Source organism: Streptomyces sp. NPDC057280 (assembly GCF_042668605.1).
GTDB lineage: Bacteria > Actinomycetota > Actinomycetes > Streptomycetales > Streptomycetaceae > Streptomyces.
This window is the reverse complement of the sequence record NZ_JBHUYR010000003.1, coordinates 333,603-1,133,466: the sequence shown is the minus strand read 5'-3', so window position 1 is coordinate 1,133,466 and position 799,864 is coordinate 333,603. Positions and strand designations below refer to the sequence as shown.

The following is a 799,864-nucleotide window of genomic DNA, read 5'->3' as shown; positions in this document are numbered from 1 at the left end:
GAGGCGTTCACCCGCCCGGCGATGATGCACACCCTGGGCCAGATCGGTTTCCAGCAGTCGTACACGTACTTCACCTGGCGCACCACCAAGCAGGAACTCACTGAGTACCTGACCGAGCTGTCGGGGGAGGCGGCCGCCTACATGCGGCCCAACTTCTTCGCCAACACCCCCGACATCCTGCACGCCTACCTCCAGCACGGCGGCCGCCCCGCCTTCGAGGTCCGCGCCGTCCTCGCGGCCACCCTCTCCCCCACCTGGGGCATCTACAGCGGCTACGAACTCTGCGAGAACACCCCCCTGCGCGAGGGCAGCGAGGAGTACCTGAACTCGGAGAAGTACCAACTGCGCCCCCGCGACTGGGAGACGGCCGACACCATCGCGCCCCTGATCACCCGCCTCAACACCATCCGCCGGGAGAACCCGGCACTGCGCCGGCTGCGCGATCTCCACTTCCACCACGCGGACAAGGACGAGGTGATCGTGTACTCGAAGCAGAGCGGTTCGAACACGGTTCTGGTGGTCGCCAACCTCGACCCTCGCCACACCCAGGAGGCCACGGTCTCGTTGGACATGCCGCAACTCGGCCTGGAATGGCACGAGTCGGTGCCGGTGCGCGACGAGCTCACCGGCGAGACCTACCACTGGGGCAGGGCGAATTACGTGCGTCTCGAACCGGGCACTCGTCCCGCGCACATCCTCACCGTCCTGCGACCGTCCACCCCGCAGATCGGAGGGTCACCCACAACATGATCGTCAACGAGCCCGTCCAGGACACCTTCGAGGACACCCCGGTCAAGGACCGGGACCCCGACTGGTTCAAGCGCGCCGTCTTCTACGAGGTGCTCGTCCGCTCCTTCCAGGACAGCAACGGCGACGGCGTCGGCGACCTCAAGGGCCTCACCGCCAAGCTCGACTACCTGCAATGGCTGGGCATCGACTGCCTGTGGCTGCCGCCCTTCTTCAAGTCACCGCTGCGGGACGGCGGTTACGACGTCTCCGACTACACGGCCGTCCTCCCGGAGTTCGGTGACCTCGCCGACTTCGTGGAGTTCGTCGACGCCGCCCACCAGCGCGGCATGCGCGTCATCATCGACTTCGTCATGAACCACACCAGCGACCAGCACCCGTGGTTCCAGGAGTCGAGGCGGGACCCGGACGGACCCTACGGTGACTACTACGTCTGGGCCGACGACGACAAGCAGTTCCAGGACGCGCGGATCATCTTCGTCGACACCGAGGCCTCCAACTGGACCTTCGACCCGGTCCGCAAGCAGTACTTCTGGCACCGCTTCTTCTCCCACCAGCCGGACCTCAACTACGAGAACCCGGCGGTCCAGGAGGAGATGATCTCCGCACTGCGGTTCTGGCTGGACCTGGGCATCGACGGCTTCCGGCTCGACGCGGTGCCGTACCTGTACCAGCAGGAAGGCACCAACTGCGAAAACCTTCCGGCTACCCATGAGTTCCTCAAGCGGGTCCGCAAGGAGATCGACGCCTCCTACCCGGACACGGTGATCCTGGCGGAGGCGAACCAGTGGCCGGAGGACGTCGTCGACTACTTCGGCGACTACGAGTCCGGCGGCGACGAGTGCCACATGGCCTTCCACTTCCCGGTCATGCCGCGCATCTTCATGGCGGTGCGCAGGGAGTCCCGCTACCCGGTCTCGGAAATCCTCGCCAAGACCCCCGCGATCCCGCAGAACTGCCAGTGGGGCATCTTCCTCAGGAACCACGACGAGCTGACCCTCGAAATGGTCACCGACGAGGAACGCGACTACATGTGGGCCGAGTACGCCAAGGACCCGCGGATGCGCGCCAACATCGGCATCCGGCGGCGCCTGGCACCTCTGCTCGACAACGACCGCAACCAGATCGAGCTGTTCACGGCTCTGCTGCTCTCCCTGCCCGGCTCGCCGATCCTCTACTACGGCGACGAGATCGGCATGGGCGACAACATCTGGCTCGGCGACCGCGACGCGGTGCGCACCCCGATGCAGTGGACACCGGATCGCAACGCAGGTTTTTCGTCCTGTGACCCCGGCCGGCTCTATCTGCCGACCATCATGGACCCGGTCTACGGCTACCAGGTCACCAACGTCGAGGCGTCGATGTCGTCGCCGTCGTCGCTGCTGCACTGGACCCGCCGCATGATCGAGATCCGGAAGCAGAACCCGGCGTTCGGACTCGGCTCGTACACCGAACTCCAGTCGTCCAACCCGTCGGTGCTCGCGTTCCTGAGGGAGTACGAGGACGATCTCGTCCTGTGCGTGCACAACTTCTCCCGCTTCGCGCAGCCCACGGAGCTGGACCTGAGCACGTTCAACGGCCGCCATCCGGTCGAGCTGTTCGGCGGGGTGCGTTTTCCGGCCATCGGCGAGCTGCCGTACTTGCTGACGCTGGCGGGGCACGGCTTCTACTGGTTCCGGCTCCGCAAGGAAGCCGCCTGAGAGTCCCGGCGGGGCGGTTGATTCCCTGTTTCTCCCGCCCCGCCCTGGGCACGCATCAGTAACACCCCGCCCACCCGGGGAAAGGACGCGACGCCATGCCGGAAGCCGTCACCCGTACTGCCACGACAAGCCCGGGCCTGCTTGCGTCACTTGATCCACTCCTGCGGGAATGGCTGCCACGGCAGCGCTGGTTCGCCGGCAAGGGCCGCCCGGTCACCGGATTCACGCTGGTCGCGGCCACCGAGCTGCTGCCGGCCGACCGCAGGCTGGGCCTCTACCACCTGCTCGTCCAGGCCCATCAGCCGGCCGCCCCCTGGGACTGCTACCAGCTCCTCATAGGCGTGCGCGAGGCGCTGCCACCCCATCTGGCGCCCGCGCTGATCGGACATGTGGAGGAGGGCCCGCTCGCCGGACGGACGGTGTACGAGGCCCTGCACGACCCGAAGGCCGCCGAGGTCCTCCTGGAGGCACTGCGCTCGCAGGCCCGCATCGGCGGACTCCGCTTCGAACGGGACCCCGGGCAGGACATCCGGCCCGGTCTGGTGCCGCGCGTGATGACCGCCGAGCAGTCCAACACCTCCGTCGTCTACGGAGATACGTTCATCCTGAAACTGCTCCGCCGGATCGTGCCCGGCATCAACCCCGACCTGGAGCTGCCCCTGGCGCTGGCCCGCGAGGGCTGCCCCCGGGTGCCCGCGCCGACGGCGTGGCTGAACGCCGAACTGGACGGGGAGACGTACGTCCTCGGGGTGCTGCAACCCTTCGTGCAGGGCGCGGCGGACGGCTGGGAGCTGGCGCTGCGCGAGCTGGCCAAGGGTGAGGACTTCAGCGCGGAGGCGCGGGCGCTCGGGCGGGCCACCGCCGAGGTGCACACCGCGCTGGCCCACGCACTGCCCTCGGTGACACTCGGCGCCGCACAGCTGCGGCTGCTGGTCGACGGCATGGTCGAGCGTCTCGACGCGGCCGTCCAGGCGGTGCCCGCGCTCACGCCGCACGCGCCCGGGCTGCGCTCCGCCTTCACCGCGCTGGCCGACCTGGCCGCGGAGGGCCGTACCTGGACCGCGCAGCGCATCCACGGCGATCTGCATCTGGGCCAGTGCCTGCGCTCACCCGCCGGGCAGTGGTCGCTGATCGACTTCGAGGGCGAGCCGTCGAAGCCGCTGGCCGAGCGGCGGATGCCGCAGCCGCCGGCCCGGGACGTCGCCGGGATGCTCCGCTCGTTCGACTACGCCGCGTTCTCGGCCGACCCTCCGGCGCCGGGCTGGGCGCACGCCTGCCGGGCCGCGTACTGCTCCGGATACGCCGAGGTCAGCGGCTCGGACCCGCGCACCGACCCGGTGCTGCTGCGCGCGTACGAGACGGACAAGGCGATCTACGAGGTCGTCTACGAGGCCAGGCACCGTCCGGACTGGCTGCCGGTGCCGATGGCGGCGATCGAGCGGTACGCCACATCCGACCTGTTCTGACTTCACGTTCGCCGAGGAGGCTCCCCCGTGACTCCGCCCACGCCCAGCGGATCGGACCCGAAGAAGAAAGCGACAGCGAAGAAGGCAGCAGCGAAGAAAGCGACACCCGAGAAGGCGGCCGTGAAGAAGGCGACGGCGAAGAAGGCGGTCGTGAAGGAGGCAGCCGTCAAGAAGGCGGCGGTCAAGAAGGCGGCGGTCAAGAAGGCGGCGGTCAAGAAGGCAGCTGTGGAGGAAGCAGTCGTCAAGAAGGCGGCGGCGAAGAAGGCTGCGGTGACGAAGGCGACCGCGAAGGAAGCGACGGCCAAGAAGGCGGTCGCCAAGAAGGCAGCCGTGAAGAAGGCCGTCACAAAGGCCAAGAAGACCCTCACCCCGCAGCCTGCCCAGGAGCCCGCTCCCCTGCCCGGGACGCCCGTCTCCCCCGCCATCGACGCCCACGACCGCGACCGTCTCCTCTCCGGCACCCACCACGACCCCCACGCGGTCCTCGGCGCCCACCCCGTGCCCGGCGGCATCGCCTTCCGCGCCTTCCGGCCGTACGCGCTGTCCGTCACCGTCCTCACCGGCACCCTGCGTGCCGAGCTGCACGACGACGGGGACGGGTTCTTCAGCGGCCTGCTCCCGCTCCCGGAGGTCCCCTCCTACCGGCTCCTCGTGACGTACGAGGGCTCGGAGCAGGAGATCGAGGACGCGTACGGCTTCCTGCCCGCCCTCGGGGAGCTGGACCTGTATCTGATCGGCGAGGGGCGGCACGAGCAGCTGTGGACGGCGCTCGGCGCCCAGCCGATGACCCACCAGGGTGTGACCGGCACCCGCTTCACGGTGTGGGCGCCGAACGCCCGCGGGGTCAGTGTGGCCGGCACCTTCAACTTCTGGGACGGCACGGGCCATCCGATGCGCTCGCTCGGCGGCTCCGGTGTCTGGGAGCTGTTCGTGCCCGGCATCGGGGAGGGCGAGCTGTACAAGTTCGCGATCACCCGCCCGGACGGTTCGAAGACGCTGCGCGCCGACCCGCTGGCCCGCCGCACCGAGGTCCCGCCGGCCACCTCGTCGATCGTGCACGCCTCGCACCACGAGTGGCAGGACGAGGCGTGGCTGTCGCGGCGCGCGGACACGCCGGCCCACGAGGCGCCCTTCTCGGTGTACGAGGTCCATCTGCCCTCCTGGCGACCCGGCCTGACCTACCGTCAGCTGGCCGAGCAGCTCCCGGCGTACGTCAAGGACCTGGGCTTCACGCACGTGGAGCTGATGCCCGTCGCCGAGCACCCCTTCGGCGGCTCCTGGGGCTACCAGGTCACCGGCTTCTACGCCCCGACCGCCCGCCTCGGCACTCCGGACGACTTCAAGTACCTGGTCGACGCCCTGCACCAGGCCGGGATCGGCGTCCTGATGGACTGGGTGCCGGCCCATTTCCCGCGTGACGACTGGGCGTTGGCGGAGTTCGACGGACGGCCGCTGTACGAGCACGAGGACCCGCTGCGGGCCGCCCACCCCGACTGGGGCACGCTGGAGTTCGACTACGGCCGCCGTGAGGTGCGCAACTTCCTGGTCGCCAACGCCCTGTACTGGTGCGAGGAGTTCCACATCGACGGGCTGCGGGTGGACGCGGTGGCGTCCATGCTCTACCTCGACTACTCGCGCGAGCCGGGCCAGTGGACGCCCAACGTGTTCGGCGGCCGGGAGAACCTGGACGCGGTGGCGTTCCTCCAGGAGATGAACGCGACCGTGTACCGCCGGGTCCCGGGCGTCGTCACCATCGCCGAGGAGTCCACGGCCTGGGACGGGGTGACCCGGCCGACCGAGAGCGGCGGACTCGGGTTCGGGCTGAAGTGGAACATGGGCTGGATGCACGACTCGCTCGGCTATGTCCAGCACGAGCCGGTGCACCGCAAGTACCACCACCACGAGATGACCTTCTCGATGGTGTACGCGTACAGCGAGAACTACGTCCTGCCGATCTCGCACGACGAAGTGGTGCACGGCAAGCGGTCCCTGGTGTCGAAGATGCCCGGCGACTGGTGGCAGCAACGCGCCACCCACCGCGCGTACCTGGCCTTCATGTGGTCCCATCCGGGCAAGCAACTCCTCTTCATGGGGCAGGAGTTCGCGCAGGGTGCGGAGTGGTCGGAGGCGCACGGCCCCGACTGGTGGCTGCTGGACCCGGCGTACGGGGCGGAACCCGATCACCGGGGCGTCCGGGACCTGGTCCGTGACCTCAACGTCGTCTACCGCCACACCCCGGCGCTGTGGCAGCGCGACACCACCCCGGACGGTTTCCAGTGGGTGGTCGGCGACGCGGCGGACGACAACGTCTTCGCGTTCCTGCGTTACGACGCCGAGGGCACGCCCCTGCTGGCGGTCTCCCACTTCTCCCCCGTCGTCCGCCACGACTACCGCCTCGGCGTCCCGGACGACATCCCCGCCTGGCACGAGACCCTCAACACCGACCTGGGCAAGTACGGCGGCGGCGACGTCACCAACCCGGACGCGGTGAAGCCGGAGGCCACCCCGTGGCACGGCCGCCCGGCCAGCATCCAGCTGACGCTGCCGCCCCTGTCCACGGTCTGGCTACGGCCCGCGTAGCCGGGAGCGGCGTTGTTTATATGGTGATCGGGTCGATGTCTGTGCTCCACGGGGGAATCGAGAGCTCATGCGATCCGGAGGCAAGCGCGGGGCGGCCGCGGCCGCCCTGCTCTGCGCGCTCGCCGTACTGCTGCTCGGCGCGTGCGGGACCCAGGTGGCCGCCCGGGGCGGCACTACCGCACCGTCCTGGACGCTGGGGGCGCCCACGCGCTCCCAGATCACCGGCGCCGAACTCGGCGCCGATGGACGCACGGTGACCATCGCCGTGGACGTGCCCAGTGGCCCGAAGCCTTGCGTGCGCCGTCTCAAGGCGGAACTCACCGAGCTCGTCGCCGACGCCGTGCCGGTCCAGGTCACCTTCGAATCGCCGGAGGACCCGAGTTCCGGCTGCACGAAAACCGCCACCGCGAAGGCCCGGGTCAAGCTTCCCGAGCCCCTGGGGAACCGCGAGCTGGCGGTCGGCTACCCCGCCGCCGTGTTCACCGCCCAGGGCGCGAAGCCGCCCGCCCTGCGCCTCTGCGGCGACCTGGGCTGCACCCCGCCGGCCACCGGCTGCACCGCCGACTCCTACGAGCAGGCGGTCAAGGCGGTCGACGTGCCCACGCACACCTACCGCGACGCGGAGCACTGCGACGGCAAGTGGCTGGTCCTGGACCTCTCCTGGCGCACCGGTCCGGCCTGCGGCGACCAGGCAGACAGCGCGTGCACGTCCCGGCTCGGCGACCGCTGGTTCTACCGGGCCGAGAAGCCGGGCTGGAAGCCGTTCTTCCGCACGACGGAAGGGGGCTGCCGGGCCGTGCGGGACCGGGAACCGGCCTTCCCGACCGCCCTGTGCGCGTCCCTGGAGCCCCTCGATCCGTCCCTGCACCCGACCTACTCGCCCACTCCCACGGCGAGCCCGTCCTCCTGATCGGCCAGCGCCTTCGGCAGCCGCCCGGTGTGCAGCACCCCCAGCCGCTGTGTCGCCCGGGTCAGCGCCACGTACAGGTCACTGGTCCCGTACAGCCCCGGCTCGACCACCAGCACGGAGTCGAATTCGAGGCCCTTGGACTGCCGCGGATCGAGGAGTACGACGGTCCGCGTGAGGTCGGGTTCGGCGCCCGCCGTCACTCCGTCCAGCCGCGCCGCGAGCCTGCGGTGCAGATGGCGCGGGGCGATGACCGCGAGCCGGCCCTCGGCGGGGGTCAGCTCCCCGACCGCCTTGGCGACGGCGCCGGGCAGGTCGTCGGTGGCACGGACCCAGGGCCGTACCCCGGTCGAGCGGATCGAGCTCGGCGGTTCGAAGTCCGGGTTCTCGGCCCGTACGACGGCCGCCGCGAGGTCCATGATCTCGGCGGGGGTGCGGTAGTTGACGCCGAGCCGGGTGTGCTCGAAGCGGTCCTCGACGTACGGCTCCAGGATGTCCGACCAGGAGCCGACCCCGGCCGCCTCCGCCGTCTGGGCCGGGTCGCCGACCAGGGTCATCGAGCGGGTCGGGCTGCGCCGCATGAGCAGCCGCCAGGCCATCGGAGACAGCTCCTGCGCCTCGTCGACGATGATGTGCCCGAACGCCCAGGTCCGGTCGGCCGCCGCGCGCTCGGCGGCACTGCGGTGGTCGTCCTCCTCCTGCCGCTCGGCGAACCGCTCGGCGTCGATGATGTCGTGTGCCGACAGCACCTCGGAGTCCTCGTCGTCGATGTCCTCGAACTCATAGGTACGCGAGGCGTACGACACGTCGAGGACGCCCTGCGCGTACGCCACTTGCGTCTCCCGCTCGCGCTCGGCAAGGGCTCGCGCCACCCGCTCGTCCACGCCGAGGAGTTCGGCGGCCTCGTCGAGCAGCGGTACGTCCGCCACCGTCCAACCCCGGGTCACCGGGCGGCGGATGGCGGCCGCGTCCTCGTCGGGGAGGTAGCCGACGGGGTCGGCGAGGAAGTCCGCGACCAGCCGCTGCGGGGTCAGCCGGGGCCACAACTGGTCGATCGCGGCCCACACTTCGGGGTTCTCGGCAAGCTCGTCGCGGATCTGCGTGATGTCGGCGGCGTCGAGGAGGCTGCTGCCGTCGTAGGGGTCGGTGCCGACCCGCTCGGCGTACAGCTCGGTGAGGGTGTTGAGGATGTGGCCCTCGAAGTGCTCGCGGGCCACGTTGTGCGGCAGCCGCGCGGCCCGGGTCTTCTCCCGCGCCATCTTCACCAGACCGTCGTCGAGCATCAGGACCTCCCGGTCGTGCTCGATCGCGATGACCGGATCGGGCAGCGCCTGCCAGTCGCGTACGACGTCGGCGAGGACGTCCGCCATGTCGGCGCGGCCCTTCACCGCGGCCGCCGCGCGGCTGTCGGCGGCGGTCGCCTTCACGCCGGGGAACAGTTCGCCGACCGTCGCGAGCAGTACGCCCGTCTCGCCGAGGGCGGGCAGCACCTCGCCGATGTAGCCGAGGAAGGCGGGGTTGGGGCAGACGATGAGCACGGCCCGCTTGGCGAGCAACTCCCGGTGCTCGTACAGCAGATAGGCGGCGCGGTGCAGGGCGACGGCCGTCTTGCCGGTGCCGGGGCCGCCCTCGACCACCAGCACGCCGCGGTGCGGGGCGCGGATGATCTCGTCCTGTTCGGCCTGGATGGTCTGCACGATGTCGTGCATCCGCCCGGTGCGGGCGGCGTCCAGCGCGGCGAGGAGCACGGCGTCGCCGGTCGGGTCCTCGTGGCCGGTGCGCTCCTGGTCGCCGAGGTCGAGGATCTCGTCGTGCAGGGCGGTGACCGTACGGCCCTCGGTGGTGATGTGCCGGCGGCGGCGCAGACCCATGGGGGTGTGGCCGGTGGCCAGATAGAAGGGGCGGGCGACATCGGCGCGCCAGTCGATGAGGACCGGGGTGCGTTCGGCGTCGTCGGTGCGCAGTCCGATGCGGCCGATGTGATGGCTGGTCCCGGACGTCAGGTCGATGCGGCCGAAGCACAGCGAGCCGTCGACCGCGTTGAGCGCGGCGAGCAGCCCCGACCGCTCGGCGACCAGGATGTCCCGTTCCAGCCGGGCCTGCATGGGCGTGTTGCCCTGGGCGAGGGCGTCGGTGACTGAGGCCTCGGTGTCTCCGCGCAGCGCGTCCACGCGGGCGTACAGGGTGTCGATGAATTCCTGCTCACCGCGAATTTCATCGCTGTTTGACAATTCCACTCCCACGCAGATATACTGTGCCTACTGAACTTCTCCGCGACCCAATTCCCGTAAAGTCGCGAACCATTGAGTCTAAGCAAAAGAATCCCCCCGGCGCAATTGCCGAGGGGAATTTTTTTGGTTATGAGAAGTCAGACGACGTCGGCCAGTTCCTCCAGCAGTCGCCGCTTCGGCCTGGCCCCCACCATGGACTTCACCGGCTCACCGTCGCGGAAGACCATGAACGTCGGCATGGAGAGAACCTTGTAGGCGTTGGTGGTCAGCGGATTGTGGTCCACGTTCAGCTGCACCACCTTCAGGCGGCCGGCCTCCTCCGCGGCGAGCGCCTTCAGCACCGGCCCCATCTGCCGGCACGGCGGGCACCAGTCCGCCGTGAACTCCACCAGCACCGGCAGCTCGGCCCCGATCACCTCGGCCGCGAAATCCGCGTCCGTCACATCCGTCACGGCGTCGGTCACATCCATCACAGCTCCTGCCCTCCCAGTTCGCACAGGGGCGCCTCGCCCCCGGCCGTGGCCAGCCGCACGCCGATCTGTGCCCGTACCGCCTGGAGCTCGCCGATCAGCTCGTCCAGCTCCGCCAGCTTGCGCCGGTAGACGTCGAGCGAGGCCGGACAGGTGTCCCCCTCGGGATGCCCGGCCTGCAGACACTCCACGAAGGGCCGGGTCTCCTCCAGGTCGAACCCGAAGTCCTGCAGCATCCGGATCTGCCGCAGCAGCTTCAGATCGCTCTCGTCGTACGTCCGGTATCCGTTGCCGCCCCGCCGGGCGGGCAGCAGCCCGCGTGACTCGTAGTACCGCAGCGTCCGGGTCGTGGTCCCGGCCCGCGCGGCCAGCTCGCCGATTCGCATGTCCACGAACGTAATCCTTTACGCCGACGTCAAGGCAACAGCGGTTTCCGCTCCACCGGAGAGGTCAGCACGATCGAGGTCGTGGTGCGCCCGAGAGCGGAGACCTCTTCGAGCACCTCCTCCAGGTGGACGGTGTCCCGGACGGCGACCTTGAGGATCCAGCAGTCCTCGCCGACCGCGTGGTGCACCTCGATGATCTCCGGGCGCTCGATCAGCTCCAGGGTCCTCGGGTGCTTGAGGTTGTAGCCGCCGTGCGGGTTGACGCGGATGAACGCCTGGATGCCGTAGCCGAGCCGGGCCGGGACGACATGGGCGCCGTACCCGCCGATCACGCCCGCCGCCTCCAGCCGGCGCACCCGCTCGGTGACGGCCGCGGGGCTCAGCCGCACCCGGCGGCCCAGCTCGCTCAGCTTGATCCGTCCGTCGGTCTGGAGCAGCCGGAGGATCTCCCGGTCCAGCGCGTCGAAGGCCACCGAGGTTTCGCTGGTGGCGGGTCGCGGATGCCGTGGTTCTTTCGGTGCCGCGGCCTGAACTCCCATGGTTCCCCCTTCAGGACGTGGGTGTACGCCGGGAGAATTATGGTCATGGAAAAGGCACGGGAGATACTGGTCATCGGCGGCAGCCGCTATTTCGGCAAGCGCCTCGTCACCCGTCTGCTGGCCGCCGGGGACCGGGTGACGGTCCTCAATCGGGGATCGTCGGCTCCGCCGCCCGGGGCTTCGCACCTCGTCGCCGACCGCGACGACGAGAAGTCCCTGCTGGCGGCGCTGGGTTCGCGCACGTTCGACGTCGTCGTCGACCAGGTCTGCTACACCCCGCGGCAGGCGGACATCGCACGACGGGTGTTCACGGGCCGCACCGGCCGCTACGTGATGACGTCGACGGTCGAGGTGTACGAGTACGAGGACTCCCTCACGCCCGTACGGGAGGACGCCGTCGATCCGCTGACGGTGCCCGTCGATCTCGACCTGCCCTGGGACGACCCGGAGTTCCTGGAGTCCCACTACGGCGAAGGCAAGCGGCAGGCCGAGGCGGTCTTCGCGGCCGATCCGGACTTCCCCTACGTGGCCGTCCGCGTGGCCCATGTCCTGGGCGGGGACGACGACTTCACGGGACGCTTGGAGCACTACGCCTCCCGCATCCGCTCCCGCGAACCGATCTCGGTGCCCTTCTCCAACCAGCCCGCCACCTACATCCACGTCGAGGAGATCGCCGACTTCCTGGCCTGGACGGTGGGCGAGGACTTCACGGGCCCGGTCAACGCCGCCTCCCACGGCCTGCTGACCACCGTGGACCTGTGCGAGGCCATCATCACGCAGGTGCCCGAGGGCAAGGTCGTGCTCCAGCTCGTCGAGGTCGGCGAGGTCTCGCCGTTCGCCTTCTTCCGCTCCTACGGCATGGACAACTCCCGTGCCACACGGCTCGGTTTCACGTTCCGTGCCGCACCCGCGTGGCTCACGGCGGCCGTGGCGGAGACGCTCGGGAAGGGCGGCAACTGACATGCGCTATCGCACACTTGGCGACCTGAAGGTGAGCGCCGTAGGGCTCGGCGCGATGCCGCTGTCCATCGAGGGACGGCCGGACGAGGAGCGCGCCCTGGCGACCGTGCGGGCGGCGCTGGACGCGGGGGTGACCCTCTTCGACACGGCCGACTCCTACCATCTCCCCGGCGCAGAGCCCGGCCACAACGAACTCCTGCTGGCCCGCGCCCTGGCCGACACCGGCTCCGACGTCCTGATCGCCACGAAGGGCGGCCGGGGCCGACCGGCGGACGGCAGCTGGACGGTCAACGGCGACCCGCGGCACCTCAAGCGGGCCGCCGAGGACTCCCTGCGCCGGCTCGGCGTCGAGGCCATCGGCCTGTACCAGCTCCACAAGCCCGATCCCTCCGTCCCCTTCGAGGAGTCGGTCGGCGCACTGCGCGAGCTGCTCGACGAGGGCAAGATCCGGCTGGCGGGCGTCTCCAACACGGATGCGGAGCAGATCCGCGCGGCCCACCGCATCCTGGGCGACCGCCTGGTGTCGGTCCAGAACCGCTACTCACCGGAGGTCCGGGACAGCGAGCCCGAGCTGCGGCTGTGCGCGGAACTGGGGCTCGCCTTCCTGCCGTGGAGCCCGCTGGGCGGCATCTCGCGCAGCTCACTGGACGGCCCGTCGGGCCTCGCGGCTGCCGCGCGCTTCGCCACCTTCCACGAGATCGCGACCGAACGCGGGATCAGCCCCCAACAGGTGGGCCTGGCCTGGCTGTTGGCGAAGTCGCCGACCGTGATCCCGATCCCGGGGGCGAGCCGTCCGGAGACGATCCGGAACTCGGCGGGGGCGGCGGAGCTGGAGTTGAGCGGGGCGGAGTTGGCGCGGCTGGAGAACGCCTGACTAATCCGCCGTCCACTCCTCGTCCTCGATGTCCCTCGCGCCCGGCACTCCCAGCAGGCGTCGGGTCAACCGGTCGCGGTCGGAGAGCAGTTCGTCGAGGGCCTCGCGGACGTCTCGTGCCTCGGTGCGTGCCGACTCACGTTCGGCGGCGATGAGCACGGAGCGTCGTACCAGCTCCTTGGTGAAGGAGGCGGTCGTGCCCTCCGTACGGGTCACCACCTCGTCCGCGATGTCCTGGCCGAGGCCGAGTCCGCCGGCGTAGAGGTCGAGGAGACGGGCGCGGCCCTCGGCGTCCGGGAGGGGGATCTCGACGGCGAGGTCGACGCGTCCGGGACGCTGGGCCAGGGCGGGCTCCAGCAGGTCGGCGCGGTTGGTGGTGAGGAGGAAGGCGACGTCGGCGTCGTCGCCGAGACCGTCCATCTCGTTCAGCACCTGGAAGAGCAGGGGCTGTTCGCCGCCGCCGTAGTCGCGGGCCTCGGCGACGAGGTCGCAGTCCTCCAGGACGACGAGGGCGGGCTGGAGCATCCGGGCGAGGGCGCAGGCCGGGCCGATGGCGTTGATGCTCTCGCCGGACAGGATCACCACGGTGAACTGCGGGAGGTGGGAGAGGAGATAGCGCAGGGTGTGGGTCTTGCCGGTGCCGGGCGGGCCGTACAGCAGCAGGCCGCGGCGCAGGTGCTGACCGGCCTCGCGCAGCCGCTCACGGCGCCGGGCCACGCCCACGACCTGACGCTCGACGCGCTCCAGGAGGCCGGACGGCAGGACGATCTCGTCGCGAGTGAGGCCGGGGCGGCGGTGGAAGCGGAACGGGCCGAGGCCGTGTCCGAACTGCGAGCCCTCGAAGGACAGGACCTGGCCGCGGAAGACGTTGTGCTCGCGGACGAGCGCGTCGACCTCGGCGAGCAGCCGGTCCGCGAACTCCTTGTCGGCGGCGAGGACTTCGACCTCGACCTTGTTGCGTCCGTACTCGTCCTGCGGCCCGCGCAGCAGGACCACGAATCGCTCGTCGCCTTCCGCACCGAGGTAGAACCCGCAGGAGACGCAGGCCAGTTCGTCGTCCGGGGAGACCGGCAGCTGGGCGTAGTCGACGGCGCCGACCACGAAGCGGTCGTAGCGGTCGGCGGCGTCGATGATGTCTCCGAGGGTGAGCTCGCCGTGGTGCCGGCCGCCGCGCATGCCGATCAGCTCGTGGGTGCGGCCGTCGGCGGCGAACCAGCGCTTCAGGGCGAGATGGACGTTGGGCAGGTCGAAGGGGGCGTACGCCGTCTTCACCACGGGGCGGTCCGTGGGCGCCGAACCGAGGTGGTCGCGCAGGCGTTTGGCGAGGTCTCGGCTGCCGTCGGCGTCGGCGCGCTTGGGGCGGGCGACGGCGATGAGGAACTCGTGGAACAGCTCGTTGATGCGGTCGATCGAGAGGGCCGAGGGTTCGCGGCTCTCGCCGTACTTGGCCTCGTACTCGTCGGCGCCGAGGATCTCCACCGTGACCTTGCCCGGTTCCGCCATACCCTGCCCGCCTCCGTGTGCCGTGGCCGCGCCCTTCGAGGCCCTCCAGCCTGGGCCCCCGCGCGGGGGCGGGTCAAAGCATTTCGGGCAAGCGGCCGCCAAGAGCCTGGAAAAGGGGCCGGGGTGGGGCAGGGGGCGGGTGATCGGCGGGGCAGCTGATCGGCGGGTGAGCGGGGTAGAGAGCTGCCGCGCCACGGGAGCGCCGAGGCGCCGGGCGCCTGGGCGCTGCGCTGCCGCGGGGCCGGGCCGCGGGGCCGGACCGCGGGGCCACGGGGCCGGACCGCGGGGCCACGGGGCCGGACTGCGGGGCCACGGGGCCGAGCCGCGGGGCCACGGGGTCGCGGAGCCGAGCCGCGGGGCCACGGGGTCGCGGAGCCGAGCCGCGGGGTCGCGGGGCCGGACCGCGCGATCACCGCGCACCACCCCACCGGGCCGCCACCCCGCCTGGCCGCCGAGACACCGCGCCACCGCGCCACCGGGGCACCGGGGCACCACCCCACCAGGGCACCGGGGCACCGGGGCACCGCGCCACCGGGCCGCCTGGCCGCCTGGCCGCCTGGCCGCCGGGGGCGCCGGGGGCGCCGAGGCACCAGGGGCACCTCGCCACCCGGCACCGGCTCACCGCACCACCCGGCACCGGCTCACCCGCTCACCGCACCACCCGGAAGTCACGTCACCGAGGAGTCGTGACCCCCGTCCACGGTTCCCCGGCGCGTTCGGCCCACTCACGGGCCGCGTCCGGGCGGCCGGTGAGCAGCAGGAGGAGGGCGGTGATCGGCCCCCGGAGGTCGTCGCCGGTCCCGCGCGTCCACTCGATGTCGGTGGCGACGAGCCGCCCCTTCGGCAGGGGCCAGGGGCGGGGCGGGAGCCGCATGGTCCAGACGCGCTCGGCGGCGGCGCGGGCGGCGGTCGGCGACACCGCCCGCTCACGGCCCAGCGCGAGGGCGATGTCCTGGCCGTGGACGAGGAGGTCGAGCAGGGGTTCGTGCGGTGAGGTCATGGGGGCGAGGCGCCGGGAGCCGATGATCGACCGCAGATGACCGACGATCACGTCGGTGGGCGCCGCGGCCTCGCGCACGGCCGTGTCATGGATCATCCGGTTCCAGTTCCCGCGGGCGCGCAGCATCTCCCGTACCGCCTGCCCTCGGGTGATACGGGCGGCGAGGGTCAGATGGGCGGCCACGTCCCGCACCCGCCAGTCCCCGCACCGCGTGGGCGTCTCCCACTCCTCGGCGCTCAGGCTCTCCAGCAGGTCCGCGAGGCTCGCGCGCTCGCGGTCGACGACCTGCCACAACTCGTCGGTCGCCAGCATGACGCCCATGGGAATCACCCACTCAAGTGGTAAGCTTCTCTGACCAAATTAGTCAGAGTCTCTGACCACTGTCAAGCGATACCAGCCATACCGGCGATACCGAGGGAGCCTCGACGATGCCGACGGAGAGCGAGCTCAACACGGGCGTGCTCCTGTTCCTCCCGTACCGGGCCCTGGAGAATCGCGTCTTCGCCGCGCTCGCCGAGGCCGGTTTCGACGACTTCACGCCCGCCCAGGCCCGCGTCATGCAGCGCATCGGCCCGAACGGCACGCGGCTGACCGAGCTGGCCGAACAGGCCCAGATCACCAAGCAGACCGCGGGCTTCCTGGTGGACCAGCTGGAGAAGGCGGGCTATGTGACCCGGGTCCCGGACCCGACGGACAAGCGGGCCCGGCTGGTGTGCGGGGCGGAGAAGGCGTGGGCGGCCAAGGAGGTGGCCGACGCGGTGGTGGCCGCGGTGGAGAAGGAGTGGGAGGAGCACCTCGGCAAGCGCCGCATGAAGCAGCTGCGCGAGGCCCTGTCGCTGCTGCGGGAGATCACCGACCCGTGGGCCTGACTAGGCGGCCCCGGAAGGCACCTTCGCGGCTTCCTCGACCTCCAGCAGTGACGCGCTCCGGCGTTCCGCCTCGAAGGCGCGGTGGCCGCCGCGCAGTCCGAACAGCCGCTTGGTGAGCAGGATGTAGAGCACGGCGAGGATGTTGAGGACCAGGGTGGCGATCTTCAACCAGCTGATGTGCTCGGTGAGTTCGTAGATCTCCAGAGGGAGGAAGGCGGCCGTGGCGACGACCGTCAGATACTCCGCCCAGCGCTTGGCGTACCAGAGTCCGACCGCCTCGACGAGCTCGATGAGCGCGTAGGCCAGGAGCAGCACCGCCACCAGAAGCAGGGTGTCGTGCTTGTATCCGAAGGTCTTCTGGAGGGTGCCGACGACCGGTGAATGGTCGAGGTCGTAGTGGAAGTGCCGGAAGACCGGGCGGAAGACGTCGAGATACTCGTCGAAGAGCCGGCGCACCGCGTCCTGGGAGTTGCTGAACTTCCACACGGCCGCCGCGACCAGCACGATGAACACGCCCCGCACGGCTCGCTCGATCGCGAGGAAGCGCAGCACGAACAGATCCCGCAGCACCTTGCCGCGCGGCACGAGGGGCGCCTCGGCGGCCGGTCCCGCCCCGTGCGGCTCGCCGAGCACGAAGTCACCGCAGCGCAGACAGCGCCAGACCTCGCCGAGCCCGGTGTCGGCCCGCAGCCGGATCCGCAGCCGGGGGTCGTCCGGCGCGTACGTCACATGCCCGCGCCGTGCGCAGGTGCGCCGGTCCCAGTCGATCGCCATCCCCCGTGCCTTCCCCGAACGCCGAATGAGCCTGCCGCGCCTGTACGGGGGCAGGCGCGGCAGGCTAGTGGGGGCGGGTAAGAGTTCGGTGAGTGATGACTCTGCCGTGCTGACGACTCTTGTCGTGCTGACGACTCTTGTCGTGTCGGTGCCCGGGCGGCTGAGCGACGGGGGAGCTGTCCAGCCGCCCGGAGACTTCAGTGGGCCGAGGGGCCTCAGGCCTTGGCGAGTTCCTTCTCGCCGCCCTGCTCCGGCACGTCCGCGTGGACGTCGTCGCCGGCACCGTCGCCGTCCTCGTCGAGCAGCGTCTTCTCGTCGAAGGGCAGCTGACCGGCGAGCACCTGGTCGACCCGGGCGCGGTCGATCTCCTTGGTCCAGGTGCCGATCAGGACCGTGGCGACGGCGTTGCCCGCGAAGTTGGTGAGGGCGCGGGCCTCGCTCATGAAGCGGTCGATGCCGACGATGAGGCCGAGGCCGTCCACCAGGGCGGGCTTGTGCGACTGAAGGCCACCGGCCAGGGTCGCGAGACCGGCACCGGTGACACCGGCGGCGCCCTTGGAGGCGACGAACAGGAAGAGCAGCAGCGGGATCTGCTCACCGAGCGACATCGGCGTACCCATGGCGTCGGCGATGAACAGCGAGGCCATGGTCATGTAGATCATGGTGCCGTCGAGGTTGAAGGAGTAGCCGGTCGGGACGGTGATGCCGACGACGGGCTTGCTGACGCCCATGTGCTCCATCTTCGCGATGAGCCGCGGCAGCGCGGACTCGGAGGAGGAGGTGGAGAGGATCAGCAGGAACTCACGGCCCAGGTACTTGAAGAGCTTGAGGATGTTGAGGCCCGCGATCACCCGCAGCAGCGCGCCGAGCACGATGAAGACGAACAGGAAACAGGTGATGTAGAACCCCACCATGAGGAGGGCGAGATCCTTCAGCGCGTCCACGCCCGCCGAACCGACGACGGCGGCCATCGCGCCGAAGGCGCCGATCGGGGCGGCCCACATCACCATGGCGAGGATCCGGAAGACGAGCCGCTGGATGTGCTCGACACCGCGCAGGATCGGCTGCCCGGTGGAGCCCATGGCCTGCAGCGCGAAGCCCGCCAGCAGGGCGATGAGCAGGGTCTGGAGGACCTCGCCCTCGGTGAAGGCGGAGACGAAGGTGGTCGGGATGATGCCGAGCAGGAACTCGGTGGTGTCCTTGGCCTCCGCGTCGACCTGGGCGTGGCCGACGTCCTTGACGGCGTCGGTGACGGCGAGCCCGGTGCCGGGGTCGAGGATGTTGCCGACGATCAGACCGATACCCAGCGCGACCAGCGACATGACCATGAAGTAGCCGAGCGCGATACCGCCGACGGCTCCGACCTTGGCGGCCTTGCGCACCGATCCGATGCCCAGGACGATCGTGCAGAAGATGATCGGCGAGATCATCATCTTGATCAGGCTCACGAAGCCGGTGCCGATCGGCTTCAGCTCGACGGCGAAGTCCGGAGCGACCATGCCGACGAGGATGCCGAGGGCGACCGCGACGATCACCGCGATGTAGAGGTAGTGGGTGCGGTCCTTCTTGACCTTGGGTGCCGTATCGGGTGATCCGGATGCTGCGGGGGTGCTGGCGGCCACGGCTGCCCTCCTTGACGTCTTCGTCGGCATACCGGCGTGCGGCTCACGTCCGGGCTGATTGAGGAATGCCGTGACTATCTCCCGCCCTGTGAGGGCGGTCACCCTTCCGTTCATTTAGTTCACACTTAACGAGAGAGGCACACTGACGACATGCGCGTACCCGTCCCCCGTCCCCGCAGCCTGGCCGGCCAGCTGTTCGCCATGCAGGCGGTGCTGATAGCGGTGCTCGTGGCGGGATACGCGCTGTTCACGTACGTCAGCGACCGCAGCCAGGCGGAGGAGGCGGCGGGCCGCCAGGCGATGGCGGTGGCGGGCGCGGTCGCGGACTCCCCCTCCGTACGGCAGGCGATCCACACCTCCGACCCGTCGGCGCGACTCCAGCCGTACGCGCTCCGCGTGATGCGCGACGCCGACGTCGACTTCGTCACGATCATGAACACGCACGGCATCCGCTGGACGCACCCCACGGAGACGGAGATAGGCAAGAAGTTCCTGGGCCGGATCGGCCCGGCCCTGGCCGGCGACTCCTTCACCGAGACCTACACCGGCACCCTCGGCCGCTCGGTCCGCGCGGTCACGCCGATCATGGAGGAGGGGAAGGTCATCGGCCTGGTGAGCGCCGGCATCAAGGTGGAGGCGATCAGCAAACGGGTTCAGGGCCAGCTCACGGCCCTGCTCGGAGTCGCGGGAGGCGCGCTGGCGCTGGGCGCGATCGGCACGTACGCGATCAATGCCCGCCTCCGTCGCCACACCCACGGCATGAACGCGGCCGAGCTGAGCCGGATGCACGACTACCACCAGGCCGCGCTGCACGCGGTGCGCGAGGGGCTGCTGATGCTGGACGGCCAGTTCCGGGTGGCGTTGATCAATGACGGGGGGCGGGAGCTGTTGGGGGCGCCCGGGGACGTGGTGGGCCGGTCGGTGGCCGACCTGGGCCTTCCCGCACCGCTGACGGGGGCGTTGCTGGCGTCGGAGCCGAGGGTGGACGAGGTGCATCTGACGGCGGACCGGGTGCTGGTGGTGAACACGTCGCCGGTGTCGGGCGGTGAGCGGCGGGGCACGGTGGTGACCTTGCGGGATGTGACGGAACTGCAGTCGCTGATGGGCGAGTTGGACTCGGAGCGGGGCTTCACGCAGGCGCTGCGCTCGCAGGCGCACGAGGCCGCGAACCGCCTGCACACGGTCGTCTCCCTGATCGAGTTGGGGAGGGCTGAGGAGGCGGTGGACTTCGCGACGGCGGAGCTGGAGTTGGCGCAGGCGCTGACGGACCAGGTGGTGGCGGCGGTGAGTGAACCGGTGCTCGCTGCCTTGTTGCTGGGGAAGACGGCGCAGGCGAACGAGCGGGGCGTGGAGCTGGTGGTGTCGGAGGACAGCCGGTTGGACGACGGCTTGCTGCCGGCGTCGCTCCCGGCCCGGGACCTGGTGACGATCCTCGGGAACCTGATCGACAACGCGGTGGACGCGGCGCAGGGAAGTGTGGGGGCGCGGGTGACGGTGACCGCGTACACGGACGGTGGCGAGCTGGTGCTGCGGGTCGCGGACACGGGTGAGGGTGTCGACCCGGCGCATGCGGAGGCGGTGTTCGAGCGCGGGTTCTCGACGAAACCGGCGGGGCCGGGTGGACGCGGGCTGGGGCTGGCTCTGGTGCGGCAGGCGGTTGCGCGGCATGAGGGGACGTTGGCGGTGGCGGAGGCGGCCGGGGGTGGGGCCGAGTTCGAGGTGCGGGTGCCGTTGCGGGATGCCGGGGGGACGGCGACCGCGGGCATGGTCGAAGATGCGTCGACGACAGCTGCCGTACCGGCCGGGACCGGGCGGCGCGCTGCGCGAAGTACCGCATCCGGAGGCGACGCATGACGACCCAGCCACAGCCGATCCGTGTCCTGGTCGTGGAGGACGACCCGGTCGCCGCGGATGCGCATGTGATGTACGTGGGCCGCGTGCCGGGATTCGTCGCGGTCGGCAAGGCACACACGGGGGCGGAGGCGCGGCGGCTGCTGGACCGCACGCCGGTGGATCTGCTCTTGCTGGATCTGCATCTGCCGGATGTGCACGGCTTGCAGTTCGCGCGGTCGCTGCGGGCGGCGGGGCATCAGGCGGACGTGATCGCGGTGACGTCGGCGCGCGATCTGACGGTGGTGCGGGAAGGGGTGTCGCTGGGGGTCGTGCAGTACGTCCTGAAGCCGTTCACGTTCGCCACGCTGCGGGATCGGCTGGTGCGGTACGCCGAGTTCCATGCGGCGGTCGGGGAAGCGAGCGGGCAGGACGAGGTGGACCGGGCGTTGGCCTCGCTGCGGGCGCCGTCGCCGGCGGCGCTGCCGAAGGGGTTGAGTGCGCCGACGCTTGAGCGGGTGACGGTCGCTCTGCGGGATTCCGGGGAGGGGCTCACGGCTACGGGGTTGGCCGAGGTGGTGGGGATTTCGCGGATCACTGCTCGGCGGTACTTGGAGCATCTGGTTGAGGCGGGGCGGGCGGCCAGGGCTCCGCAGTACGGGACCGTGGGGCGGCCCGAGTTGCAGTATCGGTGGGTTCGGGGGGAGTTGGGGCGTTAGGGGCTGGGATGTCGACGGTGGCACCGATTCCCGCGAAGCCCTCCGCGCCCTCATCCGCGACATCAGGGCAGGCACAGCCGGCCACCTGCTCCAGCCATCCCCTGGCGACGACGGGATTGCGCCGCGGGTTCCCTTCCCTCACACGTCCGATTGCCCTGTTGCCCCTGCCGCACCCGCCTTCGAACCCCGCCCGCGCAGTCGAGATCCACGGCGCCCCCTCGCCCCCGATCCCCGCGAGGTGCCCGAAGCCCGGCACCGGCCAACGCCCGCGCATATGCCCCTCTACCTTGCCGTTCACGTCGTACCCAAAGCCGCCCCCCTTCCCGGCACCCACCCCACGACCGTCCCCCACCCCACCGACCGTCGATCCCCAGCCACCCGAACCCCTGGCCGAAACCGTACGTTCCTACAATCCGTGATCCTGGCCGAACAGACCGTAGTCACCGAAGCCCCGCACCCCTACGTTGCTCCCGTGCGCCGACCCCCAGCTCTCCCGAACCAGCCAGGCCCTCCCTTCAACGCCCCCGCCGCCCGTCGCCTCAGAGCCGCCCTCAACATGGGGCCCGAGCATGTCGCCTACGGCATGCGGGCCTCGTACGGGATGCCGTACGTCACCCCGGACCTCGTGGTCGCCTGGGAGCGCGGCATGGTCTCGCCGACCAGCCCGGAGCTGACCGCCCTCGCGGGCGTGCTGTGGTGTTCGCCGGGTGAGCTCATCGGGCGGCCGCGGACCCTGCGCGAGCACCGCATCACCCGCGGCCTCGCGCCCGACGACGTCGCCCGCGCCCTGGGCCTGGAGATCCTCGCCTATCTGCGGATGGAGGAGAACAACGACTGGCGCGGCACCGAACGCCAGGCCACCGCCCTCGCCGAGCTCCTCGAACTCGACCTGCCGGACTTCGTCACCGTCACCGGGCGCGAGCCGCGCCTCGCGGAACATCTGCGCAGTGCGGTCACCACGCGCTGGCAGGCCTACGTCCGTCCCGTCGGCAAGATCGTGCCCCTGGACCGGCGGCTCCTGGAGGACGCCCTCCAGGAGCTGCACCGCGAGTACCAGGGGCAGATGGTGGCCACCCTCAGCTGGGGCAGCAGCAACGGCGACAACGGCGCGGGCGCCGCGGGACAGGACTTCCTCGACCGGATCGTCGATCACTTCTGGACGAACATCCAGGAGATCACCGGCTGATCACCGGTACGAACGGGGCCTAGAAGACCGACTCCGCCTCGTCCATCCGGTCCTTCGGCACCGTCTTCAGCTCGGTGACCGCCTCCGCCAGCGGCACCATCACGATGTCCGTCCCGCGCAGAGCGGTCATACGACCGAACTCACCCCGGTGCGCCGCCTCCACCGCGTGCCAGCCGAAGCGGGTCGCGAGGACGCGGTCGTACGCCGTCGGTACGCCACCTCGCTGGACGTGGCCCAGGATGACCGGCTTGGCCTCCTTGCCGAGGCGCCGCTCCAGCTCGTACGCCAGTGCCGTGCCGATGCCCTGGAAGCGCTCGTGGCCGAACTGGTCGATCTCGCCCTTGCCGTAGTCCATCGAGCCCTCGGCCGGGTGCGCGCCCTCGGCCACGCAGATGACCGCGAACTTCTTGCCGCGGGAGAAGCGCTCCTCGACCATCTTCACCAGGTCGGCCGGGTCGAAGGGGCGCTCCGGCAGGCAGATGCCGTGCGCGCCCGCCGCCATCCCGGACTCCAGCGCGATCCAGCCCGCGTGCCGGCCCATCACCTCGACGACCATCACGCGCTGGTGGGACTCGGCCGTCGTCTTCAGGCGGTCCATCGCCTCCGTGGCGACGCCGACGGCCGTGTCGAAGCCGAAGGTGCGGTCCGTGGAGGAGATGTCGTTGTCGATCGTCTTCGGGACGCCGACCACCGGCAGACCGGCGTCGGACAGCATGCGGGCCGCCGTCAGCGTGCCCTCGCCGCCGATCGGGATCAGCGCGTCGATGCCGAAGTCCGCGACCATGTCCTCGGCCCGCTCGCAGGCCTCGCGCAGACGGTCTCGCTCCAAGCGGGAGGAGCCGAGGATGGTGCCGCCGCGGGCCAGGATGCCGCTCACGCTGTCGAGGTCGAGTGCGCGGTAGCGGCCGTCCAGCAGGCCGGAGTAGCCGTCCTCGAAGCCGATCACCTCGTCGCCGTAGTTGTCGACCGCTCGGTGCACGACCGACCGGATCACTGCGTTGAGGCCAGGGCAGTCGCCGCCTGCGGTGAGAACTCCGATGCGCATCGTGCTGTGTCTCCTGCTCGCTGTTGATACCGGTGAGCCTTGTCCGATTGTTCCACGTCCCACAGACCGCTGCCGCATCCCGTCCTGACGGGCGCCTTAGCCATCAGGAAAGGTATTGTCAAGAGGGTTCTGCTCACCCCGGTGGGCGATTTTTATGACATCGAGCCGAGCCCCAGCGATTGGAGAGCACGCGTGACCCGCAGCGTGTACGTGACCGGTATCGACCGCGGCGACGGCCGCCAGGTCGTCGAGCTGGGGGTCATGGAACTCCTGACCCGGCAGGTCGACCGGGTGGGTGTCTTCCGGCCCCTCGTGCATCACAGCCCCGATCGCCTGTTCGAGCTGCTGCGCGCCCGCTACCGCCTCTCCCAGGACCCGGCCACGGTCTACGGCATGGACTACCACGAGGCGTCCGCCCTCCAGGCCGAACAGGGCACGGACGAGCTGGTCTCCACGCTCGTCGACCGGTTCCACCGCGTCGCACGCGACTACGACGTCGTCCTCGTCCTCGGCACCGACTTCGCCGACACCCAGCTCCCGGACGAGCTCAACCTCAACGCCCGCCTCGCCAACGAGTTCGGGGCGTCCGTGATCCCCGTCGTGGGCGGCCGCAAGCAGCCGGCCGAGTCCGTGCTCGCCGAGACCCGCAACGCGTACCGCGCCTACGACGGCCTCGGCTGCGACGTCCTCGCGATGGTCACCAACCGGGTCGCCCGCGAGGACCGCGACCTCATAGCCGAGCGCCTCGACGCCTCCCGGCTGCCCGTCCCCTGTTACGTGCTGCCCGACGAGCCCGCCCTCGCCGCGCCGACCGTCTCCCAGGTCGCGCACGCCCTCGACGCCCGGGTGCTCCTCGGCGACGACGCCGGGCTCGCCCGGGACGCGCTGGACTTCGTGTTCGGCGGGGCGATGCTGCCCAACCTCCTCAAGGCCCTGACCCCGGGCTGCCTGGTCGTGACGCCGGGCGACCGGGCCGATCTGGTCGTCGGCTCGCTCGCCGCGCACAGTGCCGGCACCCCGCCGATCGCCGGTGTGCTGCTCACCCTCGACGAGGTGCCGAGCGACGGCGTCCTGACCCTGGCCGCCCGCCTCGCCCCCGGCACCCCGGTCCTCTCGGTGCCCGGCAACAGCTTCCCCACCGCCGAGCAACTCTTCGCGCTGGAGGGGAAGTTGAGCGCGGTCACGCCGCGCAAGGCGGAGACCGCGCTCGGTCTGTTCGAGCGCCATGTCGACACCGGCGACCTGCTCAAGCGGGTCTCCGCGCCGAGCAGCGACCGTGTCACGCCGATGATGTTCGAGCACAAGCTGCTGGAGCAGGCCCGCACCGACAAGCGCCGCGTGGTCCTGCCCGAGGGCACCGAGGCCCGCGTCCTGCACGCCGCCGAGGTGCTGCTGCGCCGCGGGGTCTGCGAGCTGACCCTGCTCGGCCCCGAGGACCAGATCCGCAAGAAGGCCGCCGACCTCGGCATCGACCTGGGCGACGCCCAGTTGATCGACCCGGCCACCTCCGAGCTGCGCGACTCCTTCGCCGAGAAGTACGCGGGCTTCCGCGCCCACAAGGGCGTCACGGTCGAGCTGGCCTACGACGTCGTCTCCGACGTGAACTACTTCGGGACCCTGATGGTCCAGGAGGGGCTCGCCGACGGCATGGTGTCCGGGTCCGTGCACTCCACCGCCGCTACCATCCGGCCCGCCTTCGAGATCATCAAGACCAAGCCGGACGCCGACATCGTCTCGTCCGTCTTCTTCATGTGCCTCGCCGACAAGGTCCTGGTCTACGGCGACTGCGCGGTCAACCCCGACCCGGACGCCGAGCAACTGGCCGACATCGCCATCCAGTCGGCCGCGACCGCCGAGCAGTTCGGCGTCGAGCCGCGGATCGCGATGCTGTCGTACTCCACGGGTACGTCCGGCTCGGGCGCCGACGTCGACAAGGTGCGCGAGGCGACCGAGCTGGTGCGGCTGCGGCGGCCCGACCTGAAGATCGAGGGGCCCATCCAGTACGACGCCGCCGTCGAGCCGTCCGTCGCCGCCACCAAGCTGCCGGAGTCCGAAGTCGCCGGCCAGGCCAGCGTGTTGATCTTCCCCGACCTCAACACCGGCAACAACACCTACAAGGCCGTGCAGCGTTCGGCCGGCGCGATCGCCGTCGGCCCGGTCCTCCAGGGGCTGCGCAAGCCGGTCAACGACCTGTCCCGGGGCGCGCTCGTCCAGGACATCGTCAACACCGTCGCCATCACGGCGATCCAGGCCCAGTCCCCGACCGAGAAGGCAACCGCCCAGTGAGCTCGTCCCGCGACACCCGCATCCTGGTCCTCAACTCCGGCTCCTCGTCGGTGAAGTACCAGCTGCTCGACATGAGCGACAGCAGCCGGCTGGCCGTGGGGCTCGTCGAGCGGATCGGCGAGGAGACCTCCCGGCTCAGGCACACGCACGTCGAGTCCGGCACCACCCGCGAGTGGTCCGGGCCGATCCACGACCACGAGGCCGCGCTGAAGGCCGTGGCGGAGGAACTGGCCAAGGACGGGCTGGGGCTGGACTCCCCCGAGCTGGCCGCCATCGGGCACCGGGTCGTGCACGGCGGACAGACCTTCACCGCCCCGACCGTCGTCGACGACGCCGTGCTCGCCGAGATCGAGCGGCTGATCCCGGTCGCCCCGCTGCACAACCCCGCCAACCTCACCGGCATCCGCACCGCCCAGACGCTGCGCCCCGACCTGCCGCAGGTCGCCGTCTTCGACACCGCCTTCCACACCACGATGCCGGAGTCGGCCGCCCGCTACGCCATCGACACCGCGACCGCCGACGCGCACCGCGTGCGCCGCTACGGCTTCCACGGCACCTCGCACGCGTACGTCTCCCGGGCGACGGCCACGCTGCTGGGCAAGGCGCCCGAGGACGTGAACGTCATCGTGCTGCACCTCGGGAACGGGGCCTCCGCCTCGGCGGTCCGAGGGGGCCGGTGCGTGGACACCTCCATGGGACTGACGCCTTTGGAGGGACTGGTGATGGGTACGCGTTCCGGTGACCTGGATCCTGCCGTCATCTTCCATTTGGCGCGGGTTGGCGGAATGTCCATCGACGAGATCGACACTCTTCTCAACAAGAAGAGCGGTCTGATCGGGCTGTGCGGCGACAACGACATGCGCGAGATCCGCCGCCGGGTGGACGAGGGTGACGAGGAGGCGCAACTCGCCTTCGACATCTACATTCACCGTTTGAAGAAGTACATCGGCGCCTATTACGCCGTGCTCGGCCGGGTCGACGCGGTCGCCTTCACAGCGGGAGTCGGCGAGAACGCGAGTCCGGTGCGGGAGGCCGCGGTGGCGGGCCTGGAGGAGCTGGGCCTTGCGGTGGACGGCGAACTGAACGCCGTACGCAGTGACCGGCCGCGGCTGATCTCACCGCAGCACGCGCGTGTGGCCGTCGCCGTGATACCGACCGACGAAGAACTGGAGATCGCCACTCAGACCTACGCACTGGTCGGAAGTAATACACGGGAGTAACACGCCTGAGCGCATTGCCGCCCATTTGTATCTTCCGCCAGACGGAATATTCCGCGGCGAAACAAACCGATAGGATCGCCCCATGCGCCGTTCGAAAATCGTCTGTACTCTCGGCCCCGCGGTCGACTCCCACGAAATGCTCGTGTCCCTGATCGAAGCCGGCATGAACGTGGCCCGCTTCAACTTCAGCCACGGCAGCCACGCCGAGCACCAGGGCCGGTACGACCGCGTCCGTGCCGCGGCCAAGGAGACCGGCAAGGCCATCGGTGTCCTCGCCGACCTCCAGGGCCCGAAGATCCGGCTGGAGACCTTCGCCGAGGGCCCGGTGGAGCTGGAGCGCGGTGACGAGTTCGTCATCACCACCGAGGACGTCCCGGGTGACAAGTCCATCTGCGGGACGACCTACAAGGGCCTGCCGGGCGACGTCTCGCGCGGCGACCAGATCCTCATCAACGACGGCAACGTCGAGCTGAAGGTCCTGGACGTCGTCGGCCCGCGGGTCAAGACGATCGTCATCGAGGGCGGTGTCGTCTCCGACCACAAGGGCATCAACCTGCCCGGCGCGGCCGTCAACGTGCCCGCGCTGTCCGAGAAGGACGTCGAGGACCTCCGTTTCGCGCTGCGCATGGGCTGCGACATGGTCGCCCTGTCCTTCGTCCGGGACGCCAACGACGTCCAGGACGTGCACAAGGTCATGGACGAGGAGGGCCGCCGGGTCCCCGTCATCGCCAAGGTGGAGAAGCCGCAGGCGGTGGCGAACATGGAGGCCGTCGTGATGGCGTTCGACGCCGTGATGGTGGCCCGTGGCGACCTCGCCGTCGAGTACCCGCTCGAGAAGGTCCCGATGGTGCAGAAGCGGCTCATCGAGCTGTGCCGCCGCAACGCCAAGCCGGTGATCGTGGCGACCCAGATGATGGAGTCGATGATCACCAACTCGCGCCCCACCCGCGCCGAGGCCTCCGACGTCGCCAACGCGATCCTGGACGGCGCGGACGCGGTCATGCTGTCGGCGGAGTCCTCCGTGGGCGCGTACCCGATCGAGACCGTCAAGACGATGTCGAAGATCGTCCAGGCGGCCGAGCAGGAGCTGCTCTCCAAGGGCCTGCAGCCGCTCGTGCCGGGCAAGAAGCCGCGTACGCAGGGTGGTTCGGTCGCCCGCGCCGCCTGCGAGATCGCCGACTTCCTCGGCGGCAAGGGCCTCATCGCCTTCACCAAGTCCGGTGACACCGCCCGCCGGCTGAGCCGCTACCGCGCGGAGCAGCCCATCATCGCCTTCACCACGGACGAGGGCACCCGCAACCAGCTGGCGCTCAGCTGGGGCGTGGAGTCGTACGTCGTGCCGTTCGTGAACAGCACCGACGAGATGGTCGACCTGGTCGACGGCGAGGTCTCCAAGCTGAACCGCTTCAGCGACGGCGAGATCGTCATCATCACCGCCGGCTCGCCCCCCGGCGTCCCCGGCACCACGAACATGGTCCGCGTCCACCACCTGGGCGGGGAGAAGTAAGGCCCCCTGTGCGGCCGTAGGGAATCCGCTACGGCCGCGGAGGCCACAGAGGCGGCTGTACGACGCTGAGGGCGCCCCCTGCGACAGGGGGCGCCCTCAGCGCTTGTGCGGCTCCCGAACGGGCTTGCAGGGGCGCTCAGTCGATGTACTGATGCAGCCCGGGTATGTGCAGGGTGCCGCCGAACTGGCCGGCCTGCACGACCTTCACCTTGGTGAAGTAGATCAGCGGGATGTTCAGCGGCGGCGGGTTGTCCGGGTCGAAGGTGACCGGGATCAGGCCCAGCAGGTTGCCGGAGATGGACTCCGTGTACATCACCGTCTTGCCGTCCCGGATGGTCGACGTGGTGCCCTTGCCGGCCTGCACGTGGTAGGTCTTGCCGGACTGGTCGTCCTTGACCGTCTGGTGCAGGTCGCCGATGTCGGTGCCGTCGGAGATGACGTACTTCAGCACCTTCTTCTTGGTGCCGTTGGCCGTCTTCACCTCGACGATGCCCTTGTAGTCGGCGCCCTTCAGCAGCAGCGAGCTGGCGTTCAGGTACCAGGGGTCGTCGGGCAGCGGCACCGTGTTGTCGACACCGCTCTCCGCGTCCGTGGCGACCGGGCAGTCGTCCGGGTCCGTGGTGGAGCTCGCGGACGGCGACGGGCTGGCGGCGGCCTCCTCGGCCGCCTCCTTCACCGCGTCGGTGGTGTCCTCGGCCGCCTTGGTCGCCTTGTCGGTCGTGTCCTTGACCGTGTCGGTGACCTTCTCGGTGGTGTCCTTGACCGCGTCGCCCGCGTCGCCCTCGGAGTCACCGGAGCCCTTGTCCTCGCTCGCCGAGGCCGACGCGGACGGCGTCGGACTGGCGCTCGCGGACGGCGTCGCGCTCTCGCCACCGGTGAAGATGCCGGTGATCACGTCGCCGATCTCGTCCAGCACATTGCCGTTGCTCTCGGAGGCCGAGGGCGTGGGCGCGGGCGTGGAACCCGACTGCGGCTCGCTGGAGGCAGACGCGGACGGGGTGGGCGTGGCCTCGTCGTCGGAACCTGAATCCGACGAAGAGCCGCCCGAGGAACCGGAGTCCGAGGAACCGGAGCCCGCGTCCTTCGTCTCGGAGGCCGAAGGGGTCGGCGTCGCCTCGTCCTTGGAGTCGCTCGGGCTCGCGGACGGCGAGGCCGACGCGGACGCGCCGTCCTCCAGGGCCGCGACACAGTCCTTGTACTCGTCCGCCGTCAGGCTCTTGGCGGCGGGCTGGTCCTCCGCGTTGGCGAGCGTCGGCGTGAACCCCATCCCCATGAGGACCGCCGTCGGCATCGCCGCGAGGGCTATCGCCTTGCCTGCCGGCATGTGGAACCGGGTGAACAGCGGCTTCTTGGGTGCCGCGTGGCGCGGCCCGGTTCTCACACGGGACTCGTCCACATCAGTCCCGTGGGTCACCTCGTCAGCCGGCACTGTGCCTCCCGTTCGCCCCGTTCGCCGGGCTCGTTCCTGACAGATCGTTCGGCTCACCAAAGTCGTGCGCGTCCTTGGAGAGCGTGGGGACCGCGCCCTGCGGCGCGTCGCTCTCCCCCGCACCGGCCTCCGGCAGCGGCTGCGCCTCGGGCGCCTCGCCCGGCACCCACGCCACGGCCATCGCTCCGCCGACGAGGGAGAAGAGGAAGCCGATGAGGAAGCCGCCGAGGTTCGAGACCGGGATGGACACCAGGGCCAGCAGGATCGCCGCGACGCCCGCGAAGGTGCGGACGTGCTTCTGGAACCAGAGGCTGATGCCGAGGACGACCAGCAGCACGCCGATGATCAGGGATCCCGCGCCGGCGGTGGTGGCCATCGCCAGCGTCAGGTGGCCGATCTGGAGGTTTGCGTACGGGAAGTAGGCGATGGGGAGTCCGCCGAGGATGACGAACAGGCCGGCCCAGAACGGCCGGGTGCCTCGCCAGGCGCGGAACTTCCGCTTGGCGACCCGGAGGTAGTGCTCATCGCGGCCGGGTACGGCAGGAGTCTCGGCGCTCATGGAAAACAGCTCCCTGTCACGGCGTTGCTGTGGTGGTGAGTGGTGCATCGGGCGGCCGCTCGTGGAGAAGGTGCGAACAGCCGCCTGAGAGTGGACGGGCGGGGGCGCCACCGGCTCCCCCGCCCGTCAGCGAGTGCTTAGTAGCACTCCTTGACACCCTTGGACAGCGACATCTTCAGGCCGCTGAGCTTGAAGGTTCCGGCGGTGGTCGCCCACGCCGTCTGCTTCACGTCGGTCAGGGTGACCGAGTCGGCCTGCTGCGCGAACCCGTACGGGTTGGCGGTGTCGCCCTTGGCGATACCCGGACCCTTGGCCGCGTCCTTGGCCGCCACACCGATGTCGATGCCGTGGAACGTGGCGTCGGCGCTGAGGTCCTCGACGTCGATGTACAGGTTCTCGGCCTCGACCGGGGTGTCGCCACCGCCGGCCTTCAGGATGAGGCTGACCGAACCGAGCAGCGGGATGTCAGGGGTGACAACCGACTGGCACAGGTTCTTGATGGTCGCGGACTTGAAGGCCGAGACCGCGACGGGGTGGGCCGTCTTCTTGCCGTCGAGCGTGTAACCCGAGTCAATGGCTCCGTACTGGACGAAGCCCTTGCCGTCGAGCTGGTCGGTCGTCACCTTGAACGACTGACCCGACACGCTGAACGACGCGGCGAGAGCGCCCTGCGCGAGGGCGACACCTATCGCTGCCGTGGCGGCCACGCTGGGCACCATCACGACGGCGAACCGCTTCCATCTGGTCCCGCCACGCACCTGGGACTCCATATTTCCTCCTTCTCGGACGTACATCTCCTGACCCTGACTGCCCCTGTCGAACAAGACGGCTCAGCCGGGCAGGGATGGGAGAAGTGCTACGTCCTCGGGAAGGAGAGCGCCCGTACTCGGAGGCGCGAACCGCGCACCGATCACCGGCGATCACCCCCGAGCGACAACCACTGGTCGCGCCTGACGCACATCACGCACAACCTGGACAGGCTTCGCCGGGTGGGCGAAGACCCCCCTGTCCAAGAGCCGGCGCCACTGCCGCCGGCTCTGCTCGGTGGGGACCCAGGAGTTCCCGCGTGCCCGACCGGCTGTCGGGGTACGGGGAATGGACCGAGCGTCGCCGATCGTGGTGCATTCTCGCCGCCCGCACAAGGGGCTTCGTTACTCGGTAGTAACGGCCGGATAACCGAACAACGACCCACCGGTCTCGGCCGACGACTCCGGGTAGCTCTGAGGGGCCGGACAAAGCAGTTGACGGATGGACATAATCGGGCGGAACACCGCCCAGAACTTACTTGCAGTAACAGCGGCCGCGATTACCAAGATTTGGTAAAGCGCGGCCGCAGTGACGCTCCATCGGCAAATCTTTCACTCGGGCACCACATGCCCGAACGTTTAGCGGCTGCTCAGAACGGGGGCCTCGCCCCGGTCAGAACAGCGCCCGCGCGAGCGCCCGGCGCGCCGCGATCACCCGCGGGTCATCGGGCCCGACGACCTCGAAAAGCTCCAACAACCGGACACGTACGGCGTTCCGGTCGTCACCGGCGGTGCGCTGCACCGTCTCGATGAGCCGCCCGAAGGCGTCCTCGACATGTCCGCCGACCAGATCCAGATCGGCAGCGGCGACCTGCGCCTGCACGTCGGCCGGCTTCGCGGCCGCGTCCTGGCGCACCTGCTGCGGGTCGAGCCCCTGCACCCGGTGCAGCAACTCGGCCTGCGCGAGGCCGAGTTTGGCCTCCGTGTTGCCCGGGTCGTCGCTCAGTACGTTCTTGTACGCCTGGACGGCACCGCCGAAGTCGCCCGCGTCCAGGGCCTGTACGGCGGCCTCCAGGAGGGCGTCGTAGGGCCCGGCGGGAACGGCCGGACCGGCGTCCTTGGCGGCACCGGGGGCGGCGTCGGGGTCGACGGTGAGGCCGGTCAGCCCGAAGCGCTGCTCGGCGACCTGCACCAGCTGGTCCAGGGTCTGCTGGATCTGCTCCTTGCCGGCGGCGCCCTGGAAGAGCGGCAGCGCCTGCCCGGCGACGACGGCGAACACAGCCGGGATGCCCTGCACCCCGAACTGCTGCATCAGCATCTGGTTGGCGTCGACGTCGATCTTGGCGAGGAGGAGGCGGCCGTTGTACTCGACGACGAGCTGCTCGAGGACCGGGCTCAGCTGCTTGCACGGCTCGCACCACTCGGCCCAGAAGTCGATGACGACGGGCACCTCGGTGGAGCGCTGCAGGACGTCCCGCTCGAACCCGGCCTCGTCGACGTCGATGACGAGATCGGCGGGCGACACGGCCCCCGGGCCCCCGCCCTGCCGCGCGGCCTCGGCCCGCGCCTGCTCCGCCTTCGCCTTGGCCTCCTGGGCCGCCTTCACCGCGGCGAGGTCGACGACTCCGCTCATGGACATGTTCCGTGGCTGCATGCGCCTATCCTCCCCCGTTCGCGCGCGTAGGTGAAAAGCATGGTGAAAGCTGGTCAGGCTCTGGACCGGTTCTGTGGTGGTCAGCACCGGTCCAGTGATGTTCGACGCCGGGTCCCCACCCCACGCCAGTGGTTTCGCTACGAGTCGTAGCGTAATGGCACTGCGTGCCTCCTGACGACCGCCTTCCGGTGATCTCCCTCACGGCTTCACAGGAAGAGCCGGTTATGGTCGGGGGATGCAGAGCTCCACTCCCTCCCCACGCGCCACAGGACGCCCCCGCTCCGCCGCCGCGGACGCCGCGATCCTGGCGGCGACGCGGGAGGCGCTGGTGGAGCTGGGCTGGTCCAAGCTCACGCTGGGAGACGTGGCGGCGCGGGCGGCGGTTGCGAAGACGACGATCTACCGCCGCTGGCCGGGCAAGAACGAGCTGGTGGTGGACGCGGTGGCCGAGCTCTTCGACGAACTGCGCCTCCCCGACCGCGGCACCCTGGCCGCCGACATCGAGGGCGTGGTCCTGCAGTTCGCGGCGATCCTGGCGCGCCCGGAGGCGAAGAGCGGTCTGATGGCGGTGGTGGCGGAGTCGACCCGCGACGACGCCCTGCGCGAACGCATCCGCGCCTCGATCGTCGACCGCCAGAAGCGCCTGGTCCTGGAGGGCCGCGCACGGGCCCAGACACGCGGCGAACTCCCCCCGGAGTCCGACCCCGCGGAGGCCTCCCGCACGGTCGACCTGATCTTCGACGTGGTGGCGGGCGCGGTGGTCCACCGCACGCTGGTGAGCGCGGAACCGGCGGACGAGGAGTGGGTACGGGGGTTCACACGGGTGTTGCTGCTGGGGTTGGCCGGGGCGTCACAGACGGTGTGACCCCCCGACGCCCTCTCTGTCAGAACCCGGCGGGCTCCGTGTACACCCCCCACTCCTCCCGCAGCACCCCGCAGATCTCACCCAGCGTCGCCTCGGCCCGCACCGCGTCGAGCATCGGCTCGATCATGTTGGCCCCGTCGCGCGCGGCGGCGAGCATGGCGTCCAGTGCCCCGCGCACCGCGGCGTCGTCCCGCGTCGCCTTCCGGCTGCCCAGCACCCGCACCTGCTCCCGCTCGACCTCGTGAGAGACCCGCAGGATCTCCAGGTCCCCGGTGACGGATCCGTGATGGACGTTGACGCCCACCACCCTCTTGTCCCCCTTCTCCAGGGCCTGCTGGTACCGGAACGCGGACTCGGCGATCTCCCCGGTGAACCAGCCGTCCTCGATCCCGCGCAGAATCCCGGACGTGATCGGCCCGATCGGGTGCCGTCCGTCCGGATGCGCCCGCAGCCCCCGCTCCTTGATCTGCTCGAAGATCCGCTCGGCGTCGGCCTCGATTCGGTCCGTCAGCTGCTCGACGTACCACGAACCACCCAGCGGATCCGCGACGTTGGCGACGCCGGTCTCCTCCATGAGGACCTGCTGGGTCCGCAGCGCGATCTCGGCGGCCTGCTCGCTCGGCAGTGCGAGGGTCTCGTCGAGGGCGTTGGTGTGCAGGGAGTTGGTACCACCGAGCACGGCGGCGAGCGCCTCGACGGCGGTCCGCACGACGTTGTTGTAAGGCTGCTGGGCGGTCAGCGACACACCCGCGGTCTGCGTATGGAACCGCAGCCACTGAGCCTTCTCGGAGCGGGCCCCGTACACGTCCCGCATCCACCGGGCCCAAATCCGCCTCGCCGCCCGGAACTTGGCGACCTCCTCGAAGAAGTCGACGTGGGCGTCGAAGAAGAAGGACAGCCCAGGAGCGAACACATCCACGTCGAGCCCGCGCGAGAGCCCCAACTCCACGTAGCCGAACCCGTCGGCGAGGGTGTAGGCGAGCTCCTGGGCGGCCGTGGACCCGGCCTCCCGGATGTGGTACCCGGACACGGACAGCGGCTTGTAGGCGGGAATGCCGGCCGCGCAGTACTCCATCAGGTCCCCGATGAGCCGCAGATGGGGCTCGGGCTGGAAGAGCCACTCCTTCTGGGCGATGTACTCCTTGAAGATGTCGGTCTGGAGCGTGCCGTTGAGCACCCCCGGATCGACGCCCTGCCGCTCGGCGGCGACGAGATACATACAGAACACCGGCACAGCAGGCCCACTGATGGTCATGGAGGTGGTGACGTCCCCGAGCGGGATGTCCTTGAACAGCACCTCCATGTCGGCGGCGGAGTCGATGGCGACCCCGCAGTGCCCGACTTCCCCGAGCGACCGCGGATCATCGGAGTCCCGCCCCATGAGGGTAGGCATGTCAAACGCGACGGACAGCCCCCCGCCCCCATTGGCGAGGATCATCTTGTACCGCTCGTTGGTCTGCTCGGCGTTCCCGAACCCGGCGAACTGCCGGATGGTCCACGTCCGCCCTCGGTACTCGGTCGCATAGAGCCCCCGGGTGAACGGAAACTCCCCCGGCCACCCGATCCGCTCGAACCCCTCGTAACGATCCCCCGCCCGAGGCCCGTACACCGGCTCCACGGCATCCCCCGAGAGCGTGGTGAAGTCGCCCTCCCGCTTCCGAGAACCGTCATACCGGGCCTGCCACCGACGGCGGCCCTCTTCGATGGCGTCAGCGTCCATGCTTCAAATTTACTAGGACGTCCTAGTAAGTGTCGATGGGAAACCGCCGCGAGCCCGGGTGGGTCACTCTCGCGGCGGTGTGGTCACGCCTTGGCGACGACCGCGCCGTCCTCGGAGACCTGGGCCGCCAGCTCGTGCGTGACCTTGCGCTCCACGAAGAAGGCCGCCGTGGGAATCGTTCCTGCAAGCAGGACCCAGAGCTGCTTCTTGACCGGCCACCTGGCCTTGGATCCCAGGTCGAAGGCGAAGACCAGGTAGATCACGTACAGCCAGCCGTGGGCGATGCCGACGACGCTGGTGAAGCTGTCCGCGCCGTCCATCTTGAACAGGTACTTGGCGATGACGCCCAGGGTCAGCAGGACGAGCAGCACGCCGGTGACGTAGGCCATGACGCGGTAGCGGGTCAGCACGCTCTTTTTCATGCGTTCGAGCGTAACCGCCGGTTCCGGGAGATCTTGGGCCGGGTCAGTCCTCGTCGAAGTCGTTCGCCGCCACCCGCAGGGGTCTCAGCATCGCGAAGATCTCGCCGCATTCCTCCGCGTCGTAGACGCCGAGGCCGAAGTCCATGGCCATGAGGTCGCGGGTCGCGGCCTCAACGACCTCGCGGCCCTTGTCCGTGATGACGGCGAGCGTGCCGCGGCCATCGTTGGGGTTGGGCTTCTTGTCGACCAGGCCGGACTTCACCAGGCGGTCCACCGTGTTCGTCACCGACGTCGGATGCACCATCAGGCGTTCGCCGATCTTGGACATGGTCAGCTCGCCGGCCTTGGAGAAGGTGAGCAGGACCAGCGCCTCGTAGCGCGCGAAGGTCAGTCCGTACGGCTTGACCACCGCGTCGACCTCGGCCAGCAGGATCTGGTGGGCCCGCATGATCGAGGTGATCGCGGCCATCGACGGCACGTTTCCCCAGCGCTGCTTCCAGAGCTCGTCGGCGCGGGCGATGGGATCGAAGGGAAGACTGAGGGGCTTCGGCACGGCACTGACCTTACCGGCCGGTCACATGGTGGTCAGCCCCGTCTTGGCATTCGGTCGGGCCGCCGCCTCCTCACCCGTCCGGCGTGCCTCGGCCGCCAGCACCGCGCAGCCCACCGCCCCCACCACCCCGGCCCCCGCCACCGTCCACGCCACCCCCGCGAACTCCGCCACCACCCCCGCCAGCGCCATCCCCACCCCCTGGATCGTCATCAACCCGGCCGTGAGCAGCGTCATCGCCCGCCCCCGCAGCACCTCCGGCACCGCCCGCACGAACCACTGGTCCAGACCCAGCGTGTACGCCGAGCCGGCGCCCGAGAGGAAGAGGAGGAGCAACGACACCGCCGGCCCCGGACGCAGGGCATAGCCCACGTACGGCAGCAGCGTCACGCACACCAGCGGCAGCGCGATCCGTTCCCGCGCCGCGGGCCGCAGCCGCGCGCCCGCCCACAGCTCACCCGCGATGGTCCCCAGCGGCAGCGCGCACATCAGCAGCCCCAGCCCGACCGAACCGACGCCCAGCTCGTCCGCGTACGGCGCCGCCAGCGCCTCTGGCACCACCGCGAACATCGGCGGCAGCCAGAACAGGAACAGCAGCACCCGCACCCTGCGGTCCGCCAGCACCTGCCTCGCGCCCGTCAGGGAATCCGTCAGGAGCGTGCTCCCACCCGACGCCGCCGCCCGCGCGGGTCGCCTCCGTGTGCCGAACCGCAGCAACCCGGCCGACGCGCAGAACGTGACCACCGTGATCAGCAGGGCGTGCCGCGGCGACACGACGGTCAGCAGCAGCCCGCCCACGCCGTACCCGGCGAGCAGCGCCCCCTGCGACACGATCCGCAGCAGCGAGCGGCCCAGCACGAACAGGTCCCCGTCCCCGAGGATGTCCGCCAGCGTCGCCATCCGCGTCCCCGCGAACACCGGCGACACCACGGCCAACGCGCACCGCAGCGCGAGCAGCACCGCGATGTGCGCCCCGGGCAGCGTCATCGGCAGCACGCACGCCGCGCACACCAGGTCGCTCAGCACCAGCACCCGCCGGGCCGGGAAACGGTCGGCGACCCCCGAGAGAAGGGTGCCGCCGACGACGTACGGCAGGAATCCGAGCGCGAACGTCAGCGCGCTCAGCAAGGGGGAGCCGGTCAGGTCGTAGACGAGGACGGACAGCGAGATCTCGGCGACCACCACGCCCAGCAGCGAGAGCAGGTGCGCGGCGAAGACCGCGCGGAACTCGCGTACGGCGAAGACGCGGGCGTAGCCGGTGGGCGGGGCGCTCAGGGTGTCCGTCATGGGCAGAGCGTGGCCCTCCGCCGCCACCGCGCCCTAGAGTTTCGGCACCAGCCGAATCTTCCGGCCCAGAGAGGCCCCATGCCGTCGCGACTGCACTTCGGGGAGGACGACTTCCTCCGCTGCCGCTTCGCCCTGTCGCCGTTGTGGGAGACGCAGGACGCGGTCCGCACCCTCAAGCGGCCCGACCGGCACGGCTATCACGCGCCCTGGCTGCGCCGCATCCGCGACGCCGCAGCCGCACTCGACCTCACCCCGCTCTGGCTGCTGATGCCGCGCCGCGGACACTCCCCCGACTGGCTCTGCCCGCCGCCGAGCGGGGCGGCCGCCACGTTCGAGGAGGAGATCGCCGCGGTCCGCGCCGCCGATCCCGAGGCGGCCCGCGCGGACACCGCCCAGTCGCTCGCCGACACCCCGGGCGCGCTGGAGTCGTCGTACGGCCGGGCCTGGCTGGCCGATCCCGAGCGGATGGTGCGGGAACTGGCGGACGCCATGGAGGAGGCCTGGCACCGGCTCGTCGAACCGGACTGGCCCCGGCTGCGCGCCCTGCTGGAGGCGGACATCGCCTTCCACTCCCGACGGCTGGCCGAGGTGGGGCTCGGCGGGCTGCTGCCGGAGATCAACCGGCGGTGCGGCTGGGACGCGGGCACGCTGACCATCGAGACCAACGGCCGGCACGAGCGGCACCTGGCCGGGCAGGGCCTGGTGCTGATGCCCAGCGTCTTCGTCTGGCCGGACGTGGTCAGCGGTTTCGACCCACCCTGGCAACCCATGCTGGTCTACCCGGCACGCGGCATCGGCGGCCTGTGGTCAGAGCCCGCCGACCGTACGCCGGAGGCGCTCGTACGACTCCTCGGCCGTGGCCGAGCAGCAGTCCTGACCGCCCTCGACGAACCCGCCACGACCACCGCTCTCGCACACCGGTTGGGTCTCGCGCCGTCGTCGGTGTCGGCACACCTGACGGTTCTGCGCGAGGCGGGCCTGCTCACTTCACGCCGCTACGGTCACCAGGTCCTCTACGAACGAACCCCACTGGGCATCGCCCTCACCACAACGCCCTGAAGGGGCGCGGGGAACTGCGCGACCGGCCACACCGAGCACGCACCCGACACACCACCCTCCACCCCGAGCTCTTAGTCGAGGCCAAACTTGCCCCTCGTGTAACGATGGGTGACATATCGTCACCAAACACCCATCCTCGCGCAAGGGAGCAGCATGCCCCGGCTGACCCACACCCTCGCCGCCCTCACCGCCCTCCTCCTCACCGCCGGCTGCTCATCCGCCCCCGACCTCGACCAAGCCTCCGTCGCCGGCGCGAGCCCCGACCGGAACTCGCCGTTCTGGGTGGACCCGGCCAGCCCCGCCGCCCAGCAGATCGAGCTGTGGCGACGGGAGGGGCGGGCCGCGGACGCCGCGCTGCTTGAGAGAATCGCCGATCAGCCCGCCGCGCTCTGGCCGGCCGGCGAGATCGACCCGACCCCTGCCGTGCGCACAGCGACCACCGCGGCGAAGGCCGCGGACCGCACCGCGCTCTTCGTGGCGTACAACATCCCGCACCGGGACTGCGGCCAGCACTCGGCGGGCGGGGCGGCCGACGCGGACACCTACCGGGACTGGATCGGGAAGTTCGCCGAGGCGCTCGGTAACGCCAAGGCGCTCGTCGTGCTGGAGCCGGACGCCGTCGCGCACAACGTGGACGGGTGCACGCCCGGTGAGTACCACGCGGAGCGCGAGCAGTTGCTGGGTGAGGCGATCGCCCGGCTCAAGCGGCAGCCGCACACCAAGGTGTACCTGGACGCGGGCAACCCGTCCTGGATCAAGGACCCGGGGAAACTGGTCGAGCCGCTGAAGCGGGCCGGGGTGGAGCGGGCGGACGGGTTCTCACTGAACGTCTCCAACTTCCAGACGGACGACGTCACCAAGAAGTACGGCGTCCGGCTGTCCGAGGAACTCGGCGGCAAGCACTTCGTCATCGACTCCAGCCGCAACGGCAACGGGCCGCTGCCGGGCGCGTGGTGCAACCCGCCCGGCAGGGCCCTCGGTACCCGGCCGACCACGAGGACCGACGAGCCCGCTCTCGACGCCTACCTGTGGGTCAAGCGGCCCGGCGAGTCGGACGGCACCTGCGAGGGCGGTCCGGACGCCGGGCAGTGGTGGCCGGAGTACGCCCTGGGCCTGGCGCGCAACGCCCAGGGCTCGTAGGTCACTTCACCTGGATCCACTTCGCCTCCGACGGCGTGCCGTCGGCGTCCGTCACGAACAGCATGTACCAGCCCGGCGGGACCAGGGTCGGGTCCTTGGGCACCTCGACCGTCACCGAGTGGGCGCCCTTGGTCAGGCCCAGTTCGATGGAACGCTGCTCGACGTCGGTGGTGTGGGTGACCGCGCTCGGCCGCATCAGCCGGGCCTTGGCGATCCGGTCGGGGTGGTCGGTGCGGTACGTCGCGCGGTGGTCGTCGGCGAGGACCTGCGAACCGTCCCTCAGCACCGGCCGGTTGGCGGCGTTGCGGTGCAGGGCGGGTGGGGTGAAGACCTCCATCCGCTGCTCGAAGTGGCCCAGCTTGGTGTTCTGCTGGTCGTCGAAGAGCGGGTCGGAGCCGAAGGTGGCGACCCGGCCGTCGGGCAACAGCAGCGCCTCGGAGTGGTAGTTGCGACCGACCGTGGGGGCGGCCGCCTCGCGGAAGACGTTGCCCTTGGGGTCGTAGAACTGTGCCTTGAGGATGTTGCTGGCGCTGCGGCCGCGGTAGTCCTCGGAGCCGTTCGAGGTGAAGACGGTGTCGTCCGGCATGATCACGCTGTTCAGGTACCGGGTGCCCTGGGGGAGGTCGGGGCCGTCCTTGAAGACGGGGTTGTCCGCCTTGAGGTCGACGACCGCGGTGCGCGGGGTCGACTTCCTGGACTCGCCGACGCCTCCGCCGCCGAGGATCATCACCTTCTGGTCCTGCGCGGGCGGCAGCAGCAGCGATGCGGACGTCTCCGTCTCCTCGGCGTCGCGCAGGCCCGGCACCTTCTCGAAGGTGTTGGTCTTCAGGTCCCACAGGCCCGGCTCGCGGCCCTTGTCGGCGGGTCCGTAACCGGCGTTGGAGGCCGGGTAGAAGAGCTTGCCGCCCTTGGTGAGGAAGAGCGCGGGGTAGGTCGGGAAGTACCGCTTGGGGCCGCGGGACCACTTCTTGGTCTTCGGGTCGTAGATCTCGTTGTCGCCCGGGTCGATCACTCCGACGTCGTCCAGGCCGGAGACCGCGAGGACGCGGCCGTCGTCGAGGCCGACGAGGGTCGGGTACCAGCGTGCCTTGTCCATCGGGTCGACGGGTATGTACCGCTCGGCGACCGGGTCGAACTCGTAGGCGGCACGGATGCCCTGGAAGTCCTGCTTGTCGAGGGTGATCTTCTCCGACAGGCCGTAGACGTTGTCGGCGTCCTTGCCTTTCAGGCCCACGACCTCGTACTGGGCCTGCTTGTCGGTGACCGACATCGGGCCCTTCTCTACGGCCTCGACGAAGACACGGGCCTCGGAGGCCGTCACCTTCGTCTGCCAGGGCTGCATGACACCGGCGGCGTTGTACGTGATCTTGAACTTCTTCTGTGCCTTCGGCACGGTGACGTCGAACTTGGTGACGTACTCGACCCCCGCGGGCGAGCGGAAGCGGGTGCCCTTCTTCAGAACCATCGCCTTGTCGGGGTTCTCGTTCTTCACCCGCATGCCGCCGCCGGCCCGGTCGATCTCGCCGTCGAGGAGTTCGTAGCGGGCGGTGCCGCCGGCCACCAGCAGGCGGCCGTCGGGGAGTTGGGCGTGGCCGGAGCAGAAGAAGTCGTCGGGCGTGGGGATCTTCTTGAAGGTGTCGGCCTTCGGGTCCCACAGGATCGTGTCGAAGGAGCCCTCGTCGAATTTCTTCTGCTCGTTCCCGGATCCCGCGACGATCAGCACCTTGCCGGTGTGCAGGAGCGCCGCGTGGATGGCGTTGGTGCGGTACTCCTGCGGGATGTCGACGGTGGCCCAACTCCCGTACTTCGCCTGGTACTCGGGCTGGGCGATCTTGTACGCGTCGTACTGCTTCTCGGCGAAGTCCAGTGCGGCGGGGGCGTTGAGGCCGACCAGGACGGCGATGCCGCCGATGCCGAGGACGGTCTTCTTGGTCTTCTGGGACGGCTGGTAGGCCATGGCCTAGTTGCCTCCTGTCGTGGTGCGGGAGGTGGTGGCGAGGGCGGGTTCGCTGCCGTCGACGACCCGGGCGGAGGCGCGCAGCGACTGCCGGGCCCTGCGCTCCTTGAGCGTGGTGGCCAGCCATATCGCCACCGGGGCAAGCGAGATGGCCATCGCGAGGACCGCCCAGGTGCGCATGGCCGCATGGGTGTGGTCGAGGACGACCGAGGCGGCCAGCGAGGTGGCGAGGAGGAGCGCCCAGAAGAGGTGGATGCGGAAGGTGAGGAGCCGGTCCGGGCTGGCGTCGCCGCCCTTGGGGGTGACGACGAAGCGGCTGGGCCGGCGGAGGAGGGCCGCGCCGAAGGACTTGAGGTAGATGGGTGCAGAGAGCGCCGACATCGCCATGCCCGCGAGGCCGCCGGAGCCCTCGGGTTCGTGCGGGGAGACGTTGTGGCGGCGGTTCCACAGGTACAGGCCGATCTGGAGGGCGGCCGCGTCGCTGTAGAGCATCAGCCAGACGGAGGCGGCGACCTGCGTGCCGGACGCGCCGAACCAGAGGAAGAGGAAGCAGCTCAGGATGCCCAGGAACCAGTTGACGGCCGTCATCGGGTAGTAGACGAGCATCAGCGTGTACGAGAACAGCCGCCCGGGAGGCATCGTGAACGGCGCCTTCCAGTACTGCTTGAGCAGCGTCTCGTACGTCCCCCTCGACCAGCGCATCTGCTGGGTGAAGAAGTCGGTCCAGGAGGCCGGACCCTCGCCGACCGCGACCACGTCGGGGGTGTAGACGGAACGCCAGTGGCGGCGGGTCCTGGGGTTGCGGTGCCGGTGCAGTTCGAAGCCGGTGGCCATGTCCTCGGTGATGGAGTCGTACAGGCCGCCGATCTGCTGGAGGGCGGCGATGCGTACGACGTTGTTGGTGCCGACGAACATGGGTGAGCGGTAGCGGTTGCCGGCCCGCTGGATCAGGGCGTGGAAGAGGAACTGCTGTGACTCGGCGGCCTTGGTGACGGGGTTGTGGTAGTTGCCGTACACCTGGGGGCCGACGACGAAGGCGACGTCCGGGTCGCGGAAGTAACCCATCATCCGCTCCAGGAAGTTGGGGAGCGGGACGTGGTCGGTGTCGACGGCGGCGAAGAACTCGTAGTCGCCGCCGTGCAGGGCGATCCACGCGTTGTAGTTGCCGTGCTTGGTGCGGGCCTTGTGGACGCCCTTGGTGCGGTTCCACTCCGGGACGCCGTGCCGGGTGAAGTGCCGGACGCCGAGCTCCGCGCACAGGGCCTTCGCCTTCTCGTCGTCCCCCTCGTCGAGGAGCCAGACGTCGAGCGGGCCGTCGTGGGTGACCTTCGTGGCGCCTTCGAGGGTGGCGCGGACCATGGCGAGGGGTTCCTTGCCCGGGACGTACGTCGTGAGGAAGGCGACGCGGGTGCCGGGTTCGGGGGTGACGGGGACGGGGTCGCGGGCGACGAGGGTCGCGTGGGCCACGGAGGCCACGTTGACGACCATGAACAGCTCGATCAGCCCGATGGCTATCAGCATCGTGATGTCGAGCCAGACCATCCACGCGTCGCCGCCCTCGCGCTCGACCCAGTGGGTGGGCCAGACGAGATAGACCAGGAGGACGCCGGTGAGCACCGGCGCGAGGGACATCAGCAGGATCGCTCGTATTCGGTGGGGCTCGCCGGAGAGGAGTGAGGTGTACTGCACCTGGTACGGCGTGCCGGACGGCTCCGTCAGCGGTCCGGCCACTCGGCTGTAGGTGTCGTAGTCGTAGCCCTCCGGCCGCACAGCGCCCTCCAGTGATCGAAACATCCGACATGCCCGATATGCACACGAAAGTGGAGTTTCCTGGGCGTGTCGAACCGGGAGGGGCCAGCCGGGCGATCCGGCGACCGGCTCGGGCACCTGGGGCCGGCCCCGCCGAGGAAGCCGTCGTCGGGGAAGTCGTGGAGGTGGATGCGGGCGGCTCAGGGGTGGCGGGGCGTGAGGTCAGCGGCGGTTCGTGCGCCGCAGATGGAGTCGCACCGCACGCTGGGCCACCGGGCCCAGCTCCTCCAACGCGGCGCCCAGGACGCCCAGTTGCTCCAGCGCGTCCAGCGCGGCCGTCGCGCCCGGCAGGTCCACGCCCTCGTACAGCTCGATGCCCACGAACGACGCGGCGACCGCGCGCGCCAGGCCCGCCGGGTCGGTGAACTCCTCGAAGGGGGTGCCCGCGAGGACCCTCCTCAGGACCTTCTCGATCTCGGTGATCCAGGACTCCAGACCGGCCGCCGTGGCCACCGCGAGGCTCTCGTGGGTCTGGGCACCGGCCAGCAGCTGGCCGAGGAGGGCGACATGGCCGCCGGAGCGCTCCTCCTCGTGGATCTGCCGCCCCACCACGAGGAGTTCGGAGAGCGAACGCACCTGGTCGAAGCGGGGGCGGTAGCGGGACACGGCCTGCTCGGCGCCGTACCGGCAGGCCGCCGCGAGGAGTTCGTCGACCGAGCCGAAGTGGTAGAAGACCAGCGCCTGGTTGACGCCGGCCGCCGAGGCGATCGTGCGCGCCGACGCCTTCGCGATGCCCTGGTCGACGAGGGTCCGCAGGGCGCCCTCGAGCAGCTTGGTCTTGGTCTCCTGCGACTTCGCGGTCTCGGGACTCACGCGCGCGACTCCTCGCGGACCGGGCGCAGTCCGGGGCGGACACCGCAGGACCGGATGTCGCTGTACGTCGCCCTGAAGGAACCCTCGTAGCCGAAGAGGGGCCCGAAGTACTTGTTGACGACCCTGACGCGGATGCGGAAGCGGCCCGAGTGGTCGTCGAAGGACTCCCGGACCTCGGCCGTGGCGCCGATCAGCTCGGGCACCCGGACGTCCACCGCACCCTCCCGGAACCGGTGTTCGCCGGAGCGGATGAGGAGCGAGCCGTCGGGCTCGGCGTGGAAGTACAGGTCGGTCGCCAGGTGCTGGTGGGTGCCGAGGTAGTCGAGGACGCGGTCGCCGCGGGGACCCAGGACCATCTGGGCGTCGAAGCGGCGGGAGCGGCCGGGCAGGTCGAAGGTGCGCACGAAGGTCACCGTCTCACGACCGTAGGTGTCGGTGTACGGCACGTTCTCGATGACGAAGGGGACGTTGCGGCCGGTGCGCGGGACGAGGATGTTGCGGGTGGTGCCGAGCGCGAGGAACGGCTTCACGAAGGCCCCGCCGTGCCAGATGCGGTCCATGACCCCCCGCCCGGTGCAGGCCTCACCGCTCGCCAGGCCGACGGAGAAGCGCCGCTGGAGCTGAGGGTGGAGACCGTCGAAGGCCGAGCCCATCGCGGCGCGGAAGATCGAGGCCGGCGAAGGCGCCCCAAAGGACGCGGGATGCATGGTCATCGCGGGTTCTCCAGGGTGCGCAGGAGCCGGGGTGCGTGGGTCTGGGTCGGCGGGCGGCGCAGGCAGCGGCGGGCGGCCGGGGTGCCGGGCAGAGGCGGGGCGAAGAGGGCCAGCGCGAGGGCGACCAGGGCGAGCGCGGGCATCCAGTAGAAGAAGAGCGGCGCGAGGGACCCGCTCAGCCGCAGCAGGCTGCCGTACCCGAAGCCCGTGCAGGCGAGCACGATCACCAGGGCCCGTGCCAGCAGCTCGGCCAGCCAGTTCAGGCACGCCCGCTCCGGAGTGATCCCGCGCTCCAGCCACAGCCGGAGCCGGTCGAAGGACCACGCCGTCGCCCAGCCCATGAGCGGCCGGAACAGCAGCCGGTCGGCACCCGCGCCGAATGCACCCCAACGGGGCCGGTAGTCGTAGCCGGTCAGGAAGCGGACCCCGTCGCCGTCCGGGACGTAGCGCCAGTAGCCGCTGCCCTCGGCGAGGAGGGAGAGGGGGTGCGGGGAGGAGAAGCGGAGGGCGGAGGTGCGGGTGCCGTCGGGGCGCTCCTTCTCGCCGGCCGAGACGCCGGTCCCGGCGATGGTGAGGAAGGGCAGCACGCGTGTGGCGTAGCGGAAGCGCTGCGGCTCGCCGTCCCCTCGCGGGAGGTAGTCGATCTCCGTGAAGCGGAGGTCCCAGCGCTGGTGCTCGGACGGCTCCTGCGTGCGGGACCACAGGTCGTCGAGGTCGGTGCGGATGTGCGCCTCGATGTAGAGGCTGTTGTGACCCATCTGATTCCCCCAGGTCAGCCTGTTGTTTGAGCGACCGCTCAAACCTTCGGGATCAGAAGGTACACCTCTTTGAGCGATCGCTCAAACACTGAGCACAAGAAAACCCCGGCCCGCGCGGGCCGGGGTTCACAGGGAAGCGGAAGCGCCGGGCTACTCGGCGAGGTGCCGCTCCACGGTCTCCACCTTGGAGGTCAGTCCGTCGGTCACCCCGGGCCGGATGTCCGCCTTGAGGACCACGGACACACGCGGGGCACGCGCCTCGACGGCGGCGACGGCACGCTTCACCACGTCCATCACCTCGTCCCACTCGCCCTCGATCGAGGTGAACATCGCGTCGGTCCGGTTGGGCAGGCCGGACTCGCGGACGACCCGCACGGCGTCGGCGACGTACTCCCCCACGTCCTCGCCGACCCCCAGCGGCGTCACGGAGAAGGCGACGATCACGAGGTCTTCACCGCCTGCTCCTGACGCGCGCGGGAGGCGATGACCGCGTCCTCGGCCTCACGGCGGAGCTTGCGCTCCGCGAAGAAGCCGCCGGTGGGCAGGACGGACAGGACGAAGTAGAGGGCGGCGGTGCCGAAGGACCACTTCGCGCGGTTCCAGGCGTCCGCCCAGAAGATCACGTACAGGATGAAGAGAACGCCGTGGATCATGCCCATGACCGGGACCGCGTTGAAGTCGGTGGTCCGCTTCAGCACCGAGCAGACGAGCAGAAGCAGGAAGGAGACCGCCTCCGGGGCGGAGACGAGGCGGAGGCGGCGGAGGGCGCTGGCGGTCTTGATGTCCACGGGTCACCTTCGGTGGGAGTTGCGTCGAGAGTGCGGGCCTGCCGGTTTGTGAACACATGCACAAACGTTCTTCCATTGTGGCAAACGGCGGAGCGGGGGCAGGCTTGGGGGTCCGTCGAGAGCCTGAGGAGTGGGTGTGCAGTTCGTCTTCTTCATGACCCTGCCGGGCCTGGTCGTGGCGCTCACCGTGCTGGCCTTCGTCGACCAGCTGCTGCTCCGGGCGGGGCGGGCCGGCGTCCTGCCCTGGCGGAACGCGGGGCGGCAGGGGCAGGTCTCCGCGACCGGCTTCGAGCAGCTGCACGCCGCCCTGTCCCCGGGCAAGCAGCACGAGCTGAAGGAGCGGCAGAGCTCGCTGGTGATGCGGGACGACGAGGAGGACGGGGCGCCGCCCAGGTCCACGGTCGACCTGGGCGCGGGCAAGGCGGTCATCCGGATTCCGGGAGCCGGCGGGTGAGAGCGGACGCGGGCTGGTGAGGCCGGGCTCGGCGAGCGGGTGAGCGCGGGAGCCGGGCGGTTGCCGACGGGTGCTCGCGGGCTGGGCCGACGTGGCCGGGGTCGTCATGGGCCGCCCCTAGGGGTGTGATCAGGGTCCGTCTCCACCCACGGGCTCTGTCGGCCGGAGCCGTCGCGGGCTACCTTCGCAGCGTGGCGATGTTCCGACTTCAGGGCAGCAAGGTGCTCGCCGTCGAGATGACCGGGGACGCCGTGAAGGCGAAGAACGGCTCGATGGTCGCGTACGACGGACAGATGGCGTTCAAGAAGCTCAGCGGCGGCGGTGAGGGCATCCGGGGGATGGTCACCCGGCGGATCACCGGTGAGCAGATGACGGTGATGGAGGTGAGGGGGCAGGGGACCTGCTGGTTCGCCGACCGCGCCTCCGAGATCAACCTCGTCGGCCTCCAGGGCGACAAGCTGTTCGTGGAGTCGAGCAACCTGCTCGCGACCGACGGCGGCCTGCGGACGGGCACGACCTTCACGGGCCTGCGGGGCGCCTCGCAGGGCAACGGGCTGTTCACGACGACCGTGGAGGGCCACGGCCAGGCGGCGATCACCTCGGACGGCCCGGCCGTGGTGCTGCGGGTCAGCCCGCAGTTCCCGCTGAGCGTGGACCCGGGCGCGTACATCGCGCACCAGGGAAATCTGCGGCAGTCCTTCCAGTCGGGTGTGACGTTCCGCACGCTGATGGGCGAGGGCGGCGGCGAGGCCTTCCAGATCCGCTTCGAGGGCGACGGCCTGGTGTACGTCCAGCCCAGCGAGCGGAACACGATCGCGGGGGACGTCTGAGATGACCTTCCGGGAGCTCAACTCGAAGATGGTCGAGGCGACCGTCGCGCCGGGGCAGCGGCTGTTCAGTCAGCGCGGGGCGATGCTCGCCTACCGGGGCGAGGTGTCCTTCACGCCCAACATGAGCGGCGGGCAGGGCGGGATCATGTCGATGATCGGACGCCGGGTGGCGAACGAGGCGACCCCGCTGATGACGGTCGAGGGCAGCGGCACCGTGCTGTTCGGGCACGGCGGCCATCACGTCCAGGTGATCAACCTCGCCGGCGACACCCTCTACGTGGAGGCGGACCGCCTCCTGGCCTTCGAGGGCACGCTGGAGCAGGGCACGATGTTCATGGGCTCGCAGGGCGGCGTCATGGGCATGGTCCGCGGCCAGGTGACCGGCCAGGGCCTGTTCACCACCACGCTCAAGGGCCACGGCGCGGTGGCGGTGATGGCGCACGGCGGGGTCATCGAGCTGCCCATCACCCCGCAGCGCCCGGTCCATGTCGACCCGCAGGCGTACGTCGCCCACCACGGCGAGGTGCGCAACAAGCTGTCGACCGCGCTCGGCTGGCGGGACATGGTGGGCCGCGGCTCAGGCGAGGCCTTCCAGCTGGAGCTCAGCGGCAGCGGCGCGGTGTACGTCCAGGCCTCGGAGGAGAAGCTGTGAGCCACCACCCGGGCGCGGGCCCGACCGTCCACGACCCGACGACACTCCCCTCCGACGACAACGTCAACAATTACACCTTCTGCGTGGAGCTCAAGGGGAGCCAGTGGTTCCTGCAGAAGGGGAAGATGATCGCCTACTACGGCTCGATCGACTTCAACGGCATCGGGCACGGCCGACTCGACCGACTTGTCCGTACGTCCTTCCATTCGCCTCTGCACGCGAGCGACTGGGTCGTGGCGGAGGGTTCCGGCAAGATGCTCCTCGCCGACCGGGCCTTCGACGTCAATTCGTACGACCTCGAAGACGGCAACCTGACCATTCGCTCGGGCAACCTGCTCGCTTTTCAGCCAACTCTTGCCCTCAAACAGTCGATCGTCCCGGGTTTTCTGACACTGATCGGAACCGGAAAGTTCGTCGCCGCATCTAACGGTCCGGTGGTGTTCATGGAACCGCCGATCCGGGTGGATCCTCAGGCACTGGTCGGCTGGGCCGACTGCCCGTCGCCGTGCCATCACTACGACCACGGCTACATGACCGGCCTGATGGGCGGCCTACGTGCGATGACGGGCCTCGGTGGGGCCTCCGGGGAGGAGCACCAGTTCGAGTTCGTGGGCGCCGGCACCGTCCTGCTCCAGTCGTCCGAGACGCTGATGGCGGAGCAGGCGACGGGAGCGGTCCCGCACCAGGCCGGAGTGCCCGGTTCCGGGGTACCGTCCACGGGCCCTTCACCGCAATCAGGGGTACCGCGCCTTCCCGGACAGCTGGGAGACCTCCAGCGTCGCTTCGGGCTGTGAGCGGTAGTCTGCGGAGTGTGACGTCGAACGTGTGCACGCCGTCACGAACAGACCCTCACTAGTTCGCCTTTCAACTTCTTAGGTAGACTTCATTCATGGAGACCGAGACGGCCACGCGCTGGCTGACCGATGCGGAGCAGTGCGCCTGGCGCACCCACCTGGAGGTCAACAGGCTGTTGACGTACCAACTGGAGAAGGACCTCCAGCCCTTCGGCCTGACAATGAACGACTACGAGATCCTGGTGAACCTCTCCGAGTCGGAGGATGTCCGGATGCGGATGAGTGACCTCGCGTCCGCCACCCTCCAGTCCAAGAGTCGCCTCTCGCACCAGATCACCCGGATGGAGAACGCGAACCTGGTGCGCCGCGAGAACTGCGAGTCGGACCGCCGCGGCCTGTACGCGGTGCTGACCGAGCACGGCATGGAGACCATGAAGAAGGTCGCGCCACACCACGTGGCGTCTGTGCGGCGGCACTTCATCGACCTGGTCTCCCCCGAGGCGCTGGCGGAGCTCGACAAGGCCCTGAAGCCCATCGCGGAGCACCTGCGGGGGCAGCGCGGGCGTCCGTGACCCACTGATCAGGCGAGCGGCAGGCGGAGTGCGAACAGGGCTCCGCCTGCCGGCGCGTCGCGGACCGTGAGGGTGCCGCCGTGGCGTGCGGCGACATCCCGGGCGATGGCGAGACCGAGCCCGGCGCCGCCGTCGTCCCGGCTGCGGGCCTCGTCCAGCCGCACGAACCGCTCGAAGATCCGTTCCCGGTCGGCCGCCGCCACCCCGTCCCCGTCGTCGGCGACCTCGGCGACGGCCCAGGCCCCGTCCCGGCGCACGGACACCGTGACCGCCGAGCGGGCGTGCCGCTGGGCGTTGTCGAGCAGATTGCCCAGCACCCGCTCCAGCTGCCCCCGGGACCCGATCACTTCCACAGCCTCCGCCGCGACGCTCACCCCGTCCCGGCCGCGCGCCTCCCGCCGCGCCACCTCCCCGAGGTCGACCCGCCTGGCGCCGGGCCCCTCCCCCGCGTCCAGCCGGGCGAGCAGCAACAGATCGGCGGCGAGCCGCTGGAGTCGTACGGTGTCCTCGACGGCGCCGTCGAGGTCCAGCAACTCCGGATGCGCGGCGGCCACTTCGAGCTGGGTGCGCAGCGAGGCGATCGGGCTGCGCAGCTCGTGGGAGGCGTCGGCGACGAAGCGGCGCTGCCGCTCCACGGAGGCCTCCAGCGCGGCCAGCGTCGCGTTGGTGGTGCGGGCGAGGCGTGCCACCTCGTCGTGCGTGTCCGGCTCCGGCACCCGCCGGGCGAGATCCTCGGACGCGGTGATCTCCGCCATCTCGCGCCGGATGTCCTCCACCGGGCGCAGGGCGCGCCGGGTGACCAGCCAGGTCACGGCCGCCACGACGCACAGCAGCAGCGGGAAGCCGGTCAGCATGCCGGTCGTCGTGGTGGTCACGGCGCTCTGCTCGGCGTCCAGGGACGCGCCGGCGTGGACGGCGAGCAGCCCGCGGTCCGCCGTCTCGACGCGGACGGTGGCGAAGCGGTACGCGTCGTCCTTGCCGTCGATGGTCGCGGAACCGTCGCCGAATTCGGTGTCCTCGTCGATCTCGCCCGGTTCGGGCGAGCTGTCATCGTCCGCGTCCTCCTCGCCGCCCTCTCCCGGCCCACCGCTCTGCGGCCGGGGCGTCACCGCAGCCGTGCCGGTCCCGCTGATCCGCTCCAGGTCGTCGCTCGCCGCGACGAGCGTGCCGTTCGCGTCGACGACCTGGACCGGGTGGTCGTCGTCCAGCTCCAGCCGGTCGAAGGCGGTTCCGACGGCGATCTGGGAGGCGACCTCGCGTGCCGCGCTCTCCGCCTTGGTGTCGGCCTGGTCCGTCAGATGGGACCGCAGCGACAGCAGGAGGGCCGCGCCGGCCGCCGCCAGGGCCACGGCGACGACGAGGACGGCCCCGAGCGTGGCCCGCGCCCGCACGGACCCGAAGAGACGTCTCATCGCTCCTCCGTCTCCAGCCGGTACCCGGCGCCGCGCACCGTCCTGATGAGCCCGGCGCGCAGCTTGCGCCGCAGGGTGCTGACGTAGACCTCGACGATGTTGGGGTCGCCGTCGTAGGCGAAGTCCCACACGTGCTCCAGGATCTGCGCCTTGGAGACCACCTCCCCCGCGCGCGTCACGAGCTGCTCCAGCACCGCGAACTCCTTGGTGGTGAGCGGCACTTCGTCGCCGCCGAGGAAGACCCGGCGGGCCGCGGTGTCGACCTTCAGATCACCGCGCACGACGACGGGCGAGGCCCCGGCGCCGTTGCGCCCGCGGCGGCGCAGCAGCGCCTTCACGCGGGCGACGAGGACGACGTACGAGAACGGCTTGGTGAGGTAGTCGTCGGCACCGGTGTCCAGGCCCTCCGCCTCGTCGTACTCGCCGTCCTTCGCGGTGAGCATCAGGATCGGCACGTCGTGGCCCGCGGCGCGCAGGGCGGCGCAGACCCGGTAGCCGTTGAGGCCGGGCAGCATGATGTCGAGGATCACGAGGTCGTACGACCCCTCGGTGGCCCGGTGCAGCCCCTCCCGCCCGTCGTGGACGACGTCCACGACGTATCCCTCGGCGGTGAGTCCCCTGGCGAGCGACAGGGCCAGCCGCTTCTCGTCCTCGACGATCAACAGACGCATGTGCACCAGGGTGGCAAAGCGAAGCTGAAGATCTCTTCAGGGGGCTTCAGGTTCTCCTCAGCGTCGGTCGGTGATGGTGGGTCACGTCGAGAGCGAAACGAAACGCGACAGACCTGGAGGAACTCGCATGAAGCGCAACATCGTGATCGCCGCCCTCACCGCGACCGCTCTGATCGGGGGCGGCACGGCCACGGCCCTCGCGGTGGCCTCGGACGACGACGCCGCGTCGACGCGGGCGGACGTGCGGGTGGCGGCGGACCGCGACGACCGGAGCGAGTCCGAGGTCACCGCGCGGAGCGGCGTGACGGCCGCCGACGCCGTCGCCGCGGCGCTGAAGCACACGCCGGGCACCGCCGCGTCCGTGGATCTGGACGACGACGGGGCCGGCGTGTGGGACGTCGACGTGCTGAAGAGCGACGGCACGGAGTACACCGTGACGGTCTCCCCGGACACCGGGAAGGTCGTCGGCGCGCACAAGGACGATGACGACGACAGCGACGCCGACGACGACCGTGCCGAGGTCGCCGCCCTCAAGGGCGCGAAGACCGACGCCCGCGAGGCTGCCCTGGCGGCCGCCGCGAAGGGCACGGTCACCGAGGTGAGCCTCGACGACGATGACGACAGCGGGGCGGTGGTGTGGAGCGTGGACACCACCAAGGGCGAGTGGAAGGTCGACCTGGGCACGGGCAGGCTGACGGCGGACCGGGACGAGGACTGACGGGCCGGTGGGTGCGGCTCTGCCCCTGGGGCCCCTGCTTCTCAAACGCCGGAGAGGCTGATCAACCAGCCCGTCCGGCGTTTGAGGACGAGGCCCCTTCAGGGCCGACGGCGGGGGTCTGGGGGCGGCAGCCCCCGGTGATGGGACGGGTAGGGGCGGCGGGGGCGAGCACCCTCAGCCCCGCCACCCCCGCCGCCCCCAGCGCCACACCCCCCGCCACCGCGAAGCACACCCCCAACGGCAGCCGCTCCGCCAGCAGCCCCGCCGCCACCGCCCCCGCCGAACTCCCGGCGTTCACCGCGGTGTTGACCCACGCCCCGGCCCGCGTCCGGAACCCCTCCGGAGCGGCCTCGTCGGCGATCAGGTACGCCGTTGTCAACGCCGGCGCGACGAAGCACCCGGCGCAGGCGGCGGCGACCGCCAGCGCACCGATCCCCGGAGCCAGCCCCGCCGCACACAGCGTCAGCCCCAACCCCGCGGCGAAGAGCGGAAGCCGGACCCGCGCGGACACCCGCCAGTCGACGGCACCGTTCGCCAGTCCCCCGACCGCGCTGCCCGCCGACAGCGCGGCCAGCACCCACGTCACCGTGCCGTCCCCCCGCCCCCGCTCCGCGGCGAACGCGACCACCAGCAGATCCACGGCACTCAACGCGAGCCCCATGCCGGCCGCGACCACCACCGGTTGCAGCAGACCCCGCCCCCGCAGCGAACCCCCGCCGCCCACACGGGACTTGGCCCGCGCCGCGGGCCGCATCGCCGCCACCGCCGGCGACCCGACGAACGCCGTCGTGCCCGCGGCCATCAGCAGCGCGCCCAGCACCACCCCCACCGCCGGTGACGCGACACCGATCACCGCCCCGACCAGCAACGGGCCGGTGACGTACAGGAGTTCCTCGACGACCCCGTCCAGGCTGTACGCGCGCTGCAACAGCCGCCGGTCGTCGACGAGTCGGCCCCACACCGCACGCATCGTCGGCCCGAGCGGGGGCGCGCACGCGCCCGTGGCGGCGGCCATCGCGCCGAGTACCACCGCCGAGGCACCCGGCTGCCGGCTGACCGCGGCGAGCGCGCAGAGGAGCCCGGAGTAGAGGAAGGACATGGGGATCAGGGCCCGCCGGGGGCCGTGCCGGTCGACCAGGGCCGCGCGGTACGGGGACAGGAAGACGGCCGAGGCGCCGAACAGCGCCATGACGACACCGGCCACGGCGTACGACCCGGTCGCCCGGGTCACGGCCAGCATCACGGCGATGGGGGCCACGCCGTACGACAGCCGGCCGACGAGGGCCGAGACGAAGGTGCGGCGGGCATGCGGAACGGACAGCACGGCGGCATACGAGGGCCGCCGCGTGGAGGACGCGGGCATGGGAGGAGTTCCTCTGCGAAAGGCATGAGCAAGGGACGCCGAAGGGCCGCGACGGCTGTGTCAGCGGGTCGCGGGCATAGGCGGGCTCTATGCCAAGAGAAGGAACATGTCGATCAACGTACCAACGTCGACCGTGGGTTGACCAGGGAGTTACCGGTGGCTCAGCCCTCCGTCAGGCCTGCCACCAGCTCGTCCGCCGCCCGGTACGGGTCCAGCTCGCCCGCCACGATCCGCTCCGCCAGGGCGCCGAGGCGGCGGTCGCCGTGCAGGTCGCCGATGCGTTCGCGCAGGGCCGTGACCGCGATGGTCTCCACCTCGCGGGCGGCACGGGCCTGGCGGCGCTCGGCGAGGACGCCGCGCTCCTCCATCCAGGCGCGGTGCTTCTCCAGGGCCTCCACGACCTCGTCGACACCCTCGGCGCGGGCCGCGACCGTCTTGACGATCGGGGGGCGCCAGTCGCCGGGACCGCGGGACTCGCCCAGGCCCAGCATGTGGTTGAGCTCACGGGCGGTGGCGTCGGCGCCGTCGCGGTCGGCCTTGTTGACGACGTACACGTCGCCGATCTCCAGGATTCCGGCCTTGGCCGCCTGGATGCCGTCGCCCATGCCGGGGGCCAGGAGGACGACGGAGGTGTCGGCCTGGGAGGCGATCTCCACCTCCGACTGGCCGACGCCGACCGTCTCGACCAGGATCACGTCGCAGCCCGCGGCGTCCAGGACGCGGATCGCCTGGGGCGCCGCCCAGGCCAGGCCGCCCAGGTGGCCGCGGGTGGCCATCGAGCGGATGTAGACGCCGGGATCGGAGGCGTGGTCCGACATGCGCACCCGGTCGCCGAGCAGGGCCCCGCCGGAGAACGGCGAGGACGGGTCGACGGCCAGGACGCCGACCCGCCTGCCCTGTTTGCGGTACGCGGCCACCAGGGCGGACGTCGACGTGGACTTGCCGACCCCCGGCGAGCCGGTCAGGCCGACGACGTACGCGTTGCCCGTCAGCGGGGCCAGCGCCGCCATGACCTCACGGAGCTGCGGGGACGCCCCCTCCACGAGGGAGATCAGCCGGGCCACGGCCCGCGGCCGGCCTTCCCTGGCCTGGGCCACCAGGGTGGAGACGTCCTGCATCACAGCTCCGATCAGCTCTAACCCTGCGTACGAGAACTCAGGCCTTGGGTACCCGCACGATCAGCGCGTCACCCTGACCGCCGCCGCCGCACAGCGCCGCCGCGCCGACCCCGCCGCCGCGCCGCTTCAGCTCCAGCGCCAGGTGCAGGACCAGGCGGGCGCCGGACATGCCGATGGGGTGGCCCAGGGCGATGGCACCGCCGTTGACGTTCACCGTTTCGGTGGACACGCCGAGATCCTTCATTGACTGGACCGCGACGGCGGCGAAGGCCTCGTTGATCTCGATCAGGTCGAGGTCGGAGACCTCCAGGCCCTCCTTCTTGAGGGCGTGCAGGATCGCGTTGGACGGCTGCGACTGGAGCGAGTTGTCCGGGCCCGCCACATTGCCGTGGGCGCCGATCTCGGCGATCCACTCCAGGCCCAGCTCCTGCGCCTTGGCCTTGCTCATCACGACCACGGCCGCCGCACCGTCCGAGATCTGCGAGGAGGTGCCGGCCGTGATGGTGCCGTCGCGGGTGAACGCCGGACGGAGCTTGCCGAGGGACTCCACGGTGGTGTCGCCGCGGATGCCCTCGTCCTTGCTGAAGACGACCGGCTCGCCCTTGCGCTGCGGGATCTCCACCGGGGTGATCTCGGCCTCGAAGATGCCGTTCTTCTGGGCGGCAGCGGCGCGCTGATGGGACAGGGCGGCGATCTCGTCCTGCTCGGGGCGCTGGATGCCGAGGCGGGTGTTGTGCTTCTCCGTGGACTCGCCCATGGCGATGCCCTCGAAGGAGTCGGTCAGGCCGTCGTACGCCATCGCGTCGAGCATCTCGATGGCGCCGTACTTGAAGCCCTCACGGGACTTGGGGAGCAGATGCGGGGCGTTGGTCATGGACTCCTGGCCGCCCGCGACGATCACGTCGAACTCGCCGGCGCGGATCAGCTGGTCGGCCAGCGCGATGGCGTCGAGGCCGGACAGACACACCTTGTTGATGGTGAGTGCCGGGACGTGCATCGGGATGCCGCCCTTGACGGCGGCCTGGCGGGCCGGGATCTGACCGGCGCCGGCCTGGAGGACCTGACCCATGATCACGTACTGGACCTGGTCGCCACCGATCCCCGCACGGTCGAGGGCGGCCTTGATCGCGAAGCCGCCGAGGTCGGCCCCGGAGAAGGACTTCAGCGAACCGAGCAACCGTCCCATGGGCGTACGAGCGCCCGCGACGATCACCGAAGTAGTTCCGGAAGACATGAGGTGCGATCCCCTTCCAGCTGGACAGCCGAGGAGTGAACGAGGGTTTACTTCGAATGTACTGAGTGGCACTCCGTGCCGTCACCGGCCCGTCAGTGTGATCGCTGGCACGTTGCGTAACCATCGCCCGAGCGCTGCACTAACACCATGCTGACGCGAATCGACCACATCGGGATCGCCTGCTTCGACCTCGACAAGACTGTCGAGTTCTACCGGGCCACCTACGGCTTCGAGGTCTTCCACTCCGAGGTCAACGAGGAGCAGGGCGTCCGCGAGGCCATGCTCAAGATCAACGACACTTCCGACGGCGGGGCCTCCTACCTGCAGCTTCTGGAGCCGACCCGCCCCGACTCGACCGTCGCCAAGTGGCTGGACAAGAACGGCGAGGGCGTCCACCACATCGCTTTCGGTACGGCGGACGTGGACGCGGACGCCGCGGACATCAAGGGCAAGGGCGTACGCGTGCTGTACGAGGAGCCGCGACGCGGCTCCATGGGGTCACGAATCACCTTCCTGCACCCCAAGGATTGCCATGGCGTACTGACAGAACTGGTCACTTCGGCGCCTGTTGAGTCACCTGAGCACTGACCCTCGTACATATGGGCCGGTAGGGTTGGGGGCGGTCGCCCCCGCAACCGGGGTGGCCGCATGCCGGGGTCCGGGTTTCGGGGGGCGAGCGTCGGGGCAGCAGCCCAGGCTCCGCCGTTGATCTGACACCATTCCCCGGGGGCCTCGTTCGGCGGACGGACGGAGCTCGTTTGGCCAGACTTGCGACCAGGGGACGGATGGGACCGCGCAGTGCGGGGCTACGAACGCCAGGAGCGAGAGCCGGCGGCTGACGTCGACCACCTCTCTCGGTTCGAGGCCGAGATGGATCGGCTGAAGACCGAGCGGGAAAAGGCGATCCAGCACGCCGAGGACCTCGGCTACCAGGTCGAGGTGCTGCGCGCCAAGCTGCACGAGGCGCGCCGCACCATCATGTCCCGGCCCGAGTTCTCGGGCGGCGACATCGGCTACCAGGCCGAACAGTTGCTGCGCAACGCCCAGATGCAGGCCGACCAGCTGCGTCAGGACGCCGAGCGCGAACTGAGCCAGGCGCGGGCGCAGACCCAGCGCATCCTCCAGGAGCACGCCGAGAACGCGGCGCGGCTCCAGGCGGAGCTGCACCAGGAGGCGGTCACCCGCCGCCAGCAGCTGGACCAGGAGCTCGCCGAGCGCCGCCAGACCGTCGAGTCGCACGTCAACGAGAACGTGGCGTGGGCCGAGCAGCTGCGCGCCCGCAGCGAGCAGCAGGCCCGCCGGCTCCTGGAGGAGTCCCGCGCGGAGGCCGAGCAGGCCATGGCGGCCGCCCGCGCGGAGGCCGAGCGGCTCACCACCGAGGCCCGCCAGCGGCTGACCAGCGAGGCCGAGGCGGCCCGCGCCGAGGCCGAGCAGCTGCTGCGCCGGGCCCGCGCGGACGCCGAGCGGCTGCTGAACGCGGCCTCCACCCAGGCCCAGGAGGCCACCGACCACGCCGAGCAGCTGCGCAGCTCCACCGCGACCGAGTCGGACGCCGCCCGCCGCCAGGCCACCGAGCTCAGCCGCGCCGCCGAGCAGCGGATGACGGAGGCCGAGGAGGCGCTGCGCAAGGCGCAGGCCGAGGCCGAGAAGCTCGTCACCGAGGCCAAGGCGGCCGCCGAGAAGACCCTGTCGAGCGCCGAGTCGGCCAACGAACAGCGCATCCGTACGGCGAAGGAGCAGGTCGCCCGGCTGGTCAGCGAGGCCACCCAGGAGGCCGAGACCACCAAGGCGGACGCCGAGCAGATCGTCGCGGACGCCCGCGCCGAGGCCGAGAAGATCGTCGCCGAGGCCGCCGAGAAGGCCCGCACGATCACCGCGGAGGAGACCGCCTCCCAGCTCGGCAAGGCCGCCAAGACCGCCGAGGACGTCCTGAACAAGGCGTCCGAGGACGCCCGTAACACCACCAAGGCCGCCGCCGAGGAGGCCGAGCGGATCCGCTCCGAGGCCGAGGCCGAGGCGGACCGGCTGCGCGCCGAGGCGCACGACCTGGCCGAGCAGCTCAAGGGCGCGGCCAAGGACGACACCAAGGAGTACCGCGCCAAGACGGTCGAGCTGCAGGAGGAGGCCCGCCGGCTGCGCGGCGAGGCCGAGCAGCTGCGCGCCGACGCGGTCGCCGAGGGCGAGAAGATCCGCGCGGAGGCCCGCAAGGAGGCCGTCCAGCAGATCGAGGAGGCGGCCAAGACCGCCGAGGAGCTGCTGGCCAAGGCCAAGGCGGACGCCGACGAGCTGCGCCAGACGGCGACGGCGGACAGCGAGAAGGTCCGCACCGAGGCCATCGAGCGGGCGACGACCCTGCGCCGGCAGGCCGAGGAGACCCTCCAGCGGACCCGCCAGGAGGCCGAGCGCCACCGCGAAGAGGTCATCGAGCAGTCCGAGGGCATCAAGAACGACGCCGAGCAGGCCGCGCGCGAGCTGCGCGAGGAGACCGAGCGCGCCATAGAGGCCCGTCGCGCGGAGGCCGCCGAGGAGCTGACCCGGCTTCACACCGAGGCCGAGGAGCGGCTGGCGGCCGCCGAGCAGGCGCTGACCGAGGCCCGCGAGGAGGCCGCGCGGATCCGCCGCGAGGCCGCCGAGGAGAGCGAGCGCCTGCGCAGCGAGGCCGCGGAGCGCATCCGCACGCTCCAGCAGCAGGCCGAGGCGGAGGCCGAACGGCTGCGCACCGAGGCCGCGGCCGACGCGTCCGCGTCCCGGGCCGAGGGCGAGGCCGTCGCCGTACGGCTGCGTTCGGAGGCCGCGGCCGAGGCCGAGCGGCTGAAGTCGGAGGCCCAGGACACCGCCGACCGGGTCCGCGCGGAGGCCCAGGCCGCCGCCGAGCGGCTGGCGACCGAGGCGTCCGAGACGCTGGCCGCCGCCCAGGAGGAGGCGGTACGGCGTCGTCGCGAGGCCGAGGAGACCCTCGGCGCGGCGCGCGCCGAGGCCGACCAGGAGCGGGAGCGGGCCCGCGAGCAGAGCGACGAGCTGCTGGCCGCGGCACGCAGCCGGGTCGAGGAGGCGCAGGCCGAGGCGGTACGGCTGGTCGAGGAGGCCGACCGGCGCGCCACCGAGATGGTGTCGGGCGCCGAGCAGCACGCCCAGCAGGTCCGCGACTCGGTCGCCGGGCTGCACGAGCAGGCCCAGGAGGAGATCACCGGGCTGCGCAGCGCCGCCGAGCACGCGGCGGACCGCACCCGCCGGGAGGCCGAGGAGGAGGCGGACCGGGTCCGCGCCGACGCCTACGCCGAGCGGGAGCGGGCCAGCGAGGACGCGAGCCGGGTCCGGCGCGAGGCCAACGAGGAGTCGGAGGCCGCGAAGGCGCTCGCCGAGCGCACCATGGCGGACGCGATGTCCGAGTCCGAGCGGCTGCGCTCCGACGCCGCCGAGTACGCCCAGCGGGTGCGCACGGAGGCTTCCGACGCGCTGGCCGAGGCCGACCAGGCCGCCGCCCGGACCCGGGCGGACGCCCGTGAGGACGCCAACCGCATCCGCTCGGACGCGGCCTCGCAGGCCGACGCCCTCATCACGGAAGCGCGCAACGAGGCCGAGCGGCTGACCACGGACACCATCCGGGACACCGACCAGCTGCGGCAGGACACCGTCGCCGATGCGGAGCGGCTGCGCCAGGAGACCGCGGCCGAGGCCGAGCGGGTCCGGGCCGAGGCCATCAGCAAGGCCGAGCGGCTCATCGCGGACGCCACCGACGACGCGGAGCGGCTGCGGGCCGAGGCCGCCGAGACGGTCGGCTCCGCCCAGCAGCACGCCGAGCGGATCCGCACCGAGTCCGAGCGCGTCAAGGCCGACGCCCTGGCCGAGGCGGAGCGCCTGCTCAACGCCGCGCGCGAGGAGGCCGAGCACACCCTCGACGAGGCACGCAAGGACGCCAACAAGCGGCGCCAGGACGTGGCCGAGCAGGTGGACACGCTCATCAACGAGACCGCCGCCGAGGCCGACAAGCTGCTCACCGAGGCCCAGCAGCAGGCCCACAAGACCACCGCGGAGGCGGAGGCGCAGGCCGACACGATGGTCGGCGCCGCCCGCAAGGAGGCCGACCGGCTGGTCTCCGAGGCGACGGTCGAGGGCAACTCCCTGGTGGAGAAGGCCCGTACGGACGCGGACGAGCTGCTCGTCGGCGCCCGCCGGGACGCCACCGCCATAAGGGAGCGGGCCGAGGAGCTGCGCGACCGCATCACGACCGAGATCGAGAACCTGCACGAGCGGGCCCGCCGCGAGGCCGCCGAGACGATGAAGTCGACCGGCGACCGCTGCGACGCGCTCATCAAGGCGTCCGAGGAGCAGCTGGCGAAGGCTCAGGCCAAGGCCAAGGAGCTGGTGTCGGAGGCCAATTCGGAGGCGGGCAAGGTCCGGATCGCCGCCGTGAAGAAGGCCGAGCTGCTCCTGAAGGAGGCCGAGCAGAAGAAGTCGGCCCTCGTGAAGGAGGCCGAGGAGCTCAAGGCGGAGGCGATCCGCGAGGCCAAGCGCACGGTCGAGGAAGGAAAGCGCGAGCTGGAGATCCTGGTGCGGCGCCGCGAGGACATCAATGCCGAGATCTCCCGTGTCCAGGACGTCCTGGAGGCGTTGGAGTCCTTCGAGGCTCCCGCGGGGGGCAAGGACGGCGGCGTCAAGGCGGGCGTCTCGGTCGGCGCCCCTCGTTCGGGTAAGCCTTCGGACAGTTAACCGACAGGTTCCGACCGGTCACGACCGGTCGAACTCCGGTGCCGTCTGGGGCGTTTGACCAAGTTTTTGGCAAGCCGTCCGAGGGTTAGCCACTCAAAAGGGGTGTCATTCTCCAGATCAAACACGTATCCGCTCGATGACACACCGCTTCGGCCCCTAGGATTCCCCCTATCACCTCACCGGTCTCATTTGACAGGAACCCCATGAGCGACACTTCCCCCTACGGCTTCGAGCTTGTGCGGCGTGGGTACGACCGCGCTCAGGTGGACGAACGTATCTCCAAGCTCGTCTCCGACCGTGACAGCGCTCTCACCCGCATCACCGCTCTGGAAAAGCGCATCGAGGAGCTCCACCTCGAGACGCAGAACGCCCAGGCTCAGGTAAGCGACGCGGAGCCGTCGTACGCCGGTCTCGGCGCGCGTGTCGAGAAGATCCTCCGCCTCGCCGAGGAAGAGGCCAAGGACCTGCGCGAGGAGGCCCGTCGCGCGGCCGAGCAGCACCGCGAGCTGGCCGAGTCCGCGGCCCAGCAGGTGCGCAACGACGCGGAGTCGTTCGCCGCGGAGCGCAAGGCCAAGGCCGAGGACGAAGGCGTCCGGATCGTCGAGAAGGCCAAGAGCGACGCTTCGCAGCTGCGCGCCGAGGCCCAGAAGGACGCGCAGTCCAAGCGCGAGGAGGCGGACGCCCTCTTCGAGGAGACCCGCGCCAAGGCCGCTCAGGCCGCCGCGGACTTCGAGACCAACCTGGCCAAGCGTCGCGAGCAGTCGGAGCGCGACCTCGCGTCCCGTCAGCAGAAGGCCGAGAAGCGCCTCGCGGAGATCGAGCACCGCGCGGAGCAGCTCCGCCTGGAGGCCGAGAAGCTGCGCACCGACGCCGAGCGCCGCGCCCGCCAGACGGTGGAGACGGCCCAGCGTCAGGCCGAGGACATCGTCGCGGACGCGAACGCCAAGGCCGACCGCATCCGTTCGGAATCCGAGCGCGAGCTGGCCGCCCTCACCAACCGCCGCGACTCGATCAACGCCCAGCTCACGAACGTCCGCGAGATGCTCGCGACGCTCACGGGCGCCGCGGTGGCCGCGGCCGGTTCCCCGGCCACGGACGACGAGCCGATCTCCCGCGGGGTTCCGGCGCAGCAGTCCCGGTAACACCGCCTGACGGCAGCCACAAAGGGCCCGCACCCTCTCCCCCGAACGGTGCGGGCCCTTTGTCGTGCCGGTGACCGGTCGTCGTGCCGGTGGCCGGTCGTCGTGCCGGTGGCCGGTCGTCGTGCCGGTGACCGGTCGTCGTACCGGCGATCGGCTCAAGTGGCAGCGTCCCGGGGGCCGTCTTAGCGTGGCCGCATGATCGAGCTCGAGGGCCTGACCAAGCGGTACGGCGAGAAGGTGGCGGTCAACAACCTGACCTTCACCGTCAGACCCGGCATCGTCACCGGCTTCCTCGGTCCCAACGGCGCCGGCAAGTCGACGACGATGCGGATGATGCTCGGCCTTGACCGGCCGACCGCCGGTGACGTCCGCATCGACGGCAAGCACTACGACCGTCTGAAGGACCCCCTCAAGTACATCGGCGCCCTGCTGGACGCCAAGGCCATGCACGGCGGGCGCAGCGCCTTCAACCACCTTCTCTGCCTCGCGCAGAGCAACGGCATCCCGCGCGCCCGGGTCGACGAGGTGCTCGACACCGTCGGACTGACGGCCGTCGCGAAGAAGAAGGCCAAGGGGTTCTCGCTCGGCATGGGACAGCGCCTCGGCATCGCGGGCGCGCTGCTCGGCGATCCGCGCATCCTGATGTTCGACGAGCCGGTGAACGGGCTCGACCCCGAGGGCATCCACTGGATCCGCAACCTGATGAAATCGCTGGCCGCACAGGGCCGGACGGTGTTCGTCTCCAGTCACCTGATGAGCGAGATGGCCCTGACCGCCGACCACCTCGTCGTCATCGGGCAGGGCCGGCTGCTCGCCGACACCTCCATGGCCGAGTTCATCGAGCAGAACTCGCGGTCGTACGTCCGGATCCGCTCGCCCCAGCGCGAACGGCTCCTCGACGTGCTGCACGGGGCCGGGATCACGGTCGTGGAGACCGGTGCCGGGGCGCTGGAGGTCGACGGCGGCAAGCCCGAGCACATCGGTGAGCTGGCGGCACAGCACCAGATCGTGCTGCACGAGCTCAGCCCCCAGCAGGCCTCCCTGGAGGAGGCGTTCATGCAGCTGACCGCCGAGTCGGTCGAGTACCACGCGCACGCCGACACCCCTGCGGAGCAACAGGCCTGGGGCGACGGCTGGAAGGGGAACTGACCATGGCGGCAGCGCAGGTCGTCCGGTCCGAGTGGACCAAGATCCGGTCGGTGGCGTCCACGGTGTGGACGCTCTCCCTCGCCGTGGTCGTCACCCTCGCCCTCGGCATGCTGATCTCGGCCCTGTCGAAGAACGAGTTCGACAAGATGAGCCGCAAGGACCGGCTCTCCTTCGACCCGACCTTCATCAGCTTCGCCGGGATGAGCCTCGGCCAGCTCGCGATGATCGTGTTCGGGGTGCTGGTGGTGTCCAACGAGTACAGCACCGGCATGATCCGCACCTCGCTGGCCGCCGTACCGCAGCGCGGCACCTTCCTGTTCAGCAAGATCGGGGTCGCGACCGGCCTCTCGCTCGTCGTCGGCCTCGCCACCAGCTTCGTCGCCTTCTTTCTCGGGCAGGCCATGCTCGGCGAGCACCGGGCGCACATCGGCGACGAGGGCGTGCTGCGCGCGGTGATCGGCGGCGGGCTCTACATGACGCTGATCGCGATGTTCTCCATGGGCGTCGCCGTGATGCTGCGCTCGCCGATGCTGTCGCTGGGCATCCTGATGCCGTTCTTCTTCCTGATCTCCAACATCCTCGGCAATGTCTCGGCCACCAAGAAGATCGGCCGGTACCTGCCCGACCAGGCCGGCAGCAAGATCATGCAGGTGGTCACGCCGATCGACGACGACACTCCCTACGGCCCCTGGGGCGGGCTCGCGATCATGGTGCTGTGGGTGGCGGCGGCGATCGCGGGCGGGTACGTGCTGCTGAAGAAGAGAGATGCCTGAGGCTTTGCGGCCTCTTGAATGGAACCGTCAGCGCCCGGATAAGCTCCTAACCCTTACGGGGGCGTGCGCCCTGCTGTCCTGAACCTTTCGATGGGTGCGGAGCATGATCGAGGCAGTCGGCCTGACCAAGCAATATGGCGACAAGACCGCTGTGTACAACCTTTCCTTCCAGGTGCGGCCCGGTGCCGTCACCGGCTTCCTGGGCCCCAACGGCTCGGGCAAGTCGACGACGATGCGGATGATCCTGGGCCTGGACAACCCCACCTCGGGGCAGGTGACGATCGGCGGCTACCCGTACCGCAAGCTGCCGAACGCCCCCCGCCAGGTCGGTGCGCTCCTCGACGCCAAGGCGGTCCACGGCGGCCGGCACGCCCGCAACCACCTCCTGTGCCTCGCCCAGCTCTCCGGCATCCCGGCCCGCCGGGTGGACGAGGTGCTCGGTGTCGTCGGCCTCCAGGACGTGGCGCGGAAACGTTCCAAGGGCTTCTCCCTCGGCATGGGCCAGCGGCTCGGCATCGCCGCCGCGCTCCTCGGCGACCCGCAGGTCCTGCTCTTCGACGAGCCGGTCAACGGCCTCGACCCCGAGGGCATCCTCTGGGTGCGCAACCTGATGAAGGCGCTGGCGGCGGAGGGCCGTACGGTCTTCGTCTCCTCGCACCTCATGAGCGAGATGGCGCTGACCGCCGACCACCTGATCGTCATCGGGCGCGGCCAGCTGCTGGCCGACATGAGCGTGAACGACTTCATCGCGGCGAACTCCGCCGGCTTCGCGCGGGTCCGCACGCCCGACACCGAGCCGCAGCTGCGCGAGAAGCTGACGTCCGCGCTGACCGAGGCCGGCGGCCATGTGCTGCCCGAGCAGGACGGCGCCCTGCGGATCACCGGGCTCCCGCTCCCCCGCATCAGCGACATCGCCCACGAGGCCGACGTACGGCTGTGGGAGCTGTCGCCGCACTCCGCCTCGCTGGAGGAGGCGTACATGCGGATGACGCAGGCGGCCGTCGACTACCGCTCGACGATCGACCAGAAGGCGGGCCTCATGCAGCCCCTGCCGCCCGGCGCCCAGCCCCCGATGCCGGTCCCCGGCCAGGGCCAGCCCGGCTGGTACGCCCCACCGCCGCCCCAGCAGCAGTTCGCTCCGCAGGGTCAGCCCGCCACAGGCCCGTACGGCACCTCCCAGCCGCCTGCGGGGCCGTACGGCACCCCGGCCGCCCCGGGCGCCCCCGGTACCGCCGCCCAGCCGCCCGCCGGCCCCTACGGCGCCCAGGCCCCGGCCGCTGCGACCGCCGCGAACCCGTACGCCCCCGCGGCCCCGCAGACGGCCCCGGCCGACGCTGCCGCCCCGCAAGCCCCCGGCCCCACCCAGCAGCCCGCGGCGGCCCCGGCTCCGGCAGGCGCCCCGACCGGCTCCGCGCCGCAGCCTTCCACGGGCGCCCCGGCCTCGGCCCCGGCCGCCCCCGCGCAGCCCGCCGCCCCGGCCCCCGCGCCCCCCGCCGGTGCCGCCCCGACCCCGTCCGCCGCCGACCTGACCAAGCCCGAGGACACCCGATGAGTACGCCCCAGCCTCCGATGCCGCAGGCCGCCGTGCCCCAGCCTCAGCCTCAGACGGCGCAGGCGCCCCACTGGCAGTCGGCGCCCGCCGGCTCGTACCCGACGTACACGTCTCCGATCCCGGTGGTGCGCACGCACCTCGGGCACGCGATCGCCTCGGAGTGGACGAAGATCCGCTCCGTGCGGTCGACGATGTGGACGCTCGGGGTGTTCGTCCTGCTCGTCGTCGGGATCGGTCTGCTGGCCGCCGCGGTGGTGGGGAGCAGCGCCGGCGAGACCGACCTGGCCGGGGAGAACCCGCTGTCGTTCGGCTTCTTCGGACTGCTGCTCGGCAGCATGTGCGTCATCACGCTCGGCGTGCTGACCACCGCCTCCGAGTACGGCACCGGCATGATCCGCACCACCATGACCGCGTGCCCCAACCGGGTGCGGGTGCTGGCGGCGAAGTCGATCGTGTTCTTCTCCGTCGCCTTCGTGGTGACCTTCGCCTCGGCGCTCCTGGTCGCCCTCGCGGACGTGGCCCTGCTGGACAGCAGCGGCGTGCGGGACCCCTCCGGCAGCGAATGGCTCAAGGGCACCCTCGGCATCTCGCTCTACATCGCGCTGCTCGGGCTGCTCTCGCTCGTCATCGGCTCGATCATCCGGCACTCGGCGGGCGCGATCACCATCATGATCGGCGTGGTGCTGGCCCCGCTGGTCATCGCGCTGTTCATGTTCTCGTCCTCGCTGGAGAAGCTGCGCGAGGCCCTGTTCGAGTACTCGATCCCGAACCAGCTGAGCGTCTTCTACTCCAACTCGCTCACTGAGTCCGGCCCGTCCGGCTGGGACCCGCTGTGGATCATGCTCGGCGTGACGGCGGCCGCGTTCGCCGGTGCCTGCGTGCTGCTGCAGAAGCGGGACGTCTGACCCGACGAGCAGCCTAGAACTTCGGCGCGTTCCTGGACCGCTGCACCCGCGTGGTGCGGCGGTCCTTCGCGTTCCAGCACGCCTTGTGCCAGTGCCGGCGCTCGTCGACCCCGGAGTGGTCCGGCCAGGCCACCACGTGCGGGACGCCGTCCGGGATCAGCTGGTCGCAGCCCGGGCAACGGTAGGACTTGCCCTGGGAACTCGCGCCCGCCACATGGCGGACGTTCCACTCCTCGCCCTGCCAGCTCTCAGTGGACTGCCAGCCGCCGTACCGGCCGGACCGGTCGTCCTCGGCACTCCGGCCGGAATCGGAACCCTTGGGTCGGTTGCGACGCGGGGACACGGAACACCTCTCGGGGCTATACAGGAAGCACGGCGTGTCCAGCCTACGCGGCGCGGACAGGGGTACGCGAAGAGCACCAACCCCCACAAGTCCCCCTCGCGGACGCGGCATTCGGCAGACAATCCGCAAATCTCTTCGCCAGGCCGTGTCCTCGGCACGTGTCAGACGGTTATGCCGGGTGGGGGAGCTCCGCGTCGGAGCCAAGGAAGCAGGAAAAGCACATGCGCGTTGGAAGTTTCGTGTTGGCGGCCCAGTTCCCGGGGCAGGGCCAGGGGGAGGCGCTGCACCGCGCGGTCCGCTCGGCCGAGGTCGCCGAGGAAGCGGGCCTGGACTCGGTCTGGCTGGCCGAGCACCACTTCGTGCCGTACGGCACCTGCCCGTCGGCGATCACCCTGGCCGCGTTACTCCTGGGCCGCACCCGCCGGCTCCGCGTCGGCACCGCCGTCAGCGTGCTGCCCACCGCCCACCCGGTGGCCCTGGGCGAGCAGGCCGCGCTGCTGCACCTCACCTCGGGCGGGCGCTTCTCGCTGGGTGTCGGGCGCGGCGGGCCGTGGGTCGACCTGGAGGTGTTCGGGTCGGGGCTCGCGGCCTACGAGAAGGGGTTCCCGGAATCACTCGATCTGCTGGTGCGCTGGCTGCGCGACGCGTCGGTGTCGGCCGACGGCGAGCGCTACCGCTTCCGCGAGGTCCCCGTCGTACCGCGGCCTTCGGAGGCACTGACAGAGGCGGACGGCCCCGAGGTGATCGTCGCCTGCACCTCCCCGGCGAGTGTGCGGCTGGCGGCCGAGCGCGGGTTGCCGATGCTGCTCGGGATGCATGTCGGGGACGAGGAGAAGGCGGAGATGGTCGGCCTGTGGCGCAGGCACGCGCGTGCGGCGGGCCGTTCGCCGGACGAGATCGCGCAGGCGGCCCATGTCTCGGCCGGTGTCTGCCAGATCGCGGACAAGCGCACGGACGCCGTGGAGGCGTTGGTGAAGGCGATGCCGGGCTGGCTGCGCCAGGGCCTGGAGGCCCATGTGACGGTCGACGGCCGCCATCGCTCGATGCGCGACCCGGTGGCGTACACCGAACTGCTCTGCGGGCTGCACCCGGTGGGCACCCCCCGGCTGTGCGCCGACCGGCTCGCCGCCACCAGCGAGCGGACCGGCATCTCCCGCTTCGCCCTGCTCGTCGAGGGCTCGGGAGACCTCGCGGCCACCGAGGAGAACGTACGGCGGCTGGGTGCCGAGGTGCTCCCCCACCTCGGCTGACCGTGGGCCCCGCGCAGAGCTTGCCGCCCCTGTACTGAATGCACCTCCCGCGTACGGAGCGGCAAGCGAACGGCTCGCTGCGTCAGCAGTCCCGGAACTCCGGGGACTGGTTCAGCAGTTGACTGCGGACCGAGGTGAAGCGGGCCAGCGTCTCGTCCACCGAGGCGTCCAGCGGGAACACCGCCACCCGGTGGCAGTTCTGGAACGCCAGCCGTACCCCGAAGTGCCGTTGCAGCGCGCCGCGTATCGCGTCACTCGCGAGCGCACGCAGCAGCTGACCGCGTGCCTGCTCGTCCGGCGGAGGCGTCTGGTTGTCGGCGAACGCACCGCCGTCGACCTTCAGCTGGGCCACCAGGGAGCTGATCATCTCCCATGCGTAAGGCAGGGAGGTCCGGACGCAGTCGACGAATTCCGCTTCGTCGACCTCGCCTCGCTCGGCCTTCTCGAGTAGGGCCGGTGAGACGTCGAGCGACATGGGTTCTCCTCTCGCACCCCCAAGCAACAGGGGTTGCCGGACAGATGAGGGAGTCCGCGACGCCGAACACGCTGAGTACATGCCTCGCGACCTCCCGTTTACTACCGTAGGCAACGGACCGTGACGGCACCAGGAGATTGCGTACATAGAGGGCCCCCAATGGGCACACAATCGGCCACAAACGAACACGGGTCGTTCCGGGTGCTACGGGCCGAATCGCTTCGACGGCGGGCCGTCGAGTAGCGTTGCCCACCATGCGTCTCGTCATTGCCCGGTGCTCCGTCGACTACGCGGGCCGGCTCACCGCCCACCTCCCGTCCGCGCCCCGCCTGATCCTCGTGAAGGCGGACGGCAGCGTCTCGATCCACGCGGACGACCGGGCCTACAAGCCCCTGAACTGGATGTCGCCGCCCTGCACGTTGAAGGAGGGTGCGGGCGACGAAGAGGGCGTCTGGACCGTCATCAACAAAGCCGGCGAGAAGCTGATCATCACGATGGAGGAGATCCTCCACGACTCCTCGCACGAACTGGGCGTCGACCCGGGCCTGATCAAGGACGGCGTGGAAGCACACCTTCAGGAGCTCCTCGCCGACCGCATCGAGACCCTCGGCGACGGCTACACGCTCATCCGCCGCGAGTACATGACCGCCATCGGCCCGGTCGACATCCTGTGCCGGGACGCCGACGGCCAGACCGTCGCGGTCGAGATCAAGCGGCGCGGCGAGATCGACGGCGTCGAGCAACTCACCCGCTACCTGGAGCTGTTGAACCGCGACCCGCATCTCGCCCCGGTCCGCGGCATCTTCGCCGCCCAGGAGATCAAGCCCCAGGCCCGCGTCCTCGCCACGGACCGCGGCATCGGCTGCACGGTCCTCGACTACGACGCCCTGCGCGGCATCGAGGACGACAAGCTGCGGCTGTTCTGACGGCGATCGCCTTCGAGGCTCTACGACGACGAGGGCCGGGTTCCTGACAGGAACCCGGCCCTCACTGCCGGCGCACGCGCGTCAGATGACCGCGCCCGACGCGGAACCCGACGAGGCCGGCGTGCCGGCGCCGCCGCTCTCCGAGGCGCTGGCGGGCGCGCTGGAGGCCGGGCCGCTGGCGGAGTCGGACGTGGTCGGCGTGTCCGACGGCTCCGGTGTCGGGCTCGTCGTCGGCGTCGGCGAACCCGAGGGCGTGCTCGGCGTCGGCGTCGGCGAGGTCGACGGCGGCTTGGTCGGGGACGCCGAGGTCGACGGCGGCTTGGGCGTCGACGACGACGGCTTCGAGGTGGGCGACTTCGTGCCGCTCGGGTCGTCGGAGGGCTGCGCGCTCTCCGTCGGCGTCGGGTCGTCCGACGTACCGAACGTGCCGTCCGGGCCCGGGTCGGTCGGGCGGCTGGTGGCCGTGCCGGTGTCGCCCTTGCCGTCGTCGTTCTTCGGCACGTCGGCGCCGAGGCTGCCGTCGTCGATGCCCTGGCTGGCCGACGGGTTGACGCCCACCTTGTCGGACGGGTTGTTCGCGTCGTTGTTCGACGTGGCCCCGAGCGTCACCACCGTGCCCAGCACCGCCGCGAGGAGCGCGCCCGCGCCGGCCGCGACGAGGTTGCGCCGGGCGAGCCCCTTGAGGCCGCCGCGGGCCTTGCGGTTGGGCACGACGGGGGCGGGGGCCACGGCCCGGTGGGTGACCAGGGTCGAGGGGTCGTTCGGCGGCTGGAGCGGCGGGAAGGCCGGGATGCCGCCGGGCGGCGACAGCGACTCCTCGTGGCGGGCGTCGGGCACCTCCTCGCCGGCGGTCGCGGTGATGGCCGGCGGCAGGCCGGACCGGTCGGAGACCAGCGCGAGCGCACGGCGGCCCGCGACGGTGCCGCGCTTGTCGGCGAGGGCGCCGCGCAGCGCGATGGCGGCCTCCAGCTCGGCGCGGGCCCGGTCCAGCTGGTCGGCGCAGAGCGCGAGGATGCCCAACTCATGGTGGAAGTAGGCCTGTTCACCCACCTCGCCGGAGACCCGGGCGGCCTCGGCGCCGAAGCGCAGGGTGCGCTCCCAGGCGCTCCAGTGCAGCCCGGCGGCGAACGCGGGCGCGGCGGTGCGGGCCAGCTGGACGGTGACGTTCTCCTCGCCCTCGTCGGCCGGCTCCGCGACCGGCACCAGCACGGTGAGGGCGGCCAGCACGGCGTCGGACTCGGCGCACACCCGCTCGGGCGTGACCGAGGGGTGCCCGGCCCACCAGGCGTAGTGCCGGGCCGCGGCCAGGGCCTGGCCTTCGATGTCGTCGCCGTATCCGGCGCTCTCCAGCTGGGTCTGCACACCGGCGGCGAGCCGGTAGCGGGCGCCGACCGGAGTGATGAGCGCGGAGCTCAGCAGCTCGCCCAGCGCGGCGTCGGCGTGGGTGTCGCCGACGAGGGCGGGCAGATGGGCCTGGTGCGGCACCTCGCCGCCGAGCGCCACGGCGAACCGCAGGGCGGCGCGCGCCGATTCGCTGAGCCGGCCAGCGAGCAGCGCGGCGGGTGCGGCGCCCTCGGCGAGGGAGGGCAGCGGCACGTCCTGGCCGTCGCCGGCCTCGTAGGGGGCGTCGACCTGGGCGCCCTGGAAGACGCCGAACTCGTCGAAGGCCTCGGCGCTGGCGCGCAGTTCGTCACGCTGCCGGAGCAGGGCGCCGGCCTGGACGAACCTGAGCGGCAGCCCCTCGGACTCGAACCAGAGGTCGCCGGCCCAGTTGGCCTCGTCCTCGGTGAGCACGCGGCCGACGGCACGCTCCAGGAGTTCCACTCCCCCGGCGCGGTCCAGGCCGCCGAGGAAGACCTCTTCGAGGGCCGAGTCGGCGGACGGCGCGGGCACGTCCGGGGTCGCGGCGACGAGGAAGGCGCACTCGGGGGTGGCCTCGAGCAGGTCGTCGAGCGCGGCGCCGCCGAACTCGACGTCGTCGAGGACGACGACCGCGCCGATCTCCCGGACGAGGGCGAGCAGGTCCTCGTGTCCGGGCCGGTGCAGGGGTGCGTCGTAGACGGCGTAGAAGAGGTCGTGGAGGAGGTCGTCGGCGCTGCGGTGGAAGCCGTTCAGGCGGACGACGCCGTCGGGGGCGAGGTCCGAGCAGTCCTCGGCGACGACGTCGAGCAGGCTGGTGCGGCCCGATCCGGCGGGGCCGGTGAGGCGGACGGAGCGGCCGCGGGCGAGCAGGCGCACGAGGCGTTCACGCTCGTCCTGGCGGTCCAGCAGCGGCAGCCGGGGCGGGGTGGGGCCGGACGGGGCCGGCGGGCGGGCCGCGCGGTCGGTCTCGGCGCGTTCGGTGGCGCTGAGCTTGCGCGGCCGGGCGGGCCGTTCGCCCGGCGGGCAGGGCTCTATCTCGCTGCCGTCGACGGGGTTGACCGTGAGCAGGTGGTCACCGGAGACCAGCTGCACCGTGCGGGCCAGGGCGGGCGTGCTCTGGCCGACGCCGGGTGTGAGCGGGTCCCGGGGCGGACGCTGGCGCGACGGGTTGCCGTCACCGTCGTGGCCGTACTCCTCGGGTCCCCGGGTGTTCGGGTCCATAGGTTCAAGCCCCCCAAAAGCGTCTCGTGTGTCGTGGGTCCTTCGGGACCCAGGCCCCCTCCGGCCTGCTGCACACCGCGCTGTCGCTTCTGGTCCGGGCCCGCTCGTTCAGGGACGTGCTTCCAGCGGGCGACCGAACCCTAAACCTTCGCACAGTATCTACGACAGCCCGGGGTACCGCGCCGTCCGAGACGTCACAGTCTCGTGAGGATTGTGCGCGACGCGCCTTTCACCATTGCAACACCGGACGCCCACACCGCATGCGCACAAGGGTTCACACGCGGGGCAGCGACTCCACCCCGATGCCGCCCTCGATCGCCAGGATCCGGTGCAGCCGGGTGGCCACCAGCAGGCGCTGCATCTGCGGCGGTACGTCGCGCAGCACCAGGCGGCGGCCGCAGCGGCCGGCCCTGCGATGGGCTCCCATGATCACTCCGAGGCCGGTGGCGTCCCAGGAGTCGAGCTCGGACAGGTCGAGCACGAGATCGCCGACTCCGTCGTCGACGGCCGAGTGCAGGACCGTACGGGCGTCCGCCGCGCTGCGGACGTCGAGGCGGCCCCCGACGACCAGCTCGACGTGGTCGCCCCTGATGAACATATGCGCTCCCCGTGGTGCGTCTCGTGCTCCGCGAATGTGATGTCCGGTGATGCAACCTCTGACTGCGCGAGGCGGTCAGAGGTTGCCGTCTGTAAGCGAACCGATACCGAATTCACCCGTCGGTGTGACACCAGAGGGGCGTATGTGAATTCGGGTGTTGATCAGTACGTGTAGAAGCCCTGCCCGCTCTTGCGTCCGATGTCACCGGCATCAACCATCCGGCGCATCAGCTCCGGCGGAGCGAACTTCTCGTCCTGGGACTCGGTGTAGATGTTGCTGGTGGCGTGCAGCAGGATGTCGACGCCCGTCAGGTCGGCCGTGGCGAGCGGGCCCATGGCGTGCCCGAAGCCCAGCTTGCAGGCGAGGTCGATGTCCTCGGCGGTGGCGACGCCCGACTCGTACAGCTTGGTGGCCTCGACGACGAGCGCCGAGATGAGCCGGGTGGTCACGAACCCCGCCACATCCCGGTTCACGACGATGCAGGTCTTGCCGGTGGACTCGGCGAACTCCCGCGCGGTGGCGAGGGTTTCGTCGCTCGTCTTGTAGCCGCGGACCAGCTCGACGAGCTGCATCATCGGCACCGGCGAGAAGAAGTGGACGCCGACGACCCGCTCGGGGTGCTCGGTGGCCGCGGCGATCTTGGTGATCGGGATGGCGGAGGTGTTGGAGGCGAGGACGGTGTCCTCACGCACGATCTTGTCCAGGGCGCGGAAGATCTCGTGCTTGACGTCGAGCTTCTCGAAGACGGCCTCGACGACGATGTCGGCGTCCGCGGCGGCGTCCAGGTCGGTGGTCGCGGTGATCCGGCCGAGGGCGGCGTCGGCGTCGTGCGCCTCCATCTTGCCCTTGCTCACGAACTTGTCGTACGAGGCCTTGATGCCGTCGGTGCCACGCTTCAGGGCCTCGTCGGTGACGTCCCGCAGGACGACGTCCCAGCCCGCTTGCGCGGAGACCTGGGCGATCCCGGAACCCATCAAGCCGGCGCCGATGACGGCAAGCTTCCGTGCCACTGTTGCGACTCCCCTTTTGAACGCCTTACCCACTGTTTAAGTTGCCTCTTCGGCGGACCCTAGCGCTCGTGAGGGGCTGTGTGACCGGTAAGTAATGCGCGTCACGTCTCATCTGACGGACATCACACCGGCAGACGTCACGAGGGGTCCCGTACGGCGTAGTTGAGCACCTTCTCGCTCAACAGCTCCTCGATGTCGTCCAGGTACACCAGCACCTCACGCGACACTTCGCCCGGATTGCGCCCTGCGACCATGTCTCGCCCGATACGGACGAACACCTCCGAGTGGACCCAGCAGATCTGACCGGCGATCAGCCCCGGCAGCGGGTCGGCGGCGTCCGCGCCCGTCTCCTCTCGCAAGGTGGCTTCGAGGTGGTCGTGGATCTCCTGCTGGAGGCTCCACAGCCGGGAACGCAGCGGCGGGGCCTCCTGGATGCAGCGCATGAAGCGGTCGTAGCCCGCCATGAGCCCGACCCGCGGCGAGACCGCCTCCACCTCCGCGCGCAGCTCGCGCAGCACGGCCCGGGCGGCGGACTCTCCCGCGCTCCGGGCACGCACCCAGCGCGAGAGCTGTTCGACGACGCCGGAGGACCGGTCGAAGAAGAGGTCCTCCTTCGCGGGGAAGTAGTTGTAGACGGTGTTGACGGAGACGTCGGCCGCCTCGGCCACTTCCGCGATGGTCACGGTCACGAAGCCGTGCTCCAGGAACAGTCCGGTGGCGATGTCCGAGATCCGCTGCCTCGTCTCGCGCTTCTTCCGCTCCCTGAGCCCCTCTGCCATGGTCCCCATCCTAGCTTCGCTGGACTCTATGAAACTTTGGGGCCATTGCAAAATTTAAGAGACCCTGTTTTTCTAGGGCCATGACCGTCATCAGTACGGCCGGACTGGCCCGTACCTTCCAGACCAAGCGCGGCCCCGTGGCGGCCGCGCGCGGCATCGACCTGACCGTCCGCGAGGGCGAGATCCTCGGCTTCCTCGGCCCGAACGGCGCCGGGAAGACCACCACCCTGCGCATGCTCACCACCCTGCTCGCCCCGACCGGCGGCACCGCCACCGTCGCCGGGCACGACCTCGCCACCGACCCGGCCGGCGTGCGCCGGGCCTGCGGATACGTCGCCCAGTCCGGCGGCGTCGACCCGCAGATCAGCGTCCGCGAGGAGCTGGTCACCCAGGGCCGCCTCTACCGGCTGACGAAGACCCGGGCCGCCGACCGCGCCGAGGAGCTGGCCCGCGACCTCGGCCTGACCGAGCTCCTCGACCGCAAGTGCGGGGAGCTGTCCGGCGGCCAGCGCCGCCGTCTGGACATCGCGATGGCCCTCACCCACCGCCCGAAGGTCCTCTTCCTCGACGAACCGACCACCGGCCTCGACCCCGGCAGCCGCGCCGACCTGTGGGACCTGATCCGGCGGCTGCGCGCCGAGCACGGCACGACCGTCTTCCTCACCACCCACTACCTCGACGAGGCCGACGCCCTCTCCGACCGCCTGGTGATCGTCGACCGGGGCGTGGTCGTGGCCGAGGGCACGCCGAGCGCGCTCAAGCTGGAGTACGGCGGCTCGATCGACGCCACCCTCCAGGACACCTTCCTCGCCATCACCGGCCGCAGCGCCACACCGGCCGACGCCGCCCCCGTAGCCGTATAGGACCCGCGACATGCTTCTCCACGACACCGCGCTCATCTACGGCCGCTACCTGCGCCAGTCGCTGCGGTCCCGCTTCGCGCTGCTCTTCGGCGTGCTCATGCCGCTGCTGTATCTGCTCTTCTTCGGCCCTCTCCTGACCGATCTGCCGCTCGGCGGGCAGGGCAGCTCCTGGCAGGTCCTGGTGCCGGGGCTGCTCCTGCAACTCGGGCTCTTCGGAGCCCTCTTCGCCGGGTTCATGATCATTCTGGAGAAGGGGTCGGGGATCGTGGACCGGATGCGGGTCACGCCCGTCAGCCGGCTCGGGATGCTGCTCGGCCGGGTGCTGCGGGACGCGACGGTCTTCGTCTTCCAGGCGGTGCTGCTGGTGCTGGCCGCGCTGGTGATGGGACTCCGGGCGCCGCTGGCCGGCATCCTGATCGGCTTCGCGTTCGTCGGGCTGCTCACCGTCTCGCTCGCCTCGCTGTCCTACGCGGTGGCGATGAAGGTCCGCACACCCCAGGAGTTCGGTCCGCTCATCAACGCCGTGTCGATGCCGTCGATGCTGCTGTCCGGACTGATGCTCCCGATGACGCTCGGCCCGGCCTGGCTGGACGTCCTCTCGCACTTCATGCCGTTCCGCTATCTGGTGGACGCGATGCGCGACGCGTACGTCGGCGAGTACACGACGGCCCACATGGCGTACGGCGTCCTGGTCGCCCTCGGTTTCTCGGCGCTCGCCGTGACAGTGGGCACACGCGTGTTCCGGACGGCCGGAGCGTAACTACGCTGGTCGCATGGTCAATCTGACGCGCATCTACACCAGGACCGGCGACCAGGGCACCACCGCCCTCGGCGACATGAGCAGGGTCGCCAAGACCGACCTGCGGATCTCGGCGTACGCCGACGCCAACGAGGCGAACGCGGTGATCGGGACGGCGATCGCGCTCGGCGGGCTCGCAGAGGAGGTTGTCAAGGTCCTCACGCGCGTCCAGAACGACCTGTTCGACGTCGGCGCCGACCTGTCCACGCCCGTCGTCGAGAACCCGGAGTTCCCGCCGCTGCGCGTCGAGCAGTTCTACATCGACAAGCTGGAGGCCGACTGCGACCGCTTCAACGAGCAGTTGGAGAAGCTCCGGTCGTTCATCCTCCCGGGCGGCACGCCGGGCGCGGCCCTGCTGCACCAGGCCTGCACGGTCGTACGACGGGCCGAGCGGTCCACCTGGGCGGCGCTGGAGGTGCACGGCGAGGTCATGAACCCGCTGACCGCGACCTACCTCAACCGCCTGTCCGACCTGCTGTTCATCCTGGCCCGTACGGCCAACAAGGAGGTCGGGGACGTGCTGTGGGTGCCCGGCGGCGAGCGTTAGCGCTCGCGTTTGGGGAACAGCGTGTAGCTGCCGGCGATGACGACGTTGATGCCGATCACCCAGAGCATGCGCTGCTGCCACGCCCGGAGCGAGTCGGTCTCGCCGGCGCCGCCGACGTACCAGATCGCGGCCTGGAGCAGCACCATGGCGACCACCGCGGCGACCACCCAGCGGCCCGCGACCTTCCATTCGTGGACGGCGCGGGCCGTGCCGTACTTCGGCGGCCGCACCGGCGGCGGGCCGCCCGCGAAGCGGTGGGCGACGTGGGCGTCGGCCCAGCGGATCGTGGCGTGGCCGAGCCCGACGGTGAAGCCGATGTAGACGGCGGCCAGGCCGTGTTTCCAGTCGGGTTCGGCGCCGCCCCGCAGGTCGATCGCGGTGACCGTGAACAGGACCAGCTCCAGCAGCGGCTCGCACAGCAGCAGGGCAAGCCCGGTGCGCGGCATCTTCAGCAGGTACCGGAAGGCCAGCCCGGTGGCCAGCAGCACCCAGAACGCCACCTCGCAGGCGATGATCAGTCCGACGATCATGGATCCGCTCCCTTCCCTCGTCTCCAGGTTCGGGCCCCGGTCCCCCGCTTTCGTCGTCGCCGGCGACGAACTCGCCGTACATCGAAAGATGCAGTCCAGGACCGTCCCCGGGGATCAGGCGGGCCGCGCGGCGGCCGTGTTTCATGGGGACATGGCCGTACGACTCCCCCGCCCGCACCGCTTCGACGTGTACATCGCGGGCGGCGGGCTGCTCGGGGGTCTGGTGCTGGTGCTCTTCGGGCTGGCCACCCGGCCGTCCAGTGACCCGATCACTCTCTTCGACGGTCCCTGGCCGGTGCTGGTGCCGCTCACCGTGCTGGCCGGCTGCGAGCTGCTGCGCCGGGCGGCGCCCCGGGTGGCGCTGCTGACCGGCACGGTCGCGATCTGCGCGGACGTGGTGACGCAGGGCAGCCTGGCGTCGGTGCTGATGTTCACCGACCTCGTCTACGCGGCCGTCCTGTACGGCCCGCTCGCCTCCGCCCGCCGCATCCAGTGGGTCACCGGCCTGCTCACGGTCGTCGCGACACTGGTGCCGTTCGCGGTGTGGCGGGTGCCGGAGGCACTCCTGATCGGGGTGGTCGTCGGGGTCGTGGCGTACGGGCCCGCCGCCACCGGCTGGATCGTCCGCAACCACCGTGACGCCGCCGAAGCCGCCCGGCTGCGTGCCGAACAGACCGCGCTGCTCGCGGAGATGGACCGCACCCAGGCCGTCACCGCCGAACGCGCCCGGATGGCACGGGAGTTGCACGACATGGTCGCCAACCACCTCTCCGCGATCGCGATCCACTCCACCGCGGCGCTGTCCCTGGACGATCCGAGGACCTCCGCGGAGGCCCTCGGCGTCATCCGCGAGAACAGCGTCAAGGGGCTGGCGGAGATGCGCCGGCTGATCGGCATCCTGCGCGACGGCGACGAGGAGCCGACCGCGGTCCCGACCCTCGACGGCCTCGGCGCCCTCGTCGAGCACGCCCGCACCAACGGCCTCGACGTCACGCTGGAGGCCGAGCAGGGGACGACCGTGCCCGCCCCCGTCGAACTGGCCGCCTACCGGATCGTCCAGGAGTCCCTGACCAACGCGCTCAAGCACGCCTGCCCCGGCCGCGTGACCGTCGCCCTCGCCCGCCGCGACGGCTCCCTCGACGTGCGCGTGACCAGCCCGTACGGCCACCGGGACGGGCCGCGCGCACCCGGTTCCGGAGCCGGTCTGGTCGGTATGCGGGAGCGGGTGGCCCTGCTGGGCGGCGCCTTCGAGGCCGGCCCTGAGGACACCCCGGCCGGACCCGAGGGCACCCTGTGGGCGGTCCGCGCCACCCTCCCCCTCGCCGATGGAGACCCCGCATGATCCGTGTGCTCGTCGCCGAGGACCAGTCCGCCGTACGCGCCGGGCTCGTCCTCATCCTGCGCAGCGCGCCCGACGTCGAGGTGGTCGGCGAGGCCGCCGACGGGGAGGAGGCGGTGGCGCTGGCCCGGGAGCTGCGGCCGGAGCTGGTCCTGATGGACGTGCAGATGCCGCGCCTGGACGGGGTGTCGGCGACCCGGCAGGTCACGGAGGAGGGGCTCGCGGACGTCCTCGTGCTGACCACCTTCGACCTGGACGAGTACGTGTTCGGGGCGCTGCGGGCGGGCGCGGCCGGGTTCCTGCTGAAGAACACGGAGGCGAGGGACCTCGTCGAGGCGGTCCGTACGGTGGCCCGCGGCGAGGGCATCGTGGCCCCGGCCGTCACACGGCGCCTGATCGCCGAGTTCGCGGCGAGGCCCGTACGGCAGTCGAGCGCGGACCCGGCCGTCCTGGACTGCCTCACCCGCCGTGAACGCGAAGTGCTGTCCTGCCTGGGCGAAGGGCTGTCCAACGCGGACATCGCGGGGCGCCTGGACATGGCGGAGGCGACGGTGAAGACGCACGTCAGCCGCCTCCTGGGCAAGCTGGAGCTGCGCAGCCGCGTTCAAGCAGCCGTACTCGCGCAGGAGTTGGGTGTCTGAGCGGTTGCATACGAGAGTGGTCCAGACCTATTGACCCGTGGTCCAGACCTTTCTATTCTCGCGGCACCGTGGGTACGAAGGCTCAGTCGTGCCCCCATCCCCGAGAAGGAGGCGCGGTATGCGCTTCAGACACAGAGCCGCAGCAGGCTTCGCGACGCTGTTGCTCCCCTTCGCCGGACTGGTCGGGCTGGCCAGTCCCGCCGAGGCGGCGACCTCCGCGACCGCGACCTTCGCCAAGACCCAGGACTGGGGCAGCGGCTTCGAAGGCAAGTGGACCGTCAAGAACACCGGCGACACCACCCTCAGCTCCTGGACCGTGGAGTGGGACTACCCCTCCGGCACCTCGGTCACCTCCGCCTGGGACGCCGACGTCACCTCGTCCGGCACCCACTGGACCGCCAAGAACAAGTCCTGGAACGGCACCCTCGCCCCCGGCGCCTCCGTCTCCTTCGGCTTCAACGGCGCCGGCTCCGGCTCCCCGTCCAACTGCAAGCTGAACGGCGGCAGTTGTGACGGCGGCACCACCAACCCCAGCGACAGCGCGCCCAGCGCCCCCGGCACCCCGACCGCGTCGGGCGTCACCGACACCTCGGTGAAGCTGACCTGGAGCGCGGCCACCGACGACAAGGGCGTCAAGAACTACGACGTCCTGCGCAACGGCACCAAGGTCGCGACGGTGACGACGACCTCGTACACCGACACCGGCCTCACCGCCGGCACCTCGTACTCCTACACCGTCCAGGCCCGTGACACCGCCGACCAGACCGGCCCGGTCAGCGGCGCGCTCTCCGTGAAGACCACCGGCGGCACCACCGACCCGGACCCCGGCACCGGCGGCAAGGTCAAGCTCGGCTACTTCACCGAGTGGGGCGTCTACGGCCGCAACTACCACGTCAAGAACCTGGTGACCTCGGGCTCCGCCTCGAAGATCACGCACATCAACTACGCGTTCGGCAACGTCAAGGACGGCAAGTGCGTCGTCGACGACACCTACGCCGCCTACGACAAGGCCTACACCGCCGACCAGTCCGTCAGCGGCGTCGCCGACACCTGGGACCAGCCGCTGCGCGGCAACTTCAACCAGCTGCGTGAGCTGAAGGCCAAGTACCCGAACATCAAGGTGCTGTACTCCTTCGGCGGCTGGACCTACTCCGGCGGCTTCGCCCAGGCCGCCGCCAACCCGGCCGCGTTCGCCGCGAGTTGCAAGTCCGTCATCGAGGACCCGCGCTGGGCGGACGTCTTCGACGGCATCGACATCGACTGGGAGTACCCGAACGCCTGCGGTCTGACCTGTGACACCTCCGGTGCCGCGGCCTTCAAGAACCTGGTGGCGGCGCTGCGTTCGGAGTTCGGCAGCGACTACCTCGTCACCGCCGCGATCACCGCGGACGCCTCCAGCGGCGGCAAGATCGACGCGGCCGACTACGGCGGCGCCTCCGCGTACCTCAACTGGTACAACGTGATGACGTACGACTACTTCGGCGCCTGGGACAAGACCGGCCCCACCGCCCCGCACTCCCCGCTCACCTCGTACTCCGGCATCCCGAAGGCCGGCTTCAACTCGGCCGACGCGATCGCCAAGCTGAAGGCGAAGGGCGTGCCGTCGAGCAAGCTGCTGCTCGGCATCGGCTTCTACGGCCGCGGCTGGACCGGCGTCACCCAGGCCGCCCCCGGCGGCACCGCCACCGGCCCGGCGACCGGCACCTACGAGGCGGGCATCGAGGACTACAAGGTCCTCAAGACGTCCTGCCCCGCCACCGGCACCGTCGGCGGCACGGCGTACGCCTACTGCGGCAGCAACTGGTGGTCGTACGACACCCCCGCCACCATCGGCACCAAGATGACCTGGGCCAAGAACCAGGGCCTCGGCGGCGCCTTCTTCTGGGAGTTCAGCGGAGACAGCTCCAACGGCGAGCTGGTGAGCGCCATCAACAGCGGTCTCAGCTAGCAGCGGTACTCACGCGACATTGACGCGCTGACCGGGCGGGGCTGCCTCAAGCCACGCGAGGAAACCGGTCAGCGCGTCTTCGCTCATGGCGAGCTCCAGACGCGTGCCCCGGTGGAGGCAGGTGAGGACGACGGCGTCCGACAGGAGCGCCAGCTCCTCCTCGCCCTCGGGCAGGCGGCGGCCGGCGACCTCGATCGTGGCGCGCTCCAGCACGCGGCGCGGGCGGTAGGCGTACGAGAAGACGCGGTACCACTCGATGCGGTCGCCGTTGTAGCGGGCGACGCCGTAGCTCCAGCCCTTGCCACTGGTGTCGGTTTTCTCCGGGACGTCCCAGCGCAGGGAACAGTCGAAGGTGCCGCCCGAGCGCTGGATGAGTCTGCGGCGCAGACCGAAGACGAACAGGCCAAGGACCACCAGGGCGACCACGACTCCGCACACAGTCAGAGCGAGGACCATCGACACCGACCTCCTCGTCTACTCGGTAACGGATTACTCAGTAACGGATTGGAAAAAACGTCCACATTCGCCTCAGCCGCGACCGGGGCCGGATTTCTCCGGTCCCAGCCGCGGCTGAGTGACGTCATACGGTCTCGCGCAGGCTAGCGCGTCGCCGCCGCGCGGATGCGTACGTCCGCGCGGCGCTCGGCGGCGGCGTCACCCTCCGCCTTCGCGCGCTCCAGCTCGCGCTCGGCGCGCTGGACATCGATCTCGTCCGACAGCTCGGCGATCTCGGCCAGCAGCGACAGCTTGTTGTCCGCGAACGAGATGAAACCGCCGTGCACCGCGGCGACGACCGTTCCACCATCACTCGTACGGATGGTCACCGGGCCCGACTCCAGCACACCGAGCAGCGGCTGGTGACCGGGCATGACGCCGATGTCGCCGGACGTGGTGCGCGCGACGACCAGGGTGGCCTCGCCGGACCAGACCTCTCGGTCGGCCGCGACCAGCGCGACGTGCAGCTCAGCAGCCAAGGTGGCTCCTCGGGTCACCACCCGGCGGGGTCACCGGGTGTTGGTTACAAGTCTAGTAGGCGTGAAAGAGGGGGCGGGACGTACCCCGCCCCCTCGTCAGAGCGCGAGGCTCAGGAGACGCCGAGCTCCTTGGCGTTGGCCTTGAGGTCCTCGATGCCACCGCACATGAAGAACGCCTGCTCCGGGAAGTGGTCGTACTCGCCGTCGATGATCGCGTTGAAGGCCGCGATCGACTCGTCCAGCGGGACGTCCGACCCGTCGACGCCGGTGAACTGCTTGGCGACGTGGGTGTTCTGGGACAGGAAGCGCTCCACGCGACGGGCACGGTGGACGACGAGCTTGTCCTCCTCGCCGAGCTCGTCGATACCGAGGATCGCGATGATGTCCTGGAGGTCCTTGTACTTCTGCAGGACCGTCTTGACGCGCATGGCGGCGTCGTAGTGGTCCTGCGCGATGTAGCGCGGGTCCAGGATGCGGGACGTGGAGTCCAGCGGGTCCACGGCCGGGTAGATGCCCTTCTCGGAGATCGGACGGGAGAGAACCGTCGTCGCGTCGAGGTGGGCGAACGTGGTGGCCGGGGCCGGGTCGGTCAGGTCGTCCGCGGGGACGTAGATCGCCTGCATCGAGGTGATCGAGTGACCACGGGTCGAGGTGATGCGCTCCTGGAGGAGACCCATCTCGTCGGCCAGGTTCGGCTGGTAGCCCACCGCGGAGGGCATACGGCCGAGCAGGGTCGACACCTCGGAACCGGCCTGGGTGAAGCGGAAGATGTTGTCGATGAAGAACAGCACGTCCTGCTTCTGCACATCGCGGAAGTACTCCGCCATGGTCAGACCGGCGAGGGCCACGCGCAGACGGGTGCCCGGGGGCTCGTCCATCTGACCGAAGACCAGGGCAGTCTTGTCGATGACGCCCGAGTCCGACATCTCCTCGATGAGGTCGTTGCCCTCACGGGTGCGCTCACCGACACCGGCGAACACGGAGACACCGTCGTGGTTGTTGGCGACGCGGTAGATCATCTCCTGGATGAGCACCGTCTTGCCGACGCCGGCACCACCGAACAGACCGATCTTTCCACCCTTGACGTACGGGGTGAGAAGGTCGATGACCTTGACGCCGGTCTCGAACATCTCGGTCTTCGACTCGAGCTCGTCGAAGTTCGGGGCCTTGCGGTGGATGCCCCAGCGCTCGCCCGTGTACTGCTCGTCGACGTTCAGCACCTCACCGAGGGTGTTGAACACCTTGCCCTTGGTGAAGTCGCCGACCGGGACCGTGATGGAGGCGCCGGTGTCGGTGACCGGGGCCTGGCGGACCAGACCGTCGGTGGGCTGCATGGAGATGGTGCGGACCAGGCCGTCACCCAGGTGCTGGGCGACCTCCAGGGTCAGCGTCTTCTTCTCGCCGTCCTTGGCCGGGTCGGCCACCTCGACGTGAAGGGCGTTGTAGATGTCGGGCATCGCGTCGACGGGGAACTCCACGTCGACGACCGGGCCGATGACCCGGGCGACGCGGCCCGTGGCCGTCGCGGTCTCAACAGTGGTGGTCATTAGCGGTCACTCCCCGCGGTCGCGTCGGCCAGGGCTGCGGAGCCACCGACGATCTCGCTGATTTCCTGGGTGATTTCGGCCTGGCGGGCCGCGTTGGCAAGTCGGGAGAGCGTGGTGATGAGCTCTCCTGCGTTGTCGGTGGCCGACTTCATCGCGCGGCGCGTGGCGGCGTGCTTGGAGGCAGCCGACTGGAGCAGCGCGTTGTAGATACGGCTCTCGACGTAGCGCGGCAGCAGGGCGTCGAGGACGTCCTCCGCCGACGGCTCGAAGTCGTACAGCGGAAGGATCTCGCCCTTGGGGGCTGCTTCCTTCGCGACCTCTTCGAGGCTGAGCGGCAGCAGACGGTCGTCGAGCGCCGTCTGCGTCATCATCGAGACGAACTCGGTGAAGACGATGTGGAGTTCGTCCACACCACCCTCGGCCGTGTCCTTCTCGATGGCCTCGATCAGCGGACCCGCGACCTTCTTGGCGTCCGCGTACGTGGGCTCGTCGGTGAAGCCCGACCACGACTCCACGACCTTGCGCTCGCGGAAGTTGTAGTGGGCCAGACCGCGGCGGCCGACGATGTACGTGTCGACCTCCTTGCCCTCGGCCTCGAGACGCGCGGTCAGCTGCTCCGCGGCCTTGATGGCGTTGGAGTTGAAGGCGCCGGCGAGACCACGGTCGCTCGTCAGGAGCAGCACCGCGGACCGCACGACCGTCTCGGCCTGCGTGGTCAGCGGGTGCTTCGTGTTCGAGCCGGTACCGACCGCCGTGACCGCACGCGTCAGTTCCTGCGCGTACGGCGTGGAGGCCGCCACCTTGCGCTGCGCCTTGACGACGCGCGAGGCGGCGATCATCTCCATCGCCTTGGTGATCTTCTTGGTCGCGGTGACGGATCGGATGCGACGCTTGTAGACCCGGAGCTGGGCTCCCATGAGTCAGGTCCCTTCCTTACGTCACTTGGCGGCGGCCGGAGCGTCCTCGCCGAGAAGCTTGCCGTCCGAGGTCTCGAACTGCTTCTTGAAGTCGGCGATCGCGTCGGCAACAGCGGTGAGGGTGTCGTCCGACAGCTTGCCGCCCTCGCGGATGGAGGCCATGAGGCCCTGCTCCTTGCGGTGCAGGTACTCCAGGAGCTCCTTCTCGAAGCGGCGGATGTCGGCGACCGGGACGTCGTCCATCTTGCCGGTGGTGCCGGCCCAGACGGAGACGACCTGGTCCTCGGTGGACATCGGCTGGTACTGAGCCTGCTTGAGCAGCTCGACCATGCGCTGACCGCGCTCCAGCTGCGCCTTCGACGCGGCGTCCAGGTCGGAACCGAAGGCGGCGAACGCCTCCAGCTCACGGAACTGGGCGAGGTCCACGCGCAGACGGCCGGAGACCTGCTTCATCGCCTTGTGCTGCGCGGAACCACCGACTCGGGAGACGGAGATACCGACGTTCAGCGCGGGGCGCTGACCGGCGTTGAAGAGGTCCGACTCCAGGAAGCACTGGCCGTCGGTGATGGAGATGACGTTGGTCGGGATGAACGCCGAGACGTCGTTGGCCTTGGTCTCGACGATCGGCAGACCGGTCATCGAGCCGGCACCCATGTCGTCGGAGAGCTTGGCGCAGCGCTCCAGCAGACGGGAGTGCAGGTAGAAGACGTCACCCGGGTAGGCCTCACGGCCCGGCGGGCGGCGCAGCAGCAGCGACACAGCGCGGTAGGCGTCGGCCTGCTTCGACAGGTCGTCGAAGATGATGAGGACGTGCTTGCCCTCGTACATCCACTGCTGACCGATGGCCGAACCGGTGTACGGCGCCAGGTACTTGAAGCCGGCCGGGTCGGACGCGGGGGCGGCGACGATGGTCGTGTACTCCAGCGCGCCGTTCTCCTCCAGCGCGCGGCGGACCGACGCGATGGTGGAGCCCTTCTGGCCGATGGCGACGTAGATGCAGCGGACCTGCTTGTTCACGTCGCCCGAGCGCCAGTTGTCGCGCTGGTTGATGATCGTGTCGACGGCCAGGGCGGTCTTGCCGGTCTGACGGTCACCGATGATCAGCTGACGCTGGCCACGGCCGATCGGGGTCATCGCGTCGACGGCCTTGTAGCCGGTCTCCATCGGCTCGTGCACCGACTTGCGCTGCATGACCGTGGGGGCCTGCAGCTCGAGGGCACGACGACCGGACGTCTCGATCTCGCCGAGGCCGTCGATCGGGTTGCCGAGCGGGTCGACGACGCGGCCGAGGTAGCCCTCGCCGACGGCCACGGAGAGGACCTCGCCGGTGCGCGTGACCGGCTGACCCTCCTCGATGCCGCTGAACTCACCGAGGACGATGGCGCCGATCTCGCGCTCTTCCAGGTTGAGCGCGAGGCCGAGGGTGCCGTCCTCGAACTTCAGCAGTTCGTTGGCCATGGCCGAGGGCAGACCCTCGACCTTCGCGATGCCGTCGCCGGCAAGGGTGACCGTACCGACCTCCTCGCGCGAGGCCGCGTCCGGCTTGTACGACTGGACGAAGTTCTCCAGCGCGTCCCGGATCTCCTCCGGCCGGATCGTGAGCTCCGCCATCTGGGTTCCCTGCTCTCCTTGTTGGGCCCGAAGTTTCACTTTGGGGGTCTGGGGGCGACCCCCAGGATTCTTCATGTACGGCCCAACCAGGGCCGTCGTAAGTACGTACTGCTATGAAGTTGCTGCTCAGCCCGCCAGGCGGCGGCCGGCGTCCTCGATGCGGTCCGCGATGGAGCCGTTGATGACCTCGTCGCCGACCTGCACCCGGATACCGCCGAGGACCTCGGGGTCCACGTCGATGTTCAGGTGGACCTGGTGGCCGTAGAGCTTCCCGAGCGCGGCGCCCAGGCGCTGCTTCTGGGTGTCGCTCAGCGGGACCGCCGAGGTGACGACGGCGACCAGCCGGTTGCGACGGTCCGCGGCGAGCTTGGACAGGGACTCCAGTCCCGCTTCCAGGCTACGTCCCCGCGGCGCGGTCACAAGACGCGTCACCAGACGCTCGGTGGTCGCGTGGGCACGGCCGCCGAGCAGGCTGCGCAGCAGCTCGCCCTTGGCCGAGCCGGTCGCGGCGCGGTCGGTGAGCGCGGCCCGCAGCTCGGTGTTCGAGGAGACGATCCGGCCGAACCGGAACAGCTCGTCCTCCACGTCGTCGAGCGCGCCGGCCCGCTGCGCGGCGGTGAGGTCGGCGAGGTTCGCCAGCTCCTCCAGGGCGTCCACCAGGTCGCGCGACTGCGACCAGCGGGAGCGCACCATGCCGGACACCAGGTCCGCGGCCTCGCCGCCGACCTGGCCGCCGAGAAGACGCTGGGCCAGTTCGGCCTTGGCCTCGCCGGCCTGCGCCGGGTCGGTCAGGACCCGACGCAGCGACACCTCGCGGTCGAGCAGCGCGGTGACGGCGGCCAGCTCGTCGGCGAGCGTGCCGGCGTTCACGGACGTGTTGTCCGTCAGCGCGTCGAGACGCTCACGTGCGGCTGCCAGGGCCTCGCGGCTCGCTCCGTTCATCGCGCGGCCTCGGCCTTCTCCTCGAGCTCGTCGAGGAAGCGGTCGATCACGCGGGACTGCCGGGCGTGGTCCTCGAGGGACTCACCGACGAGCTTGCCGGCCAGGTCGGTGGCGAGCTTGCCGACGTCCTGGCGCAGCGCCTGCGAGGCGGCCTTGCGGTCGGCCTCGATCTGCGCGTGACCGGCGGCGATGATCTCCTCACGCTGCCGCTGGCCTTCCGCGCGCATCTCGGCGATGAGCGTGGCGCCCTGCTCCTGCGCCTCCTGGCGCAGGCGCGCGGCCTCGTGGCGGGCCTCGGCGAGCTGTGCCTTGTACTGCTCAAGGACGCTCTGGGCCTCGGTCTGTGCGGCCTCGGCCTTCTCGATACCGCCCTCGATGGCCTCGCGCCGCTCTTCCAGAACCTTGTTGATGGTCGGGAGGAGCTTCTTGGCGAGGAAGCCGAAGACGATGACGAAGGCGATCAGGCCGATGACGAGCTCCGGCCACGGCGGAATGAGGGGGTTCTCCTTCTCCGCCTCGGCCGCCAGCTGAACCAGTGCGTGGTTCACATCAGTGCCTTTCGTCTAATTACGGCTGGTCGTTTGGTTCGTCTTAGTAGACGAACGGCATGACCAGACCGATGAGGGCGAGCGCCTCACAGAAGGCGAAGCCGAGGATCTGGTTGGCGCGGATCAGACCGGCGGCCTCGGGCTGGCGGGCGAGGGCCTGCGTGCCGTTACCGAAGATGATGCCGACGCCGACGCCCGGGCCGATCGCCGCGAGGCCGTAGCCGATGGAGCCGAGGTTGCCGTCGACCGCAGCGAGCATCTGGGACATGCCAGTTCTTCCTTCTCTTTACGTGACCGGTGGGGGTTGGCCACCGGATGTCTCTGGGGGTGTGACCGAGGGCTCGGCTCAGTGGTGCTCGGCGAGCGCGCCCTGGATGAAGGTGCAGGTCAGGAGGACGAAGACGTACGCCTGAACGGCCTGGATGAAGAGCTCGAAGGCGGTCATGATGATGACCATCACGAACGACACTGCGGAGTAGGCGATGCCGATGCCGTTGAGCATGTACCAGCTGGCGATCGTGAAGAGCAGCAGCAGGGTGTGGCCGGCGAACATGTTCGCGAAGAGTCGCACCGCGTGCGTGAAGGGGCGGACGATCAGGTTCGAGAAGAACTCGATGGTCATGGCCAGCGGGAGCACCGGGCCCAGCGACTTGTCGTAGCCGGTGAAGTTCTTGAAGGCGCCCACGAAGCCGTGCCGCTTGAAGGTGAGCGAGACCCAGGTGATGTAGACGATCGCGGCCAGTACGGCGGGGTACGCGATGATCGACGTCACCGGGAAGGAGGCGACCGGGATGATGGACCAGAGGTTCATGATCCAGATGAAGAAGAACAGCGAGACGGCGAGCGGGACGTACTTCTCGCCCTCCTTCTTGCCGATCGTCTCGTAGACGATGCCGCGGCGTACGAAGTCGTAGCCGGCCTCGGCGACCATCTGGAGCTTGCCCGGGACCAGCTTCGGCTTGGCGAAGGCGGACCAGAAGAAGCCGACGATGATGATGGAGCCCAGCAGGGCCAGCAGCATCGGCTTGTTGAAGTACGCGCCGTTGCCGTCAGCGTCGCCCCAGAGCGGCTCGAACATGAACGAGTGCAGGCCCGGAGCCGGGAAGCCACACCCGTCGAACAGGTGACAGCTCGTGTCGAAAGCGAGCGTCTGCGTCGGGTCAGCACTCACCGCGGGCTCCTTCATCGTGGCGCATAGGTACGGCAACCTCGTTGTGTCGGCGCGGCGCAGGGCCGCGGTTCGGCACGGGACTGGTGTTACGGATGTGGGGGCGGCTGGGGGGCATCTCGCCTCGCGAGTGAGATTGAGCAGGCGTCAGCTCAGATGCCCGCGCCCGCGATGCCGCAGTTGGCACCGGACGATAGCAGGACTTCTCGTGCGCCTTTATCCCGCCCCTACCCCTCACGACGAGTGCCCCGATTTTTCGGGCTTGTTACCCGAATCGGGTTCGACGTAAAGGATCTTGGACTTCATGTGCGCACGTGTCTGCGCGGCGATCCACGCGAGGGTGCCGGCGACGAGAGTCAGTGCGAAAGCCTTGGGGTGGAACAACGTCGTGTTCTTGAAAGCGGCGAGGAACACGAACAGCAGCAGGATCTGAGCCGCGTAGAGCATCAGGCCCATCGCCTGGAACAGGTGCGGAAGCGATTTGGCAGTGCGCTGCAGAACGTAGAGACCGATTCCCATGAAGAGAATCACGATCAGCGTCGCGACGACTGCCCCGATCGCCCCTTTGCCGCCGGCGACCACACCACTGACGACGGCGGCAATCGCGCCGACGGCAGCTGTGGGCACAGCAGCCTGGGCCAGGATCCGGACGTCGTTGGACGGCATGGCGGCAACTCCGCTTTCAACGGGGGGAAGGGGTGTCGTCATGGACGAGCGTAGTCCCGGGCCGAGAGGGGACCTCACACCAATGGACCGTCGCACTACGGTCCTTCGGCTCTATCCCGGGTTCTCGTGAACCGTATCACAAACTATTTGATGAGGTCTTTACCTGGTTGGTGTGCTTGCTGTCACACGTGAGAGTGATGGTGCACGTCTGTGCAAGAACGCAGCCGACATGTCTGGTATTGGGGCGCTTTGCACCCCCAACTCACTCCCACGACTTGGCAATGCTCTAGTCAGATTCTTACCTTGCCGCGTCAGCGCGACGACCCGGCTTTCCGCCGGTCCAGGAAACGCGAACGGGCGCCGATCGCGGTCGCCCCATTGACACCGGAGACCCCGACGGCGACCGGCGTGCGCTCCTCCTCGTCGACCGCGGGAGCCGTCGGCTCCACGGCGGGCGCGGATTCCGCAACCGCCTTGCGGCGACGGCGATAACGCGGCGGCACGAAGGCCTGCGCCCACATCGGGGCACGCGGCGTGAAGCGCGGCATCAGCAGCAACAGCAGCCCGATCGCCGAGAGGATCACCACACCGAGCACGATCCACATGGACGCGGAGTTCACGGAGTAGGCGAGCGCGCCGAAGGCGATCAGCGCCGACCAGAAGTACATGATCAGGACGGCCCTGCTGTGCGAGTGCCCGATCTCCAGCAGCCGGTGGTGCAGATGCCCGCGGTCGGCGGCGAACGGCGACTGACCGCGCCAGGTGCGGCGCACGATGGCGAGGACCAGGTCGGCGGCCGGGATCGCGATGATGGTCAGCGGCAGCAGCAGCGGGATGTAGACCGGGACCATGTGGTGCACGGTCTGGCGCTGGGACCCGCCGAACAGGCTGTCCGGGTCGACCTGCCCCGTGATGGAGATCGCGCCCGCGGCCAGGACCAGCCCGATCAGCATCGAGCCCGAGTCGCCCATGAAAATGCGCGCGGGGTGCATGTTGTGCGGCAGGAAGCCCAGGCACATGCCCATCAGGATGGCCGCGAACAGCGTCGCGGGGGCGGCGGCCTCGATGCCGTACGAGTACCAGATGCGGTAGGCGTACATGAAGAACGCGGCGGCGGCGATGCAGACCATGCCGGAGGCCAGGCCGTCCAGGCCGTCGACGAAGTTGACCGCGTTGATGGTGATGACGACCAGCGCCACGGTCAGCAGGGTGCCCTGCCACTGGGTCAGCGCGACGGTGCCGGCGCCGGGCACCGGCAGCCACAGGATCGTCAGACCCTGCATGACCATCACGCCGGCGGCGATCATCTGGCCGCCCAGCTTGATCAGGGCGTCGATCTCGAACTTGTCGTCCAGGACGCCGATCAGCCAGATCAGGGCGGCGCCGGAGAGCAGCGCGCGCGGCTCGTTGGACTGGGAGAAGACCCCGTTGAGGTTGGTGAGGTGGTCGGCGACCAGGAGCCCGGCGCACAGGCCGAAGAACATGGCGATACCGCCGAGCCGCGGAGTCGGTTCCCGGTGCACGTCACGGGCCCTGATCTCCGGCATCGCTCCGGCCACGATCGCGAACTTCCGTACCGGCCCTGTCAGCAGATACGTCACCGCGGCCGTGATGCAGAGCGTCAGCAGGTATTCACGCACGGGCTTCCCCACAGGTCTCGCTGGCCATCTCAGCCCCACACCCTAGCGATGGACGCATATGGTTGGGGACTTCCGGGTAGCGACGATGGTTGCACGTGCGGCTGTGCACCCGTGCCGAAACCAGGCGTACGACGGGTCCGACGACGGTGCGCCTACCCCGGATCAGGCGGGATACGGCGGAAATCTGCCCGCGAGCTCCCGCACTTCTTCACGAGCCTGCTGGCTGTCGGTCTCCCCGCGCAGCACCCCCGCGAGCAGGGCGGCGAGGCCGGCCATCTCCTGCTCGCCCATCCCCTGCGTGGTCACGGCGGCGGTCCCCAGCCGCAGTCCGCGGGCGTCCCCGTGCGGCAGCGCGCAGCAGTCGAGGACCATGCCGGCCGCCGCGAGCCGCCCGCGCGCGGTCCGTCCGTCGACGCCGAGCGGCGCGGGGTCGACGGTGAGCAGGTGGGTGTCCGTGCCACCGGTGGTGACGACGAGGTTCTCGGCGGCGAGACCGGCCGCGAGAACCCTCGCATTGGCGACCACCTGATGGGCGTACGCCGCGAACGCCGGTGTTGCCGCCTCCCCGAACGCGACGGCCTTGGCGGCGATGGTGTGCATCTGCGCGCCGCCCTGGGTGAACGGGAAGACGGCCCGGTCGACCCGCTCGGCGAGCTCCTCGCCGCACAGGATCATCCCGCCACGGGGCCCGCGCAGCACCTTGTGCGTCGTCGCGCACACGACATCGGCGTACGGCACCGGACTGGGCGCCGCTCCCCCGGCGACGAGCCCGATGGGATGGGCGGCGTCCGCGATCAGATAGGCGCCCACCTCGTCGGCGACCTCGCGGAAGAAGGCGTAGTCCATGTGGCGGGGGTAGGCGATGGAGCCGCACACGATCGCCTTGGGGCGGTGATTGCGGGCCAGCGTCCGCACCTGCTCGTAGTCGATGAGCCCGGTCTCGGCGTCGACGCCGTACCCGACGAAGTCGAACCAGCGCCCGGAGAAGTTCGCGGGCGACCCGTGGGTGAGGTGCCCGCCGTGCGGCAGCCCGAGGGCGAGGACGGTGTCGCCGGGCCGCAACAGGGCGGCATAGGCGGCCAGCACCGCCGACGACCCGGAATGGGACTGCACGTTGGCGTGCGCGGCCCCGAACAGCGCCTTCGCGCGATCGACAGCGATCCGCTCGGCGACATCGACGATCTCGCACCCGCCGTGATGACGAGCCCCCGGATACCCCTCGGCGTACTTGTTGGCGAGCGGCGACCCCAGGGCGGCCAGCACCGCGGGCGAGGAGAAGTTCTCGGCGGCGCTGAGCTGCAACGACGTCGACTGCCGCGCGAGCTCGCCGAGCAGGATCTCGGCCAGCTCAGGATCCTGCCGCCGCAGGACATCGGCGGTCTCGGGCGCATGGGTGACCGACATGGCTGACTCCGGGGCGTCGACAATGACGTACGACCAATGTAGGCCCGCCACCCCCGGGGTGCTCGGCTGTTACGCCCGCGCGGGCACCCCCGTCAACGCCGTCACCACCGGATCCAACGCCTGATGTATCTCGTCCCCGATCGACCGGAAGAACGTCAGGGGCGCCCCGTACGGGTCGTAGACCTCGTCCGCCTCCGCTGTCGGGGCCAGGAGCCACCCGCGTAGAGCCGCCGCCGCGCGGACCAGGGCGCGGGCGCGGTCGACCATGCCGTCCTCCAGGGGCGGCAGGGTGGTCGGGTCTATCGCGCGGACCAGGCGGGTGAACTCCTTCAGGGTGAAGGTGCGCAGGCCCGCCGAGTGGCCCATGGAGATGACCTGGGCGCGGTGGTCGCGGGTGGCGGTCAGGACCAGGTCGGCCATGATGACGTGCTCGTCGAGGAGCTCGCGGCCGGTGAAGCCGGAGGCGTCCGCGCCGAAGTCGGCCAGGACCGCCTCCGCGTTGGCCTCCATGGGCGCCCCTTCGTGGCCCCAGGTGCCCGCGCTCTCCACGACCAGGCCGCCCCACAGCGGGTCGCCGAGCCGGTTCGCCAGGGCATGGCGGGTCAGCCGCTCGGTGATCGGCGAGCGGCACACGTTGCCGGTGCTGACGTGGAGGATGCGGAAGGTGTCACGCGGGAGGCCGGTGAAGGTCCGCGTCTCTTCCATGTCCCATATGCCACGCCCCGCGTCAGGGGCCGTCAATTCGCCACCTCGAGGTCGGGTACGACCTTCCTGAGCTCCTCCGCCGAGATCGCGCCCGCACGGAGCAGGACGGGCACCTCGCGCGTCACGTCGACGATGGAGGACGGGACGTTGCCGGGCGTCGGACCGCCGTCGAGGTAGACGGAGACCGAGTCGCCGAGCATCCCCTGGGCGGCGTCACAGTCCTCCGGCGCCGGGTGCCCGGTGAGGTTCGCCGAGGAGACCGCCATCGGGCCCACCTCGGTCAGCAGCTCGATCGCCACCGGGTGCAGCGGCATACGGACCGCCACCGTGCCCCTGGTGTCGCCCAGGTCCCACTGCAACGACGGCTGGTGCTTGGCGACGAGCGTCAGCGCGCCCGGCCAGAACGCGTCGACCAGCTCCCACGCCATCTCGGAGAAGTCCGTGACCAGGCCGTGCAGCGTGTTCGGGGAGCCGATGAGGACGGGCGTCGGCATGTTGCGCCCCCGGCCCTTGGCCTCCAGCAGGTCGACGACGGCCTCGGAGGAGAACGCGTCGGCGCCGATGCCGTACACCGTGTCGGTCGGGAGGACCACCAGCTCGCCACGGCGGACGGCGGACGCGGCCTCGCGCAGACCCGTCGAGCGGTCGGTCGCGTCGTTGGTGTCGTATCGCCGTGCCATGTCTAGCGGGCCTCCTCGTACACGTGCTTCTCGTCGAAAGTCTTCACGGCACTCACGGCATTGCCTTGCGGGCCGTGGCGAACCGGGGGCGGTTGTTGAGGTCGGGGTGGTCGGCCGCGTCGGCCCAGCCCCGCTCCTCGGTGAAGATCCACGGCACCTGGCCGCCCTGGGTGTCGGCGTGCTCGATGACGACGACGCCGCCCGGGCGCAGCAGCCGGTGTGCGGTGCGCTCCAGACCGCGGATGAGGTCGAGGCCGTCCTCGCCCGAGAACAGGGCGAGTTCGGGATCGTAGTCCCGCGCCTCGGGAGCGACGTACTCCCATTCGGTGAGCGGGATGTAGGGCGGGTTGGAGATGACCAGGTCGACCTGGCCGTCGAGGTCCGGGAAGGCGTCCAGGGCGTTGCCCTGCCGCAGGTCGACCCTGGACCCCTGCACGTTCTTGCGCGTCCACTGCAGGGCGTCCTCGGACAGCTCCACGGCGTGCACGCGGGAGCGCGGGACCTCCTGGGCGAGGGCGAGCGCGATGGCGCCGGAGCCGGTGCACAGATCGACGATGCAGGGCTCGACGACGTCCATCGCGCGGACGGCGTCTATCGCCCACCCGACCACCGACTCGGTCTCGGGCCGGGGCACGAAGACGCCGGGGCCGACCTGGAGCTCCAGGTACCGGAAGTAGGCGAGCCCGGTGATGTGCTGCAGCGGCTCGCGCTGCTCACGGCGGGCGATGACCTCCCAGTACCGGGCGTCGAAGTCCGCGTCCTTCACGGAGTGCAGCGCGCCCCTCTTCACGCCGTGCACGAACGCGGCGAGCTCCTCCGCGTCGTTGCGCGGCGAGGGCACGCCGGCGTCGGCCAGCCGCTGGGTGGCTTGAGCTACCTCAGCGAGCAGCAGACTTCGGGGCTTCGGGGGTCGCCCCCCAAAAGATTGCTGCACGCAAGTCCTCCGTGTCGTACTCGGTCGTGCACAGGTCCCTCTTACGCGGCCGCCAGCTTCGCCGCCGAGTCCGCGTCGACGCAGGCCTGGATCACCGCGTCGAGGTCGCCGTCCAGGACCTGGTCCAGGTTGTACGCCTTGAAGCCGACGCGGTGGTCCGAGATGCGGTTCTCCGGGAAGTTGTACGTACGGATCTTCTCGGAGCGGTCGACGGTACGGACCTGGCTGCGGCGGGCGTCGGCGGCTTCCCGCTCCGCCTCCTCCTGCGCCGCGGCGAGCAGCCTGGAGCGCAGGATACGCAAGGCCTGCTCCTTGTTCTGAAGCTGGCTCTTCTCGTTCTGGCAGGAAGCGACGACTCCGGTGGGAATGTGCGTGATGCGCACGGCGGAGTCGGTCGTGTTGACGGACTGGCCGCCGGGCCCGGAGGAGCGGTAGACGTCGATGCGGAGGTCGTTGGGGTTGATCTCGACGTCGACCTCCTCGGCCTCGGGCGTGACCAGCACACCGGCGGCGGAGGTGTGGATGCGGCCCTGGGACTCGGTCGCCGGGACGCGCTGCACGCGGTGCACGCCGCCCTCGTACTTCAGCCGGGCCCAGACACCCTGACCGGGTTCGGTGGCCCCGTTCCCGCCCTTGGTCTTCACGGCGACCTGGACGTCCTTGTAGCCGCCCAGCTCGGACTCGGTGGCGTCGATGATCTCGGTCTTCCAGCCGACGCGCTCGGCGTAGCGGAGGTACATGCGCAGGAGGTCACCGGCGAACAGGGCCGACTCGTCGCCGCCGGCGCCGGCCTTGATCTCCAGGATGACGTCCTTGTCGTCGGACGGGTCCCGGGGCACGAGCAGCAGGCGCAGCTTCTCGGTGAGTTCCTCGCGCTGCTTGTCCAGCTCCTTGACCTCGGCCGCGAAGTCGGGGTCGTCGGCGGCGAGTTCCTTCGCCGTGTCGATGTCGTCGCCCGTCTGCTTCCAGGAGCGGTACGTGGCGACGATCGGGGTGAGCTCGGCGTAGCGCTTGTTCAGCTTGCGCGCGTTGGCCTGGTCGGCGAAGACCGACGGGTCGGCGAGCTTCTTCTCCAGGTCGGCGTGCTCCGTGACCAGTTCCTCGACGGCCTCGAACATCTTGGGGCTCCTGTACTGCGAATGACGGGGGAAGGCGGGCGACCAAAAACGCCGGTCCCGGCGCGCTCCGAGGAGCGCGACCGTGGACCGGCGCTGGTGGCTCGCTACTTCTTGGCAGCAGCCTTGCCGAAGCGGGCCTCGAAGCGGGCCACACGGCCACCGGTGTCGAGGATCTTCTGCTTGCCCGTGTAGAACGGGTGGCACTCGGAGCAGACCTCGGCACGGATGGTGCCGCTCTCGATCGTGCTACGGGTGGTGAACGACGCGCCACAGGTGCAGCTGACCTGCGTCTCGACGTACTCGGGGTGGATGTCGCGCTTCAAGGTGTCTCCTAGTTTCGGGAGGGCACCGGGTCGCCGCCGCGGGCTGCGGGAGCGTGAACCGGGGCCGACGTACCAGTCTGCCAGGACTGGCCGCATCCCCCAAAACGGGGGGTGGGCGTGATCTATTCCCAGCGGGCCGGGGCGCGCCTACGAGGCGGTGACGACGCCTTCCGCCTGACCGGTGGCCGTGCCCTTGGTGGCGCTCTTGGGGATCGCCCGGTCGTTCTTCAGCGCCTTCCAGACGACCTTGGCCTTGGCCTGGTCCACCAGCACCCGGTTGGCGTTCTGCGGGTCGTACTGGACCGGCATGGTGACCATGGTCATGTTCTTGGAGCTGATGCCCTTGAGGCCGTTGGCGAAGGACATGAGCTTGTTGACGTTCCCCAGGTCGGAGTCGGTCGTCACGGCCTTGGTGGCGGTGTTGGCGAGGTCGTAGAGCTTCTTCGGGTTGCCGAAGACGTCGACGTCCTTGATCTGGTTGATCAGCGCCTTGATGAACGCCTGCTGGAGCTGGATGCGGCCGAGGTCGGAGCCGTCGCCGACGCCGTGCCGGGTGCGGACCAGGCCGAGGGCCTGCTTGCCGGTGAGGGTGTGGGTGCCGGCCTTGAGGTTGAGGTGGCTGTCGCGGTCGGTGATGTTCTTGGTGGTCGTGACGTCGACGCCGCCGAGCTCGTCGATGAGCTTCTGGAAGCCGGAGAAGTCGACCTCCAGGTAGTGGTCCATGCGGATGCCGGTGAGCGACTCGACGGTCTTCACGGCGCAGGCGGCGCCGCCCGTGGAGTACGCGGAGTTGAACATCGCGTTCGACGCGGCGTCGTGGACGTTCCCGTCGGCGTCGGTGCACTCGGGCCGGTCGACGAGGGTGTCCCGGGGTATGGAGACCACGCTGGCCTTCTTGTGGCCCTCGTAGACGTGCACGATCATCGCGGTGTCCGAGCGGGCACTGCCGTCGTCGGCGCCGCCGCCGAGCTTCTTGTTCGAGCCGGAGCGGGTGTCGGAACCCAGGACGAGGATGTTCTCGGAGCCGTTGTCGACCTTGGTCGGCCGGTCGGTGCCGAGGGCCTGGTCGATGTCGACGCTCTTGATGTTGCCGTTGAGCTTGAAGTACAGGTAGCCGGCCCCGGTGCCGCCCAGCACGACGATCCCCGCGGCGGTCCAGGCCGCGATCTTCAGGCCCTTGTGCCCGCCCCGGGTCTTGCGGCGGCGGCCCTTGGCGCGGTGGCGCGGGCCCGTGGTGCCGGAGTCGCCCGGTATGCCGGGCTCCGGCGTGCTCTCGGCGGTCATGTACTCCTCGTCTCGTCGGTCGGTTACCCCCTGCTTTCAGGGTCAGACGTGGTCGCGCGCGACCCGGACCTCACCATGGTCGCTCCGCCTGGTCAGACGGGGAAACCGGAGAAAGGGTTGCACAACGCACTGTGCCCACCCGGTGGACGGGTGGGCACAGTGCGTAGTCGAGGAGCCGGGGCGTGCCCCGCTCACCTGCGATTTCAGCCGAAGATGTCGTACTGCTTGAAATCGGTACCGACCGAGATCCTTGTGGCGAAGATCTCGCTCGTGGCCTTGCCGGTGCCCTTGTACAGGTACAGGGTGCCGCCGGGCGTACGGGCCAGGAAGTCGGCCTTGCCGTCACCGGTGACGTCACCGACGGCGTCGAAGGCGTTGTACGTGGTGTTGCTCCAGGTGCGGACCTTCACGCGGGCGGCGAACGGGGCCGAGGCCTTGCCGGTGCCCTTGTAGAGGTAGAGGGCGCCGTTGCTCTTGTTGCGGGCGATCAGGTCGGCCTTGCCGTCACCGTTGAAGTCGCCCTTGCCGCGGACCATGTTGTACGAGTTCCAGCCGGTGCCGGTGCCGATCTGCTTGCGGGCGGCGAAGGTGCCGTCGCCGTTGCCCGGGTAGAGCCAGGCCTTGCCGGCGGAGTCCACGGAGACCAGGTCGGGCTTGTAGTCGCCGGTCAGGTCGCCGGGGGCGATGATCCGCGTGCGGGACTTCCAGTTGTCGAAGATCTTCTTCTCGGCCCAGGAGTCGGTGGACCACACGTAGCGCAGCCAGTAGACGTCGCCGGTGGAGCTCTGGCGGAACAGGAAGTCCTGGACGCTGTCCCGGTTCAGGTCGCTCTGCAGGACGAGGTTGACCCCGCCCCAGTCGCCGAGGTCCTGCCGGGCGCCGAACGAGGTGCCCTTGGAGTCCTTCTCGTAGGCGACGCCGGTGCTCTTGTTGCGGACGAACAGGTCGGCCTTGGCGTCCACGTAGCTCATGTTGGCGTCGTCGACCTGCGCGTACGCGGCCCCGAGGTAGGTGCTGACCTTCGAGAAGACGCTGTACGCGCCCTTCTCGACGCAGTCCGTGACGCCCCACGACACGACGCCGACGATGCGGTTGTCGACGATCAGCGGACCACCGGAGTCACCGTTGCAGGCGGACGTCGTGCCGGCGTCGCTGCCGGTGGCGGGGTTGCCCGCGCAGACCATGTGGCCCTTGATGAAGTCCGCGCCGTAGTAGCCGGCGCAGGTGGCGTCCGACTGGATCGGCAGCGTGGCCGTCTTCAGGGTCTCGGAGACGTCCTGCGTGGTGGAGCTGGTACGGCCCCAGCCGTAGAGCTTCGCGCTCGTCCCGGCCTTGTACGAGGTGGTGTCCGTGGACGTCGTCATACGGATCGGCGTCGCCTTGGTCGGCCGGTCCAGGGTGATGACGGCGATGTCGTTGTCGATGGTCCGCGCGCTGTACGACGGGTGGCTCCACTGGCGCACCGCGCCGGCGACCGCGCCGGTGGTGTTGCCGCTGTCGTCGGGCAGCTTCGTGGCGCCGGTGACGATCGCGCCGTACTTGGCCCAGTTGTAGCCCTTGACGCAGTGCGCGGCGGTGAGGATCTTCGTCGGCGAGACGACGGTGCCGCCGCAGAAGAAGTACACGTCGTTCGTCGAGTCCTGGTAGAAGAGCTGGGCCATCCAGGGCGCCGACGAGATCGTGGTGGTGCTGCCACCGATGATCTTCGGGTCGACCTTGCTGCCGGTGCTGGAGCTCAGCGACGACTTGGAGGTCTTCTGCCCCGCGATGTCCCCGCCGGCCAGACCCCCCGCGACCCGGGCCTTGAGCTCGGCCTGCGACACCGTGCTGATGGCGGGCGTCTTGGGCGTCGGGTCGAACGCGGCGGTGGCCGCCCCGGCCGACGTGCTCATCAACGCGGCGGCCACGGCGGCGGCGACACCGGCCGCACCGATGGGCAGGGCGATCCGCATCCGACGTCTGTGCCGTCCGCCCCCGGACATGGCTGTACCCACGCAAGTCCCCCCTCGGGATCAGAAGTTCAACGGTCGCAACAATGACCGAAGGCGCGATCGTACACCGGTCACACAAACCAGAAAGGGCCACCCCCGTCACAGGGGTGGCCCTTCGCTGAAGACGTGCGTCAGTCGCCGTTGCCGGGCGTCGGCGTGGTCTTCTGGATCTGCATCAGGAACTCGACGTTCGACTTCGTCTGCTTCATCTTGTCGAGGAGCAGCTCGATGGCCTGCTGCTGGTCGAGCGCGTGCAGCACACGGCGCAGCTTCCAGACGACCGCCAGCTCCTCGTTGCCGAGGAGGATCTCTTCCTTACGGGTACCGGACGCGTCGACGTCCACCGCCGGGAAGATGCGCTTGTCGGCGAGCTTCCGGTCGAGCTTGAGCTCCATGTTGCCGGTGCCCTTGAACTCCTCGAAGATCACCTCGTCCATGCGGGACCCGGTGTCCACCAGGGCGGTGGCGAGGATGGTCAGCGAACCGCCGTCCTCGATGTTGCGGGCCGCACCGAAGAAGCGCTTCGGCGGGTACAGGGCGGTCGAGTCGACACCACCGGACAGGATGCGGCCGGAGGCCGGGGCGGCGAGGTTGTACGCACGGCCCAGGCGCGTGATCGAGTCGAGCAGCACGACCACGTCGTGGCCCAGCTCCACCAGGCGCTTGGCGCGCTCGATGGCGAGCTCGGCGACCGTGGTGTGGTCCTCGGCCGGGCGGTCGAAGGTCGAGGAGATGACCTCGCCCTTGACCGACCGCTGCATGTCGGTGACCTCTTCCGGACGCTCGTCGACCAGGACGACCATCAGGTGGCACTCGGGGTTGTTGTGCGTGATCGCGTTGGCGATCGCCTGCATGATCATGGTCTTGCCGGTCTTCGGCGGGGCCACGATCAGACCACGCTGGCCCTTACCGATGGGCGACACGAGGTCGATGATGCGGGTCGTGAGCACACCCGGGTCCGTCTCCAGGCGGAGGCGGTCCTGCGGGTACAGCGGGGTGAGCTTGTTGAACTCCGGGCGGCCGCGGCCGTGTTCGGGCGCCATGCCGTTGACGGAGTCCAGGCGGACCAGCGCGTTGAACTTCTCGCGCCGCTCGCCTTCCTTGGGCTGGCGGACCGCGCCGGTGACGTGGTCACCCTTACGCAGGCCGTTCTTGCGGACCTGAGCGAGGGAGACGTACACGTCGTTGGGACCCGGCAGGTAGCCCGACGTACGGATGAAGGCGTAGTTGTCGAGGATGTCCAGGATGCCCGCTACGGGGATCAGGACGTCGTCGTCGGCGAGCTGCGGCTCGGCGGCGCCGATCTCGTCACGGCCACGACGGCCACGACGGTCCCGGTAGCGGCCGCGACGGCCACGGCGGCCGCCCTCGAAGTCGTCGTCGTCCTGCGGGCCGGCATTGCGGTCCTGACGGCCGCCGCCCTGCTGCTGACCCTGCTGCTGGCCGCGCTGCCCGCCGCCCTGCTGGTCGTCGCCCTTGCCGCGGCGGTCGCGGTCACGGCCGCCACGGTCGCGGTCCTGACGGTCGCCGCGGTCACGGCGGTCGCGACGGCCCTGACGGCCATCGGCGTCACCCGCGTCGCCCTTGGCCTCGCCCTGCGCCTGCGGGGCGGGCGTCTCGGCCTTCGGCTCGCTCTTCGCCTCGGCGGTCACCGTCTCCGGGCTGCCGGCGTCCGCGGTCGCGCGGCGACGGCGGCGCTCGACGGGAGCGTCGTCGGAGGCCGGCTGGCCGGGGATCTCGATCTGCTGCTGGGCCACGGCCTTCTCGGCGGGGGCCTCCGCCTTCGCGTCCGCCTTCTTCTCGGCGGCCTCGCCGGTGCGGGCCTTGGAGGTGGCGCGGCGCTTGGGCTTGGTCTCGGTGGCGTCGCCCGCGGCGGCCGCAGCCTTGGGGGCGGCGGCACCTCCCCCGGCCTGCGCCTCCTTGATGACCTCGATCAGCTGGCTCTTGCGCATGCGCGCGGTGCCCCTGATGCCGAGGCCGGATGCGACCTGCTGCAGCTCGGCCAGCACCATGCCCTCGAGGCCGGTACCGCGGCGCCGCCGGGAGCCGGCACCGGTGGCAGGCGCGGAGGCGTCCGTGGCGGGCGCGGCAGCGGTCTCCTCGACACGTGCGCCCATCAGATCGGTGGTGTCGCTCACGAAGGGTCCTTCCCTGGAGCGGACGTCGGCCTGTCTGGCTCGGCGACCGGTTGTGCTGTCCGACGTCGGTCCCATCCTTGTGGACCGTGCCGGGGCGGTGGTCCGCCTGGGCGGCGGAGGAATCTGGTGATGGCGTTTCCCAGAGCAGTGACACCGACTGGCTGTGTCACACGGCTCGGTCACACCGGTTCCGGAGCGTGCCCGGCAAGTCGCTCAGTGCTCGCGTACGAGGTACTGCCCGCGTACGTCGTACGAAACACAGTGCGGCTTGGGAGGCTCCCGGAAGAATGTCTGTCCCGGACGGGGACGTGAAGCACCTCGCCATGGTGGGGTCGGGTGCAGACTTGAGATTAACACTACCGGATCCAACAAACATTCCCCCTCTCGAAATCCGGCAACCGAACGCATTCAGATGTCACCGGCGGGTGCGAGCGGCAGCACGCTCGCACCCTGGGCATCCAGTTCGAGCCGGTTGGCGGCCCATCCCTCACCCGCGAGGTGGGCCACCTTGTCGGCGCTGGCCTCGTCGACCAGCGCGAGAACCGTGGGTCCGGCGCCGGAAATCACCGCCGGAACTCCGTCCGCCCTCAAGCGCTCCACGAGCGCGGCACTCTCCGGCATGGCCGGAGCCCGGTATTCCTGGTGGAGCCGGTCCTCGGTGGCGGGCAGCAGCAGCTCGGGGCTCCTGGTGAGGGCCTCGACGAGCAGGGCGGCGCGGCCCGCGTTGGCGGCGGCGTCGACGTGCGGCACGGTGCGCGGGAGGAGACCGCGGGCGGTCTCCGTCAGAACCGGCTTACCGGGCACGAAAACCACCGGAACGATGGAATCGGCGGGCTCCAGCCTGATGGCCCGGGCGGCGCCGGCCTCCATCCAGGCGATGGTGAAGCCGCCGAGCAGACACGGCGCGACGTTGTCGGGGTGGCCCTCGATCTCGGTCGCCAGCTCCAGGAGCGCGGCGTCGTCGAGCTTGGACTCGCCGCCTATGGTCACGGCACGCGCGGCGACGATGCCGGCGCAGATGGCGGCGGAGGAGGAGCCGAGGCCCCGGCCGTGCGGAATGCGGTTGGCGCACACGATCTCGAGGCCGCGCGGCTGTCCGCCGAGCAGGTCGAAGGCGGTGCGCAGGGACCGTACGAGCAGGTGCTTCTCGTCGCGCGGGAGGGTCTCGCTGCCCTCACCCGCGATGTCGATGTGCAGCCCTGAGTCGGCCACCCGGACGACGACGTCGTCGTAGAGCCCCAGCGACAGGCCGAGGGCGTCGAAGCCCGGGCCGAGGTTGGCGCTGGTGGCGGGGACGCGCACCCGGACGGCGGCGGCGCGGAACGCTGGACCGGCCATCGCTCGATGACTCTCCTTGAGCTGCGTGATTGTCGAAGACATTCGATACGTACGTGGAGACCCCGCGGGCCGCGGAGATGACGCGGCTCCCGGCCATGCGCTCGGGCATATGCGGCGGGCGGGTTCGGTACAGCCTATCGAAGGAAGGTTCTGTGGCGACATAGGGCGCACAGGAGGCGCACGATGCGTGTCGTAAGCCCCCTGTGCACCCCCTGTGGGGATGCCGCCGTGCGGCGGTTGTCCGCCCGGGTTCTACGCCGGTGTCTTACGCCAGTCCGAGGCGCTCGGCGGCCGTCGCCGCGTCGACCGGGACGGTGACGGGCTGCGGCGCGCCCGCGACGGCCCAGTCGGGGTCCTTCAGGCCGTTGCCGGTGACCGTGCAGACGATGGTCTGCCCCGGGTCGACCAGGCCCTGCTCGGCGGCCTTGAGCAGACCGGCCACGGACGCGGCCGAGGCGGGCTCGACGAAGACGCCCTCCTGCGCGGCCAACAGACGGTAGGCGCGCAGGATCTCACGGTCCGTCACCTCGTCGATGAGACCGCCGGACTCGTCACGCGCGGCGAGCGCGTACTGCCAGGACGCCGGGTTGCCGATGCGGATGGCGGTGGCGATCGTCGACGGGTCCTTGACGACCTCGCCGCGCACGATCGGGGCGCTGCCGGAGGCCTGGAAGCCCCACATGCGGGGGGTCTTGGCGGCGATGCCGTCGGCGGCGTACTCCTTGTACCCCTTCCAGTACGCGGTGATGTTGCCCGCGTTGCCGACCGGGAGGACGTGGAGGTCGGGGGCGTCGCCGAGCATGTCCACGATCTCGAAGGCGGCGGTCTTCTGGCCCTCGATACGCACCGGGTTGACCGAATTGACCAGCGCCACGGGGTAGTTGTCGCTGAGCGAGCGGGCGAGGGTGAGGCAGTCGTCGAAGTTGCCGTCGACCTGGAGGATCTTGGCGCCGTGCACGAGGGCCTGGCCCATCTTGCCGAGCGCGATCTTGCCCTGCGGCACGAGCACGGCGGAGACCATGCCCGCGCGCACCGCGTAGGCGGCGGCGGAGGCGGAGGTGTTGCCGGTGGAGGCGCAGATGACCGCCTTGGCGCCCTCCTCCTTGGCCCGCGTGATGGCCATGGTCATGCCGCGGTCCTTGAAGGAGCCCGTCGGGTTCGCGCCCTCGACCTTGAGGTGGACCTCGCAGCCCGTGCGCTCGGAGAGCACCTGCGCGGGCACGAGGGGCGTGCCGCCCTCGCGGAGCGTCACGACCGGGGTGCTGTCGGAGACGGGCAGCCGGTCCCGGTACTCCTCGATGATTCCGCGCCACTGGTGGGTCATTGCTGGTTACTCTCCTTCAACCCGCATGATGCTGGCGACACCGCGCACGGTGTCGAGCTTGCGCAGCGCCTCGACGGTCCCGGACAGGGAGGCGTCGGAGGCCCGGTGGGTGACGACGACGAGGGAGGCCTCGCCGTCCTTGCCCGTCTGGCGAACCGTATCGATGGACACGCCGTGCTCGGCGAACACGGTGGCCACCTGGGCGAGAACACCCGGTTTGTCCGCCACGTCGAGGCTGATGTGGTACCGCGTGACGACCTCGCCCATGCCCGAGACGGGAAGGGCCGCGTACGCGGACTCGCCGGGACCGGTCGCGCCGTTGAGCCGGTTGCGGCAGACGGCGACGAGGTCGCCGAGGACTGCGGAGGCGGTCGGGGCGCCGCCGGCGCCGGGACCGTAGAACATGAGCTGCCCGGCCGCGTCGGACTCCACGAACACGGCGTTGTAGGCGCCGCGCACGGAGGCGAGCGGGTGGGTGAGCGGAATCATGGCCGGATGCACGCGAGCCGTCACCGAGCCCCCGTCCTCGGCGCGCTCGCAGATGGCGAGCAGCTTGATGGTGCAGCCCATGTTCTTCGCGGAGGCGAAGTCGGCGGCGGTGACCTCGGTCATGCCCTCGCGGTAGACATCGTCGAGGCGCACGCGCGTGTGGAAGGCGATACCGGCGAGGATGGCGGCCTTGGCGGCGGCGTCGAAACCCTCGACGTCGGCGGTCGGGTCGGCTTCCGCGTACCCGAGGGCGGTGGCCTCGTCGAGGGCCTCCTGGTAGCCGGCCCCCGTGGAGTCCATCTTGTCGAGGATGAAGTTGGTCGTGCCGTTGACGATCCCCAGCACCCGGTTGACCTTGTCGCCGGCGAGGGACTCGCGCAGCGGGCGGATCAGCGGGATGGCGCCGGCGACGGCGGCCTCGTAGTAGAGGTCGGCGTCGTGGTCCTCGGCGGCCTTGTGGAGGGCGGCGCCGTCCTGGGCGAGGAGGGCCTTGTTGGCGGAGACGACCGAGGCGCCGTGCTCGAAGGCGGTGGTGATGAGGGTGCGGGCGGGCTCGATGCCGCCGATGACCTCGACGATGACGTCGATGTCCCCGCGTTTGACGAGAGCGGTGGCGTCGGTGGTGACGAGGGCCGGGTCGATGCCCTCGCGGACCTTGGACGGACGTCGTACCGCGACACCCGCCAGCTCGACGGGGGCGCCGATGCGCGCGGCGAGGTCGTCGGCGTGCGTCGTCATGATGCGCGCCACCTCTGAGCCGACCACTCCACAGCCCAGCAGCGCCACCTTCAGCGGACGCGTACGCATCATCCGACCTCGTTTCCTCATACCGTCTACGGTTGGACCAGTCTCACTCACCGGACGGGAGTTTCTACCCTTCGTCCGGATCGTGAGACATCTATTTCATTTGTACGGGGGTGGAAGACAGGAGATCTTCCACCCCGTGGTTTTTCGGGCTCACCCGACGTCGAGACGCAGAAGGTCCTCCTCCGTCTCACGCCGGACGATGACCCGCGACTCGCCGTCGCGCACGGCGACGACCGGCGGCCGCAGCACGTGGTTGTAGTTGCTCGCCATGGATCGGCAGTACGCACCCGTCGCCGGTACGGCGATCAGGTCGCCCGGCGCGAGGTCGGCGGGCAGGAACGCGTCCTTGACCACGATGTCCCCGCTCTCGCAGTGCTTGCCGACGACGCGGGCGAGCATGGGCTCGGCGTCGGAGGTCCGGGACACCAGGGCGACGCTGTACTCGGCGTCGTAGAGCGCGGTGCGGATGTTGTCCGACATCCCGCCGTCGACGGAGACGTACGTGCGCAGCCCGTCGAGGGGCTTGATGGTGCCGACCTCGTAGAGGGTGAACGCGGTGGGCCCGACGATGGCGCGCCCCGGCTCGACGGAGATCCGGGGTGTGCGCAGCTTGGCGGCGTCGCACTCGCGCGTCACGATCTCGGTGAGCGCCTTGGCGATCTCGTGCGGCTCGCGCGGGTCGTCTTCGCTGGTGTAGGCGATACCGAGCCCACCGCCGAGGTCGATCTCGGGCAGCTCGACGCCGTGCTCGTCCCGGATGTCCTTCAGCAGCCCGACCACCCGGTGCGCGGCGACCTCGAAGCCGGACATGTCGAAGATCTGCGAGCCGATGTGGCTGTGGATCCCGATGAGTTCGAGCGAGTCGAGCTGGAGCGCCCGCCGCACGGCTTCCGCGGCCTGCCCTCCGGCCAGCGGAATGCCGAACTTCTGGTCCTCGTGCGCGGTGGCGATGAACTCGTGGGTGTGTGCCTCGACACCGACGGTGATCCGGATCTGCACGCGCTGCCGCTTGCCGAGCTCGGCGGCGATGTGGGCGACGCGCACGATCTCCTGGAAGGAGTCGAGAACGATCCGCCCGACACCGGCGCCGATGGCCCGGCGGATCTCGTCCGTCGACTTGTTGTTGCCGTGGAAGGCGATGCGGTCGGCGGGCATCCCGGCGGAGAGGGCGGTGGCGAGCTCGCCACCGGAGCAGACGTCGAGGTTGAGCCCCTCTTCGTGCAGCCAGCGCACGACGGCACGCGACAGGAACGCCTTGCCGGCGTAGAAGACGTCGGCGTCGGCCCCGAAGGCGGTACGCCAGGCGCGGGCCCGCTCGCGGAAGTCGGACTCGTCGAGGATGTAGGCGGGGGTGCCGTGCTCCTCGGCGAGCCGGGTGGCGGTGATGCCGCCGACGGTGAGGACGCCGTCCTCGTTGCGCGTGACCGTCTGGGCCCAGACCTTGGGGTCGAGGGTGTTGAGGTCGGCGGGCGGCGCGGAGTAGTGGCCCTCGGGGAGGACATCGGCGTGACGGGGCCCGGCGGGGTGGGCGGAACGGCTCATGATCTGTGGCTGGCTCTCTAGATGTGGTCGGGTGCGTCGATGCCGAGCAGGGACAGGCCGCCGGCCAGCACCGTCCCGGCGGCTTCGGCGAGGGCGAGCCGGGCACGGTGGGCGGCCGAGGGTTTCTCGTCACCGCGCGGCAGCACGTCGGGCAGGAGGATGAGCACGGCATCGGCGACGGTGACGAGGTGCCGGGCGAGACGGTCGGGGGCGCGGTGGGCTGCCGCCTGGGCTAGGACGCGGGGGTGGTCGGCGAGTAGCGGGGGGAGGCTGTGCCGTGGGGTGTGGGGGGTGCTGGGGTTGCCGGGGGCGCCGGGGTTGCGGGGGTCGCCGGGGTTGCGGGGGTCGCCGAGGTCGCCGGGTGTGGTGAGTTGGGCGAGCGCGGCTGGTTCGGCTCGTTCGGCGAGGGTGGTTGGTCTGGCGAGCGCGGCTGTATCGCCCAGCGGGGCTGGTGTGGCGAGCGCGGCTGTATCGCCGAGTGCGGCCGGATCGGCGGTGAAGCCCAGGTCGGCGGCGTTGCGGCTGAGGGCCCGGGTGCGGGCGTGGGCGTAACGGACGCGGAAGAGGGGGTTGCCCTCGCGCTGGACGAGGTGCTCGTCCGTGACCCGGGGCCGGTCGTGGGCGGCGGGATGCAGCAGGGCCCAGCGGGCGGCGTCGCGGCCGAGGGGGGTGGGGTCGGCCGGGGCGGGGACTGGGCGGACGGGGATGTGGAGGGCGGTGGGGGCCTTGGAGGTGCCGAGGGCGTCGAGGGCCTCGGGGGTGCCGTAGGCCTCGATGGAGGCGGGAGTCTCAGGGGCTCCGTATGTATCGACAGAGGCTCCGTATGTATCGACGTGAGCGCCCAGCAGCTCGGTCCACTCCGGCTCGGGGCGGCCTTCGCAGCTGGTGCGGACGTGGGCGCCTTGGGAGCGGAGGAGCCGGGCGACGGCGTCCATGACGACGACGGCGCGGACCTCGTGGGGAGCGTGCAGCTGGAAAGTCTCCCCGCTGGGCCCGTCCGCGTACCCGTAGCGGTGCCCGCGCCGCAGGATCTCCTCGACGAGCGCGGTGGGGGCGCCATCACCCAGGCTGATGTTGAGGAAGCCGGGTCCGGTGACGACGACATCGGTGACACCGGGGGCGTCGAGGAGATGGGCCCGCAGGATCGCGGCGACCTTGTCCGCGGGCCGGCCGGCGGGGCGGGCGAGCTGGAGGGCGATGCTGGTGGCGTAGTCACCGCAGCCGCCGGGCCCGGGAGGCGCGACGACGACCCGTCCGGGAACCGTCACGCTCAGCTCTCCCCCGTCGACAGCGCGACGGACCGCGCGCAGCACGGTGCGGGAGAGCTCGACGGGGGTCACGGGACCAGCGTATGGGAGGAGGGGGGTGGGTAGGCGAGTCGGTTTAGGCGAAGGTCCGGGATGTGGACGTCCGTGGACAGCCGACGCAGGCACACGGCGGCCGGGCGGGCCTCAGCCGCCGGCCCGCCCGGCGCGCTCGGCCTCACCGGCGCCGAGGACGCCGTCGAAGACGGTACCGTCTTCCCCGTCCGGCGCGGTCCCGCGCGTGCGCTCGATCAACTGCCGGACGAGCCGTACGAGTTCGGCGGGCTCGAAGGGCTTGGCGAGGAAGGCGTCGACGCCGACGTCGAGGCCGCTCTCGACCTCGTACTGCGTGCAGGCGCTGACGATGGCGAGGGGAAGATCGCGGGTCCGGGGGTCGGAGCGCAGTCGGGCGGCGGTACGAAGCCCGTCAAGCCGGGGCATCACCACATCAAGGGTCACCACATCGGGCCGCACCTGATGAACGACATCCAGACACTCGGCACCGTCGGCCGCGGTCACGACCTCGAGACCCTCCAGCTCGAGATTGACCCTGATCAACTGCCGGATGACCTTGTTGTCGTCCACAACAAGCACCCGGCCCGAGGCGCCTGGCACAACTCGAGAGTAGGTCCGGACCGGCCATCGCGTCCGGGTTTTCCCGACTTCCACCCGTACCGGGGACCGCGGGCCGCCCCTGACCGCCGCAAATACCTGTTCATGAAGACCCCATCGAAGCTGGTAGGGTTCTACCCGTCGCCGCGCACAGTGCGGCGGACGCCCGCGTAGCTCAGGGGATAGAGCAACGGTCTCCGGAACCGTGTGCGCAGGTTCGAATCCTGCCGTGGGCACTTTGGAGAGCGGGACCCAGTTTCACTGGGTCCCGCTCTTTGTCGTTGGTTCGTGGGGGTCGCGATCGAGCTGCGATACGGCCATGCCTCTTCGCGGGTGCTCTTGGTGGATCAGCAGCCCAGTCCTTGTGTGCGGCCGTGAGCTTGCACACAGATCGTCCAGAGGGGTGCTTCCAACTCGCCTTGTGTGCCGGTGGGTTGACGGGGCGTCTGTTCCGGTCGCTGTTTGCGGAACGTAAGGATCCGGGCATGTTTTTGTTTCAACAATGGCCTTTCCGGCTTTCGTCCCGTTCACTCGGGACCGTCCCCCGCAAGGCAGTTCGGAGTATGGAAAGCATGTACGGATATGTCCAATTCTTCCGAGAAGTCTGAAGTCCCGATAAATCCGCACACAGTTAGCGTCGCCGAGGTGATCCCGGGTGACCTGGTCGCGCTGTCGCCCGAGGACGTGGAGCGGCAGCGCTGGTACGTCGTCACCCACACGCTGCCCGAGTCCCCGGAGACCATCCGGATGTCGTTGCGGCCGCCCCTCGGTGGGGTGGATCGCGAGGAGGTGCTGGGGCGGGAGCGGGCGGTCACCGTCGCCTGTCATCGGCTGGACGTGGCCGCCGTGCCCCGGCTGTCGTCGCCGGCGCTCGACGATGTCGAGTTCCGGGACGGGGACCGGGTGGCCTCGGTACGGGCCGTCGATCCGCGCGCCGTCGAGGTGACGTACGTACGGCGTTGGGGTGTCTGGCACCGGGATCTCGATGTGTGTGCGGAGGAGCCGGTCGCGGACGGGCAGGTGCGGCAGTGGGCTCGGGACGCCGATCGGGAGGGGTACGTCGTACGGCATCACCCTCGGGCCCTGCGCGAAGCCGCTGCCGGTGGGCCGCGGCGGGTCGTCGTCACCGGGCTCGGGGCCGTGACTCCCCTCGGGGTGGGCGTGGACGAACTGTGGCGGGGGCTGCTCGACGGGCGGCACGGGATACGGGAGTTGGACGGGGAGGAGTTCGGCGAGCTGCCCGTGCGGGTCGCCGGGACCGTGCCCGTCGATCCTGCCGATCTGCTGCCGCGGGCCGCCGCCCGGCGGATGAACCGGGCCGCCCAGTTCGCGGTGCTCGCCGCGCGGGAGGCATGGGCCGACGCCGGGTTCGTGGACGGGGGGACCCGGGAGAGCGGGCTCGACCCCGCGCGGGTCGGGGTCAGTCTCGGGGCCATCCTCGGGGACGCGTCCGTGCTCGTCGGTGGCGATCGGAAGCTGCGGGACAAGGGGCCTCGGAGTGTCTCGCCGCTCACCACACCGATGACCGTGCCCTCACAGGCCGCCTCGCAGGTCTCCCTCGATCTGCACATCACCGGGGAGGCCCGGACGGTGACCAGTGCGTGTGCCTCCGGCACCGAGGCCATCGGGCAGGCGATCGACCGCATACGGTACGGCCGTGTCGACGTCGCCCTCGCGGGCGGTGCGGAAGCCGTCGTGACGCCGGCGATCATGGCGTCGTTCGCCTCGATGCGGGCGTTGTCCCAGGCGGGGTTGGGGGAGGGGCGCTCGCCGTCGCGGCCGTTCGCCAAGGACCGGGGCGGGTTCGTGAACGGGGAAGGCGCGGGAGTCCTGGTTCTGGAGGCCGAGGAGCATGCCCTCGCCCGGGGCGCGCGGATCTACTGCGAGGCCGCGGGGTGGGGGCTGTCGGCCGACGCGCATCACATGGCCGCGCCCGATCCGTCCGGGAGCGGGGTCGCGCTCGCGTTGCGGCGGGCGGTGCGGGATGCCGGGGGGCACGTGGTGGACGTCGTACACGTGAACGCGCATGCGACCGCGACGGTGGAGGGGGATCTGGCCGAGGCGGGGGCGCTGCGGGCCGTCCTCGGGAACCGGAACCTGTCCGTGCCCGTCACCGCGCTCAAGGGGCACCTCGGGCATCTGCAGGGGGCCGCGGGCGGGGTCGAGGCGGTTGCCGCGGTGCTGACGTTGCATCACGGGGTGGTGCCGCCGACCGTGGGGTGTGCGGAGGTGGACGACGAGGTGGAGCTGGACGTGGTGACGGGCGCTCCGCGGGAGCTGCCGGTCGGCGGGGATCTGGCGCTCAGCAATTCGTTCGGGTTCGGGGGGCACAACGCGGTGCTGGCGTTGCGGCGAATGGGTTGAGGGGAGGGACGGGGAGGAGGACGAGCAGGAGGAGGCGGAGGGGCTGAGGGGCTGAGCTGTGTTCGGCACCGCCGGGCCGGCACGTCGTGGCTCAGCGCCGTCGCGGCGGGTGAAAGAGGCCGGCGAGGCCAAGAGCAACGCGGTCAGGCCGAGCGTTTGCGGGGTGTTGTCTTCTTTGCCGTCGTCTTCTTCGCCGAAGCCGAGGCCGACTTCGAGCTCGGCTTCGAAGTCGAGCTCGAGGTCGCCTTCTTCGCCGAACCCGATGCCGAGGCCGACGTCGTCTTCTTCGCCGTCGTCCTCTTCGCGGCCGTCTTCTTCGTCGCCGTCGACTTCTTCGCCGAGGCCGACGCCGAGGTCGCGGCCTTCTTCGACGTCGACTTTCTCCCCTGCGCCGGCTTCGGCGTCGTACGGGACGACGTCTTGCGCTGCGGGAGCTGTCTGACCTCCGCCGGTTCCTCGCCGCGGGACTCCTTCGCCTCGCGCACGCTCTTCTCCAGGGCCGCCATGAGGTCGAGCACCTTGCCGCCCCGCGCCGGTTCCGGGGCCTCCGGCGGGGTCTCGCCTGCGGCCTTCGCGGCGACGACCTCCTCCAGCGCCTCGCGGTACTCGTCGTGGAGGTCCTCGAGGTCGATCTCGCCCAGGGTGTCCATCAGGGCGTCGGCAAGGTCGAGTTCCTTGTCGTTGACCGTGACCTTGGTGTCCGGCGCCACCCCCTGCGGGGCCCGCACCTCGTCCGGCCACAGCAGCCCGTGCATGGCGATCGCGTCCTCCACCACCCGCAGCATCCCCAGCCGCTCCCTGCCCCGCAGCGCGAACTTGGCGATCGCCACCTTGTTGCTGCGCTTCAGCGCCTCCCTCAGGAGGGTGTACGGCTTGGCCGCCGGGGCGCCGCCCGCCGCCAGGTAGTACGCGGCATCCATCTGGAGCGGGTCGATCCGGTCGGCCGGCACGAAGGCCACGATCTCGATGGTCTTCGCCGTCGGGAGGGGGAGGTGGGACAGGTCCTCGTCCGTGATCGGGATGATCGTGCCGTCCGCGTCCTCGTACCCCTTGCCGATCTCGGCCCCGCTGACCTCCTTCTCCTCCAGCTCGCAGACCTTGCGGTAGCGGATGCGGCCGCCGTCCTCCAGATGGATCTGGCGGAAGGAGATCGAGTGACTCTCGGTGGCGTTGACCAGCTTGATCGGGATGCTGACCAGGCCGAACGAGATCGCGCCGTTCCATATGGATCGCACGGTCGGCATCCTTTCGTCAGCTAACAGGCGGTATGAGCCGATTTGCGTGAGATTCTCATCGTATGACGCCTATCACGGAGGTGGCGGGGCGCCGGCTCGCGCTCAGCAACCTGGAGAAGGTGCTGTATCCCGCGACCGGGTTCACCAAGGGCGAGGTCCTGCACTACTACGCGACCACCGCCGACGCGCTCCTCCCCCACCTGCGGGACCGGCCGCTGTCCTTCCTGCGCTACCCGGACGGGCCCGACGGGCAGGTGTTCTTCGCCAAGAACGTGCCGCCGGGTACACCCGACTGGGTCACCACCGCCGAGGTGCCGCGGTCGGAGGGGCCGGCGCGGATGGTCGTCGTACAGGATCTGGCGTCGCTGATGTGGGCGGCGAACCTCGTCACCGAGTTCCACACGCCCCAGTGGGTGGTCGGTGATCCGGCCGCGGCCGATCGGATCGTGTTCGATCTCGACCCCGGGCCGCCCGCCTCCGTCGTCGAGTGCTGCGAGGTCGCGCTGTGGCTGCGGGAGCGGCTCGCGGCGGACGGGATCACGGCGTACGCCAAGACGTCCGGGTCGAAGGGGCTGCATCTGCTGGCGGCGGTGCGGCCGACGCCGTCCGAACGGGTGACGGAGTACGCCAAGGAGCTGGCCGTCGCGGCCGAACGGGCCATGCCGAAGCTCGTCGTGCACCGGATGACACGGAGCCTGCGCCCCGGGAAGGTGTTCGTCGACTGGAGCCAGAACGCGGCCCGGAAGACCACCGCGACCCCCTACACCCTGCGCGCCCGCTCCGAGCCGACCGTCTCCGCGCCGGTCACCTGGACGGAGGTCGAGGAGTGCCGGTCGGCGTCTCAACTCGCCTTCCTCGCCACGGACATGGGGCCCAGAATCCAGGACTACGGCGATCTGCTGGCGCCGCTCTCCGACGCCCGGTCCGCCGGACGGCTGCCCTAGGGCCCGTCCTGGCTTCCCGCTCCGCGCCGACGGGCACAGATGGTGATCAATGGGGACATCTCTCATCGCATCACCAGCACCGAAGGAGCAGCCACCGGCCATGCGCGCCCGACCACCCTCCCCCACCCGCTCCCGCACCCGCACCCGCACCCGCACTCGCGCCCTCCGCCGAGCCCTGCTCGTCGGGCTCACGGCGCTCTCCCTCTCCGCCGCGCCCTGCGCCTCCGCCGCCCCGGCGCCCGACAAGCGCCCCGGCGCCGACGTCATCACCGACTGGAACAGCACCGCCGTCGCCGTGATCGCCGACGACGCCAGGCGGCCGACCGCCGAGCCGTTCCTCTGGTACGGCTTCGTCCACGCGGCCGTCTACAACGCGGTCGTCGGGATCGAGGGCCGTTACGCCGAGTACAAGTGGGACGTACGAGGCCCCCGGCACGCCTCCTCCGAGGCGGCCGCCGCCACGGCCGCGCGGCGGGTGCTGCTCACCTACTTCCCGGCGTCCAAGGTGCGCATCGAGAACGCGTACACCGCGTCCCTCGCCAAGATCCCGGACGGAACGGCCCAGAAGCAGGGCATCCGGTTCGGGGAGCTGGCCGCCGAGCGGCTCATCGAGCTGCGCGAGGAGGACGGGCGCGGAGAGAGGGTGACCTTCGCCCCGGAGCCCGCCCCGGGTGTCTGGCGTCCCGCCCCGCCGACGTACAGCCCCGCCGTGAACGCCTGGCTGGGCAAGGTGCGGCCGATGCTGTCCGACGACCCGGAGCAGTTCATGCCGGGTCCGCCGCCCGCTCTGACCTCGAAGCGCTACGCCCGCGACCTCGCCGAGACGAAGGCGATGGGCGGGAGGAGCGGCAGCGCGCGGAGCGCGCGGCAGACCGAGACCGCGCTCTTCTTCTCGCACCCGCTGCCCCAGCAGCTCCAGGCCGGGTACCGCGACCACGTCACCCGGCGCAAGCTCGACATCGTCGACGCCGCCCGGCTGTTCGCGGCGGCCAACACCGCCGCCGCCGACGCGACGATCACCACCTGGAACGCCAAGTTCACCTACGCCCTCTGGCGCCCGATCCACGCGATCCGGCTCGCCGGCACCGACGGCAACCCGGCGACCGAGGCCGACCCCGACTGGACACCGCTGCTGAACACCCCGCCGTACCCGGAGTACATCGGCGGGCACTGCGCCAACGACGGCGCCGTCATGGCCGTACTCGACCGGCTGACCGGCGGGGACATCGACCTGCGGCTGTCGTCGACGCCGACCGGGACGACGCGGACGTACAAGAGGTCGGCCGACTTCCACCGGGACACGATCAACGCCCGCATCTGGAGCGGCATCCACTTCCGCACCGCCGACGAGGTCGGCACCCGGATCGGCAGGGACATCGGCGACTGGGCGATGGACCACTACTTCCAGCCGCTGCGGTAGCCCGGTGGCTACACCCGCGTCCAGGTGTTCCGGTCCCGCGCCATCGCGTGCAGGGCCTCCACGTCCGCCGGTTTCAGCACCCCGCCGAGCCGGGCCAGGCTCTCCACCTCGGTGTCCGCGATGACGCGGACCTCGCGCGGCGGGGCGGTGATCCGTAGGTCCGCCGGGCCGACGACGGCGAGGACCGGGTGGACCTCGGCGGTCAGCGCGTAGGAGGCGCGGTCGGCGTCGGCGCGGACGCGGCGCAGCAGCGGGCGGGGGTCGTGGCGGCCCAGGGCGACCATGGGGTCGGCGACCGTCACCCGCTGCTTGCGGGCGTGCAGGGTGTGGATCGCGAAGAGGCCGCCCGGGCCGATCGCCAGGTGGTGGACGCGGTCGCCGCCGGGGAGCGGGACCGAGTGCAGGGCGTGCCAGCCGGCGCCGTCGAGTCGGTCGAGGGCCTCGCCCACGGCCTGCTCGGCCAGCAGGGCCTTGCGGCGCGGGTCGGGGCGGAGCCGGTGCGGCGGCCCTGGGTCACGGTCGAGGGCGATCTGGAGGGCCTCGCCGGGGCGGTTGGGCGCCAGGTCGTCGTCCGGGTGGAGGGTGAGCCGGGCCAGTTCCGCGGGGGTCGGGACGGGAGGCGGCCCCACCGCGACCGGGCCCGTCAGGAACGGGCCGAGCACCTCCAGGACGTCCTCCCTGCTCGCCTCGCTGAGCAGGTTCACCCGGGCTGCCTCCCTGTCGTACCAGGCGACGTTCCGCCCGTCCGTCAGGCACACGTAGAGCCGCTCCTGGCCGTGCCGCCAGGTCGGTATGACGCGCAGTCCGCTCATGCACCATCACCCCCCGACCATGGGAACAGGCGGGGTGCTCCAGGGGCAAGAAGGCGGTTACCTTTGGGGAAGGTCGGCAGGGTGGTGGGGTGTGGGGAGTTGGGGAGGCGTTGTTGCGTACCCGCAGGAAACAGCCCGACGTACCGGCCCCGGACCGCCCCTGGAACGAGATCGTGCCCGGCCTGTGGATGGGCGGGCACGAGTTCAGGGGCCCCTCGGGGCAACGGGAGTTCGCCGTCGTACGGGACGAGTTCGACCTCGTCCAGACCCTGTTGAGGCTGCCGGGGCACGGGCCCGACCCCGGCGTGGAACATCATGTGTGGCCGATACCCGACGGGCCCCTGGACGGGACCCAGCTCGCGGGCGTGATCCGGCTGGCACAGGCCGCGAGCGAGGCGATCGACGAGGGCCGCAAGGTCCTCGTCCGCTGTTATCACGGCTACAACCGCTCGGGGCTGGTCGTGGCGCACGCCCTGATCCGTGCCGGGCACTCCGCCGAGGAGGCGATCCGCACGATCCGGGAACGCCGATCGCCCTGGGCGCTGCACAACGACCTGTTCGTCGACTACCTGCGGGCCGGACTGCCCACGGCACGGCTGCTGGAGGAGCTGGCCGAATGACGCCCGTCCCGGACGGGTGCGCAAAAAGGACTTCCGTACGAATAAGGTGTACGGGCCGGTAGTCGTCCCGGAGACGGGTCGGCGTCCTCCCGGAGACGGGTCGGCAGTCGTCCCGGGGAGGGGTCGGCAGTCGTCCCGGGGAGGAGTCGGCGTCGTCCCGGAGACGGGCCGGCAGTCGTCCCTCGCCGCCCAGTTCCCCCCGTCCGCCCCTGGAGCACAGTGCCACGCCCCGTCCGTACCGCCCTCGCCACCGCCCTGCTGCTGGCCACCGCCGCGGGCTGCGGTGACGCGGGCGGTCTCCAGACAGCGGGGTCCACCCCGACCGCGACCAGCCCGGCGAAGCTGTGGCCGCAGCTGACTCCGGCGTCGAGCCCCGCCTGGAACTACGACGACGGCGAGGCCGAGGTCATGAAGGGCATCGCCGTGCCCGGCGGCGACGTGCGCAAGGTGGACCCGGTGGCCGTGGTGAAGGCGGAGATCCGCCAGCACCCGGACGACTACTCCGGCTCCAAGGCGACCTACCGCGAGACGACCCGGCGGATGGCCTCATGCGGCCGGACGCCGGCGGACGGCCGGTGCCCGGTCCTCAAGGCGTACTACCGCGATCTCACCGGCGACGGCCACGCGGATCTGACGCTGGGCTTCCGGCTGCTGCCGGGCAACCAGACCGCCGTCCGCGTCTACACCGTCCAGGGCGGCCGGCTGGTGCAGGTCATGAGCAACGACGACGCGGTGAGCCAGGTCGAGCTGGCCGGGCACTCGGTGATCATCCACGCGCCGTCCGACCTCGCGGACTACGAGTACCGGTTCCAGTGGACCTGGGACCCTGACCAGCGCGTCTTTCTGCTCACCCACGACGAGATGCTGCACCTCGGCAAGGGGCCGAAGGCCTCCCCGTCCCCCTCCCCGTCCCCCTCGGCGACCCCCTGATGAGGCTCGCGCTCCCCCGGTGGACCGGCACGCTCGCCCTCAAGGCCCTCGCCTTCATCACCGTCATGTGCTGTGCGCTGGCCGCGCTGCTCGGCATCCTCGTGCATGTCTCGGTGACCGATCAGACCGTCGGCCAGGCCCGTGACCTGGCGCTGTCCCGGCTGGCGGACGCGACCGAGGCGTACGAGGCCGGGGACAGCCTGCTGCCGGGTGCGGGCGTCGACCCGCCGGGGCTGCCCGCGTCGCTGCGGGCGCTGGCGGTGGCGGGCCACCGGGGCACGATGGTCGCCGATCACGAGGGGCGCCCCACGATGTGGGCGGCCGGTCCCGCCGACCACGACCGGGCCCTCGCCGTCGTCGTCGACTACTCCCAGCAGGCCCGCACGATCAACGCGCTCGACCGGGCCATCCTGTGGTCCTCGGCCCTCGCCATCGGGGCGACGCTCCTGGTGGGCGCGTTCGCGGTGACCCGGGTGACCCGGCGGCTGCACGCCACCGCGCGGGTGGCGCGCCGGATCAGCCGCGGTGACCTGGACGCGCGCGTCGACGATCCGCGCACGAAGGACCCGACGCGGCCGCAGGACGAGGTGGCCGCGGTGGCCGCCGCGCTGGACTCCATGGCGGCCTCCCTGCAGGGCAAGCTGCTGAGCGAGCAGCGGTTCACGGCCGACGTGGCGCACGAGTTGCGCACGCCGCTGACGGGGCTGCACGCGGCGGCGGAGCTGCTGCCGCCGGGGCGGCCGACGGAGCTGGTGCGGGACCGGGTGGCCGCGCTGCGGACGCTGACGGAGGATCTGCTGGAGATCTCGCGTCTGGACACCGGGCGGGAGCGGCTGGATCTGGACGCGGTGTCGCTCGGGGCGCTGGCGGAGCGGGTGGTGCGGGCGTCGGGGACCGACACGGAGGTCAGGGTCGTGCACAGCGTCGTCGTGGAGACCGACCGGCGGCGCCTTGAGCGGGTGGTGGGGAACCTGGTGGCCAACGCGCACCGGCATGGGCGGGCGCCGGTGTCGCTGACCGTGGACGGGCCGACGGTGACGGTGCGGGACCACGGGGACGGGTATCCGGAGTATCTGGTCGAGCACGGGCCCCAGCGGTTCCGGACGGAGGGGGGATCGAAGGGGCACGGGCTGGGGTTGACGATCGCGGTCGGGCAGGCGGAGGTGCTGGGGGCGGAGCTGTCGTTCCGGAACGCCGCCGACGGAGGAGCGGTCGCCGTACTCACTCTGCGCGGCACCCCGCGCCCCTGACGGCCCAGTCAGAAAGGCGGCGCCGAACCACCCCTCCTAATGTGGCGATTAGTCAAGTTCGCCCCCTTCGTGGAGGTTCGCTCATGTCCCTGCGCTCCCGTCTCTCCATATCCCTCGCCGCCGGCGCCCTGCTCGCCGCCGCTGCCGCCGTGCCCGCCGTCGCGAACGACGACTGGGACGGCGAACGCGGCGACTGGGGGCAAGGGCAGGGGCAGCAGCACCAGCAGCACAACCCGCGCCTGTACAAAGGCGTGGTCACGGCGAGCTCGCTGAATCTGCGCAGCGCGCCGAACCGCGGGTCGCAGATCATCCGGACCGCGCACCGGGGCGAGATCGTCTCGATCTTCTGCAAGACGCCCGGCCAGACCATCAACGGCAACCCGCTCTGGTACCTCCTCACGGACGGCACCTGGGCGTGGGGCGCGGCCCGGTACATCGACAACATCGGGGCGGCGCCACGCTGGTGCTAGGAAGACCAGGGAGATTGCGAAGACAAGTCTCCCTATTTGGGTAGGTTCCGGACATGACGAAGGCCGGAATCACCGTGGTGCGAGCGGATCCCCCCGCTCCCGCCGTCCGCCTCCCCCGGCGCCGGGGCATCGAACTCGCCCTCATCGTGGTCGCCGTACTGCTCTCCGTGTACGGCTACTGCGCGGTCGGCCTGGCCCGACACGGCACCGTCCCGCCCGGCGCCGCCGGTTACGGCGCCGGGCTCGGCGTGCTCGCGCTGGTCGCGCATCTCGCGGTGCGCTACCGGGCGCCGTACGCCGACCCGCTGCTGCTGCCGATCGGCGTGCTGCTCAACGGACTCGGTCTGGTCCTCATCTACCGGCTCGACCTGGAGACCCCGGGCGACCGGGCGGCGCCCACCCAACTCGTGTGGTCAACGGTCGGCGTGGCGCTGTTCATCGTCACCGCGCTGTTCCTGCGCGACTTCCGGGTGCTCCAGCGGTACTCCTACGTGTGCGTCGCCGCGGCCCTCGCGCTGCTCGTCCTGCCCATCGCCTTCCCGGCCGTGAACGGGGCCCGGATCTGGATCCGGATCGCCGGGTTCTCCATCCAGCCGGGCGAGTTCGCGAAGGTGCTCCTCGCGGTCTTCTTCGCCGCCTATCTCGCCGCCAACCGCAACGCGCTCGCCTTTGCCGGGCGCCGGATCTGGCGGCTCCAGCTGCCGACCGGGCGGGTGCTCGGGCCGATCGTGGCGATCTGGCTGCTGAGTGTGGTGGTGCTGGTCCTGGAGCGGGACCTCGGGACGTCGCTGCTGTTCTTCGGGCTGTTCGTGGTGCTGCTGTACATCGCCACCGGGCGGACCGGGTGGATCGCGGTGGGGCTGCTGCTGGCCTCGCTGGGCGCGGTCGCGGTCGGCTGGCTGGAGCCGCATGTGCACAGCAGGGTGCAGGACTGGCTGCATCCCTTCGCCACCATCGAGGCCGGCCAGGGCCCCAACCAGCTGTCGCAGTCGCTGTTCGCGTTCGCCGCGGGCGGCACCATGGGCACCGGGCTCGGGCTCGGGCACTCGATCCTCATCGGCTTCGCCGCCAAGTCGGACTTCATCCTGGCGACGGCCGGCGAGGAGCTGGGACTGGCCGGACTGTCGGCGATCTTCCTGCTGTACGGGCTGCTCGTGGAGCGCGGCTACCGGGCCGGGCTGTCGTTGCGTGACCCCTTCGGGCGGTTGCTGGCGGTCGGGCTCGCGTCGATCGTCGCCCTGCAGGTGTTCGTCATCGCGGGCGGTGTGACCGGGCTGATCCCGCTGACCGGTATGGCGATGCCGTTCCTGGCGCAGGGCGGCTCGTCGGTGGTGACCAACTGGGCGATCGTGGCCCTGCTGATCCGGGTGAGCGACTGCGCGCGCAGCCAGTACGACGGGGAGGTCGCCGCATGACGCGGAACATCCGGATGACGCGCCATATCCGGCACGCCGCCTGCTTCTGCGCCCTGCTGCTGGTGGCGCTCCTCGTCAACGCCGCCCGCATCCAGGTCTTCCAGGCCCCCGCCTACGACGACAACCCCGCCAACCGCCGTACCGCGATCTCCCGTTACGGCCAGCCGCGCGGTGACATCCTCGTCGGCGACGCCCCGGTCACCGGCTCGAAGGACACCGACGGGCGGCTGCGCTACGAACGGACCTATCCGAAGGGCCCGTTGTACGCGCCGGTGACCGGCTTCGCCTCGCAGATCTACGGCACGACCTTCCTGGAGCACGCCGAGGACGGCCTCCTCTCCGGCACCGACCCGATGCTGTCGGCGTTCCCCCTCTGGAACGACCTGACACGGCGCCAGAACCCGGGCGGCAACGTCGTCACCACCATCGACCCCGCCGCCCAGCAGGCCGCTTACGCGGGACTCGCCGGACGGAGGGGCGCGGTGGCGGCCGTGGAGCCGTCGACCGGACGCATCCTCGCGCTGGTGACCAGTCCGTCGTACGACCCGCAGGTGCTCTCGGGGAACGACGCGGCGGTGGAGCGGTCCTGGGCGCGGCTGAACGCGGACCCGGACAAGCCGATGCTCAACCGGGCGGTACGGCAGACCTATCCGCCGGGGTCGACGTTCAAGGTCGTCACGCTGGCCGCCGCGCTGGACGCGGGCGTGGTGACGGACGTCGACGAGGTGACCGACTCCCCCGACCCGTACACCCTGCCGGGCACCACGACCTCGCTGACCAACGAGGCCACGGGATGCGAGGACGCTCCGATCCGGGCCGCGTTCATGTGGTCCTGCAACACGGTGTTCGCGCGGCTCGGCGTGCGGGTCGGGGTGAGCGACATGGCGACCACGGCGGCGCGGTTCGGCTTCAACGACACCGGGCTCGGGATTCCGTACTCCGTCGCGGAGTCGACCTTCGACGTGTCCGTCGACAAGGCGCAGCTCGCGCTGTCGTCGATCGGGCAGTACAACACGCGGGCGACGCCGCTGCAGATGGCGATGGTGTCGGCGGCCGTCGCCAACGGCGGGCAGATCCGGTCGCCTTACCTGGTGGAGCGGACGACCCGGTCGGGCGGCACCACGGTGTCGACGGCCGGCTCGCGGCCGGTGCGGCAGGCGATGCATCCGGCGACCGCGGTCCGGCTGAAGGAGCTGATGGAGGAGGTGGTGACCGAGGGCACCGGCACGAACGCCGCGATCCCCGGCGCGATCGTCGGCGGCAAGACCGGCACCGCCCAGCACGGTGTCGACAACTCCGGTACGCCGTATGCCTGGTTCATCTCCTGGGCGCAGGGCGAGCGCGATCTGGAGCCGAAGGTCGCGGTGGCCGTGGTGGTGGAGGACGCGGAGGCGGACCGGGGGGAGATCAGCGGGGGCGGGGACGCGGCGCCGATCGCGCGGGCGGTGATGGAGGCGGTGCTCACCGACTGAGACGGGGGTAGGCGGCGGGCCGGGTCCCGACCTACCGTTCGGTACATGACTTCAGCCGCCGTGTACGAACTCGCCCAGGTCAACATCTCACGCCTCAAGTTCCCGCTGGACTCACCGGAGTTGAAGGACTTCGTCGACGCACTGGACCCGGTCAACGCCTCCGCGGAGGCCGCCGACGGTTATGTCTGGCGCCTCCAGTCGGAGGGCGGCGACGCGACCGACATCAAGGTCTTCGGCGACGACTGGCTGATCATCAACCTCACGATGTGGCGGGACACCGACGCGCTCACGGCCTTCATGTACCAGGGGCAGCACCGCGAGATGCTCTCCCGCCGGCGCGAGTGGTTCGAGAAGGTGGAGGAGGCGATGACGGCTCTGTGGTGGGTACCGGCCGGCCACCGCCCGACGGTCGCCGAGGCCGAGGCGCGGCTGCTGCACCTGCGCGCCAACGGGCCGACGCCGTACGCCTTCACACTCCGGACGTCCTTCCCGGCACAGGGGGCGGAGCCGGTGTCGTTCGCGGTGCCGGAGGACTTGGGCTGCGGGGTCTAGCCACGGCTCCAGGGTCAGTGCCACTCGGGCTCCTCGGTCCGGCGGGCGGCGGCTCCGTTCACCGGGCTCCCCGGTCGATGGCGTCCCGCACTTCCGCGACCCGGTCATGCTCCTCCGCCGCGAACCGCTCCGCATCCAGTCTCTCGGCGACCTCCTCGTCCTGGGCCATCAGCAGGTCGAGGTTGGAGTCGCCCATCTCGAAGACGCCCATGTCGACGTAGGCCTGCTGGAGGCGCTTGCCCCACAGGCCGATGTCCTTGACGCACGGGACGATGCGGGAGAACAGCAACTGGCGGAACAGGGCGAGGAATTCGGACTGCTCGCTGTACTCCTCGGCCTCGGCGGTGGGGATGCCGAAGTTCTCCAGGACCTCGACGCCCCGGAGCCGGTCGCGCATCAGGTGGCAGCCCTCGATGACGAATTCCTCGCGCTCTCGGAGTTCGGCGTCGCTGAGCTGCCGGTAGTAGTCCCGCAGTGCCATGCGGCCGAAGGCGACGTGCCTGGCCTCGTCCTGCATGACGTACGCGAGGATCTGCTTCGGCAGCGGCTTGTCCGTCGTGTCGCGGATCATGCCGAACGCGGCGAGTGCGAGGCCCTCGATGAGGACCTGCATGCCGAGGTACGGCATGTCCCAGCGGCTGTCGCGGAGGGTGTCGCCGAGCAGGGACTGGAGGTTGTCGTTGATCGGGTACAGCATCCCGATCTTCTCGTGCAGGAACCGCCCGTAGATCTCCGCGTGCCGGGCCTCGTCCATCACCTGGGTCGCCGAGTAGAACTTCGCGTCGAGGTCGGGGACGGACTCGACGATCCGCGCGGCGCAGACCATGGCGCCCTGCTCACCGTGCAGGAACTGGCTGAACTGCCAGGAGGCGTAGTGCTGCCGCAGCTCGCCCTTGTCCTTCTCCGTCAGCTTCGCCCAGTGCTTGGTGCCGTAGAGGGACATGGACTCGTCGGGGGTGCCGAGGGGGTCGTACGGGTCGACGTCGATCCCCCAGTCGATGCGTTTCTGCCCGTCCCACTGCTTGTCCTTGCCCTTCTGGTAGAGCGCGAGGAGACGGTCGCGACCATCGTCGTACTCCCAGCTGAAGCGCGCCGCGCCGGTCGCCGGCACCTGCCAGTGGGGGTCTTCCGGATCTGTGGCGTACAGGTCGAAAGTCGGCATGTCCCGCAGGCTGCCCCTTTGTAGACGCGGGGTCAACAAGTAGCGCGCGGGGGATTGACGGGCTTGCTGACAAGCAGTCTCATAACCTCATGACGACGTTGACGGACGCCGAAGCGCTCGCGGGCCTCCGCGACGCGCTCGGCCTGCTCAAGGACCGGGAGCAAGTGGCCGAGCGGCTGCTCGACTCCTCCGCCAAGCACTCCTTCGACCCCGACAAGGAACTCGACTGGGACGCGCCCTACGAGGAGGGCAAGTGGTTCTGGCCGCCCGAGCTGGTGTCGCTGTACGACACCCCGCTGTGGAAGCGGATGAGCGAGGAGCAGCGGATTCTGCTCTCGCAGCACGAGGCCGCGGCGCTGGCCTCGCTCGGGATCTGGTTCGAGCTCATCCTCATGCAGCTGCTCGTGCGGCACATCTACGACAAGGCGGCGACGAGTGCGCATGTGCGCTACGCGCTGACCGAGATCGAGGACGAGTGCCGGCACTCGAAGATGTTCGCGCGGCTGATCTCGCACGGCGACACTCCGTGGTACCCGGTGAGCCGGGCGCACCAGCAGCTGGGCCGCCTGTTCAAGACGATCTCGACGACCCCGGGGTCCTTCACGGCGACGCTGCTCGGTGAGGAGGTCCTCGACTGGATGCAGCGGCTGACGTTCCCGGACGAGCGCGTGCAGCCGCTGGTGCGGGGGGTCACCCGGATCCATGTCGTGGAGGAGGCGCGGCACGTGCGGTACGCCCGCGAGGAGCTGCGGCGGCAGATGGTGACCGCGCCCCGGTGGTCGCAGGAGTTCACCCGGGTGACGTCCGGGGAGTTCGCGCGGGTGTTCTCGGTGGCGTTCGTGAACCCCGAGGTCTACACGAACGTGGGGCTGGACCGGCGGGAGGCGCTGGCGCAGGTGAAGGCGAGCGGGCACCGGCGGGAGGTCATGCAGACGGGGGCGAAGCGGCTGACGGACTTCCTGGACGACATCGGGGTGCTGCGGGGGGTGGGGCGGCGGTTGTGGAAGTCGTCGGGACTGTTGGCGTAGGTGCAGTCTGCCGGCCCAGGGGGCGGGACTGTATCGACATGCGGCTCCGCCGCGTGGGCGCGACCAGCCACGACGCACCCGCACACGGCCGACTACCCTGCGAGGCATGACCCCGTCGGCCGCCACTCCCGCCTACCGTCGCCTCAGCGTCGAGGAGCGTCGAAGCCAGCTCCTCGACGCCGCCCTCGGACTCTTCGCACACCGCGCCCCCGAGGACGTCTCCCTCGACGACGTGGCGGAGGCGGCCGGGGTGTCGCGGCCCCTCGTGTACCGGTACTTCCCGGGCGGGAAGCAGCAGCTCTACGAGGCTGCCCTCAGGTCCGCCGCCGAAGAGCTCCAGCAGTGCTTCGACGAGCCTCGCGAAGGGCCGCTGCTCGACCGCCTCTCCCGGGCCCTCGACCGCTACCTCGCCTTCGTCGACCAGCACGACGCCGGGTTCAGCGCGCTGCTCCAGGGCGGAAGCGTCGTCGAGACCTCCCGTACGACGGCCATCGTGGACGGCGTACGGCGGGCCGCCGCCCAGCACATCCTCAGCCATCTCGGGGTCACCGAGCCCAGCGCGCGGCTGCGGATGACCGTACGGATGTGGATCACGGCGGTCGAGGCGGCCTCGTTGATCTGGCTGGACGACGACAAGGAACCGCCGGTCGACGAGTTGCGGGACTGGCTGGTGGAGCAGTTCGTCGCCGTACTGTCGGTGACGGCCAGGCGCGACCCCCAGACGGCCGCGCTGGTGCAGGCCCTCGCGGCGGATGGCTGACACTGGTGCCGTGAAGAGCGAAGACACCCCCTTCGAGGGCGGCCCCATGGACGGCCGTGTCCTGCCGGTCCTCCTCGGCCCGACCGGGCACCCGCCCAAGCAGTACCGCATCCCGGTCCCGGACCCGGACGGCGGTCCGCCCACCGTGCTGGTCTACCGCCGGGTGCCGCGCGGGCAGAGCAGGCTGGGGCTCCAGAAGGGGTGGAAGTACGCGTACGAGCCCGAGGGCAGGCCGTCGCGGCTGAAGTGGCCGTGGTCCAGGCCCGACGCCACGCCGGGCGGCAAGCCGGACGACACCGACGGGTGACCTCGTTGCGCCGAACCGCGCACACCCGGCGCGCGCGAACAAGGCAGCCGTCCCATGCTCGCGGTGCGGAGCAGAGGGGCTGCTGCGCGCCGGAGGTGATGACGTGTCAGGAAGGCTTCTGCGTCTGGTGTGTACGGCGGCGGTCGCGGCCGGCACCGTCCTCGCGCCCGTGCCCGCGGCGGCCGTACCGGAGCCGCCCGCGCCCGGCGGGCGGAGCGTCTCCGAACTGCTGACGGATCTTCAGCGGCTGTACCAGCAGGCCGAGGAGGCGACCGAGACGTACAACGCCACGGCGGAGAAACTGAAGGACCAGCGGGCTGAGGTGCGCCGGCTGGACGGGCAGCTGGCGCGAGCCCGGCTCTCGCTCCACGACAGCCGGGGCGCGGCGGGGCGCCTGGCCCGGCAGCAGTATCAGAACAGCACCGACATCTCGCCGTACGTGCGCCTGCTCCTGGCCCGTGATCCGCAGCACGCGCTCGATCAGGGGCATGTGATCGGGCAGTTGGCGCGGGAGCGCGCCGAGACCGTGGGACGGCTGACGGGGAGCGAGAAGAAGGCCGACGGGCTGGCCCGCAAGGCCCGCGCGGCGCTCGACCGGCAACTCACCCTGTCCGTCCAGCAGAAGAAGGACCGGGACGCCGTACGGAAGAAGCTCGACGACGTCGAGGAGCTGCTCGCCTCGCTGACCGAGGAACAGCGTGGTGCCGTCGCCGAGTTGGAGCGGACGGATGTCGAGGCGGCCCAGGAGGACCTCGTCACCTCGGGGGCCCTGGGCAGTGGTGAGGATGCGAACGAGCCGACGCGGGCGGCGGACCGGGCCGTGCGGTACGCCGTGCAGCAGCTCGGGAAGCCGTACGAGTGGGGGGCCGAGGGGCCCGAGGCGTACGACTGCTCAGGGCTCACGTCCGAGGCCTGGGGGTATGCGGGCAGGCCCATTCCCCGGACCAGCCAGGAGCAGTGGGCCAGGTTGCCGCGGATTCCGCTGCGCGAGCTGCGGCCCGGTGACCTGGTGGTCTACTTCCCCAAGGCGACCCATGTGGCGATCTATCTGGGGGGCGGGCAGGTCGTGCAGGCCCCGAGAACGGGTGAGAAGGTCAAGGTCTCGCCCCTGGCTTCCCACCCGATCCTGGGGGCCGTGCGCCCCGACAAGGGTCAGGACAGGGAGGCCAGGTAGGCCGCCGTCTTCTCCGGCTCGTAGAAGAAGTTCTCGAAGTCGGACGGGTCGTCGAAGGCGTTGGCGAAGCGGTCGGCGGCGGGCTGCAACTGGCCTGCCGCGCCGATGAGGTTGAGGATGTGCTCCGGCGGCGGGGCCAGCATCGCGTTCGTCCACTTGGTGACGTGCTGGGCGGTGTCCCAGTAGCGGTCGAACGTGCTCTGCATCCACTCCTCGTCGAACTCCTTCTCGCCGCGCTCCAGGATCGAGGCGAGGTAGGCGGCCGCGCACTTGGAGGCGGAGTTGGAGCCCTGACCGGTGATCGGGTCGTTGGCGACGACGACGTCCGCGACGCCGAGGACCAGACCGCCGCCGGGGAGGCGGCCGATCGGGTTGCGGACCGTGGGGGCGTAGCGGCCGGCCAACGTGCCGCCCGCGTCGGTGAGTTCTACCTTCGTGGCCCGCGCGTACTCCCAGGGCGTGTACCGCTCCATGAGTTCCAGGGTCAGGGAGAGGTGCTCCGCCGGGTCCTTGACGCCGTTGAAGACGTCGAGCGGACCGCCGGGTATGCCCTCCCAGAACAGGATGTCGGCCCGGCCGGAGGTGGTGAGCGTCGGCATGACGAACAGCTCGCCGACGCCGGGGACGAGGTTGCAGCGGACCGCGTCGTGGTCCGGGTGCTCGGGGCGCGGGCCGAGGCCGTGGACGTACGACACGGCCAGGGCCCGCTGCGGCTCGCTGTACGGCGAACGGGACGCGTCCCGGCCGAACATCGACACCAGCTCGCCCTTGCCCGCCGACACCAGCACCAGGTCGTACGTACGGGAGAAGTAGTCGAGGTCGGAGACCGCCGCGCCGTGGATGACGAGCTGGCCGCCACGCTGGGCGAAGGTCTCCATCCAGCCGGCCATCTTCACGCGCTGGTCGACCGACTGCGCGTACCCGTCGAGCTTGCCCACCCAGTCGATCGCACGGGCGGCCGGGCCCTCGGCCCACGAACCGGGGGCCGCGACCGAGACGCCGAGTCCTTCGATCTTCGGGGCCTGGGACTCCCAGAAGTTCAGCTGGAGATCGCGCTCGTGCTGCAGTGCGGTGTGGAACATGCACTGCGTCGACATGACCCGGCCGGAGCGGATCTCGTCCGCCGTCCGGTTCGACATCAGGGTGACCTCGTAGCCGTGGGACTGGAGGCCGAGGGCCAGCTGGAGACCGGACTGGCCGGCTCCTACGACGAGTATCTTCCGCATGCGGGTGGTGACTCCTTGGTGGGTTCTACTCGGGGGTTTCGTCCAGGGCGTGGCCGACCAGGGAGAGGAGGGTCTCGATCACCGAGATCCGGCGGCGCGCGTCCATGATCATTACAGGTATGTGCGCCGGGATCGTCAACGCCTCCCGCACGTCCTCCGGTTCGAACAGCTCGCTGCCGTCGAAGTGGTTGACGGCGACGACGTACGGCAGTCCGCAGCTCTCGAAGTAGTCCAGGGCCGGGAAACAGTCCTTCAGACGCCGGGTGTCCGCCATGACGACCGCGCCGATCGCACCGCGCACCAGGTCGTCCCACATGAACCAGAACCGCTGCTGGCCCGGCGTGCCGAACAGGTAGAGCACCAGGTCGTCGTCGAGGGTGAGGCGGCCGAAGTCCATGGCCACGGTGGTGGTGAGCTTGCCCGGCGTGGCGGTGAGGTCGTCGGTCTCCTCGCTCGCCTCGGTCATCAGCGCCTCGGTCTGGAGCGGGGTGATCTCCGAGACGGCGGTGACGAGGGTGGTCTTGCCGACGCCGAAGCCGCCGGCCACGACGATCTTCGTGGCGATGGGGGCGCGGGTGCGGTCCGTCTGCCAGGACTTCAGGTCCTCGTCGGTGTCCGCGAAGGCGGTGTCTCTGGTGCCCGCGACGGCGGTGTCCCTAAAGACGACGGAGTCCATTCAGCACCCTTTCGAGCAGAGCGCGGTCCGGACGGCCGGTGCCGTGACCGGTGCCGGTGCCGTACACACGGATCTTTCCCTGGTCCGCGAGGTCGCTGAGCAGCACCCGGACCACGCCGAGCGGCATCTTCAGCAGCGCGGCGATCTCGGCCACCGTGCGCATGCGGCGGCAGAGTTCGACGATGGCCCGCATCTCCGGCATGACCCGGGTGTTGAGGGAACCATTCGTCAGTTCCTTGCGCTCCTCGGGCGCTTCGAGCGCCGCCACGAACGTCTCCACGAGGAGGACGTGACCGAAGCGGGTACGGCCGCCGGTGAGCGAGTAGGGGCGGACGCGGGCGGGTTTGCGGTCACCGCCGCGGACGGGGAGGGTGGGGCGATCGGTCATCGGGTGCTCCCTGCCGACTCGTTCTCGCTCTCCAGGGATCTCCGGAGCTCGCTGCGGAGCTCGGGGGTCAGGACATGGCCGGCGCGGCCCACGAAGAGCGCCATGTGGTACGCCACCACGCTCATGTCGCAGTCCGCGGAGCCGTGCACACCGAGCAGCGAGCCGTCGCTGATCGACATCACGAACAGGCTGCCCTCGTCCATCGCGACCATCGTGTGCTTCACCGGGCCGGAGTCCATCAGCCGGGCCGCACCGATGGTGAGGCTGCCGATGCCGGAGACGATGGTCGCGAGGTCGGCCGACGATCCGCGCGGACCCTTCGCGGTGGCGGCCTGGGGCCGACGGGCCTGGTCGTTGCGGGCGGGGTCGGAGGAGAGCAGCAGCAGGCCGTCCGATGAGACCACCGCTACTGACTGGATGCCCGGCACCTCCTCGACCAGGTTCGTCAGCAGCCAGTGCAGGTTGCGGGCTTCACTGCTCAGTCCGAAGGTACTGGGCGCGGTCAACTGCTTGCCTCCTCGGGAGTGCCCCCCGTGGCTTCTTCGGCATGTGCGGGCGTCGTCGTCTGACCCGTCTGTTCGGCGATCTCCGCTTCCACGTCGCGGTAACCGGCCTCCGCCCCCCGGCGGAAGCCGCCGAGCCTCCGGCGGAGGGCTTCGGCGTCGACGGATGCGCTGCGCTGGCGGGGCGGTTCTGATGGTGCCGTGATCTTCGGGGTGCGCTTGGGGAGGCCTTTTGCGGTGAGCTGGTCCTCGTCGGGAGCGCGGGTGTGTTCCGTCTCGGCTTCGCCTTCGACGGGTTCGGTACCACCTGCGGGTGGCCCCTGTGGGGCGGATTCGCCGTCGACGGCAGCGGGTTGTTCGTCGGTCGTCGCAGGGTGCTCGTCGGTGGGCGCGGCGTGTGCGTCGGCGGGTGCCGGTACCGGGGCCAGGAGTTCCATCGTCGTTTCCGACGGGGTTTCCGACGGGGCTTCCTGCGGCGTTTCCTCCGCGGACGTCTCCGCGCTTCGTACCGCCCGCTCCGCCAGGTCCACCAGCACGTCGCCCTTCTCCGAACGGCCGTGCAGGACGTTGGAGTTGGCTTCCGCGTCGGCGCCCGGCAGGGCGAAGGAGTGGGGCGTGCCGGAGAACGGGGTGGCCGACGGGACCGCGGCCGAGGGGGCCGCCGCCAGCAGCGGCTTCGGCAGGACCACCACCGCCGCGATGCCCCCCTGCTTCTGCTCGCGGAGCCGGACCCGCACGCCGTGGCGGTGGGCGAGGCGGGCGACGACGTAGAGGCCGAGGCCGAGACCCTCCTCGCCCTCCTGGTCGTACGGGGAGTCCGGGTCGAAGTCGGCGAGGCGGGAGTTGAGGCGGGTCAGGCGGTCCTCGGTCATGCCGATGCCCTCGTCCTGGACGGAGAGCATGACCTCGCCGCTCTCCAGGAGCCAGCCGGAGACCTCGACGGGCAGGTCCGGCGGCGAGAAGGACGTGGCGTTCTCCATCAGCTCCGCGAGCAGGTGGGAGAGGTCGTCGGCGGCGAAGCCCGCGACGTGCGCGTGCGGGGGCAGGGCGGCGATACGGACCCGCTCGTAGCGTTCGATCTCGCTGACCGCGGCCCGTACGACGTCCACCAGCGGGACCGGGCCGGCGCTCTGCTGGACGTGTTCCGTGCCCGCGAGGACCAGGAGGTTCTCGCTGTGGCGGCGCATGACCGTGGCGAAGTGGTCCAGTTTGAAGAGGGTGGCCAGGCGGTCCGGGTCCTGCTCGCGCTCCTCCAGGCCCTCGATGACAGCCAGTTGGCGTTCGACCAGGCCCAGGGTGCGCAGTGCGAGGTTGACGAAGGTGCCGCCGATGCTGTCACGCAGGCGGCCCAACTGGGCGGCGGAGTCGGCGAGTTCACTGCGCAGTTCCTCGCGGGCGTCGGCCATCTTCTGGCGCTGGGCGACGAGGTGCTTGCGGTCGGCTTCGAGGGTGGTGATACGGCTCTGGACGCCGAGGACATGCGCGTGCAGGGTGTTGACCGAGCGGACGACCTGGGCGAACTCGTCGTTGCGACCGGTGAACTTGACCGGTTCCTCGGCCGCCGGGTCCGCCGCCGTGGCCAGCCGGGCGGAGCCGAGGCGCAGGACCGCGAGCGGGCGGGTGAGGGTGCGGGCCATGGCGGTGGCCACGCCGACGGCGAGCAGCATCAGGGCGCCGAGGACCGCTATGCGGATCTCCCAGGCGGTGACGTCGTCGTCGCGGAGCTGGGCGAGATCCTTGGTGCGCTGGTTGTAGAGCGCCGACTCCACGCCGCGCATGAGTTCGACGCGGGCCGAGAGGGCGGCGTCCAGCTTCTTGGCGCCGGTGTCGAGTTCGCGGTCGGAGAGCGTGGGCTGGTCGGTGAGGGAGGCCAGGTACTTCTCGGCGGAGTTGACCTCGGGCCCGGTGACGGTGGAGTCGTAGCGGGCGACGGTCTCCTTCGGCGCGGTCTCCTTGAAGTCGGCGAGGGCCGCGTCGGAGCGGACACGGGCCTGCTGGGCGGCCGCGGTGAGGGCGTCGCGCTGCTTGGCGTCGGCCTCGGAGGTGGTGGAGACGGTCGAGGTGATGCCGGTGATCGGGTCGGTGACCGTCTGGGTGCCGCTCGGCACGCTGAGGGCGGCGAGGAGCAGGCCGCGGGTGGCGGCGGCCTGCTGGACGGCGGAGTCCAGCTCGGCGAGGGCGTGGGCACCGGAGCCCGCGCGGGGCGGCAGCTGCTCGGCCAGCTGTTCGGCGAGGCGGTGCAGCTCGGTGATGGTGGCCGAGTAGGAGGCGTGCGCTTCGAGGGCGGTGCTCTTGCCGGTGAGCGCCGCCCGGCGCAGGGCGGCGATCCCGTCGAGGTCGGCGCGCAGGCCGGCCGGGGTGTCGGTGTCGGCGCGCAGCTCCTCGACCTGCCGGTCGACGCGGGTGCTGTCCTGCTCGGAGGGCGCCTTGGAGCGGGGGCGGCCGGCGGCGACGTACGAGGTGACCTCGTCCCGCTCGTCGGCGAGCGCGTGCGCGAGGGCGAGCGCGCTCTGGGTCTGCTCGGCGAGCGTCACCAGGTCCTGGGAGTCGCTGAGGTCCCGGGAGGCGTCGAGCACGGAGGGCGCGCCGGCCCCGGCGATCGCGGCGGCCACGACGGCGACGGCGACGATGAGCCGGTTGCGTACGTGGGTGGGGCGGCCCTTGCCCACGACGGCCCCGTCAGGGGCGGTGGCGGAGGTGGTGTCGGCGGGAGCCGTCTGCTTGCTCGTACGACGTGGCCGCGTCTTCTGCACCGGTGCTCGCATTCCTGACTCGTGTACCCATGGGACCGGGTGACGCTCTGTCAACTGACGAGTACTCCCGGTACAGTTCCCGACCCTCCCAGCGCCAGTCGGCGGTGGTCGCGCATCACCCGACCCGCCACTCGAAGGAGTGAACCCCGGACGGGAGTTGGGGAGCAAGTTCCCGTGGCACAGTCAGGGCCCTTGCGCGGTCGGCCGGTTGGACGTCCGGGGCGCGCGATGGCATCATCTGCCGCCGCGCCTGCCCGGACTGAATCATTCCCGCCCAAACCAGACGCCTGACCTGCGCACCTGCGCCGATTCGGCGACCGATGCCAGCCTTTCGTGAACCCTGTGAAGGGCTCGTGCAGACTGGCCGGATGCGTACTGAACTCGTATCGGAGCCCGGCGATCCGACCCGCCCCAACGAGGACTTCGCGAGCGTCGGCCTTGCGGCCTCCGGACGGGGCGGGGCACTGGTGGTCCTGGACGGCGTCACACCGCCGAAGGGCCCGACAGGCTGTCTGCATTCCGTCCCCTGGTTCGTCTCACGTCTGGGCGGCGCGCTGACCGAACTGACCGTTTCCCTCCCGGATGTTCCGCTGCCCGAGGCGCTGAGCCTCGCCGTTGCGCGTACCGCCGATTCCCATGCGCACACCTGTGACCTTTCTCACCCACGCACACCACAGGCAACCGTGGTGCTGGCGCGCTGGTCGGACCAGGCCCTGGAGTACCTGGTCCTGTCGGACTCGGCGCTGCTGGTGGAGTCGCCGGGCGGGGCGGTGACGGCCCTCCTGGACGACCGGCTGGCCCTGCTGCCCCGGGAGGCCCTCGCCACCGACGCGCACATCGACGCGCATCTGCGCAACAAGGAGGGCGGCTTCTTCACGGCGGCGGCCGACCCTTCCGTGGCGGAGCGGGCGGTGACGGGGGTCATCCGGCGCGCTGAGGTGAGAGCACTCGCCGCCCTGACGGACGGGGCGACCCGGTGGGTGGAGAAGTTCCGCGAGGGCGACTGGACGGACCTCTTCACCTTCGTACGCAAGGAGGGCGCCCAGGCGCTGGTGACGCGGGTGCGGGAGCTGGAGGGGGCGGACGCGGAGCGGACGTTCCTGGGGCGCAGCAAGCGGCATGACGACGCGTCGGTGGTGTTCGCGGAGCTCTGAGGGCCGCGCCTACTTCTCCATGCCCAGGTTCAGTTGGTGCAGCAGCCGGGCGAGTTCGGAGACCTCCTTCGGGTCCCAGTCCGCCAACCGCCCCGCGTACCGGGCCCGGCGTGCGTCCCGTACCCGGCCGACCCGTGAGCGGCCCTCCTCCGTCAACTCCACCAGCCACGCACGCCCGTCCGCGGGGTCCGGCGCGCGCGTGACCAGGCCCAGGTCCTCCAGAGCCCGCAGTTGCCGGGACATCGTGGCCTTGCCGACGCCGATGTACGCGGCGAGTTCCGTGGCCCGCTGGCGGCCGTACTCGTCGAGGCGCACCAGGAGCCCGTACGCGGACGACTCCAGATCCGGGTGGACCTCGCGGGCCATCTCGCCCTGGTTGGCCCGGGCCCGCCGCAGCAGCACGGTCAACTCGCGTTCCAGCGCCAGGAACCCGGGCTGGTTCACACCACTCCCGGACACGGCGGAGCCGGCCCCGCGTCCGCCGCCGTTCGCGTCTTCGTGCACGTCAGTCCCTGCCTCGGTTTTCCCGGTCGTGAAAGTTTCCGCCAAATGCCGTCATCGCCGCAGCTCGGCCAGTATTTCGCAGGCTTAGACCAACGGCAGCCTCCGGCCCCTCTTCCCTCGTGCTCGTCTACGTGCGTAGCTTCGTTACCAGGCACTTACTGGCATGACCACGCCAGAACACCCCCCACGGTTCCGGTACGTTCCCCCACCGCGCCTTCCGGAGGCACGCATGCCCGTGCACAGACCCAGCCCCAGGCCCAGACCCAGACCGGTACGTCTCCTCCTCACGGCCCTCGCCGCCCTCGCCGGGACCCTGCTGGCCGCCGCCCCCTCCCCCGCCGCCGACATCCCCGCCCGCGGCTCCGCGTACATGGGCATCGGCGTCCTCGCCCACGACGGCCGGAACGGCACGCCCCGCGACACCCGCGCCACCCAGACCGAGGGCGTGGACGTCTCCGGCCACCAGGGCAACGTCGCCTGGTCCACGCTGTGGAGCAGCGGGGTGAAATGGGCGTACGTGAAGGCGACCGAAGGCACGTACTACACGAACCCCTACTTCGCCCAGCAGTACAACGGCTCCTACAACGTCGGCATGATCCGCGGCTCCTACCACTTCGCCACCCCGGACACGACCGGCGGCGCCACGCAGGCGGACTACTTCGTCGACCACGGCGGCGGCTGGTCCAAGGACGGCAGGACGCTGCCCGGCGCCCTCGACATCGAGTGGAACCCGTACGGCGACTCCTGCTACGGCAAGACGCAGAGCGCGATGGTCACCTGGATCCGCGACTTCCTGAACCGCTACAAGGCCCGCACCGGCCGCGACGCCGTCATCTACACGGCCGCCAGCTGGTGGACCGAGTGCACGGGCAACTACGCCGGCTTCGCCGGCGCCAACCCGCTGTGGATCGCGCGCTACGCGTCGACCGTGGGGACGCTGCCGGCGGGGTGGGGGTACTACACCATGTGGCAGTACACCTCCTCCGGACCGACCGTGGGCGACCACGACAAGTTCAACGGGGCTCTGGACAGGGTGCAGGCCTTGGCCAACGGCTGACCCGCCCACGCACGGCGAAGGCCCGGGCCTCCCTCACGGGACCCGGGCCTTCACTTCATCCGGTCACGTCCGTCACGCCGCGACCGGAACCTCCGGCGTCGCCCCGTTCGTCGCCGGGGAGAGCGCCAGTTCCAGGACCTGGCGGACGTCGGTCACCGGGTGGACCTCCAGCTTGTCCAGCACCTCGGCGGGCACGTCGTCCAGGTCGGCCTCGTTGCGCTTGGGGATGATGACGGTCGTGACGCCCGCCCGGTGCGCGGCCAGCAGCTTCTGCTTCACGCCGCCGATGGGCAGGACCCGGCCGGTCAGGGAGACCTCGCCGGTCATCGCCACGTCCGTGCGGACCAGTCGGCCGCTGAGCAGTGAGGCCAGTGCCGTCGTCATCGTGATGCCCGCGCTCGGGCCGTCCTTCGGGACCGCGCCCGCCGGGAAGTGGATGTGCACGCCCCGGTCCTTGAGGTCACCGACCGGCAGCTCCAGTTCGGCGCCGTGCGAGCGCAGGAAGGACAGGGCGATCTGCGCGCTCTCCTTCATCACGTCGCCCAGCTGACCGGTGAGGGTCAGGCCCGCCGCGCCCGTCTCCGGGTCGGCCAGCGACGCCTCGACGTACAGCACGTCGCCGCCCGCTCCCGTCACCGCCAGTCCCGTCGCCACACCCGGCACCGCGGTGCGGCGCTCGGCCGGGTCCTGGGCGGACTCGGGGACGTGGTGCGGACGGCCGATCAGGTCCCGCAGATCCGCGTCCGTCACGGTGAACGGCAGCTTCCGCTCGCCCAGTTCGTGCTGGGCGGCGACCTTCCTCAGGAGCCGCGCGATGGACCGCTCCAGGGTGCGGACGCCCGCCTCGCGCGTGTATTCGCCGGCGAGCTTGCGCAGCGCGCTCTCCTCCAGCGTGACCTCGTCCTTGTCGAGGCCCGCCCGCTCCAGCTGGCGCGGGAGCAGGTGGTCACGGGCGATGACGACCTTCTCGTCCTCGGTGTAGCCGTCGAGGCGGACCAGCTCCATACGGTCGAGCAGGGCCTCCGGGATGGCCTCCAGGACGTTCGCCGTGGCGAGGAACACCACGTCGGACAGGTCGAGTTCGACCTCCAGGTAGTGGTCGCGGAAGGTGTGGTTCTGCGCCGGGTCCAGGACCTCCAGGAGGGCCGCCGCGGGGTCGCCGCGGAAGTCGGAGCCCACCTTGTCGATCTCGTCGAGCAGGACCACCGGGTTCATGGACCCGGCCTCCTTGACGGCCCGCACGATCCGGCCGGGCAGTGCGCCGACGTACGTACGCCGGTGGCCGCGGATCTCCGCCTCGTCGCGGACACCGCCGAGGGCGACGCGGACGAACTTGCGGCCCATGGCGTGCGCGACGGACTCACCGAGCGAGGTCTTGCCGACACCGGGCGGCCCGACGAGCGCCAGGACGGCACCGCCACGACGGCCGCCCACGACACCCAGGCCGCGCTCGCTGCGGCGCTTGCGCACGGCGAGGTACTCGGTGATGCGCTCCTTCACGTCCTCCAGGCCCGCGTGCTCGGCGTCCAGGATCGCCTTGGCGCCCTGGATGTCGTACGCGTCCTCCGTCCGTTCGTTCCACGGGAGTTCGAGGACGGTGTCGAGCCAGGTGCGGATCCACGACCCCTCGGGGGACTGGTCGGAGGACCGCTCGAGCTTGTCGACCTCCTTCAGGGCCGCTTCCCGCACCTTCTCCGGCAGGTCGGCGGCCTCCACGCGGGCGCGGTAGTCGTCGGACTCCTCGCCCTCCTTCTCGCCGTTGAGCTCGCGCAGTTCCTTGCGTACGGCTTCGAGCTGGCGGCGGAGCAGGAACTCGCGCTGCTGCTTGTCGACGCCCTCCTGGACGTCCTTGGCGATGGTCTCGGCGACGTCCTGTTCGGCGAGGTGGTCGCGCAGCTGCTGGGTGGCGAGCTTGAGGCGGGCGACCGGGTCGGCGGTCTCCAGCAGCTCGACCTTCTGTTCGGTGGTCAGGAACGGCGAGTAGCCGGAGTTGTCGGCGAGCGCGGAGACGTCGTCGATGGCCTGGACGCGGTCGACGACCTGCCAGGCGCCGCGCTTGCGCAGCCAGGCGGTGGCGAGCGCCTTGTACTCCTTGACCAGTTCGGCGACATGGCCGGGCAGCGGTTCGGGGACGGCCTGGTCGACCGTGGTCCCCTCGACCCACAGGGCGGCGCCCGGGCCGGTGGTCCCCGCACCGATCTGCACCCTGCCCCGGCCCCGGATGAGGGCACCCGGGTCGCCGTCGGCCAGCCGGCCGACCTGCTCGACGGTGCCGAGCACACCGGTGCTCGCGTAGGTTCCGTCGATCCGCGGCACCAGCAGGACCTTGGGCTTGCCGGGTTCCGAACGGGCGGCGGCCTGGGCGGCCTCCACCGCGGCCCGCACGTCGGCGTCGTTCAGGTCCAGCGGCACCACCATTCCGGGCAGCACGACCTCGTCGTCGAGCGGCAGCACAGGCAGAGTGAGCGGTGTGGACGTCGAAGCCATGATCTCCCCTTCGGCAGTCAAGTTGAGCTATGCCGACTCAATGCACGTGAGCCTTCGATTGTTCCCCCGGCTGCGTTCGCTGTGAGCGATCACCTCTGTCGACGTGGATGACGGGCCGCGTATGGTCAACAACGGTAATGACCACTTATGCATTCCACCCATTACAAGGAGATGCCGTGGACGAGACCGTGCGGGCTTGGGTGGACGGGTGGGTCGTCTCGCGCGGGGCCGCTCCGCCGACGCCGGAACCCTGGGGCTGCACGATCGACATGGGCATGGACGGGCACGTCACCCGGCATGTCTTCGGCGCGGTCGGCGACGGTGTGGACGAGGCGGCCGTACGGAAGGTCGCCGAGGCGGTGACCGGTGCCGGGGTGTGGCTCAAGGTGTTCCGGGACCCGGCCGTGGTCGGCGACTGGCTGGGCGGGGGCTGGTGGATCGATCCGGAGCCCGGTTACCTGATGACCCTCCCGCTGGTGCGCGACGCGGCGGTCCTGCGGGTTCCGGACGGCTACCGGCAGCGCACCTGGTCCCGCGGCGGGGTCGTCCGCACGATGATCGCCGCCCCCGACGGCTCCTGGGCGGCCCGCGGCCAGCTCGCCCCGACCGGCGCCACCGCGGTCGCCGACCAGATCGCCACGTCCCCCGCCCACCGGCGCCGCGGTCTGGGCACCCTCGTCATGCGCACGCTCCAACGGGCGGCACGGGAACAGGGGGCGGAACGGTGCGTGCTGGCGGGGACGCCGGAGGGGCGGGCGTTGTACGAGTCGCTGGGCTGGACGGTGTCTGCGCCGCTGACGAGTGCGAAGTACACCGGGGCCGAAACCGGGGACGAGGTGAACCGGGACTGAACCGGGCGGCTGGGTACAACGGCCGCTGAACCCCGGGGTACGCCGGCCGCTGAACCCGGGGTACACCGGCCGCTGAACCCAGGGGCAGGGAAAAGAAGTTGCCCTCTCCCCGAGACCCCGTACGTTCACCCCGTGACCGATACACAGACCTTCCTCGCCGCCTACGACGACCAGATGCGCGGTGCGCCGCCCACTCCGCCGGCCGGGGTGACGTACGAGAAGGACGGGCCGCTGCTGCGGATCGTCGGGCAGTTCCGCGGGTTTGTGAGCGGACCGAGCGAACTCGGCCTGGAGGGCGAGGAGCTGGACGGGTTGATCGCCCGGCAGCGGGACTTCTTCGCCGGGCGGGGTGAGGCGGTGGAGTGGAAGACCCGGGGCCACGACACCCCCGCCGACCTCACCGCACGACTCCGCGCGGCGGGATTCGTACCGGAGGACCGGGAGACGGTGCTGATCGGCCGGGCCGCGGACATGGCCGTACGGGAGCCGGTGCTGCCGGCCGGTGTGACCTTGCGGCGCGTCACCGCCGACGCGGACATGCGGCGGATCGCCGCCATGGAGTCGGCCGTGTGGGGCCAGGACCGGGGGTGGCTCGCGGACGACCTCATCGGCCGGGTGGCCGCCGCCCCCGACGAGATCGCGGTCTACGTCGCCGAGGCGGACGGTGAGGTCGTCTCCGCCGCCTGGCTGGCCTTCCGGTCGGGCACCGGGTTCGCGAGCCTGTGGGGCGGCTCCACGCTCGCCGCGTGGCGGGGCCTGGGCATCTACCGCGCGCTCGTCGCCACCCGCGCCGCCCTCGCCGCCGCCCGGGGTGTCACGTACCTGCACGTCGACGCCTCCGACGACAGCGCGCCCATCCTGCGCCGCCTGGGTTTCACGGCGGTGACGACGACCACGCCGTACGTGTGGACGCCGGAGTGACCGTGCCCGGACCTGAACCCCGGCCGACCGACAACGCGTTGGCGACGGCCCTGGCCAACGCCCGTTTGCGGGGCGGGAACTGACGGAAGAGAACTTCCTGCACGCCGTATTCTGAGCCGGCGTGAAGGGGGGATGGCTCATGGGGCCGTTGATCGCTGTGATGGGGAGCGCCGATCCGGGGCGGCGGCTGGACCCGCCGCTGACGGACGCGGACGCCGCGCTGAGGGCCTGCGAGGAGATCGGCGCGGAGCTCGCGGCCGAGGGGTGCCGGATCATCGTGTACTCCAGCGAGGCGCAGTTCGTCGAGAGCCGGGTCGTCGCCGGCTTCCTGACCCGGGAGGACCTGCCGGACGGCTCCGTCCAGGTCCGGCCGCCCTACGAGGACGGCGACATCGACTTCCCGCTGCGTGACAAGCGGCCCGAGGTCTTCGACCTGCGCTACGAGCCGGGCAACGACTGGGAGGTCAGCTTCTACCGGTCGCTGCGCGACGTCGACGGGGTCGTCCTGGTCGGCGGCGGCCGCTCGACGCTGGTCACGGGGATGATCTGCCTCGCGTTCGGGATACCGCTGTATCCGCTGGCCTCCTTCGGCGGATCCGCCCGCAAGGTCTGGGAGACCATGAACCGGTCCACCCATCACGCCACGGCGGACGAGGTGTCCGCCATGGGCGCGCAGTGGGGTCCGGGCAGCGCCCGGCGGCTGGTGCGGCTGCTGGGCACGCAGCGGGAGCGGCGCGAGGAGAAGCAGCGCGAGGAGGCCAGGTCCCGGCGGGGCGCCACCCTGCGGGCCGGGCTCGGCGCGGTCACCGGCATGCTGCTGCTCCTGCTCGGCTTCGCGACCATTCCGCTGACGTACGCCGTCGAGTCGAGCACCGCGGTCAACCTCACCGCGCTCATCGTGGGCGCGCTGGCCACCGGCACCTCGGGGGCGATCACCCGGACCGTCTTCGACCGCGAGACCCACTGGGCGCGGACGGCGGTCCTCGGCATGTCGGCGGGCGGGATCGCCTTCCTGCTCTTCGTCTCCGCCCAACTGGCCGCGTCCCCCGACATCCTGGCCGGCGAGGGCGTCCGCCGCCTGCTGTTCTTCGTGCTGGCCGTCGGCTATGTCTCGGGCTTCACGTTCGACGCGGTGTACAACCGCCTGAAGCAGACGGAACCGCCCGCGCCGCCGGTGCTCCCGGGGCTGCCGACGGGGGTGCCGGGCGGGGCGACGCCGCCGCAGGGGCCCGGAGGCGCCTGATGGAGTCGCCGGCCCGGCTCAACGTCTTCCTCAGCCACCGCTACCACTCCCCCGCCGAGAACCTGTACTTCTGGGAGCTGCTCAGCTCCGCCGAGGACGTCTCGTTCCGCGTCGACGAGGCGGTCTCCTTCACCAGCCCCGTCCGCCTGGAGCGCATGATCCGGGACGCGGACGGGTTCGTCGGCATCCATCCGCTGCCGGGCGACCCCCGCGAAGTGCATCTGCTGCCCCGGCTGCGGCACATGGCCCGCTACTTCCGGCTGGAACTGGGGATGGCGGTGCGGGCCCGCAAGCCGGCCGTGGTCTTCCACGACCAGCGGCTGCTGCCCGTGTTACGGGCTCCGGAGAGCGTGCGTCTCGTGCCGTACGACGCCCAGGAGACCGAGGCGGCGACCCACTCCGCGCTGCCCGGGAAGGTCGAGTCGGTCTACCGGGGCTTCCTCGCCGAGGCACATGTGTCGGCGTCGGCCCAGCGGCGGCGGTCCCACCACCAGCGCCGGGTCGGTCTGGTCGTGTCGCCCGAGAACAGGTCCGCCACGCCCGCCCTGACCGAGGCCCTGGAGGAGCACTCCTGGGAGCCCGTCGTCCTGCCCTGGCCGCCCCGTCTCGACCTCGACCTGATCACCCGGTTACGGGCCTGCGACTGGGTGATCGTCGACCTGGACACCGTACGGGGTCATCTCGTGGCCGCCTTCACCCACGGCCAGTTCGTCCCGACGATGCCGATCGTCTCGCCCCGGGCCCCCGGGACGCCGGAGGAGACGCTCTACGGCGGGAGCCCGACCGGCCACCGCAAGGCGATCGTGCGCTGGGACGATCCCGACAGCCTCGTCGCGGCCGTCGAACCCCACCTGCGCGTCATCGACGAACAGCCCCGGTTCATCGGCAGCACCGCGCAGGCCCTGGACTACTTCCGCTCCGCCGCCAAGCGCAACGAACGCGTCTTCCTCAGCTACGCCTCCGCCAACCACGACCACGCCGCCACGTTCTCGCAGCTGCTGAACGAGCGCTTCCAGAACGTCTTCGACTTCCGCCGGCACGGCGCCATCGGGGTCGGTGAGGACTGGCTCGACGACCTGATGGGGAACCTGGCCAAGTCCGCGGTCGGGGTGCTGCTGCTGTCGAAGGAGTACATGGAGAGCAAGTACTGCATGCTGGAGGCCCGGGAGTTGTACCGGCACTCCATCGAAGGGGACGTACGCCTCGTGCCCGTCTGCCTGGAGAAGCTGGACCTGTCCGACTTCCTCCAGCGCACCCAGTACCGCAACCTCGCCCGGCACACCCCGCAGGGCATCGTCACCGAGCTCCTGGACCAACTCCCGCCCAGCGCCTGACCATCGGCCAGCAGGCCACCCCGATCACCAGCGAGAACAGGTGCCCCCAGTCGCTCAGCGGATCGCTGAACGCCACCAGGTCCTGGACCAGCATCCACCCGAACCCCGCCAGCAGCGGCCACCGCAGCCACGGCCGGAGCAGCCCCGCCAGCGCCCCGAAGCTCGCGGCGACGCCGAAGCTGATGCCGTAGTCGAGGCGGTGCAGCGAGCTGTCCGGCAGGTGCCCGGCCAGCACCGCGAGCCCCACCGGCACCTCGGTCGCCAGTGTCGCCAGGACGTGCCCCAGCAGAAAGACGACCGCCGTCCGCGCACCGCCGATCCGCCGCTCCAGCGCGGTCAGGACGAGCAGGAAGCCGACGGCGTACGGCGAGAGCAGCCCGCCCGCGATCCACAGCGCGCTGGCCGGCAGCACGAGTGCCGGCGTCCGCACGAGGTGGTCCACATCGGTGCTGGAGGCCTGGAGCAGGCGGTGCACGAGGCCGGGGTCGGCGTACTCGGTGACGAGTGAGGTGACGGCGAGGACGGCGGCGTACCCGAAGGTGAAGGGGGTCCCGGTGGGGGTGGGGAGGATGCGCCAGGGGCGGGGGCGCACCGGAGCCGGTCGAGCGACGGGCGCCGCTGTCGATCCAGGTGCCGGTGCCGCTGCCGCCGCCCGCTGACTCGGGATGCCGTCGAGCAGCTCGGCGGCATCCGGAAGACCGGCCGTCTCAGTCCGTTCCACCGCGAGGCACTCCTTCCGTTTCACCCCACGATTCGCGCCCGACCCACCGGCTGTCTGTGACCGGCGCCACGCTGCCCCGGATTCACAGACAGTTCTCAACCACCGCCCCAGAGGCGGCGGATGCGCCCCCGCCACCTCAATTGCCTGTACAGAGACCGCCGAACTGCGAAAATGACCCGATGCCCATCTCGTACGACACCCCTGAAGTCCTGGACCGTCGCGAGGGCCCGCACGGCGAGGTCGTGCTGCGCCGGCACGGTCAGTTGCTGCAGATCATCGCCAACGGCTGTTTCCTGATGGACACCTCCGACGGCCGCTCGGAGCGGCTGCTGGTCGACGCCGCGCTCGCCGCGCTGGACGACCGGCCCGCGCCGAGCGTGCTGATCGGCGGGCTCGGTGTCGGCTTCTCGCTCGCGCACGCGGCCGAGAATCCGCGCTGGGGCCGGATCACGGTCGTGGAGCGGGAACCGGCCATCGTCGACTGGCACCGCGACGGCCCGCTGTCCGCACTCTCCGCGCGGGCCCTGGCGGATGCACGCGCAAAGATTCTGGAAACGGATCTAGTCACTTACGTCCATGAGACATCGGACACGTACGACGCGCTGTGCCTGGACATCGACAACGGACCCGGCTGGACCGTCACCGAGGGCAACGACGGGCTGTACGCACCGGCCGGACTGGCCAGCTGCGCAAGGGCGTTGACGCCGGGCGGCGTACTGGCGGTGTGGTCGGCGCAGCCCTCGCCGGAATTTGAAAGTTCCCTATGGAATGCCGGGTTCCAACAGGTGCGTACCGAAGAGATCCCGGTTGCCCGGGGCGTTCCGGACGTCGTGCATCTCGGCGTCCGACCTGGATAGCCCTGGCGCGGTGACTCCCCGTACCCTGCTCACCTGACGCAGATCATTCAAGCGTCAATCGCAAGCATGCGCAGGCAAGCCAGAGAGCGGAATCACCCCACTGATTCCGGAAAGCAACTTTTGGGGCGGGCGATGGAGCAGACACACACCTCCCACAACGGCACGGCTACGGCCACCCCGGGCGCACAGCGCCGGGTGCTGGTGGTCGAGGACGACCCGACGATCGTGGAGGCCATCGCGACCCGGCTGCGCGCCGAGGGATTCCTCGTGCAGACCGCGGGCGACGGTCCTGCGGCGGTCGACACGGCCGAGGCCTGGCAGCCCGATCTGCTGATCCTCGACATCATGCTGCCCGGCTTCGACGGCCTGGAGGTCTGCCGCCGGGTGCAGGCCGCCCGCCCGGTGCCGGTGCTGATGCTGACCGCGCGGGACGACGAGACCGACATGCTGGTCGGGCTCGGCGTCGGCGCCGACGACTACATGACCAAGCCGTTCTCCATGCGGGAGCTGGCGGCCCGGGTGCACGTCCTGCTGCGGCGCGTGGAGCGGGCGGCGCTGGCCGCCGCCACGCCCCGCTCGGGCATCCTGCGCCTGGGCGAGCTGGAGATCGACCACGCGCAGCGCCGGGTGCGGGTGCGCAGTGAGGACGTCCACCTCACGCCGACCGAGTTCGACCTGCTGGTGTGCCTGGCGAACACCCCGCGCGCGGTGCTCTCCCGGGAGCAGCTGCTGGCCGAGGTGTGGGACTGGGCGGACGCCTCCGGCACCCGCACGGTCGACAGCCACATCAAGGCGCTGCGGCGGAAGATCGGCGCCGAGCGGATCCGCACGGTGCACGGCGTGGGGTACGCCCTGGAGACGCCGACGCCATGAGCGAGGGTCCGGCCGGACGGAGAGGCCCCCGGGGGCCCGGGGATGCCAAGGGTGCTCCCGGTGAGTCCTGGGGCAGCGTGCGCCCGTTCTCGATCAAGACCAAGCTGGGGGCGCTGGTCGTCGCCTCGGTCCTGATCACCACGGGCCTGTCGATGATCGCGGTGCAGACGAAGACGGAGATCCGTTTCATCACGGTCTTCTCGATGATCGCCACCCTGCTGATCACCCAGTTCGTGGCGCACTCGCTCACGGCCCCGCTGGACGAGATGAACGCGGTCGCCCGGTCCATCTCGCACGGCGACTACACCCGCCGGGTCCGTGAGAACCGCCGGGACGAGCTGGGCGACCTCGCCGAGACCATCAACCGCATGGCCGACGACCTGGAGGCCCAGGAACAGCAGCGCAAGGAACTCGTGGCGAACGTCAGCCATGAGCTCCGCACGCCCATCGCGGGCCTCAGGGCGGTGCTGGAGAACATCGTGGACGGGGTCTCGCCCGCCGACCCCGAGACGATGCGCACGGCGCTCAAACAGACCGAACGCCTCGGCCGCCTCGTCGAGACGCTGCTGGACCTCTCCCGCCTCGACAACGGCGTCGTACCGCTGAAGAAGCGCCGTTTCGAGGTGTGGCCGTATCTGTCGGGCGTGCTGAAGGAGGCCAACATGGTGGCCTCGGCGCGCGCGGGCATCAGTACCGGGTCCGGCAGCCACACGCGCACGGACGTGCATCTGCACCTGGACGTGACCCCGCCGGAGCTCACCGCGCACGCGGACCCGGAGCGGATCCACCAGGTGGTGGCGAACCTCATCGACAACGCCGTCAAGCACAGCCCGCCGCACGGCCGGGTCACGGTGAAGGCGCGGCGGGGCTCGCTGCCCGAGTCCCTCGAGCTGGAGGTCCTCGACGAGGGCCCCGGCATTCCGCGCTCGGAGTGGCACCGCGTCTTCGAGCGGTTCAACCGCGGCAACATCACCCGGCCGCACGGTCCGGGCAGCGACGGCGGCACCGGCCTGGGACTGGCGATCGCCCGCTGGGCGGTGGATCTGCACGGCGGCCGGATCGGAGTGGCCGAATCCGAGCGGGGCTGCAGGATTCTTGTCACTCTCCCGGGACTCCGTTCTCTGCCAAGTTGACGTAAAGTTTGAAGCGGAGCTTCAAGATCCACGGGAGTCCGCGCTGACGGACACGTGTGATCGGCCACAGGCCCGCGCCTTCGGCGTCCAGGGGCCGTGCTCACCCCTTCCCAAGTGACGTCGTGAGAACCGGAACCACGCTTGTTTCCCGCCATTTCCAGCGGCGAAACACGGTTTTCGATGTGACTTACACGACGATGAACGGGCCCGGCCTGACCTTCTGGGTCTTGGAGGCGTAGCCTTTATTCCCGCTGTCCATCACCTTGTGAAGCGGAAGAGGGCGGTTGCCGCCGTGTCGCCACAGTCCCCCAGTAACTCGAGCATCTCGACCGACGCAGACCAAGCGGGCAAGAACCCCGCGGCCGCGTTCGGACCGAACGAGTGGCTCGTCGACGAGATCTATCAGCAGTACCTCCAGGACCCGAATTCGGTAGACCGAGCCTGGTGGGACTTCTTCGCCGACTACAAGCCGGGCGCGGCCGCCGCCCCGGCTGCGGCTGCTGCTCCGGCCCCCGCCGCCCCGGCTCCGGCGGCTCCTGCCGCCCCCGCGGCGCCCTCGGTGCCCGCGCCGGCTCCCGCGGCCGCGCAGCCCGCTGCCGCCGCCCCGGCGCCCGCCAAGGCCGCCCCGGCGCCGGCTCCGGCCGCCGCTGCCCCGGCGGCCGCTGCCCCGGCTCCGGCCGCCGCTCCGGCGAAGCCCGCCGCGGCCAAGCCGAAGGCCGAGCCCGCCGCCGCCTCCGCGGAGGGCCCCGAGCTGGTCACGCTGCGCGGCCCCGCCGCCGCGGTCGCGAAGAACATGAACGCCTCGATCGAGGTGCCCACGGCCACGTCCGTGCGCGCGGTCCCGGTGAAGCTGCTCTTCGACAACCGCATCGTGATCAACAACCACCTGAAGCGCGCCCGGGGCGGGAAGATCTCCTTCACCCACCTCATCGGGTACGCGATGGTGCAGGCCATCAAGGCCATGCCGTCGATGAACTACTCCTTCACGGAGAAGGACGGCAAGCCGACCCTGGTCAAGCCGGAGCACGTCAACTTCGGCCTCGCCATCGACCTGGTGAAGCCCAACGGCGACCGCCAGCTGGTCGTCGCGGGCATCAAGAAGGCCGAGACGCTGAACTTCTTCGAGTTCTGGCAGGCCTACGAGGACATCGTCCGCCGCGCCCGTGAGGGCAAGCTGACGATGGACGACTTCTCGGGTGTCACGGTCTCCCTGACCAACCCGGGCGGTCTCGGCACCGTCCACTCGGTCCCGCGCCTCATGCCCGGCCAGTCGGTCATCATGGGCGTCGGCTCCATGGACTACCCCGCGGAGTTCCAGGGCACCTCCCAGGACACCCTGAACAAGCTCGGCATCTCGAAGGTCATGACGCTCACGTCGACCTACGACCACCGGGTCATCCAGGGCGCCGCCTCCGGCGAGTTCCTGCGGATCGTCGCGAACCTGCTGCTCGGCGAGAACGGCTTCTACGACGACATCTTCGAGGCGCTGCGCATCCCCTACGAGCCGGTCCGCTGGCTCCGGGACATCGACGCCTCGCACGACGACGACGTCACCAAGGCCGCCCGCGTCTTCGAGCTGATCCACTCCTACCGGGTCCGCGGCCATGTCATGGCCGACACCGACCCGCTGGAGTACCGCCAGCGCAAGCACCCCGACCTGGACATCACCGAGCACGGCCTCACCCTGTGGGACCTGGAGCGCGAGTTCGCCGTCGGCGGCTTCGCCGGCAAGTCGATGATGAAGCTGCGCGACATCCTCGGCGTGCTGCGCGACTCGTACTGCCGCACCACCGGCATCGAGTTCATGCACATCCAGGACCCCAAGCAGCGCAAGTGGATCCAGGACCGCGTCGAGCGCCCGCACTCCAAGCCCGAGCGCGAGGAGCAGCTGCGCATCCTGCGCCGGCTGAACGCGGCGGAGGCCTTCGAGACCTTCCTGCAGACGAAGTACGTCGGCCAGAAGCGGTTCTCCCTGGAGGGCGGCGAGTCCGTCATCCCGCTCCTTGACGCGGTCATCGACAGCGCGGCCGAGTCCCGCCTGGACGAGGTCGTCATCGGCATGGCCCACCGCGGCCGGCTGAACGTGCTCGCCAACATCGTCGGCAAGTCGTACGCCCAGATCTTCCGCGAGTTCGAGGGCAACCTCGACCCGAAGTCGATGCACGGCTCCGGCGACGTGAAGTACCACCTGGGCGCCCAGGGCACCTTCACGGGCCTGGACGGCGAGCAGATCACGGTCTCGCTGGCCGCCAACCCGTCCCACCTGGAGACGGTCGACCCGGTCATCGAGGGCATCGCCCGCGCCAAGCAGGACATCATCAACAAGGGCGGTACGGACTTCACCGTCCTGCCGGTCGCCCTGCACGGTGACGCGGCCTTCGCGGGCCAGGGCGTGGTGGCCGAGACGCTGAACATGTCGCAGCTGCGGGGTTACCGCACCGGCGGCACCGTCCACATCGTCATCAACAACCAGGTCGGCTTCACGGCGGCTCCCGAGTCGTCGCGCTCCTCGATGTACGCCACGGACGTGGCCCGCATGATCGAGGCGCCGATCTTCCACGTGAACGGCGACGACCCCGAGGCGGTCGTCCGGGTTGCCCGTCTGGCCTTCGAGTTCCGCCAGGCGTTCAACAAGGACGTCGTGATCGACCTCATCTGCTACCGCCGCCGCGGTCACAACGAGTCGGACAACCCGGCGTTCACGCAGCCGCTGATGTACGACCTGATCGACAAGAAGCGCTCGGTGCGCAAGCTCTACACCGAGTCCCTCATCGGTCGCGGCGACATCACCCTGGAAGAGGCCGAGCAGGCGCTGCAGGACTACCAGGGCCAGCTGGAGAAGGTCTTCACCGAGGTCCGCGAGGCCGTCTCGCAGCCCGCCACCGGCCCGGTGTCGGACCCGCAGGCGGAGTTCCCGGTCGCCGTGAACACCGCGATCTCCACGGAGGTCGTGAAGCGGATCGCCGAGTCCCAGGTCAACATCCCCGACTCCTTCCACGTCCACCCGCGTCTGCTGCCGCAGCTGCAGCGCCGGGCGGCCATGGTCGAGGACGGGACGATCGACTGGGGCATGGGCGAGACCCTCGCCGTCGGCTCGCTGCTGCTGGAGGGCACCCCGGTCCGCCTTTCGGGCCAGGACTCCCAGCGCGGCACCTTCGGCCAGCGCCACGCGGTCCTCATCAACCGCGAGACGGGCGAGGAGTACACCCCGCTCCAGTACCTCGCCGAGGACCAGGCCCGCTACAACGTCTACAACTCCCTGCTCTCCGAGTACGCGGTCATGGGCTTCGAGTACGGCTACTCGCTGGCCCGCCCCGACGCGCTCGTGATGTGGGAGGCGCAGTTCGGCGACTTCGTCAACGGCGCGCAGACGGTGGTCGACGAGTACATCTCGGCCGCGGAGCAGAAGTGGGGCCAGACCTCCGGCGTCACCCTCCTCCTCCCGCACGGCTACGAGGGCCAGGGCCCGGACCACTCCTCGGCCCGTGTCGAGCGCTTCCTCCAGCTCTGCGCCCAGAACAACATGACGGTCGCGATGCCGACCCTGCCGTCGAACTACTTCCACCTCCTGCGGTGGCAGGTGCACAACCCGCACCACAAGCCGCTGGTGGTCTTCACCCCGAAGTCGATGCTGCGCCTGAAGGCCGCCGCGTCGAAGACGGAGGAGTTCACGTCGGGTCAGTTCCGCCCCGTCATCGGCGACGCGTCGGTGGACCCGGCCGCGGTCCGCAAGGTCGTCTTCGTGGCGGGCAAGCTGTACTACGACCTGGAGGCCGAGCGGGTCAAGCGCGGCATCACGGACACCGCGATCATCCGGATCGAGCGCCTGTACCCGCTGCCGGGTGCCGAGCTCCAGGCCGAGATCGCCAAGTACCCGAACGCCGAGAAGTACCTGTGGGCCCAGGAGGAGCCGGCGAACCAGGGTGCCTGGCCGTTCATCGCGCTCAACCTGATCGACCACCTCGACCTGGCGGTCGGCGCGGACGTCCCCCACGGGGAGCGCCTGCGCCGCATCTCCCGCCCGCACTCCTCGTCCCCGGCAGTCGGTTCCGCGAAGCGGCACCAGGCCGAGCAGGAGCAGCTGGTGCGTGAGGTGTTCGAGGCGTAACACCCGCTGTGCTCGACCGGGCCGCGCTCCTCTTCCCGAGGGGTGCGGCCCGGCCGTTTTCGCGCACTTATCCTTGACGGCATGTACTTCACGGACCGTGGCATCGAGGAACTGGAGAAGCGGCGCGGCGAGGAGGAGGTCAGCTTCGAGTGGCTCGCCGAGCAGCTGCGGACGTTCGTCGATCTCAATCCTGACTTCGAGGTGCCGGTGGAGCGGCTGGCGACCTGGCTGGCCCGGTTGGACGACGACGAGGACGACGAGTAAGTCGTAGGGCTGTCACGCAGGCCGTGGGCTTTCGCGTGGGCCGTAGGGCTTTCGCGAGGAGCGGGGTACCCCCTGGGGGGGGTGCCCCGCTTTTCGTTGGGTGCGGGGGCTCAGTCGCGGGGGTGCGTCAGGTCGTACGTCAGGCCCAGCACCCCGTGCGCGAGCAGCAGCGCCCCCGCCGTGGTCCAGCCGCCGCTGCGGCGTCGTAGGCCGAAGGCGGTGAGCGGGAGGCCGGTGGCGACCTGGGCGAGGGCCAGGGCGCGGGCCCTGGGGTCGCCGGACCAGGGGAGCCAGGGGGCCAGGCGGCGGCCCGCCACGACCTCGAGTTCGGCGCGGACCGCCTCCTGCCGGCCCTCCCACTCGACGGGACGGATGTCCGGCCGGGCCCGGGCGGCCTCGCGGAGGCGGTCCGCGGGTTCGCCGGGGGTGAGGCCGGCGGGGAGCGCGAGGCCCGCGCGGGTGAGGACCGCGAGCAGGCCGGTCAGGCGGGCGCGGGCGTCGGCGGCGGAGTCCGGTTCGGGCAGCTGGTCCAGGGACTGCACGTCCAGGACCGGGTCGAGGCCGAGCCGGGCGGCGAAGGTGCGCATCGCCTCGTCCTCGCCGGCCGGGGTGCCGTTCGCGAGCCAGACGTAGCCGACGGGGCGGCGGAAGCCGGAGGCGAGGGTGTAGCCGCTGCGTTCGGCGTCCCACCACAGGGCGAGGACGGGCCAGGGAGCGCCGACGGCGAGGGCGGTGGCCCAGCCCGTCAGGACACGGTCGACGGGCTCGCCGGCATCACGCCAGGGCGTGCCCTCGGGGACGAGGACGCTCCAGTCCCGGCCCGCGCGCGTGAGCAGCGTGCGCTCGCGGAGCAGCTGGGCCGCGGGGGCGACGGCCTCGGGCTCCGCGCGGCAGAGGAGCAGGGCGCCGGAGGCATGGGCGGGAGCGGAGGGTTCCGTCGGCATGGTCACACGCTAGGGCGATATGGGTGACTTGAGCATTTTTGGGGCGCCGAGGGTCGCCAGAACGGGTGTCTTGACTTTCCGTGACCGCGATATATCGTGAATGACGGAAGACGCGATATGGCGTGTGCGGTGTGATGCCGTGTGTGTCGCGTGTGCCGTGTCGTGGGTCGTGTGTCTTTGTCACGGGGAGGTCAGTGCCATGTCCGAGTGGTCCGTCTCGGAGCCCGGGAAGCTGTCGTTCGACGAGCCGGTGCGCGAGCTGCATGTGCGCATCGTCAACGGAACGGTGAACGTCGTGGGCACGGACGAAGGTTCCGCCCGCCTGGAGGTCTCCGAGCTGGAGGGCCCGCCCCTGGTCGTGAACCAGGAGGGCGGCACCCTCACCGTCGCCTACGACGACCTGCCCTGGAAGGGCTTCCTGAAGTGGCTCGACCGCAAGGGCTGGCGGCGCAGTGCCGTCGTCTCCCTGGCCGTGCCGGCCGACACGCGCGTGGAGGTGGGCGTGGTGGGCGCCGGGGCCGTCGTCTCGGGCATCCGCGGGGCCTCGTCGGTGAAGGGCGTCACCGGCGACACCACCCTGGTCGGGCTCTCCGGCCCGGTCCGCGCCGACACCGTCTCCGGGAACCTGGAGGCCCAGGCCGTCACCGGCGATCTCCGCTTCAACTCCGTCTCCGGCGACCTCACCGTCGTCGAGGGCTCGGGTTCCTCCGTCAAGGCCGACTCGGTCAGCGGCTCGATGATCGTGGACCTCGATCCGAACGGCCCCACCGACGTCCGGCTGACCAGCGTCTCCGGCGAGATCGCGATCCGGCTGCCCCAGCCGGCCGACGCCGAGGTGGAGGCCAACACGGCCAGCGGCACCATCTCCAACGCCTTCGACGGCCTCCGGGTGCACGGCCAGTGGGGTGCCCACAAGGTCACCGGCCGCCTCGGCGCCGGCACGGGCAAGCTGCGCGCTACCACCGTCTCCGGCTCGATCGCCCTGTTGCACCGGCCGCCCCGGGAGGACGAGGAGCAGGACGGCGATTGGGAGGACGGCGGCACCGCCGACGCGCAGGCGGAGCACCGGGTGGAGCGCGTGACGGAGGACCGGACGGACGATCACGCCGGTCCCGGTGGGGAGCACCTCGTGGTGGACGCCGACCCGGCGGACGCCCCCGACCCGGTGGACCGGCCGAAGAGCGACTCGGGGGACAATTCCGTTTCCGGCCCGGATGGCGCCGCGGACGCCCCGGACGCCCCTGAAGCCCCTGAAGCCCCCGATGCCACCCCGGCCGACGGCACGACCGACAAGAAGGTGCTCTGACATGCCTCCCGTCTTCGCCCACGGCCGCCTGCGCCTCTACCTGCTGAAGCTGCTCGACGAGGCCCCGCGGCACGGCTACGAGGTGATACGGCTGCTGGAGGAGCGCTTCCAGGGGCTCTACGCGCCCTCGGCCGGCACCGTCTACCCCCGGCTGGCCAAGCTGGAGGCCGAGGGCCTGGTCACCCACACCACCGAGGGCGGCCGCAAGGTGTACGCCATCACGGACGCGGGCCGCGCCGAGCTGGCCGACCGCAGCGGTGAGCTCGCCGACCTGGAGCTGGAGATCCGGGAGTCGGTCGCGGAGCTCGCCGCCGAGATCCGGGCCGATGTGCGGGGCGCGGCGGGTGATCTGCGGCGCGAGATGCGCGCTGCGGCCTCCGAGGCCCGCCGCGGTGGCGCCGACGGCCGAGGCCAGGACGGCACGCTCGGGGACTTCGCGGAGTACGCGGACAAGGAGTCGTGGCGCGCGGCCAAGGAGGAGATGCGCCGCGTCAAGCAGGAGTGGAAGGAGCAGGCCCGGCGCGCGAAGGACGAGAGCAGGCGGGCCCGTGAGGAGGCCCAGCGGGCCCGGCGGCAGGCCAAGGAGGCGCAGGAGCGGGCGCGGGAGCAGGCGCAGGAGGAGGTGCAGCGGATCGCCCGGCGGGTCCAGGAGCAGGTGCAGGACCACTTCGCGCGGGGCGACTGGCCGACGGGGGTGCGTGAGGGGCTGACCGAACTGGCCAAGGAGTTCGGCGAGTTCGGGAAGGACTTCGGCAAGGAGTTCGGGAAGGACTTCGGGTTCGGGCGGGGCGGTGACGCCGGGCAGGGACGGAAGTCGGCGAAGTCGGCGTCGGCGCCCGAGTACTCCCAGACCCCGGAGGACTTCCCCGCGGACTACGAACCGGCCTGGGCGCACGACACGGGCACCGGCGACCCGGCCCGCGACCTGGACCGCCTCCTCGACCGTTTCCGCGACGACATCCGCGACGCGGCCCGCGACCACGGCGTCACCCAGGACCAACTCCGGGACGCCCGCCGCCACTTGTCGACGGCGGCGGCTCACATCGGGGCGTTGCTGAGGACCCGGAGGGACTGAGCCCGGTCGGCATCGCCTCCCCGGGGCCCGCCGGTATCGCCTCCCCGGGGCCCGCCGACACCGCCTCCCCGGGGACCGCCGACACCGCCTCCCCGGGGACCGCCGACAGCGCCTCCCCGGGGACCGCCGGTATCGCCTCCCGGGGGGCCGGCGACGGCACCTCCAGGCGCGGGCGGTCCGAAGGCCCCGCGCTCCCTCAGCCCGCCTTCGCCTCTCCCCCTCCGTAGAGCACCCGGGTCAGCGCCCCGTACGTGATCCCGTGCGCCGCGAGGACCTCGGCGGGGACTCCGGGGCCGGTGGTCAGGGCGAGCAGGAGGTGTTCGTCGCCGACGTGGCGGTCCTTGTGGCCGACGGCGACGCGCAGCGCCCGTACGAGCACGTCCTTCGCGCTCCGGCTGAACGGGCGGCGTCCCGACCACCCGGACCACCGCCCCGCCCCCGTGCGGTCGCCGGACATCGCGCCGACGCCGTGCGCCTCCTCGACCCGGGCGACGATCTCCGACACGTCGATCCCGAGTCCGGCCAGCGCGTCGGTGTCGGCCTGGGACAGCCCGCCGCGCCGACGGGCCTCGCCCAGCGCCTCCCGTACCGACTCCAGCCACCCCGCACCCCCGACCGAGGCGAGCGCGAACGACGCCCGGCTGCCCTCCCGGTCGAGCAGCGCGAGGAGCAGGTGCTCGGCGTCGACGGTCTCCGACCCGTGCTGTTCCGCGTGCTCGATCGCCCCCGTCACCACGGCCCGGGCGTCCTTCGTGAACCGCTCGAACATCAATGCCTCCCGTACTTCTTGTGCACGGCCTGCCTGGTCACACCGAGCTCCGCGGCGATCTCCTGCCACGACCAGCCCTGGTTGCGCGCGCTGCGCACCTGCACCGACTCCAGCTGTTCAAGGAGCCGGCGCAGCGCGGCGACGGCCCGCAGGCCGACCCGGGGGTCGCGGTCGCCCGCCCGTTCGGCGAGATCCGTTGCTTCGGTCATGGTGTCAACTTACGTTGACATCCCTCATGACGTCAACCAAAGTTGACAACCTGGGCATGGAAAAGGGCGGGCCCGGCCTACGGACCCGCCCCTCGACCGCGGCTCAGGAGTTCGTCAGCACGATCTTTCCGAACTGCTCCCCCGACGCCAGCCGTTCGAAGCCCTCGCGGGCCCGGTCCAGCGGGAGCTCCTCGTCGATGACCGGGCGGACCCCGGTGGCGGCGCAGAAGGACAGCAGGTCCTCCAGCTCGTCCTTGGTACCCATCGTCGAGCCCACGACCTTGAGCTCCAGGAAGAAGATCCGGGTCAGCTCGGCATGCGAGGGCCGGTCGCCGCTCGTCGCACCGGAGATGACGAGCGTGCCGCCCGGCTTCAGCGACTTCACCGAGTGCGACCAGGTGGCCGCGCCGACCGTCTCGATGACGGCGTCCACGCGCTGCGGCAGCCGCGCGCCGGACTCCACCGCCTCCACGGCCCCCAGCTCGATCGCCCGCTTGCGCTTGGCCTCGTCCCGGCTGGTGGCGAAGACGCGCAGCCCCGCGGCCTTACCGAGTACGATCGCGGCCGTGGCGACCCCGCCGCCGGCGCCCTGGACGAGGACCGAATCGCCGGGCCGCACACCGGCGTTGGTGAAGAGCATGCGGTATGCCGTCAGCCACGCCGTGGGCAGACAGGCCGCCTCCGCGAAGGAGAGCTCCTTGGGCTTGGGCAGCACGTTCCAGGTCGGCACGGCGACCTGCTCGGCGAAGGTGCCCTGGTAGCGCTCGGTCAGGATGGAGCGGGGCTCCTTGGGGCCGACGCCGTGGCCGCTCTGGCCGATCACCGAGTGCAGGACGACCTCGTTGCCGTCCTCGTCGACACCGGCGGCGTCACAGCCGAGGATCATCGGCAGCAGGTCTTCGGTGATGCCGACGCCCTTGAGGGACCAGAGGTCGTGGTGGTTGAGGGAGGCGGCCTTGACCTTGATCACGCTCCAGCCGGAGCGGGCCTCGGGAGCCGGCCGCTCCCCCAACTCGAGTCCGGAGAGCGGCTGGTCACGGTCGATGCGGGCGGCGTAGGCAGCGAACATGACCTTGACGATAGGTTCCCGGACGGCTGGGGGGAACCGGAGGGCGCTGTGACACACACCCTCTTGCCACAGCCCCCGACCATCACCCGAACGGCCCCGGCCCCGGGTAAAAAAGCGGCCCCGCCCGGCACACAGCCGGACGGGACCACCCCACGCTCACTCACCTCAGCGGCGAGCCACACCCTCCGCGCGAGCCGCCGCGGCGACCGCCGCCGTGACCGCCGGAGCGACCCGCTCGTCGAACGGGGACGGGATGACGTAGTCGGCGGCGAGGTCGTCGCCGACCACCGACGCCAGCGCCTCCGCCGCCGCGATCTTCATGCCCTCGGTGATGCGGGAGGCCCGCACCTGGAGCGCACCGGCGAAGATGCCGGGGAACGCGAGGACGTTGTTGATCTGGTTCGGGAAGTCGGAGCGACCCGTGGCCACAACCGCCGCGTACTTGTGGGCGACGTCCGGGTGCACCTCGGGGTTCGGGTTGGCCATGGCGAAGACGAACGCGCCCTCTGCCATGGACGCCACCGCCTCCTCCGCGACCGTGCCGCCGGAGACGCCGATGAACACGTCGGCGCCGGCGAGGGCGTCCTCCAGGGAGCCGGTCAGGCCCGCCTTGTTGGTGAAGGAGGCCACCTCGCGCTTGACGTCCGTGAGGTCCGCGCGGTCCGTCGAGATGACGCCCTTGCGGTCGGCGAGGGCGACGTCCCCGATGCCCGCCTCGACGAGCATCTTGGCGATCGCGACACCGGCCGCGCCGGCGCCGGAGATGACCGCGCGGAGCTGGCCGATCTCCCGGCCGCTCAGCCGCGCCGCGTTCCGCAGGGCGGCCAGCGTCACGACGGCCGTGCCGTGCTGGTCGTCGTGGAAGATCGGGATGTCGAGGCGCTCCTGGAGGCGCTTCTCGATCTCGAAGCACCGCGGCGCCGAGATGTCCTCCAGGTTGACCCCGCCGAAAGAGGGAGCGAGGCGGACCACGGTCTCGACGATCTCGTCGACGTCCGTGCAGTCCAGCGCGATCGGCACCGCGTCCACGCCGCCGAACTGCTTGAAGAGGATGGCCTTGCCTTCCATGACCGGAAGGGAGGCCTCGGGCCCGATGTCACCGAGTCCGAGGACCGCCGTGCCGTCGGTCACGACGGCGACGACGGACGACTTCCACGTGTAGTCGTGGACGAGCTCGGGCTGCTCGGCGATGGCGCTGCACACCTTCGCCACGCCGGGTGTGTACGCGAGGGACAGGTCGTCCTTGTCGCGGATCGGCACGGTGGCCTGCACTGCCATCTTGCCGCCGCGGTGCAGCGCGAACGCGGGGTCGAAGGAATCGAGGGGCTCCGCCCCGCCGTCCTGGCCCGTATCGCTGTCGCTGCGAGGATTGACGATCTCCGCTGCCACTGGTTCTACCCCTTAGATATTCATGGTTTGAGGGTGGCCACTCCTGGTTGAGAAGTGGGCGGGCACCGCGTACGGCCCTGTGTCGGTGATGCGTACGGGCCGTGCACGACGGGCGCGCCGCACACGCGCCCTGAGCCCCGGATGAGGGGTGTAAAGAACCTTCTTACCGGACGGACGGCACCTGCGACGAGTCCAATACGTGCAAGGTCACATGACGGACCTCGCACATCACATATCGGTGACATGAATCATGAACAAATATGGGGACACGTCCTCGACACCCTCTTGACAGCAGGTCGAGCTGTCGCACACGCCAGGAGGTCGGCGCTCGCATCGTGAGATGCGCCGAAGATCCTCCGGCCGGAAGGAGAGATTCCTGCAAGAGGTGCGGACTTGATGTCCGCCCTGATGCGGTTCGGGGGTCACCCGTTATCCGATTTTGACATGGCTGGGCCCCTGAATGGCGCAGTCCGAATGGCAAGATGCCGTAATCACACGAGGTCGCGGCACTCGAAGGCGTGTGCTCTCGTCGACCTAGGAAACCAAGGCCCCTGCCGACCCCATCGGCAGAAGCCCGCCCCATCGGCAACTCCACCCATCCGCCGGAGGAACCCACCATGACCGCAAGCTCCACCCGTCGTACGACCGCCGCTCGCTCCCGGCTCGCAGCGGTCGGCTCGATCGCGGTCGCAGGCGCCCTGCTTCTCGCCGGCTGCGGTGACCAGACGAACGACAGCGGCGACGGCGGCACCAAGGAGAGCGCGTCCTCCAGCAAGGCTCCGCTCTTCGACAAGCTGCCCGCGGGCATCCAGAAGGCCGGCGTCATCAAGGCCGGCACCAACGCCGAGTACGCGCCCATGGAGTACCAGGAGGGCGGCAAGATCGTCGGTGTCGACATCGACATCGCCAACGCCCTGGGCGAGAAGCTCGGTGTGAAGTTCAACTTCACCTCCGGTTCCTTCGACGGCCTGATCACCGCGCTGAACTCGGGCCGCTACGACCTGGCCATGTCCTCCATGACGGACACCAAGCAGCGCCAGGAGGGCCTGGACGACAAGGGCAAGAAGCTCGGCCCCGGTGTCGACTTCGTGGACTACTTCAAGGCCGGCACGGCCGTCTACGTCGCCAAGGGCAACCCGAAGGGCATCAAGTCCATCGAGGACCTGTGCGGCCAGACCGCCGCCGTGCAGCGCGGTACGACGTACGAGGCCGCCCTTCAGGCTCAGTCCAAGACCTGTAAGAAGGACGGCAAGAAGGCGATCGACATCGAGTCGTTCGAGAACGACACCGAGGCCCAGACCCGTGTGAAGTCGGGCGGCGCCGTCGCCGGTGTCAACGACTACCCGGTCGCGGTCGACCTGGCCCGCAAGGCCGACGGCGGCAACGCCTTCGAGGTCGTCGGCGAGCAGGTCGACGCCGGTCCGTTCGGCATCGCCGTGAACAAGGACAACAAGGAGCTCACCTCCGCGCTGGAGGCGGCCGTCAACGCGATCATCGAGGACGGCACGTACAAGAAGATCCTCGACAAGTGGGGCGCCCAGTCCGGCGCCATCGACAAGGCCGTGATCAACGGCGGCAAGTGACGGACCTCAGCACCACTGAAGGGCAGTCACGGTGACTGACAAGTTCGAGAAGGAGCCGGCGGACGCGACGCCGCCGGTCTCCAAGGAGGCCTCCACCGCCTCCGCCACCTCCGTCGCCCCTGAGGCGATCAAGGCCGTCCCGGTCCGCCACTGGGGCCGTTACGTCAGCGCGGTCGTCGTGCTGGCGCTCGTCGGCCTGCTGGTCAACGCCTTCGCCACGGCCGACAAGATCCAGTGGTCCGCGGTCGGCGACTACGTCTTCGACGACACGGTCCTCAAGGGCGCCGGCCGCACCCTGCTGATCAGCGTCCTCGCGATGGTCATGGGCGTGGTCCTGGGCGTGATCCTGGCCGTCATGCGGCTCTCCAAGAACCCGGTGACGAGCTGGGTGGCCTGGGTCTACATCTGGTTCTTCCGCGGGACCCCGGTCTACGTCCAGCTCCTGCTCTGGTTCAACCTGGCGCTGATCTTCCCCATGCTGAATCTCGGTCCGATCTACAAGGACGAGATGGTCGACGTCATGACCCCGTTCATGGCCGCGCTCCTCGGCCTGGGTCTGAACGAGGCCGCGTACATGGCGGAGATCTGCCGCGCCGGTCTGCTGGCCGTCGACGAGGGCCAGACCGAGGCCTCGCACGCGCTCGGCATGAGCCACGCCAAGACGCTGCGCCGGATCGTGATCCCGCAGGCGATGCGGGTGATCGTGCCGCCGACCGGCAACGAGTTCATCAACATGCTCAAGACGTCGTCGCTGGTGTACGCGGTCACCTACAACGAACTCCTGCGCGCCACGTCGACGATCGGCTCCACGTCGTACGCCGTCATGGAGATGCTGTTCGTGGCGTGCATCTGGTACCTGGTCATGACCAGCGTGTTCAGCGTCTTCCAGTTCTATCTGGAGCGGCGTTTCGCCCGCGGCTCGTCCCGGAACCTGCCGCCCACGCCGTGGCAGAAGATCAGGGTCAACATGATGGCCTTCAGCCGCGAAAGGGGTACGCCTTGACCGCCATGGTGAAGTCCGAGGGCGTGCACAAGTCCTTCGGCCCGGTGGAAGTCCTCAAGGGGATCGACCTGGAGGTCAAGCAGGGTGAGGTGTTCTGCCTCATCGGCCCCTCCGGCTCCGGCAAGTCGACCTTCCTCCGGTGCATCAACCACCTGGAGAAGATCAACGCCGGCCGGCTGTACGTCGACGGCCAGCTGGTCGGCTACCGCCAGAAGGGCGACAAGCTGTACGAGCTCAAGGACAGCGAGGTCGCCCTCCAGCGCCGGGACATCGGCATGGTGTTCCAGCGGTTCAACCTGTTCCCGCACATGACGGCGCTGGAGAACGTCATGGAGGCGCCGGTCCAGGTCAAGGGCGCGAGCAAGTCCCAGGCCCGGGAGCGGGCGGGCGAGCTGCTGGAGCGCGTGGGTCTCGCCGACAAGGCGAAGAACTACCCCTCGCAGCTCTCCGGCGGCCAGCAGCAGCGCGTCGCCATCGCCCGCGCGCTGGCGATGGACCCGAAGCTGATGCTGTTCGACGAGCCGACCTCGGCCCTCGACCCGGAGCTGGTCGGTGACGTCCTCGACGTCATGCGCGACCTCGCCGAGTCGGGTATGACGATGGTCGTCGTCACCCACGAGATGGGCTTCGCCCGCGAGGTCGGCGACAGCCTGGTCTTCATGGACGGCGGTGTGGTCGTCGAGTCCGGCAACCCGCGCGACGTCCTGACCAACCCGCAGCACGAGCGGACGCAGGCGTTCCTGTCGAAGGTTCTGTAGCGGTCGTACGACGAGGAAGGGGCGGTACGGGATTCCCGTACCGCCCCTTTCGCCTACCGCTCACCCCGTCACTTGACCGCCAGCAGCAGCGTGTCCGACGGCGAGCACCACACCGGGCGGGCCTCCGCGAAGCCCTTCTCGCGCAGCACGCGCGCGTGCCAGGCGGCGGAGGGCATGTCGCCGTCGGCGTGCTCGCCGTAGATCTCGAAGCGGCGGGCGGTCGGGCCGGCGAGGACGGGGTCCTGCGCGGCGACCTGCCACCACTCGGCCCAGTCGAGGGCGCCGTCGGCCTTGGCCTGATCCATGCGGGCGTGGCGCTGGGCGCGCTCGGCCGCGTTGATCCGGGGCGTCGTCTCGTCGATCATGTGGTCCGCGTTCATGAAGACACCACCGTCGCGGACGAGTTCGGCGACCTGACCGTAGAGGGCCGCGAGGGGTTCGCTGTGCAGCCAGTGCAGGGCCGTGGCGGTCAGGACGGCGTCGTAGGAGTCGTACGGCAGTGTCGTGGGCCAGTCCGGGTCCTTGAGGTCGGCGGTCACGAAGGTGACCCGGTCGTCGCCCGCGAAGGTGCCCTCGGCGATGGCGAGGAGCGCCGGGTCGAGGTCGACGCCGGTGCTGCTTGCCTCCGGGAACCGGGCGAGCAGCCGGGCCGTGATACTTCCCGTGCCGCAGGCGAGGTCGAGCACGCGCGGCCGGGGTCCGAGGAGGGCCTCGACCATGTCGAGCATGATGCGGAAGCGTTCCTCACGGTCGGGCATGTACCACTCCTGCTGCCGGTCCCAGCTCTCCTGCCAGGCCTGCCAGTCGGTTTCGGTACGGGTCGTCATGAGAGCCCCCTCTTCCTGCATGCACGTAATACCCTGGAAGCACGATCAGCCATTACCAACCGACCGCATCACGACCATAGAACGCCTCCGTAAGGACTACAAGTGGAACTGGCCTATTACTCGGATTACGCCGTGCGTCTCGTCAACAGCGAGGACCCGGCCCGGGGCAAGGACTCGCTGACCTCGGTCGAGGCCGTCCGCGAGCTGTTCGGCGCCAGCCAGGAGGCGGCCCGGCGGGCCACCGAGTCCGACGTCACCCGCTTCCGCTCGGTCCGGGGCCGCCTGCGCGCGGTCTTCGAGGCCGCGGACGGCGGCGACGAGACCCTGGCGGTGAACCTCCTCAACGCGCTGCTGCTGGAGTTCCCGGTCAGCCCGCAGATCTCCGGGCACGACTACCGCGACGACGACGGCCGCCCCTTGTGGCACATGCACCTGGCCGACCACCCGTCCAACGTGACGGCCGGCTACGCGGCGATCGCCGCGATGGGCCTCGCCTTCCACCTGACGGAGTACGGCGTGGACCGCCTCGGCCTGTGCGAGGCCGCGCCCTGCCGCAACGCCTACCTGGACACGTCCACGAACCGTTCCCGGCGCTACTGCTCCGACCGCTGCGCCACCCGCGCCAACGTGGCCGCCTACCGCGCCCGCAAGCGCCTGGAGGCCGACCGGTCCGGGAAGACCGGCCTGGCCGCCGACAGCACCCAGCGGGCCAGCGCGAGCGGCGAGCGCTGACCGGCCTCGGGCGGGCGGAAGCGGAAGCGGACCTTGCCCAGGATCAGCTCGTCGGGCACGACGCCGAAGTCCTCGCTGTCGGTGGTGGAGCCCAGGGGATTGTCGGCCAGCACCCACCAGCCGCCCGGCCGCCGCTCCACCGCCCGCTTCACCACGAGCAGGTTCTGCTGCAGGGGATGGCGCAGGACGACGATGTCGCCGGGCCGGACCCGGGCCGTGTAGCGGACGAGGAGCTGGTCCCCGTGGTAGAGCGTGGGCACCATCGACGGTCCGGTCACCTCGACCCACCCCAAGGGCGGGACCGCGCTTCCGTGTTCGGTCTCCTGCGACAGCTCCGGCATCCCCGGCACCTCCCCGGTACGTTCATCCACCAGTCTCAGTTTGACCCCGGACTTTTGTCCTAAGCCCATGGGGGCACTCGCGAAAACCCGTCTCGCAGGGAGTAATGTCCCACCTGAGAAGACGATCACGAGGAAGGAATGCTCCATGCTTTCCCGCCTGTTTGCCCCCAAGGTCAAGGTCAGCGCCCACTGCGACCTGCCCTGCGGCGTGTACGACCCGGCCCAGGCCCGCATCGAGGCGGAGTCGGTGAAGGCCGTCCAGGAAAAGATGGCCGGCAACGACGACCCGCACTTCCAGGCTCGCGCCACCGTCATCAAGGAGCAGCGCGCCGAGCTCGCGAAGCACCACGTGTCGGTGCTCTGGAGCGACTACTTCAAGCCCCCGCACTTCGAGAAGTACCCGGAGCTGCACCAGCTGGTCAACGACGCCCTGAAGGCGCTCTCGGCCGCCAAGGCGTCCACCGACCCGGCGACGGGCCAGAAGGCGCTGGACTACATCGCCCAGATCGACAAGATCTTCTGGGAGACCAAGAAGGCCTGAGCCTTCGTCACGTCTTGCCGTACAGCGGCGCAGTGATACAGGTCACTGCGCCGCTGTTTGTGCGTATCGGGCGTGTTCTTCCGGATTGACGGCCTTTTGACCGTCTACCTCCGCATACCTTTCCCATGGCTTCACATCGGTGAATGCCTCTGGGAAGTCTGTTGCGGAAGGTGGGCGGGTCACGATGAGACGTCGTGGGTGGGGGGCGGCCGCGCTGACGGCGGTGGCGGTGACCGGGACCCTGGCCGTCCAGGGCACGACCGGGAGTCCGTCGGACAGCGCCGCGGACGACGGCAAGCCGCGGCCCGTCAAGAGCACCACGCGCGCGGCCGCGCTGACCGTCGCCGCCGACGGCACCTCCGCCCGGCTCGGCAAGCGGGACACCGCGCACTTCAGTCTGCTCGGCCTCACCTGGTCCGACCCGTCCGCGCACGTGAGCGCGGAGATCGTGGCCCGCGCGCGGGACGCGAGGACGGGCACCTGGTCGAACTGGCTGACGCTGGACGCCACCAACGAACCGGGCGACCAGGGCGCCACCCGCGGCGGCACCGAGCCCGCCTGGTTCGGCCCCTCGGACGGCGTCGAGGTACGGGTGTACGGCAAGGCGTCCGCCAAGCTGCCCAAGGGGCTGCGCCTCGACATGGTCGACCCCGGCACGAGCGCCGTCTCCGCCGTGGAGCCGGCCGCCTTCGCGACGGACGCCACCGAGTCGCCCGCCCCCACCCCGGCCGACGGCTCCACGCCGGTCACGGCCACACCGTCGGCGAGCGCCACCGCAACCGACTCCCCCGCGCCGGGCCCGGCCACCCCGACCCCGGCCGCCGGCCCGGCCTCCACGGCGCCCACCGCGTCGACGAGCGCCCCGGCGTCCAGCGTCCCGCGGCCCCCGATCACCTCGCGGGCCGGCTGGGGCGCCGACGAGTCGATCAGCCCGGAGGCGCCCGCCTATCTGCCGGGCGGGAAGGTCAAGGCGGTGACGGTGCACCACACCGTCAACTCCAACGCGTACACCTGCGACGAGGCCCCGGCACTCATCCGTGGCATCTACACGTACCACGTCAAGTCGCAGGGCTGGAAGGACATCGGCTACAACTTCCTCGTGGACAAGTGCGGCACCGTCTACGAGGGCCGCAAGGGCGGCGTCGACCGGCCGGTGCTCGGCGCGCACACCTACGGCTTCAACAGCCAGACCGCCGGCGTCGCCATGCTCGGCACCTACACGGAGGCGGCCCCCGGCACGGCCGCGACGACCGCGGTCGCCCGGCTCGCCGCCTGGAAGCTCGGCCAGTACGGGGTCGACCCGGACGGCACCACCACACTGACGGCGGGCGCGGACGGCACCAACTACGCCGGCAAGTCGTGGACGCTGGGGACGCAGTTGACGTACCCCACGATCATCGGCCACCGCGACGCCTACAACACCGAGTGCCCGGGCACCGCCTTCTACGCCGAGCTGCCGACGATCCGCTCCTGGGCGGCGGGCCCGGTCACCGGCCTCGCCCTGAAGTCGGTCACCGGCTCGGGCACGGTCGGCGCGACGGCGTACACCAAGGCCTCCGTCACCCTGAACTGGTCGATCACCAGCCCGGCCGTCTTCGTCTCGCGGTACGAGGTGCTGGTCGACGGCGAAGTGGCGGCCACCGCCGCGGGGACCGCTGGCTCCGCCAAGGTCGGCCTCGGCGTCGGCAGCCACCAGGTCGCCGTACGGGCCGTCCACCAGTCCGGGCGGACGACCACCTCCGCGGCGGCCACTGTGGTCGCGGAGACCACCGCACCCACCTTCGCCACGAAGCCGAAGCTCGCCCTGCGCACCGGCACGGTGAGCACCACGGCCGTCCCGCTCACGCTGAAGTGGAAGGCCACGGACGCGTCCGTGCTGAAGGAGGTCAGGCTGACCGCCCCGGTCACCGCGGTCTACGGTCCCAGGACGACCAGCAGCGTCCAGAGCGCCAGGCCCGGTACCGCCACCACCTGGTCGCTCAAGGCCTACGACGAGGCCGGCAACACCGCCACCGCCTCCGTCAGCGACACCCCGGTGATCCTCCAGGAGACCTCGGCCACCAGGTCGGGGACCTGGACGGCCAAGTCGTCGTACACCTACCTGGGCGGCAAGGCGTACACCGGCAAGACCAGGAACGCCTCGCTCAGCTGGACGTTCACCGGCCGTTCGGTGGCCTGGGTGGTCTCGCGGGCCGCGACCTCCGGGCAGGCGTACGTCTACGTGGACGGCACGAAGGTCGCGACCGTCGACCTGAAGTCGCCGACGGCCATGTACCGGAACGCGGTCTGGACGAAGACCTGGTCGAGCAGTGCCAAGCACACCGTCAAGGTCGTGGTCGCCGCCACCGGCGGCCGCCCTACGGTGACGACGGACGGCCTCGTGTACCTCAAGTGAGCACCGGTCTCACCAGGAACGCGGGCTTCCGTGCGATGCTGACGACGTGAATCGTGAGGATCTGGTGCGGCTGCGCAAGGCCCGGGACCGTATGGACCGCGAGTACACCGAGCCGCTCGACATGGCGGCCCTCGCGGGCACGGCCCTGATGTCCCCGGGCCACTTCCAGCGCAGCTTCAAGGAGGCGTACGGGGAGACGCCGTACGGCTATCTCATGACCCGGCGCGTGGAGCGCGCGAAGATGCTGCTGCGCCGGGGCGACCTGTCCGTCACCGAGGTCTGCATGGCGGTCGGCTGTACGTCGCTCGGCTCCTTCAGCGCCCGCTTCACCCAGCTGGTGGGCGAGTCCCCGAGCTCGTACCGGGCGCGTTCGCACGAGGAGAGCGCGGAGATCCCGCCGTGCGTGGTGCGGGCGTACACGCGGCCGAGGCGGGCGTGAGGCCGGTATCGACCGTAGGTTGACCCCATGGACCTGAAACTGCACACCTGTTTCATCGCCGTCGACGACCACGACAAGGCGATCGCCTTCTACTGCGACGTCCTGGGCCTGGAGGTCCGCAACGACGTCAAGTACGAGGGGATGCGCTGGACGACCGTCGGCTCGCCGCTCCAGCCGGACGTGTCGATCGTCCTGGAGCCGCCCGCCGCCAACCCCGACCTCTCCCCCGCCGACCGGGAGGCGATGGAGCAACTGCTGGCCAAGGGCGTGCTGCGCGGGGTCAACTTCAGCACCACCGACTGCGACGCCCTCTTCGCCCGCGTCCAGGCGTCCGGCGCCGAGGTGCTCCAGGAGCCCACGGACATGCCGTACGGGATGCGCGACTGCGCCTTCCGGGACCCCGCCGGGAACATGCTGCGGTTCATGCAGGCCCCCTGACCTACGATCGCCCGCATGAGCATCCGCTGGACGTACGCCTTCGTCGACCGCCCCGCCGAACGCGCCGACCGGGCCCATGAGTTCTGGACGGCGGTCACGGACACGCGACTGTCCCCGCCCCGGGGCGAGTTCGTGACCCTGCTGCCGTCCGGCGCCGACCCGTGCGTCAAGGTCCAGGGCGTCGAGGCGGGCCCCGGTGGCGTGCATCTCGACTTCTCGGTGGACGACGTACCGGAGTTCGTGGAGTCGGCACTGCGGCTGGGCGCGACGATCGCCGCCGAGCACGAGGGGTGGGCCGTACTCCGGTCCCCCGCCGGGCAGTTGTTCTGCGCGGTGCCCTGGCACGGCGAGTCCGTCCGCCCGCCCGTCGTCGACGGCAGCCGCCTCGACCAGGTCTGCCTGGATCTCGCGCCCTCGTCGTACGACGCCGAAGTCGCGTTCTGGAGCGCCCTGTTGGCCGACTGGGGGTCCCGGCCCGGCTCCCTCCCCGAGTTCCATGTGCTCGTGCCGCCGCCCGGTCTCCCGGTCCGCATTCTGCTCCAGCGGCTCGGCGAGGAGCGTGCCGCCTCCGCCCATCTGGACCTGGCGTGCGCCGACATCGAGGCGACCCGGGCACGGCACGAGGCACTCGGCGCCGAGACGGTCGCCCACGGCACGCACTGGACGGTCATGCGCGACCCGGCGGGCGGCACGTACTGCCTGACGGGCCGCGACCCGGAGACCGGCGGACTGCCTAGCGCGGGGTGACCTGCCACTCCTCCACAGCCACCACGGCGTCCACGGCGAGCGGCCCGTAGATGTGCGGGAACTCCTCGGCGCCAGGTGCCGGGGCCTCCCACTTCAGGGGGACGCCCAGGCGGTCGGGGTCGATGACGAGGACCACCAGATCGTCGAGGTCCGCGAAGAAGCGCGCGGCCGTGCCCGGCAGCTGGGCGCGGGTCGAGCAGTGGATGAAGCCCTCCTCCTGGAGGGTCCTGCCGCGGGTCGACATCTCGTACGTCCCCCGGGCGCGGGCTTCCGCCCAGAGGGGGCGTTCGGTGAGGTGCACGATGTGGTCGGTCATACGGGCCACGCTACGGCCTCAGCCGCGCCGCCCGCCTCCGCAGATACCGCTGCTCGGGCAGGCTGAGGGTCTGCGCGGCCGCCGCTTCGTAGGCGGCGCGGGCCTCGTCGAAGGACCCCGCCCGCTCCAGGAGATGTCCCCGCACCGCGTCCCGGCGGTGGCCCAAGTCGTCCTCCAGGGCGTCCAGTTCGGCGAGGCCCGCCGCCGGGCCGTGGACCATGGCGACGGCGACCGCGCGGTTGAGGCGTTCGACCGGGCCGGGGACCAGGCGGACCAGGAGGTCGTAGAGGCCGAGGATCTCCCGCCAGTCGGTGGCCTCCGCGGAGGGTGCCTCGTCGTGGACGGCGGCGATCGCCGCGCGCAGTTGGTAGGGGCCGGCGGGGCCGTGGGCGAGGGCCGCGGTGATCAGGGCGACGCCCTCTTCGATCGCGGCCTTGTCCCAGCGGTCGCGGTCCTGCTCGTCGAGGGGCACGAGGTCGCCGTCCGGTCCGGTACGGGCCTCGCGGCGGGCGTCGGTGAGCAGCATCAGGGCGAGCAGTCCGGTCACCTCGCCGGTGCCGGGGAGGACACGGTGGACCGCGCGGGTCAGGCGGACCGCCTCGCCCGCGAGGTCACGGCGTTGCAGGGCCGGTCCCGAGGTCGCCGTGTAGCCCTCGTTGAAGATCAGGTAGAGGGTGTGCAGGACGGCCGGGAGCCGCGCCTCCCAGTTGTCCGGCCGCCCGAAGGACACACCCCGCACCTTCTGCTTGGCGCGGCTAATCCGCTTGGCCATCGTCGCCTCGGGCACGAGGTACGCGCGGGCGATCTCGGCCGTGGTCAGGCCGCCGACCGCGCGCAGGGTCAGGGCGATCTGCGCGGGCTGCGGCAGGTCGGGGTGGCAGCAGAGGAAGAGCAGGGCGAGGGTGTCGTCCTCGCGCGGCGCCCGGTCCGCCCCGGAGGCGAGACGTTCGCCGAGCGCCGCCGCCTTCTCCTCCCGGGCCCGCCGGGCTTCCTCCGCCCTCAGCGCGTCCACGAGCCGCCGCGAGGCCACCCTGATCAGCCAGCCGCGCGGATTGTCCGGCACCCCGGCCGCGGGCCACTGGCCGGCCGCGGCCAGCAGTGCTTCCTGTACGGCGTCCTCGGCGGCGTCGAAATGGCCGTACCGCCTGACCAGCGCGCCGAGGACCTGCGGCGCGTGCAGGCGCAGCAGGTCCTCGGTCGTGGCGGTCGTCCCGGTCGTACGGCTCATGCTCAGATGTCGCCGGCGCCGTCCAGGATGGGACGGATCACCACCGGGTAGACGGGGGCGCCCGCGGGCTGCGGGCAGCGGGTGACGCGGTCGGCGATCTCGGTGACCCGCTCCAGGCTGGGGCAGTCCAGCACCCAGTAGCCGGCCATCAGCTCCTTGGTCTCGCTGTACGGCCCGTCGGTGATGACCGCCTTGCCGTCCGCGCCCAGCGTGACGTGACGGATCTTGGCGGGCTCGGCGAGGCCCTGGGCGTCGATGAGCTCGCCGGTCTCGGCGAGGTCGTCGTTGATCGCGCTCATGTGCGCGTACATCGCCTGGATCTCGTCCTCGCTCCAGGCCGGGGAGTTCCCGGTGGTCTTGCCGCGCATGGCCTCGTAGTCCTGCTGTGTGCCCTGCACCATCATCAGGTACTTCATCGGTCCGCTCCTTCGGTTCCGGCCGCCTCTGCCGGGCGGCTCTCACAGGGGACGTCGGAGCCGGGCCGGGGTTCTCGACACACGTTCACGACTGTTTCCCGGCGGTTTTCCCGGGAGGGCCCTTCTCGCGCTCGGCGCCGGGCTCGGCGTACGCCTCGCACTTCGGGTTGTGACAGGGGCCGGCCGTCCAGACCGGGACCCACGCGCCGAGCGTCTTGTGACGCTTGACGACTGTTTCGACGGGCTGTCCGCAGACGGGACAGGCGTGTTCTTCGCTGTCCATGCCTTCAGCGTAGGGCGGCCGGGGCGTCAGCGCTTCCTGCTGTACGTGCGCACGAGGACGCCGTTCTCGAAGGCGCGGACGTCGTCGAGGGCGAACTCGGCGACCGAGAAGCCGGCGGCGAACATCGGCATGCCGGTGCCGAGGGCGACCGGGTAGGTCTTGATGACGAGTTCGTCGATCTCGTCGCGCAGTTGGCCGGCGAGCTGGGCGCCGCCGCACAGGTAGATCCCCAAGTCGCCGTCCTCGGCCTTGAGTTCGCGGACCTTGCCGAGCAGATCGTCGGAGACGATCTCGACCTGCGGGTCGGGGGACTCGCTCAGAGTGCGGGAGGCGACGTACTGGCGCAGATGGTCGTACGGGCTGGTGAAGCCCTCCTTCAGACCGACGTCGTAGCTGCCGCGGCCCTGGATGACGGTGTCGAACCGGCGGGGCGGCAGGTCGTGGACGCCGAGGGCCCGGCGGCCGTGGGACGCCATGGTCTCCGGGTACTCGGCGGTGAGGAACCCGATGAACTCCTCGTCCACGAACGGGTACATGAACGACGCGTCACCGCTCTCGTCCCCGATGAAGCCGTCGATCGAGCAGGCGACGAAGTACGTGAGCTTTCGCAAGCGGGTCTCTTTTCGTAGGCTGCGTTCTGCTTCCTGAACCACGTCAGTTGTAGTACTTCACTTGTAGTGGTTGCAAGAGTGTTTTCGGGATGGGCCGGGAGCGGCCAGAAGTAGGAGAAGGGATTCCGCATGGCCGTCAATCCGCAGCGGCGGGCGGCGCTGGTCGACGCCGGGGTCGAGGTGCTCGCGCGGGAGGGGGCGCGCGGGCTGACGTTCCGCGCGGTGGACGCCGAGGCCGGGGTGCCGGTGGGGACCACGTCCAACTACTTCACCGGGCGCGACGACCTGCTGCGGCAGATCGACGCCCGGCTGCATGTGCGGCTGGCACCCGACCCCGAGGTGCTCGCCGGGCTGCTGACGAGACCGAAGGACCGGGCGCTGGTCACGGCGTTCATGCACGACCTGATCGCCCGCGCGACCGCCGACCGCACCGGCTATCTGGCCCTGCTGGAGATGCGCCTGGAGGCCACCCGCCGGCCCGAGCTCCGGGAGTCGTACACCACGTCGGTGCGCGGCGACCTGGAGCAGGGCATGGAGTTCCACCGGGACGCCGGGCTGCCCGGCGGGGACGAGACGGTCGTCGTGCTGTATCTCGCGATGCTCGGGCTGATCCTGGAGCACCTGACGCTGCCGGGGGTGCTGGACGGGGTGCTGCCGGGGGTGGGGGTGCCGGAGGGGCTGGTGGAGCGGATCGTGGCGACGGTGGTGCCGCAGTCGTAGGCCGGGTCAGTTACGGGGCTCGCGCCACATGGGCCACATCTGCGGGCCGTCAGGGAGGTCGAGCGGGCGGCCCAGGAGGGTGAAGCCGAGGCGTTCGTAGAGGCCGCGGCTGCGGGCGCTGCTGGCCTCCAGATAGGTGGGCAGACCCTCGCGGTCGCAGCGGTCGAGGACCGAGCCGATGAGGGCGGTGCCCAGGCCCTCGCCCTGGCGGTCGGGGCTGACGCCGATCATCCAGAGGTACTCGTGGGCGCGGCCGGCGGGGTGGATGTCCTCCGTGAGCCGGGCGACCAGCTCGATCCGCTCGTTGGCGGGGTCGATGCTCGCGCGCATCTGGGCGGGGCCGTCGCTCCCGTCCTCGCCCTCACCCTCGGCGTGCTCCTCGGCCGGCGTCGGCAGCCACAGTGCGCAGGCCGTGCCGTCCTCGGTGAGGTCGACGCGACCGTCGGCCAGCACGATGTCGGTGAAGGCGGCCATGAGCTTGTGGTGCGCGGCGCGGAAGTATTCGTCGCCCGGGAAGATCCAACGGCTGACCGGGTCGTCCTGGAAGGCGACGTCCAACAGCCGTACGACCAGATCACGGTCGCTCGCGCCCGCCGCCCGTATCGCCACACCCATGGTCCGCCCCTTGTCATCAACTGGCCGTGATCGTCCGGCTGTTGACTCTATAGGGGCTGGTGTGAGGGGGTGTCGCAGGGGCGGCGCATCGAAAGGGTGGCGCATCGAAGGGGCGGCGCATCGAAAGGGTGGCGCATCGAAGGGGTGGCGTGGAGAGGGCGGCGCGCAAAAGGGCGATGGGCAAGAGGGGCGGTAGGCAAAGGGGCGGTAGGCAAGAGCGGCGGTAGGCAAAGGGGTGGTGGAACAAAGGGGCGGGGCCCGCACGCCGTGGGGATGTGCGGGACCCGCCGACCGGAGCTCCTCGGGGCCGCGCGGGGTCAGGAGCCGCGCGGCCCCGAGGTTCCGGGGTCTGAGATCCGGGCTCGACTGCGCCCGCGTTCGGGTCGACCCTCTGTTCTCCCAGCGCTCAACCACCGCGGGGCGTCACGTACGCCGCGAAGGCCGGCAGTGCTCCCGCCGCCTCCCGCTCGGGCGCCGCACGGGCCAGGTGCCCCGGCGCGCGGGCCATCCGGTCGGCCGTCTGCACCTCTGCCCAGCCGCGTCCGCATATCCCCGTCACGTCGTCGAGGAGGGTGACCTCTCCGGGCTCTGCCTCTCCAGGGCCACGTCAGGCTGAAGCTGTGGACCGGCTCCACCGCGGCGGCCGCTCGAACCGTTCGCGCGGGCCTCGCGGCCGTCGATCGGGGCGGGCCGGTGGGCGATGGGCCGCCGTCTTCCGGGCGCCTCGGAGGGGTGCTGCCGTGTGGCCGTCGTGCACGCATCCATGGGTCACCTCAGACTCCGCGGACGGTGGCGCGGCCGCGGCCGCCGGGCGCGCCCCACCACGGTGCTCCCGCCCTCGCGGGCGGGTGCACGGCGCATCGGGGGGCGCGAAGGGTCACCGCCAGCGGCCGATCTCGACGTTCTCCAGGACGCCGAGCGCGTCCGGCACGAGGACCGCCGCGGAGTAGTAGGCGGTCACGAGGTACTTGATGATCGCCTGTTCGTTGATGCCCATGAATCGGACGGACAGGCTCGGCTCGATCTCGTCCGGGATGCCGGTCTGCTGGAGCCCGATGACGCCCTGCTCGGCCTCACCGGTACGCATGGCGATGATCGAGGTCGTCCGGGCCTCGGTGACCGGGATCTTGTTGCACGGGTAGATGGGCACCCCGCGCCAGGTCGGGATGCGGTTGCCGCCCACGTCGATGGTCTCGGGGACCAGTCCGCGCTTGTTGAGCTCGCGGCCGATCGCGGAGATCGCGCGCGGATGGGCGAGCAGCAGCTTGGTGCCGCGCCGGCGGCTGAGCAGTTCGTCCAGGTCGTCGGGGCTGGGCACGCCGTCGTGCGGCTGGAGCCGCTGGTCGTACTCGCAGTTGTGGAGCAGTCCGAACTCGCGGTTGTTGACGAGCTCGTGCTCCTGGCGCTCCTTCAGCGCCTCGACGGTCAGCCGGAGCTGGTGCTCGGTCTGGTTCATCGGCTGGTTGTAGAGGTCGGCGACGCGGGAGTGGATGCGCAGGACGGTCTGGGCGACGCTCAGTTCGTACTCGCGCGGCCGGGCCTCGTAGTCGACGAAGGTGTGCGGGATGTCCGGCTCGCCGCTGTGGCCCGCCGCGAGCGCGATCTCCTTCTCACCGTACTTGTTGGTGCTCTGCTCCGGGATCGAGCGCTGCGCCTGGAGGTGGTCGCGCAGGGTCTCGGTGCGCTCGGCCACCTGCTCGACGTCGTTGCGCGGCAGGACGAGGACCGTGCAGGCGGTGACCGCGCGGGCGGTGAACTCCCAGATGGCGTCGGGGTCGAGCAGCGCCTGGTCGCCGAAGTAGGCGCCGTCGGCGAGGACTCCGAGGACGGCGTCGTCGCCGTAGGGACCCGTGCCGATCTTCTCCACCTTGCCGTGCGCCAGCAGATAGACCTCGTCGGCCTGGCTGCCGAAGGAGGTGAGCACGTCACCGGGCGCGAACTCGCGCTGCTGGCAGCGGCGGGCGAGTTCGGTGAGCACCTCCTCGTCCTCGTAGGACCTCAGCGCCGGCAGTTCGCCCAGCTCCGCCGGGATGACCTCGACGCGGTCGCCCGTCTTGACGAAGGTGACCCGGCCGTCCCCCACGGCGTAGGTCAGTCGGCGGTTGACGCGGTACGTACCACCCTGGACGTTCACCCATGGCAGTGTGCGCAGCAGCCAGCGCGAGCTGATCTCCTGCATCTGGGGTGCGGACTTGGTCGTGGTGGCCAGGTTCCGCGCGGCTGCCGTGCCGAGACTCTGCTGCGGACGGCCCTGCTCCGAACGGACCTCTTCGCCTACCGACATATGTGAAACGCCCTCCCAAGACATGCCCGGGCGCCGGTCTGCGCCGGGGCATCTGTACGCGCAAGCCTTCCTCACGGAGCGTGCTCGTGCTATTACCCGAAAGAGCGGGAATGGATCTTTCGGTTGCTGGGCATGGATGGCGTCCTCGTACACGCGTGCCTTTCCGGCCGCCCGCCCCACCTTTGTCCGAAACGGCTCGCACGCCGTACGAACGAGTAGTCCGGGGGGTCGGCTTTCGGTACAAGCACGGTTACGAGGCGGCCGCGAGAGGCGGCCGTCGGCGCGCACACGAAGGAGGCGGCATGGCCCCACCCATGTCCGCGGCGGATTTCCTGGACGCCCTGAAGGACGAGGGCGTCACGGTCGTCGAGGTCGGCGACTGGAGACACCACAACCGCAATCACAAGGGCCCCTGGGGGCCGGTCCACGGCGTGATGATCCACCACACGGTCACCAAGGGCAGCGCGCGCACGGTCGAGCTCTGCCGAGACGGCTACGAGGACCTGCCGGGCCCGCTCTGCCACGGTGTCATCACCAAGGACGGCCGCGTCCACCTGGTCGGTTACGGCCGCGCCAACCACGCGGGCCTCGGCGACGACGACGTCCTGCGGGCGGTGATCGCCGAGAAGGCCCTCCCGCACGACAACGAGGCGAACACCGACGGCAACCGCCACTTCTACGGCTTCGAGTGCGAGAACCTCGGCGACGGTCACGACCCCTGGCCGGAGGCCCAGCTGGCGGCGATCGAGCGCGTGGCCGCCGCGATCTGCCGCCGTCACGGCTGGACGGAACGGTCGGTGATCGGCCACCTGGAGTGGCAGCCGGGCAAGGTGGACCCGCGCGGCTTCACCATGGCGTCGATGCGGGAGCGCGTCCGGGACCGCCTCAAGTGACAATGGGGGCGTGACCGGCCCCGACCTCGCCTCCCTGCGCCCCCGGCTCCCGTCGCCGCTGCAGGAGATCGAGGACGACCGCTGCGCCCGCCGGGGCGTCCGCCTGTTCCTCAAGCGCGATGACCTGATCCACGCCGACCTGGTCGGCAACAAGTGGCGCAAACTGGCCCCGAACCTCGCCGCCGCGGGCGGCCGCCCGATCCTCACCTTCGGCGGCGCCTACTCCAACCACCTCCGTGCCACGGCCGCCGCCGGGCGCCTGCTGGGGCTCCCGACGGTGGGGGTGGTGCGCGGCGAGGAACTCGCGGACCGCCCCCTGAACCCGTCCCTGACCCGCTGCGTGGCCGACGGCATGCGCCTGCGCTTCGTCGACCGAGCCACGTACCGCCGCAAAGCCGAGCCGCCGGTGCTCGGCGCGATCCTGCGGGCGGCGGGGGCGGAGGACGCGTACGTCGTACCGGAGGGCGGCAGCAACGCCCTTGCGGTACGGGGCTGCCGGGCGCTCGGCGAGGAGCTGCGGGGCCGGGCGGACGTGGTCGCGGTGGCGTGCGGCACCGGGGGCACCTTCGCGGGGCTGGCGGCGGGACTGGGGCCGGGGCAGCGGGCGTTGGGGATACCGGTGCTCAAAGGGGGCTTCCTGACGGCCGGGATACAAGCCCTCCAGGAGGCGGCCTTCGGCGCGCGGCAGGGCGACTGGACGCTCGACGACCGCTTCCACTTCGGGGGTTACGCCCGTACGGCACCCGAACTCGACACCTTCGCCGAGGACTTCGAGAAGCGGCACGGGGTGGCCGTGGAACGTCTCTATGTCGCCAAGTTGCTGTACGGACTTGTCACCCTGGTCGAGGAAGGGGCCTTCCCGGCCGGGACGCGGGTGGCCGCGGTGATCACCGGGGCTCCGTTCACGGCATGACAGGGGTGCTCACCGGAGCTCCGATCACGGGATGACCGCGGTCCTCACCGGAGCTCCGATCACGGGACGACCCCCGCGGAAGTCCTCACTCCGCCTCGCGGTAGGCCGCCGCTTCCTCCAGGTCCAGCCGTCGCAGCAGCGTCCGCAGCATCTCGTCGTCGATGTAGCGGCCGTCCCTGAGCTTGACGAAGACCGCGCGTTCGGCGCTGATCATCTCCCGGGACAGCCGGCGGTAGGTGTCGTCGACGGTTTCACCGGTCACCGGATTGACCGCGCCGAGACGTTCCCAGACGGCGTTGCGGCGGCGCTCCAGGACGGTGCGGAGGCGGTCGGCGAGCGGGGGCGGGAGGGTGTTGCGTTCGTCGGACAGGAGCTCGTCCAGACGGCGTTCGGCGGCCCGGGAGGCCTGCGCCTGGGCGTTGGCCTCGGCGAGGGTCTCGGCCTGGGCGTCCCGGCCGGGGAGCTTGAGGAAGCGGATGAGCGGGGGCAGGGTGACGCCCTGGACGACGAGCGTGCCGATGACGGTCGTGAAGGTGAGGAAGAGGATCAGGTTGCGGCCGGGGAAGGGCTCGCCGCCGTCCAGCTGCTCGGGGATGGAGAAGGCGATGGCCAGCGAGACCACCCCGCGCATGCCGGCCCAGGCGATCACGAACGGGCCCTTCCAGGTGGGGTTCTCCTCGCGTTCCCTGATCCGCGCGGACAGCACACGCGGGAGGAACGTCGCCGGATAGACCCAGATGAACCGGGAGGCGACGACCACGAGGAAGACGGCGAGCGCGTACCAGGCGGCGTCGACCCCCTCGTACTCCCCGAGGCCCTTGAGGACGACCGGCAACTGGAGTCCGATCAGCGCGAACACCGAGGATTCGAGGACGAAGGCGACCATTTTCCACACCGCGTCCTCCTGGAGGCGCGTCGCGAAGTCGACCTCCCACGCGCGGTGCCCGAGGAAGAGCGCCACCACGACGACCGCGAGGACACCGGAGGCGTGGAACTGCTCGGCGGCCGCGTACGCGACGAAGGGGATCAGGAGCGAGAGGGTGTTCTGGAGGAGGGGCTCCTTGAGGTGGGTGCGCAGCCAGTGGATCGGCACCATCAGGACCAGGCCGACCGCCACCCCGCCGAGCGCCGCGAGCAGGAACTCGCCGATGCCGCCCGCCCAGGACGCGCCCTCGCCCACCGCCGCCGCGAGGGCGACCCGGTAGGCGGTGATCGCGGTCGCGTCGTTCACCAGGGACTCGCCCTGGAGGATCGTGGTGATCCGGGAGGGCAGACCGACCCGGCGGGCCACCGCCGTCGCCGCGACCGCGTCCGGCGGCGCCACCACCGCGCCCAGCACGAGCGCCCCGGTCAGCGACAGGCCCGGCACGATCCGGTAGGCGGCCCAGCCGACCACGAGGGTCGCGAAGAGCACGTACCCGACGGACAGCAACGCCACCGGTCGCATCTGTGCCCTCAGGTCGAGGTACGAGCTGTCGGTGGCCGCCGTGTGCAGCAGCGGCGGCAGGATCAGGGGCAGCACGACGTCCGGGTCGAGCGTGTATTCAGGGACTCCCGGGACGTACGAGAACACCAGCCCGGCGGCGACCAGCAGCAGCGGCGCCGGCACCGGGGTGCGCCGGGCCGCCGCGGCAATCGCCGCACTGCCCGCCACCAGCAACAGCAGTGGCATCACGTCCATGGCCCTCGCCCGCCCTCGTCCATCGTCGTCCGCCCCGCCGTCGATTTTCCGCGCGGCCGTCCGCACACCCGTCGTAACCTGGCAATCATGAAACAGTGCACGCACGCCGACGCGCTGCCGCACCCGGAACCCGCGCCGCTCGACGACACCTGTCCCGAGTGTCTGCGCGACGGTACCCACCCGGTGCAACTGCGGCTCTGCCTCACCTGCGGTCATGTCGGCTGCTGCGACTCGTCGCCCGGCAGACACGCCACCACGCACTACAAGGAGTCCGGGCACCCGATCATGCGGACATTCGAGCCGGGCGAGGACTGGCGCTGGTGCTTCGAGGACCACGTCCTGGTGTAACCGCGTCCGGGCCCTCGACCAGGCCGGAGCAGACTCCGTTTCCGGACGGTTCGACGGTCTGACGTCTGGGTACGTCAACCCGGCGCGCGTTCTTCCCAATTGGAGCCGCAGACCTCTAGACACGGAGCGTGTCCACAGTTTTACTGTGAGTAACGGCAAGGGGTCGGGGTCCCGGGGACAGGAAAGTTGAGAGCGCGATAGCGTCACCGCTGAACCACACTTCGCGTTACCCCGGGGGGCGACCCTCGGCCCCGAAAAGCTTGTACCACCTTGGAGGTGAGGGTGTCCCAGATCGCAGGCGAGCCCGCGACCCAGGACTTCGTGGAAGTCCGGCTGCCGGCTGCGGGTGCCTACCTGTCGGTGCTGCGTACGGCGACTGCCGGACTCGCGGCCCGTTTGGACTTCACCCTCGACGAGATCGAGGACCTGCGCATCGCGGTGGACGAGGCCTGCGCGATCCTGCTCCAGCAGGCCGTGCCCGGCTCGGTGCTCAGTTGCGTCTTCCGCCTCGTCGACGACTCACTCGAGGTCACCGTCTCGGCGCCGACCACGGACGGTCATGCCCCTTCGCGGGACACCTTCGCCTGGACCGTCCTGTCCGCGCTCGCGGGCAAGGTCTCCTCCGCCGTGGACGAGGACAAAACCGTTTCGATCAGCCTCTACAAACAGCGCGGCGCGGGACCCGGGCCGGCGTGAGGACAGGGGACGGGCCGGTGCGTGACGAAGAGCGCGGCACACGGGAGCTGCCGGCCGAGGGCACAGGCGGGTCCCGACACACGGGGGAATCCATCGACGGCGCTGTCGATGCGGCCGGTGTCTCCGGCATCCCCGAACAGGCCCGGCCGCATCCGGAGGACGACTCCGCCGGGGCCGGCTTCCTGGAGGACGGGCAGCGGGACGAGGAAGGTGCCGTGCGGAGCACGTCTCTGGACGGACGGATCGGGGTCTCCCCTGTCCGAGCGGAGACGACGGCTCGGGGAAGGGCGACGGGCAGGACGATGAGCGAGCACGAGCGAGACGATCAGCAGGGCGAGCAGAGCGGGCAGAGCGGACACGCCGCGCAGCACGACCCTCAGGACCGCAGCGGAGCGCGCGCGATGTTCATCGAGCTGCGCAAGCTGAAGGACGGCAGCCCGGAGTACGCGGAGCTGCGCAACAAGCTGGTCCGCATGCACCTGCCGCTCGTCGAGCACCTCGCGCGCCGCTTCCGCAACCGCGGCGAGCCGCTCGACGACCTCACCCAGGTCGCCACCATCGGCCTGATCAAGTCGGTCGACCGCTTCGACCCGGAGCGCGGCGTCGAGTTCTCGACGTACGCGACCCCGACGGTCGTCGGCGAGATCAAGCGGCACTTCCGCGACAAGGGCTGGGCGGTCCGCGTCCCGCGCAGGCTGCAGGAGCTGCGCCTGGCCCTGACGACGGCCACCGCCGAGCTCTCCCAGCAGCACGGCCGCTCCCCGACCGTGCACGAGCTGGCCGAGAAGCTGGCCATCTCGGAGGAGGAGGTCCTGGAGGGCCTGGAGTCCGCCAACGCGTACTCCACGCTGTCCCTGGACGTCCCCGACACCGACGACGAGTCCCCGGCGGTCGCCGACACCCTCGGCGCCGAGGACGAGGCCCTTGAGGGCGTCGAGTACCGCGAGTCCCTCAAGCCGCTCCTGGAGGACCTGCCGCCGCGCGAGAAGCGGATCCTGCTGCTGCGCTTCTTCGGCAACATGACCCAGTCGCAGATCGCGCAGGAGGTCGGCATCTCCCAGATGCACGTCTCCCGCCTGCTGGCCCGCACCCTGGCCCAGCTGCGGGAGAAGCTCCTCGTGGAGGAGTGACGGTTCGCTCCGCGGGCGGTCCGGTTTCAGACCTACGCGGATGACGGCGTCGTACGGCCGCCCTAGCGCTCCCCGTCCTGTGCGCGGCCCGGCCCCTTGATCCCGAGGGCCTGGGTCGTCGCCGGGTTGACGAGGAGGACCAGCGCGGCCACCGCGACGACCGCGAGGGCGATGCCCGCCGGGATCGCCACACTGTCCGCCTGGAGCAGGTTGTAGGCCACGGGCAGTGCCAGGATCTGCGTGATCACGGCCGGCCCCCGGCTCCAGCTGCGCTGCGCGAGCAGCCCGCGCGCGGCGAGCAGCGGCAGCAGGGCGAGGACGACGAGCGTGATGCCGCCGGTGACGGCGGTCTGCCGGTCGTTCGGGTCGCCCGCGAGTCCCTCGACGAGCATCCACACTCCGCCGGCGACGAGGGCGAGCCCCTCCAGCGCGGCCAGGGCGGCGGCGTAGGTCAGGCGCCGCGGGCGCGGGCCGGCGGTTTCCTCGGGGGCTGGCGTCTGCTCACTGGTCACCCCTGAAGGGTATCCGTCGCCCCTTCGGCCACCCCGGTCAGGCGGGGGCAACGCACAGCCGCTCGCCGGGGTTGCCCGGCCCGTCCGTGGCAAGATTCACGCCCCGAAGTCTTACGTGATCCCTACCTCGGCCTGTGCCCGGTACCACCCAGTAGGTACGCTGCAACTCATGCGTGCACTTCTCGTGGTCAATCCGGCGGCAACCACCACAAGCGCACGTACGCGCGATGTCCTGATCCATGCGCTGGCGAGCGAGATGAAACTCGAGGCGGTCACGACCGAGTACCGCGGCCACGCCCGCGACCTCGGGCGGCAGGCGGCGGAGAGCGAGGACATCGACCTGGTCGTGGCCCTGGGCGGCGACGGCACGGTCAACGAGGTGGTGAACGGCCTGCTGCACGCCGGCCCGGACCCGGAGCACCTCCCCGGCCTCGCCGTGGTCCCCGGCGGTTCCACCAACGTCTTCGCCCGGGCCCTGGGCCTGCCCAACGACGCCGTGGAGGCGACCGGCGCCCTGCTGGACGCCCTGCGCGAGGGCAGCGAACGCACGGTCGGGCTCGGACTGACCTCCGGCACCCCCGGCACCGAGGACGAGGCCGTCCCGGGCCGCTGGTTCACCTTCAACGCGGGCCTGGGCTTCGACGCCGGCGTCGTCGGCCGGGTCGAGCAGCAGCGCGAGCGCGGCAGAAAGTCGACGCACGCGCTCTACGTCCGCCAGGCCCTGCGCCAGTTCTTCGGCGAGGCCCACCGCCGGCACGGGACGATCACCCTGGAGCGCCCGGACGCGGAGCCGGTGACCGATCTGGTCCTCTCCATAGTCTCGAACACGTCTCCGTGGACGTTCCTGGGCAATCACCCGATGTACGCATCGCCTAAGGCGTCGTTCGATAAGGGACTCGACGTACTCGGCCTCAGCCGTATGACGACGGCCTCGGTTGCCCGGTATGGCACCCAGTTGCTCACTTCGTCCCCTGAGCGTGGACCCCATGGCAAGCATGCGGTGTCCCTGCACGACCTGGACCAGTTCACCTTGCATTCGAAGGTGCCCCTGCCCCTTCAGATGGACGGCGACCACCTCGGGCTGCGCACGAGCGTGACGTTCACAGGCGTACGCCGTGCACTGCGTGTGATTGTGTGAGCAGAAAGGGCTGAAGTCCTTTCACTCGAACGTTTAGGCCAGCATCCACCCCATGGAAGTACGGCTGTGACCTAGTCGACACCGAGGAATCAAAAAAAACTTTCCGGAAGGGGTTGTATCCGCCGCTGAGGTTTGCGAGTCTCTACGTGGCGATCGGGACAGCCCGCAACACCGGCTCCACAGATCACCGGAACCCCTCTTCAACTCACAGGACCTCGTCCAGGGAAACCTGACGGTCGGCCCTTCACTTGTTGAGGGATTCGTGAAAGCGTTCACATTCACAAGCAACTTGCACGTAATACCAAGGAGAGGTAGCAGCCATGGACTGGCGTCACAACGCCGTTTGCCGCGAGGAAGACCCCGAGCTCTTCTTCCCCATCGGCAACACCGGTCCTGCGCTGCTGCAGATCGAGGAAGCCAAGGCCGTCTGCCGTCGCTGCCCCGTTATGGATCAGTGTCTGCAGTGGGCGCTCGAGTCCGGTCAGGACTCCGGTGTCTGGGGTGGTCTCAGCGAGGACGAGCGTCGTGCGATGAAGCGCCGCGCCGCCCGCAACCGGGCCCGTCAGGCTTCTGCCTGACACACCCACCCCGCCTGAGCTTGGCGGCGCGTACAGCGAGTACGCATCTCCCGCCCCCGAGCCGCAGCGCGCAGTACCCCCGGTGCGCAGCACAAGCTGGCAACGAGCATTCGAGCCCCGGACCACTTCTGGTCCGGGGCTTCTTGCTGTGCTCGATTTCTGAACAGGGGGCGCTTGAGACTTACTTGCTGGGTCTTACTTGGCGGGTCTTACTTGGCGGGTCTTACTTCTTGGGTCTAGTTGGCGGTGCGCTTTACTCGGCGCGCTCGGCGGTGCGCCTCACTTGTTGGCGCGCACCGGGACGTCGAGTATGACGCGGGTGCCGCCCTCCGGAGCCGGGACCATGTCGAACGTGCCGCCCAACTCCCCCTCCACCAGCGTCCGTACGATCTGCAGACCGAGGTTGCCCGCGGTGTGCGGGTCGAATCCCTCGGGCAGGCCGACCCCGTCGTCCTGGACCGTGACGAGCAGGCGGGCCTCCTTCGTCGTACCGCCGCGGACCGCCGAGACCTCGACCGTGCCGGTGTCCCCTTCGCGGAAGCCATGCTCCAGGGCGTTCTGCAGAATCTCGGTGAGCACCATCGACAGAGGCGTGGCGACCTCGGCGTCGAGGATGCCGAAGCGTCCGGTGCGCCGGCCGGTCACCTTGCCCGGTGAGATCTCGGCGACCATCGCGAGGACCCGGTCGGCGATCTCGTCGAACTCCACGCGCTCGTCCAGGTTCTGGGACAGCGTCTCGTGCACGATCGCGATCGACCCGACCCGGCGCACGGCCTCTTCGAGTGCCTCGCGGCCGCGGTCGGAGTCGATGCGGCGGGCCTGGAGGCGCAGGAGGGCGGCGACCGTCTGGAGGTTGTTCTTCACCCGGTGGTGGATCTCCCGGATGGTGGCGTCCTTGGTGATCAACTCGCGTTCACGGCGCCGCAGTTCGGTGACATCCCGGAGCAGGACCAGGGAACCGATGCGGGTTCCCTTGGGTTTGAGCGGAATGGCCCTGAACTGGATGACCCCGTCGCCGGACTCGATCTCGAACTCGCGCGGCGCCCATCCGCTGGCGACCTTGGCGAGCGCCTCGTCCACCGGGCCGCGGGTCGGGGCGAGTTCGGCGGTGGTCTTGCCGAGGTGGTGGCCGACGAGATCGGAGGCGAGACCGAGACGGTGGTACGCGGACAGCGCGTTCGGCGAGGCGTACTGGACGATGCCGTCCGCGTCGAGCCGGATCAGGCCGTCGCCCACGCGCGGGGCGGCGTCCATGTCCATCTGCTGGTTCGCGAACGGGAAGGCGCCGGCCGCGATCATCTGGGCGAGGTCCGAGGCGCTCTGCAGGTAGGTCAGTTCGAGGCGGCTCGGGGTGCGCACGGTGAGGAGGTTGGTGTTGCGCGCGATGACGCCGAGGACGCGGCCGTCCCGTCGTACGGGGATCGACTCGACCCGCACCGGGACCTCCTCCCGCCACTCCGGGTCGCCCTCGCGCACGATCCGGCCCTCGTCGAGGGCGGCGTCGAGGAGGGGGCGGCGGCCGCGCGGGACGAGGTGGCCGACCATGTCGTCCTGGTAGGAGGTGGGGCCGGTGTTGGGCCGCATCTGGGCCACCGAGACATAGCGGGCGCCGTCGCGCGTGGGGACCCACAGGACGAGGTCGGCGAAGGAGAGGTCGGAGAGCAGCTGCCACTCCGAGACCAGCAGATGGAGCCACTCGAGGTCGGAGTCGTCGAGGGCGGTGTGCTGGCGGACCAGTTCGTTCATGGAGGGCACGTGTGCGAGCGTACCTGGCGGTACGGACCAGGCCGGAAATCAACCGACCTGGCTGGGACACGGGCTCTGAAAACACCCGCGGGCCGCGGCGCCTGAGAGGGACCCTCAACCCTCTCGGCACCGCAGCCCGGAGCAATATCGGCCACGGGGTGTGCGGTCCCGGACGGCCGAAGGATGAGGATCCGGGGCAGTCAGGGCAGAGAGCACCGGTTCCTCGGTCCGCCTTCCTGTGCGGGGAGGGCGGAAGTACGCGTGTTCTGTTGTCAACTCTCCTTACGCATTGTGGACTAGACCACTCGGTGTGTCCATGCGTTGGAGGCTGTTTGTTGTTGTCAGTTCTCCGAGGGTCCCGCGAACTCCTCGACCCGTGCTGGAGAACTAGTGGGACGCCCTAGCATCCACCACGCAGCCTAACCCGTGTGGGTTCATGTGCGGGGCCAGATGGCCATGGCAATTTCCGCGAGCGCCTCGAGCTCCTCCCGGCTCGCCCCGTCCCGCGCCTGTTGCGACATGCCCTGGATCATCGCTCCCGCGTGCCGGGCGAGGGCCGCGGCGTCGGTGTCCGCCGGCAGCTCCCCCGCGGCGATGTCGGCCCTGATACGACTCTCGAAGGCGGCGATGTTGGCGTTGCGCCGGTCGCGCAGGGACGCCTCCACCTCGGCGCTGGTGCAGTTGGTGGCCGCGTGGATGACGAGGCAGCCGTGCGGGCGGCCCGGGGCGGTGTACTCGTGGGCCGCCTCCCGCAGCATCCGGGCGACGGCGGCCCGGGCGGTGGGTTCCTCGGCGAGGGCCCGCTCACCGAAGGAGCCGTAGCGCCTGCCGTACTCGACGACGACCTCCTCGAACAGGGCCCGCTTGTCGCCGAACGCGGCGTACAGACTCGGGGCTCCGATGCCCATGACCCGGGTGAGGTCGGAGACGGAAGTGGCCTCGTAGCCGTGCTCCCAGAAGGCGAGGATCGCCTTCTCCAGGGCGGTGGCGCGGTCGAAGGAGCGGGGGCGGCCACGCGGTTTCACCTGCTTGACCTGCGGGTTCTTCTCCTCGATGCGCTCCATGGAGTGAATTCTATAGGGGCTGCTAGAGAAATGTCGGCGGGCTGTTGTACGGTCTTTCTGTAGCGACCACTAGGAAAATGTGAAAGGGGGCGTCGACATGGGCGTGCTTGCGGGCAGGACGGCTCTCGTGACGGGGGCGAGCAGGGGCATCGGGCGGGGCATCGCCGAGCGTCTTGGCCGGGACGGGGCGCGGGTGGCCGTGCACTACGGCAGGAACGAGGCGGCGGCGAAGGAGACGGTCGCCGCGATCGAGGAGGCCGGCGGCTCGGCGTTCGCGATCGGGGTGGAGCTGGGGTCGCCCGGGGACGCCGAGGCGTTGTGGGAGGAGTTCGACCGGCATGCGGACGGGGTGGACATCCTGGTGAACAACGCGGGGATAGGGGTGTCCCGCCCGATCGAGGAGATAGACGAGGAGGAGTACGACCGTGTCTTCGCCGTGAACGTGAGGGCACCGTTCTTTCTGGTCCGGCACGGCCTGGCCCGCCTGCGGGACGGTGGCCGCGTCATCAACATCTCCTCGGGCCTGGCCCGGACCGCCCTGATGCCGAACAACATGGCGTACGCGATGACGAAGGGCGCACTGGACGTCTTCTCCCGCGACCTGTCCAAGGTGCTGGGCCCCCGGAACATCACGGTGAACTCGGTGGCCCCGGGCATCATCGCGACCGACAACACCTATGAGCTGCTGCACGCGAGCGAGAAGGCATGGGCGCAGGCTGCGGCGTACTCGGCGCTGGGAAGGGTGGGCGAGACCGCGGACGTGGCCGATGTGGTGTCGTTCCTGGCCTCGGACGCGGGCCGGTGGGTCACGGGGAGCTGGGTGGACGCGACGGGAGGTTCGCTGACGTAGGCCCCACTTGCCTCACGGCTCCCGACGCACGGCTCCCGCTCCCGGCCGTCGCTCAGCCCGCGCTCACCGCGTCTCCGTCACCTTCGCCAGCGCGCGGGGCGCGTCCGGGTCCTGGCCGCGGGCGATGGTGACCTCGTAGGCGAGCAGTTGCAGGGGGATGATCTCCAGGACGGGCTGGAGCTCCTCCGCGACGCCCTCGGTCGGCAGGACGAAGCCGGCCGAGGCCTGCTCGACCTGATGGCGGGGTCCGATGACGACCAGGTCGGCGCCGCGTCCGCGGAGCCGGTCGAGGACGGGCTGGAGTGCCTCGCCGCCCTTGCCGTCGGTGACGACCGCGATGACCGGGGAAACGTTGTCGACCATGGCGAGGGGGCCGTGCAGCAGGTCGGCGCCGGAGTAGGAGAGAGCGGGGATGTAGCTGGTCTCCATCAGCTTGAGGGCGGCCTCCTTGGCGGTGGGGTAGCCGTAGCCGCGCGAGGTGATGACCATGCGCTCGGCGAAGCGGTAGCGGGAGGCGAGGGCGCGGACCTCGTCCTGGCGGGCGAGGAGCTGCTCGGCGAGGTCGGGCAGCGCCTTGGCGGGGGCGCCGTCGCCGCCGCGCAGTCCCTCGACGAAGAGATAGAGCGCGAGGAGGGAGGCGGTGTAGGTCTTGGTGGCGGGGAGGGCCTTCTCCGGTCCGGCCATGATGTCGAGGTGGTACTCGGAGACGCCGGCCAGCGGTGAGTCGGGGTTGTTAGTGACGGCGAGGGTGATCGCGCCGGCCTCGCGGGCGGCCCGGGTCGAGGCCACGAGGTCCGGGGAGCCGCCGGACTGGCTGACGGTGATGACGAGGACGTCGGTCAGGTCGGGGCGGGCGCCGTACGCGGTGGTCGTGGACATGGAGGTGAGGCCGCAGGGCAGGCCGAGGCGGATTTCCAGGAGGTACTTGGCGTAGAGGGCGGCGTTGTCGGAGGTGCCGCGGGCGGTGAGCAGGACGAAGCGGGGGCGGCGGGCGGCGATCTCCTGGGCGGTCTGCCGGATGCCGGGGGCGCCCTGCTCCAGGATGCGGCGCAGTACGGCGGGTTGCTCGGTCATCTCGCGGGCCATGATCCGGCCGGGGAGGTCGTTCCGGGGAGCCTGGGGTGGAGTCGGGGCGGTCATCGCGGGGGCCTCCCGGGGCCTGAGGTACGGGGGTGCACGAGGAGTCTGCAGCACACGGGCACTGCGTCGGCAGTCCCATTTCACCCCCCGGGACGGAACGGTGCCCGTCCTCCGTGTGACGCACGGTCGGCGCTGGACTGGTGGGGAGGCGGCGTCCGCCCTCGTCACCGGCGGCTTCGCCCCCCTTCTCCCCTTGGGCCCGTTGACCCGATTCTGTTAGATTGGTCTAAACCACATGGCCCTTTTCGGGTCCAGTCGAGCCCTCTCACAGACCGTCTCTCAGATCGGCAGGCCCAGCGTGGAAGTTGTCATCGTTCCGGACGCCAAGGCGGGTGGCGAGCTCATCGCCGAGGCCATGGCGCAGCTCCTGCGGCGCAAGCCCGATGCCCTGCTCGGGGTGGCCACCGGCTCGACGCCGCTGCCCATCTACCAGGCGCTGACGGCCAAGGTGCGGTCCGGTGCCGTGGATGCCTCGCGGGCGCGGATCGCCCAGCTCGACGAGTACGTGGGACTGCCGGCGGAGCATCCGGAGTCGTACCGCTCGGTGCTGCGCCGTGAGGTGCTGGAGCCGCTCGGGATCGGGATGGACGCGTTCATGGGCCCGGATGGGACGGCCGAGGACATCCCGGGCGCCTGTGCGGCGTACGACGCGGCGCTGGCGGCGGCCGGCGGAGTGGATCTGCAGTTGCTCGGGATCGGGACCGACGGGCACATCGGGTTCAACGAGCCGTGCTCCTCGCTCGCCTCCCGGACCCGGATCAAGACGCTGACGGAGCAGACGCGGGTCGACAACGCGCGGTTCTTCGACGGGGACATCGAGCAGGTCCCGCACCACGTGATCACGCAGGGCATCGGGACGATCCTGGAGGCCCGGCACCTGGTGCTGCTGGCCACCGGTGAGGGCAAGGCGGACGCGGTGGCGGCGACGGTGGAGGGGCCGGTCGCGGCCGTGTGCCCGGCGTCGGCTCTCCAGCTCCACCCGCATGCCACCGTGGTGGTCGACGAGGGCGCCGCCTCCAAGCTGAAGCTGGCGGACTACTTCCGGCACACGTACGTCAACAAGCCCGACTGGCAGGGCATCTGACGGCCTCGCGGCAACGCTTCAGGCGCCGGTTCCCTGTCAGGAACCGGCGCCTGTGGTCGTCGTGGAGTCCCCTACTCCCCCGCGATGACCTCCGCCGCAGCCCGTCCGCAGACCCGGGCCGCGCCGTGGGTCGCGATGTGGAGGGTGCCTCGGGGCGTGGCCTGGGGGACGCCCATCTCGACCACGATCGTGTCCGGGCGGGTACGCAGGACCGAGTCGAGGGCCGAGCCCATCCAGGGGTGGCGGTGCTCGTCGCGGACCACGGCGACGATGCGGCGGCGGCCCGCCGCGGCCAGGGCGGCCATGCCGGCGCCGTCCCCGACGAAGCTGCCGGTGTCGGTGCCGGGGAGGAGCCGGGTGAGTTCCGCGGCCACGCCCCACGGGGTCTCGTCGCCGACCGCGATGTTCGCGACCGGGGTGAAGGCGGCGACGAACGGCGCCTCGGTGAGCGGGGTGAAGCCGTCGGCGCCGGTGAGCGTCAGGGCACGGCGGGCGGCGCGCAGCCCGACGTCCGGGTCGCCGGTGGCCGAGGCGTCCGCCGCTGACGCCGCCGCCGTCCAGCGGGCCAGCGCCCGGACGCGGTCGGCGGCGTCCGCGAGGCGTTCCTCGGGGAGGTCGCCGGAGCGGACCGCCCCGACCAGGGCGTCGCGCAGCCGGCGTACCGTCTCGTCGTCGGCCAGGCCGCCGCCCACGCAGATCGCGTCGGCGCCGGCCGCGATGGCGAGGACGCTGCCGCGTTCGATGCCGTAGGTGGCGGCGATGGCCCGCATCTCCATGCCGTCGGTGACGATGAGGCCGTCGTAGCCGAGTTCGCCGCGCAGGAGGTCGGTCAGGATCTTGCGGGAGAGGGTCGCCGGGTGGTCGGGGTCCAGGGCCGGGACCAGGATGTGGGCGCTCATGACCGCGCGGCTGCCGGCGGCGATCGCGGCCCGGAACGGGGCGAGTTCGCGCTCCGGCAGCACCGAGGCGTCCGCGTCGATGCGGGGCAGGGCGTGGTGGGAGTCGGTCGCGGTGTCGCCGTGGCCCGGGAAGTGCTTGGTGCAGGCGGCCACGCCGGCCGACTGGAGGCCGGTGACGTAGGCGGCGGTGTGGCGGGCGACCAGGTCGGCGGCGGCGCCGAAGGAGCGGACGCCGATCACCGGGTTCGACGGGTTGGAGTTGACGTCGGCCGACGGGGCCCAGTTGAGGTTGACCCCGCAGGCGGCGAGGCGGCGGCCGAGTTCGAAGGCGACCTCGCGGGTGAGGTCGACGTCGTCGACCGCGCCCAGGGCGTGGTTGCCGGGGAAGGACGAGCCCGTCCGCACCTCCAGGCGCGTGACGTCGCCGCCCTCCTCGTCGATCGCGACCAGGACGTCGTCGCGCTCGGCGCGCAACTGGGCGGTCAGGGCGCGGAGTTGGTCCGGCGAGGCGATGTTGCGGCCGAACAGGCCCACCGAGGCCAGGCCCTCGCCCAGGCGGCGCAGCAGCCAGTCGGGGGCGGTGGTGCCGGTGAAGCCGGGCTGGAGGACCGTGAGCGCGTCGCGCGTGAGGGTGTCGGTGCCCTTGGCGAAAGTCGTCATCGGGTGGCGTTATCCCTTCACCGCGCCGGCCGTCAGACCATTGACGGCCCTGCGCTGCAGGAAGACGAAGAGGATCAGGATCGGGACGGCGAAGAGGGAGGACGCCGCCATGGTCGCGCCCCAGTCGTTGCCGAAGGCGGTCTGGAAGCTGGACAGCCACAGCGGCAGGGTCTGGGCCTCCGCCTCCTTGTTCAGGACCAGGACCAGCGGGAACTCGTTCCAGGCTGTGATGAAGCCGAAGAGCGAGGTGGACATCAGACCGGGGGCGAGCAGCGGCAGGATCACCTTGCGGAAGGCCTGCGCGCGGGTGCAGCCGTCGACCATCGCCGCCTCCTCCAGGTCCTTGGGCACCGCGGCGACGAAGCCGCGCAGCGTCAGGATCGTGAAGGGCAGGATCATCATCATGTAGAAGACGGTCAGCGGGACCAGGCTGTTCAGCATGGAGGCGTCCCGCACGATCATGTACATCGCGATGATCATGACCTCCCAGGGCGCCATCTGGGCCAGCATGAACCCGATGATGAAGCCCCGGCGGCCCTTGAACCGCATCCGGGCGAGCGCGAAGGCGCCGGCCAGGGCGACGGCGAGGGACAGGACGACCGCGCAGACCGTGACGATCAGCGAGTTGGTGACGTAGGTCCAGAAGTGGTCGACGCCCGTGGCGGTCCTGAAGTGCTCGAGGGTGATGTGGGTCGGGAACCAGACCGGGTTCTCCGAGATGATGTCACCGGTCGGCTTGAAGGCCGTGGCGAACATCCAGTACACGGGGAAGACGAAGCCGACGAACAGGACGACGGCCGTGGCGTTGGGCCAGATGCGGCTGAACAGCGAGCGCTTCACAGCTCGTCCTCCTCTTGCTTGAGCACGATCCGCAGGTAGTACGCGGTGATGACCAGCAGGATCAGGATGGTCAGGACGGCGATCGCGGCGCCCATGCCGTAGTGCTGGTTGCCGACGCCCTCGATGTAGGCGTAGACGGGCAGGATCTCGGTGAGGCGGTCGGGTCCGCCGCCGTTGATGGTGAAGACCTGCACGAACGCCTTGAAGATCCAGATGACCTCCAGGAAGGTCGTGGCGTAGAGGAAGGGGCGCAGGAACGGCAGCGTCACGGTCGTGAAGCTCTTCCAGGCGCCCGCGCCGTCCAGGGCCGCGGCCTCGTACAGCTCGCCGGGGATCGTGGTCGTGGCGGCGTAGAGGTTGATGGCGACGAACGGGATCGACTGCCAGACGATCAGCACGGTCACGACGAAGAACGTCGACAGCTGGCTGCTGGTCCAGCTGTAGTCGGCCATGGAGTGCCAGCCGAGCTTGTCCAGGACCCAGTTGACGACGCCGAAGCGCTGGGCGAAGAGCCACTGGTAGACGGTGGTCGCGGCGACCACGGGCATCGCCCAGGCCAGCACGAGCCCGATCATCAGCGTGACCCGCATCCGCTGCCCGAGGCGGGCAAGGAGCAGGCCGACCAGGGCGCCGAGGAGCATGGTCAGGACGACGTTGACGGCCGTGAACAGGATCGAGCGGCCGGTGACGCGCCAGAAGTCCTCGCCGGTCAGGGCCTGCTTGTAGTTGTCGATGCCGTTCCACTCGGTGACATGCTGGATCAGCTGTCCCATGTTGAGGTTCTGGAACGACAGCAGGAGGTCCTTCAGCAGCGGCCAACCGAGCAGCAGCACGGTGGCCGCGCAGGCCGGCAGCAGCAGGAGGTACGGGGCGAGCGCGCCCGCGCGGGAGGCGGGCCGCTGCGCACCGGGCCCCCGCTCGTCCACTTTCGTCACGTCCACCGGACCGGAGGGCGGCCGTTCGGTCTGCACGGTCATGCTCGCGTCTCTCTACTCGACCTACCGGAGCGGGGCGAGGGCCGTTGACCGGCCCCCGCCCCGATGCCCTTACTGCTGCTGGGCGAGGCGCTTGTTGAACTCGCTCTCGACCTGCTTGGCGGCCTCGGCCGGCGACTTGCCGTTGAGGACGGCGGTCATGTACGTCTTGACCGGGTTGGGGGCGTTCTCGACCGCGGCCCACTCGGGGATCAGCGGCGTGGTGCCACCACCGGCGGCGGCCGGAGCGGCGGCCTCGGCGACGGCGTTGCCCGTCAGGTTGCTCTGCAGCGACTCCTTGTTCGGGATGACGCCGTTGAGCTTGGCCAGCTCGCCCTCGTACTTGTCGGACAGCGCGATCTTCAGGAACTCCTTGGCGAGCGCCTGCTTCTTGCTGCCCGCGGCGACCGCGAGGTTGGAACCGCCGAGGAAGACGCCCTCGGGCTTGTCGGCCGTGGCACCGGGGATGGTGAAGTAGCCGATGTCCGACTCGATCTTCTTGTTGGCGGCGATGGCCGTGCCGGCCTCCCAGCCCATGCCGATGAAGGCACCGACGTTGCCCTTGGCGAAGACCTCGGCCTGCTGCGGGGTGGCCTCGTCCTTGTCCTTGGGGGCCTTGGACAGCGCCTGGAACTTCTTGTAGGTCTCCATGGCGGCGGCGACCTTCGGGTCGGCCAGGTTGGAGACGTACTTGTCGCCGTCCTTCTTCACCAGCTCGGCGCCCTCACCGATGGTGAGACCGACGAAGTGGTACCAGTTCTGGCCGGGCAGGTAGATCGGCTCGGCCTTGGTCTTCTCGCCGATCTGCTTGAGGTCGGCGTAGAACTCGTCCCGGGTCTTCGGGGTGTCCTTGATGCCGGCGTCGGCCCAGACCTTCTTGTTGTAGATGACGACGCGGTTGGCGAAGTACCAGGGTGCCGCGTACTGCTTGCCGTCGTAGATCGAGGACTTGTTCAGCGACTCGGTCCAGTCGGCGCCGATCGACGACTTGAGGTCGGCGAGGTCGGCGAGGCCGCCGGTCTTGGCGTAGGCCGGGGTCTGGGTGTTGCCGATCTCGAAGACGTCCGGCGGGTTCTCCTCCGACAGGGCGGTGGTCAGCTTCTGCTGGATGCCGTTCCACTGCTGGATCTCGAACTTGACCTTGGCCTTGGTCTTCTTCTCGAAGGCGGCCTGCACGTCCTTCTGCCACTGGTCCGGCGAGGAGCCGTCCATGACCCAGACGGTGAGGGTCTGGCCGGCGTAACCGTCCGCCCCCGCCTTGTCACCACTGTCGCCGTCGTCGCCCCCACACGCCGCGACGGAGACCAACATGGCCGCGACACCGATCGCGGTAATCAGCTTGCGCTTCACGCCATCCTCCTCAGGATGCCCACACCCCCCGCCCACGAAGCTGGGGCCCTGGACCAATGGTGTAGACCAGTACCGGGAGCTTGGACCAGACCACGGGGCCTGTCAAGAGTGTCCGAACCGCCTCTGACCAGCCGTTATCCGACCTACATATGCAGGAACCTTTAAGTAAGAAGCCAGCGAAAACAGCGCTGCCGGAGTACTGTCTTCCACTAGACCACTTGAGGCTATGGACTAGACCAAAACAGTCGGCGACGGTATACAGAGGGGATCACGATGCGATCCGCATCCGGAGCCGGGAAGGCAGAGGCATGAGCACCGAGGTCAGCAGCGCGGAGAACGAGGGTGGGGCGACCGTCCGAACCGCGCGCGTGCCCAAGTACTACCGCCTGAAGAAGCACCTGCTCGACATGACCGAGACCCAGGCACCCGGCACGCCCGTACCGCCCGAGCGCACGCTCGCGGCCGAGTTCGACACCTCGCGCACCACCGTGCGCCAGGCCCTCCAGGAACTCGTCGTCGAGGGCCGCCTCGAACGCATCCAGGGCAAGGGCACGTTCGTCGCCAAGCCCAAGGTCTCGCAGGCGCTGCAACTCACCTCTTACACCGAGGACATGCGCGCCCAGGGCCTCGAACCCACCTCGCAGCTCCTCGACATCGGCTACATCACCGCCGACGACCGCCTCGCCGAGCTCCTCGACATCACGGCCGGCGGCCGGGTGCTGCGCATCGAGCGGCTGCGCATGGCGAACGGCGAGCCGATGGCCATCGAGACCACGCATCTGTCGGCCAAGCGCTTCCCCGCCCTGCGCCGCTCCCTGGTCAAGTACACGTCCCTCTACACGGCGTTGGCCGAGGTCTACGACGTCCATCTCGCCGAGGCCGAGGAGACCATCGAGACCTCCCTGGCCACCCCGCGCGAGGCCGGCCTGCTCGGCACCGACGTCGGCCTGCCGATGCTGATGCTGTCCCGCCACTCCTTCGACAAGGACGGGGAGCCGGTGGAGTGGGTGCGGTCGGTGTACCGGGGCGACCGGTACAAGTTCGTGGCGCGGCTCAAGCGCCCGGTCGACTAGGCCGTGTCTTTCGGATCAGCCCGACTCGGAGCGACGGTGCCTGATCGATGCCGGTGAGCGGGGCTTGGTGCGTGCAGCTGCAAGGCGGAGGAGGGCGGCGACGCGGAGCGTCGGCAACCGACGACAACGCGGCAGATGTGCGTGCCAAGCCCCGCGGTCCCGGGATGATCCGAAAGACACGGCCTAGTGCACGCGGTGTAGCGCAACTGCCGCTCCTGCTCTACGGTCCTCCCGTCTCCGTATGGACGGGAGGACCGCCCAGTGCGTACCGCGAACGTCCGAACCACCGTCATCTGGACCCTCGTCGGGCTGGTCGGAGCCACCGGCTGGGCCGTGCTCGCGCTCTCCCGCGGCGAGGACGTCTCCGCCGCCTGGATGGTCGCCGCCGCCCTCGGCTCGTACGCCATCGCCTATCGCTTCTACGCGAAGTTCATCGCGTACAAGGTCCTCAAGGTCGACCGGACCAGGGCCACCCCGGCCGAGCGCCTGAACAACGGCATCGACTTCCACCCCACCGACCGCCGGGTCCTCCTCGGCCACCACTTCGCCGCGATCGCCGGCGCCGGACCGCTCGTCGGCCCGGTCCTGGCCGCCCAGATGGGCTACTTGCCCGGCACGATCTGGATCATCGCGGGCGTCGTCTTCGCCGGGGCCGTGCAGGACATGGTCGTGCTGTTCTTCTCCACCCGCCGCGACGGACGCTCCCTCGGCCAGATGGCCCGCGAGGAGATCGGCCCGTTCGGCGGCGCGGCGGCCCTCGTCGCCGCCTTCGCCATCATGATCATCCTGCTCGGCGTGCTGGCGCTGGTCATCGTCAACGCCCTCGCCCAGTCCCCCTGGGGCACCTTCTCCATCGCGATGACGATCCCGATCGCCCTGCTCATGGGCTTCTATCTGCGGGTCCTGCGCCCCGGCCGGGTCAGCGAGGTCTCGCTCATCGGCGTGGCCCTGCTGCTCCTCGCGCTGGTCGCCGGGCGCTGGGTGGCGGAGTCGTCCTGGGCCGACACCTTCACGCTCGCGCCCTCGACGCTGGTCGTCTGGCTGGTGGCGTACGGCTTCATCGCCTCGATCCTGCCGGTGTGGATGCTCCTTGCACCCCGCGACTACCTCTCCACCTTCATGAAGATCGGCACCATCCTCCTGCTGGCGCTGGGCGTCGTGATCGCGCTGCCCACGCTGAAGATGGACGCGGTGACGGACTTCGCCTCGCGCGGCAACGGCCCTGTCTTCGCCGGGTCGTTGTTCCCCTTCGTCTTCATCACCATCGCCTGCGGGGCGCTGTCCGGCTTCCACTCGCTCATCTCGAGCGGCACCACGCCCAAGATGATCCAGAAGGAGACGCAGGTCCGCATGATCGGCTACGGCTCCATGCTGATGGAGTCGTCGGTGGCCGTGATGGCGCTGGTCGCGGCCAGCATCATCGACCCGGGGCTGTACTTCGCGATGAACGCGCCTTCCGGAGCCATCGGCACCACCGTGCAGGAGGCGTCCCGGGTGGTGACCGGCTGGGGCTACTCCATCTCCCCGGACGACCTGGCCCGCGCCGCCGAACGCGTCGAGGAGTCAAGCCTGTTGTCCCGCACCGGCGGCGCGCCCACGCTCGCCATCGGCGTCTCGGAGATCTTCTCGAAGGTCACCGGCGGGAGCCTGCGCGCCTTCTGGTACCACTTCGCGATCATGTTCGAGGCGCTGTTCATCCTGACCGCGCTCGATGCCGGTACGCGCGTGGGCCGGTTCATGCTCCAGGACATGCTGGGCAATGTCATCAAGCCCTTCAAGAACGTCAGCTGGAAGCCAGGACTCGTCATCACCAGCGCGCTCGTGTGCGGCCTTTGGGGCTACTTCCTCTGGGTGGGCGTCCACGAACCCCTCGGCGGGATCAACCAGCTCTTCCCGGTCTTCGGCATCTCCAACCAGCTGCTCGCCGCCGTCGCGCTGGCCGTCTGCACCACGCTGCTGGTGAAGTCCGGACGCCTCAAGTGGGCCTGGATCACCGGCGTCCCGCTCGCCTGGGATGCCACGGTCACGCTGACCGCGAGCTGGCAGAAGGTGTTCTCCGGCGACCCCAAGGTGGGCTTCTTCAAGCAGCGGTCGGTCTTCCAGGACGCCATCGACCGGGGTGAGGTCCTGCCGCCCGCCAAGAACATGGACGACATGCACACCGTGGTCACCAACTCCACGGTCGACGGCGTCCTCACCGCGGTCCTCGCCCTGCTGATCGTGGTGGTGATCGCCGACGCGCTGAGGGTCTGTATTCGGCATGTACGACGCCCGGCCCTCTCCACGCTGAGCGAGGCGCCGTACGTAGAGTCCCGGATCGTCGCCCCCGCCGGGCTGTTCCCGACCCGCGAGGAAAAAGAGGAGGAAACGCGCCATGAGGTCGGCACTGCGGCGGGGCCTTGAGAACGTGCGCTGGTACGTACGGGAGTTGACCGACGAGTCGGCCTACGACCGCTATGTCGCGCACGTCCGCCGGGACCACCCGCAGGCGGACGTACCGACCCGGCGGGAGTTCGAGCGGATGCGGACGGACCGGCAGGAGGCGGACCCGCGCCAGGGCTTCCGCTGCTGTTGAAGCCCGCTGCCGAAGCCGCTGTCGAAGCCGCTGTTGACACCGATGTCGGACCTTCACTGAATCGACATACCGATATGCGGACGAGGTCTTCCACTCCTGTCACACCGTGACCTAGATTGCCTGCGCGTTACACGGTGATCAGTGATGAGGGGATCGGAGCCGCCGCATGTCATCAGATTCGCCCGAGGCCAGACCACCGGTGGTGACGCCGGTCCGCGTGGTCATCGCCCTCTGCCTCTTCGCGCCCTTCGTGGCGATGCTGTGGGTGGGGTCGTACGCGAAGGTCGACCCGGCCTTCATCGGCATCCCGTTCTTCTACTGGTACCAGATGCTGTGGGTGCTGATCTCCACCGCGCTGACGATGACCGCGTACAAGCTGTGGCAGCGTGACCAGCGCGCCCGTCCTGGAGGTACCAAGTGAACGACGGCGTGAACGGCGTCGCGCTCGGCGTCTTCATCTTCTTCTTCCTGGCCGTCACGGTCATGGGCTTCCTCGCCGCGCGCTGGCGCAAGGCCGAGAACGAGCACAGCCTCGACGAATGGGGCCTGGGCGGACGGTCGTTCGGCACCTGGGTCACCTGGTTCCTGCTCGGCGGCGACCTCTACACGGCGTACACCTTCGTCGCCGTCCCCGCGGCCATCTACGCGGCGGGCGCGGCCGGCTTCTTCGCCGTGCCGTACACGATCCTCGTCTACCCGCTGATCTTCACCTTCCTGCCCCGCCTCTGGTCGGTCTCGCACAAGCACGGCTATGTGACGACCTCCGACTTCGTGCGCGGCCGCTTCGGCTCCAAGGGCCTGTCGCTCGCGGTCGCCGTCACCGGCATCCTCGCGACGATGCCGTACATCGCCCTCCAACTCGTCGGCATCCAGGCGGTCCTGGACGTCATGGGTGTCGGCGGCGGCGAGGACACCAACTGGTTCGTGAAGGACCTGCCGCTCCTCATCGCCTTCGGTGTGCTGGCCGCGTACACCTACTCGTCCGGCCTGCGCGCCCCCGCGCTGATCGCGTTCGTGAAGGACACGCTGATCTACATCGTCATCGCGGTGGCGATCATCTACATCCCGATCAAGCTGGGCGGCTTCGACGAGATCTTCGCCAAGGCGGGCGAGGCGTACAGCCAGACCAACCCGGCGACGGGCGCGCCGCGCGGTGCGCTGGTGCCGGGCGAGCCGGGCCAGTGGACGTACGCCACGCTGGCGTTGGGCTCCGCGCTCGCGCTCTTCATGTACCCGCACTCGATCACCGCGACGCTCTCCTCCAGGAGCCGTGAGGTGATCCGCCGCAACACCACGATCCTGCCGCTGTATTCGCTGATGCTGGGTCTGCTGGCGCTGCTGGGCTTCATGGCGATCGCGGCCGGAGTCAAGGTCACCAACGGCCAGTTGGCGATCCCGCAGCTGTTCGAGAACATGTTCCCGGCGTGGTTCGCGGGTGTGGCCTTCGCGGCGATCGGCATCGGCGCGCTGGTCCCCGCGGCGATCATGTCCATCGCGGCGGCGAACCTGTTCACCCGCAACATCTACAAGGACTTCATCAAGCCGGACGCGACCGCGGAGCAGGAGACCAAGGTCTCCAAGCTGGTGTCCCTGCTGGTGAAGGTCGGCGCGCTGGTCTTCGTCCTGACCATGGACAAGACGGTCGCCATCAACTTCCAGCTCCTGGGCGGCATCTGGATCCTCCAGACCTTCCCGGCCCTGGTCGGCGGCCTGTTCACCCGCTGGTTCCACCGCTGGGCGCTGCTCGCCGGCTGGGCGGTCGGCATGATCTACGGCACGGTCGCCGCGTACGGCGTGGCCTCGCCGACGCAGAAGCACTTCGGCGGCTCCGCGAAGGAGATCCCCGGCATCGGCGAGATCGGCTACATCGGCCTGACGGCGTTCGTGCTGAACGTGGTGGTCACGGTGGTCCTGACGTTCGTCCTGAGGGCTCTGAAGGCCCCGGAGGGCGTGGACGAAACCAGGCCGGAGGACTACACGGCGGACGCCGGAGACCCCGGTGTCCAGGTGGAACTTCCGCCCGCGACCGCAGGAGCCTCGCACTGACGCCCTAGGGGCGCGGGGAACTGCGCGAGCAACCACGACGAACTCCGCAGCGGGCCGCCGACATCAAGAGCAACGGCGGCCCGCTTTCGTGCACACTCACCTGCATGGACATACAGATCCGGGCAGCGAACCCCACCGAATACGACGAACTCGGCGAGATCACCGCCCAGGCCTACATCCAGGACGGCCTCCTCGCCTTCGGTGAGAGCGACTGGTACCTCGGTGAACTGAGAGACGTCGGCAAACGGGCGGCCGCAGCCGAGGTCCTCGTCGCCGTCCAGGACGGCGTCCTCCTCGGCACCGTCACCTACGTCCCCTCGACCGGCGGCGCCATGGCCGAACTCTCCCGTCCCGGCGAATCGGAGATCCGCATGCTGGCCGTGGCCCCGGAGGCCCGCGGCAGAGGCGCCGGACAAGCCCTCGTACAGGCCTGCGTCGACCGCGCCAGGGCCGCCGGGGACAGCGGCATGGTCCTGTCGACCCAGCCCGTCATGCGCGCGGCCCACCGCATCTACGAACGCCTCGGCTTCGTCCGCGCCCCCCACCGCGACTGGCAGCCGATCCCGGGCGAGGAGTTCACGCTTCTCACCTATGAGTTGACGCTCTGAAGTCGCCGCGACACAACATCTAGGGGTGCCACTCGAACCCGGCACAAGATGTATGCTCATGCTCGCTGTCGCCGCAGGGGAATCCGGTGCGAATCCGGAACTGTCCCGCAACGGTGTACTTGTGCATGCCTTGTGTGTGTACGGGAGTCAGTCCGAGGACCTGCCGACAGCGTGCCCAGGCCGCCGTGGCCCGGGTGCCATGACGTCCGGGCCTCGCGGAGTGGGCCGGTGGACGCGACGCCCCGTGCGCTCGTGCTGCCTGCTGCCCTCCACCAGGCCCCTGCCGAGCGAGGGAGAGCCCCCACGTGACCATCGCGCCAGCCGATCCGGCTTCAGCGGTCCAGGCGGAGAACGACGGTCCCGGTACCGCCCTGTTGCGGACCCTGACCGAGCTGACCGCCGACCTGCCCGACGCCGACCCCGGACGGGTCGCCGCCGCCGCGCTGCGCGGCCGGTCCGCGAAGGCCGACGAGGCGGAGCTGCGCGAGCTGGCGACGGAGGCCGCCGCCGGACTCATCTCCGAGGACCCCGCCTACTCCCGGCTGGCCGCCCGGCTGCTGACCATCAGCATCGCCGCCGAGGCCGCCTCCCAGGGCGTCACGTCCTTCACCGAGTCCGTCGAGGTCGGCCACCGCGAGGGCCTGGTAGCCGATCGCACGGCGGAGTTCGTACGGGTGCACGCCGCACGGCTCGACGCGCTGATCGACCCGGCCGCCGACGACCGCTTCGGCTACTTCGGTCTGCGTACGCTCCACAGCCGCTATCTCCTCCGGCACCCGATCACCCGCCAGGTCATCGAGACGCCCCAGCACTTCATGCTGCGCGTGGCGGCGGGCCTCGCCGAGGACGACACGACCCGTGCCCTGGACGAAGTCGCCGCGCTCTACGGGCTCATGAGCCGCCTCGACTACCTGCCGTCCTCCCCCACGCTGTTCAACTCCGGCACCCGGCACCCCCAGATGTCGTCCTGCTATCTCCTCGACTCCCCGCTGGACGAGCTGGACTCCATCTACGACCGCTACCACCAGGTCGCCCGCCTCTCCAAGCACGCCGGCGGCATCGGCCTGTCGTACTCCCGCATCCGCAGCCGCGGTTCGCTGATCCGCGGCACCAACGGGCACTCCAACGGCATCGTGCCGTTCCTGAAGACGCTGGACGCCTCGGTGGCCGCGGTGAACCAGGGCGGCCGGCGCAAGGGCGCCGCGGCCGTCTACCTGGAGACCTGGCACTCCGACATCGAGGAGTTCCTGGAGCTGCGCGACAACACCGGTGAGGACGCCCGGCGTACGCACAACCTGAACCTCGCGCACTGGATCCCGGACGAGTTCATGCGCCGCGTGAACGCCGACGCCGAGTGGTCGCTGTTCTCCCCGGCCGACGTGCCCGAGCTGGTGGACCTGTGGGGCGAGGAGTTCGACGCCGCGTACCGCAAGGCCGAGGCGGCCGGCCTCGCCAAGAAGACGATCCCGGCCCGTGACCTGTACGGCCGCATGATGCGTACCCTCGCGCAGACCGGCAACGGCTGGATGACCTTCAAGGACGCCGCCAACCGCACCGCCAACCAGACGGCGCTGCCCGGCCATGTCGTCCACTCCTCCAACCTCTGCACGGAGATCCTGGAGGTCACGGACGACGGCGAGACGGCGGTCTGCAACCTGGGTTCGGTGAACCTGGGCGCGTTCGTCGACGCGGCGACCGGCGACCTGGACTGGGACCGCCTCGACGCCACCGTCCGCACCGCCGTGACCTTCCTCGACCGCGTGGTGGACATCAACTTCTACCCGACCGAGCAGGCGGGCCGGTCCAACGCCAAATGGCGTCCCGTGGGCCTCGGCGCGATGGGGCTCCAGGACGTCTTCTTCAAGCTGCGGCTGCCCTTCGACTCGCCGGAGGCCAAGGCCCTCTCCACGCGGATCGCCGAGCGCATCATGCTCGCCGCGTACGAGGCCTCCACCGACCTCGCCGAGCGCAACGGTCCGCTCCCGGCGTGGGAGAAGACCCGTACCGCCCAGGGCGTCCTGCACCCCGACCACTACGACGTGGAGCTCACCTGGCCGGAGCGCTGGGCGGCGCTGCGCGCGCGGATGGCCACCACGGGCCTGCGCAACTCCCTGCTCCTCGCCATCGCGCCCACCGCCACCATCGCCTCGATCGCGGGCGTGTACGAGTGCATCGAGCCGCAGGTCTCCAACCTCTTCAAGCGCGAGACGCTGTCCGGCGAGTTCCTCCAGGTCAACTCCTACCTGGTGGCCGAGCTGAAGCAGCTCGGCGTGTGGGACGCGCAGACCCGGGAGGCGCTGCGCGAGTCCAACGGCTCGGTGCAGGGCTTCACCTGGGTGCCGCAGGACGTCCGCGACCTGTACCGCACGGCGTGGGAGATCCCGCAGCGCGGCCTGATCGACATGGCCGCCGCCCGTACCCCGTTCCTGGACCAGTCGCAGTCGCTGAACCTGTTCCTGGAGACGCCGACCATCGGCAAGCTCTCCTCGATGTACGCGTACGCCTGGAAGCAGGGCCTGAAGACGACGTACTACCTGCGCTCGCGCCCGGCGACGAGGATCGCCCGCGCGGCACAAGCCACCGTCCCCGTACAGCAGGCCGCCGACCCCGAGGCCGTCGCCTGCTCCCTTGAGAACCCCGAGTCCTGCGAGGCCTGCCAGTAATGACCAGCGAAGCCAAGAACCTTCTCGACCCGGGCTTCGAGCTGACCCTCCGCCCCATGCGCTACCCGGACTTCTACGAGCGCTACCGGGACGCGATCAAGAACACCTGGACCGTCGAGGAGGTCGACCTCCACTCGGACGTCGCCGACCTGGCGAAGCTGTCCCCGGAGGAGCAGCACCTGATCGGCCGGCTGGTCGCGTTCTTCGCGACGGGTGACTCGATCGTGGCGAACAACCTGGTGCTGACGCTCTACAAGCACATCAACTCCCCCGAGGCGCGCCTGTATCTCTCCAGGCAGCTCTTCGAGGAAGCGGTCCACGTCCAGTTCTACTTGACGCTGCTGGACACCTACCTCCCCGACCCGGAGGACCGGGCGGCGGCGTTCGCGGCGGTGGAGAACATCCCGTCCATCCGGGAGAAGGCCGAGTTCTGCTTCAAGTGGATCAACGAGGTCGAGAAGCTGGACCGCCTGGAGTCGCAGGCCGACCGGCGCCGCTTCCTGCTCAACCTGATCTGCTTCGCCGCGTGCATCGAGGGCCTGTTCTTCTACGGTGCCTTCGCGTACGTCTACTGGTTCCGCAGCCGGGGTCTGCTGCACGGTCTCGCCACCGGCACCAACTGGGTGTTCCGCGACGAGACCATGCACATGAGCTTCGCGTTCGACGTGGTCGACACCGTCCGCAAGGAGGAGCCGGAGCTCTTCGACGACCGGCTCCAGCAGCAGGTCACGGACATGATGCGGGAGGCGGTCGAGGCGGAGCTGCAGTTCGGCCGCGACCTGTGCGGTGACGGTCTGCCGGGCATGAACACCGACTCGATGCGCCAGTACCTGGAGTGCGTCGCCGACCAGCGCCTGACCCGCCTGGGCTTCGCCCCGGTGTACGGCTCGGAGAACCCGTTCTCCTTCATGGAGCTCCAGGGCGTCCAGGAGCTGACGAACTTCTTCGAGCGCCGCCCGTCCGCGTACCAGGTCGCCGTGGAGGGCACGGTCGACCTGGACGAGGACTTCTAGCCCCACGCCATGGATCCCTTCTCGCCTCCGGCACGTCAGAGAGGCGAGGAGGGATCCGTCATGCGTCGTAGTATCACTGGCTTCGCCTTCGCGGCCCTGCTGCTGGCCGGATGCGGCACCGGCTCCGGCGGCGACAGCGGGGCGACGGTGTCGCCGTCCGACTGCGCGGCCGTGCCGGAGCTCCACGCCTCGGACAGCGGCCGCACGGTGTGCCTCGCGGTGGGCGGAACCGTCCGGGTCGCGCTGGACGGGACGAAGAGCCGTCCCTGGCGGCCCGTGAAGGCCGACGGAAGCGGGCTGGAAGCCGTCAACAGCGGCTTCGTCCTGCTGCCCGGGGACGCGAACGCCTCGTTCCGCGCGGCCTCCGAGGGCCACGTCCGGCTCAGTTCGTCCCGCCCGCTGTGCGCCACCGAGTCCGGGCGGGTCGCCTGCCAGGGGATTCAGGAGTGGTGGGTCACCGTGGTGGTGAAGTAGCGGCGCCGCGGCTCGGCCGGGGCGTCGCCGCTCTTCGGGCGACGGCCCTGTTCGGCCTCCCTGAGCTCGCGGTCGACGCGCAGGTCGCGGACGATGCCGATCACCGCGGGGGCGACCAGCAGGACGAGGAGTCCGAGAACGAACAGCATTCCGATCAGTCCCTGTGTCTGTGCGGTAGTCATGACACCACTCTCGCGCTGGACACTCCTTACAAACAGTGGCAGTACTGCCGCACACCCTCGAATTACTGCCATGCCTGAGGCACACTGGAACCATGCTGAAGAACGTGGCCGCCGTCCTGCTCGACGGAGTGCACCCCTTCGAACTCGGGGTCGTCTGCGAGGTGTTCGGCATCGATCGCAGTGACGAGGGACTCCCGACCTACGACTTCGCCGTCGCCTCCGCCGAGGGGCCGACGCTGGGTACCCATGTCGGCGGACTCAGCGTCTCCACGCCCTACGGCCTGGAGCGGCTGGAGGAGGCCGACCTCATCGCCGTACCGGCGGGCGCGGACTATGTCGTGCGCGACTACCCGCCCGAGCTGCTCGACGCCCTCCGCCGGGCCGCCGACCGGGGCGCCCGCGTCCTCAGCGTCTGTTCCGGGGTCTTCGTGCTCGGGGCCGCCGGGCTGCTCGACGGGCGGCGGTGCAGCGTGCACTGGAAGCAGGCCCGCGAGCTCGCCCTGCGCTGCCCCCGGGCGGTCATCGAGCCCGACGTGCTCTACGTCGACGAGGACCCCGTGATCACCTCCGCCGGCACCGCCGCCGGCATCGACGCCTGTCTGCACATCGTGCGGAAGGAACAGGGCACCGAGGTCGCCAACAAGATCGCCCGCCGGATGGTCGTACCCCCGCACCGGGACGGCGGACAGGCGCAGTACATCGAACGGCCGGTGCCGAAGGACCCCTGCGACACCGTCGGCGAGGTCCTCGTCTGGATGGAGCGGCATCTCGACGAGGAGGTCACCGTCGAGCAGCTCGCCGAGCGCGCACACATGTCGCCGCGCACCTTCGCCCGACGCTTCCAGCAGGAGACCGGCACCACGCCCTACCGCTGGGTCCTGCGGCAGCGCGTGCTGCTCGCCCAGCGGTTGCTGGAAGGGACGGACGAAACGGTGGACGCGGTCGCGGGCCGAACGGGGTTCGGCACCGCGGCCGCACTGCGCCACCAGTTCGTACGGGCGCTCGGGACCACCCCGAACGCCTACCGGCGTACGTTCAGGGGCCCGGAAGCAGCCGCCTGATCACCTCAGGACCGGCCGCAGCAGCAGCTTGTTCGGGCGGAGCGTGATGCCCACCCGGGTCGCGTCGTCGGACCCGGCCACCTGCTCGAAGCGGTACTTCGCCGAGATCGCGGCCGTGATCAGCGACAGCTGCGCCATCGAGAAGTGGTCGCTCGGGCACTTGCGGTTGCCGACGCTGAAGGGGCTCATGGCGTATTTCGGCACCTCCTTGACCCGTTCCGGAAGCCAGCGGTCGGGGTCGAACTCCAGGCTGCCCTTGTACGACTTCGGGTCGCGCTGCACCGCGTACGGGCTGTAGACGATGTCCGCACCGGCCGGAATGCGATAGCCACCGAGTTCCGTGTCGGTGACCGCGCGGCGCGTCAATATCCACACCGCGGGACGCAAACGCATCGCCTCGACGACGACATTGTTGGTGTGCCGCAGCGAGCGGACGTCGTCGAATGCGACAGGACGGCCGCCGGTTACGGATTCGACCTCGTCGCGCACCCTGTCCGCGTGTTCCGGATGTTCCGCGAGGACTTGGAGCAGCCACATGATCGTGGACGCCACCGTTTCGCTTCCGGGGGTGACTATGGCGACGACCTGGTCGTGGATCTCCTGTTCCCCGATGGGGTCGCCATTGTCGTCCTTCGCCTCCAGCAATGCCGTCAGCAAATCGTCCGGCTTTTGACCAGATGCGCGGCGCTCGGCGATGATCTCGTCGACGAGGAGATGCAAATCGGCCAGGGCCGCGTTGAATTTCCGGTTGGGCGGCAGAGGCAGGTTGTAGAGCGGCCCGAGAGGGACGACCATCCTCCGGTACATCCCGCGGAAGACGGTGGCGAGGGCGACGCAGAGCCGCTCCGCGCGTTCGTCCATGAAGTCGCCGCGCAGCAGACAGCGGGCGGCGATGCGGACGGCGACCCGGAAGGACTCGGTGGTGCAGTCGATGGTCTCGCCGGGCTGCCAGCGCTCGGTGAGCGCGTGCGCCTCCTCCTCTATGATCGGCCCGTACCCGGGGATCGCGTCGAGCCGGAAGGCGGGCTGGATGGTGCGCCGCTGACGCCGGTGCCGCGGGCCGTTGGCGGTGGCCACGCCCTCCTTGCCGAGCAGGGCCTCCAGGGACTCCCACAGCGGTCCGGCGATGACGAAGTCGGGGTTGAGCGCGAGGGCTCCGGTGAGGTCCGGCGTGGTGGGCGCGTACACCTCCTTGGGGCCCAGCTTCAGGCGTACGACGTCGCCGTGGTCGCGCAGCTGGGACATGAACGCCAGCGGGTCGCGCAGCAGCTTCAGGCCGTGCCCCAGGAGTGGGACGCCACCCCCCGCGAGGGGTGCTTCACGCAGCGCGGACTCCGGGGTCGCCGGTGCTTCGGGGCGTACGGACTCGACGGTCATTTCTCACCTGCCGCTTCGTTGTTGACGTACGGGGGCGTGGACCGGTCGTCCCAGCTGTCGACCGTGTAGCGGCCGGACTCGTGGTGGAACCAGTAGACGGTGCTGAACCAATTGCGCATATTGCCGACGCAGGCCCGCACGGTGTGGCTCAACTCTTTTCCACGGATCGTTCCGTCGGCGAGCGAGTCCGCGAACCGTAAGGCGTCGTTCTCCGCGACGAGGAATTGGCCGATGCATTCCTCCACCCGCCGCCTGACTTCCCGGACCGCTTGTTCGAGACTCAGCCCCTCGTGTTTGATGAGGCTTATCCCGAGATTGTGGACCTCGTCGCCCGCTATTTCCTTGGGGAGCGAGCAGAGGTCGTTGTACCAGGCGGCGAATTCCTGGCTCAGCAGTGCGGCCCGCCGAAAGGCCGGGTGTTCCCGCACCCGGTCCGGGAGTTCCCGGCCGGCGCTCGGTTCCAGGAGATCCGTCCAGATCCAGTGCGCGAAGGTGAGGCGGCGCAGTGCGAGATATTCCTCGACGGTCGGCACCACGCCTTCGGTGCGGTTGCGGAATTCGCGGTCGTACGCCTCGATCACCTCGTGGAAGTGCCCGGCGAAGCGGGCGTTCCAGGTGCGGGGCAGGAACGAGTAGAGCCGCACCATGCTGTCGGCGAACCCGGCGACCAGCGGATCCTGGTGGTGCAGATGGTCCTCGGGGGAGTCGAGGGCCGCGTGCAGCCGGAGCCTGAGCTGCCGCCAGGCCTCGGTCCGGCCGTGGACGATGTCGCGGTCGTGCCGGTCGTCCCAGATGAAGAACCACGCGCTGTAGTCCGCTATCGCCTGGAGGACCTCGTCGGGGGCGCCCAGGTAGTAGCCCGCCATGAGGTCCGTGTAGCAAAGGCCGTCGGCATATTCCTCCACCTTGTCCGCCGGCATGAGCCGCTTTTCCAGCAGCCAGGTGCGTGTCTTCTCCTGGAGCTGGGGCCAATACGGGTGGAGTTGCCGGGGAAACGCCGCCTCGATCACCGGGAGAGAGAGCGACGGTGGAACCGCGACCGCTGTCGGTGTCGATGTGGTGCCGTGTGAGAAAGCATGCACGAACTAACCCCTCTCAGCCGCCAGTTGCGCACACCCCTCCCGCTGTACCGGGCGTGCGCCGTTGCGTATCCCCGCACTTCCCATTCAGCACCACAACTGACCGATCTGGGAACGGATTTGCACCATTCACTACCCCACAGTGCCGAGAATCTCCCCTTGTGTGACTGGTTCTGGATCAGTAAGGGAGCGCAAGCGATCGAACGTGCGACGGACAGACGAACGGCGCCTGGTCAAGGAAGGGGTTCCTGAACAGACGCCGTGCGTACGGGACTTGTGGTGTCCCGAGGGGTCTCAGTCGTTGGCGACCACGGGGTAGCGGGGCTCGTTCTCGGCCATCTGCCGCAGCGCGTCCTTGCGTTCGCGCTTGGAGAGCCGGTCGATGTAGAGGTATCCGTACAGGTGATCGGTCTCGTGCTGCAAACACCGAGCGAAGTACCCGGTACCGCGCACCTTGATCGGGTTGCCCTTCTCGTCCTGCCCGGTCACCTCGGCGTAGTCGGGGCGCGCGAGCGGTGCGTACGCGGTCGGCACCGACAGGCAGCCCTCGTTGCTGTCGTCCAGGCGGCGCTTCTCGGCGGGCAGGTCGACGAGCTTGGGGTTGCAGACGACACCGACGTGCCGGGTGCCCTCGTCGTCCATGCAGTCGTAGACGAAGACCTTCAGATCGACGCCGATCTGGTTGGCGGCCAGGCCCACGCCCTCGGCGGTGCGCTGCGAGGCGAACATGTCCGCGACCAGCTGGTCCAGCTCGGCGCCGAACTCGGTGACGTCCTTGCACTCCTTGTGCAGGACGGGGTTCCCGACGACGGTGATGGGCCGCGAGGTGCCGCGCTCACGCCAGCCGTTCTCGCGCTCCTCGGCGTCCTGGGTGTCGATGACGAAACCCTCGTCGTCCACGGGAAGCACGCCCGCGTGCTGCTGATCGGTGTCCTGCTGCGCCATGACCGACGTATGCCTTCCTAAACCAAAACAGAGGTGAAGTTGCTGATACAGGGTACGGCGAGGTTTCAGCAGACCTCTTCCAGATCACGCCAGTCCCGGGAATCAGGGCTGTCAGCGACCCACCCGTCCAGCAGCCCCCGAACCAGCGAAGCCGGCGCCGCGACGCCACACTCCCGCTCCGGCACCCACAGCTGCCCGTCCGTCCGGTGCCCCAGCGGCCCGGGATGCCCCGGCTCACTGTGGTCGTGCGGGTCGAGATGCTCACCGTCGCCCTCGTCGGACGGCATCCGGGACTCCGAGCACATCCGGCACAGCAGCCGCACCGACGACGACCAGTCCTCCGCCGCGAACCCGGCGTCGGCCGCCAGCTGCTCCAGCGCGTCCCGGTCCGCCTCGGTGGCCGCCTCCAGCAGCACCACCCACGTCGGCACCGGCGACGGCGCCCACAGCTCGATCTCGTCGAAGACGGGATAGGAGTGCCCGGCAGCGGTGGTCCGCTCCCCGTGCGGCACCCCGTCGTGGAGCACGACCTCGCCCCAGCGCCGTCCGGACGACGGCAGCGGGATCGACAGCACCTCGATGCGCGCGGGGTCGAGACGGCGGCCCCAGACCACTTCCGCCTCCCCCTCCGGCGACAGCCGTACGGCCGCACTGCCGAGGTCCATGCCGACCGGCTCGCCGGAGTCGGCCGCCCCGCCCGGCACCCGCAGCCCGTACGCCTGCCAGGCCCGCCGGGCCAGCGGCCAGTCCTGCAGCGCGGTCGCCGCGATGCCGACGTTCCACCAGTCGGGTGCGCCGGCCTCCCGGTCGAGGAGGGCGACGGCACGCAGCCCCGCCGCCCGCGCCTGCTCCCAGTCGTGCCGGAACTTGTGCAGCAGGGCGAGATTGAACCAGGACTCGGACAGCCACGGTTCCAGATCGGCGGCGCGCGTCAGCAGCGCGCCCGCGTCCTCGTACCGGCCGTCGCCGATCAGCGTGAACGCGCGGTCGGTGGCCTGCCGCCAGGAGGCGGAGGGCCGGTGCCGTCCTTTGCCGAAGATCCTCACGATTCCCGCCTGCCAGTTGCCCTCAGTGACCTCGCCACTGCCCCCGGAATCCCTCTCCTTCGCATCCAACCACGTGCGGCTGGAAGGGCGCTCATTACCCATGGGTTACCCAGCCCGGGGCAGGGTCAGACAGTCTCGCGCCAGTACCCTGGCCAGCGCCTCCACCACCTCCGGCGCATGCTCCCCCGCGGTCGCGAGGCGAAGTTCCTCCAGTGCGGTGAGAGGCCCGCCGGGCCCGGCGTCCCGCGCCTTCTCCTCGTACGCGTTCACCGTCCGTACGATCCGGGCGGCGACCGGCTGCTGCCGGTACGGGTCGGCCTGCCGCTCCACGACCACGGCGACCGCCCCGTCCACCCCGGTCTGGCGTACGACGGCGCCGCCCAGCAGCGCGATGCGCCGCTGCTCCTCGGCGGGCAGCGGGGCGGTGGCCCCGGCCGGTACCGGATCGACGAGGCTGAGCTGTCCGATGTCGTGCATCAGGGCGGCGTACTCCAGGACGGTGAGATCGCGCCCGGACAGCCCCAGGTCCCGGCCGACGGCCCGGCTGAGGGCGGCGACGCGGCGGGCGTGCCCGGCGGGGGTGTATCCGGCGATCTCGGTGGCGCGGGCGAGGGAGGCGATGGTCTGCCGGTAGGTGGCCCGGACGGCGGCGTAGCGGCGGAAGGACAGCTGGGTGAGCAGCAGCGGCACGCAGAACACCGGCAGCGCCCAGAGGCCGACGACGGCGACCGCGAGGGCCATGACGGCGCCGGTCGCGCAGACGGCGGAGCCGATGCCGAGCAGCGCCCGCAGCTCGTCGCGGAGCAGCGGGCCGAAGGGCCAGCGGGTGCGGGAGTGCCGCAGGGCCGCGGCGAGCACGGCGTCGCACAGCGCGGTGAGGGCGAGCAGCGCGAGCAGCAGCAGCGCGTACGCCGGTCCGCCCCAGGCGGTGAACACGCCCTGGTTGTAGAGGGGTTGGAAGCAGACGGCGGCGAAGCCGGTGCTGAGCACGCGCCGCGCGAGATGGTCCGGTGTCCGTCCGTCGCCCCGCCAGATGTGCGGCACGCTGCCCAGCAGCCCGGCCGCGACGACGACGGCGACGACCTGGGCGACCCCGTGCTGTGTGGCCCGCCCGGCGTCCGCTCCGAGCAGCGCGTACGACAGCGCCCCCGCGGCCCCGAGCGGCGCCGCCTCCCTGACCTGGGCGCCGGTCCACCGGGTCAGCTCACCGACGGCGATGAGCACTCCGAAGGCGACCGCGACGCCCCGATCCGTCAGGCCGGTCCAGAAGGTGGCGGCGAGGGAGGCGGCGGCGACGAGGGCGGCGCAGCCGTGGACGAGGGTCAGCAGGACGGGTGGGCGCCGCGCGGTCATGGCCGTACCCCGGACCGTGGTCGGCACAACCGGTGAGCGCCCCGGCGTCATGGCCGTACCCCGGGCCGGTTCCCCACCGGACGCCGCGGCCCCGGCACCCGCGTGGCCTCGTCCGCGGTCACCGCGGGATGCCAGCCGTGCCGCCCCAGCGCCCGGACGAGGGCGGTCACCATCCGCGGGTCGAACTGCGTCCCCGCACACCGCTCCAGCTCCTCCAGCGCGGTGCCCACGGGCCGGGCCCTGCTGTAGGACCGGGTGGACGTCATCGCGTCGAAGGCGTCGGCGACCGCCACCACCCGCGCCGACTCGGGGATCTGCGCCCCGACCAGCCCGTACGGGTACCCGCTGCCGTCGAGCCGTTCGTGATGGTGCAGTACGGCGGCCCGCGCCTCCCCCAGGAAGGAGATGCCCCGCACCATCTCGTGCCCGTACTCGGGGTGGAGCTCGATGACCCGGCGTTCCTCGGGCGTCAGCGGCCCGTCCTTGCGCAGCAGCCGGGTCGGGACGCCCAGCTTGCCCACGTCGTGCAGGATGCCGGCGAAGCGGAGGACCTCGATGCGGCCCTCGTCCATGCCGAGCTCGCGGGCGATCATCATCGAGGCCTGGCCGACGCGTTCGCTGTGCCCGCGCGTGTACTCGTCCTTGATGTCGACGGCCTGGACCAGCGCCCGGATGGTGGCCTGGTGGGCGGCCTGCTCCCGGTGGTACTGCGCGAACGCCCACCAGGACACGCACATCGGCAGCAGCACGAGCAGCGCGGCGACGGGCCCGTACGGGCTGCGCCACAGGACGGCCATCATGAGCCCGGCGAGCCCGTGCACGGCGATCGGCGCGAGGGATCGTACGAACAGGCCCCGCCAGGCGAGACGGGCCGGGACGCCTTCTGCGAGCGCCAGGATGCCGCCGTCCAGGACGGTCAGCAGCAGGCAGAAGACGACGACCGCCGCCCCCGCCGGGAGGAGCGCGTAGGGAAAGTCGGAGTCGACGACGGCGTCACGGCCGCCCAGCGCCCAGTGCACGCGGGACGCGGCCCAGGCGGCGACGGCGAGTTGGGAGGCCCGCCAGATCCGCCGCACAAGGCGGGGCCGGCGTGCGACCGGGGCCAGCAGCGCCCCCGGCACCGCGACGAGCGCGGCGGCGGGCGGCGGCAGCAGGAAGGCCCCGGCGAGCAGCACGGGATAGAACGAGCCGGAGAGCCGCTCGCCGCCGGCGTAGAGGACGGCGAGCAGGGCTATGACCCACCACGGGGCGCGTACCGACGGCAGCAGATGCAGGCAGTACAGGGCCGCGAGGGCCACGCCGCCGACGTACACACGTGCCCGTGTGGGTACCGCCTCCATACACCCCTCCCCGGGCACGCGCTTCCAGCAGGCGAGCCTAGGGCGGTGAGGGGGAGGTCCGCGGGCTTATGACCCGCGGATTAGCACGTTCGAGTGACGACCGTGCGTTCAGGATTCCTGCGGCGCGGACGGTGCGGCGGCGACGTCGTGGTCCGGCACGGCCTGTCCGGTACGGATCAGGTCGAGCCGCCCGAGCACCTTGGCGCGCAGGTCGGTGGGCACGTCGTCATGGCCGCAGCAGCGCTTGACGAGCTTCTTCACGGCCTCTTCGAGCCCGTACTTCTCCAGGCACGGCGAGCACTCCGTGAAGTGCTGCTTGAACTTGTCGCGGTCGACGTCCGGCATCTCGCTGTCGAGGAACTCGTAGAGATGGTCGAGTACCTCACTGCAGTCCGTCTCGTGCGGCTCTCCGCAGCTCATGAGCCCGAACCTTTCGCTTCGTCCGACTCTCCGGCGCCGGCCGGGACCAGTCCGCGCTCACGCGCGTAGTCCTCGAGCATGCCGCGCAGTTGCCGGCGGCCCCGGTGCAGCCGGGACATCACCGTACCGATGGGTGTCCCCATGATGTCCGCGATCTCCTTGTAGGCAAAGCCCTCAACGTCCGCCAGATAGACGGCGATGCGGAATTCCTCGGGGATCGCCTGGAGTGCTTCCTTCACGTCCGAGTCGGGCAGGTGGTCCAGCGCCTGCGACTCGGCGGAGCGCAGACCCGTCGACATGTGCGACTCGGCACGCGCCAGCTGCCAGTCCTCGATCTCCTCGGCCGCGGAGCGCTGGGGTTCACGCTGCTTCTTGCGGTACGAGTTGATGAACGTGTTGGTCAGGATCCGGTACAGCCAGGCCTTCAGGTTGGTGCCCTCGCGGAACTGGTGGAAGGACGCGTACGCCTTGGCGTAGGTCTCCTGCACCAGGTCCTCGGCGTCGGCCGGGTTGCGCGTCATACGCAGGGCGGCCGAGTACATCTGGTCGAGGAATTCGAGCGCGTCCCGCTCGAAGCGCGCGCTGCGCTCGGCGGTGGATTCCTTGCCGGTCTCCACGCTCGTGCCCTGGCCCTCGGGCTGCTCCGCCTGGCCGTGTTCGGTCCCTGCGTCGGTACCGGGAACCGGACCCACCTCCTCAAGTTTCTGGGCAGCACCGAAGCCGATGCCACCAGAATCGGAGGATAGACGACTACCCGTGCCCGCCGCGCCTCGAATAGGCGTGGTCTTGCCCGCGTGCAGCACCGTCCAGTCCAGGTCAGCGCGGCTGCTGCGGGTCGGGCAGAAGGTCGAACCCATGCGGCGGACTTCCTCTCCTCAGACGTGTGAGCACTTCTGTCCGGCTCAACAGAGGTCCGCCGCCCAACATTCCCGGCTCTTTACCCGAGTGACTGGGCCCACTTCAAGACCGCGTCCGTGATGACCGTCACGGCCTCGTCCTGACCGATCTCCGCCCGCTTCGGCACGGCGAACCCGTGATCGCCGTACGGCACCTCGACCAGCTCGTAACTGCCACCGGCCGGGAACTCGTCCGGCTTCCCGAAGGGGTCGTTCCCTCCTTGTACGACGAGTGTGGGCACCCCGGCCCCGAGCAGCTCCCCGGCACGCGACTTCTCCGGCTTGCCCGGCGGATGCAGCGGGAAGCTGAGGGCGAGCACCGCGGCTGCGCCCAGCTCCACGGCCGTACGACAGGCGACCCGGGCCCCGGCGCTGCGTCCGCCGGAGACGACCGGGAGCCCCGGCTTCGCGACCGCGGGCCAGATCCCGCGCCAGCCCATGTCGAGGGTCCTGGGCGCGGGGGCGAGCTTCTTGCCCGCCACCCGCCAGGGCTGCTCGACGAGAGCGACGGTCACGCCGTGGCCGGGAAGGGTGTGCGCGAGGGCCTGGAGGTCCCGCGCCTCGATGCCACCGCCCGCCCCGTGGCTGACGGCGAGCACGAGCCGCGCCTTCTTCGTGGCCCTGTGCCAGGTGATCCGGGCGTCCCCGGCGTCGGTGCTGACGATCTCAGTGGTGGTCACGTCAGAAGAGTGTGCCCTCCTCGGGCCCCTCCAGCTCCTTCAGCAGCTCCGGCCCGTTGTTGCGGACGTTGCTGACGGCGGTGGAGACGGGGTAGGCGCGCATCAGGCCGGGCGGGGGCGGCGCGAGCAGGGAGCGCAGGTCCTCGACATCGGTACGGGACGGGTCCAGCCAGGAGTCCCAGCGGTCCGGCGTCAGCATCAGCGGCATCCGCGGGTGGATGTCGGCGAGGGCGCGCGGCCCCTCGGCGGGCGCCACCGCGAGCGGGCTCGTCTCGGCCTCGGTCGTGATCACCGAGCAGGTCACCCACCAGGCCTGCGGATGGTCGTCGGGCAGGGTCTTGTCCCGCCAGAACTCGTACAGCCCGGCCATCGCGAACACCGACCCGTCGGCCGGCAGCACGAAGTACGGCTGCTTGCGCGGCCGCTTCTTCTTCCCCTCGACCTCCAACTCCCGCTCGGCGGCGGCGGTGACCCACTCGTAGTAGCCGTCGGCGGGGATGATGCAGCGGCGCGAGGAGAAGGCCCGCTTGTAGGACGGCTTCTCATGCACGGTCTCCGCCCGGGCGTTGATCATCCGGGCGGCGCCCTCGGGGGTCTTGGACCAGCTCGGCACCAGTCCCCACTTCAGCTTCCGCAACTGCCGAACCGGCTTCGGATCGTCGGCGTCCTTAAGAGGACGGTCGAGGACGGCGTAGACCTCCTTGGTCGGGGCCACGTTGTAGTCGGGGGCGAGAGTCTCCTCGGGTTCCCACTGCTCGATCTCAAAGATTCCTGCGAGATCCTCGGGCCTACGACTTGCTGCATACCGTCCGCACATACGTGCCACACTGCCAGACTCCGTACGAGGAGAGGGAGCCACCGCCGAACATGGACACCAGTACCGCGTCCTCTCTCTGGGACGAGCTCGTCGGCACCCAGCCCGATCCCGATCTGTGGGTGGTTCTGGCCACCCTGGTCGCGGCGCTCGCCATAGTCGTCCCGCACGCCCTGTGGCGTATCTCCCGCAACGCCATCACCATCGCCCACGAGGGCGGCCACGGCCTGGTAGCCCTGCTCACGGGCCGCACGCTGACCGGCATACGGCTGCACTCCGACACCAGCGGCCTGACCGTCAGCAAGGGCAAGCCGTACGGCATCGGCATGATCCTCACCGCCTCCGCCGGCTACACCGCTCCCCCGCTGCTGGGCCTCGGCGGCGCCGCCCTTCTCGCGGCGGGCCGCATCACCCTCCTCCTGTGGGTGGCGACCGCCCTCCTGGTGGCGATGCTGGTGATGATCCGCAACGCGTACGGCGCCCTGACGGTGATCCTCACGGGCGGCACGTTCGTGGTGGTGTCGTGGCTGGCGGGCCCTCAGGTGCAGGCGGCGTTCGCGTACGCGGTGGTGTGGTTCCTGCTGCTGGGCGGGGTCCGTCCCGCTTTCGAGTTGCAGGCGAAGCGAGCGAGGGGCGGCGCGGGCGACTCGGACGCGGACCAGCTGTCGCGGCTGACGCATGTACCCGGGGGGTTGTGGTTGTTCCTGTTCCACGCGGTGAGTCTGTGTTCGTTGATAGGCGGCGGCAGGTGGCTACTGGAGGTGTGATGCAGCCCCGAAGGGGCGCATCACAGGGGCGCGGGGAACTGCGCGACCAGCCCCCACGGCGCAGCACCCGAACCACAGCCCCCCACTAAAGTGGACCTCATGGCTTTGAACCCCTCAGAAACCGCCCTCTGGCCCGCCCCCTATGCGAGCGGAGCCGTCGACGCGACAGTCCATGTCCCGGGGTCGAAGTCCGTCACCAACCGCGCCCTGGTCCTCGCGGCCCTCGCCTCAGAACCCGGCTGGCTGCGCCGCCCCCTCCGCTCCCGCGACACCCTCCTCATGGCAGCCGCCCTCCGAGAAATGGGCGTGGGCATCGAGGAGGGCGTGGGCCCCGACGGTACCGGTGAGACCTGGCGCGTACTCCCCGCCGGCCTCCGAGGCCCCGCCACCGTGAACGTCGGCAACGCCGGTACCGTCATGCGCTTCCTGCCCCCCGTCGCCGCCCTCGCCGACGGCCCCGTCCGCTTCGACGGCGACCCCCGGTCGTACGAGCGCCCCCTGAACGGCGTCATCGACGCCCTCCGTGTCCTCGGCGCCCGGATCGACGACGACGGCCGTGGCGCGCTGCCGCTGACGGTCCACGGCTCAGGCGCGCTGGACGGCGGCCCGGTGGAGATCGACGCGTCGAGCTCGTCCCAGTTCGTGAGCGCGCTGCTGCTGTCCGGCCCGCGCTTCAACCAGGGCGTCGAGGTCCGCCACATCGGCGCCAGCCTCCCCTCCCTCCCCCACATCCGCATGACCGTCGACATGCTGCGCGCGGTCGGTGCCCAGGTGGACACCCCGGAGTCGGGCGGGGAGCCGAACGTCTGGCGGGTGACGCCGGGCGCGCTGCTCGGCCGCGATCTGACCATTGAGCCGGACCTCTCCAACGCCCAGCCGTTCCTGGCGGCGGCCCTGGTGACCGGTGGCAAGGTGGTGATCCCGGACTGGCCGGCCCGCACCACGCAGCCCGGTGACAAGCTGCGGGAGATCTTCACCGAGATGGGCGGTTCCTGCGAACTCACCGAGTACGGGCTGGTGTTCACCGGTTCGGGTGGGATTCACGGCATCGACGTCGACCTCAGCGAGGTCGGCGAGCTGACCCCGGGCATCGCGGCGGTCGCCGCCCTGGCCGACTCCCCCTCGACCCTGCGCGGCGTCGCGCATCTGCGCCTGCACGAGACGGACCGGCTGGCCGCGCTCACCAAGGAGATCAACGAACTCGGCGGTGACGTCACCGAGACCGCCGACGGCCTCCACATCCGCCCGCGCACCCTGCACGGCGGCACCTTCCACACCTACGAGGACCACCGCATGGCGACGGCCGGCGCGATCATCGGCCTCGCGGTCGAGGGCGTCCAGATCGAGAACGTGGCGACGACGGCCAAGACGCTGCCGGACTTCCCGGAGTTGTGGACCGGGATGCTCGGGGCATAGGGACCACCGCCATGCGCCGCTACGGCAAGCACACCGACGAGGACGACATCCGCTCCCGCCCCAACCGCAAGGGCAACCGGCCGCGTACGAACATCCGCCCCAAGCACGAGGAAGCGGTCGAGGGCATGGTCCTCACCGTCGACCGGGGCCGGCTGACCTGTCTGGTCGAGGACCGGATCGTGATGGCGATGAAGGCCCGCGAACTGGGCCGCAAGGCCGCGATCGTAGGTGACCGGGTCGCCATCGTCGGTGATCTCTCCGGTCAGAAGGACACCCTGGCCCGGATCGTGCGCATCGAGCCGCGCAGCTCGGTGCTGCGCCGCACGGCGGACGACGACGACCCGTACGAGCGGGTGGTCGTCGCCAACGCCGACCAGCTGGCCATCGTCACCGCCCTCGCCGACCCCGAGCCGCGCCCGCGGCTCATCGACCGCTGCCTGGTCGCGGCGTACGACGGCGGTCTGGAACCGCTCCTGGTCCTGACGAAGTCGGATCTCGCCCCGCCCGACAAGCTGCTGGAGCTGTACGGCGACCTCGACATCCCCTACGTCGTCACCAGCCGCGAGGAGCTGGAGAACGGCGACGCGGCGGCCCGGGTGCGCGAGCAGCTCGACGGCAAGATCACGGCGTTCGTCGGGCACTCCGGCGTCGGCAAGACGACCCTGGTGAACGCGCTGGTGCCGGCGGACCGTCGCCGTCTGACGGGCCACGTCAACGCGGTGACCGGCCGCGGCCGGCACACCACGACCTCGGCGCTGGCGCTGCCCCTGGACGGCGACGACGGCTGGGTCATCGACACCCCGGGCGTCCGGTCGTTCGGCCTGCACCATGTGGACCCGTCCCGGGTGATCCACGCGTTCCCCGACCTGGAACCGGGAACCGAGGGCTGCCCGCGCGCGTGCAGTCATGACGAGCCGGACTGCGCGCTCGACCAGTGGGTGGCGGACGGCCACGCGGACCCCGCCCGCCTCTACTCACTGCGCCGGCTGCTGGCCACGCGTGAGCGGAAGGAAGGCGACTGACCTCCGCGTTGTTTGTGAGTCCACGAGTCCGGTAAGTGCATAATCGCACCGAGCCGGACCGGCCGGACCTACGGGAGGACAGCACATGGCGTGGCTGCTGGTGGTGGTGGCCGGGTTGCTCGAGACCGGATTCGCCGTGTGTCTGAAGCTCTCCCACGGTTTCACCCGGCTCTGGCCCACGATCGCGTTCTGCATCTTCGCCCTCGGCAGCTTCGGTCTGCTGACGCTGTCCCTGAAGAAGCTCGACGTGGGCCCGGCGTACGCGGTGTGGACGGGCATCGGCGCGGCGGGCACCGCCATCTACGGCATGATCTTCCTCGGCGACCTGGTCTCGACGCTGAAGCTCGTCTCGATCAGCTTCGTCATCGTCGGCGTGATCGGCCTGCAGCTGTCGGGCTCGGCGCACTGATCACGGCTTCTCAGACCGGCTGCCGGTACAGCGCGGCGCGCACCAGGTCGGTGACGCCTCCCTCCCCCGGTGGCGCAGACACGCAGGAGATGGCGAGCCGTACGGCGAGTTCGCAGGAGCGGGCCAGCTCGGCGGTGTCCGGCTTGGCCTTTCCGGGTCCGCCCAGCACCGCGACGGCACGGTCGCGCACGAGCGCCACGAAGTCGCCGGGTGAGGGCAGCGGGCCGTCGGCGCGGCGCTGTGCCGGTACCGCGGAGGAGGACGGGACCGCGGTGAGCGTCGGCGCGGGCAGCCGCTCGCTCCAGCAGCCGGTGAGCATGGCCCGTACGAGCGCGTTCTCACGGGCTGTGGCGGCCGTCCACTCGGCGGTGGCGGTCAGCCGCTCGCGGGGGTCGGTGTGGGCGGCGAGGGCGCGTTCGACGCCGGCGAGGTAGCCGTCGGCCTCCCTTCTGACGAGCGCGCGGGCCAGGCCTTCCTTGCTGCCGAACTCGTTGTACAGCGTCTGCCGGGACACTCCGGCCGCCGCGGCGACGTCCACCATCCGCACGGCGGACCACGGCCGGCGCGCCAGCGCCGTGTAAGCGGCGTCCAGAAGGGATTCCCTCGCTGCAGGCATCATCGCCTCCTAGGGGCGAGCGGCTCTGCGCCCAGATTTGACGCGCGTGGGGGCACTGTCAAGGGTTCGCGGACGCGCCGGGGGGCGCGCACACCGTCACCTGCCCACCCGGCTGTCCACACTCCGGCCCCTGTAGCCCCGTACCACCCCCGGCAGATACCGTTCGTCACATGCCGGACTACCTCGACGACCTCCGCTTCGCCCACGTCCTCGCGGACGCGGCCGACGCCGCCACCATGGCCCGCTTCAAGGCCCTCGACCTCAAGGTCGAGACGAAGCCGGACATGACCCCGGTGAGCGAGGCGGACAAGGCGGCGGAGGACCTGATCCGCACCCAGTTGCAGCGCGCGCGTCCGCGCGACGCGATCCTGGGCGAGGAGTACGGGGTCCAGGGCACCGGCCCCCGCCGCTGGGTCGTCGACCCGATCGACGGCACCAAGAACTACGTCCGCGGCGTCCCCGTCTGGGCCACCCTGATCTCCCTGATGGAGGCGGGCGAAGGCGGCTTCCAGCCGGTGGTCGGCGTGGTCTCCGCCCCCGCGCTGGGCCGCCGCTGGTGGGCCGCGAAGGGCCACGGCGCCTTCACCGGCCGCAGCCTCTCCTCCGCCTCCCGGCTGCGTGTCTCCCAGGTCGGCAAGCTCTCCGACGCCTCCTTCGCGTACTCCTCGCTGACCGGCTGGGAGGAGCAGGGCCGGCTGGACGGCTTCCTGGACCTGACCCGCGAGGTGTGGCGCACGCGCGCGTACGGCGACTTCTGGCCCTACATGCTGGTCGCCGAGGGCGCCGTCGACATCTGCGCCGAGCCCGAGCTCTCCCTGTGGGACATGGCCGCCAACGCGATCATCGTCACCGAGGCCGGCGGGAGCTTCACCGGCCTGGACGGCCGCCCTGGCCCGCACAGCGGCAACGCGGCCGCGTCGAACGGGCTGCTCCACGACGAGCTGCTGGGTTATCTGAACGAGCGGTACTGATCGTTCCTCGCCGCCGCACCGAAAAGCGCAGATGAGCGCGTGCGCCCTCAATTGGCCGCACGCGCCCCCTTGTTGACCCGCGCTTTACCTGCGACTCTGAGGGGACCCTCATTTGTGAACTTGTGAACCATCGAACAAATCCGATGGTTCCTCAGGAGGTGACTCCGCACCCATGCTCGTCCGCGACGCCATGAGCACAGTCGTCCTCACCATCGGCCCCACCCACACCCTCCGCCAGGCAGCCGCCCTGATGTCCGCCCGCCGCGTCGGCGCGGCCGTGGTCCTCGACCCCGACGGCACCGGCATCGGCATCCTCACCGAACGCGACGTCCTCAACTCCGTGGGCCTGGGCCAGAACCCGGACACCGAGCCCACCCACGCGCACACCACCACCGACGTCGTCTTCGCGGCGCCGTCCTGGACCCTGGAGGAGGCGGCGCGGGCGATGGCCCACGGCGGCTTCCGCCACCTCATCGTCCTGGACCGGGGCGAGCCCGCCGGCATCGTCTCGGTGCGCGACATCATCCGCTGCTGGGCACCTGCGCGAGAGCAGATGACCCTGTCCCGCTGAGTCAGATTAGACGAAGTCTAAAATCACACCCATTCGCGACCTGGTCCCCTTCTGTTAGGCTTTCGCGTATGAGTGACCTACTGGAACGGCTGCGCGGACGTGGATGGCGGATGACCGCGCAGCGGCGCGTCGTGGCCGAGGTCCTCGACGGCGAACACGTCCACCTGACGGCCGACGAGGTCCACTCCCGGGCCGTCGCCAAGCTGCCCGAGATCTCCCGGGCCACCGTCTACAACACGCTGGGCGAGCTGGTCTCGCTCGGCGAGGTCCTCGAGGTCGCCACCGACAAGCGCGCCAAGCGCTATGACCCCAACGCGCACCGTCCGCACCACCACCTGGTCTGCGCCCGGTGCGGCGCGATCAAGGACGTCCACCCCAGCGGCAACCCGCTGGCCGACCTGCCCGACTCCGAGCGCTTCGGCTTCCAGGTCTCGGACGTCGAGGTGACGTACCGCGGCATCTGCCCCAACTGCGCGGCGGCGTAAGCAAGCCCGTCCGAAGCCCCGGCGCCCCTGTGGCACCGGGGCTTTGTGCTGCCTACAGGCTTCCCGAATCTGACGGTCCGTCATATCGTCGTGCGACGCCCCCCCACTTCGTACCGGACACTCCGCAAGGAGCAACCGTGGGAGAACCGCACCCAGACCCCACCGTCGCCGATCCGCATCCGAAACTCCACGCCACCGACCTCACCCGAACCTTCGGCCGCCCGCCGCGCACGGTCGACGCCCTCGGTCCCCTGGACCTCACCGTCGCCCCCGGCGAGTTCGTCTGCCTGGTCGGCCCCTCGGGCTGCGGCAAGTCGACCCTGCTGCGGATCGCCGCCGGCCTGCTGCGCCCCAGCACGGGCACCCTGGAGATCCGCGCCGCCACACCCCGCCCGGCCGCCATGATCTTCCAGGACTACGGCATCTACGACTGGAAGACGGTCCGCGCCAACGTCCGCTTCGGCCTCGACGTCCAACGGGTCCCCCGCCGGGAGGCGAACGTCCGCGCCGACTCCTGGCTGGCCCGCCTCGGCCTGGCCGACTTCGCCGACGCCTACCCGGCCGCCCTGTCGGGCGGCATGCGGCAACGCGTGGCGATCGCCAGGGCGCTGGCCGTGGAACCCGAACTGCTGCTGATGGACGAGCCGTTCGCGGCGCTGGACGCCCAACTCCGGGTGATCCTCCAGGACGAGCTGCTGGAGCTCACCCAAGCCCTGCGCACGACCACCCTGTTCATCACGCACAGCCTGGAGGAGGCGATCATCCTCGGCGACCGGGTCCTGGTCATGTCCGCCCGCCCGGGCCGCGTCATCGCCGAGCACCGCCCGCCGTTCCCCCGCCCGCGCACCGGCGACATCCGCGACACCCCCGCATTCACGTCCCTGAAGAGCGAGTTGTGGGACCTGCTGCGCAAGGAGGCGGTACCGGCATGACGACACTCGCCCCCGACCGGGAGTCGGTACTCGTCCGCGCCCCGGGCCCGCGGGAACTCCATCCCGTACGAACCCACCGCCGCCGCAGGGCCGTGGAGCTGTCCCTCGCCGCGGCCGTCCCCCTCGCCCTGGTCCTGCTGTGGCAACTGGCCGCGGACCGGGCCTGGATCGACGCCCGCGTCTACCCGGCTCCGTCCACGATCTTCGCGGACGGCTGGGACCGGGCGGCGGCGGGTGCTCTGTGGCCGGACGTGTGGGCCACGCTGAGACGCGTCCTCGCCGGCTACGCGCTGGGCACGGCGGCGGGCTATCTGCTGGGCCTCCTGATGGGCTCCCTCTCCCTGGTCCGGGCGGCCCTCGAACCTCTCCTGGACGCCCTGTACGTGGTCCCGAAACTCGCCCTTCTCCCGGTCTTCCTGAACATGTTCGGCCTCGGTGAGGGTCCGCAGGTCGCCCTGGTGGCGACGACCGTCTTCTTCTTCGTGTGGATCTCGACGATGTCCGCGGTCATGGCGATCCCCTCCGGCCACCTCGACGCCGGCCAGGTCTTCGGCGCCTCGCCCTGGCAGATGTTCCGCCATGTCCTGCTCCCGGCCTCGCTCCCGGCTGTCCTGGTGGGCGCGCGGATCGCGGCGGGCGTGGCGGTCCTGGTGATCGTCGCCTCGGAGCAGATCGCGGCGACGGACGGCCTGGGCCATCTGATCTTCGATTCGCGGGCCCTCTTCCAGAACGACGTGATGTTCGTGGGCATCGTGTGCGTCGCCGTGCTCGGTGTCGTCTTCTCCGAACTGGTGCGGGTGGTGGGCCGGTTGCTCACCCCCTGGGCGCCACGTGACCGAGGGCGGGGGCAGTCGTGAGAGCCACGGGGAAGCACACCTGCGCGCTGGCCGCCGCGACGGCCGTACTCCTGACCGCATCCGCCTGCGGCGGGTCGCCGTACGACTCGGACACGCGGCCGAAGACCAACGCGGGCCACCGCACGATCCGCCCGGTGGAGGGCTGCGGGGACACGGCGTGGACGGACCCCGCCGACCTCTCCCCGACCCGGGAACCCGCCCGCTGCCAGCAGGGCGCGCCGCCCGCGCGGCCTCTCGCCGAGCCCCGCAAGGTGACCATCGCGACGGGGACGCTGAGCGCTGAGTACGTGGCGCCGCTGCAAGTGGCCCTCGACAAGGGCGAGTTCACGAAGGAGGGCCTGGACGTCACCCTCAAGGTCCTGCCCACGCCGGACGCGCTGCCCCTCCTCGCCAAGGGCGACATCGACGCGGTCTGGGCGGCGCCGGAGGCGGCCGTCATGAACGGCATCCGGGGCGGCTTCGACATCAAGTGGGTCGCGGGGAACTTCTCACCCGACCCGGAGTCCAAGAGCGGCCTGTGGGTGCGGCTGAAGGACGGCGAGACCGCGGACAGCGTGTCGATGGCCGACCGCAGGCTCGGCACGATGATCGGCAAGGGTTCCGTCATCGCGTACCCCATGGAGAAGGCCCTGGAGCGGCACGGCGGCGCCCTCGACGAGATCACCTACCAGCAGCTCGGCTCCGCCGACGTCCTCACCGCCCTCCAGAACGGCGGCGTGGACTCCGCCTGGCTCCTCGACCCGGTGTGGCGCGAGGTCGACGACAAGCCGGGCTACGCCTTCCTGGGCGGCCAGCCGGCCGGTGAGCCGCTGGGCGGCCTGCTGTACGGCCGCAGTCTGCTCCAGGACGACGTGGACGCCGGGGTGGCGGTGCTGCGGGCGTACATCCGCACGGTGAACTCGTACTTCGCCACGGACTACAAGCACGACGAGGCGTTCGTCACGTACCTGGCGAAGCTCCTGAAGGCGGACCGGAAGATCCTCCGGTCCACTCCGCCGCTGCGCATGGACTGGGAGATCCGCAAGGGCACGACGGACCGTCTCCAGGCGGCGTACCGGGCCCAGGGGGTGACGGAGGGCGAAGCACTGCCCGAGTCGAGGGCGGTGGACCGCTCCCTGTACGAAGAAGCCGTGGGTCACACCCCATGAACACACCGAGGGCCGGAACCCTTTCGGATTCCGGCCCTCGGCCTTCAGTAGCGGGGACAGGATTTGAACCTGCGACCTCTGGGTTATGAGCCCAGCGAGCTACCGAGCTGCTCCACCCCGCGTCGGTGAACTGAACATTACGTCAAGGATGAGAGCAGAGGCAAATCGATACTCATGCGGCCCCAGCTGCGGCGCCCGCCCTCCGCCGTAGCTGCGGGCCGTCGTGCCGCTGGGGCGGCACGGGTGGGCGCAGCGGCACCCGCTCGCGCGGGCGAGCGAAACGGCCCCTGCAGCAACCCCCACCCAGCCGCACCCTCAAGCCGACAGTTCCTCCCGCAAGGCGTCCCGCAATCTGGCCGCCCGCTCCGCAACCTCCCCCGGCCCCAGCGACACGGCCCGATCAGCCCACCGCTGCCCCTCCGCCAGCTCGCCCCGACGCGCGTAGACCAGGGCCAACCGCAACGCCGCCCGCCCGTGCCCCGCGTCAGCGGCCCGCGTCCACCACACGGCGGCCTCGGGCTCGCTCCCCTCCCGAGCCAGCAGCAGCCCGAGATTGAACGCGCCGTTCCGAGACCCGGCCTCCGCCGCCTCCCGGTACCACCGAGCCGCCTCCACGACATCGCCCCGGGCCGCCGCGAGCATCCCCACCCGCACCTGAGCCCGCCGATGCCCCTGAGAGGCCGCCCGCTCGTACCACTCCTCGCACTCGCTCTTGGTCAGATGCACGGACTCGCCCAGCTCGTGCGCCGGCGCGGGGGGCCGCCGCGCGTCCAGCACGGTCGCCAGCCGGTACGCCGCCTCCGCGCTGCCCCCGCCCGCGGCGCAGCGCAGATGCCGCTCGGCCTCCGGCTCGTCCCCGTCCCGCAGCCGCGCGATCCCGACCTGGAGCGCGGCCTCGGTGTGCCCGGCGGCGGCGGCCCGCTCGTACCACCGCAGCGCCACCGCCTCCTCGCCCCGCCCGGCGAAGAGGATGCCGAGGTTGAACGCGGCGTCCACGCTCCCGGCCTCGGCCGCCTTGGAGAACCACGGCTCGGCGCCGGTCGCGTCCCCGACCTGGAGCAGCAGGATCGCCAGCGCGTTCGCCGCCTCGCGGTGCCCGGCGTACGCGGCCCGCCGGTACCACTGCTCGGCCTGCGCGGTCCGCCCCTGCTCGGCGCAGAGCAGCCCGAGGTTGTAGGCGCCGTTCACGTCCCCGGCGTCCATCGCGGCCCGGTACCAGCGCTCGGCGGTCTGGGTCTCGCCCCGCTCGGCGTGCAGCGCGCCCAGCGCGTTGGCGGCGTTGCCGTCGCCGTCCTGGGCGGCCCGCAGCCACCACACGGCGGCGCTCTCGGTGTCCCCGGCGTCGCGCAGCAGGAACCCGAGCGCGCAGGCGGCCCGGGCCTCGCCGTCCTTGGCGGAGGTCAGGTACCAGCGCCCGGCCTCCTTGAGCTCGCCGCGCTTCTCCAGGATCGCGCCGAGGTAGAGCGCGGCCCGCTGATGTCCGCGCGCGGCGGCCTGCCGGTACCACTGCTCGGCCTCCGCGGCCTGCGCGACACCGTTGTCGGCCCCGTCGTCCCCCTCGTCGGCGGCCTGTCGATCGAGCGCGCGCGCGAGCCGGTACGCCGCCTCGCGGTGCCCCCGCTCGGCCGCGGCCCGCATCCACTGGCCGGCCGCGGCGTCCCCGCGGTGCTCCAGCAGGTCGGCGAGCGCGTACGCGCCCAGCGCGTGGCCCTGTTCGGCGGACTGCCTGAGCCAGTACTCGGCGGCGGGTTCGTCGCCCCGCTCGCGGTGGTGGCGGCCGAGCGCGTGCGCGGCCGCGGCGGAGCCGGCGACGGCGGCGATCCGCCACCAGCCGGCTGCTTCGTCGGCGTAACCGCGCTGGTGGAGAAGGACACCCAGGTTGTTGGCGGCGGCGCGGTCACCGGCGGCGGTGGCGGCACGCAGTTGGGGTTCGGCTCCGTCGAGATCACCGCGGCGCAGCAGCATGGCCCCGAGGACGCTCATCGCCTCGACGTCGCCGGCTTCGGCGGCGAGTCGCTGACGTACTTCCTCAGCAGCCTCTTCGGCGCCCTCCACCGCCTCGTCACGGTCGGAGGGCTGCACAAATCGCCCTGTCTCGTACAGAGTTGCCTTGTCCCCCATAACATCCATCGTCGCACCACCTGCAACCTGGGTACACCTGGTATACCGCAGCCAGTGAGGTCACTTCAGCGTTTTGTCGACATGCCCACAGAGAGACAAGTCAAACACAGTTCCCCCAACTCCCCACGGCGGCACGTCCATCACTTCCTCCGGCACACGCGTTCGTAGACCGTTCGCACATCACGAAGGCCCGGATCCTTGATCAGGATCCGGGCCTTCGTTGCAGTAGCGGGGACAGGATTTGAACCTGCGACCTCTGGGTTATGAGCCCAGCGAGCTACCGAGCTGCTCCACCCCGCGCCGTTGTTTGCAACCGTATCACGGCGCGGGGACGGTCATTCGATCAGCTGCTGATCAGCCGCTGGGACTGCTGCTCGGACTCGGACTGGAGCTCGGCTTGGAACTCGGGCCGGAACTCGGACTCGCGCTGGGCTTCGGCGTGGTCTTGTCCGCCTTGGACTGCGCGTCCTCGGCCCGCTGGAGTGCGTCCTCCAGGTCCTTCTGCGCGACGCCGTACGCCTCCCAGTCGCCCTTCTTGAGGGCTTCCTGGCCGTCCTCGAAGGCCTTCTGGGCGTCGTCCAGGGCCTGTTGGACCGTCGGGTTGTCGGAGGTGGGCGGCTTCGTGGTGCCCCCGCCGTCGTCCTCGGGCGGTGGGGTGGTGTTGCCCTCCGCTCCGAAGACCTTGTTGAGCGCCTGGTCGAGGGTGTCCTCGAAGGCGGTGTTGCCTCCGTAGGTCACCAACACCTTGCGCAGCAGCGGGTACTTCAGTCCACCACCGCGTACGTAGACCGGCTCCACGTAGAGCAGTCCTCCGTCGAGCGGCACCGTCAGCAGGTTTCCGTACTCCACCTTGGAATCGCCTCTGTTGAGGAGGCTGATGGTCTCGGCGATGTTCTGCTCGGAGTTGAACTGGCTCTGGACCTGTTTGGGTCCCTGGACGGTGGTGTTCGTCGGCAGTTTCAGGATTCTGATCTTGCCGTAGTCGCTGGTGCCCGCCTCCGCGTCGACCGCCATGAACGCGCTGAGGTTGTCCCGGCCGTTGGGTGTGAACGTCGTCGTGAGCGAGAACGCCTGCGCCTTCTGGTCGGGCATCTTCATGCTCAGGTAGTACGGCGGCACCGCGTCGCCCGAGGTGTTGGTCGGGTCGTCCGGCACCTGCCAGACCTCGGAGCCGGACAGGAACGTCGTCGCGTCCTTCACGTGGTACCGGCTGAGCAGCTCGCGCTGGACCTTGAACAGGTCCTGCGGGTAGCGCAGATGGGCCATGAGCGACTGCGAGATCTCGCTCTTGTCCTTCACCGTGCCCGGGAACGCCTTCATCCAGGTCTTCAGGACCGGGTCCTCGGTGTCCCACTGGTAGAGCTTGACCTGGCCGGTGTACGCGTCGACGGTCGCCTTCACCGAGTTGCGGATGTAGTTGACCTGGTTCTGCTGGGCCACCACCGCGCGCGAGTTGTTCGTCGCGGTCAGCGAGTCGGCCGTGGTGTCACCGAGGGTCGTACGCGAGGAGTACGGGTAGCCGTTCGTCGTCGTGTACGCGTCGACGATCCACTGGATCCTGCCGTCGACGACCGCCGGGTAGGCGTCGCCGTCGATGGTCAGCCAGGGGGCGACCGCCTCGACGCGCTCCTTCGGCGTGCGGTTGTACAGGATCCGCGAGCCCTCGCCGATCGCGCCGGAGTAGAGGATCTGCGGCTCGCTGAACGCCACCGCGTACGCGGCCCGGTTGATCGGGTTGGAGAGGTTGACCCCGCTCTTGCCGGTGTAGCTGAAGGTCTTCTCGCCGTTGTCGTCGGAGTAGTCGATCTCCTTCTGGGGACCGCCGACGATCGAGTACTCCGTGGTCTTCTCGCCGTAGTACACGCGCTGCTCGTACGTGCCGAGGTCGCCCTGAGAGGGCAGGTTCGACTCGGTGAAGACCGGGCGGCCCTCGGAGTCGGCGTCGGTGCCCTTGGCGGCGACCACGCCGTAGCCGTGGGTGTAGCGGAAGTGGTCGTTGATCCAGTTGTTCTTCGGAATGCCGTTGAGGTTCAGCTCACGCAGACCGATGACCGTGTCCTGGTCCTTGCCGTCCTTGCTGTAACGGTCGACGTCCAGATTGGTCGGGAACGCGTAGTAGTTCCGGATCTGCTGGAGCTGCTGGAACGTCGGGGAGACGACGTTCGGGTCGATGACACGGATGCTGGCCGCGTCGGCGACGTCGTCGCGCAGCTTGGTCTTGTCCTGCGTCTTCGACGTGCCCTCGTACTCGTTGACCTGGGCGTCGTCGATGCCGTAGGCCTCACGGGTCGCCTTGAGGTTCTTCGTGACGTACGGCGCTTCCTTGGCCTGCTCGTTCGGCTGGACCTGGAACTTCTGGACGATGGCCGGGTACAGGCCGCCGATGAGGATCGCGGAGAGCACCATCAGGCCGAAGCCGATGACCGGCAGCTGCCAGGTGCGCCGCCACAGGGTGGCGAAGAACAGCAGGGCGCAGATGACGGCGATGCAGAACAGGATCGTCTTCGCCGGCAGATAGGCGTTGGCGTCGACGTACCGCAGGCCGGTCCAGTTGTCGGTCGCCTTGAAGTCGCTGGACTTCACCGCGAGGCCGTACCGGTCCAGCCAGTAGGCCACCGCCTTCAGGGCGACGAAGATGCCGAGCAGCACCGACAGGTGCCCGGTGGCGGCGGCCGTGGCGCGCGCGCCCGGGGAGGTGATCCGCAGCCCGCCGTACAGGTAGTGGGTCAGGGCGGCGGCGATCACGGACAGGATCGCGGCGGCGAAGCCGAAGCCCAGCAGGAACCGGTACCAGGGCAGGTCGAAGGTGTAGAAGGAGATGTCGAGCTTGAACTGCGGGTCCTTCTCGTGGAAGGACACGCCGTTGACCCACATCAGCCAGGTCCGCCACTGGCTGGACGCCGAGGCGCCGGCGATGAGGCCGACCAGGGCCGTGATCCCCAGCAGCAGCCACCTCTTGTACGGCGCGATGCCCATGCGGTAGCGGTCGAGGTTCTGCTGCTCCATCGACATGGCGCTCAGCGGCGGCCGCAGCCGGTGCGCCAGCCAGATGTTGAACCCGACCGCCAGGGCCATGAGCAGACCGAAGACGAAGAACAGCCCGATCTTGGTCCACAGGGTGGTCGTGAACACGGACGAGTAGTTCACCGACCGATACCAGAGCCAGTCGGTCCAGAACCCCGCGAACATGGTGAACGCCATGCCGAGGACGGCAAGGACGCCCAGCGTCATGAGCAGGGTCCGGACACGCCGGGACGGGCGGCCCACTCTCATCCGCGGCCCCGTGGGGCCTCCGCCGCGGTCCGGCATCTGGAAAGCCAAGGTGCGCACCTCGAAGTTCGCTGTTGGTCCGTCAGGCCCGCGAGTTCACGGGCCGTCCATGGGCCACGTGATCGTAGGCCCTCACCTATGCAACTTACTCACGCTTTACTCGGTTCCCGATTCCGGCCATGAACGAGGCAGGATTGTGACCATGTCCAACACCCCCATGGCAGCGAGCCCCCTGACCCGGGCCGTGCTCGAGATCGACGAGTACGTCTCCGGCCTCGGCTGGGACCAGCCCGCTCGCCTCTTCGCCCTCGTAGACACCGCGCGACTGCGAGCCCAGGAACCCGCCCTCGCGGCCCAGCTCGGCCTGGAGGACGAGCAGGAGTCCTCCGGTCTCACCCCGATCGAGCAGGAGGAGATCCCGGCGGGCAAGCCGCTCGACGAGTTCCTCGGCACCATCGCCTGGCCCGACGCGGTGGCCGGCTGCGCCCTGACGGTGGAGCGCCTGATGCTGCCGCCGTCCGCCGAGGCCCAGGTCCCGGAGGACCTCAGCGGCAAGAAGCTCACCCAGTGGGTCGCGAAGCACCCCGACCGCCAGGAGGTCCGGATGACGGTCGCGGTCCTGCGCGACGGCACCCGCGACTCGGCCCTGCGGCTGCGCGAGAAGGACTCCCCGACGGAGGTCCTCACCGGCGGCGCCCTGGTACCGGGCCTGGCGGAGGCCCTGTCGGCGACGTTCGAGGACTGAAGCCCTCCGGTACTCGGTATTCCGGTACTCCAGTAGTCCGGTACTCCAGTAGTCCGGTCCTCCGGTCCTCCGGTACGACGACGAGGGCGCCCCCAGCCGCGGGGGCGCCCTCGTTCACGTACGCGCGCGTGCCGGTGCCGTCAGCCCTTGGTGGTGCACTTGGGGAGGTCGGCGGTGTCTCCGGCGCGGATGTCCTTCAGGGCGCCGAGGGCGTCCTCGATGGTGTGCACCTTCACCAGGGTGAGCCCGCTGGGGGTGTCCTTGGCGGCGGAGGCGCAGTTCTCCGCGGGCGTCAGGAAGTACTGCGCGCCCTTGTCGCGGGCGCCGACCGTCTTCATCTCGATGCCGCCGATCGGGCCGACCTTGCCCTCGTCGTCGATGGTCCCGGTGCCGGCCACGAACTTGCCGCCGGTGAGGCTGCCCGGGGTGAGCTTGTCGTAGATGCCGAGGGAGAACATCAGACCGGCGCTCGGGCCGCCGACGTCGGCGAGCTTGATGTCGATGGTGAACGGGAAGGTGTGGTCGGTCCCGGCGGTGATGCCGACGATGGCGCGCTTCGGGAGCTCGTCGTGGGACTCCTTGGTCGTGATGGTCACGTCCTGGGTCTCCGTCGCCGTCTTGTTCTCCTTCTCCGCGGCGGCCTGCTCCTTGGCGGGCACGATCGTGAAGGTGACCTTCTCCCCGGGCTTGTGCTTGGTGACCAGGTCGGCGACGTCCGTGGGCTGCTTGACGGCGGTTCCGTCGACGGCCTTGATGACGTCACCGGCGTGCAGGACCCCCTCGGACGGGGAGTCCTTGGCGACCGTGGCGACGATCACGAAGGACTTCACCGGGATGTCCAGCTCCTTCAGGGCGGCGACCTTGGCGCTCTCCTGGGACTGGCTGAACTCCTCGGCGTTCTCCTGGGTGGACTGCTCCTCGGTCTTGCCGTCCGGGTAGAGGGTGTCGTGCGGCACGACCTTGTTGTCGTGCGCCAGCCAGCCGTAGACGGCCTCGACGAGGTTCATCTTGTAGTCGGCGCTGGTGACCCGGACGGTGGTCATGTTGAGGTGCCCGCTCGTGGCGTACGTCTTGCGTCCGGAGATCTGCAGCACCGGCTCACCGTCGTGCTCGCCCAGGGTGTTCACCGTCGGGCCCGGGGACATCTCCGAGTACGGGACCGGAATGAAGACTCCCGCGCAGAGAAGCGCGATCAGCATCAGGGTGGAGGCGAGCATCGTCGCGGTGCGGCGTGGCATGGAACGACAGTACGGGACGCCCCTGTCAGCGTCCCGTCAGGGCTGCTTCTCCATGGCCCTGCGGAACCGGGCATACCCGTCCAGCTCGGGCCCGTCGCTGCGTACCTTGCGGGTGCGGTTGGCCCAGCTGCCCCACACACCGGCACCGATCGCAGCCACAAGCGGAATCAGCAACCAGGCGAGCGCCGCCATGCCGACCTCCCAACCCCAGATGAGCGACCGCAACTGACTGATCAGCAGATTAACCATCCGCACTGACAACGCTCACGTGCGGGGGGCGGTTACGCAACTGGAGGGAGTGGCAGGTGGGATGGGCGAGACGTCGGCAGGTCAGCAGGCGCCGACCCACTCCTCGGTCCCGTCGGAGAACTTCTGGTGCTTCCAGATCGGCACCTCGTGCTTGAGGTCGTCGATCAGCTTCCGGCAGGCCTCGAAGGCCTCGCCGCGGTGCGGACAGGAGACCGCGACGACGACGGCGAGGTCTCCGACCGCGAGGTCGCCCACGCGATGCACGGCCGCCAGCGCTCGCACGGGGTACTCCGCGACGACCTTCTCGGCGATCCGCCGCATCTCGGCCTCGGCGCTGGGGTGGCACGAGTACCCGAGCTGATCGACGTCCGCTCCCCCGTCGTGATTGCGCACGGTCCCCACGAACAGCGCCGTGCCCCCGGCCGCGTCGTCCCCGACGGCCTTGAAGACCTCGTCCAGGGAGAGCGGGGTCTCGCGGATGGCGATGAGCTTGATCGGCTCGTCGGCGGCCTGCTCACCGGGGTGGTCGTAGGTGGTTCCCATGACCCCATCGTGCCTCACGCACCGGACAACACGGAATAGAGCTTTCACCAGGTACGCGCGCGTGGACCTTGGATTCTCCTACGTAGCTGCGGGCAGTCGTGCCGCTGGGGCGGCACGGGTGGGCGCAGCGGCACCCCGCAAGCGCGGGCGAGCGAAACCCCGCCCAGCCCCCACCCCGGGCACCTCGCTCAGATCCGCCGACGCGCCTTCCGAGCCCTCCGCACCACCGCAGCTGCACCCAGCAGAGCCACCGTCGCCCCAGCCGCACCCGCGGCCGTCGCGTCCTTCCGTCCCAGCCGTCGCCCGGCCACCGTGTGCCGACCGGAGACCTCCGCCAGCAGCTCCGCGAGGACCTCCTCGTTGGTCCACTGCGGCCGCCACCCGGCGTCGTGCAGCCGGCTCCCGCTGACCACCCACGGGTACATCGTGTAGGCGAGGTCCCCGGCCGGGGACGGCGTCAGCCCGATCCGGTGCAGCCGGGCCGCCGCCCCCAGCGCGACCGCCGAGGGCAGCTCCATCCGCCGGATCCCGCTGAGCTCCTCGACCTCCTCCTGCTCCAGCCACCCGTCACACCCGACGGCGAGCTCCCCCTCGACCTTCTCGAGGACGGCGTACTCCAGAGCGCTGCACAGATCCTCGACATGACAGAACTGCCAGGCCGGCCGCGACCCGGCCACGACAAGCAGCCGCGGCGACTCGAAATACCTGGTCAGCGCGGTGTCGGTGCCTCCCACCAGCACGGCGGGCCGCACCACGGTGACATTGAGGCCGGGGTGCGCCCGAGGCGCCCTCCGCGCGAGCCGCTCGATCTCCAGCAGGTCCCCGACGCCGGTCGCCTCCGCGGTCGCCCGCAGCTCCGCGTCCTCCGACAGGGGCAGCTCGTTGTCGTCCAGCGCCCCGTAGACCATGGCGGACGTGCACAGCACGACCCGGTGCACCCCGGCCGCCGCGGCGGCGGTCAGCACGGTCTGCGTCCCCCGCACGTTGTACGCCGTACGCGCGGCCGCGTCCGTCTCCAGGTCCAGATCCAGCGCCAGATGCACGACCACGTCCGCGCCCCGCAGCTTGTCCGCGATCGCCGGGTCCCGCACGTCGAGGATGTGCCACTGCGCCGCGGCGCACTCGCCGCGCCGCTCGTCGATGGCGATGACCTGCTTGATCTCGTCCGAGGCGGCGAGCCGCTCGGTGAGCAGCGCGCCGATGCCGGCCGCGGCGCCGGTCACGGCGACGACGGGCCCGCGCACACCGGAATGGGTTGACTGGTTTCGCGCTGCGCGAACCTGTGGATCAGGGGAACTCACCGGGCGTCTCCAGCGGTTGTCTTCAGTACGAGCGCGAGTGACGCGTACGTACCAGGTGGCATCCATCCTGCCGCAGGCCGCGAGTCGGCGGAGCACCGAGGCCCGAACCGCCGGCGGTGTCTACGCTGGGTGGTGTTATCGGGCAGTCGCGCCGCCGGGACACCGGTGGCCTTACCAGCCGAGGAATCCCGTGAGTGACACCCCATTCGGATTCGGCCTTCCGCCGGAGGAGCCGGACGACGGCGACGAGGGCAAGAAGAAGGACCAGCAGAGCGGTGGTGGTCAGGGCCCGGCCAACCCGTTCGGTTTCGGCGGGCTGCCCGGAGCCGGTGGCTTCGGTGGCCCCGGCGGCCCTGGTGCCGACAACCCGTTCGCTGCCATGTTCGGTTCCCTGAACCCCAACGACCTGGGCGCCGCGTTCCAGCAGCTGGGCCAGATGCTCTCGTACGAGGGCGGCCCGGTGAACTGGGACATGGCCAAGCAGATCGCCCGCCAGACGGTCGCCCAGGGCACCGCTGACGGCACCAAGGACGCGAGCGTCGGCCCCGCCGAGCGCACCGCGGTCCAGGAGGCCGTCCGCCTGGCCGACCTGTGGCTCGACGACGCCACGTCCCTGCCGTCCGGCGCGGGCTCCGCCGTGGCCTGGTCCCGCGCGGAGTGGGTCGAGGCGACGCTGCCGGCGTGGAAGGAGCTGGTCGACCCGGTCGCCGAGCGTGTCGGCAACGCCATGGGCGACGTCCTGCCGGAGGAGATGCAGGCCATGGCCGGCCCGCTGATCGGCATGATGCGCTCGATGGGCGGCGCCATGTTCGGCACGCAGATCGGGCAGGCCGTCGGCGTGCTCGCGGGTGAGGTCGTCGGCTCGACCGACATCGGCCTGCCGCTCGGCCCGGCCGGCAAGGCCGCGCTGCTGCCGGTGAACGTGGCGGCGTTCGGCAAGGACCTGGGCGTGCCGAAGGACGAGGTGCGGCTGTATCTCGCCCTGCGCGAGGCCGCCCACCAGCGCCTGTTCGCGCATGTGCCGTGGCTGCGTTCGCATCTGTTCGGCGCGGTCGACGGCTACGCGCGCGGGATCAAGGTCGACACCGCCAAGCTGGAGGACGTGGTCGGCCAGTTCGACCCGCAGAACCCCGAGCAGCTGCAGGACGCGTTGCAGCAGGGCATGTTCCAGCCGGAGGACACCCCGGAGCAGAAGGCGGCCCTGGCCCGCCTGGAGACGGCCCTGGCCCTCGTGGAGGGCTGGGTCGACGCGGTGGTCCACGCGGCCGCGAAGCCGCGCCTGTCGTCCGCGGACGCGCTGCGCGAGACGCTGCGCCGCCGTCGCGCCTCGGGCGGCCCGGCCGAGCAGACGTTCGCCACGCTGATCGGCCTGGAGCTGCGCCCGCGCCGGCTGCGGGACGCCTCCCGTCTGTGGGCCTCGCTCACGGACGCGCGCGGTGTCGACGGCCGGGACGGCCTGTGGGCCCACCCGGACATGCTGCCGACCGCCTCGGACCTGGACGACCCGGACGGCTTCGTGCACCGCGAGCAGCTGGACTTCTCCGAGCTGGACAAGATGCTCGGCGAGGCCGCGGAGAAGCCCGACCTGAAGAAGAAGGACGAGGACAAGGGCGACGGCACCGAGTGAGCCTGTACGACGACGCGGTCCTCGTGCTGAAGGGCTACGAGGACCAGGAGGACCTGCGCCAGACGTACCTCGACCACCTGTCGGCCCACCCGGACGGCATGTGGAAGTCCTGCGGGGACGGGCACATCACGGCGAGCGCGCTGGTGATCGACCCGTCACGCGGGCGCGTGCTGCTCACCCTTCACAAGAAGTTGCGGATGTGGCTCCAGATGGGCGGCCACTGCGAGCCGGGGGACGCGACGGTGGCCGCCGCGGCGCTGCGCGAGGCGACCGAGGAGTCCGGGATCGCGGGCCTGACCCTGCTGCCGGGCGGCCCGGTCGGTCTGGACCGGCACCCCATCCCGGCGCCCTGCCACTGGCACTTCGACGTCCAGTACGCGGCACTGGCCCCGGCCGGCACCGTGGAGGTGATCAGCGACGAGTCCCTGGACCTGCGCTGGTTCGCCTACGACGAGGTGGCGGACGTGGCGGACGAGTCGGTCGTACGACTGCTGGAAGGGACGCGCGCAAGGCTGTGACGCCGGAGCATGTGTAAGGGGCGCCCGCAATGGCGGGCGCCCCTTACACATGGTGTCCGGGCGGTCAGCTCCAGACGTTGCCCTGGTTCTGAGCGCGTACCCCCTGCTGTCCCATCCCGTACTGGGCGGCGAGGCCGGACCCGATCTGGGCGTTCTGCGGCGGCAGTAGCTCGCTGGGCTGGACGATCGCGTAACCGCTGCCCATGAAGCTGAGCTCCCAGCCCTCACCGGTGTTGCCGCGGCGCCGCCAGACGCCGGAGGAATGTGTCTGGGCCTGCATCTGGACGCGCAGCGAGGTCGACCAGGCGACGATCGCGTCGGCGTCGCAGTTGACGTACTTGTCCGGGGTGACCTGCATCATCAGCGGCATGCCGGAGGTCATGAGGGCGACCTTGCCGCGGCCGGTGATGTTGAGCTGGTACTTCCCGGAGCCGGAGATGCCGTAGAGGCTGTCGACGGCGATGACCTCGTGGTGCAGCGAGGAGTCCATGGCGAGGACGTAGGAGCTGTCGACGGTGAGGCCGTCCTGCTCCACGTCCACCAGGTGCACGTGCTGCTTGAGGTTGGCGAGGTAGACCGTGCCCTGTCCGTGGCAGCGCATGAGGTCCAGGCCCTCGCCGGTGTGCGCACGCGCGCGTCCCTGCTGGTTGGACTGGTACTCGGCGTCGAACTCCATCAGCCCCTGGTAGGCGACCATCGTGCCCTTGCGGGCGAGGATGTCGTCGTGGCCCTCCAGGGTGACCCGGAGCATCTGCTTGTTCTGCAGGCTCCAGCGGTCCTGGCTCTGCTGGTCGTTGTAGGCGAAAATCGGGCTCTGCATGGCGTTTCTGGCTCCCCCTCAGCCCCGGACCCGGAGACGGTCGGTGCTGTCCTCGCTGGGCTGGACGACGACGATGCCCTGGCCGGAGAAGGCCATCTGGTAGGCCTCGCCGCTGCCCCGGCCGATGAGCGACTGGGCCTTGAAGCTGCGCTTGCCCTTGACCTTGAGGTTCGGCGACCAGGCGACGAGCGCGTCCGGGTCGACGTACGTCTCGTCCTCGCCCCCGCCGCAGTCGACGACGATCGGCTTGCCCCGGGAGGTCAGCGCGACCCAGCCCTGCCCGGAGATCTTGGTGTTCCACAGGCCCTGGCCGGCGAACTTGGCCAGCCCCTTGACCCGCTCCACGCCCCACTGGAGGTGCGCGTCGAAGGCGAGCAGGTTGGTGGCGTTGACGGAGATGCCGTCGCCGTTGAGGTTGATGACGACGACGTTGGCGCCGTAGTCGGCGAGGTAGAGCAGTCCGTCGCCGGAGCACTTCATCAGGGGCGCGCCCTCGCCGGTCAGCCAGTCCTTGGCGATCTGGCGGACGGCGGGCGGGTTGGGCTCGTACTGGACGAAGCCCTCGTAGGCGACCATCGAGCCCACGCGCGCGAAGAGGTCGTTGCCGGTCTGCATGGCGACCTTCAGCATGTGGTTGCCGTGGTTCTCCATGCGGGCGGTGACGGGTGCGGGGGCGTAGCCCGCGAGCGGCTGGTTCATGACGGGCTCCCTCAGATCTCGTACGGCTGGACGACGATGAAGTTGCCGGGAGCGGCCCGGAATTGGAGGTTGACGCTCTCTCCGGTGTCGCCGGGGTAGGCGTTGCGGCGCATCCGCACCTGGCTGGAGACGACCACCTGGGCGGCGGACGACCAGGCGACCACGGCGTTGGCGTCGGCGAACGTCGTCGGCGTGACCGGGAGGACCACGGGCGTGCCGTGGGTCTTCACGACGATCGTGCCGGTGCCGGTGAACTGCATCGTGAACAGCGCGCCGCCGGGGATGCCGTGGCCCTCGATGCGGCGGACCTCGTACTGGAGGCCCTCGTCGAAGGCGAGGACGTTCTCGGCGGAGACGCAGATGCCGTCGCCCTGGAGTTCGATCGGGTGGAGCATCGTGGAGTTCTCGGCGAGGAACACCTGGCCCTGGCCGGTGCAGCGCATCAGCTGCATCTCCTGGCCGGTCGCGTTGCCCGTGATCCGGCCGGCGAAGCCCGCGCCCTTGTAGCTGAAGTCGACCTTGCCCTGATAGAGCACCATGCTGCCCTGCCGGGCGAGCACGGGCTGGCCGCCGATGCCGAGGTCGACGCGGACCATCTTCTTGTTCTGCTGCGTCCAGCGCTGCCCGGTCGGCGTCTCCTTGAACTGCTGGAGCGCGGCGGCGACTCCGGGCGCGTGGGGCGCGCCCTGCGGGGCGCCCTGAGGTGCGCCGTAGGGGGCCTGCTGGCCCGGGACCTGGCCGTACGGGGGCTGCTGGCCGTAGCCGGGAGGCGGGGTCGGCTGTCCGTAGCCGGGCGGCGGGGCCGGGGCGTGCGGGGCCATCGGGGCCTGGGGCTGGCCGCCGTAGCCGGGGGGCAGGGGGGCGGTCTGGCCGGGGGCGCCCTGGCCGTACGGCTGCTGGGGCTGGCCGTAGGGCGCGGGGGCGGGAGCCGGGGGCGGCACCGGGGCGCCGCCGGGCGGGGCCATCGGCGCGACGATGGTCGGCTGGGCGTGCACGTTCGGCGCGGGCGCCGGGGGCGGGGTGGCGCCGGGCGGGGGCGCGTATCCCTGCGCCGGCTGCGGGGCCGGGGCGGGAGCCGGGGGCGGGGTCGCTCCGGGCGGCGGCGCGAAGCCGTGCGCGGGCTGGGGGGCCGGGGCGGGTGCCGGGGCGCCGAACGCGGGCGGGGCAGCGGCCTGGGGCGGCGGGGCGAACCCGGGCGTGGCACCGGCCTGCGGCTGCTGCGGGGCGGGAGCCGCGGGGGCCTCCTCCTCCAGCACCTCGCCGCCGAAGTTCTTCAGCAGCGCTTCCAGACCGCCGTCGAAGCCCTGTCCGACGGCGGCGAAGCGCCAGACGTCCTTCAGGTAGAGGTCGCCCAGCATCACGGCGCGTTCGGTGGAGAACTCCGAGCCGTTGAAGGAGTAGCGGGCCACCTCCTCGCCGCCCGCCACGATCCGCAGGTAGCCGGGGGCGATCTGCGACATCTGCCCGGCGCCGTCGATCGTCGCGGTGAACGACAGCTTCTGGATCCGCGCCGGGATCCGGTCGAGGGTGACCCGGAAGGATTCCGTGTCGCCCGCCTGGGCGCCCAGGAGCTGAATGGACTCCTCGGGGGACTTCGGCTGGTTGAAGAAGACGAAGTACCGGTCGTCCGAGAGCCGTTCCTCGGCGTCGAGGCCGAAGCAGCTGATGTCGAAGCTCAGTCCGGGACCGGTGATCTGCACGCCTACGTACAGATCGGTGCCCGCGGTGAGGTCACTGACCTTGGCCTTGTGGCCGCGTTGGAATTCCCTGGCCATGCGTAACGACCGTCCCCCATCCAAGTGCGAGTGCGTCGCGCCAGGCTAACGGCAAACTCCGAGGGCGGACCAAGTCGGTACAGACCCGGTACACAATCCCCGCCCGGCAGCGCTCGAGGGTCGCGGTCGCTCACTCTCCGCGCGCGCCCGGCACATGCGGCAGCCGCTCGGCGGCCACCACCCCTTCGAGGTAACCCCGGGCCCGCTCGGTCCGCGGGTACGCCTCCAGCAGCCGCCAGAAACGCGGCCCGTGGCCCGGCACCAGCAGATGCGCCAGCTCGTGGAGCAGGACGTAGTCGACGACGTACTCGGGCATGCCCTGGAGCCGGTGCGAGAGACGGATGCTGCCCTCGGAGGGGGTGCACGAGCCCCAGCGCGTGTTCTGGTTGGTGACCCAGCGCACCGACTTGGGCCGGGCGCGGCCGCCGAAGTACTGCGCCGACAGCCGCTCGGCGCGCTCGGCCAGCTCGTCGTCACCCAGCACCCGCTTGCTCTCCTGGGCGGCGAGTTTGTCGAGCATGACGCTCACCCAGCGTTGCTCCTCCGCCTCGGACATCCGGGCAGGGATCAGCACGACGGTGCGATCGCCCTCGCGGTACGCGGAGACCGTCCGGCGTCGACGGGCGCTCCTGCGCACTTCGATCGCGGTCGCCCCGGAGCCGCTCGGCGGCTGGCTCGTCGTGCTGCGCTGTGGTGTTCCGGCACGGTGCAGTGGGTCGGCGGACACGCCCCGACGTTACCCGCTGTACATGGCGGAAGTCCCGACTCCGGGACGGTTCGCTGCCGATCCCCCACCATGCGTTTGATTTGTACGACGAATATGCCCCGCCTGTGGACAACTTTCGGCACGGTCCGTCGCGTCCGGGCATGCTGGCACTCGCCGCCGGATCCACGCCCGGCCACCGGGAGGGCTCGCGGCGGCGTACGGGGTTGTTCCACGAGGGCTACGGGGGCCTGTCATGCGGTCGAAGACTTCGCCGGTTACGGCGTCGGGTGGTTCGTCGGTTCCGGTATCGAGCGGTTCGCCGGGTGCGGCGTTGCAGGGGGCGGGGGTGCCGACGATGGCGGGTCCACCGGTGCCGGAGGCGGGGCCCCCGCGCGTGCGGATCCCGCTGGTGCCGCTCCTGAAGCCCGCGCTGCGACGCGGCTGGCGCGACCTCAACACCGTGCAGTTCGGCATGACTCCGGCGCACGCGATGACACTGGGCCCGATGGACACGGCGACGGGCAGCTTCCTCGAACTGCTCAACGGCACCCGCGGCCCGGGGCTGCTGCGCGAGGAGGGACGGCGGCTCGACCTGCCGGAGAGTCATGTCGACGGGCTGCTGGAGCAGCTGTCCCGCGCCGGGCTCCTCGACGACGCGCGGGGCGGCAGCCCGGCCGTCGAGACCCTGCGGCGGAAGAAGAAACTCCTCGACCGGCTCCGCCCCGACCTGGCCTCGCTGTCCCTGACCACGTCCGAACCGGGCGAGGCGATGGAACTGCTGGCCACCCGTCGCACCCTGCGCGTCCAGGTGCGGGGCGCCGGACGCGTCGGCGCAGTACTGGCCTCCCTGTTGTCGGCCGCCGGCATCGGCGAGGTCGACGTGCGTGACGGCGGCCATGTCGAACCGTGGGACGTCGCACCGGGCGGACTGCCCGCGGAATCCGTCGGCGTCCGCAGGGACGAGGCCGCCCGGCGTGCCGTACGTCACTGCGCGCCGGACAACCCGCTGCGCCGCGGCCCGCAGTCGCCGCCCGGGGACGGCGACCCGGGCTTCTCCCTGGTGATCCTCGCCCCGCGCGACGACGTCTCCGTCCACGCGCCGCCGTCGGCCGACACCTTCGTCGGCTCCGGTACGCCCCATTTGTACGCCGGCGTCGTGGAGGGAACCGGTGTGGTGGGCCCGCTCGTCCTGCCCGGCGAGACGAGTTGCGCGGGCTGCCTCCACGAGTGGCGCACCGACCGGGACCCGGCCTGGCCCCGGCTGGTCGCCCAGTGGCGGTCGGGTGCGCGGCGGGTGCGCCGGGTGCCGCCGTGCGACGTGACGCTGGCCACGACGGTCGCCGGGCTGGGGGCGGCACACGCACTCGCCTTCCTCGACGGCACGATGCCGTCCAGTGCCGGTGCCCGGTGGGAGGTCTCGCTGCCCGCTCTCAACTGGCATGCGCGGCCGGTCTGGGCGCATCCGGCATGCCCGTGCGGGGCCGCGGAGAAAGGTAAGGGAGAACTCACCTCCATTGCCGGGGAGTCGCACGAGACAATGGCGGAACAAGGGCCGTCGAACGAGTCACGCCGCAAGGCAGCCGCGGCACGGCCGGCTGGGACCTGGAGGGCGCATGTCTGATCTTCCCCGGAAGGCGGTCACCCGGACCGCCAAGCTCGCCGCGCTCCCGCTCGGCTTCGCCGGCCGGGCGACCTGGGGGCTCGGCAAGAGAATCGTCGGGGAGTCCGCGGAGATCGTCGGCCGTGAGCTTCAGCAGCGCACCGCCGAGCAGCTGTTCAAGGTGCTCGGCGAGCTCAAGGGCGGCGCGATGAAGTTCGGCCAGGCCCTGTCCGTCTTCGAGTCGGCGCTGCCCGAGGAGGTCGCCGGTCCCTACCGGGCGGCCCTGACGAAGCTCCAGGAGGCCGCGCCTCCGATGCCGACGCGCACGGTGCACCGGGTGCTCGAGGAGCGGCTCGGCGCGAACTGGCAGGAGTTCTTCCTGGAGTTCGAGGACAAGCCGTCCGCGGCGGCGTCGATCGGCCAGGTGCACCGGGGCGTGTGGCACGACGGCCGGGAGGTCGCGGTCAAGGTGCAGTATCCGGGCGCAGGCGAGGCCCTGCTGTCCGATCTGAACCAGCTGAGCCGTTTCGCCCGTCTGCTGGGCCCGCTGATTCCCGGCATGGACATCAAGCCGCTGATCGCGGAGCTCAGGGACCGGGTCTCGGAGGAGCTGGACTACGGCCTGGAGGCACAGGCCCAGCAGGTGCACGCCGAGGAGTTCGCGGACGACCCGGACGTGGTGGTGCCGGCGGTGGTCCACCAGTGCTACCAGGTCCTGGTCACCGAGTGGATCGACGGTGTGCCCCTGTCCGAGATCATCTCGGACGGCACCCAGGAGCAGCGTGACCGCGCCGGCCAGCTCCTGGCCCGGTTCCTGTTCTCCGGCCCGGCCCGCACCGGCCTGCTCCACGCCGACCCGCACCCGGGCAACTTCCGTCTGCTGCCCGGCGGTCCGGGGGGCGAGGAGGACTGGCGGCTGGGCGTGCTGGACTTCGGCACCGTCGACCGTCTGCCGGGCGGTCTGCCCACGCCCATCGGCGACTCGCTGCGCATGACGCTCGACGACGAGGCGGAGGCGGTCTACGAGCTGCTGCGCGCGGAGGGGTTCGTCAAGGAGTCCATAGACCTGGACCCCGACGCCGTCCTCGACTACCTCCGGCCGATCATCGAGCCGGCCCTGGTGGACGAGTTCACCTTCACCCGCGCCTGGATGCGCAGCCAGGCGGCCCGCATCGCCGACATCCGCTCCCCCGCCTACCAGTTGGGCAAGCAGCTCAACCTCCCGCCGGCGTATCTGCTGATCCACCGTGTGACGCTCAGCACGATCGGTGTGCTGTGTCAGCTGGGCGCGACGGTCCGGCTGCGCGAGGAGCTGGAGGCATGGCTGCCGGGATTCGTGCCGGAGGAGGACGCGGCCGAGGAGCCGGCGGCGGAGGCGTGAGCGGGGCCACCGCCGGCCGGGCTACCACCAGGCCGAGTCCAGCCGCCCCTCGATCGCCCTGAGGTTCTCCCGCGAGCAGGTGTCGCAGAAGTACCTGCGTGCGCCGTTCTCCACGGAGCAGGTCCAGGTGGGCCGGGGGCCCTCGGCGGTGGTGCCGCAGCGGGCGCACACCAGGGTCTCGGGCTCCTGGGCGGAGCCGCCCTGGTCACTTCCGCCGGGATGACTCGTCACGCGGCGACGATATCGCCGTGCCGGTGGGAACGCCGGGCACAACGCACCGTGCCTCTTGGACCGCGGGCACAACGCGCCGCGGGGGCCGGTCCGTTCGGACGGACCGGCCCCCGCGGGGAGCTTTCGCCTCCCGGAGTCGGGGGAGGCCACCGCTTCAGGTGGTGATGGTTACTGCATGACCGCGATGGCCAGCGCACGGCGGGCACGCATCGAGGCGCGCTCGGCCCTGCGCTGCATCCGGCGCGCGGCCGCCAGGCTCATGGCCCGACGCTCCTGCTGCGCGGCGTGCAGTCGCTCGTGCATATGCGCACGTGCCAGGGCTTCTGGTTGGAGTTGCATCTCTCGGGTCCTGTTCTGGCGCAAGTCGGTGGCGCCAACGGTGGTGAAGTCTGGAATCGCGGAGCCGGCGGGCTCGGTGGTGGACGGCTTCATCGGGGCCTGCTTCTTGGGGTCGTGCGTGAGGGGGCGGTCGATCGTTCCTGCGGTGTTCATGCTGTGACCGGGTTCTTGCGCGGGCGACCACGGGGCCGCTTCCGGGCGACGACGACACCCTGGACGAACAGCTCGCCACCCCAGACGCCCCAGGGCTCACGCCGCTCCTTGGCGCCGGCGAGGCAGGCCTCCATCAGCGGGCAGGTGCGGCAGAGGGACTTGGCGTACTCGACGTCGGCCGGCGACTCGGCGAAGAAGACCTCCGGGTCGTAGGAGCGGCAGGGGACGGGTACGCCGAGGTTCTCGATGGCGTCGTCGAGCGCGGTGAGCGCGGTGAGCGGGGTCAAGGTGGAGTCCTCCGTGAGGCCGGGCTTGGGGATCGCTTCTGAGGGCGGTACGGACGGGGCGTGCGCTTCGAGTTGCACGGTTGGTCTTCCTCGTCTGGTCGGTCCGGCCCTGTTGGACCGGTGGTCGGCTTGGTACCGGGTTCTTTTCTTGTCCCGAGGCCCCTTCGCTCCGTCATCCCCGTTGGAGGACAAACAGAAGGGCCGCGGATCCCGGATGGGGTTCCGCGGCCCTGAAGGCGCCGGCCTGATCGACGATCAGGCTGGATCACTCCAGGGTTCTGGCCCACGGAAGGCCCACATCAGGTGGTGCTGCGTTGCCTGCTTCCGGCTTCCGGCACCGGCGGCCGTAAAGGCATAGGCGTGCGCCTGTCCCTCTACTGCTTCCAGTGCCTTGGTCGGTCGCTCATTGCGCTCACGAACGGGGAGACCCGCGAGAGACACGGAGGACGCCGGGCCGGCGACACGAATGCCGGACAGACCGGTGCCCTGGTTCGAGACGGCGAGCATGCACAGGGAGGCGACGACCGAGCGATCGGTCATTTTCGCGGTGAAGCTGGCGTTGATGCTGGTCACTGGACTCGCCTCCTCTCGGCGTCTCGGGGGACTGGGGTGAGCCAGTCCTTCGGGTATGTAAGTACAGCACGGAATCAGGGCCTCCGAGAAGGCCTCTGTTCCCGTGGCTAAGAACCTATGGGGATTGCTGGGGCATGCGCAAACTATTTTTTCGACGAGTTCGCCTCAGTCCCCAACTTCTTCCGCCCCGGGCTCCTGGCCTGCGCAGATGGCCAGAACATCGGCTCCGTAACGGTCGAGCTTGCGCTTGAGGACGCCGGGAATACGCGACAGCTCAACCGGACTGCTCGGCTCCGTCTCGGCGATGGCCATCAGGGTGCGGTCGGTGAAGACGCAGAAGTCCGGCTGTCCGCTGAGCCGCGCCTGGATCCCGCGCCACTCGCGCAACCGCTCGTAGAGGCCTTCGTCCATGTCGGAAGGGCAGTCCTCGCAGCGCATCAGCTTCATCTCGCCGGCGTCGGTGAGCGTGCGTCCGCAGACCCGGCAGCGGGCGGGGGTGCGCTGGGTCCGGCGCGGTACGACATCCGCTGCCGCGCCGCCCGTGAAGCCTCGCTCGACGCCTCCGGAGCCCGCACTGGCGGTCCGTCCCGCCGTCATGGCCGAGCCGGGGCGCAGCCCGTCGAGGAAGCGGCTGGGGCGGCGGTTGGGGCGGCCGCCGGGCGACCGGGAGAGCGCCCAGGAGACATGGAGGTGTTCGCGGGCGCGGGTGACCCCGACATAGAGGAGGCGGCGTTCCTCCTCGATCTGCTCGTCGGTCTTTGCGTAGGTGATCGGCATCATGCCCTCGGCCACGCCGACCAGGAAGACGACGTCCCATTCCAGGCCCTTGGCCGAGTGCAGGGAGGCGAGGGTGACGCCCTGGACGGTCGGGGCGTGCTGGGCGCCCGCGCGCTCGTCGAGTTCGGCGACGAGGTCGGCGAGCGTGGCGTCGGGTCTCGCGGCGGTGAAGTCCTGGGCCAGGTTCACCAGGGCGGCGAGCGACTCCCAGCGCTCCCTGACCGCGCCGGAGCCGGCGGGGGGCTCGGACGTCCAGCCTTCGCCGGAGAGGACGGCACGGACCTGGGAGGGCAGGTCGGGGGCGTCGTCCAGCCGCGCGTCGTTGCCGCCGAAGCGGGCCGCGCCGCGGAGGTTGACGATGGCTCTGCGCACCTCAGGGCGGTCGAAGAACCTCTCGGCACCGCGCAGCTGGTAGGGGACGCCGGCGTCGGCGAGGGCCTGTTCGTAGGTTTCGGACTGGGCGTTGGTGCGGAACAGCACGGCGATCTCGGCGGCCTGGACACCCGCGGCCAGCAGCTCGCGGATGCGGCGGGCGGCCCCCTCGGCCTCGGCGGGCTCGTCGGCGTACTCGGTGTAGACGGGCTCGGGGCCGGGGGCGCGCTGCGAGATCAGTTCCAGCCGGTGGTCGGCGGCTCGGCCGCTGGCCTGGGCGAGCAGGCCGTTGGCGAGATGGACGACCTGGGGGGTGGAGCGGTAGTCGCGGACCAGCTTGACGACGGTCGCGCCGGGGTGGCGGGTGCGGAAGTCGAGCAGATGGTCGGGAGTTGCTCCTGTGAACGAGTAGATCGTCTGGCTGGCGTCACCGACCACGCAGAGGCTGTCGCGGTCGCCGAGCCAGAGTTCCAGCAACCGCTGCTGGAGGGGGCTGACGTCCTGGTACTCGTCGACGACGAAGTGCTGGTACTGGGCGCGGACCTGGTCGGCGATGTCGTGCCGGTCCTGGAGGACGGCGACCGTGAGCAGCAGGACGTCCTCGAAGTCGATGACGGCGCGCTCGCGCTTGAGGTCCTCGTAGGCGGCGTAGAGCTGGGCGATCTCGGCGGGGTTGCGGGGGGCCTCGCGGCCGGCCTTGGCGGCGGCGAGGGCGTAGTCACCGGGGACGGTCTGGGTGACCTTGGACCACTCGATCTCCGCGGTGACGTCCCGCAGCTCGCCGCGGTCGAGGCGGATGCGGCAGGCGGCGGCCGCGTCGGCGACGAGCTGGATCTTGCGGTCGATGAGCCGGGGCATGGAACCGCCGACGGCTTTCGGCCAGAAGTACTGGAGCTGGCGCAGGGCGGCCGAGTGGAACGTGCGGGCCTGGACCCCGGCGGCGCCGAGCTGGCGCAGCCGCCCGCGCATCTCTCCGGCGGCGCGGTTGGTGAAGGTGACGGCCAGCACGCTGGAGGGCTGGAGGATGCCGGCCCGCACTCCGTAGGCGATGCGGTGGGTGATCGCGCGGGTCTTGCCCGTCCCGGCGCCGGCCAGCACGCACACCGGGCCGTGCAGGGCGGTGGCCACCTCGCGCTGCTCGGGGTCGAGCCCTTCGAGCACCGCGTCGGCCGAGTCCGGTACCTGCGGGAAGAGGGTGGAGTGCGTTGCTGCTGTCACACCGCCATGCTGCCAGGTCGGCGGGGACGGCTGTGCCGGTTGTCCACAGGCAGGGGCTCGCAGTCGTACTAATGCGGCAGGCGTCACGTGCGGGCATACCCCGGGTGGGAATGGTGACCCGGTTGCGTACGTTCCCCCACTGGACGACCTCTTCCCCCGAGCCATCAGAGGAGCGCGCGAGACATGCAGGGCACTGTGACGATGTACAGCACCACGTGGTGCGGTTACTGCCAGCGGCTGAAGAAGCAGCTGGACCGCGAAGGCATCGCGTACACAGAGATCAACATCGAGCAGGACCCGGCGTCCGCCGCTTTCGTGGAGAAGGCGAATGGCGGAAACCAGACGGTCCCGACCGTGCTGTTCGCTGACGGTTCGACGCTCACGAACCCGTCGCTGGCCCAGGTGAAGCAGAAGATCGCCGCCTGAGCGCACGCATGAGGTGAAGCGCCGCTCCCCCGGTTGGGAGCGGCCCCTTTCTCATGCTCAGACGCTGCGCGTCGGCAGCGGCTTGCCGTACCAGAGCTCGATCAGGCGGGCCGCGATCGAGATGCCGTACGGCGGCAGCACCTCGCCGGAGTCGAAGGCGGCGCCCAGTTCGTCGCGGGAGAACCAGCGGGCCTCGCCGATCTCGTCGCCGTCGACGTTGATCTCGGTGGAGGTGGCACGGGCCAGGAAGCCCAGCATGAGGCTGGACGGGAACGGCCACGGCTGGCTGGCGACGTACTCGACCTGGCCGACGGTGATGCCGGCCTCCTCGAAGACCTCCCGGCGCACGGCCTGCTCGATGGACTCACCGGGTTCGACGAAGCCGGCGAGCGTCGAGAAGCGGCCCTCGGGCCAGTGGACCTGGCGGCCGAGCAGGATGCGGTCGTCCTCGTCGGTGACGGCCATGATCACGGCGGGGTCGGTGCGCGGGTAGTGCTCGGCGCCGCAGGCCTGGCAGCGGCGGATGTGCCCGGCGGCGGCGATGACGGTGCGCTCGCCGCAGCGGGAGCAGAAGCGGTGGGTGCGCTGCCAGTTCTCCAGGCCGACCGCGTGCACCATGAGGCCCGCCTCGCGCGGCGACAGCAGCAGGCCCGCCTCCCGCAGGCCCGCCGGGCGGGCGGACTGGTCGATCCGGCCGGGCAGGGCGTCCTTCTGGAGGGCGAAGTAGCGGACGCCGTCCTCGTCGATGCCGAGGAAGTAGCGGTGGGCCTCGGTGAGGGGGGCCTCGAAGGCGGGCGTCATGACGAGTTCGGTACGGCCGTCGGCCGTCTCGTCGATGAGGACCTGACCGCCGGAGACCACGAAGCAGCGGGTCGTGGGGTGGCTCCAGGCCGCCGCGAGCCAGGCCTCGTCGAGCCGGTGGTGGGCGGCCCGGTCGATGCCGCTCGGGGCGGTGAGCGAGATGGGTCGGTCGGCGGTGTGGTCGGTCCAGGTGGTCACGGGTGCTTCCAACTCCCCCGGTGGAACGGATTGTTTCGGCGGGCGGTTCGGCGGGACGGACGGGGTTCAGGGCACATGGCGCCAGTGCTCCGCCAGGTCCCCCCACAGGTACGCGGTGGTCTCGACGCCCTTGAGGAGGAGGTCCAGCTCTACCTTCTCGTCGGGTGCGTGCCAGCCGTCGGACGGGACGGAGATGCCGAGGAAGAGCACGGGCGTGCCGAGGACCTCCTGGAGGTCGGCGGCCGGCCCGGAGCCTCCCTCGCGGGTGAAGCGGACCGGTTTGCCGAAGGCGCGGCCCATGGCGCGGACGACGGACTGCAGGGCCGGGTGGTCGAGCGGGGTCAGACACGGGCGGGTGCCCGCGCTGAACGTGATCTCGCACCGGATTCCGGCGGGAACCTGCTGGACCGCCCACGCGCGGACGATCTTCTCGATGTGGTCCGGCTCCTGTCCGGCGACGAGCCGGAAGGACAGCTTCACCAGGGCGGAGGACGGGATGACCGTCTTGCTGCCGGCGCCCTGGTAGCCGCCGCCGATGCCGTTGACCTCGGCGGTGGGGCGGGCCCAGATGCGCTCCAGCGTGGTGTGCCCGGCCTCGCCGTGGGTGGCGTACGACTTGGCGGTGCGCAGCCACTGCTCCTCGTCGAAGGGCAGCTCGGCGAAGAGGGCGCGCTCGCGGTCGGTGAGTTCGACGATGCCGTCGTAGAAGCCGGGGACGGCCACGCGTGCGTGCTCGTCGTGGAGGGCGGCGACCAGACGGGCGGCGGCGGTCGCCGGGTTGGGCACGGCGCCGCCGAAGGAGCCGGAGTGGATGTCCTGGTCGGGGCCGTACAGCTGGATCTCGCACTCGGCGAGGCCGCGCATGCCGGTGCAGACCGTGGGGGTGTCCTCGGACCACATGCCGGTGTCGGAGACGATCACGGCGTCGGCGGCGAGCCGGTCCGCGCGCTCCTCGACGAGGGCGCGGAAGTGCGGGGAGCCGGACTCCTCCTCGCCCTCGATCAGCAGCTTGAGGTGGACCGCGGGGGTCGTGCGGCCGGTGGCGGCGAGGTGGGCACGGACGCCGAGTGTGTGGAAGAACACCTGGCCCTTGTCGTCGGCGGCCCCGCGCGCGTAGAGGCGGTTGTCGCGGACGACGGGCTCGAAGGGGTCGCTGTGCCAGCCGTCGGCCAGGGCGGCCGGCTGCACGTCGTGGTGGCCGTAGACGAGGACCGTGGGTGCTCCGGGGACGTCGGACGGCCACTCCGCGAAGACGGCGGGGGCGCCCTCGGTCTCCCAGACCTCGGCGGTCGGGAAGCCGGTCTCGGTCAGCTTGGCGGCGAGCCAGTCGGCGCTGCGGCGCACGTCCGGGGCGTGGTCGGGCTGGGCCGACACGGAAGGGATGCGCAGCCACTCGGCGAGGTCGTCGAGGAAGACGGCGCGGTGCTGCTCGATGTACGCACGGACGGCGCTGACGACGCTGTCAACGGGATGGCTCATGGTCACGAGCCTATCGGCCCGCACCGACATCATCGGTGGGCGGTTCCTCACAGTTTGCTGGCGCGGAGGGCTCGTCCAGCAGCAGTCGCTCGAGCGTTTCCCGCGCGGGAAGCTCGTCGAGCCGTACGACTTCGCCACTGCGGATGTATACGAACGCGGCCGTGACCGACTCCAGGGGCACGTCCTGCTGCTCGGCCCAGGCGAGCCGGTACAGGGCGAGCTGGAGGGGGTCGCCGGTGCGGTCGCGGCCGGTCTTCCAGTCGACGATCTCGTACGTCGTCCGGCCGCCGTCGTCCGCCTTGTAGACGGCGTCGATCCGGCCGCGCACCACGCGTCCGGCGATGGCCAGCTGGAACGGGGCCTCCACGCGGTACGGGGAGCGGTGGGCGTACTCGGTGCGTTCGAACGCGTCCTTGAGGGCTTCCAGGTCGCGTTCGTCGTCGATGTCGGTCTCGTCGCCGCCCGGCAGTTCCTCCGGTCCCAGCAGGGGCAGCGTCAGCTCCTCGAAGCGGGCTTCCACCCAGGCGTGGAACCGGGTGCCCCGGCGCGCGGCCGGTTGCGGGGGGCGCGGCATGGGGCGCGCGAGTTCCTGCGCGAACCCGTCCGGGTCCTCCGCCAGCCGCAGGAGCTGCGAGACGGTGAGCGACGCGGGCAGGGGTACGTCGGTGACGGCCTCCCGCGCGCGCAGGAGCTCGCCGGTCAGGGCGTCGAGGTCGCGGTCCCAGGAGGCGAGCGTGCGGGCCTCTTCCGGGGTGAACGGGTCCTCCGGGAAGGGCGGTTCCGGGGCGGAGTGCCTCTCAGGCTCCGAAGGCGCGGGATGCGGGAGCGCCCGCGGGGCCTCGGCCCGGGGTTCCGGGGCCGTCGCCTGGTGCGGGACCGAGGGGCGGTCCGTGGTCCAGGAGTCCCAGTCGTCCGGGGCGTCCGCCGCCGCGGGGTCCTCTTCGTAGGGGACGTCGTCGTCCTCGGGCGGTGGCGGCCAGTCCGGGTCCTCGTACTCGTCCGGGTCGGGTGCGTGCCCGTCCGCGCGGGAGGCGAGGCGCTCCAGGTGGGCGAGGACCGTCTCGGCGGCGGCGCGACGGCGGGCCAGGGACGTGTCGTCCAGGGGCAGCGGCCACACCTGGTCGACTGTGGCCTGGCTCAGGGCCGGGTTCTCCTCGTCCTCGGCGGGCTCGTCGGCCCATGCCTCGATCTCGCCGAATCCGGCCTCGCAGTGCTCGCGGAGTGCCTGGAGGAAGTCGGACGGGCCACGGGGCTTCTTCTGGGCCGGGCCCCACCAGTGGCCGGAGCCGAGGAGGAGGGAGCGGGGGCGGGTGAAGGTGACGTAGCCGAGGCGGAGCTCCTCGGTGTGCTGGTGGTCCTTCATGGCCTCGTGGAAGGCCTTCAGGCCGCGCGAGTCCCAGGTCTCGACGTCGGGCAGGGTGGCGGCGTCGCCGCGCAGGTCGTGGGGCAGCACCTTGCCCTGGGCGGTCCACTTCTCGCGGCCCTGGGTGCTGGGGAAGGTACCGGTGACCAGGCCGGGGACGGCGACGACGTCCCATTCCAGGCCCTTGGACTTGTGCGCGGTGAGCACCTTGACGGTGTTCTCGCCTCCGGGGAGGGCGTTGTCGAGGCCCTTCTCGTACTGGGCGGCGGTGCGCAGGAAGCCCAGGAAGGCGAGCAGGGTGGCCTCGCCGTCGCCCGCGGCGAAGGAGGCGGCCACGTCGAGGAAGTTGGAGAGGGTCTCCCGGCGGCGGGCGGCCAGGGCGTGCGGGGACGCCGACAGCTCGACTTCCAGGCCGGTGACGGCGAGGACGCGGTGCAGGACGTCCATCAGCGGGTCCGCGAGCGAGCGGCGCAGGTCGCGCAGTTCGGTGGCGAGCCGGGCGAACCGCACGCGCGCGTCCGGCGAGAACGGCAGCCCGTCGTCCTCGTGCTCGGTGTCGAACGGCAGCTCGAGGAACGTGTCCAGAGCGTCCGCGAGCGATATCACCTCGGACGGGTCGACCCCCTCGACGGCCTCCGCGAGCCGCCGGTCCCGGTCGTCGCCGGCGTCCACGCGCGCGTGGGACACGAGCAGGCGGGCGCGGCGCCCGAGGAGGGCGAGGTCGCGCGGGCCGATGCGCCAGCGCGGGCCGGTCAGCAGGCGGACCAGGGAGGCGTTGGCGCCGGGGTCCTGGAGCACTTCGCAGACGGCGACGAGGTCGGCGACCTCGGGCAGGTGCAGCAGGCCCGAGAGGCCCACCACCTCCACCGGCACGTCCCTCGCGACCAACGCGCCCTGGATCTCGGCGAAGTCGGTCGCCGTGCGGCACAGGACGGCGATCTCGCCGGGCGCCTTGCCGGTGTTCACGAGGTGGGCGAGGGAGTCGGCGATCCAGTCGATCTCCTCGGCGTGGGTGCGCAGCAGGGCGCAGCGCACCATGCCGTCGCGTTCCGCGCCGGGGGCCGGGCGGAGGGCCTCCACGCCCGCGTGCATGGCGCGCAGGGGCTCGGCGAGGCCGTTGGCGAGGTCGAGGAGGCGGCCGCCGCTGCGGCGGTTCTCGCTGAGCGCCTGGCGGGTGGCGGGGCGGCCGTCGGCGTGGGCGAAGTGCTCGGGGAAGTCGTCGAGGTTGGCGACGGAGGCGCCGCGCCATCCGTAGATCGCCTGGCAGGGGTCACCGACCGCGGTCACGGGGTGGCCGGTGCCGCCGCCGAACAGGCCCGCCAGGAGGATGCGCTGGGCGACCGAGGTGTCCTGGTACTCGTCGAGCAGCACGACCCGGAACTCGTCGCGCAGCACGCGCCCCACGTCGGGGATCTGGGCGAGTTCGGCGGACAGGGCGATCTGGTCGCCGAAGTCGAGCAGGTCCCGCTCGCGTTTCGCGGCCCGGTAGCGGACCACCAGTTCGGCCAGTTCGCGGCGGGCCGCGGCCGCTTCGGGGACTTTGCGCAGGTCGGCGTTGGTGAGCTTGGCGCCCTGGAGGGCGAGCAGCAGCTCGGCGTCGTACGCCCGCAGGGCCTCCGGCCGTACGAGGTGCTCGGCGAGCTCGGCGTCGAGGGTGAGGAGGTCGCCGACGAGGTCCGGGAAGGAGCGGGTCAGCGCCGGGTAGGGGCCGGGGGCTTCGCGCAGCACACGCGCGGCGAGCTGGTAGCGGGTCGCGTCGGCGAGGAGCCGGGAGGTCGGTTCGAGCCCGATGCGCAGGCCGTGATCGGTCAGGAGGCGGCCTGCGAAGGCGTGGTACGTCGAGATCACCGGCTCGCCCGGCGGGTTGTCCGGGTCGATGACGTCGGGATCGGTGACGCCCGCCTTGACGAGCGCCTTGCGGACGCGCTCGGCGAGTTCACCGGCGGCCTTGTTGGTGAACGTGAGGCCGAGGACCTGTTCGGGGGCGACCTGGCCGGTGCCGACCAGCCACACCACGCGGGCCGCCATCACCGTCGTCTTGCCCGAGCCGGCACCGGCCACGATCACCTGCGGGGCGGGCGGCGCGGTGATGCAGGCCGTCTGCTCCGGGGTGAACGGGATGCCGAGGAGCTCCTTGAGCTGATCGGGATCGGTGATACGGGCGGGCATGTCGCAGAGGCTAGCGGCGGCCACTGACAGTCGAGGACGAATCGCCTCTCGGTTCGGAAGAAGCGCAGGTCAGCACGCGTGGTGCGACTGGTCACAGGCGGGGTGCTGACTCACTCCACCACGTGCCGGCCCTCGGGCCGCGCGCTGCACGACGCCCGGAAGGCGCAGTGGGTGCAGTGCTGGCCGGCCGTCGGGGTGAACCGCTCGTCGAGGACCTTGCCGGCCGCCGTGGCGAGCAGGTCGCCGACCCACTCCCCTGCCGCGCCTTCGATGGGGTCCTGTGCCTGCACCTTGGGCAGCGTCTCGCCGCCGTCCCGCTTGGCGGCGCCCTGGCGCAGCTGGACGAGTTCGGCCCCGCCCGGCTCGGGGCGTACGCCGTCGAAGGCCTCGTCCACGGCGCCTTCGCGGACGGCGAGCTGGTAGACGGCCAGCTGCGGGTGGTGCTCCACCTCACGCGCAGTCGGCGCCTGTTTGCCGGTCTTGAAGTCGACGACATAGGCGCGGCCCTCGCCGTCCGCCTCGACGCGGTCCATCTGGCCGCGGATGCGCACCTCGTAGTCGCCGGCTTCGAGGGTGACGTCGAAGTCGTGCTCGCTGGCGACCGGGGTGCGGCCGGTGCGGTCCATGACGTGCCATTTGAGGAAGCGTTCGAGCGCCACGCGCGCGTTCTCCTTCTCCTGCGCCGACTTCCAGGGCGCGTCGAAGGCGAGGGCGTTCCACACGGAGTCGAGGCGCTCCATGAGGACGGCGAGATCGGCCGGGGTGTGTCCGGAGGCGACCTCGTCGGCGAGGACATGCACGACGTTGCCGAAGCCCTGGGCGACGGTCGCGGGCGCGTCGGCCTTCACCTCGCGGCCCAGGAACCATTGCAGGGCGCAGGTGTTGGCGAGCTGGTCGAGGGCGCTGCCGGAGAGCACGACGGGCTGGTCGCGGTTGCGCAGCGGCACCTTGGACTCGGTCGGCTCGAACATGCCCCACCAGCGGTAGGGGTGGGCGGAGGGGACGAGCGGGCGGCCGTCCTCGTCGGTGAGGGCGGCGAGCCGGGCCAGGCGGCGGGCGGCGGCCTCCCTGAGGGCGTCCGACGCGCGCGGGTCGACGGTCGTCGCGCGGAGTTCGGCGACGAGCGCGGCGACCGACAGGGGGCGGCGCGGGCGGCCGGTGACGTCCTTGGGTTCGACGCCGAGCTCGGTCAGGAAGCGGGAGGGCTGGTCGCCGTCGTCGGCCGGGGCCTTCACCGCGGTGACGACGAGGCGCTCACGCGCGCGTGTGGCGGCGACGTAGAACAGTCGGCGCTCCTCCGCCAGCAGCGCGCCCGGGGTGAGTGGTTCGGCGAGGCCGTCGCGGCCGATGCGGTCAGCCTCCAGGAGGGAGCCGCGGCGCCGCAGGTCGGGCCACAGGCCCTCCTGGACGCCCGCGACGACGACCAGACGCCACTCCAGGCCCTTGGAGCGGTGCGCGGTCATCAGGCGGACGGCGTCGGGACGTACGGCACGCCGCGTGAGGGTGTCGGCGGCGATGTCCTCGGCGTCGATCTCCTCCAGGAAGTTCAGCGCGCCCCGGCCCCCGCTGCGCTCCTCCGCGCGGGCGGCGGTGGCGAACAGCGCGCACACGGCGTCCAGGTCGCGGTCGGCGTTGCGGCCGGCCGCGCCGCCGCGCCGGGCGGCCCGCTCCAGGCGGCTGGGCCAGGGGGTGCCGTTCCACAGGTCCCACAGCGCCTCCTCGGCGCTGCCGCCGCCCGCGAGGCGCTCCCGGGCCTTGCGCAGCAGCGCGCCCAGCCGCTGGGCACCGCGCGCGTAGGCGGGGTCCTGCACGGCCAGCCGCTCCGGCTCCGCCAGCGCCCGCGCGAGCAGCTCGTCGGAGGGCGGCGGAAGGGGGTTGCCGGCGGCGCGCTCCTCGTCGCGCAGGGCACGACCGAGACGGCGCAGGTCGGCGGCGTCCATGCCGGCGAGCGGGGAGGTGAGGAGGGCGAGGGCGGTCTCGGTGTCGAGCCAGCAGGGGGCGGGCTGCTCGGGGGCGGCCTCCTGAGGCGCGGCGTCCCGTGGCTCGGCCTCCGGCGAGGGCTCGTCCGACGCGGGCTCCCCTCCCGGCCCTGCCGATGCCTCCGCCGCCTCCGCCGTGGCCACCGCCCGCAGTGCGGTCAGCAGGGGTGCGACCGCCGGTTCGTGGCGCAGGGGCAGGTCGTCGCCGTCGATGTCCAGCGGCACCCCGGCCGCCGTGAGCGCCCGGCGCACCGTGGGGATCGTGCGCGACCCGGCGCGTACCAGGACGGCCATCTCGCCCCAGGGCACGCCGTCCTCCAGGTGCGCCCGGCGCAGGATGTCGGCGATGTTGTCCAGCTCCGTGCCCGGCGTCGGGTACGTGAAGACCTCGACGCGGCCGCCCTCCCGGACCGGGGCGAGGTCGCGGTGGGCGCGGACCTTCTCGGCGGGCAGCCGGGTCAGCGGCATGCGCTGGGTCAGCAGACGGGTGGCGGCCAGCAGGCCGGCGCCGGAGCGGCGGGAGGTGCGCAGCACCTCGACGGGCGCCGGGCGGCCGTCCGCGCGCGGGAAGGCGTGCGGGAAGTCCAGGATGCCGTTCACGTCGGCGCCCCGGAAGGCGTAGATCGACTGGTCGGGGTCGCCGAGGGCGACCAGGGTGCGGCCGCCGCCGGCAAGGGCGTGCAGGAGCCGCACCTGGGCCGGGTCGGTGTCCTGGTACTCGTCGACGTACACGGCGTCGTACTGGGCGGCGAGCCGCCCGGCGACCTCGGGGCTGTGGGCGAGGAGCACCGCGCGGTGGACGAGTTCGGCGTAGTCGAGGACGCCCTGGAGGTCGAGGACGTCGAGGTACTCGGCGAGGAAGGCCGCGGCGGCCCGCCAGTCGGGGCGGCCGATGCGGCGGGCGAAGGCGTCCAGGGCGCCCGGGTCCAGGCCCAGCTCACGGCTGCGGGCGAGGACCGCGCGGACCTCGTCGGCGAAGCCGCGGGTGGTCAGACAGGCGCGCAGTTCGTCGGGCCAGCGCACGTGCGCGAGGCCGAGGCGCTCCAGGTCGGGCTGGCCCGCCAGGAGTTCGCGTACGGCCACGTCCTGCTCGGGGCCGGACAGCAGCCGCAGCGGCTCCACGAACAGGTCGCTGTCCTGGTGGGCGCGGACCAGGGCGTAGCAGAACGAGTGGAACGTGGTCGCCTGCGGCGCTCGGGCGGCCCCTATGCGCAGCGCCATGCGGTCGCGCAGCTCGACGGCCGCCTTGCGGCTGAACGTCAGCACCAGCACGCGCGCGGGGTCACCGCCACGGGCGATCCTCGCGGCCACGGACTCCACGAGGGTGGTGGTCTTGCCGGTGCCCGGACCTGCGAGGACGAGCAGCGGACCACCCTTGTGCTCAACCACGGAGCGCTGTGCGGCGTCCAGAGGAGGGGGATCCACTCGGGCCGGCGGGGTACGCACCAGTCGGTAAGCGCCACGGTTCCCCTGGCGCACCTGGGGGTGCGCCAGGCGCCTGGTGGAGGAAGAGGAGCTCACGTGGTTCGCCGGTCCTGGTGGGTGTGCTGGTTGGCTGTCCGCCGTGCGTGCAGGGCGGTGATCGCGGGGTGAGCGGGGCGCGTGCAGCCGACGCTACGCCGACGAACGGATCGGAAGCAGGGCTTCCGCTTCTTCCCTCGGGGCACTCGCGGCACTCGCGACACGTACGTCCCTCGCCCCACGAACGTACGTCATGCCACGGACGTGCCCCCGTTCCCCCGTACGGATCACAGGCTCCCCCTGGGCCCGTCCGATGGCGGAAGCTGTCAGGTGTGACCCTCCGCGCGTTCGCCGCCGTCCCATCGCGCCCGTTTCATGTCCAGGCGCGGCAGGTGGCCCTCGGCGGCCCTGCTCGCCGTCCTCAGGGGCGTGCCCTCGTCCCGGTAGTGACCGAGGGCCCGCAGCTCGTGGCCGGGCAGCAGCACGCCGTCCGAGCGGACGACACGCCACCACGGGACGGCTCCTCCGTAGAGCGCCATCACGCGGCCGACCTGGCGCGGGCCGCCCTCCTCCAGCCACTCCGCGACGTCGCCGTACGTCATGACGCGCCCGGGCGGGATCAGTTCGGCGACCTCCAGGACCCGCTCGGCGTACTCCGGCAGCGCGTCCGGCGGGACGTCCTGCGGCAGGCTCTCGTCACTCATCCGCCCCATCCTGCCCCACCCCACCGACAATGTGACGCGCTGACCACCGCGGGTGACCCTCGCCCTGGAGCGGCGCTTCCGGCAGACTGTGCGCCCCGCGTTTGCACCCTGATGCCCCCGTGTGTCGGTGGAGCATGCCACCATCGTGCGGGCGGTGACCGGTGATACGAGATCAAGAAGAGACGATGAAGCAACAGGGTGTGCACCCGGAGGGCGCGGAGAGCACCTCTGACGCTTCGTCGCGTCCGGGCACCGATGACGCGGACGACGCGTCCGCGACCGGCGACGGTTTCGACGACGAGGTCCACACCGACGAGGTCGAGGGTGACGAACCCCTCCTCCCCGCGCGCGTGCACCGTCCCTCGGACCTCATGCGGCTGCTGGTGGGTGTGCTCGCGATCGCCGTGCTGCTGGCGATCGCCGCGTTCGCGCACGGCACGACCTCGGGCCTCGAACAGGACATCAACAAGGGCACCGGACAGGCGCCCGACCTGCTCATCAAGATCGCCGGGCTGGCCTCCAGCATCGCGATCCTGCTGGTGCCGGTCGCCTTCGCGATCGAACGGCTGATCAAACGCGACGGACTGCGCATCGCCGACGGCGTGCTCGCGGCGGTCCTCGCCCACGGTGTGACACTCGCCACCGACCTCTGGGTCGCCAAGGCCGCCCCAGACTCGATCCAGGAGGCGCTGACCCAGCCCTCCCCCGGCGACATCCACGCCCTCACCGACCCGGTGCACGGCTATCTCGCGCCCGTCATCGCGTACATGACGGCGGTCGGCATGTCGCGGCGGCCGCGGTGGCGCGCGGTGCTGTGGATCGTGCTGATGCTCGACGCCTTCTCCATGCTCGTCACCGGCTACACGACGCCGTTCTCGATCATCCTGACGGTGCTGATCGGCTGGACCGTCGCCTACGGCACGCTGTACGCGGTCGGCTCGCCCAACGTCCGGCCCACCGGGCGCACGCTGATGGCGGGCCTGCGGCACGTCGGCTTCCACCCGGTCAGCGCGGCCCGCGAGGAGACCGCGGAGACACCGGAGACCGGTGACCGCGGCCGGCGCTACTTCGTCACGCTGGAGGACGGCCCGCCGCTGGACGTCACGGTGGTCGACCGGGAGCAGCAGGCCCAGGGATTCTTCTACCGCGCGTGGCGCAATCTGACACTGCGCGGCTTCGCCACCCGCAGCAGCCTGCCTTCCCTGCGCCAAGCCCTGGAGCAGGAGGCACTGCTCGCCTACGCGGCGATCGCCGCCGGCGCCAACGCCCCCAAGCTGATCGCCACCTCCGAGCTCGGCCCCGACGCCGTGATGCTCGTCTACGAGCACACCGGCGGGCGCACCCTGGACTCGCTGGCGGACGAGGAGATCACCGACGACCTGCTGCGGGACACCTGGCACCAGGTGCGCGCCCTGCAGTCCCGGCGGATCGCGCACCGCAGGCTGGTGGGCGACGCGATTCTGGTGGATCGTTCCGGCACGGTGATCCTCACCGACCTGCGCGTCGGCGAGATCGCCGCCGGGGACCTGCTGCTGCGCATGGACATCTCCCAGCTGCTGGTGACGCTCGGCCTGCGCGTGGGCGCCGAACGCGCGGTGACGGCCGCGGTGAACGTGCTCGGGCCGGACGCCGTCGCCGACTGTCTGCCGATGCTCCAGCCCATCGCGCTCAGCCGCTCCACGCGCGCGACACTGCGCACCCTGGCCCGGGAACGCGCCCAGCGCGAGCGCGAAGCGATCCTGGAGGCCTCCCGGCTGGCCAAGCAGGCCAAGCTCGACGAGGCCCACGAGGACGCCAAGCCGGTCCTCGACAAGCCCGACAAGAAGGCCGTAAGGGCGGAGGCGCGGGCCGAGAAGCGAGCCATCGACGAGGCCCTGGAAGAGGCCCGCGAGGACGACCTGCTCACGCTGATCCGCCAACAGGTGCTGCTGATCAGGCCGCAGGCGCCCGTCGAGCCGGCCCGTCTGGAGCGAGTGCGGCCGCGCACGCTCATCAGCTTCATCGCCGGTGCCATCGGCGCGTACTTCCTGCTGACACAGCTCACCCACATCGAGTTCGGCCCGCTCATCCAGAACGCGGAGTGGGGCTGGGTGGCCGCGGCCGTGCTGTTCTCGGCGGCCAGTTACTTCGCGGCGGCGATGTCGCTGCTGGGGTTCGTGCCGGAGCGGGTGCCGTTCCTGCGGACGGTGGGCGCCCAGGTCGCCGGGTCCTTCGTGAAGATCGTCGCGCCGGCCGCGGTGGGCGGCGTCGCCCTCAACACGCGCTTTCTGCAACGCGCGGGCGTGCGGCCCGGCCTGGCGGTGGCCAGTGTCGGCGCCTCGCAGCTCTTCGGGCTCGGCTGCCACATCCTGATGCTGCTGTCCTTCGGCTATCTGACCGGCACCGAGAAGACGCCGTCGCTGTCGCCGTCCCGGACGGTCATCGCGGGTCTGCTGACGGTGGCGGTGCTCGTCCTTGTCGTCACCTCGGTGCCGTTCCTGCGGAAGTTCGTCGTCACGCGCGTGCGCTCGCTCTTCGCGGGCGTCGTGCCGCGCATGCTCGACGTGCTGCAGCGGCCGCAGAAGCTCTTCACCGGCATCGGCGGCATGCTCCTGCTGACCGCCTGCTTCGTGATGTGCCTGGACGCCTCGATCCGGGCCTTCGGCACCGAGGGCTCCTCGATCAGCATCGCCAGCGTCGCCGTCGTCTTCCTCGCCGGAAACGCGCTCGGTTCCGCGGCTCCGACGCCGGGCGGCGTGGGCGCGGTGGAGGCGACCCTGACGGTCGGTCTGATCGCCGTGGGCCTGCCCAGCGAGGTCGCCGCACCCGCCGTCCTCCTGTATCGGTTGCTGACGCTGTGGCTGCCGGTGCTGCCGGGCTGGCTGGCCTTCAACCACCTGTCCCGCAAGGGAGCGCTGTAGGCGCGCGCGCGTGTCCCGTACGAGGGGCACGCGCGCGTACCTCGTACGGCCCGTGCCCCGAGCGGGCCGCCCGGCCCGACCGCAGGATGGGACCATGCCGAACCCTCCCCGCCTGCGGGCCGCAGCCCTGACCGCCTCCGCCGTCCTGCTGTCCACCCTGCTGGCGGGCTGCGGTGACGACTCCAAGGATCAGGACCTGACGGCTCAGAAGCTGAGCTGGAAGGACTGCCCGGCCCCGTCCACGGCGGAGGGCGGCGGTGACGCCCCGTCACCTCTGCCCAACGGCGCCGAATGGCAGTGCGCCACCCTCAAGGCCCCACGGGACTGGGCCGAGCCCAAGGGCGACACGATCGATCTGGCGCTGATCCGGGCCAAGGCGAGCGGCGACGAGAGCCGACGGATCGGCTCCCTGATCTTCAACTTCGGCGGCCCCGGCGGCTCCGGCGTGACCACACTGCCCGCCTTCGGCGAGGACTACGCGAAACTGCGCACCCGTTACGACCTGGTGAGCTTCGACCCGCGCGGGGTGGGCCGCAGCGCCCCCGTGGAGTGCCTCGACGACCTCCAGCTCGACGCGTACTTCCAGCAGGACGTCACCCCCGACGACGCGACCGAGCGCACCAAGCTCCTGGACAACACCAAGGAGTTCAACGCGGCCTGCGAGGACAACTCCAAGAAGATGCTGCCGCATGTGCGCACCACGGACGCGGCCCGCGACATGGACCTGATGCGCCAGGTCCTGGGGGACGACAAGCTGCACTACTTCGGCATCTCCTACGGCACCGAACTCGGCGGTGTGTACGCCCACTTGTTCCCGAAGAAGGTGGGCCGGGCCGTCTTCGACGCGGTCGTCGACCCGACCGAGGACTCCGAGCAGGGCTCGCTCGGGCAGGCGAAGGGCTTCCAGCTCGCGCTCGACAACTTCGCCGAGGACTGTGTGTCGAAGACCGAGGACTGCCCGATCGGTGACAGCGTCCAGGACGTCGAGAACCGGATCGCCAAGCTGCTGAAGGACCTCGACCGCACGCCGATCTCCGGTGTCGGCCTGCGCAAGCTGACCGAGACCGCGGCGACCAGCGGCATCGTGCAGTCTCTGTACTCGCAGGACTTCTGGGAGTACCTCACCGAGGGCCTGGACCAGGCCTACGACGGGGACGGCAGGATCCTGATGTTCCTGGCCGACTCCATGAACGGGCGCAACGAGGACGGCACGTACAGCAACGTCACCGCGGCGAACATCGCCATCAACTGCGCCGATGACAAGGCCCGGTACACCGAGGACTACGTCGAGCGGAAGCTCCCCGAGTTCCGGTCCGCCTCCCCGATCTTCGGCGACGCCATGGCCTGGGCGATGATCAGCTGCGCCGACTGGGCCGTGGCGGGCGCCGCGGACCACCCCGACGTGAGCGCGGCCGGTTCGGCGCCGATCCTCGTCGTCGGCAACACCGGCGACCCGGCCACGCCGTACGCCGGGGCGCGGCGGATGGTGGAGGCGCTGGGCGCGGGCGTCGGCGTCGAGCTGACGTACAAGGGCCAGGGGCACGGCGCGTACGACAGCAAGAACAAGTGCGTGCAGGGCGCGGTGAACGGCTATCTGCTGGACGGGAAGGTGCCGGCGGCGGGGACCGTGTGTTCCTGACGCTCGCACCTCGCCTGCCCTGACCCTCGCATCTCGCGAAAACTGCAGGTCAGAACGTTATCCACAGGCCTCGGCGGGCGTCGTGTGATCCGCCTACCATGGCATGACCGCCATCCGCGGCACGGTGCGGACGGCCTGCATGGGGGGACCGCGATGACGCGTTTCGTACGGTGGACGGCTCTGGCCGCCGCCGCGGCACTGCTGGTGGGGGGCTGTAGCGGCGGCTCGACCGACGACGGGAAGGGCGACGGGGGGACCGGCGCGGCCACACCGTCGGCGAGCCCCTCCGACACCGCGGCCGCCGCAGCGCTGCCCTCCTCCCTGACCTCTCAGAAGCTCGACTGGGAAGGCTGCAAGGGCACCTCCGACTCCCCCGCGCCGAGCAGCGAATGGCGGTGCGCGACGCTCAAGGTGCCATTGGACTGGGCGAAGCCAGCGGGGAAGACCATCGGCCTCGCGCTGATCCGCGCCAAGGCCCGCGGCGGCGACCGGATCGGCTCCCTGCTGTTCAACTTCGGCGGCCCGGGCGGCTCCGGCGTCTCGATGATGCCGCTGTACGGCGCGACGGTGTCCGCGCTGCGCGAGCAGTACGACCTGGTGAGCTGGGATCCGCGCGGGGTCGGCGGCAGCGAGGGCGTACGCTGCCGCAGCGACAAGGACATCGAGTCCGCCGAGTCGATCGACGCCACACCCGACACCGCGGCCGAGGAAGCGGTCTACTTCCAGGACGCCACCGCCTTCGGCAAGGGCTGCCAGAGGGCGGCCGGCGAGCTGATGGCACACGTCTCCACCACCGACACGGCTCGCGACATGGACCTGATGCGCCAGGTGCTGGGCGACCGGAAGATGCACTACTTCGGCATCTCGTACGGCACCGAACTCGGCGGCGTCTACGCCCATCTGTTCCCGAAGAACGTGGGGCGGCTGATCCTCGACGCGGTCGTCGACCCCAGCGCCGACACGATCGGCCACGCCGAGAACCAGACCCGGGGCTTCCAGCGCGCGCTGGACGACTACCTCAAGTCGACCGGCCAGGACCCCGAGCAGGGCACGCGGAAGATCGCCGCGCTGCTGAAGGACCTCGACGCGAACCCGCTGCCGACCGGGACCTCGCGCAAGCTGACCCAGACGCTCGCGGTCACGGGCATCGTGCTGCCGCTGTACAGCAAGGCCAGCTGGCCGACCCTGACCAGCGCGTTGAAGGCAGCGGAGGACGGTGACGGCTCGGAGCTGCTGACGCTCGCCGACGACTACAACGAGCGGGACACCTCGGGCCACTACGGCACGACCACCCACTCCCAGCGGGTCATATCGTGCTTGGACGACAAGCAGCGGCCGACCGCTGCCGAGACGAAGAAGCTGCTGCCGAGGTTCGAGAAGCTCTCGCCCGTCTTCGGGGCGTTCCTGGGCTGGGACACGGCCGGCTGGTGCCACGACTGGCCGGTGGCCGGGCAGGGGGACACCCCCGAGGTGAGCGCGCCCGGCGCGGCGCCGGTCCTCGTGGTCGGCAACACCGGCGACCCGGCCACGCCCTACGAGGGCGCGCGGAAGATGGCGGACGAACTGGGCAAGGACGTCGGGGTGGTCCTCACCTGGAAGGGCGAGGGACACGGGGCGTACGGCAGCGGGAGCGACTGCGTCGACGCGACCGTGAACGCGTATCTGCTCAAGGGCACGGTGCCGAAGGACGGCAAGGTCTGCTCATGACGACGGCGGGGCCGCACGCACCCGTGGTGCGAACGGCCCCCGCCGTAGGGGAGACCTTCGGTCAGTAGACCGGCTAGTCAGGCGGGAACCTGCCTGAACTGCTTGTTCCCTATCTCGTTACGCCTCCTGGGCCGTCGTGGGGCCGTCATCGTTCTCGGGGCCGTCCCCGAAGGCTCGGTCCACGGCTTCCCTGGTCCGCTTCTCGCTGCTGGGCATCAGGTGCGTATAGGTCCGCAGAGCGAAACCCCAGCCCAAAGCCGCTCCGTACGTTGGTTGGCGGTCCTGAGGAGGGGTGTGGCTCTAGAGTCGCTGCCCCCCGGTGGCTCCGGTGGAGTGGCCGCCCCGCTCTTCGGGACGCTCTAGCCGCTGATTCAGATCTGCGTATCGATCGCTGTTTACGGAGCTGACGGCGGGGTGTTCCTCGGGCCGAACGGCTTGCTGGCTGAACCGAGGAGAACGCACATGGCCGAGCAGCTGGCCCACCTCTGGGTCGGGATCTCGCCGGTAAAGCCCATCACTGGCTCGCCGCGGTGACGAAACCGGGGCAACGATCTGGAGCAAGAAGGTCCCCAACGACGAGCACACGACTCTGACCGCTCTCGGCGGGTCCCTCGTCCTATCCGACAAGGCGCACTGGGCGTTGACAGCGCCGGCACCACGTCCGCGCTGCTGCCGACCTTAACTCGCCACCCACGGCCAACAGGCCGTCTGCATTCCCGGCCGAACGATCAACTGGATGTCCGGCGTCTACCGCGGCGAAGCCAAGACCGACGCCCGGGACGCCTACGTGATCGTCGACACCGCCCGCATGGGGTGAGACTTCCCCTCCATCCACGTCCCCGCCCAACTGGCATCCGATCTAGTCCTGTTGACCGCCCCGCACCAACCTGATTCGCCGACCGCGTCCGCACGCTCAACCGGCTCCGCGACATGTGCACCGGGATCTTCCCGCCCTGGAACGGGCCTTCGACCACGCCGACAACGAGCCTTCTTCAACGCCCTGTGCCGCGATGCCGAATGCCGGTTCCACAATCACGCCTTGGGCCTGCTCGACGGGGCCGCCGACACCGACGTCTGACACTTCATCGGCGACAGCCACAGCCTCTTGACTCGGCCACTAAAACTCCGCCGACCTCGTTTGACCGGCCTGCGCCTTGCCGAAAGCAAGACGAGCGCACCGGAGTGGCGAAATAACCCAATCGGAGTCACTCTTGAGAGAGGAGTTTGGGGGATTGAGGCCGTTATACAGCCGCTCGGTGTGCTACTTCCAATCATGGGTGAGCACCTCCGCGGCTAGGCCCTGCGCACACTACAGAAAGATCCGGGTTACGCAACCCATTCGCCATGACATAAGGAAGGCTGTGAGTCAGATGCCGTCTCAGGACGAAAAGCGCCGACAGCTCGAGAATGACCTTCGCCAGCATGTGCATCGCGTTGACTCCATCAAGGATGAGCTTCGAAATCTCAACAACGAGCTGAGGATCCACAACATCCTGCTGTCACTTGGTCGCAACGAGAAGCTCCTGGCTTTGCTTGATCAGCTGCGCGACGACGAGGGGCTCATTCGTGAAGCACGCCAAGGTGGCCGCTCGTTCTTTGAGGCTAGAGGCGTCGATCTACCTGACGAGATCCAAACTGTGACCAGCGCCCCCACAAATCAGGGGATCAAGTTTCGCGGCATCTTCCTAGATGATGCCGGGCGCGAGTTCGAAGTGGCATGGGACACCCACAACGGATACGGCGGCATGCATCCCGACCTACGCGAAGCAAATAAGAAGCCACTAAACCTTTCCCTCTCCTACGAGAAGGTGCGCACTCAGCTGAGCACGGACTTCACAATAATAGGGAGCGGGTATTCGCCCGGAGGTCAAGTCGCGCTCGGCATCGTCAACGAACCTGGGAAATCGGTTGAAACAACTTTGCTTGGAACAGTGACCGCTCAACCAAGTTCCACCAATCCAAACATTGGCGTCTTTCGGCAATTCTATCGGGCCTGGTACCTAACGCCACCGGACCCACAGACTAGGAGCCCCCTATTCTTCGGCAGGGACGTGACTCACGATCAGGGCACGCTTCAAGCGGTCCCCAGCTCACTTTGGTACCCCCTGATCTAACCCCGGGTCAGATCGACCTCTGACAGCCGTGCCACACCGAGCGCCCTCCCGGGCCGCCCTCGGGCCGTGGAAGGGCGCTCAATGGTGACCAACGTCGACAGCTACCAACAGAGCAGCAGGTCAGGACGTTGATCAACGATGCAGCCGCAGGTTACGGCCCGCCGCTGGCCAGTTGTGGCTGCACAGATGGGCGCGTCACGCGGGCCGTCTTTGGGCTGCCCGAGGTCCGATGCCGACCAACAACGACAGAAGCCCACGGCATCCGAACTGGTCAGAGCCGTGGGCTTCTTCGGTCTCGCTGGTCAGCGAGAGCAGTGATCAGTAAACCGGCTTGTGCGGCTCGATCTGGTTGACCCAGCCGATCACGCCGCCGCCGACGTGCACGGCGTCCGCGAAGCCCGCGGACTTCAGCACGGCGAGTACTTCCGCACTGCGGACACCCGTCTTGCAGTGCAGGACGATCTTCTTGTCCTGCGGGAGACCCTCCAGAGCGGTGCCCATGAGGAACTCGTTCTTCGGGATGAGCTTGGCGCCGGGGATCGAGACGATCTCGTACTCGTTGATCTCGCGGACGTCGATGATCTCGATGTTCTCGCCGTCGTCGATCCACTCCTTGAGCTGCTTGGGAGTGATCGTCGAGCCGGCGGCCGCCTCCTGGGCCTCCTCGGAGACGACGCCGCAGAAGGCCTCGTAGTCGATGAGCTCGGTGACGGTCGGGTTCTCGCCGCAGACCGCGCAGTTGGGGTCCTTGCGGACCTTGACCTGGCGGTACTGCATCTCCAGGGCGTCGTAGATCATCAGGCGGCCGACGAGGGGCTCACCGGTGCCGGTGAGGACCTTGATGGCCTCGGTGACCTGGATGGAGCCGATGGACGCGCACAGCACGCCCAGCACGCCGCCCTCGGCGCAGGAGGGGACCATGCCCGGCGGCGGGGGTTCCGGGTAGAGGCAGCGGTAGCAGGGTCCGTGCTCGGACCAGAAGACCGAGGCCTGGCCGTCGAAGCGGTAGATCGAGCCCCACACGTACGGCTTGTTCAGCAGCACGCAGGCGTCGTTGACCAGGTAGCGGGTCGCGAAGTTGTCCGTGCCGTCGACGATCAGGTCGTACTGGCTGAAGATGTCCATCACGTTCTCGGCCTCGAGCCGCTCTTCGTGAAGGATCACGTTCACGTACGGGTTGATGCCGAGGACGGAGTCGCGCGCGGACTCGGCCTTGGAGCGGCCGATGTCGGCCTGGCTGTGGATGATCTGCCGCTGCAGGTTCGACTCGTCGACCTCGTCGAACTCCACGATGCCGAGCGTGCCGACGCCCGCCGCGGCCAGGTACATCAGCGCCGGCGAGCCCAGGCCGCCGGCGCCCACACAGAGCACCTTGGCGTTCTTCAGCCGCTTCTGCCCGTCCATCCCGACGTCGGGGATGATCAGGTGGCGGGAGTACCTGCGGACCTCGTCTACGGTGAGCTCGGCAGCGGGCTCGACCAGGGGTGGCAGCGACACGGGGACTCCGTTGGTCGGTCAATCATTACGGTTGTTCTCCCCGTAACACTGCCATGGCCTTTTTCATTCCGAGACACCCGTCCCGATCCGCGAGACGATTTCGTCCCAGTAGCCGGGCATCGTCTCCCAGGGGTCGGTGCGGCCGCCCCGGTCCGTGCGGTCGGTGAAGTAGATCGTGGCGGCGCCCTGCCAGCGGGCGATGCGCAGGGCCTCGTCGAGATGCGGCCCCGGCACGCCGTGCACGAAGTGGCAGAAGCGGTCGGGCGGATAGTCGGCGGTCCACTCCGCCACCTGCGACCAGCGGTAGTCGCTCCACGGGCCGGAGAAGGTGACGAGTTGGTCCGCGCTCTCGGCATAGCCCGGGTAGGGGTGGGTGCCGTGGCCGAGGACGACGTGGGCGTCGTCGCGGATCGCGCGGAGCGTGGTGACCGTGCGGCGGATCTCCGGGAGCGCGGTGCGTTCGGTCGGGCAGCGGTCCAGGAGGAAGCCGTCAACCTTGTACCAGTCGAGGTAGCGCTGCGCGTCGGAGACCATCTCGCCGAACGACCGGGCTCCGTACGTGGCGTCGATGTGGCCGAGCACGCGGAGGCCCGCGTTGCGCAGCCGCCCGGCCGCCTCCAGACAGTGCGGGTCGGGGCGGCTGCCCGGGCCGTCGGCGACGTTGAGGACGACCCAGTGCAGCGGCGCGGTGCGGGGGCGGGTGAGTTCGGCCCACTCGGCGGGGGCGACGAGGGGGTGGGCGAAGCCCGGGATGCCTAAGCCGGTCTGGAGGCCGGTGGCGTGGGTGGTGGTGTGAGTACTGGTCAGATGCGGCATGCCGCCTCCATCCAGATGTCCGCCAGGGACTCTTCGAGGTTGATACGGGGGCGCCAGCCGAGGCGGTCGCGGGCGGTGCGGACGTCGGCCTGCTGCCAGCTGCCGCAGCCGTCGGGGTACGGGTAGGCGACCGGGGCCGCGTGGTCCGGTTCGGAGCGGGGGTGGCCGATGGTGGCCCGCAGGGGCGGACCGGGCGGGCCGTCGAGTTCGTGGAGGGCACCGCCGTAGCCGGCCACGCGCGCGAGGATCGCGGCGGCGTCGCGGAGGCGGACGGCACGGCCGGAGCCGATGTTGATGACGCCCTGCGCGGCGGACAGGCTCGCGGCGTGCACGGCGCGGGCGACGTCCCGGACGTCGATGAAGTCGCGCTGGGCGCCGAGGCCGCCGAGCTTCAGCTCGCCGTCCCCGGACTGCATCGCGCGGCGCATGGCCTCGGCGAGGCGGCCGAGGGGAGAGCCGGCGGGGGTGCCGGGGCCTGCCGGTGAGAAGACACGGAGGACCACCGCGTCCAGGCCGGAGCCGAGGACGAGTTCCGTGGCGGCGAGTTTGCTGACGCCGTAGGGGCCGCCGGGGCGGGGGACGGCGTCCTCGGCGGTGGAGCTGCCGGGCTGGCTGGGGCCGTACTCCGCGCCGCAGCCGATCTGGACGAGCCGCGCGCCGCAGCCGCTGCGGCGCAGCGCCTCGCAGACGGTGGCCACGGCGACCGTGTTGTGGCGGGTGAGTTCGCGGGCGCCGCCCCTGGTGGCGCCGGCGCAGTTGACGACGACGCCGGGGTGGACCGCGTCGAGGAAGCGGGTGAGCGCGCCGGGGCTGCCGGACGCCAGGTCGAAGCGGACGTCCGCGTCGTCGCCGCGGCCGAGTGCGGTGAGCTGGACGGCGGGGTCGGCGAGGAGGCGGTCGGCCACGAAGCGGCCGAGGTAGCCGTTGGCTCCGATCAGCAGGACCCTCATCGTGCAGCTCCCGGGGCCTCGTGGTCGGGTCGGGAGGTGATCATCTGGTGCTCTCCTTCAGCGAGGGGGGCCTCCGGGCTCCGGTGGGGGGCGGGGGTGCCTTCCGGGGGCTTGGGTGGGTGGATGGGAGGCGGGGGGTGCGGGGTGCGGTGCGGTGCGGGGTGCGTTGTGGGGTGCGGGGCCGTGTGACGGTCCGCTTGGGCTCTTGTTGTGCGGTGCCGGATCGCGTCGGCTCGTGTTGTGCGGTGCCGGGTTGTGCGGTGCCGGGACGCGTCAGCGCGCGTTGTGCGGTGCCGGGTCCCGTGGGCTCGTGTTGTGCGGTGGTTGTTCGTTGTGGGGCGGGGCCGCGCCGGGGGGTGTCCGTCCTCGGAACGGCGCGGAATCGGTCAGCAATGGAGGGCGCCCGTGTTGACGCGCCAACCGCTGCGGGCGGACACCCCCCGACACGTCCCCTCACCGCCGTCGCCGGGTGCGGCGCCGTGGCGGGAAGCCCCAGGCACGTCCGCCTCACCGCCGTCGCCGGGGGCGGCGCCGTGGTGGGAAGCCCCAGGCACGTCCGCCTTACCGCCGTGCGCGAGTGCAGCGCTGTGGCGGTGTGTCTCCGGCGCGTCCGCGCGCGCTGCGGCTCCGCGGGGGTGCGCGTGCGGCTCACCACCGGAGGTCCGTCGTGGCGTGGGCCGAGGCTCGTGTGAGTCTGCGGGTGGCGTGGAGGAGGAGGGTTGCCGCCGCGGCGCCGCAGGCGAGGGCCGGGACGGCGCCGGGGCCCCAGGTGTCCACGAGGGTGGTCACCGGGGTGCCCAGGAAGGCGCAGCCGGGGAGGCGGGACGCGAAGGTCGTGGCCAGGGCTGCTGCTTCGGTCGTGACGGTGGCCGTGAGGACCAGGGCGGGGGCATGGGTGAAGCCGTGGGTCGTGAGGAGGCGGGAGAGGTAGAGCAGGGCGCCGAGGGTCATCGTCTGGGCGTACGGGGCCGGTTCGTCCAGGGCCGTCGCGGCCAGGGCCAGCAGGGCCGCCAGCGTGGACAGGTAGAGGGCGAACGCGCCCAGGAGGAGCGGGTGTACGGCTGCGGCGAAGTCCTCCAGGCCTCGGCTCGCCGTCAGTTTGCGGCGGGCCCGGGTGGTGAGGAGGTGGGCGCTCCAGGCCGCGGGTGCCAGAGAGAGGGCGAGGGCCAGGGCGGGGGCGACCGCCGTGGGCCAGGTGGCGTCCGTGGTGCCGGTCGGGAGGGTGTCGGGGCCGCCGGCGATGGCTTGTCGGAGCAGGCCGTCGCCCAGGAGGGCGTACGTGATCAGCCAGCAGGTGAGGCCGCGGGATCGGGGGTGGGTGGGGTGGGTGGTGCTCAGGGGGCCTCTGGTCAGTGCCGCGCGTAAGGCCAGGGCCACGGCGAGGGTACCGACGGCCGCCGTGAGAAGGCGGGGCCGGCCCTGGGTGAGGTGGATGCCGGTGAGTGTCGCCGCGCACAGTGCGCCCGGGAGGAGCGTGAGGAGCGCCCAGTCGGCGCGCGTGCGGGGCGACTCCGGTGGTGCGGTCGGCGTCGGGGACTCGCCGTCCCGGGAGGCGCGGGCGTACATCTCCTCGGCGAGGGAGAAGACGTCCCGGTGGCGGAAGCGGGTCGCGGTGCGGTCGGTGACACCGTGGGCCTCCAGGCCCGCCGCGATCTCCAGGGGGTCGACGGCTCGCTCGCACAGCTCGCGGTGACGGTGCATCAGGGCCTTGACCGGGTCCGCGGCCGTTCGGCGTGGGGTGGGGGCGGTCTGCGCACCGCGAGGCGGGGTGGCGGTCGTCGGGGTGCGGTGGGCGGCCGTGGGTGCCGGGCGGGCGGGCGGCCGCGCTTCGGCGTCGGCCTCGACGTCGGCCTCGGTCGCCGTGCGGTCCCCGTCCGTCAGCCACTCTTCCGACCGCGCGTCCCACGCCCCGGGGCTGCTCGGGGTGCCCGGCCGGTCCCGTTCGTCCAGTTCGCTCATCGCGCCGCCTCCGTCGCGGACAGCGGTGTGTTGGCGCGTACCGGCGGGCCCGCCGCCCAGCCGGGGCCGCCGCGGGCCACCACGCGGGCGCCGGCGCCGGTCCAGCGGCCCGGCATGTGGGCCTCGGCGGGGACGGCGAACGGGCGGGGTTCTCCCGTGGAGTCGTCGAGGACGACCCGGCGGACCGGGTGGCGCGAGACGATCTCCAGGTAAATGCCGTGAAATGCCGTGATGTTCTGTTCGACGGTGAACAGCTCGAGGGCACGGGCGCGTGCGGCGGCGCCCAGGCGCGCACGGCGCTCCGGGTCGCGCAGCAGCGCCACGCACGCCTCCGCGAGCGCCCGCGGATTGCGCGGCGGTACGACGAGTCCGGTGCCGCCGATCACCTCGACCACCGCGCCGACGTCCGTGGACACCGTCGCGCGGGCGCAGAACATGGACTCGACCAGGCTGATCGGAAAGCCCTCGACCACGCTCGACAGCACGGTCACCGCGCCGGACGCGTACGCCTCGGCCGGGCTCGGGATGTCCGGGCCCCCGATCTCCTCGAAGGACACCGGGTTGTCGCCGACGGCGTGCAGCCCGTCCGCCTCGTCGGGGAAGAGCTGCGCGGCGAGCGCCTTGCAGTGGCCGAGGTAGGCCGCGCCCTCGCTGCCCGCGGGGACTCCGATGATCCGCAGCCGGGTCTTGGGCTCCTCCTTGCGGATCTCCGCGAAGGCGTGGAGGAGGGAGATGAGGTCCTTCGTCGGTTCCACGCGGCCGACCCAGGCGAGGGTGTCCGGGTCCGCGCCCTCGGGGGACTCGCCGACCTCCGCGAAGCGGGTGGCGTCCATGCCGGGGTAGACGGTACGGATCTTGTCGCGGTCGGCGCCGCAGCGTTCCTGCCAGCGGCGGGCGTGCGCGTTGCCGGGGGTGATGACGGCGGCCCGGGCGTAGACCTCCGCGGCGAGCCTGCCGTGGAAGGCGGCGAGCAGGGCGCGTACCGGCGGAGAGGCGTCGGCGGCGGACAGGTGGTGGGTGCGCAGCTGGACGCCGTACTCGGTCACCAGCAGGGGTACGCCGGAGAAGTGACGGGCGAGCAGGCCGGGGAGCGCCGCCGGGCCGCCCGAGGCGGCGTGGCAGAGGTCGACCGAGCCGAGAGCGTCGTCCTCGTACCAGTCGAGGGTCAGGGGGCGCAGGGCGCGCTCCAGATGTGCGGCGACGGCGAGCAGATCGGGGACGCGCGCCGCGCGGGCCGCGCGCGGGGCGCCCGGCGTACGACAGGCGCGTTCCAGGGCGCGTACGGCGGTCTCGGAGCGGAGCGCCCCGCTCAGGCCGCCCTCGTCACGGGCGAGTTCGGCGAGGCCGTACAGCGCGCTGCCGAAACGGTCCGCCTCAGCGGTCGGCGCCTCTTCGGAGGGGCCCGCGCACAGAACGGCCGCCAACTCGCCGTAGTGCTCGGCGAACCGTCGGCGCGCGCGGCGCCCGTGGACGATCCCGTCGTCCTCCACGGTCCACAGCGGGGCCGTCCGTACGCGGCTGACCTGCGGCGGCAGGGTGACCCAGCCCTCGTCCTCCTGCCGCCGGCTGCGGCTGAGCGCGTAGATGTCGAACTCGTGTTGATCGAGCCCGCGCACGAGCCGGTCGCACCACAGCCTGGCGTCACCGCTCACATACGGATAGCCACCCTCCGTAAGCAGTCCGATGCGCACGAGTACACCCCCGATCTCCCGTATGGGGAGCCGCCGTTGACCCGGCGGCTCGCAGCGGGACGAACGTATGCGGACAAGGCGGTGGTGCGACGGACGGTTGTCCGTCGCACCACCAAAAGGGGTGAACGCTCGTAACTTTCCCGTGCGGGTCGCGTTCGCTCGCGCTAAGAGATCAAGCAGTTACGTTACGTCAGGCGGCGGCCAGTTCCCGACGGGCGGCTCTGCGCCGGGCGGCCACCTCGGGGTCGAGTGCCGGTACGGCGGCCAGGAGCTGCCGGGTGTACGGGTCCTGGGGGTTGTCGTACACCTCGTCGGCCGGGCCGGACTCGACGATCCGGCCGTTCCGCATCACCGCGACCCGGTCGCTGACCTGGCGTACGACGGCCAGGTCGTGCGCGACGAAGACGAGGGCGAGTCCGAGTTCGCGCTGCAACTCGCCGAGCAGGGCGACCACTTGGGCCTGCGTGGTGACGTCGAGCGCGGAGACGGGCTCGTCGCAGATGATCACGCGCGGGTCGGCGGCGAGCGCCCGGGCGATGCCCACGCGCTGGCGCTGTCCGCCGCTGAACTCGTGCGGGTAGCGGTCGTAGTGCGCCCCTTCGAGCCCCACGCGCTCCAGCAGTTCCGTCACGCGCCCCCTGATGCGCGTCTCGTCGCGCTCGCCCCGCGCGCGGAGCGGGTCGGCTATGGACTCGCCCACACTGCGGCGGGGGTTGAGGGAGGAGACGGGGTCCTGGAAGACCATCTGGACGTCGGGGCGGACTCCGCCGCCGGGCTTGATCTCCCCGGCCGTCGGCTCCAGCAGCCCGACCAGCATCCGGCCGAGCGTCGTCTTGCCGCTGCCGCTCTCCCCGACGACGCCGAGGGTCTCGCCCCGCCGGACGGTCAGCGAGACGCCGTCGACAGCCGTGAAGGCCTTCTTGCCGCGCCCGAACTCGCGCCGCAGGTCCGAGGCCTCCAGGACGACCTCACCGCCCTCACCGGCCACACCGACGGCCGCCCTGCGCGCGTCCACGCGCGGGACCGCCGCGAGCAGGTCGCGCGTGTACGTCTCCCCCGGCGCCCCGAGGACCGTGCCGACCGGCCCGTGCTCGACCGCCCGGCCGTGCCGCATGACCAGCACCTCGTCGACGCTCTCGGCCGCCACGCCCACGTCGTGCGTGACGAGGAGCAGCCCCATGCCGGTCTCCTCGCGCAGCGTGTGCAGCAGGTCGAGGATCTGGGCCTGGACGGTGACGTCGAGCGCGGTGGTGGGCTCGTCGGCGATCAGCAGGGCCGGTTCGCAGGCGAGCGCCATGGCGATCAGCGCGCGCTGGCGCATGCCGCCGCTGAACTCGTGCGGGCGCGAACGGGACCGCCGTGCCGCGTCCGGAATTCCCACTCGATCCAGCACCTCCACCGCACGCGCGCGTGCGGCTCGTCGCGACACACGCGTGTGCACGCGGTACACCTCGGCGATCTGGTCGCCGATCGCGTAGTACGGGTCGAGGGACGACAGCGGGTCCTGGAAGACCATCGCGGCCTTCCCGCCGCGCAGCCGCCGCAACTCCTCGTCCGAGGCCTGCTCCACGTCGATGCCGGCGACCTCGACCGAGCCGCCGACCCGCGCGCCCGTCCCCCGGTGCAGCCCCAGCAGGGCCGAGGCCACCGTGGACTTGCCGGAGCCGGACTCGCCGACCAGGGCGAGGGCGCCGCCCTGCTCCAGCCGGAAGGAGAGCCCGTCGACGGCCCGGAGGGAGCCGAACTCGACCGTGAGGTCCTGGACGTCCACGAGGCTCATGCGAGCACCACCCGTCGGTCGGCCACCGCGTACAGCACGTCCGCGACGGCGTTGGCGAGGACCACGAAGAATCCGATGACCAGGACCATGCCGACCACGACCGGAAGGTCGACCACATTGACGGCATGGACCAGTTCCTGTCCGATGCCGGGCAGGCCGAACAGCGTCTCGGTGAGCACCGCGCCGCCGACCGCGCTGCCGAAGTTGTTGGCGTTGAGCGCGATGACCGGCGCCAACGCGCCGCGCAGCGCGTGCCGCCCGATCACCGACCGCTCCCCCACGCCGTACGCGCGGAAGGTGCGGATGTGGTCCTCGGCGAGCGTCTCCAGCATCGACGCGCGCGTGAGGCGGGCGAACGTGGCGGACTCGATGAGCGCGAGCGACAGCCAGGGCAGCAGCAGGTTCCACGCCCACTGCTCGGGGTCGTCGGTGAACTTCACGTACTGCGGGAACGGCAGCAGTTGGAGCTGGCCGCACACGACGATCATCAGCACCAGGCCGATGACGAAGACCGGCGTGGCCACGCCCGCGAGCGTGACGCCGGTCAGCAGCCGCTCGCTGAGCCGGCCCCGCCGCCAGGCGGACAGGACGCCGGTGCCGACGCCGAGGATCAGCCACAGCACCATCGCGCCGAACACCAGCGACAGGCTGACCGGCAGCTTGTTCAGGATCAGCTGGGTGACCTGCTGGTCGCTCTGGTACGACAGCCCGAGGCAGGGTGCCGAGCAGTGCTCCACGGAGGTGCCGGTCGAGTAGTCCTGGCCGACGACGAGGCCCTCCAGGAAGTGCCAGTAGCGCACGTACAGGGGGTCGTCGAGCCGGAGCTGCTGGGAGACCTGGTGCACCTGTTCGGGCGAGCAGCGCGGGCCGCAGGTGATCTGGGCGACGTTGCCGGGGGTGACGTAGAAGACGACGTAGACGAGCACCGAGATGGCGAACAGGGTGACGACGGCGCCGAGAGCTCGGCGCAGGAGGAAGCCCGTCATGCCTTGGCCTCCCTCTTGCGGCCCGTGCCGACGCGCAGCCGGGACGCCGCGCGCGGGTCCAGCGCGGTGCGTACGCCGTCGCCGAGGACGGTCAGGGCGAGGACGGTGACGAAGAGCGCGCCGGCGGGCAGCAGCAGGTACTGCGGGGCGGCCTGGTACCAGACGTCGGCGGCGGTGAGCATCTGTCCCCAGGACGGCGTCGGCGGCTTCACGCCGACGCCGAGGAAGGACAGGGCGGCCTCGGCCGAGATGTTGGACGGCACCAGCAGCGCGGCGTAGGTGATGATCGGCGCGGCGATGCCGGGCAGCAGTTCGCGGCGGGCGATGCGCCAGGTGCCCCAGCCGCTGAGCCGGGCCGCGGCCACGTAGTCGAGTTGCTTGAGGGTGAGGGTCTGGGCGCGCACGATCTTGGCGATGGTGCCCCACCCGATCAATCCGATGACCCCCGCGACCAGTACGGGCCGCGGGAAACTCGACGGGACGATCGCGAGCAGTGCCAACGACATGATCATGAGCGGCAGGGCGACGATGACGTCCGTGAACCTGCTCAACAGTTGATCAACCCATCGGTTGCCCAGTGCGGCCGATACACCCACCACAACGCCGATCAACACCTGGACGACCGTGGCGGCCAGCGCGACCCCCAGCGAGACCCGGGCGCCGTACACCAGCCGGGCGAACAGGTCGCGGCCCGTCTGCGGTTCGACGCCGAGCCAGTGGTCCCCGCTGATGCCGCCGAGCGAGCCGATCGGCACGCCGCCGCGCGCGGAGTCCACCAGGGACGAGTGGTACGTGTTCGGGTCCTGGCCCTCCAGCGCGGTGAGCAGCGGCGCCGCGACGGCGACCAGGACGAGCAGCGCGACGACGCCCGCCGCGACCACGGCGGCCCGCTGCGCCCGCAGCCGCCGCCAGAACTGACGAGCCCCCGAGACCCCCGGGACGACTGTCCCGGGGGTCTCGACGGCGACAAGTGCCTCGCTCATCGGGTTACTTGACCGCGACCTGCGAGATGTCCAGCACACCGGTCCAGTCGCTGATCACGACGTTCTTGATGTCCTTGCCGACCAGCCGCTTGTAGACCGGGTGGAACAGCGGCACGGTCAGCGCCTGCTCACCGATCTTCTTGTCCAGTGCACCCCACCTCTTGGCGGCAGCGTCAAGATCGGTCAACTTGTTGATCGCGTCAATCTCGGCATTGACCGACTTGTCATTGAGCAGGCCCGAGTTGAAGTTCGCGCCGTCCTTGACGATCTGGCGGCCGTCGAAGATCGGGGCGAGGAAGGGACCGCCGGAGGGCCAGTCGGCACCCCACGCGGAGAGGAAGAAGCCCGGCTCGGTCTTCACGCTGTGGACGGTGTCCGAGTAGTTGTTGTCCTCCAGCCCCTGGAGCTTGACCGTGATGCCGGCCTTCTTGAGCGCGTCCTGGATCGCGGTCGCGATCTCGGGGCTGGTCTTGAAGTTCTGGGCGTTGTTGTGGGTCAGCGTGACGGTGAGCCCGTTCGGGTAACCGGCCTCCTTCAGCAGCTCCTTGGCCTTGGCCGCGTTGCCGGTCGTTCCGGCCGGGAACAGGTCGTAGGGCTCGTACCCGAAGGACTTCTGGTTGGGCAGGAAGGTGGTGGCGGCCTCGGCGAGCGAGGACCCGCCGGCGGCGTTCACGACCGACGAACGGTCGACGGCGTACGAGATCGCCTGCCGCACCTTGATGTTGTTGAACGGCTTGACGGTCGGGTTGAACGCTATGTAGTTCGTGTAGCCGAAGTGGCCGGTGCCGACGCGCGCGGCGAGTTCCTTGTCGCCGGTGACCTTGGCGAGTTCGGCGGGGCCGAGGTTGGTGTCCGTGGTGACCGCCGCCGCGTCCGCCCCCTGGGACGCGGACAGCCGCTGGTTGATCACCGAGGCGTCGAGCCCGGACCTGACGTCGATCTTGTCCGGGTACGCCTTGCGCTCGGCGTCCGTCGAGGCGGACCAGTGCGTGTTGCGCTCCAGGAGGACGGTCTCGCCGTCGTTCTCGTTCTTGACGACCTTGTAGGGGCCGGACGAGACCGGGTGCTCCTCGTACTTCGTGCCGGTGTCCTTGGCCTTCGGCACGGGCGCGAACTGCGTCTGCGTGGCCAGGAAGGGGAACTCGCCCTCGGGCTTGTTCAGATGAAAGACGATGGTCCGGTCGTCCGGCGTCTCGATCGCGTCGAGCCCGCCCTTGTCCTTGTACGGCCCCTGGTAGTCGGCCGCGCCGACCAGCCAGTCCCGCAGATAGGGCGCCCCGCCGGACAGCTCGGGCGCGAAGGAGCGCTCGATGCCGTACTTGATGTCGGCCGAGGTGATCGCGGTGCCGTCCTCGTACTTGAGGCCCGTCTTCAGGGTGTACGTCCACACGGTCGCGTCCTTGTTGGGGCGTCCGGTGTCGGTGGCGAGGTCGGGGACGACCTTGGCGCCGGCCGCGCCGCTCTCGCGGTTGCGGGTGGTGAGCGTACGGAAGACGAGCGAAGGCACGTTGCCGCCGCCGGAGGTGTACAGCCGGGCCGGGTCGAAGTCGGTCTGCGGCTCGGAGTTCAGGACCGTGAGGGTGCCGCCCTTGTGGGGCGTGGAGTCGCCACCGGAGCTCTTGGCATCGTTGTCCTCGGGGCCGCAGGCGGCGGCGCCCGCTGCCAGAACCAGGCTTACGGATGCCGCGGCCACGCGGCGCGCGATGACGGACGGTTGACGCATCGGAGACGACCTCTCGGAAGATGATTCGCCACGTCTCGAATGACGAGACGGTTGGACGAGGGGTGAGACGAAAGTGAACAGACGTCTGCCCGGGCGTCAGGCCGTCGAAAATCCGCGAGCGACAGCTCACGGGAGGAGAAGGAGATCGCGACGCGAACGCCAGAGGGCGGACGTCAGCGACAGTGAATGTCGGCCACGCACAACGCGGTCACGCCGATGAGCGCCAGCTCGATGGCGGCGCGGACGGAGGCGTGAGGGGACGACATGCGCAGAAAATTAGTACGACTTTTCTGCGCATGTCAAAGCGGCCTGTGGGACGTCCGTCAACTCCCGGGATACGGCCAGGGGTTGGGCAGGCAGTGGATCCCGTCGTGGTCCAGGAACTTGGTCTGCTGCTGCATGACCGGGGCGAGCTCGCCGTCCTTGTCGCAGGTCACGTGGTGGTTGCCGAGTCGGTGGCCGACCTCGTGATTGATCAGCATCTGCCGGTAGGCGTGGATCTGGTCGCCGTAGGTCTTCGACCCCTGGGCCCACCGGTACGCGTTGATCATCACGCGCTCGGTGGCGGCCGAATCGCAGGACACGTTGTCCACGGTGGTGTCCAGACCGGACTTGGCGCACCACTTCGCGGTCGTCCCCGGACTGGCCAGCGTGATCACGAAGTCGGGCTTGCCGGAGTAGATGCGCTCGAAGGTGCGGGCACCGTGGTGAGCCCAGCTCCGGTCGTCGTTGAGCGTCTTCTGCACCGCCTCGGCGAACAGCCCCGCGTCAAGCCCCAGCCCCTGCTCGACATCGACCCGGTAGGTGTACTTCTGCCCGCTGCCGGGCGCCTTGGCGACGCCCTTGACCGCGTCGAACTTCCCCGGTCCGGCCAGCCCCGCGGCGAGCGGGTACTTCTTGCCCATCTTCTGCGCGTACGTCAGCGTCGCCAGGCGCGGAGCCGACGACGGCGTCGGCCGCCCGTCCCCGCGCGAGGCCGAGTCGCGGGTGTCCCGCGCGTGGTCGGTGGCCGACTGCGACCGCACGTCGGGGTCGTCCCGCCGGTCGGCGACCTGACCGGCGACCACGACGGCCAGCACGGTGGTGACGGCGGCGGCCGCGATCCCGGTGAACGTCCGCCCCTTGCTCCTCTTGGCGCGCACGGCTGCGCCGGTGGGCGCCGCGTCCTCGTCGTCGGTACGCGGTTCCGGGACGGTCTGCCAGTCGCTGACGGAGGCGTACGGGTCCGGGGCCGCGGAGGGACGAGCCGTACGGCGCGAGAGGGCGGGGTCCTGATCGGTACGTGTCGAGAACAGATCGACGTCCTCGTCCCCGAAGGCATCGAGATAGGCCTGCCGGGGGCCGCCGGGCTGCCGAGGCCCACCGGGAGGAGCCTGCCGCTGTCGGGGCAGGGTGACGCGAGGCCCGGCGCTCACGGCGTGCGCCCCCGACTCACCCCAACCGCCCCCGGATTCCCACTGCTCCGGGTGCCCGCCTCGCACGCGGGGGGTGCCGTGCGCGGGAGTGCCCGCGGCGGGGAACCGGGGCACACCGTGAGCGGGAGTCCCCTCCGGAAGCCGCGGCACACCACGGGCCGGAGTCCCGTCGGGAAGCCGCGGAACCCCGCGTGCAGGCGTCCCCTCCGGCGGCCGTGCCCCCTGCGCGACCCGGTAGACCGGATCCCCGTACACGGCGGGCCCGCCCGGCGCCGGCATCCCCTGCCGCCGACCGGCCGCAGGACCCTGTTGAGCCGGCGCAGTCTGTCCCTGCGGCCCCGGGGAACCCGCGTCCCCCTGACCGCCTCGCCTTGCGGCTGCGTCCGCGGAGTCACCCTTGGGTGCGGGCCCGCGGCGGCTGTGGCGTCCCACTTCGCGCCTCAGCTCCCCGCACTCGAAGACTCGACAGCGCCATCACCGGAGCCGTCACCCGACACGACATGAGCCCCCTCGGAGCCACTGCCCGAGCCCGACACAACAACAGCCCCCTCGGAGCCACCGCCCGAACCCGGCACCACAGCCGAGCCCCCCACCGCTCCCAACTCTCCCCGACTCGCGAGGAGTTCACCGAACGCCCGGGCCACCGTCTCCGGGTACTCCATCATCGCCACATGCCCCGCGTCCGGCAGGCTGAGGAGTCGGGAGTCGCGGAAGGCGCGCGCCGCCTTCCGGGCCATGCGGTAGCCGACGAGCTGGTCGCGGCCGCCGTAGACGAGGAGCGTGGGCGCGAGGACCCGCTCGGCCTGGCGCCACAGCGCGTGCTGCCCGCCCAGTGTGTACGCGTTGACGATCCCCCGCGCGGAACGCGTCATCGCGTCCCAGAAATACGGCAGTTGCTGCCGCCGCTCCATCTCCTCGACGGCGTGCCGGAAGCCTTCCGGCGACACGCGCGTGGGATCGCCGTAACAGAGCGCCGTGACCCCGCGGACGCGCTGCTCGGCCGTCCAGTCCCGGCTGAGTCGCGCGAAGAGCCTCGTCATGCCGGGCAGGGCCATCAGCGCCGTGGGCACCGCGGTCCGCTGCACGCGGATCTCCGGGAGCGCCGGCGAGACCAGCGTGAGCGTACGGACGAGGTCCGGGCGGACCGCGGCGACCCGGGTCGAGACCGCGCCGCCGAGGGAGTTGCCGAACAGGTGCACCGGCCCACGGCCGGAGGCGTCGAGATAGCGGATCACCGCACGCGCGTGTGCGGTGATCGAGTAGTCGCCGTCGTCCGGCGGCGGTGAGTCCCCGAAGCCGGGCAGGTCGACGGCCTCACCGTCGACCACGGCCTCCAGCTCCTGCATCAGCGCCGACCAGTTCTGCGAGGAACCGCCGAGGCCGTGGACGTACAGCGCGGGCGGCAGTCCCTCACGCGCGGGCGGCCTCGACCGCACCGTCAATGTGATCCCCGGCAGTCCGACCGACCGCAGCCGCTCGCCTTCCGCGACCCTGACGGCCGCCACCTTCGGAAGAACATTGGTGGCCGGCACAAGCGGCAGCTCGGTCGAAGACATGCGGCAATGTTACGAGACGATCACGCACTGGTTCATGTGTTCGCCGTCACAAGGGGGCACTCGTATCCCATCCCACCCCCGGGAAAAGCACCCAGGGAACACCCGTGGAGCATCAACAGAGCACGCACAGAGCATGCGCGCATCGCATAGCGCCCGAATCGGGTGTCTCCTAGGCTCGTACGCAGGGCACCCGCATGTGGCCCCCTGCTGACCCAGGGACGTTCTAGGAAGGGAGCCCACCATGGCCTACGACCCCAGCGACCCCGACACCTTCGAGAACGGCGAGCCCGTCGAGCTCGACGTCGAGGCCCCGGAGGACGACGCCGCCGAACAGCAGACGGACGTCACCACCGACCGCGACGATCCGCTGACCGGCGTGGACCCCGCGCGGGCGAACGAGGCCGACCTCATCGAACAGGCCCGGGTCGTCCGGACCGACGAGGACGACTACCGCTGACGCGCCCGCGGGCCGCCGGTGAGCAGGAAAGGTGCGTGCGCTGCCCGCCCGATCCCTGTTTGAAACCTTTGCACGGCTTTCGCCATCGTCCGGTACGTGAAATTCTGCGCTCGCACCGCGCACACCAGGGTTACCGAAAAGTACGATGGCGGGCGCGGCGCACACCGCAAGTGGACGACTTATGGGAGGCGGCGTGACAGCCATCGAGCAGACAGAGGCGGCACGCCCGCGAGGCACGCGCCTGCCGCGCCGTGCCCGACGGAATCAGCTGCTGGGCGCCGCACAGGAAGTCTTCGTGGCGCAGGGCTACCACTCGGCCGCGATGGACGACATCGCCGAGCGCGCCGGCGTCAGCAAGCCGGTGCTCTACCAGCACTTCCCGGGCAAGCTCGACCTCTATCTCGCGCTGCTGGACCAGCACTGCGAGGCGCTGATCGGTTCGGTACGGCAGGCGCTGGCGTCGACGACCGACAACAAGCAGCGCGTACGGGCGACCATGGACGCCTACTTCGCGTACGTCGAGGACGACGGCGGCGCCTTCCGCCTGGTCTTCGAGTCGGACCTGACGAACGAGCCCGCGGTCCGCGAGCGCGTCGACAAGGTCACGAACGAGTGCGCCGAGGCGATCACCGACGTCATCGCCGAGGACACCGGCCTCTCGCGCGCGGAGTCGATGCTGCTGGCCTCGGGCCTGGGCGGCCTCGCCCAGGTCGTGGCCCGCGCGTGGCTGCACAGCGACCGCAGCGTCCCGCGCGAGCAGGCGGTCCAGCTGCTGACCTCGCTCGCCTGGCGAGGCATCGCCGGTTTCCCGCTGCACGGCACCGAGCACCACTGATCCGCCCGGGGACATTTGTTCCCGCCCGCTGTTCGCTCCTGGCGTTCTTGCGCGGAGCGTGTACGTCCCCTCACCGGGCTAATGTGTGCTGGGTACGGCGCGGAAGGTCGCGCACTTCACTGACCGTCGGAGGGACATAGCCGTGGAGGTCAAGATCGGCGTGCAGCACGCGCCCCGCGAGATCGTTCTGGAGAGCGGTCAGAGTGCCGAGGAGGTCGAGCGCGTGGTGGCCGAGGCACTCGCCGGAAAGACGCAGCTGCTGAGCCTCACGGACGAGCACGGCCGCAAGGTCCTGGTCCCGGCCGACCGCCTGGCCTACGTGGAGCTCGGCGAGCCGGCCCCGCGCAAGGTGGGCTTCGGCGCGCTGTAGGCAGACGCATGAGGAAGGGCCCGGCGACTTCACGTCGCCGGGCCCTTCCTCATGCACACACCCGCTGTCCGCTGTCCGCAAGATTTTTTTCTCCACATATGGAGCACAAGTCACGCACAGAGGAGGATTGCATTCCGCAGGTCACGGGTATGACGGGCTACGACCGTGATACGCAGCGTGGCCGTGTGGGAGGGACCCCAATGATCTTGCTGGAAGCGCTCGGTTCCGCTCTGCTCGGTCTGGTTCTGGCGGTCGCCGCCGCGCACCGCCTGGCCCACCGCCTGCCCGCCCGCTCCCTGGTCCTCGCGACGGGAGTGGCCGGCGCCCTCTTCGGCGCCTTCATCACCCACAGCGCCCTGGGCGCGGGCAATGTCCTGCTGACCCTGATCGGCGCGACGGTGGTCTCGATCGCGTCGGTGTCCCTCCTGCTCCGCCCGGCGCGCAGACTCCGCCGCCGATCAGTAGCGGCGTAGCGTTCCGACGCCGCTCAGCGCAACGCCCTAGAGGGGCGCGGGGAACTGCGCGACCAGCCCCCGCCGGGCCGCAGCCGCGCAACCACCCGAGCCGCCCCCCACAGAGCGCTACGCCGCCAAGCCCAGCGCGGCCATCCGCTTCGTGTGCGCCTCGGTGATCCGCGAGAACATCCGCCCCACCTCGGCGAGATCGAACCCGTCGGCAACTCCGCCGACGAGCATCGTCGACAGCGCGTCCCGGTCGGCGACCACCCGCTGCGACTGCGACAGCGCCTCACCCATGAGACGCCGCGCCCACAGAGCGAGACGCCCGCCCACGCGCGGATCGGCGTCGATCGCGGCCCGCACCTTCTCGACGGCGAACCCGGCGTGCCCGGTGTCGTCGAGGACGGCGAGCACCAGCTCACGCGTGTCCGAGTCCAGCCGCGCCGCGACCTCGCGGTAGAAGTCGCTGGCGATGGAGTCGCCGACGTACGCCTTGACGAGCCCCTCCAGCCAGTCCGACGGCGCCGTCTGCCGGTGGAAGCCGTCGAGCGCGGCGACGAACGGCTCCATGGCCTCCGTCGGCTCGGCGCCGATCTCGGTCAGCCGGTCGCGCAGCTTCTCGTAGTGGTGGAACTCCGCCGACGCCATCTTCGCCAGCTCCGCCTTGTCCGCCAGGGTCGGCGCCAGCTTGGCGTCCTCGGCGAGCCGCTCGAACGCCGCGAGTTCGCCGTAGGCGAGGGCGCCGAGGAGGTCGACGACCGCGGCCCGGTACTGGGGCTCCGCGGAGGCCTGGGCCCAGTCCTGGGCGGCCACTCCGGTGTGCTCGGCGGGTGCGTCAGAGGTGTTGTCAGGCGTCGTCATGAAGCGCACAATAGTCCGCTCTCCGACCCTCGGAAGTCCCTGGTCAATCAGTGTGACGACGACTACGTGACCAAATCGGCCATCGCATGTGCGCGTTTCCGGGGTATGGTGGTAATGCGCCTGCTGAGTATGTGCGTCTATGACGACGCCGTATTCGACGGGCCGCGCGTATGAGGATGCCCGGTCGGTGGCCCGATCGGCTCCGACCTGACAGCTCTCCTCGCCCGTACGGCACTGTGCGTACGGCATCCGGAGGGACCCTCAGCGGTTCGAGCGCTAGAGCGTCGGCAGAGGTCCCGTGCCATTACGGCTGGTCCGTAAGGCAGTCGACGTCCCCAGCACGGTCTTTAAGAGACCCCCGAGCTCGCCTCGCACCGCGTACACAGAAGAGGCAGCACCCTGACTACGACGTTCAGAGATCTCGGAATCCTTCCCGAGACCGCCGAGGCCCTCGAGGCCGTCGGCATCATCAACCCCTTCCCCATCCAGGAGATGACACTCCCCGTCGCCCTTTCCGGCACGGACGTCATCGGCCAGGCCAAGACCGGCACCGGCAAGACGCTGGGCTTCGGCCTGCCGCTCCTCGAGTGCGTCACCGTCCCCGCCGACGTCGAGGCCGGCCGCGCCGCTCCCGAAGCGCTCACCGACGCCCCGCAGGCCCTCGTCGTCGTCCCCACGCGCGAGCTGTGCACCCAGGTGACGAACGACCTGCTGACCGCGGGCAAGGTCCGTAACGTGCGCGTCCTCGCCATCTACGGCGGCCGCGCCTACGAGCCCCAGGTCGAGGCCCTCAAGAAGGGCGTCGACGTCATCGTCGGCACCCCCGGCCGGCTTCTGGACCTCGCGGGCCAGAAGAAGCTCAACCTCAAGCACATCAAGGCGCTCGTCCTCGACGAGGCCGACGAGATGCTCGACCTGGGCTTCCTGCCCGACGTCGAGAAGATCATCGACATGCTGCCGGCCCGCCGCCAGACCATGCTGTTCTCGGCGACCATGCCGGGCGCGGTCATCGGTCTCGCCCGCCGCTACATGTCGCGGCCCACGCACATCCGCGCCACCGCGCCGGACGACGAGGGCGTGACGGTCGCGAACATCTCGCAGCACGTGTACCGCGCGCACAACATGGACAAGCCCGAGATGGTCGCGCGCATCCTGCAGTCCGAGGGCCGCGGCCTCGCGATGATCTTCTGCCGTACGAAGCGCACCGCCGCCGACCTCGCCGACCAGCTCAAGCAGCGCGGCTTCGCCTCCGGCGCGGTCCACGGCGACCTCGGCCAGGGCGCCCGCGAGCAGGCGCTGCGCGCCTTCCGCAACGGCAAGGTGGACGTCCTCGTCTGCACCGACGTCGCCGCGCGCGGCATCGACGTCGAGGGCGTCACGCACGTCATCAACTACCAGTCCCCCGAGGACGAGAAGACGTACCTGCACCGGGTCGGCCGCACCGGCCGCGCGGGTGCCAAGGGCATCGCGATCACGCTCGTCGACTGGGACGACATCCCGCGCTGGCAGCTGATCAACAAGGCGCTGGAGCTCAACTTCAACGACCCGCCGGAGACGTACTCCAGCTCCCCGCACTTCTACGAGGAGATGAACATCCCCGCGGGCACCAAGGGTGTCCTGCCGCGTGCCGAGCGCACCCGCGCGGGCCTCGACGCGGAGGAGCTCGAGGACCTCGGCGAGACCGGCGGTCGTGGTGGCCGTGGTCGCGGCGACCGGAGTGAGCGAGGCGGCCGTGGCGGTCGCGGCGGTCGGGACGAGTCCCGTCCCGCCGACGGCGAGCGTTCGTCCCGTACGCCGCGTCGTCGCCGCCGTACGCGCGGCGGTACCGCGCTGGACGGCACGTCGGCGCCCGCCGCCGAGGCGACCGCGCCTTCCGCGGACAGCGCGGTGGCCGAGGAGGTCCCCGCGAGCCGCACTCCGCGCCGCCGTCGCCGCACCCGCAACGGTGCCGCGCCGGAGCAGGCGCCGACCGTGACCGCGACGCCCGAGGCCACGCCGTCGGAGGCCGCGGAGGCCGCCGTGGAGACGGTCGAGGCCACGGAGACGAAGCCGCGTCGGCGTCGCACCCGTAAGGCCGCGGAGCCGGTGACCGCCGAGACCGTCGAGGTCGTCGAGGCCGCCCCGGCGGTCACCGCCGAGCCCGAGGCACCGGCCGCCGCGCCGCGCCGCCGCACCCGTAAGGCCACGCCGGCCGCCGAGACCGCGGTCGACACCGCCGAGGGCACGGAGGCCAAGCCGGCGGTACGCCGCACGCGGAAGACCGCCGCCGCAGCGGAGACCACCGCCGAGGCCGCCGAGGCCAAGCCGCGCCGGACTCGCAAGACCGCCGCAGCCGCTGAAGCCGCCGTCGACACGGCCGTGGCCGCCGAGGCCAAGCCGCGTCGTACGCGGAAGACCGCCGCTGCCGCAGTGGACACGGCCGAGGCCGCCGAAGCCGTAGCCAAGCCGCGTCGGACCCGCAAGACCGCCGCGGCTGCGGAAGCCGCCGTCGACACCGCCGAGGCCACTGAGGCCAAGCCGCGTACGCGGAAGACCGCCGCCGCTGCCGAGATCCCGGCCCAGGCCGCGGAGGAGGCGGAGGCGAAGCCGCGTCGTACGCGCAAGACGGCCGCCGCCGCTGCCGCCGAGGCCGCGGTCGACACGGCCGAGGGCACGGAGGCCAAGGCCACGGTGCGGCGTACCCGCAAGGTCGCCGCTGCCCCCGTCGAGACGGCCGAGGCGACTGAGGCCAAGCCGCGCCGGACCCGTAAGACGGCCGCCGCCGCGGAGCCGACCGAGGCGAAGCCGCGTCGGACCCGTAAGGCCGCTGCCTCCGCCGAGATCCCGGCCCAGGCCGCCGAGGATGCGGAGGCCAAGCCGAGGGTGCGGCGTACGCGTAAGGCTGCGGCCGCCTCGGAAGGCTGAGCACGCGTTGGTCGCCGGCGGCCCGGTCCACCGACAGGTGGGCCGGGCCGCCGGTGTTTTGTGGGGCCGCGGCGACAGCCGCACCTCACCACAGCCCCGCCCCTGAGGCCGTCGGCCGGGCGCACGCTCCCCGAGCCCAGGTGGTCCACCTCACGCCGCGCCCTGAACCCCCTCCGGATAGCCTCGAGACATGAGCCGTCCCCCCACCTTCGCTCCGCCCCCCGGCGCCCGCGCCTACTCGCTGCGCACGTCACGCGGTGAGTTCGCCGTGGTCGACGCTCCGGTGGCGGACGGCGTCACGCCGCGCGGAACCGCCCTGCTGCTGCCCGGGTTCACCGGCAGCAAGGAGGACTTCAACCCGCTGCACGAGCCGCTCGCGGCGCGCGGGTACCGTACGGTCGCCGTGGACGGACGCGGCCAGTACCAGTCGGGTGGGCCGGATACCGACGAATCCGCTTACGCGCAGGACGAGTTGGCGAAGGACGTGCTCGCTCAGGCGGCTGCCGTCGGGGCACCCGTGCATCTCGTGGGGCACTCGCTCGGCGGGCAGATCGCGCGGGCAGCCGTGCTCCTCGACCCCACGCCCTTCCGCTCCCTGACCCTCATGTCCTCGGGCCCCGCCCAGATCTCCGGCTCCCAGCAGCAGCGCGTCAAGCTGCTCCGGGACGCGCTGGCCGTGATGAGCATGGCGAAGGTGTGGGACGCGATCCAGGCCATGGAGCCGCCCGAGGAGACCGACACCGGCGAGCTCGACGAGGGGCTCGACGACCGGGACGATCTGCGCCGGCGCTGGCTCGGCAACAAGCCCGCCCAACTCATCGCCACCGGCCGCCAGTTGTGCACCGAGCCGGACCGGGTCGGCGAACTGGCCGCCGTGGCGCTGCCGTTCCATGTGCTGTCGGGGGCGCACGACGACACCTGGCCGGTGCCCCTCGTCGACGACATGGCCGTCCGGCTCCACGCGCACCGCACGGTCATCGCCGGTGCCGAGCACTCCCCCAACACCGACCGCCCCCTCGAAACGGCCCGCGCCTTCGCCGACTTCTGGGACACCGTCCCCGGCGACTAGTACTGCGTCTGCAAGTGCTCCCAGAACCCGTCCCGCAGCGCCCGCCTCAGGTCCGCCTGGCCGCGCAGGGAGTACTGGAGCATCCCCTCCGCCTCCACCAGCAGATCCTGGTCGACCGCCCCGGGCAGGTAGGGGTGGCCCGGCAGCAGCTCCACCAGGGCGTCCCGACCCCGTGCCGCCAGCCACTTCGCCGCGATCTGGGCGCCGACGAAGCGGACGTCCTCGCGGGCGGGCCGGTTGACCGAGGCCTCGTACGCGGCGGACGTGCGGCGGGCGACGTACGGCTTGAAGAAGTCCAGGTCGAAGACGCGCTGGCTGTCGACCTCCCAGAGCAGCGGCTCGGCCTGGTTGCGGCCCTCGGGGGCCTCGATGCCCCAGAGGTGGACGCGGGCGCCGTAGCCCTGCGCCGCCTCCACCGCCGACACCAGGTCCTCGTCGCCGCCGAGCAGGGCCGCGTCGCTGATCGCGCGGTGCCGGGCGAGGGACTCCAGGTCGGAGCGGATCAGTGAGTCGACGCCCTTCTGCTGGTTGTTGGCGTTGAGGTTGCCCAACCGCACCTTGACGTCCGGGAGTTCGGCGATCGACTGCTGCTCGGCGGTGTGGATGCGGCGCCTGGCCCCGTCGTACCAGTAGACCCGGAGCAGTCTGCTGTCCGCGAAGATCGTACGGGCCCGGTCGATGAGCGCCTCGATGAGTCCCTCGGTGTCGATCTCGAAGGAGCGGCGGTCCTCCGTCCCGGCGACCAGGCGCCCCGCGGCCGCGTAGAGATACCCCGCGTCGACGAAGATCGCGTGGGTCGAGGGCGTCTTCGCCACCTCGGCGAGCATGCGCTGCAGCAGCTCGTTCGTGCGGTCGATGCGGGCGCCCAGCGCCTGGAGGTCGTCGTTCATCGCCACCATTGTCCCGGCGGTCACGCTGCGAACACAACCGGTCCCGGTCAGTCTCATACAGACCACTTACCGGTCAGTAGTTAGTCGTTCGAAAAATTTCTTTAGCGTAGGGAATGTTTGTAACACGCAGCCCGTTGGATACAGACGTACGCAGCTGTTCTCCTCAGGAGGATGACCAGACGAAGGGAGAAGCCCATGCGCTTCGAAATCATGCGACTCGACGATGTCGACGGTACCCCCGTGGACAGCACCGTCGTGGACGCCGCCTCCGTCAACCGGATCGTTCAGCAGGCCGCCGCCATCGGACAGCGCCTCTGGATTCGCCCGGCCGACACCTCGGCCTCATAACAACCAGCTTCAGAGCCCCCGCACGGCAACGATGTCGTGCGGGGGCTCTGTGCTTCCCGGGAAGCCGTACGGGCTCAGCTCCCCCGGATCACCTGCGTGACCCCGTTGATGATCTGCTGCACGGCGATCGCCGACAGCATCATCCCCGCGAGCCGGGTCACCAGGACGACCCCGCCGTCCTTGATGACCCGGATGATCAGCAGCGAGTACCGCATGACCAGCCACAGCACGACGTGGATGGCGAGGATCGCCGCCCACACCGACACCTGCGTGGCCACACTGTCGGCCTTCTGCACGGCCAGGATCACGGACACGATCGCCCCCGGCCCGGCCAGCAGCGGCATGCCCAGCGGCACCAGGGCGACGTTGACGTCCTTGGTCTGCTTGGGCTCGTCGGTCTTGCCGGTGAGCAGGTCCAGCGCGATCAGCAGGAGCAGCAGTCCGCCCGCGATCATCAGGGCGGGCACGGAGACGTGCAGGTAGTTCAGGATCTGGTGGCCGAGGAGACCGAAGACCGCGATCACCCCGCCCGCCACGCAGACGGCCTGGAAGGCCATCCGCTTCTGCACCTTGCCGGGCCGGCCGGCGGTCAGGGCGAGGAAGATCGGGGTGATCCCGGGGGGATCCATGATGACGAACAGGGTGAGGAAGAGAGAGCCGAAAACGGCAGCGTCGAACACAGGTGAGCCTTGCGAGAAGAAAGAAAGGTGGATCAGGCGAAAGTCAGGGCGATCCCTCAGGCCCCGCCGGTCCCCGGCACCGGGAACGCGCCCGTCGCCCGCCGGGTGATCTCCCCGTACACCTCGGGGTCGGTCCGGAACTCGCCGAGGGCCACCGTCTTGCGGCTGCCGTGGTAGTCCGAGGATCCGGTGACGAGCAGCCCCAGGTCGGCGGCGAGCCCGCGCAGCCGGTCCCGGGTCTCCGGGTCGTGGTCCATGTGGTCGACCTCGATGCCGTCGAGCCCGGCCGTGGCCATCTTCACGATGGCGGCCTCCGGGACGGTACGGCCGCGCTTGTGGGCGCCGGGGTGGGCGAAGACGGTGACCCCACCGGCGGCCTTGACCAGCCGGATCGCCTCGAAGGGGTCGGTCTCGTGCTTCTCCACGTAGGCCCGGCCGCCGTCGGCCAGCCAGTCCTCGGTGAAGGCGTCGCTGACGGTCGGTACGACACCGAGCTCGACGAGCGCGGTCGCGACATGCGGGCGGCCGACCGAGCCGTCGCCCGCGATCCGCGCGACCTGCTCCCAGGTCACGGGCACGCCCAGCGCCTGGAGCTTCGCGACCATCCCGCGCGCCCGCGGCACCCGGTCGTCCCGCACCAGCTCGCGCTCGGCGAGCAGTTCCGGCTCCGCGGGGTCGAAGAGGTAGGCCAGCAGGTGCATGGAGACGCCGTCGATACGACAGGACAACTCGGCCCCGGTGACGAGCGTGAGCCCCTCGGGCAGCGCGGCGACGGCCTCGGCGTGGCCGCGCGTGGTGTCGTGATCGGTCAGGGCGACGACGTCCAGCCCGGCGGCGGCAGCGTTGCGCACCAGCTCGGCCGGGGTGTCCGTACCGTCGGACGCGGTGGAGTGGGTGTGCAGATCGATACGCACGACGCGGACTCCAGGCGGTGAGGGTACGGACGGGGACGCTCAAGGATAACCGGGTTTTGAGGCCCGATGTCACACCCGAACCCTGTGAGTGACCTTTACATAGGCGCACCTCAGGGGCGCGGGGAACTGCGCGACCAGCCCCGACGAACCCGCAGCCGCCCCTCAAGCACTCCCGGTACCTCAGTGGGTGCTACGGCTTGAGCAAGCGCGGCGACAACGCCCCGCAGGGAACCAGCTCCACCTCGGCCCCCGCGTCCCGCAGATCCGTCAGCACCAGTTCGTCGTACATCAGCAACCCCGACTGCTCGGGCCACACGACCGCCCACAGCCACAGCCCGAGCGCCTCGCCCGCGAACACGGCCCGGTCGTCCGGCGTACCGGAGACATGCCACAGCGGGGTCGGCCGGCCGGCCGCGAGCACCTTGGCCTGGGCCGGCTTCTCGACACTCATGTACGGCCCCGGGTCCGGCCCGTCGATGCCCGCGTAGCGCGCGCCGAGGCCGACGCCGAGCTCCTCGGCGACGAGGATCAGCTCGCCGAAACCGCCGAGCGGTCCGGGCCCCGAGCAGGCCACAGCCGTCGCACGTCCGCCACTGCGGTCGTCACCGGCACTGCCGACGCCCGTGAAGAGCCAGCCGACCGGCAGCGGCCACGGCATCCACACCGGCACCTGCGTGCGATGCACCACGACGCCGAGGGCCTCGACGCTGGGCGGGAGCACGGGCTGCAGCGGGTGCACGGTCCCGTGCACGTCGCACTGCCACGAATCGGCGAAGAGTCCGGGAGCCCTGACCCGGCCACCACACTTCGGGCAACTGGGTTCGCCCCTCATAGGGCCCCACGGTCCTACCCCTGCCCCGTCACGTCAAGGACGATCACCCGTCCGGACGGAATGGTTCACCGGACGCAGGTAGATGTAGCTTGCATTAATTAGCCGCCCTAACTTACTATGTGCATATAGCAACCATCTCGACAGCCGTTCCCACCGGAAAGAGAGAAACCATGGACGCCCTCGACGCGGGAGCGAGCAGCCTCCTGCGACAGCCCAAGGCGGTCTGGGCCACGGCCGGCGCCTCCGTCGTCGCCTTCATGGGCATCGGGCTCGTCGACCCGATCCTGCCGTCCATCGCCCAGGGCCTCGACGCCACCGCCGGCCAGGTCTCGCTGCTCTTCACCTCGTACTTCCTGATCACCGCGTTCGCGATGCTGGTCACCGGCTGGGTCTCCAGCCGGATCGGCGGCCGCAGGACGCTGCTGCTCGGCCTCGCGTTCGTGGTCGTCTTCGCGGGTCTCGCCGGGACATCGGGCTCGGTCGCCGAACTCGTCGGGTTCCGGGCGGGCTGGGGGCTCGGCAACGCCCTGTTCGTCTCGACGGCGCTCGCGGTGATCGTCGGCGCGGCGGCCGGAGGAAGCGCCGCGGCGATCCTGCTGTACGAGTCCGCGCTCGGCCTCGGCATGGCCTGCGGCCCGCTGCTGGGCGCGCTGCTCGGGGACGCCAGCTGGCGCTACCCGTTCTTCGGCACGGCCTTCCTGATGGCGGTCGGCTTCCTGTGCATCGCGGTGTTCCTGAAGGAGCAGCCCCGGCCGGCCGCGAAGACCTCGCTGCTCGACCCGCTCAAGGCGCTCGGCCACGGGGGCCTCGCCTCCGCCGCCGCCTCGGCGTTCTTCTACAACTACACGTTCTTCACCGTGCTGGCCTTCACCCCGTTCGTGCTGGACATGACGCCGTACAAGTCGGGTGCCGTGTTCTTCGCCTGGGGTGTGCTGCTCGCCGTCTTCTCGGTGATCGTGGCCCCGCGGCTGCAGGCGCGGTTCGGTTCGCTGAAGGTGCTCGGCGGCTCGCTGGTGCTGCTCGCGGCGGACGTGCTGGTCCTCGGCTACGGCAGTCACACCACCGCGGTCGTCTGCACGATCCTGTCCGGTGCGTTCATCGGCGTGAACAACACCGTCTACACCGAGTTGGCCCTGGGCGTGTCGGACGCCCCGCGTCCGGTCGCCAGCGCCGGCTACAACTTCGTGCGCTGGTTCGCGGCCGCCGCGGCGCCCTACTTCGCACCGCGGATCGAGGAGTGGACCGACCTCCACATCCCGTTCGTGGTGGCGGCGGTCACCGCGCTCGTGGGCGCCGCCGTGGTCGTCGTACGGCGGAACGCGCTGACTCATGAGGCGGAAGAGCTGGAGTCGAAGCACGCCACAGAGGACGGTGTGGCGGTCTTCGTCAACTGACGCTTTCCGGCCACCACTTGGTGAGCTTCCTCACGCGCGGCTCACTCCAGCGGGACGGACTTCCGGGACGGGTCCCTGAGGTCCGTCCCGTTCGTCAGCCAGCGCTCCTGGAGGGCCTGGGCGCCGTGCACGCGCTTCCAGGCGGCCTCGTTCGGGGTCATCGGCAGCAGGGGCAGGAACTGGACCGGGTCCATGGGCTCGTCCAGCTCCAGGTCCTCGACCAGGCCGCCCGGCTCGGCCACCAGGACCGAGGTGAAGGGGGCGCCGGGCCACAGCGGTCCACCCACGTCGAGGGACGCACCGGGGGCCACGATCACCCCCTCCACCTGCGGCGACGCGGCGAGGACGGCGAGCGCGCGGAGCACCTTGTCGGTGTCGGCGAGGCCCGCGCGGACCGACAGGAACAGCTCGGCGCGGGGGCCCTTGACCGGGTCGGCGAGCATCGCGGTGGGGTCGCCCATCGGTGCCGCGGACATGCCGAGCGTGGCGTAGCGGACGATGTCGCCCTCGTGGAAGCGGAGCACCTCGATGCGGTCCGTGCCCAGGAAGGTGACCGCCGCGCGGGCGTCCGGCTCGCCCAGCGCGGTACGCAACCGGGCCTCGACCAGAGGAAGAACATCAGCCATGCCGCGAGCATAGAACTCGTCAGTACCGGGCAAAGCAGCGCCTTGACACTTCAGGCGGCTGATACTCTTGCCCGGTCGTTCGGGGCAGCACGCAGATGGGGGTACCACCCAGGCCGTTCAGGCACTGGGGGAGTCGCGATCGAGTCCCGACGCCATGAAAATCCCCCACGGGGGAACTCCCCTACGGGGAATGGACGTCCCTTACGAGGGACCGGCCGGAGGAGGTGGGGCTGTCATGGATCGAAGTCACCCGTGCAGTACCACTCGCTCTTCCGCCCGCTGATGTAGCTGATCCGGATTCCGGCTGACCGCCGCCTCTCTTTCACGCTCGCGTCTTCATCGGAAGAGCACTTCGTCTCGATCTGCCTGATCTGTCTGATTCGAATCAGCATCTGTATCAGCAACGAAGCCTGCCCCCGCAATGGTGCGGTGCTCCCCGCTTTGTGGACGTGCCAAACATCCGCAGTCAGGACGTCCTCATTCCGGGCAGTTCCACCCGTTGAAGCGGCCTTTCGTTGCCTGTCGCGAAGGAGCCTGCCATGTCGATGATCCGCGACCTGCGCGCCGTCGTCCGCCCGTCCCGTCCCTCGCTCCGCAAGGGCGTGCGCATGGACAGCGGGGCGTACGACACCACCCGCGACCCCGGCACCCCCTCGGCCGTCGTCGACTGCGCCGTCTACCGCGACGGCGCCCGCGTCGAGACACCCCTGCCGCTGACGCCGCACGAGGCGATGCGTCAGGTGCGCCGCGACGGCGGCTTCGTCTGGATCGGTCTGCACGAGCCGACCCAGGCCGAATTCGCGGGTATCGCGAGCGAGTTCGGGCTGCACCCGCTGGCCGTCGAGGACGCCGTCCAGGCGCACCAGCGGCCGAAGCTGGAGCGCTACGACGACTCCTTGTTCACCGTCTTCAAGACCATCCACTACGTCGAACACGACCGCCTCACCGCCAACAGCGAGGTCGTCGAGACCGGCGAGGTCATGTGCTTCACCGGACGGGACTTCTTCATCACCGTCCGGCACGGCGGCCAGGGCTCGCTCCGGGCGCTGCGCCACCGCCTCCAGGACGACCCGGAGCTGCTCGCCAAGGGCCCCTCGGCGGTGCTGCACGCGATCGCCGACCATGTCGTCGACGGCTACATCGCGGTCGCCGACGCCGTGCAGGACGACATCGACGAGGTCGAGACGGACGTCTTCTCGCCGGGCCGCAAGGGCTCCCCGCGCGGTTCGGACGCCGGCCGGATCTACCAGCTCAAGCGTGAGGTGCTGGAGTTCAAGCGGGCGGTGTCGCCGCTGCTGCGGCCCATGCAGCTGCTGAGCGAGCGGCCGATGCGGCTGATCGACCCCGACATCCAGAAGTACTTCCGGGACGTCGCCGACCACCTCGCCCGCGTGCAGGAGCAGGTCATCGGCTTCGACGAGCTCCTCAACTCGATCCTCCAGGCCAACCTCGCGCAGGCGTCCGTCGCGCAGAACGAGGACATGCGGAAGATCACCTCGTGGGCGGCCATCATCGCCGTACCGACGATGGTGTGCGGCGTGTACGGCATGAACTTCGACTACATGCCCGAGACGCACTGGAAGTACGGCTACCCCGTGATCATGATGATCACCGGCGTGATCTGCCTCGGCATCCACCGCACCCTGAAGCGCAACGGCTGGCTCTGAGGGCGCCTGGATAGGCTGCCCCCATGACTAGCGAGCTGCTCGACCAGGCCCTCGTCGAGGAGGCCACGAAGAAGTCCGGCCTCATCTGGGTCAGGGGTCCCGAGGGCCCCGCCCGGGCGCTGTGGCACGTGTGGCACGAGGGTGCCGCGTGCCTGGTCGGCGACGGGCCGGGCGAGCAGCCGCTGCCGGGGCTGACGGACGGCGGTGCGGCCGAGGTCACGGTCCGCAGCAAGGACAAGGGCGGGCGGCTGGTCTCCTGGACGGCGAAGGTCGTGGAGCTGCCGTCGGGTTCGCAGGCCTGGGAGGCGGCCGTCGCCGAACTCAAGGGCAAGCGGCTCAACGCGCCCGACGGGGAGGCGATGCCGGAGCGCTGGGCGCGGGAGTGCCGGGTGCTGCGCCTGGAACCGACCGGGGCGACCGCGCCGCTGCCCGACGGCGACCTGGCCGGGCCGCCGGTGCCGACGTCCGCGACGACCCGGCAGCCGATCCCGGCGGGTCTGCCGAAGCTGCTGCTGAAGCGGCGCCGCCGGAAGTAACCGGGTCAGGACGTCGGCAGCTGCTTGCCGTAGTCCACCGTCTCGTCCTTCGCCGGCGCCGCCAGCTCGAAGGGCTTGCCCCAGCCGGAGAAGGTCAGTGTGCCGGCGCCGCCCGCGCGTTCCAGGCGGAGCGGGTACGGCTTGCCCTCCAGGGACACGTCCAGCGTGCCGCCGGCGCCGTCGTCGCCCGTGATGCGGATCGTGCGGGTGCCCGACTGCTCGTGGTGGCCGTCGGTCGCGAGGTCGCCGTGGAGCGTCAGCAGGCTCGACAGCAGGACGTCCTTGTCGGTGAAGCCGCTGAACTTCCTGTACGACGGGTCGCCCTGAGGCACCTTCACGAACTTGCCGTCGAGCTTGTCGGCGGCGGCCGTGTCGGAGCCCTTGTCGTCGCCCTCGCCGTCCTCATGGCTCCAGAACCCGGCGTCGGCCTTGAGGAAGAGCTTCTCCCCGATCCGCAGCAGCCTGAAGGTGGCGCCCTCGGCGGTGACCGACCCGGTGCCGCCGTCCGCCTTCAGCTGCATGTCGAGTTTGTAAGTGCGCCCGCTGGTAACCACGGTTCCGGAGAGACGTACCGTGTCCGCGGACTCGGCGGCGGCCTTGGTCTTCGTCTGGATCTGCTCGGCCGGCAGCTTGCCGACCCCGTTGGTGCCCGCGTCGGGGTCGTCACTGCCGCACCCCGTCAGGACCGTGCCCGTCACGACCAGGGCGCACATCGCGCCCCTGAGTCCCGTCCGGCGGGTACGGACCTGGGGAATCGCAGTCACAGGTGGGGCGCCTTTCCGACGAGGGGCCATCAAGCGGCGTACCGCAGGGTACCGGGGCCCGGCGGACCGAGCGGAGCCAGTCCGTCCGCACCGCCCACCAGGGCGCCCCTCATCGGGACGGGCTAGCCTGAAGCCCACTTGACGGACAATTCCCACGGAACACTTCACCGGGGCAGACGGATCACTTCACAGGGAAAGGAGGCACGGCGATGGCAGGGGGCGCCCCCAGGATCTTCGTCTCGCACCTCTCCGGCGTCGCCGTGTTCGACCCCAACGGCGACCAGGTCGGCCGGGTGCGCGACCTCGTCGTCATGCTGCGCGTGGGCCGCAGGCCGCCGCGCGTGCTCGGCCTGGTCGTGGAACTGTCCACGCGGCGCCGCATCTTCCTGCCCATGACCCGGGTGACCAGCATCGAGTCCGGCCAGGTCATCACCACCGGCGTGCTCAACGTCCGCCGTTTCGAGCAGCGGCCCACCGAGCGCCTGGTCTTCGGCGAGCTCCTCGACCGGCGCGTCACCCTCGTCGAGACGGGCGAGGAGGTGACCGTCCTGGACGTGTCCGTGCAGCAGCTGCCGGCCCGCCGGGACTGGGAGATCGACAAGGTGTTCGTCCGCAAGGGCGGCAAGGGCGGCGCGTTCCGGCGCAAGGGCGAGTCGCTGACCGTCGAGTGGTCCGCGGTCACCGGCTTCTCCCTGGAGGAGCACGGGCAGGGCGCCGAGAGCCTGCTGGCCACCTTCGAGCAGCTGCGCCCCGCCGACCTCGCCAACGTCCTGCACCACCTCTCCCCCAAGCGGCGCGCCGAGGTCGCCGCCGCCCTCGACGACGACCGGCTGGCCGACGTGCTCGAAGAGCTGCCGGAGGACGACCAGATCGAGATCCTCGGCAAGCTCAAGGAGGAGCGGGCGGCCGACGTGCTGGAGGCCATGGACCCGGACGACGCGGCCGACCTGCTCGGCGAGCTGCCGACGGAGGACCAGGAGCGGCTGCTGAGCCTGATGCAGCCCGCCGACGCGGCCGACATGCGGCGCCTGATGTCGTACGAGGAGCACACCGCGGGCGGTCTGATGACGACCGAGCCGATCGTGCTGCGGCCCGACGCCACCGTCGCCGACGCCCTCGCGCGCGTGCGCAACCCCGACCTCTCCCCCGCGCTCGCCGCCCAGGTCTACGTCTGCCGTCCGCCCGACGAGACGCCGACCGGCAAGTACCTGGGCACCGTCCACTTCCAGCGGCTGCTGCGGGACCCGCCGTACACGCTGGTCAGCGCGATTATCGACGACGACCTCCAGCCCCTGGACCCGGACGCGGCGCTGCCGGTCGTCGCCGGGTTCTTCGCGACGTACGACATGGTCGCGGCGCCCGTGGTGGACGAGGCGGGGTCGCTGCTGGGGGCGGTCACCGTGGACGACGTACTGGACCACATGCTCCCCGAGGACTGGCGGGAGACGGAGTTCCATCTCGACGAGGCCGAAGAGGGCGGGGTGGCCGCTCATGGCTCCTGAGCGCGACAGCGCCCGCGAGCGCACCCCCAGCGGCGCCACCGCCACCACCCGCCCGCGCACCCGGCTGGACCAGCCCCGGCCGCCGCGGCGGCGGCTGCTGCCCGAGTGGGACCCGGAGGCCTTCGGGCGGCTGTCGGAGCGCATCGCGCGCTTCCTCGGCACGGGCCGGTTCATCGTCTGGATGACGGTCGTCATCATCGCGTGGGTGCTGTGGAACGTGTTCGCCCCCGGCGACCTGCGCTTCGACAACTACCCCTTCATCTTCCTCACCCTGATGCTGTCGCTACAGGCTTCCTATGCGGCGCCTCTCATCCTGCTCGCGCAGAACCGTCAGGACGACCGCGACCGCGTCAACCTCGAACAGGACCGCAAGCAGAACGAGCGGTCCATCGCCGACACCGAGTACCTGACCCGGGAGATCGCCGCCCTGCGCATCGGCCTCGGCGAGGTCGCGACCCGCGACTGGATCCGCTCCGAGCTCCAGGACCTGGTGAAGGAGCTGGAGGAGAGACGGGACGGGCACGGTGTATTCCCGGCAGAACGGTCAGCGGGACGTGACGCAGACGACCGCTAGGGCTGTCCAGGGCCCCGGCGTTCAGCCGTACCATCGTCCTTATGGCTAGCGAAGACGCGGTGCGCGAGGCACTGGCGACGGTGAACGACCCCGAGATCAACCGCCCCATCACGGAACTCGGGATGGTCAAGTCGGTCGACATCGGCGCGGACGGGGCGGTCGCGGTCGCGGTGTACCTGACGGTCTCCGGCTGCCCGATGCGCGAGACGATCACGCAGCGCGTGACGGACGCGGTCGCGGCCGTCGACGGCGTCACGCGCGTCGACGTCACGCTCGACGTGATGAGCGACGAGCAGCGCAAGGAGCTGGCGACGGCCCTGCGCGGCGGCCAGACCGAGCGCGAGGTCCCCTTCGCCAAGCCCGGCTCGCTCACCCGCGTGTACGCGGTCGCCTCCGGCAAGGGCGGCGTCGGCAAGTCCTCGGTGACGGTGAACCTGGCGGCGGCGATGGCGGCCGACGGCCTGAAGGTCGGTGTCGTCGACGCCGACATCTACGGCCACTCCGTACCGCGCATGCTGGGCGCCGACGGGCGTCCCACCCAGGTCGAGAACATGATCATGCCGCCGTCGGCGAACGGCGTGAAGGTCATCTCCATCGGCATGTTCACCCCGGGCAACGCCCCGGTCGTGTGGCGCGGCCCGATGCTGCACCGCGCGCTCCAGCAGTTCCTCGCGGACGTGTACTGGGGCGACCTGGACGTCCTGCTCCTCGACCTCCCGCCGGGCACCGGTGACATCGCGATCTCCGTGGCCCAGCTGGTCCCGAACGCCGAGATCCTGGTCGTGACGACCCCGCAGCAGGCCGCGGCCGAGGTCGCCGAGCGGGCCGGCTCCATCGCCGTCCAGACCCACCAGAAGATCGTCGGCGTGGTCGAGAACATGTCGGGCCTGCCGTGCCCGCACTGCGACGAGATGGTCGACGTGTTCGGCACCGGCGGCGGCCAGACGGTCGCCGACGGCCTGACCCGCACCACGGGGGCCACGGTCCCGGTCCTCGGCGCCATCCCGATCGACGTCCGCCTGCGCGAGGGCGGCGACGAGGGCAAGCCGGTCGTCCTGAGCGACCCGGACTCCCCGGCCGGCAAGGCCCTGCGCGACATCGCGGGCAAGCTCGGCGGCCGCCAGCGCGGCCTGGCGGGCCTGTCCCTGGGCATCACCCCGAGGAACAAGTTCTAGGACCTCGTACGACGATGGGGGCGCCGTCCGCTGCGGACGGCGCCCCCATCGTCGTATCGCCGTGCCTATGCGTACGCGCCGATGTCCTTGATCATGGCGAAGCCGAGCCCGTACGCGCTCATGCCTCTTCCGTACGCTCCCACGTGCACGCCCTCCGGGGTCGAGCCGGCGAGCACCCAGCCGAACTCGGACTCCCGGTAGTGGAAGGGCGTGGGCACGCCGTCCACGGGGAGCGACAGCGTCGACCAGTCGGAGCCGTCGAGGTCGTCGGCCAGCGCCCACGCCGTCTCGGTCTGCTGGTCCAGCCAGTCGTCGCGCAGGGAGTGGTCCATCGAGCCGGGCCAGGTGAAGGACAGCAGCCCCACGCCCGCGAGCCACGCCGCCGAGGAGACCGACGTGGCCTCCATCAGACCCGTGCCGTCGGCGCTCCTGCGGGACGGATTGGCCGCGACGGTGACCACCACCGCGAACTTCTCCTTGTCCTCCGAGGCCTCGTTGCGTACGGAGGGCTCGTCACCGTGCCCGATCGAACCGTGCTCGACGGCACCGTCGGCCGCCGTTCCGACCTGCATCAGCCACCGCGGCCCCGTGAAGGCCTCGTCGAGGCCGTACCACGGGAAGGGCGCCTGCAGGTAGCCGTCGACCGTGCGCCGGGCGGAGGGGACCTGTTGTCCGCCCTCCGTGGCCGGCGCCTGCGCGACTGCCTGACTCGTCGTCTCCATGTGCCCGGACGCCTCCTCGTTCCTCGTCGGACCGGGACACCCCGCCCCCCTTCGGGCGACTCGTCCGGTCCGCACAACAACTCGGCAGCATAGCCACCCCACCGGGACCAGCAGCGAAACCGCCGGGTGCGCGGGGCGTCCGGGGGTCCGGTTCAGGCCGGGCGGGGCCCCGATGACGTATGAAACGCGTCACGCACGACAGAGCCGCACGTCGCTGACGTGCGGCTCCCGTGGGTCGGTACGTCGCTCAGGTGGCGTCCGCGTCGAAGACCGGGCGGTCGTCCTTGCCGTCGTCGTCGGGCTTCTTGGTCATGTCGACCCGGCCGCCGGAGGAACCCGCGGAGGACTCCGAGTCGCGGCCGTGGACCGCGTCCGTGACCTCGGCCATCTCCTTCTTCAGGTCGAAGCCGTTGCGGATCTCCTTGAGCCCCAGTTCGTCGTTGTCCAGCTGCTTGCGGATGAACGTCTTGGGGTTCAGGTCCTCGAACTCGAAGTCCTTGAACTCGGGACCGAGCTCGGAGCGGATGTCCTGCTTGGCGCTCTCCGAGAACTCGCGGATCTTGCGAATGGTCCGCGTGACGTCCTGGATGAGCTTCGGGAGCTTGTCCGGACCGAAGACGAGCACGGCGAGGACAACGAGCGTCACCAGCTCGAGCGGTCCTATGTCATTGAACACCTGAAGCTCCTTGCGATGTCCGGGCCGGGTCCACGGTACCCGGCGATCCGGTACGACCGGTACTGTCCCGAGCCCCCCGAGTGCACGCGCATGAGCGGTTTTGTGGGTTGTTTGCCATGTGGGACGGGGTTTCCGGGCGCCACTATGAGGTTTCTGTCAGTCGCCGTCCGAGGAGCCGAGGACCAGGGAGATGGTCAGCTCCTTGCCGCCGCGCTCCACGGTGAGCTCCAGCCGGTCGCCCGGGCGGTGGGCGCGGGTCTTGACGATGAGTTCCTCGCCGGAGTGGACGCGCTGGCCGTCGACCTCGGTGATGACGTCGCCCGCCTCGATGCCGGCCTTGTCGCCGGGGCCGCCCGCGTTGACCGCGGCGCCGCCGTCGTTGCCCTTGGTGCCGACGCGGGCTCCGTCGCCGGAGTAGTCCATGTCGAGCGTGACGCCGATCACCGGGTGGGTGGCCTTGCCCGTGTTGATCAGTTCCTCGGCGACGCGCTTGGCCTGGTTGACCGGGATGGCGAATCCGAGACCGATGGAGCCGGCCTGGCCGCCGCTCTCGTCGGAGCCGCTGTCGGCGGAGCGGATGGCGGAGTTGATGCCGATCACCCGGGCCCTGGAGTCGAGCAGCGGTCCGCCGGAGTTGCCGGGGTTGATGGGCGCGTCGGTCTGCAACGCGTCGACGTAGGACACGTCGCTGCCGTCGCCGCTCTCACCGCCGGCCGTGATGGGCCGCTCCTTGGCGCTGATGATGCCGGAGGTGACGGTGCCCTCCAGGTCGTAGGGAGCGCCGATGGCGACCACCGGATCGCCGACCTGGACGTTGTCGGAGTTGCCGAGTGTCAGGGGGGTGAGCCCGCTGACGCCGCTGACCTTGACCACGGCGAGGTCGTAGCCGCTGTCCCGGCCGACGACGGTGGCCTTGGCGGTGTCCCCGCTGTGGAAGGTCACCGATATCTCGCCGTCGCCGCCGGCGGGTTCGACGACGTGGTTGTTGGTGAGGATGTGACCCCGGTCGTCGAGCACGAAGCCGGTGCCCGTGCCGGATTCCTCGGAGCCGGTCACATGCAGCGTGACCACGCTGGGCAGCGCCCGCGCGGCGATCCCGGCCACGCTGTCCGGAGCCCGCCCAGCAGGCTCCGCCGCGGCCTGCGGCAGCTCTACGTCCCCCATGCCGCCGTTGCGCTCCAGATACGCCCCCACGGCCCCGCCGACGCCCCCTGACACGAGCGCCAGCAGCACGGCGGCCCCGACGAGCACCTTCCTCGCCCGCTTACGCCGCTGCTCCTTGGAGGGGACGGCGGCGCCGTTCTGCTGGAAGGGGGTCTGGAGGTGGAGCTGGACGGGGGTGGGGGTGGGGGTGGCGGCCCAGGGGTCGTAGTTCTGCCACGGGTTGGCGGGAGGCGGGGTGACAGAGGGGACCGGGGCTGGGGTGGCGCTGTGGTGCGAGGCCGACGCCGACGCCGGGCCCGGAGTGGGGCCGTGGGGCGCGCTCGGCGCGGGGGTGCCGTGCGGCTGGGTGGGCGCCGGGGCCGGGAGGGTGCTGTGGGGTGGGGCAGGGGCGGCGGGCGTGGGCGGCGCGGGCACGGCGGGAGTTCCGTGGGACGGGGTCGTCGCCGGGTGCTGGACCGGTGGGGCGGGGGCCCAGGGGCCGGGTTCGCCGTAGGGCGGGGTGCTGTAGGGGTCGGGGTCGTGCAGGGGCCTCGGGCGCTCGGCCACGGCCGCGGGGGCCGGCGCAGGGTGCGCGTCAGCGGCGGCGGTGTCTGCGGCGTCTGTTGCCGGCACCTCGGTGGGGCGGTCCAGCTCGAAATCGCCGGAGGCGTCGGAGGCGTGGGAGACCACGGAGGCGCCGTCGCTCGGCGGCTCGTGCAGATCCGGCGCGTCCGGTGCTTCCTGCGGTGAGCGCAGCTCGAAGTCCCCTGCGGGGAGACCGCGCTCGGAGTCGTCCACGGGTGCGGCGTCCTGAGGTCGCCTCAACTCGTAGTCACCTTCGGGCGAGGCGGCCGCGTCGCCGCCGCTCCCACGGCTCCACCACTTCGCCTTCGTGGGCTTCCCCTCGTTCATGCTCTCCCCACAGCCGGGGCCCGTCCGGCACGGCGGACCCCACTCACCCACACCTCTCAGGCACAGCGCCTCGGCGACACGGCCTGAGCTGCCGGACAGGACACGGCACGGCTCTTACTGGATTCAACCAGGTTCACCGGCCGACGCGCAGACGCCGGTCAGCCGGTGGGGCCGGAGAAGGTGGAAGGAGAAGAGGTCGCGTCGGGGACGGGTGCGGCGAGAAGGGCGGGCGGGGTGAGGTCCGTGGCGGTGGACCACGAGGTCAGCGTCAGCTGGGGAGTGGTGCTGAGCGGACGTATCAGCGGGGACATGGCGGCCGCGCCGGCCACGACGGGTGTCGTCAGCGTGCGCGAGACCGGCTGGGCCGGTACGCCGGGTGCGAGCGGGGCGGAGGCCTCGGTCGGGGCGGACCCGGTGTCGTCGATCCGGGACTGACCGGCGGCGAGCAGCGGGCCCACCGCACGGCGGCGCTGGCTGTCCGGCGTGGCCGCCCCGGTGCCCTGGGAGCGGGCCGGGGTCACATTGCTGCCGCCCGCGCCACCGCGCGCGTCGGTGTCGGCCGGGACGCCGGTCGTGACACCGCCCAGCGCGATCGCGGCCAGCGACACCGCACCGGCGGCGACGAACGCGAACCGCATGCCGCGCGACGCCGTCCGGTCGGCGTCGTGCCGGCTGACGTCGTGGATGCGGAAGCCGCCGCGGTCCAGGCCGGCCGGGAGGACCGAGCCGTGCTGACGGGCCGGGACGTAGTCGAACTCGAAGCGCTCACCGCGCTTCACGCCGAAGACCCCGGCGGTTCCGGGTCGTTCTGCGAAGCCGTCGGCGAACCCGTCGGGGAACCCTCCCCCGAACGGCGAGCCACCGCCGTCGTCCGTGCCACCTCCCGCGGGCAGCCCCTGCAGGCGCGCCAGGAAGCTCTCGGACGGGGGTGGCGGGGCCGCCTCCGCGAAGACGTTCTTCAGTCGGCGCTGGGCGTCGGCCTCGGCCTTGCACTTGGCGCAGGTGGCCAGGTGGGCGAGGACGCGCTCGCGCGTCTCATGACCGAGCTCGCCGTCCACAAGCGCGGCGAGTCGGTCTCCCAGATGCTGCTCCGCGAGATGCCCTTTGGCGGGGTTGGGCCGTGATCCACTCACGCGGTCGCGCCCCCTCCCCCCAGTGCGGCGACGCGGGGCACGAAGGAGCGGCGCTCCTTGCGGGCCTCCGGAGAGCGGTGCGCGAGGGCCTTGCGCAGCTGGGAACGGCCACGGTGGATACGTGACCGGACGGTGCCGAGCTTGACGCCGAGGGTCGCGGCGATCTCCTCGTACGACAGTCCTTCGATGTCGCACAGGACGACCGCGGCGCGGAACTCGGGCGCCAGGGTGTCGAGGGCCTGCTGGACGTCCGCGTCGAAGTGGGCGTCGTTGAAGACCTGCTGGGGTGAGGGCTCGCGGCTGGGCAGGCGCTCGGCCGCGTCCTCGCCGAGGGCGTCGAAGCGGATGCGCTGCTTGCGGCGCACCATGTCCAGGAAGAGGTTGGTGGTGATGCGGTGCAGCCAGCCCTCGAAGGTGCCGGGCGTGTAGGTCGACAAGGAGCGGAAGACGCGGACGAAGACCTCCTGGGTGAGGTCCTCCGCGTCGTGCTGGTTGCCCGTCAGGCGGTAGGCGAGCCGGTAGACCCGGCCGCTGTGCGTGCTGACGATCTCCTCCCACGTCGGAGGAGTCCACGCCTGCCCGTCCGCGTCGGTGGAGAAGGTCGCGGTCTGGCTGTACTCGTCGTGGCTGGGGTCAGCAGCGGTGTCGTTCACGGATTTCGGCCTACCCGCCGATCCGAGGAAGCGCCGCAGCACTCCTCCGCGATCCACAGGCGCAGCCGCACCTCCCCTGTCGGCTCTGGTGGTGTCCAGTGGAGCCCCTACCATAGCCACCTCGCCCGTTAGCTCCGGATAAGCGGTTTTACGAGAGTTTGATCTGGGCTGATACCGCTCGTACGGCTGCGTCACCGCCCGCTCGGGGCCCTGTCCGAGCCCCTGCTCCTCATCGTGATCCAACTGTGTCCCCCCGGGTGCGTCTCCACCCCTCTAAACGCCCGGTCCCATCAGCAGGTTCCCGCCCCCAACGGATACAGTCACGCCCAGGCAACCACGGGGACAGGAGAGGGTCATTACCGCCAACCGGCAGACGAGCTGGGCGTTCGCCGACGCCTATGTCGCCGAGGACGAAGCGCTGCACTGGGCCCGCGACCGGGCCCGTGAGGCAGGGCTGCGCTCGGTGTCGCCCGGCGCGGGTGCGGCACTGCGGTTGCTGGCGGCCTCGGTGGACGCCAAGGCGGTCGCCGAGATCGGCACCGGTACGGGAGTCTCCGGCATCCATCTGCTGCACGGCATGCGGCCGGACGGCGTCCTGACGACCGTCGACCCCGAGCCGGAGCACCAGCAGTTCGCCCGTCAGGCCTTCCGGGCCTCCGGCTTCGCCAGCAACCGGGCCCGCTTCATCCCCGGCCGCGCGCTCGACGTCCTGCCCCGGCTCGCCGACGCCGGCTACGACCTCGTCTTCTGCGACGGCGACCGCCAGGAGGTCATGGACTACCTCGCTGAATCGTTGCGCCTGCTGCGACCGGGGGGCCTCGTGGTGTTCGAGGGGGTCTTCGCGCACGGCCGGACGGTGGACTCGGGTCCGCAGCCGACCGAGGTGCTGCGGCTGCGCGAGCTGCTGCGCGCGGTGCGGGAGAGCCCGGAACTGGTGCCGTCGTTGCTGCCGGTGGGTGACGGACTGCTGTGCGCGGTCAAGCGGTAGGGCCGGGCCCCGGCTGAACAAACAGCGACCCCGGCACCGTATGGGATGCCGGGGTCACCGAAAGGGTATGGTCGCGTCCCGCGTCAGCCGACGACCTTCTTGAGGGCGTCGCCGAGCGCATCGGCCTCGTCAGGGGTCAGCTCGACGACGAGCCGACCGCCGCCTTCGAGCGGAACGCGCATGACGATGCCCCGCCCCTCCTTGGTCACCTCGAGCGGGCCATCGCCCGTCCGCGGCTTCATGGCCGCCATGCTCGTTCCCCTTCCTGAAACCAGCTCATCGTCTAAGCCGACGGCCCTGGGAGGGCACGCGTGTCGTGCGTGGGCACGCGACACCGGCATCGAACACATTGCTTCCAAGCCATTATCCCGCATCTCAGGACCCGATGACCAACATCAGTCGGCATCGCTTGGGCAACGCGCGCGAGCAAAACCACTCAATTCGGCGATGTGACTGCGATACTGCGCGGCCGTGCGCATGTTCGGCGACAGAATTCGGCCGCGGATTCTTTGACGCAGGTCACACGTCCGTTCCGGTCCCTGAGCGGTGATCTCCGCCATGCTGTCCTACTGAACCCGCAAGTAACCCGCAAGGACGCAGGAGGGGACGCACATGGCCGACACCGTGCTCTACGAGGTGGGCGACGGACTCGCGACGATCACCATCAACCGGCCCGAGGCGATGAACGCCCTGAACATCGCGACCAAGGTCGCGCTGCGGGACGCGGTCCGGGCCGCGGCCGGTGACGACGCCGTGCGGGCCGTGCTGCTGACCTCCGCCGGGGAGCGGGCGTTCTGTGTGGGTCAGGACCTCAAGGAGCACATCGGGCTGCTCGCGGAGGGCTCGACCTCCGTCATGAGCACGGTCAAGGAGCACTACAACCCGGTCGTGCGTGCCCTGACGGAGATGCCCAAGCCGGTGGTGGCCGGGGTGAACGGGGTCGCGGCCGGGGCCGGGTTCGGGCTGGCGCTCGCGGCGGACTACCGGGTGGTCGCGGACACGGCCGGGTTCAACACCTCGTTCGCGGGGGTCGCGCTGACGGCGGACTCCGGGATCTCGTGGACCCTGCCGCGGGTGGTGGGCCCCGGGCGCGCCGCCGACCTGCTGCTCTTCCCGCGGACGATCAAGGCCCAGGAGGCGTACGAGCTGGGCATCGCCAACCGTCTCGTCCCTGCGGCTGAGCTGCACGCCGAGGCCGAGAAGGTGGCCCGCGCGCTGGCCGAGGGGCCGACGGTGGCGTACGCGGCGATCAAGGAGTCCGTCGCCTACGGGTTCTCGCACTCTCTGGCGGAGACGCTGGAGAAGGAGGACGAGCTGCAGACGCGGGCGGGGGCGTCGGAGGACCATGCGATCGCTGTGCGGGCGTTCGTGAACAAGGAGACGCCCAAGTACCTGGGGCGCTGAGCGCTCAGCTCCGCCTGGCCGAGCAGTCGGCCAGGTGGTCGTTCACCAGCCCGCACGCCTGCATCAGGGCGTACGCCGTCGTCGGTCCCACGAAGCGCAGGCCCTTCTTCTTCAGGGCCTTCGACAACGCCGTCGACTCCGGAGTGATCGCCGGGACGTCTCCCACCGTTCGGGGAGCCGGGCCCGGCGTTTTCGGGGCGTGCGACCAGATGAACTCGTCGAGCTCGCCCGGAGCCCAGTCGGCCAGTACGCGCGCGTTGGCGAGGGTCGCGTCGATCTTGGCGCGGTTGCGGATGATGCCCTCGTCCAGGAGGAGGCGGTCGCGGTCGGCGTCCGTGAACGTCGCCACCTTGGCGATCTCGAACCCCGCGAAGGCCGCGCGGAAGCCCTCCCGGCGGCGCAGGATCGTGATCCAGGAGAGGCCGGACTGGAAGGCCTCCAGGCAGAGGCGCTCGTAGAGGGCGTCGTCGCCGTGGACCGGGCGGCCCCACTCCTCGTCGTGGTAGGCGATGTAGTCCTCGGTGGACACGCCCCAGGGGCAGCGCAGCCGGCCGTCCGGGCCGGCCAGGGCGGTTCCGTCGCTCACTGGTCCTCCTGGGCGGGCTTCTCCATGGAGACGTGCGAGGTGCGCGTGCCGTGGGCGGCGGCCTGGGCGCCGGCCAGGGCCGACTCCAGGTCGGCGATGCGCGCGTCGCGCTCGGCGAGCTCGGCGCCGAGGCGGCCGAGGGCGTCGTCCACGTCGGCCATGCGGTAGCCGCGCGCGGCGAGCGGGAAGCGGAGGGCCTCCACGTCGGCGCGGTGGACCGGGCGGTCGTACGGCAGGGGGTCCTGGAGGCGCTCCGGAGCGGCCTCCGGGAGGGGGCCCGTCTCGCCGCCGCCCACCACGGCGAGCGTCACCGCGGCGACCACGACGGCGAGCGCGACGACGAGGAACAAGAACATAACCATCGCTGTGGGCCCCCACGCTCGGTGAAAGTGTCGGACTCCGTATCGGACTCTGTGTCGGAGTCGAATGTGTCAGAGTCCGATCGTGCCATGCGAGTCTGACAGTTAGGGTCGCAGGCGGCCGCCGGCCGGCGACTTGCCAGGACGTACTAGGAGAGGTCACAGGGGATGCTCAGGCTGGGCACGCGGGAATTCGAGCCGCACGAGCCGGTGATCATGGCGATCGTGAACCGGACCCCGGACTCCTTCTACGACCAGGGCGCGACGTTCCGTGACGAGCCGGCCCTCGCGCGCGTGGAGCAGGCGGTGGCCGAGGGTGCCGCGATCATCGACATCGGCGGGGTCAAGGCCGGGCCGGGCGAAGAGGTGTCCGCCGAGGAGGAGGCGCGGCGGACGGTCGGGTTCGTGGCGGAGGTGCGGCGGCGGTTCCCCGACGTCGTCATCAGCGTGGACACCTGGCGGGCGTCGGTCGGTGCGGCCGTGTGCGAGGCGGGGGCGGATCTGCTGAACGACGCGTGGGGCGGGGTCGATCCGGGACTCGCGGAGGTGGCCGCGCGGTACGGGGTGGGGCTGGTGTGCACGCACGCGGGCGGGGCCGAGCCTCGTACGCGGCCGCACCGGGTGACGTACGACGACGTCATGGCCGACATTCTGCGGGTGACCGTGGGGCTGGCCGAGCGGGCCGTGGCGCTGGGGGTGCCCCGGGAGTCGGTGCTGATCGACCCGGGGCACGACTTCGGGAAGAACACGCGGCACAGTCTCGAAGCGACACGGCGGCTGGGAGAAATGGTCGGGACGGGGTGGCCGGTGCTGGTGTCCCTGTCGAACAAGGACTTCGTCGGCGAGACCCTGGACAAGCCGGTGAAGGAGCGCGTCGTCGGGACGCTCGCGACGACGGCGGTCTCGGCGTGGCTCGGGGCACAGGTCTACCGCGTGCACGAGGTCGCCGAGACCCGTCAGGTGCTGGACATGGTGGCGTCGATCGCGGGCCACCGGCCCCCGGCGGTCGCCCGCCGGGGACTCGCCTGATCCGCCGGACGGGCCCTAGCGGCCCGCCTCCTTCGACACCAGCGCCACCGCCTCGTCCACGTCGTCCGTGACGTGGAACAGGAGCAGGTCCTTCTCGGAGGCCTTGCCCTGGGCGATCAGGGTGTTCTTCAGCCAGTCCACCAGGCCGCCCCAGTAGGCGCTGCCGAACAGGACGATCGGGAAGCGGGTGACCTTCTGGGTCTGCACGAGGGTGAGGGCCTCGAAGAGTTCGTCGAGCGTGCCGAGGCCGCCGGGCAGGACCACGAAGCCCTGCGCGTACTTCACGAACATCATCTTGCGGACGAAGAAGTACCGGAAGTTCAGGCCGATGTCGACGTACGGGTTGAGGCCCTGCTCGAAGGGCAGCTCGATGCCGAGGCCCACCGAGATGCCGTTCGCCTCGCAGGCGCCCTTGTTGGCCGCCTCCATCGCCCCTGGACCGCCGCCCGTGATCACCGCGAACCCGGCCTCGACCAGGCCTCGACCGAGCTGCACGCCCGCCGCGTACTCCGGGGAGTCCGCCGGTGTCCGCGCCGAGCCGAACACGCTGATCGCGGGCGGGAGTTCGGCGAGCGTGCCGAAGCCCTCGATGAACTCCGACTGGATGCGCAGGACCCGCCAGGGGTCGGTGTGGACCCAGTCGGAGGGGCCGCCCGCGTCCAGGAGCCGCTGGTCGGTGGTGCTGGCCGTCACCTGTCCACGCCTTCGGAGGACGGGTCCCAGGCGCTGCTCCGACGGTGGCTGCTTCTTCCCCTCGGGGTTGCCGGTAGCCATGTGCGCTCCCTCCATTAGCGGGTAGTTCCGCTTCAGCGTAGATCTACGCGGGTTACGGAGGGGGGACGTGTGCGTGTCCGCCGGCGGCGGCCTTGCCGCCTCATGCCGTCAGCCAGGCCCGCAGCCGCTCCTCCGCGACCGGGATCAGTGACGCCTTCACCCGCTCGTCGACCTTGTGGGCGAGCAGCGGGTTGCCGGGGCTGTAGTTGACGGCCGGGATGCCCAGGCGGCTGAAGCGGGACACGTCCGTCCAGCCGTACTTGGGGTGGACCTCGCCGCCCACGGCCTGCACGAAGGCGGCCGCGGACGGGTCGTTCAGGCCCGGCCGGGCTCCGCCGGTGTGGTCGTCGACGACGAACTCGTCCACGCCGCAGTCGGCGAAGTAGTCGCGGACGAAGGCCTCGGCCTCCTCCTCGCTGCGGTCGGGCGCGTAACGGAAGTTGACGGTGACCGTGCAGGCGTCCGGGATGACGTTGGTGGCCACGCCGCCCTCGATGCCGACGGCGTTGAGGCCCTCGTGGTAGCGCAGGCCGTCCACGACCGGCCGGCGCGGCTCGTACGCGGCCAGCTTGGCCAGCACGCGCGCGGAGGCGTGGATCGCGTTGGAGCCCATCCACGCGCGCGCGGAGTGCGCCCGCTCCCCCTTGAACTTGAGCAGCACCCTGAGCGTGCCCTGGCAGCCGCCCTCCACCTGGCCGTCGGTGGGTTCGAGGAGCACCGCGAAGTCGCCCGCCAGCCACTCGGGATGGGCCTCGGCGACATGTCCCAGACCGTTGAGGTGGGCGGCGACCTCTTCGTTGTCGTAGAAGACGAAGGTGAGGTCGCGGTTGGGGGCCGGGACGGTCGCCGCGATGCGCAGCTGGACGGCGACGCCGGACTTCATGTCGCAGGTGCCGCAGCCCCAGAGGTAGCCGTCCTCGTCGAGGCGGGAGGGGACGTTGTCGGCGATGGGGACGGTGTCGATGTGGCCGGCGAGGATGACCCGCTCCGCGCGGCCCAGGTTCGTGCGGGCCACCACGTTGTTGCCGTACCGGTCGACCGTGAGGTGCGGCAGGGCGCGCAGCGCGGTCTCGATGGCGTCCGCGAGGGGCTTCTCGGTGCCGCTCACCGAGGGGAAGTCGACGAGCTGCGCGGTCAGCTCCGCAGCGTCCAGCGTGAGGTCAAGCGGGGTATCGGCCATGGCCTTGACCCTAGCGCCCGGGCCCTCGCGGCCGTCGTCCACACCCGGCTCGGGCACCACAGGCCCCTCCAGTATTTTGTACGGATGCCACAGCCGTCACCCACTCCCCGACGCCGTCGTCGTGGCCGCCTCCTGCGTTTCGGGGCGGCCCTCGTGGTCCTGTGTGCCGTCGCGGGCTATCTCGTGGTGCAGTACGTCACCGGAGGCGCGGACGCGCCCGGCTGCAAGGTCGTCTCGGGCAAGGGCGACGGGGCGGAGTACGAGTTCACGCCGGAGCAGGCGGTGAACGCGGCGACCATCACGGCCGTCGGCACCGGGCGCGGGCTGCCCGAGCGGGCGGTGGCGATCGCGCTGGCGACCTCGATCCAGGAGTCGGGGCTGCGCAACATCACCCACGGCGACCGGGACTCGCTCGGCCTGTTCCAGCAGCGGCCGTCGCAGGGCTGGGGCACGGAGCGGCAGATCATGGACCCGGCGTACGCGGCGGGGAAGTTCTACGAGCATCTGGTCAAGGTCTCCGGTTACACGAAGATGCCGCTCACGGAGGCCGCCCAGCGGGTGCAGCGCAGCGGCTACCCGGAGGCGTACGCCAAGCACGAGCCGGACGCGGTGCTGCTCGCCGCCGCGCTCACCGGGACCTCTCCGGCGACGCTGACCTGCGACGGGCGGCAGGCCGCCACGCAGGCCGCGGGTCCGGACGGGGTGCGGGACGCGCTGGTGAAGGACTTCGGGCGGGACGCGCTCGACACGACCGCCGAGGACGTGGCGAAGGGTACGAAGTCGTCGTCCGCCGCCACCGGGGACACGGCCGGGGAGCGGACGCTGATCGTGCCGGTCACCGGCCACGACCCCGCCAAGCGCACGGTGCGGCAGCGGGGCTGGCAGCTCGCGCACTGGGCGGTGGCCAACGCCTCCGCCCTGCACATCCAGAGCGTCACCTACGCCGGGCGGCGGTGGACCGCGGGGAACACCCAGAGCGAGTGGCGGGCCGTGCAGAGCACGGGTGCGGGCGGGGCGGAGAAGGCCGCCGGGTCCGTGCGGATCGTGACTGCTCAGTAGTACGGGCCGTCACTCGCAGGGGTTACGGGGGCCCGACTCGGACGCGGGTGTGCGCAGGTTTTCGTCACCTCACTCTCGTATCCGGGAAATCCCTTGAGAACACAGGGCTGTAAGGATTCGGCGGACTTTCGGATCGGGCGCCTTTTGCCCGTTTTTATCCGCAGCCGATAATGCGACGCATTGCCAACTCTTTACGTTGGCCGTCCGCAACCTTCGCGGGCTTCGAGCGGTAGTCACTGCGTCCGAGCCCGGTGATCAACTGCCGGGAGCGGGTGCACACTTCCTCGTTCTCTCCCGTCAAAGGAGCATCATGTCCCTCCCCCTGACCCGCAGGATCGCCCGTGCCGCGCTGCTCGTCGCTGCGGGAGCGGCAGCCGGGGTCGGTGCGGCCGGCTCCGCCAGTGCGGCGCCCGCCGAGCTCCCCGCCACCCCGAACCTGGGCGGTCTGACCGCCCTGGACGCGGCGAGCGTCGGCAACAACGTCGACGGCGCGACGCAGAGCGTCACCAAGATCGCGGGCAACACCGGCGGCAACGCGGTCAAGAAGGCGGTGCCGACGGCGGGCAAGACCGGCGGCAAGGTCGCGAAGAAGGCGGCCCCGGCCGCGCAGCAGACGGCCGGTGACGCGGCGGGCTCCGCCGGGGACATCCTCGGTGACACCACGTCCACCGCGACGAAGGGCGGGCTGCCGACGGACTCCCTCACCAAGGGCGGGCTGCCCGCGGCCGACTCGCTGCCGGTGAAGTCGCTGCCGCTCGGCTGAACGGCCTGAAACGCGAAGGGGCCCGGGGTTCTCCCCCGGGCCCCTTCGCGTCGTCCCGCCGGCTACAGACGCTCGACCGCCGCCCGCACCCGTTCATCGGTCGCCGTGAACGCCACACGGACGTACGTCGCGCCCGCCTCCCCGTAGAAGTCGCCCGGCGCCACGAGGATGCCCAGCTCGGCCAGGTGGGCGACGGTGTCCCAGCAGGACTCGTCGCGGGTGGCCCAGAGGTAGAGGCTGGCCTCGCTGTGCTCGATGCGGAAGCCGTGCTTCACCAGCGCCTCGCGCAAAGCCTCTCGGCGGGCCGCGTACCGCTCCCGCTGCTCCTGGACGTGGACGTCGTCGCCGAGCGCCGCGACGACCGCCGCCTGCGTCGGGGCCGACGTCATCATGCCGCCGTGCTTGCGGATCTCCAGCAGGGGGCCGAGGACGGCCGGGTCGCCGGCCAGGAAGGCCGCGCGGTAGCCGGCCAGGTTGGAACGCTTGGAGAGAGAGTGGACGGCCACGATGCCGTCGTAGGAGCCGCCGTTGACGTCCGGGTGCAGGACCGAGACCGGGTCGGCCTCCCAGCCCAGCTCCAGATAGCACTCGTCGGAGAAGAGCAGCACGCCGTGCTCACGGGCCCAGGCGACGATCCGGGTCAGCTCCGCCTTCGACAGGACCTTGCCGGTCGGGTTCGACGGGGAGTTGAGCCAGAGCAGCTTCAGGCCCTCGGGGTCCAGTTCGGTCGGGTCGTCGTAGACCTCGTACTCGGCGCGGGCGAGACGGGCGCCCACCTCGTACGTCGGGTAGGCCAGCCGTGGGTACGCGACCTTGTCGCCGGGGCCGAGGCCCAGCTGGGTGGGCAGCCAGGCGACCAGTTCCTTGGAGCCGACGATCGGCAGGACGTGCCGGTGGGTGACGTCACGGGCGCCCAGGCGGCGCTCCAGCCAGCCGGTGATCGCGTCGCGCAGGGCCGGGGTGCCCCAGACCGTCGGGTAGCCCGGGGAGTCCGCCGCGTCGATCAGGGCCTTCTGGATCAGCTCGGGGACCGGGTCGACCGGGGTGCCGACGGAGAGGTCGACGATGCCGTCCGGGTGCGCTGCGGCCGTCTTCTTGTACGGCTCCAGCTTGTCCCAGGGGAAGGTGGGGAGGCGGTCGGAGACTGCGGACACGGGGACTGGCTCACTTTCTGGTACGTACGGCAAACGCCTCGGTCCCGTACGGCGATCAGAGGTGATCTGGCCGTACGGGACCGAGGCGGCACGAAGCTGCGGGCCGCTGGTGCGCTTACGCCTGGGGCGGCAGCGCGGCGATGAAGGGGTGGTCCCGCTCGATCAGACCCAGCTTGCTGGCGCCGCCGGGGGAGCCGAGCTCGTCGAAGAACTCGACGTTCGCCTTGTAGTAGTCCTTCCACTCCTCCGGAGTGTCGTCCTCGTAGAAGATCGCCTCGACCGGGCAGACCGGCTCACAGGCACCACAGTCGACGCATTCGTCCGGGTGGATGTACAAGGACCGGGAGCCCTCGTAGATGCAGTCGACCGGGCACTCCTCGATGCACGCCTTGTCCTTGACGTCGACACAAGGCTGCGCGATGACGTAGGTCACGCTGTCGTTCCTCCTCGATAGGGCGCTGGCGGGCCTCCATAGGCTCCGCCGCCTGGCGCGCGGGAGCGCGGCGTCGTCGATGCCCGCCCCTAGTATCTCCGTTCTTGGGCATGATCCGAACAGGAGGGGTGAACTGACCTGTGGAAATCTCTGCGACGGGGCGCCTTGAGGTCCGTATCACCGCAGCTGACGTGGGTAAACGGGTCTCCGTACGCCGCATGAACGATCCTGCGGTTCCGGGTGAGAAGTTCACCGACACGGTGGGTGTTCTCGCATCATGGGACACCGGTGTGCTTCGGATCACACGCAAGGACGGCGAGACTGTCCGCATCGCGGAATCCTCGCTGGTGGCGGGCAAGGTGGTGCCGGGCGCCCCGGCCCGCCGCCGGGGGCCGTCCGCCTCGTACGCGGAACTCGCCCATGTCTGCACGCGCGCGTGGCGGCCGGTGGAGAGCGAGCGGCTCGGCGAGTGGGAGCTGCGGGCCGCGTCCGGCTTCACCCGGCGAGCCAACTCCGTGCTGCCGATCGGCGACCCCGGCATGCCGCTGGACGACGCGCTGGAGGCCGTACGCCGCTGGTACGGCGCTCGCGGGCTGCCCGCGTACGTGCAGACCGCGACCGGCGCCGAGGGCACGCAGGAGCTGCTGTGCGCGGAGCTGGAGCGGCGCGGGTGGGTCCGTGAGGTGACGGCCGAGCTGTGGATCGGGGCGCTGGCACCGCTCGCCGACCGGGCCGGGGGCGCCGGGGGTGTCGCGGTGGAGCTGTCCCGGGACGTGGACGAGGCGTGGCTCGCGCGCTACCAGCGCAAGGGGGTGAGCGAGGTGGCGCTGAAGGTGCTGTCGAGCGGGCCCTCGGTGTGGTTCGCGCAGGTGCCGGGAAGCGGTGGCGTGCCCGCCGCCATCGGGCGGTGTGTGGTGGACGGGCGGTGGGCGTCCTTCGCCGCCGTCGAGGTCGATCCCGAGCAGCGGCGGCGGGGGCTGGCCACCGAGGTGATGGCCGCGCTGGCCCGACGGGCGCTCGAGGAGGGCGCGTCGGCGGCCTGGCTCCAGGTCGAGGCGGAGAACGCGGGGGCGCGGGCGCTGTACGCCGGGATGGGCTTCGGGGCGCATCACGCGTACCACCACTACCGGGAACCGGCCGCCGGGGAGAGTGACCGGTGAGCGGCCGGTACCGATCGCTGTGAGAGGGCACGAGCCAGCTATGCGTCTGCCGCATCCCCCACCCCCGGAACGCTCCGCCGAACTGCGCCGGCGGTTCGCCGAAGAGGCCCGCTCCGAACGGCCCGACCTGTCCGCGCTGTGTCTGCTCCTGGGCGCCGAGGCGGACGGCGGCCTCGACGAGGCGGGCATCGACGCGGCCCAGATCGCACTGGACGAACTGGCCGGGCGGCTGCCGTTCCGGCCCGGTGGGCCGCGGTCGTGGGCGGTCGCCCTGCGGGAGCTGCTCGGGGAGCGGTGCGGGTTCCGCGGCTCCGCCGGGGACTATCAGCGGCTGGAGTCGTCGTTGCTGCACGAGGTGCTTCGGCGGCGGCGGGGCTTGCCGATCCTGCTGTCCGTGGTGTGGATGGAGGTGGCCCGGCGGGCCGGGGCGCCGGTGTACGGGGTCGCTCTTCCGGGGCACTTCGTGGTGGGGTTCGGGGCCGCGGAGGAGCAGGTGCTGGCCGATCCGTTCGACGGGGGGCGGGTGCTCGCCGGGGCCGACGCGGAGTTGTTGGTCGCGGGGGCCACGGGGGCTTCTCTTGATCCGTCCATGTTGGCGCCGGCCGATCCGCTGGATGTGGTGCTGCGGATTCTCAACAACGTGCGGGCCTGGGCGGCGGCTCGGCCGGAGCGGTCGGATGTGGCGCTGTGGGCTGTGGAGTTGTCGCTGTTGTTGCCTTCTCATCCGGCTCGGTTGCGGTACGAGCGGGCGCAGTTGCTGGTGGAGCGGGGTGACTTCGTCGAAGGGGCCGCGGAGTTGGAGGGGTACGCGGAGGTGGTGGCGGCGGTGGACGAGTCCGCTGCGGATCGCCTGCGGCGGCAGGCTCGGGCGGCTCGGGCCAGGCTCAACTGACATCGCCGTAGGGGCTTTTGCCGGTGGGCTTGTGCGCGTTCGCTGTGGCTGGTCGCGCAGTTCCCCGCGCCCCTGAAAGACAGGCCGACTACAGCCAGCCCTTCTCCCTCGCCAGGCGCGCTGCCTCTGCCCTGTTCCTTACCGCCAGTTTCTGGATTGCCGTCGAGAGATAGTTGCGGACCGTGCCCTGTGACAGATGCAGCTTCGCTGCCAACTCCGCGTTCGTGGAACCGTCCTCCGCCGCCCGCAGGACCTCGCGCTCCCGGTCCGTCAGCGGGTTCGCGCCCTCCGCCAGGGCCGCTGCCGCCAGGGTCGGGTCGATGACCCGCTCGCCCGCCAGTACCTTGCGTACCGCCTCCGCCAGTTGGGCGGCCGGGGCGTCCTTGACCAGGAACGCGTCGGCGCCCGCCTCCATGGCGCTGCGGAGGTAGCCGGGGCGGCCGAAGGTGGTCAGGACAACCAGCTTCACGTCCGGCAGGGCCGTGTGGACCTGAGCCGCCGCCTCGATGCCGGTCATGCCGGGCATCTCGATGTCCAGGAGAGCCACGTCGACGCCGTGGGTCCGTGCCGCGGCCAACACCTCGTCGCCCCGGGCGACTTGGGCGACCACCTCGATGTCGTCCTCCAGGCCCAGGAGGGCGGCGAGGGCCTCGCGGACCATCGACTGGTCCTCGGCGAGGAGGACCTTGATCGTGTGGCTCATGCCCCGGATCCTACGGGCGTCACCGCGCCGGCGGGCACCCGGGCGAGCAGCCGGAAACCGTGCTTGGTGCGGCCCGCCTCCAGGGTGCCGCCCGCCTTCCCCAGGCGCTCGGTCAGGCCGGTGAGGCCGTTGCCGGGGCCCTTGCCGGAGCCGCCCGAGCCGTTGTCCTCGACGGCGAGTTCCAGGACCGGGCCGTCGAGGGTCTGGCGGTGCAGGACCTCGATCGTGCAGCGGGTCGCGCCGCTGTGCCGTACGACGTTGGTGACCGCCTCGCGCAGGGCCCAGGCGAGGGCGCTCTCGCTGTCCTCGGGCACGCCGGTGAGGTCGGGTTCGGCGGGTACGTCGGCGATGACCGCGGCGGCCGTCAACGCGACCTGGGCACCCGCGAGTTCCTCGGACAGCCGGGGCCTGCGGTAGCCGGAGACCGCCTCGCGGACGTCCACCAGGGCCTGGCGGCTGACCTGTTCGATGTCGGCGACCTGCTGGGCCGCCTTGTCGGGGTGGTCCGGGAGCATCCGGCCGGCCAGTTCGCTCTTCAGCGTGATCAGGGAGAGGGAGTGACCGAGGAGATCGTGCAGGTCGCGGGCGAGACGCAGGCGTTCCTCGTTGGCGGCGAGCTGGGCGACGGTGGCGCGGGCCTTGCGCAACTCCACGGTGGTGGAGACGAGTTGCCGGATGCCGGTCATGGAGTAGCCGACCAGGAGCACGACGAGGAAGAGTCCCCAGGCCTCGTCGAGATCGTGGGCGTGCCAGCCCGCCAGCATCATCGCGGCGGCGGTGAGCGGGATCGTCCAGTAGGCGGTCCGCAGCGGGAAGGCCACCCCGCAGGTGACCGAGACGTACACGAACAGGCCGAGCCATTCGCTGCCGAAGCCGAAGGCCAGAGCGAGTCCGAGCACCCAGAGGGCGGCGGCCAGGACGTTGATGATCCCGCCGCGGAAGGTCCGGCGGCCCATGGTGCGGAAGACCAGGGTCAGATAGAGCCCGACGAAGGCCACGAGGCCCGTCCAGCCGGCAGCCGTGACCGCGGTGGTGTGGTCACCGGAGTTCAGGTCCTGCACCGGGGAGGCCAGGAAGACCAGCCAGGGCAGGACCCACACCAGCTTCCGGATCGCCTCACTCCGATTGCGGGGCGGCTGGCCGATCTGGATCAGCCGTTCCGCCCGCGCTTCCTCGTCGGGCCGCAGATCGTCCGTCATCACACTCACGCCTTCAGCGTGTCCTTCCGGTACAGCCAGGCCGCGCCGCCCGCGAACAGGGCGAAGAAGACGGCGAGGACGGCGATGTCCTTGGCATGCGGGGCCTGGCTCTGCTCGATCGCCTGCCCGAGGGCAGCGTACGCGTGCGTGGGCACCCACTTGGCGATGTCCTGGAGCCAGGCCGGGAAGGCCGTCGTCGGCATCCACAGGCCGCCGAGGATGGACAGCCCGAAGTAGGTGATCATCGTGATCGGCCGGACCGCGTCCCCGCTCGCCAGGTACCCGATGGCCACGCCGAGCGCGGCGAAGACGAGGCTGCCGGCCCAGATCGCGCCGGTGAGCGCGAGCCACTGCCAGGCGTCCAGGCGTACGTCCTTCACGGCCGCGGCGACGACGAAGACGACGACTATGGAGGGCAGGCTGACCACGGCCGCGCTCGCGGTCTTCGCAAGGACATAGCCGCGGCCGGGCAGCGTGGTCAGCCGCAGCTGCCGTACCCAGCCGCTCTCCCGTTCCTTGGCGATGCGCTCGCTGTTGCCCATCAGCACGGCCGTCAGGGCCCCGAAGGAGGCCATGGAGACCATCATGTAGGTCGGCAGGGTCAGGCCCGTGCCGTCGACCTGGTCCGTGCCGTCTGCGCTGCCCGCGATGAGCAGGAAGAGCAGGGACGGGTAGAGGACCGAGAAGAACAGGAACTTGCGGTTGCGCAGGGCGCGGTTGAGCTCCAGCTTGATCAGGCTGTTCATGAGGTACGGGCCTCCTCGGCCTCGGTGATGGCGACGAAGGCCTGCTCCAGGCCGAGCCCGGCGACCTCCAGGTTGCGGGGGTAGAGGCCGAGGCCGTACACGGCGTGGACGGTGGCGTCGGCGTCGGAGGACTGGATGCGGACGGTGGAGCCGGAGACACTCAGGTGGGCGAGGAAGGGCAGCTCGCGGAGCGCGTCGGGATCGATCGGCGCGTCCAGGTCGAAGGAGATCCGCCGCGCCCCCGCCTTCGCCTTGATCTCGGCGGCCGTTCCGTCGGCCAGCAACCGGCCCCGGTACAGCACGAGCACGCGGTCGGCGACGGCGTCGGCCTCTTCGAGGTAGTGGGTGGCGAAGAGGACCGTCCGCCCCTGGTCGGCCTGTTCGCGCATGGTGGCCCAGAAGGCCTGGCGGGTGGTGACGTCCATGCCGGTGGTCGGCTCGTCCAGGACGATCAGGTCGCTGTCGCCCGCGGTCGCGAGCGCGAAGCGGACGCGCTGGGCCTGGCCGCCGGAGAGCTTGTTGACCTTGCGGTCGGCGATCTGGGTGATGCCGGCCCGGGCGAGGACGTCGTTCGCCTTGTACGGCTTCGGATGCAGGTCGCAGGCCAGCCCGACGATCTCGGCGACGGTCACCTCGTCCATCAGCCCGCCGCTCTGCAGCATCGCGCCGACCCGCCCGGCGACGATCGCCTCACGCGGGCTCGTGCCGAAGAGCCGGACGCTGCCGCTGTCCGGCTGCTTGAGCCCGAGCAGCAGGTCGAGCGTGGTCGACTTGCCGGCGCCGTTGGGGCCCAGCAGGGCCACGGTCTGTCCGGGATGGAGGCTCAGTGTCAGACCGTCGACGGCCCGGACCTCGCCGTACGCCTTGCTCACCTGGTCGAATGCGACCGCTGTCGTCGTCATGTGATCCAGGGTGGCCTTCGGGGGCCCTCGTCCGGCAGTGTCGGCGGTCCTGACTGCCGGATGACAGATGTCATACGACGACCAGGGGCACCCGGCGGGTGCCGGATGCCCCTGGTCAGAGCCTGGTGCGGCTAGCTCGGGTCGGTGTCGATCGTGACGATGCGCTCCGCCGGGGTCTTGCCGCGCAGGGCCTTGCGGAGGGCCGAGGCGACGTCCTCGGGCAGGACGTCCCGCTTGCCGCTCGCGCCGTTGATCTGCACGCCGACGAAGGTGGTGCCGTACGCCGCCTTGAGCGCCTTGAGGTCGTAGTAGTCGACCAGCTTGCCGTCGACCGCCTTGAAGCTCAGGATGTCCGGCAACGACCGCTGACCGAAGTCGATGAAGTGTGCCGGGTCGGTCTGCACCCGGACGGTCTTGGCCATCGCGGGCTCCGCGATCGACTTCATCACGTCGTCGACCTCGGCGTTCGAGATCGTCGGCTCCTTGGTGGTGGTCGGCAGCGTGATCGCGCCCGCCGAGCCGTTCTCCACCTGGGTGCGGTACGCCTGCTCCACCGCCGCCATGGACTTGGCGACGTCGATGCCCTTGCCGGGCTTGCCGTAGACGGCGACGGCCTTGCCGTTCTTGAACTTGATCGTGCCGTCGGTCGCCGAACCGGAGCTGCCGGAGGCGTCCTCCAGGGCCGCGGTCAGTTTCTCCTCGTCGACCGGCATCTCCGGCTCGATCACCCGCCGGCCGCCGAAGAGCGAGCCGATCACCGAGACCGGGTTGTAGTCGCTGGTCGCGGCCTTGCTGACGGTGGCCTGCATGTCGAACTGAAGGCCGGCCTGGTCGGGCTGGAGCTGGACCGCCTTGCCGTCCACCGACAGCTTCAGCGGCTGGTTCACCTTCTTGTCGAAGGCCGCGTCGAGCTTCTTGACCGCGTCGTCGCGGGTGCCGCCGCCGATGTCGACGCCGAGGACCGTGGTGCCCTTGGGGACGTCGGAGTGGTTCATCAGCAGGCCCACGCCGTACGCGCCGCCCGCGATGACGACCACGCCCACGGCGAGCAGGGTCAGCTTGCTGCGGCCCTTCTTCTTCGCCTTCTTCTTCGACGACGACGCCGGGACGTTCTGCGCGACCGGCTCGGGCAGCTTCGGGGGCGTGTGCGGCAGCGGTCCATCGGTGCCGGCGCCGGGCCCGAACGGGGCGTTCTGGGCGGTGGGCGGCACGACCGGGATGCCGCTGGTGACGGTGTGCCCGGAGACGTTGTCCGGCGGGGTGCCGTAGCCGGGGCTGCCCGGTTCGGGAGCCGGCTTCTGCGGGGTGAGGATCGCGGTGTCGTCACTCAGGCCGCCGCCGGGGCCACGGCCGGGGGCGGTCTGCGGGCCGCCGTGGGGGCCGACACCGGGACCGCCGGGGCCGCCGGTTCCGGGGGGCGCGCCGACACCGGGGCCGGCGAGGCCGGCGGAGGCGTTGGGCATACCGGGGCCGCCGGGACCGCTCGGGGCGCCAGGACCGCCCGCGCGGCGGTGACCGCCGGGGCCTGCCGGACCGCCGGGAGCACCGGGACCGGCAGGACCACCTGTGCCGCCGGGGCCGCCGAGCGTGCCCGGTCCACCCGGTCCACCCGGTCCACCCGGGCCGCCCTGCGGGCCGCCGACCGGCGGTACGACCGGGCCGTCGCCGGTGACCGGGCCGGTGGTCGGGCCCGCGGGGCCCTGCGGGCCGCCGTAACCGGCCGTTCCGCTGAAGTCGTTGGGCCCGTTGAAGTCGTTGGCGGGCGTGAAGCGGTGCGAGCCGGTGGAGCTGTTGAAGTCGTCGTGGCCGCCGGGGAGGCCGGCCTGGCCGCCGTAACCGTTCTGTCCCGCCTGGCCGTTCTGGCCGCTCTGGGGGCCCTGGCCGTTCTGCGCGCCGTCGTTGTCCGAGAAGTACGGCAGGTCGTCGCGGCGCGGCTCGGCGCCGGGGCGTGCACCGCCGCCCAGCGGGCCCGCCGCCAGCGCCTCGGTCACGTCGAAGGAACCCGTGCCGCCGCCGTGGCCGGGCGCGACGGGGCCGCCGGTCGCGCCGGGCAGGCCCGCGCCGTTGGTGGAACCGGAACGGGAGCCGCCGGGCACGCTCATGGAACCGACCACGCCACCGGGACGCCCGGCACCGGGCCGCGTACCACCGGAAGCACCGCCCGGAGCGCCACCGGAAGCCCCGGGACCGCCACCGGCCGGAGCACCCGGCGCGGCACCGGAACCGTTCGGCACGGGCGCCGAACCTCCGGGCAGACCGGCCCCGTTGGTCCCGCCGCCGCTCTGACCGCCCTTGGCGGGGCCGGACTTGCGCGGGGCGAACCAGTCGCTGGTCTTCTCCTCGGCGGACGGAGCCGGCTCGGCGGGAGCCTCGGCCATGCCGTTGCCGGCCGTGCCGTGGGACGCGGGCGCGCTCGGCGCCGGGGTCTCGGCCGTGGTGTCACCCGCGGTGCCCTCGGCGTCCGCGACGGGCGTCCGTACGACGACCGGCGGGATCGGCCGCGATCCGGGGATGTTGATCCGGATCCGGGTCGTCAGCGTGGTCTCGGTCTTGCGCTCATCGGACTGCGCGGCCGAACGGCCCGCTTCCGTACCGTCGTCGGAAGCCATGGGGGTCCCGTAGGGCGGCGTGCCCGAAGGGTAGGCGGCTCCGCCGCGCCCGTTGGGCCCGGAGGACGGAGTGTCAGTTTCACGACTCAAGGCAGGTTCTCCCGGTTGGCTCCACCGCCCGTGTCGACCTCAGTGCTTCGGGCGGCTCGGCGGCGCGCACCACCATACTGGCCACTTCTGGCGCGTATCCCACGACCGCTGGGGAAACCCACACCGGACTCGCACGTCCCTGTCGCGGCGAAGTGGTACGTCACTTGCGAAGTCGGACGGCGTCGCCGTCCGGTTGCCGCCCGAGGCCGAGCGTGGCGCAGATCACAGCCGTGGCCATACCGCCGAGCAGGAAGAGGTAGGAGCCGGCTCCCGCGCCGAAGAGGAAGTCGCCTTCGGGGCGGCTGGCGGTGAGCAGGATGACGGCGAGCACCCAGCCGGCCGCCGGTGCGACGGCGCCGCCCCGGCCGTCGGCGGCGCGCGCCCCGCCGAGGCAGAGCCCGGCCTCGCCCGCGAGTGCGAGCAGCAGGCCGCCGGGGAACCAGCCGGACTGCACGAGCGATCCGGCGGCGCCGACGACCGCGCCGAGCACGAAGAGGCCCAGGTAGAGGAGGGCTCGTCCGGCGGAGGGGGCCTTGAGGGGCTGGGCGAGCATGGGTCCGCGGTCGTTCATGAGATGTCCCCGGTGCCGGCGAAGAGATTGGTCTCCCGGTCCCCGGGTACCCGATCCCCTCGCACCAACTCGTAGTACTCGGTGGTGAAGAGGGGCTGGGCGAGATCGTTGGAGAGCGCGAAGTACGGTGCGGCGACCGTGATCTGGGTGGCGTGCGCGGCCATCGCGGCGGCCTTGGCGGAGGCGTGAGCGGTGCCGTCGATCTCGGTCGTCACCCGCTCGTCGTCCACGACACCCGGGACGTCGTCCAGGACGCCCTCCTTGGTGAAGGGCAGGCCGGGCAGGTCGTCGTGGAGACGGGCGAAGGCCTGTTCGCCGACCGTGCGCGGGACGCGGTTCCAGTAGATCTTGGGGATGGTCCAGCCCGCTTCGGCCGCCAGGTCCGCGGCGCGCATGGCGACGCGGTGGGCCTGGATGTGGTCGGGGTGGCCGTAGCCGCCGTTCTCGTCGTAGGTGACGAGGACGTGCGGACGTACCTCCAGGATCACCCGCACGAGATGCGCGGCGGCCTCGTCGACGTCGGCCTGCCAGAAGCAGGCGGGGTCGTCGTTGTCGGCGAGGCCCATCATCCCGGAGTCGCGGTAGCGGCCCTCGCCGCCGAGGAGACGGAAGTCCTCGACGCCGAGTACGCGCATCGCGGCGGCGAGCTCGCCGAGGCGGTACTCGCCCAGGGCGCTACCGGAGAGGTGCCGGAGCTCCGGGGGAATGACCTCGCCGTGCTCACCGAGCGTGCAGGTGACCAGGGTCACCCGGGCACCCTCGGCCGCATAGCGGGCCATCGTCGCGCCGTTGTTGATCGACTCGTCGTCCGGGTGCGCGTGCACCAGGAGCAGGCGCCGGGCGGGTGGTTCCGTCATGGGACCACCCTAAAGGCGAGCTGGGACCTGCCCCGGGAAGGGTCAGAACTTGATGCTGCCGATCATCCCCGCGATGTTCGTCGTCAGCTCGCTGATAGTCGGCGCCATGGTCGAGGAGGCCAGGTAGAAGCCGAGCAACATGCAGACGATCGCGTGTCCGGCCTTCAGTCCGGACTTCCTGATCAGCAGGAAGACGATGATCGCCAGCAGCACCACCGCCGAAATCGAGAGTGCCACGGCGGCTCACCTCCAAAGATCCCAAGAGCGCGGGGGGTTCGGACCAGGGGGGCAGATAAATCCATACGACAGCCAGCGGGTTCATACCCACTATGCGCTAGTGATCATAACTATCCGTACTCGCGCATCGGTCGGCGCACGGACGCACAAGGGGGCGTATGGCCAATATGGTCGGGGCATGACGACGACCCCCGACTCCTTCCCTCGCCGGCACGCCCGCACCCAGCGCTTCACCCTCGGCGCGCCGCGCGCGTTCACCGTGGCTCCCGACGGTTCCCGTGTCGTGTTCCTGCGCTCGTCCTCCGGTACGGACCGGGCGAGTTCGCTGTGGGTGCTCGACCCGGCGGACGGCGGGGAGCGCGTGGCGGCCGACCCGCGCGCCCTGCTCGGCGGGGCCACGGAGGATCTGTCGCCGGAGGAGCGGGCGCGCCGTGAGCGCAGCCGTGAGGGCGGGGCCGGGATCGTCGGCTACGCCACCGACTCGGCGGTGGAGTTGGCGTCTTTTGCCTTGTCAGGGCGGTTGTTCGCGGCGGAGCTGCGAGCCGGGACGGCGACCGAACTCCGGGTCCCGGGCCCGGTGATCGACCCTCGCCCCTCCCCCGACGGCCGGCTCGTGGCGTACGTCGCCCAGGGCGCCCTGCGGGTCGTCGGGGCCGCGGGCGAGGGCGACCGGGCGCTGGCGGAGCCGGAGTCGGAGCACATCACCTACGGTCTCGCCGAGTTCATCGCGGCCGAGGAGATGGGCCGGTCACGGGGGTTCTGGTGGTCGCCGGAGTCGGACCGGCTGCTGGTGGCGCGCGCGGACGACACGCCGGTACGGCGCTGGTGGATCTCCGACCCGGCCCATCCGGAACGTGATCCACAGCACGTCCCCTACCCGGCGGCGGGGACGGAGAACGCGGACGTACGGCTGTACGTCATGGGCCTCGACGGGGCGCGCACGGAGGTGACGTGGGACCGTGCCCGTTACCCGTATCTGGCGCATGTGCACTGGTCAGCGGCGGGTGCGCCGCTGCTGCTGGTCCAGGCGCGTGACCAGCGCAGTCAGCTGTTCCTGGCCGTGGACACCGAGTCCGGGGCGACCCGGATGGTGCACGCGGACGAAGATCCAGTTTGGCTTGATCTTTTCCCGGGGGTGCCCTGCTGGAGCCCGTCCGGGCGGCTCGTGCGGATCGCGGACGAGGGCGGCGCGCGGGTCCTCGCGGTGGGCGAACGGCCGCTGACCGGGCCGCAGTTGCATGTCCGTGCGGTGCTGGACGTGTCCGACGACGACGTCCTGGTCTCGGCCTCGGCCGGGGAGCGGGCGGCGGAGCCGGAGACCGGCGAGGTGCATGTGTACCGGGTCAACGAGCTCGGCGTGGAGCGGGTCTCGCAGGAGCCGGGGGTGCACTCGGCGGTACGGTCCGGGAGCGTGACCGTGCTGGTCTCGGCGACGCCGGGGCGGGCCGGGTCGGTGGCGCAGGTGCTGCGGGACGGGAAGCAGACGGCGACGATCACCTCGTACGCCGAAGATCCCGGTATGTCCCCGCGCGTGACGCTGACCGAGGGGGGCGCACGGCGTATCCCGTGCGCCGTGCTGTTGCCTCAGGACCACCAAGGGGATGGTCGTCTTCCGGTTTTGCTCGATCCCTACGGGGGACCGCACGGCCCGCGCGTCCTCGCGGCCCACAACGCGCACCTCACCAGCCAGTGGTTCGCCGACCAGGGTTTCGCGGTCGTGGTCGCGGACGGCCGGGGCACGCCGGGCCGCTCGCCGGCCTGGGAGAAGGCGATCCGCGGTGACTTCACGGTGTCCCTGGACGACCAGGTGGAGGCGTTGCGGGAGCTGGCGGAGCGGTACCCGCTGGACCTGGACCGGGTGGCGATCCGCGGCTGGTCGTACGGCGGCTGGCTGGCGGGGCTCGCGGTCCTGCGCCGGCCCGACGTCTTCCACGCGGGCATCGCCGGCGCACCGGTCACGGACTGGCGGCTCTACGACACCCACTACACGGAGCGGTACCTGGGCGACCCGCGGACCTCACCGGAGGCGTACGCGAAGAGCTCCCTGGTGACGGACGAGGGCCTGTCCTCCCCCGCCGAGCCGCACCGCCCGCTGATGATCGTGCACGGCACCGCCGACGACAACGTGGTCTTCGCCCACGCCCTGCGCCTGTCCTCGGCCCTCCTCTCGGCGGGCCGCCCGCACGAGGTGCTCCCCCTGTCGGGCGTGACGCACATGACCCCGCAGGAACAGGTCGCGGAGAACCTGCTGCTGCTCCAGGTGGACTTCCTGAAGCGGTCGCTGGGGCTGCGGTAGCGGTCCGGGTACGGCAACGGGCCGGGACGACATGGCGCATCCCGGCCCGTTTACGGCACCCGCACGGCCGTACGTTGTTCAGACTGACGCGTCCGTATATCGGGATCGGGTCGGCCAAGTTGCCTGCGTGTTAACGCGGTTGGTAACCATTTGTGTGGTTATTCCCGGCCATTTGCAAGATCATCCGGCGGCGTCGCGGGGTGCTCCTCGGCGGGCACCACCTGCATCTCCTCCGCGAAATGGCAGGCGGAGTCATGGGCCGCGGGACCGGAGGTGAAGCGGAACTCGCTCGGGACCGCGAGGGCCGGGACCTCCAGGGCGCAGCGCTCCTGGGCCTTCCAGCAGCGGGTGCGGAAGCGGCAGCCGGAGGGGATGTTGGTCGGGGAGGGGACGTCGCCGGCCAGGATGATGCGCTCGCGGTGCTCGCGGGCCTCCGGGTCGGGGACCGGGACCGCGGAGAGCAGGGCCTGGGTGTAGGGGTGGGTGGGGTGGTCGTAGATCTCCTCGTCCCGGCCGATCTCCACGATCCGCCCCAGGTACATCACCCCCACCCGGTCGGAGATGTGGCGGACGATCGACAGGTCGTGGGCGATGAAGACGTAGGAGAGGTCGAACTCGTTCTGGAGACGGTCCATCAGGTTGATGACCTGGGCCTGGACGGAGACGTCGAGCGCGGAGACCGGCTCGTCGGCGACGATCACCTCCGGGCGCAGGGCCAACCCGCGGGCGATGCCGATGCGTTGGCGCTGGCCGCCGGAGAACTGGTGCGGATAGCGGTTGATGTACTCGGGGTTGAGACCGACCACGTCCAGGAGGTCCTGGACCTTCCGTCTGCGGTCGCCCTTGGGAGCCACCTCGGGATGGATGTCGTAGGGCTCACCGATGATGTCGCCGACCGTCATGCGGGGGTTGAGCGAGGTGTACGGGTCCTGGAACACCATCTGGATGTTGCGGCGGACGGACTTGAGGGCCTTGCCGGACAGCTTGGTGATGTCCTCGCCCTTGTACTTGATCGACCCGGCGGTCGGCTGCTCAAGATTGACGAGCATCTTGGCAACAGTCGACTTGCCGCAGCCGGACTCCCCGACGATCCCGAGGGTCTCCCCTTTGTCGAGCGTGAAGTCCACACCGTCAACGGCCTTGACCGCACCGACCTGCTTCTTGAACAGGATGCCCTGGGTCAACGGGTAGTGCTTGACCAGTCCGGTCACTTCAATGATCGACTCAACCATTGAGGCACTCCCTCCAGAAGTGGCAGGCGCTCGTACGGTCCTGCGACACCTCGTACAGCGGAGGTTCGTCCGTCCTGCACACGTCCTGGGCCATCGGGCAGCGGGGGTTGAACGCGCAACCCGGCGGGATGGCCATCAGGTTGGGCGGCAGTCCCTTGATCGCGTACAGCTCCTGGCCCTTCTGATCCAGACGGGGGATGGAGTCCAGCAGACCGCGCGTGTACGGATGCGCCGGCGCCTTGTAGATGTCGTGCACCGGGGCCTGCTCGACGATGCGGCCCGCGTACATCACCGCGATCCGGTCGGCGACGTCGGCGACCACGCCGAGGTCGTGGGTGATGAGGATGAGCCCCATGTTGTACTCGCGCTGCAACTCCGCGAGCAGGTCCATCACCTGGGCCTGGACGGTGACGTCGAGGGCGGTGGTGGGTTCGTCGGCGATGATCAGGGCCGGCTCCAGGGCCAGCGCCATCGCGATCATGATGCGTTGGCGCATGCCGCCGGAGAACTGGTGCGGGTACTGCTTGACCCGTTCCTTCGCGGCCGGGATGCGCACCCGGTCCATCAGCTCGACGGCCTTGGCCCGCGCGTCCTTCTTCGACAGGCCGCGGTGGACCACGAACATCTCACCGAGCTGATCGCCCACGCTCAGCACGGGGTTGAGGGACGACAGGGCATCCTGGAAGATCATCGCCATCTCGGCGCCGCGGACCTTCCGCCGCTCCTCCTCCTTGAGCTTCAGCAGGTCCTTGCCCTGGAAGAGGATCTCACCGCCCGCGATCCGCCCCGGCGGCATGTCGAGGATGCCCATGATCGCCTGAGCGGTGACGGACTTCCCGGACCCGGACTCCCCCAGCACGGCGAGGGTCTCCCCCGCGTCGACCGCGTAGTCGACCCCGTTGACGGCCTTGGCGACCCCGTCCCGGGTCTTGAACTCCACGTGCAGATCACGCACTTCCAGGAGCACGACTCACCTCAGCTTCGGGTCGGGGGCAGGCGCACCGCGCCGCCGGTACGGTCGTCGTCGGGGTACGGGGGCAATCCGCGCTGCGGAGACAGGCCCCGGTGGCAGCCGGAGGTGCGTCCCCCGCACCGAGACCCGCGCGGCAGCGCGAGGGCGCACGCAGGCCCGCCCCTCTCGGCGTCGCCTCGGGAGGCCTCGCGTGCGAGGTCGTCGCGCACGATGTACGCGTGGACAAGGTCCTGGCGGGCCGCGGCCACCGACAAGGTGCCCGGCCGGGGGCGGAGGCGCCCGGCGGGCCGGGGGCGGCGGGTGTGTCGCCGGTTTTCCGCGCCCTCCGGCCCTCCCGCACCCCTACTCCTGAGGCGTCGCGGACGAGGTCCTCGCGGACCGCGGACGCCGATGCGGTGACCGGCCCGGCGGCGAAGCCGGGCCGGCCGAGGAGAGCGGGCGAGCCGCCTCCCACCTGCGCTCTCACGACTGCCTGCGGCTCCGCCGCACCTTCCGGCACCCTCACTCCGTCACCTCAGCTTCGGGTCGAGGGCGTCGCGGACCGCGTCGCCGAGCATGATGAAGGCCAGGACCGTGAGGGCCAGGGCGCCGGCGGGCCAGAGGAGCATGTGGGGGGCCTGGCGGATGTAGGCGGAGGCCGCGGAGATGTCGATGCCCCAGCTGACGGTGGGGGGCTTCAGGCCCACGCCGAGGTAGGAGAGCGTCGCCTCCAGGGCGATGTACGTGCCGAGGGCGATGGTCGCGACCACGATCACCGGGGCCACCGCGTTGGGGGCGATGTGGCGGAGCAGCTGGCGGGAGTTCGAGGCGCCCAGGGCCTTCGCCGCGTGCACGTAGTCGTTCTGTTTGGCCGTGATGACCGAGCCTCGCGCGATGCGGGAGATCTGCGGCCAGCCCAGCAGCACCATGAAGCCGATGACCGGCCACACCGTGTTGCTGGTGACGACCGAGAGCAGGACCAGGCCGCCCAGGACCACCGGGATCGCGAAGAACACGTCCGTGATCCGGGACAGGATCGAGTCCCAGAAGCCGCCGAAGAAGCCGGCGAGGCCGCCGAGGACCGAGCCCAGGATCGCGACCCCGAGCGTGGCGCAGACGCCGACCGTGACGGACGTACGGGCGCCGTAGACGGTACGGGTGTAGACGTCGCAGCCCTGGCCGTCGAAGCCGAAGGGGTGGCCCGGTTGCGAGCCCTCCTGCGCTTTGGCCAGGTCGCACTTGAGGGGGTTGCCCGACGCGATGAGGGAGGGCCAGAGGGAGATCACCACCAGGAAGAGGATCACCAGGCCCGAGATGATGAAGACGGGGTTGCGGCGCAGGTCGCGCCAGGCGTCGGACCAGAGCGAGCGGGGTTTGCCCTGGGGGCCGCCCGCCGGGCCGGGGCCCTTCTCCAGGGTGTTCGCCTCGCTGACCGCGAGGTCCATGGCACCCCCCATGCCGGTCCCGGCGATCGCGCCCTCGGGCTCCTGGGGTTCAGGCATAGCGGATCCTCGGGTCGAGTACGGCGTACAGGAGGTCGACGAGCAGGTTGGCGACCAGGAAGACCAGCACCAGGACGGTGACGAAGCCGACCACCGTCTGGGTGTTCTGGCGCAGGATGCCCTGGTAGAGCTGGTATCCGACGCCGTGGATGTTGAAGATCCGCTCGGTGACGATCGCGCCGCCCATCAGGGCACCGATGTCGGTGCCGATGAAGGTGACGACGGGGATCAGGGAGTTGCGCAGGAGGTGGCGGGTGATGACCCGGCGGCGGGGCAGGCCCTTCGCCACCGCCGTGCGGACGTAGTCGCTCCGCCTGTTCTCCGCGATCGACGTACGGGTCAGCCGGGTCACGTACGCCAGCGACACCGACGCCAGCACCAGTCCCGGCACGATCAGCTCGCTGAACGTGGCCTCCGTGGACACCGACGGTTTGATCCAGCCCCACTCGACGCCGAGCAGGAGCTGGAGCAGCAGACCCGTGACGAAGGTCGGGATCGAGATCACGACGAGGGTCAGCATCAGGACCGAGGTGTCGACGGGCTTGCCGCGGCGCAGGCCCGTGACGACACCCAGCGTGATGCCGATGACGATCTCGAACAGGATCGCGACGATCGTCAGGCGGATCGTCACGGGGAACGCCGTCGACATCAGCTCGGTGACCTTCTGGCCGTTGAACGCGGTGCCGAAGTCGCCGGTGAAGACGTTCCCCATGTAGGTCAGGTACTGCTGCCAGACCGGTTTATCGAGGCCGAACTCCTTCTTCAGCTGCGCGGCCGTGGCGGGGTCGCACTGCCGGTCGCCGCACAGGCCCGCGATCGGGTCGCCCATGACGTTGACCATGAGGAAGATCAGGAGCGTGGCGCCGATGAACACCGGGATCATCTGGAGCAGACGCCGGACGACGTAGCGTCCCATGGCGGGTCAGCTGACCTTGATCTCGTTGTAGACCGGGACGCTGAACGGGTTCAGCTTGACGTTGGACAGCCGCTCCGAGTAGCCCGCGCTGCCGTTCTGGTACCAGAGCGGGATCGCGCCCATGTTGTCCCGCAGCACCTTCTCGGCGTCCTGGAACTTCGAGACGGCCTTGGCGGTGTCGGTCTCGGCGTTGGCCTCGTCGACGAGCTTGTCGAAGTCCTTGTTGGACCACTTGCCGTCGTTGGAGGAGGCGTTGGTGTAGTACAGCGGCTGGAGGAAGTTCTGGATGAGCGGGTAGTCCATCTGCCAGCCGGCCCGGAAGGGGCCGCTCATCTTCTTCTCGGTGATCTGGTTGCGGTAGTCGGCGAAGGTGCCGACCGGGTTGCCGACGCAGGCCTTGTCGTTGTCGAGCGCGTTGTTGATGGAGTTGCAGACCGCGTCGACCCACTGCTTGTGGGAGCCGGTGTCCGCGTTGTACGTGATCTTGACCTGGCCGCCGGGGAGACCGCCGCCCTCCTCGATGAGCTTCTTGGCCGCCGCGGGGTCGTATTCGCAGGCGTCGCCGCAGAGGCCTTCCTTGAAGCCGCCGGCCTCGCCGAGGACCGGGGAGGTCCAGTCGGTGGCGGGGGTGCGGGTGTCGTTGAAGATGGTCTTGGTGATCTGGTCCCGGTCGATGGCCCGGGACAAGCCCGTGCGGACCTTCTCCATCCCGGGCTTGTCCCAGTTCTTGTCGTAGAACGGGAAGGCGAGGGTCTGGATGATGCCGGCCGGGGTGTTGAGGTAGCGGTCGCCGAGGTCGGCCTGGACGTTCTTGAGCTGGGCGGCGGGGACGTCGTCGACGAGGTCGAGGTTGCCGGCCATGAGGTCGGTGTAGGCGGTGTTGTTGTCGGTGTAGACCTTGAGGGTCACGCCGCCGTTCTGCGCCTTGTCGGGCCCGTGGTAGCCGTCCCACTTCTTCAGGGCCATCTGGGAGCCCTTGGTGTACGACTCGATGGTGTACGGGCCGTTGCCGACCGGCTTCTTCAGCCAGGCGTCGTGGTCGGTGAAGAAGGCCTGCGGGAGCGGGGCGTACGCCGGGTAGCCGAGGGTGTCCGGGAAGGTGGAGAACTTCTGGTTGAGCTTGACCGTGAAGGTCAGGTCGCCGGTGACCTTCAGCCCGGAGAGCGTCTGCGCGGTCTGCTTGCCGCCGTCCTCGGGGTGGACCTTGTCGTAGCCGTCGATGTACCCGAAGAAGTACGCGTTCTTCTGGTTGTTCTTGAGGCTGGCCCCGTAGTTCCAGGCGTCGACGAACGACTTGGCGGTGACCTTCTCGCCGTTGGAGAAGGTCCAGCCGTCCTTGACCGTGACGGTGAAGTTCTGCGAGTCGCTCGTGTCGATCTTCTCGGCGAGCATGTCCTCGGCCTTGCCGGTCTCCGGGTTGTACCTCTTCAGGGACCGGAAGATCATGTCGAGCACCTTGCCGCCCTGCACCTCGTTGGTGTTGGCCGGCTCCAGCGGGTTCTGCGGGTCGCCCCAGGAGGCGCTGAGTGTCGCGCTGCCGTCGCCACTGCCACTCCCGCCGCTGTCGCTGTCCCCACCTCCGCAGGCCGTCGCCGCGAGGGCTACCGCCGCCGCGCATGCGGCCCACTTGGCGTGCGTGGCTCCACGCATGGAGTGCCTCCTGATTGGCATCGCTGATCCGTTACCGGCAAATATCGACGTAAATCAGGCAAACCGCACACGTATTGAGCCCTTTAGGGGAACGGGTGGAGACCTCCCGGGTGCCTCCGGGGAACGTCCGATCTCTGCCGCAGTGGATCTTGCGTGTAGGACGCAATGGATCTTCACCATCCGATGCAGAACCGTTGGATTGCGACCCTCCTATGTACGGATTTCGACACGCTGCCGTCCGCATATCGAACTCATTGCCCGATTGGGGCAGTTGGTCCGATGTAAAACACGGATCGATCACGAGGCGCTACACGCGTAGCATCAGAATGGTCAAAGTGAGGCAAAGAAAGTAAAGAGAAACCCAAGTCGACCGAGAATTTATTGACCTTGAATGAATTGCGTTGAAAAAGTCCGGCGTAGCCCGTAGGGGAGTGCCCTGCGGAGTCATCAGACCCTCCCTTGGGCCAGGAGCACCATGACCCCCCCAACTCCATCGGCGGCTGCCCCGCTTGAGGTGACCGAAGAGAGTGCCGAGAAGTCGATCACTTCTCCCTCTCCGAAGGCCAACGAGAGCCGCTCTCCCGGGCAGCTTGCCTGGCGCCGGTTCAAGCGCGACCGTACGGGCGTCATATCGGCGTACATCGTGATCTTCTTCTTCGCGATCGCCGTCGCCGCTCCGCTCATAGCCAAGCTGTACGGGAAGAACCCGTACGACCAGTACGGACAGGACGCCCCGGTCGGGACCCTGCTCAACGACGCGGGCTACCCCGTCAAGCCCAACGGCGGCATCGACGGCAACTTCTGGTTCGGCATCGAGCCGTCCATGGGCCGCGACGTCTTCACCTTCCTGCTCTACGGCATCCGGACCTCGCTGATGATCGCCACGATCACCACGCTCCTGGTCACGGTCATCGGCGTGGTCATCGGCGTCTCCGCCGGCTACCTGGGCGGCAAGACGGACTACCTGGTCAGCCGGATCATCGACATCGTGCTGTCGTTCCCGTCCACGCTCTTCTTCATCGCCTTCACCCCCGTCGTGTACGGCATCTTCTGGGCTGCCGACGAGGAGATCCCGGCCTGGGGACGCGGCGTCTGCCTGGTCGTGCTCCTGACGGCCTTCGGCTGGGCCTCCATCGCGCGACTGCTGCGCGGTCAGGTGCTGGCCCTGCGCGAGCGCGAGTTCGTCGAAGCGGCCAAGGTGACCGGTGCCTCCCCGACGCGGATCATCTTCAAGGAACTGCTCCCCAACCTGTGGACGCCGATCCTCATCCAGTCCACGCTCGCCCTCCCGGCGTTCGTGACCGCTGAGGCCGGCCTGGCCTTCCTCGGCGTCGGCATCCAGGACCCGACCCCGGACTGGGGCGTGATGATTCAGCGTGGTGCGCAGTTCTACACGGACGACATCACCTTCATGATCTTCCCGGGCGTCTCGATGATCATCTTCGTCCTGGCGTTCAACCTTCTCGGCGATTCGGTGCGCGACGCACTCGACCCGAAGTCCAAGCGCTGAGTCCCCCGGCCCGGTCATCGTCGTCCGGCTGCTGGCAGCACCTCTCTCTCATTCATCTCAACCAGGCAGGTAGGCCATGTCCTTTTCCCGCAGAAACTTCCTGATCGCCACCGGTGTGGCGGCGGGTGCCTCCACCGTTCTGAGCGCTTGCAGCAGCGGCAACGCCGGCGGCACCGGCAGCAGCAAGGCTCCCTCGGTCGAGAAGGGCAAGGCCGCCAAGATCGACGTCGGCACCGCCGCCGACTCCAAGGGCCCCGCCCCGGAGATGCCGGGCGCTCGCAAGGGCGGCACGATCTACACCCTCGACCAGATCGACTACGACCACCTGGACCCGGCGCAGATCTACTCGTCGTACACGGGTGCCGGTTCGGTTCTGTTCCTGCGTGGTCTGACGGGCTACCGCGTCGACTCCAAGGGCAACACCACCCTGGTCGGCGACCTCGCCACGGACGCGGGCACCGTCAAGGACGGCGGCAAGACCTGGTCCTTCACGCTGAAGGACGGCGTGAAGTGGGAGGACGGCTCGACCGTCTCGATCGACGACGTCCGCCACACCTTCGAGCGTCTCTTCGCCGACTTCGTCACCGAGGGCCCCCGCTACCCGCAGAACTGGCTCGCCGGCGCCGACAAGTACAAGGGTCCCTACGAGGGCAAGCACCTGGACTCCATCGAGACGGACGGCAACACCGTCACCTTCCGTCTGAAGGAGGCGCACGCCGACTTCCCGTTCATGCTCGCCATGCGCGGCTACTCGATCGTGCCCAAGGCCAAGGACACGAAGAAGAAGTACGACCAGCGTCCGTTCTCCTGCGGCCCGTACAAGATCGAGTCCCGCAGCATCGACAAGTCCCTCACCCTCGTGCGCAACGAGCACTGGGACGCCAGCCTCGACCCGTGCCGCAACGGCTACCCGGACAAGGTCGTCATGCAGTTCGGCTTCCAGTCCCTGGCCTCCACGGACCGCTACATCGCCGACACGGGCAACGACCAGTACGCGCTGTCCCTGCTGAACGAGGTCGCCCCCGAGCGCATCACCAAGGTGATGGGCGACGCCACGCTCAAGTCGCGGGTGCTGACGCAGGTCGACACGACCACGTACTACTTCCCGATCAACATGACGCGCATCAAGGACGTCAAGGTCCGTCAGGCGATCAACTACGCGTGGCCGGCGCAGCAGCTGAAGCAGCAGCGTGGTGGCTCGCAGGTCACCGCGACCGCGACCACGATCATCTCCCCGCTGACCCCGGGGCACGAGGACTTCGACCTGTACGGCAAGAAGACCAAGCCGACCGGTGACCCGGAGAAGGCCAAGGCGCTGCTGAAGGAAGCCGGCAAGGAGGGCCAGAAGCTGGTCATCGCCTTCCAGCAGTCCGACAGGGCCGTCAAGGAAGCCGTCACCATCAAGAACGCCCTCACCAAGGCGGGCTTCAACGTGGTGACCAAGCAGGTCGACAAGACCACCTTCTACTCCGAGATCGGTCAGCTGGACAACGGCTTCGACCTGTTCGCCGCGGGCTGGGGCCCGGACTGGCCGGCCGGTTACGCCGTCATCCAGCCCTGCTGGGACGGCAGCCAGATCGCTGACGGTGGCGTCAACTGGTCGCAGCTGAACGACACCAGCGTCAACAAGGCGATCGCCGCGGCCACCGCCATCACCGACGCGGACAAGGCCAACGCGGCCTGGGGCGCGATCGACAAGCAGATCATGCAGCTCGCGGCCTGCGTGCCCGACTACAACCCGATCCGTAACTACTTCTACGGTTCCAAGGTCGGCGGCATGGTCTACAACGCCGGTGACACCTGCGTCGCCATCGGCAAGGTCTTCGCCAAGGCCTGACGCTTTCCCGGGGCGGCGGTCCGACCGACCGCCGCCCCGGCCCCGTCCTAGCCCGCTCCCCACACCCCGGCGACGGCGCCCCGTCCGGAAAGTCTCACCCCATGTTCCGTTTCCTGGTCCGCCGAGTGCTCGGCGCACTCGTGATTCTGCTGATCATCAGCGCCGTCACCTTCTTCCTCTTCTACGCCATCCCGCGCGACCCGGCGCGTATGGCGTGCGGCAAGGTCTGCCCCGACTCCCTGCTGGCACAGGTGCGGCAGAACCTCGGGATCGCCGACCCCATGCCGGTGCAGTACTGGCACTGGCTCCAGGCCATCTTCGTGGGCCGGGACTACGTGGGCATCGGACACTGTGACGCGCCCTGCTTCGGCTACTCGTTCAGCAACAACGTGAACGTGTACGACACGATCATGGAGCGGATGCCCACCACCATCTCGCTCGCCATCGGCGGCGCCTTCTTCTTCCTGCTCATCGGTGTCGGCACCGGCATGCTGGCCGCGGTCAAGCAGGGCAAGTTCCTCGACAAGGCCGCGAGCTCCTTCTCGCTCATCGGCTCGTCGATGCAGATCTACTTCGTCGGCTACATCGCGATGTTCTTCTTCGTGACCCAGCTGCACCTCCTGGACCAGCCGTCGTACACGCCGTTCAGCGACAACCCCGGCGCCTGGTTCTCGGGCCTGCTGCTGCCGTGGCTGGTGCTGTCGATCATCTTCACGGCCAACTACACGCGTATGACCCGCTCGCAGCTGGTGGAACAGCTCAGCGAGGACTACGTGCGGACGGCGCGGGCGAAGGGCCTGTCCCGCTCCTCGGTCTTCTTCCGCTTCGCCTGGCGTGGCGCGATGGGCCCGATCGTGACCATCTTCGGCATCGACCTCGGCACCCTGATCGGCGGCGCGATCATCACCGAGCAGACGTTCAGCATCCAGGGTCTCGGAGCGCTCGCCGTCCGCTCGGTGGACAACAGCGACCTGCCCATGCTGCTCGGCGTCACCATGATCGCGGCGGCCGGCATCGTCTTCGCCAACATCATCGTGGACGCCGTCTACGCCCTCATCGACCCGCGTATCCGGCTCGCCTGATCCGGTCCCCCTCCAGCTACCCCCCGGCATGACCCCCAGGAGCGTCCCCGTGACGAGCACCGATCAGCAGGCCTTCCTCTCCGTCAGGGACCTGAAAGTCCACTTCTCCACCGAGGACGGCATCGTCAAGGCCGTCGACGGGCTGACCTTCGACCTCGAAAAGGGCAAGACCCTCGGCATCGTGGGCGAGTCCGGCTCCGGCAAGTCGGTCACCAACCTGACGATCCTGGGCCTGCACGACCGGCACCGCACCGCCATCGACGGCGAGATCCTGCTCGACGGCAAGGAGCTGACCACGGCTCGCGAGTCCGAGCTGGAGAAGCTGCGCGGCAACAAGATGGCGATGATCTTCCAGGACGCCCTGGCCTCGCTGTCGCCGTACCACACCATCGGCAAGCAGATCGGTGAGACGTACCGCAAGCACACCGGCGCCTCGAAGTCGGAGGCCCGGAAGCGGGCGATCGAGATGCTGCGGCGCGTCGGCATCCCGCAGCCGGACATGCGGGTGGACGACTACCCGCACCAGTTCTCGGGCGGTATGCGCCAGCGCGCGATGATCGCCATGGCGCTGGTCTGCGACCCCGAGCTGCTGATCGCCGACGAGCCGACCACGGCGCTCGACGTGACGGTGCAGGCCCAGATCATGGACCTGCTCAAGGACCTCCAGCAGGAGTTCGGCACCGCGATCATCTTCATCACCCACGACCTCGGTGTCATCGCCGACATCGCGGACGACGTGCTGGTGATGTACGGCGGCCGGTGTGTGGAGCGGGGTACGAAGGAGGAGGTGCTGCGCACGCCGCAGCACCCCTACACGGTCGGTCTGCTCAGCTCGATGCCGAGCCTGGACGGCCCGGTCGACGTACCGCTGTCGCCGATCCCCGGCTCGCCGCCGTCGCTGCTGAACCCGCCCTCCGGCTGCCGCTTCCACCCGCGCTGCGCCTTCGCCGAGAAGGTCCCGGGCGGACTGTGCTCCACCGAGCGCCCGCTGCTGAAGGTCGAGGCCGGCCGGGGTTCCGCCTGCCACCTCACGCTGGACCAGCGCCAGGAATTCTTCGCCGACCTCGCCGCGACCCGGCACTGACGTAACTGAGACGGGATTTCACCATCATGAGCAACACGAACCCCCTCCTGGACGTCACCGGCCTGACGAAGCACTTCCCGGTCAAGGGCGGTTTCCCGATCCGGCGCACGGTCGGCGCGGTGCAGGCCGTCGACGGCCTCGACTTCCAGGTGAACGAGGGCGAGGCCCTCGGCCTGGTCGGCGAGTCCGGCTGCGGCAAGTCGACGACCGGCCGCCTGATCACGCGCCTCCTGGAGCCCACCGGCGGCAAGATCTCCTACCGCGGGCAGGACATCACGCACGCGGGCCGCAAGGAGCTGGCGCCGGTCCGTTCCGAGATCCAGATGATCTTCCAGGACCCGTACGCGTCCCTGAACCCCCGTCAGACGGTCGGCAAGATCATCTCGGGTCCGATGGAGATCAACGACATCAACCCGGAGGGCGGCCGCGAGAAGCGGGTCCGCGAGCTCCTGGAGATCGTCGGCCTGAACCCGGAGCACTACAACCGCTTCCCGCACGAGTTCTCGGGCGGCCAGCGGCAGCGCATCGGCGTAGCACGTGCGCTGGCCCTGGAGCCGAAGCTGATCGTCGCGGACGAGCCGGTCTCGGCCCTCGACGTCTCCATCCAGGCGCAGGTGGTGAACCTGCTCCAGAAGGTCCAGCAGGAACTGGGCATCGCGTTCGTCTTCATCGCCCACGACCTGGCGGTGGTACGGCACTTCTCGCAGCGCGTGGCGGTCATGTACCTCGGCAAGATCGTCGAGATCGCCGACCGTGACGACCTGTACGGCAACCCGCGTCACCCCTACACCAAGGCGCTGCTGTCGGCGGTTCCCGAGGCGACGGTGGACGAGACGCCGGCGCGTGAGCGCATCCGCCTCCAGGGCGACGTGCCGTCCCCGCTGAACCCGCCGTCGGGCTGCCGCTTCCGCACCCGCTGCTGGAAGGCGACGGAGAAGTGCGCGACCGAGGCACCGCCGCTGGTCCAGGTCGAGGGCAACAAGCCGGGCCACCTGACGGCGTGCCACTACCCGGAGACGGAGGGAACCGTTCCGGCGCCCCGTCTCTCCAAGGACCCCCAGGCGGCGGCCTGACACACCCCTTTACCGTCAGCCGCCCCCTACCGGGACCGGACTTTCAAGGCCCATTGACCCGAGCCCGCGAACGTCCGCTTCCAGGGGAACAGAAGGCCCGCGCCCTCCCCAGGGTGCGGGCCTTCATTCATTCACACCAGCACTTACTTCGAACTCCTCTTCTTACCCTCAGCTTTTCCTCAACTACCTTTCGCCAGCGGCTTCACGCCAGCAGAATGATCACCGTGGCGCGCTGACCACGCACCGAAAAGAAACGGGCCAATCACTGTGAAGAGCACGAAAAACATGAAGCGGCTGGGCCTTTCCGCAGGAGCACTGGCACTGGGCTTCTCAGCCCTGGTTCCCACCTCGCCCGCGCAAGCGGCGGCGGGCGGCACCACCTTCCACCTCGTCAACCAGGCCACCGGAAAGTGCCTGCAGATGGACTGGGAAGGCGAAAAGATCACCCAGGCGAAGTGCAAGAACACCAAAAAACAGTGGTGGGGGAACTGGGGCGGCAAGCTCTACTCGGAGTACAACCGCGCCTCCTGGTGCATGGCCCATTCCGGCAAGGAAAAGGCGCTGTTCGCGCGGAATTGCAGCGACTCGCAGGTCTGGGGTTGGACGAGCCTCAAGCCGAACGCCAAGACATCCATAGCTTCCGCAAAGTGCGGTTATCTCAAAGTGGTCGACGGCAAGGTCAAGTGCGGAAAGAGGACGGGCATCGGAAGCGAGCCCGGGCGCAAGAAGATGACCTGGATCATCAAGTACTGACCCAGCCCGTCTTACCCCGGAATCACACCCCGGTCTTCCCGTCCACCAGCTCGCGCACGATGTCCAAGTGCCCGTTGTGGCGGGCCGTTTCCTCGATCAGGTGGAGGAGGATCCAGCGGAGGTCGACGTGGCGGCCGTCGCGGATGGGGCGTTGTGCCCGGGTGTCGAGGTCGTTCGCCGCGACCAGGTCGCGGTAGCGGGCCGACGCCTCCTCGTAGTCGCGCAGGACGTCCGCCAGCGGCATGTCGACGGCGATGCGCATCTCGCGGTCGGGGTCCTCCTCGGTCCAGGGGCCGTTCTCCTCCTCGCCGAGGAAGACGACCTGGAACCACCAGTACTCGACCCAGCGCAGGTGGTTGACCAGGCCGGCCAGGGTCATGAGCGGGGAGCCCGGGAGCGGGGACCTGACCGCGTTCTCCGCGGAGACGTCCTCGCACTTGGCCACGGCGGTGGCCCGGGCGTAGTCGAGGAAGGTGGTGAGCTGGGTGCGTTCGTCCCAGGCGGCGGGGGTGTCGGTTCTTGTCATCGGGAAGCATGATTCCCGGCCGGGATCCCGCTGTCGAATGCTTTGTCGAATGCCTCAGCGGGCCACCAGCTCGACCTCGAACCCGTCCCCGTCCTCCAGATAGGCCGCGTAGTGTTCCGCCCCGCCCGCGTACGGATGCCGGTCCGGGAAGAGCAGCGTCCAGCCGTGCCGCGGCGCCTCCGTCACCAGCGCGTCCAGCTCCGTGCGGCCCGGCACATGGAACGCCAGGTGGTTCAGCCCGGGGCGCATGCGGTCGTGGTGGCCGCCCGTCAGCGCCGGGGACTGCTCCAGGACGACGTACGTCTCCCCCGTCCGCCAGCTGCGGCCCGCCGGCCAGTCCTGGTACGGCTCCCAGCCCAGCCGCTCCAGCAGCCAGCCCCAGGACGTCACCGCCCGTCCGAGGTCCGGTACCCACAGCTCGACGTGGTGCAACAACTGGCCGCTCCCTCAGGGTCGTAGAGGCCTGATCCTGTCACGTCGTTCAGTAGCCTGTGGGACACTGCCGCGATGGTCGATCGCTCGTTCGCGGATCTCTCGCTCGCCGCGCTGTACGACTCCCTGCACCCATGGGGCCCGGGCGACGACTTCTACGCGCGCCTCGTCCGGGACGCCGGCGCCGTCCTCGACGTCGGCTGCGGCACCGGGCGGCTGCTCGCCCGGGCGCGGGCCGTGGGGCACCGCGGGCGGCTCGTGGGGGTCGATCCGGCCGCCGCCATGCTCGTACAGGCGCGGCGGCGGGAACCGCATGTGGAGTGGGTGCTCGGGGACCTGCGTTCGCACTTCTGGCGCGGGGAGTTCGACCTCGTCGTGATGACCGGGCACGCCTTCCAGGCTCTCGTCACCGACGACGACGTACGACAGGCTCTGCACGCCGTCCGGGACGCGTTGCGTGCCGGGGGGCGGTTCGTGTTCGACACGGTGAATCCGGCCGCCCGGGTGTGGGAGGGCTGGGGCCCCGAGCACATCCGCGAGGGCGCCGACGCCGAGGGGTCGGTCGCGTGGATGTGGCGGGAGGTCTCCTGTCCCGTCGCCGGCGACCGGGTCACCTTCACCGAGACCTACGAGGGCGTCCGCTGGGACCACCCCCAGATCAGCACCACCACGCTCCGGCTCCTCGACCCGTACGGCATCGGGCGCTTCCTGGCCGAGGCCGGTCTGACGGTCGTGGAGCAGTACGGGGACTGGGGGCGGGGGCCGGTCAGCGCCGCGAGCCCCGAGATCGTCACCGTCGCCGGACGCCGCTGACGCCCTGGGTGGCGGCGCTCCCGCCCGGCCGCCGTGCGGAATCCGTGCGGGAGCCGAACAGCCGCCCGGCACAGTGGTGCTCTCAGTGGTTCCGGATACGGGGGCACCATGGACATACAGCTGCTCGGATGCGTGGAGGCACGCGTCCGCACCGGCGAAAAGGTGCCGCTCGCACACGGCACGAAACTTCTGCTGGCCGCCCTGGCCTGGACCCCGGGCACCTTCGTGGCCGACGAGGTCCTGGCGGAGCGCGTGTGGCCCGAGCGGCTGCCCCAGCATCCGCGCGAGGCGCTCTACATCCAGGCCACGCGGCTGCGCAAGGCGCTCGGTGGAGTGGGCGGGGCCCCGGCCGACGAGGCCGAGCTGTCCCGCAGGCGCGGCGGATACGTCCTCGTCGTCGACGAGCAGAGCGTGGACACCGTGCGGTTCCGCACCCTCGTACGGGAGGCCCGGCTCAGTGCCAGGGACGGGGGCGTCGAACGCGCCCTCGACCTGTACACCCAGGCGCTCGAACTGTGGAGCGGCGAGCCGCTCTCCGATGTGCGCACGCCCTGGGCGGAGACGGCCCGGGTGGCGTTGCGGCGCGAGCACCGGGAGGCGCTGGTCGGCAGCGCCGAACTCGGGCTGCGGACCGGGCGGGTCGAGGAGTGCCTGCGGCGGTTGAGCCGGCTGGCGGACATGCACCCCTTCGACGAGAAGGTCACCGGTCTGCTCATGCTCGCCCTCCATCGGGCCGGCCGGCAGGTGGACGCACTGGACTGCTTCGACCTGCTGCGCCTGCGGATGGTCGATCTGCTGGGGTGCGAGCCGGGTCCCGAACTGGTCGCCCTGCGCGAGCGGATCCTGGCCCGGGACCCGGATCTCGTCCCGGTGGCCGCCCACACGGCGGCACCTCGCTGACATCCCCCCGCCGGGGCCGCCCCCGTCTCAACCGTCGTCGCCGGGCTCGGTGAAGTGTTCGGTGAGGTACAGGTCGAGCCGGGACTCCGCGTCCAACGGCAGCTCTCGGTGCGGGGCCGCGGGTCGCGGTCGTACGCCCTCGGGGGGTGGTCCGTGCAGCGCCGCACGGGCGTGTTCCGGGGTGCCGATCGTGTCGAAGAGGGCGGTAGCCCGCGTCCGCGCCGCCGCGGCCGGCCCCGAGGCGCCCTGGGCCTCGTGCGCGGCGGCCAGGGCCAGTGCGGCTCGGGCCTCGATCAGGCGCTGGCCGGAGTCCCGGGCCCGCGCGACCGCCTCCTCCGCCGCGTCCAGGGCGCCGGCCGGGTCGCCGTTCTCCAGCCGGATCACCGCGGCGGCCACCTGGACCCGGGGAAGCGTGAGCGGGCTGCCGTCCACGGCCAGGCGGGCGGCGCTGTCCAGGTGGTCCAGGGCCACACCCGGGAGGCCGGTCGCGCGGGCGACGGCGGCGCGTTCCACCAGGATCTCTATATGGCCCGTGCGATGTCCGGTCCGTTCGGCGATCTCGAACGCGGCGTCCAGGTGGCCGGCCGCCTCGTCCGCCCGGCCGGCCCGCAGCTTCAGTGCCGCAAGTCCCACCAGGGAGTCGACCTGGCAGTTGCGGTTCTCCGCCCGCAGCGAGATGGCGAGCGCGTCCTCGTAGGCCGGCAGCGCGCGTTCGTCCTGGCCCGCGTCGGCCCGTACCCGGCCCAGGGTCTCCAGGGCGACCGCCTCGGCGTAGGTGGACCCGGAGTCGCGGCAGACGAGGAAGCAGGTGCGCAGCGCGGCCTCCGCCTCGGCGAACCGGGCCTGCTTCTGCCGGGCCAGGGCGAGGTTGACCAGGGCCAGCGCCCGGTGGTGGTCCGCGGTGGCGCCGATCAGGGCGAGCGCGGCGCCGGCCGCCTCCTCGGCCGCGTCGGTACGGCCCAGGGCCAGGTTCAGCGAGGCCATGTTGATCAGCATGACCTCCTCGCTCCTGACCTCTCCCAGGGTGCGGTACAGGGCGAGGGCGCGCCGGTAGCGGGGCAGGGCCCGCAGGGGTTCGCCGAGCAGTTTCAGGGTGACGGCCGCGCCCTGGAGCGCCACGGCCTCGCCGTGGGTCCAGTCGGCCTTGCGCGCCCGTTCCTCCGCCTGCTCGTACTCGGCCAGGGCACCGCGCAGGTCCCCGTTGCGCCAGCGGGCGTGGCCCACCGACACATGCATCGCGACCTGGCCGCGCAGGTCCCCGTCGCGTTCGGCGGCCGCCCGGGCCAGCAGCGCCAGGCGCATCCAGTCGGCGAGCGGGCGCCGGTGGTGGAACAGGTCCTGCAAGGCGTCGACCAGCCCCCACGCGAACCGGGCGGGCCCGTGCTCGGCGGCATGGCCGATGGCCGCCGCGATGTCGTCCCACTCGGCGTCGAACCAGTCGTACGCCTCCTCCGTGGTGCGGAACTCCCGCGGCAGCGAGCCGTCGAGGGCGTCGGGGCGGTCCCGCATGAGGTACAGGCCCGCCGTCCTGGCCGCGTTGACGACGCTCTGCACATAGTGGTCGAGGAGCCGCTCGACGGCCGCCGCGCGTTCGGCGGCGGTGTCCTCGGCGGCGGTGCGGTCGCGGGCGTACTCGTGGACGAGGTCGTGCCAGGCGGTACGGCCGTGACCGGCGTCGTGCAGCAGGTGCACCCGCTGGGCCAGCCGCAGCAGGTCGGCCGTCGCGGCCTCGTCGGTGTGCGCGGCCGCGGCGGCCGCACGGAGCGAGCGACCGGTGCCGGGCAGCAGGCCCAGCCGCCGGAAGACGCGCCGGGCGGCGTCGGGGAGGGCGCCGTACGACATGTCGAGGGCGGCGCGTACGGCGATGCTCTCCTCGCCCTCGACATGCAGCCGGGCGAGCCGTCCGCGGTCGGCGAGGTCGCGGACGTAGGTCCGGATGCCGCCGGGGCTGCCGCCGATCCATGAACCGGCCACGCACAGGGCCAGCGGCAGGCGGTCGCAGAGCTCGACCAGCTCGGCGGCGGCCGCCGGATCGGCGTCGACGGCCTCGGCGCCGACCACGGCGCCGATCAGCTCCAGGGCGCCGGTGCGGTCCAGGACGTCGCACGCCACCCGGTACGCGCCGTCGAGGGTGACCAGTCCGCTGAGCTTGTCGCGGCTGGTCACCAGGGTCAGGGACCCGGTGGACGCGGGCCGCAGCAGCCGTACCGTCGCGGGGTCCGCCGCGTCGTCCAGGACGACGAGGACCCGACGGTCCGCCAGCAGGGTCCGGTACAGGGCGGTCTGCGCCTCGGTGCCGAGCGGGATGTCCCGGGGGCCACAGCCCAGGCCCTGCAGCAGCAGGGGCAGTGCTTCCTCGGGGCCCATGGGTTCGGCGTCGTCGAAGCCCCGCAGGTCCAGGAACAGCTGTCCGTCGGGGAACCGGTCGGCGACCCGGTGGGCCCAGTGCAGGGCCAGCGCGCTCTTGCCGACGCCGGCCGGGCCGACGAGGAGAGCGAGCGGTTCGGCGGTGCGCAGAGCGGCGTCCAGGCCCCGCAGTTCGGCGTCGCGGCCGACGAAGCGCCGGGGCGGGGGCGGGAGTTGGCGGGGCACCCGGCGCTCGGACCCGGGCCGCGCCGGGGGGACGGGTGCGGGGCGGGTGGCGGGCGGGCGGCGCGCGGGCGGCACGGTGGCCGCGGTGCCGCCGGCGAGCAGCCGCCGGTGCAGGGTGCGCAGGTCGTCCGAGGGTTCCAGGGCGAGTTCGTCGACCATGCGGCGGCGCAGCTCCGCGTACACCTGGAGCGCCTCGGCGGGCCGCCCGTCCGCCTGGAGCGCACGCATCAGCAGGGCGTGCGGGCGTTCGCGCAGGGGGTGGGCGGTGGTGAGGCGGAGGAGCTCGGCGACGGCCTGCCGGTGCCGGCCGGTCTCGAGGTCCGCCTCGGCCGCGCTCTCCCGGGCGACGACGTGCAGTTCGCCGAGCCGTCGCCGTTCCGCCTCGCTGCCGGCCGTCTCCGGCAGGTCGGACAACGGCTCGCCCCGCCACAGGCCGAGGGCCTGCTCGGCGTGGTGGCGCACGGTGTCCCAGTCGCCGTTCGCCGCGGCGCGTGAACCGTCCTCGACCAGTTGCTCGAAGGTGAGCAGGTCGAGTTCGCCGGGGCGGGCGTGCATGACGTAGCCGGGCCGACGCGTGGTCAGCAGGCTGGGGCCGTGCGGGCCGAGGACCCGGCGGACCTCGGCGACGAGGGCGCGCACGCGCGCGGCGCCCGCTCCGGGTGGACGGCTGTCCCAGAGAAGGTCGATCAGGCGGTCGACGGAGACCACATGGTCGGCGTGGAGCAGGAGCGCGGTGCACAGCGCGCGCTGCCGTCCGGTGAGCGCGGCGGGCTGCCCATCGATCTCGACTTCCAGCGGGCCGAGCACTCGAAAGCAAAGCCGGGGGGTGAGCATTCACAGAACGTAATCCAGGGCTCTCGGCCAAGCAACGCCCGCCCGAGACACAGGAATTGCACAGCATTTCCCTTCTGTTTCCTTCCCCCTTCCCTTCTCTCCCGCTCCGCCTCAGCCCGTACGGCGTCCCGCCCACGTCCATGCGTTGCGCAGCACTCCCCGCACCCGCGGCCCGTGCCGCCGCCACCACAACCGCGCCCACAGCACCTGGAGCCCCGTCAGAAGCAGCACCGTGACCAGGGCGTCGAGCCTCAGCAGCGGGTCGGTGCCGGTCAGCAGTCGGTGGCCGGAGCGGGCCAGGAGCGGCCAGGTGACGTCCAGCAGCAGCCGCAGCCCGACGAAGACACAGGCGATCGAGCCCGCCACCGCGCCCGCCGCGTACGCCTTGAGCATCCGCCGTTCACCGGGTCGCCGCCCGGCCAGCGGATCGCGGCTCGCCCGGCGCAGGAGCCGGGCCCCGAGGTGGCGGAGCCAGGCGCCGGCGTCGCCGTAGAGGTTGCGGCACCCGGTCAGGTCCTGGGCGACGAAGTACAGGTCGGTGCGCATGAAGACCAGGCACTGGTTGGCGAAGGAGGTGACCAGGGTCATCGCGACGACCGGCAGCAGGGGCGAGTCGGCGCCGGCCGCGAGGGCGAGCAGACAGCCGCCCCAGACGGCGGCGTCCACGGCGAGCCCGGACAGATACACGGTGAGCCGCGCCCGCCGGCCCTTGAGCCAGATCCCGGACACCTCGGTCTGGGCCACCAGGAATTGCAGCCGGGTGCCCAGCCGCACCCGCCCGGCGACCCCGGCGGCCCGCGCGGTCACCAGGTGCGCCAGTTCGTGCAGGCCGATCAGACACCAGGCGGCGAGCGACTGCACGAGGAGGTTGACGGTGCCGAGGCGCGCCCACACCAGGTCGTCCCAGGTGGGCAGGGAGCGTCCGCGCAGCACGACGGCCACGAGTCCGGCGACGGGGACGGCGAGGACGGCGGCGTGCAGAGCGGGAGAGAGGACCCAGCGGACGTGGTGTTGCCGCAGCCGGGGCAGCGAGACCGGGACCGGCGCCGTCTCGAAGCGCCGGGTCCCGATCGCGGCGACCAGACCGGCGGCGGCCAGCGACTCGGCGAACGCCCCGACGTCGAGGTCACGGCCGGTGTCCTGGCGCAGTGTGCCGCGGGTCTGGCCCACGGTGCGTCCCTCGGCGAGCAGCCGGAGCGCGGCGACGCCGATCTCGGGCAGTGCGATGACCTGGTCGTTGCCCTGCCGGCCGACGATCCACTCGTCCCGGTCCTGCCGCATCTCCAGCGGGTGCAGGACGACGGTGGGGTCCGGCTCCGGCGGCGCGGCGGCCGTCACGGCCCGCACACCGGGCAGTCGGGCCGGGCCGGGTGCCGTACGAAGACGTGCTGGTCGGGTGCGATCAGGTTCACCCCGCGCACATAGCCGGGCGGGGTGGCGCCGATGCCGGTGAGCAGGGCGATGACCTCGTGGGCGATGAGCTGTCCGGAGATCCCGGCGGCGGGGGCCAGCGCTCCGGCGGTCCCCAGGTGCGGGGTCCACCCGGGTTTGAGCTTGGCCTCCTCGCCGGCGCCGACGCACTCGAAGCAGGGGCCGTCGGGTGCGTACACCCCGACCGTCGCCAGGGGGCCGCTGTAGCCGGCGGACACCCACGGCACGCCCAGGGTCGCGCAGACCCGGTTCGTCATCTTCCGGATGAGGTCGCCGCGGGGCTCGTCCGCGCACAGCACGAAGACGTCCCGGTGCCGTGCGAGGTCGGTGAGCGCGGCCTCGGTGTCGGCGCGGCGGCTCTCGTGGGTGTAGCGGCCGGCCGAGTTCATGGCCGCGAGGCGGCGGGCCGCCGTCTCCGCCTTGGGGCGGCCGAGGTCGGCCTCGGTGTAGAGCACCTGCCGACTGAGGTTGGACTCCTCGACCACGTCGGGGTCCACGAGGTGCAGCTCGCCCACCCCGGCGGCGGCCAGCGCCCACGCGGCGTGGCTGCCCGCGCCGCCCACGCCCAGCACGGTCACGCGGGCCTGCTTGAGGCGCAGTTGGGAGGACCAGGCGTCGACGCCGGGGCGCAGGTCGACGTACCGGAAGTAGGTGTGGTTCCGGCTGTAACGCTCGCGTTCGCGGTCGGTGAGGCCGTCCGGAGGAGGGGCGGCGGCGTCCTCGACGTAGCCGGTGTCGAGCAGTTCGGCGAGCAGCCTGCGGGCGCCTTCGGGGCCCAGCGCGGGATGGCTGTCCGCGAGGGCGCGCTCGATGCGGTCCGGCGGTGTGGCGCCGTCGAGCAGGGTGAGCGCGTCCCAGACCCAGCCGTGCGGATCGGCGATCTCCGCCGCGACTCCGTAGACCCCGCCGCCGAGCCGGAGTGTTCCGTCGTCGAAGCGGTGCGGGGCGTGCTCCGCCTTGATCCGTGGCAGCTGCACGGGCGTCTCCTCGGGAAACGACCCCGGCGGCGGAGCCGGTCCGCCGCCGGGGTCTGCCGTTGTCAGCTGTCGATCTGCTTGTTCTGGATCGTCTCGATCTTGTCCAGGAGCCGGACCTCGATGAACTCGGGCTGCTGCGGGGCCTCGGAGTTGCCGAGCGTGCCCTGGTCACCGAAGGTCTCGGCGTGCGTGGTGTGCTCCACGGTGCTCTCCCTTTCCGATGGATCGGATGCCGCGGGCGGCCGCCGGTGACGGCCGTCCCGCTTCTGCCGTCCAGCCTCGGACAGGGATCTTTCCGCGGTCTTTCACCGGCCTTTCACCGGCTAGTCGTCGTTCAACTCCTCCTCCAGCGCCGCCAGCGCCGGGTCCAGCACGATGTCCTCGTCCCGTGCCTCGATCGTCGGGTCCTCAGGGAAGTGGCAGGCCGTCAGATGGCCCTCGCGGTTGCCGGAGATCCGGATCAACGGCGGCTCCTCCGTGGCGCACTTGTCCTGCGCCTTCCAGCACCGCGTCCGGAACCGGCAGCCGGACGGCGGCGAGATCGGCGACGGGACGTCACCGGCCAGCCTGATCCGCTCCCGCCCGCCCGTCTCCGTCTCCTCCGTGAGGTTCACCTCGGGGACCGCGGACAGCAGGGCGTGGGTGTAGGGGTGACGGGGGCGGGTGTAGATGGACTCGCGGTCGCCGACCTCGATCACCTTGCCGAGGTACATGACCGCGACGCGCTGCGAGAAGTGCCGTACGACAGCCAGGTCGTGGGCGATGAACAGGAACGCGATGCCCAGCTCGTCCTGGACCTTCCGGAGCAGGTTCACGACCTGCGCCTGGATGGAGACGTCGAGGGCCGAGACCGGCTCGTCCGCCACGATCAGCTTCGGTTCCAGGGCCAGCGCACGTGCTACGCCGATACGTTGCCGCTGACCGCCGGAGAACTCGTGCGGGAAGCGGTTGTAGTGCTCGGGGTTGAGACCGACGATCTCCAGCAGCTCACGGACGCGCGCCTCCCGGCCGCCCGTCGGCTCGATGCCGTTGATCTCCATCGGACCCGAGATGATCTTGCCGACCGTCTGCCGCGGGTTCAGCGACGAGTACGGGTCCTGGAAGATCATCTGGATCTCGGAGCGGATCGGCGCCAGCTCCTTGCGGCTGGCATGGGTGATGTCCTTGCCGCGGTACGAGATCTTCCCTGCCGTCGGCTCCAGCAGCCGGGTGATCAGGCGGCCGGTCGTCGACTTGCCGCAGCCGGACTCGCCGACCAGGCCGAAGCTCTCGCCGACATGGACGGTCAGGTCGATGCCGTCGACGGCCTGCACCGCGCCGACCGTGCGCCGGATCGGGAAGCCGCCCTTGACCGGGAAGTGCTTGGTGAGCCCTTCGACGACCAGCAGCGGGTCACCGGACGAGTCGGCGGCCGCCTCGCGCGGGGCCGGGAGGACGAGGTCCTCTTTCATGACGTGTCCTCCTAGGACTGGGACTACGACGGGCCCGGGCTGGGCTTGGTCTCTTCGATCAGCCCAGGCTGGGCTTGATCTCCTCGATGAAGATGGTCCGCTTCTGGTCCGCCGTGAGATGGCAGGCGGAGGCGCGGTCCGGGGCCAGCAAGGGGCGTTCGTCGGTGCAGCGGGTACCGCCGACCCGGTCCTGGAAGGTGCAGCGCGGGTGGAACCGGCAGCCGGACGGGGGGTTGAGCAGCGAGGGCGGGGCGCCCGGGATGGGGGCCAGGGGGGCCGCGAGGTCCGAGTCGAGGCGCGGCATCGAGTTCAACAGACCCCAGGTGTAGGGGTGTTGGGGAGCGCGCAGGACCTCGTTCGTCGTGCCTCGCTCGATCGCGCCGCCCGCGTACATCACCATGATGTCGTCGGCCATGTCGGCGATGACGCCGAGGTCGTGGGTGATGAAGATGATCGCGGAGCCGAACTCCTGCTGGAGGTCCTTCAGGAGGTCGAGGATCTGGGCCTGCACCGTCACGTCGAGCGCGGTGGTCGGCTCGTCGGCGATCAGCAGGTCCGGGTCGCAGACCAGGGCCATCGCGATCATCGCGCGCTGGCGCATACCGCCGGAGAACTGGTGCGGGTAGTCCTTCGCGCGTTCCTTGGGGTTGGGGATGCCGACCTTGCCGAGCATCTCCACCGCGCGGTCCCAGGCGGCCTTCTTGGAGGCGCCGGTGTGCTTCATGAACGGCTCGGCGATCTGCCGGCCCACCGTGTAGTACGGGGACAGCGCGGTGAGCGGGTCCTGGAAGATCATGGCGACCTTGTTGCCGCGCAGCTTCTCCAGCTCGGACTCCCGGGCGGTGGTCAGCTCCTGGCCTTCCAGGAGGATCTCGCCCTCGACGGTGGTGAACTTCGGGTTGTGCAGCCCGAGGATCGTCAGGTTGGTCACGGACTTTCCTGAACCGGACTCGCCGACGATGCCGAGGGTCTTGCCGCGCTCCAGGTCGAAGGAGAGTCCGTCGACGGCGCGGACCATGCCGTCCTCGGTGCGGAAGCTGACGTGCAGGTCGCGCACCGAGAGGAAGGCGCCCGCGTCGGACGGGACGGGCGCCCCGGCCTCCTTGGTCAGAGTGGTCACGACAGAGCTCCTAGGACAGCCGCACGCGCGGGTCGATGAAGGCGTAGCAGGCGTCGACGACGATGTTGCACAGCAGGATCACGGCGGCCGAGAACAGCATCACGCCGAGCAGCAGCGGCAGATCGCTGAACTGCACCGACTCCACCGCGAGCCGTCCGAGGCCGGGCAGTCCGAAGGTGTACTCGGTGATGATCGCGCCGCCGAGCAGCGAGCTGAGGTCGATGCCGAGGATGGTGATGATGGGGATCAGCGAACCACGCCAGGCGTAGCGGAAGAAGACGTAGCGGCCGCTCATGCCCTTGGCGCGGGCGGTGCGGACGTGTTCCTCCTGGAGCTGCTCGATCATCGAGGAGCGTGCCATACGGGTGTACTGCGCGGCGAAGATCGTGGAGAGCACGGCCCACGGGATGATCAGCCCGGTGAACCAGGCGGCGGGGTTGTCGGTGATCGGGGTGTAGTCCGGCTCGTCGAAGATGTGGGTCTGGTAGACGAGGATCGCCAGCGCCAGCGGGCCCAGGAAGTAGATCTGCATCGAACTGAGCACCATGGACCCGGCGGTGAACGACTTGTCCACGAAGGTGCCGCGCTTCCAGGCGGCGAGCAGTCCGGTGCCGAGTCCGACGAACAGGAAGGCGACGGTGGCGCCGGCCGCGAGCGAGAGGGTGAGCGGCAGCCGGTCCATCAGGGTCGACCAGACCTGCTCGTTGGTGTGGTACGAGTACCCGAAGCACGGGGCGGGGCAGGGGCCCTGCTCGAAGTCGCTGCGTCCGGTGACCAGCCCGGACAGGAAGATCCAGAACTGTTCCGGGATCGACTTGTCGAGCCCTAGCGTGTGGTGGATGTTCGCCAGCGCGTCGGGCGTGCAGGTCTTGCCGCACATCAGCAGCGCCGGGTCGCGGGGCATGCCGAAGAAGAGCAGGAAGGCGACCACGGTCAGCAGGACCAGGATCACGAATGAGCCGAGGATCCGGCGGAGGAGGAAGCGCAGCATCTCAGTGGCAGCTTTCGGGCGAAGCCTGGGCGGACGCGGTGCGCCCCGTCACGGGACGGGGCGCACCTGACGCCGCTTGGACGGGTTACTTCACGAAGAGCCTGCGCGGGTCGACGCCGCCGATGACGTCGTCGTACGCGAGGCCACCGATCTTGGATCCGGCGATCTGGGTCTGCTTGTAGTACGCCGTCGGGATGTTGGAGACGACATCCTTCACGATGTACTCGTTGATCTTGTTCCAGGCCTCGGCGGCCTTGATCGGGTCGGTGATGGTGTTCGCCTTGTCGATGTCGGCGTTCACCTTCGGGTCGTTGATGTGCGAGTAGTTCGAGGAGCCGTCCTGGATCTGGCGGCCGTCGTACAGCGGCGGGATGACGGTCGAGGCGCTCGGCCAGTCGGCACCCCACGCGGTGTGGAAGATGTCGTAGTTGTTCTTGACCTTGCTGACCTGGTCGTAGTAGGTCTCGGCCGGGATCTCCTGGCGCTGCACGTCGAAGCCGGCCTTCTCCAGGCCCGCCGCCATGGCGGTGGAGTACTGCTGGCCCTCGGGGGTGTTGATGTAGCCGAAGGTGAGCTTCAGACCGGTCTTGCCGGCCTTCTTCAGCAGTTCCTTGGCCTTGGCCGGGTCACCGGCGGGCTTGGCCTTCTTGCCGAACGGGTCGAACTTGGGGTCGTAGCCCGAGACGGTCGGGCTGATCAGACCGCCGGCGACCTCCATCGCGTCGGTGCCGCCGAAGGCACGGACGAACGGCGTGATCGGCAGGGCGTAGGCGATGGCCTCGCGGACCGTCTTGTCCTGCATCTCCGGCTGGGACAGGTTGATGTTCATCTGGCCCACGTACGGCTGGTAGCCGGAGACCGTGCGGTTCTTCATCGCGGCGTCGTTGAGGACCTTGGTCAGGTTGCCCGCGTCGACCTGGTTGCTGAAGCTGATCGCCGTCGCGTTGGTGCCGCTGTCGTCGAGGATGGCCTTGGTGGAGTCCTCGAACTGCTTGTTGAACTCGATGTTGAACTGGTCGACGTACTGGTGCCGGACCGCGTCGGTCTTCGGGTCCCAGTTGGTGTTCTTGACCAGGGTCATCGTCTTGCCGGACTTGAACTCCGAGATCTTGTAAGGACCGGAGGTCATCGGGGACTTGTCGTACTTGACCTTCGTGTCCTTCTCGGCGGACACGATGGAGTAGCCCGCCATGGCGAGCGCGTACGGCAGGTCGGGCTTGGCCGTCTTGAACTTGAAGACGATCGTCTTGTCATCGGGCGTCTCCAGGACGCTGTCCGGGAGGTGCTTGCCCTTGTAGGGGCCGTCCGGGAGGAGCTTGCGGTACTCGGTGCCCGGGGTGTTCGCCATCCACTGCTGGATGTAGGTCGGGCCGTTGGAGATGAACGGGGCGAAGAGCCGCTCGAAGGTCTGGCGCACGTCCTTGGCGGTGATCGTGGAGCCGTCGGCCCACTTGATCCCGTCCTTGAGCGTGTACTTCCAGGTCTTGCCGCCGTCGGTGGTGGTACCGCTGTCGGTGGCCAGGTCGCCGACGACCTCGTGCTTCTTGCCGTCGTCGCTGGTCGCCTTGTACGCGGTCAGACCGCGGTGGATCAGCTGCGAGAGCGCCATCTCGTCGGAGACGTAGATCTGGCCCGGGTCGAGGTGCGCGAAGCTGTCGCGCTGGAGCACCGTGACGGTGCCGCCGGCCTTGGCGCCGGGGACCTCGGCGGCCGGGCCCGTGGAGTCCTTGGCGTCGCCGAAGGAAATGCCGGCCTGCTGACGCTGCGCGTTCTCCTTGTCCTGCTTGTCGTTGTCGCTGCCTTTGCTGCCACCCTCGCTGCAGCCGGTGAGCACGAGAGCCCCCGCCGCCAGCAGTGAGAGCGCGGCGTACGCGTGGCGTCCACCCTTACCCATCACTCAGATTCCACCCATCTTGTGTCACCGTTGCGAATTGAAGTGCGAACCGGGCCCGGTGGGAGCCGTCGGTCTCTGTCGGGCGGAGACGCCCACAACTTGGCGGTCAGCGCGCCGTCTTGGGATCGAAGGCGTCCCTGACCGAGTCCCCGAGCAGGTTGAACGCCACGATGAAGATGATCATCGAGATGCCCGGGAAGAACATGTAGGTGATGTCGTTCTGCATCACGAGTTCGGTCGACGCCTTGGAGAACATCTGCCCCCAGTCCGGCGTCGGTTCGACGATCCCGACCCCGAGGAAGCTCAGACCGGCCTCCGCGGTCACGAAGTTGGGCAGCATGTAGGTCGACTGCACCAGGATCGGGGTGACCACGTTGGGCAGGATCTCCTTGCGGATGATCCGTACCGGAGACGCCCCGCTGACCTTGGCGGCCTCGATGAACTCCCGTTCTCGCAGGGCGAGTGTGGTGCCGCGCAGGATGCGGGCGAGGCTCATCCAGCCCAGCACCCACTGCACGGCGATGAGGGCGACGACCCGGACGTAGACCGGGGTCTCGTCGCGCGGGCTGACGAACAGCGAGACCACGACCGGCATGCTCGCGATGAAGAACAGCTGGGCCGGGAAGGCGAGGAGGAAGTCGATGACGCGGCTGATCAACTGGTCGGGCTTGCCGCCGAGATAGCCGGCCGCGACCCCCAGGACGATGCCCGTCAGCACGGTCGCGACGGTGACGGCGAGCGAGATCATCAGGGAGTTGCGGATGCCGTACAGCAGCTTGGTGAAGACGTCGTAGCCGTTGCCGGGCTCCAGGCCGAACCAGAACTCGCCGCTGATACCGCCGTTGGGCTGCAGGGGCACACCCGCGCTGTCGAAGAGCTCGGGGCGTTCGTCGGCGAACACCGTGTACGGGTCCTTACCGTAGAGCTTCGCGATCAGGGGGGCCGCGAGGCCGACCACGAAGAAGAAGATCACGACGTAGGCCGAGACCACTCCGGTGCGGTCGCGCTTGAAGCGGATCCACATCAACTGCCCGGGAGAGCGGCCTTCGAGCTGCTTGGCCTCCTCGGGCTTGCTCTTCGGCTGCTGGTCGCCGTCGACGACGACCGAGGTCCCGCCGCCTTCGATGTCGATAGGACTGGTCACAGTTCGCCCATTTCACAGGTGTGGGTGTGCCGAACCGGCGACCGGCACGAGGGTGTGCGATCGCGGATCGGATCATGAAGAAGCGTCAGCGGCGTGTCACGGTCTGCGGAAGAAGCCGCAGCCTGACGCGCGTAGGGGCGGAAGCGGAGCTCCTCAGAGCCGATCGCCGCACGCCGGCGCGGAGTTGACGCAACTTGCGGACGCTGTGACCCATTTGGTGCTTGTGACACCGCGCATGGGACTCCTCCTCATGACTCCACGTGTTCACCAACAGGAGGGGGTACATGCCTTTCCTCCGACACCCCTGACGGAGGGTCAGGCACCCCCTGGTGCTCGTGAGTCGGCGCCGTCCCCACGGCGCGAGACCCATTGACCCGAGCGCTACGCGGCTAACTATCTGCCATGAGCCATGGACCGACCACTGTTCTTAAATCTCAATTCAGTCACAGCTGGCCCGTACATCTTCCAAAATCTGGACAAACTGTCTGGCGTAAGAAGGCCGCGAAACGGACTTGTTACATGGGTATCGGGCGAGGATCTCCGCATTACGGACATCCTTCACCGGCCCTCCACAGCAAACCGACTGAAAATCAGTTGCAAAAAGCCCGGGCACCCCCAAGATGGGGGTGCCCGGGCTCAGGAACCGACTGTCGGTCAGCCGTGCTTGGCGCGGCTCGCGGCGCGGGCGCGCTCGCGGGCGTCCAGGTTCACCTTGCGGATGCGAACCGCCTCCGGGGTGACCTCCACGCACTCGTCGTCGCGGCAGAACTCCAGCGACTGCTCCAGCGACAGCTTGCGCGGCGGGACGATCGACTCGGACACGTCAGCGGTCGAGGACCGCATGTTCGTGAGCTTCTTCTCCTTGGTGATGTTGACGTCCATGTCGTCGGAGCGCGAGTTCTCGCCGACGATCATCCCCTCGTACACCTCGGTGCCCGGCTCGACGAACAGCACGCCGCGCTCCTGGAGGTTCGTCATCGCGAACGCGGTGACGGCACCGGCGCGGTCGGCGACCAGGGAGCCGTTGTTACGGGTCTGGAGGGTGCCGAACCAGGGCTCGAAGCCCTCGTGGATGGAGTGCCCGATGCCCGTACCGCGGGTCTGGGTCAGGAACTCGGTCCGGAAGCCGATGAGACCGCGGGACGGGACGACGAACTCCATGCGCACCCAGCCGGAGCCGTGGTTGGACATGTTGTCCATGCGGCCCTTGCGGACACCCATGAGCTGCGTGACGGCGCCCATGTGCTCCTCGGGCACGTCGATCGTCATGCGCTCGACGGGCTCGTACGTCTTGCCGTCGACCTCCTTGGTGACGACCTGCGGCTTGCCGATGGTCAGCTCGAAGCCTTCCCGGCGCATGGTCTCGACCAGGATGGCGAGCGCCAGCTCGCCACGGCCCTGGACCTCCCAGGCGTCCGGACGGTCCGTCTCCAGGACGCGCAGCGAGACGTTACCGATCAGCTCGCGGTCCAGGCGGTCCTTGACCTGGCGGGCGGTGACCTTGCGGTCCTTGACGGCCGACTTCGCGTCGGCGCCCTTGCCGGTACCGCCGCGGCCCACCAGCGGCGAGGTGTTGGTGCCGATGGTCATGGAGATCGCGGGCTCGTCGACCGTGATCAGCGGCAGCGGGATCGGGTTCTCGGTGTCCGCGAGGGTCTCGCCGATCATGATGTCGGAGATACCGGCGACGGCACAGATGTCACCGGGGCCGGCCACCTCGGCGGGCTTGCGGGTGAGCGCCTCGGTCATCAGCAGCTCGGAGATGCGGACGTTGCTGATGGAGCCGTCACGCTTGATCCACGCGACCGTCTGGCCCTTGCGCAGCTCGCCCTGCTCGACGCGGAGCAGCGCGATACGGCCGAGGAAGTTGTCGGCGTCCAGGTTGGTGACGTGCGCCTGGAGCGGGGCGTCCTCGTCGTAGGTCGGAGCCGGGATGTGCTCCAGGATCGTCGAGAAGAACGGCTCCAGGCTGTTGGAGTCGGCCGGGACCGTGCCGTTCTCCGGCTTGGTCAGCGAGGCGATGCCGTCACGGCCGCAGGCGTAGACGATCGGGAACTCGATCTGCTCCTCGTCCGCGTCCAGGTCGAGGAAGAGGTCGTACGTCTCGTTGACGACCTCGTCGATGCGGGAGTCGGGGCGGTCCGTCTTGTTGATGCACAGGATGACGGGCAGGCGCTGCTGGAGCGCCTTGCGCAGCACGAAGCGGGTCTGCGGCAGCGGGCCCTCGGAGGCGTCGACGAGCAGGACGACACCGTCGACCATCGACAGACCGCGCTCGACCTCGCCACCGAAGTCGGCGTGGCCCGGGGTGTCGATGATGTTGATCGTGATCGGCTCGCCACCGTCCTTGGGGTGGTACTTCACCGCCGTGTTCTTGGCGAGGATCGTGATGCCCTTCTCACGCTCCAGGTCGTTCGAGTCCATCATGCGGTCGTCGACGCCCTCGAGCTGGTGCGCGGCGAAGGCGCCGGCCTGCTTCAGCATGCCGTCGACGATGGTGGTCTTGCCGTGGTCGACGTGGGCGACGATGGCGACATTGCGGATGTCGTGGCGCGTGGCCATAGTGCGGCGTACTCCCGGAGTGGTGTGGAAGGGGCCTGCGCGTACGTCTGTGTGACGCGGACCCTGCCGGGCTGTACATGCCACGGCCTCACCCCATGGTACGTGGGATTGACACGGGCGGCCTCCGGGGGCGGACTCAGGCCTTCTGAGCAGCCCTGGAACCGGTCGGGCAGCGCCGGGCGGCGGCCTCCCGGCCGCTGTCGCCCGGTGCGGGCTCCGCGCAGGTGTACCTACTTCTCTGTGGGGCTCGCCGAGGGGTTCGAGGCGCCCTTCCGCAGGAAGCCCATGTCCTCGTACACCGGGGTCTGGAAGCCGAAGGCGCCGGCGTTGGCGATGCTCTTGCGCGCGGCCGTCAACTGGGGCCGCTGGTAGAGCGGGATCGAGCCGGCGGCGGCCCAGATCCGGGAGTCGGCCTTGCGGATCAGGCCCCGGCTCTCGTCCTCGTCCAGCGTGGAGACGGCCTGGTCGAAGAGCTGGTCCACCTGGTCGGTGCCGACCCGGGTGTAGTTCTGCTCGACGTTCAGGGAGCCGTCGGCGGCCGGGACCGGCTTGGCGTAGATGGGCCGGGCGTCGGTGGCCGGGAAGGCGGACGCGGGCCAGGAGTAGAGGGCGAGGTCGAACTGGCCGGACGCGATGTGGTCCTTGAAGTAGCTCTCGTCCGCGACCTTGGTGATCTCGGTGCGGATGCCGACCTTCTGGAGCATGCCGGAGATCCGGTCGGCCACCGTGCGCAGGGTCTGCGAGCCGGGCCCGGACGGCAGCACGAAGCGGAGCGTGAGCGGCTTGCCGTCCTTGGCGAGCGCCCCGGCCGCGGCGCCCGCCGGCGCGGCGGTGCCCCGGGGGGCGTAGGCGCCGGGAGCACCGCCCTTGAGCTTGTTGGTGTACTGCTTGCCGTCCTGGGCGAGGTGCTGGGAGCCGTCCCCGCGCTCCTGGTGCTTCTTGGGATCCTGCTTCTTCTCCCGCTCGGCCTCGCGCGGCGCCTTGTCGTCCTCGCCGACGATGTACGTCCCGTCCTCGGACCCCTCTTCGTCCGAGGAGGAGCCCGCGGAGGAACCCGAGGAAGCCTTCTCGCCCTTGGCGCCGGCGGCCTTCTCGCCCTTCTTCTTCTCCTTCTTCAACGGGCCGCCCGGCACCCAGCCGGCGTCCGCGAGGAGAGCCTGCGCCTCGGCGGTGTCCTGGCCGCCGAGGGCGCCGCTGTTGTCGGCGTAGGCGGCCTGCCCGGCGAGGGCGAGGTGGCTGCCGACCGGCTCGGCGGGCAGACCGAGCGGGGTGAGCACGGCCGAGGCGAGCGCCTCGCGGTCGATGGCGCGGGCCACGGCACGGCGGACCCGCTCGTCGGCGAGCGGACCCTCGGCGCCGTTGAGGGCGAGCTGGGTGTAGGCGGGCTCCAGGGAGCGGCGCACCTCGAAGCCGCGCAGGGCCTGCTGCTCGCGGGCGTACGCGGAGATCTCCCTGCGCTGCTTCTCGCGGGCGCTGATCTCCTCGTCGGCGGCCTCCTCGTCGGTGCCCTTGGCGACGGCCCAGGAGCGCAGGGAGTCGGCGGCGGTGAGGTTGCTGCCGGGGCCCATCAGCGGGGTGGCGCTCGGCGTGCCCTTCGCCGCCACGGTGATCCGCTTGACCGACTCGGGGTCGATCTCGGCCAGGTCCAGTTCACCGGAGGCGAGCGCGGCGGCCCGCTTGTCGCGGGGTACGGCGCGCAGCACGATCTCGTTGAGCTTGGCGGGGTGGCCCCACCAGCGCGGGTTGCGGGCGAGGGTGACCTCGTCGTCCTTGCGGTCGACCTTCTCCACCGCGAAGGGACCGGCGGTGACCTTGAGCTTCTTGCGGGCGCTGTCGTTGAAGGCGTCCGGGGTGCCCATGACGTCCTTGGGGTACAGCGGGGAGAACAGCGACTTCCAGTCGGCGTACGGCCGCGCGAAGGTGACCTTGACCTCGAGGTCGTTCTTGCCGCGCTCGATCTTCTCGATGCGGTCGTAGCCGGCGTTGCGGGCCGTCCAGTAGGCGGTGTCCTTGCCGGACAGGGCGCGCCACTGGGCGGCGAAGTCGGCGGCGCCGATCTGCCGGCCGTCGCTCCAGACGGCCTGCTGGTTCAGCTTGTACAGCACGACCTGGCGGGGCTCGGTCTCGACGACCTCGGCCTTCTCCAGATAGTCGGCGTCGAGCTGCGGGCGGCCGTTCGCGTCGAGCCGGTACATGGCCGGCAGGACGGCCTGGGCGACGCGGGTGGTGGTGGCGTCGGCGTCCGACTGGAAGGTGTTGAGGGTGTCCGGCACGGAGTCCACGGCCCAGCGCAGGGTGCCGCCGTCGGCGACCAGGGAGCGGTCGGCGAATCCGATGTCCGACGCCGCGAGCGGCTTGCCGGCCGGGTCCTCCGAGCTGCACCCGGTGAGCACGGACACCGCGAGGGCGCCCGCGGTGAGGAAACCGGCCGAGCGCATCACCGCGCGCAGCCCGACGCCGTCGTGGGACATGCCGTCTACCTCCGGGGGGGTGCGCCGCCTGGTTTCGATCACGTTTGGCGGTATATGGAGCTGATCAGATGTATGCGGCCACTGAAGAGGAAAGGGTTCGGCAGGCGGTGGCGACACGGCGGGGGCGGCCCGGAAGCCCACCCGTGCGGCGCAATGGACGGCATACAGGGGGCGCGCACGGAGGCTCACGATCCGCCAATCCATGCACGTCCCTTCACATGGGCCGGTGTGACGCGCAACACTCGCAGGCGCACATGAACGTTGCCGCCCTAAGTGAGGTCACGTCATGGCCCTGCACGACGAACTGGCGTCAGCCCAGCGCTGCCTCGACGAACTGCACCGGTATGTGAAGCGCCTGGAGCAGCAACTCGGCAGCGGTGGCCTGGAGATGCGCCGCGTCCGCGTCGACACCGAGCGCCTGCGCGAGAGCCTCGCCCTGCTCAGGGACGCCGATCCCGCGCTCGCCCAGGCGAAGCGGCCCGATCTCGTCTCCATCCCCGACACCCCGTACGACAACACCCTGTGGACGGACTCGGACGACGAGGGTCTCGGCGCCCGCGACCGCCACGCCCCCTGAACCCGACCGGAGTCATGAATTGGCCACTGGTACGGAACCTCATCCGAACAGCGGCGGCGTACGGTCCGGTACGCGCGCCGCGATCGCCGCCCCTCATCTGCGGACCGACCGCTGGTGGCTGGCGCCCGCGGTCACCACCGCCGGGCTGCTGGCCTTCGTCGTCTACTCGACCTGGCGGGCCTTCGCGGACACGGACTACTACGCGGCGCCGTACGTCTCGCCTTTCTACTCGCCCTGTCTGGCCGAGCGGTGCGAGACGATGCGCTCCGGGCCCAACTGGGAGATCTTCGGCGGCTGGTGGGGCATCTCCCCCGCGATCCTCATCCTGATCTTCCCGCTCGGCTTCCGCCTGACCTGCTACTACTACCGCAAGGCCTACTACCGGGGCTTCTGGGCGTCCCCGCCGGCCTGCGCGGTGGCCGAGCCGCACAAGAAGTACACCGGTGAGACCCGCTTCCCGCTGATCCTGCAGAACATCCACCGGTACTTCTTCTACGCCGCGGTCGTCGTCGCCGGGATCCTGACCTACGACACCGTTCTCTCGTTCCGCGACGAGCACTACGAGTGGGGCCACATGGGTCTCGGCACCCTGGTGTTCCTGGTCAACATCGTCCTGATCTGGGCGTACACCCTCTCCTGCCACTCCTGCCGGCACATCGTCGGCGGGCAGCTCAAGCATTTCTCCCAGCATCCCGTGCGCTACAAGGCCTGGCAGTGGGTCGGGAAGCTGAACGCCCGTCACATGCTGCTGGCCTGGGCGTCGTTGGTGAGCGTGGCGCTCGCCGACTTCTACGTCTACCTGGTCGCCTCCGGCGCCTTCGACGATCCGAGGTTGTTCTGATGTCCGTGGTCGACCGCCAGGAGTGGGACGTCGTCGTGGTCGGTGCCGGGGGCGCCGGCCTCCGCGCCGCCATCGAGGCGCGCGAGCGCGGCGCCCGTACGGCAGTCATCTGCAAGTCGCTGTTCGGCAAGGCGCACACGGTGATGGCCGAGGGCGGCATCGCGGCGGCGATGGCGAACGCCAACGAGCACGACAGCTGGCAGGTGCACTTCCGCGACACCATGCGCGGCGGGAAGTTCCTCAACCAGTGGCGGATGGCCGAGCTGCACGCCCAGGAGGCCCCGCAGCGGGTGTGGGAGCTGGAGACCTGGGGCGCGCTGTTCGACCGTACGAAGGACGGCCGGATCTCCCAGCGCAACTTCGGCGGCCACGAGTATCCGCGCCTCGCGCACGTCGGCGACCGCACAGGCCTTGAGCTGATCCGCACCCTCCAGCAGAAGATCGTCTCGCTCCAGCAGCAGGACAAGAAGGAGACCGGCGACTACGAGTCCCGGCTCAAGGTCTTCCAGGAGTGCACGGTCACCCGTGTCCTGAAGGACGGCTCGCGCGTGAGTGGCGTCTTCGCCTACGAGCGCGAGTCCGGCCGCTTCTTCGTCCTGGAGGCGCCTTCCGTCGTCATCGCGACCGGCGGCATCGGCAAGTCCTTCAAGGTGACGTCGAACTCGTGGGAGTACACCGGCGACGGCCACGCGCTGGCCCTGCTCGCGGGCGCGCCGCTGCTGAACATGGAGTTCGTGCAGTTCCACCCGACGGGCATGGTCTGGCCGCCGTCGGTGAAGGGCATCCTCGTCACCGAGTCGGTGCGCGGCGACGGCGGGGTGCTGCGCAACTCCGAGGGCAAGCGGTTCATGTTCGACTACATCCCGGACGTCTTCAAGGAGAAGTACGCCGAGTCGGAGGAAGAGGGCGACCGCTGGTACGAGGACCCGGACCACAACCGGCGTCCGCCCGAGCTGCTCCCCCGCGACGAGGTGGCCCGCGCCATCAACTCCGAGGTGAAGGCGGGCCGCGGCTCCCCGCACGGCGGCGTGTTCCTGGACGTGTCCACGCGCATGCCGGCGGACGTCATCAAGCGCCGGCTGCCGTCCATGTACCACCAGTTCAAGGAGCTGGCGGACGTCGACATCACCGCGGAGGCGATGGAGGTCGGGCCGACCTGTCACTACGTGATGGGCGGCATCGCGGTCGACTCGGACACCGCGGCGGCCCGCGGGGTACCGGGGCTGTACGCGGCCGGTGAGGTCGCCGGCGGCATGCACGGCTCCAACCGGCTCGGCGGCAACTCCCTGTCCGACCTGCTGGTGTTCGGCCGCAGGGCGGGCCTGCACGCCGCCGAGTACGCGGCCTCCCTCGCCTTCGAACGCCCCGCGGTGGACGACGACCAGGTCGACTCGGCGGCGGCGGAGGCGCTGCGACCGTTCTCCGCGGAGGGCCCGGCGCCGGGCGAGGAGGACGGCCGACCGCCGGAGAACCCGTACACCCTCCACCAGGAGCTCCAGCAGACCATGAACGACCTCGTCGGCATCATCCGCCGCGAGGCCGAGATGGCGCAGGCGCTGGAGAAGCTGGCGGAGCTGCGGGTACGGGCCCGGCGCGCCGGAGTCGAGGGCCACCGCCAGTTCAACCCTGGCTGGCACCTCGCGCTCGACCTGCGCAACATGCTGCTGGTCAGCGAGTGCGTGGCGCGGGCGGCGCTGGAGCGCACCGAGTCGCGCGGCGGCCACACCCGCGAGGACCACCCGGCGATGGAACGCACGTGGCGCAACATCAACCTGCTGTGCCGGCTGACCGACCCCACGGGCGGGCTGGCGGCCACCGACCCGGTCCGCGGCCAGATCGCCCTGACCCGGGAGACCACCGACCCCGTCCGCGCCGACCTGCTCGCCCTCTTCGACAAGGAGGAGCTGGTCAAGTACCTCGCCGAAGAGGAGCTGTACGAGTGAGCAGCTACAAGGCCCAGTTCAAGGTGTGGCGCGGTGATGTGCGGGGCGGCGGCCTGGAGGACTTCACGGTCGAGGTCAACGACGGTGAGGTGGTCCTCGACATCATCCACCGCCTCCAGGCCACCCAGGCCCCCGATCTCGCCGTCCGCTGGAACTGCAAGGCGGGCAAGTGCGGTTCGTGCTCGGCGGAGGTCAACGGGCGGCCCCGGCTGATGTGCATGACCCGCATGTCGGTGTTCACCCGCGAGGAGACGATCACCGTCACCCCGCTGCGGGCCTTTCCCGTGGTCCGCGACCTGGTGACCGACGTCGGCTTCAACTACGAGAAGGCGCGCGAGGTCCCGGCGTTCGTGCCGCCCGCGGACCTGGGGCCCGGCGAGTACCGGATGATGCAGGAGGACGTGGACCGCTCGCAGGAGTTCCGCAAGTGCATCGAGTGCTTCCTGTGCCAGGACACCTGCCATGTGGTCCGCGACCACGAGGAGAACAAGCGGGCGTTCGCCGGCCCGCGCTTCCTGATGCGGGTGGCCGAGCTGGACATGCACCCGCTGGACGCGGCGGAGGAGTCGGGCCTGGACCGCAAGACCACCGCCCAGGACGAGCACGGCCTCGGCTACTGCAACATCACCAAGTGCTGCACGGAGGTCTGCCCCGAGGGCATCAAGATCACGGACAACGCGCTGATCCCCCTGAAGGAGCGCGCGGCGGACCGCAAGTACGACCCGCTGGTGTGGCTGGGGTCGAAGATCAGGAGGAGGCCCTCATAGCGAGCCGCTGCACGTGGAGCCCGAAGGCGAACACCGCCATGCCGGCCATCGCGTAAGGGACGTGCTCCATGCTCGGCCCGTGGAGCGGTCCGACGAACAGGAAGGTGCCGATCCCGGCCTGCCCGATCAGTGTGCCGTACCCCCACATCCGGGGCCGGGTCACCTTGGCGCGCCCGGACCCCGGCAGCAGCCATCCGGTGATGACGGCTGCAAGCCCGATCACCAGTCCGGCCGTCAGCACCACGACGGCCGCGACCACCAACATCTCGTGCACGTCGATCATCGTCGCAGCAGGTCGAGGATGTGCACCAGGTTGTGCTCGGCAATACCGCGCATGAATTCCGTAAAGGGAAAGTCTCCGTCCAGCAGCCGCAACGGCCCGGCGACCAGGGACAGCCGCATGGCGAGCCGGTAGAGCGCCAGCCGGTCCTCGTCGAGGCCCGGGACGCGGAGGGCCCCGTAGCCGTCCCCGAACCGGATCTCCAGGAAGACGTGCTCCCACTCCACGTCGAAATAGAGCAGCCCTTCGATGTCGATGAGGGCGAGCTCGCCGTCCGGGGTCAACAGGACGTGGTCGGGCCCGAGTTCACCGTGGATGAGGGTGTGGCGCTCGCGCGGCCGGACCCGTGCCGCCGACTCCCGCACCCGCTCGACCAGTTGCTCCCGCACTTCGGCGGCGCGCGGCTCCCGCCCGGCGACCTCCTCGATGTCGCGCAGGGCGCCTTCCAGGACCCGCTGTTCGCAGGACGTCCCGTACGAGGTGCCGCCGTTGTCGACGAGGGCGACCTTGCCGAAGCGGGGGCCCGTGTGGCTGTGCAGGGTGTCGAGGAGGTTCGCCAGCCGGTCCAGGAGGGCCGGGTCGCGGGGCAGGGCCGCTTCCAGACTGCCTCCGGGGAGGTCCTCGACGACCGCCTGCCGGGCGTCGGCGTCGACGTGCAGCAGACGGGGCGTGCGGACGCCGGCGGCGGCCAGGCGGTCGTGTGCGGCGGTGAAGAGGTCGAGGCCGGTGCCGTGGGAGAACGGGTCGCGGAGGTCGGAGGGGCCCGCGTCCCAGTAGTCCTCGTCCGGCGACCACACGTACGCGATCGCGCTGAAGCCGTCGTCGAAGCCGAGCCGGTAGACGCCCTTCTTGCTGCCGCCGCGCAGCCGGGTGGCGTCGACGAGGGCACGTCCGCCCCCGACGGCGGCGCGGGCGAGAGGGGCGAGGTCGGCGGGGCCGAGGGGCCGGCGGGTGGCGCTCATCCGCCCGATCCTGGCACCCGGCCCCACCCGGCGCAGCCGAATTCCAGCGCGCCCGGCCCACCTGCCCGGCCGTCCTCCTCCGGGTCGCGCCCCCGCATTCCTGCTCATACGCTCCGAAATGTGACGTCATCCTTGATACGGGGCCGGCCGCGGCGGGCGACCTCGCACATATCCGTGCGGGTCGCGCACACCCTGCTGGGTGTGCTCATCGGCGTGCTGTGGCTGGTGCTGCCGGGGATGACGATCGAGCACCGCGCTCCCGTGGCGGACGGCCGCGCGCAGGCAGCGGCACCGTCCGCCGCGCAGGAGAAGGACGAGTCGTCGGCCGCCGATCTGGTGCTGCCGCTGGTGGTCGTGGCTGCCGCGGCGGCGGTGGCCGGCTACGCCTACGTACGGCGGACCCGGCGCGCCCGGACCCGGACCACCCCCGGCGGCGTCCCCGCCCCGCCGGCCGCGTCGCCGCCCCTCGCCGAACTGGACGAGCAGGCCCGGGTGTTGCTGGTGGCCGCCGACGACAGTGTCCGCACCAGCCGTGAGGAGCTGGCCTTCGTCGAGGCCCGGTACGGGGGGAACGCGGTGGCGTCTTCGGTGCTCGCCCTGCGGGGCGCGGAGACCGAGCTGCGGGCCGCTTTCCGGATGCGGCAGCAGTACGACGACGGCGTACCGGACGAGGCCACCGCCCGGCGGCACGCGCTCGCCGGGATCGTGGGCCGCTGCGAGGAGGCCGGGCGGCAACTGGACGAGGCCGCGGCCGGCGTGGACCAGCTGCGCGGCCTGGAGCAGGGGGCGGGTGAGGCGCTGGGGCTGGCCGAGACCCGGTTCCGGGCGCTCACCGGCCGCACCCGGGCCGTCGACGCGCTGCTCGCCGACCTGACCGCCCGGTACGGCCCCGCAGCCGTCGCCGAGGTCACCGGATACGGGGAGCAGGCCAAGGACCGGCTCGTCTTCGCCACCCTCCGCCTCAACCAGGCCCGCCAGGCCGGCGACCTCGCCGCCCACGACCGGGCCGCCCTGCATCTGCGCGCCGCGGAGGGCGCGGTCGCCCAGGCCGCCGTCTTCCTGCACGCCGTCGAACGCCTCGGCACGGACCTCTCCGCGGCCGCGGCCCTGGTGCCGGCCGCGCTGACCGGCGCGGAGGCGGAGATCGCGCGGGCGCAGCGGTCGGCACGGGCGCAGGTGCCCGTCGGCGAGCTGCGGGCGCGGATCGTGCACGCCGACAACGTCCTGGCCTTCGTCCGGGACGAGGTGACGAGCGGGGCTCCGTACGACCCGCTCGACGCGCTGCGCCGGATCGTGCGGGCGGTCGCGCCGCTCGCCGCGGAGCCCACGGCCGGGGTGCTGGGGGCCGCCGCGGTGCTGGTGGGGAGGGCCGCCGTGGCGGGCGCGGACGACTTCGTCGCGACGCACCGGGGCGCGGTGGGCGCCACGGCCCGCACCCGGCTGGCGGAGGCGGTACGGCTGCTCCCGGTGGACCCGGTGGCCGCCGACGCGCTCGCCGTGGCCGCCCGTGACCTCGCCGAGCAGGACGTTCGGATGCACGGCAACCCCGTCGCCGGGGCCGCCGAGCACGAGAGCGGGGTCGCCGGGGCGGTGCTCGGCGGCATCCTGCTGGACGGCGGCGCGGCGGCGAGCTTCGGTGGCCCGCACGGCCGGGGGCGCCGCGTCTGACAGGCGCCTAGAACAGGCTCAGCAACGCCTCCGCCGGGTCTGTCAGGCCCGTCTCGCCGTCCGGCAGCGGCAGTTCGAACCACACCGTCTTCCCGCGCGGCGTGCGGCGTGAGCCCCAGGCCGCGCTGAGCAGGCCGACGAGTTGCAGGCCCCGGCCGCCCTCGTCGGTGTCGCGGGCGCGGCGGCGGCGCGGCTGGACCAGGCCGGAGTCCCAGACCTCGCAGACCAGGGTGCGGTCGAGGAGCAGCCGCAGCCGGATCTCGCCCTCGCCGTACCGCAGGGCGTTGGTCACCAGCTCGCTGACCAGCAGTTCCGTGGTGTCGACCAGCGGTTCCAGGTCCCAGCTGAGCAGCTGCCCGCGCGCGTACTCCCGGGCCCGGCCCACGCTGCGCGGCTCGCGCGGCAGGGTCCAGTCGCCGACGGAGTCGGTGGGCAGGCCCTGGACGCGGGCCATCAGCAGGGCGATGTCGTCCTCGCCGTGGTGGGTGTCGAGGGTGTTGAGGACGTGGTCGCAGACGTCCTCCAGCGGGCGGCTGGGGTCGGTCAGGGCGCCCACGAAGGCCTGGAGGCCCTCGTCGAGGGGGTGATCGCGGCTTTCGACCAGTCCATCCGTGTAGAGCGCGAGCAGAGCACCCTCGGGAAGGTCGACCTCGACCTCCTCGAAGGGCTCCCCGCCGACGCCGAGCGGCATGCCCGGCGGGACGTCCAGCATCAGCGCCGCCTCGCCGGGTTCGACGAGGACGGGCGGCAGATGGCCGGCGTTGGCGAAGGTGCAGCGGCGGGTGACGGAGTCGTAGACGGCGTACACGCACGTCGCCAGGTAGACCTCGGACAGGTCGGCCTCGCGGGGCCGGCGGGCGGCCCGGGTGGCCTGCTGGACGCCGCCGGGCGCGCCCAGCCCGCGGGCGATCTCGTCCAACGCGCTGAGCACTTCCGCCGGTTCGAGGTCGAGCAGGGCCAGGGTGCGGACCGCGGACCGGAGTTCGCCCATCGCCACGGCCGCGCGCAGCCCGCGTCCCATGACGTCCCCGACCACCAACGCCGTACGGTGCCCGGGCAGTTCGATGACGTCGAACCAGTCGCCGCCGACCTCGCTGGGCCGGTCGGAGGAGGAGTTGCCGGGCCGGTAGCGGCAGGCGATGTCGAGGCCGGAGGCGACCGGGTCGCCCGGCGGCAGCAGGGACCGCTGCAGCATCAGCGCCCGCTCGTGCTCCCGCCGGTACAGTCGCGCGTTGTCGATACAGACCGCGGCCCGCGCCGCCAGCTCGACGGCCAGCTCCCGGTCCCGGTCCCCGAACGGCTCGCTGCCCTTGGTCCGCGCGAACTGCGCCAGGCCTACGACGGTGTCGTGGGCGACCATCGGCACGGCGAGCGTGGACTGCACGAGGCCGCCGTCCTCGGCCGGGATGTACTGCGGCCGGGCGGTGCGCAGGGCGTCCGCGCAGGGCGAGTTGAAGGGGTAGTGGTGGACGGCGCCGACCGCTATGGGCGGGCCCGAGCCGGCGAAGGGGGCGTCGGAGACGGCGCTGGCGAAGGCGACCCGGCGCAGTTCGGCGCTGCCGTCGGCGAGCCCGGGCGGGGTCTCGTCGCCGGCCAGGAGGCCCTGGTAGAGGTCGACGGTCGCCAGGTCGCAGAAGCCGGGGACGACGACGTCGAGGAGTTCGCGGGCGGTGGTCTCCAGGTCGAGGGAGTTGCCGATGCGGGCACCGGCCTCGTTGAGGAGGGCGAGATTGCGCCGCGCGGCGGCGGCTTCCCGGGCGGCCTGCCGACGGGCGGTGATGTCGATGGCGAGCCAGGCGATGCCGATGGGGCGCCCGGAGCCGCTGTGCACGCGATAGAGGTTGACCGACCAGTGCCGGCGGTCCTCGGAGCCCGGCACGAAGCCCGTGACGTGCATGTCCGTGATGGAGTCGCCGGTGTCCAGGACCCGGCGCAGGGTGGCCGCCACCCGCTCGGCCTCGGGGCGCGGCAGGTAGTCGTGGACTCCCTTGCCCCGGTGCTCGTCCGGAGTCCCGCCGAACACGGTGGCGAAGCGCTGGTTGGCGCGACGGACCCGCAGGTCGGGGTCGATCAGCAGGAAGCCGAACGGGGATTGACCGAAAATCGACTGCGAGGCGGCGAGGTCGGTCTCGATGCTGCGCAGGGTGCGGACGTCGACGACGATGCAGACGGCGGCCTTGGCGCCGTCCTCGGTCCGCGTCGGCATGACATAGACCTCGGCGAGGCCCTCCGTGCCGGGGGTGCCGTCCTCGCCGTCCGGGGCGCGGAAGGGGACGACGCCGGTCCACTCGCGGCCGTCGAGGATCTCGGCCATCTTGCGCTGGCCGATCTCCCGCCGGTCCGGGTCGATGAACGCCTCGATGGGATCCATGCCGACCGCCTGCTCCGCGGAGATCCCGAAGACCTGCTCGGCGCGCAGGCTCCACTGGTCGACGAGACCGTCGGGGCCGATGGAGAAGGACGCGACCTTGATGTAGTCGTAGATCGAGCCGGGCGGACTGCTCTGCCACATGGCGTCACCCTGTGGGGCCACGGCCTCATATGCGGCCTGTGACCTCGCGCCGCCCGACGGGTCCTCGGACTCCGTGGCCTTCGCTGGTATCTCGCTCACGCGAACCGTCCCCTCCAGCTCACCGCGCCCGGCACCGGTCACCGGCAACGGCTGCCCGCAGTATCCAGCACTACGGCGCCGCACAACACGGTGTTCACGATCACAGCACGGTCCCAGCGTTTTTTGGACCGCACCGCGACAACACTTCCAGTCTTCTAACCAGCCAACACGCAGTCGAATCACCCGCTCCGACACCCGTCAGTGGCCTGAACCAGCCGGTGGACAGTGCGGGCGCACGCGTACAGCGCGTACGCCCCCGGTGCGCCGCCGCGGTCACCGCCACGTTCACCGGGGCACCGCGAGCTCGAACCACACCGTCTTCCCGGCCGCGCCGGGGCGGGTACCCCAGCGGCGCGAGGAATGGGCGACCAGCTGAAGACCCCGGCCGCTCTCGTCCTCCGGCAGCGCGACGCGCTCGCGGGGCGGGTCCGGGAGCGGGTCGGAGACCTCCACCAGCAGGACGGCGTCGAGGCCGGTGGGACGGACGAGGCGGACGCCGATCGGGCCGGTGGCGTGCCGCAGCGAGTTGGTGACCAGCTCGCTCACCAGCAGGGCGGCGAGATCGGCCATGCTCTCGAGGCCCCAGTCGCGCAGGCGTCCGCGGACGGCTCCGCGGGCGGCGCGCACGGCGCCGGGGTCCGCGGGGAACGACCACTCGGCGCAGTCGCCTTCGGTGTCGATCACGCCGATCACTTCCCAGGCCACACCCATGTCCGGTTTCGTGGGGTTAATGGGCACATACCCCTTATCCGGTGGGGATTACCGTGGGGTGGGGCGCGTTGTGGTGCGAACGGGGGTATGCCGTGCGCCCAGGAACTCGGGGGTGCGGTGGGTGTGCGGGTGCGGGTGCGTGGGGGGCCGGGCGCGCAGCTCCCCGCGCCCCTAGGCAAGCGACCTGGACGCCACTTCCTGGACCGCCGGGACGTCCTGGTCCAGCCACGGCACGTCCCACAGCTCGTCCCGGCTCAGCCAGCGGAGTTCGTCGTGGTCCTGCAGGGGCTTGGGATCCGGTGAGCCCGGGAGCAGGCGGGCTGTCCAGACCTGGAGCACGTACGGGGGCTTCAAGGGCCACTCCCCCGGCACCCGCTCCACAGCCTCCGTCTCCACCCCCAGCTCCTCGCGGAGTTCCCGCACCAGGGCGGCCTCCGGGGTCTCCCCCGGTTCCACCTTGCCGCCCGGGAGTTCCCAGCGGCCCGCCAACTCGGGTGGGGCGCTGCGGCGGGCGGCCAGGAGGCGGTCGGCGTCGAGGAGGGCGGCTCCCACCACCACGGTGCGTTCGGTCATGCGGGGGAGCCTACGGGAGGCCGGTCCCGGCTCAGTTGCGGGTGGCGTCGCCGTTCTGGCCGATGCGTTCGACCCAGTACAGCTGCTTGTGGCCGCGGTCGTCGAGGCTGTCGGCGATCTTCTGGGCCTCCGCGCGGGTGGCGTAGCGGCCCACGCGGTAGCGGTTGCCGTTGTCGTCCTGCCTTATGACGAGCCAGGGAAGAGTGATCGTGCTGTCGTTCATCGCCCCCCACTGCTCCTTCCCGACAACGCCCCGCCCGCTAAGGAAACCGCAATCCGCATATGCCCGAGCCTACGCCTAACCTTTACGCAGCGAATACGCCTTTTCACAAAGAGGTACGCAACCGGCCAGAACGAGGGGGGCGTGCGGAGGCGAACGCGCCGTGCGCGGGCGTCGATGCGTCCGGTCAGAGGCGTATCCGCGCGCAGGGGGTCACCTGCGAGAACGGCCAGAATCCAACGCCGTTCGAGAGGGCGGCCGTTGACCCGGCGTCCGGGGCAACAGCCGTAAAGGTGTGCGCTACTTCACCGGAAGGTGGTACGCGACTCGGTAGCGGTCGGCCGGGATGACCACGTCGGCCGTCTCCACGGGGCGGCCGGAGGCGTAGAACGTGCGGTGGACGACCACGACGACATGGCCGGGGACGCCGCCCAGAGCGAGGAGTTCTTCGGCGAGGCCGGGGCGGGCGCCGACCTCCTCGGTGACGTTGTCCACGATCACGTCGATGGCCGCCATGCGCTCGACGACGCCCATGCCGCCGAGCGGGCCCTCCTCGGGGAGCATCACGGGGGTGCGGCCGGTGACCGCGAGGGGCTCCCAGGAGGTGGAGAGCATCATCGGCTCGCCGTTGTCCCGGTAGACGTACTTGGTGCACATCACGCGGTCGCCGGGGCGGATCGCGAGCCGCTCGGCGACGGCGACGCTGGCCTCGGCCTGGCGGCTGCTGGACTCCCAGGTGCCGCGCGCGTCGGCGTCCGCCTGCTCCTGGCGGAAGGGGGTGGCCCCGCCGTCCGGACGGAAGCCGGAGCGGGCGACCCTGCGGGGCACCGGCCGCTCACGGACGTACGTCCCGGAGCCGGAGCGGCCCTCGACCAGGCCCTCGGCCATCAGCACCTTGCGGGCCTCCAGGGCGACGGTGTCGGAGACGCCGTACTCCTCGCGGATTCTGGCCTGGGAGGGCAGCCGGGTGTGCGGTGGCAGCGAACCGTCGACGATCTTCTTGCGGAGATCACCCGCGACACGCAGATACGCCGGCTGCTCACCGAAAGTCACTGGCCGCTCCCATCAGGTTGTACAGACAGCAACAGCGTGGCAACCGTGGGTTGAGCCATGCAAGCAAAGGCCAGAGAATCACTCGATGTAGTGACATGTGGCGTCGGTGGGCTTTACGCAGGCACTTTCTCCCCGCTATAGCGGGGATCACACATCGAGCTCGCCCGCGTCCCAGTCGCCGGCCCCGCCGTCGTAGTCCTTGTCGTACGACGGCACCGTGGTGGCCAGGCCCAGAGCCTCGCGTGCGGTGACGGTGGTCTCACCGTCGATGTACTCGTACCCGGCGTCGTAGTGCTCGTAGTACGCCTCGACGTCCTTCGCGGCAGCGGCCTTGGCCCACTCCTTGCGCGCGGCCTCCAGGTCGGAGGCGAGGTCGGCGACGGCCTTCCCGCTGCCGGCGGGCCAGGAGCGGGCGCGGAGCGCCTCGGCCTGCTCACCGAGGGCGGTGCCGACGTCGCCCGCCCACCTCCGGTTCGCCGGCAGGTCGTCCTCGGCGTAGTCCTCGGGCTCCTCGAACAGCACCCGGTCCAGCGCGTTGGCCGACTTCAGGAAGGCGATCTGGTCCTTGTCGAGGGTCGTGGCGTCGTTGCGCAGCGATCCCGTCAGGCTCTTCTTCTCGTCGACGTTGCCGAAGACGCAGGTGATCTCGCGGTCGCCGAAGGTCCAGCTCTCCTTGGACGGCACCAGGTAGTAGACGTCCACGGTGTCCGGTACGGCCCACGCGTCCATCGCGTAGTCCTCCTGGAGCGCGTAGCACTTGTCGTCGGCCACGTCGGTGACCTCGTCGTCGCCGGGGAAGGAGCCCGACGGCAGGGTGACGACGGCGAACACCTCGCCGTGGTGGGCGCCGGTGCAGGGCACCTCGTCGACGTCGTAGGCGTCGCCCTGGAGGGAACCGGTGCCCGAGTCGAAGCAGTCGCCCTTGGCGAGCGCGTAGGCGGTGCCCTCGCCGCGCGCGGCGTCCCTGAAGCCGTCCACGGCGTCGGACACCACCCCCGTCGACAGCGACACCGTCCACAGCACGAGCCCGACGACGGACAGCACGGACCCGGCGATCGCCATGCCCCTGCCGCGTTCGCCCCTCTTCTTGATCTGCGCGAGCGCGATCAGCCCCAGGACCAGCCCGACGCCCGGCAGGAAGCAGAGGACGCCGAGCACCAGGGCGGCGATGGCGACGCCGTTGACGGGCACGGGCCGCGCGTATCCGCCGTAGCCGTAGCCCCAGGGCCCTGGCGGGGTGAAAGGGCCCTGCGGGTAGGGCCCCTGGGGCTGGTGGGGGCCGGGAGGCGGAGGTATGGACACGGGTACCGTGCTCCTGGTTCGGACTGGGGTGGCGAACTGTCGTACGACTGGGCGCATGGTAAGCGCAGGGTGAGCGGGGGCGGAACGGTGGTAACGAACGCCACGATTCGGGCGGTGAACGGGCTGACCACGCGCTGGGCGGGGGCTTCGGAGGGCGGGACGGTCTTCTCGGCGGCCGGCGTCTGGCCGCTGCTGGCCTTTCTGGCGGACGGGGCGGACGGGGCCGCCCGGGCGGAGCTGGCCGAGGCCGTCGGGGTGCCGGCGGATCGATCGGCGCCCGCCGCGCGGGAGTTGCTGACCGCCATGGGGCGGATGCGCGGCCTGGACTCGGCCCTCGGGCTGTGGACGAAGCGGACGCTGGAGCTGCGGGAGCGGTGGGAGGCGGGGCTGCCGGCGGAGGCGCACGGGGTGCTGACGGGGGACGAGGCCGAAGACGGGGCGGCGCTGGACGCGTGGGCGGCGAAGCGGACGGGTGGGCTCATCGAAGGGATGCCCGTGCGGGTGACGCGGGACACCGAGATGGTGCTCGCCAGTGCGTCGGCGTTGCGGACGGAGTGGTTGCGGCCGTTCGAGGACTGGCCGATGTGGCCGGAGACGGGACCGTGGGCGGACCGGCAGCTGGCCGGGCTGTACCGCCGCAGCGCCCTGCTCGACCGGGTCGGCGTCGCGGACACCGCGGCCGGGCACGTCACCGAGGTGAAGGTGTACGGCGACAACGCGATCGACGTGCATCTGCTGCTCGGCGAGGAGGGGATGGCGCCGGGGCGGGTACTGGGGGCCGGGGTGGACATCCTCGCGCGGAGGGTGGCCGTCCTGCCGGGGCCGCAGCTGCCCTACGGGGAGGTCGGACCGGGGCTGAGCGTGGTGAGGAAGCGCTCCGCGTGGCCCGAACCGCCGACGCTGAACGTGGCGACGGTGGGCTTCGACGTCCGCGCCCTGCACGACCTCCTGGAGCTGCACAGGGTCTTCGGTCTCACCTCCGCCATGGAAACGGGCCGGGGCCACTTCCCCGGCATCACCGCCACGACCCCGCTGGCCGTCGAGTCGGCCAAGCAGACCGCCATGGCGCGGTTCACCGCCCTGGGTTTCCGCGCCGCTGCGGTGACCGCGTTCGGCGCGGCCGCGGGCGGCCCCGCGCAGCTCAGCTGGATCACCACCAGGGTCGACGCCCGCTTCGACCGCCCCTTCGGCTTCCTCGCCGTGCACCGGCATACGCGGCTGGTGCTGTCGGCCGGCTGGGTCACGGAACCGGCGGAGTACACGGAGGACCCGGAGGATTCGGAGGAGGAGGACTGGTGATCGACCAGGTCAACAGGCTGACCGCCCACTGGGCGACCGCAGTCGACGGCGGCACCGTCTACTCGGCCGCGGGCGTCTGGCCGTTGCTCGCCCTGCTCGCCGACGGGGCGGCCGGGGCGGCCCGGAAGGAGCTGGCCGAGGCCGTCGGGGTGCCGGCGGAGCAAGCCGGGGCGGCGGCACGGGAGTTGCTGGCGACGCTGGGCGCCATGGCCGGTCTGGACTGCGCCGTCGGGCTGTGGACGAAGCGGACGCTGGAGCTGCGGGAGGCGTGGGCGGCGGGGCTGCCCACCGACACGCACGGCGTCCTCACCGGCGACCTGGAGGCCGATCAGGCGGCCCTGGACGCCTGGGCAGCCCGGCGGACGTCCGGGGCGGTCCAGCGGATGCCGGTGGCGTTGCGGCCCGACTCCTCGCTCGTGCCGGCCTGCGCGCTGGCGTTGCGGACGGAGTGGGAGGCGCCGTTCAAGGGTGACCTCATGCCGTGGCGGGACCAGGACCGGGCCGGGTTGTCGCGTACGACGTCCGGTCTGGACGACGTGGCGGTGGCGCGGACGCCCGCGGGTGCCGTGACGGAGGTCCGGGTGCGCGGCACCGACGGGATCGACGTCCATCTGCTGCTCGGGGAGGAGCGGTTGACGCCCGGGCAGGTGCTCGGCGCCGGGGTGGACGTGCTGGGCGGGGCGCTGACGGCCGTACCCGGCGGCCGGCTGCCGTTCGGGGCGGCGGGGCCCGGGCTCAGGGTCGAGACGGTCCGTACCGAACGGCCGGAGCCGCCCAGCCTCACGCTCAACACCCCCGAGTTCACCCTCACTGCCGACCACGACCTGCTGGCGGACCGGGAGTTGTTCGGGCTGGCGACGGCGGCCGACGGCTCCCCCGGGCACTTCCCCGGCATCAGTGCGGCGCCGCTCGGACTCGCGGCCGGGCGGCAGTCGGTGGCGGCGACGTTCAGCGGTGAGGGGTTCCGGGCGGCCGCCGTGACCGCGATGGACATGGTGTGGCTGAGCTGGGAGCCCGAGCCGGAGCACGAGTCGAAGCGGGTCTACGCCACCTTCGACCGCCCCTTCGGGTTCCTCGCCGTCCATCGCGCGTCGCGGCTCGCCCTCGCGGCGGGCTGGGTCACCGACCCGGCGCCCTTCCGCGAGGACGACCTGTACTGACGTACCGGAACTCCTCAGTCGTACTTCTCAGTCGTCGAACGCCGTCGCCCGCGCGTCCTTCTCCCAGGGCGTGATGCCCTCCCTGACCTGGTCGAGGTGGCCCAGGACCGCCGTGACGCCGTCGTCGCCGAGAGGGAGGCGGAGGGGGGTGTTCTCGGCCCGGAGGGCGGCCAGGATGACCGCGGCGGCCTTGGCCGGGTCGCCGGGCTGGGTGCCGTCGCCGCCGGAGACGAAGCCGCGGGTGGTGCTGACCTTGGAGTAGACGCCGCTGTCCGTGCTGACGCCCGCCCGGTCCTTCTCGAACAGCCCGGTCCGGAAGGCCCCCGGCTCGACGATCAGCACCTTGATGCCGAACTCCGCGACCTCGTCCGCCAGCGCCTCGGACATGCCCTCCAGCGCGAACTTCGTACCGCTGTACGCCGAGAAGCCCGCGAAGGACATCTGGCCGCCCATGCTGCTCATCTGGACGATCGCGCCGGAGCGACGCTCACGCATCGAGGGCAGTACCGCGCGCACCAGCGCCGCCGGCCCGAAGACATGCACGTCGAACAGTGCCCGCAGCTCGTCCTCGCCGGTCTCCTCGAAGGCGCCGACATGCGTACGGCCCGCGTTGTTGACCAGGACGTCGATCCGGCCGTGCCGGGCCACCACGTCCCGTACCGCCGCCTCGGCCGCGGCCGTGTCGGCGACGTCCAGGCGCAGCGCCTCCACCTGGTCGGGGTGCGCGGCGACCAGGTCGTCCAGCGCCTCGGGGCGGCGGGCCGCGCCCACGACCACGTCACCGTCGGCGAGGGCCGCCTCCGCGATGGCCCGCCCGAAGCCGCTGCTCGCGCCGGTGATGAGCCACACCTTGTTCATGACTGCTCCTGCTCGCTCACACTCGGTTGATCCTTCTGTGAACCAGCTTGCGGGCGCGGCTGGTTGCCCGTCCAAGACCCGTGGTGATAACCGATGGCTATGACGACCGACGTGCATCTCCGGGACCTGCGCTACTTCCTCACGGTGGCCGAGGAACTGCACTTCACCCGGGCCGCCGAGCGGCTGTACGTGTCCCAGCCCGCGTTGAGCAAACAAGTACGGGCTCTTGAGCGGCAGTTGGGTGTCGAACTGTTCCGGCGCGACCGGCACGGCGTGGCGCTCACCGGGGCGGGCGAGGCGCTGCTGCCGTACGCCCGGCGGGTGGTGGACGACTGGGCGGCGGGGGCGGCCGCGCTGGACGCGGTCCGGGCGGAGGGGCGCAGCACCCTCACCGTGGGGATGAGCACCAGCCCCGGGCGCGGGGGGCTGCTGCCGGCGATCCGCTCCCGCTTCACCGCCGCCCATCCGGAGGCGACGGTGCGGCTGCGCCAGGTGAGCTGGGAGGATCCGACCGCGGGGCTGGCCGACGGGGACGTCGACGTGGCCTTCGTCTGGCTGCCGCTGCCGGACCCCGAGCGGTACGCGTGGACCGTGGTCGCCGAGGAGGCGCGGCTCGTCGCCCTGCCGGAGAGCCATCCGCTGGCGGCCCGCGCGGAGATCGACTTCGCCGATCTCGCCGACGAGCCGTTCCTCGCCCTGCCCGAGAGCGCCGGTGCGCTGCGCGACCACTGGCTCGCCCTGGACTCCCGCGCCGGCCGCCCGCCCCGCGTCGGCGCGGAGGTCGCCGGCACGGAGGAGACGTACGAGGCCCTGGTCGCGGGCCTCGGCGTCTGCCTGGTGGCCGCGGGCAACGCGCCGCTGATCACGCTGGGCGGGGTGGTGACGCGGCCGGTGCGCGGGGTGTCGCCGAGCCGGTATGTGCTGGCGTGGCGGCGGGAGCAGGCTCCGGGGGCGCTGGTACGGGGGTATGCGGAGGCGTGCCGGGAGGTGGCGGGGCGGCAGGGGCAGCCGCTCAGTTGACGCTCAGCCAGATGTGGGGTTCGGTCTCTTCCTCGTCCTGTCCGGGGCGTTCCGGCGCCACGGCGGCATCGTCCTCCGCGGTGGGCGTGCCGGCGGGGTTCGGGGTGCTGCGCTCCTGGACCGTCAGCGTCACCTGCATGACGTACACGCTCCTCTCTGTCTGCTGCTCTGTCTCCGGTCCGCTGTCCAGCCCCACCGCGCAGACATAGCCGCCGGGGAGCCGGTGCGCGGTGAACACGCCGGGGGTGTACGAGGTCTGCGCGACCGCCGGCCACCGCGTCCCCTCCCGGCGGCGGAAGCCGACGCGCCGCATGCCCGCCCGCAGGCCCTCGCCGGTGAGCTTCGTCGCGGCCTCCTTCAGCGTCCAGAGCGCCGCCCTGGACTCGGTGCCGTGCGGCGCCGGAGGGAGGGCGGAGATCTCGGCCGGGGTGAGGTAGGCGCTGTCGGGCAGGGCGGCCACACGGGAGATCTCCTCCACGTCGACGCCGACCCGTCCGCCGCAGGCCACGGCGGCCATCGCGTACCGCCCGCTGTGCGCAATGCTCAGCGCCAGCCGCGGCCGCCCCACGACACGGGGCCGGCCCCGGGGGTCGCGGGTGAGCCGGAGGCCGGTCCACGAGGTGCCGAGGAGACGGGCGGCGCCCTGGAGAGCGAGCCAGCGCGCCAGCACCGAGCGGGTGCGGTCGTCGGGCCGGCGCAGGCGGGCGATCCGTTCCCGGTCGTCCCCGGAGAGCCGGGGCAGCACCGCCCGGGCGGCCGCCTCGGCGCCCGGGGTCCGGAGGTCGTAGGCGAGGACGAGGGTGGTCGGCGTGGTCATGCGGCCCTCGGGCGGTCGGGGCGTCGTACGAACGCCGGGACGTGGGGCCCAGGGGCACTGGCTCTCACCGGTGCGGGGGGCCTCGGGTCCGGGTCCCTCTCCGCCTCGCCCGCTGAGGTGGCCGCGATGCCGGGGGCGAAGATGCTCAGCGCGCCCACCAGGGGGTGTTCGAGGTCGGCGAGGGAGGGCGGGGGCAGGTGCACTGTCATGGTCGCCGTCCCTCCCCGCCCGTCCGCCGGCGCAGGCACTCCTCGGCGAAGCCCAGTGCCCGCAGGTGGTACGACCGTGCCGCCCACCCCAGGCTGATGTTGTGCCCGGCGTCGGGCTGGTGGTCGATCCGGACCCGGGGGGCCGCGTCGAGCCGGTTCCGCAGCCGGGCGAGAGCCGAGGCGTCCCGGCGCCACCAGGCCTCGTGCTCGGCGAACGTGAACCGGACGGGGACGCGGACCCGTCCGGCCAGCGCGGCGAACTCCTCGGGCCACCGGGCGGCGTCCGCCAGCTCGCGCTCCGGCGGCGGCGCGACGACCGCGAGGCCGGCCTGGAACGTCCCCGGCGGATACAGCCGCAGGGGACCCCAGTTGAGCTTCCAGCTCCCGGCACGTGTGCCCGGCGCGGTGGGCGGGACCAGGTACTCGTCGCCGCAGCCGGAGACGTCCAGCCCGAGCAGCCCCGGCACCGTGCCGTCCGCCGCCATCCGCAACGCCGGTTTGCTGCCGAAGGAGTGGCCCACCAGGAAGATCCCGGCGCCGGTCGCGCCGTACGCCGGCAGGCCGCGCAGTGCCGCGGACAGGGTGGCGGCCTGGTCGGCCACCCCTTGGCCGTGCGGGAGTCGGCCGGCCGAAGCGCCGTAGCCCGGGCGGTCGACGGCGACCGCGGCGAAGCCGAGTTCCGCCGCGAGGGCCAGCAGCGAGGTCTCCGGGTGGGCCGGGCCGTCGAAGTACGCCGCGCTCATCCCGGCCCCGTGCAGGGCGACCACGGTCGCCCTGGGCGGGACGTGCGTGGGCAGGGCGAGCCGGGCGGACAGCGGGATGCCGTCCGCGTCCAGGGTGATGAGCCTCCGGTCGGCCACCGGCGCCGGGGGCGGTGGGGCGGGGGCCGCCGTGGTCATGGCCGGCCTTCCCCGCCGGACCCGGAAGCCCCCGGGATCCCGCCGGATCCCGCCGTCCCGGCCAGGCCTTCCGCGTACGCCTTCGCGAGGGTCAGCGTCGCCCTGCTGTTGGTGCTCAGGGCCGTGCGGACGTACTCGATCGCGTCCTGCGCCGTCGACTCCGCCCCCAGCACTCGCTCGATCGCGGCCGGGTTGACGGTGAAGGTGTGCTGCGAGGACGCGTCGACCCCGTCGCCGGCCAGGGTGAAGGACCAGCGGCCGGTGTGCAGGGTGATCAGCGCGGGCAGGGTGGTCTGCTTGTAGACGATGCGGTCGGGGGCCAGTCCCACGCGGTAAGACTTCGTGGTGTGCGTGGAGCCGTCCTTGGACAGCGTGTCCATCTCCAGGCTCTGCAGCCCGGGTTCCGGCTGATCGAGGCGGACCGTGACGACGTGCGGCAGGCGCTCGGTCCACAGGTGGGCGTCGTGGATGAAGTCGTAGACGTCGCCCGCGGCCCCCTTGATGTGGACCGTGTCCTCGAAGGAACAGGTCAGTTCGTCGGTTGCGGCCTTCGACTCGGCGAGCCCCTTCAAGGACTCCAGTTCGGCCCGGGAGTTGCGGTCCACGACCTCGTTGACCCAGGCCAGGTCGGCCTCCTCGACGGCCCGGAAGTCGTGGCCGAGGCGGACCAGGGCCTCGCCGGAGGGCAGGTCCTCGATCTGCCAGCTGCCGCCCATGGCCGCGACGGGGGGTGCGCTGACCTCCTGCCGGAAGGTGATGCGCAGCCCCGCGGGGTCCAGGGTGCGGTGCGAGGTCCAGTTCTTGACGGTGTCGCCGGCGGTCGCCCAGATGCGGATGCGCTCCTCGCGCTCGTCGCCTTCCAGTCGGTCGACGTGGATGTTCGGCGGGAACAGCTGGGGCCAGTTCTCCGCCTGGGCCAGCAGACGGTAGACCTCCTCGGCGGGCGCCGCGATCTTGATCTCGTGCTGGGACGTGTGCAGTTGGGACGGCATGGGGCTCCTCGGGTGGGAACGGGCGTTGCGCGGTCAGAAGTTGCCGAGGCCGCCGCAGACGTTCAGGGCCTGGGAGGTGATGGACGCCGCCAGGTCGGAGGCCAGATAGCCGACCAGACCGGCCACTTCCTCGGGCGTCGAGTAGCGGCCGAGGGGGATCTTGGCCTGGAACTTCTCCAGGATGGCGGCCTCGGACGCGCCGGACAGCCGGGCGTAGTTCTGCCGTACGCGCTCGGCCATCGGCGTCTCGACATAGCCGGGGCAGACGGCGTTGACGGTGATGCCGGTGGGGGCGAGTTCGTTGCCGAGCGCCTTGGTGAAGCCGACGACGCCGTGCTTGGAGGCGGAGTACGGCGCCCCGAGGACCACGCCCTGCTTGCCCGCGGTGGAGGCGATGTTGATGACGCGGCCGCGGCTCTTGTCCCGCATGCCGCCGGTGGTGAGGACCTCCCGGGTCAGCCGGAAGACGCTGTTGAGGTTGGTGTCGACGATGTCGTCCCACAGGTCGTCGGTGATGTCGGCAGTCACTCCGCCGCCGCTGATGCCCGCGTTGTTGACGAGCACGTCGACCGTCCCGAACCGGTCGACGGCGGCGCGGACGTAGCCGCGTACCGAGTCCACCGAGCGGACGTCGAGGACCGCGCCGTCCACCTCCAGGCCTTCTTCCTGGAGTCGCTTGACCGTGGTGAGCACCTTGTCCTCGGTGCGTGAGCCGATGAAGACGCGGTGGCCCTGTCCGGCCAGCAGCCGGGCCACGGCCAGGCCGATCCCGCTGGTCGCGCCGGTCACGAGGGCGACGCGCCGCTCCTGCTGTGTCGTGTCGGTCATCTCTTCGCGTTCCCTTCAGGCGGCCGGTGCGACGAGGTGGTCACCGACGGCGTCGATGAAGGCGCGCGGTGTGGTGGCGTCGCCGATGACGGACTCGTCGAGGTCGATGCCGTACTCCCGCTCGATGCGGCTGGCGGTCTCCAGCAGGGCGAGCGAGTCGTAGCCGATGTCGCTGAACTCGGTGTCGAGGACGTCCTGGGCGTCTCCGTCGAGGCCGCCGCCCTCGGGGGCGCCGGAGCCTTCGAGGAGGATGCGCTTGAGGTCGTCGAGGGTGAACGTGGGCTGGGACATCAGGTTTCTCCAAATGATCGTGAAGGGTGCTGAGGGCTTCCGAGGGGGCTCAGGAGCGGACGACCATCGCCGAGTTGAAGCCGCCGTGGCCGCGGGCCAGGACGAGGGCCGTGCGCAGTGCTGCGGGACGGGCCTGGGCACCGACGAGGTCGAGGCCGTGGCGGTCGGCGGGGTCGGTGTGGACGGTCGGCGGGATCAGCCCCTCCCGCAGCGCGAGGAAGGCGGTGGCGAGGTCCAGGGCGGCGGCGCCTGCGTAGAGGCGGCCCGTCATCGTCTTCGGGGCCGTGACGGGGACGCCCCGCCGGCCGAACACCTCCACCAGCGCCTCGGCCTCGATCCGGTCGAGTTCGGGGTCGGCGGCGGCGTCGGCGAAGACGACGTCCAGGTCGGACGGCGCCAAGTCGGCGTCGGCCAGCGCCAGTTCGATCGCCTTGCGCAGGCCGGGTTCGCGGCCGTCGAAGGTGGCGGCGTACCCGGCGATCTCGCCGTACACCCGGGCCCCGCGGGCGCGGGCGGCGTCGGCCGCCTCCAGGATGAGCAACGCGCCGCCCTCGCCCGGGACATGACCGGCGGCCCGCTCGTCGAAGGGCAGATAGGCGCGGCCGGGATCGTCGGCCGTGCTGAGCCGGCCGCTGGTGTGCAGTCCGACCCAGCCCCAGGAGCACAGCAGGGCGTCGACGGCTCCCGCGACCACCAGCGAGGTGCCCTTGCGGATCTGCCGCCGGGCCTGCGCCACCGCGTCGAGGCCGCCGGCCTGGTCGGTGACGACGACGCCGCTGGGGCCCTTCATGCCGTTGCGGATGGAGATCTGGCCGGTGTTGACGGCGTAGAACCAGGCGAAGGACTGATAGGCGCTGACGTACTCGCCGCCCTTGCTCCACAGGCTCTTCAGCTCGTGCTGGCTGAACTCGAAGCCGCCCGCGGAGCTCGCGGTGATGACGCCCATGTCGAAGGCCGGCAGATCGGCGGGGCGTACCCCGGCGTCCGCGAGCGCCCAGTCCGCGGCGACCAGGGAGAGCCGGGTGACCTGGTCGGTCTGCGGCATGAGCCGGCTGGGGAGGTGTTCCTCGGGCGTGAAGCCGTCGATCTCGCCGGCGAGCTTGGCCGGGTACGGTGCCGCGTCGAAGCGGGTGAGCGGGCCGATGCCGCTCTTGCCGACGCGGGTCGCGCTCCAGTAGTCCTTCGTGCCGAGTCCGTTGGGGGCGGTGATCCCCAGGCCGGTCACCACCACGGAGGCCGTCATGCCGCCGTCCTTTCGGGTCGGGTCAGCACCATCGCGCTCTGGAACCCGCCGAAGCCGCTGCCCACGGTGAGGACCGTGTCGACGAGCTGGTCGCGGGCGGTCAGGGGCACGTAGTCGAGGTCGCACTCGGGGTCGGGCGTGTGCAGGTTCGCGGTCGGCGGTACGACGTTGTGGCGGATCGCGAGGACGGACGCGGCGATCTCGATGGAGCCGATCGCGCCCAGCGAGTGCCCGACCATCGACTTGATGGAGCTGACGGGGGTGCGGTACGCGTGGTCGCCGAGGCTGCGTTTGAAGGCGGCGGTCTCGTGCCTGTCGTTCTGCTTGGTGCCGGAGCCGTGCGCGTTGATGTAGTCGATCGCCGTGGGGTTCATGCGGGCCTCGTCCAGCGCGACGGTGATCGCCTCGGACATCTCGGCGCCGTCGGGGCGCAGGCCCGTCATGTGGTACGCGTTGCTGCGGGTGGCGTATCCGGCGATCTCGGCGTGGACACGGGCGCCACGTCGGCGCGCGCTCTCCAGCTCCTCCAGGACGAACACCGCCGCGCCCTCACCGAGGACGAACCCGTTGCGGGTGCCGTCGAAGGGGCGGGAGGCGTGCTCGGGGTCGTCGTGGCGGGGTGTGGTCGCCTTGATGGCGTCGAAGCAGGCCATCGTGATCGGCGAGATCGGCGCGTCGGTGGCGCCGGCGACCATGACGTCCGCGGTGCCCTCCCGGATGAGTTCGACGGCGTACCCGACCGAGTCGAGCCCGGAGGTGCACCCGGCCGACACCACGCTGCTCGGCCCCTGCGCCCCCACGGCGCGGGCGACCTCGGCGGCGAAGGAGCTGGGCACGAAGTGGTTGTAGAAGAACGGGTCGGCGTAGGTGTGGTCGACCAGGTCGAGCCGGCCGCCGTCGCTGACGGCGCGGTAGTCGTCGTCGAGGCTCATGGTGCCGCCGACCGCGCTGCCGATGGTGACGCCGATCCGGTACGGGTCCAGCGCCTCGGTGTCGAGCCCGCTGTCGGCGACGGCTCCGCGCGCGGCGACTACGGCGAACTGGGCGGCCCGGTCCATGCGCCGCACCTCGTGCGGGGTGAGGCCGTGGGCGTAGGGGTCGAAGTCGATCTCGGCGGCCACCCGGGAGCGGAACTGCGCCGGGTCGAAGAAGGTGATGCCGCGGGTGGCGGTGCGGCCCTCGCTGAGCAGGGACCAGAAGGCTTCGGTGCCCACCCCGCCGGGCGCCAGCACCTCCATCCCGGTGACGACCACGCGACGCCCGCTCATACGGCGGCCTGCCAGCTGTAGAAGCGCGTGGCCATGGCGTCGGAGGGGGAGCGCCAGGTCGAGGGGTCGAAGACGGTGATGTACGGCAGGAGGTCCTGCTGGATCTGTACGAACCGCGGGTCCAGCTTGGCCTGTTCGATCAGCCGGCCGCCGTCGGCGGACTCGAAGTCCTGGATGTGGAAGTACAGGCCCTCGCAGGCGAACAGCCGACGGCGCCGGGTGCCCATGGTGTGCGGCAGCTCGGTGCCGGTGTCGAAGTCGGCGAACAGCTTCGCGACGGTGTCGAGGTCGGCCTCGTCGAGCCGGGCCACGATCATGGTGCTGTGCATCCGGTGCGGGTGGGCGACCGGCTGTCCGTGCCACTCGTAGAAGCAGGTCGCGAGCGCCTCCGAGGCGGTGAGGGCCGGTTCCTGGGGCTCGGCGTGGTCCTGCATCTGGACGTAGACGCCCTTGTACTCGAAGAGCTGGCGGCGCAGGAGATTTCGCGTGCCGGACGGTTCGGCGTCGGATTTCGCGAAGTCCGCGGCAATCTGTTCAGCGCTTCCGGGTTTGATCCGGGCCACTATGACACTGCTGTGCATATGTCCTTCTCCATAACGGGAAGCCGTTGATGAGTTCGAGTCTTCCGAGGCGCAATACAGGTTTCAATACGGGCAAGTTCAGGTCTTGTCAGAGGTTCGTCAGAAGATTTCAGGAAAGTGGCGCGGGCGTCTTTCGGTGCGCAGCATCACAGCCATGACAGATATCGAGGACTTCTTTCGACTCCAGACTCTGGTGGCCCGTTTCGCGCGTGCCGTCGATCTCCGCGACCACGAGGCGCTGTCCGCGCTGCTCGTCCCGGACGTGACCATGGAGCTGCTGCCGGACATCCGGATCGAGGGCCGAGCGGCACTGGCCGGCATGCTCCGGGACGACCTGGTGTGGGCGACCACCCTGCACACCGTGGCGAACGTGCTCCCCGAACTGCACGGCGACCGCGCGACCGTGCACGCGAACGTCACCGCCGTGCATGTGAGCCCGGGCGGCCCGGGCAAGCACTTCGACCTGGGCGCCCGTTACACCTTCACCGCCGTGCGCGAGGACGGGAGCTGGCTGCTGTCCCGGATCGGGATCGAGCCCGTGTGGACGACGGGCGACGACCACGGCATGCACGAGCACTGACCGTCGTACGCAAGCCGCGCCGGTCCCTGTGCCGAGGGCAGGGGAACCGGCGCGGCTTCTTCCGTGGGGGGCCGAGGGGTCAGTCCTGGGCGATGGACAGGGCTTTGGCGGGGCAGATGAAGACCGCCTTGTGGGCGGCGGCCTCGTCGGCGCCCCGCGGCCGCTCGATCAGGACCTTGACCAGCCCGTCGTCGTCCTGGTCGAAGAGCCTCGGATCGGTCCGTACGCACTGCCCCGCGCCGATGCAGCGGTCGTGGTCCTTCTCCAGTCGCATGGCGCTCTCCTTCACCAGGTCACGGGCAGTTCGTAGAGGCCGTAGACGAGGGCGTCGCTCTTGAAGTTCAGCTCCTCGGCGGGCACGGCGAGCCGGAGGTCCGGCAGCCTGCGGAACAGCGTGTCGAAGACGACCTGGAGCTCGACGCGGCCGAGGTTCTGGCCCAGGCACTGGTGGGGGCCGTAGCCGAAGGCCACGTGGTGCCGGGAGTCGCGGGAGAAGTCCAGCTCCTCCGGGTCGTCGAAGACGGCGGGGTCGCGGTTGGCGGCGAAGGTGGAGGCGATGACGGCCTCGCCCTTGCGTATGAGGACGCCGCCGATCTCGACGTCGTCCATCGCCAGCCGGTGCGCGCCGAAGTCCGGGATCGTGTAGAAGCGCAGGAGTTCGTCGACGGCCTTGGGGGTCTTCGCCGGGTCCGCCTTGATCTCGGCGAGCAGTTCCGGCCTGGTCAGCATCGAGAAGACACCGAGGTTGATCATGTTGGCGGTGGTCTCATGGCCGGCCAGCAGCACCAGCAGGCACAGGCTGGCGAGCTGGGGCCGGTCGATGCCCCCGTTCTGCCGCTGGAGCTCGATCTGGCGGCTGAGCAGGTCGTCGCCGGGGTTGGCGATCTTCTCCTCGACGAGCTTGTCCATGTACGCGCGCAGCCGGACGGAGATGTCGATGCGGCCCTGTTCGTCTGTGGTGCGGCGGAGCAGGACCTCGGCCAGCTCCATGAAGTACTCGTGCCCCTCGTAGGGCATGCCGAGGATCTCGGAGACCACCAGTGAGGGCACCGGCAGGGAGAAGACCTGGTTGAGGTCGACGGGCCGGGGCAGCTTCAGCATCTCGTCGATGAAGTGGTCGACGATCTCCTGGATGCGCGGCTTCATCGCGGCGACGCGGCGGACCGAGAACTCGCTGATGACGGGCCGCCGGGCCGCCGCGTGCTCCGCGCCGTCGAGGATGATCATGAAGGGTGCGTGCTTGGCGAGGGCCGCGTTCTGCCCGGGGACCACCACCGGGAAGTCCTTCTTACGGCGGTCCGAGCTGAGCCTGGGGTTCGACATCACGGCCCGCACGTCTTCGTACTTGGTGACCAGCCAGGCCTTTCCGCCGTCCGGGAGGACCACCTGGCTGACCGGCGCCTCCTCCCGGAATTTCGTGTAGACCGGCGGAATGGCGAAAGGGCACGTGCGCTGAATGGGAAAGCTGACGAGTTCACTGGTCTCGTCGATATCGATGTTCGTCATGTCACCCCTCGTTCGGAGTTTCCGCTTCCTGCGGTCCGACGATAACGAGGGAAATTACATGCACGGGTTCAGCGAACGTCAATTCGACGGCAATGTACTGTCAGCGCATGCTGCGGAGTTTGAAACCGACCCCGCGGACGGTGACGATCCATTCCGGTCCGCCGAGTTTGCTGCGCAGACTGCTGACATGGGTGTCGACCGTGCGGCGCGACCAGGACTCGCCCCACACCTTGCGCATGATGGACTCCCGCGAGATCACCTGCCCCGGGGCGCTGGCCAGCAGGGCGAGCAGATCGAACTCCTTGCGCGTGACCGGCACCGGCCGGCCGCCCATCTCGACCTCGCGCGAGTCGCTGTCGATCCGCAGCGGTCCGTGTTCCAGCACCGCTCCGCCGTCGGCGTCCGGGGCGGTGTGCGGGGTGCGGCGCGCGCGGCGCATCACGGCGTCCAGCCGGGCCATGAGCTCACGGATGCCGTAGGGCTTGATGACGTAGTCGTCGGCGCCGGCCTGCAACGCCAGTACACAGTCGAGTTCGGAGGCGCGTGAGGTGACGGTGATGACGGGGATGTCGCCGGCCACCCGGATCTCGCGGCAGACCTCGAGGCCGTCCAGGTCGGGCAGGTCGAGGTCGAGCAGGACGAGGTCGGCGGTGTCGAACCAGGCGAGCGCCTCGGCGCCGGAGTCGACGGCGTCGACATGATGGCCGTGGCGCTCGAGTGCCTCGGTGAGGGTCGCGCGGTCGGCCCTGCTGCCTTCGACGACCAGGATCCGCCAGGTGTCCGCGAGGTTCCGGACGGGCGCCGGCGATGAGGTCGCCGCACCGGCTCGGGCGCCGAAGGTCGCTCGGGCCGCGGTGCGGTGCTCGGTGTCGTGGGTTTCGAGTATCTCTGGTCGAGAACTCGCTTTCACTTGTGCTGATCGCATAAATGCCCACCCAACTCAGTCCGGCGGGTTGCCGGTCTTCCATATCAGGTCGAACGAAAGACGGGAAAGGCGCCAGCCCCGCTCGGTGCGCACCGCGTCGCCGGTGACACAGGTGCCCGACACATAGTGCGGTCGTATCTCGCCTTCCCGCTCGTGGTGCACATGCACGGACGTCATGTTGGCGCGGAGCGTCGCCCGGTCCCCGGAGACGCTCACGACCGACGGCGTGTTCAGATGGTGCGTTCCGGCCCACATGGCCAATGCTCGCCGGTGGTATTCGGCGAGTCCTTCGATGCCGGTGTGCCGACTGATCGGGAATTCGATGACCACGTCGTCGGAGAACAGCTCGGCGGTCCACTCGTCATCGAGTTTGTCGTAGTCGAGCCCGAGGACATAGCGATCGAGAAGTTCACCTATTTCAGCTTTTGACCATCTCGCGTCCACGATTCCACCCTCCAGCTTCCCCCTTGGTCACGCAAGCACAACCGTAGCCATGTGAGTGGCTTCACCACGGATCGATTCCTTCACGAAACCACAGGGGTTCGTTAATTTTCCTTGACGTTCTGCGGACATCGAAAAACGAACGTCCCCAGCGGTACCGGGCCCGGGCACAGCCAGCGTACACGAGTCGAAGTCACATCGGAATCAGAGTTGCTCTTTAATTCTTACGACTCCACATTCAGACTGGCTCGCATGATCTGGACGGTCGCGGGGTGATCATGTGCGGAGGGGACAACGGGCAGGTCACGCAGCAGTCGACGCAGCTTCCGGCTCTCCGCGGCGTCCGGGTGGGAGGAGCCGGCGAAGTGGACGGGGACGAGGTTCGGGTGGACCGTGGCGAGATCCCGCCTCCACACGTCGAGTACGTGCTCGGCGGCGGCATCGAGAGGGAAGACCAGGCGTCCGTGTCCGTCGCGCCGGCGCAGTTCGAGCCGGCCGGGCGTGCCGCGGACGAGGCGCAGACCGGGAGCGAGCCGGTGGACCAGGTAGCCGAGGAGGATCGGCTCCGCGTCCAGGTGCAGACAGGCCGGGCCCGCCGATGCGGCGCGGATGCCGAGGACACCCTCGTCCAGGGGCTCGACGTCCCGCGCGTACTCGGCGAGCGCCTCCCCCAACCGCTGCTCGATGCTCAACTGCCCGGCGCACACCGCCTCTTCGGCGGTTCGGCTCTGCTGTCCTGCCATCGGTCGCCTCACGCGTAATCGGCGTTTCTCTGCGGTGCTCCGCGCTTCTCGGAGGGTGGTCGTGCGGCCGGACCGGGCCGACATCGCCGTCCGGTCCGGCCCGGTCGCCGCCGCTGTCAGCGGCTCTTCGCGTGGTGCGTCAGGACGCCTCCCATCCGTAGAAGCGGATCGCGTGTCCGTCGGGCGTCGGCTCCTGCGGGGCGAGGCGCGGCAGTTCCCGGAGCACATGGCCGAACCAGATGTCCGTCGCGGCCTTCTGCGCGATGTCCGCGTCGTCGCGGCCGGCGTGGTCCTGGATGTGGATGCACAGGTCCTTGAAGACGAACAGCTGGCGTCGGCGGATGCCCATCAGCTGCGCGGTGGCGTCGAAGTCCCGGAAGATCCCGGTGACTTCGGGAATGGCGTCGGCCTCCATCCGGGCGAGGGTGACGGTGGTCTCCGTCGGCCCGGGCCTCCCCTCCGGCTCCGCCTCCCAGGCGTAGAAGCAGGAAGCCGCGGAGTCGGCCGGGGAGTTCCAGGTCTCGGGCTCGTACGGCGTCACGAACGGCTGGAGGTCGACCGAGAGCCTGGCCATGCGCGGGTCGGACTTGACCTTCTCCAGCGCGGCCTGGTCGGACTTCTCGACGAAGTCGTACAGGTGGACCTGCACACCGTGGTGAATGAACAGCTGGCGGCGGTGCAGTCCGATCAGCCCCGGGATCTCCGTGCTGTCGAACTCCGCGAACAGCTTCGACACCTCGGGGATCGCGTCCCGGTCCATCTTCGAGACGGTAACCATGCTGCGCATGTGCATCACTTCCTCGTGGGAGAGTCTCGGTTTGCGGTGGGTTCGGTGACGCTGCTGCGCTAGGCGACCGGCGCGGTCTCCGACTTGGGCAGCTTGGCCTCGGATTCCGCCGGGCGGCTCTTGGTGGCGACCGCCGAGAGCAGCAGGCCGACGACCGCGATGGCGGCACAGACGACCAGCAGCAGGTCCATGCCGCTGAGGAACGCGGTCTGGACGTCATGGAGCATCGAGTGGTCGCCGAGTTTGTCGGCGACGGCCACTCCTGAACCGACGCCGTCGGAGATCGGCTCACGGTCGAGCGGGCCGAGTTCGGAGTGGTACCGGGTGGACAGCACGGTGCCGAGCACGGCCACACCGGTGGTGCCGGCGGCCTGGCGCAGCGCCGACAGCAGCGCCGATCCGGCGCCGGCCCGCTCGGGGGTGAGCGCGCCCACGGCCAGGGACATGGAGGTGGGCAGTACCAGGCCGATCCCGAGGCCGACGACGACCATCCAGGTGGCGACATAGCCGTACGAGGTGTCGATGCCGGTCATCGCACCGAGCCCCATGCCGAGCGCGAGGGCCCCGAAGCCGAGCATCAGCGTCAGCTTGAGACCGATCTTGTCGCTCAGGCCCTCCAGGAAGTTGGAGGCCACCAGCAGACCGCCGATCATCGGCAGCATCCGCAGACCGCTGCCGAGCGAGTCGACGCCGAGGACCGACTGGAAGTACAGCGGGATGGTGAAGAACAGCCCGAACATCGCGAAGGCGTTGATCAGCTGGAGGAATGTCCCCATGCGGAATCCGCGGTCGCCGAAGAGGCTGAGGTCGGCGAGGGCGTGCTCCCGGGTGCGCTCCCAGGCGACGAAGCCGATGATCAGCAGCAGGCCCGCGCCGAAGGTCGCCCAGGCGATGCCGTCGCCCCAGCCCTCGTCGCCGAAGCGGATCAGGCCGTAGGTCAGTCCGACCAGCCCGGCCGCCGAGAGCAGCACGCTGACCGGGTCGATGGGCCGGCGGGTCTGGCTGCGCGTCTCCGGCACCAGCAGGCCCACCGCGAACGCCCCGATGATGACCGTCGGGATGTTCACCAGGAACACCGAGCCCCACCAGAAGTGGTCCAGCAGCAGTCCGCCGACGATCGGGCCGAGCGGCATGCCGAGGGTGACCGCGGTGATCCACACGGTGGTGGCGCGGCCGCGCTCCGCCGGGTCCGGGAAGAGCACCGGGATCATCCCCATCGACAGGGACATCAGCACCGAGGCCGCGACCCCGAGCAGCACCCGCGCCATGATCAGCTCGCTCGACGACGAGGCGAACGCGCACCAGACCGAGGCGCCGCCGAACAGCACCAGCGCCCCGAACACGAACTTCTTCCGCCCGAACCGGTCCCCGAGCGCACCGGCGGGCAGCATCACGCCCGCCAGCGTCAGCGTGTACGCCGTGCTGAACCACTGCAGCGCCGCGGTGCCGGCGTGCAGATCACGGGCGAGCGTGGGCAGGGCGATGTTGAGCACCGTCATGTCGAGCCCCACGGTCAGCATCGCGAGTGCGAGTGCGCCGAGGGCCAGCCAACGACGCGTTGCGGTGACTTCCATGAGCTCCCCTCAAATTTTCGAAGTAACTACGAGTTCAAAGTAGATACGACATTCGCGAACGTGTCAATACCGATGCGCTCAGCTTCCGTACTCACTCGCGGATATGCCTCGACAAGGCAGCGTCTTTGCAGGTCAGAGAGGATGCGAGGGGGAAGTCGAGGCTCCCTGCCGCGGGCATGGTGGGCCTCGGGAAATGGGGACAAAACACCCGCTACAGCCGTCGAGGCGCGCCTCCGACCAGCCTCTTCTCGCTGACGATCACAGACAGACCGCGGCCCGGCCCTGTACGCTCACTCAGCGGATCGGCGCCCCTGATGCCGCGCCGAGTACGACGGTCGTTGCGAGAGGGTGCCGGAGTGGCGGGACTGCGAGAACGGAAGAAGGCGCAGACGCGTAAGCGCCTGGCGGACACCGCGTTCACCCTGTTCCGCGAGCGCGGATTCGAGAACGTGACCGTCGCGGAGATCGCGGACGCCGCGGAAGTGGCGGTGAGCACGCTGTTCGCGTACTTCCCGTGCAAGGAGGCGCTGGTCTTCGACGCCGAGGACGAGTACGAACGCGCGCTGACGGCGGCGGTCCGCGACCGCGCGCCCGGGACGTCGATGCTGGACGCACTGGAGGCACATCTGGTGCCCGCGGCGCAGCCCGCACCCGACGGCCCGTCCGGCGAGGACTTCGTCGAACTGGTCAAGTCCACACCGGCGTTGCTGGAGTACGCCGGCCGGGTGCGGCGGCACTGGGAGGCGAGCCTCGCAGCCACCCTCGCCGAGGAGGCCGGGGTCCCGGAGGGCGACCTGCTGACGACGACGCTCGCCCGTTTCGTGCTGGAGGCCAACTTCCTCGCCACGTACGGCGATCACTCGCCGGAGGACCTGAAGGCCGTCTTCGACCGGCTGCGCCACGGCTGGGCGGACTTCGGCACCAGCACGGGGCAGCCGGTGCGGGAATCAGGCCTTGGCGAGCATGAAGCCGACGCCCCGAACCGAGACGATCAGGCCACGGTCACCCAGCTTTGAGCGAAGATTGCTGATATGTGTGTCGACGGTGCGCTGGGACCAGGAACTCCCCCACACCGCGCTGACGATCTCCTCGCGTGAGATCACCTTTCCGGGATTCCGGGCGAGCAGCAGAAGCAATTCGAATTCCTTGCGGGTCAGCCGCGGAGAACGTCCGCCGTATTTCACTTCCCGCTTCTGCACGTCGATGCTGAGCCGCCCCCTTTCCAGCAGCGGCGGCGCCTGCCTGCAGGAGGAGGCGCGCCGCATGACGGCGCCGATCCGTGCCATGAGCTCGCGCAGTCCGTACGGCCGCGCCAGATAGTCGTCGCCGCCGGCCCGCAGGGCCAGCACGGTGTCCAGTTCCGAGGCGGCGGCGCCGATGAAGATGACGGGTGTGTCGGTGCCGGACCGGAGCAGACGGCAGACATGCAGCCCGTCCAGGTCCCGCAGCTTCATACCGAGCAGGACGAGGTCGTGGTCGCCGGCGCGGTCCAGTGCCTCCTGGCCGGTTTCCACGGCCACGACGTCCTGCCCGCTGCGAGACAGGTCGGCCACGAGCATCTCCCTGCTCGCCGCATCGCTCTCCACGACGAGGATCGCCCACGGGCCCACCTCCCCGGACTTCTGTTCCGGCAGCGCGGACGACACCGCTAAAGGCGAGCCCATAGAAATCTCCCCCAAAATCTCCGCAGGTCTGACTCGGTAAGCCTAGCCTCACATGTGCGCGCAGCCGCTTCAACGGTTTTCCGGCCGCTCACAGAAAGCGCAACACCGCCTTAACGGCCCCCTGCCCACAACAAAGAGCAGCCTAAGGGAAGTTAAAGAAACGATTTAGAGGACAAAGGGCAGGGAAAGCGCGCGACATTTTCCGGACACCCCGATTCCGGAAGAGCGGAACATGAAAAGGAATGCGCCCGGAACCAGCACCGGCGACAGGCGCCTCGCCACACCGAGCTGGTCGACGGATGCTCACCGTCGCTCTCATGGAGCAGACGCCCGGCGATGTCAGGACACGGCGCCCCTGTCGTGCACGCCGAAGGGGCCCGGCTCTCGAGAGCCGGGCCCCTTCGGGTGATCACACGTTGAAGCGGAACTCGACCACAAGGCTTTGACCTGCGGAAATGCGGGCGCATCCCAGCACCATCCCAGCACGGGATGTGCGACAAAGTACGAGAAGATCCAGGGGTGCCAAGAGTACACATCAGCCGCCGCACCGATGCAGGCCGCGCATCATTCTGATGCCGGGTATCTCCCGCAGAGCAACCGTGCAAAGGCGTGGCGTTCGCTGCGCGCTAGCTTCCGGGCACAGTCAACTCCGGACAGAGAAACGGCATGTCCTTACGCCACGCCTTTCGACCGGCAGCGGCGAGGTGTCAACGGCGGATGCGTCGGGCTTCTCGGATGAGGTTGATCAGAGCAGCGTCCTTCTGGCACACGCACCCGGGGATGGGAAGCCGGTGGTCGATCATCTGGTCGGGCCGGGGGCCGAAGCGGATGTCGTACTCGATGCGTCGTGGAGGCCCGCTGACCAGGCCCGTGCTGCGTGCGATCCAGGCGCCGACGACCAGGCAGGCGGCCTGCTGGGCCACGAACGCGGCCGAAGGACGGAACCCGTCGTCCGTTCCACCGGTTAGCTCAGCCGAGTTGATCAGCCCGCACACCGGCCGTCCGAGGAACTGCCCGACCAGCTCCCGCTGTTGATTGTCCAGGCCTTCCAGGTCCCGTTCGGTCAGCGGCTCCTGCCCGCGGGCGATTCGGGATAGCGGGAGCCCGGTCAGTTCATGCAGTCGCTGCTCCGCGCTCTTCCCGGTCTGGTAGGCCTTGAAGTAGCAGCGCAGGCAGGGTCCGGTGGGCAGTGCCTCGTGCAGGGCGACAGTGGTGCCGACCGGGCCACCGGTGCTGCCGTCCAGTGTGAGATCGGCCTGCAGCCGCTGCAGGTCGTGCCGGGCCTCGACGCTGTCCAGTCCGCCGAGGACGATCCGGGGCCACGGCAGGGTGCCCGCATCGACGGCCTCGATGGAAGCCTGGATCGTCCCGTGCAACGGGGTCACCTCGATCCGCCGTAGGCGTGCGTCGATCAACCGCACCTTCGGCAGGCCCGCAGCCGCGTCGGCCAGGGTACCGATGCTGTACGAGGTGACGTTCGGTTTCTCGAAGACCTCCCTGTCCACCACGGTCAACTCGCCGGAGACCTGCAGCAGGTCCAGGACCAGGGCGATGCCGGTGCCGATCGCGCCGCCCCCGCCCAGCAGCACCTGCTCCAGCGCAGGCAGCGGGGCGCCGACGATCCCGGGTTGCTCACCGGGGAGGACGGGGCAGAAGTCCACCACCGGGGTCACCTGGAACTTCCCCTCCGGCAGCCCGGCAACGACCTTGAACGCCTCACCGGCCAGCATCGCCGCAGTGAGGACCGCGCCCAGCCCGGTGCCGGGCGCGTTGAGCCGGGGGAAAGGATGACCGGTGTGCCGCAGACGGACCCCGTGCCCGTCCGGCGCACCGGCCACCGCAGTACCCAGCGGTGGTGCGGTTCCCACGTGCAGATGCAGCGGCGCCTTACCCTGGGCCTCGCCGATGCCAAGCGGCCGGTCCGGATCGATCCCGGTCGCCGTTTCCACCAGCCTGCGGATGAGTTCGTCCTCGAGCCGTCCCGGTCCGCGGCCGGGGCCCAGACTCAGCCGGACCGGCCACCGTCGTAGGTCCGCCACCAGTACTTCGAGAGTCTCGGCGGCCGCGGGCAGGCGCCCGTCCGCGGTCAGGTGGATGGGGATGCCCTCCATCCGCTCCCGCACGGTGGTCTCTTCCACGCCGGCGGCCAGGCCGCCCAGGCGGACGCTGCGGCTGTAGTCAGTACTCACGGACACCCTCCTCGTCGAACACCACCGTGCGCACCGGGGGAAGCGCCGGGTCGACAACCGGAGTGGTGCAGGGCACCCAGTCCTGCTCGAAACGCCACCACCCCCACGACTCCGGGTCGGCGGGCGGCGCCGCATAGGTCGGGACGACAGCGCTGACGAACCCCGGCACCCGCAACGAGTACGCGCGGTCGGTCCGCGACAGGAAAGCCTCCTCGGGGTGCGAGTGGATCATCGCCCGCACCCGGTAGGACCGTTCCTCGGCGAAGGTGAACAGCCGGTCGTACGCGACCGCGCTCACCGTGAACAGACCCGGACCCCGCACGATCCCTGCCGCCCCGGCCACCGCCACGACCAGCACGTGCTTGTGCGACTGCCCCGTCAGCAGCAGCGCGCCGGTCTCCTGGTCGGCCAGCCCGTGGCGCTGAATCTCCTGGAGTACCGGGTCGACCGCGCCAGCCGGCAGCACCAGCTTCCTCGTGTCGGTGGTCATCCGGCACGCCTCCCGTCAACGCGATCGATATCGTCCTGCACGTTCTCCACCACGTACAGGAAGGGATTGCCGGTGCGCCGCCAGGAGTGCGGCCCGCTGCTCCACTCGGGGTGGAGCCTCTGGCCTTCGGCTGTGAACGGCTTGCACACGTCGTTGGAGCCGTAGCGGTAGCCATTCGCTTCCGGCCAGGCACTGGGCGCTCCGACTCCGGATGCGCCGATCGACTCGACGAAGACGAGGGAGGGCGGCCGGTCGGGGTAGACCGTCCACTCGATCCTGGCGATGAACGCTGCGCGCTCACCGTTGTTCGGTTTCACCTCGGCCCAGAACAGGCCATCGGGGTCCTGGTCGCGGTGGTGGAGGCGGCCGGCGGTCGAGGAGAGGAACTCCTCGACCGCCGGGACGTCGCCCGCCAGCCGCAGACGGCTCTCGAGATCCACGACTGACTACCGGGCTCTAGCCGTTGGTGGTCTCGGTGCGCAGCTTCAGGTGCAGGGCCTTGGCGTGCCCAGACAGCTCGCCCACCGTTGCCTCGGGCGGGACCTCGTGCCCGTCATGGAACAGGTAGTAGCGGGTGGTGCCGTCGCTGGCGAAGCCGAAGGCGGTGAGGGCGTCGGACAGGACGCTCGTGGCGGTCACCTGCGGGGCGTAGTCGTGCTGGTACGGGTGCTCGGCAAGCGCGGAGGTCACCGTGATCTTGATCTCGTGGGGCTGGGGCATACCGATCTCCTGGGTCGTTCGAGGGTGGTTCGGGGGCACCCTGCTGATTCAGCAAAGCGTCAGTGAGTCCACTGTGATCCTCTCGGGCCGATGCAGTCAAGCTTCATCGCCGCATTGCTGCGCGCTACGCTGCCCGTATGAGCCCCGACCGGAGCCAGCTCCCCCTCCCGGACCCCGAAACGACCGGACCGGACGCCGTCGAACAGTTCGACATCGCCGAACTCGGACGCCTCCTGAAGGAACACCGCGGCCCCCTCTCCCTCCGGCAGGCCGCCACCGAAGCAGGCGTCAGCTTCAGCACCCTCACCCGGGTCGAAGCCGGCGCCCAGCCCGACCTCGCCACCTTCACCCGCCTCTGCGCCTGGCTCGGCGTCTCCCCGAGCCGCTTCTTCACCCCGACCGCCACCCGCCAGATCTCGCCCCTCGACCAGGCCATCACCCACCTCCACGCAGACCCCCGGCTCACCGACGACGCGGCGAACAAGATCAGCTCTGTTCTGCGCGACCTCTACGACGCCCTCGCGAAGGAGGCGGTCCCCGCCGTACCCGCCCTTGCCTGCCACCTCCGGGCTGCCTCGGTGCTGCGTCCTGGCGTCCCCCAGCGGCTCGCCGACCTGCTCACCGACATGAACACCGAACTCGAACGACTCGTCGAAGCAGGCGAACTGTGACCCTCCCCCGAGGCTTCAAGGCCAACGCCGAACGAGAAGCCCTCCGACTGCGACGCGAACTCCACCTCAGCGACACCGATGCCCTGAACGTCGACGACCTCGCCGACCACCTCAAGGTCAAGATCGTCAGCGCCGAGAAGCTCGTCAGCCGCACCCGCCTCGAAGAACTCGAACGGGTCCAGGCGTACGCCTTCTCCGCCGCGACCTTCCAGGTCTCCGGCAGGAACATCGTCGTCACCAACCCGCTCCGAACAGCGGGTCGCAGGGCCAGCGACGTGGCCCACGAGCTCTCCCACCTCGTCCTGAAGCATGACCTCACCGAGATCCGCGAAGTCAACGGCATGCCCTTTCGGACCTGCCGCCCCGACGAGGAAGAACAAGCCACCGCCTTCGGCGGAACCCTCATGCTTCCCCGCCCCCTGCTGCTCGGCGCAGTCCGCCGCCAGTGGGGGCCAGCGCAGATCGCCGAGCACTACGGCGTGACCGAGGAGATGGCCCGGTACCGGTACAACACCACTGGGGTGGCCAAACAGGTCCGAGGCCGCTGACGGCGCTGTCGGTCTGCCGCTTACCGCCGGGGGTTGCGCGGGGCGGGCACGTCCCGCAGCACATCCGCCCACGACTCGCTCGACTCGCGCAGGCCCTCGGCCAGCGCGATCAGCTCCTTGGAGCCGTCCAGGCGCATCAGCACCAGCACGCAAGGTCCGCCTGGCCCAGGCGGACCTTGAAACACACAGGATCGGCTCATACGGAGACGTAGTCGGCCGGCGACAGGTCGCGGGTCTGCAAGGCAGCATGGTCATCGCCCCACGACAACCGAGGCACTGCTCCAACGCGGGCACGAAGTCTCCGAACTGCAGGCCGTGCAGATAAAGCAGCGGCAGGACGCCGGGATCTTCGGCAACTTGCGGCAACTCAGCGGCAGAATCTTCGAGGAGATCCGCTTACGCTCGCCGGTGGTGGCATCGACGCGTTTGTCGTTCACCCGCGGCGCGGCGACTTCCACCAGCCGCACCCACACCTGGCAAGCCGCCAGCAACGTACTGGCCGGCTACTGCGGCAATCGAATCGACCTCGGCGTATTCCACCTGAACACCACGAGTGACCCTCCGAAACTGAACCAGAGGAACCGCAACGCAGGTGCACATACAGAAACCGAGACGGACAGGAGAAACCCGGCCTTCTGCCGCAGTGATCGCCGCGGTCAAGGTTCGACAGGCCAGAGGCGGCGCATCAACCGCCTCTGGTGTCGACGATGCCGTAATGCGGTGCCGTTCAGGTGCGCTTGGGCTTCGAGCGTGAATCTGTGGATGGCGCCCTCAAGCCGACGACACTCGTCGTGAACTGTCATCGGCCGCCCATGGATTCGAGACATGGTGCCTGCATGTTCCGGCGTCGCTGCCAGGAGCATGCGCGTCGATTTGGCGTGTTGATCGATGAGGAGGGCTGCATAGGCGAGTTCGTCAGGTCCTTCAAGGAACACCAAGGCGGCTGGTTCGTCCAAGGGATTAGCTCGGGCGGTGGCCGCGATCGCCTCGCGCCGCTGCTCCTCCTCTGCAGGGCTAAGCGGCTCGCCGGCAGCGCGCGCGAGGTGTATCTCCATGGCGTGAGCGAGAGCCTCCGCAATGTCCGCCTTGTGCCGCCGGGCCGCGGTGAGAAATGCGGCATAGACCTCGCGCTGTTGCTGGCGGCGGACGGCGTCCACGCTCCCGCGCCCCTGGGCGCTCCCCGCGGCGTAGGCCACTGCGGCGGCCAAAATGGCGGTGGGGGTGGTGATGAGCGTGGCTGTGACGGCGGGATCCATGACAGGTGATGATGCCGCACGGCCATGGCCATGGGAAAAACACGGTCAGAGCCCCATGGGAGAGGTTCGATCGGGCCGCCTGTGGGCCGTGCGAGGCTGGCCGACTGTCGACGACGACAGACTGGTCGGCCGATCGCTGATCCCGGGGTCCTCTATCAAGTCTTCCCAGCGTGGGAGACGGTCGCATCAGTCCCAGAAGAACTGTTCTCGCCGTTAGCGCGCCTTCCGGTACCTCTCATCCGAACGAGGGGTCCTCTCAGCGGCCGCGAATTCCCGCAGGGGCGGCGGGCATTGTCGCCGGGGACAGCGCACCCAGGGAACGGCGGGAGGCTACATGGACCAGACTCTCAACGAGCGGCAGCGGGCCGTGCTCGACTGGGTGGGCCAGGGGTGTCCCGAAGGAGCCTGGCCGGACAGCACGTACAAGACCAGCGGACAGGCCCTGCAGAACCGAGGGCTCATCAAGATCACCAAGCGCCGCGGGCAATGGAGCGCCCACCTCACCGAGAAGGGGCGGCAGCATCTCATCGACCGCGGCATCCGCCCCGTGGAGCAGAGCACCCGACCGCCGGAACGGCCCGCTCGAAAGCCGGCACCGCCGCGCCCCAGAGCCGCGCCGAAGGCCCTTGCGAACTACGCGGACCAACTACTCGATGAACTGGCCGCTGCGAACGACGGCTGTCTCATCAAGCCCATCGAATCCGGCCCGCGCGCGGTGAATTGGGCGTCTCGGGTCAACGCCGCCCGCAAGTCCGGCAAGATCCCCCACACGCAGGAGCTGTACGGGTACCGCACCCACCGCGGCTACGAGATCAAGCTGGTCGACATCCCTGCCTGGCGCCTCGCGGAACTCACCCCACTCCCTGTGCCGGCCAGACTCACCAAACCCCATGCCGTCGTGGCCGCCCTCCAAAAGCAGCCGCAGCCCATGGGCCTGACCAAACCCCTCCAGGGCCGAGCCCTGCGCATCATCCAAACCCTCATCACGGCCACCGAAGCACTCGGCCACAAGGCAGCGCTCGGAACCACACAAGGCGCTCCCCCACCCCATCGGCGCCGCAAGGCACCACCACACTTCACCATTACCGCGCAAGGTGAGAGTGTCGGATTCCTCGTCCTTCAAGAACAAGACCGCAGCGAACACGTCCCCACTGACAAGGAACTCGCCGACGCCAAGAAGCACTCATGGATGCGCATCCCCCGCTTCGACTACACCCCCTCTAGCCGCCTGCGTTTCATGCTCCGCGGCGGCAGCCCGCACCGCGCCAGCGAATGGACCGACCTCCCCGACCGGCCTCTGGAAGAACAACTCGCCGAGATCGTGCAAGAGGTCGGCCTCCGCGGCGAAGCCGCGGAACGTAAACGCCTTGCAGACCAGCAAGCCAGAGAGGCACAGCAGAGGCGCTGGGAAGCCGCCATACACGAAGCCCGCGCCGCCTACGCCCACGCCTACCGCGTCAAACACCTCGGAGAACAGGCAGACGCCTGGTATCAGGCCAGCCGCCTGACCGAATACATCACAGCAGTACGCGACCACGCCACATCACTGCCGCCAGGGCAGGAGCGGACCGAGATCGAGGCGTGGCTGGCGTTCGCGGACACGCATCTCCAACACCTCACCGAATCGGTCTCAGCGCCGAAACTGCCGACGCCACCGAAGCCCAGCGGCGACGACCTCAAACCCTTCCTCGGCCCCTGGAGCCCCTACGGGCCCCACTCCTATTGAGCCTTGGCTCCGCCCACGACCTACGGAATTTCACCAAGAGGCGGAAGAGCGGCAACATAGCGGCGGATCGCCGGTTACCGAAACCGGTGATCCGCCGAATACTGGTAGCCCCACCGCCACTCACTGACCAACCGCCGAAAGGCAGAAAGCGGACAAGGGGAAATCACACCGCCACGAGCCGGACCCGATCGCCGCACAGCTTGGCCATGTCGTCAATATCGGAAGTCAGCATGACCACGGGGCGGTGCTGTCGCAGCGCGGCCTCGGCAACGGCCGCGTCGATCGCGTACTTGTGTCCGTGCAAGCCGGCATTCATCAGCAACTTCGAGGCAGCTCTCGCCTCCTCGTCACCGACCGGGACGACCCGCAGCCCGGAAAGCACCCAGTTCAGGCGGGACTTGTTCGTACGCGCGTGGACGGCCTCGATGATGGTGAGCGCACTGATCACGACCTCCATGCCGCGCGACCGCGCCTCAGCGATCAGGGCCACCACCTGCTCTTCGTCAGCGAGCAGCTTCGAGAGTCCCTCGCTGTCGAGGACCAGCGTCCCCTCGTGACTCAGCCTGCGGCGGGCCACTCGGCCTCCTCGGCGAACACCTCGTCGAAGACCTGCCGCGCCCGTTGACGAGCCGGCTCGGAGACCGGCCCCTTGCGGCTCTCGTAGTCCGCCAGGTACTCGTCCAGGACCTGCCCGCGCAGCTCACGCTCGACCGCCTCCGTGATGAATGCGGAGAACTCCCGCTTCCCCACCCTTGCCCGGATCGCCTCCGCGGTCCCCTCCGGCAGCGACAGACTCACCCGCGTCGCCGGGCCTTCCCCGATGCTGTACGTCGTCTCAGCCATACCTCCGATTGTGTCAAACGAGTAGGAAAAGTGCTACGGTCGGAATCCACACGGCCCAGGGGCGCGAAGAAGACGTGTGGGTGAAGCCCCTCCCACCCACCCTCATATCAGGCAGATCGCTGCCCGAATCCCAGCACAGGCACCCTCATCCCACCCCAGCACGATCCCAGCACGGTACGGATGACCAGGGATGACGACAGGTGACGAGGGGTCAGCTATCCCAGCACCATCCCAGCACGGGAAAAAACTAAGGGCCCGACCCCGAAGAGTCGGACCCTCTCTGACCTGCATGTTTGCCAGATCAGCGACGTGGTGATACGTCAGCCGCTACACGTTGAAGCGGAACTCCACGACGTCGCCGTCCTGCATGACGTACTCCTTGCCCTCCATGCGCGCCTTGCCCTTGGCGCGGGCCTCGGCGACCGAGCCGGTCTCGACGAGGTCGTCGAAGGAGATGACCTCCGCCTTGATGAAGCCCTTCTGGAAGTCGGTGTGGATCACACCGGCCGCCTCGGGGGCCGTGGCGCCCTTCTTGATGGTCCAGGCGCGGGATTCCTTGGGGCCGGCCGTGAGGTAGGTCTGCAGGCCGAGGGTGTTGAAGCCGACGCGGGCGAGGGTGGCCAGGCCCGGCTCCTCGGCGCCGACCGACTCCAGGAGCTCCAGCGCGTCCTCCTCGTCGAGCTCGGCGAGGTCCGCCTCCAGCTTGGCGTTGAGGAAGATCGCCTCGGCGGGGGCGACCAGGGCGCGCTGCTCGTCCTTGAAGGCGTCGTCGGTCAGCTCGTCCTCGTCGACGTTGAAGACGTAGAGGAAGGGCTTGGTGGTGAGCAGGTGCAGGTCGTGCAGGAGCTCGGCGCGCTCGCTGCCCTGGACCAGGCCCTGGGAGAAGAGGGTGTCGCCCTTCTCCAGGATCTCCTTGGCCGCCTCGACCGCCGCGACCTTCGGAGCGACGTCCTTCTTGATCCGCGACTCCTTCTGCAGGCGCGGCAGGACCTTCTCGATGGTCTGGAGGTCGGCGAGGATCAGCTCGGTGTTGATCGTCTCGATGTCGTCCTTGGGCGAGACCTTGCCGTCGACATGCACGACGTTCTCGTCCTTGAAGGCACGGATGACCTGGCAGATCGCGTCGGACTCGCGGATGTTGGCCAGGAACTTGTTCCCGAGGCCCTCACCCTCGCTCGCGCCGCGCACGATGCCCGCGATATCCACGAAGTCGACGGTCGCCGGGAGGATGCGCTGGGACCCGAAGATTTCGGCCAGCTTCGTCAGACGCGCGTCCGGGACGCCCACGACACCCACGTTGGGCTCGATCGTGGCGAACGGGTAGTTGGCCGCGAGCACGTCGTTCTTGGTCAGGGCGTTGAACAGGGTCGACTTGCCGACATTCGGCAGACCGACGATTCCGATCGTGAGCGACACGTTGCGACTTCCCGTACGTGAGGAGGAGAGGAGTGGACGAGGGCTGGGGCAAGGCCTGCCCTGGCGGGCCGATCCACCAGTCTACGGCGTGCACGGCCCCGCCCCGGCGACGAGTCGAACGCTTGGCCAAGGTCCGCCCCTCGGCGTGTCTGAGGAGGGATTCTGCACATAAACCGACCTAAGTTGGTCCAGTGGAGCAACACAGGACGCGACCCCCGCACATCCGAGCGCGCCGCGAGAGGCCTTCCCTGCCCCCGCAGGCGGCCCGCGGCGGGCGCCGTCCTGCCGCGGCGGCGCCCGTACGACGTCCGGCCCCGCCCGTGGTCCAGGCGGTCCGCCGCTTCCCCAACCCCCGGCTCACCGGCCTCGGCGGCGGACTGTTCTGCGGGGCGGCCATGCTCGCGCTCGGCGCGCTGGACGGGCTGCTGTTCGGCTCGTCGCTGACGGCGTACGGGGTGCTGTTCCTGCCGGTGTGCGTGCTGACGGCCGTCTGGGTCCGGCGGGGCGATCTCGCGACCGCGCCCGTGGTGGTGCCGATCGCCTTCGCGGCCGGCCTGGTGCCGGTCGCCGACGGGGAAGGCGTCGGGGGCCGCCTGATGGGCCTGGTGACCGCCCTCGCCACCCAGGCCGGGTGGCTGTACGGGGGAACGCTGATCGCCGGCCTCATCGTGACCGTACGAAAAGCCAGCCTGATGGCCCGCCGGCGGCGCGCGAACCGCCGCCCCTACTGAGCTACTGCTTCGCCGCCCGCATCGCCGCTCCCACGATCCCCGCGTTGTTCTGCAGCTGCGCCGGGACGATCTCCGCCTTGATGCCCTCGATGTGCGGCAGGAACTTCTCCGCCTTGCGGCTGACGCCGCCGCCGATGACGAACAGCTCGGGCGAGAAGAGCATCTCGACATGGGCGAGGTACTTCTGCACCCGGCGGGCCCAGTGCTCCCAGGTCAGCTCGCCGTCCTCCCTGGCCTTGCTGGAGGCACGCTTCTCGGCGTCGTGGCCGTGCAGTTCGAGATGGCCCAGCTCGGTGTTGGGGACGAGGACGCCGTCGACGAAGAGCGCGCTGCCGATGCCGGTGCCGAAGGTCAGCAGGATGACGGTGCCGTGGCGGCCGTGGCCGGCGCCGAACTCCATCTCGGCGACGCCCGCCGCGTCCGCGTCGTTGACCACCGTCACCGGCAGACCGCCGAGCCGCTCGCTGAACAGCGCCCGCGCGTCGGTGTCGATCCAGCTCTTGTCGACATTGGCCGCCGTACGGATCGTGGCGCCGCCGGTGACCACGCCCGGGAAGGTCAGCCCGACCGGCCCCGTCCACCCGAAGTGGTCGACGACCTCCTTCACCCCGTCCGCCACCGAGTCCGGGGTCGCCGGGTGCGGGGTCAGCACCTTGTGGCGCTCCTGGGCGAGGTCGCCCCTCGCCAGGTCCACAGGGGCGCCCTTGATCCCGGATCCACCGATGTCCACGCCGAAGATCTGCATGGCCCTACGTTACGACGGACGACTGACGGTCACTCCCCGGAGGTGCCCTTGCGCTCCGCGACCAGGGCCGCGGCCTCCTCGCGCAGATCGCGGCGCAGCTCCTTGGGCAGCGAGAAGGTGATGGACTCCTCGGCCGCCTTCACCAGCTCGACGTCGCCGTAACCGCGCTGGGCGAGGAACTCCAGGACCTCTTCGACCAGCACCTCGGGCACGGACGCGCCGGAGGTGACACCGACCGTGGTCACGCCCTCCAGCCAGGCCTCGTCGATCTCGCTCGCGAAGTCGACCAGGTAGGCCTCGCGGGAGCCCGCCAGCTTGGCGACCTCCACCAGGCGCTTGGAGTTGGAGGAGTTGCGGGAGCCGACCACGATGACCAGCTCGGCCTCGGCGCCCATCTGCTTCACCGCGAGCTGACGGTTCTGCGTGGCGTAGCAGATGTCGTCGCTGGGCGGGGAGATGAGCTGCGGGAACTTCTCCTTGAGCGCGTCGACGGTCTCCATGGTCTCGTCGACGGACAGGGTCGTCTGGGACAGCCAGACCACCTTCGACTCGTCGCGGACCTCGACCTTGGCCACGTCGGCGGGGCCGTCGACGAGCTGGATGTGGTCGGGGGCCTCGCCGGACGTACCGATGACCTCTTCGTGGCCCTCGTGTCCGATCAGGAGGATGTCGTAGTCCTCGTTCGCGAAGCGGACGGCTTCCTTGTGGACCTTGGTGACCAGCGGGCAGGTGGCGTCGATGGTGGCGAGCTTGCCGCGCGCGGCCTCCTCGTGGACGACGGGGGCGACGCCGTGCGCCGAGAACATGACGATGTTCCCGGGCGGCACCTCCTCCGTGCGCTCGACGAAGATGGCGCCCTTCTTCTCCAGGGTCTGCACGACGTACTTGTTGTGGACGATCTCGTGCCGGACGTACACCGGAGCGCCGTACTGCTCCAGGGCTTTCTCGACGGCGATCACGGCGCGGTCGACGCCCGCGCAGTAGCCCCGGGGGGCGGCGAGCAGGACACGGCGGCCAGGCGAAGCAGTCATGCGTCCCATCGTAAGGCCGCGCTCGACGGGTCAAAGATCGCGTGGGCGGCGAGACTGGCCGGGAAGTGTGAAGGACGGGAAACGCGCGACGACAGGCGACTGGCGGAGGCATCGATGTCCGAGACCGGCACGGCGAACCGGGCGCCCGGCACGGGCCACGACCTGCGACGCAGCCTCGGCTTCCGGGACCTGGTGGTCTACGGGCTGCTTTTCATCGCCCCCATGGCGCCCGTCGGCGTGTTCGGCACGCTCGACGCCAAGTCGCACGGCGCGGTCGCGCTCGTCTATGTCGTGGCCACGGTGGCGATGGCGTTCACCGCTTTCAGCTACGCGCAGATGGTGCGGGTCGTCCCCCGCGCGGGCTCGGTGTACGCCTACGCGCGCGTGGCGCTCGGCAAGGACGCGGGGTTCGTCGCCGGGTGGATGGCGATGCTGGACTATCTGCTGATCCCGGCCGTCGCGTACCTGTTCTCCGGGATCGCGATGAACGCGCTGGTGCCGGAGGTGTCGCGCTGGGTGTGGACGGCTCTCGCGGTCGTCGTCACGACACTGCTGAACCTGTGGGGCGTACGGGCCGCGGCCCGGGTCGGGTTCCTGGTGCTGGCGATGGAGATCGTGGTGCTGCTGGTCTTCGTGGTCTCCGCGGTCGTGGTCCTCGCGCGCGACGGCGCGGAACGCGGCTGGCTGTCGCCGCTGTCGGGGGACGGCACGCAGGGGGCGTTCGCGCTGACGGCGGTGATCGGGGCGGTGTCGGTGGCGGTCCTGTCCTACCTGGGCTTCGACGCGATCGCGTCCTTCGCCGAGGAGGTCACCGGCGGCTCGGAGAAGGTGGCGCGGGCCGTGCTGTTCTGCCTGGCCTTGGCGGGTGTGCTGTTCGTGGCGCAGACGTATCTGGTGGCGCTCCTTGAGCCGGTCACGTCCGCCGAACTGGCCGCCGACCCGGGCAAGCAGGGGTCCGCGTTCTACGACGCCGTCGACGTGTCGGTGGGGACCTGGCTGCACGACCTGGTGGCCGTCAGCAAGGCCGTCGGCGCGGCCTTCGCGGCGCTGGCGGGGCAGGCAGCGGCGGGGCGGCTGCTGTTCGCGATGGGCCGGGACCGGCGCCTGCCGAAGGCCCTGGCCAGGACGGACGCGGGCGTGCCACGGGTGGCGCTGCTGTGCGCGGCCGTGATCACGCTGGTCGCGGCCGTGTGGGCGGCCCGCCGGGACGACGGCATGGACCATCTGGTGTCGGTGGTCGACATCGGCGCGCTGACGGCGTTCACGCTGCTGCACGCGAGCGTGGTGAGCTGGTTCGCGGTACGGCGGGCCGGGGGCCCGGTGAGCTGGTGGCGGCATGTGGCGATGCCGGTGGCGGGCGCGGCGATCACGATCGCGGTGATCGTGGAGGCGTCGGGGGCGGCGCAGGTCGTGGGGGCGGTGTGGTTCGTGGTGGGGGTGGCGGTGCTGGTCGGGCAGCGAGGTCGGGTGGGCGCCGACGGGTGAGGCCCCCTCGCCGCCCCGGGGACATGCCACCGGCTCGGCGGCTCACGCCTCGGTGTCGGTGCCTGCGGTTACGCTCACCGGCATGGCTGTGAACACGTCCGCGGAATCCCCCATCCCCGTCGGTGAGGTGTCGCGGCTCATCGGGGGCTGGATCGACCGGCTCGGGGCCGTGTGGGTGGAGGGCCAGATCACCCAGCTCTCCCGCCGCCCCGGCGCCGGCGTCGTCTTCCTGACGCTGCGCGACCCGTCGTACGACATCTCGGTGAGCGTCACCTGCTACCGGCAGGTGTTCGACGCGGTCGCCGACGTGGTGAGCGAGGGCGCGCGGGTCGTCGTCCTGGCGAAGCCGGAGTGGTACGCGCCGCGGGGGCAGCTGTCGCTGCGGGCCGCCGAGATAAGGCCCGTGGGCGTCGGTGAACTGCTCGCGCGTCTTGAGCAGTTGAAGAAGGCGCTGGCCGCGGAGGGGCTGTTCGCGGCCGAGCGGAAGAAGCCGCTGCCGTTCCTGCCGCAGCTCATCGGGCTGGTGTGCGGGCGGGCGTCGGCCGCCGAGCGGGACGTGCTGGAGAACGCGCGGCACCGCTGGCCCGCCGTCCGCTTCGAGGTGCGCAATGTGCCCGTGCAAGGGGTGCACGCGGTGCCGCAGGTCGTGCAGGCGGTCAAGGAGCTGGACGAGATCGACGCGGTGGACGTGATCATCGTCGCGCGGGGCGGGGGCAGCGTCGAGGATCTGCTGCCGTTCTCCGACGAGCAGCTGGTCAGGACCGTCGCCGGCTGCCGTACCCCGGTCGTCTCCGCGATCGGGCACGAACCGGACACCCCGCTCCTCGACTACGTGGCCGACCTGCGCGCCTCCACGCCCACCGACGCCGCCAAGAAGGTCGTACCGGACGTGGGTGAGGAGTTCGAGCGGGTGCGGATGCTGCGGGACCGCGCCCGGCGGTGCGTGGAGGGGTTCATCGAGCGGGAGGAGCGCGGGCTGGCGCACGCGCTGGCCCGGCCGTCGATAGAGGACCCGCACCGCATGATCGACGAGCGCGCCGACCATGTGGCCTCCCTGGTCGACCGGACCCGGCGCTGCCTCGGGCACCACCTCGACCGCGCCGAGTCCGAGCTGACGCACACGCACGCGCGCGTGGTGGCGCTGTCGCCCGCGGCGACCCTGAAGCGCGGGTACGCGGTGTTGCAGAAGGCCGACGGCCATGTCGTGCGCGACCCCGAGGAGGTCACGGGCGGCGAGGTGCTGCGGGCGCGGGTGTCCGAGGGTGAGTTCAGTGTCCGAGTCGACTCTTAGGGTGGGCGCATGACCAGCAGCAAGGTGGATGAGGCGCTCGGCTACGAGCAGGCGCGGGACGAGCTGATCGACGTCGTACGACGGCTGGAGGCGGGCGGTACGACGCTGGAGGAGTCCCTCGCGCTCTGGGAGCGGGGCGAGGAGCTGGCCAAGGTGTGCCGGCGGTGGCTGGAGGGGGCACGGGCGCGGCTCGACGCGGCGCTGGCCGAGGAGGAGGAAGCCGGCTCCGGGGGCGACGCGGACGCCGAGGACACCGAGGACTCCGACGCCTGACGGTTTCGCGTGTGATCTGTGAAGCGGATCGGTGAAGCGGCTCTGCGAAGCGGCTCTGTGAAGCGGATCACCACGCCCCGCTTTTCGTTGAATGTTCAACCTAAATCGCGTAGAGTCCTTCGCGTCAGCCGGTCCGGCACCCCGGACCCGCCGTACCACCCGAGAAGGTTCACCGCATGTCTCTCGTTCTTGACCCCGCCGCTCAGGACCTGCTGTTCCGCGAGGCCCACACCGCGAACGCCTTCACCGACGAGCCGGTGACGGACGAGCAGGTCCAGGCGATCTACGACCTGGTCAAGTTCGGCCCGACCGCCTTCAACCAGACCCCGCTGCGCATCACCCTGGTCCGCTCCGCCGAGGCCCGCGAGCGCCTGGTGCAGCACATGGCCGAGGGCAACCAGGCCAAGACGGCCTCCGCCCCGCTGGTCGCGATCCTCTCCGCGGACAACGAGTTCCACGAGGAGCTGCCGGCCCTCTTCCCGGCCTTCCCGCAGGCCAAGGACCTCTTCTTCAGCGAGCGCCCGGTCCGTGAGTCCGCCGCCCGCATGAACGCCGCACTCCAGGCCGCGTACTTCATCGTCGGCGTCCGCGCCGCCGGTCTCGCCGCCGGCCCGATGACCGGCTTCGACCACGAGGGCGTCCGCAAGGAGTTCCTCGACGACGACCACACCCCGCTGATGGTCGTCAACATCGGCAAGCCGGGCGAGAACGCCGCGTACCCGCGCTCGCCGCGCCTCGCCTACGACGACGTCGTCACGACGGTCTGATCCACCTGGACATGAGGAAGGCCCCCGGCATGAAGCCGGGGGCCTTCCTCATGCGCTTCGGGTCACTTGGCCTTCAGCGTCTTCGCCAGCTGCGTCAGCTGGTCCCAGCCGCCGGTGCCGGCCAGTACGGTCGTCGCGCCGTCGCCCTGGTGGACGAGCGCGTCGTAGCGGCCGCCGTCGTAGCGGGTCCAGGTGCGGCCGCCGATCTTCGAGGTGGTGTCCGTCTCCTCGCCGCCCTGGCTGGCGGTGTCGATGAACGCCCCCGGCTTCTGCGTCGCCGACTGCTCGATCTGCGCGTACTCACCGCCCGGAGTGGAGAAGCCCAGGTGCCAGGACTCCGCGTCGGCGCCGTCGTACCGGACGGAGGTCGCCTTCCAGCCGGCGGACAGGCCCTCGGGCGCGAGCACCGGGTACGAGGCCGCGCGGCGCGCCGTGAGCAGTTCGACGCGGTAGTCGACCTGCTTCACCTCGGGATCGGAGTCGTCGTGCGGGATGAACAGGTAGATGACCCCCGCCATGAGACCGATCAGGCCCAGGGAGAGCACCATGTCCCGGACCGTCTTCTGCTTGCCGCTTCTGCCATACGAACCTGCCACGCCCCCTATCGTCGCAGGTGCCCGGCCCGCTCATCCGTGGGGTCCCCTGCTCATTTTGTCGGACTGACGATAGAGTCGAGGATCGAACCCTCATCCGGCCGTCGTCGTATCAGAAAGGTGCGCCTCGATGACCGAGCATCATCATCTGCCGTCCGAACTCGAAGTCCCCAGTGAAGCCCCCGACCGCAACCTCGCCCTGGAACTCGTCCGGGTGACCGAAGCCGCCGCGATGGCCGCGGGCCGCTGGGTCGGGCGCGGCGACAAGAACGGCGCCGACGGTGCCGCGGTGCGCGCCATGCGGACCCTCGTCTCCACCGTGTCGATGAACGGCGTGGTCGTCATCGGCGAGGGCGAGAAGGACGAGGCGCCGATGCTCTTCAACGGGGAGCGGGTCGGTGACGGCACCGGTCCCGAGTGCGACATCGCCGTCGACCCGATCGACGGTACGACGCTGACGGCCAAGGGCATGCCGAACGCGATCGCCGTGCTGGCCGCGGCCGACCGGGGGTCGATGTTCGACCCGTCCGCCGTGTTCTACATGGACAAGCTGGTCACCGGACCCGAGGCCGCCGACTTCGTCGACATCAACGCGCCGGTGTCCGTGAACATCCGGAGGGTCGCCAAGGCGAAGCGGTCCACGCCGGAGGACGTGACGGTCGTCATCCTCGACCGGCCGCGGCACGAGGGGATCATCAAGGAGATCCGGGAGGCCGGCGCGCGGATCAAGCTGATCTCCGACGGTGACGTGGCGGGCTCCATCTACGCGTTGCGCGAGGGCACCGGCGTCGACATGCTGCTCGGCATCGGCGGCACGCCCGAGGGGATCATCTCGGCCTGCGCCGTGAAGTGCCTCGGGGGCACGATCCAGGGCAAGTTGTGGCCGAAGGACGACGAGGAGCGGGCGCGGGCGATCGACGCCGGGCACGATCTCGACCGGGTGCTGATGACGGACGACCTGGTCGCCGGGGACAACGTGTTCTTCGTCGCCACCGGGATCACGGACGGGGAGCTGCTGCGGGGTGTGCGGTACCGGTCGGAGACCGCGACGACCGACTCGATCGTGATGCGGTCGAAGTCGGGGACGGTGCGCAGGATCGACTCCGAGCACCGGTTGAGCAAGCTGCGGGCCTATAGCGCGATTGACTTTGATCGGGCGAAGTAGGTGGGGGGCGCCTAGGAGCCCGGGGGGCCTGTGCGTCGGCGGCTGCGGGTTCGTTGTGGTTGGTCGCGCCCACGCGGCGGAGCCGCACATTGACACAGCCCCGCGCCCGTGAAGGGCGTTGCAGGGCCCGGTGACAGCAGAGGGCGCCCCCGGTGCGGTGGGGGCGCCCCTTGTCGTTACTGCCTAACCTGCCTGCGCTATGCGGTCCGTCGTCCTGGCCGCCTTCTTCAGTTCCATGTCGCGGCGGCGGCGCCGGGCCAGGACCACGCGGCGTTCCGCGGCGGTCAGGCCGCCCCAGACGCCGTAGGGCTCGGGTTGCAGGAGGGCGTGCTCGCGGCACTCGACCATGACGGGACAGCGGGCGCAGACCCGCTTCGCGGCTTCTTCGCGGGAGAGGCGCGCCGCGGTGGGTTCTTTGGAGGGGGCGAAGAACAGGCCGGCCTCGTCGCGGCGGCACACCGCCTCGGTGTGCCATGGTGCGTCTTGGTCCCTGTCTCGCACTGGCACCCGCTGAGCCGGAACAACAGCTACCTGCAGGGACGAATGCGGCGGTTGCAGCACGGTCTACTCCTGACGACGGCTTCGCGAGCGAGAGACGATGCAGCAAGGCCTACCCGTTGTACGCGTGCCTATGCACTGAGTTCCGAACCGCTGGATTCCGGGTGGTGCCGCGCAGGACTGTGAGTGGGCTGTGAGGGGGCCGACTCGCTTCGGGCGGCGTCGGATCCGGTGACGGATTCACAACCGTCAACGGTCCAGGTGCTTGCGCAAACTCCTGTCGACCTTGTGCTGGACGCGATCGAGGATGTCCGCGACGAGCTTGCCGCGCCGGGGCCTTCCCTCGATGTTGCCGAGGACGGCCCAGCCGTCCACGTAGACCACCGGGGCCTCGGGGTCGGCCGCGTCGAGGGTGTGCACCTCGAAGTTGCCGAGGACGCCGCCGCCGGTGCCGCGCAGCGACACGTTCTCCGGGACGCGGACCTCGATGCTGCCGAAGACCGAGATCGCCTTGACCACGACCTGCTGGTACTCGAAGAGGGCCTCGCTGAGGTCGATCTCGACGCTGCCGAAGATCGCGTACGCGTGGATACGGCGGCCGGCGCGCCAGCGGCCCTTGCGGACGGCGGTGCTGAACACCGCGACCACGTTCTCGTCGGGGTCGACCGGGACGGCGCCCGCGGTCGGGCGGTTCGGGGCCACGGCGTACGTCGTCGCCGTCTCCCGGCGGGTGTGCGCGGCCGGCAGGTCCTGGATGAAGACGTCCAGCTCACCCACGGTCTTCGCGGCGAGCACCCCCTCGACGCGCTCGGCGTGCTCGTCGGCCGTGAGCCGGCCCTCGGCGAGTGCCTCGCGCAGGATGTCCGCGACGCGGTCGCGGTCGGCGTCGGAGGCGCGCAGGTCGGTGGCGACGGGCGGAGTCGGCTGCTGCAGGTCCTGCTTCTGAAGGTCCACGGCAGCAGCGTACCCAAACGCGATAGATCGCGACTAGGCCTGTGGAGAACCGTATGCCTGTGGAAAACCGGGTGCCGGCGAACTGAGCCTTACCTCACAAGCCTCCCGGCTTGGACAGGTTCTAGGCTGGTGAGGCCTGCCAACGGAGGCCGGCCGCCGTCGTCCAAGTGAGGAATGGGCTGAGATGCCTGAGTTCGCGTACACCGATCTGCTCCCCATGGGAGAGGACACCACCCCCTACCGGCTGGTGACCTCCGAGGGTGTCTCCACCTTCGAGGCCGACGGGCGCACGTTCCTCAAGGTCGAGCCGGAGGCGCTGCGCAAGCTCGCCGAAGAGGCGATCCACGACATCCAGCACTACCTGCGCCCGGCCCACCTGGCCCAGCTGCGCCGGATCATCGACGACCCCGAGGCGTCGGGCAACGACAAGTTCGTCGCCCTCGACCTGCTGAAGAACGCGAACATCGCGGCGGCGGGCGTCCTGCCGATGTGCCAGGACACCGGTACGGCGATCGTGATGGGCAAGCGCGGCCAGAACGTCCTCACCGAGGGCGGTGACGAGGCGGCCCTGTCGAAGGGCATCTACGACGCCTACCAGAACCTGAACCTGCGCTACTCGCAGATGGCCCCGCTGACCATGTGGGACGAGAAGAACACGGGCTCGAACCTCCCGGCGCAGATCGAGCTGTACGCCACCGACGGCGGCGCCTACAAGTTCCTGTTCATGGCGAAGGGCGGCGGCAGCGCCAACAAGTCCTTCCTCTACCAGGAGACGAAGGCCGTCCTGAACGAGGCCTCCATGATGAAGTTCCTGGAGGAGAAGATCCGTTCGCTGGGTACGGCCGCCTGCCCGCCGTACCACCTGGCGATCGTGGTCGGCGGTACGAGCGCCGAGTACGCGCTGAAGACGGCGAAGTACGCCTCCGCGCACTACCTGGACGAGATCCCGGCCGAGGGCTCGGAGCTGGGGCACGGCTTCCGGGACAAGGAGCTGGAGGAGAAGGTCTTCGAGCTGACGCAGAAGATCGGGATCGGCGCGCAGTTCGGCGGCAAGTACTTCTGCCACGACGTACGGGTGGTCCGCCTCCCCCGGCACGGCGCGTCCTGCCCGGTCGCCATCGCCGTCTCCTGCTCCGCCGACCGTCAGGCGGTCGCGAAGATCACGGCCGAGGGTGTCTTCCTGGAGCAGCTGGAGACGGACCCGGCGCGGTTCCTGCCGGAGACGACCGACGAGCACCTCGACGAGGCCGGTGACGTCGTCAAGATCGACCTCAACCAGCCGATGGAGGCGATCCTCGCCGAGCTGACGAAGTACCCGGTCAAGACCCGCCTCTCCCTCTCCGGCCCGCTGGTCGTGGCCCGTGACATCGCGCACGCCAAGATCAAGGAGCGGCTCGACGCGGGTGAGGAGATGCCGCAGTACCTGAAGGACCACCCGGTGTACTACGCGGGCCCGGCGAAGACCCCCGAGGGCTACGCCTCCGGCTCCTTCGGCCCGACGACGGCCGGCCGCATGGACTCCTACGTCGAGCAGTTCCAGGCGGCGGGCGGCTCGAAGGTCATGCTGGCCAAGGGCAACCGGTCCGCCCAGGTCACCAAGGCCTGCGACACCCACGGCGGCTTCTACCTCGGCTCCATCGGCGGCCCCGCCGCCCGCCTCGCCCAGGACTGCATCAAGAAGGTCGAGGTCGTCGAGTACGAGGAGCTCGGCATGGAGGCGGTCTGGAAGATCGAGGTCGAGGACTTCCCGGCGTTCATCGTGGTCGACGACAAGGGCAACGACTTCTTCCAGGACCCGGCCCCGGCGCCTACGTTCACGACGATTCCGGTACGGGGCCCCGGGCTGGCGTAGTTCTTCGGGTGCGGCGGCGGGCTTTCCTCGCCCCCGCCGCCCCTACCCGTCCCATCCTGAAGGGGCTCCGCCCCTTGGACCCCGGCTGCTTCGGCTGCGGGTTCGGTGGGGGCTGGTCGCGCAGTTCCCCGCGCCCTTGATGGGGCCTGCGGCCCCATCAAGGGGTGGCGACGAACGCCCTGGGCGGAACAACCGCCCGCTCTCCCACGCTGTACCCGTCATGAGCGAATACCGCATCGAGCACGACTCCATGGGCGAGGTCCGCGTCCCCGTCGACGCCAAGTGGCGGGCGCAGACGCAGCGGGCCGTCGAGAACTTTCCCATCTCCGGGCAGCGGATCGAGCGGGCGCACATCGAGGCCCTCGCGCGGATCAAGGGGGCCGCCGCCAAGGTCAACGGGCGGCTGGGAGTGCTCGACAAGGACGTCGCCGAGGCGATCCAGGAGGCGGCCGAGGAGGTCGCCCGCGGGGACTGGGACGAGCACTTCCCCATCGACGTGTTCCAGACCGGGTCCGGGACCTCGTCCAACATGAACACCAACGAGGTCATCGCCACGCTCGCCACGGAGCGGCTGGGTCGGGACGTGCATCCCAACGACCACGTCAACGCCTCGCAGTCGTCGAACGACGTGTTCCCCTCCTCCATCCACATCGCCGCCACCGCCGCCGTCACCCGTGATCTCATCCCCGCCCTGGAGCATCTCGCCGGGTCCCTCTCACGCAAGGCCGAGGAGTTCGCCGACGTCGTGAAGTCCGGGCGGACCCACCTCATGGACGCCACGCCGGTGACCCTGGGGCAGGAGTTCGGCGGGTACGCCGCCCAGGTGCGGTACGGCGTGGAGCGGCTCTACGCGTCCCTCCCCCGGCTCGCCGAGCTGCCCCTCGGGGGCACCGCCGTCGGGACCGGCATCAACACGCCGCCCGGCTTCTCCGCCGCCGTCATCGAGGAGGTCGCCCACGTCACCGGGCTGCCGCTGACCGAGGCCCGCGACCACTTCGAGGCGCAGGGCGCGCGGGACGGGATCGTCGAGACCAGCGGGCAGCTGCGGACCATCGCCGTCGGGCTGACGAAGATCGCCAACGACCTGCGGTGGATGGCCTCGGGGCCGCGGACCGGGCTCGCCGAGATCTCGCTCCCCGATCTCCAGCCGGGGTCCTCGATCATGCCGGGCAAGGTCAACCCCGTCATCCCGGAGGCCGTGCTCATGGTCTCCGCCCAGGTCATCGGCAACGACGCCACCGTCGCCACGGCCGGCGCCGCCGGGAACTTCGAGCTCAACGTGATGCTGCCGGTCATCGCGAAGAACGTGCTCGAATCGATCAGGCTGCTCGCCAACGTCTCCCGGCTGCTCGCCGACCGGACCGTCGACGGGATCGTCGCGCACCGCGATCGCGCGCGCGAGTACGCCGAGTCGTCACCCTCCGTCGTCACCCCGCTCAACAAGTACATCGGGTACGAGGAGGCCGCCAAGGTCGCCAAGAAGGCGCTCGCGGACCGCAAGACCATTCGTCAAGTCGTCCTGGAGGGCGGGTACGTGGAGCGGGGGAATCTCACCCTCGAACAGCTCGACGAGGCACTGGATGTCCTGCGGATGACGCATCCGTAACAACACTCGCCGCCCAGGAGAACCGTGACGCGTGCCGCAGCGTCGTATGCCCATGGCACCTAATATCTGTGCATGGCAGAGGGTGGAGCGGTGAGAGCGGCGGAAGCGGGTACGGCGGCGTCCTTCTGGGAGCCCGGGAGTCAGATCCTGTGGCGCTACCGGGAGAACGGCGGCGAGCGCTTCCACATCGCACGCCCTGTGACCGTCGTGCGGGACGACCGCGAGCTGCTCGCCGTGTGGATGGCGCCGGGCACCGAGTGCGTGAAGCCGGTGCTCGCCGACGGCACGCCCGTGCACGCGGAGCCGCTGGAGACGCGATACACCAAGCCCCGTGCCGTCCAGCGCGACCGCTGGTTCGGCACGGGCGTGCTGAAGCTGGCGCGGCCCGGCGAGCCCTGGTCGGTGTGGCTGTTCTGGGAGCCGGGCTGGCAGTTCAAGAACTGGTACGTGAATCTCGAGACGCCGCTGACGCGTTGGGACGGCGGGGTGGACTCCGAGGACCACTTCCTGGACATCTCCGTGCACCCGGACCGCAGTTGGCACTGGCGCGACGAGGACGAGTTCGCGCAGGCCCAGCGGGACGGCCTGATGGACGCCGGACAGGCCGAACAGGTGCTGGCGGCGGGCCGGTCCGCGGTGGAGGTGATCCGCGCCTGGGGCCGGCCGTTCTCGGACGGCTGGCAGCACTGGCGCCCGGATCCGTCCTGGGCCGTACCGTTGCTCCCGGAAGACTGGGACCGTACGCCCGCGCACGTGTCCTCATGAGACCCTTGATGCGCCCCCGGGCAACAAACGTAGGATCGTCCTCCGCAAGAGCGCGCGGCGGCAACTACCGGAGCGCGCACTGAGCTTGACCATTCGTCACCGAGGGGCGGCAGGACGTGATCGAGGGGTACGAGGGCAACACGGGCGCGGTCGGACGGTCCGGCCGTGGCACAGGAACTGCCTCTGACCACGCGGGAATTCCGTTCCTGGGGCAGGTAATCCGGGTATCGGCATTTCTGCGGGACGAACTGCACGCACGGCGCGCAGCCCCCAACGGACGGAATCGACACGCGTGACGGAGCAGCCCACCTCGTTCGAGCGCCCCCAGACGGGCGCCGACCCCGCGGACCCTCGCGGGGCGCTCCTGCGTGCCTCCACGCCCCCGCACAGCGCCTTACCGGTACAAGCCCGGGCCGGCGAGACGCCCGCTCCCGGATCCGACATGACCACACCGCCGCCCGGCAGTGACCCCGAGCACTCCCAGCCCACGGTCGCCGCCGAGCCCGACACCCACCGGCCGAGGCCCGTGTCCGAGCTGCCCGACGTGATCCCGGCCCAGACCGGAGGCGACTCCGCGTCCAGTGAGCGGCGTACCGGCCAGGGCCTGCCGCCCGGCCGGCCCACGCCGATGCGACGGGACGGGGACCGGCTGCGCTTCGTGGGCGCGGCGACCCGGCGGATCGCCCGCGGCATCGACCTCGACGAGATCGTGATGGGGCTGTGCCGGGCGACCGTGCCGACGTTCTCCGACGCGATCCTCGTCTATCTGCGCGACCCGCTGCCGGTCGGCGACGAGCGGCCCACCGGCCCGCTGGTGCTGCGGCTGCGCCGCACGGACCGCATCCCGGAGGAGCGGGACACCGAGGGCGGTTTCGTCTCGCCCGCGCTCCAGCCGGAGCCGACGGAGCTGACCGAGCTGTCCGCCGTCACCGCCGAGCTGTGCGAGGTGCGGACCGGGGGTGCGCTCGCCGAGGTGCTGCGGGGCGTCCGCCCGGTGTTCACGGACTCTCCCGCGGCCCGCGCCGCGCTGCCCGAACTGCTCGGCGAGGGCGGCGAGTTGATCGTGCCCGCAGGCCAGCGGGCGATCCTCGCCCCGCTGCGCGGCCGGCGCCGGGTCATCGGCGCCGCGCTGTTCCTGCGCCGCCCGGACCGCATCGCGTTCGAGCCGGACGACCTCCTGGTCGCCGCCCAGCTCGCCACGCACAGCGCCCTGGGCATCGACAAGGCGGTGCTGTACGGCCGTGAGGCCTACATCGCCGACGAACTCCAGCGCACGATGCTGCCGGAGACCCTCCCGCGCCCCACCGGCGTCCGGCTGGCCTCCCGCTATCTGCCGGCCGCCGAGACCGCGCGCGTGGGCGGCGACTGGTACGACGCCATCCCGCTGCCGGGCAGCCGCGTCGCGCTGGTCGTCGGCGATGTGATGGGTCACTCCATGACCTCGGCCGCGATCATGGGCCAGCTGCGCACCACCGCCCAGACGCTGGCCGGGCTCGACCTGCCCCCGCAGGAGGTGCTCCACCACCTCGACGAGCAGGCTCAGCGGCTCGGCACGGACCGGATGGCGACCTGCCTGTACGCCGTCTACGACCCGGTCTCGCACCGGATCACCATCGCCAACGCCGGCCATCCGCCGCCGGTCCTGCTCCACCTCGGTGGCCGGGCCGAGGTGCTGCGGGTGCCCCCGGGCGCCCCGATCGGTGTCGGCGGCGTCGACTTCGAGGCCGTGGAGCTGGACGCCCCGGCCGGGGCGACCCTGCTTCTCTACACGGACGGGCTCGTCGAGTCCCGGCTGCGGGACGTGTGGACCGGCATAGAGCAGCTGCGCGAGAAGCTCGCCGCGACCGCCCAGTTGACCGGCCCTGATCATCCGCCGCCCCTTGAGGCCCTCTGCGACGAGGTGCTCGACATGCTCGGCCCCGGCGACCGGGACGACGACATCGCGCTGCTCGCCGCCCGCTTCGACGGGATCGCGCCCAGCGACGTGGCGTACTGGTTCCTGGAGCCGGAGGACGCGGCACCGGGCCGGGCCCGGCGACTGGCCCGGCGGGCCTTGTCGCGCTGGGGCCTGGAGGAGATGAGCGACTCGGTGGAGCTGCTGGTCAGCGAGGTCGTCACCAACGCGGTGCGCTACACCTCGCGACCGGTGACACTGCGGTTGCTGCGGACCGATGTGCTGCGTTGCGAGGTCGGCGACGACGTGCCCCAGTTGCCGCGACTGCGGCAGGCCCGGGCCACGGACGAGGGCGGACGCGGCCTGTACCTCGTCAACCGGCTGGCACGGCGGTGGGGGGCGACCCGGCTGAGCACCGGGAAGGTCGTCTGGTTCGAGCTGAACCGAGGCGGCTAGGGCCCGTGGACACAGCGAGCGGCTAGAGCCCGTGGACGCGGAGAGAGGGCGCCCGGTGAAAACCGGGCGCCCTCTCTCTGTGCTTACTGTCCGTCCGCCGGATCCACCGGATCCTCCGGAAGGCCGTCCGTCGGCGGTCTCGTCGTCGGCGTCTGGGTCGGAGTCTGCGTGGGCGTCTGCGTCGGCGTCTGGGTGGGCGTCTGCGTAGGAGTCTGCGTCGGGGGCTCCGTCGTCGGCTCCTGCGTCGTCGGCTCCTCGGTCGGCGTCTGCGTCGCCGACTGGGTGGGCGACGGCGTCCAGGACGGCTCGACCGCCGCGCCCTGGTCGGTGTCCAGGTCGAACTCGGCGGACGTGGACGTCACGCCGAACATGTACGCCGCCCAGATCTGCGCCGGGAAGCCACCGCCGTTGACGCGGTCGAAGCCGCCGGCGCCGTACATCTTGGCCTGTCCCGGCTTGGCGTGGTTCTCGCCGAACAGGCCGACCGAGGTGACCAGGTCGGGGGTGTAGCCGGTGAACCAGGCCGACTTGTTGTCGTCGGACGTACCCGTCTTGCCCGCGACCTCCTGGCCGTCGCGCAGCGGGTTGTCCCGGACGGACGTCTTGGCCGTACCGTCGTCGACCACGCCGGTCAGCACCGAGGTCACCGTGTCCGCGGTCTCGCGGCTGATGACCTGCTCGCCGATCGGGTCCGGCATCTTGACCTCGCTGCCGTTGCGCTCGGCCGACTTGATGATGGTCGGGGTGACCTTCTTGCCGTGGTTGTCGAGGGTGGCGTAGACGGAGGCCATCTGGATCGGGCTCGCGCCCATGGTGCCGAGGGTGTAGGCGGGCAGTGGCTTCAGGTCGCCGGTGTCCATGCCGAGCTTGTCGGCGGTGTCCAGGACCTTGTCCATACCGACGTCGACGCCCATCTGCGCGAAGACGGAGTTGATGGACTTGTTCATCGCCGTCTGGACGGTGACGTCGCCGTAGTCGGTGTCGTCCTCGTTCTCCGGGGCGAAGGCGATGTCGCTGCCCTTGACGGGCCGCTTGCTCGTGCCGTCGTAGACCGTGCTCGCGCCGATCTCCTTGCCGTCCTGGGTCTTGGCGCCCTCCTCCAGGGCGGCGGCCAGGATGACCGGCTTGAACGTCGACGCGGGCTGGTAGTCCTCGCGGTTGGCGTTGTTGTAGTCGTGCTTGATGTAGTCCACGCCGCCGTAGAGGGCGACGATCTTCCCCGTCTTGGGGTCGACGGAGACCGCGCCGGCCTGGATGTCCTTGTCGACCTTGCGCTTCTTCGGGTCGAGCTTGTCGGTCAGCTGGGCCTTGACGGCCTTCTCCAGCTGGGCCTGCTTCTTCTTGTCGATGTTCAGGGTGATGGTCCAGCCACCCTTGTCTACCTGCGCCTGCGCCTCGTCCTCGGTGAGACCGTCCTGGCTCATCAGCTGCGCGACGAGCTGCTGCTTGGCGAGCTTGACGAAGTAGCCCTTCTGCCCCTTGAGCCCGGCCTCGGCCCGCTGCTTCTTCGGGTACGGGAACTTCATCTCGGCGCGCTCACCGGCGTCCAGCCAGCCCTCCTCGACCATGTTGTCGAGGACGTAGTTCCAGCGTGCCTTGACCAGCCTCTTGCCGGTGTCCGAGGCGACCGCCCAGTCGTACTGGCTCGGCGCCTGGAGCAGCGCGGCGAGATACGCGCCCTGCTCGACGGTGAGCTTGTCGGCGTCGACGCGGTAGTAGGCCTGGGCGGCGGCCTGGATGCCGCTGGCGCCGCGGCCGTAGTAGCTGGTGTTGATGTAGCCCTCGAGGATCTCGTCCTTGGACTTCTGGCGGTCCACCTTGAGCGAGATCACCAGCTCCCTGAGCTTGCGGGTGACCGTCTGGTCCGGGGTCAGGTAGTAGTTCTTGACGTACTGCTGGGTGATCGTCGAACCACCCTGCTTGCCCTTGCCGGACAGCGTGTTGAGCAGACCGCGGGCGGTGCCCTTCAGGTCGACGCCGGAGTCCTGGTAGAAGGTCTTGTTCTCGGCGGCGACGAACGTGAGCTGGACCTTCTTGGGGATCTTGGCGAGCTCCACGTTCTCGCGGTTCACCTTGCCGTCCCGGACCAGGACGTCGCCGTTGCTGTACTTGATGGTGTTGCTCTGGAGCTGGGCGTCGGCGTTCCCCTCGGGGACCTCCACCATCATGTACAGCACGATGAAGGCGCCGATGCCGAGGAGGCAGAAGCCGAGGAACGTGCCCAGGATCTTCTTCCAGGTGAACAGCCTGCGTATGAGGCTCTTCTCGGCGCCGACGCTGCCGCTCGCGACCGCCCGTGACGAACGGCGCTTGGGCGCGGCACGTCGACCACCGCGCTGCCGCGCTCGTCTTTCTTCCGCTCGTCCCATGGGTCCGTTCCGCTCCGCTTCGTTCATGTGTGCACGTCTGTCACACAGGTTCGCCGCTCAGGTCAGCTCAGAAAACTAACACCGGGGCATACGGCAAAGGGCTGCCGATCCGGTCTTTTGCGGACGTGACAATCAGCACCCGTCCCTATGGAACCGACGTGCGAAGCGCGTGAAGGGTTGCCCTCGGCGAGAAAAGTGATATCACTTAGATAGACCCAAGCTAGACAGCCAGAGGAACCGGGGGAACCCATGACCACGCACGACACGACCACGGCCGACGTACCCGAGATGCCCGCCCCGCGCGTGCGGGAGTTCACCGCGCACAGCATCGGCGGCGGGCTCGCCCTGCTCCTCGGCCTGCTGGGGCTGTTCGCCGGCGCCGGAATGATCGCGGGCGCCACGGCGGTGCCGGCGACCGGCGGGAAGGCGGCGCTCATCGTCGGCGGCATCCTGATCGCTCTCGCCGCCTTCCTCGCCATGTGCGGGCTGAACACGGTGGCGCCGGGCGAGGCGCGGGTCGTGCAGCTCTTCGGGCGCTACCGGGGGACGATCCGGCAGGACGGTCTGCGCTGGGTGAACCCCTTCACCTCGCGCACCAAGATCTCCACCCGGGTCCGCAACCACGAGACGGCGGTCCTGAAGGTCAACGACGCCTACGGCAACCCGATCGAGCTCGCCGCGGTCGTGGTGTGGCGGGTCGAGGACACCGCGCAGGCCACCTTCGAGGTGGACGACTACATCGAGTTCGTGTCGACGCAGACCGAGGCGGCCGTGCGGCACATCGCCATCGAGTACCCCTACGACGCCCACGAGGAGGGCGGCCTCTCGCTGCGCGGCAACGCCGAGGAGATCACCGAGAAGCTCGCCCTCGAACTCCACGCGCGCGTGGAGGCGGCCGGTGTGGAGATCATCGAGTCCCGCTTCACGCATCTCGCGTACGCTCCCGAGATCGCCTCGGCGATGCTCCAGCGGCAGCAGGCGGGCGCGATCGTCGCGGCGCGGCGGCAGATCGTGGACGGCGCGGTGGGCATGGTGGAGGCGGCGCTCGCCCGGATCAGCGAGCAGGACATCGTCGAACTGGACGACGAACGGAAGGCGGCCATGGTCTCCAACCTGATGGTGGTGCTGTGCGGGGACCGCGCGGCCCAGCCCGTCCTCAACACCGGGACGCTCTACCAGTGACGGATCCCCAGGAGGAGTCCACGCCGAAGGCGCGGCGGCCGCAGCAGCGCAAGCAGGTGCTGCTGCGGCTGGACCCGTCGGTGTACGAGGCGCTGGCCCGGTGGGCCGGGGACGAGCTCAGGTCGGCGAACGCGCAGATCGAGTTCCTGCTGCGCAAGGCCCTCGCGGACGCCGGCCGGCTGCCGGGCGAGGCCAAGCCGATCCCGCGCCGGGGACGCCCGCCGACGCAGTAGCAGAACCGTGACAATCGGCTCCCACCTGCCCCTTCATACCTCGCGCAGCCATCTACACACTCCGCGTATACACACCGGGTATACGCCGTGTGTACAGTCCTCCCCATGTCCATCGGTCACACCCTCCTGGGACTCCTGGAGTCCGGGCCCCGCCACGGCTACGACCTGAAGCGGGCCTTCGACGAGAAGTTCGGTCACGACCGGCCGCTGCACTACGGCCAGGTCTACTCGACGATGTCGCGGCTGCTGAAGAACGGCCTCGTCGAGGTCGACGGCATCGAGCCCGGCGGCGGCCCCGAGCGCAAGCGGTACGCGATCACCGAGGCCGGCGTCACCGACGTACAGCGGTGGCTCGCCACGCCCGAGAAGCCCGAGCCCTATCTGCAGTCGACGCTCTACACCAAGGTCGTCCTCGCGCTGCTCACGCACCGTAACGCGGCCGACATCCTCGACTCCCAGCGTTCGGAGCATCTGCGGATGATGCGGATCCTCACCGACCGCAAGCGCAAGGGCGATCTCGCGGACCAGCTCATCTGCGACCACGCCCTGTTCCATCTCGAAGCCGACCTGCGCTGGCTGGAGCTGACCGCCGCGCGCCTCGACAAGCTCGCCCAGGTGGTGGCCCAGTGACTCCTGCCGGTTCCCTGCTCGTGGCCGACGGCCTGCACAAGGCGTACGGCCCGACCGTGGCGCTCGACGGCGCCGAGTTCTCCATCCACCCCGGTGAGGTCGTCGCCGTGATGGGCCCCTCCGGGTCCGGCAAGTCGACGCTGCTGCACTGTCTCGCCGGGATCGTGACGCCCGACTCGGGCTCGATCCTGTACAACGGGCACGAGATGGCGACGATGAACGACGCCCAGCGCAGCGCTCTGCGGCGCTCGGAGTTCGGGTTCGTCTTCCAGTTCGGCCAGCTCGTCCCCGAGTTGACGTGCGTGGAGAACGTCGCCCTGCCGCTGCGGCTGAACGGCACCTCCCGCAAGGAGGCCGAGAAGACCGCGCTCGGCTGGATGGAACGGCTCGAGGTCGACGACCTGAGGAAGAAGCGGCCCGGTGAGGTCTCCGGCGGCCAGGGCCAACGCGTCGCCGTCGCCCGGGCGTTGGTGACCAACCCGCGGGTGCTGTTCGCCGACGAACCGACCGGCGCGCTCGACTCGCTCAACGGCGAGCGGGTGATGGAACTGCTCACGGAGGCCGCGCGGTCCACCAACGCGGCCGTCGTCCTCGTCACCCACGAGGCGCGGGTGGCGGCCTACTCCGACCGCGAGATCGTCGTACGCGACGGCAAGTCCCGGGACATGGAGCGGGCCGTATGAGGCAGTGGGCACGCGACCTCGGGATGGGGGTCAGATTCGCGTTCGCCGGCGGGCGCGAGGGCTGGACCCGGGTCCTGCTGACCGCCGTCGGGGTCGGGCTCGGGGTGGCGCTGCTGCTGCTGACGACCGCGATCCCGAACGCCATGGCGACGCGTGACGCGCGGGAGACGGCGCGCTCCGACATGTCGTTCAGCGCGACCAGGCTGAAGAAGGCGGACGACACCCTCGTGGTCGGGGCCATCACCACGACCTACCACGACAAGAACGTGCGGGGCCGGGAGCTGGAGCCCGAGGGGCCCGAGGCACCGCTGCCGCCGGGCGTCTCGGCCTTCCCCGCACCGGGCGAGATGGTGGTCTCGCCGGCGCTGAAGAAGCTCCTGGAATCCGACGACGGGAGGCTGCTGCGGGAGCGGCTGCCGGACCGGATCGTCGGGACCATCGGGGAGAGCGGGCTGATCGGCTCGGCCGAACTCGCCTTCTACCGGGGCGCCGAGAACCTCGCACCGAAGATCGACGGCGGCAGCGTGGACCGCATCAAGCGGTTCGGCGCCCCGCAGCAGCCCTCGGATCCCCTGGACCCGGTGCTGATCCTGCTGATCCTGGTCGTCTTCGCGGTGCTGCTGACGCCCGTCGCCGTGTTCATCGCGGCGGCCGTGCGGTTCGGCGGCGAGCGGCGCGACCGGCGGCTCGCCGCGCTCCGGCTGGTCGGCTCCGACGCCCGGATGACCCGGCGGGTCGCCGCGGGCGAGGCGATGGCCGGGGCCCTGGTCGGGCTGGTCCTGGGGGCCGGGTTCTTCCTGATCGGCCGTCAGATCGCGGGCTCGGTCGAGGTGTTCGACTACAGCTTCTTCCCGAGCTATCTCAACCCCTCCCCGTTGCTGGCCCTGCTGGTCGCGTTCGCGGTGCCCGCGGCCGCCGTGCTGGTCACGCAGTTCGCGCTGCGCGGGGTCGTCATCGAGCCGCTCGGTGTGGTGCGTACGGCGAAGCCCTCACGCCGCAGGCTGTGGTGGCGGCTGCTGCTGCCGCTGGGCGGGCTCGCGATGCTCTACCCGATGATCGGCCAGGGCCGTGAGAACGGGAACTTCAACCAGTACCTCACCATCGGCGGCGTCATGCTGCTGCTGGTCGGCGTCACCGCGCTGCTGCCGTGGGTCGTCGAGGCCGTGGTCGCCCGGCTCGGCGTGGGCCCGGTGGCCTGGCAACTGGCTGTGCGCAGGCTCCAGTTGAGCAGTGGTACGGCGGCCCGCATGGTCAACGGCATCGCGGTGGCGGTGGCCGGCGCGATCGCCCTGCAGATGCTGTTCGCGGGGGTCGACGGCCAGTACACGGAGCAGAAGACGGAGAAGGTCGCCGGCGCCCAGATCGCCGTGGACGTGCCCGCGGGGAGCCCGGTGTCCACGGCCAAGGAGAAGTACGCGGCGACCCGGGGCGTCGACTACGTCTACGACATCTCCGAGGGGTACCTCGGCAACACCCGTACCGACCCGCAGAACTTCGCCCCGGTGTCCGTCGGCACCTGCGCCTCGCTGCGCAAGATGGCGAAGCTGCCCTCCTGCCGGGACGGCGACGTGTTCGTCCTGCAGGCCGGCGACTACGCCTACGACACGAAGAAAATGGTCAAGAGCGGCAGCAAGCTCTGGTTCGACGACTCCGACGACGACGAGACGACGAAACCGGTCGCCTGGACCGTCCCGGACCGTCTCATCACCGTTCAGGGCACCGCCGACGCGGAGCGGGTCGGCCGCGCGGGCTTCCTGCTGACGCCCTCGGCGCTGCCCGCCGGAGCCGACCGGCTGCTCACCGGCGAGCTGTATCTGCGGCTCGACGACGCCGTGCCGGACGCCCTGGAGCACGTCCGCAACACGGGGGCGGTCCTCGACCCGTACAACGAACCCATCGAGTTCGTCTCCAGCGTGCGCGACAAGAACTACGCCGCCATCCGCGGCGGCCTGTTCATCGGCGCCACCTGTGTGCTGCTGCTGATCGGCGCGAGCCTGCTGGTCTCCCAGCTGGAGCAGCTGCGGGAACGCAAGAAGCTGCTGTCGTCGCTGATCGCCTTCGGCACCCGGCGCTCCACGCTGAGCCTGTCGGTACTGTGGCAGACGGCGATCCCGATCGGCCTCGGGCTGGTGCTGGCCGCGACGGTGGGGCTGACGCTCGGCGTGGTCCTGCTGAAGATGACGGACACCCCGGTGTCCGTGGACTGGGGAAGCGTGCTGCAGATGACGGGTGCGGGCGCGGGGGTCGTCCTCGCCGTCACCCTGCTCAGCCTGCCGCCGCTGCTGCGGCTGATGCGGCCGGACGGTCTGCGCACGGAGTGAGGCGAGGCAAGGGGCCCTTCCGAACGGGAGGGCCCCTTTCGCGCGTTCAGAGGCTGTACTCCCGCACCACCCGCCTGACCTGGGCGAACAGCATGCCCACATTCACCGACTTACGGCACACCACCACGGCCACCACGTCCTGCTGTTCGGTCAGCCGCACGAACAGGTGGGTGAGGTTCTCGCTGTTGACGAGGATCTCCTGGAAGAAGTGGTTGTCGCTGCTGATCCCGCGCCGCTCCTTGAAGACGTCCTCGATCATCACGACCGTGCGGCCCTGGAACAGGTCGAGGGTCGCGCCCGCCAGCAGGTCCAGGACCTCGGGCGGGTGGTTGTCGACCGTCTCGTACGACAGCAGCATGCCCGTGGACATGTCGACCACGCCCGCCGCGACACAGTCCGGGGCGTCGGTGCGGAGAGACTTGACCAGGCCCATCACCTGGTCGGAGAAACCGGGGGTCATACGCTTCGTCGCCATCCCTTCAGACTCCTTCCGCCGCCTTCTCGGCGGGCGCGCTCAGGATCGTGTCGATACGGTCCAGGGCCGGCTGAGTGGCCCGGTGCAGCCTGTCCACGTCCATGCCCTCGTCACCGATCACGACCATGAGCGCGGTGTCGCCGACGGCGTAGAAGGCGGCACAGCCGTGGCTGCCGTAGGTCACCGTGCGGCGCAGGGTGCCGCGGTCGGTCGCGCCGACGGTGCGGCGCGCGAGGCCGAGACCGGCGGCGGCAAGGGCGGCGAGGCCGTCCGGGTCGATCGAGTCGGCGGTGTCGGCCGCGATGAGCAGCCCGTCGGCCGCGGCGACCGCGGTGTCGGTGATACCGGTCACCTGTTCCCGCAGTCCCCGCATTTCCAGGGCCAGTGCTTCGCGATCCATGCAATCAACTCCCCTATTCCTGTTCACATCTGATCGGCTTCTTCATTTCGGGGCTCCGTTTCGCAGGCGGAAAAACCCTTTCCAGCTCGCTCCGGTCCTCTCCGGGGCAAGTGCTTCGGCGATACCGCTGGCACCGGGACGTCTGCGGGGCAGTTCGTCGGGCACGGCGGGCGGTACGGCGCTGCCGGGCGGCGCGGCGGCTCTCGGCGCGGCCGGCTCCGGTTTCCGCTGCCGGACGCCCTGGCCGTCGGGGGGCGGGCGGACCGGGATGGGGACGGGTGCCTCCGGGCACTCCAGCAGCCCGTCGGCGAGCATCCGGGCCATCTCGACGGTCACCGTGTAGACCCCGCGTCCGGTGCGGAAGGCCAGGTCACGGGCGGTGCTGCGGCCGTCGGCCTGGTCGATGAGGGCGCGTTGCAGGGGGCTGAGCGGGCCGGGGTCCACGCCGGGGGCGGGGACCGGGCGCTCATGGTCGGGGCGCAGCGGGTACGGCAGGGTCGCGAGGGCGGCGAGCCGGCGGGTGGCGTCCTGGAGCAGCCGTACGCAGGTCTCCCCCACGGCGACGGTGGCGAACGGCTCGGCCTCGGCGACGCGTTCACAGCCGTGCACCCTGCCTGCGACGATCGCGAAGGCCGCGTCGTACAGCGCCATCACGCAGACGACCCTGAGCTGGGCGGCTCCGGTGTGGCCGCGGGCGATCAGCCCGGTCGCGGGCCAGCGCTCGCCGCCCGACTCCCGTACGACGTCGGCCCATTGCTCACCGCTGACCCGCCCGGAGCGCAGCAGGAGCGTCTCCGGGCCGGGCGCTCCGGGGCTCTCGGCGCCCACGACCAGCCCGGCCCGCAGATGAAGGGTGCCGCCGGGCGCCCCCGCCACCCGCAGCTGACCGCTGAACTCCTCGCGCCCGCACCGGTGCAGGGCGTGTGCCAGAAGGTCGTAGCCGACGCGGTCAAGGGAGTACCGCATGCCCGCCATCACTCCCCCTGGCAATTTCGTACATACGCCTGGCGCGTAGCACTGAGGGGGGTAGGTGTATCAGCCGTAGGGCATATGTCGGGGGGAGGTTTCCTACCTGCCTCCACCTGACGGAAATTGAAATCCGGCGCCGCACAATCCTCTTTGTTCGGCGGTCATTTGAACGATTCTCAGGCGAGATTCTCCGGTCGGTCGAGCACCCGGACGGGCAGTGGCCGCAGCGCTTGCCGCAGGGCGCCGGCCAGTTCGCGGTACTCCGCGCCGCGGGCCGCGCCCGTGCGCATGGCGAGGGCGACCCGGCGGGCCGGGGCGGGCTCGGCGAAGGAGCCGGTCAGGAGCTGGTCGCTGCGGGAGGTCTCGACCCTGACGGCGGTCCGCGGCAGCAGGGTCACCCCGAGCCCGCCGGCGACGAGTTGGACGAGCGTGGCGAGCCCGGCGGCCGTGGTGGTGACGGGGGCGTCGGCGCGTCCGGCCTCGCGGCAGATGTCGAGCGCCTGGTCGCGCAGGCAGTGCCCCTCGTCGAGGAGGAGCAGGTTGAGCTCCTTGAGCGCCTCGCGCGGAATGCCCGCGCGCCCGCCGAGCGGATGACCGAGGGGCGTGACGAGCACGAAGTCCTCGTCGAAGAGCGGGAGTTCGACGACCCCGGGCACCCCGAGCGGGACGGCGAGCAGCAGCAGGTCGAGGCGGCCGGTGAGGAGGCCGTCGACGAGGCTGGTGGTCTGCTCCTCGTGGACCTGGAGGTCGAGGTGCGGATAGCGGTCGTGGACGAGCTTGAGGACGGTGGGCAGGAGATACGGCGCGACGGTGGGGATGACACCGAGCCGCAGGACGCCGGTGAAGGGGGCTCGTACCGCCTCGGCCTCCTCCATGAGCGCCCCGACCTCCTCCAGCACCGCCTTGGCCCGTACGGCGAGCCGCTCGCCGGCGGGCGAGAGGAGCACCTTGCGGGTGGTGCGCTCCAGCAGTGTGACCCCGAGGGTCTCCTCCAGCGCCGACACGGCACCGGACAGGGCGGGTTGGCTCATGCCGATCGCGGCGGCGGCGTCCCGGAAGTGGAGGTGCTCGGCGACGGCGGCGAAGGCCCGCAGCTGGGCGAGGCTCGGCTGACGCCTCTTGGCCCCGACGCTACTCACGGTCACTGATAGCTCCTCTCGATCAACACGCCCAAGTGTAGCGATTTCCGCAATCAATGCACCTTGTGGAAACATCACTCCCGTCCAACCCACGGGAAAGGCCCTTCACGAGAGGGCTCTTTCCTCGCTGCAAGGAGAGTTTGTGCTCACTGTCGGTGACAAGTTCCCCGCGTTCGAACTGACCGCCTGCGTCTCGCTGGAGAAGGGCAAGGAGTTCGAGACGATCAGCCACAAGTCCTACGAGGGCAAGTGGAAGGTCGTGTTCGCATGGCCCGCCGACTTCACGTTCGTGTGCCCGACGGAGATCGCCGCCTTCGGCAAGCTGAACGAGGAGTTCGCCGACCGCGACGCGCAGATCCTCGGCTTCTCCGGCGACTCCGAGTACGTCCACCACGCCTGGCGCAAGGACCACGACGACCTGCGCGACCTGCCCTTCCCGATGCTGGCCGACACCAAGCGCGAGCTGATGCGCGACCTGGGCATCGAGGGCGAGGACGGCTTCGCCAAGCGCGCGGTGTTCATCGTGGACCAGAACAACGAGATCCAGTTCTCCATGGTGACCGCGGGCTCGGTCGGCCGTAACCCCAAGGAGGTCCTGCGGGTCCTCGACGCGCTCCAGACGGACGAGCTCTGCCCGTGCAACTGGACCAAGGGCGACGAGACCCTGGACGCGGGCAAGCTGCTCGCCGGGGAGTGACCTGAGATGTCCCTCGACTCCCTCAAGTCCCGCATACCGGACTACGCCAAGGACCTGAAGCTCAACCTCGGCTCGGTCATCGGCAATTCGGACCTCCCGGCCCAGCAGCTGTGGGGCACGGTGCTGGCGACCGCGATCGCCTCCCGCTCCCCGATCGTGCTGCGCGAGCTGGCGCCGGAGGCCGAGGCGAACCTGTCGCCCGAGGCGTACCAGGCGGCCAAGGCGGCGGCCGCGGTGATGGCGATGAACAACGTCTTCTACCGCACCCGCCACCTGCTCTCCGACCACGAGTACGGCAACCTGCGCGCCGGTCTGCGGATGAACGTCATCGGCAACCCGGGCGTCGACAAGGTCGACTTCGAACTGTGGTCCTTCGCGGTGTCCGCGATCAACGGCTGCGGCATGTGCCTGGACTCCCACGAGCAGGTCCTGCGCAAGGCGGGCCTGGAGCGCGAGGTCGTCCAGGAGGCGTTCAAGATCGCGTCGGTGGTCCAGGCGGTCAGTGTGACGCTGGAGGCTGAGGCGGTTCTGGCCGAGTAGCGGCCGCTTCCCCTTCACCCGGGTCCGGGGGCGCTGCCCCCAGACCTTCGGCGTTCCGGGCCACCGCGGGGGCGGGTGGCGCCGGCGTCGCCGTCTCGTGTGCGTACGCCCGCAGATAGCCGACCACCGTGTTGGTCACCGCGACCAGCGGCACCGCGACGACCGCGCCGCCGATCCCGGCCACCATGCCGCCCGCCGCGACCGACAGCACCACCGCCAGCGGGTGCACCCGCACCGCGCGGCCCAGGATGAACGGCTGCAGGATGTGGCCCTCGATCTGCTGCACCGCGAGCACCACCGCCAGCGTCATCACCGCCGTGAACACGCCCTGCGTCACCAGCGCCACGACCACCGCCAGCGCGCCCGACACCACCGCGCCGACGAGCGGGATGAAGGCGAACAGGAAGATGAAGACGGCGAGCGGCACGGCCATGGGCACGTCGAGGAAGTAGATGCCGAGACCGATGAAGATGGCGTCGATCAGGGCCACTATCACCGTGCCGCGCACATAGGCCGTCAGCGTCCGCCAGGCCCGGGGACCCGCGCCCGCGACACCCGGCCGCGCCGCCGCCGGGACCAGCTTCAGCGTCCACTCCCAGATGCGCCGGCCGTCGTACAGCAGGAACAGGGTGGAGAAGAACGTCAGCAGGATGCCGGTCAGCGCCTCCACCACGACCTGGACGCCCTCCAGGCCCGCCGAGGTGATCTGGTCGGTGTTGGCGCCGACCGCGTCCGCGAGGTTCTTGGAGATCTGGTTGATCTGCTTCTCGGTGACGTGGAAGGGGCTCTTCAGCAGCCAGTCGCGCAGATCGTCGATGCCGTTCTGGATCTGGTCGGAGAGATCGTCGATGTTCTCCATGACCTGCCAGGTCACGAACCAGCCGAGCAGCCCGAGGACGACGAAGCCGAAGATCGCGGTGAGCGCGGTGGCCAGGCCGCGCGGCACGCCGTACCGCTTCAGCCGGGCCACGGTCGGCTGGAGCAGCGCCGTGATGAGCAGGGCCACCGTGAAGGCGAGGACGACGAGCTGGACGGCGCTGATGACCCGCATCAGCACCCAGACGGTGCCCGCGAGCACCAGCAGCCGCCACCCGGCCTCGGCGGCGACCCGCACGCCCCACGGCACGGCCTGCGCGGGGTCCGGGCGCTGCGGTACGACGGTCACGTGCTCGGCGAGGGGCTGGGGGCGGTCCTCCGGGACATCCTGGGATGGCGACGGCGGCGCGTCGGCCTCGGCCTCCTCGCGCTCGACCTCCGCGCGGCGCTCGTCCAACCGCTCACCCATCTCACTCAGTCCGGCACCCACCCGACCGAGCCACCGTGGCACTCGCGACATGATCCGTCCTCTTCCCCCGCTTGTCCCCACCACTCCCCCCGGAGTCGTCGGCTCCGACCGTACAGGCGTCGCCGGAGAACGGCGAAAGCCCCTCACCGAAAGGACGGTGAGAGGCTTCGCGGGGTTGAGCGCACGCCCTGGGGGCGGAGCGCCTAGTACCAGTGGTTCGCCTGCCAGAAGGACCACGCCTCGCACGGGCTGCCGTAGCGGCTGTCCATGTAGTTGAGGCCCCACTTGATCTGGGTGGCCGGGTTGGTCTGCCAGTCGGCGCCGACCGACGACATCTTGGAACCCGGCAGCGCCTGGAAGAGACCGTAGGCACCGGAGGAGGCGTTGACAGCGCGGTAGTTCCAGCCGGACTCGTGGTCCACGATGTTGCTGAAGCACTGGAACTGGCCGCTCGGCACCATCTGGCGCGCCATCGCCTGGATCTGCGCGACCGAGTAGGAGCTCTGCACCGGGAAGCTGGACGCGGACCGGGACGCGGCCGTCTTGGCCTCGGCGCGCTCCTTGGCTTCCTTCGCCGCCTTCTCGGCGGCTTCCTTCTTCTCGATCGCCGACTTGGCAGCAGCCTTGCGGGCCGATTCCTCGGCGTCCTTCTTGGCGCTCGCGTCCGCCTGAATGGCCTGGACATTGGCCTGCTGCGTCAGCGACGCGGTCTGCACCTGGGCCTGCTGGCCCGCGGGTATGTCCGCGAGGAGCGTCGTCTCGGCTGCTGTCGCCTCGGCGTCGTTCGTCTGCGCGGTGCTGCCCGAGGCAACGCCTACGACGCTTCCGACAGCGGTGACCGCGGTGGCAGAGGCCACTGCGAATCCCCGGACCGAAATCGGACTCACACGGTTTCCTTCCAGCGTCGTCCGCTTCGGTGACCCTGGCGGACGCAATCTTGCCCCTGACGCTGACCTCCCCACTGCTGGGTCACGGGAGGTACGGGCCCGGTGGGCAACTCCCGTGCGGGAGGCGCCGCGTGGTGCTCGGGCGGCATACGACGTCGACTATGGAGTTGAAGCTGGTGTTGCTGTGGTGCCGTACCGCTGGCGGTACAGGTGTGTCGTATGCGGGGCCTGACAGGAGTGAGACTCTGCCGTAACCGGACGCCGAGTGGCAATTCTGAGTTGCGTGTGAAAGCTCACATCCCGTTTGTCCCTGGGGATTCCGAGAAACCACCACACGCGAAGGCGCCGCCCGGCTAGGCTCTTGGCCTTTCCGGACGGCGCCAACTGGCGGGTACTACCTCAGATTTGGCCGTCCTCCAGCATTTCGGTCACAAGGGCGGCAATCTGGGACCTCTCGGACCGCGTCAGCGTGACGTGGGCGAAGAGCGGGTGCCCCTTCAGCTTCTCCACGACGGCGACGACACCGTCGTACCGCCCCACTCGCAGGTTGTCCCGCTGGGCCACGTCATGGGTGAGAACCACCCGTGAGTTGGCGCCGATCCGGGACAGAACGGTGAGAAGCACATTCCGTTCCAGCGACTGGGCCTCGTCCACGATCACGAACGCGTCGTGCAGCGAGCGCCCGCGGATGTGGGTGAGCGGCAGGACCTCGAGCATCCCGCGCGCGGTGACCTCCTCGATGACCTCGCGGCTGGTGACCGCGGACAGCGTGTCGAAGACCGCCTGCGCCCAGGGGCTCATCTTCTCGGCCTCGGAACCCGGCAGATAACCGAGCTCCTGCCCGCCGACCGCGTACAGCGGACGGAAGACCATGACCTTCTGGTGCTGGCGGCGCTCCAACACCGCCTCCAGGCCCGCGCAGAGCGCGAGCGCCGACTTGCCGGTGCCGGCCCGGCCGCCCATGGACACGATCCCGACGTCCGGGTCGAGGAGCAGATCGAGCGCGATCCGCTGCTCCGCACTCCTCCCCTTGATGCCGAACGCCTCCCGGTCGCCGCGCACCAGCCGGATGTTGCCCTCGGCGGTGACCCGGCCGAGCGCCTTGCCGCGCTCGGAGTGCAGGGTCAGCCCTGTGTGCACCGGCAGTTCGGCGGCCTCGGGCACATACACGTGCCCTTCCTCGAAGAGGATGTCCACCTGGTCGCCCGGCAGGGTCAGTTCGGACATTCCGGTCCAGCCGGAGGAGTCCGTGATGGCGAGTTCGGCGCGGTACTCCTCGGCGAGGAGACCGACCGAGGACGCCTTGATCCTGAGCGGGAGGTCCTTCGACACGACGGTGACGTCGAACCCCTCGGCCTGCAGATTGCGGGCGACCGCGAGGATACGGGAGTCGTTGTCCCCCAGGCGGTAGCCGGTCGGCAGAACGCTGGGGTCCGAGTGGTTGAGCTCGACACGGACGGTGCCGCCGAGTTCCCCGATCGGGATGGGGGCGTCGAGGCGACCGTGCCTGACCCGGAACTCGTCGAGCAGGCGCAGGGCCTGCCGGGCGAAGTAGCCGAGTTCGGGATGGTGCCGCTTGGCCTCCAACTCCGTCACCACGACGATGGGGAGCACGACCTCGTGCTCGTCGAAGCGGCTCAGGGCGTTCGGGTCGGCCAGCAGAACGCTGGTGTCGAGAACATAGGTGCGCCGGTCAGGCATACGGCGCTTTGTGCTGGTCACCACGGAAGGACGTACCCCCTCGGATGAGGTCGGGGAGCGACGGAGTGGAGCTGGACCGGTCGACGGCCCGCTTGCACGGGCCGGGAACCGGCCCTCCGCCTGTTCGTCCGTGCGGCAACCGCACGATCGGGCTGGTGCAAAGGGCCTCCCGGGCGGACGGCCCCGTGCCGCCCGCTGAGGATCCGACACCCGTGGTTCGGGCATCGACCTGTCTGGCTTATGCCCTCGAACATGCGGTGCCATGCCAGCGCATATGACGGCGCGCTGGTGAACTCCTTGTTACTTCCGCACCAAAGGGGGTACCCGTGACGCCTTCAGGGGGCCGTCGTGCGCCCACGGATACGGCGCGGCCTCAGCCGCCGTAACGTCGATGGCGGGCCGCGTAGTCGCGCAGGGCGCGCAGGAAGTCGACCTTGCGGAAGGCCGGCCAGAAGACCTCACAGAAGTAGTACTCGGAGTGGGCCGTCTGCCACAGCATGAATCCGGACAGGCGCTGTTCGCCGCTGGTGCGGATGACGAGGTCGGGGTCGGGCTGGTCGCCGGTGTAGAGGTGCCGGCCGATCGCGTCGATGGTGACGGACTCGGCGAGCTCCTCCAGCGAGGTGCCCTTGTCGGCGGCGTCCAGCATCATCGAGCGCATCGCGTCGACGATCTCCTGGCGGCCGCCGTAGCCGATGGCGACGTTGACGAGTATCCCGTCGACGTGGGCCGTGGCCTCCTCGGCCTCCTTCAGCGCCACCTGCATCGGGGAGGGCAGCAGGTCGGGGGTCCCGACGTGGTGCACCCGCCAGCGTCCGTCCGCCGCGAGCGTGCGGACGACGTCCTCGATGATGCCGAGCAGCGGCCCGAGTTCCTCCTGCGCCCGGTCGAAGTTGTCCGTCGACAGCAGCCACAGCGTGACGACTTCGACGTCCGTCTCGGAGCACCAGCCGAGGAACTCCTCGATCTTCTCGGCGCCCGCCCGGTGGCCGTGCACGGTACTGGAGCCGGAGGCCTTCGCCCAGCGGCGGTTGCCGTCCATGATGACGCCGATGTGCTTGGGCACCTGAGCGTGGTCCAGGTGGCCTTCCACCCGGCGTGCGTAGAGCCTGACCAGCAGGCCGCGCAGCTTGTCGCGCAGGTTCACGTGATTGTCAGCCCCTCCGTACAGATACGGTCCCCGCGGGCGGAAGCCTACCGGGATGGTGGAGGGACGCTGGAGCGCGGGTCGAATGCGGGGGTGGGCGGAGGGGTGGGCGGGGGCGAGAGGAGGCGGGGCGGGGAAGGGGGAGCGGCGGGCGCGTCGGCGGGAGGGGTGAGGGCGGGAGGGGTGAGAACGGTGGTCGCGCCGGCGGAAGGGGGCGAGAGTGCGGCGAGGGGCAGGACCGTGGCGGGAGGGGCGAGGTGGCGGTCGCTTCGGCGGGCCGGAACGAGGGCGGGGCGGGGCTCGCGGCGGGGACGTGCGAGGCAGCCGCAGGGAGGGGGCCGAGGCAGCGGGAGCGGCAGCAAGGAAGTCGAGGCACACACCAGAGGGCGGGGCGGGGCTCGCGGCGGGGACGTCCCAGGCAGTCGCAGGAAGGAAGCCGAGGCAGCGGCAGCGGCAGCGGCAGCGGCAGCGGCAGCGAGGAAGTCGAGGCGCACACCAGAACGCCGAGGCACTCGCACCAGGACGCCGAGGCACTCGCAGCAGGAAGTCGAGACATGAAAAAACGGGCCGGTCCGTGGGGGGGAGACGGACCGGCCCGAGGGGGGGTTTCCACCATAACCCTTCGTAAGTGATGCTGCGTGCATCGGCATGCCACAACTACTCTCCGGAGTCGCGCGGCGACGGCCCGCTGGCCGCGAAACACCCCATTCACGGCGGACTCATGGCCGGAACACAGCGGAATCCCAGGGCAAACGTGTGAGTCACGGTGAGATCCGGAGGCCCCAGAACGCTTCCGGCGCCACGCCGACGCACCCTCTTCGCATCCCCCACGCGGGTGACCCCACCCCCGCACTCACCCTTGACGGACCCGATCAACGCCACGAGCTGCAAGGCAGGGCACCGCGCAGCCCCCTCCGCCGCGCGGTGCCACCCCGCGCAGCTTTGCTTGCGCGAATTACCTTGGTCTGAACTTACGTGAGAAGAAGGTGAGAAGCGAGCTGACAGTGATAACGATGTGGAAAACCCGTGAATCCCATGGAAGTGAAGGGGGAATCAGCCTTGGATGCACCGATTGCCCGATTTGCGATCCTGGGAGGCCGGGCCGTACGCCGACTCGACCGGCGCTTCTTGGCCACTTCTGCGTCCGGGGGCGACCCGCAAGGCACTCGGCGCTCGGCGTCAGGCGGGCTGGGGCTTGCGCGCGTCGAAGAGATGGCGGGTGCTGTGGGCGACGAAGGGCCCCTCGGTCTCGATGCGCTCGTGCAGGGACCGGAGCTGGGGCTCGTACTTCTCGACGGTGAAGTCCGGGACCATCCACACCACCTTGCGCAGGAAGTGGACGACGGCGGCGATGTCGTAGAACTCCATCCGGAGCCGTTCGGAGCGCAGGTCGACGATCTCCAGACCTGCGGCCTCGGCACCGGCGCGCTCCCGCTCGGGGTGGCGGGCGGCGCCGCTCTGCTCGTCCGGGCGAGGCCCGAGGAAGTGCTCGACCAGCTCGAACACGCTACGGGCGCCCACGTGTTGGGCGAAATAGGTCCCGCCGGGCCGCAGTACGCGCGCGATCTCCGGCCAGTTGGGGCTCACCGGATGCCGGCTGGTGACCAGGTCGAAGGCCTCGTCGGCGAACGGCAGCGGCGCGTCCTCGGGGGCGGCGACGACGGCGACCCCGCGGGGGCGGAGCAGGGCGGTGGCCTTGGCGACGTTCGGCGGCCAGCCTTCGGTGGCGACGGCGAGGACGGGGGCCTTCGGCTCGACATGGGAGAGGGCGAAGTCGAGCACCTCTCCTCCCCCGGTCTGGATGTCGAGGGCGGCGGTCGCGCCGGCGAGCCGGGCGGCCATGGCGGTGGCGTATCCCCACGAGGGCCGCGCCTCGGTGGCCCGCCCCTCGAACCAGGAGAAGTCCCAGCCGGCGGTGGGGACGGCGGCGCCTTCGGCGACGAGGTCTTCGAAGGTGGAGTCGGAGGGGGGAGTTCGATGGTTGTCGGGCATGCGGTTGATCGTCCCAGGGTGATGTCAGTGGGCGCTGCTAATTTTCCGGCATGACGAATGCTGAGGTCACAGGGGACGCAGGGGACATGGAGGACACGGCGGCCGGTATGCCGTACCGCGGCAGCGAGAAGGACACGCTGCGGGCGAGCCTGGACCGGCATCGGGACGCGGTGCTGTGGAAGCTGGAGGGGCTGGACGACGAGCAGCTGCGCTGCCCGATGACCCCTTCGGGGACAAGCCTGCTGGGCCTGGTCAAGCACCTGGCGTCGGTGGAGTACGGCTGGTTCGCGGAGACGTTCGGCGGCGAGGTCGAGGAGTTCTGGTTCGACCCGTACAAGGAGGAGGACATGCGGGCCGACCAGGGCGAGACGACGGCACAGATCGTCGAGTTCTACGGCCGCGCGAGAGCCGCGTCGGATGCGGTGATCACGCGGCTCCCCCTGGAGGGGCTGGGCCGCCCGTCGTGGCGTGACCACGAGGTGTCCCTGCGCTGGGTCCTGGTCCACATGATCGAGGAGACGGCTCGGCATGCGGGACATATGGATGTGGTGCGGGAGTTGATCGACGGGGCTACGGGGGATCATCCGCGGGGGTGACGGTCCGGCCGTGCGGGTGACGAGGGCGTAGAACATCGGCGTCGCGCTCGAGGCGAGGGCCTCTCCGAGGTTGACTGACGACGAAACCCCTCACCGCATGTCACGGCACGAGGGGCCGGACTTCCTCGGCGGCGAACCGTACGAAACCCTCCGGGTCGGGTTCGTCGCCGGTCGGCTGGAGGATGACGGCGTCGGCGCCGGCCTCCGCGAGCCGCTGCACGGCCTTGGCGACGGCACCGGCGTCGCCTGCGACACCGAGGTCGGGCACGTCCTGGAGCCCTTCGTCGCCGAGTTCAGCGCGCAGACGCCGGGCGGCGTCGGGCCCGGTGGCGGTGAGGAGGTAGACGACGACACGGTGGGACTCGGTGAGGTGGGCCCCGCTGCGCAGCGCAGCCTCCCGCCCCTCGTCGATGAGTTGCCGTGCCCGTCGTACTCCGTCGGCGGTGGTGGAGGCGGTGAGGATGGTCCCGTCGGCGGCTTCGCCGGTGAGGCGGAGGGTACGGGGGCCGGTGGCGCCGGCGAGGACGGGTACGGGGGTGGCGGGCGGCCAGTCGAGGCCGACGTCGTCGAGACGGACGTAGCGCCCCTCGGTACTGACGCGCTCTCCTCTCAACAACGCCCGCAGCGCGACGAGATGCTCCCGCAGCAGCGTCACCGGCGACTCGACCCGCGCCCCGACCTGCCCCATCCAGTCCTGCACCCCATGCCCGATCCCGACGACGGCCCGCCCGGGGAACATGCGGTGCAGCGAGGCGACTTCCATGGCGGTGATGGCAACGTTCCGCAACGGCACGGGAAGCAACCCGACCCCGACCTTGACCCGCTCGGTCCAGGCGAGCGCGGCGGCGGCCGTGGAAATCCCACCTTCTCTGAAGCAGTCCTCCCAGAGCCAGAGCTCATCGAGAGCGGACGCGTCGGCGAGGCGGGCGATGTCGCGGAGGCGCTCGGGGGGTAGCTGGGGGCGGAAGACTGCGCCGAGTGCGGTCATGGTGACCTTCCTACCCATAGACCGGAGAGTGGACAACTTCTTTACGCACCGGCCCCCGCCTCCTCGAATTCCACCGGCCGCTCGAAGCGCACCGTCTCCGCGATCTGTCTGAGGATGACGCGGTACTCACTGCGACGGGCGACAGCCGTAGTGCTCAGGGTCAGCACGGCCAGGCGGCGGCAGTCAGGATGCGGCACATGCGCATGGATCTGCAGAAGCGACTGCGGTACCAAGCCCGCCGCATCCGACGGTCGCACCATCCTCTCGCTCAAAGCCGCTGGCCCACAGGGCAGCTCGAGGAACTCGACATCGGTGTGTCCCTCGGCAGACGTGACCGCCCGGGCCGCGGTGACGCCACGCGGGGCAACGTTCGACTCGCACCAGGAGATGGTGAAGAAAGAGAGCAGGAGGAGGCGGCCGCCTACGTCCGCCTCCTGCACGTCATCACGGTGCAGGCCGATTGCGCAGTGGACCATCCCCACGTCGCGAAGCGCGGCCAGCATCCGCTGCCCCGTCGCAATGTGGGCGATGAACTGTTGGCGAGCAAGGTCGTCAGGTGCCGAGTCCAGCAGAGGAGCAGTGGCTGCCCGCAAGCCGTCTACGGCCGCGGAATCCGGAGCCGGGAGCAGGGCATCGAGAGGCAAGGCAGTGAAGCCGACGGGTTCGGCGAACCAGAGCTCCGCGAGGGGGTCGTTGAGGGACTCGTGCAGAAGGATCGCAGGGGCGGTCACAGGAAGGCTCTCCGCAGAGTTCAGGGATGGGCCGGTGTCACGCCGGCTTGTCGGCCGCGCTCGATGTCCGCGGGCGTGGCGCCCCAGTCAGCGAAGCGTTGGCCGCTGCGTACGTCGGTCTTCTGCTCGAGGATGTGAAGTCTGCGAGGAGCCGTGCTCTTCGAAGCGGGCGCAGCGATCAGCCCCACGAAGCGCGGATCGCCTGCGAACCAGACCGTTCCGATCTCGGCCTTCAGGTGCGGCTTGGCACGCGGCGCCATACGGCGGCTCCACCACCCGGTGCGGAAGTGTTCGGCGAAGACGAGCGGCAGCCGATGGTCCGCGCGGGCGGGATTGGGAAGTTCGAACCAGCCGTACTGGCGGCCGAGTACCTCCGGCCGCTTGGTCAGCCCGTGTCGGACATCGGACGTGACCTGCCACGGGTACGTGCGCAGGATACGTAGCATCCACAGCGCCGGTCCGAAGTAGCGGAATTGGGTTACGGCTCGGTATGCCCCGTAGATGAAGTACGGCATGCAGACCCAGACCGCCCAGCCGGGAGTCTGGAGCGAGAGGCCGAGCAGCGCAATCCAACCGCCGATCCAACCGACAAGGCCGATGACGTTCATGGCCATATGCGCTGCCCAGGCGCGACGGGTGGGTGGGTGATCCCACGCAGTGGGATGGTCAGCGGGGCTCATGGGCCTTCGTCCGTTCTCCAGAACCTCAGAAGACATGACTGATCAACCTGAAGATTCCGGCGTTGTCGAGGATGAGACGTGAGCCGTCGATGCCTGCGACGGTTCCGTCCTTCACTTTGCTGGCGTCCGCGTCCACCGCTTTGTCGTACAAGCCGAAGCCGCCTGTGCCCACACCGGTCAGCCCGGACGTCGCCGCGACGGCTCGGGCTGCCTTCTCCGGATTGCTGCAACTGCGTACGGCGCGGGCGATCATCGGGTTGTCCAGACTGTTGATCGTCTTGGCCTCGTCGACTGTCTTCGAGCCGTAGGCCGCCGCCTTCTGCCAGAAACCCAAGCTCTCGCTACCCGCTCGAATTGCCTGTGTCGCCTCGACGCTTCCCTTGAGCGCGGCTCCCAGTCCAGGCAGCGCCCCGGCGAGATCAGCGCCCACCGACACCCCGTTGCTCCAGAAGTCGGCGTCGAACTCACCCTTGGTGAACCCCTCCCAGAGCGAAGCACGCACCTCCGGGTCCGAGATCCTCAAGGTGAAAGCCGTCAAGCTGATCGCCGACGACGCGAGCATGAGCGCCGCCATCGTCGCCAGGCTCCACCCCAGTGGGCCCGAGAGCAGCAGCGCCCCCACCGCGATCGCCCCCGCCACGAAGCTCAGGATGTCCGGCAAGTTGTCGCTCAGCCAGTCGAGGGCCTCGTCGAAGAAACCCGGTTCGTGGGGGACCAGCTTCTTCGTCGCGTCCCGGATCTTGCCCGCGCGACGCCTGGCCGTGCTCTCGTGTTCCTCGGCGAGCTTCTTCGCCCTGCCGATGACTTTGTCGAGTTCCGCCTGGGTTTCTTTCACGTCGCTGTTGGCATGGGTCAGCGTCTTGTGTGCGGCATCGCTGTCGGCTCCTTTCCCCTTCAGGTGGGGGTCGTCCGCCGCTTCCGTCGCCCGTCCTTCCGCCCGGTCGACCGCCGCTCGGGCGTCCTTCGCGTCCTCTTCGAGCTTCCTGGCACGCCGCTGGTAGTCGTCGAGTTCACCTTCCCAGCGGACGAGCTGCTTGGCTGCCTTGCGGATCGAATGGGCGGCGTTCTTCAGGTTCAACGGCAGTGGTCCGCCATCGAGTTGTTCACGGAAGGCGACCGCCGCGTCGCCCTCCCAGTAGCTGCCGTCGAGCAGCTTGGTCACCAAGTCGTGCGCGCTCTCGAGCGTCTTGGCGCAATCGTTGAGCTTCTTGTGCAGCCCGCGGACGGTCTCCGTGTCGCCCGGCACCGGGTTGAAGCCCAGATGCGGGTAGTGCGGGTTCGCGACGGGAGAAGTCGTTTGCAGGCCCTGGGGCTTTTTGAGGTCGCCGTCGTGCCGGCGGTAGCGGGGGTCGGTCGAGCGAGTTCCCTCGACACCGGGCGTGAGGGTCATTTCCCGCCCCCGTGCTTCGCTTTCCGGGCGGCCTTCTCCAGTGCCGCCTCCAGCGCCTTGTCCACCTCGCGATAGCTGTCCCTGCTCTTGCCGATGATCTCGGCGAGGTCCTCCGTCTGCTTGCCGATCTCCTCAGCGCCGTACTTCCAGTCGTCCTGGAAGTCCTCACACGCGGAGTCGAGATCGTCCGTACCGAGGCCCCGTACACCGGCGTCCGACAACGCCTTGCGAACCCCCGCGAGCGAAGTCGTCGACTTCCTCAGCTTCCGCATGAAGTCGGAGAGTTCGTCGCCGTCAACGGCGAGCCGTCCTGCCATCCGCCCGCTCCCAGCTCTCGCCCTGTGTGCGAGTGACGGACTTTATCCACGCCGCCTGCACAACAAGTCGGGCGATCACTCTCCCGAGGGGAGTGATCGCCCGACCGTGGGACCTCGTGATCGTCAGCGGTTGACGGCTTGGATCTCCTGTACGACGACATCCTGCGTCGCGCCGAAGTTGCCGTCGGGCAGGTCGCCGCCCGCGCCGTCGGTGCCGGTCCAGGTGATCTTCCAGGTGACCGTGGCCCGGAGAGGGTACGTGCCGTCGCCGGAGGAACGCAGGTACTTCACTCCGCAGGCCGGTGTCTCGCCGGCCTTGCCCTTGGCGTACGGCTCGCCGATGTGACCGTTGTTGATCTCGCAGACGCCGGATGCCGGGTACGTCACGGCATCGGCGGTGCCGGGTTCGATCTTCAGTGAGACCGGCTCCGCGGTCGCGGTCGCCTGGAGATCGAGCACCGGGACGGAGGCCGTGACCGAGACCGGCTTGAAGTCGGCGCCGTTGAGCCAGGCCCAGGTCGGGAGGTTGACCTTGGTCGCCTCTGCGGGGGCCAGGGTGACCTTGGTGCCGGGGACGCGGATCTCGTTGTAGGCGAGTTCAGCGAGGATCTCGGGGGTGACGGCGTTCTCGTACTCGGCGGGCGGGGCGTCGCCCGTGTCCACCCAGAAAGGTCCCTTGTCGCAGGAGTCCCAGCCGGGCGGGTAGCTCTTGTCGACGTAGGAGTCCCACCAATAGCCCTTGCCGGTCTTGTCCTTGTTGAAGCCCTTTTCCTTGTCGTCCGCGTTGTACTTCTTCCGCTGCGCGGCGTCCCACTCGTAGCCGGTCGACTCGGCTTCCCAGATCGGCTCCAGGGTCTTCTGGAGCTGTTCCGGGGTGTACTTCGGGGCGTACCAGCAAGGGGGTGGGGACCAGTTGGTGCTCGATGTCAGGGCGCCGGTGGAGGTGCCGCTGCCGTTCTTGGAACGGTCGAAGACGACGCCTCCGGCGGTTACGGTGAGATTGCCTTTGTCGTCGAGGTTGGCGTTCTGCCCCGTGTCGGTTCGATTGCCGTCCTCTCCTCGCCCGCCCGCATATGCGGCAGGAGCTCCGATTGTGGTGACGCAGACAAGCGCTAGAAGAGTCGCGAGCTTTGCGGTCTTTGCTACGGCTGGCACGCCTTGCTCCCCCGATCCGAAGCGACATTAGCGGTCTGCCACACGCCTGCGGCGTTCTTGGTCAGCTTGGTGTTGTAGAGCACGTAGCTGTCCGCCGTCGTGGGCGTGTTCTTGACCTTTCCAGTCTTCTTGTCCTTGATGAAGGACTTGCTCTCGTCGGAGCAGTAGGTGACGTACGCTCCGTTGCCCCCGGAGAGAGTCACCTTGTAATCGAAGTACCGGGTCTCTCCGACCCACGTGTGGTTCTTGTTGATGTACCCCAACACGTAGGTGATCGACGACTCCAGCGCCTTCCCCGTGTTGTAGAAGCCGAGCGCCTTCGTGCCCGTGCTCGCTTCGAAGATCGCTTCGTCCACGGAGTTGACACTCAGCGTGCTGTCGGCGAGAGCCGCGTCCTTCGCCGCGTTGCCGGTCTTCTCGTACTCGAAGACGTTCTTGGCGTCGGACGGGAACGTGATCTTCGGCCGGCCGGACGTGTCCGACTCGCTGGGGCTCGGTGACGCCGACTTGTCGCCGCCGGTGTCGGCTCCCGCGATCTTGTCGTTGTCCTTCTTGGAGCTGTCATCGCTCCCGCACGCGGACAGCGTCAGGGCCGCTGCGGCGGTCAGCGTGAGCGCTGCGATCAGGGTGGGGCGGCGATTCACGATCGGCTCCTGGTGAGGCGAGGCTTCTCTTGAGCGAACCAACGCTATCCAGCGGGGTGGGGTGACACCAGGGTGAAACGGCCCACCCAGTGGTGCGAAAGGGGCCAAATTGGCTGCACCCAGCCTCGATTGAGCGGTCACGGTTGCGTAACGTGCGGCGAACTGGTTGTTCCACTTATGAATGAGCAAAGGAGGAAGTGGCGAGGTCGCTTGCGCCCCTGCCTCTCTGGTCTGCTCTTGGGGTGGCAGTTCACTTCGGCCCCCTGGGATGTGTGTGTTCTCTTGGGTGAAGCGACGCTATCCAGGGCACGTCAGTTGCAGGGTTTGGAGAGAGGGGCCCGGGCATGGGGCGGCGGTTGCGGGATGGGCGGGGGTCGTTGGTGGTGCGGGGGGAGGCGGGGAGCGTTTCCGTTCCGTTGGAGATCGCTGCCTCCTATCGGGCCCGTACCAAAGGGTTGTTGGGGCGCGACGCTGTTGAGGGGGCCCTGCTGCTGTCGCCGGCCAACAGCGTGCACACCTTTCGGATGCGGATGCCCATCGATGTCGCCTACCTCGATCGTGAGCTCGTCGTCATCGCCGTACGGACCATGCAACCCGGGCGGTTGGGGTTGCCTCGGGTGCGGGCCCGGCATGTCGTGGAAGCCGAGGCCGGTGCCATGGCGGGGTGGGGGCTGCGGCGTGGTGTGCAGGTGGAGTTCGTCGCTGGAGCCGATGCCGCTGCGTAGGCGGCGGCATTGCCTGGTGCGCGCTGCCCTCGCCCCCGGCGTTCACCAACCCGGCTGCGCCTCCCCACCACCTCACTGCCGAGGTACGCCGCCAGCTTGCGGGCCCTCGGCAGGTCGCCCCACTTGTCCGTGTGGACGAAGACGGTGTGGTGGTCGGTCCAGTTGTCCCACTGGGCATGCTCACCGTGGAAGACGACCTGGACGCCGTCGTACCTCGGCGTCCCGTGGCACTCCGCCTCCTCGTCCTCCGGCCATCTGCCGCGCCACTCGATGGCCGCCATGCCTGCGCCGAGGGCCGCTACGAAGCGGTCCTCCACATCCCCTCGCGGGAATTCCTCCGAGATGTTCAGGGGCAGCGCTTCCTCCAGCGTCACAAGGTCCGCCGTCGTCACATCCGCCTCGAAGCGGAGGTAGTCGCCGGTCGCCGGGTCCCTGCGAGCCTCCAGGTAGTCGTACGGGCCCTGCGGAAGTACCTCCGCCATCCGGCGTACCTCCGCGACCGTGTGCAGCTCCACCATGAGCCACACCTCGTCCCCGATCTCCTCCAGCAGCCCTACGAGGCGTTTGGCCTGCGTGTATGCCGTAGCCGCGTCGGTGGTACGGAGGACCGGATACGCCTTGGAGTTGCCCATGGGCGGAGCCTCACACGGCGATGCGGGGCTGCGCCAGCGTGTTTTCGTGAGCCAGGGCTTCCATGAAGAGGGTGAAGGTGGGGGTGGGGAAGGTGAGCATGGCTCGGGTGGGGGTTTTGGAGTCGCGGACTGCTACGCGGGTGGGGGTGGTGGCGATTTCCACGCAGGCGTTGCCATCGTCGGGGCCTGAGTAGGACGACTTCCGCCAGTTGTCCATGGGTGCCTCACAGGTCTTTCGCCAGCCGGTGGATGAAGTCACGCGACCGCTCGGGGTCGAGTGACACAGCTTCCACCTTACGGAAGCGCGTTCGAAAGGCTTCGAGTTGGGCTTCGGAGTCGACGAAGGCCAGGCCGTGAGGTACGTCGCGCACCACAGTGTCCAGCTTGGAAAGGGGGCCGCCGACATACGTCATGGCGCTGGCTGCGCTGCCGAAGCCGTCCAGGTCGAACGGGATGACGCGCACCGTGATGTTGTCGGCCTCGGAGGCCTCCACCAGTTTGGAGAGTTGCGCCCTGGCAACGGCACGGTCGCCGACCCTGATACGCAAGGCACATTCGTGGATCACCAACTTGTAGGGGGTGGTGATCTGCTGGCGTCGCATTCGATGGCGCAGTCGCAACTCCAGCTCATCAGCCGCGAGTTCGGGGACCCTGGAGGAGAAGACAGCCCGGGCGTAATCCTCCGTCTGGACCAAGCCCGGGACGTACAGAATCGCCACCTCGTGCAGGAAAGTGGCGTGGTGCTCCAGCTCCGCGAGATCCAGGAATGACGTGGGCAGCAGCCCCCGGCACTCCTCCCACCATCCGCGCGTTCGGTCCGTGGCCATGGCGACCAGCGCGTTGATGAACTCCTTGTCCGTACAGGCGTAATGGGACGCGAGGCGATGCAGGCGTTGCTCGCTCACGCCCTTCATGCCGGACTCGATCTGGCTGATCTGGACCCTGTTCACCCCGAGCAGCGCCGCCGCCTCGATCGCTGTGAGCCCGGCGGCCTCACGGAGCCTGCGCAGTTCCACCGCCAGACGCATCTGACGCGCAGTTGGTTCACGCCTCGGGACCATCCGCCGCTCCTCGACTCAACACGCCTGCCGGTGAGGCCCGTTCGGGGCCAGATTACGGGATCAGCTTGCCGGAAGTTACATGTACCCCCTACCGTCAGTGACGCAACGCACACGCTGCGGAAGTGCACCGCTCCGCCCTGCCACGACGGCTGCGGCATCGCCACCGCGCCAACACCCCCCACTTCGAACGGAGTTCACCCATGCCCGAACCCTGGGAGTACACGCTCTACATCCCGAACGACCTCCGCTCCGTCACCGTCAGCCGCCGCACCCTCCGCCTCATCCTCACCATGCACGGTCTGATCCGCCTCGTCGACGTCGCCGAGCTCCTGGCCGCCGAGCTGGTCTCCAATGCCGTACGGCACACCAAGGGGCCCGCTGCGCTGAGGGTGCGTTGGTCGGCGGGTGTGTTGCGGATCGGGGCCTGGGATGCCGACCCCCAACCCCCGGAGCCGGTTGGCGAGTTGGGTCTTGCGGAGGAGGGGCGGGGGCTGGTGCTGGTCCGGGCCTGTGCCGATCTGTGGGGGTGGCAGCCGCTGTCGAGGGACGGGCGGAGTGGGAAGTACGTGTGGTGTGAGTTGGCCGCCGCTTGAGCCGTTTCGTGCCGCTGACCTGGCGAAACGGAAGTGTCCCGTCCATGTCCTTGATCCGTAACGATCGCGGAGGGTGTCTGGACCGGTGCCCTCCGCTGTGCAGAATTCAGAGCGCCAGTCCAGTCCAGACAGGTCCAGTCCAGTTCAGTCAGTTCAGTCAGTTCAGTTCAGTTCACATCATTCGGGGGAACACCATGGGCGCTGCCCGTATCAGACTCAGGACGTACACCCTCGGCGCCGCGGTCGTCGCCGCGCTGCTGGCCACCACGGCGTGCGAGCCGGGCGGGGGTACGGATGACGCGGCGGCCGGCGCTACGCCGTCCAGCTCGCCCAGCGCCTCCGGTGCGTCCGATGCATCCAGCAGCACTCCGAGCGCGCCCAGCACCGTCACTCCCGGCGCCGACGACGAGAACACCGGTGAGTCCACCGGTGAGGAAGCCCGGCCCTGCACCGATTCCGACGTCTCCGTCGTCTCGAAGGTCTATCCGCACGACGAGGCCCGGCATCTCCTCCTCACCGCCACCAACATCAGCGACTCGAAGTGCACGCTGTACCTGTACCCGTACGTGTCCTTCGGTGACGGTGCCGTGGAGCAGATCGGTCCGATGGAGTCCAAGCCGAAGAAGCTCGCGACCATCGCGCCGGGTGGGAAGGGGTACGCGGGGCTGTTGCTGTGGCGGGCGGACGAGAAGACGACCGCCGTGAAGTCGATGACGGTCGGCTTCGTGGACAGCGAGCTCGTCGAGGCGGGCGTCGCACAACTCGCCGTCGAGTTCCCGGACGGGACCGACTTCCTCAACGTCGGGGATCCCGCCGTCACCTCCACTCCTCAGGTCACCTACTGGAACACCGACCTCGCCGCGACCGAGAAGTTCACGTTCGCCAGGTGACCGTGCTCAAGCTCCGTACCCCGGCTGGTATTACTGGTTCATGCAGGAAGAGACGGCGCGGTCCGCGATCGACACGTTCATCTCCGCCTTCAACGCCTCGGACGACGCGTATGTGACGTCGTTGCTGTCCCAGGCTCTGACCTCGGACGTGGTCTTCTGGGGGCCGTTGGGGCGGAGCGAGGGGATCGAGGCGGTCGAGCGGTTCGTGCTGGACATCCGGCGGCATCCCGCGGGGGCCGGCACTATGGTGCGCTGTTCGGCGGTGGACATGCCTGATGAGTGGGCGCGATACGAGTGGGTCTTCACCACTCCGGACGGGGGGCCTCGGCTGGCAGGCACGGACGTCGTCCATCTGCGCCGGAGCCTCATCGACCAGATCATCGTCTTCGCCGGGGAGATCAAGCCGTCGGGCGCCTGAGCAACGCCGCGCGCCGCGCTCACGACGAGACGATGCGGGGCGCCCCGCTCACCACATCGATCGATCCCCACTCCTTCAAATCCGTTCAGTTGCGGGTAGTCGACCCTCGGCCTATGGGTGCTCACGGCAGGTCACAGCTCCTTCACGTGCCCAGGGCGCTGCCGAGCATGGTCAGGGGGTGGTTCCAGCCGCCATGAGTACGGTCACCGTCACCCCTCCGCGCGCTGGAAGGAGACCTCCACCCTACGGTTCTTCTTTCGGCCCGTCTCGGTCGAGTTGTCGGCGATCGGGTACTGCTCGCCGTAACCGCGTACCTCGTACGTGATGTTCGCGTCGTTCAGTTCGTCGTCGAGGACGTCCTGCACGGCGTTCGCGCGCTGGCGGGAGAGGACGTCGCCGTGCGCCGACGAACCCAGGTTGTCCGTGAAGCCGAAGACCCTGATGCGGGTCGCGTGCTGCTTCTTGATCTCGTCCGCGATCGCCGCGATACGGGCCTTGGAGTCGTCGCTCAGCTTCGAGCTGTCCTTGCTGAACAGCACCTCGGCCTGAAGGGCGAACTTGATGTCGACGTTGGTGTCCTCACGGCGTTCCTCGCCGCCCTCGTCCTCCACCACCTGCTTGATGTCGAGGACCTTCGGCTCGGCGAGCGTGGCGCCCTCGGGGAGCTTGAGGTCGGGGTCGTTGGGGTCGACCTTCACGGGGGCGGTGGCCGTGGCTTCGGTGCCTGGGGGGACGCTGGGGGTCTCGTCGGCGTGCGCGGTCGTGATGCCGTAGACGTTCGTGACGATCAGGACCGCGGCCGCGGCCCAGGCCACGCGGGGGGTGGGGAGGGTCATCGCCTGCCTCACCCGGAGATCTTGATCGTGGCGCTGGAGAAGGTGGGGAGTTGGAGGGTGACGTCTGTGGTGGATTCGGGTGGGGAGGGGAATTGCATGAAGACCGGCAGTTCCTCGCCCGCCTTGAGGATCGAGAGGCCGGTCGTCGTCAGCGGGCGGCCCTCGGTGTCACGCAGGACGTAGTAGCGCTTCTTCTCCTTGGAGTCGACGAGGGTGGCTCCGCCGAGTGATCTGTCGTGCGCGATGATCTCGGTCTCGTCGCCGCGCAACGCACTCGGCACCGTGACCGCCTTGCCACTGTCGTTCTTGAGCGTGCCGTTCACTGTGACGAATCCACCGGCATCACGTTCAGCGGACGTGATCTGCAGGAGCAGTCCGCTCGAACCCTTCAACTCGGCCTGGACGTCGTCCGACTGGCCTTCCTGGGGGCTCGGGGCGGAACCGTCCTTCTGGGGAGCAGACGCCGTCGTCTCCGGCTTCTTGTCGTCGTCACCACCTCCGCCGCAGCCGGCCACACCCACGGCCAGTCCGGCCGCGAGCGCCAGCGCGACCACCCCTCTGCGGGCCTGCGCAGTGAACCGAATGCTGCTCATGCGTCTGCTTCCTTCGTCACTCGTCGTTCGCTTGTCAGTCGGCCAGGTGGACGTCGAAGAGGTCCTCAGGCTTCGGCAGGTCGCCCAGATCCTCCGGGTCCAGGTCCCAGTTCTCGCCGTCCTTGCAGGTGAGGCGTGGCAGTACGTCGTCCGCTGCGTCCTCGGCTGGAGGTTCGAACGTGCACAGGGACTCGATCTCGGCGGTGGCGGACGCCTTGGACTGCTTGTCCTCCGTGCCCGGGATGACGGACTCCCCCACTGACTTGTTGGTCCGCACCTCGACCGTGTAGGCCAGTAGCCCCTCGGGGGCGCAGGTCAGCACCACGGCGTCGTTCTGTGCCGCCAGTTGGTCCGCACGCCCGCAAGACGGGTCGAGTCCCTCCGCGTTGCCGTCGAAGATGTCCTGCCACTTCGTCGGGTCGAGGACATCCGTCACCCATTGGTCCGCGAGTTGGTCCCGTCGGTCCTGGGCTGCCGCCAGGGCCGCCGCATCGGCGGCGGTCTGGGCACCGTTCTTGTTCGCCGCGGCCTGGCCGACCGCAAGGTACGCGAACGCGAGAAAGAGCAGGCCACCCACCACGGTGATGTAGATGGGGAAAGCCTGCCCTGCGTCTCCGCGAGCGCGCCCGCGCATCAGCCCGTGATTTCGCCGATCTTGGCGGTGATCGCATCGGCAATCTGCCCGCCGAAGTCCGTACCGAGGAGAATCAGGATAATTGCGACAACCACCGCGATGATGCCCAAGTACTCCACGGCCGTCTGCCCCTTGTCGTTCCGCTCGACGCGGGCCTTGAGGTACGAGACCGTGGTGTTGATCCAGTTGCTCATGGCGTTGCCCTCCGTTGTCCGTGGTGCGGGCAACGTACGAGGTGGCGCCCTTCTTGCCAGAGGGTCCCAGGGCCCAAATCCGGGCCCAAATCGCGCTCACCGGGGGCCTCCGTGGGAATCCGGGGCCGTTCCAAGCCACTTGGCGGCGGCCTCGGAGCGGCTGGTGCTGTGGAGTTTGGCGAAGATGCGGTTGATGTGGTTCTTGACCGTCTTCTCGCTGATGAAGCACGTGGCGGCGATCTGCTGGTTGTTCATGCCGGACGCGATGAGTTCCATGATCTCCGCCTCCCTCGCGCTGAGTTGATACCGAGACTGTGCCACAGGTGGTTGCAATCGCGAAAGAGGGTTGGCGAAAGTCCCTTGTGAGTTGGGGGTTGAGATCTCTGTATCGTATGCAGTTGCACTCGCCAGGCCCAGGTTCTCCGGCAGGGGGGCAGGCTTCGAGCTTCGCAGTCCGGCCATTACGGCGCCCGCCGCCGACGCGGTGAAATGAGCGCTGCCCGAGCCGATGTCCCGTACGGCCGCCACCAGTTGGTCCGCCGTGAACTCGCCGTGCACCAAGTAGCCGCCGGCGCCTCGGCGGAGGGCCTCGTGGACGATCTCCGACTCGCTGCTGTACGTCAGCATCAGCACCGAAGCGATCGGCACCAGGTGCGGGAGGGCAGAGATGCCGTCCATCCCGGGCATCCGGACGTCCAGGAGGATCACGTCGGGGCGGTGGCTGCGGGCTGCCTCCCAGGCCTCGCGGCCGTTCGTCGCCTCCGCCACGACCGTGATGTCCTCGCGGCCGGAGAGGAGAGCGGTGAGGCCCGCGCGGACCACCGGGTTGTCGTCCGCCACCAGGACCCGTAGACGCTGGTCGGGTGTCATGCGGCCTCCTCTCGGATCGTGGCCAGCGGGAGTTCCAGGCGGACCTCCGTGCCCTTGGGGTGGTCTCCTCGGCCGATGCGGATACGGGCGCCCATGGACGCTGCTCGCTCGACCATGCCCACCAAGCCGAAGTGGCCCGCTCTGCGGAGTTGTTCGAGGGTGGTGTTCTCGGGGAGGCCGCGGCCGTCGTCGTAGACCGTGATGCGCAGGAGGTCGCCGTGCACCCCCGCGCTCACGTCCACCTGGGTCGGGGACGCGTGGCGGTGGGCGTTCTCCATGGCCTCGGTGGCGATGGTGAGGACGTTGCGGGCCACGGTGGGTGGGAGCGGGGGGACGGGGGTGGTCTGTTCGCCTGTGGGGTGGTAAGCGGCTGTCAGGCCGGTGCGGGTGCTGAAGTCGATTGTTCTGGCGGCTAGTTCGGACATGACGTCCGTGTCTTGGTCCCGGGTTGCCTGGCGGCGGAGGTCTGACAGGAGTTCTCGGGATTCCGCGGCTGCCCTGCGAGCCGAGCGGGCCACCAGGTCGGCCTGGTTCCTCAGCAGGGCCGGGTCCGTGTTCGCCGCGCCCGCCGAGGACGCCAGGCCTTCTGCCGCCAGGGCCACGCCGTGCAGGGTCTTCGCCACCGAGTCGTGCATCTCCCTGGCCAGGCGGGCTCGTTCCGTGGCGACCGCTTCTGTTGCCGCCAGGCGGGCCTGGGCCGCGGTCAGGGCCTGGGTGGCTGCGCCGAAGCGGAGGAGGAGGTTGCGCAGGGTCACGCCCATGGCGCCCGTGACCACGCAGAGGCCTGGGAGGAGCAATGCCTCGGCGACCGTGGGGTGCAGGTCCTTCGAGGCGGCGTAGACCGTGACGAGGATCAGGCCCTGGAGGGAGGCGAAGCAGCCTGCGCCTCGCCAGCCGTAGACCAGGCCTGCGAGGAGGGGGGTGCAGACGCTGACGTAGGCGAGGGTGGTGTCGGGGCCGGCCGAGATGAGGAGGAGCGCGCCGAAGAGGGTGTCCGCGGCCAGGAGGATGGGGTGGCGGAGGAGGAGTGGGCCGAAGCGTTCCCAGTCCCTGAAGAGGACGTACGAGCCCATGAAGGTGACGAGTACGGCTGCGGCGACCAGGCGCGCGCCCAGGCCGGGGGCGGCGTTGAGGAGGGCGGCGGGGGCGGCGAGCGCGATCATGGCCAGGCGGAAGCCGAAGACTTGGCGGCACATGGCTTGGAGTGCGTTGGCCTGGAGGGGGATGGTGGGTGCGGGGTCGTGGGTGGGCATCGGCATCCGGCCTTCGGCCGGATTTTTAGGGTTCCCGCCCGCACCACCCGTGCAGCTTTCGTCGCCGGCTGCGGGTGGCCCCTGTGGGGGCTCAGCGCCATCGGCGGTTGACCGCACAGTCGCATGGGCCCCCGACCCCGGCGCCTCCTCCCCCGCCGTTTTCGGGCGCCGCCGTAGCCCCCTGGCCCCATCCGCCCTCGCCCGCGTGATCGCCATCCCGGCCTCCCACTCCTACTTCCCCGTGATCGAACCGAAGTCCGTCCCCGAGCCCAGGATCAAGCCGGCCCCCAGGAGCAGCATCGTCGCCGGGACCATGAACGTGGTGATCATCATCGTCGCCTTGGGCACCGCGCGAGCGGCCTTGCGGCGGGCGTTCTGCGCATCCGTGCGGCGCATGTCCTTGGCGAGGGCGATGAGGGTGTCGACGATCGGGGCGCCCAACTCCTCGCCCTGCTGGAGCGCCGTCACGAACATCGCCACCTGTTCGGAGTCGTTGCGGCGACGCAGCTCCGCGAAGGCCTGCCTGCGGCTCATGCCCAGGTCCATCTGGCGCAGCGTGATGCGGAGTTCGTCGGCCCACGGGCCCTCGTACTTCGTCGCCACCCGGTCCAGCGCCTGGCGGAAGCCCAGGCCCGCGCTGACCACGACCGCCAGGACGTCCAGGAAGTCCGGCAGGGTGCGCTCGATGACGTCCTTGCGGACGCGGATCGCCGACCAGATGCCGACCTCGGTCCAGAAAGCGCCGAACGCGAAGAGGAGGAGGGCCAGCAGCCAGCTGCCCCGCATGACGCACAGCAGGCCACCGAAGCCGCCCAGGAAGCCGTACACCGCCCGGCGGGCCGCGTAGCGGTCGATCGTCAGGCCGCCGGGGTTGCCCGCCAGGTCGATCTTGCGCCGGTACTTCGCGACCTGCTTCGGGCCCATCAGGCGCAGTACCGCCGGTGCGTACCGCATCCCCAGCCGGTCGATCACCGAGTCCACCGCGCCGGTGCGCGTGGCGCCGACCTCCAGGGCCAGCATCAGGTCGCTCGGCAGCTTCGCGTCCGCCCGGTACATGCGGATGCCCGCGAAGATGCCCCAGACGGACAGTCCCATCAGCAGTGCCAGTCCGATCGCCATGTCACACCTGCTTTCACACGTCGATACGGGACATGCGGCGGATCAGGATGAAGCCCACCGCGTACATCGCGAACGCCACGATCACCACGCCCTGGCCGATCGGGGAGCCGGTCATGCGGTCCAGGGCGCCGTCCTTCACGCCGTTCATCAGGAACAGGGAGCCGATGCCGAGCACCGGGACCGCGTACGACGTCATGTTGACCTGGGAGAGCTGGGTGCGGACCTCACGCCGGGTCTCCTTGCGCTCCTCCAGCGTCTCCGTCAAGTTGCGCAGGGCGCCGACCACTTGGCCGCCTGCCCGGTTGGAGAGGACCAGGGTCGTCACCAGGACCACCAGTTCGCGCGACGGCAGCCGCTCCGCCATCTCCCCCAACGCGTCGTCCAGCGACGCGCCCAGTGCCAGCTGGTTCGCCACCTTGCCCAGCTCCTCCCCCGCCGGGGCCTCCAGCTCCTCCGCCGCCATGCCGATGGCCGTGCGCAGGGCCAGGCCCGCCTGGGTGGCGTTCGCCAGGATCCGGGAGAGTTCCGGGAGTTGGTTGATGAACTTCTCGATGCGCTTCTGGCGCTGCCAGTTGAGGAACTGGAGGGCCGCCCAGATGCCCAGCAAGCCCGCGAGCGGGCCGAAGAAAGGAGCCAGGGACGCCTGGCCGACCAGGAACAGGCCGGCCGCGCTCGACATCATGTAGACGAAGAACTCACCCGGCGTGATGTCCAGGCCGGTGGCCGCGAGGCGCAGCTCCAGCTTCCTGCCGAACCTCGTGCGGCGCAGCCGCCGGTCCAGTTTCGGGAAGCGGCGCCTGCGCAGGCCCGCCTCCACCTGGCCGGTCGCCGAGAGGCGGTCGATGAGGGCCTGGCGCTGGGCCTTGCCCATCGCGTACGCGTGCAGGCCCGCCACCGCGAGGCCGCAGGTGAGCAGGGTGAGGCCGGTCGCCAGCTGGACCAGGGTGTGCAGTTCCATCAGCCAGTCCACCTACCTGGTCTCTCGGGTCGTCAGCTCGGCCACGGACTGGGCCACGCCGAAGGCCTGCGGGATCGGCTGGCCCGCCATGTAGAGGCGGTTCGCCGTGGGGCGCGGCAGCGGGGCGTAGGCGAAGGTGCCGTAGACGCGGCCGTCCGCCGCCATCGGCTCGGCGTCGAAGCGGGCCACCGTGGCCAGGCGGTACGGTTCGCCGCCGTGGCTGTCCAGCACGGCGATCTCGGTGATCCTGCGGGCGCCGTCCGGGAAGCGGGTCAGCTGGATGATGACGTCGACCGCGCTGTTGATCTGGTCGTGCAGCGCCTCGAAGGGGACGCCGACCTCGGACATCGAGGCGAGGGTCTTGAGCCGCATCAGGGCGTCCTCGGTGCTGTTGGCGTGGACGGTGGCGAGGGAGCCGTCGTGGCCCGTCGACATCGCCTGGAGCATGTCGAGGGACTCGCCGCCCCGGACCTCACCCACGACGATCCGGTCGGGGCGCATCCGGAGGGAGTTGCGGACCAGGTCACGGATGGTGATCTGGCCCTTGCCCTCGACGTTCGGGGGGCGGGACTCCAGCCGGATGACGTGGGCCTGCTGGAGCTGGAGTTCGGCCGAGTCCTCGATGGTGATGATGCGTTCGTGGTCGGGGATGAGGCCGGAGAGGGCGTTCAGGAGCGTGGTCTTTCCGGTGCCCGTCGCGCCCGAGACGATGATGTTGAACTTCGCCCGCACCAAGCCCGCCAGCAGATACAGCATGTGCTCGTCGAGCGAGCCGAAGCCGATCATCTCGTGGAGCGTGAAGGAGCGGGGGAAGCGGCGGATGGTCAGGGTCGCGCCCGTCAGGGACAGGGGCGGGATGATCACGTTCACGCGCTCGCCCGACGGGAGACGGGCGTCCACCATCGGATTCGACTCGTCCACCCGGCGGTTGACCGTCGACACGATCCGCTCGATCGTCTGCATCAGCTGGTCGTGGGAGGGGAAGCGGAGCGGCAACTGCTCGACCCGGCCGCCGCGTTCGACGAAGATCGCGTCGGGGCCGTTGACCATGATCTCGGTGATCGACGCGTCTTCAAGCAGGGGTTCCAGGATGCCGAGCCCGAGCGCCTCGTCGACGACCCTTCGGATCAGCTGCGAGCGCTCGACCGTCGACAGGACCGGGCCCTCGCGGCTGATGATGTGCCCGAGCACCCGCTCCAGCCGGGCCCGGCGCTCGGCCGCCGCCAGCGAACTCATCTCCGCGAGGTCGATCTCCTCCAGGAGCTTGGCGCGGTACGACGAGACGAGGTGGCCGTCCTCGCCCCGGGCGCCGTTCTCCTCGGGGGTGCTGATGCGTGCGCGCAGGCTCATGGTCGTACCTCGTTCAGTGGTCGAGCGGCATGGTGGCAGTCTTGGTCGCGTTACCGAAGTCCCAGACGAGGAGGGGGATGTCGACGGTGGCGGTGACGGTCACCGTGTCGTCGCCCCCGGCCTCCGAACAGGACACGGACAGCCAGTCGCTCACCGCGTTCGCGCAGCCTTCCTGTGCGCTGCGCTCCAGAGAGGCAGCCCGCGCCCCCGCCCTGGCCGCCGTGCCGGCCTGCTGGGCGGCGTAGGCGATGAGCCCGACCTGGACGCCGGCGAGGGCGACGAGGAGCAGGATCGGGATGAAACCCAGGTACTCGATGGCGACCTGGCCCCGGTCACGCCGGGCCGCGCGACCGCCGAGGACTTTCCCGTCGTACGACATCTCAGTCCTTCTCCTCCTGCACGGCCCCCGCGTGGCCCTCGACGGTGAACGGGAAGCCGATCGCGCCGGGGAAGAGCACGGGCACCTTCAGGCGGACGTTGACCCTGACGTAGTCGCCGTCCCCCCAGCACTTCACCTGGGCGTCCCCCTGCCACGCGCCCGGCAGGTCCTTCAGGCCCGCCTCCTCGCAGTCCGCCTGGCCTTCCGATGCCGTCCCCGCCCGTACCGCCTCGTCCGCGGCATGCCCGGCCAGCGTGAACGTGTAGCCCACCAGCACGAACTGCCACACCAGCACCAGCGTGGCGATGATCAGCGGTGTCATCCCGAGGAACTCGATGGTGACCTGACCGGAGTCCCGCGAGCCCCGCCCGGGACCTCCGTGCCGGCGCCGCCTCACGGCCCGAGCTCCCTGCGCCTGCGGAAGCTCACCGCGCCCCGGTCGCCGCGCCCGCCGCCCTTGTGCGCACCGGCCGCCTCCCGTGCTTTGACCAGCCCCAGCTCCCCGGCCAGGGCCCACATCGCCTGCTTGACCGTGCTCTTGTTGTCCAGCTCGTGCACGCGGCCCGCGTCCACCACTCCCTGGAGTTCCCTGAAGTTGGCGGGGATCGCGGTCCCGGCGACGGGGGTGCCGGTGATCCGCTGGATCAGGTGGGGCTGGATCTCCGTACCGCGGGTGTGCCGGTTGACGACGACGGTCGTCTCCTCGGCCTTGCGGATCTGGAGCCGGTCCCACATGCGGACGGCCCGCTTGGCGCCGCGTACCGCGACCACGTCCGGCGTGGTGACCAGCAGGGCGGCGTCCGCCATCTCCACCGCCGCCGCGCCCGCGCCGCCGAGTTGCGCGCCGCAGTCGACGACGACGACCTCGTAGCGGGAGCGCAGGGCGCTGACGATCTGGCGGGCGGCGCGGTCGGTGACCTCCTCGCCGCGTTCGCCGTCGCCGGGGGCGAGGAGCAGGGCGACGCCGGTGTCGTGGCGGTAGACGGCGTCCGCGAGAACCCTCGGGGAGATGTCCGTGATAGCCGCGAGGTCCACGACCGACCGGCGGAACTGCACGTCCAGGAAGGAGGCGATGTCACCGGTCTGGAGGTCCATGTCGACCAGCACGGTGCTGCGGCCTGACGCCTGGGCGGCCAGGGCGAGTTGGATGGCGGTGAGGGTCGCGCCCACCCCGCCCTTCGCGCCGCTGACGGTGACCACGGTGCCGCCGACGCCGGTGAACACGTCGGCCCCGGCGCCGAGATGACGTCGTACCCCCACCGACCAGGCGGCGACGGCCTGCACGCGGCTGGCCAGCTCGTCGTAGTGGAGCGGGAGAGCGACGAGGCCGCGGGCGCCGTAGTCCATGGCCGCCTGGAACAGGCCGGGGCTCGCGTCGGAGGTGACGAGGATGACGCCCACCGCGGGGAAGCGCAGGGCGACTTCGCGGATGAGCTCCAGCGCGGGGACGGGGCCGATGCGTTCGTGGACGACGACGACCTCGGGGAGTTCGTCGACGGACTCGGCGGCGAGGCGGGCCAGGGTGTCGACGAGCTGCGTGGAGTCGACGACCGGGGCGACCGGTTCGGCGTCCGGGAGCTGGCTGAGGAGGGTGGTGATGGAGCGGACGGCGTCCGCGTCGCCTACGGCCGGCAGGATCCTCGTGGGCATACGGCTCTCACTTGTCCTTCGCGAGTTCGTACGTGCGGTCCTGGTCGGGGACCGGCCGGTCGCCGCCGGGGGCCACCAGGGCGAGCCGGACCCGCTCGGCGAACGACTCGGCGTAGGTGAGGCGCTGGGCGTCGAGGGTGGAGAGGGCGAAGGTGATCGGGACGGCCTCCTTGGAGCGCTGGTCCCGGTTGCTCTCGTCGGGGTCGAGCGAGGTCAGTTTGCCGACGTCGAGGACTTTCGCGTTCGTGACGATGATCTTCGACTGGGCGGGCTGGGCGGAGCTGCCGTTCCGCTCGCCCTCGAAGGTGGCGTACACGTTGACCGTGGAGCCCGGTGTGATCTTGCCGGCGACGCCGGTCGCCGCGTCGATCATGATGGCGACCTCCTGCTGGCCGGGCTGCAGTGCCGGCTGCGCCACGATCATGTCGCTCTGCAGCAGGGAGCCCTTCTCCAGCTTGGTCACCGCGATCTTGCCCTCGATGTCGCGGAGATCGGTGACGGCGTTGGCCGACAGCCAGCGCTCGGGCATCGAGATCTTCTCGAACTGGGCCCTGCTCAGTGCCGTGTAGGGCTGGATCTCGGCCTTGACCTCGTACGCGGTGACCTCGGGGCCGACCTTGGACTTCACGTCGTCGATGACGGACAGCACACCGGCGAAGGCCGCCAGGGCGCAGACGACCGACAGGATCAGGAGTATGACGCCGCGGCGCTGACGGGAGTTCATGAACCGGACAACCTCATTGGGGGATGTGGGTCGGCAGGGCTCACCCGGCGGTGAGTTGGTTCTCGTTGACGGGTGAGGTGGCGGAGCAGAAGACGCAGCGGTCGCCGATGACGTCGATGCCGCACCAGTGGCAGCTGGACTGCCGGACGGATGTCACCAGTTGGTAGAGGACCGAGAGGTCGGGCAGGAAGGTGCAGAACTCGACCAGCTTGGCCGTACCCCACCAGGCGGCGGACTCGGCGGGCAGCGGGGCCTCCCGCAGTCCCTGGACGTTCCAGGCGGGCGCCAGGGTGTTGGCGACCCAGTCGGTCTGGAGCTGGCCCTTGGCGACCAGCATCGAGGTGGCGAACTCGGGCCCCGACAGGGACGCTTCGGGGCCGATGCGGACGAGTTGCGGCTCGGGGTGGGCGATCACGCCGAACTGGCTGCCGGGCACCCAGGACTTGGCGTGGGACTTCAGCCCGACGGGGACGCGGTCGAGCTTGGTGACGGAGCCGAGGACGGCACCGGCGTGGATGTAGTGGGTGAGCAGCCGGCCGGCGGAGGCGAGGACGCCGGGGCTGAGGTCGCAGGAGGCGAGCTGGCGCAACTGGCGCGCCAGGACGGCCAGTCCGAGGGGTGGCAGATCGGGACGGAAGAACGCGATCCGGTCGCTTTCCAGCAGGGAGCGGATGGTGTGCAGCCGCCGCTCGACACCGGGTGCGACCACCCGCGAGCACACGACGATCACATGCCCGCACTGGTCGATCAGCTGTTGCAGCGCCGCCAGCGCCTGGTCCAGCGGCTGCCGGTCGAGGTCCTTCAGGACGACCGCGGGCACGGTCCGTTCGTCCAGCGGCGGCAGTGCCATGTCGGCACCGGTCACGGCAATGGCAGTTGGCACGCGCAGCTCCCCGTTCCCATGCCTCGCCGGCCCGACCGGCGTCACCCGACCCACCCAGTCGATTTCACTGCGTGACTACGCAAGCACTCTAACCACGCGGTTGTGACCGGAGAACAGCGTTTGTGTAGCTGGCGAGGAACTGCCGTTACACAAGGTGCGTCAAATCGGGGCAGGTTGAGCATCTTGCCCGACGCATTTCGGCCCTGGGGCCCTGGCCAGGGCCGCCGGGTGGGCCCAGGGGCCCATGCCGGACGGTCCGTCACGGCAGGCACTTTGGTCTGGACCTATTGACAGATGGATTGGTCTGGACCAGCTTATTGTCATGTCCCCACAGAGACGATCGACCCGGCTCTGGTCCGGAGCCGTCACCGCCGCCCTCGTCGCCTTCTCCCTCTCCCTCGCGGGCGCGGGACAGGCCTCCGCGGCCGACGTCAACAACGCCAAGAACGCCGGATTCGAGTCCGGCCTGACCAACTGGACCTGCACGGCGAGCAGCGGGGCGACCGTCTCCTCGCCGGTCCACTCGGGCGCCGCCGCCCTGAAGGCGACCCCGGCGGGCCAGGACAACGCCAAGTGCATCCAGTCCGTCGCCGTGAAGCCCAACTCGACGTACACGCTGAGCGCGTGGGTCCAGGGCGGCTACTCCTACCTGGGTGTCACCGGCACCGGCACGACGGACGTGTCCACCTGGACCCCCGACTCCACGTCCTGGAAGCAGCTGTCGACCACCTTCACCACGGGTTCCTCCACGACCTCGGTCACGGTCTACACCCACGGCTGGTACGGCCAGGCCGCCTACTACGCCGACGACCTCTCGGTCTACGGCCCCGACGGAGGCGGCGGCACCGACCCGACGCCGACGGTCCCGGCCGCACCGGCCGGCCTGGCGGTCTCCGGTACGTCGTCCTCGTCGGTGTCGCTGACCTGGAACACGGTCTCCGGCGCCACGGGCTACAACGTCTACCGGAACGGCACCAAGGTGACGGCGGTGACGGGCACGTCGGCCACGGTGACGGGCCTCGCGGCCTCCACCTCGTACTCCTTCCAGGTCACGGCGACGAACTCGGCGGGTGAGTCCCCGAAGTCGGCGACCGTGACGGGGACGACGACGGCGACCCCGACCGGCCCGGCGCTCCCGAAGCACGCGGTCACCGGCTACTGGCAGAACTTCAACAACGGCGCCACCGTGCAGCGGATCTCCGCCGTCCAGTCCCAGTACGACATCATCGCCGTGGCCTTCGCGGACGCGACGACGACGCCGGGCGCGGTGACCTTCAACCTCGACTCGGCCGGTCTCGGCGGTTACACCGTCGACCAGTTCAAGGCGGACATCGCGGCGAAGAAGGCGGCCGGGAAGAAGGTGATCATCTCGGTCGGCGGCCAGAACGGCACGGTGTCGATCAACGACCCGACCTCCGCGACGAACTTCGCCAACTCCGTCTACTCCCTGATGCAGACGTACGGCTTCGACGGCGTCGACATCGACCTGGAGAACGGCATCAACGCCACCTACATGACCCAGGCGTTGCGGTCGCTGTCCTCGAAGGCGGGCTCGTCGCTGATCATCACGATGGCGCCGCAGACCATCGACATGCAGTCGACGTCCAACGGCTACTTCCAGACCGCGCTCAACATCAAGGACATCCTCACCGTCGTCAACATGCAGTACTACAACAGCGGTTCGATGCTGGGCTGTGACGGCAAGGTGTACTCGCAGGGCTCGGTGGACTTCCTCACCGCGCTGGCCTGCATCCAGCTGGAGGGCGGACTCGCCCCGTCCCAGGTGGGGTTGGGCCTGCCGGCCTCGACGAGCGGCGCGGGCAGCGGGTACGTGTCACCGACCGTGGTGAACAACGCCCTGGACTGCCTGACCAAGGGCACGGGGTGCGGTTCCTTCAAGCCGTCGAAGACCTATCCCGACCTGCGGGGCGCGATGACCTGGTCGACGAACTGGGACGCCTCGGCCGGGAACGCCTGGTCGAACGCGGTGGGGCCGCACGTGCACGGGCTGCCGTAGCCGGCCGGACCGCTCAGTCGCCGTCGGCGCCGAGCAGCTCGTAGGTCTCGGCGAAGATCTCCGGCTCACAGGCGTAGTGCTCGCCGCGCACTCCCTCGATCAGCATCCAGCCGGGCGGGATCTCGTCCGGCGCCGAGCCCCGCTCCATGGTGCGGATGCGCAGGACCCGCCCGCCGTCCCGCTCTTCCGAGGCGACGAAGTCGTCGCCGAGGAAGGCACGGACGGCGGGCAGGTCCTCTTCCCGGCCCGTCCAGAGCAGCGCGCGCACGGTCACCGGACGCTTGCGGGCGCGGACGACGGGCATGAGGGGCTCCTGAGTGGTCGACGTCATGCACCACATTGTCAGGGGCTGGACAGAACAACCAGCCGTTCGGTCGCGCGTGTCATCGCCACGTAGTGGTCCACCGCGCCCTCGATCCCCGTGCCGAAGTTCTCCGGGTCGACCAGGATCACGAGGTCGAACTCCAGGCCCTTGGACAGTTCCGGAGTCAGGGAGCGGACGCGGGCCGTGGGCTCGAAGGTCGTGTCACCGATGACGCAGGCGATGCCCTCGGCGGGGTGGTCGGCGAGCCAGGTGTCGAGGATCGACGGGAGGTCCGCGACCGGGCCGTGCAGGACCGGGATGCCGCTGCTGCGGATGGAGGTGGGGACGTTGGCGTCCGGGAGGGCGGCGCGGATGACCGGCTCGGCCTCCGTCATCACCTCCTCCGGGGTGCGGTAGTTGATGCTCAGGGACGCCATGGTGATGCTGGTCAGGCCGACCCGGCGCAGACGCTCCTGCCAGGTCTCGGTGAAGCCGTGGCGGGCCTGGGCACGGTCGCCGACGATGGTGAAGCTGCGGGACGGGCAGCGCAGCAGGAGCATCTGCCATTCGGCGTCGGTGAGTTCCTGGGCCTCGTCCACGACGATGTGCGCGAACGGGCCTGCGAGGAGGTCCGGTTCGGCGACGGCGAGTTCGGACTCGTCGACCAGGTTGCGCTGGAAGTCGGCGCGGCGCAGCTGGGTCATCAGGCCCTCGCCGTCCGGGTCGGCCGCGATCAGGTTCTCGACGACCTGCGCCATCTGCTCGCGCTGGGCGGCGAGGGCGGCTTCCTGCCGGCGTTTGCGGCCGTCCGCCTTCGGGTCGCCGAGGCGCTGCCGGGCCGCGTCGAGGAGGGGGAGGTCGGAGACGGTCCAGGCCGTCGGGTTCGCGCGTTGCAGGGTCCGGACCTCGTCGCGGGTGAGCCACGGGGCGCACAGGCGCAGATAGGCGGGGACAGTCCACAGGTCGCCCACCAGGTCCGTCGCCTCCAGCAGGGGCCAGGCGCTGTTGAGGGCGCCCACCAGTTCCTTGTTCTGGCGCAGGACCCTGCGGAACAGCTGCGGCGGGACGTCGTCGCGGCCCTCGTACTTCTCCTCCAGGATCGAAACCAGCTTGTCCCAGATCTGGCCACGGGCCTCGTTGTGCGGGGTGCCCGGTTCCGGGGCGTCGAAGGCCTCGGCCCAGTCGGCGGCGGTCAGGCGCAGGTCGGTGTGGTCGACCGTCACCGTCATGCCCTCGGTGGGCGGTTCCTCGTAGAACCGTACGGCCTTCTCGATCGCCTTCACCAGGTCCGCCGAGGACTTCAGGCGGGCCACCTCAGGGTCGGGTTCCAGGCCCGCCTCGGCGCCCTCCTCGACCAGGTCGCGCAGGATGCAGGTCTGCACACCCTCCTCGCCGAGGCTGGGGAGGACGTCGGCGACGTAGGAGAGGTAGGGGCGGTGCGGGCCGACGAAGAGGACGCCGCCCCTGCGGTGGCCGAGGCGGGGGTCGGAGTAGAGGAGGTGGGCGGTGCGGTGCAGGGCGACGACCGTCTTGCCGGTGCCGGGGCCGCCGTCGACGACGAGCGCGCCGCGCGAGCCCGCGCGGATGATGGCGTCCTGGTCGGACTGGATGGTGGCGAGGACGTCCCGCATCCGGTCGGAGCGGTTGCTGCCGAGGCTGGCGATGAAGGCGGACTGGTCGTCGAGGGCGACCTGCCGCTCCAGTCCGTCGGCGGTGAACACCTCGTCCCAGTAGTCGCTGATCCGGCCGTCGGTCCAGCGGTAGCGGCGGCGGCTGGTCAGGCCCATCGGGTGGGCGTGGGTGGCGGCGAAGAAGGGCTCGGCGGCCGGGGAACGCCAGTCGATCAGGAGTCGGCGCCCCTCGCTGTCGGTGAGGCCGAGACGGCCGACGTAGAGCGGCTCGGGGTCGTCGGCGGTGACCATGCGGCCGAGGCACAGGTCGAGGCCGAAGCGGCGCAGGGTGCGCAGCCGGGCGGTCAGACGGTGGATCTCCGCGTCCCGGTCCATCGCGGCCCGGCCCGCGCCGCCGGGCGCCTTGAGCTCGGCGTCGAGGCGGGCGGACAGCTCGGCGATCGACTCCGCCAGGCTCGCCGCGATCGCCGCGAAGTGCCGCTCGTCACCGGCGATCAGGGCGGGGTCGGCCTTGGCGGAGAGACGGTCGGGGAGGGCGAACGCCGTGGTGGCGGTTCCCTGGGGGTTCACGTGATCAGCTCCGATGCGAGGCCGAATATGGCTTTCTCTGGATGAATTACGACATGACGTGGGCGCCAGAGGCTCCCGACCCGGCGCGGTGGCGCCCGGCGACCCTACGCGGCGACGCCTTCGAACAGCAGCTTCGCCGCCGTCGTCGCCCCGTCCGTGCGGACCTCGGCCGCCAGGGACCGCGCCCGTTCGCGGGTCTCGGGGGCCAGGGCGACGGTGAGCGCGGCCGCCAGGGAGGCGTACGTCGGTGTCGGGCCGTCGTGGGCCGCGCCGACGCCCAGCTCGGCGATCCGGCCGGCCCAGTAGGGCTGGTCGGCCATCTGGGCCACGATCACCTGGGGCGCCCCGGCCCGGGCGGCGGTCGTGGTGGTGCCGGCGCCACCGTGGTGCACGACCGCGGCCACCCGGCGGAACAGCTCCTGCTGGTTGACCTCGCTGACGACGAGGCAGTCGTCCGCGCCGTCGATCAGCGCCAGGTCGGCCCAGCCGCGCCCGAGCAGCACCCGGTGCCCCTGTGCCCGGACCGCCGCCACGGCCGCCCGGGAGACATCGGCCGCGTCCCGCAGTGGCATGCTGCCGAAGCCGACGTAGACCGGCGGGGCGCCCGCCGCCAGGAACTTCTCCAGGTCCTCGGGGAGGGGCCGGACGTCGGGGCGGATCCAGGCGCCGGTCTGGACGACGTCGAGGTCGGCCGGCTGCTGCCAGGGGCTCAGGGCCGGGTCGGCCGCGAGCAGCGGGCGGTCGGTGAGGACGTGGTCGCGGAAGTCCGGCACCGGGGGCAGGCCGAGCGCCGCGCGGCGGGCGTTGACCGCGCCGCCGAACAGCTCGTTCAGGATCTCGGCGTTCTGGTCCCACAGCACCCGGTTGTCCGTGACGTCCGCCGGGAGCGGGTGGCCCGGGAAGGCGAGCGGCGGGTGGTGCGGGGAGGGCAGGTAGGACGGGAAGCAGGAGACGAAAGCGTACGGGACGCCCGCCTTCTCCGCCGCCGCCCGCGCGCCGGCGGCGGCCGGGAGCAGGCCCGTCGCCACACCAGGTCGCTCCCGGCGGCGACCGGGGCGACGGCGCCGTACACCGAGTCGAACAGTCCGGCGGCCCGCTCGGCCATGGTCGGGGGCAGCTTCGCCGGTGTCCCGGTCACGGCGTCCGTCGCCAACGCCCGCACCGACGGCCCGACCGGCACCAGCGGGACGCCGACGCCGGCCAGCAGCTCCTCGAAGTCGGGCGGCGCGCAGACCCGCACCTGCGCGCCGAGCTCCCGCAGCGCCTCGGCGAGGCCCGCCATCGGCTCCACGTCTCCGCGCGACCCGTACGTCAGCAGCACAACACGCATCCGCGACTTCCTCATTTCCGCAGGTGACGGCTTCAGGCCGACGATTCTGCGGTACGAGGGGGGCCTTGCCGCAAGGCCCCCGGTGCGCTATACATTGAATATGGCAAGAGGTGTCCGCACCTTCTTGCCTTTCGTGTTTCCGGGGTTCGCGAAGGTGTCGTACGGGTCAGCGCATCGGCTTGTAGTAGCCGAGGATCGCCTGGAGGCCCGCGAACCACTCACGCAGGCGGTCCTTGGGTTTGGCCTCGACCTGGCACTCGTAGAACTGGCCGTTGTGCAGGACCACCGCGACGACCAGGGCCTTGCCGTTCGGGGTGGCCTTGTAGTGGACCGTGTGGATCTCGGGCCAGCTGAACTCGGCCTCCGCGTCGCGTATTTCGAAGGCGACGCCGGACATGTCGACGACCACGGAGTTGTGGCGGTCCACGGCCATGAACTCCGGGCCGGCGGGGGCCGCCGCCGGCTGGGGCGCGTACTGCGGCGGGTACTGCGGGGCGTATTGCGGGGGCGGGGGGCCGAAGCCTCCGGGTGGCGGGCCGTAGGGCGGTGGCTGGGTCATCGGTCCCCCGGTGAGTTACCTCGTGCGACAGTCGTACAACTTCCGTGACGCAACCTACCTGGGGCCGTGAAACATTTCCCCGGGCCCACCGCATCAGTACAAGTGAGGACGGTGCACGCCGGGCACCCACGAGCAGGGGGAACACATGAGACAGGTCCTTGCGGACCAGTACGCGGAGTTCGCAGCGGCGCGCGCGGGGCACCTGTACCGCTCCGCGTGTCTGCTCACCGCCGGTGACACGCATCTCGCCGAGGATCTCGTCCAGGAGACCCTGGGCCGGCTCTACATCGCGTGGCACCGGGTGAGCCGGGTCGGCAACCCCGCCGGGTACGCGCAGACCGTGCTCACCCGCTCCTTCCTCGCCCATCAGCGGCGGCGCAGCAGCAGGGAGCGGGCCACCGACACCTTTCCCGACCGGGCCGTCGCCGACCAGCGCGACGTACCGCTGCGGCTGACGCTGCTGGAGGCGCTGGCCCGGCTGCCCGCCAAGGACCGGGCCGTGGTCGTCCTGCGTTACTGGGAGGACCGCTCGATCGAGGAGACCGCCGACGCGATGCACGCCAGCTCGGCCGCGGTGCGCACCCGCTGCACGCGGGCCCTCGCCCGGCTTCGGGAGCTGCTCGGCGAGGACCTCGGCGAGTACGCCCGCTTCTAACCCAAGCTCCTTCCCTACGACCTCACTTCACTCAGACCTCGCGGAAACGGTGGTTTGCCATGCCCGTTGACCAGCACAGCGATCCCTTCGAGGGCCGCGTCGCCGCCGAACTGCGTGCCGCCGGCGGCGGATTCGAACCGAACCTCAGCGCGCTCACGACGGCCGGGCTGGCCCGTGGGCGGCGGCTGCGGCTGCGGCGCCGGGCCGCCGTGGTGGGCGGCGCGGCCTCGCTCGCGCTGGTCGGAGTGGGCGGTGCGCTGCTGCTGCCCGGTGGGGGCGGCCCCGGCCGGGACCAGTCGTCGGTCGCCGCCGATCCGAGCGGCACAGCGACCCTCCCCGCCGTCTCCGGCCAGGAACTGATCGACACCCTCAAGGAGCGGCTGGGGCACGGCAAGTTCAGCGAGGAGCACGGCGCCGGCACGGGAGACAAGGCGGGACCGTACGCGGCCCTCGTGTGGGACGACGGGGACGGGGCGTCGGCCGTCTCGGTGAACCTGAACCGGGTCGAGGTGGGCGGCGACGAGGCCCGCCAGCTGGCCCAGTGCCCGGACAAGCTGTTGGCCCCCTACGACGACTGCAAGTCCAGCCGGCTCGACGACGGCTCGGTACTGAAGATCGTCCAGGGGTACGAGTACCCCGACAAGCGGGAGCCCACCAAGTGGTGGTACGCCGACCTGGTGACCGCCAAGGGACAGCATGTCTCGGTGAGTGAGTGGAACGCCGCGGCCGAGAAGGGCTCGCCGGTCACCCGCACCGAACCGCCGCTGGACAACGCCGGGTTGAAGGAGCTGGCGACCGCGCCGGCCTGGCTCAAGGCGATCGACGCGATTCCCGCGCCGCCCTCTCAGGAGCCGACGCCGTCCGCTCCCGTCACCGACGCGGCCAAGACGCTCGCCGGTCTGCTGCCCGACGGGATGCAGGTGGTCTCGCGCAGCAAGGACGGGGACGGGTACGGCTATGTGGTCGTCGACGACGGCAAGGGCAAGAGCCTCGTCGAGATCAACGTGCAGCCGGACATGGGGGACCTGCTCTCGGACAGCATCTTCGAGGGCGCCGAGGACGTCGGCGACGGCACGATGCTCGTCACCCGCGAGGACGCCGGGGACAAGGACGTGGCGGGCACGGTCAGGTGGACCGTCGACACCGTGCGGATCAACGGGCTGCGGGTGGTGATCAGCGCCTACAACTCGGGCGGACCGCACGACGCGCCCGGCCGTGACACGCCCGCCCTGACCAAGGACCAGCTCAAGGAGATCGCGCTCAGCTCGGCGTGGGGGCCGAGCCGGAAGGACCTCTACGGTCAGAAGAGCGGTCAGAAGAACTCCGACCAGGGCTGATCCCAGATCTGCTTCACGCACAGCACCAGGAACAGCAGCCCGGCGACCACCAGCATCACGTTGCTGAGCAGGCCGTTGCGCCATTCGGCGGGGGTGCGGGAGGAGTTGAGGAGCCAGATCAGGGTGCCGGCGAGGAAGGGGAGGAACGCCGCGCCCAGGACGCCGTAGAGGATGATCAGGCGGAAGGGCTGGCCCTGGAAGAGCAGGACGATGGGCGGGAAGGTCAGCCACAGCAGGTACGCGCGGAAGGGCCAGGAGCGTTCGCGTGCGCCGGAGGCGACCTCCTCGCCCTTCGCCGCCTGTGCCGTGCGCCGGCGGGCGACGAAGTCGGCGAACATCAGGCTCACGCCGTGCCAGACGCCGATGAGGGAGGTGAAGGACGTGGCGAAGAAGCCGATCAGGAAGAACTTGGCGGTCGCCGAGCCGTACTCCTTCTCCAGGATGTCGCTGAGCTGGATGAGGCCCTTGTCGCCGCTCGCGATGGCCACGTTCGCCGAGTGCAGCAGTTCCGCGCCGACGAAGAGCATCGCGATGACGAAGATGCCGGTGGTGGCGTAGGCGACGCGGTTGTCGAGCCGCATGACCTTCATCCAGCCGGTGTCGGTCCAGCCCTTGGCGTTGACCCAGTAGCCGTACGCGGCCAGTGTGATGGTGCCGCCGACGCCGCCGATCAGGCCGAGGGTGTTGAGGACCGAGTCCTTCTCGTCGGGCAGGACGGGCAGGAGGCCGGCGAGGGCGTCGGGGAGGTTCGGGGTGACCCGGATCGCCAGATAGACCGTCACCACGAACATGACGCCCACCAGGACCGTCATGACCTTCTCGAAGACCTCGTACTTGTTGAACCAGACGAAGACCAGACCGACCAGGCCGCAGGCGACCGCCCACCACTTGAGGTCCATCACGTCGGGGAACAGGGCCTGCAGCGGCAGCGCGCTCGACGACATCGCCGCCGCCCCGTACACGAAGCCCCAGATCACGACGTAGACGACGAAGAACCAGGTGGTCCAACGGCCCAGGCTCGCCCAGCCGTCGAAGAGGGTGCGGCCGGTGGACAGGTGCCAGCGGCCCGCGGCCTCGGCGAGGGAGATCTTGACCAGGCAGCCGATCACGGCGGCCCACAGCAGGGTGTAGCCGAAGTTGCTGCCGGCGATGAGGGTGGCGACCAGGTCGCCCGCGCCGACACCGGTGGCCGCGACGACGATGCCGGGGCCGATGTACTTCCAACTGGACTTGCGCGGTGTGGGAGTGGTCGATACCTGGGTGGCGGTGGGGTTTCCCGTGGTGTCAGCCATGAAGGTCAACAAACCGCAAAGAGCCGGTGCTGACAAGAGGGCCTACGGCCGGCGCGGACCGCAGCCGTCCGCCCCGCAGGTGCCGAGTTCGAACCACACGGTCTTGCCCGTCCCGTCCTGGCGGCAGCCCCAGCGCAGGGCGAGCGCGTCGACCAGGAACATCCCCCGCCCGCTCGTGGCGGAGCCGGCCGCCAGGACCCGGGGCACGCGGGGGCCGACGTCGGAGACCTCGCAGCGCAGGACGCCGTGCGCGGCGGTGAGGGTGAGGCGGAGGCGGCTGCCGGCGGAGCGCAGCAGGGCGTTGGTGACCAGCTCGCTCACCAGCAGTTCGGCGGTGTCGGTGAGATCGGTGCCGTCGTCCCGGTCGGCGAGCCCCCAGCCCTCCAACTGCCGCCGGACCAGGGCACGGGCCTCGCGGACCGCGGTGGGACGGGGCTCGTACTCGACACTCAGATGGCCTGCCCCCAGCGGGGGCTGAGGGTACGAGGCGTACCGGGGACGCAGCATGGCATCAGGATGTCCGCCCGGGCCTCCCCGCACACGGGGAGGACTACCCGATTCACTACCTACACACAGGAGTTCGAACAGCCGATGCGAGCGTTCGCCACGAGGATTCGATTCACGCCAGTGCGCCTTGATGCGCTCTTGACCTGCTCATGCCATGCGTCGACGATGAGCCGCACACCCGCACCACGTACGTCGCACTGAATCGCCACTCCCCACTCCCACAAGGAGACTTCATGCGACTTCGGACACGAGGCGCAGGCGCCCGGGGCGGCAGACGCACCGCCGCGTTCGCCGCCCTGCTCGCCCTGGCGCTCGCCGCGCCCCTGACCTCGATGGACGCGTCCGCCGACAGCGTCGGCAAGGCGGCGCCCAGCAAGGACGACATCCGGCAGTACGAGATCCACCAGCACACCACCCCGCTGACCCGTACGGCCATCCAGCAGACCGGCGTCACGGTGGACGAGGCCGACGAGGAGACCGTCGTGGTCTCCGGGCGGGCCGACCAGATCAAGCAGCTGCGCCGACTCGGCTACCAGGTCGAGGCATTGGGCTCCGCCCCGGACCGGCTGGCCGAGGACGAGCTGCGGCTCTACGACTTCCCGTCGGCCGACTCGCGCTATCACAACTACGCGGAGATGACGAACGAGATCAACTCCGTCGTCGCGGCCCACCCGGACATCGTGAGCCAGCGTGTGATCGGCACGTCCTACCAGGGGCGGAACATCGTCGCCCTGAAGATCAGCGACAACGTGGCGACGGACGAGTCCGAGCCCGAGGTGCTGTTCACCCACCACCAGCACGCGCGCGAGCATCTCACCGTCGAGATGGCGCTCTACCTGCTCGACCAGCTGACCTCCGGCTACGGCACCGACTCACGCGTGACGAGCCTGGTCAACAGCCGGGAGATCTGGATCGTGCCGGACCTCAACCCCGACGGCGGCGAGTACGACGTCGCCACCGGCTCGTACCGCTCCTGGCGGAAGAACCGGCAGCCCAACTCCGGGTCCTCGTACGTCGGTACGGACCTCAACCGCAACTGGAACTACCGGTGGGGCTGCTGCGGCGGCTCGTCCGGGTCGACGTCCTCCGAGACGTACCGCGGATCGGCCGCCGAGTCGGCTCCCGAGGTGAAGGTCGTCGCGAATTTCGTGCGCAGCCGGGTGGTCGGCGGGGTCCAGCAGATCAAGGCCGGGATCGACTTCCACACGTACAGCGAGCTGGTGTTGTGGCCCTTCGGGTACACGACGGCCGACACGACGACGGGCATGACGGCCGACGACCGGAACGCCTTCGCCACGGTCGGGCAGAAGATGGCCGCGAGCAACGGCTACACGCCCGAACAGTCGAGCGACCTGTACATCACCGACGGGTCCATCGACGACTGGCTGTGGGGCAACCAGAAGATCTTCGCGTACACCTTCGAGATGTATCCGACGTCCAGTTCCCAGGGTGGGTTCTACCCTCCCGACGAGGTGATCGCGCGGGAGACCGCCCGGAACCGGGACGCCGTGCTGCAGCTGCTGGAGAACGCCGACTGCATGTACCGGTCCATCGGCAAGGCGGCCCAGTACTGCAGTTAGTCGGATTCCTCGAAGTAGGCGTCGAGGACAGCGTCCAGCTGCTCTTCCCACTTCTTGAAGTCCGCCCTGGCCGCCGCCTCGATCTCGATCGGGTACCAGCGGCGGTCAGGGGTGTGGACCGTGATCGTGAAGCGCTTGCCGAAGCGGGGTGACTCCGTCTCGACCGCGCCGATCTCGTCCCAGCCGAACTCGCACCGCTCCTCGTCGAGGCTGAGGCGGACGCCCTTCGCGTCGGCGACGATCTTCGCGCGGCGGTCGGAGGCCTCGAAGACGGGGCCCTCGGCCGCCGCTTCCTCCTCGGTCTCCTCCGCTTCGGCCGTCTCCGTTTCCCCGGAGGCGGCCTCCTCCTGCGCGAGGGGCTCCTCGGCGTCCGCCGGCTCGGCGTCCTCGGGCTCGCCGGACACGGGTGCGGTCAGCCCGGGGATGAAGGCCGGGTCGAATCCGGCGCCTTCCAGGGGCTTGCTGCTCGAACCTATGCGCTGCTCCACGGTCGGAAGTATGGCGGACGAACCTGTGTCATGGGGCCCCGGGGGCGGAAGCGGCGGGAGAAGCCCTTGCAGAAATTTTCTGCAAGCTGTTGCTCGTCGGGAAACGCCGCTGTTGACTCGGCTCCCATGAGCCCCGAGACCGACGTCCTCGTCCTGGGCGGCGCCGGCGTGGACACCGTCGTCCACGTCCCCGAACTGCCGCTCCCCTACGCCGACAGCTACATGATCGAGCCGGGCATCGTCAGCCGCGCCGGACAGAGCGGGGACTTCGTCGCGCTCGGCGTGCACGCGCTCGGGCTGCGCGCCCATCACCTCGACGTCGTCGGCGACGACCACGAGGGCGATCTGGTGCGGGCGTTGCACCGGGACCGGGGCATCCCGTTCACCGAGGTGCGCTCGGCCTCGGGAACCAAGCGGGCGGTCAACCTGGTCGGCCCGGACGGGCGCCGGCTCTCCCTGTACGACATCACGCGCGGCCAGGACACCGACCGGTTCCCCGAGGACACCCTGCGCACCCTGGCCGACGCCGCCCGGCACGCGCACGTGGTGATCACCCACCCGTGCGCGCACGCGCTGCCGGTGCTGCGCGAGTGCGGGGTGACGGTCTCGACGGACCTGCACAACTGGGACGGCGAGAACCCGTACCACGAGGCCTTCGCCCTCGCCGCCGACCTGGTCTTCCTGTCCACGGCCGCGCTGGCCGACCCGGAGGCCACCATGAGGGACGTCGCCGCGCGCGGTCGGGCGGGGATCGTGGTCGCGACCGCCGGGGCGGAGGGGGCGTATCTGCTGGCCGACGGCGAGCTGACCCATGTACCCGCCGTCGAACCACCGGCTGCGGTGGTGGACTCCAACGGTGCGGGCGACGCGTTCGCCGCCGCGTTCCTGCTCGGCCGGCTGGAGGGTGCGGACCCGCTGCGCTGTGCGCGGTACGGGGCGGTCGCGGGCGCGTACGCCTGTACGGTGCCGTCGACCCGGGCGGACGCCATCGCCCGGGACGAACTGCTGGCGCGGGTCGCTGAGTTGGAGGCGGAGAAAGCCTTCGACTGACTGGTCAAGGACCCGCCTGCCAGACTTTCCGGCCATGGGGACGATCTACGCGTTCATGGCGGGCGTCAACGCCTACCCGCCGCACATCGCCACACCGCTGTCCGGCTGCGTCAACGACGTCCGGGCGGCACGGGAGTTGCTGGAGGAGCGGGGCGGGGACGCCGTCGCGGTACGGGCCGTGCTGGACGGGGAGGCGACGGTCGCGGCCGTCGAGGAGGGGGTCAGGGGCTTCCTCGGGGCGGCCGGGCCCGGCGACACGGCGTTGTTCTGGTTCTCGGGGCACGGCAGTGAACGGGTCGCCACCGGAACGGAGTTGCTCGTCGAGGCGACGGGCCGGAGCCAGGCGCTGGTCTGCGTGGACGGTCCGCTGTCCGACAAGCGGCTGGGGGCGCTGCTGGACAAGGTGGCGGGGCGCGGCGCCCATGTCGTGGCGGTCCTCGACTGCTGCTTCTCGGGCGGCGCGACCCGCGAGGACCGCGTCCCGGCCGACCTCACCGCGCGGCACGCGCCGGCCCGCCCGGAGTGGCCGGTCGCCCGCGACTGCGCACCCCCGCGGGGAGCCGCCCGCCATCTGCTGCTCGCCGCGAGCCGGCTCGACCAGCTGTCCTACGAGGGCTGGTTCGACGGGCGCCGCCAGGGCATCTTCACGCACGCCCTGCTGGGCGCGGCGCGGGCGGCGGGCCCTGACGTCACCTACCGGCAGTTGCTGGCGGCGGCGGACGCGCGGGTACGGCGGTCGGGGGGCCGGCAGCAGCCGGTGCTGTTCCCGGAGACGGCCGCGGCCGCCGATCTGCCGTTCCTCGCGGGTGCGGTGGCGGAAGGCGCCGCCGGTGACCATCTGCTGCGGTGCGGGCCTGAGGGGTGGGAGGTGGACTGCGGGACGGTGCACGGGCTGCGGGGCGGGCCGGATGCCGGGGGCACGGAGTTCGCGGTGGTCGGGGACGGGCCCGTCGAGCGGGCCCGGGCGGTGCGGGCTCTCGTGGTGCGGGCCGAGCGGGCGCTGGTGCAGCCGGTGGGCTGGGTGCCGGAACCGGAGCGGGTGTACCCGGTCGCGCCGACCGCCCTGTCGACGCCGCCCGCGACGGTGAGCGTCGAGGGGGCGGACGAACGGCTCCGGGCGGCCGTCGCCTCGTACGCCAGTCCGCTGCTCCAAGTCGTCGACGGTCCCGAGGAGTTCGGCGATCTGCACTTCCGGCTGGTGCCGGACGGTGGTGCGGTGGAGGTGCTGGGGCGGGACGGGACGCGGTTCGTGGAACCGCTGTGGCTCGGCGCGAGGTCGGCCGAGCGGGACGGTTCGGCCGCCGGGGCGGCAGCGTCGTACGACGTCAAGGGCCTCGTCGGCTGTCTCGCGCACCTGACCCGCTGGCACCGGCTGCGGGACCTCACCTCCCGCCCTTCGGTCCTGGACAACCAGGTGCGGGTGGAGATCTCCCCCTGGGGCGGCGGGGAGCCGCTCGTGCCGGACGGGCGCGGGGAGATCGTGTGCGCGTACGGGCCGGACAGGGAACCGCCGTCGGTGTCCATCCGGCTCACCAACCGTTCGCAGCGACCCCTTTGGTGTGTGCTGCTGGACCTGACCGACAGCTACGCCAGTGATCCGGCGCTGTTCCCGGGCCACTTCATCGGGCCGGGACGGACCGGGCACGCCCTGGACGGGGGGCCGGTGCGGCTGACGCTGCCGGCGTCCAGGGCCGTCGCGTCCGGTGCGGAGGTGCGGGACTGGCTCAAACTGATCGTGGCGGAGGGCGAGTTGAACACCGTGCCGTTCCGGATGCCGGCGTGGAGCCCGTGGGCGTCCGGCGCGGACGAGGAGATACTGCGCTTCGGCGCCCCCTCCGACGGCCGCGACCTCGGCCCGGCCACCCAGGACCCCCCGGGCCGCTGGACCACCCGCACGGTCACCGTCCGGACCGTCGTCCCCTAGGGCGCCTAGGGCGCCAACTGGACGTAGTACGGCTGGAGTACGGAGTTGAGCCACTCCTGGCCGTCGGGCGTGTCGAAGTCCACGGTGTCCTCCTCCTCGGTGCGCAGGGCGCCGGACGGGCTGCGGTCGCCGAACAGGACCACCGTGCGGTCGGCCGGTTCCCGCTTCGACGCCCAGAGCAGGCCCTGCGCCCAGGGTTCGGTGCGGCTGCGGATCCAGTGGGCCCAGTCGCGGGTGTACGGGTACTCGTGGGCCTCGGTGTGCACCAGCCAGGTGTCCTGGTGGACGGCGGCCAGGTCCTGGGCGCTGACCAGCGGCAGGACGGTCAGGTCGGCGGCGAGGCGCAGGGTGCTCAGGCGGCGGCCCTCGACCGCGCGGCGCGGCAGCAGGCGGGGGCCGCCGGCCGGGTCGAAGGGCAGGGAGCGCAGCAGGGTCTCGCAGACGGCGGCCGTGGGGCCGAGACCGGCGTAGAGATAGCCGTAGGCGTCGCAGGAGGTGGCGTCGAAGCGGCCGCCGCCGTAGAGGCAGTGGGAGGGCTTCGGGTTGAAGCCGGCGGCGGGGCGGTGGGAGCCGTGGATGCGGTACAGCGGGGTGCCGCGGGTGAGCGTGACCTTGCCGGGGGTCCCGATCAGGGCTTCGGGCGGCCGGTAGTTGGGCACGGTCAGTCACTTCCCATCCGGCAGGCCGTCTTCCGTTCTCGGAGTCATTCCCCACTCTCCATCAGGAACCTTGCGGTATCGACCAGTTGACGGTCACGGCCGGTGCCCAGCAGGCTCGCCGGGCTGGTGCCGAGCCAGGCGTTGGCGGACAGCCACCAGTCGGCGGCGCCCCACGGATCGCGGTCGGCGGCCAGCAGGGCGTTGACCTCCAGGACGACCAGCCAGGGCAGGGTGTCCTCGGAGAACTGGAACCGCGGCAGGCGCAGCCGTCCGCCCACGCCGGGCAGCCGGATCAGCTCGGGAGCGAAGGGGGCGCCGCCACGCTGGAGGAGCGTCTCGGCGTCCAACGCGGGCTCGGCGAGCAGCCGTTCGCGCACCGGCCCGAGGACGGGGCCGACCATGCGGTGCCCGTCGATGAGCAGGACGGCGAGATCCTCGGCGGCGAAGCCCTGCACGGTCGGCCGGCCGCCCCCGGTCGCCGGCGTCCCCGTGAACCGCGCCCCGGTCTCCGCCCCGAACTCGTCCGGCAGCCACTCCGCCAGCAGGTCGGCGGCCTGCCGGGCGGCGGCGTACCGCAGCCGCTCGTCGCGTTCGGGGTCGCGGACCACGGCGACCAGGCCGGTCAGCCGCTCCCGTTCCTCGGTTCCGAGGCGTCCGGCGACCCGGTCCCAGCGGGCCGCGGCGGCGGCGAGGACGACGTACGGATCGTCGGGCGCGCTCATCGGTCGTCCTCCGCGGGGACATGGGGGGCCAGCAGGCGTTCCAGCAGGTCGGCGCGGGCGTGCCGGCGTACGACGAAGTGGATCTCCCAGTCGGCGCCGCGGGCGAGTTCGGCCTCGACGGCGGCCCACAGCGCGCCGAAGCTCTCCAGCGGGGTGAGGCCGCCGCGCCCGGCGCCGAGCAGGGGCAGGCAGACGGACCGCAGGGGCGGGTCGTGGGCGCCGGCTTCCTCGGCGAGCAGCGCGAAGACGCGGGCGACGCCTCGGGTGATGTCGGCGGGCTGGACGTCGTAGTCGTTGGTCTCGGGGCGGGGCACGGCCACGGCGACGTGGTAGATCCGCCGGATGCCCTGGGCGGCCAGCGCGCCCGCCGAGGTGACCGCGACCGTCCCGGGCTGTGCCGCCCGGCCGGGAGCCCCGTGCCGGGCGGTCCAGCCCCGTAACTCGTCGTCGATCCTGTCGTCGACGAGTCCCCCGACGGGGTCCCGGTGCGCGCCCGCGCGGCGCAGGGTGGCGGAGACGGACGACTTGTAGGGCGCGGGCAGCGCGAAGTAGATGTTCGTCGGCGAGACGACCACGTCGATGTCGCGCAGCAGGTCGACGGAGTGGACGTGCAGGCTGACGGGGACGGTACGGCGGTCGACGCGCAAGCGCAGGGTGCGGTGGGCGGCGGGCATGCGGTCGGGCGACGGGTCGTACGGCGGTACGGGCGCTCCGCTCGGGGGCACCCCCTGGGCGACGAGCTGGACGACCTGTTCGGCGACCTGCCCGAGGACCATGAGCTCGTGGTGCTTGCGGAACCGCTCGACGCTCACCCCGTACACCTGGGCGGCCCGCCGGCGCCGGTCGGCGGCCGGCCAGTCGCGGGTGCCCTGGGCGAGGCCGAGGCTGTACTCGGCGGCGGTCTGCAGGGTGCCGCCGCCCATCCTGGAGACGGCGAGCCGCAACACCTTCTCCACCGGCCCCCCTGGCGACTCGCCGTCTCCCCGCGGGAGTTCACGGGCGGCCCCGGCGAGTGCCGGTACGTCGAGCGCGCGCAGCCTGACGACTCCGGCCCGCCGCACCTTCCGCACCTCCGCGAGAACCGCTCCGTGGTCGGGCACGTGAGGCGACGGCGGCATGACGATCAGCATCGCACCGCCGTCGCGGCCCTCACAAGCCCGCTCCGTACAACCATTCCAGCGCACGCCCCGGTCGCGAACGGGTCGCGTCCGGGGCGAAGTCAGGCCGCAGGCAAGGGAGTTACGACACGAAGAGGCTCAGGGCGGCCGCCACCAGGAACCCGACCACCGACAGCACCGTCTCCAGCACGGTCCACGTCTTCAAGGTGTCCCGTTCGCTGATGCCGAAGTACTTGGCGACCATCCAGAAGCCTCCGTCGTTGACGTGCGAGGCGAAGATGGAGCCGGCCGAGATGGCCATGATGACGAGGGCGACGAAGGCCTGGGAGTGGTCGCCCTCGGCGAGGAGCGGGGCCACGATGCCGGCCGTCGTCACGATGGCGACCGTGGCCGAGCCCTGGGCGACCCGCAGGACCACCGAGATCAGATAGGCGAGGACGATGACCGGGAGGCCGACGTCGTTGAAGGTGTCGGACAGGGCCTGGGCGACGCCGCTGGCCTTCAGGACGGCGCCGAAGACCCCGCCCGCGCCGACCACGAGGAGGATGTTGCCTACCGGCTTGAGCGATGAAGTCGACACCGTCTCCAGGGACTTGCGCGACCAGCCGCGGCGGATGCCGAGGAGCCAGTAGGCGAGGAGCAGGGCGATCGTCAGGGCGACGAAGGGGCTGCCGAAGAACTCGATCACCGAGCGCCCGGTGGACGGGTCGAGGGCGATCGAGGAGAAGGTCGCGGCGAGGATCAGGACCAGCGGGGTGCCGATGATGCCGAGCACCGTGCCGAGCGGGACGGGGTCCTCCCGCGGTACGACACCCTGCGCGCGCTGCTCCTCGATCACCGCCAGCCGCGCCTCCGCCGCCGCCTCGACCATGTCCTGCGGTACGGCCACGAAGATGCGGCGGCCGACCCACGCCGAGAACGCCCACGCGGCCAGCACCGCCGGGATGCCGCAGACGACGCCCATGAGGATGACCCAGCCGAGGTCCACGTGGAGCAGGCCGGCCGCGGCCACCGGACCCGGGTGCGGGGGCAGGAAGGCATGGGTCATCGACAGGCCCGCGAGCAGCGGGAGGCAGTACAGCAGGATGGACTTGCCGCTGCGCTTGGCGGCCGCGTAGACGATCGGCGCGAGCACGAAGATGCCGACGTCGAAGAAGACCGGGATGCCGAAGATGAGGCCGGTGAGGCCCATGGCGAGGGGCGCCCGCTTCTCCCCGAAGAGGTTCAGCAACCGGGACGCCAGCACCTCGGCTCCGCCGCTGACTTCGAGGATCGCGCCGAGCATCGTGCCGAGGCCGATGATGATCGCGACATGGCCGAGGATGCCGCCCATGCCGGACTCGATGGTGGACACGGCGTCGGAGCGCTGGACGGTGCCGAAGAGTTCGGTGACCGACAGGCCGGCGAGCAGGCCGACGGCTATGGAGACGGCCAGCAGCGCCACGAAGGGCTGGATCCTGACCTTGATGATGAGGAAGAGGAGCAGGGCGATGCCGAGGGCGGCGACGGTCAGCAGACCGGCGGTGCCGTCGACGAGGAGGAGCAGGCCACCGGTGTGGGGCGGGGCCTCGGCGGGGGCGGTCGCGGCGAGCGGAAGGGACATGGGGGTCCTCTGCGTAAGTGCATACAGCTTTCGGGCAGGGCGAATCGCGGCATGGCCCCCCGTGGGAGGCCAGGCCGGCGGCTTACGGTGTGCGGGAGTTGAGGAAGCGTCAGCCGAGGACGGCGAGCGCGTCGATCTCGATCAGGAGACCGGCGGGGAGACCGACATAGACGGTCGTACGGGCGGCAGGCGGCTGGGTGAGCCCCTGCTCCTCGAAGTAGGTGTTGTAGATGCCGTTCATCTCGGCGAAGTGGTCGACGTCCGTGAGATAGACGCGGATCATCATCACGTCGTCCCAGGAGGCGCCGCCCTCCTCCAGGATCGCCTTGACGTTGGCGAGGGTCTGGAGGGTCTGCTCACGCAGGGTCGGCCCGGCGGGCGTCGGGGCCTGCCCCGCCACCGCCGGCAGGAACCCGACCTGCCCGGCGACCTGGAGGATGTTGCCCTTGCGCACCCCGTGCGAGAACTTCGCGGGCGGGGTGGTGTGGGTCTTGGGGGTGAGGGCGATCTTCTCGGTCATGGGGTGACTTCCTTGACGGGGGTTCTGCCGGAGTACTCGCCGCTGATCGTCTCCGCCGTACGGCGGACCAGCGGGAGCAGGGTGAGGAGTTCGTCGGCGGTGACGACGACGTTCGGCGCGGAGACCGACATCGCGGCGACGACACGGCCGTCGGCGCCGCGGATCGGCGCGGCGATGCAGTTGATGGACTCCTCGTGGCCACCGAGGTCGGTGGCCCAGCCCTGTTCGCGCACCCGCTCCAACTCCTTCAGGAAGGCGGCGGCGTTGGGGGTCGAACGGGCCGTGTACAGGGGGTAGTCGAGCTTGTCGGCGAGGGCGCGGCGCTCGGCCTCCGAAAGGTCGGCGAGCAGCAGCTTCGCGACGGCGGCGACGGTGATCGCGACGGGCTTCCCGATCCGGGAGTACATCCGCACCGGGTAGCGGCTGTCCACCTTGTCGATGTAGAGGACGTCCCCCTCCTCGTACACGGCGAGGTGGACGGTGTGGCCGACCTGTTCGCCCAGGCGTACGAGGTGGGGGTGGGCGATCTCGCGGATGTCGAGGTTCTCCATCGCCTCCTGGGCGAGGGCGATGAGGCGGGCGCCGAGGCGGTAGCGCTGGTCGGACTGGCGGTAGACCATGCCGTGTTCGTGGAGCGTACGCAGGAGGCGGAGGGCCGTGGACTTGTGGACGCCGAGGCGGTCGGCGACCTGGCCGAGATCGGCGGGGCCCTCGGCGAGCAGCGGCAGGATGCTGAGCGCGCGGTCGACGGTCTGACTCATGGGGTGCGTACCTCCTCCGGGGCCTGCGCGGCTTGCGTCCAGCCGGGGCCGAGTCGAAGTCTCTCCCACGCCTGGTCGTCGAGGGCGACGAGGCGGTCGGCGTGTGCGCGGGAAGGGGGTGCGGCGAGGTCACCGGGGGCGGTGAGGGCGGCGGCGGCCCAGAGGTGGCCGTGCCTCAGCCGCTCCCGTACGGGGAGGTCCCTGAGGGTGCCGGACAGGAACCCGGCGGCGAAGGCGTCTCCGGCGCCGGTGGTGGAGACGATGTCGACGGTGGGGGCGGGTTCGAAGGTGCGGGAGGCAAGCGGATCCAGGGGCGCGGGGAACTGCGCGACCAGCCCCCACACACCCGCAGGCGACACGAAAGCGGTTGCCCCCGCCCCTCCTTGCTTCACCACCAGCACCGCCGGCTCCGGCAGCAGCTCCCGGATCTCGTCCGGCCCGCCGCCGACCCCCCACGCCTCCTCCGCCTCGTCCTCCCCCACGAACACCACATCCGCCCCCCGCGCCAGCTCCAGCAGCACCCGAGGCCCATCGGCGTCACGCCACAACCCCGAACGATGGTTCACGTCGAAGGACACCAAGGGGCGCCCCTCGCCCCGCGCCGTCAGGGAGCGCATCAGCTCCAGGCAGCCCTCGGACAGTGCCGCCGTGATCCCGGACAGGTGCAGGATCCGGCCCGCGCCCACCTCCACGTCGTCCACCGTCATCGCCGACGCCGCCGATCCCGCCCGGTAGTAGGCGACCTCGTGCGCGGACGTCCCGCGCTCCCCCGCCGTACGGAAGTACACCCCCGTCGGCCGCAGCGCGTCCCGGCGTACGCCGCTGACATCCACGCCGTACGAGCCGATCGTCCCGACCAGGTGATCCCCGAAGCCGTCGGCCCCCACCCGGCTGACCCACCGCGCCGAATGCCCCGCCGCGGCGAGGACACACGCCACGTTGGACTCCGCGCCGCCGATCGCCCGGTCGAAGGACGGCACGTCGGCGAGGCGGCCCGGTCGGGTGGGCAGGAACGTGACCATGGACTCGCCGAGCGCGACGACGTCCACGACGTCCGGGGCGTTCACGATGGTCGTGGCTCCTCGTCGTCTCGGGCCCGGGCGGCTCCATTGACCCGGCGTTGGCCTGGATGTTAGACAGCGTTGAGCGACATACGCAATGCACGTTGCACAGAGTGCAACCGACCTGATCAGGGAGGCCCCGTGTCTCGTGACACCGGTTCCGAAGCCCTCGCCCGCCTCGCGGAGGAACGCGTCGACCACCGCTTCAAGGGCCTCCCCCCGGACGCCGACGGCCTCACCGTCGGCGAGCTCGCCGCCCAGCGCCGCAATCTCTTCACCGACGGCTTCACCACCCCGGTGCTGGCCCTCTCCGCCGAGCGCCTCGAGCACAACCTCCGGCTCATGGAGACGTACGCCGACCGGCACGGCCTCGCCTTCGCCCCGCACGGCAAGACGTCCATGGCGCCGCAGCTCTTCCGGCGCCAGATCGAGCACGGCGCCTGGGGCATCACCCTCGCCGTCCCGCACCAGGTCCGCGTCGCCCGGGCGTACGGCGTCCAGCGGGTCTTCCTCGCCAACGAGCTGACCGACGCCGCCGCGCTCCGCTGGATCGCCGGTGAGCTGGCGTCGGACCCCGCCTTCCGGATCATCTGTTACGTCGACTCCGTGCGCGGCGTCGAACTGATGGACCGCGCGCTGCGGGGGACCGCCCGGCCGGTGGACGTCGTCGTCGAACTCGCCGCCGGTGAGGGGGCGCGTACCGGCGTCCGCACCGAGGCCGAGTGCGCGGCGGTCGCCGATGCCGTGGCCGGCACGGAGACGCTGCGGCTGGTCGGTGTCGCCGGGTACGAGGGGGAGGTGCCGCAGGCCGACCCCGAGCGGGTGCACGCCTGGCTGCGGCGGCTCGTCGGGCTCGCCATCGACTTCGACAAGGGGGGACGTTTCGCCGGCCTCGACGAGATCGTGGTCAGCGCGGGCGGCAGCGCCTGGTTCGACGCGGTCGCCGACGTCTTCGCCGACCTCCCCGGACTGTCGCTCCCCGTACTGAAGTTGCTGCGCTCAGGCGCCTATGTCTCGCACGACGACGGGCACTACCGGAAGATCACTCCCTTCAACCGGGTCCCGGAGGAGGGCGCCCTGGAGCCGGCGTTCCGGCTCTGGGCGCAGATCGTCTCCCGGCCCTCCGCCGAGCAGGCCTTCGCCAACGCGGGCAAGCGCGACGCGGCCTACGACCTGGGCCTGCCGTCCGCCCAGGTGGTACGCCGGGACGGGGCGGAGCGTCCGGCGACCGGCATCGAGGTCACCGGGCTGTCCGACCAGCACGCCTGGCTGCGCACCGGCCCGGAGGCGGACCTGGAGGTCGGCGACTGGGTGGGACTGGGCCTCTCCCACCCATGCACGTCCTTCGACAAGTGGCAGCTGATCCCGGTGGCCGAGGCGGACGGCACGGTCGTCGAGTACATCCGTACCTATTTCTGAGTCGGGTACATCCGTACCTATTTCTGAGTCAGGTACATCCCTGTCCATTTCCGAGTCGAGTACCTCCGTACCTCCTTCTGAAGGGCCCGCCATGGAAGAGCTCGTCATCCGGGACGCGGACGTCGTCGACGGCAGCGGTGAATCCTCGTACCGCGCCGATGTGGTGGTCGACGGCGGCCGGATCGTCTCGATCGTCAAGGAGGCCGCCGACGCCGGGTGCCAACGCCCCACTGCACGGCGGGAGTTGGATGCCGAGGGGCTCGTCCTCTCCCCCGGCTTCGTCGACATGCACGCCCACAGCGACCTCGCCCTGCTGCGCGACCCCGACCACAGCGCCAAGGCCGCGCAGGGCGTCACCCTCGAAGTCCTGGGCCAGGACGGGCTGTCGTACGCCCCGGTCGACGACCGCACGCTCGCCGAGGTGCGCCGCGCGATCACCGGGTGGAACGGGTACGGCGACGACATCGACTTCGACTGGCGGACGGTCGGCGAGTATCTGGACCGCCTCGACCGGGGCATCGCCGTCAACGCGGCGTATCTGATCCCCCAGGGGACCGTCCGGATGCTCGCCGTCGGCTGGGAGGACCGCGAGGCGACCCCGGCCGAGCTGGACCGGATGCGGCAGCTGGTCGCCGAGGGCATGGAGCAGGGCGCGGTCGGCATGTCGTCCGGGCTCACCTACACGCCCGGCATGTACGCCAAGGACGCCGAACTCACCGAGCTGTGCCGGGTGGTGGCGTCGTACGGCGGCTACTACTGCCCGCACCACCGCTCCTACGGGGCGGGCGCGCTGGAGGCGTACGAGGAGATGGTGGCCCTGACCCGGGAGGCGGGCTGTGCGCTCCATCTCGCCCACGCCACCATGAACTTCGGCGTGAACAAGGGCCGGGCGCCGGAGCTGATCGCGCTGCTGGACAAGGCCCTCGCGGACGGCGCCGACATCAGCCTCGACACGTACCCCTACACACCGGGCAGTACGACTCTCGCCGCCCTGCTGCCGAGTTGGGCGAGCGAGGGCGGTCCGCAGGAGATCCTCAGGCGGCTCGCGGACGACGACACCGCCGAGCGCATCCGGCACCACCTGGAGGTCGTCGGCTCGGACGGCTGCCACGGGGTGCCGGTCGAGTGGGAGACGATCGAGATCTCGGGGGTCGGCGACCCCGCCCTGGCGGACCACGTCGGCCGCCGCGTCGACGGCTGGGCGACCGCCCGCCGGCTGCTGCTCGCCGACCGGCTGGCCCCGTCGATCATCCAGCACGTGGGCCACGAGGAGAACGTCCGGCAGATCATGCGCCACCGCGTCCACACCGGCGGCTCGGACGGCATCCTTCAGGGCGCGAAGCCGCATCCGCGGGCGTACGGCACGTTCCCGCACTACCTCGGCCATTACGTACGGGAGTTGGGGGTGCTGTCCCTGGAGGAGTGCGTCGCGCATCTGACCGGCCGCCCGGCGGCCCGGCTCCGCCTGCCCGACCGCGGCCTGGTCCGCGAGGGCTACAAGGCCGACCTCGTCCTCTTCGACCCGGCGACGGTGGCCGCGGGCTCGACCTTCGCCGAGCCGCGCGTCCTCCCGACCGGTATCCCGCACGTCCTGGTCGACGGCCGTTTCGTGATCGAGGACGGCCGCCGGACGGACGTCCTTGCGGGACGCTCCGTCCGGCGAACCGCCTCATGAGGGCTACGGCTTGGGCAGCGTGCAGCCGCTCTTGCTCAGGTCCAGCTTGTTGTCCAGGCCGAAGCAGGCCGGGATCTGGTAGGTCTCCTGGGCGTAGTTGATGCCCTCGCGGACGGTGACGTTGCCGCTCGCGTCGACCTCGCAGGGGTTGTTGTCGGTGCAGCGGCCGCCGTCCTCGTTGCCGGTGTTGTTGACGGCGACGACCTTGCCGGTGGCGTTGTCGATGACGGGCGAGCCCGAGGTGCCGCCGATGGTCTGGCAGGCGGAGGTGTAGCGGACCGAGTCCTTCCAGGTCCACTCGCCTTCCTTGAGGCGGTAGGCGAAGCCGTCGACGTTGCAGGCGTACGTGCGCTTCCAGTAGCCGGAGACGACCGTGATGGCGGTGCCGGCGACCGGGTGGGTGTCGTTCAGGGTGAGGGCGTCGATGCCGTAGGTGCTCTTGATGGACGCGTAGGTGCGCGTGAGCTGGTAGATCGACACGTCGGTGTCGGTCATCGTCGCGTAGGCGATCTTGTTGGCGCGGAGCGTGCCGACCCGGGTGCCGGCGGAGTTGAGAAGCCCGAAGCTGCGGGTCGAGGCCTGGTCGACGATGACCTCGCCGGCCGCCGGGAAGCCGGTCTCCAGGCAGTGCCCGTTGGACATGACCAGCGCGGGGTCGTCCGCCTCGGAGTTGGGGAAGCGGATGACGGACCCGGAACAGTTGCTGAGCGAGACGGTACCGGCGAAGCTGACGGCCTTGACCTGGGGTGCGAGCGCCCGGTTCAGGCTCGCCGAGGCGGACGTGACCGTGTCCCAGGCCGTGGAGACGGCGGTGCTGGTGTCCACCGCGCTCGTGGTGTCCGGGGCCGCGACCGCGGGTGCCGCGCCGACCCCGGCCAAGGCCAGGGCGATCACTACGGCACCGAGAGGCTTCTTCATGTGGGGGTCCCCTCATTGCGACGAGGGTGACCGGAGAATCTCCGGCCACCCGCCAAGTTGTCATGCGCATTCTCATCGCGTGGGGGGCAGCCGGGCAAGGAGTTCTCTCGAGCGATGGGGGTTTCCCTATGCGTCCCCTGTCAACAGGCGCACTGCTGCCCAGAGTTGGGGACTTCATGCATCTGCTACCTGGGTCGTTTGGTGCTGCCCCGGCCTTTGCCGGGCTTGCTGTCGGAACCGGCACCGGAGTCGGAGCCCGTATCGGACCGGGTCGCGGTCGGCGTGGCCGAGGGGGTGGGGGCGGGAGCGGTCGTGGTGGCGCCGGCTGAGGGCTCGGCCGTGTCCGACGTCGTGGGCGACGGGGCCGCGGGCGGGGCCGAGGAGACCGGCGCGGCGGAACCCGGCCCATGGTCCTCGGTCTTGCCGGCCGTGCCCGAGGCGGGTTCCGTCGACACCTCCGGCGCCGCCGAACCCGTAGACGCGCCCTTGCCCTCCGGGCCGTCGGACGACCCGGACAGCGAGAGCCCGGCGATGATCGCCACCACCGACACCGCGCCGACGGCCCCGGCGGCGACGGCCGCGCGCCGCGAGCGCCAGGGAGCGGTCTTGGGCTTACGACGGGAGCGGGGGCCGGCGCCAACCGGAAGCCGCGGAGCCTCCGGGAGCCCCGGAGCCCCTAGGGCCATCGACGGCAGCTCGGCCGTCTCGTCGTACGCGTTCTGCCAGCCGTGCGCGATGGCCGGGTCGGCGTAGGCGTCGTAGGAGGGGGGTGGCCCGGGCTGCGGGTGGTACACGTTCGGCGCACCCTGGGGCGCTCCGGCCGCGCCGATGCCGTTCTCGGGGTGAGGTGGCCTGGACATGGCCGCGCATTGTAGGGACGCGGGAGGTTCCAGGGACACCCACCGGCGATAACGCCCCAAACCACGCGTCTCACGTGATGGGAAACACCGCCCAAGGGTCGTTACCGGGCCGTAAGCTCCCTGACATGCAGGTGATCCAGTCGACCAAGCTCGCCAACGTCTGTTACGAGATCCGGGGCCCGGTTCTCGAGGAGGCCATGCGGCTCGAGGCGGCGGGTCACCGCATCCTCAAGCTCAACACCGGCAACCCGGCCGCCTTCGGGTTCGACTGCCCGCCGGAGATCCTCGAGGACATCCTGCGGAACGTGTCGTCGGCCCACGGCTACGGCGACGCCAAGGGGCTGCTCGCCGCGCGCCGGGCCGTGGTGATGCACAACCAGACCCTCGGCATCGAGACCGACGTCGAGCACGTCTTCATCGGCAACGGCGTCTCCGAGCTGATCGTGATGGCGATGCAGGCGCTGCTGGACGACGGCGACGAGGTGCTCGTGCCGTCCCCCGACTATCCCCTGTGGACCGCCGCCGTGTCCCTGTCCGGCGGTACGGCCGTGCACTACCGGTGCGACGAGCAGTCCGACTGGATGCCGGACCTCGCGGACGTGGAGCGCAAGGTCACCGACCGCACCAAGGCGATCGTCATCATCAACCCGAACAATCCGACGGGTGCGGTGTACGACGAGACCATGATCCGCGGGCTGACGGACATCGCGCGCCGCCACAACCTGCTGGTCTGCTCCGACGAGATCTACGACAAGATCCTCTACGACGACGCGGTCCACGTCCCGACCGCGTCCGTCGCCCCCGACCTGCTGACCCTCACCTTCAACGGCATGTCGAAGGCGTACCGGGTCGCCGGGTACCGGGTGGGCTGGATGGCCATCTCCGGCCCGCGCGCACACGCCGACTCCTACATCGAGGGCCTGACCATCCTCGCCAACATGCGGCTGTGCGCGAACATGCCGGGGCAGCACGGGGTCGTGGCCGCGCTCAGCGGACGGCAGACCATCGAGGACCTGGTGCTGCCCGGCGGCCGGCTGCGGGAGCAGCGGGACGCGGCGTACGAGCTGCTGACACAGATCCCGGGCGTGACCTGCGTGAAGCCCAAGGGCGCGCTGTATCTCTTCCCGCGCCTCGACCCCAACGTCTTCAAGATCAAGGACGACCGGCAGCTGGTCCTGGACCTGCTGCGGCGCGAGAAGATCATGGTCGTCCAGGGGACCGGCTTCAACTGGAGCGAACCGGACCACTTCCGCGTGGTGACCTTGCCGACCGCGCGTGATCTGCGGGACGCGGTGACGCGGATCGGGAACTTCCTGGACGGCTACAGCCAGCCGTAACCAGATCTACGACCGGCTCAACTTTAGACAGAATCTAAGCTAGGATGGCTTCCTGACAGTGACGGAGGCCCTCTCATGTACGAACCGATCCGCACCAAGTCGGTCCACAGCACGATGGCCGACGCCCCCACGGACTTCCCGCACCGCAGCCGTGAGGAAGAGCTGGACATCCAGCTCGCGGGGCACCTGTCCGCGCTTCTCGCGGTGACGGACGAGCTGCGTGCGCTGGAGCCGTCCACCGACCTGGACACCGCCGCGGAGCGGCTCGCCGAGCAGGTGACACGGCTGCGGGGTGGCGGTACGCCGGTCCGCGCGGTCGCCTCCGGCGCTGGTGACGTCGCGGCTCTGCATGAGCGGGCGCATGCCCTCGCGGGGCGGGCGCTGGTGGTCGCGGCGTCGCGTGCGGACACGGCGGTGGCCATTCTTGCCGCCGAGCGGATGGATGCCCACGCGTTGAGCAGCGTCGGCTGACACTTCGGCCGACGCCACGAACGGCCCCGGTCCGCGTGCACCCGCAGCGACGCGCGGACCGGGCGCCACTGATGTGCTACTCGCCGTAGGGGTTCATGCCGGTTTGCGGGTGCCGGTTCGTCGTGGCTTGTCGCGCAGTTCCCCGCGCCCCTTCAGCGGCGTTGCAGCACCGGGGCCGGTAGGTCACCGTCCGTTCATGCTTTCCGGCGGGGAATGTTTCGTTCCGCGAGCACCCTCCCCCCGTGAGACGAATCATCGGAATCGTCCTCGCGGTCCTGCTCGTCGGTGGTGTGGTGGTAGCCGTCGTAGCGGGCCGGGAATCCGGGGACAACGGCACGGCAACGAAGACCGTGCAAGGTGTGATCGGGTCGGAGAAGGCGGAGTTCTTCGCCGATCCCGATGTGGTGAAGGCCCTCGCCGCCAAGGGCTACACCGTGAAGGCCGAGACCTCCGGGTCCTGGGCCATGGAAGGGCTGGACCTCAAGGGGTACGACTTCGCCCTTCCCTCCAGTCAGGCGCCGGCCGTCGAGCTCGCCGAGAAGTACAAGGTACGGGGGACCCTCCCCCGCCCCTTCTACTCGCCCCTCGTCGTCGTGGCGCACCGAAGCGCCGCCGAGGTGCTCGCGGGCAACGGGCTGGCCACGCTGGACGGCAAGAGCCGCGGCACCCTGGACATGGGCGCGTATCTCGACGCGGCCCGTGCCGGGCGGACCTGGCAGCAGCTCAAGTGGGCCGGGAAGTACGGGGAGTTGAGCGGCACGCTCTACATCTCCAGCACCGACCCGGAGTCCTCCAACTCCGGCGCCCTCTATCTCGCCGCCACCTCCTACGTCGCCAACGGCGGCAAGGTGGTCGCGAGCGCTGCCGACGTCGCGCGCACCGCGCCGCTGCTGAAGAAGCTCGTCAGCGTCCAGGGCACCCAGCAGACCAGCACCGACGCCTCCTTCCGGGACTTCGTCAGCGGGGTCGGCAACCCGCTGGTCCTGGTGTACGAGTCGCAGGTCGCCTCGCTCCTGGCGGGCGGGCAGCAGCCAGGTGACCTGGTCGTCCTCTACCCGGACACCACGGTCAACAGCGACCACACCGTCGTACCGCTCACGGAGAACGGGCGGGCGCTCGCCGAACTCCTCTCCAGTGACCCGGAGTTGCGCAAGCTCCTGGTCCGGCACGGGTTCCGGCCGCAGGGGGCGGCCACCGCGTTCGGCTCGGCCGGCGCGCATCTCAAGCAGGAACTGACCGGCGTCCGCCAGGCTCCCGTGCCCACCTCCGCGGTGCTGCACGAGCTGGCCCGCCGCGCTACGGGGGACGACAAGTGACCTACATCGACAACGACTTCGTACTCACTCCGCCCGAGGCCGTCGCCGCCGTTCCGCGGGAGCGGGCCGGTGGGCTGGTGCCCGTCGACGACTCCGTTCGTACCGGCATGGCGCAGAAGGCCGCCGACTATGTGGCCGGGCTCGCGGCGCTCGACGCCCGCTCCCCCGAGTTCGCGGGGAAGGTCGGCGAGATCACCGGGCTGGGGGCCGGGGACATGCGCAGCGCCGCCGCACAGTCCAACCGGATGCTGGAGCGGACCGTGCGCAGCCTGCCCGACAAGGGCGGGGACGCGCAGGCCCAGGTCGCCGGGTCGCTGGTGGAGTTGCGGCGGGTGGTGGAGGACCTCGATCCGCGTGACCTCGCCGTCGCCAAGGGGCGGAAGTTCCTGTCCCGGCTGCCGGGTGGCAACAAGGTGCGGGACCACGTCGCCAAGTACGCCTCCGCGCAAGGCACGCTGAACCGGATCGTGGGCGCCCTGCGCGGCGGTCAGGACGAACTGCGGCGGGACAACGCCGCGTTGCAGACCGAGCGGGTGCGGCTGTGGGAGACCATGGGCAGGCTCCAGGAGTACGTCGTGCTGACCGAGGCCCTGGACACGGCCGTCGAGCAGCACATCGCCGGGGTCGCCGACCCGCAGCAGGCCGACGGTCTGCGGGCCGACGTGCTCTTCCCGGTCCGGCAGAAGCACCAGGACCTGCTGACCCAGCTCGCGGTGTGCGCGCAGGGCTACCTCGCCATGGACGTCGTACGCCGCAACAACGAGGAGCTGATCAAGGGCGTCGACCGGGCCGCGACCACGACCGTGTCGGCGCTGCGGATCTCCGTGATGCTGGCCTCCGCGCTCGACCACCAGAAGAAGGTCGTCGAGCAGGTGAACGCGTTGCGCGGGACGACCGAGGACCTCATCCGGGGCAACGCCGAGATGCTCGCCACGCAGAGCGGGGAGATCCAGCGGATCGCCGCCGACCCGGCCGTGGGCGCGGAGACGCTGCGCAGCGCCTTCCAGCAGATCTACCGCACCCTCGACGCCATCGACACCTACAAGGTGCAGGCCACCGAGGTGATGGCGTCGACCGTGGAGTCGCTGACGTCCGAACTCCAGCACGCCTCGGCCTACTTGGAGCGCAGCCGGTCCCAGGGCGCGCTGGAAGGGGGCCTCGGATGAGACGAGCACTGACCTGCGCCCTCGCCGCCGTCGCCCTGCTCGCCGGCTGCACCACCGGGGAGGAGGAAGCGAAGGGTTCGGATCCGAACGCGCTGCACGTCCTCGCCTCCAGCGAACTGAGTGACATGGAGCCGGTCCTCGAACGGGTCGGGGCGGACCTCGGCGTCCCCGTGGAGCTGTCCTACGCGGGCACCCTGGACGCCGTGGACCGGCTCGCGAAGGGCAAGGCGGACGGGCGGTTCGACGCGGTGTGGCTGTCTTCCAACGACTATCTGCGCCTGCGTCCCGAGGCGGCCCGGAAGGTGGTGTCCGAGACCACCGTCATGGCCAGCCCGGTCGCCCTCGGCGTCAAGCCCGCCACCTTGCGCGAGCTGGGCTGGAAGTCCGACGACGTGACCTGGTCCCAGGTCGAGAAGGCCGTCGCGGACGGCAAGCTGACCTACGGCATGACGGACCCGTCCCGCTCCAACTCCGGCTTCTCGACGCTGATCTCGGTCGCCTCGGCCCTCTCCGGCGCCCAGTCCGCGCTCACGGACGCGGACATCGCGAAGGCCACGCCCCGGTTGAAGGAGTTCTTCCGGGGCCAGAAGCTGACGTCCGGCTCGTCGGGCTGGCTGGCGACGGCCTACCAGCGGCGCGGCAACGTCGACGCGCTCCTCAACTACGAGTCCGTCCTCAAGGGCATCCCGGGCCTGACCGTGATCCGCCCCCGCGACGGTGTCGTCACCGCCGACTACCCGCTCTCCACGCTCGCCTCGGCCGACGCCACGGACCGTGACACCGTGCGGCGCCTGGCCGAGGCCCTGCGCAGCCCGGAGATCCAGCGCGAGATCACCGAGCGCACCCACCGCCGCCCGGTCGTCGCCGGGGTCGCGCCCGCGGCCGGACTCGACACCACCCGGCGGCGCGAACTGCCCTTCCCCGGCTCCCGTTCGGTGGCCGACGGGCTGCTCGACTCGTACGAGAACGAACTGCGCCGCCCCTCGCGGACCGTGTACGTCCTGGACACCTCGGGCTCCATGGAGGGCGAGCGCCTGGACGGCCTGAAGGCGGCGCTCACCGGCCTCACCGGCGACTTCCGGGAGCGCGAGGAGGTGACACTGATGCCGTTCGGGTCGGACGTGAAGAGCGTACGGACCCATGTGGTGGACCCCGCCGACCCGCGGACCGGGCTCGACGCGATCAAGAAGGACACCGCGGGCCTCGAGGCCGACGGCGACACCGCCATCTACACCTCGCTGGAGAAGGCGTACGGCGAACTCGGCGCCGACGAGGACACGTTCACCTCGATCGTGCTGATGACGGACGGCGAGAACACGGCCGGGGCGGACGCCGGCGAGTTCGACGACTTCTACCAGCGGCTCGACGGCACCGCACGCCAGATCCCCGTCTTCCCCATCCTCTTCGGCGACTCCGACCGGTCCGAACTGGACCACATCGCCGACCTGACCGGCGGCCGCCTCTTCGACGCCCAGCAGGGCTCGCTGGACGGCGCCTTCGAGGAGATCCGTGGCTATCAGTAGATGGTTGGAGTCCCGCAAGAACATCGCGGGGAGCGCGTGCGGGCTGGTGGGGGTGGGGCTGACGTCGCCGGGGTGGCCGGGCCGTACTGGCCGGTCGTCGTCGCGGGACTGTACGGCGCGGGCGCCCTCGTCGCCCCGCCGGAGCGGCCGGCCCTGCCGGACTTCCCGGACGCCTCCGCCCAGCTGGACGCCCTGCGCGTCGACTTCGAGACGCTCTGCGGCTATCTGGCGGAGGTCGAACTGCCGCCGGCCGCCGCCGGGCGCCTCACCGAGCTGACCGACCTGCTCACGGCGCTGCTGGACCCCGGCTGGGCGGCCGAGCTGCTGGCCCAGGACCCGGAGGGCGTGCACACCCTCGCCCGGGCCGTACGGCAGGACGTTCCCGAGGCCGTCGACACCTTCGTCCGCACCAGGTGGTGGACCCGGCTCGCGCCGGGGCAGGAGGCGCCGGAACGGCATCTGGAACGGCAGTTGACGCTGCTCCAGGAGGAGGCCGAACGGCTGGCGGGCGCGCTGCGGGAGACCGAGGCGCGGCGGCAGGAGTCGCACACGCGGTATCTGGAGGACCGGGGGCGGGCGAACTGACGTCAATTGCCGAGGAGTCCTTTGACGACCGCGATGATCAGCATCAGCACGAGCAGCAGGGCCAGCACCTTCAGTACGGCGAACCGCGGGGCGGCCGGCGCGGGCGGCGGCGGTGCGGGGGGCGGCGGGGGCGGGACGGGCACCGGGAGGGGGCCGTTGAAGACGTCGTGGCGGGTCCGGGTGATCCGCTCGCACCAGGGACAGGACGGCAGATGGGCGCCGTACGTGTGCAGCGGGCGGGCCTGGCAGACCCGGATCTGTGAACGCTCCTGGTCCAGCGCCCGTAGCCATGCCTCCGCCGGGGGCCGGGCGGCGGGGGCGTGGACGCCGGGGCCGAAGGCGGTGCGGGCGAGGGTGAGCAGGCCGGGCGGCAGGACGGAGGGGTCGACGGTGCCGCGCGGGATGACGACCTGGTCGGGGCGGACCACGTAGGAGCAGCTGGCGGCGATGTTGTCCTTGACGGTCGACTCGGAGGTGCTCTCGTGCGGGACGCCGCCGAAGGGATGGTTGCCGGCGGTCAGGAGCTGGTAGACGAGCACGGCGAGGGCGAAGTCGTCGCTGGCGCGGCTCGCGGGGCTGCCGGACTGCCGTTCGGGGGCGGAGTAGTCGGTGGTGTGCATCAGGCACGGGAACTGCTCTCCCGTGACGGGGTCGGTGAAGGCGATGGAGTCGCAGTCGAGGAAGGTGACGAAGCCGTTGCCGTCGACGACCACGTTGCTGCTGGAGAAGTCGCCGATGACGAGGTTGTCATGGTGCATGCGGGCGGTCATGAAGGCGAGGTTCCAGGAGACGCCGAGCAGGAACCGCCAGTCCGCCTCGGGGAACAGCCTCAGACGCTGGGCGCGGGTGAACAGGCCGACCAGCTGGACGTGTTCGGGCTCGCCGAAGCGGTGCATGGCGTAGCCGAGGAACGCGCCCTCGGGGCTGCGGGCGAGCGCGGTGGGCCAGGCCAGTTCGGGTGGCTGGGACCGGTCGGTGGGGCGGGCGGCGAGCGGGGACATGGTGAGCATGCGGGCCAGCCGGCGCTCCTGGTCGGGGCCGGGCGGGTCGCGGTAGAGCTTGACGACGGTGCCGTGGTCGCCTTCGACGGGGAAGACGGCCGCCTGGCCGCCGCCCTTGAGGGGAGCCTCGGCGAGCACGACCGGTTTCCCGTCCAGGTGGACGACGCGGCCGCTCATCGCCGCGTCCTGCGTACGGCCCGCAGCAGGGTCTTGTCGTCGGCGTTCAGCGCGGTCAGCCGGTCCGACCTGAGGAGGGCGGCCAGGTTGTCGTGCGCGGCGTCGGAGACCGGTCCGGGCGTGTCCAGGGAGCGGAAGACGGCGTCGACGAAGGAGGCGTTCGGGGTGGCCGCGCCGCCGCCGGAGCGGGAGAGCGCGGCCTGTGCGAGACCGTCGGTGGACAGCAGGACGCCGTCGATGCCCGGGTCGGCGACACAGTCGGTGTGCACCCAGCGGGCGGCGTCCGGGGAGGTGAGGAAGACGGTCTCGTTGCTGTACTCGCCCGCCGCGGCCGGCTGCGGCAGCAGATGGAACTGCCGTTCACCGTCCTCGGTCCCGGCCCGCAGGACGACGAAGCCGTCGCCGACGCTGAGGTGACCGAGCCAGTCCGGGGCCAGCACGACCACGGTGAGGGTGGTGGCGAAGTCCGCGGCCGACGCCCCCGTGGTCTCCAGGAACACCTTGGTGACCTCGCGGAAGGCGTCCACGAGCAGCGCGTGCACGGCGTCGCCGGGCGGACTCTTGGCCTGCGCGGCGGCCCGTCGTACGAAGTGCTCGGCGGCCAGCTCCACCGCGAGCCGCGACCCCTCGTCGGAGCGCGGCCGGCTGCCCGCGCCGTCCGCGACGGCGAGCACGGCGACCGGGCCCGCGTCGGTGTGCGCGCACGCGTCCTGGCAGGGGAGCCCGTCCCGGCGGTGCCGGTAGCCCTCGACACTCATGCCGTGGATGCGCCAGCCGGCCCGGTCCGCGGCCATCGCCTAGCTCTCCCAGGCCGGGCGCTGGGTCTTGAACTGGCTGAAGATCTTCTCGAACACCTCGTCGCCCGCGCCCTTCTGCTCGGCGCCCGCGCTCGCGGACATCATCTGGAGCAGCTCGCGGAACGGGAAGCCCTGGATGGTGGCGTTGAACTTCGGGGCGAACGCCCGCAGGACCTGCTCGCCGTAGTCGGTGATGCCGCCGACGCCGATCGCGTACAGCCGGAAGCGGCGGGCGTTCTGCTCCTCGGCGAGGACGGGGACCAGGCGGTGCCAGGAGTCGGTGCGGTGGCCGGTGGCGTCGGTGGGGATGCCGTCGGTGACCAGGCAGATCTGCGGCCGGTAGTACTGCAGGCCGGAGGCGCGCAGTTCGGCCTTGCGGGCGGCGACGATGTGCATCGACAGCTCCAGCGCCTCCGTCATCAGCGTCACGCCCGCGGCGGTGAGCTGCGGCGGCCGGAACATGTGCGCGGGCACGAACGGGCTCACCGGGGCCCCGGGCACGAGCGGCTGCGGGCCCCGCCAGGCGGCCACGCCCTGTCCGCCGAAGGTGACGACCGCGACCTCGACGCTGTAGCTGAGCGAGACGTCGTCGTGCAGCTCCCGGGTCCACTCCACAAGGGCGTTGTTGAGGGTCTGGATCGGCGGCCCCGCCATGGAACTGGAGGTGTCGAGACACAGCACGAGCGGCAGCCGCTGGGCGTTGTTCTCGAACTCGATGTCGGCGTACTCCGCCGGCAGGGTGGGCGGGTATTCGCTGGACATGGGCTTCTCCTGGTGGCGCGGCGGTGCCTGGGTCAACGGGCGTGAGCGTGGCGCCCGGCGGCGGGCGGAAAGGCGTACAGGACGTCGGAGTCCGGACCGTCGGCGACATCGACCCGGGAGCCGGGCGGAGGCGCCGCCTGCCCGGGCTCGGCCCACACCGCCCGGTACAGGACGCGGTCGAGCTCGACGTATCCCTGCGGGTGCAGATCGGTGCGGACCACGGCCGGGTGGGTGGGGCCGGTGCGGGGCACGGACCGGGCGCGGGTGGCGCGGGCGGGGGTGGCGCGAAGGGCACGGGTGGGTTCGTCGGCGGTGCGGGCGGCGGTCGCGGGGCCGGTGGCGGGGGCGGTGCGGGTGCGGCGTACGAGGAGGACGAAGGCGGCGAGGAGCAGGATCAGGGCGGTGGCGGTGGCGAAGAGGAGCCACTGGTCGCGGTCGTTGTCGCCGGTGGAGCCCACGGCGTAGGCATGGTGACGGGTCGCCACCCCCTTCCCGACCAGGTCCTCGCCGGTGAGCGTGCCCTTGCCGTCGACCGCGTCGCAGAACGACTGCTTCTGCTTGCAGACGTTGTCCAGCTCCGTGCGCGTAGCGGGCGACAACGGCGTGATCACGGCTTTCGGGTCGACGAGCCTGTGGTTCTGGGCCACCAGCATGAGAAGGACGGTGCCGCCCTCGCCGGTGGTGACTCCGGCCGGTACCTGCACCTCCAGGTTCCCGCTCTGCTTCAGGACGCCGTCGATCATGGTCGCGCGGTCGGCTTTGCTGCCGTCGAGCGGGAGCTCGCTTCTGAGGGTGACGACCACCAGCCCGTCGCCCAGCCCCTTCTTCCAGCATCCCAGCCTGGCCGGGAAGTTCCCGCCACAGTCCTCGGCGCTCGCCGGTGTCGCCGACATGAGGCCGATGAACAACCCGAAAAGCAGCGCGCAGCACACCCAACGCCTCATGGGCACCCCCGTGGCCCGAAACGGTCCTCGCTCATATTGGAGCCAACCGACCCGTTCCCGAAAGGGTTTTACGCTTTCTCTCGGTTCCCTTCTACAACTGGAACACCTGATGACAACGGGTGAACATCTGCCGCGCCCGTTCCACCCAATCGCTGGCCAAAGCATCGAAGTCCGCCTGGGTGACCCGGCAGGTCAGCGGCAGATCGCACACCCCCGCGAGACACGGCCGCGGTCCCCGCACATCCCACACGGAAAGCATGGGATTCAGCTGTTCGGTATTCCACGCGTTCGACGCCGCCGCGGCCAGCGCCAGTTGATCGTGGCGCAGGAAATTCCCGTCGGTCACAAAGGCGACGAGCAGCCGCTTGGTGGTCATGAATCTGACCGTGAGCATGCGCCCCGTGTCCTCCAGATCGATCTGCAGGGACACCGAATCGGTGTCGGTCACGATATGGAGATTCCGACCGGCCCCCCAGTTCCTCACCAACTGCCGCCAGTGCGTGCCGATTTCGTACACCGGGCCGATCGAGGACTCAGACGCTGCCACGGCCCACCGCCCGCGCGACCATCGCATCGGTCAGACCGGCATCCAGCAACGCCTGGGCGTGCAGCATCAGACAGGACGGCACGGAGACACTCGTGCTCACCTTCCGCCGGGCGTCGAGCTCGCTCACCCGGATCTCGATGGTCCGCCGCACCTTCGGCGGGGGCCACGAGGGCGCGGACTCCGGGGCCTGCTCCAGCAGTTCGGCCAGCAACTCGTCCAACCGGGGCCGCTCCTCGGGCCGCTTGGCGAGGCACCGCGCGATCAGCGGTCGCATACGGGGCGGTACGCCGTCGAAGTCCGGTTCGCCGAAGACGACCTGGTAGCGGACGGCCTCCCCCGTACCGTGCGGCGGATGCCCGGACAGCGCGTACACCAGCACCCCGCCGAGGGAGAACACATCGCTCTCCGGCCCCACCCGCGCGCCCTTCATCTGCTCCGGCGACATGAACGGCGGCGTCCCGACGATGAGTCCGACCCGGGTGAGGCTGGGCGCCCCGTCCACGCGGGAGATCCCGAAGTCGATGACGCGGGGCCCGTCGGAGGCGAGCAGCACATTGGACGGCTTGAGGTCCCGGTGCACCACCCCCGCGTGGTGCACCGCCTGCAACGCCTCGACCAGGAACGCGCCGAGCCGCCGTACCTGCTCCTCGGGCAGCGGCCCGTCCGTGCGGACCGCCTCCGCGAGGGACGGTCCGGGCACGTACATCGTGGCCAGCCAGGGCAGTTCGGCCTCGGTGTCGGCGTCGATGACCGCCGCGGTGTAGGCGCCGCTGACGACACGGGCGGCCGCGACCTCGCGCGCGAAGCGTTCCCGGAACTCGGGCTCCGCCGCCAGCTCGGGACGTACGACCTTCACCGCCACCTCGCGCCCGGCGGGCGAGCGCCCGAGATACACCCAGCCCATGCCGCCGGAGCCGAGCCGCCCGACGATACGGTACGGCCCCACCTTCAACGGGTCGCTGACCGGAGTGCGCACCCCGCTCACCTCATTTCGGGGTTCGTTGCAGGATGTCCCGAGTGTCCCGCGAAATCCCCGTCCGCACAGAGGTGATGACCGAAAAAGACGAAGGCCTGTCGCTGTGTTCCCATCGGGGCGGACGGGTCACAACGACAGGCCCATGGCTCCGCACGCCGTTGTACGGAACCTCGTCGGCGCACACCGCGGCCGGCCGTGACGATCGCTGGTCAGGGCATATCCCGAACCGGCCGCGGAGTCTTCACGGGGGAAACCCCCTCGCGGGCTCTAGCCCAGGCGCTCCACCAGCGCCCGGTACTCGTCCCACAGCTCCTTCGGGGTGTGCTCGCCGAAGGTGTTGAGGTGCTCGGGGATCAGCGAGGCCTCCTCGCGCCAGACCTCCTTGTCGACGGTGAGCAGGAAGTCGAGGTCCTTGTCGTCGAGTTCGAGGCCCTTGGTGTCCAGCGCGTCCTTCGTCGGCAGGATGCCGATCGGGGTCTCGACGCCCTCGGCCTTGCCGTCGAGGCGCTCCACGATCCACTTCAGGACACGGCTGTTCTCGCCGAAGCCGGGCCAGACGAACTTGCCCTCGTCGTTCTTGCGGAACCAGTTGACGTAGTAGATCTTCGGGAGCTTCGTGGCGTCCTTGTCCTTGGCCACGTCGACCCAGTGACCCATGTAGTCGCCCATGTTGTAGCCGCAGAACGGCAGCATGGCGAAGGGGTCGCGGCGCAGCTCGCCGACCTTGCCCTCGGCGGCGGCGGTCTTCTCGGAGGCCACGTTGGCGCCGAGGAAGACGCCGTGGTTCCAGTCGAAGGACTCCGTCACCAGCGGCACGGCCGAGGCGCGGCGGCCGCCGAAGAGGATCGCCGAGATCGGCACGCCCTTCGGGTCCTCCCACTCGGGCGCGATGATCGGGCACTGCGAGGCGGGCACGGTGAAGCGGGCGTTGGGGTGGGCGGCCGGGGTCTCCGAGTCCGGAGTCCAGTCGTTGCCCTTCCAGTCCGTCAGGTGGGCCGGCGTCTCCTCCGTCATGCCCTCCCACCAGATGTCGTTGTCGTCGGTGAGCGCCACGTTGGTGAAGACGGAGTTGCCCCACAGGGTCTTCATCGCGTTGGCGTTGGTGTGCTCACCGGTGCCGGGCGCGACGCCGAAGAAGCCGGCCTCGGGGTTGATGGCGTAGAGGCGGCCGTCCTCGCCGAAGCGCATCCAGGCGATGTCGTCGCCGATCGTCTCGACGGTCCAGCCGGAGATGGTGGGCTCCAGCATGGCGAGGTTGGTCTTGCCGCAGGCCGAGGGGAAGGCCGCCGCCACGTACTTGGACTCGCCCTGCGGCGGGGTGAGCTTGAGGATCAGCATGTGCTCGGCGAGCCAGCCCTCGTCGCGGGCCATCACCGACGCGATGCGCAGGGCGTAGCACTTCTTGCCGAGCAGGGCGTTGCCGCCGTAGCCGGAGCCGTAGGACCAGATCTCGCGGCTCTCGGGGAAGTGCGAGATGTACTTGGTGGAGTTGCACGGCCAGGGGACGTCCGCCTCGCCCTCCGCGAGGGGGGCGCCGAGGGTGTGGACGGCCTTGACGAAGAACCCGTCGGAGCCGAGCTCGTCGAGGACCGGCTGCCCCATGCGGGTCATGGTGCGCATGGAGACGGCGACGTACGCCGAGTCGGTGATCTCGACGCCGATCGCGGAGAGGTCCGAGCCGAGGGGGCCCATGCAGAACGGGACGACGTACATCGTCCGGCCCTTCATCGAGCCGCGGAAGATGCCCTTCTCGCCGGCGAAGATCTCCCGCATCTCGGCGGGGGCCTTCCAGTGGTTGGTCGGGCCCGCGTCCTCCTCCTTCTCGGAGCAGATGAAGGTGCGGTCCTCGACGCGCGCGACGTCGGTCGGGTCGGAGGCCGCGTAGTAGGAGTTGGGGCGCTTGATCGGGTCGAGCTTCTTGAAGGTGCCCTTCGTGACGAGCTCCTCGCACAGGCGCTCGTACTCGGCCTCGGATCCGTCACACCAGACCACGTTGTCCGGCTGGGTCAGTTCGGCGATCTCGTTCACCCACGAGATCAGTTCCTGGTGCTTGGTGGGGATGACGGGGGGAGCCGCGATGTCGCGCGCCACGATTGCTCCTAAATGAGGGATTTTTTGTTGGAGGCCCCGTGGGGGCTGCGACCCGGATGCGTCCAGCGCCTCTCGGTGGTGACCTTGGCGCTCATCCGGTGCCGACCGCACTCATCTGATCATCCGTCCCGAGTGCCCATCTGTCCAGAAGGCATCACAGGTGAGCGGAGTGAGCATTGCCACGTGTCGGAGTGTTGCCATGCGTGCACTTTGAGTTCGCTTGACGGTCCCTTGACCGCGCCGCCGCATGGTCAACTCCCGTGAGATGATGGCCACTCTCGACCGATTACCGGTCCCCGCTCATCCGCGACTTACGGGTCCGTAGGTACGATGCCGGGCATGACTGCGTCCGCCTCCGACGCGCCCTTGGACCCCTCGGCCGCCGGCCGTGGTCCCGTGGCGCTCTCCCTCCCGCACCCGGTCAAGCCCAAGCTCCGCGGCTGGCTGCACCTCGGGATGTTCCCGGCCGTACTCATAGCGGGCCTGGTGCTCACCGCCCTCGCCGACTCGACCCGGGGCCGGATCGCCTGCGGCATCTTCGCCCTGACGGCCTGCCTGCTGTTCGGCGTGAGTGCCCTCTACCACCGCGGCAACTGGAGCCCGCGCATGGACGGCGTCCTGCGCAGACTCGATCACGCCAACATCTTCCTGATCATCGCGGGCACCTACACCCCGCTGACGATGCTGCTCCTGCCCGGCGCGAAGGGGCAGTGGCTGCTGTGGGGCATCTGGGCGGCGGCGCTCGCCGGCATCGCCTTCCGGGTGTTCTGGGTCGGCGCCCCGCGCTGGCTCTACACCCCCTGCTACATCGCGATGGGCTGGGCGGCGGTCTTCTTCCTGCCGGACTTCATGCGCGCCGGCGGGATCGCGGTCCTGGTGCTGGTGGTCGTCGGCGGTGTGCTCTACAGCGCCGGTGGCGTCATCTACGGCATCAAGCGCCCGAACCCGTCCCCGCGCTGGTTCGGCTTCCACGAGGTCTTCCACTCGCTCACGCTGGCGGCGTTCGTCGTCCACTACGTGGGGATCTCCCTGGTGGCGTACCAGCACGGATAACAGCACCCACCCGCACCTCCCGGAGGGCCACGGCTTACGAGCCGTGGCCCTTTTTCGTGCGCCGACCACGGACTTCCGCGCGCCCGGACTCATGACATGCGACACCTATTGACAGGCACCCTATTTTGACAGCTACTCTCATTTCATGGACACCTTCACTCCGGACCCTCGCCGCTGGTGGGCCCTCGGCGCTCTGGTCGCCAGCATGCTGACCCTCGGCTTCGACATGACGATCCTCAACGTGGCGCTGCCGACCATGGCCGCCGACCTCGGCGCGACCACCGGACAGCAGCAGTGGATGGCCGACGCGTACGTCGTCGTCTTCGCCGCGCTGATGCTCCCCGCCGGCCTCCTCGGCGACCGCTTCGGCCGGCGCCGGATGCTCGTCGTGGGCCTCGGCATCTTCCTCGCCGCGTCCCTGCTGGGCGCCCTCGCCGGCGACGTGAACTGGGTCGTCGCCGCCCGAGCCCTGATGGGCGTCGGCGGTGCCCTCGTCACCCCGCTCGCGCTCTCCGTACTGCCCTCGCTGTTCGGCGCGGACGAGCGCGCCAAGGCCGTCGGCATCATCTCCGCGGCCAGCGCGCTCGGCCTGCCGCTCGGCCCGATCATGGGCGGCTGGCTCCTCAACCACTTCTGGTGGGGCTCGGTCTTCCTCATCAACGTCCCCATGGCCGCGATCGGCATCCTCGCCTGCGTGCTGCTGCTCCCGGAGACCCGCGACCCCGCCTCCCCCAAGGTCGACACCGTCTCCACCACGCTCACCGCGACCGGCCTCGGCGCCCTGATCTACGCGATCATCGAGGCCCCCACCCGGGGCTGGACCGACGCACTGGTCCTCGGCATGCTCGCGGGCTCGGTCGTCCTGCTGACCGCCCTGGTCCTGCGGGAACGCCGGCAGTCGCGGCCGATGCTCGACATGACCCTGCTCGCCCACCGCGGCTTCCTGTTCAACACCCTCGCCGCGACCCTGGTGATGTTCGTCCTGTCCGGCCTGCTGTTCGTGCTGCCGCCCTACCTCCAGGCCGTCCTCGGCAACGACGCGCTCGGCACCGGCGTGCGGCTGCTGCCGATGATGGGCGGGCTGCTCGTCGCCTCCCGCCTCGCGCCGCAGATCGTCACCCGTTTCGGCGCCCGGGCCACGGTCAGCGCCGGACTGGTGGTGCTGGCGTTCGCCGCCTTCCTCGGCAGCCGTACGACCACCGGCTCCGGCTACGGCTTCACCGCGCTGTGGCTCTCGGTCACCGGCCTCGGCTTCGGCCTCTCCCTCATCCCCGCCATGAACGGCGCCCTCGGCGCCCTCCCCCGCGACCGCGCCGGCAGCGGCTCCGGCCTCCTGATGACCCTGCGCCAGGTCGGCGGCGCCATCGGCATCGCCCTCCTCGGCAGCCTGCTCGCGAGCATCTTCCGGGACCGGCTCGACGTCACCGGGCTGCCCGCCCAGGCCGCCGACACCGCCGGCGACTCCGTGATCGCCGCCCACCTGGTGGCCCGGAAGACCGGCTCGGCCGACCTGCTGGCCTCCGCGAACAGCGCCTACGTCCACGGCATGAGCGTCATCCTGCTGGTCTGCGGCGCCGCCGCCCTCGTAGCGGCGCTCCTGGCGGCGGCCTTCCTGCCCGCAACCCCGAAGACCGGGGAGGCGGCGACCACCCCGGACGTGGCTCCCGAACCGGCGGATGCCTGACAATGGCCTCCATGACACCCGCACGTACCTCTCCGCCCACGGACCTCTCCCGGCTGGGACTCCGTGAGCGGAAGAAGATCAAGACCCGGACGGCGATCCGCGACGCGACGTACGCCCTCATCGAGGAACAGGGCTACGACGCCACCACGATCGAGCAGATCGCCGACCGCGCCGAGGTGTCGCCGTCCACGGTCTTCCGCTACTTCCCCACCAAGGAGGACATCGTCCTCACGGACGAGCACGACGCGCTCATCCTGGAGGAACTGAAGGCCCGGCCCGAGGACGAGCCGTGGACGGAGTCCGTGCGGGCCATCATGCAGAAAGCCGTCCGCCTCGGCCACGACCGGGAACCCGAGATCACCCGGCTCCGCGCGCACCTGATGGTGCAGGTCCCGACGGTGCGCGCCCGGATGATGGAGAGCATGTCGGTCGCCTCCCACATGCTCGCCGAGGGCATCGCGGAACGCACCGGACGGGACGTGGACAGCCTGGAGGTACGCGTCTACACGATGTCCGTGGTCGCCGGGCTCGCGGAGATCTCCCGGTACTGGGCGGAGAACGACTTCCAGGACGATCTCTCCGAGCTTCTCGACCGCGCCCTGGACGTCCTCGCGCACGGCCTCACCCCGGAAAACACCTGAGGCCACGGGCGCCCGCCGTGGCATCCTGACCGGGTGAACGGACCGGAGATCCACCTCGAAGTCGCCCCCGAACTGGCCCTGTTCGTCCCGCACGGACGCCGGTCCGGAGCCACCCCCGTCATCACCGACGGCGTCTCCACCCTCGGCCATGTCGTCGAGTCCCTCGGCGTCCCGCTGCCCGAGGCCGGGACGCTGGTGGTCGACGGCCGCGAGGTGCCCCCGTCGTACGTCCCCGTGGCGGGCGACCATGTGGAGGTCCGGCCCGTCACCCGGCCCCAGCGGGTCCCCGGCGCCCCGCTCCGCTTCCTCCTCGACGTCCACCTCGGCACCCTCGCCCGCCGGATGCGGCTGCTCGGCGTCGACACGGCGTACGAGTCCACGGACCTCGGCGACCCGGCGCTCGCCGCGCTCTCCGCCGCCGAACAGCGCGTGCTGCTCAGCCGGGACCGGGGGCTGCTGCGGCGCCGCGAACTGTGGGCCGGCGCGTACGTCTACAGCACCCGCCCCGAGGAGCAGCTGCACGACATCCTCGACCGCTTCCGCCCCGAGCTGCGCCCCTGGACCCGCTGCACCGCCTGCAACGGCCTGCTCAGGGAGGCCACGAAGGAGGAGGTCGCGGACCAGCTGGCGGGCGGCACGCACCGGTCGTACGACGTCTTCGCGCAGTGCACGGACTGCGGGCGGGCGTACTGGAAGGGCGCGCACCACGAACAGCTGGAAGCCATCGTGGAGCGCGCCCTCGAGGAGTTCGCCGGTTAGCGGCTACCCCTTCCTGACATCCGCCTTTCCGCAGGCGAGGCCGTCCTTGTTGCGGTCGAGACCCAGCGGGTCGTCCTTGCCGTTGACCTTCAGGCGGCCGTAGTCGTTCTTCTTCAGCCAGGCGCAGCGGGCCGACGTCGTCGCCTTGACCTCCTTCGGGAACGCCGTGGGCACGCAGACGTTGATCGAGCCGTAGTGGCGGTCGCAGCCGGAGACGGTCGGGCTGACCTTCTGCGAGGTGCGCTTCTTGCCGGGGCCGGTGACCTTGCCGGAGAGGTCGTCGGCGAAGGAGTGGACGTGCGCCGAGGCGTCCGTCGCGCTCAGCGCTGCCGGGCCCTGCAGGTGCACCCACTTCGCCACCGACGGCACCCCGTTGGCGTCCACGGCGAACAGCATGTACCAGCCGGGCGGCGCCAGGTTGGGGTTGCTCGTCACGTTCAGGTCGACGTTGTTGCCGTTCACCGACAGCGGCAGATCCACGAACCGCTGGTTGGGGTCGGAGGAGTGCGTCACCGCGGCCGGACGGATCAACTCGGCCTTGGCGATGGGCCGGTCGACGGTGATCCGCTGGGTGTCGCCGTAGTTCCACTCGGTGTCGATGACCGAAGTGATCGACGGACGCGTGCCCTTGAGGAGGTACGGCGGCGTGTAGATCGACACGTTGTGGTTCCAGGTGCCGTTGCCCGGGTTGTCACCGGTCGCCATGACCCGGCCGTCGGGCAGCAGGAACGCGGAGGAGTGGTAACCGCGGGCCTCGGGGTCGGCGGCGACGGGATCGAAGGTGCCCGAGTCCGGGTCGTAGATCGACGCCTCGAAGACCGGGTTGGCCCGGTTGTGCAGACCGCCACCGGTCTCCAGCACCTTGCCGTCGGGCAGCAGTACGGCGGAGACGTACATCTTCCCCTGGTTACCGGTCTCGGGGACCTTGCCGTTGCCGAGGTCGACCGTGCCCTGCGGGAGCGGCGGCCCGGCGACGTACGCCGGGTTGGGCTGCTTGAGGTCGATGACGTCGGTGAGGCGGTTGCCCTCCGGGTTGGAGTCGATGTTGCCGCCGCCGATGGTGAGGACTTTCTGGTTCTGCGCCGGGGGCAGCAGCACGCTCGCGGACTGGTCGCGCTGGTCCTTGTTCTGCAGGCCCGGGATCTGGGTGATCGTGTTGGCGTTGTAGTCGTAGATCGCCGAGCCGGTGCCCGGGATGTTGTTGCCGAAGACATGGCTGCCGGAGTAGAAGAGGCGGCCGTCCTGCATCAGGATCATCGACGGGTACAGACCCCAGTACGACCAGGTCTGGTTGACCTGCCACAGCGCCAGCCACTTCTGCTGGGCGTCCGACCAGTACTCGGCGGTCACCGATCCGGTCGAGTCCTCGCGCAGCCCGCCGAAGGAGATGACGTCGCCGTTGCCGAGCTCGGTCGCCGAGGGGTACCAGTGGCCGTCGTTGAGGTCATTGGTCTTGCTGTAGGTCTCGGTCTTCGGATCGAAGATGTACGAGTCCTTGTAGCCCTCGTAGCCGTGCCCGCCCGCGACCGGGAACGCCTTGTTGCCGCTCATCACCAGGACCCGGCCGTCCTGCAGCTGGATGTGCCCGGCGCAGAACATGTCCTTCGGGGTGGGAATGACCTTGTAGGTGCCGGTGGCCGGGTTGTAGACGGCCGAGGTGAAGGTGCCCGCGTTGAACTGCTCCTCGCTGTTGCCGGAGCCCGCGATGAGCAGCACCTTGCCGTTGTTGAGGACGACGGAGTGCATGGAGCGCACCGGGTTCTGCGTGGGCAGCACGTCCCAGCGGCCGTTGGCGCACTGATCGGCCGTGCCGGTGCACTGCGCCGGCGGGAGCGGGTCGGCGACCTGTTCCATCGTGTAGTCGTCGGTGGTCGCGGAGCCGGTGCCGTAGACGGAGACGCCCCAGGTGATCCGGTCGGTGCCGGTGGGGACCTCGGGGGTGCGGACGCTCGCCTGCGTCCAGCTGCCCGCCATCTCCAGGGTCTTCAGATCCGTCCAGTACTGCCAGCCGGCGGTGGTGTCGTGCCGGAAGAGGGTGATGGCGGTGTCCGGGGTCGTCGACTTGTACCAGAGGCTCAGGTCGTACTGCTTGCCCGGCGTCACGCCCGGCGCGCACTCGGCCGACTCGGTGATCAGCGCCTTGCGGTCGCCGTCGACGCGGCGGGTGAGCTCGACCTTCATGGCCTTGGAGCCGGAGTGGGCGCCGGAGGTGGTGGTGAACGTGAAGTCGTTGTTGCCCCAGCCGGACTTCTCCCAGCAGTACGGCATGTCGCCGGTGCCGGCGGTCTCGAAGCCGGGGTTCTTGATGAGGTTGGCGGCGGAGGCGGGTTGCGGTGTGGCGAGGAGGAGACCGGCCGTGAGGGCGGTCACCCCCAGCAGGGCTGGTCTGCGGCGGCTCTTCATACGGTGCGGCTCCTGTTGCGGCGGGTTCTGCGAGGGAGATAGACCAGCGCTTCGGTCCCGACGAAGCGCAGGACGAACGTGATGACCAGGGCGAGTGCGGTGGCGGGCAGCGCCGACAGGCCGAAGTGCGTGACCAGCAGCGCGATCAGCGGGATGCGCAGCACCAGGTCGGCGTTGGCGAGCAGCGCGAAGCGGACCGTGCGGTCGGCCCAGTGCCGGTGGCGGCGCCGGTCACGGAAGAGCACCTTCTCGATGAGGAGAAAGTTCCAGGCCACGCCGAACTGGTTGGCGACGATCTCGGCGGGCAGGTAGTGCAGGCCAGCGTGGGTGAGGGCCCACAGACCGACCAGGTTGGGCACGAATCCGGTGAGCCCGATCAGGCCGAACACCACCATGCGGGCCAGCGGGCTCGCCGTGCGCAGTCCGGCGAGGTGCCGCAGGAAGCGGCGCCCTTCCGCCGCCGTGGACTTGGACTCGCCCGCGAACCGCTCCTGGAAGACGAACGGCACCTCGGTGACCGCGCGCGGCCGGCTCCGCACCGCCAGTTCCAGCAGGATCTTGTAGCCGAGCGGCTGCAGCGCGTCCGCGGCGATGTCGCTGCGCCGGATCGCGAAGAAGCCGCTCATCGGGTCGCTGATGCCGTGCAGCCGGCGCGGGAAGAGGGACTTCGTCAGCCAGGTCGCCCCGCGGGAGACGACCACGCGGTAACTGCCCGCGAGCCCGGCACGGCTGCCACCCTTGATGTACCGGGAGGCGACGACGAGCCCGGCGTTCGCCCGCTGCCCGGTGGCCACCAGCTCCGGTACCAGGGACGGCGGATGCTGGCAGTCGCCGTCCATGACGACGATCCAGTCCGCCCCCGCCGCCCTCATGCCCTCCACGACCGCCCCGCCCAGCCCGCCGACCGGCTCGTCCCGGTGCAGGACGGTCACCGGGAAGGGGCAGTCCTTCGCGGCCTCGCGGATCACCTCGGGGGTGTCGTCGGTGGAGTCGTCCACGAAGACGACCTCGCAGGGCAGCCGGCCGGGTACCGACTCGGTGATCTGGTGCAGGAGTTCGCGGACGTTCGCGGACTCGTTGTACGTCGGTACGACGATGGTGACGGCGGCGGGTTCGGGGACCTCGGCGGCCGTCAGATCCGGCAGGGGTGCGGTGTACTCGTGGCTCATCGGACGCCTCCGGTGGCGTGCTGGATCTGCCGGATCTCGATCCGGTCCGCGCCGGCGCCGAACACGGCGACCGGCGTCGAGTGCTGGATGGCGGCCTTGACGTTGGGCAGGTCGACCGCGTCGCGCCGCACGGTCGGCGAGGCCACGACGTAGTCGATGTCCTTCCAGCCGCGCGGCATCGTCTTGGTGACCGCCGGGTCGAGGTCGGCCTTGTAGAACCAGATGACGCCGAGCCCGGGCCGGTACCCCGCGTGCACCAGGTCCAGCCAGAGCGCGTCGTCGACGAGTACCCGGGTCTTCTCGGGCTGCGCCACCTCGCTCGCCATCCACTGCGCGGCGGCCCGGTAGGGGGCGTTGGCGTCGGCGGTGACGGCGGTGCGGTCACCGTCGTACCAGCGCGGTACGACGTACACGCAGGCGGCCACGGCGAGGACCGCCGCGACGCCGTAACGGCCCACCCAGCGCGCCCTGTTGAGGACGGCGTGCACGATCGAGGCGGTGCCGCCGGCGAGGACGAGGGCGAGGAACGGCAGCGCCTGGATGATGTACATCGCGGGCAGATAGCCGCTGGGCCGCATCGCGACCAGGGCGAGGATGCCCACGGCCAGCGAGGGTCCGGCGAGTGCGCGGGCGGTGACGGACCAGCGCCAGGTGGCGAGGAGCAGGAGCGCGCCCGCGAGTCCGCCGAGGGGCAGGACCCGGTCGTAGTAGAGCCAGGACCTGAGCACGCCGTGCGAGCCGGATCCGGCGTCGAGGATGAAGCCCGAACCGGGCCTGGTCATCTGGTACTTGATGCCGTCCCACAGCGAGACGTGCCCGCCCCCGGGCAGCAACTCGCCCTTCAGCAGGGCGAAGAGGGGGTAGGCCAGGCCGATCAGGGTGCAGGCGGTGAGGGCGCCGGTGAGGGCGAACTTGCGGGTGTCGCGGTGGCTGTGGCGCCACATGGTGACGAAGACCGCGGGGAGAACGAAGAGCATCGTCTCCTTGGTCAGCACGGCCGTGGCCGCCGCGATGCCCGCGCCGAAGTGGTGCCAGAGGTGGCGGCTCGGGGACGCGGCGAGGGTGAACGCCAGCAGGGTCCACATCACCGCGAGGTTGTCGAGGAAGATCTCCCGCTGGAGGACGACGGAGAGCGGGGAGAGCCCGAACAGGGCCATGCCGAGGCCGGCGGCCCAGCGGGGCAGGGACAGCCGGCGCCCGAGCAGGTACACGAGGACGGCGCTGATGGCGCTGATCAGCAGCATCGTGACCCGCATCGAGCCGACGGTCATCGAGTCGGGGCTCAGCAGTTTCGGTATCCAGGTGAGCAGGGCGAGCTGGATCCAGCCGAGCGGCGGGTGGTCGTACCAGTAGGTGTAGTGGGCGAGGCCCTTGCCCTCCTGGACGGCCCAGGCCTGGGCGAGGTAGGTCCCCTCGTCGTCGCTGAGGGTGGGGTAGTCGGCGATGTTCCAGCCCTGCACGACGAGGATCGCGACGAGGAGGGCACCGCAGAGGAGGAGGTCGGGACGCCTGGACGAGGATGTTCGACTGGTCGAACGTTCGTCAGGCGCAGGCTGCCGCTGCGCGGGGACCTTCGGAGCGGTCACCGCGGGAAGGGTGGAGGTCACGCAGGGACGTCCTCTCGGATTACCGCCGTGTGGTGGAGATGGGCACCGACGTGACTGGTCAACTCCCAGTCGTTGCGCCCGCGTTGCTCACGCCAGACGGCGCGCATCGCGGCCCCGGCGAGAAGGACCTGGTAGAACGGGCCGCCCACGATCAGCTTCAGGTAGTGCACGAAGCGCACCCGCAGGCCGTACTGCTTGCCGAAGTCGTGCAGTCCGACGAGCTCGAAGACGAAGGTCACCAGGGCCGTGACGGCCGGCAGGAAGGTGACGAAGGCGATGCCGACGGGCACGTCGAGGAAGAGCGCGACCGCGACGTTGAGCGGGATGATCACGCCGGAGAAGGCCTGGAGGAACGGGGTCATGAGGGTGTACCGGGCGAGCAACCGCTGCCCGAAGCCCGGGAGTTGCTTCCAGTCCTTCTTCCGGTAGACCTGAAGGAAGCCCTGGTTCCAGCGGGTGCGCTGCTTGAGCAGGGACATCAGGCTGCCGGGGGTCTCCTCGCGGGTGACCATGTCGGAGTCGTAGGCGACGACGACCTTCTTGCCGACCGACGACAGCCGCACCCCGAGGTCGCAGTCCTCGGCGAGGCACTCGGAGTCCCAGCCGTCGGCGTCCCTCAGGACGTTCGTGCGGACGAAGACGGTATTGCCGCCGAGCGGGATGAACCCCTTCTGCGCGTGCAGATGGAGCCGCGAGCGGAACCAGAAGAAGTACTCCAGGCAGTTGCGCAGGGAGTACCAGCTGGAGTGGAAGTTGATGAGCTGGACGCCGCCCTGGACGACGTCGGCCCCGGTGGTCCGGAAGGCGTGGTCGACGTGGGCGAGGAGCTCCGGGTGGACCTGGTCCTCGGCGTCGAAGACCCCGACGACGTCGCCGCGGCAGTGCGGCAGCGCCGTGTTCATCGCCTTCGGCTTGTTCTTCTTCTCGTGGGTGTCGACGACGACCCGGACGCGCGGATCGCGTTCGGCGGCCGCTTCGGCCACCGCCGTGGTCTCGGGATCGTCGTGCCCGACGATGACGATGATCTCGAAGTCGGTGTGGCTGGATTCCAGCAGCCGCTTGATGGTGTGGTCGAGGACGGCCTGCTCGTGCCGCGCGGGCAGCAGGAGCGAGAACGAGACGTGTTCACCCCCGTCCGGTCTGCTGAACCGGGTGGAGGCCAGCACCTCGGGCGTACGCCACGCGTGCATCTGCCACCACAGGGTGAACGCCGCCATCCAGAACAGGGCCAGAGAAACGGCAGCGATGAAGACAGACGTCAGCAAAGATCCCCCCAGATCTGAAAAACCCCCTGTCGTGGCAGGCCAGTCACTCCTGCCACGTCACTGTGGAGAGGTTATGGGTGATCTGTGAAGTGCGAGGGATCTTCCGATAAATACTATGTTTCGTGGGGGTGTGGTGACTTCACCCGTTCAAGGATGCTCGGAGCCGTTCAACCTCGGTCGTCGGCGCATCACACGTGAAGTTACGGCAGACATACGCGGCCGGTTCACCGCCGACCAGCGGCCGGTCGGCCAGCAGCGGAAGTTCATCACTCCCGACGACTCCCGCGGCGACGACGGCACCGGGCGCGGTCCCCAGAAGTGCCGTACGGTGCAAGGCCTTTGTGGCCGGATCATCGAGGGCCGGCCCCACGACGGCGACCTCCCGCGGCCCGTCGAGCAGCGCCTCGGCGACCGCGAGCCCCCACCCGATGAACCGCGGCACCCGCGGCCCGAGCGCCTTCACCACGCCCAACGCCCGCTCCGCGGCGACGCGATGCGGCTCGGCACCGGTCTGCGCGGCATAGCTCAGCAACGCCCCCGCGGCGGCGGTCCAGCCGGACGGCACGGCGTTGTCGGTCGGGTCCTGAGGCCGCCGGATGAGCCGCTCGGCGTCGGAGGCGGTGTCGAACAGCGCGCCCGACTCCTCGTCCACGAACCGCGCGAGCACATGGTCGAGCAGGAACCCGGCGAACTCCAGCCACACCCCCTCCCCCGTCACGGCCGTGAGCGCGAGGAACCCCTCCGCGACATCCGCGTAGTCCTCCAACACCCCCGCGTTGGCGCCGACATGCCCGTCCTTGCTGGTCCGGGCGAGCCGCGCCTGCTCGTCGAGATGCAGCCGTACGAGGAGATCGGCGGCGGCGACGGCGGCCTCGACCAGGTCGGGGCGGTCGAAGTAGGCGCCGGTCTCGGCCAGCGCGGCGATCGCGAGCCCGTTCCAGGCGGCGACGACCTTGTCGTCCCGCCCGGGGGCGGGCCGCCCGGCACGAGCGTCGAGGAGCCGCCGCCGGACGGACTCGACCTTGTCGCCGTCGAACACGCCCTCACTCTGCGGAAGCTGAAGAACCGAGGCCCCTTCCTCGAAGGTCCCTTCGTCCGTCACCCCGAAGTACTGCGCGGCGAGTTCGGCATCCTCCTCACCCAGCACCTCGACAAGCTGCGCGGGCGTCCACACGTAGTACGCCCCCTCGACGTGCTTCCCGTTCCCGTCGTCGCTGTCGGCGTCCAGCGCGGAGGCGAACCCGCCCTCGTTCGTGCGCAGTTCACGCACCATGAAGTCGGCGGTCTCCAGGGCGACGCGCCGGGCGAGCTCGGATCCGGTGGCACGCCACAGATGGGCGTACACCCGGCACAGCAGCGCGTTGTCGTAGAGCATCTTCTCGAAGTGGGGCACGACCCACTCCCGGTCGACGGAGTACCGGGCGAACCCGCCCCCCAGCTGGTCGTAGATCCCACCCCGCGCCATCCGCTCGCACGTGTCCCGCGCCATCTGCAAGGCACCCTCGGCCCCGGTCCTGGCGTAGTGCCGCAGCAGGAACTCCACGACCATGGACGGCGGGAACTTCGGCGCCCCGCCGAATCCGCCGCGCTGCGCGTCGTACTCCCGCGTCAGCCCGAGCAGCGCCTGCGCGAGCTCCTCCTGGCCGGGCGCCTGCGAGTCGCCGTAGGAGATCTCCCGCCCGGCGAGGTCCCGCACGATCTTCTCCGCCACCTCCGTGACCTCGTCCCGCCGATCGGCCCACGCACTGCGCACCCCCTCCAGCACCTGCCGGAAGGACGGCATCCCGTGCCGGGGCGCGGGCGGGAAGTAGGTACCGAAGTAGAAGGGCTCGGCATCCGGCGTCAGAAACACGGTCATCGGCCACCCGCCCTGCCCGGTGGCGGCCTGCACGGCCTCCATGTAGACGGCGTCGACGTCGGGGCGTTCCTCGCGGTCGACCTTGATGTTGACGAAGTGGGCGTTGAGGTAGTCGGCGGTCTCCTGGTCCTCGAAGGACTCGTGCGCCATCACATGACACCAGTGGCAGCTTGCATACCCGACGCTGAGCAGCACCGGTTTCCCGCTCTTGCGCGCCTCCTCGAAGGCCTCGCCGGACCACGGCCACCAGTCGACGGGATTGTCCGCGTGCTGGAGGAGGTAGGGGGACGTCTCTTGGGCCAGTCGGTTCGGCATGGGGTCCATCCTGCCGCAGTACCCCGGCCGTCACGCGTCAGGCGGGTCCCAGAAGGTGATCCTCCGGCCCTCTCCCCACAGCGGCCCGTCCGCAGCACACTTGACCAAGAAACCGTTGTCGTCGGAGGGGGACGAGACATGCGGGACAGCCATCGGGTGGAGGCCGAGCGGCTGGTGGGCCGGGCCGTGGAGGAGGAGGTGCGGCGGTCGGGCGGGCGCATCGACGGGGGCGTGCTGCTGTCGCGGGCGCGGGGCGCGCTGGATTCCATGGCCGAGACGGCCGCCGAGGAGTACGAGGCCTACACGCGCGCGCTGGACGAGGCGGCGGCCGGGCAGCTGACGTTCGGGCAGCGGTACGCGCGGCAGGGCGGCGGAACTCCCCTGCTGGTGGCGGGAGTTGCCGCCGCGGCGGCCGTCGTCGCCGACTTGGCGCTGGGGACCGGCGCGGGGACGGCCCTGGGTGCCGGGGTGACCGTGGGTGTCGTCGGGGCCGCGGCGACCGTGGTGAAGGTCGCCGGGTCGCATCTGCCGGCCGCGCATCATCAGGCGGGCGCGGCGAGTCAGCCGGGCGGGCCCGAGCAGCTGCGGCTGTCGTGGCTGACCGCCCTGGAGGTGCGGGGCATCCGGCCCTTCCTGGATCAGCAGCGGGTGCTGAGCGCGTCGACCGGGCCGAAGAAGACGGGGCCGCGGCTGAAGGGCGCCGACAAGAGCGCGGCGGCCCGCGGACGGAACGTGCTGGAGCAGTCGTTCGGCCAACTCCCCGATCCGATCACGGAGTTCGCGGGTCGGCGGCAGGAGCTGGGCCGGATCAGACAGTGGGTGCAGTCAGCGCGGGCCAGCACCGAGACCCGCCCGACGGTGGTCGTGCTGCACGGTCCGTCCGGCAGCGGCCGTTCCGCGCTCGCCCTGCACGCCGCCCACGATCTGCGGGACTACTTCCGCGGCGCGTGCGTGGTGGACCTGCGCGGCGACAGCCCGGAGGAGCCGCCGCTGCCCACCCGGGACGCCCTGCTGCACCTCCTCAACCGGCTCGGCGCGCCCCGCGAGCAGCTGCTGTTCCGGGAGCGTTCCTCTCCCGACCAGCAGGTCAAGCGGCTGAGCGAGCTGTACCACCAGCATCTGACGGGCCTGCCGGTGACGATCGTCCTGGACGACGCCTCGGACCCGGAACAGGTCCGCACCCTCGTCCCGGAGCGCTCCGACAGCCTGGTCCTGGTCACGAGCCGCACCGCCCTGCGGTTGCCCGCCGATCTGCCGGCCTGGGTGCACCATCTGCCGGTCGAGGCGCTGGACCCGGCGGGCGCGGAGGAGCTGCTGACGGCGACCGCGCAGGACAAGTCGGCGCCGTACGACGCCGAATCCACCGACCGGATCAGGGAGTTGTGCGGGGGCCTGCCGCTCGCGCTGCGCATCGCGGGCTCGGCCCTCGGCCCGCGTGCACCGCGCCAACTGGCCTCGGACCTGGGCGCGTACGGCCCGGTGGAGCCGATCGAGCGGGTGCTGTGGCTGCGCTACACCGACCAGTCGGACACCGCCCGCCGCCTGCTGCGCCGCCTGGCGCTGGCGGGCCGGGCGTCCCTGGGCGCGGCCGCGGCGGCGGCGCTGCTCGCCACCGATCAGTCGGAGGCGCGGCGGCACCTCGTCGCGCTCGCCCGCGCCGGCCTGCTCGACCACGTCCGCGGTGACCGCTACCGCCTGCACGACCTGGTCCGCGCCTTCGCCCAGGCCCGGCTCCTGGACGAGGAGGATCCGGCGGAGCGCACCTCGGCGCAGGAACGTCTCATCGTGAACTACGCGGAGCTGGCGGACTCGGTCCTGCGCCTGGTCGACGGCAACATGTCGACCCGCTCGGACCGCTTCAGCCCGCACGGCTTCACCTCCCTCGACGAGGCGCTGCGCTGGCTGGACGACGAGTCGAGCTTCATCACCTCGACCCTGCGGCACGCGGAGGGCGTGAACCAGGCGGCGGTGCTGAGCCTGCTGGGCGCGCTGTGCGACTACTGCCTGCTGCGCGGCGACCTGTACCGCCTCGGCGAGATCAGCGAGCTGGCCCAGGCCGTCGACCAGGGCCTGCTGGTGCGCTCGGTCCAGTGGCGCACCGGTATCGCGGCCCGTCAGCTCGGCGAGCTGGACAAGGCCCGTACGACCCTGACCTCGGTGGTCGACCTGTACATGGAGGCCCACCACGACGCGGGCGCGGCCAGGGCCCTGTGCTCCCTGGGCATCACGCTCCACCACCAGGGCAACCTGACGGAGGCGGCGGCCAAGCTGCACGAGGCCCTGGATCTCCAGGCGGCCCCCGAACTGGCGACGGACCGCGCCTGGACGATGCACGCGCTGGCGGCGGTGGAACGCGACCGCGCCCACCTGTCCGAGGCCATGGACCTGCTCACCCAGTCCCTGGTCCTGCACCACGCGGGCGAGTCCGTGCACGGCGAGGCCTGGGCCCACTTCCAGCTCGGCCAGCTCGGGCTGCGCATGGGCGACGTACCCAGAGCCGAGCAGGAGCTGCGCACCGCCCTGGATCTCTACGGCCGCACCCGCGACGCCCGCGGCGAGGCGTGGGCCCTGACCCAGCTGGCCCGCGCCCGGCTGGTCGCCGGTGATCCCTCCCCGGCGGTGGACGGTCTGCGCCAGGCGGCGTCCCGGCACCGCGAGAACGAGGACGCGCGCGGCGAGGCCTGGTCGGTCTACTACCTGGGCCAGGCGCTGGAGGAGACGGGCAACCTGGATCTGGCGGTCCGCGAGCTGGAACGCTCCCGGCAGATGTTCTCCCGCATCCGCGACGTGTACGGCCTGGCCTGCGCCCGGCATCATTCGGCGCGCGTGACCCGCGACCAGCGAGCCGCCCAGACGGGCTCCCTGCGCAACTCCGGTTTCGCCCGTCAGCTGCTGGTCGACGCCCGCGCCGACTTCCAGCGCATCGGCGTCGCGCACGGCGAGGCGTGGACCTGCCTGGAGCTGGCGGTGGTGGACGCGGGCAACGCCCGCACCCCGCAGGCACTCGCCCTGTGCGACGAGGCGATCGGCCTGTTCACCTCGTACGGCGACCGCCGCGGCGAGGACTGGGCCCGCTTCCTGCGCTGCACCCTGCTGCCCTACGCGGCCCCGGGCGGGGTCGAGATCGGCACGGCGGTGGCGCAGGAGGAGCTGTCCCAGCTGTCCCGCGCCGGCCATCCGTCCCGCGACGAGAAGCTCGACGACTACGTCGAGGCGTATCTGCTGCTTCTGGAGCGGGGCATCAGCCTGGAGTCCGGCTGGCAGGCGTGGCGGCTGGGGATGGTCCCGAACCGGCATGCGCGGGAGGTCATGGGGGTGGTGGTGGCAGCCAGGAGCTGACCTGCCCGCCACACCAGGAGCCGGCCTGCCCGCCACCCGCCATGACCGGGGTCAGCTCTGGCCGGCGCCGGGCTCGGCCGAGGCCGTCTCGGAGGCGGTCTCGGCCTTGGCCTCGGCCTCCGGGTCCGGCGTCTCCTCGAAGTCGACCTTCCCCAGCTGCCGGCTCATGCTCTTCATCAGGCCCCACACCGCCAGCGCCATCACCGCGAAGACGATGAAGCCGAGGACGCCGGGGGTGACCTTGTTCTCGTCCACCTCCTTGGCGAGGGGGACGAGGTGCGTCATTGCCAGGCTCACGCTTGCGCTCATGTCAGGCATTGTCGCGGATGCCCGCGAAGAGGTCGTCCTCGGGGAGGGAGGTATCGACGAGGGACTTCGCCAGCTCGTACTCCTCCGTCGGCCAGACCTCCTTCTGGATCTCCATCGGGACCTTGAACCAACCGCCGTCGGGGTCGATCTGCGTGGCGTGCGCGATCAGCGCCTTGTCGCGGATCTCGAAGAACTCGGCGCACGGGACGTGCGTGGTCAGGGTGCGCTCGGTGCGCTCGATCTCGTTCCACCGCTTGAGCCAGTCCCCGTACGGCGACTCCAGGCCGCGGTCCAGCATCGCCTGGTGCAGCGCCTCGGTGCGGGGGCGGTTGAAGCCCTGGTTGTAGTAGAGCTTCTGCGCCTGGTAGGCGGGGCCGAAGTCCGCCTCCGGGTACTTCTCGGTGTCCGCCGCGCCCTCGAACGCCACCATCGAGATCTTGTGGGTCATGATGTGGTCGGGGTGCGGGTAGCCGCCGTTCTCGTCGTACGTCGTGATGACCTGGGGACGGAACGCGCGGATCTTGCGGACCAGCTCGCCGGCCGCCTTGTCGACGTCTTCCAGGGCGAAGCAGCCCTCGGGGAGCGGGGGCAGCGGGTCGCCCTCGGGGAGGCCGGAGTCGACGAAGCCGAGCCACTCCTGCTTGACGCCGAGGATCTCGCGGGCCTCGTCCATCTCCTTCTTGCGTACCTCGTGGATGTGCTCCTCGATGTACTTGTCTCCCTGCAGCTTCGGATTGAGGATGGAGCCGCGCTCCCCACCCGTGCAGGTCACGACCAGCACGTCCACCCCCTCGGACACGTACTTCGCCATGGTGGCCGCGCCCTTGCTCGACTCGTCGTCGGGGTGCGCGTGAACGGCCATCAGTCGCAGCTGGTCAGTCAAGACTCAATCCTTGGTAAGTCGGCGCCCCTGTGTGTCGGGGTGCGATCGGCGGCTTCTATAGTGACCGAATCGGAGGGCGAATAATTCCGCAGTCAGGCTCTGGCCCGGTTTCCGTCCGGTTTCTGCCGAGAGGACGATCATGAGCGCGTCGACCACGCGACTGCCCGAGGGCCGTTACGGCCGCTCCTCGGACGAGCGCGCCGACCACAAGCTCAAGATCGCCGGTGCCGTCCTCGGGGCGCTGCTGCTCGCGCTGATCGGCTATTTCGCCTGGCACTACGTCGGCCAGAACAAGATCAGCGCCGAGGTGATCACCTTCGAGCCGGGCAAGGACTCGGTGCAGGTGCATCTGGAGGTCCGCAAGGACGCCGGCGCGAGCGGCTACTGCACGATCCGCTCCCAGGCCGAGAACGGCGCCGAGGTGGGCCGGGCCGATTTCCGCTTCTCCGGCGACGCCACCCGTATCGACAAGGTCGTCACGCTCCGTACGACGTCCCCGGGCACCACCGCGGAGCTCCTGGGCTGCCACGCCGACTGAGTTCAGCCGCATTACGTAGAGGCTGACCTGCGTTGACGTGATTCTGATGGCTTATGTCCTCCCCCTTCGGCCGCTGAATTGTTAGGCTCGTGGTTTCGCCCATCCGTGAAGGAACATTCTTCTGGGTAGGGCGATGCTTTGTATTCCCAGTACCTACGAGGAGCACCTGTGACCCAGACCAGCGAAGACGTCACCTGGCTTACGCAGGAGGCGTACACCAAGCTCAAGGAAGAGCTGGCGTACCTGTCTGGTCCCGCGCGCGAGGAAGTGACCGCGAAGATCGCGGCCGCGCGCGAGGAGGGCGACCTGCGCGAGAACGGCGGGTACCACGCGGCCAAGGAAGAGCAGGGCAAGCAGGAGCTCCGCATCCGCCAGCTGACCCAGCTCCTGGAGAAGGCCAAGGTCGGCGAGGCCCCGGCGTCCGCCGACGGCGCGGTGGCCCCCGGCATGGTCGTGACGATCGCCTTCGACGGCGACGAGGACGACACGATGACCTTCCTGCTCGCCTCCCGCGAGTACGCCAGCTCCGACATCGAGACCTACTCGCCGCAGTCCCCGCTGGGCTCCGGCGTGATCGGCCACAAGGTCGGCGAGGACGCGGAGTACGAGCTGCCCAACGGCAAGAAGGCCTCCGTGAAGATCCTCAAGGCGGAGCCCTACAACGGCTGAGCCGGCCGCACCCCGCCCGTGACGGCCCCCGGTGTCCCCTGGGACACCGGGGGCTTTGTCATGCGGTCTTTTGTCATGCGGTCGCCGAGCGGTACTTCCGGACGGAAAGGGTCCTGAAGACGGCGATGATCAGGATCGAGTAGATCAGTGACGCCCACACCGGGTGCTGCATCGGCCAGGCCTCGGAGGGCGAGACGCCCGGGTTGCCGAAGAGCTTGCGGCAGGCCTGGACGGTGGCGCTGAACGGGTTCCAGTCGGCGATGTGGCGCAGCCAGGGGGTCATGTGGCTGGTGTCCACGAACGCGTTCGAGATGAACGTGACCGGGAAGAGCCAGATCAGGCCGCTGGACGTGGCCGCCTCGGGGGTGCGGACGGACATGCCGATCAGGGCGCCGATCCAGGTGAAGGCGTACCCGAGCAGGAGCAGCAGCCCGAAGGCGCCCAGCACCTTGCCGGCGTTGGTGGGCGCGTCCGATCCGACGCGCCAGCCGACCAGCAGGGCGACCACCGCGAGGACCACCAGGGTGAGGGCGGTCTGGACGAGGTCGGCGAAGGTGCGCCCGGTGAGCACCGCGCCCCGGGCCATGGGCAGGGAGCGGAAGCGGTCGATGAGCCCCTTGTGCATGTCGTCGGCGATGCCCGCGCCGGAGCTGGCGGTGGCGAACGTGACGGTCTGCGCGAAGATGCCGGCCATCAGGAAGTTCTTGTAGTCGGTGGCGCTGGTGCTGCCGCCGATCTGCATGGAGCCGCCGAAGACGTAGGTGAACAGCACCACGAACATGATGGGCTGGATCAGCCCGTAGATGATCATCTCGGGGATGCGGGACATCCGGATGAGGTTGCGCTGGGCGACGACCAGGGAGTCCCGGACGGACTGGCTGACCGGGTTCCCGGCCGGCGCGACGCGCGCGGTGTCGGAGACGGTGCTCATTTCCTGACGGCCTCCTTGTCGCTCGTGACGGCTTCCTCGGCCACGTGGCCGGTCAGGGAGAGGAACACGTCGTCGAGGGTGGGGCGGCGCAGTCCGATGTCGTCGATCTCGATGCCCCGGGTGTCGAGCTCGCGGATGACCTCGGCGAGCAGCTTGGCGCCGCCGGTGACGGGGACGGTGAGCTTGCGGGTGTGCTCCTCGACCGTGGTGTCCCCCTTGCCGAAGCCGCGCAGGACCTCGGAGGCGGTCGCGATGTCCTCGCGCTGGTGGACGACGACCTCGACGCGCTCGCCGCCGGTGCGGGCCTTGAGCTGGTCGGAGGTGCCCTGGGCGATGAGCCGGCCGTGGTCGACGACGGCGATGTCATGGGCGAGGTGGTCGGCCTCTTCGAGGTACTGCGTGGTCAGCAGCAGGGTCGTACCGCCGGAGACCAGGCGCTTGATGACGTCCCACAGCAGCTGGCGGTTGCGGGGGTCCAGACCGGTCGTCGGCTCGTCCATGAACATCACGGGCGGGGAGACGACCAGGGCGGCCGCGAGGTCGAGGCGGCGGCGCATGCCGCCGGAGTAGGTCTTGGTGGGGCGGTCGGCGGCGTCGGCGAGGTCGAACTGCTCCAGCAGCTCCGCCGCCCGGGCCTTCGCGGCCTTCGCCCTCATCTGGTAGAGCCGGCCGACCATCTGGAGGTTCTCGCGGCCGGTCAGATACTCGTCGACCGCCGCGAACTGGCCGGACAGGCCGATGGAACGGCGCACCGCGTCGGGGTGCTTGAGGACGTCGATGCCGGCGACGACCGCCTTGCCGCTGTCGGGCCGCAGCAGGGTCGTCAGACAGCGGACGGTCGTCGTCTTGCCCGCGCCGTTCGGCCCGAGCAGGCCCAGGACGGTGCCCTCCGGCACGTCCAGGTCGACGCCGTCCAGAGCCCTTACGTCACCGAAGGTCTTCACCAGGCCTTCGGCATAGATGGCGCCTGGCATGTGAGTCTCCACGTCGTCGGGGATTCTTCGAAAAGCCTAGGTATGCGCTGGTTGTGTCGCCTGTCTTTTTCTCACGACGCACCATAACGCGATGTATCGCGAGTCTCAACGGATTTTCCCGAAAGGGTGAACCCAAGCCGCTGGCCTCTGGGGATGACCTCAGTCGATGACCGTGTAACCCGCGTTCCGCAGGGCCTGGCCGACCTCGGCGCAGTGCTCGGGACCCTTGGTCTCCAGGTGCAGCTCGACCTCCGCCTCCGTGAACCCGAGCCGGGGGTCGGTCCGTACGTGGCTCACATCGAGGACGTTGGCGTCGACCACTGACAACACCCCGAGGAGCGTGGCCAGGGCGCCGGGACGGTCGGTCAGGCGCAGGCGTACGGCCAGGTAGCGGCCCTGCGCGGCCATGCCGTGCCGCAGGACGCGCTGGAGCAGCACCGGGTCGACATTACCGCCGGACAGCAGCGCGACGACCGGTCCCTCGAAGGCGCCGGGGTCGCTCAGCAGCGCGGCGACGGGGCTCGCGCCGGCCGGCTCGACGACCAGCTTGGCCCGCTCCAGGCTCAGCAGCAGCGCCGCGGACAGCTCGTCCTCGGTGACCGTACGCACCTCGTCGACCAGTTCGCCCACGATCTCGAACGGCACGTCGCCGGGCCGCCCCACCTTCATGCCGTCGGCCATCGTCGCCGGGTTCTCGATCGACACCGGGCGCCCGGCCACCAACGAGGGCGGGTACGCCGCCGCGCCCGCCGCCTGGACGCCCACGATCCGTACGTCGGGCCGCAGGGACTTCACCGCGACCGCGACCCCGGCCGCGAGACCGCCGCCGCCGATGCCGAGGACGATCGTGCGCACCTCCGGGCACTGCTCCAGGATCTCCAGGCCGACCGTGCCCTGGCCCGCGATGACGTCGGGGTGGTCGAAGGGGTGGATGAACACCGCTCCGGTCCGCTCCGCGTACTCCTGCGCGGCGGCCAGCGTCTCGTCGACCACCTGCCCGTGCAGCCTCACCTCGGCGCCGTACTCCCGGGTCGCGCTGATCTTGGGCAGTGGGGCGCCCTTCGGCATGAACACCGTCGACCGCACACCCAGCAGCGACGACGCCAGCGCGACCCCCTGCGCGTGGTTGCCCGCGCTCGCGGCGACGACCCCGGCCGCGCGCTCCTCGGGCAGCAGGCCGGCGATCCGGACGTAGGCGCCACGCAGCTTGAAGGACCCCGTGCGCTGGAGGTTCTCGCACTTGAAGTGCACCGGCGCACCCACCAGCTGCGAGAGGTGCCGGCTGCCCTCCATCGCGGTCACCCGCGCCACGCCCGTGAGCATCTTCTGGGCGCCGCGCACATCGTCGAGAGTGACGGGCCGCAGGGAGTGCAAGGAGTCAGCCGTGCCATAGCTCATGACACAAGCATCGCAGTTCACAAGCGGCAGCGGCCGCTGTGACCAACCTCCGAGACCGGCTTTGCGCAGCGCCGGTACGGCCCGCCTTCCGGCCGCGTACCCTGTCCCCCAACCCAGCACCCTTTACCTGAAGCGAGCCCCCGGCCATGCCCACAACACCTGAAATGTCGATGGACATGACGACCGTCGGTGACACCGGTCTCCTCGACACGCTGCAGCACGAGGTGGCGGTCTTCGCCCGCCGTGCCGAACAGACCCGGCTCGGCGGGGTCGGGCAGGTGCGCAACTCCATGGACCGCGCCGCATACCTGCTGCTCAACCGCCTCGACAAGGAAGGCCCGATGGGCGTCAAGGCGCTCGCCGCGAGCATGGGCATCGACTCGTCGACGGTCACCCGGCAGGTGGCGCCGCTCGTGGACACCGGGCTCGTCAAGCGCACCTCGCACCCGGAGGACGGGCGCGCGGTGGTGCTCCAGCTGTCCCCGCGTGGGCTGTCGCGCCTGGAGGAAGTGCGCTCCTCCCGGCGTCAGTTGATGGCCGAGCTGACACACGACTGGGCGCCGGAGGAGCGCGAGGCGTTCTGCACGCTCCTCACGCGCTTCAACACCGCGCTCTCCTCCCGGATGGCGGCCCAGGGGCTGCCGGGGGCGGATGCGCCGACGGCTTCCTGACGGACGCGGGAGGGCTCCCGGGTTCCCTTACGCACCCTGGGGCCGACGGCTTCCTGACGTACGCCGGGGCGCTCCCGGATTCCCGTACGCGCCCGCCCGGGCGGAACCGCGCGCGGCCCTTGACCGAAAGGCCACCCCTGGCCTCATATGAGACCGGGTCCCGAGTCGCACACGGTTCCGTATTCCGTACGCGACCGGAGTCCGGTTCCCTCGTACGGTCGGCCAGAGGCGGGAGGCGCGGTGCGACAACGGCATGCGTCGCAAGACGCCCGCCGGGCCCGGGAGTTCAAGGCGTTCGTCGCGGGCGCGGCCGGGCGGCTGCTGCATGCCGCGACGCTCCTCACGGCGGAGGCCCCGGACGACAACCCGCGCGCGCGGCGTCTGCTCACGCTGTCGCTGGCGCACACGTACGCGTGCTGGGACGGACTGCACGGCGAGGACCCGTACGACCGCACCCGCCAGTACCTGGCCACCCGCTTCGCCCGCGGCGCGTGGCACCAGTACGGCGGCCTGTTCGGCGCCCGCCCCCATCCCTCCTGCCCGCTGGCCGGCCTGAGCCCGCAGGAGCGGCTCATCCTGGTCCTGAGGCTCTACGAAGGGGTCGCCGAGGAACAGACCGCGGCCCTCCTCGGGCTGCCGACGGAACGCGTCCACACCATCTGCGACCGCGCGACGGCGACACTGCTCCACCCGCCACGGGGCCCGGCCCCGACGGTGGGCGGGGCGAAGGTGGCGGCGTCATGAGGAGGCCGGGGCGGACCGGCGGCCCCGACGGAGGGCGGGGTCGAGGTGGCGGCGTCATGAGAGGGCCGGGGGGAGCGGCGGTGCAGCGGCCCGAGCGGGTCATGACGAGGCCGGGGCGGATCGGCGGCCCTGCCGGAAGGGGGCGGCGGTGAATCGGCCCGAGCGGGAGGCCGCGGTGCGGCGGGTCATGGACCAGGTGCCGCCGCTGGTGCCGCCGGAACTGCACGACGAGGTGGTGCGCCGGGGTGCCCGGATGCTGCGGCGCAGGCGGGCGGCCCGCCGCGTGCTGTGGTTCCTGCTGTTCGCGGCGAGCGTGGCCTTCGTGGTGTGGGCGGTGACGGCCCGCCCCTGGGTGGAGCCGCCGTCGACGACGACTCCACCGCTGACCGACTGGTGAGCGGGCCGGACTAGCGGCCCAGTGCCTGCTGGAGGTCCTCCAGCAGGTCGTCGACGTTCTCGATGCCCACCGACAGGCGCACCAGGTCGGCGGGCACCTCCAGGGCGCTGCCCGCCACGGACGCGTGCGTCATGCGGCCGGGGTGCTCGATCAGGGACTCGACGCCGCCCAGGGACTCGCCCAGCGTGAAGATCTTGGCGCGGTTGCAGACCTCGACGGCCGCCTCCTCGCCGCCCTCGACCTGGAACGACACCATGCCGCCGAACGCGCGCATCTGCTTGGCGGCGACCTCGTGCCCGGGGTGGTCCTCCAGGCCCGGGTAGAGGACCTTCGTCACGCGCGCGTGCCGGGTCAGCATGTCGGCGACCTTCGTGGCGTTCTCGCTGTGCCGGTCCATGCGCACCGACAGCGTCTTGGCGCCGCGCAGCACCAGCCAGGAGTCGAAGGGCCCGGCGACCGCGCCCATGGCGTTCTGGTGGTAGGCCAGTTCCTCGCCGAGCGCCTCGTCACCGACGACGAGCGCACCGCCGACGACGTCCGAGTGACCGCCCATGTACTTGGTCAGGGAGTGCACGACGACGTCGGCGCCGAGCGCCAGCGGCTGCTGGAGGTACGGCGTGGCGAAGGTGTTGTCGACGACGAGCCGCGCGCCCGCGTCCCGGGCGATCTGCGCGACGGCGGCGATGTCGGTGATGCCGAGCAGCGGGTTGGAGGGGGTCTCCACCCACACGGCCTTGGTCTTCGGGGTGATGGCGGCCCGTACGGCGGCGGGGTCGCTGGTGTCGGCGACCGACCACTCCACGCCCCAGCGGGCCACGACCTTGGCGAAGAGGCGGAACGTGCCGCCGTACGCGTCGTTGGGGATGACCACGTGGTCGCCGGGGCTGAGCAGCGTACGCAACAGGCAGTCCTCGGCCGCCAGTCCGGACGCGAACGCGAGACCCCGGCGGCCGCCTTCGAGGGCGGCGAGGTTCTCCTCCAGGGCGGTGCGGGTGGGGTTGGCGCTGCGGCTGTACTCGTAGCCGCCGCGGAGCCCGCCGACGCCGTCCTGCTTGTAGGTGGAGACCTGGTAGATCGGCGGGACGACCGCGCCGGTCAGGGGATCGGCGGTGTTGCCCGCGTGGATCGCGAGGGTCTCGAAGTGCTGACTGATGTGCCTGTCGCTCATGGGCCCCGAGCGTAGTCCGCATTCCGGACCGATGTCGGCGATGAGGTGTCCATGGCGCCTGCTGCGGAGTCGCCGGGACGGGTTGTCCACAGGCCCGGGGGCCTGGTTGGCCAATTGTCGGCGGCGTCTGGAACGCTTGTGGCATGGAGATTCTCTGGGTCCTGGTGGCCGTGGTCATGCTGGGCTTCGTGGTGCTGCCCGTCCTGAGGCGCCGACGGGGCATGATCGAGCAGGTCCCGCCGGGCCACCCCGACGCCGCGGACCCGGCGGACTACGGTTTCGTACGGCAGGAGGAGCTGGACGTCCGGATGCCCGGCCCCGACCAGGACCTGCTGGACGTCCTGGACCTGGTGCAGCGCACCCAGGACTACCGCGCGGCCTCCCAGCTCCTCGCCGGCACCGAGGCGGCGGGCGAGCCGCGCTGGCAGCGGGTGCAGGCCTTCGCGGGCGCGGCCTCCCTGGAGCTGGCGCGGCGGCCGGGCGGGGTGAGCGAGACGCCGGGCGGCCAGTGGCTGCGGGTGTGGCGGGCCGAGGCGCCGAAGGACGCAGGCGGCGCGGCGGTGCACGCGGAGTTCCTGGTGCAGCAGGCATGGCGGACGGCGACGCCGGGCACGGACGACTTCCGGATCATCATGGAGGAGGCGAAGGCGGCGTGCGGCGAGGCGGCGCTGCTGGCTCCGGGTGATCCGATCCCGTACATCGTCGAGCTGTCGGTGGCGCGCGGACTCGCTTACTCCCGTGAGGAGTTCGAGCAGCTCTGGCTGAAGATCCTGGACCGCGCGCCGGCACACATGGGCGCGCATCTGGCGGCGCTGCACTACTGGTGCGAGAAGTGGCACGGCTCGCGCGAGCAGGCGATGTCCTTCGCGGAGGCGGCCGCGGCCCGCGCACCTCAGGGCTCCCTCCTCTCCGCGATGCCGCTGTTCGCGGTCTTCGAGCACCTGCCCGAGGTCAACCTGGTCGCCGGCTTCTATCAGAGCGAGGTCGTGACGAAGGCGATACACGGCGCCCTGCACGCCGTGCACTCCGCCCGCGCGGACGACCCGATGCTGGCGCACGTGCGGCACATGCTGGTCTTCTTCCTGGTCCGCGGCGAGCGTTGGGCGGAGGCCATGAACCAGCTCCTCCACATCGACGGCCATGTGGGCGCCCTGCCGTGGACCCTGTCCCCCGACCCGGCGGCGGAGTTCGCGGTCTACCGGGCGCTGGCGGTGGCGGGCTACGAGGCGAACGGCGGCAGCCCGGCGACGCTTCCGCACTGAGAGCCTCGGGGGAAACGGCCGGAATCCCACGAACCGACGGGGCGTTGTCGCACCTGCCGCCGCATCGACGACGCGAGAAGGAGCCCGACCATGCTGTTCGGCCGTACGCCCGTCCTGCCCACCGCCGAACAGGCGCTGCAGGGCCGCCCCGAGCCGCTGTTCCGTCTCCCCGACCATCACACCGTGCTCGGCACCCCGCTCCTGGGCCCCTACCCCGAGGGCCTGGAGATCGCCGACTTCGGCATGGGCTGCTTCTGGGGAGCCGAGCGCACGTTCTGGCAGCTCCCGGCCGGCGTTTACACAACGCTGGTCGGCTACCAGGGCGGCCACACCGAGAACCCCACCTACGAGGAGGTGTGCTCGGGCCTGACCGGCCACACGGAGGTGGTCCGCGTGGTCTTCGACCCGGCCGTCCTCCCGTACGACCGCCTCCTGAGGACCTTCTGGGAATCCCACGACCCCACCCAGGGCTTCCGCCAGGGCAACGACGTGGGCACCCAGTACCGCTCGGCGATCCACACCCACACCCCCGCCCAGGCCGAAACGGCAGTGTCCTCCCGCGACACCTACCAGAAGGCCCTGACGGCCTCGGGCCACCGCCGCACGATCACCACGGAGATCCTCCCGGCGGAGGACCGTCCGTTCTACGCGGCCGAGGCATATCACCAGCAGTACCTCGACAAGAACCCGGCGGGGTACTGCGGCATCGGTGGGACCGGGGTGTCGTGTCCGATCGGTGTCACCCGGGCCGAAGGCTGACGTCGCTACCTGCGCTGGGACTGCCCGCTGCTACGTCCTCGCCAAGGCCGACGCAATGGGTCCGAGCCGTCGGAGTGAAGCGGCACCAGATAATCGCGTCCGTGGACGTGAGATCTGACTTCGCGCTGAGGCTGCAGCTGGACCATGTGGCCGAGCAGGCCGGTGACCCCGAGGTCAAGGACGCCCTGGAAGCGGTCGTCCGGCACATGAACAGTGGCAGAAGCCCCTACCGGGGTGGCAGCACGCTCGTCACCCTGTTGAAGGAAGTGCGTTCAACCGCGGCCTCGTTGGACGAATGGCAGGTCGTGCGCCTCGTGCAGGACTCCCTGGACTACGCCGAAGGACGCATCCTCCGACCGGACTTCGAAGAGCGGTACCGGCTCTTCCAACGGTCGGCGGAACCTCTCAGCTCGCATCAGGACTACCTGGCACGAACCCTCTCCGCGACGCTCGCCTTCTTCACGCAGCTCGGCGACGCATACCTGGCTCAGCATCCCGACGCGGGCGCGACCGAAGTGCTCACCCATGTGAAGGGCACCGCCCAGGACGCGCGTTACATGCAGCAGTCGCAGGAACGGACCGGTCGTTATCGCATCCTGCGGGGCAGCGCCGAGGTGGCGGCCTGGCTTGAGCAGGTCTTCCAGGAGCGGGTGGACGTGGAGGACCCGGAAGCCACCGCCCGCCGCATCGTGATGTCGCCGGAGTCCCTCGAGGTTCTGGCGGCGGACCGAGACGGGCAACTCCTGCTGCGCGCCGCGGAGGTCCAGCGGCGCCGGCGGGGTCTCAAGGCGCTGCGTACGGCGGTGGAGGATCCCGGAGCGAGCGAGCGAGATCTGCAGCGTGCCCTGGACGGCCAACACTGGATCTTCGGCGGACAGTTCGTGAGCCAGGCGGTCCAACGGAGGCTGGTGCCGGGCGATGAGGTCGACATCCCTCTGATACGTGGGGACGGCGCGCTGCACATCGTCGAGCTGAAGCGCTCCATGAGCCTCAAGGGCTCCCTCGTCAAACGACACCGCGGCTGTTGGGTGCCGACGGCCGAGGTCCACGATGCGGTGAGCCAGGCGGTGAACTACCTTGTGGGACTGGACGAACACCGGCAGCGCATCAGAGACGAACTCGGCATCGAGACGCGCCGGGCGAGCGCGCTGGTACTGATCGGACACCCGTCCGTACAACCGGACGTGGCCGAGGAGAACATCAACGAAGCCCTGCGCACCCTTAACACCCACATGAGTCGCGTCGAGGCCGTGACGTACAAGGAGTTGGTGGACAACGCGGAACGGGCGCTGGGAGGTTGGCGGTGAGGGATGGCTGAGGGACTGTCGTCCGGTGCCGCGGCAACACTACGGGCGCTGTTGTCCGGATCGGATCCGGTGAGCAGGGCGTTGCTGGCCCAGGTTCCCCATGCACGGGTGGTGGGGCGGTGCGGGTGTGGTTGCGTGACGGTCGATCTGGAGGTGGACCGTACGGCGGCGGAACCCGCGCCGGTGCACGGCAACCCGGTCGTGGAAGCCGCGTACACCCACCCGTACTCGGCCGGGCTGATTGTCTTCACCGAGGACGGCTACCTCTCGCTCCTGGAGATCTACTCGGTGTCCGACGAACCGATCAGCGCATGGCCGGACCCTCGCTTCATCGAGCGGTGAGCCTTGCCCGCCAGTTCATGGATCATGGCGGCGTGGATGCTCTCACCCCCTACCAACAGTCTCTGCGCGACCGGCTCCTCGCCGCCCCCGTGCTGCCCGCGCCAGCACCCTGGCAGCCGGTCTTCTCCCCGCGTCACGCTTCCTGCGCACCGGTCGGCGGGCTGCTCGGCATCGGGTTCGCGACGCATCCCGACAGTGGGAACGACCTGGTCATGGTCGTCTCGCACGACGGCCACGGGCTCTTCGACGCCGTCAGCGGGGAGAAGATCGCCCGGGACCGGGATCCCGACGACGAGGACTGGACCCCGGACGGTACCGCCGACCTGACCTGCCCGGGGCTCGGTCCGGTCGCCGGTACCAGGGTGCACGTCGCCGGGCTCTACGGCGGTGGGCTGCACATGACGGCCGCCGGCGGATGGGGACTTGAGGTCGTGTACCCCGCCTGGCCCCACGAGCGGGTCCTGCTCACCCACGGCAGCGGCATGCCGCACCGGGAACCGCACGGCGACGGATGGTGGCACGTCTTCCACTCGCACTACAGCGAGCTACGGGCCGTCGGCTTCTCCCCCTCCGGCCGCACCCTCGCCGTCGCCACCAGCAGCGACCTCACCCTCTGGACCCGCGCCACCTGAAAGCCCCGACGCGGAAAATCAGTGGTCGCCCCTCATCCCCCGACCCCACGCTGTACGCCATGGAAGTACCCCAGCACCAGATCCGCGCCGTCCACACCCCGTCCACCGTCACCGTCTACCAGGCCTACTCCCCCGCGATCGGCCTCCCCGCCGCCCGCGACGGACGTTTCCCCGCCGCCTGGAAGCGCGACCGCATGACCTGGATCAAGCCCAGCTTCCTGTGGATGATGTACCGCTGCGGGTGGGGCACCAAGGAAGGCCAGGAGACCGTCCTGGCCGTGGAGATCACCCGCGACGGCTTCGAGTGGGCGCTGCGGAACTCGTGCCTGTCGAGCTACGTCCGCGAGGTCCACCCCGACCGGGCCACCTGGCAACGGCAGCTGAAGCGCGCCCCGGCCCGCGTGCAGTGGGACCCCGAACGGGACCTGCGGCTGCGTCCCCTGCCGTACCGCTCCCTGCAACTCGGCCTGTCCGGCGAGGCGGCCCGGCGTTATGCCGACGAGTGGACGGTGGCCATCAGCGACGTGACGCCGCTCGCACATGAGATCTCTGCCCTGGTCAAGGACGGCGATCTCGGCTCCGCGGCCCGGCTACTGCCGCCCGAGCGCCCCTTTCCCACCCCGGAGTGAACACAGGCAGGCAGGAAGCGCGCTCAGCGTCATCCCGGTCGCCCCGATCCACAGCGTGGCCGCCGGACCGACCGTCGAGCCCGCCGCCCCGCCCAGCAGCCCGCCCAGCGGAATGCCGCCCCAGGACACGAAACGGGCCGTCGCACTCATCCGGCCCAGCAAGTGGTTGGGCGTCAGGGCCTGTTGAAGGCTCGATTGCGCCACGACACGGACGACCCCACCCAGGGAGAGCGCCGCAAGGCCCAGTGCCGCCACGTACACGCTCCAACCCGGTCGCGCCATCGGCATCAAGGCCGTCAGCGGGCAGGTCACCAAGGGGGCCAGCCAGATGACCCGGCCCTGCCCCACGCGCGCCGCGACCCGCCCGGCCATCAGCGCGCCCAGCAACGCACCACACCCCATCCCGGACAGGACAAGGCCGACGCCGAACGAGGCGAGGCCCAGCTCCCGGGCAAGGTGAACCATCAGCATGGTCTGGTACATGGCCAGGGAGAGGTTGAAGACGGCGTCCCCGAGAACGGTCGCGCGCAGGGCGGGATGGTCCAGGACGAATCTCACGCCCTCTCTGATCTCCCGTCCCAGCCGCGGGTGTTCACGGGGCACCGCCCTCGGTTCGCGGGTCCGGATGCCCGTCGCCAGCAGCCCCGACACAGCCATGCCCGCCGCACTCACCAACAGCGTCGCGGGCGCGCCCACCGCACCGATGAGGGGACCCGCCATCGCCGGCCCGCCGACGCTGGTCACCGAACGGATAGCGGAGAGCGCCGAGTTGCCCTCGACGAGCCGTTCGCGCCCCACCAGCTGCGGCAGCCAACTGACGTACGCGACATCGAAGAAGACGGTCAGCACGCCATGCACGAGGGCCACCGCGTAGAGCCACCAGACGGTCAGCACGCCCGCCCACCACGCCACCGGGATCGTCAGCAGGGCCAGCGCCCTGGCCAGATCGGTGCCGATCACCACCGGTCGTTTCCGCACCCGGTCCACCCACGCCCCCGCCGGCAGCCCCACCAGGAGCGAGCCCAGCGTGGTCATGGCGGTCAGCAGCCCGACCTGGAACTCGTCCGCCCGCAACGCCACGATCGCGACCAGCGGCAGCGCCAGAAAGAGGACGCGATCGCCGAGCTGCCCCAGCGCGGTGGCGGCGAACAGACGCCGGAAATCCGGCTCGCGGAGCAGCCCGGAGGTGGCAGCCGTGAGCGACGATGCGGTCGGCGTACGACTCATCCGATGTCGGCCTTGAACTCGTACACGACTTCCCGGCATCCGTCCGGGATGACCATGTCCGCGGTCTCCACCGGGCGTCCGCCGGTGTCGTAGAGGGTCCGCTCGATCAGCAGCACCAGGTCCCCCGCTGCGATACCCAGCAGATGCGCCTGCGCCGGGGTCGCGCGAGCCGGACGCGGAAGTTCTGCGACGGTCTCGACCTGTACGCCGATCGAGCGCATCCGCGCCACCACGCCCCGGCCGGCCAGTGGACCTCGCTCGGGCAGCGTGACCGGCGTTCCGTCCGTGATGGCCAACGGCTCCCAGGATTGCGAAAGTTGCACGGGCCGGCCGTCGGCGAGGAACTCGTAGTGCGTGGTGACGCAGAGGTCGCCGGGAGCGATGGCCAGCCGCTCGGCGATCGGCTCGGGCGCGGGGACGCCCGTCTCGCTGTGCGCGTCCCAGGAGTTGACCCTGCCACGCTCCTCCGGAACGGCCCACCCGCGGTGCCGGGAGCGGATCATCCGGAGGCGTTCGCGCGGTGTGCGGACGTAGGTGCCGGAGCCCGTGCGGCCTTCGAGCAGGCCCTCGGCGATCAGCCGGTCGACGGCCCGCTGTGTGACGTTGCGTCCGACGCCGTACTCCTCGGCGAGCCGTGCCCGCGACGGAAGCCGGCCGCCGACGGCCCACTCCCCCGCGAGGATCCGCGCACGCAGCGCGTCGGCCACGGCGAGGTAGGGCGCTGGTCGGGGCATCTGCGACTCTCCGGGTGCCGGCTCTCCAGGACGTCGGAAAGCTACTGCACCGCGCGAAAGCTACTGGAGCAGGAGCATCCCCGGTCACCGGCCCTCAGACCCGCTCCGCCAGGAACTCCTCCCACGTCCGCTTGCCCTTCTCCGCCCCTTCCAGCGTGAGGTTCGCCCCCGCCCGATAGGCCTTCCCGGCCTTCCCCGGAATCCGGACCGGCAGCCTCAACCGACGCCGTGCGCCCCGGCGTTCGAGGTAGGGCCGGGCCAGCTCGGCGATGTCGTAGGCCTGCGGGCCCGCCATGTCCGGGACCCGGCCCGCGGGCTCCCCCAGCGTCAACTCGACCAGCCTTGCCGCCACTTCCGCCGAGTCGACCGGCTGGAGGCGCAGGCCGCCCGGTACCGGCAGGACCGGGAGCTTTGTCATCTTCTCGATCATCGTCAGGGTCAGGTCGTGGAACTGGGCCGCCCGCAGGGTCGTCCAGGGGATGCCCGAGTCGGCGATCGCCCGCTCCGAGTCCAGCTTGGTGCGCAGCCAGGCCAGCGGGACGCGGTCCGCGCCGATGACCGAGATGTAGACGACGTGGCGGACTCCGGCCGCCCGGGCCGCCCGTATCAGCGTGCGGGTCGCCTCGTCGTCGCCCTTGGGGCCGCCGGCGAGATGGAGGACCGTGTCGACACCGGCCAGTGCCGCGTCGACGCCCTCGCCCGTCATCAGGTCGCCGGTGACGTACTCGACCCCGTCCCCGCCCCGGCGCTCACGGCGGCTGAGGACCCGCACCGTGCGGCCCGCCGCCCGCAGCAGCGGGACGGCGTGGCCGCCCAGGGTGCCCGTGCCACCGGTGACGAGGATGGTTTCCGCCTGCTTCATGACTGCTCCCGTTTCGTCGAGCCAACTGCCTTCGGCGGTATGACGCGGCGGGCCGGAGCGATGTGACAGGCGGGAGATGTTTTTTCGTCGGCGAGTGACTCAGACCGTGCGGTGACTCAGACCGTGCGGTGACTCAGATCGTCGCCGTGTCGATCACGAACCGGTACCGGACGTCGCTCGCCAGCACCCGCTCGTACGCCTCGTTGATCTCCGAGGCGCTGATCAGCTCGATCTCCGCACCGAACCCGTGCTCCGCGCAGAAGTCCAGCATCTCCTGGGTCTCCTGGATGCCGCCGATACCGGAACCGGCGAGGGTCTTGCGGCCGCCGATCACCGAGAAGAGGTTGAGCTTGACCGGCTCCTCCGGGGCGCCGACGTTCACGAAGGCGCCGTCCGTCTTCAGCAGGGACAGGTAGGCGTCGAGGTTCAGCGGGGCCGAGACCGTCGACAGGATCAGGTCGAAGGTGCCGGCCAGTTCCTTGAAGGTCGCCTCGTCGCTGGTGGCGTAGTAGTGGTCGGCGCCCAGCTTCAGACCGTCGTCCTTCTTGCGCAGGGACTGGGAGAGGACGGTCACCTCGGCGCCCAGCGCGTGCGCGATCTTCACGCCCATGTGGCCGAGGCCGCCCATGCCGAGGATCGCGACCTTCTTGCCGGGGCCGGCGTTCCAGTGCTTGAGCGGGGAGTACGTGGTGATGCCCGCGCAGAGCAGGGGCGCGGCCTCGTCGAGGGAGAGGCCGTCGGGGATGCGGACGACGTACTTCTCGTCCACGACGATCTTCTCCGAGTAGCCGCCGTACGTGGGCTCGCCGTCCTTGCCGACGGCGTTGTACGTGCCGACCATGCCGCCGCCGGTGCAGTACTGCTCCAGGCCGGCCTTGCAGTTGTCGCACTCCCGGCAGGAGTCGACCATGCAGCCGACGCCCACCCGGTCGCCGACGGCGTACTTGGTGACGCCGGGGCCGACCTCGGAGACGACGCCCGCGATCTCGTGGCCGGGGACCATCGGGAAGATCGCCTCGCCCCAGCCCTCACGGGCCTGGTGGATGTCGGAGTGGCAGATGCCGGCGAACTTGATGTCGATCAGGACGTCGAACTCGCCGACCGGGCGTCGCTCGATGGTGGTCCGCTCCAGCGGAGCCTTCGCGGCGGGGGCGGCGTACGCGGCAACGGTGGTCATGCGGGGTTCTCCTAGCGAGAGAGGGTCGTGCCCGGCTGCCTTCCGGCCGGGCACGATGTCCAGCGTGCCCGAGCGATCGCTGTTCACCCAGGTCACAGCTCTGCGTACGTTCGCTGGTCCTACTACTGGCGGGGACAGGATGGTGGACGTACGACCGTGAATACTTGACGTATGGACGAGAGAGCCGAGAGGGCAGGGGAGCAGGGCGGAGCCGGTGGCACGCTGGACCGGCGGGCCGAGCTCAGCGAGTTCCTGCGCACCCGGCGGGCCCGGCTGAAGCCGGAGGACGTGGGGCTGCCGGACTTCGGGCGGCACCGGCGGGTGCCGGGGCTGCGGCGCGAGGAGCTGGCACAGCTGGCGGGCGTCTCGGTGGCGTACTACACGCGCCTGGAGCAGGGCAACGGGCGGAACGTGTCGGCGGAGGTCCTCGACGCCATCGCCCGCGCGCTGCGGCTGAGCGACGCCGAGCACGCGCACCTCACCCATCTCGCGAAGCCGAAGCAGCACAAGAAGAAGCAGACGGCGCGCACGGAGCAGGTGCGCGGGGCGCTGGGGCAGCTGCTGGACGCCATGGAGGGCGTCCCGGCGTACATCACCGGCCGGCGTTCCGACATCCTCGTCTGGAACCGGATGGCCGCGGCCGTCTTCGGCGACTGGTCGGAGCTGCCGGCGCAGGAGCGGAACTGGGCGCGGCTGGTGTTCCTGCGGCCCGAGTACCGCGACCTGTTCATGGAGTGGGACCAGAAGGCGTACGACATGGTCAGCTTCCTGCGCATGGACGCGGGCTGCCACCCCGACGATCCGCGCCTCGCCGCCCTCGTCGGTGAACTCTCCGTCAAGAGCGAGGACTTCAGGCGGCTGTGGGCCACCCACGACGTCAAGGAGAAGAGTTACGGCGTCAAGCACCTGATGCACCCGCTCGTCGGCGAACTCACCCTGAACTTCGAGTCGTTCCACCTGGCGGACGGCACGGACCAGGCCCTGATCACCTACTCCGCCGAGCCGGGCTCCCCGTCCGCCGACGCCCTGCGCCTGCTGGCGAGCTGGGGCACGGACGCGACCCGGGCGGGCCAGGACTCGGCGGCACCCCAGACCCGCCCCCGCACCTGACCCCTGCGCGCCTCACGCCCGCCCCCGCACCTGACCCCGGCGCCTCACCCCCACCCCCGCGCCTGACCCCCGCGCCTCACCCCCGGTACGGGGGCGCCACCCCCCAGCCCCACGCGGGCACCGGCTGCTCCGCCGGCGGCTTGGCGTCCGGGCCGGAGAAGTACACGGCGAGCCGCGTGCCCCACTCCAGGTAGGCCAGGAACGCCGAGCGGAACTCGGCGTCCGTCGGCAGGCCCGCCTCGTCCGCCGCGTCCTGGATCAGGTTCACCCAGCGGCGCCGCTGCGGCTCGGTGATGCCGCGCCCCATGTGCTTGGCGACCATGTGACCGTGGCCGCCCTGGGTCTCGGAGTAGGTCGCCGGGCCGCCGAAGACCTCCCCGAGCCACATCGCCACATGCGAGGCGTGCTCGGGAGCGAGCCCCGCGAAGACGGGGGCCAGCAGGTCGTCCTTGAGGACCTTCTCGTAGAACACCGACGTCAGCCGCGCGAAGGCCTCCTCGCCGCCCGCCCACGCGTACAGAGTGGGCACGGCCGCGCCGGTCCCCCGTACCGCCGTCGGCTTGTAGTGCCGCATCTCCTCGATGTCACCGACGTAGGGACGGATCTCGGCGAGGAAGTCGGCGAACAGCTCGGACTTGCGGAAGCCCTCGACGTGGTCGTGCGTGGACGTCCAGGTGATGCGCAGGACGTAGTGCTCGAAGTCCTCCTCGCAGCGGGCGAGTTCGTAGTCGACGCACTGCGGGGCCGCTGCCAGCTGCGCCGCGGCGCGGGTGTAGGCGGACAGGAACTCGGCCGAACGGTCTTCCGGGATGCGGTAGCGGATGTACTCGACGGTCTCTGCGGTCATGCCCCCACACAAACACGCCCCGCGCGCCGGACGCTGCCGCTCCGCCTGACAGGTGCGTACGGGCTCTCTCCTGGCCCGCGGACAGCCTTCTCATCCTTCTCTTATTTCAGCCTTATCCAGCCATCACGCGCCGTACCTAGCTTGCGGCCATGTTCTTCACCTACCTGAGGCGCGAACTGCGCCGCCGCAGAAAGGCGGCCCTCGTCGTCGCCTCCGGGCTCGCTCTCGGCATCGCACTGGTCATCGTGGTCAACTCCGTGTCCTCGGGGATGGGCAAGGCCCAGGACAAGGTCCTGGAGTCCCTCTACGGCCTCGGCACGGACATGACGGTCACCAAGGCCGCCCCCGCGCAGTCGGGCGACAACGCGCAGCAGCGCCCGCGCTTCAACTTCGACGCGCAGGACAGCGACTCCGACGCGGAACAGAGCAGCGACATCGTGATGCCGCAGGGCTTCCAGACGCTCGCCGCCTCCACCGTCACCAAGGTCGGCGAGCAGAACGGTGTCTCGGACGCCGTCGGAGGTCTGAGCCTCCAGGTCATCAAGGTCAACGGCCAGTTCACCCGCGGCCAGTTCCAGCAGAACGGCGACGGCGGCCGGCAGGGCGGTCCCGGCGGGGGTACGGGCCAGCCCCAGGGCGAGGTCCAGGGCGGCGGCGCGAACTTCGACGTCAACAACTACTCCGTCTACGGCACCGATGTCACCAAGCTGACCGCCGGCCCGCTGACCTCCTCCAAGATCACCAGCGGTCGTACGTTCAAGCCGACGGAGACCGACGCCAAGGTCGTCGTCGCCGACTCCGCGTACGCCAAGGAGAAGGAGCTCAAGGTCGGCTCCACGGTCACGATCAAGAAGGTCAAGTTCAAGGTGATCGGCATCGCGACCGCGGACAGCGGTGACGCGGCCGCCAACCTGTACATCCCGCTCAAGCAGGCGCAGACGATCAGCGACCAGAAGAACAAGGTCACCACGATCTACGTCAAGGCGACCGACTCCCAGCAGATCGGCACCGTCAAGTCGACCATCCAGAAGAACATCTCCGGTACGACGGTGACGACCTCCGCCGACCTCGCCGACACCGTCTCCGGCTCCCTCTCCACCGCCTCCGACCTCGCGACCAGCGTCGGCAAGTGGCTGTCGATCGCGGTCCTGGTGGCCGCGTTCCTGGTCGCCGGCCTGCTGACGTCCTCGGCGGTCTCCCGCCGGGTGCGCGAGTTCGGCACGCTCAAGGCCCTCGGCTGGCGCTCGGGCCGGGTCACCCGGCAGGTGGTCGGCGAGGCGATGGTCAACGGCCTCCTCGGCGGCGCCCTGGGCATCGCCCTGGGCCTGGCGGGCGCGTACGTCGTCACGGCCATCAGCCCGACGCTGGAAGCCCAGTTGGGTGGGGGTGGCGGCGGGGGCAATGGCCCCGGCGGCTTCGGCGGCCCCGGTCGCCAGGCGGCGGCCAGGACGCTGGACGTGGCCCTGACGGCTCCCGTGAGCGCGACGACGGTGGCGATCGCGGTGGGCCTGGCGGTGGCGGGCGGTCTGATCGCGGGCGCGTTCGGCGGCTGGCGGGCGTCGCGGCTGAGGCCGGCGGACGCGCTGCGCCGCGTCGAGTAGCGCTGCGATCGCCGACCAAGGGGCGCGGGGAACTGCGCGGCCAGCCCCCACAGACCCGCAGCCGAAAACGATCCGTACCACCCCCGAACCTCTTCAGGAGTCACCGTGTACGAACTCAAAAGCGTCACCAAGCGCTACACCCGAGGCAAAGAAACCGTGGACGCCCTCGCCGGCGTGGACCTCACCATCGCCGACGGCGACCGCCTGGTCATCCAGGGCCCCACAGGTGGCGGAAAATCCACCCTTCTCCAAATGCTCGGCGGCCTGGACAAGCCCACGGCCGGCGAAGTCGTCCTGGACGGAACCGATTTGGCGAGGCTGTCCGAGGCCAAGCTCACCAAGGTCCGCAGCGAGAACATCGGTTTCGTCTTCCAGAGCTTCAATCTCATCCCCACCCTCACCGCCCAGGAGAACGTGGAGACGGCCCTCGTCCCGCTCGGCGTCAAGGTCAAGGACCGCAGGGAGCGAGCCGCGGAGGCCCTCAGGTCGGTCGGCCTCGGCGAGCGCCTGGCGCACCTCCCCTCCGAGATGTCCGGAGGCCAGCAGCAGCGCGTCGCCATCGCCCGCGCCCTCGTCAAGCAGCCCAAGGTGCTGCTCGCCGACGAGCCGACCGGCAACCTCGACGAGTCGATGCGCGACGAGATCATGGACGTACTCGAACGCATGTGGAAGGAGCTCGGGCTGACGTTCATCATGGTCACGCACGACTCCGCGATCGCGAGGAAGGCCCCGCGGCTGGCCACCATTCGCAAGGGAAGGATCACGGTGAAGGAGAACGCGAGTTCGTGATCGGGAGAATGCGAACTTCTGATTATGAGCATCGCGTAACAGTCCGAGGCTGTGCGTCACCTGTCCCTTGAGGCGCCTGATCACCCCCCGGCATACTGCCTATTCCGGGGGGTGCACGTTTGTCTGTGCGGGACCACCCCCGGCCGGGTGACGGGGAAATTCACCCGGACCATCAGCAAGGGGGAATCTTGCGCAGACAAGTGAAAAGAGTTTGTGCTGCCACCGTGGCCACGGGGGCGGCGGTCGCTCTCGCCGCGGGCATGACCAGCCCGGCGGCGGCGAAGCCGGAGGCTCAGGCACATCCCGCGGGCTGGTCGAGCCAGCCCTTCAGCACTCATCACCGCATCACCCTGATCACGGGTGACCGGGTCGCCGTCGACGCCAAGGGGCGGGTCGTCGGCGTGGAGCGGGCCAAGGGACGGGAGCACATACCCTTCCAGGTCCGCAAGGCCGACGGGCACACCCTGGTGATACCGGGTGACGCGGTCCGTCTGGTCGCCGCCGGCAAGCTGGACCAGCGCCTGTTCGACGTCACCGAGCTCAACAAGTCCGACACCCGCAAGTCGCAGGCCAAGGGCCTGAAGGTGATCGTCGGCTACAAGGGCGCCGCCACCGGCGCGAAGGACGACGTCCGTGACGCGGGCACCCTGCGCCGCACCCTGAAGACGCTCAACGCGGACGCGGTGCAGACGTCGACGAAGCAGACGCCGGAGCTGTGGGACGCCGTCACCAACGGCGACAAGACGGCCTCGGGCATCGCGCACGTCTGGCTCGACGGCATCTCCAAGGCCAGCCTCGACAAGTCCGTCCCGCAGATCGGCGCCCCGAAGGCCTGGGCCGCCGGCTATGACGGCAAGGGCATCAAGATCGCCGTCCTGGACACCGGTGTCGACGCCACGCACCCGGACCTCAAGGACCAGGTGATCGACAGCAAGAACTTCTCCACGGCCGCCGACGCCACCGACCACTTCGGCCATGGCACGCACGTCGCGTCCATCGCGGCGGGCACCGGCGCCAAGTCCGGCGGCAAGTACAAGGGCGTCGCACCCGGTGCCAAGATCCTCAACGGCAAGGTCCTCGACGACGAGGGCTCGGGCGACGACTCCGGCATCATCGCCGGCATGGAGTGGGCGGCCGCGCAGGGCGCCGACGTCGTCAACCTCAGCCTCGGCCGCGGGGACACCCCGGGCGTCGACCCGCTGGAGGAGACGGTCAACAGGCTCTCCGCCGAGACGGGCACGCTCTTCGCGATCGCGGCGGGCAACGGCGGTCCGGAGTCGATCGGCGCGCCGGGCAGCGCGGAGGCCGCGCTCACCGTCGGCGCCGTCGACAAGCAGGACAAGCTGGCCTACTTCTCCTCCACCGGCCCGCGCGTCGGCGACGGCGCGATCAAGCCGGACGTGACCGCGCCGGGCGTGGACATCACGGCCGCCGCCGCCAAGGGCAGCGTCATCGACCAGGAGGTCGGTGAGAACCCGGAGGGCTACCTGCCGCTCTCCGGTACGTCGATGGCGACGCCGCATGTGGCGGGCGCGGCGGCGATCCTGAAGCAGGAGCACCCGGACTGGACGTACACCGAACTGAAGGGCGCCCTCACGGGCTCCACGAAGGGCGGCAAGTACACCCCGTTCGAGCAGGGTTCGGGCCGGATCCAGGTCGACAAGGCCATCAAGCAGACGGTGATCGCCGACCCGGTGTCGGTGAGCTTCGGTACGCAGCAGTGGCCGCACACCGACGACACGCCGGTCACCAAGAAGCTGACGTACCGCAACCTCGGTACGGCGGACGTCACGCTGAAGCTGTCCTCGACGGCCACCAACCCCACGGGCGCGGCGGCTCCGGCGGGCTTCTTCAAGCTCGGCGCCACCTCGGTGAAGGTCCCGGCGGGCGGCACGGCCTCGGTGGACTTCACCGTCAACACCAAGCTGGGCGGCACGGTCGACGGCGCGTACTCCGCGTACGTGACGGCGACGGGCGGCGGCCAGACGGTGCGTACGGGCGCGGCGGTGCAGCGTGAGGTGGAGTCGTACGACCTCACCGTCAAGCACATCGACAAGGACGGCAAGCCGGCCCCCGACTACAACACCGTCGCGTTCGGGTACACGGGGCTGGCCAAGGACCGCGCCTACCAGGTGACGGTCGACGAGTCCGGCACCACCACGATGCGGCTGCCCAGGGGCACCTACGTGCTGGACGCCTGGATCGCCAAGGACTGGGCCAACTTCGAGGGCGGCCTCGACTGGGTGATGCAGCCGAAGCTGAGCCTGACCAAGAACCGCTCGGTGACGATCGACGCCCGTAAGACCAAGGCGGCCGACATCACGGTGCCGGACGCCACGGCCACGCCGCTGTCCGCGATGATCAGCTACTTCTACGAGCCCGCGCTGCTGCCGGTCGGCGTCAACCTGGACTCCTTCGCGAACATCCGGATCGCGGCCCTCGGTGCCGATGTCACGGGCGGCCTGACCCAGACCTGGTACGGGCAGTGGGCCAAGGGCGCGAACGCCGAGTACAACGTGGCGACCCAGGCCAAGGTCAAGCACCTGGTGGGCGACAAGGCCAAGCACTACAAGGCGAGCGACTTCGCCACGGTCAAGGCCGCCATGGGTGCCCCGGCGAGCGGCAAGACCGGTGCGATCAGCCCGTGGGGCGAGCTGCCCGAGGACGGTGTCTTCGGCACGGTCGTCGAGCAGAAGCTGCCGAGCACCCGCACGATGCTGGTGTCGACGGGTGACCAGATCAAGTGGGGCCTGGACTTCCTGCAGTACGGGGCAGCCAAGGACGAGCAGGGCAACGCGATCCCGGAGGCCGGCTACACGCTGGGGAACCCGCAGACCTTCAAGGCGGGGACCACGTACAAGAAGACCTTCAACACCGCGGTCTTCGGCCCGCACATCAGCAAGGACTACGGCGTCTTCCGCGAGGGCAACTACCTCTACGGGGCGCTGCCGCTGTTCGCGGACGGGGCGCAGCACTCGGGCTCGTCGGAGTTCACCTCGGTGAAGACCGAGCTGTACCGCAACGGCACGAAGGTCGGCTCCAACCAGGACCCGCTCTTCGGTGAGGTGTTCACGGTTCCCGCCGCGAACGCCGAGTACAAGCTGACGTCGTCCGTGAAGCGGAGCGTCAAGCTGGCGGCGGCCTCGACGCGGATCGACGTGAGCTTCACGTTCCACTCGAAGAAGGCGGCCAACGACGACCAGGTGACGCTGCCGGCCTCCACGGTCCGCTTCAACGCCAAGACCGGCCTCGACAGCCGCGTCAAGGCGGGCGAGACGGTGAAGATCCCGGTCACCGTCGAGGGCGCGGCCAAGGGCTCCAACCTCAAGTCCCTGACGGTGTACGTGTCGTACGACTACGGCCAGACCTGGAAGAAGGTCGCGGTCACGGGCGGCAAGATCACCGTGAAGAACCCGGACGCGGGCAAGGCCATCTCGTTCCACGCCAAGATCACCGACAAGAAGAACAACAAGTCGACGGTCTCGATCTACAACGCGTACTACGGCAAGTAGTCCGCGCGGCACCGGCTCGAACTGAACACCGGCGGCATCTTCCGGTTGCGGAGGGTGCCGCCGGTGTACTTTCCTGGAAGAAGCCCCCGCCACGGCGGGCACCGTGACAGGGGCTTCGGCTCAACAGGAGCTTTGGTGGGAGGTCCCTAGTTGCTCGGGGGACCTCCCGCTACCTGGTGAGCAGCCAGAGGTGAGTCCCGTGCCGGGTAGTACCGGCGACTCCCTTACGTGAGGCAAAAGTTGAGGGCGGCCACCTGTTCAGGTGACCGCCCTCCATCTGTGTACGTCAGGTGTCCGGCGTCAGACCGCCGACCCCGCCTTCCAGTCCGCCCAGCTCAGGTTCCAGCCGTTGAGGCCGTTGTCCGGGGCCACCGTCTTGTCGCCGGTGTTCTTGACGATCACGACGTCGCCGATGATCGAGTTGTTGTAGAACCAGTAGCCGGCCGTGCCCTTGTCGTTGGCGCCCTTGGTGTCGGAGAGGCCCACGCAGCCGTGGCTGGTGTTGACGCTGCCGAAGATGGACTTCGCGCCCCAGTAGTTGCCGTGCACGAAGGTGCCGGAGTTGGTGAGGCGGATGGCGTGCGGCACGTCCTTGATGTCGTACTCGCCCTTGCCGTCGTTGTCGGTGAAGCCCACGGTCGCGCCGTTCATGCGCGTCTCCTTGAACTTCTCCGACATCACCATGATGCCCTCGTACGTCTTGTTCTCGGGAGAGCCCGCGGAGATCGGGATCGTCTTGATCGTCTTGCCGTCCTGCGTGACCTTCATCTGCTTGGTCTTCGCGTCGACGTAACTGATCTGGTTGCGGCCGATCTTGAAGGTGACCGTCTTCTGCTGGACGCCGTACACGCCCTTCGCGCCCTCGACACCGTCGAGCGCGAGCTTCAGCGTGACGGTGGAGTTCTCGGTCCAGTAGTCCTCGGGGCGGAAGTCGAGGCGGTTGGCGTTGAACCAGTGCCCGACGACCTCCTGGCCGCTGGAGGAGGAGACGGTGATGCCCTTCTGGACGGCCGCCTTGTTGGTGATCGCCTTGTCGAAGTTGATCGACACCGGCATGCCGACGCCGACCGTGGCGCCGTCGTCCGGCGTGAAGTAGCCGAGGAAGCTGTTGGACGGGGAGACCGTGGTGAAGGACGCGTTCTCGTGGGCGACGCGGCCCTCGGAGTCCTTCGCCTCCGCGTTCACCTTGTAGGTGGTCGACCGCTCCAGCTGGGCGCTGGGCTTCCAGCTGGTCTTGTCCGCGGATATCTCGCCGCTGACCGCGGCGCCGTCGGCGGTGGTCATCTTGACCTCGGTGAGCGTGCCCTTGCTCACGGTGACGGCCGCGGAGTTGTTGATGGAGGCGTTCTCGGAGCCGTCCTTGGGCGTGATCTTGATGTCGGCCTCGGACGTCTTCTTGGCCGCGGCCTCGTCGGCCTTGGCCTGTGAGGTGTCCTTGCTGCCGCTGCCGGAGGCGTCGTCGTCGCCACCGGAACAGGCCGAGAGCACCAGCACTCCGCCGAGCAGTGCGGACGCGACCGCCAGGCCCCTGCGCCGCTTACTGACCGTCATCACACGCTTCTCCATCGTTGCCGATTCCCCAAAGAGCCGGGAGTCTCCGTCGAACCCGAGCGTCGAACCCGAGTCGAGCCCGAGAGCCCACCCGGAAGTCGAACCCGAGATTCCCGTCAATGAAACCTAAACGCTACGACCGGTTCGTCCCGTTCCACATTCTCGGAACGTGTGGGGCACACCACGTCCGCCGTGGCGGGTGGTGCGCAGCTCGGTCCGTGCGCCCCCCATGAGACGACGAAACCCCGGACGGCGGTTGCCACCCGGGGTCGCAAGTTCCCCAAGAGTGCTCAGCCGACCGCCTCTTCCTCGTCGTCCGCGTCCTCATCATCCTCGTCGAGGTCCCACTCCGGCGAATCCGGGTCGTAGTCGATCCGCTCGCTGGACCAGGAGGCCTGCACGAGCTCGACCCCGGGCACCTCGCTGACCAGGTCGAACGGGTCGACGAGATACGCGAGGGCCTCCGCGGTGTCTTCCGTCACAGCGCCCTCGGCGTGCGCCTGCTCGTCGGCCGGCATCTCGGGATCCTCGGCGATCCGCTCCAACGCGGCCTTGGTGACGGCGTCCTCGTTGTCGATCTCCACCACCAATTCCACCCGAAGCCGCACAAACCGTGAAGTCTCTTCAGTGCTCATGCACCGGAGAGTACGGCCCTTTTCTCCCGTGACTTTCCCGTGACCCGCGCCTTTCACTAACATCGGCCCACACGGCCAATTCGCCAGCGCCACAAGGGGATCGATATTCCGTGTCATCCGCTCGCCGTCCGTTGCTGACCGCCACCGCCGCGGGCACGCTCCTGTGTGCCCTGTGGTTCGTCCCGTCCGCGGGTGCGACCCAGGAGGAACCGGCGAGATCGCAGGTCACGCAGCAGGCCAGGGTGACCACCGTCACCACCCAGGACACCGCCGAAGGCACCCGTCTCGCCGACACCGGAAGCTTCGACACGACCCCGTACGTGGTCGGCGGCACGGCGTTCCTCGCGCTCGGCGCCGGCTTCGTCACGTACTCGGTACGTCGGGAACGTCACGGTTTTTGAATCGACTTGACGGACGTTTGACCAAAACCTCATAGTCCGCTCATGAAGAGATCATCGGGGGCCCGTACAGGCGCCACGCTCGCGGTGAGCGCGCTGTCGCTCGCCCTCATCACCGGCTGCTCCGACAGCGGCTCGGACGACGCCAAGGGCACCGACGCCAAGGAGTCCGCCGCCGCCTCGTCGGCGCCGGCCGCGAAGGCACTGACCTCCGCCGAGCTGGAGAAGCTGCTGCTCGCCAAGGGCGACGTCAAGGACTTCGAGGCCGAGTCGGGCGACGACACCCTGCCCAAGTCCAAGAGCGAAGTGAAGACCGACAAGGCGGCCTGCGACCCGCTGGCCTGGGCCACGGCCGCGCTGGCCCCGGGCGACACGGACGCGAACGCCAGCAACACCCTCACCGCGAAGCCCTCGGCGGCCTCCAAGGACCCGTCGAAGCTCACGGACGCCGACATCGAGAACGCCTTCGACGTCAGCATCACGTTCGTCGGCCTGTCCTCCTACGACGGCGACGGCGCCGAGAAGGCCGTCAAGGCCGTCTCCGACGGTGTGACGGCCTGCTCCGGCGGCTACGGCCTCAAGGCCGAGGACGAGAGCTCCAAGGTCACCAAGGTCAGCACGGCGAAGAGCTCCGGCGCCGGTGACGAGTCGGTGGCGTTCGCCGAGGACGTCGACATGGACGGCGAGGGCACGGCCACGTTCCTCACCGAGGTGGTCCGCAAGGGCAACACCGTCGCCACGTTCTACTCGGTCAACCTGGCCGCGATCGGCAAGGGCGGCAAGACCGAGATCCCGGCCGAGCTCGTCAAGGCCCAGGTCGCGAAGCTGAAGTAACCGAAGCAGGCAGCACGGCAGTGGGGCCCCGTCGCGACGCGACGGGGCCCCTTCTCACACCCGTACGACTACTGAAGCGGCCCCGTCACCGACTCCGCCGCCGCCACCAGCTGCCCGCTGCGCACGAACGCGTCCGCCGCGGCCAGATCCGGCGCCAGGAACCGGTCGGGACCGGGACCCTGCACGCCGGCCTTGCGGACGGCCTCGATGACGGCCCGCGAAGCCGGCGCCGGCGTGAGACCCTCGCGCAGCTCGACGGCGCGCGTGGCGGCGTACAGCTCGACGGCGACGACCCGGGTGAGGTTGTCGACGGCGGTGCGCAGCTTGCGCGCGGCCGACCAGCCCATGGAGACGTGGTCCTCCTGCATGGCGGAGGACGGGATGGAGTCCGCGGAGGCCGGTACGGCCAGCCGCTTCATCTCGCTCACCAGCGCGGCCTGCGTGTACTGGGCGATCATCAGGCCGGAGTCGACACCGGCGTCGTCGGCGAGGAACGGCGGCAGCCCGTGCGACCGGTTCTTGTCGAGGAGCCGGTCGGTGCGCCGCTCCGCGATGGACGCGAGGTCGGCGGCGGCGATGGCGAGGAAGTCGAGGACGTACGCCACGGGCGCGCCGTGGAAGTTGCCGTTGGACTCGACCCGCCCGTCGGGCAGCACGACGGGGTTGTCGACGGCGGCGGCCAGCTCCCGCTCGGCGACGAGCCGGGCGTGCGCCATGGTGTCGCGTCCGGCGCCGGCGACCTGCGGGGCGCAGCGCACCGAGTAGGCGTCCTGGACGCGCGGGGCGTCGTCCTGGTGGTGACCGGTGAGCTGGGAGTCCTTCAGTACGGCGAGCATGTTGGCGGCGCTGGCGGCCTGCCCCGGGTGCGGGCGGATGGCGTGCAGCTCGGGCGCGAGGACCTTGTCGGTGCCGAGGAGGCCCTCCATGGACAGCGCGGCCGTGATGTCGGCCGACTTGTAGAGCGTGTCGAGGTCGGCGAGGGCCATGATCAGCATGCCGAGCATGCCGTCGGTGCCGTTGAGGAGGGCGAGGCCCTCCTTCTCGCGCAGTTCGACGGCCTCGATGCCGTGCTGGGCGAGCAGTTCACCGGCCGGCCGCACGACCCCGTCCGGGCCCTCGGCGTCGCCCTCGCCCATCAGCGTCAGGGCGCAGTGCGAGAGCGGCGCGAGGTCGCCGGAGCAGCCGAGGGAGCCGTACTCGTGCACGACCGGGGTGATCCCGGCGTTGAGCACGTCGGCCATGGTCTGCGCGACCTCGGGCCGCACACCGGTGTGTCCCGAGCAGACGGTCTTCAGCCGCAGGAACATCAGGGCCCGTACGACCTCCCGCTCGACGCGCGGCCCCATGCCGGCGGCGTGCGAACGGACGATGTTGCGCTGCAACTGAGCGCGGAGCTCGGTGCTGATGTGCCGGGTCGCCAGGGCGCCGAAGCCGGTGCTGACGCCGTAGACCGGGTCGGGCTTGGCGGCCAGCGCGTCCACGATCTCGCGGGCGGCGGCGAGGGCCGCGACCGCCTCCGCGGAGAGCTCGACCCGGGCGCCGTCGCGCGCCACGGCGAGAACGTCGGACGCGGTCACCCCGGACGTCCCCACCACCACAGTGTGCATATCCATATTCAGGAGCGTACGCAGTGAAGACGGAGATGTCACGAGTGGGGGCGGGGTTCGCCCCTTACTTGTGCGTACGTCACAGTCGGCGCCCCCGGAACCGGCGGCGCTCCCCGTGCGCCTCGCGCTCGCCCGAGGGTGCGTCCGCGAGCCGTACGACGGGGTCGTCCGGCCCTTCCCGCCCCGCGACGACCGGATGGGCGGACCGCTCGGCCTTGGCGCGGTACTGGGCCGCGTCGGCCAGCCGGAACAACCGCCGGGCCGAGCGCACCGGCCCGATGGGGTCCTCGGTCGAGGCGACCCCGCAGGCCACCCCCTCCCCCAGCTCCAACTCCGCGGCCCGCCGGCAGAGTTCATCGGCCGCCTTGACGACCTCGTCGGCGGGCGGCCCGACCGCGAGCAGACAGAACTCGTCACCTCCGAGCCGCGCGGCCAGCGCGCCCGGCAGCATCGCCCCGCACAGCGACAGCACGGAACCGAACCGCTCCAGCAGCCGGTCGCCGACGGCGTGCCCGAGGGTGTCGTTGACCCGCTTGAGCCCGTTGAGGTCGCACACGACGAGGCTGACGACGACACCCTCCCGCTTGTGCCGCTCGACGGCCTCGTCGAGCCGTACGTCGACGGCACGGCGGTTGGCGAGGCCGGTGAGGGCGTCGGTGAACGCCAGCCGCCGCACCTCCTCCAGCCGCTCGGCCTGCGCGATCCCGGCCGCGACGACGGCGGCCAGCACGGTGGCGAAGTCGGCGTCGGCCCGGTCGAACACGGGGTCGCCGGCCGCGCGGGCGATGTACAGCTCGCCCCACGCCCGCCCGTTCAGCACGATCGGCGCGACCACGCAGCAGCCGCGGCCTCTCCTGCGGAGGGCGGCGACGCGCTGATGGACGTACCCGGGACGGCGTCCCGCGGCCGGGCCCTCGGCGGTCTCCACCCAGGCGTTGGGCTCCCCACCCCCGGCCCAGCGCTCGTGCAGGAACTCGGTGATCTCCGGGAACTGGTGCACGGGGTAGGCCTCGGCGTCGGGGAACTCGTCCTCGTCGGGGGCGCGGTCCCCGACATTGACGAGGACGCGGAGCCGCCCCAGCTCGCGCTCCCACACCGACAGGGCGGCGAAGCTGCCGCTCAGGGCGCGGCAGGCGCCGGTCGCCGCCGCGCGCCAGGCCTCGCGTGAGCCGTGGGCTGCGGCCATGCCTTGCGCCAGCGCGACGACTGCCGTGAGCCGCGTGTCCTCCGCCATTGCTCCAGGTTAGGGAGGTTTTGGGGGATAAGCGGTGTTGGAATGAGCCGGGCAGGTAGGGGGTGGCTGCGTCGGGTCGGCGGAGTGCGGGACGGTGGGGGCTTGGCGCGCAGTTCCCCGCGCCCCTAGAAGCCCTCTACTCGCCCGGCCAATTCGGGCTCCGCTTCTCATTGAACGCCGCTACGCCCTCCGCGCGATCCCCCGAGAAGGCCACTGAGCGCCATGCCGCGTCCTCCACCTCCAGGCCCGCCCGCAGGTCCAGCCCATGCCCCAGCCGCAGGGCCTTCTTCGCCGCCCGCAAGCCCACCGGCGAATTGGCGGCGATCCGGGTGCCCATCGCCAGGGCCTCCTCCCGGTCCCGCCCCTCCTCCACCAGCACATCCACCAGCCCCAGCTCCCGCGCCTCCGCAGCCTCTACCCGGCGGGCCGTGAAGATCAGCTCGGCGGCGCGGGCCGCACCCACGCGGCGGGGCAGGAGCTGGGTGCCGCCGCCGCCCGGGATGACCCCGACCGACACCTCCGGCAGACCCACCACCGCCGTCCTGTCCGCCACGATCAGGTCGCAGGACAGGGCCAGCTCGAAGCCGCCGCCGAGGGCGAAGCCGTGGACGGCGGCGATGGTCGGCACGGGGAGTTCCAGTACGCCGGTGTAGGCGCCGCGCGCGACGGGCCGCTGCCGGACCAGGTCGGCGTCCGTGAAGGAGTTCCGCTCCTTCAGGTCGGCGCCGACGCAGAACGCCCGCTCGTGGGTCGAGGTCACCACAACGGCTCGTACGTCCCTGTCGTCGCCCAGCGCGGTGCAGGCGGCGGCGACCGAGCGGGCCATCTCCGTCGACACGGCGTTCATGGCCTTCGGCCGGTCCAGGGCGAGCTCCGCGACGTGCCCGTGCCGCCGCACCAGCACGAACTCCCCGTACCGTTCCTCGCTCATGACACCCTCCAGTTAACGTGGGTTAACAGACTTCACCGGGCCCGATCATCGCAGCCCGGCCGGAGCGGCGAAAGAGCCGTCGGTTCCTGTATCGCCTCCCGACACCCCGTTCGAGTGACATCCCGCCCAACTCCTCCCCCATCGCCCACAGGAGCGCATAGCGTGCGCTCCGCCACGGCGCACAGGGGGCGCGAGCGCATCGGGGAGGGGTCGCCATGACGACGTTGACGGACACGCAGGCCACGGCCGCCGGGACGGCGCTGCCCGACGTCGTGGACGCCGTACCGCAGCGTCTTTTCGGCTCGCGCGGCCGGCACCGTCGCCCGCGCCCTCGCAAGGTTCTCCTCGCCGTCGGCGGACTGGCCGTGGCGGCCGGCGCGCTGAGCCTCGTACGCATGGCTCCCGAGGGCGGCCTGGGCGGCGGCCTCGGCACCGCGGAGGCCGAACCCCGCCTCGACGATCCGCACGCGGGCTCGGGCACGAACCGGGCGACCAACGCCGCCGCCACGGTGTCGGCGATCCCGAAGGTGAGCCCGTCGGCGACCGCGCCCATGGGCGGGGCGAGCGCGATGCCGACGCCGGGGGTGACCTTCGTACCGGTGCCGTCGTCGACACCGGCGGGGGCGGGTGCGGTGGACGCGCCCGATCCCACGACGATCCCGGACGCCCCGAACCCGACGAGCGCGGCCCCGCAGCCGACGCAGACCCCGTCACCGGCTCCGAGCCAGAGCACCTACACGCCACCACCGGCGCCGACACCGACTCCGCAGCCGACTCAGCCGAGCGGCGGCGGTGGGGTGTGCGTGCCGGTCATCGGCTTGTGCGTAGGTCCGCTGGGCAGGTAGACGTCCCCAGGGGCGCGGGGCTGTGTCACTGTGCGGCTACCGCCGCGCGGGCGCGACCAGCCACCACATCGCCGCACCCGCCCGACGACACCACCCGGCGCATCCTTAGGCGCTGGTTTCACTCCGGCGCGTCAAAAGCCAAGGCTCCACGACTCCCAGACCTCGCACCGGCCGCTGCCACATCGGCTGAAGCGCGAAGCGATACGTCGGCGGCTCCTCGCCCTCCTTCTCCGCCGCGGCCGCGGCCTCCGCGGCCTCCGCCTCCGACGCGGGCGCCTCGGCGGTGCGGATCAGTTCCTGGGCGAAGTCGCTGTCGACGAGGACGGCGTCACGAGGGGCTATGGACGTGAGCCGGGAGGCCAGATTGACGGTGGTGCCGAAGACATCGCCCATACGAGTGGTGACCGTGCCGAAGGCGATGCCGACCCGCAGCTCGGGCATGGTCTCGTCGTTCGCCATGGTCTCGATGAGACGCAGCGCGATCTCCGCGGCGACGCCGGCGTCGTCGGCGGCGTAGAGCACCTCGTCGCCGAGGGTCTTGATGAGGCGCCCGCCGTGCGCGGCGACCAGGTCGGCGGCGGTGGTCTCGAAGGCCTCGACGAGCTCGCCGAGCTCCTCCTCCTCCATGCGGCGGGTCAGGCGCGTGAACCCGACGAGGTCGGCGAAGCCGACGGCGAGGCGCCGGTCGACCATCTCCTCGTCGTCGGCGGCCTGCACGACCCGGCCCGCGGAGGCGGCGAGCTGGCGGCGCCAGACGTAGACGAGGAACTCCTCCAGCTCGGGCAGGAGCAGCTCGATGATCGGGTACGTCACCTCGGTACGGGTCATGCCGGGCTCGGGCGGCTCGGTCAGCCCTTCCAGGAAGGAGTCGATCTGCCACTCGGCGAGGCGGGCGGTGGTCTGTCCGGTGGACCGGGCGACCTGCACGGCCATGGCCTCGCTGAGCAGCCCGGCCTCGACGAGACCGGCGAGGCGCCGCAGGGCGAGGACGTCCGCCTCGGTGAAGGCCTTGGCCTGGCCGACGTCGGCGAAGCCCATGGCCCGCCAGAAGCGGGTGGCCAGCTCCATGGAGACACCGGCGGTACGGGCCGCCTGAAAGGGCGTGTAGCGCCGCTCGGCACCGAGGATCAGCGCTTCCAGACGCACGGCGAGCGGGTGCGGGGCCCCTTCGGGGTCGGCGCCGTTCGACTCCGCGCCGGAACCCGTGTCGTCGACGGTCACGCGTGCTGCCCTTCCGATCTGTCACGGTCAGGTATCGACCGGCCTTCACTTTACGGCAGGTGTGCGGTAGCTCACGTGTCCGCTCCGCTAGGTGGGGCCGGGAGACCGTGGGTGGCTGGGGTGTGCTTGCGGGTGCGGGTGCGTCGTGGCTTCTCGCGCAGTTCCCCGCGCCCCTTGGGTCAATCCACTCACGCCGGTCGGAGGTGGACGATGTCGCCCGCTCCCACCGGTTCCTGTACCCCCCTCTCGGTTGCGATCACCAAGCGGCCGTCGCCGTCCACCGCCACCGCCTCCCCCGTGATCGACCGGTCCCCCGGCAGCTCCGCCCGCACCGTCCGCCCCAGCGTCGCGCATCCCGCCGCGTACGTCTCCTGGAGCCCGCTGCCGGCCGGATCGCCCCCGGCCCGCTGCCAGCGCCCGTACCACTCCTCCAGCGACCGCAGCACGGCCCGCAGCAACGGGTCCCGGTCGGTCGTGACCGCCCCGGCCAGCGCCAGTGAACCGGCCGCCGGCACCGGCAGCTCGTCCTCGCGCAGGGTGACGTTGATGCCGACCCCGACGACGACCCCGTCCTCCCCGGCCCGCTCGGCGAGAATCCCGCCTGTCTTGCGTTCCTCGCCGTCCACGGTCACCAGCAGGTCGTTGGGCCACTTGAGTGCCGTGTCCACGCCCGCGGCCCGGGACAGGCCCGTGGCGACCGCCACGCCCGTCAGCAGCGGCAGCCAGCCCCAGCGGGCCACCGGCACCCCGGTCGGCTTCAGCAGGACGGAGAAGAACAGCCCGGAGCGGGCCGGTGCCGTCCACTGCCGGTCGAGGCGGCCCCGTCCGGCGGTCTGCTCCTCGGCGACGAGGACCGCGCCCTCGTCGGCGTCCCCCTTGACGGCCAGGCCCACCAGATCGTTGTTGGTCGACCCGGTGCGCTGGACGACCTCCACATCGCAGTACAGCCCGCCGTCGCGCACCAGCCCGCGCCGCAGCGCGGCCCCGTTGAGCGGCGGCCGGTCCAGGTTCGACCAGCGGTTGTCGTCCGAAGCATCTCGCGGCGTCATGCAAGCCACCCTAGGTGTGTCCTACGCCGCACTGCTGATTGGTAGGCCCGCCACTACTCTACGGATGAGTAACCGTCCCCCCTTTTGAGCAGGCAGGGAGCCGCGACCCGATGGCCGAGCCGGAAGAGATCGACATCCACACCACCGCGGGCAAGCTCGCGGACCTCCAGCGCCGCATCGACGAGGCGACGCACGCCGGCTCCGCACGTGCCGTGGAGAAGCAGCACGCCAAGGGCAAGTTGACGGCCCGTGAGCGGATCGAGCTGCTGCTCGACGAGGGGTCGTTCGTCGAGCTGGACGAGTTCGCCCGGCACCGGTCCACCAATTTCGGGCTGGAGAACAACCGCCCGTACGGGGACGGCGTCGTCACCGGGTACGGCACGGTCGACGGCCGGCCGGTCGCGGTCTTCTCCCAGGACTTCACCGTCTTCGGCGGCGCCCTCGGCGAGGTCTACGGCCAGAAGATCGTCAAGGTCATGGACTTCGCGCTGAAGACCGGCTGTCCGGTCATCGGCATCAACGACTCCGGCGGCGCCCGTATCCAGGAGGGTGTCGCCTCCCTGGGCGCCTACGGCGAGATCTTCCGCCGCAACACCCACGCGAGCGGTGTCATCCCGCAGATCTCACTGGTCGTCGGCCCCTGCGCGGGCGGAGCCGTCTACTCCCCCGCGATCACCGACTTCACCGTCATGGTCGACCAGACCTCGCACATGTTCATCACCGGCCCGGACGTCATCAAGACCGTCACCGGTGAGGACGTCGGCTTCGAGGAGCTGGGCGGCGCCCGCACCCACAACTCGGTCTCCGGCGTGGCCCACCACATGGCCGGGGACGAGAAGGACGCCGTCGAGTACGTCAAGCAGCTGCTGTCGTACCTGCCGTCCAACAACCTCTCCGAGCCGCCGGTCTACCCGGAGGAGGCGGACCTCACCGTCACCGCCGAGGACCTGGAGCTGGACTCGCTCGTCCCGGACAGCGCGAACCAGCCCTACGACATGCACACGGTGATCGAACACGTCCTGGACGACGCCGAGTTCTTCGAGACGCAGCCGCTGTTCGCCCCGAACATCCTCACCGGCTACGGACGGGTGGAGGGCCACCCGGTCGGCATCGTCGCCAACCAGCCGATGCAGTTCGCCGGCTGCCTCGACATCCAGGCCAGCGAGAAGGCCGCGCGCTTCGTGCGGACCTGCGACGCCTTCAACATCCCCGTCATCACCTTCGTCGACGTGCCCGGCTTCCTGCCCGGCGTCGACCAGGAGCACGACGGCATCATCCGGCGCGGCGCCAAGCTGATCTACGCCTACGCCGAGGCCACGGTCCCGCTCATCACCGTCATCACCCGCAAGGCCTTCGGCGGCGCCTACGACGTCATGGGCTCCAAGCACCTGGGCGCGGACATCAACCTCGCCTGGCCGACCGCCCAGATCGCCGTCATGGGTGCCCAGGGCGCGGTCAACATCCTGCACCGCCGCACCCTCGCGGAGGCGGAGGCCAACGGGGAGGACCTGGAGGCGGTGCGCGCCCGGCTGATCCGGGAGTACGAGGACACCCTCCTCAACCCCTACATCGCGGCCGAGCGCGGCTACATCGACTCCGTGGTGATGCCGTCGGACACCCGCCGCCACATCGTCCGCGGCCTGCGCCAGCTGCGCACCAAGCGAGAGTCCCTGCCCCCGAAGAAGCACGGCAACATCCCCCTCTAGGAGTCGCCATGACGATCAAGGTCGTACGGGGCAACCCCACCCCCGAGGAGCTCGCCGCCGCCCTGGCGGTGGTCCGAGCACGCGCCGCGGCGGCAGCGACCGCGCCGCCCGGCGCCCCCCAGCAGCGGGACGGGTGGTCGGACCCGTCCCGCATCGCAACACGCCGCTTGCCACAGCCGGGCCCGACAACTTGGGCACGTTCCTACTGGCCTAGCTAGAGAGACCAACGGCCTCGGCCATCACCTCGTACCCGCGATCGTTCGGGTGCAGGTGATCGCCGAAGTCGTACGCGGGGTGCAGCCGGTCCGGATCCCCCGGATCGGCCATCACCCGCCCCAGATCCACCACCGCGTCGAACTCCCCCGCGCATCGGATCCACTCGTTCACCTCATGGCTCACCTTGGCCGCGTGCTCCCCCCAGTGGTCCGACCCCCCGAACGGCAGCAGCGTGCAGCCGACGACCCGCAACCCGCCCTCGCGTCCCTGCCGTATCAACTCCCGGTACCCGGCGATCAGTTCATCCGCCTCCACCACCGGCGCCGGCTTGTACGTGGGCTGCTCGTCCGTCTCGCTGAACCCGATGTCGTTCAGCCCCAGCAGCACGACCACCGTGTCCACCCCGGCCTGACCGAGCACGTCCCGCCCGAACCGCCGCACACCCCTCTCCCCATACCACGCGGAGTCGTTGAGCAGCAGGTTCCCGCCGATCCCGGCGTTGAGCACGGGCCGCCCGGTCAGCCGGGCCAGCGCGTCCGACCACCGCCGGTCGGCGCCGACCGTGGAGCCGAAGCCGTCGGTGAGGGAGTCGCCGAACAGCACCACCCCATCGCCACGCCCGGAATCGACCTCCACCGCGCTCAGGAAGTACCAGGACTCCGACACCGCGTCGAAGCCGTCGGTGGACTCCAGCAGGTTCCCCTCCCCGCGCCAACTCGGCGCGAAGGCCTGCGCATGGAACGTCGCCGGGCCGGTCGCCGCCTCGAAGTACAGCGTCACCGCCACCGACTCCCCCGCGGAGACGGCGAGTCGGGCAGGGTCGCTGACGACCTCCCCACGCGCCGGGATCTCCACGCCACCACTGCCCCCGAAGCTCAGCCGCCGCCCGTCCACGGCCGCCCCGGCGACCCGCACCGGCGAGGTGCCGTACGCGTTCGACAGCCGTATCCGCACCCGCTCGCCGCCCCCGGTCAGCGGGACGACCTGCCGCAGCGACTGGCGCCAGAAGCCCTCCCTCGACCAGTTGGGGGTGAAGCCCTCGCTCGGCGGCTGGGGCGAGGCGGCCCAGACAGTGGTGAACATGGCAGCACGACCTTCCAAACGGGACTGAGGTTCCTTTAACGAGAGCCATACTAACGGAACCACAGACCCTTTTGGTGAAGTTGAGTACGCGTACTCAGGCGCCGCCCCGCCTCGCCGCCGCACGCTGGACGCATGCTCTGGTCCGACCCCGAGAACGAACCGCCCAAGGAACTGCGCGACATGCAGGAGATGTTGCGCAGACTGGGCCTGTTCCTGGCGTTGGCCATGGTGCTGGCGATGATCGTGCTCGGCATGAAGTGACGGGCGCCGATACCCTGACCGCATGACTGATCAGCCGCGCCGCCGACTCGTCCTCGCCTCCCAGTCCCCCGCCCGGCTGAATCTGCTGCGGCAGGCCGGACTGGCCCCCGAGGTGATCGTGAGCGGCGTCGACGAGGACGCCGTCACCGCCCCCACCCCCGCCGAACTCGCGCTCGCGCTCGCCGAGGCGAAGGCCTCCGTGGTGTCGGCGAAGCCCGAGGTCAAGGGCGCGCTCGTGATCGGCTGCGACTCCGTGCTCGACCTCGACGGCCAGGCGCTCGGCAAGCCCGCGGACGCCGAGGAGGCCACCGCCCGCTGGAAGGCCATGCGGGGACGCGCGGGCACGCTCCAGACCGGCCACTGCGTCTACGACACCGTCTCCGGCCGGTACGCCTCGGCCGTCGCCTCGACCGTCGTCCGCTTCGGCGAGCCGACCGACGCGGAGGTCGCCGCGTACGTCGCCTCCGGCGAACCCCTCTACGTCGCCGGGGCGTTCACCCTCGACGGCCGCAGCGCGCCGTTCATCGAGGGCATCGACGGCGACCACGGCAACGTGATCGGCATCAGCCTGCCCCTCGTACGGAAGCTGCTGGCCGAACTGGGCGTCGGGATCACGGAGTTGTGGGCGCCGGCGGAGAAGTGACCGGGCCGCCGCCGGGGCCCTCCTTGGCCGGGCCGCCGTCCCCCTTGTCGCCGGGGACGGCGTCGGCGGGCGCCTGAGGGCTGTCGTACGTCATCAGGAGCAGCACGATCAGCGCCAGCACGACCACCATGAACACGAACTCGGCCGGGCCCAGCAGGCCCCACGCGAACGCGCCCAGCAGGGCGTGCACCACGGCCGCGCTGATCAGCAGGATGCGGCCGAACCCGGCCGGGGCGCGGTCGCGCAGGGCGACCAGCAGCGCCACCAGACCGCAGAAGGCGAAGTAGAGCCCGAAGACGATGCCGCCGATCTTCGACGAGGTCGACATCATGTCGGGGTCGAGGCCGGCCAGGGACATGTCCTGGCGGTCGACGACCACCCCGAGGAACCAGTTGACCGCCGCGATCCCGAACGCCTCCAAGAAGAGGACGATCGCCACGATCCACGCCACCGGCCTGCGCACCACCGGTCCCCACCCACTCTCAAGCCGAGCCCTGGTTACCCCAAGTACGTTCGATACATCGTGAACGCTACTAACGGGTAAACCCGGGGACAAGGGTTCTGCGGACGGCAAAGAATCATTGGGCCATTCGTAGGGACTCCACAAAGAAACCGAGTGGCCCGCAGCACGTGGTGACAGAGACCTTGACCACAAGGGAGGGCTAGGGTTTTCCGGAGGAGTCGTGCGTACCGAAGCGTGACAAGGGATTTCGCGGGCCGAGCGGTCCTCGAATCACGCTCCGTGTGGGCAAGCTCACCATTGGGGACGGGTCGAACTGCCGTGTCGGCAGTCCCTAAACTCGGCTTGTTTCAAGGAGGGAGCCTCAATCGTGCGCAAGGTGCTCATCGCCAACCGTGGCGAAATCGCTGTCCGCGTGGCCCGGGCCTGCCGGGATGCCGGTATCGCGAGCGTGGCCGTCTACGCCGACCCGGACCGGGACGCTCTGCATGTCCGCGCCGCGGATGAGGCGTTCGCCCTGGGCGGTGACACCCCGGCCACCAGCTACCTGGTCATCGACAAGATCCTGAACGCGGCCCGGGAGTCGGGGGCCGACGCCGTCCACCCCGGCTACGGTTTCCTGTCCGAGAACGCCGAGTTCGCACAGGCGGTCCTGGACGCGGGCCTGATCTGGATCGGCCCGCCGCCGCAGGCCATCCGCGACCTCGGTGACAAGGTCGCCGCCCGGCACATCGCCCAGCGCGCCGGCGCGCCGCTGGTCGCCGGTACGCCGGACCCGGTCTCCGGGGCCGACGAGGTCGTGGCGTTCGCCGAGGAGCACGGCCTGCCGATCGCGATCAAGGCCGCCTTCGGCGGCGGTGGCCGTGGTCTGAAGGTCGCCCGGACCCTGGAAGAGGTCCCGGAGCTGTACGAGTCCGCGGTCCGTGAGGCCGTGGCCGCGTTCGGCCGGGGCGAGTGCTTCGTCGAGCGCTACCTGGACAAGCCGCGGCACGTGGAGACCCAGTGCCTCGCCGACACCCACGGCAACGTGGTGGTCGTGTCCACCCGTGACTGCTCGCTGCAGCGCCGCCACCAGAAGCTGGTCGAGGAGGCCCCCGCGCCGTTCCTCTCCGACGCCCAGGTCGCCGAGCTGTACTCGTCGTCGAAGGCCATCCTCAAGGAGGCCGGCTACGTCGGCGCCGGCACCGTCGAGTTCCTGGTCGGCCTCGACGGCACGATCTCCTTCCTGGAGGTCAACACCCGTCTCCAGGTGGAGCACCCGGTCACCGAGGAGGTCGCCGGCATCGACCTGGTGCGCGAGATGTTCCGCATCGCCGACGGCGAGGAACTCGGCTACGGCGACCCGGAGCTGCGCGGCCACTCCTTCGAGTTCCGCATCAACGGCGAGGACCCGGGGCGCAACTTCCTCCCGGCCCCCGGCACCGTCACCACCTTCGCCCCGCCGACCGGCCCGGGTGTCCGCCTGGACGCGGGCGTCGAGTCCGGCAGCGTCATCGGCCCGGCCTGGGACTCCCTGCTGGCCAAGCTGATCGTCACCGGCGCCACCCGCGAGCAGGCGCTCCAGCGGGCCGCCCGCGCCCTGGAGGAGTTCCAGGTCGAGGGCATGGCGACGGCCATCCCGTTCCACCGCGCGGTCGTCAAGGACCCGGCGTTCGCCCCCGAACTCACCGGCTCCGCCGACCCGTTCACGGTCCACACCCGCTGGATCGAGACCGAGTTCGTCAACGAGATCAAGCCCTTCGCCACCCCCGCCGACGCGGAGACGGACGAGGAGCCGGGCCGCGAGACGGTCGTCGTCGAGGTCGGCGGCAAGCGCCTGGAGGTCTCCCTCCCGGTCTCGCTCGGCATGTCGCTGGCCCGCACCGGCCTCGCCGCGGGCGCCAAGCCCAAGCGCCGCGCGGCCAAGAAGTCCGGCCCCGTCGCCTCCGGCGACACCCTCGCCTCCCCGATGCAGGGCACGATCGTCAAGATCGCGGTCGAGGAGGGCCAGGAGGTCAAGGAGGGCGACCTGGTCGTCGTCCTGGAGGCCATGAAGATGGAGCAGCCCCTCAACGCGCACAAGTCCGGCACCATCAAGGGCCTGTCCGCGGACGTCGGCGCGTCGATCACGTCCGGCGCGGCGATCTGCGAGATCAAGGACTGAGCGGGACCCGCAGCGACATCCCGGGGCGCCCGGCGGACTGGAGCAGTCAGTCCGCCGGGCGCTCCGTGTTTCCCCCGAGGTGATGGTCTACGAGGTGCTGCGGACCCATCCCGTGCCGTGCCGGACGAAGGCGAGGGCCGCACAGCCGAAGGGCACGGCGAGCATCACGAACGACAGGACGGTCAGCGGTTCGATGCCGCCCGCGTAGCCGGCGACGTTGAACGGCATGGCCAGGATCAGCAGCCAGGCGGCCCACACCGGCACGGTCCGGCCGCGCAGCAGGGCGACGCCCAGCAGGACGGCACCGATGACGTGCGCGGCGACGAAGTAGAGGATCGGCACGCCCACCACGGGCAGGTCGTTGGTGCCCTTCGCGACCTTCGCCAGGGTGTCGACGTCGACGCCCTTGTCGAGCGCCCCGAGGGCGACGGTGTCGAGCGACGGGGTCGCGGTGATCGCGAGCAGTCCGGTGCCGAAGAGGACCGAACCCCACAGGCCGAGCCTGGCGGACCGCGCGGTGGCCAGCAGTCCGACGGCGATCAGACCCGGGGCGAGGACGACGGTCCCGACCGTCCACAGCCACACGGACACCTCCGTGGCGCCCTGGTGGGCGGCGATGACCCGGGCGATCTCGTCGGCGTCGGCGTTGGTGTCGTAGGGACTGATCAGGAACGCCGCCGCGAGCAGCAGCGGCCCCAGGACGGCCGCGAGCCCCGCGAGCAGCCGCGCGGTCCCGGCGGGCGCCGCCTCGGTGGTGGTGGGCGGGTGTGACGACGTAGTGGCCATGCCAGTCCCCCTGAATCGCGTCCTGCGGAGCGCCTCACGCCAGTGAACCGAGCGGACCCGGCCGATGACCACACGTCAATTCTGGGGGTTGCGAGGGCCGGGCTCAGTCGGTCAGCAGGCCGAGATCCCGCCCCCGCCGCAGCAGCGCCGCGGTGTGGCCGGCCTCCAGCTTGCGGTGCAGGGAGGCGATGTAGCCGCGCACGGTGGTCGGCGACAGCCCCATCCGGCGGGCTGCCTCCGTCGCCGTACGGCCGTCGTGGAGGTGGCGCAGTGTCCGGTACTCCTGCTCGGTCACCCCGAACACCCGGGCGAGGGTCCGCCCCCGGGCGAGGTCGCGGAGCAGCAGCAGGACGGGCAGCCCGGGGGCGGCCGACGGCACGGGCCGTACCTCGACGTCCCGGACGGTGAACGACGGCCCCCGGCCCAGCCGGGGATCGTCCCGTACGACGGCCAGGAGCTCGGCGGCGAGGGCGTTCAGCGGCTCCGCCCGACCGTCCTCGCCGCGCACGGCCACTCCCCACCCACGGCTCGCGGCGAGGCCCAGGGCCGCGGCGGAGAGCGCGAGCAGCCGCTGCCGCTCGCCCAACCGCTGTTCCACCCCGGCGAGTTGGAGCTGGGCGAAACCGAGCAGATCGCGCTCCCGTTCGCTGAAGTCGGCGTCGGACCTCAGCAGCGCGTACCCCTCGACCGCGCTCCCGCCCGCCCCGGCCGTCGCCACCAGGTGCCGGCGCAGCCCGAAGGGCCGGAAGTCCAGGTTGTAGCAGTGGGTGCGCCCCCACTGCCGGTCCCCGACGACGTCACTGACCCGCCAGGCCTGCGCGGTGGGCGTCTCCAGCATGATGTCGGTGAGCGGGTGGTCCAGGGGATGGTCGTAGATCACCATCGGATCGGCGTGGAAGGAGTCCTCCGGCACGGACAGCGCGAAGACCCCGCTGCCGTCGAGGGTGAGCCGGTACGCCTGCCCCGCGTCGGCCGGGATCAACTCCATCAGCGCCCCCAGGGCCCGCTCCCGCAACTCCCACTCCGACCCGGCGTCTTCCAGTTCGCTCGCGATCCCGAGCACCCGCCGCGCATCCGCACCGGCGATCTCCATACGCTCTCTCCCGGCGCTGCTCTCGCCATGAGAAGTCCTGAGATGTCCGGGGAAACCCTGAGAAGGACACCCCTGAGAAGACGGTACGGCCTGAGGGCGTCCCGGCAAGCCCGGTCGGCCGTCCGTCGATGGCATCCTGGAGGCACAACGGGGGCGTGCGAGAGAGCAGGTGGGAGCCATGGTGAGCGCGATCTCACGGGAGACCGCGGGGAACAGCGAGACCCCGGCACCCGCCACGCCGGCCCGCCCCATGCGCGCCGACGCCCGCCGCAACTACGAACGCCTCCTCACCGAGGCCCGCACGGCCTTCGCCACCCATGGCGCGGAGGCGTCCCTGGAGGACGTGGCGAGACGCGCGGGCGTGGGCATCGGCACCCTGTACCGCCACTTCCCCAACCGCAACGCCCTGCTGAGTGCGGTCTTCGAGGACGCGGTGGCGGACCTGCTGGCCCGCTCCCGCGAACTGCTGGCCGACCCGAGCCCCTGCACGGCCCTGGTGACCTGGCTGCGCGAGATCGTCACGCATGCGGGCGAATACCGTGGCCTGGCAAGGCAGTTGATGTCCGTGACATCCGATGACGGCTCGGCCCTGGCGAGATGCAGCGACCCGATCAGGGAGGCGGGCGGCGCACTGCTGCGACGCGCACAGGAGGCGGGGGCGGTAAGGGAGGACGTGGCGATCGCCGACCTGCTACAGCTGACGCACGCGATTGCACTGGCGGCGGAGGAAAGCCCGGGAGACCCGGACTTGGCGGACCGGCTGCTGATGCTGACGTTGCGTGGATTGGCCTTTTAGGGGCGCGGGGAACTGCGCGAGCAACCCCCACACACCCGCAGCCGCACAACAACCGCAAGCCCCACGGCGATTAGGCAACCCTTAACGCCGCCGCATGTCAGCAACCCGCGCCCGCTGCTGCTGCTCCGGCCCGGCATCAGACGTCAACGTCCTCAACCCGGCCCCCGGAACCTGCCCCCGCCGAGGCCCCGGCAGGGCAACGTCACGGCGCGCTTGGCGCGGGGGGACGGAATCACCCCCCGAGGCCCCCGATGCGCCGGAGTTTCCCGACGCCCCCGCGACAGCGATCTGCACGCCCTGGTCGGCCAGCGCCTGCAACTCCGTACCGGCACGATCGTCATGCGCCGGCGGCTCATCCGTCACCAGCCGCGTGATCACATCGGTCGGCACGGTCTGGAACATGGTGTCCGTACCGAGCTTGGTGTGATCGGCGAGCACGACGACCTCCGCCGCGGCCTGCACCAACGCCCGGTCGACGGACGCCGACAGCATGTTGGACGTGGACAGCCCGCGCTCGGCGGTGAGACCGCTGCCGGACAGGAAGGCCCGCGAGACCCGCAGCCCCTGCAGGGACTGCTCGGCACCGGAGCCCACCAGCGCGTAGTTGGAGCCGCGCAGGGTGCCGCCGGTCATCACGACCTCCACCCGGTTGGCATGGGCCAACGCCTGTGCCACCAGCAGGGAGTTGGTGACGACGGTCAGCCCGGGTACGCGAGCGAGCCGGCGGGCCAGCTCCTGTGTCGTCGTACCCGCCCCGACCACGATGGCTTCGCCTTCTTCGACGAAGTTCGCGGCGAGGTCGGCGATGGCCGTCTTCTCGGCGGTCGCGAGATGTGACTTCTGCGGAAAGCCGGACTCCCGCGTGAACCCGCCCGGCAATACCGCACCGCCATGTCGGCGGTCGAGGAGTCCTTCTGCCTCCAGTGCGCGCACGTCCCGCCGTACGGTCACTTCGGAGGTCTGGACGACGCGGGCGAGCTCACGGAGCGACACGGCCCCGTTCGCTCGCACCATTTCGAGGATCAATTGGCGACGTTCTGCAGCGAACACGAAACTGACAGTAACGCGGACGACCGTCTGCTTTCAGCAGTATGCGCCGAATAAACGAAGTTGTTCGCACGGCAGAGCCCGAAGTGGTATAGGGCCTACTCGCCCCGACTATGCCGCACGAATGGTCGACAACTCCCCGTGACCAGCGGGGAGTCGGTTTCGGCCGTCAGGCCCCGCCGGTTTCCTTCCGGGTGTGGAGCTGCCGCGCCACCTCCGCGATCGAGCCCGAAAGGGAGGGATACACGGTGAAGGCGTTCGCGATCTGCTCGACGGTCAGGTTGTTGTCGACGGCGATCGAGATCGGATGGATCAGTTCCGAGGCGCGCGGCGCGACGACCACACCGCCGACCACGATGCCGGTGCCCGGCCGGCAGAAGATCTTGACGAAGCCGTCGCGGATGCCCTGCATCTTGGCGCGCGGGTTGCGCAGCAGGGGCAGCTTGACGACCCGGGCGTCGATCTTGCCCGCGTCGACGTCGGCCTGCGTGTAGCCGACGGTCGCGATCTCCGGGTCGGTGAAGACGTTGGAGGAGACGGTCTTGAGGTTCAGCGGGGCCACCGCGTCGCCCAGGAAGTGGTACATGGCGATGCGGCCCTGCATGGCGGCGACGGAGGCGAGGGCGAAGACACCGGTCACGTCACCGGCGGCGTACACGCCGGGGGCGGTCGTACGGGAGACCTTGTCGGTCCAGATGTGCCCGGAGTCGCGCACCTTGACGCCGGCCTCCTCCAGGCCCAGGCCCGCGCTGTTGGGGATGGCGCCGACGGCCATGAGGCAGTGGGTGCCGGTGATGACGCGGCCGTCGGAGAGGGTGACCTCGACGCGGTCGCCGACCCGCTTGGCGGCGGCGGCGCGGGAGCGGGCCATGACGTTCATGCCGCGGCGGCGGAAGACGTCCTCGAGGACGGCGGCGGCGTCCGGGTCCTCGCCCGGCAGCACGCGGTCGCGCGACGAGACCAGCGTGACCTTGGAGCCGAGCGCCTGATAGGCACCGGCGAACTCCGCACCCGTCACACCGGAACCGACCACGATGAGCTCTTCCGGCAGCTCGGTGAGGTCGTACACCTGCGTCCAGTTGAAGATGCGCTCGCCGTCGGGCAGCGCGTCGGGCACCTCACGGGGGTGGCCGCCGGTCGCGATGAGGACGGCGTCGGCGACGAGGGTCTCCTCGCTGCCGTCGGCGGTGCTGACGACCACCTTGCGGGAGCCGTCGAGCGCCTGCATGCCCTCCAGACGGCCGCGGCCGCGCATGACCCGGGCGCCGGCCCGCGTGACCGAGGCCGTGATGTCGTGCGACTGCGCGAGCGCGAGGCGCTTCACCCGCCGGTTGACCTTGCCGAGGTCCACGCCCACGACCCGGGCGGCCTGCTCCAGGGGTGGTGTGTCGTCGGCCACGATGATGCCGAGCTCTTCGTACGACGAGTCGAAGGTGGTCATCACCTCGGCCGTAGCGATAAGGGTCTTCGACGGCACGCAGTCGGTCAGCACCGACGCTCCGCCCAGACCGTCGCAGTCGACGACGGTCACCTCCGCGCCGAGCTGCGCCGCTACCAGCGCAGCTTCGTATCCGCCGGGTCCGCCACCGATGATCACGATCCGAGTCACGTACCCCATTGTCCCGCACGCTTCAAGGTGCTACTGCCCGGGGCCCCGCCCGCGCTGTCACCGTTACGGGAGTGACGCCGGAGGCACCTGCCGTACCCTCTCCCCATGTCGCTCTACGCCGCCTACGCCGGCAATCTCGACGCCCGGCTGATGACGCGCCGCGCACCGCACTCGCCGCTGCGCGCCACGGGCTGGCTCAACGGCTGGCGGCTCACCTTCGGCGGCGAGCAGATGGGCTGGGAGGGCGCCCTCGCCACGATCGTGGAGGACCCGCTCGCCCAGGTGTTCGTCGCGCTGTACGACATCGCCCCGGCGGACGAGGAGTCGATGGACCGCTGGGAGGGCGTCGGTCTCGGCATCTACCGCCGGATGCGGGTACGGGTGCACACCCTCGACACCGAGGAGGCGGCCTGGGTGTACGTCCTCGACGCCTACGAGGGCGGCCTGCCCTCGGCCCGGTACCTGGGCGAGATCGCCGACGCGGCCGAGTCGGCGGGCGCGCCGTACGACTATGTGATGGAGCTGCGCAAGCGTCCCTGCTGACCCGCGCGGTAACCGGAGTCACGCCCTTCGTTGGAAACGACAAGACAACGATCGCCATCCCGTTCGCTCTGTCATCTACGCGCGTAGGCCGGAACCGGCTACGCTCATCCGCGTGAACGCATCTCTTCTTCCGGACGACATCCAGGGCGACCCGCACGCCGCCGCCGACGCCGCCGCCGCGCGCCTGCGCGAACTGACCGGCGCCGAGACCCACGACGTCGCCCTCGTGATGGGCTCCGGCTGGGCGCCGGCCGTGGACGCCCTCGGCGCTCCCGACGCCGAGTTCCAGGTCACCGAGCTGCCCGGCTTCCCGCCGCCGGCGGTCGAGGGCCACGGCGGCAAGATCCGCTCGTACCAGATCGGCGAGAAGCGCGCTCTGGTCTTCCTGGGCCGCACGCACTACTACGAGGGCCGCGGCGTGGCGGCGGTCGCGCACGGCGTCCGTACGGCGGTGGCGGCGGGGTGCAAGACGATCGTCCTCACCAACGGCTGCGGCGGTCTGCGCGAGGGCATGCGCCCCGGCCAGCCGGTCCTGATCAGCGACCACATCAACCTCACGGCGACGTCCCCGATCGTCGGCGCGAACTTCGTCGACCTGACGGACCTCTACTCGCCGCGGCTGCGCGCCCTGTGCAAGGAGATCGACCCGACCCTCGAAGAGGGCGTGTACGCGCAGTTCCCCGGCCCGCACTACGAGACCCCGGCGGAGATCCGCATGGCCCGGGTCATCGGCGCGGACCTGGTCGGCATGTCGACGGTCCTGGAGGCGATCGCGGCGCGCGAGGCCGGCGCGGAGGTGCTCGGCATCTCCCTGGTGACGAACCTCGCGGCGGGCATGACGGGCGAGCCCCTGAACCACGAAGAGGTCCTCCAGGCGGGCCGGGACTCGGCGACGCAGATGGGAGCGCTCCTCGCCCAGGTACTGGGCCGCATCTGACCGCCCCGTCTCGGTCGGCTGGAAGGTGAACCATGCAGTCGGCCGAGACGCGTGGGAGGGAGCACCCCCACGCGCCCGCACCGCACACACGACGAGAGGCTGACCCCGGTGCACGACGACCTCATCACCACCGCCAAGACCTGGCTCGCCGAGGACCCCGACCCCGAGACCCGTGACGAACTCGGCAAGCTCATCGAGGCCGGGGACGTCACCGAGCTCACCGCCCGCTTCAGCGGCACCCTCCAGTTCGGCACCGCGGGCCTGCGGGGCGAACTGGGCGCAGGGCCCATGCGCATGAACCGCGCCGTGGTCATCCGCGCCGCGGCCGGTCTCGCGGCGTACCTCAGGAACAACGGCCGCACCGGCGGCCTCGTCGTCATCGGCTACGACGCCCGCCACAAGTCCGCGGACTTCGCCCGCGACACGGCGGCCGTCATGACCGGCGCCGGCCTCCGCGCCGCCGTCCTCCCCCGCCCGCTCCCCACCCCCGTGCTCGCGTACGCCATAAGGCATCTCGGCGCGGTCGCCGGCGTGGAGGTCACCGCCAGCCACAACCCGCCCCGCGACAACGGCTACAAGGTCTACCTCGGCGACGGCTCCCAGATCGTGCCGCCCGCCGACGCGGAGATCGCGGCGGAGATCGACGCGATCGCGAGCCTCAACGACGTCCCCCGCCCGGACGCCGGCTGGGAGACCCTCGACGACGCCGTCCTGGACGCCTACCTGGCCCGCACGGACGCCGTACTGGCCGCGGACTCCCCCCGCACCGCCCGCACCGTCTACACGGCGATGCACGGCGTCGGCAAGGACGTCCTCCTCGCCGCGTTCGCCCGGGCCGGCTTCCCCGCCCCGGAGCTCGTCGCCGAGCAGGCCGAGCCCGACCCGGACTTCCCGACCGTCGCCTTCCCCAACCCGGAGGAGCCCGGCGCGATGGACCTGGCCTTCGCGAAGGCGCGTGCGACGGACCCGGACCTGATCATCGCCAACGACCCGGACGCCGACCGCTGCGCCGTCGCCGTCAAGGACGGCGGCGACTGGCGGATGCTGCGCGGCGACGAGGTCGGCGCCCTGCTCGCCGCCCACCTGGTCAGGCGCGGAGCGCAGGGCACCTTCGCCGAGTCGATCGTCTCCTCCTCCCTCCTCGGCCGGATCGCCGAGAAGGCGGGTCTGCCGTACGAGGAGACCCTCACCGGCTTCAAGTGGATCGCCCGCGTGGAGGGTCTGCGGTACGGCTACGAGGAGGCCCTCGGCTACTGCGTCGACCCGGACGGCGTACGCGACAAGGACGGCATCACCGCCGCCCTGCTCATCACGGAACTGGCCTCGCAGCTCAAGGAGGAGGGCCGCACGCTCGTCGACCTGCTGGACGACCTCGCCGTCGAGCACGGCCTGCACGCCACCGACCAGCTGTCCGTGCGCGTCGAGGATCTGTCGGTCATCGCCGACGCCATGCGCCGCCTGCGCGAGCAGCCGCCCACCGAGCTCGCCGGACTCGCCATCACCCAGGCCGAGGACCTCACCCGGGGCACGGACCGGCTCCCGCCCACGGACGGCCTGCGCTACACCCTCGACGGCGCCCGGGTCATCGTCCGCCCCAGCGGCACCGAGCCGAAGCTGAAGTGCTACCTGGAGGTCGTCGTCCCGGTCGCGACGCACGCCGACCTCCCGGCGGCCCACGCCAAGGCGGCGGACGTACTGGAGACGATCAAGCGGGACCTGTCGGCGGCGGCCGGCATCTGACGGACACGGCACTCAGGGGCGCCCGGACCATGAGGGGCGCCCCAACGGGTGATTTCGGGCCCGTATCCCCCACCCGCTCCCCCTGCCGGGAAACGGTGGACGGACAACCGTCCCCGAGCCCCGGAGCCGCCCCGTGTCCTCGACCGCCCCCAGCATCCCGGGCAGCCGGCGACCCGACACCGCGCCCCCGGCCCGCCTCCCCGCCCCCACCCTGCGCCGGGCCGCCCCCGCCCTCCTCGCCTACGTCGCCGTACGCCTCCTCGGTCTGGTGTTCCTCGCGTTCTGGGCGCACCGGCAGGGCCACGGCGTCTGGCCGGTCCTGGCGACGCAGTGGGACGCGAAGTGGTACCTGGGCATCGCCGCCCACGGCTACGCGCACGAGCTGGGCACCGCGGACGACGCGAACAACCTGGCCTTCTTCCCGCTCTACCCGATGCTGGTGAAGGCGGTCGCGGCCGTCACCCCGGGCAGCCGGGCCACTGTCGGCCTGCTGATCGCCGTCCTCGCCTCGCTCGCCGCGGCCTGGGGGATCTTCGCGGTCGGCGACCGTCTGCACGGCCGCCGCGCCGGCATCCTGCTCACCACCCTCTGGGCGGCCTTCCCGGTGGGCCTCGTGCAGTGGATGGGCTACACGGAGTCCCTGTTCACGGCATGCGCCGCCTGGGCCCTGTACGCCCTTCTCGCCGACCGCCCGGTCACGGCCGCCTGGCTCGCGGTCCTCGCCGGTCTGACCCGCCCGACCGGCGTCGCGGTCGCCGCCGCGGTGTCGGTGACCTGCCTGCTCGCCCTGCGCCGCGGCTTCTCCGTACGCGTCCTCTCGGCCGCCCTCCTGGCCCCGCTGGGCTGGTGCGGGTACGTCGGCTGGGTGGGCCTGCGGCTGGGTCGCTGGGACGGCTATTTCGCCGTACAGCGGCTGTGGCACAACGACGTGGACGGCGGCCGCGAGACCCTGCGCCGGTTCCGGGAGCTGCTGGCGCACGACTCGACGCCCGAGCTGTTCCTGGTCCTGGTGACGGTGACGCTGCTGGCGTCGGCGGCGTTGTTCGCGCTGTCGCTCCGAGACCGCCAGCCGCTGCCCCTGCTCCTCTTCACGGGCGTGCTGCTGACGATCGTCCTGGCCAGCGGCGGCGTCTACTTCCCGCGCGCCCGCTTCCTCCTCCCGGCCTTCCCGCTGCTGCTCCCCCTCGCCCTCCGCCTCCTGCGCCTCCCCGCCCGCTACCGCGCGCTGGCGCTGACGGGGGCGGTGCTGGGGTCGGCGTACTGGGGGGCGTACATGGTGCTGGTGTGGCCGAGCGCGCCCTAGCGGCCCCGCTCAGGGCATCCAGTACAGGGCGGCCGTCCAGGCGAGCAGCAGGGCCAGCGTGACCGGCCACAGGCGGCGGTCCCGCTCCCGTGCGTCGATCTCGCCGGCCGGCCGGAAAGCCGGGTCCTTCCACATGGCGGTGATCTCGGCGGCGAGCCGCTCGTGGGGGTGGACGAAGCCGAGTTTCCGCTCCAGCCATCTCCAGCGCAGGCTGAACGCCTTCCACTCCGCGAACGTGGCCCGCCGGCTGTCGATCCGCAGCTCGGTGCCCTTGCAGCGGACGATCCGGATGTGGTCCCAGGCGACGTGCCGGGTGCGCCGCACCCCGTTGAACCACAGCCCGGTGCTGTCCGCGGTGATGCGCCAGCCGACCCAGTACGTGAGCAGCCAGGCCCCGCAGAGCGCGAGGGCGGCCCCGAAGCTCCACCGCCACACCCCGGTCTCACCCCACATGTTCTGGCCGGCCCACAGCACCACCGCCGTGGCGGTGAGCCGGTCGGGCCACCCGGCCCGCCAGCGCCGCACGGCACCCGGCTTCGGTACCGGGTGGGCCACGACGGCCCGCTTCTCCTTGGCGAGCGCACGGCGTACGGCACCCTCGGACACCGGTCGCACCGGCCCGGTCGAGCACTCGACGAAGGGCGGCTCGTCCGGGTCCTCGTCGGCGGCGAGGAGCACGACCTCGGCGCCGTCGTAGGGCACCCCGTAGAGAACGGCCTCCCGCAGCGGCCCGGGAGCGTCGTCGTCGAGCCGGTCGAGAAGGGCCCTCAGCTCCTCCTCGTCGGGCTCTTCACCCTCTTCGCCCTCGTCCTCGTCCTCTTCGCCCTCGTCCTCTTCGTCGTCGTCATCGAGCTCCATCGTCGATACGACGAACAGCGGCCGCAGCGCGCCCACGTCGTCGGCGGCGAAGACCTCCGTGTCCACGTCGGCGTTCTCCCGTACCAGCACCCGCAGCACCGGCACCGGCTCCCGGCGCAGCGCGGCGGCCCGGTGGCGGCCCAGCGCGGCGGAGACCAGGACGGTCAGGCCGAGGCCGGTCAGGTAGAGGCCGCAGGTCGCGATCCCCTCGCGGTCGACGATGTCGTCCCAGAGCCCCGAGGTGGCGCTCGACGCGACCCCGGCCGCCGTCACGACGGAGCCGAACCAGGCCAGCCCCTTGCCGCGGGTCACCGGCCGGTCGGCGTACGGCACCGGCGCGGTGACGCCCCCGGCCGCCGCGAGAGCCGCCTCGTGCTGCCGTTTCCGGGCGGCGAGCCGCACCTCGGCGGTCCGGGCGCAGAGCCCGGCGAGCACGGCGCAGGCCAGGATGAGCGTCCACGGTGCCGGCGCCGCCGCCACCATGACGACCACGGCCGGCGCGGCGAAGCGCACGACCTCGGGCCGGACCGCCAGCAGCACCGGCTGGAGCCCGAGGAACGCGGCGAGCAAGGGCGGCACGTCCCCGTCGGTGACGGCGACCGGCAGCAGCGCGGCGACCGTCCCGAGCACCACCACCGCCATCACGGTCTCGGTCCGCCGCGGCACGGGCACCCAACGCGGGGGCAGCGCGTCGGTCCAGCGCCGGGCCTGCTCCCCGCTCCAGGACGGGCAGCGGTCCGGTGGCACGCTCGTGGGCAGCGGCGACGGCCGCGAAGGATTCGTACTCATCGTCTTCCAGACACTCGGACCACGCCGGTGGTTGCGGTCCTCAGGTCCGGGACGGCCGAGGAACGGGGCGGATCATGACCCCGGAAGCTGTGAAGGGCCGGGTCAGCCGGTGGCGAGCAGGATCGCCAGCAGGACCGCGCCCGCCAGGGCCGGCGCGAGCACCTCGTACGCCCAGCGCACCGACACCTCGCCCTGCGCGCTCTCGGCCTTCTCCCGGGCCTCCCACAGTTCGCGCAGCTCGTCCATGACCTTGTCGGTCTCGGCGCGCAGCGGACCGTCGGCCGCGTCCTTGGCGTCGGCGACGGAGCCGGTGCCCGGGAAGCCCAGGCCCAGGCCGACCGGGCGGCGCCCGCCGGGCGGGCTGCCCGCCGCCGCCCGGGCGGTCCGCCGTGCCGCCTTCTTGCGGGCGCGCAGGGACACCGGGATGGCCCAGAGCTGGTACTTGGTGCCGGAGGCGGCGACGACCTCGTTGGAGTAGCTGGAGCGGAACGCGGCGACCTGGCTCCAGGGCAGCACGATCACGCGGAACGGGTTGCGCACGCGCAGCCGGTCCTGGCCCGCGAAGACGGCCGGGCGCAGGGTGAAGGCGACGACCAGCGGGATCACCAGGATCATCGCGGCGAGCGCCAGCCAGGGGACCCGGCCCGAGCCCTGGACCAGGGCGTCGGTGCCGAGCCATGCGGTGATGGCGAGCAGCAGCACGCCTCCGGCGATGGCCGCGGGTGAGCGGTAGATCCGGTCCTTGGTCGTCATGGGGCCGATTCTGCCCGACGGGCCGAGGGCGCTCCCACGCGGTGGCGTCCGACGAGACGAGCGTCCGGGGGTGTACAGCCGCTACGCGCGTAGATATGCTCGTGTGGTGACCATGCCCACCACTGCATCTCCCGCACACGCTCTTACGGACGTGACCGCGTCCGACAGCACGCTGCGTCGCTTCCTCCACGGGCTGCCCGGCGTCGACGCGGTCGGCCTGGAGGCGCGCGCCGCCTCCCTCGGCACCCGTTCCATCAAGACCACCGCGAAGGCGTACGCCATCGACCTCGCCATCTCGATGGTCGACCTGACGACGCTGGAAGGCGCGGACACCCCGGGCAAGGTCCGGGCGCTCGGCGCCAAGGCGGTCCACCCCGACCCGACCGACCGGACGACCCCCGCGACCGCGGCCGTCTGCGTCTATCCCGACATGGTGGCCGCCGCCAAGGAGGCCGTCGCGGGCTCGACCGTGAAGGTCGCCTCGGTCGCCACCGCCTTCCCGGCGGGCCGCGCCGCCCTCTCCGTGAAGCTGGCCGACGTGCGCGACGCCGTCGCGGCCGGTGCGGACGAGATCGACATGGTCATCGACCGCGGGGCGTTCCTCGCGGGCGACTACCTGAAGGTGTACGACGAGATCGTCGCCGTGAAGGAGGCCTGCGGGACCAGCGCCCGCCTGAAGGTCATCTTCGAGACCGGCGAGCTGTCGACGTACGACAACATCCGGCGGGCGAGCTGGCTCGGCATGCTGGCGGGCGCGGACTTCATCAAGACGTCCACCGGCAAGGTCGCCGTCAACGCCACCCCCGCCAACACCCTGTTGATGCTGGAGGCCGTACGGGACTTCCGTGCCGCCACCGGCGTCCAGATCGGCGTCAAGCCGGCTGGCGGGATCAGGACGACGAAGGACGCGATCAAGTTCCTGGTCCTGGTCAACGAGACGGTGGGCGAGGACTGGCTGGACAACCACTGGTTCCGCTTCGGCGCCTCCTCGCTCCTGAACGACCTGCTGATGCAGCGTCAGAAGCTGGCCACCGGCCGCTACTCCGGCCCCGACTACGTGACGGTGGACTGATCCCCATGGCATCTGCATTCGAGTACGCCCCGGCGCCGGAGTCCCGCGCGGTCGTCGACATCGCGCCCTCCTACGGCCTGTTCATCGACGGCGAGTTCACCGAAGCCGCCGACGGCAAGGTCTTCAAGACGGTCTCGCCGTCCTCCGAGGAGGTGCTGTCCGAGATCGCCCAGGCGGGCGAGGCGGACGTCGACCGTGCGGTGGCGGCCGCCCGCAAGGCCTTCGAGAAGTGGTCGGCGCTGCCCGGCTCCGAGCGCGCCAAGTACCTGTTCCGCATCGCCCGGATCATCCAGGAGCGCAGCCGTGAGCTGGCCGTCCTGGAGACCCTGGACAACGGCAAGCCCATCAAGGAGACCCGCGACGCCGACCTCCCCCTGGTCGCCGCGCACTTCTTCTACTACGCGGGCTGGGCCGACAAGCTCGACCACGCCGGCTTCGGCGCGAACCCGCGCCCCCTCGGCGTCGCGGGCCAGGTCATCCCGTGGAACTTCCCGCTGCTGATGCTTGCGTGGAAGATCGCCCCGGCACTGGCGACGGGCAACACGGTCGTCCTCAAGCCCGCCGAGACAACGCCGTTGAGCGCTCTCTTCTTCGCGGACATCTGCCGCCAGGCGGGCCTGCCCAAGGGCGTCGTCAACATCCTTCCGGGATACGGCGACACGGGCGCCGCGCTGGTGGCCCACCCCGACGTCAACAAGGTCGCCTTCACCGGCTCCACGGCCGTCGGCAAGCAGATCGCCCGCACGGTCGCGGGCACCCGCAAGAAGCTCACCCTCGAACTGGGCGGCAAGGGCGCCAACATCGTCTTCGACGACGCCCCGATCGACCAGGCCGTCGAGGGCATCGTCAACGGCATCTTCTTCAACCAGGGCCAGGTGTGCTGCGCGGGCAGCCGGCTCCTCGTCCAGGAGTCGATCCAGGACGAGCTGCTGGACTCCCTCAAGCGCCGCCTGTCCACCCTGCGCCTCGGCGACCCGCTGGACAAGAACACGGACATCGGCGCGATCAACTCCGAGGAGCAGCTGACCCGGATCACCTCACTCGTCGAGCAGGGCGAGGCGGAGGGCGCCGAGCGCTGGTCACCGGCGTGTGAACTCCCCACCTCCGGCTACTGGTTCGCCCCGACGCTCTTCACGAACGTCACCCAGGCGCACACCATCGCGCGGGACGAGATCTTCGGCCCGGTGCTGTCGGTGCTGACCTTCCGTACGCCGGACGAGGCCGTCGCCAAGGCCAACAACAGCCAGTACGGCCTGTCGGCGGGCATCTGGACGGAGAAGGGCTCGCGCATCCTCGCCGTCGCGAACAAGCTGCGCGCGGGCGTCATCTGGTCCAACACGTTCAACAAGTTCGACCCGACCTCGCCGTTCGGCGGTTACAAGGAGTCGGGCTTCGGCCGCGAGGGCGGTCGGCACGGCCTGGAGGCGTACCTCGATGTCTGACCGTTTGAGTGTCTTCAAGACCTACAAGCTGTACGTCGGCGGGAAGTTCCCGCGTTCCGAGAGCGGCCGGGTGTACGAGGTGACGGACTCCAAGGGCAACTGGCTGGCGAACGCACCGCTTTCGTCCCGCAAGGACGCCCGGGACGCGGTGGTCGCCGCGCGCAAGGCGTTCGGCGGCTGGGCGGGCGCGACGGCGTACAACCGCGGCCAGATCCTGTACCGCATCGCGGAGATGCTGGAGGGCCGCAAGGCGCAGTTCGTGCGCGAAGTGGCCGACGCGGAGGGCCTGTCCAAGTCCAAGGCGGCCGACCAGGTCGACGCGGCGATCGACCGCTGGGTCTGGTACGCGGGCTGGACCGACAAGATCGCCCAGGTGATCGGCGGCGCGAACCCGGTGGCGGGCCCGTACTTCAACCTGTCGTCGCCCGAACCGACGGGTGTCGTCGTGGTCCTGGCCCCGCAGGAGTCGTCGTTCCTGGGCCTGGTCTCGGTCGTCGCCCCGGTGATCGCGACCGGCAACACGGCGATCGTGATCGCCTCCGAGAAGTCTCCGCTCCCCGCCCTCTCCCTCGGCGAGGTCCTGGCCACCTCGGACCTCCCCGGCGGTGTCGTCAACGTCCTGTCCGGCCGTACGGCGGAGATCGCGACGCCGCTGGCGGCGCACCAGGACGTCAACGCGATCGATCTCGCCGGCGCCGGCCATGACGAGGGCCTGGCGAAGGAGCTGGAGATCGCGGCGGCGGACAACCTGAAGCGGGTTCTCCGTCCACAGCCTGTGGATTATTCGGCGACGCCGGGCATCGACCGCATGACGGCGTTCCTGGAGACGAAGACGGTCTGGCACCCGACGGGGTCGCTGGGCGCGTCGGGTTCGTCGTACTGAGGGCGCGCTGAAGGCCTTCTCAGGGCCTTCCGAGACGCCTTCCGAGACCGGAGAGCCGCGTCTCCCCTCCGTCCGGGGGAGACGCGGCTCTCCGCTGCGCCCAGGGGTGGTCTCAGCCGTTGCCGAGCAGGCTCGTGACCTGTCCGACCACCGGCATGCTCCCGATCGACTGGGCCTGCGCCACCGGTGCCGTGAGCATCTGCGAGGTCAGGGGCTGGAAGTCGGCCACCTGGGTGCCGAGGCCGTTGTCGAGCGGGTCGACGCCCGTGCCCGCGAGGGGGTTGGGCTTGAGGCGGGCGACCGGGCCGGTGACGTAGCCGACCGTGCCGGTGAGGGCCTGGAGGCCGGCCTGCGGGTCGATCTGCCCCAGGGAGGTGGGGCGGGTGCGGACCAGCTCGTCGACGACCGGCTGGGTGTCCGCGGCGGCCGACGCGGCGCCCGCGCCCAGGGCCACGCCCGCGGTCGCGAGGGCGGCCAGCGCGCGCTGGGCGGTGGGGGTGGAGGAAGACGCGTGTCGGGCCATTGCTGCTGCCACCTTCGACTTGCACAGGGTAATCAGGTCGACACGAAGGGTAGTTGACGTGTGACGCGCGCTTCAAAGCCGACCCGCGGGGTCGTTGAACAGCAGGTGAATGCCTCACACTGGTGTCCCGTGAGTTCCCCTTCGTCCATACCTGCGCGCGTCGTGCTGCTGTGCGGCCCCTCCGGCTCCGGCAAGTCCCTTCTCGCGGCCCGCTCCGGCCTCCCGGTGCTGCGCCTCGACGACTTCTACAAGGAAGGCGACGACCCGACGCTGCCGCTGGTGGCGGGGAGTTCCGACATCGACTGGGACCACCCCGACTCGTGGGACGCGGACGCGGCGGTCGCCGCGCTCACCGAGCTGTGCCGCACCGGCCGTACGGACGTCCCTCAGTACGACATCTCGCTCAGCGCCATCACGGGCAAGGAGACCGTCGACATCGGCCGGACCCCGTTGTTCATCGCAGAGGGCATCTTCGCCGCCGAGATCGTCACCCGCTGCCGGGAGATCGGCGTCCTCGCCGACGCGCTGTGTCTGAGCCGCGGCCCGGTGCAGACGTTCCGCCGGCGCTTCCTGCGCGATCTCAAGGAGGGCCGCAAGTCGGTGCCGTTCCTGCTGCGCCGGGGCTGGCGGCTGATGCGCCTGGAGCGCACGATCATCGCCCGCCAGACGGCACTGGGCGCCCACGCCTGCGACAAGGACGAGGCGCTGGGCCGGCTGGCGGCGGCAGCGGCGGGACGCCGTCCGGCGGCTTCGACGCAGGCGGGCTGAACGTCTCCGGCGCCGCCGCCGTCGTAGCACCATGACGACGATCAGATGCGGCGCGATGCTGATGACGGCCGCGATGCTGGCCCTGGCCGGATGCACGGAGTCGGACGGCGGCTCGGCCTCCTGCGCGGGACTGGTGACCTACGACAGCCGCGGCTATCTGCCCACCGCGAAGTCCGTGTTCGAGGTCGGCGAGCGGCTCGGCACCGCCACGATCGAGGAGTGCGACGACACCCCGGACGACTCCGGGGACGGCATCCCCGAGAGCAGGACCGGCGCCTACCGCATCAAGGGGGTCGACCCGGCCGAGGGCATCGCGGTCGGGGACAGTCCCGCCGACGCGGCTCCCATGGCGGTCCACCGCTGACCGCGCACGAAACACGCGCACAAAAAACGGGGCTGGACGGACCCCCCGGCCCTCCAGCCCCGCTTTCCCCCGTGCTCCCCCGTGGTGCTTCCCCCGTGAAACCCCCCGGTTACTGCTCCCCCGTGGTGGCGCTTCCCCCGTGGTGGTGCTCCCCCCAACCCTCAGGCGACAAGCTCCCCGAAGGCGTTCTCCTCGTCACGGCCGTGGCTGAGGACCTCGTCCTCGCGCAGCCGGCGGAGCGACCGCCAGATGCTCGACTTGACCGTGCCGACACTGATGTCGAGGATCTCCGCGATCTCCGGGTCGGTGCGGCCCTCGTAGTAACGAAGGACCAGCATCGTCCGCTGGAGTTCGGGCAGCCGGGCCAGCGCCTGCCACAGGACCGCGCGCAGTTCGGTGCCGCGCATCGCGTCCGTGTCGCCGGGCGTCTCCGGCAGTTCCTCGGTCGGGTACTCGTTCAGCTTGCGGCGGCGCCACGCGCTGATGTGCAGGTTCGTCATGGTGCGGCGGAGGTAGCCCCCGACCGCGGCCTTGTCACTGATCCGGTCCCAGGCCTTGTACGTCGAGAACAGCGCGCTCTGCAGCAGGTCCTCGGCCTCGAAGCGGTCCCCGGTCAGGTGGTAGGCGGTTGCGTACAGGGAGGCGCGGCGCTCCTGGACGTAGGCGGTGAACTCCGCCTCCGACAGCGAGCGACGCTCCCCCGAGCCCTCCCCGTACGCTGCTCCCCCGTGCGTTTCCCCCGTGAAACCGTCAACCACCGTCATGTACGCGGTGTGCTGACGCCCGGTGCCGCGAGCGCACCCCCGCCCGCTCACGGCACCGGACTTCTCGGAACCCCGGCCCCCGTTCACGTCGTGCAGGCGCGTGATCACTGCGCTGGTGCTGTTGCTGTGCAGCGTGTTCATCTCGCGCCCCCCGTCGTGGACTTCCGGTGTTCGGCTTGCTCAGGCGGTGGAGTTCGTTGCCGCTTCCTTGCCTGTGCCGAAAAGCTTGCCCTCGCACCTTCATGGCCGTGTCCGCCGACTGTCACAGACCTGTCACAGGGCCTTGTCCCAGGAATCGCACAGGCCGATCACCGAGAGCAGCGGTATGTGCACGTACCCGTACAGGTGTCGAAACCCCACCCCACCATGGGCCAGAATGAGCCCCGTGCCTTCCCTGTTGCTGATCGAGGACGACGACGCCATCCGTACGGCCCTGGAGCTGTCTCTGACGCGCCAGGGTCACCGGGTTGCCACCGCTGCCACCGGCGAGGACGGCCTGAAGCTGCTGCGTGAGCAGCGGCCGGACCTGATCGTGCTGGATGTCATGCTGCCCGGCATCGACGGGTTCGAGGTGTGCCGGCGCATCCGGCGCACGGACCAGTTGCCGATCATTCTGCTGACCGCGCGCAGTGACGACATCGACGTGGTGGTCGGCCTGGAGTCCGGTGCCGACGACTACGTCGTCAAACCCGTGCAGGGGCGGGTCCTCGACGCCCGTATCCGTGCCGTGCTGCGGCGCGGCGAGCGGGAGGCGAACGACGCGGCGACCTTCGGCAGTCTGGTCATCGACCGGGCCGCCATGACCGTCACGAAGAACGGCGAGGACCTGCAGCTGACGCCCACCGAACTGCGGCTGCTCCTCGAGCTGAGCCGGCGGCCCGGGCAGGCGCTGTCCCGGCAGCAACTCCTGCGCCTGGTCTGGGAGCACGACTACCTCGGCGACTCTCGGCTCGTCGACGCCTGTGTGCAGCGGCTGCGCGCCAAGGTCGAGGACGTGCCGTCCTCCCCGACGCTGATCCGCACGGTCCGTGGTGTCGGCTACCGGCTGGACACGCCTCAGTGACCCAAGCGCAAGGGGGGGTCCGCGGCTGGGCCGCGGCTCGCAAGGGACATCTGTCGCGGCTGCGTTTCACCAGTCTGCGGCTGCGGCTCGTCGTCGTCTTCGGCCTGGTCGCGCTCACGGCTGCCGTGTCCGTGTCGGGCATCGCGTACTGGCTCAACCGCGAGGCGGTGCTCACCCGCACCCAGGACGCGGTACTGCGGGACTTCCAGCAGGAGATGCAGAACCGCGCGGGTCTGCTGCGCGCCCGTCCCGAGCAGTACGAACTCCAGCGCACCGCCCGGGAGATGGCGACCAGCAGCCAGCGCTTCAGCGTGCTGCTCGTCGCCCAGGACTCCCACGGCACGGACATCTCCGCCAACTCCGGTGCCCTGAACGGTTTCTCGCTGCAGGACGTGCCCAAGTCGCTGCGCACGGCGGTGAACGAGCAGCAGAAGGTCGACTCCCACAACAAGTACGCGTACCACCTGTACTGGCAGCGCGTGGTCGAGGACGGCACCCCGTATCTGGTGGCCGGTACGAAGGTCATCAACGGCGGCACCACCGGGTACATGCTGAAGTCCCTGGAGCCGGAGGCGAAGGACCTCAACTCCCTTGCCTGGTCGCTGGGGATCGCGACCGGTCTGGCCCTCATCGGCTCGGCGCTGCTCGCGCAGGCCGCCGCCTCGACCGTACTCAAGCCGATGCAGCGGCTCGGGGTCGCCGCGCGCCGGCTGGGCGAGGGCAAGCTGGACACCCGGCTCAGGGTCTCCGGGACCGACGAACTCGCCGATCTGTCACGGACGTTCAACGACGCGGCCGAGGCGCTGCAGAAGCGGGTCGACGACATGGCGGCGCGGGACGAGGCGTCCCGCCGGTTCGTGGCGGACATGAGCCATGAGCTGCGCACCCCGCTCACCGCGATCACCGCGGTGACGGAGATCCTGGAGGAGGAGCTGGAGGCGGAGTCGGGTTCGATGGACCCGATGATCGAGCCGGCGGTGCGGCTGGTGGTCAGCGAGACGCGCCGCCTCAACGACCTCGTCGAGAACCTCATGGAGGTCACCCGCTTCGACGCGGGCACGGCCCGCCTGGTCCTGGACGACGTCGACGTCGCCGACCAGATCACCGCCTGCATCGACGCGCGGGCCTGGCTGGACGCCGTCGACCTGGACGCCGAGCGCGGCATCCACGCCCGCCTCGACCCGCGCCGCCTGGACGTCATCCTGGCGAACCTGATCGGCAACGCCCTCAAGCACGGCGGCTCGCCGGTGAAGGTCTCGGTGCGGATGGCGGACCACGAGGTCGTCATCGAGGTGCGCGACCACGGGCCCGGCATCCCCGAGGACGTGCTGCCGCACGTCTTCGACCGCTTCTACAAGGCGAGCGCCTCCCGCCCCCGCTCCGAGGGCAGCGGACTCGGCCTCTCCATCGCCCTGGAGAACGCCCACATCCACGGCGGCGAGATCACCGCCGCCAACTCCCCCGAGGGCGGCGCGGTGTTCACGCTCCGGCTGCCCAGGGACGCGTCGGAACTGGCGCAGGAGGGCGAGGAGAAGAAGAGCTCATGACGGTACGAGACCTCCTGGGCGGGCGCGACCGCGTGAGCGTACGGCGCCTTCTCGCGCTGCCGGTGGCGCTTCCGGTGCTGGCCGCGGTGCTCACCGGGTGCGGCATCCGGGCCACCGAGGTGCCGACCGACTTCGGTCCCGCGCCCTCCCGGGTGGCCTGCTCCGCCTCCTCGCCGGACATCTCGACGCAGTCCTCGCGCGGGCTGCCGGTGCAGGTGTTCCTGCTGTGCGGTGCGTCGCTGGTGGCCGTCGACCGGACGGTGAGCGTCGAGGACGGTACGACGGACTCGCGGCGCCGGGTCCAGGTCGCGCAGGAGTTGCTCAACCAGCTCGCGGCGGCCCCGTCGTCCGGTGAGCAGGAGGCCGGGTACACCACCACGGTCCACGACGGCATCACGGTGAGCGGGCCGCGCCCCGAGGACCCCGACGACACCCTGAGGCTCAGCTTCCCGCCGGACGCCCTCACCGACTCCGCGCTCGCCCAGATCGTCTGCACGTTCTCCGACTCGGCGGCGGCCGAGGGCGACGGTTCCGTCATCCTCGGCGGCCCTGACAAGGCCCCCCTGCGCAGCTACGAGTGCACGGACGACGTCCGAGCCGCCCCGAACACCGACAAGCCCCCGTCCTCTGAGGTCACGGACGGCTGACGGGCCGGGGCGGGCAGTCTGCGTACCCCTGTGGCGCACGCCTCACGCAGGCGCATCGGGGTATTCCGGAACCGATCGCGCCGGGCCCGGCGTCTTGGGGGGCGTGCAGCGTCAAGGCTTCATCGGCGGCAACGCCGCGATCCGTGTCCGTGCGGCGGGGGGTGTCCTCCTCGTCGCACACCTCGCGTTCGTCGCCTGGTTCACGCTGCGTCCCCTGGATGTGCCCTGGGTGATGCCGCCCAATCTGACGCCGTTCGCCGGCATACGGGCCGACCTGGCCCTGGGATGGCCCGAGGCGGCCCGGCGGATCGCCGAGGGCCTGGCCCTGCTGGCCCCGCTCGGCGTCCTGCTCCCGACCGTCCACGGCAGGCTCGGGGCGTCCCCACTGGGGTCCCTGATCCGTACGGCGGCCGCCGGTGCCCTGGTCTCGCTGGGCATCCTGCTCCTCCAGACCGGCGTGCCCGGCCGGGTCCCCGATGTCGACTCCCTGCTCCTCAACACGGCCGGCGTGATGCTCGCCCATGCCGCGGTGGTCCCGGCGGGCCGCTCCTGGCTGCGCCGCCGCTCCGAGCGTCATGCGCGCACCGCCGTCCTCCAGGAGGAAGCGGCTCAGGGTCGAACCCCGACGTTTCCCAGGGTCGGGATCGCACCGTAGAGCGACGCTTTGCCCCCTTCGTCTCCGTAGCGTTGTCGGTAGATGAGGCGACCGGACAAGCCGGTGAAGAAGCCTCCGCGACGCTCACGAAGGAGCAGATGATGAACCGCCTTGCCCGCCCCACCCACGGCCGGATGATCGGCGGAGTGTGCGCCGCGCTGGCTCGGCGCTTCGGCACCTCCGCGACCACGATGCGGGTGATCTTCCTGCTCTCGTGCCTCCTGCCCGGCCCGCAGTTCCTGCTCTACATCGCCCTGTGGATCCTGTTCCCGTCCGAGGGCAAGGCCGACCGGACGCAGGCCGCCTGGTAACTCCCGCTCGCAGACACGCCGATGGGGCGCACCCGGATCAAGGGGTGCGCCCCATCGGGGCGTTCGGGGGCGCCGCTCAGCCCAGCGGGAGCCCGTTCACCGGCAGACCGTGCGTGGGCAGACCGGTCTGGCCGACCGGCAGGCCACCGAGGAGACCGGCGACCGGGGCGGTCGGGCCGTCGGCGAGCACCTTCTGGGCGGCAGGCTGCACGGCGGCCAGGCCCGCGGCGACCGCCGGCTGCGCCTGCGACAGGGCCTCACCGGCACCGGGCAGCGCCTGGGAGAGGTTCTCCGCCGGGAGCGTCTTGGTGACGGTGTCCAGCGCCTGGGAGGCGTCCGGAACGGCCGGGGCGGCGTTCGCGGCGCCCGCGCCGGCGGCGGCGAAGGCGGCACCGAGGGCGGCGACACCGAGGGTCTTGGCAGCAGACTGCTTCATGAAATTGCGTCCTCGACATGAGATGACGATGGGTGTGAGCGGTCCACGACCGTAAACATGCCAGGCCACCCGCCGCAAACATCGAAATGCGGACGGTTGGTGAATACCCGTCCGCATTTCGATCCGCAGTTTATCGCCCGATCAGCCCTCGTCCCGCACAGAACCGCTGGTGGAAGCGGTCTGCTGGAACAGCCATTCGGACTTCAGCTCGGCATATCCGGGCTTGATGACGTCATTGATCATCGCCAGTCGTTCATCGAAAGGAATGAACGCTGATTTCATCGCATTGACGGAGAACCACTGCAGGTCGTCGAGCGTGTAGCCGAATGCTCCGACCAGATGCTCGAATTCCCGGCTCATGCTCGTGCCGGACATCAGCCGGTTGTCGGTGTTCACCGTGGCCCGGAAATGCAGCCGCCGCAGCAGCCCGATCGGGTGCTCGGCGTAGGAGGCGGCGGCGCCGGTCTGGAGGTTGGAGCTGGGGCACAGCTCCAGCGGGATGCGCTTGTCGCGGACGTACGAGGCGAGCCGGCCGAGCTTGACACTCCCGTCGTCCCGCACCTCGATGTCGTCGATGATCCGCACCCCGTGCCCGAGCCGGTCGGCGCCGCACCACTGCAGCGCCTGCCAGATCGACGGCAGCCCGAAGGCCTCCCCGGCGTGGATGGTGAAGTGGTTGTTCTCCCGCTTGAGGTACTCGAAGGCGTCGAGGTGCCGGGTAGGCGGGAAGCCGGCCTCGGCGCCCGCGATGTCGAAGCCGACGACGCCCAGGTCGCGGTAGCGGTTGGCGAGTTCGGCGATCTCCAGCGCGCGGGCGGCATGCCGCATGGCGGTGAGGAGGGCGCCCACGCGGATGCGGTACCCGTCCTCGCGGGCCCGCCGCTCGCCTTCCCGGAAGCCCTCGTTGACGGCCTCGACGACCTCTTCGAGGGTCAGCCCCTTCTCCAGGTGCTGTTCGGGCGCGTACCGCACCTCGGCGTAGACGACGCCGTCCGCGGCGAGGTCCTCGGCGCACTCGGCGGCCACCCGCACCAGCGCGTCCCGGGTCTGCATCACGCCGACGGTGTGCGAGAAGGTCTCCAAGTACCGTTCCAGCGAACCGGAGTCGGCGGCCTCGCGGAACCAGATGCCGAGCTTGTCGGCGTCGTGCTCGGGGAGTTGGGTGTACCCGGTCTCCCGGGCGAGCTCGACGACCGTGCCGGGACGCAGCCCGCCGTCGAGGTGATCGTGCAGCAGAACCTTGGGTGCCCGGCGGATCTGGTCCGAGCTCGGGGTCTTCCCCATCCGGTCAGTCTGGCTCGTCATTTCCGCACTCTAACTCCTACGCGCGTAGATCGCGCGGTGTACAAGACCGCCGATACGTAACGGTGACCGCCCCGACAGGTGGCGTACACCGTTGCTTCTGACACTGTTCTGTCATGGCACAGCAATCGACGCCGGTTCGCACGGCCCGGCTGGGGCGGGCACCGGGTCCGGAACCGACGGCGGTGAGCGGCGTGGTGCTGCTCCTCCCCGGCGGCGAGGAGGTCTCCGAACGCAGGCCGTCACCCGTGATGGCGGGCGCCGCCGTCCGCGCCCTCGGCCGCCGGCTGGCCCGGGCGGGCCGCGAGGACGGGCTGGCCGCACATGTCGTCCACTACCGCTATCGCGGCTGGAACGGCTCGGAGGCCCATCTCGCCCGCGACGCCGCATGGGCCGCGGACGAGGTCGTACGACGCTACGGCGACGTCTCCGTGTGCCTCGCCGGAGTCGGTATGGGCGGGCGGGCGGCACTCCGTGCGGGCGGGCACGAGGCCGTCAACTCCGTGGTGGCGCTGGCGCCTTGGCTGCCGGAGGAGGACGTGGCCGCGTCGCCCGAACCGGTGAAGCAGCTGGCGGGGCGGCGGGTGCTGGTCGTGCACGGCACGCATGACGAACGGACCGACCCGGAGCTGTCGTTCCGCCTCGCGGCGCGGGCGAAGAAGGCGAACCGGGATGTGTGCCGGTTCGAAGTGCACGCCGACGGGCACGGGTTGCGGCAGTACCGGGAGGAAGTGCTGGCGCTGGCCGAGGACTTCGTGATGGGGGCGCTGTTCGGGAGGCCGTTGTCGCGTCCGGTGGAGGATGCGCTGGCCGCTCCGCCGCCGTTGGGGTTGCGGATGCCGTTGGCTTCTGGGTTCGGGCGGAGTTTGCGGCGGTAGGGCTCGGGGGTTCGCGTGTTGTGCGGCTGCGGGTTCGTTGTGGTTGCGCGCGCAGTTCCCCGCGCCCCTTAGGGCAACAGACTTCCCCTTCTTGAAAGCAAGAACTTCTTGAAGGCGGCCACTGGGGGCGTGTCGGGGTGGCCGTCGAGCCACGCGACGCCGATTTCCCGTACCGCCCTTGGAGCCGTCACCGTCAGTTCGGCAACTCCCGGGCGCGCCACCGCCGGAGGCGGCAGAAGCGCGACGCCCAACCCTGCGGCCACCAGGCCCCTCAGGGTCTCCGCCTCCTCCCCCTCGAAGGCCACCCTCGGGCGGAAGCCGGCCTCCTTGCAGAGGTCGTCGGTGATTCTGCGCAGCCCGTAGCCCGGTTCCAGGGTGACGAAGGTTTCGTCGGCGGCCTCGGCCAGGCGGATGCGTTTGCGTGAGGCCAGGGGATGGTCGGCGGGGACGACCAGCCGCAGCTTCTGTTCGTCGAGGCGGCGGGCGACGAGGTCCGGGGCGTCCGGGACCGGGGAGGTGAGGCAGAGGTCCAGCTCACCGGCTCTGAGCCGCTCGATCATCGCCTCGCCGTAGTTCTGGACGAGGCTGAAGCGGACGCGGGGATGGTCGGCGCGGAAGGCGCGGATCAGGCCGGGGACCGTCTCGGAGCCCATGGTGTGCAGGAAGCCGAAGGCGACCTTGCCGGTGGCCGGGTCGGCGTCGGCGCGTACCTCCTCGGCGGCGCGTTCGATCTCGGCGAGGGCGCGTTCGACGTGGGTGAGGAAGGCGCGGCCGGAGGGGGTGAGGGAGACCGTGCGGCCGATGCGGGCGAACAGGTCGACACCCAGGTCCTGTTCGAGGCGGACCATCGCGCGGGAGAGCGTGGACTGGGGGACGTTCATCTCCAGGGCGGCCCGGGTGACGTGCTCGGTGCGGGCGACGCCGGCGAAGTAGGCGAGCCGCGGGGCCAGCAGCATCGACATCTCCGACGTGTCTTCTGTGTCACTGGACGGTGACAGGCGGGGCTGTGAGCTGGGTTGATGCACCATGGGAACGATTATGGCGAGTTCATGCATTGGACGCATCAACGCAGGTGGTCGTAGCTTCGAGTCATGCCTGCCAGTACCGAGGCGTCCACCACCCGCGTGGGCGCCGACCCCGTCGTTCCTGTCGTCGACTCCCGTATGTCCCCGGGCGGACCCGGTTACCGCCGGATGAGCTTCGCCCTCTTCCTCGCCGGCGTCGCGACCTTCGCCCTCCTCTACTCCACGCAGGCCCTTCTGCCGCTGATCTCCGACGAGTTCGGGGTGGCGCCGAGCGACGCGAGCTGGACGGTGGCGGCGGCGACGGGCGGCCTGGCCCTGTTCGTCCTGCCGATGAGCGCCCTGTCCGAGCGGTTCGGACGGCGTACGGTCATGACGGCCTCGCTGGCGGTGGCGGTGACGGTCGGACTTCTCGTCCCGCTCGCTCCCTCACTGCCGGCGCTGGTCGTGCTGCGGGCGGTGCAGGGCGCGGCGCTGGCGGGTCTGCCGGCTTCGGCCACCGCGTATCTGGCGGAGGAGGTCCGCCCCAAGGCCCTGATCACCGCCATCGGTCTCTTCGTCGCGGGCAACAGTGTCGGCGGGATGAGCGGCCGGGTCATCACCGGGTGGGTGGCCCAGGAGTGGGGCTGGCGGGTCGCGCTCGGGGTCATCGGCGTGATCGCGGTGGGCTGCGCGGTGGCGTTCCGGCTGCTGCTGCCGGCGCCGAAGCACTTCGTCGCCGGGTCGCTGCGGCCGCGCGTGCTGGTGGGGACGGTCCGGGACCACCTGGCCAACCCGCTGCTGCGTCGGCTGTACGCGATCGGCGCGCTGTTCATGACCGTCTTCGGCGGCGTGTACACGGTGATCGGCTACCGGCTGACGGAGGCGCCGTTCGGGCTTCCGCAGGGCGTCATCGGGTCGATCTTCCTGGTCTACCTGGTGGGCACGGTGTCGGCGTCGACGGCCGGCCGGCTGGTGGGGCGTCTCGGGCGCCGGGGCGCGCTGTACGCGGCGGGCGCGACGACGGCGACGGGGCTGGTCCTGTCCCTGGCCGACTCCCTCGCGCTGGTCCTGCTGGGCCTGGTGCTGATCACCGGCGGCTTCTTCGCGGGGCACGCGGTGGCGTCGTCGGCGGTGAGCAAGACGGCGACGGAGGGGCGTGCGCAGGCGTCGGCGCTGTACCAGTCGGCGTACTACATCGGATCGAGTGCCGGTTCCACGGTCGGTGCGCTCGCGTTCCACGCGGGGGGCTGGGCCGGGACGGTGGGGGTCGGACTGCTGGCGGTGTTCGGGGTCGTCACGATCACCCTCCTCGGTACGCGTGCGGCTCGGGTCCAGCAGCGGCTCCTGACTGCCTGAGCCGCACATCTGCTTCCCCCTGGTCGAGGTCGGTCGGCCAGGGGGATCGCTTTTGTCCTCAAACGCCGGACGGGCTGGGTTTCTCAGCCCCTCCGGCGTTGGGGAAACAGGGGTCCAGAAGTCCGTGACCTGCACCTTTACCCACTCCGCACGCCATTGTCAGTGCCCTGCGATAGCTTCGAACGTGCTGGGCGCGAAGGCGCGACACAGAACGGCCACAGGGGTGGGTGGACGACGATGACGGACACGACTACGGCAGACCTCGACATCAGGCTGGAGAAACACCGGGTCGAGCTGACCGGGTACTGCTATCGCATGCTCGGCTCCTCGTTCGAGGCCGAGGACGCGGTGCAGGACACGATGGTCCGGGCCTGGCGGAGCTACGAGAAGTTCGAGGGCCGGTCGAGTCTGCGCTCATGGCTGTACCGCATCGCGACGAACGTCTGCCTGGACATGTTGTCCGCGGGCAACAAACGCGCCCGCCCCATGGATCTCACCGAGTCCACCCCCCTCGCCCAGGCCGCCCTGTCCCCCCGCCCGGACCACACCTGGCTGGAGCCGATGCCGGACGCCCGCATCCTGCCCACCGTCGAGGACCCGGCGGAGGCTGCCGTGGCCAAGGAATCCGTGCGGCTCGCCTTCATGGCCGCCCTGCAGCAACTGCCGCCGAAGCAGCGGGCGGTGCTGATCCTGCGCGAGGTGCTGGCGTGGAAGGCCAGCGAGGTCGCCGAACTGCTCGGCACCACCGTCGCGTCGGTGAACAGCGCCCTCCAGCGAGCCCGCGCGACCCTCGCCGAGAGCGACGGGAAGCAGGGCGCGGAAGCCGCCGTCTCCGACCCGCTGGACGCGGAGCAGCAGAAGCTCCTGGACCGCTATGTGGCGGCCTTCGAGGGGTACGACATGACGGCCCTGACGGCGTTGCTGCACGAGGACGCCATCATGACGATGCCGCCGTTCGACCTGTGGCTGACGGGCCACGACGACATCACGGGCTTCATGACGACGCTCGGCTCGGCCTGCGAGGGCTCGCGGCTGGTGCCGGTGCAGGTCAACGGCCTGCCGGGCTTCGCGCAGTACAAGCCGGACCCCGAGGAGGGCGGCTGGACCCCCTGGGCTGTGCAGGTGCTGGAGATCTCAGACGGCCGGCTCACCGGGTTCCACTTCTTCCTCGACACCCAGAGGTGGTTCCCGCTGTTCGGCCTCCCCCTCCATCTCGACGCTGCCGACACTCTCGAAGCGGAGTCCGACGAGGTCGAGGAGGGCGTGTAGGGCCGGGTCGGGATCGCGCAGTCTGATGCGTCCCCCCGCCCGCCGGGCGGTGAGCTGCAGCCGCGCGAGCAGGTCCACGACGCCGAGCCCCGGCGGCCCCAGTCCCCCGACGTCACAGATCACCACCCCCGCCCCGGTGGCCTCCAGCAGCCCCCGCACGTCGTCGCACAGCCCCGCCACCTCGTCCCGGGTGACGGGGCGGGCGAGCACGAGTACGGCGGGTGTCATGGCAGCGTCCACGAGCGGTAGACCGGGCGGAAGGGCAGAACTCATCGCGCGGCGGGCCGCGCGGCCCGGTCTCGCCGACCGGGATCACATTGACCTGCGGCCCTTCTGCCCCGGAGGGTTAGGTGCATGCCCCACATATCGGCACCGCCCCTGATCTCGCACGCCCTTCTCACCTTCGAGGAGGCTCCGTGCAGGGAGTGCTGACGGGCTTCGCCGTGATCGCGGTCGTGATCGGCGTCGGCTATGTCATCGGCCTGCGCGGCTACTTGGGCGACCAGGGGCGCGAGGTGCTGACCAAGCTCGCCTTCCATGTCGCCTCCCCCGCCCTGCTGTTCACCACCCTCGCGAAGGCCGACCTGTCGGTGGTCTTCTCCAGCCGCCTGCTGGTGACGGCGCTCAGCACGGCAGCGGCGGCGGGCGTCTTCGTCGCGGTGGGTGTCGTACGGCACTGGGGTGTGGGGCGTACGACGATCGGCGCGCTCTGCTCCAGTTACGTCAACTCCGGGAACCTGGGCATCCCGATCGCGGTGTACGTCCTCGGCGATGCCTCGCTGGTGGCTCCGGTGCTGCTGTTCCAACTCGTCCTCGTCGGGCCGATCGCGGTGACGGTCCTGGATCTGTCGGGTGACGGCGACAAGGGCCCGCTGTGGCGCCGTCCGCTGACACCGCTGCGCAATCCGATCGCCGTGGGGTCGCTGGCGGGCGTGCTGGCGGCGGCGACCGGGGTGCACGTCCCGAGTCCGGTGATGGACCCGCTGACCCTCATCGGCGGCATGTCCGTCCCCGCCGTCCTGCTCGCCTTCGGCATCTCCCTGTGCGGCAGCACGATGCCGGGCAAGGGCCCCGACCGCGTCCCGGTCCTGCTGTCGGTCGCCCTGAAGTCCATCGGCCAGCCGGCGCTCGCCTGGGCCCTGGCGGCGGGCGTCTTCGGCCTGCGCGGCCATCAACTCCTGGACGTGGTGGTCACCTCGGCACTCCCGGCCGCGCAGAACCTCTACACGTACGCGTCCCAGTACGGGGTGGGCGAGCGGCTGGCACGGGACTCGATCCTGGTGTCGACGGTGCTGTCGGTGCCGGTGTTGGTGGTCATCGCCACGCTGCTCGGCTGACCGGGCCACAGGGCACGGAAAAGGGCCGGCACCCACAGGCACCGGCCCCTCCCCCCCCTCGGCTCAGGCGATGCGCTCCAGCACCACCGGCGACGCCGTGAAGTCAGTCCCGGGCGCCGCGATGTCGTAGGAACCCTCGATCGCCTGGAGGGCGTACTCGAAGCGTTCCGGGGTGTCCGTGTGGAGGGTCAGGAGGGGCTGGCCCTCCGTCACCGTGTCGCCGGGCTTGGCGTGCATCTCGATGCCCGCACCCGCCTGCACCGGGTCCTCCTTGCGGGCGCGGCCCGCGCCGAGGCGCCAGGCGGCGACGCCGATGTCGTAGGCGGCGAGGCGGGTCAGGACGCCGGAGGCGCCCGCCTTGATCACGTGCTGCTCCTTGGCCACCGGCAGCTCCGCGTCCGGGTCGCCGCCCTGGGCCGCGATCATCCGGCGCCAGACGTCCATCGCGGAGCCGTCGGCCAGGGCCTTCGCCGGGTCGGCGTCCTTCACGCCCGCCGCGTCCAGCATTTCGCGGGCCAGGGCGATCGTCAGCTCGACCACGTCCGCCGGGCCGCCGCCCGCCAGGACCTCCACCGACTCACGGACCTCGAGGGCGTTGCCCGCGGTCAGGCCGAGCGGGGTCGACATGTCCGTCAGGAGCGCCACCGTCTTCACGCCGTGGTCGGTGCCGAGGCCCACCATCGTCGACGCCAGCTCGCGCGCGTCCTCGATGGTCTTCATGAAGGCGCCGGAGCCGACCTTCACGTCCAGGACCAGAGAGCCGGTGCCTTCGGCGATCTTCTTCGACATGATGGACGAGGCGATCAGGGGGATCGCCTCGACGGTGCCGGTGACGTCCCGGAGCGCGTACAGCTTCTTGTCCGCCGGGGCCAGGCCGTCGCCCGCCGCGCAGATGACCGCGCCGGTGGTGTCGAGGACGTGCAGCATCTCCTCGTTGGAGAGCAGAGCGCGCCAGCCGGGGATCGACTCCAGCTTGTCCAGGGTGCCGCCGGTGTGGCCGAGGCCTCGGCCGGAGAGCTGGGGCACGGCCGCGCCGCAGGCGGCGACCAGCGGGGCCAGCGGGAGCGTGATCTTGTCGCCGACGCCGCCCGTCGAGTGCTTGTCCGCCGTCGGCAGGGAGAGGGACGAGAAGTCCATGCGCTCGCCGGAGGCGATCATCGCGGCGGTCCAGCGGGAGATCTCACGCCGGTTCATGCCGTTGAGGAGGATGGCCATGTTCAGCGCGGCCATCTGGTAGTCGGCGACCTCGCCGCGCGTGTACGCGTCGATGACCCAGTCGATCTGCTCGTCGCTGAGCTCGCCGCGGTCCCGCTTGGTGCGGATGACGGAGATGGCGTCCATGGCCATGGATTTCCTTCCGGACGTTCACAGAAATCGCGCGGCCCCCCTGAGCGATTCAGAGGGGCCGCACGGGAGTTACTTGGTGAGATGCCCCGGCCCGAAGGCCTGCGGCAGCATCTCCGACAGCGGCAGGATTCCCGCCGGTGTCTCCAGCAGCAGGTCGGGGCCGCCGAACTCGTACAGCAGTTGCCGGCAGCGGCCGCAGGGGACGAGGACCTCGCCCCGGCCGTCGACGCACGTGAAGTGCGTCAGGCGGCCGCCCCCGGTGCGCTGCAACTCGGAGACCAGCCCGCACTCGGCACACAGGCCGAGGCCGTACGAGGCGTTCTCGACGTTGCAGCCGGTGACCGTGCGACCGTCGTCGACGAGGGCCGCGACCCCGACCGGGTAGCCCGAGTAGGGGGCGTACGCGTGGCTCATCGCCTCGCGCGCCAGCTCCCTCAGGGACTCCCAGTCGAAGTCGGCGGAGACGGTCACTTGCCCTGGCCCTTCCGGTACGGCAGACCGTCCGCCTTCGGCATCCTCAGGCGCTGCGCGGACAGCGACAGGACGAGGAGGGTGATGACGTACGGGCTGGCGGTCACGACCTGGTTCGGGACCTCGTTGGTGGTGGAGTACCAGACGAACATCAGGGCCGAGATCGCGGCGGTGATGGCGGCGGGGACGTACTTCTTCTTCCAGACGAGGTACGCGACGCCGAACACCAGCAGGATCGCGAGCAGCAGGATCAGCGCGTGGACGTTGGTGGTGCCGCCGCGCAGCTTGAGGCTGTCGGTGTAGCCGAACAGGCCCGCGCCGAGGGCGAGTCCGCCCGGCATCCAGTTGCCGAAGATCATCGCGGCGAGACCGATGTAACCGCGGCCGGCCGTCTGGCCGTCGAGGTAGACGTTGGACGACACGATCGACAGGAAGGCACCGCCGAGGCCGGCGAAGCCGCCGGAGATGATCACGGCGATGTACTTGTACTTGTAGACGTTGACGCCGAGGGACTCGGCGGCGATCGGGTTCTCGCCGCAGGAGCGCAACCGCAGACCGAACGAGGTGCGCCACAGCACGTACCAGGTGGCGGGCACGAGGGCGACGGCGACGACGGTGAGCGGCGACAGGTCGGTGATCAGACCGCCGACGAGGCCGGCGATGTCGGAGATCAGGAACCAGTGCTTCTGGTTGAGGGTCTCCAGCCAGCTGGACAGCCCGGGGATGTCGAAGGTGCCGAGCGAGTCGATCGGCGGGGACTGCTTGGAGGAGCCCTGCGGGGCGTCCTCGAAGGTGAACTTCGACAGATAGCGGGTGGTGCCGAGGGCCAGGATGTTCAGGGCCACACCGGAGACGATGTGGTTGACGTTGAAGGTGACCGTGGCGATGGCGTGCAGGACGGCGCCGAGCGCGCCGCCGATGATGCCGACGACGACGCCGGTCCACGGGCCCCACTGGTAGCCGGCCCAGGCGCCGAACCAGGTGCCGAGGATCATCATGCCCTCGAGGCCGATGTTGACGACGCCCGCCCGCTCGGCCCACAGACCGCCGAGGCCGGCGAGGCCGATCGGGACGGCCGCGCGCAGGGCGGTGGACATCTGGCCGGTGGACGTGATGCCGTCCGCGTCGGTGATCAGACGGACGGCCGAGGTCAGGATCAGCACGCCCGAGATGATCAGGAGGAGGACGGGCAGCGACATGCGGCGGCCGCCCTTGCCGGGCTGCTTCGCCGGCGCCTTGGCGATGGTCGCGGTGCTCATCAGACCGCCACCTCCTTCTTGGTGTTCTGGGCGGCGGCCGCGGCGAGTTCCTCACCGACGCGCTTCTGCTGCCGGCGCAGGCCCCAGGTGCGGACGACCTCGTAGGAGATGACGACCGCGAACACGATCAGGCCCTGCATGATCGTGGCGATCTCCTTCTCGTACGGCTCGGGAGTCGCGTAGTCGAGAGCGGGGGACGCCTTGTCGAGGAAGGCCCACAGCAGGGCGGCGAGTGCGATGCCGCCGGGGTTGTTGCGGCCCAGCAGGGCGATGCCGATCGCGGTGAAGCCGAGTCCGGCGGGGAAGCTGAGGCTGTACGTGTGGACGTCACCGAGGAGCAGCGGCAGACCGGAGATGCCGGCGACGGCGCCGGAGATCAGCATCGCGGTGAGGACCATGCGCTTGGCGTTGACGCCGGAGGCCGCGGCGGCGGTCTCGGAGGCGCCGGTGGCGCGCAGGTCGAAGCCGAAGCGGGTGCGGTTGAGGACGAACCAGTAGCCGATGCCGATGGCGATGGCGAGGAAGACCAGGCCGTAGATCTCGCCGACGTCCGCGCCGAGGTCGATGCCGGGGATCCAGCCGGACTCCTTCATCACACCGGTGGTGACGTTGTCGCCGAGCGGCACGCCCCAGTTGTCGGTGAGGGTGAGGTAGCCGATGAGGCTGGTGGCGATCGAGTTCAGCATGATCGTCGCGACGACCTCGCTGACGCCCCGGGTGACCTTCAGGACGCCCGCGATACCGGCCCACATGGCGCCGGTGAGCGCGCCGACCAGGAGCAGCAGCGGCACCTGGAGGGCGGCCGGCAGGGCGACGTGGGCGCCGACGACGGCGGTCATCATGGCGCCGAGGCGGTACTGGCCGTCGACGCCGATGTTGAAGAGGTTCATGCGGAAGCCGAGGGCGACCGCGAGGGCGGCGATGTAGTACATCGACGCCTGGTTGATGATCAGGACCTGGACGTCGGAGTAGCCGGCCTGCTCGATCATCAGCCGGTAGGGCTCGATCGGGCTCTTGCCGGAGGCGATCAGCACGACCGAGGTCAGCAGGATCGCCGCGACGAGCGCCAGGGCGGGACCCGCCACGGCGAGGAGCAGGCGCTCCTTGTCGAACTTCTTCATCGGGCCTCGTCCTCCGGGGCGGATTCGGCGGCAGCTGCCTCGCCGGTCTCTTCGTGCTCAAGGTGTCCCGTGGCGGCACCGGTCATGGCCGAGCCGAGCTCCTCCGGGGTGATCGTCGCCGGGTTGGCGTCGGCGACCAGCCTGCCGTCGTAGATCACCCGCAGGGTGTCCGACAGGCCGATGAGCTCGTCCAGGTCGGCGGAGATCAGCAGCACCGCCAGGCCCTCGCGGCGGGCGTCGCGGATGCGGTCCCAGATCTGGGCCTGCGCGCCGACGTCCACACCGCGGGTGGGGTGGGCGGCGATCAGGAACTTCGGGTCGTGGCTCATCTCGCGGCCGACGATCAGCTTCTGCTGGTTGCCGCCGGACAGGGAGGCGGCGGTGACGTCGATGCCGGGGGTGCGGACGTCGTACTCCTCGACGATCCGGCGGGTGTCGGCCTGGGCGCCCTTGGGGTTCAGCCAGAAGCCCTTGGCGTTGGGGGCCTCGGTGACATGGCCGAGGATGCGGTTCTCCCAGAGGGGGGCCTCCAGGAGCAGGCCCTGGCGGTGGCGGTCCTCGGGGATGTAGCCGACGCCGGACTCGCGGCGCTTGCGGGTGGGCCAGGGGGTGATGTCCTCGCCGAGGAAGGCGATGGTGCCGGAGTCGGCGTTCTTGGTGCCGATCAGCGCGTCGATGAGCTCGGTCTGGCCGTTGCCCTCGACACCGGCGATGCCCATGATCTCGCCGGCGTGGATGGTGAAGGTGACGTCGTCGAGGACCTTCTTGACCTCGCCGCCGGCCTCCACGAGGGAGCCGGGGCCGACGGGCTCGGCCTCGACGCCCATGGAGGCGCCGCCGCTGGCGTAGACGGTGAGGCCCTCGACCTCGATGACGGCCCGGTCGGTGACGGTCGACTCGGCGGTCTCCGGGGTGGGCAGTTCGCTGCCGACCATCATCTCGGCGAGCTGACGCGGGGTGGTCTCGGCGGGGACGGCCGTGCCCACGGTCGTGCCGCGCCGGATGACGGTGATCTCGTCGGCGACGGACAGCACCTCGCCCAGCTTGTGGGAGATGAAGATGACCGACAGGCCCTCGGACTTGAGCTCGCGCAGGTTGGCGAAGAGCGCGTCGACCTCCTGCGGCACGAGGACGGCGGTGGGCTCGTCGAGGATGAGGGTGCTGGCGCCGCGGTAGAGGACCTTGAGGATCTCGACGCGCTGGCGCTCGGCGACACCGAGGTCCTCGACGAGGACGTCGGGGCGCACGTTGAGCCCGTAGCGGTCGGAGATCTCCTTGATCTTCTTGCGGGCGCTGCCGCCGATGCCGTACAGCTTCTCGCTGCCCAGGACCACGTTCTCGAGGACGGTGAGGTTGTCGGCGAGCATGAAGTGCTGGTGGACCATGCCGATGCCGCGCGCGATGGCGTCGGCGGGGCTGCCGAAGGTCACCTGCGTGCCGGCGACCGCGATGGTGCCCTCGTCCGGCTTCTGCATGCCGTAGAGGATCTTCATCAGGGTCGACTTGCCGGCGCCGTTCTCGCCGACGAGGGCGTGGACGGTGCCCTTTCGTACCGTCAGGTGGATGTCGTGGTTGGCGACGACACCCGGGAACCGCTTGGTGATCCCCGCCAGCTCGACAGCGATCGTCGACTGATCGGTGAGCGGAGGGCTGCTGGTCGCGTCGATGGCGCACTCTCCTTGTGGAAGGGGCCACTCTACGCGCGTAGCGCCCCTGCTTTAAATAGTGCCCGGACCTGATCGTCCATTTTCGGCCAACGATCCGTTCCGAGCATTCTGCCGCGCGAACGGGGCGCGGAGAGCATCGTCTCCGCACCCCGTTCCGCGGCCGTAACGCTGCCATTACAGCGCTTATTTGGCCAAGGCCTGTGACCGGGTGGGGTCAGGAGGTCTTCACCTTGATGGAGCCGTCCTTGATGCCCGCGACGGCCTTCTCGATCGCGGCCTGGGTGTCCTTGTTGTCCGCGAAGACCGGGTTGGAGTTCGACAGGCTCACGCCGCCGTTGGAGAGGCTGCCGCGGATGACGCCGGTCTCCGGCTTGCCGTCCTTGACCGACTTGGCCAGGTCGTAGACCGCGCCCTCGACGTTCTTCATGGCGGAGGTCAGGATCGACGCCTTGTACGCCTTGAGCGCGTCCTGCTTGTACTGGTCGGAGTCGACGCCGATCGCCCAGACCTTGTGGGCGTTGGCGGCCTTGATGACGCCCTGGCCGGACAGACCGGCGGCGGCGTAGACGACGTCCGCCTTGTCGTCGATCTGACCCTCGGCGGCGGCCTCACCCTTGTCCGGGCTGGAGAAGCCGCCCTCGGCCGCGGTCTCGGTCAGGTACTGCGACTTGACCGTGACGCCCTTCTTGGTGTCCTCGACGCCCTGCTTGAAGCCGGCCTCGAACTTGTGGATCAGCGGCACGTCCACACCGCCGATGAAGCCGACCACGTTGGTCTTGGTGGTCTTGGCGGCGGCGACGCCGGCCAGGTAGGACGCCTGCTCCTCGGAGAAGACGAGGTCGGCGACGTTGTCGGCCTTGATCTGCTCGTCGTCGACGACACCGAAGGTGGTCTTCGGGTACTTGGCCGCGACCTCCTTGACGGCGGGCGCGTAGGCGAAGCCGACACCGATGACCGGGTTGTAACCCTTCTTGGCCAGGTTCTCCAGGCGCTGGGCCTTGTCCGCGTCCGACTCGCCGTCCTGCGGCTCGACGGCGGTGGACTTGTAGCCGAACTCCTTGTCGGCCTTCTCCATGCCGGCGGTCGCGGCGTCGTTGAAGGACTGGTCACCCTTGCCGCCGACGTCGTACGCCAGGGCGAGGCCCAGGTTCTTGCTGTCACTGTTCGACGACTCGCTGGACGAGCTGCCGCACGCGGAAGCGGTCAGGGCAAGGGCTGCGGTTGCAACGCCTGCAACCGTGATACGGGACACCCGGCGCATGGAACGAGACTCCTTTGTGCAAGCGCCCATACCAGGCGCTGGTTCCGCCGCAGCGTAACGCGCGTAGACCAGACGGAAAACCCCTTCTGTCCGGTCCGTTATCGAGCTGTGGCCGCAGATGCAACACAGACTACGGACAGCAGTACGCCCCTTGCGGGAGGCAAGGGGCGTATGAGCTGCAAGGGCGCCCGGGCGGGCGTATCCGGGGGTCCCGAGGGGCCTAGTCGGTGGTCTTGACGGTGACCTTGCCGTCGATGATGTCCTGCTTGGCCTTCTCCACCGCCGCGACGACGTCCGTCATGGCCTTGTACTTCGGGTTGGAGTCGGCGAAGCCGACGCCGCCGGACTTCAGGTCGCCGCGCTGGACGCCGGTGAGGGGCTTGCCCTCGTAGACGGACTTGGCGAGGTCGTAGACCGCGCCGCCGACGTTCTTCAGGGCCGAGCCGAGGATGTAGTCCTTGTAGCTCTTCAGCGCGCTCTGGTTGTACTGGTCGGAGTCGACGCCGATGGCCCACACCTTCTTCGAGGCGGCCTCGGAGATCACGCCCTGCCCGGAGAGGCCGGCGGCGTGGTAGATGACGTCGGCGCCCTTCTCGATCTGGCCGCTGGCGGCCGCCTTGCCCTTGTCGGGGCTGGAGAAGCCGCCCTCGGCCGGGGTCTCGGTCAGGTACTGCGACTCGATCTTGATCTTCGGGTCGACGGACTGGACGCCCTGCTTGAAGCCCGCGCCGAACTTGTGGATCAGCGGGATGTCCACACCGCCGATGAAGCCGACGTGCTTGGCCTTGGAGGCCTTGGCGGCGGCGACGCCCGCGAGGTAGGAGGCCTGCTCCTCGGAGAAGACCATGTCGGCGACGTTGGCTGCCTTGACCTGCTCGTCGTCGATGACGCCGAACGTGATCTTCGGGTACTTCGCGGCGACCTCCTTCACCGCCGGCGCGTAGATGTAGCCGACGCCGATGATGGGGTTGTAGCCGGCCTTGGCGAGCTGCTCCAGGCGCTGGACCTTGTCCGCGTCGGACTCGCCGTCCTGCGGCTCGATGTCCCTGCCGCCGATGCCGAATTCCTTCTCGGCCTTCTGGAAGCCGGCGTAGGCGGCGTCGTTGAAGGACTGGTCGCCCTTGCCGCCGATGTCGTACGCGAGCCCGATGCCCTTGCCCGAGTACTTGCCGTCCGCCGAGGTGGACGCCTTGTCACTGTCGGCCTTGGTGCTGGACTCGCCGCACCCGACGGCCGTGAGGGCGATGACCGAGACGGCCACCACTGCCTGGGAGAACCTGGTCCTCCGAGATATCCGACGCACAGCAAGCACCCCTTCATCCCCACGGCACCGTCGAACGGCCCCGCATCCCCAATGTGCCGCCAACGGTGGCGATTTCGGCGCACAGTAACGCGCGTAGAAGGGGAGGGGAACGGGGTTTCTCGTGGCCGTTATCGAACCGTGCCGACAGCGGGTTACGTTCGCGAGAACCCGGTTACGCGCGGGTGACACAAGGGGATGAAGGGGCACCAAAGAGGCGCCCCTTCGCGGAGATCGCTACGGCCTCAGGAGGCGCCGTCGAGCAGCGCGGCCGCGGTGAACATCTCCACGCCCACGGTGATGGCCGACTCGTCGGCGTCGAAGTCGCCCTGGTGGAGGTCGCGGACGGTCCGCTCACCGGGGGTGCGGACACCGAGGCGGGCCATGGCGCCCGGCACATGCTCCAGGTACCAGGAGAAGTCCTCGCCGCCGAGGCTCTGCTCGGTGCCCTCGACGGACTGCGCCCCGCGCCGCGCGGTCATGGCGTCCCGCAGCAGCTCGGTCACCGCGGGGTCGTTGACGACGGGCGGGACGCCCCGGACGTAGTTGATCTCCGACTTGGCCCGGTGCAGATTGGCGATCTCGTCGATCGCGGCGACGACGATGTCGGGCGCCTGCCGCCAGGCGTCCAGGTCCAGGCAGCGCACGGTTCCGGACAGCTCGGCGTGCTGCGGGATGACGTTGGGCGCGTGGCCGGATTCGATGCGCCCCCAGGTCAGGGCGAGTCCGCTACGGCTGTCCACGCGCCGGGCGACCACGGCCGGCACGTCGACGACGACGCGGGCGGCGGCGGTGACGAGGTCGGTGGTGAGGTGCGGCCGGGCGGTGTGGCCGCCGGGGCCGTCCAGGGAGACCTCCAGCCGGTCGCAGGCGGAGGTGATGGCACCGGTGCGCAGCCCGATCCGCCCGGCGTCGACGCGGGGGTCGCAGTGCACGGCGATGATCTTCCCGACACCGTCCAGCACGCCGCACTCGATGGCGTCGGCGGCGCCGCCGGGCAGGACCTCCTCGGCGGGCTGGAAGAGCAGCCGCACGGGGCGGGGCAGCCGGCCCTGCCGGTGCAGGTCGGCGAGGACGAGTCCGGCGCCGAGCACCACGGTGGTGTGCACGTCGTGCCCGCACGCGTGCGCCCGGTCGGGCACGGTGGAGCGGTACGCGCACTCACTCTTCGTGTCCGGAATGGGCAGGGCGTCGATGTCGGCACGGAGTGCGAGCATCGGCTTGCCGCCGTCCCACTCACCGATGTCACAGATGAGCCCGGTGCCTACGGGGAGGACCCGGGGGTGCAGCCCGGCCTTCTCGAGCCGCGCCTTGATGGCCGCGGTCGTGCGGAACTCCTGGTTGCCGAGTTCGGGGTGCATGTGCAAGTCGCGTCGGAACGCGACGAGTTCGGCACGCAGGCTCTCGGGCAGCGTGCCGGGAAGCACGGCTTCCCCGACTGGTTCGGCCTCGGACTCTTGGGACATCAATTGCTTCACCCTCTGAAGGGTAGGACGCCCGGGTGGCCAACTGACCCTCGATCAACAAAAGTTCAACCCGTTAGGGGAAGAAAACCTGGCCGCTGGGCGCATACGTATCGGCTTGGATGGGTAAACTCGCCCGGCTTTCCGGCCGGACGGATCTCGGCGATCCGCGTCGATCGGCGTCGATCCACAGAGAGTGACCGGCGGCTGACCTGCGACTGCCTTGATCGAAGGCTTTCCGGCCACATCCGTCACTCACCCACTCCTCCTGGGATACCACGTCGCGGTGCCGTCCCGTCGGCCTTGTTCACCTGTCGGGACCGCGCCACGCCGGGAATCCACCCTGCCTCCACTGAGACGCTTGTTCCGGTCCCGGAATCATCACCGCCACGCGACGTTTCCGCCACGCGGGGTGACGGGCCGGTGTGACCGGGCACACTCCCGGCATGACGACCACGACGGCGACCCCTCTGGCAGACGGCTGGCAGGCGTGCGGCTGCGGCGAGGACAAGATCCCGGGCCTGCTGGCGAGGGTCGGCTTCTACGGCACGGTGGGCCTGGGCCTGGCGATGCTGGTCGTGATGATCGCGGCGGGGTGGCTGCTGGGGGCGGGGGTGTGGCTGGTGCGACGGAGGCGGGATCGGTCGATGCCGGACGAGGAGAGCGGCCCGGGCGGGCTGACGGGGTTCACCTGGACGGCGGACGAGGACCACCCCACCCCGGTCACAGCTCCACCCACTCCCCCAGCCCGGTGAACGACCCCGTCCGGACGAAGCTCTGCACGACATCCCGAGCACGGTCGACGCCCATGACGAAGTGCCCGGTGAAGATCGCGAGTTCATCCAGGACCGGGACCTCGACCGTCTCGTCCGGCGACACGGTGCCATCACCCACCAGCAGGAACACGGTCTCCTCGTCGGTGAAGAGGTGGACGACCGCGTGTCCGCCGCGAAAGCTCAAGGTCAGGTAGGGGTACGTGACACCGGGCAGAGCCACTTCCAGATGTCCCTGACCGCGGGAGCGCGGCTCGGTCAAGTCGTTCATCTGCGCCCTCTCTCCCTCACCGCATCCTTCTCGAACAGGCCCCGTCATCTTCACCCCGCTGTCGTGGCCCCTCGCTAGGGTGCCCCCCATGACTGCCGAGATCCCTGATTTCATACGGTCCACCAGCGCCGCCTACGACACGATCGCCGACGACTACGCCGAGCAGTGTGCGGACTGGGCCGGGATCCATACCTTCGACCGGGCCTTGATCAGTGGGTTCGCGGAGTTGGTGAAGGAGCGGGGGCGGGAGCCGGTCGCCGACGTGGGGAGCGGGCCGGGGGTGGTGACCGCGCGGCTGCACGCGCTCGGGGTGCCGGTGTTCGGGATCGATGTCTCGCCGCGGATGGTGGCGCGGGCCCGGAAGACCTATCCCGAACTCCGGTTCCATCTCGGGTCGATGACGGCCCTCGACCTGCCGGACGGCACGCTCGGCGGGATCGCCGCGCTGTACTCCGTCATTCATGTGCCCGATGATCAACTCCCGGGCGTGTTCCAGGAGTTCCGGCGCGTCCTCGCGCCCGGCGGATATCTGCTGCTCGCCTTCCAGTACGACGAGGAGAACGACCACCTGCATCTCGACGAGCGGTTCGGGCACGCCATCTCGCTCGACTACTACTGGCGCAGGCCGGAGGACGTCGTCGAACTGCTCACCGCCGCCGGGCTCCAGCTGCACAGCCGTACCGTGCGCGAGCCCCAGGGGCAGGAGAAGTACCGGAAGGCCTATGTCCTGGCCCGCAAGGACGGCTAGGGCCTCGCAGGCGTCAGACCGCCGCCACCGCCGACAGTCTCGTCACGTCCCTCGCCGTTCCCGTCACCCCGGACAGGAAGCCCTGCGCCCGGGGTGAGGCGTTCTCCGTCAGCCACGCCGGGTCGATGTCGCAGACCGCGACCTTGACCTCCGTGCCGGCGAGCGCGAGCGGCAGGGTGTGGACCACGGTGGACGGGAAGCTGAGGATCGTACGGCCGATCGGGCCTCTGCGGGCGATCAGTTCCAGCGGGAGGTCGGGGCGGACCACCTCCAGGCCCGTCTCCACCGCCAGCCGGTGCAGCTTCTCGGCGCTCTCGCGGCGGTGGGCGAAGTAGCGGGTGGTGCCGTGCGTCTTGGACAGCAGCTTCACCGCCTCCAGATACGCGTCGCCGTCCACCACGCCCGTCTCCACCAGCGACGTACCGACCATGTCGGCACCCTTGGTGAGGCGGGGCGGGCCGAAGCGGGAGCGGGTCCAGGCGAAGGCGTTGGCGGTCACCGTCACGCCCTGCGGTTTCTCCTCCATCGGCATCGAGGAGAAGATCTCGACCCGGCGGGCGCCGGACGGCGTCAGGCGTTTGCGGGCCACCGACGACACCGGGGCGAACACCAGGTCGCGGGGGCCCGGGCGGCCGCCCTTGCGGTGCCAGCGCACCAGGCGTTCGCCGCGGGCCAGTTGGGCCACGAACTCCATCGTGGCCGTGCCGTCGTCGACCACCACCAGCTCGCCGGCCCGGGTGATCGTCAGCAGCAGTTGGACGTAGCGCGAGAACGGGTCGCCGAGCACGACCCGGTCGGCCCTGCGGAGCATGCCCGCGAGGCCGCCGATCGTCTGGAAGGGGGCCGCGGGACCGCCCCGGGCCTCCTCCCAGCGGACCTCGTGGCCTTCCTCGCGGGCCAGCTCCGCCATGCGGCGCAGCTGGCCCCGGGTCATCGGGTCGGTCGGGGACAGGACGACGAGGGTGAGCCCCGCGCCCAGGGCATCGCCCGAGGCAAGCTCGTGCGCATGCGCCCACTCCAGCACGTTCAGCAGCTGTACCGGGCTCTCGACGAACGCGAGCGTGTGGGGGCCGGCTGACCCGGCGCGGCGGCTCATCTACGTACGACCGTCCCGTCGTAAGGGAATCAGGGGGATCAAGGAGTCGGGTGCGTCAGACCGCGACCGGCTCGCCCGCCGCCGCGGCGATCTCCGCCTCGGCCACGACACCGGTGACGCGGCGCAGCTTCTTCATGGGGCCGAGCTCGGAGTCGTAGACCTTCTTGACGCCGTCGCCGAGGGAGGCCTCGATGGTGCGGATGTCGCGGACGAGGCGCTGAAGGCCCTGCGGCTCCACGGACGCGGCCTGGTCGGAGCCCCACATCGCGCGGTCGAGGGTGATGTGACGCTCGACGAAGGTGGCGCCGAGGGCGACGGCGGCCAGCGTGGTCTGCAGGCCCGTCTCGTGGCCGGAGTAGCCGATCGGGACGTTCGGGTACTCGGCCTGGAGGGTGTTGATCACCCGCAGGTTGAGCTCCTCGGCCTTCGCCGGGTAGGTCGACGTGGCGTGGCAGAGCAGGATGTTGTCCGAGCCGAGCACCTCGACGGCGTGGCGGATCTGCTTCGGGGTCGACATGCCGGTGGAGAGGATGATCGTGCGGCCCGTGGCGCGCAGGGCGCGCAGCAGCTCGTCGTCGGTCAGGGAGGCGGAGGCCACTTTGTGGGCGGGGACGTCGAACTTCTCCAGGAAGGCGACGGCCTCGGTGTCCCACGGGGAGGCGAACCAGGCGATGCCCTTCTCCTTGCAGTACTCGTCGATCTGGCGGTACTCGTCCTCGCCGAACTCCACGCGGTGGCGGTAGTCGATGTAGGTCATCCGGCCCCAGGGGGTGTCGCGCTCGATGTCCCACTGGTCGCGCGGGGTGCAGATCTCGGGGGTGCGCTTCTGGAACTTCACGGCGTCGCAGCCGGCCTCGGCGGCCACGTCGATGAGCTTGAAGGCGTTCTCCAGCTCGCCGTTGTGGTTGATGCCGATCTCGCCGCAGATGTAGACGGGCTGGCCGGGTCCTGCGATGCGCTCGGTGCCGAAGGTGCGCAGACGGGAGTTGACAGACATGGCAGACAATTTCCTTACTTGGTGAGGGAGTCGAGAGAGGGGCCGAGGATCCAGCTGGCGATCTCTCGGATCGCGCCGTCGCCACCGGGGACGGTGGTGACCGCACGGGCGGCGCCGCGTACCACGTCGTGGGCGCTCGCGACCGCCACGGGCCAGCCCACGAGGGCGAAGCACGGGAGGTCGTTGACGTCGTTGCCGACGTAGAGCACGCGCTCGGGCGCGATGCCCTGCTCCTCGCACCACTGCTTGAGGGCGAGGTCCTTCCGGTCGATGCCGTGCAGCACGGGGATCTGAAGCTTCCGTGCGCGGGCGGCGACGACCGGGTTCTGCTCCGTGGAGAGGATCAGCATCTTCAGGCCGCTCTTGCGCAGGGCGGCGATGCCGAGTCCGTCGCCGCGGTGCACGGAGACGAACTCCTTTCCATCGGCGTCGATCAGCACCCGGTCGTCGGTCTGGGTGCCGTCGAAGTCCAGTACGACCGCGTCGACGTCCGCGAAGGACGGCAGGGCGCCGGGGCGGTCCGCGTCGAACAGGGGCGCGAGCGCCCGTGCCCGGGCGAGGTCGTGCGGGTCGTCGATCTCCAGCACGCGCGCGGGGTCGGTCCGTACGAGCTCGGTGCGACCGAAGAAGCGGTGCTGGTGCTTGCGGAAGCCGGCCGCGTCCATCGCGTAGGCGGCGCCGGTCTCCAGCAGGTCCTGGGGGCGGTCCTGGCGGCGCGGCCGGTAGGCCTTGTCGTGGTTGACGCCGTAACCGCCGGGCTCCTGCGTGGAGTCGACCTCGTCGCGCCAGATGAAGCCGTGGAAGGGGGCGACGGTCACCGCGGTGTCGGCCCCGCCCTCGACGACCGCCGCCGCGACCGCCTCGACGTCTTCGCGGACGATGAAGGGGCTGGTGCACTGCACGAGCATCACCACGTCGACGGCCGCCCCGTGCAGCGCCTCGTGGGTGTCCATGGCGTGCAGCACGGCCGCCTCGGAGGTCGCCGTGTCCCCGGCGATGGCGGCGGGCCGCAGCACGACCTCGGCACCGGCCTCCCGGGCCGCGGCGGCGATGGCCTGATCGTCGGTGGAGACGACGACGTCCGTCACGAGCCGGGTCGCCCGGCACTCCCGCACGGCCCGCGCCACGAGGGGGACGCCGCCGACGGGGGCGAGGTTCTTGGCAGGCACCCCTTTGGAGCCCCCGCGGGCAGGGATGACGGCGAGCACACGACGCACCACCGGCGAGTCGGACATGGGTTGCACTCCTAGCGAAGGGTTGGGGAGGGGGCCGGCGAAGCCGCCCCTCAGGGGCGCGGGGCTGTGTCGATATGCGGCTCCGCCGCGGGGCGCGACCAGCCCAGACGGCGCCGCACCCGCCAACGGACCCGTCGCGGCGCTCTCGGAGGCGCTCACAGCTCCCCCATCCGCCGAATGACAGGAGCCACCCGCTGCACCCCGTGCCGATACGCCCCCCGCGCGGCCCGCCGCACGATCTGCCGAACCGGGCCGGGCTCCTTGTCCGCAGCGGGAGCGCCGGGCAGCGGACTGCCGTCGGGGCCGAGGTGATGACGGGCCAGAATCCCGGGCAGGTATCCGGGCGCGGTCGCCGGCGTGTAGTACGGCGTCAGCGGCGGCAACGCGCCGGCCAGCAGCTTGGCGATCCGCTCCCGCGCCGCGTCGAACGCCGTCGCGTACGAGCCGTCCGCCACGACTCCCTGCCGGGCCACCCACTCCGGATCGGGCGACGGCCGGTGTCCGTCGTCGAGCTGGTCCCAGGAGGCCAGGCACCCCGAGCCCACGAAGTGGTGGTTGCCGAGAACCTCGCGCACGCCCAGGTCGGTGAGGACGACCGTCGGGATACGCCGGTGCAGCGACTCCAGCGCAGCCGTCGAGCTGATGGTGACCAGCAGATCGGTCCGGTCCAGGACCTCGCCCATGTTCCCGTACACCAGACGGAAGTTGGGCGGCGGAGCCAGCCGCTGGACCAGCTTCTGGTACGGCTGCTCCTCGATGTGCGTGGTGTGCTCCCCCGGCTGGGAGCGCAGCTTCAGCAGCACCTCGCGTTCGGGGTGCAACCGGGCGTGCTTGATCAGCCGGTTGAGCAGGTACGTGCGGTCCTTGCGGCTGTCCGGCACGGAGGGCTGTACGGCGAACACCACGGTGTACGGGTCGTGTTCACCCTCGTAGGCCGCACCGCCCAGGAACGGCAGCGCCACCTCGGTCACCGCCGAGGCGTCGGCGCCGACCCCCTCGTACACGGACCGGAAACGCTCCGCGTCCTGACGGGAGTTGGCCAGTACCAGGTCCGCGCCGTGCCGCAGCAGCAGTCCGTCCGCGAGCTTCTCGTAGACGACGCCGACGTAGCCGGTGACGACGACGGGGCGATCGGCACGCCCCTCCCACACCCGCTTCAGGCCGTGCAGCATCGCCTGCACGCCCCCGCCCACGAGGGCGAGCACGACGATGTCGTACGACTCCTCGGCCATCGCCCGCAGGAACTCCACCGACGTCACCTCGCGCAGCGACTCGGCCTCGACCCCGACTTCCGCGAGCTGGCGCGGGGTGGGCGTGGCACGGCCGCGCAGCAGGAAGCCGCTCAGGCTGAGGGCCTCTTGCGCGTCGTCACGCGGTGCGATGCGATGAGCGGTCAGCGCACCCCATTTCCAGCGGGTGTCGGAGTCCGCGAGGACCGCGATTCGCAGCGGCGTCGTCGAAGTTGCTGGCGTACTTGCTGGCACGTCGAAGACGCTAGGAAGCAATTCCTAGGTATGGCCCAACCGCGAATCAACGAAAAGTTAACAACAGCCCACCGAGAACCGAACTGGCCCGTCAAAGCCCCGGAAGTACATGGGATGCACCGTTCCGACACATCGAGTTCACCCTCCGTACCTTCGGCGTCAAGTTGCCCTGCCGGACGGCCTTCTAGCGTTTCTCGGGTGCCAAAGCTTTCCGTGATCGTGCCGTTCTACAACGTGCAGCAATACGCCCCGGACACCCTCAGAAGTCTGCGGCTCAACGCCCGGAGCGACTTCGAGTTCATCCTCGTCGACGACAAATCGAAGGATGAAACGCCGGCCATTCTCGAACGGGCGGCCGAGTCCCTTTCGGATGTCGCGCAGGTGAGATATATCCGCCATGAGACGAACGGGGGGCTCGCCACCGCCCGCAACACCGGTCTCGACGCGGCGACCGGCGAGTACCTGACCTTCCTGGACGGCGACGACTGGCTCGCCCCGGGTTATTTCGCCGAGCTGGTGGCCGCCATCGAGGGGCTGGGCTGCGACTTCGTACGGACCGACCATGTGCAGGCGACCGCCCGCGCCCGGTCCGTGCACCGCGCCCCGGTCGGGCTGCGCGGTGAGGTGCTGAACCCGCGCGACGCGATCCTGCCCGCCGACCGGACGACGTCCGTGGACTACGCGTACGCGTGGGCGGGGGCGTACCACCGGCGGCTCCTCGACAAGGGGCTGCTGCACTTCACGGACGGGCTGCGGACCGCCGAGGACCGGCCCTGGATCTGGAAGCTGCACCGCGAGGCCGAGTCGTTCGCCGTGGTCAACCTGCTGGGCGTGTTCTACCGGCGTGGGGTGGCGTCCTCGCTCACGCAGATCGGCGACGCCCGCCAGCTGGACTTCATCCGCGCCTTCGACCAGGTCATCGAGGAGACGGCCGCCGACCGGGACGCGGACCAGCTGCTCCCCAAGGCCGTGCGCACGTACTGCGCGATCATCGCCCACCACCTCTCCGACGAGGCCAAGTGGGAGCCGGCCGTCGCCAAGGAGCTGCGTGCGCGCAGTGCGGCGGCGATCAAGCGGATGCCGCAGGACATGCTCGGCGAGGTACTCGACACCATGGACCTGCGCCGCTCCGCCAAGCTGCGGCGGCTGCGGCGCAGGATCAGCACAGCGAAGGCGGCTGCCTGAGATGCCCACGACCCAGATCTTCTGCGCCTCCACGCTGTACGGGGCGGCCACACTGGCCGCCGCGATCGACTCCGACCTCTTCGACGAGGCCGAGCGCCGGGTGCTGCTGGTGTTCAACAACTCGGCGACCCCGGAGACCACGCTCCCGCTCGACCGGATGCCCGGCTTCGAGCCGCTGCGCGCCCACTTCGACGCGGTGCTGTCCTGGAACGAGGCCATCCACCCCTTCCACCCGGGCGCCTGGACCCCGCGTGCCGACGACATCCCGCTCTTCGAGCGCTATCTGCGGCTGCTGTGGGGGCTCGGGGACGACCGGGTGGAGCTGGTCCTGGAGTCCATCCAGGTCACCCCGGCGCTGACCGTGGCCCAGCTGTTCACCGGCGCCCCCGTGCACGTCTACGCGGACGGTCTGATGAGCTACGGCCCGACCCGCAACAAGCTCGACCCGCTGGTCGGCACGCGCGTCCGCCGGCTGCTCCACCTGGACCTGGTGCCGGGCCTCACGCCCCTGCTGCTCACGGAGTTCGACGTCCCCGCGCAGGTCGTACCGACGGGCGCCTTCCTGAAGGTGCTCCGCGAACTCGCCGACACCGTCGAGGACCTGCCGGTGCTGCCCGACAACGCGGCGCTGCTGCTCGGCCAGTACCTGTCCGCGCTGAACATCCTCACCGCGGACCAGGAGGAGAACCTCCACGTGCGGATGTTGCGCGGCGCGGTCGAACGCGGCCACCGGTCCGTCGTGTTCAAGCCGCACCCCACCGCGCCGGCCCGCTTCAGCCGCGCCCTGGAGACCGAGGCGGAGGAGCTGGGCGTCGACCTCACCGTCCTCGACACCCCCGTCCTCGCCGAGGTGCTGTTCGAGAAGGCCCGCCCCGGGCTGGTCGTCGGCTGCTTCTCCACGGCCCTGTTCACGGCCGCCGGGCTCTACGACCTCCCGGTCGCCCGCATCGGCACCGAGACGCTGCTGGACCGGCTGACCCCGTACCAGAACAGCAACCGCGTCCCGGTGGTGCTGGCCGACGCGGTGCTGCCGGACCTGGAGCAGCGCAAGGGCGAAGAACCGTTGCCGGCCGATGAGTTGACCGAGCTGATCGCCGCGGTCGGTTTCACCCAGCAGGACCGCATCTACCCGGCGCGGCGCGCGACGGCGGAGAAGTACCTCGCCACGCGGCTGCGCCCGCGCACCCAGCGCTACTTCAGGAAGAAGCGCCTCACCTCCCTGGGCCTGCCCGGCGGCATCCCGGAGCGGCTGGCGTTCCTGCCGCACAACTCGACGGCCCGCAGGGTGGTCCGTCAGGCGCGGGCGCTGAAGAAGGCCGTGAAGCGCTGAGCAAATCAGGAATGAACTCCCCGGAAAGGGCATGGAAATACAGCCCAATCATCGAGTTACTCCGTTGATTCAATGGTGAAGCGGTGTTCGAGGTCCCTAGGATCACGGGCACCGCTCTCCGAATCCCGTGAGGCCCTCATGACGAAGCTCGGTCGGCTCTACTCCCTCTTCGACAGCGTCGAGCTGCCGGAGAACCTGCCCTACACCCAGTGCAGCACCTGGGAGCTGCAATTCCTGTACCTGGTGGGACGCCATCACCTCACGGGCCAGGGACAGATCGTCGAACTCGGTTCCGGCGGCGGCGGCTCGACGTACGCCCTCGCGCTCGGACTGAGCGAGAGCCCGGTGTTCGACACCCGCAAGGGCCGGCTGCACGCCTACGACTTCTTCCGCGTCGGCAAGGGCACGTTCGCCTCGGAGAAATTCTTCGACTCCGGTCACAAGCCGGGCGACGACAACTCCTTCCTGGACGACTTCAAGCGCCGCCTCGGCCCCTTCCTGCCCTTCCTGGAGATCCACGCGGGCGACCTCTGGCAGACCTCCGATCCCGCGGACACCACCCCGGTGGAGTTCCTGCACATCGACATCGCCAAGACGGCCCGGGTCTTCCGCTGCGTCTCGGAGCGGTTCCTGAGCCGGATGCGGGTCGGCACGGTCGTCCTGCACCAGGACTTCGCCGGTCCCCGGCTGCCGTGGCTGCACCACAGCACCGGCGCGCTGCTGCCGTACGTCGAGATCGCCGGGCCGCCGATCCGCTCCACGCTCGCCTTCGAGGTGACGAAGCCGATCCCGGCGGACGTCCTCAAGCGGATCACGGAGGACGACTACACGGTCGACGAGAAGCTCGCGCTCATCTCCGCCGTCCAGGAGAAGATCGACCGCGACCACACCGACGGCATCCCCTTCAAGTCCGTGCTGGAGCTGTCGAAGGCGTACGTCGCCCACTACGACGGGCAGCACCGGCGCGCCTGGTCCCTGGCCAAGCCGCTCCAGTCGGACGAGTATCTGAGCCGCACCCGGGCCGATCACTTCGAGCAGCTGAGGAAGGCGTACGAGAAGGAGCGGTCGGAGACCGGCTCGAAGCTCGGCCGCCTGCTCCAGAAGGCCGTCGGGCGTTAGCGAGCAGAGGTGCGGGCCCCCTGTGCCGTGGGGGCCCGCGGTCTCTCAGCTCCCCCGGGTCACGAGCCCAGGATCACCCGCAGGTCGGCCGCGTTCGCCTCGGTGACCTTCCACAGCTCCTGCTGGCGGCCGTGGACGTCGGCGACCGTCTTGGCGTGGTCGGCGAGCAGGTCCTTCGCACGTTCCACGAGCCTCGCGGCGAGGTGGCGGTCGTGGACCGAGACGCCCCACTCCGGGCGCTCGATGTCCCGCAGGAAGTACGCCATCTTCGGGTGCGAGATCAGGCTGATGATCGGCGTGCCGACGCCGAACGGGATCATGCCGGCGTGGCCGCGCATGCCGATGACCAGCTTGGTGCGCGCGTACAGGTCGCGGATCTCGTCGTTCTCGAAGTCGTACATCGGGATGACGGGCATCGAGATGCCGTGCTCGCGGCGCAGGTCGAAGGCGATCTTCTCGTCGTCGAGGGAGTGCGCCACGCACTTCACCGTGCCCAGCTCCCCCAAGTCCCGCACGGCCTGTGCCATTTGGGCGAGGAAGTAGGAGTAGTCGTGGCCGAAGCGGAGGCCCGCGCGGTCGTAGGCGGCGTTGATCAGGATCGTGTCGTCCCGCTCGGCCGGGTCCTGCCAGCCCGCGACCAGCCGGCGCATGACCGTGGTGGGGCAGGGCTGGAAGCGGACCTTGTCGTGCAGATGCGACGGCAGCATCGCACGGACCTTCTCGATCGAGCCGTGGTTGCGCAGGCCGAAGAAGGCGGACCGCTCGACGAGTCGGAGCAGTGACTCGCGGAAGCGGTTGGCCCGGTAGGACTGGCCGTCGAAGGCGTTGAAGCCGACGGCGAAGACCGCGATCGGGACGTCGATGCGGTTCAGCAGCGCGTCCGGGACGTTCCACTGCCAGGCGCTGTTGCCGTTCGGCATGGTGTCCGGGATGAACAGGCCGCCCCCGCCGATGACCAGGCCCCGGCGGGCGTTGACGCGCTCCAGCGCCGCCTCGTCGAACAGGCGGTGGGCGTGGACGGAGTGCCAGCGGAGGGACGTGGTGTCGGGGCCGAAGGCGAGGCGGACGGTCTCCGGGAGGAGCTTGTCGCCCGCGTTGCCCTGCCGGTCCATGTAGAAGGCGACGTGGGCGAGTTGGTCCTCGGCGCTGCCCCGTTCCTGCGAGGGCACGGCGGCGGCCCGCTGGGCCCACAGCCGGCTCGGCCGGTGCGTCGGGTCGACGGTGATGCCGGCGGTGGCGTACCGCAGTGCCTCGGTGTGGTCGCCGTGCACCCAGGCCATCTGCGCGAGCCGGGCGTAGGCGGTGGCGGCCCGGTTGGGGGCGGCGGTGGCCAGCAGCAGCTGGGCCTTGGCCTCCTCGTAGCGGGAGACGCTCATCAGGGCGTGACCGAGGACCTCGTGCGGCCAGGCCTCGTCCAGCGGGATGCGGACGCTCTCCAGGATGTCGACCGCGTCCTGGTAGTCGCCGTTCGCGATGTGCGCGGCGGCGACCTTGCGGGCCACCTCGACATCGCCGGTGCGCCGGACGTGCGGGGTGCCGAAGTGGACGACCAGGTCGTGGTGGAGGCCGCCGCTGGAGTCCAGGTAGGCCGCCTGGAAGTCGGCGTCGGACAGCTCGTACGCGCGCCACTTCTCCTCGGCCTGGCTGTACCCGGCCTCGCCGCCCTGCCACGGCTTGTGGCGGCCGGTGAAGTGCAGGATCGCGGTGTCGTCGGGGACGGGCAGGTCACCGGAGAGCCGCCGCTTGACGAAGTTGTAGCGCGGGTCGAGGCGAATGAAGTCGCCGTCGAGGACGGCGTTGAGGATGCCCTGGTCGTGCTTGTCGAGCTCGTAGTCGCCGGAGCGGCCGCACTTGTCGAGCTTCGCGCAGAACTCGTCGCTCAGGTACTCGCGCTGGATGACCAGGAGCCCCGAGTTGAGCTTGTGCTGCCCGTAGAAGAACTGCGGGACGGCCGCCAATCCCTCGCGCAGTTCCAGGAGTTCGCGCAGATCGCCCAGCACCACCATGTCGGTGTCGAGGGTGATGACGGTGTCGTACTCCCGGATGCGGAACACATCGAGGATGAAGTAGGCCTTGCGGACCAGGTAGTTGTCCTGGTCGCCCTTCTTGTAGGCGTCGTAGTGCGTGTCGTTGACGCGCTTGAGGACGATCCGCGGGTGCAGGGCGCGGATCCTGGCTATCGAGCCGGGGCGCAGGTCGTCGTAGAGGACGACGAAGTCCTCGCACACGCTCGGGTTGGACAGCGCGAGGCTCCTGAGGAGGGTCAGGAAGCCGGGCAGGTAGTTCTCGTCGACGTACGACGCGAAGGCGATGCGGCGCTTGCCGGTGAGGGCCGCCGCGTCGGTGACGGGCGCCGCGGTCAGGGTGTTCGTGGTCATCGCAGGGAGATCCTCATGTCGGTCACGCTCTGGGCCCGCTGCATGACCCATGCCTTCTCGCTGGTGTATTCGTGCACGGACGTGATCGCGAGCTTCATGGCCTCCTGGACGCGGTAGGCGCCGCTCTCGTAGAAGTCGAAGCCGATCAGGTCGAGGGTCGGGCTGACGTCCAGGAAGTCCAGCAGGTAGAGCATGTTGAAGCCGGTGGTCGGGATGCCGGACCAGACGTCGGTGCCGAGCTTGCCGATGTTGCGTACCGGCCAGCGCAGCGACTCGTCACCGAGGAAGGTCTGGGCGCCGGGGACGAGCCGGTTGCGCAGCGAGTACTTCCAGTCGCCGGAGATCCCGCCGAACACCAGCCGGGTGTCGACCCGTTGGTCCCAGTTGAAGCCGTGCTTGTGGATGGTGGCGTGGATGTCGGTGCGGCTGCCGGTGTGCCTGGGATCGATCTTGTACGAGTTGAAGCGGACGACGATGTCGTACGCGTCGATCTCGGCGCCCATCGAACTGGCGCCGACACGCCCGGAGTTGGCGATCAGGCAGATCGACTTGCCGGCGATGCGGTTGCGGAACTCGCCGAGGCTGATCCACTGCACGCCGCCGATGGTGGGGTCGGCGACGGGGCCGCGCATGCGGTTGCGGCGCTGCTCGGCGTAGAGGGCGAGGGCCTCGGTGAGGGCGGGGAGGTCCGTCTCCTGCGTCATGCGCAGGTCCAGGTACTGGCTGAGGAGTTCCTGCCGGTCGGCGACCGGGGCGTCCTCGGCGGCCAGGGTGAGGAGCGCTCCCACGAGGCGCGGCTCGGCCTCGGTCCAGTCTCCTACGGCCTGGGCGGCGAGGCCCTCGGCCCACACGTCGGTGGCGGCACGCCGGGTGAACTCCTCGGCGCGCGGGTTCTGCCGTCGCAGCAGCGCGAGCAGTGCGCGCTCCGTCTCGGCGGCGGCGCGCAGTCCGGCGATCTTGGCGCGGACGCCGAAGCCGTCGTCGTCGGTGAGGGCGAGGTACTTGTCGTACGCCTCGACGGCCTCGGTCTCCTCGCCGAGCGTCTCCAGGAGCCGGGCGCGCAGCCGCCAGCCGGCGCGGGAGTTCTTGCGGTGGGCGAGGACGGTGTCGGAGATGACGAGGGCGAGGTTCAACTCGTCGTCGTAGCCGCACTCCAGGGCCTTGTTGGCGACGGCGAGCAGGGCGTCGAGGAGCTCGTTGCCGATGCCGTTCGCGGGGGCGGCGGTGCCCTTGACGGCCCGCTTGAGCAGGGCGGTGGCGCCGCCGGACGGGGCGGGCGCGGCTCCGGACGTGGCGGTCGTGCCCCACACGACGAGCAGCTTGCGGAGCTGCTCGGCGAGTTCGACGCGGCGCCGGTCGATGCTGCCGACGACCTTTCCGCTGTGCACCGCGCAGGCGCGCAGGCAGTTGTCCAGCTCCCCTCCACGCGCACGTGCACGTCTCTTCTGGACCGTCGTCATGGCACTCCCGTTTTGTCTTCTTACCAAAGCTGAGACGAGTTCTTGTGCTTTACCGCTTGCGTGGGGGGATTCCGAGGGAATTTAGGAAGCCAAAACGACATCCAGGTGAACTCACCGGGACCGGGCGGCCAATCGTTGGCTCGCGGTCCAAGACATCCCTGTGATTCGGACTAATGTCCCTGTGTACACCCGTAGGAACAGCTGTCGAGGGGATATCCGTGACCACGATCACCGTCAGCGAGGTGACGGAGACACCCCGGCGGCCGGAGCGGACGGCACCCCGCGAGACCCGGCTGCGCGCCCTGGACGGGTTGCGTCTGGTGGCCGCGCTGATGGTGGCGGCATACCACTACGGCGGCCGGGGCGGCGATGTCACGACGGCCTGGGGAAGTTCCCCGAAAGACCAGTTCCCGACGCTGCACCAGTATTTCTCGTACGGCTGTCTCGGCGTCCAGGTCTTTTTCGTGATCAGTGGATTCGTGATCTGCATGAGCGGCTGGGGCAGGCCGCTGAAGTCGTTCTTCGCGTCCCGCGCGTCCCGCCTGCTGCCCACGTACTGGGCGGCGGTCGTCCTGGTCACCGCCGTCTTCGCCCTCCCGGTGGTGGCGTACAAGACGGTGTCGCCGAGCGACGCGCTCGTGAACCTGACGATGCTCCAGCAGCCGCTCGGCGTCGACCGGGTGCTGGGCGTGTGCTGGACGCTGTGGGCGGAGGTCCGCTTCTACGCCCTGTTCGCCCTGTGCGTGGTCCTGCCGGGTGCCTCGCGTCGCCGGGTGATCCTGTTCTGCGCGGGCTGGACGCTGGCGGCGGCGATCACGCAGGCCGCACACCAGCCGCTGTTCGATGTCGTACTGATGCCCGAGTACGCCCCGTTCTTCATCGGCGGTGTCGGCCTCTATCTCGTCCACCGCGACCGGCGGGACGTGTACGCGTGGGGCATCGTCGGCGTCAGCTTCCTCATCGGCCAGCACTACGCGGTCCGCGGCCTGTGGAACGCCGGCGACCCGAACGCGTTCGCGCACCGCACCTCCAGCGGGATCGTCCTCGTGGTCGCGCTCGGCTTCCTCGCGGTCGCGGCGATCGCGCTGGGCTGGCTCAACTGGGCGAACTGGCGCTGGCTGACGGTCGCCGGAGCACTGACGTACCCCTTCTACCTGGTCCACGAGCACCTCGGCTGGGTGGTGATCCACGCCCTGCACATCGGCCTCGGCCTGCCGTCGGCGGAGACCTTCGCACTGACGGTCGCGGCGATGCTGCTGCTGGCCTGGCTGCTGAACCGCTACGTGGAGAAGCCGCTGACCCCGAAGCTGCGTTCGGCTCTGGCCAAGGCCAGGTGACGTCGTTCATCCGCCGCACGTCTATACAGCCCCGCTCCCCTCTGCGGCGTCCGCGATCCCGGTGATGATCAGAGCCAGGCCCTCCTCGAAATGCCGGTCGTAATCCGCGAAGACCTCTTTGCCCGCCGCCGCCGACAGCGGGAAGTCGGCCATCAGGCGGGCCCGTTCCTCGACGTCGACCCCCGGCTGCATGCCCTGTTCCTCGGTGACGAAGCCGAGGGTGTAGAAGTACGTCGTCGAGGACGCGCGGACCGCCTGGGCGAGGGTGAAGCCGGCCGCCGTGAACAGGCGCAGGTTGTCCTCCATCGCCTCCGCGTGCACGAGGCTCGTGAAGCGTGAGCCGCTGAAGACCTTGGCGCCGTCGCGGTAGCCGAGCAGCGCGGCCCGCAGTCCGCGGTTGGACTTCAGCAACCGCTCCCGCCAGGTGTCGCCGGGATCCAGCGGGGTGCCGGCGATCATCCGCCGGTACATCTCCGTCGCCATCTCGTCCAGCAGCGCCTGCTTGTCCTTGAAGTGCCAGTACAGGGCGGGCGCCTTGACGTCGAGCTCCTTGGCGATGGCCCGCAGGGTCAGGCCGTCCAGGCCCAGCTCGTTCAGGAGCTTCAGGGCGGTCTCGGCGACTCGTTTGCGGTCGAGGGGCGCGCGGCGTTCCGTACTCACGCTTGACACCTTAACAGCGTTAAGGGCAGCCTTGTCGTCGACGGCACTTAACAGCGTTAAGGAGAGAAGCGATGGATGTTCTGATCGTCGGAGCCGGCCCGACCGGCCTCGCCCTCGGTATCGACCTCGCGCGGCGCGGCGTGGACGCGCTGGTGGTGGAGAAGGCCGACGCCCTGTTCCCCGGCTCGCGGGGCAAGGGCATCCAGCCGCGCACGATGGAGGTCTTCGACGACCTCGGCGTGCGGGCCGCGATCCGCGCGGCGGGGGGCACCTATCCCGTCGGGATGATCTGGCAGGACGGCGAGCGGGTCGGCGAGCACCAGATGTTCGACCCGGCCGAGGCGACGGAGGACTCGCCGTACAACGAGCCCTGGATGGTCCCGCAGTGGCGGACGCAGGAGATCCTCGCGGCGCGGCTGGCGGAGCTGGGCGGCGAGGTCGCCTTCGGCCGCGAGGTCACCGGTCTCACGCAGGACGAGGACGGCGTGAGCGTGCGCTTCGCGGACGGCCCGGACCTGCGCGCCCGGTACGTCGTCGCCGCCGACGGCGGCCGCTCCGCGGTGCGCCGGGCCCTGGGCATCGCCATGACCGGCGAGACCGTCGACCCGAACCCGATGCTGGTGGCGGACGTCCGGCTGACCGGCCTCGACCGCGAGTACTGGCACGTGTTCCCGCCCCGCGGGGACGGCGACGGCTTCCTGGCGATCTGCCCGCTGGCCGGGACCGAGGACTTCCAGGTGGTGGCCCAGTTCCCGGAGGGCACGGCCGTGGACGTCTCCCTCGAAGGCGTCCGCAAGGTGGTCGCCGACCGCTCCCACCTCACCCCGGACGCCGTGACGGAACTCCGCTGGTCCTCCGACTTCCGCCCCCGCCAGGCCCTCGCCGACCGCTTCCGCTCCGGCCGCGTCTTCCTCGCCGGGGACGCGGCCCACATCCACTCACCGGCCGGCGGCCAGGGCCTCAACACCAGCGTCCAGGACGCCTACAACCTGGGCTGGAAGCTGGGCGCCGTGCTCGCGGGGAGCGCACCGGAGTCCCTCCTCGACACCTACGAGGAGGAGCGCCGCCCCATCGCCGCCCAGATGCTGGGCCTGACGACGAGCGTCCACCGCGGGGAGACGCGGCGGGGCGACGCGACGCGTCAGCTGGGGCTGGGGTATCGGGGCTCGTCCCTGACACAGGAGACGGGCGAGGTGCCGGGCCCGCTGAGGGCGGGTGACCGCGCCCCTGACGGGATGCTGGGTGAGGTACGGCTGTTCGACGCGTTCCGGGGGCCGCACTGGACGCTGGTGGCGGTGGGCGTGGACGTTCCGCGGACGCCGGAAGCGATCAAGGTCGTGCACGGGGCGAGCCAGGCGTCGTACGGCGAGGGCCTGTTCCTGGTACGCCCGGACGGCTACGTCGGCTGGGCGGGCGGGACGGCAGCCGGGCTGAAGAACTACTGGGTACGGGCCGGTCTCTGATCAGGCGCTCGCCAGCGACAACTTCACCGCGAACCCGAGGAACAACGCCCCCGCGGCCGACGTCGCCCCCGCCGACAACCGCTTCCGCCTCCGGAACGCGTCCGCCAGCCGTGTCCCGCTGAAGATCAGCGCGGTGAGGTACAGGAAGCTCGCGGCCTGCGCGAACGCCCCCAGCACCACGAAGGACAGCGCCGGATACGCGTACCCGGGATCGACGAACTGCACGAAGAAGGCGACGAAGAACAGGATCGCCTTGGGGTTGAACAGGCTGATGACGAGAGCCCGGCGGTAAGGCCGCTCATAGGAGGCCCCCTCGGACGCCTCCTCGACGGCCGCTTCCTTCCTCGACCGCCACATCCCCCACGCGGCCCGCAGCATCCCCACCGCCAGCCACGTCAGATACCCGGCGCCCGCGTACTTCACGATCCCGAACAGCACGGCGTTGGCCTGGAGCAGGGACGCCACCCCGGCAGCCGACAGCGTCATCAGGACGGTGTCCCCGCACCACACCCCGGCCGCCGCGGTGTACCCGGCCCGGACCCCGCGCCGGGCGGCGACGGACAGGACGTACAGCGAGTTGGGACCGGGCAGCAGGACGATCAGGACGAGTCCTGCCAGGTAGGTGGGGAGGTCTATGACACCGAGCATGGGAAGGAGTCTCGCACGCTAGAACGAATGCGAGGGAGTGTAGGTCCCCCACACCTCCCGCAGGGCACCGCACACCTCCCCGACCGTCGCCCGCGCCCGCAGCGCCTCCTTCATCGGGTACAGGACGTTGTCCTCCCCTTCCGCCGCCTTCCTGAGGGCGTCGAGGGCCGCGGCCACCGCAGCCCCGTCCCGTTCCGCCCGCAGCCGCGCCAGCCGCTGCACCTGCTGGGCCTCGATCGCGGGATCGACCCGCAGCGGCTCGTACGGCTCCTCCTCGTCGAGCCGGAAGCGGTTGACGCCGACGACGATCCGTTCGCCCGCGTCGGTCTCCTGGGCGATCCGGTAGGCGTTGCGCTCGATCTCGTCCTTCTGGAAGCCGTGCTCGATGGCCGCGACCGCGCCGCCGAGGTCCTCGACCCGGCGCATCAGGTCGAGGGCCGCCGCCTCCACGTCGTCGGTCATCTTCTCGACGACGTAGGAGCCGGCGAAGGGGTCCACGGTGGCGGTGACGTCCGTCTCGTGGGCGAGCACCTGCTGGGTCCGCAGCGCGAGCCGCGCGCTCTTGTCCGTGGGGAGGGCGATCGCCTCGTCGAAGGAGTTGGTGTGCAGGGACTGGGTGCCGCCCAGCACCGCGGCCAGGGCCTGGACCCCGACCCGGACGAGGTTCACCTCGGGCTGCTGGGCGGTGAGTTGGACACCGGCCGTCTGGGTGTGGAAGCGGAGCATCATCGACTTGGGGTTCCGGGCGCCGAACTCGTCCCGCATCACGCGGGCCCAGATGCGCCTCGCGGCACGGAACTTGGCGACCTCCTCCAGGAGCGTCGTACGCGCCACGAAGAAGAAGGAGAGGCGGGGTGCGAAGTCGTCGACGTCCATCCCGGCCGCCACCGCCGTGCGCACGTACTCGATGCCGTCCGCGAGCGTGAACGCGATCTCCTGCACGGGGGACGCGCCCGCCTCGGCCATGTGGTAGCCGGAGATCGAGATGGTGTTCCACCTCGGGATCTCGGCCCGGCAGTACTTGAAGATGTCGGCGGTCAGCCGGAGGGAGGGCTTCGGCGGGAAGATGTACGTTCCCCGCGCGATGTACTCCTTCAGGACATCGTTCTGGATCGTGCCCGTGAGGCGGTCAGCGGGTACGCCCTGTTCCTCGGCGACCAGTTGGTAGAGGAGCAGGAGCAGCGCCGCGGGGGCGTTGATCGTCATCGACGTGGAGACCTGGTCCAGGGGGATCCCGTCGAAGAGCACCCGCATGTCGTCGACCGAGTCGATCGCGACGCCCACCTTGCCGACCTCGCCGTGCGCGAGGGGGGCGTCGGAGTCGTGGCCCATCTGGGTGGGCAGGTCGAAGGCGACGGAGAGTCCGGTGGTGCCGTGGGCGATGAGCTGCCGGTAGCGGGCGTTGGACTCGGTGGCCGTGCCGAAGCCGGCGTACTGGCGCATGGTCCAGGGGCGGCCGGTGTACATGGTCGGGTACACGCCCCGGGTGTAGGGGTAGGCGCCCGGGTCGCCCAGCTTCTCCGCCGGGTCCCAGCCTTCCAGGGACCGCGGCCCGTACACCGGTTCGATGGGCAGTCCCGATTCCGACTCGCGCGCCATGGTGTGCCGCCTCCCGTCACTGGGGTACTGGTCCCCACAATGCCGCGCCGTTCGCGACGAGTCATCCGCGGGAATCATCTTCGGTGGCGGCGTGAGACGACGGGGGGCGCGATGCGTACCGGGGACATGAGGAGAGCGGTCGCGGCGCTGGCGGTCGTGGTGGTGGCCGGTGGCTGCACCGTGCAGGCGACCGACGGCGACGGGAAGAGCCGGGCGCCGGTGCGCATCGAGATGCCCGGCAGCGCCTCGCCGACACCGCGCACCACCCCGCCCACCCCCGCCTCTGCCACGCCGGCCAAGGTGCTCTGGTCCCGCGGCGACTCCGGACGGGACATCCGCGAGCTCCAGGCCCGGCTGCGGCAGGTGGCCTGGATCTTCGAGGGGCCGACGGGGACGTACGACGACGCGACCGTGGACGCCGTCAAGGGCTTCCAGGGCAAGCGCGGGCTGCCGAAGACCGGCGAGACCGACTCCGTCACCTGGCAGCGGCTGCTGAGGATGACGCGCGAGCCGGGCAAGTGGGAGCTGTACCTGATGGGCGGACAGCCCGCCGACGCGCCGGACGCCCGCTGCATGACGGGGCGGGTGCTGTGCATCAGCAAGTCCAGCCGTACGTTGCGCTGGATGGTGGACGGCAGGACGCTCGAGACGCTGCCGGTGCGGTTCGGGACCGACAGCACCCCCACCCGGGAAGGCGTCTTCCACGTCTACTGGAAGTCCCGCGACCACTACTCGACGCTCTACCACTCGCCGATGCCGTACGCGATGTTCTTCAGCGGCGGCCAGGCCGTGCACTACTCGACGGACTTCGCGGCCCGTGGCTACGCGGGCGGCTCGCACGGCTGCGTCAACGTCCGCGACGAGGCGGCGATCTCGGAGCTCTTCGACGAGGTCCGCACCGGCGACAAGGTCGTCGTGCACTGGTGACCCGCGGGAGGGAAGTGTGGGGCGCGGGCGGGACCGGGGGAACGTGTCCCACCCGCGCCGATGCACGAGCCGTGGGTACGGGGGGAACCCCGGCTCTGTGCGACGGCCGATGACCAGTCGGCTCACTCAGTACTGCGCCTCCGGGTCCGAAAACGTCACACCCCCCGGGAAAAAGGTCCGCGGGAGCCGGTGCGGGCGGTCTCAGAGGGCCGAGGACGACGGGCTCGGCTCCGGCTGCGCGGAGGACGCCGTCCTCTTCGGCAGCAGCGGGGCGGTGGTGTCGGGCTCCGGCGGGGAGTAGCCGCCGTCGGGGTCGTGGCGGTTGCCGCCGCGGTGGTCACCGCCTCTGTGGTGGCCGTCGTCGTCACCCTTGCCGTTGCCCCGGCCGCCGCCCTTGCCGCCCCGGTCGTGACGGCCCTTGCCCTTGCCGCCGTCCCCGTCCTCACCGGCCTGGGCGTCGGACCGGGCGCCGGAGGAGCTGTCCAGGACGCCCTGGCAGAACTTCCACACCCGCGTCGAACCGCCGGCCAGGCCTTCCAGGGCACGGCGGCGGTCGGTGGACAGCGCCTTGCCGTCCCGCAGGTCACGGCAGGCCGAGGGCGCCGCGCCCCACCAGGAGCCGGGCTTGCCGTCCTTGCCGTCCCTTCCGGCACCCGGCGAGCTGCTCGCGCCGTCCCGGGCGGTGTCACGGCCGGCGCCCTCCTCCGCGGCACCGGCGCTGGAGCCGTCGGGGGTCGGCTCGTCCCCGCCGGTGCCCTGGGGTGACGGCGAGCCGAGCGGGCGGTCCGAGGTCACGGCGGCCGAGACCGAGGCGTTGGGGCCGGGTTCGCCGGCGCCGAACGGGGTCGGCAGCAGCCCGGCACCGGCCGCGGCGGCCACTCCGCCGGCCATGCCGAAGGCCAGCGCGGCGGCGAGCGCGAGCCGGACGGGGCGGTTGCGGCGCGGGCGGCGGCCGGGCGGTGCCGCGGGCCCGTGCCCGCGCCGTCCGCCGATCCGGACGAGGCCGACGTCGGCGTGCGCGCCGGCGGTGGCCCCGTGCTCCGTGCGCACCGTGCCCGGACCCCGGTCGGCGTGCGCCTTGCGGAACGCGGCCAGGGCGGCTTCCTCGCCGGGGAGTTCGGTGGTGCTCGGCGGCGGGTCCACGGACAGCGCGCCCAGGGTCTTGGCGAGTCGCTCGGCTTCGTCACGGGCGGTGGGCTCGACAGCGTTGTCCAGTGACTCACCGCGCAGCAGCCGCTCCGCCAGCTCTTGGTTCAGCCACTCGTACTGCTCGTCGGCCATCACATGTCCTTCTGCGTCCGCGGACGCGTATGCGTCACACTCGCGGACGTCACCGCACGGCTGCGCGGTTCTCGCTGCGGCGGCAGGGCGTCGAGCCCGCCGGCCGATTCCGGATCGGTGCCGAGGAGTTCGGCGAGCCTCTTCAGTCCGCGGTGCGCGGCCGTGCGGACGGCTCCCGGCCGCTTGCCCAGGGTCTGCGCCGCGGTCTTGGCGTCCAGGCCCACCACCACGCGCAGTACGACCGCCTCGGCCTGATCCTGCGGCAGCCGGGCGATCAGGGAGAGGGTGCTGTCGGTGGCCAGGGCCTCCATCGCCTCGCCCGCGGTATCGGACTCGGCGGCCTTCCCGGTCAGTTCCGTTTCGTCGCCGCCGATGGCCGGGCGGCGGCCGCGCATGCGTATGTGGTCCAGGGCGCGGTTGCGGGCGATACGGGCGGCCCAGCCACGGAACCGGTCGGCGTCCCCCTCGAACCGCTCCAGGTCCCGGGCGATCTGCAGCCATGCCTCGGAGGCGACGTCCTCGGCGTCCGGATCGCCGACCAGCGTCCGGACGTATCCGAGCAGCCGCGGGTGCACGGCGCGGTACACAGTCCGGAACGCGGTCTCGTCCCCGTCCTGTGCCGCGAGCACCGCGGCGGTCAGCTCCGCGTCATCCCCCAGCACGCATGGTTCCTCGGTCGATGGTCGCGGCCCCCCGGGGCCGCCTGCGATTGCGGTGGTTCCTCGCCTACCGCTCGGCGCGAAAGGCACGTTACGACCTGAAACCGCTGCTCGTCCATGTCCGTACAAGATGCAACCACCTCGTGACGGGGTGGGCCGAAGCCGGTGGCGGCCGGGGGTGTGACAGAAAACGCACTCATGGCGCTGTAGGAAGTACGGGCCGCCGCGCGGCCCGTGCCGCGCGACGGCCGGGGCCTCTCCTGTGGGGGGTGGCGGCCCCGGCCGTCTCCGCGTGCCGCCCAGGCAGGACACAGGGCAGAGCGGCAGCGCCGGCTCCGCGTCCCGGTCCCGGGGATTCTTTCGGGGGTTACTGCTTCTTCTTGCCCTTGGCCTTGGCCTTGTCGGGCTGCTTGTCGCTGTTGCCCTTGTCCGGCGTCCTGCCCGGCTTGTCCGGCGTCCCGCTCTGCGCCAACTGCCGTACGCAGTACGCCGCGACCTTCTCCTCGCCGCCCGCCGCCTCGATCAGCCGCTGCCAGGCCGTCGAGTTCAGCGCGTTGCCACGGCCCTGGACGTTCTCGTAGGCGCGGCAGTGCGCCTCGGTGTCCTGGGCGGTGACCGGGCGGTCCGAGGGGGCGGAGGTGGTGGCGTCCGGGGTGGTGCCCGCCTGCTCGGAGGCGGAGGCGGCGCTGTGCGGCTGCCGTTCCCGGGCCCGGTCGGCGGCGTCGGAGGACGAGGAGGAGCCGGAGGTACCGATCGCGGCGAAGGCGACGCCGCCGATGGTGAGGCTCGCCACGAGCACGGAGAGGGTGGTCTTCAGCGAGCGGCCGAGCCTCCGCTGCTCCCGGGGCCGCCAGTCGTCCCGGCGGCGGGTCCGGGCGCGGAGCGCGCCGCCGTCCCGGGCGGCCAGGAACGCGGCGACGGCCCGCTGCTCGCCGTCGCCCTGGGGGTGCACCCGCATGGCGTCGGCGAGGAGTTTCTCCAGACCGTCCGTGCCCTGCCGGTCGGTTGCCTGTCGGCCGGGGACGCCGGCGCCTGGGTGCACACGCCGACGGCCGTGGCCCCCGCCGCTCTGCCTTTCACCCATGTCCGTTCCTGTCTCTGTCCGGCCCGTCGTCGCTCACTTCGACTCCCCCAGCGTGCGGGGGTCGTCATCCGTCACACTCTCGACGCCCAGCTGCTGGGCGAGGCGCTTGAGGCCCCGGTACGCGGCGGTGCGCACGGCGCCGGGGCGCTTGCCGAGGACGCGGGCGGCGGCGGGACCGTCGAGGCCGACGACCACCCGCAGCAGCACGGCCTCCGCCTGATCCCGCGGCAGCCCGCGCACCAGCTCCAGGGCGTACTCGGTGGACAGCGACTCCAGCGCCTGGTCGTGGGTGCTGTGCGGGCCGGGCAGATCCAGTACGTCCTGTTCGAGCGCGGCCGACCGGGGCCGTACCTTCTGCCGCCGCAGGTGGTCCAGCGCCCGGTGCCGGGCGATGGTCGCCGACCAGCCGCGGAAGCCCGCCCCGTCGCCCTTGAACCGGCCGAGGTCGCGGGCGATCTCCAGCCAGGCGTCGGAGGCCACGTCCTCGGCGTCGTCGCCGACGATGCCGCGGAGGTAGCCGAGCAGTCCGGGCTGCACGATCCGGTACGCGACCGCGAAGGCGGCCTCGTCGCCGTCCTGGGCCCGCGCGACAGCCGCGCCGAGCTCGACGTCGTACGTCTGCACGCGGCGGGGTTCGCCTCCTCGACCCAAGAACTGTCCTCGTTCATGCTGGTTCGCGGCGATGTCGCACCGTAGGCGCGCTCGCCCTTCCGCCGAGCGGGATGCTCAGCCCTCCACGGTCATCAGCGCCGGGCCGCACGGAAGTGTCACTGTCCGCGGCCCTGCCGTCCGTCAGGCGGCGGTCCGCCGGGACCGGCCGTGCAGGGTCAGATAGAAGGTCTGCAGGGAGTCCTCGGGGCCGCTCGACCCGAAGCGGTTGAGGACCTTTCCGAGCGGGTTCCAGACCCGGCCGTCGGGCATCCGGACGCCGACCTCCTGGCCGAAGTACGCGCGCTGCGTGGCGTCGAGGTCGACCCACTCCGCGCCCGCCCGGCGCACCAGCACCTCACCGACGTAGGCACCGAGGCCGGTCAGCGGTGCGCGGACCCGGTCCTCGTCGGCGCCGCCCTTGCGCAGTCCGTCGATCAGGAAGTCGACGACCCGCAGACTGGCCACCGAGTAGTCCAGCGGCAGTCGGCTGCGGGCGGTGATCCCCGTGACGAACTCCGCGGCCCGCCCCCGCATCCCGGCCGCACACACCACGCTCTCGGCCTGCTTCCCCATGAGCCCCACCCCATTCGCTCGGCTCTCCCGCTGTTCCAGCGGCTGCCGTCCCGCGAACATCACGGGTCCCGGGCGTGGCGATTCCCACACAGGAAAACCACCGTCTCCGTACAACCATCCGGCCCAGTGATGTTTGGCCATAGCTGAGCGCTCTGTGTATGGGCTGCCCAAGTGGCAGGCGCTACGAACGAGTTCATTTCACAGGGGTGGGGTAGTTGAGTCCTCGCAGCAGCCGTGCGTACAGACCGCTCAGTCTCAGGAGACGGGCCTGGCTCACCGCCGGGGCCGTCCTGCTGAGCGGCGCGGGCATCGTGACGTACGCGATGGCCGACCAGGGCGCGCAGTCGGACGGCAGGGCCGCGGCCCGCAAGCCCGCCATCCACACGCTGAAGCTCCAGAGCACGGGCGCCGGCCGCAAGAGCCTCGCCAAGCGGGACACGGACCGCTTCAGCGCGCTGCTGGTGACCTGGGACGACGCCGGGGCCAAGGCCAAGGGCACGCCCGAGGTGCGCACCCGGGACCTGGAGACCGGCGAGTGGTCCGGCTGGCGGAAGCTGGTCGTCGACCCCAGCCAGGCGGACGGCGCCGAGGGTGAGCGGGCCGCGCTGCGCGGCGGTACGGAGTCGCTGTGGACCGGTGACTCGGACGGCGTCGAGGTGCGGGTCGTGAACGCGGACGGCACCGCGGCGGGCGGACAGCCGGCCGGGATGGACGTCAAGCTGCTGGACCCGGGGACGGATCCGAAGGGCGGCGGGGTGGAGCCGGCCGCCTTCGTGGCCGAGACGACGACGCCGGAGGCTTCGGCCTCGCCGAGCGAGTCGGTGTCGCCGTCGGCATCGGTGCCGCCGTCGGCGTCGGCTTCCGAGTCGGCGTCGGCGTCACCCTCTCCGACGCAGACCGTCACCGCGTCTCCCTCCCCCTCCCCCACCTCCACCGTCCCGGCCCCCCGCCCCTCCACGGTCGTGAAGCCGCCGGTCATCACCCAGGCGGAGTGGGGCGCGTCCACGGACTACGACGGCACCCCGGGCTACGGCACCGAGATCAAGGCCGCCGTCATCCACCACACCGGCATGGACAGCGACAACACCCTGTCCTGCGCGGAGTCCCGGGCCCGGATGCGCTCCATCCAGCAGGAGCACTTCGCGCGCGGCTACTACGACATCGGCTACAACTTCGTCGTCGACAAGTGCGGCCAGATCTTCGAGGGCCGCAGCGGCGGCATGGACCTGCCGGTGACCGGCGCGCACGACATCGGGTTCAACACCAACACGGTCGGCATCTCGTACATCGGCAACTACGAGTCCGCCAAGCCCAGCAAGGCCGCGCTGGACGCCATCGCGCGGATCGTGGCGTGGAAGTTCGGGATGTACGGCATCGACCCGACGGGCAAGGTCACCCTGGTCTCCGGCAGTGACGCGGGCGTCGACGGCAACAAGGTCGCCAAGGGCAGCTCGATCACCCTGCCGCGCGTCTTCGGCCACCGGGACACCAACGCCACGGCCTGCCCCGGCGCCAACCTCTACTCCAAGCTGTCGCGGATCGCGGCGCTCGCGAAGACGCCGGGCATCTCGCACGCCCTCGCCACCTCCGACTACAACCGGGACGGCGTGACCGACCTGGTCGCGGGCGTGCCGAAGGCGAACGCGGTGAAGATCGTGCCGGGGAGCGTCAACGGGCCGGTGACGGCGGCGAAGGTGACGCTCACCCAGTCCAGCCCCGGGGTCCCCGGCTCCTCCGAGTCCGGTGACGCCTTCGGTACGTCGACCGCGTGGGGCGACGTGAACGGCGACGGTTACGCCGACCTCGCGATCGGCGCGCCCGGCGAGGACGACACCAGCGGCAACGCCGACCGCGGCCAGGTCACGGTGATGTACGGCCCGGCGCTGGACACCGGCTTCTCGTACACCACTTCGGGTGTCACGGCGGCGGGCGCGAAGCTCGGCTCGGCCGTGACCGTGGGCGATTTCAACGGCGACGGCAAGGCGGACGTGTTCGCGGCGGGCGCGGGCAAGGGCGGCAACTGGAACGTCCGGCTGACCGGCGGCAGGACGAGCTACGGCACGCTCACCACCGCCACTGGTGCGGTGGCCTACCTCGACGCCGCGACCGGCGACTTCAACCAGGACGGCTACGCGGACGTTGCCCTCAACTACCGCGACACCGGCGGCATCGGCCGCGTCGTCCGCTTCGCGGGCTCGGCGACGGGGCTGACCAAGGCCGGCGTGATCTCGGTCAAGGGCGGCCGGTCCATCGCGGCCGGTGACGTCAACGGCAACGGCTACGACGACATCGTCATCGGCCAGCCGGTGGCGTCCGAGTCCGGCGGCAGGCCGGGCGGGCAGATCACGATGGTGCCGGGCACGTCGACGGGCTTCACCACGACCGGCATGACGACGATCCACCAGGACACCTCCGGCGTCCCCGGCGGCGACGAGTCCGGCGACGCGTTCGGCAGCTCGGTCTCGGTCGGCGACTACAACGCCGACGGTTACGCGGACGCGCTCGCGGGCGCGCCGGGCGAGGACCTGATCCGCGACGGCGTGAACCGCACGAACGCGGGCAACGCGATCCTGGTCAAGGGCGGTTCGGCAGGCCTGACGGGTACGGGCGCGATCGCCGTCTCCCAGGACACCTCGGGCATCCCCGGCTCCACGGAGACGGACGACCGCTTCGGCTCCGCGGTCTCCCTGTCCGACCTCTCCGGCTACGGCCGCGCCGACCTCACCTTCGGCGCGGACGACGAGGACGGCGGCGACGGCATCCTCCTGCACCTCCCGAGCAACAGCACGGGCCTCGGCTGGTCGGAGGCGACGATCTACAGCAAGACGACCCTGTCGACCCCGACGGACGCGCGCCTGGGCCAGACGCTGACGCCGTAAGCCCGCAAGTCAACGGCCGGGGTCCCCACCACTGAACGGGATCCCGGCCGTTTTCCTTTTTCCCGGTACGTGGTCAGGTCGGCGAGGGCTCTAGCGGCCGGCGACCGTCGCGTCCCGGCACAGCAGCCGCAGCGACCCGGTCCCCGCGAAACACCGCCGCGCCTCGTCGATCGGGTCCCACAACCGCCCGTCGGGCGTGCGGATCCAGTGGTCGCCGCCGCTCGTCCACCACTCGGCGCCGGTCTGACGGACGATCACCTCACCGGCGTACGCACCGAATCCGCGCAGCACCGTGTCGACGGCGGCGTACGGAGTGTCCTCGCGGCGCAGGTCCTCGATCATCCGGTCGACGCGCCACAGGCTCTGTGCCGAGTAGTCGAGCCGCACCCGCGCGCCCTCGCGCATCGTCGCCACCGCGTCCGCCGCCCACCGCACGGGCTTCGTCGCGGCCGAGGGCCTGGTTTCGTACTGAGTCGTCACACCCTCAAGAGCGTTCCGGGAGTGTCGTTCGTCACCCGGATCCGGGCACCTCTCACATGTGTGTTCCGGGCGTGAGTGACGCTTCACGGTTCCCGTGCGCTCCAGTCACTGATGAGCATGTACTTCCACTTCCGTGCCGTACCGCCCGCGGCCCTGCGCAACAGCCCGGCCTGGCTGGAGAAGCTCTTCGAGGACGACTGGAACGCCGTACGCGAGCGGATCGGCCGGCATCGCGAAGAGGTGCTGGACAAGGGCTACCTCGACAACGAACTCCTGTACGCCGGCGGACGCGGCGCGGAGGGCCCGCGCACCCATGTGGTGCTCGGCGGCCGACCGCTCCCCCACCCCGACCCCACGCTCCCGCCGTTCCTGCTGCTCACCGCCGCGCAGACGGGCCGGGTCGCCTCCTATCTCGCCGAGGCCGACTTCGACGACCTGTGGCTGGACGCGCGCGACCTGCTGCTGCCGTCGTACGGCGGCGCGGACACCGAACCGGAGGTGCACGGCGTCTTCGCGGCGGCCCACCGCGACCTCACCGCGTTCTACGGACAGACGGCGCACTACGGCGACGCGGTGGTGAAGTGGCTGATGGTGTGAGGGAGAAGGGCCGAAAGGGGGATCAGGGGGTGGTCAGCGCTTGACGCGGGCCCGGCGGGACACCACCGCGCGCAGCACGCGCCGCCCCTCGACGGACACCTCCAGGGCCCGGCGCAACCCGGCCGTGCCGTGCCCGGCGAGCACTTCCAGGACGGTGACCTGGCGGCGCAGTTCGGCGGCGACGAGCGGCGGCATGCCCTCCGTACGGCCCTCACGGCAGGCGTCGAGCGGGGCGTCGTCCGCAGCCGGATCGAGCAGCCGGTGGATCTGCAGCGAGGCGACGGAGCAGGCGTCGGCCCACACCCGCACCCCGTCGGCGTCGAGCGCGGCCGGAGCGGCGTCGAGCATCCGGCGGGCGAGGGCCGCGGCCTCGTCCTCGGCGGCGTCGGCGGACCCGGCGAGCTTGCCGCGCGCCGCCTCCAGGCCCGCGCTCCAGTCACCGTCACCGGTGTCGGAGAGGCTCGCCCACAGGGGCCGCAGCAGCTCGTCGTCGCCGCCCAGCAACGGCACGCACCGATCCAAACAAGCCAACCCGCTGGCGGCCAGTCCGCGCTCGTCGGCCTGAGCGATCAGCTCCACCAGACTCATCCACGCCTCCCTGAGGGGTGCCGTCGAGCCGTCCGGAGCCCGGCGACACCTCTTCGCCTGCGGAACTCCCTAACGGAGCCCGCACTTCCCCTTACTGCGTGCAACGGCCCGGGAGTGTCACAGGGGCACCACGGACAACCGGTCGAGCAGCCGGAAGAACAGGTTTTCGGCCAGCGGATCGGGTTCGGCGGTGAGCACCTCGAGGAGTCGCTCGGGGTCCGCCGTCCGCCCGGCCTCCTCGGCCCAGGCGACGGCCCGTTCGGCGGCGTCGGGCGGTTCCAGGAAGTAGTCCTCCAGCGCGAGGCCGTCCGGACCGGCGCCGATGCGCGCGGCCATGGCCGTGCGGGCCAGACAGGTCGTCCAGGCCCCGCTCTCCGGTCCGGCCGCCTCGACGACCACGCAGTCGCTGTCCATCACATAGCCGAAGAGCGCGGGCGCCCCGCTCTCCCGGGCCAGCGCGTTCATGCTGCCGACGTCCCCGTCCCCGCTCGGGTACTCCCACACCTGCCACCCGCCGGCCGCCTCGCCCCTGAGGCTCAGCCCGCCGGCGACCCCGGCCAGCGCGTCCAGCTCCTTGAGCGGCCGCTCACTGCGGCCCACGACGAAATACCCCCAATAGCCCATTCCGGCTCCCCCCGGCACATTCTCGGCTGCGGCTCGGGCCGAATACACCACAGTCGTACGGCAGTTCGCAGCCGTATGGGGCAATCCGCCGCGACTCAGACGGGCAGGGGAGCGGGACCCGCGAGGGCCTTCTCGTACTGCATCCGGTTCAGTCGCAGCACGACGACGATGGCGAGGACGGCGGCCACGACGTCCACGGCGTCCGAGAACATCAGCTGCCCGACCGCGTCACGGACCTCGTCGGCGCTCTCGGCCTTGCGGTACGCGGTGGACGCGGTCCTGCCGGAGAGCAGCGAGATCACCCAGAACGTCCACCAGGTGTTGACCAGCCCGTGCGGCCGGGGCGCGCTCCAGGGGCTGCTGGCGTTCCAGATGTCCAGCGTCATCCGGCGCGGGTACCAGAGGTTGACGATCGGCACGATCCAGCCCCAGACCACCCAGCTGCGCTTCTTCTCGTGCCCGTACGGGTCGAAGACCTCGGCGTTGACCCGCACCCGGTGGAACCAGCACAGGAACAGGACGGCGGTGGTGAGCAGCGCGACGGTCTGGGCGATGCCGGCCGCGGAGTAGAGGCGGTCGGCGAAGTCGGCCCGCCCGTCGAGGAGGGCGCCGTTCTCCAGGTCGCCGCTCATGTCGTACACGTAGAAGCCCGCCCCGAGGGCGAACAGGTCGGTGGCGATGACCACGCCGAGCCCCGCGACGGCGGCCCGTCCGAGGCCGATCGGCGACTGCAGCCAGGCGGCCGGGGCGATGAAGTGGTCATGGCGATTGTCGATCACGAGTGGGGAACATACGTTCGCCGACCCGGTAAGTCCAGCCCCTTCCTCAACCCAGGCGGTTCGCCAGCGACTTGAACTCCGCCCAGGTCAGCGACGGCTTGTCCGCGTCCCACAGCTTCTGCACGACCGCCCGCAGCGGCAGCCGGATGCCGGCCGCGACCTGGTCCTGGGTCTGGGCGTTCGGATAGTCGCCCCACACCGCGAAGGAGCCGCCGAGGATCTGGTCGTCGTACCGGGAATCGACCGCTTGCGTCCCCCGCACCACCCGCGGCGTCCACTGCTCGTAGATGCGCTGTCCCGTCGGGTAGTAGAACTGGTTGGGCTGCCCGAGGACGTAATAGAGGAACAGGTCGTTGTAGTTGACGAGGTCACGCCCCGCGCTCAGGTACTCGGCCGGCTGCCGCGCCCCGATCTCCTTGCCCGTCCAGTAGGCCACCTGGAGATCCTTGGCGGGCTGCACGGACGTACCGGGGAAGAACCCGTCGTTCCAGACGCGCATCGTCTTGCCGTGCCCCCGGACCGTGTCGGCACGGTCGTTCAGCCAGCCGGTCGTGAGGTCGGCGACGGTCCCGCCGGAGCCGTAGGCCTCCCGCGCGGCGGTGGCGAGCTGCGGGTACGACGCCTCCGGGTTCGAGGCCATCAGCGCCCGGTACTCGTCGCCGCCCAGGTTCCAGCGGTCGCCGGGGAAGAGGTCGGCGTACTCCGCCAGCAGCTCGTCGACGATCGTCGCGGCCGCGTCCTGCGAGATGTCCACCGCACCGCGCGCGGCGACGCCCGAGGCGTTGACGAGCTGGAGGCTCGGGTGCGCGGCGATGACGGCGCCGAGATGTCCGGGCGAGTCGATCTCGGGGACGATCGTGATGTGCCGCTCGGCGGCGAGGTCGATGATCCGCTCGATCTCGGCCCGGGTCAGATGCTGGTCGGACACCACCTCGGGGTGCGACCGCGACTCGATCCGGAAGCCCTGGTCGTCGGAGAAGTGCAGCCCCAGCTCGTTGAACTTGAGATCCCCGAGCTCCCGCACCCGGTCCTCGATCCACCCCGCGGTGTAGTGCTTGCGCGCGATGTCCAGCATGAACCCGCGCACCCGCTTGGCGGGCGCGTCCTTGACGACCCCCTCGGGGGCCGCACCCCCGCCGTGCACGGTCTGCTTCAGCGTCCGCGTGCCGTAGAACACGCCGGCGTCGGCGGGCCCGCCGATGGTGACCCGCCCGCCGCGCACGGTCATGGTGTACGACTCCGGGTCGCCCCCGGCGTCGTCGTTCAGCACGAGCCGCAGATCCCCGTCCCGCGTGTCGCCCTTCTCCCCCGCGTACGTCAGCCCCAGCTCACCGGCGACCAGCCGCCCCTCGTCGGCGAGTTCCGCGTCGCTCACCACGACCCGCTCCCCCCGCCGCGGCCGCCATCCCGGCCCGCGCTCCGGGGTGTGCGCCGCGACGGCGGGGATCGTGCGCGGGGTCCGTGAGAGGGGGTAGCTCCGGGTGGGCGTGGGAGTGGGCGCCGGTGAAGAGGCATGGGCGGAGGGCGCCGACCTCCCGTCGGACGGCTGCCGCGCCGCAGCCCCCGTGGGCCCGCTGCGATCTCCGTCCTCCGAGGCCCACAGCCCGAGCCCCACCCCGGCGGCAACCGTCACGGCCACGGCCGTCACGATCACGACCCGTGTCCTCACCTGCCGCGCCTTCCGTGCCGGCGCCCGACGCCTGTGCTGACTCACGAACCCAACCTAGGGCGTAGGGGTGGCCAGAGCTGTCCACCACACGTTCCGAAACTCTCCCGTGCGAGTGAAATTCGGGCATCCGTCGGACACGTCACGTCCACTCTCGATAGCGTGACGTCACACCTCTCCCAGCATCCCCTGCCGAAACACACGTGACGCCCACACACCTTCCCGGCCGAGTCGCCATACCGGCGCTGCCCACCGTCCTCGACGCCTTCAACGTCGCCCCCGCCGACGAGGCCCGCAAGCTCCTCCTCACCTGCCTCCGCAGCCTCCGCTGGGCCGACCGCGTCACCGCCCACCGCCCCTACCCCGACGCCCCCGCCCTACTCGCCGCGTCCGACGAGGCGGCGTACGACCTGACCCCGGCGGACCTGTCGGAGGCCCTGGCGGGCGAGACATTGACGGCATTGCCGGACGAGACGTACGACATCGCGCATATGGCACTTGATGCCGCGCACGCCGCATACGAGGCGAAGTTCGGGCATGCGTTCGTGATCTGCCTGGACGGTCTGAAGCCGGACGAGGCCTTGGACCACGTACTGGCAGGAATCCGGTCACGATTGACAAACGATCCGGAGGAGGAACGGGTAGTGGCGTCGGAGGAGCTACGACGCCTGGCAAAGGCGCGTTTGGTGGATGCCCTCAGGGGCGCGGGGAACTGCGCGAACAACCCCCACAGCGCCGCACCCGGCAAATAACCGGACACCCCACCCCATTAGCCGCACCGCTCTCACCCATACGCATGCCACTTTGATCACACCGGTAGGCCCGGCGTAAGCCCCGCAGGGAACCGTCGCTACGATGCTGGGGGCCGGTGGACCGTACCCGGCCGGGCCCGACCGACAGCACAAGCCGGCGCGGCCCCAATCCCCGCTCCCGGAGGGACTTCCGTGCCGGCTGGAACGCTGTACCGCGGCCGGGAAGGAATGTGGTCCTGGGTGGCTCACCGAGTCACCGGCGTCCTCATCTTCTTCTTCCTGTTCGTTCACGTGCTGGACACCGCTCTCGTCCGTGTCTCCCCTGAGGACTACGACAGGGTCGTGGCCACGTACAAGACGCCGATCGTCGCCGTGCTGGAGTACGGCCTCGTCGCCGCCATCCTCTTCCACGCGCTCAACGGCCTGCGGGTCATCGCCGTCGACTTCTGGTCGAAGGGCCCCCGCTACCAGAAGCAGATGCTGTGGTCCGTCGTCGGCCTGTGGGTCGTGCTGATGATCGGGGCGATCTACCCCGTCCTCGGCCACGCCGCTCGTGAACTGTTCGGGAGCTGACACCCATGTCCACCACCGAGAAGACCGCTGACGTCTCGGGCATCGGCCCCGTCGAGGGCGCCGACGTCTACAGCGTCGACAACCCGGCCCCCCTCATCGAGGCGCCGCGCAAGCGCACCAAGAAGACCCCGAAGTCCACGCGGGGCAACTTCGAGATGGCGGCCTGGCTGTTCATGCGCCTGTCCGGCGTCGTCCTCGTCGTCCTCGTCATCGGCCACCTGCTGATCCAGCTCGTGCTGGACGGCGGCGTGTCGAAGGTCGGCTTCGCGTTCGTCGCGGGCCGCTGGGCCTCGCCGTTCTGGCAGGTCTGGGACCTGCTGATGCTGTGGCTGGCCATGCTGCACGGCGCCAACGGCCTGCGCACGGTCATCAACGACTACGCGGAGCGCGCGAACACCCGGCTGTGGCTCAAGGGCCTGCTCTACACCGCCACGGTGTTCACCATCCTGCTGGGCACGCTGGTGATCTTCACCTTCGACCCGAACATCCGCTAGGCACGGGGCTGAGGCAACCACTGATGAAGATCCACAAGTACGACACCGTCATCGTCGGCGCCGGTGGCGCCGGTATGCGCGCCGCCATCGAGTCGACGAAGCGCAGCCGCACCGCCGTGCTGACCAAGCTGTACCCCACCCGCTCCCACACGGGCGCCGCGCAGGGCGGCATGGCCGCCGCGCTGGCCAACGTGGAGGAGGACAACTGGGAGTGGCACACCTTCGACACGGTCAAGGGCGGTGACTACCTGGTCGACCAGGACGCCGCCGAGATCCTGGCGAAGGAGGCCATCGACGCCGTCCTCGACCTGGAGAAGATGGGCCTGCCGTTCAACCGGACGCCCGACGGGACGATCGACCAGCGCCGCTTCGGCGGTCACAGCCGCAACCACGGCGAGGCCCCGGTCCGCCGGTCCTGCTACGCGGCCGACCGCACCGGCCACATGATCCTCCAGACGCTGTACCAGAACTGCGTGAAGGAGGGCGTGGAGTTCTTCAACGAGTTCTACGTCCTCGACCAGCTGATCACCGAGGTCGACGGCGTCAAGAAGTCGGCCGGCGTGGTGGCCTACGAGCTCGCGACCGGCGAGATCCACGTCTTCCAGGCGAAGGCCGTGATCTACGCCTCCGGCGGCACCGGCAAGTTCTTCAAGGTGACGTCGAACGCGCACACGCTGACCGGTGACGGCCAGGCCGCCGTCTACCGCCGCGGGCTGCCGCTGGAGGACATGGAGTTCTTCCAGTTCCACCCGACCGGCATCTGGCGCATGGGCATCCTGCTGACGGAGGGCGCCCGTGGTGAGGGCGGCATCCTCCGCAACAAGGACGGCGAGCGCTTCATGGAGAAGTACGCGCCGGTCATGAAGGACCTCGCGTCCCGTGACGTCGTGTCCCGCTCCATCTACACGGAGATCCGCGAGGGCCGCGGCTGCGGTCCCGAGGGCGACCACGTCTACCTCGACCTCACGCACCTCCCGCCGGAGCAGCTGGACGCCAAGCTCCCGGACATCACCGAGTTCGCGCGCACCTACCTCGGCATCGAGCCGTACACGGACCCGATCCCGATCCAGCCCACCGCGCACTACGCCATGGGCGGCATCCCGACCAACGTCGAGGGTGAGGTCCTGGCGGACAACACCACGGTCGTGCCGGGCCTGTACGCGGCCGGCGAGGTCGCGTGCGTCTCGGTGCACGGCGCGAACCGTCTGGGCACCAACTCGCTCCTGGACATCAACGTGTTCGGCCGCCGTGCGGGCATCGCCGCCGCCGAGTACAGCCACACGGCCGACTTCGTCGAGCTGCCGGAGAACCCGGCGGAGTTCGTCATCGAGCAGGTCGAGCGGCTGCGCAACTCGACGGGCACGGAGCGCGTGTCGGTCATCCGGCGCGAGCTGCAGGAGACCATGGACGCCAACGTCATGGTGTTCCGCACCGAGCAGACGATCAAGACGGCGGTCGAGAAGATCGCGGAGCTGCGCGAGCGCTACAAGAACGTCGCGATCCAGGACAAGGGCCGTCGCTTCAACACGGACCTGCTGGAGGCGATCGAGCTCGGCAACCTGCTGGACCTCGCCGAGGTCATGGCGGTGTCGGCGCTCGCCCGCAAGGAGTCCCGCGGCGGTCACTACCGCGAGGACTACCCCAACCGCGACGACGTCAACTTCATGCGCCACACCATGGCGTACCGCGAGGTCGGCGACGACGGCACCGAGTCCATCCGTCTCGACTACAAGCCGGTCGTCCAGACCCGCTACCAGCCGATGGAGCGTAAGTACTGATGGCTACCCCTGTTCTGGACAAGGTCGAGGCGGAGTCCGCGGCCTCTCCCTACATCACCGTCACCTTCCGGGTCCGCCGCTTCAACCCGGAGGTCTCGGCCGAGGCGACCTGGGAAGACTTCCAGCTGGAGATCGACCCCAAGGAGCGCGTCCTCGACGGCCTCCACAAGATCAAGTGGGACCTGGACGGCACGCTGACGTTCCGCCGCTCCTGCGCCCACGGCATCTGCGGCTCGGACGCGATGAGGATCAACGGCAAGAACCGTCTTGCCTGCAAGACCCTCATCAAGGACATCAACCCCGAGAAGCCGATCACGGTCGAGCCGATCAAGGGTCTGACGGTCCTGAAGGACCTGGTCGTCGACATGGAGCCGTTCTTCCAGGCGTACCGCGACGTGATGCCCTTCCTCATCACGAAGGAGACGAACGAGCCGACGCGTGAGCGTCTGCAGTCCGCCGAGGACCGCGAGCGCTTCGACGACACGACGAAGTGCATCCTCTGCGCGGCCTGCACGTCCTCGTGCCCGGTCTTCTGGAACGACGGCCAGTACTTCGGCCCGGCGGCGATCGTGAACGCCCACCGCTTCATCTTCGACAGCCGTGACGAGGCGGGCGAGCAGCGCCTGGAGATCCTCAACGACCGCGACGGTGTGTGGCGCTGCCGCACCACCTTCAACTGCACGGACGCCTGCCCCCGTGGCATCGAGGTCACGAAGGCGATCGCCGAGGTGAAGAAGGCCCTGATCACGCGCCGGTTCTGAGCTCGGTTCCGGTACGGCTTCTCATACGGCTGCGAGGGCCCCGTTCCCGTTGGGAGCGGGGCCCTCTGGCGTGCGGGGCGACGTTCGGGCGACAGGAGCACCTCGTCAGGGACGGTGTCGAGGCGTACTGACCCCGGCCGGCTACAGCTGGCTCAGGATCGTCCGGTCCGTGATCTTGGTGTCCGCGGCCAGCATCATCGCCTTGCTGAGGATGACCGCGAGCATCCGGTCGCCCTCGTAGGGGAGGTAACCGGCCTGCGGGGCCTCGGGGTTGGACTTGGGGACGATGCACAGGTACTGGTCGTTCGGGGTGCGCAGGATGTTGCCCGAGCCGAGGTGGATCTTGTACGTGTGGCGGTCGCCCTTGACCTGGAGGAAGCGGCCCTCCAGCGTGCAGCGGTCGGCTATCGCCAGCCTCGGTATCAGGCGCTCCAGCAGCGTGCGGCGGGTCTCGGCGCTCGCACCCAGTTCACCGAAGCCGTACGACGTCCAGTAGTCCTGGAAGCGGCCGCCGGGGCCGCCGTCCTGCCAGGTCGGGTCGTTGCCGACGCTCGCGACTCCGACGAACAGGTCCACGTCCCGCAGGACTTCGGAGAGGACCAGGGGCGGGATGTCGGTCAGGGGCAGCGGGCCGGCCGGGGCCGCCCCGCCCTGCGACCGCATGCGGTACTCGCCGCCGCAGCAGTGCGCGGAGTTCTCCGCCGCGTCGATCGGGTAGAAGCGGACCTGGTCGGTGCGCAGCCGCAGGAAGCTGCCGGAGTCCGTGAGGTCGTCGCGGTTCTCGCCGCCGTCGCCCTGGATCCAGTACTCGGCGCGCAGGCCCCACGCGGGCAGCTCCCGGGTGGCGGGCGGCGCCTCGTCGTCCACGCTCAGGCGCAGCTTGTTGCGCCAGCCGCGGACCGCCGCGAGGGCGTGGAACTGGTGCTGACGGAGGTAGTGCGCGGCGAAGCGGTTGGAGTAGGTGCCCGTCGTGCGTTCCGCGTCGGTGAGGAGATAGACCTCTCTGTGGGCCTGCTTGAACGGCTGGGTGATGCCGTGCCGCTCCAGCCAGTCGCGCCAGGCGACGATCTCGGCGGGTTCATGGCCGACGGGGTGCCAGAGCGTGACCTCGGTGCCGCCGTCCACGGGGTCGTCGGTGAGGGTGCGCAGGGCGCCGTCGGCGTAGCCGGCCGTGGTGCCGTCGACCGTCCACAGCAGGCGGCGGGCGAGGGTGCCGACGAGGGGGTGGTCGAGGTAGCGCTCGCGCCAGGCGGCGTAGGTCCAGGTGCGGCGGGCCACGAACTGGCGGTCCAGTCGCTCGCTCTGGGCCGAGAGCATCTTGTCGATGTCCTTGACGGCCGCCTTGAGGTCCTTGAGCTCGTCGGGGTGGTCGCGGCGGACGTCGGCGGGGACGCTCTTCACGGCCTTCCCCGTGGCGTTGCGCCAGCTCAGCGTCGCCTTGGTGCCATGCACCTCGATCGTCGCCGTGCTCTCGCCGAGGTGGTGTTCGGCACGGCCCACCTCCGTCAACCCGTAGGCGGGGACGGCCAGTTCCTCGATCTCCTCGCGGCTGAGCCCCATGGCCTCGGCGCGCGTGTCGAGTGCGGTGTTGAGCAGCTTGAGCGTGCCCTTGTAGGTGACGCGGGTGGCGAGGCGGGCGAGTTCGGCGAGGGCCGGCTCGCTGTCGATGCGGGCCAGGGCGGTGACACCGGCGTTGGCGACCTTCGGGTTGACCGGGCCCAGGCCGGAGACCTTCTTGAGCGAGGTCTCGACGAGGGCGCCCAGGGTGCGGGCGGTCTCGGGGTGCGGGGGCACGAAGGAGAGGAGCCAGGTCAGTCCGCGCAGCGCGTCGGCGTTGTACGGGTCGAAGGTGACGTTGGGGTCCGTGCCGTACGGCGTGACGAGCAGGGGGCGGGTGCGGGGGCGGCCCACGAGGCGCAGCCAGGCGGTCAGGCGTTCCCGCACCGGCTCCGCGCCGACGGCCTCCACGAGCGCCCGCCCGGTCTTCTCCCACGGGGCGGAGGGGCGGGCGGCGGTGGCCGTGGTCGCGTGGGCGACGAGCCGTGACCAGCTCTCGTCCCGTTCCGCCAGGTCGGCGAGGGCCTGGTCGGACCAGGCCTCTCCCGGGTTCACCACGGGGTGGGTGAGCGTCGCGATCACGGGGCTCAGCCTGTCCTTCCCGTTCCACGTCGTCAGCCGTGTGCGGCGGAGCATCGCGACGAAGTCGCCCGGGAGTTCGTGGCCGTCGGCGCGCTCCAGTGCGGTGAGCCGGAGGAGTTGGGTCACGTCGTGATGCGCCTCCTGCTCGGACAGCAACGCGATCAGGGCGGGTCGCAGGTCTCGCGGAGGGTCGTCGTCCGTCGTGCGGTCCCGCAGGTTGGCCAGCATGTGCATGATGTACCGACGGCCGTCCGCGCCCTGCTCCAACTCGAAGTAGTGCTGGGCCAGGCGGTGCAGCAGCGCGGGCCGGAACGGGGGGTCGACGACGCGCAGCGCCTTGAGGACCTCCTGTTCGGGGCCGCCCCACGGGCCTCCGACCAGCTCGGCGAGCTCCAGCAGCCGCGGCACGACACGCTCGGCGTCCTCGGCCGCGAGAAGTGCGAGAACTTCCTGGATCAGCTCGGTGCGTCCCTCGGTCGGCTCGGTCATCAGCCACCCACCAGGGCCACGAGCTTGAGGAACGTGACCTCCGTCGACAGGCCCAGCTCGATCTCCTCGTCGAGCTCGGTCACCTGGCGGTCGCCGACGAGCACCAGGAAGCCGTTGCCCGCGAACGCCTTCAGCGCCAGGGCCGTCTGCTTCTCCGGGTCTATACGGCGAGGGGTGCGCAGCGCGTACCCGTTGAGCACCCGCTCGGTGTCCTCCGGCTGCACCAGGCCCTGGAAGACCTCGGGCGTGCGCGCGTTGTACTCGGCGACCTCCTGGAAGACCCGGCGGCGGATCAACTCCCGCACGCTGAGCCGCTCCTCGGCGATGTCCAGCCCCCAGCCGTCGCTGCGGCCCCCGCTTGTCGTCTCGTCGACGAACGTCACGAATCCCATGCCGCCGACAGTACGGCCCCCCACTGACAACGCCGTTCCCGCACGGCTCACCGCACAGCGGCCGACCCCGCTCCCGCGTGACTCACCGCACCAGCGGACGGCTCCACTCCCGTGCCCCGGCCGCCCGCATCAGCTCGACGGTGACCAGCGGGTGCACGAGTTCTACGTAACGGACCTGGCTGGTCAGGGACTTCCGCAGCTGGCGCATGCTGCGGGCGCCGAACGACGCCGCGCCCCCGACTCCCGCGGCCCGCGCCAGCTTCTCGATCCCGACCTTGCACTCGGTGGCCTCGGCGTCCCGGCAGACGTGGATCTCGACGTCCCCCGCCCACAGCCCGAGGACGGCCTTGTAACGCACGTCGGCGCCGGCGTACGTCACCACCGCGAGGTGCCGGTCCGCGGTCTCGTCCCCCGGCCCGTCCAGGGCCAGTCTCTCCGCGGTCCCGGCGAACGCCGCCCGTACCTCGGCGAAGAAGGCCTCTGCTCCCGGAACCATCCCCGTCCCCTCCGTCGTACGGCGCTGGCGAGGGCTCAGCGTACCGACGCGGCGCGTGCTTTCTCGGCTCAATGAGTGACCTCGTGGGCGGTCCGTCCGGCAACCGTCGTCCCGGCACCTAATCTGATCGCATGTCAGATGACGAGTCGTACGAACTGCTCGGTTTCGACAACGTGCTGCTGCCCGTCGGCGATCTCGGCGAGGCCGTCGGGTTCTATGAACGCGCGGGATTCCCGGTGGGGTTCCGGCTCGACGAGGCCGGGATCGCGCTGCTGAAGGTCGGCGGTGAGACGCCCGGGATCCTGCTCCGGCAGGACGAGGCGGTGGGGCACCGTCCACCGCCGTGGCCGTCCCCGCGCGTGTGGCTGGAGGTGCCGGACGCGCGCGTGGCCGCGCGCACGCTGCGCGGCGCCGGAATCGCGCTGCTGGACGAGCCGTTCTCCGTGGCCACCGGCTGGACCGTGGAGGTCGCCGACCCCTGGGGCAACGTCCTCGGGTTCACCGACTACACCAAGCGTCCGGAGCTCGCTCGCAGGTCGTGACGCGGGTGCCTCTAGGCTCTCGTACCGTGCCCGCGAAGAACGTAGAGAACGCAGAAGACCACGACGGCGCCGCGCCGTCCAGCAAGTCCGAGCAGACCCGTGCCCTCATCCTGGAGACCGCCATGCGGCTGTTCCAGGAGCGCGGCTACGACAAGACGACCATGCGGGCCATCGCCAAGGAGGCCGGCGTCTCCGTCGGCAACGCGTACTACTACTTCGAGGGCAAGGAGCACCTGATCCAGGGCTTCTACGACCGGATCGCCGCCGAGCACCAGGTGGCGGTCCGGGAGGTCCTGGCACGGGAGACCGACCTGGAGGCGCGGCTCGCGGGCGTGCTGCGGGCGTGGCTGGACATCGCCACGCCGTACCACGAGTTCGCGGTGCAGTTCTTCAAGAACGCCGCCGACCCCGACAGCCCGCTCAGCCCCTTCTCCGAGGAGTCGGAGCACGCGCGCGTGGAGGCGATCTCCGTCCACCGCCAGGTGCTGGCCGGGACGAAGACCAAGGTGCCGGAAGAGCTGCGGGACGTGCTGCCCGAGCTGATGTGGCTGTCCCAGATGGGGCTGGTGCTGTACTGGATCTTCGACCGGACGCCGGGGCGGGAGCGGAGTTACCGGCTCGCCGAGCGCGGGGCGCGGCTCACCGCGCGCGGGGTGGCGCTGGCCCGGTTCCGGGTGCTGCGGCCGCTCGTGCGGGAGGTGCACGAGCTGTTCACGGACTTCCTGCCGGGGATGACGAAGATGATGCCCGACCCCGGCAGGAGGCCCGAGTAGTCCGCCTCAGTTGACGGCGTCGACCTCGCCCTCGGCCAGCTCCACGTCGTACACCAGCGGCCCGTCCCCGACGACGACGTGCCCCGCGCGTGAGCCGTACGAAGCCGCCGTCGCCGCCAGGAGATACGTCCCCGGCGCCGGGACCGACACGATGTAGGAGCCGTCGGCCAGGGACACCACCCGGTCCAGCTGGCGTCCGCCGCGCGTGAGCAGCGTGACCGCCGCGCCCTCGACGGGCTGGCCGTCCTCGTCGCGGACGAAGCCGTGGACGGCGGAGGCCGGGCCGTCCGGGGTCGCCGCCACCGGTGCGGGCTCGTCCTCCTTGGGCTCGACCGCCAGGTGCGGCAGCCGCTTCTCCAGCCACCCCGGCAGCCACCAGTTGGAGTTGCCGAGCAGATGCATCGCGGCCGGCACCAGCGCCGTACGCAGGACGAACGCGTCCAGGGCCACCGCGGCCGCCAGCCCGACACCCGCCATCGCCGCGCCCGAGTCACCGCTCAGGACGAAGGCGAGGAAGACACACACCATGATCAGCGCCGCGCTGTTGATGACCCGGCTGGTCTCCGCCAGACCGACCCGCACCGCGCGCGCGTTGTCCTTGGTGTGGACCCACTCCTCGTGCATCCGGCTCACCAGGAACACCTGGTAGTCCATGGAGAGGCCGAAGAGCAGCGACAGCATGATGACCGGCAGGAAGGCGTTGATCGGGCCCTCCTTGCCGAGGCCCAGCATCTCCAGCCCCCAGCCCCACTGGAAGACCGCCACGAGGACACCGAAGGAAGCCGCCGCGGCGATCAGGTTCATCAGGGCGGCCGTCAGCGGGACGACCAGGGAGCGGAAGGCGACCAGCAGGAGCAGGAAGCCGAGGCCGATGATCGTCGCGATAAACAGCGGCAGGCGGTCGCCGGTGACCGACGCGAAGTCCTTGGAGACGGCGGTCACGCCGCCCACGTGGGCCTGGGCGCCCGCCTGCGGGATCACGTCGTCCCGCAGGGTGTCGATCAGGTCGTCGGTCTCCTTGGACTGCGGTGACGTCGTCGGCACGACCTGGATCACCGTCACACCCTTCGCGGGCGGCAGTGCGGCGACCCGGGCGACGCCGGGGGCCGACTCCAGGCCCTTGACCAGCGCGGTCGTGTCCCCGCCCTCGGTGACCACCTGGAGCGGGCCGTTGAAGCCCGGCCCGAAGCCCTCGGCGAGCAGGTCGTAGGCCTTCCTGGTGGTCGTGGAGCCGTCGTCGTTGCCCTGGTCGGTGGCGCCGAGGCGGAGCGAGAGGACCGGGATGGCGAGGACGGCCATGACGACCAGGGCGAGCGCGGCGATCCTGCGGGGACGCTTCTCGACGTTCACCGACCAGCGGGCGGCCAGGCCGCTCGCCTTCTCCTGCTCGGGTCCCTCCGCCGCCAGCTTCCGGCGCTGGCGGCGGCTGAGGACGCGCGGGCCGAGCAGACCGAGCAAGGCCGGCAGCAGCGTGGTGGCCGCCAGCACGCTCAGGACCACCGTCAGCGAGGTGCCGACGACCACGCCGTCCAGGAAGCGCAGCCGCGTCACGAGCATGCCGGCGAGCGCGATGCAGACCGTGCCGCCCGCGAACAGCACCGCGCGGCCGGAGGTGTTGAGGGCGGTGACCGCCGACTCCTCCGGGTCCATGCCGCGCAGGATGCCGCGCCGGTGCCGGGTGACGATGAACAGGGCGTAGTCGATGCCGACGCCGAGGCCGATCAGGGAGGCGAGCAGCGGGGCGATGTCCGGGATGTCGGTGGCGTGGCTGAGCAGCTGGGTGGAGAACAGACCCATGCCGACGCCGAACACCGCGATCGCGATCGGCAGCAGCATCGCGAAGAGCGACCCGAAGGCCAGGAACAGCACGACGGCCGCCGCGACGATGCCGACCATCTCCGACAGGCCCTGCGGCGGCTCCTGCACCCGCTGGATGGCCTGGCCGCCCAACTCAACCTGGAGGCCGCCGCGTTCAGCCGCCTGCGCGGTGTCGACGACGTCCTCGACGAGCTCCTTGGGCACCTCGTTCGCGCGCTTGGCGAAGGTCAGCTGCGCGTACGCGATCTTGCCGTCCTTGCTGATCTGCGCGGCCCCCTGGGCGCCGTAGGGGCTGGTCACCGCGCCGACGCCGGGCATCTTCGCGATCTTCTCGAGGGCCGGCTCGATCCGGTCCTGGACCGCCCGGTCCTTCACCGAGCCCTCGTCGACCTTCCACACCACGGTGTCCGTGTCGCCCGAGGTGTTCGGGAAGGCCTTCTCCATCAGGTCGTACGCGCTCTTGGAGTCCGTGTCCGGGAGGGAGAAGACGTTCGCGTAGTTCGTGCCCGCCGCCGAGGCCGAGAAGCCCAGACCGAACAACGCCCCCACCCACAACAACAGGACCACCAGCCGGTGCCGATAGCACCACCGTGCCAATGCCGCCACGCTCAACACTCCCCAGTCGGTTGTCGGTCGGTCCCCCAGGTCCTGGGCAACAAGACTGGCGGCGCGGTACGTGCCGGGACACCGCAGCCCGCCGACTCTCAAGGAACTCCAAAGAGCCGAACCCGCCCGGCTGTCAGTGGGGCCGCCGATACTGGGGGCATGACGACGGCTCCAGGCACCGTGCTGGTCGTGGAGGACGAGGAGAGCATCGCGGACGTCCTCGCCATCGCGCTGCGCTACCACCGGTTCGAGGTGATGGTCGCGGGCAGCGTCCGCGAGGCCCTGGCGCTCGCCGAGCGCACCCGGCCCGACGCGGCGCTGCTCGACGTGATGCTGCCCGACGGCGACGGCCGCGCCCTGGGCAGGCAGCTGCGCGCCGAGCGGCCGGACCTGGCGCTGGTGTTCCTCACCGCCCGCGACTCGCCCGCCGAGGTCGTCGGCGCCCTCGGCTTCGGCGACGACTACATCACCAAGCCGTTCAACATCGACGAGGTCGTCGCCCGGATCACCGCCGTCCTGCGCCGCACCCGCCCCGCCGACGTGCTGCCGCAGCGCCCCCTGCTGCGCTACGGCGACCTGGAGCTGGACGAGACGACGTACTCGGTGCACCGCGCGGGCCGCTCGGTCGAACTCACCCCCACCGAGTACGCGCTGCTGCGTTTCCTGGTGCGCAACGGCGGCCGGATCGTGCCCAAGGAGCAACTGCTGCGCCATGTCTGGCAGTACGAGCACACCCCGCCCGAGTCGACCGTCGTGGAGACGTACATCAGCTATCTGCGGCGCAAGCTGGACGCCCTGGGACCGCCGGTGATCACCACGCGGCGCGGCGTCGGGTACGGGCTGGCATGAAGCTCCGCAAGCTCGGCTGCAGACGCGGCATCCACTCCCTGCGCGCGAAGCTGACGCTGGCGAACGTGGCGCTGCTCGCGCTCGGCATCGTCGCGGCGACCGCGGTGAGCGTGATGGGCATGCGGTACTACCTGCTCGACCAGATCGACTCCGATCTCGCCAAGTCGCGCGAGACGATGGGCAGTTCGCGGCTGACCATGCAGATGATCGACGACCTGAGCACGCTGGCGATCGTCCGGGAGCGGTTCCTGCTCCAGGACGACGGGGAGGCGCGGCCGGACCAGATCCTCGGCGTCGTCGACACGCACGGCGACGCCATCTCCTTGGGCGACTTCACCCCGAGCGCCCTCCAGAGGGACCTCGCGGACGCGGTGGCCGACCCGCGCGCGCTGGCCGCCGACCCCGAGCCGCGCGACATCAAGGTGCGCGGGGACTCCTACCGGGCCACCGCGACCCGGCTCACCGACGGCACGTACATCCTGTTCGCCACCTCCACCGAGGCCGTCCACAAGGGCATCGGCAAGGCCGTCAAGCTCGACCTCGCCATCGGCAGCCTGCTGCTGGCGCTGCTGGCCTGTCTGACCATGTTCAGCGTGCGGCGCCGGATGCGGCCGCTGGAGGACATGGTGGAGACGTCGTCGGCGATCGCCGAGGGCGACCTGACCCGGCGCGTCCCCTCCAGCCGGGACGCCACCCTGGAGGTCGAGCAGCTGCGCACCGCCCTCAACTCCATGCTCCACCAGGTGGAGTCGGCGCACCGCACGCGCGAGCGCAGCGCCGGGCAGCTGCGCCGCTTCGTCGCCGACGCCTCGCACGAGCTGCGCACACCGCTGTCCGCGATACGGGGCTATCTCCAGCTGTACGACCAGGGGATGCTCCAGGACCCCGACGAGCGCAAACGCGCCTGGGGGCGGGTGATGGCCGAGGCCGACCGGATGGGGCGCCTGGTGGACGAACTGCTCACGCTGGCCCGCCTCGACCAGCAGCCCGAGCTGCGCTTCCGCAACGTCGACCTGACCCGGCTGGTGCGGGACGCGGCCGAGGACCTGCGGGTGCAGCAGCCGGGGCGGCCGATCAGCGTCGACGCCGACGGGGCGCTGCTGGTGCACGCCGACGAGGCGGGGCTGCGACAGGTCCTGGGCAACCTGGTGGGCAACGTCCGCACGCACACCCCGGCCGACGTGCCGGTGCGGCTCGAGGTGGAGCGGGCCTACGGGGCCGTTCGGCTGTGTGTCGCGGACGACGGCCCGGGCCTCGCCGAGGAGGACGCCGCACGCGTCTTCGACCGGTTCTTCCGGGCCGGCGGGGGCGCGGGCAGCGGGCTCGGGCTGGCGATCGTGCAGGGGGTCGTACAGGCGCACGGCGGCCGGGTGACGGTGCGGACGGCGCCGGGCGAGGGGCTGGCGGTCACGGTGATGCTGCCGTCACGGACGTAGGCGCCCCGCGCGTGTACGGGGGCCTCACGCGGGCAGGCGCCCCGCGCGTGTACGGGGCCTCACGCGGGCAGGCCCCCCGCGCGCGTGCCTATGTATCGGCCAGTACCAGGGCCCACACCGTCTTGCCGTGCCGCCCCCGGCTCCACACCCCCCACGCGGCGGCGACGTGCTCCACCAGGTGCAGTCCGCGTCCGGACTCCTCCCCCTCCCCCACCAGCCGCAGCCGCGGCTCCAGTCGGCCCTCGTCGGAGACCTCTATGAGGCAGGAGCCGTCGGCGAGGGCGGTCACCGCGACCTCGAACTCGCGCTCCAGGAGCGGCCCGTGGCGTACGACGTTGGTGACCAGCTCCGACACCAGCAGCACCGCGTCCGCAAGGGCCGGGTCGTCATGGCCGTGCCCCCAGTCGGCCAGATGATCCCGTACCCGGCGCCGCGCCAGACCCACGGAAGCCGGATGCCGGGGCAGCCGGAAGGAGTTGCGTCTCAACACGTTTGCTCCTCACCCCACGCACACCTCCGTCACATGGTGGTGCGTCGGGCGCCCGCCCCGCGCCGGCTCGGCGCATGTCCATGCCGCGAGTTCGCGTCAGATCCAGTTGAGACGCCAGAGCCGGAAGACGCCGGTACCGTCCGAGAGGTACTGGCCGCCGCCGACGTCCTCGCTGCTGACGACGTACTCCTTGGCCTGCCAGAGCGGGATGACCGGCACATCGCGCGCGACGGCGTCCTGCATCGACCGGAAGTCCTCCGCGGCGTCGGCGCGGTCGGCGTACTGCTGACTGGCCTGGATCAGCTTGTCGACCTCGGAGCTGCTGTACCCGGTGTTCATGGTGCCGTCGGTGCCGACGAGGGGCCCGCCGTAGGTGTCCGGGTCGGGGAAGTCGGCGACCCAGCCGACCGCGTAGGCGTCGAGCTTGCCGGTGGCCCACGCCTTCTGGAAGGCGGTCCACTCGTAGGGCTTGAGCGTCACCTCGAACAGCCCGCCCGCCTCCAGCTGCCTCTTGAGCTCGGCGGCCTCCTTGTCGGCGGCGCCCCGGCCGGTGGCGTACCCGTAGGTGAACTTCACCGGCAGCGTCACCCCGGCCTCGGTGAGCAGGGCCTTGGCCTTGGCGGTGCTCTGCTTGGCGTAGGCGTCGAAGAACGCCGTGGTGTGACCGGTGATGCCCGCCGGGATCAGCGAGTAGAGGGGGTCGACGGTCCCCTCGTAGACCGTGGCGGCCAGCCGCTCGCGGTCGATCATCCAGGCCATCGCCTGCCGGACCTTGGTGTCGTGCAGCGGTGAGGAGGAGCGGGTGTTGAGGTAGAGGTTGCGGACCTCGGAGCTGTCGGCCTCGGAGACGCGCATCGAGGGGTCGCTGGGGTTCAGCCGGGCGAGCACCTCGGGCGGCAGCTGCCGGGTGGCGACCTCGATCTGCCGGGCCTTCCAGGCCGCGTTCAGCTTGTCGGCGTCCTTGTAGTAGAGCAGTTCGACCGGGCGCCCGGCGTCCTTCACCGCGCCCTTGTAGCGGCTGCTGGGCGCGAGGGTGACCTTCTTGTCCTTCGTATACGACCGCAGCTCGTACGGGCCGGTGCCGTCGACGCCGTTGTCCTTGCGCAGGCCGTCCGCGGGGTACTTGTCGCGGTCGACGATCGAGCCGGCTCCGGTGGCGACCTTGAACGGGAAGGTGGCGTCCGGGGAGGAGAGGTGGAAGGTGACCGTCAGGCCCTGGGCCGTCACCGACTTGAGGGTGTCGAGCAGGGAGACCGGGCCGACGTCCGACTTGATCTTCTTGACCCGGTCGAACGAGTACTTGACGTCCTCGGCGGTCATCGCGCGCCCGCTCGGGAACTCGAGGCCCTTCCGCAGCTGACAGCGGTACGTCTTGAGACCGCCGCCCACGAACTTGCAGCTCTCCGCCGCGTCGGGCACCGGCGTGGCGCCGCCCGACTCGAACGTCAGCAGCGACTGGAAGACATTGCTGAACAAGGCCCAGGAACCGGCGTCATAGGCGCCGGCCGGGTCGAGGGACGTGACGACGTCCGTCGTACCGACCTTGATCGTCTTGTCGGTGTCCTCCTGCGACGGCATCAGCTGCCAGCCGCCCACTCCCACGGCCGCCAGCACGAGCAGCGTCGCGAGAATCCGTATGCGAACCGATCGCATCGGTTTCCTTCCCCGGGCCCCTGACGGCCCCCAAGCACACATGCCACTCCCCTAGCGGCGCGGCTCACCTAATCACACGGGTTTCCCGGGCGGAAGAGGGATCTTGAGAGTTGAGAAAGTCATTGCCGCAAGGTGTTACCGAAGAGTTTCACAGGGCTCGCACAGGGTCTGCCGCGAACGGTTTCAAGCCGGCCCCGGGCCACGGCTCTACGCCTGACGGGACGCCAGCTCGATCACCGTGATGTCCGAGGGCGCGCCCACGCGCGTGGGCGGCCCCCAGGCGCCCGCGCCGCGGCTGACGTAGAGCTGGGTGTCGCCGTAGCGCTCCAGGCCGGCCACGGTCGGGTTGGCGGCCTCGGCGATGAGGTTGCCGGGCCAGAGCTGGCCGCCGTGGGTGTGGCCGGACAGCTGGAGGTCGACGCCGTGCTCGACGGCGTCGTGGATCTGCACGGGCTGGTGGGCGAGGAGCACGCACGCGCGCGTGGTGTCACGGTCGCCGAGCGCCTTGCCGAAGTCGGGGCCCTGGCCCTCGCTCTCCCCGGCGATGTCGTTCACGCCGGCGAGATCGAAATGGCGCAGCTCCGTACGGGCGTTCTCCAGGGGGAGCAGTCCGAGCCGGCGCACCTCCTCGACCCACTGCTCGGCGCCGGAGAAGTACTCGTGGTTGCCGGTGACGAAGTAGGCCGGCGCCCTCAGCTGCGACAGGGGGGCGGCGGCCGGTCCGAGGTCCTTCACGCTGCCGTCCACCAGATCGCCGACGACCGCGACCAGGTCGGGCTGCGTGGAGTTGATCGTGTCGACGACCTTCTGCGCGAAGCCGCGGCCCAGCACGGGGCCGAGGTGGATGTCGCTGACCACCGCGATCCGGAACCCGTGCGCCGCGCGCGGCAGTTTGGCCAGCGGCACGGTGACCCGCTTCACCCTCGGCCCGCGCAGCACGCCGTACGTGCCGTAGCCGACGGTCCCGACCGCGGCCGCGGCGGCCGCTCCGCCGACCACGCGGGAGACGAACAGGCGCCGGGAGGGGGCGGCGAGGAGACGAGGGGACGCGGGCTCGGCGGGCTCTTCGGGGGCCGGTCCCGCCGGTACGGGCTCCGGTCGCGGTACGGCGACGGCCGCGACGGGCGCGTTCCGCCGGTCCCGTCGCTCCAGGCAGCGGCGCAGCAGCGGTCGTACGACCTCACCCGCCACCACGCCCAGCAGCAGGTAGATCGACAGGGCCAGCCACAGGAAACCGGGCCAGGCCAGTGTCTGCTGGAGCCAGAAGGGCGCTCCGGTGCGCTCGCCCACCAGGGCGCCGATCGCCAGCAGCCAGCCGCCGGCGACGACCACCACGCCGGCCCGCCGGCCCCAGCCCGGGCCGCTCGTCGTGTCGCGGAACAGGCGGCGCCACAGGTACCAGTTGGCGGTCACCAGGACGGCCAGGGCCAGCACGGCGAAGACGATGACCACGGAGTCGTATCCCTTTGTTGTCGTGTGCGGGGAACGGGCCCGCTATGACGTCTGGCGCAAAGCACGCACCCCGCGCAACCCGATGAGGCCGACGACCGTCCCCAATACGAAGGAAACGACGGCGAGCGTCAGGTGCACCCAGAAGTACGCGGTCGGGTCGCCCGCGTCGTCGAACGCGAGTCCGCTGCCGTCCTTGACGAGATTCTTGACGAAAGTGATCCAGATGACCCAGCTCCACACCCCGAAGGCGAGCAGGAACCAGGAGACGGGGCGGCTGAGCTTCATGCGTCCAGTATCTCCGCCGGGTGTCTGGTTCCTCGGCCGGGGTGGGGAGGGCAGTGGGACTTCACGGGCGGTGGCATGTACGTTTCCGACCGTGTCCGCACCCAAGAAGACCACCAGGCGATCCCTGCTGGTCGTTTCCGCCACTCTGACGTCCCTCGCGCTGACCGCGGGCCCCGTGCTCGCCGCGCCCAGCCCCTCGACGTCTCCCTCGGCCACCCCGCCCGCGAAGATGTCGACGGTCGGCGGCGCCCGGCTCGGGCAGGCCGGCACCCAGGTCAACCTGGCGAGCGGGGTGCCGGTGCTGCCCAAGGGCCTCACCGCGCGGTCGTGGATCGTCTCCGACGCCGAGTCCGGCGAGGTGCTCGCCGCGCACAACGCGCACTGGCGGCTGGCCCCGGCGAGCACCCTGAAGATGCTGTTCGCCGACACCGTCCTGCCGAAGTTCCCGAGCACCACCGAGCACAAGGTCGTCCCCTCCGACCTCGCCGGCATGGGCGTCGGCTCCAGCATGGTCGGCATAAAGGAAGGCGAGAAGTACACCGTCCACGACCTGTGGCTCGGTGTCTTCCTGCGCTCCGGCAACGACGCCGTGCACGTGCTGTCCGCGATGAACGGCGGCGTGAAGCACACGGTCGCGGAGATGAACGAGCACGCCGAGGAGCTCCAGGCCCTCGACACCCACGTGGTCAGCCCCGACGGCTACGACGCCGAGGGCCAGGTGTCGAGCGCGTACGACCTGACGCTGTTCGCCCGCTCCGGGCTGCAGAAGAAGGACTTCCGCGAGTACTGCTCGACGGTCACCGCGAAGTTCCCGGGCGAGACGAAGAAGAACAAGAAGGGCAAGAAGGTCCGCGAGTCCTTCGAGATCCAGAACACCAACCGGCTGCTGTCCGGCACCGACTCCGACGTCGACGTCTACCCGGGCATCGCGGGCGTCAAGAACGGCAACACCACCAACGCGGGCGCCACCTTCACCGGGGTGGCCGAACGGGGCGGCAAGGTGCTGCTCGTCACCGTCATGAACCCGTCGAAGAACGAGCACGACGAGGTCTACAAGGAGACCGCGAAACTCTTCGACTGGGGCTTCAAGGCCGCCGGCAAGGTCTCGCCGGTGGGTGAGCTGGTCCCGCCGAAGAGCGCCGCGCAGCCGAGCGCCCAGCCGGGCGCCACGGCCTCCGGCGAGGCGGGCGGCGCCGTGGGGAGCGGCGGGTCCTCCGCCAAGCCGGTGGCGAGCGCCACTACCGCCTCGGGCTCCGGCGGCATGGGCATCGCCCTCGCCATCGCCGGCGGGGTGCTGGTGCTGCTGGCGGCGGGCGCGTTCCTGGTCAACCGCCGGTGGCCGCTGCCGGATCTCGTACGACGTCGTCGCTGACCTCGTCGGGTTCGTCCTCCTTCTTGCTCTCCGTCGCCGTCCAGGCGGCGCAGAACAGGACGAGTTTCGAGGTGAAGTTGATCCACAGCAGCAGGGCGACGGGGACGCCGAAGGCGCCGTACATGCTCTTCGCGGCCACGCCCTGCATGTAGCCGCTCAGCAGCAGCTTCAGCAGCTCGAACCCGACCGCGCCGATCAGCGCCGCCACCAGCAGCCGGCGGCGCGTCGGTTCGACGCCGGGCAGCAGGGTGAGGACGTACAGCAGGAGCAGGAAGTCGGCGAGCACGGCGATCAGGAACGCGGCGATCCGCAGCAGGACGGCGCCCCAGCCCTCGCGGTCGATGCCGATCTGGTCGCTGATCCAGCCGACCATGGCGGAGCCGATGGCGGACGCGGCGATCGTGACCAGGAGCGCGCCGCCGAGGCCGACCAGGATGCCGGCGTCCTTGGCCTTGCTCAGGACCGGGTTCACGTCCTCGTCGGGCAGCTCCCACACCGCGCGCAGGCACTCACGCATCGAGCCGACCCAGCCGATGCCGGTGAACAGCAGCACGGCTCCGGCGATGAGACCGATGGCGCCGGCGTTCTCGACCAGGCCGTCGATGTTCAGCTGGTCGGAGATGCCGGGCACCTGGTCGGCGATCTTGTTCTGCAGCTCGTCCTGCTGCGACTGGCTGAGGGTCGCGGCGGCGATGGCGGCGGCCACGGTCAGCAGCGGGAACAGGGCGATGAAGCTGATGAACGTCATCGCGGCGGCCAGCCGCGTCCACTTCACCCGGTCCAGCCGCTCGTACGACCGCCACGCGTGCGTGGCCATCAGCCGGACGAACGCCGGCCCGACTACGGGGAGCTTCTTCAGCCAGTCCATGTCCGCCTCTGTGCTCGGTGACCCAGGTATGCCCCGGGTCCTGAAGTCCCATGTACGAGTACCCCGAAAGCGCAGGACGGTGGCGGTGGGTGGGCTAGCAATGTGCCACCGCCAGCCCGTACATCCCCAGCCACACCAGGCCGATGACGGCGAGGGCGCGGTCGCCGAGGACGACCTCCTCGGGCTCGCCCGCGGTGCCGCGGTCGGCGAAGACGGCGTACCGCAGGACCGCGAGGATGAACGCCACGACGGACAACTGGCGCCAGGGCAGCAGACCGGTGGCCGTCGGCGCGGCATGCGTGCCGCCGTCCTCCAGGGCCCACAGGCAGTACCCGAGGACGGCGACCCCGGCCGCGAGCTGCCAGACGAAGCGCAGATAGCCGGGCGTGTACTCGGTGAGCAACGCGCGCGTGGCGCCCTCCGTGCCCTCCATCTGCACGGCCTCGGAGTAGCGCTTGGCCGCCACCATGAACAGCGCCCCGAAGCCGGTCGTGATCAGGAACCAGCGTGACAGCGGAATCCCGAGGGCGAGCCCGCCGACCATCGCCCGCATCAGGAACCCGGTCGTGACGACGACGAGGTCGACGACCAGGACGTGCTTGAGGCTGACGCAGTAGGCCAGTTGCATGCCCACGTAGGCGGTGAGCAGGGCCGGCACGAGGGGCGGGGTGAGCCAGCCGGCGAGGGCGAGCGCCAGGACGGCGAGGACACCTCCGACTCCGTACGCGACGGGTACCGGGACCTGTCCGGCGGCGACCGGGCGGTGGCGCTTGGTGGGGTGCGCGCGGTCGGCGTCGGCGTCGCGGGCGTCGTTGATCAGGTAGACGGCGGCGGCGCACGCCGTGAACAGTGCGAAGACCAGCGCGAGTCGGGTGAGCGCGTGCCGGGTGAAGAGCTGCCCCGCGGCCGCGGGGGCGGCGACGACGAGGAGGTTCTTGACCCACTGCTTGGGACGCGCGGTCTTGAGGAGGCCGCGGAGGACGGAGTGGGGGCGGTGGTGGGGTGGTGCGGGGTGCCGTGGGGGTGTGCGTTGGCTGAGGACGGCGGGGGTGTGGGGTGGCGCGGGGGTGTCGGGCGGCGCGGGGGTGTTGGGCGGCGCGGGGGTGTTGATCTCAGCCATGCGTGCCCCCTCGCATCCAGCGCGCTCCGAGACGCGCCGTGAGCGCCCCCAGCGCCGCGCCCGCCGCCACGTCGGAGGGGTAGTGGACGCCGACGACGAGGCGCGAGAGGCACACGGCGACGGCGAGGGGCGGGAGGAGGCGGGTGGCGCGCGCGGCATTGGTGACCGGCGCGAGGTCGATGGCGCGCGCGAGGTGTCCAGGGCGTGCGCCAGCCGGAAAGTGCCCCCTACTCACCCCGTACGCCCCCAGCGTCCCGAACGCCACCGCGGCCGCCGCGGCGGAAGTCGCGTGCGAGCTCGGGAAGGAGTGGCGGCCGGCGGTGCGTACGAGCGGGTCGACGTGCGCGGGGCGCGGGCGGCGCACCACCCGCTTCACGCCCATGCTGACGGCGTGCGCGGCCGCGGTGAGCGCCGTCCCGCGCAACCAGGCGCCGCGTCGCGCGCCGTCCACGGCGGCTCCCGCGAGGCCCGCCGCGATCCACATCGCCCCGTGCTCACCGGCCCAGGACAGGGCGCGCGCGGCCGCACCGACGCGCGGGTCGGCCCCGTACGCGCGGAACGCCGAAAGGATTCGGCGTTCCATGCCACGGCAGACGCCGAGGACACCGGTGTCCTCGGGGCTGCCCGGATCGTCGAATGGGTCCATGTGGACTCACTGTTCACGCCGACACGGCCCGAGCTCCGGCAATATTGAGCGACATCCCATTAATCACCCATTTCGGGGAGAGGATGAATGTCCAGGGATGTTTGAAAACAAATCGCCCACTCAAGGGCGATACGGTCACCGACATGTCTGCCGAGACCGTTTCCGTCACGGGATGGGGCCGTACGGCGCCCACCGCGGCCCGTCTGATCCGCCCACGGACGTACGAGGAGGCCGTGGCCGCCGTCCGGGGCTGCGGGGCCCGCGGCGGCATCCCCCGGGGCCTGGGACGGGCGTACGGCGACGCGGCGCAGAACGCGGGCGGGGCGGTCCTCGACATGACGGCCCTGGACCGTGTCCATGTCGTCGACGCCGACAACGGCATCGTGCTGTGCGACGCGGGCGTCTCCCTGCACCGGCTGATGCGGGTCCTGCTGCCGCTCGGCTGGTTCGTCCCGGTGACGCCCGGCACCCGCCACGTCACGGTCGGCGGCGCGATCGGCGCCGACATCCACGGCAAGAACCACCACGTCTCCGGCTCCTTCTCCCGGCATGTGCTGTCCTTCGAACTCCTCACCGCCGACGGCGAGATCCGCGCGGTGAGCCGCGGCACGCCCCTGTTCGACGCGACCACCGGCGGCATGGGCCTGACCGGCGTGATCCTGACCGCGACGGTCCAGCTGCAACCGGTGCAGACCTCGCTGATGTCGGTCGACACCGAACGCGCGCGTGACCTCGACGACCTGATGGCGCGACTGTCCGCCACCGACGACCACTACCGCTACTCGGTCGCATGGGTCGACCTGCTGGCGCGCGGCGCGGCTACCGGCCGCGCGGTGCTCACGCGCGGCGAGCACGCGCCTCTCGACGCGCTGGGCACGCGCGCGCGGAGGGACCCGCTGGCGTTCCGCCCCGCCCAGCTCCCGGCCCCGCCCGCCGTCCTGCCGGAGGGGCTGCTGAACCGCCGTACCGTGGGCTGGTTCAACGAACTCTGGTACCGCACGGCCCCCCGCGCGCGTACCGGCCGGCTGCAGAAGCTGTCGACGTTCTTCCACCCCTTGGACGGGGTCCCGCACTGGAACCGTGTCTACGGCCGCGGCGGCCTCGTGCAGTACCAGTTCGTCGTCCCGTACGGCCGGGAAGACACCCTGCGCCGGGTCGTGCGCCGCCTCTCGGAGCGCCGCTGCCCGTCCTTCCTGGCCGTCCTCAAGCGCTTCGGCGACGCCGACCCGGGCTGGCTCTCCTTCCCGCTGCCCGGCTGGACCCTGGCCCTGGACATCCCGGCGGGCCTGCCCGGCCTCGGCACCCTCCTCGACGGCCTGGACGAGGACGTGGCCGCGGCCGGGGGGCGCGTCTACCTCGCCAAGGACTCCCGGCTGCGCCCCGAACTGCTCGCCGCGATGTACCCGCGCCTCGACGACTTCCGCGCGCTGCGCGCGGAGTTGGACCCGCGCGGGGCCTTCGTCTCGGACCTGTCCCGCCGCCTCGCCCTCTAGAGCCCCGATCTCCGGAGCCTCTGGCCCGACCCATAGGAGCTGCTTGCCGTGAAGGACGCCTTCGGCCTCCCCCAGTCCCTGCTCGTCCTCGGCGGGACGTCAGAGATCGCTCTGGCCACCGCCCGCCGTCTCGTCGCCCGCCGCACCCGCACGGTGTGGCTGGCGGGGCGCCCCTCGTCCGCGCTGGAACAGTCCGCGGCCGACCTGCGCGCCCTGGGGGCCGACGTGCGCACCGTCGCCTTCGACGCGCTCGCCACGGAGTCCCACGAGACCGCGCTCGGCAAGGTCTTCGCCGAGGGTGACATCGACATGGTGCTGCTCGCCTTCGGGGTCCTCGGCGACCAGGCCCATGACGAGCGCGAACCACTCGACGCGGTGCGGGTCGCGCAGACCAACTACACGGGCGCGGTGTCGGCGGGCCTGGTCTCCGCGCGCGCGTTGCAGGCGCAGGGCCACGGCTCCCTGGTGGTCCTCTCCTCGGTCGCCGGTGAGCGCGCGCGCCGCTCCAACTTCATCTACGGCTCCAGCAAGGCCGGCCTCGACGCCTTCGCCCAGGGCCTGGGCGACGCCCTGCACGGCACCGGCGTCCACGTCATGGTCGTACGCCCCGGGTTCGTGCGGACGAAGATGACCGCCGGTCTGCCGGAGGCGCCGCTCGCGACGACGCCCGAGGAGGTCGCGACGGCCGTGGAACTGGGGCTGAGGCGGCGTTCGGAGACGGTGTGGGTGCCCGGGGTGCTCCGCTGGGTGATGTCGGCCCTGCGGCACGTGCCGCGCGAGGCGTTCCGGCGCTTGCCGATCTAGGCTCTGCCGTCCCGCCGGGGCACGGTCAGTGGGCGGTCGTGCCCTGTTCCACGGCGGCGGAAGAGCCCTGGGGCGGCACCGTGGCCGCCCCGCCGAAGGTGTACTCGCGCAGCTTGCGCCACACGCCGTCGGCGCCCTGCTCGTAGAGGGCGAAGCCGGTGCAGGGCCAGTGGGCCTCGTAGTCGGCGAGCTCCTCGTACGCGCGGTCCATGGCTTCTTCGTCGATGCCGTGGGCGACCGTGACGTGCGGGTGGTAGGGGAACTGGAGTTCGCGGGCGACGGGGCCGGAGGCGTCACGGACCTGCTTCTGGAGCCAGGTGCAGGCCTCGGCGCCCTCGGCGACCTGGACGTACACCACCGGTGACAGCGGCCGGAAGGTGCCCGTGCCGGACAGCCGCATCAGGAAGGCGCGGCCGGCCGCGGCGACCTCGGTGAGGTGCGCCTCGATGGCGGGCAGCGCGCCCTTCTCGACCTCCGTCGGGGGCAGCAGGGTGACATGCGTGGGGATGCCGTGAGCCGCGGCGTCACCGAAGCCCGCGCGCAGCTGTTGGAGCAGGCTGCCGTGAGGCTCCGGGACCGCGATCGACACGCCGATCGTTACGGTCCCCACGTCGTCTCCTGTCTTCCCTCTCGGGTGTCTGGGGTCTCCCCCTTGTCGGGTTCGTCCCGGCCGTCCGGCTATCGACTGTACGGCCACGCCTGTGTTGTGGGCAGGCGCAACCGTAGTGATGTGCAGCGCTCTGTCCAGTGGTACGTCTGTGCGGTTCCTGTGCGGTGGTACGCGTGCGTGCTCGGCTCAGTGCTTGGCGGGCAGGAATCCGACCCGGTCGTAGGCCTGGGCCAGCGTCTCCGCCGCGACGGCACGCGCCTTCTCCGCACCCTTGGCCAGGATCGAGTCCAGCGTCTCCGGGTCGTCCAGATACTGCTGGGTGCGCTCCCTGAACGGCGTCACGAACTCGACCATGACCTCGGCGAGGTCCGTCTTGAGCGCACCGTAGCCCTTGCCGTCGTACTTCTGCTCCAGTTCCGCGATTCCCGTGCCCGTGAGGGTCGAGTAGATGGTGAGCAGGTTGCTGACGCCGGGCTTGTTCTCGGCGTCGTAGCGGATGACGGTGTCGGTGTCGGTGACGGCGCTCTTGACCTTCTTGGCGGTCGTCTTCGGGTCGTCGAGGAGGTTGATGAGGCCCTTCGGCGTGGACGCCGACTTGCTCATCTTGATCGACGGGTCCTGAAGGTCGTAGATCTTCGCCGTCTCCTTGAGGATGTACGGCTTCGGAAGCGTGAAGGTGTCGCCGAAGCGGCCGTTGAAGCGCGTGGCGAGGTCACGGGTGAGCTCGATGTGCTGGCGCTGGTCCTCGCCGACGGGGACCTCGTTGGCCTGGTACAGCAGGATGTCCGCGACCTGGAGGATCGGGTACGTGAAGAGGCCGACGCTGGCGCGGTCGGCGCCCTGCTTGGCGGACTTGTCCTTGAACTGGGTCATGCGGGAGGCCTCGCCGAAGCCGGTGAGGCAGTTGAAGACCCAGGCGAGCTGCGCGTGCTCGGGGACATGGCTCTGGACGAAGAGCGTGCAGCGCTCCGGGTCGAGGCCGGCCGCGAGGAGCTGGGCGGCGGCCAGGCGGGTGTTGGCCCGCAGGTCCGCCGGGTCCTGCGGGAGCGTGATCGCGTGCAGGTCGACGACCATGTAGAACGCGTCGTGGGACTCCTGCAGGGCCACCCACTGACGGACGGCGCCGAGGTAGTTGCCGAGGTGGAACGAGCCTGCGGTGGGCTGGATTCCGGAGAGCACGCGGGGACGATCAGAGGCCATGTTCACCATTCTCTCAGGTCGACCGCCCCGATCCGGAACTGGTCGGAAACAGATGGGAACCGATCCGTCTCCTGCGGTGTAACAAAGACGTGAGAACGCGGGAGGGGGGCCGCATCGTCGATGAGGCCGCGGTGATCGCACGCGTACGCGCCGGGGAGCCGGAGGCGTATGCGGAGCTGGTGCGCGCCCATACGGGCATCGCGCTCCGGGCGGCCGCGGCACTCGGGGCGGGTGCGGACGCGGAGGACGTGGTGCAGCAGGCCTTCGTCAAGGCGTACTGCGCGCTGGGCAGGTTCAAGGAGGGCGCGTCGTTCCGGCCGTGGCTGCTGTCGATCGTCGCCAATGAGACGAGGAACACAGTGCGAACGGCGGCCCGGCAGCGCACGCTCGCGGGCCGGGAGGCGGCGCTCGTGGAGGCGGAGCCGCTGATACCGGAATCGGCGGACCCGGCGGCGCGGGCCCTGGCGACAGAGCGCCGCGCCGCGCTCCAGTCCGCCCTGGAGAAGCTGAGCGAGGAGCACCGCCTGGTCGTCACGTACCGCTATCTGCTGGACATGGACGAGCCGGAGACGGCCCAGGCCCTGGGCTGGCCCCGGGGGACGGTGAAATCGCGGCTCAACCGCGCGCTGCGGAAACTGGGCCGACTGCTGCCGGACGCCGAGCTTCGGGAAGGGGGTGATGAGCGTGGGTGAGGGACGCAAGGGCGGCGAGGGCGGCCGTGGCCGCGGGGACGCCGGTGGCCGGGGGCCGCGCCGGCGTGGCGGGGAGCGAGGCCCGGGGTCGCGGGCGCGTCGGCGGGACGGCGGAGGTGAGGTCGATGCCTCCCGGCTGCCGGAGGAGCTGCGGGCGCTCGGGCGGTCGCTGGACGCCGCCGAAGGGGCGGAGGGTTCCCTCGGTTCGGAGACGATGGTCGAGCGGGTGCTGGGCCAGATACTGGCCGAGCAGTTGCCGGCCCCGGTGCCCGAGCCCCGGGGCCCCCGTGAGCGGCTGCGGGCCGTCCGGCGCTGGACGCGGGTGCGGTGGCGTTCGTTGACCGCGACGCTGTGCGGCCTGCTCACGGTGCTCGCCCTCACGCCCCCGGTGCGAGCCGCGGTCTTCGACTGGTTCGACTTCGGCGGGGTCGAGGTGCGCTACGACCCGTCGGTGCGGCCCTCTCCGGGGGCCGAGGTGCCCGGCTGCGATCGGTCGGTGTCGTGGGCGCAGGCCGTACGGCGGGCCGGGTTCGAGCCGCTGGTGCCGGACGCGCTCGGGGCGCCGGACGCGGTGTCGGTGGCGGGTGGGCCGCGGGACCGGTTCGTGGTCAGTCTCTGCTGGCGCGAGCGCGGAGGGACGGTTCGGGTGGACGAGTTCGCGGCGGGGCTGGATCTGACCTTCGCCAAGATCGGGCGTGAGCGGCCGGAGTGGATCTCGCTGGGCGGCTCCGCAGTCGCCGGTTCGCAGGACACGGCGCTGTGGTTCCCCCGTCCCCACCTGCTGAGCTTCTGGCTGCTGGACGCGGACGGGAAGCGCTACACCCGCCAGGAGCGGACCTCCGGGCCGACCTTGCTGTGGAGCCGTCCGGTGGGCTCGGCGGAGGTGACGCTGCGGCTGGAGGGGGTGGCGTCGAAGGGCCGGGCGGTGGAGATCGCGAAGTCGGCGACGAGCCCGGTCGCGAAGCCTTCGGGGGCTTCCTCGGATTAGTGCGGGCGGGGTGGGAACCCCGGCGGGCCGAGCGGTGTACCAGAAGTGACACACGGCTCGCGGGGACCGGGCGGGCCGTTCGGCATCGGCAGGTTGGGGGCTCGGGATGCACAGGCAGGGAAGCGGTTGGCGGGGTGGCTGTCGCCGCCTGACGGCGGTGGCAGGGGTGTCGGCGGCGGCTCTCGGGCTCGCACTCGGGAGCGCGGGGCCGGCGGCGGCCGGCGGTCCGACCAGCGTGCTGATCGTCTCGCCGGAGAGCGCGGAGACGGCAGCGCTGTACTACTCCGACAAGGAGTACGGCACTCTGGAGCGGCTGCTCGGCACCCCGGGCGCAGGCACCGCCAGCAAGCCGCCCGAGGCCGACCTGATCTCCGGCCCGCAGATCAACGTCACCTGGATGGTGCACGACGTATCGCCGTGGCGCGTCGACCGGGTCTACCCGGCGGCGGACGGCAAGGCGGTCTGGATCCACACCGATGCGAACTTCGACGGTGCGATGAACGGCACCTGGCACCGCGCCCAGCAGCCCGCGGTGCTCCGCGACCTGCTCAAGGACCTGGGCGTGATGGGCAAGCCCGCCGATGGCGACTCCGCCGTGGAGTATCCGCCGCCGTGGGACATGTCCGGCACGGACGCGGAAGCGACCCGGAGCCCGGACCCCGCGCTCGCCGCGGGCTCCGCGCGACCGTCAGGGCCGGGTGACGACGTCGACTGGTGGTGGGCGCTGCCAGGGATCGCGGCCGGGGTCGGCGGGACGCTGCTGATACGCCGCGCGGCGGCCCGGCAGAAGGCCGGACCGCCGCGGGAGGAACCACGTCAGGAGCTCATCGATCTGTGACCGCCCTCTGATCGACTCATCGACCCGATGGGCTGGCCGATCTTCACGAGTCGCCGTTCCTTGACAACTCAACAGGGCGTTTGTCAGCCCAGGTCGATCTCCGGGTACAGCGGGAAGCCCGCCACCAGGTCGGTCGCGCGGTGCGAGATCTCGTCGGCGACCTTGGCGTCCAGGACGTGCGCGGCCTTGGAGGGCGCACCCGACTTGGTGGTGCCCGGCTCGGTGGTGGTGAGGACGCGGTCGATGAGACCGGCGACCTCGTCCATCTCGGCGGTGCCCAGGCCGCGGGTGGTCAGGGCGGGGGTGCCGATGCGGATGCCGGAGGTGTACCAGGCGCCGTTGGGGTCGGCGGGGATCGCGTTGCGGTTGGTGACGATGCCGGAGTCGAGGAGCGCGGCCTCGGCCTGGCGGCCGGTGAGGCCGTAGGAGGTGGCGACGTCGATCAGGTTGAGGTGGTTGTCGGTGCCGCCGGTCACCAGGGTCGCGCCGCGGCGCATCAGGCCTTCCGCGAGGGCCCGGGAGTTGTCGACGATGCGCTGGGCGTAGTCCTGGAAGGCGGGCTGCCGGGCCTCCGCCAGCGCGACCGCCTTCGCGGCCATGACGTGCGGGAGCGGGCCGCCGAGGACCATCGGGCAGCCGCGGTCGACCTGGTCCTTGAGGGAGTCGTCGCACAGGACCATGCCGCCGCGCGGGCCGCGCAGCGACTTGTGGGTGGTGGTGGTGACGATCTGGGCGTGCGGGACCGGGTCGAAGTCGCCGGTCAGCACCTTGCCCGCGACGAGACCGGCGAAGTGCGCCATGTCCACCATCAGGGTCGCCCCGACCTCGTCGGCGATCTCGCGCATGATGCGGAAGTTCACCAGACGGGGGTAGGCGGAGTAGCCGGCGACGATGATGAGCGGCTTGAAGTCACGGGCGGAGACGCGCAGCGCCTCGTAGTCGATCAGGCCGGTCGCCGGGTCGGTGCCGTAGGAGCGCTGGTCGAACATCTTGCCGGAGATGTTGGGGCGGAAGCCGTGGGTGAGGTGGCCGCCGGCGTCCAGGGACATGCCGAGCATGCGCTGATTGCCGAAGGCCCGGCGGAGTTCGGCCCAGTCGGCGTCGGTGAGGTCGTTGACCTGGCGGGCGCCGGTCTTCTCCAGGAACGGCGACTCGACGCGGTCGGCGAGGACGGACCAGAAGGCGACGAGGTTGGCGTCGATGCCGGAGTGCGGCTGGACGTAGGCGTGGCGGGCGCCGAAGAGTTCCTTGGCGTGCTCGGCGGCGAGGGACTCGACGGTGTCGACGTTGCGACAGCCGGCGTAGAAGCGGCGGCCGATGGTGCCCTCGGCGTACTTGTCGCTGAACCAGTTGCCCATGGCCAGGAGGGTGGCCGGGGAGGCGTAGTTCTCGGAGGCGATCAGCTTGAGCATCTCGCGCTGGTCGTGGACCTCCTGGCCGATGGCGTCGGCGACGCGCGGCTCGACCGCGCGGATCACGTCGAGGGCGGCGCGAAAGGCGGTGGACTCGCTGGACAGGGGCTGCTGCTCTGACATGTCGTCGGCCTCCGGATGGCGTGGCGGGTTGCGGTCACGATTCACGGTTCGGCCCAGGCGCACGGCACTCGGTCATTCACAGGCCGCTCCCCGATGGTCCGTCCCATCCCAGCGCGCCAGTCACGGCCTGCCGGTCAGCCTACCGGGCGCGTCGGACGGCGGAGGTGCCGCGTCCACCATGCGAGCGACCATGGAAGGGGGCCGTCCTCACTCCTGGGAGTGCCCGTGAACACCACGGAGAAGCTCATCGCCTCGGCCGAAGCCCACACCGCGCACACCTATCACCCGCTGCCCGTGGTCGTGGCCACGGCGGACGGGGCGTGGCTGACGGATGTGGAGGGGAGGCGGTATCTGGATCTGCTGGCCGGCTATTCGGCGCTCAACTTCGGCCATCGCAACCGGCGGCTGGTCGATGTGGCGAAGGCGCAGCTGGAGCGGGTGACGTTGACGAGCCGGGCCTTCCATCACGACCGGTTCGCCGCGTTCTGCTCCGAGTTGGCCGAGCTGTGCGGGATGGAGATGGTGCTGCCGATGAACACCGGCGCGGAGGCGGTGGAGACGGCGGTGAAGACCGCTCGGAAGTGGGGCTACCGGGTCAAGGGCGTGCCCGCGGAGATGGCGAAGATCGTGGTGGCGGGGAACAACTTCCACGGCCGCACCACCACGCTGATCAGCTTCTCCACCGACCCCGAGGCGCGTGCGGACTACGGTCCGTACACGCCCGGCTTCGAGATCGTGCCGTTCGGTGATCTGACGGCGATGCGCTCGGCGGTCACGGAGAACACGGTGGCTGTGCTGCTGGAGCCGATCCAGGGCGAGGCGGGAGTTCTGGTCCCGCCGGCCGGCTACCTCCCCGCGGTCCGGGAGCTGACCCGCGAGCGGGATGTGCTGTTCATCGCGGACGAGATCCAGTCGGGCCTGGGCCGGACCGGGCGGACGTTCGCCTGCGAGCACGAGCAGGTGGTCCCGGACATGTACGTCCTCGGCAAGGCGCTGGGCGGCGGGGTCGTGCCGGTCTCGGCGGTGGTGTCGAGCGCCGAGGTCCTGGGGGTGTTCCGGCCCGGCGAACACGGTTCGACGTTCGGTGGCAACCCCCTGGCCTGCGCGGTCGCGCTGGAGGTGATCGCCATGCTGCGGACCGGCGAGTACCAGGCTCGCGCGGCCGACTTGGGCGCCCGTCTCCACCGCGAGCTACGGCAGTTGACCGCCGCCGGAAGCGCGACAGCGGTACGCGGCCGGGGTCTGTGGGCGGGCGTGGACATCGCCCCCGCCCACGGGACGGGCCGGGAGATCTCCGAGAAGCTGATGCACCGAGGCGTACTCGTCAAGGACACCCACGGGCCGACGATCCGCATCGCTCCGCCGCTGATGATCAGCGAGGAGGATCTGGACTGGGGGCTGGCTCAGCTGACGGCAGTGCTTCGCCGGGCGGTCACACCGGCTTTCGGCCCCAGGCGATGACCATGAAGTTGGGGAGGTAGGCGGCGCCTTGGCTCTTCGTCAGGGTGATGACGTCCTCGATGTCCATGTCGCTCACCTCGCCGGTGGCCAGGAGGCGCGGGCGCAGTGAGCGGAGGGTGAGCGGGAGGAAGGCCGCGTCGCCGCCGGTGAGGACCGGGGCGTGGACCTGGGCGCCGACCTCGGTCAGGCCGGCGTCCGTCAGGGCCTGGGACAGGCGGCGACCGGTGCCGGGGGCCACGTCGGCGCCGCCGAAGGCGGCGCGGAGGGCGCGGCCGAGGCGTTCGGCCGCGCCGGTGTAGCCGGGCGGGAAGTAGCAGGCGGCGGGGTCCATCGGGCCGTCGATGTCGAAGCCCTCAATGCCGAGGCCCTCGATGCGGCCGTCCTCACTGCCGAAGTCCTGACTGCCGAAGTCCTGACTGCCGGAGTCCTGACTGCCGGAGTCCTCGATGTCGAAGTCCTCGATGACCACCCAGCCGCCGGGGCGGGTCGCCGCGGCCAGTCGGCGCAGTGCCTCGTCGCGGTCGGGGAGGTGTTCGATCACGGCCCGGGCGTGGACGAGGTCGAAGGAGGCGTCGGGGAGGTCGTCCGTGCGCAGATCGTGGGCGCGGATCTCCAGGTTGGACAGGCCGTGGGCGTTGGCGAAGCGGGTGTCGACGTCGGTGGCGAGCACCCGCCCGGCATCGCCGACCTGCTGGGCCAGCCAGCGTGCGATGCTGCCGGCGCCGCAGCCCACCTCCAGGCAGTGCCAGCCGCCGGTGACTCCCAGCTCGGTCAGGCGGTGGCGGCTCTGGCTGTCGTAGATCTCCTCCAGCGCCAGCAGCCGCCCGTGTTCCCGCTCCCAGGACGTGTCGACGGCGTATCCGCTCTCCATCGTGGCCGTGTCGCCCACCGATCGCCCCTCTCCGTTGGTCGTGGGCCGATCATTGTGTCGCGTCAGAGAATCACGTGCGGCAGAAAGCGCGCGTATTCGTCGGTCACCGGTCCGGCCGACTCGCGGATGCCGAGACCCGCCGACTCGTCCTCGACGACCCAGGCGCCCAGGACGACACGGTTGCCGTCGAAGTCGGGCAGCGGCGCCAACTCCTGGTAGCAGCAGGCCTCTTCACGCAGGACAGGGGCGGTGCCCGTGGTGTCCGGGGCGTGGAGGGTGACGCCGGCGCCCTCGCGGCCGAGCAGTGGTTTGGCCACGTAGCCCGTCGTCGTCGCGAGCTCCCTCGGCCCGTCGAGGTAGGCGGGGAGGAGGTTCGGATGGCCGGGGTAGAGCTCCCAGAGAATGGCCAGAAGTGCCTTGTTGCTCAGGAGCATCTTCCACGCGGGCTCGATCCACAGGGTGGTGCCGGTGCCGCCGCCGTTGTCCAGGGTGCCGAGGACGTGGTCGGCGAAGCGGTCGGTGGTCAGCCACTCCCACGGGTAGAGCTTGAAGCAGCTGCGGATGAAGCGGAGTTGCTGGTCGACGAAGCGGCCGGAGAGGCGGTCCCAGCCGATCTCCTCCATGGAGATCCAGGCGGTGTCGAGGCCGGCCTGCTCAGCGGTCTCCTGGAGGTAGGCGACCGTCATCAGGTCCTCGCCGAGTTCGTCGGCGGAGGAGTACGCGAAGTACAGCGGGCTGCCCGGCGGGAGCAGCGCGGCCTGCTTCTTCCAGGCGGCGACGAGGCGTTCGTGCAGGGAGTTCCACTGGTCGGCGCCGGGGAAGCGCTCTTCCATCCAGAACCACTGCGGGGAGGCGGCCTCGACGAGGGAGGTGGGGGTGTCGGCGTTGTACTCCAGCAGCTTGGCCGGGCCGCCGCCGTCGTAGCGGAGGTCGAAGCGGCCGTAGACGGAGGGGAGTTCGGCGCGGCGGCGCCAGGCCTCGGCGACCGCGTCGGCGACGCGCAGGTCGGTGATGCCGAGGTCGGCGAAGCGGTTCGCGGTGACGATGTGGTCCGCCGCCGCCAGGCACATCCGGTGGAGCTCCTCGACCACGTCCTCCAGGGCCTCGACCTCCTCCAGGGAGAAGGCGTAGTAGGCGCTCTCGTCCCAGTAGGGGCGCAGGGAGTCGTCGGGGTAGCGGGTGAGCGGGTAGATGAGGCCCTGTTCCTCGACGGTCTGCTGCCAGCCGGGGCGGGGCTCGATGGTGCGGCGTTCCATGGCGTCTCTCTGGGGCCTGTCCGGGCGTCCGTGGGTCCGGGCTCAGCCGCCGCCGCTGCCGCCGGAGCAGCCGAAGCCGCCGCGGTCGACGGCCTCGCTCTTGCTGAAGGTGCCGTAGTCGGCGCGGCCGTTGCTGACATCGGCGTCGTAGTACCAGGCGGCGTCGGCGGTCCTGCCGGTGCCCGACTTCTTCTTGCCGCCCTTGGCCGAGGAGGAGCCGGAGCTGCCGGTGTTGCAGTTCTTGTCGGCGACGACCTTGTAGCCCTCGTAGGTGTAGCTGTCGCGGTCGACGCAGCGGCGGTCGGGATCGGAGCCGCAGGAGGTGAGTGCCGCCGCGACGACTCCCATGCCGCCGAGCACGACCGTGCTGGAGCGCAGCCGTCGCCGAGTTTCCGCCATGTTCCCTGTCTCCCCCGTGGTGCGTTGGGCCGTTGTCCGGCGGTCAGCCTAGAGATCGGTGAGAGTGCCCGTGCAGCCACCCCGTCCGTCTTCACCGCTCCCCTACAGTCGCTATGTGCTCTTTGGGATGGTGTGTGCGCTCGGTGCGGCGGTCTGTTTCGGTACGGCGACGGTGTTGCAGGCGGTTGCCGCACGGGCGGCGGCCGGCGCGGGTGGGGGCGGGGAGGCGGCGCTGCTGCTGCGGGCGGTTCGGCAGTGGCGGTATGTGGCGGGGCTGGGCCTGGACGGGCTGGGGTTCGTGCTGCAGATCGTGGCGCTGCGGTCGGTTCCGATCTACGCGGTCGGGGCGGCGCTGGCGTCGAGCCTCGCGGTGACGGCGGTGGTCGCGGCGCGGTTGCTGCGGGTGCGGTTGAGCGGGGCGGAGTGGGCGGCGGTGGCGGTGGTGTGTGCCGGGCTCGCGATGCTGGGAGTGGCGTCCGGGACGGAGGGGGAGCTGGGCGGGCCGGCGGCGCTGAAGTGGGTGATGCTCGCGGTGGCTGTGGGGGTGCTGCTGCTCGGGCTCGCGGGTGGGCGGCTGTCCGGGCGCTGGCGTGGTCCGGTGCTCGGGCTGGGGGCGGGGTTCGGGTTCGGGGTCGTCGAGGTGTCGGTGCGGTTGCTCGACTCGCTCGACCCGTCGTCGCTGCTCACGCATCCGGCGACGTATGCGCTGCTCATCGGCGGGGGCGCCGCGTTCCTCTGTCTGACGTCGGCGCTGCAGCGGGGTTCGGTGACGACGGCGACCGCGGCGATGGTGATCGGGGAGACGGTCGGACCCGCGCTGGTGGGGGTGGTGTGGCTCGGGGACCGTACGAGGGAGGGGCTGGGGTGGCTGGCGGTGCTGGGGTTCCTGGTGGCGGTGGCCGGCGCGCTGGGGTTGGCGCGGTTCGGGGAGGCGCCTGCGTCCGGCGGTGAGGCCGAGATGGGTGCGGCGGTGTCCGGGTGACCGGCTCGGGGACGGCACCTTGGCCCACCCCGCCGGGCAACTGACTCAGGGACAGCGCCTCGCCCCACCCCGCCGGGCAACTGACTCAGGGACAGCGCCTCGCCCCACCCCGCCGGGCACCGCGTCGGCAGTCGGCGAGCGGGCCCCTACGGCATCGCCCTGCACAACGCCTCCAGCGCGCCCGTCCACCCGCTGTCCGGCGGGGTGCCGTAGCCGACGACCACCGCGTCCAGGCCGTCGGGGCGGGCGTCGGGGTGGCGGAAGTAGGAGAGGCCATGGAGGGCCACGCCCTGCCAGGCGGCGGACTGGACGACGGAGTGTTCGGTGCCGGGCGGGAGGCGGAGGACGGCGTGGAGGCCGGCGGCGATGCCGGTGATGTGGACGTCGGGGGCCTCGGCGGTGAGGGCGGTGAGCAGGGCGTCCCGGCGGCGGCGGTAGCGGAGCCGGGAGGCGCGGACATGGCGGTCGTAGGCGCCGGAGGTGAGGAACTCCGCCAGGGTCAGCTGGTCCAGGGCGCTGGAGGTGTCGACCTTGCCCTTCGCCGCCGCGGTCTGCGCCGCCAGGGACGGGGGCAGCACCATCCAGGCCAGCCGGAGGCCGGGGGCCAGGGCCTTGCTCGCGGTGCCGAGGTAGACGACTCGGTCGGGGTCGAGGCCCTGGAGGGCGCCGACGGGCTGGCGGTCGTAGCGGAACTCGCCGTCGTAGTCGTCCTCCAGGATCAGGCCGCCGGTGCGGCGTGCCCAGTCGACCACCGCGGTGCGCCGGTCCCGGTGGAGCGGGAGGCCCATCGGGAACTGGTGGGCCGAGGTGAGCAGGACGGCGCCCGCGTCGCCGAGGTCCGCCGGGTCGGTGCCCCGGTCGTCGTAGGGCAGGGGCGGAGTGCGCAGACCGGCTTGCGTGAGCTGGTTCCAGTGCGCGTCGAGGCCGTAGGACTCCACGGCGACGGTGTGGACGCCGCGGGCCCGCAGGACCGTGCCGAGCAGACGCAGGCCGTGGGCGATGCCCGAGCACACCAGGATGCGGTCGGGGTCGGCGCGGACGCCGCGGGCGCGGGCGAGGTAGCCGGCGAGGGCGGCGCGCAGTTCGGGGCGGCCGCGGGGGTCGCCGTAGCCGAGGGCGTGGTGCGGGGCCGCGAGGAGGGCGCGGCGGGCGGCCTTGAGCCACTCGGCGCGGGGGAAGGCGGCCAGGTCGGGGGTTCCGGGGCGGAAATCGTGGGTGGGCCGGTGCGGGGCGCGGGGGCCCGGGCCGCCCGTGGGCGGAGGCGGGGGCGTCACCGTGCCTTCCGCGACCCTCGTGCCCGAGCCCTGCCGGGCGGTGAGCCAGCCTTCGGCGACCAGGTCGGCGTAGGCGTCGGCGACGGTGTTGCGGGCGATGCCCAGGTCGGTGGCGAGGCTGCGGGAGGAGGGCAGCCGGGTGCCCGGGGCCAGGCGGCCGGTGCGGACCGCCTCGCGCAGGGCGTCGGTCAGGCCCCGGCGCAGGTGTGGGCCGGTGGGTTCCAGATGGAGGTCGACACCCAAAGTGGCCCATGAATTCGCCATGGGAATGGACCATACCGGTGGGCTGCCTCGAATCTAGGGTCGAGGACATGACGACGCACACCGACGACAGGACACCCACCGACCACACCGGCCACGCCACCGTGGGCTACGCCCCCGAGCACACCCCGCGCCTCGCCTGGGCCGAGCAGGCTCCCGAGGTCTTCAAGGCGATGATCCGGCTCGACGCCGCGGCCCGGAAGGGCCTCGACCCCAAGCTGCTGGAGCTGGTGAAGGTCCGCGCCTCGCAGATCAACCGCTGCGCGCTCTGCGTCGACATGCACAGCAAGGACGCGCTGGCGGCGGGCGAGAGCGTGGAGCGGATCGTGCAGCTCAGCGCGTGGGAGGAGTCGGAGCACTTCTACACCGAGCGGGAGCTGGCGGCGCTGGCGCTGACGGAGGCGGTGACCGTGCTGACCGACGGGTTCGTGCCGGACGCGGTGTACGAGCGGGCGGCGGCGCACTTCGAGGACGCCGAGCTGGCGCAGCTGATCGCGGCGATCACGGTGATCAACGCGTGGAACCGGTTCGGGGTGACCTGCCGGCTCGTGCCCGGGCACTACCAGCCGGGACACAAGTGACGGCGCGTACGCGGCTGCTGGACACTTCGGTCGCGCAGGCCATGTCCGCGCTCAGCGCCGCCGCGAAGAGAGGCCTCGGGGACCCCGCGCTCGCCGAACTCGTCGTGATCCGGGCCTCGCAGCTCAACCACTGCGCGTTCTGCCTCGACATGCATCTGCGCATCGCCCGCGAACACGGGGTGCCGGAGCGGCAGTTGGATCTGCTGGCCGCCTGGGAGGAGGCCGAGGGGGTCTTCGACGAGCGGGAGCGGGCGGCGCTCGCGCTGACGGAGGCGGTGACCGTCCTGACGGACGGATTCGTGCCGGACGAGGTGTACGAGACGGCCGCCAAGCATTTCGACGACGCGGAACTCGCCCATCTGATCGGGCTGGTCGTCGCCATCAACAACTGGAACCGGGTGATGGTGAGCCGCCGTATTCCGCCGGGAGGTCACACACCATGAGCGTCGGAGGGGCACCCGTCATGAGCAAGGTCGAGATCTTCCGCCGACTCCATCGGCGACAGGCCGCGGACGACCCGCTCGTCCTGCCGGGACCGTGGGACGCCGCCAGCGCCCGGGTGTTCGCCGAGGCCGGCTACCCGGCGCTCGCGACGCCCAGCGCGGGGGTCGCCGCCTCGCTGGGCCATGAGGACGGGCAGACCCCGGCCGAAGAGATGTTCGCGGCGGTCGCGCGGATCACCCGCGCGGTGGACGTACCGGTCTCGGCGGACGTCGAGGGCGGGTACGGGCTGGCTCCCAAGGAGCTGGTGGAGCGGCTGCTGGAGGCGGGTGCCGTGGGCTGCAACCTTGAGGACTCCAACGGGGGTGTCCTCAAGGACCCGCACCGGCATGCCGAGTGGCTCGCCGAGGTGCGCTACGCGGCGGGGGGCGAGCTCTTCGTCAACGCCCGTATCGACACCTTCCTGCATGGGAACGGTGATCCCGAACAGGCCATCGAGCGGGCCGCGTTGTACACGGCGGCCGGCGCCGACTGCGTGTATCCGATCATGGCCCCGACGGACGTACTGCCGCTGCTGCGGTCCGGGATCCACGGGCCGGTGAACGTGATCGCGAAGGTCGGCGCGGGCCCCTCGCCCGCCGAACTGGGCGAACTCGGGGCCACCCGCGTCACGTTCGGGCCGCACCTTCAGCGGCGGGCGAGCGCGATCCTCTACGACTTGGTGGAGGAGATGCGCTGACGGGCAAGCAGCCTCGTCACCCTCAGAAGCGGACCTCCGGCGTGCGGTAGACCTTGCCGTTGCTCATCTGCCAGCCGGAGGCTCCGGTGCGGGACCCCTTGGGGCACTGGAACCACGACGAGGTGTAGGTGTCGTAGCCGTCGATCCTGCCGTCCTTGAACACCTTCGGGCTCTGTCCGTCGGGGCCGAAGCACGTCACGCCGAACTTGCCGGTGGCGGACCTGGAGGTGGTGTTGGAGAACTTGACCTTGACCTTGGTCCCCGACTTGGTGATGCACCGCTTGGTCAGCTTTCCGCTGCAGTGCCACGTGGTGGCGGCGTCCGCGGACGGGGCGGCCAGCCCGAGAAGCGAGAACGTGGTGAGGGCGGCCAGGGAGAGAGAAGCGATCTTCTTCATGTGCCTCAGCTCACCAGAGGATGCGGGCCACGACGAAATCGGTTTCGCCCGGATGACGCCGATTCACGACACCCTCTCGACGGATCTCCCCAAAGGGAACACACGGAGATAACCGTCGCTTGACCGACCTAACAGACCTCCAACAAGACAACAGATCCCCAACAGGACACCGGATCCCCGACGGGGACTTCAGGAGAGCCACGTCCGCCACGTGGACTCATGGCCCCGCACCCACTTCTCCGCCGCCTGCTCCGGCGTCAGCTTCTGGTCGGCGATCATCAGGGCCACCTCGTTCTGGTCCTCGGTCGTCCACCGGAACTTCTTCAGGAAGGCGGCGGCCTTCCCGCCGGAGCGGGCGAAGTCGGAGTTGAGGTACTTCTCCAGCGGGGTGTGGGGGTAGGCGCAGGCGACCTTCGCGGGGTCGGCGTCGCAGCCCTCCTTGTAGGCGGGAAGCTTCACCTCGGTCATGGGGACCTTCTTGAACAGCCACTGCGGCGCGTACCAGTAGGTGAGGAAGGGCTTCCTCTCCTTGGCGAACTGCCTGATCTGGGTGATCTGGGCGGCCTCGGAGCCGGCGAAGACGACCTGGTAGTCCAGGTCCAGGTTGGCCACGAGCGCCTTGTCGTTGGTGACGTACGACGGGGAGCCGTCCATGAGCTGGCCCTTGCCGCCGCTCTCCGCGGTGCGCATGAGGTCGGCGTACTTGTTGAGGTTCTTCCAGTGGGTGACGTCCGGGTGCTGCCGGGCGAAGTACGTGGGGACGTACCAGCCGATGTGCCCGGTCACGCCGAGTTCGCCGCCGCGGGTGATGGTCTTCTTGTCGTCGACGTAGCGCTGTTCCTGTTCGGGGTGGCCCCAGTCCTCCAGGATCGCGTCGACCCGGCCCTGGCTGAGGGCGTCCCAGGCGGGGACCTCGTCGACCTGCACGGTGTCGACGCGGTAGCCGAGCTCGTGCTCCAGGAGGTACTGGGCGACGGCCACGTTGGCCTGGGCGCCGACCCAGGACTGGACGGAGAGGGTCACCGTCTTCGAGCCCTGGGCGTTCGCGAACGGCGAGGCCTGCTTGGTCATGTCGGCGGCGCCGCAGCCGGTGAGCAGCAGCAGCGAGGCGACCGCGGCGGTCGTACAGACGCGGGTACGGATACGCATGTCACGCTCCCTTCTTCGTACGGCGTTGCGTCGGCTGGGTCACCCGGTCGAGCATCAGGCCGAGGCAGACGATCGCGGCACCGGCCACCAGACCGGTCGCGAGGTCGCCCTGGGCGAGGCCGAAGACGACGTCGTAGCCGAGGGCGCCACCGCCGACCAGGCCGCCGATGATGACGACGGCGAGGACCAGGACCACGCCCTGGTTGACGGCGAGCAGCAACGCCGGGCGGGCGAGCGGGAGCTGGACCTGGCGCAGCTGCTGCCAGCTGGTGGCACCGAGGGAGCTGGAGGACTCCATCGCCGCCGCGTCGACCTGGCGCAGGCCCTGGGTGGTGATGCGGACGACGGCGGGCAGCGCGTAGACGACGGCCGCGGCGACGGCGGGGGCGCGGCCGACGCCGAACAGGGCGACGACCGGGATGAGATAGACGAACTGCGGCATCGTCTGGAAGACGTCCAGGACGGGACGCAGGGCTCGTTCGAGGCGGTCGCTGCGGGCCGCGGCGATGCCGGTCGCGAAGCCGATGACCAGGGTGACGGCGACGGCGGCGAGGACCTGGGAGAGGGTGTCGAGGGCCGGTGTCCACACGCCGAGGACGCCGATGGCGGCCATGGCGAGGACCGCGGTGAGCGCGGTCTGCCAGGTGCCGATCAGCCAGGCCAGGGCGGCGACCACCAGCAGCACCGACCACCACGGCAGCCAGGTCAGTCCGTCCCGGAGCGGGTTGAGGACCCAGGTGGTGAAGTGGGCGGCCCAGTCGGCGGTGCCGCCGATGACGGGGACGCCGGAGTAGAGGTGGGCGGTCATCCAGTCGACGGCGCGGTTGACGGGTTCGGCGATCCGCACGGTCCAGGCGTCGGGCCAGTCGAGGCGGCCCATGAGACGTCCGGCGACGGCGATCGCGAGGGCGGCGACGAGGGCGTACGGCCATCCCGTGCGGCGCGGCTCCGCGGACGTGGAGCCGTGGCCGGCCGCTCCGGTGACGCGGTCCAGGACGACGGCCAGCAGCACGATCGGGATGCCGGCGGCGAGGGCCGCGCCGACGTCGACGGAGGCGAGCGCCTGGTAGACGCGGTCGCCGAGGCCGCCGGCGCCGATGACCGACGCGATGACGGCCATCGACAGGGCCATCATGATCGTCTGGTTGAGACCGAGGAGGAGTTCCTTGCGGGCCAGCGGGATGCGGGCGGTCAGCAGGCCCTGGCGGGCGGTCGCGCCGAGGGACCGCACCGCCTCCAGCACCTCCTTGTCGGCGCCGCGCAGGCCGAGCGCGGTGAGGCGGGCCATGGGCGGGGCGGCGTAGACGACCGTGGCGAGGACGGCGGCGGGGACGCCCATGCCGAAGACCAGGACGACGGGGAGGAGGTAGGCGTAGGCCGGGAGGACCTGCATGGTGTCGAGGACCGGGCGCAGGGCCCTGTTCAGGCGGTCGGAGAGTCCGCCGGCCAACCCGAGCAGCGCGCCCACGGCGACGGACGCGATGACGGCCACGACCATCAGGGCCAGGGTCTGCATGGTCGGCACCCACATGCCCAGCCAGCCGCAGGTGAGGAACGCGGCCACGGTGCCCAGGGCGAGGCGGAGGCCCGCGACCCGCCAGGCGACCAGGGCGCTCAGGGCCGTCACGCCGGCCCAGCCGGCCGCGAGCAGCACCAGGTAGACGGCCCGTACGCAGAGCACGATCGCGTTGCTGACGTGGCCGAAGAAGTAGAGGAAGAGGGGGTGGGTGTCGCGGTTGTCGACGATCCAGGTGCTGGTGTCGGTGAGGGGCTTGGTGAGGTCGACGGTCAGGGCGTCCGGCCAGGCGCCGCCGGCCCAGCGGGCGTTCGCCAGGGGGACGAGGACGGCGGCGGCCAGGGCGAGCAGCCCGAGCTTGTGGACGGCCCGGTGCCTGAGGACGGCGGGCACGGTACGCGGGGAGAAGACGGTGATCGCAGCCATCAGACCGCCTCCTTCGCCGTTCCGGCCACCACCCCGAGCAGCCCGTCGGCGTCCACCACCCCGACGCACCGTCCCTGGGCCACGACCCGTGCCGGCTCGCCCGAGCGGGCCACGGCCTCGATCGCCTCCGAGACCGTGGCGTCCGGCGCCACCGCCGGGCCGGTGACCGCGTCCCCGTCCGTGGGCGTACGCATCGCCGTCCGCACCGTCAGGACCTGCTCGCGCGGTACGTCGCGGACGAACTCGCGGACGTAGTCGTCGGCCGGAGAGCCCACGATCTCCTCCTGGGTGCCCAGTTGGACGACCTTGCCGTCGCGCATCAGGGCGATGCGGTCGCCCAGCTTCAGGGCCTCGTTCAGGTCGTGGGTGATGAAGACCATCGTGCGGCCCTCCTCGCGGTGCAGGCGGACGACCTCCTCCTGCATGTCCCGGCGGATCAGCGGGTCGAGCGCGCTGAAGGGCTCGTCGAAGAGGAGGACCTCCGGGTCCGCCGCCAATGCCCGGGCGAGGCCCACGCGTTGGCGCTGGCCGCCGGAGAGCTGGCCGGGCCTGCGCTGTTCCATGCCCTCCAGACCGACCTTGGCGACGACCTCGGCCGCGCGCGCCCGGCGTTCGGCCTTGCCCACGCCCTGGATCTCCAGGCCGTAGGCGACGTTGTCGAGGACCGTGCGGTGCGGGAGGAGGCCGAAGTGCTGGAAGACCATGGCGGCGCGGTGCCGGCGCAGTTCGCGCAGCCGGGGCTTGTCCATGGCGCGGACGTCCTCGCCGTCGATGGCGATGGTGCCGGCCGTCGGCTCGATGAGCCGGGTCAGACAGCGCACCAGCGTGGACTTGCCCGAGCCGGACAGGCCCATCACCACGAAGACCTCGCCCTTGCGGACGTCGAAGGAGACGTCCCGGACGGCGGCGGTGCAGCCGGTGCGGGCGCGGAGGCCGGCGGGGTCGAGGGCGGCGAGTTCGGCGTCGGCGGGGATCCGGTCGGCCTTCGGACCGAAGACCTTCCAGAGCCCGTTCACGGAGAAGACAGGGGTCTCGGAGACAGGGGTCCCGGACGTGGAGGTCCCGGAGACAGAGGTCCCGGACATAGAGGTCTCGGAGTTAGGGGTCCCGAAGTCAGGGGTCCCGGAGACAACAGAGCCACTCATCACGCACCGCCTCCGATCAGGTCCACGGCTTTCTCACCGACCATGAGCACCCCGATCATCGGGTTCACGGCCGTCATCGTCGGGAAGACCGACGCGTCGGCGATCCGGATGCCGTCCAGGCCGCGGATGCGCAACTCGGGGTCGACCACGGCGAGTTCGTCGTCCACGGCGCCCATGCGGCAGGTGCCCGCCGGGTGGTACACGGTGTGGGCGACCTTGCGGGCGTACTCGCTCAGTTCCTCGTCGCCGGTGACGTCCGGGCCCGGGCACACCTCGCGCTTGAGCCAGCCCGCCAGCGGCTCGGTCCGCGCGATCTCACGGGCGATGCGGATGCCGTCCACCAGGGTGCGGGCGTCGTAGTCGTCCTCGTCGGTGAAGTAGCGGAAGTCCAGGGCCGGTTTGACCGACGGGTCGGCGCTGGTCAGGTAGAGGCGGCCGCGGCTCTTCGGCTTGGGGATGTTGGGGGTCATCGAGACGCCGTACGCGGGGCGTTCGTAGCCCAGTCGCTCGGGGTTGTCGGTGAAGGGGACCTGGTAGAAGTGGAACATCAGGTCCGGGCCCAGGTGTTCGGGGTCGCGGCGGACGAACAGGCCCGCGTCGGAGTCCATCGCGGAGTTCTCCGGGATGGGGCCGTTCGTCTCCCAGACGATGACCGACTCGGGGTGGTCGAGGAGGTTCTCGCCGACTCCGGGCAGGTCGTGCACGACGGGTATGCCGAGGGCTTCGAGGTCACGGGCGGGGCCGATGCCCGAGTGCAGGAGCAGCCTCGGCGAGTCGACGGCGCCCGCGCACAGCAGCACCTCGTTACGGGCGCGTACGACGAACTCCTCGCCGTCCTTGGCGCGGACATGGACGCCGCGGGCGTGCGTGCCGTCCAGGTCGAGCCGGTACGCCCAGGTCTCCAGCAGGATCGTGAGGTTGGGGCGTTCGTCCATCACCGGGTGCAGATACGCCACGGACGCCGAGGACCGCTTGTTGTTCTCGGGGTGGTAGGCGAGGTCGAAGAAGCCGACGCCGTCGTCGAAGGGCCGCCGGTTGAAGCCCTCGACGCGCGGGACGCCCGTCGCCTTCTGGGCGGCGTCGACGAAGTCGCGGGCGATGGCGTTCCGGTCCTTCTCGTCGACGGGGACGATGTTGTTGAGCAGCCGGGCGTAGTACGCCTCCATCGGCACCGCACCCCAGCCCTTGGCGCCGTTCGCCTCCCACTCGTCCCAGTCGGACGGCAGCGGCTTGAAGGAGATCAGGGTGTTGTGCGAGGAGCAGCCGCCCAGGACGCGGGCGCGGCTGTGCCGGATGTGGGAGTTGCCGCGGGGCTGCTCCACCGTCGGGTAGTCGTAGTCGAGGTCGCCGCCGAGGAGGCCCATCCAGCGGCGCAGGGTGAGGACGTCCTCGCGGTCGACGTCGCTGGGGCCGCCCTCGATGACGGCGACGGTGACGTCGGGGTTCTCGGTGAGGCGGGAGGCGATGACGGAACCGGCGGTGCCGCCGCCTATGACGACGTAGTCGTAGAGATGATTGTTCTCTGGCATGGGGGTACTCCTGAAGCGTGGGGGGGGTCGGCCTGCCAGTCGGCAGAGGACCGGCCTGCGAACGGCGAACAGCAAACGGCTCAGCCGGCGAACCAGCGGACCGGCTTCGGCGCGAGGTTCTGGTAGACGTGCTTGCTCTCGCGGTACTCGGCGAGCCCGGCGGGGCCCAGCTCACGCCCCGTCCCGCTCTTGCCGAAGCCGCCCCACTCCGCCTGCGGGAGATAGGGGTGGAAGTCGTTGATCCAGACGGTGCCGTGCCGCAGTCGGCCGGCGACGCGGCGGGCGCGTCCCGCGTCTGCGGTCCAGACGGCGCCGGCGAGGCCGTACTCGGTGTCGTTGGCGAGGAAGACCGCCTCGTCCTCCGTACGGAAGGTCTCGACGGTGAGGACCGGGCCGAAGACCTCCTCGCGGACGACCTTCATCTCGCGGTGGCAGGCGTCGAGGACGGTCGGCTCGTAGAAGAATCCGTCGCCGAGCCCCTCCGGCCGCTTGCCGCCCGTGCGCAGCACCGCGCCCTCCGCCAGCGCCGAGGCGACGTAGGCTTCGACCTTGGCGCGCTGCTGCTCGGAGACGAGCGGGCCGCACTCGACGCCGTCGTCGGTGCCTCGGCCCAGCCTGATCCGGCTTGCCCGGGCGGCGAGTTCGGCGACGAAGCGCTCACGCACCGACTCCTCGACGATCAGCCGACCGCCCGCCGAGCAGACCTGGCCGCTGTGGATGAAGGCCGCGTTGAGAGCCTGGTCGACGGCGGTGTCGAAGCCCTCCTCGGTGGCGCAGGCGTCGGCGAAGACGACGTTGGGGTTCTTGCCGCCGAGTTCCAGGGCGACCTTCTTGACCGAAGGGGCCGCGGCCTGCGCCACCTTGGTGCCGCTGACCAGGCCGCCGGTGAAGGAGACGAGGTCGACGTCGGGGTGCTCGGCGAGCCGGGCGCCGACCGAGGCGCCGGGCCCGGTGACGATGTTGGCGACCCCGGCCGGGAGACCGGCCTCCACCAGCAGCTCGATCAGGGCGACGGTCGTCAGCGGGGTGATCTCGCTGGGCTTGACGACGAAGGTGTTCCCCGCGGCGAGCGCCGGAGCGATCTTCCAACTGGCCTGGAGGAGCGGGTAGTTCCACGGGGTGATGAGGGCGCAGACCCCCACCGGCTCGTGCACCACGACGCTGTGGATGTCGGGCGAGCCCGCGTCGACGACCCGGCCGCCGGACTCGGCGGCGACGAGACCGGCGAAGTAGCGGAAGGCGTCGGCGACACAGTCGATGTCGACGCGGCCCTCTTCGAGGGTCTTGCCCGCGTCGCGGCTCTCCAGCAGGCCGAGCCGTTCGCGGTCGCGCATGAGGAGGTCGGCGACGCGGTAGAGCAGGGCGGCGCGCTCGGCGACCGGGGTGCGGGGCCAGTCGCCGTGGTCGAAGGCCTCGCGGGCGGCGGCGACGGCCAGGTCGGTGTCCTTCTCGTCCCCTTCGGCGACGACGGCGAAGGGCTGCGCGTCAGCGGGGTCGATGATGTCGCGGGTCGCGCCGGAGAGGGCTGCGCGCCACTCGCCACCCGCGTGGATCGTCTGCTGGGCCTGCTGTCCGGCCATGATCGGTGTTGCCTTCCGTTCCTGGTTCGCTCCCCTGAGTCACACGGATGTCACCCAGCGGGACCGTCAGCGCCTGCCCTCGCCCCCGCATTGCATGCGCAATCAAGGCTGGAAAGTGCTCCGCATCACTGAACATGCGGGCAAATAGGGCGAATCGTACGCTGAGTGAGGGCCCGCATGTGGCGGCCACCACACGACCGCGGCAGCAGCCACCACACCGGCGACCGCAGCGGCCACCGCATGCGCACCCCGGAGGTGACGCATGGCAGGAAAAGCACTCGCCTGGGTGACGGCCGCGCTGCTGCTCTCACCGGTCCTCATCGCCGCGGACGACGGCGACGACCTCACCGCGCGGCAACTCGCCGACCAGGCGAAGGACAACCTCCTCGACGCGAAGTCCGTCCATCTGAAGCTGACCGACCGCAGCACCGACACGCGGACCAGCACCACCCAGCCGACCTCGATGGATCTCGCCCTCGACCAGGACGGCAACTGCGTGGGCTCGATGGAGATGGGGGCGCACGGCGGCAGCGTGGAGATCGTCAAACAGGGTGACGAGGTGTGGATGAAGCCGGACGCCGACTTCTGGAAGGCCCAGGTGCCGGGCGGCCAGGGCGACGCGGTCGCCGAGCTCTTCAAGAACCGCTACATCCACGGCTCCACCAGCGACGCCATGCTCAAGGGCATGGCCGACACCTGCGATCTGACCTCCTTCCAGAAGGAGGTCGCGGGCGACGAGGACGGCGCGACGCCCCTGACGAAGGGCGACGAGACGACCGTCGACGGGACGAAGGTCATCCCGCTCAAGGGCACGGAGGACGGCAAGCAGGAGGTCCTGTACGTCACTTCGGACTCCCCGCACCGGCTGGTGAAGGCCACTCAGCACGGCGGCGGCACCGACCTGACGCTGACCTTCACGGACTACGACAAGCCGGTGCCGACGGCGACGCCCTCCGCCGACGAGTCGGTGGACGTGGGGAAGCTGCAGGAGGAGCTGCAGGGCGTGTGAAGCGCCGAAAGGCCTCAGTACGTGAAGTCGGCCGGCGGATCCTCCCCCACCCGCCCGTCGATCGACTCCCGGATCAGGTCGGCCTGCCCCACATGACGGGCGTACTCCTCGATCAGGTCCGCGAGGATGCGGCGCAGGCTCGGCGAGTCCCCGTTCCGGCCGGTGTAGTGGGCGAGCTGATCGAGCCCGCCCTCCGGGAGAACCTTCCGGACGTTCGCCCGGGACCGGACGACCGCGGCCCCCCACAGGGCGTACAGCTGCTCGGGCGTGTCCTGCCCGGCCGAGCGCCACTCCCAGCCGGGCTCCGCCTCCCAGTCCACGGTGTTCCAGGGCGCGCCCGGGTCCTCCCCCAGCAGCCGCAGGGTGAAGTAGTCGGCCTCCACCAGTGCCAGATGCTTGAGCAGCCCGCCCAGCGTGATCGACGAAGGGGCGAGCCGCGTGTTCAGCGCGGCCGCGTCCAGCCCCTCGCACTTCCAGGCGAACGTCCTGCGCTGCCGCTCCAGGGACCCGATCAGGGTGTCGGCCTCGCTGCCCGCGACGGGCGGCTCCAGAAGAATCTCCTCGCTCATGGGAAGCACGCTACGGTCCATTCCGGACGATCCACGACCGGAATGACAAGAGCTTCCTGATGCCCCACGCGGAACACGCCGAGCACACCGCACACGCAGAACACCCCGGACACGCCCGACACACCGAAAGCCCCACCGCCCGCGCCCTCCGCACCCTCGAACTCCTCCAGCACAGCCCCGGCATCACCGCCGACCGTCTCGCCGCCCACCTCGGCGTCTCGGAGCGCGCCGCCCGTCGCTATGTGGGCATCCTGCGCGAGGCCGGCATCCCGGTGGAGTCCACGCGGGGCCCCTACGGCGGCTACCGCGTCGGCCGCGGCCTGCGCGTACCGCCCCTGATGTTCACGTCACAGGAGGCGCTGGCGCTGGTCATGGCGGTACTGGAAGGCCATCATGACGCGGCCGACCCGGCCGGCCCGGTGGGCGGCGCGCTCGGCAAGATCGTGCGGGTGCTGCCGGCGCCGGTCGCGCATCCGGCGGAGGCGGTCCGCAGGGTGCGCACCAAGGGCCCGGAAGCCACCGCCCCCGACCCCGCCACCACGGCCGCCCTCGTCCAGGCGGCCGCCGACCGGCACCGGCTCCGCGTCGGCTACGACCTGGGCACGAAGGGCGTACGCCCCATGGAGATCGACCCGTGGGCCGTCGCCGTCCGCCACGGCCGCTGGTACCTGCTGTGCTGGTCGCACACCGCCGACGCCCGCCGGGTGCTGCGCGTCGACCGGGTCGTCGAAGTGACCGTGCTCGACGGGACGTTCACGCCGCCCGAGGACCTCGACCCGCTCGACACCCTCGAAGCGCACCTCGCCGAGGGCTGGTCGTACGAGGTGGAGGTCGTCGTCGAGGCCCCCGCCGATCTCGTCGCCCAGTGGCTGCCGCGCAGTCTCGGCCGCGCCGAGCCGCTCGACGCGCACACCACCCGTCTGCTGGCGACGACGGACGAGCCGGAGTGGTACGCCGCCCAGCTCACCGCGCTCAGGGCGCCGTTCCGTGTCGTGCGGCCGCCCGAGCTGCGGGAGGCGGTGCGCACGCTGGGGCGCCGCTTCCTCGCCGCCGCGGCCATGGACCCCGCAGCGGCCACAGCCCCCGCCTCAGCCATGGACTCCGGCGAATCCTTTGACTAAAGTCAAAGAACTATGGACCCCGTGTCAGCGGACCACGTCACCACCCTCCGCCGGTTCAACCGCTACTTCACCCGCCGGATCGGCGTCCTGGACGACCACTACCTCGGCCAGGACCGCCCCCTCGGCGAGGCCCGGCTGCTGTTCGAGATCGGCGACGGGGCCTCCCTGCGCGAACTGCGCACCCGCCTCGGCCTGGACGCCGGCTATCTGAGCCGGATGGCGAAGGCCCTGGAGGCGCAGGGCCTGGTCCGGCTGAGCGCGCACCCTGGCGACAACCGGCTGCGGATGGTCCAACCGACCCCCGCCGGACGGGTCGAGCTTAAGGAGCAGAACCGGCGGGCGGACGCCCTCGCCACCGGCCTCCTCGAAGGTCTCACCGCCGACCAGCGCGCCGAGCTGACCGGAGCCATGGCCACCGTCCAGCGTCTGCTGCGCCTCGCGGCCATCACCGTCACCCTCGTCGACGGCGCCGCCCCGGACGCCCGCGCCTGCCTGGACGCCTACGCCGCCGACCTCGACGCCCGCTTCCCCGAGGGCTTCGACACGTCCGATCTCGTCGGCCCGGAGGAGGTGTCCGGTGCGGCGGGCGCGTTCTTCGTGGCGTACGAGGAGGGCCGCCCGGTCGGCTGCGGGGCGCTGCGCCGCCTGGAGCCGGGCGTCGGCGAGCTCCGGCACGTGTGGGTGCGCCAGGACGCCCGCCGCCTGGGCCTGGCCCGCCGACTGCTCGCGGCGCTGGAAGGCGAGGCCACCGCGCGCGGCCTCACGCTCCTGCGCCTCGACACGCACGCCACCCTCACCGAGGCGCAGACGATGTACCGGGCGTGCGGGTACACGGAGATCCCGTCGTACGCGGACCACGTCTACGCCGACCACTGGTTCGAGAAGCGGCTATAGCCCCCCTGATGCCCGCCTCCCTTCCGTCCAGTCGGCCATCAACTCCCGTACGGTCCCGCGCAGCCAGGCATGGGCCGGATCGGCGTCGTGCCGCGGATGCCACGCCAACCCCAGGCGCAGCGGCGGCAGTTGCAGCGGGATGTCGAAGGTGACCAGGCCCAGGCTCTGCGACAGGGGCAGCGCCCAGGTGGTGGACAGTCCGACCAGATCGGTGTCGCGGACGACGAACAGCGACGACGGGTAGGTCCCGACCGACCCCACCACCCGCCGTTTCAGACCGAGTTCGGCGAGCGCCGCATCGATCGGACCGTGCAGCTTCCCGCGCCGGGAGACGATCAGATGGTCGGCCTCCGTCGCGAACCGCTCCGCCGTCAACTCCCCTTGCAGCAGCGGATGTCCGGCCCGTACGACGCCGACCATACGGTCCTCCAGCAGCGTCTCCGCATGCACCTCGGGCTGCGTCTGGTCCACCACCCCGACCTCGAGGTCGGCGGTCCCCTCGCGCAGGAGCGGCGCGTCGACATGGCTCTCGCCGAGGTACCGGATGCGGATGCCGGGCGCCTCGGCGGCGGCCCGGGCGAACAGGGCCGGGCCGTGGGAGGCGGCGATCGCGTCGTGCCCGAGGATGGTGAACGTCCGCTCCACCGTGCGCAGATCGGTGTCCTGCCCCGGCGCGAACAACGCCCGCGCACGCTCCACCACCGCGCTCACCTCGGCCCGCACGGCGAGCGCGCGCGGCGTCGGCACCATCTGCCGCCCGGCCCGCACCAGCACGGGGTCACCGAGCGCCTTGCGGATCCGGCCGAGGGTGCGCGACATGGCGGGCTCGGACAGATGCAGCCGCCGGGCGGCACCGCCCACGCTCTGTTCCTCCAGCAGCACATCGAGCGCGACCAGCAGGTTCAGATCCAGATTCCCGGATTGCGTCACACGCATCCATCCCTTGCAAAGCTTGCACTGGAGTGCAGGACACCTCCGACCCTACGGTGAGAAGGCATCCCAGACCAACGCCCGCTCCCCGGAGGAGCCATGCCCTCGCACGCCCTGAAACGGTCCACCCTGCTCGCCGTCTGCGCCTGTGTCCTGCTCGCCCAGAGCATGGTCGCGGCCGTCAACCTCCTGATCCCGCAGCTGAGTTCGTCCGCCCTGCATCCCTCGCACACCGAGATCCTGTGGACCGTCGACGCCTACGTCATCGCCTTCGCGGGCCTGCTCATCCCGGCGGGCGCGCTCGGCGACCGGTACGGCCGCAAGGGCGCGCTGCTCTCAGGTCTCGCCCTGTTCGCCGCGGGCGCCGCCACCAGCGCCCTCGCGCCCGGCCCGGCGCTGCTGATCGCGGGCCGGGCGGTGTGCGGGACGGGCGCCGCCCTGATCACCCCGGCGACGATGTCGATCCTGCTGCATCTCGCGGGCCCCGAGGGGCGGGCCCGTGCGATGGCCTCCTGGACGCTGGCGATCGGCGTCGGCGGCATGCTGGGCAACCTCGGCGGCGGGCTGGTCGGCCAGTTCCTCAGCTGGCGGGCGCTGTTCGCGGCGATGGTCCCGCTGGCCGCGCTCCTCGCGACGGCCGTCGCGATCACGACCCCGCGCACCCCCCGCTCCCCGCACGGCACGCTCGACCCGGTGGGCACCCTGCTCCTCACCGCGGGCCTGCTGGCGGTCCTGTTCGGCATCATCGAGGGCCCCGCCTACGGCTGGGCCTCGCCGCGCATCCTCGGCGTCTTCGCCCTGGGCGCCCTGCTGGTGGCCGTCTTCACCGCGTACGCCCGACGCGCCCGCAGGCCCCTGATCGACCCGCGCCTCTTCGTCACGTCCCCCCGGCTGCGCGCGGGCACCCTGGGCCTGGCCACCGGCTTCTTCGGCCTCTTCGCCCTCTTCTTCGTCAACTCGCAGTACCTGCAAGGCGTGAAGGGGTACGGCCCCGCCGTCACCGGCGTCGCGATCGTGCCGCTGATCGTCGGCATGGCGCTGGTGCCGAGGCTGGCGGCGCGCTGGACGTCGTACCCCCGCCCGGTCATCGGCGGCGGCCTCGCGCTCATCGGCCTCGGCCTGCTGGGCGCGTCCACGGCGGACGCGGGAACGCCCTACCCCCTGTACGCCTGCTGGCTCCTGGTGATCTCGGTCGGCACGGGCCTGTCCATGCCCGCGCTCACCCTCACCACGGCCACGTCCCTGCCGGCCCACCAGGCAGGCCTGGCCTCGGGCCTGGGCACCTCGGCCCGCGAGCTCGGCGCGGCCCTGGGCGTCGCCGTCACCGGCACCGCCCTCGCCCACCACCCCGACCTCGCCCATGGCATGGGCCCGGCCCTGCGCACGGTGGCGGCCCTGGTGCTGGTGGCGACGGCGCTGGTGGTCGCGGGGTACGGCAGGGCGAAGGTCCCGGCGGCCGGGCGGACCGAGGCCCGTACGCCTACGAACACTCCAGTCCCGTAGGGCAGAACGAGCTCAGCGCCATGGTGAGCGGTTCGCGGACCTCGGCGCGGGGCAGGTCCTCCGGGCCGCTCGCGCGGATCGCGTAGAGCGTGCCGTCGGCCGCCTCGAAGCGATGGTCGATCACCTGGCGAGCGCCCTTGTCCTCGTCGTCGTAGCGGTAGGAGAGCTCCGACCAGGTGGTGTCCTCGTCGCGTTCGAGGGCCTGGTAGCCGGGCTGGCGGGCGAAGCCGAAGCCGGGGTCGTTCTCGGCCTGGTGCAGGGACTCGGCCGGGCTGTCCTCGGCCAGCCGGAAGATCTGCAGCTGGCGGTCGTCGTCGGGGGCGTCGTAGAAGACCACCGGCGCCTTCTCGCCCTGCTTCTGTCTGCGGGTCCAGGACTCGGGGACGGCGATCGAGTAGCCGACGGGGTCGTCGGCGAGGCGGTAGCCGGGGGCGGGGGTGGGTGACGCGGGCGGGGACTGAAGGGGCGTCGCCGACGGGGTGGGCTCGAAGGTCGTCGGCTCGGGCGCCGACGTCGTGACGACCACGCTCGGGCCCGGGGTGGCATGGGCGCCCACCCCACCGTCACGGGTCAGGAACCAGACCCCGGCACCGATGCCCGAGCCCAGCACGACCATCGCGGTCAGGATGGCGAGCAGACGGCGCGGGCCGGGGGACGGTGGCGGCGGAGGCGGAGGCGGCTGGATGTACGGCTGCGGCTGGACCGGTGGCGGCGGCACGGGCGGGGGCGCCCCCCACGGCGGCGTGTTCGACGGCGGTGGGTACGGCGTCGGCGGTGTGTACGACGTCTGTGTCTCCGCCGACGCCCACGGCGGCAGGGCGCCGCTCTGCCCCTGCGTACCCCAGGCCGCCTGGCCTCTCTCCTCGCTGGGCTCGTGCTCGTCGGAACCCGAGCTGTAGCCGTTCCCTTGCCATCCGTCGTTCATCGCGAACCACCCGAATCACCTTGGCGGGTAACGTTCTTGACGGTAGCGGTGAAAACGGGCGCGGGCCCCGCCCCGGATGAAACCGGAACAGGGCCCGTGCAGGCTTGTGACGCGGAGCGCGTGACTCAGATGAGGCCGAGCGCGCGGACCGCCTCGCGCTCCTCCGCCAGCTCGGCGACGGAGGCGTCGATGCGGGAGCGGGAGAACTCGTTGATGTCCAGGCCCTGCACGATCTCGTACCGGCCGTCCTTGGTGGTGACCGGGAAGGAGGAGATCAGGCCCTCCGGGACGCCGTAGGAGCCGTCCGACGGGATGCCCATGGAGGTCCAGTCGCCGTCGGCCGTGCCGTTGACCCACGTGTACACGTGGTCGATGGCGGCGTTGGCGGCGGAGGCCGCGGAGGACGCGCCACGTGCCTCGATGATCGCCGCGCCGCGCTTGGCGACGGTCGGGATGAAGTCCTCGGCCAGCCACTTCTCGTCGCTGACGACCTCGGCGGCGTTCTTGCCGCCGACCGTGGCGTGGAAGATGTCGGGGTACTGGGTGGCGGAGTGGTTGCCCCAGATGGTCAGACGCTTGATGTCGGCGACCGTGGAGCCCGTCTTCTTCGCGAGCTGGGTCAGCGCGCGGTTGTGGTCGAGGCGGGTCATCGCGGTGAAGCGCTCGGCCGGTACGTCCGGGGCCGCGGCCTGGGCGATCAGGGCGTTGGTGTTGGCCGGGTTGCCGACGACGAGGACCTTGATGTCGTCCGCGGCGTTGTCGTTGATGGCCTTGCCCTGCGGCTTGAAGATGCCGCCGTTGGCCTCCAGGAGGTCACCGCGCTCCATGCCCTTGGTGCGGGGGCGGGCGCCGACGAGGAGGGCGACGTTGGCGCCGTCGAAGGCGACGTTCGGGTCGTCCGTGATGTCGATGCCCTGGAGGAGCGGGAAGGCGCAGTCGTCCAGCTCCATGGCGGTGCCCTCGGCGGCCTTGAGCGCCGGGGTGATCTCCAGGAGGCGGAGCTTGACCGGCACGTCCGCGCCGAGCAGCTGGCCGGAGGCGATGCGGAAGAGCAGGGCGTAACCGATCTGGCCGGCCGCGCCGGTGACGGTGACGTTCACGGGAGTGCGGGTCATGGCGTTCTCCGTATGACAGCTGGCGGTGGGCGTCCTTGCCCTGGGGTGCGGACGTACAAATGATCGATCTCTCGGCATCAAGAGATCCACCGGTCAGGCTATCGCGCATCCGGGATGCCGGACGTCCGGGTCCCTGTGGCCCACCCCACAAAGTCAGCGAAGAGCGACGGCCGCCCGTTCGGGAGAGGGGGAACGGGGCGGCCGTCGTATGGGGGTTCCGACTTGGCCGGACTCCCGTGGGGGTACGGTTCGCGTGCCCACGATTCGTCCGGCCATGCCTGCGGCCCCGGAATTCTTTTCAGCCACGGGCGACTACGAGGTGCACCCCTTCGTCCCGGCCGCCAGCGTCGCGCAGGCCTTCGCCTCGCCGGCGTCCTTCACCGCCACCATCGGGGTGTACGCGATCGTGTCCCCGGCCGTGGTGATCGAGCCGGTCTGCTGCTTGCCCCTGCCGACGGTCACGGCGACCTTGTCGCCCTGCGCGCCTCCGGTGATACGGCCCCACGCGGTACCGCACGTCTTGCTGTAGCGGACCTCCACGACGGTGGTGCCGACGGTGGCGGTCTTGGCGGTGGTCACCAGGTCGCCGCTGCAGCCCATGCTCTCCGCGTCCTTGCCCGTGCAGGAGTCACCGCTGCACTTGACCCCGGCGGGGAGGTTCGCGGGCGTGGAGGCGGTCGGGGACGGCGAGGCCTTGCCGCCCTCGTTCTTCTTGTCGCCGCCGCCGTCGGTGAGGAAGTACGCCGCACCGATGACGACGAGCACGCCGACGACACCGGCGAGGAACATCGTCAGCCGCCGCTTGCCACCGGTCCCACCGGAGCCGGGCGCCCCGGAGCCGGGTGCACCGGCACCGGACCCACCGGCCGGACGCGGGCTCTGCGCGGGTTCGCCGTACGGCGGCTGCGCGGTCGGCGACCAGGCCGGTCCGTCGGGAGCGCGTCCGCCCGCCGACGAGGGACCGGCGTACCCGGCGAGCCCCCAGGAGTTGACACCGCTTTCCCGGCTCCCCTGGGCCGACTCGCCGCGCGAGCCCTGCGCGCCTGAGGCGCCCGGCACGCCCGTGGCGTCCCGCACCTCCGGCGAGGCCGGCTGCGGCGGCACCGTCGGCGCCACGCCCGCGGGCCCGGCCACCCCCGGCGTCGCCGTGGCGCTGCCGCTCCTGCGGGCCGTCTTGCTGCCCTTGGCGCCGGCGGGCGGCGCCCCGAACTCACCGAGCGCGGCGCGCGCCTGGGAGATCCGGATGGCCTCCATGGTCATGTCGTGGCGCATCTCCGAGCGGCTCCAGGCACGCTCGGCGAGCTCCCACATCGTCGTCAGATGGATGGGATTGGTGCCGGTGACCTCGGCCAGCGCCACGATCGCGCCCTTGGGCGCGAGGAGTCTGCCGTTGAGATAACGCTCCCAGGACGTCTTGCTGTAGCCCGTGCGGTCGGCGACCGCCGCGATGCTCAGTCCGCTGCGGTCCACGAGCCGCCGCAACTGGCTTGCGAACTCCCTGACCTGCGGATCCAGTTCATCCGGCAAGGCCCTCCAACGAGGCATTGCTTCCCCCCTCTTTCCCCCCGGTCGTGCTGGCTCTTGCTGCGTTTCCCCGTGCGTGGTGCCCTCTGCCGAGTCCCCGTCTGGCTACCCACAGGGATGCGCCCGACAAGGATCTCAGTTCCCGGGGTGGGGGCGCACGGGTGCATCGGGGCCGGGGGCATGCACCGTTGCACGCCGACCCGGCCGCGGTCCAGTTCTTCAGCAACGGGACGTCCCGGACCGTCCCGATCGGTCACGGTAACCCTCTTATCGAACGGCTTCGTTGCAAATCCGCGAACTTGTCAACACATCGACACATGGGACGCACACCGCCCGTAACGCACGCCACTCGGGTACGGAGCTCACCCAAGCACCACGACACCGACGCCCGCGACGAGCGCCAGCAGAAACAGCAGCAGTACGGCGGCCAGCAGCATCCGGTTCGGGCCGCGCGGCGCCTTCGACGGCGGCGGATCCTCCCACCACGGCAGTGTGGGATCGTCCTCGTACTCCTCGGCCGCCGCGGGCTGTTCGGGGGCCGCCGCCGGGCGGGGCCAGGCCTGGACGGCGAGTTCCCAGCGGACGCCGACGCGCTCGGCCTCCGGGCCGCCCAGCCCGGCGATCCCGCACAGGGCGCTGACGGCCTGCCGGGGCGGCGGCTGCGTGGCGTTGAGATAGCGGTGCCAGGAGGACTTGCTGTACGCGGTGCGCGCGCCGAGCGCGGCCAGGCTGAGGCCGGTCGCGTCCTTCAGCCGCCGCAGCTGCTCCACGAAGTGCCGCACCTCCGGCGGCAGATCCTCCGGCAGCGACTGCCAGGCGCCCATCGCTCACCTCCACGGTGTCGGACGACACCCGGCCGGTGATCGGTTCCCCTCGCTTCTCCTGCCGTGACAGGGCCCGGACACCGTAGCGGAATGGTCACTTCCGCGGCACAGCGTGCTGACAGGCGTTGAACAGCGTCTTCGTCGTGCACCAGGGTTGACGCAGACGGCGGCCCGTCCTTCCTCGGGGGAGGGGACGGACCGCCGTCATGAGGCGCCGGGGATCGGCCGGTGACCGGCCGGGAGATCAGCTGCTGACCGTGAAGTGCAGCGCGTCCTTCAGGAACGGGATGACCAGCCACGGCTCCGGCTGGGCCATCAACGCCAGCAGCGCGATCGCGGCGCCCAGCACGCCGTACGTGACGATGTCGGTGAACCGGGAGCGCACCGCGAGCATGCCGACGTCCGGCAGCAGCCAGCGCAGCACCCCGCCGGCCAGCAGTCCGGCGCCGATGAGCAGCGAGCCGACGCGGAACTGGTCGGTGGCGACCACCAGCAGGCCGACCGCGACCGTGGCCAGCACGGCGAGGATCGGCCACTGCCGGGCGGGCGCCGGGGCGTCACTCGGCGCGGCCCGGCCGCCGCCCTCGGGGCGGGCGGTGTCCCGGGTGAACAACGGGAAGCGACGGGTCGTGCGGCGCGGCTTCCCGTCGACGTCGGGGGCGCTGATCGGGTCCCGGACCTCGATGTCGTTCTCCTCGCGGTCAGGCGACACTGCGCTCCGCCGCCTCGACCACGTTGACCAGCAGCTGGGCCCGGGTCATCGGGCCGACACCGCCGGGGTTCGGGGAGATCCAGCCGGCCACCTCGGCGACACCGGGGTGGACGTCGCCCACGATCTTGCCGTCGGCGCTGCGCGAGACACCGACGTCGAGGACGGCGGCGCCCGGCTTCACGTCCTCCGGGCGGATCAGGTGGGCGGAGCCCGCGGCGGCGACGATGATGTCCGCGCGCTTGAGGTGCGAGGACAGGTCCCGGGTGCCGGTGTGGCACTGGGTCACGGTGGCGTTCTCGCTGCGCCGGGTGAGCAGCAGCGGCATCGGGCGGCCGATGGTGACACCGCGGCCGACGACCACGACCTCGGCGCCCTTGATCTCCACGCCGTACTGGCGGAGCAGGGTGAGGACGCCGTTGGGGGTGCAGGGCAGCGGGGCCGGCTCGTTGAGGACCAGGCGGCCGAGGTTCATCGGGTGCAGACCGTCGGCGTCCTTGTCCGGGTCCATCAGCTCCAGGATGCGGTTCTCGTCGATGCCCTTGGGCAGCGGCAGCTGGACGATGTAACCGGTGCAGGCGGGGTCCTCGTTCAGCTCCCGCACCACCGCCTCGATCTCCTCCTGCGTGGCCGTCTCCGGCAGTTCGCGCTGGATGGAGGCGATGCCGACCTGGGCGCAGTCGCGGTGCTTGCCGGCGACGTACTTCTGGCTGCCGGGGTCGGTCCCGACGAGGATCGTGCCGAGGCCGGGCGTGACGCCCTTCTCCTTCAGCGCCGCCACGCGGGCGGTCAGATCGGACTTGATCGCGGCTGCGGTGGCCTTGCCATCGAGAATCTGGGCGGTCATGCCCCCATCCTCGCGGATGACCGGCCCCCGGTTCCAATCCGGGTCCCGGCGGACTGTCCGTCGTATCCGACCATGATCGCTTCTGTTGCACTTGCACAACACATGCGGAATGCGGCTGGACAACGAACCAGCCACTGAAGAACGATTGACGGCACAGTGCCGCGGGCTGTACCGGGGGGACGAACCGCATCTGTTGAACCTTCCTCCGACCGTGCCGCTCGTCGTCCCCGCACATTCGGCAAACGGAGGAAACCCGCCATGAGTTTCGGCGATCCGAACAATCCCTACGGGCCCCCGCCCCAGCAGCCGCCGGCCGCTCCCGGTTACGGCTACCCCCAGCAGGCCCCGCCCGGCGTCCCGCCGCAGCAGCCCTACGGCGCTCCCCAACAGCCCTACGGCGCCTACCCGCAGGCACCCGCGTACCCCGGCTACCCGGGCGCGAACATGGTGCCGCAGTCGATGCCGGGCCTGCTGGTGACGGCTCGTGTCTTCCTGTTCATCATCTCGGCCGTCCAGATCCTCGGCGCCCTGGGCTTCCTGTACTTCGCCGCCTTCGCCAGCGACGTGTCGGACGGCGCCGACGAGATCGGATTCAGCACGGGGGGCGACGGCGCCGACATGGCGGCCGGCGTCTTCGGTGTCTTCGCCCTGATCGCCGCCGCGCTGGCGGCCCTCTCGATCACCCTCGGCGTCAAGTTCGGCCGGGGCGGCCAGGGCATCCGGATCACCACGGTGATCTACGGCGCGCTCGGTGCCGTCGTCGGGCTCCTCGGCCTGTTCGTCGGCCTCGACTCCGGGTTCGCCACGGCGGTCGTCGGCCCACTGCTGTGGCTCGTCTTCGGCGGCATCATCGCCGCCGCTCCGGTCGTCCCCAGCGGCACGGCCTGGTTCGCGCGCCCGCGCTACTGAGCGATCCCCGCGCTCACACCGACGAGGGCCCGCCGACGCACGGTCGGCGGGCCCTCGTCGTGTGGGTGCGGCTCAGTGGAAGAAGTGCCGCGTCCCCGTGAAGTACATCGTCACGCCGGCCTTCTTCGCCGCCTCGACCACCAACTCATCGCGCACCGAACCACCCGGCTGGACGACCGCCTTCACACCGGCCTCGACGAGGATCTCCAGGCCGTCCGGGAAGGGGAAGAACGCGTCGGAGGCCGCGTACGACCCCCGCGCGCGCTCGGCACCGGCCCGCTCGACGGCCAGCTTCGCGGAGTCGACACGGTTGACCTGGCCCATGCCGACGCCGACCGAGGCGCCGTCCTTGGCGAGGAGGATCGCGTTGGACTTAACCGCGCGGCAGGCCTTCCAGGCGAAGGCCAGCTCGGCGAGCTCGGCCTCGCTCAGCGCCTCACCCGTGGCCAGCGTCCAGTTCGCCGGGTCGTCGCCGTCGGCCTGGAGGCGGTCGGTGACCTGGAGGAGGACACCGCCGTCGACCGGCTTGACCTCGACCGGGTTGGCGGGGGCGCCCGCGGCCTTCAGCACCCGGATGTTCTTCTTCTTGGCGAGGGCCTCCAGGGCCCCCTCCTCGTAGTCCGGCGCGACGATGACCTCGGTGAAGATCTCCGCGACCTGCTCGGCCATCTCCTTGCTGACCGGCCGGTTCACGGCGATCACGCCGCCGAACGCCGACAGCGGGTCGCACGCGTGCGCCTTGCGGTGCGCCTCGGCGACATCCGCGCCGACCGCGATGCCGCACGGGTTGGCGTGCTTGATGATCGCGACGGCCGGCTCGTCGTGGTCGTACGCGGCACGGCGGGCGGCGTCCGTGTCCGTGTAGTTGTTGTACGACATCTCCTTGCCGTGCAACTGCTCGGCCTTGGCCAGCCCGGCACCGGAGGCGTCCACGTACAGCGCGGCCGGCTGGTGCGGGTTCTCGCCGTAGCGGAGGGTGTTCTCACGCTCCCAGGTGGCGCCGAGGAAGTCGGGGAACTGCGACTCGTCGACCGGCGCGTAGGAGGAGGCGAACCAGGAGGCGACGGCCACGTCGTACGACGCCGTGTGCTGGAAGGCCTCGGCGGCGAGCCGCTTGCGGGTGGTGAGGTCGAACCCGCCGTCCTGGACGGCGTTCAGCACATCCGCGTACCGGGCGGGGCTGGTGACGACGGCAACCGAGGGGTGGTTCTTCGCCGCCGCGCGGACCATCGAGGGACCGCCGATGTCGATCTGCTCGACGCACTCGTCGGGCGACGCGCCGGAGGCGACCGTCTCGCGGAACGGGTACAGGTTGACGACGACGAGGTCGAACGGCTCGACACCCAGCTCGGCCAGCTGCCGCTGGTGGTCCTCCAGGCGCAGGTCGGCGAGGATGCCGGCGTGCACGCGCGGGTGCAGCGTCTTGACCCGGCCGTCCAGGCACTCGGGGAAGCCGGTGAGCTCCTCGACCTTGGTGACGGGGACGCCGGCGGCGGCGATACGGCCCGCGGTGGACCCGGTGGAGACGAGTTCGACGCCGGCCTCGTGCAGCCCGCGGGCAAGCTCCTCGAGCCCGGTCTTGTCGTAGACGCTGACGAGCGCGCGACGGATGGCCCGCTTGCCGCTCTCGATGCTCTCGGCGGTCACTGGATAACTACCTTTCGTCCCTCAATGCGATAGCCGTTGCGGGCGAGCCGCCCCACGACCTCGACGAGCAGCCTTCGCTCGACTTCCTTGATGCGCTCGTGCAGAGCGTCTTCGTCGTCCTCGTCCCGGACCTCCACCACGCCCTGAGCGATGATCGGTCCGGTGTCGACGCCGTCGTCGACGAAGTGGACGGTGCAGCCGGTGACCCGGGCGCCGTACGCGAGCGCGTCACGGACGCCGTGAGCGCCGGGAAAACTGGGGAGAAGGGCGGGGTGGGTGTTGACGAACCGGCCGCCGAACCGGGCGAGGAATTCCTTCCCCACGATCTTCATGAACCCGGCGGAGACGACCAGGTCGGGTTCGTACGCGGCGACGGCCTCGGCGAGCGCCGCGTCCCACTCCTCGCGCGTCTCGTAGTCCTTGACCCGCGTGACGAAGGTCGGCAGCCCGGCGCGCTCGGCGCGGGCGAGCCCTTCGATGCCCGCGCGGTCGGCTCCGACGGCCACGATCTCGGCGCCGTAGGCCTCGACGCCGGTCTCCGTGATGGCGTCGAGGAGCGCCTGGAGGTTGGTGCCGGAACCGGAGACCAGCACGACAAGGCGCTTAGCCACGGGGGGCCCTTTCTCGGGGAACATGCGGTATGTACGTTCGGTATGTACGTTCGTACGAATGCATCGCGCCCCGGGATACGGGGAAGTCTACGAAGCGGCCGAACGTCAGCAACGATACCGGCACTCCGGACGGCCCCCACGGGACGGGGGCGTGGCCGGAAGGTAGCGTCTGGGAGGGCTCGACTCGGGAACGTGGTCGTCGTGCGGTGCGTTTCCGAAGTGAAAGCTCACATCAGCTCACGCCAGACAGCCGTATCACCTAGGGGAAGACGCTCACTTGATGCCGGACCGCAGCCTGCGACTCCTCACGCTCCCCCCGCAGTCGATGCAGGGAGGGGAGCGCCGCGGCGTGCTGCTGCGGGAGCGCCCCGCGTCCCCGCCCGACGCACCCTCGGACGACAAGCCGGACAGCAGGCCGGGTGACGCCGGGCCGGGGGCCGGGCCCGAGGGCGACAGGCCGGACACCGGCTCGGCCGCCAGGCCGGGCGCCGGGGCGAACGCCGGGTCGGGAGGCTCCGCCGGGGACGACGACAACCCCTTCGCCCCGCCGCCGGAGGGCACGCCCGACCGGCCGTGGCAGCCGCGCCGCCCGAGTGGCGACTCCGACGACGACTCCGGCTCCCCGTGGGGCAGCCAGTGGAGCGACCGCCAGCCGGGCCGCTCCTCCGGCGGCTTCGGCGACCGTCTCGGCGGGCCCGGCCCCGAGGGCGGCCAGGGCAGCGGCGGCGGCTCCGGCACCGGCATGCGCTGGGACCCCACCGACCCCACCCAGCGCCGGGCCCGGTACTCGCTCCTGAGCGGCATGTGGGCCTTCTTCTTCGCGCTGTTCAGCTGGCCGTACGTCGCGCTGCTGCTCGGGGCGCTCGCCCTGTACTGGGGCGTCAGCGCCCTGCGCGCCAAGCCCCGCCCCGCCGACCCCGACACCCCGGCGCCGGACAGCTCGGGCTCCCGCCCCCAGACCACGGCGGCGATCAGCGGCCTGGTCACGGCGTCCCTGGCGGTCGTGCTGGTGGGCGCGGGCTTCACGGCCCAGCTCGTCTACAGCGACTACTACACCTGCACGAACGACGCGCTCACCAACCAGGCGAAGCAGTCCTGCAGCGACCTGCTCCCGAAGGAACTCCGCGGAATCCTGGGCACGAGCTGACCCTCACTCGGTGTCCGACACCTCTTTGAGCACGGCCCACCGCGCTTCCCGGGAGACGTCGTCGTGCCAGGGGGTGGCGGACGCCTCCGGAGTCGGGTTCGGAGTCGGGTTCGGACTCGGCTTCGGAGTCGGGTTCGGCGGCTTGGTCGACGGGCTCGCGATCGGATGCGCGGCCGGGTGCGGATCGGCGGGCAGGAAGTCGTAGGGCTCGAAGGCGGAGTCGTCGGCGTCGCGTTCGTACGAGGTGGAGGGCGCTGCGGCTGCTCGGCTCGTGCGCGGCTTGCGGGAGAACCAGCGGTTGGCGGGGCGCTCGGGGGCGGCGGCCTCGGGGTCGGGGTCGGAGTCGGGGGTCTCGGCGGTGGGCGTCCCCGGGCTGAAGGTCACGGGACCGGGCGCCTGCGGACCGAAGGTTGTGGGGTTGGGCGTCTCGGGGCCGGGGGTGAAAGGGCGGGACGTCTCCGGACCGGACGCTGCGAGGGCTGCGCCCCGGCCGTCGCCCTTCCGTCGCGAGAACCAGCGCCCCGCGTCCGCTACCGCCACCCCCGGCGCATCCCCAGCCCCCTCGAAGCCGTCCAACTCCCAGACCCCGACCTGGCCCTTCGGCGTTTCTCCCCGTGCCCCACCCTGCGGGGCCGGCGCCTCACCCCGCGCCCCACCCTGCGGGGCCGATGCCTCACCCCATGCCCCGCCCTGCGACACCGACGCCTGCCCCCGCGTCCCGCCCTGCAGCCCAGCCACGTCTCCGCGCGCCCCGGCGACCGTCGCCTTCCGCGCCCGCCGTGCCTTCCGCTCCCGCCGGTCCTGTCGCTCGCGGCACCGCCAGGCCCGCACCCCCAGTGCCGTCGGGATCGCCAGCGCCGCGGTCCACAGCAGTGCCGCCCCTCCCGTCAGCCACCAGACCGGTCCGAACCAGGCCAGCGCGGCCACCCCGAGCGGCCCGCCCGCGAGTGCGGCCAGCAGCGTGACCGAGGCCGCGCAGAGAACGGCCGCGAGCCCGGCGGTGCCGACTGTCCGGCCCCGCGTCCAGACCGCGGCCTCCTGGCCCGCGCCCCGCCCCTTCCGGCCGCTCCCCCCACTCGCCGCCCCCGCCACGAACCACCCCACCGTCACCCCGGCCACCACCGGTACCGACCCGGCCACCCAGTTCAGCCAGGTCCCCGTCCCCGCCTCCGGCACCGCCGCCAGCAGGGGGAACGGCGGGAGCAGGGGAGCCGGTGCGGAGGAGAGGGGGCCCACCACATGGCCCGCGCCCAGTTCGAAGCCGGGGCCGAGGGCGTACGACAGGGACCAGACCGCCGCGTTGGGCACGAGCGCGACGCACAGCAGCAGTACGGCGAACCGGCCCGACCAGCCCTCCGTCAGCTGGAGGAAGGAGAGCCGCGCCGCGCCGCCGTGCCAGACCAGGGACGACGCCAGCAGCAGCGCACCGCCCCCCACCAGCAGAGCCACCCCCGCACCGGCCGCCCGCGCCGCCACCCCGAGCCGCCGCCCGGCGTCCGGCCCGAGGACGAGACGGCGGACCGGCGCGGGCAGCAGGAGCAGCGCACTGTCGACGGGGCCGCGCGGGCGGCCGTGCGCCGTCCAGACGCCCGCACCCGCCGCCACCGTCACCACGGCGGGCACGCACACCCCCGTCCACACCCACGAAGGCCGCAACTCCCCGCCCGCCGCATACAGCGCGGCCCCCGCGCCGACGGCGAGATATCCGAGGACCACCCCGGCGAACGCCGTCCACCCCGCCGCCCCGGCCGTGTCCTCGTCGTCGGCGACCACGTCCCGCGCCGCCCGGTGCACCAGCCACACCGGCAGCACCAGCAGCAGCAGCGGCGTCACCCCGACCGGCGCCGGCACCCCGGACAGGGTGTCCGTGCGGACCAGTTCCGCCCCGTGCGCGAGCAGCCACAGCGCCGCCGCGACATGCAGCGCACCACCCGGCCCGCTGTCCGGATACGGCGAACTGATCCACAGCACCATCACCAGCACGGCGAGCGAACCGAGCCCCAGCCCCGCTGCGAGCGCCCCACTCACCACGCTCGCGGCCAGTCCGGGCGAACGGTCACGCAACCGGGCGGGCAGGGACGACAGGGGCGATCGGCGAACGGTCATCTGGATCACGACCGTCATGCTCCCAACGACACGCGCTTTCTCGTCGTAACAGGCGAACTCCTGTCGTGTCGCTCAATATACGACTATGTACTTTTTCGTACTCAGGGGCGCCCTGTGACCCAGAGCCCTGCAACCCCGCTCCCCCCGCCCGGGGAACGCCGACGCCTGCGTGCGGCCGGGTCGCTGACGGAGGCTCAGCTGGCCGCACGGGTGGGGGTCACCCGGAAGACGGTCCGCGCGTGGGAGTCCGGCCGTACGAAACCGCGCGGCCGCAAGGGGGAGGCGTACGCGAAGCTGCTGAGCACGTTGGCCCAAGAGGAGCCGCCGCCCGCCGAGGTGACGGCGCCTCAGTTCCACGAAGAGGCCGCGGCACCGGCACCCCTGACGCCCGCTCAGGCCTTCGACGCGCTGTACGCGTTCTGCGCGCCCGCCCTCGTACGGCAGGCCTACCTGCTCACCGGACGGCGCGAACTCGCCCGCGAGTCCGTCGAGCGGGCCTTCCAACTCGCCTGGCAGCGCTGGCCGGAGGTGGCGGTCGACCGCGACCCGGCGGGCTGGGTGCGGGCCACGGCGTACGAGTACGCCCTCTCCCCCTGGCACCGCTTCCGCCCCCGCTACCGCAGCCCGGAGGCCCCTCCCCCCGACGCCTCCGACCGCGCCCTGCTCGCCGCGCTGCTGCGCCTGCCGCCACCGCAGCGCCGCACCCTCGTGCTGTACGACGGTGTCGGCCTCGACCTGCCGGAGACGGCGGCGGAGACGGAGGCGAGCACACCGGCGGCGGCCGGGCGGCTGATGAACGCGCGCGAGGCGATCGCCGCGCAACTGCCGGACCTCGCCGACCCCACCGAACTCCACCGCCGCCTGGCCGAACTCGCCGCCACGGACCGCTTGCGCGCGGCGAAGCCGCCGACGGTGCGGACGGGCAGCGAACGCAGGGCCCGTTTCTGGACGCGGGCGGCGATCGCGTTCACCGTGGCGTTGATCGGCACGACGGCGATGACGGTCCGCACAGCCCCGACCCACTACGAGCCACCGATCGCACCGGGGGCGGAGATCCAGGGGGTACCGGAGCGGGTGGCGCAGGGGCCGTTGTCGGAGGCGGAGAGACAGCTTCGGGAGAAGCTGCGAGGGGAGATGACGAGCGGTCCGGAGAGGGTGCTACCGCTGAGCCGTTAGCCGCGGGCCGGCGGGGGCTGGTAGCGCAGTTCCCCGCGCCCCCAAGAAAAGCCGGTCCCGCGGAGGTGTCTTTTAGGGGCGCGGGGAACTGCGCGATCAGCCGCAACGCCCCCGCAGCCGCCAACGCACACCGCGACGGCACCCCCTTACGCGCGAGGGGCCCGCCCCCACTCGGGGAACGGGCCCATCGACGTTCAGCTGGGTACCTGCTCAGCCCGCAAGGATCTCGCGCGCCAGCTTCGCCGTCTCGGTCGGGGTCTTGCCGACCTTGACGCCCGCGGCCTCAAGGGCCTCCTTCTTCGCGGCGGCCGTGCCGGAGGAACCGGAGACGATGGCGCCGGCGTGGCCCATGGTCTTGCCCTCGGGAGCCGTGAAGCCCGCGACGTAACCGACGACCGGCTTGGTCACGTTCTCCTTGATGAACGCGGCCGCGCGCTCCTCGGCGTCGCCACCGATCTCACCGATCATCACGATCAGGTCGGTGTCGGGGTCGGCCTCGAACGCGGCGAGCGCGTCGATGTGCGTCGTACCGATGACCGGGTCGCCACCGATGCCGACGGCCGACGAGAAGCCGATGTCACGGAGCTCGTACATCATCTGGTACGTCAGCGTGCCGGACTTCGAGACCAGACCGATGCGGCCCGGCTTGGTGATGTCGCCCGGGATGATGCCGGCGTTGGACTGGCCCGGCGTGATGAGACCGGGGCAGTTGGGGCCGATGATCCGCGTCTTGTTGCCCTTGCTGACCGCGTAGGCGTAGAAGGCGGCGGAGTCGTGGACCGCGATGCCCTCGGTGATGACGACCGCGAGCGGGATCTCGGCGTCGATGGCCTCGACGACGGCGGCCTTGGCGAAGGCCGGCGGTACGAAGAGGACGGATACGTTCGCGCCCGTCTTCTCGATCGCCTCGGCGACGGTGCCGAAGACCGGGATCTCGGTGCCGTCCACGTCAACGGTGGTGCCCGCCTTGCGCGGGTTGACGCCACCGACGATGTTCGTGCCGTCGGCGAGCATGAGCTTGGTGTGCTTCATGCCCGTGGAGCCGGTCATGCCCTGGACGATGACCTTGCTGTCCTTGTTGAGGAAGATAGCCATGGCTGTGTTCCCTCGTCCCTTACTTCGCAGCCGCGAGCTCGGCGGCCTTGTCGGCCGCGCCGTCCATGGTGTCCACGCGCTGGACCAGCGGGTGGTTGGCGTCGGAGAGGATCTTGCGACCCAGCTCGGCGTTGTTGCCGTCCAGGCGGACGACGAGGGGCTTGGTGACTTCCTCGCCCTTGTCCGCGAGCAGCTGCAGCGCCTGGACGATGCCGTTGGCGACCTCGTCACAGGCGGTGATGCCACCGAAGACGTTGACGAAGACCGACTTGACGTCGGGGTCGCCGAGGATGATCTCCAGGCCGTTCGCCATGACGGCGGCGGAGGCGCCACCACCGATGTCGAGGAAGTTGGCCGGCTTCACGCCACCGTGGTTCTCACCGGCGTACGCGACGACATCCAGCGTCGACATGACCAGACCGGCACCGTTGCCGATGATGCCGACCTCACCGTCGAGCTTGACGTAGTTGAGGTTCTTCTCCTTGGCGGCGGCCTCGAGCGGGTTGGCCGCGTCCTTGTCCTGGAGGGCCTCGTGCTCCGGCTGACGGAACTCGGCGTTCTCGTCCAGGGAGACCTTGCCGTCCAGGGCGATGACGTCACCGGAGGCGACCTTCGCCAGCGGGTTGACCTCGACCAGGAGGGCGTCCTCCTTGATGAAGGTGTCCCACAGCTTGACGAGGACGTTCACGACCTTGTCGGCGACCTCGGCCGGGAACTTCGCGGCCTCGACGATCTGGCGCGCGACCTCGAGGGTCACACCCACGTTGGCGTCGATCGGCGTCTTGGCGACGGCCTCCGGACGGGTGGCGGCCACCTCCTCGATCTCCATGCCGCCCTCGACGGACGCGATGGAGAGGAAGGTGCGGTTGGCACGGTCGAGAAGGAAGGAGACGTAGTACTCCTCCACGATCTCGGGGGCCGTCTCGGCGATCATCACCTTGTGGACCGTGTGGCCCTTGATGTCCATGCCGAGGATGTTGGTCGCGTGCTCGACCGCCTCGTCGGCGGTGGCGGCCAGCTTGACGCCACCGGCCTTGCCGCGGCCGCCGACCTTCACCTGCGCCTTGACGACGGACTTGCCACCGAGACGCTCGGTGGCTGCGCGGGCCGCCTCAGGCGTGTCGATGACTTCACCGGCCAGCACCGGTACATCGTGCTTGGCGAAGAGGTCCCTCGCCTGGTACTCGAACAGGTCCACGCGCTTCCGTCCCTATCAGTGATCTCGCGGTTCGTTGGATGCGTGGGCGTGCCGCGATGGGCAACGTGACGACCGCCGAGTGTCACAAGGGAGGCGCACACGGTGTCCGAGCGCGCGGCATGTCCGTCTCGCAGGTTATCGCTGCTTGCAGGGGGCCCCTAAATCGAGGGTCACACCTGAGCGGTGATACCTGTCACATGATGCCGCCCTCACTGGCACGGCGTGCCGGAAGTGAGGCCTTCGGAACACAGGCGAAAGGGCCTCACCGAGCTGGGGTTGACCCGGTGAGGCCCCTTGAGCAGCCCCTCGCGGGGCGCGGAGCCGATGATCCCCACCCCAATGGGGACCACCCGGCTCCGACCGCGAGGGGTCACGCCGGACGAACCGACGGCTTTCGGCCGTCCGGGCGTGCTTCCTCGCGGAGTCGGGTGGGGGTGGGGAGGGTCAGGCGCCGTGTCCGGGACTGACGGACCGGCCGACCCCCTGGAGGCCGGCGACGGCATTCCCCACGAGGAGAGCGACGCCGTCGACGGTGTGCCCGACGACGGGCACGACCCCGCCGACGGTCCCCCGCACGTCCCCGGTCACGCCGTGCGCGAAGGGGGCGACGTCCTGGGCGACGCCGTACGCGAAGGTCTCGGCACTGCCGCCGACGCCCGTCACGACCGGCTGGACGAGACCGACGACCGGCTGGACGGCACCGGTGACGCCGTACGCGAAGGGCGCGACGTCCCGGCTCACGCCCTCGGCCAGCCCTCCCGCGTGCCCGGCCACGCCGTACGCGAGCGGCGCCACCTCACCGACGGTGTGCCGCACGTCCCGCGTCACGCCGTACGCCAGCGCCCCCGCGTCGACGACGGCCTGTTCCGCGACGGGGACGACCCCGCGCACGGCGGTGTTCACGACAGGCGGCAGCACACTTCCGGCGACATCACCACCGACCTGCCCGACGAGCCCGGTGGCGTACGGCGGAACATCCCCGACGAGCCCGGTGGCGTACGGCGGAACGTCACCGACGACACCGTCGGCGACCTGCCTGACACCGCCGATGGCGCCGCCGGTGACCGGGGTGACGCCGTGGACCGCTCCGGTGGCGAGGCCCTGCGCGTCGGCGGCGACGCCGGTCGCGACGGGCTGGACGTCGGCGACCAGCCCGTAGGCGAGAGCGGTAGCCGCGTCGACGGCGTGCCCGGCGGTCCCGCTCACCCCGGCGACGGTGCCGGTGGCGAGAGGGGCGACCTCCTCGACCGCGCCGGTGACGACGGGGGTGGCACCGTGCACGACACCGGCGGCTACGGGCGCCACCCCGTTCACCGCCCCTCCGACCACGGGAACAGCGCCGTGCGCCGCGGCGGTGGCCAGCGGGGGGACGGCCGCGGCGGTGGTGTCTTCCACGACCGGGGCGAGGGTGGCGGGGAGGGCGGTGACGGTGGCGGAGGTGGAGGTGGTGGCGGATGTGGTGCGGCCCGCCGTCGCGACGACCTGCTGCGCCTTCGTCCGTACGACGCCGTCGACGCCCCGCGCCTGCGTGCGCGCCGCCGACTGCACGCCCTGGAGCTTGGTCTGGGCGCCGGCGAGGGCCCGCTCCAGCTCCGGGGCGAAGACGGCGAGGGGGCCGAAGAGGTAGTCGACGTCGTCCAGCGGAGTGCCCGCGTCGGAGACGGTGGTCCGCGCGGCGGCGACCGTCTCACCGGCCGCCTCCCGGGCCGTCGCGTCGAGCTGCGCCTGCGCGGCACGGGCGGTCCTGGCGGCACGAGCGGCCTTCGCGCCCTGGATGGCTGCGGCGCCCTTGATCTTGGGGGCCTTGGGGGTGGTGGAGGCGGTTGTGGTCTTGGTGACCTGGTTGGCCTGCGGGCTGGCGGTGACCTTCTTGTCGGCCGTGTCCTCGACCGTTTCGGTCACTGCGGACACGACGCCGTCGACCGTGTCGGTCACGCCGGTCAGCGTGTTCGTGACGTCGGTCGTCACGCCTTCCGTGAGGTCCGTCGTCGTGTCCGACACGGAGAGGGAGGAGGCGGGCAGCTCGTCGGCGCTGGCTGCCGTGGAGCCGAGCGCCCACGCGCCGGTGACGCCGGCGGCTATGACGATGGAGCGGCGGATGTTCTTGTTCATGGGTACGTCAGGTCCTTGGGAACTCTGTGCGTCCGAAGCCCATGGAGGCAGGAACGAGTGCCGGTCCTGGAGCTCGGACGGATGCGGGCGGTGAACAGACCCGTGCCACCCCGCGCCGCGGATCGGCGGCGGGGGTGAGCGTCCGCCCTAGGCCGGCGAAACCGGGATGTCCCGGTGCCCGTCCCGGGTGCCGTCCGCTTCGGTGCGCACCACGCCGCCGGGCACGAGCCTCAGCGGGGCCCGGTCGTTCAGGGGCACGGCCTGTGCGTCACTGTGCCGCGGCGAATTGTTGTCCACGCCGGACCGGTGGGCCGGCATCCCGCCCTGGTCACCCGCGGGCGCGGGGTGCGCGGGGACGTACCCGCCCGACGTCGCGGCACGATGCCGGTCGGCCTTGGCCGCCGTACCCGTGGCGGGGGAACCCTTGCCGTACGACGGGCCGTAGTCATCACGGGCCCTGCTCGCACTCGCCTTGTGGGAGCTGCCGGAGCTGACGGAGCCGTGGGAGCCGTGTCCACCGGTCGAGCCATCCGCCGGGGAGCCCGGCTGCGGCGTCGTCGTGACCGGCGCCGGCGAGGTCTGCCCGGGCAGCACGGGAGCCTCCGGCAGCACAGGAGCTTCCGGCAGCACCGGGAGCTCGGGCACGGCCGGGAGGTCGCTCACGGCCGGGAGGTCGCTCACGGCCGGGAGGTCGCTCACGGCCGGGAGGTCCGGCGGGCTCGGCAGCCGCGTCCGCGCTTCAGCCAGCTGCTCGGTGACCGTTTCCACGACGTCCCCGACCGGCTGTACGACCTTGCCGCCCACGGCATCGACGACCTGCTCGGTCACGGGAGTCACCGGGAGTCCCGGAGCAACGGACGCGGCCTCATGGGACGTCACCGTCGGCAGGCCCTCCGCCGCGCTCGCCCGTTCCCCGCAGAGGAACCCGAGTGCGAACAACCCGCCCACCAGCACGGCCACTTGCAGCGCACGCCGCCCGGCCGCCGTGCGCAACACGCGCAGAGCGGCACCGGGCAGAGCGGCTGGTGAGGTCAAGAGGGGGTGGGTCCTCCCGTGCGGCGGAACACGGCACGCGTGACGAACCACGCGTCGACGCGGCGCTGAAGAGGCGTCGATACTCGCACGGGAGTGCGGAGGTTGCGCAAGCCCTCCGTTACCGATGGGTAGTCATGTCCCTTTTGCTGCCCGGAGCCGGTGGTCACCAAGTCGCCATATCACCCCTCCGGCACCGGAATCGGGCGCTTCTCGATCGCCGCCGCCATCACCTCCGGGAACAGATCCGGCGTACAGGCGAAGGCCGGCGCGCCCAGCGCGGCGAGCGCCGCCGCGTGCTCCCTGTCGTAAGCAGGCGCTCCCTCGTCGGACAGCGCGAGCAGCGTCACGAACTGCACGCCCGACGCCTTCATCGCCGCGACCCGCTTGAGCATCTCGTTGCGTATTCCGCCCTCGTACAGATCACTGATCAGCACGACCACCGTGTCCGCGGGCCGGGTGATCTGCGACTGGCAGTACGCGAGCGCCCGGTTGATGTCCGTGCCGCCGCCGAGCTGGGTGCCGAAGAGGACGTCGACCGGGTCGTCGAGCTGGTCGGTGAGGTCGACGACCGCGGTGTCGAAGACGACGAGCCGGGTGTTGATCGACCGCATGGACGCGAGCACCGCCCCGAACACGGACGCGTACACGACCGACGCCGCCATCGACCCCGACTGGTCGATGCAGAGGACGACCTCCTTCTTCACCGACTGCGAGGCCCGTCCGTAGCCGATGAGCCGCTCGGGCACGATCGTCCGGTACTCCGGCAGATAGTGCTTGAGGTTGGCCGCGATCGTGCGGTTCCAGTCGATGTCCTGGTGCCGGGGCCGGTTGACCCGGGCGCTGCGGTCGAGGGCGCCGGTGAGGGTGGCCCTGGTCCGGGTGGCGAGCCGCTTCTCGAGGTCCTCGACGACCTTGCGCACGACCGCCCGTGCCGTCTCCTTCGTCGTCTCCGGCATCGCCTTGTTAAGCGAGAGCAGCGTGCCGACCAGATGGACGTCGGCCTCCACCGCTTCCAGCATCTCCGGCTCCAGCAGCAGGGTGGCGAGGCCGAGCCGGTCGATGGCGTCGCGCTGCATCACCTGGACGACCGAGGACGGGAAGTACGTCCGGATGTCGCCGAGCCAGCGCGCCACGGACGGTGCGGAGGCCCCCAGCCCCGCGGAACGGTCCCGCCCCGTCTGCTGCCCCTGCCGGTCTCCCTTCCCGTACAGCGCGGCCAGCGCCCCGTCCATCGCGGCGTCCCGCCCGCCGAGCACACACCCGGTCCCGTCCGCCGCCTCCCCACCGAGCACCAGCCGCCACCGGCGCAGCCGCTCCTGCGCGGGATCCAGCACGTCGCCGCTCATACGCCGGCCCTCTCGAGAGACCGGGCCGTCGCCGGTCGTCGCGCGGCCAGGGACCACCCCGGCTCTTCAGGCTCCGCCAACGGCCGCGCCCACAACGGCATCACCCGCACGCTCCCCCTCGGCCGCCTCTCCATCGGAATCTCCGCCAGGATCTCCGTCGAGATGTCGGTGGCGATCTCCGCCGAGATCCCGGTCGCACCCTCCGTCGAGATCCCGGTCGCGCCCTCCGCCGAGAATTCGGTCGCACCCTCCGTCGGAAGCTCCGTCTCCTGCCCGTCCGTCACCGCATCCACCCGTTCGCCCCGCTCCCTCGCCCCACCGACCCACTCCCCTGCCCCACGAATCCGCTCTACCGACCCACGAATCCGCTCTCCCGATCCACGAATCCGCTCTCCCGACCCACCGCTCCACTCCCCCGGCCCACTCAGCCCACTCACCCGCTCGGTCGTCATCTCCCCACCCCCGCAAGGTCGTTGTCGCCGGCGTCCCGATGACCAGGTACGCCCTCCAGCCCCAGCCCCAGCCCCAGCAGCAGCCGCACCACCGGCAGCACCGCGTCCGCCCGCGCGATGTCGAGGTCGGTCGCGAAGCCGGGCAGGCCGGTGCCGTTGCCGACCGACCCAGCGCCGGCTCCCTCGCCCGGTCCCCGCCGGACCAGTTCGCCGAGCGTGCGCCGGACCCCCGCCTCGTATGCCGAGAACGTTCTGCGCAGCAGGGGCAGCACATCCGTGAAGGCGTCCGCCGGCACCCCGGTCAGCCAGGCGTCGACCAGCCCGAGCAGCCGCTCGTCGTGCACCAGCAGCATCCCGCCCCCGGCGCCCCCGCCCACGAAGCCCTCGATCCAGGCCGCCGCATCCGCCGGCGGTGTCCCCGGCGACAGCACGAGCCCCATGAGCCGCGCGGCCTCGTCCTGCCCCAACTCCCCGTCGTCGAGCAACAACCGCACGGCCCGCCCCCGAAGGACACCGGGCACGCTCTCCCGCCCGCACAACACCCGCAGCACGGAGTGCCAGCGGCCCCGGAGGAGACCTGCACCCCTCTCCGTCCCGCCCGCTCCGGGGCCGCCCGCCGCTGTCGCCGCGACCGCGTCCCCCAGCAGGCCCACCGCCCCGTGCACCGCGTCCACATGGCGCCGTATCTCGTCGGCGGCGTCCGCGTCGAGTCCGGTGCAGGCCGGGGGAAGGCCGACGAAGATCCGTTCGGCGAGGCCCTCGGCGACCTCCGTGAGGGCGTGGGTGTCGGTGCCGCGCACGTCGCCGTACCGCAGGGAGCGGACCAGCGCGGGCAGGGCCTGGGCCAGGTGGCCGACGTCCGTGTCCAGGGCCGCGCGGTCGGCGAGGACCTGCATCACCACCGGGAGGGCGTCCGGAAGTTCGGCCAGCAGACAGCGCTCGGCGAGCGCGGTGACGTCGGCGAGGCTCGGCGCACCGACGGCATCCGCCTCCGCCTTGGCCGTCGCCGCCGCGGGCACCGTGGTCCCCCAAACTCCCGCCTCGGCGACCCGCACCGCCAGCTCCGGCTCCCAGCGCAACCGCCACGTCTCCCGGAACGTGCCCGTGCTCCCCCGCGACGCCACCGGCTCGCCCCACGCCACGCCCAGCAGCCGCAGCCGATGCAGCAGTCTGCTGCGGCCGGCGTCGATCTCCTTGCGCAGATCGAGCTCCAACTCCCGCTCCAGCGCCTCCGGTTTGAGCCGCAGTCGGCGCTGCGCCCGGTCGATGTCCCGCTGCAACGGCACCGCGGGCGCCCCCTGCGGCACCTCGCCGAGCACGTCCCCGACCACCAGCCGGTCGTGCACCAGCGACAGCGGTACGTCCGAGCCCTCGCACATCACCGCCCGCACCGCGTCGGTGGTCTCGCTCAGCCCCGCCAGCGGGCGGCCGCGCATCGCCGCGAGCGTCTCCGCCAGCCGCACCGCCTCGATGACATGCGCGGAGGAGACCAGCCGGTCCTCCTCCCGCAGCAGCCCCGCCACCTTGGTCATCCACCGCTCGATCGGGCGGTCCGGCGCGGCGAACAGATGCCCGTACCACCCCGGTGAGTCGATGCCGGCCCCGTAGCCGCTGACCCGGGACAGCCTGCGGTGCGTCCAGGGCACCCACGTCATGTCCGCCTTGACCTTCGGCAGCCCCTTCAACAGGGCCCGGTCGCCGGCCACGGACGCTTTCCGCCGCAGCGCGGGCACATGCCAGGCCCCGCACACGACGGCCACTTCCGCCTCGAACTCACGCTGGGCCGCCCGCACTTGGAGCCGCATGTACGCCTCCCGCACGAGGTCCTTGTCGTGCCCTCCGTGCCCGTACGTCTCCCGCAGCGCCCCCATCGCCTCCTCCAGCGCGAGGAACGGCCCGAACACGTCTCCGGTGCCGCCGCCCCGATGCTCGACGACGTCCTCCCACCAGCGCTCGGGATCGTCGTAACCGGCCGTCTCGGCGAGCACGGCGAGGGGATCGACCCGGACGTCGATCGGATCGGGGTCCTCAGTCCCCTCGGAACTGCCGGCCCCGTCAGCCCCCGCCTCCCTCCCCCACGCCAGCGAGTGCGTCGCCGGCAAGTCGATGAAGCGGGCCGGGACGTCCTGCTCAAGCGCCCATCGCAGCGCCACCCACTCCGGGGAGAACTCGGCCAGCGGCCAGAACGCCGACCGGCCGGGCTCGTCCACCGCGTGGGCCAGGAGGGCGACCGGCGGCCGCATGTCCGCGTCGGCGGCCAGCGGGATCAGGGCGTCGGCCTCGGGCGGGCCCTCGATCAGGACGACCCGCGGCCGGGCCGCGTCCAGCGCCGCCCGTACCGCGCGGGCCGACCCGGGCCCGTGATGCCGTACGCCGAGCAGCAACGGCTCCCCACCGATCGACCCGCCCCGGCCCTCGTCGCCGTCAATGCCGGTCACTCCGTCCCCTCCCCTCGGGAACCGCCGATCCCTTGCCCCCGCCCGAGCCACCGGAGCCGCCCGCCCCACCGCTTCCCTGGCCCCCGGCAGGCTTCCCCCAGCCCAGGTCCTCCCCGCTCACGCGCTCACCTCGCGGCACGCGCGGTAGAAGTCCGTCCAGCCGTCGCGCTCGCGGACGACCGCCTCCAGGTACTCCTGCCAGACGACCCGGTCGCCCGCCGGATCGCGGACGACGGCGCCGAGGATGCCCGCGGCCACGTCACCGGCGCGCAGCACGCCGTCGCCGAAGTGGGCGGCCAGGGCGAGGCCGTTGGTGACGACGGAGATGGCCTCGGCCGTCGACAGCGTGCCGCTGGGCGACTTGACCTTCGTACGGCCGTCGGCCGTGACCCCGTCGCGCAGTTCCCGGAAGACGGTCACCACGCGGCGGATCTCGTCGATCCCCTCCGGTACGGCGGGCAGGTCGAGCGAGCGGCCGATCTGGTCCACGCGCCGCGACACGATGTCGACCTCGGCCTCGACGCTCTCCGGCAGCGGCAGCACCACTGTGTTGAAGCGGCGGCGCAGGGCGCTGGAGAGGTCGTTGACCCCGCGGTCGCGATCGTTGGCGGTGGCGATGAGGTTGAAGCCGCGGACGGCCTGCACCTCCTGTCCCAACTCCGGTATCGGCAGCGTCTTCTCGGACAGGATGGTGATGAGCGTGTCCTGGACGTCGGCGGGGATGCGGGTCAGCTCCTCCACCCGTGCCGTCATCCCCTCCGCCATGGCCCGCATGACGGGGCTGGGCACCAGCGCGTCCCGGCTCGGGCCGTTCGCCAGCAGCTGCGCGTAGTTCCAGCCGTACCGGATCGCCTCCTCCGGGGTGCCGGCCGTGCCCTGCACGAGCAGGGTCGAATCGCCGCTGACCGCGGCGGCCAGGTGCTCGGAGACCCAGGTCTTCGCGGTGCCGGGCACGCCGAGCAGGAGCAGGGCGCGGTCGGTGGCGAGGGTGGTGACGGCGACCTCGACAATGCGGCGCGGGCCCACGTACTTCGGGGTGATCACGGTGCCGTCGGGCAGGGTGCCGCCCAGCAGGTACGTCGCCACGGCCCACGGCGACAGCTTCCAGCGAGCCGGGCGCGGGCGGTCGTCCTGGGCGGCCAGCGCCGCGAGTTCGGCGGCGAAGGCGTCCTCGGCATGCGGTCGCAACGCCTGGGCAGGTGTCGTATCCCCTGTATCCACGGACAGCGGCTCAACGGTCACAGACATGGCGAAGTCCCCCTCCAGCTCGGCCGGTTCTGCCGTTCTCGGATCTGGCACCCACCTTGCACCACACCACTGACAATCGCTCTGACCTGCGGAAATTCACTCACAGCAGCGCTCGGCGGACCGATTGTCAGTGGTGGGATCTACCGTCGAAGACATGACTCAGCAGGGGGTGCGCTGGACTGCGGACCAGGTGCTGGCACTGGCGCCTGACGCCGCGTCACGCAAAGCGGGAAGCAAACTCGGTGCGGCGGGGCCGTGGTCCGGGACGGGGAGTTCCGACGAGGGGACGGTGTGGGGGCTGTGCAAGGGCAGTGGCAGCAAGCCGTATCAGACGGTCGTGGACATCGCGGACGTGTCCGGGCCCGCGTACAAGTGCAGTTGTCCGAGCCGGAAGTTCCCGTGCAAGCACGCCCTCGGGCTGCTGCTGCTCTGGGCGGGCGAGGACGGTTCGGTGCCGTCGGGGCAGGCGCCGGACTGGGCGGAGCAGTGGACAGAGGGGAGAAGACAGCGCGCGCAGGAGAAGAAGGCCGGCGGCGCGTCACCGTCCGGCTCAGGTGATCCGGAGGCGGCGCGGCGTCGGGCGGAGCGCCGGGCCGAGCGGGTCACCGCGGGGGCGACGGAGCTGGAGCAGCGCCTCGCCGACCTGCTGCGCGGCGGACTGGCCGGCGCGGAGCAGGCGGGGTACGGAATGTGGGAGGAGACGGCGGCCCGCATGGTCGACGCCCAGGCCTCCGGACTGGCGGCCCGGGTCCGGGAGGTGGGGGCGATCCCGTCCTCCGGCCCCGGCTGGCCGGTGCGGCTGCTGGAGGAGTGCGCTCTCCTCCACCTCCTGGACCAGGGCTGGTTGCGGCGCGAGCAGCTGCCGGACGGCCTGGCGGCGACGGTGCGTTCCCGTGTCGGCCTGCCCGCCTCCGCGGACGGCCCGCCGGTGCGGGACCAGTGGCTGGTGCTGGCCCAGTACGACACGGCGGACGCCCGCCTGACGACCCGCCGCATCTGGCTGTACGGCACCGGCTCCGGCCGCAGCGCGCTGCTCCTTTCCTACGGCGCCGCGGGCCGCGCCCCCGAACTCGCCCTGCCGGTGGGCCTGGTCCTGGAGGCGGAGCTCTCCTCGTACCCGGGCACCGGGCAGCTGCGCGCGGCGCTGGGCGAGCAGTTCGCGCCACCGGCCCCGTCCTTCGTACGTCCGCCGGGGATGACCACGTCCGAGGCCGCCGCCCGCTACGGCGAGGCGCTCCGCGACGACCCGTGGCTCGACTCGGTCCCGGTGACCCTCGACCAGGTCGTCCCGACCCCGGACGCCGACGGCTGGCAGCTCGCGGACGCCGACGGCGAGGCGGCCCTGCCGCTCACGTCCACCGCCCGCTCCCGTCCCGGCCTGTGGCGCCTGGTCGCGCTGTCCGGCGGCGCCCCGGTCAAGGTCTTCGGCGAGTGCGGCCACCGCGGCTTCACGCCGCTGACGGCCTGGCCGGAGGGGGCGGGCGAGCCGGTCCGCCTGTGCTGACCTCACCGAACCCGACCGACCTGACGTCTGTGCCGTCCTCCACCGACCTAGGAGCGCCCACGTACACCACCGGCCCCGCCACGCTCACTCTCCGCGCCGCGCGCGACGACGACCACGTCCACGCCACACGCATCAGCAGGCAGGCCCACCAGGACGACGACAACGTCCACATCACGTACGCGCGGAGCGACGCCCACGCCACCGCACGCACCCGTCGACGGAAGGCGCTCGCATGAACAGGACGTCCAGCCCAGCGGAGACCTCAGTAGACATCCCGACGGAGACCTCAGCGGAGACCTCAGTAGACATCCCGACGAAGACCCCGCTGACGACCCCGACGGAGACCCCGCTGAAGACCCCAGCGGAGACCCCGGCGGATACCTCAGCGAAGCCCCCCGCCACCTGGGAGGACCTCGTCACCACCGCGCTCCTGGGCACCGACCGGCGTCCCCCCGCGGCCGGAGCGCCGGGGCGCGCGGCCCCCGTCGCGCTGCTGGACGCCGCCGCGGCGGAGACCGTACGGCGGCGGGCCGGGCTGCGTCCCGCGCGGGCGGCGGCGCGCCCCGACCCCGCGCCCGCGGACCCGCGCCCCGCGCTGCCCGCCGCCGCGGCCCGCAGGCTCGCGATGCTGCTGGCCGACCGCCCCGGCGCGGGTGGCGGCGGCCGCAGGGGCACCGCACCGGACCTCATGGAGCTGCTGCCCCAGTGGCTCGCCGCGGCGAACGCCCGGGGGTTCGCGGCGCCCGCGGAGCTGCTCCCGGCGCTGCTGGACGCGGCCCGGGGGCGTACGGATCTGCGGCCTGCGGCGCTGGCGTTCGCCGGCCCGCGCGCGGTGTGGCTGGCCCGGCTCAATCCGGACTGGCGGTTCGCCCTGCGCGCGGCACCGGGCGGGGACGCGGCGCTGCCGCGACCGGAGGACGGGGAGCGGGTGCGGCGGCTGTGGCAGGAGGGCCTGTTCGCCGAGCGGGTCGCCCTGCTCGCCGCGATACGGGCCCGGGAGCCCGCCGCCGCGCGGGAGTTGCTGGCGACGACGTGGGCGACGGAGCGGGCCGAGGACCGGCTGATGTTCCTCGACTCGCTGCGGACGGGGCTGGGTGCGGCCGACGAGCCGTTCCTGGAGCAGGCGCTGTCGGATCGCAGCCGCAATGTCCGGGCGACGGCGGCCGAGTTGCTGTCGGCGCTGCCGGGCTCGGCGCTCGCCGCGCGGATGGCGGTCAGGGCGGCGGCGTGCGTGGCGGTGGACCGTACGCGCGAGGTGCCGTCGATCGTCGTGGAGGCGCCGCACGAGTGCGATTCGAGCATGGAGCGGGACGGTGTCCTACCCAAGGCTCCGGCGGGACGGGGTGAACGATCGTGGTGGTTCGGCCAGTTGGTGGAGGCCGCCCCGCTGGGCACGTGGTCGGCGCGGCTCGGTGGGCGGACGCCCGAGGAGATCGTGGCGCTGCCGGTGACGGATGACTGGCGGTCCGAACTGCACGCGGCGTGGTGCCGGGCGGCGGTGCGGCAGCGGGACGCCGGCTGGGCGCGGGCGCTGCTCGGGGCGCCCGCGGCGCCGGAGGCCGGTGGGCCCGGGGCGGTGTCGTTGGCCGAGCGCGCCAAGCTGCTCGGGACGCTGCCGCCGGGCGAACGCGCCGACTGGGTGGCCGGGTTCATCGCGGCGCACGGCCTGTCGGAGGCGTTTCAGCTGCTCGGCGGCTGCGCGGTGCCGTGGTCCGGGCCGCTCGGGCGGGCTGTGGTGGACGCGCTCAACATCGCGCGGGACGCGGGGAGTTACCCATGGAGTTTCAGTGGCGTGATGGGGCTGGCCGAGCGGTGCCTGGACCCGGCGGAGGCGAGCCGGCTGGACGGCCTGCTGGCGGTGCCGGACGAGACCGAGGATGCCTCGCCGGGCGCCGGAGGGTACTGGGCGGAGGCCTTCCAGCGGCTGGGCACGACGCTGCGGTTGCGGGCGGCGATGCTGGAGGAGCTGGGGACGGCGTAGCCGTGCGGCCGAGGCGTTCCTCGGCGGCGGACGCCCTACGCCCCCGCCGACTGCCGCACGTTCTCCCTGACCCACTCGACGATCGCCTGCGTCGTCGCCCCCGGCGTGAAGATCTCCGCGACGCCCTTCTCCTTCAGCGGTGCGATGTCCGCCTCCGGGATGATGCCGCCGCCGAAGACCAGGATGTCCTCGGCCTCGCGGTCCTTGAGCAGGTCGATCACCGCGGCGAAGAGCGTGTTGTGGGCGCCGGAGAGGATGGACAGACCGATCGCGTCGGCGTCTTCCTGGATCGCGGTGTCGACGATCTGCTCGGGCGTCTGGTGGAGGCCGGTGTAGATGACCTCCATGCCGGCGTCACGCAGCGCCCGCGCGATCACCTTCGCTCCGCGATCATGGCCGTCGAGCCCCGGCTTCGCCACCACGACGCGGATCGGACCGGCTGCCACACCCATCACTGCCTCCATGAAGCGCCTTCGGCTTCCTCACACCACAGTGTGCGAGGAAGTGAACGAACGTTATCTCCAGCATCCCGCAACCGGCAGTTTCGCGGCGTCGGCCGAGGGGGAAATCACACGGTGGGACACGTTCGCCGCGCACCGTTCCGAGTCTTTGCGGCACACGGACCGCAGACCCCTGCGGCCCGGGTACCGCAACGGGAGCAAGCGCATCGGGAGCCGCAACGAGGTCGCCGTACCACCGCGCCGCGGGCCGCGCGCCGGGGCGGTGCGGTGTGCCGACGGAGGCACGCAGGGCACGTAGGGCAGGTAAGGCACGACAGCGGGGAGCCTCGTCGCCACACCGGCAGGGAGTCTCGCCCCGTCATCGGCGCGCTGCGCGCCATCCGCCGAGCTCACCCCACGCGCCCTCCGCATGCTCCGCCGGCCGCCTCCGACCCGGCCTCCCACGAGGGCACACGGGGGACAGAGACGTCCTCATGTGTGCCGACAGGAGGTCGGCCATGAAGGTCATCCGGGCAGTGGAGCCCCTTCTTCCGCTCTGTCAGCGCCTGCTCCCGGGCAGACTGGCGGGACTGTCCGTGGCACTGCTGAAGGCCACCGCCCTGGAGATCGCTATCCTCGCCGGCCACCTCCTGCTCTATCCCTCGGGCGTCTTCCAGGAACGCCGTGCGCCGGCCGCCCCGCTCCCTTCCCGGGACGGCCCGGCGCAGCTGCCGACGGAGGCCAAGCCGCCGGTGGTGCTGCTGCACGGCTTCATCGACAACCGCTCGGTCTTCGTCCTGCTGCGCCGCAGCCTCCTCCAGCACGGCCACCGGCAGCTCGAGTCGCTCAACTACTCACCGCTGACCTGTGACATACGCACCGCTGCCGAACTGCTGGGCCGGCACATAGAGGAGATCTGCGAGCGCACGGGCAGCAGGCAGGTCGATGTCGTCGGCCACAGCCTGGGCGGGCTGATCGCGCGTTATTACGTGCAGCGCCTCGGCGGCGATCTCCGCGTCCGCACCCTGGTCACGCTGGGCACCCCGCACTCGGGGACCCGGGTGGTGCCGGTGGCCGACGCCCACCCGATCGTGCGCCAGATGCGCCCCGGCTCGGACGTCCTCACGGAACTCGCCCGGCCGGCGCCCGGCTGCCGTACGCAATTCGTGAGCTTCTGGAGCGACCTCGACCACCTGATGGACCCGCTGGAGACCGCCCGTATCGACCACCCCGACCTGATGGCGCACAACGTCCAGGTGAGCGGGATCGGACATCTCGCCCTCCCGGTGCATCCGGCCGTCGCGACAGGGATACGCCAGGCGCTCGACACGGCGAGGACGGGGGCCGCGGCCGAGACCGGCGCGGAAGGCCTGACAGTGGCGTGACAGGGTGCGCGTAGGCGGCGGGACCGGCGCCGGACAGGCGCCTGCCAGTCACCTGACAGCCGTCCGGGATCGAACAATCTTCGAACACAAGGCCAAACTCGCGCCCGCAGTCCCCCGAAACACGGCCGAATGCCCGTTTCCTTCAGGCGCGAAACCTGCCGAAGATTGTCGCGCCCGCGTACCGCCGGGTACAGTCGCCGCACTGCTCTGGCAGCCCCTGTTGTCGAGGCGAAAGAGAAGTTGGTGAACGACCCGTACACGTCGGGGACCATGACCACCCCGACTCCGGCTTCCGATGCCTCGTCGGCGCACTACGCGTCGTACGGCACGCAGGAGGCCCAGTACGGCGACTTCGCGAGCTACGGCTACGACACGGGCGCGCACCCCACCACCGCGCATTTCGACACCGACCCCCTGTTCGGCAGTCTCCCCGGTGACAGCGGTCAGAGCACCGGATCGTACGACGCCCAGCAGTGGTCGACGGACAGTCACCAGGCCCTGAACTACGACATGTACGCGGCCCAGCACCACGCCGCCTACGACACAGGCGCCTACGACACGACGGGCTGGACCGGCGAGCATCAGCAGCTCTCCGCGATCCCGCCGCAAGTCGGCGCAGCGGACGTGAGTGGCCAGTGGGACGCGGGCGCCTGGCTCCAGCCGGACCAGTCCGGGAACGCGGCCGACCAGACCCAGCACTGGCAGTGGGGCACGCAGGCCTTCGACACCGGCGCCTATGACGCCACACAGTGGAACTCCGACGGGGTCACGCCGGACGACGGGGAGCCCGTCGACCATCAGTCGACCGCGCTGTTCGAGCAGGTCTCCTATGACGAATACGACGAACCCGCCGCGCACGACACCGAGTTGAGCGCCACCGGCGAACTGCCCGCCCTCTCCGAGGACGACAGCGACGCCGCCCCGCTCCTCGACGACCAGGAAGACCCCACTCCCGCCCCGGGCTCCCGCATGGCCGCCCGCAACGCGGGCCGTTCCCGCCGCCGTACGCCCGCGAAGCGCTCCGCGCTGATGAAGATCGCGGTGCCCTCCGCGTGCGTCATGGGGGTCACCGGCATCGCGGCCGCCTCCATCGGCAGCATGAGCGACGGCAAGGACACCTCGACGACCGCGTCCGACGCGACGACGAAGTCCGTGAAGCCGTCCGCCGCGAACAACAAGCTGGACACGCAGCTCGAGTCCCTCTCCGCGGGCGCCGACGACTTCGCCGACCGGGCCAGCCGGACGCAGGAGCGTATCGACCTCAAGGCCCAGCAGGAGGCCGAGAAGAAGAAGGCGGCGGAGGAGGCGGCCCGCAAGGAGCGGCTGCGCCCCAAGTTCGCCCTCCCGGTCGCCCAGCACGGCCTCAGCGCCTACTACGGCCAGGCCGGCGTCAACTGGATGTCCGTGCACACCGGCATCGACTTCCCGGTCTCCTACGGCACCACGGTGATGGCCGCGACCGACGGCGTCGTCCGGACGCAGTGGAACAGCGCCTACGGCAACATGATGATCGTGACCGCGAAGGACGGCACGGAGACGTGGTACTGCCACCTCTCCAGCTACCGCGTCGCCTCCGGTACGACGGTCAAGGCCGGCGACCCGATCGCGTACAGCGGCAACTCGGGCAACTCCACCGGCCCGCACCTGCACTTCGAGGTCCGCCCGGCCGGCGGCTCGGCGATCGACCCGCTGCCGTGGCTGAGGAGCCACGGCCTGGACCCGACGTAAGCGCCGCATTCTTCACGGGCCCCCACCTCTGAGGCGGGGGCCCGTACTGCTTACAGCTTCTCCACCGGCGCATACCGCAGCAGCAACCGCTTCGGCTTGGCCTCTCCGAAGTCGATCGTCGCCTCCGCGTTCGCCCCCGTGCCCTTCACCGCCATGACCGTGCCGAGCCCGAACTGGTCGTGGGTGACACGGTCACCGACGGCCAGCGAGACGACCGGTTTCTCCGACGAACGGCTCGTGGCGAAGCCGGACGCGCCCCGCGCCGAGGAGCGCGAGCGGGAGGACGAGAGCGTGGCGGCGACCCCGGACACCGGGCCCGCGGGCGCCGCGGTGGCGCCGGTCCGCTTCCACTCCACGTGCTGCTCCGGGATCTCCGACAGGAAGCGCGAGGGCGGGTTGTACGACGGCTGCCCCCACGCGCTGCGCAGCGACGAGCGGGTCAGGTACAGCCGTTCCCGCGCGCGCGTGATGCCGACGTACGCGAGCCGGCGCTCCTCCTCCAGTTCCTTGGTCTGGCCGAGGGCGCGCATGTGCGGGAAGACGCCGTCCTCCATGCCGGTCAGGAAGACGACCGGGAACTCGAGTCCCTTGGCGGTGTGGAGCGTCATCAGGGTGATGACACCGGAGCCGTCCTCGTCCTCGTCGGGGATCTGGTCGGAGTCGGCGACGAGCGCGACCCGCTCCAGGAAGGCGGCGAGCCCGGGAGACTCCTCGCCCTCCGCCGTCTCCTGCTCGAACTCCAGGGCCACGGCGGCGAGTTCCTGGAGGTTCTCGATCCGGGTCTCGTCCTGCGGGTCGGTGGAGGCCTGCAACTCGGCGAGATAGCCCGTGCGTTCGAGCACCGCCTCCAGAACGGTCGCCGGTCCCGCGCCGGAGTCGACGATCGTACGGAGCTCCTCCATCAGCACGTTGAACCGCTTCACGGCGTTCGTCGACCGCGCGGCCATGCCGTACGCCTCGTCGACCCGCTTGAGGGCCTGCGGGAAGCTGATCTTCTCGCGCTGGGAGAGGGCGTCGATCATCGCCTCGGCGCGCTCGCCGATGCCCCGCTTGGGGACGTTGAGGATGCGCCGCAGCGGCACCGAGTCCTCGGGGTTGGCCAGCACCCGCAGGTAGGCCAGGACGTCCCGGACCTCCTTGCGCTCGTAGAAGCGGACGCCGCCGACGACCTTGTAGGGCAGGCCGACGCGGATGAAGATCTCCTCGAAGACCCGGGACTGGGCGTTGGTGCGGTAGAAGACGGCGACATCGCCGGCCTTCGCCTCGCCCGCGTCCGTCAGTCGGTCTATCTCGTCGGCGACGAACTGCGCCTCGTCGTGCTCGGTGTCGGCGACGTAGCCGGTGATGCGCGCCCCGGCGCCCGCGTTGGTCCACAGGTTCTTGGGGCGGCGGGACTCGTTGCGCTCGATGACCGCGTTGGCGGCGGACAGGATCGTCTGGGTGGAGCGGTAGTTCTGCTCCAGCAGGATCGTCGTCGCGTTCGGGTAGTCCTCCTCGAACTGGAGGATGTTGCGGATCGTCGCGCCACGGAAGGCGTAGATCGACTGGTCGGCGTCACCGACGACGCAGAGCTCGGCGGGCGGGACGTCGAACTCGTTCGGCGGGACGTCCTCGTCGTGCGCACCCGTCCCGACCAGCTCCCTGACCAGCGCGTACTGGGCGTGGTTGGTGTCCTGGTACTCGTCGACCAGGACGTGCCGGAAGCGGCGGCGGTAGTGCTCGGCGACATCGGGGAACGCCCGCAGCAGGTTGACCGTCGTCATGATCAGGTCGTCGAAGTCGAGGGCGTTGGCCTCGCGCAACCGCGACTGGTACATGGCGTAGGCCTGGGCGAGGGTCTTCTCGAAGCCGTCGGTGGCCTGGGCCGCGAAGTCCTCCTCGTCGATCAGCTCGTTCTTGAGGTTGCTGATCTTGGCGCTGAAGGACTTGGGCGGGAAGCGCTTGGGGTCGAGGTCGAGGTCACGGCAGACCAGGGCCATGAGGCGCTTGGAGTCGGCGGCGTCGTAGATCGAGAAGGAGGACGTGAAGCCGAGCTTCTTGCTCTCCCGCCGCAGGATGCGCACGCACGCACTGTGGAAGGTCATCACCCACATCGCGTTCGCGCGCGGGCCGACGAGCTGCTCGACGCGTTCCTTCATCTCGCCCGCGGCCTTGTTGGTGAAGGTGATCGCGAGGATCTGCCCCGGGTGGACATTCCGCTCGGCCAGCAGGTAGGCGATACGGTGCGTGAGCACGCGTGTCTTGCCCGATCCGGCGCCGGCCACGATGAGCAGCGGGGTGCCGGAGTGCACGACGGCGGCCCGCTGGTTCTCGTTGAGCCCCTCGATCAGCGCCGCCGCGTCCAGGGCCGGGCGCGGGGCGCCGTCGCGGTAGTACGCGTCCCGGTCCGGCGGCACGTCGAACTTCCCGCCGAACAGATCGTCCGGAACGGGTTCCGGTCCGTGCTCGTCCTCGGGCGGAGGCGGGGGCTCCTCCTCGTGACCCTTGGGGGTCTGGAGGTCCGCCAGGAAGCTGTCGTCAAAGAGGCTGCTCATCGCTCTCCGAGTCTAGGGTGCCGCACTGACACCCCGCCGCCGCCCCGAGAAGTCGGCCCGATGACGGCCTCCTCCGAAGCCGGGGATCTTCCGGCCGTGATCGCCGAGCACCTTCCGTCACCTGCCCATTACTTCTCGCGACCGGCCGGCCAAGGTCACGAAAATGTATCGGGCCTATCGGACATCAACCTTCACAGGGGCCACACCCGTTGGCTACCGTGCCGGTCAGGCCGTACGACCCCCACCGGCGAACGTCGCCGGGCCGCGCGGCCTCCGCCGAGTCCGGTGCGCCGCCATGGCAGCCGGAGCCGGGGACCCACACCGACCTTGGGGTGAATCGGCCCAACTCCCTTTCGGGGGACGGCCGTAGGGCACACCTTCCGAACCACCCGCCCGAACCCGACAGCTAACTCGGTAGGCGGAACATGGAAGGAGTCGCCTCCCTTGGCGTCGCACGCAAGGCCACGTCCTGCGGGAACGCGCGTAGCAGGCATACGCACCCCCGCGCTCGCAACGGCCGCCCTCACCTCCGTGGCCCTGCTCTCCCAGACCGCCACCGCCGCCCCCTCGACCGACGACAGGCCGAGCCTGGAGGAAGTCGAGAAGAAGGTCGACGACCTCTACCGGCAGGCGGAGTCGGCGACCGAGAAGTACAACTCGGCCAAGGAGAAGACCGCCACGCAGCGCAAGGAGGTCGACACCCTCCTCGACGACGTCGCCCAGCGCACCCAGAAGCTCAACGAGGCCCGCGAGGAACTCGGTTCCTTCGCCGCGGCCCAGTACCGCACCGGCGCCTCCGCGCCCGACACCGCGACCTTCCTGCTCGCGGACACCCCGCAGGACTACTTCGACCAGACGCAGCTGATGGGCCGCATGACGGACCGTCAGAAGGGTGCGGTCGACGACTACATCAGCGCTCAGTCCGCGACGATGAAGAAGCGGCAGGAGGCCACCAAGAGCCTCGAGACGCTCACCGACTCGCAGGCCGACCTGAAGACCGCCAAGGCGACCGTCCAGCGCAAGCTCTCCGCCGCGCGCGAGCTGCTGTCGCAGCTGACCGCCGAGGAGAAGGCGCGGCTCGCGGCGATCGAGAAGAAGAAGCAGGAGGAGGCCGCCCGCAAGGCCGCGGAGCTGGCGCAGCAGCAGAAGGCCGCGGAGCAGACCGCGGCGGCGGAACAGGAGGCGAGCACTCCGGACAGCTCGGCCCCGGCCGACTCCTCATACGCCACCAAGGCCGACAAGGCCCTCGCCTTCGCCCGCGCGCAGGTCGGCAAGCCGTACGTCTGGGGCGCCACCGGCCCCGACTCCTACGACTGCTCCGGCCTCACCCAGGCCGCCTGGAACGCCGCCGGCATCACCCTCCCCCGCACCACCTACGACCAGGTGAACTTCGGCACCACGGTCTCCCTCGCCAACGCCCAGCCCGGTGACCTGGTCTTCTTCTACGACGACGTCAGCCACGTCGGCCTCTACATCGGCAACGGCATGATGATCCACGCGCCGAAGCCGGGGGCGTACGTCCGCGAGGAGTCGATCTACTACGACGGCGAGTCGGCGATCCACAGCGTGGTGCGCCCGGCCTAGGCCGGCCCGTCCGCGGTGGCGCGCCCGGCCCAGGCGTCGCGCACCCCCGCGCTCTTTTCTCCACGCCCGCGCGCGTGCCCCGCTCTCATCCCCCCGCGCGCTCCTTAGCATCACTTTCATGCCCGAGACGCCCCATACCTCCCCCCTCCGCACCTGGTGGGCGCAGCGCCCGCCCGCCGCCGGTTCCGCGGTGATGGCGACCGGCATCGTGTCGGTCGCCCTGCATCTGACGGGGTACGAGGTGATGTCCCGCATTGCTCTGGTGCTGGCGTCCGTGGGCTGGGTGGCGCTGGCCGCCGACTTCGCCGTACGCCTGCTGCTGGAGCGGTCGCGCTGGGTGGCGGAGGCCGAGACGCCGGGCGCGCTCACGGCGGTCGCGGCGACCACGGTGCTGGGCACCCGCTTCTCCGCCCTGGGCTGGCAGCACCTCGCCGAAGCACTGCTGGCGCTGGCCACGGTGCTGTGGCCGCTGCTGATCGTGCTGGTCATGGGGCACTGGAAGCGGCGGATGCCGGGCGCGGTGTTCCTGATCTGCGTGGCGACGCAGGGCTTGGCCGTGCTCGGTGCGACGCTCGCCGGCGCGCTCTCGACGGCGTGGCTCGCACATGCGGCCCTGGTGCTGTTCTGGCTGGGCCTGGTCTTCTACGGCCTCGCCCTGGCCCACTTCGACCTGCGCCAGGTGACGACGGGCGCCGGGGACCACTGGGTGGCCGGCGGGGCGATGGCCATCTCGGCGCTGGCCGGGTCGAAGCTGATCGCGGCCGACAGCGCGAGCCTGTACCTGTGGAACGCCGACGACCGGGGCGTCCTGCGCGCGGTGACCGTCGCGCTGCTGATCCTCGACCTGTCCTGGTACGTCGTCCTGCTGGCCGCCGAGTTCCGGTGGCCGCGTCCGCACTACGACGTCCGCCGCTGGGCGACGGTGTTCCCGATGGGGATGACGTCGGCGGCGACCCTGTCCGTCGCCACCGCGCTCGACGTGTCCTGGCTGAAGACGCCGGGTCAGGTGCTGCTGTGGATCGCGGTGGCGGCGTGGCTGGCCGTGGCGGCGGGTGCCGTGGCCTCGGCCCGGGCCGGGATCAGGGCCGACGCACCGCCGGTCAGGTCCACAGCACCGCGATGAAGATGTTGGCCACGGTCAGCGCGCCGACCAGCCCGAACAGCCCCTTCTCCACCTTCTCGTCGTCCCGCTTGACGTAGACGAGCCCGAGGATCACGACCAGCAGCGCCAGCTTCACGCCGATCTTGACGTTGTTGACGTGCTGGTCGTCCGCCTGGTTGAGGCCGACCAGGATCGCGCCGGTGACCAGCATGGTCAGCGCGCCGTGCAGCATCGCGGGGACGAAGCGGGCGGTGCCCTGCCCCATCGCCTTCATCTGCGTGAGGAAGCCGCCGAGCAGCGAGGCGATGCCGATGATGTGCAGGCCGACGAAGAGGTGGATGAGTACGTCCATGGCCCCGGAGCCTAATCAGGGCCACGGCCACCCCAGCACACCACCCCCGCCTCCCTTCCCGCCGCGGGTTGGTGCATATATGCGCCCTATAGCACCCCACGACTCCCGTCTGCTCCGGAATCCGCAGTTCGGTCAGCACCCCACGTGAAGCGGAAGGCGCAGCGCAGGGATCACGTTCACATGCGGACACGCACCGGTCCCCTGGGACCAGTTCCGCGCAACCCGTTACCCCCACGACACACACAGGTTTAGCGTCCTCCACCAGGTGACCGGCTCCCCACCGCCGCCCGGGCCAGGGGCGGCAGTCGATCACCACCGCCGAGAAGGTCCGGCGGCGGCCCGCTCCCCCTGTGCGGGCCGCCGCCGGACGCGTCACCGCCCCGGGCGGCCGTACGACGCTCCCCCTGGCGTCGGCATGGCCGGTGACGGCCCGGGGCGGCACTCCGGTCCTCCGGACCAGGCGGCGGCTCGTACGGTACGAAAGGACGTGCAGTCCACGTGGCAGCGCACCGCAAGCCCAGACAGCGCTCGGTAGGCGGCAACACGGCCCGTACGGCGGCGACGATCGCCCTCGCGGGCGCGGCGACCGCGACGGGTTTCGACGGGACCGGGCACGCCGAGCCGAACCTGACACCGGCTCAGGTGAAGGCGAAGGTGGACAAGCTGTACCAGGAGGCGGAGGTCGCCACCGAGAAGTACAACGGCGCGAAGGAGAAGGCGGACGCGGCCGAGGAACGGCTGAAGACGCTGCGCGACGAGGCGGCACGCAAGACGGACAAACTCAACTCGGCGCGGGACGCGCTGGGTTCGATGGCGGCGGCGCAGTACCGGGAGGGCGGCCTGGACCCGTCCCTCCAGCTGGCGCTGTCCTCCGACCCCGACCACTACCTCGACAGCGCGGAGTTCGTCGACCGCGCCGGGACCCGCCAGGCGGCATCAGTGGCGAGCGTCCGCGAACAGCTCCGCGAGATCGAACAACTCCGAGGCGCCGCCCACATCGAGCTGGCGTCGCTCAAGTCCCGCCAGGCGGAACTGAAACGCCACAAGAAGACGATCACGGCAAAGCTGGACGCGGCTCGCCGCCTCCTGTCCCAGCTCCCGCCGGAGGACCGAGCGACCGACACCCAGCACGCATCCCGGGGCTCGAACACGGGCGCCACCCGCGACACCCTGACCCCCACCACAGGCAACGCGCCGGCCCCCAACTCCCGTGCCTCAGCGGCCGTCTCCTACGCCTACTCCAAACTCGGCAGCCCCTACGTCTGGGGCGCCACCGGCCCCGACGCCTTCGACTGCTCGGGCCTGACCCAGGCCGCGTACCGCTCCGCGGGCATCTCGCTCCCCCGCACGACCTACGCCCAGATCGACGCGGGCCGCCGAGTCTCCCGCTCCGAACTCCAGCCGGGCGACCTGGTGTTCTTCTACTCCGCCATCTCCCACGTCGGCATCTACATCGGCAACGGCCAGATGATCCACGCCCCGAACCCGACGGCACCGGTACGGATCGCGCCTATCGATGAGATGCCGTTCGCGGGGGCGACGCGGGTGGTGTGACCAAGGGGGTCTCGCCGGGGCTTCGCCGCCGGTACCTTGTCCTCACCGCGTGAGGAGCGAGGTACGCAGGGTGAGGGTCTATCTGTCGTCGACGGTGTCGGACCTGGAGAAGTACCGGTCGGCGGTACTGGCCAGGCTGCGCAAGCTTCCGCTGGACGTCATCGCCATGGAGGACTACGCGGCCTTCGACGAACGGCCGCTGGAGAAATGCCTCGCAGACGTGGCGAGTTGTGACGTCTACGTCGGCCTCTTCGCCTTCCGCTACGGGTACGTCCCTGACATCGGTCCGCAGAACCCGGACGGACGGTCGATCACCGAGCTGGAGTACCGAAAGGCCGGCGAGGCGGGCCGCAAGCGCCTGATCTTCCTGGTTGAGGACGGGGCCTCATGGCCGATGGGCCACGTCGACGCGCTCACCGACCCCGCCGCGCCATCGGCCACGGGCATCAAGCGCCTGCGCGACGAGCTGAAGAAGGTCCACGGCATCGGCTGGTTCACCAACCCCGGTGATCTCGCGGCGGACGTGGTGTCGGCGGTGGCGGCCGACCTGCAACTGCCTCCGGGCGCAATCGCCCCGCCCAGGCCGGTCGCGGAGCCACCGCATCCCCGGAAGCTGGTCCACGACCTCCTTCTGCTGCACGCACCCAGAGACCGCGAGGCGGCGGCCCAGTTGGCGTCGGCGGTCGGGGTCATGTGGAACGTCACCACGTCCGCCACCGACCTCCTCAGCTCCACCGCCCAGGAGATGCTCGCCCTGGACCGTGCCGTGACCGCGTCCCGTACGGTCGGCCTGTTGCTCTCCCCGCCCCTCACGACCATCCTCGACGAGAACCCCGACCGCACCCGCCGCATCCTGGACCTGGCCCGAGCCCGCACCGGCCACCCCCTGCTAGGCATCGTCGCGCCGGACTCGGACACCGGAACGGCCATCTCCGACGCCGAGCGGTGGGGTATCACCGAGACGCTCGCCGAGTCAGCGACCCGGACGCTGCCGAACCGCCTGCACGCGGCCCTCCTGCAAACCGTCGGACTCCAACGCCCCGACCACGAGATAGGCCTGCCGGTCGTGGTGGTGGCCATGACCGGTACGGAGGCGGAAGACCTGCTTGGTACGGCGTCCGGGCAGGTGAGGGACATCATCGAGGGCTTCGGCCTGCCACCGGAGTCGATCCGCACCCGGTACGGCACGACACGGGCGGACTGGAAGCCGTTCGGCGCCGAGGGCCTGACCGTCGCCCAGGTTCTGGAGTCCGCAGTGTCGGGCGTCAACGACCCCGACCTCCTCCTGCGCGGCAGAAAGATCAGACTCCAGCCGTACCTCTTCGACGACCTGCTCTCCTACGACCTCACCCACTCCCTGGTCTTCCAGGACATATCCCGAAACGGCTGCCTCGTGGTCGCGGACGAACTCTCCCTGCTCCACCGGGACTTGAACGACGCCTTCCGGGCGTCCCCGCTCTACGAAGGCCCCCAGATCTCCTTGATCACCCTCTCCCCCGGCGATCCCGCCGCAGGCACCCCGCACGAGCTCATCAGAGAAGTTCTGGCCGAACGCCTGCACCATCCCCACCACCGCTTCGGCAACGCCCTCGACCCTCTCTGCGAGATGAACGTAGCCAGCAGACGCCATTTGGACCGCTGGCTGCGCGCGAGCCTCCCCCAGACCCTGGACGCCTACCGCAACGCCCGACCGAGCGCCGACAAGGCCCGGCGTCTGGAAGAGGAACTCGGCACCCGTCCCAGCGGCGCCATGGCCCGGCTCGTCACGGAAGGCTGAGCGACGTGATCGTCACGTTCTACTCCTACAAGGGTGGCGTCGGCCGCTCCATGGCTCTGGCCAACATCGCCGACCAGCTCGCGCGCAGCGGCATGCGCGTCCTGATGGTCGACTTCGACCTGGAGGCGCCGGGCCTGGAGCACTTCTTCCCGATCGATCACGAGCGGGTGCGCGGCCGCGAAGGCCTGCTGGACCTGCTCCTTGCCTTCAAGTACGCCATGTCCGTGGCTTCTTCGGCTTCGGACGAGGGCGAGGAGGACGCCTACCGCGACCTCGACCGTTACATCTCCACGATCTACCCACCCCGCTCGGACGGCGGCCGCCTGGACCTGATCCCGGCGGGGCTTCGTCTGACGAACGACCAGATGATCCGCTACGGCGCCGAGTTGCGCCGCTTCGACTGGCAGGACTTCTACTACGTCTGGTCGGGCGAGTTGTTCTTCGAGTGGTTCCGCAGGACGTGTGCGGAGCGGTACGACGTCGTCCTGGTGGACAGCCGTACGGGCGTGACGGAGCTGGGCGGGGTCTGTGCCTACCAACTGGCGGACGTGATCGTGGCGTTGTGCGCGGCCAACCTTCAGAACGTGGCGGGCACGGAGTGGATGGTCCGTCACTTCCTGTCGCCGCAGGTGCGGGCGGTACGGGGTGATCGGGCACTGGAGGCGCTGGTGGTACCGGCGCGGATCGACCAGCAGGACGCGGGCCTCCTGGACGACTTCGCGAACCGATTCCGCCGGAGCTTCGATGCGTATACGCCGGAGGCGCTGGAGGAAGCGGGGCTGGGTTTCTGGGAGTTGCAGGTTCCGTATGTGCCTGCGTACGCCTTCGACGAGCAGGTGATCACGGACCCCGGGAGGGCGGAGGAGCGACGGGGATTGGTCCGGGCGTACGACAGTCTGCGCGACGCGCTCGCTCTGCTGGCGCCGGAAGGCAGTCGGCTGTCGGAGCTGCGGTCGGGAGCAAGGCGGGAGGGACGTCCCGGGCGCGGGGCGGAGCCGGTCGAGACGCAGTACGACCCCACGTCCCGGTTCGCGCCGGCGGACGTCTATGTGTCGTACAGCGGCGGCGACAGGGAGGTTGCGGCCCAGATCCGTGACCTGTTGGAGGCGCGCGATGTCCGTGTCGCCGAGCTGGAACCACCCTCGGGGGCGCGCCTGCCGCTGCCCAAGGTCCCGGCAAAGCTCGCCCTGTTCCTGGTCGGTGAACCGGGCGTACTCAGCCCCTGGCAGCAGCGCGAATTCCTGGCCACCGTGAACGCCGGCGGAGTCGCGCATGTGCTCCCGGTGCTGCTGCCGGGCGCGAGCCAGCCCCCGGAGGAGCTGCGAGAGTTCCAGTTTCTCGACTTCCGGGCGGGGCTGGAGCCAGAGGGGCTGGTGGAGACGGTACGCGCGGGCCTGCGAACGCGGATGGCGGACACCCAGCCTGAGCCCGTACATGCGGGCCGCAGTCCGTACCCCGGCCTTGAACCGTTCTCCGAGGCCGACGCGGAGGTGTTCTTCGGGCGCAGCGGGCTGATCGAGCAAGTCCTGTCCTCGCTGTCCAAGGACGGTATGTGCACGATCATCGGCGGTGCCGCCAGCGGCAAGACAAGCCTCGTGAATGCGGGTGTGCTTCCAGCGCTGCGCCAGGGCGTGCTGCGCGGGAGCGCCCTCTGGCCGATTGTCCGGGTCGACCATCGCAGCGGCACCCAGCAGTTGGAGTCGCTTCGCCTTCTTGCGCGTGACCGCCGCGTCGTCATCGTGCTCGACCAGTTCGAAGAGCTGTTCACTCTCGCCGGAACGGCCCAACGCAACGAAATCATCGACCTGTTGCGGAAGCTACCCAAGGAGCCCGACAACCAGGCACTTCTCATCACGGTCCTGCGTGCCGACTTCCTCGCCCTCGCTCTGGAACTCATTCCTTTCCTCGTGGAGCGCATCCTGACCGTGCCGCCATTGTCCGAAGCCGAGATGCGGAAAGCGGTGGAAGTACCGGCTTTGACCGCCGGACTTCATCTGGAGCCGGGCCTCACCGAGCGCCTGCTCCAGGACATCGGGGACGAACCCGGCGCTCTGCCCCTCCTGCAGTTCACACTCCGCAAAATGTGGGAGCAGCGAGAGGACGGGTACCTCACCCACCGGTCGTACCTGGAAGCCGGCGGGATCATGGGCAGCCTGGCGCAGACGGCGGAGCAGGTGTTCACCTCCTTCTCCGAGGACGACAGAACCCGGGCTCGCAAGCTCCTCCTGCACCTCGTGACGGTCGACGCCGACGGCATGTACTGGCGACAGGCTCTCCCCACAGCGGCCCTCGCAGGCATGGACACCGAGGGAGTGTGTGAGCGGATGGTTCAGCAACGGCTTCTCGTCATCTCCGCCGATGCCGGGGACGAGCCTCAGGTCCTGCTCGCGCACCACGCGCTGATCAGCGCGTGGCCCAGACTCCTCACCTGGGTCGACGAGGTCAGGGCCGAGCTTTCACTGCGCCAGCAACTCTGGTACGCCGCAAAGGATTGGTATCAATCGGGACATCGTCGAGAAGGGCTGCTCAGTGAACCGTCCCTTTTGCTGCTCCGCGACGGCACAGCAGAGTTGAGCATCGCCGTCACGCCGCTTGAGGAGGAGTACGTTCGGGCATCGTTGGTCGACGTCAGCAGATCGCGCGGCATGAGGTATTTAGCCAACCTCCTGTCGGGCGCCGCCCTGACACTTTCGCTGATCGGCGTTTACCTCCTGGCCACCGATGGCACAACAATCTGGGCGTCGATCCTGCCATCCGTGGCCGCCCCCTCTTCCGCTTTGGCTTCCCTGATCGCGTGGCGCATGCGTCGAGGCGGACGCCGCTCCCTCACACCACCTGTCGAGCCGTAGCTACTGTACGGATCAACGCCCGTACCTCCGCGGCCCGAGCCTGCACAGCGACAGATCCCATCACGGTCCGCTGTGCCGACCCACCGTCACTCCCTCCCCGGCAGGCCAGGCACAGGCCCCCGGGAAGCGCCTCCGGCCGCCCGAGCACACCGCAGTCGGTGCACTCCATCAGGTGAGGGGAACGCGGGCTCGGCGTGGGAGCGGGGCGGTCGGGTGGCAGCTTGTCGGTGAGTCGGCGCCGCAAGAAGGCGCGGGGCGCGTGCACCGGGTCCGGGAGCCCGGCGACGAGGATGCGCGTCAGCTGGTCGGGGAGCACGCCTCGCGCCAGCCATTCGGCGGCCAGTGGTTCGAGCGCGGTGCAGTCGGCGGAGGAGAGGGCCAACCGGGGTTCCTGGAGGCCGAGTCGGGCGAGGGCGACGTAGGCCTCGGAAGGCGGCGCTACGTCGTCCACGCCGACGACCTCGGGCTCGGCCTCCGGCTCGGCGTCACCTTCGAGGGTCCCGGCCCACCATTCGTCGTCACGTGCGGTACGTGACCAGAAGGTGTGGAACACCCACCGCGTGCCGGTCTCGCCCTCAGCAGGAGGGATACGACGCCGCACGCGCCGTAGATGCCCAGCGCGCCCGAGTTCGTTGAGCGCCGAGCGGACCGCCTGCTGGCCATAGAGGGGCTGGGCCTTGGCGAGGGTCTTGGCGTCCATCGCCGCGTTCTCGGGGAGCTGGTCGATGAGGCTCGCGAGATAGGCCTCGCGGGGTGGCAGTTGGGCGAAGTCGCCGATGCGGGACATCTGCTGGTCCGGCGCGGAGCGTTTGCCGTAGCCGGGCTTGGCCATGGGATGGGCTGCGGGCGCGGGCAGGGTCGCGTTAGGGTTTTCGTAAGCCACGGGATCGCTGCTTTCGATCTTGGGGCGAGACCCCGGCGGGTGCTGGTAACACCCGACCGGGGTTGTTTGTTGTCGCGAACGCTAGAGGGTCGCGACTGCGCGTCGCAAGCCGATCACAAAAAGTCATCTCGGCTGGTGCGCGGGCGAGTTGGCGCGGGGAGGGCGGGAGGGTGGGTGGATTCTTTCCGCCCATTCCTTGAAAGAGGAGCTCGGATCTCGACGCCCGAAGCCCGGGGCTCAGGCCTCGCGGGAGGCGTAGGCGATGAAGGCGGCCCAGGCGTCGGCGTTCACGTCGAAACGGGGGCCTTGTGCTCCGAGCTTCGAGTCTCGGACGTGGATGGCGTGGAGGTGGAGGGCGACTTCCAGGCAGGCGCCGCCCTGGGAGTCGCTGTAGCTGGACTTGAACCACGACAGCTCAGTCTTCATAGCTCCTGTGCCACCTTCCTGATGAACGCAGCCGACTCCTCAACTCCAAGAGCCTGCATGCGGATCATGCCATGCGCCTGTGCGAGGTCACTGACCTTGTGCGCATCAGCGTGGAGCGCACTGGTCTCCGGGCTCTCGACGTAGGCGAAGTGCTCACGGTCAGCCGTCTCCAACAGAATGAACGACCCGTTGAGTGCGAGGCCCCCACACTTGCCAAAGGGCAGCACCTGGATGGACACGTTCCTCCGTGAGCCGACCTCCAGCAGGTGCAGCAATTGACCTCGCATGACCTCACAGCCGCCAACTCCCGTATGCAACGCAGCCTCATAGATGACGAAGCCGTACACCGTGCCCGTTCGGCGCTTCAACGCCTCCTGCCTGGCCAGTCGTCCGCGAACCCGCTCCTCCACAGTCTCGTCGTCCAACGGCGGGCAACTGTCGCTGATCAGCGCAGTCGCGTACTCCCGGGTCTGCAACAAGCCCGGAATCAGCCCCAGCGAATAGTCGTGCACGGCGATCGCCTCGGCCTCCAGCTCCATGTACTCCTGCGACCGCGCCGGAAACGGCTCCGGCTTCAGGAACTCATGCCCCGCCAGCAACTTCCCCCGCGCCCCGCACATCTGGTCTGCGACCTGCAACAACCGCAACGTCGGCCGACGCCGCCCGCACTCCATCGACTTCACGTACTCGTAGTCGTAACCGGCCTCTTCGGCGAGCGCCTGACGGCCGACCCCCGCCTCCTCGCGCCACAACTTGACCTGCCCGCCGCAGTACCGCCAGTTCGGCTGAGTCATCCTTCGCGCCCCACCCGTCTCCCGCCGACACCCCGTGTACACACACCCTCTGTACGCACCCCGCCACTCCCCGAGGTTACGCGTCAACCACCAGCCTGATCACGGCAAATGACGGAGAACCACCCACACGGAAGAGAACCGCGCATGCCCGAGGTAGCAGCCGAGTGGCAACTGCCCCGCCACCCCCGCAGCGTGGGCCGTGCCCGCGCCCTCCTCCGGGCGCAGGCCGCCGACTGGAAACTCCCGGACGCGATCACCGACACGGCCGTACTCCTGCTCAGCGAGCTGATGACCAACGCCTACCGCCATGCCCACGTCTCCCCCGGCCGAGAGATCCGCATCCGCTGCGCCCTGGACGACGGCGACGGCCACAGCCTCCACGTCTCGGTGACGGACGCGAGCGACACGATGCCGACGTTCCGGAACCCGTCCCCGGAGGACGAGTCGGGCCGGGGCCTGATCCTCCTCACCCTGCTCGCCGACGAGTGGGGCACAGCGCCCCGCCCGCACGGAGTGGGCAAGACGATCTGGTTCTCCCTCGGCACCGGCGCACGCGAGGACGCCCCCAAGAGCGTCCCGATGTACAATAACGACCTACTTCAGTAGGCATCCATGTACATCCCGGAGGCCTGTATGTCCCTCACCCACATCGACATCGACGACGAGGCTCTGGAGACAGCGAAACGCCTGGGCGGCCACCGGACCAAGACCGCTGCGGTGGCGGCAGCGCTGGAGGCATACAACAAGCGTCTGGCCAGGTCCGCCGCCTACGACAAGTACTTCGACATGGCTCAGGACTGGGACATCGAGGGCGCCGAGAAGGCGCACCGCGCGGACAAGGATGTCGTGCGTCCGTGATGCGCTATCTCCTCGACTCATCGGCATTGTGGCGCCTGCTCCGCGATCGCGACCTGCACGAAGCCTGGCGTCCGGTGGTCACGGATGGCGATGTCCTGTCCTGCTACCCGCAGCGTGCTGAATTCCTCCGGTCAGCGCGCGACCTCAAGGAGTACCAGGCCTTCCGCGACATGTTCACCGACCTCTACGACGAGGTCGCCGTCCCGAAGACGGTCAGCAACTGGATCGGTGCTTTCCAACTGCGTGCAGCTGAGCACGGAGCGCACAGATCTCTGTCAGCCGTCGACCTCCAACTCTGCGCGACAGCGGCACATCACGGGCTCGTCGTTCTCCACGACGACGCCGACTTCGTCACGGCAGCGCGGTTCGCCGTGGAGTTGAGCCAGCACAACGTGCACGACGGCCCCCGCAACTGACTCACACCAGCCGCCGCGCCGTAGCCCACCGCGTCAGCTCATGCCGGTTCGACAGCTGCAATTTCCGCAGGACCGCCGACACATGGGACTCCACCGTCTTCACGGAGATGAACAGCTGCTTGGCGATCTCCTTGTAGGCATAGCCGCGCGCGATCAGTCGCAGTACCTCGCGCTCGCGCTGCGTGAGGCGGTCGAGGTCCTCGTCCACCGGCGGCGCGTCCGTCGAGGCGAAGGCGTCCAGGACGAAGCCGGCCAGCCTCGGGGAGAACACCGCGTCGCCGTCCTGGACACGGAAGATGGAGTCGACGAGGTCCGTGCCTGTGATCGTCTTCGTGACGTAGCCCCTTGCTCCGCCTCGGATCACCCCGATCACGTCCTCCGCCGCGTCCGACACCGACAGCGCCAGGAACCGCACCGGCTGCTCCGCGTCCGCCATCAACGGGGCGCAGCGGCGCAGGACTTCTACTCCGCCGCCGCCGGGGAGGTGGACGTCGAGGAGGACCACCTCGGGGCGGGTGGCGGTGATGACCGTGACCGCCTGGTCGACGTCGGCGGCCTCGCCGACGACCTCCACGCCGGTCTGCTCGGTCTGGCCGATCTCCGCCTGGACGCCCGTACGGAACATTCGGTGGTCGTCGACGAGGACCACTCGCACCCGGCGCTCGCCCGTCGCTGTGTCGTTCGCCTCGGTCGGGTCACTCATGACGTCTTCTCCGCCCTCTCCATCTCCAGCTCGACCTCCGTGCCGCCGCCCGGCACCGCGCGCAGGCGGGCCGTGCCGCCGTGGCGCTCCATGCGGCCGATGATCGATTCTCTGACACCCATGCGGTCGGCGGGTATCGAGTCGGGGTCGAAGCCGGGGCCGCGGTCCCGGACCGACACGAAGACCGTCTTTCCCTCGACCTCGGCGTAGACCTGCACCGCGCCGCCCTCGCCACCGTACTTGGCCGCGTTCACCATCGCCTCGCGCGCGGCCTGCATCTGTGCCCCGATCCGTTCGTCGAGGGGGCAGTCGCCGACGATGACGACCTCCAGGGGGACGCCGTGCTTGTCCTCGACCTCGGCCGCGTTGCGCCGGACCGCCTCGGCGAGGGTGTCGGGTTCGTCGGCCTCGTCCTTGCCCGTGCCCTCGGGTTTGTAGAGCCAGGTGCGCAGGTCGCGCTCCTGCGCGCGGGCGAGGCGGCGCACCTCGCCGGCGTTCTCCGCGTTGCGCTGGATCAGGGTCAGGGTGTGCAGCACGGAGTCGTGGACATGGGCGGCGACCTCGGCGCGCTCCTGGGCGCGGATGCGCATCAGGCGCTCCTCGGAGAGGTCCTGGGTCATGCGTACGAGGTAGGGGCCAGCGAGGAGTGTGATGCCGACCAGGACAGCGAGGGCCGCTTGGAGGACGGAGCCGAGGTGGGCGGCCGAGCCCTGCATGACGAAGATGCCGGACACCCCGGCCGTGACCAGCAGGACGCCGCCCGCGGCGCGCAGCAGGCTGAGGGTCCGCCTGCGGCGGCCGACCTCGGCCCAGCGGGCCCGGCGGGCGTTGTCGGCCTGGCGCCAGACCAGGGCCACGCCGGCGCCGACGAGCACGGCGGGCCAGAGGTAGGCCTTCGCGCCCGTGCCCAGGTTGATGTTGCCCACGAAGACCATGGCCACGACGACCATGAGGAGCAGGGCGACGATCTGGCCCTTGTCCGGTCTGCGGGCGACGAGGCGGCGGCGGCCGTCGGGGGAGGTCTCGGTGGTGACGAAGGACGGGGGCTTCTGGCCGCTCACGCCTCCGACGCCGAGCGGCACGAAGAACCAGAAGGCGGCGTACAGCAGGGCGCCGAGGCCGTCCGCCATGAACAGCCCGGCGAACACGAGCCGCACCCAGATCACGGGCAGCCCGAGATGCCCGGCGAGCCCCCGCGCCACACCCCCCAGCCAGCGTCCGTCACTGCTGCGGTAGAGCTTGCGCGGCGGCCGCGGTTCGACGAGTGGCGCTGCTGCGGCTGCTTCCGGCATGCCATCGATGTTCACACGGCGCGACGGCCGGAGCATCAGGGTCGGCCCCCTAGACTCCCCTGATCTTCGAGACGCGCAGAAACGGCACGGTCCTCGCACGTCTCCCCGGCGTCGGGTCAGGGGCGATATCAGGGTCCGGCCAGGGTCGTTCCGACTCCCGTCGCGGCGGCTCGCCCGTCACCATGGACACATGACAGATCACCAGCACGCCGCGGACCCGGCGCCCGACGAGGGCGCCTCGTCCGCCGCGCCCTCCGCGACCGCCGCCGGTGAGGAACCGCGCGCGCACGAGCGGGCGGGTGCGCGGAAGGAAGAGGAGCGGCCGGGCGCGGCTGGACCGACGGGCGACCGCGACGGGGTTCGTCCTCCTGGCGAGGACAGGGTTCGCTCTGCCGGCGGGGACAGGGGCCGTCCTCCCGGCGAGGGGGAAACGGCCGCGCCGCCGTCGAAGTTCCGCCGCGACCGGCAGCACAAGACGCTCGCGGGCGTGTGCGCCGGGCTGGGGCGGCAGTACGACATGGACCCGGTGATCTTCCGGATCACCCTCGCCGTGCTCTCCGCGACCGGCGGCATCGGCCTCATCTTCTACGGCTTCGCCTGGCTCTTCGTGCCGTACGAGGACGACGAGGAGAACGAGGTCCGCAAGCTGCTGACCGGCCGAGTCGACGGCCAGGCCCTGACGGCCGTGCTGTTCGCGCTGGTCGGCTGCGGCGTGTTCCTGACGATGTTGAACAACGGCACGGTGCTGGCCTTCGCCGTCGTGGTCTCCCTACTCCTCGCGGGCGCCGGGTACTGGTCGCGGCAGCGCGGCACCCCCGACACCGACCCGCTGGCCGCCCAGGCCGCCGCCGACGCCCCGCCGGAGGCCCAGGCCCCGCCGGTCAGCGTCACCTACCCCTCCTGGTGGCGCGACCCCATCGTCAAGGACGGCACCCACGAGGGCGGCACCGGCTATCTGTGGGGCCCCGGCGACTCCCGCACCCGCGACATCGCGGACGCCATCGACTTCAGCCTGGCCCGTGGCTACGGCCACACCGGTGCGGACCTGCGCACCGCCCGCCCGCAGCCCTCCCGGCAGCGCGGCCCGCGCTGGATCGGCGGCTGGATCTTCCTGCTCGCCCTGCTCGCCGCCGGTCTCGGTACGGGGCTGACGTGGGACGAGCACCCGCTCGGCACCAGCCTCCAGACCGGTCTGGCCTGCGCGCTGATCGTCCTGGGCCTCGGTATCGCGGTCAGTTCGTTCTTCGGGCGTACGGGGGCGGGCTCGATCTTCCTGGCGGTGCTCACGTCGGGTCTGCTCGCCGGGGCGGCCGCCGTGCCCAAGGACATCGGCACCGACTGGGTCCGGGAGAACTGGCGGCCCGCAGCGGTGGCGGACGTCCAGCCGAAGTACGACCTGGGCACCGGCGTCGGCACGCTCGATCTGAGCAAGCTGGACCTCACCAAGGCGCGGACGGTGACGACCAGAGCCGAGGTCGGGGTCGGCAAGCTGAAGGTGATCGTGCCGAAGGACGCGACGGTGAAGGTCCACATCGACGTGGGCGTGGGCGACATCCAGCTGCCCGGTGACAACCAGGAGGACGTGGACGTGGAACCGGGCAAGTACAAGGAGGCCACCTTGACCCCGGCCAAGGGTGTCAAGCCCTCCGGCACCCTCGACATCGACCTCCAGGTCGGCGTCGGACAGGCGGAGGTGAGCCGTGCTGCGTCATGAATTCCGCCCAGGCAAGCTGATCGCCGGCTTCTTCCTGACCCTGGCAGGCATCATCTACGCCGGAGACGCGGGCGGTGCCTGGGAAACCCCGTGGTTCGCCGTCATCCCCGTGGTCACGGCGGGCCTGTGCCTGGCAGGCGCGGTGGGACTGCTGACCCGGTCGGTCCGACGCCGCCGCAGAACGCCGCGCGGCACGGGGACACCGGAGGAGCCTTCGCCGGAGATACCCGGGTAGGCCTGCCCGCCACCGGCCGGTCAGCCGTACGGTGTGGGGATGGGTGAGTGGGCGGCGAGTATCGAAGTTCCCGACCTGGTGGGGATGACAGGGGGAGAAGCCCACGCTCTCTGCCGTGAACTCGGGCTGTTCCTGGGCTACTACAACATGGATCAGCAACTGCCGCGGAGCATGGTCATCGCTTATCAGGAGCCGCCGCCCGGAACCCTGGCAGAGCGTGTCGGCGTGGTCAGGATCTGGACGACGCTGGATCCGCCGCCCGCCGAGCGGCGGCGATCGGACGACGCCGGCTGACGGCGGGAAGCGGCACCCCCGTCACCAGGCCGAGGCCCCGCTCGGTTCTCGGCGTCGGTTTCTGATCAGCGCGTCCAGCGACAGATAGGGCGCCCCGGCCAGCACCAGCGGCAGCCAGGCCATCAGGTAGGCGAGGTCGTTGCCGTAGTAGTAGGGCTCCGCGGCCCAGCTCATCGTCAGCCAGAGGGAGAGGGAGATCAGGGCTCCGCCCAGCGCCGCGAGGCGGGCCAGGAGGCCGAAAAGGGTGCCGAGGCCTACGGCCAGTTCGCCGAAGGCGATGGCGTAGCCGAAGCCGACGGGGTTGTTGAGGGCCATGTCGACCATGGCCGGGATCGCCGACGACTGCTTGACGTTGCGCATCTGGTCGCCGATCGAGCCCACGCCAGAGTCCTTCATGAAGGCGCTGTCGGTGAGCTTGTCCAGTCCGGCGTAGATGAAGGTGACGCCCAGGAAGACGCGGAGCGGGAGCAGCGCGTAGTGGGTGGCGGTGTCGCGCCAGCCGCGGCGGCCACCGTCGAAGTAGGGGGTGTGCGTGTCCGTACGAAAACCGTGAGTCATCGCTCCTAGCCGCCTCTCACCCAGCGTGCCGTGACCCCTCAAAAGACGATACGTACGAAAGGGAGATGCCGCTCAATGCTGACGGAGGTGTTTTCGGTGCGGTTCAGGGGCTCAGATGTGGGCCCGGATCTGCCGTACCGGGTGCCCCAGCGCCGTTCCGACGGCTGCGAGTTCCTCGTCGCTGAACCAGACGAGTCCCGGGTTCCAGGCGGCGATCTCGAACCGGGCGAATCCGCAGGGCCAGTCGAAGTCCAGTTGGTCCAGCGAGACGGCGGCCCCGCAGCAGGGAACCGTCGCGTCGAGGGTCGGGAAGCCGTCCTCGTGGTCCTCGACGAGGTCGGCCCACCAGGCGAGGTCGATCGATTCCCGGCAGCGCGGACAGCCGATCCGCTCCAGGTTCTGCGCGCTGTCGACCACGGAGGGCAGCTCGTACCAGTCGACGTCGATCTCGACGTCAGTGTCGGGGTCGAGGCCGCCGACCAGCTCGGTCACGAGAGCCTCGGCGCGCAGGGCGCCCGCCTCCTGGGGCTGCCAGTGCGGGTCGACCGGGATGACGGACAGCACGTCTTCACTCATGGCTCAGGCCTCTCTCTCGGTCATCTCGGTTCAGTCCGTCACATCGATCGCGTAGCGGTTGGTCTCCACGCCCGCCGCGGTGATGACCTGGACCTCCACCCGGCCCGGTTCCACGTCCGCCGGGACGGGGACGGTCAGGACGGCGTCCGTGGGGTTGCTGAAGCCGCCGGTCACCGGGACGAGCGGGACATGGACATGGACGGCGCCCACGCGGACGGTCATACGGGACAGCCGCTCCGCGCCCTGGGCGCCCGGTGGTACGAACCCGGCGCCGCGGATCTCGATGTCGTCGCCGGTGCGGATCGGGGCGTCGAGGTCGCCGGCCTCGCGGGCGCGGACGACGGAGAGGATGACGGGACGGCCACCCTCGGCGTACTTGCCGGCCAGGTAGGTCGCGGCCGAGATGAGGACCACGACCGCCAGCCCCCAGGGAAGGTCGGGGAGTTGGTCGGGGCGGCGGGCCAGCCGCACCGCGGCGAACAGCAGGGCGACCGCGCCGATGACGACGTACTGGATGTCGGCGAAGGTGCCGCGCCCGGCGTCGTCGGTGAGCAGGTCGGCGGCCCTGGGGCGGTCGGCGCGTACCTTCTGCAGCCGCTGCCCGAGCACCCGCAGCCCGACCACGCGCCGCACCAGCACCGCGATCCCGCAGACCACGGCGAGGACGGTCACCACCCCGGCACCGCGGGCGAGTTCGAGCCCGGAGATCAGGGTGTCGCGCTCGGCCGGGTCGGACGCGGCGGCGAGACGGCCGACGAGGACGAGCACCGCGTACACGACGAACAGCACCCAGGCCACGGCGACCGCGCGGGAGGTGGAGAGGCGGTTGTCCTCGCCGATCACCGGGGCCAGCGCGCCGCCCCGGGCGCGATGGAACCAGGAGGCCGCGGTCAGGGCACCGGCGGTCAGCACGGCGGCCAGCAGCCCGGCGGTGCGGGCCGCGGTCCAGCCCGCGCCGATCGCCGTCAGCGCCTGGACGAGCAGGAGGACGACGACACCCGCCCACACCGTGCAGGCGGTGCGCCTCCACAGCCGGGCCAGCCACGCCTCGCCCTCGGCGCGGCCGCGTTCGGCGACCAGTTCCGCGGACTGGGTCAGCTCCTCCGACACCCACTGACGGGAGGCCGAGGCCGAGTGGGCCACGGCGGCCGGCAGGCCCTGCCCGGCGGCGAACTCGTCCCGCTTCAGGAGGAATTCGGCGACCGCCCGCCGGTGCCCCTCCCGCGCCCCGTGCGGACAGTCCCCGCAGGTGCAGCCGCCTCCGTGCGCGCCCGCATCCGCGCTCTGTCTCGCCTCCTGCACCGCCACGCCCGACGCCCGCCTTCCCCGCGATCTCCGCTGTGGGCGGCCCCTGCCGATGCCTCGGCGGCCGCCTTGCAACTCCCGTGCGATGACAGCGAATTGTGCCCTACGCCACGGCGCCCTCGTCCGGCAGGTCTGGTCAGGGCGGGTGAAGCCGGGGTCGCCGTGTTGACCTGGCTGCGAGAATTTCTGTATGGCCGAGATCATCCAGCGCGACGGGACCTGGGCCTTCGACGGCACAACGGTCAGGATCACGCCGGGACTCCACCGTTCGGTGCCGCTGTTCCGGCAGACGTACGGGGAGATCGCCGTGCCTCTGGAGGCCGTCTCGGGTGTCGTCTTCGAGCCCGAACGCAAGCGGGGGCGGCTGCGGATGCGGCTGCGCGAGGGCGCCGATCCGCTGTTGCAGGCGACCGGGGGGCGGCTGCCGGACGCGGCGGACCCGTACCGCCTCGCGGTGGACGTCGACCGGGCCGGGGTCGCGGAGTACGTGGCGGAGGAGATCCGGCGGGCGCTGCTGCTCGACCAGATCCCCAAGGACCCGACGAAGACGTATCTGCTGTCAGGGCCGCCGGTCCCGGTGTCCGTGCGCTCCTCCGACGGCAGCGTCTCCTTCGACGGCCTCCAGGTCCGCATCGACTGGGCCGACACCTCGGACCGGGTGAAACGGGCGACCGGCCCGCGGATCATCGCGCTCTCCGACCTGGTGGGCGTGGAATGGCTGCCCAACTCCGGTTACGAGGACGGCTTCCTGCGGTTCGTGACCCTCGAGACGGCGTTCTCCAAACTCCCGCCCGAGAAGGACCCGTACGCCCTGGACCTGTGGGGCAGCGCCCGCCGCGATCTGCTCACGGCCCTGGTGGCCACCGCGGTCACCGCCCGCCTCCCGCATCCCTCCACCCGCGCGGGGAGCGATCATCCGCCGCAACTCCCGCCGACGGTGCCGTCGCAGGCCGACCACCACGACGTACTGCTGCGCAGACTGCGGGAGCTGGGGGAGCTGCATCGCGAAGGGGTCCTGACGGACGAGGAGTTCGCGATGACCAAGGCGGTCATCCTCAGAGGCTTCTAGGGCTGCCCTGCGACCTGGTCCGCAGAGCAGGCCCCTAGCTCAGCAGATCCGGCTCGCTCCGGCTGATGTCCTGCCACAGCGGCTGGTAGTTGATCCATGCGACCAGGTCGCCGCCCAACTGCTCCCTGGTCGCGACGGCCGCCTTGTGGTCGATCAGGATCGGGCGGCCCGCCGCCCTGGCCGTCAGCTGGACCTGGGCGGAGCGCTCCATGGACAGGAACCACCAGGCCGCCGCGTCGACCGAGTCGCCGACGGTCAGCAGGCCGTGGTTGCGCAGCACCAGGCCCTTGCCGGAGCCCAGGGCGGCGGCGATCCTGCGGCCCTCGGCGGTGTCGACGGCGACGCCCGAATAGGCGTCGTAGACCGCGTGGTCCTCGTAGAACGCGCAGCTCTCCTGGGTGATCGGGTCCAGGAGCTCGCCGAGGGCGGAGAGGGCGCGGCCGTGCACGGAGTGGCAGTGGGCGACCGCGACGACATCGGGCCGGGCGGCGTGGACCTGGGCGTGCACGGTGAAGGCGGCCTGGTTGACGTGGTAGCGGCCTTCGACGACCTGCCCGTCGGCGTTGGCGAGGACCAGGTCGCCGACGGTGACGTGCTTGAAGGGCATGCCGAACGGATTGACCCAGAAGCAGTCGGTGAACTCCGGGTCGCGTGCGGTGATGTGGCCGGAGACCCCGTCCTCGAAGCCCTGCCGCCCGAAGATCCGCAGCGCGCCCGCCAGCCGTTCCTTGCGGTGCCGGCGCTCGTCCTCGACCGAGTCGTGCATCGGCGGCATCGCGAACCGGAGGGTGTCGGTGGGCAGGGGGGCCGGCGGGGTCGGTCCCGGTTCATACGTCCCGTGCATCGGTCCTCCAGCACTGGGGTTGCTTTACGGGGCGGAAGTTACCGTCGGTCAGCGCAGGAGAACAGGCGTAAGAGGTAACGATGCCGTGCGCAACCCTTCCGGCGGCTCGGCGGTCTGGTGTGCGGAAGGACAAGTTCCCGACACTTCAGCACCTGTTTTCAGTCATCCCGGAGCACTCCTTGAGCCTCGTCGAACGTCACCTCAGCTCTCTCATGCGGCAGCTCGCGACCCAGGACCACGTCGAGCTGGTCCACCCCTTCGCCGAGCACAAGATGTTCGGGGCGCTGGTCTATGTCGCCGAGTGCTTCGGCTTCCGCTACGCCGGTGTCCGCCTCGTCGGCCGCCACAAGATCCTCCACGTCCACCTGGTCCGCGACACCCACCCCGCGGCCCAGCAGCGCGCCGCCGCGAACCTCGCCGCGTTCCCGCAGGTCGGGGCAGGTGGCAACGTTCCCGGCATGTATCTGAACTCGCTCACGCCGGTCCCGGAGGCCCAGGCCGACGTCGACCTGATCATCGCGCTCATCAAGTACGACGCCCTGATCGAGGCGGGCAACCCCCGGCAGCTCAAGACCATCGGCTGGGGCGCCGCCGCCCTGTTCCTGCTGATGGCCCCGCTGACCGGCAAGTACGCCGTCCTCCTGCCGCTCGCCGTGCTGATACCGGCGTTCATGTACGGCGCCCTCCGCATCAACACGGTCCGCCGCGCCAAGCTGGCCGCGCAGCTGACGGCGGCCGGCTGCACGCAGGTACGGGACGACGCGGGGCGTGAGCGGTACGTGCGCCCGCTGCCGTACGCCACGCAAGGCGCGTGACCCGATCCGTACGCCACGTGCGCCCGCGTAATACCGGACAGCAGGTGTCGGGTATCGGCGCCACACTCGTCGTATGACTGCGAACTGGTCCGCCTTCACCGCCGCCGAACCCGATCTCGCCCGGCTTGTCGAGGAGCGCTTCGGCGCGTTCACCCACCATGTCCTGGGCACCCTGCGCAGGGACGGCTCCCCGCGTCTGACCGGCCTGGAGGTCCGTTTCCTGGGCGGCGAGCTGTGGCTCGGCATGATGCCTGACTCGCTCAAGGCCCGGGACCTGCTCCGCGACCCCCGGTTCGCGCTGCACGCCAATCCCGGGGAGGGTCAGAGCATGGGCGGCGGCGATGTGCGCGTCAGCGGGCGGGCGTTCGAGGTGACGGACGCCGCGGCCAAGGCCGCATACGGCGAAGAGGTGGAACCGCCGGAGCCGTTCCACCTCTTCCGCACCGAGCTGACGGAGGTCGTCAGGACCTACGTCGAGGACGACAAGTACCTCGTCGTCCAGGTCTGGAAGCCCGGAGAGCCGGTGCGGACTCTCAAGCGGACCTAGGAAGACCTACAGGGAGGCCTACTCCCACTCGATCGTGCCCGGCGGCTTCGAGGTCACGTCGAGGACGACTCGGTTGACGTCCGCGACCTCGTTGGTGATCCGGGTGGAGATCTTCGCCAGCACCTCGTACGGCAGGCGCGACCAGTCGGCCGTCATCGCGTCCTCGGACGAGACCGGGCGCAGGACGATCGGGTGGCCGTAGGTGCGGCCGTCGCCCTGGACGCCGACCGAGCGGACGTCCGCGAGCAGGACCACCGGGCACTGCCAGATGTCCCGGTCGAGGCCGGCCAGCGTCAGCTCCTCGCGGGCGATGGCGTCGGCGTCGCGGAGCAGGTCGAGCCGCTCCTTGGTCACCTCGCCGACGATCCGGATGCCGAGGCCCGGGCCGGGGAACGGCTGGCGCTGGACGATCTCGTCCGGCAGGCCCAGCTCCTGGCCGACCATCCGGACCTCGTCCTTGAACAGCTTGCGCAGCGGCTCGACGAGCTGGAACTCGAGGTCCTCGGGGAGGCCGCCCACGTTGTGGTGGGACTTGATGTTCGCCGTGCCGGTGCCGCCACCGGACTCGACCACGTCCGGGTAGAGCGTGCCCTGCACCAGGAACTCCACCGCCGGACCCTCGTCCGCGATGATGTCCGCCTGGGCCTGCTCGAAGACGCGGATGAACTCGCGGCCGATGATCTTCCGCTTCTCCTCGGGGTCCGAGACACCCTTGAGCGCGGTGAGGAAGCGCTCCTCCGCGTCGACGACGACCAGCTTCACGCCGGTCGCGGCCACGAAGTCCTTCTCGACCTGCTCGGTCTCGCCCTTGCGCATCAGGCCGTGGTCGACGTACACGCAGGTCAGCTGGTCGCCGATGGCGCGGGCGACGAGGGCCGCGGCCACCGCGGAGTCGACGCCGCCGGACAGCCCGCAGATGGCGCGCTTGTCACCGACCTGCTCGCGGATGAGGGCGACCTGCTCCTCGATGACGTTGCCGGTGGTCCAGTCGGGCTTGAGGCCCGCGCCCCGGTAGAGGAAGTGCTCCAGGACCTGCTGGCCGTGCGTGGAGTGCATGACCTCGGGGTGGTACTGGACGCCGTAGAGCTTCTTCTCGTCGTTCTCGAAGGCGGCGACCGGGACGACGTCCGTGGAGGCCGTGACGGAGAAGCCCTCGGGGGCGGCGGAGCAGGCGTCGCCGTGCGACATCCACACGTGCTGCTCGGCCGGGGTGCCCTCGAAGAGGGTGGAGGACGACTTCGAGACGTGCAGGTCGGTGCGGCCGTACTCGCGGGCGCCGGTGTTGTCCACCGTGCCGCCGAGGCTCTGCGCCATGAGCTGGAAGCCGTAGCACATGCCGAAGACGGGGACGCCGGCCTCGAAGAGCGCGCGGTCGAGGCGGGGGGCACCCTCCTCGTAGACCGACGAGGGGCCGCCGGAGAGGATGATCGCCGCCGGGTTCTTGGCGAGCATCTCCTCGACCGGCATGGTGCTCGGCACGATCTCGCTGTAGACCCGCGCCTCGCGGACGCGACGGGCGATGAGCTGGGCGTACTGCGCGCCGAAGTCGACGACCAGGACGGTGTCGGGGGCGGCGGCGGGGGTCGCTGATGACACGGGGTGCCTTCCGGCGGTTTGGGCGAGGGCTGTAAGGCCGATTCTAGCGGGGTGCGGCCACGCCCCATCCCGGCCGGTGACCTCGCCCCCTCCCGGCCGCCGTCTCCGGCCCTTCCCGTCCGGTGGATGGACCGCCGGTTGGACAGGATCGGCAGCGCGTGCATACTGCTGCCATGCTCACGCACCCGACCTTCGTCTTTACCTATGGCAACCGGCCCGCCGGCTGCCATGGTCGTGCTGCTTGAGCTACTGACAAGCGACTTCCCAGGCGCCCCGGGCCGACAAGGTCCGGGGCGCCTGTCGTTTCCTTCCGGATCTTGCCGCTCCGGGGCACCTCACCCAGAACCCGAGGAGCCCCCGTGACCACGACCACCGCCACCCCCGAAGCCGTCATCGCCGACGCCCGCGAGCGCATCGACGCCATCGACGACCGGATCATCGGCCTCATCCAGGAACGCGCGGCCGTCTCCGCCGTCGTGCAGCAGACCCGTATCGCCTCCGGCGGACGGCGCGTGCATCTCGCGCGCGAGATGGAGGTCCTCAACCACTTCAGTGAGGCGCTCGGCAAGCCGGGCACCTCCCTCGCGATGACCCTGCTCGAACTGTGCAGGGGTCGCATCTGAGTTCGGGCCCCGTCTCACCCGTACGGCGCGTGACCGCGTCGCGGACCGCTTCGTTGGTGGTGGTGTCCGTGCCAGCCAGGGGCGGGCCCGACAGAACCACGCGTGGCTCGCTGGAGCGATGAGACGTTCGGATCTTGCCGTACGTCGTGGGACCTCGCTCCAGGTAAGTGACCGGACGGCAGGGGACAGCAGCCCGGTCACCCAAGAGAACGGTCGGCTCCGGGGACGCCCGGGGCCGGCCGGCGGGAACAGAAGGCTGGACCAAACGGTTGCGGCGGCCGGGTCCGTCCAGCACGATGCCTACAAAGCCCAAGTCCCCCTGTACACACCCACATTGTCTGTGCGTTTCGGCCCTGCCAGAGGTCGAGACCATCCGCGCGCCCCGTATGCGCCGGGGCGCCGACCCGGGCATCCAGGACCAGCGGCGCAACCCCCCGGCGCCGCTCCTCAGGCACCGGCGCTGCCCTGACGCCGGTGCTGACGAAAGAAGGGCCCCGCGGTTCCGTCCCGCGGGGCCCTTCGCATACCGGTCGGACCCGGCCACCAGGAGTCAGGTCCTCAGACCCGGCCACCCGGCGTCATGTCCGGGACACCGTTCCGCAGCCCTTGTCGTCGCTGATGTCCCGGCTGCGGTCGTACGGGTCCGTCGTCGGGCCCGTCGGTGCCGCGCCCGTGGGCTCGGCGGACGGGAAGTGCGGGTGCAGGAAACCGTCGTAGATGTCGCAGGCCGAGTTGCCGATGTCCTGGTCGTACTTCACGACGGCGATCTTGCCCGGTGTGACCCGGTACTTGGCCGGGTCGGAGAGTTCGAGGTCGAGGACGCGGCGGACGATGGTGCGGGCCACGTCGGTCGTGCCGTCGGTGCGGACCACCGGGTAGACGAAGGTGTAGTCGGCGTGGACCGTGACGGCGGCGCCCTCGCCGGCCTTGAAGGTCATACGGCCGCGGGTCTTCACGACGTCTCCGACGAGCCGGGCCTCGTCCGGGTCGAAGCGGCTGAACATCACCAGCGGATCGTGCTTCTTGTCCGGCTCGCTCAGGGCCTTCTTCAGGAAGCCGGGCACGTTCTGGTGGGGTTCCAGCAGGTCGAGCGCCGTCTCGGGACGTTCCCCGCGCAGGGTCGCCGGGTCCAGGTTCGCGTCGATCAGCAGCTTCCGGGTCAGGTCCAGGGCGCGCGCGACATCCGCCTTGCTCCGCCCGCCGACCGCCTTCGCCTCCGGTACGACAATGCCGGCCTCGCCGTCGGCCCAGCGCTTGGCGGGCGAACCGGCGAACGGGTCGTCCAGGGTGGCGATCGCCGGTGCCGCCGTCGAGGGCGGGGCGGTCGGCGCCGCCGTCTCCGCGGGCAGGGTCTCGGTCGCCTCGTCGGCGGAACCCGAGCCGAAGGGGTCGCCGGGCAGCAGCGACGGCTTGATCGCCACGACGGCGACGGCCACGGCGAGCAGCACACCGAGGGCCTTCCACACCCCGCGGCCGCGCTTCTTCTCCTGCCGGGCAGGCCCCGTGCGCCACCCCTCGGGCAGCTCGCCCCGCGCCTCCTGCTGACGGAGCCGTTCCGTCACCATGCGGGCGCGGGCGGAGGGTTCCTTCGGAGCGGCCGTTTCATTGGCGCGAACGAACTGTTCCCAGACGTCGTCCGGCACTTCGGGGGTCGAGGAGGAGTCCTCGGCAGGCTTGTCAGACACGATCGTCAGTTCTAGGGGTTCCGAAAGCGCCTTCACAAGGAAAATCCGGCGGGACCGGGCTGTGACTCAGGCCACATAAGAATTCTGTGAATGCGAGTGCAACCGTTCACAGCTCTCGTGGATCAAACCATGCGTACCAAGGGCCACAGCCGCGCCCCACACGCGAGGCCCCACTGCCCCACTCGCGTGCTGCGCGCAGCACACCGGACGTCTTGAGGTCTTTCATGAAGCTTCGCCGTGCCATGGCCGCAGCGGCTGCGACGGCTGTCATAGCCCCGCTCGCACTGCTGTCCGCGCCCGCCGCGTTCGCGGACGAGACGTCGTCGCCCACCCCCACCGAGACGGTGACCGAGACGCCGACCGACACGGCCTCGCCGACGGCCCCGACCGAGGTCCCGAGCGACACCGCGTCGCCGACCGACACCACGTCGCCCACGGTCTCCACCGAGCCGACCGGCACCACCTCGCCGACCGGCAGCGCGTCGCCCACCGACTCCACCGAGCCCAGCGAGTCGGCCGAGCCGAGCGAGGAGCCGTCCGACCCGGACGTCCCCTACTGCGACGACCTCGACGAGGACTTCAAGGACGCCAAGGTCTCCGCGGACATCAAGGGCCTGCCCGGCAAGATCGTCGCCGGTGACGGCTTCCACGGCTTCAAGCTGATCGTCACCAACGACTCCGGCACCACGGTCGACGGCGTGGCCTTCTACGCCGAGGTCGAGAACGACGAGCTCGACCAGGCGAAGTGGCTCAGCCCGTACGTCGACCTGGAGTTCAAGAACCCCGAGACGGGTTCCTGGGACCGCATCGGCAACGACGACTGGGCCGGCGACTACTTCTTCTACGTCGACGAGCTGAAGGCGGGCAAGAGCAAGTCGGTCGACCTGCGCGTCAGCATCGACGCCAAGGCCCCGGCCAGTGACGCCTACTCCTTCGGTTCCGGCGCCTACCTCGACAACGTCGACGGCCAGGACTGCATCGCCGAGGGCTGGGCGGCGTACGACTTCTCGGTCCTCAAGGCCGGCTCCAAGAACGACGACCCGGGTGAGGCCACCCCGGGCGACCACGACAAGGGCTCGGTGAAGAAGCCGCAGGGCGACGTCTCCGACCTCCCGACCGGCAACCTCGCCGAGACCGGCTCCAGCTCGGCGCTGCCGACCATCGGTCTCGTGGGCGGCGTGGCGATCGTCGCCGGTGCGGGTGCCGTCTTCGCGGTGCGTCGCCGTAAGGCCGGCCCGCAGGCGTAACACAAGCCAGTTGCAAGAAAACGAGAAGGACCTGCGTTCGGAGGGGGATGCAGGTCCTTCTCGCTGTCCGCATGGGGTATCAGGCCTTGGGCGGCACCGCCGGCATCCCCAGGAACGGCAGTCGCAGCGCTCCGAACGCCTCCGCCGGGACCGCCGGTGACCGCGGCTCGACCGGCTTCAGCCGCTCGTACGCCGCCCCCTGCGCCGGACGCGGGTCGGCCTCGCCGTTGTTGGGCCAGTACGACATCGCCCGCTCGGCCTGCGCGGTGATCGTCAGCGACGGGTTTACGCCCAGGTTGGCGGAGACCGCGGCGCCGTCGACGACCGAGATGCCGGGGTGGCCGTAGAGACGGTGGTACGGGTCGATGACCCCGTCCTTCGGGCTCGCCCCGATCGGGCAGCCGCCCAGGAAATGAGCCGTGAGCGGGGTGCCCATCAGCTCGCCGACGTTCGAACCGGCGAAGCCGTTGATCTCCGCGGCGATCGCGGAGGCGGCCTCCGAAGCGGCCCTGATCTGCTTGGGGTTGGGGGCGCCATGGCCCTGCCGGGCGGTCAGCAGGCCCTTTCCGACCCCGTCCGGCTTCAGGTACGTCGTCAGGGAGTTGTCCAGCGACTGCATGACCAGGCCGATGATGGTCCGCTCCGACCAGCGGCGGTTGGAGAGGGACCGCAGGACGAGCAGCGGATGCCGGGCCGCGTTCGCCAGCCAGCCCGCGACCCTCGACGAGCCCTCCGCGTACGGCACTTGGAGGATCGACAGGCCGCCCATCGAGTTGGAGCCCTTGCCATAGCGGACCGGTTCGATGTGGGTGTTCTCGTCCGGGTGGATGGACGAGGTGATGGCGACGCCCTGGGTGAAGTCGGGCTTGGCCGAGCCGGTCGCCCTGCGGTAGCGCCGGCTGTCGGTCTGCGCGCCGACCAGCGCCTCGGAGTTGGTCCGGGTCAGCTCGCCCAGCTTGGCGGAGATGTAAGGGAGCTGACCGCCCGCCTTCATGCGGTGCAGCAGCGTCTGGGTGCCGTAGGTGCCGGCGGCGATGACGACCCGGCGGGCCTTGAAGGTCCGGCCCTCGCCCTTCTTCCTCCGGTCCGTGGGGAGGGTGGCGATCGCGTACCCGCCCTGCGAGTCGTCCGTGACCGACACGACCGTGGTCATGGGGTGCACGACCGCGCCCGCCTTCTCGGCGAGGTGGAGGTAGTTCTCGTTGAGGGTGTTCTTCGCGCCGTGGCGGCAGCCGGTCATGCACTCGCCGCACTCGGTACAGGCCTTGCGGGCCGGCCCCGCGCCACCGAAGTAGGGGTCGGCGACCTGCTCACCGGCCTTCGCCTTCACCGACCCGTCGGCGTCCTTGCCGTCGCCGAAGAAGACACCGACGGGCGCCATGTGGAAGGTGTCGCCCACGCCCATCCGCTGGGCCGCCGCCTTCAGATGGACGTCGGACGGGGTCATCGTCGGGTTGAGCCGTACGCCGAGCATGCGCTGCGCCTGGTCGTAGTACGGCTTCAACTCCTCCTCCCAGTCCGTGATGTCCCGCCACTGCGGGTCCTCGAAGAACGGCTTCGGCGGTACGTAGAGGGTGTTGGCGTAGTTGAGGGAGCCGCCGCCGACCCCCGCGCCCGCCAGCACCATGACGTTGCCCAGCAGATGGATGCGCTGGAGGCCGTACATGCCGAGCTTGGGCGCCCAGAGGTAGTTCTTGAGGTCCCAGGAGTTCTTGGGGAGGGTATCCCTGGTGAAGCGGCGGCCCGCTTCCAGGACGCCCACGCGATAGCCCTTCTCGGTGAGGCGCAGGGCGCTGACCGAACCGCCGAATCCGGAACCCACGACGATGACGTCGTAGTCGTAGTCGTCCTGTGGCACGTGCGCTCTCCCTACCGGAACCGGAACGCCTTCATCAGCCTCAGGCTGCGGCTCATGAACTGGGCGTACTTCTCGTCGTCCATCCCCAGCGACGGCGCCATCGGCAGCAGCCGCTGCTGGGCGACCGTCTGGGCCTCGGTGTACTTGAGGATGCCCTCGGAGCCGTGGCGGCGGCCGAGGCCGGAGTCCTTCATGCCGCCCATCGGGGACTGGACGCTGCCGTAGGCGGGCGCGTAGCCCTCGTTGACGTTGACCGTGCCGGTGCGCAGCCGGGCGGCGACGTCGCGGCCGCGCTTGCCGTCCTTCGTCCAGACCGAGGAATTCAGGCCGTACGACGTCGAGTTGGCGGCCTCGATGGCCTCCTCGTCCGTCTTGAAGCGGTAGACGGACACCACCGGGCCGAAGGTCTCCTCGGCGCAGATCGCCATTGGCTCGGTCACGCCGTCGAGGATGGTCGGCTCGAAGAAGTAGGGGCCGATGTCCGGGCGGGCGACGCCGCCGGCGACGACCGTGGCGCCCTTGGCGACGGCTTCCTCCACGTGCCGGGTGACGGTCTCCAGCTGCCGTTCGCCCACCAGGGAGCCCATGTCGGCGCCGTAGGCGAGGGACTTGCCGAGCCGCATGGCCTTGGTGCGGGCGGCGAAGCGCTCCAGGAAGGCGTCGGCGATCGACTCGTGGACGTACAACCGCTCGATGGAGATGCAGAGTTGGCCCGCGGAGGAGAAGCAGGCGCGGACGGCGCCGGCCGCGGCCTTCTCGATGTCCGCGTCCTCCAGGACCAACATGGCGTTCTTGCCGCCGAGTTCGAGGGAGACGCCGACCAGCCGGGCCGCCGCGCCCTGAGCGACCTCGCGCCCTGTACGGGTGGAGCCGGTGAACGAGACATAGTCGGCGTGCCGGACGACCTCGGGGCCGACGACCGGGCCCTCGCCGAGGACGACCTGGAAGACGTCGGCCGGCAGGCCCGCCTCGATCAGCAGGTCGCGCGCCCACAGGGCGGTCAGGCAGGTCTCGGTGTCCGGCTTCATGACGACCGCGTTGCCCGCGACGAACGCCGGGAGCGCGTCGCCGACCGACAGCTCCAGCGGGTAGTTCCAGGGGGCGATCTGGCCGACGACACCGCGCGGGTGACGGAGTTCGGTGACCCGGGTGAGGGTGGGCATGGCGCCCGCGTGCCGCTTAGGCCTCAGGTAGGAGGGGGCCTTACGGCCGTAGTGCCGGGCCGCGACCGCGACGGCCTGCACCTCCTCGTGGGCGTGCAGCCGGGCCTTGCCGGTCTCCAGCTGGATGAGGTCGAGGACCTCCGCCTGGCGTTCGAGCACCAGGTCGTGGAAGCGGAGCAGCACGGCCGCGCGCTGCCGTACGGGCGTCTGCGCCCACACCGCCTGCGCCGCGCGGGCCGCCTCGAAGGCCTTCGCCACGTCCTCGGGCGTCGACTCGGGCAGGTCGGCCAGCTTCTCGCCGGTGAACGGCGTGTGGTTGGCGGTACGACCGGAGCCGACCACGCCCTTGGTGAGCTGCGCGACCAGCTCCGGGGTGACCACGTCGGCGGCGGTACGGGCGCCCTCCGGGGCGGGGGCGAGGGGGTTGGTGCCGGTCAGTTCCGGGGCCTGCGAGTCCGTCATGACGCGCAGGGTATGCCGGGTCGGGGACTTTGGGTACCCGGCGGTAACAGGGATTCACCGACCGCACACACGGCGCCAGCGATCACTGGCGGTGAACCTGCTGATCAGGGCGTTGTGCGAGGACGATCACCTCAGGATGCCGACTTCCCGATCTCGAGCCGGTCACGGGCCGCCTTGAACACCGAGGTGCCCTCCTTCTCGTCGGGGGTGCCCTTGGGCATGTCGACGCGCAGCTCGTACATCCGGCCGTCGCCGGTCAGGACCGTCAGCTGCATGACCCGCGTGGAGCCGAAGCCCTCGTCGTCGTAGGTGGTGTCGGCGAGGATCGCGGCGTAGCCGTCCAGGCTGGTGTCGGTGATCCGCGTGTCCGCGTCCCCGTGCGAAGCCCACTCCAGCTTCTGCTGCTGCTTCCGCATCTCCAAAGAGACGGGGGCCTTGTCCCACTGGCTGAGGCGGACCCCGATGTCGCCGGACTCGAAGATCACGATCCTGGGCTGGTCGTTCGGGCTGCCCTGCCGCACGGACTCCTCGTACCGGCTCGGCACGGAGAGGATCGCGTTCATGTCCTTCTCCCGGTGCCGGGTCCAGGACTCGTCGGCGACGTCCGTGGCGCTCACGGCGGAATGGGTGGCGTTCATCTCCCTGGGGTCCGCGGGTGCCGGGTCCGCGAAGAACCAGGAGGTCCCGGCCCACGCCCCGCCGACGACCGTGACGGCGAGGAGCGCGGCGAGGAGGGGGTGGCGCAGCGGGCGGGGCTTGTGGTGCGGTGGCGTCGGTACGACGGTGGTGTCCGACGCGGGAACCGGTGCGGCCTCGGGCCCGCGCAGCCGTACGGTGCCGGAGTCCTCCCCCCACTCGGTCATGCGGTCGGGTTCCTGGACGGCCGGCGACGGTTCCGGCTCGGCGAGCCTCGGCACCGGCCATCCCTCCGCCGCCGCCTCCAGCACCTTGGCGGCCTCCTCGGCGTCCGGTCGCGCGTCGGGGTCCTTGGCCAACAGGCCGGTGATCAGCGGGCCGAGAGGTCCGGCGCGCCCCGGCTCGGGCGGATCGTGGGAGAGGACCGCGGCGAGGGTGGACTCCATCGTCGTACGCCGGAAGGGCGGCTCGCCCTCGACGGCGGCGTACAACAACACGCCCAGGGACCACAGGTCGGAAGCCGGTCCGGCCCCCTTCCCGGACATCCGCTCGGGCGCGACGAAGTCGAGCGAGCCGACGAACTCGCCGCTGACGGTGAGGGATTCCTCGCCCTGGACATGGGCGATGCCGAAGTCGGTGAGGACGACCCGGCCGTGGGTGCCGAGGAGGACGTTGGCGGGTTTCACGTCCCGGTGGACGATGCCGACGGAGTGCGCGGAGCGCAGCGCGCCGAGGACGGCGAGGCCGATGCGGGCGGCCTCGGCCGCGGCGACGGGCCCCCGCCGGAGCGCCTCGCCGAGGGACTCGCCCCGGACCAGCTCCATGACGATCCAGGGCAGTCCGTCCTCCACGACGACGTCATGGATGGAGACGGCGGCGGGATGATCGACCCGGGCGGCGGCACGGGCCTCGCGGTACAGCCGGTGCGAGGCCCGCTGGTGCACCTCGTCCTCCGGGTCACCGGGCAACCGCGGCTGCTTGACGGCGACTTCACGGCCGACCAGCTCGTCGAGCGCCCGCCAGACGGTGCCCATCCCGCCCGACCCGATGCGCTCGACGAGCCGGTAACGCCCGCCTATGAGTCGTCCCTTGGGGCTGGTCCCGCCCCCGTCGTTGCTCATGTCCCCATCAGTACCGTGTGGCGTGGGGGGTTGTCGACGCGGGGTGGCCGGGCCGCCGTCCGTCAGGTGATGTCGACGCCGCCGAGCCGCAGCATCGCCAGCTGCGTCTGGCTCAGCACACCGGCGTAGGTGTGCAGTTCGTCGACCTCGCCGGTCAGGTACTCCCCGGCGGTGCCGCGTCCGACCTGGAGGTCGCCGGTCGGCGTCCAGGTGTCCGCGTCCGTCACGCTCGCCGTGGCGGCCGGGTACGTGTCGTCGACGTAGAGCCGCAGTGCGTCGGTGCGCTCGTCGTAGACCACGGCCAGGAACTCGTCGCCCGCCGAGGAGCCCACGTCGTAGCGCGCCTCGACCGTGGTGGTCGGCGCGTCGGCGCGGTCGTCGTGGGCCACGGTCGCCTGCCAGGTCCGGGAGGCGGCGAGGTAGCGCAGGGTGAACAGGTCGGTGTGCTCGCCCGGCTGGGAGAGCACCGTCATGTCGCGGGTCGCGGTGTCCGGGTCGATGCGCACCTTGGTGGTCACCGAGAAGCCGGCGTCGGTCGGGGCGAGCGCGGTCGGCGTGGTGGCGTAGTCGCCGTCACCGTCGAGAAGCAGGTCGCCGGAGCCGTCGACGGGATAGGTGACCGGCGTGCAGTCCGGGTTCCAGGGGCAGTCGTCCGTGGCCGCGTAGATCGACGCGTCGCCCGCCAGGGTCAGCGGCGCGCCGCCCGCGTTCGCCGGGCTGCGGCCGTCGGTCGCGGTCTCCAGGTCCCAGTAGCCGAGGCGCTGGGCCTTGCGGGTGGCCACGTCCGTGATCTCGGCGGGCACGAACACCCGGTCCCAGACGTTCACGTCGGTGAGCTGTCCGTCCCAGTGGTCGCCGATGCGGAGGGCACCGGCACCGCCCGCCGCGACGACGCCTGTGGCCGTGCCGGTGAGCGTCCCGTTGACGTACAGCCGGGCGGTGTCGATCTCGCCGTCGTACACACCGACGAGGTGCGCCCACTCGCCCTTCTCGGGGGCGCCGCCGGTGAGCCGGGTGGTACCGCCGTCGGCGGTGGGGAGGGTGAAGGACCAGCCGGCGCCGGCCGTGGCGCCGAGCGAGAAGCCCGCCTGGCCGACGACCGCGGCATCGGCGCCGGGCGTGTCCGGGCGGACCCAGGCGTCGACCGAGAAGGTCCGCGCGGTGTCGGCCGTCGCGTCGAGGCGGGCGTACGCCTCGTCCGTGCCGTCGAAGGAGGCGGCGGAGGCGACGCCCGTACCGGAAGGACCGGACGCGCCGAAGGTGACGCCGGAGCCGGTGACGGCGCCGGACTGGCTGTCGGGGTCCCAGTGGGTGACGGCGGTGCGGCCGTCCGAGACGTTGACGCGGTAGGTGGTCCGGCTGCTGACCGCACCGGCGGCGTTCACCGCCTGGACCTCGAGCGAGGTCGGCCCCTCCTTCTCCGGCATCCAGCGCAGCGACACCGGAGCGCCGGGCTCGGCCGCGGTGAGGGTGCGGGGGACCCCGCCGAGCCAGGAGTAGCGGTACGACACGACGTCGTCGGACGCCGAGTCGATCACGAACGTGCCGTAACTGCCCACGCCGTCGTGCCAGTTGTCGTCGTCCGGATACTGCGTCGACGTCACGACGGGTGCCTGCGGAGCGTCGGCGGCGGCCGCGACTCCCGTGGTCACGCCTCCCGCGAGCGCCGCGACGGCACTCAGCGTGACGGTGCGCGTCCATGCGTACTGCTTCAAAGGGGTCCCCTCCCCAGGTTCGGACCGAGCTCGAAACAAGATCGGTCTCAACGGAGGATGACCTTAACTGCCGCCACTGACAACGGAATTCAGAGCGCGTCGACGTCCAGATGGGCGATGGCGGTCTTCGCCACCTCCCGGCCGCGGGCCGCGAAATCACCCTTCCAGGGATAACTGATCTGGAGCTTGTACATGTCGCCCTTGGAGGTCTTGTAGTAGAAGATCTGCATCTCGCGGGGGCGGGGGTCCTGGGTGTCGTCGGTGGTGTACGTGATCGTGTTCCGGGCGGCCGGCTTGCCCTGGTAGGTGGCCCCGCCGTCCGTCTTCGTCCGCGGGTTCTCGGGCATCTGGAGGTCGTACTCGCCGTTGTCCTTGAACTGCTTGTTGTCCTCGTACATTTCGGCGGCGGCGGAGTCGGCGATGCTGTCGGTCGTGTCCTCGGCTCTCCGGTCCAGCCTCAGGCCGATCCAGATGCTGCCGCTCCAGTCGGTGTACGTGACCCAGTGCGCGTCGTCGGTCTTCCGGTCCGGGTACCTCGGCTGGTATTCGTCGGGCACCGCCAGCGACGCGGCGACATCCTTCTCGTGCACGGTCCTCCAGCCGTCCGGCAACGGCCCCGCGAACGGGTCCGCAATCACCAGATACGCCGCCACCGCCGCCGCGACGACCGCCGCGCCGAGCCCGATGAGTGTCCTGCGGCCCAGCCGGACGCCCTTCGGGAGCCCCTCGGCCCGCCGCACCGCCTGCGTCGGGGCAGGTGGTGCGGCGGCCTTCTCCAGCAGGGCCCGTACCTGGGCGGCGGTCGGACGGCGGCCCGGCTCCTTCTGGAGCAGGCCTGTGATGACCTCGGCCAGGGGGCCCGACGCCGAGGCGGGCGCTGCGGGGGTGGCGTTGAGGACGGACTGGAGGGTGGCCGGCGTGTTGCTGCGGCGGAACGGCGACACGCCCTCCGTCGCCGCGTACAGCACCACGCCCAGGGACCACAGGTCGGACGCCGGGCCGGGGCGCTGCCCCAGCACCCGTTCCGGCGCGATGTATTCGGGCGAACCGACGAAGCCGCCGGTGTCGGTCAGGCTCGTCTCGCCCTCGATCTGGGCGATGCCGAAGTCGGTGAGGACGACCCGGTCGTGGCGGCCGAGCAGGACGTTGTCCGGCTTGACGTCCCGGTGCAGGATGCCCGCCGCGTGCGCGGCCTCCAGCGCGGCCAGCACCTCCAGGCCGATGCGCGCCGCTTCCCGCGCCCCGAGGGTGCCCTCCTGGAGCGCGTCACCCAGCGAACGCCCCCGCACCAGCTCCATGACGATCCACGGCCGGCCGTCGACGACCGCCACGTCGTGCACGTTCACGACCGCCGGGTGGTCGAGCCGGGCCGCGGCCCGCGCCTCGCGCCGCATCCGTTCGAAGGCGTTGGCACGTTCGCGCTCGGGCAGGTGGTCGGGTACGCGCGGCTCCTTGACGGCGACCTCGCGGTCCACCGTCTCGTCCTGGGCCCGCCACACCGTCCCCATGCCGCCGTGCCCGAGCTTGGCCAGCAACCGGTACCGGCCCGCGATCAACCGCCCCGCGCCGGGGTCCTGGGGAGGCGCCGTCTGCTGCGGCACGACCTGGGTGGTGGGTGTCGCGTACGGGTTGTCGGGGTGCGGCACCGCCACGGGCGGGTTCGGCGGCTGCAGACTGAAACTCGTTGGCTCGTCGGACCCGTAAGGGGCTCCCCCGTCGCTGCTCATGGGTCCATCCATATCGCGGCAGGCGCCGCGTTATCCAGCCAGAACGCTGTCCGGTCACAGAGCCGTGACCAATCCCTGTCATTCCCTGTCACGGGCGTCGACGCGCGCGCAGCACCGCCGTCAGCGCACCCCGCAGCGAACGCCGCTCGACGCTCGGCATCTGCCCCGTCTCCAGGAAGGTCCGCAGCATCCGCTCCGCCGACTCCGCGTCCAGCCGCCGCTCCGGATCACGCTCCAGCAGCCCCCGTACGACGGGCAGCAGCGGCGCGGCCTGCGCGGGCAGCCGGATCTCCCCGGCGACCACGGCATGCAGCACCCCGCCCAACGAGTCCCGCCGGAAGGGTGATTCACCACTGACGGCCGTGCACAGCAGCGCGCCCAGCGACCACAGGTCGGACGCGGGGCCGGTGGCGAGCCCGGACATCCGCTCCGGCGCGGTGTACTCCGGCGAGCCGACGAAGGAGTCGAGGTCGGTGAGGGTGGTGGCGCCCGCGACCTGCGCCACGCCGAAGTCGGTGAGTACGACCCGGCCGTCGTCGGCGATCAGCACGTTCGCCGGTTTGATGTCCCGGTGCAGCACACCCGCCGCGTGCGCCGCCCGCAACGCGCCGAGCAGGGCGACACCGATCCGCGCTGCCTCGGCGGCGTCGACGGGCCCGCGCGCGGCGATCCGGTCGGCGAGGGAGGCGCCGTCGATCAACTCCATGACGAGAAAGGGACGTTCATCCTCCTCGACGACGTCATGCACGACGACGATGTGCGGATGCCGGAGCTGCGCGACCGCCCGGGCCTCACGCAGGGTCCGGTCACGCCAACGCCGGGCCTCCCCCTCCGGCAGCGTCTCGTCGAGCGCCAGCTCCTTCACCGCGACACGCCGCCCGAGCAGCTGATCGGTGGCCCGCCAGACAACTCCCATCCCACCACGCCCGAGCCGCACCTCCAGGCGATAACGCCCCGCTACGACACGGAAGTTGTCCCCCTGGGTCCCCATGAGCCCCATGATGCCCCGCCGGACTGACACCTTCCGGGGCGCTGACCGGCCAAGTTGCCTTCACGGGGCCCAGCGCGTTGCCTAGCTCCAGCTCACCCGCGTTCAACAGTACCTATTTTCAGCCATTCCCGGTTTCCAAATGGATAGAAAACGTTGCAAATCATCGCGACATACACCGACATCATATAAACGGTGACTGAAATTATACTGTCAAGTGAATCATGGAAGCCTTACTGTCCCCCCATGGGAAACACATGGAAGCGCCTTTCCGTCACGAGTTTCGCGGCGGTGGCCATATTCGCCATGACCACAGTGACAAACGCCAGTGCGGCGAGTGGCGTCGCCGCGTGCTCCACAAATGGCGCCTCGGGAAGCATGACCTTTACCAACTGGTCAAACAACCATGTCGACATAAGCGGCTGGGTCAAGGACAACGCTGCCGATGGCCACCACGTGGCCATTCGGCTTGTATCCACCGATGGCAGCAGCGCTGTAGAGTACAAGTGGCCTTGGCGTCACGAATACGACGGAAATGGATCGACGCTCTCCTTTACCACCTACGCAAACAACAGCGACGGCATGCTCCGCTTTGTCGGGGTGCGTGTGGCGGTTATGGAAGGTGATCAGATAGTCGACAGTCGGGTCTGCACCGACTGGGCCTGAGCACCGCACAACAACCCAGGGCGCCTCGACAGACTGTTTCGGCGCAGCTGCCATACCGAGTTCGGCCGAATCTGTCCGTCGAGTCGAGCGGAGTCAAGGAGCCGGTCACTGACTGGCTCCTCCTTCTCGCCGGCCAAGTTGGGGCGGGTCAGGAGTGGTTCGGCTGCCAGCTCCGCAGCACGGTGGTGAACCGCTTGCTGGTGGCGTCCCAGTCGGCAGCCGGCGAGGCGGTGTAGAGGGCGTACTCGACACTGTCAGACGTCATGTACGCCACGTCCAGCGCGCGGTACGGCCCGGAGAAGGGCGAGTCCTTCGCCAGCTGTGTCCAGGTGTACTCCCAACGGACACTCGGCTGGTCGCGGTAGATCTCCCGCCTCATGCTCAGCGTCGTGAAGTCCTTGAGCCGCCTTTGGTTATCCGTCTCCAGCTGACTCATGTGGCGATAGGAGTCGGTGTAGTCCGGAGCGGTGTCGACGGCGACGCGCACGAGGGTCCTGCCGTTGTCGGGCGAGTAGTCGACCTGCGCCAGACCGTCCTTCTCCTCGATGGAGACCGTCCGGTCCCAGCCTTTGGGCAGGTACAGGCTGAAGCCCAGGGCGTCGTCGTACCTCTCCCAACCGGCGGGAATCGCCCCCTGAGCACCCTTCGTCGGGGAAGGGGTCGGAGTCGGAGTCGGGCTCTCGCTCGCCGAGGAGGAGGGACGGCCCGAGTTCCACTGCTGCAACGCGACCGCACCACCCCCGCCGACGATCGCCGCGAGCGCCACGACCAGGGCGAACGTACGCAGCCGGTGACGCTTGCGCGGGACGGGAGCGCCCGGGACCGGAGTCGTCATGGGCGGATACGGCGTAGCGGCGGCCGTCTGGACGTTACGGGTTCCGGTGCCGGCGGTGCCCGTCTCCGGCGCGTACCGCACAGGCCCCGTCGGCACATACACCTGCGCCGCACTCGCCCGCCGTCCCTCCGCCACCTCGGCGAGCATCTGCTCGGCCTCGGCGGCGCTGGGCCGTTCGGCCGGCTCCTTGCGCAGCAGTGCCGTCAGGACAGGCCCCAACGCCCCGGCGTTCACCGGCTGGGCGGGCTCTTCCTCGACGACCGCCTGCATCGTGCCGAGCGGGGAGGTGCGGCGGAACGGTGAGCGACCCTCCACCGCCGTGTACAGCGTCGCGCCCAACGCCCACAGGTCGGAGGCCGGGCCCGGGTCGTGGCCCCGCACCCGCTCCGGGGCGAGGTAGTCCACGGAACCCACGACCTCGCCGGTGCGCGTGATCGTCGTATCGCCCTCGATCTGGGCGATGCCGAAGTCGGTGAGCAGGACACGCCGGTCGTGGGAGAGCAGGACGTTGCCCGGCTTCACATCCCGGTGCAGGACCCCGGCGTCGTGCGCGGCGCGCAGCGCGCGCAGCACCCACAGGCCGATCCGGGCCGCCTCGGCGGGCTCGATGCGCCCGTCCGCCTTCACCGCGTCGGCGAGCGAACGGCCCTCGACCAGCTCCATCACGATCCACGGGCGGGCGTCGTGGTCGAGGACGTCATGCACGGTGACGACCGCGGAGTGGTTGATCCTCGCCGCCGCCCGGGCCTCGGCTCGGGTGCGGTGGAGCAGGCGCTCCTGGTCGCTCTCGGAGACGTAGAGGGCGGCGGTCAGCTCTTTGATGGCGACAGCCCGGTGCAACACCTCGTCGTGGGCCCGCCACACGCGGCCCATGCCGCCGCTGCCGATGGTGTCGGCAAGCCGGTAGCGGCCCGCGATGAGCAGGCCCTGCATCTGATTCACGTTGCCCCGCAATGGTCTTGACAGGGTCAGCGTAAGGACCGGTCCCCACGCAGGGAACCACGGGGGGACCAAGGAGACAGCACTGTGACAGTTGTCGCTTTCACCAGCGGGAAGCAACCGTCACCGAGTGCGCTCAGCCCGTCACCTCGTACGTCGCCGACGCCTGCTCGTACAGCCGGGTGACCTCGTCCCGCTCCGCTTCCGGACCGCGCACCTGCACCACGTGGTACTTCCCGCCGACGAGGATCGCCAGATTCCGCACGAACAGCTCACGTCCCGCGCTGTCCGTCCAGGTGAACTGCCCCTCGGCCATGGTCCGTCCGCCCACCGAGATCGTCTTCAGCCCGGAGGCGCTGGCCCAGCTGGAGTCGCGGTACGGCTGCAGCTCGCGCTCGTCCTCCCGCTGGTACGCCATGGGGTCCTCGCCGTACTCGTCCGCGCTGTCCCGTCCGGGTACGAGGATCAGGTCGAAGTCGCCGTGGGAGTACACGACCTGACCGCGGCCGTTCTTCGGCGTCCGGTCCCAGCCGTCGGCCACGGCGACGCGGAAACCGGCGGCGTCCGAGCGCAGGGTGAAGCCGTCGGCGACGTCGGGATCGTTGGACTGCGGTTCGGGCGGGCTGCTGTTGCCGTCCGCCTCGGGCGTGGTCTGCTCGGGCCGTGGCTCGCTGCTGGCGTCCTGCTTCGGCGCCTCGCTCACCTCACCCGCCGAGCCGGTCCGGTCGGTCCCGCCCGTTCCGCCGGCGCCGTCCTTCGAGTCGGACTTCGGCATGAACAGCATCGCGTACGCGATCGCCCCCGCCATCAGCAGCAGCACGAGCAGCAGCAGCGTGCGGCCGAGCCTGCGCGGGGACGCCTCCTCCTGCCGGGCGGCCTTGGCCCGCTTGTGCCGCCCGTGCGCGCTGGTCACGGGCAGCCCGGCGCGCCGCCTGCGCACCAGCTCGCCCCGCCGCCGCACGATGGGCAGCCGGTTGCCCTCGACGGGCGGCGCGGCGACGACGTACGTGCCCGCCTCCGGCTCCGGCGCCGAGCGCACGAGCGAGCGCAGCCAGCCCCGCAGCTCCTCGAAGTCCAGCCGCTCGGTGGGGTCCTGACGCAGCAGCGACTCCACGACCGGCCGCAGCGGCCCGCACTCCTCGGCGAAGGCCGGCGGCTCGGCGCACACCATCTGCACCAGCTCGGCGGTCGACTCCTCCGGGTACGGCGCATGCCCCTGCACGGCCCGGAACAGCAGCGCACCGAGCGCCCACAGATCGGTCGCGGGGCCGATCGGCGCGGCCAGCTGCCAGTTCTCGTGCACCGGCCCGGCCTGCTCGGGCGCCCATCGCTCGGTCACCGGCCCGACGACGGCCATCCTGGCCTGCCGCGCCCGCTCGGCGGCGAGCGCGGTGGCGGGGCCGCGGGGCGCGGGCGCGGCGGCGGCGAGTTCGTCCCAACGGCCGGGGGCAGGTGCCGGGTTGGGCACGGCCGGCACACTTCCGGCCGACGGCAGTGCGGCGGTACGTCCTTCCGGCCCGCCATCCCAATGGCCGGGGGCGGGCGCCGGGTTCGGTACGGACGGCCCGGTCCCGGCCGACGGCAATGCGGCGGTACGTCCTTCTGACCCACCTTCCCAATGGCTGGGGGCAGGCGCCGGGTTCGGTACGGACGGCCCGGTCCCGGCCGACGGCAATGCGGCCGTACGTCCTTCCGACCCGGCCGGCAGCGCCCTGCCGCCACCGCCACCGGGAGCGGCCCCGTGCCAGGAGTCGGTCCGGACGCCGTAGGGGTCGACGATCTGTCCCGGAGGTGCGGCACCGGACCGCCGTTGCTCGTCGCGGCCGGGCGCAACGGTGCCGCCGAGCGGTCCGGAGGCGGGCACCGCCCACCCCGCCTCACCGGGACGCGTGCCACCGGACGCGCCCTGGGCGCCGCGACTCGGCCCGTACGGCGGTGTCGGCCCGCCCTCGACCCCGGCACCGGTCGCGGGGCCCGCCTCCGGCGAGGGCCGGGCTCCGGGCAGCGCGGCGTGGCCATTCTGCTGGGCTTCCTGGACGCGGGCGGCGGCCCGGGCGCCCGCGCGATACGCGGCGATCGCTCCTGCCCGCGCGGCCCGGACATCCCCGCCGGTCGGCTCCACGGCCCGGCGCGCGACCGTGCCCGGCCCACCGGCGCCGTTCGCCGTCTCACCGCCGAGTCCCGGCAGCCCACCGGCCTCCCGAGCCTCGATGGCGGCCCGTCGTGCGGCCTCGGGGTCCATGGAGCTCGCGGGTCCGGCGGGCCCGGTGAGCCCACCGACACCGGGGCCTGCGCTCACGCCCCCCGGCCCACTGAACGTCCCCGGCACCCCCCGCACACCTGACGCACCCTGCGGACCGGGCTCCCGCCCGTCACCGCCGAACCGCCCACCGCCGACTCCCGGCGCACCTCCCGCGCCCCCGGCGAATCCCGGCGCACCCCCACCGACTCCCGGCGCGCCCCCCGCGCCCCCGGCCCCGCCGCTCCCGTCACCCTCCGGAGCCGGCACCGGGTCGTAGCCGCACAGCGCCTCCTCCGCCGCGCCGACCGCGAGCCCGGTCAGCATCACGCGGCCGTCGTCGCAGACGAGGACGGTACGGGCGGTGATGTTCCGGTGCACCCAGCCGTGCGCGTGCAGCACCCGCAGGGCCATCAGCACGTCGGAGGCGACCTCGGCCGCCCGGTACGGCGTCAGCGGCTTCTCCGCGAGCAGCGCCGCGAGCGGGCGCGCGGCCACCAACTCACTCACTATCCACAGCGACCCGCCCTCGGCGAACACGTCGAAGACCTGGTCGAGCCGCGGATGGTCGGGTATCGCGGCGGCAGCCTGCGCGGCCTCGACGGCCCGCCGCACGGCCGGATCGGTGGGCCGACGGGTGCTGGTCCGCGCCGCGGCACCCCCCCGCCGAACTCCCCTGTCGCGCGGGTCCCTTGCCGTGAAACCGTCGGGCAGCCCCTCGGCGTCGAGCACCTCCGCCTCGACGACCTCGGGCAACGGAACCTGCCTGACCAGGACTTCCTGCCCGCTGTAGGTGTCGAAGGCCCGGGTCTCGGTGAGTTCGTACTCGTCGGAGGGGGGCAGCGGCAGGCGGTAGCGGTCGGCGAGTACCCGTCCCGCATAGTCGTCCACGTTGCCTCCCCCGGCAGCCCGGTCGGTCAATTCCGTTCGCCTCGCGTGCCGTTCCGTACCCATACCTGGATGCGTACGGTCCGCAAGCACTCACGATACGTGCCGGAGGCAACCCGCAAAGAGGGGATGCCAGATCTCATGTCCGAAACGCGGGACCGGTCACCGCGCGGTCACTTCACGCCTTCGGCTGGAACGTCTTCGCGAGCGTCTGCCAGGTGTCCTTGCGCAGCTCGCTGCCCCAATTAGCGGCTTTCGCCGTGTACATCAGCGCATATCCGAGATGGTCGTTGACGACGAAACCCCGGTCGACGGTCCGGTACTTCGTGCCGCCCTCGCTGTAGGTGAACTCCCAGTCGGCCGCGAGCCAGCCCCGGTAGTCCACCTTCGCTATTCGGACCCGGTCGTACTGGGAGCGCACCATGTACTGCTCCTGGTTCCGCCAGTCCGCCACCGGGTCACCCTTCGGCGTCGACGTCCAGGCGACCAGCAGCTTCTGCCCGTCGGGGCCGGTGAACCGGTCCCCCGCAGAACTCGAGGTCTGGAACTTCCACCCCTTGGGCAGCCCGATCGAGTACCCCTGACCGCCGTTGTACGTCTTCACCGCGGTGCCGCCGTCGCCGCCGGAACCGCCCGCCTCGCTGCCGCCGGTCGCGGTGGGGCTGTTGCTCGGCGTGCTCCCGGACGGGGTCCCGGCCTCCGCCGACTGGCTCGCCCGTCCGTCCGCCCGGTCGCCGCCATCGCCCTTGTCCTCCTTGGTGGAGGGACTCGCGCTCGCGCCGGCGGAAGGCTTGGCACCGCCGCCGCCCGCGGAGTCGTCGGACGAGCCGTCGCCGCCACCGAGCGTGAGGGCCAGCACGACCGCGACCACGGCGAGGACCACGACCACCGCGATGATCACCAACGTCCGCCGCGGCACCACATCGGTGAGCGGCGCCCTCGGCACCGGCCGCGGAGGAAGATCCGGCGGCGTCATCACGGGCCACCCCGAACTCCGCCCCCCGCCGACCGAGTTGCCCCCCGGACCCGCGGCACCCGCCGCCCCGGAACCACCGGCCCCGGAACCACCCACGCCGACCGACCCGGACCCCGCGACAACGCCCGAACCAGAGCCCGCACCGGCACCCGAGCCCGAAGCCGCACCGCCACCGGAAGCCGCCCCACCGACGACACCAGCCGCACCACCACCGGAAGCCGACCCACCGGCGACACCGGCAGCACCGCCACCGGAAACCGCCTCGGCCCCCGAACCGCCCTTGCCCGCCCCGGACTTGGCCCGAGAAGCCGCAGCCGTGCCGACCGCCCCCGCCGCCACCGCGGCCTTGCGCACCGAACGCAGCGCTCCGCGCAGCCGCTCCCCGCCTTCACCCCGGTCGGGTTGCGCAGGCAGCGGCACGACCTTCGTCGCGTCCGGCGCCGGCACGGGCTCTTCCGGCTTCCGCTCGGGCGCGTGGATCACGGCGTTGAGCATCACGCGGGCACCCGCGTCGTCGAGCCGCTTGTCGGGGTCCTTGGTGAGCAGCCCGTAGATGACGTCCTTCAGCGGACCCGCGTTCTTCGGCTCCTCCAGCGGCTCGGTCATCACCGCGGTGAGCGTCGCGATCGCGGACCCCTTGTCGTACGGCGGCACACCCTCCACCGCCGCGTACAGCAGTCCGCCCAGCGACCACAGGTCGGCCGCGGGCCCCGGCTTGTGCCCACGGGCACGCTCCGGGGAGATGTAGGAGGGCGCGCCGACGAGCATGCCGGTCGAGGTGATGGACGGGTCGCCCTCGACCTGCGCGATGCCGAAGTCGGTGAGCACGACCCGGCCGTCCTCGGAGATCAGCACGTTGGACGGCTTCACGTCCCGGTGCAGGATGCCCTGGCGGTGCGCCGAGCGCAGCACGTCGAGCACCGCGAGCCCGACCTCCGCCGCCCGCTTCGGCTCCAGCAGGCCGTCCTCGCGGATGACCTCGGCGAGCGACTTGCCCTCGACGAGCTCCATCACGATCCACGGCCGGTCGTCCTCGTCGACCACGTCGAAGACCGTCACCGCGCTGTTGTTGCGGATCCGCGCGATCGCCTTGGCCTCCCGCAGCGTGCGCGTGATCAGCCGGCGCTTCTCCTCCTCGTCGATGTTGGAGGGGAACCGCAGTTCCTTCACGGCGACGATCCGGCCCAGGGTCTCGTCCTCGGCCCGCCACACCGTGCCCATGCCGCCGCGGCCGAGCACTGCTCCCAACCGGTACCGCCCGGCGAGGAGACGTTCGCTCTTGTCCTGACGGGATGCCCCCGCCCGCTCCGCCTCCGACATGCGTCCCCTCATACAACCCGCCCTGACAGAGCCTCCATTGTCCCTCACCCGACAAGTGCCCAACGCCCAGGGTGCCTCTGACGACAAGCCGACCATCAGGGCGACCGAACCCTCACAGCGCGTGGCGGTCACGCGCCCCAAAGGCACCCCAAAGCCACCTCAAAGGCCCACCGCACCCGCCTCGCGCCCCCACGTCCGGGACCGCCCGACGCCGAGTTTCAGCCACCCTGGATGATGGGCCGCGCCACCGGAGGAACCCGCCACACCGAACAGCAGGAACCCACCAGGCCGAACAGCAGGAACCCGCCACACCGAACAGCAGGTGCCCCCCGCGCCGGACAGGAGGACCCGCCGTGCCACCGTTTCGGACACTGCTGGCCGTACCTGTGTCCTTGGTGCTCCTCGCCCTGGCCCCGGCCGCCTCCTCCGCCCCCGCCACTCCCCCGACGGACACGGTCCTCCCCCTGCTGCTCACCAGGGGCGAAGCGCCGGCCGCCGCCCTGCTGGCCCGTGAGGAGACGGAGACGCACTACGCCGAGACCGGGTCCGGCATCGCCCGCGCCGACCACTTCCGCGCGGGCAGCATCACGAAGACCTTCATCGCGACCGTGATCCTCCAACTGGCCGCGGAGCACCGGCTGTCCCTGTCCGACACCATCGACCAACACCTGCCCGGCCTGGTGCGCGGAGCCGGCAACGACGGCCGCGCGCTGACCCTGCGCGCCCTGCTCACCCACACCAGCGGCCTGTACGACTTCACCGCGGACACCCGTGGCCTGGTCCCCCTGTCCCCTCGTCAGGCCGTACGCCTCGCCGTCTCCCACCCTCCGGGCGGCCGCGGCCGTTACCTCTACTCGAACACCGACTACGTCGTCCTCGGCATGGTGATCAAGCAGGTCACCGGGCGCTCCTACGCCGTCGAGGCCGAGCGTCGCATCCTCACTCCGCTGCGCCTGACCGGCACCTCCTTCCCTGGTTCCCGAGCTTCTCTCCCCTCCCCGCACGGCCGCGCCCACGCGACCGACGGCACCGATGTCACCGAGCTCGACCCGCGGGTGGCCGGGGCCGCGGGCGAGCTGGTGACCACGCTCGCCGACCTGGACCGCTTCTACGGCGCGCTCCTGGGCGGTCGGCTGCTGCCCCCGCACTGGCTGCGCGAGATGCTCGACACCCGCGCCGCACACGGCCTGTACGGCATGGGGCTGTTTCCGGTGAAGCTGCCGTGCGGCACGACGGTGTGGGGGCACAACGGCCGTATCACCGGCAGCTATGTGCGCACCGCGGCCACCGTCGACGGACGTCGCGTCCTCACCTTCCGGGTGAACACGACCGCGATCGCAGACCCCGGCCTCGAACCGGCCCTGCTCGCCGCCGAGTTCTGCCCCCGCACCCCGTAGAACGCCCGGGTCCCGAACGAAGATCCCGCCTCACGACACCCGTTCGAGTGAAGTCGAGCCCACCGACAAGGCCCCTGCCGCCAAGGCCCCACAGACGAGGCCCCGCCACCAAGGTCCCTACAACGGCACGATGTCCGGCGCCCCCAACCGCGCCGCGTCCGCCGTCAGGTCGTCCGGCTGCCGTTGCGACTCCCGCTCGGCCTCCACTCGCTTCTCGTAGTGCTCGACCTCGCGCTCGATCTGGTCCTTGTCCCAGCCCAGCACCGGCGCCATCAGCTCCGCGGCCTCGCGGGCGCTGCGGGTGCCCCGGTCGAAGGTCTCGATGGAGATGCGGGTCCGCCGGGTCAGCACGTCGTCCAGATGCCGCGCCCCCTCGTGCGAGGCGGCGTACACGACCTCGGCGCGCAGATAGTCGTCGGCCGCCTGCAACGGCTCGCCCAGCGACGGGTCCTGAGCGATGAGCTCCAGAACCTCCTCGGCCAGTGAGCCGAATCGGTTCAGCAGGTGTTCCACCCGCACCACGTGCAGCCCCGTCCGCGCGGCGATCCGCGCTCGCGCGTTCCACAGCGCCCGGTACCCCTCGGCGCCCAGCAGCGGCACGTCCTCGGTGACGCACTCCGCGACCCGCAGATCGAGTCCGTGCACCGCCTCGTCCACCGCGTCCTTGGCCATGACCCGGTACGTCGTGTACTTGCCGCCCGCCACCACGACCAGCCCCGGCACGGGATGCGCCACGGTGTGCTCACGGGACAGCTTGCTCGTGGCGTCCGACTCGCCGGCCAGCAGCGGCCTGAGGCCCGCGTAGACGCCCTGCACGTCGTCGCGCGTCAGCGGCACCGCGAGCACCGAGTTCACATGCTCCAGCAGATAGTCGATGTCCGCGCTGGACGCGGCCGGGTGCGCCTTGTCGAGGTCCCAGTCGGTGTCCGTGGTGCCGACGATCCAGTGCCGGCCCCACGGGATGACGAACAGCACGGACTTCTCGGTGCGCAGGATCAGCCCGGACGTGGAGTGGATGCGGTCCTTGGGCACCACGAGGTGGATGCCTTTGGAGGCACGGACGTGGAACTGCCCGCGCTCGCCCACCATGGCCTGGGTGTCGTCGGTCCACACACCCGTGGCGTTGACGACCTGCTTGGCGCGGATCTCGTACTCCCCGCCGGCCTCGACGTCCTGCACGCGCGCCCCGACGACCCGCTCGCCCTCGCGCAGGAACCCCGTCACGCGCGCGCGGTTGGCGACCGTCGCCCCGTACGCCGCCGCCGTACGCACGAGCGTGGCGACGAAGCGGGCGTCGTCCATCTGGGCGTCGTAGTACTGAAGGGCCCCGACCAGGGCGTCCTTCTTCAACGCGGGAGCCACGCGCAGGGCGTGACGGCGGCTCAGGTGACGGTGCATCGGCAGGCCGCGTCCGTGTCCGCGCGCCATCGACATCGTGTCGTAGAGGGCGACGCCCGAGCCCGCGTACAGCCGCTCCCAGCCCTTGTGCTGGAGCGGATAGAGGAAGGCCACCGGCTTCACCAGGTGCGGGGCGAGCCGCTCCAGCAGCAGGCCGCGCTCCTTCAGCGCCTCGCGGACGAGGGCGAAGTCGAGCATCTCCAGATAGCGCAGACCGCCGTGGATGAGCTTGCTGGACCTGCTCGAGGTGCCCGACGCCCAGTCACGCGCCTCGACCAGGCCGACGGACAGCCCGCGCGTGACCGCGTCGAGGGCGGTTCCGGCACCGACCACACCGCCGCCCACCACCAGTAGGTCCAGCTCGCGCTCGGCCATGGCGGCGAGCGCCTCGGCTCGCTGCGCCGGCCCCAGTGTCGCTGTCCTCACCGCTGCCTCCCGCTGTCGGTCACGCCGGTCTCACCCCTGAGGAGTGACCCGGTCCGTATCCCCCATGCCCAAATTCTGACCGGCTTGCCCGACTTCAGCCACCAGTCGCCCCCAGCCTGTGGACAACTTCCACGACGCGTAGGCCAAAGCTCCAGGAACGGCCGGGAGACACACGGAATCAATCCCGTATTTCGGTCATATTTACTCCTAGTCTGACATTGCGCTCGTCCATCCTGTCCACCGGACTTGCGCACCTGTCCCCCTTCGACTAACCCGCGCTCTCTCGGCTCTGGGAAGGACGGTCCACGCCATGCCCGCAGATCTCGCCGTCATCGGACTCGGCCCCTACGGACTCCCCCTCGCCCAGGCGGCCGTGGCCGCCGGAATCCCCACGCTCGGTTACCGCACCGGCCCCGAGGCCGGCTCGCTCAGCCCCGCCGAACTGCGCCGGATGCTCTCGGGGGGCTTCCGGCCGGCCACCTCGCCCGCCGAGCTCGGCCGGGTGCGTACGGCGGTCATCTGCGCGCCCACCCCGCGCGGCGCGGACGGCGGCCTGGACCTCACGCAGGTGGAGGGCGCGGCCCGCACCCTCGCCGCGCACCTGCGCCCGCACACCACCGTCATCCTGGAGTCGCCGGTCCCGCCGGGCACCACCGAGGGCTTCCTGCGCCGGCTCCTCGAAGAGGGTTCGCGCCTGCGCGCGGGCCGCGACTTCCATCTCGCGTACTCGCCCAGCCGGGTCGATCCGGGCAACCGCGACTTCACCCCGGCCAACACCCCCAAGGTGATCGGCGGTCTGACCCCGGCCTGCACCGAGTCCGCGGCCGCGTTCTACTCGCGCCTCACCGACAAGGTGGTACGCGCGCGTGGACCGCGCGAGGCGGAGACGGTCCAGCTCCTGGAGACCAACTTCCGGCACGTCAACATCGCCCTCGTCAACGAGATGGCCGTCCTCTGCCACGACCTCGGCGTCGACCTGTGGGACGTGGTCCGCTGCGCGGAGACCAAGCCCTTCGGCTTCCAGGCCTTCCGCCCCGGGCCCGGAGTCGGCGGCCACTCGGTCCCTCAGGACCTCGCCGGCGCGCCCGCCGGCCGCGGCCTGCGCATGGTGGAGCTCGCCCAGCAGGTCAACAGCCAGATGCCGCGCTACGTCGTCCAGCGCGCCGCCACCCTCCTCAACGAGCACGGCAAGTCCGCGCGCGGCGCCCGCGTCCTGCTCCTGGGCGTGACGTACAAGCCCGACCTCGCCGACCAGCAGGCCACTCCCGCGCGCGAGATCGCGGTACGGCTGATGGAACTCGGTGCCTCGGTCAGCTACCACGATCCGCACGTCCCCTCCTGGAACGTCCTGGACCGCCCGGTCCCCCGTGCGGACTCCTTCTACGAGGCCGCCGCCGACGCGGACCTGACGATCCTGCTCCAGCACCACCGCACGTACGACCTCCAGGGCCTGTCGGTGAAGGCACAGCTCCTGCTGGACACCCGGGGCGCCACCCCGACCGGAGCCGCACACCGCCTCTGATCCAGTACCGCCCGCACGCGAAAGGGCCCGCCCACCTCCCCGGTGGACGGGCCCTTCCCCATCGATCGCGGCGTCTACCGCTTGTGCTGCGAGTCCGCGACCGTCACCTCGACGCGCTGGAACTCCTTCAGCTCGCTGTAGCCGGTCGTGGCCATGGCCCTCTTCAGCGCGCCGAAGAAGTTCATGGAGCCGTCCGGGATGTGCGAGGGGCCGGTCAGGACCTCCTCGATGGTGCCGACGGTGCCGAGGTCGACCTTCTTGCCGCGCGGCAGCTCCTCGTTCACCGCCTCCATGCCCCAGTGGTGGCCGCGACCCGGCGCGTCCGTGGCGCGGGCCAGCGGGGAGCCCATCATCACGGCGTCCGCGCCGCAGGCGATGGCCTTGGGGAGGTCGCCCGACCAGCCCACGCCACCGTCGGCGATCACGTGCACGTACCGGCCGCCGGACTCGTCCATGTAGTCGCGGCGGGCCGCCGCCACGTCCGCCACCGCGGTCGCCATCGGGACCTGGATGCCCAGCACGTTGCGCGTGGTGTGCGCCGCGCCGCCGCCGAAGCCGACCAGGACGCCCGCGGCACCGGTGCGCATCAGGTGCAGGGCCGCGGTGTAGGTGGCGCAGCCGCCGACGATCACCGGGACGTCGAGCTCGTAGATGAACTGCTTCAGGTTCAGCGGCTCGTGCGAACCGGAGACGTGCTCCGCGGAGACCGTCGTACCGCGGATGACGAAGATGTCCACGCCCGCGTCGACCACGGCCTTGGAGAACTGCGCCGTGCGCTGCGGGGAGAGCGCGGCCGCCGTGACCACGCCGGAGTCGCGCACCTCCTTGATGCGCGCGCCGATCAGCTCCTCCTTGATGGGGGCGGAGTAGATCTCCTGGAGGCGGCGCGTGGCCGTCTCGGCGTCGAGTTCCGCGATCTCGTCGAGCAGCGGCCGCGGGTCCTCGTACCGCGTCCACAGGCCTTCGAGGTTCAGCACGCCGAGGCCGCCGAGCTCGCCGATGCGGATGGCGGTGGCCGGGGAGACGACCGAGTCCATGGGGGCGGCCAGGAACGGCAGCTCGAAGCGGTAGGCGTCGATCTGCCAGGCGATCGAGACCTCCTTCGGGTCGCGCGTACGACGACTCGGGACGACGGCGATGTCGTCGAAGGCGTACGCCCGGCGGCCGCGCTTGCCGCGCCCGATCTCGATCTCAGTCACGTGTGTGGCCTTTCCCTGATGCGTTGCAGCGCCTTCCAGTATCCCCGACGCATACGACAAGGGCGGCCCCGGATGCTCCGGGACCGCCCTCGTGAGGCCTGGCGACTACTTGCGGCTGTAGTTCGGCGCCTCGACCGTCATCTGGATGTCGTGCGGGTGCGACTCCTTCAGGCCCGCCGAGGTGATCCGGACGAACCGGCCGTTGTCCTGGAGCTCCGGGACGGTGCGGCCGCCGACGTAGAACATCGACTGGCGCAGACCGCCGACCAGCTGGTGGACGACCGAGGAGAGCGGGCCGCGGTAGGGCACCTGGCCCTCGATGCCCTCGGGGACGAGCTGCTCGTCGGAGGCGACGCCCTCCTGGAAGTAGCGGTCCTTGGAGAAGGACTTGCGGTCGCCGCGGGACTGCATCGCGCCGAGCGAGCCCATGCCGCGGTACGACTTGAACTGCTTGCCGTTGATGAACAGCAGCTCGCCCGGGGACTCCTCGCAGCCCGCGAGCAGCGAGCCCAGCATCACGGTGTCGGCGCCCGCGACGAGCGCCTTGGCGATGTCGCCGGAGTACTGCAGGCCGCCGTCGCCGATGACCGGGACCCCGGCCTCCTTGGCGGCCAGCGAGGCCTCGTAGATGGCGGTGACCTGCGGGACGCCGATGCCGGCGACGACGCGGGTCGTACAGATGGAGCCCGGACCGACACCGACCTTGATGCCGTCCACACCGGCGTCGATGAGCGCCTGGGCGCCGTCACGGGTGGCGATGTTGCCGCCGATGACGTCCACGCGCGTGTGGTTGGACTTGATCTTGGCGACCATGTCGCCGACCAGCCGGGAGTGGCCGTGCGCGGTGTCGACGACGATGAAGTCGACGCCCGCCTCGATCAGCGCCTGGGCGCGCTCGAAGGCGTCACCGGCCACGCCCACCGCGGCACCGACGAGGAGCCGGCCCTCGGCGTCCTTGGCGGCGCTCGGGTACTTCTCGGCCTTGACGAAGTCCTTGACGGTGATGAGGCCCTTGAGGACGCCCTCGTCGTCGACCAGCGGAAGCTTCTCGATCTTGTGCTTGCGCAGCAGCTCCATGGCCTCGACGCCGGAGATGCCGACCTTGCCGGTGACCAGCGGCATCGGCGTCATGACCTCGCGGACCCGGCGGGAGCGGTCGCTCTCGAAGGCCATGTCGCGGTTGGTGACGATGCCGAGCAGCTTCTTGCCCGGGTCGGTGACGGGGACGCCGCTGATGCGGAACTTGGCGCACAGCGCGTCGGCCTCGGCGAGCGTGGCGTCCGGGTGCACGGTGATCGGGTCGGCCACCATGCCGGACTCGGAGCGCTTGACGAGGTCGACCTGGTTGGCCTGGTCCTCGATGGAGAGGTTGCGGTGCAGTACGCCGACGCCGCCCTGGCGGGCCATCGCGATCGCCATGCGCGACTCGGTGACCTTGTCCATGGCGGCGGACAGCAGCGGGATGTTCACCCGCACGTTCTTGGAGACGTACGAGGCGGTGTCGATGTCGTCGGGAGCCATGTCCGACGCGCCCGGCAGCAGCAGCACGTCGTCGTAGGTCAGCCCGAGCGTCGCGAATTTGGCGGGCACTCCGTCGACGTTTGCAGTCATGACACCTTCCCCAATGGCCTTGATCGGTGCGGATGTCCATGCTAACGGGAAGGAAGGGTCCCGAATTCCACGGTTCCGTCCGGCTACCGGCTTCGTATCTTCGTACGGAACCGAGGCAGGGCCTGTTCACCGAAGCCACAAAGCCACAAACACGCGGGCCCTACTGCTCGGCCAGCGCCCGCAGCCTGCTCAGCGCACGGTGCTGCGCCACGCGCACCGCGCCGGGTGACATTCCCAACATCTGTCCCGTCTCCTCCGCGGTCAGCCCCACCGCGATCCGCAGCAGCAACAGCTCCCGCTGGTTCTCGGGGAGGTTGGCCAGCAGCTTCTTGGCCCATTCGGCGTCACTGCTGAGCAGCGCCCGCTCCTCGGGCCCGAGCGAGTCGTCGGGCCGCTCCGGCATCTCGTCCGACGGCACCGCCGTCGAGCCGGGGCCCCGCATCGCGGCACGCTGCAGGTCGGCGACCTTGTGAGCGGCGATGGCGAACACGAAGGCCTCGAAGGGCCGGCCGGTGTCCCGATAACGCGGCAGCGCGAGCAGCACCGCGACACAGACCTCCTGCGCGAGGTCCTCCACGAAATGACGCGCGTCACCGGGGAGCCGGGACAGTCGCGTACGGCAATAGCGCAGCGCCAGTGGGTGGACATGGGCGAGCAGGTCGTGAGTCGCCTGCTCATCCCCGTCGACGGCGCGATGGACAAGCCCACCGATCACCGTCGTCTCGTCCTCGCGCATCGGTCCATGGTGCCCTGCGGCCGATTCATCCGTGGCACCGCGTCCGATGTTGTGCACCGAAGCGTTATGAGCAGGTGCGCCGGAACTCATCCCCTGCGCCCTCCCCTTCCGCTCGACCGACTCGTCCCCGAGAGACTCCACACCTCAAGGATGCGGCATCCGCCACGAAACAAGCACCCGCGCCCCAAAGGGGCGCGGGGAACTGCGCGACCAGCCACGAACGACCCGCACACGGCAACGGCCTACTGGACCGAGCTCTTAGCGAACCAGACCCCACCGGAACCCAAGAGCGACGGCATGCGCCCGGTCAGACGCACCCAGCTTCTTGAACAACCGCCGAGCATGCGTCTTCACGGTGTCCTCCGACAGGAACAGCTCCCGCCCGATCTCCGCGTTGGACCGCCCGTGGCTCATTCCTTCGAGCACCTGGATCTCACGCGCGGTGAGCGTGGGCGCCGCCCCCATCTCGGCGGACCGCAGCCGCCGCGGGGCCAGTCGCCACGTGGGGTCGGCCAGCGCCTGCGTCACCGTGGCCCTCAACTCGGCCCGGGAGGCGTCCTTGTGGAGGTAGCCCCGCGCCCCGGCGGCGACCGCCAGGGCCACGCCGTCCAGGTCCTCCGCGACGGTGAGCATGATGATGCGCGCACCGGGGTCGGCGGACAGCAGCCGCCGTACGGTCTCGACGCCGCCCAGTCCGGGCATGCGTACGTCCATCAGGATCAGGTCCGAGCGGTCGGCGCCCCAGCGGCGGAGGACTTCCTCGCCGTTGGCCGCGGTCGTCACGCGCTCGACGCCGGGCACGGTCGCGACCGCGCGGCGGAGCGCCTCTCGGGCAAGCGGGGAGTCGTCGCAGACGAGGACGGATGTCATGGCCGCCCTCCGCAGCTGATGCACGTCACCTTGAGCCTCCAGGCTGGTACGAAATCGTCACCTGTGCGGTCGACCGTCTCGGACGCCTGCCCGAGCACTTCTAGCTTCAACCGCCTCCGCACTCTCAACGACGGTCACTCGAAAGAGTTACGGGGCTGTGCGCCGTCTTCGGCACTCTACGTGAGGGTGCGGACACGGTGCAGACATGCGCGGCGGACCCACAACGTTTCATCACAACCGGTGCCCCATTCGGCCCCATTTCTTCCCATTTACTGGTGTCTGAGGCTAGATTCGCAATGAGTCATATTTTCATCTCCTTAGATCGTAGATGTACGGTCGTGGACACCGTATCCGCCACAGAACGGCTACAAGGGGTCACGCAATGGCAGATTTCTCCCGCCTTCCCGGACCGAACGCGGACCTGTGGGACTGGCAGCTCCTTGCTGCCTGCCGCGGGGTCGACAGTTCGCTCTTCTTCCATCCGGAGGGAGAGCGCGGTGCGGCGCGGAGTGCTCGTGAGAACTCGGCCAAGGAGGTCTGCATGAGATGCCCGGTGCGCGCGCAGTGCGCGGCGCACGCGCTGGCGGTGCGAGAGCCGTACGGCGTGTGGGGCGGGCTGACCGAGGACGAGCGCGAGGAGCTCATGGGCCGGGCGCGCAACCGCCTGGTGACGGCGTCGTCGTCGAGTGGCGGGCACGCCGCCTCGAACAACTGAAGGAACGTTTCTTCAAAACGGGCACGCGCACGCGTGCCTGTTTGCTGTCCCCTTACGGCTGCTTGCGCCCCGCCGCCCGCTCCAGCTGGTCCAGCGTCGCCGCCACGGCCGGCACCTGGGCCAGGTCGGGCAGGGTCAGCGCGACGATCTCCCGGCGCACGGCCGGTTCCAGGGTGACCGTGCGCGCACCCCGGGGCCGTACCGACTCGATGGCGAGCTGCGGCAGGACGGCGACGCCCAGACCTGCGCCGACCAGGCCCACCACCGCCGGATAGTCGTCGGTCGCGAAGTCGATCCGGGGCGTGAAGCCGGCGCCCTCGCACACCTCCACCAACTGGCCGCGGCAGCGCGGGCATCCGGCGATCCAGGGCTCGCGCGCGAGTTCCCCGATGGCGACGGACCCGGCCCGCGCGAGCCGGTGCCGCTCGGGTACGAGGGCGACGAGCCGGTCCCGCAGCAGGGGCCGTACGACGAGGTCGTCCCATTCGTCACCGCCGCCCGCGGCGCCCGCGTACCGGAAGGCGAGCGCGATGTCGCAGTCGCCCTCTCGCAACATCTCGACGGACTGCGGCGGTTCGGCCTCCTCCAGGGAGACGCGGGTGCCGGGGTGCGCGGCGCGCAGGGCGGCGAGGGCGGTGGGGACCAGGGTGGAGCTGCCGCTGGGGAAGGAGACCAGCCGCACCCGGCCGGCGCGCAGCCCGGCGATGGCGGCGACCTCCTCCTCGGCGGCGGTGAGCCCGGCGATGATTCCGGCGGCGTGCCGGACGAGTGCCTCTCCCGCCTGGGTCAGCCGCATCTCGCGGCCGCTGCGGATGAGCAGCGGGGTGCCGACGGACGCCTCCAGGGCCTTCATCTGCTGGCTGACGGCGGGCTGGGTGCAGCCCAGCTCGCGGCCGGCGGCCGAGAAGGAGCCGGTGGCGGCGACGGCACGGAGAACGCGCAGGTGACGGGCTTCGATCACCTTTCGAGGATAAGCCAGTCTTTGATACGACGCCGAATAATGCGTAGCGGCTTTGACGACGGGACGCCTACCGTGCCGTTCCATGAAGCTTCTGTCGGTGAATCTGGGCCGGGCCAAGGCCGTGTCGTACACGGACCACCCGGAGGGGCTGACCGGGATCGACAAGCAGCCGGTGGCGGCGCCGGTGCGGGTGGCGGCGCCCGGGCCGAAGGGCATCGGGGGCAGCGGGCTCGCCGGGGACGACGTGTGCACGCGGCAGCATCACGGCGGGGACGACCAGGCGGTGTACGCGGTGGCGCGCGAGGACCTGGACGACTGGGAGCGCGAGCTCGGGCGTTCGCTGGCCAACGGTGCCTTCGGGGAGAACATCACCACCCTCGGTCTGGACGTGTCCGGGGCGCTGATCGGTGAGCGCTGGCGGATCGGGCCCGAGGTGGTGCTGGAGATCACCAGCGCGCGGATTCCGTGCGCGACCTTCCAGGGGCACGTGGGTGAGCCCCGGTGGGTGAAGCGGTTCACCGCCAAGGGGGCGCCGGGGGCGTATCTGCGGGTGATCGAGCCGGGCGAGTTCCGGGCCGGGGACCCGGTCGAGATCGTGCACCGGCCCGACCACGACGTGACGGTCGCGCTGTCCTTCCGGGCGACGACCACCGAGCGGGCCCTGCTGCCCCGGATGCTCGCCGCGGGGGACGCGCTGCATCCGGAGGTGCTCCGGTCGGCGCGCGAGTATGTGGAGAAGTACGGGGAGAGGTACGCAGAGCGCGGGGCCTGACGGCAGTCGGAGGCTGTCGGTCCGGGTCACTAACCTTGCGCCATGACAACGGCATTGATTACGGGATCGACCGCGGGCATCGGTGCCGCGTTCGCACGGCGGCTGGCGGCTGACGGGCACGACCTGGTGCTGGTGGCCCGCGACACCCGGCGGATGCGCGAGCAGGCCACCGAACTGCACGACCGGCACGGCGTGGAGGTGGAGGTCCTCACCGCGGATCTGGCGACGGACGACGGCATCGAGTCGGTCGCCGACCGGCTCTCCGACCGCCGCCGCCCCGTCGACCTGCTGGTCAACAACGCCGGCTTCGGCAACAAGGGCCGCTATCTCGACGTCTCCATGGCCGACGAGCTGCGGATGCTCAAGGTGCACTGCGAGGCGGTGCTGCGGCTGACGTCGGCCGCGGCGGAGGCCATGCGGGAGCGCGGGCGGGGCGGTGTCGTCAATGTCGCGTCCGTGGCCGCCTTCGTGCCGCGCGGGACGTACGGCGCGTCCAAGGCGTGGGTCGTGCAGTTCACGCAGGGCGCGGCCAAGGATCTCGCGGGCAGCGGGGTGCGGTTGATGGCGCTGGCGCCCGGGTTCGTGCGCACCGAGTTCCATGAGCGGGCCGGGATGGGGACGGACAACATCCCGGGGTGGATGTGGCTCGACGCGGACAAGCTGGTGGCGTCCGCGTTGCACGACCTCGCGCGGGGGAAGACGTTGTCGATCCCCGACCCCCGGTACAAGGCGCTGATGGGCGTGGTGAAGGTGGTGCCGCGCGGACTGCTCGGCGGGATCAGCTCAAGGACGGGGCGGAAGTACGGGCCTCAGTAGGCCTCCCTGCCTCGGGTCCCGGTCGCTGCATGCGTTCCGTGGTCTCCCCGCCCCCTTGCCACCCTTCGATCGCACGAATGGCGATGGACGCGAGACCGGGATCGAAGTCCAGCAGGTCCGGAAGGCATTGCGGCCACCAGCCGTGATGAAGAGCCTGGGCGAGGTGAACGCGTGCCGCGGGGGCGGTCGCGCTGCGAGCGAGAGCCAAGTACGCCTGCGCTGTCTCCCTGTCGGCCCGGATGTTCTCGGTCAGCTTTTCGGCCCGTTCCCCTTGACCGTGGCGCAGGTAGGCTGCAACAAGTGCGACCTGCGCCGCGGCCTTGGCCGAGGGGCTGAGGAGCTTCTCCACGAGCTCCTCCGCTCGCGCGAAGTTCCCGATCGCCACCAGGGCTTCCAGCAGGTCACGGGTATCGGCACCCGCGGTCAGCCGTCGTGCAGCGAGGACCTCGGCCTGGTCCGTCTGGATCCGGGCGGCGTCCATGTCTCCGCTGCGGGCCAGAGCCCGAGCCAAGGCCGCGGCGGCCTGCACGGAAGGCATGCTCCTCGCGTGTCTCTCGGCCTCCACGAGGTGCGGCACGGCTTCTTCCGCCCGGCCGCTCGCCACCAGGTCGTACGCGATCTCCGCCAGAGCCCACGCATCCGGCCCTTGTTGCTGCCCTCGGGCCAGCTCGACGGCCCGTTCGTGCTCTCCTGCTCCGGCAAGGGCTACGGCCGTGACGAAGGGGAGTCGGCTCCGGCTGAGGCTCAGGGGTATGCGTGCGATCCTCTCCGCGTCGTCGAACCTACGGTGGACAACCATGGCTTGGGCGATCTCCACCCAGATCCGCTCCTGTGCGTGTGCGTCCTCGGCCCGCTCCGCGAGTGTTTCGGCACGCGTGAGGAGATCTGCATCGGCCTGAGCACGTGCCAGCAGAACCGTCAGCTCTCGACGTACCGGTGCGAGCGCCGCCCAACGGGCGGGCAGCGTCGCGAGGTCGCCCTCAGCACCGTTCAGGAGAGAGCGGGCCGCCTGGCCAAGTCCGGCTCCGGCCAGCGCCGACGCCACCGTGAAGGTGGCACGGAGTCTCGCCGGAAGGCTGACGGACCCGCGTGCCAGATTCTCGGCCTCGACGAGGACGCTGCGGGCCCGCTCCGGTAATCCGACCTCGGACAGTTCGGTGGAGATCCGGACCAGCGGGTCGATGGAGCCGTCTTCCTCGGCCAGCATCCCGCCGATCCGCAAGGCGTCATCCGCCTCGCCTGCCCTGATCTTGGCCAGAGAGATCTCAAGAAGCGCTTCGGACAGACATCGGTCCTCCGTGATGAGGCGAGCGACTCGAAATGCCTGATCCACATCGCCGACTCGGGAGAGCTGAGCAGCAGCGGCGGCAGCGCCCGCGGAAAGGTGGGGTCCGTCGGGCAGCAGACGCAGCAACGACTTGGCATCATCCGTGTGTCCGGACCGCGCGCTCTCGGCCACTGTCTTCGCCAGGACTTCGAAGCGCCACTCGTCCGATGTGATGCTGTGAACGTGTTCCAGCGCCGTCCGCACTTCTCCGGCCGCCGCGATCAAGGGGACGAATTCCGCGGGATTGACGTAGTGACGGATGGAGATCGCTTCTTCGATCAGCAGTCGTGCGGACTCGAAGCGCTTCATCCGGTGCTGGACCACTGCGAGCCGTGCCAGCGCCAGTTTTCTGACAGTCGGTGAGGCAGCCGTACGGGCAACGGTTTCCGCGTCAGAGGCATGGCCGCATTCGGCCAGGGCCACGGCCAAATAGATCGGCTTTCTCTCGGCGAACCGCAGTGTCGTGGCCAGTCCTTCCACACGAGCGCGTTCCCCCGCGCGCACCAGGCGGCCCACGATCCAATGGGCCGCCTGGGAACTGACCTGGACTCCGTCGAGGCCGGCTGCCAGCTCTTCGGCACGTTCGTATTGAGCTACCTGTAACAGTGCCAAAAAGACCCGCACGAGTACGCGTGAACGGGACACCTCGTCCATCTCCTGACGGGCCATCTCCGCGACCTCGTCCAGTACGCGCACGGCTTCGGTGCCCGTGAGCCGCTCTCCGACCTCGACGAGCGCGAGCGCGCGCTCGCGCTTGTCCGGCAGACTTCGGGCCACTGCTTCCCCCCGGCCCGGCTCCCCGGCACGCACCCATGCCGCAGGGACGGCAGGGGTGACCCCGGAAACCCGCTCCTCCAGCGCGTTTCGATGAACAGCGAGCTCAAGCGCCTCGCCGAGTCGCCCGGCACCTTCCTCGATGATCAGGCTGCTCGCATCCCTGATCTCGGCAAGAGCGAGGGAGTCGCTCCCGGACGCATAGAGCAAGCGGTCGTGCCGCTCACGGTCGGTGGCACACAGAATGACCCGGCCGATCGCGCGGTGGGCACGCAGCATCTGGAAGTAGCCCCGCAGAAGATAGGCAGGGGTGTTCGGTGGCCAACCTCCGGCACGGTATTCGTCGAACCAGTCGTGCAGACGCTGCCGATAGGACTCGACCGCCGCCGGCCCCAGCATGTCTGCCGCCTGTTCCTGAAGTTCCTCGTGGGCGAGAAGATGAACAGGCTCACCGGGAGTGCCGAGCGGTTGGATCTCGCGCACCACGAACGTCCTGCCCGCTCTGGCCCGGAGGATGTCCTTGATCCCGTAGTCGGTCTCGTTCGACAGGTGCGCCAACTCGGCCGTGGTGAGACCACCTTCCGCCGCGACCACGAATCCCAGGAGGTCACGCGCTACCCGGTTCTCGTCCAGAAACGCTTTCAGTTCCCTCTCCGCTTCGGTACGGACCGCCTGCGCGTACCTCGAGGGGATCAGGCGGTGTACACATCGCGGGTCACGCAGCGGGTGGTCCTGCGGTACGTCGGTGGGCAGCGGCGGATTGAGCCGACCGGAGACGATGACGCGCATACCGCTGTCCGCACGCGGTGGAAGGATGCCCGCGATGCTGTGGGCATCCGGCCCGGTGGTGACGCCCCGGTCCTCGTCCAGGCCATCGACCAACAGCACTAATCGCTCGCCACGCTCACGACAGATTCGTGCCGCCTGGCCGTACAGACGTAGCAAATGGGCATCGCGTGTCGCGTCCGTCAGATGCGCCGGCAGGCTGTCCCCGGCCAACTCCGCCAGCTGTTCCAGAACGACATCGCCGAAGGCCACCACATCGTTCTGCGCCCGCCACCGAGCGGTGACGAAGAACGGCACGATCCGCACGCGCGGGGGTGGGTGAAGGGCGAACCATGCCATGAGCGCCGTCTTGCCCGCCCACGCCTCGGCCCGCCACCAGCCGTATGCGGGGCCTTCGTCCTCGTCCGGGTCACAGAACCTGGCGAGTTCCTCCAACTCGCTTTCCCTGCCCATGATTTCCACCGGCGCGATACGGCGTACCTGTTCCCAGTAGGCCGAGCGCACCGCGGGTCGCAACACCAGGCTGTTGTTGTCCCCCGTGACCGCCAGGCCGATGTCCCCGCCCGCCGAGACGGACCGCTCCCCCCGCGCCTCCATGGGCTCATGATGCCAAAGAGGGGGAGAATGGTGCCGTACTACCGGACCCTGGGGGGCCGGAGGCGAGAGTGCCATGACCTTCGTACAGCTCATCGACTGCAGGACCAGCCGGTTCGACGAGATGAACCAGCTGATGGACAGGTGGGTCGAACAGACCAAGGGGAAGCGGACCGCGACGCACGACGTCGTCGGCAAGGACCGCTCGGACGCCTCGCACTTCATCGAGATCGTGGAGTTCCCGTCGTACGAGGAGGCGATGCGGAACTCGAACCTGCCCGAGACGGACAGGATCTTCCAGGAGATGGTCGCTCTCTGCGACGAGATGCCGACGTTCACGGACCTCGACGTCGTACGGGACGAGCAGCTGTACGCCGCCACGGCCCGGCGCTTCTTCGAGGCGCTGGCCGGGCGCGAGGTGCCGTCGTTCGACGGGCTGCTGATCGAGGACTACCACGATCATGATCCGGCCAACGAGCAGGACGTGATCGGACTGGACGCGGTGCGCAGCGAGGTCGAGATGTGGAAGAGCGGCTTCGACTTCGACTTCACGATCGACGATCAGCTGGCCCAGGGCGACCGTGTGTGCACCCGGTGGACCTGGCACGGCACGCACACCGGGGACTTCATGGGGATCCCGGCCACGGGGAAGCGGGTGTCCATGACGGGCACCACGATCCACCGGTGCGCTCCCGACGGGAAGATCGCCGAGGGATGGTGGCAGTACGACCGGCTGGGGCTGATGGGGCAGCTGGGTGTGCTGGACGACCTGGAGCAGTAGCGGGTGCGCGGGTGCGGGAAAGCCCCCGGTCCGCTGGGCGCGGGCCGGGGGCTTTCCGTCAGGCGTGCGAAGCCTCAGTGGGAGTGGCCGTGGGAGTGACCCGCGGCGGCCGGCTCCTCCTCTTCCTTCTTCTCGACGACCAGGGTCTCGGTCGTGAGCAGGAGGGAGGCGATGGAGGCGGCGTTCTCCAGGGCGGAGCGGGTGACCTTGACCGGGTCGATGACGCCGGCCTTGACCAGGTCGCCGTACTCGCCGGTCGCGGCGTTGAAGCCCTGGCCCTTGTCGAGCTCGGCGACCTTGGAGGTGATGACGTAGCCCTCCAGGCCGGCGTTCTCGGCGATCCAGCGCAGCGGCTCGACGACGGCGCGGCGGACGACCGCGACACCGGTGGCCTCGTCGCCGGTCTTGCCCAGGCCGTCCTCCAGCACCTTGGCGGCGTGGACGAGCGCGGAGCCACCACCGGAGACGATGCCCTCCTCGACCGCGGCGCGGGTCGCGGAGATGGCGTCCTCCAGACGGTGCTTCTTCTCCTTCAGCTCCACCTCGGTGGCGGCGCCGACCTTGATCACGCACACGCCGCCGGCCAGCTTCGCGAGGCGCTCCTGGAGCTTCTCGCGGTCCCAGTCGGAGTCGGTGTTCTCGATCTCGGCCTTGATCTGGGCGACGCGGCCCACGACGTCCTCGGAGTTGCCGGCGCCGTCGACGATGGTCGTGTCGTCCTTGGTGATCGTGACGCGGCGGGCGGAGCCCAGCACGTCCAGACCGGCCTGGTCGAGCTTGAGGCCGACCTCCTCGGAGATGACCGTGGCGCCGGTGAGGACCGCCATGTCCTGGAGCATCGCCTTGCGGCGGTCGCCGAAGCCGGGGGCCTTCACCGCGACGGCGTTGAAGGTGCCGCGGATCTTGTTGACGACCAGGGTCGACAGGGCCTCGCCCTCGACGTCCTCGGCGATGATCAGCAGCGGCTTGGAGGCGCCGGCCTGGATGACCTTCTCGAGGAGCGGCAGCAGGTCCTGGATCGAGGAGATCTTGCCCTGGTTGATCAGGATGTACGGGTCGTCGAGGACGGCCTCCATACGCTCCTGGTCGGTGACGAAGTACGGGGACAGGTAGCCCTTGTCGAAGGCCATGCCCTCGGTGAAGTCCAGCTCCAGACCGAAGGTGTTGGACTCCTCGACGGTGATGACACCGTCCTTGCCGACCTTGTCCATCGCCTCGGCGATGAGCTCGCCGACCTGCTGGTCCTGGGCGGACAGCGCGGCGACGGCGGCGATGTCCGCCTTGTCGTCGATCGGACGGGCGGTGGCCAGAAGGTCCTCCGACACGGCGGCTACGGCGGCGTCGATGCCCTTCTTCAGCAGCGCCGGGGAGGCACCCGCGGCGACGTTCTTCAGGCCCTCGCGGACCAGCGCCTGGGCGAGCACGGTGGCGGTGGTGGTGCCGTCACCCGCGATGTCGTTGGTCTTGGTCGCCACCTCCTTCACCAGCTGCGCGCCGAGGTTCTCGTACGGGTCCTCGATCTCGACCTCGCGGGCGATCGTGACACCGTCGTTGGTGATGGTGGGGGCGCCGAACTTCTTGTCGATGACGACGTTGCGGCCCTTGGGGCCGATCGTCACCTTGACCGTGTCGGCCAGCTTGTTGACGCCGCGCTCGAGGGCGCGACGGGCGTCCTCGTCGAACTTCAGGATCTTCGCCATGGGAGCGGTTCAGCCCTCTCGGAAAACGTGGGTGAAACGAACTGCGCCCCGGACGCCCGGCTTCATAAGGACGCGGGAACCCGGGGCGCAGCTCACAAGCAAAAGGTGCTTCGGTAAGGAAGCGGGTGAATTACTTCTCGATGATCGCGAGCACGTCGCGGGCCGAGAGGACGAGGTACTCCTCGCCGTTGTACTTCACCTCGGTGCCGCCGTACTTGCTGTACAGCACGATGTCGCCGACGGAAACGTCGAGCGGAAGACGGTTACCGTCCTCGAAGCGGCCCGGGCCCACGGCGAGGACGACGCCCTCCTGGGGCTTCTCCTTCGCGGTGTCCGGGATGACCAGGCCAGAGGCCGTGGTCTGCTCGGCGTCGAGCGGCTGGACCACGATGCGGTCCTCGAGCGGCTTGATGGCAACCTTGGAGCTGGCGGTCGTCACGATCCGACCTCCCCCTTCGGAGATCTCACGGGGTTAACTGTCTGAGGTGGCGACCAGGTCGATCCGTCGTCGCGGGTGCCGGACCTGCCCGTCGCTATTGGCACTCTCCAGGGGGGAGTGCCAGACCTGAGACTATGACCGTGATTAGCACTCGGTCAAGCGGACTGCTAATCGCGTCCCTGCATCGGACCGCTCGGCACGGCTCAGAGGCAGTCCCTCGGGTCGCCCGCACCGCTCAGAGGTAGTCCCTCGGGTCGCCCGCACCGCTCAGAGGTAGTCCTCCAGCCTCCCCACCCTCAACCCCGCCCCCTCGATCTCCCGCAGCAGCCGCGTCGTCCGCTCCACCAGCGTCAGACCCGTCGTCTCCGTCGACGGCAGGGAGACGATGTCGCCGGGGAGCAGGCGGTGCGGGCCGGTGCCGTACGTCAGGTGGTCGTCCGCCATCGCCGCCCGCCACAGGACGACCGCGCCGACGCCGCAGTCCGTGGCGGCGCGCAGGGTCGTGGTGTCGTACGTCCCGTACGGCGGGCGGAAGAGGCGGGGGCGCGGGCCGAAGCGGGAGGCGAGTTTGTCCTGCTGGCCGCAGATCTCGTGGCGCTGGCCGGCGTACGGCAGGCCGCGCAGGGCCGCGTGGTCGAGGGTGTGGTTCTGGAGCGAGGCGCCGACCGACTGGAGGCGGGCGAAGTGGCCGTACCCCGGTCCGACGACGCTGTCCGTGAGGAACATGCTGACCGGCAGCCGCCGTCGACGGACGAGCTCCACGAAGCGGGGGTCCTGTTCGACGCCGTCGTCGTACGTCAGGAAGACCACCTTGTCGGAGGTGCGGACCCGTTTCACCACCGGCACCGCGGGCCCGGACCGCACCCCCTTCGCGCCGTACGTCACCGCCTTCTTGCCGAGCCGTTCGATGGGGTCGACGGACTGGGCGCAGCCGGCGAGGAGCAGGGCGGCCAGGGCCGCGGCCACGGCGGTCGTCGAGGCCCTCACAAGTAGTCCTCCAGCCGTGCCACCGCGTACCCCTCGGCCGTGATCTTGTTCAGGAAGCGCCGGACCATGTCCGGCATCGTGCCCTTCCACTCCTCCCGGCCGCGGAAGTGACTCAGCACGATGTCGCCCGGGTGGATCTTCCGGTCCCACTCGCGGTACTCCCAGTGGTCGACGAAGACCTCCTCGTTCCAGATCGGCGCGTACTTCACCCCGCAGGCCTTCGCCGCGACCAGGGTGTCCTCGTTGTAGTTCCCGAACGGCGGGCGGAACAGCAGCGGCCGCTTGCCGTAGTGCTTCTCGATCACGTCCTGCATGCCGCAGATCTCGCGCTTCTGACGGCCGTAGGACAGTCCCGGCAGATAGGGGTGGTGGAGCGTGTGGTTGTTGAGCCCGACGCCCTGGTCCCGCATCCGCTTGAAGTACCCGTAGTCCTCCTTGATCAGGAAGTCGCTGAGGAAGGCGGTGTACGGGATCTTCAGCTCGCTCGTCATCCGCAGGAACGCCGGGTCCTTCTCGGCGCCGTCGTCGACGGTGAGGAAGACGATCTTCTGCTCGGTGGGGATCGTGGTGAAGACGGGCGGCAGCCCCCGCTCCTCGTGACCGTCGACCTCGAAGCCCTTGCGGGTGGTGATGTGCGGCTTCTTCGCGGGCGGCGCGGGAGCGGCCAGCGGGGCCCTGTTCAGCCCCCACCGCTTCGCGACGGCCACGGAGGCGCGCAGCTTCGTGGCGTAGGCGTCGAGGGCGCGGGCCGGGGGCGCCTTCAGGGGCTGCTGGCCGGGCGCGGGACGGACCTTGGCGCTGTCGCCCTGCGCACAGCCGGAGGCGACCGCGGCGAGGGCGACGACGGCGAGGGTGCCGCGCAGACTCCACAGACCGCCCCGAGGACCCCGCACGGCCCGGCTTTTGTCATTTTGTCCTACTGATCCCATGGCGCCGGATCTTCGCAGGCCACGGTCCCCCCGCCCGGCCCGACACCACCACCGGCGACGGACCGTCCACCGACTGGCGCACAAGCAGACCATCCGCCGGCTGGCTCACAATGAGGCGGTGAACGACCTCGCCCCCCTCCTCACCCCCGAGGGCCGCGCCCTCCTCGACGAAGTGCGCGGCACCGCCCCCGCCGACGAACTCGCCGTCGCCACCCGGCTGCGCCGCGACCACCCCGCCGAACTGGTGTCGGCGGCGCTCGGCCAGGCGCGGCTGCGGCAGCGGGCGGCGGCGAAGTTCGGGGACGAGGACGCCGGGCGGATGTTCTTCACCCCCAACGGCGTCGAGCAGTCGACGCGGGCGAGCGTGGCCACGCATCGGGCCGAACGCTTCCGGGCGCTGGGCGTACGGTCCGTCGCCGACCTGTGCTCCGGCATCGGCGGCGACGCGATCGCGCTGGCACGGGCCGGCATCAGGGTCCTGGCGGTGGACCGCGACCCCCTCACGGCCGCCGCGGCCCACGCGAACGCCGAGGCGCTGGGGCTCGCCGGCCTGATCGAGGTGCGCGAGGCGGACGTCACGGACATCGACACGTCCCCGTACGACGCGGTGTTCGTGGACCCGGCGCGACGCGGCGGCCGGGGCCGCATCTTCGACCCCGAGGCCTACTCCCCGCCCCTGTCCTGGGCCGTACAGGCGGCGGCGAAGGCACCCCACGCCGCCCTGAAGATCGCCCCCGGCATCCCCCACGAGGCGATCCCGGCGGAGGCCGAGGCCGAGTGGATCTCGGACGGCGGGGACGTGAAGGAGGCGGTGCTGTGGTTCGGCACGGAGCCGGGCGCCGTCCGCGCGACCCTGCTCCCCGGCCCGCGCACCCTCCTCGGCCGCGGCCTCCCCGACCCCGAAGTCCGCCCCGTCGGACGGTACTTGTACGAACCCGACGGCGCCGTCATCCGCGCCCACCTGGTCGCCGAGGTGGCCGAGGAGCTGGCGGGCGGCCTGATCGACGAGACGATCGCGTACATCACCGCCGACGAACCGCGCCCGACCCCGTACGCCACCGCCTACGAGATCACCGACCAACTCCCCTTCAACGTGAAGAAGTTGAAGGCCCTGCTGCGGGAGCGGGAGGTCGGTGTCCTGACCGTGAAGAAGCGGGGTTCGGCCGTGGAGCCGGAGGAGCTGCGCAGGAAGGCGCTGCCGAAGCCGCACGGCAAGGCCACGGTGACCGTCTTCCTCACCCGCGTCGCCGGCGCCCCCACGATGCTGCTCGGTCAGCCCGTCTGAGCCTCCCGCGCCCGGCCGAGCAGCAGCTCCCGCTCCCGTTCGTTGCGGGCGAGGGCGGCGGCCCGTTCGAACTCGACGGCCGCCTCCGTCGTACGCCCGAGACGGTCCAGCAGGTCGCCGCGGACGCTGGGCAGCAGGTGGTAGTCGGGCAGGTGGGGGGCCAGGGCGTCGACGATCTCCAGCGCCGCCTCCGGCCCCTGCGCCATCGACACCGCGACCGCGCGGTTGAGTTCGACGACCGGGGAGGGGGCGCGGGCGGCGAGCAGCCCGTAGAGGGCGGCGATGGTGGCCCAGTCGGTCTCCTCGTAGGTGTACGCGTGCGCGTGGCAGGCGGCGATGGTGGCCTGGAGGACGTAGGGGCCTGGGGCGCCGGTGGCCGTGGCCTCCGCCCGCTCGAGGGCCCTGATCCCGCGGGCGATGAGCATGCGGTTCCAGCGCCGCCGGTTCTGGTCCCTGAGCAGCACGGGCTCGCCGTCCGGTCCGGTACGGGCGGCGGTACGGGACGCCTGGAACTCCAACAGTGCGACGAGACCGTGCACTTCGGGCTCCTTGGGCATCAGCCCGGCCAGCACCCGGGCCAGCCGCAGCGCGTCCTCGCACAGCCCCGGCCGCAGCCAGTCGTCGCCGGCGGTGGCGGCGTACCCCTCGTTGAAGACGAGGTAGATGACATCGAGCACGTCCCGGAGCCGGGCCTCGCGCTCCACCCCGTACGGCACCTCGAAGGCGACGTTCTTGGTGGCGAGGGTGCGTTTGGCGCGGACGATCCGCTGGGCGACGGTCACCTCGGGGACGAGGAAGGCGCGGGCGATCTCGACCGTCGTCAGCCCGCCGAGAAGACGGAGGGTGAGGGCGATACGGGCCTCGGCGGAGAGGACGGGATGGCAGGTGGTGAAGACGAGCCGGAGCAGGTCGTCGTCGATGTCGTCGGGATCGGTGGGCTCCTGCGGCGGAGCCGTCTCCGGCATCTCCCGGCCGATCTCCTGGAGCTTGCGGGCGTAGTTCTCCCGACGCCGGACCAGGTCGACGGCACGACGCCGGGCGGCGGTCATGAGCCAGGCGCCCGGGTTGTCGGGGACCCCCTCGCGCGGCCACTGCTCCAGGGCGGCGACAAGGGCGTCCTGGGCGAGCTCCTCGGCGATGCCGACGTCACGGACGACACGGGTGACGGCGGCGACGATCCGCGGCGACTCGATACGGAAGACGGTCTCGATGGCGCGGCGTACGTCGCTCTCGGTGCCGCCGGGGGACTGTGGGCTCACAGTCCCCCATGCAACACCCGTCGACGCCCCGGGCCAAGGCGGGCTCAGCCCTCCGCGATCTCCCGCACCTCGCAGGTGACCGTCCAGTACTCCTCGTGGACCTGGAGGAAGCGCTTGGTCCACTCCAGCGCCTCGGCCTTGTCCTTGCACTGCATGAGCGCGTACCCGCCGACGACCTCCTTGGCCTCGGTGAAGGGCCCGTCGGTGACGGAGATCTTGCCGCCCTCCCAGTGCACGCGGGTGCCCTGCGAGGACGGCGTCAGACCGGCGGTGTCGAGCATGACACCGGCCTTGGTGATCTCTTCGATCAGCGCACCCATCCGCTCCATCAGCTCGGGGCTGGGACCTTCGGCGGGGGCGTTGGACTCGTCGATCTGCACGAGGGAGAGGAAGCGGGGCATCGGTGGCTCCTTGGGTCGGGGGCCGGTTCCTTTCCGGCCTCTCAACCATGCGTCGATCGGGAGACGACGGGATCGACACACTCGCCGAAATTTCCCGAAGATTTTTTTGGTCGGCTGTTTCCGCAGGTCAGCGAGGTCTATTTCAGCTCGGAACCGAACGCCGCCTTCGCATTCGGCACCCCGACCGTCCGCGGCCCGCACACGAACGCCGCGTCCGTCACGACCCCCGTCGCCCGCCCCCGCAGCGACCACACCGCCCCCGCCCGGGAGTTCTCCCCCATGGCCGACGCCGCCAGGTCCGCGTGCCCGTTGCCGTTGATGTCCAGGAGCCGGACCGCGCTGCCGAAGTCGTCCCCCGGCTCCGCCGCCCCCGGCACCCCGGCCGTGTTCTGCGTGAACGCCTGAGACCCGGTCCCGGTCAGGCCGGCCGCCGTGCCGTAGAGGACCTCGACGATGCCCGCCCCGTCGGTGTACCCGATCTCCTCGCCCAGCGCGCCCACCGCCAGGTCGTCGCGGTCGTCGCCGTCGATGTCACCGGCCGAGAGCGAGCCGCCGAAGAAGTCGCCCTCCTCGTACGCGCCCGGCACCCCGGGGGTGTCCTGGGTGTAGCGATGCCAGCTCCCGCGCGGTGCCAGGCCCGACGCCGAGCCCGGCGCCACCGTCACCGACGAGTCCGGCTCGTTGCCGACCGCCAGGTCCTGGTAGCCGTCGCCGTCGAAGTCGCCGAAGGCCATGCCGCCGCCCCCGCCCGGGAACGTCCCGTGGGCCGCGGGGACGAGGCCCGTGGGCGAACCGGAGTAGAAGAGGGTGCAGTAGCCGCCGTCGCCGCAGTACGCCTTCAGCGCGAGTTCGTCACGGCCGTCGGCGTCGACGTCGCCCGTCGCGCCGTCCCACACGTCGACGTACTGCAATTCCTCCGGGTCCAGTGCCCGCGTACCGGCCGGCTTCCCGGCGCGCGTCAGCGGGCCCGTCCACACCGTCCCCGTCGTGCCGAGCGGGTCGTCGCCCGGGGCGCGGCCGCCTCTGAACAGGGCCAGGTCGAGCTTGCCGTCGCCGTCGAAGTCGCCGGCCTGGGCGGTCGACGCGGGCAGGGACGTACCGCCCGCCACACCGCCCCTCGCTCCCCACACCACCACGGCCGACCGCGTCGCGGAGACGTGACCGACGATCAGGTCCGCCCTGCCGTCACCGTCCAGGTCGCCCTTGGTCAGCTGGATGCCGAACTTCTCGCCCTCGGCGGGGCTGCCGGGGATGCCGGCGGTGGCACGGCTGACGACCGTCCGCCGGTCCGCCGACAGGCCGTGCGGGCCGCCGTACATGACGACGACGTAGCCCGCGTCCTTGAGGCCGCCCACCGTGCCGCCGGGGGCGCCGACCGCGAGGTCCTGGTAGCCGTCGCCGTCGAAGTCGTCGCGGACGGGGGCCGGGGTCGAGGCCTCGGCGGGGGCGGGCAGGGCGCCCAGGGAGAGGAGGCCCGCCGCCAGCGGGACCGCCCAACGGCCGTATGTACGAAGGGAGAACACGGGCGACCCTCTCAGCACGGCGACATGGTCACCGGACAAGACTCGCCGCCCCCTCAGCGGGTTGTGGTCACCGCAGCGACTTCCACAGCCTGCTCGCCGCCGGCTCCCGCGCCACCACCCGGTTGTGGTCCGAGGGCGCCTGGACGACCGGCATCATCACCGTCTTCACCTGGTCCGCCGACAGCCCCTTCAGGCTCTGGCCCAGGCTCATCAGCTCGGTGAGGGAGTCGAGGCCGGTGTCGGTGGTGAGGCTGCCGGTGATCGCGTCGGCGACCGAGTAGAGCTTGGTGGGCGAGGTGAGCAGGTTCGTCGAGGAGATCTGTTCCAGCAGGGCCTTCACCAGCTTCTGCTGGAGGCCGATGCGGCCGAGGTCGCTGCCGTCGCCGATGCCGTGCCGGGTGCGGGCGAGCGCGAGGGCCTGCTTGCCGTTCAGGTGGTGGGTACCGGCCCTGAGGGTGAGGTGACTGCTGGAGTCGTCGATGTCCTCGTCCGTCGTGACCGTGACGCCGCCGAGGGCGTCCACCAGCTTCGCGAAGCCCGAGAAGTCGATCTCGATGTAGTGGTCCATGCGGACGTTCGTGATCGACTCGACGGTCTTGACCGCGCACACCGGGCCGCCCACCGAGTAGGCGCTGTTGAACATCGCCTGGTACGCCACCGCCGTCGAACGCCCGTCCTTCAGCGGACAGGAGGGGCGGGTGACGAGCGTGTCGCGCGGGATGCTGACGACCGTCGCCTCGGTGCGGCCCGCGTCGACGTGCACGACCATCGCCGTGTCGGAGCGGGCGCCGGTGCTGTCGCCGCCGCCGAGGGCCTGGTTCTCCTTGCCGCTGCGCGAGTCCGAGCCGAGGACCAGGATGTTGAGGGCCTCGGTCGGCAACGGACTTTCCGACGCGGAAGGCGCGGAAGGCGAGGAGGGCGTGGGCGTCACCATGGCCTTCGCCGGACGGTCGTCGCCGAGCGCCTGGTCGATGTCGACGCTCTTGATGTTGCCGTTCAGATGCCAGTACGCCCAGCCGCCCGCCGCGGCTCCCGCCACCAGCACGCCCGCGAGAGTGAGGCCGGCGGCCTTCAGTATCCGTGTCCGCCGCCGGCCCACTGGTCTGCCTTCGTCGTCTCCATTCACGGAGAGGAACGTAAGTCCGAATTATTACGAGGGCGCTGCCTCAGTCAGCTTTCTTCGGAAAATCTCACTTTTCTCAGCCCAGCGTCACCGTCGGCACCGGGTTGCTCCCGCTCCAGTTCGCGTTGAACCCGAAGGTCACCGAGCCGCCGTCCGGGACCGTCCCGTTGTAGGACGCGTTGACGCAGCTGACCGCCGCGCCGGACTGGGTGCAGGTCGCGTTCCAGGCCTGCGTGATCCGCTGCCCGGCGCCGTACGTCCAGGTCACCTTCCAGGACGACAGCGAGGCACCCGAGCAGGAGATCGTCACGTTCCCGGTGAACCCGGTGTTCCACTGACTCGGCACGCTGTACGCCGCCGTGCACGCCCCCGTCGGAGGCGGTGTCGTCGTCCCGCCGAGCGCCTCGGCGATGCCGTAGTAGGCCGGTTTGGGCGCGTAGCCGGCGTCGTACGGGGTCGCCGCCCCGTACCCCGGGAAGGTGCTGTCGACCCAGGAGTCGGAGTCGGTGAAGCCCCAGACGGTGAGGTTCACGCAGCGCGGGACGGCCACGCAGGCCGCGGTGACCGCCTTGTAGTCGGCCTTCTGCTGGGCGAGCTTGGCGGTGTCGGCGGGCAGGGCCATCCGGATGTCCAGCTCGGTGATCGCCACGTCCACGCCGAGGTCGGCGAAGCGCTGGATGTTCTGCTGGAGCGTGGACGGCACCTGGCCGAGGATGAGATGGGCCTGGAGACCGACCCCGTCGACGGGAACCCCTTGTTCCTTGAGGGACTTGACCAGGTTGTACAGGGCCGTGCTCTTCGCGTTGACGCCCTCGACGTTGTAGTCGTTGATGTAGAGCTTCGCGGCCGGGTCGGCGGCGCGGGCGGCGGTCAGGGCCCGGGCGATGTAGCCGGAGCCGAGGCCGTTGTACCAGAGCGTCGGACGGTAGGTGCCGTCCTCGTTGAAGGCCTCGTTGACCACGTCCCAGGCGGCGATCCGGCCCTTGTAGCGGCCGGCCTCGGTGGCGATGTGGTCGTCGAGGAGCGTGCCGAGCTGGGCCGGGGTCCAGGTGCCGTTGGTCAGCCAGTCCGGGTTCTGGTTGTGCCAGACCAGGGTGTGGCCGCGCACCTGCTGGCCGTGGGCCTCGGCGAAGTTCACGATCTGGTCGGCCTCGGCCCAGTTGAAGCTGCCCCGGCTCGGCTCGACCGAGCCCCACTTCATGGCGTTGCCGGGGGTGAGCGAACTGAACTGCGTCCCGGCGATGTCGCCGTAGCTCCCGGTGAGCTTGGAGCCGGTGACCGCGGTGCCGATGACCTTGCCCTTGGCGGTGCCGAGGTCGCGCAGCGGGGTGTCGGCGGCGTGTGCCGCGGGCGCCGTGAGCAGGAGGGTGCCGAGCATCCCGAGGAGGGACGCCAGGGATAAGCCGGTTCTCAGAGATCTCATTGCGGGTGCCTCCGAAAGTTTCGGTCGAACAACCGATTGGCTTCGGGGCAGTGTGGGGCGCCACGACACACGCGTCAATACAGCAACAGCTCTCCCCTACGGCCACCGAACCGCCTTACGGCCACCGCACCGCCTTACGGCCGTCAAACCGCCGGAGGCGACCCCTGAGCCGCCGGAGACGACCCCTAAGCCGCCGGGGGCGCCCCCGTACTGCTGCGCACCACCAGGCTCGTGGCCAGCTCCACCCGCGTCGCCGCCGGCGTGCCCTCCTCGCGCGCGAGGTCGAGCACCAGCTTCGCCGCGGCCTCGGCCATCTCGGTGAGCGGCTGCCGTACGGTCGTCAGCGGCGGCCCCACCCAGGGCGCGACCGGCAGATCGTCGAACCCGACGACGCTCAGGTCCTCCGGAATGCGCAGCCCCAGCTCACGGGCGGCCTCGTACAGCCCGAGCGCCTGGAGGTCGTTCCCGGCGAAGACGGCGGTGGGCCGGTTCTCGCGGCGCAGCAGGTCCAGGCCCAGCCGGTAGCCGGCCTCGTGGTGGAAGTCGCCGGTCTTGATCAGGGCGGGGTCGACGGGCAGTCCGGCGGTCTCCAGCGCGGCCCGGTAGCCGTCGACGCGGGCGCGGCTGCACATCATCCGGGACGGGCCGCTGATGGCGCCGATCCGGGTGTGGCCGAGTTCGACCAGGTGCCGGGTGGCCGCGAGGCCGCCCTGCCAGTTGGTGGCGCCGATGGACGGCACGTCGGCGCCCGGGTCGCCGGCCGGGTCCATGACGACGAACGGGATGGAACGGCTGGTCAGCAGGGCGCGCTGGGACTCGTCCAGGCCGGACAGCACGAGGATGACGCCGTGCGGCCGGCGGGCGGCGACCTGGTCGGCCCAGGTCCGCCCGGGGGTGAGCCGGCCCGCGCTCTCGCTGAGCACCACGCTCAGCCCGGCGTCCCGCGCCACGTTCTCCACACCCCGGATGACCTCCATCGCCCAGGCGCTCTCCAGCTCGTGGAAGACCAGGTCGATGAGGGGGGAACGGCTGGCCTCGGCCCGTCGCCGGCGATAGCCGTGCGCACGCAGCAGTTCTTCCACTCGGGTACGGGTGGCCGGGGCTACGTCGGCCCGGCCGTTGAGGACCTTCGAAACAGTCGGCGCCGAGACGCCGGCCTCACGGGCGATCTCGGCGAGCGTCGCGGTCTGCGTCGAGCGTCCTGCTGTCCGGGTTTCACCGGGCTCCGGGGGTGTCATGGCGGCGATCGTATCCCTGCGCGACCTCTTGACGAACCCTTCTCACCGGCCTAGGTTCCCAAAACATTCGGATTACATATCGAAACATTCGCGAGAGACGTTCGTGCGAACCCTTCGTGAGAGGTCGTTCGACCCGACAGGAGTTTCATGACCACCGCGCCTTGGCGTGACCCCGCCCTGACCGCCGCCGCCCGCGTCGACGACCTCCTCTCCCGGATGACCCTGGAGGAGAAGACCGCCCAGCTGTACGGCGTATGGGTGGGCGCCAGCACCGACGGCGACGGCGTCGCCCCGCTGCAACGTGAGATGACCGCCGACTACGACTGGGACGAGCTGATCACCCACGGTCTGGGCCAGCTCACCCGTCCCTTCGGCACCGCCCCCGTGGACCCGGCGCTGGGCGCGCAGGCACTGGCCCGCGCCCAGCGCCGTATCGCTCAGGCGGGCCGCTTCGGCATTCCCGCGCTCGCGCACGAGGAGTGCCTCGCCGGCTTCACCGCCTGGCAGGCGACCGCCTATCCGGTGCCGCTCGCCTGGGGCGCCGCCTTCGACCCGCCGCTCGTGGAGGAGATGGCCCGGCACATCGGCCACGACCTGCGCGCGGTCGGGGTCCACCAGGGCCTGGCCCCCGTCCTGGACGTCGTCCGCGACCCGCGCTGGGGACGGGTCGAGGAGACCATCGGCGAGGACCCTTACCTGGTCGGCACGGTCGGCGCCGCCTATGTCCGCGGCCTGGAGTCGGCGGGCGTGGTGGCCACGCTCAAGCACTTCGCCGGGTACGCGTCCTCCGCGGGCGCCCGCAATCTGGCGCCCGTCCGGGCGGGGGTGCGCGAGTTCGCCGATGTGACGCTGCCGCCGTTCGAGCTGGCCGTGCGCGAGGGCGGGGCGCGCTCGGTGATGGCCGCGTACACCGACACGGACGGCATCCCGGCCTCCGCCGATCCGGGCCTGCTCACCGAACTCCTGCGCGAGCAATGGGGGTTCACGGGCACAGTGGTCGCCGACTACTTCGGCGTCGGCTTCCTGCAGAGCCAGCACCGGGTCGCGGGCACCGAGGCGGAGGCGGCCCACGCGGCCCTCGCGGCGGGCCTCGACGTCGAACTGCCCACGCTGAAGTGCTACGGCAAGCCCCTGCTGGAGGCCGTGCGGGCGGGCGAGATCCCGGAGGCGCTCATCGACCGCGCCGCCCGCCGCGTCCTGATCCAGAAGTGCGAACTGGGCCTGCTGGACGAGGACTGGACCCCCGAGCCCACCGGCCGCATCGACCTCGACTCGACGGCGAACCGCGCGCTCGCCCGCCGCCTCGCCGAGGAGTCGGTGGTCCTGCTGGACAACCCGGACGGGGTCCTGCCCCTCTCCCCCGACACGCGCATCGCGGTGGTCGGCCCGCGGGCGGCCGACGCCCTGGCGATGCTCGGCTGCTACTCCTTCCCGTCCCACGTCCTCACCCACCACCCCGACATCCCGATGGGCATCGAGATCCCGACCGTCCTGGAGGCGCTGCGCGCCGAACTCCCGGACGCCAAGGTGACGTTCGCCGAGGGCTGCGGGGTCGACACCCCCGACACCGGCGGTTTCGAGGAGGCGGTGGCGCGGACCGCGGAGGCGGACGTCTGTGTGGCCGTCCTCGGCGACCGCGCCGGCCTGTTCGGCCGGGGCACCTCGGGCGAGGGCTGCGACGCGACCGACCTGCGACTGCCGGGCGTGCAGGGCGAGTTGCTGGACGCGCTGGTCGCCACCGGGGTGCCCGTCGTCCTCGTTCTCCTGACCGGGAGGCCGTACGCGCTCGGCCGCTGGCACGGCCGGCTCGCCGCGTCCGTGCAGGCCTTCTTCCCGGGAGAGGAGGGCGGCCCGGCGGTGGCGGGAGTGCTGTCGGGCCGCGTCAACCCCTCCGGGCGGCTGCCGGTCAGCGTCCCGCGGGAGCCGGGTGGCCAGCCCTGGACCTACCTCCAGCCCCCGCTGGGCCTCGCGGGCGAGGTCAGCAACCTGGACCCGACCCCGCTGTACCCCTTCGGGCACGGCCGCTCGTACACGACGTTCGCGTGGGAGTCGGACGCGACCGGGGCGGAGATCACGACCGACGGCTCGTACGAGGTGAGCGTCACCGTCCGCAACTCCGGCGACCGCGAGGGCGCCGAGGTCGTCCAGCTGTACCTGCACGACCCGGTGGCCTCGGTGACCCGCCCGGACGTCCGCCTGATCGGCTACCAGCGCCTGGAACTCGCCCCCGGCGAGCGGCGACGCGTGACCTTCCGCTTCCACGCCGACCACTCGGCGTTCACCGACCGCAAGGGCCGCCGGATCGTCGAACCCGGCGCCCTGGAACTGCGGTTGGCGGCCTCCAGCGCGGACGTACGCCACACCGCCCGGCTGACGCTGACCGGCCCGGTGCGCGAGCCGGGCGCCGACCGCAGGCTGCGCTGCGAGACGGAGGTACGGGAAACAGCTTGATCACGGAGGGGGCGAACACCGGTTCCCCGTGCCAGAATCCTCCGACGCCTCAGAGGGTGGGCGACGGGGGATGCCATGAACGCACGGGGAACCGGACCCGCCCTTCGCGTGGCCGTGTTCGGTCTGACCGTCACGGTCGTGGGGTACGCCCTGCTGGTCGCATGGCTGGCCGGGAACGTGTACGTCAACGACCGGGCGCGGGATCACTACCGCGAGCATCGCGCATACGCCACGGGTCTCATCCTGCGGGACGCCCCCACCCCCGGCGACGAGGTCCGAGTTCGCTGGACGGACAACAGATTCCACTCGCACGTCCAACGCTTCGTGCCCGCCGCCGAGTCGTACCCCTACTCCAGGTACATGATCTTCCGCCTGGAGTACGACCCCACCCAGAAGAACCCCAGCGCCCGCCCTTACGAGCAAGGGACTTTCGGCCCCGCCCCCCTGGACGAGGACGCCCTCATCGCCTCCGCTGTCATCGCCGCGCTCTTCGTCGTCGCCCTCTGCGCCGCCTGGGCCCGCCGCGGCCTGACCTTCCGGTACGTGGCGCGCCGCCCGGGCCGCTCCATGACGGCCGACGTGCGGATCGGGACGCGCGCCCAATCCTTCCCCTGGCAGGTCGCGAGGACGCCGTGGCTCGTCCTGGACGACCGGCACTGGCAGCGCGTGATGTGGCACCCCGCGCTCGCCGAGCACGGAGACGGCACCTCCGTGACGGTCCACGGCGACCGCACCGCCGTGGCGGTCCTGCCGGACGGAACGCGCCTGGTCCCGGTGGGCCGGCTGCGCCATCGGCAACCAACCCCCCTGACCTTCGCCGGCCTCCGGAAAGCCCCCGCCCACGCATGGCGGCGGCAGGCCTGGCCCGCCACGGCGTACGGCACCGTCTTCGGCTTCGCAGCGGGTTTCTGGCTGGGCGACGGCACCCTGCTCGCCGTGGTCGGCCACACCCTCGCGTGGGCGACCCTGTCGACCGCGGAGTGGGCCCTGTTCGCCCCGGAACTCTAACCCACCGTCTCGAACCGCCACCGATGCACGGCCCGTGACACCAACTCCCCGTCCGGCTCAGGCAGTTCGGGGAGTACGGCGTCGAACTCGGCGTCCCACCAGGTGATCACCAGCACGCGGTCCTGCGGCGCCCGGAACGTCTCCCGGCGCAGCGGAGGCACCTCCAGCTCCTGGGCCCGCGCCCAGGCCAGCAGCTCCTCGCCCCGGCCCTCGACGGCCCGCGCCTCCCACATCAACGCGACCGTCACGAGTACAGGTTCTCCTTGCTGACCTCGTGGACGTGGTCGTGCCCGGGGACATGCGGATCGGTCACCGGCAGCGAGGAGTCGGCCGACAGGTCCCAGCCGGAGGCGGGCCGGTTGCGGGCGACCATCTCGGCGCCGAGCGCGGCCACCATCGCCCCGTTGTCCGTGCACAGCTTGGGCCGCGGGACGCGCAGCCGGATACCGGCCGCCTCGCAGCGCTCCTGGGCCAGCGCCCGCAGCCGGGAGTTGGCCGCGACGCCGCCGCCGATCATGAGGTGGTCGACACCCTCGTCGCGGCAGGCCCTCACAGCCTTCCGCGTCAGAACATCCACGACCGCCTCCTGGAAGGAGGCCGACACATCGCGCACCGGCACCTCCTCGCCGGCCGCGCGCTTCGCCTCGATCCAGCGGGCGACCGCCGTCTTCAGCCCGGAGAAGGAGAAGTCGTACGCCGGGTCGCGCGGCCCGGTCAGCCCGCGCGGGAAGGCGATCGCGTTCGGGTCGCCCTCCTTGGCGTACCGGTCGATGACCGGGCCGCCCGGGAAGCCGAGGTTCAGCACGCGGGCGATCTTGTCGAAGGCCTCGCCGGCCGCGTCGTCGATGGTCGCGCCGAGCGGCCGTACGTCGGTCGTGATGTCCGTGGACAGCAGCAGCGAGGAGTGGCCGCCGCTCACCAGGAGGGCCATGGTCGGCTCGGGCAGCGCCCCGTGCTCCAGCTGGTCCACGCAGATGTGGGAGGCGAGGTGGTTGACGCCGTAGAGGGGCTTGCCGAGGGCGTAGGCGTACGCCTTGGCGGCGGAGACACCGACCAGCAGGGCACCGGCGAGACCGGGACCGGCGGTGACGGCGATGCCGTCGAGGTCCTTCGCCGTGACGCCCGCGTCCTTCAGCGCGCGCTCGATGGTCGGCACCATCGCCTCCAGATGGGCCCGGGAGGCGACCTCCGGCACGACCCCGCCGAAGCGCGCGTGCTCGTCGACGCTGGAGGCGACGGCGTCGGCGAGCAGGGTGGTGCCGCGGACGATGCCGACGCCGGTCTCGTCACAGGAGGTCTCGATGCCGAGGACGAGTGGTTCGTCAGCCATGGTTCTTCTCTTCACTCGCAGGGTCGATGGTCAGGCGCATCACGAGGGCGTCGACGTTGCCCGGCTGGTAGTAGCCGCGGCGGAAGCCGATGGGCGCGAAGCCGAAGCGCTCGTACAGCTTCTGCGCGCGGACGTTGTCCACCCGGCACTCCAGCATCACCTCGGCGCACTCGAACGCGGTGGCCGCCTGCAGCAGTTCGGTCAGCAGCCGCCCGCCGAGGCCGGTGCCCCAGTGGTCGCGGGCGACGGCGATGGTCTGCACGTCGGCCAGCTCGCCGGTGGAGGCGAGTCCGGCGTACCCGACGAGCCGTCCGTCCTCCTCGGCGACCAGGTAGCGGCGGTTCGCCGTGGCGCCGCGCGCATGGGCCAGCTCGGACCAGAACATGCCCCGCGACCAGGCGTCCTCGGGGAACAGGTCCCTCTCCAGCTCCAACACCGGATCGATGTCCCACCAGCGCATCTCACGCAGTACGGGGGTCACTTGGGGGTGACCACCTTGTAGTTCTTGGGGACCTGGGCGTCGGGCCGGCGCAGGTACAGCGGCCGGGGCGCCGGCAGTTCCTCGCCCGCGGCGAGCCGCTCGGCGGCCAGCGCGGCGAGGGCGGCGGCCGATACGTGCTCGGGCGCGTGGGCGTCCGGGAAGATGTCGGGGTAGAGCAGCGCGCCGGCGCCTACGGCGGGCACCCCGGCGACCTGCTCGGCGATGTCGGCGGGCCGGTCCACGGCGGGGCCGGTGACTCGGGTGCGGCGGTCGTCGTAGCGCGCCCAGTAGACCTCCTTGCGCCGGGCGTCGGTCGCCACGACGAAGGGGCCCTCGACGTCCGTGGCGTACGCGAGCCCGTCCAGCGTGCACACGCCGTGCACGGGGACGCCGAGCGCGAGGCCGAAGGTGTCGGCGGTCATCAGCCCGACCCGCAGTCCGGTGTAGGGGCCGGGTCCGATCCCTACGACGATGCCGGTGACGGCGTCGAGCTTCAGCCCGGCCTCGGCGAGGACGCGGTCGACGGCCGGCAGCAGCAGCTCGCCGTGCCGGCGCGCGTCCACCTGGCTCGAGGAGGCGATGACGTCCGTTCCGTCGTGCAGGGCGACGGTGACGGCGGGGGTGGCGGTATCCAGAGCGAGCAAGAGCACGCAAACAGCCTACGGCTCCCGCGCCGCGCACACCGCCGCCCCGGTGGGACGCTCACCGACTGCTAACGTCGCGAGGGATCACCGCGTACGACACAGAGACGGACGACCGTGCCCAGTACTTCCGCCGGAATCGTCACCGGACTGACCACCGCGGCCCTCGTCACGGTCGGTGTCCTCGCCTACCAGGCCTCGGCGACCGTGCCCGCGGCGCTCGGGCGGGCGCGCACGAGCGCCACCCCCGATGTCGCCGCCGCCAAGGCGCCCCGGGACACCCGTCACCCCGCCGCCCTGCCGGCCGGTTCCGGAACGGGTGAACGGGTCGTGTACTCGGTGGACGACGACCGGGTCTGGCTGGTCGCGGCGGGCGACAAGGTCACGCGGACCTTCGAGGTCACCCCCGGCACGGTCGACCCGGCGCCGGGCTCCTACCGGGTCACGTCCCGGTCGAACACGGTCACCGGCACCGACGGCACCCCCATCGAGCACGTCGTCCGCTTCGCCACCGCCGACAACGTGACGATCGGCTTCAGCGCGGCCGTCGCCGCCCCGACCACACCCCCCGACCCCGCGGTGAAGACGGGCGGCATCCGGGAAACCCGCCCGGACGGCAACGCGATGTGGACCTTCGCGACGATCGGCCGGAAGGTGATCGTGATCCGCTAGGCCGCTTCGCGGTGCCGGGTCGGTGGGCTGACCGTCTCGGGGTCCGGCAGGCGCGGTGGGGTCGAGATCGTGTGCGCCGCGGCGCAGGCCGCCAGCAGGTCGCGCATGGGTACCGCGGACACCGCGCGCGGCGTCGACTCGTCTCGTTCCGTGGCCGACATGGTCGCCTCCTGAGCACCGGGGGCGGACGTTGTTAGGTAGACCTAACTACGAACTGGATACCATGTGACCACGCGCAAGACGCCGAAAGCAATAACTTGCCGACGTCTTGTCGGAACGTTCACCGAAACCGGCGCCTGTCACGCGGTGAGCAGGCTCAGGTCGGCCGCCGCCCAGCGCTCGCCGAGCCCCGTCAGGGTCACGTGCCGCACCTCGTCGGTGGTGTCGCCGACCGCGCGGTGGATCTGCACCTGGAGCCGGTCGTCGGTCAGCTCCTCGACCTTGCCCTCGCCCCACTCCACGACGATCACCGAGTCGGGCAGCGAGACGTCGAGGTCGAGGTCCTCCATCTCGTCGAGCCCGCCGCCCAGCCGGTAGGCGTCGACATGCACGAGCGGCGGACCGTCACCGAGGGACGGGTGGACACGGGCGATCACGAAGGTCGGGGACGTGACGGCGCCCCGCACCCCCAGCCCCTCGCCCAGCCCCCGGGTCAGCGTCGTCTTGCCCGCGCCGAGCTCTCCGCTGAGCATCACGAGATCCCCGGCGCGCAGCAGCTTGGCCAGCTTCCGGCCCAGCTCGCGCATCTGCTCGGGGGAGGTGACGGTCAGCTCGGTCTCAACCGGGCTGTGCGGTACTGCTTCCATAACCGCCAACCGTAGCCCCTGCCGGCACGGCGCCCGCGCGGGTGAGGAGGTCGGCGAGGCGGTCGGTGACCGCTTCCGGGTGCTCCAGCATCACCAGATGCCCCGCGTCCGGCACCAGCACCAGCTCGGCGTCCGGCAGCAGCCCGGCGATGGCCTCGCTGTGCTCGCTGGGTGTGACGAGGTCCCCGATCCCGGCGAGCACGAGCACCGGCAGGTCTCTGAAGTGGGCGAGGGCCTCGGTCTTGTCGTGGTCGGTGAAGGCCGGGTAGAACTCGGCGACCACGTCGATCGGCGTGGCCTCGATCATCCGCTCGGCGAACCGCGCGACGGCCGGGTCGACGTCCCGCGACGCGAACGAGTAGCGCTTGATGATCCCGGCGAACAGGTCGGCGGTGGCCTGCCGCCCCTTCTCCACCAGGTCGGCCCGCTGCCCCAGCGCCTTCAGCAGCCCCGGCAGCACCCGCCGCACCGCGTTCACACCCGCGACGGGCAGCCCGAAGTTGACCTCGCCGAGCCGCCCGGAGGACGTCCCGACCAGAGCGACGGCGACGACCCGCTCCCGGATGAGCTCCGGGTACTGGTCGGCGAGTGCCATGACGGTCATCCCGCCCATGGAGTGGCCGACGAGCACCAGCGGCCCCTCGGGCGCGGCCGCGTCGATGACGGCCTTCAGGTCACGCCCGAGCTGGTCGATGTCGACCGGCACGTCGTCCTGCACCTGCCGCACCCCGCGCCCGGACCGCCCGTGACTGCGCTGGTCCCAGTGCACGGTCCGCACCACACCCCGCAGGGCGGCCCGCTGGAAGTGCCAGGAGTCCTGGCTCAGGCAGTACCCGTGGCTGAAGACGACGGTGACGGGCAGCGGCGCCTTCCGTCCGAACAGCCGCCGCCGGCGCGGCGCGGACCCGCCCTCCGGCTCCACGTCGTCGACCTCGTAGTACAACTCCGTGCCGTCGTCGGCGTACGCCTTGCCGGGCATCCCGCGCAACGAGCCGTACGGCCCGGCCGAGTCCAGGGCGAGCCGCGCCTTCTTGCGCATCCCGCGTCCGACGGTCATCCGCTCCAGGGCGACACCGGCCGCGGCTCCCGCCGCGACCACCCCTATCGCGGCACCGGCGAGTCCGGTCGCCCGGCGCCAGTTGCCGGCCGCCCCCGTGGCGGAAGCGACGGCAAGGACGGCCTCCGCACTGCTCTCGCTCACGTACCGCTCCTCTTCACCGGGCCACCGGACTGGTGTTCGCTGCTGGGCGCTTACCCAGCCCGTCCGTCATTCACCTAATAGAACTCGCACACTGGAAGAACTCACACGCAAGGAACGCACATCGAAAAGAACTCACACGGTCGCATCTACATAGACGCGGGGAACGCGCGTTCCGATCCGGGTGACGATCTCGTACGCGATGGTTCCCGCCGCCTGCGCCCAGTCCTCGGCGGTGGGCTCGCCTCGGTCTCCGGGCCCGAAGAGTACGGCCTCGCTGCCGACGGCCGGCTCGTCGCCCCCCAGATCCACGACGAACTGGTCCATGGCCACCCGCCCGGCCACCGTCCGCCACTTCCCGCCGACCAGTACCGGACCGGTGCCGGAGGCGTGCCGCGGGATGCCGTCCGCGTAGCCGACCGGGATGAGGCCGAGGGTGGTCTCGCCCGGGGTGATGTAGTGATGCCCGTAACTGACGCCGTGGCCGCCCGGCACCCGCTTCACCAGCGCCAGGGACGCGGTCAGCGTCATCACCGGCCGCAGTCCGAGGTCGGCCGGGCTGCCGAGCTCGGGGCTGGGCGAGATGCCGTAGACGGCTACGCCGGTGCGCACCAGGTCGAAGTGGGCCT

General features: G+C 70.7%; 742 protein-coding genes, 3 tRNA genes, 6 pseudogenes and 3 riboswitches (1 of these 754 running past the window's edge). Of the genes and pseudogenes, 310 read left to right on the top strand and 441 right to left on the bottom strand.

Annotated elements, in window-relative coordinates; genetic code table 11:
- The 5 genes and pseudogenes from ACFUO4_RS23815 to ACFUO4_RS23795 form a co-directional block, all read left to right on the top strand.
- A pseudogene (locus tag ACFUO4_RS23815) lies at positions 1 to 750 on the top strand (alpha-1,4-glucan--maltose-1-phosphate maltosyltransferase); the annotation flags it as partial.
- Complete coding sequence (treS, locus tag ACFUO4_RS23810; RefSeq protein ID WP_079306032.1) at positions 747 to 2,447, top strand: maltose alpha-D-glucosyltransferase; 1,701 nt, start codon at positions 747 to 749, stop codon at positions 2,445 to 2,447. The pseudogene ACFUO4_RS23815 and the gene treS, both read left to right, overlap by 4 nt.
- A gap of 95 nt (positions 2,448 to 2,542) precedes the next feature.
- On the top strand, positions 2,543 to 3,913 hold the full coding sequence (locus tag ACFUO4_RS23805) for a maltokinase (protein WP_079306030.1): 1,371 nt from the start codon (positions 2,543 to 2,545) through the stop codon (positions 3,911 to 3,913).
- Between the two features lie 27 nt (positions 3,914 to 3,940).
- Complete coding sequence (gene glgB / locus ACFUO4_RS23800; protein WP_383487831.1) at positions 3,941 to 6,493, top strand: 1,4-alpha-glucan branching enzyme; 2,553 nt, start codon at positions 3,941 to 3,943, stop codon at positions 6,491 to 6,493.
- Between the two features lie 67 nt (positions 6,494 to 6,560).
- Positions 6,561 to 7,403, top strand: a complete 843-nt coding sequence (locus tag ACFUO4_RS23795) for a hypothetical protein (protein WP_383487828.1) — start codon at positions 6,561 to 6,563, stop codon at positions 7,401 to 7,403.
- On the opposite strand, the gene ACFUO4_RS23790 is transcribed toward ACFUO4_RS23795, so the two are convergent.
- From ACFUO4_RS23790 to ACFUO4_RS23775, 4 genes are all read right to left on the bottom strand, one after another.
- On the bottom strand, positions 7,367 to 9,613 hold the full coding sequence (locus ACFUO4_RS23790; protein WP_383487947.1) for a HelD family protein: 2,247 nt from the start codon (positions 9,611 to 9,613) through the stop codon (positions 7,367 to 7,369). The genes ACFUO4_RS23795 and ACFUO4_RS23790 overlap by 37 nt on opposite strands.
- A gap of 155 nt (positions 9,614 to 9,768) precedes the next feature.
- Positions 9,769 to 10,083, bottom strand: coding sequence for a co-chaperone YbbN (locus tag ACFUO4_RS23785; RefSeq protein ID WP_079306119.1), 315 nt, complete (start codon positions 10,081 to 10,083; stop codon positions 9,769 to 9,771).
- Positions 10,084 to 10,100: 17 nt separating this feature from the next.
- Positions 10,101 to 10,487, bottom strand: coding sequence for a MerR family transcriptional regulator (locus ACFUO4_RS23780; RefSeq protein WP_383487944.1), 387 nt, complete (start codon positions 10,485 to 10,487; stop codon positions 10,101 to 10,103).
- Positions 10,488 to 10,516: 29 nt separating this feature from the next.
- Positions 10,517 to 11,026, bottom strand: coding sequence for an Lrp/AsnC family transcriptional regulator (locus ACFUO4_RS23775; protein ID WP_383487825.1), 510 nt, complete (start codon positions 11,024 to 11,026; stop codon positions 10,517 to 10,519).
- A gap of 45 nt (positions 11,027 to 11,071) precedes the next feature.
- Here ACFUO4_RS23775 and ACFUO4_RS23770 point away from each other — a divergent pair, with 45 nt between their 5' ends.
- The gene (locus ACFUO4_RS23770) at positions 11,072 to 11,986 is read left to right on the top strand and encodes an NAD-dependent epimerase/dehydratase family protein (RefSeq protein WP_383487822.1); all 915 of its coding nucleotides are present in this window, start codon (positions 11,072 to 11,074) and stop codon (positions 11,984 to 11,986) included.
- A gap of 1 nt (position 11,987) precedes the next feature.
- Complete coding sequence (locus ACFUO4_RS23765) at positions 11,988 to 12,860, top strand: aldo/keto reductase (RefSeq protein WP_383487819.1); 873 nt, start codon at positions 11,988 to 11,990, stop codon at positions 12,858 to 12,860.
- Here ACFUO4_RS23765 and ACFUO4_RS23760 read toward each other — a convergent pair whose 3' ends face one another.
- Together ACFUO4_RS23760 and ACFUO4_RS23755 are read right to left on the bottom strand one after the other, a co-directional pair.
- Positions 12,861 to 14,363, bottom strand: a complete 1,503-nt coding sequence (locus ACFUO4_RS23760) for an AAA family ATPase (RefSeq protein WP_383487816.1) — start codon at positions 14,361 to 14,363, stop codon at positions 12,861 to 12,863.
- Between the two features lie 673 nt (positions 14,364 to 15,036).
- Positions 15,037 to 15,675 carry a maleylpyruvate isomerase family mycothiol-dependent enzyme gene (locus tag ACFUO4_RS23755; RefSeq protein WP_383487941.1) on the bottom strand — a complete coding sequence of 213 codons (639 nt, stop codon included), beginning with the start codon at positions 15,673 to 15,675 and terminating at the stop codon, positions 15,037 to 15,039.
- A 116-nt stretch (positions 15,676 to 15,791) separates the two neighbouring features.
- Between ACFUO4_RS23755 and ACFUO4_RS23750 the strand changes: the two genes are divergently transcribed.
- Positions 15,792 to 16,232 (top strand): MarR family winged helix-turn-helix transcriptional regulator, encoded by a 441-nt coding sequence (locus tag ACFUO4_RS23750; protein ID WP_079306020.1) that lies wholly within the window; start codon positions 15,792 to 15,794, stop codon positions 16,230 to 16,232.
- On the opposite strand, the gene ACFUO4_RS23745 is transcribed toward ACFUO4_RS23750, so the two are convergent.
- Positions 16,233 to 17,006, bottom strand: coding sequence for a DUF2127 domain-containing protein (locus tag ACFUO4_RS23745; protein WP_079306018.1), 774 nt, complete (start codon positions 17,004 to 17,006; stop codon positions 16,233 to 16,235).
- A gap of 215 nt (positions 17,007 to 17,221) precedes the next feature.
- Positions 17,222 to 18,658, bottom strand: a complete 1,437-nt coding sequence (locus tag ACFUO4_RS23740; RefSeq protein WP_179143251.1) for a cation:dicarboxylate symporter family transporter — start codon at positions 18,656 to 18,658, stop codon at positions 17,222 to 17,224.
- Positions 18,659 to 18,778: 120 nt separating this feature from the next.
- Between ACFUO4_RS23740 and ACFUO4_RS23735 the strand changes: the two genes are divergently transcribed.
- The 3 genes from ACFUO4_RS23735 to ACFUO4_RS23725 all read left to right on the top strand — a co-directional run bounded on the left by ACFUO4_RS23735 (position 18,779) and on the right by ACFUO4_RS23725 (position 22,363).
- The gene (locus tag ACFUO4_RS23735) at positions 18,779 to 20,482 is read left to right on the top strand and encodes an ATP-binding protein (protein WP_383487811.1); all 1,704 of its coding nucleotides are present in this window, start codon (positions 18,779 to 18,781) and stop codon (positions 20,480 to 20,482) included.
- Positions 20,479 to 21,177: a response regulator gene (locus ACFUO4_RS23730; protein WP_383487808.1), complete on the top strand. Its 699-nt coding sequence runs from the start codon at positions 20,479 to 20,481 to the stop codon at positions 21,175 to 21,177. The genes ACFUO4_RS23735 and ACFUO4_RS23730 overlap by 4 nt, the downstream gene beginning before the upstream one ends.
- Before the next feature lie 472 nt (positions 21,178 to 21,649).
- Positions 21,650 to 22,363 carry an XRE family transcriptional regulator gene (locus ACFUO4_RS23725; protein WP_383487806.1) on the top strand — a complete coding sequence of 238 codons (714 nt, stop codon included), beginning with the start codon at positions 21,650 to 21,652 and terminating at the stop codon, positions 22,361 to 22,363.
- Positions 22,364 to 22,382: 19 nt separating this feature from the next.
- Here the strand turns inward: ACFUO4_RS23725 and ACFUO4_RS23720 are convergent, their stop codons facing one another.
- Positions 22,383 to 23,408, bottom strand: coding sequence for an ATP-dependent 6-phosphofructokinase (locus ACFUO4_RS23720; RefSeq protein WP_079312644.1), 1,026 nt, complete (start codon positions 23,406 to 23,408; stop codon positions 22,383 to 22,385).
- Between the two features lie 192 nt (positions 23,409 to 23,600).
- Between ACFUO4_RS23720 and pta the strand changes: the two genes are divergently transcribed.
- The 3 genes from pta to pyk all read left to right on the top strand — a co-directional run bounded on the left by pta (position 23,601) and on the right by pyk (position 28,421).
- On the top strand, positions 23,601 to 25,694 hold the full coding sequence (pta, locus tag ACFUO4_RS23715; protein WP_079312645.1) for a phosphate acetyltransferase: 2,094 nt from the start codon (positions 23,601 to 23,603) through the stop codon (positions 25,692 to 25,694).
- The gene (locus ACFUO4_RS23710; RefSeq protein WP_383487801.1) at positions 25,691 to 26,914 is read left to right on the top strand and encodes an acetate kinase; all 1,224 of its coding nucleotides are present in this window, start codon (positions 25,691 to 25,693) and stop codon (positions 26,912 to 26,914) included. Before pta ends, ACFUO4_RS23710 begins: the two co-directional genes overlap by 4 nt.
- Before the next feature lie 82 nt (positions 26,915 to 26,996).
- Complete coding sequence (pyk, locus tag ACFUO4_RS23705; RefSeq protein WP_079312649.1) at positions 26,997 to 28,421, top strand: pyruvate kinase; 1,425 nt, start codon at positions 26,997 to 26,999, stop codon at positions 28,419 to 28,421.
- A gap of 136 nt (positions 28,422 to 28,557) precedes the next feature.
- Here pyk and ACFUO4_RS23700 read toward each other — a convergent pair whose 3' ends face one another.
- The 4 genes from ACFUO4_RS23700 to ACFUO4_RS23685 all read right to left on the bottom strand — a co-directional run bounded on the left by ACFUO4_RS23700 (position 28,558) and on the right by ACFUO4_RS23685 (position 32,809).
- A complete protein-coding gene (locus ACFUO4_RS23700) occupies positions 28,558 to 29,850 on the bottom strand; it encodes a hypothetical protein (RefSeq protein WP_079312651.1) in 1,293 nt (430 codons plus the stop codon).
- Complete coding sequence (locus tag ACFUO4_RS23695) at positions 29,840 to 30,409, bottom strand: DUF6114 domain-containing protein (protein WP_383487797.1); 570 nt, start codon at positions 30,407 to 30,409, stop codon at positions 29,840 to 29,842. Before ACFUO4_RS23695 ends, ACFUO4_RS23700 begins: the two co-directional genes overlap by 11 nt.
- 137 nt (positions 30,410 to 30,546) lie before the next feature.
- On the bottom strand, positions 30,547 to 31,179 hold the full coding sequence (locus ACFUO4_RS23690) for a DUF6230 family protein (RefSeq protein ID WP_079312653.1): 633 nt from the start codon (positions 31,177 to 31,179) through the stop codon (positions 30,547 to 30,549).
- 649 nt (positions 31,180 to 31,828) lie between these two features.
- Entirely contained in the window at positions 31,829 to 32,809 is a 981-nt protein-coding gene (locus ACFUO4_RS23685) for a tetratricopeptide repeat protein (protein ID WP_383487794.1), read from the bottom strand.
- A 235-nt stretch (positions 32,810 to 33,044) separates the two neighbouring features.
- Here ACFUO4_RS23685 and ACFUO4_RS23680 point away from each other — a divergent pair, with 235 nt between their 5' ends.
- Positions 33,045 to 33,674 (top strand): TetR/AcrR family transcriptional regulator, encoded by a 630-nt coding sequence (locus tag ACFUO4_RS23680; protein ID WP_079312655.1) that lies wholly within the window; start codon positions 33,045 to 33,047, stop codon positions 33,672 to 33,674.
- 19 nt (positions 33,675 to 33,693) lie between these two features.
- Here ACFUO4_RS23680 and ACFUO4_RS23675 read toward each other — a convergent pair whose 3' ends face one another.
- The 4 genes from ACFUO4_RS23675 to ACFUO4_RS23660 form a co-directional block, all read right to left on the bottom strand.
- Complete coding sequence (locus tag ACFUO4_RS23675; RefSeq protein ID WP_383487791.1) at positions 33,694 to 35,394, bottom strand: methylmalonyl-CoA mutase; 1,701 nt, start codon at positions 35,392 to 35,394, stop codon at positions 33,694 to 33,696.
- Positions 35,395 to 35,477: 83 nt separating this feature from the next.
- Positions 35,478 to 35,816 (bottom strand): DUF3817 domain-containing protein, encoded by a 339-nt coding sequence (locus ACFUO4_RS23670; RefSeq protein ID WP_383487788.1) that lies wholly within the window; start codon positions 35,814 to 35,816, stop codon positions 35,478 to 35,480.
- A gap of 43 nt (positions 35,817 to 35,859) precedes the next feature.
- A complete protein-coding gene (locus ACFUO4_RS23665) occupies positions 35,860 to 36,369 on the bottom strand; it encodes a MarR family winged helix-turn-helix transcriptional regulator (protein WP_097269112.1) in 510 nt (169 codons plus the stop codon).
- 21 nt (positions 36,370 to 36,390) lie between these two features.
- Positions 36,391 to 37,653, bottom strand: a complete 1,263-nt coding sequence (locus ACFUO4_RS23660; protein WP_383487785.1) for an MFS transporter — start codon at positions 37,651 to 37,653, stop codon at positions 36,391 to 36,393.
- A 78-nt stretch (positions 37,654 to 37,731) separates the two neighbouring features.
- Here ACFUO4_RS23660 and ACFUO4_RS23655 point away from each other — a divergent pair, with 78 nt between their 5' ends.
- Together ACFUO4_RS23655 and ACFUO4_RS23650 are read left to right on the top strand one after the other, a co-directional pair.
- A complete protein-coding gene (locus tag ACFUO4_RS23655; protein WP_383487782.1) occupies positions 37,732 to 38,712 on the top strand; it encodes a DUF5937 family protein in 981 nt (326 codons plus the stop codon).
- 153 nt (positions 38,713 to 38,865) lie between these two features.
- Positions 38,866 to 39,852, top strand: a complete 987-nt coding sequence (locus tag ACFUO4_RS23650) for a glycoside hydrolase family 6 protein (protein WP_383487780.1) — start codon at positions 38,866 to 38,868, stop codon at positions 39,850 to 39,852.
- 1 nt (position 39,853) lies between these two features.
- Here ACFUO4_RS23650 and ACFUO4_RS23645 read toward each other — a convergent pair whose 3' ends face one another.
- From ACFUO4_RS23645 to ACFUO4_RS23615, 7 genes are all read right to left on the bottom strand, one after another.
- Complete coding sequence (locus tag ACFUO4_RS23645; protein WP_383487777.1) at positions 39,854 to 41,809, bottom strand: galactose oxidase-like domain-containing protein; 1,956 nt, start codon at positions 41,807 to 41,809, stop codon at positions 39,854 to 39,856.
- 3 nt (positions 41,810 to 41,812) lie between these two features.
- Positions 41,813 to 43,579, bottom strand: a complete 1,767-nt coding sequence (locus ACFUO4_RS23640) for a glycosyltransferase family 2 protein (protein WP_079311666.1) — start codon at positions 43,577 to 43,579, stop codon at positions 41,813 to 41,815.
- A 201-nt stretch (positions 43,580 to 43,780) separates the two neighbouring features.
- A complete protein-coding gene (locus ACFUO4_RS23635) occupies positions 43,781 to 44,431 on the bottom strand; it encodes a TetR/AcrR family transcriptional regulator (protein WP_383487774.1) in 651 nt (216 codons plus the stop codon).
- Positions 44,428 to 45,144, bottom strand: coding sequence for a DUF4166 domain-containing protein (locus ACFUO4_RS23630; protein WP_383487771.1), 717 nt, complete (start codon positions 45,142 to 45,144; stop codon positions 44,428 to 44,430). Before ACFUO4_RS23630 ends, ACFUO4_RS23635 begins: the two co-directional genes overlap by 4 nt.
- Entirely contained in the window at positions 45,141 to 45,902 is a 762-nt protein-coding gene (locus ACFUO4_RS23625) for a hypothetical protein (protein ID WP_383487769.1), read from the bottom strand. The genes ACFUO4_RS23630 and ACFUO4_RS23625 overlap by 4 nt, the downstream gene beginning before the upstream one ends.
- 150 nt (positions 45,903 to 46,052) lie before the next feature.
- Positions 46,053 to 46,346, bottom strand: a complete 294-nt coding sequence (locus ACFUO4_RS23620; protein WP_019060761.1) for an MTH1187 family thiamine-binding protein — start codon at positions 46,344 to 46,346, stop codon at positions 46,053 to 46,055.
- The gene (locus tag ACFUO4_RS23615; RefSeq protein WP_079311664.1) at positions 46,343 to 46,690 is read right to left on the bottom strand and encodes a DUF3817 domain-containing protein; all 348 of its coding nucleotides are present in this window, start codon (positions 46,688 to 46,690) and stop codon (positions 46,343 to 46,345) included. The genes ACFUO4_RS23620 and ACFUO4_RS23615 overlap by 4 nt, the downstream gene beginning before the upstream one ends.
- Before the next feature lie 136 nt (positions 46,691 to 46,826).
- On the opposite strand from ACFUO4_RS23615, the gene ACFUO4_RS23610 reads away from it, so the two are divergent.
- The 5 genes from ACFUO4_RS23610 (at position 46,827) to ACFUO4_RS23590 (ending at position 49,992) form a co-directional block, all read left to right on the top strand.
- A complete protein-coding gene (locus tag ACFUO4_RS23610) occupies positions 46,827 to 47,144 on the top strand; it encodes a DUF6191 domain-containing protein (protein WP_079311663.1) in 318 nt (105 codons plus the stop codon).
- 197 nt (positions 47,145 to 47,341) lie between these two features.
- Positions 47,342 to 47,974, top strand: a complete 633-nt coding sequence (locus ACFUO4_RS23605; RefSeq protein WP_079311662.1) for an AIM24 family protein — start codon at positions 47,342 to 47,344, stop codon at positions 47,972 to 47,974.
- Between the two features lies 1 nt (position 47,975).
- Positions 47,976 to 48,626 (top strand): AIM24 family protein, encoded by a 651-nt coding sequence (locus ACFUO4_RS23600; RefSeq protein ID WP_079311661.1) that lies wholly within the window; start codon positions 47,976 to 47,978, stop codon positions 48,624 to 48,626.
- Positions 48,623 to 49,420 carry an AIM24 family protein gene (locus ACFUO4_RS23595; RefSeq protein ID WP_383487763.1) on the top strand — a complete coding sequence of 266 codons (798 nt, stop codon included), beginning with the start codon at positions 48,623 to 48,625 and terminating at the stop codon, positions 49,418 to 49,420. Before ACFUO4_RS23600 ends, ACFUO4_RS23595 begins: the two co-directional genes overlap by 4 nt.
- A 95-nt stretch (positions 49,421 to 49,515) precedes the next feature.
- Positions 49,516 to 49,992 carry a MarR family winged helix-turn-helix transcriptional regulator gene (locus ACFUO4_RS23590; protein ID WP_079311659.1) on the top strand — a complete coding sequence of 159 codons (477 nt, stop codon included), beginning with the start codon at positions 49,516 to 49,518 and terminating at the stop codon, positions 49,990 to 49,992.
- A gap of 8 nt (positions 49,993 to 50,000) precedes the next feature.
- Here ACFUO4_RS23590 and ACFUO4_RS23585 read toward each other — a convergent pair whose 3' ends face one another.
- Positions 50,001 to 51,404: a sensor histidine kinase gene (locus tag ACFUO4_RS23585; RefSeq protein WP_383487760.1), complete on the bottom strand. Its 1,404-nt coding sequence runs from the start codon at positions 51,402 to 51,404 to the stop codon at positions 50,001 to 50,003.
- Complete coding sequence (locus tag ACFUO4_RS23580; protein WP_383487757.1) at positions 51,401 to 52,075, bottom strand: response regulator transcription factor; 675 nt, start codon at positions 52,073 to 52,075, stop codon at positions 51,401 to 51,403. The genes ACFUO4_RS23585 and ACFUO4_RS23580 overlap by 4 nt, the downstream gene beginning before the upstream one ends.
- Before the next feature lie 127 nt (positions 52,076 to 52,202).
- Here ACFUO4_RS23580 and ACFUO4_RS23575 point away from each other — a divergent pair, with 127 nt between their 5' ends.
- Positions 52,203 to 52,793, top strand: coding sequence for a PepSY domain-containing protein (locus ACFUO4_RS23575; RefSeq protein ID WP_383487754.1), 591 nt, complete (start codon positions 52,203 to 52,205; stop codon positions 52,791 to 52,793).
- Positions 52,794 to 52,854: 61 nt separating this feature from the next.
- Here the strand turns inward: ACFUO4_RS23575 and ACFUO4_RS23570 are convergent, their stop codons facing one another.
- The 3 genes from ACFUO4_RS23570 to ACFUO4_RS23560 form a co-directional block, all read right to left on the bottom strand.
- Positions 52,855 to 54,156, bottom strand: a complete 1,302-nt coding sequence (locus ACFUO4_RS23570) for an MFS transporter (RefSeq protein ID WP_383487752.1) — start codon at positions 54,154 to 54,156, stop codon at positions 52,855 to 52,857.
- 161 nt (positions 54,157 to 54,317) lie between these two features.
- Complete coding sequence (gene meaB / locus ACFUO4_RS23565) at positions 54,318 to 55,274, bottom strand: methylmalonyl Co-A mutase-associated GTPase MeaB (RefSeq protein ID WP_383487749.1); 957 nt, start codon at positions 55,272 to 55,274, stop codon at positions 54,318 to 54,320.
- A gap of 37 nt (positions 55,275 to 55,311) precedes the next feature.
- A complete protein-coding gene (locus ACFUO4_RS23560) occupies positions 55,312 to 56,508 on the bottom strand; it encodes an acetyl-CoA C-acetyltransferase (RefSeq protein ID WP_079311655.1) in 1,197 nt (398 codons plus the stop codon).
- A 147-nt stretch (positions 56,509 to 56,655) separates the two neighbouring features.
- Between ACFUO4_RS23560 and mce the strand changes: the two genes are divergently transcribed.
- The 7 genes from mce to ACFUO4_RS23525 all read left to right on the top strand — a co-directional run bounded on the left by mce (position 56,656) and on the right by ACFUO4_RS23525 (position 66,739).
- Positions 56,656 to 57,096, top strand: a complete 441-nt coding sequence (mce, locus tag ACFUO4_RS23555) for a methylmalonyl-CoA epimerase (RefSeq protein ID WP_079311654.1) — start codon at positions 56,656 to 56,658, stop codon at positions 57,094 to 57,096.
- Between the two features lie 210 nt (positions 57,097 to 57,306).
- The gene (gene scy, locus ACFUO4_RS23550; RefSeq protein WP_383487744.1) at positions 57,307 to 61,218 is read left to right on the top strand and encodes a polarized growth protein Scy; all 3,912 of its coding nucleotides are present in this window, start codon (positions 57,307 to 57,309) and stop codon (positions 61,216 to 61,218) included.
- 203 nt (positions 61,219 to 61,421) lie between these two features.
- The gene (locus ACFUO4_RS23545) at positions 61,422 to 62,360 is read left to right on the top strand and encodes a cellulose-binding protein (RefSeq protein WP_079311652.1); all 939 of its coding nucleotides are present in this window, start codon (positions 61,422 to 61,424) and stop codon (positions 62,358 to 62,360) included.
- Between the two features lie 195 nt (positions 62,361 to 62,555).
- Positions 62,556 to 63,509, top strand: a complete 954-nt coding sequence (locus ACFUO4_RS23540; protein ID WP_383487741.1) for an ABC transporter ATP-binding protein — start codon at positions 62,556 to 62,558, stop codon at positions 63,507 to 63,509.
- Positions 63,510 to 63,511: 2 nt separating this feature from the next.
- Positions 63,512 to 64,282, top strand: a complete 771-nt coding sequence (locus tag ACFUO4_RS23535; protein ID WP_079311650.1) for an ABC transporter permease — start codon at positions 63,512 to 63,514, stop codon at positions 64,280 to 64,282.
- A gap of 103 nt (positions 64,283 to 64,385) precedes the next feature.
- Complete coding sequence (locus tag ACFUO4_RS23530) at positions 64,386 to 65,834, top strand: ABC transporter ATP-binding protein (protein WP_383487737.1); 1,449 nt, start codon at positions 64,386 to 64,388, stop codon at positions 65,832 to 65,834.
- A complete protein-coding gene (locus tag ACFUO4_RS23525) occupies positions 65,831 to 66,739 on the top strand; it encodes an ABC transporter permease (RefSeq protein ID WP_383487734.1) in 909 nt (302 codons plus the stop codon). Before ACFUO4_RS23530 ends, ACFUO4_RS23525 begins: the two co-directional genes overlap by 4 nt.
- A gap of 13 nt (positions 66,740 to 66,752) precedes the next feature.
- Here ACFUO4_RS23525 and ACFUO4_RS23520 read toward each other — a convergent pair whose 3' ends face one another.
- Positions 66,753 to 67,082: a hypothetical protein gene (locus ACFUO4_RS23520; protein WP_059192308.1), complete on the bottom strand. Its 330-nt coding sequence runs from the start codon at positions 67,080 to 67,082 to the stop codon at positions 66,753 to 66,755.
- Positions 67,083 to 67,303: 221 nt separating this feature from the next.
- Here ACFUO4_RS23520 and ACFUO4_RS23515 point away from each other — a divergent pair, with 221 nt between their 5' ends.
- Positions 67,304 to 68,332, top strand: a complete 1,029-nt coding sequence (locus ACFUO4_RS23515) for an LLM class flavin-dependent oxidoreductase (protein ID WP_079311039.1) — start codon at positions 67,304 to 67,306, stop codon at positions 68,330 to 68,332.
- 82 nt (positions 68,333 to 68,414) lie between these two features.
- On the opposite strand, the gene ACFUO4_RS23510 is transcribed toward ACFUO4_RS23515, so the two are convergent.
- Positions 68,415 to 68,807 (bottom strand): SCO5389 family protein, encoded by a 393-nt coding sequence (locus tag ACFUO4_RS23510; RefSeq protein ID WP_059192310.1) that lies wholly within the window; start codon positions 68,805 to 68,807, stop codon positions 68,415 to 68,417.
- A gap of 254 nt (positions 68,808 to 69,061) precedes the next feature.
- Between ACFUO4_RS23510 and nucS the strand changes: the two genes are divergently transcribed.
- On the top strand, positions 69,062 to 69,733 hold the full coding sequence (gene nucS / locus ACFUO4_RS23505) for an endonuclease NucS (RefSeq protein ID WP_079311040.1): 672 nt from the start codon (positions 69,062 to 69,064) through the stop codon (positions 69,731 to 69,733).
- Positions 69,734 to 69,814: 81 nt separating this feature from the next.
- Here nucS and ACFUO4_RS23500 read toward each other — a convergent pair whose 3' ends face one another.
- The 4 genes from ACFUO4_RS23500 to ACFUO4_RS23485 form a co-directional block, all read right to left on the bottom strand.
- Positions 69,815 to 72,316 (bottom strand): ATP-binding protein, encoded by a 2,502-nt coding sequence (locus ACFUO4_RS23500; RefSeq protein WP_383487728.1) that lies wholly within the window; start codon positions 72,314 to 72,316, stop codon positions 69,815 to 69,817.
- A gap of 274 nt (positions 72,317 to 72,590) precedes the next feature.
- Entirely contained in the window at positions 72,591 to 72,914 is a 324-nt protein-coding gene (locus ACFUO4_RS23495; protein WP_059192313.1) for an STAS domain-containing protein, read from the bottom strand.
- Between the two features lie 161 nt (positions 72,915 to 73,075).
- Complete coding sequence (locus ACFUO4_RS23490) at positions 73,076 to 73,924, bottom strand: 3-hydroxyacyl-CoA dehydrogenase family protein (protein WP_079311041.1); 849 nt, start codon at positions 73,922 to 73,924, stop codon at positions 73,076 to 73,078.
- Between the two features lie 137 nt (positions 73,925 to 74,061).
- Entirely contained in the window at positions 74,062 to 74,703 is a 642-nt protein-coding gene (locus ACFUO4_RS23485; RefSeq protein ID WP_079311042.1) for a TetR/AcrR family transcriptional regulator, read from the bottom strand.
- A gap of 80 nt (positions 74,704 to 74,783) precedes the next feature.
- Between ACFUO4_RS23485 and ACFUO4_RS23480 the strand changes: the two genes are divergently transcribed.
- From ACFUO4_RS23480 to ACFUO4_RS23470, 3 genes are read left to right on the top strand one after another with little or no spacing between them, the layout of a single operon-like run.
- The gene (locus tag ACFUO4_RS23480) at positions 74,784 to 75,566 is read left to right on the top strand and encodes an ABC transporter ATP-binding protein (RefSeq protein ID WP_383487724.1); all 783 of its coding nucleotides are present in this window, start codon (positions 74,784 to 74,786) and stop codon (positions 75,564 to 75,566) included.
- A 10-nt stretch (positions 75,567 to 75,576) separates the two neighbouring features.
- Complete coding sequence (locus ACFUO4_RS23475) at positions 75,577 to 76,326, top strand: ABC transporter permease (RefSeq protein ID WP_383487721.1); 750 nt, start codon at positions 75,577 to 75,579, stop codon at positions 76,324 to 76,326.
- Between the two features lie 13 nt (positions 76,327 to 76,339).
- Entirely contained in the window at positions 76,340 to 76,912 is a 573-nt protein-coding gene (locus ACFUO4_RS23470; protein ID WP_132799019.1) for a cob(I)yrinic acid a,c-diamide adenosyltransferase, read from the top strand.
- Here the strand turns inward: ACFUO4_RS23470 and ACFUO4_RS23465 are convergent.
- A complete protein-coding gene (locus ACFUO4_RS23465; protein WP_383487718.1) occupies positions 76,909 to 77,442 on the bottom strand; it encodes a hypothetical protein in 534 nt (177 codons plus the stop codon). The genes ACFUO4_RS23470 and ACFUO4_RS23465 overlap by 4 nt on opposite strands.
- Positions 77,443 to 77,593: 151 nt before the next feature.
- On the opposite strand from ACFUO4_RS23465, the gene ACFUO4_RS23460 reads away from it, so the two are divergent.
- The 3 genes from ACFUO4_RS23460 (at position 77,594) to ACFUO4_RS23450 (ending at position 81,370) form a co-directional block, all read left to right on the top strand.
- Positions 77,594 to 78,784 (top strand): sensor histidine kinase, encoded by a 1,191-nt coding sequence (locus tag ACFUO4_RS23460; protein ID WP_383487715.1) that lies wholly within the window; start codon positions 77,594 to 77,596, stop codon positions 78,782 to 78,784.
- Positions 78,781 to 79,422 (top strand): response regulator, encoded by a 642-nt coding sequence (locus tag ACFUO4_RS23455; RefSeq protein ID WP_383487712.1) that lies wholly within the window; start codon positions 78,781 to 78,783, stop codon positions 79,420 to 79,422. Before ACFUO4_RS23460 ends, ACFUO4_RS23455 begins: the two co-directional genes overlap by 4 nt.
- Positions 79,423 to 79,540: 118 nt before the next feature.
- Positions 79,541 to 81,370: a glycosyl hydrolase family 18 protein gene (locus tag ACFUO4_RS23450; RefSeq protein ID WP_383487709.1), complete on the top strand. Its 1,830-nt coding sequence runs from the start codon at positions 79,541 to 79,543 to the stop codon at positions 81,368 to 81,370.
- 9 nt (positions 81,371 to 81,379) lie between these two features.
- Here ACFUO4_RS23450 and ACFUO4_RS23445 read toward each other — a convergent pair whose 3' ends face one another.
- From ACFUO4_RS23445 to ACFUO4_RS23320, 26 genes are all read right to left on the bottom strand, one after another.
- Positions 81,380 to 81,826 carry a DUF2550 domain-containing protein gene (locus ACFUO4_RS23445; protein WP_383487706.1) on the bottom strand — a complete coding sequence of 149 codons (447 nt, stop codon included), beginning with the start codon at positions 81,824 to 81,826 and terminating at the stop codon, positions 81,380 to 81,382.
- A 143-nt stretch (positions 81,827 to 81,969) separates the two neighbouring features.
- Positions 81,970 to 82,344, bottom strand: a complete 375-nt coding sequence (locus ACFUO4_RS23440; protein WP_046262507.1) for a F0F1 ATP synthase subunit epsilon — start codon at positions 82,342 to 82,344, stop codon at positions 81,970 to 81,972.
- 110 nt (positions 82,345 to 82,454) lie between these two features.
- Positions 82,455 to 83,891 (bottom strand): F0F1 ATP synthase subunit beta, encoded by a 1,437-nt coding sequence (gene atpD / locus ACFUO4_RS23435; RefSeq protein WP_079311048.1) that lies wholly within the window; start codon positions 83,889 to 83,891, stop codon positions 82,455 to 82,457.
- Positions 83,891 to 84,808, bottom strand: a complete 918-nt coding sequence (locus ACFUO4_RS23430; protein WP_079311049.1) for a F0F1 ATP synthase subunit gamma — start codon at positions 84,806 to 84,808, stop codon at positions 83,891 to 83,893. Before ACFUO4_RS23430 ends, atpD begins: the two co-directional genes overlap by 1 nt.
- Positions 84,809 to 84,829: 21 nt before the next feature.
- Positions 84,830 to 86,419, bottom strand: a complete 1,590-nt coding sequence (gene atpA / locus ACFUO4_RS23425; RefSeq protein WP_383487701.1) for a F0F1 ATP synthase subunit alpha — start codon at positions 86,417 to 86,419, stop codon at positions 84,830 to 84,832.
- A 126-nt stretch (positions 86,420 to 86,545) separates the two neighbouring features.
- Entirely contained in the window at positions 86,546 to 87,361 is an 816-nt protein-coding gene (locus ACFUO4_RS23420; protein ID WP_079311051.1) for a F0F1 ATP synthase subunit delta, read from the bottom strand.
- Positions 87,358 to 87,909, bottom strand: coding sequence for a F0F1 ATP synthase subunit B (locus ACFUO4_RS23415; protein WP_179143505.1), 552 nt, complete (start codon positions 87,907 to 87,909; stop codon positions 87,358 to 87,360). Before ACFUO4_RS23415 ends, ACFUO4_RS23420 begins: the two co-directional genes overlap by 4 nt.
- A 43-nt stretch (positions 87,910 to 87,952) precedes the next feature.
- On the bottom strand, positions 87,953 to 88,177 hold the full coding sequence (gene atpE / locus ACFUO4_RS23410) for an ATP synthase F0 subunit C (RefSeq protein ID WP_030860414.1): 225 nt from the start codon (positions 88,175 to 88,177) through the stop codon (positions 87,953 to 87,955).
- A 78-nt stretch (positions 88,178 to 88,255) separates the two neighbouring features.
- Positions 88,256 to 89,095, bottom strand: a complete 840-nt coding sequence (gene atpB, locus ACFUO4_RS23405; RefSeq protein ID WP_059192325.1) for a F0F1 ATP synthase subunit A — start codon at positions 89,093 to 89,095, stop codon at positions 88,256 to 88,258.
- A 216-nt stretch (positions 89,096 to 89,311) separates the two neighbouring features.
- The gene (locus tag ACFUO4_RS23400) at positions 89,312 to 89,743 is read right to left on the bottom strand and encodes a hypothetical protein (RefSeq protein WP_383487697.1); all 432 of its coding nucleotides are present in this window, start codon (positions 89,741 to 89,743) and stop codon (positions 89,312 to 89,314) included.
- Between the two features lie 311 nt (positions 89,744 to 90,054).
- Positions 90,055 to 91,383, bottom strand: coding sequence for an MraY family glycosyltransferase (locus ACFUO4_RS23395; protein WP_079311053.1), 1,329 nt, complete (start codon positions 91,381 to 91,383; stop codon positions 90,055 to 90,057).
- A gap of 162 nt (positions 91,384 to 91,545) precedes the next feature.
- Entirely contained in the window at positions 91,546 to 92,787 is a 1,242-nt protein-coding gene (glyA, locus tag ACFUO4_RS23390) for a serine hydroxymethyltransferase (protein WP_079311054.1), read from the bottom strand.
- A 69-nt stretch (positions 92,788 to 92,856) separates the two neighbouring features.
- Positions 92,857 to 93,528, bottom strand: a complete 672-nt coding sequence (locus ACFUO4_RS23385) for a protein-tyrosine-phosphatase (protein ID WP_059192329.1) — start codon at positions 93,526 to 93,528, stop codon at positions 92,857 to 92,859.
- Positions 93,525 to 94,172 (bottom strand): L-threonylcarbamoyladenylate synthase, encoded by a 648-nt coding sequence (locus ACFUO4_RS23380; protein ID WP_079311055.1) that lies wholly within the window; start codon positions 94,170 to 94,172, stop codon positions 93,525 to 93,527. The genes ACFUO4_RS23385 and ACFUO4_RS23380 overlap by 4 nt, the downstream gene beginning before the upstream one ends.
- Positions 94,173 to 94,224: 52 nt before the next feature.
- Entirely contained in the window at positions 94,225 to 95,064 is an 840-nt protein-coding gene (prmC, locus tag ACFUO4_RS23375; protein ID WP_383487937.1) for a peptide chain release factor N(5)-glutamine methyltransferase, read from the bottom strand.
- An 83-nt stretch (positions 95,065 to 95,147) separates the two neighbouring features.
- Positions 95,148 to 96,224, bottom strand: coding sequence for a peptide chain release factor 1 (gene prfA, locus ACFUO4_RS23370; protein WP_079311056.1), 1,077 nt, complete (start codon positions 96,222 to 96,224; stop codon positions 95,148 to 95,150).
- Positions 96,225 to 96,328: 104 nt separating this feature from the next.
- The gene (rpmE, locus tag ACFUO4_RS23365; RefSeq protein ID WP_079311057.1) at positions 96,329 to 96,547 is read right to left on the bottom strand and encodes a 50S ribosomal protein L31; all 219 of its coding nucleotides are present in this window, start codon (positions 96,545 to 96,547) and stop codon (positions 96,329 to 96,331) included.
- Between the two features lie 147 nt (positions 96,548 to 96,694).
- A complete protein-coding gene (locus ACFUO4_RS23360) occupies positions 96,695 to 97,831 on the bottom strand; it encodes an LCP family protein (protein WP_079311058.1) in 1,137 nt (378 codons plus the stop codon).
- A 203-nt stretch (positions 97,832 to 98,034) separates the two neighbouring features.
- On the bottom strand, positions 98,035 to 99,783 hold the full coding sequence (locus ACFUO4_RS23355; protein WP_383487690.1) for a trypsin-like serine protease: 1,749 nt from the start codon (positions 99,781 to 99,783) through the stop codon (positions 98,035 to 98,037).
- Positions 99,784 to 99,953: 170 nt separating this feature from the next.
- Positions 99,954 to 101,960 (bottom strand): transcription termination factor Rho, encoded by a 2,007-nt coding sequence (gene rho, locus ACFUO4_RS23350; RefSeq protein ID WP_079311060.1) that lies wholly within the window; start codon positions 101,958 to 101,960, stop codon positions 99,954 to 99,956.
- 408 nt (positions 101,961 to 102,368) lie between these two features.
- Positions 102,369 to 103,298 (bottom strand): homoserine kinase, encoded by a 930-nt coding sequence (thrB, locus tag ACFUO4_RS23345; RefSeq protein ID WP_079311061.1) that lies wholly within the window; start codon positions 103,296 to 103,298, stop codon positions 102,369 to 102,371.
- Positions 103,299 to 103,563: 265 nt separating this feature from the next.
- Positions 103,564 to 104,622: a threonine synthase gene (thrC, locus tag ACFUO4_RS23340; RefSeq protein WP_128112302.1), complete on the bottom strand. Its 1,059-nt coding sequence runs from the start codon at positions 104,620 to 104,622 to the stop codon at positions 103,564 to 103,566.
- Between the two features lie 6 nt (positions 104,623 to 104,628).
- Positions 104,629 to 105,921, bottom strand: coding sequence for a homoserine dehydrogenase (locus tag ACFUO4_RS23335; RefSeq protein ID WP_165951173.1), 1,293 nt, complete (start codon positions 105,919 to 105,921; stop codon positions 104,629 to 104,631).
- A 147-nt stretch (positions 105,922 to 106,068) separates the two neighbouring features.
- Positions 106,069 to 107,460: a diaminopimelate decarboxylase gene (gene lysA, locus ACFUO4_RS23330; RefSeq protein WP_383487685.1), complete on the bottom strand. Its 1,392-nt coding sequence runs from the start codon at positions 107,458 to 107,460 to the stop codon at positions 106,069 to 106,071.
- 17 nt (positions 107,461 to 107,477) lie between these two features.
- The gene (gene nrtL, locus ACFUO4_RS23325; protein WP_383487682.1) at positions 107,478 to 108,800 is read right to left on the bottom strand and encodes an ArgS-related anticodon-binding protein NrtL; all 1,323 of its coding nucleotides are present in this window, start codon (positions 108,798 to 108,800) and stop codon (positions 107,478 to 107,480) included.
- A gap of 111 nt (positions 108,801 to 108,911) precedes the next feature.
- On the bottom strand, positions 108,912 to 109,433 hold the full coding sequence (locus ACFUO4_RS23320) for a response regulator (RefSeq protein ID WP_079313035.1): 522 nt from the start codon (positions 109,431 to 109,433) through the stop codon (positions 108,912 to 108,914).
- A 107-nt stretch (positions 109,434 to 109,540) separates the two neighbouring features.
- Between ACFUO4_RS23320 and ACFUO4_RS23315 the strand changes: the two genes are divergently transcribed.
- Both ACFUO4_RS23315 and ACFUO4_RS23310 read left to right on the top strand, forming a co-directional pair.
- Positions 109,541 to 109,612: transfer RNA gene (locus ACFUO4_RS23315), tRNA-Arg, on the top strand.
- A 346-nt stretch (positions 109,613 to 109,958) separates the two neighbouring features.
- Complete coding sequence (locus ACFUO4_RS23310) at positions 109,959 to 111,740, top strand: beta-ketoacyl-[acyl-carrier-protein] synthase family protein (protein WP_383487679.1); 1,782 nt, start codon at positions 109,959 to 109,961, stop codon at positions 111,738 to 111,740.
- A 143-nt stretch (positions 111,741 to 111,883) separates the two neighbouring features.
- On the opposite strand, the gene ACFUO4_RS23305 is transcribed toward ACFUO4_RS23310, so the two are convergent.
- Positions 111,884 to 112,984: a Ku protein gene (locus ACFUO4_RS23305; protein WP_179143605.1), complete on the bottom strand. Its 1,101-nt coding sequence runs from the start codon at positions 112,982 to 112,984 to the stop codon at positions 111,884 to 111,886.
- 53 nt (positions 112,985 to 113,037) lie between these two features.
- On the opposite strand from ACFUO4_RS23305, the gene ligD reads away from it, so the two are divergent.
- Both ligD and ACFUO4_RS23295 read left to right on the top strand, forming a co-directional pair.
- A complete protein-coding gene (gene ligD / locus ACFUO4_RS23300) occupies positions 113,038 to 113,919 on the top strand; it encodes a non-homologous end-joining DNA ligase (protein WP_383487676.1) in 882 nt (293 codons plus the stop codon).
- 100 nt (positions 113,920 to 114,019) lie between these two features.
- The gene (locus ACFUO4_RS23295; RefSeq protein ID WP_383487673.1) at positions 114,020 to 115,339 is read left to right on the top strand and encodes a vanadium-dependent haloperoxidase; all 1,320 of its coding nucleotides are present in this window, start codon (positions 114,020 to 114,022) and stop codon (positions 115,337 to 115,339) included.
- A gap of 8 nt (positions 115,340 to 115,347) precedes the next feature.
- Here the strand turns inward: ACFUO4_RS23295 and ACFUO4_RS23290 are convergent, their stop codons facing one another.
- Positions 115,348 to 116,151, bottom strand: coding sequence for a nuclease-related domain-containing protein (locus ACFUO4_RS23290; protein WP_383487670.1), 804 nt, complete (start codon positions 116,149 to 116,151; stop codon positions 115,348 to 115,350).
- 113 nt (positions 116,152 to 116,264) lie between these two features.
- Between ACFUO4_RS23290 and ACFUO4_RS23285 the strand changes: the two genes are divergently transcribed.
- The 7 genes from ACFUO4_RS23285 (at position 116,265) to ACFUO4_RS23255 (ending at position 122,860) form a co-directional block, all read left to right on the top strand.
- Entirely contained in the window at positions 116,265 to 116,771 is a 507-nt protein-coding gene (locus tag ACFUO4_RS23285) for a dual specificity protein phosphatase family protein (protein WP_059192347.1), read from the top strand.
- 219 nt (positions 116,772 to 116,990) lie between these two features.
- Complete coding sequence (locus ACFUO4_RS23280) at positions 116,991 to 117,701, top strand: hypothetical protein (RefSeq protein ID WP_383487666.1); 711 nt, start codon at positions 116,991 to 116,993, stop codon at positions 117,699 to 117,701.
- On the top strand, positions 117,701 to 118,951 hold the full coding sequence (locus tag ACFUO4_RS23275) for an ATP-binding protein (RefSeq protein WP_383487663.1): 1,251 nt from the start codon (positions 117,701 to 117,703) through the stop codon (positions 118,949 to 118,951). The genes ACFUO4_RS23280 and ACFUO4_RS23275 overlap by 1 nt, the downstream gene beginning before the upstream one ends.
- 83 nt (positions 118,952 to 119,034) lie before the next feature.
- Positions 119,035 to 119,421 carry an SH3 domain-containing protein gene (locus ACFUO4_RS23270; protein ID WP_079311604.1) on the top strand — a complete coding sequence of 129 codons (387 nt, stop codon included), beginning with the start codon at positions 119,035 to 119,037 and terminating at the stop codon, positions 119,419 to 119,421.
- Positions 119,422 to 119,474: 53 nt separating this feature from the next.
- Complete coding sequence (locus tag ACFUO4_RS23265; RefSeq protein ID WP_383487660.1) at positions 119,475 to 120,836, top strand: FtsW/RodA/SpoVE family cell cycle protein; 1,362 nt, start codon at positions 119,475 to 119,477, stop codon at positions 120,834 to 120,836.
- A 14-nt stretch (positions 120,837 to 120,850) separates the two neighbouring features.
- Complete coding sequence (locus ACFUO4_RS23260) at positions 120,851 to 122,308, top strand: penicillin-binding transpeptidase domain-containing protein (protein WP_383487934.1); 1,458 nt, start codon at positions 120,851 to 120,853, stop codon at positions 122,306 to 122,308.
- Positions 122,309 to 122,353: 45 nt separating this feature from the next.
- Positions 122,354 to 122,860: a DUF3291 domain-containing protein gene (locus tag ACFUO4_RS23255; RefSeq protein ID WP_383487657.1), complete on the top strand. Its 507-nt coding sequence runs from the start codon at positions 122,354 to 122,356 to the stop codon at positions 122,858 to 122,860.
- A 58-nt stretch (positions 122,861 to 122,918) separates the two neighbouring features.
- Here ACFUO4_RS23255 and ACFUO4_RS23250 read toward each other — a convergent pair whose 3' ends face one another.
- Positions 122,919 to 124,022: a ferritin-like domain-containing protein gene (locus tag ACFUO4_RS23250; protein ID WP_383487654.1), complete on the bottom strand. Its 1,104-nt coding sequence runs from the start codon at positions 124,020 to 124,022 to the stop codon at positions 122,919 to 122,921.
- 89 nt (positions 124,023 to 124,111) lie between these two features.
- On the opposite strand from ACFUO4_RS23250, the gene ACFUO4_RS23245 reads away from it, so the two are divergent.
- The 4 genes from ACFUO4_RS23245 (at position 124,112) to ACFUO4_RS23230 (ending at position 127,291) form a co-directional block, all read left to right on the top strand.
- Positions 124,112 to 125,050 (top strand): diiron oxygenase, encoded by a 939-nt coding sequence (locus ACFUO4_RS23245; RefSeq protein WP_383487651.1) that lies wholly within the window; start codon positions 124,112 to 124,114, stop codon positions 125,048 to 125,050.
- 106 nt (positions 125,051 to 125,156) lie between these two features.
- Positions 125,157 to 125,810, top strand: a complete 654-nt coding sequence (locus tag ACFUO4_RS23240; RefSeq protein ID WP_383487648.1) for a TetR/AcrR family transcriptional regulator — start codon at positions 125,157 to 125,159, stop codon at positions 125,808 to 125,810.
- Positions 125,803 to 126,117 (top strand): hypothetical protein, encoded by a 315-nt coding sequence (locus ACFUO4_RS23235; protein ID WP_179143550.1) that lies wholly within the window; start codon positions 125,803 to 125,805, stop codon positions 126,115 to 126,117. Before ACFUO4_RS23240 ends, ACFUO4_RS23235 begins: the two co-directional genes overlap by 8 nt.
- 103 nt (positions 126,118 to 126,220) lie before the next feature.
- Positions 126,221 to 127,291: an NlpC/P60 family protein gene (locus tag ACFUO4_RS23230; protein WP_383487645.1), complete on the top strand. Its 1,071-nt coding sequence runs from the start codon at positions 126,221 to 126,223 to the stop codon at positions 127,289 to 127,291.
- Here ACFUO4_RS23230 and ACFUO4_RS23225 read toward each other — a convergent pair.
- From ACFUO4_RS23225 to ACFUO4_RS23205, 5 genes are read right to left on the bottom strand one after another with little or no spacing between them, the layout of a single operon-like run.
- Entirely contained in the window at positions 127,270 to 128,517 is a 1,248-nt protein-coding gene (locus ACFUO4_RS23225) for a styrene monooxygenase/indole monooxygenase family protein (protein WP_079311612.1), read from the bottom strand. The two genes, ACFUO4_RS23230 and ACFUO4_RS23225, sit on opposite strands and share 22 nt — an antisense overlap.
- A 25-nt stretch (positions 128,518 to 128,542) precedes the next feature.
- Entirely contained in the window at positions 128,543 to 129,193 is a 651-nt protein-coding gene (locus tag ACFUO4_RS23220; RefSeq protein ID WP_079311613.1) for an ATP/GTP-binding protein, read from the bottom strand.
- Complete coding sequence (locus ACFUO4_RS23215) at positions 129,174 to 129,581, bottom strand: DUF742 domain-containing protein (RefSeq protein WP_079311625.1); 408 nt, start codon at positions 129,579 to 129,581, stop codon at positions 129,174 to 129,176. Before ACFUO4_RS23215 ends, ACFUO4_RS23220 begins: the two co-directional genes overlap by 20 nt.
- Positions 129,578 to 130,087 (bottom strand): roadblock/LC7 domain-containing protein, encoded by a 510-nt coding sequence (locus ACFUO4_RS23210; RefSeq protein ID WP_383487641.1) that lies wholly within the window; start codon positions 130,085 to 130,087, stop codon positions 129,578 to 129,580. The genes ACFUO4_RS23215 and ACFUO4_RS23210 overlap by 4 nt, the downstream gene beginning before the upstream one ends.
- Positions 130,084 to 132,837 (bottom strand): nitrate- and nitrite sensing domain-containing protein, encoded by a 2,754-nt coding sequence (locus ACFUO4_RS23205; protein WP_383487638.1) that lies wholly within the window; start codon positions 132,835 to 132,837, stop codon positions 130,084 to 130,086. The genes ACFUO4_RS23210 and ACFUO4_RS23205 overlap by 4 nt, the downstream gene beginning before the upstream one ends.
- A gap of 368 nt (positions 132,838 to 133,205) precedes the next feature.
- Here ACFUO4_RS23205 and ACFUO4_RS23200 point away from each other — a divergent pair, with 368 nt between their 5' ends.
- The gene (locus ACFUO4_RS23200) at positions 133,206 to 133,991 is read left to right on the top strand and encodes a protein phosphatase 2C domain-containing protein (RefSeq protein ID WP_383487635.1); all 786 of its coding nucleotides are present in this window, start codon (positions 133,206 to 133,208) and stop codon (positions 133,989 to 133,991) included.
- A 9-nt stretch (positions 133,992 to 134,000) separates the two neighbouring features.
- On the opposite strand, the gene ACFUO4_RS23195 is transcribed toward ACFUO4_RS23200, so the two are convergent.
- The gene (locus tag ACFUO4_RS23195) at positions 134,001 to 134,495 is read right to left on the bottom strand and encodes a MarR family winged helix-turn-helix transcriptional regulator (protein ID WP_079311615.1); all 495 of its coding nucleotides are present in this window, start codon (positions 134,493 to 134,495) and stop codon (positions 134,001 to 134,003) included.
- Between the two features lie 229 nt (positions 134,496 to 134,724).
- On the opposite strand from ACFUO4_RS23195, the gene ACFUO4_RS23190 reads away from it, so the two are divergent.
- Positions 134,725 to 135,552: a lysozyme gene (locus tag ACFUO4_RS23190; RefSeq protein ID WP_383487632.1), complete on the top strand. Its 828-nt coding sequence runs from the start codon at positions 134,725 to 134,727 to the stop codon at positions 135,550 to 135,552.
- Between the two features lie 72 nt (positions 135,553 to 135,624).
- On the opposite strand, the gene lon is transcribed toward ACFUO4_RS23190, so the two are convergent.
- On the bottom strand, positions 135,625 to 138,039 hold the full coding sequence (lon, locus tag ACFUO4_RS23185; protein ID WP_383487629.1) for an endopeptidase La: 2,415 nt from the start codon (positions 138,037 to 138,039) through the stop codon (positions 135,625 to 135,627).
- A gap of 176 nt (positions 138,040 to 138,215) precedes the next feature.
- On the opposite strand from lon, the gene ACFUO4_RS23180 reads away from it, so the two are divergent.
- From ACFUO4_RS23180 to ACFUO4_RS23165, 4 genes are all read left to right on the top strand, one after another.
- On the top strand, positions 138,216 to 138,890 hold the full coding sequence (locus tag ACFUO4_RS23180) for a GNAT family N-acetyltransferase (protein ID WP_383487626.1): 675 nt from the start codon (positions 138,216 to 138,218) through the stop codon (positions 138,888 to 138,890).
- Between the two features lie 174 nt (positions 138,891 to 139,064).
- A complete protein-coding gene (locus ACFUO4_RS23175; protein ID WP_383487931.1) occupies positions 139,065 to 139,811 on the top strand; it encodes a GNAT family N-acetyltransferase in 747 nt (248 codons plus the stop codon).
- A 139-nt stretch (positions 139,812 to 139,950) separates the two neighbouring features.
- Positions 139,951 to 141,054 carry a hypothetical protein gene (locus tag ACFUO4_RS23170; RefSeq protein ID WP_128112332.1) on the top strand — a complete coding sequence of 368 codons (1,104 nt, stop codon included), beginning with the start codon at positions 139,951 to 139,953 and terminating at the stop codon, positions 141,052 to 141,054.
- The gene (locus tag ACFUO4_RS23165) at positions 141,054 to 142,388 is read left to right on the top strand and encodes a toll/interleukin-1 receptor domain-containing protein (RefSeq protein WP_383487623.1); all 1,335 of its coding nucleotides are present in this window, start codon (positions 141,054 to 141,056) and stop codon (positions 142,386 to 142,388) included. The genes ACFUO4_RS23170 and ACFUO4_RS23165 overlap by 1 nt, the downstream gene beginning before the upstream one ends.
- On the opposite strand, the gene ACFUO4_RS23160 is transcribed toward ACFUO4_RS23165, so the two are convergent.
- Positions 142,351 to 143,109, bottom strand: coding sequence for a rhomboid-like protein (locus ACFUO4_RS23160; RefSeq protein WP_128112334.1), 759 nt, complete (start codon positions 143,107 to 143,109; stop codon positions 142,351 to 142,353). The two genes, ACFUO4_RS23165 and ACFUO4_RS23160, sit on opposite strands and share 38 nt — an antisense overlap.
- Before the next feature lie 179 nt (positions 143,110 to 143,288).
- Between ACFUO4_RS23160 and ACFUO4_RS23155 the strand changes: the two genes are divergently transcribed.
- From ACFUO4_RS23155 to ACFUO4_RS23135, 5 genes are all read left to right on the top strand, one after another.
- A complete protein-coding gene (locus ACFUO4_RS23155; RefSeq protein ID WP_383487620.1) occupies positions 143,289 to 143,966 on the top strand; it encodes a spermidine synthase in 678 nt (225 codons plus the stop codon).
- A gap of 132 nt (positions 143,967 to 144,098) precedes the next feature.
- Positions 144,099 to 144,839: a response regulator transcription factor gene (locus tag ACFUO4_RS23150; protein WP_046261291.1), complete on the top strand. Its 741-nt coding sequence runs from the start codon at positions 144,099 to 144,101 to the stop codon at positions 144,837 to 144,839.
- Positions 144,836 to 145,972: an ATP-binding protein gene (locus tag ACFUO4_RS23145; RefSeq protein ID WP_383487616.1), complete on the top strand. Its 1,137-nt coding sequence runs from the start codon at positions 144,836 to 144,838 to the stop codon at positions 145,970 to 145,972. Before ACFUO4_RS23150 ends, ACFUO4_RS23145 begins: the two co-directional genes overlap by 4 nt.
- A gap of 292 nt (positions 145,973 to 146,264) precedes the next feature.
- Positions 146,265 to 150,080: a multifunctional oxoglutarate decarboxylase/oxoglutarate dehydrogenase thiamine pyrophosphate-binding subunit/dihydrolipoyllysine-residue succinyltransferase subunit gene (locus tag ACFUO4_RS23140; RefSeq protein WP_383487613.1), complete on the top strand. Its 3,816-nt coding sequence runs from the start codon at positions 146,265 to 146,267 to the stop codon at positions 150,078 to 150,080.
- Between the two features lie 81 nt (positions 150,081 to 150,161).
- The gene (locus tag ACFUO4_RS23135; RefSeq protein WP_097268932.1) at positions 150,162 to 150,344 is read left to right on the top strand and encodes a DUF6104 family protein; all 183 of its coding nucleotides are present in this window, start codon (positions 150,162 to 150,164) and stop codon (positions 150,342 to 150,344) included.
- A gap of 110 nt (positions 150,345 to 150,454) precedes the next feature.
- Here the strand turns inward: ACFUO4_RS23135 and ACFUO4_RS23130 are convergent, their stop codons facing one another.
- Entirely contained in the window at positions 150,455 to 151,288 is an 834-nt protein-coding gene (locus ACFUO4_RS23130; RefSeq protein ID WP_383487610.1) for a hypothetical protein, read from the bottom strand.
- A gap of 199 nt (positions 151,289 to 151,487) precedes the next feature.
- On the opposite strand from ACFUO4_RS23130, the gene ACFUO4_RS23125 reads away from it, so the two are divergent.
- A complete protein-coding gene (locus tag ACFUO4_RS23125; RefSeq protein ID WP_383487608.1) occupies positions 151,488 to 152,594 on the top strand; it encodes a DUF4097 domain-containing protein in 1,107 nt (368 codons plus the stop codon).
- A 1-nt stretch (position 152,595) separates the two neighbouring features.
- Entirely contained in the window at positions 152,596 to 153,669 is a 1,074-nt protein-coding gene (locus tag ACFUO4_RS23120; protein ID WP_383487605.1) for a helix-turn-helix transcriptional regulator, read from the top strand.
- Positions 153,670 to 153,865: 196 nt separating this feature from the next.
- Here ACFUO4_RS23120 and ACFUO4_RS23115 read toward each other — a convergent pair whose 3' ends face one another.
- The 4 genes from ACFUO4_RS23115 to ACFUO4_RS23100 all read right to left on the bottom strand — a co-directional run bounded on the left by ACFUO4_RS23115 (position 153,866) and on the right by ACFUO4_RS23100 (position 157,105).
- Positions 153,866 to 154,438, bottom strand: a complete 573-nt coding sequence (locus tag ACFUO4_RS23115) for a Clp protease N-terminal domain-containing protein (protein ID WP_383487602.1) — start codon at positions 154,436 to 154,438, stop codon at positions 153,866 to 153,868.
- Positions 154,438 to 154,647, bottom strand: coding sequence for an HTH domain-containing protein (locus tag ACFUO4_RS23110; RefSeq protein WP_059192380.1), 210 nt, complete (start codon positions 154,645 to 154,647; stop codon positions 154,438 to 154,440). Before ACFUO4_RS23110 ends, ACFUO4_RS23115 begins: the two co-directional genes overlap by 1 nt.
- Before the next feature lie 103 nt (positions 154,648 to 154,750).
- A complete protein-coding gene (locus tag ACFUO4_RS23105; RefSeq protein WP_383487599.1) occupies positions 154,751 to 155,716 on the bottom strand; it encodes a zinc-binding dehydrogenase in 966 nt (321 codons plus the stop codon).
- A 165-nt stretch (positions 155,717 to 155,881) separates the two neighbouring features.
- The gene (locus tag ACFUO4_RS23100) at positions 155,882 to 157,105 is read right to left on the bottom strand and encodes an NADP-dependent malic enzyme (RefSeq protein ID WP_079311959.1); all 1,224 of its coding nucleotides are present in this window, start codon (positions 157,103 to 157,105) and stop codon (positions 155,882 to 155,884) included.
- Between the two features lie 617 nt (positions 157,106 to 157,722).
- Here ACFUO4_RS23100 and ACFUO4_RS23095 point away from each other — a divergent pair.
- Genes ACFUO4_RS23095 through ACFUO4_RS23085 form a run of 3 tightly spaced genes read left to right on the top strand, consistent with a single transcriptional unit; the run spans position 157,723 to position 160,449 of the window.
- Positions 157,723 to 158,688, top strand: a complete 966-nt coding sequence (locus tag ACFUO4_RS23095) for an ABC transporter substrate-binding protein (protein ID WP_383487596.1) — start codon at positions 157,723 to 157,725, stop codon at positions 158,686 to 158,688.
- Positions 158,689 to 158,719: 31 nt separating this feature from the next.
- On the top strand, positions 158,720 to 159,691 hold the full coding sequence (locus ACFUO4_RS23090) for an amino acid ABC transporter permease (RefSeq protein WP_383487593.1): 972 nt from the start codon (positions 158,720 to 158,722) through the stop codon (positions 159,689 to 159,691).
- Positions 159,688 to 160,449: an amino acid ABC transporter ATP-binding protein gene (locus tag ACFUO4_RS23085; RefSeq protein ID WP_383487590.1), complete on the top strand. Its 762-nt coding sequence runs from the start codon at positions 159,688 to 159,690 to the stop codon at positions 160,447 to 160,449. Before ACFUO4_RS23090 ends, ACFUO4_RS23085 begins: the two co-directional genes overlap by 4 nt.
- A gap of 68 nt (positions 160,450 to 160,517) precedes the next feature.
- On the opposite strand, the gene ACFUO4_RS23080 is transcribed toward ACFUO4_RS23085, so the two are convergent.
- Positions 160,518 to 161,276 carry a class I SAM-dependent methyltransferase gene (locus ACFUO4_RS23080; RefSeq protein ID WP_383487587.1) on the bottom strand — a complete coding sequence of 253 codons (759 nt, stop codon included), beginning with the start codon at positions 161,274 to 161,276 and terminating at the stop codon, positions 160,518 to 160,520.
- A gap of 102 nt (positions 161,277 to 161,378) precedes the next feature.
- On the opposite strand from ACFUO4_RS23080, the gene ACFUO4_RS23075 reads away from it, so the two are divergent.
- Complete coding sequence (locus ACFUO4_RS23075; protein ID WP_383487584.1) at positions 161,379 to 162,008, top strand: CGNR zinc finger domain-containing protein; 630 nt, start codon at positions 161,379 to 161,381, stop codon at positions 162,006 to 162,008.
- Here the strand turns inward: ACFUO4_RS23075 and sodX are convergent.
- The gene (gene sodX, locus ACFUO4_RS23070) at positions 161,912 to 162,349 is read right to left on the bottom strand and encodes a nickel-type superoxide dismutase maturation protease (RefSeq protein WP_383487928.1); all 438 of its coding nucleotides are present in this window, start codon (positions 162,347 to 162,349) and stop codon (positions 161,912 to 161,914) included. The two genes, ACFUO4_RS23075 and sodX, sit on opposite strands and share 97 nt — an antisense overlap.
- Positions 162,350 to 162,494: 145 nt before the next feature.
- On the opposite strand from sodX, the gene sodN reads away from it, so the two are divergent.
- The 5 genes from sodN to ACFUO4_RS23045 all read left to right on the top strand — a co-directional run bounded on the left by sodN (position 162,495) and on the right by ACFUO4_RS23045 (position 166,909).
- Positions 162,495 to 162,890: a superoxide dismutase, Ni gene (sodN, locus tag ACFUO4_RS23065; RefSeq protein ID WP_023546844.1), complete on the top strand. Its 396-nt coding sequence runs from the start codon at positions 162,495 to 162,497 to the stop codon at positions 162,888 to 162,890.
- A 184-nt stretch (positions 162,891 to 163,074) separates the two neighbouring features.
- Positions 163,075 to 165,285 carry an N-acetylmuramoyl-L-alanine amidase gene (locus ACFUO4_RS23060; protein ID WP_383487581.1) on the top strand — a complete coding sequence of 737 codons (2,211 nt, stop codon included), beginning with the start codon at positions 163,075 to 163,077 and terminating at the stop codon, positions 165,283 to 165,285.
- 46 nt (positions 165,286 to 165,331) lie between these two features.
- Positions 165,332 to 165,724, top strand: a complete 393-nt coding sequence (locus tag ACFUO4_RS23055) for a helix-turn-helix transcriptional regulator (RefSeq protein ID WP_059192390.1) — start codon at positions 165,332 to 165,334, stop codon at positions 165,722 to 165,724.
- Between the two features lie 27 nt (positions 165,725 to 165,751).
- Positions 165,752 to 166,162, top strand: coding sequence for a VOC family protein (locus tag ACFUO4_RS23050; protein WP_059192391.1), 411 nt, complete (start codon positions 165,752 to 165,754; stop codon positions 166,160 to 166,162).
- A 15-nt stretch (positions 166,163 to 166,177) separates the two neighbouring features.
- Positions 166,178 to 166,909 (top strand): VOC family protein, encoded by a 732-nt coding sequence (locus ACFUO4_RS23045; RefSeq protein ID WP_383487577.1) that lies wholly within the window; start codon positions 166,178 to 166,180, stop codon positions 166,907 to 166,909.
- Here ACFUO4_RS23045 and ACFUO4_RS23040 read toward each other — a convergent pair.
- The 5 genes from ACFUO4_RS23040 to ACFUO4_RS23020 all read right to left on the bottom strand — a co-directional run bounded on the left by ACFUO4_RS23040 (position 166,896) and on the right by ACFUO4_RS23020 (position 169,763).
- On the bottom strand, positions 166,896 to 167,225 hold the full coding sequence (locus ACFUO4_RS23040; protein WP_383487574.1) for a DUF952 domain-containing protein: 330 nt from the start codon (positions 167,223 to 167,225) through the stop codon (positions 166,896 to 166,898). The genes ACFUO4_RS23045 and ACFUO4_RS23040 overlap by 14 nt on opposite strands.
- Before the next feature lie 10 nt (positions 167,226 to 167,235).
- Positions 167,236 to 168,453, bottom strand: a complete 1,218-nt coding sequence (locus tag ACFUO4_RS23035; RefSeq protein ID WP_383487572.1) for an RNA polymerase sigma factor — start codon at positions 168,451 to 168,453, stop codon at positions 167,236 to 167,238.
- 2 nt (positions 168,454 to 168,455) lie between these two features.
- Positions 168,456 to 168,869 carry a YciI family protein gene (locus ACFUO4_RS23030; RefSeq protein ID WP_383487569.1) on the bottom strand — a complete coding sequence of 138 codons (414 nt, stop codon included), beginning with the start codon at positions 168,867 to 168,869 and terminating at the stop codon, positions 168,456 to 168,458.
- An 85-nt stretch (positions 168,870 to 168,954) separates the two neighbouring features.
- Positions 168,955 to 169,152: a hypothetical protein gene (locus ACFUO4_RS23025; protein ID WP_383487566.1), complete on the bottom strand. Its 198-nt coding sequence runs from the start codon at positions 169,150 to 169,152 to the stop codon at positions 168,955 to 168,957.
- Positions 169,153 to 169,178: 26 nt separating this feature from the next.
- Positions 169,179 to 169,763 (bottom strand): dihydrofolate reductase family protein, encoded by a 585-nt coding sequence (locus tag ACFUO4_RS23020; protein ID WP_079311945.1) that lies wholly within the window; start codon positions 169,761 to 169,763, stop codon positions 169,179 to 169,181.
- A gap of 129 nt (positions 169,764 to 169,892) precedes the next feature.
- Between ACFUO4_RS23020 and ACFUO4_RS23015 the strand changes: the two genes are divergently transcribed.
- A complete protein-coding gene (locus ACFUO4_RS23015) occupies positions 169,893 to 170,483 on the top strand; it encodes a TetR/AcrR family transcriptional regulator (RefSeq protein WP_383487563.1) in 591 nt (196 codons plus the stop codon).
- 6 nt (positions 170,484 to 170,489) lie between these two features.
- On the opposite strand, the gene ACFUO4_RS23010 is transcribed toward ACFUO4_RS23015, so the two are convergent.
- The 3 genes from ACFUO4_RS23010 to ACFUO4_RS23000 form a co-directional block, all read right to left on the bottom strand.
- On the bottom strand, positions 170,490 to 171,098 hold the full coding sequence (locus ACFUO4_RS23010) for a GNAT family N-acetyltransferase (protein WP_383487560.1): 609 nt from the start codon (positions 171,096 to 171,098) through the stop codon (positions 170,490 to 170,492).
- Between the two features lie 406 nt (positions 171,099 to 171,504).
- On the bottom strand, positions 171,505 to 171,657 hold the full coding sequence (locus tag ACFUO4_RS23005; RefSeq protein WP_383487557.1) for a hypothetical protein: 153 nt from the start codon (positions 171,655 to 171,657) through the stop codon (positions 171,505 to 171,507).
- A 318-nt stretch (positions 171,658 to 171,975) separates the two neighbouring features.
- Positions 171,976 to 173,382, bottom strand: coding sequence for a family 2B encapsulin nanocompartment shell protein (locus tag ACFUO4_RS23000; protein ID WP_383487554.1), 1,407 nt, complete (start codon positions 173,380 to 173,382; stop codon positions 171,976 to 171,978).
- Positions 173,383 to 173,684: 302 nt separating this feature from the next.
- On the opposite strand from ACFUO4_RS23000, the gene ACFUO4_RS22995 reads away from it, so the two are divergent.
- Positions 173,685 to 174,275 carry an N-acetylmuramoyl-L-alanine amidase gene (locus ACFUO4_RS22995; protein ID WP_079309612.1) on the top strand — a complete coding sequence of 197 codons (591 nt, stop codon included), beginning with the start codon at positions 173,685 to 173,687 and terminating at the stop codon, positions 174,273 to 174,275.
- Positions 174,276 to 174,285: 10 nt separating this feature from the next.
- Positions 174,286 to 175,188 (top strand): 1-aminocyclopropane-1-carboxylate deaminase/D-cysteine desulfhydrase, encoded by a 903-nt coding sequence (locus ACFUO4_RS22990; protein WP_383487550.1) that lies wholly within the window; start codon positions 174,286 to 174,288, stop codon positions 175,186 to 175,188.
- An 85-nt stretch (positions 175,189 to 175,273) separates the two neighbouring features.
- Here the strand turns inward: ACFUO4_RS22990 and ACFUO4_RS22985 are convergent, their stop codons facing one another.
- Complete coding sequence (locus tag ACFUO4_RS22985; protein WP_383487547.1) at positions 175,274 to 176,869, bottom strand: Na+/H+ antiporter; 1,596 nt, start codon at positions 176,867 to 176,869, stop codon at positions 175,274 to 175,276.
- A gap of 87 nt (positions 176,870 to 176,956) precedes the next feature.
- Here ACFUO4_RS22985 and ACFUO4_RS22980 point away from each other — a divergent pair, with 87 nt between their 5' ends.
- The 3 genes from ACFUO4_RS22980 (at position 176,957) to ACFUO4_RS22970 (ending at position 179,043) form a co-directional block, all read left to right on the top strand.
- Positions 176,957 to 177,217, top strand: a complete 261-nt coding sequence (locus ACFUO4_RS22980; protein ID WP_079309610.1) for a UBP-type zinc finger domain-containing protein — start codon at positions 176,957 to 176,959, stop codon at positions 177,215 to 177,217.
- Between the two features lie 282 nt (positions 177,218 to 177,499).
- Entirely contained in the window at positions 177,500 to 177,913 is a 414-nt protein-coding gene (locus ACFUO4_RS22975) for an anti-sigma regulatory factor (protein WP_004925829.1), read from the top strand.
- Entirely contained in the window at positions 177,910 to 179,043 is a 1,134-nt protein-coding gene (locus tag ACFUO4_RS22970; RefSeq protein ID WP_079309609.1) for an RNA polymerase sigma factor SigF, read from the top strand. Before ACFUO4_RS22975 ends, ACFUO4_RS22970 begins: the two co-directional genes overlap by 4 nt.
- 62 nt (positions 179,044 to 179,105) lie before the next feature.
- On the opposite strand, the gene ACFUO4_RS22965 is transcribed toward ACFUO4_RS22970, so the two are convergent.
- On the bottom strand, positions 179,106 to 179,555 hold the full coding sequence (locus ACFUO4_RS22965; RefSeq protein ID WP_079309608.1) for a hypothetical protein: 450 nt from the start codon (positions 179,553 to 179,555) through the stop codon (positions 179,106 to 179,108).
- Positions 179,556 to 179,724: 169 nt separating this feature from the next.
- Between ACFUO4_RS22965 and ACFUO4_RS22960 the strand changes: the two genes are divergently transcribed.
- Together ACFUO4_RS22960 and ACFUO4_RS22955 are read left to right on the top strand one after the other, a co-directional pair.
- A complete protein-coding gene (locus tag ACFUO4_RS22960) occupies positions 179,725 to 180,693 on the top strand; it encodes a diacylglycerol kinase family protein (protein ID WP_079309607.1) in 969 nt (322 codons plus the stop codon).
- Between the two features lie 320 nt (positions 180,694 to 181,013).
- A complete protein-coding gene (locus ACFUO4_RS22955) occupies positions 181,014 to 181,271 on the top strand; it encodes a WhiB family transcriptional regulator (RefSeq protein ID WP_006142322.1) in 258 nt (85 codons plus the stop codon).
- Positions 181,272 to 181,550: 279 nt separating this feature from the next.
- On the opposite strand, the gene ACFUO4_RS22950 is transcribed toward ACFUO4_RS22955, so the two are convergent.
- Together ACFUO4_RS22950 and ACFUO4_RS22945 are read right to left on the bottom strand one after the other, a co-directional pair.
- The gene (locus ACFUO4_RS22950; protein ID WP_059192407.1) at positions 181,551 to 183,017 is read right to left on the bottom strand and encodes a sensor histidine kinase; all 1,467 of its coding nucleotides are present in this window, start codon (positions 183,015 to 183,017) and stop codon (positions 181,551 to 181,553) included.
- A gap of 434 nt (positions 183,018 to 183,451) precedes the next feature.
- Positions 183,452 to 184,081: a TetR/AcrR family transcriptional regulator gene (locus tag ACFUO4_RS22945; protein ID WP_079309606.1), complete on the bottom strand. Its 630-nt coding sequence runs from the start codon at positions 184,079 to 184,081 to the stop codon at positions 183,452 to 183,454.
- A gap of 97 nt (positions 184,082 to 184,178) precedes the next feature.
- Between ACFUO4_RS22945 and ACFUO4_RS22940 the strand changes: the two genes are divergently transcribed.
- Positions 184,179 to 184,931, top strand: a complete 753-nt coding sequence (locus tag ACFUO4_RS22940; RefSeq protein WP_383487541.1) for an SDR family oxidoreductase — start codon at positions 184,179 to 184,181, stop codon at positions 184,929 to 184,931.
- 63 nt (positions 184,932 to 184,994) lie between these two features.
- On the opposite strand, the gene ACFUO4_RS22935 is transcribed toward ACFUO4_RS22940, so the two are convergent.
- Complete coding sequence (locus tag ACFUO4_RS22935; protein WP_383487538.1) at positions 184,995 to 186,071, bottom strand: SIS domain-containing protein; 1,077 nt, start codon at positions 186,069 to 186,071, stop codon at positions 184,995 to 184,997.
- Between the two features lie 298 nt (positions 186,072 to 186,369).
- Between ACFUO4_RS22935 and nagB the strand changes: the two genes are divergently transcribed.
- Positions 186,370 to 187,155, top strand: coding sequence for a glucosamine-6-phosphate deaminase (nagB, locus tag ACFUO4_RS22930; protein WP_079309604.1), 786 nt, complete (start codon positions 186,370 to 186,372; stop codon positions 187,153 to 187,155).
- A 71-nt stretch (positions 187,156 to 187,226) separates the two neighbouring features.
- Here nagB and ACFUO4_RS22925 read toward each other — a convergent pair whose 3' ends face one another.
- The 4 genes from ACFUO4_RS22925 to ACFUO4_RS22910 all read right to left on the bottom strand — a co-directional run bounded on the left by ACFUO4_RS22925 (position 187,227) and on the right by ACFUO4_RS22910 (position 191,878).
- Positions 187,227 to 188,714, bottom strand: coding sequence for a glycoside hydrolase family 3 protein (locus tag ACFUO4_RS22925; RefSeq protein ID WP_383487534.1), 1,488 nt, complete (start codon positions 188,712 to 188,714; stop codon positions 187,227 to 187,229).
- 9 nt (positions 188,715 to 188,723) lie between these two features.
- Positions 188,724 to 189,554 (bottom strand): carbohydrate ABC transporter permease, encoded by an 831-nt coding sequence (locus ACFUO4_RS22920; protein WP_079309603.1) that lies wholly within the window; start codon positions 189,552 to 189,554, stop codon positions 188,724 to 188,726.
- A complete protein-coding gene (locus ACFUO4_RS22915; protein WP_079309602.1) occupies positions 189,551 to 190,531 on the bottom strand; it encodes a carbohydrate ABC transporter permease in 981 nt (326 codons plus the stop codon). The genes ACFUO4_RS22920 and ACFUO4_RS22915 overlap by 4 nt, the downstream gene beginning before the upstream one ends.
- Positions 190,532 to 190,600: 69 nt before the next feature.
- Positions 190,601 to 191,878 (bottom strand): extracellular solute-binding protein, encoded by a 1,278-nt coding sequence (locus tag ACFUO4_RS22910; RefSeq protein ID WP_383487530.1) that lies wholly within the window; start codon positions 191,876 to 191,878, stop codon positions 190,601 to 190,603.
- A gap of 308 nt (positions 191,879 to 192,186) precedes the next feature.
- Here ACFUO4_RS22910 and ACFUO4_RS22905 point away from each other — a divergent pair, with 308 nt between their 5' ends.
- The 9 genes from ACFUO4_RS22905 (at position 192,187) to ACFUO4_RS22865 (ending at position 202,330) form a co-directional block, all read left to right on the top strand.
- The gene (locus tag ACFUO4_RS22905) at positions 192,187 to 192,951 is read left to right on the top strand and encodes a GntR family transcriptional regulator (RefSeq protein WP_079309601.1); all 765 of its coding nucleotides are present in this window, start codon (positions 192,187 to 192,189) and stop codon (positions 192,949 to 192,951) included.
- A gap of 261 nt (positions 192,952 to 193,212) precedes the next feature.
- A complete protein-coding gene (locus ACFUO4_RS22900; protein ID WP_383487526.1) occupies positions 193,213 to 195,354 on the top strand; it encodes a carbon starvation CstA family protein in 2,142 nt (713 codons plus the stop codon).
- A complete protein-coding gene (locus ACFUO4_RS22895; protein WP_079309599.1) occupies positions 195,326 to 195,526 on the top strand; it encodes a YbdD/YjiX family protein in 201 nt (66 codons plus the stop codon). The genes ACFUO4_RS22900 and ACFUO4_RS22895 overlap by 29 nt, the downstream gene beginning before the upstream one ends.
- 166 nt (positions 195,527 to 195,692) lie before the next feature.
- On the top strand, positions 195,693 to 195,947 hold the full coding sequence (locus tag ACFUO4_RS22890) for a DUF3311 domain-containing protein (RefSeq protein WP_383487523.1): 255 nt from the start codon (positions 195,693 to 195,695) through the stop codon (positions 195,945 to 195,947).
- Positions 195,944 to 197,572, top strand: a complete 1,629-nt coding sequence (gene mctP / locus ACFUO4_RS22885) for a monocarboxylate uptake permease MctP (RefSeq protein ID WP_079309597.1) — start codon at positions 195,944 to 195,946, stop codon at positions 197,570 to 197,572. The genes ACFUO4_RS22890 and mctP overlap by 4 nt, the downstream gene beginning before the upstream one ends.
- Positions 197,573 to 197,676: 104 nt before the next feature.
- Positions 197,677 to 198,180: a GNAT family N-acetyltransferase gene (locus tag ACFUO4_RS22880; protein ID WP_383487520.1), complete on the top strand. Its 504-nt coding sequence runs from the start codon at positions 197,677 to 197,679 to the stop codon at positions 198,178 to 198,180.
- 22 nt (positions 198,181 to 198,202) lie between these two features.
- Positions 198,203 to 198,363, top strand: a riboswitch (cobalamin riboswitch).
- Between the two features lie 122 nt (positions 198,364 to 198,485).
- Positions 198,486 to 200,843 (top strand): ribonucleoside-diphosphate reductase subunit alpha, encoded by a 2,358-nt coding sequence (locus ACFUO4_RS22875; protein WP_383487517.1) that lies wholly within the window; start codon positions 198,486 to 198,488, stop codon positions 200,841 to 200,843.
- Positions 200,843 to 201,856 carry a ribonucleotide-diphosphate reductase subunit beta gene (locus ACFUO4_RS22870; RefSeq protein WP_079309594.1) on the top strand — a complete coding sequence of 338 codons (1,014 nt, stop codon included), beginning with the start codon at positions 200,843 to 200,845 and terminating at the stop codon, positions 201,854 to 201,856. Before ACFUO4_RS22875 ends, ACFUO4_RS22870 begins: the two co-directional genes overlap by 1 nt.
- A gap of 60 nt (positions 201,857 to 201,916) precedes the next feature.
- Positions 201,917 to 202,330 (top strand): hypothetical protein, encoded by a 414-nt coding sequence (locus tag ACFUO4_RS22865; protein WP_079309593.1) that lies wholly within the window; start codon positions 201,917 to 201,919, stop codon positions 202,328 to 202,330.
- Here ACFUO4_RS22865 and ACFUO4_RS22860 read toward each other — a convergent pair.
- Positions 202,297 to 202,512, bottom strand: a complete 216-nt coding sequence (locus ACFUO4_RS22860) for a hypothetical protein (protein WP_079309592.1) — start codon at positions 202,510 to 202,512, stop codon at positions 202,297 to 202,299. The two genes, ACFUO4_RS22865 and ACFUO4_RS22860, sit on opposite strands and share 34 nt — an antisense overlap.
- A gap of 92 nt (positions 202,513 to 202,604) precedes the next feature.
- Here ACFUO4_RS22860 and ACFUO4_RS22855 point away from each other — a divergent pair, with 92 nt between their 5' ends.
- Positions 202,605 to 203,573 (top strand): helix-turn-helix domain-containing protein, encoded by a 969-nt coding sequence (locus ACFUO4_RS22855; RefSeq protein ID WP_079309591.1) that lies wholly within the window; start codon positions 202,605 to 202,607, stop codon positions 203,571 to 203,573.
- On the opposite strand, the gene ACFUO4_RS22850 is transcribed toward ACFUO4_RS22855, so the two are convergent.
- The 10 genes from ACFUO4_RS22850 to ACFUO4_RS22805 form a co-directional block, all read right to left on the bottom strand.
- Complete coding sequence (locus tag ACFUO4_RS22850) at positions 203,574 to 204,950, bottom strand: cytochrome P450 (protein ID WP_383487512.1); 1,377 nt, start codon at positions 204,948 to 204,950, stop codon at positions 203,574 to 203,576.
- Positions 204,947 to 206,032 (bottom strand): epi-isozizaene synthase, encoded by a 1,086-nt coding sequence (cyc1, locus tag ACFUO4_RS22845; RefSeq protein ID WP_128112184.1) that lies wholly within the window; start codon positions 206,030 to 206,032, stop codon positions 204,947 to 204,949. Before cyc1 ends, ACFUO4_RS22850 begins: the two co-directional genes overlap by 4 nt.
- 291 nt (positions 206,033 to 206,323) lie before the next feature.
- Positions 206,324 to 206,974 (bottom strand): peptide deformylase, encoded by a 651-nt coding sequence (gene def, locus ACFUO4_RS22840; protein ID WP_079309588.1) that lies wholly within the window; start codon positions 206,972 to 206,974, stop codon positions 206,324 to 206,326.
- 65 nt (positions 206,975 to 207,039) lie between these two features.
- A complete protein-coding gene (locus ACFUO4_RS22835; RefSeq protein ID WP_059192430.1) occupies positions 207,040 to 208,020 on the bottom strand; it encodes a hypothetical protein in 981 nt (326 codons plus the stop codon).
- 105 nt (positions 208,021 to 208,125) lie between these two features.
- On the bottom strand, positions 208,126 to 209,373 hold the full coding sequence (locus tag ACFUO4_RS22830) for an HD-GYP domain-containing protein (protein WP_383487507.1): 1,248 nt from the start codon (positions 209,371 to 209,373) through the stop codon (positions 208,126 to 208,128).
- 47 nt (positions 209,374 to 209,420) lie between these two features.
- Positions 209,421 to 210,713, bottom strand: a complete 1,293-nt coding sequence (locus ACFUO4_RS22825) for an HD-GYP domain-containing protein (RefSeq protein WP_383487504.1) — start codon at positions 210,711 to 210,713, stop codon at positions 209,421 to 209,423.
- A gap of 108 nt (positions 210,714 to 210,821) precedes the next feature.
- A complete protein-coding gene (gene rsrA, locus ACFUO4_RS22820) occupies positions 210,822 to 211,133 on the bottom strand; it encodes a mycothiol system anti-sigma-R factor (protein ID WP_383487501.1) in 312 nt (103 codons plus the stop codon).
- Positions 211,130 to 211,825 (bottom strand): RNA polymerase sigma factor SigR, encoded by a 696-nt coding sequence (sigR, locus tag ACFUO4_RS22815; protein ID WP_383487924.1) that lies wholly within the window; start codon positions 211,823 to 211,825, stop codon positions 211,130 to 211,132. The genes rsrA and sigR overlap by 4 nt, the downstream gene beginning before the upstream one ends.
- A 245-nt stretch (positions 211,826 to 212,070) precedes the next feature.
- Positions 212,071 to 212,709 carry an alpha/beta family hydrolase gene (locus ACFUO4_RS22810; protein ID WP_383487498.1) on the bottom strand — a complete coding sequence of 213 codons (639 nt, stop codon included), beginning with the start codon at positions 212,707 to 212,709 and terminating at the stop codon, positions 212,071 to 212,073.
- Between the two features lies 1 nt (position 212,710).
- Positions 212,711 to 213,526 carry an SOS response-associated peptidase gene (locus ACFUO4_RS22805; protein ID WP_383487495.1) on the bottom strand — a complete coding sequence of 272 codons (816 nt, stop codon included), beginning with the start codon at positions 213,524 to 213,526 and terminating at the stop codon, positions 212,711 to 212,713.
- Positions 213,527 to 213,576: 50 nt separating this feature from the next.
- On the opposite strand from ACFUO4_RS22805, the gene ACFUO4_RS22800 reads away from it, so the two are divergent.
- The 4 genes from ACFUO4_RS22800 (at position 213,577) to ACFUO4_RS22785 (ending at position 217,137) form a co-directional block, all read left to right on the top strand.
- Complete coding sequence (locus ACFUO4_RS22800; protein ID WP_079309584.1) at positions 213,577 to 214,290, top strand: M50 family metallopeptidase; 714 nt, start codon at positions 213,577 to 213,579, stop codon at positions 214,288 to 214,290.
- Between the two features lie 99 nt (positions 214,291 to 214,389).
- Positions 214,390 to 215,706, top strand: coding sequence for a 3-phosphoshikimate 1-carboxyvinyltransferase (aroA, locus tag ACFUO4_RS22795; RefSeq protein ID WP_383487491.1), 1,317 nt, complete (start codon positions 214,390 to 214,392; stop codon positions 215,704 to 215,706).
- An 11-nt stretch (positions 215,707 to 215,717) separates the two neighbouring features.
- On the top strand, positions 215,718 to 216,728 hold the full coding sequence (gene rsgA, locus ACFUO4_RS22790) for a ribosome small subunit-dependent GTPase A (protein WP_079309583.1): 1,011 nt from the start codon (positions 215,718 to 215,720) through the stop codon (positions 216,726 to 216,728).
- A gap of 85 nt (positions 216,729 to 216,813) precedes the next feature.
- Complete coding sequence (locus ACFUO4_RS22785; protein ID WP_079309582.1) at positions 216,814 to 217,137, top strand: multidrug efflux SMR transporter; 324 nt, start codon at positions 216,814 to 216,816, stop codon at positions 217,135 to 217,137.
- Between the two features lie 10 nt (positions 217,138 to 217,147).
- On the opposite strand, the gene ACFUO4_RS22780 is transcribed toward ACFUO4_RS22785, so the two are convergent.
- Complete coding sequence (locus ACFUO4_RS22780) at positions 217,148 to 217,756, bottom strand: TetR family transcriptional regulator (RefSeq protein ID WP_179143401.1); 609 nt, start codon at positions 217,754 to 217,756, stop codon at positions 217,148 to 217,150.
- A 167-nt stretch (positions 217,757 to 217,923) separates the two neighbouring features.
- On the opposite strand from ACFUO4_RS22780, the gene hisN reads away from it, so the two are divergent.
- The 6 genes from hisN to ACFUO4_RS22750 all read left to right on the top strand — a co-directional run bounded on the left by hisN (position 217,924) and on the right by ACFUO4_RS22750 (position 222,717).
- On the top strand, positions 217,924 to 218,724 hold the full coding sequence (gene hisN, locus ACFUO4_RS22775) for a histidinol-phosphatase (protein ID WP_079309581.1): 801 nt from the start codon (positions 217,924 to 217,926) through the stop codon (positions 218,722 to 218,724).
- 172 nt (positions 218,725 to 218,896) lie between these two features.
- Positions 218,897 to 219,295, top strand: a complete 399-nt coding sequence (locus ACFUO4_RS22770; RefSeq protein ID WP_079309580.1) for a cyclic nucleotide-binding/CBS domain-containing protein — start codon at positions 218,897 to 218,899, stop codon at positions 219,293 to 219,295.
- A gap of 68 nt (positions 219,296 to 219,363) precedes the next feature.
- Positions 219,364 to 219,780, top strand: a complete 417-nt coding sequence (locus ACFUO4_RS22765; RefSeq protein ID WP_079309579.1) for a Fur family transcriptional regulator — start codon at positions 219,364 to 219,366, stop codon at positions 219,778 to 219,780.
- A 137-nt stretch (positions 219,781 to 219,917) separates the two neighbouring features.
- On the top strand, positions 219,918 to 220,712 hold the full coding sequence (locus ACFUO4_RS22760; RefSeq protein ID WP_383487484.1) for an ABC transporter ATP-binding protein: 795 nt from the start codon (positions 219,918 to 219,920) through the stop codon (positions 220,710 to 220,712).
- Entirely contained in the window at positions 220,709 to 221,569 is an 861-nt protein-coding gene (locus ACFUO4_RS22755) for an ABC transporter permease (RefSeq protein WP_383487481.1), read from the top strand. The genes ACFUO4_RS22760 and ACFUO4_RS22755 overlap by 4 nt, the downstream gene beginning before the upstream one ends.
- The gene (locus tag ACFUO4_RS22750) at positions 221,566 to 222,717 is read left to right on the top strand and encodes an ABC transporter substrate-binding protein (protein ID WP_383487478.1); all 1,152 of its coding nucleotides are present in this window, start codon (positions 221,566 to 221,568) and stop codon (positions 222,715 to 222,717) included. The genes ACFUO4_RS22755 and ACFUO4_RS22750 overlap by 4 nt, the downstream gene beginning before the upstream one ends.
- A 48-nt stretch (positions 222,718 to 222,765) precedes the next feature.
- Here ACFUO4_RS22750 and ACFUO4_RS22745 read toward each other — a convergent pair.
- From ACFUO4_RS22745 to ACFUO4_RS22730, 4 genes are all read right to left on the bottom strand, one after another.
- Positions 222,766 to 222,839 (bottom strand) — tRNA-Met (locus tag ACFUO4_RS22745).
- 193 nt (positions 222,840 to 223,032) lie between these two features.
- Positions 223,033 to 224,847, bottom strand: a complete 1,815-nt coding sequence (locus ACFUO4_RS22740; protein ID WP_383487475.1) for a sel1 repeat family protein — start codon at positions 224,845 to 224,847, stop codon at positions 223,033 to 223,035.
- 217 nt (positions 224,848 to 225,064) lie between these two features.
- Positions 225,065 to 225,138, bottom strand: a tRNA-Met gene (locus ACFUO4_RS22735).
- Between the two features lie 54 nt (positions 225,139 to 225,192).
- Entirely contained in the window at positions 225,193 to 228,147 is a 2,955-nt protein-coding gene (locus tag ACFUO4_RS22730) for a UPF0182 family protein (protein ID WP_383487921.1), read from the bottom strand.
- A gap of 163 nt (positions 228,148 to 228,310) precedes the next feature.
- Here ACFUO4_RS22730 and ACFUO4_RS22725 point away from each other — a divergent pair, with 163 nt between their 5' ends.
- On the top strand, positions 228,311 to 228,853 hold the full coding sequence (locus tag ACFUO4_RS22725; RefSeq protein WP_059192446.1) for a PPA1309 family protein: 543 nt from the start codon (positions 228,311 to 228,313) through the stop codon (positions 228,851 to 228,853).
- A gap of 140 nt (positions 228,854 to 228,993) precedes the next feature.
- Here ACFUO4_RS22725 and ACFUO4_RS22720 read toward each other — a convergent pair whose 3' ends face one another.
- The 4 genes from ACFUO4_RS22720 to ACFUO4_RS22705 all read right to left on the bottom strand — a co-directional run bounded on the left by ACFUO4_RS22720 (position 228,994) and on the right by ACFUO4_RS22705 (position 232,184).
- Positions 228,994 to 230,091 (bottom strand): PDZ domain-containing protein, encoded by a 1,098-nt coding sequence (locus tag ACFUO4_RS22720; RefSeq protein ID WP_383487472.1) that lies wholly within the window; start codon positions 230,089 to 230,091, stop codon positions 228,994 to 228,996.
- Positions 230,092 to 230,127: 36 nt separating this feature from the next.
- On the bottom strand, positions 230,128 to 230,340 hold the full coding sequence (locus tag ACFUO4_RS22715; RefSeq protein ID WP_079309575.1) for a hypothetical protein: 213 nt from the start codon (positions 230,338 to 230,340) through the stop codon (positions 230,128 to 230,130).
- An 81-nt stretch (positions 230,341 to 230,421) separates the two neighbouring features.
- Positions 230,422 to 230,883 (bottom strand): molybdenum cofactor biosynthesis protein MoaE, encoded by a 462-nt coding sequence (locus ACFUO4_RS22710; RefSeq protein ID WP_059192449.1) that lies wholly within the window; start codon positions 230,881 to 230,883, stop codon positions 230,422 to 230,424.
- A 188-nt stretch (positions 230,884 to 231,071) separates the two neighbouring features.
- Positions 231,072 to 232,184, bottom strand: coding sequence for an SDR family oxidoreductase (locus ACFUO4_RS22705; RefSeq protein WP_383487469.1), 1,113 nt, complete (start codon positions 232,182 to 232,184; stop codon positions 231,072 to 231,074).
- Positions 232,185 to 232,374: 190 nt separating this feature from the next.
- On the opposite strand from ACFUO4_RS22705, the gene ACFUO4_RS22700 reads away from it, so the two are divergent.
- Together ACFUO4_RS22700 and ACFUO4_RS22695 are read left to right on the top strand one after the other, a co-directional pair.
- Entirely contained in the window at positions 232,375 to 233,811 is a 1,437-nt protein-coding gene (locus tag ACFUO4_RS22700; protein ID WP_079309573.1) for a zinc-dependent metalloprotease, read from the top strand.
- Complete coding sequence (locus ACFUO4_RS22695; protein ID WP_079309572.1) at positions 233,808 to 234,329, top strand: NUDIX hydrolase; 522 nt, start codon at positions 233,808 to 233,810, stop codon at positions 234,327 to 234,329. The genes ACFUO4_RS22700 and ACFUO4_RS22695 overlap by 4 nt, the downstream gene beginning before the upstream one ends.
- Positions 234,330 to 234,393: 64 nt before the next feature.
- Here the strand turns inward: ACFUO4_RS22695 and ACFUO4_RS22690 are convergent, their stop codons facing one another.
- The 4 genes from ACFUO4_RS22690 to ACFUO4_RS22675 all read right to left on the bottom strand — a co-directional run bounded on the left by ACFUO4_RS22690 (position 234,394) and on the right by ACFUO4_RS22675 (position 238,350).
- Complete coding sequence (locus ACFUO4_RS22690) at positions 234,394 to 235,149, bottom strand: AIM24 family protein (RefSeq protein WP_079309571.1); 756 nt, start codon at positions 235,147 to 235,149, stop codon at positions 234,394 to 234,396.
- A gap of 18 nt (positions 235,150 to 235,167) precedes the next feature.
- Complete coding sequence (locus tag ACFUO4_RS22685; RefSeq protein WP_059192454.1) at positions 235,168 to 235,848, bottom strand: AIM24 family protein; 681 nt, start codon at positions 235,846 to 235,848, stop codon at positions 235,168 to 235,170.
- An 11-nt stretch (positions 235,849 to 235,859) separates the two neighbouring features.
- Positions 235,860 to 237,623, bottom strand: coding sequence for a TerD family protein (locus ACFUO4_RS22680; protein ID WP_383487464.1), 1,764 nt, complete (start codon positions 237,621 to 237,623; stop codon positions 235,860 to 235,862).
- A 130-nt stretch (positions 237,624 to 237,753) separates the two neighbouring features.
- Positions 237,754 to 238,350: a M48 family metallopeptidase gene (locus ACFUO4_RS22675; RefSeq protein WP_079311782.1), complete on the bottom strand. Its 597-nt coding sequence runs from the start codon at positions 238,348 to 238,350 to the stop codon at positions 237,754 to 237,756.
- A 385-nt stretch (positions 238,351 to 238,735) separates the two neighbouring features.
- Here ACFUO4_RS22675 and ACFUO4_RS22670 point away from each other — a divergent pair, with 385 nt between their 5' ends.
- Positions 238,736 to 239,950 carry a TOMM precursor leader peptide-binding protein gene (locus ACFUO4_RS22670; protein WP_383487918.1) on the top strand — a complete coding sequence of 405 codons (1,215 nt, stop codon included), beginning with the start codon at positions 238,736 to 238,738 and terminating at the stop codon, positions 239,948 to 239,950.
- The gene (locus tag ACFUO4_RS22665; RefSeq protein WP_383487461.1) at positions 239,943 to 241,310 is read left to right on the top strand and encodes an ABC1 kinase family protein; all 1,368 of its coding nucleotides are present in this window, start codon (positions 239,943 to 239,945) and stop codon (positions 241,308 to 241,310) included. The genes ACFUO4_RS22670 and ACFUO4_RS22665 overlap by 8 nt, the downstream gene beginning before the upstream one ends.
- Before the next feature lie 21 nt (positions 241,311 to 241,331).
- Here the strand turns inward: ACFUO4_RS22665 and ACFUO4_RS22660 are convergent, their stop codons facing one another.
- From ACFUO4_RS22660 to ACFUO4_RS22640, 5 genes are all read right to left on the bottom strand, one after another.
- The gene (locus ACFUO4_RS22660) at positions 241,332 to 241,541 is read right to left on the bottom strand and encodes a hypothetical protein (protein ID WP_383487458.1); all 210 of its coding nucleotides are present in this window, start codon (positions 241,539 to 241,541) and stop codon (positions 241,332 to 241,334) included.
- A 168-nt stretch (positions 241,542 to 241,709) separates the two neighbouring features.
- Positions 241,710 to 242,033 carry a hypothetical protein gene (locus ACFUO4_RS22655; protein WP_079311779.1) on the bottom strand — a complete coding sequence of 108 codons (324 nt, stop codon included), beginning with the start codon at positions 242,031 to 242,033 and terminating at the stop codon, positions 241,710 to 241,712.
- The gene (locus ACFUO4_RS22650) at positions 242,030 to 242,398 is read right to left on the bottom strand and encodes a WhiB family transcriptional regulator (RefSeq protein ID WP_059192459.1); all 369 of its coding nucleotides are present in this window, start codon (positions 242,396 to 242,398) and stop codon (positions 242,030 to 242,032) included. Before ACFUO4_RS22650 ends, ACFUO4_RS22655 begins: the two co-directional genes overlap by 4 nt.
- A gap of 177 nt (positions 242,399 to 242,575) precedes the next feature.
- Complete coding sequence (locus ACFUO4_RS22645) at positions 242,576 to 242,860, bottom strand: hypothetical protein (RefSeq protein WP_079311785.1); 285 nt, start codon at positions 242,858 to 242,860, stop codon at positions 242,576 to 242,578.
- A 198-nt stretch (positions 242,861 to 243,058) separates the two neighbouring features.
- Positions 243,059 to 245,260, bottom strand: coding sequence for an ATP-dependent DNA helicase UvrD2 (locus ACFUO4_RS22640; RefSeq protein WP_383487453.1), 2,202 nt, complete (start codon positions 245,258 to 245,260; stop codon positions 243,059 to 243,061).
- A gap of 183 nt (positions 245,261 to 245,443) precedes the next feature.
- On the opposite strand from ACFUO4_RS22640, the gene ACFUO4_RS22635 reads away from it, so the two are divergent.
- On the top strand, positions 245,444 to 245,686 hold the full coding sequence (locus ACFUO4_RS22635; protein ID WP_059192461.1) for a mycoredoxin: 243 nt from the start codon (positions 245,444 to 245,446) through the stop codon (positions 245,684 to 245,686).
- Positions 245,687 to 245,743: 57 nt separating this feature from the next.
- On the opposite strand, the gene nudC is transcribed toward ACFUO4_RS22635, so the two are convergent.
- The 5 genes from nudC to ACFUO4_RS22610 all read right to left on the bottom strand — a co-directional run bounded on the left by nudC (position 245,744) and on the right by ACFUO4_RS22610 (position 255,840).
- Positions 245,744 to 246,685, bottom strand: a complete 942-nt coding sequence (gene nudC, locus ACFUO4_RS22630; RefSeq protein WP_079311777.1) for an NAD(+) diphosphatase — start codon at positions 246,683 to 246,685, stop codon at positions 245,744 to 245,746.
- 66 nt (positions 246,686 to 246,751) lie between these two features.
- A complete protein-coding gene (locus ACFUO4_RS22625) occupies positions 246,752 to 248,164 on the bottom strand; it encodes a dipeptidase (protein WP_079311784.1) in 1,413 nt (470 codons plus the stop codon).
- Positions 248,165 to 248,174: 10 nt separating this feature from the next.
- Entirely contained in the window at positions 248,175 to 251,696 is a 3,522-nt protein-coding gene (locus ACFUO4_RS22620) for an ATP-dependent helicase (RefSeq protein WP_383487448.1), read from the bottom strand.
- A gap of 110 nt (positions 251,697 to 251,806) precedes the next feature.
- The gene (locus tag ACFUO4_RS22615; protein WP_383487445.1) at positions 251,807 to 255,196 is read right to left on the bottom strand and encodes an ATP-dependent helicase; all 3,390 of its coding nucleotides are present in this window, start codon (positions 255,194 to 255,196) and stop codon (positions 251,807 to 251,809) included.
- Between the two features lie 266 nt (positions 255,197 to 255,462).
- A complete protein-coding gene (locus tag ACFUO4_RS22610) occupies positions 255,463 to 255,840 on the bottom strand; it encodes an MGMT family protein (protein ID WP_079311775.1) in 378 nt (125 codons plus the stop codon).
- A gap of 185 nt (positions 255,841 to 256,025) precedes the next feature.
- Here ACFUO4_RS22610 and ACFUO4_RS22605 point away from each other — a divergent pair, with 185 nt between their 5' ends.
- From ACFUO4_RS22605 to ACFUO4_RS22585, 5 genes are all read left to right on the top strand, one after another.
- Positions 256,026 to 258,740: a lysylphosphatidylglycerol synthase domain-containing protein gene (locus tag ACFUO4_RS22605; RefSeq protein ID WP_383487441.1), complete on the top strand. Its 2,715-nt coding sequence runs from the start codon at positions 256,026 to 256,028 to the stop codon at positions 258,738 to 258,740.
- Positions 258,741 to 258,834: 94 nt separating this feature from the next.
- Positions 258,835 to 260,379, top strand: a complete 1,545-nt coding sequence (locus ACFUO4_RS22600) for an alpha/beta hydrolase (protein WP_383487438.1) — start codon at positions 258,835 to 258,837, stop codon at positions 260,377 to 260,379.
- A gap of 153 nt (positions 260,380 to 260,532) precedes the next feature.
- Positions 260,533 to 262,086: an alpha/beta hydrolase gene (locus tag ACFUO4_RS22595; protein ID WP_383487435.1), complete on the top strand. Its 1,554-nt coding sequence runs from the start codon at positions 260,533 to 260,535 to the stop codon at positions 262,084 to 262,086.
- 736 nt (positions 262,087 to 262,822) lie between these two features.
- On the top strand, positions 262,823 to 262,903 hold the full coding sequence (locus ACFUO4_RS22590) for a hypothetical protein (protein ID WP_383487914.1): 81 nt from the start codon (positions 262,823 to 262,825) through the stop codon (positions 262,901 to 262,903).
- Between the two features lie 544 nt (positions 262,904 to 263,447).
- Positions 263,448 to 264,200 (top strand): hypothetical protein, encoded by a 753-nt coding sequence (locus ACFUO4_RS22585; protein WP_383487432.1) that lies wholly within the window; start codon positions 263,448 to 263,450, stop codon positions 264,198 to 264,200.
- A gap of 318 nt (positions 264,201 to 264,518) precedes the next feature.
- On the opposite strand, the gene moeZ is transcribed toward ACFUO4_RS22585, so the two are convergent.
- The 12 genes from moeZ to ACFUO4_RS22525 form a co-directional block, all read right to left on the bottom strand.
- Complete coding sequence (gene moeZ, locus ACFUO4_RS22580) at positions 264,519 to 265,697, bottom strand: adenylyltransferase/sulfurtransferase MoeZ (protein WP_242766151.1); 1,179 nt, start codon at positions 265,695 to 265,697, stop codon at positions 264,519 to 264,521.
- A 63-nt stretch (positions 265,698 to 265,760) separates the two neighbouring features.
- Positions 265,761 to 266,513 carry a spherulation-specific family 4 protein gene (locus tag ACFUO4_RS22575; protein WP_383487429.1) on the bottom strand — a complete coding sequence of 251 codons (753 nt, stop codon included), beginning with the start codon at positions 266,511 to 266,513 and terminating at the stop codon, positions 265,761 to 265,763.
- Positions 266,501 to 267,463, bottom strand: a complete 963-nt coding sequence (locus ACFUO4_RS22570; protein ID WP_097268743.1) for an NAD(P)-dependent oxidoreductase — start codon at positions 267,461 to 267,463, stop codon at positions 266,501 to 266,503. The genes ACFUO4_RS22575 and ACFUO4_RS22570 overlap by 13 nt, the downstream gene beginning before the upstream one ends.
- Before the next feature lie 648 nt (positions 267,464 to 268,111).
- Positions 268,112 to 269,422 (bottom strand): hypothetical protein, encoded by a 1,311-nt coding sequence (locus tag ACFUO4_RS22565; protein WP_383487425.1) that lies wholly within the window; start codon positions 269,420 to 269,422, stop codon positions 268,112 to 268,114.
- A complete protein-coding gene (locus tag ACFUO4_RS22560) occupies positions 269,419 to 271,113 on the bottom strand; it encodes a DUF3492 domain-containing protein (RefSeq protein WP_383487422.1) in 1,695 nt (564 codons plus the stop codon). The genes ACFUO4_RS22565 and ACFUO4_RS22560 overlap by 4 nt, the downstream gene beginning before the upstream one ends.
- A 190-nt stretch (positions 271,114 to 271,303) precedes the next feature.
- Positions 271,304 to 272,893, bottom strand: coding sequence for a dipeptide ABC transporter ATP-binding protein (locus tag ACFUO4_RS22555; protein WP_383487419.1), 1,590 nt, complete (start codon positions 272,891 to 272,893; stop codon positions 271,304 to 271,306).
- The gene (locus ACFUO4_RS22550; protein ID WP_383487416.1) at positions 272,890 to 273,879 is read right to left on the bottom strand and encodes an ABC transporter permease; all 990 of its coding nucleotides are present in this window, start codon (positions 273,877 to 273,879) and stop codon (positions 272,890 to 272,892) included. Before ACFUO4_RS22550 ends, ACFUO4_RS22555 begins: the two co-directional genes overlap by 4 nt.
- A complete protein-coding gene (locus ACFUO4_RS22545) occupies positions 273,876 to 274,862 on the bottom strand; it encodes an ABC transporter permease (protein ID WP_383487413.1) in 987 nt (328 codons plus the stop codon). The genes ACFUO4_RS22550 and ACFUO4_RS22545 overlap by 4 nt, the downstream gene beginning before the upstream one ends.
- A gap of 4 nt (positions 274,863 to 274,866) precedes the next feature.
- Positions 274,867 to 276,585, bottom strand: a complete 1,719-nt coding sequence (locus ACFUO4_RS22540) for an ABC transporter substrate-binding protein (RefSeq protein ID WP_383487410.1) — start codon at positions 276,583 to 276,585, stop codon at positions 274,867 to 274,869.
- A 173-nt stretch (positions 276,586 to 276,758) separates the two neighbouring features.
- Entirely contained in the window at positions 276,759 to 276,851 is a 93-nt protein-coding gene (locus tag ACFUO4_RS22535; protein ID WP_383487407.1) for an Ms4533A family Cys-rich leader peptide, read from the bottom strand.
- A 57-nt stretch (positions 276,852 to 276,908) separates the two neighbouring features.
- Positions 276,909 to 278,432, bottom strand: coding sequence for a DUF3152 domain-containing protein (locus ACFUO4_RS22530; protein ID WP_383487404.1), 1,524 nt, complete (start codon positions 278,430 to 278,432; stop codon positions 276,909 to 276,911).
- Positions 278,433 to 278,440: 8 nt separating this feature from the next.
- Positions 278,441 to 279,556, bottom strand: coding sequence for an alpha/beta fold hydrolase (locus tag ACFUO4_RS22525; RefSeq protein ID WP_383487401.1), 1,116 nt, complete (start codon positions 279,554 to 279,556; stop codon positions 278,441 to 278,443).
- A gap of 241 nt (positions 279,557 to 279,797) precedes the next feature.
- Between ACFUO4_RS22525 and ACFUO4_RS22520 the strand changes: the two genes are divergently transcribed.
- From ACFUO4_RS22520 to ACFUO4_RS22505, 4 genes are all read left to right on the top strand, one after another.
- Positions 279,798 to 280,013, top strand: a complete 216-nt coding sequence (locus ACFUO4_RS22520) for a hypothetical protein (protein ID WP_383487398.1) — start codon at positions 279,798 to 279,800, stop codon at positions 280,011 to 280,013.
- Between the two features lie 193 nt (positions 280,014 to 280,206).
- A complete protein-coding gene (locus ACFUO4_RS22515) occupies positions 280,207 to 280,848 on the top strand; it encodes a TetR/AcrR family transcriptional regulator (protein ID WP_059193157.1) in 642 nt (213 codons plus the stop codon).
- A 142-nt stretch (positions 280,849 to 280,990) separates the two neighbouring features.
- The gene (locus ACFUO4_RS22510; RefSeq protein ID WP_079310382.1) at positions 280,991 to 281,218 is read left to right on the top strand and encodes a DUF3107 domain-containing protein; all 228 of its coding nucleotides are present in this window, start codon (positions 280,991 to 280,993) and stop codon (positions 281,216 to 281,218) included.
- Between the two features lie 200 nt (positions 281,219 to 281,418).
- Positions 281,419 to 281,691: a hypothetical protein gene (locus ACFUO4_RS22505; RefSeq protein WP_179143446.1), complete on the top strand. Its 273-nt coding sequence runs from the start codon at positions 281,419 to 281,421 to the stop codon at positions 281,689 to 281,691.
- Between the two features lie 108 nt (positions 281,692 to 281,799).
- Here ACFUO4_RS22505 and ACFUO4_RS22500 read toward each other — a convergent pair whose 3' ends face one another.
- Positions 281,800 to 282,537 carry a ferritin-like fold-containing protein gene (locus ACFUO4_RS22500; RefSeq protein WP_256785198.1) on the bottom strand — a complete coding sequence of 246 codons (738 nt, stop codon included), beginning with the start codon at positions 282,535 to 282,537 and terminating at the stop codon, positions 281,800 to 281,802.
- A 492-nt stretch (positions 282,538 to 283,029) separates the two neighbouring features.
- On the opposite strand from ACFUO4_RS22500, the gene ACFUO4_RS22495 reads away from it, so the two are divergent.
- Positions 283,030 to 285,441, top strand: a complete 2,412-nt coding sequence (locus ACFUO4_RS22495; RefSeq protein ID WP_383487393.1) for a DEAD/DEAH box helicase — start codon at positions 283,030 to 283,032, stop codon at positions 285,439 to 285,441.
- Between the two features lie 190 nt (positions 285,442 to 285,631).
- Complete coding sequence (locus tag ACFUO4_RS22490; RefSeq protein ID WP_383487390.1) at positions 285,632 to 286,510, top strand: alpha/beta fold hydrolase; 879 nt, start codon at positions 285,632 to 285,634, stop codon at positions 286,508 to 286,510.
- Here the strand turns inward: ACFUO4_RS22490 and ACFUO4_RS22485 are convergent.
- Positions 286,507 to 287,400 (bottom strand): NYN domain-containing protein, encoded by an 894-nt coding sequence (locus tag ACFUO4_RS22485; protein ID WP_383487387.1) that lies wholly within the window; start codon positions 287,398 to 287,400, stop codon positions 286,507 to 286,509. The genes ACFUO4_RS22490 and ACFUO4_RS22485 overlap by 4 nt on opposite strands.
- Before the next feature lie 195 nt (positions 287,401 to 287,595).
- Here ACFUO4_RS22485 and ACFUO4_RS22480 point away from each other — a divergent pair, with 195 nt between their 5' ends.
- The gene (locus ACFUO4_RS22480) at positions 287,596 to 287,748 is read left to right on the top strand and encodes a hypothetical protein (RefSeq protein ID WP_007384531.1); all 153 of its coding nucleotides are present in this window, start codon (positions 287,596 to 287,598) and stop codon (positions 287,746 to 287,748) included.
- Positions 287,749 to 287,822: 74 nt separating this feature from the next.
- Here the strand turns inward: ACFUO4_RS22480 and ACFUO4_RS22475 are convergent, their stop codons facing one another.
- The 3 genes from ACFUO4_RS22475 to ACFUO4_RS22465 all read right to left on the bottom strand — a co-directional run bounded on the left by ACFUO4_RS22475 (position 287,823) and on the right by ACFUO4_RS22465 (position 290,174).
- On the bottom strand, positions 287,823 to 288,428 hold the full coding sequence (locus ACFUO4_RS22475) for a MarC family protein (protein WP_079310380.1): 606 nt from the start codon (positions 288,426 to 288,428) through the stop codon (positions 287,823 to 287,825).
- A gap of 56 nt (positions 288,429 to 288,484) precedes the next feature.
- The gene (locus tag ACFUO4_RS22470) at positions 288,485 to 289,342 is read right to left on the bottom strand and encodes a PHP domain-containing protein (RefSeq protein WP_383487383.1); all 858 of its coding nucleotides are present in this window, start codon (positions 289,340 to 289,342) and stop codon (positions 288,485 to 288,487) included.
- 190 nt (positions 289,343 to 289,532) lie between these two features.
- Positions 289,533 to 290,174: a DUF6758 family protein gene (locus ACFUO4_RS22465; protein WP_079310378.1), complete on the bottom strand. Its 642-nt coding sequence runs from the start codon at positions 290,172 to 290,174 to the stop codon at positions 289,533 to 289,535.
- 170 nt (positions 290,175 to 290,344) lie between these two features.
- On the opposite strand from ACFUO4_RS22465, the gene ACFUO4_RS22460 reads away from it, so the two are divergent.
- Positions 290,345 to 291,568 (top strand): MFS transporter, encoded by a 1,224-nt coding sequence (locus ACFUO4_RS22460; RefSeq protein ID WP_383487380.1) that lies wholly within the window; start codon positions 290,345 to 290,347, stop codon positions 291,566 to 291,568.
- Positions 291,569 to 291,609: 41 nt separating this feature from the next.
- On the opposite strand, the gene ACFUO4_RS22455 is transcribed toward ACFUO4_RS22460, so the two are convergent.
- On the bottom strand, positions 291,610 to 292,194 hold the full coding sequence (locus tag ACFUO4_RS22455; protein ID WP_079310376.1) for a suppressor of fused domain protein: 585 nt from the start codon (positions 292,192 to 292,194) through the stop codon (positions 291,610 to 291,612).
- 539 nt (positions 292,195 to 292,733) lie between these two features.
- Here ACFUO4_RS22455 and ACFUO4_RS22450 point away from each other — a divergent pair.
- Complete coding sequence (locus ACFUO4_RS22450) at positions 292,734 to 293,861, top strand: magnesium and cobalt transport protein CorA (RefSeq protein ID WP_383487378.1); 1,128 nt, start codon at positions 292,734 to 292,736, stop codon at positions 293,859 to 293,861.
- 23 nt (positions 293,862 to 293,884) lie between these two features.
- Positions 293,885 to 294,397 carry a hypothetical protein gene (locus ACFUO4_RS22445; RefSeq protein ID WP_079310373.1) on the top strand — a complete coding sequence of 171 codons (513 nt, stop codon included), beginning with the start codon at positions 293,885 to 293,887 and terminating at the stop codon, positions 294,395 to 294,397.
- Positions 294,398 to 294,402: 5 nt separating this feature from the next.
- Here the strand turns inward: ACFUO4_RS22445 and ACFUO4_RS22440 are convergent, their stop codons facing one another.
- Positions 294,403 to 295,161, bottom strand: a complete 759-nt coding sequence (locus tag ACFUO4_RS22440) for a hypothetical protein (protein ID WP_383487375.1) — start codon at positions 295,159 to 295,161, stop codon at positions 294,403 to 294,405.
- Between the two features lie 209 nt (positions 295,162 to 295,370).
- On the opposite strand from ACFUO4_RS22440, the gene ACFUO4_RS22435 reads away from it, so the two are divergent.
- Genes ACFUO4_RS22435 through ACFUO4_RS22425 form a run of 3 tightly spaced genes read left to right on the top strand, consistent with a single transcriptional unit; the run spans position 295,371 to position 298,412 of the window.
- A complete protein-coding gene (locus tag ACFUO4_RS22435) occupies positions 295,371 to 296,663 on the top strand; it encodes a magnesium transporter MgtE N-terminal domain-containing protein (protein WP_079310371.1) in 1,293 nt (430 codons plus the stop codon).
- Positions 296,653 to 297,237, top strand: coding sequence for a DUF1003 domain-containing protein (locus ACFUO4_RS22430; protein WP_383487371.1), 585 nt, complete (start codon positions 296,653 to 296,655; stop codon positions 297,235 to 297,237). Before ACFUO4_RS22435 ends, ACFUO4_RS22430 begins: the two co-directional genes overlap by 11 nt.
- Positions 297,238 to 297,278: 41 nt before the next feature.
- Positions 297,279 to 298,412 carry an Mrp/NBP35 family ATP-binding protein gene (locus tag ACFUO4_RS22425; RefSeq protein WP_079310369.1) on the top strand — a complete coding sequence of 378 codons (1,134 nt, stop codon included), beginning with the start codon at positions 297,279 to 297,281 and terminating at the stop codon, positions 298,410 to 298,412.
- Positions 298,413 to 298,477: 65 nt separating this feature from the next.
- Here ACFUO4_RS22425 and ACFUO4_RS22420 read toward each other — a convergent pair whose 3' ends face one another.
- The 5 genes from ACFUO4_RS22420 to sigE form a co-directional block, all read right to left on the bottom strand.
- Positions 298,478 to 299,134 (bottom strand): hypothetical protein, encoded by a 657-nt coding sequence (locus tag ACFUO4_RS22420; protein WP_383487368.1) that lies wholly within the window; start codon positions 299,132 to 299,134, stop codon positions 298,478 to 298,480.
- 247 nt (positions 299,135 to 299,381) lie between these two features.
- The gene (locus ACFUO4_RS22415) at positions 299,382 to 299,810 is read right to left on the bottom strand and encodes a sec-independent translocase (RefSeq protein WP_079310367.1); all 429 of its coding nucleotides are present in this window, start codon (positions 299,808 to 299,810) and stop codon (positions 299,382 to 299,384) included.
- 156 nt (positions 299,811 to 299,966) lie between these two features.
- Entirely contained in the window at positions 299,967 to 301,865 is a 1,899-nt protein-coding gene (locus ACFUO4_RS22410) for a trypsin-like peptidase domain-containing protein (protein WP_383487363.1), read from the bottom strand.
- Between the two features lie 158 nt (positions 301,866 to 302,023).
- Positions 302,024 to 302,998, bottom strand: a complete 975-nt coding sequence (locus tag ACFUO4_RS22405; protein ID WP_383487360.1) for an anti-sigma factor family protein — start codon at positions 302,996 to 302,998, stop codon at positions 302,024 to 302,026.
- A complete protein-coding gene (sigE, locus tag ACFUO4_RS22400; RefSeq protein WP_079310366.1) occupies positions 302,995 to 303,693 on the bottom strand; it encodes an RNA polymerase sigma factor SigE in 699 nt (232 codons plus the stop codon). The genes ACFUO4_RS22405 and sigE overlap by 4 nt, the downstream gene beginning before the upstream one ends.
- A gap of 247 nt (positions 303,694 to 303,940) precedes the next feature.
- Here sigE and ACFUO4_RS22395 point away from each other — a divergent pair, with 247 nt between their 5' ends.
- Positions 303,941 to 304,639 (top strand): O-methyltransferase, encoded by a 699-nt coding sequence (locus ACFUO4_RS22395; RefSeq protein ID WP_079310365.1) that lies wholly within the window; start codon positions 303,941 to 303,943, stop codon positions 304,637 to 304,639.
- A gap of 83 nt (positions 304,640 to 304,722) precedes the next feature.
- Here the strand turns inward: ACFUO4_RS22395 and ACFUO4_RS22390 are convergent, their stop codons facing one another.
- Positions 304,723 to 304,890 carry a DUF3117 domain-containing protein gene (locus ACFUO4_RS22390; RefSeq protein ID WP_003966491.1) on the bottom strand — a complete coding sequence of 56 codons (168 nt, stop codon included), beginning with the start codon at positions 304,888 to 304,890 and terminating at the stop codon, positions 304,723 to 304,725.
- Positions 304,891 to 305,251: 361 nt separating this feature from the next.
- Between ACFUO4_RS22390 and ACFUO4_RS22385 the strand changes: the two genes are divergently transcribed.
- Positions 305,252 to 306,043 carry an enoyl-CoA hydratase/isomerase family protein gene (locus tag ACFUO4_RS22385; protein ID WP_383487358.1) on the top strand — a complete coding sequence of 264 codons (792 nt, stop codon included), beginning with the start codon at positions 305,252 to 305,254 and terminating at the stop codon, positions 306,041 to 306,043.
- Between the two features lie 4 nt (positions 306,044 to 306,047).
- On the opposite strand, the gene ACFUO4_RS22380 is transcribed toward ACFUO4_RS22385, so the two are convergent.
- Positions 306,048 to 306,629, bottom strand: coding sequence for a DNA-3-methyladenine glycosylase I (locus ACFUO4_RS22380; RefSeq protein WP_383487355.1), 582 nt, complete (start codon positions 306,627 to 306,629; stop codon positions 306,048 to 306,050).
- Positions 306,626 to 306,991, bottom strand: a complete 366-nt coding sequence (locus tag ACFUO4_RS22375; RefSeq protein ID WP_383487352.1) for a DivIVA domain-containing protein — start codon at positions 306,989 to 306,991, stop codon at positions 306,626 to 306,628. Before ACFUO4_RS22375 ends, ACFUO4_RS22380 begins: the two co-directional genes overlap by 4 nt.
- A gap of 165 nt (positions 306,992 to 307,156) precedes the next feature.
- Here ACFUO4_RS22375 and folP point away from each other — a divergent pair, with 165 nt between their 5' ends.
- Positions 307,157 to 308,017 carry a dihydropteroate synthase gene (gene folP / locus ACFUO4_RS22370; RefSeq protein WP_383487349.1) on the top strand — a complete coding sequence of 287 codons (861 nt, stop codon included), beginning with the start codon at positions 307,157 to 307,159 and terminating at the stop codon, positions 308,015 to 308,017.
- A gap of 15 nt (positions 308,018 to 308,032) precedes the next feature.
- On the opposite strand, the gene ACFUO4_RS22365 is transcribed toward folP, so the two are convergent.
- Both ACFUO4_RS22365 and dapE read right to left on the bottom strand, forming a co-directional pair.
- Positions 308,033 to 308,791, bottom strand: a complete 759-nt coding sequence (locus ACFUO4_RS22365) for a TIGR00730 family Rossman fold protein (protein ID WP_079310363.1) — start codon at positions 308,789 to 308,791, stop codon at positions 308,033 to 308,035.
- Positions 308,792 to 308,891: 100 nt separating this feature from the next.
- Complete coding sequence (gene dapE / locus ACFUO4_RS22360; RefSeq protein ID WP_079310390.1) at positions 308,892 to 309,971, bottom strand: succinyl-diaminopimelate desuccinylase; 1,080 nt, start codon at positions 309,969 to 309,971, stop codon at positions 308,892 to 308,894.
- Positions 309,972 to 310,055: 84 nt separating this feature from the next.
- Between dapE and ACFUO4_RS22355 the strand changes: the two genes are divergently transcribed.
- Together ACFUO4_RS22355 and ACFUO4_RS22350 are read left to right on the top strand one after the other, a co-directional pair.
- Positions 310,056 to 311,030: a heavy metal transporter gene (locus ACFUO4_RS22355; RefSeq protein ID WP_383487345.1), complete on the top strand. Its 975-nt coding sequence runs from the start codon at positions 310,056 to 310,058 to the stop codon at positions 311,028 to 311,030.
- 310 nt (positions 311,031 to 311,340) lie between these two features.
- Positions 311,341 to 311,793, top strand: coding sequence for an ATP-binding protein (locus ACFUO4_RS22350; protein WP_079310362.1), 453 nt, complete (start codon positions 311,341 to 311,343; stop codon positions 311,791 to 311,793).
- A gap of 62 nt (positions 311,794 to 311,855) precedes the next feature.
- Here the strand turns inward: ACFUO4_RS22350 and ACFUO4_RS22345 are convergent, their stop codons facing one another.
- Positions 311,856 to 312,947, bottom strand: coding sequence for a bifunctional succinyldiaminopimelate transaminase/glutamate-prephenate aminotransferase (locus tag ACFUO4_RS22345; RefSeq protein ID WP_383487340.1), 1,092 nt, complete (start codon positions 312,945 to 312,947; stop codon positions 311,856 to 311,858).
- Between the two features lie 115 nt (positions 312,948 to 313,062).
- A complete protein-coding gene (gene fdxA / locus ACFUO4_RS22340; protein ID WP_010047804.1) occupies positions 313,063 to 313,380 on the bottom strand; it encodes a ferredoxin in 318 nt (105 codons plus the stop codon).
- Positions 313,381 to 313,520: 140 nt separating this feature from the next.
- Between fdxA and ACFUO4_RS22335 the strand changes: the two genes are divergently transcribed.
- Positions 313,521 to 314,540, top strand: a complete 1,020-nt coding sequence (locus tag ACFUO4_RS22335; protein WP_383487336.1) for a GNAT family N-acetyltransferase — start codon at positions 313,521 to 313,523, stop codon at positions 314,538 to 314,540.
- Positions 314,541 to 314,580: 40 nt separating this feature from the next.
- Positions 314,581 to 315,432, top strand: a complete 852-nt coding sequence (locus ACFUO4_RS22330; protein ID WP_383487333.1) for a tetratricopeptide repeat protein — start codon at positions 314,581 to 314,583, stop codon at positions 315,430 to 315,432.
- An 88-nt stretch (positions 315,433 to 315,520) separates the two neighbouring features.
- Here the strand turns inward: ACFUO4_RS22330 and ACFUO4_RS22325 are convergent, their stop codons facing one another.
- The 8 genes from ACFUO4_RS22325 to ACFUO4_RS22290 all read right to left on the bottom strand — a co-directional run bounded on the left by ACFUO4_RS22325 (position 315,521) and on the right by ACFUO4_RS22290 (position 323,346).
- Positions 315,521 to 316,135 carry a response regulator gene (locus ACFUO4_RS22325; protein WP_383487330.1) on the bottom strand — a complete coding sequence of 205 codons (615 nt, stop codon included), beginning with the start codon at positions 316,133 to 316,135 and terminating at the stop codon, positions 315,521 to 315,523.
- Complete coding sequence (locus ACFUO4_RS22320) at positions 316,132 to 317,334, bottom strand: sensor histidine kinase (protein ID WP_383487910.1); 1,203 nt, start codon at positions 317,332 to 317,334, stop codon at positions 316,132 to 316,134. The genes ACFUO4_RS22325 and ACFUO4_RS22320 overlap by 4 nt, the downstream gene beginning before the upstream one ends.
- A gap of 5 nt (positions 317,335 to 317,339) precedes the next feature.
- On the bottom strand, positions 317,340 to 318,080 hold the full coding sequence (locus tag ACFUO4_RS22315; protein WP_383487326.1) for an ABC transporter permease: 741 nt from the start codon (positions 318,078 to 318,080) through the stop codon (positions 317,340 to 317,342).
- Positions 318,077 to 318,982, bottom strand: a complete 906-nt coding sequence (locus ACFUO4_RS22310; RefSeq protein WP_383487323.1) for an ABC transporter ATP-binding protein — start codon at positions 318,980 to 318,982, stop codon at positions 318,077 to 318,079. Before ACFUO4_RS22310 ends, ACFUO4_RS22315 begins: the two co-directional genes overlap by 4 nt.
- A 131-nt stretch (positions 318,983 to 319,113) precedes the next feature.
- Positions 319,114 to 321,591 carry a peptidoglycan binding domain-containing protein gene (locus ACFUO4_RS22305; RefSeq protein WP_383487320.1) on the bottom strand — a complete coding sequence of 826 codons (2,478 nt, stop codon included), beginning with the start codon at positions 321,589 to 321,591 and terminating at the stop codon, positions 319,114 to 319,116.
- A gap of 250 nt (positions 321,592 to 321,841) precedes the next feature.
- A complete protein-coding gene (locus tag ACFUO4_RS22300; RefSeq protein WP_383487317.1) occupies positions 321,842 to 322,252 on the bottom strand; it encodes a DUF6113 family protein in 411 nt (136 codons plus the stop codon).
- Positions 322,249 to 323,109, bottom strand: a complete 861-nt coding sequence (gene mshB, locus ACFUO4_RS22295; protein ID WP_383487314.1) for an N-acetyl-1-D-myo-inositol-2-amino-2-deoxy-alpha-D-glucopyranoside deacetylase — start codon at positions 323,107 to 323,109, stop codon at positions 322,249 to 322,251. Before mshB ends, ACFUO4_RS22300 begins: the two co-directional genes overlap by 4 nt.
- Before the next feature lie 42 nt (positions 323,110 to 323,151).
- Complete coding sequence (locus ACFUO4_RS22290) at positions 323,152 to 323,346, bottom strand: hypothetical protein (RefSeq protein ID WP_079312001.1); 195 nt, start codon at positions 323,344 to 323,346, stop codon at positions 323,152 to 323,154.
- 178 nt (positions 323,347 to 323,524) lie between these two features.
- Here ACFUO4_RS22290 and ACFUO4_RS22285 point away from each other — a divergent pair, with 178 nt between their 5' ends.
- Positions 323,525 to 325,642: a prolyl oligopeptidase family serine peptidase gene (locus tag ACFUO4_RS22285; RefSeq protein ID WP_383487311.1), complete on the top strand. Its 2,118-nt coding sequence runs from the start codon at positions 323,525 to 323,527 to the stop codon at positions 325,640 to 325,642.
- Positions 325,643 to 325,800: 158 nt separating this feature from the next.
- On the opposite strand, the gene ACFUO4_RS22280 is transcribed toward ACFUO4_RS22285, so the two are convergent.
- The 5 genes from ACFUO4_RS22280 to ACFUO4_RS22260 form a co-directional block, all read right to left on the bottom strand.
- Positions 325,801 to 326,874 (bottom strand): ABC transporter ATP-binding protein, encoded by a 1,074-nt coding sequence (locus ACFUO4_RS22280; RefSeq protein WP_079311999.1) that lies wholly within the window; start codon positions 326,872 to 326,874, stop codon positions 325,801 to 325,803.
- Positions 326,867 to 327,841, bottom strand: coding sequence for an ABC transporter ATP-binding protein (locus tag ACFUO4_RS22275; RefSeq protein ID WP_079311997.1), 975 nt, complete (start codon positions 327,839 to 327,841; stop codon positions 326,867 to 326,869). Before ACFUO4_RS22275 ends, ACFUO4_RS22280 begins: the two co-directional genes overlap by 8 nt.
- 515 nt (positions 327,842 to 328,356) lie before the next feature.
- Positions 328,357 to 329,328: an ABC transporter permease gene (locus ACFUO4_RS22270; RefSeq protein ID WP_079311995.1), complete on the bottom strand. Its 972-nt coding sequence runs from the start codon at positions 329,326 to 329,328 to the stop codon at positions 328,357 to 328,359.
- Positions 329,321 to 330,244 (bottom strand): ABC transporter permease, encoded by a 924-nt coding sequence (locus ACFUO4_RS22265; RefSeq protein WP_383487306.1) that lies wholly within the window; start codon positions 330,242 to 330,244, stop codon positions 329,321 to 329,323. Before ACFUO4_RS22265 ends, ACFUO4_RS22270 begins: the two co-directional genes overlap by 8 nt.
- Before the next feature lie 6 nt (positions 330,245 to 330,250).
- Positions 330,251 to 331,894 (bottom strand): ABC transporter substrate-binding protein, encoded by a 1,644-nt coding sequence (locus tag ACFUO4_RS22260; RefSeq protein ID WP_383487303.1) that lies wholly within the window; start codon positions 331,892 to 331,894, stop codon positions 330,251 to 330,253.
- 475 nt (positions 331,895 to 332,369) lie between these two features.
- On the opposite strand from ACFUO4_RS22260, the gene ACFUO4_RS22255 reads away from it, so the two are divergent.
- The 6 genes from ACFUO4_RS22255 (at position 332,370) to ACFUO4_RS22230 (ending at position 339,233) form a co-directional block, all read left to right on the top strand.
- Positions 332,370 to 333,404: an ABC transporter permease gene (locus ACFUO4_RS22255; protein WP_383487300.1), complete on the top strand. Its 1,035-nt coding sequence runs from the start codon at positions 332,370 to 332,372 to the stop codon at positions 333,402 to 333,404.
- A gap of 76 nt (positions 333,405 to 333,480) precedes the next feature.
- Entirely contained in the window at positions 333,481 to 335,241 is a 1,761-nt protein-coding gene (locus tag ACFUO4_RS22250) for an ABC transporter substrate-binding protein (protein ID WP_383487297.1), read from the top strand.
- Between the two features lie 101 nt (positions 335,242 to 335,342).
- On the top strand, positions 335,343 to 336,323 hold the full coding sequence (locus ACFUO4_RS22245; RefSeq protein WP_383487294.1) for an ABC transporter permease: 981 nt from the start codon (positions 335,343 to 335,345) through the stop codon (positions 336,321 to 336,323).
- 49 nt (positions 336,324 to 336,372) lie between these two features.
- Positions 336,373 to 337,407, top strand: coding sequence for an ABC transporter ATP-binding protein (locus tag ACFUO4_RS22240; protein WP_079311983.1), 1,035 nt, complete (start codon positions 336,373 to 336,375; stop codon positions 337,405 to 337,407).
- 26 nt (positions 337,408 to 337,433) lie between these two features.
- Positions 337,434 to 338,480, top strand: coding sequence for an ABC transporter ATP-binding protein (locus ACFUO4_RS22235; protein WP_079311981.1), 1,047 nt, complete (start codon positions 337,434 to 337,436; stop codon positions 338,478 to 338,480).
- 285 nt (positions 338,481 to 338,765) lie between these two features.
- Positions 338,766 to 339,233, top strand: a complete 468-nt coding sequence (locus tag ACFUO4_RS22230; protein WP_383487290.1) for a hypothetical protein — start codon at positions 338,766 to 338,768, stop codon at positions 339,231 to 339,233.
- A gap of 22 nt (positions 339,234 to 339,255) precedes the next feature.
- Here the strand turns inward: ACFUO4_RS22230 and ACFUO4_RS22225 are convergent, their stop codons facing one another.
- Together ACFUO4_RS22225 and ACFUO4_RS22220 are read right to left on the bottom strand one after the other, a co-directional pair.
- On the bottom strand, positions 339,256 to 339,759 hold the full coding sequence (locus ACFUO4_RS22225; protein WP_079311977.1) for a DinB family protein: 504 nt from the start codon (positions 339,757 to 339,759) through the stop codon (positions 339,256 to 339,258).
- A gap of 54 nt (positions 339,760 to 339,813) precedes the next feature.
- Positions 339,814 to 340,194, bottom strand: a complete 381-nt coding sequence (locus ACFUO4_RS22220; RefSeq protein WP_079311975.1) for a VOC family protein — start codon at positions 340,192 to 340,194, stop codon at positions 339,814 to 339,816.
- Between the two features lie 72 nt (positions 340,195 to 340,266).
- Here ACFUO4_RS22220 and ACFUO4_RS22215 point away from each other — a divergent pair, with 72 nt between their 5' ends.
- Positions 340,267 to 341,004: a class I SAM-dependent methyltransferase gene (locus tag ACFUO4_RS22215; protein WP_383487285.1), complete on the top strand. Its 738-nt coding sequence runs from the start codon at positions 340,267 to 340,269 to the stop codon at positions 341,002 to 341,004.
- A gap of 108 nt (positions 341,005 to 341,112) precedes the next feature.
- The gene (locus ACFUO4_RS22210) at positions 341,113 to 341,904 is read left to right on the top strand and encodes a BTAD domain-containing putative transcriptional regulator (RefSeq protein WP_383487282.1); all 792 of its coding nucleotides are present in this window, start codon (positions 341,113 to 341,115) and stop codon (positions 341,902 to 341,904) included.
- Between the two features lie 27 nt (positions 341,905 to 341,931).
- Here the strand turns inward: ACFUO4_RS22210 and ACFUO4_RS22205 are convergent, their stop codons facing one another.
- The 11 genes from ACFUO4_RS22205 to ACFUO4_RS22155 form a co-directional block, all read right to left on the bottom strand.
- A complete protein-coding gene (locus tag ACFUO4_RS22205; protein ID WP_383487279.1) occupies positions 341,932 to 345,330 on the bottom strand; it encodes a BTAD domain-containing putative transcriptional regulator in 3,399 nt (1,132 codons plus the stop codon).
- A gap of 111 nt (positions 345,331 to 345,441) precedes the next feature.
- The gene (locus ACFUO4_RS22200) at positions 345,442 to 346,668 is read right to left on the bottom strand and encodes a hypothetical protein (RefSeq protein ID WP_383487276.1); all 1,227 of its coding nucleotides are present in this window, start codon (positions 346,666 to 346,668) and stop codon (positions 345,442 to 345,444) included.
- Entirely contained in the window at positions 346,665 to 347,738 is a 1,074-nt protein-coding gene (locus ACFUO4_RS22195; protein WP_383487273.1) for a HesA/MoeB/ThiF family protein, read from the bottom strand. Before ACFUO4_RS22195 ends, ACFUO4_RS22200 begins: the two co-directional genes overlap by 4 nt.
- Before the next feature lie 62 nt (positions 347,739 to 347,800).
- Positions 347,801 to 347,941 carry a hypothetical protein gene (locus ACFUO4_RS22190; RefSeq protein ID WP_179143318.1) on the bottom strand — a complete coding sequence of 47 codons (141 nt, stop codon included), beginning with the start codon at positions 347,939 to 347,941 and terminating at the stop codon, positions 347,801 to 347,803.
- A 120-nt stretch (positions 347,942 to 348,061) separates the two neighbouring features.
- Positions 348,062 to 349,189 carry an ABC transporter ATP-binding protein gene (locus ACFUO4_RS22185; protein WP_079308152.1) on the bottom strand — a complete coding sequence of 376 codons (1,128 nt, stop codon included), beginning with the start codon at positions 349,187 to 349,189 and terminating at the stop codon, positions 348,062 to 348,064.
- A gap of 58 nt (positions 349,190 to 349,247) precedes the next feature.
- On the bottom strand, positions 349,248 to 350,309 hold the full coding sequence (locus ACFUO4_RS22180; protein ID WP_079308150.1) for an ABC transporter ATP-binding protein: 1,062 nt from the start codon (positions 350,307 to 350,309) through the stop codon (positions 349,248 to 349,250).
- Between the two features lie 10 nt (positions 350,310 to 350,319).
- Entirely contained in the window at positions 350,320 to 351,300 is a 981-nt protein-coding gene (locus tag ACFUO4_RS22175; protein ID WP_079308148.1) for an ABC transporter permease, read from the bottom strand.
- 85 nt (positions 351,301 to 351,385) lie between these two features.
- Positions 351,386 to 353,194: an ABC transporter substrate-binding protein gene (locus ACFUO4_RS22170; protein ID WP_079308146.1), complete on the bottom strand. Its 1,809-nt coding sequence runs from the start codon at positions 353,192 to 353,194 to the stop codon at positions 351,386 to 351,388.
- A 106-nt stretch (positions 353,195 to 353,300) separates the two neighbouring features.
- Positions 353,301 to 354,338: an ABC transporter permease gene (locus ACFUO4_RS22165; RefSeq protein ID WP_079308144.1), complete on the bottom strand. Its 1,038-nt coding sequence runs from the start codon at positions 354,336 to 354,338 to the stop codon at positions 353,301 to 353,303.
- A 654-nt stretch (positions 354,339 to 354,992) separates the two neighbouring features.
- Entirely contained in the window at positions 354,993 to 356,900 is a 1,908-nt protein-coding gene (gene typA, locus ACFUO4_RS22160) for a translational GTPase TypA (protein ID WP_079308142.1), read from the bottom strand.
- 230 nt (positions 356,901 to 357,130) lie between these two features.
- The gene (locus ACFUO4_RS22155; RefSeq protein WP_383487265.1) at positions 357,131 to 359,371 is read right to left on the bottom strand and encodes an ABC transporter family substrate-binding protein; all 2,241 of its coding nucleotides are present in this window, start codon (positions 359,369 to 359,371) and stop codon (positions 357,131 to 357,133) included.
- A 286-nt stretch (positions 359,372 to 359,657) separates the two neighbouring features.
- Between ACFUO4_RS22155 and ACFUO4_RS22150 the strand changes: the two genes are divergently transcribed.
- From ACFUO4_RS22150 to ACFUO4_RS22135, 4 genes are read left to right on the top strand one after another with little or no spacing between them, the layout of a single operon-like run.
- On the top strand, positions 359,658 to 359,948 hold the full coding sequence (locus ACFUO4_RS22150; protein ID WP_383487263.1) for a hypothetical protein: 291 nt from the start codon (positions 359,658 to 359,660) through the stop codon (positions 359,946 to 359,948).
- A 19-nt stretch (positions 359,949 to 359,967) separates the two neighbouring features.
- A complete protein-coding gene (locus tag ACFUO4_RS22145) occupies positions 359,968 to 360,789 on the top strand; it encodes a hypothetical protein (RefSeq protein WP_079308138.1) in 822 nt (273 codons plus the stop codon).
- Positions 360,789 to 362,732 (top strand): fumarate reductase/succinate dehydrogenase flavoprotein subunit, encoded by a 1,944-nt coding sequence (locus ACFUO4_RS22140; RefSeq protein ID WP_383487259.1) that lies wholly within the window; start codon positions 360,789 to 360,791, stop codon positions 362,730 to 362,732. The genes ACFUO4_RS22145 and ACFUO4_RS22140 overlap by 1 nt, the downstream gene beginning before the upstream one ends.
- The gene (locus ACFUO4_RS22135; protein WP_079308136.1) at positions 362,729 to 363,499 is read left to right on the top strand and encodes a succinate dehydrogenase/fumarate reductase iron-sulfur subunit; all 771 of its coding nucleotides are present in this window, start codon (positions 362,729 to 362,731) and stop codon (positions 363,497 to 363,499) included. The genes ACFUO4_RS22140 and ACFUO4_RS22135 overlap by 4 nt, the downstream gene beginning before the upstream one ends.
- On the opposite strand, the gene ACFUO4_RS22130 is transcribed toward ACFUO4_RS22135, so the two are convergent.
- Both ACFUO4_RS22130 and ACFUO4_RS22125 read right to left on the bottom strand, forming a co-directional pair.
- Positions 363,480 to 363,773, bottom strand: coding sequence for a hypothetical protein (locus tag ACFUO4_RS22130; protein ID WP_383487255.1), 294 nt, complete (start codon positions 363,771 to 363,773; stop codon positions 363,480 to 363,482). The two genes, ACFUO4_RS22135 and ACFUO4_RS22130, sit on opposite strands and share 20 nt — an antisense overlap.
- Positions 363,774 to 363,778: 5 nt before the next feature.
- Positions 363,779 to 364,741 (bottom strand): phosphotransferase, encoded by a 963-nt coding sequence (locus ACFUO4_RS22125; protein WP_383487252.1) that lies wholly within the window; start codon positions 364,739 to 364,741, stop codon positions 363,779 to 363,781.
- 237 nt (positions 364,742 to 364,978) lie between these two features.
- Between ACFUO4_RS22125 and ACFUO4_RS22120 the strand changes: the two genes are divergently transcribed.
- Positions 364,979 to 366,409 carry a hypothetical protein gene (locus ACFUO4_RS22120; protein WP_383487907.1) on the top strand — a complete coding sequence of 477 codons (1,431 nt, stop codon included), beginning with the start codon at positions 364,979 to 364,981 and terminating at the stop codon, positions 366,407 to 366,409.
- 7 nt (positions 366,410 to 366,416) lie between these two features.
- On the opposite strand, the gene ACFUO4_RS22115 is transcribed toward ACFUO4_RS22120, so the two are convergent.
- From ACFUO4_RS22115 to ACFUO4_RS22090, 6 genes are all read right to left on the bottom strand, one after another.
- Positions 366,417 to 369,020 (bottom strand): SpoIIE family protein phosphatase, encoded by a 2,604-nt coding sequence (locus tag ACFUO4_RS22115; RefSeq protein WP_079308132.1) that lies wholly within the window; start codon positions 369,018 to 369,020, stop codon positions 366,417 to 366,419.
- Positions 369,021 to 369,305: 285 nt separating this feature from the next.
- Positions 369,306 to 369,731, bottom strand: coding sequence for an ATP-binding protein (locus tag ACFUO4_RS22110; RefSeq protein WP_383487248.1), 426 nt, complete (start codon positions 369,729 to 369,731; stop codon positions 369,306 to 369,308).
- 171 nt (positions 369,732 to 369,902) lie between these two features.
- Positions 369,903 to 370,304 carry a (deoxy)nucleoside triphosphate pyrophosphohydrolase gene (locus ACFUO4_RS22105; protein WP_383487245.1) on the bottom strand — a complete coding sequence of 134 codons (402 nt, stop codon included), beginning with the start codon at positions 370,302 to 370,304 and terminating at the stop codon, positions 369,903 to 369,905.
- Between the two features lie 31 nt (positions 370,305 to 370,335).
- Positions 370,336 to 370,527, bottom strand: a complete 192-nt coding sequence (locus tag ACFUO4_RS22100; protein ID WP_079308128.1) for an SPOR domain-containing protein — start codon at positions 370,525 to 370,527, stop codon at positions 370,336 to 370,338.
- A 297-nt stretch (positions 370,528 to 370,824) separates the two neighbouring features.
- Entirely contained in the window at positions 370,825 to 371,577 is a 753-nt protein-coding gene (locus ACFUO4_RS22095) for a GntR family transcriptional regulator (RefSeq protein ID WP_059192549.1), read from the bottom strand.
- A gap of 147 nt (positions 371,578 to 371,724) precedes the next feature.
- Positions 371,725 to 372,879, bottom strand: coding sequence for a DUF4190 domain-containing protein (locus ACFUO4_RS22090; RefSeq protein WP_383487241.1), 1,155 nt, complete (start codon positions 372,877 to 372,879; stop codon positions 371,725 to 371,727).
- A gap of 114 nt (positions 372,880 to 372,993) precedes the next feature.
- Between ACFUO4_RS22090 and ACFUO4_RS22085 the strand changes: the two genes are divergently transcribed.
- Together ACFUO4_RS22085 and ACFUO4_RS22080 are read left to right on the top strand one after the other, a co-directional pair.
- On the top strand, positions 372,994 to 374,178 hold the full coding sequence (locus tag ACFUO4_RS22085) for a serpin family protein (protein WP_383487238.1): 1,185 nt from the start codon (positions 372,994 to 372,996) through the stop codon (positions 374,176 to 374,178).
- Positions 374,175 to 375,338, top strand: a complete 1,164-nt coding sequence (locus tag ACFUO4_RS22080) for a serpin family protein (protein ID WP_383487235.1) — start codon at positions 374,175 to 374,177, stop codon at positions 375,336 to 375,338. The genes ACFUO4_RS22085 and ACFUO4_RS22080 overlap by 4 nt, the downstream gene beginning before the upstream one ends.
- Positions 375,339 to 375,365: 27 nt before the next feature.
- Here ACFUO4_RS22080 and ACFUO4_RS22075 read toward each other — a convergent pair whose 3' ends face one another.
- Positions 375,366 to 376,196, bottom strand: coding sequence for an oxidoreductase (locus tag ACFUO4_RS22075; RefSeq protein ID WP_079308124.1), 831 nt, complete (start codon positions 376,194 to 376,196; stop codon positions 375,366 to 375,368).
- A gap of 93 nt (positions 376,197 to 376,289) precedes the next feature.
- Here ACFUO4_RS22075 and ACFUO4_RS22070 point away from each other — a divergent pair, with 93 nt between their 5' ends.
- Positions 376,290 to 377,216 (top strand): LysR family transcriptional regulator, encoded by a 927-nt coding sequence (locus tag ACFUO4_RS22070; RefSeq protein WP_383487230.1) that lies wholly within the window; start codon positions 376,290 to 376,292, stop codon positions 377,214 to 377,216.
- Here the strand turns inward: ACFUO4_RS22070 and ACFUO4_RS22065 are convergent.
- From ACFUO4_RS22065 to ACFUO4_RS22020, 10 genes and pseudogenes are all read right to left on the bottom strand, one after another.
- Positions 377,209 to 378,033 (bottom strand): 4'-phosphopantetheinyl transferase family protein, encoded by an 825-nt coding sequence (locus tag ACFUO4_RS22065; protein ID WP_383487227.1) that lies wholly within the window; start codon positions 378,031 to 378,033, stop codon positions 377,209 to 377,211. The genes ACFUO4_RS22070 and ACFUO4_RS22065 overlap by 8 nt on opposite strands.
- Positions 378,030 to 378,242: a hypothetical protein gene (locus ACFUO4_RS22060; protein ID WP_128112062.1), complete on the bottom strand. Its 213-nt coding sequence runs from the start codon at positions 378,240 to 378,242 to the stop codon at positions 378,030 to 378,032. Before ACFUO4_RS22060 ends, ACFUO4_RS22065 begins: the two co-directional genes overlap by 4 nt.
- Positions 378,239 to 379,141 carry an alpha/beta hydrolase gene (locus ACFUO4_RS22055; protein WP_383487223.1) on the bottom strand — a complete coding sequence of 301 codons (903 nt, stop codon included), beginning with the start codon at positions 379,139 to 379,141 and terminating at the stop codon, positions 378,239 to 378,241. Before ACFUO4_RS22055 ends, ACFUO4_RS22060 begins: the two co-directional genes overlap by 4 nt.
- Positions 379,138 to 380,133, bottom strand: a complete 996-nt coding sequence (locus tag ACFUO4_RS22050) for an aromatase/cyclase (protein ID WP_383487220.1) — start codon at positions 380,131 to 380,133, stop codon at positions 379,138 to 379,140. Before ACFUO4_RS22050 ends, ACFUO4_RS22055 begins: the two co-directional genes overlap by 4 nt.
- Before the next feature lie 33 nt (positions 380,134 to 380,166).
- Positions 380,167 to 380,961 carry a 3-oxoacyl-ACP reductase FabG gene (gene fabG / locus ACFUO4_RS22045; protein ID WP_383487217.1) on the bottom strand — a complete coding sequence of 265 codons (795 nt, stop codon included), beginning with the start codon at positions 380,959 to 380,961 and terminating at the stop codon, positions 380,167 to 380,169.
- A 15-nt stretch (positions 380,962 to 380,976) separates the two neighbouring features.
- Positions 380,977 to 381,252, bottom strand: a complete 276-nt coding sequence (locus ACFUO4_RS22040; protein WP_128112061.1) for an acyl carrier protein — start codon at positions 381,250 to 381,252, stop codon at positions 380,977 to 380,979.
- A 49-nt stretch (positions 381,253 to 381,301) separates the two neighbouring features.
- The gene (locus ACFUO4_RS22035) at positions 381,302 to 382,495 is read right to left on the bottom strand and encodes a ketosynthase chain-length factor (protein WP_383487213.1); all 1,194 of its coding nucleotides are present in this window, start codon (positions 382,493 to 382,495) and stop codon (positions 381,302 to 381,304) included.
- Positions 382,492 to 383,763 (bottom strand): beta-ketoacyl-[acyl-carrier-protein] synthase family protein, encoded by a 1,272-nt coding sequence (locus tag ACFUO4_RS22030; protein WP_383487210.1) that lies wholly within the window; start codon positions 383,761 to 383,763, stop codon positions 382,492 to 382,494. Before ACFUO4_RS22030 ends, ACFUO4_RS22035 begins: the two co-directional genes overlap by 4 nt.
- Positions 383,760 to 384,092 carry a TcmI family type II polyketide cyclase gene (locus ACFUO4_RS22025; protein WP_383487904.1) on the bottom strand — a complete coding sequence of 111 codons (333 nt, stop codon included), beginning with the start codon at positions 384,090 to 384,092 and terminating at the stop codon, positions 383,760 to 383,762. Before ACFUO4_RS22025 ends, ACFUO4_RS22030 begins: the two co-directional genes overlap by 4 nt.
- 75 nt (positions 384,093 to 384,167) lie before the next feature.
- Positions 384,168 to 384,344: pseudogene (locus ACFUO4_RS22020) on the bottom strand (TcmI family type II polyketide cyclase); the annotation flags it as partial.
- A 154-nt stretch (positions 384,345 to 384,498) separates the two neighbouring features.
- Between ACFUO4_RS22020 and ACFUO4_RS22015 the strand changes: the two are divergent.
- Positions 384,499 to 384,924, top strand: coding sequence for a nuclear transport factor 2 family protein (locus ACFUO4_RS22015; RefSeq protein WP_383487207.1), 426 nt, complete (start codon positions 384,499 to 384,501; stop codon positions 384,922 to 384,924).
- Between the two features lie 79 nt (positions 384,925 to 385,003).
- Here the strand turns inward: ACFUO4_RS22015 and ACFUO4_RS22010 are convergent, their stop codons facing one another.
- The 7 genes from ACFUO4_RS22010 to ACFUO4_RS21980 all read right to left on the bottom strand — a co-directional run bounded on the left by ACFUO4_RS22010 (position 385,004) and on the right by ACFUO4_RS21980 (position 390,900).
- Positions 385,004 to 385,198, bottom strand: coding sequence for a ferredoxin (locus tag ACFUO4_RS22010; RefSeq protein ID WP_383487204.1), 195 nt, complete (start codon positions 385,196 to 385,198; stop codon positions 385,004 to 385,006).
- Positions 385,199 to 385,209: 11 nt separating this feature from the next.
- Complete coding sequence (locus tag ACFUO4_RS22005; RefSeq protein WP_383487201.1) at positions 385,210 to 386,430, bottom strand: cytochrome P450; 1,221 nt, start codon at positions 386,428 to 386,430, stop codon at positions 385,210 to 385,212.
- A gap of 100 nt (positions 386,431 to 386,530) precedes the next feature.
- A complete protein-coding gene (locus ACFUO4_RS22000; protein WP_383487197.1) occupies positions 386,531 to 387,340 on the bottom strand; it encodes a response regulator transcription factor in 810 nt (269 codons plus the stop codon).
- Positions 387,341 to 387,370: 30 nt separating this feature from the next.
- Positions 387,371 to 387,799, bottom strand: a complete 429-nt coding sequence (locus ACFUO4_RS21995; RefSeq protein ID WP_383487194.1) for a nuclear transport factor 2 family protein — start codon at positions 387,797 to 387,799, stop codon at positions 387,371 to 387,373.
- A 221-nt stretch (positions 387,800 to 388,020) separates the two neighbouring features.
- The gene (locus ACFUO4_RS21990) at positions 388,021 to 388,539 is read right to left on the bottom strand and encodes a hypothetical protein (protein WP_128112060.1); all 519 of its coding nucleotides are present in this window, start codon (positions 388,537 to 388,539) and stop codon (positions 388,021 to 388,023) included.
- Positions 388,540 to 388,678: 139 nt separating this feature from the next.
- The gene (locus tag ACFUO4_RS21985; RefSeq protein WP_179143315.1) at positions 388,679 to 389,326 is read right to left on the bottom strand and encodes a TcmI family type II polyketide cyclase; all 648 of its coding nucleotides are present in this window, start codon (positions 389,324 to 389,326) and stop codon (positions 388,679 to 388,681) included.
- Positions 389,327 to 389,385: 59 nt separating this feature from the next.
- Entirely contained in the window at positions 389,386 to 390,900 is a 1,515-nt protein-coding gene (locus ACFUO4_RS21980) for an MFS transporter (RefSeq protein ID WP_383487190.1), read from the bottom strand.
- 356 nt (positions 390,901 to 391,256) lie between these two features.
- Here ACFUO4_RS21980 and ACFUO4_RS21975 point away from each other — a divergent pair, with 356 nt between their 5' ends.
- Positions 391,257 to 391,916, top strand: coding sequence for a TetR family transcriptional regulator (locus ACFUO4_RS21975; protein ID WP_383487187.1), 660 nt, complete (start codon positions 391,257 to 391,259; stop codon positions 391,914 to 391,916).
- Here the strand turns inward: ACFUO4_RS21975 and ACFUO4_RS21970 are convergent.
- The 5 genes from ACFUO4_RS21970 to ACFUO4_RS21950 all read right to left on the bottom strand — a co-directional run bounded on the left by ACFUO4_RS21970 (position 391,848) and on the right by ACFUO4_RS21950 (position 395,963).
- Entirely contained in the window at positions 391,848 to 392,546 is a 699-nt protein-coding gene (locus ACFUO4_RS21970; RefSeq protein ID WP_383487184.1) for a response regulator transcription factor, read from the bottom strand. The genes ACFUO4_RS21975 and ACFUO4_RS21970 overlap by 69 nt on opposite strands.
- Positions 392,547 to 393,271: 725 nt before the next feature.
- Positions 393,272 to 394,753 (bottom strand): ThiF family adenylyltransferase, encoded by a 1,482-nt coding sequence (locus tag ACFUO4_RS21965; protein WP_383487181.1) that lies wholly within the window; start codon positions 394,751 to 394,753, stop codon positions 393,272 to 393,274.
- Complete coding sequence (locus ACFUO4_RS21960) at positions 394,743 to 395,243, bottom strand: hypothetical protein (RefSeq protein ID WP_383487178.1); 501 nt, start codon at positions 395,241 to 395,243, stop codon at positions 394,743 to 394,745. Before ACFUO4_RS21960 ends, ACFUO4_RS21965 begins: the two co-directional genes overlap by 11 nt.
- Positions 395,240 to 395,683, bottom strand: coding sequence for a hypothetical protein (locus ACFUO4_RS21955; protein ID WP_383487175.1), 444 nt, complete (start codon positions 395,681 to 395,683; stop codon positions 395,240 to 395,242). Before ACFUO4_RS21955 ends, ACFUO4_RS21960 begins: the two co-directional genes overlap by 4 nt.
- Before the next feature lie 16 nt (positions 395,684 to 395,699).
- Positions 395,700 to 395,963, bottom strand: coding sequence for a hypothetical protein (locus ACFUO4_RS21950; protein WP_383487172.1), 264 nt, complete (start codon positions 395,961 to 395,963; stop codon positions 395,700 to 395,702).
- A gap of 137 nt (positions 395,964 to 396,100) precedes the next feature.
- On the opposite strand from ACFUO4_RS21950, the gene ACFUO4_RS21945 reads away from it, so the two are divergent.
- Both ACFUO4_RS21945 and ACFUO4_RS21940 read left to right on the top strand, forming a co-directional pair.
- Positions 396,101 to 396,634, top strand: a complete 534-nt coding sequence (locus ACFUO4_RS21945) for a helix-turn-helix domain-containing protein (protein WP_383487169.1) — start codon at positions 396,101 to 396,103, stop codon at positions 396,632 to 396,634.
- A complete protein-coding gene (locus tag ACFUO4_RS21940) occupies positions 396,631 to 397,182 on the top strand; it encodes an ImmA/IrrE family metallo-endopeptidase (protein ID WP_383487166.1) in 552 nt (183 codons plus the stop codon). The genes ACFUO4_RS21945 and ACFUO4_RS21940 overlap by 4 nt, the downstream gene beginning before the upstream one ends.
- Positions 397,183 to 397,235: 53 nt before the next feature.
- Here the strand turns inward: ACFUO4_RS21940 and ACFUO4_RS21935 are convergent.
- A pseudogene (locus ACFUO4_RS21935) lies at positions 397,236 to 397,640 on the bottom strand (IS256 family transposase); the annotation flags it as partial.
- 198 nt (positions 397,641 to 397,838) lie between these two features.
- Positions 397,839 to 398,438 (bottom strand): hypothetical protein, encoded by a 600-nt coding sequence (locus tag ACFUO4_RS21930; protein ID WP_383487163.1) that lies wholly within the window; start codon positions 398,436 to 398,438, stop codon positions 397,839 to 397,841.
- Positions 398,439 to 398,772: 334 nt separating this feature from the next.
- On the opposite strand from ACFUO4_RS21930, the gene ACFUO4_RS21925 reads away from it, so the two are divergent.
- On the top strand, positions 398,773 to 400,164 hold the full coding sequence (locus ACFUO4_RS21925; protein ID WP_383487160.1) for a hypothetical protein: 1,392 nt from the start codon (positions 398,773 to 398,775) through the stop codon (positions 400,162 to 400,164).
- Positions 400,165 to 400,327: 163 nt separating this feature from the next.
- Here ACFUO4_RS21925 and ACFUO4_RS21920 read toward each other — a convergent pair whose 3' ends face one another.
- The 3 genes from ACFUO4_RS21920 to ychF all read right to left on the bottom strand — a co-directional run bounded on the left by ACFUO4_RS21920 (position 400,328) and on the right by ychF (position 402,423).
- Positions 400,328 to 400,741 carry a DNA-binding protein gene (locus ACFUO4_RS21920; RefSeq protein ID WP_383487157.1) on the bottom strand — a complete coding sequence of 138 codons (414 nt, stop codon included), beginning with the start codon at positions 400,739 to 400,741 and terminating at the stop codon, positions 400,328 to 400,330.
- The gene (locus ACFUO4_RS21915; protein WP_383487154.1) at positions 400,723 to 401,007 is read right to left on the bottom strand and encodes a hypothetical protein; all 285 of its coding nucleotides are present in this window, start codon (positions 401,005 to 401,007) and stop codon (positions 400,723 to 400,725) included. The genes ACFUO4_RS21920 and ACFUO4_RS21915 overlap by 19 nt, the downstream gene beginning before the upstream one ends.
- Before the next feature lie 327 nt (positions 401,008 to 401,334).
- Positions 401,335 to 402,423, bottom strand: a complete 1,089-nt coding sequence (gene ychF / locus ACFUO4_RS21910) for a redox-regulated ATPase YchF (protein WP_079308088.1) — start codon at positions 402,421 to 402,423, stop codon at positions 401,335 to 401,337.
- 191 nt (positions 402,424 to 402,614) lie between these two features.
- Here ychF and ACFUO4_RS21905 point away from each other — a divergent pair, with 191 nt between their 5' ends.
- Positions 402,615 to 403,154, top strand: a complete 540-nt coding sequence (locus tag ACFUO4_RS21905) for a DUF6542 domain-containing protein (protein ID WP_383487150.1) — start codon at positions 402,615 to 402,617, stop codon at positions 403,152 to 403,154.
- A 1-nt stretch (position 403,155) separates the two neighbouring features.
- On the opposite strand, the gene ppgK is transcribed toward ACFUO4_RS21905, so the two are convergent.
- Together ppgK and ACFUO4_RS21895 are read right to left on the bottom strand one after the other, a co-directional pair.
- The gene (gene ppgK / locus ACFUO4_RS21900) at positions 403,156 to 403,899 is read right to left on the bottom strand and encodes a polyphosphate--glucose phosphotransferase (protein WP_079308084.1); all 744 of its coding nucleotides are present in this window, start codon (positions 403,897 to 403,899) and stop codon (positions 403,156 to 403,158) included.
- Between the two features lie 29 nt (positions 403,900 to 403,928).
- Positions 403,929 to 404,939: a 4-hydroxy-3-methylbut-2-enyl diphosphate reductase gene (locus ACFUO4_RS21895; RefSeq protein ID WP_079308082.1), complete on the bottom strand. Its 1,011-nt coding sequence runs from the start codon at positions 404,937 to 404,939 to the stop codon at positions 403,929 to 403,931.
- A gap of 105 nt (positions 404,940 to 405,044) precedes the next feature.
- Here ACFUO4_RS21895 and ACFUO4_RS21890 point away from each other — a divergent pair, with 105 nt between their 5' ends.
- From ACFUO4_RS21890 to ACFUO4_RS21875, 4 genes are all read left to right on the top strand, one after another.
- Entirely contained in the window at positions 405,045 to 406,415 is a 1,371-nt protein-coding gene (locus ACFUO4_RS21890; RefSeq protein ID WP_383487147.1) for an APC family permease, read from the top strand.
- 82 nt (positions 406,416 to 406,497) lie between these two features.
- Entirely contained in the window at positions 406,498 to 407,706 is a 1,209-nt protein-coding gene (xseA, locus tag ACFUO4_RS21885) for an exodeoxyribonuclease VII large subunit (RefSeq protein WP_383487144.1), read from the top strand.
- Positions 407,707 to 407,715: 9 nt separating this feature from the next.
- Complete coding sequence (locus tag ACFUO4_RS21880) at positions 407,716 to 407,979, top strand: exodeoxyribonuclease VII small subunit (RefSeq protein ID WP_383487141.1); 264 nt, start codon at positions 407,716 to 407,718, stop codon at positions 407,977 to 407,979.
- Positions 407,980 to 408,155: 176 nt separating this feature from the next.
- Positions 408,156 to 408,746, top strand: a complete 591-nt coding sequence (locus ACFUO4_RS21875) for a malonic semialdehyde reductase (protein WP_383487138.1) — start codon at positions 408,156 to 408,158, stop codon at positions 408,744 to 408,746.
- 62 nt (positions 408,747 to 408,808) lie between these two features.
- On the opposite strand, the gene ACFUO4_RS21870 is transcribed toward ACFUO4_RS21875, so the two are convergent.
- Positions 408,809 to 409,342 (bottom strand): DUF4245 domain-containing protein, encoded by a 534-nt coding sequence (locus ACFUO4_RS21870; protein ID WP_383487135.1) that lies wholly within the window; start codon positions 409,340 to 409,342, stop codon positions 408,809 to 408,811.
- Between the two features lie 127 nt (positions 409,343 to 409,469).
- Between ACFUO4_RS21870 and glpX the strand changes: the two genes are divergently transcribed.
- Positions 409,470 to 410,504 carry a class II fructose-bisphosphatase gene (gene glpX / locus ACFUO4_RS21865; protein ID WP_079308074.1) on the top strand — a complete coding sequence of 345 codons (1,035 nt, stop codon included), beginning with the start codon at positions 409,470 to 409,472 and terminating at the stop codon, positions 410,502 to 410,504.
- Positions 410,505 to 410,687: 183 nt separating this feature from the next.
- On the opposite strand, the gene ACFUO4_RS21860 is transcribed toward glpX, so the two are convergent.
- Positions 410,688 to 411,065, bottom strand: a complete 378-nt coding sequence (locus ACFUO4_RS21860; protein WP_079083058.1) for a WhiB family transcriptional regulator — start codon at positions 411,063 to 411,065, stop codon at positions 410,688 to 410,690.
- A 186-nt stretch (positions 411,066 to 411,251) separates the two neighbouring features.
- Positions 411,252 to 411,956 (bottom strand): DUF1707 domain-containing protein, encoded by a 705-nt coding sequence (locus tag ACFUO4_RS21855; protein ID WP_383487130.1) that lies wholly within the window; start codon positions 411,954 to 411,956, stop codon positions 411,252 to 411,254.
- A 184-nt stretch (positions 411,957 to 412,140) separates the two neighbouring features.
- On the opposite strand from ACFUO4_RS21855, the gene ACFUO4_RS21850 reads away from it, so the two are divergent.
- The 4 genes from ACFUO4_RS21850 to ACFUO4_RS21835 all read left to right on the top strand — a co-directional run bounded on the left by ACFUO4_RS21850 (position 412,141) and on the right by ACFUO4_RS21835 (position 418,529).
- Complete coding sequence (locus ACFUO4_RS21850) at positions 412,141 to 413,808, top strand: fumarate hydratase (RefSeq protein ID WP_383487127.1); 1,668 nt, start codon at positions 412,141 to 412,143, stop codon at positions 413,806 to 413,808.
- A gap of 220 nt (positions 413,809 to 414,028) precedes the next feature.
- Entirely contained in the window at positions 414,029 to 415,414 is a 1,386-nt protein-coding gene (locus tag ACFUO4_RS21845; protein ID WP_383487124.1) for a class II fumarate hydratase, read from the top strand.
- Between the two features lie 72 nt (positions 415,415 to 415,486).
- Positions 415,487 to 416,179: a DUF402 domain-containing protein gene (locus tag ACFUO4_RS21840; protein WP_079308066.1), complete on the top strand. Its 693-nt coding sequence runs from the start codon at positions 415,487 to 415,489 to the stop codon at positions 416,177 to 416,179.
- A 292-nt stretch (positions 416,180 to 416,471) separates the two neighbouring features.
- Complete coding sequence (locus ACFUO4_RS21835) at positions 416,472 to 418,529, top strand: SpoIIE family protein phosphatase (protein WP_079308064.1); 2,058 nt, start codon at positions 416,472 to 416,474, stop codon at positions 418,527 to 418,529.
- An 83-nt stretch (positions 418,530 to 418,612) separates the two neighbouring features.
- Here the strand turns inward: ACFUO4_RS21835 and ACFUO4_RS21830 are convergent, their stop codons facing one another.
- A complete protein-coding gene (locus ACFUO4_RS21830) occupies positions 418,613 to 420,898 on the bottom strand; it encodes a transglycosylase domain-containing protein (RefSeq protein WP_383487120.1) in 2,286 nt (761 codons plus the stop codon).
- Between the two features lie 249 nt (positions 420,899 to 421,147).
- Here ACFUO4_RS21830 and ACFUO4_RS21825 point away from each other — a divergent pair, with 249 nt between their 5' ends.
- The 5 genes from ACFUO4_RS21825 (at position 421,148) to ACFUO4_RS21805 (ending at position 425,947) form a co-directional block, all read left to right on the top strand.
- Entirely contained in the window at positions 421,148 to 422,080 is a 933-nt protein-coding gene (locus tag ACFUO4_RS21825; protein ID WP_079308062.1) for an SPFH domain-containing protein, read from the top strand.
- Entirely contained in the window at positions 422,077 to 422,313 is a 237-nt protein-coding gene (locus ACFUO4_RS21820) for a hypothetical protein (RefSeq protein ID WP_059192575.1), read from the top strand. The genes ACFUO4_RS21825 and ACFUO4_RS21820 overlap by 4 nt, the downstream gene beginning before the upstream one ends.
- Before the next feature lie 105 nt (positions 422,314 to 422,418).
- Positions 422,419 to 422,943: a PadR family transcriptional regulator gene (locus tag ACFUO4_RS21815; RefSeq protein WP_383487116.1), complete on the top strand. Its 525-nt coding sequence runs from the start codon at positions 422,419 to 422,421 to the stop codon at positions 422,941 to 422,943.
- Entirely contained in the window at positions 422,940 to 423,626 is a 687-nt protein-coding gene (locus tag ACFUO4_RS21810; protein ID WP_079308060.1) for an ABC transporter ATP-binding protein, read from the top strand. The genes ACFUO4_RS21815 and ACFUO4_RS21810 overlap by 4 nt, the downstream gene beginning before the upstream one ends.
- Positions 423,623 to 425,947 (top strand): ABC transporter permease, encoded by a 2,325-nt coding sequence (locus ACFUO4_RS21805; RefSeq protein ID WP_383487112.1) that lies wholly within the window; start codon positions 423,623 to 423,625, stop codon positions 425,945 to 425,947. The genes ACFUO4_RS21810 and ACFUO4_RS21805 overlap by 4 nt, the downstream gene beginning before the upstream one ends.
- A gap of 46 nt (positions 425,948 to 425,993) precedes the next feature.
- On the opposite strand, the gene ACFUO4_RS21800 is transcribed toward ACFUO4_RS21805, so the two are convergent.
- The 4 genes from ACFUO4_RS21800 to ACFUO4_RS21785 all read right to left on the bottom strand — a co-directional run bounded on the left by ACFUO4_RS21800 (position 425,994) and on the right by ACFUO4_RS21785 (position 428,936).
- Positions 425,994 to 426,422, bottom strand: a complete 429-nt coding sequence (locus ACFUO4_RS21800; protein ID WP_079308056.1) for a hypothetical protein — start codon at positions 426,420 to 426,422, stop codon at positions 425,994 to 425,996.
- A 4-nt stretch (positions 426,423 to 426,426) separates the two neighbouring features.
- Positions 426,427 to 426,822: a roadblock/LC7 domain-containing protein gene (locus ACFUO4_RS21795; RefSeq protein WP_179143314.1), complete on the bottom strand. Its 396-nt coding sequence runs from the start codon at positions 426,820 to 426,822 to the stop codon at positions 426,427 to 426,429.
- 42 nt (positions 426,823 to 426,864) lie between these two features.
- Positions 426,865 to 427,788, bottom strand: a complete 924-nt coding sequence (locus ACFUO4_RS21790) for a MarR family transcriptional regulator (protein WP_383487107.1) — start codon at positions 427,786 to 427,788, stop codon at positions 426,865 to 426,867.
- A gap of 179 nt (positions 427,789 to 427,967) precedes the next feature.
- Positions 427,968 to 428,936 carry a LysR substrate-binding domain-containing protein gene (locus ACFUO4_RS21785; protein WP_383487104.1) on the bottom strand — a complete coding sequence of 323 codons (969 nt, stop codon included), beginning with the start codon at positions 428,934 to 428,936 and terminating at the stop codon, positions 427,968 to 427,970.
- 136 nt (positions 428,937 to 429,072) lie between these two features.
- On the opposite strand from ACFUO4_RS21785, the gene ACFUO4_RS21780 reads away from it, so the two are divergent.
- Together ACFUO4_RS21780 and ACFUO4_RS21775 are read left to right on the top strand one after the other, a co-directional pair.
- Positions 429,073 to 429,627 carry a peroxiredoxin gene (locus ACFUO4_RS21780; protein WP_079308052.1) on the top strand — a complete coding sequence of 185 codons (555 nt, stop codon included), beginning with the start codon at positions 429,073 to 429,075 and terminating at the stop codon, positions 429,625 to 429,627.
- 6 nt (positions 429,628 to 429,633) lie between these two features.
- On the top strand, positions 429,634 to 430,167 hold the full coding sequence (locus ACFUO4_RS21775) for an alkyl hydroperoxide reductase (protein ID WP_059192583.1): 534 nt from the start codon (positions 429,634 to 429,636) through the stop codon (positions 430,165 to 430,167).
- Here the strand turns inward: ACFUO4_RS21775 and ACFUO4_RS21770 are convergent.
- From ACFUO4_RS21770 to ACFUO4_RS21750, 5 genes are all read right to left on the bottom strand, one after another.
- Positions 430,127 to 431,503, bottom strand: coding sequence for an AI-2E family transporter (locus ACFUO4_RS21770; RefSeq protein ID WP_383487101.1), 1,377 nt, complete (start codon positions 431,501 to 431,503; stop codon positions 430,127 to 430,129). The two genes, ACFUO4_RS21775 and ACFUO4_RS21770, sit on opposite strands and share 41 nt — an antisense overlap.
- Positions 431,504 to 431,655: 152 nt before the next feature.
- Positions 431,656 to 432,339, bottom strand: coding sequence for a lytic transglycosylase domain-containing protein (locus ACFUO4_RS21765; RefSeq protein WP_383487098.1), 684 nt, complete (start codon positions 432,337 to 432,339; stop codon positions 431,656 to 431,658).
- Positions 432,340 to 432,738: 399 nt separating this feature from the next.
- Positions 432,739 to 434,064 carry a PhoH family protein gene (locus ACFUO4_RS21760; RefSeq protein WP_079308048.1) on the bottom strand — a complete coding sequence of 442 codons (1,326 nt, stop codon included), beginning with the start codon at positions 434,062 to 434,064 and terminating at the stop codon, positions 432,739 to 432,741.
- 349 nt (positions 434,065 to 434,413) lie between these two features.
- A complete protein-coding gene (locus ACFUO4_RS21755) occupies positions 434,414 to 435,187 on the bottom strand; it encodes an isoprenyl transferase (RefSeq protein WP_079308044.1) in 774 nt (257 codons plus the stop codon).
- A 1,179-nt stretch (positions 435,188 to 436,366) separates the two neighbouring features.
- On the bottom strand, positions 436,367 to 437,179 hold the full coding sequence (locus ACFUO4_RS21750) for a class I SAM-dependent methyltransferase (protein ID WP_383487093.1): 813 nt from the start codon (positions 437,177 to 437,179) through the stop codon (positions 436,367 to 436,369).
- A gap of 50 nt (positions 437,180 to 437,229) precedes the next feature.
- Here ACFUO4_RS21750 and ACFUO4_RS21745 point away from each other — a divergent pair, with 50 nt between their 5' ends.
- Positions 437,230 to 437,775, top strand: coding sequence for a DinB family protein (locus ACFUO4_RS21745; protein ID WP_383487090.1), 546 nt, complete (start codon positions 437,230 to 437,232; stop codon positions 437,773 to 437,775).
- A gap of 100 nt (positions 437,776 to 437,875) precedes the next feature.
- Here ACFUO4_RS21745 and ACFUO4_RS21740 read toward each other — a convergent pair whose 3' ends face one another.
- The 7 genes from ACFUO4_RS21740 to ACFUO4_RS21710 all read right to left on the bottom strand — a co-directional run bounded on the left by ACFUO4_RS21740 (position 437,876) and on the right by ACFUO4_RS21710 (position 443,683).
- Positions 437,876 to 438,763 (bottom strand): LLM class flavin-dependent oxidoreductase, encoded by an 888-nt coding sequence (locus ACFUO4_RS21740; protein ID WP_383487087.1) that lies wholly within the window; start codon positions 438,761 to 438,763, stop codon positions 437,876 to 437,878.
- Positions 438,764 to 438,804: 41 nt separating this feature from the next.
- Positions 438,805 to 439,494 carry a hypothetical protein gene (locus ACFUO4_RS21735; protein ID WP_383487084.1) on the bottom strand — a complete coding sequence of 230 codons (690 nt, stop codon included), beginning with the start codon at positions 439,492 to 439,494 and terminating at the stop codon, positions 438,805 to 438,807.
- Between the two features lie 20 nt (positions 439,495 to 439,514).
- The gene (locus tag ACFUO4_RS21730; RefSeq protein WP_128112059.1) at positions 439,515 to 440,102 is read right to left on the bottom strand and encodes a hypothetical protein; all 588 of its coding nucleotides are present in this window, start codon (positions 440,100 to 440,102) and stop codon (positions 439,515 to 439,517) included.
- A 97-nt stretch (positions 440,103 to 440,199) separates the two neighbouring features.
- A complete protein-coding gene (locus ACFUO4_RS21725; RefSeq protein WP_383487081.1) occupies positions 440,200 to 441,564 on the bottom strand; it encodes a hypothetical protein in 1,365 nt (454 codons plus the stop codon).
- Positions 441,561 to 441,881 carry a hypothetical protein gene (locus tag ACFUO4_RS21720; protein ID WP_079308032.1) on the bottom strand — a complete coding sequence of 107 codons (321 nt, stop codon included), beginning with the start codon at positions 441,879 to 441,881 and terminating at the stop codon, positions 441,561 to 441,563. The genes ACFUO4_RS21725 and ACFUO4_RS21720 overlap by 4 nt, the downstream gene beginning before the upstream one ends.
- A 123-nt stretch (positions 441,882 to 442,004) precedes the next feature.
- A complete protein-coding gene (locus ACFUO4_RS21715) occupies positions 442,005 to 443,036 on the bottom strand; it encodes a hypothetical protein (RefSeq protein ID WP_383487078.1) in 1,032 nt (343 codons plus the stop codon).
- The gene (locus ACFUO4_RS21710; RefSeq protein ID WP_128112064.1) at positions 443,024 to 443,683 is read right to left on the bottom strand and encodes a hypothetical protein; all 660 of its coding nucleotides are present in this window, start codon (positions 443,681 to 443,683) and stop codon (positions 443,024 to 443,026) included. The genes ACFUO4_RS21715 and ACFUO4_RS21710 overlap by 13 nt, the downstream gene beginning before the upstream one ends.
- Before the next feature lie 341 nt (positions 443,684 to 444,024).
- On the opposite strand from ACFUO4_RS21710, the gene ACFUO4_RS21705 reads away from it, so the two are divergent.
- A complete protein-coding gene (locus tag ACFUO4_RS21705; protein WP_383487075.1) occupies positions 444,025 to 444,405 on the top strand; it encodes a DUF192 domain-containing protein in 381 nt (126 codons plus the stop codon).
- Between the two features lie 642 nt (positions 444,406 to 445,047).
- Here ACFUO4_RS21705 and ACFUO4_RS21700 read toward each other — a convergent pair.
- A complete protein-coding gene (locus ACFUO4_RS21700) occupies positions 445,048 to 445,254 on the bottom strand; it encodes a DUF397 domain-containing protein (RefSeq protein ID WP_383487072.1) in 207 nt (68 codons plus the stop codon).
- A 7-nt stretch (positions 445,255 to 445,261) separates the two neighbouring features.
- The gene (locus ACFUO4_RS21695) at positions 445,262 to 446,098 is read right to left on the bottom strand and encodes a helix-turn-helix domain-containing protein (RefSeq protein ID WP_383487069.1); all 837 of its coding nucleotides are present in this window, start codon (positions 446,096 to 446,098) and stop codon (positions 445,262 to 445,264) included.
- A 200-nt stretch (positions 446,099 to 446,298) separates the two neighbouring features.
- Here ACFUO4_RS21695 and ACFUO4_RS21690 point away from each other — a divergent pair, with 200 nt between their 5' ends.
- The 3 genes from ACFUO4_RS21690 to ACFUO4_RS21680 all read left to right on the top strand — a co-directional run bounded on the left by ACFUO4_RS21690 (position 446,299) and on the right by ACFUO4_RS21680 (position 447,999).
- On the top strand, positions 446,299 to 446,691 hold the full coding sequence (locus ACFUO4_RS21690) for an ATP-binding protein (protein ID WP_383487066.1): 393 nt from the start codon (positions 446,299 to 446,301) through the stop codon (positions 446,689 to 446,691).
- A gap of 194 nt (positions 446,692 to 446,885) precedes the next feature.
- Entirely contained in the window at positions 446,886 to 447,581 is a 696-nt protein-coding gene (locus tag ACFUO4_RS21685) for a DUF4232 domain-containing protein (RefSeq protein ID WP_383487063.1), read from the top strand.
- 40 nt (positions 447,582 to 447,621) lie between these two features.
- Entirely contained in the window at positions 447,622 to 447,999 is a 378-nt protein-coding gene (locus ACFUO4_RS21680; RefSeq protein ID WP_079308016.1) for a nuclear transport factor 2 family protein, read from the top strand.
- 209 nt (positions 448,000 to 448,208) lie between these two features.
- On the opposite strand, the gene ACFUO4_RS21675 is transcribed toward ACFUO4_RS21680, so the two are convergent.
- The 14 genes from ACFUO4_RS21675 to ACFUO4_RS21610 form a co-directional block, all read right to left on the bottom strand.
- Positions 448,209 to 448,835, bottom strand: a complete 627-nt coding sequence (locus ACFUO4_RS21675; protein WP_383487060.1) for an OmpA family protein — start codon at positions 448,833 to 448,835, stop codon at positions 448,209 to 448,211.
- Between the two features lie 8 nt (positions 448,836 to 448,843).
- Positions 448,844 to 449,428 (bottom strand): hypothetical protein, encoded by a 585-nt coding sequence (locus ACFUO4_RS21670; protein ID WP_383487057.1) that lies wholly within the window; start codon positions 449,426 to 449,428, stop codon positions 448,844 to 448,846.
- Between the two features lie 34 nt (positions 449,429 to 449,462).
- Positions 449,463 to 450,062 carry a pilus assembly protein TadG-related protein gene (locus tag ACFUO4_RS21665; RefSeq protein WP_383487054.1) on the bottom strand — a complete coding sequence of 200 codons (600 nt, stop codon included), beginning with the start codon at positions 450,060 to 450,062 and terminating at the stop codon, positions 449,463 to 449,465.
- Positions 450,062 to 450,256 carry a Flp family type IVb pilin gene (locus ACFUO4_RS21660; protein WP_383487051.1) on the bottom strand — a complete coding sequence of 65 codons (195 nt, stop codon included), beginning with the start codon at positions 450,254 to 450,256 and terminating at the stop codon, positions 450,062 to 450,064. Before ACFUO4_RS21660 ends, ACFUO4_RS21665 begins: the two co-directional genes overlap by 1 nt.
- Positions 450,257 to 450,352: 96 nt before the next feature.
- Positions 450,353 to 451,126: a response regulator gene (locus ACFUO4_RS21655; RefSeq protein WP_383487048.1), complete on the bottom strand. Its 774-nt coding sequence runs from the start codon at positions 451,124 to 451,126 to the stop codon at positions 450,353 to 450,355.
- Positions 451,123 to 452,595, bottom strand: coding sequence for a sensor histidine kinase (locus ACFUO4_RS21650; protein WP_383487045.1), 1,473 nt, complete (start codon positions 452,593 to 452,595; stop codon positions 451,123 to 451,125). Before ACFUO4_RS21650 ends, ACFUO4_RS21655 begins: the two co-directional genes overlap by 4 nt.
- A 15-nt stretch (positions 452,596 to 452,610) precedes the next feature.
- The gene (locus ACFUO4_RS21645; protein WP_079308004.1) at positions 452,611 to 453,498 is read right to left on the bottom strand and encodes a DUF5936 domain-containing protein; all 888 of its coding nucleotides are present in this window, start codon (positions 453,496 to 453,498) and stop codon (positions 452,611 to 452,613) included.
- 13 nt (positions 453,499 to 453,511) lie between these two features.
- Positions 453,512 to 454,456, bottom strand: coding sequence for a type II secretion system F family protein (locus ACFUO4_RS21640; RefSeq protein ID WP_079308156.1), 945 nt, complete (start codon positions 454,454 to 454,456; stop codon positions 453,512 to 453,514).
- A gap of 12 nt (positions 454,457 to 454,468) precedes the next feature.
- Positions 454,469 to 455,806 (bottom strand): CpaF family protein, encoded by a 1,338-nt coding sequence (locus tag ACFUO4_RS21635; RefSeq protein WP_079308002.1) that lies wholly within the window; start codon positions 455,804 to 455,806, stop codon positions 454,469 to 454,471.
- A gap of 13 nt (positions 455,807 to 455,819) precedes the next feature.
- Positions 455,820 to 456,185: a TadE/TadG family type IV pilus assembly protein gene (locus ACFUO4_RS21630; RefSeq protein ID WP_383487040.1), complete on the bottom strand. Its 366-nt coding sequence runs from the start codon at positions 456,183 to 456,185 to the stop codon at positions 455,820 to 455,822.
- 1 nt (position 456,186) lies between these two features.
- Positions 456,187 to 456,507 carry a pilus assembly protein gene (locus tag ACFUO4_RS21625; protein WP_383487901.1) on the bottom strand — a complete coding sequence of 107 codons (321 nt, stop codon included), beginning with the start codon at positions 456,505 to 456,507 and terminating at the stop codon, positions 456,187 to 456,189.
- Positions 456,508 to 456,578: 71 nt separating this feature from the next.
- The gene (locus ACFUO4_RS21620) at positions 456,579 to 457,835 is read right to left on the bottom strand and encodes a CpaE family protein (protein ID WP_383487037.1); all 1,257 of its coding nucleotides are present in this window, start codon (positions 457,833 to 457,835) and stop codon (positions 456,579 to 456,581) included.
- Positions 457,836 to 457,842: 7 nt separating this feature from the next.
- Entirely contained in the window at positions 457,843 to 458,559 is a 717-nt protein-coding gene (gene cpaB, locus ACFUO4_RS21615; RefSeq protein WP_079307996.1) for a Flp pilus assembly protein CpaB, read from the bottom strand.
- 40 nt (positions 458,560 to 458,599) lie between these two features.
- Complete coding sequence (locus tag ACFUO4_RS21610; protein ID WP_383487898.1) at positions 458,600 to 459,409, bottom strand: hypothetical protein; 810 nt, start codon at positions 459,407 to 459,409, stop codon at positions 458,600 to 458,602.
- A 355-nt stretch (positions 459,410 to 459,764) separates the two neighbouring features.
- Here ACFUO4_RS21610 and ACFUO4_RS21605 point away from each other — a divergent pair, with 355 nt between their 5' ends.
- Positions 459,765 to 461,459, top strand: coding sequence for a chitinase (locus ACFUO4_RS21605; protein WP_383487033.1), 1,695 nt, complete (start codon positions 459,765 to 459,767; stop codon positions 461,457 to 461,459).
- A 13-nt stretch (positions 461,460 to 461,472) separates the two neighbouring features.
- On the opposite strand, the gene ACFUO4_RS21600 is transcribed toward ACFUO4_RS21605, so the two are convergent.
- The 4 genes and pseudogenes from ACFUO4_RS21600 to ACFUO4_RS21585 all read right to left on the bottom strand — a co-directional run bounded on the left by ACFUO4_RS21600 (position 461,473) and on the right by ACFUO4_RS21585 (position 465,853).
- The gene (locus ACFUO4_RS21600; protein WP_128112055.1) at positions 461,473 to 461,790 is read right to left on the bottom strand and encodes a hypothetical protein; all 318 of its coding nucleotides are present in this window, start codon (positions 461,788 to 461,790) and stop codon (positions 461,473 to 461,475) included.
- 11 nt (positions 461,791 to 461,801) lie between these two features.
- Positions 461,802 to 463,964 carry an RNA polymerase recycling motor ATPase HelR gene (gene helR, locus ACFUO4_RS21595; protein ID WP_383487030.1) on the bottom strand — a complete coding sequence of 721 codons (2,163 nt, stop codon included), beginning with the start codon at positions 463,962 to 463,964 and terminating at the stop codon, positions 461,802 to 461,804.
- A gap of 104 nt (positions 463,965 to 464,068) precedes the next feature.
- A pseudogene (locus ACFUO4_RS21590) lies at positions 464,069 to 465,294 on the bottom strand (glycosyltransferase).
- Between the two features lie 166 nt (positions 465,295 to 465,460).
- Positions 465,461 to 465,853 (bottom strand): hypothetical protein, encoded by a 393-nt coding sequence (locus ACFUO4_RS21585; protein WP_079307988.1) that lies wholly within the window; start codon positions 465,851 to 465,853, stop codon positions 465,461 to 465,463.
- 145 nt (positions 465,854 to 465,998) lie between these two features.
- Here ACFUO4_RS21585 and ACFUO4_RS21580 point away from each other — a divergent pair, with 145 nt between their 5' ends.
- Together ACFUO4_RS21580 and ACFUO4_RS21575 are read left to right on the top strand one after the other, a co-directional pair.
- On the top strand, positions 465,999 to 466,508 hold the full coding sequence (locus tag ACFUO4_RS21580; protein WP_383487027.1) for a SigE family RNA polymerase sigma factor: 510 nt from the start codon (positions 465,999 to 466,001) through the stop codon (positions 466,506 to 466,508).
- 59 nt (positions 466,509 to 466,567) lie between these two features.
- Positions 466,568 to 467,845, top strand: a complete 1,278-nt coding sequence (locus tag ACFUO4_RS21575; protein WP_383487024.1) for a hypothetical protein — start codon at positions 466,568 to 466,570, stop codon at positions 467,843 to 467,845.
- Here ACFUO4_RS21575 and ACFUO4_RS21570 read toward each other — a convergent pair.
- Positions 467,821 to 469,137, bottom strand: coding sequence for an Nramp family divalent metal transporter (locus ACFUO4_RS21570; RefSeq protein WP_383487021.1), 1,317 nt, complete (start codon positions 469,135 to 469,137; stop codon positions 467,821 to 467,823). The genes ACFUO4_RS21575 and ACFUO4_RS21570 overlap by 25 nt on opposite strands.
- 42 nt (positions 469,138 to 469,179) lie before the next feature.
- Complete coding sequence (locus ACFUO4_RS21565) at positions 469,180 to 469,644, bottom strand: ATP-binding protein (protein ID WP_383487018.1); 465 nt, start codon at positions 469,642 to 469,644, stop codon at positions 469,180 to 469,182.
- Positions 469,645 to 469,877: 233 nt separating this feature from the next.
- On the opposite strand from ACFUO4_RS21565, the gene ACFUO4_RS21560 reads away from it, so the two are divergent.
- Positions 469,878 to 471,224, top strand: coding sequence for a M14 family metallopeptidase (locus ACFUO4_RS21560; RefSeq protein WP_079307984.1), 1,347 nt, complete (start codon positions 469,878 to 469,880; stop codon positions 471,222 to 471,224).
- Here ACFUO4_RS21560 and ACFUO4_RS21555 read toward each other — a convergent pair.
- Positions 471,221 to 471,712: a hypothetical protein gene (locus ACFUO4_RS21555; RefSeq protein ID WP_079307982.1), complete on the bottom strand. Its 492-nt coding sequence runs from the start codon at positions 471,710 to 471,712 to the stop codon at positions 471,221 to 471,223. The two genes, ACFUO4_RS21560 and ACFUO4_RS21555, sit on opposite strands and share 4 nt — an antisense overlap.
- Positions 471,713 to 471,838: 126 nt before the next feature.
- On the opposite strand from ACFUO4_RS21555, the gene ACFUO4_RS21550 reads away from it, so the two are divergent.
- Together ACFUO4_RS21550 and ACFUO4_RS21545 are read left to right on the top strand one after the other, a co-directional pair.
- Positions 471,839 to 472,762, top strand: a complete 924-nt coding sequence (locus ACFUO4_RS21550; protein ID WP_383487014.1) for an adenosine kinase — start codon at positions 471,839 to 471,841, stop codon at positions 472,760 to 472,762.
- 34 nt (positions 472,763 to 472,796) lie between these two features.
- Positions 472,797 to 474,686: a caspase domain-containing protein gene (locus ACFUO4_RS21545; protein ID WP_383487011.1), complete on the top strand. Its 1,890-nt coding sequence runs from the start codon at positions 472,797 to 472,799 to the stop codon at positions 474,684 to 474,686.
- 5 nt (positions 474,687 to 474,691) lie between these two features.
- On the opposite strand, the gene ACFUO4_RS21540 is transcribed toward ACFUO4_RS21545, so the two are convergent.
- From ACFUO4_RS21540 to ACFUO4_RS21510, 7 genes are all read right to left on the bottom strand, one after another.
- On the bottom strand, positions 474,692 to 475,345 hold the full coding sequence (locus tag ACFUO4_RS21540; RefSeq protein WP_383487008.1) for an RES family NAD+ phosphorylase: 654 nt from the start codon (positions 475,343 to 475,345) through the stop codon (positions 474,692 to 474,694).
- 44 nt (positions 475,346 to 475,389) lie between these two features.
- The gene (locus ACFUO4_RS21535) at positions 475,390 to 476,067 is read right to left on the bottom strand and encodes a hypothetical protein (RefSeq protein WP_383487005.1); all 678 of its coding nucleotides are present in this window, start codon (positions 476,065 to 476,067) and stop codon (positions 475,390 to 475,392) included.
- Positions 476,064 to 477,185, bottom strand: a complete 1,122-nt coding sequence (locus tag ACFUO4_RS21530) for a hypothetical protein (protein WP_383487002.1) — start codon at positions 477,183 to 477,185, stop codon at positions 476,064 to 476,066. The genes ACFUO4_RS21535 and ACFUO4_RS21530 overlap by 4 nt, the downstream gene beginning before the upstream one ends.
- Before the next feature lie 121 nt (positions 477,186 to 477,306).
- Entirely contained in the window at positions 477,307 to 478,788 is a 1,482-nt protein-coding gene (locus tag ACFUO4_RS21525) for a GntP family permease (protein WP_383486999.1), read from the bottom strand.
- 109 nt (positions 478,789 to 478,897) lie between these two features.
- Positions 478,898 to 479,308, bottom strand: coding sequence for a RidA family protein (locus ACFUO4_RS21520; protein WP_079312358.1), 411 nt, complete (start codon positions 479,306 to 479,308; stop codon positions 478,898 to 478,900).
- Positions 479,305 to 480,069: an IclR family transcriptional regulator gene (locus tag ACFUO4_RS21515; RefSeq protein WP_383486995.1), complete on the bottom strand. Its 765-nt coding sequence runs from the start codon at positions 480,067 to 480,069 to the stop codon at positions 479,305 to 479,307. Before ACFUO4_RS21515 ends, ACFUO4_RS21520 begins: the two co-directional genes overlap by 4 nt.
- The gene (locus tag ACFUO4_RS21510; RefSeq protein WP_383487895.1) at positions 480,066 to 481,091 is read right to left on the bottom strand and encodes a sugar kinase; all 1,026 of its coding nucleotides are present in this window, start codon (positions 481,089 to 481,091) and stop codon (positions 480,066 to 480,068) included. Before ACFUO4_RS21510 ends, ACFUO4_RS21515 begins: the two co-directional genes overlap by 4 nt.
- Before the next feature lie 180 nt (positions 481,092 to 481,271).
- Here ACFUO4_RS21510 and ACFUO4_RS21505 point away from each other — a divergent pair, with 180 nt between their 5' ends.
- Together ACFUO4_RS21505 and ACFUO4_RS21500 are read left to right on the top strand one after the other, a co-directional pair.
- Positions 481,272 to 482,549: an amino acid deaminase gene (locus ACFUO4_RS21505; protein ID WP_383486992.1), complete on the top strand. Its 1,278-nt coding sequence runs from the start codon at positions 481,272 to 481,274 to the stop codon at positions 482,547 to 482,549.
- 91 nt (positions 482,550 to 482,640) lie between these two features.
- Positions 482,641 to 484,224 (top strand): amidohydrolase family protein, encoded by a 1,584-nt coding sequence (locus ACFUO4_RS21500; protein WP_079312350.1) that lies wholly within the window; start codon positions 482,641 to 482,643, stop codon positions 484,222 to 484,224.
- A gap of 3 nt (positions 484,225 to 484,227) precedes the next feature.
- On the opposite strand, the gene ACFUO4_RS21495 is transcribed toward ACFUO4_RS21500, so the two are convergent.
- Both ACFUO4_RS21495 and ACFUO4_RS21490 read right to left on the bottom strand, forming a co-directional pair.
- Positions 484,228 to 485,142 (bottom strand): serine protease, encoded by a 915-nt coding sequence (locus ACFUO4_RS21495; protein WP_079312348.1) that lies wholly within the window; start codon positions 485,140 to 485,142, stop codon positions 484,228 to 484,230.
- A gap of 185 nt (positions 485,143 to 485,327) precedes the next feature.
- Positions 485,328 to 486,002, bottom strand: a complete 675-nt coding sequence (locus ACFUO4_RS21490) for a hypothetical protein (protein ID WP_383486988.1) — start codon at positions 486,000 to 486,002, stop codon at positions 485,328 to 485,330.
- Positions 486,003 to 486,127: 125 nt separating this feature from the next.
- Between ACFUO4_RS21490 and ACFUO4_RS21485 the strand changes: the two genes are divergently transcribed.
- The 6 genes and pseudogenes from ACFUO4_RS21485 (at position 486,128) to ACFUO4_RS21460 (ending at position 492,400) form a co-directional block, all read left to right on the top strand.
- Entirely contained in the window at positions 486,128 to 487,339 is a 1,212-nt protein-coding gene (locus ACFUO4_RS21485) for a pyridoxal phosphate-dependent aminotransferase (protein WP_079312344.1), read from the top strand.
- Positions 487,340 to 487,414: 75 nt separating this feature from the next.
- Positions 487,415 to 487,810 (top strand): hypothetical protein, encoded by a 396-nt coding sequence (locus ACFUO4_RS21480; protein ID WP_079312342.1) that lies wholly within the window; start codon positions 487,415 to 487,417, stop codon positions 487,808 to 487,810.
- A gap of 242 nt (positions 487,811 to 488,052) precedes the next feature.
- Positions 488,053 to 489,126 carry a hypothetical protein gene (locus tag ACFUO4_RS21475; protein WP_383486983.1) on the top strand — a complete coding sequence of 358 codons (1,074 nt, stop codon included), beginning with the start codon at positions 488,053 to 488,055 and terminating at the stop codon, positions 489,124 to 489,126.
- Positions 489,123 to 490,292 carry a toxic anion resistance protein gene (locus ACFUO4_RS21470; protein WP_383486980.1) on the top strand — a complete coding sequence of 390 codons (1,170 nt, stop codon included), beginning with the start codon at positions 489,123 to 489,125 and terminating at the stop codon, positions 490,290 to 490,292. Before ACFUO4_RS21475 ends, ACFUO4_RS21470 begins: the two co-directional genes overlap by 4 nt.
- Positions 490,289 to 491,815, top strand: a complete 1,527-nt coding sequence (locus ACFUO4_RS21465; protein WP_079312336.1) for a VWA domain-containing protein — start codon at positions 490,289 to 490,291, stop codon at positions 491,813 to 491,815. Before ACFUO4_RS21470 ends, ACFUO4_RS21465 begins: the two co-directional genes overlap by 4 nt.
- Positions 491,802 to 492,400, top strand: a pseudogene (locus ACFUO4_RS21460) (hypothetical protein). Before ACFUO4_RS21465 ends, ACFUO4_RS21460 begins: the two are co-directional and overlap by 14 nt.
- 2 nt (positions 492,401 to 492,402) lie before the next feature.
- On the opposite strand, the gene ACFUO4_RS21455 reads toward ACFUO4_RS21460, so the two are convergent.
- The 7 genes from ACFUO4_RS21455 to ACFUO4_RS21425 all read right to left on the bottom strand — a co-directional run bounded on the left by ACFUO4_RS21455 (position 492,403) and on the right by ACFUO4_RS21425 (position 499,695).
- A complete protein-coding gene (locus ACFUO4_RS21455; protein WP_383486977.1) occupies positions 492,403 to 493,578 on the bottom strand; it encodes a hypothetical protein in 1,176 nt (391 codons plus the stop codon).
- On the bottom strand, positions 493,575 to 494,372 hold the full coding sequence (locus ACFUO4_RS21450; RefSeq protein ID WP_383486974.1) for a PP2C family serine/threonine-protein phosphatase: 798 nt from the start codon (positions 494,370 to 494,372) through the stop codon (positions 493,575 to 493,577). The genes ACFUO4_RS21455 and ACFUO4_RS21450 overlap by 4 nt, the downstream gene beginning before the upstream one ends.
- Positions 494,373 to 494,375: 3 nt before the next feature.
- Positions 494,376 to 495,137 (bottom strand): hypothetical protein, encoded by a 762-nt coding sequence (locus ACFUO4_RS21445; RefSeq protein WP_383486971.1) that lies wholly within the window; start codon positions 495,135 to 495,137, stop codon positions 494,376 to 494,378.
- A 32-nt stretch (positions 495,138 to 495,169) separates the two neighbouring features.
- The gene (locus ACFUO4_RS21440; protein ID WP_383486968.1) at positions 495,170 to 496,081 is read right to left on the bottom strand and encodes a hypothetical protein; all 912 of its coding nucleotides are present in this window, start codon (positions 496,079 to 496,081) and stop codon (positions 495,170 to 495,172) included.
- Positions 496,082 to 496,172: 91 nt separating this feature from the next.
- Positions 496,173 to 496,529, bottom strand: coding sequence for a hypothetical protein (locus tag ACFUO4_RS21435; protein WP_383486965.1), 357 nt, complete (start codon positions 496,527 to 496,529; stop codon positions 496,173 to 496,175).
- 85 nt (positions 496,530 to 496,614) lie between these two features.
- Entirely contained in the window at positions 496,615 to 497,604 is a 990-nt protein-coding gene (locus ACFUO4_RS21430; RefSeq protein WP_383486962.1) for a serine/threonine-protein kinase, read from the bottom strand.
- 267 nt (positions 497,605 to 497,871) lie between these two features.
- The gene (locus ACFUO4_RS21425; protein WP_383486959.1) at positions 497,872 to 499,695 is read right to left on the bottom strand and encodes a phosphoenolpyruvate carboxykinase (GTP); all 1,824 of its coding nucleotides are present in this window, start codon (positions 499,693 to 499,695) and stop codon (positions 497,872 to 497,874) included.
- Positions 499,696 to 500,034: 339 nt separating this feature from the next.
- Between ACFUO4_RS21425 and ACFUO4_RS21420 the strand changes: the two genes are divergently transcribed.
- The 4 genes from ACFUO4_RS21420 to ACFUO4_RS21405 all read left to right on the top strand — a co-directional run bounded on the left by ACFUO4_RS21420 (position 500,035) and on the right by ACFUO4_RS21405 (position 503,832).
- On the top strand, positions 500,035 to 500,748 hold the full coding sequence (locus ACFUO4_RS21420) for a hemolysin III family protein (RefSeq protein WP_079310960.1): 714 nt from the start codon (positions 500,035 to 500,037) through the stop codon (positions 500,746 to 500,748).
- A gap of 145 nt (positions 500,749 to 500,893) precedes the next feature.
- A complete protein-coding gene (locus tag ACFUO4_RS21415) occupies positions 500,894 to 502,432 on the top strand; it encodes a DHA2 family efflux MFS transporter permease subunit (protein WP_383486956.1) in 1,539 nt (512 codons plus the stop codon).
- An 11-nt stretch (positions 502,433 to 502,443) separates the two neighbouring features.
- On the top strand, positions 502,444 to 503,073 hold the full coding sequence (locus tag ACFUO4_RS21410; protein WP_079310982.1) for a TetR/AcrR family transcriptional regulator: 630 nt from the start codon (positions 502,444 to 502,446) through the stop codon (positions 503,071 to 503,073).
- Positions 503,074 to 503,106: 33 nt separating this feature from the next.
- Positions 503,107 to 503,832, top strand: coding sequence for a Mut7-C RNAse domain-containing protein (locus ACFUO4_RS21405; protein WP_079310961.1), 726 nt, complete (start codon positions 503,107 to 503,109; stop codon positions 503,830 to 503,832).
- Positions 503,833 to 503,835: 3 nt separating this feature from the next.
- Here the strand turns inward: ACFUO4_RS21405 and ACFUO4_RS21400 are convergent, their stop codons facing one another.
- From ACFUO4_RS21400 to ACFUO4_RS21380, 5 genes are all read right to left on the bottom strand, one after another.
- Complete coding sequence (locus ACFUO4_RS21400) at positions 503,836 to 506,235, bottom strand: galactose oxidase-like domain-containing protein (protein ID WP_079310962.1); 2,400 nt, start codon at positions 506,233 to 506,235, stop codon at positions 503,836 to 503,838.
- The gene (locus ACFUO4_RS21395) at positions 506,232 to 507,404 is read right to left on the bottom strand and encodes a glycosyltransferase (RefSeq protein ID WP_383486951.1); all 1,173 of its coding nucleotides are present in this window, start codon (positions 507,402 to 507,404) and stop codon (positions 506,232 to 506,234) included. The genes ACFUO4_RS21400 and ACFUO4_RS21395 overlap by 4 nt, the downstream gene beginning before the upstream one ends.
- Entirely contained in the window at positions 507,401 to 509,011 is a 1,611-nt protein-coding gene (locus ACFUO4_RS21390) for an ArnT family glycosyltransferase (protein WP_383486948.1), read from the bottom strand. Before ACFUO4_RS21390 ends, ACFUO4_RS21395 begins: the two co-directional genes overlap by 4 nt.
- Entirely contained in the window at positions 509,008 to 510,276 is a 1,269-nt protein-coding gene (locus ACFUO4_RS21385) for a glycosyltransferase (protein ID WP_383486945.1), read from the bottom strand. Before ACFUO4_RS21385 ends, ACFUO4_RS21390 begins: the two co-directional genes overlap by 4 nt.
- A 139-nt stretch (positions 510,277 to 510,415) precedes the next feature.
- Positions 510,416 to 512,449 (bottom strand): thioredoxin domain-containing protein, encoded by a 2,034-nt coding sequence (locus ACFUO4_RS21380; RefSeq protein ID WP_383486941.1) that lies wholly within the window; start codon positions 512,447 to 512,449, stop codon positions 510,416 to 510,418.
- Between the two features lie 138 nt (positions 512,450 to 512,587).
- On the opposite strand from ACFUO4_RS21380, the gene ACFUO4_RS21375 reads away from it, so the two are divergent.
- Entirely contained in the window at positions 512,588 to 515,788 is a 3,201-nt protein-coding gene (locus ACFUO4_RS21375; RefSeq protein ID WP_383486938.1) for an AAA family ATPase, read from the top strand.
- 51 nt (positions 515,789 to 515,839) lie between these two features.
- On the opposite strand, the gene ACFUO4_RS21370 is transcribed toward ACFUO4_RS21375, so the two are convergent.
- Together ACFUO4_RS21370 and mca are read right to left on the bottom strand one after the other, a co-directional pair.
- On the bottom strand, positions 515,840 to 516,106 hold the full coding sequence (locus ACFUO4_RS21370) for a hypothetical protein (RefSeq protein ID WP_383486935.1): 267 nt from the start codon (positions 516,104 to 516,106) through the stop codon (positions 515,840 to 515,842).
- On the bottom strand, positions 516,099 to 516,980 hold the full coding sequence (mca, locus tag ACFUO4_RS21365) for a mycothiol conjugate amidase Mca (RefSeq protein ID WP_079310966.1): 882 nt from the start codon (positions 516,978 to 516,980) through the stop codon (positions 516,099 to 516,101). Before mca ends, ACFUO4_RS21370 begins: the two co-directional genes overlap by 8 nt.
- Before the next feature lie 139 nt (positions 516,981 to 517,119).
- Here mca and ACFUO4_RS21360 point away from each other — a divergent pair, with 139 nt between their 5' ends.
- Together ACFUO4_RS21360 and greA are read left to right on the top strand one after the other, a co-directional pair.
- Positions 517,120 to 517,518, top strand: coding sequence for a DUF4307 domain-containing protein (locus tag ACFUO4_RS21360; RefSeq protein WP_079310967.1), 399 nt, complete (start codon positions 517,120 to 517,122; stop codon positions 517,516 to 517,518).
- Positions 517,519 to 517,686: 168 nt separating this feature from the next.
- Entirely contained in the window at positions 517,687 to 518,187 is a 501-nt protein-coding gene (greA, locus tag ACFUO4_RS21355; protein WP_079310968.1) for a transcription elongation factor GreA, read from the top strand.
- A 73-nt stretch (positions 518,188 to 518,260) separates the two neighbouring features.
- Here the strand turns inward: greA and ACFUO4_RS21350 are convergent, their stop codons facing one another.
- The 3 genes from ACFUO4_RS21350 to ilvA all read right to left on the bottom strand — a co-directional run bounded on the left by ACFUO4_RS21350 (position 518,261) and on the right by ilvA (position 521,490).
- Positions 518,261 to 519,118 (bottom strand): ABC transporter permease, encoded by an 858-nt coding sequence (locus ACFUO4_RS21350; RefSeq protein WP_079310969.1) that lies wholly within the window; start codon positions 519,116 to 519,118, stop codon positions 518,261 to 518,263.
- Positions 519,115 to 520,092, bottom strand: a complete 978-nt coding sequence (locus tag ACFUO4_RS21345; RefSeq protein ID WP_383486930.1) for an ATP-binding cassette domain-containing protein — start codon at positions 520,090 to 520,092, stop codon at positions 519,115 to 519,117. The genes ACFUO4_RS21350 and ACFUO4_RS21345 overlap by 4 nt, the downstream gene beginning before the upstream one ends.
- Positions 520,093 to 520,251: 159 nt before the next feature.
- Positions 520,252 to 521,490, bottom strand: a complete 1,239-nt coding sequence (ilvA, locus tag ACFUO4_RS21340; protein ID WP_079310971.1) for a threonine ammonia-lyase — start codon at positions 521,488 to 521,490, stop codon at positions 520,252 to 520,254.
- 164 nt (positions 521,491 to 521,654) lie between these two features.
- Here ilvA and ACFUO4_RS21335 point away from each other — a divergent pair, with 164 nt between their 5' ends.
- The 3 genes from ACFUO4_RS21335 to ACFUO4_RS21325 all read left to right on the top strand — a co-directional run bounded on the left by ACFUO4_RS21335 (position 521,655) and on the right by ACFUO4_RS21325 (position 523,302).
- Entirely contained in the window at positions 521,655 to 522,161 is a 507-nt protein-coding gene (locus ACFUO4_RS21335; RefSeq protein ID WP_179143498.1) for a MarR family winged helix-turn-helix transcriptional regulator, read from the top strand.
- Positions 522,162 to 522,401: 240 nt separating this feature from the next.
- The gene (locus ACFUO4_RS21330; protein WP_383486925.1) at positions 522,402 to 522,905 is read left to right on the top strand and encodes a sigma factor-like helix-turn-helix DNA-binding protein; all 504 of its coding nucleotides are present in this window, start codon (positions 522,402 to 522,404) and stop codon (positions 522,903 to 522,905) included.
- A 148-nt stretch (positions 522,906 to 523,053) separates the two neighbouring features.
- Positions 523,054 to 523,302, top strand: coding sequence for a hypothetical protein (locus ACFUO4_RS21325; protein ID WP_079310973.1), 249 nt, complete (start codon positions 523,054 to 523,056; stop codon positions 523,300 to 523,302).
- A gap of 10 nt (positions 523,303 to 523,312) precedes the next feature.
- Here ACFUO4_RS21325 and ACFUO4_RS21320 read toward each other — a convergent pair whose 3' ends face one another.
- Positions 523,313 to 524,470, bottom strand: a complete 1,158-nt coding sequence (locus ACFUO4_RS21320; RefSeq protein ID WP_383486920.1) for a cystathionine gamma-synthase — start codon at positions 524,468 to 524,470, stop codon at positions 523,313 to 523,315.
- A gap of 143 nt (positions 524,471 to 524,613) precedes the next feature.
- Between ACFUO4_RS21320 and ACFUO4_RS21315 the strand changes: the two genes are divergently transcribed.
- From ACFUO4_RS21315 to ACFUO4_RS21290, 6 genes are all read left to right on the top strand, one after another.
- The gene (locus tag ACFUO4_RS21315) at positions 524,614 to 525,732 is read left to right on the top strand and encodes a hypothetical protein (protein WP_383486917.1); all 1,119 of its coding nucleotides are present in this window, start codon (positions 524,614 to 524,616) and stop codon (positions 525,730 to 525,732) included.
- A gap of 90 nt (positions 525,733 to 525,822) precedes the next feature.
- The gene (gene msrA, locus ACFUO4_RS21310; RefSeq protein WP_383486914.1) at positions 525,823 to 526,491 is read left to right on the top strand and encodes a peptide-methionine (S)-S-oxide reductase MsrA; all 669 of its coding nucleotides are present in this window, start codon (positions 525,823 to 525,825) and stop codon (positions 526,489 to 526,491) included.
- A 101-nt stretch (positions 526,492 to 526,592) separates the two neighbouring features.
- Positions 526,593 to 527,798 carry a Shedu anti-phage system protein SduA domain-containing protein gene (locus ACFUO4_RS21305; RefSeq protein ID WP_383486911.1) on the top strand — a complete coding sequence of 402 codons (1,206 nt, stop codon included), beginning with the start codon at positions 526,593 to 526,595 and terminating at the stop codon, positions 527,796 to 527,798.
- 135 nt (positions 527,799 to 527,933) lie between these two features.
- Positions 527,934 to 528,140, top strand: coding sequence for a hypothetical protein (locus ACFUO4_RS21300; RefSeq protein WP_079310976.1), 207 nt, complete (start codon positions 527,934 to 527,936; stop codon positions 528,138 to 528,140).
- Positions 528,141 to 528,157: 17 nt separating this feature from the next.
- Positions 528,158 to 528,772, top strand: coding sequence for a hypothetical protein (locus ACFUO4_RS21295; RefSeq protein WP_383487893.1), 615 nt, complete (start codon positions 528,158 to 528,160; stop codon positions 528,770 to 528,772).
- Positions 528,773 to 528,831: 59 nt separating this feature from the next.
- On the top strand, positions 528,832 to 529,401 hold the full coding sequence (locus ACFUO4_RS21290; RefSeq protein WP_383486907.1) for a DUF4291 domain-containing protein: 570 nt from the start codon (positions 528,832 to 528,834) through the stop codon (positions 529,399 to 529,401).
- Here ACFUO4_RS21290 and ACFUO4_RS21285 read toward each other — a convergent pair.
- The 4 genes from ACFUO4_RS21285 to ACFUO4_RS21270 all read right to left on the bottom strand — a co-directional run bounded on the left by ACFUO4_RS21285 (position 529,363) and on the right by ACFUO4_RS21270 (position 533,401).
- Complete coding sequence (locus ACFUO4_RS21285; protein ID WP_383486904.1) at positions 529,363 to 530,628, bottom strand: MFS transporter; 1,266 nt, start codon at positions 530,626 to 530,628, stop codon at positions 529,363 to 529,365. The genes ACFUO4_RS21290 and ACFUO4_RS21285 overlap by 39 nt on opposite strands.
- Positions 530,625 to 531,362 carry a GntR family transcriptional regulator gene (locus tag ACFUO4_RS21280; RefSeq protein ID WP_383486901.1) on the bottom strand — a complete coding sequence of 246 codons (738 nt, stop codon included), beginning with the start codon at positions 531,360 to 531,362 and terminating at the stop codon, positions 530,625 to 530,627. Before ACFUO4_RS21280 ends, ACFUO4_RS21285 begins: the two co-directional genes overlap by 4 nt.
- A gap of 94 nt (positions 531,363 to 531,456) precedes the next feature.
- Positions 531,457 to 532,224 (bottom strand): SDR family oxidoreductase, encoded by a 768-nt coding sequence (locus ACFUO4_RS21275; protein WP_383486898.1) that lies wholly within the window; start codon positions 532,222 to 532,224, stop codon positions 531,457 to 531,459.
- Between the two features lie 133 nt (positions 532,225 to 532,357).
- Positions 532,358 to 533,401: an NAD(P)-dependent alcohol dehydrogenase gene (locus ACFUO4_RS21270; RefSeq protein ID WP_079310979.1), complete on the bottom strand. Its 1,044-nt coding sequence runs from the start codon at positions 533,399 to 533,401 to the stop codon at positions 532,358 to 532,360.
- A 171-nt stretch (positions 533,402 to 533,572) separates the two neighbouring features.
- On the opposite strand from ACFUO4_RS21270, the gene ACFUO4_RS21265 reads away from it, so the two are divergent.
- Positions 533,573 to 534,511, top strand: coding sequence for a helix-turn-helix domain-containing protein (locus tag ACFUO4_RS21265; RefSeq protein ID WP_383486895.1), 939 nt, complete (start codon positions 533,573 to 533,575; stop codon positions 534,509 to 534,511).
- Positions 534,512 to 534,587: 76 nt separating this feature from the next.
- On the opposite strand, the gene ACFUO4_RS21260 is transcribed toward ACFUO4_RS21265, so the two are convergent.
- Entirely contained in the window at positions 534,588 to 535,358 is a 771-nt protein-coding gene (locus ACFUO4_RS21260) for a group II truncated hemoglobin (RefSeq protein WP_079313125.1), read from the bottom strand.
- Positions 535,359 to 535,507: 149 nt separating this feature from the next.
- Between ACFUO4_RS21260 and ACFUO4_RS21255 the strand changes: the two genes are divergently transcribed.
- The 3 genes from ACFUO4_RS21255 (at position 535,508) to ACFUO4_RS21245 (ending at position 541,260) form a co-directional block, all read left to right on the top strand.
- The gene (locus tag ACFUO4_RS21255) at positions 535,508 to 536,959 is read left to right on the top strand and encodes an ABC transporter permease (protein ID WP_079313127.1); all 1,452 of its coding nucleotides are present in this window, start codon (positions 535,508 to 535,510) and stop codon (positions 536,957 to 536,959) included.
- Positions 536,960 to 537,064: 105 nt separating this feature from the next.
- Complete coding sequence (locus ACFUO4_RS21250) at positions 537,065 to 537,748, top strand: ABC transporter ATP-binding protein (protein WP_079311691.1); 684 nt, start codon at positions 537,065 to 537,067, stop codon at positions 537,746 to 537,748.
- Positions 537,749 to 538,008: 260 nt separating this feature from the next.
- Positions 538,009 to 541,260, top strand: a complete 3,252-nt coding sequence (locus ACFUO4_RS21245; protein WP_383487890.1) for a S8 family serine peptidase — start codon at positions 538,009 to 538,011, stop codon at positions 541,258 to 541,260.
- A gap of 300 nt (positions 541,261 to 541,560) precedes the next feature.
- Here ACFUO4_RS21245 and ACFUO4_RS21240 read toward each other — a convergent pair whose 3' ends face one another.
- Both ACFUO4_RS21240 and ACFUO4_RS21235 read right to left on the bottom strand, forming a co-directional pair.
- Entirely contained in the window at positions 541,561 to 542,826 is a 1,266-nt protein-coding gene (locus tag ACFUO4_RS21240) for an Ig-like domain-containing protein (RefSeq protein ID WP_079311692.1), read from the bottom strand.
- Between the two features lie 275 nt (positions 542,827 to 543,101).
- Positions 543,102 to 543,446, bottom strand: coding sequence for a hypothetical protein (locus ACFUO4_RS21235; protein WP_079311693.1), 345 nt, complete (start codon positions 543,444 to 543,446; stop codon positions 543,102 to 543,104).
- A 110-nt stretch (positions 543,447 to 543,556) separates the two neighbouring features.
- Here ACFUO4_RS21235 and ACFUO4_RS21230 point away from each other — a divergent pair, with 110 nt between their 5' ends.
- Together ACFUO4_RS21230 and ACFUO4_RS21225 are read left to right on the top strand one after the other, a co-directional pair.
- A complete protein-coding gene (locus ACFUO4_RS21230) occupies positions 543,557 to 543,847 on the top strand; it encodes a hypothetical protein (protein ID WP_079311694.1) in 291 nt (96 codons plus the stop codon).
- Positions 543,848 to 543,889: 42 nt separating this feature from the next.
- Entirely contained in the window at positions 543,890 to 544,678 is a 789-nt protein-coding gene (locus tag ACFUO4_RS21225; RefSeq protein WP_383486888.1) for a hypothetical protein, read from the top strand.
- A gap of 68 nt (positions 544,679 to 544,746) precedes the next feature.
- Here ACFUO4_RS21225 and hutH read toward each other — a convergent pair whose 3' ends face one another.
- From hutH to ACFUO4_RS21210, 3 genes are all read right to left on the bottom strand, one after another.
- Positions 544,747 to 546,285 (bottom strand): histidine ammonia-lyase, encoded by a 1,539-nt coding sequence (hutH, locus tag ACFUO4_RS21220; RefSeq protein WP_079311696.1) that lies wholly within the window; start codon positions 546,283 to 546,285, stop codon positions 544,747 to 544,749.
- Positions 546,286 to 546,364: 79 nt separating this feature from the next.
- Positions 546,365 to 547,519, bottom strand: a complete 1,155-nt coding sequence (locus tag ACFUO4_RS21215) for a diguanylate cyclase domain-containing protein (protein WP_383486885.1) — start codon at positions 547,517 to 547,519, stop codon at positions 546,365 to 546,367.
- A gap of 136 nt (positions 547,520 to 547,655) precedes the next feature.
- Positions 547,656 to 548,450 carry an enoyl-CoA hydratase/isomerase family protein gene (locus ACFUO4_RS21210; RefSeq protein WP_079311698.1) on the bottom strand — a complete coding sequence of 265 codons (795 nt, stop codon included), beginning with the start codon at positions 548,448 to 548,450 and terminating at the stop codon, positions 547,656 to 547,658.
- A 215-nt stretch (positions 548,451 to 548,665) separates the two neighbouring features.
- Between ACFUO4_RS21210 and ACFUO4_RS21205 the strand changes: the two genes are divergently transcribed.
- A complete protein-coding gene (locus ACFUO4_RS21205) occupies positions 548,666 to 549,295 on the top strand; it encodes a hypothetical protein (RefSeq protein ID WP_383486881.1) in 630 nt (209 codons plus the stop codon).
- Between the two features lie 105 nt (positions 549,296 to 549,400).
- On the opposite strand, the gene ACFUO4_RS21200 is transcribed toward ACFUO4_RS21205, so the two are convergent.
- Entirely contained in the window at positions 549,401 to 550,516 is a 1,116-nt protein-coding gene (locus ACFUO4_RS21200) for an adenylate/guanylate cyclase domain-containing protein (protein ID WP_079311699.1), read from the bottom strand.
- A gap of 188 nt (positions 550,517 to 550,704) precedes the next feature.
- A complete protein-coding gene (locus ACFUO4_RS21195; protein WP_383486878.1) occupies positions 550,705 to 551,565 on the bottom strand; it encodes a biotin--[acetyl-CoA-carboxylase] ligase in 861 nt (286 codons plus the stop codon).
- 110 nt (positions 551,566 to 551,675) lie between these two features.
- On the opposite strand from ACFUO4_RS21195, the gene ACFUO4_RS21190 reads away from it, so the two are divergent.
- Positions 551,676 to 553,271, top strand: a complete 1,596-nt coding sequence (locus ACFUO4_RS21190; RefSeq protein WP_383486875.1) for an acyl-CoA carboxylase subunit beta — start codon at positions 551,676 to 551,678, stop codon at positions 553,269 to 553,271.
- An 8-nt stretch (positions 553,272 to 553,279) separates the two neighbouring features.
- Positions 553,280 to 553,489 (top strand): acyl-CoA carboxylase subunit epsilon, encoded by a 210-nt coding sequence (locus tag ACFUO4_RS21185; RefSeq protein ID WP_383486872.1) that lies wholly within the window; start codon positions 553,280 to 553,282, stop codon positions 553,487 to 553,489.
- On the opposite strand, the gene ACFUO4_RS21180 is transcribed toward ACFUO4_RS21185, so the two are convergent.
- Positions 553,482 to 554,570: an SGNH/GDSL hydrolase family protein gene (locus tag ACFUO4_RS21180; protein WP_383486869.1), complete on the bottom strand. Its 1,089-nt coding sequence runs from the start codon at positions 554,568 to 554,570 to the stop codon at positions 553,482 to 553,484. The genes ACFUO4_RS21185 and ACFUO4_RS21180 overlap by 8 nt on opposite strands.
- 132 nt (positions 554,571 to 554,702) lie before the next feature.
- Between ACFUO4_RS21180 and mmpB the strand changes: the two genes are divergently transcribed.
- Together mmpB and ACFUO4_RS21170 are read left to right on the top strand one after the other, a co-directional pair.
- Positions 554,703 to 554,831: a morphogenic membrane protein MmpB gene (gene mmpB / locus ACFUO4_RS21175; RefSeq protein WP_097268251.1), complete on the top strand. Its 129-nt coding sequence runs from the start codon at positions 554,703 to 554,705 to the stop codon at positions 554,829 to 554,831.
- A 22-nt stretch (positions 554,832 to 554,853) separates the two neighbouring features.
- Entirely contained in the window at positions 554,854 to 555,474 is a 621-nt protein-coding gene (locus ACFUO4_RS21170) for a nucleoside triphosphate pyrophosphatase (RefSeq protein ID WP_079311701.1), read from the top strand.
- On the opposite strand, the gene ACFUO4_RS21165 is transcribed toward ACFUO4_RS21170, so the two are convergent.
- Positions 555,443 to 555,940: a hypothetical protein gene (locus ACFUO4_RS21165; RefSeq protein WP_383486866.1), complete on the bottom strand. Its 498-nt coding sequence runs from the start codon at positions 555,938 to 555,940 to the stop codon at positions 555,443 to 555,445. The genes ACFUO4_RS21170 and ACFUO4_RS21165 overlap by 32 nt on opposite strands.
- Positions 555,941 to 556,304: 364 nt before the next feature.
- Between ACFUO4_RS21165 and ACFUO4_RS21160 the strand changes: the two genes are divergently transcribed.
- Positions 556,305 to 558,077, top strand: coding sequence for an acetyl/propionyl/methylcrotonyl-CoA carboxylase subunit alpha (locus ACFUO4_RS21160; RefSeq protein WP_383486863.1), 1,773 nt, complete (start codon positions 556,305 to 556,307; stop codon positions 558,075 to 558,077).
- Positions 558,078 to 558,164: 87 nt separating this feature from the next.
- Here the strand turns inward: ACFUO4_RS21160 and ACFUO4_RS21155 are convergent, their stop codons facing one another.
- The gene (locus ACFUO4_RS21155; RefSeq protein ID WP_383486860.1) at positions 558,165 to 558,863 is read right to left on the bottom strand and encodes a hypothetical protein; all 699 of its coding nucleotides are present in this window, start codon (positions 558,861 to 558,863) and stop codon (positions 558,165 to 558,167) included.
- A gap of 103 nt (positions 558,864 to 558,966) precedes the next feature.
- Positions 558,967 to 559,956: a response regulator transcription factor gene (locus tag ACFUO4_RS21150; protein WP_383486857.1), complete on the bottom strand. Its 990-nt coding sequence runs from the start codon at positions 559,954 to 559,956 to the stop codon at positions 558,967 to 558,969.
- A 250-nt stretch (positions 559,957 to 560,206) separates the two neighbouring features.
- Between ACFUO4_RS21150 and ACFUO4_RS21145 the strand changes: the two genes are divergently transcribed.
- On the top strand, positions 560,207 to 560,752 hold the full coding sequence (locus tag ACFUO4_RS21145) for a TetR/AcrR family transcriptional regulator (RefSeq protein WP_383487886.1): 546 nt from the start codon (positions 560,207 to 560,209) through the stop codon (positions 560,750 to 560,752).
- Between the two features lie 81 nt (positions 560,753 to 560,833).
- Here the strand turns inward: ACFUO4_RS21145 and ACFUO4_RS21140 are convergent, their stop codons facing one another.
- Together ACFUO4_RS21140 and ACFUO4_RS21135 are read right to left on the bottom strand one after the other, a co-directional pair.
- The gene (locus tag ACFUO4_RS21140; RefSeq protein WP_383487883.1) at positions 560,834 to 561,766 is read right to left on the bottom strand and encodes a DeoR/GlpR family DNA-binding transcription regulator; all 933 of its coding nucleotides are present in this window, start codon (positions 561,764 to 561,766) and stop codon (positions 560,834 to 560,836) included.
- 202 nt (positions 561,767 to 561,968) lie between these two features.
- Positions 561,969 to 563,417, bottom strand: coding sequence for an NAD(P)H-quinone dehydrogenase (locus ACFUO4_RS21135; RefSeq protein WP_383486854.1), 1,449 nt, complete (start codon positions 563,415 to 563,417; stop codon positions 561,969 to 561,971).
- A gap of 96 nt (positions 563,418 to 563,513) precedes the next feature.
- Here ACFUO4_RS21135 and ACFUO4_RS21130 point away from each other — a divergent pair, with 96 nt between their 5' ends.
- The 4 genes from ACFUO4_RS21130 to ACFUO4_RS21115 all read left to right on the top strand — a co-directional run bounded on the left by ACFUO4_RS21130 (position 563,514) and on the right by ACFUO4_RS21115 (position 567,931).
- Positions 563,514 to 563,951, top strand: coding sequence for a gamma-glutamylcyclotransferase (locus tag ACFUO4_RS21130; RefSeq protein ID WP_079311708.1), 438 nt, complete (start codon positions 563,514 to 563,516; stop codon positions 563,949 to 563,951).
- A gap of 112 nt (positions 563,952 to 564,063) precedes the next feature.
- On the top strand, positions 564,064 to 564,888 hold the full coding sequence (locus ACFUO4_RS21125; protein ID WP_059192697.1) for a purine-nucleoside phosphorylase: 825 nt from the start codon (positions 564,064 to 564,066) through the stop codon (positions 564,886 to 564,888).
- Between the two features lie 108 nt (positions 564,889 to 564,996).
- The gene (locus tag ACFUO4_RS21120) at positions 564,997 to 566,628 is read left to right on the top strand and encodes a phospho-sugar mutase (RefSeq protein ID WP_383486850.1); all 1,632 of its coding nucleotides are present in this window, start codon (positions 564,997 to 564,999) and stop codon (positions 566,626 to 566,628) included.
- 133 nt (positions 566,629 to 566,761) lie between these two features.
- Entirely contained in the window at positions 566,762 to 567,931 is a 1,170-nt protein-coding gene (locus tag ACFUO4_RS21115; RefSeq protein ID WP_383486847.1) for a hypothetical protein, read from the top strand.
- A gap of 9 nt (positions 567,932 to 567,940) precedes the next feature.
- Here the strand turns inward: ACFUO4_RS21115 and ACFUO4_RS21110 are convergent, their stop codons facing one another.
- The gene (locus tag ACFUO4_RS21110) at positions 567,941 to 569,578 is read right to left on the bottom strand and encodes a hypothetical protein (protein ID WP_383486844.1); all 1,638 of its coding nucleotides are present in this window, start codon (positions 569,576 to 569,578) and stop codon (positions 567,941 to 567,943) included.
- A 102-nt stretch (positions 569,579 to 569,680) separates the two neighbouring features.
- Entirely contained in the window at positions 569,681 to 570,331 is a 651-nt protein-coding gene (locus ACFUO4_RS21105; RefSeq protein ID WP_383486841.1) for a PH domain-containing protein, read from the bottom strand.
- A 106-nt stretch (positions 570,332 to 570,437) separates the two neighbouring features.
- Between ACFUO4_RS21105 and deoC the strand changes: the two genes are divergently transcribed.
- From deoC to ACFUO4_RS21090, 3 genes are read left to right on the top strand one after another with little or no spacing between them, the layout of a single operon-like run.
- The gene (deoC, locus tag ACFUO4_RS21100; protein WP_383486838.1) at positions 570,438 to 571,403 is read left to right on the top strand and encodes a deoxyribose-phosphate aldolase; all 966 of its coding nucleotides are present in this window, start codon (positions 570,438 to 570,440) and stop codon (positions 571,401 to 571,403) included.
- 5 nt (positions 571,404 to 571,408) lie between these two features.
- On the top strand, positions 571,409 to 572,845 hold the full coding sequence (locus ACFUO4_RS21095; protein WP_383486835.1) for an aldehyde dehydrogenase family protein: 1,437 nt from the start codon (positions 571,409 to 571,411) through the stop codon (positions 572,843 to 572,845).
- Positions 572,838 to 573,728 carry an aldehyde dehydrogenase family protein gene (locus ACFUO4_RS21090; RefSeq protein ID WP_383486832.1) on the top strand — a complete coding sequence of 297 codons (891 nt, stop codon included), beginning with the start codon at positions 572,838 to 572,840 and terminating at the stop codon, positions 573,726 to 573,728. The genes ACFUO4_RS21095 and ACFUO4_RS21090 overlap by 8 nt, the downstream gene beginning before the upstream one ends.
- A 112-nt stretch (positions 573,729 to 573,840) precedes the next feature.
- Here the strand turns inward: ACFUO4_RS21090 and ACFUO4_RS21085 are convergent, their stop codons facing one another.
- Positions 573,841 to 574,251 (bottom strand): hypothetical protein, encoded by a 411-nt coding sequence (locus tag ACFUO4_RS21085; protein WP_383486829.1) that lies wholly within the window; start codon positions 574,249 to 574,251, stop codon positions 573,841 to 573,843.
- A gap of 60 nt (positions 574,252 to 574,311) precedes the next feature.
- On the opposite strand from ACFUO4_RS21085, the gene ACFUO4_RS21080 reads away from it, so the two are divergent.
- Both ACFUO4_RS21080 and ACFUO4_RS21075 read left to right on the top strand, forming a co-directional pair.
- On the top strand, positions 574,312 to 575,019 hold the full coding sequence (locus tag ACFUO4_RS21080; RefSeq protein WP_079309941.1) for a uridine kinase: 708 nt from the start codon (positions 574,312 to 574,314) through the stop codon (positions 575,017 to 575,019).
- Between the two features lie 31 nt (positions 575,020 to 575,050).
- Complete coding sequence (locus ACFUO4_RS21075) at positions 575,051 to 575,383, top strand: DUF6281 family protein (RefSeq protein ID WP_383486826.1); 333 nt, start codon at positions 575,051 to 575,053, stop codon at positions 575,381 to 575,383.
- 161 nt (positions 575,384 to 575,544) lie between these two features.
- On the opposite strand, the gene ACFUO4_RS21070 is transcribed toward ACFUO4_RS21075, so the two are convergent.
- Entirely contained in the window at positions 575,545 to 576,288 is a 744-nt protein-coding gene (locus ACFUO4_RS21070) for a SigE family RNA polymerase sigma factor (RefSeq protein WP_194081363.1), read from the bottom strand.
- Positions 576,289 to 576,532: 244 nt separating this feature from the next.
- On the opposite strand from ACFUO4_RS21070, the gene afsQ1 reads away from it, so the two are divergent.
- From afsQ1 to ACFUO4_RS21045, 5 genes are all read left to right on the top strand, one after another.
- Entirely contained in the window at positions 576,533 to 577,210 is a 678-nt protein-coding gene (gene afsQ1 / locus ACFUO4_RS21065) for a two-component system response regulator AfsQ1 (RefSeq protein WP_013001223.1), read from the top strand.
- Positions 577,207 to 578,757: a HAMP domain-containing sensor histidine kinase gene (locus ACFUO4_RS21060; RefSeq protein ID WP_079309943.1), complete on the top strand. Its 1,551-nt coding sequence runs from the start codon at positions 577,207 to 577,209 to the stop codon at positions 578,755 to 578,757. Before afsQ1 ends, ACFUO4_RS21060 begins: the two co-directional genes overlap by 4 nt.
- The gene (locus tag ACFUO4_RS21055; protein WP_383486821.1) at positions 578,754 to 579,404 is read left to right on the top strand and encodes a GerMN domain-containing protein; all 651 of its coding nucleotides are present in this window, start codon (positions 578,754 to 578,756) and stop codon (positions 579,402 to 579,404) included. Before ACFUO4_RS21060 ends, ACFUO4_RS21055 begins: the two co-directional genes overlap by 4 nt.
- Before the next feature lie 103 nt (positions 579,405 to 579,507).
- Positions 579,508 to 580,059, top strand: a complete 552-nt coding sequence (locus ACFUO4_RS21050; protein ID WP_079309944.1) for a VanZ family protein — start codon at positions 579,508 to 579,510, stop codon at positions 580,057 to 580,059.
- Positions 580,060 to 580,160: 101 nt separating this feature from the next.
- Positions 580,161 to 580,370: a PspC domain-containing protein gene (locus ACFUO4_RS21045; RefSeq protein ID WP_059193179.1), complete on the top strand. Its 210-nt coding sequence runs from the start codon at positions 580,161 to 580,163 to the stop codon at positions 580,368 to 580,370.
- A gap of 76 nt (positions 580,371 to 580,446) precedes the next feature.
- Here the strand turns inward: ACFUO4_RS21045 and ACFUO4_RS21040 are convergent, their stop codons facing one another.
- Entirely contained in the window at positions 580,447 to 580,806 is a 360-nt protein-coding gene (locus ACFUO4_RS21040; protein ID WP_079309945.1) for an ATP-binding protein, read from the bottom strand.
- A 141-nt stretch (positions 580,807 to 580,947) separates the two neighbouring features.
- The gene (locus tag ACFUO4_RS21035; protein ID WP_079309946.1) at positions 580,948 to 582,111 is read right to left on the bottom strand and encodes an adenosine deaminase; all 1,164 of its coding nucleotides are present in this window, start codon (positions 582,109 to 582,111) and stop codon (positions 580,948 to 580,950) included.
- Positions 582,112 to 582,224: 113 nt separating this feature from the next.
- Here ACFUO4_RS21035 and ACFUO4_RS21030 point away from each other — a divergent pair, with 113 nt between their 5' ends.
- Positions 582,225 to 582,986 carry a prolyl oligopeptidase family serine peptidase gene (locus ACFUO4_RS21030; protein WP_383486816.1) on the top strand — a complete coding sequence of 254 codons (762 nt, stop codon included), beginning with the start codon at positions 582,225 to 582,227 and terminating at the stop codon, positions 582,984 to 582,986.
- Between the two features lie 68 nt (positions 582,987 to 583,054).
- Here ACFUO4_RS21030 and ACFUO4_RS21025 read toward each other — a convergent pair whose 3' ends face one another.
- Complete coding sequence (locus ACFUO4_RS21025; RefSeq protein ID WP_383486813.1) at positions 583,055 to 584,014, bottom strand: LysR family transcriptional regulator; 960 nt, start codon at positions 584,012 to 584,014, stop codon at positions 583,055 to 583,057.
- Between the two features lie 63 nt (positions 584,015 to 584,077).
- On the opposite strand from ACFUO4_RS21025, the gene ACFUO4_RS21020 reads away from it, so the two are divergent.
- Together ACFUO4_RS21020 and ACFUO4_RS21015 are read left to right on the top strand one after the other, a co-directional pair.
- Positions 584,078 to 585,346, top strand: a complete 1,269-nt coding sequence (locus tag ACFUO4_RS21020; protein WP_383486810.1) for an MFS transporter — start codon at positions 584,078 to 584,080, stop codon at positions 585,344 to 585,346.
- 237 nt (positions 585,347 to 585,583) lie between these two features.
- On the top strand, positions 585,584 to 586,615 hold the full coding sequence (locus ACFUO4_RS21015; RefSeq protein ID WP_079311187.1) for a sigma-70 family RNA polymerase sigma factor: 1,032 nt from the start codon (positions 585,584 to 585,586) through the stop codon (positions 586,613 to 586,615).
- A 30-nt stretch (positions 586,616 to 586,645) separates the two neighbouring features.
- Here the strand turns inward: ACFUO4_RS21015 and ACFUO4_RS21010 are convergent.
- Positions 586,646 to 586,843, bottom strand: a pseudogene (locus ACFUO4_RS21010) (hypothetical protein); the annotation flags it as partial.
- 188 nt (positions 586,844 to 587,031) lie between these two features.
- On the opposite strand from ACFUO4_RS21010, the gene ACFUO4_RS21005 reads away from it, so the two are divergent.
- Positions 587,032 to 587,952 carry an AEC family transporter gene (locus ACFUO4_RS21005; RefSeq protein ID WP_383486806.1) on the top strand — a complete coding sequence of 307 codons (921 nt, stop codon included), beginning with the start codon at positions 587,032 to 587,034 and terminating at the stop codon, positions 587,950 to 587,952.
- Between the two features lie 63 nt (positions 587,953 to 588,015).
- Here the strand turns inward: ACFUO4_RS21005 and ACFUO4_RS21000 are convergent, their stop codons facing one another.
- From ACFUO4_RS21000 to ACFUO4_RS20965, 8 genes are all read right to left on the bottom strand, one after another.
- Positions 588,016 to 589,299: a thymidine phosphorylase gene (locus ACFUO4_RS21000; protein ID WP_383486803.1), complete on the bottom strand. Its 1,284-nt coding sequence runs from the start codon at positions 589,297 to 589,299 to the stop codon at positions 588,016 to 588,018.
- Positions 589,300 to 589,368: 69 nt separating this feature from the next.
- Positions 589,369 to 589,770 carry a cytidine deaminase gene (locus ACFUO4_RS20995; protein WP_079311183.1) on the bottom strand — a complete coding sequence of 134 codons (402 nt, stop codon included), beginning with the start codon at positions 589,768 to 589,770 and terminating at the stop codon, positions 589,369 to 589,371.
- Positions 589,767 to 591,029 carry an ABC transporter permease gene (locus ACFUO4_RS20990; protein ID WP_079311182.1) on the bottom strand — a complete coding sequence of 421 codons (1,263 nt, stop codon included), beginning with the start codon at positions 591,027 to 591,029 and terminating at the stop codon, positions 589,767 to 589,769. The genes ACFUO4_RS20995 and ACFUO4_RS20990 overlap by 4 nt, the downstream gene beginning before the upstream one ends.
- A complete protein-coding gene (locus ACFUO4_RS20985) occupies positions 591,029 to 592,150 on the bottom strand; it encodes an ABC transporter permease (RefSeq protein ID WP_383486799.1) in 1,122 nt (373 codons plus the stop codon). Before ACFUO4_RS20985 ends, ACFUO4_RS20990 begins: the two co-directional genes overlap by 1 nt.
- A complete protein-coding gene (locus ACFUO4_RS20980) occupies positions 592,147 to 593,817 on the bottom strand; it encodes an ABC transporter ATP-binding protein (protein WP_383487880.1) in 1,671 nt (556 codons plus the stop codon). The genes ACFUO4_RS20985 and ACFUO4_RS20980 overlap by 4 nt, the downstream gene beginning before the upstream one ends.
- Positions 593,818 to 594,031: 214 nt before the next feature.
- Positions 594,032 to 595,078, bottom strand: a complete 1,047-nt coding sequence (locus ACFUO4_RS20975) for a BMP family protein (RefSeq protein WP_079311179.1) — start codon at positions 595,076 to 595,078, stop codon at positions 594,032 to 594,034.
- A 220-nt stretch (positions 595,079 to 595,298) separates the two neighbouring features.
- Positions 595,299 to 596,381, bottom strand: coding sequence for a BMP family protein (locus ACFUO4_RS20970; protein ID WP_383486795.1), 1,083 nt, complete (start codon positions 596,379 to 596,381; stop codon positions 595,299 to 595,301).
- A gap of 242 nt (positions 596,382 to 596,623) precedes the next feature.
- Positions 596,624 to 597,844: an amidohydrolase gene (locus ACFUO4_RS20965; protein WP_383486792.1), complete on the bottom strand. Its 1,221-nt coding sequence runs from the start codon at positions 597,842 to 597,844 to the stop codon at positions 596,624 to 596,626.
- A gap of 443 nt (positions 597,845 to 598,287) precedes the next feature.
- On the opposite strand from ACFUO4_RS20965, the gene ACFUO4_RS20960 reads away from it, so the two are divergent.
- A complete protein-coding gene (locus tag ACFUO4_RS20960) occupies positions 598,288 to 598,596 on the top strand; it encodes a hypothetical protein (RefSeq protein WP_383486789.1) in 309 nt (102 codons plus the stop codon).
- Here ACFUO4_RS20960 and ACFUO4_RS20955 read toward each other — a convergent pair.
- Positions 598,565 to 598,885, bottom strand: a complete 321-nt coding sequence (locus ACFUO4_RS20955; RefSeq protein ID WP_383486786.1) for a hypothetical protein — start codon at positions 598,883 to 598,885, stop codon at positions 598,565 to 598,567. The genes ACFUO4_RS20960 and ACFUO4_RS20955 overlap by 32 nt on opposite strands.
- Before the next feature lie 88 nt (positions 598,886 to 598,973).
- Here ACFUO4_RS20955 and ACFUO4_RS20950 point away from each other — a divergent pair, with 88 nt between their 5' ends.
- Positions 598,974 to 599,633, top strand: a complete 660-nt coding sequence (locus tag ACFUO4_RS20950; RefSeq protein WP_079311178.1) for a class I SAM-dependent methyltransferase — start codon at positions 598,974 to 598,976, stop codon at positions 599,631 to 599,633.
- 13 nt (positions 599,634 to 599,646) lie between these two features.
- Here ACFUO4_RS20950 and ACFUO4_RS20945 read toward each other — a convergent pair whose 3' ends face one another.
- The 4 genes from ACFUO4_RS20945 to ACFUO4_RS20930 all read right to left on the bottom strand — a co-directional run bounded on the left by ACFUO4_RS20945 (position 599,647) and on the right by ACFUO4_RS20930 (position 604,445).
- On the bottom strand, positions 599,647 to 600,729 hold the full coding sequence (locus ACFUO4_RS20945; protein ID WP_383486783.1) for a hypothetical protein: 1,083 nt from the start codon (positions 600,727 to 600,729) through the stop codon (positions 599,647 to 599,649).
- Positions 600,730 to 600,784: 55 nt separating this feature from the next.
- Complete coding sequence (locus ACFUO4_RS20940; protein WP_079311177.1) at positions 600,785 to 601,726, bottom strand: N-acetylneuraminate synthase family protein; 942 nt, start codon at positions 601,724 to 601,726, stop codon at positions 600,785 to 600,787.
- Between the two features lie 14 nt (positions 601,727 to 601,740).
- Positions 601,741 to 602,961, bottom strand: a complete 1,221-nt coding sequence (locus ACFUO4_RS20935) for a cytidylyltransferase domain-containing protein (protein ID WP_383486780.1) — start codon at positions 602,959 to 602,961, stop codon at positions 601,741 to 601,743.
- 155 nt (positions 602,962 to 603,116) lie between these two features.
- Positions 603,117 to 604,445: a DUF6716 putative glycosyltransferase gene (locus tag ACFUO4_RS20930; protein WP_383486777.1), complete on the bottom strand. Its 1,329-nt coding sequence runs from the start codon at positions 604,443 to 604,445 to the stop codon at positions 603,117 to 603,119.
- Between the two features lie 198 nt (positions 604,446 to 604,643).
- Between ACFUO4_RS20930 and ACFUO4_RS20925 the strand changes: the two genes are divergently transcribed.
- The 3 genes from ACFUO4_RS20925 (at position 604,644) to ACFUO4_RS20915 (ending at position 608,079) form a co-directional block, all read left to right on the top strand.
- A complete protein-coding gene (locus ACFUO4_RS20925) occupies positions 604,644 to 605,630 on the top strand; it encodes a glycosyltransferase family 2 protein (RefSeq protein WP_079311174.1) in 987 nt (328 codons plus the stop codon).
- Position 605,631: 1 nt separating this feature from the next.
- Positions 605,632 to 606,960 carry an alpha-2,8-polysialyltransferase family protein gene (locus ACFUO4_RS20920; protein WP_383486773.1) on the top strand — a complete coding sequence of 443 codons (1,329 nt, stop codon included), beginning with the start codon at positions 605,632 to 605,634 and terminating at the stop codon, positions 606,958 to 606,960.
- A 138-nt stretch (positions 606,961 to 607,098) separates the two neighbouring features.
- Positions 607,099 to 608,079 carry a hypothetical protein gene (locus ACFUO4_RS20915; protein ID WP_383486770.1) on the top strand — a complete coding sequence of 327 codons (981 nt, stop codon included), beginning with the start codon at positions 607,099 to 607,101 and terminating at the stop codon, positions 608,077 to 608,079.
- Between the two features lie 59 nt (positions 608,080 to 608,138).
- Here the strand turns inward: ACFUO4_RS20915 and ACFUO4_RS20910 are convergent, their stop codons facing one another.
- Together ACFUO4_RS20910 and ACFUO4_RS20905 are read right to left on the bottom strand one after the other, a co-directional pair.
- Complete coding sequence (locus ACFUO4_RS20910) at positions 608,139 to 610,457, bottom strand: glycosyltransferase (RefSeq protein ID WP_383486767.1); 2,319 nt, start codon at positions 610,455 to 610,457, stop codon at positions 608,139 to 608,141.
- Positions 610,454 to 611,917 (bottom strand): glycosyltransferase family 29 protein, encoded by a 1,464-nt coding sequence (locus ACFUO4_RS20905; RefSeq protein ID WP_383486764.1) that lies wholly within the window; start codon positions 611,915 to 611,917, stop codon positions 610,454 to 610,456. Before ACFUO4_RS20905 ends, ACFUO4_RS20910 begins: the two co-directional genes overlap by 4 nt.
- 218 nt (positions 611,918 to 612,135) lie before the next feature.
- On the opposite strand from ACFUO4_RS20905, the gene ACFUO4_RS20900 reads away from it, so the two are divergent.
- Positions 612,136 to 613,254, top strand: coding sequence for an acyltransferase family protein (locus ACFUO4_RS20900; protein WP_383486761.1), 1,119 nt, complete (start codon positions 612,136 to 612,138; stop codon positions 613,252 to 613,254).
- Positions 613,255 to 613,275: 21 nt separating this feature from the next.
- Here the strand turns inward: ACFUO4_RS20900 and ACFUO4_RS20895 are convergent, their stop codons facing one another.
- Positions 613,276 to 613,914 (bottom strand): TetR/AcrR family transcriptional regulator C-terminal domain-containing protein, encoded by a 639-nt coding sequence (locus ACFUO4_RS20895; RefSeq protein ID WP_079311168.1) that lies wholly within the window; start codon positions 613,912 to 613,914, stop codon positions 613,276 to 613,278.
- Positions 613,915 to 613,985: 71 nt separating this feature from the next.
- On the opposite strand from ACFUO4_RS20895, the gene ACFUO4_RS20890 reads away from it, so the two are divergent.
- The gene (locus ACFUO4_RS20890; protein WP_383486756.1) at positions 613,986 to 615,377 is read left to right on the top strand and encodes an FAD-dependent oxidoreductase; all 1,392 of its coding nucleotides are present in this window, start codon (positions 613,986 to 613,988) and stop codon (positions 615,375 to 615,377) included.
- On the opposite strand, the gene leuE is transcribed toward ACFUO4_RS20890, so the two are convergent.
- Both leuE and ACFUO4_RS20880 read right to left on the bottom strand, forming a co-directional pair.
- Positions 615,378 to 616,025 carry a leucine efflux protein LeuE gene (gene leuE, locus ACFUO4_RS20885; RefSeq protein WP_079311166.1) on the bottom strand — a complete coding sequence of 216 codons (648 nt, stop codon included), beginning with the start codon at positions 616,023 to 616,025 and terminating at the stop codon, positions 615,378 to 615,380. It abuts the gene before it with no gap.
- 18 nt (positions 616,026 to 616,043) lie between these two features.
- Entirely contained in the window at positions 616,044 to 617,624 is a 1,581-nt protein-coding gene (locus ACFUO4_RS20880; RefSeq protein ID WP_079311165.1) for a methylmalonyl-CoA mutase, read from the bottom strand.
- Between the two features lie 111 nt (positions 617,625 to 617,735).
- Here ACFUO4_RS20880 and ACFUO4_RS20875 point away from each other — a divergent pair, with 111 nt between their 5' ends.
- On the top strand, positions 617,736 to 618,551 hold the full coding sequence (locus ACFUO4_RS20875; RefSeq protein ID WP_383486752.1) for a L,D-transpeptidase family protein: 816 nt from the start codon (positions 617,736 to 617,738) through the stop codon (positions 618,549 to 618,551).
- A gap of 201 nt (positions 618,552 to 618,752) precedes the next feature.
- On the opposite strand, the gene ACFUO4_RS20870 is transcribed toward ACFUO4_RS20875, so the two are convergent.
- From ACFUO4_RS20870 to ACFUO4_RS20850, 5 genes are all read right to left on the bottom strand, one after another.
- Positions 618,753 to 619,832 carry a hypothetical protein gene (locus tag ACFUO4_RS20870; protein WP_383486749.1) on the bottom strand — a complete coding sequence of 360 codons (1,080 nt, stop codon included), beginning with the start codon at positions 619,830 to 619,832 and terminating at the stop codon, positions 618,753 to 618,755.
- Complete coding sequence (locus ACFUO4_RS20865) at positions 619,832 to 620,494, bottom strand: RNA polymerase sigma factor (RefSeq protein WP_383486746.1); 663 nt, start codon at positions 620,492 to 620,494, stop codon at positions 619,832 to 619,834. Before ACFUO4_RS20865 ends, ACFUO4_RS20870 begins: the two co-directional genes overlap by 1 nt.
- Before the next feature lie 364 nt (positions 620,495 to 620,858).
- Positions 620,859 to 621,575, bottom strand: coding sequence for a hypothetical protein (locus tag ACFUO4_RS20860; RefSeq protein ID WP_383486743.1), 717 nt, complete (start codon positions 621,573 to 621,575; stop codon positions 620,859 to 620,861).
- 33 nt (positions 621,576 to 621,608) lie between these two features.
- Positions 621,609 to 622,226: an RNA polymerase sigma factor gene (locus ACFUO4_RS20855; RefSeq protein ID WP_059192744.1), complete on the bottom strand. Its 618-nt coding sequence runs from the start codon at positions 622,224 to 622,226 to the stop codon at positions 621,609 to 621,611.
- 141 nt (positions 622,227 to 622,367) lie between these two features.
- Positions 622,368 to 622,799 (bottom strand): hypothetical protein, encoded by a 432-nt coding sequence (locus ACFUO4_RS20850; RefSeq protein WP_079311160.1) that lies wholly within the window; start codon positions 622,797 to 622,799, stop codon positions 622,368 to 622,370.
- Positions 622,800 to 623,014: 215 nt separating this feature from the next.
- Between ACFUO4_RS20850 and ACFUO4_RS20845 the strand changes: the two genes are divergently transcribed.
- Positions 623,015 to 625,678, top strand: coding sequence for an N-acetylmuramoyl-L-alanine amidase (locus ACFUO4_RS20845; RefSeq protein ID WP_383486740.1), 2,664 nt, complete (start codon positions 623,015 to 623,017; stop codon positions 625,676 to 625,678).
- A gap of 90 nt (positions 625,679 to 625,768) precedes the next feature.
- Here ACFUO4_RS20845 and ACFUO4_RS20840 read toward each other — a convergent pair whose 3' ends face one another.
- Positions 625,769 to 626,158: a hypothetical protein gene (locus tag ACFUO4_RS20840; protein ID WP_079311787.1), complete on the bottom strand. Its 390-nt coding sequence runs from the start codon at positions 626,156 to 626,158 to the stop codon at positions 625,769 to 625,771.
- Between the two features lie 111 nt (positions 626,159 to 626,269).
- Here ACFUO4_RS20840 and ACFUO4_RS20835 point away from each other — a divergent pair, with 111 nt between their 5' ends.
- A complete protein-coding gene (locus tag ACFUO4_RS20835; protein WP_079311788.1) occupies positions 626,270 to 626,755 on the top strand; it encodes a DUF1877 family protein in 486 nt (161 codons plus the stop codon).
- A gap of 33 nt (positions 626,756 to 626,788) precedes the next feature.
- Here the strand turns inward: ACFUO4_RS20835 and ACFUO4_RS20830 are convergent, their stop codons facing one another.
- The 4 genes from ACFUO4_RS20830 to ACFUO4_RS20815 form a co-directional block, all read right to left on the bottom strand.
- Entirely contained in the window at positions 626,789 to 627,343 is a 555-nt protein-coding gene (locus ACFUO4_RS20830) for a hypothetical protein (protein WP_383486737.1), read from the bottom strand.
- A 117-nt stretch (positions 627,344 to 627,460) separates the two neighbouring features.
- A complete protein-coding gene (locus ACFUO4_RS20825) occupies positions 627,461 to 627,967 on the bottom strand; it encodes a hypothetical protein (protein WP_383486734.1) in 507 nt (168 codons plus the stop codon).
- A 95-nt stretch (positions 627,968 to 628,062) separates the two neighbouring features.
- Positions 628,063 to 628,746, bottom strand: a complete 684-nt coding sequence (locus ACFUO4_RS20820) for a DUF4328 domain-containing protein (protein ID WP_383486731.1) — start codon at positions 628,744 to 628,746, stop codon at positions 628,063 to 628,065.
- Positions 628,747 to 628,792: 46 nt separating this feature from the next.
- Positions 628,793 to 630,460: a glycoside hydrolase family 20 protein gene (locus ACFUO4_RS20815; protein WP_383486728.1), complete on the bottom strand. Its 1,668-nt coding sequence runs from the start codon at positions 630,458 to 630,460 to the stop codon at positions 628,793 to 628,795.
- 155 nt (positions 630,461 to 630,615) lie between these two features.
- Here ACFUO4_RS20815 and ACFUO4_RS20810 point away from each other — a divergent pair, with 155 nt between their 5' ends.
- From ACFUO4_RS20810 to ACFUO4_RS20790, 5 genes are all read left to right on the top strand, one after another.
- Complete coding sequence (locus ACFUO4_RS20810) at positions 630,616 to 631,164, top strand: 2-oxo-4-hydroxy-4-carboxy-5-ureidoimidazoline decarboxylase (protein WP_383486725.1); 549 nt, start codon at positions 630,616 to 630,618, stop codon at positions 631,162 to 631,164.
- Between the two features lie 192 nt (positions 631,165 to 631,356).
- Positions 631,357 to 631,737, top strand: coding sequence for a succinate dehydrogenase, cytochrome b556 subunit (sdhC, locus tag ACFUO4_RS20805; protein ID WP_079311791.1), 381 nt, complete (start codon positions 631,357 to 631,359; stop codon positions 631,735 to 631,737).
- Positions 631,738 to 631,742: 5 nt separating this feature from the next.
- A complete protein-coding gene (locus ACFUO4_RS20800; RefSeq protein ID WP_079311792.1) occupies positions 631,743 to 632,231 on the top strand; it encodes a succinate dehydrogenase hydrophobic membrane anchor subunit in 489 nt (162 codons plus the stop codon).
- A gap of 23 nt (positions 632,232 to 632,254) precedes the next feature.
- Complete coding sequence (sdhA, locus tag ACFUO4_RS20795; protein WP_079311793.1) at positions 632,255 to 634,009, top strand: succinate dehydrogenase flavoprotein subunit; 1,755 nt, start codon at positions 632,255 to 632,257, stop codon at positions 634,007 to 634,009.
- A complete protein-coding gene (locus ACFUO4_RS20790) occupies positions 634,009 to 634,770 on the top strand; it encodes a succinate dehydrogenase iron-sulfur subunit (protein WP_079311794.1) in 762 nt (253 codons plus the stop codon). The genes sdhA and ACFUO4_RS20790 overlap by 1 nt, the downstream gene beginning before the upstream one ends.
- Positions 634,771 to 634,911: 141 nt before the next feature.
- Here ACFUO4_RS20790 and ACFUO4_RS20785 read toward each other — a convergent pair whose 3' ends face one another.
- From ACFUO4_RS20785 to ACFUO4_RS20775, 3 genes are all read right to left on the bottom strand, one after another.
- Complete coding sequence (locus ACFUO4_RS20785; protein WP_383486719.1) at positions 634,912 to 637,398, bottom strand: DUF4132 domain-containing protein; 2,487 nt, start codon at positions 637,396 to 637,398, stop codon at positions 634,912 to 634,914.
- The gene (locus ACFUO4_RS20780; protein WP_079311795.1) at positions 637,398 to 637,790 is read right to left on the bottom strand and encodes a hypothetical protein; all 393 of its coding nucleotides are present in this window, start codon (positions 637,788 to 637,790) and stop codon (positions 637,398 to 637,400) included. The genes ACFUO4_RS20785 and ACFUO4_RS20780 overlap by 1 nt, the downstream gene beginning before the upstream one ends.
- A gap of 82 nt (positions 637,791 to 637,872) precedes the next feature.
- Positions 637,873 to 638,286, bottom strand: a complete 414-nt coding sequence (locus ACFUO4_RS20775) for a hypothetical protein (RefSeq protein ID WP_079311796.1) — start codon at positions 638,284 to 638,286, stop codon at positions 637,873 to 637,875.
- Between the two features lie 131 nt (positions 638,287 to 638,417).
- Here ACFUO4_RS20775 and ACFUO4_RS20770 point away from each other — a divergent pair, with 131 nt between their 5' ends.
- Both ACFUO4_RS20770 and ACFUO4_RS20765 read left to right on the top strand, forming a co-directional pair.
- Positions 638,418 to 638,828 (top strand): VOC family protein, encoded by a 411-nt coding sequence (locus ACFUO4_RS20770; protein ID WP_383486714.1) that lies wholly within the window; start codon positions 638,418 to 638,420, stop codon positions 638,826 to 638,828.
- A 26-nt stretch (positions 638,829 to 638,854) separates the two neighbouring features.
- Positions 638,855 to 639,601 (top strand): TetR/AcrR family transcriptional regulator, encoded by a 747-nt coding sequence (locus ACFUO4_RS20765; RefSeq protein ID WP_383486712.1) that lies wholly within the window; start codon positions 638,855 to 638,857, stop codon positions 639,599 to 639,601.
- Positions 639,602 to 639,607: 6 nt separating this feature from the next.
- On the opposite strand, the gene ACFUO4_RS20760 is transcribed toward ACFUO4_RS20765, so the two are convergent.
- Complete coding sequence (locus ACFUO4_RS20760) at positions 639,608 to 642,016, bottom strand: MMPL family transporter (protein ID WP_383487877.1); 2,409 nt, start codon at positions 642,014 to 642,016, stop codon at positions 639,608 to 639,610.
- Positions 642,017 to 642,184: 168 nt separating this feature from the next.
- On the opposite strand from ACFUO4_RS20760, the gene ACFUO4_RS20755 reads away from it, so the two are divergent.
- Both ACFUO4_RS20755 and ACFUO4_RS20750 read left to right on the top strand, forming a co-directional pair.
- Complete coding sequence (locus ACFUO4_RS20755; protein WP_079311799.1) at positions 642,185 to 642,874, top strand: response regulator transcription factor; 690 nt, start codon at positions 642,185 to 642,187, stop codon at positions 642,872 to 642,874.
- Complete coding sequence (locus tag ACFUO4_RS20750; RefSeq protein ID WP_383486707.1) at positions 642,871 to 644,310, top strand: ATP-binding protein; 1,440 nt, start codon at positions 642,871 to 642,873, stop codon at positions 644,308 to 644,310. The genes ACFUO4_RS20755 and ACFUO4_RS20750 overlap by 4 nt, the downstream gene beginning before the upstream one ends.
- Before the next feature lie 88 nt (positions 644,311 to 644,398).
- Here the strand turns inward: ACFUO4_RS20750 and ACFUO4_RS20745 are convergent, their stop codons facing one another.
- From ACFUO4_RS20745 to ACFUO4_RS20730, 4 genes are all read right to left on the bottom strand, one after another.
- Positions 644,399 to 644,800 carry an ATP-binding protein gene (locus tag ACFUO4_RS20745; RefSeq protein ID WP_383486705.1) on the bottom strand — a complete coding sequence of 134 codons (402 nt, stop codon included), beginning with the start codon at positions 644,798 to 644,800 and terminating at the stop codon, positions 644,399 to 644,401.
- A gap of 96 nt (positions 644,801 to 644,896) precedes the next feature.
- Positions 644,897 to 646,453, bottom strand: a complete 1,557-nt coding sequence (locus tag ACFUO4_RS20740) for an ABC transporter substrate-binding protein (RefSeq protein WP_383486702.1) — start codon at positions 646,451 to 646,453, stop codon at positions 644,897 to 644,899.
- 207 nt (positions 646,454 to 646,660) lie between these two features.
- On the bottom strand, positions 646,661 to 647,905 hold the full coding sequence (locus tag ACFUO4_RS20735; RefSeq protein WP_383486699.1) for a metallophosphoesterase: 1,245 nt from the start codon (positions 647,903 to 647,905) through the stop codon (positions 646,661 to 646,663).
- 42 nt (positions 647,906 to 647,947) lie between these two features.
- Positions 647,948 to 648,190: an SCO4848 family membrane protein gene (locus ACFUO4_RS20730; protein ID WP_079311805.1), complete on the bottom strand. Its 243-nt coding sequence runs from the start codon at positions 648,188 to 648,190 to the stop codon at positions 647,948 to 647,950.
- A 91-nt stretch (positions 648,191 to 648,281) separates the two neighbouring features.
- On the opposite strand from ACFUO4_RS20730, the gene ACFUO4_RS20725 reads away from it, so the two are divergent.
- Positions 648,282 to 649,562 (top strand): D-alanyl-D-alanine carboxypeptidase family protein, encoded by a 1,281-nt coding sequence (locus ACFUO4_RS20725; RefSeq protein WP_383486696.1) that lies wholly within the window; start codon positions 648,282 to 648,284, stop codon positions 649,560 to 649,562.
- Here the strand turns inward: ACFUO4_RS20725 and ACFUO4_RS20720 are convergent.
- The 3 genes from ACFUO4_RS20720 to ACFUO4_RS20710 form a co-directional block, all read right to left on the bottom strand.
- A complete protein-coding gene (locus ACFUO4_RS20720) occupies positions 649,516 to 650,430 on the bottom strand; it encodes a YihY/virulence factor BrkB family protein (protein WP_079311802.1) in 915 nt (304 codons plus the stop codon). The genes ACFUO4_RS20725 and ACFUO4_RS20720 overlap by 47 nt on opposite strands.
- Positions 650,431 to 650,524: 94 nt before the next feature.
- Positions 650,525 to 651,550: a decaprenyl-phosphate phosphoribosyltransferase gene (locus ACFUO4_RS20715; protein ID WP_383486691.1), complete on the bottom strand. Its 1,026-nt coding sequence runs from the start codon at positions 651,548 to 651,550 to the stop codon at positions 650,525 to 650,527.
- Positions 651,543 to 652,133, bottom strand: a complete 591-nt coding sequence (locus ACFUO4_RS20710; RefSeq protein ID WP_383487874.1) for a phosphatase PAP2 family protein — start codon at positions 652,131 to 652,133, stop codon at positions 651,543 to 651,545. The genes ACFUO4_RS20715 and ACFUO4_RS20710 overlap by 8 nt, the downstream gene beginning before the upstream one ends.
- Positions 652,134 to 652,339: 206 nt before the next feature.
- Here ACFUO4_RS20710 and ACFUO4_RS20705 point away from each other — a divergent pair, with 206 nt between their 5' ends.
- Positions 652,340 to 653,689 carry an FAD-binding protein gene (locus ACFUO4_RS20705; RefSeq protein WP_383486688.1) on the top strand — a complete coding sequence of 450 codons (1,350 nt, stop codon included), beginning with the start codon at positions 652,340 to 652,342 and terminating at the stop codon, positions 653,687 to 653,689.
- 48 nt (positions 653,690 to 653,737) lie between these two features.
- On the top strand, positions 653,738 to 654,493 hold the full coding sequence (locus tag ACFUO4_RS20700) for a decaprenylphospho-beta-D-erythro-pentofuranosid-2-ulose 2-reductase (protein ID WP_383486685.1): 756 nt from the start codon (positions 653,738 to 653,740) through the stop codon (positions 654,491 to 654,493).
- Positions 654,494 to 654,518: 25 nt separating this feature from the next.
- Here the strand turns inward: ACFUO4_RS20700 and ACFUO4_RS20695 are convergent, their stop codons facing one another.
- Both ACFUO4_RS20695 and trpS read right to left on the bottom strand, forming a co-directional pair.
- Positions 654,519 to 655,103 carry a 2'-5' RNA ligase family protein gene (locus tag ACFUO4_RS20695; protein ID WP_383486682.1) on the bottom strand — a complete coding sequence of 195 codons (585 nt, stop codon included), beginning with the start codon at positions 655,101 to 655,103 and terminating at the stop codon, positions 654,519 to 654,521.
- 186 nt (positions 655,104 to 655,289) lie between these two features.
- Positions 655,290 to 656,303 (bottom strand): tryptophan--tRNA ligase, encoded by a 1,014-nt coding sequence (gene trpS, locus ACFUO4_RS20690; protein ID WP_079312802.1) that lies wholly within the window; start codon positions 656,301 to 656,303, stop codon positions 655,290 to 655,292.
- A gap of 89 nt (positions 656,304 to 656,392) precedes the next feature.
- Between trpS and ACFUO4_RS20685 the strand changes: the two genes are divergently transcribed.
- The 3 genes from ACFUO4_RS20685 to ACFUO4_RS20675 all read left to right on the top strand — a co-directional run bounded on the left by ACFUO4_RS20685 (position 656,393) and on the right by ACFUO4_RS20675 (position 658,821).
- A complete protein-coding gene (locus ACFUO4_RS20685) occupies positions 656,393 to 656,995 on the top strand; it encodes a sigma-70 family RNA polymerase sigma factor (RefSeq protein ID WP_179143597.1) in 603 nt (200 codons plus the stop codon).
- Complete coding sequence (locus ACFUO4_RS20680) at positions 656,982 to 657,983, top strand: hypothetical protein (protein ID WP_383486677.1); 1,002 nt, start codon at positions 656,982 to 656,984, stop codon at positions 657,981 to 657,983. Before ACFUO4_RS20685 ends, ACFUO4_RS20680 begins: the two co-directional genes overlap by 14 nt.
- A gap of 157 nt (positions 657,984 to 658,140) precedes the next feature.
- Positions 658,141 to 658,821: a hypothetical protein gene (locus tag ACFUO4_RS20675; RefSeq protein WP_383486674.1), complete on the top strand. Its 681-nt coding sequence runs from the start codon at positions 658,141 to 658,143 to the stop codon at positions 658,819 to 658,821.
- Between the two features lie 83 nt (positions 658,822 to 658,904).
- On the opposite strand, the gene ACFUO4_RS20670 is transcribed toward ACFUO4_RS20675, so the two are convergent.
- Positions 658,905 to 660,356 carry a glycine hydroxymethyltransferase gene (locus ACFUO4_RS20670; RefSeq protein ID WP_383486671.1) on the bottom strand — a complete coding sequence of 484 codons (1,452 nt, stop codon included), beginning with the start codon at positions 660,354 to 660,356 and terminating at the stop codon, positions 658,905 to 658,907.
- 44 nt (positions 660,357 to 660,400) lie between these two features.
- Positions 660,401 to 660,490, bottom strand: a riboswitch (ZMP/ZTP riboswitch).
- Positions 660,491 to 660,581: 91 nt separating this feature from the next.
- Here ACFUO4_RS20670 and rocD point away from each other — a divergent pair.
- The gene (gene rocD, locus ACFUO4_RS20665; RefSeq protein ID WP_383486669.1) at positions 660,582 to 661,817 is read left to right on the top strand and encodes an ornithine--oxo-acid transaminase; all 1,236 of its coding nucleotides are present in this window, start codon (positions 660,582 to 660,584) and stop codon (positions 661,815 to 661,817) included.
- Here rocD and ACFUO4_RS20660 read toward each other — a convergent pair.
- The 3 genes from ACFUO4_RS20660 to ACFUO4_RS20650 are packed head-to-tail and all read right to left on the bottom strand — an operon-like array spanning position 661,789 to position 664,343.
- Positions 661,789 to 662,706, bottom strand: a complete 918-nt coding sequence (locus tag ACFUO4_RS20660) for a class I SAM-dependent methyltransferase (protein ID WP_383486667.1) — start codon at positions 662,704 to 662,706, stop codon at positions 661,789 to 661,791. The two genes, rocD and ACFUO4_RS20660, sit on opposite strands and share 29 nt — an antisense overlap.
- A gap of 44 nt (positions 662,707 to 662,750) precedes the next feature.
- Positions 662,751 to 663,944, bottom strand: a complete 1,194-nt coding sequence (locus ACFUO4_RS20655; protein ID WP_383486664.1) for a glutathionylspermidine synthase family protein — start codon at positions 663,942 to 663,944, stop codon at positions 662,751 to 662,753.
- 42 nt (positions 663,945 to 663,986) lie between these two features.
- Positions 663,987 to 664,343: a hypothetical protein gene (locus tag ACFUO4_RS20650; RefSeq protein ID WP_383486661.1), complete on the bottom strand. Its 357-nt coding sequence runs from the start codon at positions 664,341 to 664,343 to the stop codon at positions 663,987 to 663,989.
- A gap of 127 nt (positions 664,344 to 664,470) precedes the next feature.
- Between ACFUO4_RS20650 and ACFUO4_RS20645 the strand changes: the two genes are divergently transcribed.
- Positions 664,471 to 665,325 (top strand): hypothetical protein, encoded by an 855-nt coding sequence (locus ACFUO4_RS20645; protein WP_383487871.1) that lies wholly within the window; start codon positions 664,471 to 664,473, stop codon positions 665,323 to 665,325.
- Positions 665,326 to 665,471: 146 nt separating this feature from the next.
- Here ACFUO4_RS20645 and ACFUO4_RS20640 read toward each other — a convergent pair whose 3' ends face one another.
- Entirely contained in the window at positions 665,472 to 666,863 is a 1,392-nt protein-coding gene (locus ACFUO4_RS20640; protein ID WP_383486659.1) for a PLP-dependent aminotransferase family protein, read from the bottom strand.
- Between the two features lie 47 nt (positions 666,864 to 666,910).
- On the opposite strand from ACFUO4_RS20640, the gene ACFUO4_RS20635 reads away from it, so the two are divergent.
- From ACFUO4_RS20635 to ACFUO4_RS20625, 3 genes are read left to right on the top strand one after another with little or no spacing between them, the layout of a single operon-like run.
- Positions 666,911 to 667,441 (top strand): carboxymuconolactone decarboxylase family protein, encoded by a 531-nt coding sequence (locus tag ACFUO4_RS20635; RefSeq protein WP_079311878.1) that lies wholly within the window; start codon positions 666,911 to 666,913, stop codon positions 667,439 to 667,441.
- The gene (locus ACFUO4_RS20630) at positions 667,438 to 667,884 is read left to right on the top strand and encodes a carboxymuconolactone decarboxylase family protein (protein WP_079311877.1); all 447 of its coding nucleotides are present in this window, start codon (positions 667,438 to 667,440) and stop codon (positions 667,882 to 667,884) included. The genes ACFUO4_RS20635 and ACFUO4_RS20630 overlap by 4 nt, the downstream gene beginning before the upstream one ends.
- 20 nt (positions 667,885 to 667,904) lie before the next feature.
- Positions 667,905 to 668,621, top strand: a complete 717-nt coding sequence (locus ACFUO4_RS20625) for an isocitrate lyase/phosphoenolpyruvate mutase family protein (RefSeq protein ID WP_383486655.1) — start codon at positions 667,905 to 667,907, stop codon at positions 668,619 to 668,621.
- 22 nt (positions 668,622 to 668,643) lie between these two features.
- Here the strand turns inward: ACFUO4_RS20625 and ACFUO4_RS20620 are convergent, their stop codons facing one another.
- The 6 genes from ACFUO4_RS20620 to ACFUO4_RS20595 form a co-directional block, all read right to left on the bottom strand.
- Entirely contained in the window at positions 668,644 to 669,018 is a 375-nt protein-coding gene (locus tag ACFUO4_RS20620; protein WP_383486652.1) for a hypothetical protein, read from the bottom strand.
- A gap of 189 nt (positions 669,019 to 669,207) precedes the next feature.
- Positions 669,208 to 670,167, bottom strand: coding sequence for an ABC transporter substrate-binding protein (locus ACFUO4_RS20615; RefSeq protein WP_383486649.1), 960 nt, complete (start codon positions 670,165 to 670,167; stop codon positions 669,208 to 669,210).
- Between the two features lies 1 nt (position 670,168).
- A complete protein-coding gene (locus ACFUO4_RS20610; protein ID WP_383486647.1) occupies positions 670,169 to 672,109 on the bottom strand; it encodes an ABC transporter permease in 1,941 nt (646 codons plus the stop codon).
- On the bottom strand, positions 672,109 to 673,194 hold the full coding sequence (locus tag ACFUO4_RS20605; RefSeq protein ID WP_383486644.1) for a glycine betaine/L-proline ABC transporter ATP-binding protein: 1,086 nt from the start codon (positions 673,192 to 673,194) through the stop codon (positions 672,109 to 672,111). The genes ACFUO4_RS20610 and ACFUO4_RS20605 overlap by 1 nt, the downstream gene beginning before the upstream one ends.
- A 59-nt stretch (positions 673,195 to 673,253) precedes the next feature.
- The gene (locus ACFUO4_RS20600) at positions 673,254 to 674,783 is read right to left on the bottom strand and encodes a GMC family oxidoreductase (protein ID WP_383486641.1); all 1,530 of its coding nucleotides are present in this window, start codon (positions 674,781 to 674,783) and stop codon (positions 673,254 to 673,256) included.
- Positions 674,784 to 674,863: 80 nt separating this feature from the next.
- A complete protein-coding gene (locus ACFUO4_RS20595) occupies positions 674,864 to 676,363 on the bottom strand; it encodes an aldehyde dehydrogenase family protein (RefSeq protein WP_383486638.1) in 1,500 nt (499 codons plus the stop codon).
- A gap of 262 nt (positions 676,364 to 676,625) precedes the next feature.
- On the opposite strand from ACFUO4_RS20595, the gene ACFUO4_RS20590 reads away from it, so the two are divergent.
- Positions 676,626 to 677,372 (top strand): hypothetical protein, encoded by a 747-nt coding sequence (locus ACFUO4_RS20590; RefSeq protein ID WP_383486635.1) that lies wholly within the window; start codon positions 676,626 to 676,628, stop codon positions 677,370 to 677,372.
- Positions 677,373 to 677,386: 14 nt separating this feature from the next.
- On the opposite strand, the gene ACFUO4_RS20585 is transcribed toward ACFUO4_RS20590, so the two are convergent.
- On the bottom strand, positions 677,387 to 677,941 hold the full coding sequence (locus tag ACFUO4_RS20585) for a DinB family protein (RefSeq protein WP_079311872.1): 555 nt from the start codon (positions 677,939 to 677,941) through the stop codon (positions 677,387 to 677,389).
- A 59-nt stretch (positions 677,942 to 678,000) separates the two neighbouring features.
- On the opposite strand from ACFUO4_RS20585, the gene ACFUO4_RS20580 reads away from it, so the two are divergent.
- Both ACFUO4_RS20580 and ACFUO4_RS20575 read left to right on the top strand, forming a co-directional pair.
- The gene (locus ACFUO4_RS20580) at positions 678,001 to 679,062 is read left to right on the top strand and encodes a helix-turn-helix transcriptional regulator (RefSeq protein WP_383486632.1); all 1,062 of its coding nucleotides are present in this window, start codon (positions 678,001 to 678,003) and stop codon (positions 679,060 to 679,062) included.
- A gap of 12 nt (positions 679,063 to 679,074) precedes the next feature.
- Positions 679,075 to 679,956, top strand: a complete 882-nt coding sequence (locus ACFUO4_RS20575; protein ID WP_383486629.1) for a GNAT family N-acetyltransferase — start codon at positions 679,075 to 679,077, stop codon at positions 679,954 to 679,956.
- On the opposite strand, the gene ACFUO4_RS20570 is transcribed toward ACFUO4_RS20575, so the two are convergent.
- Positions 679,951 to 680,892, bottom strand: coding sequence for a LysR family transcriptional regulator (locus ACFUO4_RS20570; RefSeq protein ID WP_383486626.1), 942 nt, complete (start codon positions 680,890 to 680,892; stop codon positions 679,951 to 679,953). The two genes, ACFUO4_RS20575 and ACFUO4_RS20570, sit on opposite strands and share 6 nt — an antisense overlap.
- A gap of 93 nt (positions 680,893 to 680,985) precedes the next feature.
- On the opposite strand from ACFUO4_RS20570, the gene ACFUO4_RS20565 reads away from it, so the two are divergent.
- Positions 680,986 to 682,389 (top strand): MFS transporter, encoded by a 1,404-nt coding sequence (locus ACFUO4_RS20565; protein WP_383486623.1) that lies wholly within the window; start codon positions 680,986 to 680,988, stop codon positions 682,387 to 682,389.
- Here the strand turns inward: ACFUO4_RS20565 and ACFUO4_RS20560 are convergent.
- The 6 genes from ACFUO4_RS20560 to ACFUO4_RS20535 all read right to left on the bottom strand — a co-directional run bounded on the left by ACFUO4_RS20560 (position 682,367) and on the right by ACFUO4_RS20535 (position 688,333).
- Entirely contained in the window at positions 682,367 to 683,314 is a 948-nt protein-coding gene (locus ACFUO4_RS20560) for a hypothetical protein (protein ID WP_383486620.1), read from the bottom strand. The two genes, ACFUO4_RS20565 and ACFUO4_RS20560, sit on opposite strands and share 23 nt — an antisense overlap.
- Positions 683,315 to 683,439: 125 nt before the next feature.
- Positions 683,440 to 684,429: a malate dehydrogenase gene (locus ACFUO4_RS20555; protein ID WP_079311869.1), complete on the bottom strand. Its 990-nt coding sequence runs from the start codon at positions 684,427 to 684,429 to the stop codon at positions 683,440 to 683,442.
- A 312-nt stretch (positions 684,430 to 684,741) separates the two neighbouring features.
- Entirely contained in the window at positions 684,742 to 685,956 is a 1,215-nt protein-coding gene (locus ACFUO4_RS20550) for a DUF2690 domain-containing protein (protein WP_383486617.1), read from the bottom strand.
- A 359-nt stretch (positions 685,957 to 686,315) separates the two neighbouring features.
- A complete protein-coding gene (locus ACFUO4_RS20545; RefSeq protein ID WP_383486614.1) occupies positions 686,316 to 686,777 on the bottom strand; it encodes a helix-turn-helix domain-containing protein in 462 nt (153 codons plus the stop codon).
- A gap of 244 nt (positions 686,778 to 687,021) precedes the next feature.
- The gene (locus tag ACFUO4_RS20540; protein WP_079311867.1) at positions 687,022 to 687,489 is read right to left on the bottom strand and encodes a DUF3017 domain-containing protein; all 468 of its coding nucleotides are present in this window, start codon (positions 687,487 to 687,489) and stop codon (positions 687,022 to 687,024) included.
- The gene (locus ACFUO4_RS20535) at positions 687,479 to 688,333 is read right to left on the bottom strand and encodes a bifunctional methylenetetrahydrofolate dehydrogenase/methenyltetrahydrofolate cyclohydrolase (protein ID WP_079311866.1); all 855 of its coding nucleotides are present in this window, start codon (positions 688,331 to 688,333) and stop codon (positions 687,479 to 687,481) included. The genes ACFUO4_RS20540 and ACFUO4_RS20535 overlap by 11 nt, the downstream gene beginning before the upstream one ends.
- Before the next feature lie 258 nt (positions 688,334 to 688,591).
- Here ACFUO4_RS20535 and ACFUO4_RS20530 point away from each other — a divergent pair, with 258 nt between their 5' ends.
- Positions 688,592 to 689,242, top strand: coding sequence for a hypothetical protein (locus ACFUO4_RS20530; RefSeq protein WP_079311865.1), 651 nt, complete (start codon positions 688,592 to 688,594; stop codon positions 689,240 to 689,242).
- 72 nt (positions 689,243 to 689,314) lie between these two features.
- Here the strand turns inward: ACFUO4_RS20530 and purH are convergent, their stop codons facing one another.
- On the bottom strand, positions 689,315 to 690,889 hold the full coding sequence (gene purH, locus ACFUO4_RS20525) for a bifunctional phosphoribosylaminoimidazolecarboxamide formyltransferase/IMP cyclohydrolase (protein ID WP_079311864.1): 1,575 nt from the start codon (positions 690,887 to 690,889) through the stop codon (positions 689,315 to 689,317).
- Positions 690,886 to 691,524: a phosphoribosylglycinamide formyltransferase gene (gene purN / locus ACFUO4_RS20520; protein ID WP_383486608.1), complete on the bottom strand. Its 639-nt coding sequence runs from the start codon at positions 691,522 to 691,524 to the stop codon at positions 690,886 to 690,888. Before purN ends, purH begins: the two co-directional genes overlap by 4 nt.
- Before the next feature lie 256 nt (positions 691,525 to 691,780).
- On the opposite strand from purN, the gene ACFUO4_RS20515 reads away from it, so the two are divergent.
- Complete coding sequence (locus tag ACFUO4_RS20515; protein WP_383486605.1) at positions 691,781 to 692,647, top strand: hypothetical protein; 867 nt, start codon at positions 691,781 to 691,783, stop codon at positions 692,645 to 692,647.
- Positions 692,648 to 692,650: 3 nt separating this feature from the next.
- Here the strand turns inward: ACFUO4_RS20515 and ACFUO4_RS20510 are convergent, their stop codons facing one another.
- Positions 692,651 to 694,771: a DUF6350 family protein gene (locus ACFUO4_RS20510; RefSeq protein WP_383486602.1), complete on the bottom strand. Its 2,121-nt coding sequence runs from the start codon at positions 694,769 to 694,771 to the stop codon at positions 692,651 to 692,653.
- A 96-nt stretch (positions 694,772 to 694,867) separates the two neighbouring features.
- Between ACFUO4_RS20510 and ACFUO4_RS20505 the strand changes: the two genes are divergently transcribed.
- The gene (locus tag ACFUO4_RS20505; protein WP_383486599.1) at positions 694,868 to 695,929 is read left to right on the top strand and encodes a sigma factor-like helix-turn-helix DNA-binding protein; all 1,062 of its coding nucleotides are present in this window, start codon (positions 694,868 to 694,870) and stop codon (positions 695,927 to 695,929) included.
- 210 nt (positions 695,930 to 696,139) lie between these two features.
- On the opposite strand, the gene sucD is transcribed toward ACFUO4_RS20505, so the two are convergent.
- From sucD to ACFUO4_RS20465, 8 genes are all read right to left on the bottom strand, one after another.
- Complete coding sequence (gene sucD, locus ACFUO4_RS20500) at positions 696,140 to 697,024, bottom strand: succinate--CoA ligase subunit alpha (RefSeq protein ID WP_099930861.1); 885 nt, start codon at positions 697,022 to 697,024, stop codon at positions 696,140 to 696,142.
- A gap of 19 nt (positions 697,025 to 697,043) precedes the next feature.
- Positions 697,044 to 698,222 carry an ADP-forming succinate--CoA ligase subunit beta gene (sucC, locus tag ACFUO4_RS20495; RefSeq protein ID WP_383486595.1) on the bottom strand — a complete coding sequence of 393 codons (1,179 nt, stop codon included), beginning with the start codon at positions 698,220 to 698,222 and terminating at the stop codon, positions 697,044 to 697,046.
- A 444-nt stretch (positions 698,223 to 698,666) separates the two neighbouring features.
- On the bottom strand, positions 698,667 to 700,334 hold the full coding sequence (locus ACFUO4_RS20490; protein WP_383486592.1) for a hypothetical protein: 1,668 nt from the start codon (positions 700,332 to 700,334) through the stop codon (positions 698,667 to 698,669).
- A 147-nt stretch (positions 700,335 to 700,481) separates the two neighbouring features.
- Positions 700,482 to 701,369: a hypothetical protein gene (locus ACFUO4_RS20485; protein ID WP_383486589.1), complete on the bottom strand. Its 888-nt coding sequence runs from the start codon at positions 701,367 to 701,369 to the stop codon at positions 700,482 to 700,484.
- 179 nt (positions 701,370 to 701,548) lie between these two features.
- Complete coding sequence (locus ACFUO4_RS20480) at positions 701,549 to 702,715, bottom strand: VWA domain-containing protein (protein ID WP_383486586.1); 1,167 nt, start codon at positions 702,713 to 702,715, stop codon at positions 701,549 to 701,551.
- Positions 702,712 to 703,167 carry a hypothetical protein gene (locus ACFUO4_RS20475; RefSeq protein ID WP_383486583.1) on the bottom strand — a complete coding sequence of 152 codons (456 nt, stop codon included), beginning with the start codon at positions 703,165 to 703,167 and terminating at the stop codon, positions 702,712 to 702,714. The genes ACFUO4_RS20480 and ACFUO4_RS20475 overlap by 4 nt, the downstream gene beginning before the upstream one ends.
- Complete coding sequence (locus ACFUO4_RS20470) at positions 703,164 to 705,596, bottom strand: DUF5682 family protein (protein ID WP_383487869.1); 2,433 nt, start codon at positions 705,594 to 705,596, stop codon at positions 703,164 to 703,166. The genes ACFUO4_RS20475 and ACFUO4_RS20470 overlap by 4 nt, the downstream gene beginning before the upstream one ends.
- A gap of 126 nt (positions 705,597 to 705,722) precedes the next feature.
- The gene (locus ACFUO4_RS20465) at positions 705,723 to 706,853 is read right to left on the bottom strand and encodes an AAA family ATPase (protein ID WP_383486580.1); all 1,131 of its coding nucleotides are present in this window, start codon (positions 706,851 to 706,853) and stop codon (positions 705,723 to 705,725) included.
- A gap of 154 nt (positions 706,854 to 707,007) precedes the next feature.
- Here ACFUO4_RS20465 and ACFUO4_RS20460 point away from each other — a divergent pair, with 154 nt between their 5' ends.
- From ACFUO4_RS20460 to ACFUO4_RS20450, 3 genes are read left to right on the top strand one after another with little or no spacing between them, the layout of a single operon-like run.
- Entirely contained in the window at positions 707,008 to 708,357 is a 1,350-nt protein-coding gene (locus ACFUO4_RS20460; RefSeq protein ID WP_383486577.1) for an SWIM zinc finger family protein, read from the top strand.
- Positions 708,351 to 708,593, top strand: a complete 243-nt coding sequence (locus tag ACFUO4_RS20455; RefSeq protein WP_383486574.1) for a hypothetical protein — start codon at positions 708,351 to 708,353, stop codon at positions 708,591 to 708,593. Before ACFUO4_RS20460 ends, ACFUO4_RS20455 begins: the two co-directional genes overlap by 7 nt.
- Positions 708,590 to 710,338, top strand: coding sequence for a DUF5691 domain-containing protein (locus ACFUO4_RS20450; protein WP_383486571.1), 1,749 nt, complete (start codon positions 708,590 to 708,592; stop codon positions 710,336 to 710,338). Before ACFUO4_RS20455 ends, ACFUO4_RS20450 begins: the two co-directional genes overlap by 4 nt.
- Positions 710,339 to 710,373: 35 nt before the next feature.
- On the opposite strand, the gene ACFUO4_RS20445 is transcribed toward ACFUO4_RS20450, so the two are convergent.
- Positions 710,374 to 710,790, bottom strand: coding sequence for a cobalamin B12-binding domain-containing protein (locus tag ACFUO4_RS20445; RefSeq protein ID WP_079311933.1), 417 nt, complete (start codon positions 710,788 to 710,790; stop codon positions 710,374 to 710,376).
- 506 nt (positions 710,791 to 711,296) lie between these two features.
- On the opposite strand from ACFUO4_RS20445, the gene ACFUO4_RS20440 reads away from it, so the two are divergent.
- Both ACFUO4_RS20440 and ACFUO4_RS20435 read left to right on the top strand, forming a co-directional pair.
- On the top strand, positions 711,297 to 712,163 hold the full coding sequence (locus tag ACFUO4_RS20440) for a triacylglycerol lipase (RefSeq protein ID WP_079311935.1): 867 nt from the start codon (positions 711,297 to 711,299) through the stop codon (positions 712,161 to 712,163).
- 270 nt (positions 712,164 to 712,433) lie between these two features.
- Positions 712,434 to 713,891, top strand: coding sequence for a M23 family metallopeptidase (locus ACFUO4_RS20435; protein WP_383487866.1), 1,458 nt, complete (start codon positions 712,434 to 712,436; stop codon positions 713,889 to 713,891).
- A gap of 50 nt (positions 713,892 to 713,941) precedes the next feature.
- Here the strand turns inward: ACFUO4_RS20435 and pcrA are convergent, their stop codons facing one another.
- Entirely contained in the window at positions 713,942 to 716,425 is a 2,484-nt protein-coding gene (pcrA, locus tag ACFUO4_RS20430; RefSeq protein WP_079311937.1) for a DNA helicase PcrA, read from the bottom strand.
- Between the two features lie 264 nt (positions 716,426 to 716,689).
- Positions 716,690 to 716,861, top strand: a riboswitch (cyclic di-AMP (ydaO/yuaA leader).
- 8 nt (positions 716,862 to 716,869) lie between these two features.
- Here pcrA and ACFUO4_RS20425 point away from each other — a divergent pair.
- Together ACFUO4_RS20425 and ACFUO4_RS20420 are read left to right on the top strand one after the other, a co-directional pair.
- The gene (locus ACFUO4_RS20425) at positions 716,870 to 718,009 is read left to right on the top strand and encodes an NlpC/P60 family protein (protein WP_383486566.1); all 1,140 of its coding nucleotides are present in this window, start codon (positions 716,870 to 716,872) and stop codon (positions 718,007 to 718,009) included.
- A gap of 118 nt (positions 718,010 to 718,127) precedes the next feature.
- On the top strand, positions 718,128 to 719,132 hold the full coding sequence (locus ACFUO4_RS20420; protein ID WP_383486563.1) for a tellurite resistance/C4-dicarboxylate transporter family protein: 1,005 nt from the start codon (positions 718,128 to 718,130) through the stop codon (positions 719,130 to 719,132).
- Here ACFUO4_RS20420 and ACFUO4_RS20415 read toward each other — a convergent pair.
- Positions 719,110 to 719,463, bottom strand: coding sequence for a hypothetical protein (locus ACFUO4_RS20415; protein ID WP_079311939.1), 354 nt, complete (start codon positions 719,461 to 719,463; stop codon positions 719,110 to 719,112). The two genes, ACFUO4_RS20420 and ACFUO4_RS20415, sit on opposite strands and share 23 nt — an antisense overlap.
- 498 nt (positions 719,464 to 719,961) lie before the next feature.
- Between ACFUO4_RS20415 and ACFUO4_RS20410 the strand changes: the two genes are divergently transcribed.
- The 3 genes from ACFUO4_RS20410 (at position 719,962) to ACFUO4_RS20400 (ending at position 725,643) form a co-directional block, all read left to right on the top strand.
- Entirely contained in the window at positions 719,962 to 721,017 is a 1,056-nt protein-coding gene (locus tag ACFUO4_RS20410) for an NlpC/P60 family protein (protein WP_383486560.1), read from the top strand.
- Between the two features lie 70 nt (positions 721,018 to 721,087).
- Positions 721,088 to 722,794, top strand: a complete 1,707-nt coding sequence (locus tag ACFUO4_RS20405) for a DUF4062 domain-containing protein (RefSeq protein WP_383486557.1) — start codon at positions 721,088 to 721,090, stop codon at positions 722,792 to 722,794.
- Between the two features lie 5 nt (positions 722,795 to 722,799).
- Positions 722,800 to 725,643, top strand: coding sequence for a KGGVGR-motif variant AAA ATPase (locus tag ACFUO4_RS20400; protein WP_383486554.1), 2,844 nt, complete (start codon positions 722,800 to 722,802; stop codon positions 725,641 to 725,643).
- Here ACFUO4_RS20400 and ACFUO4_RS20395 read toward each other — a convergent pair.
- From ACFUO4_RS20395 to ACFUO4_RS20385, 3 genes are all read right to left on the bottom strand, one after another.
- On the bottom strand, positions 725,621 to 726,475 hold the full coding sequence (locus ACFUO4_RS20395; protein WP_079311943.1) for a hypothetical protein: 855 nt from the start codon (positions 726,473 to 726,475) through the stop codon (positions 725,621 to 725,623). The two genes, ACFUO4_RS20400 and ACFUO4_RS20395, sit on opposite strands and share 23 nt — an antisense overlap.
- A gap of 288 nt (positions 726,476 to 726,763) precedes the next feature.
- Positions 726,764 to 726,952 (bottom strand): DUF397 domain-containing protein, encoded by a 189-nt coding sequence (locus ACFUO4_RS20390; protein WP_079311646.1) that lies wholly within the window; start codon positions 726,950 to 726,952, stop codon positions 726,764 to 726,766.
- Positions 726,949 to 727,746, bottom strand: coding sequence for a helix-turn-helix transcriptional regulator (locus ACFUO4_RS20385; RefSeq protein WP_079311645.1), 798 nt, complete (start codon positions 727,744 to 727,746; stop codon positions 726,949 to 726,951). The genes ACFUO4_RS20390 and ACFUO4_RS20385 overlap by 4 nt, the downstream gene beginning before the upstream one ends.
- Before the next feature lie 144 nt (positions 727,747 to 727,890).
- Here ACFUO4_RS20385 and ACFUO4_RS20380 point away from each other — a divergent pair, with 144 nt between their 5' ends.
- The 3 genes from ACFUO4_RS20380 to ACFUO4_RS20370 are packed head-to-tail and all read left to right on the top strand — an operon-like array spanning position 727,891 to position 729,020.
- Positions 727,891 to 728,352 (top strand): ATP-binding protein, encoded by a 462-nt coding sequence (locus ACFUO4_RS20380; RefSeq protein WP_079311644.1) that lies wholly within the window; start codon positions 727,891 to 727,893, stop codon positions 728,350 to 728,352.
- Positions 728,353 to 728,379: 27 nt separating this feature from the next.
- On the top strand, positions 728,380 to 728,604 hold the full coding sequence (locus tag ACFUO4_RS20375) for a type II toxin-antitoxin system VapB family antitoxin (RefSeq protein ID WP_079311649.1): 225 nt from the start codon (positions 728,380 to 728,382) through the stop codon (positions 728,602 to 728,604).
- Positions 728,604 to 729,020: a PIN domain-containing protein gene (locus tag ACFUO4_RS20370; protein WP_079311648.1), complete on the top strand. Its 417-nt coding sequence runs from the start codon at positions 728,604 to 728,606 to the stop codon at positions 729,018 to 729,020. Before ACFUO4_RS20375 ends, ACFUO4_RS20370 begins: the two co-directional genes overlap by 1 nt.
- A 1-nt stretch (position 729,021) precedes the next feature.
- On the opposite strand, the gene ACFUO4_RS20365 is transcribed toward ACFUO4_RS20370, so the two are convergent.
- A complete protein-coding gene (locus ACFUO4_RS20365) occupies positions 729,022 to 729,723 on the bottom strand; it encodes a response regulator transcription factor (RefSeq protein ID WP_059192828.1) in 702 nt (233 codons plus the stop codon).
- The gene (locus tag ACFUO4_RS20360) at positions 729,720 to 731,051 is read right to left on the bottom strand and encodes a PspC domain-containing protein (RefSeq protein ID WP_383486547.1); all 1,332 of its coding nucleotides are present in this window, start codon (positions 731,049 to 731,051) and stop codon (positions 729,720 to 729,722) included. Before ACFUO4_RS20360 ends, ACFUO4_RS20365 begins: the two co-directional genes overlap by 4 nt.
- A gap of 154 nt (positions 731,052 to 731,205) precedes the next feature.
- Between ACFUO4_RS20360 and ACFUO4_RS20355 the strand changes: the two genes are divergently transcribed.
- Genes ACFUO4_RS20355 through ACFUO4_RS20345 form a run of 3 tightly spaced genes read left to right on the top strand, consistent with a single transcriptional unit; the run spans position 731,206 to position 733,258 of the window.
- Positions 731,206 to 732,729, top strand: a complete 1,524-nt coding sequence (locus ACFUO4_RS20355) for a PspC domain-containing protein (protein WP_383486544.1) — start codon at positions 731,206 to 731,208, stop codon at positions 732,727 to 732,729.
- On the top strand, positions 732,716 to 732,964 hold the full coding sequence (locus tag ACFUO4_RS20350) for a hypothetical protein (RefSeq protein WP_383486541.1): 249 nt from the start codon (positions 732,716 to 732,718) through the stop codon (positions 732,962 to 732,964). The genes ACFUO4_RS20355 and ACFUO4_RS20350 overlap by 14 nt, the downstream gene beginning before the upstream one ends.
- 39 nt (positions 732,965 to 733,003) lie before the next feature.
- Positions 733,004 to 733,258, top strand: a complete 255-nt coding sequence (locus ACFUO4_RS20345; RefSeq protein WP_383486538.1) for a PASTA domain-containing protein — start codon at positions 733,004 to 733,006, stop codon at positions 733,256 to 733,258.
- A gap of 21 nt (positions 733,259 to 733,279) precedes the next feature.
- Here the strand turns inward: ACFUO4_RS20345 and ACFUO4_RS20340 are convergent, their stop codons facing one another.
- The 3 genes from ACFUO4_RS20340 to ACFUO4_RS20330 all read right to left on the bottom strand — a co-directional run bounded on the left by ACFUO4_RS20340 (position 733,280) and on the right by ACFUO4_RS20330 (position 735,700).
- Positions 733,280 to 733,816: a DoxX family protein gene (locus ACFUO4_RS20340; protein ID WP_383486534.1), complete on the bottom strand. Its 537-nt coding sequence runs from the start codon at positions 733,814 to 733,816 to the stop codon at positions 733,280 to 733,282.
- Positions 733,817 to 733,927: 111 nt separating this feature from the next.
- Entirely contained in the window at positions 733,928 to 734,392 is a 465-nt protein-coding gene (locus tag ACFUO4_RS20335) for a hypothetical protein (RefSeq protein ID WP_079311638.1), read from the bottom strand.
- 30 nt (positions 734,393 to 734,422) lie between these two features.
- Positions 734,423 to 735,700: a hypothetical protein gene (locus tag ACFUO4_RS20330; RefSeq protein WP_079311637.1), complete on the bottom strand. Its 1,278-nt coding sequence runs from the start codon at positions 735,698 to 735,700 to the stop codon at positions 734,423 to 734,425.
- Positions 735,701 to 735,887: 187 nt separating this feature from the next.
- Between ACFUO4_RS20330 and ACFUO4_RS20325 the strand changes: the two genes are divergently transcribed.
- The gene (locus tag ACFUO4_RS20325) at positions 735,888 to 736,766 is read left to right on the top strand and encodes a DUF4429 domain-containing protein (RefSeq protein WP_383486531.1); all 879 of its coding nucleotides are present in this window, start codon (positions 735,888 to 735,890) and stop codon (positions 736,764 to 736,766) included.
- A gap of 34 nt (positions 736,767 to 736,800) precedes the next feature.
- On the opposite strand, the gene ACFUO4_RS20320 is transcribed toward ACFUO4_RS20325, so the two are convergent.
- Complete coding sequence (locus tag ACFUO4_RS20320) at positions 736,801 to 737,610, bottom strand: class II aldolase/adducin family protein (RefSeq protein WP_383486528.1); 810 nt, start codon at positions 737,608 to 737,610, stop codon at positions 736,801 to 736,803.
- A 179-nt stretch (positions 737,611 to 737,789) separates the two neighbouring features.
- Here ACFUO4_RS20320 and ACFUO4_RS20315 point away from each other — a divergent pair, with 179 nt between their 5' ends.
- Together ACFUO4_RS20315 and ACFUO4_RS20310 are read left to right on the top strand one after the other, a co-directional pair.
- On the top strand, positions 737,790 to 738,425 hold the full coding sequence (locus tag ACFUO4_RS20315) for a hypothetical protein (RefSeq protein ID WP_079311635.1): 636 nt from the start codon (positions 737,790 to 737,792) through the stop codon (positions 738,423 to 738,425).
- A gap of 73 nt (positions 738,426 to 738,498) precedes the next feature.
- On the top strand, positions 738,499 to 738,972 hold the full coding sequence (locus ACFUO4_RS20310; protein ID WP_383486525.1) for a pyridoxamine 5'-phosphate oxidase family protein: 474 nt from the start codon (positions 738,499 to 738,501) through the stop codon (positions 738,970 to 738,972).
- Between the two features lie 18 nt (positions 738,973 to 738,990).
- Here the strand turns inward: ACFUO4_RS20310 and guaA are convergent, their stop codons facing one another.
- On the bottom strand, positions 738,991 to 740,568 hold the full coding sequence (gene guaA, locus ACFUO4_RS20305) for a glutamine-hydrolyzing GMP synthase (RefSeq protein ID WP_079311633.1): 1,578 nt from the start codon (positions 740,566 to 740,568) through the stop codon (positions 738,991 to 738,993).
- A 359-nt stretch (positions 740,569 to 740,927) separates the two neighbouring features.
- Here guaA and ACFUO4_RS20300 point away from each other — a divergent pair, with 359 nt between their 5' ends.
- Positions 740,928 to 741,191 (top strand): chorismate mutase, encoded by a 264-nt coding sequence (locus tag ACFUO4_RS20300; protein ID WP_128112339.1) that lies wholly within the window; start codon positions 740,928 to 740,930, stop codon positions 741,189 to 741,191.
- Positions 741,192 to 741,769: 578 nt separating this feature from the next.
- Here the strand turns inward: ACFUO4_RS20300 and ACFUO4_RS20295 are convergent.
- Positions 741,770 to 742,876 carry a hypothetical protein gene (locus ACFUO4_RS20295; RefSeq protein WP_383486519.1) on the bottom strand — a complete coding sequence of 369 codons (1,107 nt, stop codon included), beginning with the start codon at positions 742,874 to 742,876 and terminating at the stop codon, positions 741,770 to 741,772.
- Between the two features lie 224 nt (positions 742,877 to 743,100).
- Here ACFUO4_RS20295 and ACFUO4_RS20290 point away from each other — a divergent pair, with 224 nt between their 5' ends.
- The gene (locus tag ACFUO4_RS20290; protein WP_383486516.1) at positions 743,101 to 744,123 is read left to right on the top strand and encodes an LAETG motif-containing sortase-dependent surface protein; all 1,023 of its coding nucleotides are present in this window, start codon (positions 743,101 to 743,103) and stop codon (positions 744,121 to 744,123) included.
- A 79-nt stretch (positions 744,124 to 744,202) separates the two neighbouring features.
- Here ACFUO4_RS20290 and ACFUO4_RS20285 read toward each other — a convergent pair whose 3' ends face one another.
- The 6 genes from ACFUO4_RS20285 to ACFUO4_RS20260 form a co-directional block, all read right to left on the bottom strand.
- Entirely contained in the window at positions 744,203 to 745,981 is a 1,779-nt protein-coding gene (locus ACFUO4_RS20285) for a GMC oxidoreductase (RefSeq protein ID WP_383486513.1), read from the bottom strand.
- 11 nt (positions 745,982 to 745,992) lie between these two features.
- On the bottom strand, positions 745,993 to 747,606 hold the full coding sequence (locus ACFUO4_RS20280) for a succinic semialdehyde dehydrogenase (protein ID WP_079311629.1): 1,614 nt from the start codon (positions 747,604 to 747,606) through the stop codon (positions 745,993 to 745,995).
- A gap of 131 nt (positions 747,607 to 747,737) precedes the next feature.
- Complete coding sequence (locus ACFUO4_RS20275; protein WP_383486509.1) at positions 747,738 to 749,363, bottom strand: protein kinase; 1,626 nt, start codon at positions 749,361 to 749,363, stop codon at positions 747,738 to 747,740.
- A gap of 62 nt (positions 749,364 to 749,425) precedes the next feature.
- Entirely contained in the window at positions 749,426 to 751,078 is a 1,653-nt protein-coding gene (locus tag ACFUO4_RS20270; RefSeq protein WP_383486506.1) for a LamG-like jellyroll fold domain-containing protein, read from the bottom strand.
- Positions 751,079 to 751,167: 89 nt separating this feature from the next.
- Entirely contained in the window at positions 751,168 to 752,805 is a 1,638-nt protein-coding gene (locus ACFUO4_RS20265; RefSeq protein WP_383486503.1) for a serine/threonine-protein kinase, read from the bottom strand.
- A gap of 88 nt (positions 752,806 to 752,893) precedes the next feature.
- Complete coding sequence (locus tag ACFUO4_RS20260) at positions 752,894 to 753,796, bottom strand: serine/threonine-protein kinase (protein WP_383486501.1); 903 nt, start codon at positions 753,794 to 753,796, stop codon at positions 752,894 to 752,896.
- Positions 753,797 to 754,039: 243 nt separating this feature from the next.
- On the opposite strand from ACFUO4_RS20260, the gene ACFUO4_RS20255 reads away from it, so the two are divergent.
- Entirely contained in the window at positions 754,040 to 754,459 is a 420-nt protein-coding gene (locus ACFUO4_RS20255) for a hypothetical protein (RefSeq protein ID WP_128112338.1), read from the top strand.
- A gap of 148 nt (positions 754,460 to 754,607) precedes the next feature.
- Here the strand turns inward: ACFUO4_RS20255 and ACFUO4_RS20250 are convergent, their stop codons facing one another.
- The 3 genes from ACFUO4_RS20250 to ACFUO4_RS20240 form a co-directional block, all read right to left on the bottom strand.
- On the bottom strand, positions 754,608 to 756,227 hold the full coding sequence (locus tag ACFUO4_RS20250; RefSeq protein ID WP_383486498.1) for a serine/threonine-protein kinase: 1,620 nt from the start codon (positions 756,225 to 756,227) through the stop codon (positions 754,608 to 754,610).
- A gap of 142 nt (positions 756,228 to 756,369) precedes the next feature.
- The gene (locus ACFUO4_RS20245) at positions 756,370 to 759,363 is read right to left on the bottom strand and encodes a protein kinase (protein WP_383486495.1); all 2,994 of its coding nucleotides are present in this window, start codon (positions 759,361 to 759,363) and stop codon (positions 756,370 to 756,372) included.
- Positions 759,364 to 759,538: 175 nt separating this feature from the next.
- Entirely contained in the window at positions 759,539 to 761,656 is a 2,118-nt protein-coding gene (locus tag ACFUO4_RS20240) for a serine/threonine-protein kinase (RefSeq protein ID WP_383486492.1), read from the bottom strand.
- 353 nt (positions 761,657 to 762,009) lie between these two features.
- Between ACFUO4_RS20240 and ACFUO4_RS20235 the strand changes: the two genes are divergently transcribed.
- Positions 762,010 to 763,053: a serine hydrolase domain-containing protein gene (locus ACFUO4_RS20235; RefSeq protein WP_383486489.1), complete on the top strand. Its 1,044-nt coding sequence runs from the start codon at positions 762,010 to 762,012 to the stop codon at positions 763,051 to 763,053.
- 117 nt (positions 763,054 to 763,170) lie between these two features.
- Here the strand turns inward: ACFUO4_RS20235 and ACFUO4_RS20230 are convergent, their stop codons facing one another.
- Positions 763,171 to 764,877 (bottom strand): glycerol-3-phosphate dehydrogenase/oxidase, encoded by a 1,707-nt coding sequence (locus ACFUO4_RS20230; protein WP_383486486.1) that lies wholly within the window; start codon positions 764,875 to 764,877, stop codon positions 763,171 to 763,173.
- Positions 764,878 to 765,187: 310 nt separating this feature from the next.
- On the opposite strand from ACFUO4_RS20230, the gene ACFUO4_RS20225 reads away from it, so the two are divergent.
- Complete coding sequence (locus ACFUO4_RS20225; protein WP_383486483.1) at positions 765,188 to 766,399, top strand: nucleotide sugar dehydrogenase; 1,212 nt, start codon at positions 765,188 to 765,190, stop codon at positions 766,397 to 766,399.
- A 74-nt stretch (positions 766,400 to 766,473) separates the two neighbouring features.
- Here ACFUO4_RS20225 and ACFUO4_RS20220 read toward each other — a convergent pair whose 3' ends face one another.
- The 4 genes from ACFUO4_RS20220 to ACFUO4_RS20205 form a co-directional block, all read right to left on the bottom strand.
- Positions 766,474 to 767,598: a GuaB3 family IMP dehydrogenase-related protein gene (locus ACFUO4_RS20220; RefSeq protein ID WP_383486480.1), complete on the bottom strand. Its 1,125-nt coding sequence runs from the start codon at positions 767,596 to 767,598 to the stop codon at positions 766,474 to 766,476.
- Positions 767,599 to 767,703: 105 nt separating this feature from the next.
- A complete protein-coding gene (gene guaB / locus ACFUO4_RS20215; RefSeq protein WP_079308629.1) occupies positions 767,704 to 769,209 on the bottom strand; it encodes an IMP dehydrogenase in 1,506 nt (501 codons plus the stop codon).
- 160 nt (positions 769,210 to 769,369) lie between these two features.
- A complete protein-coding gene (locus ACFUO4_RS20210; protein WP_383486477.1) occupies positions 769,370 to 770,035 on the bottom strand; it encodes a sigma-70 family RNA polymerase sigma factor in 666 nt (221 codons plus the stop codon).
- Between the two features lie 168 nt (positions 770,036 to 770,203).
- On the bottom strand, positions 770,204 to 770,815 hold the full coding sequence (locus ACFUO4_RS20205; protein ID WP_003948568.1) for a response regulator transcription factor: 612 nt from the start codon (positions 770,813 to 770,815) through the stop codon (positions 770,204 to 770,206).
- A gap of 382 nt (positions 770,816 to 771,197) precedes the next feature.
- Between ACFUO4_RS20205 and ACFUO4_RS20200 the strand changes: the two genes are divergently transcribed.
- Entirely contained in the window at positions 771,198 to 771,530 is a 333-nt protein-coding gene (locus ACFUO4_RS20200; RefSeq protein ID WP_059192859.1) for a WhiB family transcriptional regulator, read from the top strand.
- A 52-nt stretch (positions 771,531 to 771,582) separates the two neighbouring features.
- Here the strand turns inward: ACFUO4_RS20200 and ACFUO4_RS20195 are convergent, their stop codons facing one another.
- Entirely contained in the window at positions 771,583 to 772,491 is a 909-nt protein-coding gene (locus tag ACFUO4_RS20195; RefSeq protein ID WP_383486474.1) for a LysR family transcriptional regulator, read from the bottom strand.
- An 82-nt stretch (positions 772,492 to 772,573) separates the two neighbouring features.
- Here ACFUO4_RS20195 and ACFUO4_RS20190 point away from each other — a divergent pair, with 82 nt between their 5' ends.
- Both ACFUO4_RS20190 and ACFUO4_RS20185 read left to right on the top strand, forming a co-directional pair.
- Positions 772,574 to 773,263: an MOSC domain-containing protein gene (locus ACFUO4_RS20190; protein WP_383486471.1), complete on the top strand. Its 690-nt coding sequence runs from the start codon at positions 772,574 to 772,576 to the stop codon at positions 773,261 to 773,263.
- Between the two features lie 42 nt (positions 773,264 to 773,305).
- Positions 773,306 to 774,079 (top strand): SDR family oxidoreductase, encoded by a 774-nt coding sequence (locus tag ACFUO4_RS20185; protein ID WP_079308631.1) that lies wholly within the window; start codon positions 773,306 to 773,308, stop codon positions 774,077 to 774,079.
- On the opposite strand, the gene ACFUO4_RS20180 is transcribed toward ACFUO4_RS20185, so the two are convergent.
- Entirely contained in the window at positions 774,042 to 777,563 is a 3,522-nt protein-coding gene (locus ACFUO4_RS20180) for a hypothetical protein (protein ID WP_383486468.1), read from the bottom strand. The two genes, ACFUO4_RS20185 and ACFUO4_RS20180, sit on opposite strands and share 38 nt — an antisense overlap.
- A gap of 73 nt (positions 777,564 to 777,636) precedes the next feature.
- Here ACFUO4_RS20180 and ACFUO4_RS20175 point away from each other — a divergent pair, with 73 nt between their 5' ends.
- A complete protein-coding gene (locus tag ACFUO4_RS20175; RefSeq protein ID WP_383486465.1) occupies positions 777,637 to 778,341 on the top strand; it encodes an ester cyclase in 705 nt (234 codons plus the stop codon).
- Positions 778,342 to 778,415: 74 nt separating this feature from the next.
- Here the strand turns inward: ACFUO4_RS20175 and groL are convergent, their stop codons facing one another.
- From groL to ACFUO4_RS20155, 4 genes are all read right to left on the bottom strand, one after another.
- Positions 778,416 to 780,041, bottom strand: a complete 1,626-nt coding sequence (groL, locus tag ACFUO4_RS20170; RefSeq protein WP_079308634.1) for a chaperonin GroEL — start codon at positions 780,039 to 780,041, stop codon at positions 778,416 to 778,418.
- A 130-nt stretch (positions 780,042 to 780,171) separates the two neighbouring features.
- Complete coding sequence (gene groES, locus ACFUO4_RS20165; RefSeq protein ID WP_037749256.1) at positions 780,172 to 780,480, bottom strand: co-chaperone GroES; 309 nt, start codon at positions 780,478 to 780,480, stop codon at positions 780,172 to 780,174.
- A gap of 267 nt (positions 780,481 to 780,747) precedes the next feature.
- A complete protein-coding gene (locus ACFUO4_RS20160; protein ID WP_383486461.1) occupies positions 780,748 to 781,467 on the bottom strand; it encodes a polysaccharide deacetylase family protein in 720 nt (239 codons plus the stop codon).
- A complete protein-coding gene (locus ACFUO4_RS20155) occupies positions 781,464 to 782,396 on the bottom strand; it encodes a polysaccharide deacetylase family protein (protein WP_079308636.1) in 933 nt (310 codons plus the stop codon). Before ACFUO4_RS20155 ends, ACFUO4_RS20160 begins: the two co-directional genes overlap by 4 nt.
- Positions 782,397 to 782,514: 118 nt before the next feature.
- On the opposite strand from ACFUO4_RS20155, the gene ACFUO4_RS20150 reads away from it, so the two are divergent.
- Positions 782,515 to 783,681, top strand: coding sequence for an SAM-dependent methyltransferase (locus tag ACFUO4_RS20150; protein ID WP_383486458.1), 1,167 nt, complete (start codon positions 782,515 to 782,517; stop codon positions 783,679 to 783,681).
- Here the strand turns inward: ACFUO4_RS20150 and ACFUO4_RS20145 are convergent.
- From ACFUO4_RS20145 to ACFUO4_RS20120, 6 genes are all read right to left on the bottom strand, one after another.
- Positions 783,669 to 784,940: an RNA polymerase sigma factor gene (locus ACFUO4_RS20145; RefSeq protein ID WP_383486455.1), complete on the bottom strand. Its 1,272-nt coding sequence runs from the start codon at positions 784,938 to 784,940 to the stop codon at positions 783,669 to 783,671. The two genes, ACFUO4_RS20150 and ACFUO4_RS20145, sit on opposite strands and share 13 nt — an antisense overlap.
- Before the next feature lie 44 nt (positions 784,941 to 784,984).
- Positions 784,985 to 785,341, bottom strand: coding sequence for a YciI family protein (locus tag ACFUO4_RS20140; RefSeq protein WP_059192869.1), 357 nt, complete (start codon positions 785,339 to 785,341; stop codon positions 784,985 to 784,987).
- A gap of 137 nt (positions 785,342 to 785,478) precedes the next feature.
- Positions 785,479 to 786,864: an FG-GAP-like repeat-containing protein gene (locus ACFUO4_RS20135; protein ID WP_383486452.1), complete on the bottom strand. Its 1,386-nt coding sequence runs from the start codon at positions 786,862 to 786,864 to the stop codon at positions 785,479 to 785,481.
- A 67-nt stretch (positions 786,865 to 786,931) separates the two neighbouring features.
- Positions 786,932 to 787,990, bottom strand: coding sequence for an LCP family protein (locus ACFUO4_RS20130; RefSeq protein ID WP_383486449.1), 1,059 nt, complete (start codon positions 787,988 to 787,990; stop codon positions 786,932 to 786,934).
- A 73-nt stretch (positions 787,991 to 788,063) separates the two neighbouring features.
- Positions 788,064 to 789,410 carry an endo-1,4-beta-xylanase gene (locus ACFUO4_RS20125; protein WP_079308637.1) on the bottom strand — a complete coding sequence of 449 codons (1,347 nt, stop codon included), beginning with the start codon at positions 789,408 to 789,410 and terminating at the stop codon, positions 788,064 to 788,066.
- Positions 789,411 to 789,595: 185 nt separating this feature from the next.
- Entirely contained in the window at positions 789,596 to 790,648 is a 1,053-nt protein-coding gene (locus tag ACFUO4_RS20120) for a LacI family DNA-binding transcriptional regulator (protein WP_383486445.1), read from the bottom strand.
- Between the two features lie 147 nt (positions 790,649 to 790,795).
- On the opposite strand from ACFUO4_RS20120, the gene ACFUO4_RS20115 reads away from it, so the two are divergent.
- On the top strand, positions 790,796 to 793,099 hold the full coding sequence (locus ACFUO4_RS20115; RefSeq protein ID WP_383486442.1) for a glycoside hydrolase family 3 N-terminal domain-containing protein: 2,304 nt from the start codon (positions 790,796 to 790,798) through the stop codon (positions 793,097 to 793,099).
- Between the two features lie 75 nt (positions 793,100 to 793,174).
- Positions 793,175 to 794,107 carry a hypothetical protein gene (locus tag ACFUO4_RS20110; RefSeq protein WP_383486439.1) on the top strand — a complete coding sequence of 311 codons (933 nt, stop codon included), beginning with the start codon at positions 793,175 to 793,177 and terminating at the stop codon, positions 794,105 to 794,107.
- Here ACFUO4_RS20110 and ACFUO4_RS20105 read toward each other — a convergent pair.
- From ACFUO4_RS20105 to tsaB, 4 genes are read right to left on the bottom strand one after another with little or no spacing between them, the layout of a single operon-like run.
- A complete protein-coding gene (locus ACFUO4_RS20105) occupies positions 794,104 to 794,355 on the bottom strand; it encodes a hypothetical protein (RefSeq protein WP_383486436.1) in 252 nt (83 codons plus the stop codon). The two genes, ACFUO4_RS20110 and ACFUO4_RS20105, sit on opposite strands and share 4 nt — an antisense overlap.
- Positions 794,352 to 795,437, bottom strand: coding sequence for a tRNA (adenosine(37)-N6)-threonylcarbamoyltransferase complex transferase subunit TsaD (gene tsaD / locus ACFUO4_RS20100; RefSeq protein WP_383486433.1), 1,086 nt, complete (start codon positions 795,435 to 795,437; stop codon positions 794,352 to 794,354). Before tsaD ends, ACFUO4_RS20105 begins: the two co-directional genes overlap by 4 nt.
- On the bottom strand, positions 795,430 to 795,897 hold the full coding sequence (rimI, locus tag ACFUO4_RS20095) for a ribosomal protein S18-alanine N-acetyltransferase (RefSeq protein WP_079308672.1): 468 nt from the start codon (positions 795,895 to 795,897) through the stop codon (positions 795,430 to 795,432). Before rimI ends, tsaD begins: the two co-directional genes overlap by 8 nt.
- A 17-nt stretch (positions 795,898 to 795,914) precedes the next feature.
- Positions 795,915 to 796,568 (bottom strand): tRNA (adenosine(37)-N6)-threonylcarbamoyltransferase complex dimerization subunit type 1 TsaB, encoded by a 654-nt coding sequence (gene tsaB, locus ACFUO4_RS20090; protein WP_383486430.1) that lies wholly within the window; start codon positions 796,566 to 796,568, stop codon positions 795,915 to 795,917.
- A 108-nt stretch (positions 796,569 to 796,676) separates the two neighbouring features.
- Between tsaB and ACFUO4_RS20085 the strand changes: the two genes are divergently transcribed.
- Positions 796,677 to 797,231 carry a hypothetical protein gene (locus tag ACFUO4_RS20085; protein ID WP_079308641.1) on the top strand — a complete coding sequence of 185 codons (555 nt, stop codon included), beginning with the start codon at positions 796,677 to 796,679 and terminating at the stop codon, positions 797,229 to 797,231.
- On the opposite strand, the gene ACFUO4_RS20080 is transcribed toward ACFUO4_RS20085, so the two are convergent.
- From ACFUO4_RS20080 to alr, 4 genes are all read right to left on the bottom strand, one after another.
- Positions 797,228 to 797,392 carry a hypothetical protein gene (locus ACFUO4_RS20080; RefSeq protein ID WP_179143335.1) on the bottom strand — a complete coding sequence of 55 codons (165 nt, stop codon included), beginning with the start codon at positions 797,390 to 797,392 and terminating at the stop codon, positions 797,228 to 797,230. The genes ACFUO4_RS20085 and ACFUO4_RS20080 overlap by 4 nt on opposite strands.
- Positions 797,393 to 797,530: 138 nt before the next feature.
- The gene (gene tsaE, locus ACFUO4_RS20075) at positions 797,531 to 798,037 is read right to left on the bottom strand and encodes a tRNA (adenosine(37)-N6)-threonylcarbamoyltransferase complex ATPase subunit type 1 TsaE (protein ID WP_079308642.1); all 507 of its coding nucleotides are present in this window, start codon (positions 798,035 to 798,037) and stop codon (positions 797,531 to 797,533) included.
- On the bottom strand, positions 798,009 to 799,238 hold the full coding sequence (locus ACFUO4_RS20070; protein WP_383486425.1) for an alpha/beta fold hydrolase: 1,230 nt from the start codon (positions 799,236 to 799,238) through the stop codon (positions 798,009 to 798,011). Before ACFUO4_RS20070 ends, tsaE begins: the two co-directional genes overlap by 29 nt.
- Positions 799,239 to 799,370: 132 nt before the next feature.
- Positions 799,371 to 799,864: the end of an alanine racemase gene (gene alr / locus ACFUO4_RS20065; RefSeq protein ID WP_383486423.1), read on the bottom strand. The gene runs 673 nt beyond the window's last position; the window shows 494 of its 1,167 coding nt (coding positions 674-1,167); its start codon lies off the right edge, out of view; its stop codon occupies positions 799,371 to 799,373.

Coding starts and splice junctions, on each gene's coding strand:
- treS (WP_079306032.1), top strand. CDS start 747: ATGATCGTCAACGAGCCCGTCCAGGACACCTTCGAGGACACCCCGGTC.
- ACFUO4_RS23805 (WP_079306030.1), top strand. CDS start 2,543: ATGCCGGAAGCCGTCACCCGTACTGCCACGACAAGCCCGGGCCTGCTT.
- ACFUO4_RS23795 (WP_383487828.1), top strand. CDS start 6,561: ATGCGATCCGGAGGCAAGCGCGGGGCGGCCGCGGCCGCCCTGCTCTGC.
- ACFUO4_RS23780 (WP_383487944.1), bottom strand. CDS start 10,487: ATGCGAATCGGCGAGCTGGCCGCGCGGGCCGGGACCACGACCCGGACG.
- ACFUO4_RS23775 (WP_383487825.1), bottom strand. CDS start 11,026: ATGGGAGTTCAGGCCGCGGCACCGAAAGAACCACGGCATCCGCGACCC.
- ACFUO4_RS23770 (WP_383487822.1), top strand. CDS start 11,072: ATGGAAAAGGCACGGGAGATACTGGTCATCGGCGGCAGCCGCTATTTC.
- ACFUO4_RS23765 (WP_383487819.1), top strand. CDS start 11,988: ATGCGCTATCGCACACTTGGCGACCTGAAGGTGAGCGCCGTAGGGCTC.
- ACFUO4_RS23760 (WP_383487816.1), bottom strand. CDS start 14,363: ATGGCGGAACCGGGCAAGGTCACGGTGGAGATCCTCGGCGCCGACGAG.
- ACFUO4_RS23755 (WP_383487941.1), bottom strand. CDS start 15,675: ATGCTGGCGACCGACGAGTTGTGGCAGGTCGTCGACCGCGAGCGCGCG.
- ACFUO4_RS23750 (WP_079306020.1), top strand. CDS start 15,792: ATGCCGACGGAGAGCGAGCTCAACACGGGCGTGCTCCTGTTCCTCCCG.
- ACFUO4_RS23745 (WP_079306018.1), bottom strand. CDS start 17,006: ATGGCGATCGACTGGGACCGGCGCACCTGCGCACGGCGCGGGCATGTG.
- ACFUO4_RS23740 (WP_179143251.1), bottom strand. CDS start 18,658: ATGCCGACGAAGACGTCAAGGAGGGCAGCCGTGGCCGCCAGCACCCCC.
- ACFUO4_RS23735 (WP_383487811.1), top strand. CDS start 18,779: ATGCGCGTACCCGTCCCCCGTCCCCGCAGCCTGGCCGGCCAGCTGTTC.
- ACFUO4_RS23730 (WP_383487808.1), top strand. CDS start 20,479: ATGACGACCCAGCCACAGCCGATCCGTGTCCTGGTCGTGGAGGACGAC.
- ACFUO4_RS23720 (WP_079312644.1), bottom strand. CDS start 23,408: ATGCGCATCGGAGTTCTCACCGCAGGCGGCGACTGCCCTGGCCTCAAC.
- pyk (WP_079312649.1), top strand. CDS start 26,997: ATGCGCCGTTCGAAAATCGTCTGTACTCTCGGCCCCGCGGTCGACTCC.
- ACFUO4_RS23695 (WP_383487797.1), bottom strand. CDS start 30,409: ATGAGCGCCGAGACTCCTGCCGTACCCGGCCGCGATGAGCACTACCTC.
- ACFUO4_RS23690 (WP_079312653.1), bottom strand. CDS start 31,179: ATGGAGTCCCAGGTGCGTGGCGGGACCAGATGGAAGCGGTTCGCCGTC.
- ACFUO4_RS23685 (WP_383487794.1), bottom strand. CDS start 32,809: ATGCAGCCACGGAACATGTCCATGAGCGGAGTCGTCGACCTCGCCGCG.
- ACFUO4_RS23680 (WP_079312655.1), top strand. CDS start 33,045: ATGCAGAGCTCCACTCCCTCCCCACGCGCCACAGGACGCCCCCGCTCC.
- ACFUO4_RS23675 (WP_383487791.1), bottom strand. CDS start 35,394: ATGGACGCTGACGCCATCGAAGAGGGCCGCCGTCGGTGGCAGGCCCGG.
- ACFUO4_RS23670 (WP_383487788.1), bottom strand. CDS start 35,816: ATGAAAAAGAGCGTGCTGACCCGCTACCGCGTCATGGCCTACGTCACC.
- ACFUO4_RS23660 (WP_383487785.1), bottom strand. CDS start 37,653: ATGACGGACACCCTGAGCGCCCCGCCCACCGGCTACGCCCGCGTCTTC.
- ACFUO4_RS23655 (WP_383487782.1), top strand. CDS start 37,732: ATGCCGTCGCGACTGCACTTCGGGGAGGACGACTTCCTCCGCTGCCGC.
- ACFUO4_RS23650 (WP_383487780.1), top strand. CDS start 38,866: ATGCCCCGGCTGACCCACACCCTCGCCGCCCTCACCGCCCTCCTCCTC.
- ACFUO4_RS23645 (WP_383487777.1), bottom strand. CDS start 41,809: ATGGCCTACCAGCCGTCCCAGAAGACCAAGAAGACCGTCCTCGGCATC.
- ACFUO4_RS23630 (WP_383487771.1), bottom strand. CDS start 45,144: ATGACCATGCATCCCGCGTCCTTTGGGGCGCCTTCGCCGGCCTCGATC.
- ACFUO4_RS23625 (WP_383487769.1), bottom strand. CDS start 45,902: ATGGGTCACAACAGCCTCTACATCGAGGCGCACATCCGCACCGACCTC.
- ACFUO4_RS23605 (WP_079311662.1), top strand. CDS start 47,342: ATGTTCCGACTTCAGGGCAGCAAGGTGCTCGCCGTCGAGATGACCGGG.
- ACFUO4_RS23600 (WP_079311661.1), top strand. CDS start 47,976: ATGACCTTCCGGGAGCTCAACTCGAAGATGGTCGAGGCGACCGTCGCG.
- ACFUO4_RS23590 (WP_079311659.1), top strand. CDS start 49,516: ATGGAGACCGAGACGGCCACGCGCTGGCTGACCGATGCGGAGCAGTGC.
- ACFUO4_RS23585 (WP_383487760.1), bottom strand. CDS start 51,404: ATGAGACGTCTCTTCGGGTCCGTGCGGGCGCGGGCCACGCTCGGGGCC.
- ACFUO4_RS23580 (WP_383487757.1), bottom strand. CDS start 52,075: ATGCGTCTGTTGATCGTCGAGGACGAGAAGCGGCTGGCCCTGTCGCTC.
- ACFUO4_RS23575 (WP_383487754.1), top strand. CDS start 52,203: ATGAAGCGCAACATCGTGATCGCCGCCCTCACCGCGACCGCTCTGATC.
- ACFUO4_RS23570 (WP_383487752.1), bottom strand. CDS start 54,156: ATGCCCGCGTCCTCCACGCGGCGGCCCTCGTATGCCGCCGTGCTGTCC.
- meaB (WP_383487749.1), bottom strand. CDS start 55,274: ATGCAGGACGTCTCCACCCTGGTGGCCCAGGCCAGGGAAGGCCGGCCG.
- ACFUO4_RS23560 (WP_079311655.1), bottom strand. CDS start 56,508: ATGTCTTCCGGAACTACTTCGGTGATCGTCGCGGGCGCTCGTACGCCC.
- mce (WP_079311654.1), top strand. CDS start 56,656: ATGCTGACGCGAATCGACCACATCGGGATCGCCTGCTTCGACCTCGAC.
- ACFUO4_RS23545 (WP_079311652.1), top strand. CDS start 61,422: ATGAGCGACACTTCCCCCTACGGCTTCGAGCTTGTGCGGCGTGGGTAC.
- ACFUO4_RS23540 (WP_383487741.1), top strand. CDS start 62,556: ATGATCGAGCTCGAGGGCCTGACCAAGCGGTACGGCGAGAAGGTGGCG.
- ACFUO4_RS23535 (WP_079311650.1), top strand. CDS start 63,512: ATGGCGGCAGCGCAGGTCGTCCGGTCCGAGTGGACCAAGATCCGGTCG.
- ACFUO4_RS23530 (WP_383487737.1), top strand. CDS start 64,386: ATGATCGAGGCAGTCGGCCTGACCAAGCAATATGGCGACAAGACCGCT.
- ACFUO4_RS23525 (WP_383487734.1), top strand. CDS start 65,831: ATGAGTACGCCCCAGCCTCCGATGCCGCAGGCCGCCGTGCCCCAGCCT.
- ACFUO4_RS23515 (WP_079311039.1), top strand. CDS start 67,304: ATGCGCGTTGGAAGTTTCGTGTTGGCGGCCCAGTTCCCGGGGCAGGGC.
- ACFUO4_RS23510 (WP_059192310.1), bottom strand. CDS start 68,807: ATGTCGCTCGACGTCTCACCGGCCCTACTCGAGAAGGCCGAGCGAGGC.
- nucS (WP_079311040.1), top strand. CDS start 69,062: ATGCGTCTCGTCATTGCCCGGTGCTCCGTCGACTACGCGGGCCGGCTC.
- ACFUO4_RS23500 (WP_383487728.1), bottom strand. CDS start 72,316: ATGGACCCGAACACCCGGGGACCCGAGGAGTACGGCCACGACGGTGAC.
- ACFUO4_RS23495 (WP_059192313.1), bottom strand. CDS start 72,914: ATGTTCATCAGGGGCGACCACGTCGAGCTGGTCGTCGGGGGCCGCCTC.
- ACFUO4_RS23485 (WP_079311042.1), bottom strand. CDS start 74,703: ATGGCAGAGGGGCTCAGGGAGCGGAAGAAGCGCGAGACGAGGCAGCGG.
- ACFUO4_RS23480 (WP_383487724.1), top strand. CDS start 74,784: ATGACCGTCATCAGTACGGCCGGACTGGCCCGTACCTTCCAGACCAAG.
- ACFUO4_RS23475 (WP_383487721.1), top strand. CDS start 75,577: ATGCTTCTCCACGACACCGCGCTCATCTACGGCCGCTACCTGCGCCAG.
- ACFUO4_RS23470 (WP_132799019.1), top strand. CDS start 76,340: ATGGTCAATCTGACGCGCATCTACACCAGGACCGGCGACCAGGGCACC.
- ACFUO4_RS23465 (WP_383487718.1), bottom strand. CDS start 77,442: ATGATCGTCGGACTGATCATCGCCTGCGAGGTGGCGTTCTGGGTGCTG.
- ACFUO4_RS23460 (WP_383487715.1), top strand. CDS start 77,594: ATGGCCGTACGACTCCCCCGCCCGCACCGCTTCGACGTGTACATCGCG.
- ACFUO4_RS23455 (WP_383487712.1), top strand. CDS start 78,781: ATGATCCGTGTGCTCGTCGCCGAGGACCAGTCCGCCGTACGCGCCGGG.
- ACFUO4_RS23450 (WP_383487709.1), top strand. CDS start 79,541: ATGCGCTTCAGACACAGAGCCGCAGCAGGCTTCGCGACGCTGTTGCTC.
- ACFUO4_RS23445 (WP_383487706.1), bottom strand. CDS start 81,826: ATGGTCCTCGCTCTGACTGTGTGCGGAGTCGTGGTCGCCCTGGTGGTC.
- atpD (WP_079311048.1), bottom strand. CDS start 83,891: ATGACCACCACTGTTGAGACCGCGACGGCCACGGGCCGCGTCGCCCGG.
- ACFUO4_RS23430 (WP_079311049.1), bottom strand. CDS start 84,808: ATGGGAGCCCAGCTCCGGGTCTACAAGCGTCGCATCCGATCCGTCACC.
- atpA (WP_383487701.1), bottom strand. CDS start 86,419: ATGGCGGAGCTCACGATCCGGCCGGAGGAGATCCGGGACGCGCTGGAG.
- ACFUO4_RS23420 (WP_079311051.1), bottom strand. CDS start 87,361: ATGAACGGAGCGAGCCGCGAGGCCCTGGCAGCCGCACGTGAGCGTCTC.
- atpE (WP_030860414.1), bottom strand. CDS start 88,177: ATGTCCCAGATGCTCGCTGCGGTCGACGGCAACCTCGGCTCCATCGGC.
- atpB (WP_059192325.1), bottom strand. CDS start 89,095: ATGAAGGAGCCCGCGGTGAGTGCTGACCCGACGCAGACGCTCGCTTTC.
- ACFUO4_RS23400 (WP_383487697.1), bottom strand. CDS start 89,743: ATGCCGTCCAACGACGTCCGGATCCTGGCCCAGGCTGCTGTGCCCACA.
- glyA (WP_079311054.1), bottom strand. CDS start 92,787: ATGTCGGTCACCCATGCGCCCGAGACCGCCGATGTCCTGCGGCGGCAG.
- ACFUO4_RS23380 (WP_079311055.1), bottom strand. CDS start 94,172: ATGGCACGGCGATACGACACCAACGACGCGACCGACCGCTCGACGGGT.
- prfA (WP_079311056.1), bottom strand. CDS start 96,224: ATGTTCGAGGCCGTCGAGGAACTGGTCACGGAGCACGCCGACCTGGAG.
- ACFUO4_RS23360 (WP_079311058.1), bottom strand. CDS start 97,831: ATGACCGCCGAGAGCACGCCGGAGCCCGGCATACCGGGCGACTCCGGC.
- ACFUO4_RS23355 (WP_383487690.1), bottom strand. CDS start 99,783: ATGCGGATCGCCCTGCCCATCGGTGCGGCCGGTGTCGCCGCCGCCGTG.
- thrB (WP_079311061.1), bottom strand. CDS start 103,298: ATGGCCGGTCCAGCGTTCCGCGCCGCCGCCGTCCGGGTGCGCGTCCCC.
- thrC (WP_128112302.1), bottom strand. CDS start 104,622: ATGACCCACCAGTGGCGCGGAATCATCGAGGAGTACCGGGACCGGCTG.
- ACFUO4_RS23335 (WP_165951173.1), bottom strand. CDS start 105,921: ATGATGCGTACGCGTCCGCTGAAGGTGGCGCTGCTGGGCTGTGGAGTG.
- lysA (WP_383487685.1), bottom strand. CDS start 107,460: ATGAGCCGTTCCGCCCACCCCGCCGGGCCCCGTCACGCCGATGTCCTC.
- ACFUO4_RS23310 (WP_383487679.1), top strand. CDS start 109,959: ATGTCCAATTCTTCCGAGAAGTCTGAAGTCCCGATAAATCCGCACACA.
- ACFUO4_RS23305 (WP_179143605.1), bottom strand. CDS start 112,984: ATGCCGACCGTGCGATCCATATGGAACGGCGCGATCTCGTTCGGCCTG.
- ligD (WP_383487676.1), top strand. CDS start 113,038: ATGACGCCTATCACGGAGGTGGCGGGGCGCCGGCTCGCGCTCAGCAAC.
- ACFUO4_RS23295 (WP_383487673.1), top strand. CDS start 114,020: ATGCGCGCCCGACCACCCTCCCCCACCCGCTCCCGCACCCGCACCCGC.
- ACFUO4_RS23290 (WP_383487670.1), bottom strand. CDS start 116,151: ATGAGCGGACTGCGCGTCATACCGACCTGGCGGCACGGCCAGGAGCGG.
- ACFUO4_RS23275 (WP_383487663.1), top strand. CDS start 117,701: ATGAGGCTCGCGCTCCCCCGGTGGACCGGCACGCTCGCCCTCAAGGCC.
- ACFUO4_RS23270 (WP_079311604.1), top strand. CDS start 119,035: ATGTCCCTGCGCTCCCGTCTCTCCATATCCCTCGCCGCCGGCGCCCTG.
- ACFUO4_RS23265 (WP_383487660.1), top strand. CDS start 119,475: ATGACGAAGGCCGGAATCACCGTGGTGCGAGCGGATCCCCCCGCTCCC.
- ACFUO4_RS23260 (WP_383487934.1), top strand. CDS start 120,851: ATGACGCGCCATATCCGGCACGCCGCCTGCTTCTGCGCCCTGCTGCTG.
- ACFUO4_RS23255 (WP_383487657.1), top strand. CDS start 122,354: ATGACTTCAGCCGCCGTGTACGAACTCGCCCAGGTCAACATCTCACGC.
- ACFUO4_RS23250 (WP_383487654.1), bottom strand. CDS start 124,022: ATGCCGACTTTCGACCTGTACGCCACAGATCCGGAAGACCCCCACTGG.
- ACFUO4_RS23245 (WP_383487651.1), top strand. CDS start 124,112: ATGACGACGTTGACGGACGCCGAAGCGCTCGCGGGCCTCCGCGACGCG.
- ACFUO4_RS23240 (WP_383487648.1), top strand. CDS start 125,157: ATGACCCCGTCGGCCGCCACTCCCGCCTACCGTCGCCTCAGCGTCGAG.
- ACFUO4_RS23235 (WP_179143550.1), top strand. CDS start 125,803: ATGGCTGACACTGGTGCCGTGAAGAGCGAAGACACCCCCTTCGAGGGC.
- ACFUO4_RS23225 (WP_079311612.1), bottom strand. CDS start 128,517: ATGCGGAAGATACTCGTCGTAGGAGCCGGCCAGTCCGGTCTCCAGCTG.
- ACFUO4_RS23220 (WP_079311613.1), bottom strand. CDS start 129,193: ATGGACTCCGTCGTCTTTAGGGACACCGCCGTCGCGGGCACCAGAGAC.
- ACFUO4_RS23215 (WP_079311625.1), bottom strand. CDS start 129,581: ATGACCGATCGCCCCACCCTCCCCGTCCGCGGCGGTGACCGCAAACCC.
- ACFUO4_RS23200 (WP_383487635.1), top strand. CDS start 133,206: ATGCGTACTGAACTCGTATCGGAGCCCGGCGATCCGACCCGCCCCAAC.
- ACFUO4_RS23190 (WP_383487632.1), top strand. CDS start 134,725: ATGCCCGTGCACAGACCCAGCCCCAGGCCCAGACCCAGACCGGTACGT.
- lon (WP_383487629.1), bottom strand. CDS start 138,039: ATGGCTTCGACGTCCACACCGCTCACTCTGCCTGTGCTGCCGCTCGAC.
- ACFUO4_RS23175 (WP_383487931.1), top strand. CDS start 139,065: ATGCGCGGTGCGCCGCCCACTCCGCCGGCCGGGGTGACGTACGAGAAG.
- ACFUO4_RS23170 (WP_128112332.1), top strand. CDS start 139,951: ATGGGGCCGTTGATCGCTGTGATGGGGAGCGCCGATCCGGGGCGGCGG.
- ACFUO4_RS23165 (WP_383487623.1), top strand. CDS start 141,054: ATGGAGTCGCCGGCCCGGCTCAACGTCTTCCTCAGCCACCGCTACCAC.
- ACFUO4_RS23155 (WP_383487620.1), top strand. CDS start 143,289: ATGCCCATCTCGTACGACACCCCTGAAGTCCTGGACCGTCGCGAGGGC.
- ACFUO4_RS23150 (WP_046261291.1), top strand. CDS start 144,099: ATGGAGCAGACACACACCTCCCACAACGGCACGGCTACGGCCACCCCG.
- ACFUO4_RS23145 (WP_383487616.1), top strand. CDS start 144,836: ATGAGCGAGGGTCCGGCCGGACGGAGAGGCCCCCGGGGGCCCGGGGAT.
- ACFUO4_RS23135 (WP_097268932.1), top strand. CDS start 150,162: ATGTACTTCACGGACCGTGGCATCGAGGAACTGGAGAAGCGGCGCGGC.
- ACFUO4_RS23130 (WP_383487610.1), bottom strand. CDS start 151,288: ATGCCGACGGAACCCTCCGCTCCCGCCCATGCCTCCGGCGCCCTGCTC.
- ACFUO4_RS23125 (WP_383487608.1), top strand. CDS start 151,488: ATGTCCGAGTGGTCCGTCTCGGAGCCCGGGAAGCTGTCGTTCGACGAG.
- ACFUO4_RS23120 (WP_383487605.1), top strand. CDS start 152,596: ATGCCTCCCGTCTTCGCCCACGGCCGCCTGCGCCTCTACCTGCTGAAG.
- ACFUO4_RS23115 (WP_383487602.1), bottom strand. CDS start 154,438: ATGTTCGAGCGGTTCACGAAGGACGCCCGGGCCGTGGTGACGGGGGCG.
- ACFUO4_RS23110 (WP_059192380.1), bottom strand. CDS start 154,647: ATGACCGAAGCAACGGATCTCGCCGAACGGGCGGGCGACCGCGACCCC.
- ACFUO4_RS23105 (WP_383487599.1), bottom strand. CDS start 155,716: ATGTTCGCTGCCTACGCCGCCCGCATCGACCGTGACCAGCCGCTCTCC.
- ACFUO4_RS23095 (WP_383487596.1), top strand. CDS start 157,723: ATGACCGCAAGCTCCACCCGTCGTACGACCGCCGCTCGCTCCCGGCTC.
- ACFUO4_RS23080 (WP_383487587.1), bottom strand. CDS start 161,276: ATGACGACCCGTACCGAAACCGACTGGCAGGCCTGGCAGGAGAGCTGG.
- sodX (WP_383487928.1), bottom strand. CDS start 162,349: ATGCCGGAGCTGTCGCAGGAGACCGAACACGGAAGCGCGGTCCCGCCC.
- sodN (WP_023546844.1), top strand. CDS start 162,495: ATGCTTTCCCGCCTGTTTGCCCCCAAGGTCAAGGTCAGCGCCCACTGC.
- ACFUO4_RS23060 (WP_383487581.1), top strand. CDS start 163,075: ATGAGACGTCGTGGGTGGGGGGCGGCCGCGCTGACGGCGGTGGCGGTG.
- ACFUO4_RS23050 (WP_059192391.1), top strand. CDS start 165,752: ATGGACCTGAAACTGCACACCTGTTTCATCGCCGTCGACGACCACGAC.
- ACFUO4_RS23045 (WP_383487577.1), top strand. CDS start 166,178: ATGAGCATCCGCTGGACGTACGCCTTCGTCGACCGCCCCGCCGAACGC.
- ACFUO4_RS23040 (WP_383487574.1), bottom strand. CDS start 167,225: ATGACCGACCACATCGTGCACCTCACCGAACGCCCCCTCTGGGCGGAA.
- ACFUO4_RS23035 (WP_383487572.1), bottom strand. CDS start 168,453: ATGAGCCGTACGACCGGGACGACCGCCACGACCGAGGACCTGCTGCGC.
- ACFUO4_RS23030 (WP_383487569.1), bottom strand. CDS start 168,869: ATGAAGTACCTGATGATGGTGCAGGGCACACAGCAGGACTACGAGGCC.
- ACFUO4_RS23025 (WP_383487566.1), bottom strand. CDS start 169,152: ATGGACAGCGAAGAACACGCCTGTCCCGTCTGCGGACAGCCCGTCGAA.
- ACFUO4_RS23015 (WP_383487563.1), top strand. CDS start 169,893: ATGGCCGTCAATCCGCAGCGGCGGGCGGCGCTGGTCGACGCCGGGGTC.
- ACFUO4_RS23010 (WP_383487560.1), bottom strand. CDS start 171,098: ATGGGTGTGGCGATACGGGCGGCGGGCGCGAGCGACCGTGATCTGGTC.
- ACFUO4_RS23000 (WP_383487554.1), bottom strand. CDS start 173,382: ATGTCGGTAGGCGAAGAGGTCCGTTCGGAGCAGGGCCGTCCGCAGCAG.
- ACFUO4_RS22995 (WP_079309612.1), top strand. CDS start 173,685: ATGGCCCCACCCATGTCCGCGGCGGATTTCCTGGACGCCCTGAAGGAC.
- ACFUO4_RS22985 (WP_383487547.1), bottom strand. CDS start 176,869: ATGGACGTGATGCCACTGCTGTTGCTGGTGGCGGGCAGTGCGGCGATT.
- ACFUO4_RS22980 (WP_079309610.1), top strand. CDS start 176,957: ATGAAACAGTGCACGCACGCCGACGCGCTGCCGCACCCGGAACCCGCG.
- ACFUO4_RS22960 (WP_079309607.1), top strand. CDS start 179,725: ATGCGTGCACTTCTCGTGGTCAATCCGGCGGCAACCACCACAAGCGCA.
- ACFUO4_RS22955 (WP_006142322.1), top strand. CDS start 181,014: ATGGACTGGCGTCACAACGCCGTTTGCCGCGAGGAAGACCCCGAGCTC.
- ACFUO4_RS22950 (WP_059192407.1), bottom strand. CDS start 183,017: ATGAACGAACTGGTCCGCCAGCACACCGCCCTCGACGACTCCGACCTC.
- ACFUO4_RS22945 (WP_079309606.1), bottom strand. CDS start 184,081: ATGGAGCGCATCGAGGAGAAGAACCCGCAGGTCAAGCAGGTGAAACCG.
- ACFUO4_RS22940 (WP_383487541.1), top strand. CDS start 184,179: ATGGGCGTGCTTGCGGGCAGGACGGCTCTCGTGACGGGGGCGAGCAGG.
- ACFUO4_RS22935 (WP_383487538.1), bottom strand. CDS start 186,071: ATGACCGCCCCGACTCCACCCCAGGCTCCCCGGAACGACCTCCCCGGC.
- ACFUO4_RS22925 (WP_383487534.1), bottom strand. CDS start 188,714: ATGACGACTTTCGCCAAGGGCACCGACACCCTCACGCGCGACGCGCTC.
- ACFUO4_RS22915 (WP_079309602.1), bottom strand. CDS start 190,531: ATGACCGTGCAGACCGAACGGCCGCCCTCCGGTCCGGTGGACGTGACG.
- ACFUO4_RS22905 (WP_079309601.1), top strand. CDS start 192,187: ATGAGCACCGAGGTCAGCAGCGCGGAGAACGAGGGTGGGGCGACCGTC.
- ACFUO4_RS22895 (WP_079309599.1), top strand. CDS start 195,326: ATGAGGTCGGCACTGCGGCGGGGCCTTGAGAACGTGCGCTGGTACGTA.
- ACFUO4_RS22890 (WP_383487523.1), top strand. CDS start 195,693: ATGTCATCAGATTCGCCCGAGGCCAGACCACCGGTGGTGACGCCGGTC.
- ACFUO4_RS22880 (WP_383487520.1), top strand. CDS start 197,677: ATGGACATACAGATCCGGGCAGCGAACCCCACCGAATACGACGAACTC.
- ACFUO4_RS22870 (WP_079309594.1), top strand. CDS start 200,843: ATGACCAGCGAAGCCAAGAACCTTCTCGACCCGGGCTTCGAGCTGACC.
- ACFUO4_RS22865 (WP_079309593.1), top strand. CDS start 201,917: ATGCGTCGTAGTATCACTGGCTTCGCCTTCGCGGCCCTGCTGCTGGCC.
- ACFUO4_RS22860 (WP_079309592.1), bottom strand. CDS start 202,512: ATGACTACCGCACAGACACAGGGACTGATCGGAATGCTGTTCGTTCTC.
- ACFUO4_RS22855 (WP_079309591.1), top strand. CDS start 202,605: ATGCTGAAGAACGTGGCCGCCGTCCTGCTCGACGGAGTGCACCCCTTC.
- ACFUO4_RS22850 (WP_383487512.1), bottom strand. CDS start 204,950: ATGACCGTCGAGTCCGTACGCCCCGAAGCACCGGCGACCCCGGAGTCC.
- def (WP_079309588.1), bottom strand. CDS start 206,974: ATGGCGCAGCAGGACACCGATCAGCAGCACGCGGGCGTGCTTCCCGTG.
- ACFUO4_RS22830 (WP_383487507.1), bottom strand. CDS start 209,373: ATGACCGCGCGGCGCCCACCCGTCCTGCTGACCCTCGTCCACGGCTGC.
- ACFUO4_RS22825 (WP_383487504.1), bottom strand. CDS start 210,713: ATGGAGGCGGTACCCACACGGGCACGTGTGTACGTCGGCGGCGTGGCC.
- rsrA (WP_383487501.1), bottom strand. CDS start 211,133: ATGAGCTGCGGAGAGCCGCACGAGACGGACTGCAGTGAGGTACTCGAC.
- ACFUO4_RS22805 (WP_383487495.1), bottom strand. CDS start 213,526: ATGTGCGGACGGTATGCAGCAAGTCGTAGGCCCGAGGATCTCGCAGGA.
- ACFUO4_RS22800 (WP_079309584.1), top strand. CDS start 213,577: ATGGACACCAGTACCGCGTCCTCTCTCTGGGACGAGCTCGTCGGCACC.
- aroA (WP_383487491.1), top strand. CDS start 214,390: ATGGCTTTGAACCCCTCAGAAACCGCCCTCTGGCCCGCCCCCTATGCG.
- rsgA (WP_079309583.1), top strand. CDS start 215,718: ATGCGCCGCTACGGCAAGCACACCGACGAGGACGACATCCGCTCCCGC.
- ACFUO4_RS22785 (WP_079309582.1), top strand. CDS start 216,814: ATGGCGTGGCTGCTGGTGGTGGTGGCCGGGTTGCTCGAGACCGGATTC.
- ACFUO4_RS22780 (WP_179143401.1), bottom strand. CDS start 217,756: ATGATGCCTGCAGCGAGGGAATCCCTTCTGGACGCCGCTTACACGGCG.
- hisN (WP_079309581.1), top strand. CDS start 217,924: ATGCCGGACTACCTCGACGACCTCCGCTTCGCCCACGTCCTCGCGGAC.
- ACFUO4_RS22770 (WP_079309580.1), top strand. CDS start 218,897: ATGCTCGTCCGCGACGCCATGAGCACAGTCGTCCTCACCATCGGCCCC.
- ACFUO4_RS22765 (WP_079309579.1), top strand. CDS start 219,364: ATGAGTGACCTACTGGAACGGCTGCGCGGACGTGGATGGCGGATGACC.
- ACFUO4_RS22755 (WP_383487481.1), top strand. CDS start 220,709: ATGACGACACTCGCCCCCGACCGGGAGTCGGTACTCGTCCGCGCCCCG.
- ACFUO4_RS22740 (WP_383487475.1), bottom strand. CDS start 224,847: ATGGATGTTATGGGGGACAAGGCAACTCTGTACGAGACAGGGCGATTT.
- ACFUO4_RS22730 (WP_383487921.1), bottom strand. CDS start 228,147: ATGCCGGACCGCGGCGGAGGCCCCACGGGGCCGCGGATGAGAGTGGGC.
- ACFUO4_RS22725 (WP_059192446.1), top strand. CDS start 228,311: ATGTCCAACACCCCCATGGCAGCGAGCCCCCTGACCCGGGCCGTGCTC.
- ACFUO4_RS22720 (WP_383487472.1), bottom strand. CDS start 230,091: ATGCCACGCCGCACCGCGACGATGCTCGCCTCCACCCTGATGCTGATC.
- ACFUO4_RS22715 (WP_079309575.1), bottom strand. CDS start 230,340: ATGGTTAATCTGCTGATCAGTCAGTTGCGGTCGCTCATCTGGGGTTGG.
- ACFUO4_RS22710 (WP_059192449.1), bottom strand. CDS start 230,883: ATGGGAACCACCTACGACCACCCCGGTGAGCAGGCCGCCGACGAGCCG.
- ACFUO4_RS22690 (WP_079309571.1), bottom strand. CDS start 235,149: ATGCAGAGCCCGATTTTCGCCTACAACGACCAGCAGAGCCAGGACCGC.
- ACFUO4_RS22685 (WP_059192454.1), bottom strand. CDS start 235,848: ATGAACCAGCCGCTCGCGGGCTACGCCCCCGCACCCGTCACCGCCCGC.
- ACFUO4_RS22680 (WP_383487464.1), bottom strand. CDS start 237,623: ATGGCCAGGGAATTCCAACGCGGCCACAAGGCCAAGGTCAGTGACCTC.
- ACFUO4_RS22665 (WP_383487461.1), top strand. CDS start 239,943: ATGTCTGATCTTCCCCGGAAGGCGGTCACCCGGACCGCCAAGCTCGCC.
- ACFUO4_RS22655 (WP_079311779.1), bottom strand. CDS start 242,033: ATGAACACCGCAGGAACGATCGACCGCCCCCTCACGCACGACCCCAAG.
- ACFUO4_RS22645 (WP_079311785.1), bottom strand. CDS start 242,860: ATGACCGATCGCTCGGTCGTCGCCTCCCTGTGCATGCTCGCCGTCTCG.
- ACFUO4_RS22635 (WP_059192461.1), top strand. CDS start 245,444: ATGCAGGGCACTGTGACGATGTACAGCACCACGTGGTGCGGTTACTGC.
- ACFUO4_RS22625 (WP_079311784.1), bottom strand. CDS start 248,164: ATGAGCCATCCCGTTGACAGCGTCGTCAGCGCCGTCCGTGCGTACATC.
- ACFUO4_RS22620 (WP_383487448.1), bottom strand. CDS start 251,696: ATGCCCGCCCGTATCACCGATCCCGATCAGCTCAAGGAGCTCCTCGGC.
- ACFUO4_RS22610 (WP_079311775.1), bottom strand. CDS start 255,840: ATGAGTGACGAGAGCCTGCCGCAGGACGTCCCGCCGGACGCGCTGCCG.
- ACFUO4_RS22605 (WP_383487441.1), top strand. CDS start 256,026: ATGAAGCAACAGGGTGTGCACCCGGAGGGCGCGGAGAGCACCTCTGAC.
- ACFUO4_RS22600 (WP_383487438.1), top strand. CDS start 258,835: ATGCCGAACCCTCCCCGCCTGCGGGCCGCAGCCCTGACCGCCTCCGCC.
- ACFUO4_RS22595 (WP_383487435.1), top strand. CDS start 260,533: ATGACGCGTTTCGTACGGTGGACGGCTCTGGCCGCCGCCGCGGCACTG.
- ACFUO4_RS22590 (WP_383487914.1), top strand. CDS start 262,823: ATGTCCGGCGTCTACCGCGGCGAAGCCAAGACCGACGCCCGGGACGCC.
- ACFUO4_RS22575 (WP_383487429.1), bottom strand. CDS start 266,513: ATGCCGCATCTGACCAGTACTCACACCACCACCCACGCCACCGGCCTC.
- ACFUO4_RS22570 (WP_097268743.1), bottom strand. CDS start 267,463: ATGAGGGTCCTGCTGATCGGAGCCAACGGCTACCTCGGCCGCTTCGTG.
- ACFUO4_RS22565 (WP_383487425.1), bottom strand. CDS start 269,422: ATGAGCGAACTGGACGAACGGGACCGGCCGGGCACCCCGAGCAGCCCC.
- ACFUO4_RS22555 (WP_383487419.1), bottom strand. CDS start 272,893: ATGAGCCTCGTGGACGTCCAGGACCTCACGGTCGAGTTCGGCTCCCTC.
- ACFUO4_RS22550 (WP_383487416.1), bottom strand. CDS start 273,879: ATGACGGGCTTCCTCCTGCGCCGAGCTCTCGGCGCCGTCGTCACCCTG.
- ACFUO4_RS22545 (WP_383487413.1), bottom strand. CDS start 274,862: ATGAGCGAGGCACTTGTCGCCGTCGAGACCCCCGGGACAGTCGTCCCG.
- ACFUO4_RS22540 (WP_383487410.1), bottom strand. CDS start 276,585: ATGCGTCAACCGTCCGTCATCGCGCGCCGCGTGGCCGCGGCATCCGTA.
- ACFUO4_RS22535 (WP_383487407.1), bottom strand. CDS start 276,851: ATGTCGTCCCCTCACGCCTCCGTCCGCGCCGCCATCGAGCTGGCGCTC.
- ACFUO4_RS22525 (WP_383487401.1), bottom strand. CDS start 279,556: ATGTCTTCGACCGAGCTGCCGCTTGTGCCGGCCACCAATGTTCTTCCG.
- ACFUO4_RS22520 (WP_383487398.1), top strand. CDS start 279,798: ATGGCCTACGACCCCAGCGACCCCGACACCTTCGAGAACGGCGAGCCC.
- ACFUO4_RS22505 (WP_179143446.1), top strand. CDS start 281,419: ATGATCTTGCTGGAAGCGCTCGGTTCCGCTCTGCTCGGTCTGGTTCTG.
- ACFUO4_RS22500 (WP_256785198.1), bottom strand. CDS start 282,537: ATGACGACGCCTGACAACACCTCTGACGCACCCGCCGAGCACACCGGA.
- ACFUO4_RS22495 (WP_383487393.1), top strand. CDS start 283,030: ATGACACTCCCCGTCGCCCTTTCCGGCACGGACGTCATCGGCCAGGCC.
- ACFUO4_RS22490 (WP_383487390.1), top strand. CDS start 285,632: ATGAGCCGTCCCCCCACCTTCGCTCCGCCCCCCGGCGCCCGCGCCTAC.
- ACFUO4_RS22485 (WP_383487387.1), bottom strand. CDS start 287,400: ATGAACGACGACCTCCAGGCGCTGGGCGCCCGCATCGACCGCACGAAC.
- ACFUO4_RS22480 (WP_007384531.1), top strand. CDS start 287,596: ATGCGCTTCGAAATCATGCGACTCGACGATGTCGACGGTACCCCCGTG.
- ACFUO4_RS22465 (WP_079310378.1), bottom strand. CDS start 290,174: ATGAGGGGCGAACCCAGTTGCCCGAAGTGTGGTGGCCGGGTCAGGGCT.
- ACFUO4_RS22460 (WP_383487380.1), top strand. CDS start 290,345: ATGGACGCCCTCGACGCGGGAGCGAGCAGCCTCCTGCGACAGCCCAAG.
- ACFUO4_RS22455 (WP_079310376.1), bottom strand. CDS start 292,194: ATGGCTGATGTTCTTCCTCTGGTCGAGGCCCGGTTGCGTACCGCGCTG.
- ACFUO4_RS22450 (WP_383487378.1), top strand. CDS start 292,734: ATGTCGATGATCCGCGACCTGCGCGCCGTCGTCCGCCCGTCCCGTCCC.
- ACFUO4_RS22445 (WP_079310373.1), top strand. CDS start 293,885: ATGACTAGCGAGCTGCTCGACCAGGCCCTCGTCGAGGAGGCCACGAAG.
- ACFUO4_RS22435 (WP_079310371.1), top strand. CDS start 295,371: ATGGCAGGGGGCGCCCCCAGGATCTTCGTCTCGCACCTCTCCGGCGTC.
- ACFUO4_RS22430 (WP_383487371.1), top strand. CDS start 296,653: ATGGCTCCTGAGCGCGACAGCGCCCGCGAGCGCACCCCCAGCGGCGCC.
- ACFUO4_RS22425 (WP_079310369.1), top strand. CDS start 297,279: ATGGCTAGCGAAGACGCGGTGCGCGAGGCACTGGCGACGGTGAACGAC.
- ACFUO4_RS22420 (WP_383487368.1), bottom strand. CDS start 299,134: ATGGAGACGACGAGTCAGGCAGTCGCGCAGGCGCCGGCCACGGAGGGC.
- ACFUO4_RS22410 (WP_383487363.1), bottom strand. CDS start 301,865: ATGAACGAGGGGAAGCCCACGAAGGCGAAGTGGTGGAGCCGTGGGAGC.
- ACFUO4_RS22390 (WP_003966491.1), bottom strand. CDS start 304,890: ATGGCGGCCATGAAGCCGCGGACGGGCGATGGCCCGCTCGAGGTGACC.
- ACFUO4_RS22385 (WP_383487358.1), top strand. CDS start 305,252: ATGGCCGACACCGTGCTCTACGAGGTGGGCGACGGACTCGCGACGATC.
- ACFUO4_RS22375 (WP_383487352.1), bottom strand. CDS start 306,991: ATGGTTATGTTCTTGTTCCTCGTCGTCGCGCTCGCCGTCGTGGTCGCC.
- folP (WP_383487349.1), top strand. CDS start 307,157: ATGCTCAGGCTGGGCACGCGGGAATTCGAGCCGCACGAGCCGGTGATC.
- ACFUO4_RS22365 (WP_079310363.1), bottom strand. CDS start 308,791: ATGGCTACCGGCAACCCCGAGGGGAAGAAGCAGCCACCGTCGGAGCAG.
- dapE (WP_079310390.1), bottom strand. CDS start 309,971: ATGGCCGATACCCCGCTTGACCTCACGCTGGACGCTGCGGAGCTGACC.
- ACFUO4_RS22355 (WP_383487345.1), top strand. CDS start 310,056: ATGCCACAGCCGTCACCCACTCCCCGACGCCGTCGTCGTGGCCGCCTC.
- ACFUO4_RS22350 (WP_079310362.1), top strand. CDS start 311,341: ATGTCCCTCCCCCTGACCCGCAGGATCGCCCGTGCCGCGCTGCTCGTC.
- ACFUO4_RS22330 (WP_383487333.1), top strand. CDS start 314,581: ATGCGTCTGCCGCATCCCCCACCCCCGGAACGCTCCGCCGAACTGCGC.
- ACFUO4_RS22325 (WP_383487330.1), bottom strand. CDS start 316,135: ATGAGCCACACGATCAAGGTCCTCCTCGCCGAGGACCAGTCGATGGTC.
- ACFUO4_RS22320 (WP_383487910.1), bottom strand. CDS start 317,334: ATGACGGACGATCTGCGGCCCGACGAGGAAGCGCGGGCGGAACGGCTG.
- ACFUO4_RS22315 (WP_383487326.1), bottom strand. CDS start 318,080: ATGAACAGCCTGATCAAGCTGGAGCTCAACCGCGCCCTGCGCAACCGC.
- ACFUO4_RS22310 (WP_383487323.1), bottom strand. CDS start 318,982: ATGACGACGACAGCGGTCGCATTCGACCAGGTGAGCAAGGCGTACGGC.
- ACFUO4_RS22305 (WP_383487320.1), bottom strand. CDS start 321,591: ATGGCTTCCGACGACGGTACGGAAGCGGGCCGTTCGGCCGCGCAGTCC.
- ACFUO4_RS22300 (WP_383487317.1), bottom strand. CDS start 322,252: ATGAACGACCGCGGACCCATGCTCGCCCAGCCCCTCAAGGCCCCCTCC.
- mshB (WP_383487314.1), bottom strand. CDS start 323,109: ATGACGGAACCACCCGCCCGGCGCCTGCTCCTGGTGCACGCGCACCCG.
- ACFUO4_RS22285 (WP_383487311.1), top strand. CDS start 323,525: ATGACGACGACCCCCGACTCCTTCCCTCGCCGGCACGCCCGCACCCAG.
- ACFUO4_RS22280 (WP_079311999.1), bottom strand. CDS start 326,874: ATGGTTGAGTCGATCATTGAAGTGACCGGACTGGTCAAGCACTACCCG.
- ACFUO4_RS22270 (WP_079311995.1), bottom strand. CDS start 329,328: ATGCCTGAACCCCAGGAGCCCGAGGGCGCGATCGCCGGGACCGGCATG.
- ACFUO4_RS22265 (WP_383487306.1), bottom strand. CDS start 330,244: ATGGGACGCTACGTCGTCCGGCGTCTGCTCCAGATGATCCCGGTGTTC.
- ACFUO4_RS22260 (WP_383487303.1), bottom strand. CDS start 331,894: ATGCGTGGAGCCACGCACGCCAAGTGGGCCGCATGCGCGGCGGCGGTA.
- ACFUO4_RS22255 (WP_383487300.1), top strand. CDS start 332,370: ATGACCCCCCCAACTCCATCGGCGGCTGCCCCGCTTGAGGTGACCGAA.
- ACFUO4_RS22250 (WP_383487297.1), top strand. CDS start 333,481: ATGTCCTTTTCCCGCAGAAACTTCCTGATCGCCACCGGTGTGGCGGCG.
- ACFUO4_RS22245 (WP_383487294.1), top strand. CDS start 335,343: ATGTTCCGTTTCCTGGTCCGCCGAGTGCTCGGCGCACTCGTGATTCTG.
- ACFUO4_RS22235 (WP_079311981.1), top strand. CDS start 337,434: ATGAGCAACACGAACCCCCTCCTGGACGTCACCGGCCTGACGAAGCAC.
- ACFUO4_RS22230 (WP_383487290.1), top strand. CDS start 338,766: ATGAAGCGGCTGGGCCTTTCCGCAGGAGCACTGGCACTGGGCTTCTCA.
- ACFUO4_RS22225 (WP_079311977.1), bottom strand. CDS start 339,759: ATGACAAGAACCGACACCCCCGCCGCCTGGGACGAACGCACCCAGCTC.
- ACFUO4_RS22215 (WP_383487285.1), top strand. CDS start 340,267: ATGGTCGATCGCTCGTTCGCGGATCTCTCGCTCGCCGCGCTGTACGAC.
- ACFUO4_RS22210 (WP_383487282.1), top strand. CDS start 341,113: ATGGACATACAGCTGCTCGGATGCGTGGAGGCACGCGTCCGCACCGGC.
- ACFUO4_RS22205 (WP_383487279.1), bottom strand. CDS start 345,330: ATGCTCACCCCCCGGCTTTGCTTTCGAGTGCTCGGCCCGCTGGAAGTC.
- ACFUO4_RS22185 (WP_079308152.1), bottom strand. CDS start 349,189: ATGAAAGAGGACCTCGTCCTCCCGGCCCCGCGCGAGGCGGCCGCCGAC.
- ACFUO4_RS22175 (WP_079308148.1), bottom strand. CDS start 351,300: ATGCTGCGCTTCCTCCTCCGCCGGATCCTCGGCTCATTCGTGATCCTG.
- ACFUO4_RS22170 (WP_079308146.1), bottom strand. CDS start 353,194: ATGGGTAAGGGTGGACGCCACGCGTACGCCGCGCTCTCACTGCTGGCG.
- typA (WP_079308142.1), bottom strand. CDS start 356,900: ATGGCCACGCGCCACGACATCCGCAATGTCGCCATCGTCGCCCACGTC.
- ACFUO4_RS22155 (WP_383487265.1), bottom strand. CDS start 359,371: ATGTCCCACGACGGCGTCGGGCTGCGCGCGGTGATGCGCTCGGCCGGT.
- ACFUO4_RS22150 (WP_383487263.1), top strand. CDS start 359,658: ATGGCCCTGCACGACGAACTGGCGTCAGCCCAGCGCTGCCTCGACGAA.
- ACFUO4_RS22140 (WP_383487259.1), top strand. CDS start 360,789: ATGTCCGTGGTCGACCGCCAGGAGTGGGACGTCGTCGTGGTCGGTGCC.
- ACFUO4_RS22125 (WP_383487252.1), bottom strand. CDS start 364,741: ATGAGCGCCACCCGCCGGCCCCTCGGCCCCGCCGACCTCGCCCCTCTC.
- ACFUO4_RS22120 (WP_383487907.1), top strand. CDS start 364,979: ATGACGATCGAGCACCGCGCTCCCGTGGCGGACGGCCGCGCGCAGGCA.
- ACFUO4_RS22110 (WP_383487248.1), bottom strand. CDS start 369,731: ATGGGTGTGGCCTGGGAAGTGATCGGCGTGATCGACACCGAAGGCGAC.
- ACFUO4_RS22105 (WP_383487245.1), bottom strand. CDS start 370,304: ATGACCGAACGCACCGTGGTGGTGGGAGCCGCCCTCCTCGACGCCGAC.
- ACFUO4_RS22100 (WP_079308128.1), bottom strand. CDS start 370,527: ATGAACGACAGCACGATCACTCTTCCCTGGCTCGTCATAAGGCAGGAC.
- ACFUO4_RS22075 (WP_079308124.1), bottom strand. CDS start 376,196: ATGAACAAGGTGTGGCTCATCACCGGCGCGAGCAGCGGCTTCGGGCGG.
- ACFUO4_RS22070 (WP_383487230.1), top strand. CDS start 376,290: ATGGCTATGACGACCGACGTGCATCTCCGGGACCTGCGCTACTTCCTC.
- ACFUO4_RS22065 (WP_383487227.1), bottom strand. CDS start 378,033: ATGACCACGCCGACCACCCTCGTCCTCGCCTACGACCTCCGGACCCCG.
- ACFUO4_RS22060 (WP_128112062.1), bottom strand. CDS start 378,242: ATGACAGTGCACCTGCCCCCGCCCTCCCTCGCCGACCTCGAACACCCC.
- ACFUO4_RS22055 (WP_383487223.1), bottom strand. CDS start 379,141: ATGACCACGGCGGCCCCCGCCCCACCGCCCCCGGCGCCGGTGGCCGAC.
- ACFUO4_RS22050 (WP_383487220.1), bottom strand. CDS start 380,133: ATGCCGTCCCAACTGCACACGTCCCAGCACGAGATCAAGATCGCGGCG.
- fabG (WP_383487217.1), bottom strand. CDS start 380,961: ATGACCGACACGACACAGCAGGAGCGGCGCGTCGCCCTCGTGACCGGC.
- ACFUO4_RS22040 (WP_128112061.1), bottom strand. CDS start 381,252: ATGTCCCAGCCCACGTTCACCCTCGACGACCTCAAGCGCATCCTCCTC.
- ACFUO4_RS22035 (WP_383487213.1), bottom strand. CDS start 382,495: ATGACGGCCTCCGTGGTGGTGACCGGCCTGGGGATCACCGCCCCCAAC.
- ACFUO4_RS22030 (WP_383487210.1), bottom strand. CDS start 383,763: ATGAGCGGGCGTCGCGTGGTCGTCACCGGGATGGAGGTGCTGGCGCCC.
- ACFUO4_RS22025 (WP_383487904.1), bottom strand. CDS start 384,092: ATGCACAGCACCATGATCGTGGCCCGGCTCGACGAGGCCGACCTCGAC.
- ACFUO4_RS22015 (WP_383487207.1), top strand. CDS start 384,499: ATGACAGATATCGAGGACTTCTTTCGACTCCAGACTCTGGTGGCCCGT.
- ACFUO4_RS22010 (WP_383487204.1), bottom strand. CDS start 385,198: ATGCGACTGGAGAAGGACCACGACCGCTGCATCGGCGCGGGGCAGTGC.
- ACFUO4_RS22005 (WP_383487201.1), bottom strand. CDS start 386,430: ATGACGAACATCGATATCGACGAGACCAGTGAACTCGTCAGCTTTCCC.
- ACFUO4_RS21990 (WP_128112060.1), bottom strand. CDS start 388,539: ATGGCAGGACAGCAGAGCCGAACCGCCGAAGAGGCGGTGTGCGCCGGG.
- ACFUO4_RS21985 (WP_179143315.1), bottom strand. CDS start 389,326: ATGCGCAGCATGGTTACCGTCTCGAAGATGGACCGGGACGCGATCCCC.
- ACFUO4_RS21980 (WP_383487190.1), bottom strand. CDS start 390,900: ATGGAAGTCACCGCAACGCGTCGTTGGCTGGCCCTCGGCGCACTCGCA.
- ACFUO4_RS21960 (WP_383487178.1), bottom strand. CDS start 395,243: ATGACCACCGACACGAGGAAGCTGGTGCTGCCGGCTGGCGCGGTCGAC.
- ACFUO4_RS21950 (WP_383487172.1), bottom strand. CDS start 395,963: ATGCCCCAGCCCCACGAGATCAAGATCACGGTGACCTCCGCGCTTGCC.
- ACFUO4_RS21945 (WP_383487169.1), top strand. CDS start 396,101: ATGAGCCCCGACCGGAGCCAGCTCCCCCTCCCGGACCCCGAAACGACC.
- ACFUO4_RS21930 (WP_383487163.1), bottom strand. CDS start 398,438: ATGGATCCCGCCGTCACAGCCACGCTCATCACCACCCCCACCGCCATT.
- ACFUO4_RS21925 (WP_383487160.1), top strand. CDS start 398,773: ATGGACCAGACTCTCAACGAGCGGCAGCGGGCCGTGCTCGACTGGGTG.
- ACFUO4_RS21915 (WP_383487154.1), bottom strand. CDS start 401,007: ATGGCTGAGACGACGTACAGCATCGGGGAAGGCCCGGCGACGCGGGTG.
- ppgK (WP_079308084.1), bottom strand. CDS start 403,899: ATGCAGATCTTCGGCGTGGACATCGGTGGATCCGGGATCAAGGGCGCC.
- ACFUO4_RS21895 (WP_079308082.1), bottom strand. CDS start 404,939: ATGGGACGCATGACTGCTTCGCCTGGCCGCCGTGTCCTGCTCGCCGCC.
- ACFUO4_RS21890 (WP_383487147.1), top strand. CDS start 405,045: ATGTCCGAGACCGGCACGGCGAACCGGGCGCCCGGCACGGGCCACGAC.
- xseA (WP_383487144.1), top strand. CDS start 406,498: ATGGCTGTGAACACGTCCGCGGAATCCCCCATCCCCGTCGGTGAGGTG.
- ACFUO4_RS21880 (WP_383487141.1), top strand. CDS start 407,716: ATGACCAGCAGCAAGGTGGATGAGGCGCTCGGCTACGAGCAGGCGCGG.
- ACFUO4_RS21875 (WP_383487138.1), top strand. CDS start 408,156: ATGTCTCTCGTTCTTGACCCCGCCGCTCAGGACCTGCTGTTCCGCGAG.
- glpX (WP_079308074.1), top strand. CDS start 409,470: ATGACCGAGCATCATCATCTGCCGTCCGAACTCGAAGTCCCCAGTGAA.
- ACFUO4_RS21850 (WP_383487127.1), top strand. CDS start 412,141: ATGCCTGAGTTCGCGTACACCGATCTGCTCCCCATGGGAGAGGACACC.
- ACFUO4_RS21845 (WP_383487124.1), top strand. CDS start 414,029: ATGAGCGAATACCGCATCGAGCACGACTCCATGGGCGAGGTCCGCGTC.
- ACFUO4_RS21840 (WP_079308066.1), top strand. CDS start 415,487: ATGGCAGAGGGTGGAGCGGTGAGAGCGGCGGAAGCGGGTACGGCGGCG.
- ACFUO4_RS21830 (WP_383487120.1), bottom strand. CDS start 420,898: ATGGGACGAGCGGAAGAAAGACGAGCGCGGCAGCGCGGTGGTCGACGT.
- ACFUO4_RS21825 (WP_079308062.1), top strand. CDS start 421,148: ATGACCACGCACGACACGACCACGGCCGACGTACCCGAGATGCCCGCC.
- ACFUO4_RS21815 (WP_383487116.1), top strand. CDS start 422,419: ATGTCCATCGGTCACACCCTCCTGGGACTCCTGGAGTCCGGGCCCCGC.
- ACFUO4_RS21805 (WP_383487112.1), top strand. CDS start 423,623: ATGAGGCAGTGGGCACGCGACCTCGGGATGGGGGTCAGATTCGCGTTC.
- ACFUO4_RS21800 (WP_079308056.1), bottom strand. CDS start 426,422: ATGGCGACGAAGCGTATGACCCCCGGTTTCTCCGACCAGGTGATGGGC.
- ACFUO4_RS21795 (WP_179143314.1), bottom strand. CDS start 426,822: ATGGATCGCGAAGCACTGGCCCTGGAAATGCGGGGACTGCGGGAACAG.
- ACFUO4_RS21790 (WP_383487107.1), bottom strand. CDS start 427,788: ATGCGGTACTCCCTTGACCGCGTCGGCTACGACCTTCTGGCACACGCC.
- ACFUO4_RS21775 (WP_059192583.1), top strand. CDS start 429,634: ATGTCCCTCGACTCCCTCAAGTCCCGCATACCGGACTACGCCAAGGAC.
- ACFUO4_RS21770 (WP_383487101.1), bottom strand. CDS start 431,503: ATGTCGCGAGTGCCACGGTGGCTCGGTCGGGTGGGTGCCGGACTGAGT.
- ACFUO4_RS21750 (WP_383487093.1), bottom strand. CDS start 437,179: ATGCCCGACAACCATCGAACTCCCCCCTCCGACTCCACCTTCGAAGAC.
- ACFUO4_RS21745 (WP_383487090.1), top strand. CDS start 437,230: ATGACGAATGCTGAGGTCACAGGGGACGCAGGGGACATGGAGGACACG.
- ACFUO4_RS21740 (WP_383487087.1), bottom strand. CDS start 438,763: ATGACCGCACTCGGCGCAGTCTTCCGCCCCCAGCTACCCCCCGAGCGC.
- ACFUO4_RS21730 (WP_128112059.1), bottom strand. CDS start 440,102: ATGAACGTCATCGGCCTTGTCGGTTGGATCGGCGGTTGGATTGCGCTG.
- ACFUO4_RS21725 (WP_383487081.1), bottom strand. CDS start 441,564: ATGACCCTCACGCCCGGTGTCGAGGGAACTCGCTCGACCGACCCCCGC.
- ACFUO4_RS21720 (WP_079308032.1), bottom strand. CDS start 441,881: ATGGCAGGACGGCTCGCCGTTGACGGCGACGAACTCTCCGACTTCATG.
- ACFUO4_RS21705 (WP_383487075.1), top strand. CDS start 444,025: ATGGGGCGGCGGTTGCGGGATGGGCGGGGGTCGTTGGTGGTGCGGGGG.
- ACFUO4_RS21700 (WP_383487072.1), bottom strand. CDS start 445,254: ATGGACAACTGGCGGAAGTCGTCCTACTCAGGCCCCGACGATGGCAAC.
- ACFUO4_RS21695 (WP_383487069.1), bottom strand. CDS start 446,098: ATGGTCCCGAGGCGTGAACCAACTGCGCGTCAGATGCGTCTGGCGGTG.
- ACFUO4_RS21690 (WP_383487066.1), top strand. CDS start 446,299: ATGCCCGAACCCTGGGAGTACACGCTCTACATCCCGAACGACCTCCGC.
- ACFUO4_RS21685 (WP_383487063.1), top strand. CDS start 446,886: ATGGGCGCTGCCCGTATCAGACTCAGGACGTACACCCTCGGCGCCGCG.
- ACFUO4_RS21680 (WP_079308016.1), top strand. CDS start 447,622: ATGCAGGAAGAGACGGCGCGGTCCGCGATCGACACGTTCATCTCCGCC.
- ACFUO4_RS21675 (WP_383487060.1), bottom strand. CDS start 448,835: ATGACCCTCCCCACCCCCCGCGTGGCCTGGGCCGCGGCCGCGGTCCTG.
- ACFUO4_RS21670 (WP_383487057.1), bottom strand. CDS start 449,428: ATGAGCAGCATTCGGTTCACTGCGCAGGCCCGCAGAGGGGTGGTCGCG.
- ACFUO4_RS21665 (WP_383487054.1), bottom strand. CDS start 450,062: ATGCGCGGGCGCGCTCGCGGAGACGCAGGGCAGGCTTTCCCCATCTAC.
- ACFUO4_RS21660 (WP_383487051.1), bottom strand. CDS start 450,256: ATGAGCAACTGGATCAACACCACGGTCTCGTACCTCAAGGCCCGCGTC.
- ACFUO4_RS21655 (WP_383487048.1), bottom strand. CDS start 451,126: ATGACACCCGACCAGCGTCTACGGGTCCTGGTGGCGGACGACAACCCG.
- ACFUO4_RS21650 (WP_383487045.1), bottom strand. CDS start 452,595: ATGGCGATCACGCGGGCGAGGGCGGATGGGGCCAGGGGGCTACGGCGG.
- ACFUO4_RS21645 (WP_079308004.1), bottom strand. CDS start 453,498: ATGGCGATCGGACTGGCACTGCTGATGGGACTGTCCGTCTGGGGCATC.
- ACFUO4_RS21640 (WP_079308156.1), bottom strand. CDS start 454,456: ATGGAACTGCACACCCTGGTCCAGCTGGCGACCGGCCTCACCCTGCTC.
- ACFUO4_RS21635 (WP_079308002.1), bottom strand. CDS start 455,806: ATGAGCCTGCGCGCACGCATCAGCACCCCCGAGGAGAACGGCGCCCGG.
- ACFUO4_RS21630 (WP_383487040.1), bottom strand. CDS start 456,185: ATGTCGTACGACGGGAAAGTCCTCGGCGGTCGCGCGGCCCGGCGTGAC.
- ACFUO4_RS21625 (WP_383487901.1), bottom strand. CDS start 456,507: ATGACACCGCTGATCATCGCCACGCTGGTGCTGGTGTGGCAGTTCGTG.
- ACFUO4_RS21620 (WP_383487037.1), bottom strand. CDS start 457,835: ATGCCCACGAGGATCCTGCCGGCCGTAGGCGACGCGGACGCCGTCCGC.
- cpaB (WP_079307996.1), bottom strand. CDS start 458,559: ATGAACTCCCGTCAGCGCCGCGGCGTCATACTCCTGATCCTGTCGGTC.
- ACFUO4_RS21610 (WP_383487898.1), bottom strand. CDS start 459,409: ATGGCACTGCCGCCGCTGGACGAACGGACCGTGCCCGCGGTCGTCCTG.
- ACFUO4_RS21605 (WP_383487033.1), top strand. CDS start 459,765: ATGTCCCCACAGAGACGATCGACCCGGCTCTGGTCCGGAGCCGTCACC.
- ACFUO4_RS21600 (WP_128112055.1), bottom strand. CDS start 461,790: ATGACGTCGACCACTCAGGAGCCCCTCATGCCCGTCGTCCGCGCCCGC.
- ACFUO4_RS21585 (WP_079307988.1), bottom strand. CDS start 465,853: ATGACCCAGCCACCGCCCTACGGCCCGCCACCCGGAGGCTTCGGCCCC.
- ACFUO4_RS21580 (WP_383487027.1), top strand. CDS start 465,999: ATGAGACAGGTCCTTGCGGACCAGTACGCGGAGTTCGCAGCGGCGCGC.
- ACFUO4_RS21575 (WP_383487024.1), top strand. CDS start 466,568: ATGCCCGTTGACCAGCACAGCGATCCCTTCGAGGGCCGCGTCGCCGCC.
- ACFUO4_RS21570 (WP_383487021.1), bottom strand. CDS start 469,137: ATGGCTGACACCACGGGAAACCCCACCGCCACCCAGGTATCGACCACT.
- ACFUO4_RS21565 (WP_383487018.1), bottom strand. CDS start 469,644: ATGCTGCGTCCCCGGTACGCCTCGTACCCTCAGCCCCCGCTGGGGGCA.
- ACFUO4_RS21560 (WP_079307984.1), top strand. CDS start 469,878: ATGCGACTTCGGACACGAGGCGCAGGCGCCCGGGGCGGCAGACGCACC.
- ACFUO4_RS21550 (WP_383487014.1), top strand. CDS start 471,839: ATGAGCCCCGAGACCGACGTCCTCGTCCTGGGCGGCGCCGGCGTGGAC.
- ACFUO4_RS21545 (WP_383487011.1), top strand. CDS start 472,797: ATGGGGACGATCTACGCGTTCATGGCGGGCGTCAACGCCTACCCGCCG.
- ACFUO4_RS21535 (WP_383487005.1), bottom strand. CDS start 476,067: ATGAGCGCGCCCGACGATCCGTACGTCGTCCTCGCCGCCGCCGCGGCC.
- ACFUO4_RS21530 (WP_383487002.1), bottom strand. CDS start 477,185: ATGCCGCCGTCGCCTCACGTGCCCGACCACGGAGCGGTTCTCGCGGAG.
- ACFUO4_RS21525 (WP_383486999.1), bottom strand. CDS start 478,788: ATGTCCCTTCCGCTCGCCGCGACCGCCCCCGCCGAGGCCCCGCCCCAC.
- ACFUO4_RS21520 (WP_079312358.1), bottom strand. CDS start 479,308: ATGACCGAGAAGATCGCCCTCACCCCCAAGACCCACACCACCCCGCCC.
- ACFUO4_RS21515 (WP_383486995.1), bottom strand. CDS start 480,069: ATGAGTCAGACCGTCGACCGCGCGCTCAGCATCCTGCCGCTGCTCGCC.
- ACFUO4_RS21510 (WP_383487895.1), bottom strand. CDS start 481,091: ATGGTCACGTTCCTGCCCACCCGACCGGGCCGCCTCGCCGACGTGCCG.
- ACFUO4_RS21500 (WP_079312350.1), top strand. CDS start 482,641: ATGGAAGAGCTCGTCATCCGGGACGCGGACGTCGTCGACGGCAGCGGT.
- ACFUO4_RS21495 (WP_079312348.1), bottom strand. CDS start 485,142: ATGAAGAAGCCTCTCGGTGCCGTAGTGATCGCCCTGGCCTTGGCCGGG.
- ACFUO4_RS21490 (WP_383486988.1), bottom strand. CDS start 486,002: ATGTCCAGGCCACCTCACCCCGAGAACGGCATCGGCGCGGCCGGAGCG.
- ACFUO4_RS21485 (WP_079312344.1), top strand. CDS start 486,128: ATGCAGGTGATCCAGTCGACCAAGCTCGCCAACGTCTGTTACGAGATC.
- ACFUO4_RS21480 (WP_079312342.1), top strand. CDS start 487,415: ATGTACGAACCGATCCGCACCAAGTCGGTCCACAGCACGATGGCCGAC.
- ACFUO4_RS21465 (WP_079312336.1), top strand. CDS start 490,289: ATGAGACGAGCACTGACCTGCGCCCTCGCCGCCGTCGCCCTGCTCGCC.
- ACFUO4_RS21455 (WP_383486977.1), bottom strand. CDS start 493,578: ATGAGCGGCCGCGTCGTCCACCTGGACGGGAAACCGGTCGTGCTCGCC.
- ACFUO4_RS21450 (WP_383486974.1), bottom strand. CDS start 494,372: ATGGCCGCGGACCGGGCCGGCTGGCGCATCCACGGCATGAGTGTCGAG.
- ACFUO4_RS21445 (WP_383486971.1), bottom strand. CDS start 495,137: ATGTCCAGCGAATACCCGCCCACCCTGCCGGCGGAGTACGCCGACATC.
- ACFUO4_RS21440 (WP_383486968.1), bottom strand. CDS start 496,081: ATGAGGCGTTGGGTGTGCTGCGCGCTGCTTTTCGGGTTGTTCATCGGC.
- ACFUO4_RS21420 (WP_079310960.1), top strand. CDS start 500,035: ATGACTGCGTCCGCCTCCGACGCGCCCTTGGACCCCTCGGCCGCCGGC.
- ACFUO4_RS21415 (WP_383486956.1), top strand. CDS start 500,894: ATGGACACCTTCACTCCGGACCCTCGCCGCTGGTGGGCCCTCGGCGCT.
- ACFUO4_RS21410 (WP_079310982.1), top strand. CDS start 502,444: ATGACACCCGCACGTACCTCTCCGCCCACGGACCTCTCCCGGCTGGGA.
- ACFUO4_RS21400 (WP_079310962.1), bottom strand. CDS start 506,235: ATGAAGAGCCGCCGCAGACCAGCCCTGCTGGGGGTGACCGCCCTCACG.
- ACFUO4_RS21395 (WP_383486951.1), bottom strand. CDS start 507,404: ATGAGCCACGAGTACACCGCACCCCTGCCGGATCTGACGGCCGCCGAG.
- ACFUO4_RS21380 (WP_383486941.1), bottom strand. CDS start 512,449: ATGCCGAACCGACTGGCCCAAGAGACGTCCCCCTACCTCCTCCAGCAC.
- ACFUO4_RS21375 (WP_383486938.1), top strand. CDS start 512,588: ATGCGGGACAGCCATCGGGTGGAGGCCGAGCGGCTGGTGGGCCGGGCC.
- ACFUO4_RS21370 (WP_383486935.1), bottom strand. CDS start 516,106: ATGCCTGACATGAGCGCAAGCGTGAGCCTGGCAATGACGCACCTCGTC.
- ACFUO4_RS21360 (WP_079310967.1), top strand. CDS start 517,120: ATGAGCGCGTCGACCACGCGACTGCCCGAGGGCCGTTACGGCCGCTCC.
- ACFUO4_RS21350 (WP_079310969.1), bottom strand. CDS start 519,118: ATGAGCACCGTCTCCGACACCGCGCGCGTCGCGCCGGCCGGGAACCCG.
- ACFUO4_RS21345 (WP_383486930.1), bottom strand. CDS start 520,092: ATGCCAGGCGCCATCTATGCCGAAGGCCTGGTGAAGACCTTCGGTGAC.
- ilvA (WP_079310971.1), bottom strand. CDS start 521,490: ATGAGCTATGGCACGGCTGACTCCTTGCACTCCCTGCGGCCCGTCACT.
- ACFUO4_RS21335 (WP_179143498.1), top strand. CDS start 521,655: ATGTCGATGGACATGACGACCGTCGGTGACACCGGTCTCCTCGACACG.
- ACFUO4_RS21320 (WP_383486920.1), bottom strand. CDS start 524,470: ATGAGCGACAGGCACATCAGTCAGCACTTCGAGACCCTCGCGATCCAC.
- ACFUO4_RS21315 (WP_383486917.1), top strand. CDS start 524,614: ATGGAGATTCTCTGGGTCCTGGTGGCCGTGGTCATGCTGGGCTTCGTG.
- msrA (WP_383486914.1), top strand. CDS start 525,823: ATGCTGTTCGGCCGTACGCCCGTCCTGCCCACCGCCGAACAGGCGCTG.
- ACFUO4_RS21295 (WP_383487893.1), top strand. CDS start 528,158: ATGGATCATGGCGGCGTGGATGCTCTCACCCCCTACCAACAGTCTCTG.
- ACFUO4_RS21290 (WP_383486907.1), top strand. CDS start 528,832: ATGGAAGTACCCCAGCACCAGATCCGCGCCGTCCACACCCCGTCCACC.
- ACFUO4_RS21285 (WP_383486904.1), bottom strand. CDS start 530,628: ATGAGTCGTACGCCGACCGCATCGTCGCTCACGGCTGCCACCTCCGGG.
- ACFUO4_RS21280 (WP_383486901.1), bottom strand. CDS start 531,362: ATGCCCCGACCAGCGCCCTACCTCGCCGTGGCCGACGCGCTGCGTGCG.
- ACFUO4_RS21275 (WP_383486898.1), bottom strand. CDS start 532,224: ATGAAGCAGGCGGAAACCATCCTCGTCACCGGTGGCACGGGCACCCTG.
- ACFUO4_RS21270 (WP_079310979.1), bottom strand. CDS start 533,401: ATGACCACCGTTGCCGCGTACGCCGCCCCCGCCGCGAAGGCTCCGCTG.
- ACFUO4_RS21265 (WP_383486895.1), top strand. CDS start 533,573: ATGGACGAGAGAGCCGAGAGGGCAGGGGAGCAGGGCGGAGCCGGTGGC.
- ACFUO4_RS21260 (WP_079313125.1), bottom strand. CDS start 535,358: ATGACCGCAGAGACCGTCGAGTACATCCGCTACCGCATCCCGGAAGAC.
- ACFUO4_RS21255 (WP_079313127.1), top strand. CDS start 535,508: ATGTTCTTCACCTACCTGAGGCGCGAACTGCGCCGCCGCAGAAAGGCG.
- ACFUO4_RS21245 (WP_383487890.1), top strand. CDS start 538,009: ATGACCAGCCCGGCGGCGGCGAAGCCGGAGGCTCAGGCACATCCCGCG.
- ACFUO4_RS21240 (WP_079311692.1), bottom strand. CDS start 542,826: ATGGAGAAGCGTGTGATGACGGTCAGTAAGCGGCGCAGGGGCCTGGCG.
- ACFUO4_RS21235 (WP_079311693.1), bottom strand. CDS start 543,446: ATGAGCACTGAAGAGACTTCACGGTTTGTGCGGCTTCGGGTGGAATTG.
- ACFUO4_RS21225 (WP_383486888.1), top strand. CDS start 543,890: ATGAAGAGATCATCGGGGGCCCGTACAGGCGCCACGCTCGCGGTGAGC.
- hutH (WP_079311696.1), bottom strand. CDS start 546,285: ATGCACACTGTGGTGGTGGGGACGTCCGGGGTGACCGCGTCCGACGTT.
- ACFUO4_RS21215 (WP_383486885.1), bottom strand. CDS start 547,519: ATGGCGGAGGACACGCGGCTCACGGCAGTCGTCGCGCTGGCGCAAGGC.
- ACFUO4_RS21210 (WP_079311698.1), bottom strand. CDS start 548,450: ATGAGCGAGGAACGGTACGGGGAGTTCGTGCTGGTGCGGCGGCACGGG.
- ACFUO4_RS21205 (WP_383486881.1), top strand. CDS start 548,666: ATGACGACGTTGACGGACACGCAGGCCACGGCCGCCGGGACGGCGCTG.
- ACFUO4_RS21195 (WP_383486878.1), bottom strand. CDS start 551,565: ATGACGCCGCGAGATGCTTCGGACGACAACCGCTGGTCGAACCTGGAC.
- ACFUO4_RS21190 (WP_383486875.1), top strand. CDS start 551,676: ATGGCCGAGCCGGAAGAGATCGACATCCACACCACCGCGGGCAAGCTC.
- ACFUO4_RS21185 (WP_383486872.1), top strand. CDS start 553,280: ATGACGATCAAGGTCGTACGGGGCAACCCCACCCCCGAGGAGCTCGCC.
- ACFUO4_RS21180 (WP_383486869.1), bottom strand. CDS start 554,570: ATGTTCACCACTGTCTGGGCCGCCTCGCCCCAGCCGCCGAGCGAGGGC.
- mmpB (WP_097268251.1), top strand. CDS start 554,703: ATGCTCTGGTCCGACCCCGAGAACGAACCGCCCAAGGAACTGCGCGAC.
- ACFUO4_RS21170 (WP_079311701.1), top strand. CDS start 554,854: ATGACTGATCAGCCGCGCCGCCGACTCGTCCTCGCCTCCCAGTCCCCC.
- ACFUO4_RS21155 (WP_383486860.1), bottom strand. CDS start 558,863: ATGGCCACTACGTCGTCACACCCGCCCACCACCACCGAGGCGGCGCCC.
- ACFUO4_RS21150 (WP_383486857.1), bottom strand. CDS start 559,956: ATGGAGATCGCCGGTGCGGATGCGCGGCGGGTGCTCGGGATCGCGAGC.
- ACFUO4_RS21145 (WP_383487886.1), top strand. CDS start 560,207: ATGCGCGCCGACGCCCGCCGCAACTACGAACGCCTCCTCACCGAGGCC.
- ACFUO4_RS21140 (WP_383487883.1), bottom strand. CDS start 561,766: ATGGTGCGAGCGAACGGGGCCGTGTCGCTCCGTGAGCTCGCCCGCGTC.
- ACFUO4_RS21135 (WP_383486854.1), bottom strand. CDS start 563,417: ATGGGGTACGTGACTCGGATCGTGATCATCGGTGGCGGACCCGGCGGA.
- ACFUO4_RS21130 (WP_079311708.1), top strand. CDS start 563,514: ATGTCGCTCTACGCCGCCTACGCCGGCAATCTCGACGCCCGGCTGATG.
- ACFUO4_RS21110 (WP_383486844.1), bottom strand. CDS start 569,578: ATGAGTACGAATCCTTCGCGGCCGTCGCCGCTGCCCACGAGCGTGCCA.
- ACFUO4_RS21105 (WP_383486841.1), bottom strand. CDS start 570,331: ATGACGACCAAGGACCGGATCTACCGCTCACCCGCGGCCATCGCCGGA.
- ACFUO4_RS21095 (WP_383486835.1), top strand. CDS start 571,409: ATGGCATCTGCATTCGAGTACGCCCCGGCGCCGGAGTCCCGCGCGGTC.
- ACFUO4_RS21090 (WP_383486832.1), top strand. CDS start 572,838: ATGTCTGACCGTTTGAGTGTCTTCAAGACCTACAAGCTGTACGTCGGC.
- ACFUO4_RS21085 (WP_383486829.1), bottom strand. CDS start 574,251: ATGGCCCGACACGCGTCTTCCTCCACCCCCACCGCCCAGCGCGCGCTG.
- ACFUO4_RS21075 (WP_383486826.1), top strand. CDS start 575,051: ATGACGACGATCAGATGCGGCGCGATGCTGATGACGGCCGCGATGCTG.
- ACFUO4_RS21070 (WP_194081363.1), bottom strand. CDS start 576,288: ATGAACACGCTGCACAGCAACAGCACCAGCGCAGTGATCACGCGCCTG.
- ACFUO4_RS21055 (WP_383486821.1), top strand. CDS start 578,754: ATGACGGTACGAGACCTCCTGGGCGGGCGCGACCGCGTGAGCGTACGG.
- ACFUO4_RS21045 (WP_059193179.1), top strand. CDS start 580,161: ATGAACCGCCTTGCCCGCCCCACCCACGGCCGGATGATCGGCGGAGTG.
- ACFUO4_RS21040 (WP_079309945.1), bottom strand. CDS start 580,806: ATGAAGCAGTCTGCTGCCAAGACCCTCGGTGTCGCCGCCCTCGGTGCC.
- ACFUO4_RS21035 (WP_079309946.1), bottom strand. CDS start 582,111: ATGACGAGCCAGACTGACCGGATGGGGAAGACCCCGAGCTCGGACCAG.
- ACFUO4_RS21030 (WP_383486816.1), top strand. CDS start 582,225: ATGGCACAGCAATCGACGCCGGTTCGCACGGCCCGGCTGGGGCGGGCA.
- ACFUO4_RS21025 (WP_383486813.1), bottom strand. CDS start 584,014: ATGGTGCATCAACCCAGCTCACAGCCCCGCCTGTCACCGTCCAGTGAC.
- ACFUO4_RS21020 (WP_383486810.1), top strand. CDS start 584,078: ATGCCTGCCAGTACCGAGGCGTCCACCACCCGCGTGGGCGCCGACCCC.
- ACFUO4_RS21015 (WP_079311187.1), top strand. CDS start 585,584: ATGACGGACACGACTACGGCAGACCTCGACATCAGGCTGGAGAAACAC.
- ACFUO4_RS21000 (WP_383486803.1), bottom strand. CDS start 589,299: ATGGCCATGGACGCCATCTCCGTCATCCGCACCAAGCGGGACCGCGGC.
- ACFUO4_RS20990 (WP_079311182.1), bottom strand. CDS start 591,029: ATGAGCACCGCGACCATCGCCAAGGCGCCGGCGAAGCAGCCCGGCAAG.
- ACFUO4_RS20985 (WP_383486799.1), bottom strand. CDS start 592,150: ATGAAGAAGTTCGACAAGGAGCGCCTGCTCCTCGCCGTGGCGGGTCCC.
- ACFUO4_RS20975 (WP_079311179.1), bottom strand. CDS start 595,078: ATGCGCCGGGTGTCCCGTATCACGGTTGCAGGCGTTGCAACCGCAGCC.
- ACFUO4_RS20965 (WP_383486792.1), bottom strand. CDS start 597,844: ATGTCCCAAGAGTCCGAGGCCGAACCAGTCGGGGAAGCCGTGCTTCCC.
- ACFUO4_RS20960 (WP_383486789.1), top strand. CDS start 598,288: ATGACGACCACGACGGCGACCCCTCTGGCAGACGGCTGGCAGGCGTGC.
- ACFUO4_RS20955 (WP_383486786.1), bottom strand. CDS start 598,885: ATGAACGACTTGACCGAGCCGCGCTCCCGCGGTCAGGGACATCTGGAA.
- ACFUO4_RS20950 (WP_079311178.1), top strand. CDS start 598,974: ATGACTGCCGAGATCCCTGATTTCATACGGTCCACCAGCGCCGCCTAC.
- ACFUO4_RS20945 (WP_383486783.1), bottom strand. CDS start 600,729: ATGAGCCGCCGCGCCGGGTCAGCCGGCCCCCACACGCTCGCGTTCGTC.
- ACFUO4_RS20940 (WP_079311177.1), bottom strand. CDS start 601,726: ATGTCTGTCAACTCCCGTCTGCGCACCTTCGGCACCGAGCGCATCGCA.
- ACFUO4_RS20935 (WP_383486780.1), bottom strand. CDS start 602,961: ATGTCCGACTCGCCGGTGGTGCGTCGTGTGCTCGCCGTCATCCCTGCC.
- ACFUO4_RS20920 (WP_383486773.1), top strand. CDS start 605,632: ATGCCCACGACCCAGATCTTCTGCGCCTCCACGCTGTACGGGGCGGCC.
- ACFUO4_RS20915 (WP_383486770.1), top strand. CDS start 607,099: ATGACGAAGCTCGGTCGGCTCTACTCCCTCTTCGACAGCGTCGAGCTG.
- ACFUO4_RS20910 (WP_383486767.1), bottom strand. CDS start 610,457: ATGACCACGAACACCCTGACCGCGGCGCCCGTCACCGACGCGGCGGCC.
- ACFUO4_RS20905 (WP_383486764.1), bottom strand. CDS start 611,917: ATGACGACGGTCCAGAAGAGACGTGCACGTGCGCGTGGAGGGGAGCTG.
- ACFUO4_RS20890 (WP_383486756.1), top strand. CDS start 613,986: ATGGATGTTCTGATCGTCGGAGCCGGCCCGACCGGCCTCGCCCTCGGT.
- leuE (WP_079311166.1), bottom strand. CDS start 616,025: ATGCTCGGTGTCATAGACCTCCCCACCTACCTGGCAGGACTCGTCCTG.
- ACFUO4_RS20880 (WP_079311165.1), bottom strand. CDS start 617,624: ATGGCGCGCGAGTCGGAATCGGGACTGCCCATCGAACCGGTGTACGGG.
- ACFUO4_RS20875 (WP_383486752.1), top strand. CDS start 617,736: ATGCGTACCGGGGACATGAGGAGAGCGGTCGCGGCGCTGGCGGTCGTG.
- ACFUO4_RS20870 (WP_383486749.1), bottom strand. CDS start 619,832: ATGGCCGACGAGCAGTACGAGTGGCTGAACCAAGAGCTGGCGGAGCGG.
- ACFUO4_RS20860 (WP_383486743.1), bottom strand. CDS start 621,575: ATGGGTGAAAGGCAGAGCGGCGGGGGCCACGGCCGTCGGCGTGTGCAC.
- ACFUO4_RS20850 (WP_079311160.1), bottom strand. CDS start 622,799: ATGGGGAAGCAGGCCGAGAGCGTGGTGTGTGCGGCCGGGATGCGGGGG.
- ACFUO4_RS20835 (WP_079311788.1), top strand. CDS start 626,270: ATGAGCATGTACTTCCACTTCCGTGCCGTACCGCCCGCGGCCCTGCGC.
- ACFUO4_RS20830 (WP_383486737.1), bottom strand. CDS start 627,343: ATGAGTCTGGTGGAGCTGATCGCTCAGGCCGACGAGCGCGGACTGGCC.
- ACFUO4_RS20825 (WP_383486734.1), bottom strand. CDS start 627,967: ATGGGCTATTGGGGGTATTTCGTCGTGGGCCGCAGTGAGCGGCCGCTC.
- ACFUO4_RS20800 (WP_079311792.1), top strand. CDS start 631,743: ATGTCCACCACCGAGAAGACCGCTGACGTCTCGGGCATCGGCCCCGTC.
- sdhA (WP_079311793.1), top strand. CDS start 632,255: ATGAAGATCCACAAGTACGACACCGTCATCGTCGGCGCCGGTGGCGCC.
- ACFUO4_RS20790 (WP_079311794.1), top strand. CDS start 634,009: ATGGCTACCCCTGTTCTGGACAAGGTCGAGGCGGAGTCCGCGGCCTCT.
- ACFUO4_RS20785 (WP_383486719.1), bottom strand. CDS start 637,398: ATGACCGAGCCGACCGAGGGACGCACCGAGCTGATCCAGGAAGTTCTC.
- ACFUO4_RS20780 (WP_079311795.1), bottom strand. CDS start 637,790: ATGGGATTCGTGACGTTCGTCGACGAGACGACAAGCGGGGGCCGCAGC.
- ACFUO4_RS20775 (WP_079311796.1), bottom strand. CDS start 638,286: ATGGTTCCGGGAGCAGAGGCCTTCTTCGCCGAGGTACGGGCGGCGTTC.
- ACFUO4_RS20770 (WP_383486714.1), top strand. CDS start 638,418: ATGTCAGATGACGAGTCGTACGAACTGCTCGGTTTCGACAACGTGCTG.
- ACFUO4_RS20755 (WP_079311799.1), top strand. CDS start 642,185: ATGACGACGGCTCCAGGCACCGTGCTGGTCGTGGAGGACGAGGAGAGC.
- ACFUO4_RS20750 (WP_383486707.1), top strand. CDS start 642,871: ATGAAGCTCCGCAAGCTCGGCTGCAGACGCGGCATCCACTCCCTGCGC.
- ACFUO4_RS20740 (WP_383486702.1), bottom strand. CDS start 646,453: ATGCGATCGGTTCGCATACGGATTCTCGCGACGCTGCTCGTGCTGGCG.
- ACFUO4_RS20730 (WP_079311805.1), bottom strand. CDS start 648,190: ATGAAGCTCAGCCGCCCCGTCTCCTGGTTCCTGCTCGCCTTCGGGGTG.
- ACFUO4_RS20720 (WP_079311802.1), bottom strand. CDS start 650,430: ATGGACTGGCTGAAGAAGCTCCCCGTAGTCGGGCCGGCGTTCGTCCGG.
- ACFUO4_RS20715 (WP_383486691.1), bottom strand. CDS start 651,550: ATGGCTGAGATCAACACCCCCGCGCCGCCCAACACCCCCGCGCCGCCC.
- ACFUO4_RS20710 (WP_383487874.1), bottom strand. CDS start 652,133: ATGGAACGCCGAATCCTTTCGGCGTTCCGCGCGTACGGGGCCGACCCG.
- ACFUO4_RS20705 (WP_383486688.1), top strand. CDS start 652,340: ATGTCTGCCGAGACCGTTTCCGTCACGGGATGGGGCCGTACGGCGCCC.
- trpS (WP_079312802.1), bottom strand. CDS start 656,303: ATGGCCTCTGATCGTCCCCGCGTGCTCTCCGGAATCCAGCCCACCGCA.
- ACFUO4_RS20680 (WP_383486677.1), top strand. CDS start 656,982: ATGAGCGTGGGTGAGGGACGCAAGGGCGGCGAGGGCGGCCGTGGCCGC.
- ACFUO4_RS20670 (WP_383486671.1), bottom strand. CDS start 660,356: ATGTCAGAGCAGCAGCCCCTGTCCAGCGAGTCCACCGCCTTTCGCGCC.
- ACFUO4_RS20655 (WP_383486664.1), bottom strand. CDS start 663,944: ATGGAACGCCGCACCATCGAGCCCCGCCCCGGCTGGCAGCAGACCGTC.
- ACFUO4_RS20650 (WP_383486661.1), bottom strand. CDS start 664,343: ATGGCGGAAACTCGGCGACGGCTGCGCTCCAGCACGGTCGTGCTCGGC.
- ACFUO4_RS20645 (WP_383487871.1), top strand. CDS start 664,471: ATGGTGTGTGCGCTCGGTGCGGCGGTCTGTTTCGGTACGGCGACGGTG.
- ACFUO4_RS20640 (WP_383486659.1), bottom strand. CDS start 666,863: ATGGCGAATTCATGGGCCACTTTGGGTGTCGACCTCCATCTGGAACCC.
- ACFUO4_RS20635 (WP_079311878.1), top strand. CDS start 666,911: ATGACGACGCACACCGACGACAGGACACCCACCGACCACACCGGCCAC.
- ACFUO4_RS20625 (WP_383486655.1), top strand. CDS start 667,905: ATGAGCAAGGTCGAGATCTTCCGCCGACTCCATCGGCGACAGGCCGCG.
- ACFUO4_RS20620 (WP_383486652.1), bottom strand. CDS start 669,018: ATGAAGAAGATCGCTTCTCTCTCCCTGGCCGCCCTCACCACGTTCTCG.
- ACFUO4_RS20615 (WP_383486649.1), bottom strand. CDS start 670,167: ATGCGTATCCGTACCCGCGTCTGTACGACCGCCGCGGTCGCCTCGCTG.
- ACFUO4_RS20610 (WP_383486647.1), bottom strand. CDS start 672,109: ATGGCTGCGATCACCGTCTTCTCCCCGCGTACCGTGCCCGCCGTCCTC.
- ACFUO4_RS20605 (WP_383486644.1), bottom strand. CDS start 673,194: ATGTCCGGGACCTCTGTCTCCGGGACCTCCACGTCCGGGACCCCTGTC.
- ACFUO4_RS20600 (WP_383486641.1), bottom strand. CDS start 674,783: ATGCCAGAGAACAATCATCTCTACGACTACGTCGTCATAGGCGGCGGC.
- ACFUO4_RS20595 (WP_383486638.1), bottom strand. CDS start 676,363: ATGGCCGGACAGCAGGCCCAGCAGACGATCCACGCGGGTGGCGAGTGG.
- ACFUO4_RS20590 (WP_383486635.1), top strand. CDS start 676,626: ATGGCAGGAAAAGCACTCGCCTGGGTGACGGCCGCGCTGCTGCTCTCA.
- ACFUO4_RS20585 (WP_079311872.1), bottom strand. CDS start 677,941: ATGAGCGAGGAGATTCTTCTGGAGCCGCCCGTCGCGGGCAGCGAGGCC.
- ACFUO4_RS20580 (WP_383486632.1), top strand. CDS start 678,001: ATGCCCCACGCGGAACACGCCGAGCACACCGCACACGCAGAACACCCC.
- ACFUO4_RS20575 (WP_383486629.1), top strand. CDS start 679,075: ATGGACCCCGTGTCAGCGGACCACGTCACCACCCTCCGCCGGTTCAAC.
- ACFUO4_RS20570 (WP_383486626.1), bottom strand. CDS start 680,892: ATGCGTGTGACGCAATCCGGGAATCTGGATCTGAACCTGCTGGTCGCG.
- ACFUO4_RS20565 (WP_383486623.1), top strand. CDS start 680,986: ATGCCCTCGCACGCCCTGAAACGGTCCACCCTGCTCGCCGTCTGCGCC.
- ACFUO4_RS20560 (WP_383486620.1), bottom strand. CDS start 683,314: ATGAACGACGGATGGCAAGGGAACGGCTACAGCTCGGGTTCCGACGAG.
- ACFUO4_RS20555 (WP_079311869.1), bottom strand. CDS start 684,429: ATGACCCGCACTCCCGTGAACGTCACCGTCACCGGCGCGGCCGGCCAG.
- ACFUO4_RS20545 (WP_383486614.1), bottom strand. CDS start 686,777: ATGGGCGCCTGGCAGTCGCTGCCGGAGGATCTGCCGCCGGAGGTGCGG.
- ACFUO4_RS20535 (WP_079311866.1), bottom strand. CDS start 688,333: ATGACCGCCCAGATTCTCGATGGCAAGGCCACCGCAGCCGCGATCAAG.
- ACFUO4_RS20530 (WP_079311865.1), top strand. CDS start 688,592: ATGAGTTTCGGCGATCCGAACAATCCCTACGGGCCCCCGCCCCAGCAG.
- purN (WP_383486608.1), bottom strand. CDS start 691,524: ATGTTCCCCGAGAAAGGGCCCCCCGTGGCTAAGCGCCTTGTCGTGCTG.
- ACFUO4_RS20515 (WP_383486605.1), top strand. CDS start 691,781: ATGCCGGACCGCAGCCTGCGACTCCTCACGCTCCCCCCGCAGTCGATG.
- ACFUO4_RS20510 (WP_383486602.1), bottom strand. CDS start 694,771: ATGACGGTCGTGATCCAGATGACCGTTCGCCGATCGCCCCTGTCGTCC.
- sucD (WP_099930861.1), bottom strand. CDS start 697,024: ATGGCTATCTTCCTCAACAAGGACAGCAAGGTCATCGTCCAGGGCATG.
- ACFUO4_RS20490 (WP_383486592.1), bottom strand. CDS start 700,334: ATGAACAAGAACATCCGCCGCTCCATCGTCATAGCCGCCGGCGTCACC.
- ACFUO4_RS20480 (WP_383486586.1), bottom strand. CDS start 702,715: ATGAGCGGCGACGTGCTGGATCCCGCGCAGGAGCGGCTGCGCCGGTGG.
- ACFUO4_RS20475 (WP_383486583.1), bottom strand. CDS start 703,167: ATGACGACCGAGCGGGTGAGTGGGCTGAGTGGGCCGGGGGAGTGGAGC.
- ACFUO4_RS20465 (WP_383486580.1), bottom strand. CDS start 706,853: ATGTCTGTGACCGTTGAGCCGCTGTCCGTGGATACAGGGGATACGACA.
- ACFUO4_RS20460 (WP_383486577.1), top strand. CDS start 707,008: ATGACTCAGCAGGGGGTGCGCTGGACTGCGGACCAGGTGCTGGCACTG.
- ACFUO4_RS20450 (WP_383486571.1), top strand. CDS start 708,590: ATGAACAGGACGTCCAGCCCAGCGGAGACCTCAGTAGACATCCCGACG.
- ACFUO4_RS20445 (WP_079311933.1), bottom strand. CDS start 710,790: ATGGGTGTGGCAGCCGGTCCGATCCGCGTCGTGGTGGCGAAGCCGGGG.
- ACFUO4_RS20440 (WP_079311935.1), top strand. CDS start 711,297: ATGAAGGTCATCCGGGCAGTGGAGCCCCTTCTTCCGCTCTGTCAGCGC.
- ACFUO4_RS20435 (WP_383487866.1), top strand. CDS start 712,434: ATGACCACCCCGACTCCGGCTTCCGATGCCTCGTCGGCGCACTACGCG.
- pcrA (WP_079311937.1), bottom strand. CDS start 716,425: ATGAGCAGCCTCTTTGACGACAGCTTCCTGGCGGACCTCCAGACCCCC.
- ACFUO4_RS20420 (WP_383486563.1), top strand. CDS start 718,128: ATGCCCGAGACGCCCCATACCTCCCCCCTCCGCACCTGGTGGGCGCAG.
- ACFUO4_RS20415 (WP_079311939.1), bottom strand. CDS start 719,463: ATGGACGTACTCATCCACCTCTTCGTCGGCCTGCACATCATCGGCATC.
- ACFUO4_RS20395 (WP_079311943.1), bottom strand. CDS start 726,475: ATGGCCAAGCCCGGCTACGGCAAACGCTCCGCGCCGGACCAGCAGATG.
- ACFUO4_RS20390 (WP_079311646.1), bottom strand. CDS start 726,952: ATGAAGACTGAGCTGTCGTGGTTCAAGTCCAGCTACAGCGACTCCCAG.
- ACFUO4_RS20385 (WP_079311645.1), bottom strand. CDS start 727,746: ATGACTCAGCCGAACTGGCGGTACTGCGGCGGGCAGGTCAAGTTGTGG.
- ACFUO4_RS20380 (WP_079311644.1), top strand. CDS start 727,891: ATGCCCGAGGTAGCAGCCGAGTGGCAACTGCCCCGCCACCCCCGCAGC.
- ACFUO4_RS20375 (WP_079311649.1), top strand. CDS start 728,380: ATGTCCCTCACCCACATCGACATCGACGACGAGGCTCTGGAGACAGCG.
- ACFUO4_RS20370 (WP_079311648.1), top strand. CDS start 728,604: ATGCGCTATCTCCTCGACTCATCGGCATTGTGGCGCCTGCTCCGCGAT.
- ACFUO4_RS20365 (WP_059192828.1), bottom strand. CDS start 729,723: ATGAGTGACCCGACCGAGGCGAACGACACAGCGACGGGCGAGCGCCGG.
- ACFUO4_RS20360 (WP_383486547.1), bottom strand. CDS start 731,051: ATGCTCCGGCCGTCGCGCCGTGTGAACATCGATGGCATGCCGGAAGCA.
- ACFUO4_RS20355 (WP_383486544.1), top strand. CDS start 731,206: ATGACAGATCACCAGCACGCCGCGGACCCGGCGCCCGACGAGGGCGCC.
- ACFUO4_RS20345 (WP_383486538.1), top strand. CDS start 733,004: ATGGGTGAGTGGGCGGCGAGTATCGAAGTTCCCGACCTGGTGGGGATG.
- ACFUO4_RS20340 (WP_383486534.1), bottom strand. CDS start 733,816: ATGACTCACGGTTTTCGTACGGACACGCACACCCCCTACTTCGACGGT.
- ACFUO4_RS20335 (WP_079311638.1), bottom strand. CDS start 734,392: ATGAGTGAAGACGTGCTGTCCGTCATCCCGGTCGACCCGCACTGGCAG.
- ACFUO4_RS20325 (WP_383486531.1), top strand. CDS start 735,888: ATGGCCGAGATCATCCAGCGCGACGGGACCTGGGCCTTCGACGGCACA.
- ACFUO4_RS20320 (WP_383486528.1), bottom strand. CDS start 737,610: ATGCACGGGACGTATGAACCGGGACCGACCCCGCCGGCCCCCCTGCCC.
- ACFUO4_RS20310 (WP_383486525.1), top strand. CDS start 738,499: ATGACTGCGAACTGGTCCGCCTTCACCGCCGCCGAACCCGATCTCGCC.
- ACFUO4_RS20290 (WP_383486516.1), top strand. CDS start 743,101: ATGAAGCTTCGCCGTGCCATGGCCGCAGCGGCTGCGACGGCTGTCATA.
- ACFUO4_RS20280 (WP_079311629.1), bottom strand. CDS start 747,606: ATGACGGACTCGCAGGCCCCGGAACTGACCGGCACCAACCCCCTCGCC.
- ACFUO4_RS20275 (WP_383486509.1), bottom strand. CDS start 749,363: ATGAGCAACGACGGGGGCGGGACCAGCCCCAAGGGACGACTCATAGGC.
- ACFUO4_RS20265 (WP_383486503.1), bottom strand. CDS start 752,805: ATGAGCAGCGACGGGGGAGCCCCTTACGGGTCCGACGAGCCAACGAGT.
- ACFUO4_RS20260 (WP_383486501.1), bottom strand. CDS start 753,796: ATGGGGACCCAGGGGGACAACTTCCGTGTCGTAGCGGGGCGTTATCGC.
- ACFUO4_RS20255 (WP_128112338.1), top strand. CDS start 754,040: ATGGGAAACACATGGAAGCGCCTTTCCGTCACGAGTTTCGCGGCGGTG.
- ACFUO4_RS20250 (WP_383486498.1), bottom strand. CDS start 756,227: ATGCAGGGCCTGCTCATCGCGGGCCGCTACCGGCTTGCCGACACCATC.
- ACFUO4_RS20240 (WP_383486492.1), bottom strand. CDS start 761,656: ATGTCGGAGGCGGAGCGGGCGGGGGCATCCCGTCAGGACAAGAGCGAA.
- ACFUO4_RS20225 (WP_383486483.1), top strand. CDS start 765,188: ATGCCCGCAGATCTCGCCGTCATCGGACTCGGCCCCTACGGACTCCCC.
- guaB (WP_079308629.1), bottom strand. CDS start 769,209: ATGACTGCAAACGTCGACGGAGTGCCCGCCAAATTCGCGACGCTCGGG.
- ACFUO4_RS20210 (WP_383486477.1), bottom strand. CDS start 770,035: ATGAGTTCCGGCGCACCTGCTCATAACGCTTCGGTGCACAACATCGGA.
- ACFUO4_RS20205 (WP_003948568.1), bottom strand. CDS start 770,815: ATGACATCCGTCCTCGTCTGCGACGACTCCCCGCTTGCCCGAGAGGCG.
- ACFUO4_RS20200 (WP_059192859.1), top strand. CDS start 771,198: ATGGCAGATTTCTCCCGCCTTCCCGGACCGAACGCGGACCTGTGGGAC.
- ACFUO4_RS20190 (WP_383486471.1), top strand. CDS start 772,574: ATGAAGCTTCTGTCGGTGAATCTGGGCCGGGCCAAGGCCGTGTCGTAC.
- ACFUO4_RS20185 (WP_079308631.1), top strand. CDS start 773,306: ATGACAACGGCATTGATTACGGGATCGACCGCGGGCATCGGTGCCGCG.
- ACFUO4_RS20180 (WP_383486468.1), bottom strand. CDS start 777,563: ATGGAGGCGCGGGGGGAGCGGTCCGTCTCGGCGGGCGGGGACATCGGC.
- ACFUO4_RS20175 (WP_383486465.1), top strand. CDS start 777,637: ATGACCTTCGTACAGCTCATCGACTGCAGGACCAGCCGGTTCGACGAG.
- groL (WP_079308634.1), bottom strand. CDS start 780,041: ATGGCGAAGATCCTGAAGTTCGACGAGGACGCCCGTCGCGCCCTCGAG.
- ACFUO4_RS20155 (WP_079308636.1), bottom strand. CDS start 782,396: ATGGGATCAGTAGGACAAAATGACAAAAGCCGGGCCGTGCGGGGTCCT.
- ACFUO4_RS20140 (WP_059192869.1), bottom strand. CDS start 785,341: ATGCCCCGCTTCCTCTCCCTCGTGCAGATCGACGAGTCCAACGCCCCC.
- ACFUO4_RS20125 (WP_079308637.1), bottom strand. CDS start 789,410: ATGAGATCTCTGAGAACCGGCTTATCCCTGGCGTCCCTCCTCGGGATG.
- ACFUO4_RS20120 (WP_383486445.1), bottom strand. CDS start 790,648: ATGACACCCCCGGAGCCCGGTGAAACCCGGACAGCAGGACGCTCGACG.
- ACFUO4_RS20115 (WP_383486442.1), top strand. CDS start 790,796: ATGACCACCGCGCCTTGGCGTGACCCCGCCCTGACCGCCGCCGCCCGC.
- ACFUO4_RS20110 (WP_383486439.1), top strand. CDS start 793,175: ATGAACGCACGGGGAACCGGACCCGCCCTTCGCGTGGCCGTGTTCGGT.
- tsaD (WP_383486433.1), bottom strand. CDS start 795,437: ATGGCTGACGAACCACTCGTCCTCGGCATCGAGACCTCCTGTGACGAG.
- rimI (WP_079308672.1), bottom strand. CDS start 795,897: ATGCGCTGGTGGGACATCGATCCGGTGTTGGAGCTGGAGAGGGACCTG.
- ACFUO4_RS20080 (WP_179143335.1), bottom strand. CDS start 797,392: ATGTCGGCCACGGAACGAGACGAGTCGACGCCGCGCGCGGTGTCCGCG.
- tsaE (WP_079308642.1), bottom strand. CDS start 798,037: ATGGAAGCAGTACCGCACAGCCCGGTTGAGACCGAGCTGACCGTCACC.